Genomic DNA, 877,654 nt, shown 5'->3' with positions numbered 1-877,654 from the left:
TGCAGGGCTATCTGGGCCAGCAACTCACCTTGGGTTTGCGCCCTGAGCGCCTGCGGCTGGCGCCAGCCACCAACCGAAACCTGCCAGCTGAAGTGGTGCAGCTGGAGGCCTTGGGCCATGAGCAGCTGCTCAGTTGCCGGCTGCTGGAGGCTGATCACACCGTGCAATTGCGCACCGCAGCGGAGGTGAGTGTTCAGCCCGGAGACCAGTGCCACCTGGAGGTCGAAGCCGCTGGCTGGAATCTGTTTGATGCAGCTGGTGATGCGTTGCGCGCCAACAGCGCTGATGCGGCGGTGGCATCCCCCGATTTGCCCAGCCTGCCGGCCTAACGGGGCCAGATCACCGTGCAGCCAGCACCGCCATCACCCTGCTCGGCATCGACGAGGCGCTCGATGTAGTCGAGCCCGCTGAGCCATTCCCTCAGACCGCGTTTGAGCCGGCCGGTGCCAACGCCATGGATCACCCAAAGCGGTCCATGCACCGACCGCAGCTGCTCCTCCACCGCGGCTTCGGCCTCATGCACGCGCAGGCCGCGCACATCAACGGTGTTGCGGCTGGTGCGCACGGCTGAATCACTGCGCCGGCCGCGGCCTTGGACACGCACCGGGGCTGGTTCTGGCGGCGCCGGCTTCTCGCCTTGCAGGCCTTCGATGCCGGTGAGTGGCACGGTGAGCCGCATCACGCCGCAGCGCACCTGCAGCTCTTGGCCGTCGTCGCTGCAGCTCAACACCTCGGCGGCTTTGCCCAGGCTCAGCAGCCGCACCCGATCGCCAGCAGCAGGGCTCCAGCCGCGATGTTTCTTCTTGGGGGTGCTTTCTGGCGCATGTTCTTGCTCGAGGCTGCGCAGCCGTTGCCCCACTTGCCGAGCCGCTTCGCCATCGGCTTTGGGATTGCGCAGCCGGCGAATCAGTTGGCGCACCTCCTTGCGGCCTTCGCGAATCGAGCCCACCAATTGCTGTTGGGCTTCGCCTTGGCGCGTTTGCTTTTGTTGCTGCTCCTGCTGCCAGCGCTGCTGCAGCTCTTCATGCAGCAGTTCTGCTCGCATCAACAGGGCGGCTGCTTCTTCGGCGGCCTCCTGTTGCCGCTGGCGTTGCTCTTCCAGGCCGCTGATCACGGTGTTCACCGAGCTGGTGCCCTGCTCATCAAGCATCTGCTCAGCCCCGCCGAGCACCGCTTCGCTGAGGCCCAGCCGCCGAGCCACGGCCAAGGCATTGCTGCGGCCGGGAATCCCCCAAAGCAGCCGGTAGGTGGGCCTCAGGCTCACCTCATCAAATTCAACGGAGGCGTTTTCAAAGCGGGAGTCGTCGTATTTGAGCGCCTTCAGCTCACCGAAGTGGGTGGTGGCGACACTCAGCTGCACTTGATCGGCCAGATGACGCAGCAGCGCGCTGGCCAGGGCAGCCCCTTCGCTGGGGTCGGTGCCAGCCCCTACTTCATCGAGCAGCACCAACGCCGGCACCGGTGCTGTGCCCAGGCGGCTGAGCGCTTCCAAGATCCGGGCGATGCGGCGCACGTGGCCGCTGAAGGTGGAGAGGTTTTGCTGCAGCGACTGTTCATCGCCGATATCGGCCAGCACCGCTTCACACCAGGGCAGTTGTGGGGTGCCGCTGCAGGGTAGAAACAGTCCGCTCCTGGCCATCAAGGTGGCCAGCCCCAAGCTTTTGAGGGTCACGGTTTTGCCGCCGGTGTTGGGCCCGGTGATGGCGACGACCCGCAGCGGCGGTTCTATTTGCAAGCTCACCGGCACCACCGCACTGCCGGCCTCTTGGCGCTCCTGCCAAACCAGCAGCGGGTGGCGCAGTTCCTTGAGCTGCCAGCACTCCGTTCCCAGTTTGGGTTTGACAGCCCCCAGCCAGGCTCCATACCGCGCTCGGGCTAGGGCCAGATCCAGCTGAGCCAGGCAGTCCTGCATGGCCATCAGGCTCTCTTCTTCCTCGGCCACCGCAGCGCTGAGTTGCAGCAGCACCCGCCGTTCTTCTTTGAGTTCCTGCGCTTCGAGTTCAGCGATGCGGTTGCCCAAGCCCACCACCGCTTGGGGCTCAAGGAACAGGGTGTTACCAGAGGCGGAGCTGTCGTGCACCTGGCCTTGCAAAGAACCGGCAGCACCGGCTTTGACGGCCAACACTGGCCGGCCATGGCGCTGGGCGATGACGCTGTCTTGCAGTTGATTGGCCCAGCGCCGCATCAGCTCCTGCAGGCGGCTTTGCCGTTCTTGCCGCTGGCTTTGCAGCTGCCGGCGCAGGCCGGCTAGTGGCGGACTGGCGCGATCAGCCACGCGTCCGCCTTCTTCAATGGCGAAGCGCAGCTGCTGCTCCAGCTCCGGCAAGGTGCGCAGCCCCTCCAGCAGCGCGGTGGTCACAGGCCGCAACTCGTCGTCGTCGATCTGCCGCCGCAGACGCCGTGCTGCCGCCAGGGTGTCTGCGAGTTGCAGCAGATCGTCGGCCGCGGCGCAGCCCCCCTTGCTGCAGAGCTGCACCGTGGTGCTGTGGTCGCTGACGCCTTGAAAGCTCAGGCCTCCCTCAGTGAGGCCATCGAGAACCAAAAGCTCGGCTGTTTCCGCTTGCCGGCGCTGGGCCTCCTCCAGCGTTGGCGCTAGCTGCAAAGGCCGGCAGAGGTTGGCCCCAAGACAGCTGCCGGCAAAGCCAGCCACTTGCTCGCCAAGCCGCTCCCACTCCAATAGAGCCAGTGTTTCGGCTTGGATCTCCATCACCCCTGGTTGCTGGGAATCCCGCCGGGTGGCTCATAGAGCATTTCCAGCCAGTTGCCCTCGGGGTCCCGCAGATAAAACGATGCGGTGCCGTCACGGTGGTCGTGCACGCCGCCGACAGAGACGCCATCGGCTTTGAGTTGGTCATGCATGGCCTGCACGGCGTCGCGGCTATCGAAGTGAAAGGCGAAGTGGGGGCCGGCGGCTTTGTAGTTAGGGCCCAGCAAAGCCAGCCCTTCATTGCCGGCTCCCAGGTAGGCCCAATCCTCGGCATCCCAGATCAGCTTCATGCCGAGGCCTAGATAAAAGGCCTTGGCGCGCTCCATGTCGTCCACGCGGATGGCCACATGGCCCAACCTGTTGACTGCCATTGCTCCGCTGCAATGGGCCCATTCTCTAGTGCAGTTGGCCTCAGCCGTGGCGCAGCCATTCGGCTGCATCACAGGCGTGATAGGTGAGGATCAGATCGGCTCCGGCCCGCTTGAAGCTCAGCAAGGTCTCGAGCACAACGGCACGCTCATCAATCCAGCCTTTCTCGGCCGCTGCTTTGACCATGGCGTATTCACCACTGACGTTGTAAGCGGCGATTGGCAGCTCCGTTTCAGCGCGCAGACGATGAATGATGTCGAGGTAGGCCAGGCCTGGTTTGACCATCATGATGTCGGCGCCCTCTTGCTCATCGAGCAAGGCTTCCGTGAGGGCTTCACGGCTATTCGCCGGATCCATCTGGTAGGTGCTTTTGTCGTTGGGGATGGGTTTCCCGCCGGCGGCCCGCGGCGCGGAATCCAGTGCTTCGCGGAAGGGGCCGTAGTAGGCCGAGGCGTATTTCGCCGTGTAGCTGATGATCCCCACATGGCTGTATCCCTCGTCGTCGAGGGCTTCGCGGATGGCGCCAACACGGCCATCCATCATGTCGCTGGGGCCGATCAGATCAGCGCCGGCAGCCGCTTGGGTGACGGCCTGCTTGCAGAGGATTTCAACGGTTTCGTCGTTGAGAACGATGCCCTCATTGCTGACAATGCCGTCATGGCCATCACAGGAATAGGGGTCGAGCGCCACGTCGGTCATCACCGTCATGCCGGGGTGCTCTTGCTTGATGCGCCGAATCGCCCGGGGGATTAAGCCCCCCTCGTTGAAGCACTCGCTGCCGTCTTCTGTTTTGAGCCCATCGGCCACCTTGGGAAACAGCACCACACAACGGATGCCGAGATCCCAGGCGCGCCCCACTTCCCCCAGCAGGCCATCGAGGCTCCAGCGCTGGGCGCCGGGCATGGCGCCGATCGGCTCGTTGGTCGCCCCTTCGTGCACAAACAAGGGGTAAATGAAATCGGCAGCACTGACGTGGTGCTCGCGCACCATGGCCCTCAGGCCAGGTGTACGCCGCAGTCGGCGGGGGCGATAGGCGATATCCATGGCGGGAAGCTTAAGGAATGCCCCAGTCAGAGCCTGGCGTTTTGAAACAGGCTGTCGCGTGGGTTATTTCCAGGCAGTGCGAGCAGTTGTTGATACAGCTGTCTCTCGGCATCACTCGGTTGGTCTGGGAGCTGGAGCTGCACGGTGAGGAGCAGATCACCACGTGTTCCTTTCAGTGGCCAGCCTTTGCCGCGTAAACGTAGGGATCGCCCGGCGCTGATTCCTGCTGGCACGTTGACAACTGCTTCGCCATCGGGGGTGGGCACTTTGACTTCGCCGCCCAACACCGCCTCAGCAGGGCTTAAGGGCAGCTCAGCGCGCAGCACATCACCATCGAGTCGCCAGATCGGATGGCTGTCGAGGTTGATGGTGAGGTAGAGATCGCCGCGGCGGCCGCTGCTGGGTTGCAGGTTGCCTTTTTCTTTGAGTCGTAGACGGCTGCCGGGCTTCACCCCACCAGGAATGCGCACCTGCACCCGCTCTTGATTCACTTGCAGGGTTCGCTCGCAACCTCGAAACGCTTCGCCAAGGCTGATCTTGATGCTCGCTTCGGCATCCAGGTTGGCGGCAGGTGGGGGTGCACTAAACCCACCGCCGAATCCGCCAGGGAATCCTCCTGGGGCTCCGGGTGATGCCCCAGAGCCAAACCGCCCCAGCAGATCGTTGATGAAGTCATCGAAGGTGCCGTAGCGGCCGAAATCGACGTCAAAACCAGCACCAGGCCCGCCTCCGGCTGGACCGGCTTGATTCATGTACTGACCAAACTGCTCGTAGCGACGGCGCTTCTCAGGGTCGGAGAGGACTTCATAGGCCTCGCTGATTTCCTTAAAGCGGGCTTCAGCGGCTTTGTCGCCCGGGTTGACATCGGGGTGGTACTGACGAGCAAGCGAGCGGAAAGCCTTTTTCACAGCAGCGCCATCGGCGCCGCGCTGGAGACCCAGCACCTTCCAGTAATCGCGATAGCCGCCTGCGCTCATCCGGGTCATGCGCTTGGTCGTTCAAGTGTCTCAGCCCCATGGCCCCCAGACGAGGCGGAAGTCCGAACGATTCGCCTAATCTCCGCCCAACTCTTCTGGATTGGGCATGCGTCGTTCGTTGTGGCTAATCCCTTTAGCGGCAGGGTTGGTGTTTGGCTCTGGCGCGTGGACCCGAGCTGAGGCGGGCAACCTGGGTGATGCCGTTGAGCCCTCCAATGCTGAGCAATTGAGCTTGGCCCGTGAGCTCAAGCAAGCCGGTGTCATTTTTTATGGCGCTTGGTGGTGCGGCGCCTGCTTCCACCAAAAGAACCTCTTTGGCACCGAGGCGGGCCGCGAACTTCCCTACGTGGAGTGCGACAAAGATGACGCTGGACGTGAGCAATGCCGCAAAGCCCAGATCAAGGCTTTTCCCACCTGGGTGTTGGGGGATCAACGCGCTGAGGGCGTGATGACCTTGCCGCAACTGCGCAGTTGGGCTGGACTCTGAGCCTCAATCGATGAGCTCAACTCCGTAGGTGGCGCGGCGAACGGCTTTGCGGCGCTGCCGGGCAGGGATGTAGCCACCTCGGTTCACAAAAGGACTGAGCTGAAGCTGTCTCGAACGGTTGATGTAGTTGAAGCGGATCAAGCTGGCGCTGAGGATCACCAGCAAGCTCAGAACAAGGGCTGCCGGCAACAAAACACGCATGGCCCAGTCCCGAGATCCTGCTGGCGAGGTTGATCACGTGCCGGCAGGCGCGTGATGCGGTCTTAGCCCAAGATCATGGCCTTGGCTTGCGGCTAGACCCAGAGGCTTTAGATATCGGCCTCGGCATCCCATTGCGGATCGCATGGCCTCCAACCTCCTTGCAGCAGGCTCTGCCACAGCAGTTCAGCCGCATGGGCTTTGAGATGGAGTCTTGTGGTTAGCAGGGGAGGCTGGCCTGGAAAAGGTCGCCCTGAATCCACAAAGATGTGCGGGTCCTGCGGGATGCTTTTTTCATCCCTGTGGAAGCGCTTGGTGTGCGCCGTTTGGGGGTTATGGATCCAGGCTTGGCAGCGCATGGTTTGGGGATGGCGATGGCAGGGCCCCGCATCCAGTCATCAGCACGGAAGGTGGCGTAGGGCGAGCTGGGAGGCATGGTCCTGCCGCTGGTACACCTGTTCTAGTACGGGTGTACTGCCGCGTCAACCAAGTGCCCGCCTTGGCTTGTTTCAGCTGGCGTTTTGCGTTAGCCGGCGTGGATCGACTGCAAGGTGATCCCTTTGGCCTGAAGGATGAAGTAGCCGATCACGCCCACCACATTCAGGCCAATCACAAAAGCCCAAACGCCCCAGGGCTGCTTGCTGTCCAACTTCATTTGGGGCTGCCTTCGCTCCATGCAGTGTCGCGCCAAGCAGCAACCACCTGGATTGCTTTGCAGAATGGCGGCCTCAAAACAACGCCATGACGGGCAACTTGCAGGCCATTGGGTTTTTGTTCACCTGGGTGCTGCTGTGGTGCCTCGGGGGCATTGGCATTGAGGCTTTGTTGCTGCAAGCCGGCCTGATCGCGCCTGGCGGCGGCAGCTGGGCTGGGGGACTTGGCTTTTTGGTTTGGACGTTGGTGATCGGTTTTGCTGGCTGGGCCTTGTTCAACCGCATCACCGGTTTGACCCAGCCCGCTCCAGCCACCGGAGCCTCGCCATGGCGTGATGTTCCAGCTGCGTTGCAGCCGGTGTTGGCTGAATTGGCGCCATTGGAGAACCAGCAGCGCCGTTTGCTGTTGGTGCTTAGCCAGCTGGGTGATTTTGATTCGGTTGAGTACGCCCAGGCGGTGATGGCCTCATGGCCTCAGTTGCTGGAAGCGGGAGTTGATGTGCGCGCCATCGGCATTGGCGATGAGGGAAGCGCTGATCGTTTTTGCAGTTACACAGGGTTCCCCAAGGAGCGTTTGACTGTTGATCCCGAGGCAACGTTGCACCGTGGTCTGGGGTTGTATGGCGGTGCGGAGGGATTTGGTGGGCCCTGGGGAAACTTGCTCGCCATGTGCGCAGGTATTGGCTCACCTGGCACGTTGCAAGAGGTGCTGCGGGGTTATCACGGCGGCGGGCGTTATCTCCCGTTTTGGATCGCCAGCATCCGCTTGCGGAACATGATCGAAGTGCTCAGCCATTGGGGCACCTATGTGCCGGATGAGCGTTGGATGACGCAACGGGGCGCCACCTTTTTGATCAGCAGTGATGGGTCGTTGCTCTACAGCTGGAAAGACCCAGGACTGCTTGGCTTCTCCGCTTCGATGGCTGAACCGTTGAAGTTCTTAGAGCTCTAACTGCTCATCACACAACACGGGTGATTCAGCAGGGCCGATCACAGGGCCGAGCGCTTAAATCTCGTCGCAGAGCTTCAGCATGATTTGCTCGCTGACCGAGCGTGAAATGGGGTATTCCCAGGCTGTCCAAGCTTTGCTCTCACCGTTGTCTTGATTCCAGGCAATCTTGAAGGCTTGGCAGTTCACGCCAACGGCTAATAATTTCCCGCCAATGCCTGGCGAGAGGTCATTCACAGCGGCGTAGCGGTTGCCGTAACGGCCATCTTTCCAGCCATCCCATTTGATCCCATACATCCCGGTTTGATCTTTGAACCATTCCCAGCTCGGGTCGAGCTGGGAAGCTGAAGCTGCTGTCGTTTTCGGCATGGCGGGCAGCTCGCCAGGCCCGGTTCTCTCTGCTGGCGGCGCCACCAGGGGATTGGCGCGTACGGGCGTTAAGGCAACCAGCGTTGCCAACAGCAGAAATACGTTCATTGCGGGAAATTACCAGTTCGCTTCTGCCGAGATGTTTCAGGCTGAACCTTTAGTTGCCACAAAAGTTGTCTGCTGCGTTCAGTCGGTCTTTTGTTGACCGTGTGCCCTCAGCGCAGTGCCTCCACCCATTCCGGTCTCACCACCCAGGTAAAGCTCTCTTTGCCTTCCTCATAGGCATCGTCGAGTCCATAGGCCGCTTTGCGCTCGAAGGTCACCAGCAGATCAATCCACATCCCGGTGCTGGGTTTTTTCCATCCCAGCTGCCCAGCGATCTTGCTGCAGGCATGGCCCACCACGGAGTTCCACTGCACTTTCAAAAATGTGCCCGGATTGTCGTTGGCAGGGCAGCTATCAATGCTTACGCCAGCGGCTAGGGCGCCACGGGCAGCAGTGCCGCGCCGCAGCGCAACGGTGGCAAAGAGAAAGTCCCGCTCTTTGGGGCTCAGTCCGCAGCTTTCAAAGGCTTGTCGCAGGTTTTCGGGGGCGGCGCAGAAGTAGTTGGCCTGGTCAATGGCAGCTTCACCCATCAATTGACTCCGGCGCTTGTCATCTCAATTGCAGTCTTGCCAAAAAAAAAACGCCCTTTGCCGAAAAGGGCGTCTCTTTGTCGATCCACGACCCTTTTCCCTAGAGTCGTGTGCAATGAATAGCTGGCTGCCGGGGGCTTGTTCGGTCGCCATGAGCACCAATTCTGGAACTTTCGATTTCCTTAAAGAAAAAGTCCTCCGCGACACATTCACAAGGTCGCGACGGCCACAGCACTGCCTCTTGAAAAGGCCTTAAACCTCCGTTGTGAAAGGAGATTCTCTCCATGCGAAGCACAGCTACCAACCCCGTCGGTGAAGCCACCGAGGTCTTGATGGCCCTCGCTGTTGAGCGCATCCTCAGCAAACACGCCACCAGCCAGCAGCGCGACAAAGCACGGCTCGCCATGCGCGCTGATCTGGCCAGTCCGGGCGTGGAAAGTTGCGTGGTCGGCAAGCTTGGCCTGCTGCACGACTACGCCGAGCACCTGGCCTGTGAGCTGATCAATGAGGTGTTGGTCGCCGGTCAGGAGCCCTGCGCTGATTAATGGCGGTGCTGGATGAAACGTTGGCAGCTTGATGGCCGCCAACCGTGATGGATCAGCCCTTCAATGTCGTTCATTAGCCAGCAACGCCGCAGCCGATCCTGGCGCCGCCTCCACCCAAGGGAGGTTCATCGCTGTAGGTATCGCCTCCGGCATGAACGATTAAGGCTCGGCCCTTGAGGTCATCCACGCGTAACCGTGGAGCGACGACTGCTGTGGTTGATGTGCCATCAGCATCGATCACCAATCGGCTCAGATCGCCGCGGTGGCCATCGCCAAACGGCCCTTGATGGGAGCCGGTCTTATCGGGATCCCAGTGCCCACCGGCCGCGAGGCCGGCCACTTGGACTCCGTCTTTGAGGCCTGATTCACAACTGCCGTTTTCATGCAGGTGAAAGCCATAGATCCCTGCCGATAATCCGGAGATGCTTGGGCTGATCACCAGTCCATCGCTGCTGTCACGGGCCATCACGCTGCCGAGCACCTCGCCACTCTTTTCGCCTCCAATCTTTTGGATCCACACCTGCTGCTCAGCAGCCAGTGCGGGCATGGATGGGACAAGCAGACAGAGAAACAGCAGCAAAGACAGCAGGAAGTGCATGAGAGATGCAGGCCGATGGCACGGATCAAAAAATAGGAAACGTCCGGTTGGATACAAAACCGCTTGCTTCTGGCAGCCATCACAACAGTTTTAGATTTTCCTTGGCTTGTTTTGTCGTTATCCAGTCACCAAGACCTGTTTTCCCGCCTACTTTTGGGGACCTTTTGTGTTCAAATATGCCTCCGGAAAGGATTAATACCCTCAAGTGGGAGTCCAACGGAGAGCTATCGGCCCACGACGTGTTCGAGCTGGTAAAGCGCTTGAACCACCAAGAGCAGCCGGCACGGTCCAGTCAGCTTCTGCACCTGGTTAACAAGCATCGCCACAGCAGCAAAGTCAAAAAGGCTGCACCCCGCGCGGCCAGTTGAGCTGAAGGGCCTGACTACGAGAGATGTCTATATATTGATTAGAGAAAAAGCGCTCCTAGCGTTCAGCCATCGAGCAGTGGTGAAGTCGATGGGTGATGAGCGTTGGGTGGTTGTGAACGCATGCGATGTGTTTAACAACTACCGCGAAGTGGCTTGCTTCTACAGCGCTGATGATGCCTTCGACTACATCGATCAACATTGCGATGAAGACAGCCATGTGGAAGAACGGTTCCTTCCCCTTCGCCGGGTGGTGATGCTTGAGCCGTGATGGTGGCTGCTCCTTTCAAGATGGAGCTGTTGATGAAGCGCTATGGGTAAGACGATTCCTTGTGTCAGCTGTGGTGCGCCGGTGGAGATCCCCGAGGCTTGGGACGGGGTCAAAACTGCCAAGTGCAGCAAGTGCTCACCGATCATGCGCCAACACGAGCAAATGAAGCGTGCCTCAGGCGGCAAAGGCTTCAGCTGATTGGATCGCTGAACGCGATCCTGCCGGCCGGCCTTGCTAGCAATGCCATCAAGGCTTCGCGGTTTGCTGGCAATGCTTCAACGCCTGATCTCTGCCACGGCATTGCTTGGCATTGCTTTATTGGCAGCATCCCCGGTGCAGGCAGGCTCCATTACGCGAAGCTCCATTTGGAACCAAGCAGCAGCGATGCGCGACGCTCGCAGCCGAGTTCCCCAGGGCGCACAAATCACCGGCAGCCGCTGTAAACGGATTTCTGTCGCCAACGACTTTCGTTGGCAATGCACCGTGAACTACAGCACCAATCCTCAGCCATCTGTTGAAGCGCCTGAGGCTGGGGCTGGTTGAGCGTTCACCTCCGCCTCGAGCAATCGGGGCTTCAGGCTCGCCGTGGGGCTCTAGATCATTTTTCTGTTGTGTCGCCAAGGACTTGTTTTTTACGCGGCAAACACAAACACCCTGGTATCACAGGGTTCTAGGTTCAAGGCTCCATCCAAAAGTCCTGCGAATGTCGAACCACCTTGACCTCATCGAGATCCGCAAGGTGATTGGAGCGATGACATCAGCCGAGTGCTGGAGGGTGCAAGAGGAGTCCATGGCGGATGCCGGCAAACACTGGCAGGAGCGCTACGGCTACAGCCTGCTGGGTGCTGTTTTGATCTACTGCTGCAGCGCGGCAGATGTGATGGAAATCAGAGACACCCTTTCTGATGAGGAGGCCAAAGAACTGCAAGGGCTCGGGGCATTGGTTGAACAGAAGTGGCGGCGGGGGCAACGGGGAGAGGACGACCCCATCGCTCAAGCAGAGCAGCCCGAGCCATTCGTTGTGAGCGAATTGATTGAGGAGGTGGCGTCTCCCTCTCAGCTGGAAGCCCCTGACATGGCCTTGGGGGTGAAGGCGTGGAAGGCCAATCAAGCCCACCGGCTATTGGTGGCCTCTGCTGCTGACTCCTCCAGCAGGGATATCAACGTCTTGGCCAGTTGAGGCCCATCGCCATGAAGGTGTCTTTCGCTGTTTGCATCACCCATCCCGATCGGCGGGAGGAAACCTCCTTTCACGAGAGCGTGCTTGATGCGGTGGAGGACTATCACAGCTCCGTGCTCAAAAGTGCGCTGCAGGGTTGGGATTGTGTGGTGCTGTCCCTTTGCATCAACGGCCAACTAGTGGAAGTGCTGGAGAGCATTGAGCCTGTAAAAAATCGTCGTTCTGATTAGCGGGCTAGAAAAATGATCAGGCTGGCTGTGATCAGGAAAACCATTCCTGCGATCCAGATCTGCCCCGAATGCTCTGAAAGCCATTTGAGCCTGCCCTCCAATGGCTGGCCGTAGAGACTCACAAAGGCAACCCCGAAAACAAGGATTGGGATCAGGAGTGCAAAGACTGGAAGCATCTTGGCCAGGACCCGGGAGGGTTTTAGTCCTGGCTGCTTCTAGCTCATCTGGCAGGCAGGTTCAGCATCAAACACCCCGCCTTCTCACCACTGCGGTTCAATCCGTTGCCAGCCTGCTTTCACGCGATTGCGCCATAGCTCGCGGGCTTGGCTGAGTGTGAGTTGGCGCCTTGACTTCAGCAGGGGTGGTTCGTGGAGCAGAAGGTGCCGGCCAAGATCCACCGCCATCGGCCTGGCACCACCGTCGCGCTCGAGCTCTGGGTTGGGCCAGAACCGCTCGATCCATGGACCGTTGGGTTGCTTCAGCCAGGCTTCCTTCATGACTGCAGAATAGTACAGGTGTACTGAAGTACAGGCAATAAAAAGGACGGCCTCCCACAGCCGCCCCATGCTCGACGCGCCGCCACTCCCATGGCGGCCATTCAAGGGTTATGTATCGGCTTGAACCTTTTTGTCGCGGTCGCCACAGAGGCTGCGTGGGACTGGCCACACACCCTGCTTGTACTGCTGGCCTTATGGCCAGATCAATTGCGCTGGAATGGTGGAAAGGTTTGAAGGGGCCTTCCAGCCCCAGTGGGTCAATTGGGTGATAAGGCTGACCTCACCCCATCTCCCTTACTTGGGTCAGGCAGCAACAGGGGCTGCTTGACGGGAGAAACGAACGATGTTGTTCGCAGTTACGGGTTTGCTCTTACCGAGCAGGTTTCAGTCACCCTCCTTATGCCCCGTCGAAACCATTGCAGCCCCGCGATGGGGAGAAATGGAGCTGAGCGGAATCGAACCGCTGTCCGAAACACTGGTGTGAGCCACCTAGTCCGGAAGGACCGGACTCCTTCATTGTGGCAGCAGTGCCCGCTGCCATGCAGGACCAACTCTGGGATGTGATTGCCGTTGTGCCCGCCTCGCTCGAGGCAGAAGCTGCGGCCGAGCTTGAGGCTTTCGGTGCCCAATCACTGCAGACTCTGCGCCGCGCCGTGCGCTGCCGCATGGATCGAGCGGGCTACTACCGCGCCCATTTGCAGGCCCGCTTGCCCTTTCAGCTGTTGCGGTTGCTGGCCAGCTTCCCTTGCGCCAGCCGCTCTCAGCTCTATGGCGGGGTGCAGGAAGCGGCGGATTGGCAGGGTTGGTTGCCGCCGCAGCTCAGCTTCCGCGTTGAGGCCAGCGGAAGAGCCGGCGAGCTCAACCACAGCCATTTCACGGCTTTGGAGGTCAAAAATGCCCTGGTGGATTGGCAGCGCCAGCACTGCGGCCAGCGCTCCGATGTGGATCTCGAGGAGCCAGATCGGGTTTTTCATTTGCATCTCGGCCAAGGCCCTCAGGGACCCATGGCGTCGTTGTATGTGGCCGGCAGTTCCAGCAGCCTGCACCGCCGCGGCTACCGCGCGGCCATGGGCCGGGCGCCCTTAAAGGAAAACCTGGCTGCGGGGTTGATGGCGATCACCGGCTGGGATGGCGGCGTGCCGCTGGTGGACCCCTTCTGCGGTTCGGCCACGTTGTTGATCGAGGCCGTCTCGCGCGTGCTGCAGCATCCGCCGGGCCTATTGCCGGGTGCTGCTTTGGCGCCAGCTCATCACGCTCAGGCCCGCCGCTTCAGCTGTTTGCAATGGCCTGATGCTGATTTGGGCCTGTGGCGCTCGCTAGTGGTGGCCTCCGCTGAGCAGGCTTTGGCTGGTTCGCAGCAACCCATAGCCCCGGTGATCGGCCTGGAGCAGGACCCTGAGGTGCTTGAGCAAGCCCGGAGCAATGTGGCCGCGGCAGGCCTGGAGGCTTGGATCGACCTACGCCAAGGTGATGGTCGCGAGCTGATGCCTCCGCCTGGCCCCGGGGTGCTGGTTTGCAATCCCCCCTATGGCGAGCGTCTGGGCGATGAGCAGGCGCTTGATTCCCTGTATCACCGCTTTGGCCGGCAGCTCAAGGAGCACTGCAGTGGTTGGAGTTTGTGGCTGCTCAGCGGCAACGCCAAGCTCACCCGCGCCCTGGGCATGAAGGCCAGCCGGCGCGTGCCTGTGAGCAATGGCGGCATTGACTGCCGCTGGCTCCACTACGAGATTCGCTAGCGCCCCAGCAGGGTGCGGGTGGTGCGGCTGATGCCTGCGGCTGTCTCGGGCAGGTAAGGGCCCTTCAGCAGTTGCCCGCCAATGCGCAGCAGCAGCCCGGCAAGCACCAGGTCGATGGCGCCCACCACCAAAAAAGCGGTTAGCCAATCGAGGGCAGCGCCCTCCACCAAAACGATCACCAAAGCGGCATGGGCCACCAGCAGCGCTCCGGTGAGCAAGACCAAGGCGGTGCCCATGAGCAAGGCGCCAACGATGAGGCGCCGCTTTTCGCGGTCCACCTCCTTGAGAGCGATGCGGACATGCAGGTCCATCACCGACACCACCAGGGAGGCCAGCTTTCCGGTGGCGCCGCGGGGCGATTGGGATTCCATGCTGATCAGCGCCGGCGACCGCCGCTCAGGATTAGGCCAGCCAACAGGCCAACTCCAGCGGCAATGCCTACCGCCAGCAGCGGCCGCTCGCGCACCGGCGATTCAATTTTTGGCCTCAGGTTGGCGTTGAGGTCATCAAGCAACCGTTCCAGTTGCTCTTCCAGTGGCTGCAGGCTGTCGCCAAGCTTGCGGGTTTGCTCGCCGGCCACATCCATAAATTCGAGCAGCTGCTCTTGCACCACCGCGCTGGTTCGACCGGTTTGTGCGGCGATCACCGCCACTACCTCATCGAAGCTGCCGCGGGTGTTCGTGAGGGCCTCATGGGCGACCTGGGGCCAGCGCTCTTGAATCTCCGGCAGCAGTTCGGTGAAGCGTTCACGGAACCGTTCGCCCACCTGGGTTAGCCCTGAGCTCGCCATCAATCCCTTGGCTCTTTCCCGCAAGGTATCGAGCCAACGGGCGGTTGGCAGCGCGGCCTGTTCTCTCTTGTGCTCTTAAACACCTCGGCTAACTTCAGCCAATCTCACTCCTGACCGAAAGGTCGCTGTCCTGTTGGTCTTTATCGATCAGGTCAGCCTTACGCATTTCAAGTCCTTCGGGGGGAGCGTCACGATCCCCCTGGAGCCTGGTTTCACGGTGGTGACTGGGCCCAACGGCTCAGGCAAAAGCAACATCCTTGATGGCATCCTCTTTTGCCTCGGGTTGGCCAGTAGCCGCGGCATGCGCGCTGAGCGCCTGCCGGACCTGATCAATAACAACGCCCTCAAACAGGGAAAAGCGTCTGAAGCGTCGGTGTCGGTGCGCTTCGATCTGCGCGGCTGGCAGCCCGACACGGCCGAAGAGGGTCTTGAAGCCCCCGAAGAAGGCCCCTGGATCAAAGCTGGCCAAACCGAATGGACCGTCACTCGCCGGCTGCGGGTGGCTCCAGGCGGCACCTACAGCACCAGCTACAGCGCCGATGGCGTGCCCTGCAACCTGCAGCAGCTGCAAACCCAGCTGCGCCGTCTGCGTCTCGATCCCGATGGCAGCAATGTCGTGATGCAGGGGGATGTCACCCGCATCGTTTCGATGAGCGCCCGCGATCGCCGCGGAATCATTGATGAGTTGGCTGGTGTGGCGCTGTTTGACAGCCGCATTGAGCAAAGCCGCCGCAAGCTCGATGACGTGCAGGAGCGCGAAGAGCGCTGCCGCATCGTTGAAGGCGAGCTGGAAACCTCCCGCACGCGCCTGGAGCGCGATTGCCAGCGGGCCCGGCTCTATCAGGATTTGCGCCAAAAGGTCCAGCTCGGTCGCCAGCAAGAGCAGGTGCTGCAGGTGGAGCAGAACCGCAACCAGCTCGAGCAGCTGGCGCAGAACAGCGAGCAACTCAGCGGGCGGCGCGAATCGGAACAGCAGGCCCTGATCAAAGGCCAAGAGCAACTCAAAGCTGCTGCGGAGGAACTGGCCGGGCTCCAAGAGGCTGTCAAAAGCCTTGGCGAAGACCAGCTGATTGCTGTGCAAGGCCAGTTGGCTGAGCTGGAAGCTGCAGGCCGCGAGTTGCAGCGCCGCGCTGAGCGCCATCAACAGCAGGCCTCGGAGTTGCAGCAGCAGCGCCATCAGCAACAGCAGCAGCGCGCTGAATTGCAGCAGCAGAGCCAGCAGCTGCAATCCACCGATGACGTTCAGCAGCGCCAGCTGGCTGATGAGGCCTGTCGCAGCGCGGAAGCGGCCGTTGAACTCTCCCGCCGCCGCCTGGCGGAAGTGGCGGGCCGCTCCGGCAGCTGGATGGAGGAGCAGCAGGAGCGCAGTCGTCGCCGTCAGGAGCTGCAGGCCCTACTCGGCCCTCAGCAAGCTGAGGCGGTGCAGCTCGATGAGCGCCTACGCCAAGAGCAGGAACGCCAGCAGGAGTTGCAGGCGGAACTCGATCGTGAGCAGCAAGGCAATGGCAGTGCGGCCCAGCAGCTCAAAGAGTTGCAAGGCACGCAGCAAGAGCTGCTGCAGTTGATCGCCAAGCACAAGCAGCGCGTGCAGGAGCTTGCTGAAGCCCTGTCGTTGCAGCAGCGCACCCGCATTCGCCTGGAGCAGGAGCAGCAGCAGCTCGAACGCGACATTGCCCGCTATGACAGCCGCCGCGAAACCTTGCAGGAGAGCCGCGGCACTGGAGCCCTGAGGCTTCTGCTCGAGGCTGGCCTCGATGGCATTCACGGCCTGGTGGCTCAGTTGGCCGAGGTCGACGACCGCTACCGCCTGGCGCTGGAGGTGGCCGCTGGCGGCCGGCTCTCCCAGGTGGTGGTTGATGACGACCGCATCGCAGCCCGTGCCATTGAGTTGCTCAAGCAGCGCCGCGCTGGCCGCCTGACGTTCTTGCCTCTCAACAAGATCCGCAGCTCCGCGCGCGGCGGCGGTGCAGCCCTGCAGCGCGGCGGTTCCCCCAGCGGCGGCGGGTGCTTGGGTCGGGCGGTGGAGCTGCTGCACTTTGAGCCGATCTACCGCGATGTGTTCGGCCATGTGTTTGGTGACACGTTGGTGTATTCCGATCTGCAATCCGCTCGCCGGGAGCTCGGCCGCAGCCGCATCGTCACCCTCGAAGGCGAGCTGCTCGAGCGCAGCGGTGCCATGACCGGCGGCAGCCTGCAGCAGCGCAGCGGCAGCCTCAGTTTTGGCCGTGCCAACGATGGCGATGAAGCTGAGCCCCTGCGCCGCCGCTTGTTGGAGTTAGGCGAAACCCTGGTGGCCAGCCGCCGCCGTGAAGCCGAGCTCAGCCGCCAGTTGGAAGCGGCTCAAGGGGAATTCAGCTCCGAGCGCTCCCGCCAAGCTGGGGTGGAGGCTGAGTTGGCGGCCGCCCAGCGGGCCCATGGTCCCCAGGTCACCCGTCAGGCTCAGCTGCAGGCGCGTCTCGAGCAGGTGAGCCAGAGCCTCAGCAGCGATCAAACCCGCTTGCAGGAGCTGCAGGCCTCGATGCAGCCACTGCGCCAGGAATTGGAGAAGCTCGAGCAGGGTGAAGCGGCCAGCAGCGATTCCGCCGATGCCGCCCGCTGGGGTGAGTTGCAGCAGGAGCTCGAACAGGCCGATGCGGCATTGAGCGCTGCACGGGCCCAGCGCGATGGCTTGGAGGCTGCCCAGCGGGATCGCGGCTTGGTTCTGGCGCGCCTCAACAGCCAGCTCGAGGTCGTGGCCGCTGAAGATCAGCGCCTGCAAGCCAGCACGGCCGCCCTCACCGCTGAGGTGCAGGAACTGCGTGATCAGCAACTGGCTGATCAAGCCCGCCGCGCTGAACTCGAGCAGCAGCAGCAGGCCTTGCAGGAGCGCTTTGGTGAGCAGCGCCGCGCACGAGATGCAGCCGAAACCCACCTGGCTGGCTTGCGTCAGCAGCAGCAGCAGCGGGAGTGGGAATTGCAGCGCCTAGGCGAGCAGATCGAGGCCCTCGCTGAAGAGCGCCGCGCATTGGGTGAGCGCCTGCAGCAGCAGGTGGCTGAATTGCCCGATCCGCTGCCGGAGATCAGCGATGAGCTGCGGGAGGCCGGCTTGGAGGCGCTGCAGGAGCAGCTGCGCGTGATTCAGCAGCGCATGGAAGCGCTGGAGCCGGTGAACATGCTGGCGCTCGAGGAGCTCGAGCAACTGGAAGCCCGCCTGGCTGAGCTGCGCGAACGCCTCGAAGTGCTCGGCAATGAGCGCCATGAGTTGCTGCTGCGCATTGAAACGGTGGCCACCCTGCGTCAGGAGGCGTTTATGGAGGCCTTCCGCGCGGTTGATGGCCATTTCCGCAGCATCTTTGCTGGGCTCTCCGATGGCGAAGGTGAGCTCTCGCTGGAAAACCCAAGCGATCCCTTGGAAGGTGGCCTCACCTTGGTGGCCCATCCCAAGGGCAAGGCCGTGCGCCGGCTGGCCTCAATGTCGGGCGGTGAGAAGTCGCTCACGGCCCTCAGCTTCCTGTTTGCCCTGCAGCGCTTTCGCCCCTCCCCCTTCTATGCCCTCGATGAGGTCGACAGCTTCCTGGATGGCGTCAACGTTGAGCGCCTGGCAGGCTTGATTGCTGCTCAAGCTGGCGATGCTCAGTTTTTGGTGGTCAGCCACCGCCGCCCGATGATCGCCGCGAGCACCCGAACCATTGGTGTGACCCAGGCCCGCGGTGCCCACACCCAGGTGGTGGGCATGCCGGCTGCAGCCTGATTGGCAATCCTGCGACACAATGGCGCGATCGAGCAGTTAGCCCTTGCAGGCGCCCCCTCCTTCCGATTCCACCCCGGCACCCTCCGATCGGCTTTGGCTGCGTTCGGAGTTGATGGGAACCCAGGTCATCACCACCGACACCGGCCGCCGTCTTGGCGTGGTGGGCGAAGTCTTGGTGGACATTGATCGCCGCGAGGTGGTGGCCCTTGGCTTGCGCGATAACCCGTTGACCCGTTTCCTGCCAGGCCTGCCGCGTTGGATGACGCTGGAGCAGATCCGTCAGGTGGGTGATGTGATCTTGGTTGATTCCCTCGACTCCTTGGCAGAGGGCTTTAATCCCGATCGCTACGACCGGGTGATCAATTGCCAGGTGGTCTCAGAAGCCGGTGAGCAGCTTGGCCGGGTCTTGGGCTTCAGTTTTGACATCGAAACCGGTGAGCTCACCACCTTGGTGGTGGGCGCTGTGGGTGTGCCCCTTCTGGGTGAAGGCATCCTCAGCACCTGGGAGCTGCCCGTTGATGAAATCGTCAGCTCGGGCCCTGATCGCATCATTGTTTACGAAGGGGCGGAAGAAAAGCTCAAGCAGCTCAACACCGGTTTGCTGGAGAAGCTGGGCATTGGTGGCGGCAGCCTCGAGCGCGAAGAGCGTGAGCGCTACCGGCTCAACATGGTGCCGGTGGAAAACCAATTGCCGGCTGGGGTTCCCACCGAACAGGAGCAGCGGCGCCTTGAGGCGTCCAGGCAAGAGCGTTTTGAGCCCCAGCGCCAAGAGGACGACTACGAATACGTGGAGCTTGAGCAGCGCCAGCGCCGCGAGCCCCAACGCCTGTACATGGATGAGGAGCGCGACCCCTATGGCCAGCGCGATCGCTACGGCGAGCGGGAGCGTTATCGCGACCGCTACGACGCGCCATTGGATGTGGAGCCCGAGCCGCTGCCGGAACGCCCCAGGGGTCCTCAGCCCGCGGAAGAAGACCCCTGGGCCTAACTCACGTCTTGTCGTCGAAGTCCAGCGAGGCTGAGTTCACGCAGTAGCGCAGCCCAGTGGGGGTGGGACTGTCTTGAAACACATGGCCCAGGTGCGAATCGCATTGGGCACAGCGGATTTCAGTGCGCACCATGCCGTGGCTCACGTCTTGGATGGTGCGGATGGCCTCGGGCTTCACCCCTTCCCAGAAGCTGGGCCAGCCGGTGCCGGAATCAAATTTGCGGTCAGAGCGGAACAGCTCAGCGCCGCAGCAGATGCAGCGGTACATGCCATCGCCTTTGTGGTTCCAGTAGGCACCGGTAAAAGCCCGCTCGGTGCCGCCCTCGCGGGTGATGTGGAACTGTTCAGGAGTCAGCTTCGAGCGCCAGTCGTTCTCGCTTGCTTCCACGGGGTCATCAATGGTTCGGCCCAACGCTAGGCAGCAGCTCCTCCACCAGTGAGCTCAAAGCCGCCACAGCACCGGGCTGACCCCGCAAGCTACGCAGGTCGTCCTGCATCCCTTGCAGCCGTTGCGGCTCAGCGAGCCAGTCACGGGCTTCGCTGGCAATTTGCTCAGGGGTGATCGCCCCAACTCGCTCGGGCACCACGGCTCGGCCAGCACTGATGTTGGGCCAGGCCAAAAAGCCCCGGTTGCGCAAGCGCCAGGCCGTCAGGGCCACACCCACCAACCAGCGCAGCAGGGGCAGCCTCGCCACCAGGCCAAACCAGCCATCCCAGGCCTGCATCACATGCAGGTGTTGGGTGGGCAGCAGCACCAGCATCGGCACTCCAAGGGCCCCAAGCTCGGCGGTGTTGGCGCCAACGGTGGTGAGTGCCAGAGCGCATTGGCTCAAGGGGCCATGGGCGGGATGCTCCTCCACCAGCAGGATCCGAGCTCCCCCGGAGCTCACAAGCCAGCGCTGGCCGTCTTGCTCGATGAGTTCGGGCTCCTGGGTGCCGTAGAAGCGCTGCAGAGGATTGCTGGGTCCAGCGAAAGCCTGCAGTTCCGCCACGCTCGTGGTTGGCGCCAGCGCCAGCAGGAATTGGGTTTGGGGCCGCAGAGCCTGCAGGGCCTCGGCGCAGCGCAGCAGAAACGGCATGCCCACCTGCAACTTGGCGCGTTTGGAACCAGGCAGTAGCGCCACCCACTCGCCGCTGGGTAAGGGGGCACTGGAGCGGGCTGAGCTGGAGAGGTCAGCCATCAGATCACCCACCACTTGGCAGCGGGGTTGCCAGCGTTTGGCGAGTCGATCGGCGGCCGCGGGCCCCATCGCCGCAATGCGGTCGTTCCAGCGGGGCCAGCGCGCCACCCATTCGGCATAGGTCAGGTGCCGGTAGCCCAGCCGCGCTGAGAGCAGCACGGTCCAAAACTGATCACCACCGAGAAACACCACCACACCGGCGGTTGGCCAAGGGCCATGACGATGGGGCCGCAGCAGCAACCTCCAAAAGCGAGAGGCCGGCAGCACCCGGTCAAACAGATTCATGCGCCCGGCCACGTCGGCTTCGGTGCCCGTGGCGTTGGGACACGGCACCAACACCAACTGCAAACTCGTGTTTGGCAGGGCGCGTTGATGCAGCCGCTCCGCCAACGGACGAACCCAGGTGGTGAGCTCCCCGGGACCATTGCAGACCAAAACGATGGCCCGTGATGGCTCTGATGCGGATGGCGAGACTTGAACTCGCAAGACCGAAGTCACACGCCCCTCAAACGTGCGTGTCTACCAATTCCACCACATCCGCGTGGCCTGCCAAGAGGCAGAAAGGGAGCGTACCAGTCGGTCTGAACGTTTGTGAAAGCGCCATGTGAATCGCTGATAAAATCGCTCGCTGACGCGCTCCCCCATTGGGTATTGGCAAGCTTCTGATCGCCAACCGGGGTGAGATCGCTCTACGGATCATCCGCAGTTGCCGGGAGATGGGCATCTCCACGGTGGCTGTGTACAGCACGGTGGACCGCAATGCCCTGCATGTGCAATTGGCTGATGAGGCCGTCTGCGTGGGGGACCCCCCCAGCGGCCGCAGCTATCTGAATATCCCCAACATCATTGCGGCGGCTACCTCACGCGGTGCCGATGCGATTCACCCCGGTTACGGCTTTCTGGCTGAAAACGACCGCTTCGCCGAAATCTGCAGCGCCCATGGGCTGATTTTTGTGGGGCCATCGCCCGAGTCCATCCGGGCCATGGGCGATAAATCCACCGCGAAAGCCACCATGCAGCGGGTTGGGGTGCCCACCATCCCCGGCAGCGAAGGCCTGCTCTCCAGCGTGGATGAAGCGGCCCGTCTGGCGGGCTCGATGGGCTACCCCGTGATGATCAAAGCCACTGCAGGCGGTGGCGGGCGCGGCATGCGTCTGGTGCGCAGTGCCGATGAGCTCGAAAACCTGTTTAAAGCGGCCCAAGGTGAAGCCGAAGCGGCCTTCGGCAACCCGGGGCTCTACATGGAGAAATTCATCACGCGGCCGCGCCACGTTGAGGTGCAGATCCTCGCCGACCGCTTCGGCAACGTGGTGCACCTTGGCGAGCGGGATTGCTCCATCCAGCGCCGCCACCAGAAATTGCTGGAGGAAGCCCCCAGCCCAGGGCTTGAACCGGAAACCCGTCGCCGCATGGGCGAAGCGGCCGTGGCAGCAGCCAAAACCATTGGCTACGAGGGCGCCGGCACCGTGGAATTCCTGCTGGATGCCTCAGGCGAGTTCTATTTCATGGAAATGAACACGCGCATCCAGGTGGAGCACCCCGTTACTGAGGTGGTCACCGGCGTGGACTTAATCGCGCAACAGCTCAAGATTGCGGCCGGTGAAACCCTTGAGCTCAAGCAGGAGAACATCAAGCTCCACGGCCATGCGATCGAGTGCCGCATCAATGCAGAGGATCCGCGCCATGGCTTCCGCCCCGCACCGGGCACCATCTCCGGTTGGTTGCCCCCCGGTGGACCTGGCATTCGCATCGATAGCCACGTGTACACCGGCTACGACATCCCGCCCTTCTACGACTCGCTGATCGGCAAATTGATTGTCTGGGCAGAAGACCGTCCGGCTGCGTTGTTGCGTCTGCGCCGGGCTTTATCGGAATGCGCCGTGATTGGGGTGCCCACCACGATCGATTTCCATCTCTCGCTACTGGATCGTCCGGAATTTCAAAACGCCCAGGTGCACACCAAATTCGTTGAACAGGAGATGCTCAGCGATTAAGCGCTTTTGAGCACCAACTGGGTGATCAGCCCTTGCTGACCAACCAGGAGCTCGCGCAGCAAGCTCACCAAACCCACCCAGATCACTGGGGTGACGTCGACACCACCGATGGGTTGGATCAGCTTGCGCGTGGGGCCCAAAAGCGGCTCGGTGGGGATCACAACCAAAGCCACCAAAGGGTTTTCGCTGCTGATTTGGGGATACCAGGTCAGCACGATGCGGAACAAAAACAGGAGCGTCCAGGCCGCCAGCAGCAACCCAATCACCCAGCTGCTGACGCTCAACATTGATATTGCTGTCACAAACTTCTAAGCGCTTGGCTGGGCACTCTATGAAGCCAGGTTCAAGCCCCGTAGGATGCCGCGACCACCGGTGGCGCCATGACCCCCTCCCTCGCGAATTTCCTCAACAGTCTCGTGGCAGGTGCTCTGATCGTGGTGGTGCCCATCACCATCGCTTTGATCCTGATCAGCCAGACAGACCAGGTTGACCGCAAGCTCTGATCGCTGATCACCCTGGCGTGGCCTAAAGCCGCCCGTAAACTGATTGCAAAGGGCTGTACGGCCCAGCCGGGCCTGGGAGGGCACGAATGGTTAATGCCAGCCTGAATTGGGCCAGCATCGTTGGCATCGTCCTTGCTGTAGGCGGTTGCGTGCTGTACTTCCTGCGCAGCTTCAAGCCAGGGCTGGCCCGCGATTACGACGTTTTCTTTGCTGCCGTTGGTTTGCTTTGCGGCGGCATACTCTTTTTCCAGGGATGGCGTCTGGATCCCATCCTTCAGTTCGGCCAGTTCCTGCTAGCGGCCACCACCGTTTTCTTTGCCTACGAGTCGGTGCGCCTGCGCAGCGTCACCACCGAGCAGGCTCGCCGCTCGGCCTATTTCGACGACGACGAACCGGTTCCGTCCCGTCCGCAAATGGGTCGCGGCGAGTGGGGCGGCGATGAGCGCTTTGACGATCCCCAGCCCTTGCGCCGCAGGATTCGTTCCCGCGCCGATGGCTCCGACGATGGCGATGAGCGCGGTGATCAGGAGGATTTCTATCGCCCGCGGCGTCCTGAGCGCCGTGCGATCCCTGAGCGCGCCGAGAGCCGTTTTGATGAGTCCGGTGCTGACGACCGCGGTGGCCGTGGCAGCCGTGAGCGCAGCCGTTATGGCTCTAGCAGCCGAGAGCCGCGCCCTGAGTTTGGTGCCCGCCGCCGTGAGCGTGATGCCAGCAGCTCCCGCCGCGGTGGCTCTCGCCCCGGTGGTGCCGCAGACGACATGCCCCGCTCCAGTCGCCGGCCTTCGAGCCGTCCTGTGGCGGCTGCCCGCCCTGATCGCCCCAGCTCATCGATGCCGGAGGGCGCTCCCATTAGCGACGCTGACTTTTCGCCAATTAGCAGTCGCCCAGCCCCATCACAGCCGGGTAACCGCGATAACAGCTCCCGTTTCGACGACTGATTGCCTCGGTGAGGCGCGCGCAGCTGCTGCTTGTGCTGCTGCTGCTGGCTGGATGTAGCCAGCGGTATTCAGCTCCCGGTCTTGGCGATCAAGAAGATCCTGCCCTCAGCGGCAATGGCCGCCTGCTGGTCAGCGTTGTCGATCGTGGTGGCCGCCGTTCCTTGCGGCTGGTGGAGCGCTCCACTGGCCGGGAATTGCCGTTGCCAGGGCTGCGCCAAGGCCAGCCGCACCGCTCGCCATCGTTGAGTTGGACCGGCCGTTATCTCGCCTTCATCCGCCAACGCGGCACCCGCCCTGAGGCGGTACTGCTCGATCGTCTCAGCGGCCGGTTGCAGCCCTTGGCCCTGCCCAATGACCGGCTGCCGGAGCGACTCAGCCTGGCCCCCGATGGTCAGCAGCTGGCGGTTCAAGTGCTGCGCCGCGGGCAGCTGGATTTGGAGCTGTTCCGCTTGCCCGCTCTCGAGCCTGATCTGCCGGCAGGAGCGGCGCTGCCATGAAGCTGGCTTGGACTCTGCTGGGGCTTGTGCTGTTGAGCGGTTGCCAGGGCCTGCGGCTGCAGCCACTGATGGGCGTGAACACCCGCCTCTCCACACCAGGCGATGACCGCTCCCCCTCGATGGCCCGCCAGGGGGTGGTGTGGATTGCCCCGGGTCCAGCCGGACAGCACCAGGTGCGCTGGTTTGATCTCGCCAGCGGGATGGGAGGCCCGTTGCCAGGTCTCAACCGGCCCGATGCCCAGCCCATCAGCGTCAGCGTGGATGCCAAGGGATCCCGCATTGCCTTGGTGCGCAGCCTCGATGGCCGCACAGAGTTGTTGCTCTACAACCGCAACCTTTCCAGCTTGCGGCCGCTGATGCTGATGCCCGCCGGCGTTCCGGCCCGTGTGGCGCTCAGCGCTGATGGTCAGCAGCTGGCTGTGCAGGTCAGCCGCGGCGGGCGTTGGGAGGTGGAGGTGATGCGTGTGCCTTAGGTGCTCTGGCTTCAGTTCAAGCCAGCCCAGTGCAGAAAGGTGGTGCCGCTGAAGGCTTCGATCAACAGAATCGCCACAAAGCCGAGCATGGCAAAACGGCCATTGATCCGCTCGGCGTAGCCACTCCAGCCAAAGCTCGGGATCTCGCTGGTGGTGGCACTGGGTTTCTGCTCTGCAGCAGCGGTGGAATCAGGTGCGCTAGCCATCAGCGGGGGTGGGAATGCAGTGGTTCTTAGCTGGTCGTGGGGGCTGGGCGCCAGCAGATGGGCCTAGGCCGCTTCGGGGTCGTAGTTCGCCGCTGGCATCAAACGCCAATCGCCATTGCCCTCAAGTTGCAGCACGTTGGTGTGGAAACTCTTCAGCGATGGCCGGTGGCCCACGCTGATGAAGGCCAAATCGCGCTCCACCAGCAGCTCATAGAGCAGCTTCTCGGTTTTGACATCCAAGGCACTGGTGGCTTCATCGAGCACCACATAGCGCGGTGAGTTCAGCAGCAGGCGGCCAAAGGCGAGGCGCTGCTGCTCGCCTAGCGAGAGGATGCGGGGCCAGTCCTGCTTGATGTCGAGGTCGGGGTAGCGGCTCGCCAGCTGCGGCAAATTCACCTGCTCCAGAACGCTGCGCAGCTGGGCATCACTGAAGCGCTCCTCATCGCTGGGGTAGCAGAGCTGCTCACGCAACGAGCCCAGCAGCATGTAGGGCTTCTGCGGGATGAACAGCAGATCGCCCGTTTCGGGGCGCTCCACGCTGCCGCGCCGCGGGCTCCACAGGCCGCTGATCATCCGCATCAGCGAGGTTTTGCCGCAGCCGGAGGGGCCCACCACAAGCATCCGCTCGTGGTCGTTGACGCTCAAATTCAGATCGCGGATGACCGGCAGTTCTCCTTTGGGCGTATAGAGATCGGCGTGTCGAATCACGATGCCGCCGCCGGACTGAATGATTTGGTTGCTGGGGTCGAGCGGCTGGGTGCTGACCTCCTCCACCTTCGATTGGAAGCCCTCCAAACGGCTGATGCCGGCGGTGAATTTGGCCAGCTCTTCGATCTGGTTAACGATGAAGAACAGCGAGCCTTCCACCATCCCATAGGCGAAGGAAGCTTGTACGAAACCGCCGTAATCCACCTCCCCCATAAAGAAGGCCGGGGCCATCACCAGATACGGGAAGAAGTTGCCGGCGTAGTTGGTGGTGCGGCGCATCACATCAATAATTACTCTCCAATTAATGATCAGGTTGAAGTTGCGAATAACCGTGTCAAGCCGTCTTCGCGTCTCCTGCGATTCTGGTTCTTCGCCGGCATAAAAGGCGATTGATTCGGCGTTGTCGCGAATGTGCACTAGCCCGTAGCGGAAGTCGGCCTCGTAGCGCAGTTGGTCGAACTGAAGCCCCACCAACTTGCGCCCCGCCAGGACCAATAAGGTGGTAGCCACAGCGGAGTAGCCGAACAGGCTGAATGTGAGCACTTGGCTGATGCTCCACAGAATCAGGATGTTCAGCGAAAAAGTCAGCAAAGCATCGAAGATGCCGATCGTGAATCCAAGACTTTGAAAGGTGAATGCATAGGTGTCTTCTGTAATTCGTTGGTCAGGGTTGTCAACGTCGGTGGCGAGCTCGTCGTTGGGATTAAGGACGTAGTAAGCACGGTTGCTCATATAATCGCCAATCAGCGACTTCGAGAGCCAATCGCGCCAGATATTGCTGAGTTTGTAGGTGAAAAAGAACTGCGAGATTCGTATAGGAAGTGCCACCACAAAGCAGGCGGCATAGATGATCAAGATTCGGTAGAAGTTTGCTTCTTGCTTCTCCACCAAGGCGTTGGTGAGATCGCGGGCAATGAAACCGATGCCCGCGTTGATGCCATTCACCGAAAGCAGCATCACAACGATCACGCCCAGCAGCAGCCAGTGCAGCCAGCGCCGCTGACGCAATTGCTGACGGAACGCCACAAAGCTGGCGGCCCCCAGGATGAACAGGGCGGCAAAACCAATGCCCCACCAGGAGCTCCAGATCCCAGAGATGGTGTTGGCAACTCCGCCGAAATATTTCTCCGTTAGCGCCGGCTGCAGCTGCTCCAAGCTGCGGATGATTCCGGTGAGCGCCGCGAGCACCAGCCCGCCAACGCAGAACAGCAGCGAAACCAACAGCCACAGAAACTGCCAGCCACTGGCTTGATCCAGGGGCAGAAAGAAGGGCTGGGAGAGGTGGCGCAGCTTGCTGAGCTGCTGGCGCAGGGACTGAAAGGGGCCTGCAGCGACGGTCGCGGTCATGGCGGCATTCTCGCGGCCCATCGGCTTATCCGGGCGGCCAAGCCAGCGGACGGCCACCAATCACATGCACATGCAAGTGAAAGACGGTCTGCCCAGCCTCCGCGCCGGTGTTGATCACCGTGCGCCAGTCCTGCAGGCCGGCGTCTTTGGCCACCTTGGCGGCTACCAGCAAGAGGTGCCCCAACAGCGCGCCATCGGTGGGCTGAGCCTCCTTGAGGCTGGGGATGTGTTGGCGCGGAATCACCAGCAGGTGCACCGGGGCCTGCGGCTGAATATCGGCAAACGCAATGCAGTGCTCATCGTCGTGGATCCGCTCGGCTGGAATCTCGCCGCGCAGGATGCTTCCGAAGATCGTTGGGTTGTTCTCAGCCATCGGGCCTGTTCGTGAACCAGCACAGGTTTCCCGAAACGCTCCGGGACGCTTCAATGTATGTCGGTAGTTCGTGGCTGTCAGGCCGTTTCCATGCTGCACAGGCAGTTTCAAGAGGAACTTGCGCAGCGGCGTCGCGGTCCCATCCGCAAACGCCTGGAGCCCGATTGGCAGGACGCCGGCATGAATCTGCTGGATTCCGTCAACCGCTTGGCCGACCTGATGGACGAAGCCGAGCAGCGCTTGGATCCCAGCCGCCGCGCCGAATTGCACGACTACACCGAAGCTTCGATTCGCCGCCTCGAGCGGCTGCGCTACCGGCTGCAGCAGCGCAACAGCTGAGCCTCAGCGGGGAGTGATGCCAGCAGCGTTGGGCCATCGCCTGTGCTGGCTTGTTGTGGAGCAGCTGCGCTGCTGGGCTTAGAAGCCCATCCCGTTGTTGTCGAGGTGGACCTCGCCCCGGGATTGCCGGGGTTTCAGCTGGTGGGGCTGAGTGATGCCAGTGGTCGCGACGCCCGCGAGCGGGTGCGCTCAGCCCTGCGCAACAGCGGCTTTCGGCTGCCGCAAAGCCGGGTGGTGGTCAGCCTGGCTCCAGCGGATTTGCCCAAACAGGGCGCCAGCTTTGATTTGGCGATTGCCCTGGCGGTGCTGGTGGCCTCTGGGCAGCTGGATCCCTCGCGGCTGCAGGCCCATTGGGCCTTTGGTGAGTTGTGCCTCGATGGCTCTCTGCGGCCCGCTCAGGGGGTTTTGGCTGTGGTGTTGGCGGCGCAGCGGGCGGCTGCCTCAGGGTTGATCCTTCCCCAAACCAATGCCAGCGAAGCGCCCTTGCTCGATGGGCTGCCCCTCTATCCAGCCAGCAGCCTGAGCGCCGTGGTGGCGGCGTTGCAGGGCACAGCGTTGTGGTGCCCGCGGCCCCAGTTGCCGCCTGCGCAGCCAGCGCCGGTGGGGGTTGATCTGCAGCAGGTGCTCGGCCAAAGCCAGGGACGCCGCGCTGTGGAGCTGGCGGCGGCTGGCGGGCATCACCTGTTGCTGGTGGGGCCGCCCGGCTGCGGCAAAACCATGTTGGCTTCGGCCCTGCTGGCCCTATTGCCGCCCCTCGAGAACGAGCAGGCCCTGATGGTGAGTCACATCCACACCTTGGTGGGCTTGCGCGCGGCTGGAGCGCCGCTGCTGCACCAGCCGCCCTTTCGCGCGCCGCACCACAGCAGCACAGCAGTGGCCTTGGTGGGTGGGGGCCTTGGCCCCAGGCCTGGGGAGCTCACCCTCGCTCATCACGGCGTGCTGTTTCTCGATGAGCTGGCGGAATTTCGGCGCCCTGTGCTCGATCAGTTGCGGCAGCCCTTGGAGAGCGGTGAGGTGCTCATTGCTCGCGCCAAGCAGGCCTTGCACTTTCCCTCAGAGACGTTGCTGGTGGGGGCCACCAACCCCTGCCCATGCGGCTGGTGGGGGGATCCGCGTCAGGGCTGTTGCTGCGGCCAGCACCGCCGTCAGCAGTATTGGAGCCGCATCAGTGGTCCCTTGCTGGATCGCTTTGATTTGCAGGTGTCCATGCGCAGTGATGCCTGCGCCAACCCAGCCAGCAGCCCGCCAGAGGCCACCGCCGTGGTGGCGGGGCGGGTGCACAGGGCCCGCCAAAGGATGCAGCAGCGCAATCCGGAGGGCCGCTGCAACGGGCGCCTAACGGCAGCCCAGCTCAATGGCTGTGTGCAGTTGAGCCCCGAGGCCGATAGTTGGTGGAGGGATGAGCAGTTGGCTCCCCTGTTGAGCGGGCGCCGGCGTCATCGTCTGCTGGCGGTTGCCCAAACCCTGGCGGATTTGGCGGCGAGCCCTGTGGTGGACCAGCAGCACTTGGCTGAAGCCCTGGTGTTTCGCTCGCTGGAGCGCTCAGTCGCCCGTGATGGTGGTCTCGACCCAGGCTTGGCCGGCCGGCCGGGTGTCGCAGCTGATTGAGCCATCGGCGCCGGGGGCGCAATCCACCTCCAAATGGGTGTCGGGATCCCAGGGGTCCTGGTTGTAGATCAGGCGCTGATTGAGCACCTCAGCCTGTGCCAGTGGCCCTGCCAACAACAAAGCCAGCGTTGTTAGCAACGCTGGCATCAGGGCTCCTAGTGACCGTCTTTGTGGGGATGGTGCCGGAAGGGCTGCGTGCCGATCAGCGGGGGTTGGTGCAGCTTTTCCTGGCGAGGGTCGCCAAAGGCGTGCTCGATGGCTTCGCCCCACCAGGCGCGGACGGAATGAAACAGGTTGCCCATGGGGACCTCCTGAATGGCTTACATCCAGTGTGTGCACGTCAGCACCAAAAAAAAGTGCCGTCACAGTAGACGGCACAAAACGTTGTTTCGGGCTGCAAAAACTTGATGTTCAGCGGCGACGGCGACGCTGTTGCAGTTTGCGCTTGTACTTCTCCACAGGGGTTTCGTGGTGGCGCAGACGCTTTAGATCAGCAAAGATCCCGGCCTTGGACACCTGGCGCTTGAAGCGGCGCAGGGCCGATTCAATCCCTTCGTTTTCACCGACGGTCACCTGGGTCATAAGAACCGGCTTCGCTTTCGCTCGTTTGAACGCTCAATCTTACCAATCACCCTCGCCTTCTTCTTGATCGCGGCGAATCGGCAGGCTCTCGTTGTGCACATAGAGGTGGCCCAGGGCCCGCTCGCCGTAGTGGCGGCGCTTCAAGCTCCAGCCGGGTTCCAGTTTCAGCTCCACATAGCCGTCGTCGAGGCCGCCGGCCCTGGCCATCACCACTTCGCCGCCGTTGGGACCGGTGCTCATCAGCACGATGTCCTCATCCAGCATCACCACGCGAAGGCGCATGGCTGAGCCGTAATCCATCTCGCCAATGCGCACCGAATAGCCATTGCTGTCCATGTAGCGGCCGCAGATCCCTGTGAAGTCAAAGGTGGCCAGCAGCGGCTTCACCGTGGTGGGGCTTGAGCCCACACGGCTGTAGCAGGGGCGGGTGTCTTTCTTTTGTTCGTAGATATTGAGCTGGGCGCCGCCACTGGGGATCGGCGCGGCAACCAGGATGAACTGGGTGCTCTCCACCTCTTTGGCATCAAATAGTCCTGCTTGGGCTGGCTGGCTGAGCAGGGCAGTCGTAGCGCTGGCCAATCCCACGAGGGCAGGGGCGAGGCGGCGAAAGGCAGACAACACAGGCAGTGATCAGACCGGTTTGAACTGATCGTAAAAGTCAGATTCAGCCTTGCCCAGGGGCATTAGGCCGGTGTGTTGAGGCGAATCGCGACAAGAAGTGATCCGGCGCAACCAGGCAGCGCGCCGATCAAAATTCCACGCGTCACACCAACGCCAAGGTCGGGATCGCCGTAGGCGAGCTCAAATACGCAACCGGTTGCTGCAATCCCAAGAATGCAAGCCAGGGCCAGGAACAGGCCGGCCAGGGGTTTCATCGGCATGGGATCAAGCGACAGGCTTCACATCATTGCGGTCGAAGCCGAGCCGCTGCAGCTCATCGCTCAAGCTCAGCTCATCGCTAACCCGATCCACGAACAGCACCCCATTGAGATGGTCCATCTCATGCAGGATGCAGCGGGCCATCAGGCCATCGGCTTTGCGCCGCTGCGGCCGGCCAAGCTCATCGCGGTATTTGACATCCACCTGGCTGGGGCGAACCACATTCAAATAAACCCCGGGAATGCTGAGGCAACCCTCCTCATACGTGTCGAGGGCTCCGCTGGTGGCCACGATTTCGGGATTGATCAGCACCAAAGGAGGGTTGGCGGCTTCCTCCGGATCGAGGTCGATCACCAGCAGTTGCTTGTGCACGCCCACTTGGGGTGCGGCCAGGCCAATGCCGCGTGCGGCATACATGCTGCGCAGCATGTCCCGCGCCAGCTCCCGCACCTCTTCGTTCACCTTGCTGATGCGCTTGGCGGGTTGGCGCAGTTCGTTGGATCCCAGCGTGTGAATTGTGGGGCTTTCAGGCTGCTCCTCTCCCTTGGGGACCATCACCGTGGAGGCCTGCCGTTCGGATTGGCGCGCCATCGCGGCAAAGTTCAGGGACAAAACCGCCTCGCCAAAGAGATTGCATCCTAGGCAGCAGTGTTGAAATCTCCGTGGCGGTTCGTTCTGAGGCCAGCGCAGCCCTGCCCGTTGATCAGGTGATGGGGCGAGAACGCGCCTGCAAAGAGCCTCTGCTGCTCGGTGAGCAGTTGTTCTGGGCTGAGCAGCGCCCCGACCAAGGCGGCCGCACCACCTTGATGCGCCAGGTGGCCGCGGGGGCAACGCCGCAAGATCTCACCCCAGGCAGCTGGAGTTTGCGCAGCCGGGTCCATGAATTTGGTGGGGGCCTGTTTTGTGCCAGCAGCGAGTTGGCCGTTTTTATTGAGGCCCGCAGCGGTATCCCCCACGCCGTTTCCTTCAGCCCTGGTGCGCAGCCCAGGCCCCTGATCCATGGCCAGGCAGCCGACCTGGGTCGCTACGCCGATGGCCTGATTGATGGTCAGCGCCAGCGTTGGCTGGGGGTGCGTGAAACCAGCAGCTGCGATCAGCTGGTGGCGCTGCCCCTTTCAGGTGGTGAGCCCCAGGTGCTGCGCCAAGAGGCGGATTTTTGCGGCTATGCCGCCCTCTCACCAGCAGGTGATCAGTTGGCTTGGCTGGAGTGGTCGCTGCCCTCGATGCCGTGGGAGCGCACCGAACTGTGGTGCTCGCCCATCGATGCAGCCGGTCTGCTGTCGCATCCGCAGCGGATTGCTGGAGGCGATGGCAGCGCCGAATCCTTGTTTCAGCCGCTGTGGAGCAGCACTGGTGAGCTGCTGGTGTCCTCCGATCGCAGTGGCTGCTGGATGCCCCAGCGCTGGTGCCCAGATCAGCAGCCGGCCTGGCAGCCGCTGCCGTTGCCGCAGGCCTGTGAAACCGCCATGCCCCAGTGGGTGTATGGAATGCGCACCCTGGCCGCCAGCGAGAGCGCCCTGCTGGCCTTGGCCTGCGCCCAGGGGGAATGGAGCCTCTGGCAGTACCCCTGGCAGCAACAGCAATGGCAGCGCATGTCCCTGCCGTTTAACGAGCTCAGTGGCCTGACGGCCTCGGGGCAGCGGGCGGTTTGCTTGGGCGCCTCACCGACGCAGCGCACAACCCTGTTGGAGCTGGATTTGGCAGCAGCGAGCCATCACCCTCTCCAGCCAGCGGCCCCTTTGCCCCAGGGGCTGGTTGGTATCAGTGAGCCCAGGGCCTTGGAGTTTGTCGGCGGCGATGGACAACGCAGTCATGGCTGGTATTACCCCCCCACAACCTCTGATTCAGGTCCGGCGCCATTGCTGGTGAAGGCCCATAGCGGACCCACCGGCATGGCCCGCACCGGGCTGAATCTGGCGATTCAGTTCTGGACCAGCCGCGGTTGGGGGGTGGTTGATGTCAATTACGGCGGTTCCACCGGTTTCGGCCGCGCCTACCGCCAGCGGCTTGATGGTCAGTGGGGCGTTCTCGATGTGGCCGATTGCGCCGCAGCCGTGGCCCATTTGGTGGAGCAGGGTCTGGTGGATCCCGAGCGGGTGGCCATGGAGGGAGGCAGTGCGGGCGGTTTCACCACCCTGGCGGCCCTGATTCGTGAACCGGTTTTCCGCGCTGGGGTCTGCCGTTATCCGGTCTGTGATCTCGAGGCACTCACCCAGGACACCCACCGCTTTGAGTCGGGGTATCTCGATGGCTTGATTGGTCCTTGGCCGGAGCAGCGCAGCCGTTACGACGAGCGTTCACCGCGCGCCAGCAGCCATCAACTCGATCGCCCTGTGCTGTTCATTCAGGGATTGCAGGATCGGGTGGTGCCCCCTGAGCAGGTGGAGCAGATGGTGCAAACCCTGCGCTGGCGGGGCCTCTCCCCAGAGCTGATGCTGCTGGAGAGCGAAGGTCATGGATTCCGCTCAACCTCAGTTCAGCGTCAGGTGCTGGAGGCCACCGAGCAATTTTTGCGGCGGGTGCTGCCCCAGCGTTAGCGATTAACTCCCTGCAGCAAGTCGCTCAAAGCCGTGCTCCAACTGGGATCGGTGGGGATGCTCACGCGCCGGGCCAGGCTCGTGGCGATGTGCTTTTCCTGGTAAGCCGCCTCATTGCTGAACACCGTCACCTGGCCTGGCTCCCCGCTGAAGGGAATCACGGTGCCATCGCCTCGTTGAAACAGGGGCGCTCCTGGCTCCAGTGGCGTCCAATCACTCTTCAGGCGTGCGGGATGCAGGCAAGCGGTGGGTTGGCCGCTGCTGTCCCTGGGGAGATCAAGGCTGCCGCTATGGCGGTGAACGCGCAGGGGAGAGCGCAGCTTTAGAGGGGCCTCGCTGGCCTCATCGAGGAGATCCAGCAGGGTTTCCAACCCCAGCTGTGTTTGCTGGCAAATCACTGGGCTGATCACTCCCTGGGGCACAGGCCCCACCTCCAAAACCAACCCGCATGGCCAAGCTTCTGCCATGAAGCCGGTTTGATCGGGATCGTGTTCGTGTTGATAAATCGGTAGCCCCAGCCGTTCTTGGCAGGCTGCAGCGAGGGCGAGATCGGCTGGACGGCGGCCATAGACCACCAAGCTGTTGCCCATGGCGGCTGTGGTGCTGTGCAGATCAATCACCACCTGGCAGGGCTGGGTTCCTTGTGGCCCAAAGCTTTGGACCAACTCCCTGGCTCGCTGCACTTCCCACAGATCCGCTGGGTTGGGCTGGCCTCGTAAGAGATCGGGCCGAAAACTGCGATTGAGATCGCGATCGATGTAACGCTGGCAGCACTGCAAAGCCCTGGGATTTCCCAGGGCCGTCTGCACCTTCAGCCTGGGCCGTTGCAGCGCCGCAAAGCTCGGCCCCCATTGCTGCAGCAGCCAGGGGGCGTTGCATTCGTTGCCATGGGTACCGCCGACAACAAGAACGGAGGCCACCATGGCGGCAGGGCTGCTTAGCCCACTTTGGCTTTTCCGACCCCTAGTTCGCGCAACTCCTGAGCGAGTCCGCTGAGCACCTTCTTGGCGTCGCCAAACACCATCGAGGTGTTGGGGCGCTCAAACAGGCTGTTTTTGATGCCGGCATAACCAGCGCTCAGACCTCGCTTCACCACAAACACCGTTGTGGCTTCCTCCACGTTCAACACGGGCATGCCGTAGAGCGGGCTGGTGGAGTCGTTGCGGGCCTGGGGGTTCACCACATCATTGGCGCCCAGAACAATCACCACGTCGGTGCGCGGAAATTCGGGGTTGATCGTTTCCATTTCGATCAACTGCTCGTAGGGCACATCGGCTTCTGCCAGCAGCACGTTCATGTGCCCTGGCATGCGCCCAGCCACCGGGTGGATGGCATAGGCCACATCAATGCCTTGGGCTTCCAGCAGCTCGGCCACTTCCCGCAGGATGTGCTGAGCCTGGGCCACGGCCAGGCCATAGCCAGGCACGAACACCACCCGTTGGGCTGTTTCCAGAGTCAGGGCGCATTCTTCAGCGCTGCAGGAGGTGATGCCCTGGTATTCACCTTGGTCAGCGGCGCTAGCGCTGGCGCCAAGGGCACCACCAAACAGCACGTTCACCAGCGAACGGTTCATGGCATTGCACATCACCTGCGTGAGGATCAGGCCCGCCGCACCAACCATGGCGCCGGCCACGATCAGCATCTGACTGCCCACCACAAAGCCGGCGGCTGCAGCAGCAACACCGGAATAGGAGTTCAGCAGGGAGATCACCACAGGCATATCGGCCCCTCCGATCGAGAGGGTGACGCCGATGCCCAGCAGGCTGGAGCCAATCACCAGCAGCCAGAGGCCTTGATCTCCACCGCTTGCGATTAAGGCGATGGCAGCCACCAGGGAGAAGGCTGCCAGGCCGATGTTGATGACATGGCGCAGCTTGCTCTGCATCCAGGCCGGTGTGTCCAGCCAACCCTGCAGCTTGCCCATGGCCACCACCGAGCCACTGAAGGTGATCGCACCCACGAACACCGACACAACAATCGAAATACCGGCAACGAGGGCGCCAGTGCCCTCACCATCGCTTCCAGCCAGTGGATCGAGCGCGACGCCCAGGGCCACCAACAGCGAGGACATGCCGCCGCAACCGTTAAACAGCGCCACGGTTTCGGGCATGGCCGTCATCGGCACCCGTTGCGAGGTGATGGCGCCCAGCAAGCCACCCACCACGGTGCCGCCGATGATCCACAGCCAGGCGCTGGCGTCGATCCCGCTGGTGCTGAGGAAGTTGATCAATACGCCCAACACGGCCAAAGCCAAGGCGACGGCAGCGATTTGATTGGCGGCGCGTGCCGAGCGCACCTTGGATAGCCCTTTGATGCCCAGCGCCAGGAGCAGGACAGCGACCAGCTCGATCGCGTACTTGATTACGACAGCGGCAGTCATCAGCGCTTCTCCTTCTGGCGAGCGGGTTTACGGCTGAACATGGCCAGCATTCGATCGGTGACCAAAAAGCCGCCAATCACGTTGAACAGGGCAAAGCCCAGGGAGACGGCACCCAAGGCCATCAGGGCGCCATTGCCACTGGAGCCGGCCTTGATGATCAAGGTCAGGGCCGCCAACACGGTGATTCCTGAAATGGCATTGGCGCCACTCATCAGCGGCGTGTGCAGGGTGGGAGGCACCTTGCCAATAAGTTCGAGCCCCAGCAGGCTGCCTAGGAGCAACACCCAGAGGGCGTCGTTCAGGGAAAGAGCGTCGTTCATGAAGTCATCTCGCTTGAGGTGGCGCGCTCCGGCACCAGATCTGTGCGCCGCAGATTGCCATCCAGGCTGATCAGGCTGGGGGCTAGCAGCTCATCTTCGCTGTCGAGCTTGAGGACGCCTTCTTGATCGATCAGCGCCTCCAGTAGCGACATCAGGTTGCGTGCATACAACGAGCTGGCGTGGTGGGCCACGCTGCCGGGCAAGCGATCAGCCCCAATCACCTTCACTCCGTTGTGCTCAACGGTTTGGCCGGCTTGGCTCAGCTCGCAGTTGCCCCCCTGAATCACGGCCAAATCAACGATGACGGCACCAGGGCGCATGGCGGCCACCATGGCGCTGGTGATCAACATCGGCGCTGGCCTGCCGGGCACTTGAGCCGTGCAGATCACGACATCGGCTTGGTTGAGGTGTTCGCTCAAGCCGGCCCGTTGGGCATCGAGAAACGACATCGTGGCTTGCTTGGCGTAGCCGCCGGATTCACCCGGTACGCCTTGCTCCGGAGGTGGAATAAAACGAGCACCGAGCGATTCCACTTGTTCTTGGGCTGCAGCGCGCACATCGCTGACGCTGACGACAGCGCCCAAGCGCCTGGCGGTGGCGACGGCTTGCAGCCCTGCCACACCAGCTCCAATCACCACCACCTTGGCTGGCTGCACCGTGCCGGCTGCCGTCATCAGCATGGGCATGAAGCGATCCAAGCCCGCCGCTGCCAGCAACACAGCTTTGTAGCCGGCGATGTTGGCTTGGGAGGAGAGCGCATCCATGGCCTGTGCTCGGCTGATCCGCGGCAGCAGCTCGAGGGAGATGGCTGAAAGCTTGCCTTCCTCGAGTTGATCGAGCAGGCCATTGTTGTTGTGGGGCGCCAGCTGACCAATCACCAGAGCACCTGGTCGCAGCGCTGCTGTGTTCTCGCCCAGCGGGCCCACACTTAAAACGATGTCGCTTTGCGACCTCATCGCACGGTCACCGGGGGTCACCAAGTCAGCTCCGGCGGCCACATAGTCCTCATCACTGAAGCCAGCCTGCTGCCCAGCGCCGCGCTCCACGCAGCATTGGACTTGCCGTCCAGCAAGACGTTTCACCACCTCTGGACTGATTGCCACCCGGGTTTCCCCGGCATCCCACTCCCGGGGGATCAAAACCTTCACCATCGAGTGCGGCTCGTCTGCCCCCCTATCTATATGTGATGGCGTGCCCCTCTGTGTGTGGAGATGGCCGCCAGAGTCACCAAACCCTTGCCGGGGTGGATAGCCTTGAAAGTGAATTGATTGATCGCGCGATGAAATCCATCGACGAGCACATCGCTAAGGATGAGACCGAGATCCTTACCGCCAAGGCTCAAGGCGATGAAGGCAAGGTGCGCCACCTCGAGGGCGAGCTCCAGGACCTCAAAGTGTTCAAAGAGCACCACCCTGGCGACAATCACGACCCCACCTCACTCGAGATGTTCTGCGAGAACAATCCCGATTCCCCCGAGTGCCGGATTTATGAGGAGTGATCAGCCTCTGATCAGTACTCCTCGTTGAAAGCTTTGGGGGAAACCGGTGCGTCAGTCACTCGGCAGACCACCGCTTCCTCCGGCTCCATCTCCACAACCTTGATGACGGGGCGCCCCAAGCGGCGCAGCACTTCCACATCAGCCATGGTTTGGCAGCGCGCCAAGAGCGTGCCCTCACCGTCGAAGCAGCAAAAGAATTTCACGAAAGCAAAGACCTGCGGGCGCATCCCTGTTATGCCCACAGCCTTTGATCTCGGCAACGCAAGCCTTTCTGAAGGCCCCGTTTGAATCAAGGGCCTTCAGCCAAACGCCGCATCAGCAGCAAGTCACTGTGCGGATCGTTGGGGCAGAGCCACTCTCTGTATTCCTCAAAGAGACGTTCACCAGCCGCGTGATCGCCGCAGCCGTGTAGTTGCTGGATTCGCTGCCGCACCTGAGGCAGGCGCGACTGCAGCAAACCCAGCGGATCCCCGGCTGAAGAGCAGCTCGTAGAAACGTCGGTCAAAGGCAAGACCGTTGCAATCCCTCTGCAATAACCCAGGTTCTGGCAAGGACGCCAGTCAATTTGTTGACAAGCGATGCCCTTGTGCTACGTTTCGTTGGTGGGCAGTTGAGCTGCGCGCGTGTCTCGATGTCTGGTTTCGGCCAGAACTCCGGATCCGACGCTTTGCTACTGTTCCTCAGTCGTCGAAAGACGGCTGTGCGTCGTCCAGACGCCCTCGCCCTTTCAGTTCTCTGAAAACGGCGATCCGGCGCTCTGATACGATTCACAAGTCGCCGCAAGGCGATGCACCTGGACAACCGAAAAGCTTAAGGAACCGACGCTTTTGTCGCGTTTCTTTCACCAGAACGCTGTTCTGGTTTTGAAAGGAACGATTTCGCGACAAAGGTGTGAGGTCCCGTCAAAAAGAACTAGCGAAAGCTCTTTTGGATCTGTGTTGTGGTTTTTCACGAGGCTGCGCATAGAGGGAAAGCGAAAGAGTGGACGCACCGGAACTGAGTTCCAAGGAGAGTCGTGGTTGTTCGCTGCGGAGTGAACGACGGACACGGCACTTATCCGAACCCTTCGCAAGAAGGCGAGCTGAGGACTGTGGTTTAAGCGCCACGGGACGAGCTGAACACTTTGCGGGATTGCTATGCAATGACCAATAGGAAGTGTCTACAACGGAGAGTTTGATCCTGGCTCAGGATGAACGCTGGCGGCGTGCTTAACACATGCAAGTCGAACGAACCTTCGGGTTAGTGGCGGACGGGTGAGTAACGCGTGAGAATCTGCCCTCAGGAGGGGGATAACGGCTGGAAACGGCCGCTAATACCCCATATGCCGAGAGGTGAAATGAATTTCGCCTGAGGATGAGCTCGCGTCTGATTAGCTTGTTGGTGGGGTAATGGCCTACCAAGGCAACGATCAGTAGCTGGTCTGAGAGGATGATCAGCCACACTGGGACTGAGACACGGCCCAGACTCCTACGGGAGGCAGCAGTGGGGAATTTTCCGCAATGGGCGAAAGCCTGACGGAGCAACGCCGCGTGAGGGATGAAGGCCTCTGGGCTGTAAACCTCTTTTATCAAGGAAGAAGATCTGACGGTACTTGATGAATAAGCCACGGCTAATTCCGTGCCAGCAGCCGCGGTAATACGGGAGTGGCAAGCGTTATCCGGAATTATTGGGCGTAAAGCGTCCGCAGGCGGCCTGAAAAGTCTGCTGTTAAAGCGTGGAGCTTAACTCCATTTCAGCAGTGGAAACTGTCAGGCTTGAGTGTGGTAGGGGCAGAGGGAATTCCCGGTGTAGCGGTGAAATGCGTAGATATCGGGAAGAACACCAGTGGCGAAAGCGCTCTGCTGGGCCATCACTGACGCTCATGGACGAAAGCCAGGGGAGCGAAAGGGATTAGATACCCCTGTAGTCCTGGCCGTAAACGATGAACACTAGGTGTCGGGGGAATCGACCCCTCCGGTGTCGTAGCCAACGCGTTAAGTGTTCCGCCTGGGGAGTACGCACGCAAGTGTGAAACTCAAAGGAATTGACGGGGGCCCGCACAAGCGGTGGAGTATGTGGTTTAATTCGATGCAACGCGAAGAACCTTACCAGGGCTTGACATCCTGCGAACCTCTGGGAAACCGGAGGGTGCCTTCGGGAACGCAGTGACAGGTGGTGCATGGCTGTCGTCAGCTCGTGTCGTGAGATGTTGGGTTAAGTCCCGCAACGAGCGCAACCCACGTCTTTAGTTGCCAGCATTTAGTTGGGCACTCTAGAGAGACCGCCGGTGACAAACCGGAGGAAGGTGTGGATGACGTCAAGTCATCATGCCCCTTACGTCCTGGGCTACACACGTACTACAATGCTACGGACAAAGGGCAGCAAGTTCGCGAGGACAAGCAAATCCCATAAACCGTGGCTCAGTTCAGATCGTAGGCTGCAACTCGCCTACGTGAAGGAGGAATCGCTAGTAATCGCAGGTCAGCATACTGCGGTGAATACGTTCCCGGGCCTTGTACACACCGCCCGTCACACCATGGAAGTTGGCCACGCCCGAAGTCGTTACTCCAACCCTCTGGGAGGAGGACGCCGAAGGTGGGGCTGATGACTGGGGTGAAGTCGTAACAAGGTAGCCGTACCGGAAGGTGCGGCTGGATCACCTCCTAACAGGGAGAACCAACCTCAAATGATGATCACCACTTTTTAGTGATCCATTTGACTGTTCATTCCTAAGGTCGATCGGTACCTCAGTGAGTGATAATCATTCATCTCGGTCCTTAAGCTTGTCTAGGTCACCACCCCTTAGCTGATAAGCTTTGTGGGATGGGCCCGAGAGGGTTCCTGGGCCATTAGCTCAGGTGGTTAGAGCGCACCCCTGATAAGGGTGAGGTCCCTGGTTCAAGTCCAGGATGGCCCATCGGGATTGGGGGTTTAGCTCAGCTGGTAGAGCGCCTGCTTTGCAAGCAGGATGTCAGCGGTTCGAGTCCGCTAACCTCCATTAGTCTTGATAATGGAACTGTGGCACAGGGTGACTTAGAAGGATGTTGGTGATTCCAGCCTCGTTTGATTCTTGATTCAAGCTCAAACGATGCTGGGCTCAGCAATGGGTTCAGCAAGAACCTTGAAAACTGCATAGGTAAGTCTGGAAATAAAGCATCTCACAGAGATGATTCAGACATGAAGTAAATCACGTTACGGCGTGATTTGTTTGATGTTTGTTTCAACAATTCTGGAGAAAAGCCGAGTCCTGAATCAATTTGATCAGGAATAAAATGGTCAAGCTACAAAGGGCTCACGGCGGATACCTTGGCACACAGAGGCGATGAAGGACGTGGTTACCTGCGATAAGTCTCGGGGAGCTGGAAACACGCTTTGATCCGGGAATTTCCGAATGGGGCAACCCCTTGTACGGCCAGCTGAATACATAGGCTGGCGCGAGCCAACCCAGCGAACTGAAACATCTTAGTAGCTGGAGGAAAGGAAAGTAAAAACGACTCCCTCAGTAGCGGCGAGCGAACGGGGAAGAGCCTAAACCGATGGTTTCGACCATCGGGGTTGTGGGACAGCAACGTGGACCAATGCACCTAGAAGAAGCGCTTGAAAGGCGCGCCAGAGAGGGTGAAAGCCCCGTATTCGAAAGGGAATTTGGCCTAGCTGTATCCCGAGTAGCACGGAGCACGTGAAATTCCGTGTGAATCTGCGAGGACCACCTCGTAAGGCTAAGTACTCCTGTGTGACCGATAGCGAAACAGTACCGCGAGGGAAAGGTGAAAAGAACCCCGGGAGGGGAGTGAAATAGAACATGAAACCGTGAGCCTACAAGCAATGGGAGTCCGACTCATCGGATGACCGTGTGCCTGTTGAAGAATGAGCCGGCGACTTATAGGCACTGGCAGGTTAAACCGGAAATGGTGGAGCCACAGCGAAAGCGAGTCTGAATAGGGCGTTAGTCAGTGTTTATAGACCCGAACCCGGGTGATCTAACCATGGCCAGGATGAAGCTTGGGTAATACCAAGTGGAGGTCCGAACCGACTGACGTTGAAAAGTCAGCGGATGAGCTGTGGTTAGGGGTGAAATGCCAATCGAACCCGGAGCTAGCTGGTTCTCCCCGAAATACGTTGAGGCGTAGCGTCTGATGCTCCAGCAGGGGGGTAAAGCCACCGTTTCGGTGCGGGCTGCGAGAGCGGTACCAAATCGAGACGAACTCTGAATACCCTGTGTGTAGTCAGGCAGTCAGACTGTGGGGGATAAGCTCCATGGTCGAGAGGGAAACAGCCCAGACCGCCAGCTAAGGTCCCAAAATTACCGCTGAGTGATAAAGGAGGTGGGATTGCATAGACAACCAGGAGGTTTGCCTAGAAGCAGCCATCCTCAAAGGAGTGCGTAATAGCTCACTGGTCGAGCGATCCTGCGCCGAAAATGAACGGGGCTAAGCGGTATACCGAAGCTGCGGATTTATGGTAGGGGAGCGTTCTATGTGGGGCGAAGCGTTAGCGTGAGCGGGCGTGGACTGCATAGAAGTGAGAATGTCGGCTTGAGTAGCGAAAACATGGGTGAGAATCCCATGCCCCGAAACCCTAAGGGTTCCTCCGGCAGGCTCGTCCGCGGAGGGTTAGTCTGGACCTAAGGCGAGGCCGAAAGGCGTAGTCGATGGATAACAGGTCAACATTCCTGTACCGGTTATGTTTTGGGAAGAGGGACGGAGAAGGCTAGCCAAGCCAGATGTTGGTTACTGGTTCAAGCGTTCGAGGCGTTGAGGAGCGGTGAAAACGTTCCGAGCTGAGGCGTGAGTACGAGCTCCTACGGGAGCGAAGTTGGTGATGTCATGCTTCCAAGAAAAGCTCTATACCCGTTAAGGCATAACTGCCAGTACCCGAAACCGACACAGGTGGGGTGGTAGAGAATACCGAGGGGCGCGAGGTAACTCTCTCTAAGGAACTCGGCAAAATGGCCCCGTAACTTCGGGAGAAGGGGTGCCACCGCAAGGTGGTCGCAGTGAAGAGGCCCTGGCGACTGTTTACCAAAAACACAGGTCTCCGCTAAGTCGCAAGACGATGTATGGGGGCTGACGCCTGCCCAGTGCCGGAAGGTTAAGGAAGCCGGTCAGCGTAAGCGAAGCTGGCGACTGAAGCCCCGGTGAACGGCGGCCGTAACTATAACGGTCCTAAGGTAGCGAAATTCCTTGTCGGGTAAGTTCCGACCCGCACGAAAGGCGTAACGATCAGGGCGCTGTCTCGGAGAGAGGCTCGGCGAAATAGAATTGTCTGTGAAGATGCGGACTACGTGCACCCGGACAGAAAGACCCTATGAAGCTTTACTGTAGCTTGGTATTGTGTTCGGTCTCTGAATGCGCAGGATAGGTGGGAGGCATTGATTATTAGCTCGTGGGTTAATAGGAGCCACTGGTGAGATACCACTCTTTCAGAGATAGAATTCTAACTTTCACCCGTTATCCGGGGAGAGGACAGTATCAGGTGGGCAGTTTGACTGGGGCGGTCGCCTCCTAAAAGGTAACGGAGGCGTGCAAAGGTTCCCTCAGGCTGGTTGGAAATCAGCCGACGAGTGCAAAGGCAGAAGGGAGCTTGACTGTGAGACCTACAAGTCGAACAGGGACGAAAGTCGGCCTTAGTGATCCGACGGTTCTGTGTGGAAGGGCCGTCGCTCAACGGATAAAAGTTACTCTAGGGATAACAGGCTGATCTCCCCCAAGAGTTCACATCGACGGGGAGGTTTGGCACCTCGATGTCGGCTCATCGCAACCTGGGGCTGAAGTCGGTCCCAAGGGTTGGGCTGTTCGCCCATTAAAGCGGTACGCGAGCTGGGTTCAGAACGTCGTGAGACAGTTCGGTCCATATCCGGTGCACGCGCAAGAATATTGAGAGGATTTCTCCCTAGTACGAGAGGACCGGGAGGAACGCACCTCTGGTGTGCCAGTTATCGTGCCAACGGTAAACGCTGGGTAGCCATGTGCGGAGTGGATAACCGCTGAAAGCATCTAAGTGGGAAGCCCACCTCAAGATGAGTATTCTCATGGGGTAACCCAGTAAGGTCACGGGAAGAACACCCGTTGATAGGCTCTACGTGGAAGCGCGGCAACGTGTGAAGCGGAGGAGTACTAATAGACCGAGGGCTTGACCATCACTTGGCCCTCCATGTGAGATTCTTTATTCCAGAGCTCAGTTCCTTGAACTGAGTACCCTATGCAGTTCTCAGGGTTCTTCCTGGGAATTTCTATCCTGGTGTTCATGGCGTAGTGGTCCCACACCGATCCATCTCGAACTCGGTTGTGAAACGCTGCAGCGGCGACGATAGTTGGGGGGTGGCCCCCCGTGAAAATAGCTCAATGCCAGGTAAAAATTTCCGTTATTTCATCAAAGCCATCCCGTGACGGGGTGGCTTTTTTTGTGTCTAATCGCATGAGCTTGCTTCAACGCGCCAGACATCAATTACAGCTTGCTTGTCAGGTGTGGAATCGCCATGGCTGTGTTGATCTGAGCGCGGCTTTTGCATTCCATAGTCTCCAATCTTTTTTCCCTTTCTTGTTGGTGTGCCTGGGTGTTGGTGCACGTTTATTTGGGCAAGTTGATGGTGCGAGTGATCAATTATTGGCGGTAGCCGCTGGTGCTCTGCCGCCCGGTGGTTTGGAAGTGATGGAGGGAATCTTGCAGCGTTTGGTGAATCAAGGTCAGGCGGCTGAGCAAGTTGGTGGTTTGGTGCTGATTTTTAGTGCCAGTAATGCCACGTTGTCGTTGCAGCGCGGGGCGGATCGTCTTTGGTATGGATTGGGGTTGCCCGATGCTGGTGATCAATCTTGGCATTGGCATCTTCGCCGCTGGTCGTTTCAACGCCTCAAGGCCATCGGAGCTGCATTGCTGCTGACTTTGGTGCTGTTAATTAACCAAATCACCACGCCCTTTCGCCTGCTTTGGTCGTCGATGTGGTCGAGTTTGGGTTCGCTTTCCCCCTGGCTGCCGCAGCCCTGGGAGGTCCCTGCCCGCACCTTGATTTCAGTGCTTGGTAGTTGGTTGGGCGTGGTGATCGCCACGATGTTGCTGTTTTCTTACCTGCCCAGTCGCCGCCCCCGGCTTGATTTGCTGTGGCAAGGATCCCTGCTCGTGGCCACCGGGCTCACCCTGCTGAACCCTTTGCTAGGAAGGGCTTTGGTCTGGGCTGGCTCGCGCTTTTTGGCCTATGGCCTGGTGGGTGGAATTATTCTGCTCACGCTGTGGATTTGGTTGCTGGGCCTAATTTTGTATTTCGGGATGGCCTGGACTGTTGCATTAACGCAGCGCCGACAGCCGCAGTTGTTGTTAGCTAATGATATTGAATCTGCTGGGGCTGATTTCTAGCCCGCAGTATCTGCGTTGATATCGAGAACCACAACATCGACCGGGTCAACGCGGCCACTCTCATCGAGAAAGCGTTTGTATTCCCGTGCGGTGTGCCGCATCGCTTCCCCGGCAGTTCGAATGAGTACGGCATTCAAACTTCCGCCCACCAACGCACCGGTGAGCGGAACCAAGCGCCCCAGGCCGAGCCAGCCGCGGCGCGCCAAATGGGTTACCAGCCTTTGCCCCACCAGCCGTTGCAGTATCTGGCTGGCTTCTCGCGATAGCTGAAGCAGCAGTTGCCGCGCTGCGCGTTCACCCAGGCGGCTGCCAATCAACCGCACCATTTCATTGACGCCCAAGCCCATGGCTGCTGCAAGCAGAATCGGCCGATGTTGTTCGTCGTCGAGCTCGACGCCAAACACCGTGAAAATCGCTGCCGAGAGCTCAATTTCGGCGTAGAGGAAATAGAGCAAATCCCCGCCGCCAGCCGGCAGGGTCAACACTCCGCCAAGCCCCGCCAGCGCTCCGGTGCCGGCGGTGCGCCACATCGCCCGGCGAATGGCGTGCTCGACCATGCCATCACGGCCCAGTTCGGTGTGTTGCTCCAGCAATTGCCGGCCCCAGTGCACCCCTTGGCTTTGGGCGGTGCGTAGCCCCGCTGACACCACTGGCAGATCCAGCAGTTCTGCCATCAAATTGGGCGCTGGCCTGCTCTTAGCCATTGGCGTTGTCGAGTTGCTGCAGGTGGCGCTCCCGCATCAGCAAAAACAGCGGAGCACCGGCAGCAAAAGCAATCAGCATTGAAGCCAGTACAGGCCACTCCAGATGCCGCATCTGCAGCCTGCGCCCCTCCACGATCATCGCCATCACACCGGCGGTCGCCCCAATCACCAAATCCCAGCTCAGGGATTGCCCGGCAGCGGTGGCGCCGGCTTGGGCAATGAATTCACCGAGGGCAAAGCCGCCGTTCTCCTGGATAAATTGCCAGTTGGCCCGTTGCGTCAGCACCGTGCCGCTGATGGTCAGCAGCAGATAGATCAGTTGTCTGCCTTGGCTGCCGTTCATCCTTCCGCCTCTGACCAAGCACTCAGGCTGATGCCATCGGGATCGAGCTTTTGGATGTCTTGGCTCACCTGCTCCAGTTTTTGGCGGCAGTGGTTCTCGAGCGCCACGGCTTGGGCGTAGAGCTGGGGCAACTCTTCTAAAGGCAGGCTGTCTGATTGCAACTGCGCTAGGGCCTGCTCAAGCTGATCCTGCGCCTGGCAGTAGCTGAGGTCTTTGAGGCCTTGATCGGCTTGGCGCTTGGCTTTGGCTGCCATCAGCTCACCTCACTGGTTTCAGGTTGCCACGTCTGCACCGTTAACGACAGAACGCCCTGGTGCAATTGGGCTTCGACGGCATCGCCGGTGCTGAGTGTGCTGCCATCACGCAGCAGTTGGCCTTCGCTGCTGCGCAGCAAGCAGTACCCCCGTTGCAGCAAGCGTTGCGGCGAGAGCGCCGCGAGCAATTGCCGCTGACTGTGCAACTGCCACTGCCGTTTCTCCAAGTTGCGCTGCAGCAGAGCGCGCCGTTGTTGTTGCCTCAGCTCTGGCTCCCACTGTCTTAATTCCCGCTCCAACCGCTGTTGGATGCTGCTGCGCCAATGGCGTCCGCGCTCCTCCAGCCGCCGTTGCTCCTGCTCGCGATCGGGCAGCAGCGCCACCATCGCGGCGGTGGGCGTGGCGGCCCGGTAGTCCGCGGCGAGATCAGCGATCGTTACATCGTCTTCGTGGCCGATACCGCTCACCACGGGCACCGGGCAGCGCAACAGGGCCCGGGCTAACTGTTCGCCGTCAAAGACGCTGAGGTCTTCGCGGCTGCCTCCGCCTCTGGCGAGCACCACCGCTTCAATGCCAAGACTTTGCCACTGGGTTTCCAGCTGATCAAACACCGCGCAGATCCGCTCCTCCACATCGCCTTGCACTGGGATCGGCACCACCCGCAAGTGGCAAGCGGGCCAGCGCTGTTTGGCGGTGCGCAGCAAATCGGCCAGGGCTGAGCTGGGAACGCTGGTAAGGATGGCAATGCAGCTTGGGCGCTGCGGCAGCGGTCGCCTCAGGGCTGGATCCAGCAAGCCTTCGCTCTCGAGCTGCTGCTTCACCTGCTCAAAGCGGCGCAGCACCGTCGACAGGCTGGGGCGGATGTCGAGGGCTTGCACGCTCAAGCTGGCGCGTGCACCCCAAAAATTCAGCTTGCCAACAACGCGAACACCGTCGCCATCGGTGGGGCGAAAGCTGAGCCGGGCCACCGTTGAGGCCCAGGCCACAGCTTGGATCGAGGCATCTCCATCGCTGAGGCTGAACCAGAGATGGCCTTTTTTCAGAACGGGCTTAATTACTGCGCCATCGACCAAAAAGCGAGGAGCAAAGCCCCGCTCCAGCAACACACCAATGGCTTCATTGAGCTCGCTAACGCTGTAAGCGGGCAGCTCCATTACTGGGTGAGCTTGCGGTAACAGAGCCACCACCACAGGCTCAGGGCGCCAGCGGCAACAAACAACACTTTCCCCCAGCTGGTGTCGATGCGGATCAGACCTACGAAGCTGAAGGCCAGGGCGCTGCTCAACAGGCGTGAGCCGTCGCGGCGATTGTCAACAAACAGCTTCACGCAGCAGGCAGAGCAATGCTCACCTTAAAAGGGCACAAAAAAAGGAGGGCCGAGGCCCCCCTTCTTTGATGACTTCTAGAAGATTCAGCCGAGGCCCAGCTGGGACAGGATGCCCTGGCCGGTCAGCAGTTCGGTGCCCAGACCGATCACGAAACCCATCATGGCCAGGCGGCCATTCCAGGTTTCAGCGAAGTTCACGAAGCCGAAGCGTGTGGCGTTGGTTTCGGACATGGCTAAGAGGTGTTGTCTTTGCCAAGTGTAACGAATGATTGAGCTTTATTGAAAGTGCTGTACGTGACAAAAAGGTGTGATTGCTCGCCATTGACAGCTTGGCTGCCTGGGCCTACTGAGGCAGGGTTTGGCGGGGCCATTGATGCGGGCACAGTTTCAGGCGCAAGTCCAGACGCCCTTGCCCAGTGCCCCTGAGCTGGTGCTGGTCACCGATCTCGATGGCACTTTGCTGGCCGGCGAGCCAGCGGATCGTCGACGCCTCTATCGCTGGCTGAGTGCTTGCCGCGAGCAGGTGCTGCACATCTTTGCCACGGGCCGTGAACGCCGTTCGGTGGCTGAGCTGTTTCAGGCGCCTGAGCATGCTCTGCTCAGGCAGCCCCACCTGGTGATCAGTGATGTGGGCTGCACGGTGGCTTGCGGCGACAGCCTCGAGCTGGTGCCGTTGGTGGTGGATGACATCGAACGGCAGTGGCAACCCTTTGCCGAGCGGGTGTTGGCGCTCACGCAAGGGCAGCCGGGTTTGTCTCCGCAGCCCGTGTGTGTCGAGCGGCGCCACGCTTTTGATGCCGATCCAGAGCTGCTGGATCCGGAGTTGATGCAACGGCTGCGCCAGGAGGGGGTGGATTGTGTGTTCTCCGACGGTCGCTATCTCGATGTCCTCCCCCCAGGAGTGAACAAGGGCACCACGCTGCAGCGCGTGCTGGAGTTATTGGAAATGCAGCAGGTGCCTGTGGTCGTAGCCGGTGACACCCTCAATGACTTGGGTCTGTTTCAAACCGGTTATGCCGGTGTGATGGTGGGCAACGCCGAAGCTCCGCTGCTGGAGTGGCTGCCCCAATTGCCCAACACCTACCTGGCCAACGGCGCTGGTTGCAGCGGCATCCTCGAAGGCCTGGAGCATTTCGGCTTTGGCTCACTGCTCGCTCAAGGGGCGTCGTGAGCGACAGCGCCCAGTGGTTGGGCTTTACGGCAGCGGCCCTGACCACCAGCAGTTTCTTCCCGCAAGCCTTGAAAACCTTGCGTACCAATGAAACCGCAGGGATCTCGCTGCGGATGTATCTGCTCTTCACCTCAGGCGTTAGTGCCTGGGCGGTCTATGGGTTGTGGGTTCAAGACTGGCCGGTGTTTTGGGCCAATGTTGTGACCTTGCTGCCAGCAGCAGCGGTCTTGGAGAGAAAAGTGAGGGCGAGCTTGAACTCAGCCGGCGATCGACAACGCCAGGGCAAAAACCGCTGAGCTCAGGAGGCCCAAAGCGGCAAGGAGGCGGATTAAGCCCCCTCCAGCAGCGACGGAAAACATAAAGAGAACCTAAAGGTCGCAATGAATCCGTTGTAGCGCCTGTGTGTGTCTGGTGCCGTAGCTGTTCGCACCCCGTTTCAAATGGTTGGAATGCGCAATATTTCTGCGCCTCAGCGCACGTGGCGGGTGCCGTCCACTGGGTGGTACGCCTCGCCGGTGGTTTCTTCGTAAACAATCGCCGGGAGCCCTGTTTCAAACATGGTTTGCAGGGCTTCTTTGAGATAGGGGTTCCAGCCGCCGGTCGACACCTTGCCGTGCCGCACCGTCCAATCCCAGGTGCCTTGCAGATCACGGGGGATGCGTCCTTCGCGGTCGCGGCGGGCCACCAGATCCTGGGATTCCACGATGCCCACCAAGATGGGATCTTTGCCGTAAGCCGGGGTCAGTGTGAGCTCCAGGCGCACGGGATCATCTTTGACCAGCTTCAGGCGAAAGCGAGGAGGCAGCTTGACGGCCTTAAGAACAGCGAGCACCACCCGGGTGCGTGGATCGGCTTGGCGAGCTCCTGCCTGCATCTGAACTGAGTTCCCTTGTCTTCCTAGCTTGCGTGATCATCGGACCCGTCGGCACTGGGCTCAGCCTCGAAGCGCACCGTTAGGAGTTCCTCTTCGGTAATTTGGCCGTTGGCATCCAAGAGTTCGGGGTGCACGTTGGCCGGCGGCTGCACTGATTTCTGTGCCGCACTAAAACCGCGCCCCATCACCCGAAAGGCCTGCCAGAGCAGCAGCCCCAAGCAGGTGAGATAGAGCAGCGGGACTATTTGGGTCAAAAGGCCCTCACAACCGTTGATCAGTTATTTCATTGTGCGAGATCAGCCCGGTCACTGGCACAACCAGTCACATCTTGGTGCGTTGCCTGGGGGGCTTGAGCGGTCAACCGTCGATACGGTTTGACGAGTGTTTTTGCCGAATCCATGCGCCGCCAGCTGCCGCTGCTTGCCCTCTCCACGGCTTTGGTGATTGGAACAGCAGTCCAGGCGCCAGCCAGGCCGCCGGTGCCCACCACCAACCGCCAATCGTTTGTGGCCGAGGCCGTGCGTCAAGCCGGACCAGCGGTGGTGCGTATCGACACCGAGCGCACCATCACCAGCGCCAGCGCTCCAGGCGGAATCCCGCCAGTGTTCTTGATGGATCCGTTGTTTCGTCAGTTCTTTGGTGGCTCCCCTGGGGCTATGCCAGCGCCACGGCCAAGCCAGCGCACCGAACGCGGTCAGGGCACCGGGGTGATCTTTGAGGCCGATGGCTTGATCCTCACCAATGCCCATGTGGTTGAGGGGGCCTCAAGGGTCACGGTGGGTTTGGTGGATGGCCGCACGATGGAAGGCTCGGTCATTGGTTCTGACCCCATTACAGACCTGGCCGTGGTTCGCGTGGCCGCCTCTGATCCTCTGCCTGTGGCGCCGTTGGGCGATTCCGATGCGGTGGAGGTGGGGGACTGGGCCATCGCGGTGGGGAACCCCTTTGGTCTGGATAACACCGTCACCTTGGGGATCATCAGCAGCACCAACCGCAACGCCACCAAGCTCGGCATCACCGACAAGCGCCTGGATTTGATTCAGACCGATGCCGCGATCAATCCAGGCAATTCCGGGGGACCACTGCTGAATGCCGATGGTGAGGTGGTGGGGATTAATGCTTTGGTGCGCAGTGGCCCTGGCGCTGGCTTGGGCTTCTCAATTCCGATCAACCGGGCGCGATCGATTGCTGATCAGCTGATCAGCAATGGCAAAGCCAGCCATGCCTTGGTTGGTTTGGCCCTCTCGGCTGAGCCCAAGGGGGTGCGGGTGAACTCTGTGATGCCCAATGGCCCTGCCGCTCGCGCTGGGGTTAGGCCGGGTGATTTGGTGCTGAGAGTTGGCGGCGAAGCGGTGCGTGATCCAGCGCAATTCTTGGCCCGCATGGAGCGTTCTGGTGTTGGCAAGCCTTTGAGCCTTGAGCTGCTGCGTGATGGCCAGCGCCGCACGCTTGAGGTGGTGCCGGTGGAGATGGCCAGCATGGCCAGTTGACCCAGAGTCCATGGTCCAGAGCGATCGCTGTCCGTTTGTCAAGACCTACAGCTCAATTCGTCTCAGACTTAGACCCATTGATCCGGCGTTTGTGGCTCGTCAGCGACTCGCTCTAGCTCTATCCCTTCAGGGCAACCGCAGCTGGTTGGAGGCTCGCAGCGCCCAACTGTTGGATGAAGGGCGTTTGCTGGAGGCGGAGGCGTTGCTGCAGGAATTCCGTGGCTTGGGCCAGCCCGACCAGTTGCTGACCGTGCCGGCCCAGCTCGGTTGATCACTCCCAGGGGAGATCGGCCATGTCATTGAGGTCGTCGTCGCGCACGCTTTCAAGCCGTTGCGCTGGATCCCAGAGGTCGAGCGGTCGCTCGATGAGTTCCTGGTCGACGTAGCTCGAGGTTGCTGGCTCGTTCAAGGCTGCCTGTTGATTCAACTCTGCTGATCACTCTGCTGGCTGAGCAGCCAGCGCGAGGCCGCCCGTTGGCTTTGCCAGGCCTGCAGCAGCTGCTTGGCAATGCCGCGCACGGCGCTGGGATCCATTTCGGCGTCGATGGCGCGATTCATCCGTTCCAGCTCAAAGCGTTGGCCAAGGCTGAGGGCGGCGGCGGAATCCATGGCATCCGTTCAGGTGCCTTGAACCTTAAAAACTGTTTCAGATGCTTGCGTAGTAAGGGCTACATCTGCTGCTAGTCGGTTTCGGAACCATCACTGATGCGCAGATCTTCCACGCAACGGGTGACGCATTCGCCGTCATCCAAGGAGCATTCGGTGATGCATTGGAAATAGGTTTCAACGGCATCCCAGGTCTGCTCGTGCTCGCCTGCCCCGGGGATGTAAGAACGGCTCATCCGACAACCTCAATGCATTCCGTCAGCGTATGCACACCGAAAAGAGAGGTCCAGAAAGTTGAGTCTTCCTGCCTAAAAAGCTGTGAAGTTGTTTGTCGGCGCCCCCTTAGGTGGGGCGTTTGCGCCGGTTCTCGGCTTTGGCCTTTTGCTTGGCCCGGTTGGCGGTCCGCCTGGCTTCCCGCGCTTCGTCTTCTTCGGCTTGGCGCAGCAGAGCGGCTTCCTCTTCTTTCTTCTCCAGGTAGTAGGCGTAATCGCCCTGGTAGAGCACCAGCTCACCATCGCGCAGTTCCACGATGCGGTTGGCCACCCGGGCGATAAAGGTGCGGTCGTGGCTGACCAGCAGCGCAGCCCCCTCGTATTGCATCAGGGCGTCTTCCAGCATTTGTTTGGCTGGAATATCAAGGTGGTTGGTGGGCTCATCGAGCACCAGCAGATTGCAGGGGGTCAGCAACATCAGTGCCAGGGCTAGGCGGGCTTTTTCGCCTCCGCTCAGCTGGCCCACTTGCTTGAACACCGCGTCATTGCTGAAGCAGAAGCTGCCCAACAGCGAGCGCACTTGCGTTTGGGTCCAATCGGGAACCGCCTCAAACATCGTGTCGATCACGGTTTTCTCGAGATCCAAAGCCTCGGCTTGGTTCTGCTCGAAGTAGCCCGCCTCCACGTTGTGCTCCCCGAGGCGAGCCGATCCTTCACTGGGCTGCTCCAGCCCCATCACCAGCCGCAGCAGAGTGGATTTGCCGGCCCCATTGGGCCCAACAAAGGCAATACGGTCGCCCCGCTCCACTTCGAGGCTGGCCTCAAGAAACAGGATGTTGTCGTCGTAGTAGTGGGTGAGGTTGTCGATCAGCGCGATCTGACGACCTGAGCGCGGCGCCGGTGGAAATTGAAATTGCGGCCCCCCGATCGATTCCACTGGGGCATCAATGCGCTCCACCTTGTCGAGCAATTTTTCGCGGCTTTTAGCTTGTGTGGAGCGGGTCGCACTGGCCCGGAAGCGGTCGATGTAGGCCTGCTGCGCGGCGAGCTCTTTCTGCTGCCGATCAAAGGCCGACTGGCTGGCTTCCCGCTCTAGGGCTTTTTGCTCCAGGTGTTGGCTGTAGTTTCCGAGGTAGCTGCGGGAGATCCCGCGCTCGGTTTCAACGATTTGATTGCACACCCGATCGAGGAACGTGCGGTCGTGGCTGATCACCACCAGAGGCACATTGATCTCGGTGAGGTAGCCCTCCAGCCACTCAATCGTGGCCATGTCGAGGTGGTTGGTGGGCTCATCGAGCAGCAGCAGATCGGGCTCCTGCAGCAGGATCTTGCCCAGGGCGATCCGCATTTGCCAGCCGCCTGAATAGTCGCCAACGAGGCGCTCAGCCTTGGCTTCGTTGAAGCCGATCGTGGGCAGCAGCTTGTCGATGCGAGCATCCAGCTCATAGCCGTGCAGCCCCTCAAAGCGGGTCTGCAGTCGCCCCAATTCTTCGATCAGTTCCTGCAGGTGATCGGGGTCTTCCGCGGCTCGCTCGCTGGCCATCGCCTGTTCCACGTGCCCTTGGCGGTTGCGCACTTCGGCCGCCTCACCAAAGGCCTGAAACAGCTCTTCCCGCACCGTGCGGCGCACATCGACATCAAATTCCTGCTGCAGGAAGACGATGCGAGGGTCGCCCTGCCGCACCACTTGGCCGCTGCTGGGCTCCTCTAAGCCCGCAATGATCCGCAGTTGGGTTGATTTTCCGGCGCCATTGACGCCCACCAGACCGATGCGGTCTCCGCTTTTAACTTCCCAGGTGACGTCTCGAAGCACCTCCCCGGTGGGGTAGATCTTGCCAACGCGCTCCAGCCGCAGCACCCGGTCTTAAGCATGGGACCGGCAGGACCATACCAAGCGTGCGGCAGGTCAAACTGAGGGCTGTGCTGGCACCCGCACGGTGATGCTCAAGCGCTTGGAAGCGGTCATGGCCTTGGTGGTGACAGCCGGTCTAGCCGTTGTGAGCTACTGGTTGTTCTTCAGTTGGGCTCAAGGCGGGGGCAGCCGGCGAGAACCGCTCACCCCACCGGTTCCCCAGGAGCGCTCCGCCGACTCATAGGCCGCCACGGGCTTTGATCAGCCATTGTCGGGTTGCGTCGTCGGCACTGTCGTTGAGGTAGTCGCGGATCTCTTGACGGCTGACGCTCAGTCCTTTGGCTTCGGCAATGGCCACCAATTGATCCAAGGTGCCCTGGGGATCCTGCAGGGCCTGGCGAAAGAGGGATCGAGTCAGCTGGGCATCGCTGCGGACGATGTCATAGAGGGCTTGGGCCTGCTCAAAACCCATAGGGCAGAACGCTTTTTTTCAAGCTAAACCCGGCGGCCAAACATGCTGCTGACGTAACGGCGTGTGAGGTCGCGTTGTTGCACGCCCTGTTGCAGCAAAAAGCCGGCCAAGGCCGCCTGCATCAGGCGGTATTGATCCCACTGTGGATGGGCCTCGATGAACTGGCTCATGGCCTGCGCGAGGTTGCCGGGCAGGGGGGTCTGGAAGCTCACCACCTGTTCGCAGCTGGCGCCTTCCGTTTGTCCGAATGTGTGCTGGGTGGCGCTGGCAACGGCGGCGGAAAGCATGGAGGTGTTGTGCGCTGGGTGCACTAGTTCGCCACGAGTTGACGCATTCGTCAAAGCGAGCCCGCTGACGCAGTCGCATGAATCCCACTGCTGAGATCGACTGCTGCAACTGGCTTGGCTCGCTGGTGTTCCCGTTTGACTAACGCGCCCGGTGTATGGCGCAACACTGTCAAGTAAGAACAGGAACACATTGGGTGTTTCCCCAATGCAGCCGTTGCGGCCGGGCTTTGACGCGTTGGGCTGTGGAAAACCTTGGGCTTGGTTTGGGAAAAGCGCTCAACCCTGGGGAAAGCTAAAAGCGATTAGTTCTGCTGATCAGTGCTGAATTGGGTGCGGAATCTCAGGCCGCCCAGTCTTCGGAGATCTCCATGGCGGAGGCGTCCCGCATGGTGCGGGCATCGAGGCACAGCACCTTGCGCAACTTGGCGTAATTCCTTGCCATCGCTGGCCTGCCCTCGCGCGTGGCGCTGAATTCCGCCCGCTGCAGCACATGGTGGAGATGGGTCAGCAGATAGGTGCTCATCACAGCGGAGACGAGCACATCGCTCTTGTCAGCGGAGGCGGCCATGGCGGGGATTGCCGGTTCCATCAGCATACGCATGGATACTATCCGTGGCGATCTCAGTACACTTCTGGGTGTGACTGTGTGTGCCTAGGGCCATGGCGACCCGTCAGACCTCCAGTAGTGGCCGCGCCAAGTCGCCGCGTATTCAGGTGGTGTTGCCAGAAGCGCTGCTCGAGCGCTTGGCGGTGGCCGCCGAACAGGACAGCCGCACGGTCAGCAACATGGCCAAGGTTTTGATTCAGCAAGGTCTTGATCGGTTGCAGGGTGGCGTGCGCCATCAACTCGAGCGTCAGCAGCAGGTGCAGCCCCGTCTGCGTCAGGGCCGGCTGCGGCGTATTCGCTTGCGCGGCGGCTGATTAGGGCTCAGCCACTTGCCCCAGCAGGCCCGCTCGCGCTCCTGTGATCGCTAGAGCGCTTCCCGGCAGTCCCAGCTGCCGCCACCAGGCCAGCAGGGCAAAGGCCAGGGCCTCGCGGTGTTGAGGGTTGAGACCCAAGCTTTCAAAGCTGCGCACCCACAGGCCGCGGCAGCGTGATTGGAGCTGCTGCATCAGGGCTTGGTTGCGGCAGCCGCCTCCGGCCACCAGCATCTCCACCACCGCAGGCCCTCGCTGCAAATCAGCGGCCACAGCCGCTGCGCTCAAGGCCGCCAAGGTGGCCAGGGCATCGGCTGGGTTGATGCTCTCCCCCAGCTCCTGCAAGCGCCGCTGCAGATCAGGGCGGCCGAAGAGTTCCCGGCCGGTTGATTTGGGCGGAGGCTGTTGAAAGAACGGCTCTTGCAGCCAGCGCTGCACCACGGCTTCGTTCACCTGCCCTTGCAGCGCCCAGCGTCCGCCCTCATCAAAGTGGCTGTTGCCGCCGCTGAAGTGCTCGATCGCCAGATCCAGCAGGGTGTTGGCGGGTCCGCAGTCCCAGCCTTGAACGGGTTGCTGATCGCGGCCTTGCCCCGGTGGCAGCAGGGTCAGATTGGCGATCCCGCCCAAGTTCAGCAGTGCTCGCCAGCCGCCTTGGGCTGGATAGAGGGCGGCATCGGTCAGGGGCACCAGGGGCGCCCCTTGGCCGCCCCGCGCCAAATCAGCGCTGCGAAAGTCGCTCACCACCGTGCGCTGCAGCCTCTCGGCCAGCAAGCAGGCATCCAGCAATTGCCAGCTGGCGCCGCATTGGCCGGCCTGCGGCGGTTGATGCCAGAGGGTTTGTCCGTGGCAGCCCACCAGGCTGGCTTGCTTGTTGGGGTCGGCCGCGGCGGCGCAGGCCGCTTGGGCTTCGCTCACCGCTTGACGCAACTCAAGCCACTGCGCTGCCGATAACAAAACCCCCTGCCCCGCATCGAGCAACTGCTGACGCAAGGGCAGGGGGTAGGGGTGATGGATGGCGTTGATGACGCGCCAGGACGGCTGCCTGGGGGCACCATCAAAACGGGCCAAAACTGCATCGACGCCATCGGCGCTGGTGCCACTCATCAGCCCCAGCACCGTGGCGCCCATCCTCAGCGGTTGGGCTGGGGAGTCATGCGCAGATACGGGCGGACTTCAGTTACGCCTTTGGGGAACTTGTTGCGGGCCTCATCGGTGGGGATGGAGGGCACCACCACGCAGTCTTCACCGTCTTTCCAGTTCACCGGGGTGGCCACCTGGTGGTGGTCGGTGAGCTGCAGCGAATCGATGACCCGCAGGATTTCATCGAAGTTGCGGCCGGTGCTGGCGGGATAGGTGATCTGCAGACGCAGCTTCTTGGCTGGGTCGATCACGAATACCGAGCGCACCGTGAGGTTGTTGAGCGCCTTCGGGTGAATCATCCCGTAGAGATCGCTCACTGTTTTGTCCTCATCGGCGAGGATCGGGTAATCAACGACCGTGCACTGGGTTTCGTTGATATCGCCAATCCAGCCCTTGTGGCTCTCAGCAGAGTCAACGCTCAGGGCGATGGTTTTGACGTTCCGCTTATCCCATTCGGCCCGCAGCTTGGCGACGGCACCGAGCTCCGTGGTGCAAACCGGGGTGTAATCAGCGGGGTGTGAGAACAGAACCACCCAGCTATCGCCGGCATAGTCGTAGAAATTGATCGGACCCTGCTGGGAGTCCTGGGTGAAATTGGGAACGGTGTCCCCAAGCTGGAGCGCCATGACTGTGGACAAAGTGTCTTTTTGATCGTGGCACATGCCCTGCGCCGCAGGCCATGACCCACTGTGAGACCGTAACGCTCATGCAAACCCCCCTGGCTCTTTTTAACGGCAGCTATGTCGGAGAGCGGCCCACGGGGATTGGCGTTGTGGCGAGGGATTTGGCCGCCGCCTTGGGTTCTGAGCAGGTGCCAGCCGTGTGGCCCCAAGGCATGGCGCCAGATCAGGGCAGCGCGGGGCATGGCCGGCGGCTGTGGTGGACCCAAACGCAACTTCCGAAGCTGTGGCGGGCCAGTGGCGCGCCGCTGGTGTTATCGCCATTGCCGGAAGCCCCCCTGTTGGCAGGCGTGCCGTCGGTGGTGCTAGCCCATGACCTGCTGCCGCTGCGTTATCCGCAGCTCACTCCGCTGCTGGCTTATCACCTGGCCTATGTGCCGCTGGTGCTGCGCCGCGCCCGCCACGTGCTTTGCAATTCCGAGGCCACGGCCCGGGAGGTGCATGGCCGCATTGGCGTGCCAACCCGCCGGTTGTCCGTTTTGAAGTTGGGTTTCAACCCAGGGCAGCTGCGCCCTTTGGGCTATCAGCGCGAATCGGAATTGCTGGTGCTCGGCCGCCATGACCCCCACAAGAACCTGCGCCGGCTGTTGCAGGCAGTGGCAGCGCTGCGCGATCGAGAGCACCGCATTCACTTTGTGGGGCCCCACGATCGCCGCTACACCCCCAAACTTCAGGCGCTGGCCCAGGAGCTTGGAATCGCCTCGCGTTGCCGCTGGACCGCATGGGTGAGCAATGACGAGCGCTTGCAGTTGCTGAATCGAGCCCGCGCCTTGGTGATGCCGAGCCTCTGGGAGGGATTTGGTTTGCCAGCCCTTGAAGCCATGGCTTGCGGGACGCCGGTGTTGGCCTCCACGGCTGGGGCATTGCCGGAAGTGGTGGGGGAGGTGGCCGTTCCCCTTGATCCACTGTCTTCAGCGCAAATGGCTGCGGCTATCGACGATTTTTTGGAGTCGACGGCGCTGCAACAGCAGCTCGCCCAGCAGGGACCGTTGCGGGCGGCAGGCTTCAGTTGGGCGCAAACCGGGGCTGAGTTGAAGCAGCGCCTGCAGGCGTTGTGCCCCTGAGCGCTTAGGGCACCAGCAGACCGCTGGGGCGCTGCAAGCGCAAACAGCGCATGCCGGCCGCGGCTGCCGCCTGCTCATCGGCGCCGCTATCGCCAATCAGCAGCGCGTGCTCAGCGCTGCAGGGCACTTGGGCCAGGGCTGCCTCCAACAGGGCTGGATCGGGTTTGGCGGCTCCGGCTTCGCTGGAGACCAGCACGCCATCAACGGCATCACGCAGGCCAAGCCGCTCCAGTAGGCCGTGCAAACGCCGATCAAAGTTGCTGACCACCATCAAGGCCAGCCCGCTTTGCCGCCAGCGCTCCAAGGCATCGGGCACCTCGGCATACACCGCCCATGGCTCGGGTTGTGCAAAACGATCAAACAGCTCACCGGCTAGGCCAATTGGGAGGTGCTTCACGCCTACGGCCTTGAAGGTGGCGTCAATCCGCTGCTGCCACCAAGACCGTTCGGCCTGCTCTAAGTGAGCCGGGGTAACGCCTGGAAATGCCAGCGGAGGGGCTTGGCTGTAGGCCTGGGCGAAGGCGCGATCGAGGGATTCCGTTTCCAGCTCCAAGCCGTAGTCGGCTGCCGCTGCGCTGTAAAGGGTGCCCACCGATTGGCGCAAGCCGATCAAGGTCCCCATCGCATCGAGCAGGAGGGCCTTGGCTTGAGTCATCGGCGTGGGGCGCTGAGCCAGCCCGCCGCCACCTGAAGCGGTAAACGGCACCCTGGCAAGCGAGTGAGGTAGGTCCAGCGGCGGAGCTGATAGGCGGAGGATCCGGCCAAGGTCAGCCCCATGCCTGTGAGGGTGGCATCACCTACACCCAAGCTCAGCATTTCTCCGAGATCTTTCCACTTGAACTCCTCAAGCGGTTGGTTCTCACGAGCCAGCAGCAGGTTGCGAGCCAGCAGCTGGGCCTGCTGAAATGCCACTTGGGCCGTGGCTGGAAGTTCGGGGTCATGGGGGATGGCTGCGGTATCCCCGAGGCTGAAGATGCGCGGATCACTCTCCAGCTGCAAGCTGGCATTGCAGCGCAAGCGGCCGCGCCCGTTGGTGGCTAGTGCTCCAGAGGGCAGAGCGGTGCGCTGGCCCGCCGTCCACACCACAGCATCAACCGCCAGAGTGCTGCTTTGGCCTTCAGCGTCTTGGAGCGTCAGCTGGCCGGGTTGAACGGCTTGCACCCCGCACTGGCAACGCAGGCGCACATCGCGTTGCTGCAAGGCCAGTTCGGCTTGGCTGCGGTTGAAGGCTTTGGCCTGGGGCAAACAGCGCTCACCGCGTTCAATCAGCTCAACGCTGGCTTGGCCGCGCAGTAGGTCGGCCAACTTGCACGCCAGCTCAACGCCGCTGGGGCCCGCGCCAACGACGGCCACCCGATTGCGAATGCTGGGCAGTTGGGCCTGCAGGGCTTCGACATCCTCCAGGCTGTGGAAGCGCAGGGCATGCTCGTCCACCCCTGGGATGCCAAAGCTGTCGGGTTTGGCGCCGGTGGCGATCACCAGCTGGCTGTAGCCCAGGCGTTGGCCGCTCTCCAGCACCACGTCGCAGGAGCCCGGCTCCACCGCAGCTACCCGATCGCGCTGCCAGCCGATGCCATGGCCAGCGAGTAGGGCGTCGTAGCGGGGAGCCATCTGCCAGAGCGGCAATTCGCCGCTGAGGCGCTCGTAGAGGAAGGGCAGAAAGACGAAGCGATCGCGCGGTTCCACCAACAGCAAGGGTGGATGCCCGGGGCACCGCGCCAGTTCCATGGCTGTATAGAGGCCGGCGAATCCGCCACCCACGATCACGATGGGAGAGGTCACCGTTTGCTCGGAACTGGGGCGAGGTTAGGAGGCAGGAGCCAGGTGATGCGGCAGGCTGTCTAGAGCTGGGGAAGGTCTGCGGTGCAGCTGGTTCAGGATCTGGAAGCCACCCAGGCTGAGCTGGAGGCGCTTGAGGCCCCTGAGCAATTGCGCTGGGCGAATGATCATTTCGGCAGTGGCTTTGCTGTCACCACCAGCTTTGGCACCCAGTCAGCCGTTTTGCTGCATCTGTTGGTGGGTGTGGCGCCTGATGTGCCCGTTTATTGGATTGATACGGGCTATCTATTCCCTGAGACCTACCAATACGCCGCTGATTTAACGCAACGCCTCAAGCTGAATCTCAAGGTGGTTCAGCCTGAGTTGAGCCCAGCGCGCATGGAAGCGCTGCTCGGCCGGCTTTGGGAGAGCGAAAACCCCGACGACCTGGTCACTTATCACCGGCTGCGCAAGGTGGAGCCCTTGGATCAGGCCTTGGATGCTGCAGAAGTGAGCTGCTGGGCTAGCGGTGTGCGGGCTGGTCAAACCGACAACCGTGCCGCCATGCGGCCGCTCGAGCGTTTGCGCGGGCGTTGGAGTTTGCGGCCGCTGCTGCGCTGGACCCGGCGCGACGTCTACTACTACATGGAAAAGCACGAGCTGCCGCAACATCCCTTGTTTGAGCAGGGCTACAGCACCGTGGGCGACTGGCATTCCAGTGCACCCGACGATGGCTTGGGCCGCGCCAGCCGCTTTGGCGGTCGCCATCAGGAGTGCGGCTTGCACCTGCCGGAAACCTTGGTGGAAGGCGCCGGGATTTGAGCGATGCGGCGTTGGCTGCTGATTGGCAACAGCCGCTGGCATTGGGCGGCTCTCGCGCCTGATCAGTCGCTTCAGCTCTGGCACACCAGTGCCGCCGCTGGCTTCAAGGAGCTGCAGCAGGCTCCTGTGGCCTGGGCTGCTGTGGGATCTGTGCCAACAGAACTTGAGCGCTGGCAGCCGCAGCGGCTGCTCACTGCTGATGTGCCCTTGGCCAACCTTCCCCCGGCAATAGGGGTAGATCGTGCCTTGGCGGCTTGGGGCGCTTGGCAGCAGCAGCGCCAACCCGTGTTGGTGGCTGATGCCGGCACGGCTTTAAGCCTGACGTTGGTGGATGCCGCCGGGTGTTTCTTGGGGGGGCGGCTGATGGCGGGCGGGCGCTTGCAGTTGCAGGCGCTGCATCAGGGCACCGCCGATCTCCCCACGCTGAAACATCTGGAGACGGCAGATCCGATCTGGGCCACGCACACCGCGGAGGCCATGGCCAGTGGTGTGGCGCGGGGGCTGGCCGCGGCGATTGCTTTGGCCTTTCATGACAGACCCCAGCCGCAGTGGCCGTGGCAGCTGTGGCTCACCGGTGGTGATGCCCGTGTCTTGATGCCCTTACTGCAGGCCCAAGGCCTGCAGCCTCACCACGATGAAGGCCTGGCCTTAGCGGCCTTGGTGGCGCTTAGCCGGCCAGCTCAAGGTCCTTGAGGATGTCGTCGGCCATGGTGGCGGCTTTCACCTTTTTGTAGATCTTCTCGAGCTTGCCGTCGGCATCGATCACAAAGGTGTGGCGCATCATGCCCATGTATTCGCGGCCCATGAACTTTTTGAGTCCATAGCTCTCGTAGGACTCGGCCACCGGGCAGGGCTCGCTGTCGCTGAGCAGGGTGAAGGGCAGGGTGTACTTGTCGATGAACTTGGCGTGGCTTTTGGCGTTGTCTTTGCTGATGCCCAACACCTTGATGCCATGGCTTGTGAAGCTGCCCCACTGATCGCGGAAGTTGCAGGCTTCCTTGGTGCAGCCGGGGGTGTCGTCCTTGGGATAGAAGTAGATCACCACCCGCTGACCGCGTAGATCCTTGAGAGCAACGGGTTGGCCGTCCTGATCTGGGAGCGTGAAATCAGGTGCGGGGTCACCGATTTGAAGGGCCATGGCTGCAATGCAATCGGGGAGCGAGCCTAAGCAGCCGCAGCTCTGGTGCGGCCCCCTGCCGGGCTGCTCTGCCGATCAATTGCCATTGCTGCTCAGTGCCCAAGAGCTGACCTGGGGGAATGCACTACCGCACCGCCGGCGCCTGATCTTTTGGCAAACCCGCGCTGTGGTGCGCCAGCAGCTTGCTGCTTGGCTGGGCTGCACTCCAGAGGCTGTGCCGTTGCGGGCACCACCGGCCCGCTATCCCGAGCTCGCCGACGGCTGGGGCTACGTGAGTTGGAGCCATAGCAGCGAGCAACTGCTCTTGGGTTGGTCACCTCAGCCTGTGGGGGTGGATCTTGAACCGGCTGATCGCCCGATTCGAGCCGAATCGTTGTGGCGGCGTCTTTGCCCTGGCGAGCCCCCGCCTGCTGCCTTGGCTGATGCGGTGTTGCAGCGCTGGGTGGCGCTGGAGGCGCTGATCAAACGCCGCCGCAGCAGCGTTGCCGTGGAGCTGGGGCGCTGGTCATGGCAATTGGAACAAGGCCGAGCTGTGCATCGCGGTGATCAGCACAACGTCGATGTTGTGGCCCAGCGCCATCACCTGCAGCAGCGCACTTGGTGGCTTGCCTGGAGTGGTGGTGCGATGCCCGCTGTAGGGCCTGAGCAAGGCGGCTAAGGTCCGCCCATGGTTCAACTCCTACGCCTCAGCACGATCGTGCTGCTCACCCTGCTTGGGGTGTGCGGCCTGGTGCGTTTGCCGTTGATGCCCCCGTTGTTGGCCCGCTCGGGTTCCGATACGCAGCTCTCCGATCTCGAAGCCCAAGAAGCTTTGTTGGAAGCTCGGCAAGAGGCGGCCTCTCAGATGACACGCTTTGTGGGCGGGCAGATCACGCGGCACTACTGGGGCGGTTTCACTCCTTATTTGGATGTCTTGGGGGTGGAGATCCCTGAGACGATGGAATCAACCCTCACGGTGAGTGATGACCGGGCCCGCTTGGTGCTCGATCCCAAGCGGGTGAATGAGCGTTATGTCGCTGAGGTGGTGCGCGCCGGAACGCGCGCGCGGGGTGTGGTGTGCCGCGGTCAAGGGGAGCCCGGTGAGTTTGTATTGCGCGGCCGACGTCTCGATTGTCCGGAGGGTTGGCTTGTGATTAACGACCCCCTATTGACGTCGCCTGGAGAACAACAACCCGAGCCGATTGATTAAAACAATCAGGGACTCGTCAATCTTGTTGGCGGTTTTTTACCCCGTGGCTAAGTTTTTGAGTGACGTGTCCGCCTCGCTCTCATGCTGAAGCGCATCTCTGCTGGCCTCGCTGCCGGCGCTGCCCTTTCTTCCCTGGCTGTTCTTCCCGTTCAGGCAGAAATCAACACCCGCTCCACTGTTCGTTGGAACAGCGGTGGCGCCGTGTACACCACCAAGCTCTCTGACTTCCAGAGTTTCCTTGAGTCTGGCGGTGAAATCGACTACAGCACCAACCGTGCCCTGGCCTCCGGTGTCAACAACTCCGGCTGGACCGCGGAAGAGATCGCTAAGGGTCTCTCCAAGCAGTACAAGGTCAACGTTGTCTACGTTGCCCGCTTCCTGTACTCCAAGAAGGGCTACAAGTTCCTCGAGAATCAAACCAAGAGCTACTTCCCCTACTGGGGCATGAAGAAGACCGCCGTTCAGGCTCTTCGCTCTGCCATCGTCCTCGACTCCGTCGACGGCAAGCTGTCCTCTGCCGGCATCATGAAGATGCTGCCCGTGGACATGCGCCTGGCTGACACCTGCGGCACTTTCGATGGTGCTCAGAACGTCTGCGCCAAGGGCAAGTGCCAAGGCGACCAGCAGTGCACCTCCCTGCTGTCCTGGTATGTGTTCCTGCCCGCTTGCGTGCAGGCCAACCAGATCAAGGACAAGATTGCCACCCGCCCTGTGCGCGGCCTCTGGTGATCAGCTGATCAACCGCAAGGTTTGTCTCCAAACCCCCGCCATTGGCGGGGGTTTTTTCATGGCTTAGCGCCGTGCCACCAGGTGTTGATGGCTGATGGTTTGGCGCAGCTTGGTGCCAATGCGCTTTTGATAGCTCTCCTTAAGAGCCGTGATGGCTTGATCGCCAAGTTGTTCTTCCATGACCTGCCGGTAGATGGCTTGCTTGGAAAACCAGCGCGTGATGAGGCCTGAATCCACCTGCAGGCTGACCTGATCAGTCCACTGCTCTTGGGTCACGCTCCAGTCAGCAGCGGTCAAAAGTTTCTGCAGCCGTTCCAGCGTTTGGCGTTCCGCTAGCCAGCGCTGCTCGGCTTCAATCAAGGCGGACTGGTCGGAATCCATCAATGCAGCAGGTCCAGCGTTGGGCTGGCTACTCATTAGGTGGATTTCGGCGCCGCCATAGAGCAACGTCTCGAGTTGCTCCGCCCACTCCTCAAGGTCCTGTTGATTGGCGCCCTGCAGCAGGTTGCGGCCAATCAGCAGTTCAAACCGCTGGCCTCCTAAGCCCTCAACAGCATGGGCCGGTGCTTCCAGCAGAGCCGGTTGCTGTAACGGATCCAGCACTTGCAGCTGCGCCTTGATGCGCTCGATGTCGGTGCTGCTGTCCAGCTGCAGGGTCACGCCGCCTTCGGGTGTTCCGCTCAGGGCTGGCAACGCCCACAGCAGGCTGCGGCTGCCCATCACCAAAACGTTGTGGTACCGCTGCAAAGCGATGGAATTCCAGAAGCGTTGCTGCAGCCTCACCAGCCGTCCTTCTTCGAGGGCCAGTTGACGCTGCAGCCAGCGTTCCACCGCAGGGTCGTCTGGGCCACTGCTGAGTGGCTCCCCCTGTTGGCTTTCCCATTCCACGGCCGCAGCGAGCTGGGCGGCCCGATGCGTCAGTAGTTGTTGGCGGCGCTCCCCTTCCCAGCCCAGGGCCCCAGGTTGATAAAACACCTGTCCCTGCAGGGCATTGGGGAGGTATTGCTGCGCCACCCAGTGATCGGCATAGGCGTGCGGGTAGCGATACCCCACCCCATCGCCGAAGGCGGAACCATCACGGTTGGCATCGCGCAGATGCTTGGGAATCTGCTGCGCTTTTTCCTGGCGCAGCTGCTTGACGGCATCAAAAAATCCCAGGGCGCTGTTGCTTTTGCTGGCACCGGCGAGATAAAGAGTCGCTTGCACCAATGGATAAAGCCCTTCCGGTAGGCCAATCCGATCAAAGGCGGCTGCGCAGGCTTCCACCACCACGATCCCCTGAGGGTCAGCCAGGCCGATATCTTCGCCAGCTGAAATCAGCAGGCGCCGGAAGATGAAACGGGGATCTTCCCCAGCTTCCACCATGCGTGCCAGCCAAAACAGGGCGGCATCGGGATCACTGCCGCGAATCGATTTGATGAAGGCGCTGATGGTGTCGAAATGGGCATCCCCCTGCTTGTCGTAGAGAACGGCCTGTTGTTGGATCGACTCCTCAGCCACGGCCAAGGTGATCTGAATCGCTCCTGAGGCATCGGCGTCGGTGGTTTCAACGGCGAGCTCAAACGCATTCAGCAAACTGCGCGCATCACCAGCAGCTACCTCCACCAGATGCTGTCTGGCGTCAGCTTCCAGCTGGATGGAGCGTTCGCCGTAGCCATGGGTGTGATCGCTGAGGGCGCGATCGAGCACCTGATGCAGGGCGGCTTGATCGAGCGATTGCAGCCGGAAAAGGCGCGAGCGACTGACCAAGGCTTTATTGACTTCAAAGAAAGGGTTCTCGGTGGTGGCGCCGATCAAGGTGACGGTGCCGTTTTCCACCCAGGGCAGTAGGGCGTCTTGCTGACTGGTGTTGAAGCGATGCACTTCATCGATGAACAGCAGGGTGCGCAGGCCATGGCGGCCAAGCCGTTCCTGCGCTTGCTCCACTTCCGCGCGCAGGTCCTTGATGCCTGCCAGAACGGCATTGAGGCTGCTGAAGTGGCAGCGGGTGGTGTTGGCGATGATCCGAGCCAGGGTAGTTTTCCCCGTGCCTGGCGGGCCATGCAGGATCAGGCTGCCGAGGCGATCAGCAGCAATGGCTCGGCGCAACAGGCGGCCTGGGCCGAGGATGGCGTCTTGGCCAATGAACTCATCAAGGCTGCGCGGCCGCAGGCGCTCAGCGAGCGGAGCCTGTTGCTGCAGCTGTTGATCGGCGTGGTGGCCGAACAGGTCCATGGCAAATACCTCGCTCTAGGACTGGCAAGTTGCCTTGTTTCGGCCATTAGAACGAAACTAGAGCAGTGGTAGTTTTGTACCAGCATTAATGCTAGGCCAGTCTGGCCTCCGAGCCATGGCTGCCATTGGAGCCCGCTGCAAGCAAAGCTTTTTGCTGATGGCCGCAGGCGAGTGCAGGCGCGATATCGGCAGGTTGCAATGATTCGCTTGAGCACGGGCCGGAGCGCAATGCTGTGCTGCTGCCATTGCAAAGAGCTGTTATTGATGAACTGTTAAATAGCAAGCGCTCGGTATTTCCTTATACCGACGCGACTGCATGGCGTAGTTACTGTTCTGAGGTTGGGTGATCGTTATTGATGACTTCAGTCGCAGAACTTTTTGACTCTTTATCTGTTGAGCAGGAGGAAAAATTTTCTGGCCTTACAGAAGCTGAAAAATATGATGAGGCGATTGACCTGATTTTAGGCGCAGCAGCAGAGAAAGGCATTGAAACCTCTGCAGAGCAGATCATCGATTTCTTGGGCTCTGAGCCTGCAGAAGAGCCTGCAATTTCACTTGATCAATTTAAAGAGTTAAGGGCATCCATTTCTCCAGAAATGGAGCAGGAAGTCAAAGCCTTGATGCTTGCAGATGCTGATGCAGGTCTCGATAAAATCGTTGAAATAGCAGCGTCTAAAGATGTCAAGCTGACCGCTGATGATGCTGCATTCTTGCTTGAGCTATCGGAGGCTGATGCTGCTGAGGATAACGAAGACGAAGATGTTGAACTTGATGCTGTTGCCTTAACAGCAGTTGCGGGTGGTAGAGGAAAAATGAGCCGTCGCAGATCATTCAGAAGAAGAGTGAATCACAGACGTAAATTCTTTCAAAGCTACAAAAAAGCTTTGTTGAGTAAGGCTAAGAGACGCTTTTGATTTTTCAATTATCAAGAAGAAGATTAAGTAGTTGAGTTGCAATAAACGCGCCTAATAGAAATCAACTTCTGCTGGTGATGGTTTAGGTGTGTTGCTTCAGGTCCATGAACCACAAGTGGATGGGGCCACTCTGCTGCGCCAGGCAAAAGCTGGCAGGCTGAAGGGGCAGTGGATGGTTCTGTGCGCCTCTTCCGCGGGTTGATTGTGCTGGCCTTGTGCCCTTTGGCTGGCTGCAGCTGGTTGGGGAGTCAGGGGCCCAAGCCCCTGCAGGTGTCCACGGCCATGCTCAAGCCTGAGCAGTTCCGGGAGCTCGGTGATTACGTCGCCACATTGGAGGCGGTCAATCAGGTGCAGTTGGCGGCGTTGACTGATGGCCGTGTGGTGGAGCTGCCTGTCGAAGAGGGGCAACAGGTGGAGCAAGGGGAGGTGCTGCTGCGGCTCTCCAGCCAGGAGCGCCAGGCGGAATTGATTCGGGCGCAGGCCGAACTCTCAAGGCGCCGCGCTGATCTGGCAGCTGTGCAGGCTGATCTTGAACGGGATCAGCGCAGTTTTGAGCGCTACAGCTACCTCGCTAAAGAGGGCGCAGCCAATGCGCTGGAACTCGATTCCTATCGGGCCAGCTTCCTGGCGAGCCAAGCCAAGCTGGAAGCCAACCAAGATTTGGTTGAGGCCGCTGAAGCTGGTCTTGGTGTGGCTCGCACCAGGCTGGACTACAAGACCGTGCGGGCCCCGATCAGCGGCCAGGTCAGCGACCTCAGCGTCAAGCTCGGCGATGTGGTCAAAGAACGCGACCCGTTCACCTCCATCGTCCGCAACGATCGGCTCTATACCCAGATCACCATCCCGGTGACGATGGCAGAGCGAACCCGACCGGGCTTACCGGTGTGGCTGCTCGATCCCACCAATGGCACTGAGTTGGCCCAAGGGGAGCTGAAGTTCGTTGACCCTGATGTGAAGGTGGCGACCCAGGGACTGTTGGCCAAGGCGGAATTCAGCAACCCTGGCAATCGCCTACGCAGTGGGATGCGCGTCCGCACATTGGTTGGTTTTGGAAGTAGCCAGCAGCTTGCTGTGCCGTTTGCTGCGGTGATTCGCAGTGCCGGTCAGAGCTTTGTGTATGTGATTGGGCCGGCTCGTGAGCTCAATGCCAAGCAGCGCCAGTACTTCACAGAGCTCAAAGACAACACGCCGGTTGCTATCAAGCGCGCCGTCACTCTCGGTCCCCTGCAAAACAGTTGTTATCCGGTGCTCTCAGGGCTTGAGGCAGGTGAGCAGTTGATCAGTAGCCATTTGCTCAGCCTGCGTCAGGGGACAGCCGTGAAGGCCAAGGCTTCGTCGCCCGAGGTGCCCATCTGTCGCCCATTGCGTTGACCCGCTCAAATCCTCGCTTTAGGTTGCGCCCCATCAAGAGGCACCTCCTGTGGCTGCTTTCACACGCAACCGGCCCAGGCTATCGGTGATGCTTTCGCTGGCGGTTTTGGCGGGATGCCAGTCGCCCAAGCCGCCGACTATGCGGGGCCATGTTGAGTTGATTGCTCCCAAACAGTTTCGCTTTCAAGAGCAGGCCACCTACCAGAGCACGCTCGAATCAATCAGCAATGTTGCAATGGCGGCCGAGATTGATGGGCGGATCACCTCGATGCCCATGCAACAGGGCCAACAGGTTGAGCCAGGTGCACTGCTGTTCACTCTCGATCAGGTGCAGCAGCGCGCGCAGGTGGATGCTGCAGCTGCAGAGGCGCGTAAAACCAGGGTCAACGCCAATCGCTACATCTTTCTGAATAATCAGGGAGCCGTCTCCACCAAACAGCGCGACTACTACGTCACTCAGGCGATTGAGAGTGCTGATCGCCTCAGGGCAGATCAGGCCACCCTCGATTACAAGAACGTGGTGGCGCCGATTGCTGGCCAGGTGGGCAGCATCCAGCACAAGCTCGGCTCGGTAGTGCGCCAAGGCGAGGTCATCGTCAACATCGTTGATAACTCAAAGCTCTGGGTGCGCTTGGACGTGCCTTCGGAGCTGGCTTATCGCCTCAGACTCGGCATGCCCGTTGTCTTGAGGGCGCCAGGTTTGCCGGCTGACCTTCCTCAAGGTGAGGTGTCCTTTATTGCTCCTTCGCTGGATCGCAGTAGCCAGACGCTGCTGGTCAAAGCCACCTTCGACAATCCAAACGGGGTTCTGCGCGATCAACAGCGGGTGGCGGCTGTTCTGAGCTTCGGCTCGAACTCTTTGCTGTCAGTCCCTGTTGGTGCGGTTTTGCTGCAAGCCGGACAGACCTTTGTATTTACGGCAGTGCCAGCAGCTAAGGCGCAGAAACAATTGGGGCGTGAGCTCAAGCCCAAGCCAGCCAAGGGAGATCTTGTTGCTGTCCAGACTCAGGTGAGCCTTGGCACGCTTCAGGACGGCCGCTATCCGGTCTTCAAAGGACTCGATGGCAGCGAAAAAGTGGTGATGGGCAACTTGGCGCAGCTGCGCAGCGGCATGGTGCTGCCTGTGACTGGCCAATGAGCCTTTCTGACACCTTTATCCGCCGCCCGGTGCTCAGCACCGTGTGCAGCATCTTGATCCTGATGGCCGGGCTGATTTCCCTGCCGCTGCTGCCGATCGAAAACCTGCCAAACATCGCGCCGCCCACGGTTCAGGTGTCGGCCAACCTGCCCGGCGCTGATGCGGTCACGGTTGAAAGCGCAGTGACTGGTCCCCTTGAGGAGCAGATCAATGGTGCCCCTGGGATGGACTACATCACCTCGAACAGCACCAGCGAAGGCAGCAGTCAGATCAGTGTCTATTTCCAGGCGAATACCAATGCCGATATCGATCAGGTCAATGTGCTCAACAGGGTTCAGACAGCTACTCCCCAGCTGCCGCAACAGGTCAGTGCGCAAGGGATCACGGTTCAGCAGACCTCGAGCAGCATCCTGCTCGTCTACAACCTCACCTCCACAGAGGGCCAGTACGACGCCAGCTATCTCAATGGCCTGTATCAGCTGAACCTCGCCTACCCCCTGGCTCGGGCTCAGGGCGTTGGACAGGTGAATGTCTATGGAGCTTCCAATCCGGCTTACCGCCTATGGGTTGATCCAGAGAAGCTGACGCGTTTCAACCTCTCGGTGGCGGATGTCATCGATGCCCTGGAAGCTCAAAACCAGATAGTGGTCGGCGGCACGATCGGTGGTCCACCAGCGCCGCAGGGAACCACCACGACCTTTCCGATCCTGGTCGACGGAAATCTCGATACGGTTCAAGAGTTCGAAGATTTGATCCTTGCCCGTGGTGGGGCTGGTCAAGCCACTGCAAGAGGCCCTGATGGCAGCCTGATTCGCCTGGGTGATGTGGGCCGCGCGGAATACGCCTTCCAGAACTTCAACACCGCCGGCATCAACGGCATTACTGGCCATCCCTGCATCGGCTTTGGGGTGGTGCAGCTGCCAGGGAGCAATGCCATCTCCACAGCCAAGGCCGTGGAAAAAGTGTTGGATCAGTTCCGCAGCACCCTGCCCCCAGGGGTGCAACTGGAAAAGGTCTTTGACCAGACCGACTTCATCAACGCGTCCATCTATGGAGCGCTTGATGCACTCCGTGATGCCGTAGTGCTGGTCCTGCTGATCATCTTCCTGTTCCTGCAGGACTGGAAAGCCACGATGGTGCCGGCTCTGGCGCTGCCGATTGCCCTGTTGGGGGCCTTGGTGTTCGTCAAGGTCTTTGGCTTTTCGATCAACGAGCTCACCTTGCTGGGGATCATCCTGGCGACAGGCCTGGTGGTGGATGACGCCATCGTTGTGGTGGAGGCGGTGGCCGCTCGTATCGAAGCTGGTGACAAGCCCTTCGCGGCTGCCTCCAATGCGATGAAAGAGCTGACCGGAGCCATTCTCGCCACTGCCTTGGTGCTGATGGCTGTGTTTGTACCGGTGACCTTCTTCCCTGGAGCAACTGGCGTGATTTATCGCCAGTTCGCCTTGACGATCGTGTTCTCGATCATCGTCAGCACCTTCAATGCCATTTCCGGTAAGCCGTTGCAATCAGCTCTGCTACTCGGTGGAGGCAAGACTGAAGTGGGAGGACGGCGTTGGCTCTGGATTGGTTCCATCTTCGGCGGGGTTTACGGCTTCCTGTTCGGGGGTGTGCTGTGGCTGTTGCTGTTTGCCGCCCTCGGTGCCCTGATTGGAGGCAACCTCAAAATCATCTTCCAACGCTTCAATCAGGGGTTTGACCGGTTGGCTCGGGGCTACGCCACATTGGTGGCGCAAGCCATTCGCTTTCGCCGCATCCTGGTGAGTGGCCTGCTTGGTGGGGTGGTGCTGACGGCACTCGCTTTTCTGACGATTCCAACCGGCTTTGTGCCCACCGAAGATCAGGGCTATGGCCTTGGCATCATTCAGCTGCCGCCGCAAGCCTCCTTGGAAGCCACGATGGAGGTGGCCGATCAGGCCCGCACCATCCTCGCCAAGCAGCCCGAGGTGGTGAGTGGTGAGTTCATCGGTGGCGCCGGTTTTAATGGCGGCTCTCTCAATCAAGGGCTGTTCTTTTTTGGTCTCAAGCCCATTGACGAGCGCACGAAGAAGAGTCAATCAGCCCAGGCCATTATCAAAGACCTCAACAAGCAGTTCCAGAGCATCAAGGGAGGACTGGTCTTGGCTCAGTCGCCACCAGCCGTACCAGGATTCAGCGCGCAAGGTGGTCTCTCTTTTCAGTTCAATGATCTGAGCAACGGTGGCTACAGCTTCACTGACCTCAGCAAGATGGCTGATGAGCTGATTGCCAAAGCCAAGAGCACCGGCGACTATTTCAACCTCTATTCCCAGTTCGTTAGTGATGCGCCGGTCTGGCGGCTTGAGCCTGACCGTGATCGCATGGCATCGCTAAACGTCAACTTCAGTGACGCCATGCAGGGTTTAGAAGCGATCTATGGCGGCAGTTTTGTCAACCAGACCTACGAAGGCGGGCAGTATCGCCAGGTGTATGTCCAAGCGGAGGGAAGCCAGCGGGCTGTGATTGAAAGCCTGGACAACCTCTACGTGAACTCAGTTTCGGGAGACCAGATTCCTGTCTCAGAGCTGGTCACCGTCAAGCTCGACAGCGCCCCCCCGATCATTAATCACTACGACCTCTATCGCACGGTGCTGATTCAAGGGGTCAATGCGGTGGGCAAGAGCAGTGGCCAGGCGATCGACACGCTGCAGTCGACCTTCAAGCAGATGAATTTCGCCAATATCGGTATGGCTTGGTCTGCGTTGAGCCGCTCAGAGGTGGCTGCCGGATCGTTGGCAGCGCTGGTTTTCGCACTGGGCTTGGTTGTGGTCTATCTGGTGTTGTCAGCCCAGTACGGCAGCTACATCGATCCGCTGGTGATTCTGATGACGGTACCCCTGGCGATCCTTGGCGCTCTGATCTTTCTGGTACTTCGCGGTCAGGTCAACAATGTCTATGCCCAGGTGGGGCTGGTCACCTTGATTGGCCTGGCTGCCAAAAACGGCATTCTCATTGTGGATATGGCGAATCAGCGCATGGAGGCTGGGATGGATGTGATCGAAGCGGCCAGCAGCGCTGCGCAGTCGCGTTTACGCCCGATCCTGATGACAGCAGCTGCTGCACTCTCGGGCTTTTTCCCGCTGGTTGTGGCCTCTGGTGCGGGGGCTTTGAGTCAGCGCTCCATCGGTGCTGTCATTTTCGGTGGTCTGCTGGTGGCCACAGTGCTGAGCTTGTTTGTGGTTCCAGCGTTTTACGTGCTGATGAAAAAGCTGGAGGCCAACTGGTTCCCGGCCAGTCATGAGCACCAGGAACCACTGCCTCAACCCTGATGCCGTTGCCCCATCCACCTGGGTATCGCCCACGGCAGCAGAGCCGGGTTGATCGCCGTCGGGTCGTGCTTGCTGGAGTTTTGTTTGGCTTCTTCGCTGTGCTTCTGATGGTGTTGGGCCATCGAGCGGCCAGAGCGCCGGGCTCCAGCCTCAAAACGATGTCTCTTGATCACGTGTTGGTGGTGATGCTTGGGGTGGGGTTCTGTGGCAGCTGGGGTGAAACGATGCGTCAGTTATCTCTTGTTGCTCGCAGCCAGCAGGCACGGAATTCACTGGAGTGATGTTGGCAGCACCGCGCCGCAGCGATCGCAAAATTCAGCCTCCGGCCGGTGACCTTGAAAGCCGCAGTGGCTGCATTGGCGCTGGTCGCTTTGGCCTTGGCGGATGGCCTCATAGCTGACGATGCCGGTTGGGATGGCAATGATTCCGAATCCCAGCAACATCACCGCCGCAGCTAGGAGCCGTCCGAGCACCGTTTGCGGCACCACATCGCCATAGCCCACGGTGGTCATGGTCACCACGGCCCAATAGACCCCTTGCCCGACACTTTGAAATTGGCTCTCTGGGTGGCTGCTTTCCACCAGCACCATCAAGTAGCCGAGGAACACCTGCAAGATCACAACAAACAGGATGAATACGGCGATGCGCCGTGCACTGGCCCGCAGGCTGATCAGTAAGCGATCGGCTTCATCAACAAAGCGCAGCAGCTTGAACACCCGCAGGATGCGGCCAAATTTGAACATCCACAGCACCACGCCGCTGTTGATCTGCGGCACGAGGAAAAACACCACAGCCGTCAGGTCAATGACCCCATAGAAACTGCGGATGTAGCGCCATGGCTGCGGGCTCAGCGCCACATGCAGCACGTAATCGATCAGGAAAACGAGCAGGCAGAAGGCGTCAATCCAGGCAACGGCACCGCCCCGTTGCAGTTCGCTGCTCAAAGCCTGCGGTTGTGGCTCTAGCAGCAGCCCCGCCACGCTCAGCAGGATCGTGCCAAAGATGACCAGGTTGTAGAGCCTGCCGCCTCTGGTGTCGGCCTCCAGCACAATCCGCTGCAGTTGCCTTCGGCTCAATGGGGGCAGAAGGCTGGAAGCGCGGGGCTCCATCGCAATCAGGTGATCACCGTGGGGACATCCATGCCGGTGGTTGCCCGGATGCCGGCGAGGGCATCGGCGGCAGCAATCATGCCGGCTAAGGCTTGCTGGGGATTTTGATCGAGGTTGCCGCCGGTGGCGACATAGCGCTCGAGATAGAGCCGCAGGGTGGCGCCTTTGGTGCCGGTTCCCGAGAGCCGCAGGATGATGCGGCTGCCGTCGTCCAGGAGCAAACGCAGACCTTGCTTCTGGGTCAGTGAGCCATCGACGGGATCGCTGTAGGCGAAGTCATCAGCACTAGCGATGCGGCTATCGGCAAAGCTGGTTCCAGTCAGCTCGCGGAGGCGATCGCGCAGGCCGTTGTAGAGCCCATGGGCGCGCTCGGTGTCGACGCCTTCGTAGTCATGGCGCGAGTAGTAATGACGTCCGTAGGTGCTCCAGTGCTGCTGCATCACTTCGGCCACTGAGCACTGGCGCTTGGCCAGGATCGAGAGCCAAAACAACACAGCCCAGAGGCCATCTTTTTCGCGGATGTGATCACTGCCGGTGCCGAAGCTCTCTTCCCCGCAGAGGGTGATGCGCCCGGCATCGAGCAGGTTGCCGAAGAACTTCCAACCGGTGGGCGTCTCAAAGCAATTGATCCCCAGCTGCTTGGCCACCACATCCACTGCGGCACTGGTGGGCATCGAGCGAGCAACGCCCGCCAGGCCAGAGGCATAGCCCTTCACCAAGGTGGCGTTCGCCGTTAAGACGGCGAGGCTGTCGCTGGGGTTCACAAAGCAGCGCTGCCCCAAAATCATGTTGCGATCGCCATCGCCATCACAGGCGGCGCCAAAGCGGTAGTCATCGCCATCCAGCAGCAGCGTTGCCAGATCTTTTGCATAGGTGAGGTTGGGATCGGGATGGCCGCCACCAAAGTCCTCGAGGCACACTCCGTTGCGCACAGTTCCGGCTGGGGCACCCAGTAGCTGCTCAAAGAGTTTGCTGGCGTAGGGACCGGTGACGGCATGCATGGCGTCAAAGGCCATCGGCCATGAGCCCTTGAGCAGATCGCTGATCAGATCGAAGTCGAACAACTGCTGCATCAGCTGCAGGTAGTCGTCGACGCTGTCGATCACCTCCACACTCAGCTCGCCAATTTGATGCTCGGCTGCGGCATCGAGGGGGAGCGGGGCTCCACTGGCGATGCGGTAGCCATCGAGCTGCTGGCTGCAGGCGTAGATGGCATCGGTGAGGGATTCCGGGGCAGGGCCGCCATTGGCGCCGTTGACCTTGACGCCAAAGTCACCCTCGGGCCCGCCGGGGTTATGGCTGGCCGAGAGGATGATGCCGCCAATGGCCTGGCGCTGGCGGATCAGGTTGGAGGCGGCAGGGGTGGAGAGAATGCCACCGGTGGTCAGCACAATTCGGCCCAGTCCATGGGCTGCTGCCATCCGGGTGATGACATCAATGGCGCGGCGGTTGCCGTAGCGGCCATCACCGCCCACCACCAAGGTTCCGCCTTGCACCCCCGGGAGGGTGCGGAAGATCGCCTCAATGAAACTTTCGAGGTAGTGAGGCTGCTCAAATTGCTGGCTGCTTTTGCGCAGTCCCGAGGTGCCCGGCTTTTGGTCTTGAAACGCTTCTGGCAGCTTGATCTGCTGCACGGAGAACTCAGTGCTGGGTGAGGAAAGCGTCACGGCAAGCCGTAAGGGCGCCTCAACCTAAAGCGATTTTCTCTCTAGTTTGGATATATACCTGACACCACAGCAATGGCACGCCGACTTCTGCTCAGCAGCCTTGGTTGGTTCGCTCTGCTTGCAACACCGGCGATCGCAGCGCCAGAAACCACTTGGGCTGAAGCGGTGCAGCAGGGGCGCGAGGCCTCGCAAGCAGTTCTGGGCCGCACGGGCACTGAAACCTGCCTGCAGGGAAAGATGATCAATGCTCTGATCGAGGTGTCCAATCGCTGTGATGAGGGCGATGGCAATCCCGAGCTCTGTGAGTTGGCCGAAGCCAACGTGCTCAGCGGTGTTCAGCCCCTCTCCGTGCTCGATCAGGTCTCCAGCGACTTCCTCAAGCTGACCTCAGCCCAGCCATAAGGCTCAATTGAGCAGATCGAGAACGTTGATCTTGTTGTCGTCGACCTTGTTGTTATCCAGTTCGCCATAAACAGGACGCGGGTCTTCTTTGCCTTTGCAGAAGTCCATCGTGTCGCGTGCCAGGCTCACAAGCTGGTCTTTGCGCTCAAAGGAGTTGGTCGCAGCCGTCTTGGCTTCTTGAGTCACGGCAAAGGCCGCGTCTTTGCAGAGCGCTGTCACAAAGGGGCGATCCATCAGCTCGTCGGCCAATTGGCGGGCGGCGAGGCAGCCCGGCTCTTGATTGCGCCGCGCACATTCGACGATGGCGAAATAGGTCGGCTTGAGTTCGTCTCGGGTCAGTGGCTCCGCGAGCGGGTCAACCTGAGGCTGAGCCATCGCTGCAGATGGGATAAGCAGCAAAGAGGCTGCTGCGCTCAGTAAGCCAAGGTTCATGGTCTTGGAGCAGCGTTCCTGGCCAGAGCAGTGTCCCATCAATGGGCGGGCTGCTCATCGCCGATGCGCTCAAACAAGTCGAGGCTTTCCTCGTTGAGGCCTTCCACCTCCACTTGTGAACCGCCTTTGCGCAGTTTGCGGATCAATTGATTGAGGGCGCCCACGCCGCTTTGATCCCAGATGTGGGCATTCGACATGTCGATGGTGATCTTGGCGGGGTGCTCGTGTACATCAAAACCCTGCAAGAAATAGATCTTGCTGACAAAGAACAGCTGCCCCCTCACCAGGTAGCGGCGGGCATCGGGGCCCATCTCTTCCACATCAACGCGGATCACCTTGGCCACCTTGCGGCTGAACAAGATGGCGGCCAGCGCCACACCAGCCAGCACACCCAATGCCAGGTTGTGGGGGGTGGTGAGCATGGTGACGGCAAAGGTCATCAGCATCACCGAGGTGTCGCTCACCGGGATGCGGGCCAAGCGGCGCAGGCCGGCCATATCGGCTGTGCTGATGGCGATGCTGATCATCACGGCCACCAAGGCCGCCATCGGAATTTGCTCGAGCCAAGGCCGTGCCAGCAGGATCATCGCCAGCAGGCTGACGCCCGAGAAGAAGGTGGAGAGGCGGGTGCGGCCGCCGTTGTCGATGTTCATCACCGATTGACCCACTAGTGCGCAGCCGGCCATGCCGCCAAAGAACGAGGACACGATGTTGGCGATGCCCTGACCGCGGGCTTCGGTGTTCTTGTTGGAGTTGCTGTCGGTTTTGTCGTCGAGGATGTCTTGGGTGAGGAAGGTTTCCATTAAGCCCACCAAGGAGATGGCCAGGGCGGTGGGCAACACGATCCCGAAGGTTTCAAAGTTGAACGGCACGCGGCCATCGGCCAAGGCGCCAAAGGGGATGCCAAAGCTGGGAAGGCCCGAGGGCAGCTCTCCAAGGCTGCGCACGGTCGGGATGTCAAAGCCAAACAGGATGCTGATCAGCGTCAGCACCACGATCGCTACCAGCTGCGAGGGCACCACCCGGGTGAGGCGCGGTAGGCCGTAAATGATCACCAGCCCCAACACCACCAGGCCCCAAATGATTGGCAGCTGAGCGCCATGGGGGAGCAGGTCGTGGGCATGGCCGGCCGCTTCGGTTTCGCCGAAGTGCAGGTTGATTCCGAGCTGGGGGAACTGGGCTTGCAGGATCAATAGGGCCAGCGCATTTACAAAGCCACTCAGCACCCCCTGGGGTACAAAGCGCATTTGATAGGCCAGGCGCAGATAGCCCCAGAGGATCTGCAGAACACCTGTGAGGATGCCGGCCACCAGCAGATAGCTGAGGCCAAGGCCTTCACCGCGGGCGTTGCCGGTGGCCACCAGTCCAGTCATCAGCAGGGCTGTGGAGCCTGTGGCGGAGGTGATCATCGCCATGCGGCCGCCCACCACGGCGATGGTGAGCGACAGGCAGAAGGCACCAAAGAGCCCCACCTGCGGATCCACCCCCGCAATGCCCGAGAAAGCAATGGCTTCCGGGATCATGGCGAAAGCCACCACCAAGCCCGAGAGCAGGTCGCGCTGGGGGTTTCCCAACCACTGATCAGCCAGGCTGCTGGGCGTTTTGCTCACAGGCATCGGTGAAGAGCGGCTGCGACCGTAGGTCACAGCTGCTTTAAATAAAGGCAGTGCGCTGCAGCTCATGACTCCGGCTCCCGATCAGCTGGTGCTGCGCAGGCCCGATGACTGGCACGTGCATCTGCGTGATGACGTGATGCTCGAGCAGGTGCTGCCAGCCACTGCGCGGCAATTTGCGCGCGCGATTGTGATGCCCAACCTGCGGCCGCCGGTGACCACCGTGGAGGCGGCGATCGCCTACCGCCAACGGATTGAGACGGCGTTGCCCCAGGGGATGGCCTTCACCCCATTGATGACGGCCTATCTCACCGATGACATCAGCCCTGATGAGCTGGAGCGCGGCCACCGGGAGGGCGTGTTCACTGCCGCCAAGCTCTACCCAGCCAATGCCACCACCAACTCAGCGGCGGGGGTGAGTGATCTGGCCTGCATCACAGCAGTGCTGGAGAGAATGCAAACCATCGATATGCCGCTGTTAATCCACGGTGAGGTCACCGATCCCGACATCGACATCTTTGATCGAGAAGCGGTGTTCATTGAGCGGCATCTGATCCCGCTGCGCCGTCAGTTCCCGCAGCTGCGCGTGGTGTTTGAGCACATCACTACCGAGCAGGCTGCCCAATTTGTGGCCGATGGCGACCCACTGATGGCGGCAACCATCACGCCCCATCATCTGCATATCAACCGCAATTCCATGTTCCAAAGCGGTTTGCGCAGCGATTTCTATTGCTTGCCAGTGGCCAAGCGGGAGCGACATCGCTTGGCGTTGCGCCAAGCGGCCACCAGCGGCAATCCCTCATTTTTCTTGGGTACGGATTCAGCGCCCCACCCGCGCGCAGGCAAGGAAAGCAGCTGCGGGTGCGCTGGCATTTACAACGCGCCCTACGCGCTGGAGAGCTATTTAGCGGTGTTTGAAGCCGAAGGCGCGTTGCAGCATTTCGAGGCCTTTGCCAGCGAAAACGGCCCGCGTTTCTACAAGTTGCCACTCAATGAGGACACCATCACGCTTAAGCGCACGGCGCAGCTGGTGCCAGCACAACTGGAGGGGCAGGGATTGGTGCCCTTCCATGCCAGTGAGGTGCTGGATTGGCGATTGCAAACCTGAAGTGAGCAGCAAAAAGGTCATATATTCCTAAAAAATTAGAGAATCTACAAGTTCAAATATTATCTAATCTGGTGGGTGGGTTCTTGGCCTGATGTGGTCAAGTCAAGAAATTAAAGTATTAACTTCTCTTGGTGTTTATGTGGAGCTTTTGTTGAGGGTTAATTCATGCCTCCCTAAGCTTGAACTGCCTCCTTGTTGCCTGTAGCGACCGATGCATTCTTATTCTCTTATTCGAAGGTGGTATTCGTTCAGAATGGTTTAATCGGCTTTTGAGCCCAGAATTGATACATTCCCGAGAAGGTGGAAGGATTATTGATTTCAAATTGTTCCCAGTTTTCTCGTGTAATCATGTCCTTGTCACCTGGATAGGCATTCTGGAAGTCGCACTGTGAATTGTAGGTAAATAGATTGAAGCCGCAAAATATGAGGTTTGCATCTTGTAGAAGGTTGTAAATTTGCCTAATTGTGAAACGATGCTCCTTCACGTGAAAGCAAAGGTCTCTGCACATAGAAATGGAGAATAAATCCATGCCTGCCATCTCAAGAAGAGGCGCTAAGTCCGGAGATTCTCTGTTTAGTACGTGATTGCGAAATTTGCGAATTCCTGTGATGTCATTACTAAAACCTTTCTTCTTGATGTAATCTCGGGCTTTGATAATTGGTTTTCTGGCTATCTCGCTATAAAGTCCAAGTTTAATGAATCCCCCGGCTTTTAGTGACTGTGTTAGTCGCAATAGCCCCTGCTTTGGATTCTCCATATGATGCAAAACCCCCGAGCATTCGATTATATCAAAATCTATACCAAGTGTGTCTATTTCAAGGATATTCATTGTCTTTAGTTCTACGTTGTTTAGGCCATATTCTTTTGACTTTAGTGATGCATATGCCAGGCTTGCGTGGCTAAAGTCAATTGCTGTAATTTGCGCATTGCTGTATCGGCTAGCATCTAGGACTTGCTTGCCTGTGCCGCAGCCGGCAATTAATATCTTAGGTTGAAATTCATTGTGAGTCCATCTGTCATCAAATAAAAGATCTTTTTTTGTGCATTCGGAGAGTATTATTTCTTTTGCTGGTCGCGAAAACAGTGCAGGAGTGAAGCTTGTAAACCTATAGCGGGGATAAGGATTTTCGTTGTACATTGTGCTTACTTCTTTGGACACCCTGTCGGGATTGTTCTCAATGGTGCTATCGCAACTAAGAAGTGTGGTTTTAATTTCTTCAAGTTTTCGTGGCTCATTGATGTGTGTTTGCAGCATGGTCACGCTTTCGTAGGTGTATTTGGGGTATTGGTTTAATTCTTCCTGGCTTATGGTGAATTCGTGTAAGGGCACATAGCATCCAATGATGGCAAGGTAATCCACTAAGGGGCTTTTCTTTTGGCTCACGCTTTCAAGGATGCTTCTAATTAATTTGGTTTCACTCTCGGATTCCTGATATGCAAACTCATTTAGCAGGCATTGTGTTGCTAACGCTTCGGTAAGGCTTTTGAGTTCTTTTGGGATGCTTTTATTGTTGAACGATTCTATTAAAATTGATTTTCTTAAAGCGGTAAGAAATAGCTCAAAATCTCTTTCTGCTGGTATAATAAGAGTAATAGCTTTTTTGAATCTAGAGTCATTGGACAGTGATTTTACGGTTTTTGAATCTAGTAAATTCTCCCCATATTGCTCAACCGGTTGTTTAATTTTTAGTCGGTAGATTTGGGTAAATATATATCCTAATGCTTGGTGCCAGAAGTCTTTTCTATCAAGAAGCGTGTCAAAGGCTTTTTCTGTTGTTTTGTTGATCCTGATTGTTGGGAGAGGACTAAGACATGCTTTTAATAGCTCTATTGCCAATTCTGAATCAGGTTCAATCTCTAATGCTTCCATAGTGGCTTGAATTGCCTCTGAGTGATAACCAAGAATTAGATATGAGTGTCCTAGACCTAAATATGCTGATGCATCATTGGGGTCGTTGTCAATTGCTTTGATGTAAGTTTGCGATGCCTCTTTTGGTCTTTCGCTTTTGATGTAAATTGACCCAAGCAAGTGCATGGATGAAGAGTTTTTTGGGTAAGACTCAAGCGCAAGTTTGCAATTTGTTTCGGCGCTTAATATATCCCCTTGTTGAAAACTTGTTATGGCCTGACTGTAGTAATGGCTCGAATTCTGGATCGATTTGTTTTGGCTGATTAATTTGGTGCTCTTTTTGGTGCTCTTTTGGGATTTACTTTTGAATCCTTTCATGTTTTGGTTGCTTGTTTGGATCTTTTTCAGTTAGTGGTGCTTGTTTGGATCATTGGTTTAACTGATAAGTTTCCGTTGAGATGGTTTTGAAGCATTCCATTCATATATTAATCATGTTTTATGGATTTATGGAAAACGTGTTGATGCTGTCAATCCGTGGCTTCCTTTGATTTTCTAGTTGTTCACTTGTCGCGTGTGCCCGCATCTCCTTTCGCTCTGTATGAGCTTGCGGTGTAGCCGAGGGCTGATGCCGACTTTAGCGCCTTGCCATAACCGATCCATTTCACGGCTGAAGTGTGAGGCCAGTGTTGGAGAGTCAATCACCAGCAGTGTTTCGTCGTTGGTGTGAGCCGCAGAGGGTGACCAGTTGAAGGATCCAGCGATCACTTTGCGGTTATCGATCACGGCGAATTTGTGGTGGAGCTTGTCGCCGCGGGGTATTCGTGGAGTGCCCAGCGTTTGCAGAGGTGCTGGCCACGGGTTGTTGCCGGCTTCAATGCGGCAACGATGATCCGCCATGGCTAGCCCATGCATGTCCAGCCATTCGGAATAGCTCCGGTGGGCAAAGCCTGGATCCACCAGCACACGGATTTGAACCCCCTGCTCGTGCTTGGCAGCCAGGACATCGGCGAGCTCTTGGGCTGAAAACACAAATAGGGCCAGATCGATGCTGCGTTTGGCCTGATCAAGTTGCTTTGCAATTAGTTCAAGGCCGTGATTGTGGTCATGGCGCCGGTGGGGGGCAAACAGCACACCGATGCGGGCCTCCCCAAGCTGAACTGTCTGCATCGAGCGGCTGCGTTTGCCAAGGCCAAAGCGGCTATCTCTCAGCCCGCCTGGCCCATCCCCCCACAGCTGCTCGAATTCCTCGGCAAAGAGCTTGGCGAGCCTTGGGCTCTCCAGTTGCAGCAGATGGTTCACATTGCCGCGGCTACTGGTTTGGCCGGCATCGCCGTGGAGGCCGGAGCTGGTGAAATTGGCTGAGCCCGTCAGCACCCGCTGGCGGTCGATCACCACAAACTTGTGGTGCATCAAGCCGCTGCCGGCGCTGCCATCGGCGGTGTCATCCAGCAGGGGCACACCCCCGCTCTCCAGCAGGGCGATGGCATCGGGCCAGCCCAGCTTTTCAAGCCGCCGCAGCCGCCGTTGCGCATGGGGTTCAAGCCCCGCGGGGTGTTGCCAGCTCCAGGGCGCGCTGTAGGCGTTCTCCAGCACCAGCTTCACCGTCACGCCAGCGCGGTGGCGCTCGATCAGGGCCTCAGCAAGGGCTGGCAGGGTGAGCTCTTGAACCGCAACCAGAACTTCCCGTTGAGCGCCTGCAATGGCGCTAATTAGCTGTTGCTCCAGGTTGTCGCCAGGGCGCCGTTGACCCGTGAGCGGGCTGATGTAGCTGCTGCCGCTGCGCTGGTTGAAGCCCACAGCCATGGAGGTGGGCTGCGCCAGCGTTGCTTCAGGCCATGGTCTGTACTGCGCTGCTGCGGTGCAACCGCTGCAAAGTATGGCCAGTACCAGGGTGCTGAGGCGATGCATGGCCAGCCGCTGAGGGCTTAGTCAGCCTTCCCCGCTTGCGGCATGGCGCGCAGCATCGCCACCAGGGTGCGGTGGGCGTCTTCGCTGTCGCTGAGAGTGTGATCAAAGGCGATGCTGAGCTCGCTGCCATCGACATTCAGCAGCATCCGCTCGGGTTCCACCTTCAGCATGCGGGCCTGGCTGGGGTTCTCAGCACCGCCGTAATGGCGCGCGTAGGCCACCACTGCTTCGGCGTGGTCGTCGTTCATGTGAGCGCAGATGCGATCGCTAACGGCGGAGGTGAGGGGATCAGCTGCCATGAGTGCACAACGGAAGGGGAAGGGATCAGGCCAAGCCTGAGAAGCGCTGCCACAGCAGCCAGCCCAGCCTGATGGCACTGAAGGCCACATAGCCACTGAGGATCACGAACAAACCCATCGAGACGATGGTGCGTACGCGTTCAGGCATGGGCTTCAGCTACTGGACTGCCCCAGTGTGGCCGTCTGTCTAGCGAGCAGCGCCATGGCGGCCGCTGGACTGGCCTTGCTGCGGTTGAGAACGGTCTTGTTGAGCAGCTTTTGGCGTAGGGCGCGCCACTGGGGATTGCTGGCGCCGCCACCAACACTCAAAACGCGCTGCACCTTGGGGGCCCCCAGCGCCTCCAGGCGTTGCCAGCCCTGGCGCTCAATGCTGCAGAGCCCCTCCAGTAGAGCCTGCAAATACAGCGCATCACTCACCGGCCGCGGCTCCAGCACCGGCTCCAGCTCGGGATCATCGATGGGGAACCGCTCGCCCTTGTGCGGCAGCGGACGCAGGCTGAGGCCTGTGGAGTGCTCTGGGTTGATTTGGCGGCTGAGCTCCTCTAGCTGCTCATTGTTGAAGAACTGCCGCAAGACTCCGCCCCCGGCATTGGAGGCGCCGCCCACCAGCCAGCGGCCGGCGATGCGGTGGTTGTTGATCCCTGGGCCGCTCAATGGCTCAGGCGCGAATTGCTTAAGCACCAAGGTGGTGCCAAGCACCGCGATGCCATCGCCTTCTTGTGGCTCAGCCGCTAGCACCGCGGCATTGGCGTCGGTTGTGCCGCTCACGATCTGACAGCTCGCTGGCAGCTGGAGTTCGGCGGCTGCCGCGCGGCCGATGGGGCCCACCAGTTGGCCGCTGGGGATCACCGCTGGCAGAGCGCCTGCCCAACTGCTGCTCGCGATGCCGCCAAGCCATTGGTTGCTCAGTAGATCCCAGCCCAGCCGCAGGTTGTTGCCTTCTTCCCCCCAGCGCCAATCCCCCAGTAGCCAGCCCATCAGCCAATCGGCCTGATGGCGCAAGAGCAGCTCACTGCCAGGTTGCTCATTGAGCTGCTCCAGCAGCCGCAGGCTGCGGGCCACACTGCCGCTGCTACTGGCAGCGCTGCCGCCATTGGGCACCAGTGCGCGGGTGCTGTTGGCCTGCTCTGGGCAGGCATCGTTGTAGGCCAGCGCAGCTGCCAAGGGCTCCCCGGTTGGCCTGCAAGCCAGCAGGGTGCCGGAGGTCCCATCGATGGCAATCGCGCCAATGTGCTGGCGCTGCTGCTCAGGGAGTTGAGCAAACAGCTGCTGAACGCCCAGGCGCCAGCTGTTCGCTAAACGAAAAGCTCCTGGATAGGGGCAGCTGAGTTGATGGATGGGGCCTGCGGCATCAACTAGGGCCAGGCGGCAGCCGCTGGTTCCTAGGTCAATGCCGCAGCCGAGCAAGGCCTCAGCCTTTGAGCTTGGCGGCAATCGCGCCCACGTCTTCCCAGGGCAGGTTGAGGTCGCTGCGGCCGAAGTGGCCGTAGGCCGCTACATCGCGGTAGAAGCGACCGCCGTGCTGTTGGGGCAGGTTGCGCAGCTTGAAGTTTTCGATGATGGCGCCGGGGCGCAGATCGAAATTGGTGTTCACCAGCTCGGTGAGCTCGTCGTTGCTGTGGCTGCTGGTGCCGAAACTCTCCACCAGGATGCTGACGGGTTTGGCCACACCGATGGCGTAGCTGAGTTGCACCTCGGCTTTACGGGCCAGGCCAGCAGCCACCAAGGCTTTGGCCACAAAGCGGGCGGCATAGGCCGCAGAGCGGTCCACCTTGGTGGGGTCTTTGCCGGAGAAGGCGCCACCGCCGTGACGCGCGTAGCCGCCGTAGGTGTCAACGATGATCTTGCGGCCGGTCAGGCCCGCATCGCCCTGGGGACCACCAACCACAAATTTGCCGGTGGGGTTCACCAGGTATTTGGTGGCCTCTTTGCTCGGCTTGAGGCTCAGATCAGCGGTGGCTGGTTCCACCACGTGGGTCCAGAGATCTGCGGAGATGCGATCACGCAGTCCTTTTTCATCACTGATGCCATCGATCTCAGCAATGTGCTGCGTGGAGATCAAGATCGTGTCGATGGCCACCGGTTGGTCGTCTTCGTAAACGACGCTCACCTGGGTTTTGCCATCAGGCAGCAGATAACCCAGGGTGCCGTTGTGACGCACTTCCGCCAAACGTCGGGCCAGGCGGTGCGCCAGGCTGATCGGCAGGGGCATCAGCTCTGGGGTCTCGTCGCAGGCGTAGCCAAACATGATGCCCTGATCGCCCGCACCCACCTTGTCGAGGGGGTCACCGGCATGGTCATCGGCCTCATCCACGCCCTGGGCAATGTCAGGCGACTGTTGATCGAGGGCCACCAAGACCGAGCAGCTGTTGGCATCAAAACCACCGGCTTTGGCGCTGCTGTAACCGATGTCAGCGATCACACCCCGCACCAGGGTGTTGAAGTCCACGCGCGCTGTGGTGGTGACTTCGCCGGTGATCAGGCAGAGGCCTGTGTTGACCACCGTTTCGCAAGCCACCCGGCTGGCTGGATCCTGCGCCAGCAGGGCATCGAGCACCGCATCACTGACCTGATCGCAGATCTTGTCGGGATGTCCCTCGGTGACGGACTCGGAGGTAAAGACGTACCGGGACATGCCTAGTCGCAGGGGGCAAGCAGGTTACAGCTCGGGGGTTTCAGCCCAGTCCATGAACGACCCGTGGCTGCCCTCCAGCTCGAGGGGCACCGCCCAGCCGCCGGTGAAGGCCAGGCTCCAGGCCAAGCCAGCCCCCTGGGCCATGGCCAGATCATCAGCTGCATCGCCAATCAAGCCGCAGCGCCCAGGCTGCACGCCAAGCTCTTGGCATAGCGCCAGGGCCGCAGCTGGATCGGGCTTGCGGGGCCTGCGCTCGGCGCCATGCACGGCGCAGAAGAGATGGCGCAGGTCGTGGGTGCGCAGAAAACACTCCAGGCTCGGGCCAAGATCGCTGCTGATCACCGCCAGCTTCAGGCCTTGGCGGTGCCAACGCTCCAGCACCGGCTGGAGTCCGGGTAGGGGCGGGGTCCGTTGGGCTTTGCTGCCGGTCAGCTGGGCATCGGCTTGATTCAGGGCCGTGTGGGCCCAGTGACGGGCTTGCCCCCAGCTGTGGCCTGCGGCAGCCAGCACTGTGGCGGTGCTGATCAGGTTGTCGTGGCGGCTGGCGACGGCGGTGCTGCCTGTGGGGTCTAGCTGGCCGTTGCGCAGCCCGTAGGCCCTCAGCAACGGTTCGGTGATGCCGGGATCGCCGCTGAGCTCAGCACAACAAAGCGCCCTGGCCTGGGCCAGGGCGCTGAGGAAACCATCACTGCGGCTGAGGGTGCCGTCCTTGTCGAACAGCACCGCCTCGGTGGTGGGGAGCTGGATCAGTTCATCTCCATATCCATGCCGTCTTCGTCGGCTTGCTCCATCAGCATCTGCTTGTAGCGAGCAGCCATTTCCTCGGCGTTGTCGAACACCTTCTGGGGGTCGGTGAGCATGTCGCCCGGCTCCGGCTCGAGGGCCTTGGTGGAGAGGGAGATGCGGCCACGCTCGGCGTCGAGGTCGATGATCATCACCTTCATCTGATCATTCACGTTGAGAACGCTGTGGGGCGTCTCGATGTGCTCGTGGCTGATCTCGGAGATGTGCAGCAGACCACTGACACCGCCGATGTCGATGAAGGCGCCGTAAGGCTTGATGCCGCGGACGGTACCCAGCACCACTTCGCCCACTTCGAGGCGATTCATCTTGCGCTCCACCAGGGCGCGGCGATGGCTGAGCACCAGACGGTTGCGCTCTTCGTCCACCTCGAGGAACTTCAGGGGCAGGAATTCAGCCACCAGCTCCTCTTTGGGCTTGCGAGTGCTGATGTGGCTGCCGGGGATGAAGCCCCGCAGGCCTTCCACCCGCACCAGGGCACCACCACGGTTGGTGGCAAACACCTCGCTGTAGATGGTGGCGTCTTCTTTTTGCAGCTGACGCACCCGCTCCCAGGCGCGCTGGTATTCGATGCGGCGGATCGACAGGGAGAGCTGGCCGTCTTCGTTCTCCTCGCTGAGGATGAAGAACTCGCGGGTTTCGCCGGGCTCAAGAACGTCTTCGAGGGTCTCAACCCGGTTGATCGATACCTCGGGCAGAGGCATGAAGGCGGCCGTCTTGGCGCCGATGTCGATCAGAGCACCTTTGGGCTCCAGGTTGAACACGGTGCCGTTAACAACGTCACCGGGTTTGAAGTGATAGTCGTACTTGCTGAGAAGGGATGTGAAGTCCTCCAGCGTGAAGCCAACGTCTTCGTTGTTGGCACTGGGAGTGCGATCGCCGTCATCAGCACTGGGCACCTCCTCAGGGATGTCATCCGCCATGTCCTGGGCCATGGCATCAAGGCTTTGCTCCACATCCAGCAGGTTTTCTGCCTGCTCAGTTGCGGTGCTCTCCAGTTCCGGCTGCTCGACAGCGCTGGACTCAGAAGAGGAGGGGGTCACGGTCATGGAGGAGGTGCGGCGGCCTGCCAAACAGCAGGGCGAATGGGATGGATGACGCGATCAGCTCCGCCGAAGCCACACGTCGATCGACCACGCTATCAGCTGATCTTCGCCAGTTGGCGCTTGACCTGGTTGCGTTGCCGCAAGGCATCCAGCGTGGTGATGAAGTCGCTGATGCCGCTGAATTTGCCGTAGACCGAAGCAAAACGGACATAGGCCACCTCGCTGAGATCGCCGAGTTCTTCGAGCACCAAATCACCTAACTGCTGGCTGGTGATTTCCTTTTGATTCCGCTGCTGTAGTTGCAGCTCAATGTCTTCAACGAGCAGCTCGAGGCGATTGGTTTCAAGTCCCGTTTTTTCGCAAGCGCGAACCAGGCCCGTCAACAATTTGCTGCGGCTGAATGTCTCCCTGGTGCCGCTGCGTTTGACCACGGTGATGGTCATGGTTTCCACCCGTTCATAGGTGGTGAACCGAAACTCACAATTCAGACATTCGCGGCGCCGGCGCACACTCCTGCCTGAATCAGCTGCCCGTGATTCGAGCACCCGACTATCGGTGTGTTGGCAGGACGGACACTGCAAAGGCTGACTATTTGCCGCTGTCAGAGTGTAGTCAGCCTGTCGCCCTTTGAGAAGCCCTGGCCTGCCTTGGGTCTCGCCCGAGCCTGGGCTTGCTCCCTCCCGGGGCCATGAGACTGGCGCTTCTGCATCGCAGCCCTGAGACGAAAAAACCCCCGCCGAGGCGGGGGTTTGTGGGGGTCATTTGCCGATCTTGGGGGGATCCCTCAAGGCGATAGCAAAGAACAAAGTGCCAATTGAGAAGGCAAGGATGAGGATGTAAGCAAAGCTTTCCATCGGTTATTTCCTCCGGAAGAGTTAGCTGAGGGGTGTGCCAGCGGGGGGCACGTAGCCCTCCGGTAGACGACGGGTGGATTTGTCGCCGAGCTTGGCGAACAGGCCGAATTCAACCTGCTCTCCAAGGTCGGGGTCAATTCCAGCGAACACATCGCGGTAGAGGGTGCGAGCACCGTGCCAGATGTGGCCGAAGAAGAACAGCAGCGCGAAGGTGGCGTGGCCGAAGGTGAACCAGCCGCGCGGTGAGCTGCGGAATGTGCCGTCAGAGTTGTAGGTCTCGCGGTCGAAGTTGAAGGCTTCACCCAGCTGGGCTTTACGGGCCAAACGCTTCACATCAGCGGGGTCAGTGAAGGTTTGTCCGGCCAGCTCGCCGCCATACACGGTAGCTGTGACGCCGGTTTGTTCGAAGGAATACTTCGCTTCAGCGCGGCGGAAAGGGATATCAGCGCGAACGATGCCGTCCTTGTCTTCGAGCACCACAGGGAAGTTCTCGAAGAAGTTGGGCAGGCGGCGCACCTGCAGATCACGGCCGTCTTTGTCGGTGAAAGCGATGTGGCCAATCCAGCCGGTCGGCAGACCATCGCCGTTCACCATCGGACCAACACGGAACAGGCCGCCCTTGGCGGGGCTGTTGCCGACGTAGTCGTAGAAGGCGAGCTTTTCAGGAATCGCGGCGTAAGCCTCCTCAGCTGAGGCGCCTTCAGCGATCGCACCCTGGGCGCGGCGTGCAATCTCTTGCTTGAAGTAGTCCTGATCCCACTGGTAGCGGGTGGGGCCAAACAGTTCGATCGGAGTGGCAGCAGCTCCGTACCACATAGTTCCGGCCACGATGAAGGCGGCAAAGAACACAGCAGCGATGGCGCTGGCGAGCACCGTCTCGATGTTGCCCATGCGCAGAGCCTTGTAGAGACGCTCAGGCGGGCGGGTGGTGATGTGGAAGATGCCCGCAATGATGCCGACGATGCCTGCAGCAATGTGGTGGGCAACGATTCCACCGGGGTTGAAGGGGTTGAAGCCTTCTGGGCCCCAAGCGGGTTGAACCTTCTCCAGGTGGCCCGTAATTCCATAGGGGTCGCTGACCCACATGCCCGGGCCAAAGACCCCGGTCAAGTGGAAAGCGCCAAAGCCGAAGCAGCCAAGGCCAGCCAGCAGGAGGTGGATGCCAAAGATCTTTGGCAGGTCGAGGGCAGGTTCACCGGTGCGGGGGTCTTGCCAGATTTCCAGGTCCCAAAAGGTCCAGTGCCAGATGGCTGCCAAGAAGAGCAGGCCACTGAACACGATGTGGGCGGCAGCAACGCCTTCGAAGCTCCAGAAACCCGGTTCCACGCCAGTGGCCCCGGTGATGCTCCAGCCACCCCAGCTATCGGTCACGCCCAGGCGGGCCATGAAGGGCATCACGAACATGCCCTGACGCCACATGGGGTTCAGGACAGCGTCTGAGGGGTCAAAAATGGCGAGCTCATACAGAGCCATCGAGCCGGCCCAGCCGGCAACCAGGGCGGTGTGCATCAGGTGCACAGCCAGAAGGCGGCCCGGGTCGTTGATGACAACGGTATGAACCCTGTACCAGGGCAATCCCATGGGTTCGGCGCAGTAAACGAGACGGAAGCTCCGCAGCGAGTGCAGAGGTCGCACGATCGTAAGGGGTTTCAGCCGCAGAGCGGTTTGTGGTTTCAAAGGGAAACAGTCATCTGCCCCTGGATCGGCGGGCTGATTGCCTCTTGGTGTCACAAAACGCAAACTCTCACCTGCAGAATGCAGCGTCTTTGGGAGCGGCCCATGCCGGTGGTGCGGTTTGTGCGGGAGGGGCGAGAGGTGTTGTGTCCTCCTGGAACCAATTTGCGGGAGCTGGCGCTTCAAGAGGGTGTTGAGCTCTATGGCTTGAAGGGTCGGCTGGGCAACTGCGGCGGCTGCGGCCAATGCATCACCTGCTTCGTCGAAGTGGTGGCTGAGCGCCAAGAGGGTGCGTTAACGCCCCTCACGGCGGTGGAGCAGCAGAAGTTGCGGCGTCGCCCGGAGTCGTGGCGTTTGGCCTGTCAGGCCTTGGTGCAGGAATCGGTCGCTGTGCTCACCCGTCCGCAGGCTGGCCGCGACGCGCAAAAGCAAGCGATTGCCGCAGCCCAAGCCGAGCCATTGCCTGAGGGCCGGATGCCTGAGCCCGAGCCTGAGCCCGAAGAGGGTGCGGATGAAGCGGTGGAAACCGAGGCTGAGAGCGACGAGCTGTGAACCCAGGCTGAGGAGCCCCCAACGGCGGTGATACCCTCCCGGGGTCTCCTCCAGTGGTCATGGAAACCAACGATCTCGGCTTTGTGGCCACCCTGCTGTTCGTGTTGGTTCCAGCCATCTTTTTGATCATCCTTTACATCCAGACCAACAGCCGCGAAGGTTGATCTGGACTGGCGTTAGCGGGATTCCGGTTCCCGCACCAGCAACACTGGAGCGGGTGCATGCACCCGCACGAAATCACTCACCGATCCACCGAGCAGGCGGTCGAGATCAACCAAGCCGCGAGCGACCAGAGGGCGCCGGTCTTGCGAGGCGATCACCACCATGTCGGCATTGAGCTCGTCGGCCGCAGCGCAGAGTCCGCGGGCGATGTCTCCAGTCCGGTGCACCGTTTGCAGGTCCACGCCGAATTGGCGGGCCCGTTGTTTGGCTTTTTCCAGCAGGCTGTCGCTTGGGCTGTTGCCGCTGCGGGATGGAGCCAGGTCGTGGTGGCTGACGTGAACGCCATGGAGCACGCAGCCGGGAATGCTCTTGGCCAGCTCGCACGCCAGCTTGAGGGCGTCATCGCCTACGCCGGTGCCGTCAATGCCCACCATCAAACGATTGATGTGGCGCACATAGAGGTCGTCGCGTACCAGCAGCATCGGCCGCGTCGAGAGTTGGAACACGTATTGGCTGGCGCTATTGGCCAAAATCGATTGCAGCCGGCCGAGGCCGCGTGAGCCCATCACGATCAGGTCGGCATCGAGCTCGTCGGCGACCTTGAGCACGGTTTGTTTGGTATCGCCCTGGCGCAAGATCGTGTTCACCTCGCCGGGGTTGAGGCCAAGCCGTTGAACGGCTTCAGCCAGCAGGGCGCCACCGTCTTTCCAATGCTCCTGAAGGTTGCTGCTGTTTTGGTCGGAGACCACGTGCAACAGGTTGAGCCGCGCGCTAGCAAAACCGGGGATATCGCGGAGCATGCGGATCATTTCCTCCACGTGCCCTTTGCCGGAGTCGGCGATCAACAGGTTGCGGAACATCAGTTGCTGGAACGCGTAGCGGCAGCCTATGGCGATCAATTGAGCTGGGCTAGGGAATGGCTGGGGATGTAACGCGCTTGCCGTGGGTCTGTCGCAAGCAGGTGCTGCCGCAAGACACCGACCATGCCGGGGTGCTTTGGCATGGTTCCTATGTGGCCTGGCTTGAGGAGGCGAGGGTGCTGGCCCTGGCTGAGGCCGGTTTGGCCTATGCCGAGCTCTCGGCCCAGGGGCTGGAATTGATGGTGGTCGATTTGCAGATCCGCTATCTGCGGGCATTGGCCCACGGCGAAGCGGTGGAATTGCACAGCTGGTTGCAGCCTCAGGCCGGTGTGCGCTTGCCGTTGCTAACGCGCTTCATCCAGGGCGATGGAACTGTGGCTGCTGAGGCGGTGGTCACCTTGGCGCTGGTGGATCGCCAGCGCGGACGGCTGCAACGTCAGCGCCCGCCGGCACTGGAGGCGGCGTTGCAGCGGTTGGCGGCAGGCCCTATGGCAGGCTGATAATACAAATGAACTAATAGCTTGACGCTTGTTGGGCAGCGCAGTTGGTGGTGGACCTGGCTTCAGGTTCCAGGTGTTGGCATCAGCCGGATCAGGCAGCTGGAGCAAGTCTTTGGCAGCTTGCAAGCGGCGTGGTGGGCGCCTGGCGAGCAGCTGTTGGAGTTGCCAGGGGTGGGGCCATCGCTGCTGGCGGGCCGTGATCAGCTGCAGCTGCAGGCTGCAGCGCTGCCTTTGCCGGTGCCCCCCAAGGTGTTGCTGCCCAGCGATTTAGCCATGCCGCCGGCCCTGATGGCGCTGCCGCAGCCGCCGGCAGCGCTGTTTTGGGCAGGCCGCGGCGCCCTATGGCCGTTGCTGCGCCGCCAGCAGGCCATTGCCGTGATTGGTAGCCGCCGGGCCTCTCCCTATGGCTGCTGCTGGGCTCAGCGGTTGGGCGCCGCCCTGGCTGCGGCGGGCTGGCCGGTGATGAGCGGGCTGGCCGAAGGTATTGATGCTCAGGCCCACCAGGGCTGTTTAGAGGCTGGCGGCACGCCCATTGCGGTGCTGGGCACCTCGCTGGAGCGCATTTATCCGCGCCATCACCAGCAGCTTCAAAGCCAGGTGGGCAGGCGCGGTTTGTTGATCTCTGAGCAAGCACCGGGGACTCCTGGACTCCGGGGCGCGTTTGCCAAAAGGAATCGCTTGTTGGTGGCCTTGGCTCAAGCCGTGGTGTTGGTGGAGTGCCCGCGGCGCAGTGGTGCCCTGTTGGCGGCCCAGATCGCTTGGTCGCTGCAGCGGCCGCTTTGGGTGGTGCCGGCTGACAGTGATCGCGAATCGGCAGTTGGCAGCAATGGTTGGCTCAACCAAGGGGCGACCGCCCTGCTTGATCCCGCTCAGCTTGTGGAGACCTTGGGCCCAGGCCCGCTGCAGACCCTGGAGCTGCCGCAGCCGCCAGATCCATCACCGCTGCTGAGCGCCTTGGGTGCGGGGGCCAGTTTTGAGGCGCTGCAGCGGCGATTGCAGCTCTCTCCAGGAGCTTTGGCTCAGCAACTGCTGCACCATGAGCAGCAGGGCTGGATTGAAGCTCTGCCTGGGCTGTGCTGGCGTCCGCGTCACACTGAGATTGATTTGCCGGTGGCCCAACAGCCATGACTTGCCTCAGCGGCTCCGAGTTGCAGCTCTGGCGGCGTGAGCAATTGCTGGGTCAGCAGGATCAAGCGGCCGCGCTGGATTGGTTGCTGGAATTGGAAGCAGGTCTGCTCTGGCGGGAGCTTCAAGCCAGCTATCTCCACCCTGAAGCACCTGTGCAGCTGCGTTGCTCGCTTCAGCGGTTGGAGCAGATCTGGCAGCAGCACCGCCAGCAGCAGGTGCCCTTGCAGCATCTGGTGGGGCGTTGTCCCTGGCAGGATTTAGAGCTGGAAGTCAGCCCAGCGGTGCTGATCCCCCGTCAGGAAACCGAGCTGTTGGTGGAGCTGGCCATGGGCTGTTTTGACGCGTCCGCCGGACCCCAGCACTGGGCCGATCTCGGCACGGGCTCAGGCTGTGTGGCGTTGGCCTTGGCGCGGCATTGGCCCAGTAGCTGCGGCTGGGCTGTGGACTGCAGCGGTGAGGCCTTGGCTGTGGCCCAGCGCAACGCAGCAGCGCTTGGCCTGCACCAAGGCGCTGCGGTGCACTGGTGTGAGGGGCTGTGGTGGCAGCCGTTGCGGCCGGTGGCGGGCCAGTTGGATCTGGTGGTGAGCAACCCTCCCTATATCCCCAGTTCCGTGGTGGATGGGCTGGAGCCTGTAGTGCGTGATCACGAGCCGCGCTTGGCGTTGGATGGAGGTAGCGATGGCCTGGATGCCTTGCGTTTGATCATCGAGGCCGCCCCGCAGATGCTGGCCCCGGGGGGATGGTTGGTGCTTGAGCACCATCACGATCAAGCCGCTGCGGTGGCTGAGCTCTTGGCTGCTGCCGGCCTGCAGGAGCGCCGTCAAGAGAGGGATCTGGAGGGGCAAATGCGTTTTGCGGTGGCGCGCCGCTGCAACCCATGACGGTGGAAGGGTTCCAGGTGCTGGCGCAGCGCTTGCAACAGGGGGAACCGGCCCTGTTTCCCACTGACACCTTGCCGGCATTGGCCGCGATTCCTGCTGCTGCCCAGGCGATCTGGCAGTTGAAGCAGCGACCTGCCGATAAGCCGTTGATCTTGATGGGGGCCTCTGTGGAGCAGCTGCTCCCTTGCCTGGGCCAAGAGCCGCCCGATGGCTGGCAGCGCCTGGCCGAGCTGGGTTGGCCCGGGGCTCTCACGCTGGTGCTACCAGCCCGCGGGCCGGTGGTGGAGGCCCTCAACCCAGGGGGCGGCGGCAGTCTTGGCTTGCGGGTGCCGGCCTGTGAGGCGGCCTTGCAAGTGCTGCGCTGCAGTGGGCCGCTGGCCACCAGCAGTGCTAACCGCTCCGGTGAGCTCGCCTGCCGCACGGCTGCTGAGCTGGCGCGCTGCTTCCCCGAGGTGAGTCGCTTGGCGCCTGAGCCTTGGTTGCCAGGCTCTGGGCAGGCCAGCACCGTGGTGAGCTGGCAGAGCAATGGTTGGCGCGTCCTGCGGCAGGGACAGGTGGTGGTGCCTGAGACCCCCTTCCCTTAGGCCTGAGCTGCGGCTGTGCGGCTAGGTAGGGCCGGCAGTTTCAGGCTGCTCAGCCACGACAGCAGCACCATCAGGCTGGACACCCAAAGGCAGGCCTGCATGCCGCCACTAGCGGTGCGCCCCAGCATGAACACCGCGCCAGAGAGCAGCGTGCCCACCAGGCGACCGGCTGCGTTGGCCATGTAGTAGAAGCCGACGTTGAGGCTGACGCTCTCCGCATCGGTGTAGGCCAGCACCATGTAGGAGTGGATCGATGAATTCATCGCAAACACCACGCCAAAGGCGGCCAGGCCAGCGGTGATGGCGAGGCCCGGATCGCTGTTGCGCCAGAGCGCAATCGCAATCAGGGCGGGAATGGCACTCAGCAGGGCACTCCAGAACTGCACCGCACTGGCGCCTGGGGTGGTGCTTTGGCCCCAGAGGCGCCGCAGGCTGGGCGCTCCCCCTTGCACAAAGCCATAACCGATCACCCAGAGGCCAAGGAATCCGCCGATCTCCCAGAAGTTCCAGCCCAGGGACGCCTCTAAAAACACCGGCAAGGCCACCACAAACCACACATCGCGGGCCCCGAACAGGAAGAAGCGCGCCAGCGATAGGACGTTGATGCCCCTGGATTTGGAGAACAGGGCGCTGAAGCCTGGCTTCTGCTTCATGCGGCCGATCTCGCCAGGCAGCACCAAGGTGAGCGCGAAGGCCAACGCCAAGCCGGCGGCCATCAGGCCCACGGCTGAGTTGAAGCCAACCGCTGTCAGCAGCACACCGCCGAGAAAGAAGCCCACCCCTTTGAGCGCATTTTTCGAGCCCGTGAGGATGGCGACCCATTGGAACAGTTGCTTTTGACCCTGCTGCTCGTTGTCCGGGGTTTTGGGCACCACGGTTTTGATGGCGCTCTTGGCGCTCATCTTGTTGAGGTCTTTGGCAATGCCGCTGATCGCCTGGGCAACCATCACGTAAATCACGCTGAGCAGCTTCGGCCAGCTGGCCGCCACGGGAATCAGCATCACTAGGGCCAGGATCTGCAGCAGGGTGCCGGCCCAGAGGGTCAGCCTGAGGCCATAACTCGCGCCGATCCAGCCGCCATAGAGGTTGGTGAGAACACCAAAGAACTCATAGAAGAGGAAGAGGAAGGCAATCTCAAGCGTGCTGTAGCCGAGCTGGTGGAAGTGGAACACCACCAGCATGCGCAGGGCGCCATCGGTGAGGGTGAAGGCCCAGTAGTTGGCGGTAACGATGCCGTACTGCTGCAGCGGAGAGAGCTTCATGGCTCCAGGGCCACCACATGGCAAGCCAGATCAGCCATGCGGCAGCTGTAACCCCATTCGTTGTCGTACCAGGCAAACACCTTCAGCTGGTTGCCATCCACCACCATCGTTGAGGGCGCATCAATGATCGAGCTGCGGCTGTCGTTGGTGTAGTCGCACGACACCAAGGGCCGCTCTTCGTAGCCAAGGATTCCATTCAGCTGCCCATCGGCAGCTGCTTTGAAGGCGGCATTCACCTGCTCGGCGGTGACGTCTTGCTTGAGTTCAAACACCGCATCGGTGAGCGATCCATTCAGCAACGGCACCCGAACGGCATGGCCATTGAGCTTGCCTTGCAGCTCCGGGAAAATCATGGCGATGGCCTTGGCTGATCCCGTGGTGGTGGGAATCAAGGAGTTCAAGCCAGAGCGAGCCCGCCGCAAATCACTTTTGAACGCATCGATCGGCACCTGGGTGTTGGTGATGTCGTGAATGGTGGTGATCAGCCCGTGTTCAATGCCGAAGGTTTCGTGCACCACCTTCACCACAGGGGCCAAGCAATTTGTGGTGCAGGAGGCTGCGGTAACGAGGCGGTGCTGGCTGGGCTCGTAGAGCTGATGGTTGATGCCATAAACAATGTTGAGAGCCTCAGCGCCGGCGACCTGGCCTTTGACGGGGCAAGCCACGATCACGCGGCGAACCTTGGTTTGATCGAAGTAGGGCTGAAGGGTGTCGGGGGTTTTGATCTTGCCGGTGCACTCCAGCACCAACTCCACCCCGGCTTGATCCCACGGAACAGCTGTTGGATCGCTGTGCTGGGAATAGCTGATGGGCTGGCCGTCGATTTGAAAGCCGCTGTCTGTGGCTCGGGCCTCTTGGCTCCAGCGGCCATGAACCGAATCGAAGGTGAGCAGGTGAGCGGCGGTGGCAGCGTCACCCGCGTTGTCGTTGACGTGCACCAGTTCAATGCCGGGACGCCCCCAAAGGGCACGAAAAACCAGACGACCGATTCGCCCGAAGCCGTTGACGCCTACCTTCAAGGGTTGTATGAGCTCTAGAGGCCCATTAGTTTAAATCAATAAGATTTGATGGATTCGTTGCTGGCCACCGAGCTCAAGCCTGAGTCAGCCAGGGCTCTGCTGAAAGCTTTGGCTGATCCCTTGCGGCTGCGAATCATTGAAACCTTGGCCGAAGGTGAGCGCTGCGTTTGCGACCTCACCAGCGATCTCGAGCTGGCGCAATCCAAGCTCTCGTTTCATTTGCGGGTGCTCAAAGACGCCGGTTTGCTCAGCCAGCGGCTCAGTGGCCGTTGGGTCTACTACCGCTTGGAACCTGGCGCCATCGAAGAGTTGCGCTCCTGGTTGGGCGCTGTGCAGCAGCGCTGTGAGAAGACAGCTCCCCCCTGTTGTTGAGCCTGAATCTCGCTACGTTGCAGGTGTTGCGCCATTGCCATGGGCGGTCTGGTCTTGTTTGTGATCGCGTTGATGGCGCTTTTTGAGTGGGCCTTGGAGCCGTTGATGATCAGCTTGCAGCGGCTGTTCACCCTGCGTGAGCTGATCTGGATCCCGTTGTTGTTGTTGGTGGCGTTGCTGCTCAGCCCCTACGGCGATCCTCATAAAGCCATCACAAAGGGGAAGACTCCCTGAACCCTTGGCCTGAAGCCCTTGCTGGTGTGAGCCGCCGCCGGTATCGATGAGGCGCGCTGGCCTGCTGCCATGGCGGAACCGGTTCGTGCCTATCTCGAGCAGATTGGTCGTTATGCCTTGCTGCGGCCTGAGCAGGAGGTGGAGCTGGCCCGCTTGGTACAACGGGCGCAGCAGCTGGAGCAGCAAACCAAGTTGAGCCCCACAGAACAACGGGAACTGCGGCGCGGCCGCCGGGCTCGTGAGCGCATGATTCAAGCCAACCTGCGCTTGGTGGTCACGGTTGCCAAGACCTACCAAGGGCGTGGTTTGGATTTGATGGACTTGGTGCAGGAGGGCTCGCTCGGATTGATCCGGGCGGTGGAGAAGTTCGATCCCACCCTCGGCTACCGCTTCAGTACATACGCCTGGAATTGGATCCGCCAGGCCATCAGCCGGGGCTTGGAAACCAAAGGCCGCACGCTGCGTTTGCCCATCCATGTCACCCAGCAGCTCAGGGCATTGCATCGGGCCCATGAACGGCTCTGGCAACAGGGACTCAGTACCGATCTGGGTGCTGTGGCGGCGGAAGCTGGGGTTGACCTCAAAGCCGCCAGCTTGGCGTTGCGGATGGCGCCGGGCACCCTCTCGCTCGACACGCCGGCGGCCGGAAGCGAGAGCGATTTGCTGCAGCTGTTGCCATCAGCGGAGCCGTCGCCTTTGGAGGAGGCTGAGCGCCACGATCGTTGGGAGCGTGTGGGCATGCAACTTCGCCATTTGTCCGAACGTGATCAACAGGTGTTGCAGTGGCGTTATCTCACGCCCGAGCGCCAGAAGCTGAGTGTTGTAGGTGAGCAGTTGGGCTGCAGCCGCGAGCGGGCCAGGCAGATTGAACAGCGCGCCTTGATGCGGCTGCGGTTGCGCATGGCGAGCTGATCGTGATGAACATCACGGCTTGAGCAGCCTTGTTATCACCATCTCAACGGCTTGAGTTCTTTGTTGGTTCGAACCACTCACGGCAGCATCAGTGTGGTTGGTGGCTATGGCTGGGTGAATGTGGTGCCGGAACGCCCGAGCCGCTTTGAGTCCCGCCGTCCGCTGCATTGGGCTGGTTGGGTTTGGGACGTGATCTCCCAACATTCCCTGACGCCATCCTGAATTGCTGAGTTTTTCAGCGTTCGCTGCGGCAGCTGTGGAAACTCAGCAGACTGCTGAGATGTTTGCTAGCCAATACTCCCCGCTCGAAATCGTTCTCCTCAAGCCTGAGCGGATTGAGGAGATGGAGCATGCCGTGCAATTGCTGCAGCGTCACTCAACGGTTGTTGTCGACATGGCCTTGCTGGATGACAGCAACGCCCAGCGCTTTATTGACTTTCTCTCCGGCGCTGTTTGGTCCCTGGATGGTTCGATCCAGCGGGTGAGTGATGAGGTGATCGTGGCGGCGCCCATGGCGATCCGTCTCAGCTCAGGTTCAGAGGCAGAGCCCGAAATCTGATCCCACCCAGCAACTCTTACCAACTTTGCGAGCTTCGCCCCAGAGCGTTTCATCGCCTTGGCTGTTGAGGCCGCGAACATGCACTTGGCGGCGTCCTTTGGGGCTGACCTTGATGGTTTGGTCTTCCCCGGTGAGCTCGTTGGGGGCCGTCAGCGAGGTGGTTCCCTGATCCTTTCTGACATCACACAGGCCGCTGTAGCTCAGGGCTTCTCGCACACTCCAGATCCTGCAGGGTTGTTGCAGTTGGGCCCAAAACACTGGCAGCAGCAGCAAAGGCATCAGCGCACGGCTCCATCGATGGGGAAATCAAGTCCGGTGATCTGCCCAGCAGGGTTGAGGATCACAAAGATGTTGTCGGTGGTGCGGTTAAAGCGCACGGTGACGAGCACCAGGGAGCCGTTGCGACCATGCTCGGCTTCCATCACCTTTTCGATTGCCTGGAAGTTGCCGGTGGTCTGCTGCAGCCTCAGCCACTTGTTCTGCAGCGCTTGAGGGCTGATTTCTTTTTGCAGGTCGAGGGCCAGCAGGCTGCGGGCACTGATGAATTGGCCATCGCTCACCGCATCGATGAAGGCGCGCGCCACCTTGGTGGAGTCTTTGTCGGAGACGTTGAACAGCTGGGCGACCAGGCGACCTTGGGGGTTGATCACCAAGGTGGCTTCACGGCTGCCGTTCTCGGTTTGAAGCAACACCTCAACGGAGCTGTTGCCGCTGAGGCCCGTGCGCACGGACTGAATGGTCCAGCTCTCGAGCTGAGGCAATTGATCGAGGGTGCCTTGCACCATCGATGGGCTGCTGGTGGTTTGTAGCGCCTTGCTGAATTGGGAGTAGCGCAGAGCGCCGTCGCGTTGACGCACGGCTTCGAGAATCTGATCAGCTGCTTGCTGGGCGGCTGCTTCGCTCAGAGGGCGCGCCACTCGGCTGCTTTGGGCAGTTGCGGGAAGGGCAAACGGTGTAACGGCGGTGCAAGCCAGCAGGGCGGCCGCTGCTTTGGCCATTGCAGAACGCTTCAACACAGGCAAGCCCAATCCAAAATCGGAGCCATTGTGGCCCAGTCAGAGAAAAAAGAATCCCACTGGTGGACGGCCTTAAGCCGGCTAACGGATTTGAACCGATGGCCTTCGCTTTACAAAAGCGCTGCTCTACCGCTGAGCTAAGCCGGCTGGAGCCTCACTGTACTGCTGGCACCTGGGGCAGAACGTCGTCGCGGACGCGGCGAATGGGCAGGTTGGCGACCAGGGCGGTCGCCCGCTCCTCAGTTTCCAGGCTGACGTCTCCACCTTCGAGGTCGAGCTCCACGTAGCGGTTCACCACCTCGAGAATTTCGCGGCGCATCTGCTCCATCAAGTCAGGATTCAGATCGCTGCGGTCATGGGCCAACACCAGCTGCAGCCGGTGCTTGGCAGTGGTGGCACTGGCCTGCTGACGACCCAGCAGGCGATCAATCATCTCGCGCAGGGTCATGGCTCAGAACAGTTTGGTTTGCATGAGTTGGCGCATCTTGGCCCGCAGGCCGCGGCGCTGTTTGGTGGGATCGGGCAGCGGCACCTCTTCGCCTTGCAAGCGCTTGGCGACATTGCGGTAGGCAATCGCCGCAGGTGAGCTGGAGCCATTGAGGGTGAGGGGCTCACCCCGGTTAGTGCTGACGATCACCTGCTCGTCTTCAAACACCAAGCCCAGCAAGGGCAGCGCCAGGATGTCGGTGACATCGGTCACGCCCAACATCTCCTGGGACTGCATCATCTTGGGGCGCACCCGGTTGAGCACCAGCTGAATCGGCTCCACCTCACGGGTGTTGAGCAGGCCGATCACCCGGTCGGCATCGCGCACGGCAGACACTTCCGGTGTGGTGACAACGATGGCTTCATCAGCGGCAGCCGCCGCATTTTTGAAGCCGTCTTCGATGCCGGCCGGTGCGTCGATCAACACCACATCGAAGTGGGGTTGGATCAGCCCCACGATCTGCTGCATGTCCTCGGGCTTGAGCCACTCGAGCATGCGTGGGTTGCCCGCGGGCAGCAGCGCCAGGTTGGGCTGGAGCTTGTGCTTCACCATCGCCTGCTCCAGGCGGCAGTTGCCGGCCAGCACTTCTTGCGCGGTATAGACGATCCGGTTTTCCAGGCCCAGCAGCAAATCGAGGTTGCGCAGGCCGAAGTCGGCATCGAGAACCGCGGTGCGCACCCCCTGGGATGCCAGGGCGATGCCGAGGTTGGCCGTCAAGGTGGTTTTGCCCACACCGCCTTTGCCGGAGCAAATGAGGATGGTGCGAGTGGATGAGCCAGTCACAGAGGCTGTGGTCTGAGCGCTGTGGCCCAAACGGTTAGGTGAATCCGTGGAAATTACAGCCCTTTAATCGATTTATTTGCATCCTTGGTGGCAGCGCAACGAATGGTTCGCGATGACGCGTGGGGTGACCACCGCAGGCCATCACCAACAGCTGCTGGTCATGCCAGACGATGGCGTTCAGCCGGTGATTGATTTCATCGCATCGGCCCAGCAGCAGCTGCGTTTAAAGCAATTCAAGCTGCAGTCGCCTGTCGTGCTCGATGCGCTGCGTCAGGCCCATGAGAGGGGCGTGCAGGTGCGCGTGATGCTCAACCCCCACACCTCAGGCGGGGATCGCTGGAATGATCAGGCCTATGCCGCCTTGCAGTCGTGGGGTGTGTCTGTGGCCTGGACCAGCGAATCGTTCCCGGTCACCCACGAAAAATCGATCGTGGTGGATGACAGCGCGGCGCTCATTGCCACATTCAACCTCTCGGATAAATACTTCACCGAGACCCGTGATTACGGCGTGATCACCTACGCCGCTCCAGCGGTGGAGCAGGTGATTGATGGCTTTGAGCACGACTGGAGCCGCAGCTTTTTTGATCCCGATCTCACCATTGGTTTGGTCTGGAGCAGTTTTCACAGCCGCGGCCAGATGGCCAAGGTGATCGATACGGCTAAGAAACAGCTTTGGATTCAGCACCCCAAATTTGTTGATGCCGTCATCCTTGAGCGACTCATCGCAGCCCGTGACCGGGGCGTGAAGGTCAAGGTGCTCTGCGGCGGCAAGCACGGCATCTCCGATTGGGACATCTACGACACCTTCGCCAGCCTGCGGGTGCTGAGCCATGCAGGTGTGAAGGTGCGGCGCCAGAAACACATCAAGTTGCACGCCAAGTTGATCGTCATCGATCGCCAGATGGCCCTGATTGGCTCGATGAATATCGATCGCAGCGCCTTTGATCTGCGCCGCGAACTGGGGGTCGAGACCGATGCGCCGGAGGTGGTAGGCCGTTGCGTTGAGCTGTTCCAACGCGATTGGAAGGCTTCAAGGCCTTACCTCGCTCCCGATCCCTTGGATCCCGATGTGCATGAGGAGGGGGAGCTGCCTCCCGATCCCCACTTCATTCACGACTGATGGCAGCCGAGCTGGAGCACGAACCGTTGGCTGCAGCCCCGGGCCGCAAGGGGTTGTTCCTGGGCATGTTGCAGGTGGCGCTGTCCTCCTTTGGTGGGGGCATGTCGGCCTGGAGTCAGCGCATCGTTGTTGAGCAGCGCCGCTGGATGAGCAACGAGAGCTTCATCACTGGCCTCACTGTGGCTCGTCTCTTCCCCGGCCCCAATCAAATCAACATGGCCGTCTACATCGGCGCGCAGTTCCGGGCCTTTGCTGGTGCCGTGGCTGCCGTGGGCGGAATTTTGCTGGTGCCCTTCAGCCTGTTGATGCTGATCGGGGTGGTGTATTTCCAGTTCCACACGGCTCCAGCGGTGGACAGGGTGCTCACCGGGGTGGTGGCCGCGGCCGCGGGCATGGCGCTGTCGATGGGTTTCAAGATCCTGCATGTTTATTGGCGTGATCCGTTGGCCTTGGGGTTAGCGGCGCTCACCTTTGTGGTGCTGGAGTTCAAGGGGATTGGCCTGATCCCGGTGGTGCTGGTGTTGGGGCCGATCGCCATGGCCCTCTACTGGCCGCGGCAGCATCGCCATGGTTGATCCCAGCACCGCTTGGGATACCTGGTTGCAGGTGGTCTGGACTTTTCTGCGGCTGTCGCTGTTTTCACTTGGTGGGGGCAACACCCTGCTGGCGGAATACCACCACCTCTCGGTGGAGCGTTTTGGCTGGATCACCAGCTCCCAGTTCGCTGATCTCTACGCCCTCGCGGAAGCCGCTCCAGGTCCTAGTTCCATGATCGTGGGGCTCTTGGGCCTCGGAGCTGGCTGGGACCACGGTCTGGCGTGGGGCCTGTTGTGCGGAGTGAGCGCTGAAGTGGCGGTGTTGCTGCCCTCCACCGTGGTGATGGTGACGGCGGCGTTGAGCTGGAACCGGCTCAAAGATGCGCCAATTCGGACCGCCTTTGAACGGGGCCTGGGGCCCATCACCTTGGGAATCTTGTTCCATGTGGGCCTCACCGTCCTGCGCACGGCGGACCACAGCGTGGTGGCTTATCTCGTGTCGGCTGTGGTGTGCGCCTTGATGTTGTTCACGCGCATCTCGCCGCTGTATTTCATGGCGGTTGCCGGGGTGCTGGGCGCCATTGGCGTCATCCCCAGCTGATCGGCACCCCTAACTGGGCGGCGCTGATTGCAATCTCATCGCCCTCGAGCCGCGCTTGCTCAGTGATGCCTTGCGGTGGCGGTTCTTCCGGGCCGCGCGCCACGGCATCGGCAATGCGCAGCTGCAGCGGCCGCAGTTGCAGGGCCACGATGCGCGCGTTGCGGGCGCCATGGCATCCGGCATGGGCAATGCCGCGCAGCCGCCCCCAAATCAACACATCACCGCGGGCGCTGATGCGCGCACCTGGGTTCACATCGCCCAGCACCAACACCGCACCATCCACTTCCAGATGTTCGCCAGCGCGCACCGTTCCTCGGTGCACGTGCAACTCGCGTCCAGTGCCCTTGGGCTCCGCGGCACTCTCAGGAGCTGATGGTTCAGCCTGGCTGCGTAGCCCCAGAGCTGCTGAGGCCACCAAGGTGCTGGGCTCGCAGCTGCTCACCTCCTCGAGTTGCAGTCCGGCCTGCTCGAGGCGCTGAGCGATCGCCTGCAGTTGGCTGCAGTGCAAGGGCCAGGGGCCCGCTTCTATCACCACTCGGCCCTGGGGCGGGTCCGCGCCGAGGGCATGCAGCACAGCTTCACAAGGATCAGCACCCGCTTGCCAAGCGCCAAGTTCAAGCCGGTGGGGCCAGCCCGGAGCGGGGGCAGGGTCTAGGCGGGCGACCATGGAGCGAATCCGGCCCGCTCAAGCTAGGGCCACACCAAACCGCTGCCATGGACCGCCCTGCTGCCACGGTGTTCTGCGATTTCGATGGCACCGTCACCAGCGTCGACACCTTTGATGCGGTGGCCGCTCGGGCTGCTCCTGAGCTCTGGGCTGACCTCAAAGCGCAGCTGTTCAACTTCGAGATCACCCTGCTTCAGGGGATGCAGGCCTTGGCCGATGCGCTGACGCCCCACGACCTGCAGGCCATGGTGGATCACATGGGCGAGTACGCCCCGCGCCCTTGTTTTCTGCCGTTTTTGGCTGAACTGGAGCGGGCTGGTGTGCCCTTTGTGTTGGTTTCAGGTGGGCTCGTGCCCTTGGTGGAGGAGGTGCTGGGGGCCCATCGCCACCGCCTGGATCAATTGATTGCGGCTGAGGTGCTGCCCCATCCCGATGGTGGGCTGCGCTTTGAGTCGCCCTTTGCCAATGGACAGGAGCTAGTGGCCAAAGCCGAGGTGGTCAAGCGCTATGGCTGCGGCCGCAGCGTGGTGATTGGTGATTCGATCACCGATTTAGGAATGGCCGAGGTGGCGGATCTGGTGTTTGCCAGAGAGCCCCTCAGCAGCTGGCTTGAGCAGCGCGGCATCGCCTTTCACTCCTGGGACAGCTTTGCTGATGTGGAGGCTGTTCTCAGGCAGCAGGGGTTGCTGCCTGGAGCTGCTGCCTGAGCTGATCACGCACCTCCCTGGGATGCAGCAACCAGGCCAGCTCTTGGGGTTGGCTGAGGCTGTTCACCAGCGGCGAGACCTGCTCGAGGGCTTGCAGGTCTTGGCCGTTCCAGAGCCTGAGCCCACCGACATAGGGGCGATAGCCCGTGCTGCGGCGCTCCCTGAGTCCGCAGCACAGGTCGGGTTCAAGGCCGGCGGCTTGTGACAAGCGTTGGGCCATCGCCAGGGCTTCCAGTCGTTGGGTGCGATCGAGGCCTCGCACGTCGGTGGCTTGCAGCAGATCACGATCGAGCAGCCGCCGGCAGAGCTCCTGCAGTGGCGCTGGTCCCTCTTCCCGCCAGCGCTGCAGGTGATAGCCGGTGCGCAGGTCGTCGTTGGCCAGATAGGTGCTGCTGTCCATGGCATCGGGATCCCATAGCCAGCGCGCCATCACGGCATCGGCAAACAGCGCATCAGCTGTGCTTTGGCGGGCTTGTTGCACGATCTGCTGCAACAACCAATTCGCCACGATGTTGAGCCGGTGGTTGTAGACGGTGCTGTACATCAATGAGCGCACCACCAAGTAGTGCTCAACAGCGCTGCGGCCGCGTGGGTGCAGGGCTAGCTGACCATCGGGGGCCAAGGTCAAGGCGCCAATCAGCCGATCGAGATCGAGTTGGCCGTAGCTGGTGCCGGTGCTGTAGCTATCGCGGCGGAGGTAGTCGAGGCGGTCGCAATCCAGCTGGCTACTGATCAGGGCTTTGGCGGCTGGGTGGGGGCTGCGGCCATGCTCCAGCAGCTCAGCCACCGCCATGGCGGTTCCCGGAGCCCAGGCTTCCAGCGGATCGCGCAGCTCTGGGCACTCCTGCACCAGCCGCGCCGACCAGGCCTCGTGATGCAAGCCAAACATCTCCTCGCCGGCATGGCTCAGCGGGGCATGGCCCACGTCGTGGAGTAGGGCCGCCCCATAGATCAGGCCGCGATGCTCAGCCAGCTCTGGAGCGAGGCGCTCGAGGTGTTGTAGGGCGCGGCGCGCCAGGTGAAGCACGCCGATGGAATGGGTGAAGCGGCTGGATTCTGCGCCGTGGAAGGTGAGAAAGGCAGGCCCAAGCTGGCGGATGCGCCGCAGGCGCTGAAACGCCGGGGCATCGATCAGGGCGATCACCATCGCCTCGGCTGGATCGTTGCTGTCGAGAATGATCTCGCCGTGCAGCGGATCGTGGTACGAGCGCCGCTTCATGCCTCGAGTTGCGTGATCAACGCCTCTTCAGCGCTGCGCAACCAGGCGTCATCGTCGCTGCCGATGCTGCTGCCGCTGGGCTCGGTGCTGCTCAGGGGCTCATCGGGCTCAAGCCCTTGCCCCTGAATCGCTCGGCCATTGGGCGTGAGGTAGCGGGCCACGGTGACGGCCAAGCCGCTGCCATCACCAAGGGGTAAGAGCGTTTGGATCTCCCCTTTGCCAAAGCTGGTGCTGCCCAACAGCTGCGAGCGATCGTTGTCTTGCAAGGCGCCAGCCAAAATTTCGCTGGCACTGGCCGTGCCGCCATTGATCAAGGTGAGCATGGGGCCATCAAAGAGCCGGCCGCCGTTGGCCGGACGTTGCTCATTAATGCCGTTGCGGTCCTGGGTTTCAACAATCACATCGCCAGCGAGGAAGTCGTCGGCAACGGCCAGCCCAGCGCTCACCAGCCCGCCGGTGTTGTTGCGCAAATCCAGCACCAATCCTTCGATGCCCTTGGCTTCGAGATCTGCCAAGGCTTCTTGAACGGCTTCCGGCACCGGCTCGCTGAACTGATTGATTCGCAGATACCCCAGGGTGTGATCACCACTACGAAGCCGGCGGCTGCGAACTGGGCGTAGGTCAATCGCCCGCCGCTCGAGATCGAGGCTTTGCTCCTCGTCATCGGGGAGGGTCACCTCCAGATGCACGCTGCTGCCGCTGTCGCCCCGCAACAGAGCAGCGCTGCCATCGAGACCTAGCTCGTTGGTGGCTTGTCCGTTGATGCTGCGCAGCACGGTGCCATCTACCAAGCCAGCCTCGGCAGCTGGAGAGTCTTCCACCGGGGCGATCACCACCACGCTGCCGCTGTCGTGATTGATGCCGAGCTGAAGCCCGATGCCGCTCACGGTTCCTTTGGTGGCGGCTTCCAATTGGCCGTAGGACTCCGGCCTCAGCAGGCGGGTGTAGGGGTCATCCAAGGGCGCCAGCATGGCGTCGATCGCGTCATAGGCCTCGCCGCGATTGCTGATGGATTTCTCCAATGCCTTTTGCCTCAGGCGCCGCCAGGGCACGCCGCTGAAGCTGGGGTCCACATAGCTCTCATTCACCAGCCGCCAAACATCCACCACCAGGGTTTGGTCGTCTGTGAGGGCTAGGGCGGGACCGCTGAGCTGGAGGATCAGCAGCAGGGGCAACGCCAAAACGAAAGCCGGCCTGAAGAAGGCATGCCAAAGCCGAAGCCGGGTCACGGGCTACTCGTTGCTATCAGTAGACTCTCGCCACAACCTGCTTCCGGGCAACCCTCCCCACCGGCATGGCGAATTCATCCCCTGTCTACGACTGGTTCAACGAGCGTCTTGAGATCCAAGACATCGTTGACGACATCTCTTCGAAATACGTGCCGCCCCACGTCAACATCTTCTATTGCCTGGGCGGCATCACCTTGGTCTGCTTCCTAATTCAGTTCGCCACTGGATTTGCGATGACCTTTTATTACAAGCCCACGGTGGTAGAGGCCTACAGCTCCGTTCAGTACTTGATGACGGATGTGAGCTTTGGTTGGTTGATCCGCTCGGTGCACCGCTGGAGCGCCAGCATGATGGTGCTGATGCTGATCCTGCACGTCTTCCGCGTGTACCTGACTGGCGGTTTCAAGCGCCCTCGCGAGCTCACTTGGGTCACCGGCGTGACCATGGCTGTGATCACCGTCTCCTTTGGTGTGACCGGTTATTCCTTGCCTTGGGATCAGGTTGGCTACTGGGCCGTGAAGATTGTGTCGGGTGTTCCCGCCGCGGTTCCAGTGGTTGGCGACTTCATGGTTGAGCTGCTTCGCGGCGGTGAGAGCGTTGGTCAGTCCACCCTCACTCGCTTCTACAGCCTCCACACTTTTGTGTTGCCTTGGCTGCTGGCGGTGTTCATGCTTGCCCACTTCCTGATGATTCGTAAGCAAGGCATCTCTGGTCCCCTCTGATCGGCCAGAAACTTCCTAATCTGTCCACAACGGTTCAACTCCTTACTTCCCTCCAGCGATGCACATCCTCAAGGAACCGGATCTGAACGATCCCAAGCTGCGCGCCAAGCTCGCCAAGGGCATGGGCCACAACTATTACGGAGAGCCCGCTTGGCCGAACGATCTCCTCTATATCTTCCCGGTGGTGATCCTCGGAACCATCGCTTGTGTGGTGGCTCTGGCTGTTCTTGATCCGGCCATGCTGGCTGACAAGGCTGATCCGTTTGCCACTCCTCTGGAAATCCTTCCTGAGTGGTACCTCTACCCGGTCTTCCAGATTCTGCGCGTGGTGCCCAACAAGTTGTTGGGTATTGCTTTGCAAACCATGATTCCCTTGGGCCTGATGCTGGTGCCCTTCATCGAGAGCTTCAACAAGTTCCAGAACCCCTTCCGTCGTCCGGTGGCCATGGCCGTCTTCCTGTTCGGAACCGCCTTCACCATCTATCTCGGTATTGGTGCCGCTCTGCCGATCGACAAGTCCCTCACCTTGGGCCTGTTCTGATCTCAGAGATCAATCAATAGTTCTTGAGAAAGCTCTTCCGCTCGTCGGGAGAGCTTTTTTGTTGTTTTTGATCCTGGAACGAGAGCCTGAGTGGCCCGACATCGTCGAGGTCGAGCAGCTTCACATCCTGCGGGGCCTTGCGCATCAAGTGATGCAGCAGCAAGAAGCCCACGATGGTCCAGGTTTGGTTGATGCGAGCTTGTTGTCCCACCCACGTGCCAGTAGGGCCATCGAAGTATTCAGCCCACTGCTGACGCGGGAGTTGATTGAGCTGCTGCCAGTAGCACTCCTCGAGCATCGTGCGGGTTTGGCCCAGTAGCAGCAGGTCATCGTTGGGGTAGAGCCGCTGGTGCATCAGCACCGCAGCCGCCATGGGCCACAACAAGCTGGGCCAGTGGCCGCCGTTGTGATAACTCCAGGGCCAATTTTTTGGGTCCATGCCGGTGTTGGTGATCCATTCGTCTTGATCCATCGGCGGATGGCAGATGCGCATCGGCATCTCCGCCATCAAGTGATGGCGGTTGTGGATCACCAGGCGGAACAGGGCCAGTTGCTGGGGGCCGGTGAGCAGCCCAAAGAGTGAACCCAGGGCATTGCCCAGGCTGTAGAAGCGGAAATCAGGCCGGCCGGTGCGCATGTTGCCGATCAAGTAGCCGCCGCGGTCATCCAGCCACTCCTGCAACCAGTGGGGAATCACCTCCGGTTGCACGTTGAATTCATTGCGTGATTGGTAGTCGCCGTATTGCTCGGTTGGTCTCCGCCGCAGCACCTGCATCGTCTTGCTGGTCACCCAGTAGTGGTTGAGCAGGTAAACGCGCAGATCCCGCATCCAGGTGCGGGTGAGTTCCAGCCGCTGCTGGATCAAGGGGCCGCCATGGCCGCCCCCTTCCACCAGGCTCATCAGTTGGCAACAGCTCTTGAGGCAGCCGAACAGCAGCACCTCCACTTCCAATGGCGCGCCCCAAACGTCCATCGGACGGTCAATCATGAAGGCGCAGTCGGGAACGAACAGCACCGGCGGTTCGTAGAAGCTCGGTTGCAGCACTAGATCCAACAGCAGCTGCACGGCCCTCTGCACCTTGGGGCTGGTGCCATAGCTCGTATCGCCGCTGGCCCGCACGTACATCCAACAGAGCACTGGCCACCACAGGGAGGCATCGACTGATGTGATGCGGCCAATGGAGCGTTGGCCGTAGTCGGCCAGGATTTTGTCGTCCTCTTCCACAAAGCTGGTGGGGAAGACGCCGCGGGTCCGGTAGGAGCGGCTTTGCAGCTCGAGGCACAGATCGAGGAAGTGCCGCACGATCTCAAAGCGGCCCCGCAACAGCAGGTAGACCATCACCGGCACGTTGTCGCGCAGGAAGATCTCGCCGTAGTTCAGCTCGCTGTCATGAACCGAGCTTTCCAGTGCTGCCACAGCACCAGCTAGCTGGCCGCGCACGTTGACCAGGGTTTGCTCGAACAGCTCTTCGGCCTGGCGCACCACCTCCGATTCACCGGAGTTGGGGCGGGTCGTGTGCTCCGATTTCGACGGTGACCGCGGGACCTTGGGTATGGCTGGCGCCCCCAAACCTCAATTTCAACGTAGTCCTGGCAGCCTGGGTGGCGCCATTGCCTCCAGGCTGGACACCACAATGGGCCACTCGGCACTCAGCGTTTCCGGGTTGCCAGGACGCTGGCTGCCGCAAATTTGCAGCCCAGCAGCTTGGGCGGCGGCCAATTCCCCGCTGGAATCACTCATGAACAACACCGCATGGGCTGGCAGCTGCAGATCAGCAGCCAACAACGTGTAGCTCTGGGCCTCCTTTTTGGGCCCCAGGCGGGTGTCATACCAGCGCTCAAACAAGCCGCTGAGATCGCCATCATTGGTGTGGCCATAAAACAGTTGCTGAGCAGCCACCGATCCAGAGGAATAGACGGCCAGGCGCAAACCGCGTTGGTGCCACTGTTTCAGCGCTGGGGCGACATCGGCGAACAGCGGAGTGATTAAGGCTCCAGATTGGTAACCATGACGCCAGGTGATCCCCTGCAGCTCTTTGAGCGGCGCCAGTTTGCGATCTTGATCAATCAGCCACTGCAAATAGGGCAGCAGGGCCAGGGAATCTGGGGAATCGCTGTAGGCCGGGGCTCCTGCGTCGGTGTCTTGCTTCCAGGCGATTCGCACTTCATCCAGCAAGGGCTTCAGCGGCGCTTGTTGGTCGTCTTGGCTCAGCAGGGTGCCTAGATGCTGCCGGGCATAGGGGAACAAACTGCCAGTCACGAAATCCACCGGGCAGGTGGTGCCTTCGATATCAAGAACGATGGCGCGCAGCGACTCCCAATCGATCACGGCTGAATCCCTAATCCCTGCAACAACAGTTGGCGCCAGCGCTGCTCCAACAAAAACTCAAGAATCTCCAGATGGCGCCTGGCACTGAATAGATCCTCGCCCCAGCCGTAGAGCCCATGGCCAGCGATCAAAAGCCCATGGGGCGCTCCGGCCAGGTGCGGCTGCGCCGCCTCGCTCAGACGTTGCAGGTCTTGGTCATTGGCCAGCACCGGCACGCTCACGCTGCTTTGGTGTGTGCTCACCCCAGCTAAGCCCTTGAGCATCTCCAGGTCTTGGAGCTTGAGGCCTCCGCGGGGCAGGGCCCATTGCGAGAGCAAGGTGCCGGCCTGGGAATGGCTATGGAGCACAGCGCCCGCCGCGCAGCTGCGCACGATCTTGAGATGTAAGAGCGTTTCGGCGCTGGCTTTGCCTGTTCCTTCAATTACCGCTGCGTTGCCATCAACAACGATCAGCTCATCAGCGGAGACGTTGCCCTTGTGTACGCCGCTGGGTGCCATCAACAGCTGCAAGGGCTCGCGGCTGATCAAGCAGCTGAAGTTGCCGCCAGTGCCATCACACCAACCGCGGCGATGGATATCAGCCATGACATCCACCAGCTCTTGCTTCAGCGCTGACAGCTTGGACACCAGTGACTGCTGCGTCCCCCCAGTGTGTCGCGCCGCAGAATCGTGCCGCACTGGCGGCAGGGTTCCCCGCCGCGCCGGTACACCCAGGCCTGGCCGCCGTAGTTGCCATTGGTGCCGGTGAGGTCGCGGAAATCGCTGAAGGTGGTGCCGCCAGCCCCAATGCTCAGCTCCAGCACCTTCACCAAGGCTGCCCGCAGCTTCTCCAGTCGCGCCGCGCTCACGCTCCCCGCTGGGGTGTGGGGGCGGATGCCAGCCATAAACAGGCTTTCATCGGCATAGATGTTGCCTACGCCGGCCACCAGGGCCTGATCGAGCAGGGCATTTTTGATGGGGCGGCTGGAGCCCTTCAGTCGCTGGCGCAGGTAGTTGGCATTGAACGCGTCGCTGAAGGGTTCAGGCCCCAAACGGGTGAGGCCGGTGATCACCTGCTCGGTTGGCGTGCCCAGGGGCACAAACCAGAGCTCTCCAAAGGAGCGCACATCCACAAAGCGCAGCTCATGCTTTTCGGAGAGAAAGCGAACCCTGGTGTGCGGGCAAGGCGGTCGCTCCTCGCGCTGGAGCCATTGAAATTGGCCGGTCATGCGCAGATGCACCCCCAGCTCACCGGCTGGTGCGCCATCGCGTTCAAGTTTGGCCACTAAATATTTGCCGCGCCGGCGCCAACTGGCCAACTCGCATCCCCTCAGGGCCGCGGTGAATCCATCGGGGTCACCTTTGGGCGCTGCAATGGCTCGGCTGCGGCAAACGATCGTTTCGCCAATAGGAAAACGGCCCACCTGCAGCTCGAGGCCGTGGCGAACCGTTTCAACTTCCGGAAGTTCCGGCACCTGAGATCAGGCTGGGTCGAGCTCGGCCTCAGCGAAGTTATTGGTGTTGATGCCGCCATCAACGCCGGAGAAGCCGTTGTAGTTGACCTTCTCGAAGCGCACCACAACCGGATAACGGATGCCGGAGGTGTCGATCGAGGCCACGGTGCCCACTTCGTTAAACCAATAGGACTCTGGGCGCCTGATGCGCACTTTGTCGCCGCGAGAAATCGCCATGTCGGCAGAACAAGGTTCGTTCGTTCAGAAACTTACCTGCGCTGACGCAATCGTTCGATGAGCCGTCATGATTCGTCGCGGCCCCCCGCTTGATCTGCTTTGGTCGCTACGCCAGCCAGCCTTGAGGCACCCACGCTGCATCTCGACCTGCCCGATCCTGAGCAGGACGACCTCAGCACCCTGGAGTTCCACGCCCGTTTGGAGCAGGCCTGGGAGCTGTGCGATCGCTTCGATCTGCAGACCGAAATTTGGCGCGGACGGATTTTGGCGGCGGTGCGGGATCGCGAGAGGCGCGGTGGCGAGGGCCGTGGTGCTGGCTTCCTGCAGTGGCTCAGGGAGCGGGAAATCAGCAAGACCCGGGCCTACAGTCTGATCCAGCTGGCGGAATCGGCCAACAGCCTGGTGGGCGACGGGCTGCTGGAGGAGACCAGCGTGAACAACTTCTCCAAGCGCGCCTTTGTGGAAACCGCTCAGGCCGACCCTGAGGTGCAGCAGATGATCAGCGAAGCGGCCAACGAAGGTCAGCAGATCACCCGCAAGCAGGTGCGCCGCCTCACCGATGAATTCACGGCCGCCACCAGCCCCTTGCTGCCCGATGAGATTCGCGAGCGCACGCAGCAAAATCTGCTGCCCCCCAAAGCGGTGGCTCCACTGGTGCGCGAGCTGGCCCGCTTGCCCGAACCCCAGCAGGACGACCTGCGGCGGGTGCTGAAGGAGGAGCCTGAGCTGGATCGCATCAAGGATGTGACCGCCACGGCCCGTTGGCTGAGCAAGGCCTCAGAAGCCGGCATGGCTGTGCGGGCGTTGCAGCACGAGAGCATCGATCTGGAAAAGGCGATGCAGGAGGCCACTCGCCTGGACATGCTCGGTTTGGTGGCCGATGTGGTCGGCCAAGCCCAGCAACTGGAGCAGGCCGTGTTGAAGCTGCACACCAGCTGGCGCCGCCTGGGCGGTTTGCACGAGCGCCTCTGGCTCGAAAGTGGCAGCAGCACCCCCTATTTGCGCAGCTTGCTGCAGGGTCTGGAAACCCTCAGCGGCAGCAATTTGCGCGTGTCGCTCGGAGAGCTCGCTGGCGGGAAACGCCTGCGCTTGCAGCTGGTGGAAGAGGGGGCTGATCAACTGGATGCGCCACCGCTGCAGCAGGCCGCCTAAGCCCTTGCGCCCCGGGGGGCAGCCGGTACCGTCCGTGGGTGAAGGAATCCAGTGCACCTCTGCTGCAGTCGCTGCAGCAGCACTTCGGTTACAACGATTTTCGCCCTGGTCAGCGCGAGGTGGTGGAGGCCCTGCTGGAGGGTCGCGATTGCTTGGCTGTGTTGCCGACGGGGGCTGGTAAGTCGCTTTGTTATCAACTACCGGCCCTGGTGCGTAGTGGGGTGGTGCTGGTGATTTCGCCGCTGGTGGCCTTGATGCAAGACCAGGTGGCCCAGCTGCGCCGCCGCGGCATTGCCGCGGCTTGTTTGCACAACGGTTTGCCGTTGCAGGAGCTGCGCAAGCTGCAGCAGCAGATTCAACAGGGCACGTTGCGGCTGCTGTATCTCGCTCCTGAGCGCCTGCAGGGTGAGGCCTGCCGCCAGTTGCTGGAGGATTTGCATGATCAACGCCAGCTGGTGGCGTTGGCGGTGGATGAAGCCCACTGCATCAGCAATTGGGGCCACGACTTCCGGCCTGATTACCGCCGCTTGGGCCAGCTGCGCCGGCTGTGTCCTGGAGTGCCGTTGGTAGCCCTCAGTGCCACGGCACCGCCGCGGGTGCGGGCCGACATCATTCGCCTGCTCGGCTTGCGGCGACCGTTGATTCAGGTGCGCTCCGCCCAGCGCCCCAACCTGCGCTACCGCATGCTTTGGCGCCCGGAGGATCCGCTGGAGCTGGTGCTGGCGGAAGCCCGCAGCGCCCGTGGTGCGGTGCTGATCTACAGCCGCACCCGCCGCGGCGTGGAGCGTTGGGCGGCCAAGTTGCGTCAGGCTGGGTTGCCGGCCTTGGCGTATCACGCCGGCATGGATGCGGAGAGTCGCCTGTTGGCGCTGCAGCAATTTCAAGAGGAACCCGAGCCGGTGCTGGTGGCCACGGTGGCCTTTGGGATGGGGGTCGACCGCCCGGATGTGGGCTTGGTGCTGCACCTTGAGCTGCCGGCCAGCCCGGAGGGTTATCTGCAGGAATCGGGCCGGGCAGGCCGCGATGGCCAGCCGGCTGAGGTGCTGCTGCTCTATTGCGATGGCGATCGCAGCAGTTTGGCCTGGGCCGTGCGCCAGGGCCGCGATGGCGCCGCAGCACAGCTGCGGCGGATGGAATCGATTGCCGAAGGTCCCGAGTGCCGCCAGCAAGCTTTGCTATTTGCGGTTGGTGAGATGGCTGAACCCTGCGGTTGTTGCGACCGCTGCGAGGAGCCAGTCTTGATTCAAGACGGCCAACAGCTGGCTCAGCCGCTGCTGCGCGCGCTTCAGCAAGCCGAGGAAGGCCTCGAGGCCGCTGATCTCGCTGCTGATTTGGCTGATGAAGCCCACCCAGCACCGCTGTGGCGCTGGGCCCTTAGGCGCCTAGTAGAAGCTGAATTGGTGAAAGAAGACGGCAACGGCAAGCGCCACTGGCTCAGCAGCGCTGGAGCTAGTTGGTTGCGCCGGCCAAGGCCGCTGCGCTGGCCTCAGCCTTTGCCGATTTTGGGATCGGCGCAGGCGGCTTTGACCAAGTCGCGCTCAAAGGCTTCAGCGGGTGATTCCCAGGTTTTCCAGGTGCCGCCGGAGCCGGTGATGTTGAGCTTGCGGGCACCGCAATTAACGGCCACATAGAGGGGCTGTTTTTGCTTGTTCAGGGTTGGGGCCACCAGGCTGCCGGCCATGGTGCGCCAGTTGCTCCAATCCACCTGTAGCGGGCCGAAATAACGCCAATCAGCTTCAGGGGTCTTTTTGGCCAGAACTTGGGTGTCTTTCTTGGCGTCCTCAGCAGGCTTGGCGGCGGCTGTGGTGTTGTTCTCTGGCACCGATTGGGTGGCCAAGGTGGCGGCTGGTGAGGTCACCGCTTTGGTGCCGGCGGGCAGCTTGATGGCCGTGCCGACCTTGATCTTGTTGGGGTTAGCGAACTTGTTGATTTGCAGCAGCGTCTTCACCGGCACGCCATACATGCGCGAGACCGCATAGAGGGTCTGCTTGGGCTGCATCACATGCACCGCTTCCTGCGCCCGCGCAGGCAAAGCCGCCATCACCACCAGCAGGGCAAGCAGGGATTTACGCATGACCAGCGAATAATTCGATGGGCGCACCATAAGCAGCCAAAAGCGCTGCGCCAGTCCCCTTGTGCCCCTCTATCAGCCGAGTAGCCGCTTCAGAAGTGACAGCCTGTTGCCGTAGGGGGGATAGCGCCAGGCCAGATCCAGGGCAAAGGGTCTTTGGTAGACCGATTTTTGATTCGAAAGGCTGCGGAATCCGGTTTCTCCATGGCAGCGGCCAATGCCGCTGGGGCCCACGCCGCCAAAGGGCAACCCCGGCACGCCGGCCTGCACGATCACATCGTTGAACACAACGCTCCCTGATTGGCTGCGCTGCAACACCTCGCGTTGGGCGGCCTTGCTGCGGCTGAATAGATAGGCCGCCAATGGCTTCGGGCGCTTGGCGATAAAACGCAGCGCTGCTTCGAGATCGCTGACTTCAATGATCGGCAGCACCGGCGCAAAGATCTCCTCCTGCATCAAGGCGCTATCGGGATCGCCCTGCACCAGCGTTGGGGCGATGTAGCGCTCTTCGCGCACGCGGTCACCGCCGTGCAACACCGTGGCGCCTTTTAAAAGAGCATCAACCCGATCGAATTGGCGGTTACTCACCAGCCGGCCGAAGTCTGGCGATTGGCGTGGATCGGGCCCATAGAACTCAGCAATGGCTTGCTTGAGTGCGGCCTCTAAGGGCTGGCGCATCGCTGGAGTCACCAGCACGTAGTCAGGGGCCACGCAGCTCTGGCCGGCGTTGAGGAAACGGCCCCAGGCAATCCGTCGGGCGCTCACCTGCAGATCAGCGTCATCAAGAACGATGCAGGGGCTCTTGCCCCCCAGTTCGAGCGTTACCGGAATCAATTGCTCAGCTGCGGCTTTCATCACCTCGCGGCCAATTTTTGTACCGCCGGTGAATACCACATGATCAAACGGCTGCTTGAGCAGGGCTTGGGCTGTTTCTGCTCCCCCCAGTTCCACCCGCACCACATCAGCCTCGAAATGGCTTGGCACCATCTCGGCTAGCAGCTGGGCCACGGCAGGCGCTTGCTCAGATGGTTTCAACACGGCGGTGTTGCCCGCTGCTAAGGCCGAGACCAGCGGACGCAACACCAGCATCAGCGGGTAATTCCAGGGGCCCAGGATCAATACGGTTCCTAGGGGCTCGTCTTGGACCCATGTGCGGCCCGGTTGCTGCACCGCCGGCAAGGCAACGCGCCGCGGTGCCATCCAGCGTTTGAGTTGCTTTTGGGCGAGCCTGAGCTCACCTTGGACCCCGACCAATTCAAAAAAAGCTTCCACCTTTGGCTTGCCAAGATCCAAAGCCAAGGCAGTTTGTAGAGGTGCTTCTATCTCGCGAAGCAGCACTTCCAAACTTTTTAATTGCTTTTTTCGCCATGCCTGCGAGCGAGTGAATCTTTTGTGAAGGTCAGCTTGCATAGCCGGGAGGTTTGTCATAAGCCAAACAGAAGTCTTGTCCTGATGAAGTTCTATTTGATTGATCCAGTGTTTGGTGCCACGAACCCCGTTTGAAAGAGAGCAAATACAAGGCGAGGCGGCCTAGGGCATCACATTGGCAGGGCTCATAATGAGTCTTGGGTGAGGCGCGTAATACATGTTTCTCTCTTTCCTGTCTGTTCCATTGCTGGCATAGGCTGGTGTTGAAATTTGCCTAATATCAGGTAGCTTTTAGTCGGTGTGAGAACCTGCTAATTTCAATGTCAAAAGCCTCGTTAACCTTCCGCCGAAGGAGTTTTAGGCTCCACAAGGCAATTCTTGGACCGGCTATGGCAGCAGCTGTCTTCGGTGTGGCCTTGAAACCTACAGCGGTTCAAGCTCAGGCTGAAGTCAATTTAACTGCCGGATCCACGGCTAATCCGGCTAACAACCTGACAAACGTCAATGGTGTTGCTGGTGCTACCAACTTGACAGCTGTCGGTGCGCAAAGAACCATTAATCTGAATGGTCAGATTTTGACGCTCGGCGTAGGTGCTGGTGCTTTCACGACCGCTGGTGTTACTGCCATCACAGGCTCAGGTACCATCACCACCAATAACGCCAACAACACAACAAACTCTCCATTTCAAGGAAATGGAACCATCACAATCAATGGTGATGACAACTTGACCCTGACTGGTATCAATACCTTTACTGGGACCTTGGCAATGACAGGGTCGGGAACCCTGACCATTAACGGTAATGACACCGGTGTGGGCACCTACACGGCAGCAAATACTAGTACTTTAGTGCTAAATGGCGATATTAATGACAACTCAGATGTTGAACTTTCAAACACCGCAACTTTAAACGTAACTGGTGCTAATACCATTGGTCAGCTAACAACTGTTGCTGGTACTAACGTCACATTAGGTGCCAATTTGACCATTGGTAACGATGACAGTGATTCAACGATTGCTGGTTTCATCGGTAGCAATAATGACTTCATCAAAACTGGTAGTGGAACGGCGACCCTGTCGGCTGATAACACAGCTGGTGCTGCCGCTATGACAGGTGAGTTCACCGTGAATGAAGGCATTTTGAGGATTACAGATGAGGACGCTCTGGGCGGTGCTGGCAATACTGGGGTAACTATTAATAATGGCGGCACTTTAGATATACAGCTCACTGGTCAGACAGTTGCAGCAGCTGCCGGTGATACCGCGCTTAATAATGGCGGTACATTGTCTGCATCCACTGGATCGGCTACTTATGCAGATAACATTGACCTGACGGGTCTACCTACAATTGACGTTGATGGAACTCAATTAACACTGAGTGGAGTTATTGATGGTGCAGGGGGAGGTTTTACTAAAACTGGTCTTGGCGAGTTGGTTCTTTCTGCCGACAACACTTACACAGGCCTTACAAACGTCAGTGCAGGAACTTTGACGTTTGGCGCCAATGGAACCCTCGAAGATAATAATCTTGTGTCAATAGCAAATGGAGGCACTTTAAATCTCGGTGGATTTACTACCAACAACTTAAGGGTTACAACATCAACAGGCTCGACTCTTAGGAATGGTGTTCTGGTGGGCTCGGTGAACGCTCAGGGCGGAACAATTACCAATGTTTCAGGTGGTGCTGCTTTAAATATCAACTCAGGTGCAACCACGCTTTCGGGAACAAACTCCTTCGGTAACATTGCACTCAATGGTGGAACCGCAACACTTGCAGTTCCAGCTTCAGGAACACCTTTGACATCCACCGGAACTGTGTCGGCAGGCGGAGGAATTCTTGCTCTTGATGCTTCATCCTTAACCCAGGCTCAAGTTGAAGGTGACAAAACGATTGTTGCCGGCAACGTCGATGATGCAGTTGCGGCCAGTACAACTTTCACCTTTGATGGAAGAACTGAGCGCTTTAGTGGTTTCAACAAAACTTTGGATGGGGTCGGCTTGTACGACATCCAACTGAAAAAAGGTTCCATTATTTTGAGCATTCAGCGCAAAGGTGCTGATGATATTTGTGGTGTGACGGGGCTTTGCACTAACGGTCAAACACAAGGAAAGCTTGAAGGCCTAGATCGCACAGAAGTTCGCTCCCTGTACGGTAAAGTTGTACTTCCTGCTTTAAATAGCGGAAGGCTTAATCTTCCATTCTGGACTACCAATACTCAGATGTCGAAGTATTTGATATCCGGTTTATTGCCGAGAAACGTAGATGCTGCTGGCACTGTGTTGTCGTCTTACAACGACCGCATGGCAGATACCCTCTTTGAGCGCCTTCCTCTGCGTCAATTTGAGCCAGTTGAGGTTGTTGAAGAAGAAATCGTAATCGAGGAAGTGGAAACCAAAGAACCCGTGCGCGGCCTTTGGAAAACCACCGGTGAGGGAGAGGTAATTGAAGTTAATGGTCAGACCTACGAGGAAAATCCTTCTCTCACTGCTCAATACGCAGATCGGGAGAACATGCGTGCATGGGTTCGTGGTTTTGGTGGCGACGTGGCTGCCGCCCAAACCACCAAGTATCTCTATAAGGACTACAACGCCACCAATGCTGGTGGTGTTGTAGGTGTTGATTACGCGGTCTTCAATGATTTCCAGGTTGGCCTCTATGCCAATTATGGTGATCTGGCCATCAACACCGATGCTAATAAGTACGCAGGCTCCGGCTCGTGGAACCCCACCGGCTGGGGTGGTGGTATTACCGCTGACTACTGGACAGACTCCTATTACGTCCAGGGTCTCTTCGGTGCATCTGCTTTCTCTGGTGACCAGGATCGTTCCATCGTTGCCATTGGCGGTGACTTGGGCGGCGGTAACACTCTGAGTGGCAACAAAAACATCACTTCATATGTTGGTGCTTTACGTGCCGGTGCACCGATGCAGCTCGGAAGTTTTTACTTGGAGCCTCAAGCTCAAGCCACTTGGTCTGGGAACCAGGAAGAAGCATTCAATGAGGGAGGTAACACTAACTTCAAGTTGAAGTACAAGTCCCGTGAGACAAACTTCCTGCAAACTGAGTTAGGTTTCAAGCTTGCCTATCCGATCGCTATGGGGCAAACCCAGCAACTCATCCCAAGCATTCGTGTCGCTTGGTTGGGTGATTGGAATATGAATAATCAAGGTCAAAAGATTGGTTATCGCTTCTCCAATAAGACCGTTGACCTTGAGTCCAATCAAAAAGATCAAAATGGAGCTCTTCTGGAAGGTGGCCTTGATTACACTGTCGCCAACATAGGGGCCACTTCCTTTAAGGTGTATGGACGAGGAGGTGCTGAGGTTTGGGATACAGAGAGAGAAACAAATTGGCGTGCCTCTGGTGGCATCACTGTTCAGTTCTAAGTTTTTGCGCTTGCTCTATCACCCGTGATCTAGTAAGTGAAAAAAACTTTTCACTGATTACCATCAAAAGCCAGCACATGTGCTGGCTTTTTTGTTCTCATGGCACCAAGTATGATTGGCTCTTTTCGTAACGCAAAAATGTCAAAGTCTCAATTTGGTCAGAAATCATTTGCTCTCTTCCTGGCATCGGCTTCTGTATTTATTTCCTCATTGTTTAGTTTGTTTATTCCTGCTGCTTTTGCTCTTCCAGATTTGGCTGTTAAGAGAAAGCTGGAAACAGTAGTTGTTTATGTTGCGGCAGAAAACGGCGGGTTGGTAGTCTTTAAAGATACGCAGGATTCTTCGAGGGGTCTTGCTCCTTTGTTCCTTGATGAAAAAGACGCAAATAAGTATTTATCAGTCAATGGCAAGAAGTCGGATCTTATAGTTGTACCACTGCTTCTTACTGCTGCTATGTCAGTTGTAGAGAACATTAGGAGGCAAGTCCCAAATGAATTTGCTGAAATAAAATCTCAAATTGTACCGACAAAAGTAGATCGTCTTGAGGCCCAATTGATTTTGACAAAAGAAGGTGTGCCTAATGATCAAATCCTTAAAGGGTTGCGAGTACCTGTATTTTTTACCGAGCCTATGATTAAGCTTGAGACAAGTGTTGGACAGAGACAATTGTTCTTCATGAGTCATGCTCAGCTTAAAGATTTTATTGGCAAAATGCCAAGTGATCAATCTGATAAGTTGCTTGTTAGGGTTGCCGATCTGAATGCAGTAATGAAGGTGATTGCTGATAATTCAAAAGACTTGTATTTGATTTATCCGTCTCAGGAGCTTATCGACGCTAACCCAGGGATGATTGATCCTGATTTGTGATTGCAAGCTTGAAGATGTTCTTGGTTTAGTTGTGGATGAGGAATATTTCCCTTGACACGCTCAGTCTGGTGACTCAGGACGCTTCTGAAAGTTGTGGCTGGATTATGTCTGGTATTGGCTGATTAAATCGCCAGATTTTATGCATGGCTGAGATCAATTAGGCTCGTCTAGACTTCTGAATATTTTGGCACTGATTAATAAGAATACCCTTGAATATTTGCACGCTTTTGCTTGCCAGGCAATCCCTAGTGCCGATCTGTGCAGGTATTTTTTTAAGAATGTTGAATCATCCGATCGCTGGCTTGCTAAAAGCTAGTCAATTCCAATGCCGCTCGTTCTCTGTCCTCGTGCAGGGGGGATGCCAAAGCATTCATTTGCAATGGTTGGATGCCAATTTGGCTGAAAGATATCAATAGAGATTGGATGCAAAAAAGCTGTATTATTTTTGATGTGCTGAATTCTAAGTCAGAAGACAAATAGAGTCAGTCGTGCTTTGGTGTGTATGAAGTCATTTCTTCGCTTTGCGCAGGTTTTTAGTTCACCAATTGAGCGGGTCGAGAATATTTCAGTGGATGCTGCGTCATTCGCTGTGGGTGTGGCTATCAGTGCTTTCTTTGGATTGCTATTGACTGCCTGGCCATGGTTCAGTCTTCGGTGCAACCCCGATGTTTTGCTCGTTCTACTAACACCCGGTCCCTAGGAGTAGATGAAGCCCTTGACGAGAATTGAACTCGTGACCTCTCCCTTACCAAGGGAGTGCTCTACCGCTGAGCTACAAGGGCGTGTGGTGGATGGGCCGGGTTGGATTTGAACCAACGTAGGCAGAGCCAGCGGATTTACAGTCCGCCCCCATTAACCACTCGGGCACCGACCCGAACCACACCGGAAGAACTTACCAGCCGGTCAGTGGCTTTTCGGCATCCCTGGCAGACGCCCTTACGATCGGCGCAACCTCCAAGGCTCCATGCGGATATTGGTGCTGCACGGCCCCAATCTGAACCTGCTGGGCAGTCGCGAACCCGGGCTCTATGGCCGCGACAACCTCGCTGAGATTGATGCAGAACTTCAGCAGCAGGCGGAGCGGCTGGGCGCTGAGCTCGTGTGTTTCCAGAGCAACCACGAGGGGGCGTTGGTCGACCGTATCCAGCAAGCCGCCTCTGAGATGGACGGGGTCTTGATCAACGCCGGTGCCTTCACCCACACCTCCATTGCCATCCGTGATGCGCTGCTGGGGGTGAAGCTGCCCTTTGTGGAGCTGCACCTCAGCAACGTGCATGCCCGCGAGGAGTTCCGGCATGGCTCTTATCTGGCCGATAAAGCCGTGGGTGTGATCTGCGGTTTTGGCCCGATCAGCTACTACCTCGCCCTCGAGGGGATGGTGGCCCACCTGCGTAGTAGCGAGCTGTGACGGCCTCACCCACCAAGCCAGTGGCCTCCATTCGCTGGTTGGCGGCCCCAAGCAGCAGCCTCTGGCTTGAGCAGGCGATCAGCCGCCCTGAGGAGGTGCTTATCGATCATGCCCATTGCGAGCGCAAAGCCGCTGGGGCTGCCCTGCAGCTGATGTTTCGCTACCCCTCCAGCGAGAGCTTGGCTGAGGCGCTCAGCCCTCTGGCGCAAGAGGAGCTGGAGCATTTCGATCGGGTTCTCGCCTTGCTGCAACGCCGCGGCATCGCGCTGCGGCCTTTGCCGGCTCCGGCCTATGGCTCGCGGCTGGCCGGGGAGATTCGCCGCCAGGAGCCGCTGCGTCAGCTCGATAGCTTCCTGGTGGCGGGCTTGATTGAGGCCCGCAGCCATGAGCGCATGGCGCTGCTCGCTGAGCACAGCCCTGATCCTGAGCTTCGAGAGCTCTATGGCGATTTGCTTGCCAGCGAAGCGCGCCACTTCGGGCTCTATTGGCTGCTGTGTGATCAGCATTGGCCCCGTGAGGTGATCATTCCGCGCCTGGAGGCTCTGGCGGCTGTGGAAGTGGAAGCCCTGAGCGGGGAGTTGGCCCGCCCAGAGGATGTGCGCATGCACTCGGTGGGCGTTCAGCCTTCCAGCAACGGGTAGCGCTCAGCAATTGGATCGCCTGTGAATTGGGCGACCCAGCCCTGTTGGTTGTTGAAAAAGCGGATGGCGCTGAAACAAGGGCGCTCGCCCATGTCAAACCAATGGCGGATGCCAGCCGGCACGCTCAGCCAGTCGTTGCGTTCACACAACACCTGCAGCACCTCATCGCCGATGTGCAGGCAAAAGAGACCCTTGCCATCAACAAAAAAGCGCACCTCGTCTTCGCTGTGGGTGTGCTCCGAGAGGAATTTCTGGCGCAGCTCAGCGCGTTGGGGGTGGTCGGGCCCCAGGCTGATGGCATCCACGGTTTGGTAGCCGCCATCGGCTTGCACCTGGGCAATCTCAGCGCTGTAGGCCGCCAGGATCTCCTCTTGGCTGCTGGCTGCATCCAGCTCCCCGTGGGTGGGCCATTGCTGGAAGCGGATACCGCGCTGGCTGAGCTCTTCGGCCACGATGGATGCATCGGTGGTGTGCAGCGAAGGCAGCGGCGGATCGTTGCCTTCGCTCTCAGCGCTATAGATCGTGAGTTGGCTCATGAATCAGCCTTGAGCCGCTACGTCAACCTAGGCCGCGAGCCAGGAGTGAATCGCTGACCTCAGCACATCGTTCAGGACTCACCGTGGTGGGGGTGGGGCCGGGGGATCCCGAGTTGATCACCGTGGCGGCTCAGCGCGCGATTGAGGCAGCCACGGTGGTGGCCTATCCGGTGGCTGCACTCGAGCGGCCGGGGATGGCGGCGCAGATTGCCCAGCCTTGGCTTGCGCCAACGCAACGGAGGCTGCCGCTGCTGTTCCCGATGGTTCAAGAGGCCGAACCCCGGCAGCAGGCTTGGCAGCAAGCAGCGAGAGCTGTGGCTGCTGAAGTTAGAGCTGGTGAACGGGTGGTGTTTCTCTGCGAGGGCGATTGCTCCCTCTTTGCCACCTCCAGCTATCTGCTGCTGGCCCTGAAAAAGGAGGCCCCGCAGCTGACAGCTCGGGTGATACCTGGCATCACGGCTGCCTCAGCCACTGCCGCAGCGGCTGGTTGGCCCTTGGCTTTGCAAGACGAGCAGCTCCAGGTGGTGCCGCTGCCCGATCATCCCGATCAGGCCCGCCAGCTGCTGCTCACGGCCCGGGAGCATGGTCAGCCGCTGGTGCTGCTCAAGGTGGGGCGCCGCTGGCGGTGGCTGAAGCCGCTGCTCGATGAGTTGGAGCTGCTTGAGAGCGCCCTCTATGGGGAGCGGGTGGGCTGGCCAGAGCAGCTGGTTTTGCCGGCAGCGGCGGTGGCGGCCGAGGAGCGCCCTTACTTTTCTCTTGTGCTTCTCAGGCCGGCGTGGCCGGCGGTGTTGCCATGGGGCTGATCGATCTGCAGCTGGCGGAGGCCACACCTGTTAATGGGCTTTGGAGTGAGCTGCTAGAGCGGCTGGGCGCTGAGCGGGCCCAGCTGGCGTGCCGCCAAGCCTTGGATTTGCAAGGCATGCGCGGTGAGGCCGGCAGCCTGCCGGTGCTCTTGGTGGAAACCTGTGGAGTTGGGCTGATCGAACGGCAGCAACTGCGCCGCGAGACCGGCTTGCCGGTGCCTGAGGGTGAAGGGATGCTGCTGCTATTCAGCAGGCCGCGGCTGCAGTTTCAATTGATGCAGCTGCAGCGTTGAGCAGCTCCACGGCGGCATCTGGTGTGGGCGCTCGCATCAGCTGATGGCGCAGTTGCGGGGCGCCGGGGAAGCCGGTGCAGGTCCAGCCCATGTGTTTGCGGGCAATCAAGAGGCCGTGATCACCGCGTTCGCTCACCAGGGCCAGCAGTTGTTCTTTGGCGAGCTGCAGCCGCCCAGTGGCATCGGGCGCCGCTGGCATTGGTAAACCCCTAAGGGCAGCATCGATCTGCCCCACCAGCCAAGGCGCCCCCATGCTGCCGCGGCCCACCATCACCCCATCGGCGCCGGTGATGGCTAGGCAGCGCTGGGCATCAGCTGGGGTGTTGATGTCGCCATTGGCGATCACCGGGATTGTGAGCGCCGCCTTGACCTGGGCAATCGCTTGCCAGTCGGCATGGCCTTTAAAGCCCTGCTCGCGGGTGCGGCCATGCAGGGTGAGGAGCTGAGCGCCGGCATCTTGCAGTTGCTGGCACCAGGTGAGCGGGTCGGCATCACTGCCGCACCAGCCCAGCCGGGTTTTGACCGTGACGGGCACTTGCACCGCCTGGCTGACGGCCTCCACGATCCTGGCCGCCAAATCAGGTTCACGAATCAGGCCGCTGCCGCCGCCTTTTTTGGCGATTTTTTTGACCGGGCAGCCCATATTGATGTCGATCAAAAAGGCCCCGGCGTCTTGGGCGCGCTTGGCGGCTTCGGCCATGGCCTGCGGCCGGTGATCAAACAGCTGCACGCCAATGGGGCCTTCTTCTGTGGCCAATTCCTTCACCTTCCCGCGGCCATGGCCCATCTCCAGGCTGGTGGCATTCACCATCTCGGTGAACAGCAGGGCATCCGGGCACCAGCGCCGCACCAGGCGGCGGAAGACGCGATCGGACACACCAGCCAGCGGTGACTGCAGCACGCGGCTGCGCAGCTGGCGCGAAACGCCATGGCCTGGAAGCTGGAGCGGTGTGGAGGCGAGCATGGCTCCATGCTGCCGATTGATGTGTCCGAGCTTTGGCCCCTCAGCCGTGAGCTGCTGCTGCAGATCCTTGAAGATCGCTGCACTGATCAATTCGTTTGCGAACGGATCTGGGAACGCTTGGGGTATGTGCCTGCTGCTGAGCACTGGGCGGCTGGGCCCGCCACCCCGGAGCCGTGGGCGCAAGCTTTCCCCCAGGCGCCCCAGGTGATTGCCGAGCGCCCGGCATCGGTGCGTCTCACCCGTTCCATCGCCAAGGAGCACAAGCAACTGCTGAAGCAGCAGCTGCAGTTCGCCGGCTACCGCATTGGTGAGCTCTATCCGCGCCGCACGCGCCGCGCCACGGCGGTGAGTTGGCTGCTGGCTTGGCTGGCTGAACGCTCAGAAGCGCTAGCGGAAAAGGGTCCTTTGGCGCCGGAGTTGCCGGTGCCAGAGGACCCTGTGAGCGGGCATCCCGGTGATCGTGCGGTGGCCTGATGGCCCGCTGCGCTCAGGACTGAATCGTGATGGGGGTGCCGGTTTTGGTGCGGTGGAACAGCCACTTGGCCTGAACGGTTGGCATGCGCACGCAACCGTGGCTGCGGGGAACGCCATAGGCCTGGCCGGCTGCTTCCTGCCAAGGGGCGCCATGCATGCAGATCATGCCGCCGGGAACGCACATGGCCCAGGGCACGCCAGGGGCCACATAACCCCGTCCGCGCATGGTCACGGAGCGGTGCTTGGACTGCACCTTGCTGCTGAAGGTGGGGGTCGGAGTCGAGGCCTTGCCAGAGCTCACCGGAATGGTGCGCACCAGCTGCGGACCGTTGTAGGCGTACAGCTTCTGGTCGGAGAGGTCGACCACGATGCTGGTGATGATGAGATCGATCATCGGTGAGCGACGGGGTGGAACGCCCATCACCTAGCGAGAGAAAAAGGTTCTTTTCTCTGAACGGACGTAATCTCTTCGCCTTGATTAAGGCTCGCCAGAGAAAATTAGACGCTTTTTATTATTATTTTTTGAGTGAAAAATAGCCCCAGTGGCTGAGCCCGCTTAAGGCCGGCCTGTAGGGTTTAAACAACGTAAAAACGAGAGGAACGCAGCCGTGGCCCTGCCGGTGGTGGCCATCATCGGACGGCCCAACGTGGGCAAGTCCACCTTGGTGAATCGTCTGTGCCGCAGTCGCGACGCGATCGTCCATGACGAGCCGGGTGTCACCCGCGACCGTACCTACCAAGAGGGTTTTTGGGGTGGCCGCACCTTTCGGGTGGTGGACACCGGTGGCTTGGTCTTCGACGACGACAGCGAATTTCTGCCGGAGATCCGCGAGCAGGCCAGCTTGGCGATGGCCGAAGCCTGCGTGGCCCTGGTGATTGTTGATGGTCAGCAGGGGCTTACGGCCGCCGATGAAGCCATTGCCGCTTGGTTGCGCCAGCAGAAGTGCCCGGTGTTGTTGGGCGTGAATAAATGCGAGTCGCCTGAGCAGGGCTTGGCCATGGCGGCGGAGTTTTGGTCGCTCGGCTTGGGCGAGCCCAAGCCCATCTCCGCGATCCATGGCGCCGGCACCGGCGATCTGCTCGATCAGGTGCTCGACTTTTTGCCTCCGCAAGATGAAGAGGAGGCTGCCGAGCCCATTCAGATGGCCATCGTTGGGCGCCCCAACGTTGGCAAGAGCAGCTTGCTCAATACCGTCTGCGGCGAGAACAGGGCCATCGTTAGCCCCATTCGCGGCACCACCCGCGACACCATCGACACCAGCATCGAGCGGGAGGGCCAGAGCTGGAAGCTCCTCGATACCGCCGGCATTCGCCGCCGCCGCAGCGTTAACTATGGCCCGGAGTTTTTTGGCATCAACCGCAGCTTCAAAGCCATTGAGCGCAGCGATGTGTGCGTGCTGGTGATTGACGCGGAAGAAGGCGTCACCGAGCAGGATCAGCGCTTAGCAGGCCGCATTGAAGAGGAGGGCCGGGCCTGCCTGGTGGTGGTTAACAAATGGGACCTGGTGGAGAAGGACAGCCACACCATGCCGGCGATGGAGAAGGAGCTGCGCAGCAAGCTCTATTTCCTCGAGTGGGCTCCGATGCTGTTCATCTCAGCGCTCACCGGCCAGCGGGTGGAGCGCATCTTCCCCTTGGCCGTGCTTGCGGTGGAACAGCACCGCCGCCGGGTCTCTACGGCAGTGGTCAATGAAGTGCTGCAGGAGGCCTTGAGTTGGCGCAGCCCCCCCACCACCCGGGGAGGCCGGCAAGGGCGGCTCTACTACGGCACCCAGGTGGCGGTGCGACCACCCAGCTTCACGTTGTTCGTCAACGAGCCCAAACTGTTCGGCGACACCTACCGCCGCTACGTGGAGCGCCAGATCCGCCAGGGCCTTGGTTTTGAGGGCTCGCCCGTGCGCCTGTTTTGGCGCGGCAAGCAACAACGGGATGCCGAACGGGATCAGGCCCGTGCTGCCAGCCGCTAATGGATTGGCTGCGGCAGCTTCCCCTGGGCCAGTACGTGGCTGGTCGCCGCGGTTGGCTGCGGCGGCTTGATCCCAGGCTCAAATACGCCTGGAGCTTGGCTTTTTTGCTCACTCCCATCCTGGCTTCGCCTTGGTGGCGGCTGGCCTTGGTGGGCCTGCTGCTGCTGATCACCTTGGCCAGTGGTTTGCCCTGGCGTTTGTGGCGCCGCAGCGTGCCGTTGCTGCTGTCGCTCAGCTTGGTGGTCGGCCTGTTGGCAGCTGTGTTGCCCTCCCCCCGCGAGCAGCCCCAGCCAGTGCAGCGCCCGCCCCAGGAGCTGCAACTCAGCCAGCCCCTACCAGCTCCGCCGGTCTGGGAGCTGTGGCAAGCGGGCCCCCTGCGCATCACGCGCCGTTCAGCGGAGCTCGGCGTGAACAGCGCCACCTTGTTGTTCACAGTGATGCAGAGCGCCAATCTGCTGCTGGTGAGCACGCCTCCAGAAGCCTTGGCCTGGGGGCTCACGGCCTTGCTAGCCCCCTTGGCCTGGTTGGGCGTGCCGGTGGAGCGTCTGGGCTTTCAGCTGCTCTTGGCCCTGCGTTTTTTGCCCTTGGTGCAGGAGGAATTGCAAAATCTGCTGCGGGCTGTGGCAACCCGCGCTTTGAATCTCAAGCAGTTGGGCTGGCGCGGAGCCACCAACCTGGCGCTGGCGGTGGGTGAGCGTTTGCTGGCCAATGTGCTGCTCCGCGCTGAGCAAGGCGCCGAGGCGTTGCAGGCCCGCGGCGGGCAGTGGAGAACCCCGTCCCAGCTGCGATTGCCGCCGCCGGCAGCCGCTGGGCTCAACGCTTTGGCCCTGGCGGGTTTGTTGCTGTTGCTGGCAATACGCTGGAGCTACGGCAGCATTTAAAGGTTCTGGCCGCAGGAATGAGCGTCGAGCGCTACCTAAATCACCCCACCTTCGGGATGCTCTACCGAGTCTGCCCGGTTCCAAGTGGTGAGGAGATCTACGCCACGCTCTATGCCCAGCGGATGTTTTTTCGCGTTACCTCCCAGCCGCAGGGAACCAGCTTTGAGGCGATGCCGTTTTCCGATGCGCGTCATCACGCCGAGCAAAACCTGCTTCGCATGAGGCGCAATCAGTCGCCGGAGCTGCCGCTCTGGAAAAAGCTGTTTGATCAGACCTTCATCTGAATCGTGGGCAGCCTGGCGCAGCGGTATGAAGCGATCCTGCAGGAGTTGCCGGCCGGGGTGAAGCTGTTGGCGGTGAGCAAGGGGCGCTCCGCCGCTGAGATTCGCGCTCTTTATGGGTTAGGGCAGCGCAGCTTCGGCGAAAGCCGGGTGCAGGAAGCGGCGTTGAAGCAGCAAGAGCTCGCCGATCTCGCCGATCTCGACTGGCAGTTCATTGGCCGCCTGCAGGCCAACAAAGTGCGCCCTGTGCTCAAGGCGTTCAGCACGATTCATGCCGTCAATAGCCTCAGCCTGGCTGCGCGCATCAGCCGCATTGCCGGCGAGCTGGCGCTGTGTCCGCAGCTCTATCTGCAGTTGAAGTTGCGTCCTGATGCCAACAAAGCGGGGTTGAGTTGGATAGAGGCCCAATCCCTCTGGCCGCAGCTGCAAATCCTGCCCCACGTGCACTGGCAGGGGGTGATGGTGATCCCGCCGCGCGAGCTGGCTGAGCAGGAGTTATGTGCCTTGTTCGCTGAAGCGGTGGGCCATGCCGACGCTCTCGGTTTGGCCGGTCGCTCGATGGGAATGAGCGGTGATTGGCCATTGGCAGCCCAGCAGGGCAGCACGGTGGTGCGAGTGGGCAGTGCGCTGTTTGGTTCGGATTAAGCGGTGACCAGTTGCAACTGACTGGCGCAGACGCTATCCAAGGACATCACCTCAGAGGGGCTCACGGCGGTGTCCATTTTTTCTCGTCTCAAGAAGGTTGTCGCTGGTGACGACTACCTCGATGACGACTACGGCACTGAGCTGGAGTATGAGGACGGCCTCGAGCCCTCCAATTCCACGCTTGATCGCGGCGGCGCGATCGCACCGATTGGCAGCTTCGACGATGGCGATCCCTTCGCGAGCTCCAACGTCATCGGCATGCCCGGCATCACCTCCGCTGCTGCGGAAGTTCTGGTGATGGAGCCGCGCAGCTTTGATGAGATGCCCAAAACCATCCAGGCCCTGCGCGAGCGCAAGACCATCATCTTGAACCTGACGATGATGGAGCCCGATCAGGCTCAGCGCGCTGTGGACTTCGTCGCTGGTGGCACCTACGCCATCGATGGCCACCAAGAGCGTGTGGGCGAAAGCATCTTCCTGTTCGCCCCCAGCTGCGTGACGGTGACCACCGCCAGCAGTGAAGAATCTGCTGCCCCCAGCGTGATGGCCCGCGAAGAAGAAACAACAGCACCGGCGGCTCCGAGCCCGGCTTGGGGCACGCAGGATGCCATCAACGGCTGATTCGCCCTTGAGCTTTGGTGTGATTGGCCTGGGCCGCATGGCCCAGGCCTTGGTCACTCCTTGGCTGGAGGCTGGCCTGCTGCATCGCGAGCAGCTGCAGCTTTCGGTGGCCTCTGAGGCTTCGGCGCAAGCGTTGCGTCAACGCTTTGGTTGCCCGGTGCACACCGAGCCAAGCGCCTGTTTGGCTGTTTCGGAATTGTTGTTGGCCCTCAAGCCGCAGCAGCTCGATGGTTTGGTGGAGCAATTGGGTGGCCGCACGGCGATTGCGGCTGCTGCAGCCAATCGAGCTGGGCCTCCGCTGCTGATTTCCGTGTTGGCGGGGGTGAGCTCAGAGCGCTTGCAGGATTGCTTTCCAGGTTGGCGGGTGGTGCGCACTGTGCCCAACACGCCTGCGTTGGTGCGCCAAGGTTTGGTGGGGTTGGCATTTGGTGATGGGTTGAGCCCTGAGCAGCAGCAGCGCGTGCAAACCCTGTTTGCCGCGGTGGGTGAGGTGCTCGAACTGCCTGAGAGCCAGCTGCCTGCATTTTTGGCGCTGACCTCCTCAGGCCCGGCTTTTGTGGCGTTAGTGGCCGAAGCCCTCGCCGATGGAGCCGTTGCCGCTGGATTGCCTCGCGCCCGTGCCCATCACCTGGCCCATCGCACACTCGCGGGAACCGCCGCATTGTTGTTTGAGCAGGAGCTGCACCCCGGTGAGCTCAAGGACATGGTCAGCAGCCCGGCCGGCGCCACGATCGCCGGCATCCGAGTGCTGGAGCAATCGAACTTGCGTTCGGCATTAATCGAGGCGGTGGTGCGTGCAGCTGAGCGCAGCCGCGAATTGGGCTAGTCCTTTTGCCCCAGCCGGGGCTCTTCGCCTTTCAGAAGCCGGGCCAGGTTGCTGCGGTGCCGCCAAATCACCATCACTGCGGCCACAACACCCAGGCCGAGGTAGGCCCCAGGGGCGCCGGCGCCTGCCATCAACAGAGGCAGCGAGGCTGCGGCCAGCACGCTGCTGATCGACACGATGCGGCTCAGCGCCAGGCTGGTGAGGAACACGCCCAGGCAGGCCAAGCCAACGGCAGGCACTAGGCCCAGCAGCATGCCAAAACCTGTGGCCACGGCCTTGCCGCCTTTGCCGCCCAGCCAGATCGGCCAGATGTGGCCCGCTAGTGCCGCCAGCCCGGCGGCCACCAGCCAGCCATAGGCGCCGGCGCCCAGCAGGCCCCTGGCCACGATCACCGCGGCGCTGCCTTTGAACACATCGACGAGAAACACGACCAGGGCAGGCCCTTTGCCCACCTGCCTGAGCACATTGGTGGCGCCGGTAGATCCAGAGCCCAGTTGGCGGATGTCGACGCCGGCGCACCATTGCCCGGCGAGATAGCCGCTGGGGAAACTGCCGAGCAGGTAGCCCAACGGCACCACCAGAATCGCCAATGGGTTCAAAGCAGCTCCTCCTCGTAGGCCAATTCTTGGGGATCAGCGGCGAACACCAGCCACAGCGGGAATTGCAGGATCGCGGTTTCAACAGCGCGCTCGGCTGCATCCACCACGATGAAGGGCAGCTCCCCCTGCTCTTCCAGCCGGTCCGCCCGCTCGATCAGGGCATCGGGGCGCTCAAACAACACCACCCCGCTGTTGGGGCCAAAGTCTTCGCGGCTGAGGCCAAGCCCGTCTTGCAGGCCGCGGCGCCAGTCGCCAAGGCGCTCGGGTGCGCCGGCAAGCACCAGGGTTTGAAACCGATCGCCGTAGAGATCACCCAGCAGGCTCACCGCAGCCGCGGTGACCAGCACATTGCGGCTGCGGGTGCCGCCGCTGGGCTGGGCACCACGGCCTCCTTGGGAGAGGAACCAGTCGCTCAGCAGGTCGTGGCCGCTCTGATCGAGGCTGCGGCGCAATTGCCAGGCATCGGCATGGAAATCAGGGTTGTCGCGAAAGGCCGCGAGCCGTTCGCTGATCAAGGTGGTTTCACCGGCAAAGAGGCCGCTGGCGCTCACCGGCGCGGGGGCTGGCTCCTCTTCGCTGGCTTGGGCAGCCTCCTGTTGCTGCTGTTGATCCAGCGGTGAGGGCTGTACCGCCAGGGTTTCGGGCACCAGCTCCAGCTGTTCCACGCTGCGGGCCAGATCCACCAGGGCCCCCTGCAGGTAGTCCTGAAAGCCTTTGACGCGGCGACTGAGGCCATCGGCCTGGCCGGTGAAGTGGCTGCTGATCTCCGCTTGGAGTTGATCGCGGCGTTGCTCCAGCTCTTTGATTTCCCCTTCCAGGGACTGGCGTTGCTGCTGGAGTTCCTGCAGGGCCAGTTGCTGCCAGCTCGGTTCCGGCGCTGGTGTGCTTTCCACTGCGCGATGTGTTCCTGACTGCAGTGTGACAGCGGCGCTGTTGTGTTTCGAGAACACGAAGAGATTGTGGTGCTCTGCCAAAGCAGGGTTGCGCTCCCCTATGACCTATTCCCATCGCCGTGAGCTGAATGCCTCAGGGGATCTCCCCTTCGATGCAGCGCCTGGTCAGGCGCAAGCTCAGCCGTGTGCTTGGCGGTCAGGCCCAGGTGATCAGCCTCAAGGAGATCAAACGCAAAGGCGAGTGGCAGGGCTACTGCGAGGTGGAAGGCCGTTTGGCCCAGTTCCGCTTCATTCGTGGGGGGCGTCAGCTGGTGGTGCAGCCTCTTTTAAATGTGTTCCGCTGGGACCGATGCGCGTAATCAGCTGATCGTTCAAGGCGTTGGCGTCAAAAAGCATCGGCAGGAAGTGGATGCTCTTCACTTCACGGAAATAGAAGAGCACTGGCACCGCCGGCCAAAACACCTGCCAGCTCATCCAGTCGCTGTAGGGGAAGCGGCGAATCTCATCACCGGTGCGGGTGACCACCAGCGCTTCGGCTTCAAAACGAAGCCTAAGCAGCGCGGTTTGCAGCATCAGGAATAGGCCAAACAGCACCACCACGGCGGCGGCAATCCAGCTGAGCAGACCGCAGGCCAGCCCCAATCCCACAACGCCCAAGGGCACCCAGAAGCGGGGTTGCAGTTCCGTATCAGCCATAGAGCACCTGGGTGAGGATCACATCTGTGATGGCGATGATCAGCAAAATCATCACCACAGCACCGGTGGTGCTGGTGCCCACTTCCTTGGGGCCGCCGCGGGTGGTGAGTCCCCAGCCGCAGGCAATGATTGCGATCTCCAGGCCAAACACGGTGGCCTTGAGAAGCATCGATGGCACATCACTGGGTTGCATCCAGGTGCGCATCGAGCTCCAGAACACCGGGGGCGGAATTCTGTAGAGGATCGAGCTGCTGAGCATGCCCGACCACATGCCAATGCCGAAAAACAGCAGGCATTGCACGGGCGACATCACCAGCATGGCGATCACCCTTGGCACCACCAGGTATTCCACCGGGTCGGTGCGCAGCATGGTGATGGCATCGATTTGCTCGGTGACCTTCATGGTTCCGAGTGAGGCGGCATAGGCAGTGGCGACCTTGCCAGTGAGCAACATCGCGGTGAGCAGTGGCGCGATTTCGCGGGCCAAGCCCAGGGCCAAGATGCCGCCCACCGTTGAGCCGGCTCCCTGCTTGGTGAGCTCAGCGGCCACTTGGATGTTGAACACCGTGCCGGCGGCCATGCCGATGATCAGTACCACCAAAAAGCTGGAGGGCCCTGCCTCCATCAGGTTTTCGCTGAGCTCGCCAATCGGAACGCGACCGCGAGCAGCTGCCGCTAACGCTTGGCCGCCAATCAGGCAGCTGCTGCCGAGGCGGCGAAGCCAGCGAGGGGTGCGAAGTGCCATCGCGGCTCAGTGTGTCACTTCTGAGCGCGTTGGCACGCTGCTTGGCCAATCCCGCATCACCACCAGACCCAACACCACCAGCACCGCAGGGATTAGGCCCATGCAAAGGCGAATGGTGAGCAGTGCTGAGGTGGGCTGAGCGATGTAGCTCAACGCTCCGCTGCAGCTGCTGGCAGAGATGTAGCCCGAGAGCGACAGCAGCACGCCAAACAGCTGCATCGAGAAGCCAATGATCAGCTTCTGGCTGAACACCATCCAGGCGGTGTAAAGGCCAGCGGGTTTGCTGGGATCAGCGTCGATGGCATCGGGCAGCAACGACCAGGGGATCAGGTAGGCGGTGGAGGCCCCGAGGCCCACCAACACGATCAATCCCACCAGTGGTGCCATGGCAAGGCCGCTGGGGTTGTCGCCCAAGGGCGGCAGCAGCATCGAAAGGATGCAGGCCACGATCCACAGCGCCGCCCCCCAGCGCAGCGTGATCACCCGGCCGAGGCGATTGGCCAGCAGGCTCCAGAGCTGGAGGCCTACCAGGGCGCTGAGCTGAAACGGCAGCAGGATCCAGGTGGAGAGCTCTGGTGGCACCCGCATCACCTGCACCAGATAGATCAGGGCCACCACCTGCATCAGCTGCAGCCCAAACCAGAGCAGCAGATACAGCCCCAGCACCCGCAGGAAGCGCCCATTGGCGCGAATGCGCCGCAGTTGCTGTCGCAATGGCTCGCTTTGGCCGCTGGGCCGTTGGGCCTTCTTGGCAAAGGGCGCTAGGCCCCAACAGCAGAGCAGGGTGGAAACGGCGGCGATGCTGCCGGTGATGCGCCCCATCAGCAGGTAGCCCGGCGCGCCTTGGTTGAGCACCAACGACGCCACGATCAAGCCACTCAAGCCAGACAGGATCGATCCGGTGAAGCGGGCGGCATTGAGTCGGGTGCGGATCCGCTTATCGGTGGTGAGCTCGGTGGAGAGCGCCGCGTAGGGCAGGTTAACGCTGGTGTAGGCGGTCATCAGCACGATCGCCATCACCACGTAGTAAGTGGTGCGCTGGACAACGCCGCCTGGTGGCACCCACCACAGCGCCGCCAGGCTGATGCCCAGTGGTACCGCTGCCGCCAAGATCCAGGGCAGGCGAGGCCCCCAGCGGGTTTTGGTGTGATCGCTGAGCCAGCCGATTAGGGGGTCATTGATGGCATCCCAAACCTTGATCACCATCAACAGCGAGCCAGCGATGAAGGCCGGCAGCGCTGCGGTGCAGGTGAAAAAGGCAAACAGGTAGAAGCCCAGCTGGGTGGCCGCCAGGCCGGTGCCGGCATCGCCGAGGCCGTAGCCAATCATTAGGCGCCGCCGGGAGCCAGCCAGGGGGGCAGCAGAGGCGGTCACAAGAGAAAGCTGGGCAAGTCGACCGCCATAATGCAAAACAGCTCAGCCCAAACGCCAGCCCTTGATCGGTTGATACGTTTGTACTGCTGCGGGCGTAGTTTAGTGGTAAAACCTCAGCCTTCCAAGCTGATGATGCGGGTTCGATTCCCGCCGCCCGCTTCCTCCTCTTAGAGCATTAGCTCAATGTCGCTGGACACCAGCAGCATCAAGCTGCGGCTCTCCAGGGGCGCCGATGGTGGTCGCCAGCCCGGGGGCTGCGCCGGCAGGTCTTCATCGGCGGGCAGTCCGGTGTCGATCACCCGCTGCCAACCGCTCGGCGTTGGCGGCAGATCGAAATGCATGGCCTTGTAGTAGGCGTTCATGCCGCACCACAGCAGTGGGCCCTGCGTAGGGCTATGGATGCTCCAGGCCAAGCAGTGGGACCAGCTCGCCCAATCGGGTTTGCCAATCTCCACCCCATGCCATTGATGGCTGAGCTCGCTGGGCCTTTCGGGGTCGAGCCAAGGCAGCAGCTGCTGGCGCAAGCGCAACAGCCGTTGCACAAACAACTTCAGCGCTAGGCCGTCGTCGTCTGGCTGCCAATGCATCCAGCCCAGGGGGTTGTTTTGGCACCAGCAGTTGTTGTTGCCCCCCTGGCTGCGGTGCACCTCATCGCCCATCAGCAACATCGGCGTTCCAGCTGAGAGCAGCAGGGTGCAGAGCATGTTGCGCATCTGCCGTTGCCTCAAGGTGTTGATGGCCGGGTCGGTGCTGGGGCCTTCAACGCCGTGGTTCCAGCTGTTGTTGTGAGAATCGCCGTCGCGGTTGTCTTCGCCATTGGCGAGGTTGTGTTTCCCGTTGTAGCTGACCAGATCGTTGAGGGTGAAGCCGTCATGGGCGGTAACGAAGTGAATGCTCTTGCCGGCTGCGGCCGGCTCGCCGCCATAGAGATCAGGGCTGGAAATCAGCCGTTGGGCCATGGCCCAGGAGGTGTTGTCATCGCCTTTCCAAAACCGCCGTAGGTCATCGCGGAAGCGCCCATTCCAGGTGCCCACCCGCTGGGCAGGAAAGTCGGCCAGCCGGTAAAGGCCGCCGCAATCCCAGGGCTCCCCCACCAGCTTGATGTCGGCCAGTTCTGGATCGCTTTCCATCGCCTCAAACAGGGGCGGCTGATCCAGTGGTGTAAGGCCAGCTCCGCGGGTGAGGGCAGCCCCCAGGTCAAAGCGGAAGCCATCGATGCCTAGCTCCAGGGTCCAGCAGCGCATCGATTCGATGATCAGCTGCACGGCCACAGGATGGTTGGCGGCAATGCTGTTGCCGCAGCCGGAGACGTCTTGATAGATGCCGTCGGCGTTTTGGTGGTAGTAGAGGCGATCGGCAAAGCCCCGCCAGCTGAGGCAGGGCCCCTGGCTACTGCCCTCGGTGGTGTGGTTGTACACCACATCAACGAACACCTCGAGGCCCAGGTCGTGGCAGGCGGCAACGAGCTGACGCAGCTGCTGCCGGCCGGCGAGTGGGTCATCCCCGCAGACGTAGCCGTGGTGCGGCGCAAACCAACTCAGGGGGCTATAGCCCCAGTAGTTCTGGCGGCCTTCGGGGGCATCGGCGGGATCAAAGGCCATCGATGGCAACAGCTCAATGGCGGTGATGCCCATGCTCTGCAGATAGGGCAGTGCATCGATCAGCCCTAAGAAGGTGCCCCGGTGCTCAGTACTGGCGGGGCTGCTGAGGTCGCGGCTAAAGCCGCCGGGATGCAGCTCATAGATCACCGTTTCACGCCAATCGCGGCGCGGGCGCGGGTGGCTGTTGAAATCAAAGTGATTGCGCTCACTCACCACCGCTTTGAGGCAATGGGCGCTGTTGTCGTGATCGCCGGTGGCGAGGCCCCGCTGGTAGACATCCCAGCCGCTGATGGCGCGGGCGCAGGGATCCAGCAGCACTTTGGTGGGGTGGAAGCCGCGCCCGGCTGAGCTCACCGGGCCGTGCACCCGGTAGCCGTAGCAGCAGCCAATGCCAACCCCCTGCACCTCAACGTGCCAGTAATCACCGCTGCGGTGCTTGGCGTTGAGCTCGATGACTTGATCTGGCTCGCTGGCACTGCCGCTGGTAAACAGCAGTAGCTCCACCTTGGTGGCCTCAGGCGCTGCCACCGAAAAGTTCACGCCGCCCTCCACCGAGGAGCTGCCCAGGGGCCATGGCTTGCCGATGCTCACCGCCATGGCTGGGCTGTTCCTCTGCGCGTGCCTATTCAGAGGATGGCGTGAAATGGATGGGATGGGTATCGCAGCGCTGGGTTCTGGTCTGTGGGCATTTCCCCCCAGCCGCGATAGCGACGGCGGCACCTCCTGGCTGTTGCACAGCCAAAGCGGCGCGTCGGTGCTCGTGGATGTGCCACTGCTCAGTGATGAGCATTTGAGCTGGCTGCAGCAACAACCCCCCGGCTGGATCGTGCTCACCCATCGCCAAGGCCATGGCCGCTGCCGGCGTTTGCAGGAACAGCTGGGTTGGCCGGTGCTGGTGCAAGAGCAGGAGGCCTACCTTCTGCCCACGCTGCAGCAGCGCCACAGCTTTGGCGAGCAGCGGGAACTTGAGCCGGGCTTGCAGCTGCTCTGGACGCCGGGGCCAACCCCCGGATCGTGTTGTTTGCATTGGGCCCAAGGGGGCCGGGATGTGTTGTTCTGCGGACGTTTGCTCTGGCCGCGTGGCCTTGAGGATGTCGAAATGCGAATTGGCGACAGCACATTTCATGCCAGCCGCCAGCAGCGCAGTGTGGGGCGGCTGAGAGGCTGGCTGGGAGCGGGTCAACCTGCCCAGATCGCCTGCGCCGCAGGACTTGGCGTGTTGCGCGGCGCCAAGCTTGTTGAGCGCGGAAATGTCGCCATCGATACCTTGATGACTCGCAATTGACCGTTGAACCGCTCAAACCCATTGCAAAAGCTGGGTTCGTTAGTTGCGCTCTCAGAACGTGGTCCATACCATTGGCGCGTTCCTACCCCTCGCAGCGGGCTGCCCCCTCCGATGAACAAAGCTGATCTGGTCAACCTTGTTGCAGCTCGTACCGAGCTGACCAAAACCGACGTCTCTCAGGTGGTTGACGCTGCCATCGAAACCATCATCGATTCCGTCGTTGAAGGCAAAAAAGTTTCCATCCTTGGCTTCGGCTCCTTCGAATCCCGTGAACGTTCCGCTCGTCAGGGCCTGAACCCCAAGACCGGCGAAAAGATCGCCATCCCTGCCAAGAAGGTTCCCGCCTTCACCGCCGGCAAGATGTTCAAAGATCGCGTTCAGGGCTGATCGCTCTGGCAGCGACCCCTCTGCTCGAAGCGCTTCCTGCTCACCTGCAGGAGGCGCTTTTTTGTGCGCAGCAACGCCGGAGCGTCCATCGCTGCGGTCGCTTTGCGCCCACACCAAGCGGACCGCTGCATCTGGGCAACCTGCGCACGGCCTTGCTGTCGTGGCTGTCGGCTCGATTAGCAGGAGCTGAATGGCTCTTGCGCATTGATGATCTCGACACGCCCCGCAACCGGCCTGGAGCAGAGGCTCAGGCCATCGCCGATTTGCAGTGGTTGGGTTTGCTTTGGGATGGCCCGGTGATTCGCCAGAGCGAGCGCCGCGGGCTTTATCACTCCTTGCTGTCGGCGCTAAGGAGCCAAGGCTGCTTGTATCCCTGCCATTGCAGCCGGCGCATGTTGGCTGATGTCTCAGCGCCTCACGGCGCATGGCCGCTCTACCCAGGAACCTGCCGCGGCTTGCCCCCTGATTGGGGTGCCCGCAAGGGGCGTTTGCCCAGCTGGCGCTTGCGGCTTGCTGCGGGCTGGTTGCACTGGCCTGAACAAGGCCAGGTGAGCAGCCACTTGGATGGACTCACCGAGGTTGGTGATGTGGTGCTGCGGCGCGCGGATGGCTTTTTGGCGTATCACCTCGCCACGGCAGCTGATGAGCTCTGGCTGGGCATCACCGATGTGGTGCGCGGTGATGACCTGTGGGTCACCACCGGACCGCAGGTGGCCTTGATGCAGCTGCTTGGATGCGCACCTCCGAGCTACTGGCATGTGCCGTTGCTGCGTGATCAGGGCGGCCAGCGGCTGGCCAAACGGGATGGATCAGCAGGCCTTGAGGGGTGGCGTTGCCGCGGGGGTCGCGCGGAGGAGTTAATCGGGCAGTGGGCTGCGCAACTCGGTTGGCTCCCTTCGGACGCCGAGCTCAGTGCGCAGGAGCTGCTGGATGAGCTGAAGCGCCGCAACGCTGCGCAGATCACCACAAAAGGGAGTCGGTTGATACCAAACCAGTAATTGTGCTCACTTCCGCTGCATTTCTTAAGGAAGTGTTCGGGATCATTCGGCCCGGAATTATTCACACTGGAATTAATAAGACTCGTGTCCCCATGGGCTCCCCCGCCAAGCAGATCAAGCAAGAAACTTGCACCGCTTGTGGGGGGAGTGGAATGCTCCGTCAGGGTTCCGACTCTTACCGCACTTGCCTGGTTTGTATGGGCGTAGGAACCATTGCGGTCCACGACCACGAGCCCGTGACGGTCCCCGCTGAAATGCTCAGCGCTTCGTCTTTTGCCGCCAAATGAAGAAAGCGGTGACTGCCACCACGATGGCCAGTGGTACTGCGGTGAACAGCAGCAAGATGACAGCGGTCCAGTCGGTGTACATGAGGGTGCGCAGGTCAGCTCAAGTGGGGCACATTGTGGGCCTTGGCGTGCTCCTTCTGCTGGGCGGTGCTGGGCCAGCTCAGGCTGGCATTGATTTCACTGGCTGCACCTCAGGTCCTGACGGCAGCATCACCTGCAACACCGTGCCCACCGGCAACACCCTGACCGACGACATCGATGCCCGTTACGACCTCGATAGCGAGGCCAGCCCCGGTTGGAGTGAGTTTGAGCCCGACGAAGGGTTTGATCAGGATTTCGGCGGAATGGGTGATTGAGCCTTCAAGGCTTTACTTGCCACAGGCTCTGATGGCTCCTTTTGGCCTGCGGCGGTGGTCGAGCTGCAAAGACCAGGTGGGGATTTTGGGATCGTGCAGCAGCGGTTCAAAACACTGCTGCGGCGGCAACGTTGCATAGAAGCTCTGCACCATGCGGGTGACGGCTTCAGGGTGCAAGGCGCCCCCGCCGCGGCGGCGTTGGCGCGCTTCGGCTTGCAAGCGCCAGCGCAACACGTGGTTGTGGCTGGGGGGAATGATCACCAGCAAGGCATCGAGGCGCTGCCAGATCGGTTCGTAGCCGGCTAGTGATGGCAGCCCCCGGGCCCCCACGCACCATCCCTCTAAGAGCAGCTGCTCCCCTTGGTGGTGTTGATCATCCACCCGATCTCCGGCGCCACCAGCCAGGGTTTTGTCGAAGCGCGGCACCAGGGTTTGGCCTCGCTGGCGGAATTCATCCATCACCTGGGCGAGGCGAGGGAGGTCGTGGCTGCCGGGGAGGCCCCGTTGGTGTTGTTGCAGCTTGGGTTGCGGCCAGTAGAGATCATCGATGGAGATAGCGACCACAGCATCGCCAACCTGGCGGCTCAGCCAGCTTTTGCCGCTACCTGGTGGGGCGCAGAGCCCCAGCAAGCGCTGACCATGGGCTGCCCGCTGTTCACACCACTGCTGCAACAACGGCAGCGCTGAATCCTGCAACAATGTCATCACCGTTGCGCTCAGTTCACAACCTTGAGCTGATCAACGTTGTAGCGACGCACAGCATCCGCGAGATCTTCCAGTTGTTCACGGTCGGGAATGCAGATGCATCCCACGCCTGGGTAGCAGTTGTGGATGCCCAGGGCTGAGCGGGTTGTAGGGAAGAGCGGATCGAGTTGCATCCAGAGGTCTTGCCCCCACGGTTCCGGTTGCCCGAGGCGGTAGTTGCCTTTGGGGAGTGGCGAGCCGTTGCCGGGCGACCAGCGCCGGTCGAGGTTTTGATGCGCTTTGGCGCTAGCCACAGCCTTCCAGCTTTGGATCACGCGGCCCGCTTCGATCAGCTGCAGCTGCCAAATGGGATCGCCATTGGCGTAGGTGCCACTGGTGCGTTTGAGCTGCAGGTTCGCTGGCGCGGCCCAACTGGCATTGGCGACAGCAAGGCCGAACAGGGCAGCAAGCAGAACACGCTTCATGGCTCAGGGTTGATCGGTTTTGATGCCACGCAGAGCATCGAAGGCTTTCTCCACCGAGTCGGTTAGCAGGCTGATCACGGGCTTGTCGCGCACGATGAAGTTGACCGACACGCTTTGACCAGCGGAAACCGGAAAGCGTCTGCCGCGTCGTTCCACATATTGCCGATCCAGAACCACCACTGCAGGAAAACGTGGCTCAGGGTTCTGTTGGTCGGGCTCTAAAGACTGCTTGCCAACGCGTTTGAGCTCACCGGGAATGTCGCCGTATTGGGTGAAGGGGTAGGCATCAATGCGGATTTGGGCCGGCATCTTGGGCCGCAGGAATCCCACATCGGCATTGCTGACAAACACCTTGGCTTCCAGAGCTCCCTCCGGAACGATCTTGAGCAGGGTTTCGCCGCTGCTGGCGGCATAGCCCGGACTCGATGGGATCAGATCAAAGACGTAGCCCTTGACGGGCGCGCGCAAGGACTCGTACTCCTTCGATTTGTTGGTTTCCACCAGCTGACGCTCCAGGTCAGCCAGTTCCCGTTGAATTTGTTGCTTGCTCTTGATCGATTCGGCCTCCACCTCCCGCAGGGTGGCCTTGGTTTGTGCGATCTCTGAATGCAGCTCCTGCAAACGATTTTTTTGCTGCAGGTATTGCACCTCGGCAATGGCTCCTTGCGCCATCAGCCCCTCCATTCGATTCACGATGGATTGCTCAGTGGCCAGGGTGAGCTTCAAGCTGGCGAGCTTGGATTGCAGGCTGTCGGTGCGTGCTTGGAAGGCTTGCGTTTCTTCCGCCAGACGCTGGCTCTCCAGTTCTTTTTGGCGGCTCAATGAACGCAACCGCTCAGCGTTGACCTCCGGATCAAATTGCACCAACACCTGGCCTGGCTGCACGAGCTCGCCTTCGGTAATGGGGATTCCGCTGACGACCCCAGAGACGGGGGCCTTGATGGGCCGTTCCGCGCCAAGCCCCTTGAGTTCACCGCGGGCGATGACCACTTCATCAATCCGGGCCACCACGGCATAGATGAAGCCAAAGCCAATGCAGCCGACGATCGCCCACTGCAGCGCTCGGGTCCAGGTGGGTGCGGCGCGGTAGCGCACCTCTTGATGGGCCAGCGGCACCAGTTGGCCGTCCTTGGGGTCGGGCTTGGAAAGGTTCATGACTGCCCTGCCTCCTGCTGGCGATACAAGGTGGCGTAGCGGCCACCCAAGTCCATCAATTCGGTGTGGGTGCCCTGCTCAACGAGGCTGCCTTGATGCATCACCAAGATGCGGTCGGCATGGCGCAGGCTGCCGAGGCGATGGGTGATGAACAGCACGGTGCTGCCGCGGTAGACCTCCGCCAGGTTGCGTGTGACCTGTTGTTCGGTGTCGACATCCAAGGCGCTGGTGGCTTCATCAAGCACCAGCAAGCGCGGCCGCTTCAACACCATCCGCGCAATGGCCATCCGTTGCCGCTGGCCCCCTGAGAGCGCCGAGCCTCGTTCCCCCACCGAGTTGGAGTAGCCACCGGGCAGCGCTTGGATGAAGTCATGGGCGCAGGCCACTTGCGCTGCGCCAGTGATTTCTTCAAAGCTGGCATCGGGCCTGGTCAGTGCGATGTTGGCCTGCACGGTGCCATCAAATAGCAGGCTGTCTTGGGGCACGACCCCCACCTGGCTGCGTAACGAGTAGAGGTCAACCTTGGTGATGTCGTAGCCATCAATGCGGATGGTGCCCTCAAGGGGATCAAATAGCCTGGTCAGCAACTTGAGCATGGTGCTCTTGCCCGAGCCGCTGCTGCCGACAATCCCCACAAAGCTTCCCGCTGGAATCTCGAAATTCACATTCACCAGTTGCAGTGGACCACTGCTGCCAAAGCGAAAGTTGACGCCTTCGTAGTGAATGGCTCCCTGCAGAGGAGGGATGGGCGGCAAGTTTTCGCCGGCAATTTCGATCTCTTCGCGGTGATCGACGATGTCGGCGAGGCGCTCTAAAGAAAGCGCTGTTTCCTGGAAGTTTTGCCAGAGGCTGGCCAGGCGCAGCAGCGGGCTGGTGACATAGCCCGAGAGGATCCGAAAGGCGATCAGTTGGCCCAGGGTCATCTTGCCTTCGAGCACCAACATGGCCCCAAACCAGATCACCACTAGGCCAGACACCTGACCCAGGAATTGGTTGGCTGAGCCGGCGGCTGTGCTGGTGATGGTGTTGCGGAACCCCGCTTCGATTTGACCGCCATAGAGCTGTTCCCAGCGCCATTCACTGGGTAGCTCCATGCCCTGCCCTTTCACGGTTTCCATGCCGGAGAGCGTTTCCACTAGATGGCTCTGCACGCGGGCATTGGCCTCGGCTTGTTGGCGCAATTGCCGGCGAATGATTGGAGCTACGCCCATGGTGAGCCCCACGAACAGAGGCAAGACGCCTAGGGCGGCGAAGGTGAGCGGCACGGAATAGAGCAGCATCACGGCGATGTAGACCACCGAGAACACCGCATCGAGCAGCACGGTGAGGGCTGTGCCAGTGAGGAAGCTGCGGATCTTTTCCAGTTCGGCGATGCGGCTACTCACCTCCCCCACCGGGCGTTTGGCGAAATAACCCAGCGGCAGCCGCAACAGGTGATGGATGATCGTCGCCCCGAGGGAGATGTCGATCCGGTTGGTGGTGTCGGAGAACAGATAGGTGCGCAGCGAGCCCAGCAGGGCCTGCGCTAGGGCCATGGCCACCAACAAGGTGCCCAGCACATTCAGGCTGGAGTAATTCCCCTGGCTGATCACCGCATCGATGATCTGCTGGATCAGGAGTGGATTGAAGAGGCCCAGCAGCTGCACAAAGAAGCTGGTGATCACCACCTGCAGCAAGGCGCCGCGATGCTTTTGGATCGCTGGTACAAACCAGCCCAAGCCAAAACGTGCTTTCGGTGTGCTGGCGCTGCGCTCGAGGCACAACACCGCCAACGGTTCACCGCTGGCTTGCTCAACCAAGGCATTGGCGTCAATCCAGCGCTGCTCGCTGGTGGGATCTCCCACCAGCAGTTGCTGCTGCCGGGTTTGCCAGATCACCAACGGATGGCCTTGCACGGCGATCAGCGCTGGGCAAGGGATGCGGCTTAGCAACTCGGCGCTAGGTGGTTGCAAGCGCGTGGTGCGCAGCCCCAGCAGATCACAAACGGCGGCAATGGCCTGGGGCGGCAACGCCCCTTGACCACTGCGCTGCAGCTGATCATTGAGGATCCGGCTGAGGACATCGCGCCGGAAGGGCAGATCAAAGTGGCGCGCCACCATGCGCAAACAGGCCAACGGCTCTCCAATCGGCCCTTGGCCGTTGTGCTGCGGGAAGCTGCCGTCGTTATGCAGCCGGCCATACCAGTCCTCTAGAGCCTCACGTTGGAGTTGTGGTGTGGCGGGTGCGCTGGAGGTGGCCAAGGCTGCGCTTGGGCTGCTCTCGACACATCGTTGCGGCGGCCAATGGCTAGGCAGTGGCAACAGCCGCGCCGGTAGTCGTCCGATCACCTCCACTCGGCACGGGCTTTGCAAAACGGTGCCTGGCGTTTCTCCAGCGATGTTGTCGGTGCTGATCAGCCAGCTACCACTACTGACGGGCAGCTCATGGCTGCGACCGCTGCTGAGCAAATAGACGGGGTTCTTACTGAGCTCACAGGCATCTTGGGCCCACTGCAGCAGCTCTTGGGCCGCGGGATGTCGGGGGTCGTTACGGCTTGCTGTGACTGCAAACAGCTCCCATGGCAGCAGTTGGGTGAAGGCGTTCAGCAGCTCTGGTTGCTGTTGAAGCAGTTGAAAAAATGCTTCGGCTGGCAGCAGAGAGCCCTCCACCTCGCTGGCGGCGGTGAGGCTTAACCCCGGCACACCGCGCAACAGCAGTTCAGCTCCAACGAGTTCACCACTGCCAAAGCGCTGCAAGGTGAAGGACTCCTTGCGTTGATCCAGGCCTAACAGGCGCATCTGACCTTGTTGGATCAACAGCACACCAGGTGGCAGGTGGCTGCGGTCATGCAGTGGCTGACCGGGTTGCAGGCTCAGTGGTCGCAGCTGCTCCTGCGGCAGCCCAGGCAAAGCCTCCCAGCCCTTGAGTTCCGGTTGTGGTCCTTGGCTCAACATCTCCACACTCAGGCTTGGCCTGCCAGTTCAGTGGCTGCGAGCTGTTCTTCGAGATGGCGATCTCCAAGTTCGAGCAGCAACTGTTGTTTGAGCGCAGCGTTTAGCTCGGTGCAGTGCAGCTCATCGAGGCGCACCACAATCCACCAACTCTCGAGTTGCTTGGGGGGCCAGAGCTGGCCCGCTGTGCTGACCTGCAGCAGCTTGGCCAGCATGGGGTGAGGCTGGCTCAGAGGCACGGGGCCGAGTCGGCCGCCCTGCTGGCTCTCAGGGCCCTCGGAATACTCCGAGGCAATGTCTTCAAAGCTGGCTTCTCCTTCTTTGATGCGCAGATGCAGCTCGGTCGCGAGGTGTTGGCTTTTAACGCGCAACAGGGAGTAGCTGACTTTGTCGAGCTGGTTTTTGCGCTCGAGGTAATGGCTATTGAGCTTGGCTTCAAACGTTTGCTCACACCAGCACAACCAACGCCAGCGCCGCATCACCAGCTCCTGCCACTGCTGTTGGCTCAGGCCTTGCTTCTGCTGCCAGCGCTTGAGGGCGTCGGGCGAGTGGATGTTTTGCCGCTGACACCACTGCTCAAAAAGTGGTTGACGTTGCTCCGCGGCAGGAGGCTGGATGTTGATGATGCAGGTGTCCACCAACTCCTCGCGTTGGACTTGGCGCAACAGGCCCCAGCAAGCCAACTGGTCAGCGCTGAAGCTTTGGATCGCTTGCATGGCTTTCATTGGCTTCTCTGGGTTCCTTTCACCTTTAATCCGCTTGAAGATTGGTGGCATCCCCCAAAAGGATGAAATTGGCGTCTTCTGCAGCAGCGCCTTTTTCTTTCTACAGGCCCACTTTGTTGGCTTGAAGCCTTGGGGCTTGGCCTAAATCCGAATTTCCTTTTGTTAGAGAGAAATCGCAAGCAAGCTGTGGCCTCTCTTCAGGGGATATTGAGATCAGGTGTTGGCTTATCTGATTGCGGGAAAGACTAATAAGCATGCATTTGAACTTGCCTTAATTTTTATTTTGCAGGAGCATTTTCTCAAAAGGCTTGCCTGAGAAAAGCCTGATTATTTGCTTGACAATTTCTATAAGCATCCTTAAAAATCCTCTGACCCGCAATTGGACTTTTGGTCCTTGGGCATTTGTGGGTACTTGGGCGTTGTTGTTCTGCAAAAGAGCTCAGGCGTATGCCCGGAACTGTTGTGCTTGTGCATCACGACCTTGTGGTTGTGATCGATCCAGATGTGTTGATTCGTCGTTCCGTTGTTGCTGCCCTCAATGGGCTTGGGCTCCATGGCCTGGCTTATGGGGGTTGGCGTGATGCAGCTCGGCAGTTAGCGCGCATTGCTCCCAAGCTGCGGGCGATGCCACTGCCTGCATCGATCAATAGCTTTGATTGCCTTGATCTCTGGCAGCGATTGAGCTCGGTCCTCGGCACGAGCCACCGAAGTCTTTCGGTCTTGCCTGTGACCTCAATGCCAGGACAGCGGCAAGCTTCTCCTGGTTTGTCCAGCCATCCTGTTCAACTTGTGGCGCGCCAACTCCGTGAGGCGTTTCATGTCCGCCGCAGCCGTCAGCATCAGCTGGCTGCCGATGACAAGCCGGCCGTTTCTGTGGCTGAAGATCGCGTTCTTTCGCTGGTTCGTGAGGGCAAGAGCAACAAACGAATTGCTTCTGAGCTGTGTTTGTCGCAGCGCACCGTGGAGAGCCACTTGCGCCGTTTGTTCCGCAAGCTGGAAGTGAAAAACAGAACCGAGCTTGCCTTGGCTGCTGCCTAGCTGGGCTGTGGGTTGCCAACCGGCTTGCTATCGAAGGGGCTGGTTGGCGATTCAGCAATGAACGGCGATTCGGAAGCCTGGCAAGTGGCCCTGGTGATGGGTGCTGTTGTGCTGGTGCTGATTGTGTTGTCGGTGAACGCTCAGTAAAAACGGAACTTGCCCATGCCTGGGTTGGCCTGGCATTTGTTGTGGAGTTCTTCGCTGAGCTCCCGCAGGGCCACATCGCGCTCTTCGCGGCTGAGGATGTCCCAGCGGAAGAGCAATTTGATTGTGGTGCGGTCGTGGGCGATTCCCCAGCGATCGCCATGGCGGCGCACCGCTTCGCGTTTGGCCCGCATCACCCAGGTGGCTCGATCCATTGTGGTGGTCTCGGCGTGCAACAAAGCCATGGCCCAATGACGTCCTTGAAAGTTATGGCGCTTCAAAAGCCCGTGGCTCAGACAGGCCAGAGAATTTCAACTGTCGAAATCAAAAATGAAGACTCGATCTCTTGAGCCCAGCTCTGTGAGAGCAGAACATGGTTTTCTTTATGAAAAGGTTATTCACCACACCGTTCTGGCCCGGCATGTCAGCTATGACATGAATGCTGGTTTCATCTGGCACAACACCAAAAAAGGGGGTAGGGATCCTGACAGGAGTTCCGCCCTTTTTTATGGCTTGCTTTCTGCGCTGCTAACGAGACGATTTCAGCAGCACATGTGGTGGACTGATGCCAGCCAAGACCTGGGGGTTGTTGATGGCAGCCGTTCTGCTGACCCCGCCTGCAGCCCTGGCTGAACTTGAGCCTGAGCAACCAAAGCTGCCGCCGGAGCTTCCTCTTTCTGATACCAACAGCTGCGTCGAGGGCACCATTGCTGGTGGCCTGATTGGTGCTGGCATTGGCGGTTTGGCCACACGTGGCCGCGCCCGTTGGATTGGGGTGCCGGTCGGCGCGGTTGGTGGGGCTTTGCTTGGTTGTCAGATCGATGGGGGCTGATGGCCCAATTCCTGATGAATGATGCGCTTGCTTTCGGCTCGTTCGAGTTGCCAGTTCAACAAGAACTCCTTGGCCATGGCCTTGAGGCGCTGAAGGTCATCGATGCCATCCAAATTGCGGCGACCTTGCTCAAGTTCAAGGTGCTGATTCAGGGAGAGTGCAATGCTCGGCTGCATGAATTCAGGCGCTGCTGCACTAATTTTTGTTGACAAAAGCGTTTGAGTTGTTGCAACAGCGACAGACACGTTTGTTTGTCTCCGCATCACGACAAGTGCGAAACTGCGCTTAAGGCTGTAGCTGCTTTTTGTGCTTTTCCCTATGGGATTGCTCTGGCAGGCACTTGACAACGCGGATATGCCAACCGCCCTCGACCCCAGCCGCGTGGGTCGTGGCTTGCGTCGGCAGGCTGTTGAGCGGTGCAATGGGTGCCGATTGCAGAATCTGCAGGGCTTCTCCCATGGCTTTGTGGGCTGCGGCGCGATGGATGGGGGATTGCGCCGAGCAAGCAACCGCGCCGACTGCTTCTAATAAATGGTCGAGTAATTCGGCACTCTCTGACATCATCGACCTGGCTTATTGCGTCGAATATTGGTGAGTTATGGGCGGTTAATCTGCAGTGCTGAGCACAGCTTCAGCATGTGCTGACATATCCGTGATTACTGCTGGCGTGGATCGTCCCAGAAAACCACGAGCGTGAAATCGTCTTGGCGGCTAAAGCCAATGCCCAGGCTGTGGTTATCGCGTTGGTAGGTCTTGCCCTGCTCACTGGCGGCAAAGTCGTAGCGCTGTCCATCGATGCTGACGGTTACATCGCCCTGCTTCTGGCTGAATTGGCATGGCACCGGCTCGGGGAGTTCAGCGCTGTTGTCGCCTTCCCGAAACAGCGCACACCAGGCTGTTTTGGATTCGGCTTCCGCTGTGTTGCTGCAAGCGCTCAGCAGCCCAAGTCCTGCCCCCAGGCTGAGCGCGATCAGAGCACCTCGCATCGGTTCCCGTTTCCATGCGTTTTGTTCTACTGCGTTCCATGGGCTTTGCCATGGCCGGTTCATTGCTAGGGGTTGGGTATCACTGACGTCGGTCTCTGTGCTGTTCAACCTCAAGGAGCGCCTGCAGTCCCTACGGATGTTGAAGGGACTGGGTCAATTTCTGCAGCATCCGGATGATTTGCAGAGCGTCTACGCCGTGGCGGCCAGCGTTCAGGGCAGTCCCTTGGCGGCTCAAATGATGCGCAACATGCTCAGTGAGCCAGGCATCGCCGCCATGATTCAGGAGCAGTGGCGTCCTGCCGCCATCGACCTTGATGCACTCGAACAGCTACCAGCCGGGAGCTTGGGACAGTGCTATGCCTCACAACTCAAAGCTCAGGGCATCACGCCACAGACCTTGATCGACCCGGCGCCGATTACCAGTGATCAAGACTTCATCGTTCATCGCCTCAAAGAAACCCATGACATCGTTCATGTGTTGACCGGTTTTGGGGTTGATGGAGTGGGTGAAATTGGTTTGCAGGCCTTCAACCTGGCGCAGAATCGATCGCCATTGGCTGTGCTGCTGATTTTTGGTGGGATGCTCAAAACCCTTCAAGATGACGAACCGCTAGAAGCGCTCTTGCATGCAATCAGCCGCGGTTTTGAGATGGGCTTAAAGGCTGAATGTGTGGTGGGACGCAAGCTCGAGGATGGCTGGCAGCGGCCCTTGAGTGAGTGGCGCGCAGAGCTCAAACTGCCGCAGTCGCAGGCATGAAAAAGGCGGGTTCCCAGGCCCGCCTCATTGCCCACTTGTCGGAGTACCAAAGGTTCGACGCTCCCTTGGTGCACCTGTTATGACGAGGCTGAGAGGAAAAAACAGTCGTGATGAATACCTAGTAGGACCGCTTTACACAGCGGCACCTGGTTTAAACACCGACATCCAGGCCGAGCCACGTTGTCGATGTTGGGTTGTCGTGTGCGGTGAACCATCCCTCGGTCGATCTGAGCATGGCGATTCAGATCTCGATGGCTCCGGCATTTCTGCTGGTGGCCATTAGCAACTTGATCAATGGCATCACCGCAACGCGTCAACGCATCATTGATCGCTACCGGGAACTCTCAGCAGAGAATCGCGATGTGCTCATTCCTCCTGATGAGGTCGAGTATGAAAAAAGTGTGCTTCGGCATCGGGTGTCGCTCTCAACTCGAGCCATCACCCTGCTGACCAGCGCCATCATGCTGATCGCGCTGGTGATCTTCATCATCTTCATCAGCTTGGTGAGTCCAGCGATTGATCTCACCTTGACCTTGGCCCCCTTGTTTGCTTTGGCCATGTTGAGCGTGATCGTGGCCAGTGTGTTTTTCCTCAGGCAGCTGCGTGTCTCATCCCAGCAGCTTCGCCGCATCGGTCTTTCGGCTTAGAGCTTGCCAAGAGCCCGGATGTGGGCGATCGCAATTTTGCGCTCAGCCTTGGTGCGTGGTTCGTGGGGCAGGCTGAAAAAGTGATTGGGCCCGATGAACAACACACCGCCCTGAGTTGGCACCACCTCAAAGCGCAAGGCCTTGAGCCATTTGCGGTAGGTGATCTCTGACATCTCTTCATCGTTGCCCCAATCGCCCCTGGGCACCTGAAGCGGCAGATCAGGGTTGCGTGAAAAGCCCCTGAGGGAGAAGTGGAATCTGGGCTTTTCTGCTACCTCAGCAAATAATCTTTTGCGTCACGATGGATCGGGGTGGACACGTCATCACCCCCTTTTCCATTCCATGACAGCTCAACAGCAATGGGCTGGATCTTTGGTTGATGCCGCGATGATGGGGCCGTGGGACCACTGCATTGCCCCATCTGTATTGGCCTGGGTCTGATCAGCATGACCCGAGTTTTGGCTTGGCTGCGTTTATGGCAGCTGATTGCTCAGGAGTAGTAGCGGCCGACGTTTTTGTTCACCAGCTCAGGCTTGAGGCCCAAGTTGTTGGCGATCTGGCGTTGCGACATGCCGAACGCCCGCAGCCTTGCAATGCGCTTGGTGTCGGGCTGACCCAATCGGTAGAGACGTGCCATGCGCGCGTAGATGTCGCGGCCCCACAGGTTTTGCATCCAGCCCATGGACGTTGAATGACAGCTCACAACTGAAGTGTGTGCAGTCGTGAGCTGATATTTCTCTGGCTTCAGGGTTTTTCTAGACCGGCCACATTGGTGGTGGTTAGAGGCTTGTCGCCATGGGCTATTTCCGCTGCGTGATGGTGTTGGCCATGGTGCTGCCATTGGCCTCGCTGGCCCGCGCTGATGGCATCCGCTTTCTGCCGGATGATGCGCAAATCGCCTGCCGAGCAATCTTGCCCCAGTGCTTTACCCGAGAGGGTTGGCATCGCCTCTGCCAAAACGATCCAACCATGGCCAAGGCGCATCCGGTTGCTTGCCGCCAAGCCGCCGATGGCCTGAAGGACGCGGTTGACTAGGACTGACTGGAGAAGCTGTTCCCATGGGGCCAATCGCCGTTTCGGGTGCGTCCGGTAAAACCGGCTGGCGGGTTGTCGATGAAGCCCTGCAGCGGGGGTGGGTTGTGAGAGCGATCGTGCGGCCCAACTCGACACTGCCGCCCCCGCTTGCCGAAGCTGAGCAACAGGGCCGTTTGCAGGTGTTCAGGCTTGAGCTCAACACCGCGGAGGCTCTGCATCATGCCTTCAACGGCTGCTCAGCCCTGGTGATTGCCACCGGTGCACGCCCGTCGATCAATTTGGCGGGGCCCCTTCAGGTGGATGCCTTTGGTGTGCGCTCTCAGCTCAGGGCTTGCGCAGCGGTTGGCCTGTCTCGGGTTGTCTTGGTGAGCTCGCTCTGCGCTGGGCGCTGGCGCCATCCGCTCAACTTGTTTGGGCTGATCCTGCTCTGGAAGCGGCTTGGTGAGCGCTGGCTTGAGCAGAGCGGACTGGCTTGGACGGTGATTCGGCCGGGCGGCCTCAGTGAAGACGACAGCCGCAGTGGGCAGGAAGGGGTTGTCTTTAGTGGTGCTGATCAACAAACAAGCAGCAGCATTCCCAGGCGTCTGGTGGCTCAGGTGTGTCTGGATGCTTTGGACGAGCCTGACGCTGGCGGCCGCATCATTGAAATCACCAGCTCAGCCCAGCAGCGGCGCCGCAGCCTTGGGGAATGGCTCGCTCAACCTGTTTGAGCAGTGATTTGGAGTGTTTGTCCCTATGGCGCCGGTCTAAGAACGATTTAGACCGGAAGTAGCCGGGAGAAAGACAGTGATTGATGCCATGGCTTGTGTGGTGAATCCTCTAGCGCCTCTGGTAACTCCAATGGGTTCCAGGCCACGACCTCTGCATGATCTGGCGCATGAATCCCACGATCAGTTTTGGGAGAAAGAATGCGCTGACCGACCCAATGCTCTGGGTTGTCGCCTGTTTGACGATTGATCCTTTTGCATTGAAGCCAATAGCAACCTGCCTTAAAACATAATGAATGTGTTTGCGCCAGTGATGAACCAATCCCTGCCTCAGGACATGGCATCACAACCGTCGCTGCAACTTGTGCAGCCAGACGATTTCAGTCAGGGCACGATTTCAGTTGGAGCTCAAATAGCCGAGCTTCATTCTCTGACTGAGTCTGTTGCCAATTTGGAGAAAGATGCCCTTTGGGGTGGCGCTGATTTTGTTGGAAAGTAAGAGCTGACACAGCTCGCCGCTCAAAGCGCCGACAAGCTGAAGTCACCGGAGTTGCCCCAGGCAGCAGGAGCTGGGGTGTCACCGGTAGGGCTGGCAGTGCCTTCACCTCGAGGCCCCAGCCCGCTAACTGCAACCGGCATCAGCTGATGCCTTCTGGTGATTGAGCGGCGTCAGCTTTTGGCGCCTTCTTTTTCAGGTGCCTCATCGGGCTCCTGATCAGCAATTTGTCCGAGCACCATCGACGCTTGCAGTTGATCGGGCAGATCGCCAATGGTCAGCAGAGCTTTGAGTACCAGCTGGGAGCGGGCTTCTTTCGGCAGGCCAGGACGCAGCTTCTTAACGGTGTTCCAGAGCTCTTGGCCCGCCTCTTTGATCAGCTCTTTGTCTGTGGCCATTCCTATTGCACTAGAGCCCATCAACCTAGCTTGTGGCTCCTCAGCCGCTCGAGCTAAGACCTGAATGACTCTCGTAGTGGATGGTCATGAGCTGGCAGGGCAGATGCCGGCTGTGAAGCCCAAGTATTGGTTGGTGATTGGGTTGATGCTGTTGATTTGGGCCCCTGGCGTTGTGGCTCAGCAAGCGGTGGAGCCCGACCAGCCCGATCAGCCCGCTGATCGAGCCGAGGGTTGCCGCATTGGCGTTGATGAGATGGAGAATTTTCGGCGCACACGCCGACTCACCAAAAGCTGCTGATTTATTTGCGCGTGATGATGATGTACAGCGCGTGGATCACAGCCACAGGCCACATGATTGCCAGGACCGGCAATCCCAGCCCGCCAAAGCTGAACAGCCAGAAGATCAGGTTCAGCCAAAACGCACTGGCTTGAACGCCCACCTGGGTGGCCACAGCCAGCGGCGGCAGAAAAAACGCCAGGAGGATGCGCAAAAGATCGGCGAGCATGACCTTGAGAAGGCTCTGCTCCTGCTTTAGCTCGATTGCGACCACCTTGCTGCTTCGAGGTCAGTGGGCCTTTGATGGATGCATCCAATCCTGGGCGGCATCATGTTCAAACTGGTTTCGGTGGCAGCATCTGGCCTTGTAGCCATTGGCTTGGGGCTCAGCGGGTGTGCGGCGTTTGATCAGAACAAGCCAGCGGCCCAGAGCGGCAACGCATCAGCAACCAAGGAGTTGCAAATCAAGCCAATCCTTCAAACCACTACTGGGTTGAGCGGCAAAGCGTTCACGTATCCAGAGGGAGAGGCTGAATTGCGCCTGTTGCGCGTGGAATTCCCCGTTGGCGGCAGTGTTCCCCTCCACACCCACCCTGCGCCGTTGATCGCCTACGTCTCACAAGGTCAGATCCGCCATACCAGGGGTGATCAGGTCAATACGTTTGGGCCTGGCCAGGCCTTTGTGGAAAGCGATCAGGGAGGCCCCCACACCGTTGAAAACATTGGTGAGGAGCCAGCTGTGGTGTTTGTGGCGGTGGCCTCCAAACAAGGCTTGCCCACCACCAACTTCGTGACTCCAGCCCCATGACACGGCGGACTCCCTACGGGGCGTTTTCCGTGTTGGCTTTGGTGATCTTCGCCATTGCCGCAGCGATCATGGCCACATCGACCGGGCGCTGGGAGCAAGAAGCGCTGGAGAAGCAACCTGATTTTCAAGATCAACCCACGATTCCGGCTAACTAGAGCCTTCGAACAAACAACGAAGTTCGGGTCTTTCTTGTTTAAAGAATGTGCTGTTGGGCGTAGATCAACATCAACAGCCAGCCTGCAGCGGCTGTGGCAGCGCAGGCGATCGCGGGAATGGTTGCCATGGCTGCCTCCGGCTGGAATTGGGTAATCAACCTATGCGAAGGAAAAGCCCGCGTCTATCGGTATTAATGCTTGCTAGTTGGTATTGATTGTTACCAAAATTGCCTACAGGGAGGCCTCTCGCCATGGGGCTCTCAGGCGCTTTTAAGGCTTCTCAGGCGCTATTCAGCCAACAGACACAGCCGGAAAGACTTGCGCTTGGTTGAGTCATGGCCTGGTGAGCTGTTGCCGGCAAGGTCAATCAATCCGTGGATCACTGCATCAATGGCCAAGGTCATTCCGTTGTTTCCTGGCAGACCTCCAGGTGAACTGGATCCCTCTGAGCAACTTGACGATCTTCGCTGCCGCTTGGCGGATCAAGAGGCAGCCATCAAAGCCCTCAATGATCAGCTGCATGAGTTGGTGTTTTGCTTGTTAACCCGTGAGCCTGCTTAAGCGCTTCATCGTGGGCAATGCGCACACCAAATACGGCGCCTTTTTTCTCTACGTGTCGTTGTTTGCGGCGGCGCGTTGTCATTTCGCTCGTGCGCGGCTCTGAGCGGTTCAGATCATCCAGAGGGCGCGTTCCACCATGACGCACCAGCTCACCACGGCGGCGCCCAGTCCGGCAATGGCCTGGCTGGGGTCGTTGGCAAAGGTGTGCTCGCAATCGTCGATGGCTTCAACACCCATAGCGCTGGCGCTGAAAAAGAGTGCTTGCCGGATGTCGGGAGGGTGGCGCTCCATGGGCACCTCGCATGAACCAGTGATTTCAGGTTGAATCGCGCGTCGCCTGTTGCAAGCGACTGATCCTTTCCGTTACAGCGCCTTGATCAGTCGTAGAAACCTTCAAATGAGCTGGGTCCCAGTGGTTTGTAGGGCCCAAACACGCCGTAGGCCTGCTCGGGAATTAGCGCTTGGCAGCCCACGTCGCGAATCATTTCGTTGGCCCTGTTTTGAATCGCCTCCACCCCTTGGCTGGCTTTCACCGCTTCGATGCGATCCACCGTGAGGCCATTGGCCCGTGCATCTGGTGTGCCCTGATCCCAAGCTTGGTTGTAAGAGGCATCGGTGTGAACGCCGATGCAGATGGCCGTGGCCACGCGCTCTGCGGTGCGATCAAAATCCGAGAGCCCAGCCAGGCCAGCTGCAGGCAGCAGCGCCAAGCTCAGTCCAATAGCAGCTGATCGCAGCATGGCCAGCAAGGGATGGATCTCTCTGGTCTAAGAGCTCTGGTTGATCGCATTCAAGGGCCACTGGCTGCGACCGAACCGTGGAAGCCGAACGTGCCTGGCCGGTGACGCTGGATTGGGGGCCAGCAACCATTGAGCCATGAACAACCGCCAAGCCATCCCTACCTCCATCTGCGCTGCTGGCGCCCTACTGCGTGAGGTGATCCAAAACCAGCTTGATGAGCTCGAGCCCCTGCAGCGCAGCAAGTTGCAATTGGCGTTGCGGCCTGACTGCATGTCGGAAGCCATGAAGGAATCCCTGGCGCTCGCGGTCCGCGAGATCCATGGATTTACCCAGCACACCACGGCCAACTTGTTTGAAGCGGTTCTCGATTGCGGCGACGATCAGGAGCCAACCCCTGGCGCTTGACTTGGCTTGGCCGGGGCGAATGGATGAATTGGCTACATCAAGGTGTTGACGGGCTCCTTTCAATGGCGTGAACTCCCCTGGGGCGATGCCGGAGTCAGGTCCTGATCCCTATGTGCAATTTCTCGAGAATTGGATTCCTGGCATTGGCGAGTGCACCGAGCTGCACGACAAACTCCACGACCATTTTGGGCTTGATTTCAGCGTCAACAGCGAAGCCCGGTTGCTGGGGTTTCAGCTTGGCCATCACCCCGCCGGCAACTTTTTGCACGTGGTGATTTTTGCTGTGATCAGCACCATTCTCTACCCAACTCCTTATCGCAATGACTGGTCAGATCTGAGGGACTTTTTCCGTTCTTATGTGTTGGGCAAAAATTTTCAGCTCATTTCGTATTGGTTTATTCCGCGAGGGATCTTGGCTTGGCAGAGCATTTGAGCTGCTCTGTGGGCCGGTGGGTTTCGAATTGGTGGCGTGGTTCCTCGGGCTGGGGTTAGACCCGAACCACAGCTGCAGACAACAGAACCGAACCGCCCGGCCGGTCCAGTTGCTACCTCAACGCATCACGGTGGATTGATGGACGATCAAATTGCCCCTTCGGCGCCGATCACCCTGGCCGCTGCCCTGCTGAGTGATTCGCTTGAGAGTTGCCTGAAGCATTTGGATCCCACTCAGCAGTTCAAGGCTTCGATGGCCTTGGATCCGGACTTCATCAGCCCAGAAACCAGAGAGCGTGTGGGTGCTGCGATTCAAGAGCTCTACGACCTAGCCGAAGGCAGTGCGGCAATCTTGATTGACGACTTGCTGGACGGCCCCACCACCCCTTGACGGTGGTACAGAAGTACGCATCATGCGGGGATGAACAACGTTTCTCCCTCAGCTGCGGTGGCCATAGCTGGTGCCCTATTCGCCAAATCCATTGACGATTGCCTTGAGGGCTTGAACGATGCCGAGCGCTTCAAGGCGTCGATGGCTTTGAAGCAGGCCTACATGTCGGAGCAGACCCGCTCACGCCTCAACCAAGCCGTGCAAGAAGTCAACGAGCTGGCCCTCAGCCGCGCGGCTGTGTTCATCGATGGCTTGTTGGATGGCGATAAAGACGAGGTCACGTCTCTGTAGTGCTCTGCGCGAGTCAAATTCAGTCATCCGTCCCCCAGATCCATTCAGAACTGGGTCATCAGCCGGTGGGAGCGTCAGATGTCTTGATTGGGGATCTCGCCATGAAAACGGCTTCAGCGATTGGCATCGGTTGTTTGGCTGTTGCAGCGGCTTTTTTCAGCCTTGAGCTGCTGACTGCAACCGCTGCCGCTTCGCCAGCGGCTGGCTCCATGCGCATCGCCAAAACGCCGCTGTTGCTCTGGAGGCGCCAAGAGCCATTGAGTGATCAGCAGCGCGAAGCTCTGTTTCAAGCCCAAAGGCGATGGAAGCAAACCAGCTACTCCGGCCGTGCTGCGTTGATGCAGCAGGAGAAGCAATGCGTGGATCGCGCCACCAGCAAACTGGCCTTCAAGCGTTGCCTCAAACAAACTCGGCAGTCCCGCTCGGCCTTGCGCGAGCAGTACTACGCCTACATCAATCCGATCAGGCAAGAACTGGGCTTGGCTCCTTTGGAGTGGGTTGAGCGGCGCTCACCCAGGCGCTGAGCCAGTGGGACACTCGGTGGATGACCAAGTTGGCCCAGCACTGGACAAGCGTTGAAGCGCAACTTGGCTTTCGCCACTTTCGTGTGGTCGGACAAGGGGGGCGCTCGCCGGAGCGTTGGGTTGAGTTGGTGGCTGTGTTGGATGCCACCCAACGACTGCGTCTGCCGCTGCGGGATCTGTGTGATCCAGCTCTGTGGAGCAGTGGACTTCAGCCTGTCGTCGAGAACTTGCCGAGTGAGCCAGCCCTAGAAACCGAGGGCTCTGAGCAAGAGCCCTTGCCCGAGTAGGTCATCGGTGGCGAACTGCTTGGCCACCAGGCCCAAGGTGGTGAGCCTGCGTTTCGTGTTGTGCTGCTGGTTGGCGTTGCTGGTTGCTGAGGGATCGATTGCTTTGGTCATGGCGTCCTCCTTCAACAGAGTGATTGAGTGAGTGCGTGCGTGTGTGGCGTGGCCCCTAGAGGCCAATGGTGTGCAGTAAGCCTTCGCCGGTGAGGAGTTCTGTGGCGAGTGCGGCAACAAAGCCAACCATGGCGAGCCGGCCGTTGAGCTTTTCGGCGCGCTCATGAAATCCCCAGCCTGCATCGGCTGCGGCGTATTCCATCTTTGGCTCGCGGGCATACACATTGCCGTGGCCTTCGCCATCGGTGGTGATCAGTCCGGTTGGTGTGGGAAGCGTTGCTGTGGTCATTGGCTTCTCCAGAAACGACTTGATCGGTCTAGAGCTGCTTGGCGCGCTGATGAAGATGGGCAAGCCGTACAGGCAGGTGCGGTTTAGTGACCCAACAGTTCAGCCCACTGAACTTGGTCTTCATCGCTGGCTGGCAGTTCAAAAAACCACTCCCCAGCGGGGATGGTTTGGTTGTTGCCAGCGCGGTAGCCAACCGCTGAGCCATCGGCATTGGTGGCCGTGATCAGAAACGGCTGAGGCGGTTGCCCATTGCCGTATACCCAGCCGCAATGCGGCAGTCGATCGCTGGTGCGCTCAGTCATCGTTCAATGTTGGCCGATGCCCGCTGTGGCGGCGTGTATGGATGGCGATCTGCCCTTGGTGTTGGCCGGTGCAATCCCAACAGCCTCTTGACCACTACGGAGGGACGAGAAAGGCCAAAGGGCGGCAGCGCTGAGCGCAATGGCTGGGCGGCCTTAGCAAGGTCTCAGACGATCATCACCAGAACAGCGCAGAAAGCCTGCTGGCTTTTCGGCGACTCTTCCCGCAGTGGTGAGCGCAGGCATGTTTCGACGACCTCAGTTCGCTGATGCGCTGAGTTGGCTGCTGTTTTTGAGCGTTGGTGTGTTGACCGCTGAAGCTGAACCACACCCCGGGCGCCATGGTCTGGAGGCCGCACACCCGCTTCAACAGCAGATCTGGTAGGTGGCTAGTTGCTGCTTGCAGCCTGGTCGTAAGCCGGAAAGCCAACCAGCTCTTTGATCTCGGAAAAACTGAGGAGCTGTTGCGGTTCTGTTCCTGAGTGCAAGGCCGAGAGCGCTGTTTTCATGGCGAATGCAGCTGCGGATAAGAGCGTCAGCGGGTAGGCCGCCAAACGAAAGCCCATGGCCGCCAAGGCATCGGGCGGCAGCCAGGGGGTGAGCCCCCCTTCCAGCATGTTGGCCATGCGCCAGCCCGGCACCTCGCGGCAGAAGCGAGCCATTTCCTGCTCGCTGCGTGGGGCTTCGAGAAACACAACATCAGCGCCCAAATCGGCAAAGGCATTGAGGCGCCAGAGCGCTTCCTCGAGCGCTTGTGTTTCGCCATGGCTTGCCGCCAGCGCTGAGCGTGCATCGGTGCGGGCAATGATCACAAGATCAGCGCCCTGCTCTCTGGCCTCAACGGCTGCGCGGATTCGTTCGAGCGCTTGTTCGCGCTCCACCACTGCTTTCACCCCGGTGTGGCCGCAGCGCTTGGGTGAGATTTGATCTTCCAGCATGATCCCGGCGAATCCAGCTCGGGCAAATTGATGCATCGTTCGGTGCACATTGGCGGCATTGCCATGGCCGTTATCGCCATCACCAATCACAGGCAGATTGACGGCATCACAAATCGATCGGCCTTGATCGAGCATTTCGCTCACCGTCAGTAAGCCCGTGTCGGGCAAGCCCGCCCGTGCTGCTGCCACAGAAAAGCCGCTCATGAAGGTGAGCGGAAACTCCGCCTGTTCAACCAGTCGAGCTGACAGTGCATCGAAGCAACAGGGCATCACATGGCAGGTGTTCTGCGCCAACAACCCCCTGAGATGTTCGGCGCCACGTTTTGGGGTTGCCATGGTTGTCGAACAGCTCCTGCCAGGCTGCCAATCTCTGCTCTTGTCTCGCCTGCGTGTGAAGAGATAGATGCACTTGTGTAGGCAAAACCTCAGGAAGATCCCACGCTGACTTCACCCCACCGAGCCAGCAGAGCTGGAAGGATCAACGGGAGATGTAGCCCTTAAACCACCCCGCCTGGAGCAAGCCTGATGCCTGCGACAACACCATGGACCAGGTCCATGCCTGGAGACGACTCCAATCCCCCTTCTAGTCATTCAGAGCTCGCTTGGTTGAAGCAAGCAACGACCCGCTCGGCCCTCAAGCGACTGGGTATCCGCTCCAGCGTGCTTGCCGGTCAGCTGGCTTCTGTGGTGTTATTCGCAGTCTTTTGGCGTCACGGGGCCTAGCCCTCATCCCTCATTGGCAACGGCTGTTGCATTGAGGGCGTAGATCAGAACAATCAGGGCCAGGGCGGAAACAGCAGACGACATGGCTGGTTGGGCTGGCTCTTCTGTCTATTGCCTTTGGCGGGGCCATTCCATAAAAGAAACCTGCGGTCTTGGCTGAGCCGAGATGGCTTCACCCAAGGTTTCAGCTGGGTGGACCCGCTTGGTGATGGCGATGAGGAAACCTCGGCACCCACCTCTGAGCCCAAGGATTGGCAGAGCCCATGCTCGGGTGAAGCTCTGCCCCTATGGCGCAGCGAAACCAACAGGCCCGTTGTGGGCCTGGGGCCACGTGTTCTTGGCCTTGATGTTGTTGTGGCTGCCGGCTGCGGCTGCTCCCACGGTGAGGATTGATCGCTGCCATGACGGTGATACATGCCGCACCACCAGCGGTGAAGCAATCCGCCTGGCCTGCATTGATGCCCCCGAGCTGACCGGTCCGCCACACACTCAACAACTGGCGCAGGCCTCACGTGACTACTTGCGGGAGTTGGTGGTGGGCAAAGAGGTTTTGATCCGGCGCATCGGCAAGGACCGCTATGGCCGCGCTGTCGCGGAGATTTACCTGTGGCCGCTCAATATCGGTGAGGAGATGGTGGCCAGCGGCCATGCCCGCATCCTTGATCGTTACGCCAGCCAGTGCCCCTGGGCCTTGCTGTGAGAGGCGGGCAACCGGCCTTCCAGGGTCGGATGTCTCCCTTGAGGCCGCTGCGCATCAGCAGTAGGGCTTGATCAGTTGAGCAGAAGACAACATGTCCACCCTGATTTCAGTCGTTGCCTTGGTTGCTGTTATTTATTGGCTCAACAATCACCGCAAGGAGTTGCGCATTCACTGATTTTGTGCTGGGTGAATTAGCGCACTCCCCACCCTTGGCAGGAACCGGCGACGCGTTATAAACAATTCATTCCACTCCATTAGCCATGCTCACCGGCGAAGAGCTTCTCGCAAAAGTCAAAGACATGGGAGGAGCCAGCAAGTCTGAAGTTGTCAAGGCTTGTGGCTATGTCTCTCAAAAGAAAGATGGGTCTGACCGGCTCAACTTCACTGCTTTTTATGAGGCACTGCTGGAAGCCAAGGGTGTTGGTATCGGCTCTGGCGGCGGCGTTGGCAAAGGCGGCCGCAAGCTCTCCTACAAAGCTGTTGTACAAGGCAACGGCAACCTGCTGGTTGGTAAGGCCTACACCGCTCTGTTGAATCTTGTCCCCGGCGATGAGTTTGAGATCAAGCTCTCCAAAAAGAAGGGCGTGACCCTGGTTCCTAAGGGCGAAGAAGAGGAAACCGACGAGGGCTGATCGCCCGTCATTGATTGCCTCTGAGCCTTATCGCTCGCTCTGCGCCCCTGCTCTGGCGGGGGCTTTTTGCTGTTAGGGAATTGGATTTGGCTGGTAACGAATCCAATCGTTTGATGTTCAAGGCCAAGCCCAATCTGCAAACTGCATTTGTCCCCACTGGGGACTGCATGAGTGCGTGGGGATGCGGGTGGTTCCTGTCCCCATTTTTTTATGGCCGCTCACATGCGGCTCAATTCATCTTGGATCTCCTGGTCGGTGATGGCTTTTTCTGGATGATCAAAGCGCCATTGCTCCCAGGCCAGGCTCAAGCCCCAGAACACAATCACCCAAATTGGCCAGAAATAGCCGCCGCCTGATAGCCCCCACACCATCAGCAGGATGAGGTTGACGAACAAGTACACCTGCCACTGCTTATTGAGCTTTTTTCTTTTTCTGATTCGTCTGATCGCGACGTCTTTGGAATCCATGCCGTGGGCGCTTGGGCTCTCCTAGAGGTAGACAATCCAAGCCGCTGTGTCATTCCAGCGTTGTGCAGAAGCGGTGAGCGATGTTGAGTTCATCTTGGGTGATCTCGCCTCTAGCTGGTGTGACGTTGCCTGAGGGCCCGCCGCGACTGAGGAAAACGTCTTGGCCGAGTTGCGTGGCCATGCAGGCGCGCACTTCGGCAGGGGGTGTTACGGGCATGGGCACACCAAAGAAAGGATCCATCACCCGAGTTGATTGTTCCTGGAGATTATCCAGCGGTTGGCCGCTTTGTTGAGAAACCGATTGGAGACAATTGGTTTCGTTGAATCGATAAGGTCCTGCAGTGGCGAAGGGCACACTCTGATGAACTGGAATGACGATGCTTTGGAGGCCCTGAAGAAGGACGTTCCTTTTTTTGTGAGGCCAGCGGTGCGCCGGCGTGTCGAGTCGATGGCTGCTGATGAGAACCGATCATCCATTGACCTGAGCTTTTATCAACAGGCGAAAGCCAACATGGGGCCGAAGTGAATCAGCGCAGGCAGCTCTTGAAAGGCTTGGACTGTTTGGGCTCAATGCTCAAGGCTGGGGCTGGTTGGCTCATCTGCTTGGGGTTCTGTTTGACAGCACCGCCTGCGCAGGCCAGCAGTCTTCACCCCTGCGGCAGCATTCGGATTGCCAACACCACCTTCTGCTTTCTCGATGCCAATGGCGATGGCCGGTACCAAGAGGATGAGGAGGAGTTTTGCCTCGATGGTTGGCTGACGCGCGGAGGGATTCGTTGCCGCGGTGAAGGGGTGAAGGCAACCCCTGGTTCTCAAGCTTCAGTGATCACGATTCGCGTGCTCACCAGTTGGGATGAAGCGTGCCCTGGCTCCATGAGTGTTGATCAAATCAATGCCTATCTGCGTGATGGCTACCGCATCGTGGGGACGAAGACCCACACCGAGATGATCTCGGTTACTGGTCAACCAATCGCCTGTTCGTATACGACTTATTCACTCAAGCAACGTTGATTGTGTGCTGTTGCACAGTGGATTGAGTCCATGGGCAAAGCGCCAATGAGGCCTCTTGTGATTGCCATCACCACGGTTCTCTGCGCAGCACCCGCTCAGGCTGAAATCGTTCAAGCCTGGTGCTCGTTGATGTGGCGAGATGGACCTGCTCAGGTCGAGCAAGGTCCCTGCGACTTCCGCCAAGCGTTTGGCAATGTTCAGGTTTGGATGGGCGAGCGCTGGGCGTTTGACTTTCCAGCAGAAGGTCAGGGCCGCTACTACACCCGTAGAAACCGCAATGACTTCATCCGCTTTGAGCGTGGCGGCTACATCCTCACAGTGTTCCAGGGCGGTCAGCCAGCTAGCCAGCCCGGCGGTTGGTGAACCCATGGCTATAAAAAACGCCCTGGGGACTCACCCAGAGCGTCAGTTGCTTCGTCCGATCGGCTGCTTGCTTCCGATCTGCTCACCTTTCTAAGGCCGTTTGGCGCCCTGCTGGTGGCAACTCATCGAGGTTTCAGAAGCCATTCACCAGAGCAGAGGTGAGATCAGTAGCCGGGTTGGGCGCCTGGTGAGGTGAAGGGGCCATCGGAGACGTTCTCGAAGCTGACAGTGAGCAGCTCGTCTTTGATCAACTCCCCATGGCTATCGAGGAGCTCTGGGTGAATGGTTTTCAGGCCCGTGCGATCACGCATCAAGTTGTTGGCCCTTGGTTGTTGGGACCTGGCGCTCCAGCCTTGGCGCATCTGCATGAAGGCGCACCCCAGCAGGACGAAAAATGCGATCCCGTATAAAACAGCGAACATTCCAACCACCGCGGATCGATCAATGTTGGCGCGACCAATCAGCCGCTGTGGTTCGGTTTCCCCCTTCCAGGGTGAAACGCCTTAGGCGGCTTTCCTTTGAACTGCTCGCAACAACCGGCGCCATCTCGACTGCTTGGGCGGCAACTCAGCGGGCGTTGTCACCTCTTCTTCTGGCTGCACCAAGCGGATGGTCAGCGAGAGAGATGAGGCCTCATCTGTTGGGCTGGACTCAGCTGTGAGTTCAGTTTTTGGTGTGGTTTGTGGCTCTTGCTGTTGCGCTGGCTCAGGTGCGGTAGGAGCTGGCTTGGTTCCAGTTGCTCCTGGCCATGAGCCGCTCAGCAGGTAGCCCCGCACCATGGGGCTTTGCTCTGAGCTGTTCAGAGCCGCCAAGACAGCTGGGGGCAGCGCTCCCCATGGCCCCGCTTTGGCCTTTGCCTGCGGCGCCAGCATCCAGGGCTTGAAGCGCATCGAAGCAGCCGCTGATGAATGGTTCAAAACTTAGTTCTCCTGGTCTGTGTCTCTTGATGCAGGCGGTCAACCGCCTACCAAGGGGCGGGTTTCCAGCTTGAGCCTTCGCTTCAGCCGGCGTAGATCCTGATCAGCGAGATAGAGAGAACGATGTCCAGCTTGATTTCCGTTGTTGCCTTGATTGGCTTGATTTACCTGCTCAATAACCACCGCAAGCAGCTGCATGTTCACTAACTGGTGAGCTTGGGCTCTCAGAAACTTCTCAGCTGGCCATCAGCGAACAACCCAGCAAGCCGCCGCAAATCAGCGGAGAGTCGCTGCAACTTCAGGGAGCTGATGGCTTTCAGCGAGGTTCAACCATTTGACGACAGTCATCCGTTGGATGCACAGCAACTCAAAGCCACCAAGCGTGGAGTGGTTGTCGGAGCCATTGGCTTCCCCTTTGTTGCCTACAAGTCCCACACAAGTCAGGGAGTGGTCTTGGAGTCCAATGCCGATCTGATTGGCTTTGCGATGGGGGCCGCGTTCCTAGGGGCGTGGTTTGGATTGGGGTTTCTTTCCCCCGCCTTTTGGTTCCTTGAGCAAGCGGTTTTGAAGCTGATCGGCAGCGATTCGGCAGCGATGCGCCGTTGAACGAGTTGGGTGACTGAGCGCCGCTCTGGCGATGTGGAATCCTTTGCGGTGCTGTCACCTGGGAGTGGCGGCGCGTGAGCACGGGGAATGGCTGGGAGGCCTTCCCCTTTTCCTCAAGCCCAAGCATTCCTTGGCCAGACGCGCGGAACGCAGACCAGCACTGATGTTCTGGCTGGGTTTTGGGGCTCAAAGATGGCGACAGCCCACAAAAAGCGAGCCCACATCCAGCGAGCGCAGCAGACGGCCAGCGTTCCCTGTCAGAGGTCAAAGCTGCTGCAGTACAGGCAGCGCTCCCATGGCTGGCTGGCCTGAGGGCTCAAACGCTTGTTGAGGGGAGACCGTATTCACCACGCTGATGGAAACCATTGCCAGAACGGCGCCCAGCACGGCAGGGGGCAGAACGTTGTGAATCAATCGCTGCATGGGGAGTTCTCGTGAACCACCCATTCACTCTCTCCGCTGGCTCGGCTATTGAGCTGTAGAACGTCTCTGAATTCGCTGAGAATTGGGTGTAATCACGCAATCGATTCGCAGGCCGTTTCAGCCATTCCTGATGCTTGTACGTTTGCTCTATTGCTAGCAGTGGCCCTGGTCTGCGGCAGCCATAAAAAAGCTCTAAGGCATTAATTCGCTTAGCCGTACCCCGTGGTTCGGTTTTGAGTCTCGATCCCAGCGTGGTGCCCGATTTAGAGCAGGTGCATTGAACCAATCAGCTCATGAAACAAGCTCTCGCGATAACCGGAGTGGCCGCTGCCGCAACCTTCACCCTCGGTGGCCTGATGGTTGCCATGCCCGAACCAGCCATGGCCAAGGGACATAGGCATGCGCGTCCAGCGGCACCTCGCGCCCATCGTCACGCCAAGCATCACCACCATCAGCCTCGGCATGGCCGTCGTCATGTCGTGAACCTCACTGGTTCAGGAGCTGTATTTGCACCTGGTTTTGGCAGAGCCCCGGGGGGCTTAACGATCCGCTTCTGAGGTCAAGGCCCCCTGCCGAAGCAGGGGCCGTCTAATCAATATTTAGATTGCAGGAAACTTGATACGCAGAAGCACGAAACAAGCGCAGCAAGAACAATAATTGGGTCAATGCCAAACAGCGGATGACTGGCATTGGCATCACGTTTTGGCTCAGTTATTGCAACGGATGTCAGCAGAGTTTGATGACCAAACCCAGGCAATATTTCAGAAGCTTCCCCAAGAAAACTCGGAGTGATTTCGCGAACTTGCAGCACCTGCCTTACTTACGACTTTCAAGCTAAAGCGACGGTATTCAGGCGCACGCGATCGTTACATTCATTCGGCACAGCTGCGTGAAACATCCATCACCACTGGTGCAGGCGGGACATTGCTCAAAAAAAGCACCTACTCACGACCAAGCAGGTGCGGCCAACAACCCGGGAAATTCCCATACCCAGGAAGCATTACGACTCCCTGGCGGAGGACGGTCGAATGCTTGATTCAGTCCTACGAGCAGACGCCTTGAAAGCGCCTGAGCAGAAGCGCCGTTGCGGCATGCGTTGAACCGTTGCGAGCTGTAGACGAAAGATGAGTTCTGTCTCTGTTTGCTGGGATACGGCTGCTGGCCTTCCTGCATGCGCTTGGCATCATGCGCGCAAATTCAGCTGACCCATGCGCCCGCTGCTGTCACTTGCCGCTGCTGCATCACTGCTAGTTGTCCAGGCACCCGTCTCGGCGGAAGGCAACGCTGATGACATCGGGGTGATGAACGTCAGCCTTAAGGACAGCATCAAGCCTCGCTTTGGATTCCAGGGGCAGACGCAAGGTGCAGGTACTCCGAACGAGGTTGGTATCGGTGGTTTCCTGCCCATCTCAGTAGGCGATAACAGCGTTTTCTATGCCGATGTAGAGGCCAACGCCAACTTGGCTGACTTCTCGGGATACAGCTCAATCGTCAACACCCAAGTCGATGGCATCACGGTCAGCACCTCATCGCGTCTTGGCTACCGCTGGTTGAACGATGACCGCAGCTGGATGTTTGGCATCAATGCGGGATACGACAGCCGCCCGATGAACACAGGTGATGCCAAGCCTTGGCACCCGATCAAGCGGCGTTATCAGCACTTGTATCTGCCCTCTATCAAATACGCCAGGAACCCCAGAAGCGTGTTCTTCCAGCAGGTTGCTGCTGAGGTGGAAGCGGTCAGCCCGACGTGGAACTTTGGTGCTTATGCCTTGGTGCCTTTTGGCGATACCGAGCAGCGTCTGAATAGCCATTACCAAGGTGGTGCCTTGGATACCTACGGGCTTGATATTGGTTACTTCATCACCCCAGAGATCAACGCCTCCGTTGGTTACTACTACCAGCAGGGTGATGACGGTGCTGGAAACAGTTCAGGCGTCAAAGGTCGCTTGGCATTTGCTGTCGCTGATGATGTTGAGTTCGGCGGAACGTATACCTATGACGATGCTTTCAATGCACGTGCTTCTGCTGATCTAACGATTCGCTTTGGTGGTGGCAGCCATAAGGAGAAATCAAAAGAACAAGCAAAGGCTGAGGAACAGCCCCAGATCAAAGAGCTTTCAGCAACACCAAGCAATAGGGATGTAAGAGTGCACGATGAATGTGTGCCCTGCACTATTACTTGGTGGATTCAGAGAACATTACTTCCTGGAGATTTAAACACATGAGGCATTGTAATTTTGACCTTGAGGCCCCTGCGCAGGTTCAGCCTTTGAATGATTAATTACAACCCCACAGCTACCGGCGCCAAGCTTTCTGGTTTTGTGCATTAATGAAACACCTCCTCGCTATCACAATCGCAATGCTTCCATCGGCAGCCTTGGCTGAGCAGTTCACACCGCAGCAGATGGTTGATGTGATGACCAAGTCACCAAGCAATAGGGATGTGAGGGTGCACGATGGCTCCCTCCCCCCTTTGCTCCTCCCATTCCTTACGGCGGCACCATCAACCGGGCCCAGCTGCAACATGGCTTCCCAGTATGGGTGCCCCGGGGCAAAGTGAAACACCTCCTAGCTATCACAATCGCACTGCTTCTATCAGCAGTCTTGGCTGAGCAATTCACGCCTAAGCAGATGCTTGATGTGATGACTAAAACACCGAGTAATAGAGACCTGCGGATTCAAGATGGCTTGCAGGACCTACATGCTCTTCCGCTTAGTTCTAATGCCACGGGGATCACAAGAGGAGCGCCCGGCGTAAAGAGCGGTTTGAAGTAATAGGAGGGTGCTCTTCGCAGGGATGGACTAACCACTGAACTTCCACTTGGCGTCTGCAGGACTGGCAGGGCCTTTCTTGAGGTCGGTCGGCTCCTTATCGCTGATGCGCCAGCTGGATTGCCCAGCGCCTGCCACGTGGCCCCGAGCCTGAGCCGCACGACCTCAGCAAACACTGCTGAGCAGAGAATGCAATTGGACTTAGATCGCCGCGATTTCTTCAACCGTTTTATCTGCTAGACCCAAGCAATTCAGGCTCCTTCCTGACTTGCGGAAATCTTGCAAAGCCACCTGACTGGCCATAGCAATGACTGAATCCATATATGGAGTTGGAATCCCAGCTTTGGCTCCCAATGCAGAAAATGGGACTAATCCGTATGGCACATCTTCTGCTATGTAGCGAAAATTTCTAATCTGCTTAGCGGACAGATTCATGGGCGCTTTAACGGCTTGATAAGCAGGGTTATCTGCCAATGCTTTATGGATGGTAGTGGCAGAGTGCGAATATGATTTCTCCATCCATTGCAGCACGGTATCCACTTTAACTCCATAGGCTAAAGCAACATGTTCTTTCTCAAGGTCAAGCCCAAGGATTAGATTTGCGACGGCAAGTGATGCACCTTCTGTGTAGAAATAGAAGGGCTCGGCTGATTCTAAGCGTGCAAGATTTGTCAATGTAATAGCGGGATGAAAGAGCATCCCAATATTTTCTAGTGAAGTTTGCAGAACACTTTTCTGAATAGACCAGGATCCCGAGCCAATGTATTGACTCAGGAGATCGATTGCCGCATGAGCGAGTTGAGGGTCTTCCCCGGCTACCGATACCGTATTTTTTACTCCATAAGCCGTTGCCGTTGCTCCATTAATCCTGCATGCATAGAGAAGGGTCTGGCTTTCAAGAAGAGTGATTTTTTTAGAAATATTCGGCTTCTTGAGAATTTCTCTGGCTTCAAGCACTGCTCCTGTGCGCCCTGGGTGAAACATAAAGACATCGCCATCTTTCAGATACGGCGCAAATGTTTCCACGACTGCCGCATGAGAGAAGGCTGGGGTGTCGCAGATATAGAAATTGGAATCACGAGCTAGTTCCGCTGGATCTGTAGTCAGTAGATCAATCGTTGCAATCCCTTGAGGGGATATGTTTCCCTCTAGCTTGATCTGGTTGTTATTGCCCGCAATAATTGATAGCTCATGATCATGCCGATCATAGAGTGAGACTTTTGGTACACCAGCAAGTTTGGCATGGGCTGCCATGGTTACGCCCGCATTTCCTGCTCCGATAATGGCCAGTTTTAATGTACTTGTTGACATGCTGAACTGCCTTTTCCTTGGCAGTTATAGCCTTTTTTTGATGCTTTGCTCTTTGATTGAGCCAGGGTGTGATGGCTTTAACCGCTGAACTTCCACTTCGCATCGGTTGGGATGGCTGGCCCTTTCTTGAGGTCAGTCGGCTCCTTATCGCTGATGCGCCAGGTCGGAACCACACAGTCCTTGAAGTCGCCGTGTTGCAGCGTCACCGCTTCCTCGTGCTCGGCGTTGTCGGTCGCGTAGAACCCACTGCGCCACTCGCCACCGTCTAGGCCCCCTTTGAACCACACCCAAACCTTTGTGCGGGCGTAGCTCATGCAGATCTCTCGAAGCAGCTGACCCTACGGGCAAAAGCCTGCAATTCACCCATTTGGGGGAAGCGGGGAACCCTGTTCCAGAACGAGCTTGGAAGGGTTCAAGGAGGTCGAGCCATGACCCATTGGCGATTGCCAGAAAAAGGAACCACTCAGAAGCCAAAGAAGAAACCCTCGGGCTTTTTCGCTGCTATTGGTGCTGGCTTTCTTCTGGCCCTGTTGTATGTGGCCTCGGCCCAAACCGAGAAGGTAGCCATCAAGGAGTTCACCGTGCAAATGGATAGCGGTGAGTTCTATGACGGAGAGAAGGTCAAGCTGAACGTGACCCGTGAACCTGTCTGTGGCGCGGAGTCGTGGACCGGCCAAGGCATCAAAGGCGAGGGAATTCTCGAAATTCACAAGGGCGTTGAACCAATGCCGGTCATCGTTGAGCCGTGCATGACAGCGGGGCATTCTGTGACGCTCCCCGATGGTCGTGTTCTGCACCTGACTGACTCCAAGGGCTGAAGAGTGATGAAGTTCAACACACTCACGGGCCCGGCTATTGCTGCTGCCCTCTTGTTGGCAGCGGCTGGCTGCAGCGCAGTGCCGAAACCGTCGTCCACTTCGGAGATGACGCCGGAGCAGCGCGAAGAACAGTTGCTCACATCCAGAGCATGCGAGCTCGGCGCCACCGGCACGTTGACGTCATTGATCTGTGTCCATGAAGGAGCTGGTGCAGACCCCGGCCTTGCTCCTGATCCAAGTGACTTCAGGTTCTGATGGCTGAACGTGATCTCTATTGGCTCGTCTATTGGGATGGCCACAAGCACCACGTTGGACCGCATCGAGCGGAGACACGCCAACTAGCTGTGCGCCATGGCTTGGAACACGTCCCCGACATGACGTTGCTGGCCGTCATCAGTGATGAGATGAACCTGACCGTTCCGCAGATGTTGGAGCTGGCTGAGGTTTTGCCTCCGCCTGGGCCCCCGTTGATGAGGCCGCCTGAATGAAAAGACTGACTCTTGGGCGTGGTTCACGCATTCACGGCGCATTTGTCGCGCTGCTGATGACGCCTGCAGTGGTTGTGATGCTCGTGATGGCCTTCAGGGGCTGAATGAAAAGCCAGCTATGTCAGCCTTCCAAGCTTTTATTTTCCACTTGCCCTTCTGCAGGGCCTTGATGCGCTGATCCTGCCCTGAAAATGGTCTAAATGACCAAAAGCAGGATGTGTGGGCTTCCGCGGAAACCCCAAAACCCTTGGTGTAACTGACGCCCCCTGTTGGATTCGAACCAACGACCGGCTGCTTAGAAGGCATGAATTAGCCCAGTCGCGGCATGGGTTTTTGAGGCTGTGACTGAGTTGATGGATGAGGAGGGCGCCCTAGGGATTCCCTGAAAGTGGCGAAAATGGCCACGGAAATCAGGGCGTGTCCATTTCTGGAGCAACTGCCTGTTCACAAAGCAGCTGTTTCCTTCCGCGCCATTTCTTCAGCCCACAGGCAGCTTCAGCAAATCGCGCTGCAAGACGGCCAGGCTCCCGCCAAGCGCCACCACACCTGCGCCCAAATCTTCCTTAGCAATCAGCGCTACAGCGGGCCAGGTCCAAGTGATCCGCGAAGGCGGTCTGCATCCACTCGTCCATCCCGTTCCCTAAGTCTGGCGAGAGTGTTCGCCCTAGGTATCGGGAGCGTTTCACCCGGCTAAAAACTGAGGCTCGCCAGGATCGACTTCCGCTTATTCCGTGACGCTTGGGACCCGATTGCGGGGAGTCAAGACTGGCGGGCCAGGTCTCTTTGGAGATTGCTGGGAATGGCACTTTCAAGGGATCCGCTGCACCCCATGCCGGCGTGATGGTGAAGCCATGAACCTTCCACTGCCACCACCGCCAAGCCAGAGGTGTTTCAGGCTGAGACGCGGCTGACCCCGTGACACAAAGACAGGCGTCCTGTTGTGAGACCCGTCTTGGACTCCTGCGACGAGATTGAGAAGGTAGCCCGAAGGGCGTACACCTCACACACAACCATTTGGCTCCGTGCACAGGCGGGGCCTTTTTTATTGCCCGACAAACGCGCTGAGCTTCTGGCCTAATAGCTGCATGCGCTGGGGAACGGTCAGGAGGCTTGAAGGCACTTTCTGCAGAAGCCTCGACTCAGCCTTGGCAGATAGCAGGGCATGCACTGTGACCCCATCCAATGTGGTGTAACTCCAAACGTCTGCCGGGTCGGCCAGGGTGTTGACGCTGATCTTGCTTCCGTCGCGCAGCAGGAATTTCGACATCAATGCTCGGCAATGGTCCATGAGAACTCATGGGGTGCTGGACTCGTGATGAGATGTGTGGGCTTGCGGAATAGGCGCGATTGCCCCTTCTAGGTGGGACGCAAACCCGAACCCCGTTGTGCGGTTTCAGGTATCGACTGTGCTCAGCCAGAGGCGTAGAACAAGGTCAGTCGAGAGAAAGAAAAATGTCTGCACTAAAAATCATTCGCAAGCGCGCCAAGAAAGCCATCAACCTGGAAGCTGCTCGCAACCTCATGGCCCGTCGTCAGCTTGCTGGTGCTTGAAACGCTTTCGCCCAAGCGCGGAACACTGAAGGTGCTTATTGGTTGGCGGGCTTTGAGTCCGCTTTTTTGCGTATAAATCCAGTCTTGCCAGTGCTTTTCAGGCCTTGTGAGCAACCTCACAGCTGTTGGTGAGGCAGGTCAGCGCTTGGGCTATTGATTTCTCAGATGGTTGGTTCATTGAGAGGGGAGACCCTCCACCGCTTCCAAGTCATGACCGGTCTGACCTGCTGCTGCTGCGCCTTGGCTCTTGCACTTGGCATCTCTGCTGCTGCGACTCCTGAAGGCCATAACCCCGTGCGCGCTTATGCGGTGGCAGCTGCACTTGAGCGCTGATCTACCAGCTGATGTGGCGCAAGCTCCTTGAAGGCCATCAGCAGATTGAAGAATCCCAGCCTTTCCTGCGTGTTGTTGAGATTGGTTTTGCTTGAGCAGGGAAGGACTAGGAATAGATGCAGTCGAGCTGCTGCCATGGTCACGCTTGATGAGTCAAATTCCTGTATCCATCAGCAGCATCTGAGGTGCAGGCGGAGTTTGCTGGACTGCAGCTGGATTGTTTCTGGTCCAGTGACGGGGAAGCTAAAGCTGCACCCTCCGCAGAGAGTGGCAGCATGCGACAAGGGATTTAATTCATGAAAAATATCAATTTCCTCGCATTACTTTCAAGGAAAGTATTATCCTTGAGGGCGCCAATAGTGGCTCGTGCCAATGATGCCTCGAGGACTTAGTTATTCCTTTTCAATTGCATAAGTCATGTCAATTGAGTCTCTAACTATTGAGCAGCTCCAATCATTAGAGCTTTTTCGCAATCTCGAACCTGCTGATTTAGATAAAATACTGGAACGTCACTTTTGCATTTCAATTTCCGAGAATCAGGTCTTGGTTCAAGAGAGTGATTGGGGTGAAACACTTTTTTTGATTCTTGACGGTATCGCAAAGGCGCGATGCTTCAGTCCTGATGGTGAAGAAGTGGTTTTATCGCTGCTTGGTGCTGAGGATGTTTTTGGTGAAATGGCTTTACTTGATGAGGAGCCACGATCAGCTGATGTGATTGCATTAACACCGCTTAGCTATGTAAAGCTCTCTGGCTCTTGTTTTCGACGGTTGATGTTGAGTCGTGGGGCTTTGGCTATAGGTATTGCCCGCTTACAAGCTCGTCGTCTTCGCGCAATGAATCGGCGCTTTGCAGTGCATGCGGCAGATGCCACAACTCGATTGTTAAATGCATTGATTGAACTGGCCTCTTGCGCCGGAAAACGTGGAGATCCCATGTCAATGATGCCCTTGCTGGCCCAAAAAGAACTGGCGGTACTTGCTGGACTTTCTAGAGAAACCACCTCGCGTACATTGAGCAAGTTAAAAGAAAAGGGTTTGCTTGAAATCAATGAAAGTGGTATGCGGCTCCTTAGCAGAGAACAGCTAGAAAGGCGATGCCTGCTGTGAAATGAAATTGATTTTCCCCAGGCTCAGGTAATCCATAAGTTATAGCCCAATACCTATTAGCCAGATCGATGACTTTCACTGGGTCCTATTTTGTTTTTTAGATGCCGCTCATGCGTGCCCTCGGTTTTGATCGCCATTGATTACGGGCGGGATTACCGCAGGCCAAGCTCTTTTGAAGAAGAGTCATGACTTGTGAGCAACATCACAGCTGCTGGTGAGGCAGGTCGCCAGGTGAACCGTTGATTCATCCGATGGTTGGTTCATCGAGAGGGGAGACCCTCCACCGCATTTAGATCCATGCCTCATTACAGGGACTGGTTTGCTGTCGAAGCCAGCAAGGCAAGTGCTTATGTCGACGAGGATGTCGATGGCTTCATGAAGCTCGGCGACATCAAAGGCGAATTCGCTAGCAAAGCTGTTATCCATCCCAACTACCGCCCGACCAATGGCTCACAAGACGTTGGCTCATGGACACTTCAGGACAACACCTTCCGTGGCCCTAAAACTGATGAGGTCGGTTGGGATGTTGGACCTGTAGGCGATGCCGCAGAGAACTTTGCTGGCGCTTACTCCAATTCGCTTGGCGGCGTTAAAGCTGACGCCTTAACCAACGGCGGCCACGAGGGTTTCTCCGAGGTTGAGATTCATTATGTCGGTCCAGTCAATCAAACCGCAGATGTCTGGACGACAGGCCCTGTCACCAGCATCAAGAACACTGCCCCCTCCGACTACAACCACGGCAAACGATCGAATTGGGATGTGATTTGCGATATCGGAACGTCAATCAAGCAAGACGGAATCGACCTGCAGAGCGATGCTTTGGTGCAACAGGTCAACGACTTCGCAGGATTGATCAACCCCGACTCGATGCGGCCTGCTGAGTTCTTCAGTCACAACCCGGAATGGTTCGCTCCTGGCAGCGCCGTTGAATCGCTGGCTTCCAACTCCAACCAGATGTTCAGCCCCATCAGCGGTGAAGGAGTCTTCGCGCAGCGAGACGGTCTTGGTGCAACCGCCAGCGTGATCGTCGGCGATAACCACTTCTGATTGGAGCTGACCGAATGCCGGGGAGCCTGATTCCTACGGGCTTAGAGCCATACAAAACCCAGACGGGAAAGGCAGGGCAGCAAAAGCGGGCTGATCAAACCCCCGGCAGAACAATCCACGGCCCCTGCTTCGGTGGGGGCTTTTTGATGCCGTTGAACCGCAATGGTGACGCTGAACTACGGCTTCTGACCTTCCTGCCTGAAGTCGGCAACATTCGCGCAGCCTTTGTTTCAAGCAAGTTCAGGCTGGGTCAAGTTCACCACTTTGGAGAGCAAAACCCTTGACCTGGCTTGGTTTTTCTAGACGCCCCCTGTTGGATTCGAACCAACGACCGGCTGCTTAGAAGGCAGCTGCTCTATCCAGCTGAGCTAAGGGAGCAGACCCTCCAATCCTGCCAGTGAAGCTGCTTAGATTGGAGGGCTGTGAAAGCTCCCCAATGGCCCCGGCCCGCCTAAGCGACAGCCAGAAGCAGGAGCTGGTGAGCCAGTTCAAGGCCGGCGTGACTGCGGCGGCGCTCGCTGAGGCGTTTGGCTGCAGCCCCAACACGGTGAGCCGCACCGTGAAAGCTCTGCTCAGCCCCGAGGAGTACGACAGCCTCAAGCAGAAGCGCAGTGGCCGCGGTGCTGCGCCTGCTGTTGCTGCCCAGAAGGACGACGAGCCCAAGGAAGAAGCAGCAGCCAAAACCGAGGCCGCCCCAGCTGCTGCTTCCCCAGAAGCGGAACTGGAAGCCGATGAGCCGCTGGAGGGCAGTAGCTCGTTGGCCCTTGATGACGCCGATGATTTTGGCGCTGATGACAGCGACGAAGAGCTCGATGAGCTCAGCGACGACGACAGCGCTGCTGAAACGTTTGTGGCGATTGCCCCGCTTCCCGGATTGGGGGTGATCGATAGCGGCGCTCCTTGCGTCAGCAAGCCTTTGGTGGATGGCAGCTTGCCTGCCACGGTGTATTTGCTGGTCGATCGCGACGTGGAGCTCAAAGGCACTCCGGTTAAAGACTTCAGCGAGCTGGGTGCTGTGGCCGCTACCGAGATGGAGCAGCAGGCGATTGCGCTGTTCAGCAACCCCCGCCAGGCCAAGCGTCAGTGCGGCCGCAGTCAGCGGGTGATCAAGGTGCCGGATTCCGGTGTGTTTGGCCGCACCGCGCCGTTCATCCTGGCCCAGGGCATTAGCCGCATCGTTTTAGAAGGCAGCCTCTACGCCATTCCTGGCGCCTGAGTTAGCGCCGCAGCAGCGCGGCAACGCTGCCGCCGCTGAACACGCCGCAGACCAGGGCAATGCCCACCACGAAGCCTGTGGGCAGTGGGGCGCTTTGGCCAAAACCAAGCTGGAGTTGTTCGCGCTGGTTGAGGTTTTGGCTGCCCAGACACAGCATCACCAGCAGCAGCAACGAGCTGACCACAGTTCCGGTGAGCAGGCGAAGGCGCAGCAGCATCTAGGCGGTTGGAGATTGCTTCAGTCTGCCGCGCTGTGCAGCAGCGCATAGAGCTCACGCCTGGAGTGGCCGCTGCGGCTGGCCAATTCACGGGCGGCATCGGAGGCGCTGAGGCCTTCTGCCTGCAGCTGCTGCAGTTGGGCGCGCAGGGCATCGGCATCCCAGGGCTCCGGTTCGCTGGCGGGAGCGCCGCCGAGCACCAGGGTGCATTCGCCTTGGGGTTTGCAAGTGCTGAAGTGCTGCAGCGCTGCAGCCAGGGTGGGGCCCACGTGCTCCTCGTGGCGCTTGGTGAGCTCGCGGGCCACCTGCACCGGCCGCTCAGCTCCGCACTGCTCGATCAGTTCTTTGAGCAGCTGCAGCAGGCGGTGCGGCGCTTCATAGAGAACGCTGGTGCGCTCCTCTTGGGCGATGGCCGCCAAGCGCTGCTGGCGCTCACGCCCTTTGGACGGCAGAAAACCTTCAAAGCAGAAGCGCCCACTCGGCAAGCCGCTGCTCACCAGGGCTGTTGTGGCCGCGCATGGCCCTGGAATGCAAATCACCGCATGTCCTGCCGCGCGAGCGGCCGCCACCAGCTCTTCTCCGGGATCGCTGATGCCCGGCAGGCCGGCATCACTGATCAGCGCCAGGGCTTCGCCATCAGCCAGGGCCTGCAGCAGTTCAGGGATGCGCTGCTGCTGGTTGTGCTGGTGAAAGCTGATCAGCCTTTGCTGGATGCCGAGGCCATGCAGCAGCAAACCGCTGTGGCGCGTGTCTTCGCAGGCGATGCGGTCCACAGCCGCCAGCAGCTGCTGGGCCCGCGGCGAGAGGTCGCCGCGGTGGCCGATCGGTGTTCCCACCAGATAGAGAACCCCGGGGCTGGGCTCCTTCACAATGGCGCTCGCCTGTGATGAATCCATGATGCCCACCACCGAAGCCATCCTTGCGGTGCTGCGGCGTCTGGTTTGGGAGTCGGCCGACATCCTGCGGGCCTATGCCCGCTCCGAGCAGCCCCCCTTTGGCTATCCCCCCGCCTTGAGCGTGGATAACGGCGGCGAAGGCCCGGTGAGCGCGGCGGATCTGGCGGTGAATCAACACCTGCTCGATGGCTTCCGCAGTGCTTTTCCGGATGCCCCTTGGACCCTGCTCAGCGAAGAAACCGCTGCCGAGCAGCTCACCGCCGGGGAGCCGCTGGATGCCGAATGGCTCTGGATCCTCGATCCGCTCGATGGCACCAAGGATTTCCTGCAGGGCACCGGCGAGTACGCCGTGCATCTGGCGTTAGTGCACCACCAACGGCCGGTGCTGGGGGTGGTGCTGCAGCCCGAGCGGGAGGAGGTGTGGTTTGGCCTGGTGGATGAGAAGAAGGCCTGGTGTGAAACCCGCGATGGCACGCAGCGCCCGGCACAGCTCAGCAGCCGCGCCCAGCGCTCTGATTTGGTGCTGGTGGCCAGCCGCAACCACCGCGATGAGCGGCTCGAGCGATTGCTGGAGGCGTTGGCTTTAGGCGACACCAAGGCGATTGGCAGCGTTGGCGGCAAGGTGGCCACGATCCTGCGCGGTGAGACCGATGTCTACATCTCCCTGTCGGGCCGCAGCGCCCCGAAGGATTGGGACATGGCGGCTCCAGAAGCAGTGCTGCTGGCTGCAGGTGGTGCCTTCAGCCACGCTGATGGCGCGCCCTTGCTCTACAACGACGGCGATGTGCGTCAGGCCGGCTGCCTGATCGCTAGCAATGGAAAAGCCCAGGCCGAGCTCTGTGAGCTGGCCCGGGCTTGCCTGGCGGAGATTGATCCAGGCTTTGTCGTTTAGGCCTCGCCGATCGGCAGGATCACGGTGGGCTGAGGATCGGAGCCGTCCTGGGGCACACCGCGCAGGGTGAGGTTGATGCGGCCGCGGTTGTCGATCTCGCGCACGCGAACGCGCACCTCATCGCCAACATTGACCACGTCTTCCACCTTCTCGACCCGTTGATCGGAGAGCTGGGAGATGTGGATCATGCCTTCCTTGCCAGGCAGGATTTCGACGAAGGCACCAATCGGGATCACGCGGGTGACCTTGCCATCGAAGTACTCGCCCTCGCTGACGCGGCGGGTGAGGCCCTCGATGATCTTTTGGGCTTCCTCAGCAGCAGCACCGTCGTGGCTGGCCACGGTGACGATGCCGGTGTCTTCAATGTCGATCTTGGTGTTGGTGCGCTCGGTGATGCCCTTGATGGTGCGGCCGCCGGGGCCGATCACGGTGCCGATCAGTTCCGGATCGATGCGGAAGCTGAGCAGGCGCGGGGCATGGGGCGACATGGTGTCGCGGGGCTTATCAAGCGCCTCGAGCATCTTCTCGAGGATGTGCAGACGGGCCGGGCGGGCCTGGGTGATGGCCTCACCGATGGTCTTCATGGCCAGACCGGTGATCTTCATGTCCATCTGCAGGGCGGTGATGCCCTTTTCGGTGCCGGCCACCTTGAAGTCCATGTCACCGAGGAAGTCCTCGATGCCTTGGATGTCGGTGAGCACGCGCACGTCGCTGCCTTCCCGGATCAAGCCCATGGCGGCACCGGCCACTGGGGCGGCGATCGGTACGCCGGCATCCATCAGCGCCAGGGTGCTGCCGCACACCGAACCCATGGAGGTGGAGCCGTTGGAGCTCAGCACCTCAGACACCACGCGCAACACGTAGGGGAAGGATTCCTTTGGAGGCAGCACGGGGAGCAGAGCCCGTTCTGCCAAGGCGCCGTGGCCGATCTCGCGGCGACCAGGGGAGCGCATCGGCCGGGTTTCACCCACCGAGTAGGGGGGGAAGTTGTAGTGGTGCAGGTAGTGCTTCTCGTTGGACGGGTTGAGGTCGTCCATCTCCTGGGCATCGGAGGGGGTGCCGAGGGTGGCGGTGGAGAGCACCTGGGTGAGCCCGCGCTGGAACACACCGGAGCCATGCACGCGTTTGGGCAGCACGCCAGCGGCAGCACTGATCGGACGCACCTGATCGAGGCTGCGGCCATCAACGCGCTTGCCGTCTTTGACGATCTGGGCGCGCATCATTGATTTGGTCAGCGCCTTGAAGCTGTTGCCCAGCAACTTGCCGTTGCTGCTGACAGCGGCGCGCACCGCATCGGTCTCTTTGAGGGCAGCGATGGCCTCAGCGGCCTTGGCCTTAATGGAATCGAGCTGGCTATCGCGCTCGGCTTTGGTGAGCGTGAACTGGGAGAGCACCGCACCGATGTCCTTGGTGCACTGCTTGGCCAGGTAGTCGGGAACGGTGGTGTCTTCCTCGGGCTTTTCGGGCACCACTTGCTCGATGCCCAGCTCAGCGATCGTTTCTTTCTGGTGGCGGATCAGCTCGAGGACCGCTTCGTAGCCGAAGTCGATCGCCTCGATCATGTCCTCTTCCGGCAGCTGCTGCGCGCCGGCTTCCACCATCACCACACCTTCGGCGGTGCCGGCCACCACCAGGTCGAGCTCGGAGCGCTCGATTTCGCGGTAGCTGGGGTTGAGGATGAAGTCGTCACCCAGCAGGCCAACGCGCACGGCCGCCATCGGTCCGTAGAAGGGGATCTTGGCCAGCAAGGTGGCCAAAGAAGCGCCGGTCACAGCCAGCACATCGGGCGGGACGCGCTCATCGACCGACATCACGGTGGCCACGATCTGCAGGTCGTCGCGCATCCAGCTGGGGAACAGCGGACGGATCGGGCGGTCGATCAGGCGGCAGGCGAGGGTGGCGCGCTCAGGTGGGCGGCTCTCGCGGCGCATGAAGCTGCCGGGGATGCGGCCAGCGGCATAGAGGCGCTCCTCGTAGTCGCAGGTCAGGGGCAGAAAGTCGATGCCTTCGCGGCCGTTGGCTCGGGTTGCCGTGACGAGAACCGCGGTATCACCACATTCGATCAAGACGCTGCCGCCGGCCTGGGGCGCATAGCGGCGCGTCGTCAGTCGGATCTCCCTTCCATCAAAGGAGATCGACCGTGTTTCACCTTGCACTGGCTCTTATGTCCTGGTTGCTGTCATCTTTCATCTTGCCATCCAGGCCCCGCTGCTGACCGCGCGGCTGCCGATCTGCAAGCGGGCGGGCTGCTGCACGGCTTTGGTTAGGCAGCTGGTGTAGTCCGCATCGCTGAGTTCAAAGCAGCCAAAGCGCTCCAGATGGGGATTGCTGAGCTGCACATCAAACAGCTCAAAGCCGCCTTGGTGCAGGGCACGTTGCAGCTGCACCAGCACCACGTTGGAGGCATGGGGCCGGCTGTGGAACATCGATTCACCGATCCAGCAGCGACCGATGGCGAGCCCCAGCTGGCCGCCGGCTAGGCCGTGCTCATCCCAGGCCTCGATGCTGTGGGCCCAGCCAAGGCGATGCAGCTCTTGGTAGATCGCCCTTAATTCGAGGCTGATCCAGGTGCTGGGTCGATCGGCGCAGCCATCCACCACGGCGGCAAAGGCGCTGTTGAGCCGCAATTCAAAGCGGCCAGGCCTCAGCTGGCGCTTGAGCGAGCGGGGCACATGGAAGCGCTGATCAAGGGGAATCAGCGCCCGTTTGCGGGCACGAAAAAGGCCGAGAGCCCGATCGGGGCCCTCGGCCATGGGAAACCAACCGGCGGCATAGGCCGCCAGTAGGTCGTTCACCAGCTGGACTTGACCACGCCGGGCAGCAGGCCTTTGTGGGCGCGCTCACGCAGCTGGTTGCGGCACAGGCCGAAATCTCTGTAGACACCGCGGGGCTTGCCGGTTGCCCAGCAGCGGTTGGTGATCCGGGTAGGGGCGCTGTTACGGGGCAGCTGTTGAATCTTGCGGTGGATTTCCAGCCGCTCCATCGGATCAGCAGCGTTGGCGAACGCCTCCATCAGGGCCGATCGCTTGGCGGCGAAGCGCTCCACCATTTTTTTGCGCTTCACATCCCGCGCGATCATCGACTTCTTCGCCATGCGGCAGCCCGGATTGGAATCAGGAATCCGACAGCATAAACGATGGGTTCAGTTGCCCATCAGCTGACGCACCAAGCTCAGCTGGCTGGTGTCTTTGACGATCAGCACAGCGCTGAGGCCCAGGAGCAGCACCAGACCCGATTGCATGAAGGCCATCTGAATTCGCTCGGGCAGGGGCCGGCCGCGCAGTCCTTCGATCAGCAGCAGCACGAACTGGCCGCCATCGAGCATGGGCAGGGGCAGGGCGTTGAGCACCGCCAAGTTGATGGAGATCAAGGCGGTGAACAGGAACAGGCTGGAGCCGCCTTGCTCAGCCAGCTGGGCTCCCATTTCCACGATCTTCACCGGCCCTGACACTTGAGAAGCGGTTTCACCGAAGTTGGTGATCAGGGTCCAAAAACCGTCGATGGTGCGGGTCCAAATCGCGGCGAAGTCGCGATTGGCGCGGCTGATCACCTCCAGCGGATTGGCGGGGCGGCGGAAGTTCTCCACCCCAGCGGGCTGCAACTGAGCTCCAATGCGGCCGCTACCGCCCAAATCAGCAGGAATCATCGGCACGCTGAGGGTTTCGCCCTGGCGCTTGATTTCCACCTGCAGCTCTTGGCTCGGGGAACTTTTGACGGCATCCACCAGGGTTTGCACGGCGCTGCTGCCGCCACCGAGGGGTTGGCCATTGAGGCCGATCAGCGTGTCGCCTGGCTCAAGCCCTGCTTGGGCCGCGGCTTGCTCGGGCTGCACGCCGGTGACGAGCACACCACCGGTGGCGCTGAAGCCCGAGGGGATGCCCACCACCAGGCCCTGACCCACCAACACCACCCAAGCCAGGATCACGTTGGCGATCACACCAGCGGCGATCACCAGGGCGCGCTGGGAGAGGGGCCGGTTTTTGAGTAGATCGGGATCGCGCGGGTCGATGTCGTTATCGGGTTCGTCTTCTGGGAAGGCCACAAAGCCGCCCAGGGGGATCAGCCGCAGGGCGTAGAGCACGCCATTGCGCTGCTTTTGCAGCAGGGCTGGGCCAAAGCCCACGTTGAAACTGGTAACCCGGATGCCCTGGCTAACAGCGGCCAGGAAATGGCCTGCTTCGTGCACCACCACCAGCAGCGCGAGGATTAATAGCGCTGAAAGCACCCCCACAAGCTCACCTCAAGTAGAGGGTCATTGTGGCGTGAGTCGTTCACGACCGAAGTACGGCACCAAAGCGGCAGGCAATTGGATGCTGCCGTCGGGCTGCTGACCGTTCTCCAGCAGGGCAGCCATGGTGCGGCCGATCGCCAGGCCACTGCCATTGAGGGTGTGCAGCAGCTGGGTGCCTTTGCCCTCTTTGAAGCGAATCGCCGAGCGCCGCGCTTGGAAATCACCGCAGGTGCTGCAGCTGGAAATTTCCCGGTAGGAGCCAGCTCCCGGCAGCCACACCTCCAGGTCGTAGGTGCGGGCCGCGGAGAAGCCCATGTCGCCGGTGCAGAGCTCCAAGCGGCGGTAGGGCAGCTCGAGGGCTTCCAGCACCGCTTCTGCATCGCGCGTCAGTTGCTCATGGGCCTCAGCTGATTTATCCGGGTGGCAGAACCAATAGAGCTCCACCTTGTTGAACTGGTGCAGGCGAATCAGGCCGCGGGTGTCGCGCCCGTAGCTGCCGGCTTCGCGGCGGAAGCAGGGGGTGTAAGCGGAGTACTTGAGCGGCAGCTGTTCAATGGCAATCACCTCATCGCGATGCAGCGAGGTGAGCGGCACTTCGGCGGTGGGGGTGAGCCAGAGGTCGTCGTCGGCGCAGCGGAAGCTTTCTTCAGCGAATTTGGGCAGCTGGCCGGATCCGGTGAGGCTGGCGCTGTTCACCAGGATCGGCGGCATCACCTCGGTGTAGCCCTTGGTGCTGTGCAGATCGAGCATGAAGCTGATTAGGGCGCGCTCGAGCCGGGCGCCATCGCCCATCAAGGTGATGAAACGGCTCTGGGCAATGCGCACCGAGCGCTCGGTTTCAAATAGGCCGAGGCGATCAGCCAGCTGCCAGTGCTCTTCAAGGTCTTTGCCCTGGCGCGGATCGCCCCAACGCTTCACCTCAACGTTGTCGGCCTCGCTTTTGCCATCGGGGGCATCGGCCGAGGGCAGGTTGGGCAGGGCCAGCAGCTGCTCGCGCAGCTTGGCTTCCAGACCCTTTTCTTCCTCTTCCAGCACCGCCACCTGCTGCTTGATGCGGTTGCCCTTCTCGCGCAGGGCCTTCACCTCATCGCTGTCAGGGGCAGCACCGCCTTTGATCAGCATCCCCACCTCTTTGCCGGTGCGGTTGCCTTCAGCTTGCAGATTGCTGCGCTGCTCCTCGAGGTCGCGCTCTTGTTTGGCGATCAGCTGCAGCTTGGTGAGGTCCACCTCCATGCCTCGCCGGCCCAATTGCTGGCTAATCAGCTCAGGGTTGTCGCGCAGCAGGCGCTGATCCAGCACGGCCTCAGGGCAGGTGGGCGGAGCTTACGAGGCAGGTGCTTCAGAGCACCTGCACCACTTCACTCACCTCGGGAATGGCTTCACGCAGCTTGCGCTCGATGCCCATCTTCAAGGTCATGGTGCTGCTGGGGCAGGAGCCGCAGGCGCCCTGTAGGCGCACCTTCACGATCGGTCCGTCGATCTCCACGACTTCCACATTGCCGCCATCAGCCATCAGAAAAGGGCGCAGCTCATCGAGTGTGCGCTCCACGTTCTCCAGGGTCAGAGCCTGGGGATCATTCGTGGCGGCCGCGGTGTCGGTGGTCATGGCAGCAAGCTGTTACCTAGTTGAAGCCTAAAAGCTGGCAGGCGTGACTGATCGTTACGACGCGGTGCTGGTGGGCGCCGGAATCATGGGCGCCACCCTGGCGGCGCTGCTGCATGAGCTGGATCCAGCCATGCGGCTGTTGATGCTCGAGCGTCTTGATGGCCCGGCGCTGGAGAGCAGTGCGGCGGCCAATAACGCCGGCACCGGCCATGCCGCCAACTGCGAACTGAACTACACGCCGCTGCAGGCCGGTGGCAGCGTTGCCACCGCCAAGGCCTTGGCGATCAACGGGGCCTTTGAGCGCAGTTTGGAGTTCTGGGCCACCTTGCGCGAGCGCGGTGATCTGGATACCCCGGCGTTTCTCAATTCGGTGCCCCACATCAGCTTTGTGTGGGGCCAAGGCGATGTGGCGTTTCTGCGTCAGCGCCATCAGCAGCTCAGCGCTCTGCCGGCGTTTGCCGGGATGGAGTGGAGCAGCGACCCTGCGGAGCTGGCGGAGTGGATGCCGCTTGTGATGCAGGGGCGCGGCGCATCAGAGCCGGTGGCCGCGACGCGCATCTCAAGGGGCACCGATGTGGATTTCGGCAGCCTGACGCGGCTGTATCTGCAGGATCTGCAGCGCAGTGGCGCCTTGGAGCTGCGCACTGGCTGTGAGGTCAACGACCTCACGCGCAAGTCCAACGGGGATTGGAGCGTTCAGCTCAGCGGCGGGGAGCGGGTGCAAACCCCGTTTGTGTTTCTCGGGGCTGGCGGCGGGGCCTTGCCGCTGCTGCAGCGCTCCGGCATCCCAGAGGCCAAGGCCTTTGCCGGCTTCCCGGTGAGCGGCCAGTGGCTGGTGTGCGGTGATGCCGAATTGGCCAGCCAACATCTGGCCAAGGTGTATGGCAAAGCCAAGGTGGGCGCACCGCCGATGTCGGTGCCGCACCTTGATACGCGCTTCATCAATGGCGAGCGTTCGTTGCTGTTTGGCCCCTTTGCCGGCTTCAGCACCAAGTTCCTCAAGCAGGGTTCGCTGTTGGATCTGCCCCGTTCGGTCCGCCCTGGAAACCTGCTGCCGATGCTGCAGGTGGGAGCAGGGAACTTCTCCCTAGTGCAGTACCTGATCAATCAGCTGCGCCAAAGCCCAGAAGAAAGGCTGGAGGCGTTGCAGCAATTTCTGCCCCAGGCCAAGGCCAGCGATTGGAGCCTCTCGGTGGCGGGCCAGCGGGTGCAAATCATCAAAAACGGTGCCAAGGGCGGCCAGTTGCAACTGGGCACTGAAGTGGTGGCTGCTGCTGATGGCTCGCTGGCTGCGCTGCTGGGGGCCTCACCGGGTGCCAGCACTGCCGTGACAATCATGTTGGAGGTGCTCGAGCGCTGCTTTGCCAGTCGTTTGGCCACTCCTGCGTGGCAAGAGCAGCTCAAGGCGCTGTTCCCCAGCTGGGGCGGTGATGTGCTGAGCAGCCGCAGCCGCAACACGGCGGTGTTGGGGCTTTAGAGGTACGCCCCGCCCAGTTGATCAGCCGCTTTGAGCGCGCGCATTACGGCAATCGCAGTGACTTCAAACGGTTCGTTGTGGCTGGTTTCTCCAGGAATCACTGAGCGCTCGGCGATGGCCATCAGCTCAGCGTCGTTACTGGCATCAATCCCCACTTGGGCGAGCGTGGTGGGTAGCCCCACCTGCTGGCAGTAGCGGAACACCTCATCGATTTCGCTTTGGGGCTGGCCTTCCAGCACCAACTGGGTGTGCAGGCCGATCACCACCTTTTCGCCATGCAGGTTGTGGTGGCTTCCCGGGATGGTGCTGATGCCGTTGTGCACCGCATGGGCCAGGGCCAATCCGCCGATTTCAAAACCCAGCCCCGAAAGCAGGATGTTGGCCTCCACAATCCGCTCCAGCGCTGGTGTTGGAACGCCGGCATCAATGGCGGCGCAGGCCGCTGGGCCATCAGCCAAGAGGATGTCGTGGCAGAGCTTGGCCAGCATCAGTGCGCTGGTGAGGGGTTTGCCGCCCACCACGTTGTTGCGGTGGCTTTCGTGGGTGGCGCGCGCTTCAAACCAGGTGGCCAGGCCATCGCCTAAGCCGGCCACTAACTGGCGTTTGGGCGCTTTGGCGATCACTTCGGTGTCCACCAGCAGCAGCTCAGGGTGGCGGTTGTAGAAGCGAAAGCCGGTGACGCTGCCCTCATCTGAGTAGATCACCGACAGGGCGCTGCAGGGGGAATCGGTGCTGGCCAGGGTGGGCGTGATCACCACCGGCAGCCCCAACTCATCGGCCACGGCGCGGGCGGTGTCGGAGGCCTTGCCGCCCCCAGCACCCACCACGGCGCAAAAGCCGTGGTGATCGGACATCGCCACGAGGCGTTTGATCTCGCTTTCGCTGCATTCACCGCCAAAGGCATCGATCACTGGCTGCAGGCCCACCGGTGGCAATTGCTCCTGCCAGATCGGGGCGAGGGTGCGTTGGGCGGTGCCGCCAGCGATGAACAGCACGGGCCCTTGAAAGCCCAGGCGCTGCAGTTCACGGCCCAGTTCCCAGGTGGCTCCAGGGCCCTGTACATAGCGCGCTGGAGCGCCAAAGACCCCAAGGGGGCGCTGGTGGATGCTGCCGAAATCGGTGCGGTAGGCCATGGCCGATGGCGCTCTGCCCCTGCCTAGCCAAAGCAGCAGGTGAGCAGGGGCTTCTCCCTAAGATCTGCTGATGACAGACGCCCCCGTCTCAAGGCTCCGCAATTTCTGCATCATTGCCCACATCGACCACGGGAAATCGACCCTGGCCGATCGCTTGCTGCAGGACACCGGCACGGTGGCGGACCGGGACATGCAGGCGCAGTTCCTGGACAACATGGACCTCGAGCGGGAGCGGGGCATCACCATCAAGCTGCAGGCCGCGCGCATGCAGTTCAAGGCAGCCGATGGTGAGCTCTACACGCTCAACCTGATCGATACCCCCGGCCACGTTGACTTCTCCTATGAGGTGAGCCGCAGCCTGCAGGCCTGTGAGGGAGCGCTGCTGGTGGTGGATGCCAGCCAAGGCGTGGAAGCCCAAACCTTGGCCAACGTCTACCTGGCACTCGGCAATGATCTGGAGATCATCCCGGTGCTCAATAAAATCGATTTGCCGGGAGCTGACGCCGAGCGCATCAGCACCGAAATCGAAGAGATCATCGGCCTCGATACCAGCAACGCGATCCACTGCTCAGCCAAAACGGGCCTGGGCGTGCCGGAGATCCTGCAGGCCATCGTTGATCGGGTGCCGCCGCCGCCGGACACCACAGAAGAGCCGCTCAAAGCATTGATCTTTGACTCCTATTACGACCCCTACCGGGGCGTGATTGTTTACTTCCGGGTGGTGAGCGGCCGGCTCCGCAAGAAAGACAAGGTCTTGCTGATGGCCAGCAAGAAGACCTACGAGCTCGATGAGATCGGCGTGATGTCGCCGGATCAAAAGCAAGTGGATGAGCTCCACGCCGGTGAGGTGGGCTATCTGGCTGCCTCGATCAAGGCTGTGGCCGATGCCCGTGTGGGCGACACCATCACCCTGGCCAGTGCACCGGCCGATGAGCCATTGCCGGGTTACACCGAGGCCAAGCCGATGGTGTTCTGCGGCCTGTTCCCAACAGATGCCGATCAATACCCCGATCTGCGCGATGCACTCGACAAGCTCAAGCTTTCCGATGCCGCCTTGAAATACGAGCCGGAAACCAGCAGCGCCATGGGCTTTGGCTTCCGCTGCGGCTTTTTGGGCTTGCTGCACATGGAGATCGTGCAGGAACGGCTCGAGCGCGAATACGACCTCGATCTGATCGTCACCGCACCATCGGTGATCTACAAGGTGAACATGGTCGATGGCTCCACCGTGATGGTGGACAACCCGGCCACGCTTCCCGATCCGCAGGCGCGCGAATCGATCGAGGAGCCCTACGTGAAAATGGAGATCTACGCGCCCAACAGCTTCAACGGCACCTTGATGGAGCTGTGCCAAGAACGGCGCGGCATCTTTGTCGATATGAAGTACATCACCACTGATCGGGTGACGTTGCAGTACGAGTTGCCTCTAGCGGAGGTGGTGACCGACTTCTTCGATCAGATGAAGAGCCGCACCAAGGGCTATGCCTCGATGGAATACAGCCTGATCGGTTACCGCAAGAACGTGTTGGTGCGACTCGATGTGTTGATCAATGGCGACAAGGCCGACCCGCTCACCACGATCGTGCACCGCGATAAGGCCTATGGGGTGGGCAAAGGCTTAGTGGAAAAACTCAAGGAGCTGATCCCCAGGCAGCAGTTCAAGATCCCGCTGCAGGCCTCGATCGGCAGCCGCATCATCGCCAGCGAAAGCATCAGTGCCATGCGTAAAGACGTGCTGGCCAAGTGCTACGGCGGTGATATTTCCAGGAAGAAAAAGCTGCTGAAGAAGCAGGCCAAGGGCAAGAAGCGCATGAAGGCGATGGGCAAGGTGGATGTGCCCCAGGAGGCCTTCATGGCCGTGCTCAAGCTCAACGAGAACAAATAGGGGAACGCTGCTTCCAGCGAAGCAGCAGCGATGTGGAGCAAGCCAAAAAGGCAGCAGGGTTTTGTGTTGCCCTCAGTTCTGCTGCTCGGTTTGGTGATCATCACCAGCGGCTTGGCTCTGCAGGCCATGGCCTTACAGGGCGTGCTGAGCCAAAAGCGCGAGCTCAAGCGCGATCAACAAGCCGACGCCGAGTTCTCAGCCTTGATGCGGCAGGCTTTGGATTAACCGAGGTACTGGTGAGTGCCGTGTTGCTGGGGATCTTCAGCAGCCTGGGCTTGCAGCTTTCTGGCTCCATTGGCCGAGCGGCCCAGCAGCAACAGCAATCTGCTGCCCAACAGCATTGGCTGGCCTTGCAACTGCAGCGCGATGCCGGCTTGCTGATCAGGCAAGGGGCGCTGCTGGCGGTTGATTGCAGCAATCATGAGCAACGCCATCAGGGGTTGGCTGAGTTGCAGGCCTTGTGGCAGCAAGCCGGCTCCCTCGAATCAGCCGAGATGTTCCCGACTGAACGGCAACTTGAGATTGCTGATGGACTCCTGGAGCTGAGAGTGCGTGCTGGTGAGCTGCAGCGTCAGCGCGAGTTCAGCCTGCAAGGCTTGGGAGCCTGCATCGATGAGCTTGGTTGAATTGTTCACGGCTGTGGCGATTGTGGGGATCCTGGCGGGCACCAGCATCAACGCCAGCCGAGCGCCGCTAGCTCATCAGCAGTTGCTGGCCGCGGCGTGCCAACTGCAGCTGGGCATTGAGCAAGCCCGCGATCAGGCGATGGATCAACAGGTTCCCTGCGCGTTGGCCTTGGGTGACACCGGTTGGGTTGAACCTGATAGCGGCAGCTTGCCTGCATGCACCCAGGCCACCGGGCCATTGCTGGCTGGTGATCGCGGAGATGGCTTGCAGCTGAATCACAACATCAGCGAACTGCAGTTCACCACCAATGGCTTGGTGCTGGGCGGCGGCACGGTGCGCTTAGCGGTGGATGGCTTGGCGCAAGAGCGCTGTGTGGTGATCAGCTTGCCGCTGGGCATTACGCGCCAAGGCCTCTGGGAAAACAGTCAATGTGTGCTGCCTGCGTCAGCAGAATCTTGACGCTGGCGTTAGAAGGAGTCTGCTGAGGTTTGTGAGTGCGATGGCAGTTGCAGTGCCTACATGGCTCGAGAGGATGATGGCGCTGATGCGTCAAACGGTGCAGCAAACCTGCATCGCTCCCAAACCCAAACCTTTGGCGAAGCCTGAACCGATCAAGCCAACCCAAGCTTCTGATCAGATCTTCACTGGCCCGAAAGGCGGGCAGTATGTGTTGACGGCCAGCGGCAAAAAGAAGTACCTGAAGCAGTGAGCTCAGGCGGGAAGCTCTTCTTCCAGCCTCATCATGAACCCCACGCCGCGCACGGTGTGGATCAATTTTGGTGCCTCGGGGCTTTCCACCTTTTGGCGTAGATAGCGGATGTAGACATCCAGCAGGTTGTCGTCGCCGTAGAAGCTTTCTCCCCATACGCCATGAAGAATCTCCAGCCGCGACTGCACCTTGTTGGGGGATCGCATGAGGAACACCAGCAGCTGGTATTCCTTATTGGAAAGCTGAATCGCGCGGTTGCCGCGGCGCACATCGTGGTTGGCTTGGTTGAGCTCTAGATCGCCAATGCGCAGCAGGTCAGGTTCGCTGTCTTGCGGTTGCAGCGCTTGGGAGCGCCGTTGCAGAGCCCGCAGCCGTGCCAGCAGTTCTTCGATCGAGAAGGGCTTAACGAGGTAGTCGTCAACGCCGGCATCCAGGGCTTCCACCTTGTCTTTGACTTCGTCGTAGCCGGTGAGCATCAACACCGGCACCGTCATTCCGGTCGCGCGAATGCGGCGGCAAATATCAAGCCCCGTGAAATCGGGAAGATTCCAATCGAGCAGAACAAGATCAGGGGCGGGTTCACCACGCAAAGCGATCAAGCCGCTTGCACCGTCGTGAACCACGTCAACGGCATAGCCCTCGACTTCGAGTTCCATGCGCAGGAACTCAGTGAGCTTGGGCTCATCATCAACAACGAGCAGACGCAACTGCTCAGCTTCCGGAGCCATTCGGAGGTGCTTGTCCAGTCCAGTTATAGGTGCGCTGGCTGGATCGCTTCTACCCTGAGCTTGATTGCAACACCGCCATGGCGGAGCAGTGGACACCGGGCGCTGTTGCAGCCCTGCGCGAAAAAGAGAATTTGCCTTTTGTCCGGGCTGATGCCAACGGCAACATCGTTGAGTTCAATGCTCGCTTTGCCGTTGTCTATGGCTGGTCAGAGCAGCAGTTGGTGGGGGAATCGATTTCAGCCATCCTGCCGCCGAGTTTTCGCGAGTTCCATCACGCTGGTTTTGCGCGTTTTCAGCTCACTGAAAGCTCCAAGGTGGTGGGCCATCCGCTGACGCTGGCCACGGTGTGCAGTGATGGTAGTGAAGTGCAAAGCGAGCACTACATCGTTGCTGAGAAATACCCCGATGGCAGTTGGAGCTTTGCTGCCACGTTGCGGCCGCTTGAGGGTGACCATGCCTCGCAGCCGGGATGAGTGACGAGGCCACGCTGGCTCAGCTGCGCCAGTCGCTCGGCCTGCTGCAGGTGGCATTTGATGCTGCTGCAGAGGCAATGGTGATTGTTGAACCTGGCGGGGAGGTGCGCTGGGGGAATCAAGCCGCGGCTGATTTGTGGACCAACGGCATGGCGATTTTGTTGGTCGGCCGCAGGCTGGAGCAATTGCTGCAGCCGATCACTAGTAGCAGTGGTGTTCCGATGGCGATTGAGGCAGCTGAGCATCCGCTGCAGAGGCTCAGCCGCGGGGATGGTCAAGGCACCTACGGCATGGGTGAGCAGTTGTTGCAGCTGGAGTGGCGCCGGATCCCCCAACCCGGTGATGGCTACTTGTTGCTCCTGGCCAGGGATTTGGCGCCCCAAGAGCTGGCCTTGCAGCAGCAGCGCCGCTTCCTCAATCAATTGGCCCATGAGCTCAACACGCCCTTGGCCATCGTTAGCGGCAGCTTGAAGCAGTTAGGCAAGAAGGCGCTGGATCTCGGCAAGGGTTCACGGGAGCGCTTGCAGCAAGCGCAGCAGGAGACCAGTCGGCTGGTGAGGTTGCTGCGCAACTTGCTGGTGCTCAGCGATCTGGAGACCGGCCGGCGGCAGCTGCAGCTTCAGCCAGTGGACCTGCAAGGTTGGCTGCAGCAATGGCGTGATCAGCAGGATCTTCCTGAGGATGTGCAGCTCACTGTGCTGCCAGCCGTTGGAGAGCCGGCAGCCGTTGCCCTCGATGCTGAGGCGTTGGCTGAGGTGTTGGCGCAATTGCTCGATAACAGCCTGCGTTACAGCGAATCGCCGGCGCAGATCCAACTGCAGGTGCAGAGCACAGCCGTTGGTGCGGAGTTGCGGTGGCAAGACCAGGGGCTGGGCATTGCCGCGGAACCGCGCGATCAGGTGTTTCAGCGGTTTGTGCGTTTGGAAGAGCATCGCCACCGCAGCCAAGCCGATGGAGCAGGGCTGGGTTTGGCGCTTTGCCTTGCCTTGATGCAAGCCATGGGCGGCTTGATTGCCCTCGAGCCAGTGGCTAAGACTTCAGCCGGAGTCAGCTTTCTGTTGCAGTGGCCTCAGACCTGAGGCAGATAACGCTTCAGCACCGTTTGCACGTCATCAAATAGGGCAGCTTTGAGCAGCCAGCCATTGGCTCCTGCGGCTTCTGCTTGTTGTTTCAGCTCAGCATCATTGAGCGCACTGAACATCACCACGGCCCCTTGGTAGCCGCGCTGGCGCAGTTGTTGCAGGCATTGCATGCCGCCCATCCCAGGCATCAATACATCAAGGAAAACCAGCTGGACTTGGCTGTTCTCCAGCTCAGCCAGAAGGGCCTCGCCACTGCTGAAGCTGCAGTGGGGTTGATCTAGGTCAGCGAGTTCAGCCCCCAGCAACTCCTGGATGCGGGGGTCGTCATCAACGATGGCCACAAGGGCTGAACTCACAGCAGCAGCACTTCAGGCAGCAACTTCAGTGTGGCTTTGGCCCGTTGTTCCCTGTCCTGAGAGCTGGCTGAGAAATGGCTGAGGGCAGCAGCGGGGAACCCTGTGATCAGCAGTAAAGAGGCGTGTTGAAACAGCAGCCTGGTTTCTCACTTTTGGAGCTGCTTTTGGCCTGTAGTGTGGGCTTGGTGCTGCTGGCAGTTGCTCTGCAAGCGCTGCTGGCGGAGCAGCGCTTGGCTGGACGCCTTGGTGTGCTGTTGCAGCAGCGCCAACTGCTGCTGCGCGCCAATCAACTCATCACTGCTGATGTGGAGCGCGGCATCGCCCTCGCCCCAGAGCTAACGCCGCGCTGCAATCTCGCTGGGCGCCAGCTGCTCATGCAGATCCTGAGTCCTGATGGTGGCCTCACCACCTACACCGTTGGGGCTGCTCCAAGCACGATCTGGCAAGGCCAAGTGCTGATGCGTTGTGGGCCGGCCTACGGACTTGATGGCCAGGTGAGGTCAGGTGGTGCCTATCAGAACCGGGTGGTGCTCGATGGCTTGGCCCAAGATTTCGGGGCCTGGAGCGGTTGCCAATTGCCTACAGCGCAGAGCAATGCACAGTTGCCGGTGTGTTGGGAGCCGGCCAGCGGTTTGGTGCAGTGGCAATTGCTGTTGCAGCGTGATGGTGTGAGCGCTCAACGCGATGGCCAAGCTCTCCTGAAGAGCGGATGAGTCTTGTGCCAAGCCCCTGGTGGGCGATGGCTGGGGCCGGTACCTTCCGCCTATTGACTCGTTAACCGGCTTGCATCGCCTCTTCCCTGTTGCAATGGCTGCGGCTTTGGCGATGCCCATGGCTGAAGTCCGTGCTGCTGACAGGGCTGATCTCAAGGTGATCCGTTTCCCTGGATCGGTTCAGCTTCGGCTGATTGGGATGGGACGTAATCCTGATGTGCGCCAAACCCAGACAAAAGACGGTTGGCTGATTGAGGTCAACACCACTCAGAAGCTGCAGCGCATGGGCAGCCCGAAGTTTTTCACCATGCCGGATGCCGGAATGGACAGCATCAGTTTCATCGGTGCTGCCAACCTCTGGCGTCTGGAGGTCACAGCGCTGCCTGGTAAGCGACTCGCACCACCAGTGATCAGTGCCGATGGGCGTGATGTGGAGGTGAGCTTTAAAGCTCAGCCCCTGCCATCGATGCAGGCCAGTGGATATGACATCAATTCACCTGGGCGCGTCAAACGCAACACCTATGTGCCGCCCTTGCGTAAGCGAGCGACAGCACCACCGGTCGGCGATATGGCGATCGGCACGATCGCGATTAAAGGCAATGAGGTTCGGATGCCCGATGCGGGCACAGTTGAGCGGCTCACCTTGCGCAATGCTCCAGCCCGTGATGTGTTGATGACCCTGGGTCGCGCTGGCGGTTACAACGTTGCCTTCTACAGCAAGAAAGGGGAAGACGGCCTGGACAGCGCAGGTGGAAATCCCATCTCAGTGGATTTCAAAAATGAGTCGATTGAAAATGCCGTTAATTTAGTTTTGACCCTGGGCGGATTGCAGGCCAAGCGTCAGGGGAAAACATTGATTGTTGGTGAGAAGTTGCCGTCATTTGCGCGGCAACTGATGAGCCGAACGGTAAGGCTGAATCAAGTTTCACCAGCACGTGCTGTTGAGTTTTTAATGAGCCAAGGAGCAACGCTGTATCGCACCAAAGTATTGGATGAAAAAGAAAGCAAGGTGGATGCTGTTGAAGTGGTAGGGCAGTCAGGCTCAACAACAACCAGTGGGCCTACAACTGAATTGGTTGGAAAAAGTGTGTCAGTACAAACGGTTGAAGCTGATGGAGAAGCTGCAGGTGCATTGCCTCTGCGCGGGTTGACGATCTCGCCTGATGATCGCCTGAACTCCATCACATTGACTGGCGAACCCAATTTGGTGGCTATTTCAGAGGGCTATCTTAAGCAAATTGATTTACGCAAACGGCAGGTTGCCGTGCGTGTTCAGATCCTTGATGTGAATTTGGATAATGTCAAAAGCATTGATAACAGCTTTGCCCTGCGAACTGGCAATACTTTCATTGTCAATAAAAACGGCCAGATGCTGGTGAACTTTGGAGATCTCAAGCCTCCTTCAACAGAAACAGCTGGCTTGCCTTCCAATTATGACGGGGCGACAGGTTCGCCCTTGGTAGGTTCTGGAGCCTTTCAGCTTCCTGGTGGAGCGCAGCAATTTATTGATAAGCCCTATCGGCAATTCCCTTATGAGGGCATTGGCTCTTCTTTAAACGGATCATCAGAATATGCACGCCCGGGATATGGGCCCTACTCCAGCCCAGGTCAGCCAGGGATTACCTCGGTCAACAATGGTGTGTCGGCTTATGCAACACCACAAAATTTTGAGTATCCCAAGAACAAATTTTTTGACTATGTGACGGCAATGATTCGCTCCTCTTCTGCCAAGATTATTGCGGATCCAACTTTATTGGTCCAGGAAAGTGAGTCCTCCAGTGTTGGTGTTGGAACAACCGTGTTCACTAATTGCTCATCAAGCACATCAGCGAATGGAACCCAAAACTTTCAGCCAACGAAGGAAACAGCAGGTTTGCAGGTGAATGTTGATGTGAATCGCATCGATGACAATGGATTTATTTCGCTCAGGGTTAACCCTGTGCTGAAAGCTCCATCAGGAATTCCTGTTGTTGTGAACTGTGGAGGAATTAATTTGCCCACGCGTGATTTGTCGGTACGAGAGCTGCGATCAGGTGAGTTCCGTGTTCGTGATGGCCAAACGTTGATCCTTACTGGTGTGATCCAAGAAGAAGTCTTGGAGGCGGTGGATAAGTGGCCAATCCTTGGAGATATGCCATTAATTGGTCAGTTTTTCCGGAAGTCTTCTAGCGATCGCAAAAAGAAAGAGCTCGTGATGGTTGTAACCCCCCAAGTGATCAATGATCAAGAAGGCGGCACCTATGGCTACGGCTACCAGCCCTCGACAAAAGATGCCCGAGAGTTGATCTATCAGCCTTGATGTTTAGTTGATGACTTTGTAAGTGCCGCTAGCTCCATTGCTGAGCAATTCAAGCCATGGTGACCCCTGTCCAACGGAGACAGTGTTAACACTGAGACTTGGATCTCGTTCCTCATTCATTGCCATGTACGCATTGGCTGTTGGTTGGTAGTCATAGCTGCTCCAGTTGCCGCCATTGCGGTCGTAATTGGGATCGCCATCGGTCATGAAGAACACCGTATTGGCATCTGCATTGCTGAATGCTTTATCTAAAGCAAACCAAGGCCTGGTTCCACCCCAACTGGTGACCTTGCCGTTCGAGAGTGAGTTAACGAAATCAAGCGCGCTTTCACGGTTGCTATCCGTCAGTTGAACCATTTCTCCTTCTTTCCACTGACGGTGGTTTTGGTAGCCAGGAGAGCTGAAGGATTGGAGAGAGAGAACAGTGGTTGGCGAAAGAGAGGCCAATAGTGCACGCAGTTCACTTTGAAGTGATTCCATGCGCGTCATTAAGCAAGCCTGTCGAGTACGGAAATAGCGGCTGCCGTCGTAGTAGGTACGGCGTGTTTCGCCATAGGTGCTTCCCCAGGCAATGCAGCTGCTCATGGAGCCGGAGCCATCAACAATCAGCTGAACTGTGTCGCTATTGACTGGGATGCCAAAGAAAGTGCAACCAGATTCATCATCACAGCCTGATAGCCCAGTTTCTTCCAGGTTGATTGTGCTTGTGCTGTCTGTGCGGTTGATCTTGTCGGCTCTGGCATAGGCCGTAAAGTTCAGATCAACCCGTAGGTCGCGTCGGCCCCCTGGGGGTTGTAAGAAGCTAAATTCAATCGTATCGCTCTGATCTGTCGGGTCCTTTAATTTTAAGAGTTTACGTACTTGATCGGTTTCAATAGCAAACGCAGGTTCTGGGAATGAGCGTACTTTGGATTGGTTGTCTTGATTCAGGCTGTTATCCATTCCTGCTACGACTTCTCTTAAGTCAGTAACTGGTGGGCAGTTGCTATCTGGGCAGGGAGTGACGCCAATGCCATCAAGAATCTTCGATAAGATGACGTCCTCTGTTTCATAGCGGCCATCGCCACTCAGGGCAGGTCCGCAACGTAGTAGGGCATAATTCTTGCCGCTTGTGCCAAGGCCAAGTCCATAAATAATCGGGGTCTGCAGCTCCGCCATTTGCATACCCATGAGAGGGTTGAAGACTTCTTGCTGATCGCTACTGATGCTTTGACACTCCTGCAAAGCCTCTGAGTATTCGGGGTTATTCAGATCAGTAAAGGACTGGTCTTGCTGCGCCTGGCCTCCATTCACCATCAGGTGCAAGCTCCGCTGCGTTTCAGCCCGAAGGAGGCGCAAGCCTGTTGTGGCCGATCCCCGCAGCCCTGTGACCTGGCTGCTGGCGTTCATTGAGGAACTCACCGTACGCATTGCCACGGCACCACCGGTAATCAGTAGAGAGCCTGCTGCCACGGAGAGGGCAACTTCTGTGAGGCCAAAGCCAGCTTGAAAGCGTTTTTGGTGGTTTCGATCTAAGCGTTGGATGCGTTGCATGGCCTTGCCAATCTGTTGGCTGTTTTGATTCTGTCTTTTTATCGGTGTTGTCATGGTGAGAAGGCGATTGAGGTGCTCTGAAAAGTTGGTGAAGATTTAGATGCTGCGGGTGCATTGACCGTCGCTAAAAGTTGTTCCAAACCAAGAACCACTTGTAATTTCCCCAGTGGTTGGCTGCATAACAACGCAACGTTCTTGCCCCTTTCTCTTTTGATGAAGGCTGTCTGAGCGAATACGGATTGTTAATGGCTTGTTGTTGTAGGAAGGGTTAGGGGCCGTCACGCCGCCGACTGTGTTGATGGCAATTGAATCTGGGGATATGAGGATCTTGATGTCATTGTTGTCAAAATCATTTTGGCTACCTTTGATATTGATTAGACGCAGTTCAGTCGTGGCCATACTTTTGCCACCCATGTTGCTTGGTTTGGGGCAATCGACTTCATTGCCGCTGCCAATTTCTTCTTTTATGACAAACTGATCAATGTTACTAGGACTGAATTCTTGCTCACTTCCTGCTCCATTGGGGAAATGGATAATGCAGCTGTCCTGGCGGCTAATCATGTTGGCTTTTAGTTGGGTTAGGCCTGCCTCTAGTTTTTGCGTGTAGCTATCAACTGCTGCTTGACGAAAGCGACTATTTAGTGCAGGTAGCATAGCCATTGTTGCGATGGAGCTGATGACCACTGCAACCATCAACTCGATGAGTGAAAAACCAGCATCTTGAGGCTGTTTCATCTTCATAGTGCTAATGAGCATGAGGATGCAAAGCTTGGGCTTAATTCAATGACTCGTTTTTCGTTGTTGCTTGCCCTGCCCGGAACCTCAAAGTCATACGTGACCACTAGCAGCAATTTATTGTCGCTATTGAGGGTGCGCTCCCAATTGCTTGTTGCAGGTACTGCAAGTTGTTCTGCAATTTTTTGGGCTAGATAGTCGCTACTATTGCTTTGGCCTTGTTCACAAGCTAAAGATAGTGCAGGCTCAGCATTGAGCATCGTATCGATGGCTTGAATTGACTCAATATCATTCAGAATTTCTTGCTCTAATCCTGACCTCAGTCCAGCCCTCCCGGAAGCTGCCATCCCCTGCGTTACCACTCTGTTTGTGCTCATTAATAGACCCATCATTACTAGTGCTGCCATCAGAACTTCAACCAAGCTGAAACCATGATTCGCTTGTATGAGTTTCGTTTTTGCAACGTGTCTTATCATCACCACCTCAGGAACACATCGTGCTTTTTACCGCGCAAGCCGCGCCAAGCTGTTCGACCAAATTGAAAGTTTTTCTGACCCCATAGTTGGCGAAATCCAGCTACTACATCGCTGCCATCTGCATTAGTGCTGCTTAGCGTTAGGCCTGCTTGCGCGCAAAGGTTGCTTGACCAGAGCAGGCCATTCATGTCTGCAGGTCCGCTGAGATGGGTTTTGCCTTGTGGCATCAGCACCACAGCTGCCGGTAATGAGTTGCCCTCAAGGATCAAATTGGCATCGCTGGTCCCGCAGCTCGTGGGCTCATCCCCTACAGGGGCAATGATGACCAGTTCTTCTGCTTTGGCAGTGTCGTTGCAATCGAGGGAGTTGTTTGAACTCGATCCGTTAGGCCGTGAGGCTTGACATAGGCGCCCTGCGGAGAGGTTCACACTTGAGCTGCCATCGACCAGGCGCAGGATGACTGGTTTGGTGTTGGTATCGCTGCCGGTTTCAATTCTGAGGTCAATAGCATCGGTGAGCTTGAGCTGCTCAATCTTCACCAAACAAGGCTTGTCGTCCTTGCCTGCGCAGAGGTATTCACTCTGCAAATTAATTGCCGTGACGTTGCCATCATCATCACGGCTCACCATTCCCTGCAATTCAGTTGTGATGCCATCACGGCTGATTGGCTTGCTGAGGCTTGTGTCGATATAAAGCTGTTCACTGTGCTCGTTGTGATCAGCAAATAGCCCTAGTCCTGGGAATTGGTCGCCATCTCCAACCTTTGGCCACAGCGCACTTTTCATGCTGGCGTTGGTGCTGCCTGTGGCATCGGCAACGATCTGACTGCAACTGCTGCTATTGGCAAATTCGGCTTGGGCCTGGGTTCGATCAATCAGCCAGATCGCCAAGCCTTCTCCATCGATCTTGCTTGGCCCCAGATCCATTGTTTTGGCACCGAGTACGCCCCAGTGCTGATTGGACATCACGACTTCCTCAGCTGAGAGGATCCGGCTTAACAGGGAGCGGCTCAAGACTTGATCCCCATCCGATTGGGTGGCGTAGCCCTCAATCTCAAAGGTGCGTGCATCGTTCTCTTGGGAGTAAGAGCGCAAGCGGTAACTGGTTTGTACGGCACTATTACGGCCGTCATTGCGCATGTTCTCGCCGCCAGAGAGATCTCCTTCTAGAAGGCCAAGTTCTGCTGAACTTTCCTGCTGAATGGGGTAGCAGGGTTGACTAAGCTTCGGCCTAATTGCTGAGATATCTAGATCCCATTGCTGCTCAGCAGAGTCAATACTTCCGTAGTTGTTGTTCTGGTTAAGCTCCCACAGATAAGTGAGATCTGGTGAGCCGTCGCTATCCCCAGTGCTGTTCATTGCAGCTAGCAGTCGGTTCATGCCGCTGGTGGCTGCCATCTCGGCAAGTTGCTTGTAGCTTTCTGCTGCTCCAAGGCGTCGCAACATCAGTTGCTTGACCAGTAGCCCGCTCGAGGCTGCCGTCAGCATCAATCCCATCAACATGGCAACCGCCATCGCCATGCCTTGCTCGCCTTCGGCTTTTAAGGAGCGCTTTTTGAGTCTTTGAAGAAGTTTCATCAGCTTGTTCCTTCACATATGGCCGTAGCAGCTGCTTGTTTGCTATTGCCTTTTTGCATATCTGAATAACCTGTATTGGTATCAATACAGGCCTTAATATTCCAGTTGCTGCTGCTATGAGTAGGTGTGGCGTAGATGCTTTTAATGTCATCCGTGCCTGTGACGATTAGGCTGTAGTGCTCACCATTCGGTGTTTTGATTGGGCTGAATGAGCCTCCTGATGCTGGCCCCGTACTTGTAGCGACCGGTGTGATTCGAGCTAGATCGCTCCAGCTCTCAGGGTTTTTGAGATACTCCTCCCGATAGGCCTGAATCGTGTTTTGAATCTGTGAAATTTGGTTAGCTGTGTCTGCTTGCCGTGCTTTTTTTATCGAATTGGTGTAGTTAGGGATTGCGATCATGCTGAGAATTCCAACAATTCCGACTGATATCATTAGCTCCACAAGTGTAAAGCCGGCGGTTCCTACTATTGGTCTGTAATTGATTCTTTCTTCTGGCATGACTGGCTCCTGTGTGAGGATTATCCGCGGATTTGATTTAACAATCTCCACCCAGGGAATTTGATTGGTGAATTGTTAAAGTTTTTGAAATGGCTTATGTCAGTATTGCGTATATCTATAAAGTCAAGAGTTTAGATTTGACTTGTTTTGGTTTTCGTTAGCCCTTTGCGTCTGATCATGTTTTTTAAGTTGCACCAGGTCTGTCAGCTGATCTGGCAGACCTGGTGCAATGGGTTTGACTCGTTATGCGCAGTCTTGCATCGTTACTGAGCTGGCGGCATTTAAGCTTCTGTCTTGTTTCGTAAATCCTGTATCAAACGAGTAGCATGAGTTAAGTACCTTCCCTGTAAGTGTCGGGTCAATATCATTGCCAGTTGCTGTTACTAGCATTCTGTTGCCTGTTGGGGCCACATAGCCGGGATCACCGGAATTGCCGACTCCGGCAGTCCCTGATGAGAAATCACACGTGTAATTAAATTTTGTCTTGTCAGGAACTGGCGCATTGCCCTGAGAGCATGCACTGGCTGCATCGGAGACAAGGCCTTCTTGGTAAGCAGCTGCAGCATTTTTGAAGATTGCGGCAGAATTGGATTTGGCTTCAGTCGCTTTTGCTCTTTCTGACTGACTCAGAAATTGTGGCAGTGCTACTGCACTGAGAATGCCAACAATCACGATCACAACCATCAGCTCCACCAATGTGAAGCCACGTTTGATGATGTTGAGGCTTTGGTTGCGGTTGGCCATGTGGCGGATCAACCGAGTTTTGATGAGTGAATTCATCGCCTTAGGGGCCCGGGCGACCCCGGGGTGAATAACCATTCCACTCTCACCCTGTAATTCAGCTTGTTTGTGAATAGCTGCTGCAGCTTTTCTTGGAGGATTGGAATGTTGTTCTGAGAGAACTCTGAGTTGTTGTTTTGCATTGCATAAAAAGCATGCTTTTTGTTGTTTGGATCGTTGATTGATTAGTGCTGGTGCCTTGGGCCTCCGCTACGGTCCTGGCCATGGCAACCCTCTGGCTGCAGCGCTTCTGGGGCTGGCGTCCGCGCACCCTCTCCGCCCGTCTGGCCCGTGTCGGCGTGTGGGTGCTGCTGCTTTATGTACTGATTGCTCTGATCAGCCCGCTGCTGTTTGGCATTGGCCTGCTGCCGGATGTGAACACCGGCCTGGAAAACGAGATCAATGCGCCGCCGTCGCTCGAGCACTGGTGCGGCACCAACCGCTTGGGCCAAGACGTATGCGCGCGCACGATCGCTGGCGCCGGCGTAGCCCTCAAAGTGGTCGTGCTGGCGCTCACCCTGGCGTTGATCGTTGGTGTGCCGCTCGGAATGCTGAGCGGTTATTTCGGCGGTCCGGTGGACCGGGCCTTGGTGCTGCTGATGGACACCGTCTATTCCCTGCCGGTGGTGCTGCTGGCGGTGGTGATGGCGTTTCTGCTGGGCCAGGGCCTGCTCAATGCCGCGGCGGCGTTGTGCGTTGTTTATGTGCCGCAGTACTTCCGCGTGGTGCGCAACCAAACCGCCTCTGTAAAAGCTGAGCTGTTTGTGGAAGCCGCCCAAAGCCTGGGCGCGGGGCCGGTGTGGATCATGCGCAAATACCTGTTCCGCAACGTGATCACCTCAGTGCCCGTGGTGCTCACCATGAATGCCGCGGATTCCGTGTTGATGCTGGGCAGCCTTGGCTTTTTGGGCCTCGGGCTGCCGGCGGTGGTGCCGGAATGGGGGGCTGAACTCAAGCAAGCACTCACGGCCCTGCCAACTGGGATTTGGTGGACGGCGCTCTACCCCGGGCTGGCCATGTTCATCCTGGTGTTGGCGCTCTCGTTCATTGGCGAAGGCCTCGATGCTTGGGTCAGCGGCGATGAAGCCAGGCCCTGAAGCGCCAGCGGCAGCAGGCTTCTGTTGAACCAGGTTTCGGGTGCTGCTGGCTTGATCAGGCGCAGCAAAACCGGCGCCAGTGCTTGGAGCTCAAACGGGGCATGGCGCAGCGGCCAGCAGCCGGCATGGCCATAGAGCCGCTGCTGCAGCCACTGCTGTTGCTCGCTGTTGAGTGGGCCCCAGTGCAGGCCAATGCGGCTGCCCTTTTGGCAGGCCAGCTCAACAGGCAAGCCCCAGTGCTGCGTTGGGATCTCATGGCCCGTGAGCCGGGCTTCCAGACCGTCTTCGCTGAGGGCGGTTATTTGTCCCCAGCTTTGCTGGCTGCGCACGGCAAACCACGGCACGCCGCTGGCGCCCGGCCGATCCCAACAGCAGCGCAACGACAGCCCCAGCAGCAGGCAGCTGCTGCTCAACCAAAACAGCGTTAGCGCCATCGGGCCCGCTGCTGGCGGCCAGCGCAGTAGGCCGATCAGCGCCAGCAGTTGCACCACGAGCAGGGTTGCCAGTGGAGCCACCAAACCGAGCTCCACCTGGCGCTGTTGGCCTGGCGCTTTGGGGGTAACGCGAAACGCTTTGGGGCGCCTGGCGATGGTGCTGAGCACCGCGCCCACCAGGGGCACCAGAAAAATCCAGCGGTAGAGCTCAGGCAGCACCGCGCCGCGGGCTTGGCCGCTAATCCATCGGGCCAGCAGCATCTGCGCCCCGTAAAAGGGCAGGGCCACGCTCAGCAGCCCGCCGCTCTCCAGGCGAATCGGCGTGCTGCCAGCCAGCAGCGCCAGTAGCGGCATCAACAGCAGCACCAGCTGCGGCAGCACATTGAGCCAGTGCAGGATTCCTTCGCCAAAAGCGAGCCGCTGCAATGGCGTCAGCCCAGCGATCGTGAATGGGTTAGCGCCCGTGCGCAGGATTTGCAGCGTGCCGCTGGCCCAGCGGCAGCGTTGCCGTGCCATCGCTCCGGCGCTGTGGGGAGCTAGCCCGGCGCTGAGTTTTTCAGCCAGGAAGTGCAGCCGCCAGCCAGCAGCAGCCAGGCGAATGCCGGTGGCGAGATCTTCACTGGGGGTGCCGGTTTCAAAGCCACCAACAGCCATTAGCGCTCTGCGGCGCACCACAAACGAGGTGCCGGCGCAGACCACCGCTTCCACCCCTTGGCGCACCGGTTCCACCCAGCGGTAGAAGCTCTCTTCATCGGGCAGAAGCCAGCGCTCCAGCTGCAGGTTGCGCAGCACCGGATCGGCATTCATGTAGCTCTGCGGCGTTTGCACCAAAGCCGCGCCGCTGTCTTGCTCCAGCAGGCTCACGGTGCGTTGCAGAAAGCTCCGCTGCGGCACCACATCGGCGTCCATCACCGCCACCAGCTCGCCTTGCAGCTGAGGCAGGGCGGCATTCAAGTTGCCCGCTTTGGCATGGGCGTGGCTGCAGCGGGCCCGGTAGCGGCAGCCCAGCTCTGCAGCGAGCTGGCGCAGTTCAAGGCGATCGCTGTCATCCAGCAGCCACACCGTGAGGGCTGGGTAGTGGATAGCTGCGCACCCCTGCAGGCTGCGGCGCACCACCTCCAGCGGTTCACCGCAGCTGGGCAGCAGCAGATCAACCGCAGGGAATCGATGCAGCGGTTGGGGTTTGAGCGGCTGCTGGCGCGCCAAGGAAAACCACAACGGCAGAAAGCCGCTGAGCAGCAACATCAGCTCGCAGCCCAACAGCAGCAGGCTGATGGCAGTGGCGCTGGGGCTGCTGAAATTCAGCGTTGAACCCAGGCGCCAGAGCAGGTAACGAGCCAACAGCAGGCTCAAAGCCAGCACGGCCCAGCGCCGCCATTGCATGGGTTACCGCTGCAATGCAGCAAATGGGCTCATAAATTAGAGATATCCACGCGCCAGTGATGGTCGTTTCACTGCTACTCGCGGGCCTCACCGGGCTGTTTTGGTTTTTGGGGATGCGCAACGCCGATGAGGTGATCGGCATCCTCGAAAAGCTGATGGCGACGTTGCTGTTGGTGCTCACCCTGTGTGTGGGTGGCGGCCATGTGGCCATCAGTTTGCTGCTGTTGGCAGTGGCCCTCAGCCTGCCGCGCGCCCGCGCCTTTGCCTCCACGCGCCAGCGCTCGAACACCAAGATCACTCGCGAGAGCGGTGAGTTGTTCCTGCCTTTTTGAGCTCAGCAGCGCAGCTTCACGGTGCGCGGCAACTCTTCCAGTAACTCCCCTTCTGAGCTGAGGCTCAGATAGGGCCGGCCGGTGTCGCGGCACCAGCGGGCCACCTGCGGATAGGCCCACTCAAACAAGGTTTGCTCGAACAGCTCAGGGCTCAGGCCTTCGCCAGCTGTGGGAATCAGCCCGGCGGCTTGGCGCTGGCGCACTGCTTCAAACAGCAAGGTGGCGGCCGCCACGCTCACATTGAGCGATTGCACCATCCCGGTCATCGGGATGAATACCGGTTGATCAACAGACGCCCCGGCTTCGGCGGTGAGGCCCCATTTCTCAGCGCCCAAGACAAAGGCCGAGGGCTTGGTGAAATCGCAGCTGCGGTAGTCGACCGCGTTGACGCCCAGCATCGTGCCGTAGATGCGAAAGCCCTTGGCGCGCAACCCACTGAAGGCGTCTTCTACCGAATCGTGATCACGAATCGGTACCCATTTCTGCGAACCCTGGGCGGTGCTGTTGAAGGTGCGCGGGCGGCCTTTGAGGCTGACGGCATGGGCTTCAAATACGCCGCAGGCATCGCAAGTGCGCAGGATCGCTGAGAGGTTGTGGGGCTTCTCCACCGCCTCCATCAGCACGGTGAGATCCGCCATGCGGCCATTCAGCACCGAGCGCAGGCGTTCAAAGCGGCGGGGCAGCAGCGGCATGCAATGAGGTTGGGCCTCAGCTTCACCATTGCATGGGCTGTCCTGCTGATTTGCCGCTCAGCGATGAACCCGATAGCTTCAACAGCTCGTTTGACCGCTTGGCATGCGCCCATTGCCCTTGGCGCTGGCTTTGATGCTGGGCGCAGCTTTCTCCGCTCCGGAGCTGGCGCGTTCACAACCAGCGATCTCCAATCAAGAACTGGCTGATCGCAGCTGGATGGTGGAGCGTGCCGCCACGCTCAACTGCGAGCTCAAAAAGGGCCAGATCAGCTCATCGCGGCAGCTGCGCAACACCTTGCGCAAGGATTTCCAAGAGCAAGGCCTGGACCATTTGCTGCCTTGGTCGTCCTCTAACAACGCCGCCGTTGCCGTGAAGTTGATCGAGCGGCGACTGAATGAGGACTGCCGGATCGATGGGACTGAGCGCATGGCGCTCAACCAGGAAATCTGGAAGTACATCAAGTAGATGGCTCCCCGCCTCAGCCACCACTGGCTTGTGTGGGGTGTGGCTCTGCTGCCGGCTTGGGGCTGCAGCGGGCCATGAGGGGGATCGTCTTTGTGGTGCGCTCCAACACCAATGGGCTGCACAAAATCGGTGTGACCAAAGATTGGCTGCGCAGCTCCAAGCAGCTGCAGGTGGGCCAGCAAACCACTCAGATCCACACCGTTTGGGTGAACAACGCCCTACAGATCGAGCGCTACTTGCAGCGGCGCTTTCGCGCCAAGCGGATGCCGCAATCGGATTGGTTTGCCCTCGATGCCGGCAACTTGGACTTCCTGCGCGCGGTGTTGCTCAAGGCCCGCAGCGACCACCAGCCGCCGCCGCTAGCCCTGCCCCCTCAGCGGAGCCGGCCGGCTCCCCCGCCACCGCCCTCAGCGCCGCAGCCCGCCTGGTCATCGCGGCCAGCGCCGCCGCCCCCCCCTGCGGCCCGGCGAATAAAGGCCCCAACACCAGCAGCTGAGCCGAGGCGGCCCAAACGGCCGGGCTACTCCGTTGGGGTGGCTCCGCTGGTGATGCTGATTTGGGTGATGGCGGGATTGCTGATCGGCTGGCTCGGGATGCTGGGTGCCAGTCAGGCCCTGGTGATGGCCGGCATCGTGATGTTGAGCCCGTTTGGGTTGGCAGCGGCCCTATTGATTGGTGCCCTGCTGCGTCAGCAGCGCAAGCAGCGCCTCGGCTGAAGCAACCCTTGGCCCAGCCTGCAGCGCCCAACTTTGATCAACGGGTGTATGCCCTCGTGGCGCAGATTCCGTCTGGCCGCCTGGCCACCTACGGCCAGATCGCGGAGCTGTTGGGCTGCTGGGGCTGCGCGCGCCAGGTGGGCTGGGCCCTGCGGCGGCTGCAACTTCCCAGTGAGGTTCCCTGGCAGCGGGTGGTGAATGCCAAGGGCCGCATCAGCTTTTCGCCGGCCCGGGAAGGCAGCGATTGGATCCAGCGGCAGCTGTTGATCGAGGAAGGCATCCCGGTGAATGAGCTGGGGGTGCTGCCCTTGCGGCGCTATCTGTGGACACCGGAGCTACCCACCCCTTTTGAGTCCTGATTCCGCTGTTGGCTTGCCGCCGCGCCTGGTGGCCTGGCGCGTCTTGGAGGCGGTGGGGGATGGGGCTTATGCCGATTTGGCCCTCGAGCGCGAGCTCAAGCGCAGCAAGCTCAGCCCCCGCGATCGTGGGCTGGCTACTGAGCTGGCCTATGGCGCCATTCGTCAGCGCCGCCGCCTCGATGCTTGGCTCGACCGGCTGGGCAAAGTGCCGGCCGCCAAGCAACCGCCCCGGCTGCGCTGGCTGCTGCACATCGGCCTGCAGCAGCTGTTGTCCATGGACCGGGTCCCGGCCTCAGCGGCGGTGAGCACTGCGGTGGAGCTGGCCAAACGCGAACGGCTGCAGCGCTTGGCTCCAGTGGTGAATGGAGTGTTGCGCGCGGCGGTGCGGGCGCTGGAGGCCGGTGAGACCCTGCCGCTGTCCAGTAATCCCAAGCAGCGCTGCGCCCTGGAGCACTCGCTGCCCGATTGGCTCGTGGCTGAGCTGTGGGGCCAGATCGGCCCTGAGCGCACTGAGGCTTTAGCGGCTGCGAGCAATCGCATTCCGCCGATTGATTTGCGTTGCAATCGCTTGCGCAGCAGCCGGGAAGCGTTGCTTGAAAAGCTGCCAGCGGCAGCCCTAGATGAGCTGCCCGATGGGCTCACCCTCACCAGCCGCCCGGGCCCGTTGCCGCAGTTGGCTGGCTTCAGCGAAGGCCATTGGTGCGTGCAAGATCGCGCCGCCCAGCGCATTGCGCCGCTCTTAGATCCTCAGCCTGGTCAGCGGGTGCTCGATGCCTGCGCGGCCCCTGGCGGGAAAACCACCCACATCGCTGAGTTGATGGGTGATCAAGGCGAGGTGGTGGCGCTGGATGTGGCGCCAAGGCGGCTGCAGCAGGTGAGCGCCAATGCCGAGCGCTTGGGCTTGAGCTGCATTCGCACCGAAGCCGCTGATGCCACCGACCTCACCGATTGGGAGGCCGAGAGCTTTGATCGGGTGCTGCTCGATGTGCCCTGCTCAGGGCTGGGCACCTTGGCTCGCCATGTGGATGCCCGCTGGAATCTCAAGCGCGATGGCATTGAGGAGTTGGTGGGCCTGCAGCACCAATTGCTTGAGCAAGGTGCGCGGCTACTCAAGCCCGATGGCCGGCTGGTCTATGCCACCTGCACCGTGCACCCCGCTGAGAACACAGGCGTGGTGGAGGCGTTTGTGGAGGAGAACCCCGATTGGCAGCTGGTGGCAGAGCCCCTGCAGTTGTGGCCCGATAGCCAAGGCGGTGATGGCTTCTTTGCTGCAGTGCTCAGCCGCCAGCAGTGAACTGAATCAGGTCGCGGCAGCCGGTGATCCCCACCACGGCAAATAGCACCGCCCCCAGGACCATGGCGCTGACATGCAGCCGCCGCAGTTGGGTGGTTGAGGCAATCCCGCTGCGGGCGGCCAGGGAAAACAGCAGCAGGCCAATCAGCAACACCCCCGACCAGAAGTGGGAGCTCCAAAAGGGCAGCTCGCCGATGGGGAGTTGGGTGCCCAGGCCAATCAAGCCGCCCCAACACAGCAGCGTGAAGCTGGCTTTGAGCGTGTCGGTGCTCACGCGCCACAGGGCCAGCAGGGCGGCCAAGGTGCCTAGGCCGGCAGCCCAAAGCACCGGGTTGAGCCCCAGGCCATTGCGCCAGGCGATCACCAGATACGACCACAACGTGATCACCACGGCGCTGCTCACCAGCCAGCGGCCGTGCTCCCAGTGCTCGGTTGGCACGGTGTCAGGCAGGGCAGGGTTGTAGTCGGTGCGCTTTTCACGCGCCAAGATCCCTAGCCGAATCGTGGCTCCTGCCACGGGATACACAAACAGGATCGCCAGCACCGGATGCAGCAGAGCCAGCCACTCCAGGGCCGTTAGTTGACTCACTCGAAGGGATTCACTGTTGGTTCGATGATCTCAAGTCCTGGGGCCAGCTCCACGGTGGGTCCAGGGGTGAGCGGCATCGGCACCACATCAGGTGCTGGCGCTTCAGCTGGATCGTTGCCAAAGCCGTCATCGAGCGGTGGTGGGGCATCAAGGTCTTCGAAATTCTTGATCGCCTCAGGATCCGGAGGCAGGAAGGCGCCAGCGGGCGCTTTGAAGCTGCGGGTTAGCACCGGCTTGGGCGGGAACTGCTGCACCGGCATGTCCTTCACCACCGGGATCATGTACTGGCGCCAGGCCCAGGCGGCATCGCCACTGGAGCCTTTTTGCTCCCGGTTGTCGTCGTAGCCGAGCCAAACAGCTGTCGTGAGCTGCGGAATCGAGCCAATGAACCACAGATCGCGGCCCCCTTCTGAGGTGCCGGTTTTGCCAGCCACTGGGCGGTCTTCCAGCTTGGCGGCCACACCGGTGCCGCCGCTCACCACCCGTTGCAGCATCCAGCTCATGGCATCTGCGGTGTCGCTATCCACCGCGCGTTTGGTGCGTGAGCCATTGCTCTGGCGGCTCCAGATCACCCGGCCATCGGAGCCGCTGATGCTCATGAATGGTGTGGGCGGCACATACACGCCGCGGTTGGTGATGGCGGCATAGGCGCTGGCCATCTCCAGCACGGTTTGCTCATAGGCGCCAATGGCCAAGGGGTAGTAGCGGCCCAAGGGGCGGCTGATGCCCAAAGAGCGGGCGGTGCTGATCACCGCATCGAAGCCCACCTTGTCGAGCAGCTGCACCGCCACGGTGTTGAGCGAGTTCTTGAGCGCATCGGCCAGGCTCACCTTGCCGAAATACTTGTTGCCGAAGTTCTTCGGGCAGTAGCCGCCCCAACACTGCTTTTTATCGATGAAGATGTCTTCTGGCTTGACGCCGGCCTTCACTGCAGCGGTGTAGTCGAACAGCTTGAAGGTGGAGCCTGGTGAGCGCAGGGCCTGGGTGGCGCGGTTGAACTGGCTCTTGTTGAAGTTGGTGCCCCCCACCATGGCGCGCACCAGGCCGGTGCCGGGCTCCAGCGACACCAAGGCTCCCTGCTGGCCGCCCCAGGTGTTATTGGCGATCACCTTTTTGGCTTGCTTTTGCCAACCGGCATTGAGGCTGCTGCGGATCGTGAGCCCGCCCACTTCCAATTGCTCAGGGCTCAGCACCCGCGGCAGCTCCTGGGCCACCCAACTGGTGAAATAGGGGGCGGTGCTGTTCCAGAACTTGGGCAGCGCTGGCTTGAGCCAGAGCTTGGCTTGGCGCGCTTCCTGTTCTTCGGTCGGGGTGATGAAACCGGCCTCCAGCATCTTGCGCAGCACGCTGTTGCGCTGCTGGATGGCCAGATCGGGATTCACCAGCGGTGAATAGGCCGACGGCGCCGGCGGTAATCCCGCGATCAGTGCCGCCTCCGGCAGGTTCAGCTGATCAACCGTTTTGGAGTAGTAGATCCAGGCGGCATCCGCCACGCCGTAGGCGCTGGAGCCCAGATAAACATTGTTGAGGTATTGGTTGAGGATCTGCTCTTTGCTGAGCTGACGCTCGAGCTTCAAGGCCAAAGCGGCTTCTTTGACCTTGCGGATCAGGGTTTGATCCTGGTTGAGGAACACCACCCGAGCCAGCTGCTGGGTGATGGTGCTGGCGCCCTGCTTGACCGAGCCGCTCTGCAGGTTGGTGACCACAGCCCGGCTGATGCCCACCACATCCACGCCGTTGTGCTGGTAGAAGCGGCGATCTTCTGCGGCGATGAAGGCTTCCTTCACCAGCTCAGGCATTTGGCCAACGGCCAATTTCTCCCTGGAGGCGGGCCCCAGCTTTTGCAGCACCTCCCCATCGGCAGACAAGATCGTCACCGTGCCGGGGCGGCTAAAGGCACTGATGCCGCGGGCGTCGGGCAGCAGGCCATCGATCTGCTTCAGCACAGCGGAGCTGCCAAATGCCGCCGTGGTGCCTGCAGCAGCAGCTACCACGCCTGCCAGGATCAAGCGCCGCCGGCGCGGGATCGTCACCGGCCGCCGCGGAGCTGCCCCCTTGCCTTTGGGTTCATTGTTCAGCTCAGGGGTTCGGGCCAATGGGCGTGTCCCAGAGAAAAACAGAGTTGAGAAAACCTAACCGGCACTGCTGAAGCCGCTGTGGCCCAGGGCCAGTGCGGTGACCAGCATGCCGATCACCAAAAACGGTTGGGCGCTGGCTTGGTACTTCACGTCAAAAGCCACTGGATCGCGCAGCAGCCAGATGTCTTGGAAGGTGATCTGGGGAATGATCAGCAGCGTCAGCAGCACAGCCGCAAAGTGCTGACCCAGCAGCACCAGGGCCACCACCATGGCGATCTGGAACACATCGATCATCCCGGCGCTGATCCAGCTGGCCCGCTCGATGCCAAACACCACCGGCAGCGATTGCAGCCCCAGCTCGCGGTCGCCCTCCACGCTTTTGAAATCGTTGACCACGGCAATGCCAAGGCCCGCCAGGCTGTAGGCCAAGGTGAGCGCCACGATGCCCCAGCTGAGCTGGCCAAAGAGAGCCTGCCCGGCCCACCAGGGCAGGGCGATGTAGCTGGCGCCCAGGGCGTAGTTGCCGAGCCAGCCGTTTTGTTTGAGCTTCAGCGGCGGGGCGGAGTAGATGAAGCTCACAAAGGAGCCGCCCAAGGCCAGCAGCAGCAGCACAGGGGTGCTGTGACCAGCCCAGAGATCGAGCCCGTAAGACACGGCGATGCCGGCGATCAGCAGCACCCAGATCTGAACCTTCACCTGCCACAGAGGGATCGCCCCAGAGGGGATTGGCCGGTAGGGCTCATTGATCGCGTCGATCTCGCGGTCGTAGTAGTCGTTGATGGTTTGGGTGAAGCCCGCCAGCAGCGGGCCGCTCATCAACATGCAGGCCAACGACGCCAGAACATCACTGGTTTGCCAGTGGAAGTTGCCGCTGGCGGCCGCGCCACACAGCACCCCCCAAATCAGGGGGATCCAGGTGACCGGTTTCATCAGCTGCAAGCGCAGCTTCCAGATGCTGGAGGTGCCGCTGGCACCTTTCATGCCAAGCAGCTGACGGGCGTCGCTCACAAGCTCAAGCTGGGGCGATTTCGTCTTGGAAGAACCAGGTTTCCGGGCCTCCTTCCAGCTTCACCTTGACGCCAACGCCGCTGCCGTCGGTCATCTTGAAGCCGGTCACGGTGCCTTCGGAATTGCCGAGCAGCAGCTTCACCAGATCTGCCGGGATGCGATCGCGCACGCGGGTGATTTTCACCTTGGATCCCACGTTGATGGCAGGCTGGGACATCGACGGTGCTGACTGGGTTTCGCGGCAACCTTACCAGCGCCATCTCGTTCCTTTGTGCTGCTGGTGCTGCTGTGGTTGCTAAACGGATCATTCCCTGCCTCGACATGGCTGCCGGCCGCGTGGTGAAAGGGGTGAATTTCGTCGGCCTGCGCGATGCCGGCGATCCGGTGGAACTGGCCTGCCGCTACGACGCTGCGGGCGCCGATGAATTGGTGTTTCTCGATATCGCCGCCACCCACCAAGGCCGCGAAACCCTGGTGGAGCTGGTGGAGCGCACGGCTTCGCAGCTGTTTATTCCTTTCACCGTTGGTGGTGGGATTCGCTCGCTCGATGGCATCACCGCCCTGCTGCGCGCTGGTGCCGACAAGGTCAGCCTCAATTCCTCGGCGGTCAAAGATCCTGAGCTGATCCGTGCCGGGGCCCGCCAGTTTGGAGCCCAGTGCATCGTGGTGGCCATCGATGCTCGCCGCCGCACTGGCGGTGGCTGGGATGTGTATGTCAAAGGAGGCCGCGAGAATACGGGCCTTGACGCCATCGCGTGGGCCCAGCAAGTGGTGGAGTGCGGCGCAGGTGAATTGCTGCTTACTTCCATGGATGGTGATGGGACCCAACAGGGGTATGACCTGGAACTCACAGCAGCCATTGCCGATGCGGTGAGCGTGCCGGTGATCGCCTCCGGTGGTGCGGGCTGCCTGGATCACATCGCTGAGGTGCTGGAGTCCACTGGCGCCGCCGCTGCTCTTTTGGCGTCGCTTCTGCACGACGGTGTGCTCACGGTGGAGCAGATCAAGGCCGATTTGCAGCGTCGCGGTGTGCCTGTGCGGCCGCTGGTGATGGCTTGAGTTCGTTAAGTTGTCTGTGGCTTTTCTTACCGAATGGGGTCCAGCGGCTTGGATCTGTTACCCGGCTTAATTGGTTTATTGCTCGTGGCCGTGGTGATCACCTTGGTGGCTTGGGCCTTGAACCTGATGCAGTCAGCCAGTGACAGCAATGAGTTTTCGTTGATGCTGGCCGGCTGTTTGGTGTGCTCGGCTGCCGTGGGCCTCTCCACCGTGATGGTGATCAGCTTGACGGGCCCCAACGCGCCGTTGGTTCACATTTTTCATGCCGGCTGAAGCCCAGGCGGTGCGCCAGCTCTTTGATGCGGTGGCTCCCCACTACGACCGCCTCAATGATCTGTTGAGCCTGGGGCTGCACCGGCTCTGGAAGCGCGAAATGGTGCAGCGCTTGGCGCCTGTTGCTGGCGAGAAGTGGCTGGATCTCTGCTGCGGCACTGGCGACTTGGCACTGGTGCTGGCCGAGCGGTTGCGCCGTGGGGGGGCTGTGTTGGCTGTTGATGCAGCAGCAGCTCCGTTGCAGCAGGCCCGCCGCCGCCATGCGCGTTGTCCGTGGTTGCCGGTGCAGTGGCTGCAAGCCGATGCCATGGCGGTGCCTCGGGCGGCTGAAAGTTTCGATGGCGCCGTGATGGCCTATGGCCTGCGCAATCTCCCCGATCCGGCGGCGGGCTTGCGAGAACTCAGGCGCTTGCTGCAGCGTGATGGCCGCGCGGCGGTGCTGGATTTCAATCGCGGCGGCGGGGCTGCCTTAGCGCTGCAGACCCAGGCCTTACGGCGGGTGGTGGTGCCGGTGGCGAGCCAGCTGGGGCTCAAGGAGCAATACGCCTACTTGGAGACGAGCATTGCTGAGTTCCCCACTGGCGATGAGCAAGAGCAGTTGGCGGTCTCGGCTGGTTTCAGCTGGGCGCAGCACCGCCCCATCGCCGGTGGCTTGATGGGCCTGTTGGAACTGCGTTGCTGAGCCTCACCAGTTGAAGCTCACTTGGATCCCCGGCACCACCAAAGTCTCTTGATCGCCGGTGCCCTCGGGGTTGACGATGACTTGAATACCGGGCTGCAGCACCAGCTTTTGGCTGAGTTGCAGGATGTAGCCCAGCTCAATCATTCCTTCGTAGCTCTGGCGTTGGCCTGAGCTGCTGCGGGAATAGGGGGAAAAGCTGCTGCGGGTCGCGCCGAGAACAACCGAGTCCAAGGGGCGGTGTGGAATCACGCCTTGGGTGATCCAGCCCCCTTCGATAAAGAAGGGCACTTCATTAATCGCTGGCTCTGTGCCCACTGCGGCACTACCCCAGAGGCGGCTGCCATGGCCCAGGGCAAACGGCACTGCCACGGTGGCGCTGGTGAAGACAGTGTTGGCGCGGTTCTCCCAGCGCTTGGGGTTGTTGAGTTGCGGGAAACGCCAGCTCCCCGAAACCACGCCGAGCTGCAACACCGGATCGGGCAGCTCGTTCTGCAGCTGCATCGGCTTTTGGCAGCCCTTGCGGTGGCGCACCACCACATCGGGATTCTTTTGGCTCATGCAAATCAGCAAAGGCCCTTGCTGTTTCTTGTTGAGGGCCCACTTCAGGCTGAAGGCCTGCAACAACCCATCGCTCTGGTTGACGTTGAAGCGCCATCCCTTCCATTGCCCCACTTGGTTGCCGGCGCGTTGATTGCTGAGCTGAAAGGCGCCGTAGTTGAGCGTGAGGCGATCGCTGGCTCGCCAGGAGGCGATACCGCCCATGGAGGTGGATGGTGCAATCGGATAACCCGGCAGGCTCAGATTCAGCGTCGAGTTGATCGTCGAGTTGACATAGAAGTTGTAGGCCGCTGTTTCCAGTAGGGGATCGAGGCTGAGGTTGTTTCCAACTTTCAACGTCAGTTCTTCGCTGTCGCGTTGCAGCCAAAGCCCTTGTAGCCAGATGCCCTCATTAATTCCTGGGCTGTCGACGAGCGACTGCAACGGGAAAGCGGCACCAATTTCGCTGCTGAAGTAGGGGGGCGGTCCGAGGTAACTGGCGATGCTGGCGCGTCCGCTCCAGCGATCGAACTCCGCTATGTCGGCAACGTCTTTGCTGAAGCCGCGGCTCAGGCTCAAATCAATGGCCTGCATGTCGATCGAACTGAACGTTCGCTGCTCGGAGCCGGTGACGTTGCCCATCGGTTGGCTCACCAAGCTGAGGCTCATGGCCATCCAGTCCGGCAGGCCCAGCATGTCGCCGAAATTGGCAGCCTCCAGGAAGCCTCTCGGCGACTCCATTAACTTCAGCGGCTTTTGCTGCTTGGGCTGATCAGCTGGTGCAGCGCGCAGCTGAGTGGGGGCCAGCAGCAGTGCCACGCTGAACAGCGCCAAAGAGCAGCGGCTGCGCAACCCCATCGCTTCCGCCTCCTGCTCGTGATCCAGAAATTAGGGGCGTCTGGAAGGCAGCAATGCTGAAAGGCGAAAGCTGTTGGAGCGTCCACTGTGCTGCTGTGACTAGAGCGGTGAGGACTGGCCGCGAAGCTTGTGCTGCGTCGTTCCTTTCTGCAATTAGGAGTACTTGGCGCTGTGGTCGGCGGCGCCAGCCTGGAGCTGTTGCAGCAAGCCAAAGCATCAGCGCGGCGGTCCTGGGAGCGCTTCATCGCTCAGCCGGCGTTTCAGCGGCCCCGCAATGCCGCCACGGTGGTGCTTGAGGTCGCCACGGCACCGATCACGGTGTTGGGGCAAACCGTTGAGCGGGGCTGCATCCGGCAGCTCAATGGCCAGCGGGGCTACACCACCGCCCAAGCCGATGGCATCAATCTCGAGCTGATCAATCAGCTGCCGGTACCCACCACGGTGCACTGGCATGGCCTGATTCTTCCCAACGCCATGGATGGGGTGCCGTTTGTCACCCAACCGCCGATCCCGCCGGGGCAACGCCAACGCATCCACTACCCGCTGGTGCAAAACGGCACCTTCTGGATGCATTCCCACTACGGCCTGCAGACCCAGAGCTACGTGGCTGAGCCGTTTGTGATCCTTGATGCGGAGCAAGAGCACTGGGCTGATCGCACCATCACCGTGATGCTGCGGGATTTCAGCTTCACCCCGGCCAGCCAGATCCTCAGCAACGTGGTGGCTGGTGAGCGTGGTGGTGGCACCGCCATGGCCCAACGCTTGGCGGATTTCCCCTGGCACGAGCCGCGCCTGCTGCTGACCCAGCAATGGGATCCGGCGGGCCAACGCTTTGGCTGGAAGCAAGAGCAAGGGGTGTTGATGATGGCCCCTGATGTGGTCTACGACGCGCTGCTGGCCAATGAGCGCAGCCTCGATGACCCCGAAATTATTGATGTCGAGCCGGGCGAGACGGTAGCGATTCGCTGGATTGCAGCCAGCGCCTTTATGAGCTTTTTCCTGGATCTCGGTGCGCTTGAGGGCGAGCTGCTGCGCACCGATGCCAATCCCGTGGAGCCGATTCGCGGCTCGGTGTTTCAACTGGCTTTAGCGCAGCGCCTCACCCTGCGGCTGACCATGCCCGAGGTGCCAGGAGTGTTTCCTCTATTGGCCTTGGGTGAACGCAGCAATTTGCGCTGCGGGGTGGTGCTGCGCAGCAGCCGCAAGCTCAAGGCTCCTGCCTTGGCTCCGCAAACTGATCAGTGGACCGGCTCATTGGATTTCAGCCAAGACCGGCAATTGCGGGCCAAGACGCCGCTGGCTGAGCGTGCGTCCGACAACACGATTCCCGTTGCCCTCACCGGGCCTGCCCCCAAATACCGCTGGGGCCTCAACCATCGCTTTTATCCCTACCGCGACCCCTATTGGGTGAAAGAGGGCCAGCGGGTGGAGATGGTGTTCAGCAACCCCACGCCGATGGGCCATCCCATGCATCTGCATGGCCATGAATTCCAGATTCTCGAAATCGATGGTGAGCCTGTGGCCGGCCCGATGCGCGACACGGTGTATGTGCCCAAAGGCGGCCGCTGCCGCATTGCCTTTGATGCCAACAACCCTGGGATCTGGGCCTTCCACTGCCACATCAGCTACCACCACGTGCGCGGCATGTTCAACGTGGTGGCTTACCGCTCAGCGGATTTGAGCTGGTGGGATCCAGCCGGCTTTGGCCACGAATATTTGCCTTTCTGAGGGGTTTTTCGTTCGGCTTCCACTCCAGGCGATTCAGCAGCTGGCGCGCCTCTGGTGCAATAGATTAAGGAAATCTGAAGAAGTAGGTCGAGGCTGTGGAGGCTCCGCTGCTGTTTCCATTACCCGAGATCGAGCCCCGTATTCAGCAGTTGCTGGAGCGGACCTTGGCCATGAATGGCCTGCTCGTGGTGACCGAAGCGCGCTACGGGGTGTCTGTGGAGTCTGGTGCTCCGCCGCCAAATGAGCCGGATCCGGTCGAGTCGATCCGCTTTGTGCCCTTCGCCAAGATCGAGGCCTTCAACAGCGTGTTGCGCCGGCGCCCAGATGGCGGCGATCTGGCTGAACAGATCTGCAGCTTGCTGCTGGATCACTACGGCAGCAGCGCCAAGCCTGTGCTGTTGTTGCGCCGCAATGGCAACCACTGGTTAGGGATGCTGGATTACTGCCCCGAGTCGCGCGAGCGCAGCCACCGCATTACCCATTTGCACCGCTGCTTGGCCGCTTCCTAGTCGGGCGAAAGGGTTGGGGCCGGCGTTGCTCGGGGCTGGGTAAACGCAGCTGCTCGTCAGCCCATTGGGAGGCCAGGGCTGAGAGCAGATCGTCGCGGTTTCCAAAGAGCCGAAGCATGCCGATTTATTGAGAACGTCTCGCAACTCAAGCAGGGGTGTGTGCTGAATTGCAAGTGATTCGCAACAGCAGTTGATCTTCGGCCTGCAGAATTGCCCAGGCCATGCCGATTGCTGTGCAGTTTCAGGACATCATTTCCACCCTCCAGCGCTTCTGGGCGGATCAGGGATGCCTGGTGTTGCAGCCCTACGACACCGAAAAAGGTGCCGGCACCATGAGCCCACACACGGTGTTGCGCGCCATTGGCCCGGAGCCCTGGGCTGTGGCCTATGCCGAGCCCTGCCGCCGGCCCACTGACGGCCGCTACGGCGATAACCCCAACCGGGCCCAGCACTATTTCCAGTTCCAGGTGTTGATCAAGCCATCACCCGATGGCATCCAGGAGACCTACTTGCGCTCCCTCGAAGCCCTGGGCATCAAGGCGGCTGATCACGACATCCGCTTTGTTGAGGACAACTGGGAATCCCCCACCCTTGGCGCCTGGGGTGTGGGCTGGGAGGTCTGGCTTGATGGCATGGAGGTGACCCAGTTCACCTACTTCCAGCAGTGCGGCGGCATCGATTGCAAGCCGGTATCGATTGAGATCACTTATGGCCTCGAGCGTTTGGCCATGTATCTCCAAGACGTGGAGAGCCTGTGGGAGTTGCAGTGGGATAGCCAGCGCAGCTACGGCGATATCTGGCTGCCGTTTGAAAAAGGCCAGTGCACCTACAACTTCGAAGCGTCCAACCCGGAGCGGTTGTTCAAGCTTTTTGAGATCTATGAGGCGGAAGCCAAAGACCTCTGCGAGCAGGGCCTGGCGGCACCCGCGCTGGATTGGGTGCTCAAGTGCAGCCACACCTTCAACCTGCTGGAGGCCCGCGGGGTGATCTCGGTGACCGAGCGCACCGCCACCATCGGCCGGATTCGCACCTTGGCCCGACAGGTGGCCGAGTCGTGGCTGGCCGAACGCGAAACCCTTGGTTTCCCCCTGCTGAAGGGTTAAGTCCTGCTGGCCAACCGGGGAACCCTGAGCTGGCCTTGACATTCGCTGGTGGCCCGGGGCTGGACGGTTGGCGTGCTTCTGGTGCCCCTGGCCGTGGGCTGGTGCTGGTGGCGCTGGCCCAGGCCCACACCTACTGACCCGGTTCATCTAGCTCCCCAATCCGTCGTGTTGGCGGGGCGCATCCAGAGGCCACCCCGCCGTGTGGCTTCAGGGGCCTGCAGCGCGGCGATGCAGCTCGAGGGTGCCCATCAAGCGCGCAGCCAGCTGTGGTTTCGCCGCTGCCCCAAACAGCTGGATCCCGGTTGGCGCCTACAGGTTGAAGGCACAGTGCGCCTCCCCAGGCCGCCTGTGCATCCTCTGCTAGGTGATCATGCGGCGCAGCTGGCCAGGCAGGGCATCTTCAGCACGCTGACTGTGCAGCGCTATGAGCTGCTGGAGCGCGAAACGCAGCCGTTATGGCAGTGGCGGCAGCACCTGGCCGCGCGGTTGCAGGCCTCTGCCGGCCCTCGCCATGGAGCGCTGTTGGCGGCCTTAGTGATGGGCCGGGCCATGGCGCCTCTGCCTGAGGCGATCACTAGCTCGTTTCGCGCAGCTGGCCTCAGCCATGCCCTGGCGGCTAGTGGATTTCATCTCTCGGTGCTGCTGGGAGTGGTGTTGGCCATCACACGCCGCGCACCGCGGTCGATACGCGTGCTCTCCGGAGCTGGTGCATTGGGCCTGTTTGTGCTGTTGGCAGGGCCGCTGCCATCGGTGCTCCGGGCGGTGTTGATGGGGGCCATGGCGCTGCTGATCCGTGAATCCGGGGAACGGGCGCGGCCTTTGGGGCTGCTGCTGGTGAGCTTGCTAGCGTTGTTGTTGTGGCAGCCCGCTTGGCTGCTTGATCTGGGCTTTCAGTTCAGTGCGGCGGCTACCGCTGGCCTAGTGCTCACCGCGCCTCGGCTGCAGCAGCGCCTGCCGGCTGCCCTGGCGGTTCCGATTGCCGCATGCCTGTGGACCTTGCCGCTGCAGCTGCTGCATTTCGGTGTGCTGCCGCTCTATGCCGTGCCGGCCAATCTTCTGGCGGCGCCATTGCTCACCCTGCTCACCACCGGTGCCATGGCAGCGGCTCTGGCGGCTCAACTCATTCCCTCGCTATTGCCGCTGATCACTGCTCTGTTGCACTGGCCGGCTGAGCTGCTGCTGCTTGTGGTGCAGGGCGCGGCGGCTCTGCCGCTGGCCCAGCTGGCCTTGGGGCAACCGCCGGTGGTGTTGGTGCTGCTGTTGAGCCTGGGGCTCCTGCCTTGGCTTTTGGGATGTAGTGGCCCTTGGCGCCGCTGGGGCGCCTTGCTGGTGCTGATCAGTTGCCTTGGGCAAGGGCAGCGTTTGGTGGCTGATGAGCTGCTGGAGCTGCCAGCAGGCCAAGGAAATTTGGTGCTATTGCGCCATGGCGGCCGCGGCGCTCTGGTGAGCCGCCAAGCTGCTCCAAGCAGTTGCCGCCGCGCCCAGCGCTTGCGCCAGGCCTTGGGGTTGCCGCGTTTGGATTGGGTGGTGCTCTTGGATCCAGTTCCAGCTGTTGATTCCAGCTGTTGGCAGCGGTTGAGCCCGCAGGTGCATCTGCTGCCGCGCGGGGAGCTCAGCAGCCCTGGTTTGGTGTTTCGCAGTGCGCCCAATCGCCCTGGAGAGGCACAGCTGCAAGTGGGGCGCCGCTTCTACTGCCTCGGTAACAAGGGCGTGGGCGCCAACATGGGCGCCCTTGCGGCCTGCGGCCGATGCCACACCACGAAGGCCGGCCCACCAAAACCTGCGCCCAGTGCGGCCGCCCTTTCCAGTGGCGCAAAAAGTGGAAGGCCGTGTGGGAGGAGGTGCGCTACTGCTCCGAGCGCTGCCGGCGCGAGAGCAAACGCCGCAGCCCCTAGGCCCTAACCTGCGCCTACAGGGTTCTGCCCTGTTTGGAGAGGTGGCTGAGTGGTCGAAAGCGAACGACTCGAAATCGTTTGAAGGGCAACCTTCCGTGGGTTCGAATCCCACCCTCTCCGTTGTATTGGCGCTCTAGCTGTGGAACAGCAGCACCAGGCCCTGGCGCACCTGGTGAAATTCCCGTTCTTCACGGCTGAGGTCGAGTCCCACCGTCTTGCCTTCTTCCAAGGCCTGCTCAAACGGCGGGCTGGTGGGCACCACCGTTCCGGTCCAGAGGGCCGCGATCCCTACAGGGGTGGCATGCCAGGAGAAGCGGTCGGTGTTGCCAAACAACGACTCCGGAAGCGATTCCTCCAGCAGCGAACGTAGTGCCATCGTCCCCACAACGTGGCATCAGCCTGCTGGCCTGCTCTGGAGGCGGCAAGCAAGCTTCAGAACTTGTATCTAACCCGGATAGGCTCCGGCCATGGCCCTGTTCCCCTTCCCCACTGCCTTGGTGCATGAGTGGTTCAGCCCGCGCTCAGTGGGTGGGGCTGAGTTGGTGGTGCAGCAACTTGATCAGCTGTTGGATCCGCAGCTGTTTTCCTTGGTGGATGGCGAGAGCTCGCGCCCGCAGAGCTGGCTATCGGGCCGCAGGATTCAAACCTCGTTCATCCAGCAGTTGCCCTGGGGGCGCAGCCATGTGCAGCAATATCTGCCGCTGTTGCCCCTGGCGATTGAGCAGCTGGATCTCTCGGGCTACCCGCTGGTTTTGAGCAGTAGCCATTTGGTGGCCAAGGGCGTGCTCACTTCCCCTGAGCAGTTGCACGTGAGTTATGTGCACACCCCCGTGCGGTACGCCTGGGATCAGATGCATGCCTATCTGCGCCGCTCGCGTTTGGCTCAAAGTCCGCTGGGGCCTTGGATCCGCTTGCAGCTGCATCAGTTGCGCCAGTGGGATGTGCTCAGCGCCAGCCGGCCGGATCGTTTGATTGCTAATTCGCGTTTTACGGCCCAACGCATTGCCCGTTACTGGGGCCGGAGCGCCACGGTGTTGCCGCCCCCGGTGGATGTGGAGCGCTTTGATTGGCAGCAACCTCGGGATGACTTTTATCTCTCGGTCTGCCGCTTGGTTCCCTACAAGCGCGTGGATCTGGTGGTGCAGGCCTGTCGGGAGCTGGATCTGCCCTTGGTGGTGGTGGGTGATGGGCCGGAACGCTCGCGGCTGGAGGCCATGGCTGGCACCTCAACACGGTTTCTGGGCCGATCCTCAGCGCAGGAGGTGGAGCAGCTGTTGGCCCGCTGCCGCGCCTACGTCTATGCCGGTTTGGAGGATTTCGGGATCGCTCCGGTGGAGGCCATGGCCTCTGGGGCCCCAGTGGTGGGCTTGGGCCGCGGCGGCTTGCTGGATTCGGTGCGTTGCCTTAGCCAAGAGCCTGCTCAGGCCACCGGGCTGCTGTTTGCTGAGCAGCAGCTCAGCGCTGTGAAAGCTGCGCTCGAGGCTTTTGAGAGCGATGGGCTGTGGCGGCAGCTGCCGGCTGAACGGCTGCGTCTGCATGCCGAAGGCTTTTCTGAGGAATCCTTCCGGCAACGTTTAAGCTCGCTGCTCATTGATTGGGTCAACCAACACGGGATCGGTTCCCACTCCGCTGTGCCTGTGGGGTAGGTGATCCAGATTTGTTGGATTGTCATATGACAGTCCGTACCGTGCCCTTAGGTCTCCTTACGCGATGCTTTCAAGACCCTCCAGCCTTTTGAATACGGGCGATCGCCTTGGGCTGGGTGGTTTTGTGCAGCGTCGTATCCGTCCGCTGGCCACGCTCAAGCGCAGCGGCGACATCGCATTTTCGCTGGCCATGTTGAGCCTGGGTTCCCCAGTGCTCATCACCGTTGCCCTGCTGGTGAAACTCACCTCGCCAGGCCCTGTCTTTTTTGTACAAAAGCGCATTGGCCGCCGTTTTCAGCGCTTTGGCTGCATCAAGTTCCGCACCATGGAGCTCGATGCGGATCGCCGTTTGCAGGAGCTGCTGGATTCCTGCCCCCAGCTGCGGGCGGAGTTTGAAAAAGACCACAAGCTGCGCCGTGATCCCCGCATCACACCGATTGGTCAGTTTTTGCGGCTCACCAGTCTCGATGAGTTGCCCCAGTTCTGGAACATCCTCCGTGGTGAGATGAGTGTGGTGGGCCCGCGTCCCATCGTTGAACAGGAAATTCCCCGTTACGGCCCGGCCATGGAGCAGGTGCTGAGCGTGCGCCCTGGCCTTACGGGCCTGTGGCAAGTATCTGGACGCAACAACGTCAGCTATCAGCGCCGCGTGCTGCTGGACCTCACCTACGTAAACCGCCGCAGCCTTGGGCTTGATTTGCGCATCCTTTGGCGCACGGTGTCGGTGGTGCTGTTTCCGGTCAACAAGGGCGCTTACTAAGCCAGCAGAGCCACCACGCAGCTGACGGCGAGCCACAACAGGGCGCAGCGTTGGCTGGCCTTGAGGATGGCTTCAATTCCATGCTGATCAGCGGCCCGTCCGCCTGGATTTAGTAGCGGTTTGGCCCGCTCAATCCCTCCGTAGTGGTTCAGCCCGCCGAGCTGTAGGCCGAGGGCATGGGCATAGGCGGCTTGAGAGACCCCAGCATTGGGGGAGGGATCACTGGCGCCATCGCGTAGAACCGGTCCCAATGGCCCCAAACTGACGGCCAGCAGCCGGCAGGGCAGCCAGGTGAGTGCATCATCCAAGCGTGCACCGGCGGTGCCGAGCCATTGCAGCCGCCCGCGGCGGTAGCCCAGCATCGAATCCAATGTGCTGCTGGCTTTAAACGCCCAAGCCAGGGCCAAGGGGCCAGGCAGCGCTGGATTGAGGCTCCACAGCCCAGCGCCAATCAGCATCCAAAACAGCGGTGCAAAGAGCCCATCCACGGCATTTTCGGAGGCTGTTTCCGCCAGGGCCCGCAGCAGCTCGGGGGCCGCTAAGCCCTCCACATCGCGCCCCACAATCCAGCCCAACTTGCGGCGGGCCTGCTCCAGATCAGGCGGTGCGCTGTTCAGGGGCGTCAGCACGTCTTCCACCGCCAGCCGCAGGCTGCGTCCGGCCAAGGCGCTGGCCAAAGCAATCACCAATAGGGGCAAGGCCCATGGAGATCGCAGGCTGAGTTGCTCGAGGGCCCAGCCGGCGGCCGCACTACCGCCGACCAGAACAGCTGTGATCAGCCCGCCCCCAAGCCGCAGCGCCCAGGGGCGATCGCCGCCAATGGCTTCCGCCCAGAGGCGCAATTGCGTGATCACCGCGCCCATCACCTGCACGGGATGCAGGCACCAGCGCGGATCGCCGATGAGTCGGTCAAGGCCGCAGGCTGCGGCCACCAGCCACCAACTGCTCAGGCTGCTTTGAGCCAGCTGAACATGGCGCGCAGGCCCTTGCCCACTTCTTCGATCTTGTGGGCGCTGTCGCGTTCGCGGATCTTGTTCATTTCCGGCTTGCCGGCTTCGCATTCAGCGACGAAGTTCTTGGCGAAGGTGCCGTCTTGGATGTCACCCAGGATGCGCTTCATTTCGGCCTTGGTGTCGGCCGTGATCAGGCGAGGCCCACTCACGTAGTCGCCGTATTCCGCTGTGTTGGAGATCGAATCGCGCATGGCTGAGAGACCGCCTTTGACCATCAGGTCAACGATCAGCTTCACCTCATGCAGGCACTCGAAGTAGGCCAGCTCAGGTTGATAACCGGCTTCCACCAGGGTTTCAAAGCCTGCTTTGACCAGCTCAGAGAGACCGCCGCAGAGCACGGCCTGCTCACCAAAGAGGTCGGTTTCGGTCTCTTCTTTGAAGTTGGTCTCGAGGATGCCGGCGCGGGTGCCGCCAATGCCTTTGGCGTAGGCCATGGCCAGGCCGCGGGCGTTGCCGCTGGCGTCTTGCTCAATGGCAAACAGGGCCGGCACGCCCTGGGCGTTTTGGTATTCCCAGCGCACGGTGTGGCCAGGGCCCTTGGGGGCGATCATCACCACATCCACATCGGCTGGAGGCTTGATCAGGCCGAAGCGGATGTTGAAACCGTGGGCAAAGCTCAGCACCTTGCCGGCGCTCAGATGCGGGGCGATTTCCTTGTCGTAAACCTCTTTCTGGAACTCATCGGGTAGCAGCACCATGATCCAGTCGGCCTTGGCGGCTGCATCGGCAACGCTCAGGACTTCCAGTCCATCAGCCTTGGCTTTGTCAGCCGAGCGGCTGCCCTCATAAAGGCCCACCACCACATCAACGCCGCTGTCTTTGAGGTTCAGCGCGTGGGCATGGCCTTGGGAGCCATAACCAATGATCGCCACGGTCTTACCGCTGAGCAGGCCCAGGTCAGCGTCGGTGTCGTAATACAGCGTGGCCATCCGGTCTTCAGGCAGGGCAAACCGAGAGCCTACCCAAACGTCTGCTTAGGCCTCGCTGGGATGGCTGATGACGCGATCGATCAGGCCATAGGCCTTGGCATCCTCAGCGCTGAGGAAATAGTCGCGGTCGGTGTCCTTGGTGATCTTCTCGATGGTCTGTCCGCTCATGTCGGCCAGCTGCTTGTTGAGCTGATCTTTCATGCGCAGGATTTCGCGCGCTTCGATTTCGATGTCACTCGCCTGGCGCTGGGCGGTGCCGCCCAGGGGCTGGTGAATCATGATCCGGCTGTGGGGCAGAGCGACCCGCTTGCCCTTGGTGCCGGCGGCCAGCAGGAAGGCTCCCATCGAGGCGGCTAGACCCACACAGATGGTCACCACATCCGACTTGATGTACTGGATCGTGTCGTAGATCGCCAGGCCAGCTGTCACCGATCCACCGGGTGAATTGATGTACAGGTAGATCGGCTTGCTGCTGTCTTCTGAATCGAGATACAGCATCTGGGCCACCAGGGCATTGGCGACACCGTCGTTGACTTCGCCGCCGAGGAACAGGATGCGCTCAACGCCAAGGCGCGTGTAGATATCAACCCAGCGCTCGTATTGGCTGCCGGGAAGGCGGTAGGGAACCGAAGGAGTGCCGATAGGCATGGCTGATGCGCGGGTGAGGTGAACAGATGAATGGGGACGATCAGACGGCGACCGGCAGCTCCTTACGGCTGCTCAGCACCCGGTCAATCAGGCCGTAGTCCATGGCTTGATCCGGGGTGAGGTAGGTCATCCGATCGGAATCAGCGGTCAGCTGCTCGACGGTGCGGCCGGTGTTCTCCGAGAGCATCGACAGCATGGTGCGCTTGTTGTGCAGCACCTCTTGAGCGCGGATCTGGATATCGGTGGCTTGACCGCGGGCGCCGCTGCGTGGCTGGTGCAGCACGATCGAGGCATTCGGGAGTGAGGCCCGTTGGCCCTTGGCGCCGGCCGAAAGGATCATCGCGGCGGTGCCCATGGCCTGGCCGATGCAGATGGTGTGCACCGGTGGCTTCACGTATCGGATCGTGTCGCAGATGGCGAAGGCTTCGGTTTCAAAGCCGATGGCATCGCCTGAATACCAGCTGGTACCCGTGGAGTTGATGTAGAAGAAGATTGGCTTCTCGGGGTTGTCAAACTCCAGGTAGAGCAGCTGGGCAATGATCAGCTCGGTGACATCCACGCCCATCTGGCGTTTGGCGTCGTCATCGGAGAACAGGGGCAGCCCCAGGTAAACGATCCGCTCCTTCAGCAGCAGCGAGGGCAGGTCCGGCGGTGGGGTGCGGAAGCTGGCTCCACCTGAGTCGCCGTAGGGCGCCGACACCGATCGGATATCCATGGCGAGGAGATTGGTCGGCTGAGCCTAGCGAGCATCTGCCGTTCGGGCGAAAACCATTCGGCCGGCCGGTGTCTGCAAGGCGCCGGTCACCGTCACCTCACGCCGCTCGCCAATGCTGCCCCTGCCTGATTCCACCACCACCATCGTTCCGTCTTCCAGGTAACCCACGCCCTGGTCGGCTTCTTTGCCCTCGCGCACGATTTTGAGCTGGAGCAGGTCGCCCGGTTGCACCTCCGGCCGAAGGCTGATCACCAGCTCGCTGAGGTTGAGCGCCCGTAGGTTTTGCACCTGCGCCACTTTGGCCAAGTTGTAGTCGGTGGTGAGCAGCAGCCCGCCGGTGTCGTTGCAGAGCTTGAGCAGCTTGTCGTCAACGCCATCGCCTTCGTAGCGGGTGCTGTTGACGATCAGCCGGCGCCCGTAGCTGTCGCGCAGCGCAGCCAGCAACTTGAGGCCGCGGCGGCCCTTGCTGCGTTTGTCGCTATTGCCCGAATCAGCCAGCTGCTGCAGCTCATCGATCACGCACTGGGCCACGATCACCTGCCCTTCGAGGATTTCGCTGTCCAGCAGACCCCTGAGGCGGCCATCAATGATCAAGCTGGTGTCGATGATCTTGGGGCTAGCGGGCTGGAGCACCCCATCAGCCACGAGCAAGGCTTCGGTGCTGCTGGGGTTGAACAGCCGCAGCAGTGTGCGGCCATGCACTTCGGCGAGGTTGTAACCGCTGACGCCAAAAAAGACATTGCTGAGCACCGCCGCTAGCGGCTTCACAAAGCCCACTTCCCAGGGCAACGGCAGCAGCAGGATTGGTGCCAGCAGCAGATTGGCCACTAGCAGACCCAAGATCAGCCCCACTGCCCGGCTGATCAGCAAATCGGTGGGCATGGTGCGCACCTGGCGCATCAGCTGGGCCCGCAGCCGCTGGAACAGGAAGCCCGCAATCAGGCCAAAGAAGGCGCCAAAGCCCCCCATCACCCACTGCAAGCCCTCAAGGTTGGTGACCTGGATCAACATGCGCGGCGGCAGCAGATCCACACCGAGGAAGCCAGCGGCGGCCCCGGAGATCACAAACAGCAGCAGGAGCAGAGCTTCCACAATCAGACTGGAGGGACGCGGCGAGCGCGATCTGCGCGAATTTGCCAGGGAGATTGCCATGAGTGTGCCGCTTCCCGCGGGTCGGCGCCCGCCCCGGAGCCTGTATCTCCATATCCCCTTTTGCCATCGGCGCTGTTTTTACTGCGATTTCCCGGTGGTTCCCCTGGGTGATCAGGCCGATGGCAGCCGCTCCCAGTCGATCGCTGATTACCTCCAGTGGCTGCTGCGCGACCTGGCTGCGGCGCCCGCTGGCCCTCCCCTCTCGACCGTTTACATCGGTGGCGGCACCCCATCGATGCTGTCGGCTGATCAGTTGGCGCAGCTGTTGGCGGCGGTTCGCCGCCACTGGGGCTTGGCGCCTGGCGCTGAGCTCACCTTGGAAATGGATCCGGCCAGCTTTGATCGCCAGCGCCTTGAGGCGGTGCTGGCGCTGGGCATCAATCGCGTAAGCCTCGGCGGGCAGAGCTTTGATGATGGTGTGCTGGAACGGTTGGGGCGCCGTCACCGCGCCAGCCAGCTGCGGGAAGCCTGCAGCTGGTTGCGGCAGGCCCAGCAGCAGGCGCTGCTGCAGAGCTGGAGCCTGGATTTGATCGTCAACCTGCCGCAGCAGAGCCTTGAGGCCTGGGATTGGGAGCTCAGCCAGGCCTTGGCTCAGGCTCCTCCCCATGTATCGATCTACGACCTGATCGTGGAGCCCGGCACGGTGTTTGCCTGGCGCCAAGGCCGCGGAGAGCTGCCGCTGCCCGACGACGATCAGGCCGCCGATCGCTTGCAACACACCCACCAGCGGCTGCAGGCGGCGGGGTATGGCCATTACGAGATCAGCAGTTGGGCCCTGCCAGGGCAGGTCAGCCGCCATAACCGCGTTTATTGGAGTGGGGCGAACTGGTGGGCTTTGGGGCTCGGGGCCACCGCTGGTCTGGGTGGACAGCGCTTGGCGCGTCCGCGCACGCGCGATGCCTACAGCGCCTGGGTGAAAGCGCAAGCTGGCCGCCAAGGCGATGGCCCAGAGGCCTGCTGGCCGCCTGTTGAGGATCTTTTGCTGGTGGGTCTGCGCCGCCGTGAGGGGGTGGATCTGGCCTGGCTCCAGCAAGCAGGGCTATGGGACTTCGATCGCGCGTGGCTCGAGCGCGCGTTGGCTGGGTGGCTTGAGCGCGGTGTGGTGGAGCTCAGCGCCCAGCGTTTGCGCTTGCTGGCCCCTGAGGGATTCAGCCTCAGCAATGCGGTGCTGAGTGATTTGCTGGCGGCACTGGAGCGCTCTGAACCCCCTGCACCCACTGGCGTAAGGCTTGGCTGAACAGCTCGCGGCCATCCAGCAATGCCGGTGAAAACGGTGGCTGCTGCGGGGTGAGCCCAAGCAGATCAGCGCTGACGCGCACTTGCCCGTCGCAGCCCTCACCGGCACCAATGCCGATCACCGGCAGGCTGAGTTCAGCGCTGAGCCGCGTGGCCAGCTCGGCCGGCACGTGCTCGAGCACCAGGGCAAAGCAACCGGTTTGCTCCAGTTCCATGGCCCGTTGCCACAGGCGCTCTTGCGCCACCGGGTCGGTGGCTTGGCGCCGGTAGCCCAGTTGGTGCACCGATTGCGGCGTGAGCCCCAGATGCCCCATCACGGGGATGCCGCTGCGCACGAGGCGGTCGATCACGGCGATGGTTTCGGGCTCGCCGCCCTCCAACTTCACCCCGGCGCAGCCGGTTTCCTTGAGAAAGCGGCCGGCGGCAGCCACGGCTTGATCTGGGCCGCACTGGTAGCTCAAAAATGGCAGATCGCTGACGATCGGGGTGTGCCGCAGGCCTCGCTCCACCGCAGCGGTGTGCTGCACCATCGCCTCAAGCGTCACCGGCAAGGTGGTGGCATGGCCAAGGGCCACCATCGCTAGCGAATCGCCCACCAGCACGAGATCCACCCCAGCTGCTTCAGCCCAGCTGGCGCTGAGGGCATCCCAGGCGGTCAGCACGGCAATCGGTTGCCGCTGTTGCTTGCGTTGCCGCAGCTGCTCGCCGAGTTGGCGGGGCGTGAGGCTCAAGACATCTCCAGGGGTGAGCCATTGCTAACATCAGGGCGACTCGGACCCATGCGGCTCCGACGCCTAAACCTGGTCAGATCCGGAAGGCAGCAGCCACACGGGATGCTCGAGGCAGGCGTGGACTCCGGGTCACCCCTTCACAATCTGAGCTCAGGACTCAGTCCTGATCGCGGTTCTGGCGGTTCTGCAGGAAGGCCGGAATGCGGACGCCGCTTTCGTTGATCTCCAGGTTGGTCTGGGCTGCGGTGTCGCTGAGCTCGGTGCGCAGCGTGCGTTGGGGCACGTATTGGTTGCCGCCTTCAAAGCCAGTGGCGATCACCGTGACGTGAATTTCGCCCTCCAGCGCCTCATCCACAACGGCGCCCACGATGATGTTGGCTTCAGGATCCACCACGTCGTAGATCACTTCTGAGGCGGTGGTCATGTCCTCAAGGGTCATGTCGCGGCCACCGCTGATGTTGATCACACAGCCCTTGGCGCCATCGATACGGGCCGACTCCAGCAGCGGGCTGCTCATGGCGGCCATGGCGGCTTCTGTGGCCCGTGAGCGGCCTGAGCCCACGCCGATGCCCAGCAGGGCGGTGCCGGCGGAGGCCATCACCGAGCGCACGTCGGCAAAGTCAACGTTCACCAGGCCGGGTTTGGTGATGATGTCGCTGATGCCTTTGACGCCACTGCGCAGCACTTCATCGGCGGTGCGGAAGGCTTCTTGAAGTGGAGCCCCAGAGATGGCATCCCGCAGCCGGTCATTGGGGATCACGATCAAGGTGTCCACATGCTCGGCCAAGCGGGCAATACCCTCCTCGGCTTGGCGCATGCGCTTGCGGCCTTCAAAGGTGAAGGGCTTGGTGACGATGCCAACGGTGAGGGCGCCGGATTCTTTGGCGACTTCCGCCACAATTGGAGCGGCGCCGGTGCCGGTGCCGCCGCCCATGCCGGCAGTGATGAACACCAAATCGGTGCCTTCTAAGGACTGCTGCAGATCAACACGGGATTCTTCAGCGGCCTTCTGGCCGATCGATGGGTTGCCGCCGGCCCCGAGGCCGCGGGTGAGCTTCATGCCCAGCTGCACGCGCTGGTTGGCTGCTGAATTCAGCAGGGCTTGGGCATCGGTGTTGAGTACCCAAAAGCCAACGCCATGGAGCTCGGAGGCGATCATCCGATTGATGGCATTGCTGCCGCCACCACCAACACCGATGACTTGAATGCGGGCGTTCTGGCTGGGCACGATTCCTGCGGCGGCGACGCTGAATTTGGTGTCTGGACTGCCAGAACTTGCGTTGGCTTCACGTTCCATGGCAGTGCCCACACCATTCATTGGCTGCAGCATTATCGAGGAATGACCGAATGGTCAGAAGTTGATGCGACAGGTTCGCCCCGAATCGTGCAATTCGCAATGTTTGGCTGTGTCAGTTTTCTGACGACTTCGGCGCTACCAGCACCAGTTCGGGTCGTTCGGGATCGCTGAGATCCAAGGCTTGGGTTGGCTCTTGGGCCAAAGGTTGCTGCTCTGCCAGATGCGAGAGCACCTCAAGTTGTCTGGGCAGCCGTTGATCCAAGCTGCCAAAACGCACCGGCCCTAGGGCTCTGCTCTGCATCCATAGCTCGCCATTGCGCCTGAATTCCATCTGGCTGATAGCCGCCGCAGGCGGCAGCTCCCGCAGCAGCAGGGCAACGGTGCCGGCATGCCTTGGCTGCCAGCCCAGTACACGCAGGGCCGGCACCGCTTCGCCGCGGGCTTGTTCCTGTTGCGACAGGCTGATCCACGCCCCGGTGCGATCGACATAGCCCGTTTCCCGGCCTTGAGGCGTGTGCCGCTGGGCGCGGGCCACGGCTTGCCTCAGGCGTAGATCGATCAGCAGTTGGGGCGGCCACAGTTGGCGCTGCAAGCGGATGTCCTCCACGGGCAGGTTGGTCCCCAGGCGCTGCTGCAGGTTGGCGCCATCGAGGCTCAACAGGGTCACCGGAAAGCGCAGTCCAGCAGCGCTGATCACCTGCTCGCGGTTGAAGGGGGAGCGGCTGCTCAGTTGCACCTGCTCGGGTGTGCGCAGCAGCCAGCCATGGCGCAGCAGCAGCCACCCGAGTCCTGCGCTGGCGCCCAGCAGCAGCAGCAGGCTCCATAGCTGCATGGCGAAGTGAACTCTCTTGCGCCGGCGCAAGTCCCGGCGGCGCTGCAGCTCAGCACTGGGCGGCCGTTGGGGCCGCGCTGGGCTGCGCACCATCACAGCTCGCAGCGGGAGCGGCTCATCAGCTGCTCAATCCAGTCGCGGGCGCGATCAGCATCGGCAAAGGCCAAATCCCGCTGATCGCCGCTGCCAATCAGGCGCAACCGGCAGGGGCCATGGCTTTCATCGGTGAGGGGGGCATCGCCGGAGCTCAGGGCCAGCAGCTCGACGAGCTCGAGCTTGCAAACCTCAAAGCGGCCCTCCTGCTTGAGTTTTCCGGCTTCAAAGCTGCTCCATTCGAGCCAGCCATCTTTGAGGCGAGCGGCGCCACTGCCATCGAGTTTCGACAGTTCCGATTCGCTGGCCCACTCCAGGAACAGCCGTTGGCGGCGCCGTTCCAACCAGCCCAGGGCCGTCAACACCACAAAGGCCACCAGCAGCGGCAGCCACATCAGTCCGTGGCTCATTGGGCTAGCTCCAGCAGTTGATGCACAAGCTCCTCCAGCGGAACACCACTCGCCTTCCAGAGCATGGGATACATGCTTTGGCTAGTGAAGCCAGGCAACGTATTGATTTCATTGATCAGCAGGCTGCCGCTGGCTTCCTCATAGAAGAAGTCAACACGGCTGAGGCCGCTAGCCCCCACCGCCTGTACCGCTTCAACAGCCAATTGCTGGGCCCGGCTGCTGATGGTTTCGGGGAGATCGGCGGGAATCTGCGTGCTGCTCAGCCCTGAGGAGTACTTGGTTTCGTAGTCGTACCAATCGGCGTCAAAGCTCACCTCTCCCAGTACTGAGGCTTTGAGATCTTGGCCCCCCAGCACGGCGCATTCGAGCTCGCGCACCTGCAGCCCCTTCTCCACCAGCAAGCGGCTGTCGTGGCTGGCGGCAAGATCCAATCCCGCTTTCAGCTCCGGGCGGTTGGTGGCTTTGCTGATCCCCACCGAGGAGCCCAGGTTGGCGGGCTTGATGAAGCAGGGGTAGCCCAGTTGCGTTTCCAGCTCCTCGAGCAGGGCACTGTTGTCATTGAGCTGGCTGGCTAGCACTGGCTGGTAGGGCCCTTGGGGCAGGCCAGCAGCTGAGAACGCTGCTTTCATCGCCAGCTTGTCCATGCCCACGGCTGAGCCCAGCACTCCGGAGCCCACAAAAGGCTTTTGCATCAGGCTGAACAGCCCCTGAATGGTGCCGTCTTCTCCATTGGGGCCGTGCAGCACCGGGTACCAGATCTCCACCTCCAGGCAGCCATCGGGAAAACCGCTGAAGCCCGGCCGGCTGCCGTCATCAGCGAGGGCCTGGCCGCTGCTGAGCACCTGGCGGGCGATTGCCTCACCCCACCAGCGGCCCTGGCGATCGATATAGACAGGCTGAACGCGGTAGCGCTCCTGGTTGGCTCCGCTTGCTAGTCCTTCAGCCACGGTGGCAGCCGAGCGAATCGAAACGTCGTGCTCGCCGGAGGCGCCGCCAAAAATGAGCCCGACAACCTTGGATTGCTGGCTGCTCAAGGCTCAAGCGCGGGGAGCTCAACGTACCAGCGCTGGCTGGGCTTGGGCAGACCCGCTGAGGGAAAACGCGCGCACCTGCTCGATTCGCACCGGCACCGTGTCACCAACGCGGTGGCTGCCGGCTGGGAAAAAGGTGAGCCGGTTGGTGCGGGTGCGGCCCATCAACTGTGTGTTGTCTTTCGGGTTGATGCCTTCGGCTAAGACATCTTCCACCCGGCCCAGATAACGCTGGCTGCAGGCTTTGGCTTTGCGCTCCACCAGGGCATTGAGCTCTTTGAGGCGCTCCACCTTCACGTACTCCTCCACCTGATCGGGCCAGTCGGCTGCTGGGGTGTTGGGCCTTGGCGAGTAGGCGGCGGTATTGAGCAGGTCAAAGCCGATCTCATCAACGAGCTCCAAGGTGCGGCGGAACTGGGCATCGGTTTCGCCCGGGAAGCCCACGATGGCGTCAGCGCTGATGGCGGCATCCGGCATCAAGTTTCTGATCTGCTCAACTATGCGGCGGTAGCGGGCGGTGGTGTAGCCGCGCGCCATGGCCTTGAGTAGCTCGTCGTCGCCGCTTTGGAAGGGCACATGGAAGTGCTCACACACCTTCGGCAGCTCGGCGCAGGCTTCGATCAGGCGCTCGGTGAAATAGCGCGGGTGGCTGGTGGCAAAGCGAATCCGCTCGATGCCCTCCACGTCGTGCACGTGGTGCAGCAAATCCGTGAGGGTGTTTTGACGCCGGCCCTCCGGCGTGATGCCCGGCAGATCACGGCCGTAGGCATCGATGTTTTGGCCCAAGAGGGTGATTTCCTTGTAGCCGCGGGCCGCCAGCCCCTCCATCTCCAGGCGGATGGCCTCTGGCAGGCGTGATTGCTCTTGGCCGCGCACCGAGGGCACCACGCAGTAGGTGCAGCGCTCGTTGCAGCCATAGATCACATTCACCCAGGCGCAGAGGGAGCTGTCGCGCCGTGCTGTGGTGATGTCTTCGAGGATGTGATGGTCGTCGGTGGCCACCACTTGCTGGCCGGCTTCCACCTGGTTGAGAAGGGTGTCGAGCCGGTTGGCGTGTTGCGGGCCCATCACCAGATCCAGCTCGGGCACGCGGCGCAGCAGGGACTCCCCCTCCTGCTGGGCGACACAGCCGGCCACCACCAAGGTCAACGCCGGGTTGTCGCGCTTCCGCCGGGCCTGACGACCCAGGTAGCTGTACACCTTCTGTTCGGCGTTATCGCGGATCGTGCAGGTGTTGTAGAGCACCAGATCGGCCTGGTCTTCGCCGCTGCCGGCGCTGTACCCCATGGACTCCAAAATGCCGGCCATGCGCTCGGAATCGGCCTTGTTCATCTGGCAGCCGAAGGTGGTGATCCAGTAGGTCCCTCGGGAGGAGTCGGCCATGGGTGGATGAGGCTCAACCCAGTCTTGACCATGGCCGGTGAACTGACGTGGCAGGGTGAGACACGATGGTCTTGGTTTGGCTTGCGATGCGCTGGTCACTGCGTCGTTTCACGCTGACCAAGCAGGTGCCTCTCACCATCAGCCGCGGCACCACCGCTGCTGTGGAGCACCTGCTGCTGGAGCTTGAACACGGCGGTCAGATCGGCCGCGGCGAAACCGGCGGCTTTGACACTGGCCAGCGGGCCTTCAGCACCGCCCAGCTCGAGCAGGAACTCACGGGCTGGTTGCCTCAGCTGGAGGCGGCTGGTTGGCAGGAGCCGGCCCAGTGGCCGGCGTTGTTGGCCCCGTTGAGTGCGCCTGCCCGCTGCGCGGTGGATTTGGCCTTGCATGACCTCTGGGGGAAGCTGTTGGCCCAGCCGCTGTGGCGGCTTTGGGGCCTGGATTTACGCGGCTGCCAGCCCACCAGCGTCACCCTCGGGCTGGCTTCGGTGGAGAAGGTGCTGGAGCGTTTGAGCCGCTGGCGTCAGCAGCTGCCGGCCAGCCGGGTGAAGTTGAAGTTGGGCAGCCCCGATGGGCTCAGCCATGACCAGTCCCTGGTGGAGGCCCTGTTGCCAGCGCTGTGCGGGGCCGAATTGCAAGTGGATGCCAATGGCGGCTGGAGCCTGGAGGGGGCGCGCCAGATGCTGCCTTGGCTCGCGGAGCGCGGGGTGGTGCTGGTGGAGCAGCCCCTAGCGGCTAGCAACGGCGATGAGCAGGGGTTTGCGGCCCTGCAGGGGGCGGCTCCGATCCCCTTGGTGGCCGATGAAAGCTGCTGGAACCTGGAGGATCTGTTGCGGCTGGCGCCCCATGTGCAGGGGGTCAACCTCAAGTTGCTCAAAACCGGTGGCCTCAGCGAGGCGCTGTTGATGGCTCAGGTGGCTTCGCGCTTGGGCCTGAAGTTGATGCTGGGCTGCTACTCCGATAGTGCCCTGCTCAATGGTGCGGCCGCCCAGCTGCTGCCCCTGGTGGAGTGGCCGGATCTTGATTCCCACCTCAACTTGGCGGATGACCCCTTCTCTGGCCCGCTGGCCCAGGGGGATCTGCTGCAGCCCAGTTCTGGCGCTGGCTTGGGGGTGCAGCCATGTTGAGCCCCGATGCACCGGTGCTGCTGCTGCAGCACGGCGGCCTCTCTGATCTTTCTGGCAAAACGGGCCTGGCTTTTTTGCGTTACCGCCAGGGCCCTGTGGTGGCTGTGTTGGATCCAGGCCATGCCGGCGCTGATCTGCCCTTGCTCACCGGCATCCCCCGCTCGGTTCCAGTGGTGGCCTCGGTAGCCGAGGCCATGGTCTATGGGCCCCAGGTGGCGGTGGTGGGCCTGGCGCCCTCTGGTGGTGTGTTGCCTGAGGCGGTGCGCCAATCGGTGCTGGAGGCGCTACGCAGCGGCTTGAGTGTGGCCAGTGGTTTGCATACCCAGCTTGCGGCTGATCCGGAGCTGCAGGCTGCGGTGCAACCGGGCTCTTGGATTTGGGATCTGCGCCAGGAGCCTGCTGGCCTTGGTGTGGCCGCGGCGCGGGCAGCGTCTTTGCCCTGCCGGCGGATCTTGGCGGTGGGCACCGACATGTCGGTTGGAAAGATGAGTGCAGCCCTGGAGCTCACCGCAGCGGCCCGCCAGCGAGGGCTCGATGCCCGCTTTGTGGGCACGGGCCAGGCCGGGATTTTGATTGCTGGTGGCGGAGTGCCGCTGGATGCCGTACGGGTGGATTACGCCGCTGGCGCCATTGAGCAGGCCGTGTTGCAGGTGGCTGAGGGGGCCGGTGAGGAGTCGATCGTCTTTGTGGAGGGCCAGGGCTCCTTTTGCCATCCAGGCTCCACCGCCACCTTGCCCTTAATGCGCGGCAGCCAGGCCAACAGTTTGCTGTTGGTGCACCGCGCCGGGCAGCGCAGCATCCGCAACTTGCCGGAGATCGCCTTGCCGCCGTTGCCAGAGCTGATTGCGGTGGTGGAGGCATTGGCGCGCCTAGGGCGGCCGCCGGGGCTCGCGCCCGCGCGGGTGAAGGCGATCGCCTTAAACACAGCACAGCTTGATGACGCTGAGGCCGCAGCAGCCATGGAGCAAACAGCCCACGACACGGGGTGCTGCTGCGCTGATCCTGTGCGTGGTGGAGCTGACCGTTTGCTGGAAGCGTTGCTCAGCTGACCACGGAGAAGGGCGAGCGAGGGGATTCGAACCCCCGAATAGCGGCGCCACAAGCCGCTGCCTTAACCACTTGGCGACGCCCGCCGTGTCGATCAGAATCTACCAGCGGCCCGACTGCCCAGCGTGCGTCTTTCCCTCCCCTTGCTTCTGCTGCCGGCGGCCGGTGCCCTGTTGTTTGTCAGTAATCCGGGGCCGAAGGATTTTGCCGATTTCGCTGGTCGAGAACTCAGTGAGCGGGGCATTCAGGAGTTTTGCCGCGATGGTGTGCTCCCCCTGGTGGTGAACCTCTTGGTGGAGAACTGCCCGCGACTGTTTCGCGATCAGCGGGAGGCCTTGGGGGATCTGGCGTTGGATCTAAGCCAACGACGCAATTTCGGCCTCTTTAGCTTTTACACAACAACTGTTGGGACTACCGGGCTCCTCGCCAAGTTGTCGGTGCCCAGCTATTCCCTGGAGACGTTGGCTGTGGCTGGACAGTTCATTGTGTTGCGCGCCGAGCCCATCGATTAATGGGGCTGGCTGAACTCAAGACTGAACTTTCCCAGCTCGATTTGGTTGATCAAGGGCCGCTGCTGCAGCAGCTCTCCCACGACCAATTCGGTTTTTCGCCTTCCTTGGTGCCGCGCCTGCAGCCCTGCTGCGCTGATCTGGTGGTGCGCGCCACCAGCACCGAAGAGGTGGTGCAAGTTGCTGGTGCTTGCGCCCGCCATGGGGTGCCGCTCACCCCGCGAGGGGCTGGAACCGGCAATTACGGCCAAGCCGTTCCTTTAGAAGGCGGCGTGGTGCTCGATACCTCCGCCATGCAGCAGGTGCGGCAGTTTGATCCGCTCAGCGGTGTGCTCACCGCTGAGCCAGGCTGCCGCTTGCTGGAGCTCGATCGCTATCTGCAGCCCCAGGGCTGGGCCTTGCGTCTAGCCCCCAGCACCTGGCGCACCGCCAGCTTGGGGGGCTTCATCGCCGGCGGCTCCAGTGGGGTGGGCAGCGTGCGCTGGGGGCTGTTGCGCGATCCCGGCAATCTGCTGGGCCTGGAGGTGGTCACTATTGAGCCGGAGCCGCGGGTGCTGCAACTCGATGCCGCTGTCGCGCGCGGTTTGAACCATGCCTATGGCAGCAACGGCATCTTCACGGCGATCACGGTGCCGGCGGCGCCGTGGCAGGACTGGCAAGAAGTGGCGCTGGTTGCAGAGAGCGCAGCGGCTGCCTTGGCCTTGGGCGAGCAACTCACCACTGCGGCGCTGGAGATTGATGGCCTCTGCTTTTTGGAGCGGCGCTTGCTGGAGCGCATGCCCGCCTTGGGCAGCAGTGCTTGGCCCCGTGGTGATGCCCTGCTGCTGCTGGCGGCTCCCGCGGCACTGCCGCTGATCGAGAGCATGGCCAGCGCTGCCGGCGCCGAGCTCTGCTGGCAGCGGCCGCAATGGCCCCCCCGCGGTTTGCTGCTGCGTGAGCTCTGCTGGAACCACACCACCTTGCAGCTGCGCGCCAATGCGCCGGAGTTCACCTATCAACTGGTGCTGTTGCCCGATCCGGTGGGGCCCTTCATGGAGGCCATCGCGGAGCGCTGGCCGGGCTGGGTGCATTGGCATCTCGAGCGGGTTCGCCAAGGCGGGCGGCTGCGCTGGGTGGGCTTGTTGCCGTTTGTGTGGCGCGGCGAAGCGGCCCTTGCGGAGCTCAATGGGGCGCTGAAAGCAGCCGGAGGATTGGTGTTCAACGCCCATGCCATCAGCGTGGAAGACGGCGGATTGGGTGTGGTGGATGCCGATCAGGTGGCTGCCAAACGGGCCTATGACCCCGCTGGTCTCTGCAATCCCGGCAAGTTGAGGGGCTGGAGATCAGGGGCAGTCGAGGCTTAGGCGCGTTTCCCCTTTGGCTTTGCGGCACAGGGTGATTTGATCATCACGATCGAGTAGGGCGCCGGTGAAATCAGCACCCTCGATCTCAGCTTTGGCAAAGCTGCTGCCATTGGCCACCACGCCGCTGAGGTTGGTACCGCTGAGGTTGGTGCCGGTGAAATCAGCGCGGTCCATCAACACATCGCTGAGATCGGCGCCGGCGAAGTTGGAGCCGGCAAAAGCCCCCTGGGTAAAGATCGCCCCATGCAGCTTGGCGCCGCTGAAATCAGCATTGCGGGCTACCGCACCGGCAAAGGAGCTGCCCTCGAGATCTTGGCCGCTGAAATCAGCGTCGCTCTGGTTGGTGAGGGTGTAATCGGTTTTTTCCAGATAGCTGCCGCTGGCCATGGCCGGTTGCAGGGGCCACAGCAGGCTGAGGTTCAACAGCAGCACAACAAGCAGGCGCAGCATCAGCCTTCAGCAGGGGGCTCCAGTGTGGGCCAGAGCTGGCCTAAGAGGTAGAGCGATCCAGCAATCACCGGTTCACAGGCCGCAGGCCAGAGCTGCTCGAGAGCCTGCTCGGCTGAGGGGCTGTCGTGCACGCCAGGGATATTCAGCTCAGCGGCCTGCCAGCTGCGGCAGCCTTCGATTGGCACCATCCAGGCGCGATCCCCTGGGGCCATGAGGGCACGAACGATCGCGGGCCCGTCTTTGTGGCGCTGAATGCCTAGCAACCAATGGCGCGGTTGCCCCGGCGCTAGCTGGTTGAGTTCGCGGCGGAGCCCCTCAGCGGCTGGGGGATTGTGGGCACCATCAATGAGCACCGGCTGGCCGCGCCACTGGCGCCGCTGCAAGCGGCCGCTCCACTGGGCCTGGGCCAAGCCTTGCGCCATGGCTTGAGCGCTGATTGGCCAGCCTTGGCGGGCCAGTTCTTGGGCCATGGCGAGGGCCACAGCGCCGTTGCTGCGTTGCCAACTGCCGGCCAAACCCAGGGGCACGTCCGCTGCCAGCGGTTCCACCCAGTGCAGCTGGCAGCCCCGCTGCTTGGCCTGCTGCTCCAGCACCTGGGCAACGGAATCCTGCTGCGGGGCACTGAAGGCCATGGCCCCGGTGTGAAAGATGCCGGCTTTCTCAGCCGCGATCGCCTCGAGCGTGGAGCCGAGGTGTTCGCGGTGATCCAGGCCGATGTTGGCGATACCGAGCACAGGCCGGTTGGGGTGGCAGGTGGTGGCATCAAGGCGGCCGCCCAGGCCCACCTCCAACACCGCTAGATCCACCTGGGTTGCGGCGAAATGATCCATGGCTACTGCGGTGAGCAGTTCAAATGGTGTGAGTTGATGTTGCTGGCCGGTGGGCTGCCAGTGCTGCAACAGCGAGCGCAGCTGCTGGCCTGCAATCCACTGATCGCCAATGGCAATCCGCTCACACCAGCTGATCAGATGCGGCGAGCGGTAGAGGCCTGCCTTCAGTCCCGCGGCCTGCAGGATCGCTCCTAAGGCCGTGCAGATTGAGCCCTTGCCGTTGGTGCCGGCCACTTGCACGGCAGGGAAGCGCTGCTCCGGGTGGCCACCAGCGGCCAGGGCCTGATGCAGGCGATCGAGCCCTAGATCAATGCCGCGGCGGCTGAAGGGTTCGAGCAGATCACCCAGCTCGACCGGATCAGGCAGCTGCACCTCAGGCCGCAAGGGTGCTGAGGGCCCGATCCAGGCGCTGTAGGGCCTGCTGGATTTGGCGGCGGTTGATCACCAGGGGCGGCACAAAACGCACCACTTGGCTGCCGGCCGGCACCAGCAATAAGCCCTCGGCCATCGCGGCCTTGACCAGATCGATGGCGCTGACGCTGTCATCACGCAGCAGCAGGCCGCGAATCAAGCCCCAACCCCGTTGGCCGGCGAGCAGCTGCGGCCATTGCTCCACCCGTTGCTGCAGGCCCTGCTGTAATTGCTCGCCCCGCTGCTGCACATTCTCCAGTAGGTGCCGCTGCTCCAGTTCGCTGGCCACGGTGAGGGCGGCGCGGCAGGCCAGGGGGTTGCCGCCAAAGGTGCTGGCGTGATCCCCCGGCTCAAACACGGCGGCATGGTTTTTCACCGCCAGAGCCCCGATCGGGAAGCCGCCGCCGAGGCCTTTGGCGGTGGTGAAGGCATCGGGCTCAATGCCCAGTTGCTGGTAGCCCCACAGGGTGCCGCTGCGGCCCATGCCCACCTGCACCTCATCACTGATCAACAGCAGTTGGCGCTCATCACAGAGCTGGCGTAAGCGGGCAAAGAAAGCCCGATCGCCCGGCAGGATCCCGCCCTCCCCTTGCAGGGGTTCCAGCAGCACAGCTACGGCGCGATCGCTGTGCTGCTGCAGCGCGGCTTCCAGGCTGCTGATGTCGTTGTAATCGAAGTAGGCAAAGCCCTCGGGCAGGGGCTCAAAGCCGCGGTGGTATTTGGGCTGGCCGGTGGCGGTCACCGCCGCCAGGGTGCGGCCGTGAAAGCTGGAGCGGGCCGTAAGGATCAGCGGCTGGCTAAGGCCGCGGCGGCTGTGGCCGTACTTGCGGGCCAACTTGATGGCGGCCTCATTGGCTTCGGCGCCGGAGTTGCAGAAGAACACCTGATCGCAACAGCTGTTGCCTGCAATCCAGCTGGCCAGCTGCTCCTGCTCACCAATGGCATAGAGGTTCGAAACGTGCTGCAGCTTGCGCAGCTGCTGGGTGAGGGCCCGTCGTAGGGCCCGATCGCTGTGGCCCAAGGTGCAGGTGGCAATCCCGGCAACGCAATCGAGGTAGCGGCGCCCTTGGCTGTCACGAACCCAAACCCCTTGGCCCCGCTCCAACTTCACAGGGAAGCGGCCGTAGGTGGCCATCACAGCGGTAGATTGATCCTGCGGGGGCATGGCGGAATTGGTAGACGCAGCGCACTCAAAATGCGCCGGCTTCGGCTTTGTCGGTTCGAGTCCGACTGCCCCTATCCAACGTCGTGACGCGCAATCGAAGCACCAACGCTCCTGAGTTTCTCTTCGAGGCGGTCATAGCCACGATCGAGGTGCTGTAGGCCTTGCACCAAGGTGGTGCCTTCAGCGGCGAGGCCCGCCAGCACCATGGCCGCCGAAGCGCGCAGGTCGCTGCCGGTCACTGGGGCTCCGCTGAGGAAGGGAACGCCTTCGATGAAGGCGGTGTTGCCTTGGGTGCGGATAGCGGCGCCCATGCGTTGCAACTCAGCCACGTGCTGAAGCCGGTTTTCAAAAATTGCTTCAGTGATCACGCTGGTGCCCTCGGCGGTGGCGAGCAAGCTCATGAAGGGGGCCTGCAGGTCGGTGGGGAAACCAGGGAACGGCTGGGTGCGCAGATCAACGGCGCGCACGCGATCCGCCGAAATCGTCATGCCGATGCCATCGGATTCGAGCGTGCAGCCCGCCTCTTCAAGCTTGCTCAGCACGGCGCCGAGATGCTCAGGAATCAGTGGGGTGATCCGCAGCTTGGAGCGCGTGATGGCACCAGCCAGCAGCAGGGTGCCGGCTTCGATGCGATCGGGGATCACCATGTAGTCGGCGCCATGCAGGCGCTCCATGCCCACGATCGTGATCGTGGGGGTGCCAGCTCCGCGCACCTTGCCGCCCATGGCGATGATCAAGCCGGCGAGGTCAACGACCTCCGGCTCTTGGGCTGCGTTGTCGATTGTTGTTTCGCCGTCGGCCAGGGCGGCGGCCATCATCAAGGTTTCGGTGGCGCCAACACTGGGGCAATCCAGGTGGATTTTGCCGCCGGTGAGGCGATGCCCGCGGCCTGGCACGACCGCTGAGACCACACCGTGTTCAATCGTGACCTGAGCGCCAAGGGCTTTGAGCCCTTTGACGTGCTCGACCACGGGGCGTGCGCCGATCTGGCAGCCGCCGGGCAGCGGCACTCGGGCCACGCCGGTGCGCGCCAGTAGAGGACCGATGCAGAAGAAACTGGCCCGCAGACCGTTCACCAGCTCATAGGGCGGTGAGGACTGGTTAATCCCGGAGGCGTTGAGTTCAACGAATCCCTCGCCCCGGTTCATGGTGACCCCGAGGGACTCGAGGATCTCGCCCATGCCCTGGATGTCGGAGAGGGCCGGCATGTTGCGCAGCTTGAGATCGTCGCTGCTGAGCAGGCATGCGGCCATCAACACCAGGGCTGAATTCTTGGCGCCGCTGACGCGAATCTCCCCCTCTAAGCGCCGACCGCCGCGAATTTCAAGGTGGGGAGTGAGAGCTTTTTGAGACGGCGCAAGAATGACGTTCATCGGCAATGTGGCCGTCTGGACCCACATCTTGACAATCGCAAGTGAGACCGTCTAGACGGCCGGCCGTTGAACTGTCTTGATTGGCTCACTTGGGGTGAGCTCTGAGCGCGTTCAGCCATGGTTTATGGTTATCAGCTGCCAGCTCACAAGAGGCCGAAACGCTTCTGAGTGAGTGCCTTTCAAAGGCTGATTAACCCTGCCCCTGCAGGGGATCTGGGCAACGCCAGCGGATGTGGCGGAATTGGTAGACGCGCTAGTTTCAGGTACTAGTGGTGGCAACATCGTGGGAGTTCAAGTCTCCCCATCCGCACTTCAATCAGTTGTTACCAATAACAACTGCGCTCTATAGATTTTGCTTCTTTTTTTGGGGGCCATTGTTGGCATCCTGAAGAAGACAAGGGCATTTTTCAGTGATCGTCCTCAAAATCAGTAATGCCTCTGACGTCGTGGCCTCCAAGGTGGGTCGCTTCTTGGAGCGCTTAACTCCCGACAGCCTCGATGAGGCCAAGGTGGAGGAGGAAGTAATCAAGAAGTTGGTGGAAAATCTGCGAACAGAAGGCATTGAAGGCTCGGTGGCTTCGGTGAAGGGACTGGACCTCAGTCCGGAAGGCATCGTGATGAAGAACGACATTCACCTGCGCCGCTTTGAGCAGATTTGACGGTCGCTCCGCTGATCTGATCAGCAGCCGCCGCAATCCCCTGGTGCAGCAGGTGCGGGCGTTGCAGCAGCCGCGCGGGCGCCGCGAGCAGGGCTTGCTGCTGCTGGAGGGCACCCACTTGCTGCAGGAATGCCGCCGTCTTGGGCTGCCTTTAGAGCGTTTGATCGCCACCACCCGCTGGCAAGAGCAGCACCCCACGCTGTTGGGGCCTGAGCCACTGCAACCGGTCAGCCCTGAGGTGTTGCAGGCCATGGCCAGCACCGACAGCCCCGATGGGGTGATTGCCCTGTTGCCCCATCCAGCCCCGGGCCTGCAGGCCCCGACTTGGCCGCAGGCGGAATCACCACTGCTGTTGGCCTTGGATCGCGTTCAAGATCCCGGCAATCTCGGCACGATCCTGCGCACCGCCTTGGCTGCTGGTGTGGATCGGGTTTGGTTGGGCGGTGGCGCCGACCCCTGGCAGCCCAAGGTGCTGCGGGCGTCAGCAGGTGCTGCCTTGGAGCTTTCTATGCAGCGGCTCGATGATTTGTCTCCTGTGCTGGCCATGGCCCGAGAGCGCGGTGTGGCTTGTTATGCCGCCCTGCGTGATGGCGGCCAGCCCTATTGGTGGCCCGATTGGCATCAGCCCAGCCTGCTGCTGCTCGGCAATGAAGGTAGCGGCTTGGATCCCGCCCTGGTGCAGCAGGGCCTTACAGCCCTAACGATTCCCCACCAGGCGGCAGTGGAATCGCTCAATGTGGCCGTGGCAGCCGGCGTGCTGTTACTGGAGCGCGTAAGGCAGGGACACGACAGGAGAGAATCGGCGGCAACTGCGTTGGGCGCTTGACCGCGGCGATGGACTACGACCTGATCGTGATCGGGGCCGGCTATGGCGGCTTTGATGCAGCAAAGCACGCTGCTGAGAAGGGCCTCAAGACGGCCATCATCGAAAGCCGCGAGATGGGCGGCACCTGCGTGAACCGCGGTTGTGTGCCCTCCAAAGCGCTATTGGCTGCCAGCGGCCGGGTGCGTGAACTCAGCGATGGCGAGCACCTCTCCTCCTTTGGTATCACCCCCGGCACCGTTCAGTTCGATCGCCAGGCGATCGCTGATCACGCCAACCAGCTGGTGGAGAACATCCGCGCCAACCTCACCAAAAGTCTGGAGCGAGCTGGCGTCACCATCGTGCGCGGCACGGCCCAGTTGGCCGGCCCGCAGCAGGTGGCTGTGCGGCAGAGCAATGGTGTGGAGCGGGTGCTCAGCGCCACCGATGTGCTGATTGCCACGGGCTCCGATCCCTTTGTGCCGCGCGGCATTGAAACCGATGGTCTCACGGTGTTCACCAGCGATGACGCCGTGCGCCTCGAGAGCCTGCCCCAGTGGCTGGCGATCATCGGCAGTGGCTACATCGGCTTGGAATTTGCTGATGTTTACACGGCTTTAGGCTGTGAAGTCACGATGATCGAGGCCCTCGATCGGGTGATGCCCACCTTTGATCCCGACATCGCCAAGTTGGCGGGCCGCAAGCTGATTGAAAGCCGTGATATCGACACCCGCTCCGGCGTCTTTGCTTCCAAGGTGATCCCTGGCAGCCCGGTGAAGATCGAGCTGATTGATGCCGGCACCAAGGAGTTGGTGGAAGTGCTGGAAGTCGATGCCGTGCTGGTGGCCACCGGCCGTGTTCCCACCAGCGCCGATCTCAACTTGGCCGCTGTGGGCGTTGAGAGCGAGCGTGGCTTCATTCCTGTGGATGACGGCCTGCGGGTGCTGGCTGGCGGTAATCCCGTGCCCCATCTCTGGGCTGTTGGTGATGTCACCGGCAAGTTGATGCTGGCCCATACCGCAGCTGCTCAGGGCGTTGTGGCGGTTGAGAACATCTGCGGGGCCAATCGCACCGTGGATTACCGCTCGATTCCAGCGGCCACCTTCACCCACCCGGAGATCAGCTCGGTGGGCCTAAGCGAAGCCGATGCCAAAGCCCTTGCTGCTGAGCAGGGCTTTGAACTCGGCAGTGTGCGCAGCTACTTCAAGGCCAACTCCAAGGCCTTGGCGGAACTGGAGAGCGATGGCCTCATGAAGCTGCTGTTCCGCAAAGACACCGGTGAGGTGTTGGGCGCGCACATCTTTGGTTTGCACGCCGCTGATCTGATTCAAGAGGTGGCCAATGCGGTGGCCCGCCGCCAGTCGGTGCGCGAGCTCGTTTATGAGGTGCACACCCACCCCACCTTGAGCGAGGTGGTGGAATCGGCCTACAAGCAGGCCGCCCACGCCCTTGCCGCTTGAGCCCCGCCATGGAAATCCGTCGCCGGCCGCCCAACCCCAAGGTGCGTGTTGCCCATCTGGAATACGCCGTTCCCCACGACGATGAGGCCCCACGCCACATCCTTGAGGAGATCGTTTGGGAAAAGGATCGCGAAATCGCCCAGGCCCGTGAGCGGGTGCCGCTGGAGAAGCTGAAATCTCAGGTGGCTGACCTGCCGGCACCCCGCGATTTCATCGCTGCGCTGAAGGCCAGCTGCCGCAAGCCGGCGGTGATTGCTGAGGTGAAAAAGGCCAGCCCCAGCAAAGGGGTGATTCGCGAAGACTTTGATCCGGAGGCCATTGCCAAGGCCTATGCCGCTGGTGGTGCCAGCTGCTTGTCGGTGCTCACCGATAAGCGCTTTTTCCAGGGCGGTTTTGAGGTGCTGGTGCAGGTGCGTCAGGTGGTGGATTTGCCCCTGCTCTGCAAGGAGTTCATCCTCAGCCCTTATCAGCTCTACCAAGCCCGCGCCGCTGGCGCTGATGCGGTGCTGCTGATTGCGGCGATCCTCACCGATCAAGACATCACCTATCTGCTCAAAGTGGCCCGCAGCCTTGGCTTGCAGGTGCTGCTGGAGGTGCATGACGCCGCTGAGCTGGAGCGTGCGCTCAGCTCTGATGGAGTGCAGTTGATCGGCATCAACAACCGCGATCTCACGAGTTTTCACACCGATTTGGCGACAACAGAAACGCTGACGGCTACCTACGGTGAGCAGCTACGTCAAAGCGGCGCAATGCTGGTTAGTGAATCGGGTTTATTCAGCCGCGATGATCTTGATCGGGTGCAGAGCGCTGGGGCCGATGCGGTGCTGGTGGGTGAGGCCTTGATGCGCCAAAGCGATGTGCAGCAAGCCCTAGAACTACTCATTGCTGGCTGAATTCCATAGCCTGCTCCCAGATGCTGGATTGAGGTGAAGGCAGCAACCGCTCTTTTTGCGTGCGCCGCTTTGGTATTTATTCAGCCTGCCCGGGCGTTTCCCTTGTTCAATTTGATGAAGCAGGTGGGGCGTGGAGCGGTTCAGTCGTTTGTTCCCTTGCCTTCACCTGCTGACTTGGCGGTGGATTTGCTGATTGAGAACATGCAATGGCCAGTGCCGGCGCCTTTGGATAGCCCGTTGGGCATGGGCCAAGGCGGCAATTTTGTACCTGAGCTCTTGGAACATGTGGAGGAGGGGCCGGATGACGACATCGACGCGGGAATCGATCCACAGCTGGTTTGGGTCGACCCTGATGACGAGCCGTGATGACTAACTGGGCTCTGCTGCCTTGGGAGATTTGCAGGTCAAGTTAGTAACGCCAGGTTCAGCAAGAATCCAACCTGTTGAAAGCTTTTTGCGTTGGTTGTCGTAGCTTTTCAGCTTGTAATTAGTGCGGTCAAATGCAAGCACTAGGCGTTGGTTCCATTTTGTTTTGTGGGTGACTTGAAGTGATTCGGGTTCAAGCTCTAACTCAAGTTTGTTGTCTTGGAATGCGGGTTCGCTGATTTTTTTTGCGGCTTCGCTAGCTGGAATAAACTGACCTTGCCTCTTTGCAGGGTCAAGATCCAGTGCAAAGTTGTAATCAGCTGATGAACCATCCTTGATATCAACAAACTGGGCTCGGCAGCTCAGTTTCACAGGCTGTGTTGCTCCGCAAGCTAAAAGAATTGTCGAAAGTCCTGCAAAAGTGCCGGCTAATCCAAATGCGCGCAATCGTGCCGGGGTGATCCTCATCGCTTGGCCATTGTGCTTTCAAACCATAGCGGGATGATCTTGATTGAAAATCAACTGTTGTTTGCCTTGACTCTCTGGCTCCACTGGTTGGCAGTGCAATGGCAAGATATAAAAAATCCCCGCCACTTGGACGGGGATGGTTGGTTCGCTTTGAGGCCATTGATCAGACCTTGCGGGAGTAGTACTCCACCACCAGCAGTTCGTTGATCTCAAGGGCGACCCATTCGCGCTCGCACTTGCCCACCACTTTGGCGGTGAGTTTGGTTTTCTCGAGCTCGAGGTGGGGCGGGATGTTGGCCAATCCTGGGAATTCCAGGTTGGTTTCAGCCAGCTTCTTGCTGGGCTTCTTCTCGCGGATCGCGATCACATCACCGGCTTTGCACTGGTAGCTAGCGATGTCGACGACGCGGCCGTTCACGGTCACGTGGCCATGGTTCACCAGCTGACGGGCACCGGGGATGGTGGGTCCGAAGCCGAGACGGAAGCAAACGTTGTCGAGGCGGTTTTCCAGCAGCTTGAGAAGGTTGGTTCCCGTTGAGCCGTCTTGGGCACGGGCCTTCTTCACGTAGCGAACGAGCTGCCGTTCGGACACGCCGTAGTTGAAGCGGAGCTTCTGCTTCTCTTCCAGGCGGATGGCGTATTCGGAGCGCTTGCGACGGGCTTGGCCGTGCTGACCGGGGGGGTAAGACCGTTTGGCAGCCTTACGGGTGAGACCGGGAAGGTCTCCCAAGCGCCGCGTCACCCTCAATCTGGCACCGCGGTAGCGAGACATAAATCAGTAGAGCGTCAGGATGGACAGGAATTTGATCAAGGCCTTTCTCGGTGTGCGAGTGCAAGCCTGAACAATCCAACAACTTACCTGCTGAAGGGGAGCCTGTTGCAGTTGGCCCTTTGGCAGCAGTGCTGCTGCTGCTGCTGTCCATCTACCGGCGTCTGATTTCACCGCTGTTGGGCCCCCGCTGCCGCTATGTGCCCACCTGCAGCAGCTATGCGGTAGAGGCGGTGCAGCGCCATGGCGCCCTGCGCGGCAGCTGGCTCAGCTTGAAACGCTTGTTGCGCTGCCATCCCTTTGCTGAAGGCGGCTATGACCCGGTGCCGGAGTGAAGGCGATGGCTGATCCGAGCTGGCCAGCGCTGACCTTGCTCACCCGCCAGGGCTGCTGCCTGTGTGAGGGGCTGCAGGAGCGGCTCGAGGCGTTGGATCCGGCCCCGCCACTGCAGCGTGTGGATGTGGACGGGGATGCGCAGTTGCAAGCCCGCTTTGGCATGGAGGTGCCGGTGCTGATGACCGCATCGGGTCAGGTGTTGGCGCGGGTGCCGCCACGGCTCAGCGGCGACCGACTCGCTGATTGGTTGCAGAAGAACCTCAACAACTTCAATCCCGCCTAAAACTCGTTGGCCACCACCTCCTTTGCGGCATGGCTTCTGCGGCATCGCGCTTGCATCTCCTGATCAGAGATGCCGGTTTGAGCGTTCCCCAGCAGCTGCCCGACCCGGTGGTGACGGACTTCAGCTGCGACTCCCGGCGCATTCGCCCTGGCACCTTGTTCGTGGGCTTGCCCGGCGAGCGCGTCGATGGCGGCAGCTTCTGGCGCGCGGCGCTGCAGCAAGGGGCCACCGCTGCTGTGATCGGCCCTGCTGCGGCCCAGCACGAGCCCCCGGCTCCTGGTGATCCGGTGCTGGTGGTTGCTGATCCTGTGGCGGCGGCCGCTGGCCGCTTGGCCGCGGCGTTTTGGAATCACCCCAGCGGTCAGTTGTCGCTGATTGGGGTCACCGGCACCAACGGCAAAACCACCACCACCCATCTAATTGAGCACCTGGCGCTGGCCTGCGGCAGCCCCACCGCCTTGATGGGCACCTTGGCCAACCGCTGGCCGGGCAATAGCCGCACCGCGGTGCACACCACACCTTTTGCCGATCAATTGCAGGCTGATCTGGCGGCTGCCAAGGCGGCGGGTTGCTCCATGGCGGCGATGGAAGTGAGTTCCCATGCCCTGGATCAGGCCCGGGTGGCGGGTTGCACTTTTTCGGGCGCGGTGTTCACCAACCTCAGCCAAGACCACCTCGACTATCACCCCACGCTTGAGGACTACTTCGAGGCCAAGGCCCAGCTTTTTGCTTCTCCTTATCTGCAAGGTCAGGCGGTGGTGAATAGCGATGACCTGCATGGCCGCCGGCTGGCGCAGCGGCTGGGGGACCAGTGCTGGCGCAGTTCACTGGAGGATGCCAGCGCTGAGCTGTTCATGGATGACCTGCAGTTCAGCGCAACAGGGGTGACAGGCGTTTTGCATGGCCCGGCTGGCGATGTTCCGTTCCACTCGCCGTTGGTGGGCCGCTTCAATTTGATGAACCTGCTGCAAGCGGTGGGGGTGCTGCTGCAGCATGGCTTGCCCTGTGATGGGCTGCTGCAGGCGCTGGAAAGCTTCAACGGGGTGCCGGGGCGGATGGAGCGGGTGCCCCACCGGCCTGATCAACCCGCCGTGCTGGTGGACTACGCCCACACCCCTGATGGGTTGGACAACGCCTTGCAGGCAGCGCGCCCGTTTGCCGAAGGCAAGCTCATTTGCGTGTTTGGCTGCGGCGGTGATCGCGACCGCAGCAAGCGGCCTCAAATGGGGGCGATTGCTGCTCAGCTCGCTGATGCGCTGGTGGTCACCTCCGACAACCCCCGCACGGAAGACCCTCAGCAGATCTTGGATGACGTGGTGTCTGGGATTCCTGCTGAGAGCCCCTGCGTTGTGGTGGCCGATCGAGCGGCAGCGATTGCCCAAGCCATCGGCCAAGCCAAAGCTGGAGATCTGGTGCTGATCGCCGGCAAGGGCCATGAGGACTACCAAATCCTCGGCACCACCAAGGTGCATTTCGATGACCGCGAAGAAGCGGCCAAAGCCCTCAAGGCCTAAGGCCGGCGAACCTCAGAGCTGGGCAATGGCCGCCAATAGCTGATCGATCTCGCTATCGGAGCTGAATGCATGGGTGCAGGCCCGCAGGCAGAGCGGATCCTCCAGGCTGCGCAGCTGGAAGTGTTGATCCGCTAAAGCGCTCACGGCTTCAGGGGCTGGGGTGTGATCCAGGGTGAAACTCACCAGGCCGCTGGCTGGCGGGGCCTCCTGCACCACGGTGTGCACCGCCGGGATCTGCTGCAGACCATTCCAGAGGCGCGCGCTGCGCTCACAGATCAAGGCTTGCCGCTGCTGGGCGTTGCCCAGTTGCTCCAGCAGGTCCAACGAGCTGCGCAGGCCGGCGCCCAGTGGAATGCAGCTGGTGGCCACCTCAAAGCGGCGCCCGTCATGGTGCCACTGGCTGCCGCTGCTGTTCTCATTGCGCAGGCTGCGCCAGCCGATCACGGTGGGCTGGCTTTGTTCGAGCACGCGCTCTGAGAGCGCTACACCGCCAAGGCCCTCTGGCCCGCAGCACCACTTGTGGCCGGTGAAGGCATAGATATCAGCCGCCTTGGGCACACTGCCGAGCTCCAAGCTGCCCATCGATTGGGCGGCATCCACCAGCAGCCAGGGCTGACGGCGGTGCTGCTTGAGGCGCGCAGCAACCGCTTCGATTGGCATCGCAAGCCCGCTGTTCCAGAGCAGATGGGAGAGCACCACCAGCCGCGTGCTCCGCTCCAGGGACGCCTCCAGCGACTCCAGCACCGCTTGATCACTGCGGCAATCGCGGGCAGAGAACCAGGAGATACTCAAGCCTTGGCGCCGCGCCAGCTCCTGGCACGCGGCCACCACGCCCGGGTGTTCCGCATCGCTGAGCAGCAGGCTGTCGCCCGGCTCAAACGGCAGGCCCCAGAGCGGTAAAACGCAGCCGCTGGTCACGTTTTCAGTAAGGCTGAGCCGGTGGGGCGGCACGCCACAGAGCTGGGCCAAGCGCCGCCTGAGGGCCGAGGTTTCGGCCTCCACAAATGGCCACACATCGCGGCTGAAGGGCCCCAGCCGTTGCAACTCCCCCCAGCAGGCCACCATCGCCTCCAGCGATGGCGTGGGCAGGGGGCCTTGGCCGCCGTAGTTGAAGTAGTGCTTATTGCCCAGCGCCGGCAGCAGTGATCTGAGCTGTTCAGCTGGCATGGCGGCGGCGTGCAGGCGTGGTGCGGTTCAAGCGGATGGGAGGGGCCTTTGCAAGCTGATCCGCTTCCTGCACAATGGCGCAAATTATTTGTTTAATGGCCGGCCTTCAATCAGTCCTCCAAAAAGTGATTCAAAAGGCTAAAGGTGTTGTTGATCAATCTCCCAGTAAAAGTAATTCCAATGATGTTCATAATCAGCGCGAACTGAATCGTCCGCATCAACTCAGGGGAGCCAATCCCAAGCCGGCGAATGAACCCCAGCGCTTGGATGCGGTGACTGGGTTAAACCAAGCCAATTCAGAACATCAACCCGAATTGGTGGCCCTGCGCAATGCTGCCCGCTCGCTTTTGAAGATGCCGGTGGCCTTTATTGGCTTCATTGAAGACAACACCCAGCGTTTGCTCACCGTGACGGTGGATCCGCAGGGGTCGCAGGCCTGTGATCCCTTGGATTTCAAGGAGATGCTCACCCCCAGGGAGTGCTCCATTTGCCAGTACACAATCATGGAATCGAACCATTTGGTGATTCCTGATCTCAAGGAGTTTCTTGAGCGCGGTGATGGTGCGAGTTACCCTGCTGAATTTCTTGAGCAAGCTAAACAAGTGGGGGGCTATCCCATCCCCTGGCCCGATGGTGAGGGCGGCATCACGCTGAAGCCGGCGCATTTTTATGCCGGCGCCACCATTCTCACCTCCAAAGGACTTGCTGTTGGCACCTTCTGTGTGGTGGATGTGGTGCCGCGCCCTGATTTCGGCGTGCGTGAGATTGAAGTTCTTGAAAGTCTGGCGGCCCAGGCCGCGGATTATTTAGAAGAGCGTGCTCTGTTGCGCCGGCCGGCCAACTTTCAGCTTCTGCAGCAGCTCTCTGGCAGCGATGACGCTGCCTCTGACTCCGCGCCATGGGATGCGGTGGTGATTGGCGGCGGGCCGGCAGGGTTAACGGCAGCCTGCCGTCTGTCGTTTCAAGGGCTCAAGGTGGCCTTGGTGGAGCCCAAAGACAGCTTTGGTTCGCCCACGGGCGTGAGCAGCAAGGTGCTGCGGGAAGTGGCGATGGATCACGGCTCGGCAACCTCCTGGGATGACGTGTTGGCGATTCGGCAGTTGATTGCTCAGAACGATGCCAAGCGGGTGGCATTGCAACTGCAGCGCTATGGCGTCACGCACCTCAAAGGAACCGGTGAAATCAGCAGTTGCGATGGTGATGGCATTACCACGGTTGCCGTTTCTGATGGCATCACTCCCCCCAGTCAGCTGTTGGCCCGCAAGGTGGTGGTCTCCACCGGTTCCAAAGCTCGGCGCCTTAAGGGCATTCCCTTTGAGCAAGCTGGCTTTTATGACTCCGATTCGATCGGGTCGCTTCGCAGCAAACCCAGCAGCTTGTTTGTGCAAGGCACTGGAATCATTGCCTTGGAGTACGCCACGATCTTTGCCGAGATGGGCGTTCAGGTGAGCGTTGCTGCCCGCGGCAGCCGCGATGAGCTGCTGCCGATGCTCGATGGCGCCATGCGCGATGCGCTGCTGAGTGATCTGGAAGCCAAAGGGGTGGAGATCCTCTACCAGGCCAGTGTCAAAGCGTGGCGCGCTGATGAGGCAGGCCCTGTGGTGGAGCTGGAGCTGCCCACGGGGATCAGCGAGCACCGCTTCTCAGCGGTGCTCTCAGCTGTGGGGCGGGTGCCCACCACCGCAGGTCTCGGCATGGAGGAGCTGCTGGAGGCGGAGGATGTCTCAAAGCTCAAAACTTTGCCGCTGCTGGAGAACCAGCAGTTAGACACAACAGCTGGATCGGTCTATGTGATTGGCGATGTGTCAGGCAGTGGGCTGGCGTGCAAGGCCGTGATGCAGGCTCAGGGCTTGGTGGATCACGTGCTGCCCTCGCTGGTGCTGAAGAGCAAGCAGACCGCCCAAAGCACTCCGTCCCATGCCAGCCCTTCGATCATCTGGGCGATCCCCGAGTTGGCGTTTGTTGGCAGCTCCCAACGCGAAGCCGACAACACCTACAGCGAAGCTGAGGTGTTTTCAGTGTTGGCGCCCTTTGCTGACACCATTCGCGGCCGGCTGAAGGCATTGCCGGCGTCCTATTTCCTCAAGCTGGTGTGCCTGCGCCAGGACGGACGCATTTTGGGGGTGCATGTCTACGGGGAAGGCGCCTCTGAACTGATTCACCTGGGGGCCTCCCTTGTCGCTGACGGCAACACCGTCTTTGACCTGCAATACAAATCCTTCCCCGCCGTCACCTTGCATGAGGTGTATCGCAATGCCGCGATGCTTGCGATTGACACGCTCTCAGGCTTGGCGCAGAAAGCCGGGTAGCTGCGGCGAGCGCATGCGGATCAACTGGCTCGCCCCATCGTCAACAGCCTCGAGCGGCAAGCTGGGCCCGCGCCAACTGCCGCCACTGGGCACGTCAACCAGCTGCTCCTGCTTGGGCTGAATCACATAGGGCTCAGCCAGCGACCAGGTGCGGGCGTAGCCCATCAGCAGCGGATCGGCGGGGGCATACACAAACGAGGGATGGCGCGGTGTGGGTTCTTGGGCGGCGAGTTCTGGTGTCATCCGCACCGCGCGGGTGATGCCCTGCAAAAACCGGCTTTTGGTCACCACGGTGGTGAGGTAGGCGATCACCCGCAGCCTTGGGGCATCAAAGCCTTCGGCGCACATGTCGATGCTGACGAGCCATTGGGCCGATCCCTGCTGAAAGGTGTTGAGCCGCTCAGCGGCTCCGCTCTCTTGTGAGTGCACCAGATCAACGCGGTGGCCGTCTTCTTTTAAGAGCGTGGTGATGGCCTGGGCATGGTCGATGTCGCGGGCGATTACCAGCCCGGCGGCATTGGGGTGCTGCAAACGCACCTGCTTGAGTTTGCGCTGGGCCCGCAGCAGGAGCTGCTGGCCAATGCCGCTGTCATCGCCGAGTTCAATGGCGCGGCGCAGGTTGCGGGCCCGCCAGCTTTCGCGCGTTTCAGCTGATAGTGGCGAGACATCGCGATCCGGCATGCCTTCACGGCTGTGCTCCACCCAGCCATCTTGAAAGCGAAATTCCAGCGGGCGTACATCACCGGCTGCGATCAACTCGCGGGGTTCCACCGCCAGATCAGGAACGATCTGCTCAATCAGCTCATGGCCTTGGCGCAAGCGAATGCGGCGAGCCGCGCAAAAGGCCAAGTTGTCGGCGCGAAACGGGGTGCCAGTGAGCCCTAGGCGCAGGCGGCAGTGTTGGGTGAGCTCTAAAAATGTCCCTCCCCAGGCCGTGTTGTCGGGCTCATCGGGATCGAGGCCCAGGTGATGGGCCTCATCGGCGATGGCCAAGCTGCCGGCAAGGCCCCAATGGCGCAGGTCTTCGCGAAGTTGCTCGAGCTGGCGGCCGGCGCCTTGGTAGGTGATCAGCAGGCCATCGGCTTGGTCGCTGCAGGGCCATTCCTCCAGACGTAGGCCCAACCGCTCCGCTGCCTTTTGCCATTGGCTCAAGATCGAGGTGCGGTGGCAGAACACCACAAAGCGCTGAAGCCGCCCTTCTTGCTGCATGGCCTTGAAGGCCAATAGGGCGCCGAGGGTTTTGCCGGCACCAGGACCAGCAAACACCAACACATCTTGATCGCTGGTTTGGTTGCGCTCTAGCCGGCGTCTGAGCAGCTGGATCAGCTGCTGCTGCCATTGGCGCGGCTGGATTGCGGTGTTGCCGAGCTGATAGGAGGGGATGGGGATCAGAACACCTCAGCCGGTTCGCTGTTGTAGCGCCCTCGGCTCACTTGTGCCTGTTTTTAGAGAACCTGGCCCACCATGACGGCAGCCACGGCGGAGAACACGGTGATGCCCAGAGCGGTGAGTGGGTTTTGGCCTTGGGCCACAGCCACGGTGGTGATCACCCCAGCGCCCAGGGCGGCAAAGGCCAGCTGCTGGGTGATGTCGTCGCGACGGCTGGGAGGTTGTTGCACGCGCTTGGCACAGGTCTGAAACGAACGTAGAGAGATGTCTCCAGCTGGCCTTGACAAGGGGTCTGGTTTGTTACCTCGCGCGAAATAACTTTACTTAGCGCAATCTCAGCGGGCCGGGCGGGCGCGGCCTTCGCTGGCCCACTGCTGCAGCACTTCCAGTTGCTCGCGAGCCGTGCGGCTTAGGGGCACCAGATCAGCGGCGGCACTGATCAGATCGGCTTCGCCAAATTCACGGCTTTCGCTGAAGGCATTCAGCATGCCTTCGAGCACCACCTGCTCGAGCTCAGCACCGGAGAAACCGCTGGTGCGATCCACCAAGGTGTCGAGCGGCAGCTGGTGCTGCGGCCGCCGTTTGCGCAGATGCAATTCAAGGATCTCGCGGCGCTCGCTGCCGTCGGGCAGATCGAGCACGAAGATCTCATCGAAGCGGCCCTTGCGCAGCAGCTCCGGCGGCAGCTGATCAATGGCGTTGGCTGTGGCCATCACAAACACCGGGGTGTCTTTCTCCGCCATCCAGGTGAGCAAGGTGGCCAGCACCCGTTGGCCGGTGCCGCCATCACTGCGGCCATCAAGGCTGAAGCCTTTATCGATCTCATCGATCCAAAGGATGCAGGGGGCCATGGCTTCGGCGGTGCCGATCATGTCGCGGGTGCGCGCTTCACTGGCCCCCACCAATCCAGCAAACAGCCGGCCCAGATCAAGCCGCAACAGCGGCATGCCCCAGCTGTGGGCAATCGCTTTAGCTGTTAGCGATTTGCCGGTGCCCTGGGGGCCCACCAGCAGCACCCCGCGGGGATGGGGCAGCCCATAGGCATGGGCTTCAGCGCTGAAGGCCAGCCGGCGCCGGTCGAGCCAGGTTTTGAGTTGGTTCAGCCCGCCAATCTCGCTGGGATCCGCGGCGGTGGGGCAGTACTCCAACAGGTCGCTGCGGCCCAAAGCCAGGCGCTTTTCCTCGAGCACATCATCGAGATCGGCGGCATCCAAACAGCCGTGGCGCGCCAAGGCGCGGGCCGCCAGTTGGCGGATGCGCTGCTCACTGAGGCCCCGGCAGCTGCTCACCAGCAGCTCCAAGGCATCACCGCTCAATTGGCTGCCGGCGGCTTGGGCAATTCCAGCGAGCAGCTCCTGGATTTCGCTTTCAGATGGCAGCGGCAGCGGCAGCACGGCGATGCTGCTCTCCAGTTCCCTCGGCAACTTGGCATCCGGCGCAGAGATCACCAGGGTGTGCGGTTTTTGGCGCAACTCGCTGGACAGGTTGCGTAGCCGCCGGCAGATGGCTGGATCCTCCACATAGCGGTGAAAATCCAGCAGCAGCAAGATCGCTGGCTGCTCTCCGGCCAGAAGATCGAGGCTGTCGAGCGCCATCAGCGGCTGGCGGGCGCCATGGCCTATGTGGTTGGGCAGCCCCTGCAGGCCGCCCACGAAATCCCAGCGCAGCAGCGTGCGTTGGCCTAGCCGCTGGCAGGCATTGCCCAGCAGCCGGATCAACCGCTCCTCCTCCTGCTGATGGATCCAGAGGATGGGCGTGCGGCTGCGGATCAACAGATCCAGTTGCTCTCCCCAGCGGCTCATGGCTGCTCCTCGGCTTTGAGCTGCAGCAGCTGGGCCCAGCGGGGATCCACCACATCGCTGCTGACCGCCGGTTCGCTCTGTTGCTCGACCAGCAGCCCGGGGCAGTTGGGGCAGCACAGCCGTTTGAGCGGCAACTGCAGATTCAGTTGCTCAAACAGCCAATGCTCTGGATCAAAGCGGCCGTTGGGATCGAGGGTTTCCAGCGGCACATCAGCGCCATCAAGCTCCTCGAGCTCGGCATCGGGGCCGCCGCTTTGCAGCGCAATCGATTCGCTCACCCGGGCCTGCAGCGGCTGCGGGTAGGGCTTGAGGCAGCGATCACAGACCAGCTCCACCGTCGCTGTGGCCTCTGCTTCCAGCCAGAGGTCATCACCCCGGTGAAGGGCCTTAAGCCAGCCCTTCACCGGTCCAATGCTGTCCAGCTCGCTGAGCTGTTGCTCCACGCTCCAGTGTTTGCCATCGCCGAGCTGCTTTAGCTCCTGCAGGGCCACTGGCCGCATCAGCGCTTGCCCTTGGGCTCAAACGGCAGGCGCTCGGCAGAAACGGCCGTGGCACTGGCGGCCACTGTTTGGTTCGCTAGCTGCTGATCGAGGATCGTCTGCAGGTTGTCCGGCAGGGGCTCGCGGATTAGCAGGAAGGTTTGCAGCGCCTGGAAGATATTGGCCACCACCATGTAGAGCAGCACGCCAGCCGGCAGCGGGAAGAACAGGAACATGCCGGTGATCATCACGGGCGTGATCCGGTTGGCTGTGGCCTGCTGGGGGTTAGCCGGCATGCCCCAGCCCGAGAGGATCTGGGAGAGGAACAGGGTGAGGCCAAAGCCAGCCACCAGGGTGGCGATATCCCAGTTGATGCCGCCATCAGCCATGAAGCCCACTTGGCCCAAAGCTTTGATGAACAGGAAGCCGCTGCGGGCCGCTAGGCCCGGCAGCTTCAGCTCAACGGTGGCATCACCAGGGCTGAGGGCTTGGATCGTGCCATCGGCGCCAACGCTGACCACGTCATCGCCTTTGGTGATCTTCCATTGAGGGGTCAGATCAAAGCTGGGGTGGATGCGCTCTTCGATCGCATCAATGCTTTCGCCGGTTTTCGAGGCCAGCTGCACCTGGGCGCTCTCGCCCACGCCGAGCTTGTTGCCGCCGGGCAGTGAGGCGATCACAGGCACGTGATCGTTTTCGGTGAAAAAGATCGAGTGGCTGGCGCTGTTAAACGGCTTGGTTTCCACCGCAGCGATTTGATCGGCCGGCAGCACCTTGACGTTGATGTTGTACGGCACATCAGCGAACGGTGATCCCCGCAGGGTGGCGAACAGGGCAAACAGGATCGGCATCTGCACCAGCAGGGGCAGACAACCCGCCAGCGGACTGCCGAACTCCTTCATCAACTTGCCCATCTCCTCCTGCTGCTTGGAGGGGTTGTTGGCGAACTTGCTGCGGATTTCAGCTTGGCGCTGTTGCATCACCGGCTGGGCAATGCGCATGCGGCGGGCATTGCGGATCGAGCCGGCGCTCAGGGGGAACAAAGCCAGACGGATCACCACCGTCAGCGCGATGATCGCCAGGCCGTAGCTGGGCACCAATCCATAGAAGAAATCCAGGATGGGCAGCAGGACGTTGTCTGAGATGTATCCGATCACGGCAGGAACCTGGATGACGGTGAGTGTGACTGATGACGGTTAGCTGTCGCTGCTGGCGGTGAAGCCACTGGGAGCATCGGCCGGCTTGCCTTTGCTGGCGATGCGCTCCTCGATGTAGGCCTGCATCTCACGGAACCGGGGCACGGCGCGCATTTCCAAGCGAGCACCGTCTTTAAGCACCAGCACCATGTCGCCATAGGCGCCAAAGCCGCGAGCCACCGAACGCACCTCTTTGATCTGGGTGTAGGTCACCTGGCTGCGGTCACGGCCCAGCCAGCCTCCGGTCACCGACACCCGCCGGCTGGTCACCTTGAAGCGCAGCCATAGGGCGCGAACAACGGCGCCAATGGCAAAGGGCAAACCAATCAAGGTGACGCCAAAGATCAGGTTGATGATCAGATCACCGCGTGCAGGCCCGCCTTCGTAGTGGATTTCCTCTTTGATTGCAGGTGGGGTGACAACACTCATGAATCAGTTAGCCCGGCACGCTGGATCAGTGTGGACCATTCTTCCAGGAGATTGTCGTCACTGAGCTCAGCGGCTCCAGGTCGCAGATTGAGCAGCAGCCAGGTGGGCGGCAGGTTTGAGCGGAATGTTTGACGCAGAAACGCTTCGTGCAGCCGGCGGCGCAGGCGATTGCGCTTAACCGCCCGCTTGCTCACCTTGCTGCTGATCACCACGCCAAAACGCAGCTCACCCTCAAGATCGGTGGGAGGTTCCCGCAGCAATTGAGGGGCAGCAGGGGCAACACGAAGTTGCAGCAAGCCTTGTTGAAAGCGTTGCCCGCGTTGATAGAGGTAATCAAAAACACCACGGCCGCGCAGGCGATGCCGTTGCGGTAAGACCAAGGCTCAGCTCAGTTGCCGGATCAAACGGCTAAACGAGCCCGTCCGCGCTTGCGGCGGGTGCGGATCACACGGCGGCCGGTGTGGGTGCGCATGCGCACGCGGAAGCCCGAGACGCGCTTGCGTTTGCGGCTGGTCCCTCCGAGGGTGCGCTTGGTCATTGAACTGCTCTAAACACTGGGCCGATCTGTGATTTTAGCAGCTGGATCAGCCGCCTCCTTTCAGTTCGATCACCCAGCTGCCGAGGTATCTAGCGAGGGTGACCTCCCCAGGTGATTGGGCCAGCGCATTGAACTGATACATCCCGCGGCCATAGGGGTTCCTAAGCTTGAGCTCAACCCCGATGGTGCGATCGGTCGGAACAGGTGAGGTGGGAACGATCTCAATCAACTTGCCGTCATTGTTCAAGCTGATGGATGCCGGGATGGTCTCACCACACTTCGTGCGCGACGAAACGCTGCCGGCCTCGCAGTAGGCGAACCGGATGTTTTTGGGTTCGATTTTTGCTTTGAAATGGCTGGGGATGGTCACGTCCAACTTCATGATGGCGCGATCACGGTCCTTCTTTTTGATCAGCAAAAAGTAGGTGGAGCGTTGGTTGGGTCTGGTTCTTGTGAGGAAGTAATAAAGGGGTTTGAAGCCTTCGCGGTTCTTCCAGCGCAAGTTGAGAATGTCAAAACCACCCGTTGAGCTCTGGGCCATCACTTGCGGCATCTGCAGGCCGCCGGCGACCAAGGCAGCGCCAGCGCAGGCAGCTATCACACCGTGAGAAAAACGCATCCTTTTTGCTTCCTTTGAGTTGAGATTCTTGTGGGCTTGAGCGGGCTGTTAGCCGTCGATCCCGTCGGTGATCTCAATCACCCAGCTGCCCAAATAGCCAGCCATGGGCACATCGCCAGGGGCTTGAGCCAAGGCATTGAACTGATACATGCCGCTGCCGGGGTTGTAGACGGGGAAGACCACGCCGATGGCCTTGTTCGGAGGAACGGGGCTGTCCGGGAAGATCTCCAGGGTTTTGCCGTCATTAGCCAGCTCAATGGTGGCAGGGATCGTTTCTTTGCAGCGGGTGCGCTTAAGGGCACCGCCCACTTGGCAGTACTTCAACGCCACCTCTTTGGGGTTGATGGTTGAGTCGAAGTAGGACGGCACAGTCACATCGAGCTTGATGATCGCGGCCTTGCGGTCTTTGCCTTTGAGGATGAGCTTGTAGTCCGACCAGGTCTCGCGCTCCTGATTCGAGATGAAGAAGTAGAGCTTCTTGAAGTCTTTGTTGTTGTTCCAGCGGAAGGAAATGCCTGGGGTGCCAGCAGAGTTCTGAGCCTTCACCTCGCTCAGGTCAGTCAGGGCAATTCCACCAGCCAGAGCAGCGGTGCCTCCCAGGCCAAGCACGGTGCGGAGTCGCAGAGCCATGAGATGCCCAACATCAGTTGAATGATTCTCATGAGGCTCTGCAGCCTTCTCAGGTGGCCATGGGCCGGCGGTTCAGCTGTCAGTTGTGACTGGATCGGTCCGGGCGTAGCCGTTGGGTGTCGCGCAAATAGGGGTGATGCAGCGTTTGTTCAGCTGGCATCTGCGCCTGCACCAGGACCCGAATGCAGCGGGGCAGGTCGCCTTGCACGCGCATCTGCTGGCAATCCAGCAGGGCAACGCCATCCCATCCCGGCCGCCGCCGCGCCAGTGAGGCCGGAAATATGGCATCGAGATCTGCGGTCACGGAAAACGTGGCGCTCAGCACTTGATCGCCCTGCAGCTCGTTGCTGTTGATCAGCGCATCGAGCAGTTCATCCACTGCTTCGGTCATAGCTGCAGCGGTGTTGGCGCTGGCGGTGGTGGCGCCCCGCAGCGCCCGCAAGTTCAAGCAGTTGTTGTTCATGGCCGGAACAGCCACAGGGGTTGTCCGCCCCAAGCCAGCTGCAGTTGCAGCTCTTGGCGCAGCTTTTGCACAAGCCCGGCGCGCTCTTTGCCCAGCTCCACAGGCTGGCTTTTCTCTTCATCGAGCCCAGCGAGCCGCGCCGCTTCGCGCCGCGCAGTGTCCTCATCGCCCAGCAGATCCACCATGCCCAGGTCCAGGGCTTGGGCGCCACTAAACACGCGGCCATCAGCAAAGCTGCGCACCGTCTCCTCGCTGAGCTTGCGGCCTTGGGCCACGGCCGCCACGAATTGGCCGTAGCTGCTGTCGATCAAGGCCTGCAGGATCGAGCGCTCTCCCTCGCTGAGAGGTTTATCGGGAGAGAGAATGTCTTTATAGAGACCGCTTTTGACGGTTTCAAAGCGGATGCCAACGCGTTCCAGAAGCTTTTCGAGGTTGTTGCCCCGCAGGATCACGCCGATGGAGCCGGTGATCGTGCCGGCATTGGCCACGATCCGGTCGGCGGCGCAGCCCACATAGACCCCGCCCGAAGCGGAAATATTCCCGTAACTGGCCACCACCTGGCAGCCGCTCTCACGCAGCCGCAGCAGGGCCTGATGGATTTCCTGGCTATCGCCCACCGTGCCTCCGGGGCTGTCGATGCGCAGCAGCAACACAGGGAACTTGCGCTCCTCCACTTGGCGGAGCGCTTTCACCACCCGCTTGCGGGCGGCTCCAGCGATCGGCCCGGTGAGGCTGATGCGGGCGATGCGTTTTCGGCGTTGGCGGCGCAGGGGCCAAACCATGGGGCGTGGTGTTGGTCAGCGGATCCTATGCAGGGCGAGGTGCCTAGGCTCAACGCCGACTTGCTGGCCCCGTTGACCCTGCGCCTCACTTGGCTGGCCATGCTGCTGCCCTTTGCCCTGTGGGGAACGGCGATGGCAGCGATGAAACCGCTGCTGCAGGAGATTTCGCCGCTGACCCTGGCCTGGTTGCGAATTCTGCCGGCGGCTGTGGTGTTGCTGCTGGTCGCCCGCTTGCTGCAGCGCCCCTGGCAGGTGGATCGCCGCGATTGGCCGTGGCTGCTGCTGTTTGCCCTGGTCGATGGCGCCCTGTTCCATGGCCTGCTGGCTGAGGGGCTCGAGCGCACCGGCGCCGGTTTGGGATCGGTGTTGATTGATTCGCAGCCACTGCTGGTGGCGCTACTGGCCCGCTCGCTGCTGGGGGAAGCCATCAACCCGATTGGTTGGTTTGGCCTGCTGCTGGGCTTGTCGGGAATTTTGTGTTTGGGCTTGCCAGCTGGTGCCTTGCAGCATTGGTGGCTCGATGGCCCCGCCCTCGATGGCTCCCTGTTGCCTGGAGCTGGTGAACTGCTGATGCTTGCGGCAGCTGCTGCCATGGCCGGCGGCACCTTGCTGTCGCGCTGGGCCTGCCGCCATAGCGATCCGGTGGCCATCACCGGTTGGCATCTGTTGCTCGGGGGTGTGCCTTTGTTGCTGCTCAGCCTGGAGGGCCCTTTGGCCGTGAGTGGTCAGCACTGGCCTCACTTGAGCGCGGCGCAATGGGGCTGGATGGCCTATGCCAGCTTGTTTGGAACAGCCCTGGCCTATGGCCTGTTCTTTTGGTTTGCCAGCCGCGGAGATCTCACCGGCTTCACCGCCCTCACCTTTTTGACCCCCGTGTTTGCCCTTGCCAGTGGCCTGGTGTTATTGGGTGAGCAACTCGAGCCCTTGCAGTGGCTGGGGGTGGTGCTGGCGCTGGCCTCAGTGCTCTTGATCAATCGCCGTGCTGAGCTGTGGCAGGCCTGAAGCTGCTGGTGGTCAGCACCCCGATGGGCCCGTTGGGACAGGGCCTAGGTGGTGGTGTGGAGCTCACCTTGGAAGCGGTGCTGGAGAGCTTGCATCGCCGCGGCCACGCCCTCTCGCTGGTGGTGGCGTCAGGCAGCCAGCTGCCCGGCACGCCCTTGCAGCAGAGCTGGCTGGAGCCTGGGGTGCCGCAACCCAGCTGGCAACACCAGCCGCGTCAGGCGCCGATAGAGATTCCAGCCGATGGCTTGTTGCCGCGCTTTTGGCAGCGCGCCCTGGCTGAGCAGCAGCAGTTTGATGCGGTGCTCAACCTCGGCTACGACTGGCTGCCGCTGTGGCTGACGCCCCAGTTCCAAACGCCCTTATGCCATCTGGTGAGCATGGGCAGCGTTGGCGAGGCCATGGATCAGGTCATCGCCGCAACAGCCCAGCAGTTCCCGGCGCAGCTGGCCTTCCACACCGCCAGCCAGGCGGCTGATTTCCATCTCTCAGCTTCCCCCACGCTGCTGGCCAACGGCTTTGACTTCAGCCGCTACAGCTTCAATCCCGATCCCCAGCCCTGCCTGGGTTGGGTGGGGCGCATTGCCCCAGAAAAAGGTCTCGAAGATGCCGCCCAAGTGGCTGCAGCCAAGCAATGGCCCTTGCGGGTGTGGGGGCTCAAGGAAAACGCCGCCTATGCCGCGGCCGTGGAGGCCTCAGTGCCCGCCGGCACCATCGAGTGGCGTGGGTTTTTGCCGACTGAGCAATTGCAGCGCGAGCTGGGCCAGTGCGCCGTGATGCTCAACACGCCCAAGTGGAATGAAGCCTTCGGCAATGTGGTGGTGGAAGCAATGGCCTGCGGCGTACCGGTTGTGGCCTACCGGCGCGGCGGGCCAGCCGAGCTGATTGAAGACGGCCTGACGGGCTTTGTGGCGCCGCCGGATCAACCCGAGGCGTTGTTGCAGCAGCTGCCGGCTGCCCTAGCCCTGGATCGTTTGGCTATCCGCCGCCAAGCGGAGCGCCGCTTTGGGCTGGAGGCCTTTGGCGCGCGCTTGGAAGCCTGGATCAACCAAGCGGTTGCGACTGCATAGGCTGGCCTGCATTTCAAACCCAGCCTTTGTCTTTGATGCGTCGGCAGCGACTGTGGCTGGTGCTGGCTGTGCTGGCGCTGGGGGCACTGCTGTTTGTTTGGCGCCTTGGCGCGGTGGGCCAGTGGGATGAAACACCGGCCATCTTTGCCGCCTCGGGCCGGGCCATGGCGGAAACCGGCGACTGGCTCACCCCCCGGGTCAATGGCCATCCGCGCTTTGACAAGCCCGTTCTGATCTATTGGCTGATTGGCGGCTTCACAGCCCTGCTGCCAGCCGGTTGGGATCCCCTGGGCAGCTGGGCCTCCACGCTGCCGTCGGCCCTGGCGATGATCGCCTTGATGCTGGGCTTGGCGCTCACGGTGCTGCCCCGCTCGGGCCCATGGGTGGCGCTGGAGGCGGCCCTGGCCTTTGGCCTCTCGCCGCTGGTGTTGGTGTGGGGCCGGGTCTCAGTGAGTGACCCTTTGCTCGTCGCCTGCGTTGGGCTTGGGATGCTCGGGCTTTGGCACACCTACGCCCACCCGCGTGCCCCATTCCCTTGGTGGCCCTGGTTGGTGTTGGGCTTGGGCGTTCTCACCAAAGGGCCGGTGGCCTTGGTGATTGCCGTGCCCAGCCTGCTGCTGTTTGGGTTTTGGCAGCGCGATCTCGGTGGGCTCTGCCGCGCTGTTCGCCTGGTTCCTGGTGTGGCTTTGGCCGTGCTGGTGGCCCTTCCCTGGTACGTGCTCGAGCTGTTGGTGGAAGGTCAGCCCTTTTGGGACAGCTTTTTCGGCTACCACAACCTCCAGCGCTACACCGCGGTGGTGAACAACCACGCCGGACCCTGGTGGTTTTACGCCCCGGTAATGGTGATCGCGAGTTTGCCGTTTACGCCATTGCTGCTGCTGGGCATTGCCAGCCAGCTGCAGGGCTGCTGGTGGCGGCGGCCGTTGAAACCGGAGCAGAGCTTGCCGCGCTTTGCCCTGGCCTGGCTGCTGTTTGTGGTGCTGTTTTTCTCGATTTCAGCCACCAAGCTGCCCAGCTACATGCTCCCTGCCCTGCCAGCAGCGGCCCTCTTGATTGCCCTGGTCGATGCCCCCAGTCGCTGGCTCACCTGGGCCCGTTGGGCCTCGGTGCTGATGGCGGCGGTGATGGCGGCCGCGTTTTGGATCGCAGCGCCGCTGGCGGTTCAGATCGATTCACCGGAGATCCCTGGCCTGGGCCCGGCCCTGGAGGCCTCGGGGGTGTTGGTGATCAGTGGCGGGCTGTTTGCCCTGGCGGCGATCGCCGGTGCTGCGTTGCTGTGGCGCCGCGGCGGGCGCTGGCCAGGCAGTTGGCTCTTGGCTTTGCAACTTCCCTTGGTCGCTTGGCAGGTGCTGGGCTTGGTGCCCACCGGTGAATTGGTGGATCAGCGGCGTCAGCAGCCCGTGCGCCAGTTGGCAGAGCAAGTGCGCTTGCAGCAGCGGCCCGGCGAGCAGCTGGCGATGGTCGGCGTGAATAAGCCGTCGCTGCACTACTACAGCCGCAAGGTGGTGCTCTATGTGGGCCGGCCGCCCAGTGGCCTGCTGGATTTAGCCGAGCAGTTGCCGCCCCAGGCGCCTGGCACGGCCTTGGTGGTGATTGATGCCACCACCGCTGAACTGCCCCACTGGCAAGACATGCCCCATCAGCAACTCGGTGCTGCTGGGATTTACCGGCTCTGGCGCGTGCCATTGGAGGCGTTGCAGCAGCGCGGCCAGGCCTTGGCGGCCTCCGGTGTGGAATCCACCTGGCGCCTGCCAAACCCCGAGCGATACTGAGCGCCCCCGTTCGGCTAGGTCCATGCCCAAGGCCTCTCCATTGCTGCCGGTGATCCTTTGTGGTGGCACGGGCACCCGCCTGTGGCCCCTATCGCGGGCCAGCTACCCCAAGCAATATTGGGCCCTGGCCCATAACGCCGAAGACACGCTGCTGCAGCTCACCCAACGGCGCCTCAATGGCTTGCCGGGCCTGGGCTCACCGATCTTGATCTGCAACGAAGACCACCGCTTCATCGTGGCCGAGCAGATGCGCCAGCTCGGGGTTGAGCCGGAGTCGATCTTGCTGGAGCCCATGGGCCGCAACACCGCTCCGGCAGTGTGTGTGGCGGCATTGCGCGCCACTGCCCGTGGTGAAGACCCCTTGCTGCTGGTTTTGGCAGCCGACCATGTGATTCGTGAGCCTGAGAAGTTCCGCGCCACGGTGGAAGCGGGGATTCCGGCGGCGGAAGCGGGCCGGCTGGTGACCTTTGGCATCGTGCCCACGGCCCCGGAGACGGGCTATGGCTACATCGAATCGGCTGAGGCCCTCAATGCCGCTGCTCCGGTGCCGATTGCCCGCTTTGTCGAGAAGCCCGATCGCGCCACCGCTGAGCAGTTTTTGGCCAGTGGCCGCTTCACCTGGAACAGCGGCATGTTCCTGTTCCGCGCCAGCGCCATGCTCGCCGAGCTCGAGCGCTTGGCTCCTGAATTGGTGAGCTGCTGCCGCTCGGCCCTGGAGCACGACACCCCCGATTTGCAGTTCCTGCGGCTTGATCGTGAGGCCTTTGCCCAATGCCCGTCGGTGGCCCTGGATGTGGCTGTGATGGAGCGCACGCCGCTGGGCTCGGTGTTGCCGCTCGATGCCGGCTGGAGTGATGTGGGCAGTTGGAGCGCCTTGTGGGAAACCGCCGACCAAGATGAGAACGGCAATGTGTTGCGCGGCCGCGTGATCTCTGAAGGCAGCCGCAACTGTTACTTGCGCAGTGAGCACCGCCTGGTGGTGGGCCTGGGCGTTGAAAACCTGGTGGTGGTGGAAACCGATGACGCGGTGCTGATCGCTGAGCGCAGCCAGGCGCAAAACGTTAAGGCGATCGTTCAGCAGCTCGAAGCCGACGGCAGCTCAGAAGGCAAAGCCCACCGCCGCATCTACCGGCCTTGGGGCCACTACACCTCCATCGTTGAGGGCAGCCGCTGGCAGGTGAAGCGCATTTCGGTGAAGCCTGGTGCCAGCCTGTCGCTGCAGATGCACCACCACCGCGCTGAGCATTGGGTGGTGGTGCGCGGCACGGCCCTAGTGGAGAAGAACGGTGTTGAGGAGCTGATTGGTGAAAACCAGAGCACCTACATCCCCTTAGGGGCACAGCATCGCCTCAGCAACCCCGGCAAGATCCCGGTGGAAATGATCGAGATCCAAAGCGGCGCCTACCTCGGTGAAGACGACATCGTCCGCCTCGAAGATGTCTACGGCCGCTCGACGGCCGTAAGCCGTGCCTGAAGCCGCTGGTTTTCTTGCTGCCGCCAGTACGCCGCACGGGTTAATCACCCTGCTGGTGTTTGCTGCCTCGCTGGTGCTGTTCATCAGCGGTTGGCTAGCGCCTGAGCTCACGGGGCTCTTGGCCGTGGCGCTGCTGGTCAGCTTTGGCGTGCTCGACCCGCAGCAGGCGGTCAAGGGGTTTGGCAGCCCTGCCCTGATTACCCTGATGGGATTGTTTGCCCTTTCGGCGGGCCTGTTCCGCAGCGGCGGGGTAGATCGCTTGCGGGCGATTCTCGGCTCGGAATCGGTGCGTACGCCGCGGCGCATGATCCTGCTGTTAGTGGCTGTGGTCTCGCCGCTGTCGGGCTTCATTCCCAACACTCCGATCGTCGCCACCCTGCTTCCGGTGCTGGAGAACTGGTGCCATCGCCGCGGGATTTCCCCGTCGAAGGTGATGCTGCCGATGTCGTTTGCTGTGGTGATCGGCGGCACCATCACCCTGCTGGGCACCTCCACCAACCTGCTGGCCAGTGATGTCAGCCGGCAGTTGGGTTATGGCGGCATTGATCTATTTGATTTCACTCCCATTGGCTTGCCCATTTGGCTATTGGGCGCCCTCTACATGGTGGTGGTGGGTGATCGCTTGCTGCCCGATCGCGGTCAAGACGACGACCTGATGGCGGCGATGGCCAAGCAGGGCTATTTCACCGATGTGTTGATTCCGCCGGGTTCGGAGCTGGTGGGCCAGTCGCTGCACAACAGCCGCTTGCAGCGCCGTTTTGATGTCGATGTGCTCGAGCTACACCGCGGCAGCCAAAGCTTCGGTGCGCCCTTGGCGGATTTGGAATTGCAAGCCGGCGATCGCATGCTTTTGCGCTGCCGCAAAGAGGATCTGCTGCGTTTACAGCAGGAGAGCACCATCGCCCTGGCGCCGGTAGCCGGCCAAGCGATGCCGCAGCAGCAGGAGGGCCAAACCATGCGCCTGGTGGAGGTGCTGTTGCCGGCGGGTTCGAGCATTGCCGGCAGCAGTGTGCGGGAGCTTCGCTTTCGCCAGCGCTACAACGCCACCTTGGTGGCCGTGCGCCGCGGCCGCGATGTGATCCGCGATCTGCTGGGCCGTGTGGTGCTGCAGCCCGGTGATGTGCTGCTGATTCAGGCCCCGATCGACACGATTCGCGGCTTGCAGAACCGCAATGACCTGGTGCTGCTCGATGAGCTTGAGAAAGATCTGCCCACCACCAGCCGCAAAGGCATCGCCATCGGCATCTGCATCGCTGTGATCCTGCTGCCGATGCTGCAGGTGTTGGATCTGATGGCCTCGGTGCTGTTTGGCGTTGTGTTAATGGTGGTCACCGGCTGCCTCAGGCCAGGTGAGCTGCAACGGGCGATTCGCTGGGACGTGATCCTGCTGCTGGGCTCAATCGTGTGTTTCAGCGTGGCGATGCAAAGCACCGGTTTGGCGCGGGGGTTGGCGGTCGACTTGCTGCAGTCGTTGCAGGGGTGGCCCAACTACTTGGTGCTGATGGTGGTGTTCCTGTTGGCCCAGCTCTTCACCGAGACCCTCACCAACGGCGCCACGGTTGTCTTGCTCATACCGATCGCTACCGAGCTGGCCAAAGGTTTGGCCCTGCCGCCGATGGCTTTCATCTACGCCATCTTGTTTGCTGCCAGCCTCAGCTTTCTCACCCCGATTGGCTACCAGTGCAACTTGATGGTGATGGGGCCTGGCCGCTATCGCTTCTTCGACATGACCCGCTACGGGGCACCGCTCACCATTGGGCTCACCCTGTTAACCCCCTGGCTGATCTGCCGCCATTTCGGCCTTTAGCTGACTGGTTGATGCAGGCAGAGGGCGCAGCAGCCCCAGCGCTCAATTTCCCCGCTCGGGCTGGGGGCGCCGCAACGGGGGCAGTCGGTGGCGCTTCCAGTGATGCGGCAGGGGTGCTCGCTCCAGCTGCGGTCCAATTCCGCGCTGAAGGGTTCGCTTGCTTTGGAGACGTCGTGCTGCTGGAACTGCAGCTGGCCAACCGCGTAGCCGCGGCTGCGCAACACCGCCAGCAGCTGATGGCGGCTGTAGCGCAGGGCTTGCAGCCATTGGGGTTGCGAAGCTCCCACCAGCAAGGTGTTGCCCCGTAAAGCCAAAGGCCGGCAATGGGGCGCCAGCTGGGCGCCGGCAATCTCAGGCCAGGCCTGCCAGAGGGCCGCCAAGCTGCCTTCGCTCTGCCATTGGCGCTCCAGCTGGCCAAGGCATTGCCCCAGGGGCTGTGCCGGAGCACGGGGTGTGGGCCTCTGGATAGGACTCATCGGCCCAAGCTAGCTAGGGTCTGCCCGCTGCTTTGTGCTGGCTCCATGGGCTTTTTTGATCGTGTCGGGCGACTGTTTCGCGCCAACTTGAACGATCTGGTCAGCCGGGCGGAAGACCCCGTCAAGATCCTGGAGCAGTCCGTTGCTGACATGCAGTCGGACCTGATCAAGCTGCGCCAGGCCGTGGCCACCGCGATCGCCAGTCAAAAACGCATCCAAAACCAGGCCGAGCAGGCCGAAAACCAGGCGCAGACCTGGTATCAGCGGGCGGAGTTGGCGCTCAAAAAAGGTGAGGAGGATCTCGCCAAAGAGGCCCTCAGCCGCCGCAAGACCTACCAGGAGACCGCAACCGCTCTCAACAGCCAGCTCACGGCCCAGGGCGGTCAGGTGGAGACCCTCAAAAAGAACCTCCTGGCCCTTGAGGGCAAGATCGCTGAGGCTCGCACCAAAAAAGACATGCTCAAGGCCCGGGCCCAAGCCGCCCAGGCCCAGGCCCAGCTTCAGGGCGCGGTGGGCGGCTTGAGCACCGATTCCTCGATGGCAGCCTTTGAGCGCATGGAGGAGAAGGTCCAAGCGCTGGAGGCCCAGGGCCAGGCTGCTGCTGAGATTGCCGGCGCCGATCTTGATAGCCGCTTTCAGGCCTTGGAATCCGGCGATGACGTGGATGCCGACTTTGAGGCCCTCAAGGCCAGCGTGAATCCCACACCCCTGGCCCTACCCGATGAGAAGGCCAAGCCCCAACTGCAGCCTGCCCAGCAGGCTCAAGTCGATGAGGAGCTGGAGTCGCTGAAGCGCTCGATTGATCAGCTCTAAAGCCCGGCCGGCTGCCTAGGATCAGGCCTGCCTCAGCGCCGTTTCTAGTGACTGTCCATAGCCTCAGTGATGCCAACTTTCAGGCCGAGGTGATGGAGTATCCCGGACTGGTGTTGGTGGATGTGTGGGCCACTTGGTGCGGCCCTTGCCGCCTGATGGCGCCGTTGATGGATTGGGCCGCCAGCACCTATGGCGAAGGCCTCAAGGTGGGCAAGCTGGAGGCAGACCCGAATCCCACCAGCCGCGATGCTCTGCAGGTGCAGGGGTTGCCGGCTTTGGTGCTGTTCCGCAATGGCCAGGAATTGGCGCGCCATGAAGGCGCCATGGCGCAGCCCCAGTTGAAGGCCTTCTTGGATGCCCATCTCTGAGCGTCTCGGGCAACTGGGCTCCGGTGTTTTTGGCCGGGTTGATGCCGAAAAACGCAGTTATCGCTTCTCAGAGCAACAGCAGCAGCGTCCGCTGATTGATTTGTCCCTGGGGAGCTCGGATCTCAAGCCTCCCGCTCGGCTGCTCGAAGTGATGGCCGAGGCCATCGCTGAGCCCCCCAGCAGCCGCTATTGCCTGCAGGCGGCCACCGCCCCCTTTCGCCAGGCCGCAGCTGCCTGGGTTGAGGGGCGCTTTGGTGTGCCGGTAGATCCGGAGCAGGAAATTCTGCTGTTGGTGGGCTCCCAGGAGGGCACTGCCCACCTGCCATTGGCGGTGCTGAATCCCGGTGATCCGGCCTTGGTGCTGGATCCCAGCTACCCCAGCCATGCCGGTGGGGTGGCCCTGGCTTCGGGCCAGTTAGTGCGCCTGCCGCTGCGGTCTGATCAGGGCTGGCGCCCAGCCTTTGAGCAGCTCAGCGATGAGCAGCAGCGGCAGTTGCGTTTGTTGGTGCTGGGCTATCCCCACAACCCCACGGCCACCACGGGTTCGCAGCAGTGGTTGGAGCAGGCCATGGCCATCGCTCAGCGCAGTGATGCGGTGCTGGCCCACGACAACCCCTATGTGGATTTGGCTCTCGACGGGGAATCTCCAGCGTTGCTGCGCTGTGAGGGCTGGCGTGAGCGGGGCATTGAGTTTTTCTCCTTCTCCAAAGGCTGGTGCCTGGCTGGCTTTCGCCTGGCATTTGCCGTGGGCGCTCCGGCCTTGATCGAGGCCTTGGCCCGGGTCAAAGGGGTGGTGGATTTCAATCAGTCGCTGGCCCTGCAGGCTGGCGCCATTGCGGCACTGCAGGAGTTCCCGGATTGGCCGCGGCAGTTGTGCGATCGCTACCGCCAGCGCCGCGATCACATGGCCGAATTGCTCACGGCCGCGGGTTGGACGGTGCCCAACAGCTCGATGGCCCTCTACCAGTGGCTTCCCATCCCCGAGCCCCTGCGTGATCTCGGCAGTGAAGCGGCTGCCCAGTGGCTGCTGCGCAGCAGTGGTGTGGCGCTCACCCCAGGGGTGGGCTTTGGCCCCAGCGGGGAAGGCTGGTTGCGGCTGGCGTTGGTGTCCGATGAACCGGTGCTGGAGCAGGCCAGTAGCCGCCTGCAGTTGGCCCTGGAGCAGCGCACAATCTGAAATTATTCCCACGATGAGAAAACATTGAGACCCGTGCGACGCATGGTGAAAGCATCTGCATCCCCGCCATGAATCTCTGGAGCCCTTGGTTAGATCCCGCTGGCGACAGCCTGCGCGGTGTTGCCCCTGAGCGCTATGCCTTGGCGGCTGGTCCCGAGGGGCAATATCTGCGTTTGGCAGCTGATGACAGCATCGAGACGGTCCAGAGTTTGGAGCATGCCTTCCAGTTCCACACCCACGAAAAGGCCGTGGACACCGCTCGCTCGGTTGCTGCTGTGCTGCGCCGTCCTGTGGATGTGATCAAGCTGCTTTGAGGCAGCCAGTCCCGTTGCTGCTGCCCTGGCGCCTGCGCTACCTGCCGCTGTGCGCCAGCACCGAACAGGATTTAAGCCGCTGCTTGCAGCAAGGGGCCCAGCCGCCGCTGGCGGTGGTGGCTCGCCGGCAGCGCTATGGGGTCGGTCAGCACGGCCGCCAGTGGCAATCCCCCGCTGGCGGGCTTTGGCTGAGTGCGGCGATCCCCTGGCAGCGGCCGCTTTCCCCTGCAGCTGCTGAGCAGTTGCCCCGTCGCATGGCCGCCGCCCTCTCCGCTGAATTGGCGCCATGGACAGCAGAGGCCAGTCCCCCACTAACGATCAAATCCCCCAACGATCTGATGGTGGGTCAGCGCAAATTGGCCGGCGTGTTGAGCTCGGTGACTTGGCGCGGGGGTCAGCCGCGCCTGTTGCGCTTTGGCATTGGCCTCAATGGCCGTCATCCCATTGCTCCGCCAGGCATCACCCTCGAGCAATGGCTCAACGGGCGTTGTCCCCGCTTTGATCAATTGCTGCTCATTGGCCTGGGCTCCATCGAACGGCTGGCCCGTGAGGCCGGCAACTGGGACACTGAGCCGATCGTTTGATCTGTTGTGTTGCTCTCCCTGTTGCTGTTCGCCCAGGTGGTTGGTCAGGGGTTTGATCGCTCCCTGGAACAGTTGGAGCGTCAGCAGATCATTACCCCGGCAGAACGGCGGCGGGTGCAGATGGGTTCTCCCTCCTCAACCCCAAGCTCAGCCCTGGTGCGTCTTTGCCAGCGCGGTGATGGAGCTGTGAGCCGGCGTGAATGCATTGGGGGTGGTCCAAACCCATTACGGGTGCCTGTTTCAGCGCTACTGGGTGGTCCAGGCGGCAGCTTTTCTTTGGATCAGGTGTTACGGGTCACCCCGAGGCCAGCTCCATTGGGGGGCAATGGCAATCAGGCCCTGCTGTTCCCCTTGATTGGATCGGCCTTCACCAGCAGCGGTTTTGGCTGGCGCCAGCACCCCGTGCTGGGTGGCTTGATGCTCCATGCCGGCCGAGATCTGGCGGCTCCGCAGGGCACCCCCGTGGTGGCGGCCCTGGGCGGAACGGTGCGTTCAGCCGGACTGGCTGGCGGCTATGGCGTGGCCGTCGAGCTGGACCACCAGCAGCCCCAGCGTCAGCGCACCCTGTATGGCCATCTCTCGGAGCTCTATGTGGAGCCTGGCGATGCTGTGCAACAGGGGGAGGTGATTGGCCGCGTGGGCAGCACGGGCTTGAGCACTGGCCCCCATTTGCATTTCGAATTGCGCCGCCCGCAAGCCGGTGGCTGGGTGGCCGTTGATCCCGGCCGCCTCCTGCCCGATGGCATGGAGGTTGATCCAGCCGGTGCCGTGGCGGCCCTGCTCAATCAGATGCTGCGCGGACTGGAGCGCTGAGGCTCAGTTGGCGATGCGCCCATCGCGGAATAGCACACGCTGTTTGGCTCGCTCGGCCACATCGTGCTCGTGGGTCACCAGCACCACGGTCATGCCATCGCCGTTGAGCTGATCAATGATCTCCAGCACATCGGCGGTGGTTTCTGAATCCAGGGCCCCGGTGGGCTCATCGGCGAGTAGCAGGGCGGGGCGGTTGATGATCGCCCGGGCAATCGCCACCCGTTGCTGCTGGCCGCCGCTGAGTTGGTTGGGCTTGTTGCGCAGCCGCTGGCCCAGGCCCACCCGCTGTAAGGCCTCTACGGCCCGCTGCTGCCGTTCTTCTGCGGGCACATTGGCGTACACCATGGGCAGCTCAACGTTTTCCTGGGCCGAGAGATGGCCGAGCAGGTGGAACTGCTGAAAGACAAAGCCCAGGCAGCGGTTGCGCAGGATCGCGAGGGCGTCATCACTGAGGCCATCTACCTGTTGGCCCTGCAGCAGGTAGCTGCCGCTGCTGGGCCGATCGAGGCAGCCCAGGATGTTCATCGCCGTGCTTTTGCCTGAGCCGCTGGCGCCCATCACGGCGATGTAATCGCCGGCTTCAACGGTGAGGTTGAGGTCGTTGACCGCCCTCACCTCCGTGTCGCCGCTGCCATAGACCTTGTGGATGTGGCGCAGTTCCGCCACCGTGTTGCTGCCCATCTCAGCCGGTGGGCAAATGGCCGCCGTTGCTAATCACCTGTTGCAGCAACGGTGTGCCTTCCACCGCCGCATTGGCCCAGGTGAATAGGGGATTGGAGAGCACACCGCCAATGGCGGTCACTGCCACGCAGAACACCAGGGCGGCCCGGAGCGGTTGTAAACCCGGCAGGTTCCAGGTGGGCGCTGGGTAGTCCTTGATGACGTCAGAGGCCTCTTGGGGCTCTTTGACCACCATCATCTTGATGACGGAGATGTAGTAATAGATCGACACCACAGACGTCACCAGGCCCACCACCACCAGCAGGTATTGGCCATCGGCCCATCCGGCAAAGAAGAGGTAGATCTTGCCGAAAAATCCGAGCATCGGTGGGATGCCGCCCAGCGAGAGCAGGCAAAGGCTGAGGCCCAGGGTGATTAACGGATCTTTTTGATAGAGGCCGGCGTAGTCGGAGATGCGATCGCTGCCGGTTCGCAGCGAGAACAGGATCACGCAGGCAAAGGCCCCCAAATTCATGAAGAGGTAGGCCGCCATGTAGAGCACCATCGCGGCGAAGCCTTCTTCAGTGCCGCAGACCAGGCCAATCATCACGAAGCCCGCCTGGCCGATGGAGCTGTAGGCCAGCATCCGCTTCATGGATGTCTGGGCCAGGGCCACCACATTGCCCAGGGTCATGCTGAGCACGGCCAGCACGGTGAACAGCAGTTGCCACTGGGTCTGGAAGCTTTCAAAGCAGCCCACTAGCAGGCGCAGAGCCAAGGCGAAACCAGCGGCTTTGGAGCCCACCGAAAGAAAGGCCACCACCGGTGTGGGGGAACCCTCATAGACGTCGGGGGTCCACTGGTGGAAGGGCACCGCCGAGATCTTGAAGGCCACCGTGGCCAGCACAAACACCAGAGCCAGAGCGCTTAAAGGCGTAACGCCAGCTCCCTGCAGGGAGATGGTGATGGCATCGAGATTGGTGGAGCCGCCACTGACGCCGTAGAGCAGCGAGGTGCCATACAAAAAGACGGCTGCAGCGGCTGAACCCACCAGCAGATATTTCAGGGCGGCTTCTGAGCTGCGGGCATCGCGCTTCATGTAGCCCGACAGCAAATAGCTGGACACCGACAGGGTTTCCAGGGCCACAAAGATGGAGACCAGATCCGTGGCGCCGCAGAGCAACATCGCCCCCACCGTGGCGGCCATCAAGATCGCGGCGTACTCACCCACTGGCGTTCCGGCGCGCTCCACGTAGCGCCAACTAATCAGCAGCGACAGCAGGGTTGAGGTGGCTACCACAGCGCGGAAGGCAACGCCGAGGTTGTCGGTAATAAAAGAGGAGAAAAAGGCATCGGCCGTGGGCTCGCTCCACTGCAAAGCCAGCAGCACCAAGCTGGTGCCCAAGCCGGCGTAACAAAAGGGGGGCACCAGGCGCGCCGCTGTTTTCTCACCCGCCAGATCCGCCAAAAGGCAGGCCACCAAAGCGATCAAGATGGCAGCTTCAGGCGCAATGGCCCCGGCGTTGAGGGACTGGGCCAGGCTCTCCATCTGCGCGCAGCACTGTTTCGTACTAAGCCGGATGGTAGCCCTCTCCCCTTGAGGGCTCGGATCTACCCTTCGGATTCGGACTCCCCTGCGTTCGGCTGCTGCCGCCTGTGCCCAACACCCTCGTCATCGTCGAGAGCCCCACGAAGGCCCGCACCATTCGCGGCTTCTTGCCACGCACCTTCCGCGTGGAGGCGTCGATGGGCCATGTGCGCGACCTCCCCAACAACGCCAGTGAGATCCCGGCGAGCCACAAGGCTGAGAAATGGGCCAAGACCGGCGTCAACACCGAAAAAGATTTCGAACCGCTCTATGTGGTTCCTAAAGACAAGAAAAAGATCGTCAAAGAGCTCAAGGACGCCCTGAAAGTGGCCGATGAGTTGCTGCTCGCAACCGATGAAGACCGCGAAGGGGAATCGATCAGTTGGCACCTGCTGCAGCTGCTGAACCCCAAGGTGCCGGTGAAGCGCATGGTGTTCCACGAGATCACCGAAGAGGCGATCAAGCGCGCCTTGGGCCAAACCCGCGAGCTCAACATGGAGCTGGTGCATGCCCAAGAAACCCGGCGCATCCTTGATCGCTTGGTGGGCTACACGGTTTCGCCGCTGCTCTGGAAGAAGGTGGCCTGGGGGCTCTCGGCCGGCCGCGTGCAATCGGTGGCGGTGCGGCTGCTGGTGCAACGGGAGCGGGCCCGGCGTGCCTTCCGCAGCGGCAGCTACTGGGATCTCAAGGCCCAGTTGAAGCATGAGGGCATCAGTTTTGAAGCCAAGCTCAGCCATCTCGCTGGTGAGCGCATTGCCACCGGGGGCGATTTCGATGAGAGCACCGGTGCCATCAAGGCCGGAACCAAGGTCAAGCTGCTCAGCGAAGCCGATGCCCAAGGGCTGCTGAAGGCCATCGATGGCAAAACCTGGTCGGTGGCCGACGTTGAGGAAAAACCCACCACCCGCCGGCCGGCACCGCCCTTCACCACCAGCACCCTGCAGCAGGAGGCCAACCGAAAACTGCGCCTTTCCGCTCGCGAAGCGATGCGCACGGCCCAGGGCCTCTATGAGCGCGGCTACATCACCTACATGCGCACCGACTCGGTGCACCTCAGCGAGCAGGCGATCACGGCGGCCCGCAGCTGCGTGTCTGATAAGTACGGAGCTGATCACCTCAGCCCGCAACCGCGCCAATACACCACCAAAAGCCGCAATGCCCAAGAGGCACACGAGGCCATCCGGCCCGCGGGTTCCAGCTTCCGCACGCCAGCTGAATCCGGTCTCAAGGGCCTCGATCTCTCCCTTTATGAGCTGATTTGGAAGCGCACTGTCGCCAGCCAGATGGCCGATGCCCGGCTGACCATGGTCAGCGCCCAGATCGAGGTGGAGAACGCCCGTTTTCGCGCCAGTGGCAAGCGCATTGATTTCGCCGGCTTCTTCCGCGCCTATGTGGAGGGCAGCGATGACCCGGATGCCGCTCTGGAAGGCCAAGAGGTGCTGCTGCCCACCCTGCGCAGCGGCGATCACCCCAGCTGCCAGAGCTGCGAACCCCACGGCCACCAGACCCAGCCCCCCGCCCGTTTCAGCGAAGCGGCCCTGGTGAAGATGCTCGAAAAAGAGGGCATTGGCCGCCCCTCCACCTACGCCTCGATCATCGGCACCATCTGCGATCGCGGTTACGCCACCCTTCAGAACAACTCCTTGACCCCCAGCTTCACGGCCTTTGCCGTGACCGCTCTGCTGGAGGAGCACTTCCCGGATCTGGTTGATCCCAGCTTCACGGCGCGGATGGAGAACACCCTCGATGAGATCTCCAATGGCTCAGCGGAGTGGCTTCCCTACCTCGATCACTTCTTCCGCGGCGACAAAGGCTTGGAGCAACAGGTGGCCAAGCGCGAGGGGGATATTGATCCAGTGGCCTCCCGCACGATCGCGCTCGATGGCTTGCCCTGTGTGGTGCGAATCGGCCGGTTTGGTGCCTATCTCGAGGCCAAGCGCCCCGGTGAAGACGGCGAGGAGGAGCTGATCAAAGCCACCCTGCCCCAGGACCTGACGCCCGCTGATCTCGATAGTGATCAGGCGGAATTGCTGCTCAAGCAGAAGGCCGATGGCCCTGAAAGCCTGGGCGAAGATCCCGCCACCGGTGAGGCCATCTATCTGCTGTTTGGCCAGTACGGCCCCTACGTGCAGCGCGGCCAGGCCAGCGAGGAGACCCCCAAGCCCAAGCGGGCTTCGTTGCCTCGGGGCACCAAGCCCGAAGACGTGACCTTGGAGATGGCCAGTGGCTTGCTGCAGCTGCCCCGGCTGCTCGGTGAGCACCCTGAAGGCGGCAAGGTGCAAGCGGGCCTGGGCCGTTTTGGTGCCTATGTGGTTCACGACAAAGGCAAAGGCGAGAAGGACTACCGCTCCCTCAAGGCCGATGACGATGTGCTGGAGGTGGGCTTTGAGCGCGCCATGGAGCTGCTGTCGATGCCCAAGCGGGGCCGCGGCGGCCGCACGGCCCTGAAAGCCCTCGGCACGCCCGATGGCAGCGATGAGGCGATTCAGCTGTTTGATGGCCCCTATGGGCTGTATGTGAAGCAGGGCAAGGTGAACGCGTCCCTGCCCGAGGGCACCACCGCCGAGACCATCACCCTCGAGCAGGCCGTTGAATTGCTGGAGGCCAAGGCCGCCACCAAAAAATCCAGCCGCAAGAGCACAGCCAAGAAAAAGCCTGCGGCCAAAAAACCAGCGGCCAAAAAACCTGCAGCACCGCGCACCACCAAGACGGGCCGGCTGCGGGCTAGTGCTGTGCGGGTGATCAAGGCTGCCGACAGTTGATGGCGCGGCCCCTGCTTGTTGGGCTGCTGCCACTGCTGCTGGTGGGGTGCAGCAGCACGCCCCTGGGTCAGCAGTTGGGGGCCAGCTTTGATGCGCCGCCTGCAGCCGAACCCAAGCCAGCGGCCAAGTTGGAGCCGGCTATCAAGCCCGTTCCGCTGCAACAGCCCAAGGCAGATGAGCCCAAAGCCGACCCTGAGCCGGCCCCCCAGGCTGAACCGGCCGCGGACGCCACAGCAGAGCCAGAGCCAGAGCCCAAGGCTGAGCCTGAGCAGGCGGCTGAGCCCCGGGATCCCCAGCCCTATCGCGTCATCCTGCGGCTGCCATCGGCGGATCCTTCCGCACCTGCTGAAGCGGTGACCAAAGCCTTGCGGGCCGCTGGCTTGCCCTTTGAAGTGGAGACCATCGAGCGGCTTCAGCCCGCAAAGCAGCCATGAGCCCACGCCAGATGACCGAGACGGCCTACATGGCCGCCAGCACCGGTCTGCTGTGGGTGGCGATCTACTACTTGCCCATCGGCGATGCCCTGTTTCGTCTGGCGATCCCGTTGCCGCTGGTGCTGTTGCAGTTGCGCCATGGCGGCCGCACGGCCTTGGAGGGTGTAGCGGTCACGGTGCTGCTGCTCACCGTGTTGATGGGGCCGGTGCGCGGGCCGTTGATGCTGTTTCCCTATGGGCTGCTCTCGCTGTGGCTGGGTTGGTGTTGGCGCCGCCAATGCAGCTGGTGGTTCTCCATGGCCGTGGGCGTGCTGATTGGTGCGGCGGGCTTTTTGGTGCGGGTGGCGCTGGTGTCGCTGCTGTTGGGGGAAAACCTCTGGGTCGTGATCACAGGCGCGGCCTCGGGCCTGCTTAATGGCCTGGCCGATCGCCTGCAGCTACCGGTGGCTCCCACCCTCGATCAGGTGCAGGTGGCGGCGTTGCTGCTCGTGCTGGCGCAAAACATGGTGTATTTGCTGGCCCTGCATGCCGTGGCCTGGTGGGTGTTGCCGCGTTTGCGTCAGGCCATCCCCGACCCACCCCGGCTGCTGCGCCCCCTGCTGGCCCTTGACCCCTCCTGATCGCTGGCCGGCTCGAGCTCAAGCCGCGCTGCACCATGGTCAAGCCCAGCTGCTGTTGGTGCTGGCGGGCACGCAAACAGCTGCCGTGCCTGGGATTTCAGCAGCGGGTGCCACGCCCGATAGCCGCCGTTTCACCGCCGCTGCCGATGCTGAATTGCTCTGGGGCGGCCCCGATGGCCACAGGCCCCATGCGCTGCCGCCCCTGCCAGCGGGCGTCAGCCCCGCGTTGATCAGCTGGGTGGCGCAGCAGCAGCTGCGCTTGCCGCTGGTGGTGGCTGATGCCGGAGCCTTCGTGGCCCCAGCGGTGCCTCACCTGCAGTTGGGGCTGCCGCCAGCGGCTTGCCTCAGCAGCGGGACGGCCATGGCTCCAGCGGTGGTGGAGCGTTTGTTGCAGCGCGGCCGCCAGTTGGGCCGCGGCTTTCGCCAGCGCTTCCCGGAAGGATTACTTGTGCTCGCTGAGTGCGTGCCGGGCGGCACCAGTACCGCTGAAGCCCTGTTGCGCGGCTTGGGCGTCGATGCCGCTGGGGTGGTGAGCGGCAGCTTGCGCCAGCCTCCCCACAGCCTGCGTGGCGCCTTGGTGCAGCAGGGCCTCGATGCGATGACAGCCCGCGGCATCAGTGCTGCAGCGCCCCTGGAGGTGTTAGCGGCGCTGGGGGATCCCTTTCAAGCCATGGCCTTGGGGGTGTTGCAGGGCCTGTTGCTCCCGGCCAAGGGGGAAGGGCCCCAGGCCCTGCTCGCTGGCGGCAGCCAGATGCTGGCGCTGACGGGGCTGTGGATGGCCAGCCTCAGCCAGGCCGAGCGGGCGTCTTGCCAGGGGCAACTGGCTGTTGTCACCACCTCCTGGGTGATGCAGGAGCCGGGGAGCAACCTCGAGCTGCTGGCGAACCGATTGGCTGCGGTGTGGGGGGTGCGGCCGCCGCTGTTCAGCAGTGCCTTGCGCTTCGATGGCTGCCAGCAGCAGGCGCTGCTCGATTACGAGAGTGGTTACGTCAAAGAGGGTGTGGGGGCCGGCGGGCTGGCCTGGTTGACGCAGCTGGCGGGCCTGGACCCGCAGGCCCTTGCTGCCGCCTGTGATCAGGCCTGCGGGAAGCTGCTTAAGGTCGAGCCATGAGAGAGCGGCTGACCCGGCGCCATTGGATGCTGTTGGCGGGCAGTGGCTTGCTCGCCGCTTGCTCTGGAACAAGCCAGAAGCTGGTTGTGCAAGAAGGCCTGGTGCCTTCTGCTTGGCTGCGGCGTTTGCCGCGCAGTTGGCGCGCCGAACCCATCGATTGGCGCCAGAGTTTGCCGGCGTGGCCTAGTGGCAGCCGTTGCCTAGCGCTCACCGATGGCTGGGCGATGGCCAACCAGCCGCTGGCGGCGCAGGCTTGGCCGCAAGAGGCCCGCGATGGGCTGTTGCCTTTGGCCCAACCGCTGCTGCCCTATGGCCTGCCCGTGGGGTTTGGCCCTTGGCTGTTGGTGCTGCGCAACCGCCGCGATCTACTTGCCGGTGGCGGGGAGGAGCGGGGCTGGTCGTTGCTGCTGGATCCCAGCCTGCGGCAGCAGGTGGTGCTGCCCGCCAGCGCGCGTGTGGTGCAGGAGATTGCCAAGCGCATTGGCGATCCGGCTGAAAGCCTTGCCCGGTTGCGTCAGCAGGCCCTGGGCTTTGGTGATCGCGATGGGCTCACCGTGCTGCTGCATGGCGATGCGCAAGCGGCGGTGTTGCCCAGCCGCGCGGTGATTCCCCAGCTCAGCCGCGACACCCGCTTGCAGGCGCTGCTGCCGGCCAGTGGTGCTCCGCTGTGGTGGGCCCTGCTGCAACAAACGGCCCAGGGGGCGCCGCCGCCGCTGCAGTGGCTGCTGGATCCGCGCCGTTCACCGCTGCTGGATCAATTGCTGCGCGCTGGCTTCACGCCGCCGCTGCAGAGGTCAACGCTGGAGGCCGCCTTGGCGCGCCAACCCCATGCCGAGCTGTTGCTGCCAACAGAGGATGTGTTGCAGCGCTGCACCAGCCTGTTGCCCTTAGCCCCAGAGCCGGCGCCGCGGGGGTGAGGCCAGGCGCTGGTGGGTGTCGGCCAGCAGCTCGGGGATGGCCAGGTGATGGGGGCAGCGGGGCAGGCAGTCGCCGCACTCTTGGCAGGCCGCAGCATCGATCTCTTCAAACCAATGGCCGGCCTGGCCGATCAAGCCATAGCGCTCTTTGGCAAAGCTCTCCATGCCGTGCCCCACCGCCAGGTTGCGGAGCCGCAGCAGCTCGGGGATCGGCAGCTGTTGCGGGCAGGGCAGGCAGGCCCGGCATTGGCCGCAGGCCTCCGCCCCAAGCCGCTGCTGCTGCTGTTGATGGAGCCGCTCGAGGGCCGCCTGCTCCAGCTCCGATAGCGGGCCTCCATCCAGCCCGGCCCAGTGCAGCTCAGCGGGTTCGGCTGCTCCCAGGGTGAGGGTGCTGATGCCGCGGGCCAGTAGGAAGCGGTAGGCCAATTGCAGCGGCTCGAGAGGGGTGCAGGCCTGGCGTAGCAGCTCCGGTGGATCAAACAGCCGGCCCCCTTTATCGGCAGGTGAAATCGCCATCACCCCCAGGCCCTTGGCCAGGGCTTCCTCGGCTAATGGCAGCCGCGCTGGATCGAACAGATGCAAGTGCAAGCTGGCAAAGCTGAACCGGCCCGAGCGGATCGCTGCTGCGATCAAGGCATCGCTGCCGTGGGAGCTGAAGCCCACCTGATCGGTGAGCCCTTCCTCTAAGGCCCAGCTGAGCAGCTCGTGGCCGGGGCCCTGCAAGGCCCAATCGAGGTGCTCCGTGCGGTTGATGCCATGCACTGCCAGGTTGTCGAGCCGCTCCAGCCCCAGCTGCTCGAGGCTGCGCCGCAGCTCGTCTTGGGCGCTGGCCAGGCTTTGGCTTGGCAGCACTTTGCTGGTGATCACCAGCTGCTGGGGGCTGAGCCCCAAGCGGCGGATCGCTTGGCCCACATAGCGCTGGCTGGGGCCATAGGCCGGCGCGGTCTCGAGGTGATTGATCCCAGCCGCGACTGCTGCCTCCACCACGGCCTCCAGTTGGCCAGGCGATTGCAGGGCGCGCATGGTGCCCAAGGTGAACAGCGACACCGGCTTCCCCGATCCAAAGGGGCGCCGCTGCGGCTTAATCGAGCCCGTCGTCATCGAGAGGGGGCTCAGAATCGGGTTGGGCGAGCCCTTGCTGGCGGATCAACTCTGCTGGGCTGAGGCCTTCGACAAAGCGATGGAAATCCTCCACCTCCTCGGCATCGGCTTCGGCATCCACTGGGATGGAGGCATCGCCTACCACCTCCTCCAACATCCAGAGGCTGCTGCCGGTGCGCAGGGCTAAGGCAATCGCATCACTGGGCCGGCAATCGATGGCGTGCTCCTCGCCCTCCTCATCGTTGAGCTTCAACACCGCCAAAAAGGTGCTGTCTTCGATGGCGTGAATCACCACCTTGGTGAGCTCGAGGCCACCAACGGCCAGCAGGGTGGCCATCAAGTCGTGGCTGAGGGGCCGCGGTGGCTCCTTGATGTGCAGCCCCGCCAGGATGTTTTGCGCTTGGGCTTGATCAATCCAGATCGGCACCTGACGCCGGCCCGACGGATCGCGCAACAACACGATCGGGCTGCGGCTGGCGGCATCGAGGGCAATGCCTGCAACGCTCATCTCCACCATTTGGTGGTGCTGGCTGCTGCGACGATTATGGCCAGATCAGCCACGTGGTAACTGCTCAGTGTTTACCGGATTGGTCCAGGCCGTTGGCCGGCTGCAGTCGCTGCCGGATGCGGTGCGCGTTAGCTGGTCGCCGCAGCATTGGACGGCCGAGGGCTTAGCTGTTGGCGACAGCGTCGCCGTTGATGGGGTTTGCCTCACGGCGCGAAAGCTGTTGGAGCACGGCTTTGAAGCTGATGTCAGCCCCGAGACGTTGTCCCGCACCACCTTGGGGGAGCGGGCCCGCAGCGGCGCAGCCGTCAATCTTGAGCCGGCCTTGCGCTTGGCTGATCGCCTCGGCGGTCATCTCGTCAGTGGCCACATCGATGGCTTGGGGCGGGTGGAGTCGATCAGCCGCCAGGGCCACTCCTGGGATCTGCAGCTGGCTTGGGACGACCCCCGCTTGGGCCGCTACATCTGCGAGAAGGGCAGCGTGGCCGTCAATGGCATCAGCCTCACGGTGGCGTCGTGCTATCACGACGGCGCCAGCTTCAGCTTGGCCGTGATCCCCCACACCTGGGAGCAAACGACACTGCAGGAGCTGCGCTGCGGTGATGCCGTCAATCTGGAAGCGGATTTGCTCGCTAAATACGTGGAACGGCTCCTGCCCGGGTCGGCATCAACTGATCTGACCCCCCAGTGGATGGCCGAGAATGGTTGGAATGTCTAGCTTTTGGGGGCGTCCCTCGCTCCCATGTTCAAATCATTCACGATCGCGGAGGGCATCCTGCTGATCGTTCTCGGCGTTCTGGCTTTGATCGCTCCCATCAAAGCCTCCTTCATCGTTACCGCCGTTTTGGGTGTTGTCTTCCTGGTGGGAGGCATCATCGGCTGGATCAACAACCTCAGCCGCAGCCGCGGCATGAAGGGTTGGTTGGTGTTTTGGCGTCTGGTCGTCTCCACCCTGTTCCTGGTGGCTGGCTGGACCATCCTTGATCAGTTCTCAACCGGAGCCATCGATGCGGCCGCCCAGGTGGCCACCCTCAGCTTGGCTGTGGGCATCGTTTTTTTGGTGGAAGGTATCGTCGCCATCATTGCCTCACTGGGTCACCAGGAGGTGGAAGGCTGGCGCTGGGGTTTAGCCAACGGAATCATCACCTTGATCCTGGGCTTGATCATCCTGTCGATGAAGGCCTTTGGTCTGCTCTCGGTGCTCGGAATCCTGGTGGGAATCAGCTTCATCTTCTCGGGGATTGATCTGATCGCCTTCGCCAGCAGCTTCCACGGACCTGACGACAACGATGGCCCTCAGGCATCGGCTGCCTGATCGCTCGGCTCATCGTCTAGGGCTGCCTCATCCACGACGAGATCGTCGGGAAGGCGCAGCCAAATGGTGCCGGTTTCCTCGTGCAGTTCGATCTTGCACTCCTGGCCCGGCACCAATCCCAATTTTCGGGTGTAGACATTGCCCACCAAGAGGTTGCCGTTGCCGTGCACCTTGGTGCGGTATTCCGCTTGCCGGCCGCGGCTGCCGCTGCTCTCCTTTCCCGGAAAGACGAACCCTTTGGCTTCCACCAAGGCTCGCAGAAACGCTTTTTTCAGCACGCGGCCGCTGTTGCCGGTGTAGCCGCAGGCGCGGGCAATTTGATCGGGTGCGCGATCACTCAGCTCACCGGCCCGCTTCAGCAGGGCATCGCCCACCAGTGGCTGCGTGCTCTCCATGATCGGCTGCGAGATCGTTTGATTCTGCCGCTTGTTGCTTACAGCAGATAGAGCAGGCCAAACAACACCACCCAGATCACATCCACAAAGTGCCAATACAGCTCGGCAGCCGCGAGGCCGAAGTGGTCTGAGGGGGTGAAGCGCCCGGGTTCTCGGGCCTGGAACCAAACAATCAGGATCATCAGGGCCCCGAGGGTCACGTGCAGGCCGTGAAAACCAGTCAGCGCGTAGAAGGTGCTGGCATAGAGGTTGTCGGTGAGGCCAAAGGGGAGCTCGAAGTACTCCACCATTTGCCCGCCGAGGAAGCTCAGCCCCATCACGGCCGTTAGCAACAGCCAGCCGCGGCAGGCGCCCATGGCACCGCGCATCAGCTCCTTGCTGGCCCGGTGGAAGGTGAAGCTGCTGGCGATCAAAATCGCCGTGTTGATCACCGGCAGAACCAGCTCGAGTTCATAAATCGCCCCTGGCGGCAGGGGGTTCACGGCCCGATAGGTGAGGTAAGCAGCAAAGAAGCCGGCGAAGGTCATGCCATCGGCCACCAAAAAGGTGGCCAGCCCAAACATGCGCAGATCGGGATGCTCGCCATGGCCATGGCCATCGCTTTCGTGGTCATCCTGCTGCTGCAGATCGGTGTCAATTGGGGTGGTGGTGGTCATGGCTGCTGCCTCCAGAGATCTTGGCCTCGGGCTTGGTTCACATCGATGCGCCCCTCACTGCTGCCGTAGCCATAGGGCTCTTCAACCAGCGGGGCTGCGCCAATCCAGTTCTCCACTGGTGGGGGCGAACTGGTGAGCCACTCAGGTGTGAGGGCGCGCCAGGGGTTGGGCCCAGCGGCTGGACCCTGCAGCAGGCTCATCACCACATTGATCAGGAAGGGCAGGGTGCTGATCGCCATCAGCAGGGCGCCCACGCTGCTGATCTGATTGATCAAGCTGAATTGTGGGTCGTATTCCGCCACCCGGCGCGGCATGCCGTTGAGGCCAAGCCAGTGCTGCGGGGCAAAGCAGAGGTTGAAGCCAATGAACGTGAGCGCCAGGTGCAGCCGCCCCAGGTCTTCATTGAGCATGCGGCCACTGAATTTGGGGAACCAGTGATAGATCGAGGCAAAGATCACAAACACCGTGCCGCCGTAGACGATGTAGTGGAAGTGGGCCACAACGAAGTAGGTGTCGTGCACATGCACGTCGAAGGGCACCTGAGCGAGGGCTACACCGGTGATGCCGCCAAACACGAACTGCAGGATGAAGGCGCAGGAAAACAACATGGCGCTATTGAGCGCGAGTCGCCCCTGCCAGAGGGTGGCAATCCAGTTGAAGAACTTGATCCCCGTTGGAACGGCAATAAAGGCTGTGGCGATGGTGAAGAACAACCGCATCCAGGGCGGTGTGCCACTGGTGAACATGTGATGGGCCCAAACCACTAGGCCCAAGATCACAATCGCCATGATCGAATAAACCATCGTCACGTAGCCGAACAGCGGCTTGCGTGCGTGCACCGGCAGGATTTCGCTCACCAGACCAAAGGCTGGCAGCACCATGATGTACACCGCTGGGTGCGAATAGAACCAAAACAGGTGTTGATAGACCACGGCATTGCCGCCGGCTGCTGGGTTGAAAAAGCCTGTGTGGGCCACGATGTCGAGGCTCAGCAGAATCAACGTTCCGGCTAAGACCGGCGTGGCGAGCACCACCAAGATGCTGGTGCCGAGCATGGCCCAGCAGTACATCGGCAGCATCATCAGCTTCAGCCCCGGCTGACGGAACTTGAGGATCGTGGCGATGAAATTGATGCCGCCAAAGATCGAACTTCCCCCCAGCAGAAGCACACTCACAATCCAAAGGATTTGCCCCATCGCGGGGGTGGTGAGGCTCAGCGGCGGGTAGGCCGTCCAGCCCGATTGCGCTGCGCCACCGATGAAATAGCTGCTGATTAACAGCAGGCCCGACGGCGGGATCATCCAGAAGGCCACCGCATTGAGGCGCGGGAAGGCCATGTCACGAGCACCCACATAGAAGGGGATGAGGTAGTTGCCAAAGCCCCCATTCACCACCGGCACGATCCAGAGAAAGATCATCACCGTGCCGTGCAGGGTGAGCACCTGGTTGTAGGTGTCACGGCTGACGAAGTCGGAGATCGGTGTGGCGAGCTCGGTGCGGATGACACCCGCCAGCGCACCACCAACGAAATAGAAGAGAAAACCGCAGACGATGTACTGAAGCCCGATCACCTTGTGATCAAGGCTGAAGCTGAAGTAGCGCAGCCAGCCCGTGGGTTGCAGCCGCAACGGTTGGGGGCTGGGGCTCGGGGGAGAGGCGATGGTCATGACAGGGTGGCGGGGGTGTTGGTTTCCACCCAGGTGGCGAAGCTTTCGGGCTCATCAACCACCACGTGGGAGCGCATGCCGCCGTGGTATGGACCACAGAGCTCAGCGCAAACGATCGGGTAATCGCCGGTTTGGTTAGCGGTGAAGGTCAGCACGGTGGGTTGGCCCGGGATGATGTCCTGCTTGATGCGGAATTCCGGCACCCAGAAGGCGTGGATCACATCGTTGGCCTTCATCCGCAGCTCCACGGCTTGGCCGCTGGGCACATGCAGCTCGCCGCTGGTGATGTTCTGCTCGGGGTAGTGGAAGACAAAGGCGAACTGCAGCGCGGTGACCTCCACTGGCAAGACGGCTTCGTTGCTGCTGGCTGGGGCAATGCCGCCCCAGATGCGCTCCTCATCTCCCGGCTGGCTTTGGCGCACCGAGGCCAACTCAGCGGCGTGGTGATCCATGCCGTGGGCGTTGAGGTCGGTCATGCCGCCCATACGGTCGTAAATGTCGTAGCTGTAGATGCCTAAAAACAACACAACAACGGCAGGAATGGCGGTCCAAAACAACTCAAGCGAAAGATTCCCTTCCACTGGAGGCCCATCTTGTTGATCACCATCACGCCGGCGAAAGCGAATCAGGCTGTAAACAACAACCCCAGTCATGCCAACTAGCAACATCGTGCCAATGGCCAGCAATACCCGAAACAGTTCGTCGTAAACGGGTGCATTGGTGCTGGCACTAGCGGGTAGCCAATTGACATCGTTGGCGACCCATTGCCCCAGCAGAACCAGGGCCATGCCAGCAATCAGGGTGATGATTGCCGATGGAATGCGCATGGCGCACTCTCTAAAAAGCTGACATCAACCTATGGGATATCTCTGGGAGCTCAAGAGGAACAAAACGGAAGATTTCACGAGTTGATCTTGAAAACCTGACGCGTTGAACAACAACACAAGCTCTTAAGTATTCGCGGTACTTTCCGAAAGATGTGATCGCTACGTTTCAGATATTCCTCTCGCCAGAGAATCATCGGCATGGGCCTTGGCGTCCTGTCAATTTCGAACAGCCGTTCACCGTTCACGGCCCTGTCGCTCTGCCGGCAGTTGGTGGTGGCGCTGATCGCTTTGGTGGCGATCGGTGGTGCAACGCGGGTGATGGAGGCCGGTCTGGCTTGCCCGGATTGGCCCCTTTGCTACGGCAGCTTGCTGCCGGCGAAGCAGATGAGCCTCCAGGTGTTTCTGGAGTGGTTCCATCGCCTCGATGCCTTTTTTGTGGGCATTGGCCTGATCGTGTTGCTGGCCATGGCGCTGATCGATCGCGATCAGCTGCCCCGATGGCTCCCTTGGGTGAGTGGTTTGGCGCTGCTGCTGGTGGCGCTGCAGGGAGCCCTTGGCGCCCTGACGGTGACCCAGCTGCTGCGCTTTGACATCGTCAGCGCCCATCTCGCCACCGCCCTGCTGTTGGTTGCCCTGCTCAGCGGCACCGCCCAGATGTTGCAGCCCCATGCGGTGGCCCCTCGGCCTCCGCTGGCTCAACCGCTCTGCGCCGCCGCAGGGGTTGTGCTCTACGGCCAATGCATTGCTGGCGCCCTGATGGCCACCCAGTGGGCCTCGGGCCGTTGCCTGCGCTTGGCCGAAGGCTGCGCTTGGCTCTCGGCCCATCGCAGCTTGGCTACCCCCGCAGCGGCCTTGGCCCTGCTCAGCGTGTTGTTGGTTTTGGCCCTGCCCAGCCCAAAGCCGGCCCGGCGCCTGTTGACGTTTGCCGGGGTGCTGGTGGCGGCTCAGGTGCTCTTGGGTGTTCTCACCTTGCGCCTGTCGCTGTCTGAGCCCCTGGTCACCGTTGGCCACCAACTGGTGGCGGCGTTGTTGATCGCCACCTTCTCGGCGGCTGCCGTTGCCCTACGGCCTACTCCATCACCTGCGTTGCGTCATGGCTGAAGTGCCCATTGCTGCCCCTGCCTCGATCCGCGACGAGGTTGTTCCCAGTCGCAAGCGGGTCAAGTTGCCGCCATGGCTGGAGATCGCCAAGCCACGCCTGATCCCGCTGCTGCTGGCCACCACCCTCGGTGGCATGGCGCTCAGTGAGAGCTGGCCGCTTCCCTTGCCGCGGCTGGCCTGCACCTTGGGCGGCGGTGCCCTCGCTGCCGCTGCTGCTGGCGTTCTTAATTGCCTCTGGGAAGAGCAGCTCGATGGCCAAATGCAGCGCACCAGTGGTCGCGCCCTGCCGTCGGGTCGGCTCAGCGGCAGCCAGGCGTTTTTAATCGCTGTGGCCTTGGCCTGCGGCGCCTCGCTGCTGCTGGTGGCCGGTGTGAACTGCCTGGCTGCTGGCCTCTCGCTGCTGGGCTTGTGCAGCTATGTGCTGCTCTACACGATCGTTCTCAAGCCCCGCACCACCCGCAACATCGTCATCGGTGGAGTCGCCGGTGCGATTCCGCCGTTGGTGGGAGCGGCTGCTGCCACCGGCCATGTGGGGCTCGGGGGCTGGTGGTTGTTCGGCCTGATAATTCTGTGGACGCCGGCTCATTTCTGGGCTCTCGCCTTGTTGCTTGCCGACGACTACCGCTCGGTTGGCATTCCGATGCTCCCCGTCGTCAAAGGCCCTGAGGTCACCGGCCGTGCCATCAATCGCTACGCCTACGCCACCGTTGCCGCCAGCCTGCTGGGGGTGCTGACCCTGCCCAGTGGCGGACTGTTCTATGGATTGATGGTGTTGCCCTTCAACGGCCGCCTGCTGCAGATGGCCCAGCGCCTGGGTGAACTGCCCGATGACAAGCAGCGGGCCAAGGGGCTGTTCCGTTGGTCGATCCTCTATCTGTTTGGCATCTGCCTGTTGTTGCTGCTGGCCCGCACGACCATGGCGGCTGATTTCAGCAACCAGCTGATCAGCTTGCTCACCCTGCCGGCTGCATCTGCTTTTTAAGCTGGGCCGACGTTGACAGCCGCCGTGATTCAGCTCGATCAGCTCAGCAAGCGCTATGGGGCCCTGCAGGCCCTCGATGGGGTGAGCTTGAACGTGCCTGCCGGCTGCCTCTATGGCTTGCTTGGCCCCAATGGCGCGGGCAAGACCACCTGCTTGCGGATTCTCTGCACCCTGCTGGCCCCCGATGCCGGCTCGGTGCAGATCGCTGGAATCGATGCCTTGGCCGATCCCCGCGCGGCCCGCGAGCAACTGGGTTACGTGGCCCAAGAGGTGGCGATCGACAAGATCCTCAGTGGCCGCGAGCTCTTGCAGCTGCAGGCCAGCCTGTATCACCTGGATTCCGTCACCAGTCGTCGCCGCATTGCTGAGCTCACCGAATTGCTGGGCATGGGCGAGTGGCTGGATCGCCGCTGCGGCACCTATTCCGGTGGCATGCGCCGGCGCCTGGATTTAGCCAGTGGGCTGCTGCATAGCCCTGCGGTATTGGTGCTTGATGAGCCCACGGTGGGGCTTGATATCGAGAGCCGCGCTGCGCTGTGGCAAGTGCTGCAACAACTGCGCGATGACGGCACCACGATTCTGCTCAGCAGCCACTACCTCGAAGAGGTTGATGCCTTGGCGGATCGTCTGGCGATCCTTGATGGCGGCCGTGTGATTGCCGAGGGCTCGCCCGAGTCGCTCAAGCGTGATCTCGGCGGTGATCGCGTCACCTTGCGGGTGCGCGAATTCGCCACGCCCCAAGAAGCGCAGCAGGCCCAGAGCGTTTTGCAGCAACTCGATGGCGTGCGCCAGGTGGTGATCAACCGCGCCCAGGGCCATGCCATCAACCTTGTGGTGGAGGGCGAGGGTGCCGCGTTGCTGGATCGTTTGCGCCAGCAGCTGGAGGAGGCCTCAGTGCCGGTGTTCTCGTTGGCGCAAAGTCGCCCCAGCCTGGATGATGTCTACCTTCAAGCCACCGGCCGCACCTTGATGGATGCGGAGTTGGCTTCGGTGTCCAGCCGCGACCCCAAGGCCGAGAAAAAGCAAGCCATGCGTTGAGCTGGCCCTGTCCCCCTGTTTGCTGTCATGACCGTCGCCCCAGCCGCTCAGCTCAGCCAGGAGACCCTGGCGCTCACCAAGCGGCTGTTTGTGCAGCTGCAGCGCCGCCCTTCCACCTTGGTGGCGGGAGTGCTGCAGCCGTTGATCTGGTTGGTGCTCTTTGGTGCCCTGTTCGCCAATGCTCCCGATGGCTTGATTCCAGGGGGCGTGAGCTATGGCCGCTTTTTGGGGGCTGGGGTGATCGTGTTCACCGCTTTCAGTGCTGCCCTTAACGCCGGGCTGCCGGTGATGTTTGACCGCGAATTTGGCTTTCTCAATCGCCTGTTGGTGGCGCCCTTGCGCTCGCGCTACTCGATCGTGCTCGCCTCGGTGCTCTACATCACCAGCCTTTCCCTGGTGCAGAGCCTGGCGATCATGGCGGCCGCCTGGGGCCTGGGTTATGGCTGGCCCGGTGGCGCTGGGTTGCTGGTGGTGTTGTTCACCTTGCTGCTACTGGTCGCTGCGGTCACCGCCCTCAGCCTGGGTTTGGCCTTTGCCTTGCCGGGCCATATCGAGTTGATCGCTGTGATCTTTGTGGCCAACCTGCCGCTGCTGTTTGCCAGCACAGCGCTGGCCCCGATCAGCTTCATGCCGTCCTGGTTGGGCTGGCTTGCAGCCTTGAATCCCCTTACCTTCGCGATTGAACCGATACGCGCGGCGTATTTGGGGCAATTCAGCCTCAATGCGGTGGTGCTGGAGGCTCCCTACGGCTCCCTTACGGCAGCCCAGTGTCTCTCGGCTCTGCTGATCCTGTCGGCGGCTCTGTTCGTGTCCATCCGGCCTTTGTTGGACCGGAAGCTGAGCTGATCTTGTGCCTGCTGTCTTTGTTTCGCCCCGCCTCCGTGAGCGTCAGCTCCGGGAAGCTCTGCAAGAAGCCCTCCAACAGCAGGACAGCGCAGCGCTGCGCCAGCTGAGTGATCGCCTGGTGCATCGCCATGGCCCTCGGCAGCTGCAGCGTTGGATGCAGGCCCTCGCCAGCGAGCCGCAGCAACTGTTCTGGAGCCAGGCCTTGGCGCAGCCACCCAAACCGGTGCCGCAGCCCAGCGTCACGCTGGACGAGCCCCCGGTTGTTGAAGAACCCCTCCCTGTTGAGGAGACGATCACTGCTGAGGGCACTGCGGCGCCCGTTGAAGAGCCGCTCGAACAGCCTTCCGCACCAGCTCCGGCTCCAGCGCCGATCAAAACGGCGTTGCAGGGATGGTTACCCCAGTGGGATGGACCGCAAACCGACCGGCTCGCCTCGTGAACCAAGGCGCTGCGCTGGCCCTTCCTAAAGGCTTGATCGTCTCGGTGCAGGCCCCGGCTGGTTCGCCCATGCGGGATCCTGATGTGATTGCCGCCATGGCGGAAGCCAGCCTGCGCAATGGCGCGGTGGGGGTTCGCCTTGAGAGCCCAGAGCACATCGGCGCGGTGCGCCAGCGCTGTCCCAAGGCCTTGATCATTGGCCTGTGGAAGCGCACGTTTCCCGGGAGCTCCGTTTACATCACCCCGGGCTGGCAGGAGGTCTGTGCGGTCTGGTCGGCTGGGGCCGATGTGGTGGCGATCGATGCCACCGAGCGGCCGCGCCCTGATGGTGAGCCCTTGGCCGCACTGGTTGAGCGCGCCCGCCTTGACCTGGGGGCCCCTTTGATGGCTGATGTCGACAGCCTCGCCAATGGCCTTGAGGCGGCTCGTTTGGGCTGCCAATGGGTGGGCACCACCTTGTATGGCTACACCGAGGCCACCGCTGCGGCTCAGCCGCCCGCCTGGGATCTTTTGGGCCCCCTGCGTCAGCAACTCCCTGCCGGTGTTGGCTTGATTTGCGAAGGCGGTATCGCTTCCGCTGAAGCTGCCTCGCAAGCTCTGCGTTTTGGCGCTGATGCTGTGGTGGTGGGAACGGCGATCACCGGTGTTGACCTGCAGGTGCAGCGCTACAGCCGCGAACTCCAAAAACCAGTCACCAACTAAAAAAAGAGAGGTTTAAGGTTTCCTTTCGTATTCACCCATACCGCTGGGTTGGGTGCCTTCGGAGTTGCTATGGCTTACGCGCTGATTCCGGTGCTGCTTGCCAGCTTGGCTGGTTTACCAATGTCTGGACTGGACATGGGCAAGTTGCAGCAGCTGAACCAAGAACTGGGCCGCTTGTGCAGCAGCACTCCACCCCAGGAGGCGTTTCGCGTTTGCCAGATCCACGCGCGACTCGTGAATGGCGCTTAAGCAGGCCTGCAGCTGCGTGCTCGGGTCCTTAGGGTTAAAGAGATCTCGGCCTGATCGATGACCTTCCTGCTACTAGCAGCTCTGGGGGTGTTGATGGCCCTGATCTATCTGCCGCTGCGCATCTACCTCACCTTGACGGCCCGAGGCCGCCGGTTGAGGTTGCTGCAACGCATTCGCTTGTTGCGCCAGCAGCTTGGTGAAGAGCTCACCAGCCGCTCGCAGGTCTCCGGTTAGGCCATCACCATGCCGCCGTCCACCTGCAGCACCTGGCCGGTGATGTAGGCAGCGGCTGGATCAGCGGCCAAAAAGCGCACGGCACCGGCCACCTCATCGACTTCGCCGTAGCGGCCCAGGGGAATGGCATTGAGCAGTGCTTCAGCGGCCAGGTCTTTGGTCATGTCGGTGGCAATGAAGCCTGGGGCCACCGCATTGACGGTGATGCCGCGGCTGGCCAGTTCCCTTGCGGTGCTTTTGGTGAAGCCGATCACGCCAGCCTTGGCGGCGGCGTAGTTGGCCTGTCCGGCATTGCCCATCAGCCCCACCACCGAGGTGATGTTGATGATGCGCCCCTGCTTTTGCTTGAGCATCGTCCGGGTCACCGCCCGGGTGCAGAGGAACACGCCCGAGAGATTGAGATCCAAAACCGCCTGCCAGTCCGGGGTTTTCATCCGCATCAGCAGTCCATCGCGGGTGATCCCGGCATTGTTGATCAGCACATCGATGCGGCCGCTTTTCTCCAAAACGGCTGCCATTAGCTGCTCCACCTGGTCTTCTTGGCTGACATCAGCCTTGATGGCGTAGGCCTTGCCACCCGCGGCAGTGATGGCGCTCACCACCTGCTCGGCAGCATCCCCGGAGCTGGCGTAGTTCACCACCACTTCAGCGCCGGCTTCAGCCAGTTGCAGGGCGATGGCCCGGCCGATGCCGCGGCTAGCGCCCGTTACCAGGGCGGTTTGGCCGGCCAGGGGTGCCGAGGAACTCATGGGCTGCGCACGATTGAGGGGGATCGTACGGGTGCGCTCAGGCTTTGAGCACGCTGGCGTCTTCCAGGGCTTCTCCCAATAGCCGCTCCATCGCCTGCAGTTGGCTGGGGCTGCCCATCACGATCAGCCGCTGGCCGGCCTGCAGTTGGGTGGACCCGTTGGGGTTGGCGATCAAGCCGCTGCGGCTTTGAATCGCCAACACCAGGGCACCGTCGGTGCGGCGTCCTAAATCCAATTCCGTCAGGCTGCGGCCATCGATGGCGGCGCAACGGGCCACGTCACTGCGCAGCTGAAACTCTTCCACCTCGCAGTTGGAGCCAGCCAGCAGGTCGAGGAAATTGATCGCTAAGGGGCGCAGGGCAATGGCGGCCATCTGCCGGCCACCGCTGATGTAAGGCGAGACCACCGCATCCGCTCCGGCCAAGCGCAGCTTGCGCTCAGCCTCTTTGCTGTCGGCCCTGGCGATCAGGCGGCAACCACTGGAGAGCCCGCGGGCACTGAGCACCACATAGAGGTTGGCGGCGTTGTTGGGCAGGGCAGCCACCAGGGCCCTGCAGTCGAAGACGCCGGCTTCTTGGAGGGTTTCATCCAAGGTGGCATCGCCTTCGAGCACTTCCAGTTGGCGCTCGCGCGCGGCGCGCGCATCCTCGGGAGAGTTCTCAATCACCAGCAGGCGCACGCCTTCGGCGATCAGCTGGTCGGCGATCTCCCGGCCGATGCGGCCATAGCCGCAGAGGATCACGTGCTGGCGCATTCGTTGGATCTCGCGCAACTGTCGCTGACGCCGCCGCAGTTGAAAGTAGCCCGTTTCCTGCAGGCTCAACATCCACTGCAGGGTTTGCTGCACCACCACCAGACCACCCACCAAGATCGCAGCGGTCACCCAACGGCCCGCGTCGGTGTTGGGCACCTGATCGCCGTAGCCCACGGTGGTCAAGGTGACGAGCACCCCCCAAAAGCAGTCGCCCCAATCCCAGTTTTCTGTCCAGCGGTAGCCAATCGCCCCAGCGGTGAACACGCTGAGCAGCGGGAACAGGGGCGTTGAGGTGAGGGGGCGCAGCCGTCTTCGCCAGCGCCGGATCCGGCGGCGCACTAGGCGATCCCCAAGGCCTTCAGCACGCTCTCGAGTGCCAGCTCTGCAAGCGCTTGACCGGGCGCCAGCTGCTGCAGCTCCACCACCGACACGCCGCAGCATTTGGCCAGGCCGCTGGCAACGGCGGAACTGCTCACCACCCCATCGGCACTGGCCAGTTGGGCGGTTTGTTGCACGATGCTGCCGCTCTGCAGCCTCTGGCAGCGGCCCCCTGTGATGCGGCTGCAGACCGCCTCTTCCAAGGCGCTCCAGTGCTGCTCGCTCCAGTCCTGCGGTGTTTGGCTGGGGGCCAGCAACAGCAGGGGGCCATCGCCGGCTGGTTGCTTGGAGCGGGCCTGCTCGAGGGCTTTGGGCGGCAGGCTGATGCAGATCTGCTCTTGATCGCTCTGCAGGCCAAGGGGCTTGAGGAACGCCTCGGCTGGAGCATCAGCGGCCACTGGGGCCGTGCAGGAGAAGCCGCCGCGGGCCACCCGAACTGGGATGTGGCTGAGGCTCAGCAACAGATCCAGGTTCGAGCCGCTGGCGAAATTGAGGCAAGCCTGGAAATCCGGTTCGCGCACGCAGCCCAGCAGATTGGCCCAATCGGCCAGGGTGACCCCTTCAAATTCAAACGGCAGCTGCTTTTCCACCACCGGCAGCAATTTCCATAACGGCGCTGCAGCCAGCGGACAGGCCACCTGGATTGAGGCGTTGAGATCGCGGCCAATCGCCGCTGCCAAGGGAAGCCGCTTGAGCTGCGCCTCTAGATCACCTGGGCTCAGGAACAGCACGCGCATCCGCTAGCCAACCACCGGAAGTGGTCGAATTGTATGGATCTGAACCGCGGACGCTTGCATCTGTTGATTGTTGCCGCTGGCAGTGGCCGGCGCATGGGGGCTGAGGGCAACAAGTTGTTGCTGCCTTTGCAGGGCAGGCCGCTGCTGGCGTGGACCCTGGAATCCGCCTTGGCCAGTGACGCCATCGCCTGGCTGGGGGTGGTTGGCCAGGCCTGCGACCGGCAAGCGATTGAAGCGCTGCTGCAGCCGTTGCAGCCCCGCCAGCCCTGGTGCTGGATTCAAGGGGGAGCCACCCGCCAGCAATCGGTGGCCTGCGGCTTGGCGGCACTTCCGGCCGATGCCGAGCACGTCTTGATCCACGACGGGGCCCGTTGCTTGGCGGAGCCTGCCCTGTTTGATCGCTGCGCCCAGACCCTTCAGCGCAGCGGCGAGGCCCTGATTGCCGCCACCCCTGTTGTCGACACGATCAAACAGGTGGACGGGCAAGGGCGCATCGTTGCCACCCCGCCGCGCTCAGAGCTGTGGGCAGCGCAAACGCCGCAAGGCTTCCCGGTGGCCCAGCTGCGCCAGGCCCATCAACAGGCTGAGCAGTCCGGCTGGGAGGTCACCGATGACGCGGCCCTGTTTGAGCGTTTGGGCTGGCCTGTTCAGGTGCTGGAGGCCAGCAGCGCCAATCTCAAGGTCACCACCCCTTTGGATCTGGAGCTGGCGGCTGCCCTGCTCAGAGCACGCTGAGGCTGCCGCTTCGGCCATCGAGGCGCACGGTTCGCCCCAAAGGAAGCGCCGCATTGGGCTGACCATGGCCGAAGGGCAGATCTCCCACCACCGGAATGCCCAGATCAAGGCTGCGTTCGCGCAACACCTGCTCGAGGCTGAAGCCAGGCCGGGTCTCATCGTCTGGAGCTTCACAGCCCTCAAACCGGCCAAAGCCAAGGCCCGCCAGTTGCTGCAGGGCGCCACTCAGGCGCCAGTGGGTCAGCAGGCGATCGATGCGATAGGGGGCTTCGCCAATGTCTTCCAGCAGCAGCACGCGGCCGGCCAACTCGGGGCAGTGCTTGGTGCCCAACAGGTGCGTCGCCACGGTGAGGTTGCCCACCAGCAGCGGGCCTTCAGCGACTCCCCCCTGCCATCCCTGTCCCTGCAATGGCGCCAGCGCTTCGCCCGCTAGCAGATCACGCAAGCGGCTTTGGCTCCACTCCGGTTCGCTGGCCAAGGTGGTGACCAGTGGGCCATGGATGGCTCCGCTGAACCCGGCGGCCTGCTGAGCCCATAGCAGGCTGGTGACATCGGAGAACCCCAGCAGCCATCCCTTTGACGGTTGCCAGCCCTGCTCCAGCAGCCGTGCGGCCCCCCAGCCGCCACGGGCGCAGGCCCAAAGCTCTGCTTCGCCATTGAAATCAGCCAAGCGCTCGGCATCACGGCCGGCGTAATAGCCCCACTGCCTTGCGGGATCTGGCGCTGCACGAATCGTGTGGCCCCAGCTGCGCAGCAGGGCGATGCCCTGCTGCAGCCGCTCGGACTCCCCCAGGGCCGAACTGGGGGCCACGATTGTGGTGTTGAGGCCTGTCATCCCATCCCGCGGCCCACCACCAAGCCGGCCCACAGCAGGGTGGCCAGCCACACCTGCCGCTGGAAATGGCGGCCAATCTTCGGTTGACCTTGCCGTTCCTGTTGGCGCAGCTCCCGTAGATCTCGCCAGCCGGCCCAAAGTGCGCCGGCGGCGGCCAGCCAATAGACGATTCCCACACCAGCCACAGCTGCAGCGCTACTGAGCAGCAGCCAGGCCAGCAGGTAACACCAGCCCACCACCTGCAAGGCCTGATCGCCCAGGCTTAAGGCGCTGCTGCGCACGCCGATGCGTGCGTCGTCGCTGCGATCGGCCATGGCGTAAACGGTGTCAAAGCCAAAGGTCCACAGCAGCGTGGCTAGCCAACAGCCCCAGAGCGGCCAGCCCCCCTCCAGTGATCCGGCGGCGGCGGCCCAGGTGATCAGCACTGCAAACCCCCAACACAGCGCCAGCACCGCTTGGGGGAAGGGGAACCAGCGTTTGGCTGATGGGTAAAGAAGGATTGGCGGCAGCGCCAATACAGCCAGCTTGAGGCTCAGTTCGCGTCCCGCTGCAGGTAACTCCATCACCACCAGCAGGGCCGTGAGTAGGCACAGCAGCAGTAGGGTCCAGGCGAAGGTGAAGGTCAGCGCTCCGCGGGCCAAGGGGCGATCACTGGTGCGGGCCACACCGGCATCGATGCGGTGATCCCAGAGGTCGTTGGCGATGCAGCCAGCGCCACTGACGGCGAGCCCGCCGATGATGATCAACATCACCAGATTTCCATCGGGCCGTGGGCTTTGCAGCCACAGGCTCCAAGCCGCTGGCAGCAGCAAAATCAAGCGGCCGGTCGGTTTGTGCCAACGCAGCAGCTCCAGCCAGGCCGGCCAGCGATAGGAAAGGCTGGGAGATCGGGCCACCAGGGAGCCGGAATTCGATGCGAGAGTGTGCCACGGCCATCTTGACCCCCTGGTGAGCGCAGCGCGTCGACCCACAGCAGAGGCTGAGCTGGAGAAGCTGGCATCGGTGATGCCGGTGGGGGAGGGGCTCCGCCGTGTGGCAGCCATTGATCTCGGCACCAACTCCACCCACCTGCTGATCGCGTCGGTCGACCCGCAATTGCGCACTTTTCAGGTGCTGCTGGCGGAAAAATCCACCACCCGTTTGGGGGAACGCGATCCCGACACCGGTGATCTCTCGCCAGAAGCGATGGAGCGGGCGCGCTTGGCCCTGCGCCATTGCCGTGAGCTGGCCAGCAGCCACGAGGTTGAGGAGATTGTTTGTGTGGCCACCAGCGCCATGCGGGAAGCTCCCAATGGGCTGGCGTTTTTGCAGGAGGTCGAGCACGACTTTGGCCTCAAAACCGAGGTCATTAGTGGGCCTGAAGAGGCACGCTTGATCTACCTCGGTGTGCTCTCAGGCATGGATTTTGCCGAGCAACCCCACTACATCCTCGATATCGGCGGCGGCTCCACCGAGCTGATCTTGGCCGATGCGGGTGATGCCCGTGCTCTCACCAGTTCCCGCGTGGGGGCCGTGCGGTTGCAGCGCGATTTCATTCGTCAAGAGCCGCTGGAACCCAAACGGGTGGAGTTTTTGCGGGCCTTCATTCAAGGCTCTTTAGAGCCGGCCGTGGAGAAGGTGCGCCGCCGGCTTGAGCCCGATGAAACGCCGGTGTTGGTGGCCACCAGTGGCACAGCCATGGCCGCTGCGGCGTTGTTGGCCATGGATCGCCCTGAACTCAAGGGGCGTTTGCATGGCGCTGAGTTTGGACGCGCTGAGTTGGATGCGTTGGTGCAACGGGTGCTGCCGCTCACCCCGCAGGAGCGTCGCGCCTTGCCAGGCATCAATGCGCGCCGGGCCGAAATCATCGTTCCAGGCCTGCTGGTGCTGCAGCAGGCGATGGAGATGCTGGGAGCCAGCCGCTTTGTCATCAGTGATCGCGCCCTGCGGGAGGGTTTGATCATTGATTGGATGCTGCGTCACGACTTGATCGTTGACCGCTTCGTCTACCAAGGCGAGATCAGGCGCCGCACCGTGATGCATCACGCCCACAAATACGGGGTGTCGATTACCCGCGCTGAGCGGATTGCTGCCTTTGCCCTGGACCTCTGGGATCAGACCCGCGGCTCGTTGCACCAGGCCCCTGAATCGTCGCGCCAATTGCTGTGGGCTGCTGCGATGGTGCACCGCTGCGGGCTACGCATCAACACCAGCGCCTATCACAAGCATTCCTGGTATCTGGTTCAGAACGGAGAGCTGCTGGGATACAGCCACAGCGAGCAGCGGGTGATTGCCTCATTGGCGCGCTATCACCGCAAAAGCTTGCCCAAAAAGAGGCACGAGAGTTGGAGTCCGCTCACTCAAGTGGAGAAGACCTTGGTGGAGCGCCTCTCGTTGTTGCTGCGTTTGGCCGTTGCCATGGACCGGCGACCGGGTGGAGCCGTCCAGACAGTGGTAGCGAGTTGCACTGGTAAAGAACTGAAGCTTGAGCTCGAACCCATCGACGTTGGCGATGACTTGTCTCTGGAGCTATGGAGTTTGCAAACCTGTGGGCCGTTGATTCAGAGCGCCGCTGGTCTCAGCCTGCGTTCGGGTCTGTTGCGCTCCCGGCAGCCACTGGCGGTTTAAAGGTCACCCACTGGATCGTTTCAATCGAGCCCAGAGCTTTGGGTGGCTGATCACCGATGTGGGCCATCACCAGATCAGGGCGTCCCGCCAAGACCTGCACGCCAGTGCCGAGCGGGAAGCTGTGGGGGCCAGGCTGCATCAGGCCTTCAAATAACTGCTTTTGGCCCGCCAGCTGACGCACTGACATCCAGACCGGCTCACTGAGTGAGAGCTCCAAGGTCCTGGGCTGCGGTTTCGGGGTGGCCGCAACAGCAGCATCAGCACTGGGTTTGGCAGGTGTTTTCGGCCATAGCTTGGGGATGGCAGCCAATTGGCCTTGCAGAGCCGGCAGATTGCGGCTGATGGCGACACCGCCGATGGCCAGCAGGGCAACCACTCCAATCGAGGGCACTAGCCAGCTGGGCCGCTGGAAACGCACGGGGCTGGCTTTGGGTGTGTTGTCTTTCTTGCCCTCTTGCAGCCAATTGCGCTGGCCCTCTTCCCGTTTGGCTTGGGCTGTGGGCTCCGAGCGCCCCAGCTGGAACACCGCTTTGGCGGCTGGGCTGGCTTCGTTGGTTTGTTGGCTCAAATCGGCCCGGAAGGCCTCCACCACCGGTTCAGCATCGAGGCCGAGGGCAGCGGCCAAGCGTCTGACTTGGGCGATGGTGAACACGGCCTCTGGCCAGCGTTCCTGTTCATGGCATTCGAGCGCCTCGATCTGGTGTGGCCGCATGTGCAGCCGCTCGGCCAGTTGCTCGCGGCTGAGGCCTAGGGCGGTGCGCGCCTGGAGCAACACAGCTCCTGGGTTGGAGGGGGCAGAAGCGTTCAGCGGTTGGTTCTGATCGCTCATTCCAAGCAACGCAGCAGTGGGCGAATTGTGGCCCAGGTTCAGCAACTTTGCTTGAAGCGTTAAGCACAACTGCCGCCAATTCTTGGCTCGGGATGTTGCTTTAAATGGCGTTTTTGATGGGCGATACTGGATTCGAACCAGTGACCCCTTCCGTGTGAAGGAAGTGCGCTACCACTGTGCTAATCGCCCGCGCTAGCCACTGTACAAGTTGAGGTTCTAGCTCGATTACGAGCTTCGTTTGGGCCTGAACAAGTGATCGTGATCCGGGCTGTAGAGGCGTGATCGGGCTTGCCCTGAAGCGGCCAGAGCGGTGCTCACCACATACAGCGTGGTGCGCTCCAACCCCTTGGCTTGGCTGTAGGCCGCCAGCTCGTTGAGGGGCACCAGCTCTAACTGTTGATCGGGCCAGCTCACCCGGTAGCCAACAGCCACCAAGGTGTCGGCTGGGTAGTGCTGGATCAGCACCTGCTGCACCTCCTCAACGTGGCGGGCACTCAGGTAGAGGCAGAGGCTGGCTTGCAGGGCTGCCAAGCGCTCCAACGACTCCCGCTCAGGCGTTCCGGTGCGGCCGCTGGCGCGGCTGAGCACGATGGTTTGCACCAGCCCAGGGATGGTGAGCTCGGCATTGAGGGCAGCGGCTGTGGCTTGGTAGGCGCTGATGCCAGGGATCACCTCCACCGCGACATCAGCATCTGCCAGGCGGGCAATTTGCTCTTGCAAGGCGCCATAGAGGCAGGGGTCGCCGTCATGGAGGCGAACTACCCGTTTACCGCGGCGAATGCCATCGAGCATGGCCTCCATCACGGCCTCCAAGGTGAGGTTGCCGCTACGCAGCCGCTCACAGCCCGCAGGAGCCAAGGCCGCGATCTCAGGGGCGACCAATGAGTCGGTCCAAATCAGCAGTTCAGCCTGCTCAACCGCCCGCTGCGCCCGAACGGTCATCAGATCCGGGGCGCCAGGCCCAGCACCAACGATTTGAACGGTGCCTTGGCTCATTGGGGGCGACCTGGGTCGGGAAGCTCACGGCCGACGGCGTAGAGCCAGGCCAAGCCAGCCACCCCAGCGGCGGCCAGCACGATGCTCACCAATTGAGCAATTCGGATGCAGTTGCCATCGGCCAGGGTGCCAACCAGGCAGAGCGGATCCAGCCTCAGGCCTTCAATCCAAAAACGCCCCAGGCTGTAGATCAGCGCGTAGAGGCAGGTGATCGTGCCGTTGGCCAGCAGGGGGTCGCCTTGGCTGTTGCGCCGGGTGAACAGCACCACCAGCAGCACAAACAAGCCCAAATCCCAGATCGATTCGTAGAGGAACGTGGGATGGAAATACTGCTCGCTGAGGTATTGCTCCGGCCGGCTCATGGCCGGGATGAACAGCTTCCAGGGCAGATCGGTGGGCAAACCAAAGGCTTCTGAGTTGAAGAAATTGCCCCAGCGGCCAATGGCTTGGCCCAGGGCCACCGAGGGCACCAGCACATCCATGAGTTGCCAAAACGACAACCGCTTCCAGCGGGTGAATCCGATCACGGCCAACAAGCCGCCCAACAGGGCGCCATGAATGGCGATGCCTCCGCGCCAGATCTGCACGGCCTCGAGCCAATTGATTTGGTACTGCCGCCACTCGAACAGCACGTAGTAGATGCGCGCACCGAGCACGGCGCACAACACCAGGATCGGCAGCAGATCAGCGATCAAGCCGCCATCGAGCCCACGTGATTTCGCCAGTTGGGTGGAGATCCACAGCCCCAACAGCACAGCCAAAGCGATCAGCAAGCCGTACCAGCGCACGGCAAGCGGACCGAACTCAAAAACCATGGGCCCCGGCGATTGGAACACCGCCGGGGTGAGCAGCACTGCGTTGAGCATCGGCTCAGACGCCTTCGGCAGCCTGAACCTTCTCGATCTGCTTCTTCTTCAGCACCAGCATGATCTGGGCGATGGCCACAGCAGCCAGGAAGCCGAGCAGGCCATAGAGGCGGACAGGGTTCTGCAGCACGACTTCAGCATCCATTTGACCGAAACCGCCCACATTGGGGTCGTCGGTCAGGGCTTCACCGGCATCGATGCTGTCGCCAACAGCCACCACCAAGGCCGGACCGGCGGGAATGGTTTCTTCGACATTGCCATCAGCACCGGCGATGGTCACCACCGAGGCACCGGCATCACCGTCAGTAATGGCGGTGATATCGCCAGCCACGCTGGCGGTGTAGACGGTGTTGTTGCTCTTTTCACCGGTGGGATACACCTGGCCGCGGCCGCGGTTGCCACCCACGTGGATCTGGGTCTTGCCGTAGCTGATGGAGGAATCGGTCTTCGGATCAGGGGCCAGGATCGGGAACACCAGTTCCTGGTGCTCATCACCGGGCAGCGGGCCCACCAACAGGATGTTGGGCTGATCGTCGCTGTATTGGGTGTAGTAGATGCCCTCGGTCTCTTCTTTGAGTTCGTCGCTGAGGCGATCCTGGGGGGCCAAGGTGTAGCCATCAGGAAGCATCACCACAGCGCCCACGTTCAAGGCGGTGCGATTGCCATCGGCTCCCACCTGCTGAACATCGGTGTCGTAAGGCACCTTCACTACGGCCTTGAACACGGTGTCAGGCATCACCGACTGGGGCACCTCCACCTGGGTGAGCTTTTTGGCGAGGTGGCAGTTGGCGCAAACGATCTTGCCGGTGGCTTCCCGGGGGCTGTCGTAGTTCTGCTGCGCCCAGAAGGGGTAGGCCCAGCTGGGTTGGGCGCCAACCAGCAAACCAACGGTGAGGAGCAGGGAGCCGAGCAGCAGAGAGAGGGAGCGGCGCATCGGTAACAGGTGGGAAAAGTTCAGGAGCGGGCGATGGGGAGGGGGCTCAGGCCCACCAGGGCTTCTCGTCGGTGCGGAAGTCGGTTTCAGACCACTGGCTCACGAAGACGTTGTCGTTCTCCACGTTCACGTGGGCCAAGGCCAGCGAGAGGGGAGCGGGGCCGCGCACCACCTTGCCGGTGGCGTCGTATTGGGAGCCGTGGCAAGGGCACATGAATTTGCCGGCGCCGGCGTTCCAAGGCACCACGCAACCCAGGTGGGTGCAGATGGCATTGATGCCGTAGTCGCCGATGGAATCGGGGCCATCAACGATCAGGTAGGTGGGGTCACCTTTAAGGCCTTGCACCAGGCTGCGATCGCCTTCCTTGTGATCAGCCAGCCAGCCGCTGGCGGTGACGTCGTTACCCAGTTCGTCCTTGGCCGTGGTGCCGCCGCCGGCTCCAGAAGCCTTGGGAGGAATGAAGTAGTTCACCACCGGGTAGAGGGCGCCAAGAGCGACCCCGGTGACCGATCCAAAGGTCAGCAGATTCATGAACTGCCGACGGCCCATCCCGGGAACGTCCTTCGCCGAAATCTGGGTCATAGGGATCCGCCACGCCACAAGTGCCGCCCATTATGAACCTTTCTCTGCCCGTAACGCTTTGCGACGACTGGCCTCTGCAGAGGCTCGGTCATGCTGTGGGCGTTCTGCAGCCTCTGGCCATGCCGCTGACCGCCGCCGAGTTGCTGTCGATTTTGCGTGAACGCTGGGGTGCCAGCTACGACCTGCAGCTGCATCGGCGCGCAGGACGCCTCTATTTGCAAGTGATGTGGGCCTATCTCGAGCAGCAATCGTTTCCCCTCAGTGAGGAGGACTACGTGCTGCGACTCGAGCAGTTGGTGGAGCAGCTCAATGGCATTGGCCAAGCAGAGGCTGTTCGCAATTGGTTGCAAACCACCCGCGATAAACCCCGTTTGGGCAAAGCGCTCAGCTTTCCGTTGCCGGACCAGGGGCGTTTGAGCGAATTCCTTCTGTAAAGGCAACTAAGCCCACGCCCACCAAATAGAGCCCAGTGATGGCCCCGCTGAGGAGCAGCATCGTCACCGGATCGGTGGAGGGGGTCAGCACGGCACCAGCCAAGGCCGAGAGCAGCACCACCAGCCGCCAGCCCGACAGCATCGCTTTGCTGTTGAGGATCCCCAGGGAGCCCAACACAAGCTGCAGAACCGGCAGCTGAAAGGAGAGGCCCGTGGCGAGCATCAGCAGCAGCACGAAATCGAGGTAGCGCTCGATCGACCAGATCGGCTCCACCACATCGGCCCCGTAGCCCATCAAAAAGCGCAAGGCCGCCGGCACCAGGGCCCACCAGGCAAACGCCAAGCCCAGCAAAAACAGCACGGCTGACCCCGCCACCGCTGGGGCAATCAAGCGGCGCTCGCGGCGGCTGAGGCCAGGCAGCACAAATCCCAGGCCTTCAAACAGCACGTAGGGCAAGGCCAAGGTGAGACCGGCGTAACCCGCCACCTTGATCGAGACAAACAGAAATTCGCCCGGGGCCAGCTGCATGAAGCGCATGCCTTCGGCGGGTTGCTCGAGTAGGCGCACCAAGGGTCGAACCAAGATCAAGCAGCCAGCTGCTGCGATCACCACTGAGGCCAGCGAGCGCAGCAAGCGCCAGCGCAGTTCCTCAAGATGATCGGCAAAGCTCATCTCCACTTCGCCAGGGAAATCCGGATCCCGCTCGGGTGTGGGTTCGATGGCGCTCATGGCTGCAGGGTAGGAAGCAAGCCCATAGCGCGATCGGGTTCTCCCCACAGAACGCTGCCATTGCCGTGGCGCACTAGGCCCGGTCCCATCCCTGGAATGCGTTGCAGTTGTTCGGTGGGCACCATCACCACAGGCACTTTCTTATTGCCGCGGCTGCGGCTGAAGTGGGCCGCTAGATCGGCGGCGGTTTGCAGGTCGGCATCACTGATCTCGCCCTCGGAGCCCTTCAACACCACATGGCTGCCGGGCTGCTCTTGGGCGTGAAACCACAGGTCTCCGCGACGCGCCTGGCGAAAACTGATCCAGTCGTTTTGGCGGTGGTTACGGCCCACCAGAAGAGGTAGTCCGCTGGGGCTTTGCAACAGCAAGGGCGATGGGGTGCCCTGTTCGCGCCGGTTGTTTTTGCGCTGGCTGGTTTTGGATTGCAGGAATGGCTCGAGATCGTCGGCCAGGGCTTCGAGCACATCGGCGTCGCCTGGATCAGCGAGTTGCAGCTGCACCTGGCTGGCTTCCAGCAGCTCGAGCCGCTGTTGATGGCGGCGTAGGCGCGGTTCGATGGCGGCCACTGATCGCCGCAATTTGCGGGCCCGTTGGTAGAGCTTTTGGGCTTGGCTGACCAGGTTCTGCTGGGGATCGAGCCTCACCACCAGGGTTTGGTTGCTCTCCGGGTCATGCAGCTCCAATTGCTGATGGCCGCTGCTGCCGACATCAATGCGGCAGAGCAGCAGATCAGCCTGCCGCTGCAGCAGGTGCTCATCGCCGCTGCGTGCTAGCAGCTGCTCTTGGCGTTGGAGTTCCCGCTGCTCCCTTTGAACAAGCTGCTGCAACTGCTGCTCCAGCCGCTGGCGCTGCTGCTTGCACTGGGCTTGCCTTAAGCCTTCGCCGTAGTAATGCGCCAAGGACAGGTTGAGGGCCAAAGGGGTGTTGGCTTGTGAGGGGCTTGCTTCTCCCCAGCAGCGATAGCCGCTGCCGCTACGGGTGAATTGCAGCTCCTGGCGATCCAGCTGGCTGAGCCATTGCTTCCAGCTACCGAACAGCTGCTGCCACTGCGCAGCGCTGAGATCAGCAGCCGGGGTGTGGCGCTCGAGCCCAGCTGTTTGCAGCAATTGATCGCGCAGCGCAGGACTGATACCGCGATAGCTGCCCATCAACGCCCGCCCGATCGATTCGGGCAACAGCAACAGCCGCTGGCGCCATCGCTCCAAGCTTTCTTGTAGTTGGGGTTCAGCCCCTTGCAGCGGTGGCGGAGCGGAATAGCTGTCGCCGGTGCTGATGGGCCGAAGCCTGGATTGGTGCTCGCGCACTTGCCGCCCGGAACTGATCACCTGCTGGCGTTCATCGAGCAAAAACAGATTGCTGTGGCGCCCCATTAACTCCAAGACCAGTTGCCGCTGCTCTGGGGCATCGGGCCGTGGGGCAAAGCCCAGATGCACCACCCGCTCCCAGGGCAGCTGCTCAAGCCTGATGAGGGCGAGGCCCTTGAGGCCGTGTTGGAGCTGCTGGGCCAAGGTGCTGCCCTCCCCCAGCCGCGGCGGTGGTTCGATCGCATGAAACCGGGGGCAATCGGCTTGCCAGTTGAGGGTGAGCCACAGGCGTTGCTTCAGGGTGCGGAAAGCCAGTTGCACGCCGCCGCTTTCGGCCTGTTGGGCTTTCTCAAACCGTGATGGCACCAGCTCGGCGTTGAGCTCGTGGACCACGCCCCGCAGTGTTGTGGTGTCCTGCGGTTGCATGGCGCCTCCCTTGCCGCCCTAGTTTCCACTCAGGCCCCATCTCTGCCCTTCGTGAGCCCAGCCCCGCATCAACCCCGCCTCACCGTTTTGAGTGGTCCTAGTGGCGTGGGCAAAGGCACCTTGGTGGGCTTGTTGCGTCAACGCCACCCGGAGCTGTGGTTATCGGTGTCTGCCACCACCCGCGCGCCGCGCCCTGGTGAGGAGAACGGCATTCACTACTTCTTCCACAGCCAAGACAGCTTTCAGCAGCTCGTGGATCAAAACGGGCTGCTGGAGTGGGCCAGCTTTGCTGGCAATTGCTACGGAACTCCGCGCCAGCCAGTGGAGGAGCGTTTGGCTGCTGGGGTGCCGGTGCTCTTGGAAATTGAGCTCGAGGGGGCGCGGCAGGTACGCCAGAGCAGCCCCGATGCGTTTCAAATTTTTCTGCGCCCCCCATCGTTTGAAGAGCTGGAACGCCGCATCCGCGGGCGCGGCACCGATAGTGACGACGCCATTGGGCGCCGCCTCGAGCGAGCACGCCTGGAACTGCAAGCCGAATCAGAATTTGACGCTGTGGTGGAAAACGGCGAGCTCGAGGTGGCCCTGCAGGAGCTTGAGCGCTTGATGGGTTTGGCGTAGCTCGCTGGGTTCAAGGCACAAAAAAAGGCCCCTCAAAGGGACCTTTTTGATTGGCTTGAACTCCTTGCTTCACAAGGGGTGGAAGAGGAGATCAGGGAAGAAGCGGTTGAACTCGATCATGATTCCGGCGGTCACCGTGAACCAGATGGCCGCAAAGACCGGAGCGGTGGTGAGGAACTTTTTCATGGAGCGGTCCTGATCAGCGAGGTGAAACGGTGACGTTGCTGTCAATTTCAGTCAGCTTCTTGCTGCCGAATTCAGCGAAAGCGGCCAGGGGCCAGCTCGCTGCAGCCAAGGTGGATTTAAAGGCCACCGAGAGATCGATCTGGATCTCTTTCATGTTGGCGCCCTTGCCACGGGTGGCCTTGAGGTACTCGCGGCCAGCCCAGCCGATGCAGCCAGCGATGTAGAGGAACATCACGCCGGGAATCATGAAGTCTCCGGCATGGCTCCAGCGGCCGTCCACGATCAGGTGGGGCAGGCCATCGGTGCCGCAAACCGCTTGGCTGTAACGCTCAAAACGGGCTTGGGCTTGAGGTGTGGAAGCAGTTTTGGCGCGCGCTTGGAAGCGAGCGTTCTCACTGCAAGGGGTCAGGCCAGCCACATCGGCATGGGCCATCGGGGCGAAGCCGAAGAGAAGGAAGCCGCTCAGCAGGACGGCAAAGAGTCGACGCATGATGGACAGGGCCGCACGCGGGTGTTGTGCGGAGATTAGGTGCGCTTTCCCTGTCCTATGCCCACGGTCCTTGCCCTCGAAACAAGTTGTGACGAGTCGGCGGCTGCCGTCGTTCGCGGCAACGTGGTGCTGAGCAGTGAAGTGGCCAGTCAGGTGGCCGAGCATGCCCAGTTCGGTGGCGTGGTGCCTGAGCTGGCCTCTCGCCGCCATGTGGAGGCGTTGCCTCTGTTGGTGGAGCGGGCGTTGCACCAGGCCCAGCTGCCCTTAACGGCCATGGATGCGGTAGCCGCCACGGTCGCCCCAGGTTTGTCGGGCGCTCTGCTGGTGGGCTCGGTGACTGGCCGCAGCCTGGCGCGGCTGGCGGGTGTGCCATTCATTGGCATTCATCACCTGGAAGGCCATCTCTGCTCGGCCCTCAGTGGGGATCCAGCGCCTGAGTTGCCGTTGTTGGTGCTGTTGGCCTCCGGCGGTCACACCGAGTTGATTGCCATGCGCTCTGAGGGGGATTACGAGCGCCTCGGCGGCAGCCGTGACGATGCCGCTGGTGAGGCCTTCGACAAGGTGGCGCGCCTGTTGGGCTTGGGTTACCCCGGTGGCCCGGCAATCGAGGCTGCAGCCCGCAGCGGTGATCCTGAGCGCTTTGCCTTCCCGCCCGGGCGGATCTCGCTGCCCGGGGGTGGGTTTCACCCCTACGACTTCAGCTTCAGCGGCCTCAAAACAGCGGTTCTGCGTGAAGTAGAGCGCTGGCGCCAGCAGGGAGAGGAGCTGCCGGTGGCTGATTTGGCCGCTTCGTTTCAAGCCGTGGTCTGCCGCGTGTTGGTGGAGCGCAGCGTGCGCTGCGCCGAAGACCATGGGCTCAACGGTGTGGTGGTGGTGGGTGGTGTTTCCGCCAATGGCGCTTTGCGCGAGCGGCTGCAACGGGTCAGCCAAGAGCGAGGCCTGGCGCTGCATTTGGCCCCCTTGGTCTGGTGCACCGACAACGCCGCCATGATTGGTTTGGCGGCGTGCCGCCGCTTTGGCGCGCAGCAGCAGTCGTCGTTGCAGCTGGGTGTGGCGCCCCGTTGGCCCTTGGGTGAGGCCGATGCCTTGTATGGGCCGCCACCGTTTTGAGCCGAAATTCGTTTTACGTTTGACCCATGACCGAGCAAAGCACCGTGGACGTCCCCGAGCAGGTGGATGGCAGCGAACTCAACTCTTGGCGCCGGGGGTTCACTCCCCAAGCTGAGATTTGGAATGGTCGTCTGGCCATGCTTGGCCTGTCCCTAGGCGTGGTGGCGTTGGTCCTCTGGCGCCTACTGGCGACCGCGTAGGGCCTGAGCTAACTCAGAGGATTTGAGGCTGACGGCTAAGGCGGCGTCGCCTTCGATTTCTCCGGTTTGAACCAGCTGCAGCAGGGCTTGATTGCTGGTTTGCATGCCATCAAAGCCGCTGCGCTCCATGATTTGCTCCACCGAATCCAACTCACCCCGCTCGATGTAATCCCGGCAGGCTTCGGTGTTGATCAAAATGTCGTGATATGCCCGCCGGCCACCTGTGGTGGTGCGGATCAGCCCCTGGGCAATCACCCCCAGTAGGGATTCCGAGAGTGAGCGCCGCAGTCTGGCCTGATCGGCCGGGGGCACCATGCCCAGCACCCGCTCCACCGTTCGAACGGCTGAGTTGGTGTGCAAGGTGCCAAACACCAAATGGCCCGTCTGGGCTGCCTCGAGGGCGGTGGTCAAGGTTTCCCCATCGCGGATCTCTCCGATCAAGATCACGTCGGGGTCTTCCCGCAGAGCAGCCCGCAGCGCTGCTTTGAAGCGCAGCGTGTGATGGCCTACCTCCCGCTGGCGCACCAGGGCTTTGCGGCTGGAGTGCACGAATTCGATCGGATCTTCGATTGTGAGGATGTGGGCGGGTTTGTTGCGGTTAATCCAATCCACCATCGCCGCCAGCGTGGTGCTTTTGCCTGAACCGGTGGGGCCTGTAACCAGCACCAAACCCTTGGGACGATTCGCCAAGGCTTTGAGAACCTCGGGCAGCTGCAGATCCTCCAGGCTGAGGATGGTCTGCGGGATCAGCCGCAGCACCATGGCTGGGCCCCGCAGGCTTTCCATCAGGTTGATCCGCACCCGCACCCGCTCGAATGCAAACGAGCCATCGAAGTCGTGCTCGCTGCGGAAGCGTTCCCGTTCTGCTGAGCTCAGTACCTCACTGAGCCAACGATCAAATTGCACGGCCTCAGTGATGGGCCAGTCGCTGCTGATGATCTCGCCGCGCTCGCGGAAGCGGGGCTGCTCTCCCACGCCGAGGTGAATGTCGGAGTAGTTCTGCCGGCGCGCCAGCTCAACGATCTCCGCCAGGGTTTCTGGGGTTGCTGAGCTGGCTTGCGGCGGTGGCGGCAGCGGCGGCAGATCACTCATCCCGCAGGTGCAGATTCCTGCAGCTTGGCAAGGGCAAACCGGTTTGGGGTCCTTAAAGTTCGCGGGATTGCCAAACCCCGTTGGCCCCACCCGCACGCGTCACCCTGGTGCTGGGCACCCGCCCTGAGGCCATCAAGATGGCGCCGGTCATCCGCGCCTTTCAGCAGTCCGAGCGCTTTGAAGCCCGGGTGGTGCTCACCGGGCAGCACAGGGAGATGGTGGCCCAGGTGATGGGGCTCTTTGCCCTGGAGGCCCAGCGGGATCTGGCCTTGATGGCCCCCAAGCAAACCCTCACCCATGTCACCTGCGCAGCACTGGAAGGGTTGCGCCTTGAATTCGCGGAGCAGCGCCCTGATCTGGTGCTGGTGCAGGGGGACACGACCACCGCCTTTGCCGCTGCCCTGGCGGCCTTTTACGACCAGATCCCGGTCGGCCACGTGGAAGCTGGCCTGCGTACCGACAACATCTATGACCCCTTCCCAGAAGAGGCGAATCGCAGGCTGATCTCCCAGCTGGCTCAACTGCATTTCGCCCCCACCGAGCAGGCGGCGGCCAACCTGCAGGCCTCAGGCGTGGTGGGGGCCGTGCATGTCACGGGCAACACGGTTATTGATGCCCTGCTGCAGATGGCTGCATCGGCGCCGAGTTGCCCCATCCCTGGATTGGATTGGGAGTCGCAGCGGGTGATCTTGGCCACGGTGCATCGCCGTGAGAACTGGGGGGAGCCGCTGCATTCGATTGCCGATGGCTTCCTGCGGGTGTTGGACAGCCATCCCGATACGGCCTTGCTGTTGCCGTTGCACAAAAACCCCACCGTGCGGGAACCGCTGCAGCAACTCCTCGGCTCTCACCCCCGGGTGTTTCTTTCCGAGCCGCTGGATTACGACAGCCTGGTGGCGGCGATTCGCGGCTCCACCTTGCTGCTGACCGACTCCGGCGGTTTGCAGGAAGAAGCCCCCTCGCTAGGCAAGCCGGTGCTGGTGCTGCGCCGCACCACCGAGCGGCCTGAAGCGGTGCAGGCCGGCACCGCCAAACTCATTGGTACTGACAGCGATGCCATCGCCACGGAGGCGTCTGTGTTGCTGGATCAGCCTGAGGCCTATGAGGCCATGGCCCGGGCCCACAACCCCTTTGGCGATGGCAAAGCCAGTGAGCGGATTGAAGCGATCAGCGCTGAATTTTTGGCCAGTCGTTAATCGCCCGCTCGCTTGCTCGCCCAGGGCGGCAGATCAATGAACACCTTTTCGCCGGGCTTAAGTCCTTTCAATACCTGGGTTTGACGGCCGCTGCTGTTGCCCAGGGTCACCTCTTGAAACTTGGGCTCGTTGCCAGCGCCGGGGATCAGCACACCAGGCTTGCCTTCTTCGGTCACGATCGCCACGGTCGGCACTAGGGGCTCGGCTGCCAACTTGCCGGAATCAAAGTCAACGTCGGTGGTCATGCCGATGCGCAGCAAGCCGGCTGGCGGATCTGACAGCTTGAGCGTCACCTCAAAGGTGGTGACGTCGTTGTTTTTCTCAGCGCGCGGGGAGATCGCGCTCACCCTGGCAGCAAAGCTGCGCTCGGGATAGGCATCAACGCGAATCTGGGCCGGTTGCCCCACCTTGATGCGGCCGATGTCGCTTTCGGGAACCTGGGCCTCAATTTCCAAGCCGGAGGCCAGTTGCACGATCGAAGCGCTGCTGGCTCCTGCGCTGGCTGAAGCTGCCGTTGTGGGCGTGACGTAGGAGCCGGGATCGGCAAAGCGATTGGTGATTGTCCCAGCGAAGGGGGCTGTGATCACCAAATCGCGGCGGTCTTGCAGCTTTTGCTCGAGCCTTTGTTCGGCGGCCTGGAGATCAGCTTTGGCGGTTTCGTACTTCGCCTTGAAGCTGAGGTAGTCGTCGGTGGAGAGGGCTCCGGCGTCATGCAGGGAGCTGCGGCGCTGGAATTCCAGCCGTGCCCGCAACATCCTCACCCTGGCGCCATCAAGTCCGGCCTGGGTTTCAGCGATCTTGTTGTCGATGTCATCGGGGTCCATGCGGGCAATCGCCTGGCCCTTGCGCACGAGATCGCCTTCCTGCACGAGGAGTTCCTTCAGCTGACCAGCCTGTTTGGGGCTGAGGTTCACCTGCCGCTGGGCGGCAATTTCGCCGCTGGCGGTGATCACACCATCGAGCTGGCCGGTCTCCACGCTGGTGGTGTAAGCGCTGATATCTCGTCCTGGAGCGCTGCTGCGGCGCCAAATCACCAGGCCACTGACGGCAACCAGCACCGCCAAGCCGGCGGCAGTCCACTGGCGCCGGCTCAGATGGCGCAAGCGGCTCCGTTTCAGCGGCTCCATCACCACAGCGGAGAGGGGTTTGTCAGGGGCAGACAGAGGTGCGATGGCCTTCGCCGGGTCTGCAACCATTCTTCATCCTTTTGGTCCCACCTGTGAGATTCATGGGCGGTGGGCCGTCCGCCTAAATTCCCGCCATGCTCAAAGCCGGAATCGTTGGACTGCCCAATGTGGGCAAGTCCACCCTGTTCAACGCCCTGGTCGCTAACGCCCAGGCCCAGGCCGCCAATTTCCCCTTTTGCACCATCGAGCCCAATGTGGGCACGGTGTCGGTGCCCGATGAACGGCTGCAGCAGCTGGCGGAGCTCTCCAGTAGCCAGGAGATCGTTCCGACTCGGGTGGAGTTTGTTGATATCGCCGGCTTGGTGGCCGGTGCCAGCCAAGGCGAAGGCCTGGGCAACAAGTTTTTGGCCAACATCCGCGAGGTGGACGCCATCGTCCATGTGGTGCGCTGCTTTGAAGACGACGACGTGATTCACGTGTCGGGCTCTGTGGACCCTGGCCGCGACGCCGAAGTGATCAATTTGGAGCTGGCTTTGGCGGATGCCTCCCAGATTGAAAAGCGCCGCGAGCGGCTGAAAAAACAGATGCGCACCAGCAAAGAAGCGCAAATCGAAGATGCGGCCCTCGAGCGGATTGCTGCTGTTCTCGATGGCGGGGGCGCAGCCCGCAGCGTGGAGATCAGCGAGGAGGAAGCGGCCCTGATCAAGCCCTTGGGGTTGCTGACGGCTAAGCCGATCATTTATGCCGCCAATGTCAGCGAAGACGATCTCGCTGGCGGCAATGGCTTCTCCGAGGCGGTGCAGGCCATGGCGGCCAAGGAATCAGCCGAAACGGTGCGCGTGAGCGCCCAAGTGGAAGCGGAGCTGATTGAGCTGGGCGATGAGGAGAGGGTCGATTACTTAGAAGGTTTGGGAGTCAGCGAAGGCGGATTGCAGAGCTTGATTCGGGCCACCTACAGCCTGCTGGGCCTGCGCACCTACTTCACTACTGGTGAAAAGGAGACCCGCGCCTGGACGATCAAAGCTGGAATGACAGCCCCTCAAGCTGCTGGTGTGATCCACACCGACTTTGAGCGGGGCTTCATTCGCGCCCAGACCATTGGTTGCAAGGAGCTGCTCTCTGCTGGCTCTCTCAATGAGGCCAAATCCAAAGGGCAGCTGCGCAGTGAAGGCAAGGACTACGTCGTGGCCGAAGGCGATGTCATGGAGTTTCTCTTCAACGTTTAGAGCTCAGCTGGCAGCGCCGCTCAGCTGTGGTACACCAAGCAGCATCACCTGCGAGGGATCGAGCCGATGCCCGACTCCGGATCCAACGCCCCTGAGCGCCAACACGATTTCGACATCCAAAAGGATGTCCACCGCAAGATCCGCAACGATCCCGATTACGACGATTGGGAGTACGGCACCGAGCCCCTGCCCCACGAAACCTGGAAGCGCTCTAGTGGCTCAAGCGATGGGGAGTCAGCGGCAACGCCAGCAGACTGAAGCCGCCCATCAGCAGCCATAGCCCCAAGCCGTGCTGCTCGCTTTGCAGCATCCAACCGGCAATCGGCGGCAGGCTGATGCCGCTGATTGCCCAGGCTTGCGAATACAGCCCCAGGGCGAGTCCCTGGTGGGCAGGCTCCACCGCTTCGATCACCGCTTCGGTGATGGTGGGCAAAAACGCTGTGATGGCTAGGGCCAGTAAGGGCTGAGCGGCGAGCAGCAGCACCACGCCTTGGGGATGCAGCGCCGAGAGCGCCATCAAGCCGCAGGCGGCCGCAAAACTGCGGAGGCTGAGCCGCAAACCCACGCCAACGGGCTGCTGTCCCAGCCGGTGTCCCACCGGCCACTGCAGCAGCAGGATCAACACCAATTGCACGCCCATCAGCAGCCCGCCGCCTACCTCAGGCAGCCCGGCGCGGGCCAAGCCGCCATTGGCTAAATCCAGGGGCAAGGCGCTCTGTTGCAGGTTGATCAGACCGGTGCCGAGCAGCGACAACATCAACAGCGGCAGCAGGGGGCGCAGCCAGGAGCGGGGTGGAGCTGGCCCTGTAGAGGGTGCTTCGGTGGCATTGGGCATGGCGCTATGGCGCGGCAGCCAGCCCACCAGCACCAGCAGCAAAACCATGCAGCTGATGTCCACGCCATAAACCCAGCGCAATTGATCGGCGCCAAACAGCGCAGCCAGCAGGGTGCCCAAGGCGGTGCCCGCGGCAATGCCGAGGGCATCAGCGGTTCTAGCCAAGGCAAAGCCTTGGCTTGAGGGCATGGGCGCGCTGAGGCTGGCGGAGGCAAACTCCGCGGCGGGCCAATAAAACCCCATGCCAAAGCCAAGCAGGAGTTGGCCGATCAAAAAGCCTGAGCTGTCGCTGGCTTGCAGCAACAGCAGGTCGGCGCTGATCGAGAGAACGGCGCCAATCCGGAGCGGGAGGGCCAACGCGGCCCCGCGATCAAGCATGTAGCCACTCAAAAAGCGTGAAATCAGCCCAACGCCGCTGGCGAGGGCCAAACCAAGGCCGATCGTGGTGCTCGCGAGCCCAAGGCGGTTGAACACCAAGGGCCCCAAAAACAGAATTCCGCCGGCTCCCAGCATCGCTAGGGCGCGAAAGAGGGCGACAAGTCGCAAATTCCAGGGAAACTGGAGCCACCATTTGGCCAGCTGCACCGTTGTCCCTGTCGCAGGCACTGCGAACTCTGACCCATGGGCTGCTCGCGCTGGCGATCAGCCTTGGTTCTGTGCCCCGTGCCCCAGCCGCTGAGCAGTTGCTGGTGCGCTTCAGCGGCTTGGAGCTGCCGCTGGACATCAATGAGCTGGAGGCTTGGGCTCTAAGGCCGAAGGCCAATCCAGAGCTTGGGCCTTGGCTCAACCTGCTGGATCAACAGACCCGCGAAGATCTGCAGCGGCTGTTGCAGCAGCCGCTCAATCTGGAAAACAGCACCATCGCCCTGCTTCTGGAGAGCTGGGCGGGGCGCCAATTGGTGTTGCAGCTGGGGTCGTTGTTGCGCAGCGCTGATGGTGATGGCGGTCCGCTACTGCTGGATCTGCTCCAAAAACGCCGCCCCAGCACCGTGGTGAGCCTGCTGAAAGAAGCGCCAACTCCGCACTTGGAGTTGGATCTTGATGCGCTCTCTCTTTTGGGTTTCCAGTTGCGGGAGCAATTGGAACAGCAAAAAACCTTGGTGCAGCGACTCAAATCGCTGGATTTGCTGCCGTTGGCGTCAGCCATTGGTGATCGCCGTGTGGTGCAGCGACGCCATCGCGCCTTGCCGGTTGCTCACCGGGACTCTGCTTTAGAGCTTGATCTCTGGTGGCCCCAAGGCGGCCAGCAAGCCCAGCGGTGGTTGCTGCTCAGCCATGGCCTGGGCGGCTCAACCGCGCAGATGGAATGGCTGGCTCGTGCGTTGGCGGCTCGGGGTTGGCCGGTGTTGGCTGTGCAGCACCCCGGCAGCGACGATGCTGCGGTTCGCGGCTTGCTGGAAGGCCGGCAAACCCTGCCTGGGCTGGAAACCTTGCCGAATCGCCTTCAGGACCTGCAAGCGGTTCAGGCAGCTGTTAGTGATGGCCGCATCGGCTTTGGGTCCCGTAGCAGCCCGCCCCGGCTGGTGTTGTTGGGTCATTCCCTTGGGGCCTTGGCCAGCCTGCTGTGGGCTGGAGCGGAGGTGGAGCCTGGCTTGGCTGAGCGCTGCAGCCAAAACCTCCAGCAGATCCCAGTGCTCGATAGCTCTTTTCTGTTGCAGTGCCAGCTCACAGAGCTGAGCCTGCCGGAGCTGGAGCCGCCGGCTGGCCTGGATGCTGTGGTGGTGCTCAATAGCTTTGGCAGCTTGCTGTGGGGTGAGCGGGGATTGGCCTCAATCGCCGTACCCGTACTGAGCTTTGGCGGCAGCATGGACCTGATCACACCGCCTTTGAATGAGCAGCTGCGGCCGTTTCAGCAGTTCCAGCACCCCGGCAGCCGGCTTGCCGTGGTGGAGGGGGGCAGCCACTTTTCACCTGTCGGCTTGCAGCGAGATCAAGCGTTGATGCGCCTTGGCTCCGATCTGGTGGGAGAAGACCCTCGCTTGGTGCAACGCGCCCTTGTGGATCTGCACGCCCGTTTCCTGCAAACCCTCGATACCGGTGAGAGTCTTCCTTCTGGATTGCATTCCATGCAAGGGGTGAGCACCTACGTGCTGGATGGCCCGATGACCGAGCCTCTGTTGCCTTAAAACTTCAGCCGCGGATCCAGCAGCGCCACCACCACATCAACCGCCAGATTAACCATCACCACCAACGCGGCGATCACCACCACGATTCCCTGCACCAGGGGATAGTCCCGTTGGGCGATGGCTTCCTGCAGCCGGTAGGCAATGCCAGGCCAGGAAAAGATCAACTCAATCAACAAAGCTCCACCGATCAGCGAAGCCACGGTGATGCCGGTGATTGTGAGGACTGGCAGCAGGGCATTGGGCAGGGCATGGCGCAACACCACGCGCCGTTCGCTGATGCCGCGGCTTCTGGCTGCTTCCACGTAGTCGGAGCGCAGGGCCCGCCGCAGGTTGAGCCGCAAGGCCCGCTCAAAGATTCCGCTGAGCAGCAGCCCCAAGGTGATGGCTGGCAGGGCGAGATGCTGCAGCGTGCCCCAAATCACCTGGGGATTGGCCTGCAGGATTCCATCTAGCAGGTAGAAGCCGGTGCCTTGCGGTGGCAAGGCAGTGGGCGGAAACCGGCCACCCACCGGAAACCAGCCCAGGCCAACGGCAAAGATCAGTTGCATCACCATCGCAGCCCAAAACACCGGCAAGGCGTAGGTGCCGATGCCATAGAGCCGGCCGCTGAGATCAAGTTTTCCTTCCGGCCGCGCCACACCGCTGAAGCCCACCGCCAAGCCCAGCACCAGGGCCACCAGCAAGGCCGTGATGCCCAGCTCCATGCTGGCTGGCAGGGCATCGCGCACGATCTCTCCCACGGGCGTGGAATTCCGCAGGGAGTTGCCCAGATCCCCTTGCAGTAAGGCCCCCAAAAACTCGCGGTATTGATCCCACAGGGATTGATCGAGCCCCAGTTGGGCCCGCAGCTGTTCGCGGGCCGCAGCGCTGGCCCGGTTGCCCAGCAGCGCGTCGACGGGATCTCCTGGGGCCACGCGCAGCAGCAGAAACACCAGCGAGGCGATCAGCCACAGCATCACAGGCGCCAGCAGCAGGCGACTGCCCAGGTAGCGAACCAGTGAACTGCTGTTGCTCATGGCAAAGACCGGCGGCTGAGGCTGGCGAAGTTCAAACGCCCTGAGCCATCGAATTGTGGGGCGGTGATGCTCTTAAGGGCCCAGGCCCTCGGTCTGGTCTGCCACATCGGCAGATAGGGAACCCCATGGGCCGCTTCCCGCTGTACGGCATCGAGCAAGTCCAGGCGGGCTTGGCCGCGGCGCTCATTGCTGAGTCGCAACTTTTCCTCCAGCCCGGGGGCCGTCCAGAAGCTGCCGCCGGAGGCGCTATCGCCCTCCAAGCAGCGATTGCCTTCGGATTGTGTGCAGCCCAGCAGCGGCGTCAGGTAGTTGTCGGCGTCGGGATAGTCGCCCATCCAATCGAGCAGGATCATCTGGAAGGCCCCATCACCGAGTTGGCGGTAGGCGGTGGTGGATTCCATGCCTGTGAGCTCCAGCCGCACGCATTCTCCTAGCCGGCTACGCAGCCACTCCTGCCAGCTCAGGGCCAGCAAGCGGTCGGTGGGCACGTTGGAGCGGTACGTGAGCTGCAGCGGTAGCACCTGGCCTGAGCAGTAGCCCTCTTGCTGCAGCAGTGCTCGAGCGCGGCTGGCATCGGCTTTCGGCCAGGCCGAAAGGGCCCCCGGCACGGTCGGCGGCACCAAGCCCCGCAGCGGCGGGCGCAGTGTGTCGGTGACCCGCTTGGTCAGCAGCTCGCGGTCGAGGCTGAAGGCCAAGGCCCGCCGCAATTGCTGGTTATCCAGCGGTGGGCGATCGGTAAGCAGCGTGATGTAGCCGATGCCCAGGGCCGGCCCGGCGCCTTCGCGCAACCGGCCTTGGTTGGCCTGTTGATGCAGAGCGCTCTGCTGCTCGGGCTCCAGGCTGGTGGAGAGCAATACATCAACATTGCCGCTGCTGATGGAGCCATAGAGGCTCGTTGAGGTGCTCATGCCCACCAGGGCGATGCCGTCGTTGCGAGGGGCCTCGCCCCAGTACTGCGCAAATGGTTCCAGCCGTTGCAATTGCGGGCTCTGCAGGCGCAATTGATAGGGCCCCGTGCCCACAAAAGCGTTGGGCCGAAAACCGTCTTCGTAGTTGGCGTAGGCCGTTGGCGAAATCGGCGTGAGGCTGGCGAAGCTCAGCAGCTTGGCCAAGGGGCTAAAGGGCCGGCGCAAGTCCAGTTGCAGCTCGTAGGGCCCTGTCACCCGAACCGCGCGGATGCGATCGCCCACCACGTAGCTGAGTTTTCCAATGGCCAGAAAGCGCCGCATGCTGAAGGCCATGGCATCGGCATCAAAGGGGGTGCCGTCGTGGAAGAGCACCCCCTGCCTCAGGGGAATGGTTGCGGTGAGTCCGTCGTCGCTGAGTGTGGGCAGCGCACGGGCCAATTTGGGCTGGATCGCGCCTTGCCCATCAATGGCGTAAAGCGGATCCCCCAGGGCGCTGATCAGCTGCAGCGCGATCACCGTGGTGGCCTGGGCTGGATCGACGCTGTCGATGGAGCCATAGGCCGCGATCACCAGTGGGGCTTGATCGGTTGTTGCCTGTGGCCGGCAGCCTGCCAGCAGCATCAGGCTGGCCAACAAAAGCCCTGCTGCTCGCTTGCCCCGGTGCTTCAAATTCGATCTTGCCAGCAGCAAGAACCTATGCGGCCGGCATGGGTTGTCCAGGGCTTTCCACGCTGCTCAGGGACACCTCAAAGACCGGAGAGCCATGGCGTTGCAAGGGCCAACGGCGCACCCAACAACGGTCGTGGTGATCGTCGATGGCGATCACCTGATAGACGTCCTTGTCGCTGAGGAGACGGATGCAGTCCCCCTGATGCACGCGCATGAAACCGACGCGATTGTTGGCATGGTTCCGCACGCTGCAAGCCGGGCAAGTTCAGGGTGAACTTGCGGCCTGATGGATCAGCGAACGACCACAACAACAACCTAAAGCTTCAGGTTTTCTTTCGTTTAAAGCGTGCGCAGGCAGCAGCGCACATCCTCCACTTCCGGTCGTTGCAAAATCGCGCTCAACGCTTGCTGGAACAGGCTTTCTTCAACGGCGTGGGTCACCACAACAATTTCAGCTCCGCTGCCTTCGGTTTCAAATTGGACAATCGATTGCAGGCTGACGCCCGCTGAACCAAAGCAGCTGCCGATGTGGCCAATCACCCCAGGGCGATCAGCCGCCTGGAAGCGCACGTAGTTGCGGTGGCAGGTGCTGCCTTGATCCACCAGGCGGCAGTTGCGCCAGCTGCTGGCTGCCAGCAGGGGATCGAGGGCGTCCTGAGAGCCGCCAGCTCCCACCTGGCGAATCGCTGCGATGTTCAAGATGTCGGCGACCACGGCACTGGCGGTGGGCCCAGCGCCCGCTCCAGGCCCATAGAACATCACCCGCCCGACCGGTTCGCCTTCCACCACGATCGCGTTGTTGACGCCGTTCACCCCGGCCAGGGGGTGCTCCTTGGGCACCAAGGTGGGATGCACCCGCACATCCACCACTTCGCTGCCATCGGGGTCACTGCCATGGCGTTCGGCAATCGCCAGCAGCTTGACCACAAAGCCCAGCTCTTTGGCGTAATCGATGTCGCGCGTTTGCAGGGTGTTGATCCCTTCTGTGGGGATGGCTTCACGGTCCACCAGGCCGCCGAAGGCCAGTCCGGTGAGGATGGCGATCTTGTCGGCCGCATCCCCGCCTTCCACATCGGCGGCGGGGTCGGCTTCGGCGTAACCCAGGGCTTGAGCATCGGCTAATACATCGCCGTAGCTGGCCCCCTCCTCCGACATGCGGGTGAGGATGTAATTGGTGGTGCCGTTGATGATCCCGCTTACCCGCTCGATGCGGTTGGCGCCAAGGGATTGTTTGAGCGGTTCCAAGATCGGGATGCCGCCCCCGACGGCCGCCTCCATCAGCACATACACCCCCTTTTCGGCGGCGGCGGCGGCGATTTCAGCGCCGTGGCGAGCAATCACGGCCTTGTTGGCGGTCACCACGGCTTTGCCGGCTTCGATGGCCGCCAGGATCAAGCTGCGGGCTGGCTCCAGACCGCCCATCACTTCCACCACCAAATCCACATCGGGATTGGCCACCACGGCGGCAGGATCGGTGGTGAGCAGGCTGTTACTCAGCGGGATCGGGCGCGGGCGGTTGAGATCACGCACAGCCACCTGCCGCAGCTCCAGATCAGCCACCAGGGGGTGCCGCCCTTGAGGTGAGAGCAGGATCTCAGCCACGCCGGCTCCAACGGTGCCAAGGCCAAGCAGACCAATTCCGATGGGCATCAGGCCGAACGACTAAACACTGATCCTAGAAATCAGCCTTCACCGGCCAAAGCAGCGGCTTGCGCTTGCATGTGCCGCAGGATGTTGAGGAAGCCATTGGCCCTTGAGGGAGTGAGGCTGGCGGCCAGGCCGGTTTCAGAGATGAAGCCAGGATCCACAGCCATCACTTGCTCTGGGGTGAGGCCATCAAGACCTTGGATCAGCAGGGCCAGCAAGCCTTTGGTGATTTGGGCATCGGAATCCCCCTGCCAGTGCAACACCGCACCGTCGACGACGGGCTGCACAAACACCTGGGACACGCAACCCCGCACCCGGTTGATGTCGCTGGTCAGGTCAGGCGGAGGTGCAGGCAGTTTTTTGGCAAGCCAAAGCACGTACTCGTAACGGCGTTTGGGATCGCTGCTGCCCTTCAATTTGGCAACGATCGTGTCAAGGGCGGCGCTGCCGCTGGCCATGGCGAAGGCTGATACCGGTCAAAGCCAGTGTGGCGCCCAGCAGGCCGCCGTTGCGGAGCCAGCCCATCAGTGCCTCGCTGGATGGCCAACGTTCATCGAGGCCGAGGTAGTCACGGTGGCCGATGCCGCCATCAATCACCACATCCCAAGCGTCGGAATCCAGCGCTGGCAGCTCGCCTGTGAAGCGGCCATCGGCATCGGTGGCACCGAGCTCGATGGTGCGGTCGCCTTCATGGGACTCCAGCCGCACTGGGGCATGGGCGAGCGGTTCACCACTGGAAAAACTGGTGCGCAGATTGATCGACCCACTGGGTAGCAAGCTGCTCACATCGGTTTGCACGGCATGGGCTAAGCCGCGCGCAGGAGAAATCAGAGCGATTGCCGCTAGGGCCGTGAAGCTGAAGATTCGAAGCATGGCCCAAATTGATTTGGGCCGAACGTAAAACTAAAAAGGCAGTGGTGCCAGTGCTTCAGCGGTTGTTCAATTGATCGGTGCGGCCAGCCTGCACCATGCCCACCAGAGAGCCGATCATCAGTTCAAGAGCCTGCTGGGGACGCTCGCCTCGCTGCAGGGTCTTGGCTGACTGATTACGGGCGGAAGGAGTGGTGGACACCGATTTGGGGAGCGACGGAATCATCTTGTCAAAGAAAAGCCGCTGCCCGCTGCTGGCAAAACCTTGCTTAACACTCTGACCGATTGCACCAATGCAATCCCGATTCGTTGATCCATCCCTGCAGCGGCACATCCCAGGGATCGCAAGGCAACTCAACCTCGCAACAACGTTGCGGCAACACGGCCAGGGTGGGGACCTGGCGCCAGGGTGATTGCGCCCGCAAGCGGTCATACCAGCCGCCGCCGCTGCCCAGGCGTTGGCCTGCTGGGCTGATGGCGAGTGCTGGAATCAGCAGCAGGCCGATGGCTTCAGCGCTGAGCGGCGGTCCTTGCGGGGCTGGGATGCCGCAGCCATCGGCGGACAGCGGGTCATCAAGGCGCCAGCTGGCATACACCAGTCCGCCCGTGTCGCAGCGCGGCAGGGCCAAACCCCCCCCCCAGGTTGGGGCTGGATGGAGCAGGTCCGCTTCGCTGCCAAGCGGCCAAAACAGTCCCAGCTGACCGGGGCGATGCAGTCTCGCCAGGCAGGCATGCACCTGATGAGTCAGCGCTGGCCCGATGGTGGCCATGGCCAGGCGACGTTGCTGGCGCCAGTGCCGCCTGGCTTGCGGCTTGTTCATCGCTGGAACCAGGCGGTCAGACCCACGGCCAGGGCGTCAGCGGCATCGTCGGGTTTGGGGCGCTCATTGAGTCGCAGCTCCCGCATGACGGCGTCCTGCACCTCCCCTTTGTCGGCATGGCCCGAGCCGGCCAAAGCCAATTTGATCTGCATCGGTGGGTACTCCACCGTTGGGATTTGGAAGCGGGCCAAGGTCATGATCAGCACCCCGCGGGCCTGCACCACGGCGATGGTGTTGCTGGAGCGGTAGAAGAAAAACTTCTCGACAGCAGCCAATTGCGGCCGGTGGAGCCGCAACAGCTGCCGCAGGTCACGGGCAATTTCCACCATGCGTTCGCCTTCCCCACGGCCCGCATCGGTGCTGATGATTCCGCAGTCGACCATCTCTGGCTGATTGCGCCGCTGCTCATCAACCTCCAAGACCCCGTATCCCACCCGGGCCAGACCAGGGTCGAGGCCCAGGATCCGCACTCAGCTAGCCAGAGCCAGTTGGAAGGCGTCGCGGTCGTCGGGGTTGAGCCCGAACACCTGGCAGAACACCTTGACCACCCGATCGCCGGAGTCCACCTGCTCGAGGGGGTCTTTGCGCAGCCTGTGGCGCAAGCAGCAGGCCATCACACGGGCAACGTCGTCATCGTTGACCTCGGTGCGCCCTTCAAAGGCGGCCAGGGCTCGGGCGGCTCGGTTGGTGACGATGTCGCCGCGCAGGCCATCGACCTCCAGTTGGCCGCACACCTCAGAGATCTTCAGTCGTAGGTCGGGGTCCATCTCCACGCTGCCAAGGCGCTCCTGGGCTGCCACCACCTTTTCTTGCAGGCTCTGCTGTTGCCCTTGGAATTGCGTCAGGAAACTGACCGGGTCGGTGTCGAATTGGCCGCGTTGATCCACCACTTGCACCCGTTGCTCGGGATCACGGACCGTGCGCACCTCCACGCTCATGCCGAAACGGTCGAGCAGCTGGGGACGCAATTCGCCCTCTTCCGGGTTGCCGGATCCAATCAGCACAAAACGGGCGGGGTGGCGAACGCTCACGCCTTCGCGCTCCACGGTGTTCCAGCCCGAGGCGGCGGAATCGAGCAGCACGTCGACCAGATGGTCGTCGAGCAGGTTCACCTCATCGACGTAGAGCAGGCCGCGGTTGGCTTTCGCCAGTAGGCCTGGCTCAAAGGCGCGCACCCCTTCACTGAGGGCTTTTTCAATGTCGATCGTGCCGCAGAGGCGGTCTTCGGTGGCGCCCAGGGGCAGGTCCACCATTGGCACCTGGCAGCGGCCTTCGCTGATGCTTTCGCCCCGCTGCAGCCGTTCGCGCACCTCGCTGCTCTGCAGATCTGGGTCGTTGGGGGAGCTGTTGTAGGGATCGCCAGCCACCACTGGGATTTCGGGCAGGAGATCAGCGAGCGCCCGAATGGTGGTGGATTTGCCGGTGCCCCGGTCTCCCATGATCATCACGCCACCGATGCGCGGATCGATCACGTTCAACAGCAGAGCCAGCTTCATCTCCGCCTGCCCAACGATGGCGGTAAAGGGGAACACCCGGCTTTGGAAGGCTTGGCTCACGGGCAGATCAAGGATCTCGGTCAGGAGTCGGATTGTTTCACAGGTGCCACAGTGAGCACCTGAACCGGTGTGATGTCAGCCGGCACGATCAGCTGCACCTGAACGGTTTTTTGCTCCCCTGGAGCCAGGCTCACCCGGCCGAGCGACTGCCCTGGATCGCCTTTGCGTAGCACCAGATGCACGGTGTGGCGGCCCCGGCCGGCGTCGGTTCCTTTCACCGCCACGTTGCCGCGCCAGAAGATGGGCCCTTGGGCTGGCTTGATGAAGCGCAGGCCAGCGGCGCGTCGGTTGCTTTTCAGCGGCGATTCCAGCCGTAGATCAAGGGTTTGCGGGCTGCTGCTGGGGTTGCGCAGGGGCAAGCTGAGGTCGTAGGCGACGCCGTAGTTGCCGTGGGCTTCCCAGGCTGTGCCGGGGTAGAAGTCGGTGAGCTGGGCCGACTGCACCTGGCCAGTCCCGAAGGTGCCCCGCTGCAGGCTGGCGATGGGCCATGAGATGGGCTGGGTCGTCACCTCCAGGTGGCTGCGCCCTGGCGAGGTCAACACGCCTCTCCAGCGGGTTCCCTGCTGCACGCCGCTGACCCGGGAATAGATCATCGGGCCCGCCGCCCCTTTGGGGCTGGGGGCATGCTCTTTGCTGCTGAGCTCGCCGTTTTGAAGCAAGTCCAGCCACTGCTTCTTGCTGGGGCGGCGCTCGCTGATCAAGGCCAAGGTGGCCAGAGAAATGGGGCCTGTGCTGTTGAAGCGCGCTTGCAGGTTGCGGCCATTGAGCAGGGGATCAAGTCCTGCCACAGGGATGGGAAGGCTGGTCAGCACATCGATTTGCCCTGGGGCTAGCTCAACGCGTTCCGGCAACTTGGCCATGCGTGGAGCCCGGGCCAGCAGATCACCGGCGGCGCGACCACCAGGCCCGGAGTAAACGCTGGTGCCGTCATGCACCATCCGCGGCGGCAGCGGCAAAAAGGGCGCATCGGGCTGGGAGAGATGGGTGGCGGCGCTGGGAATGGACAGCGTCACCGGTTGACTGGAGCGGTTGCCCACCACCACCGCCAGCCAGAGAGTGCTGTTGGGCGCTTGGCCTTTGCCGGCAAAGACGTGGTGACTGAAGAGCTCAAAGCTGCCGCTCAGCGGCACATCCAGGTGTGCTTCGGGATGGGCTTTGCCTTGGCTCGCAAAGGTGGACAACAGGATTCCTGAGTCGCTCACCACCTCAGGGTTGTTGTCATTGACCATCAGCTCGCTGTTGAGCTGGCCGGGTAATGGCAGCACCAGGCCTTCGCGCAGGGTTGGTTCCGGCGCGCTGGAGCGACTGGCAACCGGACTCAGCAGCACGGCACCACCCAGCAAGAGCGGGAAAACAAGGCGGCGCATCACTTCAAAGCAGCAGCAGAAGCAGCAGCCAAAGCACGAATCATGTTGGTGCTGCGGGGGTCGTTAAACGGGCCTTCCACCATGAAGGAGGCCACAACGCGGCGACCATCGGGGAGTTCCACCAGGGCCGAATCCACGTAGGCGATGCCGATATCTCCTGTCTTGTTGTAGACGCGAACACCTCGTTGGAGAAGGGCCGCATTGACCTCTCCAGCTCCACCACCGATTCCCCGCAGCCAGCCCCTCGGAATCAAGGTGTCGGTGCGGGAGGTGCCCAGGGTTTGGCGAAACAGGTCCCGGCTGCGCTCCGACAGGGTTTGGCCGGTTTCCACCAAGGCGATCGCGCGGGCTTGATCGCGCGGCGTGGTGGTGTTGGTGCCCTTGAGGTCGGGCAGCCAGTTGTTGACCACGGTGCCCTCCAATCCCAGTTCAATGAAACGGGCATTCAGGCTGGCTTTGCCGCCAAGCCGTTGGATCAGCAGGTTGGTGGCCGTGTTGTCGCTGACGCGGATCATCTCGGTGGCCACTTCAAAAACGCTGAATTGGCTGCCGAGCGGTTGGCTGCCCATCCAGCCGGCGCCGCCTCCCACCACGGTTTTGTTGAGGCTGAGGGCTTCGTTGAGGCTGAGCTTGGCCTGATCAAGGGCCTCAAAGGCCACCATCAGGATCGGTGTTTTGATCGAGCTGGCCGCTGATAGCGGCCGATCGGGATGGAGCTGCGCGAAGGTGCCGTCATCGAGCACCAACACAAAGGCGCCCACCTTCAAGTCTTTCTGGGTGGCTGCAATCTCAGCTAGCCGGCGGCTGAGGGCTTGGTTTTCCCGCTTGGGGGTGAAGGTGCCAAGGGATGCCGCGGGCTCCGGTGTTGTGTCAGCGGCTGGCGGCAGCGGTACGTCGGTGTTGAGCTGCGGGGCCAGCCACTTGAGCGCTGTTCCGGTGATCACCCCTAAGGCAGCGCCAACAATCAGCAATCGCAGTAGCAGCAGCACAGGCTGTTGCCAGCCCTTGGCTTTGGATTGAGAGCGCTGCGCCACGGGCCGCTTCGGACGGATCTCAAATTACCGAGGCTCGCCGTTGGCGCCATGGCGGCTGGCCCAGCGCAGCTGACGCACCATGCCGCGTAGCAGGGCTACTTCTGCCTCGCTGGGCTCAGCGCGAAGCATCAGCTGGCGCAGTTTGGCCATCCGGGCTGCCGCTGTATGGGGATAGAGGAATCCCACCTCCAGCAGCAGCTGTTCGGCGTCTTGCATGGCGGCCTCCAATGCCGCCTGGGCAGGCAGGGGGGGTGAGCCCTCGCTGGCTGAGTCCACTGGAGCGTGCGCCAGCTTTTGGTGCTCGGCCAAGCAGATGGCCACCGCGTGAGAGAGGTTGAGCGATCCATAGGCCTCGCCGGTGGGAATGCGCAGCAGCTTCCCGGCGAGATTCAATTCGCTGCTGTGCAGCCCGTGGTCCTCGCGTCCAAACACCAGGGCTACATGGCTTGGACCTGCTTTGGGCTCCATTAGCCACTGCAGCGCCTGATCGGGCAGCAGGTGCTCCCGCTCTTTGGCCTCCACGCGTCCGGAGCAGGCCACCACCCGGCGGCAGTCAGCAACAGCGTCCGGGAGGGATGGGTAGAGCTGGCAGGACAGCAGCTGCTCGAGGCCTCGAACGGCCATCTGTTTGGCCTGGGGATCGGTGGGATCGCAGCGCGGCGCCACGAGCCGCAGCGAGGCCACACCGAAGTTGGCGCACAGGCGAGCCACGCTGCCCACATTCAGCGGGCCACTGGGTTCCACGAGCACCACGGCCAGCTGGGCCGTCACTGCAGCTCGTGCAGATAGGCGAGGAGATCAGCCATGGATTGGGGGTCTGGCTGGAAGCTCGGCATGGGAGGGGTTTTGCCGCTGATCACCTGTTGAATCAGCGCCGGGTCGTTTTTGCGTTGGCTGACCCCATGCAGGTTGGGACCCACCACCCCTTGGGCAGCAATCCCATGGCAGCCGGCGCAGTTGATCAAAAACAGCTTGCTGCCGTGCTCCTGATCGCCCACTTTCTCCAGGCTGCTGTTGACGTAGGGATCACGGCTGTTGGCGCTGGCCACCAGGGCTGACATGGCCACAAGCGCCACAACGGCCAACACCACCAAGGCTGTGATCAACCCCCGCTTGCGGGGCGCTTCGTCCAGGAGCTCGGAGCCTGTCAAAGGATGTCGCCTTGGCCAAACCTCTCCCAACATTGGCGTGTCGCCCCCTAGATTGCGAGACATCAAGTGGCAATTTCCCTGGCGCGATGATCGAACCTCTCCTCTGCGGCATCGTTCTGGGCCTGATTCCTGTGACCCTGCTGGGCCTGTTCGTGGCGGCTTGGAACCAATACCGCCGCGGTAGCGCCTTGGGCGGCTGAGCCCCTAGCCGGCTTCCAATTCCCACTGCAACACTCGGCTGCGCCCGTAACGGCGCTCTTTTTTTTGTTGCCATCCTTTTGGCGGTAGGGGTCTGTCGTTCGTGCTGCATTCCAGTAGCAGCTGCCCATCTGATTTGAGCCAACCGCCCGCTGTGATTAGCTCAATCATTGGTGCATAGAGCCCTGCGGCGTAGGGCGGGTCGGCATAGATCAGATCGAAGGGTTCAGAGCAACCCCTCTGCAGCCAGCGCTCCACTGAGCTGATCTCGAGAGCCCATTTCCCTTGCCAGCGTTCTCCCAGGCCTTGAAGGTTGAGGCGAGCAGCCGCTGCGATCTTGGGATTTCGCTCCACGGCGTGCACCCAAAGCGCCCCTTGCAGCAGGGCTTCACAGGCCATCGCTCCACTGCCGCTGCATAAATCAAGCCAGCGGCAACCAGGAAGCTCGGCCGCCAGGATGTTCATCACGGCCTGTCGCACCAGGCCAGTGGTGGGTCTGGCTTCCAAGCCCTCTGGGCTGTGCAGCTTCTGACCGTTGCTCAGCCGCAGTGCCATGGCTGTTACTGGACGCTGCCCAGCCAGCGCTGCAGCAGTGCCAAGCCGCAGCGGCCTGATTTTTCGGGATGGAACTGAGTGGCTTGCAGCGACCCACGCCCGACAGCCGCCACGACGGCGTGGTCTCCATAGGGAGCTGTGGCCGTCACGGTGTCGGGATCGGTGGCGATGGCGGCAAAGGAATGCACGAAGTACATCCAGGGCTGTTCATCGGCGGCCAGCAAGGGGCTGGGGTGCTGAGCGGTCAGTGGCGCCCAACCCATGTGGGGGCAGCGTTCCTGCGCCTGCGGCGGCAAGGGTTCAACGCGTCCAGGCAAGAGGGCCAGCCCTGGTTCTTGGCCTTCAGCGCTGCTTTCAAACAGCAGCTGCAAACCCAGGCAGATTCCAAGCAAGGGGCGTTGCGCCGCGCTCCACTCTTTCAACCGCTGGCTCCAGCCACTGCTGTTGAGCTTTTGCATGGCTGGGTCAAAGGCCCCAACGCCAGGCAATAACAGGGCCTGACAGTCCTCGGCTTGACTTGGTTCGCTGAGGCGGATGGCGCTGGCTTGTAAGCGCTGCAGAGCTTTCTCCACTGAGTGGAGATTGCCCATTCCGTAATCAACGACGCCAATCACGCCGCTTGCCCGAGGCTCCTCAGTGGTTTCTGTTGCTGGCTAATGGTCGGCAGAGTGAGGTTGTTGAGGTACTGAATTAAGGCGTAGAGACGTCCCACCTTGGTTTGATCAAACCAGAACTCCAGGCAATGTCTGGAGCGCCCCGATTCGTCTTGGCAGAGCAGGCTGGTGATGGTTCCGCCCAGTAGCAGATCTTGGAAACGGGCATTGATCTCGTGCAGTTCGCTGGTGGGGAGTTCGCAATGCAGCAGCAGCTGCAGGTGCTCGCCGCGGAAGCGACTGGCGTGGAAGACCCGGTAAAAATCCTGGATCTGGTGTAGGGCTTCCTCGGCGGTGGAGGCCGTTGTGTAGAGCCCGTTGTCTTCAGCGGAGATCAGCCCGCGGTCCAGCAGGGCACGGTCCACATAGCTGTGCCAACGCTCCCAGTAGTCATCCCCTTGGGGGCAGAGGAGCACGATCGGCACAGGGGGATTTTTGGAGGTCTGAATCAGCGTGAGACCTTCAAACAATTCATCGAGCGTGCCAAACCCGCCAGGCATCACAACGATGGCGTCGGTTTCGCGCAGGAAAAACAGCTTGCGGGTATGGAAATGGCGGAAGGTCAGCAGCTTCTCGTCGCCATCGATGTAGGGATTGGCCGATTGCTCAAAGGGCAGTTGCACGTTGAGCCCAAACGACTGCCCAGCGCCTGCGCCGCGATTGGCGGCTTCCATAACGCCAGGCCCAGCGCCAGTCATCACTTCAAAGCCGCAGGCCACAGCCTGGGCGGCCACATCCACTGCAAGCGCGTACACCGGGTCGTCTTCCGGTGTCCGCGCCGAACCAAAGATCGCCACCTTGCGGATCTGGCGGTGGGGCTGAAACACATCGAGTGCTTCAGCCATATCAGCCAGGGTGCCGTTAACGAGCTCCCAGTCGCCGCTGTCGGCATTGGATTGGCTGATCGCCACCAAGGTGCGGAGCACCTCGCAGGCGATCGTTCCATGGGAGTGGTCATCCAGCTCCAAGGCCAGGTCAGCGAGCTGCTGACGGATGGCTTCGGGCAGTTGGGATGTCACTCAGCTCAGAGGTATTTGGAAATGGTGCTGGCCAAGGTGGTCTTCGGAACAGCGCCCACAACGGTGTCAACCTTTTGGCCGCCCTTGAACACCATCAGGGTGGGGATGCTTCGGATGCCGTACTGGCTGGCGACGTTGGGGTTCTCATCGGTGTTCAACTTGACCACCTTGATGCGGCCTTCAAACTCCTTGGCGATCTCGTCAACAATCGGCGCCACCATCCGGCACGGGCCGCACCAGGGGGCCCAGAAATCCACCAGGACGGGAACGTCGCACTGGAGTACGTCCTGGTCAAAGGAGGCGTCAGTGACAGCAGCGGCGCTCGACATCGGCGTGTGTTGATTAAGGCGGAATCTAGCAATGGCCTGGCCTTTTGCTGCGTAGCCGCGTTGATGTGTAAGACGAAAACCCGGGCTCGCCGGGCGTGGTGGTGTGAGGAGTGTGCGGCGAAAAGCCGCACGGGGACAGAGTAACGCCTGCGACCACTTAGACGCAGTCTGGGACTGGGGTTTTACTTGCCCATGCCCAGTTGTTGGGCCTTCTGATACACCTTGCCCTCGGTGAGCAGTGACGGGGCCACCACCACCTCCACCTGCTGCATCTCTTTGATGCTGCGAGCCCCGAGGGTGCCCATCGAGGTTTTGAGGCAGCCCAGCAGGTTGTGGGTGCCGTCGTCGAGTTTGGCTGGGCCGCGGAGGATTTTTTCCAGGCTGCCCGTGCTGCCCACATTGATGCGGGTGCCGCGGGGAAGCACAGGGCTTGGGGTGGCCATGCCCCAATGGAAGCCCCGGCCGGGAGCTTCTGCAGCGCGAGCAATCGGTGAGCCGATCATCACGGCGTCGGCCCCGCAGGCGATGCACTTGCAAATGTCGCCGCCGGTGACGATGCCGCCATCGGCAACGATCGGCACGTAGCGGCCGCTCTCTTGTTCGTAATCCGCCCGTGCGGCAGCGCAATCGGCCACGGCCGTTGCCTGGGGGATGCCCACGCCGAGCACGCCGCGTGAGGTGCAAGCGGCGCCAGGGCCAATGCCCACCATCACGCCAGCGGCGCCCGCACGCATCAGTTGCAGGGCAACTTCGTACGTAACGCAGTTGCCGATCACCACAGGCACGCCCATGTCACGGCAGAGCGCTTCGAGATCCAGAGTCTCCTGGCCTTCAGGGCCGGTGTGGTTGGTGGACACCACCGTGGCCTGCACGAAAAACAGATCGGCGCCGGCCTCGGCGATGGCTTTGCCAAAGCGCAGGGCCGCCACGGGGGTGCCGCTCACTGCGGCGATGCCGCCTTGGGCTTTGACGTCCTGGATCCGTTTGCGGATCAGGCTCTCCTGCACCGGCTGGCTGTAGATCTCCTGCATCAGCGGTACGAACTCGTCCTTGCCGACCGAAGCAATGCGATCAAGCACCGCGTTGGGGTCCTCGTAGCGGGTTTGGACCCCCTCAAGGTTGATCACCCCTAGCGCCCCGAGCTGGGAGAGCTTCACTGCCATGCCGACATCCACCACGCCATCCATGGCGCTGGCGATGATGGGAATCTCCCGCTCGATGCCACCCAGGCTCCAGCGGGTATCGGTCACCTCTGGGTCAACCGTTCGTCCGCCGGGAACCAGGGCGATTTCGTCAATTCCGTAGGCCCGGCGAACGGTGCGCGAACGCCCCAACTGAATGTCCACCGCGAACCTCTCGTTAACAAGAGAAGAAAACTAACAATTCGCCTTCCCCTGCTCTGCCTTTCCGATCACTTGCCAGTGAAGGAGCTCCAACTGGTTTTGATCCCTTCAATCAAGCTGCGGCGCTCGTCGCTGCGCACCAGGCGGCGGCTGGTAAAGAGCACCAGATAAATCAGACCCGTGAGCTGCAGCAGCCTGGGCAGCATCGGAATCGCATCAAGGGTTCCCAGCACGGCACCGGTCAGCTGAAGCACCAGCAGCAGGGCCAGGGCTCCACCCAGCAGTTTCAGAGGGCGCTGGCTCTGTTGCCAGAGCTCCATCAACTTGGCTTCGGCGAGCCACCCATTGAGTTTTTCCATCAGCAGATGCCACTCGCCGCCTTCGCCATCGCTGGCGCTGGGGTCGGCTGGAACGCTCACCGTGCTGGCGATCGGGCTTTCTGCCGCTGGGGGTTCGGGAGCCGGTGGTTCAGGCGTGGAAGCAGGTGTCGCGGCCTCGTCCGCCTTGGGCTCGCTCTTGGATTCGGTGAAGGGCGCTGGAGCCGGCGTTGAGCTCACGGTCTCTGGCTCTGTTGGTGAAGGGGATGGGCCCTCTGCCGATTGCATTGAATCGTCCTGCGGTTGCATCCCAGGGGTGGATTCCATGTGCTCCTTGGCCACCAAGTGCTGAATATCAATCCTATGGGCGTTTTTTTGCTCAACCCTCGAGAGGGTGAAGCCTGCCCTGCTGGCTTAGGGGCTCAAGCCTTGCTGGCAGGGGGAAGCGGCCATCTTGAAGTTGCATGACCAGCTCGCTGGCCAGGCTGTCGGCCAACTTCAGGCTGCAGGCCGGTGCGGCTGGGATCCGCTGGCCATCGACCTGGATGGCGCCAGCCATCAATTCGCCGTAGCTCACGGTTCCAAATCCGGGGCGGATTCGTCTGGGGATCGAGTAATCGAGCACGGGGGCTTCCAGCTCCTCATCGGGCACGGCGGCTTGCCGGGCCTCTTGTTCCCCTAGCAGCAGCACCGGTGCTGCCACGGCCACCAGGGCGGCCGCCCCATGGCCGTCAAACCAGCAGGGGCGGATCCATTGGCGATTGAGCTCAGAGACCGCCACGCTGAGGGCAAGGGAGGCGCCTGGGGCACGGGCATGGCCAGAGGCTTGCCGTCGGGTTTGCGGCTGATGGCCGCCGCCTGGCCCCAAGACATGGCCCCGGCCTCCAGCTACCAACACCGCGCTGCCAGCACCGAGTTGGTGCAAGCCCGGCATGGTGAGGCCAATGCTGCGGGCGCCGCAGCCACTGAAAAGGGCATTGCCGAACGGCCCTAGAAGGCCTCCAAACGGGCTGGCCAGCAGCCCTTCCCGGCTGCTAACGGCGACAACGCCGTTTTCCGTGATGCCCCGGGCCAGCAGCAGCCGCGCCTGGCTGAGTTGATCACCGCCTAGGGCCGTTTGCAGCTCCCGGCGTGGTTGCAGCGTTGTGCCCTCCCCCTGCAGTTCAAGCAGGGGCTGATCTCCTCTGAGCAGTTCATCGAGAACGTGGATGCCCCCACGCCGCTGCGGGTCGTCGCTGCTGCCCCCCAAGGGCAAACACAGCTCAGCTGCGCCGTAGCCGCCTCCAGCGCTGATCCCCCCGAGGCGAGCTTGGCGAATGCGTAGCGGCGGGTCGCATGGCCCCAGGCTGATCCAGATCTGGCCTTGATCGGTGAAGTCGCAACTGGCCGCCGCCACAACGTCGGTGTTGGCGTAGGCCTGCTCGAGGCTGCTGCTGGCTGCGCGGCGGCGAAAATCCAGCGCAGTACAGACCTGCAGCCTACCTAGCCGCTGCCGCTCAAGCAGCTGATCAGGGGTGCGGGGCGCAAAGCCCATGCGCTAGCGGCATACATCAGTAATGTTGGGTCTTCACAAGGCTTAGCGCAGCAGGCGGAATGGCGGATCCCACCGGAGCGGGCAACCCCAGCGAGCGGATCATCCAAACCGACCTGCGCAACGAGATGTCGCGCTCCTACCTGGAGTACGCGATGAGCGTGATCGTGGGCCGGGCGCTGCCTGATGCTCGCGATGGCCTCAAGCCCGTGCATCGCCGCATCCTTTATGCGATGTATGAGTTGGGCCTCACTGCTGAGAGGCCGTACCGCAAATGCGCCCGGGTGGTGGGCGAGGTGTTGGGCAAATATCACCCCCACGGGGACACCGCCGTCTACGACGCGCTGGTGCGCATGGCCCAGGACTTTTCGATGCGGGCCCCCCTGATCGATGGTCATGGCAACTTCGGCTCGGTGGATAACGATCCGCCGGCGGCGATGCGATACACCGAATCGCGGTTGCAGTCGCTAACGACCGACAGCCTGCTGGAGGACATCGAGGCCGAGACGGTTGATTTCGCCGACAATTTTGATGGCTCCCAGCAGGAGCCGACCGTGCTGCCGGCGCGGGTGCCGCAGTTGCTGCTCAATGGCTCAGCTGGCATTGCCGTTGGCATGGCGACCAACATCCCTCCCCACAACCTCGGGGAGTTGATTGATGGCGTCCTGGCACTGATTGCTGATCCGCAGATCGAAGAGCGGCAGCTGATGGCGATCATCCCGGGGCCGGATTTCCCGACCGGTGGTCAAATCCTTGGCCGCAAGGGCATTCGCGAGACCTACACCGGTGGCCGTGGTTCGATCACCATGCGGGGTGTCGCGGCGATCGAGACGATTGAGGCGAAAGGACGCCCCGATCGCGATGCGGTGATCATCACCGAGCTGCCTTATCAGACCAACAAGGCCTCGTTGATTGAGCGCATTGCCGAGCTCGTCAATGACAAAAAGCTCGAAGGCATCGCCGACATCCGCGATGAAAGCGACCGCGATGGCATGCGCATCGTCATCGAATTGCGCCGTGATGCCTACCCGCAGGTTGTGCTCAACAACCTCTACAAACTCACCCCGCTCCAGAACAACTTCAGTGCCTACACGCTGGCGCTGGTCAAAGGGGAGCCCGTGGTGCTCAATCTCAAGCGGATGCTTGAGGTGTTCCTCGACTTCCGGGTCGAGACGATTGAACGGCGCACCAAATACCTGCTGCGCAAAGCCGAGGAGCGTGATCACATTCTCCAGGGCTTGCTTGTGGCCCTCGATGCCCTCGACGCGATCATCCAGCTGATTCGCAGCGCTGCTGATGCCGCCACCGCACGTCAGGGGCTGGTGGATGGCCATGGCCTCACCGAGATCCAGGCCGACGCCATCTTGCAGATGCAGCTGCGCCGATTAACGGCGCTGGAAGCCGACAAGATCCGCCTTGAGCATGAGGACTTGGTTGCCAAAATCGCTGACTACAAGGACATCCTCCAGCGCCGTGAGCGTGTCCTGTCGATCATTGAAGAGGAGCTGCGGCAGCTCAAGGAACGCCACAACACGCCCCGCCGCACCGAGATCCTTGATCTTGAAGGTGGCCTGGAAGACATCGACCTGATCGCCAATGAGCGTTCGGTAGTGCTGCTAACCGAGAACGGCTACCTCAAGCGCATGCCGGTCAGTGAATTTGAGTCCACCAGTCGCGGCACCCGCGGCAAGGCTGGAACCAAGAGCCAAGGCGAAGAGGCGGTGCGGCTGTTCATCAGCTGCAACGACCACGACTCACTGCTGCTGTTCTCTGATCGTGGTGTCGTCTACTCACTGCCGGCGTACCGGGTGCCCATCGCGAGCCGTGCGGCCAAAGGAACCCCAGTGGTTCAGCTGTTGCCGATCCCCCGCGAAGAGCAAATCACCTCACTGCTCGCCGTGAGTGCCTTTGAAGAGGACGTGCAGCTGGTGATGCTCACCACTGGCGGTTTCATCAAGCGCACATCCCTGTCGGCCTTTGCCAACATCCGCGCCAATGGCTTGATTGCCATCAATCTCGAGGATGCCGATTCCTTGCGCTGGGTTCGTTTGGCCCGTGCTGGCGACAGCGTGTTGATCGGCTCGATCAAAGGCATGACGATCCACTTCCGCATCAATGATCAGGATCTCCGTCCCCTGGGGCGCACCGCCCGCGGTGTGCGTGCCATGTCCCTGCGCGATGGCGACAGCCTGGTGAGCATGGATGTGTTGCCCGCTGAGCTGGCCGATCGCATTGCGGCCGCTGGCGAGGCCAGCGAAGGCGAGAGCGAAGAGGCTGCTAGCAGTGATGGCCCTTGGGTGCTGGTGGCCACAGCCAGCGGCCTGGGTAAGCGGGTTCCGGTCGATCAGTTCCGCCTGCAGCGCAGAGCCGGCCTTGGTTTGCGTGGCATCAAGTTCCGCCGTGATGACGATGCCTTGGTGGGCTTGTGCGTGATGGGCACGGAAGAAGAGTTGCTGCTGGTGAGCGAGCGCGGCGTGATTGTGCGGCTGCAATCCGATGTCATTCCGCAGCAATCGCGCGCCGCCACCGGTGTGCGTTTGCAGCGGCTCGATAAGGGCGATCGCTTGGCTGAGGTGGTGCTGGTGCCGCCAGAGGCTGAAACAGATGATGAGCCAACAGAGTCAGCTGAGGCGGCTGAAGCCGAGGCGTGAGCCCCACCCAGTGGCGTGATGTCGCCGTTGTTGGCGGCGGTCCAGCAGCGCTTTGCATAGCGGCTTCTCTGGCCAAGCAGCAGCTCCAGGTCACCTTGGTGGCCCCAAATGAGCCAGCTGCTCCCTGGCCCAACACCTATGGCATCTGGGGTGAAGAGGTGGACGCTCTTGGTCTTAGTGGGCTGCTGGAGCACCGCTGGAGCAACACCGTCAGCTATTTCGGCTCTGGCGATGGTGAGGATCAGGGCCAGGTGTGCCATGGCCGTGATTACGGACTCTTTGATAAGCAGGCCTTACAGCAGCACTGGCTTGATGGCCTCAGCGCTGGAGGCGTTCAGCACTGCAACGATGTGGTGCAGGCCGTCGAGCACCGCTCCGATGGCGCCACGCTGACAACCGGCTCAGGCAACACCCTCCGCGCGCGGCTGGTGGTTGACGCCAGTGGCCATGACCCTGCCCTGGTGAAGCGGCCCAACGATGGCCCTGTGGCTGGGCAGGCTGCCTACGGCGTGGTGGGTCGCTTTAGCTGTCCGCCGGTGGATCCCGATCAGTTTGTGCTGATGGACTACCGCTGTGATCACCTCAGCCCTGAGCAGCGTCAGCAGGCGCCCACCTTCCTCTACGCCATGGATTTGGGTCAAGGGCGCTTTTTTGTCGAGGAGACCTCTCTCGCGGCGGCTCCAGCTCTGTCATTTGTGTCGCTGCAACAACGGCTGGAGCAGCGTCTGGCCCATCGCGGCATTGCGATTGAGGCGGTTGAGCATGTGGAGCATTGCCTGTTCCCGATGAACCCGGCTTTGCCGGATCGTCATCAGCCCGTGGTTGGCTTTGGAGGGGCCGCCTCGATGGTGCATCCGGCCTCGGGCTACATGATTGGCAGCCTGTTGCGGCGCGGACCTCAGTTGGCGGCCGATTTGGCGGGAGCCATGGCTTCCGGGCAGCAGGGTTTGGCGTTGGCTCAAGTGGGTTGGCAGAGCCTCTGGCCGGCCGAACTCCGCCGCCGCCATGGCCTCTATCGCTTTGGCCTGGAGAAGTTGATGCGTTTCAACGAAGCCCAGCTGCGGGCCTTTTTTGCCACGTTCTTCGCGCTGCCCAATGCCCAGTGGTTTGGCTTTCTCGCCAACACCTTGGAAACGCCTCAATTGCTGCAGACGATGCTGCAGCTGTTTAGTGCGGCACCCAACGCTGTGCGTTGGGGCTTGATGGAGCCCCGCGGCCGGGAGCTCAATTTGATGACGCGGATGCTGCGCTGGTAGCGGTGGCTCCACTGCAGCTGCTGCCTTGCCCTGCGGTGCAGCCGTAGCAGTGGTTGCCAGTGATGATCTCGCGGCCGCCCAGATCGTTTAAGCCAACGCTGGCCAGATTCAGCGGCAACGGCAGCTCCAGCATCTGGTTGAAGTCACAGTCGAACAGCTCCCCTTGCGGGCTCACCGACAACGTGCCGTGGCACATCAGTCCTGAGACGCTGCAGGGGTTGTAGGCCTGGCGCAGCCGTTGCAAATACGTGGTGGTGCGCTGTTGCTCCTCGAGCTCCAGCAAAAACCTGGCAATCGGCATGTTGTTGAGTCCGATTAGGTGGTTAAACGTCACCCCCAGCTCGGCTAGGGTTTTGCGCCAGCGGATCTCGTCGCAGGTGGTGAGCTGTTGCAGCTCTTCTCCTGCGGGGTTGCTCATCAAGGTGAGCTCAAGGCCGCTGCCGTCTTGGCCGTAGCCGAGGCGATTGAGTAAACGCATGGCCTCGAGCGAGTCTTGCCAGGTGCCATCACCCCGTTGTGCGTCGGTGCTGAGCTCCTCTGGTGCCGGCAGGCTGGCCACGATCTCCACCTGTTGCTCCGCCAAGAAGGGGGCGAGATCGGCCAGGGCTGGCAGGAGCAACACCGTCAGATTGCAGCGGTCGATCACCCGGCAGCCCAGGGAGCGGGCATGGCGCACCAGTTGGCGGAAGCTTTGATGCAGCTCCGGGGCACCACCGGTGAGATCCACCAGCTCCGGCTTGAGCCGTTCGATGGCATCCAGGCACTGCTGCACCACTGCCTCAGGCATCTGCGTGTGGGCCTGATCCGGGCCAGCATCCACATGGCAGTGGCTGCAGCGCATGTTGCACAGCCGGCCCAAGTTCAGTTGCAACACCTGCAGGCCGCTTTGGCGCTGGAGCTTGACGTGAAAGCTGTCCTCAGCTGGCAGGTTGGATTGCAGCAGCTCGCGCTGCTGTTGGGCGCTTAAGGAAGCCAATCGCTTGGTTCGATGGTCGGGAAGAGGGAATCCTCCTGCTCTAGGGCGCCAAGCCAGCGCTCAAAGTCAGCGCTGTCGTGGTTGGGCTGCTGTAGGGCATCAAGCAAGCGCCAGAAGCGCCCGAGGTGCCGGTGGATGCGCTCGCGCGCCAGTTCAGTTGTGGTGCCTGCCCGCAGGATGAAGCTCCAGTCCGACGACTGCGCCAGCAACAGCTCCCGCGCGGCTTGCTTGAGCAGGCGTTGGTGCTTGGGGTTGCGCTTGGCTTGATTGGCGCCTGTGGCCTCCACCATGGCCAGGCAGGCCCGGTGCCAATCAGGTACCACCCAAGCGTTGCTCGATGAGAGCCAGTAGGAGTGATAGCCGCCTTGTCCCCAGCTCGATGGGGAGGGGCGGCAAACCTGCAACTGCGGTTGTTGGCTGAGGGTTTGCCGCAGGGTGGTGAAGCTCAAGCCCTGGGCTTGGCCTTGGGCGAACACCTGCTCCAAAAAGCGGGGGCCTTCGAACCACCAATGGCCAAAGAGTTCCGCATCAAAAGGGGCCACCACCATGGGCGGTTGATCCATCACCGAACCGAGTTCGCTGAGTTGTTGGATGCGCGCCTGCACGTAGCTCTGGGCGTGAGCGGCCGCGGTTCGCTCGGCGGCTGCCGGTTCGTAAGGGAGCTTGGCCTCCAGTGGGCAATCGCCACCACTGACGCGCCGCAGCTTGAGGCCTAAAGGGCGGCTGCTGGGAATACCAGCGGCTTGCAATTCGCTTTCTTCGAGATCCCAGCCAATGTCGCGGTGGAACTCCCGGTAGCTGGGGTCACCCGGGTAGCCATCACTGGCTGACCACACCGGCAAGGTGGCTTCGCTATCGCGGCCAAAGAAGGCCACAGCACCTGGCGAGCAGATCGGCGCATACACCCCGTAGCGGGGACGGGGCAGGGCATGCAGCAAGCCGTGGGCATCGAGAATGGCGTAGCGCAAGCCGGCTTTGGTGAGCTGCTGATCGAGGCCTTCGAAATAGGCACATTCGGGGAGCCAAATGCCGCGGGGTGCTTCGCCAATTAAGCGTTCGTGCTCGCGCACCGCGGTGCGCAGCTGACCTTGAACCGCGGCGGCAGGATCTCGCAGCAGCGGCAGGTAGCCATGGGTGGCGCAGCAGGTCAGCAGATCGAGAACGCCGCGCCGCTGCAATTGAATGAAGTGCTTGAGCACCTCACCGCCGCAACGGCGGAAGGCCTGGCGTTGCCGCTGGAGGTGCTGGCTGAGGTCTGCAGCGGCTGCTTGCTCATCTGAGCTGCTGCGCTCGAGCAGATCAATGCGTTGCTGTAGCCAGGGCTCGTAGCGCTGCTGCAGCACTGGATCCACCAGCAGCGAGAGCAGGGTGGGCGAGAGGCTCATCGTCAGCCGCGGCTGAGCGCCCTGCTGCAGCGAGCGCTGCAGCATCTCAATTAAGGGGAGATAGCTTTCAGTGAGGGCCTGAAAAAACCAGTCTTCCTCCAGCGAGCCCGGGTGGCGGCTGCGGACGTAAGGCAGATGGCCGTGAAGCACAAATGCCAGCGCGCCGGCGACCATGAAACGCTGTCAACTGCTGCACTGTACGGCGATTTTCTTGAACAAAGGCCGTGAGGCTTAGAATGGAGCTAACCCGAAATCAATCCGCATAAGACCTATGGCGCGCGACCCGGGCCGGGTGTTGATTTTCGACACCACCCTCAGGGATGGGGAGCAGTCGCCTGGGGCCAGCCTGAATCTGGATGAAAAGCTGGCCATTGCTCAGCAACTGGCCCGCCTGCGCGTCGACATCATCGAGGCGGGTTTCCCCTTCGCCAGTCCTGGTGACTTTGATGCGGTGCAAACCATCGCCCGCCAGGTTGGCCGCCCTGATGGCCCGGTGATTTGTGGCTTGGCTCGCGCCACTCGCGGCGACATCAAAGCTTGCGCCGATGCGGTGGCACCGGCTGCCAACCAGCGCATCCATACCTTTCTGGCCACCAGCGACATTCACCTCGAGCACAAGTTGCGTAAGAGCCGTGCTGAGGTTTTGCAGATCGTTCCGGAGATGGTGGCCTACGCCCGCTCCTTGGTGGACGACGTGGAGTTTTCCTGTGAGGACGCCGGGCGCAGCGATCCCGAATTCATGTACCAGGTGATCGAAGCGGCGATTGCGGCTGGTGCCACCACGATCAACATTCCCGACACGGTGGGATACGCCACACCCGCTGAATTTGGTGCCTTGATTTCTGGCATTGATGCCCATGTGCCCAGCATCGGCCAAGCGGTGATCTCCGTGCATGGCCACAACGATTTGGGCCTGGCCGTGGCCAACTTCCTCGAGGCCGTCAAAAATGGCGCCCGCCAGCTTGAGTGCACCATTAATGGCATCGGTGAGCGCGCCGGCAATGCCTCGCTGGAAGAGCTGGTGATGGCGCTGCATGTGCGCCGTAGCTACTTCAACGGCTACCTGGGCCGAGCGGAAGACAGCAGCGAGCCCCTAACAGGCATCCAAACCGAGGAGATTTACAAAACCTCCCGCCTGGTCTCCAACCTCACCGGCATGGCGGTGCAGCCCAACAAAGCCATCGTGGGCGCCAACGCCTTTGCCCATGAATCCGGCATCCACCAAGACGGTGTACTGAAGAACCGCCTCACCTACGAAATCATTGATGCCCGCACCATCGGCTTGAGCGATAACCGCATCAGCCTGGGCAAGCTCAGCGGCCGTAGTGCTGTGCGCGCTCGCCTGGAAGAGCTGGGCTACCAGCTGGAAGGAGAGGACCTCAACGACGCCTTCGCGCGCTTCAAAGAACTCGCTGATCGCAAGCGGGAGATCACCGATCGCGACCTCGAGGCCATCGTTCGGCAGAACGCCCAGCAGATCGAGTCCTATTACCAGCTGGCTGGTGTTCAAGTGAGCTGTGGTCGGGATCTGCGCGCCACAGCCACGGTCACCCTGCGCACCAGCGATGGTGAGGAGTGCTCCCAAGCTGCCATCGGCACAGGGCCAGTTGATGCGGTCTGTCAGGCCCTCAATGGCTTGGTTCAGGTGCCCAATGAACTGGTGGAATTCAGCGTGAAATCCGTCACCGAAGGCATCGATGCCATGGGCGAGGTGACGATTCGCCTGCGCCAGGACGGCCGTTTGTATTCCGGCCATGCGGCTGACACCGATGTGGTTGTGGCCGCTGCACAGGCTTTTGTGAACGCCCTCAACCGCCTGGTGAGCGGCCAGAAACACAGCCCGCTGCATCCCCAACGCGCTCCCCTGCCCGCCCCAGCGCTATGACCGCTCGCCGCGCGCCTTTGTGGTCGCTGCTGCTGCAGCTGATGGTGCTGTTGCTGGTGGCCTTGGTGGTGCTGATCCCCTTGCTTTGGCTGCTGAGCACCTCATTGAAGGGGCCAGCGGAAGACATCTTCCAAGCGCCGCCGAGCTTGTTTCCCGCTCAGCCCAGCCTGCAGGCCTATGGAACCTTGTTCAGCCAGAGCCCGATGGGCCGCTATTTGCTGAACAGCACCGTGGTGAGTGTGTTCAGCGTGGTGGCCAACCTGCTGTTTTGCTCCTTGGCGGCCTTCCCCCTGGCGCGGATGCGCTTCCGCGGCCGCGGCATCGTTCTGGCCTTGGTGGTGGCCACGATCTTGATTCCGTTTCAGGTGGTGATGATCCCGCTCTACCTGCTGATGGTTCAGCTGGGTCTGCGCAATTCGTTGATGGCGCTGATCCTGCCCAATGCCGCCACAGCCTTTGGCATCTACCTGTTGCGCCAGAGCTTTCTGGGGGTTCCCAAAGAGCTGGAGGAGGCGGCCCGCATGGATGGCTGCACTGCGTTGGGTGAGTGGTGGAACGTGTTGATTCCAGCGGCGCGGGCCGATCTGATCACCCTGGCGATGTTTGTGTTCATCGGCACCTGGAGTGATTTCCTCTGGCCCCTGGTGATTCTTGATGACCCAGGGCTTTACACCTTGCCGTTGGGCCTGCAGCAACTCTCCAGCTCGTTTTCTTTGGATTGGCGTTTGGTGGCAGCCGGTTCGGTGGTGTCAATTGTTCCGGTGTTGGCTCTGTTTGTGTTCCTGCAGCGGTTCATCCTGCCCAGCGCCAGTGGCGATGCGGTGAAGGGTTGATCGCTTAAGCGCTAAACGCTTTGCGGGCCGGAATCGGGTAGGGAATGCGGCGGTGCCGCATGCGGCGCCACACCTTCACAAACGCCCGCACCACCAATTCAATTTCGCCTGTTCCCAGGCCGCTGTCATCGAGCTGGCCGTCATGGCGGCGGGAGTGAATGATGCGCCGCACCCCATCGCAGGCTTGCGCTTCATCGGTTTCTGGTGGCATCGCCCGCAGTGCGGCTTCGCAGCCATCGGCCAGCATCATCACGGCGCTCTCCTTGGATTGCGGCTTGGGGCCGCGGTAGCGGAAGGGGCGATCGCTGGCGTTGGGGTTTTGCTCCTTTGCCCTGTGCCAGAAGTAGCCCATCCGCAACGTGCCTTGGTGTTCCGGGATGAAGTCCGCCACCGGCTGGGGCAAGCCATAGCGGCGCGCCATCTTGATCCCCTCATCGACATGAGCTTGCAGGATTTCAGCGCTGCGCCAGGGGTCATCGAGATGGTCATGGGGGTTGTCCCCACCCTGTTGATTCTCAATGAACCACTGGGGGGCATGGAGTTTGCCCACATCGTGATAAAGCGCTCCGGTGCGCACCAGATCCACATCGCCGCCGATGGCACGCACGCCTTCCTCGGCCAGGCCGCAGATCATCAAGGTGTGCTCAAAGGTGCCCGGCGCTTCCGAGGAGAGCTTGCGCAACAGCGGGCGCTGCAGATCGCAGAGCTCCAGCAAACGGGACCGTGTGATCATTCCGAAAAGCCGCTCCACGGTGGGGGAGATCAACAGGGCCAGCAGCAGCAGGCCCCCCATCAAGATTCCTTCGCTCAGCAGCTCGCCCCCCACTGAGCCACCCATCAGCTGGATCAAGGCGGCTTCCACCAGCAGGGCGGCCACCGTGAGCAGCACGGCGTTTTGCAGCATTTCTGCCCGTGAGCGTTGCCGGCCGGCCAGGAGCACGCCGACCACGGCAACGGCTGCGGCCAACAGCAGGCGCGCTGTGCCCACGCTGTTGAGCGGAATCGGCCACAGCAGGGTGGCCAGCGACAGCCAGGCCAGGCCACTGGCGGCGCCCAGCCCTTCCGCCAACAGCAGGCTGGGGGGAACCAGCACCGCTAGGGCGCTAACGGAGGCGCCAAACCAGAGCTTGCAACCTTGAACCACCGCCAAGGTGCCAAGCAGCAGCAGCGCCTGGGGGATCTCCAGATCCGTGCGCCAACGCCGGCAGATCAGCAGCATCAGGCCCGCTGCGAGGCTCGCTTCAATCCAGCGCACCAGGAACAGGCCTGTCGCTGGACGCCGGCTGATCAAGCCAAAGGCATCCAGCACGTCGTAGGCCCGCTGACTGATCACCTCGCCTTTGACGGTGATCACCTCGCCGGCTTTGACCTCGATTTTGGGAACACCGTTTTGCTGAATCAGGTCATTCAGCAAAACCTGGGTGAGGCTGTTGTCGGTGCGCAGGTTGGTGCTCCCCTGCAAGGAGCGGGTGATCAGCTTGGCGCCGAGGCTGCGGCCCGGTTCAGCCAAGTCATCCAATTGCAGCTTGGCGGCCCGCTGCAGTTGAGTTTCAGCCAGGGTGCTGACCACGCCTTGGGTGAGCATCCGCTGTTGGGCTTGCTCGACGGCCAGCTGCCACTGCTGCAGCTCTTGAGGGGTTTGCGTGAGTAGGAAAGCTTCATCCTCTGCCGTGATCGCGATCGGGGTGAGGCGCATCTCCCCGGCGGTTCGCGAGTTGAGCAACTCCGCCAGCATGCGCTTGAGCCGGCGCTCCAATGTGGCGGTGGCGTTTTGATCAGTGATCTGAACTTGGATCCGTGGGCCCAGTTGCGAACGGCGCTGGTCCAGCGCTTCGCTATCCACCACCGAGGCATCCTGCGGGGCGCGAATTTCAAATGGAGCTGGCAGGCCTGGCCGCAGCGACGGCTGCACCAACCAAGGCCAAGCGGAAATCAAGCCCACACCAAGGCAGGCCAGTAAGACCACCAACCCATCGCGCAGGGTCCAGCGCACCGCCATCCGGCTGGGCCGCTCGTGGCGAAGCCACCGCCTCCAGGCCTGCCCAAGGCGCAGCCGAAAGCTCCAGATCCAACGCGAGAGGGCGGAGAGCACAGCACTGCTGAGGTCAGACTGACGCTAGCTCCCATCTCCGGAATGCCAGCCCAACGTCTTGATGGCCGTCAGTTGGCGGCTGAGCTTGAGGAGGTGATGGCCGCGGCAATCGCATCGGGGTTGCCCCGCGCCGGCCGTCCGCCTGGCTTGGCGGTGCTGCGTGTTGGCGACGACCCGGCCAGTGGCGTGTATGTGGCCAATAAAGAGAAAGCCTGCGCCCGTGTGGGCTTGGTGAGCCATGGCGCCCATCTCGATGCCGCCACGCCCCAGGCTGAGATTGAGGCCAAGTTGCGGCAGTTGAACCAAGACCCCGCCGTCGATGGAATCCTCGTGCAGTTGCCAGTGCCCGATGGCTTGGATGATCGCTCGCTGCTGCTAGAGCTGGATCCAGCCAAGGATGCCGATGGTCTGCATCCACTCAATCTTGGGCGTTTGTTGCGGGGAGAGCCCGGTCCGCGCAGCTGCACGCCAGCTGGTGTGATGGCCCTGCTGCGCAGCAACGGCATTGACCCTGCTGGCAAACGGGCCGTGGTGATTGGCCGCAGCATCTTGGTGGGTCAGCCCATGGCGCTGATGCTGCAGGCCGCCAATGCCACAGTCACGGTCGTGCATTCGCGAACGGCTGATCTGGCGGCCCACACCCGTGAAGCCGAGATTTTGGTTGTGGCAGCCGGCAAGCCCTTGATGATTGGCGCTGAGCATGTGCGCCCGGGTGCCGCGGTGGTGGATGTGGGGATTCACCGCAAGCCGGAAGGGGGCTTATGCGGGGATGTGCGGACCGCCGAAGTGGAGCCCATCGCCTCAGCCCTATCGCCTGTTCCCGGTGGGGTGGGGCCGATGACGGTGACGATGCTGCTGCTTAATACGGTGCGGGCTTGGAGCCAGCGCTTTGGCTTGCCGGATCCTGCCCCTGGCTATTGAGGGTGCTGCGGGCTTAAGGTTTCCTTTAGATCCTTCCGCCTGCGGGGTGCCGCAATGGCTCAACCCCAGTTTTCATCCTCCTCAGGGTTGTCGGCCGATGACCTGAGTCAGCTGAGCGGGTTGGATTTGCTGCGATTGCTGGAGATTGAGCATGGCGCTGCCGGCTGGAAGCGGCCTGAGCAGGCTGAATTTGCCTCGGTGACCTTGGTGGTGGAACTGCCTTTGGCGTTGTTCACTCTGTTGCAGCAGGTGCTGGGTGGCCCGCCGTTGAGAGACAATCCCTGCAGCTGAGGCGACCTGCCGGTTCATGACTGCTGTGGTGGCCAACGGCTTTGATTTTTCTCAGTACCTCGAGGCTGGCCGCCTCAAGGTGGAAGCAGCGCTTGATGCTGCGCTTGGCCCTGAGCGGCCGGAATCGCTGCGGGAAGCCATGCGCTACTCCCTGTTGGCTGGCGGTAAGCGCCTGCGGCCCATCCTCTGTCTCGCCAGCTGTGAGCTGGCCGGTGGCGAGGCCTCGCTGGCTCTGCCCACCGCGACGGCGCTGGAGATGATTCACACCATGTCGCTGATCCATGACGATCTGCCAGCCATGGACAACGACGATCTGCGCCGCGGTAGGCCCACCAACCACAAGGTGTATGGCGATGCCACAGCGATCTTGGCTGGCGATGCCTTGCTGACCCGCGCCTTTGAGATGGTGGCGTTGCGCAGCCCTGGGGTTCCTGCTGAGCGCCTACTGAAGGTGATCGGCGAGTTGTCGTTAGCCGCCGGTGCCCCCGGTCTGGTGGGCGGTCAAATCGTTGATTTGGCCAGCGAAGGGGTGGAGGTGGATCTCGACACCCTCGAATACATCCACTTGCACAAAACGGGAGCTTTATTGCAGGCCTCGGTCTTGAGCGGCGCGCTGATTGCCGGGGCGGATGACAAATTGCTGGAGGCTCTGCGCACCTACTCCAGGGCGATTGGTCTGGCCTTCCAGATCATCGACGACATCCTTGATGTCACCGCTAGCAGCGAGGTGCTGGGCAAGACCGCAGGCAAAGATCTCACGGCTGATAAGACCACTTACCCCAAACTGCTGGGGCTCGAGGAATCCAAGGCCCGGGCTGAATCGCTGGTTAAGGAGGCCTGTGGGGTGCTGACACCCTGGAGCGAGAAGGCCCAGCCGCTGCTGGCCTTGGCGGGATACATCACCTCCCGCGATCGATGAGTCAGCCGTTTGTGCAGCTGCTCGATAACGGCCCCTTGGCTTGGGGCCTGGCCGCCTGTGGCTTGGCGCAGCTCTCCAAGCTGTTGATTGAGTTGGTGGTGCATCGCCGCTGGCGCCCGGCGGTATTGATCGAAACCGGCGGCATGCCGTCATCCCATTCCGCCCTGGTAAGCGGAACGGCCGCTTGCATTGGCCTGGAGCAGGGATTTGATGGGCCTTTGTTTGCCTTGGCCGCGGCGGTGGCGTTTGTGGTGATGTACGACGCCAGTGGGGTGCGCCGCGCTGCCGGTCGCACGGCTGAGCGGGTCAATGCCCTGCCGGAGGCGCAGGGGATGCCGCCGCTGAAGACAACCCTGGGCCATTCGCGCCTGGAGGTGTTGGTGGGCAGCCTGCTGGGCCCATTGATTGGCCTGGTTGGTGATGTCTTTATTGGCAGCCCGGTGCATCTGGCGCAGCAGCTGGGTTGGTTGAGCGGGGTGGCCTGAGCTGGCCGATGCCTCTCCCGAGCTGACCGATGGTCAGCGTGTTGCCCTTGATGGCTTTCAGGATTGGCTAATCGCCTCCGAGGCGGATTGCCCGTTTGTGCTCAGCGGTTATGCCGGCACCGGCAAAACCTTTTTATCGGCTCGGTTTCTGCAACTGGCTGATGCCGCCCATCTCTGCTGGACCGTGGCCGCCCCCACCCACAAAGCTGTGGGGGTGCTGCGTCAGCAGCTCGAGGACCAGGGTCTGCGTCCCACCTGGTATCCCTCCACCATCCACCGCCTGCTGCGCCTCAAGCTCAGCCGCCAGGAGGAGCAGGAACGCTGCGATCCCACCGAGCAGACCGCCACTGCGCTTGAACACCTGGGCTTGGTGCTGGTGGATGAGTCGTCGATGGTGGATAGCCGCTTGCTGGAGATCACCCTGCAATGCGCCCACACCTATGGCACCCGCTTGGTGTTTGTCGGTGATCCGGCCCAGTTGCCGCCGGTGAGTGAGCAGAGCAGCCCGGTGTTTGCGATGAAGCGCTCAGAAGCCCACCACCTCCAAGAGGTGGTGCGCCATGGGGGGCCTGTGCTGCGCCTGGCCACCGGTCTGCGGCAAGGGCAATTGCCAAGCAGTCAACCGCCGCTGCTGCCGCCTGTGGATGACGACAGCGGCCGGGTGGCGGTGGTTAGCCGGGAGGAATGGATCAGCCAGGCCCAAGAAGCCTTGCGGTTGAGCAGCGAGCGGCTCGATCCAGACCACGCCCGTTTGCTGTGCTTCACCAACCGCACCCTGGAGCGTTTGGTGCCGATTGCGCGCCGGGCCCTGCACGGGGAGATGGCGGATCAACTGCCCGTGTTGCCTGGTGAGGTGCTGATCACCCGCTCGGCTGTGATGGCACCGGCTTGCCAAGAGGGCTTGGCCAATGGAGAAGATGCCGATCTGGTGTTGGGCTCGAACCGTGAATTGTTGGTGCGTGATGTGGCCCCAGATCGCTGTGATTTGGCTGATTTGGGGCTCAAGGCCGCTCCAGTGATTGAAACCCTGCGGGTGGATGTGGAGGCCGGTGAAAGCCAATTGCAGCTGCGTTTGGCGCCAGCCGCAGGCAGCCCAGGCCGGCAACGGCTCGATGCGGCATTGGCTGATCTGCGCAGCCAGGCCAAGCAGGCCGAAGGCAGCCAGCGTCGTCAGCTCTGGCGCCAGTTCTTTTTGCTGCGCGATTCCTTTGCCAGCGTTGGCCCTGCGGCAGTGCTCACCGTTCATCGCAGCCAGGGCAGCAGCTTCACCGATGTGTTTGTGGCCCCCGATGTCTATTGGCCGCAGCAGGAGGAGATTCGCCGCCAGTTGGTTTATGTGGCGGTGAGCCGGGCTCGGCGCCGGGTTTGGTTAGTGGGGCGTGAGGGCCCTGAGGCCCTGCGCTCAAGCTGGCAGCAGGGGCTCAGCTGATGGCGGCGAAGCCATCAAGCCCGCTCCAGCCCGACCAGCCCAGATAGAGCGCCAAGGCGACGCTGATTAACCCCAGGATCAAGCTGCTGCGCTGCTCGATGAACTGCTTGCCTTGCTCCAGCAGCGGCTGCACCTGCTGTTTGCGGACCAGCACCAACAGGATGGGAATCAACAGCAGGGTGCTGCTGATCAGGCTGAAGTAGGCGATCAAGCCCAGCTCCAGCAGCTGGCTGTGATGACCTCCCTGCACCAGGGAGGCCCCCTTGGCCAACAGGAACAGGTTGTCGGGGCTTAGGAGCAGGGTCAGTGGTGCGGTGAGCAGCAGCACCGTCAGGGGCAATTGCCCGACTTTCTCCAGCTTGGTGATCCAGCTGCCTTGGAGATCTTTGAAGTCTTTGGGTTTGGGGTCCAGTTCTCGAATGCCCAGGGCTAGTAGCGCTCCGGCGGCAAACAGATCAATTCCCACCTGGTGAATCCCGCCTTTCTCCATGGAGAGGGTGAGCCCCTTGCCCACCGTCACCAGCAGTGCGATGGCAACGCTGTTGGTCACAAACCAGGCACCGCTGAACAGGCTGGATTTCAGCAGCGGTGTGCTGCCCAGCAGCAGCAGCAGCACCAGGGCGATGTCGAGGGGACTGAGGGCAACGGCAAAGCCGCAGGCCGTGAGTTCGGTGATCGTGCGCGTCAGTGGCACGGCGCATTCCAGTGTTTGAGCGCTCGATTCTCGCGCTCAAAGCCCAGCACGCTGTAGGTGCCGGTGCCCAAGATCAGGTGTTTGCCTCCGCAGGCGCCCTGCTCCATCCAGGTGCCGGCCAGGCTGCGCAGGATGTGGCCGTGGGCAAACAGGGCCACATCCCCCTCGATCGTGAGCAGTTGATCGATCAGCCGCTGGCAACGCGCCGTCACCGCAGTGGCATCCTCACCGCCGGGGCAGCCATGGCTCCACACACTCCAATTCGGCACGGTTTGCCGGATCTCTTTGGTGGTGATGCCTTCGTAGTCGCCGTAATCCCACTCGCGCAGGTCTTGGTGCACCTCAGCGCGGTCGCTAAGACCCGCTAGTTCGCAGGTGCGCCGGGCCCGTTGCAGTGGACTCACCCACACCTGCGCAAAGGCTTGACCACGCAGCCTTGGGGCTAAAGCCTTGGCTTCCTCTTCCCCCTCAGGCAGCAGTGGAATGTCGCTACTACCGGTGTGGCGGCCATTGCGGCTCCACTCGGTGGCCCCGTGGCGGAGCAGCCAGATGGATTGGCTCGCGGCCATGGGCGGGCTCCGGATGGGAGGTTCTGCTGAACCCTATGGAGCGGATTTTGCTAACGGGTTAACGCCCCGCCTTGAAAGTAGTCAGGCCTGACTTCAAACCAGTCGGCACCGGTGGTAGCGACGCGGCTGCTATCCACCGAATCAACTCGGGCTCCAAGGGGGCCGCCTTCGCACCAAACCCGCAGTTCCGTGAGGTGTTGTTCGTTGCCTTCGGCTTGCACCTCCACGCTGCCATCGCTGCAGTTGCGCACCCAGCCAGCGAGGCCCAATTCTTGTGCCCTCCTGCAGCACGCGGCCCGGTAGCCCACACCTTGGACCAGCCCTCGAATGCGGAAGCGCCACCGTTCGGCTGGAAGGCTCAGGGAGCGATTGGGTTGGCCATCACGCCCTAGGCGCTTGGCAACTTGCCGGCGGCGTGCGTCAACCGTTGGGGAATCGAAGGGCATCCACCCCAATGGAGGTGGAGCCAACTTGCGTGCACGGCGGCGTCGGTCCATCCCTCAACCCTAGACCTCACGCCCCACCCCTCCAGCTGCCAAGGTGCTGCCTCCATCGGGCTGTCGCCGAGTTGCCAGCGGTGGAATTCATGGCCGTGCAATACCTCTCCTTGGCGCACCACCAGCCCATCGCGCTGCACCTGGGCGCGGCGATACCCCAGGCTGAGCGCACCGCGGCAGGCCCGATGCGGCAGCAGGCCGGCCATGGTGTGGCTCAGACCATCAGCGTCGACCAACTCCTGCCCTAACAGCAGCAGTCCGCCGCATTCGGCATAAATCGCGCCCCCTGCCGCTCCATGGCGGGCCAGTGAGCCGAGGCTCTGGCGGCATTGGCTGAGCTCCTTGGCATGCAGCTCGGGGTAGCCCCCCGGCAACACCACCGCGCCGCACTGCGCTGGCAAGGGTTGATCCGCCAGTGGTGCCCAAGGCGTCACTTCACAGCCCAGATGCTGCAGGGACTCTTCCAGCTCGGGGTAGCAGAAATGAAAGGCGGCATCCCTGGCCACCGCCACCACAGCACCATGGGGCGCTTGCTGTGGCCCAAGACCCATCAAGGGATGCTCTGTTGCCGCAGCTCCATTTCCATCACTGGCCAGTTGCGGCCAGAGGCGCTCGAGATCAAGCCATTGCGCCGCCAACTCCGCCCATTGCTGGCTGCGTTTTGGCCAATCGGGCAGGTCCTGGGGTGGCAGCAAGCCCAGATGGCGGCTTGGTAGTTCCAGAGCTGGATGGCGCGGCAATACCCCCAGCAGCGGCATGTCGATCTGCTCGAGCACATCACTCAGCAGCTGCTGGTGCCTGGGCGTGGAAACACCGTTGAGCACAACTCCGGCAATGGTGAGGTTGGGGTCGTGATCGCGAAAGCCCCGCACCAAGGCCGCTAACGATGCGGCCTGACGGCTGGCTTCCACCACCAACAGCACCGGTAAATCAAGGCTGGCGGCTACCGCAGCGCTGCTGCCTTGGGAGCTGGGGCCAACGCCATCGAACAGCCCCATCACCCCCTCCACCAGGGAGAGAGGTTGCTGTTGGCTCCACCAGCGAAAGCTGCGGTGCACCCACTGTTCACCGCAAAGCAGTAGATCGAGATTGCGGCAGCGAACCCCACTGACGCGACTGAGCAATTGGGGGTCGAGATAGTCCGGGCCAACCTTGAAGCTCTGCAGCCCCTGCCCGCGCTGGGCAGCAACAGCGGCCAGCAGCAACGACACCAGGGTCTTGCCGCTACCGCTGCAGGGGGCGGCGATCAGAAGCGTCAAGCCTGAGCTGAATCAGCGCGGCAGCAGTCTGGATGCCAGCGGGACGCAGGCGGCAAGCAGCGGGTTGGTGCTGTCGTGGCCACCGCGCAGGGTGCGGGAGACCTCCCGTTGGGCGGACTCAATGGTGGAGGTCACCACCTGCTCCACCAACTCCATCCGGGCCATGCCGCCGGCTTCTAGGCGCATGCAACCGCCGGTTTCACCGCAGAGGATCACGCACAGCGGCGCACGGTGCTCGGGCCTGCAGACCAAGCGCAAGCCCACGATGCTGCCGGGATGGGTGCTGGGATCACCCACCGGGACAGGCATCTGGCGGACTTGCACGGCAACTCCATCGGGCCGGCGGAAGCTGGCGCTGATGCCATCGCCGTCGCAATGGTTGCTCGACTCCAGGCTCCAGCCCAGGCGGTTGGCAATCCAGGCAGCCATCAACAGGCCCTGCACGGGCTGATGACCTTGCACATCGATGTCGAGTTGCACCACATGGGCCAAGGCGTCGCGCCGGCCTGGGTGGTCAAACACCATGGCCAGGTTTTCCCGCCAGCTCGAGAGGCGATACCAGTTCAGATCGCTGATGGCCTGGCCGGCTGCGGCGCGCTGGCTGAGCACATCAAGGGCGCGGGCTGGGGTGCCAATGGCCGTGTCGATAATCAGCCGCCGCGGCGCCTGCGTGATGCCTTCAAAAAGATCCGGTGCCTCATCCAGGGTGCCGTTCCACCACACCCAGCAGGGCAGTTCAGCGGGAATCAGCGGATTCACCATGCCAAGCCCACGCTGGAGGGCCTCCATGCCGCCGCGCATCACCACAACATCACCGCAGACGGATGAGGCTGGCCCGTCTTCAGGCAGAGGGCAGTAGGCAGCTACCAGGGTTTCCAGATGCTGATGGGCATCGAGGCTGGGGGCCAAGGTGATCAGCCGCCGGGGTTGGTGCAGGCTGATGGCCGGATCCACGTGCTGGCCGCGGAGATCCTCGCTGGCCTGATCCCCCGGCAGTTGCCCCAATTGCCAGGCCAGCTCTGGGGCCAGTGGCGATGTGGAGAGCGGAAGCCCGCAAGTGGGAACGGCTTGGCGCGCCGCCTGCAGCAGCTCCTCGCGTTCCAGGCCCGTGATGGGGCCATCGAGGCGGCCGAGCCGCACCAGCTGCTGCTCGATCCACGACGGCTGCCACACCAACAGGCTGAAGGTGGCGGCGCCACTGGAGGTGGAGTCCTGTTCACCGCCATTCCAGAGACGCCCGAGGTAATCGGAGACGTCCTGGGGTGGGAGTTCCAGCGGTGCCTGAAGAGTGAGCTGAGGAGCCATGGTTCAACGGGGTGGCAGAAACGAACGGGAGAGAGACAAGCGATTGCTCAGGGGCGACGCCACAGCAGGCCATCACGGGCCAACAGGCTGTCGGAGGCGGCCGGACCCCAGGTGCTGGCTTCGTAGGGGTAAACCGGAAGCTGCCAGGGCTGCTGTTCAATTAGCTCCACCAGCGGCGTGTAGAGGCGCCAGGCGGCCTCCACTTCATCGCTGCGGGTGAACAAGGTGGGATCGCCGAGCATGGCGTCAGCGAGCAGCCGCACATAGCCCTCGTCGGAAGGCTCACCAAAGGACTCGTCGTAGGAGAAGTCCATATCCACTGGCCGGCTGCGCATGCCAGAGCCTGGAGCTTTGACTTCAAAGCGGAAATCAGCCCCTTCGTTGGGTTGGATCCGCAGGATCAATTGATTCGCTCCAGGGGCGCCGCCGCCTGAGGAATCAAATAGGTGCACTGGAGCTTCCTTGAAGGTCAGCACCACCTCACTCATGCGCTTGGGCATGCGCTTGCCGGTGCGCACGTAAAAGGGCACCCCCTGCCAGCGCCAGTTGTCGATGAACAGCTTCATCGCCACGTAGGTCTCCGTGGTGCTGTTGGGATCCACGTTGGGCTCTTGGCGGTAGCCCGCCAGAGGATCACTGCTGTTGCCACCAGGGCCGTATTGGCCGCGCACGCAGCAGTTCCAGGGCTCGGCCTCATCGGCAAGCCGTGCGGCCTGCAGCACCTTGGCCTTCTCATTGCGGATGGCCTCGGGGTCGTAGCGGCCCGGGGTTTCCATGGCCGTGAGGGCCAGCATCTGGGTGAGGTGGTTTTGCACCATGTCACGCAGGGCACCGGAGGTTTCGTAGTAGCCCGCGCGCTCTTCCACGCCAACGGTTTCCGCTGCTGTGATCTGAACGTTGTCGATGTAATTGCGGTTCCAGATCGGCTCGAAAATGGTGTTGGCAAAGCGCATCACCAGGATGTTTTGAACCGTCTCTTTGCCGAGGTAGTGGTCGATGCGGAAGATCTGGTTTTCTTGCCCGCAGCTTTTGACCACCCGATTGAGTTCCTGGGCACTGGCGTAATCGCGGCCAAAGGGCTTTTCAATCACCACCCGGCTGCGATTGGGATCGGCCAGTAGACCGGCTCCCGCTAAGGCGCGGCAGCCACTGCCGTAGAAGGCGGGGGAAACGGATAAATAGAAGGTGCGGTTGCTGCGGGTGGCGCGCTGGCGGTCGATCTGCTCGAGGCGCTTACCAAGCCGCACCAGGTCGTCGCTTTTCTGCAGATCCACTGGCTCATAGAAGAGGCCGGCAGAAAAGGTTTTCCAGCTCTCAGGATCGTCAGCGATCTTGCTGGCGAGCGCCGCTTCCATCTTTTGGCGAAATTCGTCGTCGCTCCAGGGGCGGCGAGCACAGCCAAGCACAGCAAATTCGCTCGGCAGCCGCCGCTGCCGGAACAAATCAAACAGCGCTGGAATCAGCTTGCGATGGGTGAGGTCGCCGCTCGCGCCAAAGATCACCAGGCACTGCGGTGAGATCACCCGCTCCTGGCGCAGGCCAACGCGGAGCGGGTTGGTCAATGTGGCGGTCATCCCGTGGCCTCAGACAGAGGATTTCCACACGATGAAGGCCACAGGTGAACAGAAGGTGAATGGCCTGTTCTTCTGCAGATTTGACCGCCTGGGCGAAGACCTGATCAGTAGGTCTCGACGTGCCAGCGCTCGGCTTTTTTGAGTTGAGGACGCAGTTCAGCCCAATCCAAGCCCTTGGCGGCGGCGGCGGCGGTCATCGCTTCATCAATGCCGGGCTCCATGCCCCGCAGACCGCACATGTACACGTGGGTTTTGGGGTCTTCGATCATCGCGAAGATCTCATCGGCGTACTCCGTGACGCGGTCTTGGATGTACATCCGGCCGCCCTTGGGATTCTGCTGCTCGCGGCTGATCGCCTTGGTGTAGCGGAAGTTGTCGGGGTACTCGCTCTCGTAACGCAGGAAATCCTCGTCATAGAGGAGGTTGGCGGTCTTGGGGGCACCCATGAATAGCCAAGCCTTGCCGCGGAACTTCCAGCCGTTGGCTTCGCGCTCTTTGGCTTCAAACATGCGGCGCAGGTAGGTGCGCATTGGGGCGATGCCGGTGCCGGTGGCCAGCATGATCACGTTGGCTTCTTCGTCCTCGGGCAGCAGCATCTCCTTGCCGACCGGGCCCGTGATCTTCACCTTGGCGCCAGGCTCGATGTCGCAGAGGAAGGTGGAGCAGGTGCCGTAGATCTGCTCACCGGCTTCGTTTTTGTACTCGAGCTGACGCACGCACAGCGACACGGTGTTGTCTGCCATGTCATCACCGTGGCGGGTGCTGGCGATGGAATACAAACGCAGCTTGTGGGGCTTGCCCTTGGCGTCTTCGCCGTCGGGAATGATGCCGATGCTCTGGCCTTCCACGTAGTGCAGCTGGGGGTCACCACCTTCAAGGTTGAAGGTGATGTGGTTCACCCGGCCGATGGCGCCATCCTGCAGCAGGGAATAGTTCTCAGTGACCGTGCCCACAAATGGATTTTTGGGCTTGTAGAGATTGACCGGCACCTGCGCGTGGGCTGTGGCGGGCTTGCTGGCAGCAGGTGTAGTCACAGGAGCTGGAGTTGGAGGGGTCGTAGGTGTGGCGACGGGCTGGGTCCCATCAATAGGCGTCACCCGAAGGATGCGCGCTCCGCTGCGGCCGATGTTGCGCATGACGGAGTTGAGCTGGTCATAGCTGACCTTCAAGACCTCGTTACTGCGTTTGACTCCAGCTCCTGACATGCCGGCCACTTCAATGGCGAACATGCGGGGAGTGCCTGGAGCTGCAGAGACAGGAGGTACGCGCATGGATCTGGGAAAGGCGCCGCGACTATAGGAAGCTTCTGCAAGCTTCCTTCCCGCCGTCAGGGCTAAAACACGTTTAGTGTCACTGATGTTGCAAATGTGACCCTCTGGCGGCCCCAGTCCTTTTGTCTTCGATCCCAGAACAATCCAACGCCTTGGAGCCGATCGAGCAGCAGATCGAGCGGCTGCCGAACGCAACGCGTCGCCTAGCGGCCCAATTGCGGTTGCCGCTCGAGATGGAGGCGGTTTGGACGGTCCTGACCGATTACGACCGCCTCACCAGCTTCATCCCCAATCTGATTTCCTCCCGGGTTGTGAGCCGTGAAGGCTTGGAGGTGGTGCTCGAGCAAGAGGGTGCCCAGCGTTTTGCTGGATTGCGCTTCACGGCCAAAGTCACGTTGGAGCTGCGTGAGCGGCGCCCTGATGGCATGCTCGACTTCCGCATGGTGAGCGGCGACTTCCGCCGTTTTGAGGGTGCTTGGTTCCTTTGCCCTGACCCTCTAGGTGGCGTTCGGCTGCGTTATGAGGTGTTGATTCAGGCCTGCAGGGGAATGCCCATTGGTCTGATCGAGCAGCGCCTCAAAGAAGACCTCTCGATGAACTTGCGTGCTGTGGCCGCTGAAGCGATGAAGCGCAACAACGAGGCTTCTGTTCAAGCAGAAGCCGCCCTTCCCTGAGCTACGCCTACTTCCTGGTAGACGTTTGCCTGCAGGTGATTGAATCGCCAATGTCTGGATACCCCCAAGGGGATTCGAACCCCTGTCGCCTCCGTGAAAGGGAGGTGTCCTAGGCCTCTAGACGATGGGGGCGAGGCCGTTTGGCAAGAAGCCAACTTAAACCATCGGGTCCGGCCTGGGTCAAGCTAGCTGCTCTGGCCTCTCCAGATCGGAACGGTGAAGTGGAAGCAGGCCCCTTCGCCTGGGTCTGAGACCACCCAAATGCGCCCGCCATGGACTTCCACAATGCGGCGGCAAACCGACAGGCCAACCCCAAATCCCGAGGTTTGTCCTGCGGTCTGTGGTAGCCGCACCCGGTCTTGGAAGATGCGTTGTTGCTCTTCGGTCGGAATGCCTGGACCGGAGTCGCTCACGCTCACCTGCACCCATTGGCTGGTGCGGTGCAGCAGCTTCAAGCTGACCTGGCCGCCATCTGGGGTGAACTTCAGGGCGTTCTCCAGCAGATTCAAGATCACCTGCCGCATGCGCCGTTGGTCGGCGTACACATCGGGCAGGTCTGAGGGCACATCGGTGAGCAGTTCCAAGCGCCGGTTCACCCACAGCTTTTCCAGCTCGAGGATGGCTTCGGCGGCGATGGGAGCTAGCCCCAGCCGTTGCGGGTTAAACAGTGCTTCCCAGCGGGTGCTGCCCACCTCCAGTAAATCGTGGGAGAGCTGCTCGATGTCCTCGAGCCGCCGATCCATCACATCGAAAAAACGATCGGTTTTGATCTGCTCGAGCCGGTAGCTCTGCAGCGCCAGGTTCGCTGCGGTGAGGGGGGTGCGCAGCTCGTGGGCCACCATCCTCAGCAGCCGTTCCTGAACGCCCAAGCGTGAAGTGAGCGTTTCGTTCTCTTGGCGCAACACCAGCAACTGATCCTCCAGCTGCATTTCCCGTTGGCTGGTGCCGCCTGCGCTATCTGAGGGATTGAGGCTGGAACTCAGGCCACTCACCATGCCGAGCTGCTGCCAGCGGGGCAGCCAGTTCTGCAGTTGCCGCTGAATGGCATTGCCCGCAAAGACCTGCTTCGGGGCCGGGTCAAGCTTGATCAGCGCCGGTGTGGCCACCAGGCGATGCAGCTCGAGCAGTTCCGGCTGTTTCTGTGGATCAGCAATCGAGAAGCTGATGTTGAAGGTGTGCTTTTGTTCCTCGAGAAAAGACAGCAAACCCCTGACGTCGGGCCCAGCAAGGTGGTGGGGCCCAGCGACCAAAAGCAGGGAGACGCCCTGCTGATTTTCGTTATCGCCGGTGGGAGGCAATGAAAGCCGTCAATCGGGTCCAGGTTATTGAGGTTTCTTGATTTGCTAAGCAAAAAAGGACAAACCGCAGTAAACGACCCAGCGCGTTGGGTTTGGTTGGCGGCTGGTTTGTTCCTGCTGCTGGGTCTGCTGGTGCAGTTTTGGCGCCTTTGGTCGCTCAGCGCCTCGTATGACCAAGGCATCTTCAACCAGGTGCTCTGGAACAGCGGCCACGGCCGCTGGTTTGCTAGCAGCCTCTCCTCCCAGCTCTCCAGTGCTGTGTTGCATGGGGGGTTGGCGCCTGATCCCAGCTACCAGCGCCTTGGCCAGCACTACACGCCATTGCTGCTGCTCTGGGCTCCGCTGGTGCGGTGGTTGGGCTTCGCCGCCTTGCCCCTTGTGCAGGTGGGCCTGATGACGGCGGCCGGGTTGGTCTTGCACCGCCTGGCGCGAGGCTTGCTGCCCGCAGGGCTAGCTGCGGCTGTGGCCTGCAGCTTTTACGGCGCCCAGGCGGTGATTGGCCCCACCTGGTGCAACTTTCATGATCTCTGCCAGCTGCCGCTGCTGGTGTTTTTGCTGCTGTTGGGGCTGCTTGAGCGGCGTTGGTGGTTGCTGCTGTTGGCGGCTTTGTTGATTCCGTTGGTGCGTGAGGACACCGGTGTTGTTCTCTTTGGCATGGCCCTGTGGATGGGCCTACGGCGCCAGGCCCCCTGGTGGGTGGCGGCGTTGATCGGCCTTTGGGGCGCTGCCTGGTGCGTTGTGGTCACCTCGGTGTTGATGCCCGCGGTGAGCGCTGATGTCAGCAAGCGCTTCATGGTGGAGAACTTTGGTCAGTACACCCCTGGAGCCGAGGAGCTCAGCAGCTTGGAGGTGCTCAAGGGTTTGCTGCTCCAGCCGTGGCGTCTGCTCTGGGAGCTGATCAATCCCCCCGGAAAAACCCTTGGGTATCTGGCGGCGCAGTGGCTGCCGCTGATGTTCGTGCCCGCGCTCAGCCTCGATGCCTGGTTGTTGGTGGCTCTGCCATTGGCGGGATTGCTCTTGGCCCGGGGCAGTAACGATCCGCTGTCGATCAACATCCGCTACGCCCTGTTGGTGGCACCGGGCCTCTTCGCGGGGGCGGTGTTCTGGTGGCAGCAGCGCAGCCAGCTGTTCGCAAGGCGCCGTTTGCGCCGCATTTGGAGCGGGTGTGTGCTGCTCTCGCTGCTGTTGACCTTGGCCAGTAACCCCAACCGCAGCCTGTCGTTTTTAGTGCCCGACAGCTTTGTCCCTTGGGTGCATCTGCCCTTGGCTCAGCAATGGCGCCATGGAGCGCAGGTGCGTCAGGCCCTGGCGGTGATCCCTGCTGATGCGTCGGTGGCGGCGAATACTCCGTTGATTCCATTGCTGTCGCACCGCCAGGTGTTGGTGCGTTTGCCGGCCTGGCGCCATTGGCAAGATTCCACCGCTGAGCTGACACCGGTGGATTGGGTGGCTGTGGATTTGCAGCTGCCGGCTTGGCGGGCTGCTGCCTTTGACAGCGACCGGCGGCAGGTTCAGCGATTACAACAACGCTTGGAGGAGCTGCGCGCTGAGGGCTACCGCACTGTGCGTGAAGAGGGTGGTGTCGTGGTGCTGCGCCGCAGTTGAAGATGATCTGCAGCTTGGGGATGTTTTTCTTTGCCCCTGGCTAAGACGAAATTGAGAGATCGTCCCTGATCAGTGGAACCCGTCTCCCTGTTTCGAGCCAAGCCGACCGTTGAGCCGCAGCAGCGGCTGCAATTCGATACATCGCTGCGGCGTTGGTTTAATCGCAATTTGGGGTTGTGGCGCTCCCGCCGTCAGTACTTCTTTGACGACGATCAGGCCATGCGGGTCGACATGTTTTTACGCATGGAGGCATTCAGTGAGCCGGTGGAGGGAGAGGCGGCCTACCGCTTCACCTGGTGGCCCGAAAAGGAATACGACTTCTTTGATAAGAACCCCCGTTACGTGCGCGAAGGAACTCTGGAGGCTTACTTATGCGGCCATCAGTTGCGCCGCAGCCGCGGTTATCTCTGCGGCTCACCCACCAAGAGCCAGATTCGCCAGGTGGATGAGCATGAGTTGGTATTCGAGTCCCATTACCTCGAGTGGGACATTCTTGAGCACATCCGTTTGGTAGACATGGACCGCTACCGGGCTCGCTCGATTTATTCCTGGTGCAACGGTGAGCTGGTCTTAGCCGAAGTGCACCACGAAGAGCGTTTGGAATCCTCGGGCCAACCGTTGACGTCCTGATTCGATCGCGTTGCCGCGGGCTGTGGGACGGGCTAGACAGCCTGGAGCCGATCTGCTCCTCGATGACCTCAGCAGCGAAGCCAGTTCAGGAGCCTGACGGCTGGGATGAGGAAATCAGCGAGGAGGAGTTGCAGTTTTTGGCCGAATGCATGCCGGAGCACCTAGCGGCTAAAGCCGCTGAGCTCGAGCAAGACCTGCCGGCTTTTCCAGAGGTGTCCCACTTGAGCGAAAAGCGACCACTGCGCCGGGCGGCTTGAGCAAAAAAAGGCCAACATGAGGCGTCTTTTGAGCTGCCTCGGCCATGCGCCAGTTGCTGTCTGCTGCTGCCTTGATGGCTGTGGCCATCTCCCCCCTGCTGCAACCCAGCGCTGCTCAGGCTGCCCCAGCCACTGAGGCAGAGATGACGCTCTATTCGCGCATCACGGCTCTCAATGCCTGTTTGGCTGTTTCCAATGATGTGGATTTCAAAAAAGCCATCGGTATCGCCGGCGAAACCCTGACGCAAACCATCCAGGGGCAAAACGGTGGCGCCATTGCCCAGCTCGGCGATGACCCTTTGCCGATTGAAGATCTACGCAAAGGCTCGATCAACTCGGTGCTGATCGCGGTGGCTCAGGTTTGCCCTGATCAGATGCCCGATGACGTGCGCGAGAAGATCCAAGAAGCCCTGCAAGCCGGCGGCGGAGCTGAGTGAGCGCAGAAACCTTGGTTCGCTTGGCGGACTACATGCCTCCGGTCTGGTCGGTTGATGCTGTTGAGCTGCGTGTTGAGCTCTTCAGCTCCGAGACCTTGGTCCATGCCCAGCTGAGCATTCAGCGCTCATCTGACCGGCAGCGTGAGCCGCTGTCTTGGCCGGCTGTGGCCATGGAGATCCAGGAGCTGGCCATCAATGGCACGGCCCTGCCAGTGGAGGCGTGGAGCCACCAAGGCGGTGGGCTGGTGATTGAAGCGGCTGCGTTGCCAGACGATCCAATCTGGATGCTGAGCACCCGGGTGCGGCTGGATCCAGCCAGCAACACCAGCCTGGAAGGGTTGTATGTGAGCGGTGGGTTGTTCACCACCCAGTGCGAAGCCGAAGGCTTTCGCCGCATCACCCCGTTTCCTGATCGCCCTGATGTGCTGAGCCGCTACCGCGTTCGCATCGAGGCTGATCAAGCTGATTGCCCCGTGCTGTTGAGCAACGGCAATTGCACCGCCACGGGTGAACTACCCCAGGGGCGTCATTTCGCTGAGTGGGACGACCCTTTCCCAAAACCCTCCTATCTCTTCGCCCTGGTGGCGGGCCGCTTGCAGGAGGTGCGCGACCAGTTCACCACCGCCTCAGGGCGTGAGGTGGCTTTACGCATTCATGTGGAGCCAGGTGATGAGCACCTTTGCGGCCACGCCATGGCCAGCTTGAAGCGCAGCATGGCCTGGGATGAGCAGGCCTTTGGGCTGGAATACGACCTCGACGAGTTCAATTTGGTTGCCGTGCGCCACTTCAACATGGGCGCCATGGAGAACAAGAGCCTCAATATTTTTAATTCCAAGTTGGTCTTGGCTGACAGCAAAACAGCCACCGACGCTGAACTGGAACGCATTGAAAGTGTGATTGGCCATGAATATTTCCACAATTGGACTGGCAATCGCGTGACGTGCCGGGATTGGTTCCAACTCTCGTTAAAAGAAGGCCTCACGGTGTTTCGTGATCAAGAGTTCACCTCTGATCTCCATGGTGCTGCGCTCAAGCGCATAGAAGATGTGGCGATGCTGCGTGCGGCTCAGTTCCCTGAAGATGCAGGGCCAACTGCCCATCCTGTGCAGCCCAGTGAATACATAGCCATTGATAATTTCTACACAACAACCATTTACGAAAAGGGTGCTGAATTGATTCGCATGCAGCGCACGCTGCTGGGTGCAGACGCCTTTTTAAAAGGGGTTCAGCTCTATTTGAGCCGTCACGATGGCCAAGCCGCCACCTGCGAGCAATTTGTGCAGGCGCTGGAAGAGGCTTCCGGTGTTTCGCTGCAAACCTTCCGCCGCTGGTATCACCAGGCCGGTACGCCTCAGCTCAGCCTGCAAACCGATTGGGATGGTGCTGCCGGCGAGCTGAAGCTGACGCTCTCTCAACTCACACCCCCCACGCCTGGGCAAAGCGAGAAGCAGCCCGTGCCGATTCCGGTGCGGCTTGGTGTGTTGGATGCCAGTGGTCAGCAGTTGCAAGAGCGCTTGTTGGTGCTCGAGCAAGCCGAGCAGAGCTGGACCTTGTCGGGTTTGCCGGTAGGGCCCAACCCTCCGGTGTTGTCGCTGCTGCGTGAGTTCTCAGCGCCTGTGCAGCTTGTGTTTCAACGCAGTGATGCGGATTTGGCTCTGCTGCTGCGCTCAGACCCTGATCCCTTTAGCCGTTGGGATGCCGGCCAACAGCTGTGGCAGCGGCAGTTGCTTGAGCCCAATCCCGCCACCGCTGAGCTGCTTGAGGGCGTCTGCCGCCAGCTGCTGCATGCCGTGGTGGCTGGTTCGGTGGATCCAAGGCTGGTGTGGGCCTTGTTGCAAGCACCATCGCGTCCGGAATTGGAAGCTGCCTGCATGGCCGCAGGCACCACGCCTGATCCTTTGGAGCTCGAGCGGTCGTTGCTGCAAAGGCGCTGCTGGCTGGGTGAGGCGTTGCAGGCAGAACTGCAGGCTGTGATTGCGTGGGCTCAGCCCCAGGCCGATCAGAGCTGGCCTGCTGGGGTTGGTGCGCGGGCCATGCTCGGCCTGGCATGGGCGTGGCTCTCGGCGGCGGGGGATGGTGCCATTCGCCAGCAAGCTGCCAGGGCTGTTGATGGAGGCTCCATGAGCCTGGCTCGCTCTGGTTTGGCGGCCTTGCAGCCCTGGGATTGCCCCGAAAGGCAGCAGGCCACCACTGCCTTTGCCAAGCGCTGGCGCGATAGGCCCGTGATTCTTGATGCCTGGTTTGCCATGGAAGCCTCCGCTCCCTTTGGCGATGGCATCGCCCGGGCTGATGCATTGCTGCAAGACCCCGCGTTTGATCCGAATGCACCCAATAGTCTTCGGGCTGTATTGGGTGGGTTTGGCCGCTGCGCCGAGCATTTCCATCGCACTGATGGCCGCGGCTACCAGTGGATGGCCCAGCAGTTGGTGGCGGTGGATCAGCGCAATCCGATCGCAGCCTCGCGAATGCTGAAGCTGTTTATGGGCTGGCGGCGTTACAGCCCCGAACGCCAACAATTAATGCGCTCCAGTTTGGAATGGCTGGCCGAAAACATCACCTCTCCCAATAGCAAGGAAGTGGTGATGTTGTGTCTGGGCGCCGCTGACTAGGGGTTGATTGGAGGATCATGAAGGCCTGATTCTTCAGGCTTGCCTGCTGCGTGATGAGCGGTATAAAACGCCTATTGGCGGGATGTGATGTTCGTAACAGTTTTCGGTCAGAAAGGTGGTGTTGCCAAAACCTGCACAAGCGTGCATTTGGCGGCGATTTGGTCCAATCAATATCAATCAGTTGTCATGGTTGATGCCGATCGCAATCGCTCAGCCAGTGCCTATGGCGCCCGCGGATTATTGAACTTTGAAGTGGCTCCGATTGAAGCGGCGGCCAAGGCCACCCGGTATGCCGAGGTGGTGGTTACTGATGGTCAAGCCAGTAGCAGCCAAGAAGAAATCAAAAACTTGGTGGATGGCGCTGATGTGATCATTCTTCCCACCGCAGCTCAGACCCGTTCATTGGAATTGACCCTGGAGATGGCCGAGCATCTCAAGCAGTTCAATGTTCCCTTTGCTGCCTTGCTGGTGAAGGTTGATTCGCGTAAAGCCAAGGCGGCCCGCGAGATTCGCCAAGCACTGGAAGCTGCAGGTATTTCGGTTCTGCGCGCTCAAATCCCCCTGCTGGCTGCATTTGAAAAAGCAGAAAATGCTGGCGTCACCGTGGATCAAGCGGTGTCTGCGGCAGGTAAATCTGATCCTCGTCGCATGATCGGTTGGCATGCCTACACCAAGGCTTGCGAGGAGATTGCTGAGCTTGCGCCTAAGCGCGGGCAGGTGATTCCAATGCACCCCATTGGCTGGGACACAACGCCATTAGAAGAGCGGCAAGTTGCTTAAGTCCTAAATTCAGGCTCACCTGAGGCCTGGGCTTTTGAGTGCTGTCGAGGGTGGTTCTGCGCCGCGAGGTCTGCCCTCGGCCACATCGGCTTCGCTGGGCGAGCGTCTGAGCTCGTGGGGCTATGGATCGCTGGTGCAACGCGAAGAGCAGCGGGATCTGTTGCTGCAAGGCCAGCCAGAGCTGAGCGATGAGCGAAAAGAGCAGGCGGTGCCGTTGTTCCTGGCTGCACGGCAGCTGAAAACTCAGCAGGCCGTGCAGCAGTGGCTGCAGGCTGAGGGGCTCAGCGAAGCCGATCTGATCTGCCGGGCAGAACGTCAACTGCGCTGGCAGCTGCTTTGTGAGCAGCGATTTAAAGGGCAAGCTTCCACCTTGTTCCTTAAGCGCAAGAGCCAGCTGGATCGCGTCAGCTATTCACTGCTGTGGATTGCTGATGAGGGCTTGGCCCATGAGCTGTTTTTGCAGCTCAGCGAAGGGGAGCGCAAGCTTGAGCAGATTGCAGCAGAGATGAATGCGGCCAAGCCGGCTGTGCCCTCTGGTCAGCACGGACCTGTTCCTCTCGGTGAGGTGCCTGAGGTGCTGCGCGAGCTGCTGCGTGTGAGCACCCCGGGCAAGCTGTGGCCCCCAAAAGAAGCGGAGGGGGGTTGGTGCATCGTGCGCCTCGATCAGTTGCTGCCGGTTGTGTTTAACCAGGGCCTGAAGCAGCAGTTGGTGTTGGAGCTTGGTGAAGAGTGGCTGCAGCGGGAAATGCGTCCAGCAACCGATGCAAAAGCTGCATAGCCGCTAGGAACGAAAATGGAAGGAAAGATAAACTCGGCGCTCCAGTTGCCCGGTTTCGGCGCCCACTGAATGCAGCTCACGCTGGCTCTCAAGCTCATTGCCTCGTGGGCTCCGTACTCGCGCTTGCCGCAAGCTGCCCAGGCCAAGTTGGCCGAATCCCTGCAGGCGCTTCAGCTCCGGCCTGGGCAAAAGCTTTACGACTACGACTGCCTGCCGCCTGGTGTGGCCTTGGTCGCCCAAGGCCAGATGCGTTTGTTGGCTCTTGATGAGCAGGATGTGCCTTTCACGCTGCGCCGGCTTGGATCTGGTGATAGTGCCGGTGATGTGGGTTTGCTGCGGGGTGTGGCCGGCCAAGCCTTAGCGGCCTCCCAGCCCAGCCAGTTGTGGCTGATCCCGCAGCAAACCTTTTTGGAGGTGGTGCGGGAATATCCAAGTCTGCAACTGGCTTTGGCCCAGCCATCGTTGGAGGAGTTGTATGCGGTGGCGGCCGATAGCCCCGCGCCGCGCACCCCTGATCGGCGCAGCCTGCGGGATTGGGCTAGCAATCAACTCGAGGAAGCCTCTGATCAGCAGCATGTGCTGTTGCTGCCTCCCGGCGAGCACCAGTTCGGCTCCGATTGGGGGCCTTGGCTGGTGAGCAGCAGCAACATTGCTGGTGCTGCGCCCGGAGAAGAGCTGCTGGGACCAGCCAAGCTCAACATTCGCGGCCAAGTGCCGGCAAGGTTGTTGGCTAAATCGGCTGCCACACCGCCGATGGAAAGCCCATCGGTGATGGTGCTCTCCCCCGATAGTGGCGAAATCGAGCCGGTTCGCACCGAAGCTGAGCTGCTGGAGCCTGATTGGCAGGAAAGCTCCTCCGCCATCGTGGTGGTGGAGCGTCAGCAAGATGCTCTGGAGGATTGGTATGGCCGTCTAGCGGATGACGGCAGCTTCCCCCACCTCAAAGGTGAAGGGCCCGTGGGGATACCCATGGCTGTGTTGCGGATGTTGGCCCGCCAGTTCGATTTGCCCTTCCGCAAAGACGTGTTGCAGCGGATCTTGGAGGATCAGCTCAACCGCAATGAAGACGGTTCCGGCATCAGCTTGCTGCAGATGGCGGCTATTGCTGATGTGATGGGCCTGCGGGCTTCCCAGCTGAATGTTGATGATCAGCAGTTGGCCCGCCTGCAATTTCCGGCGATCACCATGGGCCCCTATGGCCCAATGATCCTGTGGGATAGCGATCAAGGCGGGCAGGTGTTGGTGGGTGATCCCATCGCTGAGCAAGGCCTGCGCCCGATTGCCTCCTTGGAGGAGCGCGATGAGGAGGGGCTGTTGACGGTGCTTTGCATTGAGCGCAGCCAACAAACGCCCACCAAGCGCTTTGGCATCAGCTGGTTCGTGCCGGCGTTGAAGCAGTACAAGTCGGTGCTGATTCAAGTGCTGCTGGCCAGCTTTTTTGTGCAGCTTTTTGGTTTGCTGAATCCCTTGCTGATTCAGCAAATCATCGATGCGGTGATCAGCCAGGGCAATGTCAGCACCCTCAATGTGCTCGGCACCTTGCTGGTGGGCATGGGGTTAGCGCAAGCGGTGCTGTCGTCGTTGCGCACCTATCTGTTCTCTGACACCACCAACCGCATTGATATTTCCTTGGGTTCCACGATCATCGATCACCTGCTGCGGTTGCCGCTGGGGTATTTCGCCGATCGACCGGTGGGTGAAGTCAGCAGCCGGCTGAATGAACTCGAGAAAATTCGCCGTTTCCTCACAGGCACCGCCTTAACGGTGATTTTGGATGCGGTATTTGCGGTGATTTATATCGCTGTGATGCTGCTGTATTCCGTGCAGCTCACCTTCTGGGCTTTGGCGGTGGTGCCTCTGTTTGTGGGCGTCACGTTCTTCTCTGCTCCTGTGATCCGTAAGCAGCTCAGGCAGCAGGCTGAGGCCAATTCCAAAGTGCAAAGCCACTTGGTGGAAACCCTTGGCGGGATGGAAACCATCAAAGGCCAAAGCATGGAGGTGCATAGCCGCTGGCGTTGGCAGCAGCTCTACGGCGGCCAAATTCAATCGGGCTTTAAGAATGTCGTTACCAGCACAGCTGCAGCATCAGCGAGTCAGTTTTTAGAGCAACTGTCTGGTCTATTGGTGCTCTGGGTGGGTGCGTCTTTGGTGCTCAAAGGCGAGATGACCTTGGGCCAACTCATCGCCTTCCGCATCTTGGCTGGCTACGTGACGAGCCCGCTGCTGCGCATGGCCAACCTGTGGCAGAACTTCCAAGAAACCGCTCTGTCATTGGAGCGCTTGGCTGACATTGTTGATCATCCCCAGGAGCTGGAACTTACGGGTGATCAAAAACCTCCGATCCCCCCCATTGTTGGTGAAGTGGAGTATTCGGGCGTCAGCTTCCGCTTTGGTGAAACTGGCAAGATGCAGCTGATGAATGTTGGCTTCAAGATTCCGGCTGGATCCTTTGTTGGCGTGGTGGGAAGTAGTGGCTCTGGCAAAAGCACGATGTTAAAACTGCTCACCCGTTTGTATGAACCAGCAGAGGGAAGTCTTCGGATTGATGGCAACGACATCAGCAAGGTGGATCTCTATTCGTTGCGCGCTCAGATCGGCGTTGTGCCCCAGGACAGCTTGCTTTTTGACGGAACCGTGATGTCCAACATCGCTTTAACCAGGCCAGATGCTGGCTTTGAAGAAATTGTTTTGGCCGGTCAGGTGGCCTGCGCTCATGAATTTATCGAGGCCATGCCAGCGGGTTACAGCAGCTCGGTGGGTGAACGTGGTGCTGGCTTGAGCGGCGGCCAACGCCAACGTTTGGCGATTGCGCGGATGATTATTCGCAAACCAAGATTGTTGGTGTTGGATGAAGCCACCAGTGCCTTGGATGTTGATACTGAACGGCGATTAACTGCTAATCTCATGCAGCTCTACAAAGGAAGCACGGTGTTCTTTATTACCCACCGGCTTGCTTCCTTGAAGGCTGCTGATCACATCTTGGTGATGGATCAAGGGGCTTTGGTTGAACAGGGCACCCATGAAGACCTCATGGAGCTGGATGGTCGCTACGCCACCCTCTATCACCAGCAGGAGGTTTAAGCCAAAACAATGAATAAAAACCTCCCCCAAAAAGCTGACAAAAAATCCTCCGCCCTGGCGAAGCCGTCAAGCTTGGCTGTTCGCCCCCTGAATCCCCAGGAAGTGCGTTTGCGGCCTGCTCCGGTCTGGAGCCGCGCCCTGGCCTGGACGATCATTGGCAGCGCCAGTTTTGCCTTTGTTTTTGCCTGTTTTGCCAAAATTGATGAGGTGGTCTTGGCTGTTGGTGAACTCCAGCCGTTGGGCGCTGAACGCCCTTTGAAAGCGCCGTTTGCCGGCATGGTCAAAGAGATTTTGGTGACTGAGGGCCAAGAGGTCGTGGCCGGCCAAGCGCTGATTCGCATGGACACCGAAGTGTCGGAAAAGCGCAAAGAAACATTGGAGCGGCAATACGAGCTGGAGGAAAATCGCTTTACCGAAGAAACCCGATCATTCCGCGCGCGGGAGCAAAGCTTGCAGGAGCGGATGGATGGCCTTTCAAGGGCCTTGGCTACTGAGCGTGAGATCTATGCCGCCATCGTTCCCTTGGCTGCTCAAGGCGGGATTCAGCGGATGCAGGTGCTGAAGCAAAAAAACAGCATTGAACAACTGCAATCGCAAATAGCCCAGGCCAAAGCCAACTTGCAGGAAGTGCAGGCTCAGCTGCTCAAGATGAAGCAGGAGTCCCTTGGCGAGCTGGCTGATCTGGAGCGGCAGCTGGTGGAAGTCAATGACACCCGCAGCAAGGAAGTGCTGGTGTCGCCAGTCAATGGCGTTGTTTACGGCATGGTGCCCTCGAGCCCGGGCTATGCCGCCTCAGCGGGAGAAACCCTAGTGAAGGTGGTTCCTGGCGGGGCGCTGGAGGCCAAGGTGTTCATCACCAACCGCGATGTTGGTTTCCTCGAGCCAGGCATGCCTGCCCAGATTCGGGTGGATGCCTTCCCCTACACCCAATTTGGCGCCATCGAGGGTGAGTTGAAGTCGGTGGGCACCTTGCCCCTTCCGCCGGATCAAACCTCACCTCAAGCCAGGTTCCCCGCCTATATCGGACTGGATCAGCAGTTCCTGGAGCGTGATGGCAGGGAATACAAAGTCAGCCCAGGTCAAAGCGTTCAAGCCAACTTGGTGCTGCGTGATAAGCGCGTGATCTCGCTGCTCACCGATGCCATCCAGAAGGCGTTGGATTCCCTGCGCAGTATTCGCTCGAGCAAATGATCGTGATCCGCCGCCTGTCGTTGCCGCCGCCTTCGGGATGAGCTGATCCTCTTCTTCTTGTTGATTCCGAATTGCTTTCGCCTCTCCAATGACCAGTTCTGATCTCAGTCAACGCCTGCCCAAATTCCTCGCTTGGTTTCAGCAGTTGGATCCTGCTGACCAGGAAGAGCTGATGAATTTGGTTTACAGCGAGTTCAAGGTGCGCGAGGTGGTGCGCTCCTTTGCCTCGATGCCTACCGATCAACGCAAGGTGGTATTCGAGCGTTTGGGCTTACCCAACGACATGCTCAACCGCATTCCGCCGCCGACCAGCCAAGGCGTTGGTGAAGTGGAAGTGGAGTGGAAGGAATGGGATGCCGCGAAGTCGGCTTGATCGATAGCAACGACTTGATTAACCAGCACATCTACGCGTCATGATTGCCAGCCCATCAGCGATGAACCTGCCGGGTATGGGGAGTGCTTCGGCTCCACCGGTCAGTCTTGGTGAGGGGGATGACCTCAATCCCAAGCTGATTCGTTGGGCTGTCCCCGGTGGCGTGATTGGTTTGGTGCTGTGGTTGCTGACCAGTCCGCCTGGGTTTCCGTTTCACGAGTTTTTGCACCAGCGCGGCCCCACCCAGGTGGTCTGTTTGGTGATGGGCGGCATGCTGGCCGTTTTTATCTTCAGCAAATGGCAGTTGCTGCAGCAGCAGAGCCGTAAAACCAAGCAATTTGATCTAGCGCTCACGCCGTTGATCCGCTCGGGGGATCTTGATGCGATCACCAACCAAAGCCAGCAATCCAGATCGCTGGTGGGCAAGCGCGTGTTGCGCTTGCTCAATGTTTGGACCGAAACAGGTTCTGCCTTCCAGCTGGAGCGTTCGGCGGATAACGATGCCGATCTGTTTGAGTTGGCTGTCCAGCAGAGCTACAGCCTGCCGAAGGTGTTGCTGTGGGCGATTCCCCTGTTGGGCTTCATCGGCACTGTGCTCGGGATGTCCAGTGCTGTGGGCTCCTTTGATGAGGTGCTCGGCAATGCCGACAACGTTGAGGGCCTCAAAAATGGCCTGACCCAGGTGACCAGTGGTCTGGGTACGGCATTCGACACCACCTATCTGGCCCTGGTGATCTCGGTGATCATGGCCTTCCCGCTTAATTCGGTGGAGCGCCGCGAGGAACGTCTGCTCAATCAGATCGACGGCTTCATCCGTGAAGCGGTGATGGCCCTGAGCCCATTGGGTGAAGGTGAAATCGGTGCGATGGAGCCCAGCGGCTTTGGCGGCGGTGGCGGCAAAGCCGGCAAGCCCGCCAGTGAAAGTGCTTTGGAATCACTCACCGGGCTCTCCAGTGAAGAGCTGGGGATCATGATCAATGACGCATTTGAAAAGCATCTGCCCGATCCATCGGTGTTGGTGGAGCCGGCTCAGGCCTATGCCGAACGCCTCACCGAGGCCACAGTGGAGAAATTGGCGCCCCTCACCAATTTGGTGCGTGATTCGGTGGAAGGAATCGCCGAAGCACGTTTGAGCTTGCAAGATCAAGCCGATGTGATCCGCGGCAGCATGGATTCGATGGCCGGTGATCTTGGCCAAACCATGAAAGATCTCGATCCTGTGCTCACTCGTTTGGAGCGCGCTTCAGGTCGCACCTTTACCGAAGTGGAGCAGATGGATCAGCTCCAGGCCTTGGTTGAGTTGCGCCAAGCGATCGAACAACTTAATGGTCAGCTGCAGCAAATTGAACGACCGCGCCGCCGTCGTTGGTTCTGGTAAGCGAGGGCCAGCGCATCCATGGCACGTCGACACCGCCGCTCATCAACAGCACCAGGCGTCAGCCTGTTCTCGTTCATGAACATCATGGCCGCCACCATTGGTGTGCAGGCCTTGATGATGGTGATCTCGGCGCTGCAGATTCGCCCTGGCGTGCAAGCGATTCAGTTGTTGCCAGCCGAAGGCGCGGGCCAAGGCCGTGAGGCCAATTACATCTTGGTCAATGGCGAAGGCGAACTGGAGCTGATTGGCCCCCAGCAACGCCGCACCGTGCGAACGGGTGATGATGCGGTGGAAGCATTTTTGGATCGCATTGCGTCCCGTAATTCCGAGCAATATTTGGTGATAGGTGTGCGCCCGGAGGGCTATGTCGATTTTGAAGCAATTCGCTCCAAGGCGGAATTACGCAAGATCATGGTGGGCTATGAGCCGCTGGAACCTGATCTCAAGGTCATTGTTCCTGATGCCAACGGAGGCATGAACTAATGCCGCGCCTCAGTGATCTGCTGTTGAAGAACCGCCGCAAGCGCAAAGGTTGGGTGCCTGAGGGGTCCACCGATGGCCTGCTCGACATCCTCTCCAACGTTGTGGGTGTGATGGCGTTGGTGGGTTCGCTCACCGGGGTGATTGCGGCTAATAGCGCCTTGAATATCCAAGCGCCGATGAGCAAAAAGAGCACCCGCTCGTTTCATCTGGTGCAGGTCTCGGCCAATGGTTTATGGGACCTGCAGCCTGCCGTCACTCGCATGACAGAGCTCGACCGTGAGCGCGGAGAAGAAGTGCGCCGCTGTCAGCAGTTGCTGCCGGCTGAGCAAAAGCTCTGTAACGCTCAGCTTGATGGCTGGGCCCGCAATGAAAACATCGGCCAAGTGAGCATGGAGATCTCCCATGCCAATGGCTTGATTCGCGCGGCGGGTCAGCCCACGATTTCCGCGGCGGAGATCAAGAACAACCCTGAGCGGCTGGATGCCTTCATGAAGGGGCTGTCTGAAAACAAAGAAGCCCTGTTCATTGTTTTGGAGAAAACAGGATTTGATCAATATCGCAAGATCAAAGCCAAAGCGATTCAGCATGAGGTTCCTTTGGGTTGGGAGCCTTGGTATGCCGGAGATCCGATCTATTTTTGGGGCAATTCTGGCCGCGCCTTGATGGTCCAATGAGCCGAATCAGCTTTGCGATCCGTTCGTCTTTGGCCTTGGCGCTGCTGGCGCCATTCAAGCCGGCCTTGGCGTTTCCTGCGAATTTGCAGCCGATCGCTGATGCTTTAGAGCAACGCGGTTGGACAGTCTTGCTGCAGGCCCCGCCCCGCAAGGGCATCTATGGGATGGCGAATTCCAAGAAAAAAACCATTTGGGTGCATCCGATCACTGAAGCGATGGGGATCATGCCGCAAACGTTTGTGCATGAAGCGGTGCATGCCGTTCAAGCCTGCAAGACCGGCAAGATGAAGCCGCTTGGCTATCGGCCTCCGGTTGGTTATGCAGTCGATCGGGCTGTGTTCAACACCCTCTATCGCAATTACTCCAGTCGTAAGTGGGATATCGAGAAGGAAGCTTTTGCGATTCAGGCGCAGCCCAATCGCACCACGCTGATCATGGATTTGATTGTTGAGCACTGCCCGATCAAACCTGACGAGCAGGCCGCTTAAAGCGACCTACTGAGCCTTGCTTGGTTTCAATACATCGCCAGTGCCCCTGGTGGGGTGAGGCCGGGGGTTAGCCGGCCTCACTTCCGCTCCAGCCCAGGGCGATGCTGAGCTCAATCAGCGACGCCATCGAGGCTTGCTCTTGGCTGAAGACACCGCCGTAGCTCTCCATGCGGCCCATCATCTGCTGATAGACGGGGCTGCTTTCTGGAGGTGTGCTGGAGGGCTTATCGAGCCAAGCGCGCAGTTGGCTGATCTCCTCACTGCTGCATTGCTTGATGCGTTCCACCAAGCTGCTGGTTTCTAGGTTGCGGGTTTCACCGGCGATGTTCTCCAGCAGTGAGCGCTGGTTGCTGAGTTGCGGACCAATCAGCAACACATCACTGGTGCGCTCGCCCAGCTTGTTGACCAGCTGCTTGACGGCGTAGTCGACCTGGGTTTGGCTGCCGGGCTTGTTGACACCAGCATCGGCCGGCAGATCCTGCTGGGCCACCACTTCCATGGTGCCCATGCCCACCTTGGCGGCCACCAGGCGTTCGCTGCCGTTGGCCATGCGCATCGCAAACACCGAGAGCACTTGCTTCTCAGGGATCTTGACGCCGCCACCGGTGACCTGGTTGCGGAAGCGATCCACCAAGCCGCGCAGACCCTTGCGGCTGGTCTCCACCGCCTTGGGCGCATAGAGGGCGTAAAGAACACCAGCGCCGAGTGCCAGGGCATCGAGCAGGTTGGTGCCCAGCAGGGTTCCTTCTGACAGGTTTTTCAGCAGCTTGGAGCTGGAGGCTGCCTCTTGGGCCTGTTCCGCTGCCTTCATCATCGGCTGCAGCAGCAGGCCGCGCTTGCGCTGAGTGTCGGGGGATTGATCTTCCCCAAGGGCGGCATCCCCGCCGGTGCCAGCGCCTTGGCCTTCTGCGCCTTGACCCTTGGCTTGGCCTTGGGTGTCGGAGGTGCCTTGGCCTTCGCCTTCGCCAAGGAAGGTGTTGAGAGCTTGGCTGAGGCTCATTTCGCCATCGCCTTGGCCGCTGGAGGTGGATTGCAGTGCTTCGCCTGGGCCCACGCCGCTGCCGATGTTCATGGCAGCGATGCCATCGCCGGAGTCATCAACACCAATGTCATCGCCGTAGAAGGCATCGAGGCCGATGCCAGTACCGGTTAGGCGTGGATCCTGCGGCTGAGCGTTGCTGACGATGTTGGGCGTCTCCCGCACGATCTGGTTTTGCAGCGGGAGTTGGGTTTGGGTTTCGGTTTGAACCTCGAGCCGCTGTTCCAGCGTCGCTGCAGCTGCCGTTGGAGTCGGAGCTGAACCAATGGTTTCAGTGCCAACGGTGGCACCCGGGTCAGTGATGAAGTCATCGTCGGGTGCCTTGTCGCCGAATTTGTTGGCCGTGAAGTTCAACTCCACGCCAACGATTCGTCCGGCGTCATTTTCGATGTAGCGGGCGCCATCGCCGCTACCGCCTTGCTGGGTGAAGTCGTACCACCCGGCTCGATCAATCACCTGGCCAGTGAGCGTGGTGAGTGCAGCACCATCAGCGGTACGCACCTTGGATCTGATCTGACCTGCATTGGCTGGGTCGACTTCTGTGGCAGCGAGATCCCAGCTGAAGAGCATGTTGCCCTGCTCGTCTTTGTCCCCGGTTTCAGTTGCGCCGTACTGGAGTAGGTCGTAGTGAGACACGTACTTGAGGTACTTGTCGTACTTTGCATTTCCGTCGGCATCTGGCCCGAAACCTGCATTCTCAGATTGAGCAGCTTCAATAAGTTGATTGTTCCCGGCGGCATCCTTGATGTAGTTGCCAGCGCCATCTTTTAAGTAGATGTCTTCGCCGCTGGCCAGATAGCTGATGGTCTTGCTGGCTTGTGTTGCACCTTTGAGTTCGAACTTAAAGACCATCGCCTTGCTATCGGCGCTGAACTTAAGTCCTTCTCCTTCTGCTCCTTGGATGGTTCCATCCAAAGCACCAATGAAGGCTGCGTTGGTCTCCGAGAGATCATCGGTACCAAGAACATCCACATCCGTGATGGTGGTGCCGCCATCGAGGGCGCGTCCGGCTTTAGTAGCCAGCTTGATGATGTCAAGTGCTGTGACGGTGGCCACACCACCAAACGGCGAGACGTAGTTATCGAGCTTCTCGCGTGCAGCAGCAGCAGCTGCTGCTGCATTGGGGTCACTCACCAATTGCTTGGTTTGCTCGATGAGCTCTGTATCGCCGGACTCGAGCACATCAGCCACCGTGACACCGGCCTTGAGGAATTCCTGAGCGACCTTGTCGAATGATTCAGCCGCCGCTTTGGCCTCGGTATCACTGGCATCGGCGCTGAGATTCACGCCGAATTCCTTCGCTGCTGCAATCGTCTTGATCTGTGCGGCAGTACCTGCTTCTGCACTGGTGAAACCAGCGGTTAGGGCCTCTTTGTAGGTCTCCTTCTTGACTGCAAGCAGTTCGCCCAGCTCCTCTTTATCGATGGCAACTTCGTTTGTGCCGATCTGCACAGCAACTTCATTGACGTTGGGATCGTCTGCGCCCTTGAGCAGCTCATTGCCACTATTGGGCATAGCCGCAGCCAAGTTGGTGAGGTCAACCTTGCCATCGCTATCGATGAGGTTGGGGTTGGCTGCCAGTAGATCTGTTTTGGGGATCAGCTCACCGCTGTTGATGCCATCGAGGGTCGTATTCAGCGCATTAATTTGATCCTGCAGGGCCTGAACCCTGGTGGCCTCATCTGCAGTTTGGGTAACGATGAAGCGATCTCTCAGGCTGATGGTGCTTGTGGCACTCGCTGCGTAGAGCTTTTTGCCTGAAGTGTCATCCGCATCTGGGAAGCCAGTCGGAAGCACAGGTTGATTGCTTTCATTTTTGGTGACGTTGGTGAAGCTCCAGTTGGCATCAGCACCACCAACAACTCCGTAGGCAACCAACTGGCCAACGGATAGCGAGCTGGTGTCCAGTTCGCTGGAGGTGTCGATCGTCACATCAGCAAAGGTCAGTCCATTGGCATCAGCAATGGGTGCCGTTAGATCGCTGCTTACGCCGGTATTGAGTGTGAGTGTCAGCGTGTTGGCAGTGGCATCAAAAACAGCTGACTGGAAGCTTTCAGTGGCCTGAGAAGCAGTGTTTGTGCTGCCATCGAGCTTGAATTCGCGGATAAAGGCATTGATGTCAGTACCGCCGCTGAGTTCAAGAACGCCACTGGCATCGTTATTGGTTGACTTGTCCCTGTAGTTCAGGAACAGAGACTCTGGAGGAGTCGCCAAGCTCCCGCTGAACGTCAACGAGCCATCGGAAGTCACAGTCAGGTCAACTGCTTGTTCGTTGGCGTTAGCTGGGTTTGTTTGTGCCGTGACTCCTGTGACGCTTTGAGCATCACTATCAATGTTGATGTTGAGAACAAACGATTGTGTTGTTGATTGGCCGGTGGAGCTCTCCAGGCTGTAATTGACTTCAATCGAGTCGGCCGGTGGTGTCAGATCCCACTGTCTCACTGTTCTGCTAGTACCCAGCTTCTGAGCTGCATCTCCCATCTTTTGGGTGATTTCTGTTTGTAGAGAACTCAGTCCCAGTTGAGGGAACTGCTCAAGCAATGCATCGCGCAAGTCATCGCTTTGGATGGCATTAATACCGCCAGTGTTGAGTTCATCGATCGCTGCATTCAGCTCTGAACGGGCATCGTCTGCCGTTGTGGAGCTGTCGAGACCAGGGAACTGGTTGCGCAGGGCAGTTTGAATTTCAGCGTTGCTGATGGAGTTAATGCCGCCGTTTGCAAGCTGATCAATGGTTTGCTGCAGTGCGTCGCGAGCACTAGTGGCTTCTGGAGAGGGATCGTTATTTAGGCCAGGGAACTGATTGCTGAGGGCATCCTTGAGTTCGAAGTTGCCGATGGAATTGAATCCGCCCTCCTCTAGATCACTAATGGTTGCCTGCAGCTCAAACATGGCGTCGTTGGCTGCAGCAGGAGAGTTTTCTATGTCAGGGAACTGATTGCGCAGTGCGGATTGAATATCAGCGCTGCTGATTGAGTTGATGCCTCCGTTCTCGAGTTGATTAACTGCTTGCTGTAATTCGTTGACGGCCAAGCTGATTTCGTTGCTAGTTCCGTTTGAAGCGTTGTTCAGGCCAGGGAACTGATTGCTGAGGGCATCCTTGAGTTCAAAGTTGCCGATGGAATTGAATCCGCCCTCCTCTAGATCACTAATGGTTGCCTACAGCTCAAACATGGCGTCGTTGGCTGCAGCAGGAGAGTTTTCTATGTCAGGGAACTGATTGCGCAGTGCGGATTGAATATCAGCGCTGCTGATTGAGTTGATGCCTCCGTTCTCGAGTTGATTAACTGCTTGCTGTAATTCGTTGACGGCCAAGCTGATTTCGTTGCTAGTTCCGTTTGAAGCGTTATCGAGGCCAGGGAACTGATTGCTGAGGGCATCCTTGAGTTCGAAGTTGCCGATGGAATTGAATCCGCCCTCCTCTAGATCACTAATGGTTGCCTGCAGCTCAAACATGGCGTCGTTGGCTGCAGCAGGAGAGTTTTCTATGTCAGGGAACTGATTGCGCAGTGCGGATTGAATATCAGCGCTGCTGATTGAGTTGATGCCTCCGTTCTCGAGTTGATTAACTGCTTGCTGTAATTCGTTGACGGCCAAGCTGATTTCGTTGCTAGCTCCGTTTGAAGCGTTGTTCAGGCCAGGGAACTGGCGGCTGAGGGCATCCTTGAGTTCGAAGTTGCCGATGGAATTGAATCCGCCCTCCTCTAGATCACTAATGGTTGCCTGTAGCTCAAACATGGCGTCGTTGGCTGCAGCAGGAGAGTTTTCTATGTCAGGGAACTGATTGCGCAGTGCGGATTGAATATCAGCGCTGCTGATTGAGTTGATGCCTCCGTTCTCGAGTTGATTAACTGCTTGCTGTAATTCGTTGACGGCCAAGCTGATTTCGTTGCTAGTTCCGTTTGAAGCGTTGTTCAGGCCAGGGAACTGGCGGCTGAGGGCATCCTTGAGTTCGAAGTTGCCGATGGAATTGAATCCGCCCTCCTCTAGATCACTAATGGTTGCCTGCAGCTCAAACATGGCGTCGTTGGCTGCAGCAGGAGAGTTTTCTATGTCAGGGAACTGATTGCGCAGTGCGGATTGAATATCAGCGCTGCTGATTGAGTTGATGCCTCCGTTCTCGAGTTGATTAACTGCTTGCTGTAATTCGTTGACGGCCAAGCTGATTTCGTTGCTAGTTCCGTTTGAAGCGTTATCGAGGCCAGGGAACTGATTGCTGAGGGCATCCTTGAGTTCGAAGTTGCCGATGGAATTGAATCCGCCCTCCTCTAGATCACTAATGGTTGCCTGCAGCTCAAACATGGCGTCGTTGGCTGCAGCAGGAGAGTTTTCTATGTCTGGGAACTGATTGCGCAGTGCGGATTGAATATCAGCGCTGCTGATTGAGTTGATGCCTCCGTTCTCGAGTTGATTAACTGCTTGCTGTAATTCGTTGACGGCCAAGCTGATTTCGTTGCTGGCTCCGTTTGAAGCGTTGTTCAGGCCAGGGAACTGGCGGCTGAGGGCATCCTTGAGTTCGAAGTTGCCGATGGAATTGAATCCGCCCTCCTCTAGATCACTAATGGTTGCCTGCAGCTCAAACATGGCGTCGTTGGCTGCAGCAGGAGAGTTTTCTATGTCAGGGAACTGATTGCGCAGTGCGGATTGAATATCAGCGCTGCTGATTGAGTTGATGCCTCCGTTCTCGAGTTGATTAACTGCTTGCTGTAATTCGTTGACGGCCAAGCTGATTTCGTTGCTAGCTCCGTTTGAAGCGTTGTTCAGGCCAGGGAACTGATTGCTGAGGGCATCCTTGAGTTCAAAGTTGCTGACTGCATTGATATCGCCACCGGCGAGCTGATCAAAAGCGGCTTGTAGCTCTGCTGTGGCTGCTGCAGCATCAGCTCCAGCGCTGGCCAAATCAGGGAACTGATTCAGCAGAGCATCTCGGAGCTCAGCATTATCGATCGACTCGAAATCATCATTGGCAAGGGAATCAGCTGCTGTTTGCAGAGTTTCAACGGCAGAGGTGAATTGTGCTGCTGCATCAACAGCTTCTTGGAATTCAGGGATCTGAAGCTGAAGTGCATTCAGCAGTTCTGGATCGCTGATGGCATTCAGGCCACCGCTACTGATTTGGTTGATAGTGCTATCGAATAGGGCGATAGCTTCTGCTGCTTTGGCTGAATCCGTGCTCCAAGAATCGTCACCATAGATTTCATTCAATAGTGCAGATATTTCTGCATCAGCTACCTCGCCAGGTACCTCAACGTCAGCAGGCGGCGTGATCTCAAGGCTCCAGCTGCCGTCGTCGTTAATGGTGAGCTGCTCTCCTGAACCTGAGGTGGAAGAGATCAGTTCGTGTTTGCCTGTCCAGCTGCTGGGATCAAGGGTCAGAACTATGGAATTGGTGTTGACGTCAATCTTTTCGATCGCGCTTTGTAGCCCAAGTCCGCTGATGTTTTGCTCGAGTTGATTGCGGTCACCCTCCAATCCTTCAGTGCTGATGTTGGATTGGATAAAGCGGCGTGCTTTAAAGGCGCCAGCACCACCTTCTGCGCTGAAAAGGCCAACGTCATATTGCCTCAGGAATTCAACCCGAATCTCATCGCTGAGTGCAGCAGCGAGGTTGAGGGTGTTGGAGTACTCATCCTTTTCTGCTTGTGTTGTCAGTGTCTCGCCAAGGATGTCAATCACTTGATTGACGCGAATCTGGTTGATGATCGTGACGTCATCACTTGCCGGCGGTTCGGCGTAGAGGGTCAGGGTATTGGGCGACGCAGATTCATTAGATCCAATGGTTTCACTGCCGTCGTCAACAACGGTGAATTGAACCCTGGTGTTGCTGGATATGGTTCCTGCTTTCAGTGAAACCTTGCCATCAGCAAGTTGAGCAAATGACAGAGTTTTGACACCGTTATTTTGCTCGTCTTGGCTGAGGAAATCATCAGTGATCTCTAAGTTGTCGCTGGTTAGCACTGAGTTTCCGTTGCTGTCTTTCAGCTGGAGCTTCACTGACTGCATGACATCACGGTCAATGGCATCGCTGAACCCAAAGTCAGCAGGACTCAGAGTGATGAACTCACCGGCTGTCGCGCGGATGGTCTTGTCGGCGCCTGTTGGTGCGTCGTTAACGCTGGTGACTTCCAGGGCATAGCTCTGGTTGAGGCTGGCCTGACCATCAGAGATTGTGTAGTCAAAGCGCACGAAGCCATTGAAGTTCGCGGCTGGAATGAACTTGTATTCAGTGACGCTGCCACTGTTTTCAATTTCAGCAATTGATCCAATACGCTGATCGAGCGGAATGGCGTTTTGATTTGGCTCGCCCTCTAGCGGGTCTTTGATCGAGAAGCTGGTGATGTTGAGAGTATTGCCGTCCACGTCGGAATAATTCGCCAGCAAGTCGCTTGCTTTGATTGTTAGTCCGGCGGAATCTTCAGCAATGTTCTCGAATAGAACTTCAGGTGCACCTGTGAGCTCAGGAGCATCGTTGACAGCTTCCAGGTTGAATGTGGCTGTGCCCTCCACGTTGCCGCCTCTGCCATCGCTAACGATGTAGTTCAAGGTCACAGCGCCGTTGTGATCTTGATTCGGTGTAAATGTGTAGCTGCCTGGATTCTGCTGGTCAGAGCGAATCGTGCCTGACTCTGAGCTCAGGGCCAGGATGTTCAGGCTGTCTTGATCAACATCGCTGAAGCTGCCCAGCAACTCGCTGGCATTAATCGTGTACTGCACATCTTCCGTTCCATCGCCAAGCACAGGAGCAACACCACTGGTGAGGACCGGCGTGTCATTCACTTCCGCCATCAAGAAGCTGTTGCTCGCCTCGATCTCCGCTGTGCCATCGCTGACTTTGTAGCTCAGCGTGACTGTTCCATGGAAATTGGCAGTTGGTGTGAAAACAAAGTCGCCATCGCTATCAGTCGTGACGCTGCCGTTGCTGGCTGTCACATCAATGACGTCTAGAGCCTGCATGACTCCCGCAGCATCGCGATCCGGATCAGAGAACCCAGCCAGCAATTGCTGTTTGGAGATTGTGTAAGCAGTGTCTTCTGCTCCAACAGCCAGGTTTGAGGTGGCATTGGTGTCAACGACGGGGATGTCGTTGGTGCCAGTCAGGGTGATCACAAACTGGTTCGCGGCCGAACCACCGTTGTTATCGGTTGCTGAGTACTGCACCGTGATCGCCTGCGTGGCACCAGCGGCGAGGTCTTGGTACGCAGGATCAGCGGGGTTAAATGACCAGGAGCCATCTGGGTTGATGGTGAGGCCAGCAATGTCAGCGCCGAGGAGGCTGTAGGAAACGGTGTCGCTGATGTCGACATCGGTTGAGGTCAGCTGACCGGTAAAGGCGGCAGCATCTTCTGTGGCGGTTTGCGCCTCAGAGAAGGTGGCAACCGGAGCATCGTTGGTGCCGGTGAGCGTAATAACGAAGGAGTTGCCATCCGTCAGCCCAGCGGCGTCGGCTACTTGATAGTTGACCGTGATGGTTTGAACTTCGCCTTCGGCGAGGGAGTTGTAAGCGCCATCACCTGGATCAAACGACCAGGTGCCATCGGCATTGATGCTGAGGCCTTCAACAGCAACAGGCTCTCCGGTGGTTGGGTCGGAAACAACGTTGCCTTCAGCATCTTTGATCGATGCCGACACCAAGCTGAAGCTTGCGGTTTCCAGCGGAACGGCGTTGCTGCTTGTCTCGGGTTCAAACGCCGGTGTGCTCAGCTCATCTTCATTGCTGAGCACTGAGAACACGTCAACCAGGCCCTCATCGGGAAGGTCATTGGTGTTGTCGCCGGTGCTGTTCTCACCGGAGTTCTGGTCGGCACTTTGAGCCGTATCGCTGTTGGCTGGAGATCCAGTCGCAGGTGCCTGGCCAACAGCATCAACATCAAACGAGGTCAATGTGCCGCTCAGGATCGCATTGCCTTCAGTGGTGATTTGAGCCAGAGAGAAGGTGGCTTCTGGTGCGTCATTCACCGCCGCGACGTTGAGAGCAACGGTGTTGGAAACGGTTGCTGTGCCATCGGTGATGGAGTAGTTGAAGTTGGCGATGCCGTTGAAGTTGGCGTCGGGGTTGAAGGTGAAGCTGGTGTTCAACAGTGCGGTGGCACCGTCTGCCAGGAGTTGCTGCGCTGTTGTGGCTGCAGCTGGATCTGCCACCAAGCCAGGCACAGCGCTTAAAAGTGCATTGCTCAAGTCAGCGTTGCTGATTTGTCCGCCTGCAGTGAGTTCAGCAGCGGCCTGTTGGATCTGCTGTTGAGCGCTGTTGAGATCAGCAGGGTCCATCAGAACCGCGGGGAGGGCGACGCTGAGTGCATTACGCAAGTCAGCGTTGCTGATTTGTCCGCCTGCAGTGAGTTCAGCAGCGGCCTGTTGGATCTGCTGTTGAGCGCTGTTGAGATCAGCAGGGTCCATCAGAACCGCGGGGAGGGCGACGCTGAGTGCATCACGCAGGTCAGGGTTGCTGATTTGCCCGCCTGCAGTGAGTTCAGCAGCGGCCTGTTGGATCTGCTGTTGAGCGCTGTTGAGATCAGCAGGGTCCATCAGAACCGCGGGGAGGGTGACGCTGAGTGCATTACGCAAGTCAGCGTTGCTGATTTGTCCGCCTGCAGTGAGTTCAGCAGCGGCCTGTTGGATCTGCTGTTGAGCGCTGTTGAGATCAGCAGGGTCCATCAGAACCGCGGGGAGGGCGACGCTGAGTGCATCACGCAGGTCAGGGTTGCTGATTTGTCCGCCTGCAGTGAGTTCAGCAGCGGCCTGTTGGATCGCCAGCTGAGCGGCTTCGATCTCTGCGGGATCTGCTTCGCCCAGCTCTCCAGCGAGAACAGGGAAAGTGCTTTGCAGAGCCGTGATGAGCTCGGGCGATCCAGAGAACGGCTGACCGTTGGTTAGGGCTTGATCAGCTGCTTGTAGGAAGGTCTGAGCCTCAGTGAGTTCCGAGAAATCGGTTTGGAGAACGGGGAACGCGGTTTGCAGAGCCGTTATGAGCTCAGGTGAGCCAGGGAATGCCTGGCCACCTGTGAGTGCTGCATCAAAGTCTTGGAGGAAGACCTGGGCTTCTGTGAGTTCCGAGAAATCGGTTTGGAGAACGGGGAACGCGGTTTGCAGAGCCGTAATGAGCTCAGGTGAGCCAGGGAACGCCTGGCCACCTGTGAGTGCTGCATCAAAGTCTTGGAGGAAGACCTGGGCTTCTGTGAGTTCCGAGAAATCGGTTTGGAGAACGGGGAACGTGGTTTGCAGAGCCGTAATGAGCTCAGGTGAGCCAGGGAACGCCTGGCCACCTGTGAGTGCTGCATCAAAGTCTTGGAGGAAGACCTGGGCTTCTGTGAGTTCCGAGAAATCGGTTTGGAGAACGGGGAACGTGGTTTGCAGAGCCGTAATGAGCTCAGGTGAGCCAGGGAACGCCTGGCCACCTGTGAGTGCGGAATCAAAGTCTTGGAGGAAGACCTGAACCTGGTTGATATCTGCTGCATCCGGTTGCAAGCCAGGAATTTGAGCGCTCAATGCATCGAACAGAGAGCTATCGCTGATGGCTTGGCCGTTGCTGAGTTCCTCGGCAGCTGTTTGCAGCAACTCGGCAGCCGAAAGGATGTCTGCTTGGTTGCTCTCCAGTGATGGATAGAGCCCACTAAGAGCGCTGCTCAATGTGGAATCAAGCGTGAACTCAAAGGAGATGGTGCCGTTGGTGGCGGTTAGGCCTGTGACTTGGAGGTTGTCGACATCGCGAGAGATTTCGGTGACGCCATCTGGTGCGTAGGTGATGTCTGGGTCGGTGACACCAGCGAGGAGTTGTTCAGCGGTGAAGTTGTAGGCGGTGTCTTCTGTGCCATCAGCCAGGGTGATGGCTGTGGTGGGAAGGATGGGAGCGTCGTTGAAGTTAAGGATGTTGATGTTGACGGTTTCGCTGATCGCTTCTGGAGCGCTGATGATGGTGCCGTCGCCATCGATTGAGCCGGAGTCAGTGACGGAGAAGGAGAAGGAGGCCTGACCTGAGGCTTCTGCAGCAGGGTTAAAGACCATCTGCTGCAGCTGCGCCAGAGTGACTTCACCGGGTTCGGTGATGGCGGAGAAGACGGAGTTGCCGTTGGCATCGGTGCTGAGGCTGCCGATTTGACCCAGGGCTGCATCAGGCAGAGCCGTGATGGTGTAGGTGAGGATTTGGTCTTCCTCACTGATGCCACCGCCTGGGTTGTAGTTCAGATCTTGTAGGCCAACGGGCGCTGGATCTTGATCTTCCAGGAAGAAGAGGGTGCTGAAGTTGCCGCCGGTACGGACTGGTTTGTCGTTAATGGCTTCCAGGTTGAAGCTGATGGTGGCGAGGGTGTTGCCACCGAATTGGTCACGAACGACGTAGTCGAGGGTGACATCACCACTGATGTCGGGGTTGGGCTTGAAGGTGAAGGTGCCGTCGTTGTTGTTGGAGATCAGGCCAGAGGCGGAGGTGATGCCAAAGACTTCAATGGCATCGCCGTCAGCATCGGTGTAACCGGTGAGAAGGTCGGCCTCGCTGAGGTTGTACTCAATGTCCTCACTGCCGCTGGCGAGTACAGCCTTGGCATCGGTGAGCTCAGGTGCGTCATTGACGTAGGCGAGCTCAAAGGTGTTGGTGGCTGCAGTGGCAGCGGTGCCGTCGGTGACGTTGTAGGTGAGGTTGACGGTTCCGTAGAAGTAGTCGTTTGGTGTGAATGTCCAGCGTGCGGTTTCCTCGTTGTAGGAGAAGCTGCCGGCGCTATTGCCCTGGTCGTCAGTGGCAACCAGATCGGTGATATCGAGCGCTTGCTGCTTGCCAGTGGTGGCGTTGCGATCGGCGTCGGAGAAGCCGGCGAGGAGCTGAGCTTTGCTGATCACATAGTCCTCACCCTCACTGCCGCCCGGGAGATTGGAGGTGGCGGTGATGTCAACAACAGGGATGTCGTTGGTGCCGGTGAGCGTGATGACGAACGAGTTGGTGTTCGTAGCACCGTTGTTATCGGCGGCTGAGTAGGTAACGGTGATGTCTTGGGTGTCACCAGCGGCGAGGCCTTGGTAGGCGTTGTTGGCTGGATCGAAGGACCATGCGCCATCGGTATTGATGGTCAGGCCAGGGATTTCAGCGCCAAAGAGGCTGTAGGAGACGGTGTCAGCGGTATCGGCATCGGTTGCGGTGAGCTGACCGGTGATAGCGGCTGCATCTTCTGTGGCGGTTTGCGCCTCAGAGAAGGTGGCAGCCGGCGCGTCATTGGTACCGGTGAGAGTGATGACAAAGGAGTTTTCATCGCTCAGGCCATCGGCATCAGCAACTTGATAGTTGACGGTGATGGTTTGGACCTCACCTTCTGCCAGGGCGTTGTAAGCGGCGTTGGCGGGGTCAAAGGACCAGGAGCCATCAGTGTTGATGGTGAGGCCTTGAACGGCAACGGGTTCGCCAGTGGTTGGGTCGGTAATGGCATTGCCATCGCTATCGGCGATGGAAGCCGAGAGGAGGGAGTAGGAGCTGGTGTCAGCAGGTGCGGCAGCGGCAGCATCGGCAGCAGCCTGGGCGGCATCAGTAGCCATCTGGAATACCGCAGCGTCCAGATTCGCGCTTGCAAAGGCGTCAGCTTCTGCCTGCGCAGCGTTGGCTGCTGCTTGGGCGCTTTCGCCAGCTGCCGCTACGGCAGCTACCGCATCGGCTACTGATTGAGCTGCATCCGAGACAATTTGCTCGTTGTCGGAATTAATTTGAGCTTGGTCAAGGCTGGATTGGGCGGTTAGGTAGTTGGCGTCTGATTCGTCTCCACCTGCTGCAGCCAAGGCCTCATCAGCGGCAGCCTGGGCCTCGTCAATCAACGTTCTGAGGTAATCGGCTGTTTCCTGTGCCGAATCGGCGACAGCCTGGGCAGCATCTGCCATGGCCTGGGCATCAGCAGCTCCAATCCTGTCGACATCGGCTGAGGTGAGGGTGCCGGTGAGTTGGTTGTTGCCTTCTGTGGTGATTTGAGCAACCGAGAAGGTGGCTTCTGGTGCGTCGTTAACAGCAACGATGTTGAGAGCAACGGTGTTGGACACGGTTGCTGTGCCATCGCTGATGGAGTAGTTGAAGTTGGCGATGCCGTTGAAGTTGGCATCAGGGGTAAAGGTGAAGTCGGTATTGGAGTTAAAGGAGATGGTGCCGTTGGTGGCGGTTAGGCCTGTGACTTGGAGGTTGTCGACATCGCGAGAGATTTCGGTGACGCCATCTGGTGCGTAGGTGATGTCTGGGTCGGTGACACCAGCGAGGAGTTGTTCAGCGGTGAAGTTGTAGGCGGTGTCTTCTGTGCCATCAGCCAGGGTGATGGCTGTGGTGGGAAGGATGGGAGCGTCGTTGAAGTTAAGGATGTTGATGTTGACGGTTTCGCTGATCGCTTCTGGAGCGCTGATGATGGTGCCGTCGCCATCGATTGAGCCGGAGTCAGTGACGGAGAAGGAGAAGGAGGCCTGACCTGAGGCTTCTGCAGCAGGGTTAAAGACCATCTGCTGCAGCTGCGCCAGAGTGACTTCACCGGGTTCGGTGATGGCGGAGAAGACGGAGTTGCCGTTGGCATCGGTGCTGAGGCTGCCGATTTGACCCAGGGCTGCATCAGGCAGAGCCGTGATGGTGTAGGTGAGGATTTGGTCTTCCTCACTGATGCCACCGCCTGGGTTGTAGTTCAGATCTTGTAGGCCAACGGGCGCTGGATCTTGATCTTCCAGGAAGAAGAGGGTGCTGAAGTTGCCGCCGGTACGGACTGGTTTGTCGTTAATGGCTTCCAGGTTGAAGCTGATGGTGGCGAGGGTGTTGCCACCGAATTGGTCACGAACGACGTAGTCGAGGGTGACATCACCACTGATGTCGGGGTTGGGCTTGAAGGTGAAGGTGCCGTCGTTGTTGTTGGAGATCAGGCCAGAGGCGGAGGTGATGCCAAAGACTTCAATGGCATCGCCGTCAGCATCGGTGTAACCGGTGAGAAGGTCGGCCTCGCTGAGGTTGTACTCAATGTCCTCACTGCCGCTGGCGAGTACAGCCTTGGCATCGGTGAGCTCAGGTGCGTCATTGACGTAGGCGAGCTCAAAGGTGTTGGTGGCTGCAGTGGCAGCGGTGCCGTCGGTGACGTTGTAGGTGAGGTTGACGGTTCCGTAGAAGTAGTCGTTTGGTGTGAATGTCCAGCGTGCGGTTTCCTCGTTGTAGGAGAAGCTGCCGGCGCTATTGCCCTGGTCGTCAGTGGCAACCAGATCGGTGATATCGAGCGCTTGCTGCTTGCCAGTGGTGGCGTTGCGATCGGCGTCGGAGAAGCCGGCGAGGAGCTGAGCTTTGCTGATCACATAGTCCTCACCCTCACTGCCGCCCGGGAGATTGGAGGTGGCGGTGATGTCAACAACAGGGATGTCGTTGGTGCCGGTGAGCGTGATGACGAACGAGTTGGTGTTCGTAGCACCGTTGTTATCGGCGGCTGAGTAGGTAACGGTGATGTCTTGGGTGTCACCAGCGGCGAGGCCTTGGTAGGCGTTGTTGGCTGGATCGAAGGACCATGCGCCATCGGTATTGATGGTCAGGCCAGGGATTTCAGCGCCAAAGAGGCTGTAGGAGACGGTGTCAGCGGTATCGGCATCGGTTGCGGTGAGCTGACCGGTGATAGCGGCTGCATCTTCTGTGGCGGTTTGCGCCTCAGAGAAGGTGGCAGCCGGCGCGTCATTGGTACCGGTGAGAGTGATGACAAAGGAGTTTTCATCGCTCAGGCCATCGGCATCAGCAACTTGATAGTTGACGGTGATGGTTTGGACCTCACCTTCTGCCAGGGCGTTGTAAGCGGCGTTGGCGGGGTCAAAGGACCAGGAGCCATCAGTGTTGATGGTGAGGCCTTGAACGGCAACGGGTTCGCCAGTGGTTGGGTCGGTAATGGCATTGCCATCGCTATCGGCGATGGAAGCCGAGAGGAGGGAGTAGTCAGCGGTGTCGCTGGTGTCGACGTCGGTGGAGGTGAGGTTTCCGGTTAGTTGGTTGTTGCCTTCTGTTGTGGTTTGGGAGACATCAAATGTTGCTGTTGGGGCGTCGTTAACGGCAATGATGTTGAGAGCAACGGTGTTGGACACGGTTGCTGTGCCATCGCTGATGGAGTAGTTGAAGTTGGCGATGCCGTTGAAGTTGGCATCGGGGGTAAAGGTGAAGTCGGTATTGGAGTTAAAGGTGATGGTGCCGTTGGTGGCACTCAGACCTGTGACTTGAAGGTTGTCGACATCGCGAGAGATTTCGGTGACGCCATCCGCTGCGTAGGTGATGTCGGGGTCGGTAACACCAGCGAGGAGTTGCTCAGCGCTGAAGGTGTAGGCGGTGTCTTCTGTGCCGTCGGCGAGAGTGATGGCATCAACAGGAAGGATTGGCGCATCGTTAAAGCCAAGGATGTTGATGTTGACGGTTTCGCTGATGGATTCCGGTGCATTGATGACGTTGCCGTCGCCATCGATTGAGCCGGAGTCAGCAACGGAGAAGGAGAAGGACACCTGCCCTGCGGCCTCAGGTGCAGGCTTGAAGGCCATCTGCCGCAATTGCGCCAGGGTGACGGCACTGGATTCGGTGATCGCGGTGAATACCGGGTTCCCTTCTGTATCAGTGCTGAGGGTGCCGATTTGACCCAGGGCTGCATCAGGCAAATCAGTGACGGCGTAGCTGAGAGTTTGCTCGGCTTCACGGATGCCGCCGCCCGGGTTGTAGTCGAGATCTTGCAGACCCACCAACGCCGGAGCCTGGTCTTCCTGGAAGAACAGGGTGCTGAAGTTTCCAGCGGTGCGGATTGGTTTGTCGTTAACAGCGTCGATGCTGAAGGTGTTTGTGGCTAGAGCATTACCGCCAGCGCCATCGGAGATGACGTATTTGAGGGTGATGGTGCCGTTGACATCAGGGTTGGGCTTGAAGGTGTAAGTGCCGTCTTGGTTATCGGAGATGACACCACCTTGTTCAGCGGAGAGTCCAAGGATGGAGAGGGTTTGCGTGGTGCCTGCATCGTTATCGATATCAGCGTCGGAGTAACCGGCGAGGAGATCGGCAGCGGTGATGGTGTATTCGGTGTCTTCTGTGCCGTTGAGGAGAGCAGCCTTGACGTCTGTCAGAGCAGGGATGTCGTTGACGGAGGCGAGATCAAAGGAGTTGGTGGCTGCTGTTGAGGCGATGCCGTCAGTGACGTTGTAGGAGAGGTTGACGGTGCCGTTGAAGTTGTCGCTGGGAGTGAAGGTCCAGCTATTGCCAGAGGCATTCAGCGAGAAGGTACCGACGGTGTTGTCCTGGTCATCGGTGGCAGCGAGATCGGTGATTTCGAGCGCTTGTTGCTCGCCAGTTGTGGCGTTGCGATCGGCATCGGAGAAGCCGGCGAGCAGCTGTTGTTTGGTGATGGTGTAGGGGGTGTCCTCAGCGCCGCCGGCGAGATTGGAGAGGGCGGTGGTATCAACGACAGGGATGTCGTTGGTGCCTGTGAGTGTGATGACGAAGGAGCTGCTATTGGTTGCACCGTTGTTATCGGCAACGGAGTAGTTAACGGTGATGTCTTGGGTGTCACCTGCAGCGAGGCCTTGGTAAGCGGCATTGGCAGGGTCAAAGGACCAGGTGCCGGTGGAGTCGATGGTCAGGCCAGGGATCTCAGTACCAAGGAGTTGGTAGGAGACGGTGTCTTTGAGGTCGGGATCGGTTGAGGTGAGCTGACCGGTGATGGGTGCTGCATCTTCTGTGGCGTTTTGCGCGTCAGAGAAGGTGGCAACCGGAGCGTCGTTGGTGCCTGTGAGTGTGATGAGGAAGGTGTTGGAGCCTGTATCACCAGCTGTGTCGGCAACTTGATAGTTGACGGTGATGGTTTGGACCTCACCTTCTGCCAGGGCGTTGTAAGCGGCGTTGGCGGGGTCAAAGGACCAGGAGCCATCGGTGTTGATGGTGAGGCCTTGAACGGCAACGGGTTCGCCAGTGGTTGGGTCGGTGATGGCATTGCCATCGCTATCGGCGATGGAAGCCGAGAGGAGTGAATAGGCGGCAGTGTCACCAGGTGCGGCATCAGCAGTGGCCTGGGCAGCATCAGCAGCTGCCTGTGCCGCATCGGCATCGGCCTGTGCGGTATCGGCGTCGGCTTGGGCGGCGTCAGCAGAGGCCTGGGCATCAGCAGCAGAGGCAAGACCAGAGCTGGCTTCTGTTGCTGCTATCTGAGCCAATCCGTCAGCTGTGGCTTGTGCCGCGTCGGCTGCGGCCTGGGCATCAGTAGCAGCCTGGGTCAGGGCGGCGGCATCAGCAGTGGCCTGGGGATCAGCAGTGATATCGAGCCTGTCGACGTCGGTGGAGGTGAGGTTTCCGGTTAGTTGGTTGTTGCCTTCTGTTGTGGTTTGGGAGACATCAAATGTTGCTGTTGGGGCGTCGTTAACGGCAATGATGTTGAGAGCAACGGTGTTGGACACGGTTGCTGTGCCATCGCTGATGGAGTAGTTGAAGTTGGCGATGCCGTTGAAGTTGGCATCGGGGGTAAAGGTGAAGTCGGTATTGGAGTTAAAGGTGATGGTGCCGTTGGTGGCACTCAGACCTGTGACTTGAAGGTTGTCGACATCTTTAACGCCATTGGGGCTGATATCAGGGTCGGTAACACCGTTAAGGAGATCAGCTGCGCTGAAGGTGTAGGCGGTGTCTTCTGTGCCGTCGGCGAGAGTGATGGCATCAACAGGAAGGATTGGCGCATCGTTAAAGCCAAGGATGTTGATGTTGACGGTTTCGCTGATGGATTCCGGTGCATTGATGACGTTGCCGTCGCCATCGATTGAGCCGGAGTCAGCAACGGAGAAGGAGAAGGACACCTGTCCTGCGGCATTGAGAGCAGGCAGGAACTGGAGGCCTTGGAGTTGCTCGAGCGTCAGGGTTTGTTGCTCAGTAACGGTGGTGGTGCCGTCATTGAGGAAGACCGAGCCAAGGGCTGCATCAGGCAGTGCGGTGATGGTGTAGCTGAGGGTTTGAGCATCAGCCTCATCGCTGCCGCCACCGACGGAGTAAGTGAGGCCAGCGAGGCCCATGGAGGCAATGTCTTGATCCTCTTGCAGGTAGAGGGTGGAGACGTTTCCAGCGGTGCGGATTGGTTTGTCGTTAACAGCGTCGATGCTGAAGGTGTTTGTGGCTAGAGCATTACCGCCAGCGCCATCGGAGATGACGTATTTGAGGGTGATGGTGCCGTTGACATCAGGGTTGGGCTTGAAGGTGTAAGTGCCGTCTTGGTTATCGGAGATGACACCACCTTGTTCAGCGGAGAGTCCAAGGATGGAGAGGGTTTGCGTGGTGCCTGCATCGTTATCGATATCAGCGTCGGAGTAACCGGCGAGGAGATCGGCAGCGGTGATGGTGTATTCGGTGTCTTCTGTGCCGTTGAGGAGAGCAGCCTTGACGTCTGTCAGAGCAGGGATGTCGTTGACGGAGGCGAGATCAAAGGAGTTGGTGGCTGCTGTTGAGGCGATGCCGTCAGTGACGTTGTAGGAGAGGTTGACGGTGCCGTTGAAGTTGTCGCTGGGAGTGAAGGTCCAGCTATTGCCAGAGGCATTCAGCGAGAAGGTACCGACGGTGTTGTCCTGGTCATCGGTGGCAGCGAGATCGGTGATTTCGAGCGCTTGTTGCTCGCCAGTTGTGGCGTTGCGATCGGCATCGGAGAAGCCGGCGAGCAGCTGTTGTTTGGTGATGGTGTAGGGGGTGTCCTCAGCGCCGCCGGCGAGATTGGAGAGGGCGGTGGTATCAACGACAGGGATGTCGTTGGTGCCTGTGAGTGTGATGACGAAGGAGCTGCTATTGGTTGCACCGTTGTTATCGGCAACGGAGTAGTTAACGGTGATGTCTTGGGTGTCACCTGCAGCGAGGCCTTGGTAAGCGGCATTGGCAGGGTCAAAGGACCAGGTGCCGGTGGAGTCGATGGTCAGGCCAGGGATCTCAGTACCAAGGAGTTGGTAGGAGACGGTGTCTTTGAGGTCGGGATCGGTTGAGGTGAGCTGACCGGTGATGGGTGCTGCATCTTCTGTGGCGTTTTGCGCGTCAGAGAAGGTGGCAACCGGAGCGTCGTTGGTGCCTGTGAGTGTGATGAGGAAGGTGTTGGAGCCTGTATCACCAGCTGTGTCGGCAACTTGATAGTTGACGGTGATGGTTTGGACCTCACCTTCTGCCAGGGCGTTGTAAGCGGCGTTGGCGGGGTCAAAGGACCAGGAGCCATCGGTGTTGATGGTGAGGCCTTGAACGGCAACGGGTTCGCCAGTGGTTGGGTCGGTGATGGCATTGCCATCGCTATCGGCGATGGAAGCCGAGAGGAGTGAATAGGCGGCAGTGTCACCAGGTGCGGCATCAGCAGTGGCCTGGGCAGCATCAGCAGCTGCCTGTGCCGCATCGGCATCGGCCTGTGCGGTATCGGCGTCGGCTTGGGCGGCGTCAGCAGAGGCCTGGGCATCAGCAGCAGAGGCAAGACCAGAGCTGGCTTCTGTTGCTGCTATCTGAGCCAATCCGTCAGCTGTGGCTTGTGCCGCGTCGGCTGCGGCCTGGGCATCAGTAGCAGCCTGGGTCAGGGCGGCGGCATCAGCAGTGGCCTGGGGATCAGCAGTGATATCGAGCCTGTCGACGTCGGTGGAGGTGAGGTTTCCGGTTAGTTGGTTGTTGCCTTCTGTTGTGGTTTGGGAGACATCAAATGTTGCTGTTGGGGCGTCGTTAACGGCAATGATGTTGAGAGCAACGGTGTTGGACACGGTTGCTGTGCCATCGCTGATGGAGTAGTTGAAGTTGGCGATGCCGTTGAAGTTGGCATCGGGGGTAAAGGTGAAGTCGGTATTGGAGTTAAAGGTGATGGTGCCGTTGGTGGCACTCAGACCTGTGACTTGAAGGTTGTCGACATCTTTAACGCCATTGGGGCTGATATCAGGGTCGGTAACACCGTTAAGGAGATCAGCTGCGCTGAAGGTGTAGGCGGTGTCTTCTGTGCCGTCGGCGAGAGTGATGGCATCAACAGGAAGGATTGGCGCATCGTTAAAGCCAAGGATGTTGATGTTGACGGTTTCGCTGATGGATTCCGGTGCATTGATGACGTTGCCGTCGCCATCGATTGAGCCGGAGTCAGCAACGGAGAAGGAGAAGGACACCTGTCCTGCGGCATTGAGAGCAGGCAGGAACTGGAGGCCTTGGAGTTGCTCGAGCGTCAGGGTTTGTTGCTCAGTAACGGTGGTGGTGCCGTCATTGAGGAAGACCGAGCCAAGGGCTGCATCAGGCAGTGCGGTGATGGTGTAGCTGAGGGTTTGAGCATCAGCCTCATCGCTGCCGCCACCGACGGAGTAAGTGAGGCCAGCGAGGCCCATGGAGGCAATGTCTTGATCCTCTTGCAGGTAGAGGGTGGAGACGTTTCCAGCGGTGCGGATTGGTTTGTCGTTAACAGCGTCGATGCTGAAGGTGTTTGTGGCTAGAGCATTACCGCCAGCGCCATCGGAGATGACGTATTTGAGGGTGATGGTGCCGTTGACATCAGGGTTGGGCTTGAAGGTGTAAGTGCCGTCTTGGTTATCGGAGATGACACCACCTTGTTCAGCGGAGAGTCCAAGGATGGAGAGGGTTTGCGTGGTGCCTGCATCGTTATCGATATCAGCGTCGGAGTAACCGGCGAGGAGATCGGCAGCGGTGATGGTGTATTCGGTGTCTTCTGTGCCGTTGAGGAGAGCAGCCTTGACGTCTGTCAGAGCAGGGATGTCGTTGACGGAGGCGAGATCAAAGGAGTTGGTGGCTGCTGTTGAGGCGATGCCGTCAGTGACGTTGTAGGAGAGGTTGACGGTGCCGTTGAAGTTGTCGCTGGGAGTGAAGGTCCAGCTATTGCCAGAGGCATTCAGCGAGAAGGTACCGACGGTGTTGTCCTGGTCATCGGTGGCAGCGAGATCGGTGATTTCGAGCGCTTGTTGCTCGCCAGTTGTGGCGTTGCGATCGGCATCGGAGAAGCCGGCGAGCAGCTGTTGTTTGGTGATGGTGTAGGGGGTGTCCTCAGCGCCGCCGGCGAGATTGGAGAGGGCGGTGGTATCAACGACAGGGATGTCGTTGGTGCCTGTGAGTGTGATGACGAAGGAGCTGCTATTGGTTGCACCGTTGTTATCGGCAACGGAGTAGTTAACGGTGATGTCTTGGGTGTCACCTGCAGCGAGGCCTTGGTAAGCGGCATTGGCAGGGTCAAAGGACCAGGTGCCGGTGGAGTCGATGGTCAGGCCAGGGATCTCAGTACCAAGGAGTTGGTAGGAGACGGTGTCTTTGAGGTCGGGATCGGTTGAGGTGAGCTGACCGGTGATGGGTGCTGCATCTTCTGTGGCGTTTTGCGCGTCAGAGAAGGTGGCAACCGGAGCGTCGTTGGTGCCTGTGAGTGTGATGAGGAAGGTGTTGGAGCCTGTATCACCAGCTGTGTCGGCAACTTGATAGTTGACGGTGATGGTTTGGACCTCACCTTCTGCCAGGGCGTTGTAAGCGGCGTTGGCGGGGTCAAAGGACCAGGAGCCATCGGTGTTGATGGTGAGGCCTTGAACGGCAACGGGTTCGCCAGTGGTTGGGTCGGTGATGGCATTGCCATCGCTATCGGCGATGGAAGCCGAGAGGAGTGAATAGGCGGCAGTGTCACCAGGTGCGGCATCAGCAGTGGCCTGGGCAGCATCAGCAGCTGCCTGTGCCGCATCGGCATCGGCCTGTGCGGTATCGGCGTCGGCTTGGGCGGCGTCAGCAGAGGCCTGGGCATCAGCAGCAGAGGCAAGACCAGAGCTGGCTTCTGTTGCTGCTATCTGAGCCAATCCGTCAGCTGTGGCTTGTGCCGCGTCGGCTGCGGCCTGGGCATCAGTAGCAGCCTGGGTCAGGGCGGCGGCATCAGCAGTGGCCTGGGGATCAGCAGTGATATCGAGCCTGTCGACGTCGGTGGAGGTGAGGTTTCCGGTTAGTTGGTTGTTGCCTTCTGTTGTGGTTTGGGAGACATCAAATGTTGCTGTTGGGGCGTCGTTAACGGCAATGATGTTGAGAGCAACGGTGTTGGACACGGTTGCTGTGCCATCGCTGATGGAGTAGTTGAAGTTGGCGATGCCGTTGAAGTTGGCATCGGGGGTAAAGGTGAAGTCGGTATTGGAGTTAAAGGTGATGGTGCCGTTGGTGGCACTCAGACCTGTGACTTGAAGGTTGTCGACATCTTTAACGCCATTGGGGCTGATATCAGGGTCGGTAACACCGTTAAGGAGATCAGCTGCGCTGAAGGTGTAGGCGGTGTCTTCTGTGCCGTCGGCGAGAGTGATGGCATCAACAGGAAGGATTGGCGCATCGTTAAAGCCAAGGATGTTGATGTTGACGGTTTCGCTGATGGATTCCGGTGCATTGATGACGTTGCCGTCGCCATCGATTGAGCCGGAGTCAGCAACGGAGAAGGAGAAGGACACCTGTCCTGCGGCATTGAGAGCAGGCAGGAACTGGAGGCCTTGGAGTTGCTCGAGCGTCAGGGTTTGTTGCTCAGTAACGGTGGTGGTGCCGTCATTGAGGAAGACCGAGCCAAGGGCTGCATCAGGCAGTGCGGTGATGGTGTAGCTGAGGGTTTGAGCATCAGCCTCATCGCTGCCGCCACCGACGGAGTAAGTGAGGCCAGCGAGGCCCATGGAGGCAATGTCTTGATCCTCTTGCAGGTAGAGGGTGGAGACGTTTCCAGCGGTGCGGATTGGTTTGTCGTTAACAGCGTCGATGCTGAAGGTGTTTGTGGCTAGAGCATTACCGCCAGCGCCATCGGAGATGACGTATTTGAGGGTGATGGTGCCGTTGACATCAGGGTTGGGCTTGAAGGTGTAAGTGCCGTCTTGGTTATCGGAGATGACACCACCTTGTTCAGCGGAGAGTCCAAGGATGGAGAGGGTTTGCGTGGTGCCTGCATCGTTATCGATATCAGCGTCGGAGTAACCGGCGAGGAGATCGGCAGCGGTGATGGTGTATTCGGTGTCTTCTGTGCCGTTGAGGAGAGCAGCCTTGACGTCTGTCAGAGCAGGGATGTCGTTGACGGAGGCGAGATCAAAGGAGTTGGTGGCTGCTGTTGAGGCGATGCCGTCAGTGACGTTGTAGGAGAGGTTGACGGTGCCGTTGAAGTTGTCGCTGGGAGTGAAGGTCCAGCTATTGCCAGAGGCATTCAGCTCAAGGGTCCCAGCAGCATTGCCCTCGGCGTCATTAATCGTGAGGTCAATGATGTCCAGGGCCTGAGCATTGCCTTGTGCATCGCGGTCAACATCGGAGAAGCCAGCGAGCAGTTGCTGTTTGGTGATGGTGTAGGGGGTGTCCTCAGCGCCGCCGGCGAGCGTGGAGGCAGAGCCACTAAGGGTTGGGGCGTCATTGACGGCATCAATGGTGAGTGATTTGCGCGCCGCAACCTTGCCGCCGTTGTTGTCATCAACCAGGTAGCTGAATTCAACGGTGCCGTTGAAATCTTGCTCTGGTGTGTAGGTCCATTCACCGTTGCTGCCTGCCGAGAGCGAACCGCGCGTGACGCTCAAGTTGGTGACACTGAGCGGGTCGTTGTCGACGTCGATCACGCCATCCAGCAAGTCGCTGGCTTTGACGGTGTAGACGAGATCCTCGGTTCCGTTATCCAGTGGCGTGACATTGGTCGGCAGCACAGGGAAGTCGTTGTCTGCAGCCAACGTGAATGTGTTGGTGACAGCGGTTGATTCCTGGCTGTCGCTGAGCTCATAGCTGAGGGTAATGATGCCGTTGAAGTTGAGATCAGGCGTAAAGGTCCAGTTCCCATTCCCCAAGTCTTCAAGACTGCCGTTGGTGGCGCTCAGGTTCTCAATGGAAATCTCATCGCCATCAACGTCGGAGTAGCCGGCGAGGAGCTGGTTGGAACTGATGGTGTAAGGAGTGTCTTCCCTGCCAGCTGTGAAGGTTGCTTTGTTTCCGATAAGTTCAGGCTTGTCATTAACAGAAGCAAGGCTGAAGGTGTTCTCTGCGTTGACAACATCATCGCTGCCATCACTCACTTGATAGGAAATCTCAACCTGACCATTGAAATTGTCATCAGGAGTGAAGCTCCAGGTGCCATCTTCGTTGTCGACGAGTGATCCGTTGCTGGCATCCAGATTGATGACAGACAAGGTGTCGCCATCGCGATCTGTAAAGCCAACAAGCAGCTCGGATTCATTGAGGGTGTAGACAGTGTCCTCAGTTCCGTCAGCCAGGGTGGCTAGCGGTGTGTTGCTGCGCTCAGGCTTGTCGTTAATTCCTTCAACAGCAATGTTGATGGTTTCGGTGATTTCCGCGCCAGCATCGTCGCTGATTTTGAAGCTGAAGCTGGTATCTCCGAATCCATCGGGCACCGTGGAGAACTGCATGGCACGCAGTTCGTTCAAGGTGTAGGTGGTGTTAGCCGTGACAGCCGTTCCATCCGACAGGGTCACCAAGCCGATTGCAGCATCAGGCAGAGCAGAGATGGTGTAAGTGAGCTGCTGGGTGAGCTCGTCGTTGCCGCCGCCCGGTCCGTAAAGAAGCCCAGCGAGGCCCAGCGATTTGGGAGCTGAATCTTCGAGCAGCATCAAGTCGCTGACCGTGCCTGCGAGCTTGACCGGCAGATCATTAACGGCCAGCAACTTGAGGTTGCTTTCGCCTAGGGCGTAGCCGTTATTGCCGTCACTGATGACAAAGCTGACTTTGATATCACCGCTGAAATCCTTGGCTGGCGTGAGTTCCCAAACATCTGTGCTGGTCTCAATGATTTCGCTGCCTGTCGCTGAGAGCGAAACGATGCTCAAGCTGTTGTTGTCGCCATCGCTGTAGCCAGCCAGCAGGCTGCCAGCATTGATGGTGTAGCTCTGATCTTCCTGCCCATCATCCAGAGGTTGCGGTGAGCCGGTCAGGGTTGGGATGTCATTGATGGACACCACCTCAAAGCTGGCCGTCCGAGTCACTTCATTGCTGCCATCGGTGAGCACATAACTCAGGCTGACGTCGCCGTTGAAATTCAGAGTCGATTGGAAGGTCCAGCCATCGTTGGCATTCCCGCTCAGGCTGCCCTTGGCGTTGTTCTCAGCTCCGTTCTCCAACACCTGCACGGAATCGGCCTTGATCGACAAGGTGGTGCTGTCTTTATCAACGGCGCCAATCAACAGATCAGCTGCGGAGAATTGCAGTTGCCCTTCTTCTTTGATCGTTGGCAGGCGTAGTGCGTTGATCAGCAGTTCAGGAGCGTCATCAACAGCGGTGACTGTGATGTCGCGAGTGGCAACTGCGATGCCGCCATTGGTGTCACGAACAACGATGTTGAGCGTTTCGGTGCCGTTGAAATCAGCGTTCGGCGTGTAGGTGTACTCCTGAGCTGTGTCGTCAAAGCTGATGCTGCCGTTGGAGGCAGTGATGCCGGTGATCGACAGCGCATCGGCGGCATCAGCGTCTGAGAAATCAGCGAGGACGTTATTGACGCTGAAGCTCAGTGTGTTGTCTTCGTTGATCTCACCCAGGGATGCACCGGAATTCGAGTCGACCGGCGCGTCATTGACCGATAGGACCTGGAAGGAGGCAGAACCGTTTGTGGTTTCAGTGCCGTCAGAAGCGGTGTAAATGAGTTCAACAGTGCCGTTGAAATTGGCATTGGCTGTGAAGGTGTAGCCGGTGGCGTCACTAGTAATCACGCCCGGATCAAAGATGGCAGCATCCAGAGCGCTGGCGACGATGCCATCAGGGGTCCCTGTGAGGGTGATGTCCAGGATGAGGTTGGCGGCGGGAAGTCCCAACGGGTCGATGTCAGTGACGACAAGATTGATGACCTGTTGCTGACCTTCTGTGAGGAGCAGGTTTGGATCAGCGGCAGGATCAAAGCTCCAAGAGCCATCGGCGACATTGAAGTTCAGTCCAGCAGGGAGATCATCCCCGTTAGTGGTAGCGACTTCGTAGATGTGGCTTGCGGGTAAAGGCATGACCTGGCTAACACTGCCGATCAGGAGTCCTTGGTTGGCAATGTCGATGTTTGTGATCGACAGCGTGTCGCCATCGACATCAGAGACACCAGCGAGGAGCTGATTAGGCGAGAAGTTCAGGCTGGTGTCTTCTTGAATGCTGGGGAGGATCAGCTGAGCGGCACTAGCGACTGGAGCGTCGTTGCTGCCAGTGAGGGTGATGTCAAAGGAGCTTTGGCTGATAGCGCCATTGCTGTCAGTGACGGAGTAGTTAACGGAGATGGTTTGAGTGTCGTCAGCAGCGAGTGACTGGTAGGCATCAACGGATGGATTGAAGGACCATTCGCCATCGGAGTTGATGTTTAGCCCAGGGATGTTGTCGCTGAGGAGCTGATAGGTGAGGGAATCGCCGTCAGCATCGGTAGCGGTCAGCTTGCCTGTGAGGAGTCTGGAAGCATCCAGAGCGCTGGCGACGATGCCATCAGGGGTCCCTGTGAGGGTGATGTCCAGGATGAGGTTGGCGGCGGGAAGTCCCAACGGGTCGATGTCAGTGACGACAAGATTGATGACCTGTTGCTGACCTTCTGTGAGGAGCAGGTTTGGATCAGCGGCAGGATCAAAGCTCCAAGAGCCATCGGCGACATTGAAGTTCAGTCCAGCAGGGAGATCATCCCCGTTAGTGGTAGCGACTTCGTAGATGTGGCTTGCGGGTAAAGGCATGAGCTGGCTGACACTGCCAGTCAGGACACCTGGCCCTGGACCATCTTCTGTGGCTGTTTGATCAGCGAAGGTATCGATAACCGGCGCGTCATTGACCGATAGGACCTGGAAGGAGGCAGAACCGTTTGTGGTTTCAGTGCCGTCAGAAGCGGTGTAAATGAGTTCAACAGTGCCGTTGAAATTGGCATTGGCTGTGAAGGTGTAGCCGGTGGCGTCACTAGTAATCACGCCCGGATCAAAGATGGCAGCATCCAGAGCGCTGGCGACGATGCCATCAGGGGTCCCTGTGAGGGTGATGTCCAGGATGAGGTTGGCGGCGGGAAGTCCCAACGGGTCGATGTCAGTGACGACAAGATTGATGACCTGTTGCTGACCTTCTGTGAGGAGCAGGTTTGGATCAGCGGCAGGATCAAAGCTCCAAGAGCCATCGGCGACATTGAAGTTCAGTCCAGCAGGGAGATCATCCCCGTTAGTGGTAGCGACTTCGTAGATGTGGCTTGCGGGTAAAGGCATGACCTGGCTAACACTGCCGATCAGGAGTCCTTGGTTGGCAATGTCGATGTTTGTGATCGACAGCGTGTCGCCATCGACATCAGAGACACCAGCGAGGAGCTGATTAGGCGAGAAGTTCAGGCTGGTGTCTTCTTGAATGCTGGGGAGGATCAGCTGAGCGGCACTAGCGACTGGAGCGTCGTTGCTGCCAGTGAGGGTGATGTCAAAGGAGCTTTGGCTGATAGCGCCATTGCTGTCAGTGACGGAGTAGTTAACGGAGATGGTTTGAGTGTCGTCAGCAGCGAGTGACTGGTAGGCATCAACGGATGGATTGAAGGACCATTCGCCATCGGAGTTGATGTTTAGCCCAGGGATGTTGTCGCTGAGGAGCTGATAGGTGAGGGAATCGCCGTCAGCATCGGTAGCGGTCAGCTTGCCTGTGAGGAGTCTGGAAGCATCCAGAGCGCTGGCGACGATGCCATCAGGGGTCCCTGTGAGGGTGATGTCCAGGATGAGGTTGGCGGCGGGAAGTCCCAACGGGTCGATGTCAGTGACGACAAGATTGATGACCTGTTGCTGACCTTCTGTGAGGAGCAGGTTTGGATCAGCGGCAGGATCAAAGCTCCAAGAGCCATCGGCGACATTGAAGTTCAGTCCAGCAGGGAGATCATCCCCGTTAGTGGTAGCGACTTCGTAGATGTGGCTTGCGGGTAAAGGCATGAGCTGGCTGACACTGCCAGTCAGGACACCTGGCCCTGGCCCATCTTCTGTGGCTGTTTGATCAGCGAAGGTATCGATAACCGGCGCGTCATTGACCGATAGGACCTGGAAGGAGGCAGAACCGTTTGTGGTTTCAGTGCCGTCAGAAGCGGTGTAAATGAGTTCAACAGTGCCGTTGAAATTGGCATTGGCTGTGAAGGTGTAGCCGGTGGCGTCACTAGTAATCACGCCCGGATCAAAGATGGCAGCATCCAGAGCGCTGGCGACGATGCCATCAGGGGTCCCTGTGAGGGTGATGTCCAGGATGAGGTTGGCGGCGGGAAGTCCCAACGGGTCGATGTCAGTGACGACAAGATTGATGACCTGTTGCTGACCTTCTGTGAGGAGCAGGTTTGGATCAGCGGCAGGATCAAAGCTCCAAGAGCCATCGGCGACATTGAAGTTCAGTCCAGCAGGGAGATCATCCCCGTTAGTGGTAGCGACTTCGTAGATGTGGCTTGCGGGTAAAGGCATGACCTGGCTAACACTGCCGATCAGGAGTCCTTGGTTGGCAATGTCGATGTTTGTGATCGACAGCGTGTCGCCATCGACATCAGAGACACCAGCGAGGAGCTGATTAGGCGAGAAGTTCAGGCTGGTGTCTTCTTGAATGCTGGGGAGGATCAGCTGAGCGGCACTAGCGACTGGAGCGTCGTTGCTGCCAGTGAGGGTGATGTCAAAGGAGCTTTGGCTGATAGCGCCATTGCTGTCAGTGACGGAGTAGTTAACGGAGATGGTTTGAGTGTCGTCAGCAGCGAGTGACTGGTAGGCATCAACGGATGGATTGAAGGACCATTCGCCATCGGAGTTGATGTTTAGCCCAGGGATGTTGTCGCTGAGGAGCTGATAGGTGAGGGAATCGCCGTCAGCATCGGTAGCGGTCAGCTTGCCTGTGAGGAGTCTGGAAGCATCCAGAGCGCTGGCGACGATGCCATCAGGGGTCCCTGTGAGGGTGATGTCCAGGATGAGGTTGGCGGCGGGAAGTCCCAACGGGTCGATGTCAGTGACGACAAGATTGATGACCTGTTGCTGACCTTCTGTGAGGAGCAGGTTTGGATCAGCGGCAGGATCAAAGCTCCAAGAGCCATCGGCGACATTGAAGTTCAGTCCAGCAGGGAGATCATCCCCGTTAGTGGTAGCGACTTCGTAGATGTGGCTTGCGGGTAAAGGCATGAGCTGGCTGACACTGCCAGTCAGGACACCTGGCCCTGGCCCATCTTCTGTGGCTGTTTGATCAGCGAAGGTATCGATAACCGGAGCGTCATTGACCGATAGGACCTGGAAGGAGGCAGAACCGTTTGTGGTTTCAGTGCCGTCAGAAGCGGTGTAAATGAGTTCAACAGTGCCGTTGAAATTGGCATTGGCTGTGAAGGTGTAGCCGGTGGCGTCACTAGTAATCACGCCCGGATCAAAGATGGCAGCATCCAGAGCGCTGGCGACGATGCCATCAGGGGTCCCTGTGAGGGTGATGTCCAGGATGAGGTTGGCGGCGGGAAGTCCCAACGGGTCGATGTCAGTGACGACAAGATTGATGACCTGTTGCTGACCTTCTGTGAGGAGCAGGTTTGGATCAGCGGCAGGATCAAAGCTCCAAGAGCCATCGGCGACATTGAAGTTCAGTCCAGCAGGGAGATCATCCCCGTTAGTGGTAGCGACTTCGTAGATGTGGCTTGCGGGTAAAGGCATGACCTGGCTAACACTGCCGATCAGGAGTCCTTGGTTGGCAATGTCGATGTTTGTGATCGACAGCGTGTCGCCATCGACATCAGAGACACCAGCGAGGAGCTGATTAGGCGAGAAGTTCAGGCTGGTGTCTTCTTGAATGCTGGGGAGGATCAGCTGAGCGGCACTAGCGACTGGAGCGTCGTTGCTGCCAGTGAGGGTGATGTCAAAGGAGCTTTGGCTGATAGCGCCATTGCTGTCAGTGACGGAGTAGTTAACGGAGATGGTTTGAGTGTCGTCAGCAGCGAGTGACTGGTAGGCATCAACGGATGGATTGAAGGACCATTCGCCATCGGAGTTGATGTTTAGCCCAGGGATGTTGTCGCTGAGGAGCTGATAGGTGAGGGAATCGCCGTCAGCATCGGTAGCGGTCAGCTTGCCTGTGAGGAGTCTGGAAGCATCCAGAGCGCTGGCGACGATGCCATCAGGGGTCCCTGTGAGGGTGATGTCCAGGATGAGGTTGGCGGCGGGAAGTCCCAACGGGTCGATGTCAGTGACGACAAGATTGATGACCTGTTGCTGACCTTCTGTGAGGAGCAGGTTTGGATCAGCGGCAGGATCAAAGCTCCAAGAGCCATCGGCGACATTGAAGTTCAGTCCAGCAGGGAGATCATCCCCGTTAGTGGTAGCGACTTCGTAGATGTGGCTTGCGGGTAAAGGCATGAGCTGGCTGACACTGCCAGTCAGGACACCTGGCCCTGGCCCATCTTCTGTGGCTGTTTGATCAGCGAAGGTATCGATAACCGGAGCGTCATTGACTGAGAGAACTTCGAAGGAAGCCGAGAGCGAGATGTCATCAGCTGTGGTGCCATCGGAAGCGGTGTAAATGAGTTCAACAGTGCCGTTGAAATTGTCATTTGCGGTGAAGGTGTAGCCATTGGTGGCGTCACCAGTAATCACGCCCGGATCAAAGATGGCAGCATCATCAGCGCTGGCGACGATGCCATCAGGGGTGCCTGTGAGAGTGATTTCGACGCTCATGACGTCGTCAGAGACAGGAGCCCCCTGCGCAGCAGGATCCATTACCTCAATTGAGAGAGAGATTGTTTGCTGCTCGCCTTCTTCCAATTGATAGGCGTTGTTGGATGGATCAAAGCTCCAAGAGCCATCGGGCTTGAAGTTGATGCCAGCAGGAGGGGGAGCGATGGCACCTGGCCCATCGATGACGTAAATGTTGCCCTCGGCAATAGGCATGAGTTGGCTGACATTGCCGACGAGGAGCCCTTGGTTGGCAATATTGATGTTTGTGACCGACAGCGTGTCGCCGTCGACATCAGAGACACCAGCGAGGAGCTGATTCGCGGAGAAGTTCAGGCTGGTGTCTTCTTGGATGCTGGGGAGAACCAGAGCAGCGGCACTAGCGACTGGAGCGTCATTAACGGGGGAGATATTGAGGGTCTTGGAAGCTGGAGTGGTGCCGCCATTGCCATCGGTGACGACAAAGTCGATGGAAGCGGAGCCGTTGAAGTTGGTTTGAGGTGTGTAGGTGTAGGTGTCGGTATCAGCGTTGTAGGAGATTTGTCCGTTTGTGGTACTGATCCCTGCAATGGAGAGGGAATCGTTATCAGCGTCAGAGAAGCCGTTTAGTAGCTGTGCTGTTGTGAAGGAGAAGGATTCATCTTCATTGATATCAATGACCTCTGTAATGGCGGTCGTTAGGGTGAAGCTGAAGTCGTCGAATGGGGTTGCAGCACCAACAACATTGCTGAGTTGATCAGCAACACTGCTGCTGTCTCCTCCGAATTGAGGATTACCCCAAGAGCAGATGCTGCCATCCTCTTGTTTGACTGCAGCAAAAGAGCTGCCGTTGGCATAAATGTTGGAAACGCGTAATCCAGGGTTGTAGTCGGAGGAATAGGGATCACCTATGGCACTTGAGCTATCACCGCCACCATTGGCATCACCCCAAGTTATGAAAGTTCCATCGCCTTTGAGTGCTGCAAAAGCAGAATCGGTGGCAACGATACTGGTAACACCATTTAACTGATACTCCCATTCTTCTGGCGGCCTGAATTCATTAATTTCTCCCCATGTGACGACCGTTCCGTTGTCTTTGAGTGCTGCAAAAGCTGTTTTGGTCGCAACAATGTTTGTGACGCCATAGCCCAGCTGCATTTGGGTGTCAGGGCCTGAGTAGTCGAAGCTGCCACCTTTGGGGTAGTCGCCCCAGGCCAACACCTTCCCTTGGTTAGTCAGTGCCGCGAAAGCTGAGCCTGTAGAGAAGATTTTGACAACTTTGTCATTGCCGTAATCCGTTGCCTGTTGATGATCCATGTCGAGAGGCTCACCCCCATAGCCGCCGCCAATTGAGCTGCCCCAAGTGATAATTTCGCCATCGCCTCTTAGTGCGGCAAAGGCAGTATCGGTGGCGTAGATGCTTGTAATGCCAAAGCTAAGTGGGTATTCCGTGTAATCATCGATAGTTGAAAAAGCACCGGCAATCTCGCCGCCCTCCTCATTGTTGCCCCAGGCGACAACAGAGCCGCCTTCTTTGAGTGCGGCAAAGGCTGAATTGGTTGAGACGATATCAACAACACCGCTGGAAAGTACCTCTGTTAGTGGTCGTCCAGTACTGGGCTCGTATGAGCTTTCTGAGATTTCACCACCATTTGCTGGATCCCCCCAAGTGACGACAGAACCATCGTCTTTGAGAGCGACAAAGGCACCTTGGTTGGAGAAGACGTTGGTGACACCAGAGGTGAGCTGATCTTGAACAGCTGTGCTGTCACCGCCGAGATCACCCCAGGTCACGACAGAACCGTCATCCAATAGAGCAGCAAAAGCGCTTTGTGTGGAGAAGACCCTGGAGACGTTGGAGTTGAGATCAGCGGTGATGGCACTGCTATCACCACCGGCATTGGGATCACCCCAGGTGATTAGAGAGCCATCGGATTTGACAGCAGCGAAAGCACTTTCTGTGGAGAAGAGCTGGGCGACACCACCGGAGAGCTGAGCCGCGACAGTGCTGCTATCGCCACCACTATTGGCATCACCCCATGTGACGACGGAGCCGTCGTCTTTAAGGACAGCGAAGGCTTTGGAGTTGCGGAACTCATGACGGCTGCGGCCCGGGCTGATGACATCAACAGGCGCACTGTTGATGAGCACATTGCTGGTTTCGGCGGTGGTGGAGCCTGAGTCAAAGACCGGTGCGTCATTGACCGAGAGGACCTGGAAGGAAGCTGAGAGGGAGATGTCATCAGCTGTGGTGCCATCGGAGATGGAGTAGTCGAGTGTGACGGTGCCGTTGAAGTCGGCTTTTGGAGTGAATGTCCAGCCGTCGTCTGCATCACCTGTGAGCTCCCCTTTGCTGTTGTCAGCGTTATCAGCGATAGAGAGGTTGATAACGGAGAGAGTGTCGCCATCGGTATCAGAGACACCAGCGAGGAGCTGATTCGCCGAGAAGTTCAGGCTGGTGTCTTCTTGGATGCTGGGGAGAACCAGAGCAGCGGCATTGGCGACGGGAGAGTCGTTGGTGCCAGTGAGAGTGATGTCAAAGGAATTTGTGGCGAGAGCCCCTTGGCTATCGGTGACGCCGTAGTCGACTTTGATGGTTTGCGTGTCGTCAGCGGCGAGGGATTGATAGGCGTTGTTGGTGGGATCAAAAGTCCAGGAGCCATCGGAGTTGATGGTCAGGCCTGGTATCTCAGCACCAAGGAGTTGATAGGAGAAGGTTTCACCGGCATCCTCGTCAGTGGCCGTGAGTTGCCCTGTGAGCTGTGTGCCGTCTTCTATTGCTTGTTGAGCAGCAGAGAAGGTGGCAACCGGAGAGTCGTTGGTGCCAGTGAGGGTGATGACAAAGGAACCAGTGCCCGTGTCGCCGGAACCATCAGTGACGGTGTAGTCAACGGTGATGGTTTGTGTTTCGTCTTTGACGAGAGCGTTGTAGGGGTCGAGAGAAGGATCAAAGGACCAGGAGCCATCGGAATTGATAGAGAGTCCTTGAACGACGAAGTTGTTAATTCCCTCGGCATCGAGAACGAGATTCTCGTCGGCATCTTTGAGGACGGCGCTATCTAGTGAGTAAGTGAGGCTTTCGTTGACATCAACGTCGGTTGCTGTGAGTTGACCGATGAGCTTAACGCTGCCTTCTGAAGTTGCCTGCGCAGTGGCGTAAGTGGCGATTGGAGCGTCATTAACGGCCGTGATGTTGACGTTACGGGAGGCCATGGTGTTGCCACCATTGCTGTCAGTGACAACGAAGTCGAGCGTGTCCGTGCCGTTGTAGTTGGAGTCCGGGGTGTAGGTGTAAGTGGAAGAAGCTTCGTCGTAGGAGAGATCACCCCAGGAGGCTGTGATGCCAGCGATGGATAGGGTGTCGCCATCGGCATCAGAGAAGCCGGTTAGGAGATCACTCTTAGTGAATGTGAGGTCGGTGTCTTCTTTGGTTGTGAAGGCGGCAGGGGCTGTGGTTGGAGCAACCGGCGCGTCATTGACTGAGAGAACTTCGAAGGAAGCCGAGAGCGAGATGTCATCAGCTGTGGTGCCATCGGAAGCGGTGTAAATGAGTTCAACAGTGCCGTTGAAATTGTCATTTGCGGTGAAGGTGTAGCCATTGGTGGCGTCACCAGTAATCACGCCCGGATCAAAGATGGCAGCATCATCAGCGCTGGCGACGATGCCATCAGGGGTGCCTGTGAGAGTGATTTCGACGCTCATGACGTCGTCAGAGACAGGAGCCCCCTGCGCAGCAGGATCCATTACCTCAATTGAGAGAGAGATTGTTTGCTGCTCGCCTTCTTCCAATTGATAGGCGTTGTTGGATGGATCAAAGCTCCAAGAGCCATCGGGCTTGAAGTTGATGCCAGCAGGAGGGGGAGCGATGGCACCTGGCCCATCGATGACGTAAATGTTGCCCTCGGCAATAGGCATGAGTTGGCTGACATTGCCGACGAGGAGCCCTTGGTTGGCAATATTGATGTTTGTGACCGACAGCGTGTCGCCGTCGACATCAGAGACACCAGCGAGGAGCTGATTCGCGGAGAAGTTCAGGCTGGTGTCTTCTTGGATGCTGGGGAGAACCAGAGCAGCGGCACTAGCGACTGGAGCGTCATTAACGGGGGAGATATTGAGGGTCTTGGAAGCTGGAGTGGTGCCGCCATTGCCATCGGTGACGACAAAGTCGATGGAAGCGGAGCCGTTGAAGTTGGTTTGAGGTGTGTAGGTGTAGGTGTCGGTATCAGCGTTGTAGGAGATTTGTCCGTTTGTGGTACTGATCCCTGCAATGGAGAGGGAATCGTTATCAGCGTCAGAGAAGCCGTTTAGTAGCTGTGCTGTTGTGAAGGAGAAGGATTCATCTTCATTGATATCAATGACCTCTGTAATGGCGGTCGTTAGGGTGAAGCTGAAGTCGTCGAATGGGGTTGCAGCACCAACAACATTGCTGAGTTGATCAGCAACACTGCTGCTGTCTCCTCCGAATTGAGGATTACCCCAAGAGCAGATGCTGCCATCCTCTTGTTTGACTGCAGCAAAAGAGCTGCCGTTGGCATAAATGTTGGAAACGCGTAATCCAGGGTTGTAGTCGGAGGAATAGGGATCACCTATGGCACTTGAGCTATCACCGCCACCATTGGCATCACCCCAAGTTATGAAAGTTCCATCGCCTTTGAGTGCTGCAAAAGCAGAATCGGTGGCAACGATACTGGTAACACCATTTAACTGATACTCCCATTCTTCTGGCGGCCTGAATTCATTAATTTCTCCCCATGTGACGACCGTTCCGTTGTCTTTGAGTGCTGCAAAAGCTGTTTTGGTCGCAACAATGTTTGTGACGCCATAGCCCAGCTGCATTTGGGTGTCAGGGCCTGAGTAGTCGAAGCTGCCACCTTTGGGGTAGTCGCCCCAGGCCAACACCTTCCCTTGGTTAGTCAGTGCCGCGAAAGCTGAGCCTGTAGAGAAGATTTTGACAACTTTGTCATTGCCGTAATCCGTTGCCTGTTGATGATCCATGTCGAGAGGCTCACCCCCATAGCCGCCGCCAATTGAGCTGCCCCAAGTGATAATTTCGCCATCGCCTCTTAGTGCGGCAAAGGCAGTATCGGTGGCGTAGATGCTTGTAATGCCAAAGCTAAGTGGGTATTCCGTGTAATCATCGATAGTTGAAAAAGCACCGGCAATCTCGCCGCCCTCCTCATTGTTGCCCCAGGCGACAACAGAGCCGCCTTCTTTGAGTGCGGCAAAGGCTGAATTGGTTGAGACGATATCAACAACACCGCTGGAAAGTACCTCTGTTAGTGGTCGTCCAGTACTGGGCTCGTATGAGCTTTCTGAGATTTCACCACCATTTGCTGGATCCCCCCAAGTGACGACAGAACCATCGTCTTTGAGAGCGACAAAGGCACCTTGGTTGGAGAAGACGTTGGTGACACCAGAGGTGAGCTGATCTTGAACAGCTGTGCTGTCACCGCCGAGATCACCCCAGGTCACGACAGAACCGTCATCCAATAGAGCAGCAAAAGCGCTTTGTGTGGAGAAGACCCTGGAGACGTTGGAGTTGAGATCAGCGGTGATGGCACTGCTATCACCACCGGCATTGGGATCACCCCAGGTGATTAGAGAGCCATCGGATTTGACAGCAGCGAAAGCACTTTCTGTGGAGAAGAGCTGGGCGACACCACCGGAGAGCTGAGCCGCGACAGTGCTGCTATCGCCACCACTATTGGCATCACCCCATGTGACGACGGAGCCGTCGTCTTTAAGGACAGCGAAGGCTTTGGAGTTGCGGAACTCATGACGGCTGCGGCCCGGGCTGATGACATCAACAGGCGCACTGTTGATGAGCACATTGCTGGTTTCGGCGGTGGTGGAGCCTGAGTCAAAGACCGGTGCGTCATTGACCGAGAGGACCTGGAAGGAAGCTGAGAGGGAGATGTCATCAGCTGTGGTGCCATCGGAGATGGAGTAGTCGAGTGTGACGGTGCCGTTGAAGTCGGCTTTTGGAGTGAATGTCCAGCCGTCGTCTGCATCACCTGTGAGCTCCCCTTTGCTGTTGTCAGCGTTATCAGCGATAGAGAGGTTGATAACGGAGAGAGTGTCGCCATCGGTATCAGAGACACCAGCGAGGAGCTGATTCGCCGAGAAGTTCAGGCTGGTGTCTTCTTGGATGCTGGGGAGAACCAGAGCAGCGGCATTGGCGACGGGAGAGTCGTTGGTGCCAGTGAGAGTGATGTCAAAGGAATTTGTGGCGAGAGCCCCTTGGCTATCGGTGACGCCGTAGTCGACTTTGATGGTTTGCGTGTCGTCAGCGGCGAGGGATTGATAGGCGTTGTTGGTGGGATCAAAAGTCCAGGAGCCATCGGAGTTGATGGTCAGGCCTGGTATCTCAGCACCAAGGAGTTGATAGGAGAAGGTTTCACCGGCATCCTCGTCAGTGGCCGTGAGTTGCCCTGTGAGCTGTGTGCCGTCTTCTATTGCTTGTTGAGCAGCAGAGAAGGTGGCAACCGGAGAGTCGTTGGTGCCAGTGAGGGTGATGACAAAGGAACCAGTGCCCGTGTCGCCGGAACCATCAGTGACGGTGTAGTCAACGGTGATGGTTTGTGTTTCGTCTTTGACGAGAGCGTTGTAGGGGTCGAGAGAAGGATCAAAGGACCAGGAGCCATCGGAATTGATAGAGAGTCCTTGAACGACGAAGTTGTTAATTCCCTCGGCATCGAGAACGAGATTCTCGTCGGCATCTTTGAGGACGGCGCTATCTAGTGAGTAAGTGAGGCTTTCGTTGACATCAACGTCGGTTGCTGTGAGTTGACCGATGAGCTTAACGCTGCCTTCTGAAGTTGCCTGCGCAGTGGCGTAAGTGGCGATTGGAGCGTCATTGATATTCACCAGGTTGAAAATCACGTTCCCTGGTGATGTGGCTCCATCTGGATCAGTAATGCCAAAGCTCAGTCTGACGGCACCCGTGAAGTGATTTGCAGGGGTATAGGTCCAGCCTGCTTCTTGATCACCAGTGATCGTTCCAGAGGATGCGACTAGGTTTTCAATGTCAAGGTCTTGAAGACCCGTCTCTATATCTGTGTAACCACGCAGGAGATCAGATTTTCCAAACGTGAAGCTCTCATCTTCGTTTTTCTCTTCTTCGAAAAGCCCAATGTCTGCAGTGATAACGCCTTGGTAGTAAGGCGCGTCGTTAACGGAGAGGACCTGGAACGTGGCGGTTGAGGTGACTTCATCTGTTCCATCAGAGACGGAGTAGGAGATGGAGACAGGGCCGTTGTAATTGGCATCCGGTGTGATGGTCCAACCGCTGCCATCAGGGTTGATGTCGATGGAAGCCTCACCAGCACTGATGGAGAAGGAATCAGCAACGATCGAGAGTGTCGTACCTGCATCAACATCAGTGATGCCAGCTAGGAGCTGGGTTTCTGAGAGGTTGAGTGTGGTGTCTTCTTGGATGCTGGGGAGAACCAGAGCAGCGGCATTGGCGACTGGAGCGTCGTTAGTGCCCGTGAGAGTGATGTCAAAGGAATTTGTGGCGAGAGCCCCTTGGCTATCGGTGACGCCGTAGTTGACGTTGATGGTTTGAGTTTCGTTGGCAGCGAGTGATTGATAGGCGTTGTTGGTGGGATCAAAAGTCCAGGAGCCATCAGAGTTGATGCTCAGGCCTGGGATCTCAGCACCAAGGAGTTGATAGGAGAAGGTTTCATTGGCATCAGCGTCGGTTGCGGTGAGTTGACCTGAGAGCTGAGTGTCGCCTTCTGATGTGTTGAATGGAGCGGGAACTGCGGTTGCATCTGGATGAGGACCAACTTTTGTTGCTACTGGAGTGCCGTCTGAGTCGACGCCAATTAGCAATACAGAATCCTCGAAAAGGGTGAAGTCTTTTGCTTCAAAGCTTAGATCATTAAATTTGATGCTTCTGTCGATATCTCCAGTGGTTAGATCAAGCGCTTCAAGTGATGAGGTCTGATTACTTGACGAAAGGATGAATACATTCTTCTCGCTAACTTTTATGGTTTGGGCGCCTTCACCTGCTTCGATTTCCCAAATTGCTGTTCCGGAGGAATCAAAAGCTTGTAATTTTCCGGATGGCAATAGAACGTAAGCATCTTCATTCGTTGTCTCGACCTTGGCGGAATCCCCGTATTGATCTCCAAGATTCTTTTCCCAAATGAGATTGCCCGTGCTGTCGAATTTTTGGAGGACATTGTAGTTGGGATTTTGTGCCATTCCAACGGCGAAAATGTTTCCAGATGCCGAGGAAATCGCCACGTCGTTGATGTTAAATGTGTAACCAATATTCTGCTGTTCTGAAGTTATATCGGCTTTGTCCCAGATGAGTTCTCCGCTTGAATTGAACTTCCGTAGCGTGCCTACGTAGCTGGATGGTGGAAGTGTTGTTTCGTAGCCAGCGACGATAACTTCTCCAGAATCGTTGACTGCAACACTTGAAGCATGTGAGTTCATGCCTGTGTTGTAATTAAATAGCTCTGAGCTATCGCCATTAGCGTCAATTTTGAAGCCTTTGATTGAGACGTTTGTGTCTACAATTGTTGAGACTCTTACTGCTCCTCCAGAAGGGAGCTCGGCTAGGTCGCCAGTTCGGTGAGTGTATTGATCCAAGTTGGTTGTTGAAGCTGATAATGTGCCTTGCTCGCTGGAAAGTGTTCTGACGAAGCTTTGGTTGTTGCCGCCAGAGAATGGGCCTGAGTAATCAGTAATGAATATGTTTCCTTGACTGTCTACTGCGATGTGATTCGTCGCTTGATTATCGAGTTTGTCTAGATTTGTACTCCAGAGTTCTGTGGCGGAAGGAGTGTTGCCATTGAATGTGGCGACTGGCGCATCGTTGGTGCCAGTGAGGGTGATGACAAAGGAGCCAGTACCTGTCGAGTCAGAGCCATCAGTGACGGTGTAGTCAACGGTGATGGTTTGTTCTTGTCCTTTGGTGAGGGCGTTGTAGGCCTCAACGGAAGGATCGAAGGACCAGGAGCCATCGGAGCTGATGGAGAGACCATCAATGGCGTTGGCGCCAGAGAAGGAGTAGGTCAGCGTTTCGTTGACATCAACGTCGGTTGCTGTGAGTTGACCGATGAGCTCAACGCTGCCTTCTGAAGTTGCCTGTGCTGTGGCGTAAGTGGCGATTGGAGCGTCATTAATGGCCGTGATGTTGACGTCAAGGGAGGCCATGGTGTTGCCACCATTGCTGTCAGTGACAACGAAGTCGAGCGTGTCCGTGCCGTTGTAGTTGGAGTCCGGGGTGTAGGTGTAAGTGGAAGTGGTCTCGTCGTAGGAGAGATCACCCCAGGAGGCTGTGATGCCAGCGATGGATAGGGTGTCGCCATCGGCATCAGAGAAGCCGGTTAGGAGATCACTCTTAGTGAATGTGAGGTCGGTGTCTTCTGCTGTGGTGAAGCTAGGCGCGCTAACTGCATTGGTGAATGCAAGTAATTCGCTGGCTGTGAAGGTGACTGAGGCAGGGGTCTGATATGGGGTGATTGAATTGCCACTTTGGTCAACATCAATTGTTGTGAGGTACTGAAACTCAACAACCGCAACATTCGGTTGTGATTGCTCAGAGTCGATTGAATCATCTGTTGATTGCAGTAGCTCAATCAGGCTTTGCGCCGGTGTAAAGACGATTTTGACAGAACCATCTGATTGCTCTTGCCAGTCAACTGAACCTTTCGATGATTCAATAGAAGTGTCAACGACTGTGATTGGCGCTTCAGTATCTGTATAAATATTGTTCGTTGTATATGAGGGAGGAATCATTGGCGCTGCAATTGCCGTTGTGCCTAAGAAGTCATCGATTGAGAATGTGAACTCTTCAATGGATGTTGGAGCGGCAACCGGCGCGTCATTAACGGAGAGGACTTGGAGCGTTGCGGTTGAGGTGACGGCAACGCCTGCTGTGCCATCGGAGACTTCATAGGAGAAGGAGACTTCGCCGTTGTAGTCACCAACTGGAGTGATGGTCCAACCACCATCGGGGTTGATGCCGATGGAGGCTTGACCTGTGGTGACTGAGAAGGAATCGGCAACGATGGAGAGTGTGGTTGCCGCGTCAACATCGGTGATGCCAGCTAAGAGCTGAGCTTCTGAGATGTTGAGTGTGGTGTCTTCTTGGATGCTGGGGAGCACCAGAGCAGCGGCATTAGCGACGGGTTCATCGTTGGTGCCAGTGAGAGTGATGACAAAGGTGTTTTGAGCGCTGACTACCCCTTCTCCATCGATGGCTCCAGCGATGGCTCCGTTGGAATCAGTGACGCTGAAGTTAACGAAGATGGTTTGAGTCTCACCAGCTGCGAGGGATTGATAGGCGGGGCCGGTTGGATTGAAATTCCATTGACCTGTTTGCTCGTTGAGAATTAAACCTGGGATGGGTGTGCCAAGGAGCTGATAGCGCAGGGTTTCATTGGCATCAGCGTCGGTGGCAACGATTTGACCAGAGAGCTCTGCGCCGTCTTCTGTTGCGTATTGATTGTTAGCGCCATTGAAGTCGACAACCGGGGTGTCGTTGGTTCCGGTGAGTGTGATGACAAAGGAGCCAGTGCCAGTGGCATCGGAACCATCGGTGACGGTGTAGTCAACGGTGATGGTTTGTGTTTCGTCTTTGACCAGAGCGTTGTAGGCCTCAACGGAAGGATCGAAGGACCAAGAGCCATCGGAGCTGATGGAGAGACCATCAATTGGGTTGGCGCCAGAGAACTCGTAGGTCAGCGTTTCGTTGGCATCGACATCGGTTGCTGTGAGTTGACCGATGAGCTCAACGCTGCCTTCTGAGGTTGCTTGAGCCGTTGCGAATGTCGCAATGGGCGCGTCATTGTCAGCGGTGATGGTGACGTCAATGGATCCCATGGTGTTGCCACCATTGCTGTCAGTGACAACGAAGTCGAGAGTGTCGGAGCCGTTGTAGTTGGAGTCCGGTGTGTAGGTGTAAGTGGAAGTGGGTTCGTCGTAGCTGATTTCACCCCAGTACGCCGTAACAGCCTCAATCGACAAGGTGTCGCCATCGGCATCAGAGAAGCCGTTTAGGAGGTCATCTGCGGTGAATGTGAAAGCGGTGTCTTCTTGTGTGGTGAAGGCAGCAGGGGCTGTGGTTGGAGCAACCGGAGCATCGTTAATGGGGCTAACAAAGATTTCAACAACTTCAACAGTTGGAGTTGAAACTCCATCGCTTACCTCAAAGATCAAGCTGGCAATGGCATCCCCGTAATCACCAAACTGGTTGCTGTAGTTTTCAGCTGGCTTAAATTTCAGGCTTCGTAATTCATCGAGGCTGATGGGGGTGCCAATGTGAGTGTTGTTTTCATCTAAAATTGGCCAAAGGTCCTCATAAACCCCGTCGCTATTTTGCTTGTAAAGCATTCCGCTTGGGGCATCAAGGTATCCCTTGGGGAATTCAACAATGGTGTAGCTGAGAGGACGTCTGTCGTTGGTTTCTTGGCCGTTGGCATCAATGATCTTTGGCGCTAAGTAGCGCAGATCACTCAGGCCAAGGCTGGTTGCATCTGCATCCTCTGCAATGACAGCTGTCAGTGCTGATCCACGCACGCGCATTGGTGCATCAAAGGGATTGGCAACGGTGACAGTCAGCGTGTTGCTGATGGAAGCGCCTTCGCTATCTGTTGCTATCAGGTTGAAGAGTTGATAGCCATCTTGGACGTAGTCGGCCCTGAATTGCAGCCCTTGAATCTCTTCAAGGGTGTAGGAGCTTCCGTTATTGAAATCAACAGCGGTTCCATCAGCCAGTTGCAGCTCACCAAGCTGTTGGTTGCCAACTTGTTGATTCAGCTCAAGCCTAAAGCTGAGGGATTGGGTGGTTTCATCTGTTGCTGTCGCTGGACCTGGCTGATAGTTGAGCTCAGCCAGATTCAAGCTTTGCGCGGCTGCATCATTGGAATCGGGTTGTACAAGTCGGATGGACAGTGGTGTGCTGTCTACGCGGACGGGGTCGTCATTGACTGCGGCGAAGTCAATCGAAGCGGTGAAGCTGGCTGCTTCATTTGCGCCATTGAGAACAGCCGCGCCATTGGAGTCTTCAACTTCATAGGCCAGTTCAACTGTGCCGTTGAAGTCTTGATTGGGGTTAAAGCTCCAGCCGGTGGCACTGTCGCCAGTGAGCTCACCGCTGCTTGCGCTGTCGCCGCTCAGGCGCAGGTTCTTCACGAAGAGCGAATCATTGTTGTCAACGTCGCTGACATTGGCCAGCAGTTGCTCAGCAGTGATCGGATAGGCGATGTCTTCAGTGCCGGCAGCTAGATCGAGCGCCGTGGTTGTGGCAACCGGTGCGTCGTTGGTGCCCGTCAGGGTGATGCCAAACGCATTCTGTGAAGTGGCGCCGGCATCGTCAGTCACGCTGTAGCTGACAGTGATCTCTTGGGTTTGATCCTTGGCTAGGGCGTCGTAGGCATCAACTGAAGGATCAAACGACCAGGTGCCATCGGTGTTGATGGTCAGGCCATCAATGGGATCACCGATCAGGCTGTAGCTGAGGGTGTCTCCAATGTCGGGATCACTGGCGGCAAGATCGCCGCTCAGCTGAGTTCCAGCTTCCTCCACTGATTGAGCAGTACTGAAGGTGGCAACCGGAGCATCGTTGGTGCCAGTGAGGTTGATGGTGAATTCACCAGTGGTGGATGCTCCTTGCTCATCACTCACCGTGAAGCCAACCTTGATCACCTCTTGATCACCGGCAGCCATTGCGTTGTAGGCCGTGTGGTGGGTGTCAAAGGTCCACTCACCTGTGCTGGCATTCAGGTTGAATCCGTCGATTGGATCACCAGTGAGGCTGTATGTGAGTGTTGTGCTGTCGACATCGCTGGCGGGGATGGTGCCGCTCAAGGGCAAGCCAGGCTCTTCAGCAGTTGTGATTAATTCGCCTTCACCAGTGAAGAGAACTTGAACCACCTCTCCACTGCCGCTGTTGGTGATGAAGAGCTCAATCGCTTCGCCAGTGGCGCCAGATGCCAGCTGGATGTTGTGGCTGCGTTTGGCACTCGCGATGGTTTGGTCTTCGCCTAAGGCCCAAGGTTCTCCATTGCTGGAGAGCACCCTGAGTCCATCAGCCATGCCAGTTGCAGCTGCTGTGGCACGCCACGCAACCGAGCGCAGATCCTCGCCAATGGTGAGGGAATAATTGCCAATGCTGCTCACCAAGCCAGCTGTTGTGCTGTAAATGGTGACGTTGGTGCCGTTGTTGGTTTGATCAGGGTTGTTGGTATACGCCTTGCCGGTAACGGTGCTGCCAATGATGTCGTTGTTATCAAGATCGATGCCTGTTTCAGCCTCCACCAGGCTGATCTGAGCAGAATTCAGCGTGATTTCTTCTTGTTGTTCACCATCGCCAGAGAACAGGCGTTGGATCACATCACCAGTGGCGTTGCGGCTGAAGAGCTTGAAGCCTGAATTGTTCGAATTGCTGTAATCCGAAACAAGTTTTTGAGCCGTTAACGCCGTTTCCCCAGTTGGCAGATTGAAGGCGCTGCCATTTCCATCATTGAGCAACACACCACGATCCTCAGAGATGGTGTTGCTCGTGTTGCCAGGCTGCTCGAAATCATCACCTGAAGCCAGGTCAGCCAGGTTGGTAAGTGCGATACCTTCAGCGGAAGCAAAGACGCTCAACCGCAAGCCGTTGTTGGGCGGGTTGGGGATGTTGCCAGCATCAAGCCAGTCTTGAAAGACTTGCCAGCCAGCAAGATCAGAACCTTCGTTGATGTAGTCGATTGTGCCATTGGGGTTGTGGCGATTCACACTGTTGATCACGCCATTTTCGTTCGCAGCCATGACGCTGAATTCAACGCCTGGATCCCCAGTTGCATAAGCGAGCTGGTTGCCAAGGGTGATGCCGATCACGCCATCGCCATCCAGGTCGTTGGCAGTGCGGATTTCCTGCGTTTTGACTTCTAAGGCACTGAGTTGTTTCTCTGAAACCTGCTCGCCGGCGTTGTTGAAGCCCAGCTGGGAGATCGTTCCACTGTCATCGGCGATGAAGAGTTCAATCACCGGATCACTGCCTTCAGCGATGAGATATCCAGCTGTGCTTAGAACCTTGGCAGTCAGAATCGATTGACCGCTGCCTAGCTGGAAGCCGTTTCCGTTGTTGGTCAGCAGATTGAAGCCTTGAGATGTGGTTGCAGCGGTGGTAGTTCCGTTGATGTCCCAGGCAATAGCTCGCAGATCGTCACCAACAGTCAGGCTGTAGTCACCGATGGCGGTGACCATGCCAACTTCGGTGTTGTAGACGGTGAAGTTATTCCAGCTATCTGTGGCTGCTGCATTATTGCTGTAAGCCGTTGAAGTAACGGTGCCACCAATGCTGTTGTCGCCATCGAGATCCAAGCCAGTCTCAACTTCAGCCAGTTTGATCTCGCTGGCGCTCAGGGTTGATTGCTCTTGTTGGATACCTTCTTGGTTGAAGACACGTTCAACAATCACGCCATCATTGGAGGTGTGCAGCGTGTATTCGTAGTTGTTGCTGGTGCCATCGATGTCGGCGCTATTGAGTTTCAGAGCAATTTCACCTGCGCTGAGTTGCAGAGGCACGCCGCTGCTGTCTTTGAGGAATACTGCCCGATTCTCATCAACGTTGTTGGTGTAGGCCGTGTCGGTAAAACCAAGGTCACCACCTTCGTTGAGGCTATCTTCCCGAGCTAGAACCAAGCCTTCGCTGGTGGTGAATAGATGCCGGCTGTTGGCAAATGGTGGATTAGGAATATTGCCTTGGCTCAACCACAATTGATAGTCAGCCCACTCAGGCGATGCTGGATCATTTTGAAGAGGTGTAATGCTTCCATCTTCTTCCCAAAGTTCAACGATGCCGGAACTGAGTTGCACATAAGGAATGTCTCGTGTTCCTGTTCGATCCAAGAGTTGTTGTCCAAGGGTGATGCCAACGATTCCATCGCCATCGAGATCGGTGTTGGTGCGAATCTCTTGATCTCTAACTTCGCCATCGCTAAGAACTTTTTGCGAGCTCAGTTCGCCACTGGTGTTGAACACATACTGTGAAATCTCACCGTTTGTGCTGCCAACAAACAGTTCAATGGATTGGCTGCTGCCATTGCCATACGCATTCGTGCCTGTTTGGGTGCTGCGCTTACCTGTGATGATTGATTGATCATTGGGCAATTGGAACGGTTCGCCATTGGCTGACAGCAACCGAATACCTTCGGCCATGGTGGATGAGGCAGCAGCTGTGTTGCGCCAAGCAACAGCACTGAGTTCGGCGCCAATGTTGATGCTGTAGTTGCCAATAGCGCTGACTAAACCAGCTGAGGTGTTGTAGATGGTGAAGTTGCTGGAGATGTTGTTGTTTGGAACATTATTTGAATAAAGCTCTCTTGTAACTGTTCCGCCAATGACATTGTTGCCATCAAGATCAATCCCCGTTTCAACTTCTGCCAGGCTGATCTGAGCTGTGTTGAGTGTTGTTTGCAGCTGTAGTTGGCCGTCAACTGTGAACACCCGTTGGATCACATCCCCGGCATCCATGTGGGTATACAGCTCAAAGCCAATGGTCTGAGACGCATCACTGTCAGTGAGCCGCTTGGCGGCTAGTGCTGTTTCGTCTAGGGGCAGGTTGAAGCTGCTGCCATTGGAGCCAGTGAGTACTACGCCATGGTTTTCATAAGCACTGATTGTGGCAGCTTCATCTTCTGCGAAATCATCACCACTAGCCAGGCTGAAATCATTGACCAACACCATGCCTTGGGCTGAAGCGAAAACACTCCAAAGTTTTGATGTCCGTGGAGGATTTGGCGTATTGCCAGCGTCCAGCCAGGTTTGGAAGTCATCCCATCCAGCGGTTCCTTCTGAGATGGGAGTTAATGAGCCATCACTATTACGGAGTTGAATCATGCCGATTTGGCCGTCATGGGTGATATTGCTAATGCTGTAGATCACATTGGGATCACCCTCGGCATTGAAGAGTTGTTGTCCCAGGGTGACGCCAACAACACCATCACCATCGAGATCCATGCCGGTGCGGATCTCTTGCAGGCGAAGGTCGTTCCCGTTCAGTACGACGCCGTTGCTGACACCTTCGAATGCCTCAATTGGATCGATGACTTCCGCAACAGGCGCATCATTCGTTCCGGTGAGTGTGATGACAAAGGAGTTTTCACCTGTGGCGCCAGAACCATCAGTCACGCTGTAGTTGACCGTGATCTCTTGGCTATCACCGTCAGCTAGAGCGTTGTAGCTGGCATGGGTGGGATCAAACGACCAGGTGCCATCATCATTAATGGAGAGCCCATCAATGGGGTCACCAACCAAGGCAAAGTTGGCGCTGTCTCCTGTGTCGGGGTCGGTTGCTGTGAGGGTTCCGCTCAGTAAGGTTCCGTCGTTTGATTCTGTTGCTGCTTGCGGATCACTAAAGGTGGCAACAGGTGTGTCATTGGTGCCGGTGAGTGTGATGACAAAGGAGTTCTCGTCTGTTGCTCCCGCAGCATCAGTCACTTTGTAGTTGACCGTGATCTCCTGGGTTGCATCAGCTGCCAGAGAGTTGTAGGCCTCAACTGAGGGGTCAAACGACCAATTGCCATCAGTTGCAATGGTGAGTCCATCAATCGGTGCCCCCACCAACTCAAAGCTCAAGGTATCAACGCCGTCGTCAACATCATTGGCTGTGAGTTGGCCCGAAATAGCGATATCGCCTTCTGTGCCGCTTTGCGGCGCAGTGAATGTGCCAACAGGGGCATCATTGACAGAGTTGATCTGGATGTTGAGTGTTTCAGTGATGGAGGCCGCATCCATGGCAACCCGGTAGCCCTCGGTGTCGAACTCAATAGCAGACACCTTGCCTGTGTTGTCTTTGATCAGAACTTCAAAGCCTGTTGTGATATCCAGTCCATTCACTTCTTCAGTGATGGCTTCAGCAAAGAGGATGGATTGACCATCGATCTCGTATCCCGCGCTCGTGCTATCACTGGAGGTGATGGGTTCACCATCGAGGCCTCGTAAGAGCACCACCCCAGGATCAGTGCTGGTTGCTTGGCCAACTGCACCTGTGCTGTTGAGGAAACCAGTTGTTAGATCCGTGGGGGCAATAAGTAAGCCAATGTTGGAGTCATAGAAGCTGCGACTGTCACTGCCAGCTGCGCCAGTTGGGCTTGGTGTTGTCAATCTCGATTTGATGTTGACTTTATATTCCTGCTCGCTCAGATTTGGGAATGCAAAGGTGATATCAAGCCGGTCTTCAATCGAGGCTTGTCTGACTTGATCGTTGTTGAGTTCTTGAATTACCTGATCAACAGTCCCATTTGCATCAAAACTGACACTAAAGATGCTGGCTTGTTCAATGTCAGTTGTTGTGCTGTCGCCACTGGCTAAGTAGAGCCTGTAACCAGTAGTGATTTCATTGCCATCCGCATCCATTCCCGTAAGGCGCTGTGTATGGGCAGCTCGTTTGTCGTTATCTAAGGCGAAGGCGCTGCCATCCGCTGTTTTTAAGAACAGAACAGGTGGCTGATCGGTGAAAGAGTTATCACTAATGGCGCTAAATCCTGCTGTGCCTGTTGTTGGCAGAGCGACCATGTGGGACAGGAATAGGCCCGCCTCGCTGTTGTAGAGAGTGGGTCGGCCGCCATAGGCGGATCCTGGAGTTGTACCTGTAAACAGTCTCTCTGTGACATTGCTGCCAATAACACTGTTGCCGCTGAGGTCACTGCGGGTAACCGCTTCTGCTTCCAGAAGTGCAAAGCCTTCAATTGTCTCTGGTGTCGTGCTTTCAAGGACTCCATCAACTGAGAAGGTGAATTTCTCAACAGTGTTGTCGCTATTTCTGGTATGGAGCTCGTAACCAGCCGTGGACAGCGTCGGCGCAGCTGCACTGGATGGCTTTGTCAGTTGTGTCTTCCTAGTCAGCGATTGGATGATGGTGTTGTCGCCGCCAGGGATAGTGAAAACAGCATCTGCTGATTCGTCTAACAGAAGGGTGAACTTATTTTCTTGATTTATGGTTGCTGTGGTTGGCGGGGAAGTGAACCAACTGGGAGTATCCTCTGATGATGCAACAAGTCCTTGATTTGTTTGGTATAGAGCTCTATTTGTATTGCTTACTGAGTCAGTAGTGAGTTTAGCTTGGTATGTTAATGAAGCGCTTTCGGATAATCCTTTGCGAACAAGATAATTTTTGAGGCTTTCGCCAGTAGAGAGCTCGGCCTTCGCGATTTCAAGTTCAGATAGATTTTCGCTCGTTATCAGCTGGCCATCGTAGTTGAATGAATGCCTGTTGATTTCGCCGTTTTCGGTTGTATATAATCTGTATCCGGTTGTTATTGATTCCCCAGTTGAATTGTTGTTAGTGGTTGTCCATTCTCTCACGTTGTGAATGTGAATAATCGACTCTGTTTCGGCGAGCGAGAAAGAGCTTTCCAGTAGAACAGATTTGCCCTCTGATCCCCAGGTTTTGGATTGTGACTCAAGGTCTGCAATGTGATTGACTGATGTTGGAAGTCCTTGGCCAGGCGCGCTCGATTTGTCGTATTCAACAGTGCTGATTTCAAACATGAATTCGCCTGTTGGATTTGAGGGAATGCCGGGATTGTCAACTGAGAAGATGCTTTCCTGAGGATTAGTCGGAGATGGCTTGAAGTGCAAATACAGTGTTTCATCTGCAGCCTTTGCCGACAGTCCTGGCACTGTTAACTGCAGGACGGCTCCAAAAGGTTGGTTTGATCCAACGGCTTCAATTACTGGAAGTTTCCCGCCTTTGTTGCTAACAACTTCAAATATTTGGGTTGCATTAGGTATTGGGCCGCCAGGAAAGTCATCAGAGAGAACAACTGGCGATCCTGCATTGAAATATCCCATGAAGTTGAGCTCAATAGTCTCAGTTGCGCCGGGATTGGCATAGGCTACCGGTGGGAAAGGACCAGGATCCTGCCTCGATATTCCTGTTAGTGCGCCGGCAATGTAATTAGTAGGATTGTTGTTGTCAATGCTCTGATTTGTTGTCAGTAGGATTCCATTATCCGTATTGAAGGCATTGATGGCGTTTGTATTGTTCTGGAGCAGGAAACTTGGATCTTGTTGAATCGTTCCTGTCGCTTTTGCAATGATGTAGCCATCACCATCAATATCCATCCTTGTCTCGCGCGAGAGTTCTTGAATCTCTGCACTGCTAATAATAGACTGATTGGTTAGAGTTCCATCTTTGGCAAAGGAGACTTTGCTGACTTCGCTGTTGTTGTTGTCACGCAGAATCAGCTCAAACCCTTCTGTAGTGGCGATTGTGTTCGTTAGATCCCCATTCGCGTTGACTGATAGCGCTCCAACTACGGCCTGATCACTGCTAACCGAGAACAAGCTCCCATTGGCTGTTGTAAGCAATGGATAGCTCAGTGCACCGTTTGGTGCTGTTGCGAGGTCAGAGCCAACAACCAGGCTCCCTACATCGGCAAGTAAGAACTCATTGTTCTCTGTTTGATAGAGGTGAAGCGGGAAGCTGCCAGCTATCGCCCCCGCATTATTCGTTAGTTTCTGGCTAATGACAATACCTGTTGTATTGCTGCCATTGAAATCTTGGCGGGTGGTGATTTTGGCTTGGATTAAATCGTTGCCCGCTACGGTTGTTGGCTCGCCAGTTAAATGTCCTTCTTCTGTGAACGAATAGAGTTTGACGCTATTAGCACTACCAGCAGGAATTCCTGGTTCTGTTGTGTAGATAGAGAATCCGATGATGTCATTAGCTGCAGCCCCAGATAAACCACCTGCTCCCGTGGTGCTGTTGATTCGTGCGACTGCAAATGTCTCGTCATCGGGTATGGAGAAGCCACCCGTTCCATCAGCATTCAGCAGCAGTTTGTGATAACCACTGTTGAGTGCAGTTGGGCTGTTGGTTGAAAGCCCTGAGTTGTCAGATAGCAGTAAACCTGCTGCCGTCTCATAGGCATGTGGCTGGCTTGCATGTGTTGCACCTGCCGTTGTTGCCCCAAGCTTTCTGGTTACCTCTAGACCAATGGTCCCATTACCTGAGAGGTCGCTCCTTAAAGCTATTTCCCGCTGGATTAGCGCAATGGATGGCAGATCTTCAGTAGCTGCGCCCTCGCTGATGTTTCCATCTCCATCAACGGAGCCGGAGTCGGTAACGGTGAAGGAGAAAGAGGTGTTGCCATTGGCATCAGCAGCTGGCTTGAACTGCAGTCCTTGCAGTTCGGTTGCGGTGATGTCTTGTCCGGCGCTGACGGTGGTGGTGCCATCAGCGAGGAGCAAGGTGCCAAGGGCGGCATCTGGAGTTGAGGTGATGGTGTAAGTGAGGGTTTGGCTGCTTTCATCGCTGCCGCCGCCAGGTCCATAGGTGACGTCAGTCAGGCCGAGAGAAGTGGTGCTGGCGTCCTCATCGATGGTGAAGGTGACGCTGAAATCAAAGCCAGAGTCATCCGTACGCGCCGGCTTGTCGTTGACCGGGAGGATGTTGAAGGAATAGGAGCCGGTGCTGAAGGTGCCCGGAGAGCCGTCAGTGACGCTGTAGGTGAGTTGAACTTCCCCAGCGAAGTTGGTATCTGGTGTGAAGGAGAAGGTGCCGTCGCCGTTGTTGTCGAGAGTGCCGTTGGTGGCGGTCAGTGAATCGGCATTGAGCGAGATGGTGTCGCCATCGATGTCAGTGAAATAAGAGGTGAGATCACTGGCATTGATGGTGTAGGTGGTGTTTTCCAGGCCATCGGGTAGAGGCGCCTTGTAGCCATCGGGCTCAGGGGCGTCATTAACGGGGTTGATCTGGATGTTGAGCGTTTCAGTGATGGATGCAGCGTCCATGGAGACGCGGTAGCCATCGGTGTCGAACTCAACAGCAGAGACTTTGCCTGTGTTGTCTTTGATCAGGACTTCAAAGCCTGTCGTGACATCAAAGTTGCCGATTTGTTCGGTGAGAGCTTCTGCAGAAATGATGGATTGACCATCAATGAAATAGCCGTGGTCTGTGCCATCGGAGCTGACGGGAGATCCATCAACGTTGTGCAGCATAACGACGCCAGGATCGTTATAAGTCGCTGCGAAATTGGAGCTGCCAAGGAAGACGTTGGCAGAAGTTGAATTGTTGGCAATCAGCAGGCCTGCGTTGGAGCCAAAGAGGCTGCGTTCCGTTCCAGTTGTTGCACCAGAAGAGCCGGTTAATCGAGTTCCAATTTGAATCTTGCTTTCCGCATCAGATAGGGACGTGAATTTAGCTTTTAGGTCGATGCGATCGGTAACTAGAGCTTGTGCGGCTTTGGCATCATCCAGCTCGGTGATGGCTTGCGTTTGTTGGCCATCGGCATCAAAGGTGACGCTGTAGAGGCTGATGTCCTGGGCGCTGGTTGCACCGGTGTTGTTGCTGGCGAGATAGAGGCGATAGCCATTGGTGGATTCAATGCCATCAGCATTCAGCGAGGAGAGTCGCTGGGTATGAATGGCCTGTTTATCGTTATCAATGGAGAAGGTATTGCCGTTGCTGTCTTTGAGGAAGAGAGCCGGAGGTTCGTCAGTGAATGTGTTGGAGCCGATATCTAGGGCCATTGACCCTCTGGGCAGGCTTGTGCTGTAGCCGATGAATAATCCGTCACTCGTACTAAAGAGACTTCGCTTGCCCTGATCACTTGTCGCATTCATGGAGGGCATTTGTCCCACGACAAGTTGTTCATTGACGATGGTGGCGAAGTTATTGCCACTGAGATCCGTGCGGCTGAGAGCTTCTGCCTCGATCAGGTCAATGCCTGTGAGGGTGATGGGGTTTGCGGTTTGCAGGACACCATCACTGGAGAAGGAGAACTGCTGAACCGTGCCTGCACCATCGGAGGTGAAGAGGTCGTAGCCGGTGATGTCTTGTCTGGTTGTTGCGTTGGTGAGGCGGGTGATCTCTTTGCGGGCAACGACGGCTTTGATGGAGCTGTTATCACCGCTGGGGAGGGAGAAGGCCGTTGTGCCGGATTGATCGAGCAGCAGGGTGGCTTGGTTCTCGGTATTCGCTGTAGGCGCAATAGAAGTTGAGAAAGGAGTGGGCTGCGTGTCGAGGGCTCCGCTAATTGCAACCAGCAGACCAGCGTTTGTTTCATAAAGGGCACGCGCATCTGCCTTTGGAGGCATGGTGCCGGCGAGTTTGTTGTTGATGGAGATCGATGGAGTTCCGCTGCCTGATGTGAGGTCAAGGCCAATCTGCATTTCTGCAGTTACTTGAGCTGTTGCGGAGAGTTCATCGCTGGATGTGAGTGAGCCATCGAGATCAAAGGAATGCCTGGTGACGGTGCCGGCGTTGTTGGTGTAGAGCTCGTAGCCAGTGACAACGGCTGTGCCCGTGGTGTTTTGCGGGGTGGATTGCCATCCGATGAGCCGACGCGCGTAGACCGGGTTCTCATCTGTTGCGATGGAGAAGTCCGGATCCAGCAGTTGGATCACACCCGAGGTGTTGGTGGTGTTGCCAGCAGCTGGTGCGGGGAAGCTGGAGATGTCACTGCCTGCAGTGATCGAGCGAGTGCCGTCAGAGAGAACGAGTCCAGCAGTTGTTTGCGAGAGCTTGAGGCGTTGGGTGTTGCTGCCGCCGGAGGTCAGCAGTTCGTTTTGGAACTGGAAGGCCTTGGTGCCATCGCTGTCGATGTCACTGCGAGTGGCCAGCTCTAGGGCAGAGATTTCTGCATCTGTGAGGACCGATTGAGCTGTTTGTGTGCCGTCTTTTGCGAATGAAACTTTGCTGATTTCGCTGGTGTTGTCATCACGCAGAATCAGCTCAAAGCCATCGGTGTTGGGGATGGTGTTGGTGAGGTTGCCGTCGGCATCAACGGACAGGGCAAGAACAACGGATTGATCGTTGCTGATGGCAAAGGAGTTGCCGTCTGCTGTTGTCAGTAGCGGGAAGGAGAGTGCGCTGACTGCTGCCGTTCCAAGATCAGTACCAGTAGTAAGGATGGTGCCATCTCGCAGCGTCAGATCACCGTCTTGTGTGCTGTAAACGTTGAGGTTGAGAGTATTTGTTAGAGCAGGTGTTGTTGGATTGAGCTTTTGATCAATGAGCACACCGGTGGTGTTGTTGCCATTGAAATCACTGCGTGTGGCAATTTTGGCGTTAGTGAGTTCGTTCCCAGTGAGTGTTGTTGGGTTGCCTGTGAGTTGACCGTCAGCGTCAAAGGAATAGAGGCGAACGGTGTTTGGATCACCAGCGTTAGCGGCAGGTTGTGTGGTGTAGAGGGAGTAGCCGGTAACGACTTCTGTTGATGTGGCTGGTGGATCGAGAGCAACTGCAAGGGTTGCAGCCCCGCTGTTGCTCTCGATGCGAATGGTGGAGAAGGATTCGCCATCGGGGATGGAGAAGCCAGCGGTGCCATCGCTATTAATCAGGAGAACCTTGTCTGTTGTGTTGAATGCTTGCTCTGCTATAGCTTCCAAATGCAGCTGATTGAAATGTGGCCCCCCTTGTGCAAGTACTAATCCACCTGAGGTTTTGTAAGCAGCCAAGTCGTCGCTTAAGCGGCCAAAACCAAGCAGCCCAAATTCTCCAACGCCAGGGCTACCAGCAGTTCTAGATGGATCTCCTACAGTGATGGATACGATGCCTGGCGTGAAGAAGGCGACCCCTTTGGTGCCATCAGCAGAGAGATCGGTGCCTTGGCTGATCTCGCGTCGAATTAGCTCAATGTCTGAGAGTTCAGCGGCGTAACCACCAGGTCCAGCACTGCCATCAACGGAGCCGGAGTCGGTAACGGTGAAGGAGAAGGAGGTGCTGCCATTGGCATCAGCGGCTGGCTTGAACTGCAGGCCTTGCAGTTCGGTTGCGGTGATGGTTTGGCCATCGCTGACGGTGGTGGTGCCATCAGCGAGCAGCAAGGTGCCGAGGGTGGCATCAGGAGCTGAGGTGATGGTGTAGGTGAGGGTTTGGCTGCTTTCATCACTGCCGCCGCCAGGTCCGTAGGTGACGCCAGTTAGGCCAAGAGAAGTGGTGCTGGCGTCCTCATCGATGGTGAAGGTGACGCTGAAATCAAAGCCAGAGTCATCCGTACGCGCCGGCTTGTCGTTGACCGGGAGGATGTTGAAGGAATAGGAGCCGGTGCTGAAGGTGCCCGGAGAGCCGTCAGTGACGCTGTAGGTGAGTTGAACTTCCCCAGCGAAGTTGGTATCTGGTGTGAAGGAGAAGGTGCCGTCGCCGTTGTTGTCGAGAGTGCCGTTGGTGGCGGTCAGTGAATCGGCATTGAGCGAGATGGTGTCGCCATCGATGTCAGTGAAATAAGAGGTGAGATCACTGGCATTGATGGTGTAGGTGGTGTTTTCCAGGCCATCGGGTAGAGGCGCCTTGTAGCCATCGGGCTCAGGGGCGTCATTAACGGGGTTGATCTGGATGTTGAGCGTTTCAGTGATGGATGCAGCGTCCATGGAGACGCGGTAGCCATCGGTGTCGAACTCAACAGCAGAGACTTTGCCTGTGTTGTCTTTGATCAGGACTTCAAAGCCTGTCGTGACATCAAAGTTGCCGATTTGTTCGGTGAGAGCTTCTGCAGAAATGATGGATTGACCATCAATGAAATAGCCGTGGTCTGTGCCATCGGAGCTGACGGGAGATCCATCAACGTTGTGCAGCATAACGACGCCAGGATCGTTATAAGTCGCTGCGAAATTGGAGCTGCCAAGGAAGACGTTGGCAGAAGTTGAATTGTTGGCAATCAGCAGGCCTGCGTTGGAGCCAAAGAGGCTGCGTTCCGTTCCAGTTGTTGCACCAGAAGAGCCGGTTAATCGAGTTCCAATTTGAATCTTGCTTTCCGCATCAGATAGGGACGTGAATTTAGCTTTTAGGTCGATGCGATCGGTAACTAGAGCTTGTGCGGCTTTGGCATCATCCAGCTCGGTGATGGCTTGCGTTTGTTGGCCATCGGCATCAAAGGTGACGCTGTAGAGGCTGATGTCCTGGGCGCTGGTTGCACCGGTGTTGTTGCTGGCGAGATAGAGGCGATAGCCATTGGTGGATTCAATGCCATCAGCATTCAGCGAGGAGAGTCGCTGGGTATGAATGGCCTGTTTATCGTTATCAATGGAGAAGGTATTGCCGTTGCTGTCTTTGAGGAAGAGAGCCGGAGGTTCGTCAGTGAATGTGTTGGAGCCGATATCTAGGGCCATTGACCCTCTGGGCAGGCTTGTGCTGTAGCCGATGAATAATCCGTCACTCGTACTAAAGAGACTTCGCTTGCCCTGATCACTTGTCGCATTCATGGAGGGCATTTGTCCCACGACAAGTTGTTCATTGACGATGGTGGCGAAGTTATTGCCACTGAGATCCGTGCGGCTGAGAGCTTCTGCCTCGATCAGGTCAATGCCTGTGAGGGTGATGGGGTTTGCGGTTTGCAGGACACCATCACTGGAGAAGGAGAACTGCTGAACCGTGCCTGCACCATCGGAGGTGAAGAGGTCGTAGCCGGTGATCTCTTGTCTTGTTGTTGCGTTGGTGAGGCGGGTGATCTCTTTGCGGGCAACGACGGCTTTGATGGAGCTGTTATCACCGCTGGGGAGGGAGAAGGCCGTTGTGCCGGATTGATCGAGCAGCAGGGTGCCTGGGTTCTCATAAGTCGGATTCGCTGCCACCTGCGCTGGGACAGAAGCAGAGAAAGGATTGGCTTGCCCGTCGAGGGCTCCGTTCATTGAAACCAGCAGACCAGCGTTGGTGTCATAAAGGAACCGCTCAGCTCCTGTTGGAGGCATCTTGCCGGCGAGCTGGCTGTTGATGGAGATTGAAGGAGTTCCGCTGCCTGATGTGAGGTCAACGCCAACCTGCATTTCTGCAGTTACGCGAGCTGTTGCGGAGAGCTCGTCGCTGGAGGTGAGGGAGCCATCGAGGTCAAAGGAATGCCTGGTGACGGTGCCGGCGTTGTTGGTGTAAAGCTCGTAGCCGGTGGCAACGGCTGTCCCCGTGGTGTTTTGAGTGGTGGATTGCCATCCAACGAGCCGACGTGCGTAGACCGGGGTGTCGTCTGTTGCGATGGAGAAGTCCGGATCCAGCAGTTGGATCACACCATTGATGTTGGTTGTGTTGCCAGCAGCTGGTGCGGGGAAGCTGGAGAGGTCAGTGTCTGGAGCGATCGCGCGCGCGTGCTCAGAAAGAACGAGGCCAGCGGTGGTTTGGGAGAGCTTGAGGCGTTGGTCGTTGCTGCCGCCGGAGGTCAGCAGTTCGTTTTGGAAACGGAAGGCTTTGGTGCCATCGCTGTCGATGTCACTGCGAGTGGCGAGCTCAAGGGCAGATATTTCTGCACCTGTGAGGACAGATTGAGCTGTTTGTGTGCCGTCTTTGGTAAAGGAAACTTTGCTGATTTCGCTGGTGTTGTTGTCACGCAGAATCAGCTCAAAACCATCGGTGTTGGGGATGGTGTTTGTGAGGTTGCCGTCGGAATCAACAGACAGCGCAAAGACAACGGACTGATCGTTGTTGATGGCAAAGGAGTTGCCATCAGCTGTTGTCAGCAGCGGGAAGGAGAGTGCGCTGACTGCTGCTGTTCCAAGATCAGTACCAGGAGCGAGGACGGCTCCATCTCGCAGCGTCAGATCACCGTCTTGCGTGCTGTAGACGTTGAGGTTGAGAGTATTTGTTAGAGCAGGTGTTGTTGTATTGAGCTTTTGATCAATGCGCACACCGGTGGTGCTGCCGCCATTGAAATCACTGCGGAGGGCAATTTTGGCGTTGGTGAGTGCGTTGCCAGTGAGTGTTGTGGGGTTGCCTGTGAGTAGTCCGTCAGCGTCAAAGGAATAGAGGCGAACGGTGTTTGGATCACCAGCGTTAGCGGCCGGTTGTGTGGTGTAGAGGGAGTAGCCGGTAACGACTTCTGCTGATGTGGCTGGCGGATCGAGAGCAACCGCCAGGGTTGCAGCGCCGGTGTTGCTCTCGATGCGAATGGCCGAGAGAGATTCGCCAGTTGGGATGCTGAAACCGTTGCTTGCGTCAGCGAGCAGCAGCAGGTGATTCCCGGAGTTATTAAGTGCTGTTGGGGTATTGGTTACGAGTGCGCTGTTTGTGGAGAGCAGCAGACCAGCGGAGGAGGAGTAAGCGAAAGTCGTTCCAGGCGCAGCGATGTTGCTGAGCTTGCTGGTAATGGTGGCGCCAGTGGTGCCATCAGCAGAGAGATCGGTGCCTTGGCTGATCTCGCGTCGAATCAGCTCAATGCCTGAGAGTTCAGCGGCGTAACCACCTGGTCCAGCACTGCCATCAACGGAGCCGGAGTCGGTAACGGTGAAGGAGAAAGAGGTGTTGCCATTGGCATCAGCAGCTGGCTTGAACTGCAGTCCTTGCAGTTCGGTTGCGGTGATGTCTTGTCCGGCGCTGACGGTGGTGGTGCCATCAGCGAGGAGCAAGGTGCCAAGGGCGGCATCTGGAGTTGAGGTGATGGTGTAAGTGAGGGTTTGGCTGCTTTCATCGCTGCCGCCGCCAGGTCCATAGGTGACGTCAGTCAGGCCGAGAGAAGTGGTGCTGGCGTCTTCTTGAATTTCAAAGGGAACGGTGAAGTTAAAGGGAGAGTTATCGGTACGCGCAGGCTTGTCGTTGACCGGGAGGATGTTGAAGGAATAGGAGCCGTTGCTGGTGCCGCTACTGCCGTCAGTGACGGTGAAGGTGAGTTGAACTTCCCCAGCGAAGTTGGTATCTGGTGTGAAGGAGAAGGTGCCGTCGCCGTTGTTGTCGAGAGTGCCGTTGGTGGCGGTCAGTGAATCGGCATTGAGCGAGATGGTGTCGCCTTCTATATCAGTGAAATAAGAGGTGAGATCACTGGCATTGATGGTGTAAGTGCTGTTTTCCAGACCATCGGGAAGAGGCGCCTTGTAGCCATCGGGCTCAGGGGCGTCATTAACGGGGTTGATCTGGATGTTGAGCGTTTCAGTGATGGATGCAGCGTCCATGGAAACGCGGTAGCCATCAGTGTCGAACTTCACGTGCGCAACTTGACCAAAGCCACTGAGCAAGACCTGGTAGCCAGTGGTGACTTCAGCAGTCCCTTGAGTTTGGGTAAGGGCTTCTGCTGTAACAATGCTCATGCCATCAATCTGATAGCCAGCATTCGTGTTGTCGCTTGAGGTGATGACATTGCCTGAGGTATCGCGCAAGCGGAGAATTCCAGGATCAGTGCTGGAGACTCGCCCAATCATGCCGGCGCTATTCAAGTAACCAGTCGGAACACCACTGGGGCCGATCAATAGGCCGTGACTTGAAGCGTACAGAGAACGGCCTGTGCTACTTGTATTAGCTGTTGTTGTGCTCGTGCTCCCCAATTGCGCATCGATGTTGATGCGGAACTCAGCCGGGCCGATTCCGGGATAAACCGCTGTCAGATCAATTCGATCATTGAAGAACGCCTCAACCAACTCTTCATTTGTGAGTTGTTTTTGCTCTTGAACAACCTCACCGGTTGCATTGAATTTAACAGTGAATATCTCAGCCTCAGAAAGGGTGCTCACACTCGTGTCACTAGTGGCTAAATACAGCTGGTAGCCAGCGGTTCGATCTGTTCCGTCACTATTGAGTGCAGTCAGGCGTTGAGTATGGATGGCCTCTTTGCCAGCATCAATGCTGAACGAATTGCCGTCGTTGCCTTTTAAGAACAGGGCAGGCAATTCATCGGTGTAGTTGTTGCTGCTACCGGCAGCTGAGCCTGAGAAGTCGCTGTCTGTAGGTAAGTTAATCGAGGTGCTGATTAGCAAACCATCGTCGCTTTGATAGAGGCTGCGTGCTCCGCCATCAGTTGCGGTGGCTGCAACGCCCATTACTAGACGTTCACGAACCGTGGTGCCAACGGTGTTGTTGCCAGTGAGATCAAGGCGAGTTACAGCCTCTTCCTGCAACAGATCAGCCCCTTCCAGGCTTGTAGCTGAACCTTGAAGGCGGCCATCGGTGCCAAAGGAGTAGCGCTGCACATCACCAGCACTATCTCGGGTGTAGAGGTCGTAACCGGCATGCACGGTCACATTCGTTGCCGTGTTGGTGCTGGTATCGCGCTCTTTGCGCTGAACCACCTGCTGAATGTCGCTGGTGTTCAGATTGAAGACAGCATCGCCTGCTTCATTGAGAAGCAGGGTGTTCCGATTTTCATCGGCCGGTGCAATCGTAATCCCATGACTAAAGGGATTGGTTTCTGTGAGCAGTGTGCTGACTTTGGAAATCAGCAGACCCTCGTTGGTGTTATAGAGGTAACGAGATAAACCAGTATTGCTTGCAGTTCCAGTAGTGACCTGTGATTCAACAGTGAGACCTATTTGATTATCGCCATTGAGATCAACACCGGTGTGTAGTTCAGCCTGTAATAGCTTCAGACCAGAGAGGTCTTCGTTATCGCTATGGCTGCCATCGCGGTTGAACAGATGGCGAACAACGATTCCCTCTTCATTGTCTTCGCGTGTGTACAGCTCATAGCCCGTAGTTTGATCTTCACCTGCTGGCACTTGAGCAGTCTTGACTCGCTCAACGACCCGTTGAGCAAAGACAGGATTGGAGTTGGTTGGAATTGCAAAGTTCGTGAGGTTGACTACTAAGCCCTCATCGGAGTTGCTCGCTGTCAGCATTCCGCTGGTGACATCACTACCCGAGTCGCCTGCTGCATGGGTCGGGTTCATGTTGTGTGTAGACAGCGCTAAGCCAGCTGTCGTCTCAGACAGGCGCATGCGCTTGGGATTGAATTCGCTGGCTGCGTCAGCTGCTAATACCTCGCTGACGAAACGAAAGCCATCGACACCATTACCATCAATGTCGTTAATCATCAACATTTCAAAGTTGATGACTTCATTGGTGTTTAGAACTTTCTCCCCCTGAAGGACACCCTCACTGTCAAAAGAAACTTGGGTGACGGTGCTATCGAGATCGCTGCGAAGCAGTAGTTCAAATCCGTCAATAGGTGTGCCGGAGTTGTTGATGGGATTGCCTTCGCTATCCGTTGTAAACGACGCAACCTGGGTCTGATTTGGCCCGGTGGTGTAGTTGGTCTCTCCGTCAGTGGTGAGCAGGGCATGGGTATCAGTCAGTGAGCCTGTGGATAGGTCGCTGCCTGGGGTGAGACCAGTTCGCGTGGAGATCAGCAGGTATTCAGTGTTGGTGCTGTAGACCCGAGGTGAATGTCCATTAGGCATGTGCCAAGGCGCAGGATTGCCTAACGGCTCTATGCCTGCGATTTGAATACCTTTAAAGCCATCACCATCCAGATCTTGGCGCAAGGCAAGTTCGGCCCGAATTAGATCAGCACCTTGAAGAACTTCAACATCTCCTTGCTGCACACCATCGATTGAGAATGTGTAGCGCTGAGTAGAGGCGGGGCTGCCCGATTGGGATGCTGGTTTATTGGTGTAGATCTCAAAACCTGTCGCAGTTTCACTATTCAGTGCACTACTTAAGGTTTCAGCAGTGTTGCTGCTGAGGATTCGTGCTCCAGCAAACATTTCACTGCCCTGGATCCAGAAACCATGCGTGCCATTTTGGCTGCGCAGTAGCTTGTGAACCGTTGATGCTGCAGTGTCTTGTAGCGCTGAAGGATCGCCCACAGCCAAGCTAGATTTTGTTGAGAGCAGTAAACCTGCGTTGGATTGGTAGACGTTGAGCATGCTCGTACCACTACTGGTGCTGAGCATTTGATTGACAGTTGTACCAACAATCCCATCGCCGGAAAGATCTGTTTTCAGATCAATCTCCAGTGTGGTCAGGTCATTTCCGTATATGTATGTAGCTCCACCGCCTTCATTTAAGGGTGTTCCTGAATCGGAGACTGTAAATGTGAAGGATGTATCGCCATTGAAATTCAACGCGGGATCAATCTTCAGGCCTTGGAGATCGACCAGGCTTAGCGCTTGGCCTTCCGTAACAGGGGTACCATCACTGAGTTGGATGGAGCCTTCACTGCCTTCGGGGATTGATTGGATGGTGTAGGTGACGGTTTGGTTGGTTTCGCTGGCTCGACCAGGACCAAATTCGACTTCCTCAAGTCCAAGGCTGGTGGTTGTGTCCTCCTCAACTTGAGCTGGAACATCAAAACTGAAGCTGCTGGAATCAATCCTTTGAGGGGCCTTGTTGCTGAGGCTGAAATAAGCAGAAGTGACAAATGAATTCCATTGTCCGGATTGTCCGCTCTGCTGGTATTCAGTCTGAATTAACCCGGTTGAATCTGTGAATTTCACGTAGAGATGATTATCTCCATCCGCAAGTTGGATGCCGTCAACAATGTTTGTGTCAGTTGTGAGCAACACTCCCCCGTATTCATTGACGGATGCACCAGTGATCAGGCCATCAATCGTTTCTGAGAAATCTGGGTCTGTTGAAACTTCAAAGGCTGCTGCTAGTTCTTGCTCAGTTGCATCAGCTTTTAAGTAAGAATCAGCTGGCTCACCGTCAAACATCCATACCTCGAGCCCGTTATCGCCAAAGTTGGCGCCACCTTCTTCCTCGTATCCATTAGGGATAGATGTGAAATAACTGGTTGATGGGTAGAATTGTGTATTGATGCTTGGCACTGTTGTGCCATCGCTACCTGTTATCTGTCTCTCTAGCTTGATAAAGAATTGGCTGTGGGCCTGATTGTATGCTGCAAGTAGGGCATCGCTGAGGGTTAATTCAATATTGAACGAATTAAATTCAACGGAATCAATCGCATTGCTGATTGGATTGCTGAAATCTGCACTATTAGAAACAACAAAGGAGTTTTTGAGTGTTTCTCTACCTATTTCGTTGTCTTCAACTCCGTCAACAGTGAAATTGCTGTTGTTGAATTCAAGCCATATTTTTGACTCACTATCGCTAATGCCTGGATTGGCAAAGTTAAATGCCAAAGGTTGAGGCATGTAGACGCCAATTTGCGCTTCTACCGTTGGCACATTGCTACCATTCTCGGCGATCTTAAGAACACCACCGTTGTAAGTGTCGTCATATTTCAAATACAGCTGCGCCTGTCCCATTGGCAATCCTGCATTTTTTAGCGCTGCATAGTCCAGCTCTAACTTGATTGTTGCTCCATCGATTTCGTTGATTGATTTGATGGCTCCATCGATCTTGTTAGTGCGTGCTTCATCTGTATAAATCGCGAGTGCACTGCTCAACTCAATTAAATCGACCGTTGCAGTGTCAAAAGGTTGTCCTGTAAATCGCAGCCAGTATTCACTGTTCCGTCCCGATGCGTTGTAAAGAGTTGGAGGCCAATTCCCTTCATTGTTAAATTCAAAGTATCCCGAGAAGTCGCTTGCTGAGCCTCCCCCTGAGATCTCAATGGAATTGCCGCCTGCATCATGTGCAACATAAATCAATCCACCCTCTTCAATCCACCTGGTGGCTATTGCACCAGTGTTGATGTTCAGAGTGATTGTTGTTTCTGTTATCTCTTCAATGCCTGAAATGGCGTCGGTGATCTCTCGTCGTAATCCACTGTCTTTGTATAGTTTAATTGAGTTAGTGAGCTCTTCTTCGTTGATATTTTCTGGCTCCAGGTTGATCCCGGAGAGGTTTAATGTGATTTGGTTCGTGTTATTTGCTTGGGATGTGCTGTATTCGACAGTGTCTAAATTGCCACTGAAGCCACTGGTTTGAAGGTCGGTGGACGAATAGTAGAAATTTGTACTAAATGAGGCAACATCGTAACCATTGCTGCCTTGAAGAGTTGGCAGTGATGAACCATCGGAGTCAACAGAAGGATCTGTGTAGGCCAGATAGAGGGTTTGACCATCGTTAACCCCCTCTGCCGCAATGACGTCGGGATTAAGGCCAATGGATAGCTCCCTGCCATTGGCGGACAAACTTTGGGTGAATGCCCCAGAGGGGAGTTGATTTTGCCCATCTGCATCAGTGAAGAGGGCAAAACTCTTACTCATCTCATTTTGATTAAATCCTGCGATGTCATCGTCTGTGAATTCCAGTGTGATGCGTTTGGACGCATCGTCATAGCTAGCGCTACTAAAGACAGGGCGATCGGGGAGGGTAAATGTGAAGGAGGTATTGAAAGAGGCAACGTCGTAACCATTGCTGCCTTGAAGAGTTGGCAGTGATGAACCATCGGAGTCAACAGAAGGATCTGTGTAGGCCAGATAGAGGGTTTGACCATCGTTAACCCCCTCTGCCGCAATGACGTCGGGATTAAGGCCAATGGATAGCTCCCTGCCATTGGCGGACAAACTTTGGGTGAATGCCCCAGAGGGGAGTTGATTTTGCCCATCTGCATCAGTGAAGAGGGCAAAACTCTTACTCATCTCATTTTGATTAAATCCTGCGATGTCATCGTCTGTGAATTCCAGTGTGATGCGTTTGGACGCATCGTCATAGCTAGAGCTACTAAAGACAGGGCGATCGGGGAGGGTAAATGTGAAGGAGGTATTGAAAGAGGCAACGTCGTAACCATTGCTGCCTTGAAGAGTTGGCAGTGACGAACCATCGGAGTCAACAGAAGGATCTGTGTAGGCCAGATAGAGGGTTTGACCATCGTTAACCCCCTCTGCCGCAATGACGTCGGGATTAAGGCCAATGGATAGCTCCCTGCCATTGGCGGACAAACTTTGGGTGAATGCCCCAGAGGGGAGTTGATTTTGCCCATCTGCATCAGTGAAGAGGGCAAAACTCTTACTCATCTCATTTTGATTAAATCCTGCGATGTCATCGTCTGTGAATTCCAGTGTGATGCGTTTGGACGCATCGTCATAGCTAGCGCTACTAAAGACAGGGCGATCGGGGAGGGTAAATGTGAAGGAGGTATTGAAAGAGGCAACGTCGTAACCATTGCTGCCTTGAAGAGTTGGCAGTGATGAACCATCGGAATCACCAGAAGGATCTGTGTAGGCCAGATAGAGGGTTTGACCATCGTTAACCCCCTCTGCCGCAATGACGTCGGGATTAAGGCCAATGGATAGCTCCCTGCCATTGGCGGACAAACTTTGGGTGAATGCCCCAGAGGGGAGTTGATTTTGCCCATCTGCATCAGTGAAGAGGGCAAAACTCTTACTCATCTCATTTTGATTAAATCCTGCGATGTCATCGTCTGTGAATTCCAGTGTGATGCGTTTGGACGCATCGTCATAGCTAGCGCTACTAAAGACAGGGCGATCGGGGAGGGTAAATGTGAAGGAGGTATTGAAAGAGGCAACGTCGTAACCATTGCTGCCTTGAAGAGTTGGCAGTGATGAACCATCGGAGTCAACAGAAGGATCTGTGTAGGCCAGATAGAGGGTTTGACCATCGTTAACCCCCTCTGCCGCAATGACGTCGGGATTAAGGCCAATGGATAGCTCCCTGCCATTGGCGGACAAACTTTGGGTGAATGCCCCAGAGGGGAGTTGATTTTGCCCATCTGCATCAGTGAAGAGGGCAAAACTCTTACTCATCTCATTTTGATTAAATCCTGCGATGTCATCGTCTGTGAATTCCAGTGTGATGCGTTTGGACGCATCGTCATAGCTAGAGCTACTAAAGACAGGGCGATCGGGGAGGGTAAATGTGAAGGAGGTATTGAAAGAGGCAACGTCGTAACCATTGCTGCCTTGAAGAGTTGGCAGTGACGAACCATCGGAGTCAACAGAAGGATCTGTGTAGGCCAGATAGAGGGTTTGACCATCGTTAACCCCCTCTGCCGCAATGACGTCGGGATTAAGGCCAATGGATAGCTCCCTGCCATTGGCGGACAAACTTTGGGTGAATGCCCCAGAGGGGAGTTGATTTTGCCCATCTGCATCAGTGAAGAGGGCAAAACTCTTACTCATCTCATTTTGATTAAATCCTGCGATGTCATCGTCTGTGAATTCCAGTGTGATGCGTTTGGACGCATCGTCATAGCTAGCGCTACTAAAGACAGGGCGATCGGGGAGGGTAAATGTGAAGGAGGTATTGAAAGAGGCAACGTCAACGCCGTTTGTTCCTTCAAGTGTTCTTAGTGATGAACCATCGGAATCACCAGAAGGATCTGTGTAGGACAGATAGAGAGTTTGACCATCGTTAACCCCCTCTGCCGCAATGACGTCGGGATTAAGGCCAATGGATAGCTCCCTGCCATTGGCGGACAAACTTTGGGTGAATGCCCCAGAGGGGAGTTGATTTTGCCCATCTGTATCTGTGAAGAGGGCAAAACTCTTACTCATCTCATTTTGATTAAATCCTGCGATGTCATCGCCTGTGAATTGCAGTGTGATGCGTTTGGTTGCATCGTCGTAAGTGATATCTTTAAAAACTGCATCGCTTGATGCGCCATCTTGGAAAATCAGTTGTGTTGTGAAATTATTAACTTCAGATCCATCTGTGGCGGATTGGAGCACGCCTGATCCTGCCCCTTTTTCGTAGCTGATATAAAGCGTGTCCCCAGTATTGATCCCAGCTGTGGTGATATTTGCATTATTGAGGGCAAGCTTTAGGGTGTTGTTTGTGAAATCCACAACACTGTCAATGCCATTTCCAATCAGCGCCGTTCTGGTTGAATCGCTGTAGAGATTGATGGAAGCAAGGATATCTGCATTGCTAACTTCGGCACCATTGGCAATGGCTGCATCAGAGAAATCAATCCAGAGCTCATTGCCAGAAATCGATGCTGTATTGAAATTGGGAACATCATCTCGGCCTGTGATGGTGACCGTTACATCGTCACTGCCGACAACAGATCCTGTGCTGTCGTTGACTTGGACTGCATAGCTGAGTGTGAGGGTTTCCGAGCTCTTGAGGAAGTCCAGTGGGCAGTTTCCTCCGCCAACTGATGCGTTGTAGTTCCAGGAGCCGTCGTTGCCAATGTTGAGTTTGTCGAGCGCTGCTTCGAGAGCTGTTTCCTGCTCAGTCGTCAATGCGCCGCCAGACCATGTTGTTGATGAAAGTGTTTTGGTGAAGCTGTAATTTTGATCTGTTGGAACGGTGAACGTTCCTGAATCCTGGATAACTTGCGTTGTTGCAGCAGTTCCACCTTGGAATGCACCGCTGTTATCCGGCTCAGCCAGATTGATGTTGAAGCCAAATCCTGAAACTGATCCAGTTGACTGTGCTGAACCTTCACTGCTGGCAGATGTTGAATAGTTAAATGTTTGAGTGAATGATGAAATGTCGGTGCCATCTGTGGCTTGCAGAACGCCTGTTGTTTGATCATCTGCAGCGTCAATGAAGTTGAGATGAAGAGTCTGGTCGTTGTAAGAGGAAAGTGTTGCTGTATCGAGTGTGATCTGAACACCGGCGCCTGTGATCGTTGCATTGGTGATAGCGCCAGCGATATCCATTCCCCCTGCTGTGGTGGAGATGAAAAATTGGTTGCGCAGTTCTGTAGACCCCGATGCGCTTGTGTCAAGGCTTCCGGTTGCTATTGGGAGATTGAGGATTCCAAATGCTGCGCCATCGGTGTATTCGAACGTTGGTGTTGAGAACGTCGGAGTGCCTGCGCTTCCGTTATTTGGGTCAGCTGGAGCTGTACCGCCACCTTCCGTTGCTGTGAAATGGTCGTTGAGTTCAATTGAGAAGTTGTTATATAAATCTCCTGTTGATGACCTGAGACCGTTGCCACCTGCTTGTGTATAGCTCAGTGAATTGGATGAATTATTTGGATCCATCCCGCTGACTTGTCCAATAACAAGCACCAGCAAGCTCGTGCTTGCTTCGTAGCTTGCATCGCTGATCGAACCAGCTATCCCGTTGATCGCAAAGTTGTTTGCCGAGATTGATGTTGTATCAATTCCATTTTCAAATTTCAGCTTGATTCTGGTTGGAGCTGATGGTGGATCGAATGTCACCTCAGTGACTGGAGTTCCTGCCAAAGACAGTTCGGCCGCATACGCCACGCCATTGATCACCAAGGTGGTGCTATCGACAGCAGCATCGATTGGGCCGTTATCACCAACGATCTGGCTGGCAAAGCGTTCGCCTTCATCGCCTGCGGTGTCGTTGCCTTGCTCCAGCCAGTGACCGATTTCTTCCAGCACAACGGCCGGAACCGTGCTGCGTGAGCCTTGAAGCTCTTCCCTGATCAGGATCGTGTTGGTTTCAGCAATGAAGGCGCCTTGCACCTTGCTGTCATCGAAGCTGGCCCAGCTGATCTCAGGCCTGGTTTTGCCATTGAGGAACTGATCGAGCTTTTCGGATACAGCATCCCTATTGGCCTCATCAAAGGCTCGATCAACAGCTGCTTCCACAGTGCCTTTGGCAACTGCAGTGCGCAGCGTCAGGCGCGCATCCACCAGCAGTTCATTGGCGCTCTCGCCCACCACCGTGGTGATCCCAGCTGTCTCTGAGGGCTCAGCTTCAGCAGGTTCAGCTGCCGATGAAGCGATGCCATCGCTGAACAGCTTGACCCGCATGTCGCCGATCAGGTCATCGCCTAAGTCGGCCAAGTCGCTTTCGCCGCCAGTCAGGCTGTCGCTGCCGAGCAGCAGGCCATCACTGCCTTCGCTGCCAATCACAGCCAAGCTGCTGTAACCCAAGCCGGCGTCCTGCCCGGCTTGCAGCGCCTCTTGGATTTGGCTCAGGCCGCTGCGGTCGCTATTGAGCAGCAGCAGGTCGGTACCTGCTGGCAGTCCATCGCTGATTTCCTCCCACTGGCTATTGCGCTGGTCGATGGCTACCAGTGCCTTGCAGGGCTCTGCCGTTGACTCGCTGCTTGTCTCGCTGCCTTCGGGCTTGGGCAGCGTCAGTGGCTCGGAGCCGATGCTGCCAACGGTGTCGTTATTCGATAACTCGCTTTCTTGGTTCAGCCACGCTTCCACCGCCTCAGCTCGCTTGAGGCTGCGCTCCAAATCACCATCGGCGCCCACGCTTTGGGCGTCTTGGACCTCCTGGGCCTGTGGCTCAATCGCTCCGGCCTGTCTTAGGCGCTCAAGTTCGTTGGCCTGCGGGTCAAACGCTTGTTGGCTCATTCCGGCTTACGGGAGGGATACCCCCCCAGGCGAAAAATTGCCTTTAAGCTTCCTACAGCTTTGCTGTACTAGGCAAATCCAGTCTCTTGGCTTGAGATCGCTCGTGCCGCAAGTGTTTTGAGCCGTTCGTCAGGTTCTCTGCGTTGGCCTTGCTTGCAAGATCTGCATAAAGCTCATGGCGAACTTTTGGGTCCCTGCAGCGTCAGTTCAACGCTCGAGAAATATCTGCTGATGGGCTCGGCTGAGCGGCTTCCTGGCCTTCTGAGTTGAAGCCGAATGGCCACAGCTTGCTTTTCTTCAGGGATTTTGAGCTCGATGGGTCCTTGTTTGGCTTGGATATAGGTCAATAGCTCGTCATCACTGCCTGGTAGAGGCACCAGAGGAAGTTCTTGGGCCGCGCTGGGTACAAGGCGGTAGTTTTTGTGCTTCCCGTCGGCAAAGTCGACCCGTGCCCGGATCACAAATCCAGGCCTATAGAGAGTTTTGCGTAACTTGTAGAGCCAGTTTGGCTTGAAGTTGAAGCTGGCACTGGTTCCCGGCGGTAGATCCTTAGGTAGCTGAATTGGCTTGCTGCTCGAGCGGTTCTGGCGCAGGTCAAAGTCTTGTTGCAGCAAGACTTGTTCCTGCTGCTCAGTTGGGGTGCTCCGCTCACGCATGGCGATCCCCCCGCGCGTGCCACGGCTATGCAGTTCGTAGTGGCGCGCAATTTCGCTCAGTGCTGGCCCTTCGATGTCGGTTGATGGCCAGCGTTGGTCGATTACTTTTTGGTTGAGAAGTACAAATTGTGGCCTTCGCTTGGGATCTGCAAAGAAGTCCCTATTGAGCTGGAGGAGATGCTTGGAATAGGCGTTGAGGGAATGGGGAATTGGTCTGGGGGTGTAGGTGAGCTTGTTGTTGATGACATCAAGCGTGTCCCAGGGCAGGTGGTCGGCGGTTGCAGATGGAGGTAGATCAAAACGATCGGTTAGATCATCTCTTGTTTTCAAGTGGTTCAAGACTTCTGTTCGCCGTTTTAAGAGTGCGGCTCTGCCATCGGGATTGGCATTGGCTTGCCAGAATTGCTGGATTCCATAGTGTCTGGTTCTGCGGTACAGATCCCAGTCCCAATCCATTCGTTTTGAGCTGATTGTGTAGCCGGTGCCTATGGGTAGCAGTAAAAGCGGTATGCCCATAAGCAGCCGCTTGCCTCGAAAGCAGTCCCAAAACAAGGCCAACGTCACGATTCCTGCTGTGAGCAGAAACAGTCCTGACATGGGGAAGTGTCCGCCGTCATGACGAACCATGCCCCCTTTGAATGGAGCCCAAAAGTACAGAGTGCTGATCAGTGCAGTTGCGATCACTGGCCAGCGATGACGCCATTGAAGTTTTTGCCTGAAGCCTGTTGCGATGATGCTGATGCAGGCCGCGCTAGCTAGCCAGTAAGGCAATTGTTGCCAGTCATTGCGGCTTCGGTAGAGCGCCATGGCTTCGCTATATCCCGAAACGATTTCTTTGTTGGGGCCTGTGATGTAATGCCAGCCATCGGCAAAATTCATTCCTGCTGGAAGCATCAATCCAATCCCAATCAATGGGATGGCCATTGTTTTTATAAGCTTTTTTGATTTATCAAAGTCCGATTGATGTAGCTCAGTGCCAAGAAGGATGATGAGGCTAGGTGCTGCCAGTGCGACAAAAGATAGTTTGATCAGGATTCCCAGAATCAGTGTTGATGCCTGCAATAAGTAATTGATGAGAGGTAAGGACTCTTGCTTTGTTCGGCATACTGCTGTGATGGTAACGATTAGGCAAAAACTATTGAATAGAGCATCAAGTCGTTGTGAGGTAAATAAAGCTAAGACCAACAAGATCGCCCAGCTGAAGGGATGTCCAACCTGCCGCCTTAGGCTCAGCATGGCTGCTCCCCAGCCCAGTCCATAGATCCACCGCCCTAAAACAAGGAAGGTGAAATTCTCACTGACTTGGCCTGTGTACAGCTGGTGATAAGGACCAAATGTGAACACCACATCACGGCCAAAAATGCGGCCCTGATCTGTGGCTTGCACCAGTGCTTCAACCCAGCCAGGGTCGAGACCTGCCCAAGGCAGTCGCATCGGCAGGCTCCACACCAAAGCGGTGGCTGCTGCCAGAAACAGCAGCCCATCGAGCAACCGCGTGGACCACTGCTGTGACGTCGTTGGACGGCGCAGCGTCAGCGGCATTAGCTCTCAAAAGAAGTGGCTGGAACCTTACTGGAGCTTTCAGAAGGGCAGGATCTGCTCGCCAAAGAGCTCCGCGTGGCGCCGGCGCAGGCCTTGGCGCCGGAAGTTGCCGCCTTCAGGGCCGGCGTGTTTTCCCCACAGCCCTTCCCAATAGAAGTAGACCGCGCCAAAGCCGCGCTGATGGGCCAGCTGCAGCTTGCGGTGCAGCTTGGTCATCGGTGTGGTGCGTCCGCCAAAGCCAGCCAGGATGCCGATGTGCACGGGGATGCCCCAGCTTTGGGCCCGTTGAATCGCGCTTTGGCCTAAATCGTTTTGGAAGCCTTTGAGCGAGTAGGCGTAGTTCTGCACGATTAGCTCATCCACCAGGCCCCGCACAGCCCAGATCTCCCAGTCTTGAAGCCACTGGTTGTAGGCAAAGCGAAAGGGGCCCGGCGAGAGGCTGATGCGCTCATTGCCGCCGCTCTCGGCTAGGGCGATCCGCAGGCTGAGCAAGAGTTCGGTGAGCTTGCCCCTGCGCCAGTTCATCCAGGCCCGGTTGCTGAAATCGGCTGGAGGGTCTTCGCCGGTCTCGCGGCGGTAGAGCTGGCGCGTGTAGTTGTCGTAGCCGAGCTCCACCGGCCAGGCGAAATGGTCATCGAGCTGGATGCCATCGGCGTTGCAACGGCTGGCGATCTCTGTGATCAACCCCACAAACCGCTCTTGCACCCCTGGATGGGCAGGATTGAGCCACACCCGCAGGTCTTTCAGGGGCGAGGTTTTGAGGTTGGCGCCATGCATGGCGTAGAGGCTTGAGCCATCGGAGCGCTTCAGCACCCACTCGGGGTTTTGCTGCACGACCGCAGCATCAGCCGGCTCCATCAGCCCGTATTCAAACCAGGGGATCACCTGCATGCCCCGCTGCTGGGCGCTGCGCGTCAGGCGGCAGATGGGGTCCAGATCAGGAGCGTCGCGCTGCAGTTGTGGCTCCATCGGTGCCCAGCGGCTGCGGTGAAAGGTGGCGCCTCTGCTCCACACATTGGGGTAGAGCGTGTTGAACCCAGCGGCATCAAGCTGCTGCACAGCGCGCTCAATGCGCTCGGGGTCGTAGTACAGCGGGCTAGGGCTGTTGGTGAGCCACACCCCCACGCGGCGGAAGTCGGCGCGCGCTGGAGCGGAGATCAGGCTCAGGGCCAAGCTGGCCAGCAGCCCACAGGCGCTGAACCGGCGCAGCCGTGTCACCGAAACATCGAGCTGACTGAGCTCTCCTCGTGAATCCGCCAGATGGTTTCGCCGAGCATGTTGGCGACCGAGAGCATCTGCAGCTGCGGGAAGCGGTCCTCAGGTGCCACTGGGATGCTGTTGGTGACCACCACCTCTTCAAACAAGCCGGGCTCTGCGAGCCGCTCAACGGCAGGGGGTGAGAACACGGCATGGGTGGCGCAGGCGATCACCCGCTTGGCCCCTTGCTGACGCAGCAGCTTGGCCCCTTGGGAGATCGTGCCGCCGGTGTCGATCATGTCGTCCACCAACACGGCGGTTTTGCCGCTCACATCACCAATCACGGTGAGGCTTTCGGCCACGTTGTGGGCGGAGCGGCGCTTGTCGATGATGGCCAAAGGAGCGTCGTCCATGCGCTTGGCGAAGGCCCTGGCGCGGGCCACGCCACCCACATCGGGTGAGACCACCACCACTTCGCCGAGATCGCGGGTGGCCAAGTAATCCACCAGCACCGGAGCGCCGTAAATGTGATCGCAAGGAATGTCGAAATAACCCTGGATCTGCGCGGAGTGCAGGTCCATCGCCAGCACGCGGTTGACCCCGGATTCCTTCAGCAGGTTGGCCACTAACTTGGCAGTGATCGACTCGCGGCCTGCTGTTTTGCGATCAGCGCGGGCGTAGCCGTAGTAGGGGATCACAGCGGTGATCTGCCTGGCCGAAGCCCTGCGGCAGGCATCCACCATGATCAGCAACTCCATCAGATGGTCATTGACCGGAGCGCAGGTGGGCTGCACAAGAAACACATCGCAGCCGCGGATGGATTCTTGAATTTGGATATAAAGCTCGCCGTCAGCAAACCCCTTGCTGACCCGTGGACCGACGGGAATGCCGAGATAACCAGCGATTTCCTGAGCCAGAGCGGGGTTGGAATTGCCGCAAAACAGACGAAGTCTTGAACTGTCGACCGCTGTTGTTGTCGGCACGCTGCGCTCGGTGGCCACGTAACTGGTCACGGTACTGGCCCAGGCCTCTCAGACTTCGATGGTAGAAGCGAGCCTGCACCTTTGACAGCTATCGAGCGTCTGTTCTGTTGCAGTCCCCATGGCAGTGCTGTGATGCCGGCGCTGGCCCAGGCCTGGGATCAGCTCAAGTGGGGGCCCCAGCGCTGGTTGGAGGCCGGCTCAACCATCCAAAACCTGGCGCCCAAGGGTGAACGGCTACTGCTGCTCTCCGCTGGCGCAGAGCTGGTGGATTGGGCCGAAGCCGTTGCGGCTTGGCGCCTGCCAACGCTGCTGTTGATTCCAGCTGGTGAGCGCCTGCGGGCTGAAGCGGCTCTGCATTACGCCCTGCTTCAACAGCAGCAGGTGCCTGTGTTGGGCCTGTTGCAGGTGGGGGAGCCATGGCACCCCGCTGATCGCCAGGGCGATGCCTTGCCTTGGTTGGGTTGCTGGAACCCTGATGAGCCCCAAGAGCTGGCCGCCTTTGGCAGCCTGCTGCAGCAACGTTTCCTGCAGCTCGATCCCTCCCAGGGGGCTTAAGGCCTAGGGGCGCCAGTCCTGTCCCAGCAGCACCGCAATTCCCGTATCCGGTGGAGTGGGCCCAGGTTGCAATTCGCCCTGCCCGAGGGCGCGCTGCACCGCCAGCGCTTCAGCTCGCCCGCCGCTGTAGCGAATCAAGGTGCGCGGCAGCGGGGCCTCCAGCGGCAATTCCGCCTCATAGGCCGGTTGGCCCGCGCGCCTGAGTTGGTTGAGGGCTTGGCCAGTGCTGATGGCATCACTGCCCATCACGGCCACGGCGGTGTCGCTGTCACTGGGGGGGCGCTGGCTCAGCCAGCGCTCCAGCACGCTGCCTGCTTGGCCTTGATCCAGCCTCGGGCTACCCCCCTCGCTTTGCAGCGGCAGCCGGGTGATGCGCATGCGGCTGGGTTGCTGCAAGCCAGCGGCCAGCAGGCTCAGGATTTCACCTTTGGAGAGGTTGGTGCTGCTGGTGTTGTTGAGCTCTTGCAGCAATTCGGGTAGCAAGGGCACCACGGCTGGATCGCCAAGCCGCTCAGCCATCGGCAGCAGCAGTTCCTGTTGGCGTTGGCGCCTCGCCCCTTCACTGCCGGTGCCGCGCAGGCGCAGCAGCTGCAGGGCCTGCTCGCCGCTGAGCCATTGCTGGCCGGCTTCGAGATTGATGTTGAGGCCTCCGGCTTTGTCCTGGTAGCGCAATGGGGTTTGCAGCAGGAACGGGACGCCTCCAGCGGCATCAATCGCTGCGCTGAGGCTGTTCATGGGGATCAGCGCGTAGCGGTCGGGCCGCAAGGGCTCGCCAGAGCCCCCCAGCAGTTGGCTCACCACATCGCTGGTGAGGGCAATACCGCCCAGTTGATAGAGCTCCTGCAGGGGCACCAGTTGGTTCTGGCCCGGGAGCAGCACCTCCAGCTCACTGGGAATCTGCAGCCAGTCCATCCCGCCTGTGGGGTGGACGCGGAGCATCAGCATCAGCTGAATCTCGCCTTCGGCCGGGCTGCCCAGGTTGGGCTGATCGAGGCCTAGGAGCAGCACGGTCTGCGCTTGGCCTGGTGGTTCGGCTAGGCGGCTGATGGCAGGCCGCTGCTCATCGAGCGAGATCGTTTGCCTGGGGATCAAGCGGTCGGCCACCCACACGCCGGCCAACAAGCCGCCAAAGGCCAGGCTCACCCGCCAAACAATGCGTGTGCTGCGGCGGAGATCGGCCCAGGCACCCATGGCATACGGCAACGGAGTGGCAGATAGTTTGGAGCCTGTGGTGATCTCTGTCTGTTGACCCTCGCCCCGCATCAAAAGGCCAAGCCGATGGCCAGGGGCACGGTGCGTCCGGCCAAAGAGCTGTGCAGCGACTGCGGCCTCTGCGACAGCCGTTGGGTGGCCTACGTGCGCCAGGCCTGTGCCTTTATCCATCAGCAATTTGAGTCGCTGGAGCGCAAAGCCCACGGCCGCAGCCGCGATCTCGACAACGAAGACGAGCTCTATTTCGGCGTCAGTGAGCGGATGTTTTGCGCCCAGCTGCAGCAGCCGCTGGAGGGTGCCCAATGGACGGGCATCGTCAGCACCCTTGGGGTGAGGGCCCTCGAGCAGAACCTGGTGGATGCGGTGCTGTGTGTGCAGCAGAGCCCAGAGGATCGCTTCACGCCGATGCCGGTGCTGGCCCGCACGCCAGCTGAGGTGTTGGCCGCGCGGGTGAACAAGCCCACCCTCTCTAACAACCTCTCGGTGCTGGAGCAATTGCCAGGCAGTGGCATCAAACGCCTGCTGGCGATTGGGGTGGGTTGCCAAACCCAGGCCCTGCGAGCTGTTCAAGACAGCCTTGGCCTGGAGGAGCTCTACGTGCTGGGCATGCCCTGCGTGGACAACGTCAGCCGCGAAGGCCTGCAGACCTTTTTGGAGAGCACCAGCCGTTCACCCGAGACGGTGGTGCACTACGAGTTCATGCAGGATTTCCGTATTCATTTCCGCCACAGCGACGGCAGCACCGAGACCGTTCCCTTCTTTGGGCTGGACACCCCCAAGCTCAAAGATGTTTTTGCTCCCAGCTGCCTCAGCTGCTTTGACTACGTCAACGCCTGTGCTGATTTGGTGGTTGGCTACATGGGTGCGCCGTTCCAATGGCAATGGCTGGTGGTGCGAAACCAGCGTGGCCAAAAGCTGTTGGATCTGGTGGAGTCTGAACTCAACACCCAGCCGGTGATGAGCTCAGGCCAGCGGGCCCAAGCAGTGCAACAGGGAATTGATGCCTATGACAAGGCCCTGCGGTTGCCCCGGTGGTTGGCCGAAGTGGTCGGCGTGGTGGTGCAGCGAGTAGGACCGAAGGGTCTGGAATATGCCCGCTTCTCCATCGATTCCCATTTCACGCGCAACGCCACCTGGCTGAGGCGCCATCACCCAGAGAAATTGGCGCAGCATCTGCCGGCTTTCGCTCAGAAGATCGTTAGCCGCTATCGCCTGCCGCAGCCATGAGCGGCCTGCGCCAGTTGCTCGGCGGCCGCCGTCAGGTGGGCGTGCTGTTGCACGTCACCGCCTTGCCCAGTGGAGGTTTTGGGGCCGGGGCTCAGCAGTGGTTGCAGCTGTTGAGCCGACACCGCGTTGGGGTGTGGCAGGTGCTGCCGTTGGCACCCACCGATGGCACCGGCTCGCCCTACAGCTCCCCCAGTGGCTTTGCGCTGAATCCAGCGTTGCTGGATCAGCGGGATCCGCTGCCGCCATGGACAGCCCAGAGCACGGCGGATTACCGCCAATGGTGTAAGCAGCAGCGCCATTGGTTGCAAGACCACGCGCGCTTCATGGTGCTGCGCACCCGCTTTGAGCAGCAGCCCTGGTGGCAATGGCCTGAGCCGGCAGCTCGCCGCTCCAAAGCGTTTTTGCGTCAGCTGGATCGTGAGGAAGCCACGGCGATTGAGGCGGAAAAGCAACAGCAGTGGTGGTTGCAGCAGCAATGGCAGCGCCTGCGTGATGCTGCCACCGATTGCGGGGTGCAGATCCTGGGTGATCTGCCGTTTTATGGAGCCCATGACAGCGCTGATGTCTGGAGCCTGCCGCAGCTGTTCAGCCTGCGGCGTGACGGCAGCCTCGAGCAGCAGAGCGGTGTGCCGCCGGATTATTTCTCAGCCACTGGCCAGCTCTGGTCGACGCCGGTGTATCGCTGGAGCCGTCATCGGCTCAATGGCTACCGCTGGTGGCTGAAGCGCCTCGAACGGCAACTGGAGTTGTTTGATCTGCTGAGGATTGATCACTTCCGCGCACTCGCCGGCTACTGGAGTGTGCCTGGAGGCGATGACACCGCGCAAAACGGCCGTTGGCTGCCATCCCCCGGCCTTGCCATCTTGAAGCGGTTGCAAAAACGATGTGGTGGCCGCTTGCCGCTGATCGCGGAGGATCTGGGCGTGATTACTCCGGATGTGGAGGCCTTGCGTGATGGCTTGCAGCTGCCAGGGATGAAGGTGTTGCAGTTCGCCTTTGATGGCGATCCAGCGAATGCCTACTTGCCCCATAACTTCGCTTCGGGGTCGTGGGTGGCTTACACCGGCACCCACGACAACGCCACGGCGATCGGCTGGTGGCAACAGCTCAGTGATCAGCAGCGCCAGCAGGTGCAGTCGGTTCTTGGTCACCCCGTGGAAGCACCGGGCTGGGAGCTGTTGCGTTTGGCCCTGGGATCCACGGCGGATTTGGCGGTGGTGCCACTGCAGGATTTGATGAGCCTGGGGGATGAGGCCCGTTTCAATACCCCAGGCACAGCCTCAGGCAACTGGAGCTGGCAATTACAGGGTGATCTCGATGCGCTCGATGGGCACCTCAGCGGTTTGCAGCAACTGGCGGCTTGCTACGAGCGAGGTTCAGGCGCACCCCAGAGCGGCACGGAATAGGTGTTGGGTTTGGCAGGATCCGCCTTAAGGGGTTGGCCGTTCCATTGCACGCCAACGTCTTCAGGCGTCACCCCTTCGGGCAGGGTGAGCTGCAACGTTCCTTGCGCCGGCTGAACTGTTGAGCTGGGATTGTCGTTGCTGGCGAGCCGTTCAAGCGGTGATGGCGGGGTTTGCTGCAGTGGCAACAAATCCGGGTGCAGCCGCAGCAGCTGCTCGTTCGCGGAGATCTCAGGCCGCTGGCCCACCTCGCTCGCTTTGACTGGATTGGCAGCGATCGGCTGCAGACTTTGGCGATGGGCCAATTGCAACTGGCGGTGCTGCAGGTTCAAGCCATACACCACACCGGCCACCAGCAGGCTGTAGGCAATGGTGCCCTGCCAGGTGTTGAACAGTTCAATCGAGCTCAGGGTGAAGCGGGTGAGCGGGCCGTGGCGGCGACCAAATCGGTTGGTTTGCTTTGGCAGGTTTTGCTGCAGCGTGGCAACGATCTCATCGGCATCGAGCTCCAAGCGATCGGCCAGCTTGTCGATGATGGTGCGCAGGAATGCTGTTTCCGGGAGGCGATCACTCCATGCTTTCTCGAGCGCTTCAATCACCGGGGTGCTGACCCGCGTGTCGAGCGCCAGCTGACGCATGGTGAGGTCGAGGCTTTCGCGTCGTTCACGCAAGCGATCACCCAATTGCTGCAGCTGAACCTGGGGATCGCCGAGATCCAATTCGCCAGCCACGCCTCTGCTCTTGCGGCCAGAGAAGCGCTGGCGCAATGCGGTGATCGGTGCGCTGAGGCTGGCCATGGTGGAACGAACGCCGCTCAATGCTGCCTGGATTCTTGACGGGATGCCGCCAATGTGACGGCATTCAGCGCCGCCTGTTCGTCTGGATGCAGCCGCCGCCAGTGGCCGCTGGGTAGGTCGCCCAGCTGCACTGGGCCGATGCTGACCCGCAACAGATCACGCACCGGGTGTCCCAGTTGCTCTGCCACACGGCGGATTTGGCGATTGCGGCCCTCCCTCATCACCAGCTCTAGCTGGCTGTGATCGGTGTCTTGCTGCAGTTCTCGTACCTCGGTTGGCCGGGTGGGTCGGCCATCGAGCAGCACTCCATGGCGCCATTGCTGCAACACGGCGCTATCGGGATGGCCACTCACCCAGATGCGGTAGCTCTTGCGGTGGCTGAAGCGGGGGTGGGTGAGGGCCAAGGTGAGGGCGCCGTTGTTGCTGAGCAGCAAGGCACCTCGGCTGTCGCAATCCAACCGCCCCACCGGATGGAGCCCCTGCCCTTCGGCGAGTTCGGCGGGCAGCAGATCCAGCACCGTTCGCCGGCCACGGGGGTCGAAGCAGGTGCTGTGCACCCCCCTGGGTTTGTGCAGCAGCACCGTGAGCTCATCAGCTGGCGGCGGCACCAGCTCGCCATCCACCAAGATGCGATCACGCAGCGGATCGCCTTGATCCCCTGGGCTGGCCGGGCGGCCATTGAGCAGGACGCGGCCTTGGCGCATGAGCTCTTCGGCCCGCCGCCTTGAGCAAACACCCGCTTGGGAGAGCACCTTTTGCAGACGTTGGCGCTGGCTGCTCATGCCTTGTTGGCTGGCAGCGAGAGCTGCACCACCGCTCCGCCATCGGGGTGATTTTTAGCCTTGATATGGCCGCCATGGGCATGGGCGATCTGCTCGACGATGGCCAGGCCCAGCCCACTGCCCACCCGCTTGCCCCGCGAGCGTGAGGGGTCCCCGCGGTAGAAGCGATCAAACATGTGCTGTAGATCTTCCGGGCTGAAGCCATCGCCGCTATCGCGCACTTCAATGCGCTCCCAGCGGCCCTCCTGCCGTAGCCGCACTTCGACCGAGGTTTCATCGGGGCTGTAACGCAGGGCGTTATCGAGCAGATTGAGCAGGGCCCGGTGGAGTCGTGAGGCATTGCCGCGCACCGGGTGGCTGCCACTGCTTTCGATCACGAGCTCAACGCTGCGTTGCTCAGCGAGTGGGGCCAAGCTTTGCCAGGCCTGGCTAGCCAGCTCACGGATTTCCACTCTGCCCATCGATTCCACCCGGTTGGCCGCCGCGGAGGATTCCAGTCGATTGAGCTCGAGCAGGTCGGCCACCAATTGCTGCAGGCGGTTGAGCTCCCGCTGAAGCCGCTCGATTTGAACCTCTTGTTTTCGATCTGGATTGAGGGCCAGCGTTTCGGTCACCAGCGAGAGCGCCGTGAGCGGTGTGCGCAGCTCATGGGCCACGTCGCTCACCCAGCGTTGGTGCAGGTCTTGTTGGGCTTGGAGAGATTGGCGGCTTTGCAGAAACACCCCAATGGAGCCGTTGCGCCCTGCGATGGCAATGGCCTCGAGCGGTTCGCTGCGGATCGGCTCAGGATGCAGTGGGGTGGGGCTCACGGTGCTGTTGGTCCAGCTCACCCGTTGACGCCCATCACCGGAGCGCGCTTTGCGCACCGATTCTTCCAATTGGTGGCAGCGCACCACCTCAAGAAGATAGCGGCCTTTCACCACTTGCTCGCTGCTAATGCCCAGCAGGCGGCGAGCACGGCCATTGAGATGCTGCAGGCGGTTGGCACGATCAAGCACCAAAAAACCTTGAGAGGCCTCCTCCAACCAATCGAGCAACTGCCGCGAACGAATCGCCTGTTGACGCGGCCGGCCCAGCCAGCGACGCAACGTCTCAATCATCCGAAGCGGTAGCCGAACCCGCGCACGGTGAGGATGTAAACGGGCGCACTGGGATTGGTCTCCAACTTCTCGCGTAGCCAGCGGATGTGGACATCAACGGTCTTACTGTCACCCATGAAGTCGATGCCCCAAACCCGCTCAAGCAACTTGTCGCGACTCCAGACCCGTTTGGGGCTTTGCATGAACACCTCAAGCAGGCGGTATTCCTTGGGGGAGAGGTTCACCTCTTGGCCGCCGCGGGTGACGCGGCACTCCTCGGGATAGAGCGTGATGTCTTCGAAGCGCAGCACTTCTTTGGCGCCGCTATCGCCATTGCGGGCGCTGCGCCGCAGTAGCGCGCGGCAGCGGGCCACCAGCTCGCGCATGCCAAAGGGCTTCACCAAGTAGTCGTCGGCGCCAATCTCCAGGCCCACCACCCGATCGGTTTCACTATCGCGGGCGCTCACCACGATGATCGGCGTTGAAAAGCCGCGGCGGCGCACATAGCGGCAGACATCGAGGCCGCTGACGCCAGGGAGCATCAGGTCGAGCAGAACTAAATCGCAGGAGGGGTTATCTGGTGATCCCTTGAAACGCTCCAGTGCTGTGCTGCCGCTACCAACGGCATCCACTTCAAAGCCTTCGCTACTGAGGGCCTCGGCAATGGTTTCGCGGATGGTGTCATCGTCCTCAACGACCAAGAGCCGTGTCGGTGGTGCCTGGGGCGGAGGGCTGACGGCCACGGAAGCAGGGCGGATTAGCTCTACGTAAATGTTAATCGTGTTATTTGGAGGCTCAAAACGGGCTCACCGAAGATCTGCAGATTTCAGTTGGCTTAGAAAAATTCGTCGAAGTTGTCGAAATCGACGGCGCGGAAGCGTCCTTCTTCCACTTGAACCATCAAGCGCTCCAGCTGCACCCAAAGGGCGCCCCCGGTGAGCAAGGACAGCAGCGTGGCGATCAGCAGGGCAGCCCCTGATGCAAAGCCGAACACCTGCAGCGAGGCGCCAATGAACAAGGTGGTGCCCACCAACACACCGCTGTAGCTGATCGTGATTTCGGCATTCCCCAACGGCAACAGGGCGAGACGATCCTGCTTCCAGGCATCCAGCTTGTTTTGAATCAAGCGCGAGAAGGTCAGTCCGCAAAGAACGCCAATGGCCAAACCCAGCCCTGCCACCAAATAAGGCGGCTGCGGCAGGCTCATCAACGGCAGATCAAAATTAAAGGTCTCGTAGTCCACTGGTGGCCTTAAGGGAGCTGCACGTTAAAGGCTGAGTTGCTGCCACCAGTCGCCCGCCAGCCGAGCCGGGCTGAAGCGGCGGCGCACCAAGGTGGCCAGCGCCTGGATGTCATCGGTGTGTAGCCGGCCATCGCGAACCAAAGCCAGCAGCAGCCGTTGGCGCAGACCGTGGCCTTCTTTGCCCACCATCAGCTTTAAGCCAGCCCCAGCGACCGGGATGAGATCGGCAGGATTGCCATCGGTGCCCACCACCTCCAGCAGGTTCTCCAGCCTTTCCAGTTGCAGCCGGCCTTGGCGATCAAACAGCACATCGAGCAGCTTGTGCCGCAGCTCTTCGGTGTCAGCCGCGAGCAGGCGTTTGGCCACATAGGGATAGGCCACACGGATGATGCTGAATTCCGGCTCGAGCCGCAGGGCGAGGCCCTCCTGGCTGACCACCGCGCGAATGATCAGCGCAAAGCGAGCCGGTACCCGGAAGGGGTACTCAAACATCAGCTCCGAGAAGCGATCGGTGATCGTTTTGAAGTTGAAGTCTTGAACGCTGTCGCCCAGCTGTCCCCCCAGTACGCTCTCGAGGGCTGGTACCAGCGGCTCGAGGTCGGTGCCGGGTTGCAAGAACCCCAGCCGCACAAAGTCGTGGCCAAGGGCGCGGAAGTCTTTGTTGATCAGATGAACAACGGCATCGGTCAACGTCAGCCGATCGTCGTTGCTCAGCATGTCCATCATGCCGAAATCGACGTAGCCAAGCCGGCCAAATCCGTTGGGGCCGCCAGAGAGAGCGAACAGATTGCCGGGATGGGGATCGGCGTGGAAATAGCCGAATTCGAGCAGTTGCCGCAGCCCTGAGATCACCCCAGCGCGCACCAAGGTGGTGGGATCGAGTTGGTTGCGCTCCAGCACCTCCCGGTTCTGCAGCTTCACCCCAGCTAGCCAGGTTGTGGTCAGCACGCGGCGGCTGCTGAGCACCCGCTCCACCTCAGGCACCACCACGGTGGGATCGTTTTCAAATAGCTGGGCGAAGCGTTCGGCGTTATCGGCTTCGAGCTCGTAGTCGATTTCGCGAAATAGCGTCTGACCAAACTCATCAACGATGGCGGTGAGGTCGTCGCCGAGGTTGAGCGGTAGGAACGGTCCTGACAGCTGAGCCAGCAGGCGGATAACGGCCAGGTCCAGCCGCAGCCGCGGCTCCAGATCAGGTCGCTGCACCTTGACCGCCACCCAGCGGCCATCGAGCAGCTTGGCTTTGTAAACCTGACCGAGGCTGGCCGCCGCCACCGGATGATCCGGGAAGGTGGCGAAGAGTTGCTGGGCCGGTGCTCCCAATTCCGATTGGATGGTGGCCAGGGCTTTGCTGTGATCAAACGCCGGAAGGTCATCCTGCAGGCGAGTGAGTTGCTCGAGCCAATCGCGCTGCACCAGATCCGGTCTGGTGGAGAGGGACTGGCCCAACTTGATGAAGCAGGGCCCCAGGCCTGTGAGCGTATGCAGCAAACGCTTGCCCAGACGGCGCTGGACAGCCCGATCCTCACTGCCGCCTTGAACCACCAGGGTGAGGCTCAAGCCGCCGAGCTGCCAGAGCACCACCACCAGGCGGCCCACCAATTGATGCAGGGGAACGGGGTACTGGCGGTGAATGGCAGGGCTCAGTGCTGGGCAGACTCTAGAAACTGCGCTCAAGTCGTCGAGGTTGCTGCGTCCATCCCGCTGGCCATTGGAGCAAGCCCTTGCCAAGGCGGCTGGTGCATCCCGCCTGTTTCTGCATTTGCCGGCCCATCGCCGTGGTACTGGGCGGCCGCCTTCTGCTGTTGCCCTGCCCTGGTCTTACGACCTGCCCGAGCTTCCTGACATTGGTGGACCACTCGAGCCGGATGGCGCCGTTGCCGAGTCCCAGCAACAGCTGGCCCAATGCCTTGGAGCTGAGCGCAGCTGGTATGGCGTCAATGGCGCCAGTGGGTTGCTGCAGGCCTGCCTGCTGGCAGCCGCGCAACGGCCTGGGCAGCTGCTTTTGCCGCGCAACTTGCACCGCTCGCTGTTGCACGGTTGTGCCTTGGCTGGCGTTACCCCAGCGCTGTACAGCCCGCCAATCGATCCGCTCACGGGGCTGTGGCAGCCCTTGCCTCCTGAGCAGTTGGAACGGTTGCTCAGGCAGGCCGGCCCGGTGTCGCTACTGGTGTTGGTTTCACCGACCTATCAGGGTCTAGCCAGTGATCTGCCGGAGCTGGTGGCGATCGCCCATCGCTATGGCGCGGCGGTGCTGGTGGATGAGGCCCATGGCGGGCACTTCGGCTTTGATTCCAGCCTGCCGGTCTGCGCTCTCGCGGCAGGCGCTGATCTTGTGGTGCATTCGGTTCATAAAAGCTTGGGCGGCTTGGGCCAGAGCGCGGCATTGCACAGCCAAGGCGCAGCCTTTGCGCCCGCGGCGCTCGAGCAAGCCCTGGGCTGGCTGCAAACCAGCAGCCCCAGTGCTGTGTTGATGCTCAGCGCCGAGCAGGCCTACCGCCATCACTGTTCGGCCACAGGCGGGCGGCAACTTCTCGCGCGGCTGCAGCAGGCCCAGGTTTTACGGGAGCAACTCCTGGCTGCCGGCATTCCGTTGTTGATGAATGACGATCCCTTGCGGCTGCTGCTGCACACCGGCGCCTGGGGATGCTCCGGAGCCGAGGCGGATGCCTGGTTACTGCAGCGCGGTGTGATCGCTGAATGTCCCGAGCTGCTGAGCCTCACCTTTTGTTTGGGCTTGGGGCCTAGCCGGGGGCTGGGCCGGCAACTGCGCCAGGCCCTGCAGCAATTGCGTCAGGCCAAAGGGGCCCCTGCTTTGCCGCCGGTGCAGCCGCCACCGTTTCCTTTGATCAGCCGCCTGGCCCTCTCGCCGCAGCAGGCCTGGGCGCAACCATCGCAAGCCTTGCCATTGGGCCAGGCCAGCGGGCGCATTGCCGCTGAATTGCTCTGCCCCTATCCGCCAGGAATCCCGGTGGTGCTTCCAGGCGAGCGGCTTGAGCCTGTGCGCCTGGAGTGGCTGCAGCAGCAGCAGCGGCTTTGGGCCGGGCAGATCCCTGATACGGTAAGGGTTCTGGTCTGATTGCAGTGGCCCTTCAGGAGCCATACCAGTGGGATTTCGTGACCCCCGGTTTGCCCGATGGGGTCTTTAAGGCAGCTCCTGGGTTCAGTCCCACGCCGATGGAGCTGCGGGTGATTCTGCTGGCCTATTTGCGCCCGAGGCCCGATTCAGTGGTGTGGGATGTGGGCGGCGGCACCGGTGCCCTGGCCCTCGAGATCGCCCGTCTATTGCCAGGCGGCCGGGTGCAGGCCCTCGAGCGGGATCCAGAGGCGATCGATCTGCTGGAGCGCAACCGCGCCCGTCTTGGTATCCAAAATCTTGAGGTGTTCGCCGGCCAGGCGCCGGCCGATCTCGCCAAGCTGGCCCCTGCTCCAGATCGGGTGGTGCTGGAGGTGGGGCGTCCCTTGGGCGATGTGCTGCGAGCCGTTTGGGATGCCATGGCTCCAGCCGGCCGGCTGGTGATCAGCACCACCAGCTTGGAGGGCTTGGTGGATGCCACCGACCATCTGGGTCAATTGGCAGCCAATGATGTGCAGGTTTCTCAAGCCACTGTTCATCGCATGGTGCGGCGCAGCAATCAAACGCGCTTGGCCGCGGCAGAACCTCTGTTCGTGATTGCGGCCGAACGTCACCCATGAGTGGCTCGAGCCGATGGTTGAGCGGTCTGGCGGCGGCGGCCTTTGGCCTGTTGATCGTTGGGCTGGGGGGCTGGTGGTTCACCCTCAGCCTGGGGGTGATCGTGCATTTGGCCTTGCTGGAATTTTTCCGGCTGGCCCAGTTCAAGGGCATTCGCCCGGCCAGCAAAACCACCTTGGTGGCCTGTCAGTTGCTGTTGATCATTACCCAGTTGGCCCCGGGAAGTCCCTGGGCGGCTGCGGTGCTGCCAGTGGCGGGTTCAGTGATCTGCGGCTGGCTGCTGCTGCAGCCGGTCACCGGCACGATCGCAGACATTGCTGCGTCGATCTTTGGCCTTTTCTATCTGGGCTTTTTGCCCAGCCATTGGGTGCGGTTGCGCGATCTCAGTGACGCTTGGGCGGCTCCCCAATGGCCGCTCCATCCAGGGCTATCGATCACGCTGTTGGCGTTTGTGCTGATTTGGGCGGCTGATTGCGGGTCCTATTTGTGGGGTAGCCGTTTTGGCCGTACGCGTCTTTCGGAGGTGTCACCGGGAAAAACGGTGGAAGGGGCGTTGGCGGGCGTGGTCGCCACGGTGATCACAGGCGCTGTGGGCGGTTGGTTGTTGGGGTGGCCCTTGGGGCCTCTGCTCGGTGCCGGCCTGGGGGGCTTGGTGGCGCTGTTTGCCCTGGTGGGTGATCTCACCGAATCGATGATGAAACGCGATGCCGGTGTGAAGGATTCAGGCGCCTTGATTCCAGGCCACGGCGGCATTCTCGATCGGGTGGATAGCTATTTGTTCACTCCTGCAGTGGTGTTTTACGCCGTCACCTTGGTATTGCCTTTGGTGGGCTAGCCAGCCGCTTCGGGGCTCACCACAGACCGCCCCCGCAGCGTCAGCTGAGCCGCTTGCAGCTCTAGCTGCTCCAGGCTGATGGCGGGATCCATCGGCACCACCAAGGTCTGGTGTTGGTCGCGCAGGCTCAGCTCTCCGGCTTCCAAAACGCACTGGCATGGCACTGGGGTCGCCGCTGTGCTGTGCAGCAAAACCTTGCCCGCTTGAATCTCTAAGCGCTCCAGCGGCTGGCCACCTAAAAACACACTGCTGAGTTCAGCGCTGAAGTCAGCCAGGACTGGGCTTTGCAGGCAGCCGGTGAGGCCGGATTCGCTGAATTGCACCCAGCCCTTTACTGCAAAGCTTTGGCGCAGCTGCAGCGGTTGGCCTTTGAGCAGCGCTCCTACATCGAGATCAATTGGTTCGCTGCTGATCTCCACCTGGTCAATGGCGAGGTCTTGAAACACCACGCCCTTGGCGTGAACGGTGGCCCCGGCCAGGTGGCCCTGCAGCAGGCGCCAGAGGGAGCCTTGCAGCTTGAGATCGAGGTGCTCCAGCTGGCTGCACACGCTTTTGAGCCAGAGCTTGATGGCTTGGCTGATCACCCCCAGCGCCGGCCCGCTCATGGGGTCATCCAGGTGCGGGCCACCAGCTCGGGTTGGTCGAGATGGGGCAGGTGGCCGCAGCCTTCCACCAGTTGCAGCCGATCTCCCAGCAGGGCCTCAGCGGCGCGCTTCTGCGGTGCTCGCAGGATGCGGTCTTGCGCGCCCCACAGCACTTGAATCGGCGCGGCTGGCAATGGCGCACCAACCCCGGCAAAGCCACCGCTACGGGCAAAACAGGCAAGGGCAGCTGCCCAGCCTGGGGTGTTCAGATGCAGGCTAGCGATTTCTTCTTCCGCTGGCCCCACCGCTGCATCGGGATCGGCAAAGGCTTGGCGGCAGAGGCCGCGGCGCACAGCAGGCAGGCCCAAGAAGCCGGCCCCCAACCGATCCAGCAGCGGCGGCAGTGGCATGGGTTTGCCGGTGAGCCCCGCTGGAGCGAGCAGCAACAGTTTTTCGATGCGCTGCGGCTGGGCGTCTTGAAGTTCACGGGCCAGCACCACGGCCACCGAGCCCCCCATCGAGGCACCGATCAGGCCAATGGGGCCTTCTGGCATTTGCTCGGTGATGGCCAGCAGATGCTGGAGCACGGCTGATGGGTTGTAGCCAATGCCCTCAGGCCTTGGCGTGAAGCCAAAGCCAAACAGGTCGGGGATCCAGAGTTGATAGCGACCTGCCAGTAGCGGTGCCAGGCGCCTGAACTCCAATAGGGAGCTATCAAAGCCATGGAGCAGCAACACTGGCTGGCCTTCGCCGAGCACAGCAACCGGCCAGCGCAGGGCTGGATCCAAGCCGGGCAAATCCAGCTCCAGCCAGCGCACAGCCTTGGCTAACTCCCGCCCTTGCGGATCGATCAGCTGCTCGGCAGCGGCTCTTAGTGCGTCAGACATCCCTGGCTGCTGCTCACGAGGGCGGAGAGCAGATCATCGGGAGACACCGGGAAGGGCAGATGGTGTAGATCGGAGCCTTCGCGGCAGGCAAAACGGCACACCTCTTGCAGTTCCTGCAGGCTGGCGCCAGCGAGCCCCAGCTCCTCCAGGCTCACGGGCAACTGCAACTGACGGAAAAAGCTGAACAGCTGCCGGCGGGCTTGGGCCGCCAGTTGGCTTCCCCCTAGCTGTTCTTCCAGCCGTAACTGCACCAGGATGCCAAAGCCCACCTTCTCGCCATGCAGCACGCAATGGCAGGCGGCCAATTGCGTCAGGCCGTTGTGAACCGCATGGGCGGCCACTGTGCGGCAGCGGGCCCCGCCGATCCCGCCAATCAGCCCGGCGGTCAGGCCGCTGGCTTCAGCCACGCGCTGCCAGGCCTCAGAGCCCGGATGCTCGATCGCTTCTAGCCCTTCTAGCAGCAGTTGATCGCGCAGCACGCGGGCTTGTTGCACGGCCTGTTGCACCAGCCCATCGCTGCTGGAGCCGCTGCTCACCGATGCCTCGTACCACTTGGCCATCGCATCGGCGATGCCGCTCGCCAGGGTTCGCGCTGAAGCTTTGACCACCAGATCGTGGTCAAAGATCAACAGCTCGGGGCAGTGACGCAGGGCCACATCGCTTTCAAAGGCCCCTTGCGCTGAATAGATGTTGGCCAGTGCGGTCCAGCCGGCACAGGTGGCGGCGCTAGTGGGCACCGTGATGCAGCTCAAACCCAGCCGGTCGGCCAGCAGCTTGCCGGCATCGAGCACCTTGCCACCGCCGGCCGCCAAGACCGCATCAGATCCGCAGGCGGTGATCTCAGCGGCTAAGCGCTGCAGATCCTGCTCGCAGCAATCAAATTCCAGCTCACCAGTGGAGACCGACAGGCCTGTTGCTTCGAGATCGCTTTTCAGGTTTTGGCGCAACTCCGCTGTTGCAGCGCTGCGGCCCAGCACAAATGGCTTTTGGCTCAGCGCGGCAATCAGCGGCAGCGCTTCACCCCAGGCGCCATGTCCGCGCAGCACGTTGGCTGGGGCAATGGCGTGGGACGAGATGGAGCTGCTCATGGCCTCAGCCTACGAATCAGCTCTCTGCTGTTGCGCTTCAAACGCTGCTGCTGGCCAGCTCCTGCGGAGCGCTGGTGGTACCGCCGGGGCGGATCACCACCTGCTTGTCGTCGTCGACATCCACCAGAGCGGCTTCGCCTTCCTTGAGGCGGCCGGCGAGGAATTCCTCGGCCAAGGAGTCTTCCAACAAGCGCATCACTGCACGGCGCAATGGGCGGGCGCCGTAGGCGGGGTTGTAGCCCTCTTCCACCAAGCGCTCTTTGAAGGCTTCGGTTACCGAAAGAAGGATGCCCTTCTCCTTCATGCGGTTGAAGACCTCGCGCAACATGATGTCGGCGATCAGCTTCACCTCATCACGGTTGAGCTGACGGAAGACGATGATCTCGTCGAGGCGGTTGAGGAACTCAGGGCGGAAGTACTGCTTGAGCTCTTCATTCACCAACGAGCGGATCCGGTTGTATTGAGTTTCCTCAGCGTCGTCGCCGCTGAACTCAAAGCCGAGGCCGCCGCCGCCTTTCTCGATGACTTTCGAGCCAATGTTCGAAGTCATGATGATCAAGGTGTTCTTGAAGTCCACCGTGCGGCCTTTGGAGTCGGTCAGGCGTCCGTCTTCCAGCAGCTGCAGCAGCAGGTTGAACACATCGGGGTGTGCTTTTTCGATTTCATCGAAGAGCACCACGGTGTAGGGCCGGCGGCGCACCGCTTCGGTCAGTTGACCGCCCTCGTTGAAGCCCACATAACCAGGAGGCGAACCGATCAGCTTGCTGACCGTGTGGCGCTCCATGAATTCGCTCATGTCGAGGCGAATCATGGCTTCTTCGCTGCCGAAGAAATAGGACGCCAGGGCTTTGGTCAGCTCGGTCTTACCAACACCGGTGGGGCCGGAGAAGATGAAACTCGCAATCGGGCGATTGGGGTTTTTCAGGCCGACGCGGGCGCGGCGGATGGCCTTGGACACCGCTTTGACAGCCTCGTCTTGGCCGATCAGGCGCTGGTGGAGGGTTTCCTCCATGTTCAGCAACTTGGCCGATTCGGTTTCGGTCAACTTCTGAACAGGAACCCCAGTCCAGGACGCCACGATTTGGGCGATGTCCTCTTCATTCACCACGGGGCTGTTGTCCTGAGCGGTGTCAGCCGTTGCGGTGGTGGCGGCTGGCGCTGGTGCATCGGCCGCTGCGGAATCGGCTTCAGACGCGTCACTGCGGGCGGCTTCATCGCGGCGGTTCTGGGTGATGCCGCGGATCTGCTCGCGCAGCTCCACCTCTTTCTCGCGCAACTCACCAGCTTTGGTGAAGTCCTGCTCGCGAACTGCGGTCTCCTTCTCTTTTTGGACCTCGCGTAGCTGCTTATCGAGCTCTTTCGCTGCTGGGGGCAGCTTGGAATTGAGCAGGCGCACGCGGCTGCCAGCCTCATCGATGAGGTCGATGGCCTTGTCGGGCAGGAAGCGATCCGAGATGTAGCGATCGCCGAGGGTGGCGGCGGCCACCACGGCATCGTCGGTGATCTTGAGCCGGTGGTGTGCTTCGTAGCGCTCACGCAGGCCCATCAGGATTTCGATGGTGTCCTCAACGGAGGGTTCGCCAACGTTGACGGGCTGGAAGCGACGCTCGAGGGCGGCATCGCGCTCGATGTGCTTGCGATATTCATCAAGGGTGGTAGCCCCGATGCACTGCAGCTCACCACGTGCGAGGGCTGGTTTGAGGATGTTGGCGGCATCGATGGCGCCTTCAGCAGCACCAGCACCGATCAAGGTGTGCACCTCATCGATCACCAAGATCACGTTGCCGGCGCCACGGATCTCATCCATGATCTTTTTGAGGCGCTCTTCAAATTCGCCCCGGTATTTGGTGCCAGCCACCAACAAACCGATGTCCAGTGTCAGAACACGCTTGTCTTCGAGGATGTCGGGAATTTCACCAGCGTTGATCCGCTGAGCCAAGCCTTCGGCAATGGCGGTTTTGCCAACGCCAGGTTCACCGATCAAGACGGGATTGTTCTTGGTGCGGCGGCCCAGGATCTGGATGACGCGATCAATCTCGTTGTGGCGACCAACCACAGGATCGAGCTTGCCGTCGCTGGCCAGCTGGGTGAGGTTGCTGCCGAACTCGTCGAGTGTTGGGGTCTTGGTGGAACCCTTGCCGCCACCGCCGGTGGCCACCTCAGCGGTTTCGCCGAGCATGCGGATCACCTGGGTGCGCACCTTGGCCAGGTCAACACCGAGGTTCTCCAGAACGCGTGCGGCGACGCCTTCGCCTTCGCGGATCAGGCCCAAGAGCAGATGCTCAGTGCCAATGTAGTTGTGGCCGAGCTGACGGGCCTCTTCGAGGGAGAGCTCCAGGACGCGTTTGGCGCGGGGGGTGAAAGGAATCTCCACCGCTACAAAGCCGGAGCCGCGACCAATGATTTTTTCGACTTCAACGCGAGCGTCTTTGAGGTTGACGCCCATGGACTTCAAGACCTTGGCCGCAACACCGGTGCCTTCCCCAATCAGACCCAAGAGGATCTGCTCGGTGCCAACGAAGTTGTGACCAAGACGCCTGGCCTCTTCTTGGGCCAGCATGATGACCTTGATGGCCTTCTCGGTAAAGCGCTCAAACATGGAGCCTGGGGCCGCTCAGAGTGACAACACGCTATCAGGATTGAAGGGGTTGTTGCAGGGTGAAAACCGATGGAACTTCGCAACATCAAAGTTTGCAGGTTTTGAAGGCGCTGCTCTCAGTGAGACCCAAGTCACAGCAACGTTTTTTATCGCCGTTAGCAACACTTAGTTGTCTTCTGTTGGCATTACTCAGGACGGTTATCCGTACGGTCTTGAATTTGCTTCAAATCAAGCCATTTCAGCAGGGCATCCTCACCGTTGCGGTAGTAACCGCTGCGTTGTCCGCAACTGATGAAGCCCAGGGCCCCATAGAGGTGGATGGCGGCTCGATTGCTGGCGGCCACCTCGAGCGAGGCCTTGCTGCAGCCCAGCTCTTGAGCCCGTAGCAGTAGGGCCTGCAGCACTTGGCGCCCGAACCCCCGGCGCTGCTGCTCTGGTTGAACCGCCACCAACATCACCTGCAGTTCGCCCGCCACCAGCCAGCCGCTGGCCAGGCTGAGCAGCTGAGATCGCCCGTGATCCCAGCGCCCAACGGTCAGTCGCTGCGGGTGCTCAAGCTCCTTGAGCCATTGCCCTTCGCTCCAAAAGCCGCCTAGGGCTTGTTGGTCAAGGGCCAGGCACGCCGCCAGGTCACAGGCAGCCAGTGGTTGTGGATCCTGCGGACTGAAAGGATGGGAGCACGTTGAAGCTTGCGTTGTTCCCGTCATGGTCAGCACCTCCCCGGTTGCGACGAGTCCGCTGCCTTGGGCAGCTGGGGGAGTTGATCTCAGCAGCCCCAACCGCAATCTTGCTCCGCTCAGCACCGACATCGACGCCGAAGGTCGCCTGCGCGTTGGCGAGTGCGTGTTGAGCGAGCTGGCCCAGCGCTTTGGCACACCGCTCTATGTAATTGATGAGCGCAGCTTGCGCCAGGCCTGCAGCGCCTACCGCGAGGCATTGGAACGTCATTACCCAGGGCCTTCGTTGGCTGTCTACGCCTCCAAGGCGAACAGCAGCTTGGCGATCACCGCCGTGGTGGCATCGGAAGGGTTGGGGCTTGATGCGGTCTCAGCCGGTGAGTTGTTGACGGCACTCGAGGGGGGCATGCCGCCTGAGCGGATCGTGCTGCATGGCAACAACAAATCCAGCGAGGAATTGGCCCTGGCCGTGCAAAACGGTGTGACGGTGGTGGTTGATAACTGGCACGACATCACCCTGCTGCAGGAGTTGGCCCAGGGCCGAACCGAACCGGTGGCGCTGATGTTGCGCTTCACCCCTGGCATTGAGTGCCACACGCACGAATACATCCGCACTGGCCATCTCGATAGCAAGTTTGGCTTTGATCCCGATCAGCTGGAGCAGGTGCTGACCCATTTGGCTGGCTGCCGTTGGGCCCGGGTTCAGGGTCTGCATGCCCATATCGGTTCTCAAATTTTTGAAGTGGAGCCCCACCGCGACCTGGCGGCTGTGCTGGCCGATGCCTTGGTGCTGGCTCGCCGCCTGGGCCATGACCCCAGTGATCTGAATGTGGGTGGTGGTTTGGGTATCCGTTATGTGGCCTCCGACGATCCACCGAGCATCGATGGCTGGGTTCAGGTGGTCGCCGAAGCGATGGTGGCGGCCTGCCGGGAGCGCAATCTTGAGCTGCCCCGGCTGCTGTGTGAGCCGGGTCGATCTCTGGTGGCTCCTGCTGGGGTGACCCTTTACACCGTTGGCAGCCGCAAGCAGATTCCAGATCTCAATACTTATGTGGCTGTCGATGGCGGCATGAGCGATAACCCCCGCCCGATCACCTACCAATCGGAGTACACCGCTTGTTTGGCCGATCGCCCGGGGGCGGAAGCCACAGAAACCGTGACCTTGGTGGGCAAACACTGCGAATCTGGCGATGTCTTGCTCAAGCAGTTGCCTCTGCCGGCCACTGAGCCTGGTGATGTGCTGGTGGTGCTCGCCACAGGCGCCTACAACGCCTCGATGGCCTCCAACTACAACCGCATCCCCAAGCCGGCGGCCGTGTTGGTGGCTGATGGCTGCGCCGAGCTGGTGCAACGGCGGGAGAGGCCAGACGAACTGTTGCGCTACGACGTCCTGCCGGAGCGGTTGCGATCGGTAGGGTGATCGCAACGGAGGAGGGATTCAGCGGTGCTGTGGTTGCGCATGCTGCTGGATCTGTTCTGTGCCGGGGCGCTTGGTTATCTCCTGCTTGGCCGGGTTAGTGAACCTCGCACGCTCTGGCTGCTGCGCGGCTATCTGCTGTTGGTGGCCCTGGGCTGGTTGCTGCAGAGCTACGGCAACCTGCCGCTGACGGCCAAGTTGATTGAAGCCTTGGTGCTGGTCTGCGGGCTTGCCCTGGCGATCCTGTTGCAAGGTGAGCTCCGGCGGCTGCTAGAGCTGCTCGGCACAGGCCGTCTGGCGGTCTTGATGGGCAGCCGTCCCACTGATCTGCAGGAATCCGGCACCGTTGATCTGTTGGTGGACACCACCGCCCAGCTCTCCAAGCGCCGCTGCGGAGGCCTGATCGTTCTTGACCTCGGCAGTGATCTGCGACCGGAGGATTTCCTCAATCCAGGTGTCACGATCGATGCCACCCTTTCGGTGGATCTGCTGCTCAATCTGTTTTCAGCCGATTCGCCGCTGCACGATGGAGCGGTGCTGATTCAGGCCAACCGCGTGGCCTCCGCTGGTGTGATCTTGCCGTTGTCGCGGCAGAGCAGCTTCACGCGCCACGGCACCAGGCATTTGGCCGCCCTTGGCCTCACTGAGCGCCATGACCGCTGCCTCTGTGTGGTGGTCAGTGAGGAGTCGGGAACCATCTCGATGGCAAGCCAGGGACGCTTTGAGCGGCCCATCACCCGGGAGCGTTTGCGCGAGTTGCTCAGTGAGGCGGTGAGCCGGCGTCAGGCGCGTACGCTGCCTAAATCCTCTTTGAGTGGAGATCATTCTGACTCCACTAAGCGAGTGCGTTCATGAGCCGGCTTCCGGTGGCGGCCGCTAGGCCTGCCCCCACCACTGCCTTGCCTGCTGTCTTGCAGGCAGACCAGCTGCCCGTCCATGTGGCCGTGATCATGGATGGCAATGGCCGCTGGGCGCGTCAGCGGGGCTTGCCCAGGGTGATGGGCCATCGCCAGGGGGTCGAAGCCCTCAAGCGCACCTTGCGTCTGTGCAGTGACTGGGGCATTGGGGCGTTGACGGCCTATGCCTTCTCAACGGAGAACTGGTCCCGTCCTGGCGAGGAGGTCAGCTTTTTAATGACCCTGTTTGAGCAGGTGTTGGCCCGTGAGCTCGAGGCCCTGCAGAAAGAGCAGGTGCGCATCCGTTTTCTCGGTGATCTTGCTCCCTTGCCAGCGAAGCTTCAGGCCCTGATCACCGAAGCCACTGAGCGCTCAGCAGTCAACAGCGGCATTCATTTCAATGTCTGTACCAACTACGGCAGCCGCCAAGAGCTGGTGCAGGCGGCCCGTGCCTTGGCAGCTCAGGTGCAGCGCGGGGAGTTGGACCCTGAGGCCATCGATGAGAACGCTTTGGCGGCCCAGTTGCACACCGCGGGCCAACCCGATCCTGATCTCTTGATTCGCACCAGTGGGGAGCAGCGGCTCAGTAATTTCCTGCTCTGGCAGCTGGCCTATGCCGAACTGCATGTCACCGATGTGTTGTGGCCTGATTTTGATGCGACGGCCCTGACCCAGGCCCTGGTGGATTTCCAGGGGCGCCAGCGCCGTTTTGGTGGCGTGCAAGAGGAGATCTGATGTCTGCCCGTATTCGCCACGACTGGGATCTCGCTGAAATCGAAGCCTTGCTGGAGCTGCCGTTGGTGGATCTGCTCTGGCGCGCCCAGCAGGTGCATCGCGACGCGCACCCCGATGGCTACCACGTGCAGTTGGCTTCCTTGCTGAGCGTTAAAACCGGTGGCTGCGAAGAGGACTGCGCCTATTGCCCGCAATCGATGCATCACAGCAGTGATGTGACAGGCCAGCCCGAGCTGCAATTGCAAGTCGATGGGGTGCTGCAGCAAGCCCGCTCAGCCCGTGATGCGGGGGCCCACCGCTTCTGCATGGGTTGGGCCTGGCGTGAGATCCGCGAGGGCGCACCGTTTGAAGCGATGCTCGCCATGGTGCGGGGGGTGCGCGAGCTGGGCATGGAAGCCTGCGTCACCGCCGGCATGCTCACCGATTCGCAAGCTGAGCGCCTCGCCCAAGCCGGATTGACCTCCTACAACCACAACCTCGACACCAGCCCCGAGCATTACGACCAAATCATCAGCACCCGCACCTATCAAGAGCGCCTCGACACTCTGCAACGGGCCCGTGATGCCGGCTTGAGCTTGTGCTGCGGTGGCATCATCGGCATGGGTGAATCACGCCGTGATCGCGCCTCCCTTCTGCAGGTGTTGGCTGGGTTGAATCCCCATCCTGAAAGTGTTCCCATCAATGGCTTGGTGGCTGTTGAGGGAACACCGCTGGAGGATCAAGAGCCCTGGGAACCGCTGGAGTTGGTGCGCATGGTGGCAGTGGCCAGGATCCTGATGCCCGAGGCCCGGGTGCGCCTCAGTGCAGGCCGGGAAAGGTTGAGCCAGGAGGCTCAGATCCTGTGCTTGCTGGCCGGTGCTGATTCGATCTTCTATGGCGACAGCCTGCTCACCACAACCAATCCAGCGGTTCAGGCTGATCAGGCGCTGCTGGCGGCAGCCGGGGTGAGCAGCAGTTTGGAGGGCGTGGCAGCGGCCTGATGGCCCAGAACGGCCCGTTGCTGGTATCGGCGTTCTATCGCTTTGCGCCGCTGCAGAACCTGCAAGAGCTGCGCGCCGAGCTGCAACAGCTTGGCGGGGATCAGGGTGTGCTGGGCACGGTGTTGCTCGCCGCTGAAGGGGTCAATGGCACCGTTTGCGGCAAGGCTGAAGCGGTCAGCGCATTGCTCGATCGCCTGCGTTTAGAGGCCGGCTTTGAAGCCCTGCAAGAAAAGCGCAGCTGGTGTGATCAGCCCTGCTTTTTGCGCTTCAAGGTGCGCTTGAAAGCCGAGATCGTCACCATGGGTCGCCATGGAGTGGATCCCACCGAGCAAGTGGGGACCTATGTGCCTCCAGAGCAGTGGAATGAGCTGATTGCTGATCCCACCACCTTGGTGATCGATACGCGCAACAGCTACGAGGTGGGGGTTGGCAGCTTTGCCGGGGCGGTGGACCCCCAGACCGAGAGCTTCCGCGAGTTTCCCTCTTGGGCTGCTGAGGAACTGCGCCCCTTGATGCAAGCGCGCGGCGCCAACAAGTTGGCCCTGTTTTGCACCGGTGGGATTCGCTGCGAGAAGGCCACAGCCCATCTGCTGCAGCAGGGGTTTGATCAGGTGCATCACCTGGAAGGCGGCATCCTGCGTTATCTCGAGATGGTGCCGCCAGAGCAAAGCCGCTGGCAGGGGGAGTGTTTTGTGTTTGACCGGCGTGTGGCCCTCAACCATCAGTTGGAGCCGGGTGAGCACAAGCTCTGCCACGCCTGCGGTTTGCCGTTAACGCCGCAGCAGTGTGAACTGCCCAGCTATGTCAAAGGGGTGAGCTGTTTGCACTGCATCGAGCGCTTCAGTGATGCCGACCGCGAACGCTTCGCCCAGCGGCAGCAGCAGCTCGAGAGGGGGGATATCTGGAGGCTAGAAAGGGGCGATGAGTGCCCAAGCATTGATGAGCCAACGGTTTGAAACGCTTCAGCTGCATGCTGGCCAGCAGGCGGATCCCACCACCAATGCCCGTGCGGTTCCGATTTATCAAACCTCCTCCTATGTCTTCAATGACGCGGAGCACGGCGCCAATCTTTTTGGGCTGAAGGAATTCGGGAACATCTACACCCGCCTGATGAACCCCACCACCGATGTCTTTGAAAAGCGGGTGGCGGCGCTGGAGGGCGGTGTGGCTGCTGTGGCCACCGCCTCGGGCCAGTCGGCGCAATTTTTGGCCATCACCAACTTCATGCAGGCTGGTGACAACTTGGTCTCCACCTCCTTTCTCTACGGCGGCACCTACAACCAGTTCAAGGTTCAGTTCCCCCGGCTGGGCATCAACGTCAAATTCGCCGAAGGCGATGACCCTGAAAGCTTCAAGGCCCAAATCGATGAGAACACCAAGGCCATCTATGTCGAGGCGATGGGCAACCCCCGCTTCAACATCCCCGATTTCAAAGCCTTGGCTGCCTTGGCCCATGACCATGGCATCCCTCTGATCGTTGACAACACCCTTGGCGCTGCTGGCGCCTTGATTCGCCCCATCGAGCATGGCGCTAATGTGGTGGTGGAAAGCGCCACCAAGTGGATTGGTGGCCATGGCACCAGCCTGGGCGGGGTGATTGTTGATGCCGGCACCTTCGATTGGGGCTCAGGCAAATTCCCCTTGATGAGTGAGCCCAGCGCTGCGTATCACGGCCTTGTGCACTGGGATGCCTTTGGTTTTGGCAGTGATATCTGCGGCATGCTCGGCCTGCCGGCTGATCGCAACATCGCTTTTGCTCTGCGGGCTCGGATTGAGGGCTTGCGCGATTGGGGCCCGGCCCAAAGCCCTTTCAACTCCTTCATGCTGTTGCAGGGTCTTGAGACCCTCAGCCTTCGGGTGGAGCGCCATGCCTCCAATGCCATGGCCTTGGCCACTTGGCTGCAATCCCAGCCGCAAGTGGAGAGTGTGAGCTACCCCGGCTTGGCTGGTGATCCTTATCACGAACGTGCCAAGCAGTACTGCACCTCACGGGGCATGGGCTGCATGTTGATGTTCACCCTCAAAGGTGGGTACGACGATGCGGTGTCGTTCATCAATGGTCTTGAGTTGGCCAGCCATTTGGCCAATGTGGGTGATGCCAAAACCCTGGTGATTCATCCGGCATCCACCACCCACCAGCAGCTCAGCGAAGAGGAGCAGCGCTCAGCTGGTGTTACGCCAACCATGGTGCGCGTCTCCGTCGGCATTGAGCACATTGATGACATCACCGCCGACTTCAGCCAGGCACTGGCTGGCCTGAGCTGAGAGCAGGGAGCACAGAACCGTGGCGCTCATATTGCCGAGGAACTATCACAAAGTCGCGGCAATTGAGCGCAACGGGATCTCATGGATCGAGCCTGAATTGGCGGAGCGGCAAGACATCAGGCCGCTGCGCATTGGCATCATCAACATCATGCCTTTGGGCATGCAATATGAGTTCAATTTGTTGCATCCCCTCGGCCTTTCGCCGCTGCAAATTGAACCCGTGTGGATTCGCCTTCAATCCCACGACTACAAGACCTGGGATCACAACCATCTCGATCAGCAATATCGCTCTTGGGAGCAAGCCAATGCATCAGCGCCCCTCGATGGCTTAATCATTACCGGCGCTCCTGTGGAGCATCTGGCCTACGAGCAGGTCACCTATTGGCAGGAAATGGTCGAGTTGATTGGTATTGCCCGCACCCAGTGCGCCAGCACGCTGGGCCTGTGCTGGGCTGGATTTGCCTTGGCCTACCTGGCTGGGGTCGACAAGACGGCTTTTAAGCAGAAGTTGTTTGGGGTGTTCCCCATGCGCAGCCTCAAGCCGGGGCACGCCCTGATGGGAACGCAAGACGACAGCTTTGTTTGCCCGCAAAGCCGCCATGCTGGTTTGGATGATGCTGCTATGGAAGAGGCCCAGCGGCAAGGGCGCTTGCGCTTACTCGCCCACGGTGAGCAGGTGGGCTACAGCATTTTTGAAACCCCTGATCAACGTCAGCTGATGCATCTGGGGCATCCGGAATACAGCTCAGGTCGCTTGCTGGCGGAGATGGAGCGGGACCGGGCTCGCGGTGATGTGCCGCCGCCACAAAACTTTGATGCCGAACTGCCGCAAACGCTGTGGCGTTCCCACCGCAACCTGTTTTTCCAGCAGTGGCTGTGGTTCTGCTACCAGCGCATCAGCCTGGCCTCCCCTTCTGGGGCTTAAGGCTTGACTGGCTTGATTCTCTACAGCTTTCGCCGTTGTCCCTATGCCATTCGGGCCCGTTTGGCTCTGCAGCAAGCCGGCATCACCCTCGAACTGCGGGAAGTGGATCTGCGCTGCAAGCCTCCTGAGCTGATCGCCGCCTCAGCCAAGGCCACGGTTCCGGTGCTGGTGCGGCCTGATGGGCCACCGATTGATGAAAGCCTGGAGTTGATGCGTTGGGCCTTGGCCCAGAACGACCCCACTCACCTGTTGGAGTTGGCGGCAAGCCGCGAAAGCGAGCTGCTGTTGCAGCAAAACGACGGCCCTTTCAAGCACCATCTCGATCGCTACCGCTACCCCCATCGCTACAGCGGCTGTGATGGTGCGGGGCATCGTCAGCAGGCACTGGCCCTCCTGCGCGAGTGGAATGAACGCATCCAGCAGCAGGGTTGGTTGCTGGGTTCAGCCCCCTCGTTGGTGGATCTGGCTCTGCTTCCGTTTGTGCGTCAATTCCGCCACAGCGATCCAGCTGCTTTTGATGCTGAGCCAGGCCTGCAGCCCCTGCAGCGCTGGTTGGAGCAATTCCTCAGCTCGCCTGAGCTGGCCGCGGTTTTAGAACCGCCATGGGCAGCGCGGCAGCGCTGGCGTTCACCGCAGTGGCTCTATCACCTGGCCTTGCCCCGTGAGTGGCAAGACGCCCGCCAGCAGGGCAGTTATCAGCGCTCCACCCGCGGCCGTTCTTTGCAAGAGGAGGGGTTCATCCATCTCAGCGGGGCCCATCAGCTTGAGGCCACCCATGGGCGCTTCTACGCCGATCTGGATCACGTGGTGCTGCTCACGGTTGATCCCCACACATTGCCGAGCGATCAGTTGAAATGGGAAGCCATCCCAACCGGCGAACAGTTCCCCCATCTCTATGGCCCTCTGCCCTTGGATGCGGTGTTGTCGGCTGATCGCTACCGGGCCGAGCCATGAGCTTTGATTTGGCGCTGATTGAACAGCAGGCCGCTGCGCGGGACTTGCTGTTGCGCTTGCAGTTGGGTGGTGCCGGCCCCCTGCAAACTCTCCGGGTTGTGGTGGCGCGCCGCAGCTCCGAGCAGAGCCTGGCGCTGTTGGGCGAACTCAAAGGCTGGGCGACGCCCCAGCGCCAAGGGCTGCGGCTCGACACCTTGCGCGTGCAAGGACGCGACACCCAGGATGTGGGGCTGTTGATTTGGGCGGCCACCTTTGCCTGGGCCCTCGAAGCAACCCCATGCCGCACGGCTTGGCTGCTGGCGATTCGTGATGACCCCCGCCAGCACCGGCGTTTGGTGCGCTATTTCGAGCGGCTTGGCTTTCAGCCCCAACGGGAGCTCGCTGCTGCTCCGTGGGATCTGCCGCGCCGCTTGATCTGGGGTGGCTCGGGGCTATTGATGCGCGGGGATTGCACCGAAGGTCTGCGCCGCTGCGAGCGGCGGCTTCAGCTGCGGTGATAGGGACCGCCCTGCAGGATCGTGCTGGCCCGGTAGAGCTGCTCCACCAGCATCAGCCTCGCCAATTCATGGGGGAAGGTCAGCGCCGAGAGGGAGAGCATGGCATCGGCTTGTTGTTTCAGCGTGGGGTCGTGGCCATCGGCGCCACCAATCACCAGGGCCAGGCGTTCGGATGCCCAGTCCCCGAGGAGTTCGGCCAACCCCACCGAGTTGCGCTGCTGGCCTTCTTCGCTCAGCAACACCAAGCGTTCGGCTGGTTTTCTAGCCGCGCGGATGGCCTCGGCTTCCTTGGCTGGTGTGCTGTCTTTGAGTTCCACGATCTCTAGCCCTGGCAGCCGTTTGCGGTAGAAGCCCACCCCATCGGCAATCCAGCCCCGTTTGAGCTTGCCGATGGCCAGGATGCGAATCCGCGTTGGCTGCAACAGGGCCATGGCAGGAAAAAAGGCATGAATGCCTAAAGCTCAACAACGGTTATCACGGCTACGTTTTGAGTCCGGCCTGCGCTGCAAGCTCACGGCCCCTCGCTCTTCGCGCTGATCACCATGCTGGTGTGGTTCACATCTTTGCTTCGCCGCTGGACTCGCTCCATCAATGAGGAGCTCGGCCCCAATGGCGCCACGCACGATGTGATCTTCGATGGCATCCAGCCGAAGGCTTAGCCAGCGGCGTGATAGCTGCTGCGCACCAGCGGACCACTGCGCACATCTGCAAAACCGAGCTCGCGCGCAATCTGGGCGAGTTCATCAAACTCATCCGGGTGCCAGTACCGCTGCACAGGGATATGGGCCAGCGATGGCCGCAGGTACTGCCCCAAGGTGAGCCGCTGGCAATCCACGGCCCTCAGGGCTTCCATCGCCGCCACCACTTCTTCAAAGCTTTCGCCAAGCCCGAGCATCAGCCCTGATTTGGTGGGGGTGGTTGGGGATAGCTCGCGCGAGGCAGCCAGTAAGCCCAGGGAGTGAGCCCAGCTGGCGCCGCGGCGCACTTCACCCTGCAGCCGTTCCACGGTTTCCAGGTTGTGGTTGAAGCAGGCTGGCTTGGCGTCCAGAACGGTTTGCAGTCGCTGGCGTTGGGCGTTGATGGCTGCTTGTTCGTTGCGGTGGCCTCCCCAAAAATCCGGGGTCAGCACCTCAATTCCCACCAGCGGATTGCGGGCCCAAATCGCTGCCATCGCTTGGGTGAACAAGCTGGCGCCGTGATCGCTTTGATCGTCCCTGGCGACAGCAGTGAGCACCACATAACGCAACTTGAGCGTCTCGACGGCCTCGGCCACACGCTCAGCCTCCAGTGGGTCCAGCGGGAGCGGGGCTTGCCCTTTGTCGACTTGGCAGAAGGCGCAGCTGCGGGTGCAAATCGGGCCCCCCAGTAGGAAGGTGGCTGTGCCGGCGGCATAGCACTCGCCGCGGTTGGGGCAGCGCCCTTCTTCGCAAATGGTGTGCAGCCGCTGCTGTTTCACCACCCCTTGCACAGCCTCTAAATCGCTGGCGTTGCCGATGGGGCGCCGCAGCCATTCCGGCAGCCGCTCAGCGGGGGGGATGGAGCTGTAGCGGGAGGTGGGCTTCATATCCGGTAGTTCACTCCACAGTCCGGCGCCCTTCGAGGGCCCGGGCCAGGGTGACGTCATCGGCATATTCCAGCTCACTGCCCACCGGTAGGCCGTAGGCGATGCGGGTCACCCGGCAGAAGGGTTTGAGCAGCCGTGCCAGATACAGGCTGGTGGTGTCTCCTTCCACGCTGGGGGTCAACGCCAGGATCACTTCCTCAATCTGCTCAGGATCCAGCCTTTGCAACAACGGTTGGATGCCCAAGGCTTCAGGCCCAATGCCATCCATCGGCGAAATCAATCCGCCCAGCACGTGGTAGCTACCGGAAAACTCACGGGTGCGCTCCAGCGCCAGCAGGTCGCGGGAATCGGCCACCACACAGATCAGTCCAATGTTGCGCTCGGGGTTGCGGCAGATGTCGCAAATTGGATCGGCCGAGAGGTGGCCGCAGCGTTGGCACTGGCCCACTTGCTGGCGCGCCGCCAACAGGGCATCGGCAAAGGCGCGGCTCTGCTCCTCGGGTTGGCGCAATAAATGGAGCGCCAGCCGCTGGGCTGTGCGCGGGCCGATGCCGGGCAAGCGCTCGAACTGCTCGATCAGCCGGGCCAGTGGTCGGGTGAAGACAGTCAGCGGCCTGAAATGGCTTGGCTGAAATCTAGGCAGGTCATCACGCCACAATGGGGCCCACTTGGGCCAAGTTCTGCCATGGCACGTTCACGCATAAGTCGCCTGCTGGGCTTGCTGCTGCCACTGCTGTTGGCTGTGTTGCTGGTGAGTTGCGCAGGTTCGGCGGCGGGTCTGCAGCGCTTCAGCAGCGCCGATGGCCGTTATGCCTTCCTCTATCCGACCGGTTGGAGCCGGGTGGCCATCAGCGATGGCCCCGAGGTGGTGTTCCACGATCTGATCAACAGTGACGAAACCCTCAGCCTGGTGATTGCTCCTGTTGATGCTGATAAGCGTTTGGAGGATCTCGGCAGCGTTGTGGCGGTGGGTGAAAAGCTGGGTCGCACCGTGATTGCACCACCTGGCAGCGGCCGTGAAGCTGAGCTGATCGAAGCCAGTGAGCGGGAAGATTTGGGCCGCACCTTCTACGACTTGGAGTTCAAGGTCCATCTCGCGGAACGGGACCGTCATGAACTGGCCACAGTGGTGGCTGATCACGGTCAGCTCTACACCCTGGCTGCCAGCACCAATGAAGCCCGCTGGCCCAAGGTGCAGGAGATGTTCCATCAAATGATTGCTTCGTTCACGCTCAATTACTGATGGCATCCCCGCCCCGGATGCTGTTGCTCGGGGCGGGCCTTAGTGGTGGGTTGCTGGCGCTTGCGTTGTCCGAGCTTGGTGTTGAGGTGGAACTGGCTGGCGGTTCGCTGGTCGATTCAGCGACGGGCTGGAGCTATGGGGGTGTGCCCTGGTGGGCAGGTGCTGCCAATCCCTTGGGGGAGCTGTTGGCTACCGCACCATGCCGCTGGGATCAGCTGCAGCAGCGCCATGGGGAGCTGGGGCTACGGCGGGCGCACTTGTGGCTGCATTGGCCTGAGCAAGCTCCCGCGCAAGCGGTTGCCAAGGTTCAGCAAGGCTTGGCCGGGTTGCCGCAACAGCCAGAGCTCACAGCACTCCCAGCTCAAGAGGCGATTGAGCAGGAACCGCTCCTGGCTGGAGCTGATTTAGGCGGAGTGATGCAATTGCCCTATTGGCGGATTGACCCGCTGGGCTTGCAGCAGGGGCTTGAGCGCGCATGGACAGTGGCAGGAGTGCAGCGCCGCGCTCCATTGCCGGCTGCTGAGTTGCAGCAACGGCTCGAGAGTGGTCAAACGGTGGTGTTGTGCAGTGGTGCAGCGATGCTGGCTTTGCTGCAGGCCATGGGTTTGCAGGCGCCGCCGGTGTTGGCCTTCAGCTGGGCTGGGGTTGGCCGCTGTGATGGAGCGCAGTTAAGTGCTGAGCGGATCGTCATGCCGCTGTTGGGGCAACGCGGCGGGCGTGAAACCGCTGCCTCGGGTGCGGCTGTGATCTGTGATCCAGGTCTGGCGCCGGCGCCAGGGGGTGGTCTCTTGGTTGGGCAAACCTCCTGGTTTGATCGCCCCATTGATGACCCACCGCCCGTTGATCAGGATTTCGAGCAGCTCAGCAGGGTTCGATCACAGCTCGTGCCCTCGCTAAGTGAGGGCTCCAATGGCCCCTTTCGCTTGCAGCAACAGCCGGTTGCCTACAGCCGCGATCAACAACCTTTGCTGGGACCGCTACCTGGCTGCCCCAATCTCTCGTTGTTCACCGGTTTTGGTGGTCCGTTTGCGTTGGTGCCAGCGCTCACTCCCCTGATGGCCCAGGCCTTGGCAACCGAGGATTGGAGTCAGATCAGGGGTTTGGGTTTGCTGTGTAGGTGAGCTGGGGCGTGAAGGGCGCGTTGGGGTCCAGGGGCACGGGCAGCAGTTCCCGCAGCAACTGGGCGTAAGTGATGTTCACATCCACCGCAGCATTAAGGCGTTGCACCAGGCTGCTGATTAAGCGCTCTTGGGTGATCGAGAGATCCAGCTCACTGGAGAGGCCGGTTTGATAGCGCAGCCGCACATCGCGAAACGCCTCGATGGCGGAGGCAACCCCTCGCCGCGCTGACGCCAATTTCGCCAAGCTGGCTTCATGGTTGAAGAAGGCGCTCTCCAGCCGCAAGCGAATGGCGTTGCGCATGGCGGCATAGTCCTGGGCGCTTGCGGCCGCTAGCCGATCGAGTGCCCGGGCTTGGCCGCTGGTGGTGCCAGCATCAAACAGCAGCCACTGCAGGCTGAGCCCTAGGGCCCAGTCGTAGCCGCTGTTGTTGGACACGGAGTTGATCGCGGTACCGCAGCAGCCTCCGTTTTTGGGAATCACGTTGTGCATCTGCTCATTGATGCCGTATGTGCCGGCATTGCCGAACAGCGACAGCTTGGGGAGCAGCTGAGCAGCTACTGCATCACTGCGCTTGGCTAGTGCCTGGCGCGCGGCCAGGATGGCTTCCAGCTCGGGGTTGCCGCGATAGGCCGCCAGCAGGCTGGCCTCCAGATCAAGCGGCCAATCCGGCATCGGCACGATCGGATCGCTGGCGCTGGGAGTGATCTCTGGGTTGAGGTTGAGCACCACAGCCAAGCGCCGCCGGGCGATGGCGCGATCGGCCATGGCTTGGATCAGCACCTCCTGGTCGCTGGCTTCAATGGCACGGCGACGCATCACATCCAAGCGCGGCACCAAGCCGGCAATCTGCATGTCCAAGGTGTCCTGCAAGATCACCAGGTCGTTTTGAACGGCGGCGTCTTGAATCCGCACGTTCTGATCGGCGCGCTGCAGTCCGTAATAGGCCTCGCTGACATCGAGTTGCAGACGCCGCAGTTGATTGCCGTAGCGATTGCGCTGTTGCTCGAGGCTGGCGCGCGCCGCCTGCACCAGGGGGGTGCGTGCAAAGTCGATCAAGGCGTAGTCGATCTCTAGGCCCGCTTCACCGAGGTTGTCGGTGCCGTTGTAGTAAGCCCCCCCGCCTGCTGGTGTGTAGAAGGGGCCATCGGTGGGTTGATTCTTGGAATCGAGCAGCCCGTTTTTCGACATCACGGGAATGCCATTGAGGCTGTCATTGCCCGTGGGCACGTTCATGTTGTTGCTGTTCTGCCCCGTGCTCCCCTCGGCGTAGGCACTGATGCGCGGCCAGTAAGTGCCCATGGCGGCCTGCAGTTCAGCCAGGGCTGCCGCAACGCGCTCCCGCTGCGCTTGCAGTGCTGGGTTGTTGTTGAAGGCAATGGCGAGAGCTTGATCCAAGCTCAGCGATTGGATGGTTCCGGCTTGGAGCTGTTTGGTATCTGGGAGCGCCAGGGGGGTGGGCGCTGCCGTTGCACCTGGAGCTAAGGCCCCAGTGGGAGCTGCATTGGGCTTCAAGAGCGATTGCGGCAGCGGTGGCGCCGGTTCAAAGCGATTGGGAATCGGCTCGGGTTCTGGAGGAATCAGGGCATCGAGAGCCCGCAATTCACGATCGAGTCGCTTCCAGCTGCGCTCGAGCTTGTCAACTTCTGCTGTGGAATCCAGTTGGGCCATGGCCGGCAGCGCTGCAGGGGCCACCAGCGCCAGCATCAAGGCTGCCCACCGCATCAAGCCAAGAGGGCGCGCGATCAACAACCTGGACAAAGAATTCGGCGGCAGTCTGGCTTGATCTGGTTGTCCTTGCCCGGATCTGCGCGTTGAACGCCATGGCGAAGCGTTTCTTCTTTCAACTGCTCGATCGCTGTGAGGCCAAAGCTGAACAGCTCAAAACCCGCTGGGCCGGCCTGAGTGACCACGGCCAGGTTGGCGTTTGCCTCACTGGCGTTACCGGAGTGTTGGCGCTTTGGGCCCTGTTTTGGCCGGTGCCAACGGAGGTCAAAGGCCAAGGTGTGCTGATCTTTCCCAGTAAGGCGGGATTGCTGAATGCCCGGGCGCAAGGTCAAGTTTTGGCGGTGAATGTGGAGGTGGGCGATCGGGTCAAGCAGGGCCAGGAGCTGATGTCGCTCTACCTGCCGGTTTTGGAACGTGAATTGGCGCAGCAGCGGGGCAACTTGTTGCAGCTCGAAGCCATCAATCGTGAGCTCAATGAGCGTGATGTTCGTCGCTTGGAGACCGAAAAGGCTGCGGTGGATGTGGCGCTCGCCAAATTCGATGACGATCTCGATCGCTACAGCCGCCTGCAAGCGACCTATGGCAACAAGCTCAACAACCTCGAGTGGCTGAGTTCACGTCAGGTGGTGGCCCCGCTGTCGCGGGAGGTTGTGGCTGCTGAGCAAGGTCTCACCAACACCAGCGTCAGCCTTGATGACGTCACGATTCAACGCAAGCGGGTGTTGACGGGCTATCAGCAGGTGAAGCTCGACATTGAAACCGAAGCACTCGAGCGGCAATTCGCCATTGGTGATCTCAAGCGCAAGATCAGCGTCACCGAAGCCCAGATCGCCTACGACGGCAAGGTGATGGCTGGACGTGATGGCGTCATGATTGATCTTCAAGTGATCCCAGGTCAGACGGTCAAAGTCAGCGACCGCTTGGGAACCATCTTGGGATCGTCTGAGGCCGGGGGAAGTAAGGCTCCCCAGCTCAATGCTGTGGCCTATTTCAAGCCGGCTGATGCGCGCCGGCTACCGCTGGGGTTGCCGGTGGAGGTGGTGCCTGATTGGCAGCAGCGCGGACGCTTTGGCGGGATTGTTGGCAAGGTCACGAGTGTTCTCACCTTGCCCTCGACCGAAGATGATGTGTCGACCACAACGGGGAACCCGCAACTGGCCAAGGAGCTCACCAAAGATGGGCCGGTGATGCGCGCTGAAATTGAATTGGTTCGTAGCAAAGGCAGCATGGATGGCTACCGGTGGACGCTGTCATTGGGTAGTGGTGTGTTCCCAATCCGCGAGGGCCTAACCGCCACCACCCATGCCTATGTGGAGTGGCGCTCCCCCTTGAGTTATGTGATTCCTGGCCTGCGCTCGCTGACCGGTGGATTCCGCACCTTGCGCATTGATCGCCTCTGGAACCGCCCCTTCTTGGTTCAACCCGACACGATTGAGTGACCCAGTGACTCGACTTCCTCGTATTCGCAACCCATTGCTGCGGCGTGAACTGCCCTGGTTGGTAGCCGAGGTGGTGCTGTTGCTGATTTTGTTCAATGCCAATGCCCCCGAGCTCTGGTTTTGGCTCGTGGTGCTGTTGGTGATCTTGTCTTACCGCTATGAGCGCTGGTGGTCATCGCGGCCTCAAAACGACGACTCACGTGGTTGAGCTTGTGGTGGCTTAGCTGCTCTGCCAATGCTCCCATTGCCGTTCTGTTTCCTCCATGGTGCGAAGGATTTGGCGGCAGCGGTTCATGCGATTGGCCATCCGCTCCAGCTGTTGAAAGCTGAGGTTGCTGGTGTCGGTCTGCTGCAGCTTTCGGTAACAGCGATTCCAGCGCTCGGGCGCTTGGAACGGCTCGGCTGGTGCTGGCGGCAGCCTGTTGCTTTGGGTCTCCACCGTCAGCAAGAGGCGCTGCCAGAGGGCAAGCCGCTCGCTAACAGCATTCAGCAAGGCTGATTCGGCTTGGTGAATCGCCCGCAGGTTCTCAAGATCCGGTCTCACCGATGGGTATCGCAGCAGTCCGTTTGTGGCGATGATCAGCCGCGAGGAACAGCTGATCAGATCATTGATCAGTAGGTAGCGGGGATGCCGCATCGGGTTCTCGCCGAGTTCTTGGGCCACATTCGGCAGCTCCTTACGCAGGCTGATCAGTTGGTTGCGCAGTTGTTGGTGCATCACCTGACCGCTGCGCCGATTGCTCGCTCCCCCTTCGATTTGGCGCACGTTTTCCTGCAGGCCCGCCTGGATGCCAACCAGCAAGTTGGCGTAGTGCTTAAACACCTCAACGCCACTGCGCATCGGCCAAAACAGCTGCAGCGCTAAGACCGTGAGGATCACCCCAAAGGCTGTCCAGAACAGCCGGATGGTGATCCAAATGGGGATGTCTCCGCCGTGGATCAGCCAGCCCATCACGACAATCAGCCCGCCGACCTTGTAGCCCACCTTGAGCTTCAGTAAGCCACCCAGCAGCCTTAGGGACCCCAGGGTGATGGCAATGGCCAAAGCCAAGGGAATGTCTTTGAGCCCCCAAAAGGAGACGTAGAGCAGCGCTCCACCGAGGATCGTGCCCAGGATCCGTTGGCGGCCGAGCTCGAGCGATGCGCCGTAGGTGCCGCCAGCTGTTGCAAAGACCGCAAGCGGTACGTAATACCCAAAAGGGATGCCGCTGAGATAGCTAAAGCCATTGCCTAGCCCCGCCGTGAATGCCATGCGTAGATCGCGGCGGGTGATCAGCACGGCACGCTCTTGGCCAGGGCCCGTAGGGAGCCATGTAGGGGTTGCTGCTCCTGGGCCAAGGCGAGTATCGCGAATAGTGGCAGCTGCTCACGCTGCGTGGTGGTGTGCCATTGCTTCAGGCTGGCTGGTGCTTTGGAGCCGATCACGCCACTGCGGAGCTCATTGGCCATGGCCTCCACGCTGCTTTCAACTAGTTCGGCTCGCCGCAGCACAGCCTCTGGCAGCTCGGCCATCATCTGCTCCCAGGCCAGCCAGTGGAAGTGGCCCTGCTGCCACAGCAGCAGGCGTCGATTCCAGCCCCGTCGTTTGAGCTGGCTGCGGCGAGAGCTGCGTTGTTCTTGGCGCACTAGCGCCTCGATGCGCTGCAGCCTGATGGAGAGTGGAGCTGGTGGCAGTGGCACCGGACGCGGCCCTTTGTGGTTCAGCCAGTCGCGGTAGCGCTGCAACTGATCGCCCATGGCTCGTCGCAACTCGGCGTCGGCTTGATTGAGCTGCTCATAGACACCACGGGGCCAAAACAACAGGCCAACCAGCAGGGCAATGATGCAGCCAACAATGGTGTCAAGGCCGCGGTTGAAGACGTAGTTCCAATCCAGTGCGGTGTAGTCGGGAATCATCAAAAACATCACGCTCAGCAGACCAGCAGTGTTCAATCCACCGGACCAACCCAGCACCCGCAGCACCGGGATCATCACCAGCAGCGATACCAACACCCCGACCCAGCCTTGAACGATGGTGTGAACGATGAAAGTGATCAGCCCGCCCATGGCGGTGCCAAGAATCCGATTGCTGGCGGCTTTGGCTGTTTGGTCATCGTTGTCATCCACCACCACCACCACAGCGACGAGTGGATACCAAACAAATTCAATACGCTCGGTCCACAGAGCGACCCCAGCGGTGATGAAGGCTGCCGTGAACAGCTTCAGGCTGTTGCGCACCAGCTCGCTGTTCACGCTTGGATGGCTTTTCCTGCAGTGCCGTCAGTGTGGGGGCAATTCAGGCGGTCTTCAACGCCTCTGGCAACAAGCCGGCATCATCCAACTCCGGCAGCAACCAACCCGGAATGCCATCGCGCTGCCAATCCCAAAGACCATGCCGTTTGCTGATGAAGATGGTCTCACCAGCGCTGTAGGCCTGCAGCACAGCCCCGCGCTCCATCGCTTCTAGAGCGTCTTCGCGGCGGATCCGCTGCAGGCGGCTCAGGGCATTGGTGTCTGGCAACGATTGGGGAGGTGTTGGAGAACACAGTCTGCAACGCCGAGCTAGTGATCGCCACGCATGCTCTGGCCGCGCAGTTCGACGCCTTCATCCTCTTGATGGTCCAATGCCTCTCTGCCTGGCAGAGCTGGCTCCACCTCTTGCCGTCGTGGCTGCTTTTTGAGCCGTTGCTTCAGGCTTTCATCCACGACTCCCTTGGACTCTGGTGACGGCGTTGCCTCAGCCATGGCAGCCACGGGCACTGTGAAAGAAGGTTGGATGTCCTAGATCGAAAAAAGGTTAAGAACGGCCGCTCTGTCTAGCTTCCAGGTAGTGCCGAGGTCTGATTGATGGCTGTTCCTGCGAGTCGCAATCTGCGTATCACCACAGGGGTTCTCCTGTTGCTTGGGGGTCTGGCAGCCATTGTGTTCCCGTTCATCTCCGCTTTGGCGGTCACAATTGGCTTTGGTGCTGTGGCCTTGGCCGCCGGTGTGAGCCAGTTGTTGCGCGTTGGCGCTGCAGCCGACGGGCGGGGTAAAGCGTTTCGCCTGCTTTCAGCACTGCTCTATCTCGGTGGCGGCCTGTTTGTGCTGCTGTTTCCGCTCGATAGCACCTTCAGCTTGACCTTATTTATTGGTGCTCTGTTGGTGATTGAAGGCGTGATGGAGCTCGCATCCGCTGCCTCCCACAACGATGCCGCCCGCAACCTGGTGCTGGTGGATGGGGTGATCACCTGCCTGTTGGGCGGGCTTGTCTTGGCGGAATGGCCCAGTGACACGCTCTGGGCCATGGGCACGTTGTTTGGCGTGGCTTTGATGATCAGTGCCTTCCGCATGTTCAGCACTAGTGATGGTGATGCTGCTGCAGCGGGCTAATCAGAGGCGGCGGCGGAAGGCATCGCCGTAGCCGCCGCGCTCACTACTGTCATCGCTGCGGCTGAGTTTCCAGACGTTGCGGCTGATGCGCTTGGCCTGAACGCCGCCCCGTTCAACCATGGCGGCACCGGGTCGGGCACCAAGCAAGGCGCCAACTTCGCTGGTGCTCAAAGGCGCTCCAGTGCGAATGGCTAAGTCGATGAGTTCCAGGCGTTGGCGCAGGCTCTGCAGATCAGCCTGTCCCTCTTGGGATTCCTGCCAAATGGTGGTGAAGCTGTTGTCTTCTCCGTTCAGGCGCTGCATCAGGCCCAAACCCATGAAGGCCAAGGCCTGCTCAGGCTTGATCCCATCTTCCATGGCCTTGGAGATCCACTCGTGGGCTTGGGGGTCCACCGTGGTCTGCTGCCCGTTGCTTTTGGCCATGGCTGAGGAGTCCGTTGGCCGGAAGGTACCGACTGCGGACCGCAGCGCAAGGGCTACTCAGCTGCGACGTAACCAGTCCGGGGCGCCGCTGAACCAATCGCCAAGATCGTCATCGGCATTGTTAGGGGCCTTGGTATCGCCATCCACATCACCCAAGTCGAGCGCGGTGAGCAGTTGATCCACCCCTGTGGCTGCCGGGCCGCGCTGAAGCCTGCGTGCTGTGCGCAACCAGCTGGCCACAGTGGCATCACGGTCGGCGAATTTCTGCACATAGATGCGATCGCCGAGGCTGACCTCGTCTTGATGGGCAATGCGCCGCAGGATTTCCTGAAGCTTGAGGCGGGTGTTGGAGGTGAGCACGGTCGCAACGTCCTCTGATTACTCCTGGTGATAGGTGTGATCAGCGCTCGTGCTGTATCGAGTCGAACGAAAAAAATATGTAGCCCTGGCCGTTAAAGTCCCCACCGACTTGGGACTCATTGCCACCTGGCGGATTTAGCTGCCGATCGATCCGCCCGGAATCTGCGCTTGGCCCAGCGCAAAGGTGGATCCTCTGTGGCGATTACCGGTACGCGGGTGGACCCCGAGGCCAATGGCCCCAGCTGCGTCACGGTGACCACCGACAGCGAAGGGCATCGGATCTCCAGACAAGGCAGTGATGTGGGCGCCATTGAGCTGCGCACCCATGTCTTTATTGATTCCCTGCAGCCCCAGTTGGCGGCCTATATGGGCACCGTCTCCCAGGGCTTTTTGCCAATCCCAGGTGATGCCTGTCTCTGGTTGGAAGTGTCGCCGGGCATGGCGGTTCACCGGGTCACCGACATTGCCCTCAAGGCCAGCACAGTCCGGCTCGGCCAGATGGTGGTGGAGCGGGCCTTTGGTTCGCTGGCCCTTTATCACCGTGACCAAAGCACGGTGTTGCATTCCGGCCAGGTGGTGCTGGAAGCCATTGGCAGCCGCATTGAGCAGCGCAGCCCGTGCACCGTCACCTGGACAGAGATCATCCGGGCCATCACGCCCGACCATGCCGTGCTGATTAACCGTCAGAACCGCCGCGGTTCGATGATTCAGGCCGGCATGAGCATGTTCATCCTCGAAACCGAACCCGCTGGCTATGTGCTCATCGCCGCCAATGAAGCCGAAAAGGCTTCCAACATCACCGTTGTTGATGTCAAAGCAGTGGGTGCCTTCGGGCGTCTGACCTTGGCGGGCCGCGAGGGTGATGTGGAGGAAGCCGCGGCTGCCGCAATGCGGGCGGTGGCCAGCATCAACAGCTCCACTTAAACCCCAAACAATTGCCGCATCTGCTGGGCGATCTGCCGCATCGCTTTGCCGCGGCTGCCCAGTTTGCTGCGTTGGTGTTGATTCATCTCGGCGTAGGTGCAAGCGGCCTCACGCACCCAGAAAATGCTGTCGTAGCCAGCATTTTGCCCTGGGCTCTGCAGCAGAATTTCGCCGCGGCATATGCCCTCGGCTTCCAGCTTGATCTCCCCATCGGGATTGGCCACGGCCACGGCGCTATGGAAGCTGGCACTGCGATAGGGCCCATCGCCGAGTTCCCGTAGCAGCCTTCCGATGCGCTCGTCATTGCTGCTGCCGTAGCGAGCTGAATAGAGCCCCGGCGCGCCGCCGAGGGCATCAACTGCAATGCCGGAGTCATCGGCCAAGGTCCAGTGGCCGGTGAGGCGAGCCACTTCAGCGGCTTTCAGCCGTGCATTTTCGAGATAGGTGTTGCCCGTCTCTTCAATGTCGATGCCCTCGGGCTGCTGCTGCACCCTCAGTTGCACCGGCGCCAACATCGCCTGCAATTCCGCCACCTTGCTGGGGTTGCTGCTGGCGATGATCAACAGCTCAGGTGTCGATGCGGGCACAGCTGCAGCGGAGCGGCTGCCCATTGTGGACCGTGGCCAGCCGATGGAGTGCTGATTAGACCGGGTTATTGAGAGGTGCCATGGACACAGCCCTGGTTCTGCAGAACCTGCTCTCTCCAGCGATTCTGTTTTTTTTTCTGGGGGTTTTCGCGGTCCTGCTCGGCTCCGATTTGGAGATTCCAGCGCCGCTGCCCAAGCTGTTTTCTCTCTACCTACTGCTGTCTATTGGCTTTAAAGGAGGCGTCGAACTCCAAGACAGTGGACTTGGCTCCGATGTGCTGTTGACCATTGGGGCTGCCTTGTTGATGGCGGTGCTGGTGCCATTGGCCGCTTTCGGCGTGCTTCGCACCAAGTTCGATGTGTTTAACGCAGCAGCATTGGCTGGGGCCTACGGCTCGATCAGTGCGGTCACCTTTATCACCGCCGAAAGCTTTCTGCGGGTGCTGCAGATTCCATCCGATGGCTACATGGTGGCGGCCTTAGCGCTGATGGAATCGCCGGCCATCATCGTGGCGCTGCTGTTGGTGAAGTTGGCGGCGCAAGATCGTGGGGCTGCCGCAGAAACCGGATGGGGTTCGGTGCTGCACGAGGCCTTTCTCAATAGCTCGGTGTTTTTGCTGGTTGGCAGCCTGCTGATTGGTTTGTTGGTGGCGCAATACAGCCCCAGCGGGATCGCCAAGATGGAGCCCTTCACCGGCCAGCTGTTTTACGGAGCGCTCTGCTTTTTTCTGCTGGATATGGGCATCGTGGCGGCCCAACGGCTGGCGGATCTCCAGCAGGCCGGAGCCTTCCTGATTGGTTTTTCGTTGCTGACGCCCCTGGTCAATGCCTCCGTGGGCTTGGTTTTGGCCAGTGTTCTGCATCTCAGTCAGGGCAATGCCCTGCTGTTCATGGTCTTGTGCGCCAGCGCCTCTTACATCGCTGTGCCTGCGGCGATGCGGATGACGGTGCCGCAGGCCAATCCAAGCCTCTACATCTCCAGTGCTTTGGGTCTGACCTTCCCCTTCAACATCATCGTTGGCATCCCCCTGTATCTCTCAGTCATTGAGCGCGTCCTCCCTGGGGCATCGCTGTGATGAAACGGCTTGATGTACTGGTCAATGAACGGGAGCTTGGACTGTTGCTCAAGCGCTTGGATCGGGTCGGCGTGCCTGGCTATTCGGTCAATCGCCACGTCACCGGCCGCGGCGGCAGCGGCACTGTTGTCTCAGAAGCGATGGAGTTCAGCGGCCTTGGGGCCAATGCCCACGTGATCGTTTTTTGTGATTCCTCTCTGCTCGAGTCTTTGGCGGCTGAGTTGAAGCCACTTTTGAAGACCTATGGCGGCGTCGCTTATGTCAGCGAAGCAAAGCCGTTGTAACGGTTCAGACAGAATTGATGAGTGCTGCTTATCAGACCCCCTTTAGACGCTGATTGGTTAGGGGTCTCAAACGTCTTGACGGATGACTGGGCCGCAGAGCAGTGTTAGCCGCGAACTTCCGCCTCTTTCTGGAGCTGGCAATGGCAACTGAAACCATGGGCATTGCCCTCGGCATGATCGAAACCCGCGGCCTGGTCCCCGCGATTGAAGCGGCTGACGCCATGACCAAGGCCGCCGAAGTGCGCCTGATCGGTCGTGAATTCGTCGGCGGCGGCTACGTCACCGTTCTGGTGCGCGGCGAAACCGGTGCTGTGAACGCAGCTGTTCGCGCTGGTGCTGATGCTTGCGAGCGCGTCGGCGACGGCCTCGTGGCAGCCCACATCATTGCCCGCCCCCACCGCGAAGTTGAGCCTGCTCTCGGCGGCAGCAGCAACTTCCTCGGCTCCAAGGACTGAGATCCAGCCGATCCGCTTCGCGGACGCTGATCCCAACCATTGATCTCATCCCATCGGAGTAATCCCTATGAGCAAGAAGTACGACGCCGGGGTAAAGGAGTACAGGGACACTTACTGGACTCCTGATTACGTTCCCCTCGATACCGACCTGCTGGCCTGCTTCAAGTGCACCGGCCAGGAAGGTGTTCCCAAGGAAGAAGTTGCCGCTGCTGTGGCTGCTGAATCTTCCACCGGTACCTGGTCCACTGTGTGGTCCGAGCTCCTCACCGACCTCGACTTCTACAAGGGCCGTTGCTACCGCATCGAAGACGTCCCTGGCGACAAAGAGTCGTTCTACGCCTTCATCGCCTATCCCCTCGACCTGTTCGAGGAAGGCTCCATCACCAACGTTCTGACCTCCCTGGTCGGCAACGTGTTTGGTTTCAAGGCTCTGCGCCACCTGCGTCTGGAAGACATCCGCTTCCCGCTGGCCTTCATCAAGACCTGCTACGGCCCGCCGAACGGCATCGTGGTCGAGCGCGACCGGATGAACAAGTACGGCCGCCCGCTGCTGGGTTGCACCATCAAGCCGAAACTCGGCCTGAGCGGTAAGAACTACGGCCGTGTGGTGTACGAATGCCTCCGCGGTGGTCTTGACTTCACCAAGGACGACGAGAACATCAACTCCCAGCCCTTCCAGCGCTGGCAGAACCGCTTCGAGTTTGTTGCCGAAGCGATTCGCCTGGCTGAGCAGGAAACCGGCGAGAAGAAAGGTCACTACCTGAACGTGACCGCCAACACGCCGGAAGAGATGTATGAGCGCGCTGAGTTCGCCAAAGAACTCGGTATGCCGATCGTCATGCACGACTTCATCACCGGTGGCTTCACCGCCAACACCGGTCTGTCGAAGTGGTGCCGCAAGAACGGCATGCTCCTGCACATCCACCGCGCCATGCACGCGGTGATCGACCGTCATCCCAAGCACGGCATCCACTTCCGTGTGCTGGCCAAGTGCCTGCGCCTCTCCGGTGGTGACCAGCTCCACACCGGCACCGTGGTGGGCAAGCTCGAGGGTGACCGTCAGACCACCCTGGGTTACATCGACCAGCTGCGTGAGTCCTTCGTTCCCGAAGACCGCACCCGCGGCAACTTCTTTGATCAGGACTGGGGTTCCATGCCCGGCGTCTTCGCCGTTGCTTCCGGCGGCATCCACGTCTGGCACATGCCCGCCCTGGTCACCATCTTCGGCGACGATTCCGTCCTGCAGTTCGGTGGTGGTACCCACGGTCACCCCTGGGGTTCCGCTGCTGGTGCAGCTGCCAACCGCGTGGCCCTCGAGGCTTGCGTCAAGGCCCGCAACGCCGGTCGTCACCTGGAGAAAGAGAGCCGCGACATCCTCATGGAAGCCGCGAAGCACAGCCCCGAGCTGGCCATCGCTCTCGAGACTTGGAAGGAGATCAAGTTCGAGTTCGACACTGTCGACAAGCTCGACGTCCAGAGCTGATCAAGCCATCGGCCGGTTGATGCAACCGGCCAAATCCATTTCACACACCCAGGAACAACATGCCTTTCCAGAGCACCGTGGGTGACTATCAAACAGTCGCCACCCTGGAGACCTTCGGCTTCCTCCCGCCGATGACCCAGGACGAGATCTACGACCAGATCGCTTACATCATTGCCCAGGGTTGGAGCCCGCTCATTGAGCACGTCCACCCCAGCAATTCCATGGCCACCTACTGGTCCTATTGGAAGCTTCCCTTCTTTGGCGAAAAGGACCTCAACCTGATCGTCAGTGAGCTCGAGGCTTGCCATCGCGCCTATCCCGACCATCACGTGCGGATGGTTGGTTACGACGCCTACACCCAAAGCCAGGGTTCTTGCTTCGTGGTTTTCGAAGGCCGCTGAGCCCTTCTCTGATTTCTGATCAGACCGGTCCCCGCTGCGGCGGGGACCCCTTACCAAGATTTTTTTTCCGGGGGCGGATATGGCAACACAATCCAGTCGTGAGGCCGCTTTGGCCCGTCGCATGGCCCTCTCCAGTGGTGGTAAGACCGCGGAGAAGCGCTTATCAACCAGCGCCGGTCGTGTGCGCACCGCTGCAGAGGCACGTCCGAGCCGCACTTCGGCTCCAGCCATCCCTCCCCGTCAAGCGTCGGCCGCCGCTCCAGTCGCTGCTGCTGAGATCAGCAGCCATGCGCCGGCTCGTCGCTCCAGCCCCACTCGCGTTGCGAATCCAAGCCGCGATCTCGTCTTGGCTCGCCGTGAGGCCCTCTCACGTCGCGGCAAGCGAGCGGATACAAGCAGCGATCGCAACCGAGCTGAGGCATTCCATAAAGAAAAAGCTGCAGCTCCAGCCCCTGCTGCAGCCAAGAAAGACTGCGATTGCCATAAGACCCGTTCAGAGGCTCCAGCAGCCGCAGCCCCTGCTCCCACCAGCTTGAGCCTGGATACCAAATCCGCCGCCAGCAAGCGCGCCACCCCCCGCCGCGCCGCTCAGCACAACCCCAGCCGATCACTGGTGTTGGCTCGCCGGGAAGCGCAATCCAAGCGCGGTAAGGCGGCAACCACTTCTCAATCCAGCGGTACCGCTGCTGTGGCGCGTCAGGGCAACCCCGACATGAGCAGCCGCGAACTGGCGCTCAAGGTGCGTGAATTGCGCAGCAAGAGCGGTGCGGCCTCCAAGTTTGGTGGCAAAGCCGCTGGTGCACCCACCCGTCCAACGGGCCCCAACCGCCACGGCGCCAAGCAAGCCGCTGCGGCTGATGCCCATTGGAAAGTTGGCGCCAGTGAGACCCTCAGCGGTCAAACCGTCACCGGTACCCAAGCCAACCGCTCGGTGAAGACCACCGGTAATGAAGCGTCCACCTGCCGTTCGATCACAGGTACCGAATACCTCGGCGCTGAAGTGTTCCAGGCCTTCTGTCAGGGGCAGCCGGCCGCTCAGCAACCCGCCAAGGTCCGCGTCACCTCCACCAGCCACGGCAATGCCGTGACGGGTAATGAAGTCGGCCGCAGCGAAAAGGTCACCGGCGATGAGCCCGGCACCTGCAAAGCCGTCACCGGCACCGAATACATCGGCGCTGATCAAGCCTCGGCCTATTGCGGTGGTGTGACTCCCTCTGTGGCCAAGGTGGGCCGCGGGGTCACCTTGGGCGGTCAGGCCGTCTCCGGCGTGATGGTGGGCCGCAGCGAGAAGGTCACCGGTGATGAGTCCGGTTCAGGTCTGCAGCTCACCGGTGATCAATACATCGGTTCGGAAGCTCCGATTGCAGGTCGCGGCGCTACCAAAGTCACCAGCCTCAACACCCTGCGGGGCACTGGCGTCACTGGAACGGCCGTTGGCCGCGCCTCCCGCATGACCGGCAATGAAGCTGGCAGCTGCCGCGCCATCACTGGCGATGAATACATCGGCTCCCAGCAATACGAAGGCTTCTGCGGCACCCGGCCTCCAGCTGAAGCCGCCAAAGTGGGCTTCAGCATCACCAACCGCAATCAGGTGGTGAGTGGCACCCGCACTGGCCGTTCGGCGATGGTCACTGGTGATGAGCCCGGCAGCTGCAAAGCCGTCACCGGCACTCCTTATGCCGGCCTTGAGCAGTCAGGTGAGTTTTGCGGCGCCCGCGCCGTGGACAGCGTGCGTGAGCGCACCCCTGTTCGCAACTCCAACCGCATGACCGGCATTCAGCCCGGAATTGGTGGTGTGATGACCGGCGCTGAGCGCGGCGCTTGTGAAGACGTCACCGGCACCCCCTATGTGGGCGCTGATCAGCAGGCTGCTAATTGCGCCTCCGGCCGCGGCGCTGACTTTCCCCAAGCCCTGCAAGGTCAGAGCTGGCAGCAGTTCAGTGTTCAGTCGCCGGCCCAGGCCGCCATGGATGAGCGCGCCCGCACTGGCCATGTCACTGGCAGCACCTACGAGCAGGGTGGCCGCATCACCGGCCCCTTCGACATGGCTGGCGGCAAGGTGACCGGCACCGAGCAGTTCCGCTTTGATCGCAACGATGCCGCTGCTCTGCAGGCCAGGGTTCAAGCCCAGGCTCCGGTGTCGATGGATGAGGACCAGCACCCCACCTCACGGGTAACCGGTGAGGGTTCAGGCACCAAGATCACTGGTGATGACTGGGATCGCGGCAGCCACGTGACCGGCACCGAGGGTGCTTCGGCACGCCGCCGTAACCCATCTCGGGTTGGCCCCATGAACGCCATGGTGATGATGCAGCAGAAGCGCAATGACGAGGTCCCCCTGCCCGTGAGCCCGGTCACTGGTTCCAGTGGCAACACCGATAAGGGCTCCCTCATCACCGTTTCCGGTGGCGCACGCGGCTGATGCGTGCCCGTCGCGGCAATGTTCAGCGCCCCATGGCACCGACGGCTCCGCGCCGTCGCCCGGCCATGGTGAGCAGCTTGGCCGAACGTGCCGGTGGTAACGCCGCTGCGCGTCGACCCAGCTCAGCTGTTTGGCCGCGTGATCAACACCCCCTGAGTGATCCAACCCGTAATGCGGAGTTGCAGCGCTACGAGCAGGAGGTCAAAGGGGCGTTTGATCGCATCGTTCCGGTGCTGCAGCAGCTCTCGTTTCAGCAGCATGAGCCCCGTTTCCCTGAGGTGGCTCAGGCCTTGGCCCATGCCGAGCTGGGCTTTGCCCTGCCGCAGCCGATTCTCGAGAACGCCTGGGTTGGTCAACTCGACATGCGCACTCTCTACGCGTGGTGTGTGTTTGAGACCTACCAGCGCATCAGCGATCAGTTCTTCTCAAATGATCCGTTAGCGGGCAACCAAGGTGACGCCTTTGAGCAGTTCCTTTTCGACTGCGGCTTTCATCTGCTCGACGTCACGCCTTGCGCGGATGGCCGTCTGGCCCATGCCATCGCCTATGCCCTGCGCATTCCGCTGAGTTGCGTTCGCCGGCGCCCCCACGCAGGGGCCCTGTTTGATATTGAGGACACCGTTGAGCGCTGGGTCAAAACCGAGCATCGCCGCTCCCGTGAGGGGTACCCCAATGCGGCCCACGACCCGACCCGTTATCTGAAGTGCGTCGTCTATCACTTCAGTTCCATTGACCCCAGACATGAGGGCTGCGCCGCCCATGGTTCCGATGACGGCTTGGCGATCTCTGAGGGCATGGCACGGCTCAAGGCCTTCCGTGAAGCGGTGGAAAAGGGCTTTTGTTGCGGGGCATCGGTTGATCTGCTGTTGATCGGCCTAGATACCGACACCGATGCGATTCGCGTGCACGTGCCCGACCGCGATGGCGAGGCTGCCCTGGATCAGTGGGTGGATGCCCGCGAGCTCTACGCCGAGACCCTGGGATTGGATTCCGCTTCAGCCCGCGCCCACATCGCAGCGGCCGTGCAAGCCGCTTGCTCAGGGCCAACCGATCCCGGCATGAATCAATTCATTGCCCGTTTGATCGAAAACAACATCTCCCAGATCGACTACGTCAAACAGTTCCACGGCGGCAACTACAGCGACGCCGGCCATGCCGAGCGCTTCATCGGTGTGGGCATTGGTTTTAAGGAGATTCATCTGCGCAACCTCACCTACTTCGCCCACCTCGACACGGTGGAGGAGGGGGCCCCGGATCTCGATGTCGGCATCAAGATCTTCAGCGGTCTCAATGTCACCCGCGGACTGCCGATCCCGGTGGTGGTGCGGTTTGACTACCGCGGCAGTGTGCCGGGAGCCCGCGAGCGCGCCATCGCTAATGGTGAACGGGTGATGGCGGCGATGCAAAACCGCTACAGCGATCTCTTTGAGAAGGGCCTGCTGCACCTGTTGCTGTCTGTCCGCGACCGCAACCACTTCGTGCCGTCTGAAACGGTACGGTCCACCATCACCATCCCCACCCCAGGAGGTCACTGAGCATGATCATCGTCAAGGTCATCAAGCCACTGGTCTCCACGAACAGGATTCCAGATTTCGAGCACAAGCACCTGCAGGTCGTTCAAGACGGCAGCTCGAAAAAAGTGGCTGTCGATGCGGTTGGCGCCAAGCCGGGCGACTGGGTCATTTGCGTTGGTAGTTCCGCGGCCCGTGAAGCGGCTGGGAGCAAGTCCTATCCCAGCGATTTAACGATTGTCGGGATCATCGATCACTGGGACCCCGATGCCCCCAAACCGGCGGCAGCAAGCTGATGGAAATCATGCAAGTGGTGGGGTCATTGGTGTGCAGCTATCGGGTCGGTGGGCTCGATCACATGCATCTGCGCGTCTTGGAAAACAACAAGGGCAAACAGTTGGTAGCCGTTGACCCGGTGGGGGCTTCCCCAGGGAACTGGGTCTTCACAGCTAGTGGTTCGGCAGCCCGCTTTGCTTGCCCGGATCCAACGGTGCAAACCGATCTCACCATCGGCGGAATCATTGATTTCTGGGCTCCCGACGGCTGACCCGGATCTCACGCTCCCCCCTGATCCCCTCGACACCTCCAGCACTCCATGGCCACTCCGACTCCCCGTAAACCCTCTAGCGGTAGCAGCTCACCGCGGGCTGGTAGTGCAGCGTCTGGCAGCAATCAGCCCGCTAAGGCTCTGCCCCCCGCAGAAACCACAACGCAAAAGGCAGCGGCCAAGCCGGCGGCAACCGCCAAGCCCAGGACAACCTCTGCCCGCAAGCCTCCAGCCCGTCAGAGCGCAGCAGCCACGGTGGATCCGGTGCAGGGGATTGCTCTGGGGATGATTGAGACCCGTGGTCTGGTGCCTGCGATCGAGGCGGCCGATGCCATGACCAAGGCCGCTGAAGTGACCCTGATCGCGCGGGAATTTGTGGGCGGCGGTTACGTCACCGTGATGGTGCGCGGCGAGACCGGTGCTGTGAATGCGGCGGTGCGTGCTGGCGCCGATGCCTGCGAGCGGGTTGGCGATGGCTTAGTGGCCGCCCACATCATTGCCCGCCCCCATGTGGAGGTTGAGCCGGCCTTGACCGCAAGCGGACAGCGCCGCAGCTGATCACGATGGCGCGCCAGCTCCACCACCGTGTTCTGGCGGCTTTGGGTCAGGCGTTAAGCCTGGAACTCACAGCCGTTCAGCAGTATCTGACCCATGCCGCTTTGCTGGAGGCCTGGGGGGATCCGCTGACCGCTGATCGTTTTCGCCAAGAAACGGTGGAAGAGATGCGCCACAGCGAGCGCATCATTCAACGGATGGTGAGCCTGGGTTTGGCCCCGGCGGCCTCCCAGCTGCAGCCGGTAGCAACAGCTACCGATCTGCGGGGCCTGCTGGAGGTAAACACCCTCCTCGAAGATCAACTGGTGCGCCATTACGCCGAAGCTCATCGCTTCTGCCAGTTGGTTGGTGACGCTGAGCAGGCCGCCTTCTTCTCTGAACTGCTCTCCGAGGAAACGGCACACGCCCAAGGTCTTGCCCAATGGTTGCGGGAGCTAAACGTTCCCGGCGTCAACTCGATAAATTCTCCTGACTTGCGACCCCCAGCCCGCGCCGCTTGAACGCCCATCTCCCACTGTCCATCCAGCTCTCTTGGCTGATTCCGTTGTACGGATTCAGTGGAGTGCTCCTGTCGCTGCCCTGGGCAACCGGCTGGGTGAAGCGCAATGGCCCGCGCCCTGCGGCCTACTTAAACCTGTTGATGACCGTGCTGGGTGTGGCCCACGGCAGCCTGATCCTGGCTTGGGTTCAGCAGAACGGTGGGGTGGTGATCGAGTGGCCCTGGTTTGAAACCTCTGGGCTTGACCTGCGCATTGGCTTTGACCTGAGCCTGACCAACCTGGCGGCCCTGGAGTTCGTCACGATCATGAGCCTGCTGGGGCAGGTGTTTGCCCTCGGCTATCTCGATAAGGAGTGGTCGTTAGCCCGCTTCTATGCGCTGCTGGGCTTCTTTGAAGGGGCCATGGCAGGCGTGGTGCTGAGCAGCAACTTGTTCTTGAGCTACTTCGTGCTTGAGATGCTCACCCTCTCCACCTATTTGCTGGTGGGGTTCTGGTACGCCCAGCCTTTAGTGGTCACCGCTGCCCGTGATGCCTTCCTCACCAAGCGGGTGGGCGATGTGCTGCTGCTGATGAGTGTTGTGGCCTTGGCCGCTTGGGCTGGGTCCCTGGATTTTGAAGACCTCTATGTCTGGGCCGCTCAGGTGAAAGCCGATGGCTCGGTGAGTCCGTTGCTTGGCACCTTGATTGGCTTGGGTTTGATTGCCGGCCCCATGGGCAAATGCGCCCAGTTCCCCATGCACCTCTGGCTGGATGAGGCCATGGAGGGCCCCAATCCTGCGTCGATTTTGCGCAATTCAGCGGTGGTCACCTGTGGTGCTTTGGTGCTGCTCAAGGTGATGCCGCTGCTGCAGCTCTCCCCGGTGGCCATCGATGTGTTGCTGATCGTGGGCACCATCAGCTCCATTGGTGGCGCGCTGGTGGCGATTGCTCAAGTTGATATCAAGCGGGCGTTTTCCTACGGCACCACCTCCTATCTGGGGCTGGTGTTCGTGGCCATCGCTGTGCAGCAACCGATCGTGGCGGTGCTGCTGCTCTTTGCCCACGGCTTGGCCAAGGCCTTGATCTTCATGAGTGTGGGCAGCGTGATTGCCACCACCAATTGCCAAGACATCACCGAGCTCGGTGGCTTGGGTCCTCGTATGCCAGCCACCACAGGCAGTTACTTGATCGCGGGAGCTGGCCTCACCGGGGTGCTGCCTCTGGGCTGCTTCTGGTGTTTTGGTTTGTTGGTGGATGGTCTTTGGCCCAATTACCCCTGGCTTGTGCCCGTTGTTCTGCTCACCAACGCCCTGACGGCCTTCAACCTGGTGCGTGTGTTCCGCCAGGTATTCCTCGATAAGCCCCATCCCAAAACCAAGCGCACACCTGAGGTGAATTGGTTGATGGCCCTGCCGATGGTGAGCTTGGCAGTGGTGGTGTTGCTGGTGCCGCTGATCTTCCACCGCATCTACCCCATCGCCGGGGTGGAAGTGGTCAGCATGGTCAGCATGGTGGCCGTTGTGCTGAGCAGCCTGGTTGGGGTGGCATCGGCTGCGGCGATTTCACTGGATAAATTCGGCTCCCGCTCGGTTTTCAAGCCCCTGCGCACCCTCCAGGATTTGCTGGCTTACGACTTCTACACCGAGCGTTTTTATCGCTCCACCGTGGTGGCCTTTGTGGCCTTTTTGGCCCGCATCACCGATGCCTTTGATCGCTTGTTGCTCAACCGCTTTGTGAACCGAATCGGCAGTAGTTCCATGGTGTCGGCTGAAGGGCTGCGTCTGGCCGTCAGTGGGCAGACCCAGTCCTATGTGCTGACGGTGCTGCTGGCCATCGTGCTGCTGCTGTCAGCGCTGGTTTGGTGGAGGGCTGCCTGATGCTCACAGCTCTGTTGTTGATCCCCTTCCTCGGGGGCCTGGCTCTGCTGCTGCTTCCCTCCAGCGTGGCTCCGGTGCGCATGCGCAGCGTGGCCATTGTGTTCTTGTCGCTGCAGCTGCTGCTGTCGGTGGCGCTGTTGATTCCATTTGATCCTTCGGTGGGAACGCCCCAGCTGGTGGAGTTCACCCCTTGGGTCAGCCGCATTGGTTTGGATTACCGCCTGGCGGTGGATGGTCTGTCGCTGCCGCTGATCTTGATCAATGCCGCGCTGACCTTGGTCTCGGCGGTTTGCACCCGTGATTTTGACCAGCGTCCGCGCATCTACTTCTCGATGCTGCTGCTGATTAGCGGCGCGGTGAACGGGGCCTTTTTGGCCGACAACCTGCTGCTGTTCGTGATCTTCTACGAGCTGGAGCTGATCCCCCTTTGGCTGCTGATCGCGGTGTGGGGCGGGGCCAACCGGGGCTATGCCTCCACCAAGTTTTTGATCTTCACCGCGGTTTCAGGCTTTTTGATCCTGGCGGCCTTCTTTGGCTTGGCCCTGGTGAGCGGCAGCGTCAACTTCAACATCACCCCAGCGCTCACCGAAAACTTGCCGGTGGCCACGCAGCTGGTGCTGCTGGTCACGCTGCTGATTGGCTTTGGCATCAAGATTCCGCTGGTGCCATTCCACGTCTGGCTGCCGGATGCCCACACCCAGGCCTCCACGCCGGTGTCGGTGATGTTGGCCGGTGTGCTGCTCAAGCTCGGCACCTACGGCTTGCTTCGCTTTGGCCTTGGCCTGTTCCCAGAGGTTTGGCCTTTGGTGGCCCCCTGGCTGGCGATTTGGGCGGCGATTTCGGTGCTGTATGGATCGCTGGCAGCTATCGCCCAGAGCGACATGAAGCGCATGGTGGCGTTTAGCTCGGTGGGTCACATGGGCTATGTGTTGCTGGCCGCTGCTGCGGCCACTCCCACCGCCCTGTTGGGGGCTGTGTTCCAGATGGTCAGCCACGGCGTCATTTCAGCCCTGCTGTTTCTTTTGGTGGGCACCGTTTATCGCAAAACCGGCACGCGCGATCTCAGCGTGATTCGCGGGTTATTAAACCCTGAGCGCGGTTTACCCCTCACCGGCACCTTGATGATCCTTGGGGTGATGGCCAGTGCCGGTCTGCCTGGCATGGCTGGATTCATCTCCGAATTCCTGGTGTTTCAAGGCAGCATCCAAACCTTCCCGTTGGCCACCTTGCTCAGCATGGTGGGCTCTGGCCTGACGGCGGTTTACTTCTTGCTATTGGTCAACCGCGCCTTCTTTGGCCGGTTGGCGGTCACTCCGGTGGAGGATCCTGTGGCCCACGGCCGTTTGGATGTGCAATTGGCTGCTGTGGCTCCGCGCGAAACCATCCCAGCTGTGGCTTTGGCCCTCTCGGTGGTGGGCATTGGTTTGATCCCCTCGGCCCTCTCGCGCATCAGTGATTCCGCCACCCAGCTGATGGCGCAACTGCCAGGAGGTATGGGCTAATGCCAGTCATTCCAGCCGAGCAGGTCCACGCCGGGCCCCATCCCACCCAGGAGGAGTTGGCTCAGACCCTGCTCGCCGGCCAAACCCTGCTCGATGACACCCCGGATCACGTGATCCAGGTGGTGGACGTGCTCAAAAGCTATGGCGAGGTGCTCGATGCCTACAGCATCAATCTCATCTACCAAGCCGAAGAGCAGTTCCTCAATCCCTTCCCGGTTCTCAAATACCTCGACGGTGATGTCTCGCCGGCCAAGTTGTGGCGCCATTTCTGGCACGACCGCATCAACTTTGAATACGCCGAGTACTGCATGAAGGCCATGCTCTGGCATGGCACCGGCGGCTTGGACGAATATCTCGACTCGCCTGAATTCGCCAGCAATTGCGAGGCGATCATTGCCTGCAAGCGCCGGCGTGATCCTCTGCAAGGACTGCTGCATCCCCTCTTCCCCCAGTTCCTGCCTGAACTGATTCGCACCGCTGCTACCACCCATGCCCTGGGGCAGTTTTGGCGGATCATGAGCGATTTGTTCATTGACCTCGCTGATGCCGAAGCCAAAGGTGAGGTGAGCTCCATCGCTGGCGTGGTGGATTTCATCCGTGATCGCCTGGTAGCCGCTGCTGGCAACCCGATCACCTACAAGGTCCGCATCGGCGGGCAAGACTTCTGGGTGCTGCCGCCTGAGGCGGGGCTCACCTTCTTGGTGGATGTCGCTGTTCCCTATGTGGAGGCTGTGTTCCTGCGCGGCACCCCGTTCCTTGGGACCGTGTCGTTCAACGCCCAGGCCAAGCAGATTTCAGCGGATCAAGCGAGCTTTAAGTACGGCGCCCTCTACGCCGATCCCCTCCCCAGCATGGGCGCGGGCATCCCCCCCAGCCTGTGCATGCAAGACATGTACCGGCATCTGCCGGAACGGCTGCACAATTGGTATCAGAACTGCACCAGGGGCGAAGGCGATGTGCGCGTGAAGATCTGCCAGAGCTTTCAAAAATCAATGTTCTGCGTCACCAACGCCGCCATCAAAGGCACGTTCCCCCACCCCCTCGACAGCACGGACCAAGCTGAGCAAGAGGCCAATGCGGCCTACGCCAATGCCTGGGCGAGCCGGCTCGTCGTCGCTCGCACCAACGCCCTGGGGTAGGTTCCAGCAATGGACCAACCCTGGACATTGCGCAAGCGCCCAGAGCGTTTAGAGCGCCGCATTGAGTTTGCGGATTACGAGCAGACCCGCGAATTCCTTGAGAAACTCAACAGCCTTTCGGAGCAACACTCCCGCTACCCAGATATCAGCTTCGGCCGCACCTACGTCAATCTGACCATCGCGCCGGAGTCCGGTGAGGAGATCACTGAGGCCGATCATCAGCTGGGCGCTCAGATCGACAGCCTCCTATCGGCGTCTTGAATTGATTTGCAGCAGGTCTTTGACCTGTTGCACCTGGGAGGCAAGCCCTGGGTCGGTTGCCAGTTTCTTTTCCACCTGCTGCACCGCATACATGACGGTGGTGTGGTCTTTGCCGCCAAAGTGATCGCCAATCTTGGGCAGACTCAGGTCAGTGCACTGACGCATCAAGTGCATGCCCACTTGGCGAGCCTGGCTCACAGCGCGTTTGCGGCTGCTGCTGCACATGTCTTCGGTGCTAATGCCAAACACCTCGGCCACCTTCTCCAGCACAACCTTCGGGTTGATGTCGCCCTCTGGCATGCCAGTGCCCAAAAGCGGCGCCACGGCATCAACGGTCATCGGCAGGCCTGTGATCGAGGCAAAGGCCACCGCTCGGGTGAGGGCCCCTTCCAATTCGCGAATGTTGGAGGTGAAGCGCCCGGCGATGTACTGGATCAGATCGCGGGGTAGGCGCATCTGTTCCTGCTCAGCTTTTTTGTGCAGGATCGCCATGCGGGTTTCTAGATCGGGCGCCTGAATGTCGGCGATCAGCCCCATCGAGAAACGCGAGATCAAGCGTTCTTGCAGGCGCTGAATTTGGCTGGGGGGCCGGTCGCTGGCGATCACAATCTGGCGGCCCGCTTCATGCAAGGCGTTGAAGGTGTGGAAGAACTCCTCTTGGGTGTATTCCTTGCCTTCGATGAACTGAATGTCATCGACCATGATCAAATCCGCGGCCCGATAGCGATCGCGGAAGGCTTGCATGCCGTCTTTGCGAATCGCCAGGATTAAGTCATTGGTAAACGTCTCTGTTGAGACGTAGAACACACGCGAATCAGGATCAATTTCGAGGCGATAGTGGCCGATCGCCTGCATCAGGTGAGTCTTGCCAAGCCCAACGCCTCCACAGAGGAACAGGGGGTTGAATTCACGGCCTGGTGATTCGGCAACCGCCAATGCCGCCGCATGGGCCATGCGGCTGTTGGGACCCACAACAAAACGTTGGAAGGTGTAACGGGGATTGAGGTTGGATTTCTGGCGTGTCTTAGGTGTTGCCGGCTGACTGACCGGCAGCGGTGTTGGGGCTGGAGCCGGAGTGGCCTCAACGCTGCCAACCGGTTCACTGCTGGCTTCATCACCGGCTTGGATTTGCACTTCCACCGGCCCGCCACTGATGGCGCTAGCCACTTCAGCGATCAAACCCAGGTAGTTGCGCCGCAGCCAACCGGCGGCAAATGGGTTGGGAGCTTCCAGCACGAGGCGGCGCTTTTCAGCGCTCACGCAAACGGCTGGACGGATCCAAGTTTCAAAGGTTGGCTTGCTGAGATTCGACTGCAGCTCAGCGCGGACCTGATCCCAGAGATTGCTGATGGGAACTGGGGAGGCCGCCACGTGAAGAACCGATCGACCCGCCAGGGAGACCGAGAATATAGGGGGTGCGGCGGCGACTAACTGACTAACGCGATACTGATCTGAAGTGTCATATCGCTGCCCCCTTTCAGAGCCTTGTTCCGATCCTTTTTTGTCTCTGCGAGCTCCCTGACCGGCCTGGCTGGCGTGCTGGTTTTGATGGGCTGCCAGGGCGGCGTGCAGCAGCAGGGGGATGGTCAAGTTCCTGTCATCAGTGATGCGCCGGCGGCGGCGCCGTTGAAGCCGGGCAGCAGCTTTGTGGCCGATGCCGTGGCCAAGGTGGGTCCAGCAGTGGTGCGCATCGATACGCGCCGCCAGGTGGTGAACCCCATGGGCATCTTCAGTGGTGGCCCTCCGGTGCAGCAGCAACAGGGCCAGGGCTCTGGGTTCATCACCCGCTCCGATGGTGTGTTGCTCACCAATGCCCATGTGGTGGAAGGAGCCGGCACCGTCACGGTGACCTTGCCCGATGGACGCAGCTTCCCCGGCAAGGTTCTCGGCGCTGACACCTTGACCGATGTGGCCGTGGTCAAGGTGGCAGCCCAAGGGCTGCCTGTGGCCCCGCTGGCCAATTCAGCCGATGTCAGGCCGGGTCAGTGGGCCATTGCCATCGGCAACCCCCTCGGGCTCGACAACACTGTGACGATGGGGATCGTTAGTGCCATTGCGCGCCACAATGCCCTTGGCGGCGGGCAACGGGTGGCCTACATCCAGACCGATGCCGCTGTGAACCCTGGCAACAGCGGCGGCCCGCTGATCAACGATCGCGGCATGGTGATTGGCATTAACACCGCCATTCGCCAAGCCCCAGGGGCAGGCCTGAGTTTTGCAATTCCGATTAACAAGGCCAAGCAGGTCGCCCAGCAGATCCTGCAGCGGGGCCGCGCCAGCCATCCCTATCTGGGGGTCCGGTTGCAGGCTCTAACGCCGCAGTTGGCCCGGGAGGTCAATGCCACCGGGAATCCATGTCAGTTGCCGGAGCGCAAGGCGGCCTTGATCGTTGATGTGGTGGCGGGCACGCCAGCGGCTGCCGCTGGCTTGAAAACCTGTGATCTGATCACAGCCATCGGAGAGAAACCCGTGAAGACGCCTTCGGAGGTTCAGCTGGCGGTGGAGGCCGCCAAGGTGGGCCAGCCCTTGGCGGTGACGATTGAGCGTGATGGTGCATCTCAGACCCTGGAGGTGAATCCCGCTGAGCTGCCCCAATCCCCGAAGCGCAATTGAGCCTTGCGCTGATTGTTTTGGCGCGTCAGCCCAGTCCAGGCCGCTGCAAACGCCGTTTGGCCGCATCCATTGGCGATCAATCAGCAGCGCGCGTTCAGCAGCGTTTGCTGGCCCACACCGTGGCCGTTGCCCGGCAGTGGCAACAGGCTCAAGCCGGCGCTGTGGTGAGCCTTTGCTTAGGGCATCACCAGGGATCTGGTGGTTTGGGGCTGCGCATGCAGCGTCAGCTGGGACGCGCGGTGCGTGCCGGCGCCACGGCGGCGGTGCTGGTGGGTTCGGATCTGCCCGGCTTGAGCGTGCAACACATCCAGCAAGCGTTCAGCGCTTTGCACCACGCGCCATTGGTTTTGGGACCGGCCTGTGATGGTGGGTATTGGTTAGTGGGCTTAACAGCGGCAGGGCACCGTCAGCAGCGCGGCCGTTTGTTCAGTGGCATTGGCTGGGGCGGCAGTGATGTGTTGCAGCAAACCCTGCAGCAGGCAGCTGCACTGCAATGGAGCCCCCAGTTGCTCCGCTACCAGAGCGATCTCGATTGGATCGATGACATGGCGCCTTGGCATGGTGCGGCCTGATCCCGGCGATCGCTCCCAGTGGAGTGTGGTGATCCCGGTGCTCCAGGAGGCCCAGCAGCTGCCATCACTGTTAGCGCAATTGCAGGGTCAAGAAGAGGTGTGGGTGGTGGATGGCGGCAGCCGCGATGGCAGCGGTCAGATCGCCCGCTCGATGGGCGCCCATTGGCTGCGTTCAGAGGCGAGTCGGGGCGTGCAATTGCGTCTTGGTGCCGCCCAGGCCACGCGCCCTTGGCTGTTGTTTTTGCATGCTGATGCCCGGTTGCCGAGTCAATGGCCGTTGGCTTTGGCGCGGGTGTTGCGTGATCCAGCCGTGGCTGCTGCGGCCTTTCGCCTCCGGGTGAATGGACGCGGTTGGAAGCTTCGCCTCTTGGAGCAGCTGGTGGATTGGCGCTGCCGTTGCCGTGGCTTGCCCTATGGCGATCAAGGGTTGGCGTTGGCAGCTGATGTCTACCAGCGATCGGGCGGCTACCAACCGATTCCCCTGATGGAAGACCTGGAGTTGGTGCAGCGCTTGCATCGCCATGGCGATGTTGTGCAGGCCCCTGCCGCTGTGCAGGTCAGCGCGCGCCGCTGGCAACGGCTGGGGGTGTGGCGCAGCAGCTGGCGCAATGCGCAATTGCGCCGGGCTTGGCGGAAGGGGGTTCCGATCGACCAGTTGGCAGGCCTTTATTGATTAGCGGGCGTACCAGAACACGCAGCGCTCCCCTCGGGGCTCCAGGTCCCAGCCCTGGGCTTTGTAGAAGCTCACCACGTTGGCATCGGCAAACAGGGTGACCTTTTCCACCTCCATCGCCCGCAAGCGCTCCAGCAGCACCTGCATCAGGCCTTTGCCCAAACCAGCGCCTTGGTAGAGGGGGTGAATCGCTAGATCCCAAATCGTGGCGTCGAGCACGCCATCACCGGTGCAGCGAGCAAAGCCGATCAACTTGGGCACCCGAGGGTCGTGGCGCCAGAGGCCAACCACCAGCAGTGAGTTGTTGAGGGCTTTGCGCACCCGCCTCAGGGGACGGCGGCTCCAGCCCACGGCATCACAGAGCTGCTCGAGTTCCACCAGGTCGACTTCGCGCTCAAAGCTGGTGACCAGCCGCAAATTGGGATTGCAGGTGGTCAGTTCGCGCCAATCTTTGCCGTAGAGCTGATCGAGCAGCGGCTCCGCCTGCCAGGCTGGATTGGCTGCCAGTGAGGAGGCCATGGGACCTGGGCTGCCGGCCAGCACCGGATGAGTGAGAGCACCAACTTACGAGAACCGCACGCCCAACTGGTGATGGCCCATGGATGGCTGTTGCGTGGGCGCATTTGGCAGCCCTTGCAGCAGCAGCTTGAGCCGCAGTGGTCCTGCTGGGCGCCTGATCTGCCGGGCTTTGGCTCTGCTCAACGCCCCCCAGGCCTCAGTCCAACCCTGCCGGCCTACGGCCGCTGGTTGGCGCAAGAAGCGAAGGCGCGCGCTGCCGGTGGCCCGCTGGTGCTGCTCGGCCATTCGCTCGGCGGCAGCGTTGTGCTCCATGCCGCTGCCTTGCTAGGGGATCAACTCCAAGGGATCGTGTTGCTGGGTTGTGGCGGTGGGGTTTACCAGCGCCGGCCATTTACGCGGTTGCGCCAGGTGGGCTGCGCCCTGTCGTGGTTCCAAGGCGATCGCCGCGCTGCCCGCGGCCTACTGCTCAACAGCACCCAGCGCCGTGCGGTGGCGGGCTTGCCCAAGTTGGTGTCGCAACTGGCCATGCCAAGCCTCTGGGTTGGTGGCGACAACGATCAGGTCATGCAGCCGCTCTATGTGCGGCACTTGGCTGGCTATGCCCCGGATCATCAGATCGAGGTGATTCCAGGCGCGGGCCATTTGCCCATGCGTGATCAACCGGTTGCCTTGGCTGAGGTGCTGATTCCCTGGCTTCAGAGGCTGGCCAGTCCCCGCTCTTGAAGCTCCGCCAGCTGGGCATAGAGGCCCCCTTGGCGGCGCAGTTCCTGGTGGGTTCCCTCCTCCACGAGCCGGCCCCGCTTGAGCACCAAAATGCGATCACTGGCTTCCACCGTGGCTAGCCGGTGAGCGATCACGATTGCGGTGCGCCGTTGCAGCACCCGCGCCAGATCCCGTTGCAAGGTCGCTTCGGTGCTGGGGTCCATAAAGGCGGTGGCCTCATCCATCACCAACACCGATGGATCGCGCAGGGCCACACGGGCCACGGCCAGCAGTTGTCGTTCTCCCGAGCTGAGGTTGCCGCCGCGTTCGCGCAATGGGGTGTCGAGTCCTTGCGGCAGCCGTTGCAGCAAGGGATTGAGGCCAAGGTCAGCGCAGATCTGCTCCAGTTCGGCCCTGGGGCGCTGGGTGTCCAGCGTCAGGTTGTCGGCCACGCTGCCGCTGAATAAGAACGTGTCTTGCAGCACGACCCCCAAGCGTTTGCGCAGGGTGGGGATCGGCAGATCGCGGATGTCCACCCCATCGAGAAGGATGCGTCCCTGCTGCGGTTCATAGAGCCGGCACAACAGCCGGATCACCGTGCTCTTGCCTGAGCCGGTGGGCCCCACCAGGGCCACATGTTCGCCGGCTCGAATATGCAGATTCAGGTTCTGCAGAATCGGCTCATCGGGCCGATAGGCAAAGCACACATCCTCAAAAATCACCTCCCCCTGTGTTTGCAAGCTGCTGGAGCGGCCGCGGTCCACGATCTCCTGGTGTTCATCAAACAGTTCACCAATGCGTTCCACTGCGGTGAGTCCGGCTTGGAACTGCGTGAAGCGCTCCGCTAGCTGCCTGAGGGGATCAAACAGCCGCTGGGCATACAGGATGAAAGTGGTGAGCACCCCCAGGCCCATGGCTTCGGCTGACACCAAGCTGCCGCCCACGGCAAGCACCAGCGCCACGGCTGCCAACGACACCCACTCCAGCAACGCTGAGATGGAGCTATCGAAAAAGATCGTGCCGTTAACGGCCTTGCGGTACAGCGCATTGGTGCTGCCGAAGCGCTCGCTATTGAGGCGTTCGCGGCGAAACATCTGCACCACCTCTAACCCCTGCAGGTTCTCCTGCAGGTCGGCGTTGAGTTGGCTGAGCTCTTCGCGCACGCGGTAATTGGCTTTGCGATAGCGCTGCTGCAGGGTGATCACCAACCAGGTCAGCGGCGGCTGCAACAGCAGCAACATCAAGGCCAACCGCCACTCCACCGTCAGCATCAAGGTGGCGATCACCAGCAGGGTCACTACATCGCCAAGTACGCCGATCGCGCCACTGCCAAAGACTTCCGCCAACGCATCAACATCGCTGGTCAGCCTGGTAAGCAACTTGCCGACAGGGGTGCGGTCGTGAAAGCGCAGCGAGAGATCCAGGGAGTGGCGAAACAGGTCCACCCGCAAGCGGGCTGTGAGCCGTTGGCCGATGCTTTGCACCAAAAAGCTTTGGCTGCCCTGCAGGGCCAAACGGAACAGCACGGCCGCCAGCAAGAGGCCAATCAGGCTTTGCAATGCTGCGCTTTGCTCCATGGCCTGCAGCCAGCCCCAGGCGTTTTCGCCGCGCAGCACGGCGATCACCTGGCCCACCAGTAACGGCTGCACGGCAAGCGCGCCCGAGAGGGGTAGCAGCAGCAGCAGGGCGGTGAGGAGCCGGCGGCGATCGCGCCTCAGGTAAGGCAGCAAACGCCGCAGGCGTTTGAGATCACTCATGGGGTAACGCCTTGGCCCTCCATGGCCTGCACCAGCTCGTTGAGCTCGCCGGTGTCGAGGCGGAGGGCCAAGGGATTGCCAATCAAGCGCGCGGTGCTGTGGAAGAGATCTTCAATGGCAATGAGGCCGTTGTCCCGCAGGGTGCGGCCGGTGGCGACCAAATCAACGATCGCTTCGGAGATGCCCGTGATCGGACCCAACTCCACTGAGCCTGTGAGGTGAATTAGCTCCACCGGCAGGTCCAGTTGGTTGAAGAATTCCTGGGCTGAGTTGGTGAATTTGCTGGCCACACGGCAGTGGGCCGGCAGGTCGCTAGCGCGGCGGTAGGGGCTGCTTTCCTTGACGGCAACGGCCATGCGGCAGCCGCCAAAGCCCAGGTCGAGCAGTTGGGCCACCGTGCGTTGTTGCTCCTTGAGCACGTCGTAGCCCACCACCCCCAACTGGGCTTGGCCATAGGCCACGTACACAGGCACATCGCCATTGCGCACCAGTAGGGCCCGGGCGCGGCCGCAGGCGCTGGGCAGCATCAACTGGCGGTTATCGGCCGCGGTGATGGCACTGAAGTCGAGGCCGGCTGCAGCAAAGCGGGCCACCGAATCCTTCAGCAGGGCGCCTTTGGGCAGAGCGACGGTGAGCATGCTGTTTCCGCTCCAGCGCTGGACTTTAACGAGCAGCCTTCACACTGGTGTGAGAAGCCTTGTTTGCGTGGAGATCCAGCGGCTACCCGTGCTGCGGGACAACTATGTGTTTGTGCTGGTGGATCGCGCCGCAGCCGCCGCAGCCGTTGTTGATCCAGCGGTGGCCAAACCGGTGATTGCGGCCTTGGAGGCCCAACAGCTTCAGCTCAGCGTGGTGCTGCAAACCCATCACCACAGCGATCACATTGGCGGCACCCCAGAGCTGCTCAGCCGCTGGCCCGGTGCTCAGGTGTGGGCCGCGGCCTCCGACCGTGCGCGCATCCCCTTTCAAACCGATGGGCTGCGCGGGGGAGATCAACGGCTGCTGTTCAACCGCCCGCTGCAGGTGTTGGAGGTCCCCGGCCACACCCGTGATCACATCGCCTTTTTCTTTCCGGCCAATGGCGGCGAAGGCCCTGAGCTGTTCTGCGGCGACACCCTCTTTGCTGGCGGGTGTGGGCGGCTGTTTGAAGGCACCGCCGAGCAGATGCTGCGCTCCCTAGATCAATTGAGCGGCTTGCCGCCAGCCACCCGGATCTGGTGCGCCCATGAGTACACCGAAGCCAATTTGCGCTTTGCGATCACCCAGGAGCCAGGCAATCCAGAGCTGCAAGCACGGTTTCAGCAGGTGCAAGCCATGCGAGCAGCTGGAGAAGCCACGGTTCCATCGTCAGTGGCCCTTGAGCGCGCCACCAATCCCTTTCTGCGCTGCCGCGAAGCCTCCCTGCAGCAGGTCAGTGGTTGCAAGGAACCGGCCTTGGTGTTGGCTGAAATCCGGAGCCGCAAAGATCTGTTCTGAGCGATGGAGTGGCCAGGGATGATGGGCCTAGATGGTTCATCCCGATGAGCGCTGCTCCCCTCGAAGCTGTTGAAACGCAGGCCGCTCCAGCCCCGGTGGGGCCTTACAACCAGGCGGTTAAAGCCGGCGGCATGTTGTTTTGCTCAGGCCAGATCCCCTTGGATCCCGCCAGCGGAACCATGGTGGGCGGAGGCGATGTGGAAGCGGAAACCCGCCAGGTGTTGAGCAACCTCAAAGCGGTGCTCACCGCTGCCGGATGCAGCCCCCAGCAGGTGGTGCGCACCACGGTCTTCTTGGTTGACCTCGGCGACTTCGCCAAGGTCAATGCCATCTACGCCGAGACCTTCGGCCATGGCGTTGAACCGGCGCGTGCGTGCGTTCAGGTGGCGGCGTTGCCCAAGGGGGCCAAGGTGGAGATCGATTGCATCGCTGTGCTGGCTTAGTTCGGCGACGGGGATGGACAGACCCGTTCGGCCCAGTTGCACTGCTGCAAAAACGGTTGTTGCCAGCTCAGCGGAATCTCCAGCAAATCGCGGCTACCGCTGATCCCTTGGCTAAGGAACAAAACGGCTGCCAGCACATTGGCGCCCAGGTGCAGGCGTCGCCAGGACAGATACCGCTGGATTTCCGGCCAGGCCGCCAAGTTGAACAGCATGAGCCCGCACACCAACACTCCCCCCCAGTAGTGGGATTGCCAGAAGGCTGCCTCCAAGGGGTTGTCACTGAGGCGAAACACCTCGGGCTGGGCGCCCAAGGCCAACACGCCGCTCCAGGTGATCAATCCAAAACTCAGCCTGAGCCCGGCGGATTGAACCCGCCACAGAGCCAACAAGCTGGTGGCTGTCCCGAGCCACGCCAGTAGCAATGGCAACTGGCGTGAGGTATTTGCTGTTTGTTTGCTGCTGATCACAACCGCCAGTGCAATCAACACCAGCACCACCACGGCGGAAGCCAACCACTGCCCCAGTTGGCTGTGATCACGACCGGTGATGGCGGGCAGCTTGGCTTGGTGAACACGGCGTTGGCGGGCTTGCCAGCCAAGGCGAACCACGATCCCGAGCAACGGATAGATCAGCACCACCGCCAAGACGGGATGCACTAGCAACCACCAGTCGAGGGTTTGCATCGCCCCAAGCGCTGACCATCACACCTTTGCCACAGCTGCTGGGGTGGTCAAGCACTACTCAGGCAGCGCACTGAGTTCAAGCCAGCGATCTTCGGCCTGAGAGATCTGCTCGCAGAGTTCAGCCAACTCTTGGGTGAGGGCCTCAAGCCGGTCGTAATCGGCTCCGGCCAGTTGCGACTCCAGTTGCGTTTTTTGCTCTTCCAACCGCGGCAGTTGGCTGTCGAGATCATTGAGCTCATGCTGCTGCTTGTAGCTGCGGCGCTTGGGTTGCTCCCGTTTCGGCTTGGCGGCGGCCGGCTTGGTTTTGCTGCTCACGGGGGCTTGTTTGGCTGGTTGTTGTTCCAGCCATTCGCTGTAGTTGCCCTCAAAGCGCTCCAGCAGGCCACCGCTTTGGAAGCAGAACAAGCGATCCACCGTGCGATCGAGGAAATAACGGTCGTGGGAGACGATCACCACGCAGCCACGAAAATCTTCGATGTAGTCCTCCAAGACGGCGAGGGTTTGCACATCAAGATCATTGGTTGGCTCATCGAGCAGCAGCACATTGGGCGCGGCCATCAACAACCGGCAGAGATGCAGCCGCCTGCGTTCACCGCCTGAAAGCTTGGCGACAGGGCTGTGTTGTTGGGCTGGCGGAAACAGGAAGCGCTCCAGCAGTTGCGAGGCGGTGAGGCTGTTGCCGTGGCCAAGATCAATGCGTTCGGCCACGTCTTGGATGACCTCAATCACCTTGAGCTCGGGCTTGAGGTCTTCGGAGTGCTGATCAAAGCGGCCGATTACCACCGTTTCGCCGCGCACCACCGAACCAGCATCGGGTTGTTGGCGGCCGCTGATCAGATCCAGCAGCGTGGATTTCCCCATCCCGTTGGGGCCGATGAAGCCAACCCGATCTTCCGGTGAGAAGGAATAGGTGAAGTCGTTGATCAAACAGCGCTCGCCGAGCTTGCGCTGCAGATGCTCCACATCGATCACCGTTTTGCCAAGGCGCCGGCTGGCGCTTTCCATGGCCACGTTTTGTTTGACCGGCTTGAAGCTTTGCTCCTGCATCTGCTCGATGCGTTGAATGCGGGCTTTTTGCTTAGTGCTGCGTGCTTTGGGTCCGCGTTTGAGCCATTCGATCTCGCGGCGCATCACTGAGCGGTAGGCCCGTTGCCGGGCGGCATCAGCGACCTCTTCCTCGTCTTTCTTTTTCAGATAGGCGCCGTAGTTACCTGGGTAGCGGCGCAGTTGACCGCCGTCCAACTCGATGATCGTGTTGGTGACCCGTTCCAGGAAATAGCGGTCGTGGGTGATTAAGACCAGGGCCCCTTTGAAGCGCTGTAGAAACCCCTGAAGCCATTCGGTCGCCAGAGCATCAAGGTGGTTGGTGGGCTCATCGAGCAGCAGCCCATCGGGCTCGGCCACCAGGGCCGAGGCCAAGGCCAGGCGTTTGCGGTAGCCCCCAGAGAGCTCCCCCACCTTGCGGCTGTGATCACGGATGCCCAGCCGGCTGAGCACTTCTTGGCATTGGCGCTCAAGTTCCCAGGCTTTGGCCTCATCCATGCGATTGCTGACCTGGCTGAGCTCGCCCAGCAGCGCAGGATCATTTGGGCGTTGTTCCAGCTCTTGGATGAGGCCTTCGTAGCGCTCAACTAGCTGCATCTTTTCGCCGCAGTCAGCGAACACCTGCTCCAGCACCGTGCGCTCAGGATCGAGGCTGGGGTTCTGGTCCACGTAAATCACGCGGTGGCGGGGATTGATTTGAATACGTCCGTCGCCAACGGGTTCCAGCCCTGCCATCACCCGCAGCAGGGTGGATTTGCCTGAGCCGTTGATGCCAATCAGCCCCAGTCGATCTTGAGGACCCACCTCAAGATCGACCTGATCGAGCAGGGTCTTAATCCCAAAATCTTTGCTGACCTGCTGCAGGCTGATCAGGGCGATAGAGGCTGCTGACCCATGAGCCTCTCATGGACGGCTTGGCTGATTGGGTTGAAGCCTTGATCAGCAAACGATTTGATCAGGGCAAAGGATGGTTGCGATGGGGCTTTGGCAAACCGCTTGGGGACTCGCCCTGGCTGCTCTGGTGCAGTTGGGAGGCGCTCCTCCGCCACAGCCTGTGATGGAAGGATCTGGCCGCTCGGCCTATGCCATTCCCAGTGATGGGGATACCCCCATCCTTCAGTTTCGAACCAGTTCGGGCGATTCGGTGCGCCTGCTGATCGACACCGGCGCCTCACGTTCGATGGTCAGTCAAGCGCTCATCGCGCGACTGCAATTGACAACGCAACCGTTAAACGCCGTCAACTTCACCTTGGCTGGGGCTGGGAGTGATTGCCCCACTGATCCGCCACGTCAGGCTGTGTTGCCCTCCCTGCAACTGGGTGCACTCAAGATCCGCGAGTTGGCGGTGTTGGTGATGCCCAAGTTGGGCGTTCCCCCTGGGACCGACGGCGTTTTGGGTGCATCGGCATTGCGGCAGCTGCCGATGTTGATCGATCCCACACAGCAACAAGTGAGCTTTGATCAACAGTTATCGATTCACTCGGCGCCGGCTGAGGCCCTCAGGCTTCCCTTGCAATGGCGGGATTATGTACCCCTTGTGCAGGTTTCCGATCAGAGCGGAAAAAGCACCTTGGCCCTGCTTGACACCGGGGCAGAAGCTGTGTTTGTCGGTGTGCCTTTGGCCCAACGATTAAGCCCACAGTCGCCACCCTCTGGCGTGGAGATCCAAGGCTTTTGTGGCTCTGAATTCGCCGTTGAACGTCTGTTTGCAGGATTGAGCGTTGGCGATATCACACTGCAAAGATCGCCTGCGATCGTGACGCGAAACAGGATTCTCAAGGATTTAAATGTGGAGGCCATCATTGGCCAGCCAATGCTGAAAAATCGTCGCCAGCTTTGGCTTCTCAATCGGCCGGATCCAGTTTTGTTGCTCTGGTGAATCGAAGGTAGAGAATTTGATGCGGCAAATTTCTTCTCAGGGCTTTCCAAACGTGCAGGCTGATGGTTACATTGCCGGTGTGCATTAATTCTGTTGAGCATGCTCACTGGTAACGACCTGCTCGCCAAAGTTCGGGAACTTGGCGACGCCGGCAAATCTGAGATCGTTCGTGAGTGCGGTTACGTCTCCACCAAGAAAGACGGCGGCGAGCGCCTGAACTTCACCGCTTTCTACGAAGCCCTGCTTGATGCCAAGGGTGTTGATATCGGTGGTGGTTCTGTTGGCAAAGGTGGTCGCAAGCTCAGCTACGTCGCCACAGTTCAGGGCAACGGCAATCTGCTGATTGGTAAGGCCTACACCGCTTTGCTGAACCTCAACCCCGGCGACGAGTTCGAAATCAAGCTGGGCCGTAAGCAGATCCGCTTGGTGCCTGTGGGCGCAGAAGACGAAGGCGAAGAGTGATTCGCGAGTTCAACTAGCGCCTAGGTCGTAACTCGTCCTGGTCTCAACCCCATCGGGAGCCTTCTGGATCACATCCAGAATCGCTGTCGGTGGGGTTGCTGCTTTGAGATCCAGGTTGCTGCCAGCGCCTGTGGGCTTCACTCTTTCGCCGGCAGCGGCTTGCCTCAGTGCTGCGCAGTAGGGCAAGGCTTTGGCGTCGGGGTCAAAGCTCGCCATGCCATCGGTGGGTTGCTGTTGGCCGTTGAGCACCGAGAGCGCCACCAACTGTCCGGCGTCATAGCCCGAGGCTTCCACCGTTCCTGGGGTGTAGCCATAGCGCTGCTCAAAGCTGCGGCTAAATGGTTCCCATCCCGGCCCGCGATTGGCCTCAGCCACGCCAAGTTGAGGTTGCAAGCTGGCGTAGCGGGGCGCCACATTCCAAACCAGGGTCAAGGTTTGGGGCCAGGATTCATTGAGCACGGCTTGCATCAATGGGCTGTTGTTGGTGGTCATCACCACCAAGGCTTGAGGCCGGAACCAATCCACATCGAGGGCTAAGCGCTCCAACGCTTTGCCCTCGTCGCCATTGAGGCTGCGGGGGCCGTCGTCGAGACCAATCAAGCTGCCCCCTTGGTTCTCCATGGTTTCCAGAAAGCGGTCAGCCAGCTGCAATTGATCCGCTGTGCCATCGGTCACAAGCATGAAGCGCTTGTTGTTTTGCTCCAGTAGCGCTTTCACCAGCACATCAATTTCAAGGCTGCGGGAGGCACTCACAGGCCAGAGCCGATCGGAGCCGGGACGGCTGGCGAGTTGCTGCAGCGAAATGCCGCGCTGCAACGGCAGCAACACCTGCCGTTGACGTTCTTGTGCCAGCAAGCCACTAGGAACCAAGGGGGCTGCTGGTGGTGCTAAGACCACCGGCGGCAAACTCCGGTGCCGCAGCTGATTGGCGATGTCACGGTGATCCGATAGCCAACCGATGCTCCAGTCGGTCTGTTGGTTGGTGCAGATGCGCGCTTGATCTTGAGCCAGCAGGAAGCCGCGGCGTAGTCCATCCCCCAGACCAGCAATGGCTCCTTCTGAGGGCAGCAGCATCAAGGCATTGCCGGGCTGGGGCAGAGCGGCCACCAGGCTTTGGCTGCCGATCACCGCAGCTGCCACACCAGCCCCCCTCCAAAGTCGCAGGTGGCTTGGGGTGGTCATGGCGTATACCGTCCAGCGAAGGAAGGCTAGTGGCCAGGAGCTGCCTACGCTCGCACTATTCCAGTCGTGGGTCTCATGCCGGATTTTGTGGCTCGTTGGCGCGCGATCGCCGTGGCAGCTTTGGCGTCGTTGCCGGTCTCAATGGCATCAGCCCCGGCATTGGCGATCCCCGAAGAAGCTGCCATGAAAAAGCTGGCAGTGATCCCTGTGTTTTTGCTCACCTCTGAGCAGGGAATTCCGCTACCGATTCCCAGGGGCGACAACTTGATCCTGCCGATGTTCCTGCAGAAAGAGCGGGCGAATCAGGAGCTCGTCACCTTCGAGAAAGCGAATCCCAATGCAACGGCCAAGGTGTCGGCCATTCCGATGAATGTGGCGAACGCCAAGGTTAATGAGATGAATATCAAGCTCAAGGACAAGGGCAAGCAGATCGTTAGCCCGATTGTTGGCTCGGCAGAGGATATGAATCAGGCTGTTTCCATCCTGGAAAAACAAGGCGTCAGCAAGGAAGACATTCAAAAAGGCCTGTCTGTACCTGTGTTCTTCCACAAGCCCTTCTTGACGATCAAAACGCCGGAAGGCAGCCGGGGCGTGTTTTTCATGACCTACAAAGACGCCACCACGGCCTCAAGCCGGGTTCAGGGAGCCAAGCCAGAAATCATGGCGGTTGACCTCACCAATGCTCTGGCTCAGATCATTGATGAAAAGAAGGATCAATTCGTCTTCTACCCAACGAAAGCTTTCTTCGCGCTGATGAAGGAGCAGAAGGCCTCGAACTAGCCCTGAGCCTCATCCTTCTCCGGTGGAGGAGTTGGGATGAACTGAGCCAAAAGGCCGGCTCCAACCAGTCCCAGCCCGATCATCAACGCCAAGACTTGGTTGCTCTGCTCACCCCAGGCCGCGGCCGATAGAAAAGCGCCCCCCAATAAAAGGCACGGCACCAGCACGATCCCTTTGGCGGTTCGATTACGGCTCATGGCTGACAGGCTTCTGTGGCTTGGGCCAGTCCTGCTGTGATCAGCAGGTCATTGAGATCTTGTTCTTGCCCCAGTGGCCTCACGCGCGCCAGCAGCAGGCCATCACGGCTTCCCATCGGCATCAAGTTGACGCGCTGACGGCGCGGCAGTTTGGCTCTCAGCAGCTTGAGCGCTGCTGTTTCTTCTCCGGCAACCGGAGCAATGCAGGCCAACCGCACGCTGTAGGTGCGGTTGTGATCACCGATGAGCAGCAGATCAGGCTCGCGCACCTGCAACACCTCGGCAGCCCAGGTCGCGGCTGGCCAGGCCAGCAGCAGGCTGGCGAGCAGTGCTGCACAGAGTGATTGCCAGCGCCGCCAACCCATTGAGCCCACAAAGCTGAAGTCATTCTCCCTAATCACTGGATCAGGTTGTGGCTCAGCTCTAAAGCTGAAAAAGACTCTGAGTGATTGCTGCTGTGGCCACGAAGTGGAATGACATTGCCCACTACCAGGTGCCAACGGATGATTCCTTTCGCCTAAAGCATCAAAATCCTGACTTCACTGGCGAGATCGAGAGTAAAAAGCAAGCCGCTGAGTTGCTTCAAGGCGGCGTTGAGCAGCTCGCCGAGCTTCAAGATGTGCTCTATGCCGATGGGCGCTGGGGTGTGCTCGTGGTGCTCCAGGCCATTGATGCGGCTGGCAAGGATTCCACCATCAAGCATGTGATGAGTGGGGTGAATCCCCAAGGGGTGAGGGTGCGCAGTTTTAAAAAGCCCTCCAGTGATGAGATGAGCCACAACTGGCTGTGGCGTTACAGCAAAGAGGTGCCAGCGCGCGGAGAGATTGGCATCTTCAATCGCTCCTATTACGAAGACGTTCTGGTGGTGAAGGTGCACAACCTCGCCTCCAAGCAGGGATTGCACGAGAGCCTCACGGGCAAGAAGTTGTTTGCCCATCGCTATGAGGACATCAATGCCTATGAAAAGCACCTCACGCGCAATGGAATCATCGTGCTGAAGTTTTTCTTGCACATCAGCGCTGATGAGCAGCGCAAGCGCTTCCTTCGGCGCCTGGAGCGCCCTGAGAAAAACTGGAAGTTTTCACTCAGTGATTTGGAGGAACGCCGCTACTGGGACGACTACCAAGACGCTTTCGAGTCGATGATGCGGAATACCAGCACCGACTATGCCCCTTGGTATTGCGTGCCGATGAATAACAAATGGTTTGGGCGCTTGGTGGTGACCAAAACCATCATTGAGCGGCTCAAGGCGTTGGGCCTGAGCTATCCCCAACTCAATGAGGCCCAGAAGCAGGCGCTTGAAAAGGGGCGTGAAATGCTGGCGTGAAGGCCATGAAGCACCTCATCAATGGGGCCTATATCGCCGGCGGGATTGCGGTGGCCTGGTTCATCTACGCCACCATCGACTATCAGCTCAAACGCAACGCTTGCCTTGGCTATCACCTCAATCGCATCAATGCGGCGCAAGCCTCGCGTGCGTTGGGGCGTGAGCAAGGATCTTTTGGCCCAGCAGAAGCCTGCCAGTACTACCGCTGAGGGTTGAGCTCGTCATCGGCGGCTTGAACACCGGTGTGATACTCCCGCCACTTTTTCTCTTCTTCGCTGTAGGGCGGCTTGGCCTGGAACTCCTGGAAATCCTTGACGTAGGGACTCATCCACTCGTTGACGCGCCAGCATTGATCCCAATTGCTGGGATTGAACACGCAGGACACCACCATCACCTCGATGAACTTGATGAGATAAATGACAACGGTGTTCAACGCGGTGATCCCGCCGTTGAGGGCGCCGTGATGGCTCGATTACAAGCCGTGACCACAGTTGCTGCAGAACAGGTGTTCGCTGGGGTTGCTGTGGCCGCATTGGCTGCAGGTGCGCCGTTCGCTTAAGGCCAGTTCTGGGTGGCTGGGTAGGCCCACCATCTGGGCATTGCTCTTGCCGGGAGGAACCATCGGATAGCAATTTTCGCCGCGGCGCACGTGCACATCGATCAACATCGGCCCGGGTGTGGCCAGCGCCTGTTGCAGCTGCGGCTTGAGTTGGTCGCGATCGGTGATGTGCACACCATCGACGCCAAAGGCGCGGGCAAGAGCAATGAAATCAGGCATGCCAGGGAGCATGTCGGAGGCGGAGTAGCGCTCGTCGTAGAAGCTTTCCTGCCACTGGCGCACCATGCCCTGCCAGTGGTTGTTGACGATCACGATCTTCACCGGCAGGCCGTACTGCGCCAAGGTGCCCAGCTCTTGGATGTTCATCAGCACGCTGGCATCGCCGGCGATGCACACCACCTGCTCGTCCATCAAGGCCACCTGCACCCCGATCGCCGCAGGTAAACCAAATCCCATGGTGCCCAGACCCGCACTGCTCACCCACTGCCTGGGGCCGCAGCGCAGGTATTGCGCTGCCCACATCTGGTGCTGACCCACATCGGTGGTGATCCAGGCCTTTGGTGCCAAGTCGCGCACAGCCAGAAGCACCTCTTGCGGGTAGATCGCCCCTTCCGCTGGAGGTGTTGTCAGGGGGTAGTTCTGCTTCCAGCTTTCAATGCGCGCTAGCCATGCCGCGGTGTGCGGTTCCACCTGGCGTTGCTGGCTTTGCAGCAGCAGCTCTTCGAGGCTGCGGCGCACATCCCCCAAAACCGCCACATCGGGCTTGCGGTTTTTGCCCACCTCAGCCGGGTCGATCTCGAAATGGATGACCTTGGCTCGTGGCGCAAAGGTGTCGAGCTTGCCGGTCACCCGGTCGTCAAAGCGGGCACCAACAGCGATCAGCAAGTCGCAATCGGTGACGGCAAAGTTGGCGTAGGCAGTGCCATGCATGCCCAGCATGCCAACGGCGAGGGGGTCGTTTTCATCGAATACGCCCTTGCCCATCAAGGTGGTGGTCACCGGAATGCGGTGCCGCTGGGCAATGGCATTGAGCGCCTCTTGGGCGCCCGCTGAAACAGCTCCGCCACCGACATAAAGAAGCGGCCGCTGAGCGTCCTCGATCAGATCAAGCGCCGCACAGATGTCTTGTTTGTCGTGCTGGGGGGGGTGAATGAAGCCACGCGGAATGATGCTGCCGGGCTCCACCGGCACGTAATCGAAGAGCTCTTGGCCAACATCTTTGGGGATATCGACCAGGACTGGTCCAGGTCGCCCCGTTGCTGCGATGAAAAAGGCTTGAGCGATCACGTTGCCCAGATCCGCTGGATCGCGCACCAGCCAGGAGTGCTTCACGATCGGCAGCGTGATGCCGAAGATGTCGGTCTCCTGGAAGGCATCGGTGCCGATCATCGGCCTGGGCACCTGTCCGGTGATCACCACCATCGGCACCGAGTCCATCTGTGCGGTGGCGATGCCGGTCACCAAGTTGGTGGCCCCGGGGCCGGAGGTTCCAAAGCAAACGCCAACCTTGCCGGTGGCGCGGGCATAGGCATCGGCGGCATGGGCGCCGCCCTGCTCGTGGCGCACCAGAAAATGCTTCAGCTCGCCGCGGGCTTCGGCTTGGTGCAGTTCGTCGTAAATCGGCAGGATCGCGCCGCCGGGGTAGCCAAAGATGTGCGACACCCCGTGACGGTGCAGCGCATCCATCAGGGCGTAGGCACCGCTGACGCGCTGGGGTGCACCCACTGCTGTGGTGCTGGGGGTGGGGGTCGTGAGGGTCACCGCTGCACCCAGGCCTGAACTGAGATTCCCCAACTTAATGGGCTGCAGGGCGAGGGGCCATCAGAGCAGGCCGAGGGCATGCAAGGGGCCATGGCCGCTGATCAGCTCCACCAGGAAGGCGGAGAAGCCGAGCATGGCCAGGCGCCCATTCCAAACCTCTGAACTGTTGTTCCAACCCCAGGACCACTTCTCCTGGGGATAAAGCTTGGTGCGGGCCGGAAGGGCAGCGGCCTCATCGAGGTCCACCTCAGGTCCGGCCAGAGAGGTTTCCACCAGATCGGCCAATGAGGCGATGAAGGTGGGATCGGTGTCGAGTGCTGGCACCCGGCGGAAGTTGCTCACTCCCGCTTCGGTGGCAATCTCGCGGTATTCGATGTCGATCTCTTCGAGCGTTTCGATGTGCTCGCTTACAAAGCTGATCGGCACCACCACCAGCTCTTTGATGCCTTTTTCACCCAGTTCTTCCAGCGCCTCTTCGGTGTAGGGCTGTAGCCACTCCACTGGGCCCACCCGGCTTTGGTAAGCCAGGGTCCAGGGGTTGTCCCGACCCAGGGTTTTCATGATCAGCTCAGCGCAGCTTTCGATCTCCTTTTGATACGGATCGCCGGCTTCCTCCACATAGCTCTTGGGCACCCCGTGGGCACTGAAGAACACATGGGCGGTGCTGGGATCAACGCAGGCATCGATTTCCCGCTCGATCAGCTGGGCCATGGCTTTGAGATAGCCGGGGTGGTCATGCCAGCTGCGAATGGCCCGCAGCGGCAGCTGGGCGAAACGCTCATCGCCCTGGCGCAGGCGCTGCAGTTCCCGGAAGCTCGAGCCACTGGTGCTGATCGAGAAGTGGGGATAGAGCGGCAGCACCACCACCTGCTCAATGCCATCGGCCTTCATGTCCGCCACAGCAGACTCGGTGAAGGGATGCCAATAGCGCATGGCCACATAGGTGGTGGCATCCACCTCCCGCTGCCTCAGCAGGCTTTGCAGTTCGCGCGCCTGTTGGTCGGTGATCCGGCGGAGCGGTGAACCGCCACCGATGGAGCGGTAGGCCTCTTGGGATTTATTGCTGCGCAGGGTGCTGATCAACCAGGCCAACGGCTTCTGCAGGGCCGGAATCGGCAGCCGGATGATCTCGGGATCGGCAAACAGGTTGTAAAGGAACGGGCCAACGTCCTGGATTCGTTCTGGCCCCCCGAGGTTGAGGAGGACGATTCCGACTCGGGACAAGGGGCTGACCTCAGCGATGGCAGAGAGCCTAACCAGGCCCTGGTTTTCTTCGATTTCGGTCGTTACGTTCCGGTCATGTCAGCCCTGCCGGCCGAGAGCCTCGAACAGCTCAATAGCGGCTTGCGCAGTGCCGGAGTGCGCTTACGGCTTGAGCAACGCGGCGAGCGGCTGGGGCTGCGGGGACCGCTGCCCCGGCGTGACGGCCAACCGGGGTTGCAGGTGCAGCGCCTCAGCTTGGGGCTTCCGGCCACCTCCGATGGTTTGGCGGCGGCCTTGCAGCAGCTGCACCAGGTGCATCAGCAGGTGCACACCAACACTTTTCAGTGGCCCCAGGGCGCGGAGCAGATCAGCCCGATCAAGAAGGCGGCGGGTCTTGATGGAGCCCTGCATCGCTTTGAAGCGCAGTTCCACAGCGATCCACGCCGGCGTCGCCAGCCCGCTGGTAGCCGCAGCACCTGGACCTCCGCCTATCGCCCCTATCTCAGGCGGTTAGCGGCCCAAGGCCAGAGCCGTTTGTCGGTGCCCCTGCTCGAGCAGGTGCTGGAGAGTTACCCCCTGGCCAGCCGCTCGCGGCAGCAGTGCGGCCTGGTGCTCTCTCTGCTCGCCAGGCAAGAGCAGTTGCAGCTTCCAGCCGATTGGAATGAACGGGCTGCGGGCTATGGCCTGCATCAGGCCCGTTTTCGGCAGTTGCCCAGTGATGGGCAGATCCTCGAGGTGGTGGAGGCCATTCCCAATCCCGGCTGGCGCCTGGTGTTTGGCCTGATGGCCACCTACGGGCTGCGGAACCATGAGGTGTTTTTCACCGATTTTTCTGGGTTGGATGCCAGCCAAGACGGTGTGGTGCGGGTGCTGCCGACCACCAAGACCGGTGAGCACCAGGTTTGGCCGTTTTTGCCGGAGTGGGTGGATCACTTCGCTCTGCGCCCGTTGGCCCGGCAGCGGGCCCTGCTGCCGCCGATTTGCACCGATCTCAGGACGACAACCCTGCAGCAGGTGGGACGCCGCGTTGCGGAGCAGTTTCGCCGCTATCACCTGCCGCTAACCCCCTATGACCTTCGCCACGCTTGGGCCCTGCGCACCATCCACATGGGTTTGCCCGATACCGTGGCGGCTCGAATGATGGGGCACTCGGTGGCCATTCACACCCGCACCTATCACCACTGGATTACCCGCCGGGATCAGCAGCAGGCCGTTGATGCCGCCTTGGCGCGGCGTGGCGCCTAATTAGCGATGGCAAGCTTTCTGAGGCCCCTGGCCTACCGGCATCGCTGGATCTACGACAGCGTTACGGCCATCAGCTCCCTCAGTGTTGGTGGTGTGGCCCGATTGCGGGCCCTGGGGCTAGAGGGCCTCAACCAGCGCTTGGTGCCGGGTGCTGCTGTTTTGGATCTGTGCTGCGGCAGCGGCGAAGCGGCGGCGCCGTGGTTGCAGGCGGGCTTTGCCGTGACCGGCTTGGATATCGCTCCGCGGGCCTTGGATTTGGCGGCCCAGCGCCACCCCGATTTGCAGCGGGTCCAGGGATTGGCTGAATCCCCACCGCTGCCGGATGGGCAGTTTGCGGCGATTCAACTCAGCGTGGCGCTGCATGAGTTCTCCCGCCCTGAGCGTGAGCAGGTGCTGCGCAGCTGCCTGCGTCTGTTGATGCCGGGCGGTTGGTTGGTGCTGGTGGATTTGCATCCGGCTGGCCCCTGGCTGCAGCTGCCGCAGCAGCTGTTTTGTGCCCTCTTTGAGACCCACACGGCCATTGCCATGCTGGAGGACAACCTGCCGGCCCAACTCGATGCGTTGGGCTTCGTCGCTGTGGAGCAAGAGCTCCTGGCGGGTCAGGCTTTGCAACGCATCACAGCCCAGAGGCCATGAGCACACCCCCTGCCAACAGCAACCTGGATGCCACCGCGGCAGCCCTCGGCATGGGGGGTGAGCTGGCCCCTGAAAAAGACGATGCCGCCTATCGCCAACGCATGGAGCGGCGCAAACAGGTGCAGGCCCAACGGGTTGGTGAGCGCTCCATCGAAAAAGGCCTTGTGCTGGTGAACACCGGCCAAGGCAAAGGCAAAACAACCGCAGCGCTGGGTTTGGCCCTGCGCACCCTTGGCCATGGCGGCCGTGTGGCTGTGGTGCAATTCATCAAAGGGGCCTGGCAGCCGGGGGAGGCCAAGGCGCTGCAGAGCTTTGGAGACCAGCTGCAGTGGCATGCCCTGGGCGAAGGTTTCACCTGGGAAACCCAGGACCGTGATCGCGATCGCGAACTCGTGGCTCAGGCGTGGCAGCAGTCGCTTGTGTATCTGCGCGATCCAGCCGTTCAGCTGGTGCTGCTCGATGAGATCAATGTGGCCCTCAAGTTGGGCTATTTGCCGGTAGAAGATGTTCTTGCTGGGGTGGATGAGCGCCCCGAGCTCACCCACGTGGTGCTCACAGGCCGCGGTGCACCTCAAGCCCTGATCGAACGGGCCGACTTGGTGACCGAGATGAGCCTGGTCAAACACCCCTTTCGCGAGCAGGGCGTCAAGGCGCAATTGGGAATTGAGTTTTAAGCCGCTTCGGCGCTTTCACCGTTGAGATCGCGCCGCAGCAGCCAGGTGGCGGAGGTGAGCACCGACAGGCCGCTCACCAGCAGAGCCCGGTGAACTTCCGGTTGACTCCAGCCAGAGCTGTCTTGCGTGGCATCCGCCACTGCTGAGAGGGTGAGGCGGGCCATCAGGCCGCTGCGGCTCCCATCTCCCATCGGGTGATCCCAGTTGGCCCATGCAAGCGAGCAGCACTGACTGTTGCAACCCCCGGCCTGGGCTGAAGGCGCTTGCTACTGTTCGCCGGACAGACTTCAGCGATGGCTTACCAAAGGGTTCTGCTCAAACTCAGCGGCGAAGCCCTAATGGGTGAGCAGGGTTACGGCATTGATCCCGCCATCGTTAGCGCGATTGCCAAAGATGTGGCCGAGGTGGTCGCCAAGGGCACCCAACTCGCCATCGTTGTGGGAGGCGGCAACATCTTCCGCGGGCTAAAGGGATCAGCCGCTGGCATGGAGCGGGCCACCGCCGATTACGTCGGCATGTTGGCCACGGTGATGAATGCAATCACCTTGCAAGACGGCTTGGAGCGGGCAGGGGTTCCCACCCGGGTGCAAACCGCCATCGCCATGCAGGAGGTGGCGGAGCCTTACATCCGCCGCAAAGCGATGCGGCATCTCGAGAAAGGGCGTGTGGTGATCTTTGGTGCCGGCTGCGGCAATCCCTTTTTCACCACCGACACCACCGCGGCGTTGCGTGCTGCTGAGATCAACGCCCATGTGGTGCTCAAGGCGACCAAGGTGGATGGTGTCTACGACAAAGATCCGGTGCGCTTTGCTGATGCGGTGCGCTACGAGCACCTCACCTTCCAAGACGTCTTGGCCAATGAGCTGGGCGTCATGGATGCCACCGCCATTGCCTTGTGCAAAGACAACACCATCCCCATCGTGGTGTTTGATCTGTTTGGGTCCGGCAACATTGCCCGGGCCGTTGCCGGTGAACCGATCGGGACCCGTATTACATCCGCTGCTTGACCATGGATCTTGAAGCCAGCATGACCAAGTCGCTGGAAGCCACCCAGCGCAACTTCAACACCATTCGCACCGGCCGGGCTAACACCTCCCTGCTCGACAAGGTGATGGTGGAGTACTACGGCGCCGATACTCCCTTGAAATCCCTGGCCACGATTTCAGCGCCCGATTCCCAAACGATTCAGATTCAACCCTTTGACATGGGCTCGATGGCCTTAATCGAGAAGGCGATTGGCATGAGCGATCTGGGCCTGACCCCCAACAACGACGGCAAGTTGATTCGCATCAACATTCCTCCCCTCACCGAGGAACGCCGCAAGGAGCTCTGCAAGATCGCCTCCAAATACGCCGAAGAGGGCAAGGTGGCCCTGCGGAATGTGCGCCGCGATGCGATTGATCAGATCAAAAAACGCGAAAAAGACGGTGAGCTCTCGGAAGATCTCAGCCGTGATGAACAGGACAAGGTTCAAAAGGTGACCGACAAGTTCATCGCCGATCTGGAGAAACTGCTGGCTGACAAAGAAGCCGACATCCTCAAGGTGTGAGTTTCGATGTTGCTGTGGTGGGTGCTGGTGCCGCTGGGGCGGCAACGGCCTACCAACTCGCCCTGCTTGGACGCTCGGTTGTCTTGATCGATGAGCGCGCCTTGCCGCGCTCCAAACCCTGTGGCGGAGGCATGGCGGCCTCGGTTCAGCAGTGGTTCCCTTGCGACCTCACCCCGGCGGTGGATCGGGTGATTGATCGGGTGCGATTCACCTGGTGTTTGGAGGATCCGGTGATTGCCGATCTTCCCGGTGAATCACCCTTTTGGATCGTGCGCCGTGATGTGCTCGATGGCTACTTGGCTGATCAGGCTGCTGCCGCTGGCGCGGAACGCTTGGAGGGCCAAGCCGTCACCGAGGTCAGCCGCCATGGCGATGGCTGGGAGCTGTGCATTGGCGAGCAGCGCCTCCAGGCTCGCGCGCTGGTGTTGGCCCATGGCTCCCGCGGTGATCTGGTCAACCAGCTGGGGGTGGCTGATCCCAAGCCCCGTTTGGCAGCGGCGTTGGCCTTGGAGGTAGAAGGTGCGGTGAGCGAGCCGCAAACCGCGCGGTTTGAGTTTGGCTTGGTCAAACACGGCTTCTGCTGGTGCTTTCCCCGCAGTGGCGGCTACAGCGTTGGCATTGGCACGTTTCTGGGTCGCACCGTGGCCGACTACGACCAGGTGCTGACGGCCTTGCTGCCCAGCTTGGGCCTGGATCCCCAGGCCGGGGAGCGCCGTCATTGGCCGCTGCGGGTTTGGAATGGCCATCACCCACTGCACCGGGATGGGGTTGTTGCTGTGGGTGATGCGGCCTCGCTAGCGGATCCCTTTTTGGCGGAGGGGTTGCGCCCGGCCTTGCTTTCGGCCCTGCGAGCAGCGGAAGCGTTGGATGCCCATCTCTCTGGAGAGCAGCAGGCCTTGGCTGGCTACACCCGCACCATGCGCCGCGAGTGGGGTGAATCGATGAGCTGGGGCCGCCGCATTGGCCAAGTGTTTTATCGCTTCCCCAAGGTGGGCTATCAGCTGGGGATCAAACGGCCCACGGCGCCGCAGCGCATTGCTCAGATCCTCAGTGGTGAGATGGGCTACGGCGACATTGCCCAGCGAGTGATCCGCCGGCTTGGCGGCGGCTTGTTGGGGGCGGGAGGGTGATCCCTGTTCTTGCTCCCTGCCCGCTGGAGGCTGGATGGGAGTTGATCTGGCAGCAGAGCTTGCCCAAGTCAGCCGCTGATCAGCGCTTGGGTGGTTTCTCTGGAATGGCGCTCGATTGGCCGCGGCGCCGCCTGTTGTTGCTGAGCGATGCCAAGCGCACTCACAGCCTGGCGTTGCACTGGGATGGAACGGTTCGCCAATCGTTGTTCTCCGTGCAGGCTCCCCGGCCGCTGCAGGGACAAGGCAGCCAGAAGCTGGATGGTGAAGCACTCGTGCGCCTACCAGGCACCGCGCCGCGGCGCTTTTGGATGGTCAGTGAAGCCCGCAACCCCAGCAAGCGCCCGGCATCCCTGTTGGAGTTAAAGCTGCTGGGCAGTGGTGGCTTTGCCATCCAGCAGCAATGGCCCCTGCCAGCTGAGTGGCAACCACAGCAAGGCCGCGGCCTGAAGCGCAACAAAGGCCCTGAGGCCTTGGTGCCCCTGCCGGGGATGCGGTTTGTGCTCGCCGCGGAGGCCTCGCTGCAGCAGGATTCACCGCGCCAATTGCGTCTGCTTTTGGCCCAGCAGCAGGGCCAGCAGATGCAATTCACTCCCCTGGGAACGTCGCTGCTGGTGAGTGCACCGCTGGTAGCCCAGCCCCATTGGGGGCTCACCGCGTTGCTCCCTGCCCAGGCAGGCGCGCAGCCACCACTGCTGGCGCTTTGGCGTGGTTACGCCGAGCCCAATCAGTGGTGGAACCGGCTGAGCTTGCTGCCGCCGCTTCCCCTGGATCAGAGGCCAAGGCGAGCTTTGGCTCCCTTGATGCGCTGGGATCTGCGCGATGTCGGTTTGGAGCCCGACAACTGGGAGGCTTTAACCGCTGGACCGCAACTGGAGGATGGTCGTCCCACCCTGCTGCTGGCCAGCGATGACAATTTCAGCCCCTTCCAGCAGAACCGCTTGGCTCTGCTGGCGCCCCTGCAACCGGAACCCTGCGCCTCAGCGGACAGCCGCTAGGGCTGCGCCGAGGCCGGCACGCACATCCTCGGGGTAGAGCTTGCCGTCGTGGTCGCAATCGAGGGCATCGAAGACGGCGTCGCTACCGAGCCATTCCTCGCGGCAGATGCAGCCGTCGCCATCGAGATCGTTGAGCAGGAAGATCTCTTGGGCGGCATGGGCGAAGGCGGCACCACCTTCCAGCACGGCGAGGCGATGGGCTAGTTGAGCTTCGAGGGTTTCGATGGCTTTGGTGAAGCCCTGGATGCCTTCAGCCAGCTTCTCGTGGGCCATGCGGTCTTCGGCCATCATCTGCTCGAAGCGCTGGGCGTCGATGCTCAGCTTGTCCAGCTCGCTGCTGGGGTTGCTGCCATCGAGCTTGCGCACCAAGGTGCCCTCTTGCTTGCGCAGTTGGTCAAGCAGTTTGGGGGAGATGGTCAGCAGGTCGCAACCGGCCAGCTCGATGATCTCGTCGATGTTGCGGAAGCTGGCACCCATCACCTCGGTGGAGTAGCCGTGCTTTTTGAAGTAGTTGAAGATCTTGGTGACCGACACCACACCGGGATCTTCGGGGCCTGGATAGCTGTCGCGGCCGGTGTCCTTCTTGTACCAGTCGAGGATCCTGCCAACAAAAGGTGAGATCAAGGTCACCTTGGCTTCGGCGCAGGCCGCGGCTTGGGCGAAACCAAACAGCAGGGTCAAGTTGCAGTGAATGCCTTCGCGTTCCAGCTGTTCAGCGGCTTTGATCCCCTCCCAGGTGGAGGCGATCTTGATCAGCACATGGTCGTTGCTGATGCCAGCGTCGTTGTAGAGCCCAATCAACTTGTGGGCCTTGGCGATGGTGGCTTCGGTGTCGTAGCTCAGGCGAGCATCCACCTCGGTCGACACGCGGCCCGGCACGATTTTGAGGATCTCCTTGCCGAAGGTCACGCAGATTTCATCGAGCGCCTCGGAGACCACCTGCTCTGCAGGGGCGGTGGGGCCGATCAGCGCGCGTGAGGCCCGCAGGGTCTCATCGATCAGGTTTTGGTAGGCCGGGATCTGGGCGGCAGCCAGGATCAACGAGGGGTTGGTGGTGGCGTCCCTCGGGGTGAACGTCTTGATGGCCTGCAGGTCGCCGGTATCGGCTACCACGACGGTCATGCTGGAGAGCTGCTCAAGCAAACTGGCCACGGCAGGGGCATGCGGATGTCGTCAACGTAGCGATCACAGACGCGGTCAGATCAAGTTGTCCTTAAGGCTTTAGCAACTGCTTTAGACGGTGGAATCTGCTCAATCACCAGCAGGGCTTCGATGATGCTGCGGGCCACCGGCGCTGCCACGGTTGAGCCGTAAACATGCTCCCCTTGTGGCTCATCCACCACCACCAGCACCACAAAGCGGGGATCGTCCACGGGCAGGTGGGCCACAAAGCTGGTGATCAGGGCTCCAGGGATGTAAATGCCGTTGGCGGCTTTTTGTGCGGTGCCGGTCTTGCCGCCAATGCGGTAACCGGGAATGCGCGCCACCTGGCCACTGCCCTCTTCCACCACGCTTTCCATCCAAACCAGCACCTGTTGGCTGACCTTTGGATCCAGCAGTTGCCGTCCGCTCAGGTGGCTGGAGCCAGACAGCTCAGTGCCGCTGCGCAGACCGCGGGTGATGTGGGGGCTGACCAAACGGCCGCCATTGGAGAGCATCCCGTGCAGTTGCAGCAACTTCAGCGGTGTCAGGGCAAGGCCCTGACCAAAAGAGGCCGTAGCCGGTTCGATCGCATTAGCCGTGAAGGTGTCCAGCGATTTGAGTTGGCCGCTGACGGCACCTGGCAGATCGGTGTCAGGGGCGTTGTTGAGCTCCAGTTTGTTGAGCCACTGCCAGTAGTTGCGGCTATCCATCCGCTGCATGGCCTGAACCATGCCGACATTGCTGGAGACCTGCAAAACCGTGGCTAGATCAATGCGGCCGTGGGCTTTTTTGTCGTGGTTGTGGATGGGCCAGCCGCTGATCGTGAGGGAGCCCTTGTCGTCGATGGTGCTGCTGCTGGTGAGCGCTTTGGCTTGCAGCGCGATCGCCAGGTTGATGGGCTTGAAGGTGGAGCCGGGCTCATAGAGATCTTGCACAGCCCATTCGCGAAACAAGCCCGGCTTGAACTTCCAAAACCGGTTGGGGTCATAGGTGGGAACCGAGGCCAACGCCAGTAGCTCGCCGTTGCGGGCATCCATCACCAGGGCAGCCCCTCGTCTGGCGTTCCATTTCTCGACTTGACGCAGCAACTCCAGCTGGGCCACCCGTTGCAGGCGCGTGTCGAGGGTGAGCTGCAGCCGCAGGTCATCGCGGTGCATGCTGCCGGCGCCGATGCCATCGGGGAGGGGGGTGCCGTCAGCGCTGCGGCGGATGCCGAGCTTCAGCTCTTGGCTGCGCAATTTCTCATCCAGGCTCAGTTCAAGCCCGGCTTGCGGGGAGCGCTCCAGGTTGAGGAACCCGAGCACATTGGCGAAGAGGTCGCCTTGGGGATAGATCCTTTGCGGTCCGTGCTCGAAATCAATGCCATCGATGTTGAGCGCTTTGAGCCGTGCTGCGGTGGATGGCTCCAGGTTGCTCGCCAGCCGTACGCCGGAGCGGTGCTGGCCCATGCGCTCACTGAGGCTGCCTGCACTCACGCCCAGGATCGGAGCCAGCTTTTCAGCCACCTCGCGCGGGCTGCGCCGTTGCTCAGCTTCATCGCCGGGCCAGCGGAAGTAGCGGGGGTGGGCCCACACCGTCACCCGCTCTTCATCGATGGCTAGAAGCCGGCCTTGTCGATCCACAATCGTGCGGCGGCGACCAAGCGGAATGCGGCGTTCGGTTTGGGCTTGGCGAGCGCGGCTTTCCAGTTGCTCGCCAGCCACCAGCTGCAACCAAGCCAGCCGCATACCCAATCCGCCCAAGGCGCTGCACAGCAGCAACACCACCGTGATCAAGCGACTGGAGGGCACAGGATGGAGTTTCAGGACCCGCCCTGTGCGTTTGCGACTGGCCACGCGCGTTCGAGACACCCTCAGTAACCAGCCGCGATCCAGTTGAGCTTCAGCCCCTGTGATGGCTTGACTGACGCGCTCGCCACAGGTGGTGGGCTGGGCAGGAACACCAGATCTTGGCTGCTGGTGGCCACCAGAGCTCCTGGACGTTTGGCGCGACGCAGGTAGTGCTGCTCCAGGGCTGATTGGCTTTCCATGAGCCGGTGTTCAAGCGCTTGGGCCCGTTGCAGCTGGCGGAAATCACCGCCCCAGCGTCCTTGCCAGTGCAGGGTCAGACCAGCCATGGCCAGGGCCGCAACGCCGGTGGCCAACAAGGCGCCATCGGTGATGCGATGAAGGTTGGCCAGCCACGGCGCTTGGCGCGCCATGCGGTGCGTTGAGAGCGCACCTTGCAGCAGTTCGAGTGAACGCTTTTGGCGCTGAACTTTGCGTTGCGCCACCTGGCTGCGCCTTGAGCCACTAACCCTTCGTTGTTCTGGAAGGGGAACAGCCACCATCGAGCGCACCAGGCCGTAATGCGCCAGTGAACCACCTGGATTTGGGCCCGGCAAGGCTCAACTGCCCAGCAGCACCAGGTTGAAAAAGGTGAGGCCGTTCCAGAGGCCGTGCATCACCACCGTGCTCAGCAAGCGGCCACTGCTCCAGCGCAACCAACCCAGGCCAATGCCAAGGGCTAGCAGTGGTGGGGCTTCGCTGAGGCTGAGGTGGGCCAGGGCGAATACCAGGGCGCTGACACCGATGCCGGCGGCAATGCCCCAACGGGCACCCACAACAGGCAGCAATACCCCGCGAAAGAGCAGCTCTTCAAAGAGAGGAGCCAGCACGGTGGCGGTGAAAGCCAGCATCAGCAAAGCCAAGCTGCTGCGGCCATTGAGCACTTCCTCTAACAAGGGATTGCTGCCCCCTGCATTGGGCCAGAAGCGCTCCACCAACCAGCCGCTGAGGGCCACGACCGGCAAGCTCATCAGCAGACCTCGCCCGGCTTGCGGCCAGTTCAGCCAGCTCGCTCGCCACTGCAGCCAGCGGGCTTCGCCGGCCGGTAGGCCGCGCAGCAACAGGGCTAGCACCAGCACCGCCGGCAGGGCGGAGAGGCTGTAGAGGATCAAAACCTCGGTGGCGGCCCGTAGGGCTGGGGTCAGGCTCAACGGTGCCAGCAGGCCGCCAAGGGCCGGTAGGGCCAGCAGGGGTGTCACCACCCCGCCGAGCACAACAAAACCGCCAGCAATGATCAGCACCACCTCGGTGAGATTGAGCTCCGGGCCGCGCAGTGGTGGCGGCGGGTTGGCGTTGCCGCGCCAGGACTGCCAGATCAGCTGCAGCAGCAGCACGATTCCGAACAGCACACCGGAGAGGGGGAGCAGGTTGAGCAAGCTCAGCCGCCATTGGGCTTGCTCGATCACGTCGCCTGCCACGCAGTCCTGGCTGGGGCGGCCCAGGGCGTCGCAGCTCAAGAGCCGGTAGAGGGGACGTTGCGGCAGAGGGGGCAATGCGTCTGCGTGCTTCTCGGGCTCAAGCAGGGCTGCGGCGAGGGGCTGCAGATCGGCAGGGCCGCTTTGCAGCACCGTTGTCAGATGCCGGCGGGATGGCTCGTTTTGTTCGAGGCTCTGCTCCAGTAAGGCCTGAGCGATCAGGCTGTCGCTGCTGCCGGCTTCGGAGCTCTGCTGCAGGGCTTGCAGCAACTTTTCTTCCGCCGCTTGGGCTGAATCGCCTTGACGGCTGGCGAGCACTTCGAGCTCCAGCTGACGTTGCTCAAGGGCATTGCCCACAGAAGGGCGCTCGACGCTTTGCGCCAAGGACACACCCCAGATCAAGGCGGCGATCGCAAAGCTCAGCAAAGCCAGCAAGGTCAGCCATGGGGTCGATCGCCTGGTTGGTTCCCTGCTTGGCACCGGGGCTCAGTCACTGCAAGGCATTGTCACTGGTGAGCGCAAGGGTGGTGCGTACGATGCGCCCCGAACTGAGTCAGGGCCCTTGGCGACGCGGATCTTGCTGGTGCGGCACGGCCTCAGCAGCTTCAACTTGGAGGGCCGGATTCAAGGCCGCGAAGATGCCTCCAAGCTGAGCGATCCAGGCCAGGAGCAGGCCCGTCAGGTGGGCCGTGCCCTGCGCGATATTCCCCTCACCGCGGCGTTTTGCTCGCCGCTGCAGCGCGCCCAGTTGACCGCTGAGCTCGCCCTGCAGGAGCAAGGCCAAGGCCTCAAGGCCACCAGCACTGAGCAGTTGCTGGAGATCGACCTCACCCCTTGGAGTGGCCTGGCCCGCGCTGAGGTGGCCCAAAAAGATCCCCAGCAGGAGTTGAACTGGCGGCAAGCGCCTGCCGAACTGCAGCTGCAGCGCGCCGATGGCAGCTCCTATTACCCCGTGCGGGAACTGCGGCAGCAGGCCGAAGCCTTTTGGCAGGAGTTGCTGCAACGCTTCCCCGCCGAGGAAGACCACAGCGTGCTGGTGGTGGCCCACAACGGCATCTTGCGCTGCCTGTTGTTGGCGGCCCTAGGTCTGCCGGCTGAGCACTTCAATCGCTACCGGATCAACAACGCCTCGCTGTCGGTGCTCAACCTGCGTCCTGGCGGACAGGTGCAAATTGAGTCGCTGAACACCGTCTCCCATCTCGGTGAGGCCTTGCCCAGGCGCAGCTCAGGTCCGCGTGTGCTGCTGGTGCGCCACGGCGAAACCCACTGGAACCGGCAAGGGCGCTTTCAAGGCCAGATCGATATTCCCCTCAATGAGCAGGGCCATGCCCAGGCCCATGCGGCCGGCGAGTTTCTCAAGACGGTGGCGCTCGATCGCGCCTACACCAGCTCCATGTCGCGTCCGCGTCAGACCGCTGAGGCGATTTTGAAGTTGCAGGGCGCTCCAGTGCCGATGACCAGCTGCCCTGGGCTGGTGGAGATCGGCCATGGAGCCTGGGAAGGATGCCTGGAAGAGGAGATTCGCGCCGGCTGGCCGGATTTATTGGATGCGTGGCAGAGCCTTCCCCACACCGTGGAAATGCCCGGCGAGGGAGGCGAAACGATTCAGCAGGTGTGGGACCGCTCGGTGCAGGCCTTTGCCCGCATCGTGGCGGGCCTCGGCGATGGGGAAACGGCGCTGGTGGTGGCCCACGACGCGGTCAATAAAACGATCCTTTGCCATCTACTCGGCCTTGGTCCCGCCGACATCTGGGCGGTCAAACAGGGCAATGGCGGTGTGAGCGTGATCGACTACGGCGCTGGGGCTCAGGGAGAGGCTGTAGTGGCCAGCCTCAATCTCACCAGCCATCTTGGAGGCGTGTTGGATCGCACGGCGGCCGGGGCTCTTTGAAACGTCTTCTGCGGGGAGTGCAGCTGCTGGAGGGGCCAGGCGTTCCCTTGCAGCGCACCTCGGCTCTATTGGAAGGCCAGTCGCTGTTGGCTTGGGGTGAGGCGGCTGAAGCGGGGGTTGATGGCGCCACCCAGTGCAGCGATGCCCCGCCTGCGGCGCTGTTGGCGCCGGTGTTGGTGGATCCTCATAGCCATCTGCTTGATCCTTTCAGCGGCCTGGCGGACACGTTGGAGTCCCTGGCGGCTGAATCAGCAGCTGCCGGCTACGGCACTGTTGCCTTGTTGCCGGAGGCCAGCGAATGGCGCGACCGGCCAGAAGCGCTGCAATTGCGTTGGTCTGAGCCGCTGCAGTTGCTGCTCTGGGGGGCGATCAGCTCTGCTGGCTCGGGCAGCCATCTCGCTCCGCTGGCGGATCTGCACCAGGCCGGAGCCGTTGGCTTCTGTGATGGCGAGTCGATCCCGCCATTAGCCCTGCTGGAGCGGGTGTTGCTGTTGGGTGATGCCGATGATCTGCCCCTGCTGGTGGCACCGCGCGATCCATCATTGGCGCAATCGGGCCTGGTGCGCGAAGGCGTCGACACCTTGCGTCTCGGCTGGCCCCCGGAGCCGTTGGCCAGCGAGTTGATGCCGTTGCAGAGCTTGTTGGCCTTGGCCAGCCGCGCCCCTCAATTGCGGCTGCTCAACCTCTCCACAGCCCAGGCTGTGGAGCAACTGCGTCAGCACCCAGTGCGGCCCAAGGCCAGTGTGTGCTGGTGGCATCTGCTGCAGGATCACAGCACCTTGGATCCTTTGGCCCCTGGCTGGGCGATCACCCCGGTGTTGGGCTCAGCCAGCGATCGGGTTGCCTTGCGCGCCGGCTTGCGCGCCGGGGTGGTGCAGGCGGTCTCGGTGCACCACAGCCCGATCGATCGGGAAGAGCAGATGCTGCCGCTGGATCAGCGCAGGCCTGGTGTGGCTGGGTATCAGCCGGTGCTGCCAGCGTTGTGGCAGGCGTTGGTGGCTGGTGATGGCTGGCAGCCCAGCGAGCTGTGGCAAGCCCTGAGCTGGGGTCCTTCGGCGTTTCTTGGCCAAGAGCCGGAATCACTGCAAAGCGGCACTCAGCGCTGGCTGCTGTTTGATCCAGAGCAGCCCCATCAACCCCGCGCCGGCAGTTTGGCCGCCAATGGGCCGTTGCCAGCCCAGGCGCTTAAGGGGCAGCTGTTGGCTTCGGGGTTGTTGCCGGCTGGCCAGTGGTCGTTGGATCAGGGCTGACCAAGGAGCCGACGCTGCCTAACGGCCAGAAGCGGAAAAAGGCGCGGCCAATGATTTGGTTGTCAGGGACGAAATGGGTGCCTGGCCAAAAGCGGCCATCCCAGCTGTTGGCCCGGTTGTCGCCGAGCACCAGAACGGACTTCGGCGGCACCACAGCCCGCAGCGGCCTGCAACCCTGGCCGTTGCCTGTGGGGCAATAGCGGGTGACGTAGGGCTCTTTGACAGCCTTGCCATTGATCTTGAGATGGCCGCTGGGGTCTACCTCCACCTTGTCTCCAGGGATGGCCACCACCCGTTTGATGAAGGCCTCGCAGGCCGGCTGTTGCACACCAGGAATGCCGCCAATGATTGGCAAGGTGGCGATGAAACAGCGCAACGGGCTGGCGGCGTAGTCCTGCTTCAGGGCTGGGTCAAAGGATTGGGGTGCACGAAACACCACGATTTCGCCGCGTTTGGGCTGACGGGTGCGGTACGTGAGTTTCTCCACCAGCAGCCGGTCTTGCAGCTGCAGGCCCGGCAGCATTGAGCCGGACGGGATGTAGCGCGCCTCGATGATGAAATGACGAACTCCAAGGGCCACCGCCAGGGTGACCACCAAGCTGCGCCAGAACCCCCAACTCTTGGCCGATTTCGTGCGTTTTTTGGCCCCGTTCAAAGCTGTTGGTTGAAGCAGGCTCACCCTAGGGGCAAATCTCAGCCTGGAATAAAAGAGCGCATCCGCCTGGCTTCTTCCCCGGCTTGCGCTTGCAGCTCAGCGTCGCTGCGCTCGCTATCGGCCCGGGCTTGCGCTTCAAAGACATCCTGCTCAGACAAACTGAAGCCAGCCCCTTTGGCGAGCTGCAGGAAATCCTCCAAGCTCAGGGGCTGACGAAGTGCATCGGCCAGCTCGGGCTGGGCGCGAGCGTGCTTTAAGAAAGCATCGAGTTGTTTGAGGGCCATAACCGCTTAAAGATCAGCGGCGGCCGATGGGGAGCAGAGCTTTAAGGGCGCCCACCAAGCTGTTGGAGCCTTTGCCAACGGCGTCATTGGGCTTGGTGCGCACGGGTGACGTCACCGTTGACGCTGGTGCGGCAGCTCATCCGGAATGTCGCTGGGCGGTCCGCCAGATAAACCTCTTCAACATCGGAGCGGGGGGAGAGGTTCTCCATTCCTTCCACTACTTCCATTACGCAGGTGCCGCACTGGCCAACACCGCCGCAGTTGTTCAGGTTGTTGAGACCACCATATGGATTCACACCCGCATCGAGGGCAGCCTTGCGCAGGTTGGCTCCTTCGATGCAACCGACCTGCTGGCCTTCCTGCTCAAAACGGATGGTGGGCACGACGGTCGGTGTTTAGGCGCCGACCAACTTAACCGCTTAAAGGGGGGGATTTGCGGATTGGGGTCCGAAATGATGTGCTGCCTAACATGAGGTCATGGAGCTTTCCAGTCGTCAAGCTGATTTTGACGCCCTCGCGCGGCAGCAAATCCCTGGCTATTCGAGCCTGGCCAGGTTGTCGGTCTCGCTGTTGGCGGGCTATCCCTCGCTGCAGCCTTCGGGGTCCCAGGTATTGGTGGTGGGATGCGGCACCGGCGCGGAATTGCGTGAAGCCCAGGGCCTGCGTCCGGATTGGGCCCTAACGGGGGTTGACCCGGCAGCCTCGCTGCTCGATGAAGCCAGGCGCCGTTTGGGGACTGCGGCTAAGCAGGTGCGCTGGGTGGACAGCCGCGTCGAAGATCTCCCTGGTGAGGCCAGCTATGGCGCCGCCATCGCTGTGTTGGTGCTGCAAGAGCTACCAGATGATGGGGCCAAGCTCGCGTTTTTAAGCGCTTTGGCCCGTCTGCTGCAGCCCGGTGCTCCGCTGGTGTTGGTGGATGTGTTGGCGGGCTTTGGTGGTATGGCGAGCGGCACCACTCAGCAGTTTCAGGCTGCCTTGAAGCGATTCCAGGGTGATGCCAATGCCCAAGCGGTGACACCGGAGGCTCCGTTGCATCTCATCGGTGAAGCGCGCCGCTCTGCCCTGCTGGCAGCCGCTGGCTTTAGTGATCCTCTGCGGTTTTATCAGGCCCTTCAGGTGGAGGGGGTGGTGGTTCAGAAGCGGCCGTGATGCAGCGTTTGATGTGCTCAAAAACCGGTAAGCCTTCACTCCAGCCTTGAATTTCTGTCATGCGGCCATCCAAGCCGCGGTGGGTGCGGAAGAACTCGGCAATGTCTTCGAGCTGTTGGGCTGAAATCTGCCCCAGGTTGCTCATCCGATCGAGATGGGGATCATTGGCCGGCACGCAAAGGATCTTGGCATCAAAGCGCCCGTTATCAATCACCTCCAACATCCCGATGGGTCGGGTCAAAATCAGGCAACCCGGGAAGGTGGGCTCTTCCATCACCACCATGGCGTCGAGCGGTGAGCCATCGTCCGCCAGGGTGTTGGGAACAAAGCCGTAATCAAAGGGGTATTGCACCGAGGGATGCAGCACCCGATCGAGCCCCATCAGTCCGGGGGCTGGCAGGTATTCGTATTTATTGCGCCCACCCGCTGGGACTTCAACCACCACGTGGAGTAAGCCGATGCTCGGCTGCGCGGGAATGGCACTCAGGTCCATCTCGGCTCGAAGTCAGGATTGACGGAGAAGGGATCCTGTCCAGCTTGGCGTTGGTGCTGGGTTGATCGGCAACAAAGAATCAGCCAACACCACACTCAGAGGCAACAGGAGTGCGGCAAGACCAATGGCTAAGCCTGTGAGTTGATCAACGGGACGAATCCCTCGACTGTGAGGGTCGTCAGAACTGTTACCTGTCTCGGTGCCAGTGTCGCTGGGCGACTGGATCAGGGCAGGAGTCATAAAGGCGAAACGGGAACAACCCGCTCAACGCAGTGTTGAGACGCGGCAGGAACGAAACCAACCGGGGTCGCCCATATCATGCCACCGCTGAACAGATCTGTCGTCAGGCCGCTGAGCGCTTTTGCTCGGAAGCTGCCAGGCGAGAGCTGAGATCAGCTGCAGGCTCAACGCCGGAGGAGGCAAGCAGGCCGCGGATCTCACGGAGCTCCTCAAGGATGGTGCTCAGCAGCTGCTGAGTGGCTGAGTAGGGGGAGTTGAGAACTTCAACAGTGACTTCTTTAATGCGAAGCACGTCACGAGCAAAACGAGCCACCTCATTTGGGTGAAACATCAGTGGGTCTTTTTGATCGCTTCTGTACTCAGGATTGAGCTTTCTAGGGTTAAACGGAGGGTTGAGATTGCGCGGGTCAGTATTTGTGTAGCGGTATACAGATGCGCGGGAACGGTTCAACGCTCGCTGAACTTCATCGATACCAATTAAGCCCTCAGCGCTTTCGCCGGAAGGGTTTACGGATGCCTCAGATTCAGTTCCGGCATATCCCGCAGGAGGCATGGCAACCATGAGACGGCGATTGGACGAGCTGGAATGGCCAGACCCTAGCAGATGTTTTCCTCTGGGGCATAAATAATTCTCAGCCTGTGGAGGTTGCTGAATCGTCCCCATGAGACTCAATTTACTTTCTTCGTCTTCAATGCCTCGGTGATAGGTTCCGCCACCTGTTCTGCTGCAAGCGATGCGCGTCTCCGCCCTGTTGTTGGTGACGCTGCGCGATGACCCGGCAGAAGCGGAAATTCCCTCCCACAAACTGCTATTGCGTGGCGGCTACATCCGCCGTGTGGCCTCAGGGATTTACGCCTATCTGCCTTTGATGTGGCGCGTGCTGCGCAAGGTCTCGGCGATCGTTCGCCAAGAGATGGATGCCGCCGGTGCCCTGGAGACCCTGCTGCCCCAGTTGCAACCCGCTGAGCTGTGGCAGCGCAGTGGTCGCTGGTCGGGCTACACCGCTGGTGAAGGAATCATGTTTCACCTGCAGGATCGCCAGGACCGAGAGCTGGGGCTTGGTCCCACCCATGAAGAGGTGATTACGGCGCTGGCTGCCGACCTGTTGCGCTCCTATCGCCAGCTGCCCGTCAACCTCTATCAAATACAAACGAAATTCAGAGATGAAATCCGCCCGCGCTTTGGCTTGATGCGTGGACGCGAATTCATCATGAAAGATGCCTATTCCTTCCATGCCAGCGCTGAGGATCTCGGCCGCGGCTACGCCGCCATGGATCAGGCCTACCGGCGCATCTTTTCCCGCTGCGGTCTCCAGGCTGTGGCCGTTCAAGCCGATAGCGGGGCCATTGGTGGTTCCGCCAGCCAGGAGTTCATGGTCACCGCTGAAGCCGGCGAAGACCTCATTCTCAGCAGTGCCGATGGCTCCTATGCAGCCAACCAAGAGCGGGCCGAATCCCTGCCGGCTGAGCCGGTGCCCCTGGAAAGCGTGACAGCCGCTGAGGTGGAGACCCCCGGGCAAACCAGTATTGATGCCTTGGTGGAGGCCCAGGGCTGGCATGGCTCTCAGCTGATCAAGGTGATCCTGTTGGTGGCGCGCTTTGAGCAAGGGCGCCAGCAGGCCCTACTGATTTCCCTGCGCGGCGATCAACAGCTCAATGAGGTGAAGCTGGCCAATTGGCTCAATCAGCAGCACGGCCAGGCCTGGGGGGCTCTCTTAGGTATTGAGCCGTTGGAGGCCAAGCATCTGGCGGCTGAACACGTGCCTGCCTTTGGCTACCTCGGACCTGATCTCAGTGATGCGGTGTTGCAGGGCAGCAACAAGTTGGAGAGCAGCTTTTTGCGCTTGGGCGATCCAACGGCCCTGGATTTGCCCTTGTTCATTTGCGGAGCCAACCGACCCAATGTCCATCGCATCGCTGCCAGTTGGAGCGAGCCAGGCATGGCTAGCCCCCAGCGCGTCGAGCTGCGCGCCGCTCTGCCTGGGGATCGCTGTTGCCATGACCCCAGCCAGCAGCTGCAGGCGCGCCGCGGCATTGAAGTGGGCCACATCTTTCAGCTGGGGCTCAAGTACTCCGAGGCCCTCGGCGCCACCTTTGCCAATGAGCAGGGGCAAGACGCCCCGCTGTGGATGGGTTGCTATGGCATAGGCGTGTCGCGCTTGGCCCAAGCCGCCGTTGAGCAGCACCACGATTCCGCTGGCATGGTCTGGCCTGTGCCCATCGCACCGTTTGAAGTGGTGATCGTGATTGCCAGCAGCAAAGAAGCGCAGCAGGTGGAGTTAGCCGAATCCTTGTATGGGCAGTTGCAGCAGGCTGGCGTTGATGTGCTGCTCGATGACCGCAATGAGCGGGCCGGCGTGAAATTCAAAGACGCCGAACTCATCGGTATTCCCTGGCGCCTGGTGGTGGGCCGCGGCGCTGCCAATGGTCAGGTGGAGCTGGTGGAGCGCTGCAGTGGCGAGAAGCAGGAGGGTCCCCACCAGGACCTGGTCGCTCAGTTGCTTGAGACCCTGCAGCACCAACGTCAGGGGTTGTGATGAGACGTTGCTTGGCTGCTGCTGCCCTCGCGGCTGTGATGGTGGGGTGCCGTGATGCTCCCCCGCCGCCTCCGATCGCCGCCGAACGACGGTTGGAGATCAGCCCTGCTGAGAGCGAGCTGACGCTCCCCGGCGGCGTGCGTCAGCTGAGCATCCCTGTGCGCTTAGAGCGCAGCCCCAGTGAAGCGATGACCTTGGTGGTGGAGCTGCAATGCGATGACCAGCAACCACAAAACAGCGTTGTCAGCCTGACCCGCATTCGCCAGCGCGATGCCTTGCTGGGCCTCAACCGCCGCGACCCCTCGTTGGAGCGCAGTTGGTCGGGGCAGGATCGCGATCGGCCGCCCGCTTGGACGCAACAGCTGCTGGCCAAGCACTGCAGCACTGCCCTGCCGCCGGCCTGGCGCACCCCTTAAAGTCCTGCTCAATCTGCCGGCCTTTCTCTGTGTTTGCTGCGTTGCGGGGCTTCGGCCAACAGCTGGTGCGTGCCGGCCTTCAGCTGCTTTTGGTGTTGGCCTTGGTGTTCGGCTTGAGCGCTTGCGGGGGCACCCCCTCAGGCCTCACCGGCTCCTATGTGGATGACACCGTCAGCGTGGCCAAAAGCCTGCTGAGCACCATCGCTCCAGAGGACGGCCAAGCCAGCAGCGAGCAGCAGCAGCAAGCGCGCGACCTGATTAACGAGTACATCTCCCTGTACCGGCCCAACAGCCGCGTGAACGGCTTGGCCTCCTTCACGACGATGCAGACGGCCTTGAACTCCCTGGCTGGTCACTACGCCAGCTACAACAATCGCCCGCTGTCGGACGACCTGCGCGCCCGCCTGGAAAAGGAACTCCACAAGGCTGAGCTCAGCGTCGTTCGCGGCAGCTGATTTTTTGACGCAGGGGTGCTTGATCTGAAAAAATCGCGGATTGTTCGGATTGCGGCCCTGAGTCGCCCTTGCTTTGGCCAACGTTGTCGTCATCGGTGCTCAATGGGGTGACGAGGGCAAGGGAAAGATCACCGATCTGCTCAGCCGCTCTGCCGACGTTGTCGTGCGTTATCAGGGTGGTGTCAACGCTGGGCACACCATCGTTGTCGATGGTCAAGTGCTCAAGCTGCACTTGATCCCCTCTGGAATCCTTTATCCCGATACCACCTGCCTGATTGGATCCGGCACGGTGGTGGATCCCAAGGTGTTGCTGGGCGAGCTGGAGATGCTGGCCAGCAATGACATTGATGCCAGCGGCTTGAAGGTGGCCTCCACCGCCCATGTGACGCTCCCGTATCACCGCCTGCTCGATCAGGCGATGGAGCAACAGCGCGGCAACCAGCGCATTGGCACCACCGGCCGTGGCATCGGCCCCACCTATTCCGATAAGGCCGAGCGCAGCGGTTTGCGCATGATCGATCTGCTCGATGAGCAGCATCTGCGCGAGCGACTGCAGGGGCCGATCGCGGCGAAAAACCAGCTGCTGCAGAAGCTGTATGGCCTTGAGCCCCTCGATGCCGAGGAGGTGATTGCCGAATACGCCGACTACGGCCGCCGCCTCTCAAGCCATGTGGTGGATTGCACTCGCGCCATCCATGACGCGGCCCGTGCCCGCAAAAACATCCTGTTTGAAGGCGCCCAAGGCACCCTGCTGGATCTCGATCACGGCACCTACCCCTATGTGACCTCCTCCAACCCTGTGGCAGGTGGTGCCTGCATTGGCGCCGGTGTTGGCCCAACCCTGATCGACCGGGTCATCGGTGTTGCCAAGGCCTACACCACCCGCGTTGGGGAGGGGCCTTTCCCCACTGAGCTTGAGGGCAGCCTTTCGGACCACCTCTGTGATCGCGGCGGCGAGTACGGCACCACCACCGGTCGCCGCCGCCGCTGCGGCTGGTTTGACGGTGTGATCGGCCGCTATGCGGTGGAGGTCAATGGCCTCGATTGCCTGGCCATCACCAAGCTGGATGTGCTCGATGAGCTCGATGAAATCCAGGTCTGTGTGGCCTATGAGCTCGATGGTCAGCAGGTGAATCACTTCCCCAGCAGCGCCTCGGAGTTCGCCCGTTGCAAGCCGGTGTTTGAGACCCTGCCTGGCTGGCAAACCTCCACTGCGGATTGCCGCAGCCTTGATGATTTGCCGGATAAGGCGATGTCGTACTTGCGCTTTTTGGCTGATCTGATGGAGGTGCCCATCGCGATCGTCTCGTTGGGCGCCAGCCGCGACCAAACCATCGTGGTGGAAGATCCCATCCACGGCCCCAAACGAGCACTCCTCAGCGCATGACCTCCACCCCTTCAACTCTCGATGTCGTTGGCATTGGCAACGCCATCGTTGATGTGCTCTCGGAGAGTGACGACGCTTTTCTCGGCAGCCAAGGCCTGACCAAGGGCACCATGGCCCTGGTCGATGAGCAGCAAGCCGAAGCCCTCTATGGCGCCATGGGCCCGGGCGTTGAGACCTCCGGCGGCTCGGTGGCCAACACCATGGCTGCCATCGCTCAGTTGGGCGGCAGCGCTGGTTTCATTGGCCGCGTGCGCAACGACCAATTGGGCAGCATCTTTGCCCACGATTTGCGCGCCACCGGTTGCCTGTTCGATACCCCTGCCGCGGAGAGCGGTCCGTCGACAGCCCGCTGCATGATCCTCGTCACCCCGGATGCGCAGCGCACCATGAACACGTTCTTGGGGGCGTCGGTGCACCTCGATCCCAACGACATCGATCTGTCGATGGTGCGCCGCGCCAAGGTGCTCTACCTCGAGGGCTACCTCTGGGATGCCGAAGAGGCCAAACGCGCCTTTGTGGCAGCTGCTTCGGAGGTCAAAGCCAATGGCGGTGAAGTAGCCCTGAGCCTGTCGGATCCCTTCTGCGTTGATCGCCACCGCGACAGCTTCCGCGACCTGGTGGAAAACCATGTCGACATCCTGTTTGCCAACGAAGCCGAGATCATCAGCCTCTATCAGTCCTCCAGCTTTGAAGAGGCCGCCAAGCAGGTGCGCCAGCACTGCCGCCTCGCGTGCCTAACGCGCAGCGAGCAGGGTTCATGGGTGCTGGAGGGTGAGACCACCCACACCATTGCCCCCTTCCAGTTGGGCGACTTGCGCGACACCACCGGTGCCGGTGATACCTACGCCGCGGGCTTTCTATACGGCTACACCCAGGGCCTGGCAGCCGATCAATGCGGCCAAATCGCCTCGCTTTGTGCCGGTCAAGTGGTGACGCAGATGGGCCCGAGGCCCCAGGTTTCACTCAAAGAGTTGGTGCAGAAGCATCTCCCGGCTCTGGCTGGTTGAGGCTGCTGCTCAGCCAGCTGCCGTAGGCCGCTGAACATTCGCCTGGAAGCACAATCCACTCGGGCACGTCGTAGCTGTGCAGCTGATGCAGCTTGATTTTCAGCGCTTCCAGCCGCTTGGCATTGGTCTTGATCACGAGCTGCACTTCACTGCCCTGCTCGATGCCGCCCTGCCAGTGATAGAGCGATTGCTGCGGCTGCAAGGCGATGCAGGCTGCCAGGTGTTGCTCCAACAGTTGGGCGGCTAGGGCTTCGGCCTTGGCTTGGTTGGCTTCAGTGGTGAGCACCACGAGCAGCTTCACAGGGCACTCCTTACAGCGGCCATCCCAGCCTGGCGAGCAGTGGTTCGATTTCCAAGCCATGGAGATCAGGGCTTGCGGGTCTGGCCAGCAGCAGCAGCTTCAACCCCATGGCTTGGCAGATCCGGTGCCATTGCTGCTCCGGTGGTCCGCCCGATTGACGGGCCAGCACCGCGGTGATGCCCCAGCGCCGGCAGAGCCCTGCTTCCACCGATCCCTCCAGGCTGCTGTTGGTGTGCGGCCGCAGGCAGGCAATGCGCTCAGCCGGTAGGCCAAGTTGCAGCGCCTGGCCCAGGGCACTGGCCGAAGGCAGCAGCCGCACGGCGTGCTCGCGGGCACAGCTGTAGCGCAAGGCCGCCGCGAGCTCGCGTGCGCCCACCGCCAGCAGCAGGCTGTCGCGTTCGAGCGGCTGATTGGCCAGCTCTTCAAGCTGCGCCAGCAGGATGGTCCCTGGGCTGGTGACCATGGGTCGCTGCAGCCGCAGTAGCGGTTGCCCCAAGGCCTTGCAGGCCTTGGCCACAGCGGGATGAATGCTGCGGGCAAAGGGGTGTGCCGCATCCACCACCCAGCGGCAGGGCCATGAGGCGAAGGCGTTTTGCACCGCGGCTTCATCGCCCAGGGCACCCACCTGCAGCTCGAGTGCGGGGTGCGCCGGGTAGGCCCGCGCGGCCGCGCTGCTCACCACGCTCACCCGCAGCTGCCATCCACGCCGCAGGAGCTCGGCGGCCAGTGGCGGCCCTTCGCCGGTGCCGCTGAGCAGCCAGATGCGCTGCTCATCCATGGCACTGGCTCCACTGGCTTGCATGGGTGAGGATGGGCGCCACAACGCCGCGATCGACGTGAATCACTGCCTGCTTGAGGTGGAAGTGCTGGGGGCGCCCACGATCCGATACACCCAAGACAACCAGATGCCGATTGCTGAGATGCAGGTGCGGATTGATGGTTTGCGCGCTGAAGATCCCGCCGGTGAGCTCAAGGTGGTGGGCTTTGGCAACCTGGCTCAGGACCTGCAAAGCCGCGTGCAAGTGGGTCAACGCTTGGTGCTCGAAGGCCGGCTGCGCATGAACACCACGGCCCGGGCCGATGGCATCAAAGAGAAAAAAGCCGAATTCACCCTCTCGCGCATGCACCCGGTCTCTGGTGGTGGCGCCGCGGCCCCAGCCCCCACGGCCGCCTCTGCTCCAGCCGCAGCTCCAGCTCCTCAGGCCGCCCCCGCTCGCACCTCTGCTCCTGCTGCAGCGGAAGCGCCGAGCTGGAACACCGGCCCGCTGGTGGACCTCCCCGACGATGAGATTCCCTTCTGAGCAGGGAGTCAAGGCTGAGAGATGTGCTGACTGGCTTGATCCAGCAACTGCCCGAGTTCGCGCTCCAGGGCAGCCAGATCAAGCCGCAGTTCGGGCCATTGGCCCTGGTCCAATTGGCGCAACAGCCATCGCCGGTCCTGCTGCAGTTGATTCAGTAGCTCAGCTGGCGTGGTCTCGGCGTCGCTCATGGCCCTTGGCTTTTCGCCATCATTTTCGCTCGCCTTACGGGAAGATGACGCGATGAAGGATCTGTTCTCTCCAGGCTCGCTGCTCACGGTGGCCGGTGCCGTGCTCACGGTGATTGGTTCGGTGGCCTATGCCACCGACTCCCCCAACGTGAGTTTGCCGACGATTTTCTATGGCATCCCCATCTTTTTGGGGGGCTTGGCGCTCAAATCATCGGAGCTGCCGCCTCCGGCTCGGCTGACACCGGCGGCTCAGTTCCGCGAGCTGCGCGAATCCACCGGCACCAAGGAGCAGCTCAAGCTGCTGAAGGATGTGGTGCGCTGGCGTTATGGCCAAAAGGCTCATCTGGAGAGTTCGTTGGAAGCCCTCAAGCTTTGGGATGAGGAGAACCCGCCCCAACTGCAGAGCATTGCCGAGTACGACCACGGCGGCCGCTATGCGCTGGAGATGGTGTTTGATTTGGGCGATGTGCCCCGTGAGCACTGGCATGAGAAGGCCGCTCGCCTGGGCCGTTTCTTTGGGCCTGGCTTGGAGGCGAGCCTGGAGGATGGGGAGGCTGATTTGCTCACAGTGCAACTGCGTCAGCCATGTCCCTAGAGCCAGCCATGTCAACACCGGATGTTTTGCGGGTTGAGGTCCTCAGTGAGGCCCTTCCTTATATCCAGCGTTTTCGTGGTCGCCGGGTGGTGATCAAGTACGGCGGAGCCGCAATGGTTCGCGAAGACCTGCGTGATGCGGTGTTTCGCGATGTGGCCCTTCTGGCCAGCGTTGGCGTTGAGCCGGTGGTGGTCCATGGCGGTGGCCCTGAGATCAACCAGTGGCTCAATCGCCTCTCGATCGAACCGGTGTTTCAAGAGGGGCTGCGGGTCACCTGCCCCGACACCATGGATGTGGTGGAGATGGTGCTGGTGGGCCGCGTGAATAAACAGATCGTCAATGGCCTCAACCGCGTCGGTGGCCGTGCGGTGGGCTTGAGCGGCGCCGATGGCGGCCTGGTGCAGGCCCGCACCCATGGCGATGGGTCGTTGGGATTGGTGGGGGATGTCGCCCAGGTGGATCCCTCGGTGATTATTCCGCTGCTCGATCAGGGCTACATCCCAGTGATCTCGAGCGTGGCCCCCAACCACGAGGGCCAGCCTTACAACATCAATGCCGACACGGTGGCCGGTGAATTGGCCGCAGCGATGGATGCGGAAAAACTGATCCTGCTCACCGACACCCCAGGAATCCTGCGGGACCGCGATGATCCCCAGTCATTGATTGATCAACTCAGCCTGTCGGAAGCGCGCGAGCTGATCAATGCCGGTGTGGTGGCCGGCGGCATGGTTCCCAAAACCGAGTGCTGCATTCGCGCTTTGGCCCAAGGAGTGCGGGCGGCCCACATCCTCGATGGCCGCGTTCCCCATTCCCTGCTGCTGGAGGTGTTCACCAACTCAGGCATCGGCACGATGGTGTTGGGAAGCCGCCAGCAGGGCTGAGGCCATGGACCAGGCGATCAAGGCCGCTCAAAGCGCGTTGGGTTGCGGCGAATACCGCCAGGTATTGCAGCTGCTGGAGCCTGTGGCGGCCGAGTTGCCGGTCACGATGAAGCTGGGCGCCGAGGTGCGCCTTCTGCAGGCCACGGCCCATCAAGGCCTCGGCGATGGCGAGCGGGCCAAACAGAGCTGCCGTGCTGCCGCCCAGTGCGGTGATAGTGAGCTGCGCCGGCAAGCCCGCGCCCTGTTGGCCGTGCTGGAGGCCCCAGTGCTGCAGGTGCCCTCTGATCGCATGGTTCAGCTGCCGCAGCTGGGTTCGATGCCAGCGCTCGAGGGTGTGGCCAAAGCCGGTCGCCGCTCGCGGCGACGCCAAACTCCGCCCCCACCAGCGCCGCCGCCGGTGGGCCGCACCCGCTCACCGGCTGGCTTTGCCGCCCTGGCGATGGCGGTGTTGATAGGGCTGACGCTGCTGATGGCCGGCTGCGTTCGCGTTGACACCGATTTCCATTTCACCTCTCCAGGCCGGGTGGTGGTGGAGCAGCAATTGCAGGGGACCACAGCCAGCCGCCAACAGCCTGTGTTGTTGGGCTTGCAGGAGCTGGCGCCCTGGTTACAAGAGCAGGTGAGCGGAGCTTCTGAGCTGATGGCGGAGGAGCTGCCGCAGCCGCAGCTGCAGTGGCGTGAGCGCAATTGGCTGGTGGGCGTGCAACAACAGATCCAGCTCGATTGGGACCTCTCAGGCCTCGATCCGGTGCCTGGCCTCGAGCTGCATCTGCACGTGCATCCCTTTAGCTCGGCGGCGGTTCGCCAGGCCGAACCCCCAACGCAGAACGAGGGCGCTGGGCAACTCGATTGGCAGCCCCAACCGGGTGAGGCCAACCACCTGTTGCTGCGCTGCTGGCGCTGGAGTGGCTTGGGCCTGGGCAGCGTTGCGGTGCTGCTGCTGTTGTTGATCAGCCTGCTGCTGCGGCAGTTCCAAGCTGGGCAGCGGGCTTAAAGCTCCAGGGGATCCGGATCGATTGCCAAGTGCACGCCGCGGGGCAGGAGCTTGCGCAGTTCGGCTTCTGCCGGCAGCGGTAAGGCGGAATCAGCAGGTCCTTGCAACAGCAATTGCCAGCGGCTGAGGCCGGCCACCTTGGAGCGGGCGGCTGGGGCTGGTCCGATCACCATCCAGCCAGCGGTTCGCAGCCCCGGGCCGATGGCTTCAGCGATGGTGGTGGCGGTGCTGGCTGTGAGGCTGGCGGCAGGGCCGGCCAGGCGCAGGATGCAGGCGCGGCTGTAGGGCACCAGTCCAGCCCCTTGGCGCACGCTGGCTTCCTCTTCCAAAAAACGCCCGTAGCGGCCATCAATCAGATGGCGAATCACTCGGTGATCCGGGCTGTAGGTCTGCACCAGCACCTCGCCGGGGCGCTCCCCGCGGCCAGCGCGGCCGGCCAGTTGCAGCATCAGCTGCAGGCTTTCTTCGGCAGCGCGCACATCGGGCCGGTGCAGCTGACCATCGGCTGCTAGCACTGCCGCCAGGGTGACGCGCGGTAGATCCATGCCCTTGGCCAGCATTTGCGTGCCCACCAGCACATCGGCTTCGCCAGCGGCAAATTGCTGCAGCAGCCGTTGATGGCCGTCGCGACCGCGGGTGGTGTCGCGGTCAAAGCGCAACAGCCGCACCCCTTCGAGCTCTTGCTCAAGGGTGTCCATCACCCGCTGGGTGCCAGCACCGAATGGTTTGAACGCTGTGGATCCGCAATGGCCGCAGCGATCGCTGATCTCCTGGCGGTGATCACACCAATGGCAGCGCAGCCAGCTATCACCGCGGCTGTTGCGATGCACCGTCAGCGACACGTCGCAGTGGGGGCACATCACCACCTCACCGCAGCTGCGGCAGCTCAAAAAAGTGCTGTAGCCGCGGCGCGGTACCAACACCACCGCCTGCTCCTGCCGCTCCGGCAGCTGCATCAGGCGATCGAGAAGGGGGCGGCTCAGTAGGCGGCGGTGGCCGCTGGCCAGCTCCTGGCGCATGTCCACAACATGCACTGGAGGCAAGGGGCGCGCGGCGATGCGATCGCGCAGCTCCAACAGCCCCATGGCGGAGTTGTCTTGTTGGCTTAACAGCCAGTTCTCCAGGCTTGGGGTAGCACTGCCGAACAGCAACCGCGCCCCTTCCAGCTCCATGCGGATTCGCGCCACATCCCGGGCGTGATAGCAGGGCATCGGCGATTCCTGCTTGTAGGAGCTGTCGTGCTCTTCATCCAGCACGATCAAGCCCAGCTGCGGCATCGGCAAAAAGATCGCCGACCGCGTTCCCACCACTACGTTGGCCCCGCCTTGGCGGCAGCGACGCCACGCCTTGATGCGCTCACCATCGCTGAGGCCCGAGTGGAAGCTGATCACGCGATCACCAAAACGCTGGCGGCAGCGCTGCAGCAGCTGAGGCACCAGGCCGATTTCAGGGGTGAGCAGCAACACGCTTTGGCCCTGCTCCAGCACCTGCTGGCAGCAGCGCAGGTACACCTCTGTTTTGCCTGATCCAGTCACCCCCCACAGCAGCCACTGGCGGATCTCCGGTTGCTGTTGCCATTGCTGCAGGGCCTGCTGCTGTTGCGCGCTCAGCTCAGGCGGCTCCTCCTGGAGCTCCACATGGTTTCCCTGCAGGGCTTCCTCGCCCTGAAGCAGCTTTGGAGTGAGTGAAATCCACTGTTGGGTCGCCAGATTTTTCAGCAGGGCCCGGCCAAAGCCTTGCTCCACCAACTGGGTGACGGGCTTGGGGCCATGGGCCTCGAGGTGATCAAGCAGCGCTTGCTGGCGTTTGGTGGGGGAGTCGCCAGGGGGTGGGGGCTGCAGCCGCTCGGCCACCAAGACGCTGCGCCCATGGCCGCCGCTCTGGCGCCGGTGCCCAAGCCAACCATTGGGCAACGCTGTTTTCAGCACCTGAAAGCTGGAGGTATGGCAGCGCTGCGCCACCGCCTCGAGCATCTGCTGCCAGAGAGGGTCTACGGCGGCGGTCTCCAGCCGCTCCAGCACAGGGCTTAAGGCAACACCCTCTGGAATCTCAGCGACCTCTGCGCTGACAATGCCTGTATGCAGTTGGCCGCGGAGTTTGACGCGCACCAAATCACCAGCTTGAAGCGGTTCAACGCCGCTGGCGTCGTAACTGAGCAACCGGCCGCTGCGGCCGGCCTCCACCCAAACACTGACCGAGATCCGTTCCCCCACGTCTAGTTTGGGAAACGGCGCAAACAATCATCCTCCAGCAGTCAAGCCAAGGTTGCGCAACCCACAGCCATTTCTTAAGATGGGTGAGTTGGGCTGGTAACACAGCCGTCGGAACACGACAGAGTTCCGTCCAGTGGGAAGACACCGAGGAGCTTCTGCTCAGGGTCTGCGATCACCCCTGACAACCCTGTCAATCCGACAATTTTGTCGTCTTGTACCCCAGATCACTGCTGTTGTGCTGGCGCGTTAGTCGCTTGCGCTCGGCGTAATGAGACGCTTGCCCGTCTCACTTAGCCCTTCGTTCGGTTCGATCGCATGCCCGTTGCTGCTGCCGCTAAGTCCACGACCGCTGTCGCTGAAGTCACCGAAGCCAAGCAGGTGAAAGCCAAAGCGGCCCCTAAAGCCAAGGCTGAGCCCAAAGCCAAAGCCAAAGCCAAAGCCGCTCCCAAAGCCAAAGCTGCACCGAAGGCCAAAGCGGCTCCCAAAGCCAAGGCCGCCCCGAAGGCAAAAGCTGCTCCAAAGGCCGAGCCCAAGCCTGAAGTGGCTGTCACCACCACCGTCGCCAAAGACGGCAAGGCCGCCAAGCTGCCCAGCATCAAGATCGGCCCGAAGGGCGTTTACACAGAAGACTCCATCCGGGTCTACCTGCAGGAGATCGGCCGCATCCGCCTGCTGCGCCCCGATGAAGAAATTGAGCTGGCCCGCAAGATCGCGGACCTGCTTCACCTCGAAGAGCTGGCTGATCAGTACGAGGAAGACCACGGCAAATATCCCGACAACCGCGAGTGGGCAGTCCTGGTCGACATGCCCCCCATCAAGTTCCGTCGCCGCTTGATGCTCGGCCGCCGAGCCAAGGAAAAGATGGTGCAGTCCAACCTGCGCCTGGTGGTGTCGATCGCCAAGAAGTACATGAACCGGGGCCTGAGCTTCCAGGACCTGATTCAAGAAGGCAGCCTCGGCTTGATCCGCGCCGCTGAGAAGTTCGACCACGAGAAGGGCTACAAGTTCTCCACCTACGCCACCTGGTGGATTCGTCAGGCCATCACCCGCGCCATCGCCGACCAGTCGCGCACCATCCGCCTGCCGGTGCACCTTTACGAGACGATCTCTCGCATCAAGAAGACCACCAAGGTGCTCTCCCAGGAGTTCGGCCGCAAGCCGACAGAAGAAGAGATCGCTGAATCGATGGAGATGACCATCGAGAAGCTGCGTTTCATCGCCAAGTCGGCTCAGCTGCCGATCTCTCTGGAAACACCGATCGGTAAAGAAGAGGATTCACGCCTCGGCGACTTCATCGAAGCCGACATTGAGAACCCCGATCAGGACGTGGCCAAGAACCTGCTGCGTGAGGACCTCGAAGGTGTGCTCGCCACCTTGAGCCCCCGTGAGCGTGACGTGCTGCGTCTGCGTTATGGCCTCGACGACGGCCGCATGAAGACCCTTGAAGAGATCGGTCAGATCTTCGATGTGACCCGCGAGCGCATCCGCCAGATCGAAGCTAAGGCCCTGCGAAAGTTGCGTCACCCCAACCGCAACGGCGTGCTCAAGGAGTACATCAAGTAATTCTGTGGTCTCTGAGACCCCATTCATGGCAGTCGATCTCAGAGATTAAATTTGGCGAGTCTCCGTCGCGTCTCTGCGGCAATGAGGCTCGCTTTTTTATGCATTTATTTGCTACAGCAATCCCCTGGCTAGGGGCTTGCTGGCTTTACAGAACCACTCTTTTTGGGGAAGTGCTGAGGTGCTCTCGCCGCTTGCCTCTGAGGCCTGGAGGACGCCTGAGGGATGAGGAACAGTGCTGGCTTCGTGGTGGCGGAATGCTCCCCTCGCTGGATGAGCCAATAAGTGCAAGATTGGCGTCAGTTAATAGCCGATTAGTTGATTTATGCCTATAAAGCCAAGATCTTCCGATGTGAACGGTGAATACCAAGCAGCAACTCACTCTTGCTCAATCCACTTCTGAGTCCACAAAGCGGAGAGCAAACAGCTTGAATCAGGTTAAAGGGTTCGGCATTTGTTTGGCTTTAGGTTCTCTGGTATCCGCCAATGGTGCTGTAAAAGCAACAGAAAACTACAGCACTTTTGAATACAGCGGAACGACTTATTGTATTGGTCTGGAGACAGGTCAATATGCATATTCTGGTAGAAATAATGATGTGCAGCAGCCATATGCTTCAAGTCTGGCAGCTGCTGGAAATCCTCCTAGACAGAATTACTGGACTCTTGATGATGCGGCATGGGGTTTCTCTACAACAAGGGCTGGGGAAACCAATGCATTCGCCAAAGAACTCAGCAATGACGTCCTCTTTCAAGACATGTTCGTGGCAACAGGGATTGGAGCTGGTAATCAAATTCGCGGATTCATGAGTGGTGTCTTTAAGCCAAATGTCACACACGGAGCTCCAAGAGTTGTAACCATATCAGCGCTCTACAACGTTGATGACAGCAACTGTGTCGGTGGCGATGGCCTGATCAATATTGACGATGCATTACGCGAACTTCCCGCAGGCTTAATTGCAAGATTGCAATCCCGTCTTGCAGGGACCACCCGAGCTCAACGCCTAGCAGCGCTTGGCCGCTTCATCTCAGCAGGCCTGCTACCCAGAAACGTTATCGCTGCTGGTGGTCTCGCTACTCAGGCCTACGTCAACGATCTCGCCGACACCATCCTTGAGCGGCTTCCCTCACGTCAATTTCAAAAGCTACAAGTAGAAGAAGAAATCACAGAAGTTGAAATCCAGGACACCATCACAGAGCCCGTGCGTGGCCTCTGGAAAACCTCTGGTTCAGCTGAAGTCGACATTGAAATCGCCTCCATCGAAATGGATGGCGACATCTACGTCGATGACCCCAACCTCACCTCCATCTACACCGAGCCCAATGGCACACGCGCTTGGGTGCGTGGCTTTGGTGGCTCCATGAGCCCCTATGACACCGGTGGTGCTTACGGCAAGCGCGGTCTTGTCTTCTACGACGACGTCTACAACAACTTCTATTCCACCCACAGCGGCCTCGTCGTTGGTGTTGACACCTCCCTATCCGAGAACGTCCAACTCGGCATCTTTGGCAACTACGGCAACATCAACCTCACCCAATTCGCTGGTCGCGATACCGGTGGGGGTTCCTGGAATCCCAACGGCTATGGCGGCGGTGTCATGGCCAGCTATTGGGCTGACAACTTTTACGTGCAAGGTGCTTTTGGTGCCACCGCCTTCTCCGGCGACAACAAGCGTCAGGTCAAGATCGGCACGATCGTCAACGAGACCTACACCGCAACCAAAAACACAACCTCCTACATGGGCACCGTACGGGTTGGTGCTCCTTTCACGTGGGGCAGCGCAATTCTCGAGCCACAAGCCACCGCCATCTGGAATGGCAACGAGGACGCCTCCTACACAGAGTCAGGGCGTTACCGCGGCTTTGCACTCAAGCTCAACTCCTACTCCGACAACTTCCTGCGTACAGCACTCGGCGCCAAGCTCGCCTGGCCGATCAAGCAGGGCGAGCGCAAGCTGATCGTTCCCAATATCAAAGTCGCTTGGCTCGCGGATTGGGACACCAACAACGGAGCCGTGAAGTTCAAGCGGGCCCATACCCGCACGGGACGCAAGGCTCGCACCGCTGAAATCCCTTCCAACCAGGACACCCAATACGGCGTGCTCCTAGAAGGCGGCGTTGATTACGCCATCGCCCAAGGGCCCACCACCGCCTGGAAGCTCTATGCCAAAGGTGGCGCCAAGCTCTGGGTCAACAAAGCAGCCGACTGGCGCACCTCCGGTGGCATCACCTTCCAGTTCTGATTTGGGTGTCTCATAACTGCAAAGGTCTATGGCTCCTATCTCAGAGGGTCATACATGCTTCCTATATCAGCGAGTCTCCGTCGAGTCTCCGTATCTAAGCCCTTGGTATGACTGGGTTGATGATTACATCAAATAGTCAGCGCGATTCGCTGATGACATCTCACGGCCCTCGCTTCGGCGGGGGCTTTTTGTTGGTGAGTTGCTGACTGTTGATGGGACCTTTTGGGTCAATAGGGGATCGCCATTGCTACCAAGCCGATAACGGGTCAAAGAACCAATGCGCCGCGTCTTCTTGGCTTTGGCTGCACTCATGCTGTTGGCTGATGCTCCAGATGCTTCCGGCCAGTCAGTGGATTTCAGCAGTCGTGAGCTGTCATTGGGCGATGAGTTGCAACAAGTTATTAACTCCAAGCGACTACAACTAGGTCAGCCTGAGCTCCAGTCGTTAACGAATGAACTAGAGGAGGCGCAGCTGATCTACAGCGATGCAGTGCTGAATGAGTTGCTAAGAGGTAATGCCTGTGACCACGACCGCCGGGACTTCACAGCTCTTCAACGGCTGATAGCAACCTCTCCAAAGCCGATTGATGTAGCTACTCCAACTAGCGAGGTGATTGGTTGCCCTAGCCCTACACGCGGTTGGAGCCCTCGGCTTGAGGTGGAGCTTTGGCGTCAATCGCCGCATCACGATCACATCTTGTTTGAAGAGCAAGACCATCGCTACATCGGTTGTGCGGTTAAGCAGGTCAGCGGCCAAACTGCAGCACTGTGCACGCTTTGGTCCCCTAATTCTTGAAATGAGATGGCCACTGCTTTGGCTGGGGCTTTTTGTTGGTCCACTTGGCTGCAGTGGTGAACTTTGCATTCAGTAATCACGATTTCTTGAGTGATACGCCAGCGGCTGTTGGGTGTTTTGGGAGCTGCTTCCTTTGGTAGATAATTTTCAGTGCGGGTGTGGCGCACCATGGTGATGCAATCCATGTCCATAGCCGCCTTTTACGAGCGCATAGGCAAAGCGGCTTTCGTCAAAAAGTGGTTCACATCCAGGGGAATCATCAGGCAAGATGCTGGACCAATGGGGTTTCATCCCTTGAACGCCAGCAATGCGAGCGCAGAATGCAAGAGGTGGCAGCATCAAATTCTGAAGCCAGACTGGTGGGTCTGTAGCCCTTAGTTCATCACGAAATAGCCAAAAAGTAGCGCCTAATTGCAATAAATTTTTTGGAACGCCGCTGTCTCTGTGGGGTAGCTCCTTCCCTATGCCAGCCAAGGCATCGTGAAGTTCAGCGCTTTTGCATGCAGGCCGAAGTTCAACAACTCCATGGATCAAAGAGCCGCTTCTGTTCTCTTCGGCATGGACAGCTCCAGGTGGAACAACTGCCGTCTCTCCAGCTTGAAGAGTTACTTCTTTGCCGTCAACAATTAATACTGCTTCCCCGTCGAGAATTGTGAATGTCTCACTGCAGCCAGGGTGTGTATGAGATGCGATTTTTCCGCCAGGCTCATCTACCCAGCGGAAGCGTGTCACTGAGCCAGCGGTTTCACGACCAGTGAGGACATACTGAATGTGTTCTCCAGTCGCAGGGTTGAAGGTGGCACGGTAACGAGAAATACCATTCTCTGGGATTTTTAAAATAGTCATCTTTCAGTGGTGCTGTTAAGTCTGGCTTAGCCAAAATCAGGTTTACTGGCAGTTTTGTGCGCAGGTCTGAATTGACTGGTGGGTGAGGTTGGGTTGCCTTTGTGGGCGTGGAACTCAGCACATTTTGGTCTCAATGCATACTCTATTCCCGAATTCTCGGGGTGCTTTTTTCTGGCTATATCAAGGGAGATTGCATGGCTTTGCGGTAGGGCTAGTCAAGGCACCGCCTCATGAGCTTGTCGTCGGCTTCTTTCCTTATCGCTGAGAGACCATGGTTATGCCCCAAGGCATCCCTGAGCCGGTTGTTATTACCGGTGCCTCTGGACAGGTAGGACGTGCTCTGGCTTCTGAACTCCAGCGAGCTGGCATCAGATCTAAGGCGCTGGTGAGAAAGCCTGCAGGCCTGCGTGACTGCTTGGAATATTGCGATTGGATGTCGTCTCCAGAGGCTGAGAGTGCTCTGGCCTCAGCTGGGGCTGTGGTCCATCTAGCTGGCAATCTCAAGCCGGCAAATGGCGACTACACCAGCGCGAATTTGAAAACCACTCAACGCGTTGCTAATTCGATTTCGCCCACTTGCTGTCGCCGGCTGATTTTTTTGAGTTTTCACGGGGCGAGCATCAGTTCTAAGAATCAATATTTGGCTAGCAAGGCTCAGGCGGAAGACATCCTGCTCACAGCTGGAGTGCCGACAACAATTCTGCGTTGTTGCCACATCGTTGGATCACCTACGCATCCTGGCCCAACGGCAAGCAGCTTGATCGCTGGCTCTAGTGGAGTGGTCAAGCTGATAGGGAGCGGCTCACAGCGCTGGGCACCGCTTGCTTTGCGGGATGTTGTTGCAGCCATCATGGCTTCTCTAGTGGGGGAGCATGACGGCTTGTTTGACTTGCAAGGCCCTGAGGTCATGGAGCTTGATGAGTTGGTAACTGTTCTGAATCCTGGAAAACGTCTACGCCGTGTGCACATTCCAGCTCCATTTGCACATCTGCTTCGCTTCACGGGTTTGCCTGAAGCATTGATTGAGGTGATGCTTTCTGATTGTTTCAGTGATCCCGGCGGTTCAGCGACCAAGGCATTGTCAATCTTGGGGATCGAACCCACGTCACTTGGTCAGCAATGGACCTGATTCAGGTACCTGATTCGACAGGGAGGCTTTTTGATATGTTAGCCGCAGTGGTGAAGTTGAGATATGACTTGTGGCATTGCTGTCTGAGCTAGGCATCATGAATGTGGATTCAGCCTCCTATGAACCCAGTTTTGTTCATTGTTGTCCTATCTCTAGTCATTGCTAATTGCTTGTCTGCAAGATCGGAAACTATTAATTTCACGACCCGAGAGATCTCTTTGGGGCTCTCGCTTGAGAAAGCCATCAATAGCCAACGAATACGAGAGGGAAAGTCAGCACTCGAACCCTTAACTGTTGATCTCAACAAAGCACAGCTGATTTATAGCGAACATATTCTTAGTGGACTGTTAAAAAGTGATGACTGCGATCATGACTACAGAGATTTTCGGGCGCTCCAGCAGCTCGTTGAGACCTCTCCTAAGTCAATTGCTGTAGCCATTCCAACTAGTGAAGTAATTGGTTGCCCAAGCTCTACTCGTGGATGGAGTCCCGAGTTAATGGTTCGACTTTGGACGCAGTCGCCCCAGCACAATCAAATCCTTTTTGAAGAAGCTGGGCGCAGCAATATCGGCTGCCAAGTAAAACAAAGGCGAGGTCAAACCGCAGCATTGTGCACGTTGTGGGTTCCAAATTCTTAGGACAACAGCCTGGTTCGTCGAGAGTTCTTTTTGTGCCTCTGACCAGCTGCAAGCGAGGTCAACTCGGTGTTTGTTGCCATTGTTGGTGCAGGTGATGGCTGGCTGCCATGGAGCTTCGCCGCGATCTGGGGCTCAGAAGCCTCACCTTGGCTGTGGTCACCGGCACGATTGGCTCCGGTTGGTTGCTGGCCTCCTATTTTGCGGCCCGCAGCGCCGGTGCCGCCAGCCTGCCGGCTTGGCTCATTGGTGGGGCGATCGCCTTTTTGCTGGCGCTGGTGTTTGCTGAGCTGGGCTCGCGCATCAACAGCTCAGGAGCCTTGGCGCAGATCCCTTTGCTCAGCCATGGCCGCCTTTCGGGCTTCATTGGGGGTTGGAGCATCTGGATCACCTACCTTTGCGTGCCAACCATTGAGCTGTTGGCGATGATCGACTACCTCGCTAGCAGCGTGCCCTGGCTCACCAAAGATGCTGGCGGTGTTCAGGTGCTCAGCGGTTTGGGGTTGGCAGTGGCCATCGCCTTGATGCTTCTGTTCACTTGGATCAACTTGCGCGGAGTGGCAAGCCTGGCGCGCTGGATTGATTCGATCACGATCTGGAAATTGATTGTGCCGCTGGTGGTGGCCATGGTCTTGATGGCTCTCAGCCGCCATTGGGGCAATCTCGCTATTGCTGTGGGTACGCCAACGGCTGATGACGCGAATACCGGTCTGCTCGCTGCCGTGGGTAGTGGCGGAATCTTGTTCTGTTTGCTGGGCTTTCGCACCGCCGTTGATTTAGCTGGTGAGGTGCGCAACCCGCAGCGCAATGTGCCGCTGGCAATGGCACTCGGTTTGGGCATCAGCCTGCTGATCTATCTGGTTCTGCAGCTCTCATTTCTGGTGAGCGTGCCGCCTGATGTACTCACTGGTGGCTGGTCCAACCTCAGTCTCACGCAGCACGGTGGGCCGTTGGCGGCGCTCGCCATTGGGCTTGGCTTGGGCTGGATGGTGGTGATCCTGTTGATTGATGCGGCCCTCTCTCCCAGCGCCACCGCCATGGCCTATCTGGGGGTGTCAGCTCGGATCAGCTGGATGATGGGCCGCTGCCGGCTGCTGCCAAAACCGTTTGGGCACACCAATCGCCGCGGTGTTCCCGATGTCTCGATCATCGCCAGCTTGCTGGTGGGCTCGGCGATGTTGCTGATTGGGGCTGGATGGCAACAGGTGGTGTCGTTTTTGACGGCAGCTCAGATGATTGCTCTGGCCATGGGCCCTCCCAGCCTGCTCGCTTTGCGCCGGCAACTCCCCGATGAAACCGGGCACTTCGTGGTGCCGTGGGGAACGGCAACATCGGCATTGGCCTTTGTTGCAGCCAGCTGGGCGGCCATGTGGTGCGGCCGTGTGGCGCTACAGGGGGCCGTGCTGGCTATTGGGGTGCCGAGCTTGATCTATGCCCTGTATTGCTGGCGGCGCGGGGCAGCCATTGAGATGCGCTCTGGGGCTTGGTGGGCCCTTTATCTGGGTGTGTTGCTGCTCGATCTGGAGCTGTTCAGCCCCGGGCAGCCCTTGGCGCTCGGCACCATCGCCCATCTGTTGGTGCTGGCAGGGCTATCGCTGTTGGTGCTGCCGATTGCGGTGCGCACTGCCCTGCCGCAGATCTCCCCTGATGCTCTTACCAATAGGCTCGATTCATGAACCTCGACGACTTCCGCGAGCTGCGCACAGCTCCTGAACTCAGCGCAGAGCAGCGCCAATCGCTCCATGCGCAACTGCGTGATCGCCTCAGCGCCTGTGAGTGGTTCACCGTTGGCGTGATGGCCGACAGCGCTGAAGAGGCCATTGCCGCATTGCGCCAGCTCGAGGCTGCCTTGGGCTGGGATGCCCTGAGCCTCGGCGGTGAGCCGTTGCCAGAAGGTGGCGTGTTCCTCAAAGGCAACCAACGCAATGGCACCGCCATGGTGCGCGCCGAATCTGGCTTGGGCCTGGGAATCTTGATCAGCGGGCAAGCGCCCAGCAACCCGGATGCGGAAGACACCTGGGGCCCACTGCCGCTGGATTTCTTTGCGGCTTAAGCGATTGGCGGCTAACCGCCTTCAACGCTGTCGGTGAAATCTTGAAAGGCCTGCTTGAGGCGCTCCAGCGGAGATGCGGCTTGGGGCACCTCTTGTTTGCTCTCTTCGCCGTATTGCGAAAGCAGCGCTGCTGCCGGCTCAAGCAAGGAGGCCACAGCGCTTTTAAACACCACCAGATCCTGCTGCGGGGTGAGCTGATCCAAGAACGGTTGCAGCGTCCAGCCGTCTTCTTGCTCTTGCACCACCCGCGGGCGCAGCAATTGAAACGCTGGCTGGCCGTCGCGGTCGCTGGTGTGGCGCAGCCTGGCGATCAGCACGGTGCCACTGCTCATCAGCACCAATTTGATCGTGCCTTCTGCCAGCAACGGAATCGGTGCTTGCAAGGGCGCAGCCGACTGCGTAGCAGCCCGAGCCGGGGTGGACTGAACCCCTTGAACCACCGGGCCAGGCATGGCGGATGCAACAACTGTTGCAAAGCGTATCGACGCTGGGGCTGTTTTGGGTCTGGATCCAAGGGCCTGCTGCGTAGGGTGGAGGGCGCTCGAGGGCTGCTGCAGCGCCCTGTTTCCCCTGCATGACGGCCTCTTCTTTGCGTATTGCCTCTCGCCGCAGCCAATTGGCGATGGTTCAGACCGAGTGGGTGCGTGATGAGCTCGCCAAAGCTCACCCCGGTCTGGAGATCAGCATCGAGGCGATGGCCACCCAGGGCGACAAGATTCTCGATGTGGCTCTGGCCAAGATTGGCGACAAGGGACTGTTCACCAAAGAGCTAGAAGCTCAAATGCTGGTGAACCGGGCTGACATTGCTGTTCACAGCCTCAAAGATCTGCCCACCAACCTTCCAGAAGGGCTGATGCTCGGCTGCATCACCGAGCGGGAAGATCCTGCGGATGCCCTGGTGATGCATGCCAAAAACAAAGACCTCACCCTGGCCACCCTGCCTGAGGGGGCCGTGGTGGGCACCAGCTCCCTGCGCCGTTTGGCCCAGCTCAGGTACCACTACCCGCACCTCACCTTTAAAGATGTGCGCGGCAATGTGATCACCCGCCTCGAGAAGCTGGATTCCGGCCAGTTCGATTGCTTGATCTTGGCGGCAGCTGGTTTGGGCCGCCTTGGCCTGGGTGATCGCATCCATGAGCTGATTGATCCTTCGATCTCCCTGCATGCCGTGGGCCAAGGCGCCTTGGGCATCGAATGCCGCGATGGTGATGCGGCTGTTCTCGAGCAAATCAAGGTGCTAGGGCACCGCCCCACCTCCCTGCGTTGTTTGGCTGAACGTGCGTTCCTGCGCACCTTGGAGGGTGGTTGTCAGGTGCCAATCGGCGTTAACACCCGTTTTGAAGGAGATGAGCTGGTCCTCACCGGCATGGTGGCCAGCCTCGATGGCAAACAACTCATACGCGACGAGCTTCGCGCCCCTCAAGATCAGGCTGAGGACTTGGGCAATCGCTTAGCTGAATTGCTGCGCAGCCAAGGTGCTGGCGAGATCCTCGCCAAGATCTTTGCTGAAGCCCGCCCTGAGGCCTGATGGCATGACAAGCGGTCCTGCAGCCGAGCAGCTCAGGAGCTACTTGCATCAAACCCGTCTGCTGAATTCGATCAGCAGCGCGCTGTATTTCGATCAAAACACTGTGATGCCAGCGGCTGCAGCCAGCTGGCGCGGTGATCAATTGGCCCTGCTGGCAGCTCAAGCGCACCAGCGTCAGAGCTGTCAGGACTACGGCGATCTATTGGAGGCCGCTGAAGCTGAAGCCACTGGTGCTAGCCAAGCCAGCGGGGATGCAGCCCATCAGCGCAACCTGGCGTTGCTACGCCTGCAGCTGGAGCGCAACCGCTGCCAAGACAAGGAGCTTGTTGCTGCCTTGGTGCGCGCCCAGTCCCATGGCAATGCCGTTTGGCAGGAGGCCAGACGGCTCAACGACTTCAGCCTGTTTGCTCCAGCTCTTGAGCACATCATTCAATTGCGCCTCGAGCAGGCCAACCAGCTGAAGGCGGCTGAACCGGTTGAGCGCAGCCCCTGGGAAATCCTGGCGCAACCGTTTGAACCCGACATCAGCAAGCAGCGGCTTGAGGTGCTGTTTGATCCATTGCGGCAGCGCTTGCCGGCATTGCTAGCGCGAGTACCTGCCGCTGATGGGGCGGCTGCGGAGTTGCCGGAATCGCTGCAGGAGCAGCTCAGTATTGATCTGCTTGAGAGCTGGGGTTACGACAACCAGCGCTGCCAGCGCTCCCGCTCAGCCCATCCCTTCTCCTGCACCTTGGGTCCGCAGGACTACCGCATCACCACACGCGTGGTGGCCGGCCAACCTTTCTCCTGCTTTTTGGCCACGGCCCATGAATGGGGCCATTCGCTCTATGAGCAGGGCCTGCCGCACGACCAGCCCCATGCGTTCCCGTGGCCGTTGGGTGATGCCACTTCGATGGGGGTGCATGAATCCCAATCGTTGTTCTGGGAATGCCGCGTGGCGCGCAGTGAAGCCTTCGCGCGCCGCTGGCATTCGCGTTTCTGCCTCGGCCTTGGCTCCGATCCTTGGGGCGGGCCTGAGCGTTTCTGGAAAGCGCTCAATCCCTTGCAGCCGGGTTTGATCCGCGTGGAAGCCGATGAGCTCAGCTATGGGCTGCACATCGTGATGCGCTACGAGCTGGAGTTGGCGTTGTTGGAGCAGGGGCTGCCGGTGGCGGAGCTGCCGGAGCGTTGGAATCACCGTTTTGCCGAGCTACTCGGTCACCCCCCCGACAGCGATAGCAATGGCTGCCTGCAAGACATCCATTGGGCTGAAGGCCTGTTTGGCTATTTCCCCTCATACGCCCTGGGTCATCTGATCAGCGCTCAGCTCAGCGAAGCCATGGAGCGAGATCTGGGATCCCTGCCCGAGCTCATTGCCGCAGGCCAAGAGCAGCAGCTGCGCCATTGGTTAGCCGCGCGGGTCTGGCCTTTGGGCCGCTCGGTGAATGGTGAGCAATTGGTGCAGCAGGTCAGCGGAGAGCCGCTCAGTGCCGCTCCCTTCCTGCGTTATCTGGAAGAGAAAGTCGAGCGTTTGCTCAGTGTTGAGCCTGGGTGAGCTCATGCAGGGCGCAGTAATCCAGCCCATCGATCGCATCGCCTTGGGCTTGTTGCAGCAGCTCCAGGATTCCTTGCAGTCCTGAAGCATTCAGGCCGGCCTGCTGGCTGGCTTGCAGGAACAAGCCCAGGTCTTTGCGCAATAGCGCCGTACTGAAGTTGGGGTTGTCGTAGTGCTGATCCAGCATCCGCTGCAGTTTTTTGTCGTAGGTGGGGGCGTACACCGCTGATGGCCGCAGCACTTCCATGAACTCGCCGGTGGAAACGCCTTGGGCCTGCACCAAGCGCAGGGCCAGTGAAAAGCCATGGGTGAGGCTGGCGATCAATTGATTGAGGGCCAACTTGCTGGCCATGCCACTGCCCACAGGGCCCATCAGCCGTGGTTCGGCTGACAGCGTTTCCAAGATCGGCCGTTGGCTCTCAAACACCTCAGCGCTCCCCCCTGCCATCACCAGCAAGCTGCCCTTCAGGGCTTCCGGCCGGCTGCCCAGCACCGGGGCCTCTAGGTAGTGGCCGTTCTGCTGGCTGATTTGTTGTTCAAGCGCCCGGCTTTCAGCAATGGCCAGCGTGCCCATGCCCATCACGCAGCTGCCCTGGAGATGGCCCAGCTCCTGCAACACCTCGGCGCTGGCCGGGCCATCGCGCAACACGCTGATCACCGTGTCGCAATCAGCGGCCCCATTAGATAGTGAGCTGATGGCTTGGCCGCCAGCCTCCAGCAGGGGTTGGCATTTCTCTGGAGTGCGATTCCACACCTTCAAGCTGTGGCCCTGCTCCAGCAGCCTGCGGCCGATGGCGCCCCCCAGCAGGCCAGTTCCAAGCAGTGCAATGCGGGCCATGGCGCAAGATGTGACAGTGATGTGACAGCAGACGCATTCCCCCGCACATCAAGCGCCGAGGGGATGCAGCTCAGACGCACGTTTGGCGAACAGTAGTCCTGCGTTTCATCACAGCCATGCGCTTGCTTCGCTTTGCTGTCCCCTTTGCGGGAACCCTGAGCTTGCTGGCCAGCAGCTCGCTGTTTGCCGCTGCTGAAGCTCACCCCAATCATCATTGGCAGAACCGCCGCGCCGCCCTTGAGGAGATGCCCGTGGTGCGTGATTACCCCGACGGTTATGGCACCGCGGCTCAACTGCCGGTGCGCCGAGCTCCGCTGCGCAGGGTCGCCCGGAGCGGGCAAGTTCTTGATCCTCAGGCGGCGCAACGGCGCTGCAACATCGGCCGCTTGATCGGCGGCCTCGCTGGCGGTGGCTTGGGCTATGCCGCCTCACGCGATGACGGCCGCGCTTGGGCGATTCCGCTGGGTGCCCTGTTGGGTTCCCAGGTGGGGTGTCCTGTGGCCCAGGGCCAGGGGCCGTTTGGTGGGCTTGGTTATTAACGCCTGGCTAGAACCGGCCTAAAGCTGCATTGGCTTGATGGCCGCCCATTTGCTCAGCGCAACCGAGTGCGATGCCTTGCTGGCTCAACGGCCCCACTGGTCGGTGCAGCAGGGCAAGTTGCACCGGGATCTGCAATTTGCCGATTTCTCCGAGGCTTTTGGCTTCATGGCGCGGGTCGCGCTGCTGGCCGAAGCCATGGGCCATCACCCGGAATGGAGCAACGTTTGGAACCGGGTCAGCATTGATTTGGTCACCCATGACTTGGGCGGTATCTCCAGCCTTGATCAACAGATGGCTGAGCGCGTTGATGCAATGGCCGCTGGCTGATCAGGCAAACCATGCAGTTCCGCGTCGATGCTGAGATTCAAGCGTTAACCCGGGATCTGCAAGCTCTGGCCATGGATCACCGCATTGTGGTGTGTACCAACAATCGCCCTTATGCGATTGCGATGGCCACCAGCTTTGCCTGGGCCAGTGCCAGCCATCCCGGCCAACTCCTGGGCATTTGCACCAAACCGGCTGAGGCGTTGGCGTTGCTGCCTGATGAAGCCCAGCCGGTGTTGGCGTTTGTCAGTGAGCATCTCGATGACGGTTCGGGCTTGGAGTTGGTCAGCCAGCTCAAAGCCCATGCCCCTGCAGCTGGTGCCATGGCCACAGTGCTCACCTTGGAATCGCTGGATGCCGCGACGGTGCGCCGGGCATGGCAAGGCCCAACCGATGCGTTGTTGACGCAGCGCGGCTTGCAGGTGTCGGTGCTTGTCTCCGCTTTGGAGGCGTTGATGCAGGGATTGCGCTACGCGGGCCCGGTAGCCAGCCACGTCCTGCGCGATGGCCCTGAGCGTTCTGCTCAAGATCTCAGCAGCCGGGAGCACAGCGTTTTGGAATTGGTGTGCGAAGGCTTCACCAACCGCGAGATTGGCCAGCACTTGCACATTGCTGAATCAACCGCGCGCGGCCATGTGCAGGCGATTATCGGCAAGCTGCATGTGCGTGATCGCACTGCCGCTGCAGCTGAAGGTATTCGCCGCCATTTGGTGGATTGATTCAGCCAATCTGAGTGTTAGCTGAGAGCGGTCTGTGTGATGGCTTGGATATGACCAAAGCCATCTGAAAACCCTTCATTTGGAGGGTTCTGAGCGGTGCTCGATCGCCGCAGGCTGTGCGGGGTAAGCGCCTTGAAGGCTCCTCTTATGGCCGATAGCCAATCACAAGTTTTTGACGTCGATCTCACCGGTGGGGTTGTCACGATTTCTGATTTCGATCCCCTCCGCGGCGATCAACTCGATTTTGGCGATATCTCTGTTCATGGCCTGATCCTGGGCCAATTGGCTGATGGCACGGCGATCATCACCAGCCCCTGGAGCACCAGTAACTACATCGTTCTCGAGGGGGTTAGTTGGACTGATCTGACGGCAGCCAATTTTGTTCCTGTGGGCAATGAGCACCTGCGCCAAGACATCGGGGCGGTGCTCTCCTGGGAGCAAGATCTCGGCCCCCGCGATTCAGACACCGTCTATCTGCGTTCCCATGAGTACGGCGTCCAGGAGCGGGTGGAGAACTTTGACCCGCAAACCCAGAAACTCAACTTCCTTTATCTGGGAACCCGCGAGCGGCTCAGCGTTGAAGACACCAGCGAAGGCCTGCTGATTAGCACGGAGCCCAGTGGCCAGAGCCTGTTGTTGGTGGGTGTGCTGCGCACCGATTTGGTGGCGGCCAATCTCGAGTTCCATCACGACCAGGTGATGGAAGACAACCTCGAAGAGCCCTTTGGCTTCTCGCAAGATGCGGTGAGTTTGGTCAGCCGCCAGGAGCTCTTCACACCACCAGCTCCTGAGGGGGAAAGCACCGATGGACTGCAAGTGCGTAGTGGTGAGCCTGTACAAGCGGCTCCAGAGGTGGTGATCACCGAGGTGGATCACTCCAGCCATGGTCATGACCATGCGATGGAAGATCACGGTGTGATGGAGGCCATGGCTCAGCCCACTGAGGCGTTGATGCTCTCGGTGAGTGGCTCGTTGTATTGGGGCGGCATGGGCGGCACGCTCACCATTGCCAATGCTGGTGATCAAGCCGTTGAGGATTGGTCGGTCAGCTTCCTGACCCGGCATCAGGATTTTCAGAGCTGGGCTGGGGATGTTGCTGTCGTTGAGCTGGAGCCAGGCCTGTATGAGCTGACGCTCACCCCGGCCAGCTGGAACAACAGCATTGCGGCGGGGGGCAGCCTCAGCATTGATTTCAATGCCACCAGCGTTGGGCTGCCGAATGCCGGTGCGCTCACCAGTGAGCTCTTTTTTGCGGCAGATCCCAATACGGCGATGGCTGCCTCAGCCTCAGAGCCTGCCGGCGATTCACTCGAGGTGGTTGAGCCTGTGGCCTCGCCTCAGCCCGTTGAGCCGATCGAGCCCATTGAAGCCGTCGTGGATCAAGCCCCTCCTGAAGTCGTGGAGGAGGTCACCAGCGAGCCTGTGGCCAGTACTCCAATAAACCCTGATCAAGATGTCTCCTTGCAGGTGAGCCTGGGCGACAGCTGGAGCGGCACCTACAGCGGAACACTTGAACTGAGCAACACGAGCAGCGTTGCTTGGCCTGCTGGTTGGAGCGCCACTTTCATCAGCTCTGATCCGCTCAAGCAAACCAGCAATCTCAGCCTCGAGCAGGAGCTCTTGGCTGATGGGCGCTATGCGGTCACTGTTTCAGCGGCGAGCTGGGCGGCTGATCAACCGTTGGCCGCTGGCGCATCGGTGAGTTCCTACTTCCAAGCCAGTGGTGATCTGGCGGGCCGCACCACTGACGAGCTGTTTTCAAGTGGTTCTTTGCTGAGTTCTGATTTGGCCCAAGCGCCTGTTGTTGAGGCTGTACCTGAGCCAATTAATGAGCCCATCGCAGAGTCCGCACCTGAGCCCGCAACAGAGCCAGTTGCTGAGCCCAGTGCAGAAGTCATCGAGGAGCCAGTCCAGACACTCGTGCCGGAAGCGTCCTTGGAAGCACCTCTCGAGCAGATGCCCACGATTGAGCCCGATCAACCCGCCCCAAGCGATGGCATGCGCGTCGTCGGCTACTTCGAGGAGTGGGGCATCTATTCGCGCGATTTCACCGTTGCTGATGTGCAAGCCGCCGATCTCACCCACCTCAACTACAGCTTCTTTGACGTCAAAGCCAACGGGGATGTGACCCTCTTTGACTCCTATGCCGCCACCGAGAAGCGATTCAGCAGTGATGAGCAGGTGAGCCGCACCTTCTCAGCAGCTGAGTGGGCTGGGTTGGAGGCTTCCCGCCGTGAGGCCTATGGCTCGAGTGGTGATTTCACGCTCACCGCAGCTGCTGATGGCTCCGTCACCGTGAAGTCGGTGCCGATGGACTGGAACACCCCTGGTGCCTTGGCCGGCAACCTGCGCCAACTCGAGTTGCTCAAAGAGCTCAACCCCGAGTTGAACCTTGGCATCGCCCTCGGTGGTTGGACGCTCTCCGATGAATTCAGCCTGGCGCTCGACGATGCCGCTGGTCGAGAGGCCTTCACCAGCAACGTGATCGACACGCTGGAGCAGTACAGCTTCATCACCACCGTTGATTTCGACTGGGAATACCCAGGTGGTGGTGGAGCAGCTGGCAATGCCGTCAGTCTCGATGACGGCGCCAACTTTGAGGCCACCCTGCAGCTGTTGCGTCAGAAGCTCGATGGACTGGAGCAGAGCAGCGGCCAGAACTACGAGATCTCCATCGCCACCGCTGGGGGCGCCGATAAGCTGGCCAATCTCAACCTGGAGGGGATCGACCCCTACGTCGATTTCTACAACGTGATGGCCTATGACTTCCACGGCGGCTGGGAGTCGAGCACCGGGCATCAGGCCGCGATGACTGGCGATGCCGGCGGCTATGACGTGCTGACGGCTATCGATCAATTTGACCAAGCCGGCATTGATCGCAGCAAGGTGGTGTTGGGCGCTCCGGCGTACACCCGCGCTTGGGGTGATGTGACCGCTGGTGATGACTACGGCTACGGCGAATCCGGGGCCGCCAGCAGTGCCAGTGGATCGTTTGAAGCGGGCAACTACGACTACAAAGACATCCTCAACGGCGTTCAAGACAGCAGCTACACCTTGCTCTGGGATGACGATGCCAAAGCGGCCTATGCCTACAACTCCGATGCCTTGATCTGGAGTTCGATGGAAACCACCGCCACCATCGCTGGCAAGGCCAGCTATGTGGAAGAAGCCGGGCTTGGCGGAATGATGTTCTGGGCCCTCTCCAATGACGCCAGTGGCGATCAGAGCTTGATTGGCGCGGCCAATGATGTGCTGATGGGCCAAGCCACAGCACAGCAGGTGGCTGATCGCGCCCCAGGCTTCGATCAAGTCATCGGCGGTGATGGTGTCTTCGCACTCACCGACTTCACTGGCCTGGCCTGAGTTAGCTCAGAAGGTGTTCACCGTCGCGTAGGCGGTGGCACCAGCCCTGAGCGGGTGCTTGTCGTTTTGCTCCAGCTGAATGCGCACCGGAAAACGCTGCGGCACCTTCACCCAGTTGCCCGTGGCGTTTTGTGGTGGCAACAGCGAGTAGTAAGCGCCGCTACCGGCCGAGATGTTGATCACTTTCCCGGTGAAACGGTGACCCGGGTACATGTCGAGCTTGATACCGGCATTCATGCCGGGGCGGATGCGGCGTATTTGGTCTTCTTTGAAATTGGCATCGACCCACCACTGGCCGTTATCAACCAGTTGAAATAACGCCTGGCCTGGTTTGACGTACTGGCCGACGCGAATGCTGAAGCTGTTGCTGATGTAGCTATCCATCGGCGCGTAGTAACGCGTGTAGTTGAGGTCGGTCGTGGCTGAGCCCAGTTCGCTGCGGTGAGCTTTGATGCGCGCTTGCTGTTCCTCGATGCGTTTTTCCAGGCGTGTGATCTCCGCTTGGGCCCGTGCCACTTGGGCATCGGCTTCCAGGGTTGAGGCTTGTAGTTCCTGCTCCTTTTCCAGCGCCACCACCTGCTTGCTGAGCAGGTAGGCATAACGCTTTTGGTTGAGGCTGACGATCCAGCGCGCGGCCTCGTTGTTTTTCAGTTCATCACGAGCCTTGCTGAGCTCCTGTTTCATGCTGGCCAAACGTGCCTGGCTGGCATCAAGCTGATTCCGCTTGGTGTCAACAATGAGCTGCAAAGGCCGAGGCTCAATTTCGTAAATCAGCTGGCCTTCTTTCACATACTCATTGGGCTGCACATGAATGGTTTTGATGTAACCCGCCACATAGGGCGCCACCGTGACGGTGTAGGCGTGCACGTAGGCGTCAGGGGTATTAGGGAAGTAGTGGCCGTAGACAAAAAAGATCGACAGGCCAGCCACAGCTGTGCCACCTAACAGTCCAGCAACCTTGATCAGCTTCTTGTTTTTGTGGTCCAGCGAATTGGCTTCTGCCATCGTCCAAGGCCCGCTGGCCCCGATGTGGACCTTCAGACGCTAGGCGTCTGGCGGGGTTTGTCTTTGGCTTCTCGGTGAAGAAAAGGAAGAATGCCGAATCCAATCAAGAGGAAGCCCGTCAAGGTGGCCTGGTTGATGTAGGAGACCACCTCGGCTTGTCTGGCCAGGCTGTGGTTGATCAACTCCAAGGAGGCCTGGCTCCAGTGGCTGGCATGGATTCCTTCGGTCAAGTGGTTCTTGAGCGGCTCTGTGAAGGCTTCAAGCCCGATGCTGTCGTTTTGGATGTGGGAGCGGAAACGTTCCCAGCTGCCCTGGGTTGAAACTGTCTGAATTGCGCCACTGACTCCCCCTGCCATGGACTTAGCGAAATTGGTGCCAAAGAAATTGACGGCGCTGGCGGTGGTGGTGAGTTCGGCGGGCACCGTGGCGAAAGCCATCAGCAGCTCATTGAAGATCAGCCCGAAGCAGCAGCCAAGGCTGATCAGTTGCAGGGTCAAGTTGTGATTGCTTTGGTTGGATGTGGTGTGCGCCATCCACAAGGCTGTCAGGCCAAAGCCAAAGGTGCCGATGCTGGAAAAGATTTTGCGGGTTTTGATGCTGCGAGCGATGTAATAGGGGTTGATGCCTGGTGCAAATAGGTAAATAGTGGCGGTCGATGCAATCGCAAAGAACACAAATGGTGTGGCGTAGGTGCCTACTGTATTTCCAATCACCATCTCCATGAAGTGTGGGACGATCGCGAAGATTAAAAAGACAGCAAACAGAATCATCGTTATGTTCGAGCAGCTGATTACAAAGTTGATGTCGCTAAAAACTTTTGGATTAAGCAGCGGTGGTGAACTGACGAAGCGGATAAAAAATAGGATGATATGAATGAGTGAAAACGTTAATAAGATGATGTAGAAGCTGCTTTGAAACCATTCTTGTTGGTTGCCCACCACCAATGAACAGCTAAAGATTCCGAAACCAGCGCAGATCAAATAGAACGTCAGCCAATCGATGGCTTGGTTCGGATCGCCTTCATCAGATGGCATGTAGCGAATGATCAGCACCCAGGCGCTAAAGAGCAGCAGAGCCAAGCCGGCGTAAATCAGACGCCAGCTCAGATACCACGTGGTGTAGGCCGCCAGTGAGATTCCCACGGTGGCGCCAAAGGCAAAGTTGACGACGAACAGGCCTTTGCCGATCTCGCTGTAGGGCTTACCAATGCCGCCATTGAGGTATCCCCCAGCTAGGGCAGCGCAAACCGCTGCCCCAATTCCTTGCAAGACACGGAAGCCAATAAAAACCAAGCTGTCCTGTGATACAGCTGCACCGATCAAGCCCACGATGAAAATCGCTGGACCGATGAGGGCCATGCGTTTTTTCCCGTAGCACTTACAGAGATTGCCAACAAAAGTGAGCATCAACGCCAACGGAATCAAGAAGGCGTCCATGTACCAAACGCTGTGGTACGGCGTTCCTCCTAGATAGCCCCGGGCGTAATCATGCGCGGGCACACCCACCACGCCGGTGATGATGAAACACAGCATCAGCACCATGAAGGCGGCTGTTAACACGCCTCGGTTGGTGAGCCAAAAAGAAGCGCTGTAGCTGACCATTGTTCGGCACGTTAGGGGCCGTTTGCAGCTTTGGCTTGCTGCTGCCGCCGTCACGAATCCCTAGCTAGGGGTATGGCACTGAGTTTTTCCTATGGCACGTCTTTTTGTACTCGCCGTCGTTGGTCTAGCTGTAGCCCCCTTGCCCGCATTGGCAGGCTCGGCCACGTCCCAGTCGATCTGGAACATGGGCCATGCCCTGGGTCAAGCCAAAAGTCAGGTGCCCAATGGCGCCACGGTGACAGGGACCAATTGCAGCGAGATCTATGTCGCTGATGACCCCCGCTGGACCTGCACCGTTACTTGGAAGTGAGCTTACGGGCCTGGGCTTGATCAGCCAAAGCTGAGACGCTCATCCTCGACATCAACAGCAGCGGTGCTGCCTTCGCTGTAGCGGCCCGCCAGGATTGCCTTCGCGATCGGCGTTTCCAGCTCCCGCTGAATCGCCCGTTTGAGTGGGCGCGCGCCATAGACCGGGTCGTAGCCCGCGGTGGCCAGCCAGTCGGAGGCTTGCGCGCTCAGCTCAAGCAGGATCTTGCGTTCAGCCAAACGTTGGGCCAACCGTTGCACCTGCAGATCAACGATGTGACGAAGCTCATCGGCCCTGAGGCTATGGAAGATGATCGTTTCATCGAGGCGATTGAGGAATTCCGGGCGGAAGTGAGCCCGTAGTGCCTCATTCACGCGCTCTTCCATCTCGCTATGGCGGCTGTCATCCCCGCCGAGATCGAGGATCGATTGGCTGCCGATGTTGCTGGTGAGGATTAGCACGGTGTTGGTGAAGTCCACCGTGCGCCCTTGGCTATCGGTGACGCGGCCGTCATCGAGGATCTGCAGCATCACGTTGAAGACATCGGGGTGGGCTTTTTCCACCTCGTCAAACAGGATCACCGCATAGGGCCGGCGGCGCACCGCTTCGGTGAGCTGGCCGCCTTCTTCAAAACCCACATAGCCAGGAGGCGCGCCGATCAAACGACTGACGGCGTGCTTCTCCATGTATTCGCTCATGTCGATGCGAACCATGGCGTCATCGCTGTCGAACAGTTGGTTGGCGAGGGCTTTGCTCAACTCGGTTTTGCCCACACCCGTGGGACCAAGGAAGAGGAATGAGGCAATCGGCCGGCGGGGATCAGAGAGCCCAGCGCGGGAGCGTTGGATCGCATCGGCAACGGCACGAACCGCATCGCTTTGGCCAATAACGCGCTTGTGCAAGTGCTCTTCCAGCTCAAGCAGTTTTTCCATCTCCGAGCGCGCCAGCTTGCTCACCGGGATCCCGGTCCACTTGGCGATCACCTCAGCGATGTCGTCTTCGGTGACCTCCTCTCTGAGCAGTTGGTTGGCTTCGCCTTCACTGGCGGCCAGCTCGGCTTCGCTGCTCTCGAGTTGACGATTCAGTTCGGCCAGGGTGCCGTATTCCAACTCAGCGGCTTTGTTGAGGTCGTAGTTGCGTTTGGCCTGCTCCACCTGGAGCTGCACCTGCTCAATTTCTTCTTTGAGGGACTGCAAGGCATCAATGGCGCCTTTTTCCTTTTGCCATTGCGCATTGAGGCTGCTCTGTTGTTCGGCAAGTTCAGCAAGCTCGCGCTCAATGCGTTCGAGCCGTTCGAGGCTGGCGCTATCAGATTCGCGCCCCAGCGAGAGCTTCTCCATCTCCAGCTGAAGGATCTTGCGATCGATTTCATCGATCTCCTCCGGCTTAGAGGTGATCTCCATCTTCAGCCGGGCCGCTGATTCATCCACCAGGTCGATCGCTTTATCGGGCAGGAAGCGATCGGCGATGTAGCGGCTGCTCAGCACCGCGGCAGCCACCAGGGCTGTGTCGGCGATGCGCACACCATGGTGCACCTCATAGCGCTCCTTGAGCCCGCGCAGAATGGAGATGGTGTCCTCCACCGTCGGTTGATCAACGAATACCTGCTGGAAGCGCCGCTCAAGGGCAGGGTCTTTTTCGATGTGTTGGCGGTGCTCATCGAGGGTGGTGGCCCCAATGCAGCGCAGTTCGCCGCGGGCCAGCATCGGCTTGAGCAGGTTGCTGGCATCCATCGCACCACCGGTGGCGCCAGCGCCTACCACGGTGTGGATTTCATCGATGAACAGCACGATCTGACCGTCGCTGCTGGTCACTTCTTTGAGCACGGCCTTGAGTCGTTCTTCGAATTCACCGCGGTACTTGGCACCAGCAATCAAGGCGCCCATATCGAGGGCAATCAATTGCCGGTTTTGCAGCGCGGATGGCACATCGCCATTGACGATGCGCTGGGCCAGGCCTTCAACAATCGCCGTTTTACCCACGCCGGGTTCGCCTATCAGCACAGGGTTGTTTTTGGTGCGGCGGCTCAGGATTTGGATGGTGCGGCGGATCTCTTCATCGCGTCCGATGACCGGATCTAGCTTTCCGTCGCGGGCGGCAGCCGTGAGGTCTCGCCCATATTTCTGCAGCGATTCGTAGGTGCCTTCCGGGTTTTGATCGGTCACGCGTTGGCTGCCGCGCACCGCTTGGATCGCTTCACGCAGGCTTTTGTCCTGCACTCCATTGTCCAGGAGCAACTGGCGGCCGCAGCGGGAATCGGCAGCCAAAGCGAGCAGTAAGTGCTCGATCGAGATGTAGCTATCGCCAAACTCTTGTTTGTTGCGCTCGGCTTGCTCCAGCAGGGTTTGCAGTCCTTTACCCAAGTAGACGTTGTCTGGAGCGGTGCTCAAGCTCGGTTGCCGTTGCAGATACAGCTCCACTTGCTGGCGCAGCAGATCGGCATTGGCACCTGCTTTTTCCAGGATGCGCACCGTTAATCCTTGGCTCTGTTGCAGCAGAGCCAGCAGCAGATGTTCGGTCTCCAGCTGCTGCTGTTTGTGTTGCTGTGCCAGGCCCTGAGCGGCCACCACGGCAGCCCAGGCCTGCTCTGTGAATTGCTCAGCGGTTGGTTGCATCACGATGTTGGTCGTCTCCTGCGGTTCTGGGCTCACCGTATGGAGCTTTGGGCTGGCTCCGGTGGGGAGGGCCGAACCAGGTGTTATCGGTTCTCACCCCAGCGATACGGCCAGCCGCACCAGCTTGGTTCGGTTGTGGCGTTAGGGCGTGGCGATTTCGCTGCGATGGCAGAAGCGCAGCGGGCAGCCATCAGCCCCATAGATGGCATCCATTTTCGAGAGGCAACCGCGGCCGTTTTTCTCAGCCACCTGTTGCGGTGCAATCTTGGTGGGTTGATAGAGGTAGTCGCCTTTCGACACCAGCCAAGGGCAGCCGCCTGGGGTCACTCCAGGCATGGTTTGTGCCAGCAGCAGCAAGGTGCTGGCGGGAAGAGCCAGGGGCATGGCGCATCGATCCCACTGCTTGGGTTGTAGCTCAGTAGGCTCGCGCCATGACTGAGCCCTCACAAGAACTGCTGAAGCAGCTGGCCTCTGAGGTGGCCCAGCTGGAGCGCAATCAAGCCGATCTCGAGCGCAACTGCTGGATGGTGGCGCATCAACACCGCCACGGGATGTTCCCGAGCGAATACGACATCAGGGAGATCGATGAAGACCTTTACCTCGCCCTGCTGGCCCACTGCCGCAGCTAGGCACAAAAAAAGCCCCCTCGTTGGAGGGGGCTTGAGTTCATTGGGTTTGCCGCGAGAGCAGAATCAAGCCCAGCCTTTGCTAGCCATGTCTTCGACATAGGCAGCCACATCAGCGATGTCACCATCGGAGAGCTTGCCGCCGAAAGCGGGCATGGCGTTCTTGCCGTTGGTCACCTGGTAGGCGATGGCAGCTTCGTGGCCGTCGCCATAGTTCGCCAGGTAGGCGTCAAGGGCTTCAGCTTTGAGGGTGCGCTCACCGTTGACCACGTTGCCGCCACCCATGTGGCAAGCCACGCAGTTGGCGGAGAAGATTTGACCGCCGTGGGCGACATCAGCAGCAAAGGCAGGAGCGGTGCCGAAAAGCAGGGCACAGCAGAGGGCCAGCAGGCCAAACAGACGACGCATCGGGCGTAGGTAAGTTCCCGTACAACCTAGAGATCACAAGGCACAGCCATTGGTGCCTTGCAATGCTTTGACATGTTCCATTTAGAGAGCGCCGCGCCTGGGTAGTCCGGCGTCTTCAAACACGGCCTCCAGCGTGGCGGCGTGGGAGGTCATGCCAAAGCGCTCCGGTGGGCTGATCGGATCGTGCACAAAGTGGCGTTGGCGAATGCTGAAGCGGTCCCACTCATTCATCTCGATCGGCAGGATTTTGATCAACAGCTGAATCAGCCAGTTCCACAGCGGAATCCCAGGCGGCCGCCACACACCGCGCCAGCGGCAGAGCTCCGCCACGGTTTGATTCACGCTCACCGCCGGCTGACCCAGCACCAAGCGCCGCACAGCGCCTTGGCCGGCTTCGGGGTTGGCTTGATGGGGGTTGAGTGCCAAATGGCAGCACACCTGGGCGATGTCGGCTGCATGGATGAAGTGGAAGCTGGCATCGGCCCGGAGACAGCGGGCGAGCCAGAGGTAGCGGCAGGCGTCACGCAAGCCGGCCGTGAGGTAACTGGTGGGAAAGGGGCTGGCCCCATCCACGCGGCCGCCAAACACCAGCGTGGGGAAAATCGCCACACAGCGGTTGGCCAAGGGGTGCTGCTCGAGCTGCCCCAAACAGATGGCCTTGGTTTGGATGTATTCGGTCCCATAGGCCTCTGCCTCGCTCAGCAGCTGCAGATCGCGGTTGAGGATGCTGGCGGTGGAGAAGTAGATCACCTGCTCCAGCTTTTTGGGATCAAGGCGCCCCAACAGTTCTTTGACGGCCACCACATTCACCTGCTGGGCCCGTTCGGGATCGCCCCAGGCCGTGGCGGTGTGAATCACCCGGGTCACCGTGGCGAGCTCGTCAGCATGGGCCTGCTGCTCACGCAGGTCGCTCACCAGCAAGGTGATGCGCGGGTGGTTGGAGGGAACGGCCGTGAGCTTGGCTGGATCGCGCAACCACAGCAGCAGCTCTGCGTCGGATTGCTCCAGCAGCTGCTTGGCGATGTGTTGACCAACGCATCCGCTGGCGCCGGTGATCAGGATCCGCGCTGGGGCGCTGCTCACACGCGTGCCCCGATGCGATCCATCACCGTTTTGCCAGCTTCAAAGAAGGCGGCACCGTTTTCCTCCGGTGTGCCGGGCAGGATGCCGTGGCCCAGGTTGAGGATGTGGCGCCGGCCGCGGGCTTTGCGCACCGTGTCATCGATGCGGGCGCGGATGGCTTCGGGGGTGCCGAACAGCAGGCCGGGGTCCACATTGCCCTGCACGCCCAGGTGATGGGGCAGGCGGGCACAGCCATCAGCCATGTCGACGGTCCAATCGAGCGAGATGAAGTCCACACCGGTGCGGCCCATGCGCTCCAGCACCCCGGCGCTGCCGGAGATGTAGAGGATCATCGGGGTGTCGGGGTGGGTTTGCTTCACTAGCTCAACCACCTTGCGCTGATAGGGAGCGGCGAAGGTGTCGTAGTCCGCGGGGCTCAACTCACCAGCCCAGGAATCAAACATCTGCACCACCTGGGCGCCGGAATCGATCTGATAGCGCAGGTAGGTGGCAATCGATTCAGCGAAGTGGTTGAGCAGCTTGTGCAGCAGCTCAGGCTCGCGGAAGGCCATGGCCTTGATCACCGCATAGTTCTTGCTGCTTTTGCCTTCCACCACATAGGCGGCCAGGGTCCAAGGGGCGCCCACAAAACCCAGCACGGCGGCTTGGTTGCCCACGCTGCTGCGCAGCCTGCCGAGCACCTCACCAACAAATGGCATGGTTTCGGTCGGCACCAGCGGCCGCAGTGCTTCCACCTGGGCCAGGCTGCGGATCGGGTCGTTGATCTGGGGGCCCTTGCTTTCGATGATGTCGAAATCAATCCCCATCCCGGGCAGCGGCGTGAGGATGTCCGAGAACAGAATCACGCCGTCGGGCTGGAAGGCGTTAAACGGCTGCATCGAGATCTCATAGGAGAGATCGGGGTTCTCTGAGCGTTCGCGGAAGGAGGGGTACTTATCGCGCAGATCCCGGTAGATCTTCATGTACCGGCCGGCCTGACGCATCATCCAGACAGGAGGACGCTCCACTTGCTCCCCACGGGCGGCGCGCAACAGCAGGGGCAGGGCGTCACTCATGGGGCCGGAACAGTTAAGTCAGCCGCTGACGCTACCCGAGTGATCCGCCCAATTTGGCTGCAGCTTCATCCTTTGCTGCTTCTCGCTGCCGGTTGGGGTCGTGTTTGAACACCATCACGGTCAGCGGAGGCAGGCAGAGATCCAGGGATTGCCCGTAGCTGTGCATGCCCCAGTCATCGCTGAATTTGCCGCCGAGATTGCCCTGGTTGCTGCCGCCATAACGGGCGCCATCACTGTTGAACAGCTCGGTGTAGAAGCCATCCACTGGCACGCCAATGCGGTAGTTGCCATGGCCTTCGGGGGTGAAGTTGCAGACCACCACAACCCAATTGCCTTCCTTCTCGTCGCGGCGCATGAAGCTCACCACGCTGTGATTGGTGTCGTCGCAATCAATCCACTGGAAGCCGAAACTATCGAAATCGTTGCGCCAAAGCGCCGGTTCTGATTTGTAGAGGGCGTTGAGGTCATCCACCAGGTTCACCACACCCTGGTGCTCGCGATGTTGGAGCTTGTCCCACTCCAGATCACCCCAAACGTTCCACTCGCCGCGTTGGGCGAACTCCATCCCCATGAAGATGGTCTTCTTGCCCGGGTGCGTCCACATGTAGGTGAGCAGTGCCCGCACATTGGCGAATTTGAGCTCATCGCTGCCTGGCATCTTGTGCAGCAGATGGCTCTTGCCATGCACGACCTCGTCGTGACTAAGGGCGAGCATGAAGTTCTCGGTGTGGGCGTACCAGATCGAGAAGGTGATGTTGTTCTGGTGGAACTGGCGGAACCAGTGATCCAGCTCGAAGTAATCGAGCATGTCGTGCATCCAGCCCATGTTCCACTTGAGGTTGAATCCCAAGCCGCCCATGGAGGTGGGCATGGTCACCAGGGGCCAGGTGGTGGATTCCTCGGCGATGGACAGGGCGCCGGGGAAGTAGTGGAACAGCACCGAATTGGCCTGCTGCAGAAAGCGCACCGCCTCGAGGTTTTCGCGGCCGCCATGCTCATTGGCGATCCATTCGCCATCGGGGCGTAGGTAGTCGCGGTAGAGCATCGAAGCCACCGCATCGACGCGAATGCCGTCGATGTGGAGCTCTTCAAACCAGAAGACGAGGTTGGCAACCAGGAAGTTGCGCACCTCGTTGCGGCTGTAGTTGAAGATCAGCGTGCCCCACTCCTTGTGCTCGCCGATCCGTGGATCGCTGTGCTCGTAGAGGTGGCTGCCATCGAAAAAGGCCAAGCCATGGGCGTCTTTGGGGAAGTGCCCGGGCACCCAGTCAAGGATCACGCCAATGCCCTCGGCATGGCAGCGGTCCACAAAGGCGCGGAATTCGTTGAGGCTGCCGAAGCGGCTGGTGGGGGCATAAAAGCCCGTCACCTGATAGCCCCAGGAGCCGTCAAACGGGTGCTCCGCCATCGGCATCAGCTCGATGTGCGTGAAGCCCCGTGCTTTCACATAGGGAATCACCCGATCGGCCAGTTCCGGGTAGGTGAGCAGGCGGGCGCCGGGCTTGAGATCAGCGGCTGGAACAGGCGCTCTGGGGGTGCCATCGGCCTCGATGTAGGGCTCATCCCAGCTGCCATGCATCCAGCTGCCCATGTGCATCTCGTAGACCGAGACGGGCTGCTCGAGCGGGTTGCGGTTGTCGCGCTGCTTGAGCCAGGCGTCATCGCCCCACTGATAGCCCTTGAGGTTGGCCACCACCGAGGCCTGAGCTGGGCGCACCTCGTGCTGGAAGCCGTAGGGGTCGGCCTTCTCATAGCAGTGCCCCTGCTGGGTGTGGATCTCGTATTTGTAGTGGGCGCCAGCACCGAGTCCAGGCACAAACAGCTCCCAGATGCCGCCCAGCCGCTGCTGCATCGGCAGGTGGCGGCCATCCCAATTGGTGCAGTCGCCAATCACCGACACACTGCGGGCGTTGGGAGCCCATAGGCAGAACTGCACCCCTGCAACGCCCTCTTGCACGTGGGGGTGGGCCCCCATGCGCTGCCAGATGTGGTGGTGATTGCCTTCGGCAAACAGGTGCCGGTCCATGGCCCCCATCCACTCCTGGCGGAAGGCATAGGGGTCGTGCTGCTCGTGGGTGATCCCTGCGCGTTCCACCCGCAGCCGGTACAGAGATCCGGGATTGCTATTCAGCTCGCCTTCAAAAACCCAGGCGTGGTGGGGGTTTTCCAGAACATGTTCATGGCCTTGGTGCAACAGCACCACGCGGGATGCGTCGGGCATCCATACGCGCACCACCCAGCGGCCGTCGTCGAGTTGCTGCGGGCCAAGCACCGCTTGGGGATGGTCGTGATTGCACTGGGCCAGTCGCTCCGCGTCCTGGGTCATCCAATCGAGGGTTGCCAGAGCCATCCGGGCGGAGTTGTTTTGTTCGGCGGAGCCTAATCCGATTTGTTCAGTCTTCAGCTGCCGAAACAGCCATTGCTTTGAGCTGCAGCCTGCTGGATGACAAATCGGCCATCAGCGTGGTGATTTTTGGGTTGCAGCTGATTTGCGGCCAGGCCGAACCAGCAAGCGACAGCCGCAGCCGGTCGCCCACCTCGAGCGAGGCAAGCAAGGGCTGAAAGCGCAGCGTCTGCTGCTGTGGTTGTTGGCCGTTGTCGCTAGCCATGCGCAGCACCCCGGTGCAGAGCTGCAGCACCTGGGATTGGCCCGCACGCAGAACCGAGATCGCACTGCAGAGATCGAAGTTGTGTTGATCGGAGCTGATGGTCAGCAGCAGTTCAAATTGGCCCCAGAGCTCCAATGGCTCCTGCAGCGCAGCTGTGGTGAAACAAGCCACATCAGCGCGGGCATCGAGATCAGCGCGATCGCATAACCCCGCATCCAGCCCCAGGTGGCCGCCGCGTCCAGGCGCAGGGCGCCAGGGATCATGCACCCACACCAGCTGGCCATGGCCGCTTTGCTGCGCGTTGAGTTCCCCTTCATCGCTGCGGCTAGCGGCGAGCCCATCGCTGCTGAGGCCCCACTGCAGATTTGGGCTAAGGCGTGGATCTTTGCGGCTCCATTGGTGGCTGAGCAGGTCGTAGGCCCAGCAACTGGGCTGCTCTGGCCGGCTTTGGCCGCGCAGGTGCTGATCAAAAAAGGCCAGCTGCCACTGATCAACGCGGCCGCAGGCTTCAGGCCCCAGGTCAGAGCTGCCCACACGGCGGTCCCAGCTGAGGTGGCTCCAGGGGCCAATGATCAGCTCCGGCGATCCACCGCAATCCACTGATTGCTGCCAAAGGTCCAGGCCGCCACGCAGGTAGGGATCGCACCAGCCCTCCAGCAGTTGCATCGGTCTGCGTAAGCGTTCAGGGCTCGGTTGGTGGCGCTGCCAACCCTCCGCTTGGCTGGGATCACTCTGCAGCCACTGCAACACGTGGTTGCCGGGGTCGTGCTGTTTGAGCAGCGCCAGGCCATGGCGGCTTTGCTGAGCGCTGGCTAGACAATTTTTGATGGCTTGCCAGGCCTGTTGATCCCCGCGGCGCCGGCAGCTTTCGCTGGCCAATTGCAACCCCCAGCTCAGTGAGAGCACCCACCAGTGCGCTCCCCCCTCGCTGGCCCAATGCAGTCGCTCATCGAGCCCACACATCGCTGGGGCGAGCGCCTCAGGGTGCAGGTTGGGATCACTGCCCAGCAGTTGGGTGAGGCCTTGATAGCTGAAGCCGTAGCTGCCCACTTGGCCAGTGCAGAGCGGGTGCGCTTTGAGCCAGGCCAGGGCGTCATCGCCGTCTGTGGCTTCGGTGGCAAATCCGCTGAACTCGCCGCCCGAGTCGCCGCGTCCGCGCACATCCAGCACCAACACCAAATACCCCTGCTGGGCGTACCAGCTGGGGTGGGCGTAAACCACGGTTGAAGCGATCCGGGCCCCGTAGGGCTGGCGCATCAACAGGGCTGGAAAAGGTCCAGGGCCGCTGGGACTCCAAAGCAGGCCGCTGAGTTCAACCCCGTCCCGCAGCGGCAGGGAAACGGGGGAGCCGATCACGGCAATCAGCGCACGTCAGGGCAATACATGCCCACCACATAGGTGGTGAGGATTTCGGCGTCCAAGGGGCTCAGGCCTTGCTGGGCGGCGGTGGCCTGAATGGCTGCCGGATCGTGGGCTTTCTGGCCGCTGGCGTTGAGCTTGCGGAATTGACCGCAGAGCTGGGTGGCCAACTGCTTGTTCTGCTTGACGGTCTCGAGCAGCTGGCTTGCTGCTGGGTTGGCGCTGCCCAGGCTGAAACAGGCAGCCAATCCCAACACCAGGTGTAAATGGCGGCGCTGCAGCATCGAGAGACCCGTACGGCTGTTTTTATTTCAGTCGTCGGAAAACCCCTTGGGGGGCTTGACGGTGTCAGTTCTTGGTCCGACCCGTCGCAGGTTGGACCAGGCTCACTTCGCCGCTGCGCAGGTCTTTGGTGGCTTCTGCCAGCACGGTGGGCTTGCTGCTGCCGTTGCTCTGGGCCTGCAGCTGCCGCAGGCGCACATGCACCAAGCCATCGCTGCTGTTGCGCCCGCCGCCCCGCAGATTGCTGGCCACTTGCTCTGCGCTCGGGCCGGCGGCCTCGAGAGGGAAATCAGCACCGGCGGCAGCCACCACCAAATTGCTGCCGTTGTCGAACACCACCGGCACCACCAGGGCGCCCTCAATGCTGCTGCGCGGGCTGTAGCTGATGGCAAACGCGCCGCAACCTGCCGCTAGCAGCAGCGTGAAGCTGCTTACCCCCACCAGCCGAAAGCGCACGCCCCAACCGAGCACAAAGGCCAGCACGGTCAGCACCAGCAGCACACCTCCGGCAATGGCCAGCCAGCTACCGGCCTTTAACAGCAATGGATCAGCCACCATGGAGCGTCCGGGCAAACGAACCTATATTGCGCCGACTCCGGACAAAAAGCGCCGTCGGGCATGGGGCGATCGATCCGGCGTGTGCTTCTTCCCCTCTCGAGTGCGGCGCTGCTGACGCTTGCCGGATGCTCAACGCAGCCCCGCTGGGATGCAGAGGGCTTTCACAACTGGCTTGAACAGCAACTCAGCGCTGGTTTGAACCATCCCGTTGAACTGGGCCCGCTGCTGGGGTTTGGTCTGCAGGGCTTGGAATTTGGCCCCACGCGCGTTTTGCCCTCGGCCTCAGATGGCTCGGCGATGTCGGTTGAGCGGCTAACCCTGCTGCCCGATCTGATCGGCAGCGTGCGCCAAGCCAGTGCTGTCGCAAAAATCGGCCTGGGCAATTTGCAGCTGCAGCTGCAGCGCAATGGCCAAGGGCGCCTCTGGACCTTCCCGCAACTCTCCGGGAAAGCGCCGCCGCGGCTGCGCTTGAAGCTGCACCTCCTCGATGCGGCGCAATTCAGCATTGATGGGGCTCGGCCCTGGCGCTTCACCGCTGGCAGCCTTGATCTCAACTTGGCCAGTGAGCAACTGCGCTTCGCTGGTGCCTTTCGGCCCAAGGGCTTAGGCCCGCGCCAAACCCAGCTGGAGATGCGTGTCCAGAACCGCTGGGGCGGCAGGCCAGCGTTGGATCTGCGCATGCAGATGCGGCGCCTGTCATTGCCGGCATTGGGCAGCTTGGCGGCGGCTTGGCCCACGCAGCTCAGCTCTGGAGAGGCCTCGGGGGTCTTGCGGCTGAACCGTCAAGGCCAGCAATGGCGCTGCCAGGGGCCTTTGCAGCTCAAGCAGCTGCGCATCGATGCGTTCAGCAGTCCGCAGCAGCGTTGGCGTTGCGGCGGAACCAGCCTGGAGCTGAAAACCAGCCCCTGGCGCTGGGACGATCGCCGCGGTGATGCCGCCGCCAAGTTGTCCTGGCGCGGGGCCCCTTGGCGCAGCCTCAGCTTGCAGCGGTTGCAAGTGCGCTCGGGCACCTCTCGTCTGCTGGCTGAAGGCCAGCTGCGGCCTGATCTGGAGCTCAAACTCAATAGCTTGCAGCTGGATCCCAGCTGGTTGGGGCTGGCGGGTCAGCCCCTGATGGCGCGCGGCCAAGGCCGAGAGGGTGTTTGGCGGCTGCAGCTCGAAGCTCCAGAACTAACCAGTGCGATTGGCTCCTTTGGCTTACGCGGAACAGCCGATGCGCGCTGGGGCAGTGGCGACCCCCTGCTTGAGCTCGATAGCCAACTGGAGCTCAAACGGCTGGGCAGTTCGGCTCCGCCTGTGGCCATCCAACCGCTGACGCTCGCGATCCAGCGTGAAGCCAAAGCCTTGGTGTTCAAGGGCGATGCCCGCCTCGATGCCCTGAGCCCTGTGAAGCTGCAAGGCCGTTGGTCAGACGCTGGCCTCAAGGCTGAACTCAGCATTGAGGATCTGCCCTTGCAAAGGCTGGATCCCGAGCTGGGTGGTGAATTGGCCGGCCGTTTGAGCGTGGAAGGCAAGGCCAAGCAGCCCAAGGTTTCGGCCCGATTCAGCCTTTTGCAACCCAGCGTTGCGGGGCTGCAGTCACCTGAGCTGTGGCAGGGCCGCTGGCAACCGGGATCCTTGCGCTTGTCATCCGCCAGCACTCAGGTTGTAGCCCGGTTGAAAGACAACCGTTTGCAGTCGTTGCAGGCGGTGAAAGGCGATGGAAGCATCAGCGTCGTTCCCAGTGGCGGCGCGTATCGCTGGGCTGCACGCCGCTGGGACTTGGCCCCATTGCAACTGGGCTTGCGTGGTAACCGCCCTCTACCGCTCAATGGCGTGCTGGAGGGGGGCGGCCGCCTTGGCCTCGATCCACTGTTGCTGCAGGGCCAAGCCAGCGTCAGCGATCCAGCACTGGCTTGGATCAAGGGACGCCAGCTGCAGCTCAATGGTTTCTTGCGTTATCCCGGCTTTGACTTCAGCGCCCAGCTGCTGCCCCAAGGCAGTGGTTCGGTGCAGTTGAGCAGCCGCGGCGCTTGGAATGGCCCGCTGAATCTGCAAGCTGAAGCGCGCAAGCTCCAGCCCGGTGGGGTCTTGAGGCTGCTTCAAGATTTGCGACGTCCAGCGGCCCAACGCCCCGATGGCCGTGCCAGCGATCTCGGCAGCTTTGCCATCGACACCCTTGGCGCCAGCTTGGATGCGCAAATCAAGGCGCTTCAAGAGGCGCAGGCACGCCTAGCCCTTGAGCGTCCAGCCAAGGGCAATGACGGCCGTATTCCCTTGGCTGATGTTGAGGGCTTGATGGATGCCGACTTAAAGGTGCAGGGCCCATCGCCTGAGCGCCTGCAACTGGAGCTCGCGGCTCGCGGACATCTCTGGTTGCGAGGGGATGATCGGGATACGGCTCTGCAGCTTGAGCCGTTCGTGGCTGAGATCAATGGCCCCCTTGGCTCAGGAGAGGGATCGTTCAGTTTTGCTGGCCTGCCGCTCGGTTTTATGGCTCTGCTGACTCCTGTTCCTGCCGGGTTGCGGGGTGCTTTACGTGGAACTGGTCAGTGGCAGATCGGTCTGGGTTTGCCCACTTTCAGCATCGATTTAGGGCTTGATAATGGAGATCTGGCAGGCGAGCCATTGGCGCTGGAGCGTGGCCGCTTGGAGCTCGATGGGCGTGTGCTGAATTTGGACCTTTCCATTCGTGGTGGACAGGCCAAGAACAGCGTTGATCTGGCGGGGCGGATTCCCTTGGATCCCGTTGAGGATGGTTTTGAGCTCCGTGTCTCCAGCCGTGGTGATGGCTTGGTGTTTCTCACCTCCTTAGCTGGTGGCCAGCTGCAGTGGCAAAGCGGCAGCATCGACCTTCAATTGCTCATCCGTGGAACCCTCGCCAGCCCGCTCGCTAACGGGTTTTTAAGGGTCCGTGATGGGGCTGTGGTTGTGGCTGATCAGGCCATTAATGGTGTTGAAGCCACGGCCTTTTTTGATTTTGAACAGCTTCAACTCGAGTCGTTCTCAGCTCGCTCTGGAGAAGGGCGAATTGAAGGAACGGGCAGCCTGGCTTTGAGCCAGGAGCGCAATGAGCCGGGCCTGCGTTTTGCTACCACAGCATTCCCAATCAAGCGCCCCGATGCTCAGCTGCAGGCTGATGGTGAGCTGTTGCTGCAGGGGAGCCTGCGTAAGCCGGCCTTGGGGGGCGAACTCAAGCTCAGTGATGGCTTAATCACGGTCTCTGCGGCGGAACTCAGTTCAGGTGGTTCTCCTAGTCGTCCGGTTAACACCGCAATGCCAGAGCTGGATTGGGATTTCCAGCAGCCAGTGGTGGTGCGTGGCCCGCAGATGGAATCCGCTGATGGCGCGGCTTTGCGCAGCCGGGTGCCGAACTTGGGCCCGCTGGAGTTCCGCAATTTGCGTGTGGGACTTGGCCCCAAGTTGCGTATCGCCTCCCCTCCGGTCGCCGATTTTCAAACCAGTGGTTTGCTCACGCTCAATGGACCAGCCGGCCCTGATGTACGGCTCTCAGGTGTGGTGAAGCTGCTCAAGGGGCGTGTCAGCTTGCTCACCAACGTGCTCAAGCTTGATAGCAGCAACGCCAATGTGGCGGTCTTCACGCCGTCGTTGGGCTTACTCCCATACCTCGATGTGGTCTTCACCACACGGGTGTCTGATCGCGTGGGTGGCAGTGATGGCGATCAGTTGGTGAGTAGTCAGGAGCTGCAGGGCAATTTTTCGAACTTGGATCGCCTCAATTTGATCAAGGTGATCATTTCCTATGCCGGACCTGCTGATCGACTCTCCTTTGAGACGTTGTCGTTGCGCAGTCAACCGCCTTTGCCGCAGGAGCGGTTGGTCGCCCTCTTGGCGGGCAATAGCTTGGCTGGGGTTGCCGCAGCTAATGCCGGCACAGCAGTTGCGACGTTGTTAGGAGGAACGTTGCTGTCTCCAGTGATTGGAGGTTTGAGCAATTTGTTTGATGATCGGATCACCGCATCGCTCTATCCCGCTTACCTGGAGCCCTACGTGCAGGATTCAGGCAAAGACAGCAATAAGGGTCGTATTCCTTCGCAGCTGGTTTTGGGTGCTGAAGTGGGCGTCGATCTCACTGATCGTTTCAATTTTTCGGTGTTGGCCGCACCCAACCGCAGCGACATTCCACCGGAGGCTGTATTGCGTTATCAAGCCACCGAAAAACTCGGCGTCCAAGGCGCCCTCGACCAACAGGGGCGCTGGCAGGGACAGCTGCAATTGTTCTTCCGCTTCTAGTTCTGCTCAGGCTTAATAGGGGCAGTGGTTTGTGGTGGCGATGCCGAAGCCGCACCGTCAGGTGATCGGGGTGGATATCGGTGGCACCGGCCTCAAGCTGGGCCGCTTTGACAGCGAAGGCCTGCTCTTGGCGGAGCAGCACTGCCCCACGCCCCAACCACCAGCACCCGGTGCCATCACAACGGCGGTGGTGGAAGCCATTGAGGCCCTTGATCCAGAGGCTCAAGCCGATGCGGTTGGTGTGGGGCTTCCTGGCCCGATGGACCGCAGTGCGCGGGTGGCTCAGGTCTGCATCAATCTCCCGGGTTGGGAGCAGGTTCCGCTGGCTGAGTGGCTGGAGGCACGCCTGCAGCGCCCGGTCACGTTGGCCAATGATGGCAATTGCGCTGTGCTCGGTGAGCAGTGGCTTGGCGCTGCCAAAGGAATCGATGACGTGGTGCTGTTGACCCTGGGCACCGGGGTTGGTGGTGGGGTGATCCTTGGCGGCCAGCTCTTTCTTGGTCGCCGAGGGGCTGCCGCTGAACCTGGATTGATTGGGCTTGATCCGGCAGGCCCGCCGTGCAACAGCGGCAACAACGGTTCGATCGAGACCTTCTGCAGCATTGGTGCGCTCACCCGTTGGGCTGGCTGCCCCCCCGATGAACTCTCGAGGCGAGCCCAAGGCGGCGATGCGGAAGCCCTTGAGGCGTGGCAGCGCTATGGCCAGCTGTTGGGCTGCGGCATCAGCTCGTTGGTCTATGCCTTCACCCCCGAGCGCGTGTTGTTGGGGGGTGGCCTCAGCGCGGCCTTCCCCTTTTTTGCCGCCAGCCTGCAGCAGGAGGTGGAGCGCCGTGTGTTGGCTCCAAGCCGTCAGGATCTAGTGATTGCACCGGCCAGCTTGGGCAATGGGGCTGGCCGCTTGGGCGCAGCTCGCTTGGCGTTGGAGCGTCTGCCAGGCCGCCAGGGATGATGCATGGCAGTCCCCCTGCCCAGGCGTTGAATCAGGCCGTTCCCGATCCCTCCCCTGAACTGCTGGCCCGCGCTTCGAGCCTGAGGCGCCATGCCATTGATCTTGCCCAGTGCACTGATCAGCAGCGCCAGGAGGCCCTGAGGGCGATGGCCGATGCGCTCGAGCAGCAGCGGGAGGCGATCTTGTCGGCCAACCAGCAGGACCGCCAGGCGGCTGAGCAGGAACAGCTGGCCCCAGCCTTGCTCTCACGGCTCAAGCTCGATGGAGCCAAGCTCGATGGAGCCATTGCCGGCATTCGCCAGTTGGCTCAGCTGCCAGATCCATTGGCGCAACGCCAAGTGCATCGGGCCCTGGATGAGGGGCTCGTGCTTGAGCGCATCAGCGTCCCCCTGGGTGTGGTGGGGGTGATTTTTGAGGCCCGTCCTGATGCCGTGATGCAGATCGCTGCGTTGGCGATTCGCTCCGGCAATGGCGCCATCTTGAAAGGCGGGCGCGAGGCCAACCGCAGTTGCAGCGCAATCCTTGAGGCTCTTCAGCAGGGCCTTGCCCGCTCGGCGGTGCATCCCGATGTGTTGACGCTTCTCACCAGCCGCGAAGAAAGCTTGGCCCTGCTCAAGCTGGACGGATTGGTGGATTTGATCATCCCCAGGGGATCCAATGCACTGGTGCAATTCATTCAGGACAACACCCGCATCCCTGTGCTGGGGCATGCCGATGGCATTTGCCATCTCTATGTGGATAGCCAGGTGGATCTGGATCAGGCCGTTGCGGTGGCCGTTGATAGCAAGGCGCAATACCCAGCGGCCTGCAATGCCATTGAAACCCTGCTGCTGCATAAGAAGATCGCCCCAGCATTTCTGGCCGCGGCACGGCCTGCTTTTGCCGAGGCAGGGGTGGAATTGCGAGGTGATGATGCGGCGATGGCGCTTGGGGTGAGTCAACCCGCCAGCGACGACGATTGGGCCACGGAATATCTCGATCTGGTGCTCAGCATTCGCGTGGTGGAGTCGATGGATCAGGCGTTGGATCACATCGCCCGCTACAGCTCGCGCCACACCGAGGTGATCTGCACCACCAACACCGAGACGGCCGAGCGCTTTTTGGCTCGGGTCGATAGCGCTGGGGTGTATCAAAACTGTTCATCGCGGTTTGCCGATGGCTTCCGTTATGGCTTTGGCGCTGAGGTGGGCATCAGCACCCAAACGCTGCCGCCGAGGGGGCCGGTGGGCTTGGAAGGCTTGGTCACCTACCGCTACCGCCTGCGCGGTGATGGTCATATCGCCGCTGATTACGCCAGTGGGGCGCGCCAGTTCACCCACCAAAACCTGCCGCTGTGAGCGATCGGATCGTTGTTCGGGATCTGCGCCTTTGGGCCCATGTGGGTGTGCTGGAGCAGGAACGTCTGTTGGGCCAATGGTTTGCCCTTGATTTTTGGCTCGCCCATGACCTGCAACCGGCTGGCCATAGCGATGCCTTAGCCGACACCCTTGATTACGCCGAAGCTGTTGCGTTGATTCGCGAGCTCACAGCGTCGTTGCGCTGCCAAACGCTGGAGCATTTTTCTGAGCGCATTCTCGAGTTGCTGCAACAGCGCTATGGAGCGATCCCCATGGGCCTGGAGTTGCGCAAGTTAGCGGCGCCAATTCCTGGATTTGATGGCACGGTGGCAGTACAGCGCCAGCGTCATGGGGATGCATCAGCAGCGATGGGATATCGCCAGGATTCGCCGGCGTCATAAGGCTTACCGGAATCTGCTCCTGTTGGAGCTGCTGATGGTTTGGTTGATTCCCTTCTCCCAGCGCTTCCCGCTGATCATTGATCTCAGTGCCATCGCGCTGGAGCTGTTCTTTCTCAACCTGGTGGTTCACCTCTCGGTGCTGCGCTCAGGCCGGCGCTTGGTGTATGCCCTGGGTGGGTGCTCGTTGTTGGTTGAGCTGTTGTGGATCGTGTCGCGCCATGGGGGTGCTGCCGCGGCCATGCCAGTGCCCTGGATCGGCAGCTTGGCGCTGCTGCGCTTTGTCTTGTTTGTGCTCTTTTTTGGGCTGGTGATGGTGCGGCTGGTGCGCTCGTTAATCCGCGAGCCGTTTGTCACAACCTCGGTGTTGATGGGTGCGGCGGCTGGTTATGTGCTGATTGGTTTGTTGGGTGGGGTGCTGCTCAACACCTTGTATCTGCTCCATCCGGTGGCCTTTGGAGGGCTGCCCTCTCCACCCGATGCCACGCTCACAATGGCGTCTCTTGAGTTGCTCACCACCGTGGGCTCCGGTGCCCTGGTGAGCTCCAATTTGGCGGCACAGGCGGCCGCCTTCACGATCACGTTGACGGGCCAGATGTATGTGGCGATTTTGATTGCTCTGGTGTTGGGCCGGTTTCATCGCCGTGTTCCCCATTGAAGAGGGCACGCCAGAGCCGTTCCTGTTCCATCGCCTTTAGCGTTCCCTCCAGCGGGAAAGCCGCCAGGAAATCTTTGTCGGCTAGGGGCTCATAGGGCCCTTGTTTGATCTCAAACATCACCGAGTCAGCTTCCAACGCCACCAGCGTGTGGAACAGGCCTTCGGCCAGTTGCAGCCCGCGCACCTCACCGCCGGCTTCGAGCCGTTCGCGCTGCAGCACATCCCCTGCGCTGTTGAGCACCAGCAAGCCAACGCTGCCTTGCAGCACCACAAAACACTCAAAACCCGCCCCGGCCTGGTCGCGCCGGTGCCGGTGGGGGCGCACATAGGTCCCTGGCTGCAGCACATTGAGGAAGCGCTGCACCAGATCACTCTCTTGGTGCAGGTTGTGGTTTTTGCGTCGCCGTGGGCTGGCCGCGGCGTGTTGGGCTACCTGCGCGAACAGGCTCTCCGTGATGCGAGTCACGGCCTCAGGGGCCATGGCGTGATGGGCAAGGAAGTCCCATTGTCCAAGAGCCTGAAACCTTCTGGAGCACCCGTTGGAGCGGCCAATTGTGCTGATTACTTTTCGATCGCATCGGCATCAATCCAATGAAGGGTGCTTTGGCCAGCCTCTGGGGAAAAGCCAACTCCGCTGAACGGTTCACCTCCATCGTCTTGATCACCCTCTGGGTGGTGGGAACGGCTTGGTTCTTGGCTGAGATTTTCAAGGTGTGTGAGGCGGCCGCCAGCGCCGTGTTTATCCCCTATGTCGTCGTCACTGTTGTGGTGATGTTGGCCTTGCTGTGGATGCTGGTTCGCGCTGGGGTGCGCCATCCCCACTAAGCAGTGCAATGCGGGGGTGATTCAGCTCAAAGCCCCTCGTTTTCAACAAGCGATTGCTGATGCGCCGGTTCAGGCCAGGCTTGCCTGGCTCGCTGGCGGGCTGCCATGTGATCGGTTCGAGTCCTGCCTGGGACAGGCTCGCGTTCAGCAGTTCAGCTAACGGCACCGGAGCATCGTCCACCACATTCACAACTCCCTGCCACTGGCCATCGAATGCGGCGATGGCTGCGGAGGCTGCATCGTCGCGGTGAACCCAATTGGTGAAACGTTCGCCTCGGCCTGACTGGGTGCTGCCGGCCAGGCGGGCAAAACGCTGCTCGAACTGCCGTTGCGGGCCATAGAGCGCTCCAAGGCGCAGGATGCAGACCCGCCGTTGATGGCTGGCCATGGCGAGCAATTGGCGTTCGGCTTCCAGCAACACAGCTCCGTGTTCATCGCGCGGTTGGGCGCAGGTGGATTCATCCACCCAGCCACCTCCGGCATCTCCGTAGATCGAGCAACTGCCCGTGTAGATGATCTGCTGCAGCGCCGGTAGCTGAGGCAGCAGCTGCTCCAAGCAGCGAAAGCTGTCGTTGAAGGTGCGGCGGTAGCCGTCGGCATCCACTTGGCGGTTGCCCTTGGGGCCGAGACAAAAGATGGCGGCATCACGCCCATCAAGGGCTGCCAGAAGGCCATCGGGATCATCTGCTGAGATCACCAACACCTGATCGGCGATGGCGCCGAGCTCGTCGCGCCGTTCCTCGCTGGTGGTGGTCACCGTGAGCTCGAGATCAGTTCTGCCCTGAAGTTGTTGGGCGATGGCTTGACCCACATAGCCGCAGCCCACCAGGCTCAGGCGCATTGTCGTTTTGAGCTGCCGCTGAGACCCTAATCAGGTCGTTCAGATCTGGAGCGCCGGTGATGACGGATCAGTGGGAACGCAATCGCCTCAACTTTGAAGGGATCTGGCAAGGCACCAGCCAGTGGTATGTCCGTCAAGACGACGGCGAGCTCAGCCTGAATCAGCCCACCACGGTGGTGGACCACACCCGTTATGCGATCAGCTTTGAGGATGCCGACACCGGCCTGTGGGATGGCACGGGGTTGTTCCTGGCTCCTGGCGGCGCCGCGCAATATCCCTTGAGCCGCTCCAACTACAACGCCTCAGGGGCTTGCTGGCAATTCGAAGCAGCTGGGGGGCAGTCGAGCCTGGAGGTTCCCACTGACCTGCCTCGCTTTGGCCATGAAATCAATCTCTTCTGTGGCCGCTCTCGCTCAATGCTGGTGCTGCTCTGGAAGCCGGATGGCCGCGATTGGCGTCTCAATGCCATAGGTGCTGTTGCCTTTCGCTGCCAGCTCAGTAACGAGAAAGAACCGGCCAGGCCCCAACCCAGTTCGATCGAAGCGTTGTTGGCGCCGTTGCACGGTTGCTCGGGCGTTGTCGAACGTTTCCGCCCCCAAGCCGGGCTGTCTGGCAGGCCATCAACGCCTGAGCCGATCCGCTGGGATCCCCAACGGTTTCTGCAAGCTGAGGTGCGTGGAGTCTTCGCTGATGGCTTGGTGTGCGGGGTTCCTGAGAGGTTGCCGAGTGGTGGGTTTGAGCTGGAGGTGGGATGTCTGCAGCCGTCGCGGTTTCAACAACTCAGCATCGTGTTTGATCAACACCACAAGCTCCAGTGCTGGGAGCGGCGGTGGTTCTCGCTTGATCAGGGATGACCACGCACCGCATAGAGCACCGCAAACAACACAACGCCACTGACAAACGCCACCACCAATGATTTCTTGGTGATCACCAAGGGCCGGCCGGTGTGCACCGTGGCAGCAAAGGCGTACAGCACCCCGTAGCCAATGCAGAAGGCTTTGGCGAAGACCAGGAGCAGGAGCCAATCCATGCTTTATCCCTAGCAAGCAGAGCCTGATAAGCAGGCTTTTGCACCAGTGGCCCTCCAATCGCCATAAGGTGCCTGGCTCTCGCCATTCTCAGATGGGACTCGATGCGCTCTTGAATGCGGCTCTGGGCGTTGCGCTCTCCAATGTCGCTGGGTCGCAGCCGGCGGCTCCATGGGCAACTGGCGCATCTCCCTTGGGTTCAGCAGCGCCACTGCTGGGGGAGTTGGTGCGGCAACTGCCCAGGCAGTCCCCTGTTCCTCAGCAGGTTTCAGCGCTGCAGGAGGTGGTGATGGATTCACGCGGTAACCGTTATCTCTGCGATGTGGGCTACGGGCTGTGTGAACGCATCGATTAAGTCACTGCGCAGCATTGGTTCATCACGTTTCGTGAGCTCTCGCAACGCTGAGTTTTGGTTTTCCCTTTGGCGCCAAGAACTCCTTAGACCGGAGGCACGACGTTGAAGGAGAGGCGATGACCTGGATTTCAGTGCGTAGTCCGGTGGCGTTTTCAGAGGCCCTGTTTGTTGATCCTCAGCAGGGCATGGTGGCGGTCTGCTTTCAGGGGCAATCCTGTTATCGCTACGAAGGTGTCGACAAACAGGCGATCAATCGCCTGTTGAAAGACCGCGATGAGCCCCTCAGTGATTGGGTGAACCACTACGTGATGTCGGCGCCGCGGGAATGCCCCACGCCATGGCAACTCGACGCGGGCTAACTAACGCCAGTTGTCATTGACTTCTCAGCCGGCTCTCAAGGCCGGCGGGGATGAGGTCGCCACACTCCTATTGACCTTCAAGGGGGAGTGCGGTGACACATCCTTGGCGACTCAATGGCCGGCGGGTCTATGTGTTCCGGCGCCCAACCCTGGCTGAGCGCTGTTGGGGCCTGTTGCGTTGGCTCGCGGGCTGAGCGCTCGCTAGCCCAAGGGAGGGACGGTGGCTGGCGAGAACATGCTCACCACCTTGTGCAGAGATGCGTTGTGCAGCGTTGCAGCCTGCTGCAAAGCGGCTTGGTGCTCAAACCAGTTTTGCGATGCCAGCACCGTGAAACCAACCAGCAGCAGGATGCAAAAGAAGCGCATGGCCGGATGGGGGCGGCAATTGGTTCGAGATTTTAGTTCGATGAGAGGTTGATAGCGGCGTCTTGTAATGGGTAGAAGTGCTTGTCTTTGGCGCTGAGTAGCGGATGAGGCAGTGAGATCGGTCTCGTCGCCTCATTCTGGTCTCAACCTAGATGGCGGGACAGGTCGTTGATCGTTGTGGTGGGAGCTTGCCTGGGCGTGACCTATCTGCTGTTGATCGCCCTGGATGTGCGCCTCTGAGCTCACAGCAACGGCTGCCTGTTTTGTTTGTCCAGCAGCTCGTTCAGCAGGTTGACGATCCCCTCCTGGTAGCTGGTGCCGTAACCCCCGTCAGCGAGGGCAGCGCGGATGGCAGCTTTCGCTTCTGGTTTCACAAAAATGGTGATCGCTGCTTTGCCGTGGCGGCTGCTTTGTTGGTTCGGATAAAAGCTGGCTGTCATGGATTGGCCTGAAAAGCTGGCTTTCATCAGGTTCCCTGCTGTGGCCCGGTGAGCGCCTCCCCCATTGGAGGGATTCTCCGCTCAGCCCGGCAGCACTTGCCGGTAACCATTGGCGCTCAGCAGCTGCAGCGGCGTTTCAAATAAGGCGCTCAAATTGGGGCTGGTGAGCACCTGATCGCAGGGTCCATCGGCCATCAGCTGGCCGGCTTTCAGCATCACGCAGCGCTGAATCTCAGGGATCACCGCTTCGATTTGGTGGGTCACCAGCAGCAAGGTGGTGCCGCTGCAGCTCAACTGGCGCATCAGCTCCAGCAATTGATGCCTGGCCTTGAGATCCAGCGCATTGGTGGGCTCATCGAGCACCAGCACATCAGGCTTGTGCACCAAGGCACGGGCGATCAGCAGGCGGCGGCGTTGGCCTTCTGAAAGTTGGCCAAATCGCTCTTGCGCTAAATCCAGCAAACCCAGCTGGTCCATTAACTCAGCTACCCGTTGCTGTATCGCAGATGTTGGGTTTTGGCTGCGGCCGATGCCCACCGAGCCAAAGCAGCCGGAGAGCACCACATCGTTGGCCCGCACAGCCGGGTTGTAGAGCCGCTCCAGGTCGCTGGAGACCAGGCCGATGCGCTGTCGCAATTGCCAGAGATTCACTGTGCGATCCCCGAACAGGCGCAGGCTTGATCCCTGTTGAACCACCGGATAGATCTCGCGGCTGATGAGTTTCACCAGGGCACTTTTGCCAGCCCCATTGGGGCCCAGCACCACAGTGTGCTCAGCAAGATTGAGCCGCAGGCTGAGGTTGTGAAACACGCGCCGCTCACCGATGTGGGCGGCCACACCCTCCAGCTCCAGGTAGGGCGTTGGGCTCATGGCTTCATGATGCAGCGGCGGCTGGATGAGCGCAGGCCATGAAGGTGATCGTTGATCTCTGCGTGGTCCCCATTGGCGTGGGGATCGATCTGGCTCCCTATGTGGCGGCCTGCCAGCAGGTGCTGCAGCAGCGCGGGCTCAAGCACCAATTGGGGCCCAACTCCACCGCCATCGAAGGCGACTGGGGCCCAGTGATGGAGGCGGTAAAGGCCTGCCATGAGGTGGTGCATGAACTGGGTGCACCGCGCATCTTCACCAGCCTCAAAATCAACAGCCGCACTGACCGCGATCAAGCGCTGGAAGAGAAGACAGCTGCGGTGCAGCAGCTGCTGGCCTAGGCGGCCACCAAGCCCGAATGGCGTAGCAACGCCTTGGCCGACGGCGGCCGGCCGCGGAAGGCTGAAAACACATCCGCTGGAGCTTCGCTGCCGCCACGGCTCAATACCGTGTCGCGGAATCGCCGGCCGGTGGCTTGTACCGCCTGCTCATCGTCGAGTCCGGCATCTTCAAAGGCGCTGAAGGCATCGGCGCTGAGCACCTCAGCCCACTTGTAGCTGTAGTAGCCGGCGCTGTAGCCCCCCGAAAAGATGTGGCCAAAGCTGCTCAGCAGGGCGTCTTCCTCAAGCAGCGGCAACACCGTTGTGGTTTCAGCTACCTGACGGCGCAACTGCTCTGGGCTCTGGCCATGGTCGGTACGCCATTGCTCATGCAGGCGCAAATCGGTGAGGGCCAGATGCACCTGGCGCAGGGTGGCGGCCCCGGCCATGAAGGTTTTGGCTTGCAGCAGTTTTTGGCGCTCAGCTTCAGGCAGGGGCTCACCGGTTTGCCAGTGGCGTGCCATGCCGTCGAGGGTGGGGCGGTCGTAGCACCAGTTCTCCATGAACTGGCTCGGCAGTTCCACCGCATCCCACTCAACGCCATTGATGCCGGCTGCTTCTGGCTCTTCAACGGTGGTGAGCATGTGCTGCAGGCCATGGCCGAACTCATGGAACAGCGTTTCCACCTCCCCAAAGCTCATCAGGCTGGGGGTCTCCCCCACCGGCGGGGTTTGGTTGCAAATCAAATAGGCCACCGGCAGCACCTTGCTGCCATCGGGGCTGGTGTGGCGGCCTAAGCAGTCGTCCATCCATGCGCCGCCGCGTTTGCTGCCCGGACGGCTAAACGGATCGAGGTAAAAGGCGGCCAGCGGTTCACCGCTGTTGGCATCGCTGATGCGGAAAAAGCGCACGTCGTCCTGCCAGATCGGCGCTTCCCCATCGGCGGCGCTGATGCGGATATCAAACAGGCGGCTGCAGAGGTTGAAGAGGCCATCGAGCACCTGGGGCAGGGGGAACCAGGGGCGCAGCGCTTCGCTGTCGAGATCAAAGCGCTGCCTGCGTAGCTGCTCCGACCAGTAGCTCACATCCCAGGGCTGCAGGGGTGAGCCCGCTAGGGCTTCCAGGTCTTTGAGCTCCTGTTGCGCTGCGCTATGGCTGGGGGCCCGCAGGTCTTCCAGCAGCGATTCCACGGCCTGCACCGAGGGAGCCATCTTGCTGGCCAGGCTCACTTCAGCCCAGTTGCCATAGCCCAAGAGGGCGGCTTTTTGCTGACGCAGGGCCAGGATTTGCCCCACCAACTCGCTGTTGTTGTGCTCGCCGCTGGCGGCTCGGCTGATGAAGCCGCGATACACCGTTTCGCGCAGATCACGCCGGCTGCTGTGTTGCAGAAAGGGGCCGTAGCGGGGGTAGTCCAAGCCCATCAGCCAGGGACCATCCGCCGCTGTGGCCTGCTCATGGCCCTTGCGCCGGGCTGAATCAGCCAGCAATTCCCGCAGGCTGTCGGGGCAGCCGTCCATTTCATCGGGGCTGCTGAGCAGCAGCTCCCATGAGGCGGTGGCATCCAGCACGTTGTTGGAAAAGCGGGTGCTCAACGATGTGAGCTCTTCTGTGAGCGCGTTGAAGCGCTCCTGCTCAGCACCTTCGAGTCCAACGCCACGGAGCTCCATGCCCAGCAATTCCTGCTGCAGGATGCGCCGGCGGCAGGGGCTGAGTTGATCGACTGCGCCCAGTTGCTTCAGGGCCCGGTAGATCGCTTTGGATTGGCCCAGCCGGCTGGAGAAACGCACCACGGCGGCCTGTTGCTGCTCATGGGCCTGGCGCAGCTCAGGTGTGTTGCAGACCATCAGCAGGTGGTTCACCACCCCCCAGCTCCAGCGCAGTTGCTCCCCCAGCTGCTGCATCGGCGGCATCAGATCGTCCCAGCGCAGCGTGTCGCCTTGGCCGTCCAGGCTGGATTCAATGCGGACCAGTTCAGCCTCCAGCTGCTCGAGCAGCCATGGCATTCCTTGGCTCACCGCCACTGGGGTGATGGCTTGATAGTCGGGTAACCCTTCCCCTTTCAGCAGGGGGTCCGCAGCAGCTGGGGCCTGGCCCATGGGCGATCAGCCAAAAACTGAAGGCAGTTCTAGGGCGGTCTGCACGGTGTTGTGAAGCTGGGCGGCGATGCTGTCGGTGGTGGCGTCGTAGAGGCCGGTGGCCAGCTGCGGCCAGAAGCCGATCATCAAGGTGGGCACCACCAGCACCAGCGCAATGGTGAGCTCTCTGGGGCTCATGTCGCCCAATTTGGCCAGAGCTGGAATCCGAGGTCCAAAGAACACCCGCCGGCACATGCTCAGCAGATACATCGGTGTGAGCACCAGGCCGATGGCCGCCAGCACGATGGTGATCACGCGGAAGCCCGTGGTGAAGGCGTCGTTGCTGGTGATTCCCAGGAACACGGTGATTTCGCTCACAAAGCCGCTCATGCCAGGCAGGGCAAGAGAGGCCAAGCAGGTGATCACAAACAAGGCAAAGGTGATTGGCAGCACCTTGGCCAAGCCGCCCATGTTCGGAATCGAGAGGGTTTTGGTGCGTTCGTAAAAGACGCCGGTGACAAAGAACAGGCCCGCGGCAATCAAGCCGTGGCTGATCATTTGCAGCATGGCGCCGCTGAGGCCGAGGTCATTGACGGCGGCAATGCCCAGCAGCACAAAGCCCATGTGGCTCACCGAGCTGCAGGCGATGCGTCGTTTGACGTTGTCTTGCGCGAAGGCGTTGAGGGCACCCCAAACGATGTTGACGATCCCCAGCACCATCAGCGCTGGGGCCAGTTGCAGGTGCGCATCCGGCAACATCTGCACGTTGAAGCGGATCAGCGCGTAGCCGCCCATCTTCAGCAGCACACCAGCCAGCAGCATCGAAATCGGTGCATTGGCTTCGCCGTGGGCATCCGGCAGCCAGGTATGGAGCGGGAACATCGGCAGCTTCACGCCAAAGCCGATCAGGAAGCCCAGGTAACAGAGCAATCCAAAGCTGCCGCCATAGCTGCGGCTGGCCAGTTCAGCCAAGTTGAGGGTGAAGCCGTCGCCATGGAAGGCCAGGGCTAGGCCGCTGATCAGGATCAGCAGCGAGGCGGTGGCGGTGTAGAGGATGAATTTGGTGGCGGCGTATTGGCGCCGCTGGCCGCCCCAAATGGCGATCAGCAGGTACACCGGCACCAGCTCGAGTTCCCAGGCCAGGAAGAACAGCAGAAAGTCCTGGGAGAGAAACACCACCGCTTGGGCGGAGGCTTGCGCCAGCAGCAGGGCGAAATACAGCCGTGGTTTGCGCTCCACATCCCAGCTGGCGGCCACCGTTAGCAAGGTGACCAAGCCACTGAGCAGCACCAAAGGGGCTGAAATGCCATCGGCGGCGAGCGACCACTGCAGCCCCATGGCCGGCAGCCAGTCGATCCGCTCGACCAATTGCAGGCTGCCAAAGGCGGGATCAAAGTGGCGGCTGAAGGACCACAACATCAGGCCGAGATCGGCCAGCAGCGTGGTGAAGGCCACCCAACGGCAGGCCTTCTGCAGCGAAGCCGGCAGCAGCACAAGGGCAAGTACGCCAGCCAGGGGTAACAGCACAATCAGGCTGAGATCCACGGGACGCGCTTGCGATACGTACGGCTCAACCTATCAGCCAGGGCTGAGCATTGTGAGTAGATCTACTCAGCTTGGTTTGGGCCTCCAGCGGCTGCCGCCGCTCTGCAGCTTCAACGGCAAGGCGCGGGTCTGCACCCCCTCTTGTTCCCAGCTCTTCTCCATCGCTTCGGCCACGGCTCGCCCCTTCTCCGGCGGGCAGAGGGCCAGCAGGCTGGGTCCGGCGCCGCTGATCACGCAGCCCCAAGCTCCAGCATCCATCGCCGCTTTGCGCACGGCGCTGCCGCCTTGGATCAGCGGCCAGCGGTAGGGCTCATGCAGCCGGTCGTGCATGCCATCGGTGATCAGATCGCCATTGCCACTGCGTAAACCCTGCAGCAGCAAGGTGAGCGAGCCCAGGTTGGACACGGCATCGGGTACCACAATCTGTTTGGGCATGGCCCGGCGGGCATCGGCGGTGGAGAGCCGAATGCTGGGGATCGCCACCACCGCTTGCACGTTCTCGTGCCACTCACAGCGCACCACGCGCCAGCGGCGGGAAGCGGCTTGGGCTGTCAGGCAGAGCCCACCCAGCAACGAGGGCACCACATTGTCGGGATGGCCTTCGATGTCGATGGCCAGCTCCAGCAGTTTTTCCTTGCCAAGCGCTTCACCGGCTAGGGCATTGGCTCCCATCAACCCCGCCACGATGGCGGTGGCACTGCTGCCCATGCCCCGCGCTGGTGGTACGGCCAGCTGCACCCGCGCCTCCAAGGCGATCGGCTGCATCCCCACTTCGCGCCATACCCGCTGGGCAGCGCGATACACGAGGTTGTCGGGGCCGCCGCGCAGGTGGGAGCCCTCTTTGCTCTCAATGATCAGCTCAAAGCGTTCAGCGCCCCCCTCCAGCACCTTGAGCTGGAACTGGTTGTTCAGATCAAGCGCTGCCCCAAGGCAGTCAAATCCAGGGCCGAGATTGGCGGTTGTCGCGGGGACATCCACCACCACGGTGGTGCCGATCTCCGGTTTTCCCATCGGTGTGCGTTGGGCGGCTCAGCCCGTTATTGAAGGCATCCTGCCAGCATGCGCGCACGGCAAGCGGCGCTGAACAAGCCCGCATCAGGGTCCACCAGGGCCCGCACCGGCAGCTTGTTGATGAAGCCTTCAAAACGCCCCTTGCAGCGCATCGGTGCCAAGAACGCATCGCTTTGCAACCGCTCCAGCTGCTTGATGGCGGTGCCGCCGCCCACCCAGAGCCCACCGGTGGAAAGGGTTTGCAGCGCCAGATCACCGGCGGCTGAGCCATAGGCCCCAAGCCAAATCTGCTCGGCTTTGCTGGCCAGAAGGTCCCCATCACGGGCCCGCTGCGCCACCAGGGCGGGTAGATCGGGTCGTCCAGGCGTGCCAGGGGCTTGCTGATGCCAGTCCATGGCGGCCTGGTGCAAGTCGCTGATGGGTTGCTCGCCGCCGCAGTGCAGCAGCCAGAGGAAGACCAGGCCCAGGCCGGTGCCGCTGACAATCCGCTCCACCGAGAGCCGTTCGAGCTGCAACTCGCGCCGCAACCAACCGAGCATCAGCATCTCCTCGGCATTGCGCGGCGGAAATTCCCGGTGCCCGCCTTCACTCGGCAGGGTCATCAAGGCCCCATTGCTGAGCCGCACGCCGCTCGCCATGCCGAGGCCTGTGCCGGCACCGAGGATGGCGATGGGCCCTTGGGGATCAGCCTCCCCCTCCTGCAGCACAACCTGCTGCTCCTCGCTCAGATGGGGGAGCCCATAGACCAACACGGCGAAATCATTCACCAGCTCCAGTTGGTTGAGACCCCCATCGGCCGCGAGGGCGGATTGTTCGAGATCCCAGGGCAAGTTGGTGATGTGGGCGCGTCCTTGACGCACCGGTCCGGCAACGGCGATGCAGCCGGCGGCCACCTCGGCGCCGTTGTTGTTGTGGTCGGCAAAAAAGCGCTGCAGCATCGGCCCGAGGTGGGGCCATTCCGCCGAGATGTAGCGCTCGCGAGCAACGCAGCTCAGTTGATCGCCGTCGCTGCGATACAGCGCCAGCAAGGTCTTGGTTCCGCCCAGATCACCGGCCAGCAGCAGCGTCATCAGCCCACCCGATCGCGCTCAGGCTGGCCATGGCAGTGGGTGCTTCGGTTAAGACGCGCTCAGTTCCAAACCCGCGGCGCGCGCAGCATTGGCTGTGGTCGCGGCCTGGAGGAGGTGGCTTCGGGCCACAGAACCGAGATCACCCTGCCGGCGGCTGCGCAAGCTCAAGGTGCCCTGCTCGGCTTCTTGGGCGCCGATCACAGCCAGCACTGGGATTTTCTGCTGCTCTCCCGAGCGGATCAGCTTGCCGAGGCGCTCGCCACTGCGATCGATGCGGCTGCGGATGCCAGCAGCTGTGAGCTCGCTTTGGAGTGTTTCGGCATAGGCCATCACCTCATCGGTGACCGGCAGCAGCCGGATCTGTTCAGGGGCCAGCCAGAAGGGGAAATCGCCGGCGTAGTTCTCGGTCATGATCCCGAAGAACCGTTCCAGGGAGCCGAAAATGGCCCGGTGGATCATGATCGGCCGCTGCCTGGAGCCATCGGCGGCGACGTACTCCAAACCAAAGCGTTCAGGCAGGTTGAAATCCAGCTGAATCGTTGAGCACTGCCACATGCGCCCGATGGCGTCTTCGATCTTCAGATCGATCTTGGGGCCATAGAACGCTCCGCCCCCTTCATCGATCTTGTAGTCCCAGCCCTTGCGCTGCAGGGCTTCGGTGAGTCCCTTGGTGGCCAGGTCCCACACGGCGTCATCACCGATGGATTTCTCCGGCCGGGTTGAGAGGTTGATCTCGTAGTTGCGGAAATCAAAGGCGGACAGGATTGTCTCGGTGAGGTCGAGGATCTTGAGGATTTCGTCGCTGATCTGCTCGGGCAGGCAGAACACGTGGGCGTCGTCTTGGGTGAAGCCGCGCACCCGCATCAGCCCGTGCATCACGCCAGGCCGCTCGTAGCGATACACCGTGCCCAATTCGGCCCAGCGAATGGGCAGTTCCTTGTAGCTCCGCAACGTGCTGGCGTAGGTGAGCACATGGAAGGGGCAGTTCATCGGCTTGAGCTGGTACTCCCGCTCATCGACCGTCATCGGGCCGAACATCGATTCGCTGTAAAAATCCAAGTGGCCTGAGGTCTTCCACAGGTCGATGTCGGCCACATGGGGCGTGTAGAGCAGTTCGTAGCCCCCGGCGAAGTGGGCTTCGCGCCAGAAGTCTTCGATCAGCAGACGCATCCGGGCGCCGCGGGGATGCCAGAACACCAAGCCAGCGCCGGCTTCATCTTCGATTGAAAACAGATCCAGATCGGTGCCGATGCGGCGGTGGTCGCGGCGTTTGGCTTCTTCAATGCGGCGCTTGTGCTCGCTGAGCTGCTCCGGCGTTTCAAAGGCGGTGCCGTAAATCCGCTGCAGCTGTTGCCGGTTCTCATCACCGCGCCAGTAGGCGCCGGCCACGCTCTCCAACTCGAAGGCTTTGGCATTGAGCTGGCCGGTGTGCTCCACATGGGGACCAGCGCAGAGATCCCACCACTTCTCCCCCAAGGTGTAGAGGGTGATGGGCTCCTGCAGCCCTTCGAGGATTTCGAGTTTGTAGGGCTCGTTTTGAGCTTTTATCCGCGTTTCGGCTTCTGCGCGGCTTACCTCAACCCGCTCGAGGGGCAGTTTTTGGTTGATGATCTTGATCATCGCCTTCTTGATGGCCTTGAGGTCGGCCTCGGTGAAGGGGTCGGGATTATCGAAGTCGTAATAGAAGCCCGTCTCGGTCCAGGGGCCGATGGTGACGCGGGCTTTGGGGAAGAGCTGCTGCACAGCCATGGCCATCACATGGCTCATGGAATGGCGAATCTTGAGCAGCTGAGGGCTTTCGCTGGTCTTGGGAAGCGCCACGGCGGCTGCTGAAGACACCGACTCTTTTGCAGTGAGAATGGGGATCTTACGCAGCACGGGTGTGCCCCGAGCCGTTTCCCAATCCGATCAACCGTTGCGCCGGTTGGATCTGTCCTATCTGCTGTGGTGCCTTTCGCTGGTGGGCATCTGCGGCGCCCAGCGGATCTACAACCGCCGGCCCCTCAGTGGCGTGTTGTATCTGCTCAGCTTTGGGCTGCTGGGCATCGGCACGGTGGTGGATCTGTTTTTGATTCCCTCGTTGGTACGCCATGCCAATGCCCCCACGCTGTTGGATCAGGCGCGCGCTGCGGTGGAGCCGATTGATCGCCAACTGCTACTGCTCGCCCGCAGCAAAGGTTCAGCCGGTTTCAGCCTCAATGACGCCGTTCTTGCATTGGATCCGTCCGTTGAGCTCGCTGAGCTGCGCCGTGTATTGGACGACTTGCAACAGCACGAGCTGCTGCTGATCAGCAATGACGAGCAGGGGCGGGTGGTTTACCGGGAGCCCTGAAACCGGGGGCGCGTAACAGTTGTGGCTCAAATTGGACTCAGTTTCTACGTTTGTGTTATTGGGCTGAGTTGAATGACTGCCACCCCCCTGCGGCCACCGCTGCTGCTGTTGCAACACAGCTGGCAGCGCTACCGCCAAGCCCCTGTGCTGCTGGCCGGTTGGGCGTTGGGGTGGATGCTGCTCGGGCAGCTGATGGCCCTGTTGCCTTTGCCGATTTGGTTGCAGTTTGGTGCCAGCCTTCTGTGCTTCAGCTGGGCCAGCGCTGGACTCATCGACCTGGCGCAGCGGCAATCCCCCTTGACCTTGGCCAGCCTTTGGCTGCCCTTGCGCCGGGCCCCGTGGCCGCTGTTGCTGCTGCCGCTGCTCGTGGGCACGTTGGTGGCCTTGGCTTCCTTGGCGTTTGTGCTGCCGGGTGTGGTGTTGCTGCTGGCCTGGAGCTTGGCTCTGCCGCTGTTGCTCGATCGAGGCGGTGAAGCCTGGGATGCCATGGCCCGCAGCGCTCAACTGGTGGTACGCCGCCGTCAGCAGGTTTTGGTGCCTTTGCTGCTGCTCTGGGGGCTGACGCTCTTAGCGCTTGGCATTGGCTGGTGGCTGCTGGGATTGTGGCTTCCCCTGGCTGCCTTTTTGCTGCAGGCTCTCTACAGCTCCACTAAGGCTTGATGCCTGCCTTCCCGGTCCGTCCGGTTGCCGCTGTGCTGCTTGGAATGGGGCTGGGTGTGGCTGCTGTGGTGGTCGCCGAGCGCGAGCCGCCAATCGCCCCAGAGCCCAAGCCTGGATGGGCCCAAGGGGCTGGCTTGCAACCGCTATTGCGGCCCAATCCGCAGGCAGCCAGCCTCTGCGCCGCCAAGTTGGCGGTTCGCGAACGGCCCACACCAGCGGATCCCACCAATTTCGGCGAACGCCGACCCACCGATGCTGAAGGGGGGCTGGTGCCCAACCAGCCATCGGTCATCGTTTTGCATGAAACGGTGATGTCACTGGGCGACACGCTGCGCTTTTTTCAGACGCCCCATCCCCGTGATGCCGATCAGGCCAGCTATCACTTGCTGCTGGATCGTCGCGGCATGGCCTACCGCTTGGTTCCTGATGCCAAGCGGGCCTTTGGTTCAGGGTGGAGTGCTTGGGGGGATGGCTCAATTCGGCACCGTCCTTTGAGCAGCCCTTTGGCTGGTGGCTCGATCAACAACGTTGCTTTGCACCTCAGCCTTGAGTCGCCCGCTGATGGCCGCGGCGATGACGATGCCCATAGCGGCTATAGCCGAGCGCAGTATGAGCGCCTGGCGGAGCATGTGCTGATCTGGCAGTTGCGCTGGGGCATACCCATGCGCCGGATCACTACCCATGCCGTGGTCGACCGCAGCCACAGCCGCCGCGATCCCCGCAGTTTTCGTTGGGAGAAGTTTGACCGCGCCTGGCTGCAGGCGGCCTCCAGCTGCGGCATCAGCGCCGAGGGTCCCTATGGCCTTGATGCCATGCCCCAGGTTTAGTCAACCAATACCGAGAGAGCCGCAAGCAGGATCAAGGTGGGCAGGGCTGCCAATTGAGAGGGGGTAATCGGCAGCCCAGAAGCCGCCAGGCCGCTGCTGGTTAGGCCCCCCAGCACGGTGCCCACGATCAACACCAGCAGCGTGAGGCCAACGCTGCGGAAAAACTTGCGGCTGCGGCGCTGCAGGTTGGCAATGGTGATCAGTGCGGCCACCGACAGCAGAAGTTCCGGTGTGCCCGCTTGTTGGCCGATCAACAGCAGGACCACCAGCAACAGGCCCTGGGCCGCCAAGGGCTGCCAAAGCTGCTCGCCTTCGGCGAGATTCAGCTCGGGCATGGCGATGGAGAGTTGAGGTTTGGGGATTGCTGGTAGCGATGGCAAGCGCGGCAGCCCCCCGCCACTCAGCCCGCCCGAGCTGCTGCCGCCAGCTTCCTGTTTGGATGCGGTGGCGGCAGCACCGGTGAGTTGCCCGAGCTGACGTTCTTTAAGGCTCTGCATCAGCAGCGCGTCGTAAGCCGCTTCCACCTGGGCGCGGGCCTTCATGTCGTCGGCTGCGAGTTCAGCCAACCGGGCCACTTTGGCGTTTTGAACCGCCTCGAAGCTGGCGCCTGGCTTGAGGCCTAAGCGTTCGTAGGGGTCGTTGCTATCGGGATTGGCGGGTGGCGGAGCCTGGGCCATGAACTTGGGCCTATTAAGGGAAAGCGTATCGGCGAACGACTCGTTCAGAACAGCGGCTGGCCCGGCTTGAAACCCATTGCCAAGAGATTTTGTTGCCGCTGTTGGGCTGCTTCGAAGCTCACCGTGAAGCGATGTTTGAGCAAGGGCATCTGCGGCGGCAGATGGGAACCCTCAACCCATTCCAGTTGCTGTTGATCGGATGAGCGCACGCGCACGTAGTCGCAGCTGCCATCGCGATGGCTTTTGACCCACCACTGAATCAGCACGTTGAACCGTTCAGAGGCCAACATCCTGGCGAGAGAATCGCGCCAGCGTGGTTCCTTTAGAGACTGATTGGTTCGAGACCGCTAACAACTGGCGCGACGGAGGCGAGCTCCATCTCGGGGTGATCTTCGATCAGTTGATTCAGGTTCCAATCGTTTTTGAACAGCAGCACTGGCCGGTCCCAGGCATCACGAACGGTTTTGCAGTTGAAGATGCGGCCCAACTTCTCGAGTTCACCCCAACCACCACTCACCCAGCGCGCCACGCTGAATCCCAGTGGTTCTAGCCGCGTTGGCACGCCGTATTCGTTCTCCAGCCGGTGTTGCACCACCTCCAGTTGCAGCTGGCCCACCGCCGCCAGGATCGGATCGCGCTTGCTCTGGTCGGTGTCATAGAGGATTTGAACGGCGCCTTCCTCCCGCAGTTCATTGACTCCTTTGCGGAAGTTTTTGAAGGCTGAGGGGTTGGGATTACGCAACCAGGCAAAGATCTCCGGGCTGAAGCAGGGGATGCCCTCGTATTCCACGCGCGGGCCGATGTAAAGGGTGTCGCCGATGGCAAACATGCCCGGGTTGTTGAGACCGATCACATCGCCCGGGTAGGCCTCTTCCACCACCTCCCGGTCTTGGCCAAACAGCTTTTGCGGGCGCGATAAGCGAATCGCCCGTCCGCTTCTGGCGTGTTGCACGGTCATGTCCTTTTCGAACTTGCCCGAGCAGACCCGCACAAAGGCCACGCGGTCGCGGTGGCGGCTGTCCATGTTGGCTTGCAGCTTGAAGACGAAGCCGCTGAATTCCGGGCGCAGTGGATCGATGGGACCTTCATGGCTTTGCCGTGCCACGGGTTGTTGGGCTAATTCCAGAAAGGCATTGAGAAAAGGACGAACGCCAAAGTTCGTCATGGCGCTGCCGAAAAACACGGGCGTCTGCTCGCCGGCATGGACCAACTCCAGATCCAGGTCGGCCCCAGCCTCCTGCAGCAACTCCAGTTCCTCGAGCGCTTGATCCAGCAGCTCGGGTTCCACCAGCTGCCGTAGCTCAGGGTCGGCGGCATCCAGGCTGCGTTCACTGGCTTGCCGGCCCCGCTCAGCCCGTTCAAACAAGGTGACCTGACGAGTGCGTCGATCGATCACCCCACGGAAATGTTCGCCGCTGCCAATCGGCCAGTTCACCGCCCAGGGCAGCAACTCCAGCTCCTTCTCAATTTCATCGAGCAGCTCGAGTGGTTCTCGGCCAGGCCGGTCCATCTTGTTGATGAACGTAAAAATCGGGATCTCCCGCATGCGGCAGACCTCAAACAACTTGCGGGTTTGAGGTTCGAGCCCCTTGGCGGCGTCCTCCAGCATCACCGCGTTGTCTGCAGCCGCCAGGGTTCGGTAGGTGTCTTCGGAGAAATCCTGGTGGCCAGGGGTGTCCAGCAGGTTGATGGTGCTGCCGAAGTAGTCGAACTGCAGCACCGTTGAGGTAATGGAAATGCCCCGTTGCTTTTCCAGCTCCATCCAGTCGGAGGTCACCCGCCGCTGCTCACCCCGAGCTTTGACCGCTCCGGCCTGCTGAATGGCACCGCCGTAGAGCAGAAGCTTTTCGGTGAGAGTTGTTTTACCGGCGTCGGGGTGGGAGATGATCGCGAAGTTGCGGCGCTTGGCGACCGCTTCATCCATCTCGGCGCTGGTCAGGTCCTGCGGGCTGGGCGCCATGGGGCTTCTGCTGAACAGCGCAAAGCACAAGCTTCCCACTCCGTAATCTGCTGAGCAGTGAAGGTGCTGTGGTGCCGCTGCCTGATCCGGACCGTTTGCCGACCCAGCGGGTGTTCGACAACCCCGATGGCTTCGCCATGGCCTTCAGTGAAGCCTGGGAGGAGTACGAGCGGCAGCATCCAGGCCATGGCCTCGAGCGCGACGCCAAGCTCAAGCTTGTGTTGGAAAGCTTGGCGGAGCATCCATTTCTGCTGCGGGAGCCCGAACAAGCCCAGCAGTTGGTGCAATTTCGGATGCGTTTGCTGGGCTACTGAGCCAACCCATAGGCCAAGGGGTTGGCCGGATGACTGATCCCCAGCTCATCGCGCCATTGCTCAAGCGGCTTGTCCCAGCGGTCTTCCCAGCGCATGGCGGCCAGTGTTTTGGCGCCAAAGCCAAGGCTGATGCCATGGCTGATGGCTTGGCTCATCTCGCCAAACGATTCGGGTTGCAAGCGAAAGCGGCTGATCGCGGCTGCATTGGTGAGGCTGACGTAAGCAGGGAAACCGATTTGCATCGCGGTGATGGCCAGTACACCGGCTTCTCCCTCCGGGCGGGTGCAGAAACCAGCCACCACGTGATGAATGTCGTGGGTTGTGGCAATGCGTTGCGTCAGCCACTGGGCGTCTGATTCCACCGGCCGCGGACGGAAGAAGTCGGGGTCATAGCCCTGCCCCAAGATCAGCTTTGCGTACTGAAAACCAAGGCTGTTGCTGGGGAGTTGCTGCATTCGTTCGAGATCAGGCTGCAGCGGCGGGTAACGCTCCTCCAGCAAGGCGGCGCCATCTGGATCGGCCCGAAAGCGCTCCAGGCAGGCCTCCATTTGTGGTGTATCCAAAAAGCTGTCCACCAGATCAGCCACGCTGCTGAGCTCCCCTTTCTGCCGGCCAACCTCCACCACCAAGCGGGCTTGCTTGAGGGTTTGCAGCAGGGTCTTGAAGCGCGCCATCACGGCCAAAGCTTGTTGTTGCCGGACTAGCCACAGCCATGGCAGCCCGTTGCTGGTAATGGCCAGATCAGCGGCCGTCATCCATGGGCTACCGCTTCCTGTGGGGTTTCCGCTTCCCTCTACCTACTAGATCTAGTGTCGTGACTCCAGCTGAACTGCTTGTGCCACCGGAAACCTCAATGTTGCAGGGTGATTTCCCTGCAACAGCACCTGCGGCCAACCCGGTTTTCTATCGCACCTACAGCCGTAAAACCGCCACCGGCCGCGAGAGCTGGAAGCAAGTGGTTGAGCGCAATTTGGCTGGCCTCAAGAGCCTGGGGCAGCTGAATGATGAGGAGATCGATCTGATGCGCCGCATGCAGCTGCGGCAAGCCTCACTGCCTTCGGGGCGTTGGCTGTGGATCGGTGGAACCCCTTGGATTGAGAAGCAAGAGAATTTTTCTGGTGCTTATAACTGCACCTCCACCAACCTGGTGGATTGGGAAGCTTTCGGTCTGATGATGGACCTGGCGATGATGGGCTGCGGCACCGGCGCCATCATCGAGCCCCACCTGGTGGAGCGGCTTCCGGTTGTGCGCAACGAGTTGCGCGTCTTGGGCGTCAGCAACATCGGCGCAACCCCTGCTGCAGAGCGCCAAGAGTCCACCTCCCACAGCATTGAGGGCCACAAAGTTCACATCAAGGTGGGTGACACCCGCCGCGGTTGGGTGGACAGCTATCAGCTGTTGCTGCAGCTCAGTAGCGATGAGCGTTTCAGCGGCCCCGTTGAAATCGACGTCGACCTCTCTGATGTGCGCCCGGTTGGTGAAACCCTCAAGGGTTTTGGTGGCATGGCCAACCCGGTCAAGCTCAAGGATCTCTATGGCCGGGTGGCCCAGATCCTCAACAAGGCTCGCGGCCGTCAGCTCACGTCCGTTGAGTGCTGCCTGCTGATTGATGAGGCCGCTGTAACGATCGTTGCCGGCAACATTCGCCGCAGCGCTGGCATGCGTCAGTTCGCTTCAGCCGACACCGCTGCTGCCGGCGCCAAAGAAAATCTTTGGCAGCAGGACAGCGATGGCAATTGGCGTATTGACCCTGAGCGCGATGCCCTGCGCATGGCCAATCACACCCGCGTCTTCCACACCCGCCCCAGCCTTGAGGTGGTGCAAGAGGCGGTCACCAAGCAGTTCCAATCCGGTGAGGGTGCGATTCAATTCGCTCCCGAAGCGATTGCTCGCTCCAACGCCGATCTGCTCACCACGGCTGAACTGCGCCAGGAGTTCCAAGAGATCTATTGCGAGCAGGGCCGCCAGGAAGCTGGCCGATGGCTGCAGCTCAACCACCCGGAGATCACTGAGGCTGAGCTGGAGCACCGTTTAGGCCGCTATGGCCTCAATCCTTGCGGTGAAATCCTTGGTGCCGACTTCCACTGCAACCTGGCTGAGGTTCATCTCAACCGCTTAGACCCCGATGATCTGGAAGGTCAAAGCGATGCTTTCCGCGCCGCAGGCCTCTCGGTGGCCTGCCTGTTGAATCACCGCTTTGAGGTGGAGCGTTACCGCCAGAGCCGCGCTTGGGATCCCATCGTTGGTGTGAGCTTCACCGGCCTGTTCGACTTCTTCGTGCATGCCTTTGGCACCCCGTGGCTGGAGTGGTGGGCTGCTGGTCGCCCTGAGACCGCTGAGGGATTGGCGTTCAAAGAGCAAGAGGCCGCTTATCTGAGCCGCTGGAAAACCACCGTCAATGAGGCGGTGTGGGATTACTGCGATCGCCATGGGCTGCGTCGCCCCAACCGCTGCACCACGGTTCAGCCGGCTGGCACCAAGAGCCTGCTGACCGGTGCCGCTCCCGGCTGGCATCCCCCCAAAGCTCAGCGGTTCATCCGCCGCATCACGTTCCGCAAGAACGACCCCGTGGCCCTGGCTTGCATGGACTACGGCTACTCGATCGTGCCGTCCCAGTCCGATAAGGATGAGCAGGGTCGCCTTCTCGATGATCCGTTTGATCCCCGTTGCACCGAATGGCTGGTGGAGATTCCCACCGAAGTGAGCTGGGCCAATCTTCCTGGCGCTGATCAGGTGGAGATCAACAACTTCTCCGCAATGGCTCAGTTCGACTTCTACATGCAGGTGCAGCAGCACTACACGGCGCACAACACCTCAGCCACGATCGAATTCCGTGAGAATGAGATTGAGCCTCTGGCTGAGGCCATCCACGCCTCCATTGGCGAAGGCAAGGGGTACATCTCCGCGGCTCTGTTGGCTCGTTTCGATGCCAACGCCACCTTCCCCCGCTTGCCGTTTGAGCCCATCAGCCAGGCTGGTTACGAGGAGCTGCAGGCTGAGGTGATCAAGCGCCGCAGCACCAGCGACTTCTTTGAGGCATTGCAGCGTTACGACCAAGGCGAACTGGTGGAAGCCGGTCCGGCTGGTTGTGACTCCGACAAGTGCCTGTTGCCGCTGGCCAAGCAGGGTTAAGTCCCGCTTTGCTCCATCAAGGTCAGCGTGTCGAGCGCGCTGACCAGCTGCTGCAGGAGTTCATTGCAGCGATTGCATTGATGTTCTGGGCATGCAGAGTCCGGCAGAGTCTGAATCATTTCAGCCAGGTGCCGGGTGCGAATGGCCAGGAAATCGGTGTTGAGAACAGACATGACGCGGCGGGGGCGACCACTTCCACCGTGTCCGCCTGTCTCGTGAGACTTGCTTGAGACTCGACTGCTGTCTCTGGGGTTTCCCCTGCTGCTTGTGGCAAAATCCGATCACCGCACCTCGCGCAGGTGTTGGCTTGGAGGGGTGGTCGAGTGGTTGATGGCTCCGGTCTTGAAAACCGGCGAAGTGAGAGCTTCCGTGGGTTCGAATCCCACCCCCTCCGTTTCATCCACCACCGCAAACCCCTTCTGCATCAAAGGGTTTCGCCCATGGCTGAATCCAGTTCTCCAGGCTGCTGCCCAGCGTTCGAATCGTGCTGAAACCTGCTTTGGCAGGTCAAAAAGGCCGCGCTCTGTTGATGGCTGCTTCGCTTTTGGCGGCCACTGGCCTGGCTTAAAGCGGGTGTCAGTTCGCCCGGAAAATATCCTCTGGCGAGGGGTTGCCTCGGTTGGCTCCCAGGTTTCTTCCGATTCAAGACAATGTCGGAAACAATGACCTTAATCAAGGCGCTTCAGATTTCAACCGTCATGTGCCGCATAAGTACTCAGTTCATGACATCACAAAACAGCTCCCTGGATGTGCCGTTTAGAGCTAGTCGGCTCTGACACTGGAGACGTTGGTGTGCCCTGAGGCTGCCTCTGGGTGCCATTGCTGGCGTCCTCCGCTGCCACTCAGCAGCTCCCAGCTGCCGCATGCGGTCTCCACCACCACGGTGCCAGGGGGATGGGTCCAGCAACCGGTGTTGATCAGCAGCAACCCGTCGCGCTGCTCGAGGACTGCTCCATGGCTATGGCCGCAGATGATGCCATCGACGCCTGCTTGGCGTGCTGCTTCGAGCTGGGCACTGTGAAACCGGCTGATCAGGCGCCGTCCACCCCTGGTGCCCATGGCCAGCGCACTCGGGCTGGGCAGTTTGAGATTCCAGCGCAGATGCTGGCTCTCGAGGCGATGACACAGTCGAATCGCGAGTTCTTCGCCCCGGTTGAAGCTGATCGCTTGGCAGTCGAGCTGATCACCGTGGGTCACCAGCAGCCTCTGGCCATGCAGGCTTGTGTAGGTCAGCTGCTCGCTGATCCAGCTGCAAGCGGCGGATGCTCCAAGCCAATCGCGCAAGGCTTGTTCGTGGTTACCCAGCAGCCACACCAACTCTCCGGCGCGATGGCGCTGCAGTAACCACTGCAGCACCTGCCACTCCGCTTTGGAAAACCGAGGTTGCCGTTGCTGCCAGCTGGTGAGGTCAAGGATGTCGCCCACCAGCACCACCCGCTCGCTGGGTTCTCGTTGCAGCAGCGTCCATAGGGCGCCCGCTCGGGTGCGGCCTGTGCCCAGATGCAGATCACTGAGAAACAGGCAGCGATGCGGCAGGCTCACCGCCAGTGATCGTTCCAGCAGACCTCAGGGCTACGGCCCTGATTGGGGTTGAGCATTTGGCACTGGTAGAGCAACCCTTCATGGCGCAATCGCCGTTCGCTGGGCTCGCGCAGCAGGGCCGGCAACTCAACAGCGGCCGCCTGCGACCAAGGCAAACCAGGAATGGGCCACGGAGGAACTGCGTCCACAGTGCTGATGGAGGCTGTTGAGCTCAGTGTGGATCGCGCTTGGCGCTGCGTCAGCCCATTGCTGGCAGCAGCAGGCAAACGCTGAAGCCCCCCCCGGGCGGGTCGCGAAGCTCAAGCCGCCCGCCATGGACTTCCACTACCCGCGCGGCGATGGCCAGGCCGAGGCCGCAGTGGCCGCTGCCGCCCCTGGAGGCATCGAGACGTTGAAATGGCATCAGGGCTTGATCGCGCAGGGCGGGATCAATGCCTTGGCCTTGGTCCTCAATGGCAATCAGCAGCCAATCCCCTTCCCGCTGCAAACGCACCACAACCGGTGGTTCGCCATAGGAGAGGGCATTGTCGACCAAATTTGCAATGGCGCGCCCCAAGGCCACAGGCTGCACCCGCGCTTGGAACTCCTCGAGTTCCAAGTCCACCGGTTGTTGGTCGTAGCGGGCCAACACCTCCCCGAGCAGGCCATGCAGCGGCAGCAGCACCCGGTCTTCGCTCTGTCCGCCACCGGCAAACAGCAAAAACTGCCCGGTAATGCGCTCCAGGGCATCGAGATCAGCTTCCGCCTGCGGACTATTGCCCTCCACGGCCAGACGCAAGCGCAGTCGCGTGATCGGGCTTTTGAGGTCGTGGGCGATGCCAGCGAGCATCGTGGCCCGTTCTTCTTCACTGCGTTGCAGCCGCGCCAGCATCGCGTTGAAGCGCCGACTCAAGCGCTGCACTTCTCCGGCCCCCTCTTGGGGAACCGGTGCTGGGCGCTCTTCTAGGCCCACCCTCGCCAAAGCCCGCTCCAGCCTGCGCAAGGGCCTCTGCACTTCTAAGAGCAGAAAAAAACCACCGGCAATGATGCTGCCGCTGATTAATGACAACGACGCGAGCAGGGGGTCGGGCGGCCACCACTTGTTCGGTGGCAGCGGCGCAAACAGCCATACCTGCTCGAGGGGATTGAGCAGCTCCACCCACACCCCATGACCGGGGTTCAAGGTGGGGGAGACTTCAGGACAATAGGGCAAGCGGCGGCACAGCTCAAAGCGCAGCTCCCGGGCACGGCCCTCCAATTCGCTATCGCCAGCTGGCGAGGGTTGATCGCCGGTCACCATGGCTAGGCCGCTGAGCTCTGAGACCACCGAGGGCGGGAATTGCTCCAAGGCCACTTCACTGAGCCGAACGTTGCTGGCCAAGTCGCGGCCCATCTGCACCATGCGAGCGCGATCGAGGCGTTGGCCCAGCAGCAGTTGCAGCACCACCAAACTGCCACCCCAGCTGAGCAGCAAAAACAGGCCCAGCCGCAGCAACAATCCAGCGGAGGGCAAGCGATTGGGGCGGGCTGAAATGGAACGCGTCATTCGCCGCAGAACCTAGACGCGTTCAGCAGCTTGGTCAGCTCTTCTGACGCGGTTCGCCATCGGGAACGAACACGTAGCCATAGCCCCAAACAGTTTGCAAGTAGCGGGGACGGCTGGGATCGGGCTCGATCAATTTGCGCACGCGTGAGACCTGCACATCCATGCTGCGGCTATCGGTTTCACTGCTTGGGCCGCGGGCTAATTCGATCAGCCGCTCCCGCGACAGGGGGCGGTGGGGGTTTTGCACAAAGGCGGCCAGCAAGCCAAATTCGCCGCTGGTGATCACCACCGGTTCCCCATCGCATTCGAGGGTGCGCGCCGAAAGGTCGAGGCTGTTGTTGCCAAAGGCGATCACCTCGCCATCGGCAACCGGCGTGCCAGCGGGCACGGCACCGCGCCGCCGCAACACCGCCTCAATGCGAGCGGAGAGCTCCCGCGGCATGAATGGCTTGGCCAGGTAGTCATCAGCGCCCTGCTCGAGGCCAATGATGCGGTCCACGGCTTCGCCGCGTGCCGTGAGCATCACCACCGGCAGATCATCACCGCCGTCGCGCAGCCGCCGCAAAATCGTCAGCCCGTCATCACCGGGCATCATCAAATCGAGCACCACCAAATCAGGGCGCTGAAACTCCAGGCGTGCTGTGAACTGCTTGCCGTCGTTAAGGGTGCGCACCTCATAGCCCTGCTCGCTGAGGTAGGTGCTCAGCAGCTGCCGCAGTTCTGAGTCATCGTCGACCACCCAGATGGTCTGCTGTTTGGCCATGACGCCGCACTTCTGCCGGGACCTGCAGATCGTATGGAGTTCAGCGCTGCCAAGCCATGGCTGGTCTGCAGGTGCTGCGCACTGAATCTTTCCAAGCCTGGTTTCAGTTGGATTCCGTCACAGGTTGGTGTCAAAAAGATCCTGCACAGGAAGAATTGATTGGGAGTTGGCTCCATAAGGTGTGGCTATGCACCGAAAGCTGCTGCCACTGCTGTTGCTGCTCCTGGCGGCCACCTCACCGGCGTTGGCGCAGGATCCGCAAGCGGTGCAGCGCCATCGGCAGCGGATGTTGGAGCTGTTCCATCGCCTTGATCACGACAACGACGGTCGCTTGTATTTGCAAGAGGCTGGCTTGCATCCGGGCATGCGCAACCTGGACCGCGATGGTGATGGCATCTTGTTGCTGAGAGACATCACACCGCCAGGGGCGCCGTTCATTGGCGAGCGTTTGTTGCAGGCCTTTCGCCGCTCCGATCGCAACGGTGATGGCCTGTTAAGCCGGGCTGAATCGAAGGTTCTGCCTGGCTTGAGCCATCGTTTTGAGCATTTTGATCGCAATCGTGATGGCTATGTCTCGGTTCAAGAGTTGATGGCGATGCGTCAGTCGCTGTCCCCGCGCCGCCCCCGCTAACGATGGACCGTGCCCTGCGCCAGCAGTTGATGGACCAAGCCCGGGCTGAGGCGGAATTGGGTTGGGCCGAAGGGGGTATTCCGATTGGGGCGGTGCTGGCCACCGAATCAGGGGAGGTGGTGGCCCGCGGACACAATCAGCGCGTGCAGAACGGTGACCCCACCTCCCATGGCGAAACCCAGTGCATTCGCAACGCCGGGCGCCGCCGTGATTGGCATCAGCTCACCTTGGTGACCACGCTCTCTCCCTGCCCCATGTGTGCGGGTACCGCGGTGCTGTTGGGATTCCGCCGGGTGCTCATCGGTGAGCGCCGCAGTTTTGCAGGCCAGGAATCCTGGTTAGTGGAGGCGGGCATTGAAGTGGACTGCCTCGATGACAGCGGCTGCATGGCCTTAATGGAGCGGATGCTGCAGCACAAGCCCGATCTTTGGGCTGAAGACATCGGCCATTGAGCCGTTAGCGGCTCTGCAGCAGATAGCTGGTGGCGGGTTGGCGCCGCCGAACCACAGAGCGCTGTTGGTTGTTGCGGCGTGCGGGGCGAGCTGGAGCGGCCATGAATGCTTTGACTCCGCGCACGACACCGCCAATCAGCAACACCAAGCTGAGGCTCACCAGGGCCAATAGCAGCAGGGCTCCTGCGAGCTGCAATACACCGGCGCCGAAATGCATTAGCCCCAAGGTGAGGTTCCGCACCGCGGTGCTGAAAAACAGCACGGTGTCGAGATAGCTCGGCAACTGCGCCAAGCCAAACATCAAGGCACCACCGGCACCCAACCAGAGCGCTGAGGTCACCAGAGAGCGCAGGCGGTTGGGTCCCTGCTTGCCGCGGCGTTGGGCTGACACGGGACTCAAAAGCGGTAGAACGCCAACGGTATCGGCCTTCTGGGGCGGGTCAATCCTGCGTGTCGTCGAGGGGGCTGTCCTTGAGCCGACCCGCCTGTTGCATCCAGCGCAGGAACTCTTCGACAACCAAGCTGTTGGGGCAATCCACCAGGCTCATGCTGCCGACGGTGCAATCGCCATGGCCCGAGTGGTGGAGGCTGAGGCGAAAGTCATCACCACTGAGTCCGCAGACCTCTGGGTCACTGCGCACAACCACATCAAGGTTGGCGCCAAGACGGCTCACAAGCCGGCGGCATTCATTCCATTCCAGGGCGCCACTGGACTTCCGCGGAATCATGGTTCGCTCTGTTCGGTGGTGGTGGTGTTTGCTGTGGGCTCTGGCGTGCGCTGGGGTAGCGGCAGCAAGCTGACCAAGGCACCAACGATCACAACACTCGCGCAGGCTGCGGCGGGGGCGATCCATTGCCCCTGCCGGCGCACGCTGGAGCGCCGGTACTGCCCCCGGCGCAACGGCTGTGGGCTTTGCACCTCAAGCCCGAGGGCGCAGCGGCCGTCCACCAACATCTGATCAATGCAGTGGTTGAGATCAGCCAGTTCGGCATGATCGAGCACCAGCTCCAACGGAGGGGTGTCGGGCTGGCTTGAGCGCAACCGCAGCAGGTGCCGCCCATCGTCTTGGGGCTCCAGGCTCACCACCGCCTCGCTGCCGCCGATCTGTTGGCAGGGCTGCGCGCTCACCAGCAGCCGCACGTAGGGCTGAACAGCGCTCACCAGGGCTTGGAGATGCTCGCGTTTGCCTTGAAGACTGGCCTTTTGCCCCAAGTTGAGGTCCCAGCCGGTGAGGATGTTGAGCTGCTGTTGCGGTTGCCCAGCGCTGCCAGCGGCGGTGACATCAGGCAGGCCTGTGAGTTCTAGGCGGCAGCTGGATTGCTCGTAGCGCAGCTTGTACTGGGTGCCGCTGAGTCCTGCTGCGCTCGCCAGGGAGGAGAAGTTAGTCATCGGCTGCCGTCCAGCAGGCTGGCCTCCAACCGTTGCACGCCACCGGGGCCGCAGCAGAGGGCCAGGGTCAGTACCAATTCCTGGCGCAAGGCTTCGCCATCGGCTGGATCCAGCAGTTGACGAATGGCTCCCCTGCGGCCATTCATGCGGCCTTCCACCAAGTCGTTGTAGCGATCGCGAAACAAGCCCCAGCGCTGCGCATTGAGTTCAGCGGGCTCGCTGCTGGAGAGCAGTTGGCGCAGCATTGGGTAGAGGCGGTCGGCGAGGCTGCAGACCAGCTCCACAAGCCCCCGTTGTTCAGCGGCATTGAGCTCACCGCGGCGGCTGGCGCGGCGCAGGGGATTGCGGCAGCGCGATTTCCAGAGGGCAACGCGATTGGGAAAGGCCTCTTGCAGCTGCAATTGCTCACAGCTCCAGACCATGGCTTCGCTGCCATGCAAATCGAGGGCTTCGATGGCCAGCAAGAGCAGGTCGAGCCTCTCCATGCCACGGCGCGGCATCCGGCTGGTCGTGGCTGGCGCTGCTGTTGCGATCAAGGACTGGGGGCAATGGCTGAGATGATGCCAGCTGAGGCCTTGTGCCGTCACCTCTTTGTTAGGAGCCTCCATCGATGGCCGACAGCCTTGAGCAGCAACTACGCGCCCTGGTCAGGGATGTGCCGGATTTCCCGAAGCCAGGAATTTTGTTCCGTGACCTCACACCGGTGATGCGCGATCCCCAGGCCTGGAAGCAGGTAATGGAGGGGATGCAGCAGTCTTTGGCTGGCTTACAGCCCGAGGTGATTGTTGGGATTGAGGCGCGTGGCTTCATTGTTGGCACCAGCCTGGCGATGACGATGGGCCTGGGCTTTGTGCCTGTGCGCAAGCCAGGCAAACTCCCTGGCCCGATTACTGCTGTGGACTATGCCCTCGAGTACGGCAGCGACCGGCTGGAGATACAAGAGGGGGCCTTGAGCGGCTGCCAGCGCGTGTTGGTGGTCGATGACCTGCTGGCCACTGGCGGCACTGCGGCAGCCTGCGCGGAATTGGTGAGCCGCGCTGGCGGAGCCGTGTGTGGTTACGGCTTTGTGGCTGAGCTCACAGCCCTTGGCGGCCGCAGCAAACTGCCCGGCGGCGTGCTGGTGGAGTCACTGATTCATTACTGAGATCAGCTCTGGCCGTCTTGCCAATCGAGCACTTGATCGAGTTGGCCCAGATTGAGCAAACCAAAACGCCAGAGGGTCACCGGCAGAGGGGCCTGCTCTTGGATGGCTTGGCGGACGCCAAGCGCTAGGGCGTCTTCGCTCAAACCGATGTCTCGGCGCAGGTAATCCACCAGGGCCGATGCAGGAACAGGTTGTGGCGTGGTGGTGATCACCATGGCCGTTAGGGGCGGAGTTGTTGCTGAAGGCCTTCCGTACGCACGAGTGTGCCCTCGTTTGGATCAGAAAGCCGTTAAGAGCGCCTTAAGGGGGTTGATTATTTTGCCGCTGCCACCCACTTGTCAAGAGCATTCCTGCTGGTCCATAGGTGGCCAGATTGAGGCTCAAACGGCGTAGTGCAGGAATTCCATCCAGCAGGGCGATGCCGAATCGTCTGATTGGCAGCAGCAGCCGATGGCCATTGGAAAACAGCCGGATCAGGCCATCAGTGGCGATCATCACGGCGATGAGATCCAGCCAGCGCCTGCGGCCATAGCGCTGCACCAGTTGGCGGGCCCCCAGTTCTGGCTGTTGAGCCAATTCCGCCAAGGTGGCCACATCGCGCCAGCAGAGGTTGAGTCCCTGGCCACCCACCGGGTGACAGCGGTGCGCTGTTTCGCCGCAAAGCAAGGTTGTTCCTCGGCCCAGCCTTGGGGCGAGCCGCCATTCCACAGGGAACCAGGCTGGTTGGTCGAGCAAGGCTTCCGCCTGGGCTGCTGGCGGTAGGGCGCCGTTGAGCGCGGCTAGGAAAGCTTCAGGGTGCAGCTCGCAGCGGTCTTGGCAGCGCTGCTGAGGCGCGCTCCACACCACCTGGGCCACTCCGGCGCCAAATGGCAGCACGGCGAGTGGGCCTTCAGGGCGAAACAGCTCCCAGGCCGTGTCATCTGTGCTTGAGCTGTTTGTTGTCAGCTTCACCTGCACCGTCAGGCAGCTTTGGCGATAGCGAAAACCGCGAAAGCCGATGCCCAAGGCATCCCGGCTACTGGAGTTGGCGCCTTCTGCAATCACTTGCAGGTCATCGGGGCTGGGGCTGGGGCTGCTTCCCGTGCCGATGTGCATCTCCACCGCCTTGTGCAGCTGGCAAGCCTGCAGCAGCTGCTGTTGCAAGGGCCGGTGATCAGCAATCCAGCCCACCGCTTCAGGGGCTGAGAAGAGCGTGCTGGCTTTGCTGCCTCGGTCGTGCAGCTCGAGGCGCCGGAAGGGATGGCAGCAGCTGCTCAGATGCTGCCAAAGCTTGAGCTGGATCAGCAGCTTCTGGGTGGAGTGGGTCAGCGCATAGGCCCGCCTGCGCTGCAGCAGCTGCTCGGGGGTCTGGTGATCTAGCAGGTGCACTCTCCAGCCGGCTTGGGCCAAAGCCAGGGCCGCCAAGCTGCCGGTGGGCCCGGCTCCGCGGACCCATGCGGTGCGTTCTGATGCCGCGCGTTGCATAAAAAATCCCGCGATAGAAAGTCTGCCGCGGGATGGACTCAAGTTGTGGACAGGTGATGCGCTAATCAGCCGATGCCCAGCAGGCCGCGGGTGAAGGCCTCACCGCCCATGGCGAATTCAGTGGCCAGCAAAGCGATGAAGCCAAGCATGGCCATCCGGCCATTCAGCTTTTCAGCGCGGTCATGAAATCCCCAGCCGTTTTCAGGCTCAACAACCTGCATACGGGGCTCGGTGGCAAAAGCATTGAGGCGGCCGCCGTCTTCGGTGGTCACCACAGCGCCGCGGATTGGAGCGGAGGAGGAGGAAGTCATGTGATGCCGTGTTCTTTGCTAATCGTAACGCATTATTGCGTTATGTAACGGCACCCTCTGATTTTTCTCAGCTGCTGACGCCTTCGATCTTGTCCTCGATCTCCTGATACAGGTCCTGGAGTTGCTGGATGTTCTCGTCAGAGGTCTCCCAGTAGCCACGACCATTGACCTCCAGAAGCGTTCCAACGATGCGGCGGAAGCTGTGGGGGTTGAGTTCCATCAGCCGCTTGCGCATCTCCGGATCGTTGATGAAGGTGTCGTTTGCGTCCTCGTAGACGAAGTTGTCGACGGCGCCGCTGGTGGCACTCCAGCCCAGGGTGAAGTTGAGGCGCTTGGCTACCTCACGCACACCCTCGTAGCCGGAGTCGAGCATGCCCTCGTACCACTTCGGGTTCAGCAGCTTGGTGCGGGAGTCCAGGCGAATGGTTTCGCTCAAGGTGCGCACTTGGGCATTGGCCGTGGTGGTGTCGGCGATGTAGCTGGAGGGGGCTTTGCCGTCGTCCCGCAGCCCTGCGATCAACTTGGTGGGATCGGAATCGAAGTAGTGGCTCACGTCTGTGAGCGAGATCTCTGCGGAATCCAGGTTTTGGAAGGTGACATCAGCGGTCTTCATGACCGATTCGAACACCTCACGGTTCTGGTTCATTTCGCCGGGGTTATCGGCGTTGAAGGCAAAGGTCTTGCGGTTCAGGTACATCTCCTGCAGCTCGTCCTCTTCTTCCCAGCTGCTGTTCTCCACCGCCAGGTTGACGTTGGAGCTGTAGCTGCCGCTGGCATTGGAGAACACCCGGGTGGCGGCATCGCGCAGGCTGGTGCCCTCTTTGTCGGCTTGCTCTTGGGCGTGGGCGCGAACGAAGTTTTGAGCGAGAGGCTCGTCGGCCTCAGCGGCCATCTTCACGCCCTGGTCGATCAGGGCCATCTGGTTGATGAACAGATCACGGAACACCCCGGAGCAGTTCACCACCACATCGATGCGAGGACGCCCCAGCTCTTCGAGGGGAATGAGCTCCAGCTTGTTGACCCGGCCCAAGGAATCGGGCACAGGACGCACACCGATGAACCAAAGGATCTGGGCGAGGGATTCGCCGTAGGTCTTGATGTTGTCGGTGCCCCAGAGCACGCAGGCGATGGTTTCGGGCCAAGCGCCCTGCTCAGCCTTCTGGCGCTCGATCAAGCGATCCACCACCACCTTGGCGGCCGCAACAGCAGCCCGGGTGGGAATGGCTTGGGGGTCGAGGGCGTGAATGTTTTTGCCGCTGGGCAGAACGCCGGGGTTGCGAATCGGGTCACCGCCAGGACCAGGCAGCACATACTCGCCATCGAGAGCCTTCAACAGGCTTTCCATTTCTTGATCGGCGCACACCTGCTCGAGGCAGAACTGCAGATAGCCAAAGAGCTTGTCGAGTTCCTCTTGATCGATGCTGTTGAACCCGGCTTGGCGTACGGCCCGCAGCCAAGGGCTCGGCAACTTGAGGCCCACCGACTCCATCAGCTTGAGCAGCCAACCGAAGTTCTGCTGCAAGGTGACGCGGCCATCGTTGCCGGTGACAGCACGAACCATGGCGCCCACGGTGAGGCGGCAGGTTTCGGTGATGCGCTGGTTGAGTTCCACATCGGCCAGCACGCCTTCATCGTTGCCGCGGTAGACCTCTTCAATCGAGCGGCCAATGCTCTCGGCCAGCAGGCTGGGCAGCGAGCGCAAGCCATCTTCTTCACGCTCGAGCGCGGCGATGTTCACCAAGGTGGCAATCGCTTCCTCAGCGGTGGGGGGTTTGCCGATGGTGTGCAGGCCGCAGGGCAACAGGCGACTTTCGATCTCCATCAGTTGGCGGTAGACCGCGCCCACCACGGCATCGCGCTGCTCTTCACTCAGCTCTGAGGCGTCCTGCTCAGGCAGGGCAACATCCTTATCGAGGTTGCAAAGACGTGAGGTCTCAACGATGGCGTTGACGATCTGGACGCCACGGCTGCTCTCGCGCAGTTGTTGGTAGGAGCCCACCAACTCGCCGAGTTCCTTGAGGCCCTTGTAGAGACCTGCGTTTTCAGCCGGGGGCGTCAGGTAGCTGATCGTGGAGGCGTAGCCACGCCGCTTGGCGATGGTGGCTTCTGAGGGGTTGTTGGCTGCGTAGTAATAGAGGTTCGGCAGCGCGCCGATCAGGCTGTCGGGATAGCAGGTGTCGCTCATGCCCATCTGCTTGCCGGGCATGAACTCCAAGGAGCCATGGGTGCCGAAGTGCAGCACCGCATCAGCCCCCCAAATCTTCTCGAGATAGGTGTAGTAGGCGGCGAAGCCGTGGTGGGGGCTGGCGCTGCGGGAATAAAGCAGCCGCATCGGGTCGCCCTCGTAGCCAAAGGTGGGCTGCACACCAACAAACACGTTGCCGAAGTGGCGGCCGAAGACCAGCAGGTTTTGGCCGTCGCTGTTCAGTTCGCCAGGGGCTTTGCCCCAGTTCTCTTCCAGGCGTTCGTAATAGGGGGTGAGCCGCTCGTATTCCTCAACGCTCATGCGATGGGCAATGGCTAATTCCGGTGCCCCCTCCATGGCTTCGGCATCGGTGAGCACCAGATCCATCAAGCCTTTGGGCGTTGCTGGCACATCACCCACCTGGTAGCCGCGGGCGCGCATTTCTTCGAGCACCCGGTGGATGGAGCCAAAGACATCGAGGTAGGCGGCGGTGCCGACGTTGCCTTTGTCGGGGGGGAAGCTGAACACCGTGATGGCCAGCTTCTTTTCGTTGCGTGGCTTGGCGCGCAGGTTGGCCCAGCGAATTGAACGTTCAGCAATGGCATCCACCCGGTCTTGCAGGGTGTGGGCCTTACCGGTGGCGTCGTCGCGGCCGCTAAGCACGATCGGTTCAATCGCGCCATCCAGTTCAGGGATCGCGATCTGCAGAGCCACCTGAACCGGGTGCAGGCCCAGGTCGCTGGCTTCCCATTCCTGGGTGGTTTGGAACACCAGGGGCAGCGCCACCATGTAGGGGCGATTCAGCCGCTTCAGGGTTTCGATGGCCTTGGGGTGATCCTGGCGAGCAGGGCCGCCGACCAGGGCAAAACCGGTCAGGGACACCGCGGCATCCACCAGGGCCTGGTCGGGATTCAGCGGATCAAAGAAGTAGCTGTTGACCGGCTTAGAGAAGTCCAGGCCGCCGCAGAACACCGGCATCACGCGGGCGCCGCGGTATTCCAACTCTTGAATCAGCGCCACGTAGTGGGCGTCATCACCGGTGACGATGTGGCTGCGTTGCAGCACCAGGCCGATCATTGGGCCATTGGCAACATCGCTGCGGCCCTCATACCAATTGAGGTACTCCCGCAGGTCTTCAAACATCTCGGGGGCCAGGGGGTGCCAGATGCCCTGATCAGGGAAGACAACGGGTTCAGCGACCGCAAGGTTTGGCCGGTCGTCTTCCCCCTTGGGATAGACGTATTTGTCGGCCAGCATCAACAGGAAGTTGCGCAGGTTGTCCGGCGTGCCCCCCAGCCAGTACTGGAAGCTGAGCATGAAGCTGCGGGCGTCCTGGGCCTTTTCGACCGGCAGGTACTTGAGCACCGTTGGCAGGGTGTTCAGCAGCTTCAACATCGCGTCTTGGAAGCCGGCGCCGCCAGCTTCCTTGCGCTTGCGCATGAAGTTGGCAATGGCGCTCTTGCTCTGGCCGAGCTGGGCCATCGAGAAGCTGCCCAGCTTGTTGAGCCGCATCACCTCGGGCATCGAGGGGAAGACAACGGCTGCTTTGAGGCGATCGCGGTGGGGTGCGACGGCATCCACCACCTTCTGGGCCAAATCTTCAATGAAGATCAGCGAAGCAATGAAGACATCCGCTTCGGCCACATCGGCGCAGAACGCGGCGTAGTTGTCCGGATCCCTGAGCTCTTCGATCAGGTAGCCGGAGAGATCGATGGCCAGCTCACCGTCTTGGGCGTTGAGGCTGGTGGCGGCTTGGGTTAGGGCGTTTTGGTATTGAGGTTCCAGAACCACATACACGGCGCGCATGACGGTCCGTCCGTCGGCGGCCTCAGGCGAGACGCGACGGCTAGAAGAACGGACCTGGGTGAACATGCGCGAAGGCGGGCGATCAGGAAAGATTACGAACAGACTTGCACCAATGCGGCCAAAATCGCGCTTTATGACAGATCAAATCCCAGTCGTGGTGGCCGGAGCTCTAGGGCGGATGGGCGCGGAAGTGATCAAAGCGGTCCAGGCCGCGGAGGACTGTCAGCTGGTAGGGGCGATTGATACATGCCCGGGGCGCGAAGGCGAAGACGTTGGCTTGGCCTTGGGTTTGGGTGAGCTCGAAGTGGCTCTGACCCAGGATTTTGAGGGCGCCCTGTGCTTGGCCAGTCAGCAGCACCCTGGAGCGGTGTTGGTGGATTTCACCCACCCGAAGGTGGTCTATGAGCACACCCGCGCCGCCATTGCCTATGGCGTTACGCCGGTGATCGGCACCACGGGCCTCTCTCCAGAGCAGCTGCAAGAGCTCGCCAGCTTTGCGGCGAAGGCCTCGATGGGCGGAGCTGTGATCCCCAATTTCTCGGTGGGCATGGTGCTGCTGCAGCAGGCTGCCGCCGCTGCCGCCCGCTTCTATGACCATGCCGAGCTGGTGGAATTGCATCACAACCGCAAAGCCGATGCCCCCAGCGGCACCTGCATCAAAACCGCCGAGCTGATGGAGGAGCTGGGCAAACAGTTCAATGCCCAAGAGGTGGAGGAGCACGAAACCCTCGAGGGCAGCCGAGGGGGGCTGCGCCCCAGTGGCCTCAGGCTCCATTCGATTCGCCTGCCTGGTTTGGTGGCTCACCAGGAAGTTCAATTCGGCGGGGCTGGCGAGCGCTACGTGCTGCGCCATGACACCTTTGATCGAGCGGCCTACATGCCCGGCGTGCTGCTGACCGTGCGCAAGGTGCGTCAGCTCGGCGCTCTGGTGTACGGCTTGGAGCGCCTGCTGTAAGCGATGTTGCTTCCGCTCAAACCAGGCGAACTGCAGCGCTTGATTCCTGCTGTGGCCAGTGGCCCTCAGTTCAACAAGTGCTCCGGCACGCCCCAACAGCTCTTGCAGCGCTTGCTGATCTCCAGCGTTGGCGGAGTGATTCCTCTGTTGATCGCCCAGGGAGGCTTTGGCAGCCGCTGGAGCAGCATTTGGCTGGTGGTGGGGCTGGTGATGCTCCTCTACATGCTCTGGGGACCGATCGTGCAGGCCGGCAGCCGCAATGCCCAACTCCGCCGCTACCCCTCAGCAGCCCTGTTTGAAGGCGAGATTGCTGATCTGTTCACCCGTGAACGCTTGGAGGGTCGCCAAGAGACCACCGATCGCCAAGGTCGCCTGGAGATGGTGGAAAACCGGCGGACCTGGTTGTGCCTGGAACTAGAAGATGAGGATGGCTATCTGGGTCAGCTGCGTTTTCCTTTGGAGAAGGGCCACAAAGCCCTGCGCCGGGGCATGACTTTGCGCTGTCTGGTGCTCTCTGAGCGCAAGGATTTTTCGCGGATCGACCGGATCAGTGATGCTTGGGTGCCCCAGGCCCGGCTTTGGGTTGGCGAGTACCCCTATCTGCTCAAGCCAGCGTTTGAGGAGCTCTGCTTGCGGCGTTTGGCTTGAACAGGGCCTCGGCCATGCGGCAGGTCTGAACAATTGGGCCCACATCGTGCACGCGCACCACAGCCACCCCGGCGGCCACCGCCTGGCAAACAGTGGCGGCTGTTCCCCAAAGGCGCGCCCGCGCTCTGGGTTCGTTCAACACCTCGCCGATGAAGCGTTTGCGTGAGGTGCCCACCAGCAGGGGGTAGCCCAGGGCTTGCAAACGGGGCAGTCCCTGCATGAGCTCCAGGTTGTGCTGGGTGGTTTTGGCAAAGCCAATGCCGGGGTCCAGCACAATTTGCTGGCGCTGAACGCCGGCCTGTTGGGCCTGCTCGCAGAGCTGCAGCAGCTCTGCCTCCACCTCAGCAACCACATCGCTGTAGTCGGCCAGGCTGTTCATCGTGCGGGCATCGCCGCGCCGGTGCATCAGCACATAGGGGCAGCCGCGCTCAGCAACCAGCTGCCACATCTTCAGGTCGCCAAGGCCACCGGAGACATCGTTGATCCAGTCGGCCCCAGCGTCGAGGCAGGCCGCGGCCACTGGAGCAAGGAAGGTGTCGATGGAGAACAGCAACTTGGCGGGAAGATCGCCATCAAGGCGGGCTTGCTGCATGCGCTGCAACACCGGCAGCAGTCGCTCGAGCTCGATCTCAGCTCCCACATCGCTGGCACCGGGGCGGGTGCTTTGCGCCCCGAGATCAATCAGATCGGCGCCTTGGGCGGCCATGCGCTTGGCTGCCCGGAATGCTGTTTCAGTGGATTCAAAGCGGCCCCCATCACTAAAGGAATCCGGGGTGATGTTCAGGATTCCCATCACCGCGGTGCGGTGATTTGGCGTCATGCCGCGGCAGCTGCGCTGGCCACCTGATAGTTGGCAATGCGGGCAAAGCTGTCGGGCTCCAGCGAAGCGCCACCCACCAACACGCCATCGATGTCGGATTTAGCCATCAGCTCATCGATGTTGCCGGGCTTCACCGAGCCGCCGTACTGAATGGTGAGGTTGGGATAGCCCACCCAGTTGCGGATCAAGCCGCAGACGCGGTTGGCTTCTTCGGATTCACAGGTTTTGCCGGTGCCGATGGCCCAGATCGGCTCATAGGCCACCACCAGTTTGGAGGGGTCGATGCCTTCGAGACCCTGCTCCACCTGACGGCGGATGACGCGCTCGGTTTCGTTGTTGCTGCGCTGCTCATCGCTTTCTCCCACGCAAAGAATGGGGATCAAGCCAGCCGCTTGGGAGGCGCGTGCCCGGTGATTGATCTGCTCGTCACTCTCGGAGAAGTATTTCCGGGGCTCGCTGTGGCCCACGATCGTGTAGCCCACCCCCAGTTCAAGCAGCATCTCGGCAGAGATTTCGCCGGTGAAGGCTCCTGAAGCTTCCCAGTGCACGTTTTGGCTGGCGATCTGAACATCGCTTCCAGCCAAGGCCTCTTGCAGGGTGGAAATGGCGGTGAAGGGGGGCGCCAGCACGATGCTGCGGTCCTTCGGCGCATTGGCCACTTGGGGCAGGAATGCGCCGGCGTATTGCTTGGCTTGAGCACAGGTCATGTGCATTTTCCAGTTACCGGCGATCACGACCGGCCGGGACTGAGTGCTCACCTGCGCTCCTCATTAAGGGTTGCCTAACTTACGGGGTGGCTGTGCCATCTCCTGTTTCGGTGGGCTCGATTGTGAAGCGGCGGCCTGCGAGCTCCACCAAATCACCGGCTTGCAGCTGCCGCCCGCGGCGGGTTTCCACGCTGCCGTTGACCTGCACTTCGCCTCCTTGGATGCGCAACTTGGCTTCCCCACCGGTGGCAACGAGCCCCTGCCATTTCAAGGCCTGATCTAGGCGCATGGCTCCGCGTAGCCTGCCGCCATGGTTGCACCTTCCTCAGCCGGATTTCGCAGGCTGCTGCCTCTGCTGAAGCCCTACAAGAGGGAGCTGCTGGCGGGCGGCATTTGCATGCTGCTGTTCGTGGCGTCATGGCCCTTGTTGGCCGCCCAGGTAGGTCAGTTGATTCCCGCGATCGGGGATGGGGATTTCTCCCGGGTGTTGCGGGTCATCAGCATCTCCCTCTCCCTGTTTTTGCTGCAGAAGCTGGCTCAATTCGGTCAGGACACCCTGCTGGCTGATCCCGCCCTGCATGTGACCCAGGCCCTGCGCCGCCAGAGCTTTGCCCGGCTGCAGCGTTTGGAATTTGGAGCGCTGGAAACGCTTTCAGCTGGTGATCTCACCTATCGGTTGACGGAAGACGCCGATCGAATCGGCGAGGTGATTTACAAGAACATCCAGGAGACCGTTCCCAGCATCCTTCAGCTGGTGGTCATGTTCGGTTACATGATTTCGCTGGATTGGCAGCTGTCGGTGGCCACGCTGCTGCTGGCCCCTTTAGTGGCTGTGCTGGTGAGCAGCTTTGCTGGCCGGGTTCTCACCGCAGCTGAGCGCAGTCAAAAGCAGGTCAGTGAGCTTGCTGGGTTATTGGGCGAGGCCATCTCCGGCTTGCCGCTGGTGCGCGCGTTTGCCGCTGAGCCTTGGTTGCAGCAACGCTTTGAAGAGGAGATCGAGCAGCACCGCCGTGCCCGCTACCGCACCATGCGCTTGCTGGCGCTGCAGCACCCGGTGGTGGGCTTCATCGAAGCCGCTGGAATCTTGGCCATCCTGCTGATCGGTGCCCTGCGGATCAGTGCTGGTGGCCTCAGTGGTGCCGGCTTCAGCAGCTTCATCGCGGCGCTGTTGATCCTGATCGATCCCATCTCCCGGCTGATCAATAACTTCAATGAGTTCCAGCAGGGCCAGGCCTCGCTCGGCCGTTTGCGCGAGATCGAGCGCGAGCCGATGGAAGATCCTGATCGCCCCAATGCCCGGCCCATGCCGGCGCTCCAGGGGGCCTTGGATCTGCGCAATGTGAGCTTTGCCTATGAGCCTGGCAAGCCGGTGTTGCAGCAACTGAATTTGCGTGTTGAGCCCGGTCAGGTGGTGGCGTTGGTGGGTCCCTCCGGCGCAGGGAAGACCACGCTGTTCTCTCTCTTGCTCCGCTTCAACCAGGCCCAACAGGGGGAACTGCTGCTGGATGGTGTAGATCTGCGCGATTTGCGCGCCGCTGAATTGCGCCGCTCGATTGCCCTGGTGCCGCAGCAGAGCGCGCTCTTCTCCGGCACGGTGGCCGAAGCGATTCGTTTTGGACGCAACGCCAGCGACGCGGAGGTGCGCCGGGCGGCTGAATTGGCCAATGCAGCTGGCTTCATTGAGTCGTTGCCCCAGGGGTATGACTCCCGGGTGGAAGAGCGCGGCAGCAACTTCTCAGGCGGCCAGTTGCAGCGCCTTGCCATTGCCCGTGCTGTGCTCGGTAATCCGGCGGTGATGCTGCTCGATGAAGCCACCAGCGCGCTGGATGCTGAAGCCGAAGCCTCCGTGCAGCAGGGGCTAGAGCAGGCAATGGCCGGCCGCACCGTCTTTGTGATTGCCCACCGGCTGTCCACAGTCCAAGAAGCCGATCGCATCTTGTTCCTTGAGCGCGGCCGTATCGTTGAACAAGGCAGCCATGATGAGCTGATGCGATCCGGTGGTCGCTACAGCGCCCTGTGCAGCAGGCAAATCATTCGTCCCGCATTGATCTGAGGAAGGCGTGATGCAGCAGTGGGAGTACCGCGTCGTTCATATCAACATCAATAACGACACGCCGCCCCAACCCCCATCGCCTCAATCAGCCAGCCAAAAGCTGGGTGGATCGTTGAGCCCGGAATTCATCGCCAAGGAATTTCCCAAGGTGTATTCCAAGCAAGCTCAAAAGCCACCGCCGAAGCAAAAGCACCCAGCCGAGCAGTTGCAGCACTTCCTCAATCAGCTGGGTGCTGAACGGTGGGAGTTGGTGGAGACAACCCAGGTTGGTCCATTGCTGATGTTCTTTTTCAAGCGTCCTAAGCAGCAAGCAGCAAACCCCAAACCTGACGTAAAAGGAGAGTCCAAACCAAAGGCCTCGTAATGCAGACCCCCCAGGATCAAAACCCGATTCTCACTTTTGAGGGTAAGCGCTACGACATCAATGCTCTCTCCGATGAGGTCAAAGAGCTGGTTCGCGGGATGCAGGTGGCTGAAGCCCAACTGCGCATGTACGAAGACACTTTGAAGGTGCTGGCCATTGGACGTCAGTCGATGGCCTTCCAGCTCAATGAGCGCCTCAAGGACGTCACTCCCCTGCCTGGTTAAAGCGGTAGTCGCGGGTCAGGCGGAACACGGTTCCAGAGAGCAGCAGCAGGGCGATCAGGTTGGGCAGGGCCATCAGGCCATTGAGGGTGTCAGCGACACCCCAGACCACACCGCGATCGCCCGCCACTGAGCCAATCACCACCACAGCCACCCAAACCAAACGGAAGGGAAGAATTGCCTTTTCGCCAAACAGGAATTCGGTGCAGCGCTCGCCGTAGAAGCTCCAGCCCAGAACCGTGGTGAAGGCAAAGATCACCAGGCCAGCGGTGACAACCCAGCCGCTGCCCATCAAGCCGGTGTTGAAGGCGGTGATCGAGAGCACTGAGCCCGCTTCGCCATTGGCGTAGACCCCAGTGGTGATGATCACCAGGGCCGTCATCGTGCAGATGATCAAGGTGTCGATGAAGGTGCCGAGCATGGCCACCGTGCCCTGCCGCACGGGGTCGTTGGTTTTGGCGGCGGCGTGAGCGATCGGTGCACTGCCCAGGCCCGCCTCATTGGAGAAGATGCCGCGCTTGAAGCCCATCAGCACCACCTGGCCGAAGGCGCCACCGGCAGCCGCTTGCCCGGAAAAGGCATTGCCAATGATCGTGCCGAAGGCTTCTGGAACCGATTCGATATTGATCAGCAGCACAACAACACAGGCCAGCAGATAAAGAACCGACATCAGCGGAACGATGGCTGATGCGGCCTGGGCAATGCGCTTGATGCCGCCAATGATCACGGCAAAAACCACAGCTCCCAGGACGATGCCTGTGACCAATCGGGGAACCCCCAACATCGCTAGGGCGCTGGAGACTTCAAAGCACTGCACACCATTGCCGATGCCAAAGCCGGCCAACATGCCGAAGAGGGCAAACAGCACGGCCAACCACTGCCAGTTGGGGCCGAGGCCGTTGCGGATGTAATACATCGGGCCACCGACGTGGTTGCCGAGTGCGTCGACTTCCCGGTAGCGAACGGCGAGCACGGCTTCGGCGTATTTGGTGGCGATGCCGAACACGGCAATCACCCACATCCAGAACACAGCCCCCGGCCCGCCAATGGCGATGGCGCCAGCGACGCCTGCAATGTTGCCGGTGCCGATGGTGGCCGACAGTGATGTCATCAACGCCTGGAAGGGGGTGATGTCGCCATTGTTTTCACCAGCTTCGGGCTGCCACAGCATGCGAACGCCATAGGGCAGCCGTTGCAGTGGCATGAAGCGCAGCCCCAGCATCAACACAATGCCGGTGAAGGCAATCAGGAGGACCATTGGCCACCCCCAAACGATCCCGTTGATCGGATCGTTAATGCTGCTGATGAATTGCTCCATCCCATCCCTCGGCTGACCGAGGGATGGTGCCACAGGTCTGAGCCAGTTTCAGCTCAGTTGGCCTTCAGATCGAGAAATTGAAAGCTCTGCTCCCCAGCAGAGCTATCGCCGAAGGCTTCGGTGCGAATCACGCGCTCGCTGAGCACCCAGGTGCCGCCTTCACCCAATGGCACGAAGGTGTCGGTGAAGTGGTTCACACCACCTTTGGCTTCGCCGCTGGCTGGGTCGGCGTATTGGCTGCTGTAGCGCTTGCTGAGGTAGCCGCTGCCGGTGTCGGTGACTTCCTCGGTGTGAATGGTGACCACCGTGCCGTGGATGTGGCGGTGCACCATCGTCACTACATCGTCTTTGATGCGGTACTTGTCGCCTTCCCCCTTGCCGCCAACAAGAACCTCAAGGCCTTCATCGGTGCTGTCGCCCGCGCTGAACTGGTTGTCCTTGTGGGTCACCTCAAAGGGGCGGCGTACCCGGTGGATGCACACCTCCCAAAGTTGAGAAGCCACAGCTTTGTGCACCTCCTCATTGCTGATGCCTTCAATTTCAGCCTTGAGGTCGCTGCCAACCTTGAAGTGGCCCTCAACCTGCTGATCGCCTTGGCTCCAGAGGCAGCGGCCGCTGTAACCAGCGAAGCCAGGATCCCAGGTGTAGCGGTTGTTGTAGGCCTCTGCGAAGAGGGAACGAATGTCGGTACCTGGGGCGACGGGAGTGCTCACGCTCATGGCTGTTGGTGCAGATCCTGCAGGGCGTTGATGGGTAGATCATTCTGCCGCTGCAGGCAGCCCACTGCTTCCACAGCCGCTCTGGCCGCAGCGAGGGTGGTGACGGTGGGCACGCGGTAATCCAGGGCGGCCCGGCGCAGGTAGCGATCGTCGTGGGCGGCTTGCCGGCCGATCGGGGTGTTGATGATCAGCTGCACCTGATCGGAGCGGATCGCATCTTCGATGTTGGGTCTGCCCTCGTGGACTTTGAGCACCGGTTTGACCTGCAGGCCGCTGGAGCAGAGGTGCTTAGCGGTTCCTTCGGTGGCAACCAGTTCAAACCCCTGCTCCTGCAATTTGCTGGCCACCTCCACCAGAGCCCCTTTGTCGCGGTCGTGGGTGGAGAGAAACACGGTGCCCTTGGTGGGAAGCACCTCGCCGGCGGCCAGCTCGGCTTTGGCGTAGGCCATCCCGAAGTTGCTTGCGGTGCCCATGACTTCGCCAGTCGAGCGCATCTCTGGGCCCAAGACGGTGTCGGAGCCGGGGAAGCGGCGGAAGGGCAAGACGGCTTCCTTGATCGCCTGCAGCGGAGGTTTGGGCTCCTCCTTCAACCCCAGTTGCTCGAGGCTGCGGCCGGCCATCAGGCGACTCGCCAACTTGGCGAGAGGCACGCCTGTTGCCTTGGCCACAAAGGGCACCGTGCGCGAGGCACGGGGGTTGGCCTCAATGATGTACACCTCGTCTTGGCAGACCGCAAATTGCAGGTTGATCAAGCCCTGCACCTGCAATGAACGCGCTAGATCGGCGCTCCATTGGCGAATCGTGGCCAGGGCGTCCGGCTTGAGGCTGACCGAGGGCAAGCAGCAGGCTGAATCACCGGAGTGGATTCCTGCCGGCTCGATGTGTTCCATCAGCCCACCGATCACCACCTGCCCGCTGGCATCGCAGAGGGCATCCACATCCACCTCTGTGGCGTTTTCCAGGTATTGATCGATCAGCACTGGTTGATCGGGGTCCACCTGCACCGCTTCGCGCATGTAGCGATCGAGTTCATCGGCGCCGAACACCACCTCCATGGCACGGCCCCCCAGCACGTAGCTGGGCCTCACCACTACTGGGTAGCCGATGCGCTCCGCGATGGCTCGGGCCTCATCTTCACTGCGGGCAATGCCATTGGCCGGTTGGCGAATCTGCAGCTTGCGCAGCACCCCTTCAAATTGTTCGCGGTCTTCTGCCAGGTCGATGGATTGGGGTGAGGTGCCCCAAATGCGGCAACCGGTGGCTTGGCCTTGGGGTGATTCCAGCCAGCGCAGTAGCGGCAGGGCCAGCTTGAGTGGGGTTTGGCCACCGAATTGAACGATCACCCCATCGGGGCGCTCGGCTTCGATGACGTTGAGCACGTCTTCAAGGGTGAGCGGTTCGAAATAGAGGCGATCGCTGGTGTCGTAATCGGTGGACACCGTCTCCGGGTTGCTGTTCACCATCACCGTGGCCAGCCCTTCGTCTTGAAGGGCAAAGGAGGCGTGGCAGCAGCAGTAGTCGAACTCGATGCCTTGGCCGATCCGGTTCGGACCACCGCCGAGGATCATCACCTTGCGCCGCGACTCTGGCGCCACCTCACTCTGTGGGGCCATGACCTCGAGCTCGCCTGCGGCATTGAGCCGTTCGACCGGGCGCTCGTAGCTGGAGTAGTGGTACGGCGTGGTGGAAGCGAATTCAGCGGCGCAGGTGTCGACTGTTTTGAACACCGCATTGATGCCCAGCCCTTGGCGATGGGCCCGAACAGCTAATTCGTCGCTGCTTGTGCTCCAGGCGATTTGCCGGTCGCTGTAGCCCAGCTGCTTGAGCTCGAGCAGGGTTTCGGCACCGAGCTCATGGAGGGATCGCCCTTGCAGCAAGGCTTGTTCCCGCTGCAGCAGCACCGCCAATTTGGCCAGGAACCAGGGGTCGATCGCGCTGAGGCCATGCACCTGCTCAATGCTTCGGCCCCGCAGTAGGGCTGTGCGAACTGAAAAAATTCGCTCGGGAGTTGGGGTGCGCAAGAGGGCATCGAGATCCCCTTCGCTGGGATTGGCTTCGGCGCGGTCAGCGCCCCAGCCGGCATGGCCTGTTTCCAGCGACCGCAGGGCTTTCTGGAATGACTCCTCAAAGCAGCGGCCGATCGCCATCGCTTCACCCACCGATTTCATTGAGGTGGTGAGAACTGATGAGCTGCCGCTGAACTTTTCAAAGGCAAAGCGGGGCACCTTGGTGACCACGTAGTCGATGGTGGGCTCGAAGCAGGCCGGCGTCTTGCCAGTGATGTCGTTGATGATTTCGTCGAGCCGGTAGCCCACGGCAAGGCGAGCAGCGATTTTGGCGATCGGGAAGCCAGTGGCTTTGCTAGCGAGAGCCGAGCTGCGGCTGACGCGGGGGTTCATCTCGATGACCACCACATCGCCGTTGGCCGGGTTGATAGCGAATTGGATGTTGCTGCCGCCGGTGTCCACACCGATCTCGCGAATAATCGCCAGGGATTGATCGCGCAGGCGTTGGTATTCGCGATCGGTGAGGGTCTGCGCTGGCGCCACCGTGATCGAATCACCGGTGTGAACCCCCATGGGATCGAGGTTTTCGATGCTGCAGATGATCACCACGTTGTCGGCGGTGTCACGCATCACCTCCAGCTCAAATTCCTTCCAGCCCAGCAGCGACTTCTCAATCAAGATCTGATCAACCGGACTGGCTTCTAAGCCGCTGTTGCAGAGGGCCCGAAATTCCTCGGGGTTGTAAGCGATGCCGCCACCAGAGCCACCCAGGGTGAAGGCGGGGCGAATGATGCGCGGGTAGCTGCCGATTTGATTGCCAACGGCTTCGGCTTCCTCCATGGAGGTGGCGATCCCCGATGGGCACACCGCCACGCCGATGCGTTCCATCGCCTGTTTGAACAGGTCGCGGTCTTCAGCTTTTTCAATGGCGGCCAGGTTGGCGCCAATCAGCTCCACGCCATGGCGCTCGAGGGTGCCGTCCTTGGCCAAGCTCACGGCCAGGTTCAGCGCGGTTTGGCCGCCCATGGTGGGCAGCAGGGCATCGGGCTTCTCCAGCTCAATGACGCGCCGCACCACATCGGGGGTGAGGGGCTCGATGTAGGTCCGATCCGCCATCTCTGGATCGGTCATGATCGAGGCGGGGTTGGAGTTCACCAACACCACCTCAAAGCCATCAGCCCGCAAGGCTTTGCAGGCTTGCGTGCCGGAATAGTCAAATTCGCAGGCCTGGCCGATCACAATCGGCCCAGATCCCAGCAGCAAAATGCGGCGAAGGTCCGTGCGACAGGGCATGGGCCAGCGTTGACTCAAAACAGTCTCAGCTTCTCATCCCCCCGTCGCGCTTGGGCTAGCGGTCGCTACGCTGAAGGTTGACCTTGACCTTTGAGTCGTCCCCGTTCATGAGTGAGCTTCAGCGCCTGAAAGGGCTGCTGCCTCCAGAGATGCAGAGCTGGGTCTTCGTGGAGGCCGCGGCCGCTGCTGATCCGCCGCTGGTGAGCCTTGAGGAGATCGGGCGTGATGAGGTGGAGATCCAGGTGGATCTCGAGAAGTGGGATGCCTTGGCGCTCGACCACCGCAATCTGCTCTTCTGGCATGAGGTGGGCCGCATCCAAAACGATGCGATTCCCCGCGATGGTTGGGAAATGGCTGCCTTGGCCATCGGCCTGGGCGGTGCCATTGGTGAGCTGTGGGTTCAAGACGGCTTGCTGCTCGTGCTGGCCATGGGGCTCTCGGGCTTTGCCGGCTATCGCCTGTATTTGAAAAACAATTCTGAGAAGCGTCTGCAAGACGCCATTGCCGCTGACGAGCGGGCTATCAATTTGGCCACCCGCTTTGGCTACACCTTGCCCAATGCCTACAAAAGCTTGGGTGGCGCCCTCAAAGAACGCATCGAGCAAACCCGTAAAAAGCGGCAGCGCAGCTTTTTTGAAGATCGGCTCGAAGCTCTGCGTAAGAGTGCCGGCCGAGCCCGCGCTGAAATGGCCCAACAGCAGGGCAGCAGCCGTTCTGTGAGTAGTGAGAACGTGTATGGATAGCGAAGCGCTGGTGCAGCTGGCCGCTGAAGCTGCCGACGACCGCAAAGCTGTTGACATCCGCCTGCTCAAGGTGGATGACGTCACCACCTTGACCGACTGGTTTGTGGTTTGTAGCGGTCTCTCAACAGTGCAGGTCAAGGCCATTGCCCGCTCGGTGGAAGATCGTTTGGAAGAGCATGGCCAGCTGCCTTTGCGCAAAGAGGGCTTCACGGAAGGCCGTTGGGTCCTGCTGGATTACGGCGATGTGATTGTTCAGGTGCTCACACCAGAAGAACGCAGTTACTACGATCTGGAGGCTTTCTGGGGGCACGGAACAGCTGTTCCTTTTGTGTCTGCGGTGGCGTCGTCTGGATCTACAACCTGAACCATGAGCGTCTGTCCGGTGCCGGCGGAACAACAACCGCTCCGCCAGTACGAAGAACTGCTCGCGTCTTGGTTTTTCCGATGGCCATCTACCAGCTTTGTGGCCTTGACCCGGCGGTTGGCCCAGGGCTGGTTGTTGCTTTTGCCGATCACCTTGTTGGTGGCGACCGGCAGCATTCCATTGCGTCACGATGTGCCGCGGTTGTTTGCTGCTGGGGCTGTGTCCGCCTTGGTGCTGCCTTTGCTGCTCTTGGTGCGGCAGTGGCTGGGTTGGACCTATGTGCATCGCCGCTTGATGCGTGAGCGCATCACCTATGAGGAATCGGGTTGGTACGACGGTCAGGAGTGGGAGAAGCCCCTGGAGTGGCGTGAAAAAGATCTGTTGATTGCTCAGCATCAGGTGAGGCCTGTGTTGGGCCGTTTGCTGCGGGCTATCAGTGTTCTGGCTGCGCTACTGCTGTGGGGCGCCAGCCTCTGCCAGGCTCTTTGAGATCGGCACCGGCGCATGACGTCATCGATGGGTCTTAGTGGTTCCAGCCTTGCGGGTCATCCCCCGCTGGAGGTGCGGCTGCTGCGCGATGGCATGAGCGAATCGGTGCACCGGGTGCATGCCGTGGTCTGTGACCAGCGCGGCCGCCTGTTGATGCGCGCTGGCGATGCCCAGCATTTGAGTTTTATCCGTTCGGCGCTTAAGCCCTTTCAAGCGCAGACTTTTGTCTCCAGTGGTGCCCTCGATGCCCAAGGGGGCGCGGAGCGTGCGATGGCGATTGCTTGCGCCTCCCACGATGGCGGCAAGGACAAAGCCCGTGAAGCTTTTCAGATCCTCTGGCGGGCCGACATCGATGCATCGATGTTGCGCTGTCCGCTGCCAGCAGGCAAAGAGAGCCCCCTGGAGCACAACTGCTCGGGTAAGCATGCGGCGTTTCTGGCCAGTTGCCGGCGGATGGGCTGGCCCTTGGAGGACTACCTCAACCAAGATCACCCATTGCAGCAAGAGCTGTTTGGTCGCATCGCTGAGCTGCTGGGGCTGCCCAAAGATGAGCTGATCATCGCCAGCGATGACTGCGGCGCCCCCACCGTGCAGCTCCCCTTGAGTCAGATGGCGCTGCTATTTGCCCACCTTGGCGCTGGAACGCTGCCCAACCTCGAGCGTTTGGTGCGCGCGATGCAGGCCCACCCTGAGCTGGTGGCAGGTGATGGTCGATTTGACACCGAGCTGATGCGCCGCAGCTTGGACATGCTGATCAGCAAAGGCGGGGCTGAGGGGATTCAATGCCTGGCCCGTGTGGGCGAAGGCCTTGGTTTGGCGATCAAGGTGGAAGACGGTGCGAGCCGCGCCAAGCGTGCGGTGGCTTTGCACCTGTTGCGGCAGTTGGATTGGCTCACGCCCACCGCCTTAGAGGAACTCGAGCAGCAATTCATGATTCCGATGGCTGGTCAGCGGCTTGAGGTGATCGGCGAATTGGTTTGATTGGTTGCCAACTGTCGCCGTTGTCACCTAAGTTTTGGTTTCGGTTGCCGCGGGGTAGAGCAGCCTGGTAGCTCGTCGGGCTCATAACCCGAAGGTCGGGAGTTCAAATCTCCCCCCCGCCACCAATTTCTTCAACCGCTCCTTCTGGGGGCGGTTTTTATTGGCTTAGTCCACCAGGTGCGTGCGGATCGCTTCTGCTGCGCTGGCCGTTCGGTTGCGCACATGCAGCTTGTGAATGATGGCTTGCACGTGTTGCCTTGCAGTGACATCGGCGATGTGTAGTCGACGTCCGATTTCGCGGTTGCTCAGGCCTTCGCACACCAGCTCGAGCACGTCGATTTCACGCTCACTGAGGTCCGGAACCTCACTAGGACTGTCGCCCGTGAGGATGTGCAGCAGTAGGGGGTCGATGTAAGCGCTGTTGTTGACGATGGCTTCCAAGGCGTGGCGAATCACCTTGGGCTGAAACCCCCGTTGGCAGAGCAGCACATTGGGTTTGCAGCGCACCGCTTGCTTAATCACCTGCCTGTTGAGCACTTCCAAGGTCAGGATCGTGCGGATCGCTTGCCCCTGGGCTGCCTTCTGCTGGATGCCAGCCAAGAGCTCTAGGCCGCTGCTGTCATCGAGCACCTCGCTGATCATCACCAGCACAGAACCTGATTGGCCCTCCAGCAGTTCCAGGCTGTCGCTTGCTGTGGTGCAGATCCCCAGCAGATGGTTTGTGCCACCAGTGCTCTCTAGGGCAATGCAGGTGGCCAAAGACATGGCGAGCGGCTTGTGGCCGCATGCCACAAGCACTTTGTGATTCCAAGCCTCGAGCGAGATCAGATCGCTGAGGTCGGCGATGTGCTGGTTGGCATCAATGCGCATCTCAGCTTCGCAAGCGTTTGAGCTGCTGATGGCACCGCGGTGTCGGCAGCTGAATCACACACTTTTGATAGCAACGTCCTAACGAGCTAGCTGCCGCCGGATACCTTCCGCTGCGGCTGCTGTGCGGCCTTGAACATCAAGCTTTTGCATAATCGTTTGCACATGCCCCCGGGCTGTTGAGCCGGCGATATGCAACCGCTGGCCGATCTGCTGATTGGTGAGACCATCGCAGAGCAGCTGCAGCACTTCGCACTCGCGGCGCGTGAGTTGCAGCGGGTCTGGGTAGCGTTTGCTGGTGATCGCCATGGTTGCTCAGCTGGTGTGAAGAGTTGGGCTGGTGTGTGCGGAACGATCCAGCCCAGCCAGCTCCCATGCATCCCACCGCTTCAGGAGCTGACAGATCCACTGAATGGGTTTTGTGTGACCACCTAGCGACTGAACCGTTGCGGTTGTTGTCAAGAGTCGTACGACTCACAACGACACAGCCCTAGAGACGTCGCTCCTCCAAAGCTGCGCTGAGCCGCTCCACAGCTTGCGCCAATTGCTTTTGGCTGTCCGAGGCAGGATCGGCTTTGGCGGTGCGGTGCCTGAGCCGCTCCACGCTTTTGACCACTACAAACACAACCGCAGCCACCACCACAAAGTTCAGCAGGGCCACCAACAGGTTTCCTGCTGGCCAACTCTCGATCGAATCAATGTCCAACTCGGCCATGGTTGGGTTGAGGGCTGCGGTGGTGAACAGCTCTACCACCGCTTGCACCACCTTGGTGAAGGCCGCGCCAATGATCACGGCCACGGCCAGATCAACCACGTTGCCGCGGTTGATGAAGTCAAGAAATTCGCGTCCGAGTCCTTTGCCCATGGGATTGCCCTACATGAACTCAGGATGGCGACTTTGCTGCTTGGTTTCAGGCAGCAACCGGTGTGGTGTGGAGCTGGATCATGATTTGCAGCTGCTCAGCCACCTCGAGCCAGTGCTGGCGTTCGCCCTCTGTTGTGGCCTCCTCTGCGCGCTGGATGAGTTGGTTGCGGCGCTCAGCCAGCTTTTCAATGAATGAAATGGTGTCTGACATTTCAACCATTATTCGCTCAGGCGAAATTATCAGAACCAGCCAGAAATGGCGTTGATTTGTTGTTTCGAATCAGAACGTTGGATTCTGTGACGTTCAACTTGATCTTGCGTTACTTGTGTTGCGCTGACCGCAAGCCTTGGCGACTACGAATTCTTCAATGCATCCACCACCTCAGGGAAGTGCTCATCGAGGCAGTGGTCACAGACACCATGGCTAAAGCCCATTGAGGTGGTGCGGCTGAGGTAGTTCTCCAGGTAGTCCCAGTCGCCTTCTGAATCACGCACCTTCCTGCAATAGGAGCAGATGGGGAGCACCTGTTGGCTGCTGGTGATGCTGCTCAAGCTGTTGAGCAGGCGCAGTGAGCGGCGGCGCAGTTCCAACAGGGTCACCACCTGCCGCGCCAGCGACTTCATCACGATCAGCTGCGCATCACTGAGTGCTCCCGGTTTGCGGTCAATCACGCAGAGGGTGCCGAGGCGATGTTCCGTGGGTGTTTCCAGTGGGAAGCCGGCATAGAGGCGAATCTTGGGATCACCGCTGACCAGAGGGTTATGCCGAAAGCGTTTGTCGTTGAGGGCGTCCTCAATGATCATCGGCTCGGAATCGGCGATGGCATGGGCGCAAAACGACCAATCCCGTGGTGTTTCTCGTGCTTCTAAGCCAACGGTGGACTTGAACCATTGCTTCTCATCGCTCACCAAGCTCATCAGCGCAATCGGTGTGCCGCAGGTGATCGAAGCGATGCGGGTGATGTCGTCGTAACACTGCTCTGGCCGGGTCCCCAGCACGCGATATTCCGCTAGGGCTTGGAGCCTTTCTGCCTCATTGGCTGCCCGTTTGGCTGAGTAATATAGAGCCATCCAAAAACCTGAGGTTCATCCCTGAAAAGGGCCCTATGCCGGTGTTAATGGCGATCGGTATTGTCTGGCTCGTGAATTGTGGTTCGGGGATAAAACGTATTGATTGGCAATCAAATGTTTTGACCGCTGTTTAGCTAGCGGCAACATCACAGGAGCGGCTGAACAGGCCGTTCAAGTAGTGCTGGGCAACAGCGCTATCACTGCTGCCGTTTTGGAACAGGAAGCTGGCCAAGGCCGAGCTCACGAGTTGGTATTGATCCCACTGCGGGTTGGATTGCAGGAAGCCCTGCATGCTGCCGAACAGGGATTCGGGGATTTCGGCTTCCAGGCTGATGATTTCTTGACTCTGGTTGGCGTTACTGGTCTGACTGGTGCACCCGTCGTTCAACGTTGGCTCTCCGCTTGCCCAGTGATGAAGCCACACATCGGGGTGCTTCGTCAAAGGGTGTGCCATTGGCTACTCAGCCTCTGTCTCATCGCTGAGATTGCCCTCGCTAGCAGCGTCTGTATCAACCGAACATGACGACTTTCTGCTGGTTGAATCTCTTGGCCTCGAGCGTCAAGCGATTCGTTTGGACTGAGGCGATCTCCACAGAATGGCCAAATCAGGAGCTTTTCGACAGAAAACCTGTGGAAAGCCCCGCCAAGGCCTGGGGAAAAACCTCCCGAGCTGTGGAGAACAGGAAACGATTAGCAGGGCTAATAGATGTGGGTCTTACGGGACTGGCATGAGACCGGGACGGATGTGATCGTCAGATGCTCGGTTTCTCTTTCGATTTGCTCTGCATCGTGCGAGGCCCCAGGGGGTGATCGGCGTGGGGATAGATCGGGTGGTGATGGCCATGGTCGTGGCTGTGGTCATCGCCGCCATGGGGAAGCGGCACGCCATCGGGCTGGCAAGCACCGGTGCATTCGTTTTCGCAGAGTTGGCAAGGCTCATTGAGGCCCTCCACGTGGTGGTGATGGCTGTGCTGGGGAGCGCCAACTTCGGTTTCAAAACCCAGCACCTGCTGACGGTATTTGCAGAGTGAGCAGTTCATGGCGGTGTCACCGCGAACCACCTCCGCCACCCGCTCGATAAAAGTGTCGATCACCAATGGGTGATCACCGAGGTAGCTGGCTTGCAGGAATTCCACCTCGGGATGGTCTGCGGCAACGCGTTCGCTGTGCTGCCGGATGCGGCTGACCAGCACCCCTGAAAACAAGAAATAGGGGAACACGATCACGCGCTTGAAGCCCAGCTTCACCACATGGCGTAGGCCTGGCTCCACCAAGGGGAAGGTGACACCGGAGTACACCGTTTCACCCCAGCCAAAGCCAAAACCCTCCACCAGCATCCGGGTCACCTTGGCGACATTGGAGTTGGCATCGGGGTCAGAGGAGCCGCGGCCCACCACCACCAGCAGGGTGTCGCTCAAGGGCACATCGCCGCTGGCCTGATCGATGGCCTCGCGGATGCGTGCCCCCGCCGCTTGGATCATCTTGAGGTCAACTCCCAGTTCGCGGCCGTAGTCGACCTGCAGGCCGGTTTCGGCGCTGTAGGTGTTCAGCACCGATGGGATGTCGTTCTTGGCGTGGCCAGCGGCAAACAGCATCCCTGGCACGGCCAGCACCCGCTGAACTCCTTGCTGCCTCAGCTTCTCGAGGCCATCGCGAAGGATGGGCCTGGCAAATTCCAAGTAGCCATGCTCCACCGGCAGTTGGGGGAGCTTGCGGCGCAGGCCATCAGCGAGCTTGGCAAATTCATCGACCGCCAAGCGATTCCGGCTGCCATGGCCGCAGATCAGTACGCCGAGTCCGTCTGCGCTGGTGAAGTCGTCCGCCATGGGGGGGCCTTACTGCAAGCGACGCTATCGCCTGGCTTTCTCTAGAGCCCGAGCCTCATGGTTTGTCCCGTTTGATGGCTGCTCACGCAGGCATCCATCACCTGCTGGCTGGCGAGCCCCTCCAGGAGCCCGGGCACCATGGGGCGCTGCTGGCGAACGGCCTCAGCCCACCAGCCGATCAGGCGGCTCACCGGGGCGATGCGGCCGTCCTCCCAGCTGCGAGCAAAGCTCAAGCTTGGATCCTGAGGCAGGGGTGCCAACCCCTCACCACCCTTGGATCCCTGCAAGGCAAAGCCATGGACGTAGTCGCTCTGATTGCTGGACCCCAGCACCAGCGTTCCCTCTGAGCCGTAGAGCTCCATCCAGCAGCCGCGTCCCTGGCGGGCGGTGGAGGCCAAGGCGATTTGGGCTGAAAGCTGTTGGCGCGCCCCTGGCCACTGGGGTTCGAGTTGCAGTTGGGTAAATGCCGTATCGGCTGCATCCACCTGCCCCATCCCGGAGCCATCAGCTTTGGGTCTTTCGCTGATCGCTACCGACAGCTGGGCTTGCACTTGGCGGATGGGGCCCACCAGCCACTGCATCATGTCGAAGGCATGGCTGCCCAAGGCACCCAACACCCCACCGCCCAGGGCCTGCTGGGAATACCAATTCCAAGGGCGTTGGGGGTTGGCCCGGCTGCCCATCAGCCAATCAAAACGAAGCAACCAGGGATCGCCGATCCAGCCCTGTTGAAGCAGGGCGGCCAGCTGTTGAAACGCTGGTACCGCCCGGTATTCGAAATTCACTGCGCAAATCAGACCCCGTTCGAGGGCCAACTGCTCAAGCTGCTGGGCTTCTGTGGCATTGAGGGCTACCGGTTTTTCCAGCAGCAGATGCTTGCCAGCAAGAAGCGCTTGTTGGGCCAGTGCAAACCGGGCGGCTGGTGGGGTGGCAATCACCACCGCTTCCACCGCTGGGTCGCCGAGCACCTGCTCAAAGTCGCTGCTGCCAGGAAGCTCCGCGGCGCGACTGGCCTGCTCGACCCGCTCTTGGCGTGGATGCCACAACGCCACGGGCACGGCTTGGGGGCAGGCGCGCAGCGCGGGGATGTGCACCTTCTCGCCAAAGCCCAGCCCAGCGATGGCGACTCCAAGCGGGCGAGGGGCGCTCATTAGGCCAACCCCTGCTGCTGAGCTTCGCTGCAAACCTGCTCCATCACGCTGGAGATCAAGGCGTCTTCAGAGGCAATCTCCCATTCGGCCTGCAGCTTGGGCAGGCCATTGACTTGAAGATCGCGGAAGCGCTGGCTGCCGCACTCAATCGCCATCACATACAACTGGCCCGATGGATTGGGTTTGTCATCGCTGGCCGCTGGCGTGAACCGGCTGAGCACGGTGAGCTCACCACGGCGGTTGAGCCTGAGGCTGCCTTTATCCCACCACTGCTGTCCTTCCTCGGTCGCTGGCACCTCAATCCACTCCACCGGTCCAGCCCAGGCTGCTGGCCCTGGTGCCAGCAGCAGGATCAAGAGCAACAGCCACGACAGCAGCCGGGTGCTCATGCCGAAACTGTCGCTGGTTTGTGGTGCATTTGCAGCAAGCTCGCCAGGCGGCTGCGCAGCTGGGTGCGCGGAATGATGGCGTCAACAAACCCGTGGTCTTGGAGGTATTCCGCGGTTTGGAAGTTGTCGGGCAGTTTTTCGCGCAGGGTTTGCTCAATCACCCGGCGGCCAGCAAAGCCAATCAAGGCTTTGGGCTCGGCCAAGATCAGATCGCCCAGCATCGCGAAGCTGGCGGTGACACCACCGGTGGTGGGGTGGGTGAGCAGGGGGATGTAGAGCAGTTTTCTGGCCCGGTGCCGCTCGAGCGCGCCGGAGATCTTGGCCATCTGCATCAGGCTCAACATGCCCTCCTGCATGCGGGCACCGCCGCTGGCGCAGACCACCAGCACAGGCAGTTGTTGCCCGGTGGCCGTTTCGATCAAGCGGGTGATCTTTTCACCCACCACCGAGCCCATGCTTCCGCCCATGAAGCGGAAATCCATCACCGCCAATGCAATGCCTTGCCCTTCGATGGTTCCAGTGCCGCAGACCACGGCATCGCGCATGCCTGTTTGGCTTTGGCTATCGCGCAGCCGGTCGGCATAGGCGCGGCGGTCTTTAAAGGCGAGTGGATCGGTGGGGCTCAGCTCACCATCGATGGGAATGAAGCTGCCGGGATCCAGCAAGATCCGCAGGCGCTCTTCGCTGTGAATCCGGTGGTGATAGCCGCAAGATGCGCAAACACTGGCGTTGGCAATGAGGTCTTTGCGGTAGACCACCTCGCCGCATTCCGGGCATTTGCTCCACAGGCCATCACCCTCATCGGTCTCCGGCGTTGGGCGCAGCGCCGGAGCTGTCTTACGGCGATCAGCAAACCAGTCGAGCAGCGACAAACGACAATCCTCTGGTGGGGACCATTAAAAGCCCATGGGGCCCGGGTTGATCAACAGGGCCCAAAGGGCGTCACAGGCCAACCAGCTCAGCAGCCCGCCAATGGCCAAAAAGGGCCCAAACGGAAACGGTTGCTTGGGACCTAACCATCCGCTGAGCCGGCCTGCCAAACCAAAGGCGGCTCCTAAGACCACGGCCACGGCGCAGGCCACGGCCAGTCCTTGCAAGCCGAGCCATGCCCCCAAAAGAGCGGCCAGCTTGGCGTCACCCAAACCCAGCGCCGGGGCCCCGAGCAGTTGTTCTCCCAGGCCGCTGATCGCTTCAAAAATCAGCAGTCCGGTGGCGGCCGCCACGGCATGCCACAGCAATAGTTCTGTACCCAAGCCCAGCCACCAGCTGGCCAATGCCGAGAGCACCAGGCCACAGATCACCCCCCAACGGCAGAGCGGTTCAGGCAGGCGCATGGTGCGCAGATCAATCAGGGCGAGAGGCAGCAACACACTCAGCAGCAGTCCCCCTGCCAACAGGTTCGCTAGGGGGTCTAAGGGGCCCAAGCGTCCAACTCCTGGCTGGGCGAGCAGCACCCAAAGCCCACCGCTGAGCAGCTCAATTAAGGGGTATTGAATGCTGATTGGCCCATGGCAGAACTGGCACTTTCCGCGCAGTAGAACCCAGCTGATCACAGGGATGTTGTTGGTCCAAGGCAGGTCTGTGCCGCAGCGCGGGCAGTGGCTGCCAGGCCACACCACGGATTCACCGCGCGGCAGGCGCCACACCACCACATTGAGAAAGCTGCCGATGCAGAGCCCTAAGAGCAGGGCGAGCAGCGTCATCGCCGTTGGCGCAGCCGGCCATGGGTGCGGCGACGCAACAGATCAAGCTCTAAAAATTGCTCGTCAGGGAGCAAAACGGGCGGTTCAAAAATCACGCGGCCCCCAAACGTTCGGGTTTCAATCACAACCCCGAGGGGCTCAACGCGGGCGCCGTAGCGCTCCAGATGAGCCAGGTAAAGCTGCCGGCCAACGCTCAACATTCGCGAGAGTTGATCCGGCGACCAACGCGCTGGCCCCGGATCGATCGACGCCTGGGCGCCGCGTATCGCGAATGAGGGCATCGTCACGCCCTCAAATTAGCTGCAACGCAGCAAATGTTCAGGCCTGGGCGCGCTTTTCCTCGATCATGCGGTGAATGATCGGGGTCAAGATCAGCTCCATGGCGAAGCCCATCTTGCCGCCGTTCACCACGATGCTGGTGGGGCTCGACATGAAGGAGTCGTGAATCATGTTGAGCAGGTAGCTGAAATCAATCCCCCACTTCTCACGGGCTCCCTTACGGAAGTGGATGATCACGAAGCTCTCATCGGGAGTCGGGATGTTCCGGCAGATGAAGGGGTTGGAGGTGTCCACCGTGGGCACCCGCTGGAAGTTGATGTCGGTGCGGCTGAACTGCGGGCAGATGTGGTTGATGTAATCCGGCATGCGGCGCAGGATTGTGTCCACAATCGCTTCGGCGGAATACCCGCGCTCGGCGTTGTCGCGGTGGATCTTTTGGATCCACTCGAGGTTGGTGATGGGCACCACGCCCACCAACAGGTCTGCCAGGGACGCCACGTCGTAGCTGTCACCGACCACACCGCCGTGGAGGCCTTCATAGAAGAGCAGGTCGGTGCCGGTGGGGATGGGCTCCCAGGGGGTGAATTGGCCGGGATCCAGGTTGGTGCCGAGGCGGGCGTTGTGCTCAGTGGCCTCTTCAGGGCTGTGCAGGTAGTAGCGCTTTTCGCCGCCGCCGGTTTTGCCGTAGGTGCGGAACAGCTCTTCGAGCTTGTCGAACAGGTTGGCTTCGGGGCCGAAGTGGGAGAAGTTCTCGCCAGCAGCCAGGGCATTGGCCATGGCCTCCTTCATCGGCATCCGCTCATAGCGGTGGTAGCTGTCGCCCTCCACCACAGCAGGGGTGATGCCCTCACGAGCAAAGATGTGCTCAAACGCCCGCTTCACGGTGCTGGTGCCAGCTCCGGAGGAACCGGTGACGGCAACGATCGGGTGGAGGCTGGACATCAACTACGGCACGTGCTCGGGGGAGTTTGCCATGAAGCCTCCCCGTTGGTTCAGCCCAGAGCTTTCAGCAAGGCGTCGCCCATGGCCTGACAGCCCACGGCGGTGCAGCCTTCGGCCATCAAATCGCCGGTGCGCAGCCCTTGGGCCAGCACGGCGTCAACGGCTTTTTCGAGGCTGGCGGCAGCGGCTTCTTGCTTGAGGCCAATGCGCAGCATCATCGCCGCTGACAACACCATCGCTAGGGGATTGGCCTTGTCCTGGCCAGCGATGTCGGGGGCGGAGCCATGCACAGGCTCAAAGAGTCCTGGCCCTTCGCTACCTAGCGAGGCCGACGGCAACATGCCAATGGAGCCGGTGAGCATGGCGGCTTCGTCGCTGAGGATGTCGCCAAACAAGTTGCCCGTGAGCAACACATCGAACTGCCGCGGGGCTCGCACCAATTGCATGGCGGCGTTGTCCACATACATGTGGCTCACCTCCACGCCGCTGTAATCACTCGCCATCGCATCCACCCGCTCACGCCAGAGCTGGCTGACATCGAGCACATTGGCCTTATCCACCGAGCACAGCCGGCCGCTGCGCTGGACAGCCAGGTCAAACCCAACCCGCGCGATGCGATCGATTTCGCTGCTGCTGTAGGTCATGGTGTTGAAGCCGCGCTCCTCGCCGCTCTCGCTGGTGACGCGGCCCTTGGGCTGGCCGAAATAGATGCCGCCGGTGAGTTCGCGCACCACCATTAGGTCGACCCCGCTGATCACCTCCTCGCGCAGGGTGCTGGCGCCGATCAGGGCTGGCACGATCTTGACGGGGCGCAAATTGGCGAACAGCTCCATGCCCGAGCGCAGGGCCAAGAGGCCCGATTCCGGCCGCTTGGCGCGGGGCAGGTTGTCGTATTGGGGGCCGCCGATGGCGGCTAGCAGCACGGCATCGGCCCCGCGGCAGGCCGACAGGGTGCTGGCCGGAAGCGGTTCACCGGTGGCATCAATGGCCGCACCTCCCACCGGTTGTGGGTCAAAGCTGAGGCTGAAGTTGTGCTGTTGGGCGACCACCTCCAGCAGCCGACGGGCGACGGCCGTGATCTCCGGGCCGATGCCGTCACCGGCCAGCAGAGTGATGTGATAGCTGCTCATCAACGCCTGAACGTCCAGGCGCTGAACCTACTGTCCGGCTTTCTCTTCGCTCAGGCGCCGCACGGTGCGCGCCATCTCCGGCAGCTTGTTGAAGGCCGCTGAGCAGCGCAGCCAGAGGCGGTTGGGAATGGCGGGGTAGCCGCTGACCACCTCACCGGCAGCGATCTCCCCATGGATTCCCGACTTGCTGGAGGCGATGGCGCGATCGCCCACGACCGCCCGGTTGGCAACGCCAACTTGGCCGGCCAGGATCACGCCATTGCCCAGGCGGGCGCCACCGGCAATCCCCACCTGCGAGGCCAAGGCGCAGCCTTTGCCGGTGACCACGCCGTGGCCTACCTGCACCAGGTTGTCGATTTTGGTGCCGGCGCCGATGCGGGTTTCCCCCACCGAAGGGCGGTCGATGGTGCTGCCGCAGCCCACCTCCACCAGATCTTCCAGCACCACTTGGCCAGTTTGAGGCATCTTGCGCCAGCCGCTGGCGGTGGGCACAAAGCCAAAGCCCTCCGATCCCACCACGGCATTGGAATTCACCACACAGCCTTGGCCCAAGCGGCTGCCTGGATGCAGCACGGCATTGGCGTGGATGGTGCAACCGGCTCCCAGTTGCACATCGGCGTAGAGCACAGCACCGGGATGCAGGCTGCTGCCAGCTCCGATCACCACATCAGCTCCAACTACCACCCGCGGGCCAATGTGCACACCAGCGCCGATCGCAGCGCTGGGATCCACCACAGCGGTGGGATGGATGCCGGGTGCTGGTTTGGCTTCTGGATACAGCTGCTCGAGGGCCTCAGCAAATCCCAGTCGCGGGTCTTTCAGGGCCACCCAGGCAATCCCAAGGTTGGTGGCTTGCTGCTGCACTTCGGCGTTGCAGGGCAGCAGCAGCGCTGAGGCCCCAGTGCTGCTCAACGCTTTGCTGAGGGCGTTGTCTTTTTCGAGAAAACTGAGCTGGCCCTTGCCGGCTTGATCAAGAGCCGCTGCACCCTCGAGTTCTGGGTCAGCAGCGAGATGGATCTCCGCTCCGTCAGCACCGCTGAGGCTCTCCAGTAGGGCGCTGAAGCGGGGCATGCCGATGCGGTTAGGGGGGCGGCGGGATCGTAGGCCGATTCAAGTGGGCTGTGATCACCAACTGATCGCGGTGAACCACCACGCCCTGCAACCGATCGCTGCTGCAGCGGCTTAAGCCACGGGCCAATTCCTGGCCGCTGCTGCTGCGGATGCGCACGGGTTGTTGGGCCTCGAAGGAACCCTCGATGCCGCTCACCCCAACGGCCAAAAGCGATCCCCCCTGCTCGATGAGGGCCTTTTCAGCGCCGGCATCAATCAGCACGTCCGCTTCAGGCACCAGGGCATGGGCCAGCCAGCCTTTGCGATCAGGAATCGGTTCGGAGCTGGGCAAAAAGCGGGTGCCATGGTCACCACCACCGAGCAACTCACGCACCACAGCTGGGTTGCGTCCATTGCCGAGGCGAACCTGGATGCCGCTGGCGGTGGCGATGCGGGCCGCCGCCAACTTGGTGGTCATCCCACCGGTTCCCCAGCGGCCACCATCACCGGCGGCGGAGTCGAGGGCATTGAGTTCATCGAGGTCGCGTACCTCGCGAATCGGGCGGGCGTTGGCGTTGGCTTTCGGATCAGCGGAATACAGCCGATCGACATCGGTGAGCAACAGCAACTCATCGGCGCCAATGGCGACGGCAACCAGAGCCGAGAGGGTGTCGTTGTCGCCAAAGCGAAGCTCTTCGGTGGCGAGGGTGTCGTTCTCGTTGATGATCGGCAGCACATCCCAGCTCAGCAGCTGCAGCAGGGTGCGGCTGGCCTTGATGAACCGCCGCCGTGAGGCCAGATCCCCACGGGTGAGCAGCACCTGCGCCACGGTTTGGCCATGGGGCCGAAACACAGCGTCGTAGCGGGCCATCAGCTGGCCTTGGCCAATGGCTGCTGCCGCCTGCAGCTCCTCAACCAGTTGCGGCCGCTGCGCCAAGCCCAGCTCCTTGCAGCCCAAACCCACAGCTCCACTGGTGACCAACACCAGGCGCGTGCCGCGCTGCCTCTCGGCGCTGAGGTTGGCGGCTAGCGCCTGCAGAAATTCATCACCAGCCCTCAGCAGGCTGGTGCCCACCTTGACCACCAGGGTGCGCTGCGTCACTGGGGCAGACCGTTATCCACGCGCGCTCCGCACCAGCGGGCGAGGGTGCGCTCGCCGCGCTGCAGTCGGTCGTTGCGTGAGGCTTGACCGCTTACACCAATGGGATGCACCAGCACGGTGAACAGCCCCAAGCGGTTGCCAGCCAGCACGTCGGTGAACACCCGATCGCCGATCAGGGCCACCTGCTGCGCCGGCAATTGCAACTGCTCCAACACCTGCCTTAGGGGGCCGCGCCGCGGCTTGCCGGCACCAGCGGTATAAGGCAGCTCAAAGCTGTTGGCCACGGCCTCGATACGCCGGCGGCTGGGGTTGTTGCTGAACAGATGCAAACGGAACTGTTGGCGGGCGTCGTGGACCCAACGCACCACCCGCTCCGGCAGCACCTGGCTGTGGCGGGGAAGCAGGGTGCAATCCACATCGAGGACCAAGGATTCGATGCCGCGATCGCTGAACACCTCGAGCGGCAGATCGCAAAGGGTGCCCTGGGGCGCCCAGGTTGGTTCCAGCAGCCGCTTGAGGTTCAATCCTGGGACTCCCGCTCCTCCAGTTCGGCCTCGATGCGGGGTTGGATTCGCTCAAATTCATCGCCCTGCACCAGCTGGGCATGGCCGTTCTCCATGCGCGCCACCACAAAGAAGGGGTCTAAGGGGATGTAGAGGCCGTACTCCTGTTCAGCAACCAGAAAGCTCACCAGCAGCTCATACGTTTCGGCGTCGTCATCGTCGTCGTCATCGTCGGCGTCGATGTCGAGTTCTTCGGGGTCGGGTTCATCCAGCTCACCGGCCACGGTCAAGGTGACGGCCGAGCGCACCAGGCTCAGCTCATGCTCCTGCAGCACCACCTCGGCGGTGGAGAGCACCGGTTCACTCGCACTGGCGGGCTCGATCAGCTCTGGTTCGTCTTCATCGGAGAGACGAAACAGGCAGACGGGGGTGTCCACCGGGGTGAGCAAGGCGTAATCGTTGCCATCGAGGGGGATGAGTTGCTCGAGAAAGCAGAGCAGTTCTTGGCCTTGCCCGTCTTTGACATGGACCGTGGGCACATCACCACTGCCACTGATCGGGGTTTGCTCGCTCATCACCGCTTGGGATCCGCCTACAGCTTCCCCTACCGCATACGGGCTGTCAGTGGTTGGGGCCCGTGGCGGGGACAGGTTCCGGTCCGTCCTGCAGCCACTGCTGGAGCAACAAGGCCGCAGCGGCACTGTCGAGCCGCCCGCTGCGATCCCCATGCAGACCGTGCTGTTCGGCGGCCGCCCAGGTGCTGGAGTGCTCATTCACCCAGGCCACAGGCAGGCGCAAGCTTTGGGCGAGCCGTTCGCCATAGCGCCGGCAATGCTCGGCCTGGGGTGTGAAGGCCCCGTCTGGATCCAAGGGCAAGCCCACCACCAGCGCTACGCAGCGGCGTTGCTCCACCAGGGGTTTGAGCTGCTCCAGATCTTGATGGAAGCGGCCTCGCTGCAGGGCTGGCAGCGGGGTCACGCTTAGTCCGAGCGGATCACAACCAGCCAGGCCAATGCGGCGCCGGCCCACATCGAGCGCCAAAACCGAGCGGGCTTGCGGCGGCTGCTTCAGCGCCAAGGCATCGCGCCGGGCACTGGGCGCCCAGGCTGCAACTGCCCCACCAAACGCTCCAGGGTGCGGCTGGCCAACTCCCCAACCGCGGGGCTTTCCTGGCGGCGCCACAGGCTGCGGGCCATCACCAACTCCTCTTGCAGCGCCTTGGCGCCTTGGCTCTCGAGCCAAGTCATGCCGGCCTGGTTGCGCACTTCGCAGCGCAGGCTGATGGGCCAGTGGGGCTGGCAGCTTTGGCGCAGCAACTCAGCCAGCGGCGGCCCCATCAGCTGGCTCCAAGCGGGGTGCAAACTCAGCTCCACCTCCACACCATTGCTGTTGCTGCGCTTGAGCAGCCGGGCTGCTGCAACGGCTTGGTGGCGCTGGCTATCGACCAACAACAAGCTGCCGCTGCGCGCATCATCGAGCAGGTCTTCTCGGCGCAGATCCTGCATTTGACGCAGCAGGCTGGGGGTGGCGGAGAGCTCCAGTTGCAGCAACAAAGCGCTGTTGGTGCTGTTGAGCGCCTCGAGCTTGAGCTGTCCTGGTAGCTGCGGGCACCTCTCCAGCTGTTCCGCGTTGCTCAGGCGCCACACCTGCTGCTGTTGCAGGGTTTGGAAGCCCTGTTCGCGCAGGGCCGCCAGCACGGGGGTGTCATGGCTGCCGGCGCGGGCAATCCAGCTGAGGGCGCCAGGCACCCGTTGAATCACCTCACGAATGAGCAGGATCGTGGTGTCGGTGCGGCTTTGCACCCCGTCTTCCAGCAGCAGCTCATCGATCCGCCAGCAGGTGCCGCGGCGGTTGCAGGGCTCGGCCACCAACAAGCCAGCGAGGCCACCTGTGGGATGCAAGGCCACCAGGGCCACTGGCGGTGAGCTGGCGGATCTGTTGATCAGCTTGTTCAGCCGTTGGGGCCACTGCTGAAGCAGCAGTTGCTGCAGCCGAGGGCGTAGGGGGTGCCAATGGGCGCCTTGAAGCAACGCCAGGTGTTGGAGCCCCAGCGGTTGCAGCTTCAGCAGTTCGCACTGAGGGCCGATGGCCATCGCGCAACCCGTCCTTTCTGGATGCTATCGACGTTCTGCCTGCTGCGGACGCACCACCACCAACGGTGTGCGTTGGTTGGCATTGCCGGCCGGATTGGGCCGCAGTGCCCGCTCCAGCAGGGCCTCGTCACAACCTTGGCTCGCGGCCAGCACTTTCACCCGGCCGAGATCGTTCACGTCCACCACGGCGACGCCATGGCCAAGGGAGGCCGCCAGCTGCTCAACCAGCTCTTGGCTGCGCTCGGGACCGAGCACGATGGTTTGGTCGTAGGGGGGTGTTGAGCCGGTGACGTCGTCGATCAGCCGCGCCTGCTCGCCGGCCAGTCGGTAGAACCAGCCCTTGCTGCCCACCAACTTCAAGGCGGTGCCAATCAGCCAGGCCATCAGAACCCGAGCTGGGCCCACTTGATCGATCAGGGTTTGTAGTCCGCAAGCTGTGGCCAGGCTGCTGGTGGGGTGGAAGACGCGGCAGAGCTGGCGCGCCAGGCCAGAGACGTGCAGTTGGGAGGGGTGTTGGTAGCGGCCCTGCATCACCGCCAAGGGGCTCTCGGCCACGGTGAGGATGTCACCGCTTTGCATCACCGCAGCGCTGTAACGGCGCAGCACGGTTTCGATGTCGTCAAGGCGTCCTAAGAGGTGGGTGCGAACCGGCAGCACCTGGCAGCCATCGCCGGGATTCCAAACCGCATCGCTGGCCGTGAGCCGTTCGGGGTGGCGCAGCGGAACCAGGAAGCCATCACGCCGCAGCAGGCGACCAAAGGGTCCGTAGTTCCACCAGTGCACATCGACCCAGAGGGTGTCGAGCCGTTGCTCGAGATCAAGACCCTGCAATTCAAAGCTGATCGTTGCTTGCGTGCGCTTGTGGCCTTTGACGATGTAGGCGAACCAATAGCCGTCGTCGCGGGTTTCCTCGTCGGGGTGTTGGGGCGTGATGCGGCTGGTGATGGCGACATCGGCGAGATGACCACGGCCGAGCAGGGTGGGCACCACGGTGAGCTCGGGTACAAACACCTCCATGCGCTGATGGGAGTTGCTGATCTCCACACTCCCTTCAACAAACAGCCGCCCATTGCGCTGCTGCACACTCCAGTTCTGAGGTTTGATCTGCAGCGGTGAACGGGGCCGTAAGCGGTGACGCAACTCCAGCCACAGCAGCGTCAGCCCAAAGATCAGTAGCGCCACTAACAGCACGGAGAACAGCGAGCAGAGCGGTGAGTTCATCCGGTGGTGGCATTGCATTGCTGGCCGGAGGGTACCCGCTCCGGGCCAACGTTCCTAGCTTGTGAATGCGTGCAGCTTCGCCATGGCCCATCCAAGCGTCACCGCCTTCGTTGAACAAGCGTCAGGTAGCGACTCGCTGAAGCAGCGTTTGCAGTCGGCCAATCTCAGCGAACTGCTTGCGATTGCTCGCGAGCACGATTTGCACATGGGCGAAGCCGATGCCCTCTACGCCCATGCCAAGCACGGCATGGAGCTCTGGGGTGTTGGTCACGAGGTTGAGGCGCCTAAGCAATCCCCCAGTGCTCCGGTGGGCTCGCTGCTTGATCAGATCAAGACCAGCCCTGAGCTCAAGCAGAAACTGGAGAGTGCGAATCTCGAGCAGTTGCTGAGCATGGCCAAGGCCCACAACGTGGATCTCGGCCACGCCCAAGACCTCTACGACAAAGCGCGCGAGCAGTTGGAGATTTGGTGATGTGCCATCAGCTGCCGTAGCCGCTGTTGATCTCGTTGAAGCTGTTGCTGGAGCGCTCGGCTTGATCGTCAGGCAAAGCAATCCCCGTGGCATCGGACAGGGCTTGTTCGATGCTGCCCACATCCATGCGGCCATCAACGTCGTAGAGCACCTTGCCGCCTGTGCTCAGCACCAGCAGCTGCGGAACGGTGCCGCGCCAGTAATGGGAGGGATCGCTTGGCGCTGCCTTGGGATTCACGCTGTAGGGATCACTGGTCAAAGCAATCACCTCAGTGACCCGTCCCCAGCGGCCGTCGAGATCGGAGAGCAGGGGGGCGAAGTCTTTGCTGGCGGCACTGTCATCGAGATAGAAGGCCAGCAGGATCGGCTTCTCTCCAGTGAGGGCTTCCGCCAGGCTCAGCCTGGGGGGCACCAGGGCGCCATCACCGGCATAGAGGGCAAAGATGTTGCCGTCGTAGCTGTCGGTGCCGCGCGCCGCTTGAACAGGGCTCAACGGCAGCAAGAACACCACGGCAGCCAACAGGGCCGCCAGCCAATTGCGCAGGGTGATCAAGAGCGTTGTTCGCCAGAGGAAGGGGCATTCTGCAGGCCTTGCCCCAAACCTTGCATCACGCCGCGTCCCACCAGGCCGATGGCGCGACCCACCACGCGGGTGAGCAGCAGCACCATCAAGCCGCCAACACGGTTGATCAGCAGCTCCACTTGCGGGGCAAGGGCATCACGGGCTTCCAGCAGCAGGGTGAAGGCTTGCTGCCACCAGCTGAGTTGGCGAAGTTCGGCATCACGCAGGTCGCAGACCATGGTGGGCTCCACACGACCGGCTTGGATGTCAAACAACAGCCGGCGGCTCTCGTAGATCGCCAAGGGGCGTTCCACCAGGGTGTGCCAGCGCTCGGCACTGTTGATGCGATTGCGCAGTTGATCCAGTTGGCGCGTGGCCAACAGATCTGGAAGCAGCACGGCACGGCGCAGTTCAGGCCAGCCACTGCAGTTGTTGAGCAGTTCACGGCTGATCAGCTCGCCATTGCGAATGAGCCAGTTGCTCACCAAACGCTGCAGATGCAAGAGGGCTGCCGGTTCATCGGGAGCCTGCAAACCGCCATCGATTAACAGCGGACGACCTTCAATCAACGCCAGCAGGCTGGGCAGCAGGTCGGCGAGTTCTGGATCCTCTTGCTGCAGGTCACTGCTGGAGACCAGGGCATTACCGAGGTGCACCAAGGCACCGTCTCGGGGCAATTGGGTGTAGGCACCCACCAGTTGCTGCAGTGCGCGTTCACGCAGCAGAGGTTGCTGTCCGCTCCAGAGGCTGCTGGCCAATTTCGGGTCCTGCTGCAGCCGCTCCACCAGCAAACGGAACTCCAGCAGCAGGGCTTCAAACAGTTGGCGGCGACGCTCCGGCAGCAGCGCTTCTAAGGCCAGCAAGGGGCTGGGCTGGGCTTCATCGAGGCTGGCCACAGCGTTGGCTAGGCGCTCTTCGACGGTGTGAAGCACCGTGAGGCCCTTACGGTTGGCCAGCACGATCTGAAGCGGTTCAGCCGGGGCTGAGGCTTGGGCCTGGGAGATGGGCTCTTGCCCCCAAAGCAGATGCAGCACCTCACGGGCCATGCGCAGTTCACGCCGGCGTCCTTCCAATACAAACCGCTGCAGAGGATGGATCGGCGCCAGTTGAAGCACGGCGTTGATCTCCTCCAGTTCGCGCTCGATTTGATCAACGCCACTGCTGAGGAGACGATGGCCGAGGCCTTGGCCGCGGCGCTGCTGCTGGGTTGCCGATTGCGGTTGGAGCTCGATGACGCGACCACCAGCTGCGAGCACCTCAAGGGCTTCGGCAATCGCATCAGCGGCGGGTTGATCCAGCAGCCCCTCCACGGAGCGTTCCAGTAGCCATTGGCGCTGATAGCGGTGTTGCGCAGGCAGCACGAGCAACAGAGGCGTCTGGGGGCATTGCTGCCTCCATAGGCCTAATTCATGCTCAAGGGCGTTGGGTTCAATGGCCTCTTGCAGCAGCCACAAGAGCAGATCGGTGCCTGCGGTTGGGTTGGCTTGCCGCCCGCTGCTGGCAGTGACCTGCCAGGGGTTGGACTGCTCAGCGAGCTGGCGACTTAGCGATTCCGCGCCCCAACCCGATCCGATCAGCAGTAAGCGGCGTCCGGGCTGGACCGTCATGGGAGTGGTCGTCCTTGGAGGTTGAGGCTGCAGCTCTCGATGCTGTAGCCGGTGCGTTGTTCAATCGCCTCAACCAAATCAGCTGGAAGTTCGATGTCAAGGTCGCTGATCCGGCCACTGTCCAGGCAGGTGAGGTGGCTGTGTGGATCAGCTCGGTGGCCGTAAAGACGACCTTGTGCTTTTTCAAGGCACTCGATCACCCCATTGCTGTGGAGCGATTCCAGGTTCTGGTAAACGGAGGTATGGCCAATCCGGCGGCCGTCGGCATTGAGGCGATCAAAGATGTCGCGGGCGCTGAGATGCTCCCCCGAGCGCCACAGAATTTCCAACACCAAGCGGCGTTGGCGGCTGAGGCGTAGGCCCTGTTGGCGGCAGAGCCGGTAGGCCTCATCAAGCCCAGCGGTGGCGCTTATAGCAGGTGATCGACCTTGCATGACCCCATCTTATGGAGTCAGCAAGGGGTGCTTTGGGAGCTTGATGCGTCTTGTAGCCGGCCATCTCCCACCGCTTGGAGCGCTTCACTCAAGATCACCGTGCCGTCATAGAGGGCTCGGCCCACGATCACGCCGCTGACGCCCACGGGCAGCAGGCTGAGTAGATCGCTCACCGTGCCGATGCCGCCTGAGGCGATCACTGGTGTTGAGCTGGCGTCCACCATGGCCCGCAGCGCCGTGAGGTTGGGGCCACCCAAGGTGCCATCGGTGGCGATGTCGGTGCTGACAATCGCTGCCAGGCCAATGCCTTCAAAGCGTTTGGCCAGGCTGGTGGCGTCGGTGTCGGTGTCGGTGATCCAGCCGCGGGTGGCCACCTTGCCGTTGCGGGCATCGATCCCCACCACGATCCGGCCTGGATAACGGGCCGCGAGTTGCTCCACCAGTTCGGGTTGCTCTAGGGCCACGGTGCCGAGAATCACCCGGTCCAAGCCGAAGCTGAGCAGGGCTTCGGCTCGCTCGAGAGTGCGCACCCCGCCGCCGAGCTGCACAGGAATGGAGAGGGCTGCGGTGATGGCGCGGACAGCCGAATCATTGGTGGGCTGCCCGCTGCGGGCCCCATCGAGGTCCACCAAATGCAATCGGCTGGCCCCTTGGCGCTGCCATTCCAGGGCTTGTGCCACTGGGTCTTCGCTGAAGCGGGTGACCTGGTCGTAATCGCCTTGATGAAGCCTGACGCAGGAGCCTTGCAGCAGGTCGATGGCGGGAATGATCTGCATGGGGCAGGGCGATCACTGCCGCCATCCTCACCAACCGCCGTCAGCGCAGAATGCTGCGGCATCGAAGCGGGAGAACGATGGAAATCCTGATGATGGGTGGCACCCGCTTTGTTGGCCGGCCGCTGGTGGGTCATTTGTTGCGGGCTGGTCATCAGGTGTGCCTATTCACCCGCGGTAAGCAGTCCCTGCCCGAGGGGGTTGAACACATCCGTGGTGATCGCAGTGATGCCGAAGGTTTGGCGGCTCTCAAGGGGCGCCAGTTTGATGTGATCGTCGACAGCTCCGGCCGCACCTTGGCAGATACGCAAAGCGTGGTGGCCATCACCGGCGCCCCGCGTCATCGCCTTGTGTATGTGAGCTCAGCCGGCGTCTATGCCGACAACGCCCACTTGCCGCTTGATGAGTCGGCTCCCACCGACCCTGCCAGCCGCCACGCCGGCAAAGCGGAAACCGAATCCTGGCTGCAGACTGAAGGCATCCCCTTCACCAGCTTTCGCCCCACCTACATCTACGGGCCTGGGAACTACAACCCTGTTGAGAACTGGTTTTTTGATCGCATCGTGCACGGACGTCCCGTGCCGATTCCCGGTGATGGCACCACGATCACCCAGCTCGGCCATGTGGAAGATCTGGCCACCGCCATGGCCCGTTGCCTCGAGGTCGATGCTGCCGCGAATCGCATCTACAACTGCACCGATACCCATGGGGTGACCTTCCGCGGTTTGGTGGCCGCTGCAGCGCGCGCCTGCGGAAAGGATCCAGAGCAGGTGGAGCTGCGCAGCTTTGATCCCAGCGGCCTCGACCCCAAAGCCCGCAAAGCGTTCCCACTGCGGCTCACCCACTTCCTCACCTCAGTGGAGCGATTGAAGAAGGAGTTGGCCTGGACGCCGCAATTTGATCTCGAGGCTGGTTTGCGCGATAGCTACAGCAAAGACCACAGCCAGCGCGTTGGCGCTGAGGTGGATTTCAGCTGCGACGACAGCCTGTTTCAGGCCTGACGCGCATAGCCAATCGCTGACCACAAGGCGAGGACCAGCGAGGGCCAGAACAGCCACCAACCCAGGCTTTGCAGCAGCGCAGCCCATGGCCAGGCCGCTGGCCAGAGCATCAACAGCAGGGCGGCAAATTGCAGCACCGTTTTGGCCTTGGCGCTGGTTGATGCCGGTCCTCCGCTGCCCAGACCACTGCGCCAGCCGGTGATCAACAATTCGCGTGCCAAAAGCAACCAGATGGCCCACAGCGGCAGAATCTGCTCGGCGGCCAGCCAGAGCAGGGCAGCACTGATCAGGATCTTGTCGGTGAGCGGATCGAGCCGTGCACCCCAGCTGCTGCCGCCACCGGCGCGCCGTGCCAGCCAGCCATCGGCTGCATCACTGAGGCCGCCAAGCACCAGCAGCCACCACGCCAGTGCCGCTTGCCCAGCGATCAAGGCCAGCAGCATTGGTAGGCCGAGGACAGCGCGCGCCACCGTGAGGCCATCGGCTAACTGACGCAAGCGGACAGAACCCATCACGGAAGCAGAATGGGGGCAGACGGGATCAGCCCATGGTGGTGCAGCGCTTGGTGTCGGAGGTGATGACCCGGCCGGTGATCAGCGTGACGCCGCAGACTCCATTGCAAGACGCCGTCAAATTGCTGAGCGAGCACCACATCAGTGGCTTGCCAGTGGTGGACGGGAGCAAGCTCGTTGGTGAACTCAGTGAGCAGCAGCTGATGGCCCGTGAAACGGGTTTTGAGGCAGGCCCTTACGTGATGCTGCTCGACAGCGTGATTTATCTGAAAAACCCCCTGCAGTGGGACAAGGAAGTGCATCAGGTGCTGGGCAACAGCGTTGGTGAGCTGATGGCTGGCCACCCACATATCTGCAAGCCCGATCTGGCCTTGCCAGCGGCAGCCAAGCTGCTGCAGGACCTCCGCACCCAGAGGCTGTTTGTGGTGGATGGCCAGCAGGCCTTGGTGGGTGTGCTCACCCGTGGCGATGTGGTGCGTGCTTTGGCAGAAGCTGGCGCTTAGCGCAAGATCGGCAGTGATGAGGGCTCGGCCCAGTTGTTCGCTTGCGGCGGCAGGGCAGGCGGCAAGACGGGCAGCTCTGGTGCGCTCAGGTCGAGATCGGGCTCGATGATTGGGAAGCCATAGGGGTCGTAGGCCTCCAGTTCAGGGAGCTCAGGGGCTTCGCTGAAGGTTTCTGGGGAGGGCAGATCCGGCGGAAGCGGCGCTGGCATCACCGGTGTTTCCAAATCATTGAGATCGGTTGGGATCGCCGGGGCAATCGGGGCCTGTTGCAGCTCGGTGGGGTCGGCGGTGATCGGAGGTTCGCGGAAGGGTGCACCACTGGATGGCCGCGTTGGGCTCGGAGTTTTGCTGGGGCTCCAGATCAAGCGAGCCAGGGGCACCACGCCCTGCTCCATCAGGCGATTCAATCCGGCCAAGGCGCGATCAGCGAGTTGGCCGCTGAAGTCCATGCCGCAGGCGATGGGATTGCTGCAACCGCCCTGTGCATCCAGGGGGCTGAGGTTGGCCAGCAAATTCCCCTGCAAGTTGTAGGGGCGGCGCTCGAGTTTGAGCATGTAGGGCACATGCACAAAGCTGGTGGCACCGCCGCTAATCCAGTTGGCGTCTTCTTCGGTGAAGCCCTTCACGCCAGGAATGATGAAACGGCTCTTGGAGGCGTGGTCGGGCATGTAGGCCGCCACCAAGCCGCGGCTGCGGGCCATCGCTTTGGTTTGCTCGAGGGTGAGGCCGTCTCGGCTCATGAACACCTCCAGCCGGCCGTCATCGCGCAGGCCCATCACCATGCGAATGCGCGGCAGGTAATAGCGGATGCGCTGGCCCATGCTGACGCTGTAGGCGCCCTTGTAGCCGCTGGGAGCGGTGGCGAGATCGTTGTAGAGCTCGTGCAAACCGCCGATGAAGGTTTCGTAGCGGCGGGCCCGTTCTGGGGTTAATTCGCCGTAGCCGAAATCCACCTTGCCCCGGTAGTTGATGCCGATGAAGGCACGCTGCAAGGAGGCTGAGCGGTTGCGGGCCCGCCAGACCCGGTTGCCCAGCTTGATGTCGCCCAATGGAACGGTTTCTTCGCGGCCGTCATCGCTGTAGTGGCGCTCATACATCGGCCCGCTCACGAACGCCAAGCTGCCGCCATCGGCATAGGCGTCTTGTTCGCGGTCCCAGCCTTCAAACAGATCGAACTGAACCTTGCGGGGATCGAAATCGAGGGCGTAAACGTCTTTGTCGGGCAGATAGCGGAAGCTGTCGCTCACCATCGGCGCTAGCAGCTTGCTGTCGCTCTCTGGGGTCACCGTTTCCCGCTTGGGGTTGGTAGGGGCTATCGCGATCAAAAAGGTGAGGCCAGCCAAGGGCACACCCAGAGCACTCCAGAGCAGCCATCGCCAGGCGCGCGGCGCCGTGGGGGCCGCTATCGAGCCTTGTTCGCCTTGCTTGAGGCGCGCCGACGCCACCCCCGACGTTGCGGGCTGCCGTTCGGCAGTGGCAGCACTGTTTCGTCCGCGACGACCCATTGCTCTGATGACCTGTCAGCAGGGAACCCGCCAGTCAAACAACCAAACGCTGGTAAGACCAGCCGTGGAATTGATCTGACTAACGAAAAGCAGGGTAAGCGCATTTGATCACTCGCTTGTCTCAAAATGGACACAGGGTGCAAGTGGCCGCAGATGTTGAGCTGCCCCTCTGGCGGCTGTTCGGGCTCGTGACTCAGCCATAACCCATGCCTTGACTGGGATTGTTGCCCCTGCAGCTGGCCCAGGCGACGGCGGCGGTCATGGTTGCCCTCAACCCAGGTGATGGGGCAATTCAGCGACTCCAGCAGGGCTACCACCCGCGCTTCGAGCTCGCTGGATACCGCTTTGGGGTGGTGAACCAGATCGCCCAAGACGATCAACTCAGCCGGTTGCCAGCGCTGACATAGCTGGGCGATGCGCTCCAAATTCGCCCGTTCGTCGTCGCTGGGGATGGCAATGCCATGGGCTTGCAAATGATCCGCTTTACCCAGGTGCACATCGGCGATGAGCAGCAGCCGCTGCTGCTTCACCCAAACAGCCTTCTCGGGCAAAAACGCCAGGGTGTGCTCGTTCCATTGGAGGTTGCTGATGCTCACATTTCGGCTTTGTCAGCAAGTTTTCTGAACTCTGGCGAATTCATGATTTGCCTGCAAACAATCTCATTGCCGTATGGGGTGTGGTGATTTTGCCAAACAAGCGTTCTTTGTTTGGGTTGATTGACCGCTTCCCAGGTGTCGATGTAGCCGATGTTGTGCTTGTTCAACCGGTCTATTAATTGCTTTCTTCCATCCAAGTAAAAACTGTGTTGATTGTCGCCATATTGGATAAGAACCATCGCCGGGATTTCGTATATAGTTGAAAGCTCATTGATTTCGCTGATGATTTCCTCAATCACCTCATGATTTGAGGCGTTGTCTTGTGCGTAACGGGTTAATTGACGGGCTTGGATTTGGACAAAGCTTGGGTTTAGCTTGTTAGCTAAAAGCGAGTACTTGTAGATGAAACTCTCTAGACGATTTGGCGATTTATTCTCTGCTGGGGAGAATTTTGAGCCTGCCAGGTTTGGACTTGGTGCTGGAGCAAAAGCTAAATCCCCTTTTTGATCTTTAACCAGGGATGGGCTAGGGAATCCCATCATGTAGTCCATCCGGTCTCTAATGATATCGTCATAACTAACAATGGAAAGAATTAAGCCGTCGTAGCGATTTTCTTTGAGTAGTCTTCCAGCTCGCTTCAGGGCTTGGAGGCTTCCATAGCCACCAACACCACCGTTTAGCAGCTCGAGCTTGTTTTGGTTCTTGTTGAGGCATGATTGCCAGGTCTGGTCATTATTAACTTGATCGCCAAAGGTAAAGCTATCACCGACTGTCAGGATCTTTGTAGATGAATTATTCCTGGTCGATGTTCGTAGCTTGTCATCGTTAATTGAGAATCCCCAGTTTTGTTGATTTGGTCCATTGCTTATACCCTTGACAGACGAGCCCGCTACAAGATCGAATCCGATGCTCCGGTCGTATTGCGTGAATTCTGGTTTGCTGAAAGCTGTTGGATTAAGGCTGAATGTTTTTGTTAGGAAGGTTCTGTTACAGGCTGAACGGCAGGACTTGGCGTAACTGACCAGGCGAAATAAAACTTCCGCGAGTAATGGTAGTAGTACCAAGAATAAGCTGTAAAAAACAACGATTTTTGCTGTTTTAATACCTCGTCTTGCCTGCGTCATGCCTGAATTTGACCTTGGCTAACAATCTTGGCGCCATTAATTTTATCACGATCTTAAAAAAAGCGGAGTTTGACTCCAACTGCAATCATCAGTGCCCTTGCTGTGTTGTCAATATTTGATAGGACAGAGTGCATTTAACTTGTGCTTGATTTGTTTTAGTTTTCGTTGCTGCCGGTGTGCAAGCCGATCATGCGCGAGACGAACACCACCAGGAACAACTGGCTGACATAGGACTGGAAGTAATTGATCAGCTGGGCTGTGGTGGTGTTGACTGTGATCGGTCCGCCCAGGGTGGTGGTGCTGCCCATGCTCAGAAACAGCAGTTGGGAGTGATGCTTTATTTCCGGCAGGAAGTTGTAGGCACCCGGCTGCAGCTGATGGTTGATGGCATGAAGTTCAAAGCCAATCACGATCACGTTGGCGTAGCAGATGATGATGCCGAAGAGCACATCGGCGTTGATCGTTTCAATCCTCCAGATCCGGTAGAGGATGCGAATCAGCACCAGCATGGAAATAGCTGCCAGAACCGCATACACCAGCACATGGATGCCGGGATTGGCCCCGGAGCCAATCGGTGCCAGCTGCACCAGCAGCCAGAGCAGCAACACGATCGTGAAAATGTGGCGATAGAGGGCAATCAACCTCGGACGCTCCCCGCTGAGCTTGAGCCCCACGTAGCGATTGAAGAACTGCAGTGGTGCCAAAAGCATGAACAGCAGCACATCACCGCTGAGCTCAGTGGCATCGGGAAAAGCGATGCCAAGTAGAACCAATTCCGCCGTCATCAACACGGCGAGATGTTGAAACCGCAGCCCTTCAACGCGGGGGAGGAAGTCGTTGAGTAAGGGAGATCTCAAGCTTCGAGACGTTCCGCTTCCTTCATCATGCGTTGCACCCGCTCGAGCACGCTTTCGTTGCTCATCCGGTTGTTGAGGCGTTCCACTAGCAGCGGGAAGGCCAAGGGCCCCGGTCTCGAGGTGTTGATGTGAATGAACTCTTGCTGGCTAGCCCGCTCGAGGGCCTGCTGCAGGCGGGAGAGCTCGAGCTGATCATCAAGCACTTCACGGCGCGCTTGCTGCAACAACAGATTGGTCGGCTCGTGCTTTTCAAACACGTCAAACAGCAGTGATGCACTGATTTGCAACTGGCCTGTGCTTTTGCTGGAGCCGGGATAGCCCCGGTTCATCAGCCCGGCGATTTGGGCGATGGCGCGGAAGCGGCGGCGGCGCAACTCCGAGAGATTCAGCGCAGCCTCGAGGTCGTCTTCCAAGTTGCTGCAGTCGAGCAACTCGGCCTGGTGATCTTCGAGCAGTTCCGCCATGGGGTAGCTGCGTGGCGCCAACAGCTCAAAGCCGTAGTCGTTCACCGACACCGTGATCGTGCCGCGCTCAAGGCGGGTGAGCCGAGCTGCCCAGAGAAAACCAACGCCTTCATGCACAAAGCGGCCTTCAAAGGGATAGGCAAAGAGGTGGCTTCCTTCACGTGTGCGGCAGGTTTCCACAAGTAGCTGATCGGTTTGCGGCAACACCGAGAGATCCTGCTGCCGCGCAAAGAGCGGCTGCAGCGCCTGCAGTTCTGGGGTGTCGAGCTCGCCGCAGCTGGCCTTGGCCACCTCATGGCGCAGGTGGTGCGTGAGCAGATCTGAGAGGGCCATCTGGCCTCCGGCCCAAGCGGGAACCGTGCTGCTTTTGCGCGTGCTCAGCTTCACGTAGGCCGTCATGTCGCGCAGGCGCACGAATTCGAGTTGGCGTCCGGAGAAGAAGAACACATCTTTGGGCTTGAGCTGGCTGATGAAGGTTTCCTCCACATGGCCCAATACAGCCCCGCGCACAAAGCGCACCGTGATCGCTGGTGCGGCGGTAATCGTGCCGATGTTGAAGCGATGCAGCGTGGCCAAAGTGGTGCTGCTGATGCGGTAGCAGTTGCTCTCCTCGTCCCAGAGCAGCTTGCGGTAGTTGGGGTAGGCGCCAAGGCAATCACCGCCCTGCTCGAGAAAACGCAGGCACCACTGCCATTGGCTGGGGCTCAGGCCAGCAAAGGCCGCGGCTGATTGCACTGCCGCCAAGGTGGCCGCCGGTTCAAAGCCAGGGCCGCAGGCCAAGCTCGTGAGGTGTTGCAACAACACATCCAAGGGCGCCTGCGGTGGTTTGCGCTGCTCCACCAAGCCCTCGGAGAGCGCAAGCCGAACAGCGCTCACCTCGAGAAGCTCCAGGGCATTGGTGGGCATGAACAGCACCTGGGAGGTGCCACCGGGAAGGTGGGCTGAGCGGCCCGCCCGCTGCAGCAAGCGCGCCAGGTTTTTGGGGCTGCCGATCTGCACCACCCGCTCCACCGGTTGAAAGTCAACGCCGAGATCCAGGGAGCTGGTGCACACCACCCAGCGGATGTCTCCAGCCTTCACGGCTGCTTCGATCGCTTCGCGTTCGCTCCGGTCGATGGCGCTGTGGTGCAACGCCATGGCCCCATCCATCTCCGGGCAGGCAAAGCGCAGGCACTGGTACCAACGCTCCGATTGGTTGCGGGTGTTGGTGAACAGAAGAGTGCTGATCCCCGGGTGCATGGCTCCAACGAGCTCCTCGTACATGCGCAAGCCCAAGTGGCCTGCCCAAGGGAAGCCGTCGATGCTGTCTGGCAGCAGGCTGCGGATTTCGGTGCTGCGGCTGGGGGCGCCGCCAATGATTAATGGCTCACTCCCCACACCCAGGGCATGGGTTGCCGCCTGCTCGAGATTGCCAATCGTGGCGCTGATGGCCCAGGTTTGAAGCGCTGGCCGCTGCTGCCGCAGCCAGCTCAGGCACAGCTCGCATTGGCTGCCGCGCTTGCTGCCCATCAGCTCGTGCCATTCATCGAGCACCACGGCATCGAGCTGGCCAAACAGCTCCTCGGCTTTGCGGTTGCAGAGCAGGAGGGTGAGCGATTCGGGTGTGGTGATCAAGATCTGGGGCGGCGCTTTGAGTTGCTTGCTGCGCTCTGAGCTGCTGCTGTCGCCATTGCGAATGCCAACCCGCAGCGGCCAGCCCATGGCTTCAATCGGTTTAGAGATGGCCAGGGCCAGATCACGGCTGAGGGCACGCAGCGGTGTGATGTAGAGCAAGCGCAACCCTTTTGGGGCAGGGCTCTCCGCCAACATCCGCGCGATCGGCCCCATCACGGCAGCAAAGGTTTTGCCCGATCCAGTTGGCACTTGGATCAGCCCGCTCTTGCCCTCCAAATAGGCCTGCCAGCAGCGGCGTTGAAACGGCAGCGGCGTCCAGCCCTGGGCCTCAAACCACGCTTCAATCGGCTGCAGGGTTGTCATTGCTGCAGCAATGCCTCCGCTATTTGCAGTGTGTCGGCTTCATCGGCGGGTTTGTCCTGGCGCCAGCGCATGATGCGCGGAAAGCGCACCGCGATGCCTGATTTATGGCGACTGGAGGCATGGATCCCTTCAAAGCCAATTTCAAACACCTGTTCGGCTTTCACCGATCGCACCGGGCCAAAGCGCTGCACGGTGTTGCGGCGAATCCAGCGGTCGAGTTGGTTGATCTCTTGATCGTTGAGGCCGGAGTAGGCCTTGGCAAAGGTCACCAGCGCCGGCGGTTGCTGGCCATTCCAAAGCGCAAAGGTGTAGTCGGTGAAAAGGTTGGCGCGGCGGCCGCTGCCGGCTTGGGCATAAATCAGCACCGCATCCAGGCTGAGGGGATCCAATTTGTGCTTCCACCAATGCCCGCGCTTGCGCCCCTCGAGGTAAGGAGAGTCCAAGGCTTTCAGCATTAGGCCTTCGGCTGCATGGGCGCGGGCCTGTGATCGCCACTGCTCCAGCGCCTGCCAGCTGTCGATCGTCAACGTTGCCGAGAGCCGCAGGTTGCCGCTCCAGTTCTTGGCCATGGCCTCCAGTTGTTGGCGCCGTTGGCGCAGCGGTTGGCTCCGGAGGTCCTTGCCACCAGCTTCGAGCAGGTCGTAGCTGATCAAAGCTGCGGGGCAGTCGGTGAGCAAGCTGCGGCCAGGACTTTTGCGGCCAAGCCGGCGTTGAAGGGCGCCGAAGTCTTGAGGTTGATCACTGCCGGTTGGCCACACCAGCAGCTCGCCATCGAGCACCGTGCCATCGCTGAGCTGATCGGCCAGTTGCACCACATCGGGAAAGGCTTGATTGATCAACTCCTCGCCGCGGCTCCACAGGAAAACCTCCCCCTGCCGGCGAATCAATTGGGCCCGAATGCCATCCCACTTCCACTCCGTTTGCCAGTGATCGGCTTGCCATGGCGGGGCGTTCTCCCTCTCCCAAGGGCTGGCCAGAAAGAACGGATAGGGGCGACCAGGCGGCGGACCACCGGCTTCCTCTTCGGAATTCATCAGTTGCTCAAAGGTGGCTGCGCTTGGCTCGATGCCACCCATCAAGCGCTGGGCGATGGTGCTGGGCTCTACACCGGCCGCTGCCGCCAGCGCTTTTTGCACCAAACCGCTGCTGACTCCAACGCGAAAGCCACCACTGAGCAGCTTGCTGAGCAGATAAATGTCGTCTTGGCAGAGCCCATCCCAGAGCGCCGCCAGCGCCGTGTCTTGCTGCTCGGTGTCCAGTGCCGCCAACTCAGGCAGGCTGCGCTCCATCCATTGATGCAGCGATTGATCAACGGCTTGCCTATCGCCAGCTGGAAGGGTGAGGGCAACCGTTTCGGCGCTGTCGCCCACTTGGGCATGGCAGTCGTCAAATACCCATGGCGGCAGGCCGCTGAGTTGCTGGGCCACCTGGCGTAGGCGCCGGCCTGTGATCAGACGCCGGCGGCGTTTACCCAGCAACAACTCCAGCCCCCAGGCGGCATCAGCTGCTGGCGCATCTCGGAAATAGTTCTCCAGCAGTTGCTGTTTGGCACTGGTGCCCGTGGTGCGATCAAGCCCTTGCAACAGCTGTTGAAAACGCCGCATCAGCCGCTGCAGAGCGCGGAAATCTCACCACAATGAAACCAGCAGCCGCGATGGGGTGATGGGCCGCAGCCTGGCCGTGGTTCTTGCTCTCGCCGGTGCAGTGGTTGGCGCGGCTGCCCTGTGGCCACTGCCCCAGGAGCCCGAGCCGCTGAGTTGGGACCCTCAGCCAGAGCTGATTCCTCCCCAACCCATTGTTCTGCCACCGGCGCGTGAGCAGCTGGTGGAGTTTCTACCGGATCAGAGCATCCGGTTGTTGCGCCCGACTGGCAGAGAGATCACGGTGCGCTATTCCGCTGTGGTGGCTGATCCCCAATGGGTTGATGTCGCTTTTTACGGCGGCTGGGAGCGGGAACTGGAAGCCAATGAAGACAGCAGTGCCTTGGCCTTCGTCACAGGGCCCACCTATGAGCGGCAGCAGGGCTTCAATGATTTAGGGATTGCCTTGCACGGCGATTTGCTGCTGGCCAATGGCCAGTGGGATGCCGGCAACCGGGCCGCGGCACGTCAGCGCGCCTACTGGGCGATCACCAATGGTGGAGAGCTGGAGTTTGGCTATGGGCGACTGCCCCGGGAAGAGTCCAGCCGCTACCGGATCTTTGTCGGCGGCTTGCATGCGTTTCACCATCCCGAAGCCGTGCCGCCTGAGAGCTACAAGGGTGTTTATCAAGGCATGACCTTGGCGGATGTGCGCATCGTCTATGCCTGGCGAGACGATGGCCGTTTGGAGCTGCTGGAAACAGCGGATGGACTGCTGTTCAGTGATCTGGAGTTGCTAGTGAAAGCCCGTGGTTTCCGCGCCGCTTACTTGCCTGATCACGCCTCAAAATCACGGCTGATCATTCCTGGCCAGAAGCTGTGGAGTGATGAGCAGGCGCTTTGGGTGAGCGGCGGCCGGCTGGACATCATCCCGCTGCCGTTCATGCTGAAACTGCAACCCAGCCGCGCTTGGTATGAGGCCTCCAATCGGCTCTGAATTTCGGCTCTATTTCGAGCGCACCCTGGGCGTGGGCTGCGGGGTGGGGGTGCTGCTGGCGTTGCCAGCTGTTGTGTTGGTGCTGCTGTTTTTGCTTTGGGCACCTGCCCTCAATCTGCTCAGCCGCAGCGAGCACAAGCAATGGCAACGCTGCACCGCTGAGCATGGCCAAGGCCTGAAGGGGTTCGTGCCTGGCCATCTCGAGCGCCAGTGCGGCGCCGAGCCGCCACGATTTTTTTGGCAGGGCACTCAGCCTTGATCAGCGGCACACTTCGCTGGTTTGTTCGTTGGGTGTGCTGAGCGGGCCGCAATTAAACCAGCGCACAAAACGCACCTCGATATCGGTGCAAGCGACCATCACGCCAAGGATCAACAGCAGGACCCCGATGATTGGCAGGGTGCGATTCATCGGCAACCAAACAGGCCCCTTCATGCTGGCGCTTCGGCCTAGTCGCCGCCACAACGATCGCTTTAACCCAAGGCTTTGAGGGGCTGAATGGCGAAGGCCACCGCCAAGCTCACGACAATGCCAATCCCTGCCTTGAACACATCACGTCCCAGCACTGCATTGAGCGGTTGACGATCAATGAGATGCAGTCGCCAGCGGATGGCGATTTCTCGGCCAGCTAGGAGCCCGAGAAACACCCAGGTGGTGCTGAGCGGGAAGGTGCTGATGCTGGCTTTCCAAAACAACACGCAGCCAAATAGGAAGTCGATCACCGTGGCGGAGCGCAGATCTCCGGTGTTGATCTTGTTGCGTACCACCCCTTGGATCGGACCACCACCGATGGCCACCAGCACGCAGAGGCCAACACAGAGCATCAGCGTGGCCGCCAACATGCTGCTGAGGTTCAACTCTCTTGGCAGGTAGACAAAGATGTTGGCCATGTCTTGCACTAGCCATTGGCTCCACAGCCAACCGGTGGAGGTCCATTGCAAGGCCAGCCAAAGGTTGCGGTTCTGCAGCGGACTGTTTAAAACCGTCCGCTCCAACAGCCACATCAGTGCTCCATAGACCACCAGGGCCATGGCAAAAGCCATGAGATAGCCGGCCAGTGAATGGAGCAACAAGCTGGTGGTGTTCTTCGGAACGAACGCGGAGAGCACCAGAAACGATGTGCTCACCGGGGCGCCCCATTGGGTGAGGGCCAGAACCGCGATCGGGGGCAGCAGATACACCCAATTGACATTCTCTGGCAGGGGAAAGTTGTCGAGTCGGCCCCAGGCCGGATCTGCCAAACCAGCGCCCGATGGATGCAGGATCCAGCCGATCAACATCACCGCTGCGGCGACCCCGCAGATGAACAACATCTGCAGAGCTTTGGGGGTTCGCTGTTGATTGCTGGAGAGGTAGGTGCCGAGGGTTTGCAGCGAGTCGTTGGCAACCACGGAGTAGGCCGCCAGTAAAAATCCAATGATCTGGATGGTGTTGGCGTCCACAACCTGGAGGATTGTTGCCCCAGTCTTAAAGCACAGCGTTTGGGCTTGGGTTATTCATCGCTTGCTGAACTGGTCTTAAACAGCACAAAGCCCGGAGCTGTTGACCCCGGGCTGTGGTGAATGCAATTCGGAACTGCCGGCGCTGGCCTCCTGGGGCCATGGGATCCAGAGGGGTCTCCAAAAGCCTGGGGGCACCTGTGGCGGTGCATCGGGCTTGGCTTTTCAGCCTGAAGACCTGAAATCGGATGAGACTGTTGGAGCAGGGGGCCGGATCGTCAGCGCGCTCCTGGCATCTGCTGCGGTGGGGTGTCGTCCATTGCTGGGCCCTCCTGAATCGGAAAGCGGAACGGAGAAGTGGTGCTGGAGCGCCTGAGGTTCAACTCAGTTCCAACCACTCCTCCGTGTCCACATGCTCAATCTGTTCTCGCGTGTGCCATGTCACAAGCCGTTCTTAACCAGGCTTCTTGCTTCTTAGCTGTCCTTCATTGTTGAAGCGCCAGCTTTGCTTCCCTTGTCGTTTGGTATGGCCCGTCCCAGCCTCTATCTGGCCTCTCCCTATGGCTTTGCGCCGCAATGGAAAGAGCAGCTGTTACCCCAGTTCTGCGAGGCGTTGGAGTCGTTAGGTGCTGAGGTGTGGGAGCCCTTTGAGCGCAACAACCAAATTGATCTAAGCAAGCCTGGTTGGGCGTATCAGGTGGCGCGTGCTGATGTGCGTGACGTGGAGCAGGCCGATGGCATTTTTGCGATCGTCAATGGAACGCCCCCTGATGAGGGGGTGATGGTGGAGCTGGGAATCGCCATTGCGCTCCACAAGCCGATTTTTTTGTTTCGAGATGATTTCCGCGTCTGCAGCGATTCGGAGGATTACCCGCTCAATTTGATGCTGTTTGCTGGGCTGCCCGAGCACAGCTGGCGCGAGCACTTCTACAGCTCCATCGCTGAATTGGCTGATCCCGCCAAAGCCTTGGTGCGCTGGCTCAGCTCGGCTGCCGCTCGCTGAGGTCCAGCAACAAATTCAACAGGGTGTCGAGCTCGCGCACTTCGCAGTAGCGATCCCAGTCATCGCAGGTGATAACGCTGCGAAATTCCCGGAAGGCCTCCAAGACTTCGCTGAACTCCTCCTCCATGGCACTGCTTGCTAGAAGCCTTTATTCAACTGCTGCATCGCAGGCGATGACCTGAACCCGCCCGGCGCCTTGGCGCAGCTTGAAGCCTGGGTGCTCGGGGTCGCCAAGATCCCACCACCACTTTCCATCGCTAAAGCTGGGCGCCCCAGCGTTGTTGGTGCGGGGCAGCTGCAGCTTCAGATCGCGCCACTGGAGCACAACAAATGAACCAGGAACGGTGCCATCAACGCTGTTGGGAATGCCGATGGCATCGACAGCACCCCGATCGATCGTGGCGACCAAGGCATCGCCATCGCAGACGTAGGAGCTGGCCTGGGCGCGCCAGGATGGTCCAACCACGAGCGCCAGCAGCAACACCAGGTGGAGAACAACACGCATGGGCCAGTGCTCGTTTACGACGGGGGATGCCCCTTCTGTTCTCACTTTGCCGAACTCAGTGAACTGCGCGGCGGTATTGCTGACCTAAGCATTCGCGATGGCCGCGCTGACCATGCCTTGCGCCAGTCGTTGGCTCAACGCGGGTGTCATCTGCGTGATGGTGCTGTGGTGATCGACGGTGATCAATTGCTGCATGGCTCTGAGGCCATCCATTGGATGGCCCAGCGGCTTCAGCCCAGTGCACCGCTGCTGCAAGTGCTGGTTCCACTGTTTGGCCAAAACCAGCGCGCGGGTCGCCTCTATCCCTTCTTGCTGGTGGCGCGGCGTGCTGCACTGGCACTGCGCGGGCTCCCGGTTGACCCGGATTCCCGCTAAGAGAAGGGCACTGCTCCAGATTTCATGCAAAGCCCGATGCGATCGGCCAGCCCCCAGGGTCCAGAGACCGGGTTGGTGGCGATTGTGGCCATTGGCTTGGCAACGTTGTTGCTGTTGGCTCAAGCCCTGTTCATCGTTCCCGCTGGTGAAGTGGCGGTGATCACCACCTTGGGCAAGGTGAGCGGCTTGCCGCGGCAGCCTGGCTTGAATATCAAATTGCCCTTGGTGCAGCAGGCCTGGCCCTTCAGTATCCGCACTCAGGTGCGGCCGGAGGACTTCGCAACGCTCACCAAGGATCTCCAGGTGATCCAGGCCACGGCCACAGTGAAGTACGCCCTGCGCGCTGATGAAGCCGGCCGGGTTTACAGCACGATTGCCAGCAATGACCGCGATGTCTATCCCCGCATCATTCAGCCGTCGTTGCTGAAGGCTTTGAAGTCGGTGTTCTCCCAGTACGAGCTCGTGACGATCGCTTCGGAGTGGAACGACATTTCATCCTTGGTGGAGCGCACCGTGGCAGAAGAGCTCGACAAATTCGACTATGTCGAAGTGCGCGGCCTTGATTTGACCGGTCTTGAGATTGCTGAGGAATACCGCGCGGCGATTGAGCAGAAACAAATTGCTGAACAGCAACTGCTGCGCGCGCAAACCGAGGTGAAGATCGCTGAGCAGGAGGCTCTGCGTTACGACACCTTGAACAAGAGCTTGGATGACCAGGTGCTTTACAAGCTGTTCCTCGATAAGTGGGATGGCGTAACCCAGGTGGTACCTGGACTGCCTGGAAGTGGTGGTGCTGGAACGCCTCCGGTGATCGTTGGCCGTCGCTGATGACGGCCAGCAGTGTCATATCGGGCACGTGTTTCAGGCCATGGCGCACAGCGAGTTGACTTGTCTCCGCATGGTCCGGTGCGACCTGAGGGCATTGGCCATCTCTGAACACCAGCTGCTAGAGATCGTTTTCCATGGGTCTCCCATCAGCTGCAGAGAGGGCTCTTCGCTTCCCCCGAAAGAGGTGTTCAATGCGGCCTGCTGATGTCTTGCGGTTCAGGCTCTGGGCTGCGAGGTGGCGCTGGGTGATCCAGCTGGGGCAGATGTTCATTACTCAACCATCACGCACTTGCCATAAGAGACCAAAGGCGGTTCATCACCATCAGACGAGGCTGGAGTGAAGGTGACCGTGACGTCCATACTGTCTGGGTAGAAGTTGATGCGGTCTTTAGGAATGAGCCCGCCAAATTCATACAGCTGCGTTACCGCGTTTCCCCAGTCATAACCATGCAAGTCAGCAGGCTTGCCTTGATGCGTTGCGCTGGCAGCCTCTGGGTCGATGGACATGGTCTCGACGCCTTGAGCGCTGGCCATGGTGCATTGATAAACAGTGCGTGCGGCCTGAACAGGTGCAGCCAACAACAACGACGCAGCAATGGCGAATAGACCTTTCATGCCGCGAGAGTTGCCGGACAGGTCAATGGATTAATTCCGCCAGTCGAAAATGATTGCATTTTCTCGCTGCAGCGGAAAATCAATGCTTAGGAATGAGCCAATGAAGGCTTTGCATGCAGCTGTGTCCCCGCAAGCTCAGGTCAGGCAGTGCGTAAGAATTGCTTAAGGATGAAAGAAAGAGATGGCGAGAAGTAAAAAGAGCCCGCCAATCAAGGCAGCAACCGTCACCCATTCACACGGATATGCCGACGCCTTGCGCATTGGCAGCCTCACTGAATTGGAACAGCAGTGGCTTTATTGGCGTGAACCCGCTCGCCGTGATGCCGAACGCGCGAGGCCTTGGGCTGCCTATAAGGGCTGAACGCCATCAAAAAGCCCCTACTGAAGCAGGGGCCGTGGATTGTCCTACCGCGGGGTGATCAGCTGGCATTTCCTGCCTTGCCTCCTTGATTCGATCGGGCTCCGGATTTACTGAAGCTGGCTGATGAATCCGGGGATCAGGATTGCATTGACCAGATCAAGGAAAAAGGCAGACACCAGCGGAACAATCAGAAACGCCTGCCTCGATGCTCCGTATTGCTGCGTTACCGCCGTCATGTTCGCCATGGCCGTTGGTGTTGACCCAAGAGCAATCCCGCCAAAGCCTGCGCAGATCACAGCAGCGTCATAAGTCCGTCCCATCAGCCTGAATACCAGCAGCAGGTTCACCGCCAGAGCCACGATGAACTGGGTCAGCAGGATCACCAGCAACGGCAGGGCAAGACCGATCAACGTCCAGAGCTGCAGGCTCATCAGCGACATCGCCAGGAAGATGCCTAGGGATAGTTCGCCGATCAGATCAAGCGACGGCGATTGGCGGGGCCAGTGGAAAACAGCCCGCTCAGATCGTTTTGACGGGAGCAGATTCGAATACAGGATGCCCACCAGCAAACAGGGTACAAACAGCGGCAACTTCAGGCCGATGGCGGCAATGCCTTCGTTCAGCACCGTGCCAGTGATGATGCTGATGTTGATCGCTAACAACGCTGCGAGGAAGGAGGTCATGTCGATTGACGTCGCCCTGGTTGGTTGATCTGCCTCGGCAATGGCGCTGCCTTTTGGGCTCTGGTCCCCAGCCGTTGCGTTCGCACAGGGAATGTGGAACCGATGAATCAGAAATTGGGCGATTGGCCCGCCGCTAGCACTGGCCAGGACCAACCCGAAGGTGGCCGCTGCAATGCCGATCTCCATGGCGCTTTCAAGCTGGAATTTCTCGACAAAAGTGGGAGCCCAGGCGATCGTTGTTCCGTGTCCACCAATCAGTGACACCGTTCCAAGAAGGAGTCCTGTGGCGGGCTGAAGCCCCAGCAAGCCGGCCATCGTGACGCCAATCACGTTTTGCAGCGTCATGTAGCCGATGGTCAGACCCAGAAGAATGAACAGCGCCGGCCCGCCTCGCAGCAGGTCGCTGAACCGAGCGTTCATCCCCACCGTGGTGAAGAAATAAACCAGCAGAAAGTCACGCGAACTCAGGTTGAAATTGAGCTCTGGCCCCCCCCAGCAGGTAAAGCAGCGTCAGGAGGATGGCCACCAGCAGGCCCCCTGACACAGGCTCTGGAATCGAGTAGTTCCGCAACGCTTTCAGCTCGCGGTTGAGCCGTTTGCCCACGAACAGGACCAAAACCCCTGTGGTCGTTGAGACCAGTGGCGAGAGCTCAATCAATGCAACTGAACCAAAGCCACCTTTTGGTAGCTCTTCATGGTTTAGATCCGGTTGAGGTGTTTCACCCGAGTGCCCCATTTGTTTGTGGGCAGGCGGGAATCCACTGTTGAAAAGTTAAAAACAGCGATCAGCATCCAGGTATTCCCTTGGCAAGCTGAAAGTAGAAGGTGACAGACGAGGTGACCACCAGGCTCTGCTGTTCGATCGCTCGGGCATCGCTGGATTCATCGGCGTTCTGGTACAACGACGCCCTGAGCCATGGCTACCTAACGCCAATGGAGAAGGAGTGGTTTTACTGGCGTGATTGCGCCCGCCAGCGCGCTGAGCGCGTTCGCATGCCTTGGAATCCAGTTCGCTATTGAGCTACTGAGCCCGCTCAAACAAAGGCACTGGCCGCGCTCAACAGCAGCGCAGCCCCGGCGACGTAGGCCCAGATCTTTTCAGCGTTCAAACGACTTTTGGCTTTTTGATCCACCGAACAGGTAGCGGCAGTCAACTGGTGTGGTCAGCACGCTGAGCTCAATTGTCAGCGGGAGCTAACGCCTGCAGGCGGGCCGATCCGTGGCCAAAAAAAGGGTGCCCATGCTCAGGGCACCCCGGGTATCCCACTCAACGCACGACTCCCACTCCAGGGAGCGTTCCTTCAGGTTATGTTCGCAGCGATACAAAGCCATCAGCAGAAATACGCATGACGGGAGCGCAGCTGTGCGCTTAGGTTTCGAAACCCTGATGAGGAAGAGCCTTGGTCAGCACCCTTCCAGCTCTTGCCTGTTGTTCGCTGTTGCTGCTCCTCGTGATCAGCTCGCAACATTTTTGATGCTTTAAAAGGCGTACGCCTCAGGTCCGCTGTCAGAGGCCACACCGCTGGCCTGTTGCCGCAGGTCTTCGGCGTCTTGGCAACTGTCAGCTGTGCCTTGCTCGCAATCCAGCATCAGCACGGTCCACTGTTTGCATTGCTCTGATTCGCTCTGACAAACGCGGTTGGCTCCGCGAATTGTCAGCAGGGGATCATGCAATTGCTGATGGCTCAACACCAGCTCCGGTGGCTCGCTCGCTGTGTTGGCGCAAGCCGACAACAGCAAAACAGCAGCTGCGGCGGCTGGTCTTACTTCCAAGTGGAGAGCAGTTTGATCTCATCGGCCACCTTGGAGGCGTTGTGGAAATGCTTCACCGCTTCCTTGCGGCCGGTGGCGCACTCGGCTTTGTGCATCAAGCGCATGTATTGGTTTTTGAGGTTCGACAGTTTCTTTTGCATTGGTTGATCTCTCGCTACGCCACTAGGGAGTTTTCGTTTTATAGGCCGAAATGATTTGACTGTCAGAAAAGTGGCCCTTTCAGGGTTGATGCTTTCTGTTTAATTCCAAATTTGATGCCAAGCAGGTGTGAAAGCCGAACGACTCTGCTGGTTATTGCCGCTCCACCATGCGAATGCGTTCGGCTTCCAACTTGATCAATTGACGACGGGCTTCGCGCCCCAGATCGCTCTCAGGGCCGTGCTGAAGCAGACGCGCACGCCAGCGAGCGATCACTCGATCGTGGAGCTCCAGCTCGCTCATTGGCTCGCCCTAGTCGGATCAAGCTAATGCGATCACTGCGTTATTGATGGCGCTCCATCTCAATGGCGTTGTCGTGGAGTCGCTTTTCGTGCTCGTGCTCCTTGGCCCACCCCTCTTGCAGATGAGCACTGCTCACCTCGGCATCGCCATCGCCTTGCTTGCCCTCAGCGATCTGTAGATCGTGCAATTTTTTGTCGTGGGCGTGGTGCTTGGCCCAAGCCTGGAAATCGCCATCGGCTCCAGCTGGTTTGAAATCAGCCATGACAGCGCTGCAAATGCTTCGGTCGTAACTCAGCTGGCCAGCTGCTTACCAGCTGACGCTGCCGCCACGGCCATTGGGGCCTTTCATGTTGACCGAGCCGTTGCGGCCAGGATTCACCTTCACCTTGGATCCGCCACCGCCTTGTACCTTGACTCCACCGCGGTTGACGTTGACCGAGCCGCCATTGCTGTTCTTGACCTTGACGCCAGCAACCGCTGGTGCAGCCATCGAGACGGCTAGCAGGGAGGCGCAAGCCAGAGCTGAGAGAACTTTCATGGTTTGGAGCTCAGTCGTTTTTTTGGTAGCCACGGCAACCCAGCGGTAGGTATGGGCGGCGATTTCTACAGGCGCTGTTAGTCATTCCTTGAAGGAATTTCTCAGTCGGCTTTCAGTTGAGAGTGCGGCCAACGCCGAGACAATCAGGCCCATCACGCGTTGTGGGTTGCCGTGCTGGCCGTGTTGACCTCATTGCTGGCTGCGGCATTGCCGTGGCAGCCCACTGAATTGGTGCTCGAACGCAGCAAACGCCAACTACGGGTGATTCAAAACGGCCGCCAAATTGCCAGTTATCCGGTTGCGGTGGGGCGTGCCAGCAACCCCACGCCCCTGGGCACCCACCGGGTGCACCGGCTTGAGAAGGATCCGATTTGGAGCAGCCCCTGGCGCAAACGGCAAGTAGCGGCTTCAGCCACGGGGCCGCTGGGAACCCGCTGGATTGGTTTTTGGTATCGCTGCGGCAAGCGCAGCTCCACCGATCGCCACCCGCCGCGCTTTGAGCCAAACACCTGCCGCGAGATCGGTTTCCATGGCACCGGCAAGCTCAACAGCATCGGCAAAGCCGCCACCTTCGGGTGCGTGCGTTTGCGCAATCAAGACGCCATATCCCTCTTTGATCTGGTCAAAGAAGGCGACATCGTGCGTGTGGTGCCCTAGTTAGGTGGCGGCGTTACGGCGCTGCTGCAAGCCCCAAGCCACAGCACCGGCGCTAATCACCACCAGAGCGCCGCTGGTGATCAGGAAGCTCAGGGTGAGCACCAGGCCCAACACACTGCCGAGAAACGACATCTTCACGCGCAGCAGTTGGCTTTTGATCAGCAGGATCAACAGCAAGCCAACGGTGGCTTTGAGGCCAGCGACCTTGGCGGCCAGCAGCGGGGTGAGCGGGCAGGGCAGCAGCATCGTCAGCACAGCGAAGCGCCGCGATTCTGGCGAGCTTGGGCGGTTGGCGTGATCAGGGCTTGCGCCAGATCACCGCTTTGCGGCGGTTGGGATACAGCTCGGTGCACATGGAGCAGACGCGGCCATCACAGCCGCGGGCGGTGCAGAACTCCCGGCCCCAAAAAATGATCTGCAGATGCAGGCGGTTCCAATGCTCTTTGGGGAACAGCCGTTTGAGGTCGGCTTCGGTTTGAACCACGCTGTCGCCATTGCTGAGCCCCCAGCGTTGGGCGAGCCGGTGAATGTGGGTATCCACCGGGAAGGCGGGAACGCCAAAGGCTTGTGACATCACCACGCTCGCTGTTTTGTGGCCCACTCCGGGGAGGGCTTCGAGGGCCTCAAAGCTGCCTGGCACCTCGCCGCCATGGCGCTCCAGCAACAACTCAGCCAAGCGTTTGACGTTTTTGGCCTTGGTTTTGGCTAGCCCCAGTTGGCGGATCAAGCCAAGGATCTCATCTTCGCCAAGTGCTGCCATCGCTGCTGGATTGGGCCCAGCGGCAAACAGAGCTGGGGTGACCTCATTGACCTTCTTGTCGGTGCATTGGGCGCTGAGCAGCACAGCGATCAGCAGCGTGAAGGCATCGCTGTGATCCAAAGGGATGGGTGTTTCGGGGTACTGCTCATTCAGCCGGCGGATGATCGTTTCAACGCGTTCCTGCTTCTTCACGGATGCGGCCAAGAGGCGCCAATCTGGCGGCATCCTCGCGGAACACCGTGGCCAGCAAAACCGGCGTGATCGTGATCGGTAGCGGCATTGGGGGGCTGTGCTGCGCCGGACTGCTGGCGCGCGGCGGCAAAGAGGTGGTGGTGCTTGAGGCCCACAGCAAGCCCGGTGGTGCGGCCCACGGTTTTGGCAAGACCTACCACTACGAATCGGGTCCCTCGCTGTGGAGTGGCTTGGGCCGCTGGCCGAGCAGCAACCCCCTGGCCCAGATCCTGCGGGCCCTGGGTCAAGAACTGGAGGTGATCGAATACCGCGACTGGGATGTGCTCTGTCCAGAAGGGCATCTGCGTATTGGTGTAGGTAACGCCGACTTTGAAGCGGTGGTGCAGCAGTTGCGCGGTCCTGAGGCGGTAGCGGAATGGCAACGCTTCATGCAGGTGTTGCAGCCGATTGCCGCTGCTGCCGATGCCTTGCCCCTGCTGGCGCTTCGCCCAGGTGCCGATGTGATGGCCCAGCTGCTGCGCCGCGGCGGACAGCTGTTGCCGCACCTGGCGGCCATGCGCCATCTCGGCGGCGCCTTTGGCCCTTTGGTGGATCAACACCTTCGTGATCCCTTTCTGCGCCATTGGGTGGATTTGCTCTGTTTTTTGATCAGCGGTCTACCGATGGCCGGCACCAATGCCGCAGCGATGGCCACCTTGTTTGGCCAGTGGTTTGAACCCGATGCCTGTTTGGATTTCCCCAAAGGCGGCAGCAAGGCTGTGGTGATGGCCTTGGTGCGCGGTTTGGAAGCCAATGGCGGTGAACTGCGTCTGCGCAGCCGCGTCAAGCGTGTGCTGCTCGATGGGGAGCGCGCCATTGGCGTTGAGCTCGAGAGCGGAGAGCAGATCCACGCCGAGCATGTGGTCAGTAATGCCGATGTGTGGAGCACGCTCAAGTTGCTGCCCGAGGGGGTGGCACGGGGCTGGCAGCGCCAACGGGGCGACACACCAGCCTGCGGTTCGTTTTTGCATTTGCATCTGGGCTTCGATGCCACCGGTCTCGACGACCTACCGATTCACACGGTGTGGGTTGGGGATTGGGAGCGCGGTATCACTGCCGAGCGCAATGCCGTTGTGGTGTCGATTCCATCGGTGTTGGATCCCTCGATGGCTCCAGCGGGGCGCCATGTGCTGCATGCGTACACCCCAGCGAATGAACCTTGGGAGCTATGGCGGGGCCTTGATCGCGATAGCCCTGACTATCAGACGTTGCGCCGTGAGCGCTGCCAGGTGTTTTGGGATGTGTTGGAGCAGCGAATTCCCGACATTCGCCAGCGCTGCGATGTGGTGATGGAAGGAACGCCTCTCACCCACCGGCGTTTCCTCAATGTGCACAACGGCAGCTATGGGCCGGCACTACCCGCCAATGAGGGGCTCTTCCCTGGTGTGACCACACCGCTGAAGCGGTTTTGGATGTGTGGCTCCAGCACCTTCCCTGGCATTGGCATTCCACCAGTGGCCGCTAGTGGCGCTTTGGCTGCCCACGGAATCCTGGGCCGTAAGAGCCAACAGGAGCTGCTGGAGAGCCTGGGGTTGTAGCTGGATTTAGTGCTGGTGCTCTACGCCGACTGCATCACTGGCGTCGTGGTTCGGATGGGCACTGAGCGAAACCGGCAGCAACAGAGCAGCCAGGGCCAACGTTGCGCAGAGAAAGCGGAACACGAATTAGGTCAACACTCCTTTCGACCATACCGATTCACTGGAAGCTTGGCCGCCCATCGCGCGGGGGACTTTCGGCTCAGTGCAAGTGCCGGCATGATGCGGCCACTCGCTGTTGCCGTGTGCGCCTGTTTGTGTTGCGTGCTGCTGCAGCCAGCCTGCTGATGGTGGCCCCAGCGGCTGCGATGCCGGGGTTCGACAAGCTGCAAATCAGCCTTGAGGGGCAGGCCCAAGGCTGGCTGCAGGCCACCTGCACCTACTACGGCTTGGGCTGGTTGGAGCCTGAAAACGCCACCCAATCGCTACGGCGTTTGGTGCTGTTAATCGGCAAAGATTTGGGCCATCAAGCGGCTGTGGAAGCCAAAGCCGCGGCGCTCCAACGCGATCCAGGTTGTCAATCGGTCTGGCCAGATTCCCTGTGAGGTCATGAGTCTTAGCTGGCACAGGACAGATTTTTCTTGCGTTAGAGGAAAGATTTCTTAGGTTGCGATGGCCAAAGGCAGTTCTCCCATGAACCGCGTTCAGCAGTTCCTGTCGGTCGCCCTGTTCGTTGTCGCGGCTAGCCAGATCGCGATCGGGGTTGTGAGTTCCACCACAAATGCCGCTACTGGCAACCCCTTGGATCCATCGGGCCTGACGAGCAACCTCCGTTGAACGGTTGCCGTTGTTACCAAATTGCCTCCCAATCCAGCGGAGAGCCGGATGATCCTTGCCAGCTGCGGCTTGGCATCGTCAGGATTTAGCTACTAGCGCCGCAGCGATGCGCTCTCCTTTTCAAGAGCCACCTGAGCTGCGCGGCCGCCGGCCGAGCCGCCTGTGGCACAACACCTGGTTGAGCAACTGGCGCGGTGATGTCACCGGCGGATTAACAACGGCCGTGGTGGCCTTGCCCCTGGCCATGGCCTTTGGCGCCACATCCGGTGCTGGTGCCATTGCCGGGCTTTGGGGTGCCATTGCCCTTGGCTTAATCGCAGCTCCCTTGGGGGGCACCCCAGCCCAGGTTTCCGGTCCCACCGGGCCGATGACCGTGATCATGGCGGGCATCATCGCCACGATGGTGCAGCGCTATGGACCCGGTGCAGGGCTTGCGTTGGCCTTCACCGTGGCCCTGGTGGCAGGCCTGTTTCAGGTGATTTTCGGCTTGCTGCGCCTGGGGCAATACATCGTGCAGATGCCTTATTCGGTGATCTCCGGCTTCATGTCGGGCATCGGCGGGATTGTGCTTGTGTTGCAGCTGCCGGTGTTGATGGGGTTGGATCTTGGCGGCTCGGTGCCGGGGATCTTGAGCGGCCTCTGGCAGGAATTGCCGCAGTTCAATCCCTTTGCCCTGCTGATCGGTGCGCTCACCTTCGCGGTTGTGCGTCTCTACCCCAAGCGCTTCAACTCCGTGTTGCCCTCGCCGCTGGTGGCGCTGGTGGGGGTCACGGCTTTGAGCTTGCTGCTGCCCATCGATGCCCTGCCGCGCTTGGGTGAGATTCCCCAGGGCTTTCCGCAGCTGCGCTGGCCGCAGCTGGCGTTTGGTGATCTGCGCATGCTGGGCGGTTATGCCCTCACCCTGGCGGTGCTGGGCTCGATCGACTCGCTGCTCACCTCGCTCGTGGCCGACAACATCACCCGCACCCAGCACAACTCTGATCGCGAGCTGATTGGTCAGGGCCTAGGAAACATGGGTGCTGCGCTGGTCGGCGGTCTGCCCGGCGCTGGCGCCACGATGCGCACCGTTACCAACGTGCAAGCCGGAGGGCGCACACCGCTCTCGGGCGTGGTGCATTCGCTGGTGTTGCTCGTGGTCACCCTCGGCGCGGGTGGCTTGGCTTCGGTGATTCCGATGGCGGTGCTGGCCGGAATCCTGGTGAACGTTGGCATCGAGATCGTTGATTGGAATTTCCTGCGCCGCGCGCCGCGGCTCTCGGCCCGTGCCACCGCCTTGATGTGGCTGGTGTTGCTGCTCACGATCTTCTGGGATTTGGTGACGGCGGTGGTGGTGGGGGTGTTTGTGGCCAACGTGCTCACCATCAAGGGCCTCACCACGGCGCTTGAGCGCAAGACCCAGCGTTTTGAGGGCGGCCACCGTTACGACAACCTCAACGATGAGGAGCAGGGGCTGCTCGAGCGGCTCGGCAGTGATGTGGTGTTGCTCAGCCTGCAGGGCCCGTTGAGTTTTGGCGCCAGCCGCTACCTCACCCAGCTGCTGAATGTGTCGGCGGCCTACCGCACGATCCTGCTGGACCTCAGCGCGGTGAGCTATTTGGGGGTGACAGCCTCTTTGGCGATTGATTCGCTCTGCCGTGATGCCGGCAAGCAGGGCCGGCAGGTGGTGATTGCTGTGTCCGAACCCCTGCAGCGAGAGCGGCTCAAGCGCTTGCAATTGGAGCGCTCTTGCCCGGTGCGGTTTCTGGGCGGCCGGCGTGAAGCCCTCGATCTCCTCTCGGCTGAAGCCGCTTCAGCTTGAGCTGCCAGGATCAAAGCAGATCGTTCCCATGCCATGAGCCTCGACGCTGAAGCCAAGAAGGTGCTGCTGCGCAAGATCCCCCACGGCCTGTTCATCTGCGGCGTGGCCGAAGGCGATGTGGTCAATGGCTTTACGGCCAGCTGGGTGACCCAGGGCTCGTTCGAGCCGCCACTGGTGGTGATGGCCGTGCGGGCCGATAGCACCAGCAACGGCATGATCCAGCGCACGGGCAAGTTTTCGCTCAACGTGCTGGCGGCTGATCAAAAAGATTTGGCCGCTGTGTTCTTCAAACCGCAACAGGGCGTTGGCGGACGCTTTGACGCTGCCCCTTACAAACTCGGCGAACACGGGTTGCCCATCCTCGATGACGGCTTGGGCGGAGTGGAGTGCGCCGTGGTGGGCCAGGTGGCCCATGGCGATCACACCGTGTTTGTCGGGGAGGTCAAGAGCGCTTTGCTGCACCGAGATGCCGCCGCCTTAGAGCTCAGTAGCACCGGCTGGAACTACGGCGGCTAAGCCGCTGCATCAAGGCCCATCAGGGCTTCACCACGGGCAAAGATCGCTTGGGCGTAGTCGGTCCAGGTGCCCTGGCCCCAGTAGCGAAAACAGCTGGTTTCCAGCAGCAACACATGCAGCAGCGCTTGGTGATACCTGAGGCTGCTGCTGCCTTGATCGCCGAAATGGCGATGGAATTGCGCGCTGAGCTGCTTCATCGGCTCCAGCACGTTGCTGTAGCCCTCCACCCAGCTGATGCTGTTGGTCCAGGAGGCGCCCTCCATCGCAAAGTGGTCATCGCCGGCTTGCAGCGCCGTGATGGCAGCGCTCACGGCATCAGGCCCAACGGCCTCGCCCATCTGTTCAAACAAACGGGCTTGCCCCACCGCCTGAATGGCTGGGTAGTCGTCAGGCTTAAGGCCTGAGGTCTCGACCCACTCGAGGTATTCGCTGCCATTGATGGCGGCCGCGTTTGACTTGTCATCCCGCAGGCGGCGGTTGGCCTGCTCAAAGGCGGCGGGGAATTCGTTCATCATCACGCCACCGTTTTCGCCATCGGCGATTTGCGCCACCAGCGAGGGCAGTTGCTGCCCGCCAACGGACTGCCGGCCGAGGCTGAGGGCCTCGTAGCAGGGCTGCATCTGGCCCACCAATTTGGTGTCGGAGCCTTGGGTTTTGACCAAGGCTGTGATGCTCAGCTCCTCCCCCTGGCTGTTGCGTGCCACCAAACGGTTAGGCCCGTATTTCTGCCCGTGTGTGAGTGCTGTGCCATCGGGCTGCTCAACGCTGTGCTCCTGCACTAGCAGCCAGCGGTAGCCCGATTCCAGCAGGGCCTCGATGAGCGCATAAAGGGTGTCGGGGTGATTGGGCAGATGCATCTCCGGCAGCGAAAAGCCCTTCACCCGGCCGAGGGCGTCTGCGCCGAAGAGATCGAAGAACTGGTGCTGCCAGGCGCTGATCTGCAGACGTAAATCCGGGATTGGCGTTGATGGCGCAACGGCATGGCTCCAAAAGGTGCCCAGCCATTCGATATGCCGTTGCATCAGTGCATCGGTGGCTAAAAACTTGAGGGCACTGCTGATGTCGCTGCGGCCCATCTGGCCAATGCCCCAGAGCAGGTTGCCGGAGTAATCCAGCATCATCCGTGGGTTGCAGCCTTCGGCAATCAGTTGCGGCAGCAGATCGGCCAAGCGCCGGTAGCACTGGGCAAAAGGTTCGGCGTTGTGGTTGTCGCCTTCACCTGGATGCTCCGCCATGTATTGGAGATGGGAGATGAAGGCGCCATTGGGGCCAGCCGGCACGGTGGGCTGGTGCATGTGCAAGGCGCAACTAAATCCCGACTGGAGCTGATTCCAGTGGATGTTGCTGTGCTCAAGCCAGAGATTGCCCTGTTGGTGAGTGGCCTGGTGGATCGCTGCTTCGTAGCCGCAAATCGGTGGATCGAAGCGTTGCATGTCAGGGGCCGAAAACAGCTGGGCTTGCCCCGTCGTAGCGGGCCCGGTAAACCCTCTGCAATGCGCCACCTACGCCATGGCTGAATTAGTCCGTTTGAACACATTTCGCCAAGGCATCTCCCGCGCTGTGGAGATCCCTGTGGAAGACCTTGAGCGCACCCGAGAGGAGTTGATTGCTGAAGGTTGCCTGGTGTGGCCGGTGGCTGATCAGACCAGCCGCATGGTGGATCAACAGGCGGCTTGAGCCCAGCGTTGTCAGCATGGGCCTATGGCCCGTGCTGTTGCTGAGAACGTTTCAGGACCGTTTTTTGTCAATGAGCGCTGCATTGATTGCGGTACCTGCTGGACGTTTGACCCTGAGCACTACGGCGCTGGGGTGAACACGGCTTTTGTGCATCGCCAACCGAGCGGAGCTGAGGCGCAGCGGCAGGCGCTGTTAGCGCTGCAGGCCTGTCCGGTGGCTGCGATTGAAACCAGCGCTGAGCTGCTGCAGCAAACCCCCGCTGATGGGTTTCCGGCCTTGATCACCACCGCCGGCGATGCCGAGATCTTCTATTGCGGCTGGGCTTCTCGCAAAAGCTTTGGTGCCCGCAGTTGGTTGCTGAAGCGCCAAGCGGGCAATGTGTTGATCGATGTGCCGCGCTGGAGTGCCCCCCTGGCTCGGCGGATTCAATCCATGGGGGGCGTCAGCGCGATGGTGCTGACCCACCGTGACGATGTGGCTGATCACCAGCGTTGGACCCAGGCCTTGGGTTGCCCGCGCTGGATTCATCAAGCTGATGGCGATGCGGCGCCCGAGGCGGAGCATCAGCTCAATGACTGGGATGCCGAAACCATTGCTCCTGGCCTGCAGCTGATTCCAACGCCGGGGCACACAGCAGGTTCACTCTGTGCGGTGTTGGGCGAGTCCCGCTGCGTGCTGTTCAGTGGTGATCACCTCTGGTGGAACGCCGATCAGCAGGTGTTGGTGTGCTCCAAGCAGTACTGCTGGTGGGATTTTGAGGAGCAAATTCGTTCGCTCGAAAAGCTGCAGGATCTCGATGTGGCGTGGCTGCTGCCGGGCCATGGCCACCGCCATCAATTTGCGCCAGGCCAGTGGCAGCAGGCGGTGCAGCAAACCTTGGCCTGGATTCAACGTTGACGTCGGCGCCGGTAGTGCCCATGGCGCTGCAACTCCATCAGGTTCGACCTGGCGATATCCGCGGTGCCGTTATCGGCGAAGCGCTCCAGCAGCGGGATCGCTTGCTCCACCACCGCCGCGTTCTCGCTGTGCAGCATCGGCATCAACCAAAACTGACGCCGCGCTTGCTGTGGTTCGGCTGCGATCCAACCGTTGGCGAGCGCTTGCTGGCTGAGCACTAGAGCTTGGGCATCGCCGCTATAGGCCTGGGGCTTGCCGCGATAGACCTGGCGCGTGAATTGATCGAGCAGCAACACCATGGCGAGGGCTGGATCGCTCTGCTGTTCCCAACGCGTGAGCTGGCCTGCAAGGGCTAATTGCACCAAGGAGCCAAAGCGCTCGCTGACCAAGGCATCAAAGCCATCCCGCTGTCGAAACCACTGCCAGGGACGGCAGTCTTCAAACCAAAACTGCAGAACGGCCTTGGCCTCGTTGGGGTCGGTGTTGGTTTGCACGTGTAGCAACCGCGCCAGAGCAATTTTTCCGTTAGAAACCCCGTAACTAAAGTTAATGCCATGTCAGTCGAGCAGGCCTTACTTGTCTTTTTGTCCATTGGCGCCGCTTTGACCAGCCTGATAGCCCGCAGTTGGGCGATGCGTTTTGCCTCTCAGCAACAGGCGAGCGATCAAGTGTCCTGATCGCTGGATTGATCGGGGCAGTTGCTTGGATCAATCGCGCACAACACCTCAATCACTCGGCGTTGATGATTGGCTGAGAGTTCAACGTTGTCTTCCCACTTCAGGCAGCTGCGGCCTTCGCAGGTTTCGGTGTGGATGCCTTGGAGTTGGGTCATGTCAGCCTCCTGGGCTGATGAGCCTGATCCTCTGATCTGCCCAAAAGAATCTCAAGAGGAATACTGCTCAATTTCGCCTAGAAGGCTTTGAGCTGTTTGCCCCGTCCATGTCGGCGGGCGATTCAAGGTTGGTAGTCCCCCAGATCTGCTGCCGCACTCTGGGGGGCCATCAGTTCGTGACCCAGCAAGTCTTCAGCCCTGCACTTCCAGTATCTACAGGCCTGGCTGATTAACCCCTTGAAGCTCGTGTTCAAGTGTTGAAGCGTTTTATCGCGGGTTGGATTGTGCTGCGCTTGTAAATGCATTTCACCTGCAGGGGGCAGGCCAAGGCATGGATGGGTGGGTGTTTGCCATCGGTGATCAACGAACCGATGCTTTCGGAAAAGGCGAAGTCGAGCGTCATGGCAACGGTGCCTGCCGGATGCATCAAGCGTAGAAATCCTCTGGCAGTGGTCAATACCCCTAAATGGGGGTAGTGGGCTGCCCCATGGTTGTTTGAGGATTGTGTGGCGTTCCAATGAACGCAGTTAACGCTTGATGGCGTGTATGGATTCATTGGCCTCCAATGTTTTGGGGGCTTTTTGTCATGCATCAACTCCCGTTGTTGCTGACGTCCAAGACCTGCTGAGGATGCTGATCACATCAAATCCGCTTTAAACATTACGGAGTGTTTACGTTCCAGTGCCTGTGGCTCTGAGGGGCATGGGCAGGCGTAGACCAATTGCATCGTTGAGGGAAAAGAGATGGTTTTGGATCGATTTGATACCCCTCTTGGTCTGGGTGGTGAGCACATAGATGAGCCTGAGCCGTTGCTGATGCCCTATGAGCATGGTTGCGTCATTGCGCGAGAGCATGCCAACACGTTTCGCGTTAGACACCAGCGTTTTCCAGGCCGCCATTGGGAAACCAATGATCTCAACACGGCACGCCTGATTTGTGATGAATTGAATTGCGAATAGGGCCCAGTTAAGGGCTTGCGCTGCCGATCTCGATCCATTGATTCGGGGTTTTATGACACTTATTCAGTGCTTCTACGCTGGCAACCTCCACTGCCGAGCCAAGCATCTTCCATCGGCTTCCATTATCACTACAGATGCGCCGCCTGACCATGATGGAAGCGGCGAAGACTTTGCCCCAACTGACCTTTTGGCCAGTTCATTGGGGACCTGCATCCTCACGGTGATGGGAATCCATTCCCGCCGTAAGGGCTGGGACCTGGGCCGGGCCCATGCATTGGTTCGCAAGACGATGAGCGCAGATCAGCCAAGGAAAATTGAGAGCCTCTATGTAGATGTTCACTTGCCGCCTGGATTGACTGCTGAGCAGGTCGAATTTTTAAAACAGGCTGCTCAAGACTGTCCTGTGATGAGGAGTTTGTCGGGTGATCTGGTGATTCAGCTCAACTGGATTATTGAGGCTTAAAGGTTGTTCGATTGTTTGTCAAAAGGAGGAGGTATGCGTCTGACATTTGTTCCAATCCATGTGTTTCGTGAAACCCCAGCTGTGACGTTCTTTGATGCCAGTGTCGAGGGGAGTAATGGCACTGATGTTGTTGCCCATCATGGTTCTGCAATCTCGCCGCCCGATGATGGGCAAGGTGAGCAATATTATGTTCATCAACACCAGATTGATCACAACTTGGTCTTAGAGGGTGGTCGTGTCTACACCCTCCTGAACCCTCAGTGGGACCAGCCGCACCATGTCATTCATTTGATTCGAGCCATGGGGGCGCTGCAAATACCCATTGGTACGTTCCACCGCTCTGTTTCAAGCGAAACCGGCAGCGTGGTGCTTAACCAATCCATTCGTGATCAGGAATTTGATTTCGCCACGGAGTTCATTCCGGTCTCCTTGCATGAGAACCGTGCGCTTCAAGCGGCCCGCGCCCAGATGCCCTGGGTGTGGACGTTTCGCGATGGCCACATCTGTCGTTCTCTTGGCCTCGAGGGAGGTGAGGGTGCCAGTTGCTTGCCATTAAGCGCCTGACTGGTTCCAGCAGGCCAAGCCGCTGTTCCCGGTGTTCTGGGAGGAGCTGCGCAACGAGCTCGCAATCAAGGCGGTGCGCTAAGGGGGCGTTCAGCTGGTATCCCCACCCAGAGATTGCAGCCGCCCTAGGCTGATCTCAAAACCGTTTAGACCGTTCTCAGCTCATTTGGATTGACGTCGATCAACCCAAAAACCTTGGATCAAACCAAGAGAGGAGGGAGAGAGATGAATCGCGAGGCTGTAATCGAATTTGTGCTCGAGCACTACAAGGCTGAAAACCATGGCCGCGTCGACTACGACGAATGCTTTGGTGATCACCTGGAATGTTTGTCGGACGACAGTCTGTTGGCATGCCTGGCTTGGTATGAAGCGGAGGACTGGCTGGATCAGGTCTAAGGACCAGGCTTGCAGGGCTGCTAGGCCTAGGGCTCCGCTGACGTTGTGATGCTTCCTGCTTGGTCTTTGCTGCTCCTGGCGATTGCCGCTGAGGTGATTGGCACCTCATGCCTGAAGCTTTCCGATGGTTTCAGCCGCTTATGGCCATCTGTAGTGGTGTTGCTGGCCTACAGCACCTCGATGCTGTTGCTATCGCGGGTGGTGCAGACCATTCCCTTGGGCATTACCTATGCCCTGTGGAGTGGCATCGGAATTGTGGCCATCGTGCTGGTGGGTGTGCTGGTCTACCGGCAAGTACCCACCTCAACCCAGCTGTTTGGCATGGCGTTGATCACAGCAGGGGTGGTGATGGTGAATGTCACCAGCCCACACCAGGGCTGAGGTTTTGTACGATTGCTGGATGCACATGTAGCTTTTGAAACTTTCCACTGATGGGTGGTTTTTTAATGTTGAGCTACTCAAAGAACTCGTAAGCGTGTTTGATTTCGCCGTCGAGTGGCCCAGAGTGGCAATTGAGATGTGTTGCGTGACGGGGGCCATTATTTTGGGCAAACGTTTTCAAGAAGCTTCATTCTTTGCAGCGACTTTTTTGATCGGGCTCACGATTGTTGAGCTGTTCCTTGGTTTTGTTGTTGATTGATCAGCTGTTGTCATCGCCTGCAGCGAGTCGTTGTTTAATCTCAGCCATCACCTGATTGGCCTGCTCGCTGATCACAGACGCTTGTTGTGCATCAGCAATGAAATCAGCTTCATATTTGAGCCAGTGGTAGCGGCGCTGCAATTGCTCGATCGTCATCACCATCGATGAAAGCTGCTCAAACGATGGCGCGGCCACTCAGGGCTCTGTGGTTCGGCTTTCCCTATCCCAGCTGTAGCGAGCGTCTAGAAAATTCCGAGGGGCCCTTTTTTCTTTTTGCAGTAGCCGGCCCCAATGTTCATCCAACCGGCTTTGCAAGCCTGCCCATGGGTTGGAGCCACTTCGTAGTACACCGGTGACACGCATGTTGTCCCCAGGGTGTTGACGTAGCCCAACGGGCACTGGTCGTGCCCTGCCGCCTTGGGGATCTCCTTTTGAGCCAGTGCTGGCATCGGAGCCATCAAGAGGCTTCCTGCCCCACCGATCAGCAACAAACGCATTGTGTTGGTCATGGTGTGAACAGCAGTCGAGGTGTCAGCGTCACTAGAAAGGAAGAGCATCTGCTGCTCAATGGTTAAAGCCAAATCCGAAGCCGAGAGTCCTGAGTGGCACCGTGCTCAGATTGAGGCCTGCCTCGAGCGGCTGAAATCGCCCAGCCTCACGGAGGAAGGCCTTGAGCTGTGGGAGGGCTATTTGCTGCACCACCAGCAGCGCCTCAAGCAACTGGAAGGCCGCTAAATCTCTGACCTAGTTGGCGTCTTCTGCCTTGGTATCGGCATCATCAGCTTTTTTGTCTGCCTCAATCGCTGATTCCTTGTTGCATTCAATGCGCTCAGCTTCGGTGCTGGCTTTCTCAAGGCAGGCTTTGCGCTCTGGCGAGAGGCTTTCGCCGCTGCAGGCTGCAAGCACCACAGTCATCAGAGCCAGCAAGAACAATTTCATGGCTTCACTCCATCGTCTATTGATTTGTTAGCCAGCAGCGCAAAAGAAGGCCGCAACAAATCGCAGTACCTGCTCTTTCACGAGTTGAGCCTTGCCAGATTGCTCCTCAGGCCTTGGCGTGTTGTTGATGGGACCAACGCAGACGGCATTGATACCCGTCGCCCAAGGCAATGAAGACATTGAGGTCATCGCTCTGATTGACGTGCTGCGCCGAGGCGGGCTGCAGGTTGTTGTAGCCAGCCTCAATGATCAAGAGGTGGTGACCTTGATGAAAGGAACACGCCTGGTTGTTGATGCTGCTTTTCAGTCAGTGATCGATCAACCCTGGGATGTCATTGCTGTACCCGGTGGGATTCCGGGTGCGATGAATCTGGCCGAGTCGTCCCCATTACGGGAGCGTTTGCAACGTCAGCACCTCAGGGGCGGAGTGGTTGCTGGAATTTGTCTGGCTCCAGCGTTGGTGCTCAAACCAGCGGGTGTTCTGGAGGCCATGGAGACGGTGACGGGGAATCCGTTGGCCATTCGTACACCGCAGCAGAGTTGGCCTGCTGATCATTTCACCAAGCTGTTGGGCAGCAACTTTGATCCCAAGGCCCGGGTGATCAGTGATCAGAAACAGCGCATTGTGCTGTCGCAAACACCTGGCACAGCCATTGAATTCGCCATTGCCATCGTGCGGATGCTGTGCGGTGAGGACGCTGCTGTGGCCATCGAGAATTACTTTTTGGTTCGCTAGGCCTCATCACAAAAAATCCCCCCGCTAAGCGCGAGGGGATTCGACTTTGAGCTACCGGGTTAAGCGGCCGAAATGCTCAAGGGTGCGGCAGGGAAGCTCGTGGGCATCGGATCAGGCTGGCCTTCAGCAATGGCCTTGGCGCGTTTGTACATGAAGCTGTGGGTAGCGCCTTGGGCTTCCATCGCGGCGGCAACAACGGCCCAATTGCGAATTTCGGTGGTCATGCTTAATCAGCAAGAGATGGCGACACCATCGCCAAGCTGCTGAGTGCGCTGTGCGCGCAATACCCGTACCCAATGCCGTACAACAATCCACCGGACTGGCTGCTAGCAGAAAGCCGCCCCTCAAGGGAGGAGCGGCTTTCGTGATGGCTGATTGGGCAGCGTCTGGTCAAAGGCGAACCTGGGGCCAAGGGTCCAGGTGTATCGGGCGGACTCCTTTGGGGCACCTAAACGATGCAGAGGAGTGGTGCTGACTCGACATCCAGTTGGTGGTCAAATCAGCTCCTCGCCCACGCTTTGTGGAGACTGTTGGAGCAGGCGCCTCAAGTCAGAGTGCTGCGGCTGATGTCTCAGGTGGCGTGTCGTCCATTGGGCGCCTCCGTGTTCGATGCCCATACTTTTGCCCTGCCGGTGATCAAAGGCAATGCGCCTTAATGCCGATGGACTTGCCAGCCGGCATTGATCAGATTGGGGTGCCGTTTGCTTAGCGGTAAGCCGCACGCCGCTGTTCGGTTCGCCCACTGCACAAACCAGCGCAGCGCGCGGAGACTGACAGCAGTTCGGCAACGAGACACCGAGCTTTCATGAGGGTCAAACCGCTTCGGGTTGCTCCCGGAGCGGTTTTTTTTATGAGCATCATTTTTGAATCCCGTCGTTTTGATTTTTTCGTAACTCCTGGGTTAGTTCGAGTCCGCCATGGTCGGCTCAGAAGCAAGACGTTTTCTTGCACTGCCGAGGTTGCCCATGGCTACCGCTGCGTTCACAAGCAAGTTTTTGGCAGATGCGGAGTCGGTGAAACCCAAACCAGCAGCTCCGCTCAAGCGCCCGGTTTGGCCGCCTACGCCATCGGTGCTGAATCGGCGTCAATGGGAATCCGAGTTCGACGCTCCGATTGAGTTGTCGTCCTGACAGAGACTGCTCGCCCAGTTCCCCAGCGGCACTGGGCGAGCTACCAAGCTCTTATTGCTTGGGTGTTCATGCAGCACTATTTGATCGTTTGGTCGTTCCCCACCGTGGACGGGGCTTGGGAGTCCTGCCCGGGGTTTGCTGAGTACATCAATGCTGGAGCACCCGGAGATCGTTTCGAGGGTTTTGAACTGAAATACCGCGTTTGTGAGCCGGTCAGCGGTAGTGGTGTTGCCATCGCCTTAGCCAGTGACATCGGCAAGGTGTGGGCGCACCTGGGTCCTTGGATCAAAGGTTTTGGGATTCAGTTCGAGGTCACGGCGGTGGTGAGTGATGCTGAATTTGCGGCCATGTGGCCGGCGGTTGAGGCTGCAGCAGCTGAATAACGGCAATCCATGAAAAAGCACCTACCCCATCAGGCAGGTGCTCCCTCACCACCGGGTGGTGTCCCGCACCAGCCTCGGTTGACACTCCAATAGACCCAAGGAGTGCCTGAGCACGGTCTACGGGCACAGCACTGCATCGCCATGAGCACAATCACTTAGCTGCCTGGGTTTCGTTATCTCTTCTTAAGCCCAAAAAAATGCCTCGTAGTGTTGACGCAGTCGCAAGACCCCCCATGCCGATTCGTACGGAGCGATGGGTTGTGATGGATGCCTCGGCTTCGGTTGATGGCAGCTATCAGGAGGTCGCTTGTTGTTACTCGTCTGAGGATGCCTTTCATTACATCGACATCCACTGCGATGAGGACAGCCATATTGAGGACAAGTCGTTCACAGCACAGAGCGACTCAGCACGATTTCGGCCACCACCAGGGGATCAGATTTAAGCCGGGTGGCTCAGGCCTCTAATTCCAAGGCCTGATTCAACGCATGGATAAAACCGAGAGGGTTCAACAGCTCTGCAGTGAGCACAGCCAAGAGTTGAAAGGCTTGGCCTTGGATGTTTGTGCCCATGGTCGCTGGGACATGAGCTTGCCCGTCGCCGTGATTGATGCCCGCAAGACCCCCCATCGCTTTCACATCTCAGCGGTGGGCACCATCGGCAACATTTTGCGGGTGTCCACCACGGCCGATAACCCGTTGATGCAGCAGCTGTTTGAGCTCTATGAACAACAAGGCTCCGATGCTGCTCTTGAGCACATGCTCAACGATGAGCAGAACGGCGATGAATTCGCCCAATTGTTTGAGACCTACAAAGAGGAGCGCCGCTTGGGTTCACCGCTGTGGTCGGCATCGGATGCCGCCGGTTTTGTGGTGAAGTCCAAAGAGGCATTCGACGATCAAGAGCTCGCCATCGTTGCTTTGCTGCCCGGCAACCCCTACGACTTGGTGTCGTTTGGGATTCCCTGGGCGTTTTATGGCGGTCAATAACTCAACTCAGTCGCCTGTCATCCACTCCACGTCGTCAACCCATTCTGGTTTGAGGCCGATCATGGCGGGGATGTCCTCTTCCCAGCCGTGGGGTAGTTCATCGCCTTTGCCATCGATATCTCCTGCGCTAGTAGGCAGAAAGAGTTGAACAACAATTTGATCACCATCGAGTACGTAGTCGCCGAGGATTTCACTCTCCTCATCATCGAGAACCAAGCCCTCTTCTTCGAGCATTTTGCTGGTGACATCTTGGGTTAACCAGATGCACAGCAGATACTCAACAGAGAAGCTGCCATCCGCCAAGCCATCGGGGAAATACTTGTCGTAGTAAGGCTTTGTGCTCATACGTTTCCTCCTGGTGCGGCTCACACTGGAGGTATAGCGACCAGGAGGTTCGATATGTCCACATCCAGCACCGTTGCTCTGCTGAAGCGCAGGATCAGCACCGATCAAAACTTCGCCGAAGGGCTTCATCAACTGAGCACCACCCACGAAGCTGTTCGCTATTGCCGAGCCAATGGCCTAGAAGTCACACCAGCTCAGCTGTGGACCCAGCGAGGGCATCTTTTCCCTGATGGCAAACCCACCTGGAGAGGCTGAAAGCAGCGCACTAGCTCCTAGTGCCATCAATGAGAATGATGTTCGTGTGGATACATAGACCTGAGCAGAAGCTCCTAAATACGGGATATTGCATTCAAATATTCTCCCGTTGAAGCAAAAGATCTTTTCTCTACGGTCAAGGGAATCGGGAGATAATCAATGACACCGACCAAAGAGAGATGGGTCGTCATGGATGCTTCTGCTTCCTTCGATGGCCAGTACGAAGAGGTTGCTTGTTGTTATTGCTCTGAGGATGCGTTCCTCTACATCGACCTCTACTGCGATGAAGACAGTCACGTGGAAGACAAATCGATTGAAGGGATGCACTGTCTGATGACAACAGTGGTCTTCGAGCCTTGACTGGAATCATGAACTAGGGGGGGTGATCTCCCCCTCGCCTTGGAGGCACCCTCTGGTCCCGAATCCAGATGGCCTACTGAGGTTCTATTGCAGGTCTATGGCGCCCTCTCTCTTGTCGCTATGGAGAGATAGGCCTGAATTCGCGATCACTCGCCATCGTCTTCAAAGAAGGCCGGATCTAGAAGGAATGGTTCATCTTTACCTGGTTCCTCGTTATTCAGAATCACAGCGCCGAGGGCTTCATCGATTTGGAAGCCAAGAAGCTCTTCTTCCTCCGTGACACCTTTCATCTCGGGATGGCTGTCACGCAGCGCTCTGACCCGCATCCATTCGAGAACAAGATCAGAAGCACGTTTAAAAAGCTCATGTCCTGCCAGTAAAGCCAGCAAGACCAGGTTGAGAGCAATTAGGAACGTCATTTGACCCCCCTCTGGCTGCTTTGACGCTACTGCTGCTGAGAGGGCTTGATTGGTGTGGATCTCCTGTGAGTAGGAACACCGCATCTCTGGGGACCCTAAAAAAAGCGGAATCCCTGGTCCTTGATCTGGTGACAGAGCAAAGGTTGATCAGCTTTGAGCGATCAGCGCATGGCATCACTGTTGCGACGCAGCTTGGCCATTGGTTTGGGGATCGGCTTGATGGGCTCAGGCCTCAACGCTGCGCAGGCCTGCACCAGCTTCATGCTGCAAGGCAACGACGGCGGTAGGGTCTATGGCCGCACGATGGAATTTGCCAAGCCACTCAATAGTGATGCTGTGTTGATTCAACGCGGCACAGCACTGGAAGGGGCCGGACCATCAGGGCAAAGCGGCAGCGGTTTGGCTTGGACCAGCCGTTATGCCGTGGTTGGCATGAACGCCGTTGGTGTCGACGACATGGTTGTCGATGGCATGAATGAACGTGGCATGGCCGGGGGGCTGCTGTATTTCGACGGGTATGCCCAGTTTCAAGATGTTCCCTCTGGTAAGGCAGATCGCTCAATCGCCAGTTGGCAGTTGCTCATCTATGTCTTGAGCAACTTTGAATCAATTGCTGAGGTCAAGCAGGCGCTTCCCAACATCTTGGTGAATGGCTCAGTGCTGCAAGCGTTTGGCGGCCCGGTACCGATTCACATGACCCTGCACGACCGCTCAGGTCAGAGCCTCTCGGTCGAATACATCAAAGGTGAGCTCAACATGCTCGACAACCCCACGGGGGTCTACACCAACGATCCACCGCTCCCGTATCACCTAGCTGCTGCTGGCAACTACGCCAATCTCAGTGCCATGCCGCCTGCAGAGATGCGCATCAATGGGTTGAGCTTGCCGCCAGCCAGCTCAGGCGCCGGTTTGCATGGCTTGCCTGGAGATTTCCTGGCTACGTCGCGTTTCATCCGCGCGCTGATCATCAGCCGCAATGCACCCACCAACTTGAGCTCAGAAGAGCAGGTGGGCACAGCATTTCACCTGCTGGGTCAATTTGATTTACCGCCTGGAAGCATTGGCATCCCCCCGGGTGGCGCGTTTGGCGGCGGCAGCTCCAAACCCACCTACGAGATCACGGAATGGAGCGTGGTTGCCGATCAAAAGAACGGCACCTACTCGATCACCACTTTTGAGAACCCCGATCTGCGCCAACTTCGTTTCGCTGATCTGCCACTCGCAGGAGGTGAGATCAAGGTGATGCCTCTTAATCAGAGCCAACAGATCACGACTTTGCAGCCCTAACCATCAAAAAAAGCCCCCGCGGTGGCGGGGGCTGTGGGCTTCAGCGGTAGACGCGCACCCGGGTGCCAGCGGGACCTTGCACGCGCACAGCAGCACCACCGGTGTTGCCATTGACGCGCACATCCACGTTGCGGCGTGGGGCCACATTGCGGCTGGCACAGATCTGCCGGCCGTTTTCCCAGTAGCAGACCGAGTTGGCTTGTGAGGGAGTGGCCGTGGCGGTGAGACCAAGGCCGGCTAGCGCCGCGATGGCAAGAAGTTTGGTCATCACAGAGAGAAGCTCAAGAGCTCACTCCACCCTGCATTTCGTTCCTTTAGATGAATGCTCTCTTCAGGAAACCCTTGGTAGGCCTAGATCGCGCCGCCGTTGCAATAGCGCACAGCTGCTGCATTGGTTTTGCCCTCGGCGATCACCTCATCAACGCAGGTGTTGAACGCTTTGCTCTCTTGCTTGATGGAGCAGAGCCCCAGAGCAATGGCGGCGAGCGAGATGGCGGACACAACAGTGGCTGAGATCTGAATCACGCCGTAGGCCAGCATCGCTTTTTTCTTGCCGCCGCAGTCTTTTTTGCTGCTGGTGTCGTCAGACATCGAATCAAATATCTCTGATCAAAAGGTATGAACTGCTCGCTTGCGGCTGCGGCCTGGCTCAGGAGGGATAACCGCCCGATCTGAAATTTCTCTGGCCAGGTGTATGGAGAGATTCCTGCGAAGCCTGGATTGCGGGCGTGGCTGCCCGTAGCGTCTGGGCAGTGACGCCTTGGCCTCATGACTGAACGAGATCTGCTGGATCGGCTGATCCACCGTTGGAACTCCCGGCAAGACATCCATGGCGTTGATAGTCCTGCTGGCCGTAAAGCCGCTGAGATGCTGCCGATCCTGGAAGCCCGTAAGGAAGCCCTGAAATAGCTGGCTTCGGCTGGATTTTGACGGCCCCCTTGGCATCACTGGATGCTGAGGGGGTTTTTTGATGCCTGCCTTCGGCGATCCAACGGCAGACGATCAATCGGTGCTACCTTCCGCCGACTTGAACTGGAATCCAGTGCTGTTGAGCATCTTTGGGGCGCTTTTGGCCGTGCTCAACTTCGTTCAGGTGCCGCAGTGGGATGTCGATTGGAAAGAGTGTTCGGTGAGCGTGCCTGACACCGCTTGCCACTGGTATGTCGTTGATCCCGACAACACCTTTGGCAAGGGCTTCAGCTGGATCACAGCGCCCAGGTTTGATCCTGAGGGCGTTCGCGACATTGCGCTGCAGCGCCAGGTCACCGAAGCCCAGGGCTACCGAACAACCGTGGCCTGGATGGACTCCAGCTCTGATGTGCCCTACGGCGACGATTACTAATTCACCCTTGCGCCCGGTGCTGACTCGCTGCTGACAGCAGAGTGTTTCTACTCAGGTGTTATGTATCGAGATGAACTTATGACCGAGTGGTCTGACTCCGAAGCGTCGATTGGAGGTGGACATGGGTCTGGCACCCGTCGAGGTGGGCGGGTGCTTTCCCTATTGCATTCAACAAATCCTTTTCAACGCCTCGCCAGGTGTTGCGGTGGCTCTGGTTCAGGGCGGTAAGGCAAGCGCTCGATGATCCAACTCGGGCAGATGTTCATCACGTGGCAGTCGAGCTCACGGCAAACCTGCACAAAGTTGGGGTCGCTGGTTCTGGCTCCTCCTTCTACGTAGAGCACTTGCGCCAGGTAGGCCTTCTCACGCGGCGGGTTGACCGCGACAACATCACCCACCTGGACATCCAGAAAAATCGGCCGCATGCGCTAACCCCAGAGTTTTTCACGTTAGTACGGGTGTACTGAAAAGGAAGTGGTGCCCAGGGGCTCCGAACCCTCACCCCTGGGACTTGTCTGCCGCCAGAGGCGAGGTGGCAGGTGTTGGCAGCGACGACCGTTTCTGCCGAACGAGGCAACCTTGGCTCAGCTGCTGCAATCCACCTGTGCTGGATGCGGTGGGAGGGCTGTGGCCAATGACTCCCTTGGTTGTGCCATGGCTGGCTGATCAGGCTGGACGCCGGCCATGGGAGAGGATGAGCACAGGCCTGGTGGCTGGATGAAGCTGCTGTTGATCACCGCCTTTGCTCTGCTGAGCGCAGCGTCGGCCGCGCGAGCCCAGACTGATCACTTCACTGTTTACAAACCTTGGGGCAACGGCGAACCGGTGGCTCGCGATTGGTATCTGCGCAGAGAGCCAAGCGGGATCGTGGTGATCCGATCCGATGTGTTCCCCGATCGTCTGAACGGGCGGAACACCACCTACATCAAAAAATTCAACTGCAAGACCAAGAAATACCTGGTTCACCAGCGCTATCTCAACGAAGAGCTGCACTGGACTGAGATTGACTCGGTCTGGACCTGGAAGGACGTGCCACTGCCCGATGACGCCGACCATCTCCAGTGGGTGTGCAGTTGGTCCAAGCCGCAGGCTGCAACCAAGTCAAACCCATCCACATGAACCCCTGATCAAGCAAGGGTTCGGCGGTTGGAGCCGCAATCAACGGCGAGGCTGACGGGGCTCGGCTTTGTTCACGCGGATGTTGCGGCCCATCCACTCGACGTCTTGCAGGTCATCAATGGCCTTTTGCTCGTCGGCCTCGTTGGCCATGTCGACAAAGCCAAAGCCGCGCTTGCGTCCTGTCTCGCGATCCAGCGGCAGGCTGCATTTCTTGACCGCGCCATATTCGGCGAAAAGGCTATGGAGATCTTCTTGTTCGCAATCCCAAGACAGATTGCCGATGTAAATGGTCAAAAGAAAAGGCCTGTTTGATCACCAACCTTGCCACGGGGCGCACTCAGCTGAGTGCATCAGGAGATGGTTGTGGTGCTGGCCATGATCCCCTCAACCGCTTGAGCCACTCAGGCTGCGGCTTGTTCATAGGTGTCTCGAAGCGCTTTTTCTTGCAGCTGTTGAACGGCTGATAAGGCTTCGTGGGCTGGCCAGCCATGGGTGTCCATCAGCTCTTTCACCAACGAGTCGGGGGTGTCCGCAATCGAGGCATTGAGATCGGCCACCACTTGGCTGTCCCTGGCCAGCGCCGTAAGCCGAAGCGCTCGGAGCTGCTGCTGATTCGGCTGTTTCATTCGCGCAGTCTGCACGTTGGCCTAGGCCTTTGGCGGTTCGCTGGACGCCAAAGCCGGGATTTCGATCATTCGGTTCAGGCCGAAAAGCCAATTCGTCTGTGCTGCGCGTTTTGGTGAATGACTGCAACGCTTTGGCCGCGCCCGCCACAGAGAAGAGAAAAGGCTTTTAAAAATGCTCCAGTCGGCAGTAACCAGCCGATCAAACGTCGAAGTGACGCTCTGGGCGGCCCCTAGGGCGTTTTTTATTGGCCTGCCTGCAGACATAAAAAAGGGTGGCTTCCCAAGGCCACCCTCGAAGAGCGTCTGGATTGCATCCCCAGCTATCACCCCAGGGATGTGACGGATTGTAAACTAAGTTTTGAGGCGGTTGTGGCGCGCCATTTCAACGGCCTTTCGCGCATAAAAAGAGGGCAGAACCACCCGCCCTCACGAACTCATGCTCACACCCACTAGGAGCAGATGATCGGAGCTGCCGCAAGGGAACTCAGCTTGTCTTCTGCATCACGAAGTGTGTTTAGCCCTGGTGGGTGCGCCTTTGCGCTTGAAGTGCAGATCGCAACTCGAAGCAGGCTTCCCGGTAGGCCAGATAGAACTTGGTGAGCTCGCTGCCGTCTCCCCACTGCTCGCTCCAGGCTCCGTGATCCACGTCGCAGAGATCCTGCCAGTGCTGCTCAATCAGCTTGGCCGCTCTTAATCGGTGCAGGTTGTTCCGGTGCAAGACAGTTCCGCCTCCAGCGAGATCCCAATTGAATTCGTGGCATCTGAGCGACCAACGCCAGCCTGCCGGTACACCGAGATCAGTGATGGGAAAGCCATGCTCTGCCAGCTGAAGCGCACACGCGCCTATTCCCACCCACGGTTTTCACGTTCCAGCGATTCGCAGGGCTCGATGGCGGCTCGGATAAAACGCTTTAGTCGTGATCCGGTTGAGATTGCGGCTCAGGTGCTGGACTTGCCTGCCTCTGAGGTCAAAACGAGCTACTCCGTGACCCGAACGTTTTCGGTTGGGGCTGAGCCCCGCTTTCGCTAGGGCAGGAAGGCCTGAACCCTGGCTTCAGCAAGCCCCGAGCGAGAGCACCGCAACGGCGCCAACCAAATTCATGGTCTGATCGGTTTTCCAAGTGGTCATCGGATTGAGCAGGTTGTGAGCTCACCAGCAGCCGGCGATTTTCCCCAGCATGTTGGAGACATATCCCGGCTCAACTGGACCCACCGTTTTGACGCCATCGCGTCCTGCTGCGGCACCAACACCAATGCGGCAGAAGTAGATCCAGTAGTTGCCTTTTGAGGTTCCCGTCTTGGCGCCCAGCAGCAGTGCTGTGGTTACAACCCCCAGCACTAGTGCCAAGGGAAGCAGCAGCAAGAGCATGCGTTTAGCCATTGGCGCTGAGGCAACCACGTCTGGATGCTCGCAGCTTCTTGGCGGCTGTGCGGTGCAATCAGCTTCACACCGGTGTTGTGCCAGCAGGGCTTTGCCAAGGCGCTCTGGTGGTAGCTCTCGGCACCTGGCTCAGTCAGCTCAAGCGCTCAAACCACTCCTTCTCGTCGCCGTTGGCACCAAAGCAACGGTTTCCCGTGGGTAGATCTGCGGCCCAAGGCTGGGGTGTCAGTTGTTGGCTCCAATGCAGCCGTCGCTGCAAATGGTCTGCTCGAGCTGGATTTAGGAAACAGGTGTGTCCCTCACCACCTCCCCATTGCTCGTACCGCCCATGAGTAGCCAATCCCAGCGCCGTTTCGTGATCAAGGAGGAAGCCGTCGACGACACCGGCGAATGCGCTTTTTTTGTTGAGTACGTTGCCAGTGGTGATCGCGTCAGGGTTGATATCAAAGACCTCGCCGATCCGTTTTATCTGCACAGCCTTGGCACGGTCGATTGGTGACAGCACATCCTTACTTGCGTGTGCGCCGGCGTCAGCAACGCGGTCCGCTGCTCTTTCATTGGCGAAGCCGCTCAGCGATTTTTGCGTTGCACAGCCTTCCCTCTCCACCGGTATGGGTGAACGGTCGATTGGTGCGGCTTGGCACCCCCTATCGGCGCAAGCCCCATCCATCAGGCGGGTAACACCGCTGTCACAGCCATCACCGCTGGTGCCGTGGCCCAGATGCTTCACTCCGCGGGCAGCGTTTTGAATGCATGGAAACCACCGTCTGGACCTTCAGCCTCAGCGTTCCTTTCGCACAGTGGGCCGCGATTTACGACAGCGATGATGTGGCCAAGATGCATGCCTCGGTGGGCATCAAGAGTCTGTTTCGAGGTGTGAGCAAAGAAGACCCCAGCAAGGTCTGCGCGGTGCAGCAGGGCCCGGTTGGCGTGGCGCAAAAGCTGTTTGAAGACAACAAAGAGATGATCCGCGGCGCCGGCCACGTGATCGAAAGCACGGTGATCAGCGCCTACAGCGACAGCTGAGCTCTCCGCTGGCCTCCTCGCTCAGGTGAGGTCTCGTGGCTCTTGTCACGTCGATCAATGCACAAAAAAAGCACCTGCCTCATCACAAAGCAGGTGCCCCTCAACGCGACGGGGGATTGAACTTCCGCCCCGTCAGGCACTCCCTTATCCCTGGCAGGAGAAACAGGGAACGCATGATTCCGTTCTATTGGCAACTGAGCTGATCTGGCTTGAGCACAAGCGCCGTTGCGATACGTGTAGCGACTCTCATAAAAAAGCACCTGCTCATTGGCGAAGCAGGTGCATGCCAAGAACCTGGGAAAGGCCACCCAGGAAGCACTCCCCAACCCCGGCGAGAGAACTAGGGAACGCTTACTTCAGTCCTATGAGCAGATGGCAGCAGTGCGCTTGAGCAGAAGCGCCGTTGCGGCATGCGTACAAGCGTTGCGGCCTGTGTGTACCCGTTGCGGCATGTGTTGCTCAGGCCTCCATCTGGGCAAACAGGACCTTGTGATTGGCCACCACGTCGGCATCGCTGATGGCCGGGGTGATGTCCATCTCAACGCCGAATTGAGCGCGCCAAGGAGCTAGGTGCTTGAACAGTTCAGCGGTGCTGTTGGCCTTCATCAGGGCCACCACTTGGCCTTGGCCAGGGAGGTGCACGCGATGCAGCAGTTCAAAGCCTTCAAAGCAATCGTTGAGGCAGCCGCCATCGAAATAGTTGATGAATTCCCGGTAGCCGGCCAGCTGGCTGTCGATGTCGGGGAAGGTTCCGATCACGCAGTAGAGCTGCATGGCAAAAAAGCAGGGGGCCGAACCCTATGGTTGGTGCGCTGATAGCCGCAGTGCTCTGGCTCACCATTGCAGATGTGATGGGCAGCACCGCTGTTTGAACATCACGTCCGCTTGGTTGGTGGGACACTCCACCGGTCTCTTGCGCTGCTGATGGCTTCCAAGTTCTTTGTCGTTCACCACGAATTTCGAGCTGGCAAAGCTCAGCTGTGGTGGGAGACCGCCCAGGCCGCCATGGCCCCTGGCGGTGGCTGGGATGAGGCTGTTGCCAAGAACCTGGAGGCTGGTTTCTACAACCACTGCTTCTGCCCGATTGGTCCTGAAGGGCCGGCCTATTGCATCTGGGAAGTGCGTGAGGGCATCAGTGCTGAGCAGTTTCAGGAGTTCATCGATGGCCCCAATGGGGTGAATTTCGGGCTGGGTGCCTGGATGAATATCTGCCGCGAGATCAACCTGGAGCTGGCGGGCACTCCCCCCTACCCGAGGAAGTTCTGAGCCGCGCTGCTAGGCGCAGACCGGGCCTTCCCCTGGAACACGATCCAGCACCCAGCCTGGATCGATGCTGATGATCGCCATGGTGTCTTCGCGGATCACCTGGGCGTTGCTGGTGTGCTGGCCATTTGGATCCGCATCGAGGTAGAGCACCTGGCCGATGAATGGCTCTTGGCGCGGCGGCTGCACAGCGACCAGATCGCCAACTTGGATGGGTACAAAGAGTGAGTGCACGGCGGCCTGAACAGTGACCCCTGTGATAGTGCGCCTGTACTAGTGGCGCAAGGGGTGCTGCCCCGCCGCGAGGCTTATGCCCAATGCCCGCTGCCGAAATCCTTGCTGGCTAAGCGCGTTAAGTCGGCCTCAATGGTTTCCCTGGCTTCCAGCAGCGTGCCGGCTTGGGCAATGAAGGTGGTGCCATCAGCGTCAGGCCCCCAAATCTCGTACTGGTTGGTGGTGACGCCATCAATGCTGATCACGCGCGGTTCGGGGTTCAGCGTCACGGTGTAGCCGCGATGGATCCACTGGCATGCATCCATGCCATCGCCTTTGAGCTTGATTTTTTTCATTGATGACCAAGGGAGAACCGAACGCACAGCCCACGCAGTCAGCGCGCTTCCCTTAGGGCGAGGAAGAAGACCCTCGCCGAGTCATCCAACTGATGACAGCTTGATCCCGAGACGGTTTGTTGTCATGAGAAAAATTGCCCCAGCTCTTGTCGATTGATTAGGGGGAGCGGTTCTCCCCCTCACCCCGAGGTCATGGGCCATAGAGCAAAACCCGCATGACCTGTTTGGGCCTAAGCGCTGTCTAGAGAGGTGAATCCCGCAGATCTATGGGAAGAAATGCCGTTAAGGACTTTGATGGCGCTGTTAGGTCAGCCCAAGGGCTAGCCCTGACTGAGGACGTCTTCATCAAACGGCAAAGCCTTGGTCTTGCGATCAATCCAGATGCCTTGGCCATCCCTGGCAAACCAAATGAACCAGAGCGCAGGGACCAAAAGCAAATACGGGAACTTCAGGCAGATGGCTGTCAGAGCCAGCCTGATCACAAGGTTTTGGATCTGCTTTTTGGTCATGGGCTTGCACCTCTAAAAAACAAGAAGGCCGCCCCTCCAGCAGAAGAGGCGACCTAGGCAGAAGCGACTTGGCTATGGCTCCCTGGGGCCATGACATCCAGGTGTGCGGTTGATGTGACTCCTGGGGGCACCACACGGTGCAGATGGAGTGTTCTCAACCCATGGCATCAGCCAGGAGTTTTGATGAGAACCAACCTCACGAGTAAAGGGAAACTGTTGGAGCAGGGGCCAATTCAGTCAGGCTGCTTCTTGGTTTTGCTGGGGTGGAGTGTCGGCCGTCATGCGTTCCTCCGATCTCGATGGCACTACTTTCCGCCTGCTCAGGTTTTTTCGCATCGGTGAAAACGCGCATTGCCTTTTCAGGAGAAAAAACCTTGAGTGGGAATGGCGTGCTTAAACCCTGATGTGATGCAGCCGTTGGTCATGACAGATCAGCACAGCGCTGAAGCAATGCGGCATCAACTGCTTTAAGATCACAGCGGTTTGGTAATCCGGGAATAAGAACTGACCAGTTTTTGACCGCCTAATACCTCAGCGCCACTCGAGCGCCGTCCATTCACCCCTTCTCAAACACCAGTCCAAGACACGTATGACCCTGAAACAACTGAAGAGTTCCTATGCGGATTTGCTGCTGCAGATCGATGCTGCTGGCGGCAGGAAAGATGGCCTGCATCTCATCCGCAAAGCCGACAAAATCCTCGCCTCCATTCATGCGATGGAGCAGCGATGCCTAACGCCGACCTGGGAAGAAATCCTGGGTGAGCGCTGAATCAGCGGGAATCAACTGATCACTCATAAAAAAGCCCCGTCGAGTTGCGGAGCCCTGTGGGTGTGTGAGGTTGCAGCCGCTCATGCACAGCTGCTTGGGAGGGATAGCCACGACCACAAACGCTCTCCATATTTCCAACCGGCTTTCAGCAGATTGCGTGGCTAGAGAGAAGGCATGGATTACACCACCACCAAGCTTCCACGCGTTGGCAGTAAGGCCTATCAGCAAGAAAGGGCAGCCGAACGTGCGGCCACGCTGAAGCTGGAAGAACAGCTGCTGAAGCAAGCACGCATCAAAGCTGGTGTTCCAGACCCCGCCCAATACATGTGGTGATCCTTGAGACATGGGACCTCTTCACTGCCCCATCTGTATTGGCCTCGGTCTGCTCTGCGTGACCAGAACAGTGGCCTGGCTTGGCTTGGGTCGGTTGATGATCTCGGGCCCAGCAAGCCATTCATCCGGGCTCGATCAGCTGACTTTCTGTGATCTGAAGTCCTGATCTGAGCTGAACACCACAGTGAACACAGACGCCTTCAGGCCTTGCTGATTCTCTCGGCCAAACAGGCGCTTCTGAAAACCATCAGTTCTGTGATGGTGATGTTTTCGCTCTTGGCTTGGAGTGCGTTTTCGCTCAAGCTGATTCTTGGTTTGATCGTTCAGGCCCAGGCTTGATCACTTGGCTCTGGCCGATCGACATCGTCCAGTTGTCGTCTCTCCAATTGCCTGCAAGACGTTCGGATAACCACCCCAAAACCATCCATAGGGTGCAGTGGCGGCCTTAACTCCCTACGTTGAATGCCCATCTGTGATCGCTAGCCAGTGGAGCCATCCGCCAAAAAGAGCTTCACTGAATCAGCTGAGGTCACCGAGCAGGTGATTGAACGCTGGAAAGCGCGTTTGGTCTTGCATGGCCCAGCCAGTGAGTTAGGCCGGATGGCCCGCCATCAGCTGCGCCTCTGGGAAGACCGCAAAACTAAAACGGCTTAGGCCATCGGCTGATCTGCGCCTTTGGCCATGACGCGGGCGGCATCTCGGATTTCACAGATGCGTTGATAGAGCACGCGGTTCGGCAGGGCTGATACAGCCACAGCGGCGATCGGAGCAAAGGCCAAAGCCAGGAACAGCCAGTTCCGGCCGTTGTAGCCCTTGGCCACAGCGATGCGGCGAATCAGCACCACAGAGATGCCATAGAGAACAACGGCATACACGATGACGAGTGGAAGGTACTGACTCCAATCGAGAACATTTGGGAGGTTCAAACCGGGATCCAGTGAGGCAAGCCCTTCAGGTTTACGGAAACTCAGCAGGCGACAAGTGTTCGCAGGAGTTGTTGGATTCATTGATCTCCCATGTGCTCCTCGAGACAAGGCAGTCCGGCCTGGACCGCTTAGGACGATTGGCAGCGCCGTCTTGGTATCTGCGAGGCCAGGCCAGCGCCGGGGGTGTTTGACGTGTGGCCCCCGATCAATCCCCAATCCATTGCCAAAAGGCTGCTGAGCAGCCGAAGACCGGAGAGGTGGATCGGAAGCAAGCAGCCGATCCACACGACTGATCGGACATCTGTCGCTCTGGGGGCTTCCAGAGCGTTTTTTTGTGGTCTTTTGGGGCTGGGCGCTTGCGTGGCGCCATAGATTTTTCTCCCTACGCTTCAAAAGTGCCTGGGAGATGAGCGCCGATGTTCAGCGGTTTGACCGATCTGGCGATGCGCCGCACTCCCTTGCAAGCCCTGGGGTTCTATCTCGCCTACAGCTTTGGACTGGTGATCGTTTTGGCCATCTTGGGTGCTGTGGTTGGCACCGTGGCTGGCCTGGTGTTTGGTGATGTAGCGATCGCAGTCAACAAAGCGATGACAGCCCTTGGGGCGATCTCGGCCATTGTTCTTTGTGGTGTCTTGGCGACCACCATCGCCCGCAAGCGGAACCTGCTCAGCGGCATCAATCTGGTGTTGCTTGTGCTGAGTTGGACCGGGCCTTTCCTCGGCGTTTTCATCGGCATGGCTCCCGTTGCCATCCTTGCCGCCCAGCGATCTGAATAGCTGATCAATTCCGCGGTGTCTTGCGTCGTGGCGCTGTTTCGAGCTACGCAGATCAGCTGGTTGTTGCTGGCTGGCAAGCACGCTCGCCAATGGCGATGAGTCCTAGATCTCTTTGAGGAACAGCAGCCTTCCTGATGGCAGCTTCACTGCCTCTGTCCTCCTCCCGCTAGTGAACTCATCGAAGCAAGGTTCAATGCTGACTTGCCGCGGCTCCGCTCCGCTGATTTCCAAAACACCCCGGCCTTGGTGCCCACGGCTCTCAAGGGTCCCGCAGTAGGGCTCCTTATCAATCGTCAGGTGAACCTGCTCCATGCGGTAGACGTCGTCCTTGTTGTCTATGACCACCTCATACCGTTTCCTTTCAGGCCTGTTCGTTGAATAGACGTTGAGCCACACAACTGGGATCAGGATCGAGCCACCAAGCACCAGGCACGACAACCAGACGGCCGCCTTCCGAGCTAGGGGCTTTCGTTTCAAAGGCAGTTTGCTCACTGATCGATCTCACTTCGTTCTTCCAACCTCTCTTCAGGAACCCATCCAGCGGCTCCCCCAGAGGGGTGAATGACCAAAAAATCTGCGCATGTAGAGGCGAGAAGCGCTTTTTGGAATGAGGCGCGGTTTATGCCGATGCCATTCAGATCCCCATTGCTTGCTCGATTTGAGAGGACGTCCCTTGCGTCACAGAGCGCCGAACTCCGCCACGGCCTTGCTGTACTCGCCAGTAGCTGTCATCCAGCGTGTTGCTTGATGACTGATTGGCGCTTGATACATCCAGCCGGCAAAGCACACAGCAATCAAGACGCCAGCGACATAAATCCGTTTCATGAGGATTTCTCGGGAGACTTCCACCATCACTGCTTGTCATGGTTCCCCGCTTCCCCCAAACGAGTGAATTGCCATCAAAAAGCCCCCGCCGAAGCAGGGGCCAGAAACATGCCATGAGGCGCAGAGGATTCGTGAACTAGATCATCCTGGCAACAGCTGGGATCCGTCTGAGCTGATGAATGGCTCCAAAGGAGAAGATGATTCCCAGTGATATTCCAGCAGCGGCAATAAGCCAAGGATTGAGGCCAATGAAACCAATGACCTCCAGAACAATGACCAGTACAAGAGAATGAATTATGTAGGCTCCAAAGCTGTCAACTCCAGCATTGGCCAGCGGCTGGCCGAAGCGATTTTCATTGCGCTGGAACCACAACAGCAGATAAGCCATCACTCCCCAGCCAATGAAGGGGTTTAGGAGATTGGCCAGAAGTACAAGTTTCCCAAACTGATCTGCCAAGCTGCCGTTAAAGGTAACCACTAAGCAGATTGTTAAAAGGCTGAGGGCTACTGCGATTGAGAAGCGGAACCACCGCATAACCAAATGAGGGTCAAGTCGCTCCAGCCAACGATGGGATGATGCCTTGCAGCCAAGAAAAAACAAAAAGGCGTATGTGAATATATGAGCGCCCTGAGTTTCAAGGCCACCGAGCGGCAACCGTGCCACAACAGCCCAGAGTTCCTTCTGTGTTGTCATTACCGCCTCAAGAATCGCGAGGACAACAGCACTGATCAACCAAGAGCGCAACTGGGGTGTGGGCACAGATGTGTTAAGTGCGAAGCGATCACCTCTCAGTTTTACCCAAGCGCAATAGAGCAAATCGAAGGCAAACAGAACCACCAGAAACCACAGCACTCCTAGCTGGTTAAAAGGTAGCTCTCTCCAGGGGATATTTGCTGTCGCACTGCCTGGTGAAAGCCTCGCCAAAAGCAATGAGGAGCTATTGATCAATAGCAGGCCAAACAACAAGGGAACTCCAATCCGTAGCAGGCGCTCTTTGAGGTACCGCGCCACCCCTTTTTTGTGAATCGAGCGCGGAACGAAGTAGCCCGAGATCAGAAATAACATATACATAAAAAAGCTATTGCAGAAGAACAGCAACCAAACAGATATGCCTGCAAATAAAGGATGAGTAGATCCATCGCTGGGGATATGAATGCCAAACCAAGCTCCGGGGATGATCATTGCAAACAAAACATGTATTGCAATGACCAGCGCGATCATGAGCGCTTTGATCTGGTCAATAAAGAGCACCCGCTTTTTAGTGCTGGTTTGTAGGTGAGCCACTGGTTTGTCGGTGAGTCATAGATCCAGCTTCACCAGGAATTTCACAAACCTGCTCCCCCAGATGGGTGATTTGAAACTGAGACTTTTCTGAGTGAACCGTGCTTGACCAGCGCCTAGCCGATCAGCAGACCCGTCTCTTGCGTGGGCGCCCGGGCATGAACAAATGTTTGGGAGGCAGCGGAATTTCCTTTGGCCAGCGCATTGTTGTCCTCTCTGGAGGAAGCGGATGAGGCGACCGATCAAGCTCACCAGTGCACCAGAAGGCTTTGAGTACTACCGGGTCTGCGATCCAGAAGGCGTTTGCCACGTGGTTAGGGGCATGCACAACGTTCAGCGGCTCATCGCACAGATGCCTGAACTGATCGTCACCAAGATGCCTTCGCACTGGAGCGCTGAAGCGGCAGCGTGATCGTTGGCTGAAACCCTGAGTGCCCCTAGCGGAAGCGGTGCTCGATCTCTAGGCGTTGATGGGCTGCTGGCGCTAGTTGCAGGCTGTAGGCCGCAATCCCGATGCAGGCCAGCAGGGAGAGGGTCAAGACCAGTGGGCCGGTGCCCAAGATTTCGATCAGGAGCTTCATGGCTCAGTGCTCAGTGCTCAGTGGTGTTGCCAGGGATCTGCTTGACCAGCCGGTAGGCGTACGCCGTGGCGCCAAAGGCGAAGGCCACACCTGCGGTGAATCCAAAAACGAACATTGCTCTTGAGCGGTTGATTTCACTGTCGCTGCCGTGATGGTTAGCCGCTTCCCTCAAAAGAGTGAATTGCCAACAATCACTGCTTTTGCAGCAGCGGGCGGCATCAGACACTTCAGGCCTCAATCATTCGAGATTTAATCCATAGATGGTTTCGAATTCATCCTGGAACGGAGAGGCTTTCAGGAGCTCGCTGAGACCCAATTCATCCTGCCAATCGATGATTGTTTTTTCCCAGCCCTCTTCCCAGCGAGGCGAGAAGAGTTCAGGCACCTGCTGACCAACGGCAATGCCAAAACCGATTCCATCCCAGATCAGTCTGCGCTCACTTGGCGCGTAGGCACCACGCAGCATCAACGATGACAACACTCCAATCTGATATGGCATGGATCCACTGCTCGCATAAAACGCTGTTGCAGCAGCTTCGCCTGCCACTGTGATTGGAAGCCCGAGAATCGTGTGGTGAATGTCATGCAACCGTGCAGCTCTGATTGCCACGAACTCTTCATCCGTTTGGGATTCTGATGCCTGCGATTGATCAACTAAAAAAGAGATCCCAAGCTTCTCCAGTCGGCGATGCACGCACCAACCAAGACTCCCTTTAGGCATGGCAGCCATTTGCTCAAGATCCGGCCATGTTTGTGATGGCCGGTTAGCCAGCAGGTCCTTAATTTTTGGGGTGTCGAGAATTCTCTTGACACAATCTTTCTGCAGTTTGGTCTCTGCTGGAATTCCAAAATACCGGCCGTGTTGAAATATTCTGTGGGGTTGTTTTGCTGTCTGCAGAATCGAAATCCCTAGCTTTGTGGCCCCCTCAGAAAATGATGAGCGTACGTAGTGCTTTTGTCCTGAAGTCATCTGTTGCTGAAGCTCTGCCATCAATGTCGCTGGACCCCCAGTAGCTTTGCTCCCCCAAAATGGTGATTGGCTTCTGAGACTTTGCTGAGTCAACGCCGCCTACTTCAGGTTCGGATCCACGCGGACATCCTCCCCGCTTCTTGGCTTGGATGTGACAGCGTTCAAGGCTTGATGGATCGGCTGCATCGTTTGGAATGAAGCCAGTCGGACGATGAGAGATACAACGCCAGGTCAGACGTGTTTTCTTGATTGGTTGCCCGGAGGGATGCGAACTCCGGGACTTGGGCCGCTCCACTAGAGGCCATCTTGAAGAGCGGTTTTGCGCCCAGGGCTGCTCTGTGTGTGTTCAGCACCTGGGACTTGTGCTGCTGCCTTCCCTGGCGGGGGTGCGACAACAGATGACCAGCAGTAGGACGACTGCTGATGACCGAAGGATGCCTGACTCTTCAGTATCAGCTGCTACCTAATGCTATGGAGTTATGTCGCGGATGATCGCTTGTGAGGTTCAGCGATGCAAAGGCGCCCGAGGTGCAGTGCAAGCCCCGGGACTTCAACCGCTCCAGAGAGGCCATCTTGAAAACGGTTGGTTTGCCCGGAGGGACCCAACCCCAGGGCAGATGACCCACCACGCCCATGGGTGAGGGGTCAACAACACCATGGCCAGTGCCCCTGCTTGAGCAGGTGACTAATGATTCAGGTCAACGTTGCGACTGAAGCTGTGTTGTTCAAAAAGCGCCTGGAGCGTCTCGGAACTCCAGGACTTTGACCGCGATCAAGGCCCATCTTGAGCGCGGTTGATGCGCCTAGAGGGGCTGAACCATGTCCCTCTAGAACTTGCCTGCTGCCAAAACGGAAAGGCAGCAGAGAGTCGGCAAAAGAGTGGCGTCCCCGCCGACGAAGTAACCATCGCCCGGCATCTGCGATCGATAGGTGATCAATGTTCTGGGCAGGTGTTGCCGCTGATGGCTGCTGGGGTTCAGTTGTGAATGGGTGCCCAGGGAGTGATGAAGTCCCTGGGGCTAAACCGTCCTGCCTGTCTCCCCGTCAGGACGGCGTTGGCGCCCAGGACTCTCGGGAATCCTGGGACTTGCCCTGTTGTCACACCGCAGGGAATAACAACAGAGGGCCAGCAGATGGACATCCCGCTAGCCAGCCGATCATCAGCCGTTTTCTCCGGGCTCCTGTACCTGATGCTGCGGCTGCTGGTTGCCGTTGATTGGCTCCGTGGTTCAGGCGTTCAACCGCTTGCCTATAGATACGAGCCTATTGTTTTGATACCTGCCACGGCATCACGCACCACATGCTGGAGCCAAATTGGAGACATTCAGCGATCTAACGCCACGACAAATTGATGAATTCCAGTGGTCAGGGCTGATCTCAAAGCCCAGTGATGGTGCTGGGGAATTCCTTTTTCGCGAGACGATGATCCATGGCCAAGAACAAGGGAGTTCGCATCGTTGTCACTCTTGAGTGCACCGAATGCCGAAGCGTTCCAGAATCAGACAAGCGAATGCCGGGTGTTTCGCGCTACACAACAGAGAAGAACCGGCGCAATACAACCGAACGCTTAGAGCTCAAAAAGTTTTGCCCGCAACTTAATCGAATGACGATCCACCGAGAAATCAAGTAATGCGCCCTTCCGGTCTTGTTGGGCCAGGGAAACAGCTGTTACCTCAAGTGGTATCGATTGAGTTCTCTCTAGTGGAAGCCGTCTTGTAGGAAGAAGTGGTTCTACTCAAGTGGATGCATTGCTTCGCTCAGGTCGTGATCCCTTCCCATTGCTGAGCTGCTCAAGATGGCTGACGCACTCTTGAGTGATCTTTTTTAAAGTCAACCCAATTCCTACGCCACCTAAGCCATGGCATTACTACGGTCCATTGCAGCAGCCTTCTCAGTTGCAGTTGTTGTCTTCCTGCTGCAAGTCAGTCCTGTGTTGGCTGACACCGTCGAAATCAAACTCGGCACCGACGCTGGACTGCTGGCGTTTGAGCCCCAATCCGTCACGATTCACCCTGGTGACACGGTGAAGTTCGTGAACAACAAGATTCCGCCCCATAACGCTGTGTTCAAAGGCCACGAAGAGCTCAGCCACCACGATCTGGCTTATACAACTGGTGAAAGCTGGGAAGAAACCTTTGAAGAAGTTGGTACCTACGACTTTTACTGCGAGCCCCATGCTGGTGCTGGCATGGTCGGCAAAGTGATCGTTGAGTAAGAGCTAACTCAAAATGATTTTGCGCCTAGGGAGGCCGAACCAGATCTCCCTAGGACTTTTTGCTGCCAGTGGCGTGACAGCAGGTGATCGGCAAGAGATGACTGTCCCAGCCGAACGACAGAACTCTGGCCTGTGATCTGCTCAACCTTTGTGCCGAATGTGATGAGCCGGTGTGGCAGGTGATCGCTAGCGCGGTTCAGCGGAGCTGGACTTCTTTGATCTCCCTGACTGTTCTTGCTGCTCAACCATGGCTTTGATCTGGCGCAGCAGTTCCCGCACGGTTGGTGTCACATCGGTGTAGCCGCCTGAATGGCGATCACGCCTGGCTTCAAAGAACAGTGCGCAGCGCAGCTCACTGAGGCTGCTTGCCTTGCCGCCGTTGGCGATGGCGGCACAGGCCTCAAGCGAGCCGGCGAATTCATAGCCGTTGAAGCTGTGCGCGAAGTGCACCCAGCCTCTGAGGTTGCCATCAGGATCCGGAATCTGCGCTGCTTTGAGTTGGCTGTTGCTGATCTCGCCTTCCACCGGCGCCTTGATGGCTGATCTTCAAGGTATGGGCAATGCAGGCGCCGGGAGCTGAAGCCCTGCGCTGGAGCGGCTGAGAGAACTCTCAGAAGCAAGTCACCCGTTTGGGGGAGGCGCTAGCAGCTATTTCCGAAGAGCTTGGATTCCAGCACTTGTGAGTGGGATGCCTACCGTTTTGAGGTTCATCACAAGCGTCTTCGACGCATTATTTCCGTGCTTTGCTTTGAGCAAGGTTTTCTGCCAACACTCATGGGCTGATGTTTCCGGTGGGTTTGAGTTGCAGGAATGGCTGATCCCCCATCGCAGCAGTGTTAAGGCTTTTTGGGCAGGAAAAAAGTTTTTGCTAAAACGATCAGTCCGTATGGTCTCCACGCGGTTGTAGAAATGAAATGGCCATTTACAGCGACCGCCCTATAGAGCCAGGTATGCCCGTCTCTGCAGCAGGCACTGCCGCCTATGTCATCCCCACACTCGAGGGCTTCCGCAATAAGCTTCTCGACCTAACAACGCGCAATAGCCTTCTAAATCTTCCACTAAAGAGCAAACGCACTGCTCGAATTCTTCGATTTGTTGGTTGTAATCTTCAGTCAGTTCTTGATGGACTTGTAAGCGGCCGCCAATACAGCCTCAGTGGTCTGCCTGAGCCGCCTAAGGAGAGCGAGCCAGCGCTAGATGATGATGAGGTGGAGTTGGCTCTCGACCAGGCTCGAGCAAACGATCCTTTGTATCAGCAAATTCTTGCTGATGGTGGAGATGATGATGCGACTAGGGTGGCTCTGGCGCAAGCGGATGATCGTTTGCGCTCAGTCATTCTTGACGAGCTAGGGAAGGCTGCTAAAGAAGTCCAAGCTGGAAAGAATCTTTTTGCTTGGGCTAAAAAGCAAGGGATCAATCCCGCTTACGAACTCTCTTTGAAGAAGATTCGGAATGTTCATCAGGGGCCGATTAAGGCGTTGCTTCTGGATACAAGATTGGAGCGAGTGGCTGAATCAATACGCAAGCAGGCACAGAGTTCTATTGAGGAAACGGGCAACAACATTCTTTATTTGTCCTTTGGGTGTTTGGAGTGGTCTGAAAAGAATAAAAAGTTCTTTGCACCGCTGATTCTGCTTCCAGTTGAGCTAACAAAGACGGCTAATAAAGGAGGTGCTCGGACGTTTTATCTGGGCACTTCGGATGACTCTCCAGTGGCTAATATTACGCTTAAAGAGCGCTTGAAGCGTGACTTTGGCGTTGAGCTTCCGTTGCCAGTTCTTGATGATGAAAATATTGACCTTGATGCGTATCTCAAGCTCGTAACTGAATCGGTTGCAGCGTTAGATGGATGGGCTGTTCATCCCTATCTGAATCTCGCGTTATTCAATTTCAGTGGCCTGGGGCTCTACGAAGACCTGATTCCTGAATCTCTACAAAGTTCGGCCCTGGTCCGGCAGTTGCTCTCTGCGGAAGGCGGTGATTCCGAGCTCAGCGGCGAGACAGCGGTCATCGCCGAGGACGTTCATGTCGATCAACCTGAGATTGCCCGGCGCGTTCCTGTTTTGATTGCGCAGGCTGATGCCAGTCAGTTCGCGGCGGTTGCTGATGTCATGGCCGGGCGATCGATGGTGATCGAAGGTCCCCCTGGCACAGGCAAAAGTCAGACCATTACGAACATGATTGCGAACGCCCTCTACACGGGCAAACGCATCCTCTTTGTCGCAGAGAAGAAGGTTGCTCTCGACGTGGTCTACAGCCGTCTCTCCGACGCTGGTCTTAAGCCGTATTGCCTGCGGATTGAATCCGACAAAGCGAACAAACGGCAGGTGTATGAAGAGCTCGCTGAGCGTATTGACCTCGCTACGCCCTCACGGCCGAAACGCGATGGGGTGCATGAGGTTTTCAGTGAACTCAAAGATGAACTGAACAGCTTTGCGGCGCTTCTCAATCAGCCGCACGGCCACGAGGACCTCAGTCAGCACGATCTGCTTTGGCAGGACCTGCAGTTGCGAACGGAGCTCAGCTCTGCCTCCATTGATCCCTCGGCCTATGAGATGGAGCTCAAAGAGGCCTGCTCCAACCGCAAGGAGTGCATCGAGCGCAATGCACAACTGCTGGTTGAGCTGGCGCAGCTGCTCAAGGATGTGGATCGAGAGCAGCTTGAGCTTGTGTTTAAGCCTCTCGGTGTTCTTCCGGCCGATGCCTTAGGCCGTGAGCAATTGCTCGACCAGGCCGAACAGTGGGCGTCCTCCCTGAGAACACTCACAGAGGCCTTGGGGCCATTCGTTGACTCAGCGGAGCTCTCGATCGAACAACTCAGGGACGCCTCCAATCAGGCGGTTGCTGTGGTGGCCAGGCTTCCGGATCCCTTGCCGGCTGAAGCCGAGACCCTTCTGCCTGTGTTGGGGGCACCGGGCATCGCTGGGATGGCCCAGACGTTGCTGGATGCTCTCCAGGCGGAAAGTGAGCTTGAGGCTGTGGTGGCTGGTCGCTTTTTGCAGCGACCGGATCCACTGCCTGAGGCGGAGCCAATCCAGGCCCTTGTCGCGGCGTTAAGTCAGTGGCGGCTCGGCTCACTGGCGATCCCAGTTGAGCAGGAGGGGCGTGAGGCGCTCAAGCAACGGCTGAGGCAGGCCGCACAGTCCGCCGATCGCCTGGAGGTCTTGCTTGCGGCCTCCACGACGGGACTACCACTGCAGGATTTCAGTCCAGCAAGCCTTGAGGCCATGCTTCCTTTGGCGGAGCACCTCGGCGCCCAGCCGGAGTGGCTGTTGCGGCAGCGGTATGAACCGATCTGGACGACCGAGCCCAAGCAAGCTCGCGCTCTCATCGAGGAATACAAAACGCTCGAGCAGCTGCGAGCGCAACTGAACCTTGATCGCGCCGCTTCCCAAAAACCAGATCCGCTTAATTTCGAGCTCGCCCAAGATCAACTGCAGCGCTGTTGTGATCGCGGACTCAGTGCAGTCCTTGGCCAGCCCAACGCTGAGCAGCAATGGGGCCAGCAGATTGATCAAGCCCAGGGCCTACTCAAGAGCGCTGATCAAGGCTTGCGTCTCTGCCTGCCCCAAAGCCTTCGAGACGCAGCGCAGCTCGATCAGCTCCTGGCACTAGCGGGGCTGCTGCGCTTAGTGCTCGCGCTGGATGCTGATGCGCTGGCCCTGCGGATGAGCCTCCTTTGGAGCGCTGACCTCAAGGAGCTGCGCGGGCAACTCAACGGAGAGCAGAAGTTAAAGAGACGCGAGCAGGCGCTTGCCGAGGCGGGACTTCAGGTGGCTACAGGGCTGAGCGCCAGTGCACTGAAAGAAGCCGCTGACCTGCTTGAAACCAAGACGCTCTTGACGAGGTTGCGGAACAGGCTTTCGGGTTCCAAGGGGCGCGCCCTCGAGTTGGCTCAGGAGATTGGAGCGAGCGTGCCTGAGCAACGATCCACGGCACTGCGAGACGTCGCCAAGGTGCTTGAGCTGCAGGAGAGCTATGGACCCGGTTGGCAGCAACGCCTCTTCAAGGTCGACTTGCCATCAGAACGCCTCCTTGCGGTTGCTGAGCAATTGCAATTGCTCGAGCAAAGCCTGACTTCGGCTTCCCACGGCGCGTTTTGGAGCCAATGGCTGCGGGAAACTTCCGCTAGCGACTTGCAGGACTCACTCACAATTCTCGAGCAGGATCTGCACGCGACCCTTGAATCCCTCGCGCGCCATGGTGTCTGGTCCACGCCAACCGCAGGCAGCACGCTGGCAGCCCTCCAAGACAGGCTGAACAGCAGCCGCCAGGATCAACACCTCTTAGTCGAGGCGGCCCCGGTGGCCCGTTGGGCGACCGCCGCCGGCCATACGGACGGTGAGGCGATGGTCGATTGGCTTCAGCGCGTTCAAAGCACCAGCCTCCGCCAAGAGGCCTTCCCGCAGCAGGATCTCGACCTGTTGCTGAGCGGAGGACTTGTCGTTGAGCAAGTGGAGACCGTGCTTGATGCAGCTGAACAATCCCGTTTGCTGACAGTCCGCTCAGGCTTAGGACCTCAAGCCAATGCGTTGCTTGCTGCCGATCAGGCTTCGCTCTCCCAAGCGCTGCTCACCTTGCAGCACCAATTGGCTCCTCTGGTTAACGACCTGCTTGAGCAGAGCGATGCCCTACCCGCCGATGCGAAGCAGAGCCCTTTGCTCCGCCTAGTTCAGGACATCCAGGGGGCAGCGAAGGGATACCAATCTCTGCTTCAGCAATGGCTTGATGCGGGCTTTAAACCTGAGGTGTCGCTGTCTGATTTGCAGCAGCTGCCGATTGACCTGGCACTGGCTCACCGCCGGCGGGAAGAGGCGGTCCAAGCCTTGGCAAGCTTCCAGCAACAGGTGGGCCCTGAGGTGGCCGGCGCTTCCTCAGCGTTACTCCGGCAGGTCATGGCCTGGATTGGCCAATTGCGCCAGGCCAGTCTTCCTGAGGCGCTGATCGAGCGTTGCCTGGCACCTGGAGCGGCTGAGTTGATTGCGCAGCAGCGCGGGCAATCCAATCAATTGGCCCTAGCCCTGAAGGCGGAAGGGCAAGCATCCGAGCGCTTCTCGGAAACCGCTCAACCTCGCGCTGCCTTAATCGGCGATGGCAGCAGCGAGCGAATTGAGGCGCTCGATACCGCCTTGTTGCAGCAATGGCTCGACGCCGTCGCCAACCGACGCGAGCTCTACCCCATTTGGGTGCAACGGCATCAGGCGTTAGATCAGCTCCCTTCGGATGGAACGCGGGAACTCGCCGATCGTCTTCTGGTTTCACCCATTGAGAGTGCCCACTGGAGCCAGGTTTATCGCTGGGTGTTGGTTCGCAGCCAGCTCAAGCAAATGGGGAAGGCCATCCCGGAATTACGTCAGCTCAGGAGCCGGGAGCAAGTGGCCCGTCGAGAGCGTTTTCAACGGACAGAAGAGGAACTCCGGGCCCTTGATCGTGCTGAGGTGATCGCCGCAATCCACCGTGATCCGGAGTCTTTACCGCTCGGGGTGAGCAAGGGGTTACGCGGTGACTTCACTGAAATGGCGCTGATCTTCAACGAATGCCGCAAGCAAAAACGCCATCGCCCACTGCGCCATCTCTTCCAATCGGCAGGTGAATCGCTCCGCGGTCTCAAGCCCTGCTGGATGATGTCGCCAGGCACCTTGGCATCACTTGTTCCGCGCGAGGCAATCGTGCAATTCGATCTGGTGATTGTGGATGAGGCCTCTCAGATGCCACCGGAGCGAGCCTTTGGCTTGATCAGCCGTGCCCGTCAGTGCGTGGTGGTTGGAGATCCAAAGCAGTTACCGCCTACGTCGTTCTTCCAGCGCACAGCGTCGGCGGATGAAGAGGAGGCCGAGGTTGAAGTGGATACCGAACTGTTGGACGAGGAGTCCATCCTTGATCTCTGCACCAAAACCTTCAATCCGGTGCGCCGCCTCAAATGGCACTACCGCTCAAGGCACGGCAGCTTGATCGCCTTCTCGAACAAGTACTTCTACAACAACGAACTGGTGGTGTTCCCATCCTGCGATCGGGACTTTGCCATTCACAGACACCTGGTGAGTGATGCCCGATATGCAAAGGGCGTGAACCTGCCAGAGGTGAAGGTGGTGTGCGATGTGGTTCTCGAGCAACTCGAGCTGCATCCAAATCGCAGCCTTGGTGTCGTCGCCATGAACGAAGCCCAGGCTTCCGAGATCGACGAGCAGCTGGAGATGCTCTCGCTACATCACGAGGAATTGCGCCGGCGAATGGAGCTCAAGGACACCAGCGAAGAACTCTTCGTGAAGTCACTGGAGAAGGTGCAGGGGGATGAGAGGGACACCATCGTGATCTCCTACACCTATGGGCCGTCGGAGCCGGGTGGACCAGTTGCGATGCGCTTTGGCCCGGTGAACATGCAGGGCGGCCATCGCCGTTTGAACGTCCTCTTTTCTCGCGCCAAGCGAGCGATTGAGTTGGTGACCTCGATCGAGTCCAATCGAATCCAGCCCACGGAGACCTCAAGCCAGGGGGTGCATGCCTTCCGCAACTACCTGAAATTCGTCGAGAGCCAATCACTTGAGACAGGGCGTCCGTCGGGCCGAGAACCCGACAGCCCCTTTGAAGTAGTGGTGGCAGAAGCCATCCAGCGCCATGGCTTTGAGGTGGACTGCCAAGTGGGCGTGGCGAACTACTTCATTGATCTGGCGATCCGACACCCTGATAAGCCGGAGACGTATTTACTCGGTGTCGAGTGTGATGGCGCCACCTATCACTCAGCTCGTGCTGCGCGCGATCGCGATAAGTACCGCCAGTCAGTTCTCGAAGGCCTGGGCTGGGAGATCTATCGGATCTGGTCCACAGATTGGTTTGAGAATGCTGAGTCAGAGACTCAAAAGTTGATCAAGCACCTTGAGACACTTCTCTCGCACAGATAGGCAGGAAGCTATTGGCCCCCTCCCTTTAATCCCCACCACCAAAGAAGTCGAGGTCAATTTTGGAGATCTTGATCACCTCTTTGGTTTGGATGCCAACCCCGTGCTGAATCATCAAGTTGGCGAGCTTGTCTCCATCGACAAGCACTAGGCGAGGATCGCGAATGCTGTTGGCGAAGCGCATGGCATCAGCTGTGAACTTGCTGGTGGTGACGAAGACTCCCTTCCGGCAACCGCCTGAGGTCATCGCTCCAACGAAGGCTTGAACTTTCTCGCTGGAGACAGAGTTCTCCGAATAGCGCTTCGCCTGCATATAAATCTGATCCAGGCCGAGCTTGTCCTCGTTGATCTTGCCGTCGATGCCACCGTCAGGTCCGCGCGGCACCCCTTGCATGGCTTGTCTGGAACCACCGCCATAGCCCATGGCTGCAAGCACGTCTAAGACCAAGCCCTCAAAGTCGTGAGGATCCATCTCTTTCATCTGATCCAGTAGGTCAGAGACCAATTGCTCCTTGATCTGCTTGACGCCTGCTTCGATCAGATCTTCCGGAGTGCTGTCTTCTGTGTTGATGTCGCTCGTGCTGTCAGGTGTCGATTGACTCTTGGCCTGTTTGGCAGCCTGATGTTCTTGCCATTCCTTAAATCCAGTTAGGTCTGCACGTTTGATCGGTCGGCCGAGCGCTAAGAGCGCGGGAGCATTTGGGCCAAGAGCGAAATAGCCACGCTTCGGACCGCTCAGAGCACCAGCTGTCCGGAGGTAAGAAGAAGCCCAGCCAATCCTGCCTCGAGCAATGCTTTTGCCATTGCTCTCCTGGCTAACGGCCATCTGTTCGTCCGTTAGGCCGACCTTTTGTACGACAGCTTCGATGGCGTCATTCCTTGCCAGTTCGCCTCGCTCTTGCAATACCTCGAGGAGAGGAAGCATGAATTGATGCCACTTGGGGATTTTGACCAAAGCGCTGTGCTCGCTCATGGCTTCACCTCCAAAGCTGTATCAGCCTTCTTCTTCCTGTCCCTTTTGGCTGGTTTCTTTGCTTCTGCTTCGGCTTCACGTTGGGCTTTGATGCGTTCCAGCAAAACCGAGGCAGGCTCGTCGTTGGGATCTTGAGGGACAAGTTCGCCGCGGAAGGCTTTTGAAAGAATTGCTGATGTAAGCCGGGTTAACACACTTTGTGTTTGGAGGATCTTGCTTTCAATGGTTGATGCAACCTCAAGTAGAGCAAGTGTTTTGCTGATCACTAGCTCTTGCTCTTGTTTGCTTGGGACAGGAACCAGGAATTTGCTTAGGCTTTTGCCGGTAAGGTGCTTGATTGTCGAGCCAGTGAAAAGCTTCTGAAGTGAGCCGTCCTCGGCGGCATTCTTAAAGCAGAAAGATAAAAAATGAGAATCTATATTAGGTTTGGGTCTGATTCTGTGTAGAGCTTTTTGGTAAGTAATTGGGGTGGTCTCTTTCTCCCAGACAGCGCATCTGCCTGGTTCGCCTCCTTCGCAAACAAGTAAATCTCCTGGCTGAAGACTTAGTTTTTGGAATTCTTCGTCTGAGACTCTTATTGTTGCTAGGTTTGAAAGATCGAACTCAAACCATCTAACATTTATGTTGCCAATATATTTTCTTTCTGGTCCTGTGTTCTTGCTCTTGTCGAGCATCTTTCCAAGTCTGGCGTCTGCGACGTTTTCGATTGGTTGAATTTCCCATTCCGTCGTAATCCCCCTCTCTTCCCTCCACTCTCGGGTCAGCTCACCAGAAACAGCTGCTGCCAGAACAGATTGGCGGAATCGCTGGATCGTTTCGGCGGCGTTGTTGAGCTTTTGCTTGCAGGCTTCAATGTCAGCAAGAGTGATATCGAGCTTGTCGGCAATGCGGCGTTGCTCGTTGAGTGGTGGGAATGGGATTTTTAGGGCAAGTAGGGCTTTTTGGGAAATATTCCTCATTGAAAGTTGGTTGCCGGTCGAGCTTTCTGATATGTAAGTTCTTGCGGTTGGTGAGCTTAAAAAGTAGTGCACCCATTTCTTTAGATTATCTTCTATCTCAATCCTTAAGACTTTGTCGCTGAGGTAGAGCTCTTTCTTGGTTTTCGTTGCGAGTACGCTTGCTCCAACAAGTTCGATCGTATTCGCTCTTGATATTAAAAGGTCATTCTCTTGGATTAGGGAGCTTGGATCGAGCCGTTCAGGCTCCGTAACGGTCTTGCTCTCTTCGTCTTGGAACCTTCCCCATGTAACTGCGCTGATTTTTACAATACCTTTCTCTCCCGTCGTGGGTGGTCTTTCTATGCATCGAAAGCTCTTTCCTGCTTTGATGCCTTTTGCGATATCTCCAAGTAGAGCTTCGCTCCAATGTTCTGGTTGAAATTTATTCTCTGGTGCTATGGCATCGTTCATTTTTAACTGATCTCCGCCAAGATTTCTCTTAGGCCGTTCATTGCCTCTTCAAGTTCATCTATCGCCTCCTGAGCGAGAACTTCAGGCTCTGGCAGATCCTCCGCATCATCTGCTGAGTCATCCCGTAGCCAAGCCAGATCCAAGCTGAAGTCGCGGGCAGCGATTTCGTCGCGGCTGAAGCATTGCCAACGGCCATCAGGGCCAGTTGCTGTGCGTTCGGCTTTGCCGTAGGGGTCAGAGCCGTAGGCCACTTCAAACTCGCTGAAATGTTCGCGAGTGAGTGGGGTGCGTTTGCCGAACTTCGGCATGTTGGCGCGCAGGTCATAGACCCACACCTGATCGGTGTTGCCTTGATCGTGTTGTCCTCGGGTGAAGAACAGCACGTTGGTCTTTACGCCTTGCGCATAAAAGATGCCGGTGGGCAGCCGCAGGATCGTGTGCAGATCGCACTTGGCCGTCAGGTCTTCCCTGATCTGGCGGCCCACGTTGCCTTCAAACAAGACGTTGTCGGGCAGCACCACAGCAGCTCGGCCGCCTGGTTGCAGTCCCCGGTAAATGTGCTGCAAAAAGCAGAACTGCTTGTTGGCAGTGGGGAAGGTGAAGTCAGTTCGGCTGGGCAGCCCTCCGCCTTTTTTCGTTCCAAAAGGTGGATTGGTCAGCATCAAGCTGGCCCTGGGCAAGCCTTCGCCATCGCTGCTCATCGTGTCGCCATAGCGGATTCCCCCTTCGCCGCTGGCGGAATCCAGGCCATGCAGCATCAGATTCATCAACGCCAACCGGTGCGTGTCTTGCACGTGCTCCATTCCGTAAAAGGTGCGCCGGTAGAAGCGTTGTTGTTCGGTTTCAGTCAGGGAAAAGATGTCTTGGTGATTGGCAATCCAGCTGCGCGCAGCAATCAAAAAACCACCGGTGCCTGCAGCGGGATCTTGGATCACATCTCCCAATTGGGGCTGCATCACAGCCACCATCGAATCGATCAGTGGCCGTGGGGTGAAGTACTGCCCTGCTCCTGACTTTTTCTCTTCCGCGTTCTTTTGCAGCAGGCCCTCATAGAGGTCACCCAACCCCTCCTCTTTGGCGCTGTACCAATCGAGCTTGTCGATTTCCTCCACCAGCTTGTTGAGCGTGACGGGCTTTTTCACGAACGAGTTGGCGTTGGCATAGATCTCTTGAACCAACGTGGACGCCCCGCTTTCTGAGCTGCCCAGTTCCAGCAGCAGCAGCTTGTAGTGCTCCAGTTGCTTGAGGCCCCTGAGCCGCTCCAGCTCATCCCAACGCCACTCTTCAGGAATCTTTCCGGCCTCCGTACCGGTTTCCTTGGCCATCTTCAAAAACAGCAGATACGTCAGCTCGGAGACGTACTGGTGATAGGTCACCCCGTCGTCCTTCAGGACGTTGCAGAGGTTCCACAGCTTGGAAACGATGTCAGTGGTGGATTGGCCGCTCATGGATGCTTGCTCATCTCTCCTTCAGATCGGTTTAGGCCGCCCAGACCTCGCGCTGGAACAGCTCCAGCACCTCGCCAAGTTCCTCATTGAACATCTTGTTGAGGCGAGGCCAGCCGCCCCCTTCTTTTCGAAACACCAAGCCCTGATCGTCGATGGCCGCTCGATCCACGATGGTGATCGATTTGGTCTGGCTGGCGATCCTTTGCAGCCATTCCCTTTGCGGCCCTGTCCAGCTGCGTGAGGCCAGGATGCGTTGCAACGCCTTGTCCACCCGCTCTGCATACGGGACAAGCGCGTCCCCAAAGGCTGCTCGGCGGATGTGCCCCATGATCGACGCCACCAGCTCTTGGTTGGTGGTGTCCCGCCAGGCCGTGCGCAGGCTGGCTTCGTTGTAACCCTCGGCATCGAGGGCAATCCGCAGGCTCTTCAAGTCGGCGCGGGTGAGTCCCCAGGGTTTTTGCAGCACCAGGTTGAGGGCTGGAAGTTCGTTGCCGCCCTGCTTGATGAACGCCGTGAAGGCTTCGAGGTAGTCCTCTGGTTTTTGGCCCTTGCCGTAGCCGTGCTCCGTGGACCGCAATTGATCGGGATGGTCGGAGATCACCTGGGGTGTGCCGCCATGGCCCGTGGGTGCATCCAGCACTTCAGCCAGGCGTGGCATGCGATGCACCCAACGGCTGGCCTCTTCCACAGGCAACGACAGCAGCCGCCCCACGAAATCCAGTGGCTGCTCCCCTGTCACTTGCTGTACCTGATCGCTTTGCTCATCGCTGAGGCTGCGGACCTTGCGTCGAACCTTGGCGACCAACTGATCGCGGATCAGCTCCAAGGTGCTGGGTTCCTGCTCTTGGCTGAACTCCTCCAGCAGCTGGCTAATGCTGATTTTTGGGTCTGCCACCACCGGCTTCATGTCGCTGAAGTCCTTGAGGGCTTCGTAGATGCCCACGGCATCAAAAATGCGGAAGTGGGTTTTGTTGATCGCCTCGCACAGCCGTGTGGCTCGGCCTCGCATTTGGTCGTAGAGGATTCGGCTGTTCATCCGCCGCAGGAACACGATGTTGCAGATCGCTGGGACATCAACGCCTGTGCTCAGCAGATCGACCGTGACGGCGATGTTGGGGAAGGCTTCGTTTCTGTAACGGCGGATCAGCTTGTCAGGCCTGTCACTTTTGCCGGTGATCTTCATGACCGCATCGTTCGCGATGCTGCCGTACTGCTCCTCAAGGGCTTCTTTGAGGAGCGTCACTACCAAGTCGGCATGGTCATTGTTGGCACAAAAGATGAGGGTTTTCTGCGGTGACTGAGGATCCAATTCCGTGGCCAAGAACTGGCAGACGGCACGGTTGAAAGGCTCGGTGATCACCTTGCGGTTGAAGCTCTCCACCTCGAAGTCGAGGGCATCAGGGGTGTTGAAGCGATCCACCCCTGCGGAGCTGGGATCAAACACTTTCACCTCATCGCCAGCAGCGAAATGGATCCCGTCGCTGGAGAGGACGGTTTTGATCAGGGTCGGTGGTTCGTGGTCAACCAGGAACCCATCGACCACAGCCTCGCGGTAGCTGTAAACAAAAATTGGATACCCAAAGATTTCTTTGGTGTGCAGGGCTGGGGTTGCTGTAAGACCCACTTTCACCGCATCGAAGTACTCGATGACGCGGCGGTACTTGGAGACGTAATCGTTGAAATCGCGGAAGCCCAGCTCCCGCTCACTGAGTTCCCGGTCCAGCAGGTAACCGCGATGGCACTCGTCGACCACGATCAGGTCATAGGTGTCGACGCTGGGCTTCTCATCATCGTTGCCCAGCATCAACCGCTGCACCATCGCTTGCACCGTGGCGATGTGGACGCGCGTATCGCTTTCAACCTCTTTCTCGCCCAGCTCCTTGATGCCGTAGATGTCGGCGAAGTGCTGCAGGCTTTCCATGCGCGTTTCTTTGAACGCATCGGCAGCCTGCTTGCCCAGCTCAGAGCGATCCACCAAGAACAACACCCGCCTGAAGCGATTGGTTTTGAGCAAGCGGTAGATCAGGGCAATGCAGGTTTTGGTTTTGCCAGTGCCCGTCGCCATGGCCAAGAGCACTTGCTGCTTGCCGGCTTCGATTGCGGCTTCCGTGCTCTCAATCGCTTGGCGTTGGTAGGGGCGCAGTGGGAAGCCGTAGTTGAAGGTTTCCCGTTTCAGCTGCGCATGGGCTTGCTGGCTGTCTTGGCGGGCCAGTTGTTTGAGGCCTTCTGGGGTGTACCAGCCATCAAGAGGCCGAGAGAGGTTGGTGTCTTTGCGGGTATCGCGAAACCAGATGCCGCTTTTGGTTTTTAACTGCGGCAGATAGGGGCGCCCATTGGAGGAGAAGGCAAAGGGGATTGGAAATGGACCGCCCATGTCGCCGGTGGCTGCCGCGATGCCTTGGTCATCGGGCACATAGGTCTCGCAGTAGCGCTCGGCTTGCGGGAGCACCCCTGCCACATCTTTGTTGGCTCGCTTGGCCTCAACAGCGGCAATTGGGGTTAGCCCCAAAAACAGCACGTAGTCGGCAGGCCCGCTTTCAGTTGGCCATTCGGCAATTGCCTTGTTCCGATGAGCCTCTGGCCTAGCTCCTTTGCTGAATCTCAACTCTTTGGTGTCGCACTCCCAACCCGCATCCCGTAGTTGCGCATCGATGAGCTTTCGGGTGGCAGGTTCATCGAGCTGAATTAAGCCGCTGGCCTTCTTCGCTGCCCGTTTGAGATCGCTTTTTGTTGTTGCAGCTTGCTGGCTTGCTTCAGCCTGGAGGGCTTGAAGCTTTTCCACCAACCGAGCTTTCTCGGCTTCACTCTCTTCAGCCAGGTTTTCCCACTCTTTCTGGAGGTTCAGCGACTCACTCAGCTGCCTGGCTTGCGCGTTGAGAGTTTGGGTAAGGGCGCTCTCTTTTGCTTGGGCCTGGTCGTAGTTGAGCTTGAGAGCTTCGAGCGCTTTGCGGAGGTCGTCGTCGTCTGATCTCTGGAGCTCAGGAGGTTGCGGTGGCTGGAAAGGTCCGCTGCGGTATTCGGGCTCTCCAAACGAGCGATGAAACCAAAGACTCAGTTGCCAAGCGATCTTCAGGTTGTTGAGAGCCGTGCTGTGGTCTCCCCTGAGGCTGTGAGTTGCGGCATTACCGGCTTGCCGCAGGTTGTGGAACAGAGAGGCAACTTCCCGTTCAAGGTCGCCATTACTTTCCAACCGGCGAAGCAATTCCAGCTGCGTTTCTTCTGCTGAGGTGTAGAGCCCAAAACGAGAGGCAACCTGTTGCGCCAGCAGCTCGCCGAACTGACGCAGCTTGATCAGGGATGTATTGGGGTCGTCAGGGAAATACCGCTCAGCGTTGCTGCTGAGCCTGAAGAGCTCTTTGTCGTGGACTGCGATGTGGGTGAAGTTGCTTTGCATGGATCTCTCGCTAACCCAGCTCCAAAGCGTTGATGCCGTCCGTAAGAGCGTGAGCGGGGTTGCTCTGCTGGCTGTTCAACCAACAGAAGCCATTGGTTGTTCTCCCCCTTCTAGTCATTGACCTTGAAAAGGCTTTTCGCTCGCCTTTCCAGGTTCTCCCAGCTACTGGGCCGAGTCATCCCCCAATTAGGTGAATTGTCTTTGGACTGGCTGAGAAGCCTTTAAAGCACTTGGTTCAGTGATATTCCCCTGGGTGCTCCTGCTTCGAAACGGTCACCCGGCCCACCTTTTGGCCAGAGAACCGCAGTAGCTCATCACCTGAAAACTCAAAGCCCAGGCCAAAGGCGATGCGGGCCACGTCATCAGCGGTGGAGGCGGCCAGCACCTGCTGCTTGAGGCTCTCCTCCTGTTGCATCTTGCGCAGGAATGCCTTGAGTTGATCGAGGGCCACAGGGTGCTCGGCAGTGGGGGGATCATCGCTGATGGCTGCGGTGCGCCAGCATCAGCCCATTGATCAAAGGCGCTTCGATGGGTCTGCAGCTGCAATCCGCTGAGTTCCTCCACGACGACGGCATCACCTATTGCATCCGCCGCGAGACCCTTGAGCAGGACTTCACCATCTACGAAAAACGCGGTGAGGAATGGGTTGATTGCGGCCTCGATCAGGCCGTGAAAGACGTGAACTTCGCTGAGTTCAAGCGCTTGGGCCTGTTGATCAAAAAGATCATGGATGCCGATCAGTGGCTCGCCTGAATCGCGGCTCCTGAGCTCACTTATGGCACTTGGCGCGAAAGCGATTCGATGGGTTGGTGGCGCCGTGTTTGGTCTTGCGCCCGCTCACCCGCTTGCGCCACATCCGAAACGAGGAGGCTTTCATCTCTTGGCGCATCAGCTCGATCACCTCTTGCTCCGAGAGCCCGAACTGGTAGTCGATCGCTTCAAAGGTTGTGCGGTCTTCCCAGGCCATCTCGATGATGCGATCAAGCTCCTCAGGTTCAAAGTTGCGCATGGCTCTAGCGCGCTGTTGCAGTAACCATCAGCCCGCTGCGCGGTGTGGGGCTGGGTACCAGCTGCAGCGCTAAATCCTGATCCGGCACCAGCTGCAGCTGCATCTTTTGAAGCAGGCCCACCGCCATCAGCCGGATCTCCAGTTCGGCCAGCGCTTTGCCGAGGCACACCCGCTCGCCGCCGCCAAAGGGCAGCAGGGTTTGCTCAAACGAGCCATCGAGATGGCGCTGCGGGCGGAATTCGCTCAAATCCGTGCCGCTGGTGGCAGCGGTTGGCGTCAGCGCCACCTGGATCACGCTGTTTTCCGGCACCGCCACATCCGCCAGCTCAATGGCTTGCTTGCTGCGGCGAAAGAAGCCGCCTACCGGCGGTGTTTGCCGCATCACCTCCAGCACCGTGGCATCGAGTTTTTTGGATTGCGGTGATGTGGCCGCTGGCCACGGCGAGGCCATCACATCGCTTTGCAGCCACTCCATCACCTCGGGATGCAGCAATAGGGCGCGGAACAGGCAGCTCAGGGATGAGGCGGTGGTTTCGTAGCCGGCAAACAGCAGCAGCAGCAGTTGTTCTGCCAGATCGTCGTCATCGAGGGGGATGCCGGCTTCATCGAGGCCGCCACTGATCAGATCCAGGCCGCCCTGGTTGCTGCCTTCTTGGAGCACGTCCTTGATGCGGTTCAGCAGCCTTTGGCGTGCGCCCATGGCTTTAGCGAAGGGGGTGCCTGGAATCGCCAGTGGAATTGAGAACAGGGCTTTGGTCCAGATCTCAAAATCAGCAAACAGAGCTTCCCTGCTTTCGCTATCGAGCCCCAGCACCGTGGTGGCGATCACGGCAAAGGCAAAGCGCCGCATCCGCCCGGCCAAGGGCACCGGGCCATCGGCAGCGATCAGCTCATTAGCGAGCTCATCGACGAGGCCAATGATCGATGGGGTGTAGCGGGCCAGCGCTGCGCTGGAGAACAGCTGGCCCACCACACGCCGGCGCGCTTTATGGCCGGCTCCGCTGCGGTTGGCCAAGGAGCGGCTGCCCAGCAGTTTTTTCACGCTCTCTGGCCACCAGCCCTCTAGCGATTCGCTTTGGCTGAACAGATCATTGATCGCCCGCTCACCGCGGATGAACACGATCGGCTGGGCCAGCAGCTTGGTGGCGAAGACATCGCCATAGGTGTCAAAGCGCCGCTGGGCAAAGCCCGGATCGCCAAAGAAATCGAGGGTTTCCTTCAGGCCGCTCACCGCACCGGTGTTGGGCAGAGGCTTGGCAGGCATGGACCCAAGGGCGCGCAAGCGATCAAGTTATCGATTCCGCCCGCCCTGCTGACGCTGACACCTGAGCCCAGGCTGGCTAGCTGTCTTGATGGAGATGGGCAAGCCCATGGAATTGAAGTTGCTGGTGATGGTTGTGGTGGCGCACGTTGCCAGTGCCTTTTTCAGCAAAACCATCGCCGGGCAGAAGGCCCGCAGCAGCAAGAACTGGTTCTGGGCAGGTTTGGTCTTTGGTCCGCTGGGGTTGATCGCTGCGGTGGGTTTGGCCGACCGCCATCAGATCGTCTATCTGCGCCATTTGGCTGAAACCCAGGGCTATGAGCCGCGCCACAAGTGCGGCGGCAAAGCCAAGCAGGATTCGGACTAAGCGATCACAGCCTTGGGGCGCTAACCGCTTCGTGTTGCCACAGCTGCGGCAGTGGAAACGACCGGTTGTCGATGCCGCGGTTCGGCAAGACAACCTGGTCGTAGACGATGAAGGCGTAAAAGCCCAAGCTCAGGCAAAGCGTGGCTGAAAACCAGGTCTGCACGGATTGATGGCAGCCCGGGCAGTCTGCTGTGATCACCCCTGGTGCCAACGCTTAGGCAGATTCAGACACACCTACAACTGAGGCAAAGGGGTCGCAGTTGGCATTGCGCTGCCATGTGTATTCCGCGAAGTTGGCGGCTTCTTCCGCAGCCTGCTGGCTGACCAGCTTGGCGATCACAGCCAGGGCCATGTCGATCCCAGCAGACACGCCTGATGAGCTGAACACCTTGCCGTCTTCCACCCAGCGCGCTTGCTGTTGCCACTGCACCTTCTCACTTTGGGAGCTCGCCCAGGTAAAGGCCAGTTTGTTGCTGGTAGCGCGCAGGCCATCGAGCACGCCCGCTTTGGCCAGCAGGGCGCTGCCGGTGCACACCGAAGCCACCAGTTCAGCCTGCTGAGAGCGCTCTTTGAGCCAATTGAGCAGCACCGGGTTGTTCACCTCTCTCCTGGTGCCGATGCCGCCTGGCACCAGCAGCACATCGATGGCCGGAGCCGATTGGAAGGAATCGTCGCAGACGCTTTTGGGGCCTTGGCGGCTTGCCACCACCCCGCCGTTTTCGGCGATCAAGCGGATCTCAAAGTGATCGGCCGCCAGGCCAAACATCTCCAGCGGCCCAAACACATCGAGCAGTTCAAAGCCCTCGAACAGCACCACGCCAAGGGTTCGTTTGCTTGCCATCGGCCTGCCGCTTACGACGAGCAGCTGTAGTGCGACACCCCGCCGGCGTTAAAGAACTCGCGCGGTTTGAGCTGGTCGTAGCGGGCCAGTTCAGCCGCAGGCGCTTGATAGGGCGTGCTGAACACCTGCTGCAGTTCCTTGATCAAGGTGGTGTCGCCTTCTCGGGCTTGCTCATAGGCCGGGGCTACCAGCCATTCGCGCCAGGTGATCGCTGGGTTGGCGCATTTCATCGCTGCTGAGGCGCCATCAAGATCACCTTGGCTCTGCAGCAGCTCGCGCCAGCGCTGCAGCCAGCTAGCCCATTTGCCATCGAGTTCCTCCGTGCTGCCGGCGTAGAAGCTGGCTTTGAGCGGTTCGATGCTTCCCGGTATTTCAGAGAGCTGGCGGAAAAAGATCGTGTAATCGAGTTTCGAGGCCAGCATCAGCCCCAGCAGCTCTTGGGCGAGCTCAGGGGCTGGTGTGCTCAGGCCCAGCTTGCTGGCCCACATGGCATTGATGGCATCGGCCATCGCCTCACCAAAGCCATCACGCACGGCATCGAGCTCGGCTTCTGCGGTGGTGTTGTCAGCCAGCAGGGGCCTTAGGGCCTTCCAGAACATCTGGTAGTTGGCTTCTGCGGCTGATGGTTGGTTGAAGAAACAGAAGTGCTCGCCGCCGCCGGTCCAAGGTTGGAAGCGCAGATCAAACAGCTCGCAGAAGCCGAACGGGCCGTAATCGAGCGTGAAGCCGCCGGCGGCGCAGTTGTCGCTGTTGAAGTTGCCTTGGCAGTAGCCAACCCGAAGCCAGTTAGCGACCAGGGCCGTGAGCCGTCCGCGGAACAAGCGCGCCAGCTCCACCACTTGCTCAGCAAATGGCAGCTGTAGATCGATCTCGCCTTGGTAGTTGCGCGCGATCAAGTGCTCCACGATCATCCGCAGCTCGTTCATCGCTTCGGGGTGGGCGTTGCTGCGGGCGCGGCGGGCAAACAGTTCCAGCTGACCCACGCGCAAAAACGATGGGGCCACGCGGGTGCTGATCGCCGCTGGGTTGTCCACATAGATGTCGGGATCAAAGGAGCGTGAGTTCTCCGAATACCAGGGCCGGCGCACGTTTTCGGCGCGCGACATGTAGAGCGTCAGTGAGCGCGAGGTGGGAACGCCCAACGCATGCATCAGCTCTTGCGCCAGAAACTCCCGCACGCTGGAGCGCAGCACGGCGCGGCCATCAGCCCCGCGGCAATAGGGGGTAGGGCCGCCTCCCTTGAGCTGCATCTCCCAGCGCTTGCCGTTGAAGACGCCTTCAAAAATTGAGATCGCCCGGCCATCGCCATAGCCATTGCCCGTGCCAAAGGGGCATTGCTGGATGTACTCGGTGCCGTAGATCGAGAGGGCATAGCCGGTAGCCCAGCCATAGGGCCGCATGGCCCCAGTGGCCACGCGGCTATCGCCGCTGAAGAGCCGTTGAAACTGCTCGTCTTGGGCTAGTGCGTCGCTGAGGCCCAGCTCCTTGAACAGCTCGCTGCTGTGGGCCAGATATTCCGCTTCCGGAATCGCCGTTGGCGTCACCGGCACGTAATGCCCGGAATACACCTGCCTGGGCACGTGATCATCGCCATCGCTGCTGGCCTGTGGGTCGGCCCGCAGCGACTCCATCAAGGAGTAATCGGCCCGTTGGCTGAATTCCGCGAAGCTGGTTGTTGGCACAGAGATGCTGGTTTCGTCCTGCCGCCTTTGCATCATCGGCGATTAGAGCCGGATGCCGCTGCGATTGGCACTGGGAGGTTGGCCCGCCGCCAGGCCGGGGCGCCAGTGCTGCAACGCAAAACGTTCCTCTGGATTGGGGATGCCATCAGCGGTTGGTTTGAGCAGGGTGCGCCAGCCGCTGGTCCACTTGATCAGCACGCTGCCGTTGCCTTCCAACGTCCAAGACCCATCAGCCACCTGGTCGATGTCGTTGAAGGCAATGCCTGAGGAGGTGAGTACCGCCAGATAGGGCGGTTTCTCCGTCTCGGTGGGCTCGAGTTCGTAGGCGCCCACCCAACCCATGATTGGGCTGGTGAGCTGCACAGCCGGGCTCTCGGTGCGCAACCCGGTGCCTGGTTTCCACGACCACTGCTGCACGCCATCTGGGCCCACTTGGATCGTGTCGATCCAGCCATCGCTGTAGGTGGAGCGGATGCCGTTGCCCCAGGTTTGCCAACGACCGGTTTGTATGAGCTGGTCGCTCGCCATCCGGTGCGGCCGGCCCAGATCGGGATGGCGTTTGCCGCTCACCGTGAGCGAGCTGCCATCGGGCCGCAACACCAGATCGAACGGCACGTTGTCTTGATCGGTGAGCACCCAGCTGCCCATCATCCACTCGGCATCAGGCTGCGGGAACACGGCACGCAGCAATACGGCGCCCACCAGCAGACCAGCCGCGGGTTTCAACCAAGAGGGGCCCATGGCAGCCCGGCTGCTGGTGTTGATGTAGCAGGGATTCGCAGCGGCTGCCGCCTGCCAAATTGAAGGGTGCCGCTGCTGGTTGCGCCCCCTTGATTCGCGTTCACCAGATCGCCCTGCCGCTGGATCACTCGCCTGAGGCGTTGCCCAAAGCGGTGGCCAAGCGCTTGAAGCTGCCGCTTGAAGCCCTCGGTGAGCTGCAGCTGTTTCGCCGCAGCGTGGATGCGCGCCACAAGGGCGCCATTGAGCTGGTTTACAGCGTGGATGTGCCGGTAGCTGATGAAGCTGCGGTGCTCGGCAAGCTGCGCCGTGATTCGCGGGTGATGGCCACGCCAGACCCGCTGGTGCGCCCCTCGATTCCAGCTCCAGCGGCCTACGCCAATGGCAACAGGCCCCGGCCCGTGGTGGTGGGTGCTGGCCCCTGCGGCTATTTCGCGGCGTTGTTTTTGGCGCAACAGGGCTACCGGCCTTTATTGCTGGAGCGCGGCAAGCCGGTGAAGCAGCGCACCGCCGACACCTTTGGCTTTTGGAAAGGGCGTCTGCCGTTTAATCCGGCCTCCAATGCCCAGTTCGGTGAAGGCGGAGCGGGCACCTTCTCCGACGGCAAGCTCTATTCCGGCGTCAAGGAATCCAAGCGCCATGGCCGTTGGGTGTTAGAGGAGCTGGTGGAATCGGGAGCCAATCCCGAAATCCTGGTGCTCAACAAGCCCCACATCGGCACCTTCAAGTTGGTGGGGGTGGTGCGTCAGCTGCGGCAGCGCATCACCGATCTCGGCGGTGAGGTGCGCTTTGAGCACCACGTCACCGGGGTGGAGCTATCGCCGGGCACACGCCAACTCAAGGCGTTGACCTTGGCAACAGGCGAGCGCATCGAAACCGAGGCGGCGGTGTTTGCGGTGGGCCACAGCTCGCGCGACACCTTTGCCTTGCTGCATGGACAGGGCGTGGCGATGGAGCCCAAACCCTTCTCCATCGGCTTTCGCATTGAGCATCCCCAGCCCTTGATCGATCAGGCCCGCTGGGGTGAGAACGCCGGCCACCCGATCCTCGGCGCGGCTGATTACAAGCTGGTGCACCACGCCAGCAATGGCCGCAGCGTTTACAGCTTCTGCATGTGCCCCGGCGGGCTGGTGGTGGGTGCCACCTCAGAAGAGGGCCGCGTGGTCACCAATGGCATGAGCCAATACAGCCGCAATGAACGCAATGCCAATAGCGGCATCGTTGTGGCGATCACCCCGGGCGACTACCCCGGTGGGCCCTTGGCTGGTGTGGATTTCCAGCGCGAGCTCGAATCACGCGCGTTTGTGCTCGGCGGCAGCAACTACAAAGCACCAGCCCAGCGCTTGGCCGATTTCTTGGCCGCCAAACCCAGCAGCGATCTCGGCAGCGGCCGGCCCTCCTATGCCCCGGGCGTCACGCCCACCGATCTCTCCACAGCCCTGCCGGAGTTCGCCATTGAGGCGATCCGCGAGGCCTTGCCCGCCTTTGCCAAACAGATCCCCGGCTTTGATCACCCCGATGCGGTGCTCACCGGCGTTGAAACCCGCACCAGCTCACCGCTGCGCATCACCCGCGGCGCCGATCTGCAGAGCACCAATACGCCCGGCCTGTTTCCGGCTGGAGAAGGGGCGGGGTTTGCCGGCGGGATTCTTTCCGCTGGCATCGATGGATTGCGCGTTGGCGAAGCCGTGGCGCGCCATCTCACGGGTTTGCTGCAGGCCCAGCAGGCCAGCCAGTAGCGGCTGGATTTTTTGCGCCAGCGCGAGTGTTGTTTGTGAACTGGGTGGAACTGCTCAAGTTCGCCAAAGAGTGATCACGGCCACCACCGCTGTGTGTGAGCGCGGCGCACATTGATAGAGCACAACGCCTACAGCCGATGGAAATCATTGCTGTGCTTGGAATCATCGGCATTAGTGCGGCAATCGCCGCGAAGTTGACGCCGACATCGAAAACAGACACCTGACTTCGCCGCCATGGATTCCCTTACTGCGTTTGCCGCTATTGGCCTGACGGCTGTGGCTTGGGATGGTTCGCTCACCCCTGCTGGTGGTCGTGCGTTCCGTCATGCCCTCGACTACCGCGAGCCCTACTGCTCCCTCAATGAGCAAGACATGGTGGAGTTGATGGATTGCCTATTGACCCGTCGCCGCGAAATCGGCAACACAGCTCTGATGCTTGAGGCAGCTAATGCCCTTACCAGCACCCAATCGCTCACGGCCTACGCCATGGCCTCGGAGTTGATGCGCTCTGATGGTCCCTATGAGACCGATGAGCGGCGCCACTTGGATCACCTGGCCTTGATCCTTTCCATCGCCAAGCCCGAATCCGATCGCATCGATTCGGTGTTTGATGTGTTGCACAACCGGCTGGCCCTGCGCTCTGAGCTCCAACCGGCTTGAAGCTGGCTAAACAAGGGGCATGACCCCTTGGCTCGATTCGCTCCGCTGGCCGGTGGCGTTGGTGATCGTGGTGTGGCTGCTGACGCGAGCTGCCATCGCCATCACCCGCGCTGGGATTCGGGTTGAGATTTTCACTCGCCGGCCGATTCAGATCAAAACCGGCGATGAGGCGATTGAGGCCAAGGTCACCAAGGTGAAGCTGCTCTGAGCCCATGAGCCATCACCACAGCGATGTGCTCAAGCCCAAGGAGGTGGTGCGGATCCTGGAACACCTTGGCTTTGAGCATGTGCGCAACCACGGATCCCATCAGCACTTCCGCGATGCCAACGGCCGCCACACGATGGTTCCTGTGCACCCCGGAAGTGACTTGTTGCCCGGCCTGGCGCGGCGGATCGCCAAGGAAATCGGGATGAGCTTTGAGGAGTTCCTCAGCCACCGCTGATGCCAAGGTTAAGGAACTCGCTTGAAAATTAAGAAACCCATGCAGAGCTTGTGTCCCCACTGATGCCTTTGTTAAAAAGCTCTTAACGAAAGGGGGAGGCGGTATGCGTAAACCTTCAGCCCAGTCAGCCCATGCTCAGGTCCTGCAGCTGATTCACATCCTGCGGATCGAAGATCAAGCGCGCATGTGCACCAGCCGAGATGAGGCTCGCGCGTTGATCCGTGAAGGCGATATTGCCAAGCGCGCCCTCTGGGGCAACACGGATCTGCACTACGGCCGTTAAAGCCTCACTGCATCAGCGCTAAGGATCCAAAGAACAACAGGCAACCAGCAAAGAACGCTGTGGTCCCTTTGCTTGCTGCTCGTCCTGGCTCAGTTAGGTGCAGTGCAGCGGCTTGCGCCATGTAGATACCGAACACCAACAGCAATGCTCCTTGCGCCTGCAGGTTCCAGTTCTGTGCCCAGGCGATCAAGCCGCAGAGCCCCCAGGCCAAATTGGCAAAGCCAACCTCCAGCTGGAAGTCGTTGCGCTTGCCGTAATCCCAGCCCATCCGCTTGGCATCACTGCGGTGAAACACCGCATGCCGCAGAAATGAGATCACCCCCACTATCCCCACAACCCAAAGGGTGACGTTGTTGGTGGCAGCGGCGATGTTTCCGTCTTGCCAGGCGTCAAAGCCAAGCCAAAAGCCGATGGCCCCAGCCACCCAGGTCAGCTGCATTAGCAACCTGGATGGGCCGGGGCCATCGGGGAGAGCCATCAATCAGTTGACCAGCTTGGGAGCGATGGTCTCGTCATAGCGCTTTTCGCAGTCGCGAATGATCTTCACGGCTTCGTCATTGCCAAAGAAGCCGTTGACGGTGCAGGTGCCGGGCTTCTTCAGATCCTTGTAGTGCTCCCAGTAGTAGGTGGTCTCTTTGACCCAGTGCTCACCCAGCTGCTCGTAGCTGGTGATGTGATCCATGCGCTTGTCATCGGCCAGCACGCAGATCACCTTGTCGTCGACCTCGCCACCATCATCGAATTTCATGATGCCGATGATGCGGGCTTCCACCAGGGAGCCGGGCACCAGGGGTTCGGTGATGCCAACGATCTCCACATCAAGCGGGTCGCCGTCCTCATCCCAGGTGCGGGGCAGGCAGCCGTAGGCGAAGGGATAGGCCAGGGAGGAGTAACCAACCCGGTCCAGCTTCAGGTGGCCGGTTTCGGTGATCAGCTCGTACTTATTGATGGTCATGGAGTTCAGCTCCACGATCACGTTCAAACGCAGCTCGTCGGCATCGGCGAAAGCCGGCAGCACGTGAAGCAGGTTCAGCATCGTGCGGCTCGGCGCGTGATCGATATTGGCCATCGGTGGTAGCGAGAAGCGCCGGGATCCTACCGGCCGTCCCAACCGCCTCAAATCAGCTCGCCGCTGGGCGCTTTCGGTTTGGGGCAGTCCCTTTGCGGCAGGGCCTTGATGAACTGCTGTTGCAGCAGCAGCCGGTGCTTGAGCAGTCGGTTTTCACGCACCAGCTGTGTGCCGATGGCCACGGCCATCAACACCATCAACACCATCCAAGGTCTGCTGCCCATGGCCGGATCGTATTAGTGATCGCCCAGTAGGCGCGCTTTGGTGCGCGCATAGACCTGCTCAGCTTCCTGGGCGCTGCGGCCGATGCAGGTCATGCCGAGCTTGCCGTGCTCCGACAGGCAACCGAGCAGATGGAAGACGCTGCCACTTTCACCGAGGGCGTCGTAATGGAGCCCAGCGCCAGCCACCAGATCAATCAGATCCATTGGCAGCAGCCCCCTTAGCCGCGGGCTGGTGAAGTTGTCGGTGGCCTTGTAGTGCAGCTCGCTGCCGGTGGGAGAGAGAAAACGGCCGCTGTCTTGGCAGAGCCGGCCATTGCTCAAATACCGCAGCGCTTGCATCGGGTGGGTGGTGCCGCCTTTGCGCAGGTTCACCTCAATGGCTTGCAGATCCCAGGAATCACCAAAGCGGCGGGCAAGCCCATCCACGGAGAAATGATCCAGGGCGCCAAGGCTGGCCAATTCAGCGCCTACAGACAGGCCCCAGCGCTGCAGCTCGCAGCGGTAGTGATCACGCGCCGGGAACTGGCAGCCCAGATAGGTCTGCCCACTGGGGCCACCGAGCAGTTGCTCATGGGTGGAGAGCACCTCCACCTCACCGCCGGGATGGATCATTCCTTGCACGCTCGGTGAGCTCAGCTCATCGCCGCCTGAGAGCCATGCCTCGACTAAGACCCCTTGGCTCACCAGCAGCTCGCGCCAGCCCGCCGCTGGCATGGCCAATTGCTCCAAGCGCTCGCTGAGTTGCTCCCGCAGGGCGCCTGCATGGCTGCGCTCCAGGCCTGCCAACTCAAGCGGGGCATTGCCTTCCCCACTGAAGCCCTCGTTGAGCTTCACCACAGCCCGCTGCAGCTCGGGCCTGCGTCCCGCGAGCTCAGCGCAGGCTTCCACCAGATCGCTGAAGCTGTGCACCAGCGCTGAGCCATCGGGGTGGGTTAGGCCGCAGCGGCTGAACAGCTCGCGGCTGCCGGCTTTGCTGCCCCAATAGGCCAGCTCTGGATCGGTACCCAGTAATGGCACCTGCAGGGTCTCTGAGAGCTGACGCTCAAGATCGCCAACGTTGAAGCAGCTGATGTAGCTGCGCTCTGTGTTCAGCACTTGGCGAATGCGTTGCAGCAGCCGCGGCCGCTCCAGCAATTTGGCCGCCAGGGGCCTGGGGCTGGCGTCGTCGGTGTCGAACAGCTTGAGGCGATGGCGGGCATGGGAGATCGGCACGCCAGGCAACAGCTCCAGCACAGCATCCACCACCAACTCCGGCAGCAACTTGCTGGTGACAAACACCATGCGCGCTTGGGGTTGCCGTAGCCGAATCAGCTCAAACAGCTGACGCTCTTCGTAGTGGTGCACCCCTTGAACCAGGGCAATCTGCTGGGCGTCGAGATTCAGCGATGGCACCACCAGCACATCCCATGGTGCTGCTGATCCATCGGTGTCATCGACATCCGCTGAGAGGCGCTGCTGCAGCTCCGCAAAGCTCAGTGGTGCCATGGCCGCTGGAAGGCTCCTCCACATCCTGATCAGGTTTTGCGGTTTGCGCTTGCACCCGAGAGCTGACAACAGCGCCTGGGCTGTTGACCATGGAGAGATGACCAGCCAGAAACATTGGCGCGATCGCTTGCTCGGCACCCTCCAAGGGCAGCTGCAGCTCGCCACCTACGTGACTGTGTTTCTGGGCTTCACCGGAGCCTCCTGCGCTGGGCTCTGGGTGAGCGAGAGAAACCTGTTCCGCCAACACAGCATGGCGGTAGAACAGTCGGCTGCTGGGATTGCCCTGGCCCTGGAGCGGTTGCCGGATCCGCCCAGTCGTCTACGGGTGCAGCAGCAACTCGAGAGCATCAGCGATAAACGCACCATTTTTTGGTTTCAGCAGGCTGATGGCGCGTTGATCTTTCCGCGATCTCCGCTGCAGCCCCCTAGTTCCTATGTGCTGGAGCGGGCCCAGGCGCGCCCTTCGCAGCAGGTGATCACCGATGCCCAACGGCGCTATCTCACCAAAGAGGTGCTGCGCTTGCCCAGCGGAGCAACGGTTTGGGCTGCCTGTGATGTGAGCGTCAGCTCGCTGGCCTTTAGCTCCTACATCTCCTGGATGATCCTGATCTGGTCGGTGTGTTTGGTGCTGACGCTGTTAGTGGTCACTGTGTTGGTGCGGCGCATTGTTCGGCCCTTACGGCAACTCAGCGAACTGACGGAAACAGTGACGGCAGACACCCTGCAGAACTCCCACGTGCAGTTCAGCGCTGCTCCTGTAGAGATCAGCCGCCTGGCGGAGAACTACGAGGAGCTGATGCAGCGGTTGTCGCTCTCCTGGAGCCATCAACGCAAGTTTGTGAGCGCCGTGAGCCATGAGCTGCGCACACCGCTCACAATTGTTGGCGGTTACATCAAACGCACCCTGCGCACAGGCGACACCCTCGAGGCTTCCCAGCGCAAGGGTTTGCAGACCGCTGAGCAGGAAACCCTGCGCATGCGCCATTTGCTCGATGATCTGCTCGATTTATCCCGCGGTGACTCCGGAAGGCTCAGAGTTAGCCAGCAGCCGGTGGCGTTGCGGCCCTTGCTCGAGCAGGTGCAGGAGTTGGCCCAGAGCGCCCAGCAGCGCAGCATCGTTTTGCAGCTGCCGGATTCCGCTGAGCTGATCGCCAATGCCGACCCCGATCGCCTGCAACAGGTGCTGCTGAATTTGATTGAAAACGCCTGCAAATACTCAGGACCTGAAGCGCCGGTTGAGTTGGCCCTGCTGCCCTCGGCCGAGGAGCTGACCATTGAAGTGCGTGATCAGGGCATTGGCGTGCCGCCTGAGGATCAAGACCGCATCTTTGAACGCTTCCAGCGCGCCAGCAATGCCCCTGCTGGTGAGGGCTCTGGCTTGGGTTTATCGGTGGTGCGATTGTTGGTGGAGGGCATGGGCGGCCAGGTCAGCCTGCGCAGCCAGCTCGGCAGGGGCAGTGTGTTCAGCCTGCACTTGCGACCCGTTGAACGCGCTGATCACACCTGATGCTTGCCTACCTGATTGCCACATCGCTGCTGATCCCCGCCAATCTCTGGGCTGCGATCACACCGCACCTGCACAGCGAAGTGTCGATGCGGATCCTGCATGGCCTCTCAACGCTGGCTTTGCTGCCGTTGCTTTGGCAGCTCTGGGTGCGCCGCAAGCAGGATCTGCTGGTGTTCAGCCTGGTGTTGGCGGTGTTTTTGCTGGTGATGGTGGTGGTGAACAGCTGGATCACCTTCATGGGCATGGGCGTGCGTTTTGGCTGGCTGGATCACATCTTTTTGGCGATCGCCTGCAGCAGCGTGATTGCCTATTTCTTTGCTGAGCCCTCGTTGAGCGAGGGCCGTTAGGCCACCCCGGCGTTCAAGCCGCCGTCATCAGCAGGCCTGGGCCTGCCGTCTGGAAGGGCCGCCAATTGATCACGCCAGTGCTGCACCCAGTTCTGCTGGCTGTGCTCGTAGAGGTGTTGCAGCTCGCCGACGGCGGTGGCATTGAAATCCACGCGTAGATCCAGCAGCGGGAAATCCAGCTCGCCGCTCACCTGCAGCGCCGCTGAGCTGGCCATCGGTGAGCGCCGATCACCACCAGCGGCTTCACCGGCTGCCAGCGCGCTCATCACCCGGCGACCAATCTTCCAGCTGGGGTCGCTGTGGCGGAAGGCTTCGGCCATGGCCTGAAGCACTGCGGGGTCTTCCAGCCAGTTGCCAGCCACGCTGAAGTTCTCGCCGCAGAGATGGCCGGCAAAGCCATTGCACTCCCCACCGGTCCAGGCTGAGGAGCGGCCTTTGGCGTCCACCAGTTGAATCTGCCGGGCGTGGCGTTGGTCATCGCCTTTGAGCAGCCATTCGAGGGCTTCATTGGCGCTCAAGCCATTGCCCAAAGCTTCCAGTCCGCGATGGGCCAAATAAGGGTTGGTGGCCCCTTGGCTCGCTGCAGCTCCGGTGTTTCTGCGCAGGTGGGGAACGGTGGCCCCCACAGCGAGGTGGAACGTCGCTACGGCGACGGCAAATCGACCATTCCCAGGATCTCGGGCAACGATCGAAAAGGTCATCAGCCTGTCACCTTGTTCAAGCGCTGATCGAGGCGCACCAGGCTTTGCATGAGCACAGCGGTGCCGTCGGCGCACTGACGGCTGCTGGTGAATTCAGCCGCCGAATGGCTCAATCCACCGCGGCTCGGCACAAAGATCATCCCCATGGGCCAGCGGCGGCCTATCTCTTGTGAGTCGTGGCTCGCGCGGCTGGGCAGGGCGCTGCAGCTCAAACCAAGGGTTTGGGCGGAGGCAGCAATGGCCTCGGTAACGCTCAGATGCGCTGGGGTGGGGTCAACGCTGAACTGAGGTAGCAGGGTGATGGGGCAACCGCTCGCCCGGCTGATGCTGCGCAGGCGGCTTTCCAAGTCCTCCACTAATTCGCTCAAAACCTCGAGGCTGAGGTCGCGCAGATCAACGCTCATCTCCACCTGACCAGGCACCACGTTGGCGGCATTGGGCCAAAGCTGGAGTTTGCCAACAGTGCCCACGGGATCACCGGGGTGGTTCTTGGCGAGCTCTTGCACCGCCAGGATCACTTGGGCCGCCGTGGCCAAGGCGTCTTGGCGGCCATCCATGGGGGTGGTGCCGGCATGGTTGGCCTGGCCTTCAACGCGCACCAAGAAGCGGCGCTGGCCCACCACGCCTTCCACCAAACCGATGACATCACCACGGCTCTCGAGAATGCCGCCCTGCTCCACATGGAGCTCAACAAAAGCGGCGATCGCGTCGTCATCGCGCCGCGCTTGGCCCAGCTGCTGCCAATTGCCTCCTGCGCAGGGCAGGTTGTCGCTGATCGCTTGGCCGTTGCTGCAGGTGTAGTCAGCGGGGTTATCGCTGGCGACTCCCGTCATCCCCTTGCAACCCACCATCGTGGATTCTTCATCGGCAAAAGCCACCACTTCCAAGGGGTGGCGCAGGCTGATTCCTTGATCCTTGAGGCTGCGGATCACTTCCAGCCCAGCCAACACGCCAAGGGCACCGTCAAAGCGGCCTCCGGTGGGCACGGTGTCGAGATGGGATCCGGTCATTAGGGCCGGCAGGCCCGGTTCTGTGCCTTCAATGCGGCCAATCAAATTGCCAGCCGCATCAACGCGAACGCTGGCTCCAGCAGCGATCAACCACTCGCTGAACAGGGTGCGGGCTTTGCAGTCGTCTTCTGTGAAGGCCAACCGCTTCACCGAGCCATCGTTTTGCAGGCCGATGGCGGCCATGGCATCCAAACTTGCGCTTAGGCGCGCCTCATCAACCGTTGCTGTCCAACTGGGTGTTTGGAGTGAAAGAGCAACCGATGGAGGCATGCAGCACAGCAGACGCCCCGTAACAATGGCCACTGTGGCCGACCTCTGAGGTAGCGCAGGCGACTATTTCGCAGAGCCAGTTAAAAAACCTGTGCCGGTTCGCTCACATGCCAGCCCCGTGCATCGGCGGCCTGGCGGGCCTGGGCGGGCACATCGGTCTGTACAAACAGCTTGTGCAGGATTTGCACACCCAAGAGGTGATTCACCATCGCATCGAGCTGAACCCTCTCTGCAGCTGGGGTTTGAGGGTTGCGATGCCGTTCGAGCAGTTGCGCAACTCCCTCTGGATCCAGCAAACCGCAGGTCTCGATCGCCTCGCGGCTGAGATGGGCCGCTACGAGCTGATCAAGTTTTTGCAGCTTTTCCTCATCGGCATGGGCTGGCGGGGCCATGAAGGCAAATTTTTCGCGGTGATAGAGCCGCTCAGGCAGAAGCCCAGCCACGGCTTCGCGCAGCACATGCTTTTCGCGCTGGTCTTTGATCCGTAGTTCGGGGGGAACCTGCACCGCCACCGCAGCGAGATGGTGATCCAGGAAGGGCGGCCTGGCCTCCATGGAATTGGCCATGTCCACCCGGTCTCCGCCCCAGGTGAGGATTTGGCCCTCCAGCATTGTTTTGATCCACACGTACTGGGCCCGGTCCAGCACATGGCGCTCATCGAGTTGTGAGCGATCCAAGGTGGCGGCAATGGCTTTGCCCGGCTCGTAGCCAGCCACCGCCTCACGGCGCTCGCTGGCCAGCAGTTCTGGCACCAGCGGCGCACAGGCCAGCCATGGCTGCAGGCAGCTGGGGGTGAAGCCCACCGCGGCGGTGAGGTGGGGATCGTCCACGGGTTTGGCGGCGAGCATGGCTCCTGTCACCAGGGCATTGGCCTGGTCCAGCCGTTTCTGGCGCTGGTCTTGACCGCTGCCTTCGTCGTTGCTGCCATGCAAGAACATGTCGCGCCGGAAGGCGGGGTAGCCGGCAAACAGCTCATCGGAGCCTTCGCCGGTGAGCACCACCTTGTAGTTGACGTGCCGTACATGGCGGCTCATCAGATATTTGGCCACGCCGAGCGTGTTGTAGATCGTGCGCTCGGTGTGCCAGAGAGTGGTTTCGAAATGGTCGTAGAGGTCATCGCCTGAAAGGCGCATCACGTCTTGCTCGGCGCCGGTGGCCTCGGCCATCTCTTTGGCGATGTCGGTCTCGTCGTAGCGGCTGTCGTCAAAACCGATCGTGAAGGCTTTCACGGGGGTTTGATTCACTGCTGCGGCTAACCCCAAGATCGAGCAGCTGTCGATGCCGCCGGAGAGGTAACAACCCACCGGCACATCAGCCACCAGCCGCATTTCGATCGCCTCCAGCAAAGAGCTGCGGATGGCGTTGATGTGCTGCTCTTCGCTGATGCTTTGATCGCGCTCGTGGGCCTTGGGGAAATCGAGGTCCCAATACTTGTGGCCGGATGTGCGCAACAGTCCCCCTTCGCGCTGCACTTTCACCACATGGCCGGGTTGCACCTGGAAGATGCCGGCAAAGGCGGTGCTGCCGGGCACCATCGTTTGCATCAGCTGGTGGAACAGGCCTTCGGAGCTGAAGTCCCGTTTCACGGCGGGATGGGCAAACAGCACCTTGAGCTCAGAGCCAAACACCAGCCCTTCGCTGGTCATCGTCCAATACAGGGGCTTGATGCCGAAGCGATCGCGCACCAAATAGAGGCAGTCTTCGTCGCGATCAAACAGGGCAAAACCGAATTCGCCGCGCAATTGCGGCAGGGTCGCCTCGAGCCCCTGACGCTGATACAGATGCAGCAGGATTTCTGAGTCGCTCTTGCTGTTGAAGCGCACCCCTTGAGCCACCAGTTCAGCGCGGATGCGCTGGAAGTCGTAGAACTCGCCGTTGTGGGCCATCAGCACCCGATCACAGCTGGATCGGAATGGCTGCCGGGCGCGGTTGCCCTCGAGATCAATGATCGAGAGGCGCGCATGGGTCATGCCAACGCCGCTCTCGTGGATTTGGTAGCCAAAGCCATCCGGACCGCGATGGGCCTGGATTGCGGCCATGTTCACCAGCAGCTGGGGATCAATCGAATCACCCGCGTGGTGTGTGAAAACGCCTCCGATTCCGCACATGTCAGATCACATCCATGACTTGGTCGGTGCGCTCAACCATGCAGGTGAGCAGCGCCATGCGCAGGAACACCGCCCCCCTGGCCTGAGCGAAATACCAGTTGTGGGGCGTCTCATCCAGCGAGGAGCAGAGCTCGCGGCCCCGTGCCAAGGGGTGCAACACGATAGAGCCAGCTTTGAACGGTGTGTCCGCTGTCAGCTGAAAGTTGTCGCCGTGCACTTCAAAGCCATCACCAACCCAGGCAATTGCGTTGATGTAGGTGACATCAAAGGCACTGACCTCATCATTGAGTTTGGTGGCCAGCCTCAGCTTGAGCCCACACTGTTCAAGTGCTTCGCGTTGGCCAGCATCGAACATCGTTTCGGCGGGATCGGCTTTGGGATCGTGCAGGATCACGACCTCCTCAACAATCTGCGGAAACTTGCTGAGGATCTGCAGCAGCGAGCGAACGGTGCGCATCCGTGATGGCACCCCAACGATGCCGATGCGAATGCGGTCGGAAGGGTTTACATCCGGTCGGCACAGCGATGGCCTCCACTTGAGGATCGTGTAGAGATCCGTCATCGCCTGGGTCGGATGCTCCCCAATGCCGTTGCCAGCATTAATGATTGGAATCTTGAGCGAAGCGGCCATCTCATAGATCGCCGTCTCGCTGGTATCGCGCAGTACCACGCAATCGCCGTAGTGGTTGAACATCTCAGCGATGTCACTGAGGGATTCCCCTTTGGCGAGCCCTGTAGTGGAGGGGTCGGTGATATTGATCGAGTCGCCGCCTAAGCGGTGCCAGGCGCTGTCAAATGACAGCCGGGTGCGGGTGCTGGGCTCGTAGAAGGCATTGATCAGGATCTTGCCTTTCAGCGGCGAGTTAAAGCGGATGTAGCGCGAGGGATTGCTCTCGAATTTCGCTGATAAACGAAAGAGCTGCAGCAGCGTGCGCGGGCTATAGGCGTTGATGGAGATGACGTGCTGATTAATCAGCTCGTGCAGTGCGATCCCTTCTTCTTGGATCCAGGAAAGTAAATCCGTTGGGGAGGCGATCCCTGCGGTGTCGGGCTTTTCTCGGTTCAGCCGCAGCTGTTGCTTGAACTCCAACTGGTCAGGTTGCAAATGGCTAACGGCTTGGCCCATGGCGTGGATCCAACTGAGCAGTGCTTGATGAGTCGAAAAGTATCGATCGACTCCATTCCCCCGTCATAGCAAAGTGATCCAGGTGTGAATCAAGGCTCTGAAATTCAGCTTTCCTTCGTTATTCAGTGCATTGATATTTCAGTATCGAGAGTTACTTGGACGCAGCGTGATGGCTCATATGGCAACAGCCTGCGCAGCAGAAAATATGGATTAGTTGATGACGCTTGGTGTCGGCGATGTCACCAGAGCTTTCCCTTCTGCCATTCCCGAAGCCAGATCGCCAATAAAACCACCGTGGCGAGTAAAAGCCCAAACAATCCGCCGTAAACAATCCAGCGGAATCCTTCGGCTCCCACCTCCCAGCTCGGTGTTGAGGGCGCCTCTTGCTCGGAGGCGTGGACTGCAATGGCAACAAAGCTGCTGAGCCCGCTGAGCGACAACCAGGAACGACGCTTCATGCTTCCTCCTGCAATTGGGACCAGCGGAATTCAGCTGGCCAAAACCGGCTGGCCACGATCATCACCACCGCCGACACAGCCGCCGACAGCACCGCGGCGCAGTAGGGAGCAATCAGCCAGTAGGCCGCCAGGCCGCAGGCCGTTCCGGCGAGCATGGCGGCGATGGCACCGCTGCGGCTCGCTGAAGGCCAATAGAGCCCGCAGGCCACCGGCCACACCGTTGAGGCCACCAAGGCGCCGGTGAAGAACAGCACGCTGGCGAGGGAATCCAATCGCGGCCAGGAGAGCAGCAGCGTCAGACCGCCCAACAGCACCACCATCCACTGGGTGGCGAGCTTGAGCTCCCGGTCGCTGGCTTCTGGTTTGAGCAGCTTGAGGAACACGTCTTCCGCCAACAAATCCGCTGTTGAGGCGAGCAGGGAATCCAGCGTTGAGGTGAGCGAGGCGAAGACCACGATGAATACCAACGCCGCACCGCCAGCCCCCAGTAATTGAGCTGTCATCACTGGGAAGACCATGTTCACCTGGGGCACCTCGAGCTTGCTCGCCAGGGCCAACAAGCCGATCGATCCGGTCACGATCGGAATCGTCATCCAGCCCAAACCGCCCAACACAAACGAGCGGAACACCACAGTGCGGCGTGAGGCGAACACCCGCGACCACCAGATGTTGCTATGAAACACCTCTCCCATCGAGAACAGGGCGGAGTTCCAAGCAATCAGAAGGCCCGCTGGCAGCAAAAGGTTGAGCCGCTGCGGGTGGCTGGCCACCAACGCCTGATGCACCTCGCTGCTGGGGAAGCGCATGTAGGCCAGCGCCGCCACCACCAGCAGCAACACCATGATCAGCAGCGACTGAATGAAGTCGGTGCCCACCACCGCGCGCATGCCGCCAAACAGGGTGTAGATCGTCGACACCCCAATCACCACCACCATGCCCAGGCGGTAGTCAAAACCGGAGAGAGCCTCCAGCAGGATTCCAGCCCCCATGGCTTGGGTGATCAAAAAGCCAAGGGTGTAAATCGCTGTAATCACCATGAACACCCACCAGGCTGCGCGGCCGTATCGCAAGCGAATGAAGTCGCCACTGGTACGCGCTGTTGGCATCAAATCCTTGATGCGCAGGGCCAACGGTGCAAACAGGATCAGCCCAAGGCCGGCCAGGGCGTAGCTGAACATCCCCCAGAGGCCATTGCGGTAACCAAATTCCGGCGCCAGCAGGGTTGTGTTGCCAGTGACCCACGACGCCATCAACGTTGCTGTGCTCAGGGCCAGACCGATGTTGCGCCCGGCGAGCATGAACTCATCGGCATCGCCTTTTCCTTGGCGTCCCCACCAGATTCCGAGAGCAATCCACAGAACCGAGAACACCACCACCAGCATCCAGGCGATGCCGGGTGCCAAGAACGGCTCAGCCATGGCGCTCGCCCAACTCAGCGTCGTAGCGGCGATGGCCTTGGATGATCATCACCACCGTGGCCGCTGTGACCAGGCCTCCAGTGATGAAGATCAGCAAGGCCCAATGGAACTCCTGCATTGGCAGATCTGATCAAGCCGTTTCCATCCTTACGCTGCGGCTGGCGCCATGAATTTGATCCTGCTGCAGCCCGATGACGCCTGGAGTAGTGCCGATCAGGTGCGCTTGGTGGGCCGCCGCGCTGATCACATTCGGCAGCAGCTCAAGGCGGTGGTGGGGCAAAGCGTTCGCGTTGGCCTGGTGGGCGGCCATCAAGGCACAGCCGAGATCACGGCACTCGATGCCGACGCTGTTGAGCTGAGGGTGGCCTTGGCTCAACCGCCGCCACCACGCCATCGCTTCGACGTTGTGCTGGCCTTGCCTCGGCCGAAAATGCTGCGCCGCATTTTTCGCACCGCCGCTGAATTTGGCGTTGGCCAGCTGCATCTGATCAACAGTGCGCGGGTGGAAAAAAGTTTTTGGCAAACACCGCTGTTGAAGCCGGCCAATGTGGCTGAGGCGCTGCAAGCCGGCATGGAGCGCGCGCGCGACACCGTTGCTCCGCAGGTTCACCTGCATCAGCGCTTTCGCCCCTTTGTGGAAGACGAGCTCTCAGCGTTGTGCGCTGGCCGGCCCTGCTGGATCACCGATCAAGGGGCGCCATTGGCGCTCGCTTCAGCGCCAGGCGGCCATGCCGTGGTGATGGTGGGCCCCGAAGGTGGCTTTGTGCCCTTTGAAATTGAGCTGGCCTGCGCTGTGGTGGCCCAGCGCGTTCATCTCGGTGAGCGCACCCTCAGCGTCGATACGGCCCTCACGGCGACCCTGGCCTTGGGCGCTTAGCGAGCGCTCACGCTGCCTTGAGATCCACGGGCCGGTAGGGCACAAAGCTCGCCTTGCGGGCACCGCAGATGGTGCACACCCAGTCATCGGGGATGTCTTCAAACGGAGTGCCCGGAGCAATGCCGGAATCGGGATCACCGTCTTTGGGGTCGTAGATCATCGAGCAAACCTTGCAGATCCAAAGGCCAGCCACCGGCTCTGCCGCCAAGCCAGCACCTCCATGGCCCTGGAGGGTTTGCAAAGCAGCGGTGTAGCGATCGGCGTGGTGGTGCTCAATCGGTGTGAGCAGCCCGAAGTTGCGGGCTGCACTGCGAAAGATGCCGGCATGCTCTTTGGATTCAGTGGTTTGCTCGGCAAATTCCGCTTCAGCTGCAGCATCCCGGTCTTGGCGGGCTTGGGCGGCAAAACCGGGATACATCGTTGTGTATTCATAGGTTTCGCCTTCAATCGCCAGCTCGAGGCAACGGGCCAGAACGGCCTGCTTTTGCTCTTCGTTCAGGCTGGCTGGATCTGCGATATCCAGCTCTGGATGCAGCAGCCGGAAGTGGGCAAACGCGTGCTCGGTTTCTTGGGCTGCGGTCTCGCGGAATAGCTTGGAGAGCTCGTTATGGCCGAGTGTGTGGGCCACATCGGCGAAGAAGAGGTATTTCCGGTTGGCCATGCTCTCGCCACCAAAGGCGGCTTCGAGATTGGCGCCGGTTGAAGTTGTATCGGGCATCAACGGTCATCGAATCATTCGCTACATAAGGGCTAACAGCAACCTCCCTGCTTTGGCTCAAAAGCGACTGGGTGGATACCGAACCTCAAAAGCCCTGGCGAGGTTCGGTCATGACCCAAGGCTCAGCTGCGCGCAGTGAATTGATGCGTCCAAAGCGCTCAGGGCAGTTTTTCCCGCATTAATTTGAAAGCAGAGCATGGTGGAGGTCTGCCATGAGCAAGAAAGTCGTCGTACTGGATACCAACGTTCTTTTGCATGATCCGGAGGCTCCCAGCAGCTTCGGATCAGATCGGATAGTGCTGCCGATTCAGGTGGTGGAGGAGATCGATCGCTTTAAGCGTGATCCGTCGGAAAAAGGTCGCAACTCCCGGCGTGTTGCGAGGCTTCTCGATGGTTTGCGGCAGCGGGGAAACCTGGCTGATGGTGTCCCACTGATCCCCGGTGGTGAGGGCACGCTTGAGGTGGCGTTCTGCCGCTCTGAGACCTTGGCTCAATTGCCTCCTGAGCTCCAAGGCGGGGGTGGTGATAACAACATCCTGGCTGTGGCTCTCGAACAGATGCGTTCGAAAGGTCTCGCTGATCCCCCTGAGGTGGTGCTGATCACCAAGGACACCAATTTGCGCATCAAGGCCGACGCCGTGGGACTTGATGCAGAGGACTATTCCAGTGACAAAGTCGCCATCGCTGACCTCTACCCAGGCGCAAGGAAAGTCGAGGTTCCAGCCAGCTTGATCGATGAGCTGCATCACAACGGCAACCTCTCGGTTCAAGCCCTTCCGCCGGACGCTGTGGCATCACTCCAACCCAATGAGGGCGTGACGCTTGTTGATGCTGAGCGTTCAGATCACACCTTTCTCGGACGTCAACGAGGGGATTCAGGTGAACTCGAACCGTTGACGTGGCTCAAGCGTGCCCGCCTTGGGCGTGTCAAACCACGAAATCGCGAGCAGAGCTTTGCGTTGGATCTCTTGCTGGATCCTTCCGTCCAACTGGTCACCCTTGTGGGTAAAGCCGGTACGGGCAAGACCTTGCTGGCCATTGCGGCTGGTTTGCATCAGGTGGCAGACGAGCATCGCTATGCCCGCTTGCTGGTCACCCGTCCGCCCATCTCGCTTGGCAAAGAAATCGGTTTCCTTCCCGGATCATTGGATGAGAAGTTGGCCCCTTGGATGCAACCGATTGTGGATAACCTCGACTTCCTCACGGGTGATGCCATGGGGGATCAGCAGAAGGATGACCGCCGCCGCCATGGTGGCGGGCCAAAAAGCTCTTGGGCCGATTTGCGAGGGATGGGCTTGCTGGAAGTGGAGGCGATTAACTACATCCGTGGTCGATCCATTCCCCATCAATTCATGGTCGTGGATGAAGCTCAAAATCTCACGCCCCACGAGGTCAAAACAATTGTGACCCGTGTTGGTGAAGGCACAAAAATTGTTTTTACTGGTGACCCCTATCAGATCGACAACCCTTATGTTGATGCCGAAAGCAATGGTTTGACCTGGCTTGCCGAGCGCTTAAAGGGGCAGGCCTTGGTGGGGCATATGACCTTGACCCGTGGTGAGCGAAGCCCTCTGGCCGAACTCGCTGCAAATATGTTGTAAGCCTAGAGCTGCCGATGACATCAGGATCTGGTTCTTCTCAATTTTCAAGTGATCATCAAGAGTTGATCAACCGCAATCTTGATCAGATCATTCATTCGAGTACTTATTGCCTTGCCCATGAAGATCTTGAGCTCCTCAATAGCTCTTCGATGCGAGGCGTCAGGATGCTTTTGGAGATCAGCAAGCCCGAGTTGCAGCTGGAAGAGGCTGGAATTACTTCCACGATCATCGTCTTTGGTGGAGCCCGCCTCAAGGAACAGCAATTTGCAGAAGCAGATCTTGAAACAGCTTTAAATCAATTAAAGGCCAATCCTGAGTCAGCAACTTTGCAGAGGACTGTCGCCCGTTGTCAGAGGCTTGTGGAGCTCTCTTCGTTCTACGACGCAGCACGGGAATTTGCTTTTTTGGCGTCTCGATATGGGCAGCCTGAAGACAGTTCAGCTCCTTGCTGTTCATCCCATGTGATCGTGACTGGGGGTGGCCCTGGGATTATGGAAGCAGCCAATCGTGGTGCTTTTGAGGCAGGGTGCCGCTCAGTCGGCCTCAATATTCAACTGCCCCATGAGCAGTATCCAAATCCATACATCACACCCAATCTTTGTTTTAAATTTAATTATTTTGCGCTGCGCAAGTTTCATTTCGTGATGCGCTCTGTCGGTGCTGTTTTGTTTCCGGGTGGGTATGGAACGTTGGATGAATTATTCGAGGTGCTGACATTGCGTCAAGTCGGTACAAAGCACGCTATGCCAATCATTCTCTATGGGAAAGACTATTGGTCACGCCTGATTGATTTTGAGTTTATGGCGGACTCAGGGTTGATTGATGATGAGGATCTCCATCTCATCCAATTCGCTGAAACCCCTTCCGAAGCGTGGGCTCTGATTCGTGATGCTGCACCAGAGCTGCCATAGCGGCGGAGTTATCCGAAACCGCGTTGATTGGCAAGTTTGTTGACCCCTGCCTTGAGGAAATCAACGCGGTCGCTGCCCGCGTCATAGAGCGTGTAGTGGGCCCCGGCTCCGATGCCAATCACGCTGCGTTTGGGCACCGGCTGCTGTTGTTTCTGTTCACCACCGAGGGCTTTCACGTGCGAATCGATCCCGCCACCGGTGAGCTCAAGGCGAAATTGTTGTGCGCTGCGGGCGGTGAACAAGCGGTTGACGTCGAGTCGTGTGAGCCGATCAATCAGGATCAGCGGCGATGTCTCCGGGGTGAGCTCATCGCCAATGTCGGCGGAGCTGCCATGGATCAAGCCGCAGTCCAATTCAACAAATCCAAACTGCAGCGACACCAACCAGCGCAGGTGCGCCGGATCAACGGCGCGCAGTAGGGCATCAACAACCTCCTCTCCATGATTGAGGCGCAAGGCATCGGCTTTGCGATCACCCCGAAACCCTGTTTCAGCCAGCAGTTGTTCTTCCCACCAGCCATAGATGCAGTTGGCGCGCAGGTCACCCCGCTTGGGATTTTGCAGCCGGTCCAAGAGCGCATCACAGTTGCGTTCTGGGCTGATCACATCACCGAGCACAAAAAGGGTGTTCACCCCACGGGTGGCTTGTAGATCCCGTTGAATCTGCTCATAGAGCTCAAGGTCTCCCTTGAGTCCGCTAATCAGGGCCCAGCGTTCCATCAGCGCTCACACACGTGGGAGGCATCGTCGGCCCGCTCGGCGTACTCAAAGCCATGGCTCAAGCGCCAGGCGAACACCTCAGGGAGTCCGCCGTCAACAATCGCCCGGCAGGTGCGTTCAATGTCGTAGGCCACCTCGCGAATCTCAATCTCATCGCTGTCCTCGTGGTGGATCACATAGGTGGCTTCGGTGCTGCCATGGCGCGGCTCACCCACTGAGCCGGCATTCACGATGCGCCGCATGGGCAGCTCGAGTTTGCGTTCGCTGGCTGTTTCCTCACCGGCCTGCTTCACCTTCACCTGAATCGAGCCACCGCTGAGTTCGCGCACATAGGGCATGTGGGTATGGCCGCAGAACAGGGTGTCGGCGCCGGAACTCTCGACACGCTCTAGGGCGGCAAAGGCATCCATGTCAGGCAGCAGATACTCGTGCTGGCTGTTGGGGCTGCCATGGACAAACAGCAGCCGCTCGCGCCGCACGGTCATGGGCAATGAGGCCAAAAAGGCTTTGTTCTCTTCACTCAGCTGCGCGTCAGTCCATTGGTGGGCGCGGTGGCCACGGCGCTCAGCGAGTTGGGAGGGATAGCTGCACTCGCAGGAATTGAGCCCATCGATGATGTCCTCATCCCAGCAGCCTTGGCAGGTGGTGATCTGCCGTTGGCGGATCAGCTCCACCACCTCATTGGGCTGCGGGCCATAGCCCACCAGATCGCCCAGGCAGATGATTTGCTCAATCCCCTGGCGATCGATGTCCGCCAGCACCGCCTCAGTGGCGGCGAGGTTGGCATGCAAACAAGAGATGACGGCGGTATTCATCGGATCAGAGGGCTTGGGTGAGTTCGGCTTGTTGGCGCTGGGGCTCCTGGTGGAGCTCGAGCACCTCATCACTGAGTAGGCAGTCGGCGATGGTGGTTTGGATGCCGCTGCCATCGAGGGCTTTGCCCTGCACGCTCAGCCTTGAGCAACGCTTGGGTCTGCCATCGGGTGCTGCCACCGATTCCAATGGCAGGAATTGAGAACCTCCTTGGCTCACCATCCAATTGCAGAAAAACGAGCGGCCATCGGGCAGGTTCATCAAGGCCTTGGCCCGGTACACATCCCCGTACGCCCCATTCACCAACTCAAACCAAAAGCTGCTGAGGCTGTTGGGATCCCAAACGCACCCCTCCAAGCCCATGCTCCAGGCCTCCAGCCGGGTGAATTCCAGGGTGTCCTCTTTGGGGAGGTCTTCGTCGCGCCCGAAGTGCAAGGCCCGATCGGGTTGCAGCTTGATGGTTCTAAGCTGCGTCATGACGCGAGGATCGATGCCGTCTAGGCCAGATTCATCAGGCGGTTTGAACGCCGGCAGTTCAATCAGGGCGAAGAAGTTGTCCTCGATCTGAATTTCAGCAAGATCGCCTTTGGTTAGATCACGTAGACCTGGAACTTGGTCTTGCAGGTAAGCCAGATCGATGCAGCCGTCGTCCGCATGCATCAGGCCGTCGTCGCTGAAGCCGGCTAAGCGGAGATAACCGCAAGGACCAGCATGCTCTTTGAGCGCTTTGAGAATCCAGCTGCTCTTGCCGCAACCTGGCGGCCCGGACACCAACCAAGTCCTCGTCACGTTTGTCGTCATGGAGTGGCTTTGAACTCCAGCGGCTCAAAATCCACTGGATGACTCACTGGTAACCATTCTCATTCTGGTTGCCAGCGGCTTGTGTTGTCCATGCATCACGGCCTCAGTGGCTTGTCATTAGGCCAGCTGGCTAATGATTTTGACGCTGTCCTCGGGCCCATAACGCGCCACCCATTCGCGCAGCCGGGCACTTTCTTCATCGGTGCGAGTACAGGCAAAGCCGTAGCGAGCACGCACCCGTTCGGATGCGGCGCTCAGGGCTTGCAAGCCTCTGGCCTCCATCTGCGAGACCGTGAGGCAATCTCCAGGATTGAGATACTCATGAATCACGGTCGACGGGGAATACAAGGTGCTGCACTGCCCATCAGGCCATTGCAGTTGAAAACAGACTTCCGGCATTCATCCCTGTCGACACTGTTCAGCCTGCCGAGGCGGGGTCAACAGTTGCTGTCGTCGTTGGCACAGCCAAAACCCGTGAGGGTCAAGTTGGCATCCCAGATCGTTTCCATGCAGTCGTCGCGTCGTAGCAGCACTTGGCCATGCCCTACGCCGAAGCTGCCAATGCGGCAGCAGATCAGTTCCGGTTGGTTCGTCAAGCGTTGCTTCAGCTCTGTCGAGCGGCTTGGGTCAACAGCTAAGAGGAAGCCAAAGCTTGGGAAACAGGTCAGCCAAGCGTGTTCTGCAACGCCTTGAGGCCGCTCAACCGCATCGAGCTCAATGGTGAGAGCGCGTCCGCAGGCCTCCGCGAACATCACGGCAGTTCCAGTGATCCCACCCATGCTGATGTCTTTGGCAGCGTGGATGAGGCCTTCCGCGGCCAGCGATGGCAGCAGCTCGAGATGGGAGCGCAGCAGCTCTGCATTGGCATCGCTAGCCGCATCCCAAAAGGGGTAGTGGCGATAAAACGTTCCTCGTTGATTGGCGAGTAACCACAGCTGATCGCCTGCGCGCGCGGAACGGGCCGAGAGAACCGGTCCGTTGGCAACTCCAAGCACGGCAACCGAGAGCGCCAAATAAGGACTCTGTTGATTGGAGTGGCCGCCGACGATGGGCACTCCAAAGCGTTCGCTCGCGCACTGCATTCCTTGCAACATCGCGATCTGCTGGTCTGCAGTTGCACTCCACACGCTGTTCACCACCGCAAGGGGGTGCCCCCCCATGGCAGCAATGTCGCTCAAGTTCACAACCACTGAACTCCAGCCTGCAAACCAGGGGTCTTCCTCCACGAGAGTGGGCTGCATCCCCTCACAGGCCAGCAAGAGTTGTCCGTTCTGCGCTGGCAGCAGTGCTGCATCGTCTCCGAGCATGCCAGCGTTGCCGAGCTCAGGGAACGGCAGATGATCCAACACCTGTGCAGCAGCCTGGATATCGCGCTTGGCCAGCAGACCACTCTGTTGGCGTAGCTGATCAGCCAAAACGTCGAGCTTCATGCCGTGATGGCTTCAGCGGGACGGCGCTCCGCTGAAGCTGTGTAGTAGTTCAGGTCTGCCTGCATGAGGTGATGGCGGATGCCATGGATGTCCATCTCTTCAAGGGAACTCCAATGCAAGCGTTGGAAAAATCGCACGTTTTGAATCTGCACTGCGGCCTGAAAGCATTGGCAGCCCCAGCCGTTGGCCGTCGTGACCGCTTTCCAGATCAATCCTTTGCCGATCTGGTTGTGGCTGCGGAATGACCGATGGACGCCAAGCCGGCCACCGAACCAATGGTGTGGTTGGGTCTCCACAATCCTCACGACGCCAACGACATCGATGGGGCTGTTGCCGTGATGCAACGCAGCAATGGGATAAGCCCTTTGATCAAGCTCGTCGCGATCGGTGGATTGGAACACAAGCTGCTCAGTGCAGAAGATGCTTTGACGCAGTGACCAGTAGCGCCTCAGCAACGATTGGTTGTTGTGTAGCAGGTGGAACGAGAACCAATCAGAGCTGGCCGTCGGTGAAAGGCGGAAATCCTCAGCCTCAATGCCAATGCCTCTGCGCACCGAGGGAGTAAAGGCACGCGGTGCAGAACTGATGCTGCTGCTGGGGTCCAGACAGAACACGTTGATTAGTCAGTTCGCTCAAACAGGGAAAGAGCCGAACAGGCTCCACATTTGGCGCAGCCAGCCGACATGTTTTGAGAATGGAGATTGCCCTGCTTGAGCAACTCGGCAACTCCTTGGTAGATGTCCACCATGAAATTGGTTGAGGGGCTCGGGTGGTGCTCTAACGGGGTGCCAGTAATTGGCACAAATGGCACCACGAAGGGGTAGACCCCCAGCTCAATAAGATGCCGGCTGCAATCCAGCAGTGCTTCACGGCTATCACCAAGGCCTGCCAACAAGTAGGTCGACACTTCGCCACGACCAAAAATGGCCACGGCCTTGGCAAACGCGTCGTAATACCTCTCCAGGGTGAGTTCAGATTTGCCGGGCAGGATGCGCTTGCGTACCTCTGGCTCAACCACTTCAAGATGCATGCCCAGGCTGCTGATCCCTGCCTGTTTCATCCGCGCAAACCAGATCGGATCATCGGGTGGTTCGCATTGCGCCTGAATCGGCAGGTTGACGCGACGTTTGACAGCGATGGCCGTTTCCGCCATCAGCCGTGCCCCGCGGTCACTGCTGTTGGGAGTGCCTGTTGTCATCACCAGCTGCTGCACGCCATCAAGGCGCACCGCAGCTTCAGCCACCTCGGCCACCTGTTCTGGACTCTTGCGAGCCAACGTGCCTCCATCGTCTAACGACTGTTCAATCGCGCAGAACTGGCAAGACGATGCGCGATCACGGAATCGGATGCAGGTCTGTTGCAGCGTAGTGGCGAGGACATCGCGGCTGTGGAGCAAAGCGATTGAGCGATAGGGGATCCCATCGGCTGTTCTGAGCCCGTAAAAAGCAGGCTCGTCGCTTGTGCGAACAGTGGCTGCCTTGGCCTGCTGCATGCCTGCAATGGCCAGTCCATCACGTGTTGATTCCAGGCTGTAGGGCGATTCCTCCGAGGCGTTGTTGTGAACGGGAACCATCACCGTTGTCCCGTCTAGTTGCAAGGCGCGGTGGTCCGAGGGGCCGGCACCACCGCGTCGTCCTCGGTTGCCTGAAATGGCTTTACCGCGCACCCCTTTGACCTGCAATTCAGTGACCAGTCGTCCCAGTTCAGACATGGTTGAGCTCCTCCAGGCTGACTTCAGAAGCGCCAGCAGAGTCAGTAGCGATGGAGTCTCCTGATAGCTCCTGCATCAGCACCGCAGGGGAGCGATTGATTCGTAGTGACAGCAGCTCAGGTCGGCTGTAGTGCCCAGCGCTGTCCATCATTCGCTTGCGCTTGGTGATCAGTGCCATGTCGAGTTCAGCGATCGCCAGGCCTTCCCCATCGGGGAGCGGGCCGGCAAGATATTTGCCTTCAGGGCTGATTACTGCGGTGTGACAGCCCCCTTGAAAAGCTTTATGGAGCGTCGTGTCAGCCGTGATCGACCCATAGTCTTCGGGGTCAAGCCAGCCGGTTGAGCAGATCACAAAACATCCCGCTTCCAAGGCGTGATGCCGCATGGTGACTGCGGTTTGCTCAGTGAAGATCGGCCCAACGAGCGATCCGGGGAACTGGGCGCAATGGATCTCTTCTGCCTGCGCAATGAGGGCGAATCGAGCCAATGGGTTGTAGTGCTCCCAGCAGGCCAAAGCACCGATACGACCCACTGGGGTTGGCACCACCTTGAGGCCAGCTCCATCGCCTTGACCCCACACCATTCGTTCGTGATAGGTGGGTGTGATCTTGCGCCGCTTGAGAACCAGCTCGCCACTGCTAGTGAAGAGCAGCTGCGTGTTGTAGAGCGTGCCTCCATCTCGCTCATTGACTCCCAACAGCACCTGCATGCCGTATTGACGCGCTGCCGCAGCGACAGCTTTGGTGGTTGGACCCGGAACAACGACCGCCTGCTCGTAGAGAGCGAGGTGGGGCTTGCCCATGCGCACCGGCGGCTCGACGAACGAGAAGTAGGGGTAGTACGGCAGAAACGTTTCCGGAAAAACGATCAACTCCACCCCCTCGAAGGCTGCTTGAGCGATCGAATCGAGCACTTTCTGCAGTGATCCATCCAGGCTGAACAGCACTGGACGGATCTGAGCAGCAGCAACTTTTACTGTGGTCACCATGACGTCTTCTCTGGTGAATCAGAGCGTCCAGGTGTCGAGGATGAAAGCGCCGTCCTTGCGATGCATCAAAACAATGTCGAGAACATCGAGTGGATTTACCGGGGTGATGCCAGGCATCAATGCCTTCTCCCCATGTCCATAGAGCGCCTGGAGAGCAAATCGGCAGGCATACACCTTGCCCCCTTGATCCATGAACTTTTGAAGCCGGGCATTGAAGTTCAGGTGCCCATCAAAAGCAGCGTCGCCAAGTTTGGGAAAACCACGCATCACTCCGAGAGTGACACCTGGTCCATACAGCAGGATCGAGGTTTCAAAGCCTTTATTGATCAATCGGCTGGCCTGCAGCAGGTTGACCAAACCAATCGAACCTTCGAATGCGACGGTATGGAATGTTACGAGTGCCTTTTCACCAGGCTCAGCTTTTAAATCAGGGAAAACTTTCTCCTCATAGTCAACAAGAAAGTCTCCTGGTTGGTTAGAGGGGCGATCGACAACAGGCATAGAGAGAATCCTCAGCCACGAAAGCCTGGCCCTTTGATGAGGATAAAAAATGTTGTTTTTGTCACCAAATCTGGCTCTTTAAGGAAAGGATCGGCCCCTGATTTTTATCCGGCTCGCTGGAATTAATCTCCCTTTATAGAATTGAAATCCACTTGCGCCTTGATTGCTCGATGGCCCCCGCTGTGGAAAGAACTTCAGCTGTGATTTCGCATCACTCGGTGGTGGTGATTGGTGCTGGCCAAGCAGGTCTCTCAGTGGCTTATGCCCTGCAGCAGCGAGGCATCCGGCCATTGGTATTGGAAAAAAATCGCATTGGATACGCCTGGGATCAGCAACGATGGGATTCCTTCTGCCTTGTAACGCCAAACTGGCAGTGCTCTTTGCCAGATTTTCCCTACGACGGTCAAGAGCCAGAAGGGTTCATGGACAAGGCCTCAGTGGTGGAATTTCTGCAACGGTTTGCTCGCCATGCCAACGGTGATGTCCGTGAAGGCGTTGCCGTTCAACGGCTGATGTCTCATGGAAATGGCTATCACCTGATCACAAGTGAGGGAGAGCTGGAGGCGGAACAGGTAGTTGTAGCCACTGGTGGTTATCACGTGCCTCGCCGGCATCCATTGGCCGAACGCCTACCCCTATCTCTCTTGCAACTTGATGCCCGGGACTACCGAAATCCTGATGCCCTGCCCGCCGGACCTGTTTTGGTTGTTGGAAGTGGACAGTCGGGAAGCCAAATTGCTGAGGACTTGTTCTTAGCGGGCCGGACGGTCCATCTCAGCGTGGGTAGCGCTCCCCGTTCCCCGCGCCGCTATCGCGGCCGTGATGTTGTCGATTGGCTCGATCAAATGGGCTATTACGCGATGCCCATCAGTGATCACGCTGATCCGCGCAGCGTACGGGCTAAGACCAATCACTATCTCACCGGTCGTGATGGCGGCCGTGAAATTGATTTGCGTCAACGAGCATTGGAAGGCATGGATCTGCATGGACGTCTGGCATCCATCAGTTCAGATCACATTGGTTTTGCAGATGACCTTGGCGGCAATCTCGACCAGGCTGACGCCGTTTATTGCCGGATTCGCAGCAGCATCGACAGTTGGATTCAACAGCAGGGCATAGATGCTCCGCTTGAGCCTGCTTACTCACCAAAGTGGCAACCCTCGCCAGCCCAAGATGCCTGCATAGCATTGACCCCTGATGCACTGGGATCGGTCATTTGGTGTACGGGTTATCGCAGTGATTTCAGCTGGATTGATGTGCCAGTCTTTGATGGATCTGGCCAACCGGCCCATGACCGCGGTGTTACCCAAAGCACTGGGCTGTATTTCCTGGGTTTGCCATGGCTGCATACCTGGGGCTCGGGCCGGTTTTGTGGCATCAAAGACGATGCCAACTACCTCGCTCATCTGATTAGCCATCGTCTACAGCGGCGCGATGCCAGCCAGGAGCGATTGGAATGCACGGCCATTCTGGGTTCCTGATAACTCCTCTCTGCTGAGAGCGTTACGAGCAAAAGCGAGCGCCACCACTATTTGGCGATTTCCGCTATTGGCGGAGCGTTCGTGCTTTTACCGCCCTTCGCATTGCTCCACCGCTTTGAGGTAGTTCAACTTTCCTGGAGAAGTGGCGCCTTGCGGGTTCACGGCGACCCGCATCTGCACTTGAGCATCAATGCAGCGGTTGTAGCGATGGGTTTTCACCGCCTGGGGGATCAATAACACCGTGATCGCCAGCAAGCTGACTGTGCTGATGGCGGCCAGCAGTGGGTAGGTGTGAGCCCGCACCATCTCGCTAGCTGAGAGCTGTTGGTCGCTGTGGTCAGCCATGACATCTGCCTGCAAGCCCCCATTGTCTCCCGTGTCGTTGGAGTCATGGACCGCCTTTAAACCGCCGCCCCTACGGTTTGAACGCCATGGAGGCCGCCGATGGCTTCTGTTTTTGAGATCTTCCGCCAGTTCTTGCTGCTGGGCTGCAGCTCCTTTGGCGGGCCTACAGCCCATCTGGGGTATTTCCGTGAGCGATTTGTGGAACGTGAGCGGTGGCTCACCGATACGGCTTATGCCGACTTGATGGCCCTGGCGAGCCTGTTGCCAGGACCATCGAGCTCCCAGGTCGGCATGGGCATTGGCCTGTTGCGCGCCGGTTGGTTTGGTGCGGCGGCGGCTTGGTTGGGGTTCACTCTGCCCTCGGCCGTGTTGATGATCCTGGCTGCAGCGCTGTTGAGCAGCCATCCGGATTGGATGTCGGCTCGGTGGCTGCAAGGTCTGATGGTGGCTGCTGTTGCGGTGGTGGCGCAGGCTGTCGTCGGCATGCAGCGTCGTCTAGCGCCAGATCCGCAGCGGGCCAGCGTCATGGTGGGCTCCGCTGTGCTTGTGCTGCTGGTGCAGACCAGTTGGGTTCAGGTTTTGGCTTTGGTTGCTGGTGCTCTCGCTGGGTTGAGTTGGCTGGCATCTCCTCAAGCGGCAGCCTCACCTCAGGTGATGGTGCAGGTGCCTGTACGGCGATCGATTGCCGTGCTGTTGCTCGCATTGTTTGGGCTCATGGTGCTCGCTTTGCCCTGGCTGGGCGCTTCAGCTCGGCCCGTGGTGATTCAGCAGTTGAGCAGCTTCTTGCGCGCTGGTGCGCTGGTGTTTGGCGGCGGCCATGTGGTGCTGCCGCTGCTCGAGCAATCGCTCGTGCCGCCGGGATGGCTTGGCCTCGATCAGTTTTTGGCGGGCTATGGCTTGGCTCAGTCGGTTCCAGGGCCGATGTTCAGCTTCTCGGCGTTCTTGGGTTTTGATCTGCAGGGCGGACTGCATGGGGTAAGCGGAGCCTTGTTGGCCTTGATGGCTCTGTTCACTCCCGCTTTCCTCTTGCTGGGTGGGGTTCTGCCTTTTTGGAGCGACCTGGGCCGTTTGCGTTCCATGCGGCGTGCCCTGCAAGGCATCAATGCGGCGGTGGTTGGCATCCTTTTGGCGGCGTTGTTTCAACCGCTCTGGCAAGTCTCGATTCGTGGTGTCGCTGATTTTTGCTTGGCCTTGGTGGCCTTCTTGCTGTTGGTGGGCTGGAAACAGCCGGCATGGCGGGTGGTGATCGCATGCGCTCTGGTTGGTGCGCTGCTGCTGCCTGCCTAAGTGATGCCGAAGCCTTGCTCTGCTGCCATTGATGTGTTGGTGGTTGGCGGCAGCGGCCGGGTGGGCGGCTCCACCTTGCGCTGGCTGCAACGGCTCAGCAGCCGAGCGGATGGCAGCTCATCGCCACTGAAGCTCGCCAGCGGTGGTCGCAGCCTCTCCCGTTTTCAGGCCAGCCAGCGGCGCCTGAAGCAGCCCGATTTGGCCTTTGTTGAGATTGATCTGGGCCGTTCGGTGGAGCAGCTCAGCGCAGCCGTGCGCGGGGTCCAGTTGGTGGTTCACACCGCTGGGCCCTTTCAAGGGCGCAGCCAGCCCAAGTTGCTTGAGGCCTGCATCGCCGCAGGGGTTCCCTATTGCGATATCTGTGATGAGTGGCCCTTGAGCCAGCAGGCCAAGCAGCTCAGCGCTAAGGCGGCCGCCGCCGGCATTGCTGCGGTGGTCTCGAGCGGCATCTGGCCGGGGGCCAGTGCCTTGATGGCCGCTGAGGCTGTGGATCGCTTGGGCGGCCCTGGCGCCTGTGATCAGCTGGAGCTGAGCTTTTTCACAGCAGGCACTGGAGGGGCTGGGCCCACCATCGTCAGCGCCACGTTTTTGTTGCTCGCCAGTGATGCGCTCACCTTGGCCGCTGGTGCGATCTGCAGCCAACCCGCTTGGAGTGGGCGCCGCATCGTCGACTTTGGCACTGGCGTTGGCCGGCGTGCCTGCTACCTGCTCGACAACCCCGATGTGCCCAGCACTGCTGGGGCGCTGCAAATCGCCAATTGCTCCTCCCGCTTCGGCACGGCACCTGCGCTATGGAACCAGCTCTTTGCAGCGATGCAGAAGCTGCCCAAATCGCTGCTACTCAACCGCCAGGCGATGCATGCTCTCTCGCTGGTGTCGATGCCGGTGATCAGGGCCGTTGATGCCGCTATTGGCAGCACCAATGCCATGCGCATTGATGCCTATGGCGCCAGCGGTAACCTCAGCCTGCGCTGCTTGCACCACAGCCTGGAGGAGTGTGTTGGTCAGGCCACCGCTGCCTTTGCCTTGGAAGTTCTGCGCGGCCGCAGCAGTGGATCCCCAGATGCATCCACCATCCCAGCGGGCGTGTGGTTCCCAGCTGAGCTGATGCCAGCGGCACGGCGCAATATTCTCGAGGTTGTGCGCCAGAAGGCTCTCATTTGGGAGTTGTGAGCAGCATCGCAGCGGATTGCGCCGCAATTGCGGCTGCGGCTGTGCTCTCTTCTGTGCTCCACAGCATCTCAGCGCTAGCTAGGGCATTGGGCAAAGCCAGGGATTCGTGGCGGCTGCGGTTGATCCAGAGTTCCATCCCAACGGCCTTTGCCACCAAGCCATCGCTGCCAACCGCGCGCCAGCTCAACTCCCCCTGCTGCAGCACCGGATAGCAGCGCCTGAGCTCTGCCAGTTGCTGGATGTAGGCGCTGAGATCGGCACTCCAGGCTTGATCCCAGGGAAAGGCTTCTCGGCAGGCCGGCTCGGGCCCGCTGGAGAGTTCTGAATTCGGCCCGCCCGCTAGGCCCGCTTCAGTGCCGTAATAGATGCACGGCGCACCTGGCTGCAGAAACAGCAGAAGCAGCGCCAATTTCAAGGCCTTGAGATCGCCATTGAGGCTGTGCAGAGCCCTGGGCACATCGTGGCTGTCAAGCAAATTCAGCTGAGCCCGGTTCACCTCAGGCCGATACCAACCGGTGGTTGCACTCCAGATGTTGAGTAACTCCTCGCTGCTGCGGGGTTGCAGTGGATAGTCCGGGTTTTGGTAGCTCTGGCGCAAGCCATCGCCTCCAGCCCAGCCGAGCGTGCTCCAGCCGATGCGGTAGTTCATCACCCCATCGAACTGATCGCCTTGCAGCCAGGAGCGTGCATCGCCCCAGATCTCCCCAACGATCCAGGCATCGGCGTTCACCTCTCGCACCGCCTGCCGGAAGTCAACCCAAAACTTTTGCGGCACCTCATCAGGAACATCGAGGCGCCAGCCATCTATGCCCCGCTCCAGCCAATGGCGGGCCACGCTCAGCAGGTAGTTCACAACGGCGGGGTTGGCGTGGTTGAACTTCGGCAGGTCGGGGATCGCCCACCAGCAGTCGTAGCCGCAGCTTTCCCCGCCGCTGGGATAAGGCTTAAGCGGCCATTGCTGGATGTGGAACCAATCCCGGTAGGGGGAGGCTGCTCCGTTTTCCACCACGTGATGGAACGCCCAGAATCCGCGGCCGCAGTGGTTGAACACACCATCGAGAACAATCCGCATGCCCCGGTGATGCACAGCGCCGATCAGGGCATCGAGGGCTTCGTTCCCGCCCAATAGCGGATCAACTTGGAGATAGTCGTAGGCGTGGTAGCGGTGATTGGCGGCTGAGCTGAAGATTGGTGTGAGGTAGAGGCAATTCATGCCCATTGATTGGAGGTGATCGAGGGCATCGATCACGCCATAGAGATCGCCGCCTTGAAAGCCCTGTTCAGTGGGATCGCTTCCCCAGGGTTTCAAAGCCAGCAGGTTCTGCTCATCAACGCGTCCGCTGCGCCGGAAGCGGTCGGGAAAAATCTGATAAATCACAGCCTCTCCCACCCAAGCCGGTGGATCGCTGTAGGCCGTTTGTGGCGGCAATGCTGTTGAGCCTGCTGCTTTCTCGCTAGCAGTCACCAAGGCAAATGGCCATGGCCGTTGTCAGTGGTTGCCTCTGGCTCTGCACAATTGAGGCACCACTGACAGATGGCGTGGCGGTAAGCGGAGTCCAACCGGCTGATCAGAACTGGGCTTGGTGGCCGCTGCTGCCCCTCTACCCCTTTGGCCACAAGCGCACGCTGCGGCGTGAGCTGGTGCCCGGCCAAATCTGGAGCTTTGAGCAGCTTCAAGGGGTGTTTTTCGTGGCCGTGCCCATCCGCATGACCGCGGTGAAGCTCAAGACTGGCTTGTTGCTCTATGCCCCGGTGGCCGCCACGTCCGAGTGCATCGCCCTGGTACGGGAGCTGGAAGCTGAGCATGGGCCCGTGCTGAGCATCGTGCATCCCACCAGTTCCGGCTTGGAGCACAAGGTGGGTGTGCCAGCGATGGCGCGGGCGTTCCCAACGGCCGACGTGTGGGTCACGCCGGGGCAGTGGAGCTTTCCGCTGCCGCTACCGCTCAGCTGGCTCGGTTTTCCAGCACAGCGCACCAAGGTGTTGTTCGACGATGGGGTGCCCCATGGCGACGAACTGCATTGGGAGCGGCTGGGTCCGTTGCCCCTGGGGCCTGGCCCTTTTTGCGAGGCCACCGTGCTGCATCACACCAGCGGCACCTTGCTTTGCACCGATGGCTTGATCGCTGTTTCCGAGCGCTGGCCCGAGCTATTGGATCTTGATCCCAAGCCGCTGCTCTATCACGGCCGCAACGACGGCACAGAACCGATGGACGACTGCCCGCAGCGTCGCTTGCGGGGGTGGAAACGCCTGGTGCTGTTTGCCACCTGTCTCAAGCCGCAGGCTGTTGATCAGGTGTGGAGGCGCTTCCCCTTTCGTTGGCGCAGCGGCTGGGAGCAGGATTTCGCAGCGATCAGCCGTGATGGACAGCTGCGTGTGGCACCCATCCTTGAGGATCTGGTGTTTCCGCGGCAGCGCCCCCTGATGGGCCAGTGGCTGCGGCGCATCGCTCAGTTGCCGGTTCAGCAGCTTGTGCCCGCCCATTTCGACGCACCCATTGCCTGCACGCCCAGCCAGTTGAGCGCCTTAGCCGATGCCTGGGAGCAGCAGGATCAACCTGCTGCTGAGTTGCAAGACAGGGCTTTCCTGCGCTCTTTCAACCACCAGGTGGAACGCTTTGGCTTGGTGCCGAAGCCTTAAAGATCGATGGGCTCGTCGCCGTCGGGGCCAAACACAGCGCCTTCGAGCTCCATGCGCTGCTCCATCTGGCGAAGGAAGTAGCCCGTCATCATCGCGGAGGCCAACAGGCCTGCGAGGTTGTCGCGACTGGTTTGAATCTTGACTTCGAACTGCTCGCCAGGCAGCAGGCCCAGCAGGCCCTGCACGTTGTGGCGAATGATCTCTTGGATTTCAGGGCTGGCCGAGCGGGCGACTCGCTGCAGCACATCCGGGCTCTGCTCTTGGAGGTACTTGATCAGGTCGTTTCCGCTGATCGCGTCGGACTCCGAGGTCAGAAATTCCGGGTTGAACATTCCGCCCTTGGCTGTTGTCCAGGAAACAACTTAACAGCATCAGCAGATTTGACCGTCAGCCCACCGCTGGAGCGCTGATCGGTCCAAAATCCGCCAAAGGCCAGTAGCGCCAACGGGCTGTGCCCACTACATCGGCCTCTTTGAGCAGGCCCCAGAGGTGGGAATCGAGGCTGGCATTGCGGTTATCCCCCAAAACCAGCAATTTCCCCTCCTCCACCGTCAGTGGCTCGAGTTGGTAGTCCATCGCTTCAGCGATCCAGGGCTCGCGTACCGGCAGCCCATTGCGTTGCAAGGTGCCGTTCTCAACGGCAATCGCGTCCCCAGGGACCCCCACCACCCGTTTGATCAGTGCTGCGTTGGGGTCATATCCGGCGGCAGCCAACACCTCCGGGGTGCGGAACACCACCACCGCATTGCGGCCGGGGCTGAGCCCCAAGCGGTGCCCGAGCTTCCAAACCAAAATCCGATCTTGCGGTTGCAGACCTGGTTGCATCGATTCCGAGGGGATCCAGCGCGGTTCCACCACGCCCCAGCGCAGGGCGATGGCCACCACCACCACCAGCAAGAGCCCCTGCAGCTGCTGGCGCCATGTGTCCCGTTGTTCCATCACTGGGCGATCGGCGAGCACAATCGTGACGCGCCACCAGCCCCCCGTTGAGCATCGAGGCTGCTGACAATCTCCGCGCCGCTGAAGCCCTGCTGTCGGCCTTGATGGGGTTGGGGCTCAAGCGGGCCGTGCTGTGCCCAGGTAGTCGCAGCGGTCCATTGGCCCTGGCGGCCTCGCGGTTGGAATCCCATGGCCTGGCACTGACAACAGCCATTGATGAGCGCTCAGCTGGTTTTTTTGCCTTGGGCCAAACCCGCGGCGATGGCCAGCCCACCGCGGTGATCACCACCTCAGGAACGGCGGTGGCCAATCTGCTGCCGGCAGCGGTGGAGGCTGATTTCAGCGCCTTGCCCCTGCTATTGCTCACGGCTGATCGCCCTGAGCGGCTCAAGGCTTGCGGCGCCAATCAAACGGTGAACCAGGAGGCCTATTTGCAGCCGGCTTGCCGCGCCCTGCTTCAAGGACCGGCTGTAGGTCTGCACGACGCCACTGACGAGCGTTTGCTGCGCCTAGCTCAATCGGCCATGCGCCACGCCCTCGGGGCGCCGGCAGGGCCTGTGCACCTCAACCTGGCCTTTGATGAACCCCTGCATGCCGATCTCAGTGGGCTGCCGGTTGCTGCCCCGCCGGCGCCCCAGGAACTGCCCCCATTGTTTGAGCCACCAGTGCTGAGCAGCCTGGCTCCTTTGGATCCCAATCAGCCCGGGGTGATTGTTGTGGGGCCCTGGCGGCGCGGCCACGGCGGGCGCTTTGTGGCCGCCTTGCAGCAGCTCAACCGGCGCACCGGCTGGCCGATCCTGGCGGATGCCTCCTCCGGGCTTCGTGGTCTGCCCTTGCCGCTGATCAGCGGTTACGACCTGCTTCTGGCTCAGCCGCAGCGGTTGCCGCCAGCCCATCAGGTGTTGCGCTTGGGCTCGATGCCAGCCAGCCGCCGCTTGCAGCAATGGCTGCAGGCCTTCGAAGGACCCCAGCTCGTGATCACCGAAGCCGAACCGCGGCGGCAGGACCCTTTAGCCAGCGGTTGCCAGCAACATCCCCATGGGCTGGCTGCTTGGGTCCAGCTGCTGCCAGAGGGAGAGCCTTCAGCGGCGAGCCGAGCTGATGCCGCCCATTGGCAGCAAGCGGAAACCTCACTGCAACAGCAACTCGATCACGAGCTCCCCCATCAGGGCCCCTGCAGCGAACCGGCCTTGGCCCGCGCCCTGCAGCAGCTGATGCCTTCCGAGTGGCCAGTGATGTTGGCTAGCAGCTCGCCGGTGCGGGATTGGGAAAGCTTTGCCGGCCGCAAGAGCGGCCACCGCACGATCGTGAGCTTTCGGGGCGCCTCCGGCATTGATGGCACCCTCTCGCTGGCCGCTGGGATCGCCCAGCAGTGGCAGCGCCTGGTGCTGGTCACTGGTGATTTGGCCCTGCTGCATGACGCCAATGGTTGGCTCTGGCGCCGCCAGCTGACTGCAGAGCTGCGCATTGTGCTAATCGACAACGCCGGCGGTGGCGTCTTTGAGCAGTTACCGATTCCGAGGCAGTCGATCGATTTTGATCGTCTCTTTGCCATGCCCCAGAGCTGTGATGCCATGGCGCTGGCGGCAGCTCATGGTGTCGCGGCCCGTGATTGCAGTGCCATGGAAACCCTGGCTGACAATCTGCAGTGGCTTCTGGAGCCTGGTGATGCGATCCGCCTGCTGCGTTGCTCCACCGACCGGGGCCGTGATGCCCAGCTGCGCCAGGAGTTGCGTGACAAGCCATGGTGGGAGCAGACACCAGCTCCTTGATGGCTGTGCCCGCCTACCCATGGATCACTCAGGGCAACTACGACGACGTGCTCTTTGAGCTGTCGGCTGATGAGGGAATTGCGCGCATCAGCATCAACCGGCCTGAGAAACGCAATGCTTTTCGGCCTCGCACCGTCAGCGAGCTCTATGACGCCTTTGCCCGGGTGCGCGATAACCCCCGCATCGGTGTGGTGCTGTTCACCGGAGCCGGTCCGGCTGCTGATGGTGCCTATGCCTTTTGCGCTGGTGGTGACCAGTCGGTGCGCGGTGATGGCGGCTACATCGATGAGCAGGGCACCCCGCGGCTGAATGTGCTCGACCTGCAGCGCTTGATCCGCAGCTTGCCGAAGGTGGTGATTGCCCTGGTGGCCGGCTATGCCATCGGTGGCGGCCAGGTGCTGCATCTGCTCTGTGATCTGAGCATTGCAGCCGACAACGCCCAATTTGGCCAAACCGGCCCACGGGTTGGCAGCTTTGATGGCGGCTATGGCTGCGCCCATCTCGCCCGGTTGGTGGGCCAGCGCAAGGCGCGTGAAATCTGGTTCCTCTGCCGGCGCTACAACGCCGAGCAGGCCTTGGCGATGGGCCTGGTGAACACGGTGGTTCCCCTCGCTGAACTGGAGACTGAAGGTCTGCGCTGGGCGCGAGAGGTGTTGCAGCACAGCCCCACAGCGATCCGCTGCCTCAAAGCTGCTTTTAATGCCGACACCGATGGCATGGCCGGATTGCAGGAGTTGGCTGGGCAGGCCACCCATCTCTTCTACCGAACCGAAGAGGGCCAAGAAGGACGCAACGCCTTCCTCGAAAAACGGGCTCCGGATTTCTCCGATCAGCCCTGGTTGCCTTAAACCCTGAGAAATAAATAAAGACAGCTGAGACCAATGAGACGCACTGGCTAGCAGAAGGGGGAATTCCCCTCGCCAATGAAAAGTCTGCTGCTGCCTCTGGCCCTACTTCTCGGCCTGCCCTCGGCGGCGAGTGCCGGAGCCCTTCCTTGGGAAGAGCCCGACCTGGCCCTCAAAAAATCCCCCATCACCCTGCTGGAGCTCAGCCGCAGCACCAAGAAGGTGAAGGTGTTCCACGACGGTCAGGTGGTAGCCACGTTCCCGGTGGCTGTGGGTCGCCTTGATGCACCAACCCCACTGGGTGAGCACACCGTGCACCGCATGATGAAAAACCCGGTCTGGTCAAGCCCTTGGACCGGCCGCCAGGTCAAGCCCCATGCCCTCGGCCCCATCGGCACCCGCTGGATTGGCTTCTGGTACACCTGCGGCAATCGCACCTCGCTCGACGCCAACCCTCCGGCTTTTCGCCCCGGTGCCTGCAATGAGATCGGGTTCCACGGCACCGGCAGCGTGAAGTCGATCGGTACGGCGGCAAGCAACGGTTGCGTTCGAATGTTTGACCGCGATGCCGTGGCTCTCTATGACCTGGTGAAGGAAGGCACTCGCGTCCGCGTTATCGACTGAAGTCATGCGGCTCTTTCAACCTCTGCTCCTCTCAGCGCTGATGGCTGTAGTGACCCCGCTGCAGGCCGGCCCCCTCAGTGATCCCGACCATCCCCTGCGTCCTTTGGAGCTGCAGCTCGCCGAGCTGCCTGCAGGCGTGGTCGGTCGCGCTGGGCGGCATCTGGTGCTGCATCGCAGCCGCCGTCAGCTGCTGTTGATCGAGCAGGGGCAGTTGCTGAGCCGCTACCCGGTTGCAGTGGGAATGGCCGGCTGGGAAACCCCAGCCGGCAACTTCCGGGTGCTTAACAAGGTCAGCGATCCTTCCTGGGCCCATCCCCAAACCGGGGAGGTGGTCACTGGCGAAGATCCCAAGAATCCGCTGGGCAGCCGCTGGATCGGGTTTTACAAGGACTGTGTGGGGCGCAAAGGCTTTGACGGCGAGCGCATGCTCGACATCAAAGGCTGCACTACCGCTGGCTTCCACGGAACACCCCACCGCTGGACCATCGGCCATGCGGTCTCCCATGGCTGCGTGCGGCTCTTTGATGAAGACGTCCGCGACCTGTTTGACCGTGTGCGCACCGGCACTCCAGTAACGGTTCTGCCTTGATTACTCCGTAAAGTCCCCCGCACATGGCGGGACTTTGATGCGCATCCTCTTTGCTGCGGCCGAATGCGCACCGATGGTGAAAGTCGGCGGCATGGGAGATGTGGTGGGATCTCTGCCCCCAGCCCTGGCTGAGTTTGGTCACGACGTGCGCGTGATCATGCCCGGCTACGGCAAGCTCTGGTCCCAGCTTGATGTGCCCAGCGAGCCGATCTGGCGTGCCCAAACCATGGGTACTGATTTCGCGGTCTATGAGACCCGTCATCCCAAGACCGGGCTCACGATCTATTTGGTGGGCCATCCGGTTTTTGATGGTGAGCGCATCTATGGAGGTGAAGACGAGGACTGGCGCTTCACCTTCTTCGCTAGCGCCACCTCTGAATTTGCTTGGAATTCCTGGAAGCCACAGGTGCTGCATTGCCATGACTGGCACACCGGCATGATCCCGGTATGGATGCATCAAGACCCCGAGATCAGCACGGTCTTCACCATCCACAACCTCAAATACCAAGGTCCATGGCGCTGGAAGCTCGAGCGCATGACCTGGTGCCCCTGGTATATGCAGGGCGATCACACCATGGCAGCAGCCTTGCTGTATGCCGATCGCGTCAATGCGGTGTCACCCACCTACGCCCAAGAGATCCGCACGCCCGAATACGGCGAAAAATTGGAGGGGTTGCTCAATTACATCAGCGGCAAGCTGCGCGGCATCCTCAACGGCATTGATGTGGAGGCTTGGAATCCCGCCACTGATGCGCGCATTCCCGCCACCTACAGCGCCGCTGACCTCAGCGGTAAAGCCATCTGCAAGAAGGCTCTGCAGGAGCGCATGGGCCTTCAGGTGAACCCCGACACCTTTGTGATCGGTTTGGTGAGCCGTTTGGTGGACCAGAAAGGCGTCGACCTGCTGCTGCAGGTGGCCGAACGCTTTCTCGCCTACACCGACACCCAGATCGTGGTGCTGGGAACCGGCGATCGCCATTTGGAATCGGGCCTATGGCAAATGGCGAGTCAGCACGGCGGCCGCTTTGCCTCGTTCCTCACCTACGACGACGACCTCTCCAGGCTGATCTATGCCGGCAGTGATGCCTTCTTGATGCCCTCGCGCTTTGAGCCCTGCGGTATCAGCCAGTTGCTCTCGATGCGCTACGGCACCATTCCGGTGGTGCGCCGCGTTGGCGGACTGGTGGACACTGTGCCCCCCTATGTGCCTGCCACTCAAGAGGGCAATGGTTTCTGCTTCGACCGCTATGAAGCCATTGACCTTTACACCGCCTTGGTGCGCGCCTGGGAGGCCTATCGCCATCAAGACAGCTGGCAGCAATTGATGAAGCGGGTGATGCAGGTTGACTTCAGTTGGGCCCGTTCAGCCCTGGAATACGACCGCCTGTACCGCGATGTGTGCGGAATCAAGGAGCCCACACCAGAAGCTGATGCGGTGGCAGCCTTCTCGATTCCCCAGCCGCCTGAACAGCAGGCCGCCCGTGCAGCGGCTGAAGCCGCTGACCCCAACCCCCAGCGGCGCTTTAATCCCCTTGGATTGCTGCGCCGAAACGGCAGTTGATGGACGGCCCCCAGACCACACCGGAGAAGCCATCGCTGCTGCCCGTTCCCTGGAGCAGCCCCTGGAAGCAACTTCGGCAGGATCTGGCGCGGGACTTACCGGCTGTTGGCTCCGCCAGCCTGCTGCGCCTGCGCGAGCTGTGGCGCCGCAACCGCGAAGGTGATCTATCGGTTCCAGGCTTTTGGCCCCAGGCGCTGAGCGCCTGGTTCTGGCCGCTGCTACTGGCTGTGGCCCTGAGCGTGTTGAGCCTGCCGTTGTTGCTTAGCCGCGGAACCACACCGAAGCCGGTGGCGGTGGTCGAGCAAACGCTGCCGGTGGAGCAGCAGTTGCAACAGGCTTTTGAGCCGCCGCTCCCGGCCGCTGAGCCCCTGCCAGCCGTTGTGCCGGAGCCCGAGCCAATGCCACTGCCGGCTGAACCGGTGGTGAGTTTGGATCCGCTGCTGGCCTTGCTGGAGGAGGGCTCATCCGCTGATTTGATCGCATCGATCCATCCGCTTCCTGATCAAGGCGTGCTGGAGCTCACCCCCAGCGATGGGTTTGCTGCGCTTACAACCTCTGCCCGTCAGCAACAGGCCGATCACTGGTTGGAATTGAGCCGTTCGATCGGTTACGACAACCTGCAGCTCGTTGATGCCACTGGCAAGCTTGTGGGGCGCTCAGCCCAGGTTGGCGAGGGCATGATCCTCTGGAACCTGGCCAACCCATGAGCCCCTCGCTTTGCCTGCAGGATCTGGCCCGCTTGTTGGATGCTCCGGTGCAGCGCCGCAACGCTCCAGCTGACCCGACCACATTGGCATGGACGTTTGAGAACATCAGCACCGATAGCCGCGCGTTGCAGCCGGGTGATTTGTTTATTCCCTTGCGGGGTGAACGCTTCGATGGCCACGATTTTCTCGATGCGGCCGTCAGCGTTGGCGTTGCTGGCGCGCTGATCGCCCGTGATTGGGCTGGTTATGTGCCGGAGCAGCTGGCCACTGTGGTGGTCGATGACACCCTTAGCGCCTACCAGCAGATCGCCTTGGCTTGGCGCCGTCAACTCCATTGCCCCGTGGTGGCCGTCACCGGTTCAGCGGGTAAAACCACCACCCGGGAGTTGATCAAGGCTTGCTTGTCTCCATTGGGGGCCATTGAGAGCAGCGTTGGCAACGAAAACAACGACATTGGCGTTCCCCGCACGATGTTGCGCAGCGACAGCAGCCATGCCGGCCTGGTGCTGGAGATGGGAATGCGCGGCCTGGGCGAAATTCATCGCCTCAGCGTTTGCGCTGAACCTGATGTGGCTGTGATCACCAACATCGGCACCGCGCACATCGGCCGTCTGGGCAGCCGGGCCGCCATTGCCCAGGCCAAATGTGAGATCACTGATTGCCTCAAGCCTTCGGGTTTGCTCGTGATTCCCGCTGGTGATCCACTGCTGGAAGCCGAGGTGAGCCGTGTTTGGAGTGGTCGGGTGCAACGGGTGGCGCTCAGTGATGACACCCTGGAGCCAGGCACACCAGCCCCCGATTGGGTAGCTCAACTGCAGGGGCAGAGCATCACGTTGGCCAGCCAGGGGTTGAAGCTCACCAACCCATTGGAGGGGCGCCACAACGCCCGTAATTTTTTGCTGGCTCTCGCTGCTGCCCAAGAGTTGGGGGTCACCGCCGAACAGCTGCGTGATCTCTCGGTGTCGCTGCCTGGTGGCCGCGCGCGGCGTTTGAACATCAACGGCGTCAGCGTGCTCGATGAGACCTACAACGCCTCACCCGAAGCGATGCTGGCCAGCCTGGAGTTGCTGAGCCAACAGCCCGGTGGCCATCGTTATGCCGTTGTGGGAACGATGCTGGAGCTGGGTGATCAAAGCTTGTCCCTCCACCGCCAAGTGGGGGAAAAGGCGGCAGCCCTCGGCCTTGATGGGCTGGTGGTGGTAGCGAGCGAACCCGAAGCCAGCGCTGTGATGCAGGGTGCTGCTGGCCTCAGCAAATTGATCTGCGTTGCGAGTCCGGAAGCGGTGGCTGAACCCTTGAAGCAATGGTTGAGCCCAGGTGATCATGTGCTGCTCAAAGCCAGCCGCGGGATTGCCTTGGAGCGCTTGATTCCGCTGCTCGGCTGATCAGCTCGGGCCTGCCCAGTTCTCTTTGATCAGCTGCTTGGCTCGGCCGAGGGCCAATGCCCCATCAGGAACATTTTTGGTGAGTGTGGATCCAGCAGCCACCGTCACCTTGTTGCCCAATTGGATCGGTGCCACCAACACCGAGTTGGCACCGGTTTTGCTGCCATCACCAATCACGGTGCGGTGCTTGTTGACCCCGTCGTAGTTGGCGGTGATGGTTCCAGCCCCCACATTGACGCTGGCTCCCAGCTCGGCATCGCCGATGTAGCTCAGGTGATTCACCTTGCTGGCCTCGCCAACGGTGCTTTTTTTTACCTCCACAAAGTTGCCAATGCGGCAGTTGTTGCCGATCACCGCCGCAGGACGAAGGTGGGCATAGGGCCCAACGCTGACGCCATCACCCACGGTGGCCTCGCGAACCACCGACATCACCACCGAAACGCCACGGCCCAACTCGGCGTCTTCGATCAACGAGCCCGGCCCGAGCCTGCTTTCATCTCCGATCAGACAGCGACCACGCAGGTGGGTTTGCGGTTCGATCACCACATCACGGCCGAACTGGCAGCCCTCACTCAAGGTGCAGCTGGCTGGGTCCACAAAGGTCACCCCTTCGGCCATCCAGTGTTGGCGCAGGCGCTCTTGCAGCATCGTTTCGCATTGCGCCAGTTGCTGGCGGTTGTTGATGCCATTGACCTCATCAGGATCAGCCACCTCCACGTGCATGGCTTTGGCCAGCATCGCCACGGTGTCGGTGAGGTAGAGCTCCCCCTGGTCGTTGTCGGTACTCAGCTGGGGCAGCACCTCTGCCAAGGCCGTCCAGTTGAAGCAGTAAATCCCTGCGTTGGTGAGGTTGTTGCGGCGCTGCTCCTCGCTGCAGTCGCGGTGCTCAATGATGCTGCTCACTGCGCCCTGCTCATCGGCAAACACGCGGCCATACCCGGTTGGATCCTCCAGCCGTGCCGTCAGCAGGGTCACCAGGGCACCACTGCTGCGATGGGTGCTCACGAGCTGGTCGATGGTTTCCGCGCGCAACAGCGGCACATCGCCATTGAGCACAAGCAGTTCCCCCTCGAAGTTGTTCAGGGGTTCCAGCAGTTGCTGCACCGCGTGGCCAGTGCCGTTTTGGGGCTGCTGCAGCACGAATTCCAGCCCGCCCACGGCGCTGAGCTGCTGCTCCACCCGTTCGGCTTGATGGCCAACGATCAGCAAGCGCCGCTCGGGCTTGAGATTGCGTGCACTGGCCAGTACCCGTTCCACGAGGGTGGCCCCCGCGAGGGGTTGCAACACCTTGGGCAGGTTGCTCTTCATGCGGGTTCCTTTCCCCGCGGCCAGAACGGCAACCGCCAGCATCACAACGCCTCAACTGGGCGGGAATCTACCGGCATTCCGCAGGCCCTCCCCCTGCTGCCAGCGGCGGCGCCAAGCGCTTGTGCTCAAGCGTCCGCTGCACTGCTGCTGTTGGCGGCGTTGCTCTTGGATCTCAGCAGCGGTGCCCTGGCCACTGGGATCGAGGTAGGGCAGAGCAGCCTGGGTTTGCAGATGTTCCTGCTCCATCTGAGAGAACGCCACAAGCGGTTTGCCTGGCGGCAGAACCGTTGGACTGGCCACCGTGCCGCCGCTCCATTGATGGCTGGCGCTACCGGCGGGCGGCTTCAATCCAGCCAGCTGCAAGCCATGGGCCAGCAGGCTTTGGCGGACGGCAGCGGCTGAGCAATAGGTGGTCAACCGGCCTCGGGGCGCCAGGCATTGGCTCACCAGCCCAAGGAACTCCTGGCTCCAAAGCTGCGGGCACACACCGGGTGAAAAGGCGTCATGGATCACCAGATCGCAGCGCCCAGCTAATTGGCTCTGCAGATCCCGCAGGGTTTGACGCGCATCACCCCAATGAATCGTGGTGGCTCGCTCCTGCAGCGCTTGGAGGATGCTGTTGGGCCACTGCTGCTGAAAGCGCTGATCAGCCAGGGCTAGCTGCAGCGGCTGGGCGTCGAGCTCCAAACCCCACCACTGCAATTGCAGCTGCCGCTGCTGGCAGGCCTCCAGCACCACGGCAGTGTTGGTTCCGGTGCCAACGCACAGTTCCAGCACGCGCAGCGTGCTGCCAGGCGCCAAACGCTCAAGCCCCGCCGGCGCAACAAAGGTCTCTTGGGCCTCTTGGATGGCCCCCCGGTTGCTGTGAAATGCCTGGCCGTACGCCTCACTCCAGAGGCTGAAGCTGCCGTCCTTGCAGCGGTATGGCTTCAGCGGCTCTTCAGCTCCGCTGCAATCGGGCCAATTCATCCCAGAAACTTGGGTAAGACACCGCTGCGGCCTCGCTTTGGGCAATGGTGGTGTCGCCGCTAGCGATCAACGCCGCGACCGCCAAGCTCATGGCAACGCGGTGATCGGTTTCGCTATCAACCTGGGCTCCTTTGAGCCGCTGGCCCCCGGGAATCACCATGCCGTCAGCGGTTTCCTCCAGCTCGGCGCCCATGGCACGGAGCTGTTTGGCCATCACGGCCAAGCGATCGGTCTCTTTGACCCGCAGCTCAGCGGCATCGCGGATCACGCTGGTGCCCTCTGCGCAGAGGGCTGCCACCGAGAGGATTGGAATTTCATCCACCAGCCTGGGGATTAAGTCACCACCGATCTCAAAGGCCTTCAGCGGGCTGTGGCGAACACGCAGGTCTGCGACCGGTTCGCCGGCCACATCCCGTTGGTTGAGGACTTCGAGTGGCGCACCCATCTGCTCCAACACATCCAGGATTCCGGTGCGGGTGGGGTTGATGCCCACGTTTTCAATTGTGAGCTCGGTGCCGGGAACCACCAAGGCGGCGATCAGCCAAAAGGCAGCGGAACTGATGTCACCGGGCACCACCACATGTTGTCCGTGGAGTTCACTGCCGGGCTGCACAACTGCGGTGGGGCCATCAGCCGCGTGTGGCTGGCTGATCAGCTCAGCGCCAAAAGCGCGCAGCATGCGTTCGCTGTGATCCCTCGAGAGCGCAGGCTCGATCACGGTGGTGCTGCCACTGGCGGTTAAACCCGCCAGCAAGAGGGCACTTTTCACTTGAGCGCTGGCAACGGGTGTGCGAACCGTGCCGCCGCTCAGCACTTGCCCCGCAATCGCCAGTGGTGCTTTGTTGCCACCATCGCGCCCGTTGATCTGAGCTCCCATCTGAGCCAATGGCTTGGCTACCCGTGCCATGGGCCTGCGCCGCAGGGAGGCATCTCCATCGAGCACAAAATGGCGACCATCACGGCCAGCCAAAAGGCCCAGCATCAAGCGCATCGTGGTGCCGGAGTTGCCGCAATCGAGCACCTGCGCGGGTTCTTGCAAACCATCAAGGCCCACACCTGCCACTCGCACCACACCACTGCTGTCGATCGCTGAGATGGTGACGCCCATGGCCCGCAGGCAGGCGGCGGTGCTCAAGGGGTCTTCAGCAGGCAGCAGGCCTTCGATGGTGGTGGTGCCTGTGGCGATGGCTCCAAACAGCAGAGCTCGATGGGAAATCGATTTGTCGCCGGGGACGCGCACTGAGCCGTGAAGGCTGCCGCCACCGCTGAGGCAGACGCTGCCCATAGCTGCTTGGAAGTTGCCACCATGCTGCAGGACGGCACAGAACACAAAAGTTCAAAACGGTAGCGATTGCTACCAAATGCCATACAGTGTGGTTACGTTGACCCCAGCAAGGGGTGCAGTCAGACCCGCGCCAGGCAACGGGGACGCGGGCATTACGTGGAGGTCCCCATGAACGTCCTCTCGATGATCAAAGACCGCCAAATCAAGGCTCAGCGCCGCTTTGAAGCTGAGTTGATGATGGCCAAGGCCTATCGCGGTGTCGCCTACGTCGACGTCCATCACGACACCCCAAGCGAGCAGCCCAGCCAGTGCTCGTACCGAGGTCAGAGCTACACCTGCTCCTGATTGTTGGGGGCTTGCATTACTGCGCTGAAGCCATAACTTGCGACCAGTGCTGATCAGCCCCTATGCGCTCCGGCTTGTTGCTGTTGGTGCTCAGCTCGCTGGCCATTCCCCAGGCCGTTCGATCTGAGCCCCAACCGCCACCGGGTCTTTGGCTTCGTCAAGGTTGCGTGGATGGTCAGCAACTGATCTGTGATTACCGCTGGCAAGACGGCGACCCCAGTGGCTTTCCTCTGATGTACAAGCAGGTCTCCAGCGGCCCCAACGAGTCGGCGGAGCCGTTCGAATTTCTGTATCGCTGCACGCCCAAGCCAAAGGTGGTGCGCATCACCCGGGCTCAATCATTGGCCAGTGTTCATCGCTGGACAGCACCTTCTGCCTTACGTCACCACTGCCGCAGCGCCACTCAACCCAGCATCAAGCCCTGATCAGGATCAAGGCTGGCTTCCCAGCTGCGCTGGTCGAAGAGCAATTCGGCCACGCTCAGCTCGGAGAGCTCTCGCTCCATAGCCCGTTGCAACCGCTGTTGCAGTTGTTGTTCCAGCCGTTGTCCAGCTTGGCCAACGGCACCTTCTGCTGACTCGATCTCAAGGCTCAGCTGCCTGCGGCCGCCAACGGCATCGAGCACCTCTTGAACGCTGAGATCGTCGGCGCGCCGGCTCAGGCGATAGCCGCCTCTACGGCCTCGACGGGCCTCGATCAAGTGGGCTTGCCGCAATTGCAACAGGATTTGCTCCAGGCGCGCCTCCGGTAACTCCTGGCGTTTGGCCAGTTCAGGGCCCGACAGCACGCTTTGCGGAGACCGGGCCAGCTCAACCAAGGCGCGCAAGGCGATTGTTCCGGCGCGCGTCAGCATCAGCTCAACCGGTTCAGCACGTGTTCCAGCTGCAAACCAAACAGGCTGGGATCAGGTTCATTGCCCATCAGATCACCCAATCCCAGCTCCTGCCAGCGGGCATCGAGCTTGGCTTCGCTCTCGGCATCACGGCCCAAGGGCTCACCCCAATCGTGGCGTTTCTCGGGCCCCACTTTGGTGGTGGCATCGATCGCCAAACGGCCGCCGAGACCCAGCCGCTCACTGGCGAAATCCAAGGAATCAAACGGCGTGTCGTCGAGCACAAACAGATCCCGCTGCGGATCGACTTGAGCAGCGATGGCCCACACCACTTGACGTGGATCGCGCACGTTGATGCTCTTATCAACAACCACCACAAACTTGGTGTAAGTGAACTGGGGCAGAGCACTCCAGAAGGCCATGGCGGCTCGCCGCGCCTGGCCGGGGTAGGCCTTGTCGATGGAAATCACCGCGAGCTTGTAGCTCAAGGCCTCCATCGGCAAGAAAAAGTCGACGATCTCGCTGACTTGTTGACGCAGGATCGGCGTGTAGATGCGATTCAGCGCAATCGCCAACATCGCCTCTTCTTTGGGGGGCCGGCCACTAAAGGTGGTGAGCATCACCGGATCGCGCTTCTGGGTCATGCAGTGGAAGCGCACCAACGGCGAGGGTTCCTCCAAGCCGTAGAAGCCCATGTGGTCGCCAAAGGGGCCATCCCCCAGGGTTTCGCCCGGGGTGATGGTTCCTTCCAGCACGATCTCGCTGTGGCTGGGCACCTCCAGATCAACGGTTTTGCAGCGCGCCAGGTGCACACCTTTGCCGGCATACAAGCCGGCAAAGAGCCATTCACTGAGTTGCACAGGGATCGGGGTGGCGGCGGCCATCACCAGCAACGGGTGCACCCCAAGGGCCACGGCGACCTCAAGTTTTTCGCCCCGTTCAGCCGCCTTGCGCAGGTGACGCGCGCCACCGCGCACGCTCAACCAGTGCACGGTCATGCTGCGGGCATCCTGTTGTTGCAGCCGGTAGACCCCCACATTGGGAACCTTGGTTTCCGGGTCTTTGGTGATCACCAAACCCAGGGTGATTACCCGGCCGGCATCGCCGGGCCAGGGGCGAATCAGCGGCAGCTGATTGAGATCGAGCTCAGCCTCAGGCACCACCTTTTGATGGCAGCGGGGCGTCAGGTCACGGTCGGGTCTGGCTTTGACCAGATCCCAGAGCACACGGGAAAAGCTGGTTAGCTCCTTGAGTCCCTTCGGCGGTTTGGGCTGTTGCAACAGGGCCAGGCGGCTGCCCAGGTCTTCGAGCTCTTCGACCCGCTCGAGCCCCATGCTCCAGGCCACCCGCTCAACGGTGCCCAAGAGATTGAGCACCAGGGGCATCGAGCTCCCCTTCACGTTTTCAAATAGCAGGGCTGGCCCGCCCATGGCCAAGACGCGATCTGCGATCGCAGCGGCTTCCAGATCACCATCAACGGGGGCGGTGATGCGACGGAGCTGGCCTCGCTGCTCAACGAGCCGCAAGAAATCCTGTAGATCCTTTTGGCCCATGGCCCCGCGGCAAAGGGCCCTACTGTCGCGCACGCAAAAGCCAGCTGTTGCCCATGCGCCTGAGCTACTTCCACAGCCCCGATCGCGTTCCTGCCGAAGGCATGGCCGATGCCGCTGTTGCGATCGATGTGCTGCGGGCCACCACAACGATGGCTTGGGCGCTGCACAACGGGGCTGAAGCGATTCAGGCCTTTGCCGATTTGGCTCAACTTGATGCGGCAGCATCGGCCTGGCCGGAGGATCAATCACTGCGCGCTGGTGAGCGCGGCGGCCAAAAGCTGGAGGGGTTTGATCTGGGAAATTCGCCTTTGGCGGTCACACCTGATCGAGTCAGCGGCCGGCGTATTTTTATGAGCACCACCAACGGCACCCGAGCCCTGGATCGTGTGCGCACCGCTCCCATGCTGCTCACGGCTGCCCTGGTGAATCGCCGTGCCGTGGCGCAGCGCCTGCTGCAGCACAGTCCTGAGCAGATCTGGATGGTGGGCAGCGGCTGGGAGGGGGCGTATTCCCTGGAAGACAGCCTGGCGGCTGGTGCGCTGGCGGATGCCCTGCTTGAGGGCAGTGGTGTGAACCTGCTGGAGCTGGCCGGCAACGATGAAACCTGCGCCGCCCATGCCCTCTGGCAGCAATGGAAGGACCAGCCCGAAGCCCTACTCAGGTTGGCGAGCCACGGCCAGCGTTTGCAGCGTTTGGGCGATCACGATGCCGATTTGGCCTGCTGCGCGGCCCTCGACAGCCTCACAGTGGTTCCAAGCCAGGACGAACCGGGTGTTTTGCGGCTGAGCTGATTACAGTCACTAGCGACCGGCTGAACTGTGGTGAAGAGCTTTCTGGCTGCGGCGTTGCAGTGCACGAGCACCCCTGACCCAGAGGCCAATTTTGCCCAGATTGAGGAGCTCATTGATCTGGCGGCCCGTCGCGGGGCTGAGCTGGTCGGCCTGCCCGAAAACTTTGCCTTCTTAGGGGCTGAGCAGAAACGCCTCGAGCTGGCGCCAACCCTGGCCGAGCGGTGCAGCCGCTTTCTGGTCACGATGGCGCGCCGCTACCAAGTAGCGATTCTTGGCGGTGGTTTCCCGGTTCCAGCCGGAGAAGCCGCCACGTTCAACCGCTCCGAGCTGGTGAGCCGCGATGGTCAGGTGCTGGCCACCTACGACAAGATCCACCTCTTCGATGTGGATTTGCCCGACGGCAACACTTACACCGAATCAACCACGATCACCTCTGGTAACGCGTTGCCGCCGGTGGCAGAGCTTCCAGGGCTCTGCCGCGTTGGTCTCTCCATTTGTTACGACGTTCGCTTTCCCGAGCTCTACCGCCATTTGGCGGGAGCCGGTGCTGAGTTGTTAATGGTGCCGGCCGCCTTTACGGCCTACACCGGCAAAGACCATTGGCAGGTGCTGCTGCAAGCCCGCGCCATCGAAAACACCAGCTACGTGCTGGCGCCTGCGCAAACCGGGCTGCACTATGGGCGCCGACAGAGTCACGGCCATGCGCTGGTCATTGATCCCTGGGGCACCGTTCTCGCCGATGCAGGCGTGGGCCCTGGTGTGGCCATCGCCCCGATCGACACCGACCACCTGCAGCGCATTCGCGCCCAGATGCCGAGCCTGCGTCACCGTCGCCCAGCCCTGTTCTGAGCCCGCCCATGTTTGAGGCTCGCCGTTGGGCTTCCAGCCTGATGGCGGGAGTCCTGGCTGCTCAGCTCATCCCTGTGCTTCCGGCCCGCGCCTTCAGCCGTCTTGCGGCTTGGGCCATCACGGCCAACGGCGAACTGCTGCTGCGCACCTCCCCCAACCTCGATCTCGACGCGTTTTTCAAAGACGGCGATAGCCGCTATGGCGACCGCATCTGGATTGATTTCCCTGGCAGCCCCCAGCGGGCGCGCAAGATCCCAGGCAAAGGGGCCGTTCGCGAAATTCGTGTGGGAATGCCCGAGCGCGGTGTGACGCGCTTGGTGATTGAGTTCAAGCGTGGCGTTGAACTCGACCCCTCCAAGCTGCGGTTGATGGGCCTCGACTGGGATAGCTGGCGCATGCGCTTCCCGCTTCAGGACGAGCGCTTTGTGGCCATGGGTGAAGGGGTGCTCGAGCGAGAGGTGGCCTTCCCCAGTGCCCCCACAAGGCCCGGTCGCTCTAGGGCCCCACTGCGAACCCTCACGGTGGCGAGCCTGCCGTGGGTTCGGCGCGGGGCCTACCGAGTGATGCTTGATCCCGGCCATGGGGGCAAAGACCCGGGCGCTATCGGCATCGGTGGTACCCGTGAAAAAGATGTGGTGCTGGATGTTTCGCGCCAGGTGGCCGCTCACCTGCGCCGCAAAGGCGTGGTCGTGAAGATGACGCGCAGCGCTGACACCACAGTGGATTTGCCTCCCCGCGCCCGGCTATCGAACCGTTGGCGCCCTGATGCCTTCGTGAGCATCCACGCCAATGCGATCAGCATGCGGCGGCCGGAGGTCAACGGACTCGAGACGTTCTATTTCCAAAGCTTTCAGGGAAAAAAACTCTCCTCCTTGATTCACGACTCAATCCTGAGGACAGTCAGGCGCAAAGACCGAGGGGTCAAGGAGGCGCGGTTCTACGTGATCCGTCGCACCAACAGCCCAGCGAGCCTTGTGGAGCTCGGTTTCCTTACCGGAACCGCCGATGCTGCCGATCTGGCTGACCCCGCCCACCGCCGTCAGCTGGCACTGGCGATCGCCGTGGGAATCCTCAACTATCTGAGAGTGGCCGGATGACCCTGAGCTCTTCTGCCGATGCCCTGAGCCTCTCGTTGCAGCGCGTGGCGACATCGGAGTTCACCGGCTTGCGGTCTCAGGCTTTGTTGGGCTTGTTCGATAGCGGGCTGGGGGGTCTCACCGTGTTGCGCCGCTTGTTGAGCCAGCGGCCAGGCCAGCGCTGCGTGTATGTGGGAGATACAGCTCGGGTTCCCTACGGCAGTCGCGATCGCGCTGAAATCCGCAGCATTGCCGCTGAGGTGGTGGGTTGGCTGCGTCAGCAGGGAGCTGAAGCCGTGGTGATGGCTTGCAACACCACCAATGCCCTGGCCCTCGATGTAGCCCAGTCCGAAGCCGGGGTGCCGGTGTTGGGTTTGATTGATGCGGTGGCCCGTCAGGTGCAGCAGCAGCGCATTGGCGTGCTCGCCACCGAAGCCACAGCCTCCAGCGGCGCTTATGGGCGCGCCCTGCAGGCGCAGCGCCAAGGTCTAACCATCGTGGAGATGGGTTGCCCTGCCTTTGTGCCGGCTGTGGAGGCCCATCAGCTCGACACACCGGACTTGCGGCGAGCAGCGCAGCGCTATCTCGAACCCCTGCTGGATGCTCGCGTCGAGGCCATTGTTTTGGGCTGCAGCCACTACCCGCTGCTTGAGCCGATGCTGCGCGATCTGCTGCCAACTGGTGTTGAGCTGATTGATCCAGCCCATGCTCTGGTCGATCTCACCCTGTCGCTGTTCCCTGATCAACGGCAGCCCGCCACCGAGCCAGATCTCAGTGCCTGCCGGGTTGTGGCCACCGGAGATCCCGCTGAATTTGCTGCTGGATCAGCCCGCTGGTTGGGCCAGCGGCCACCGGTTGAGCAGATTTCTCTCCAGCCAGAGGGTCACGACCACTAGGATCAGCGCACCAAGGCGGAGCTATGTCGACGGTTGCCCAACTGCTTCAGCCCGTCGAGTCTGACCTCGAGCAGCTCCTCAGCGACTTGCGCGCCCTGATTGGCGCTGGTCATCCCATTCTTCAGGCTGCCGCCGAGCATCTCTTTAGTGCTGGTGGAAAGCGTCTGCGCCCTGGCATCGTCTTGTTGTTGAGCCGGGCCCTTGACCCAGCTGGTGAGCTCAGCCTGCGCCACCGCCGCCTGGCTCAGATCACAGAGATGATCCACACGGCCTCTCTGGTTCACGACGATGTGGTGGATGAGGCCAATACCCGTCGCGGTGTGCCCACGGTTCACAGCCGCTTCAACAGCCGCGTGGCGGTGTTAGCCGGTGATTTCCTGTTCGCCCAATCCAGTTGGCATTTGGCCAATTTGGATGACCTTGAAGTGGTCAAGCTGCTCAGCCGCGTAATCATGGATTTGGCGGAAGGCGAGATTCGTCAGGGTTTGTTCCGCTACGACACCGGTCAGAGCCTCGAGACCTATCTCGAAAAGAGCTACTGGAAAACAGCGTCCTTGATGGCCAACAGCGCCAAAGCCGCAGGCGTGCTCTCCGAGCTCGAGCGCGATCAGCTCAACCAGCTGCACAGTTTTGGTCGTCAGTTGGGTCTGGCTTTTCAGATCGTTGACGACATCCTCGATTTCACTGGCAGTGACGATCAGTTGGGTAAGCCAGCTGCCTCCGACTTGGCGTCAGGAACCCTCACGGCTCCAGTGATCTATGCCATGGAAGAGCACCCCTCCTTGGCGGTGTTGATTGAGCGCGAGTTCAGCGAACCCGACGATCTTGACCAAGCTCTGGACCTTGTGCGTCAAAGCCAGGGCATCCAGCGGGCGAGGGTCTTAGCTGAATCCATGGCCCGGGAGTCCACCACCAACCTCAAGTTCCTGCCGGCCAGTGCTTCGCGCGATGCCTTGATGGACTTGCCTGATTTTGTCTTGAGCCGGCTGTACTAAGCCGCTTTATTGCTGGCGGTAGCGGGGCAGCTCATCGCCAATGGTGAACAGTGGTTTGTTTTTTTTGAACCACAGCCAATCCCGCAAGGGAGGAGTTGTGGCCAGCTCCTGGCGGCTGAGTCCCAACTTCAATTTGTTGCTGGCTGATTCCAGCAAATCGAGCATCGCGTCTGCCGTTGGAGCTTTGGCGAGGGCTGTGTTCCAGCGTTTATCCCCTTCAATCCCGCGCACCAGGGCACTGATCTTTTGTGCTGCTGTGTAGCCGCTGAAATCCAACCAGCGTGTCCCAGGGATGCTGGGAAGGTATCAGAAATTCTCTGGCCAGGAAGTGGAATTTATGGTGATGAAGCATCCGATTGACGGCTGACCAGGATTAGGAGAGCTAAGTCACCAGTTGGATCCGGTCGTGCCGACGCTTGCCCCCTCTTGCATCACGTTGACGGATCAATGGGGGCACCCTCGCTTGATTTGCGAGCTGCCACCACAGATCAAGCCCGAAGAAATCAGCCGGCTTCACCACCAAATCCTGGTGCATTGTCAACAGGAGCTGCAGCGACAAAGTGCAGCCCGTCCGCTGCATTTGTCCTGGCCGCAAGTGGTCAGCTTGCTGGAGCAGCGGATTGGTTGTCTGGTCTAAGACTCAGGCCCTGTGGCGCTTATTTCGAATTGCCTGCTGAGGAAATAGAACGGCCCGACCCTCCTGTTGACAGGGGTATTGCAGAGTGCGCCAGCTGCCGCTGCGTGTACTGACTTCGACACCAATTGGGATTGGTTCTTGTTCTGTATGGCCATGATTCAGCCACCAGGAGGATGCATCACTCCAGGCGGAATCAAAGCTGTCGTAAACATCGTCCAGAACAGGATGGGGATCGCCGTTCAGGCTGGTTAAGCGATACAAGCGCTGGCTGTGCAGATTCAACAAGCCAGCCGACATCGCTCCTAACCAACTCTTATCACTATGGCTGATGTGTTGAAACTTTGACGGGCTTTTATAACTTCTTTGCGTCAACACGCTATTTCATTGCGAATCAACAACTTTTCTGTTCCTAGGTTTATCTCCTGACAAGGGCCCCGCCGTGGTGGCCATGGGCTTGGCCCCAGTTCCGAGTTGCAACCACAGCCACGGCAATGAGCTCAGAAGGGATGTAGCGACTGGCTAGTCGCGCTTCCAGTTCGCCGTTGATCTCGTGGTTGGGGTATTGCATCAGTACAGCCATCACCTCTTTTTGAGGCAGAAGTTCGCGCACCAGTGGCGCTAGTAGCGCACTGGGCATCAAGGCATCGCCGTCGCGCCCCATGCGGTGTTGAACCACATGGGCGAGCTCGTGCTTGATGACATTGAGATAGGAATTTTTTTCTCTTTTCAGATTCTTTTCGCAGAGGGTCACGCTGCCAATGGCAGGGTCAAATCCGCCCATGGAAAGGCGATTGTCTTGGCAAAAAGCGGCATGGCTATTGAGTGGGATACCGCCGAGAACCGCTGCAGCCAGGAGAAGTGGGATATGAATCAATAACCGACCTCCCAATAATTAAGGAGACCTTAAGGGGTCCCTGTTGCGGTTTTGTAATCCGCGCAACAGTTCGCATGGATTTATTTCTTTTTTCTGTGTCTGTTCATGACTGAGCCAAGGGGTTTCGCCTCTGGCACAGCGCAGGGGGACGAATCACCACTAGTACGCTAGAACTAGCGGTGTTTGGGGGTCCGCGCTTGGTTCGCTTTCTGCACACAGCGGACTGGCAGATCGGCAAGCCCTATGCCCGGGTGGTTGATCCAGACCATCGCGCTCGCCTCAAGCAGGTTCGGATTGCGGTGATCCAGCGCTTGGCGGTGCTGGTGCAACAGCAACAGCTGGATTTCGTGTTGGTGGCGGGCGACCTCTTTGATTCGCCAGCACCGGCCCGCTCAGAGGTGGCTCAGGCGTTGAGTGCGATCGGCCAAATCCCCTCTCCTGTTTTGGTCATCCCCGGGAACCACGACCATGGCGGTCCTGGCAGCCTCTGGCATCAGGGCTGGTTTCAGGAGCTCAGTGCTGATGTCGCCCCCAACCTGCAGATCCTGCTCGAGCGGCAACCGGTAGCGGTGGCCGGCGCTGTGGTGTTGCCGTGTCCTCTGATGCGCCAGGCCGCTGTGGACGATCCGCTCAGCTGGCTGCAGCAGCTCAATAGCAGTGACTTGCCCGGCGGTCCCCGGATCGTTTTGGCCCACGGGTCCGTCCAGAGTTTTGCGGCCGTTGATGCCCAGGAGGCCAGCTCCAACCAGCTGTCCCTGGAGCAGCTTCCGCAGGGTCTCTGCGATTACATCGCCTTGGGCGATTGGCACGGTCTCAAGCAAGTCGGCACCAATGCTTGGTACAGCGGTTGCCCCGAGCAGGATCGCTTTCCTCGCAGCAGCGACTACGCCAGTTCCCAGGTTTTGCTGGTGGAACTCGAGCTTGGCGGCTCCCCTTCCGTGAGCATTGAGCCCACGGGCTCCCTGCAGTGGCATCACATCAGCATGCGGTTGCAGGCAGATGCTGATCTGGAGCTGCTGGAGCGGCAGGTTCAACAACGTCTGGGCCAACGCAGTGGCGAAGATCTTCTGCTGCTGGAGCTCGATGGCCAGTTGTCTTTAACCGGTGCCGCTCGGTTGGAGGCTTGGTTGACCTCGCTTTCAAGCCGTCTGTTGCGTTTAAAGCAACGCCTGCGGCTACGAACCTTGCCGAGTGATGCCGAATTGGCGCCTTTATTGGACCGGCCGGGTGATCCGTTGTTTGCTCGGGTGGTGAGCTCGCTGAAACAGCAGAGCCTTCAACACGACAATGCTGAACAATCGCGCTTGGCTGTTTTGGCCTTGCGGGAGTTGCAACTGCTGTCATCCCAGGAGATCTGACCATGCAGTTGCTTCAGATCACCCTTGAGCATGTGCGCCTGCATCGGCAGTTGAGCTTGCAGCTAGCCAGCGGCATCACCGTGCTGGAAGGGGGCAACGAAACGGGCAAGAGCACCTTGGCTGAGGCCATTCATCGGGCGCTGTTTTTGCCGGCGCGCAGTGCCGGTGCTGCCTTGAGCCAGCTCCGCACACGCCCATTTGAGGCTGACCCCACCATCCATCTGCACTTCAGTGCCGGCGGCGACACGTACCAGCTGCGCAAGACGTTTGCAGGGAGTCGGGGCAGTGTCAGCCTCAGTGATGGGGCGGGAACCGTTGTTGAAGGTGAGCTCGCTGAAGAGCGCTTGGCCCAGTTGGTGGGGGCGACAGCCGTTCGTGGCGGCAATCTCGGACGCTTGCGCGAGCGTTGGGCTCACCTCTGGGTGTGGCAAGGACAGGCTGGCGTTGATCCCTTGAGCCTGGCTCCGGCCACGATCGATCAGGAGCGCTTGCTGCAACAGCTTCAGCAACAAGCCCAAACGATCCAATCTGGCTTTGATCAGCAGCTTCAACAGCTGGTTCGCCAGCGCTGGTCCCTTAGTCACACCGATGGGGGACGCGAAGGTCGGGCGGGCTCTGAGCTTGACCGCGCGCTGAAGGCGGAAGCCAAGGCCGCCGAAACCCTCAGCCAACTCGAGCAAGACGAGCAAGCTCAGCAGCAGGCCCAGCGGGAGTTTGCTGAAGCAACAAGTGCCTTAAAGGCCCTTGATGCCCAGTTGCCCTTGCTCAAGCAACGCCAACAGCTCCAGGACCAACAGCAGCGCGCCCAAGAGCAGCTAACGCAATGGCAACCCTCATTGCAGCGCGGCGAGCAAGCAGCTGAACGCCTGCTTCAGCTGCAGCAGACTCTGGCTCCAGCGCAAGGGCGACTCGAGGCGCTGCAACAAGGACTTCCAGCCACCGAGCTCAGCTTTAAAACCGCCAGTGAAGCGTTGGATCAAGCCATCGCCCAGGCGGAAACCTTGCAGCAGTGGATGCGTGTTGTGCAGTTGCAACAGCAGGCTGATCAGCTGCAAGCGCTGGCCACCCGTTGCGCTGAGCTCAAGCAGAGGGCTGAGCAGCTCCCAGCGCTGGAGCCAGCGGATCTGGCGTCTCTGCAAAAGCTCGAGCGCTCCCATCACGATGCGGCCGTTGCCTTGGCGAGCCTCAGCACTGGTCTTGAGCTCACGGCGAGCGATCAGCCCCTGTTGCTCAACGACCAACCACTCGCGGCGGGGGATTCGCTCGATCTCGATCAAGACGCTGAATTGCGCTCGGCTTCCGGTGATTTTGTCTTGCAGATTCGTCCTGGCGGAGCTGGTCGCTTGCAGCAGTTGCGCCAAGCCAAGGCCCAGTTGGAACAGCAGCTTTCCGCAGCTTTGCAGCGTTGGAACCTGCCCGATGTGGAGGCTGCCCAAGCCTGCGAGCGCGAACGCCGCGAGTTGATCGCCGAATGGCGGCAACTCCGCTCCCAGCAAGGAGCCGTTGCTGTCGATCAACTGCGCCAACAGATCGCTGCTTTGCCCGAACCGCCAAAAGATGCCGAGTTAGGCCAACTAAGGGAGCAGCTGGATGCCCTAGTGCCCCAGGGCAAAGCGTTGCGGCAACAGCGCAATCAAGCCGAAGCCGAGCTCACTCAGCAGCGCCAGCAGTTGGAGCAATGGCAAGCCTCCTGCCAGAGCGACTTGCAACACCAAACCCGGGCTCAAACCGTGTTGGACGAATTGCAGCAAAGCCATGGTGGATTGGAGAGCTTTCGCCAGCAGGTGGCCCTGTTGCAGCAGGAGCTCCGGCAGGGGCAGCAGCAACTGCAACAGCTCGATGAGCAACTGCAACATCAGGGTGTGCGGCGTCTTGATGGCTTGAGCGCCGTTGCGGTTCAACAGCAACGTGATCAATGGCTGCAGCAGCGGGCCGCCAGCCGGGCTCTTCTGGAAAGCCAAGGGGAGCGGGGGTTAGAGGAATTGCTGGAGCTGGCCCGGGCTGATCTGGAGGATTGCGCCTCGCAGCGCCAAAGCCTGCAGGATGAAGCTCGGATGCTGAATCTGCTGCTTGAAACCTTTGAGCAGGAGCAGGCCCAGCTCTCGGAGAGCTATAGCGCTCCTTTGGCTGAATCCCTTGAGGCCTATCTGCGTTGTTTCACCAAGGCCCCATCCCGTCTTGGCCTGCGGTTTGATCCGCGCCAAGGCTTCGTGGATCTCGATTGGCAACGGGATTCAGGCGTTGCTTGGGGATTCGAGGATCTCAGCGGCGGAACCCGGGAGCTGTTGGCTGCTGCTGTGCGTTTGGCCATGGCTGAGGTGTTGGCACCGGCCTACGACGGCGTTCTACCGGTGCTCTTCGACGATGCCTTCACCAATGTCGACCCCAGCCGCTGGGCTGCCCTTAACGCCATGTTGCTGCGCGCCCGCGAGCGAGGCGTTCAGGTGTTGCTACTGAGCTGTGATCCGAACTTCAGTGCCGCTATTGCGCCGGATGTTTTGCACCAGCTGCCGCTGCGGATGGCAACGCCAATAGCGCTCCATCAGCGCCGTAGTGCCGCGTAATCGCCAGCCAGCTTCCATTGGCTTGTTGCCATCGCAGTGAACAGTTGCGGCCATCCAGCACCAATTGCACATCCGCTCGCAAGTTCCAGCAGTGGCGATCGCCCTGGCTGTCGATCGAGCAGCGCAATGGATCCTCTGGATCTGCGAGCTGAATACCTCCGCGGGCCTCTTGCACCAATACGAGTGACTGCAGTCCACCGCTGTTGCCCCGCACGATTAAACGCCGGCGCTGCTGGCCCACCGTCAGACACAGTTCATGGTTCCAATTCCAAGGGGTGTAGGGATCCGGACCCAGGCTCCAATGGCCTGCAGGGTCCACCTGCATCGCAGCGGGTAGTTCGCCAAAGCGCATCGTGCGGGTTTGTCCGTTGCTGCAATCGGTGAGCGCAGCAACCACCTGGTCGGCTTCTTCCTCCACTCGCAGCACCGTGTTGAAGCGGGTTTGCTCAACGCCGGCATGATCCAGGCGGATAAACAGTCCATGCCACTCTCCGCTGTTGTGCTCAAGCAGGGCGCGTCGACTCAAGGGAGCAAGGCAGAGGCCTCGAGATCATGGCGCTTACGCAGAGCAAATAACGTGCCGTTCTGCCCGCGGCAAATGCGCAGCTCATCGCTGAGGGCGGTGATATCAAGCCAAGCCGGAAAGCTTTGCTTGATGCTCGCCATCAAATTGGCTCGCCAGCCTGCCAGTTGTGGTCCCAGCAGGCCGCCGCGCCGGAACCGCACCAGAACCCGTTTGGGAGGTTCCAGGGTTAACTCCGCTTCCACAGCCACCCCTGCTGCGGCCAATGGTGGCGGCAATCGCAACAGGTTCATGCCGCGGCCTTGACTCGGCATCAACACCTGCAAATTTTCAAGCCAGGGCTGCACCTGCAGATAGGGCTGACTGGAGCTGCTCCAGCGCAACTCCCAAACCCCCTCGAGTTGCTGCTGTTGCTGAGCATCGATGAGATCAATGCTGGCGGCAGCTTCTAGATCCTTGATCAGGGCATCAAGCCGGTCGCGATTGGGCTTGGCGTCTTGCAGCAGCGCCAGCAACTCGCTTTCCATGCTCAATCTTCGGTGAGGAAGTAGGCCTCGGATTCCAGGGCCTCCAATTGATCATCGAGGCGGGCTTCCTGCTTCTGTTGATCCTGCTTGGCTTCCTCCAACAGGCGTTCCACCAAGGCGAGTTTCTCTTTGGGATCGCGCAACCCCTCCTTGCGTGCCTGCACGTCCACCCGCTGACGCGTGGCAGCAGCGCTGAGGTTGAGGCAGCTGGCTAAACGAGCGCAAGCCGTCAGAAAGTCCCGATCGCGGATCCCAGCCATGGATGCCTCAGAGTTGCTCCATCATCGCTGCGTAAGCGCCAACCCCATCGATGCAGCTGGCACCGCAGCGGCAACCCAGTGCAATGGCGTCAGTGGATGCCATGCCCATGGCCAAACCTGCTGTCACACCGGCTGCAAAACAATCTCCAGCTCCGTAGGTGTCGCCTTGGGGGTCCCCCCGATGAATTGCGGCAAAGCGCCCCCCTGGTTCACTCCAGCCCCCCTGCTCCCCTTCGGTGGCAATCCGCAACGTGGGGGCATGGCTCAGGGATCCCTCTGGCACCTGCTCGCTCGGATCGCGCCCACTGCCGATCAAGGCATCGAGCTGAACGCCCGACTCCTCCAAAACCGATAACCCTGTGCGCGGGGTGGCGGTCAGCACCGCTGCTTGGCGCGCCAGCCGCAGGCCGGCTGCATCAGTGGCTGTGACATACACCCCATCGCAGTGGGCGAGCTCATCCCATGGCAATGGATCGCTCGCGTGCGGGCTCAAGCGCTGCCCCACCACGGTGATGCTGCGTTCACCATCGGCATCGATATAGGTGATGGCCCGGCGGGTGGGCTGATCACGCCACACCACCGACACCTTGAGCCCAAGCGATTGGAGCTGCTCAAGGGCTTGCTCACCGAGGGAATCCCGGCCCAGGGCGGTGATGAAGTGGGCACTGCCCACCAAGCGAGCCAGCTGCACGGCCGCCACCGCTCCGCCACCAGCGGGCTGAGCCAACAGCCCTTCGGCATGCAGGATTTGCCCCGGCTTTGGCAGGTGCGGCACCCGCAGGAATTCCACCCACTCGGTGTGCCCCACCACCGCCAGCTGACTCATGAGACAAAGCGCTTATAGATCCAGCGCACGAAGGGGCCAAGAAGGGGCACCGGACCAAAGGTGGGACCCACGAAATCGAAGTAATCGCGGTGATCATCGATCAACCCTTGCCCATCGAAATGGAGGCGACTCACCCCGGGATAGACAAACTCGATGCCGCGGATTTTCAGGCCCAAGGTCCACTCCACAAAGGCCACATCCCCCTCAATGGCCAGCGCAGCGGGTTTGAGCATCACGTCGTCGCAGCGTTTCACCAACCCTTCTTGGGCATCGAGGTATGCCTTAAGACCCTCCTTCTCTTGGGTGGGGTCAATGAAATGCACCCCCTCGGCGTAGAACTCGCGCCACTGGGCTTCCGTTGGAGCGGGCTGGCCATACGGTTTGTCGAACAATTGCTGAAGTCGTTCGCGGTTGGGCAGCATCACAGCGGTACGGGGCATAGGCCACTGTGCCAAGCGTCCCGCAGCAAGTCCAGTTCAAGACTTTTGAGACGACATTGGAGATGTAGCCCACCAGCTACTCCTCACACACCCCCAGAGGCTCCGTGCAGACGGGGCTTTTTTTGTGTCTCAACTCAGTCCTAGCGAGCAGCTGATCCGCGATCTACAGCTGCAGCCCCACCCTGAGGGTGGTTTCTACCGCGAGTGCCATCGCTCTGACGTGGTGGTTCAACGCAGTGACGGCCAGCAGCGACAGGCCTCCACGGTGATCGATTTTTTACTGCCAGCTGGTGTGGTGAGCGCCTGGCATCGGGTCTTGGGAGCCGATGAGATTTGGCACTACAGCGCCGGTGCCCCTGTGGAGTTATTGCGTCAGCAGAACGGCGGGCCCGTGGAAACGCTCGAGCTCGGGCCTTTCCCGCAGCCCACTTGGCAATTGATCAAGGCGGATCAATGGCAAAGCGCTCGCAGCCTCGGCGACTGGAGCCTGGTGCATTGCACGGTGTCGCCAGGATTTTGTTTTGATGACTTCGAATTGATTGCTGGCGATGGCCGTACTGACTGAGGACCAACGCCGCAAATGGGACGAAAGCAATGACGATCTGTTTTATGCCGAGCCCCGCTTTGTTCAGCACCTCGATGAGGCGTTTCGCCGCCGCTTAACGCAGCTCTACCGCCAGAGGATTCCCCCCTGTGCCGTGGTGCTCGACTTGATGAGCAGTTGGGTGAGCCATCTGCCCGACGAGATCAATTACCAAAAGGTCATCGGCCATGGATTGAACAGCGCTGAATTGGAAGCCAACCCCCGACTGGACCAGCGCTGGCGCCAAAACCTCAACCGCGATCAACAGTTGCCGTTGGAGGATTCCAGTGTGGATGCCTGCTTGATCGTGGCGGGTTGGCAATACCTGCAACAGCCCGAGGCGGTGGCCCGAGAGTTATGGCGTGTGTTGCGCCCTGATTCCCAGCTGATCGTGGCGTTTAGCAATCGCATGTTTTTCACCAAGGCGCCCCAGATTTGGGCTGATGGCTCCGATCGGGACCACCTCAGCTACGTGGCTGAGGTGTTGATGGCTCAGGGCTGGCCGCAACCAGAACTGATCGCTGAAGACACCCAGGCCAGTGGGGTGATGGGCTGGATTGGTGGCAAAGGCGATCCCTTTTTCGCGGTCATCGCCACCAAGCCGGCCTGATGTTGGATCCCAAGGAGCAGCTGCGGCTGCGAGCCAGGCTGCTGGAATTTCTCAAATTTCGGGTGCTGGCATCCCAAGAAGCCTTTTTTGAGCCGTGGCAACGGGGGGATGGCCGCGATGCCGAACGCTTTCGCCAATGGCTCACCGGCCTGTGGCCAGAGGCGTTGAGGCTTGCCGATCACGATCTTTTGGCTGTTCTCGATAAAGCCCGAACCCTGTACGTGAACTGACGATGCTGAACCGCCAAATTGAACCGGAATTGATGAATGCCACCGACCAGGTGGAGGCCTATGCCGCTGCGGATTTTTCCCAGAGCGATCAAGCCTTGGTGGAGTGGATTGCGCAGCGCTTTCCAGCTGGCCTAGGGGATCGGGTGATCGATCTGGGCTGCGGGCCAGGCAACATCGCGTTGTTGTTGGTGCAGCGCTGGCAGCAGATCGAGGTGGTGGGTGTTGATGGCGCGCCCAAGATGCTGGCGTTAGCCCAGGAATATGCGAAGTGTTTAGGGAGTGATCAAGCCAGGCGCCTGGATTGGCAACAAGCCTGTTTGCCTGACCCCACACTCCCTGGTGGGTTTAGCGCTGTGGTGAGCAACAGCCTGCTGCACCACTTGCACGAGCCCGCTGTGCTGTGGGACTGCATCAAGCAGGTGGCCGCTCCAGGTTGCGTTGTGGTGATTCACGACCTGCGGCGTCCCCATAGCGAAGAGGAGCTTCAGCAGTTGGTGGAGCTCCATGCGGCCACGGCACCGCCTGTGCTCAAACGCGACTATGAAGCTTCCCTGCGGGCGGCTTTCAATGCGGAGGAGGTGCAACAGCAGTTGCAGCAGGCCCAATTGCCGCAACTCAAGGTGATGGAGCGGGAGGACCGCTACCTCACAGTGTGGGGGCAACTGGCTTGATGTTGCTGATCTCGCTGCCCTCCCCCGGGATCTCGAGCCACTGGCGCAGCCAATGCACGAGCACATACAAAGGCCCAGTGTCGAGCAAGGCGGCGAGCACCTTGAACAGGTAGCCACTGGCAATGAACCCGATCAGTTGCGGCATCAGCCGTTCCTCAAGATTCACCGGCAAGACATGGCCGGCGTAGTGGCTGATCAGCACCACAGCAGTGGTGTCCACCAGTTGACTCACCAAGGTGGAGCCGTTGTTGCGCAGCCAGAGGGCACGCCCTTTGGTGAGGCGTTTCCAGAAATGGAACAAACGCACATCGGTGAACTGGGCCACCATGTAGGCCACCATCGAGGCGCCAACAGCTCCAAAGGCAAGCCGTTGCACAGCAAAGAAGACATCGCCATCGGTGCCGGGCAAGAGCCCGCCGAGCCAGAGGATCAACACCACCCAGCCATTGAGCAATAGCCCCACCCAAACCAGTTGGGAGGCTTTCTGCTCGCCCCACAGCTCACTGATCAAGTCGGTGCAGAGAAAGGTGATCGGATAGGGAAGCGCGCCAATGGCCACCACAATCGGCCACTGACCAATCGTCCCAAGCGTCAAAAAGCGCGTCAGCCCAAGGATGTTCAACATCCCCATCGTTCCGAGGAACAAACCGGCCAGGATCAAGAAGGCAAGATCGCGGCGTTGTGCGATATCAGCCTCTGATGGGGTGCTCAAGTGTTGTTAGCGCTGCTTCTGAAACGATCTTGACTCGGGGAATCGCTCTTGGCTTCGCATGTCGCCATTTTGAGGTGAAGACGGAGTGACAAGAGCTTTTCCATATCGTTTTAGTTCCCTGCGCTACTTCTCACAATCAGATTGCAGATAGAATTGGCGTGGTCGATTCAATTCAATGAGCTGGCGAACCAATACTTCCTGGTTGAATACCAATACTGACAACATTGCGACAATTCAATCGCTGATAGGACATTTTCTACAAGACAGATTGTCAAAAAGCCTTCTGGATGAGCAGATCAAACAATTTCAACAGGACAAACGTGGTGCGAGCTGGGGGGAGACACCCTACGAGAAGGTTGTCGAATCGGAGGCTGATTTAGATTGGCTGATTAACAACCCGAGTGCCTATAAAAACGCGGTCTGTATTATTGAGCCGGCGAGTAATGTTGGTCAGAATTCTGCCAAAGAAGATGTCAGGGCTTCGAGCAATATTGCCTATTTATGTCGGATTATCGCTGACTGCGATTCTGTGTTGTTCCCACTTTGGAAGCTGGGGCAGCTTGATCAGAAAAAACTAAGCCATATTTTTGAGACTTGCTTGGCTGTATTTGTGGAAGGAGGCTATCCAACCGCCAAAGACCCGGCGAGCTTTGAGGGGCAAAGCATTAGCCTCAAGGAGCTTCAGTTTGTCATCGAAAATCTCCTGACAGCGAGAAGCCACAAAAGTGCGCCTCATGTTTTCATCTGTATTGGGCATCAGCTGTCTGCTCAAGCTCATGTCAACCTGATTAAAAAAGGAGTTGCAGCCATTCGCTCTGAGCTGTCAACAGTGTGTGGTCTTAGTCAGTTTCAGCGGGAGCTGCTGTCAAGCTGTGTCGGGGAGATTGAAGCGGTTGGCAGCAATTTGGAGATCCACAAAAATGGTGAGGCTGTCGCCAGAGGTTGGGACGATGATTGTTTTGCTGTAGCTCTTAATGAGGTACCTGAGGTCGGCCATTGTGAGCTACATCACTACGAACATGATGGGACCCACCCCTCAGCTGATTTCAAAGATCTTCTTGCAGAGCATGTGGAGACCAGTGATGCCTATGACGGCATTGTTGAGCAGTCAATTTCCTACGAAAAGGATCTCAATATCGTGATGTTTCATAGTGATGAAGTTAATGAAGAGGCGATTTTGTTTGCAAATTGGGCTTATTCCCAACTGCATCGAGCTCTGCATCCGTCAAGGCATCTAATTGGCTTATCCAGTTTGTCTTGGTTGCTAAGCCTGCCAAGGTCAATTGAAATCCTTTGCTCTACATTTGCCGAAGGTAAAAAATGCACAGAGGTTGCGGCAACCTGTATTACGTATGTTGATCGAGAAACCAAGGAGCTTCGTCGATCCTTTAGCTTTCAGTTTCACCCCGAGTTATTAAGCGACCTGAGGGAGTTTCATTTGTCGGGAGAGCCAGATTTCGCGAAGCTTAAAAGCGATGACGGTATCCGCATGTTGATGCGGGTTCTGTATGAGAGCATTATCGATTAAATCTTGATTGGCTTGGGTCTCTTACTGTTTTGCTCCTAAAGGGCGGAAGAAACTCATCCCGATCACATTGTCGATCGATCGTCCATAGCGGACCAGATCAGGGCTGCGAATCACCCCATGGCCAGGAGCCGCATGCAGACCGTTCACTTGGTTGCCTTTGCGTTCCACCAGGCCCACATGGGTGACATCCAATCCATCGATGTCAGTCACCAGGGCAAAGATGTCGCCATTGCGCAGCTTGGGCAACACCGCGGGCAGAGCCTTCAACGGGATGTAGCTCTGGTCCACTTGCAAGTTGCGCTCCAGCTGGCCAATGCAGTTGCGGTTGTGTTGCTGTTGCATGGGCTGGTAGCTGCCGGGGTGACGGCTCATGAAATTGAGGCGTCGTTGGCGAGTCGTCATACCCGCAAGAGCTGGGTTGAGGTTTCTGATCGCGCCTTGCTCGATGGCGGTTTGGGCCCAGCTGGTGAAGTAGTGCTGCCGGTGGCAGTAGTCGGTTGCTTGGCCGCCGTAGCGCAGGTTCTGCAGCTCCTCCTCAAACCCGGCTTTGGTTTGGCTGCGGGCCAACGCCAGTGCTTGCTCCACCAACAAAAAGCAATCGAAGCCCTGCAAATCCACCTGCAAGCGCTCCTGAGGGGATTGATCCAGGCTGAAGGCTCGGTAGGGAGCCCCAAGCCAGCGGCGGGTGAGCTGCACCATGGTGGTTCCCACATCGCCATGGTTGCTGTGAACCGCCTGTTCAGCTAGCTGGCCTGAACCACCGAGGTAGATCACCGCTGCCGCAGCAGCTTGCGCAAACCAGAGCATCACACCTCCAACACAAAGCCAGAGCGGGCATGAAAGTCAGCCTCGTGGCTTGTATGGCACACCGCCCAATAGCTCGTGGTGGTGTTCACGTGTTGCAGCACCGCGCAAAGGTTGGCTTGCAGTGTGCTCGCTGCGAGTAGTGCTGGTGGAAGCTCCAGGGTGGCGTGCAGCTGGTGGCGATCAGCAGCTGATTGCGCGTTCATCTGGACGCACTCGATGCATGGTTCCGGCTGCAGTCCTTGGCGATAGCCACTGAGCTGGTAAACGTTCCAATCGCCATTGGGTGAGAGGTTGATCTCCCAATAGGGGGCACTACCGGGGGTGGCGATGAACAGCTCCAGGCATGTGCTGTGCCACAGCTCATCACGGCGTTGAGGGCTGGTGGAGGTGTCAGGCCAAATCACCTCAGCCGCTGAAGCCACAAGGTCATAGTCCAAAGCAAGGCTGCTCGTGCTGAGGCGGTTGAGGCGTGCTTGCAAACACCAATGGGCTGGGGCGGTGTCTCCGAAGGGGATGAGCTGCTGCCAGGTCATTCAGCACAGCTGATCGAGCAGCTCTCGAATCTCGTTTTCTTGCGCTTCGATGCTGGCGGTCAAAGCAAATTGCACCAGGGCCCGATCGAGGTTGTGGCCCTCTCGATCCGCTTTGAAGTAGCGGTTTCCATTGAGGTGATCAGTGAAAAAGCGCAACCCCAATTCAAACGGGATCAAGCGGATCGAATCAAAGAGGTAGCGGTGGTCGGCTTCGCTCAGGGTCTGTCCTGCTGTTTCCAGGTAGCCGCTCAAAATCGCTTCGCATCGCTCGAGGTCAAACACCACCTCTTCGGGTTTAAGCGTTTCCTCTCCCAAGGCATTGCAACCGGAACGCAGGCAATCGCCGATGTCGTAATGCACCAGGCCTGGTTTCACAGTATCGAGATCCACCAGGGCAATGGCTTTGCCTGACTTGGCATCCATCATCAAATTGTTGACCTTGGGGTCGCCATGGATGGGCCGCAGGCTTAATTCGCCAGCAGCTTTGGCATCTTCCAAAACCGATGCCCATGGCGCACGTTCAGCAACGAACCGGTGGCAGTGGTTTTCCTGAGTGGTGAGTGGGGCGGCAGCCTTCGCGGCAATGGCCTCGTAATCAGCCAGATAGGTGGGGGTGATGTGGAAACCCTCCAGGGTGTCGCGCAACTGCTCGCTGGGGAGATCAGCGATCAGCTGATGGAACATGCCAAGGCCGTAGCCCACCTCGTAGGCCTGCTTGAGGCTGCTGACCACATCAACACTGATTGCCGCACCGATGTAGCTGATGCCGCGCCAAAAGGAGCCTTCGGCTTCCACCCAATGCCCCTCGCGAAAATGCAGGGGAATCACCCGCGGCATCTCCCACAGCCGCTCTCCTGGCTGAGAGGGTTCTTGGCTGAGTTTGCGCTCCACGTGCTGGCTGACTTGCACGAGGTTGTGCATCACCTCTTCTGGACGTTCAAACACCGAGGTGTTGATGCGCTGCATCACAAAGCGCTGGGGAACCCCATCGCCGTGTTCCACCAAAAAGGTGTCGTTGACATTGCCGTTGCCCAGGGGCTGAATCGAGGCGATCTCGCCATGACCAGTGAACCAGCGGGCAATGCTGGTGAGCTCGTCTTGGGGCTGTGACTTCTGCACGCCGAAAGAGGATCAAGGCTCAAATTGGCACTGGTGAGACCAAAATCAGACCAGTTCAGTGCCAGATCCTCTGTTGGTTGATTAGAGCGGCTCGGTCTCGTTATCCCAGCGGAAGTTGCGGTCTTGCCAGCTCAGCGGATCTTCGATTGGCTCGAGATGGGTAAACACGTGCGACTCAGGCACCAGCCCAGCGATTTCACGCTCGATGGTTTCGCAATAGTCGTGGCCTTCTTTGACGCTCCAGCCACCGGGCACCAGCACGTGCAGAGAGATGAATCGCCTTGATCCAGCCACGCGGGTGCGCAGGGCATGGAAGTCGATCCCGTTGCCACTGCGCTGGGCGAGGTGCGACTCCAGGCTCTGCAGTTCCGCCTCAGGGAGTGAATGATCCATTAATCCCGAGGCTGTTTCTCGAAACAGATGCACTCCGGTGAGGGTGATGTTGATGGCCACGGCAATGGCGATCAATGGATCCAGCACGAGCCAGCCTGTGAGCTTGACCAGAACGATCCCCACCACGATCCCCACCGATGTCCACACATCGCTCAGCAGGTGTTGTGCATCGGCCCGCAGCGTGATCGAACGGAATCGTCGCGCGGCCCGCAGGAGCAGCCAGGCAACAGCGCCGTTGAGCGCCGTAGCGATCAATGAGAGCGTTAAGCCCAGATCCACCGAGCTAATCGGTTCGGGATGGAGAAGGCGGCCTGCGGCGGCCCAGATGATTCCGATTGCGGCCACAACGATCAGGGCACTCTCCAGGCCGCTGGAGAAGTACTCCGCTTTGGAATGGCCAAAGCTGTGGTTGCGATCAGCCGGTTTGGAGGCTTGGCCTAAGGCCCAAAACGCCGTGAGCGCTGCCACCAAGTTGACGCAAGATTCAAGGGCATCAGAGAGCAAGCCCACCGAGCCGGTGATCGCCCAAGCCAGGGTCTTGAGGGCAATGGTCAGCAGTGCCGCCGCCACGGACAGCAGCGCATAGGAGCGGGCACTGGCCAAACGCATGGTCAGCCCAAACAACCTCTGATTTTTGAATTTTGATGCCTCAGTTGATCGGCGCCGACGATCTTGTGATGTCGCAGCGGCTGTCACAGAGCTGATCGAGGCTGGGCCGGCGCGTGAGTTGCAACCGTTGAGCTGCCCACCAGCCGTAGAGCGCATTCACCACAGGGCCGAGCACTGGCCAATTGGTTGGTGCATACAACCAACCCCAGCCCACCAATCCGTAGGCGCGCCGGAAGACAGCCACATCGGTAACGATCTGACCATCACCGGCAATCGCATGAATCCGGCCCATGGCCTGGCGATAGCTAATGCCCTGGTGCTGATCAGGGGAATAATTGGGGTCGTCAATATCAACAAAAGCCAGCCGCTGACGATCTCCATCGAGACGCTTGAGGGTCTTCACCTCCCGCATGCAGAGGGGGCAACCGCCATCAAACAGAACTGTCAGCTCAGCCATCTCAGATCTGTTTGCGCTTGAAGCCAAGAAGTTCGGCACCGTAGGTCTCGCTCACCGAGGCCTGTAGCTGCCAGATTCGCAGCAGTGATTTGGCCACATCACGCAGCTCTTCGATGTCTTGGCAGGCATCAATCGAACGCTCGTGCAGGGCAACGGAAAATTCGCGATTCAGCGGAAGCATGGGGTGACGCCGAACTGTTTTACCAATGTTACGAAGTGTTGAGTGACAGCGTGGCTAGGCCTGCTTGAGCTGGTCCACAAAGCCATCCAGGCTGCCCGCATTGATCCAGCCCGTGGCAATGGTTTTGGTCTGCTCTTGGCTCACCCGGCCGCGATGCACATGGCTGAGGCCCGCCGGAAAAATCGCCAGGGTGCCGCGGCGGGCTTCGATGTGGTGATCTTGCCAGTGAAATTCAGTGCCGCCGTTGTCGACATCGTTGAGATAAAGGATCCAAGCCAAAACCCGGCGGATCGGTTGGGTGATGTCATCAGCGGTGCTCCAGTCGGCATGCCATGCCTTGAAGCCTTCACCAGGTGCGTAGCGCTGCAGGTTGAACAGGGGCACCACAAACAACGATCCCTCCGGAGTCACCTGAGTGAAGAGCTCCCGTTCTTTGAGGTATTGATTCAATCCAGCGGAAACAGCTCGCATCAACAGATCACTAATGCCAAAGGCCTCTGGATCGCTGCGGTCGACCCACACCAAAGAAATGTCTGTCGAGACCTTGCGTGGGTTGTTGGGGTCGTCGCCAAAGCTGAGCCCGCTGCTGTGTAGATCGGGGCGGCGCTCATAAAACGCCAAGGCGGCATCTGCTGTGGCTTGCAAGCCAGCGTTGGAATAAGTGCCGATCAACCGCATGAGCTTTGGGTTCGTTTGAATACGGGTCCTTGATGCGCCGGCATGCTGCTGCTGCCGCTAGTGCTGCTGGGCATTGCCTGGCTTCAAGAAAGTCTCGACCAGCTGCTGTTTGGAGGCCGTTGGGCCTTGCCGATGGTCCATGGCGGGCCGTTTTGGGGTGTGCTGACAGCGCCCTTTAGCCATAGCGATTGGTCACACCTGCTGTCCAACAGCCTCTGGTTCCTCCCGCTCTCTTATCTCGTCCTACTCAATGGTGTTCGGGCCTATGTGGCGGTCTGGCTCGGTGTGTATGCCACGGCGGCCTTGGTCTGGCTGCTGGTGCCGGTGGCAAGCCATGGACTCTCCGGTGTGGTCTATGGCCTGCTGGGTTATTTGCTGTTGATCGGCTGGCTGGAGAGGCGGCCGCTGAGCGTGATTGTGTCGTTGGGATGCCTGCTCGCCTATGGAGGTTTGCTACCTGCGTTGCTGCCCTTCCTCAATCCGCCAGGCGTGAGTTGGATCGGCCACATCTCCGGCTTTGCCGGTGGCTTGATCGCCGCCTGGGCTGTGCAGCGCCGTCCAGCTCCACCTGAGGTGCCGAGATGAGTGGGCTGCAGGTGGTGTGGTTCAAGTCTGTACGTCACACCCTTCCCCAGTACGTAAGCGAGCTTCTCAACGCAAGAGGAACTCTTTTGCTCGTGAGGCTCTCTACTGATGTGCGCTTACACAACGCGGATGCAGTTCGTTGAGTTTGAACTGGAAGACGCTGACCCTTCCTGGGCTTCCAAGGTTGTTGATGAAGTTGGCATGGAAGACACCAATGGCAATCCCTTGCCTCCACCGCCTCCTGAGCCGGAACCAGACCCTGAATAGTCGTATGACTACGACTTGAAAACAATGGATTCCCATCTAGAAAAACTGAATAAAAAATACCTTTTACTGATGAAAAAGGCACATGAGATTGCAGGCAGAAAGGAGGCTGTAAGTATCATTTGTCACGCAACAAAGCTGGCTCAAGAGATAGCTTCGATTGAAAAGAAGACCTGGATTAGTAATGTCTAGGAAAACTGGCTACGACGTCTATATCAAAGATGAGTTCTCACGCTTGTACCAGGAACACTGTTCTGACGCTGGATGCTGCCTGATTGTTGAAGGCTACGCAACTCTTTTCAATGGTCTGCTGCTGGAAGGGATTAATCCTGACCACGTGGACTACTTCACTTATGTAAGACAGACGGAGGACGGGGACTGGTGTGACATGGAACCCAGGTACAAGTATTCAGTAAATGAAGCCTGCGTGATACTGGCTGATTAGCTACCAATAGGAGACAAACAGGTATCACCGTGTGGGTTCTGGCTTTCTTCGCGTTACTCCTGGTGGCCCTGTTCACCGGTTATATCGCTGATGAAAAGGGCTATGACCGCATCCAATGGCTTCTCGCTGGCTTCCTCTTCGGTCCTCTCGGGATGTTTGCTGCAGTCGGCTTGCCCGACAAAAAGCTGAGACGTGACATACGAGCTGGCTTTGAAAACCTCTTTACGCTCGGTGTAGACACAAGACCGCAGTCCTACCCAACGGTCAAGAAAGGACCGTTCAACGCTTCAGGCGACCTGCCTGCTATTCCGCCTCTTCCCGAGCCTTGAGCTTGTATTCGATGGAGAACCAAATTCTCATCTTTGTCGGCTGGCTTTTGGTGGGAGGCTCATTGGCCTTCAAGTTCTGGCGCATAACCTCTCAATGGCCCAAAACGTTTGGGAATAGAAGGTCCCGACTAGAGAGGTCTTGGGAAAAGAGCTGACCTAATCAGCTCCTCATTCCCAGCTCATCTAGCAAGAGAGCCTCTTCCTCCTCCGTGCTGATAGAGACAAGCTCTCTATCCGGGAACATCTTTGAGAGCTTTTGGAAAGCCTCGTACTTAAGTTCTGTCGCGGTGCAGACCTGAAGCCTTTCACCGTTATTGAACTCCGCAACCCACCAGGTGGACATTGGTTTAACTACTGATGCCAAAACCGTAGCCAGCCAGTTTTTACAACTGGTGTTGTTTTAGGTACGGTTTTCTCTAAATCTCTAGGCCGTCTTTTGGCTTGGATATAGCTCCCTGCCTACCTGCCTCCAGGCTCTCCTGTTTGATTCCCTGGCTATAAGCAGTACCTCTTTGGCCCTGGATTCCTTAGGCCAATAGCTACTGAATTCTGCAGAGTCCATAAGAGCTTTGAGCCTTTGCTCATGCTTTCTCAGTACCCACTGAGTCCTCATCATCAGTAGGTCCTCTTTCGAGTAACAACCGAGACTTTCTGCCATTGGTGGACTCTGATTGGTAGTGGGAATTTAGGGAGTGCGTTGGGGATGTCTACCTATCTGATTATTCTCCGACGAGCTTTTATTTGCTGTTAACAATTCCCCTGAACGGGTTAGTGGACAGGGCTGCGGTTCACCCTTTCATGGGATTCGCTCTGCTGCCTTCTAAGCCAGCTTGGAAGGGTCAGAGACCAGCACACCAATGTCTGTCAACCAAGAGTTCCAGGAATGGATAAACGATGTGGTGACGTGCTTTATCCAAATCAACTTACACAAGAAGGTTGACGTGTTCAACGCTAAGCAGGAAAGCGAAGGCAGAGAAACCATCGATTATTACGATGCCGCTGACCTGTTTCATCTAAACCACCATTGATTCAAATAACAGACGATTTCCAGACCTTGTCTAATTTCGCTCAACTGAGGAAGGATATGGAGGACTGGGATAATGGATAAAGACCTATGGAAATAGTTCTACTGCTATTTCTCTTCTACCTTTTATGCGGTCTTTGGTCGTTCATAATTTGGGTATTTAAAAGAGGCTGGAGAGTTCCACGGGTAAAGCGAGTTAGAAAGCCTCATCCAAATGATTGGATGAGAGGAGTGAAATACAAAACAATGGATGAGATAGACCTAGAGCAAGCCAAGCGATGGCGTGACATGACCCTAGAGCAGCGTTTCTAGAGGTCCGTCGGAATATGTCAGATGTTTGGCGATAGGCACAGAGAAGTCTCTGATGCATTTGATAAGGCAAGCCAAGAAATCCTGGACAAGGAAGTCGTAAAAAAAATGACAGAAATGTCTGAGCCCTTAATTCGTATATACGAGGCGCCAATCCTCCCCATGGGGTGGGTCGGGAATTCCCTAGAGACCGACGCAGTGGGCGCAATGCCTTTGGACTGGTGACGCGAGCAGGGACACAGCGCAAGGCAGATAGGTCATCTGCATCGGTCCACTCCGATTGCTACTGCTGTGCATACAAAGCCTGCTTATTCTGCTAAGCCTGATTTGTTTTGCCCGTGTAGAGCGAGCGAGGCGCGAGCCTTCAGCAAGACCAGCCGCATGGCGGAGTTTCTTCCCGACTCTGCCGAGAGTCATTCAGTGATGAGGAAGGACTCCCTGATTGCAGCTCCACAGCTACGACCCTGGTCAGTTCTTTCTGCACCTGATTTGCAAGGTTCTAACTGTGTATCCGCACTTCGAGATTTTTGTTGACCACGACGCTCCAAAGAAGTGGTTCACCTTCTATGACCCTGAGAAGGAAGACTTCAATGACCTTCCTGCAGAAGGCATCCACTACAAGCAGCTAGACCTCCTACAGGCAGTTCGCCTTCTTGGGTTTGAGGACTGCTGGGTCAAGAGAACTCGCATCCCCTCTAACGGTCAAAAACAGGACAGATGACCCACAGCAGAACATAGGTACTGCCTAGCTTTTTAGCGTGTCTAACCAAGGGTCTTGTCTAACTCTTGTCTAACCCACAAAAAGGCAAGACAACGTAGTCCAGGACTACAGGTGGTGTGGTTTAAGAAGGATCTGCGCACGATTGATCACGCTGCGCTGTCGCAGGCGAGTCGGTCGGGGCCCGTGCTGCCGCTCTTCATCGTTGAGCCGATGTTCTGGGCCCAGCCAGATGCTTCGGCTCGGCAATGGGAGTTTTGCGCTGAATCCCTGGCGGAGCTGCGCGAGGCCTTGGCTGCTCTCGGTCAGCCCTTGGTGATCCGAACCGGTGAAGCCTTGGAGGTGCTGAAGGCACTGCAGCGCCAACGCGGCATCGCCCAACTCTGGAGCCACCAGGAAACTGGCAACGACTTCACCTATCGCCGCGATCGGGCTGTGGCCCATTGGTGCCATGAGCAGGGCATTCCCTGGCATCAACCCCGTTGCTTTGGCGTGATCCGAGCCATGGGCACCCGGGATGGTTGGGCTCCTGCTTGGGAGTTGTTGATGCGTCAACCTGTTTGCGCCGATTCGGCAGCCTTGCCCAGGCTGGATGGCATTGATCCCGGTGGGATTCCCAGCTCCGACGAGCTCAAGCTCCCAAGCGACCCATGCCCAGGTCGGCAGCGGGGCGGGCGCTCCCAAGGCCTGGCCCTACTGGAGAGTTTTTTGCAGCATCGAGGCCGCCGCTACGCCAAGGAACTTTCCAGTCCGCTAACTGCCTTTGAATCCTGTTCTCGCCTCTCGGCTCACCTGACCTTTGGCACGATGTCCATGCGCGAAATCGTGCAGATCACGCGCTTGAACAAGGGGCCGAAAGCCTTCATCGAACGCCTCCATTGGCACTGCCACTTCATTCAGAAACTGGAGAGTCAGCCGTCGCTTGAATATCAAAATGCCCACCGCGCCTACGACGGTTTGCGCGCCGATGATCCTCAGCGGCTCGCGCTCTGGATAGACGGGCGCACCGGTTGGCCATTTGTGGATGCCTGCATGCGTGCCCTGCGGCACCACGGCTGGATCAACTTCCGCATGCGAGCCATGCTGATGTCGGTGGCGAGCTATCAGCTCTGGATTCCTTGGCGGCAGAGCGGTGAAGCCCTTGCCCGCTTGTTTGTCGATTACGAGCCCGGCATCCATTGGAACCAGTGCCAGATGCAATCGGGAACCTCGGGCATCAACACCGTTCGCATCTACAACCCGATCAAGCAAGGCCTTGATCACGACCCCGAGGGGACATTCATCCGCCAATGGCTACCGGAATTGGAGGATGTTCCGGTTTCCGGGATCCACACCCCCTGGCTGCTGCCTCAGCCGCCTGAGAGCTATCCACAGCCCGTGGTTGATTACGAATTGGCCGCCCGCCAAGCCCGTGATCAGGTTTGGGGTCTGCGGAAGGGCAAGGGGTACCGCTGCGAAGCCGATGCGATTCAGCGCCGCCATGGTTCTCGCCGCCGGCGCCGGCCCCGGCCACCTGTGGACAACGGGCAGCTCAGCTTGGAGTTGGGGTGATGGCGGGGAGCCTCAAATCAATTCGGGGTGAGCTGGATCACCCTTAAAAGGGCCAATCAGATCTGATGTGATCCAGCCGCCATAAAAGCCCCCCTGTTGGGGTTGCACGGCTTCGCCGTTGACCTGGCAGCGGTCCATGCGACCTGGGTAGAGGGCATACCAACCAGCCAGCTCGGCAAACCGATTGCTCGGCCCCTCATAACTCCAAATGGCCCCTTCTAGACGCTGCTCTCCCACGAGCAAATCCCAGTAGTTCGCGATGCCTTTCCACTCACAAAAGCTGCGGCCCCGGCCAGGAACCAGCAAATCGCAGCGAAAGCTGTCAGGAGGGAGGTAGTAGGTGGGTGGATGGAAGGTTTCCAGCACCCGCAAACTGCGTTGGGTACTGCAAATCACCACCCCCAAAGCCGCCACTTCGATCACGGCATCCGAGCTCACCAATGCTGGCGGCCGTGGGTAATCCGCAACGCGCTCAGCCATCACTCTGTTGCCTGTCATCCCTTAAAACCTACCTAGCCTGAGCTGATGGATTCCCATTCGCATCAACCCAAGCTGGTGGCCACCGGCATCGCTCCTTTGGGGATCGTTTCAGTGGGTGTGGTGCCCATGGGGATCATCGCGATCGGAGTCGTACCAATGGGTGTTGTGTCGTTGGGAGTGGTGAGCATGGGGGTGATCACCGCTGGATTCACGACCATGGGGTTGATTTGGGGTGGCATGGTCGGCATGGGTCCGATTCAGCTGGGTGGGCAAAGCCATCGGGCCGAAGCGCCGCTGATGTTTTCAACCCGGCAAGAAGCTGAAGCGCGTGCGCGCCAGATGGGTTGTGAGGGTGCCCATCCCCACGGCCCTGGTGGTGAGCAGTGGATGCCCTGCAGCACGATGCAGCAGTTTTTAGAGGTCCACTCGGGTGGACACCACCACCACTGAGCGGGCTTAGGGCACCAAGTTGACGAGCTTGCCCGGCACCACAATCACCCGCTTGGGGGGATTGCCTTCCAGCCATTTTTTGGCGACGTCACTGGCGAGGGCCACCTGCTCTAGCTCGTCTTTGCCGATGGCTGCGGGCACCTCCAAATTGCCGCGCACCTTGCCTTTCACCTGCAACACCACGGTGATCGTGTCGCGCACCAATGCCGAGGCGTCCACCTCCGGCCAGCGCTGTTGATGAATGCTGCCACTGCCTTGCAGTTGCTCCCACAGTTCTTCAGCGAGGTGCGGAGCAAAGGGAGCCAGTAGCAGCAGCAAACTGCGCACAGCTTCCTGGGCCACGGGAGCAGACACAGCATCGAGTTGTCCGCCCATGGCGTTGCTGAGTTTCATCAGCTCAGAGACGGCGGTGTTGAACTGCAATTCATCACCTTGGAGATCGTCGCTGACGGCTTCGATCGCGGTGTGCACTGCCCTTCGCAGATCGGTTTCGGCATCAGTGAGTTCAGCTGGCAGCGGCAGCAGCGATTGCAACTGCAAACCAGAGGCTTTGGCTCCATCACACAGGCGCCAGATGCGTTGCAAGAAGCGGAATTGCCCTTCCACATCGGCGTCATCCCACTCCAGATCCTTTTCCGGTGGAGCTTTGAACAGGATGAACATGCGAGCGGTGTCAGCGCCGTAGCGATCCACAACGGCTCCTGGATCAACTCCGTTGTACTTCGACTTCGACATCTTCTCGAAGAAGACCTCCAACGCTTCGCCGTCTTCGGGGTCGGTTGGTTGGTTGACATCGCTTACAGCACTGGGAGCGATGTACTTGCGGGTCTTGGGATTGCGGTAGGTCACCCCCTGCACCATTCCTTGCGTCAATAGCTTTTGGAATGGCTCTGAGCAACTCACCAAATTGCGTTGCTGCAACACCTTGGTGAAAAAGCGGGAATACAGCAGATGCAAGATCGCGTGCTCAACGCCGCCGACGTACTGATCCACGGGCATCCAGGCATCGATGCTGCCAGTGGTGAATGGGGCTGAATCGTTGTTGGCGTCGGTGTAACGCAGGTAGTACCAGCTCGAACACATAAACGTGTCCATGGTGTCGGTCTCCCGCGTGGCGGGTTTGCCGCACTTGGGACAACGCACCTGTTTCCACTCGGTGGCACGCTCAAGCGGGCTGCCGCCGCTGCCGCTGAGGTCCACATCACGGGGGAGTTCCACCGGCAGGTCGGATTCCGGCACTGGAACGACGCCGCAATCATCGCAATGGATGACCGGGATCGGGCAACCCCAGTAGCGCTGCCTTGAGATCAACCAATCCCGGAGCCGGAACGTGATTTTGGCGGCACCAACCCCGCGCTGTTCGGCGGCTTTGATGATCGCGGCTTTGGCGTGCTCCCCCTGCAGCCCATCGAATTCAGCGGAGCCCACCAGCTCCCCAACACCGGTGAAGGCTTCGCTGGGTTCACCGGAGTCAGATGCGTGCCCTGGCTCAACGACCACCGTGGTGATCGGCAGGTCGTATTGCTTGGCAAAGGCAAAATCCCGGCTGTCATGGGCAGGAACGCCCATCACGGCGCCGGTGCCGTAGTCGGGCAGGACATAGTCGGCGATCCAAACGGGCACCGCCTGGCCGGTGAAGGGGTGCTGCACCGTGCCGCCGGTGGCCACACCGCGCTTGGGCCGATCGTCAGCCACGCGGTCCTGCTCACTGATGGATTGCAAGCTTTGGCGGAATGTTTCTACCGCCTTGCGTTGCTCTGGCGTGGTGAGTTGATCAACGAGGTCATGCTCTGGGGCGAGCACCACATAGCTGACGCCAAACACCGTGTCAGGGCGGGTGGTGAACACCTCGATGGCCTGCTTGCCATCGGCTTCGATGGCGAAGCGCAAGGTGGCGCCGCTGGAGCGACCAATCCAGTTGGCCTGCATGGTGCGCACGCGCTCCGGCCATCCCTTGAGTTGCTCGAGATCGTCGAGCAGTTCATCGGCAACCGCGGTGATCTTCAAAAACCACTGGCGCAACTTTCTCTTTTCCACCAGTGCTCCCGATCGCCAAGAGCGCCCATCGGCGTCCACCTGTTCGTTGGCGAGCACCGTTTGGTCAATGGGGTCCCAATTGACGGTGGCCTCTTTGCGGTACGCCAGATCGGCGTTGAGAAATTGCAAAAACAGCCACTGGGTCCAGCGGTAGTAGTCGCTGTGGCAGGTCGCCACTTCGCGCGACCAGTCGATCGATAAGCCGAGCCGCTGCAGTTGCTTGCGCATTTGGCCGATGTTGCGGTCGGTCCAGTCAGCTGGATCCACACCACGCTCGATAGCGGCATTTTCAGCCGGGAGCCCAAAGGCATCCCAGCCCATGGGATGCAACACCCGCTTGCCTTTAAGCCGCATCAAGCGGGCGATGACATCGGTAATGACGTAGTTGCGCACATGGCCCATGTGCAGGTTCCCCGAGGGATAGGGAAACATCGACAGGGCATAAAAATTGTCTGAGCGATCTGCACTGGGCTCTGGGGTTTGGTCCAGTCCCATCTCCTGCCACCGCTGTTGCCATTTCGGCTCCAGAGACGTTGGGTTGTAACGGGACTCGGAACTGGCCATCGGCAGGGTCAGATGGGCGGCAACGGCAGCCGCGGAGTCGGCATTGTCGCCGTTGATGGGTCCCCATCCAGCGAGCGGATCCGTTCAATCCGCCGGCGAGCTAGGAGCTCAGGCCGTTCCGCACCCGCTAGCAGCAGCGCCAGAAATTCACTGTCCTGCCACAACAGCCGCCCTTGCAGTTCGCTGCCGCTGGCCAGCAGGATGCTGATCGTGCGCCGCTGGCGGATCCACTGCTGCAGCAGCCGCACCCCAGGAAGCGATGTGTCGAGTTCGTGGTCGGGGGCCATACGATCAGATCAGGTGGCCAAAGCGTTTTGACACGTTCGTTTCGGAAATATCAAGGCCTGGGCAATGACTTCATCCTCATGGATGGCCGCAAGACGCCCCTGCCAGAGATGGGAGGCGATCCTGCAAGAGAGCTTTGCGATCGCCGCTTTGGCATCGGTGGCGATGGGCTGATCTTGGCGCTCCCGCCGCAGCAAGGCGGTGATGTGCGCATGCAAATTCTGAATGCCGATGGCAGCGAGGCTGAGATGTGCGGCAACGGCATCCGCTGTTTTGCCCGTTTTCTGGCGGATCTGGATGGCTCAGCCACTGGCACCCAGTGGCGCGTGGAAACACCGGCCGGACTGATCATTCCCCGCTTGCTGGATGGCGATCAGGTCACGGTCGACATGGGAGAGCCGTTCCTCGAGCCGGCCTCCATCCCCACCAACCTGGCAGCAGGCACTCCTCTGCCGGATGGCGAATTGCAGGTGGCCGGCGAGTCACTGCAGGTGGCTGCCGTGGGCATGGGCAATCCCCATGCGGTGGTGCAAGTTGAAGACTTGGGATCGCTGGACTTCGAGCGTCTCGGCCCTGCCCTGGAACAACACCCAGCCTTCCCGGCCCGCACCAATGTGCATTTCGTGCAGGTGCATGCCCCTAATCAGCTGCAAGTGAAGGTGTGGGAGCGGGGTGCTGGCCCCACCCTGGCCTGCGGCACCGGTGCCTGCGCCACCGTGGTGGCGACCCACCTGCGTGGAGCCTGCGCTCGCCAGGTGACGGTGCAGCTTCCTGGAGGACCGCTGCAAATCGACTGGGACAGCAACAACCACATCCAGATGGCGGGTCCAGCCGTCTTTGTTTTTGAAGGTGTTCTGCCGTCAGCCGGTGGCAGTGATGCTGTTGAGGTCATCGACTGCGCCAGCCTCTGCAGCGAAGGCTGCATCCGGCCAGAGGCCTGCCCTAGTGCTGCGGCGAGGGAACAAGCGATGACATTCCTTGATCGTCTGTCGCTCGATGACATGGTGGGCTTGGCGAATTCATCGCTCGAAGAGCGCACCCGCCGACGTGCCGGCTTCTAAGCCTCTGATCTATCTGGATGCCTGCGCTGCAACGCCCCTTGCTGAGGGGCTTGGGCAACGGATGCTGGATTACCAACAGCAGGCTTGGGCGAATCCCTCGAGCTTGCATCCGGCGGGCCTTGCTGCTGCCGAGTTGCTGGAACGCAGCAGGCAACGCTTGCTGGAGTTGTTGGATTGCCCCAATGGCCAGGTGGTCTTCACCTCAGGTGGCACCGAAGCCGACAACTTGGCCCTGTTCGGAATCTGCCGCAGCCAACCACCCGGCCGGCTGTTGATTTCAGCTTTTGAGCATGCGGCCATTGGCCGCAGCGCCGAGCAGTTGCGCGCCGAGGGATGGCAGGTGGAGATCCTTCCCGTGGACAGCCATGGGCGGATCGACCTGGAGGCACTCGAAGGCTTGCTGGTTCCACCGACGCGCCTCGTCAGCGTGGCGTGGGCCAGCTCAGAGCTGGGTGTTCTGCAGCCCATCAAAGCGATCAGCTGCCTCTGCCAGCGGGCCGGTGTGCCCCTGCACAGCGATGCGGTGCAGGTGGTGGGTCAACTGCCCGCTGCGCAGCTGCTGCCTTTGCCGGTGGATTTGCTGAGCATCAGCGCCCACAAATTTCAGGGCCCCCGGGGAGTAGGCGCTCTGGTGATGCCAGAGCCCAAGGCTCTGAAACCTCAGCTGCTTGGCGGCGGCCAGGAATCAGGCCTGCGATCAGGAACGGAATCCCCCTGGCTGGTGGCGGCCATGGTTGATGCCCTGGGCGATCGCCTTAACCAACAACCGCAGTTGGCTGAAGCGATGGCTGAGCTGCGCGATGGCCTTTGGCAGCAGCTTGCCGCCGTGGAAGGCATCGAGCGGGTTGGCCGCTGGAGTCGCTCGGAGTGTTTGCCACACCATTTGGCTGTGCTGCTCTCCTCAGCGCAGGGAGAGCCGCTCTCAGCCCGCGCCGCCGTGCGCCAGCTCGCTCAAGCCGGTGTGGCGGTGAGCAGTGGTTCGGCCTGCAGCAGCGGCAGCGATCAAGCCAACCCGGCGCTGTTGGCATTGGGTTACAACGACAGACAAGCCCGCAGTGGATTGCGCTTCAGTGTTGGGCCCTGGCTGCAGCCGCAGGATTTCAATGCCTTACCGGCTCTGTTGGAATCGCTGCTGCGCCAATTGCCCACTGTTGAGCTGCCATGAGCCTTCCTGCTGATCTCGCTGCCGCTGAGGCCGAGTTGCTCACAGCACTGGAGTCGGCCCTGGCCAGTAACGCCAAAGGCCGTTGGACCTTGGATTTGCGTTTTGAAGGCCTTCGCCTGGCTCCTGTCGCCCTGCGACTGCAACGCCAGCTGGATCAACCCGAACGCCGCTGCCGTCTCCTGTTTGCCGATGCTGGCGCCACGGCCCTAGCCAAGCGCGACGCCCCAGATCAGGCCGAAGCGATCAGCAGCGTTTCGGATTGCTATCGCGGCGAACTCCCCGCGGAGAGCACTGTGCTGGTTTGCGTGACCCCGGGCCCACCGGATTACGACGAGGTGGAAATCCTCTGCGACAAATTCGCTGGTCCTGTGGTGCTGCTCAATGGCCGGCTAGAGGATGCGGCCGTTGGCATCGGCAGCGTTGCCCGTGAGCGCCGGCGCGGCTTCATGGCCCAATGGCAAAGCGCTTACACGCTGCAGCCACTCAATGCAGCGGCACTGCGCCATGCCCATCCCAGTGATTGGCAGATCTACCGGCTAGACCCGGATGGCTATCGCTTGGCCGGAACCCAAGAGGGCAAACCAGCACCGGAAGAATTGGATGAACTGCTCAGTGGCTCTGCGGCTGCTGGCCTGCGTTCGGTGGATCGCTTCATGCGCGAACTGAGCGGCTGACCCTGGCAGTCCTGGTAGACGCCACTAAAATCCGATCACTTTTTAATTGCTCTGCATGGGCCTACCCCGCATCAGTTGGGTTGACCTCGGCGCTGCTGTGGCTGTTTTGGCTGCTGCTGCGGGGGTGCTGTGGAGCCCAAAGCTCACTGGTGCGGTGGCCAAGGCCACTGGGGCCCTGCAGCCCGTTGAGTTCAGCGTTGATATCAAGCACACACCGGCGGCAGACCCTGAGGCCTTGCTGCAACGGATTGAGGAGCGGGGGCGCACCAGTTTGGTGATTCGCAATCAGCCCCACGGCAGTGTTGCTGTTAAGAGCGTGGCTCGCTTGAAGCGCGAAGTGGCCGTTGTGTTTCCCGATGGTCAGGTGCGTTCGGTGCCCGACCCCAATGACGACATCTTCACCAATTTCGACGCCAGGCTTGTTCTCGAGGGAGAAGGCCAGCGCACGTCATCAGGCGGTGTGGTGGTCGGCAACCAGGCCCTAAAAATCGGCTCCCACGTGGAACTGGAAGGCCCCACCTACCGCATCAAGGGCATGGTCAGCGGCATCCAGCTGGAGGGCTTGTGATGGGCAAACGTCTTTGCTTCGCTGCCCTGGCGCTGTTGATTCCAGCTGCGGTGCAGGCCCAAGGTCTGGAGTCGTTGCTGAGCAGCATCGAAGAGGCCAACGAAGACAAGCTCAATCCTGTGGCGGAGCATCCGCCCCTCACCGCTCCCCCTCTCTTGGCTCCGGTGGGTCTGCCGTTGCAGCAAGCCAGCACGATTTGCCCTGCCCTTCAGAAAGCTGTTGTGGCCGCCACGGGAGCGGAGTCGGGTGTTTGGAGCATCACCGTGGCCAATGCGGATGGCATGGTTTTGGCTGACTTGCATGGCAACAAGTCGCGCATCCCTGCCTCGAACCAAAAGCTGATCAGCACCGCGATCGCCATGGATCGCCTTGGCCCCAACCACCGAATCAGCACCGAGCTTTGGCGCTTGCCCAATGGCACGTTCCGCATCCAAGGCGGTGGTGACCCCACCTTTGGCTTTGGTGGATTGCGGCGCTTTGCCAAGTTGGCCGCTGGCTCTGGAGGCGGACCTTCCACCAGCTCAGGCACTGTGAAATTGCAGCTGGAGGAAGAACATGCCTCGCGGTGGTGGCCCCAGGGCTGGTCGCAGCCTGATCGCAGCTATGCCTACGGCGCACCGATCACCCGCCTGGCACTCACATCGAATGCTGTGGATCTCTCAGTTCGCAACCCGCCTCAACGGCTCAAACGCTTGCTGAATAGCGAGATCTATCGCAATGGCGCCAACGCTGAGATCAGCACGATCCCTGCTGGTACTCCAGAACCCGCCGGCAGCGTGTTGTTGCACAGCGAGTCGTCGAAGTCGATGCATCACCTCATGAGCCTCGCCAATGGCGAAAGCCATAACTTCACCGCTGAGGTGTTGTTGCGCGAAGGTACGGGTTCTTGGTCGCTACCGGAAGCCCAACGGCGAGCCATGACGTGGATGCGTCAACAGGGGTTGCCGACAGCTGGTGTGCGTGTAGCTGATGGTTCCGGCTTGGACCGTGCCAACCGGGTTACCAGCCGACTGCTAACGGCCTTGATGTTGCGCATGGAGCAGCACCCCTACGCCAGGAACTACTACGCGAGCATGGCGGTGGCTGGCGAGCGGGGAACCCTGCGCTACTACTTCCAAGGTTCACCTTTGAGAGGACGCTTCCGCGGCAAAACAGGCACGATTAGCGGTGTGAAAGCGGTGAGCGGCAAGCTCGACACCAATAACGGGCCGCTTTACGTGAGCATGATTTCCAACGGGTCTTGGGGTCCGGTTGGGGTGATGCAGCGGGTGCTGATGGCGAGCCTCAAGCAGAGCGGCTGCCGTCCCTTGTCTCTTTGATCCTCCGAGCGGAACGCCGCACCCGGTTGATTGGCACGGTTTTGTTCTCGTTGCTTTCAGGCTGGGTGAGTTCCACATCGGTGTTCTGCAAACGCACCAATTCGCGGCGACCACCGATGACCACCTTGGCCATCTCCTGCAGGCGGGTATCGAGCTCACCGAGAACCTGCTCGGCATAGCGGTTGGCGCCTTGTTGAACGCTGGCGGCTTCCTGACGGCTGCGCAGCAGTAGAGCTTCAGCCTGTTGCTGGGTGCTCTGACGGAAGCTCAGGGCCTCCTGGCGCACCCGTTCGGCATCTTTCTGGGTTTCCTGCTGAAGGCGACTGCACTCCTGACGGATTTGCTCGAGTTCCTGCAGTGACTGCTGGCGGTTGCGTTCATGGGTTTCCGCATGGGAGCGCTTGAGCTGTTGATGCTCCTGCTCAAGTTGCTGAAAACGGCTAGCGGCTTCCTGCTCAAGCTGTTGACGGCGGGAGGCTTGCTGTTGCTCCAGCTGGGAGGCCTTGGCCTGGTGTTCCTGCTCGAGGCTGGCCACCTGGCGGCGAGCTTGCTGCAGCATTTGCTCACCCTGCTGGCGGCCTTGCTCGCGCAACTCGGCACCTTGGCGTTCAGCTTCCTGGCGAATGCTGGAACTGCCGATCAGTGATTCCCGCTCTCGACGGGCTTGATTGATGATTTCTTCTGCCTGTTGGCGCGCCTGATTCAAAAAGGCTTCGCGCTGACGCAGCAGCTCAGCAGCTCGCTCCAATTCGCTGGGCAGGGCCTGGCGGACGGCATCGAGAACATCAACCGCATCGCCTTCGTTCACCAAGCGACCACCGGAGAAGGGCACGCGGGCCCCCTCAAGCACGATTTCTTCGAGCTGATCAAGCTGCTCTAGAACCTCGAAACGCGCCTGGCTCATCGATCACCGCTGACATCAACCCGCTGATTAAACAACCTGCGGAGATCAATCGCCACCGTCTCAGGGACCAGGTGTTGAACATCCCCACCAAAGCGCGCCACTTCTTTCACCACGCTGCTGCTCAAAAAGCTATGGGGCACGGCCGTCGCCATAAAAAGCGTGTCCACTTGATCCGAGAGGCTGGCGTTGGTGTGGGCCAACTGCAGTTCAAACTCGAAATCACTCAAGGCGCGCAGACCCCGCAAAATCACCCGGGCGTCCTGCTCCAGGGCGAAATGCACGGTTAAGCCCTCAAAGCTCGTGACCCGCACTTGGGGCAGATGGCTGGTCACGCTGCTGAGCTGCTCAAGGCGTTCTTCGAGGCTGAAGCTCGGCTGCTTGTTGGGGTTGCGCAGCACCGCAACGATCACCTCATCAAAGAGCTGCGACGCACGTTGGATCAGGTCCAGGTGACCAAAGGTCACCGGGTCAAAGCTGCCGGGATACAGCGCGCGCATGGCTTAAGGCGAGCTCTCCCTAGAGTGCCGCAGCGCGTCGAGGCTGATCGCCAGTTGGGGCTGCCGGCCGGAAAAGAACCGCTCATTGAAGACAGCCAGCGGTTGGAAACGCTGCTGCGCAATTTGCCGGTTGAACCTGGCTGCTACCTAATGCGGGATCGCGACGATCGCATCCTCTACATCGGTAAATCCAAGAAGCTGCGCAGCCGCGTCCGCAGCTATTTCCGTGGCGGTAATCCCATCAGCCCACGGATCCGCTTGATGGTGCGACAAGTGGTGGATATTGAGTTCATCGTCACCGACAGCGAGGCTGAAGCCTTAGCGCTGGAATCCAATCTGATCAAAAACCACCAGCCGCACTTCAATGTGCTGCTGAAAGACGACAAGAAATATCCCTACCTATGCATCACCTGGAGTGAGGATTACCCTCGGATATTTATCACCAGACGGCGGCGTTTTCGCAGCCCTTTGGATCGCTTTTACGGGCCCTATGTCGATGTGGGCTTGTTGAGGCGAACGTTGTCTGTGGTCAAGAGGGTGTTCCCCTTGCGCCAACGGCCGCAGCCGCTTCATAAAGACCGCACCTGCCTGAACTACGACATCGGCCGCTGCCCAGGGGTCTGCCAGGAAAAAATCAGCCCTGCTGATTACCAGCAAATCCTGCGCAAGGTGTCGATGGTGTTTCAGGGTCGCAATGAGGAATTGCAGGACCTTCTTCAGCAACAGATGGTGCGCTATTCCGAGCGACTCGACTTTGAAGCCGCGGCTCGGGTTCGCGACCAGCTTCAAGGCTTGGAGTTGCTCACGGCTGATCAGAAAGTGGCGCTCCCCAATGTGCGGGTGAGCCGCGATGTGATTGCCCTAGCCGCCGACGAGCGCGTCGCTGCGGTTCAACTGTTCCAGGTCAGGGCAGGCAAGTTGGTGGGTCGATTGGGCTTCACCGCCGATGCAGAGGCCGCTGAGCCTGGCGCCATCCTGCAAAGGGTTTTGGAGGAGCACTACAGCCAGCTGGATCCGGTGGAGCTGCCAGCTGAAGTGTTGCTGCAACACCCACTGCCAGAGCAAGAACTGCTGGAGGCATGGCTGCGTGATCGCCGCGGCCGCAAGGTGATCCTGCAGGTGCCGCAACGGCAACAAAAGGCCGATCTCATTGAGATGGTGGAGCGCAATGCGGGATTTGAGCTGGCCCGCGCTCAGCGCGGCGCCGAGCAGCAGCAGCTCTCCACAGAAGATCTGGCCCAGTTGCTCGAGCTCGAGCATCCACCGCGGCGCATCGAGGGTTACGACATCAGCCACATCCAAGGCAGTGATGCGGTTGCCTCCCAAGTGGTGTTCATCGATGGCCTTCCGGCTAAGCAGCACTACCGCAAATACAAGATCCGCAGCAGCAGCATCCGCTCTGGCCACAGCGATGACTTCATGGCCATGGCGGAAATCATGCGGCGCCGGTTTCGGCGTTGGAGCCAAGCCAAGGCAACTGGCGCCAACCTCTCGGAATTGCGCCAGCGACGCGGCTCAGCCCTGCAAACCGATGGATTCACCGATTGGCCCGATGTGGTGATGATCGATGGCGGCAAAGGCCAACTGTCTGCGGTGATGGAGGCCCTGCGGGAGCTGGATCTGGCTGACGAGCTGGTGGTGTGTTCCTTGGCCAAACAGCGGGAGGAAGTGTTTCGCCCAGGAGCTAGCCAGCCGATCGAGAGCGAAGCCGATCAACTCGGTGTGCAGCTGCTTAGGCGCCTGCGGGATGAAGCCCACCGCTTTGCCGTGAGCTTCCACCGGCAGCAGCGGGGTGAACGCATGAAGCGCTCACGCCTGAGCGACATCCCCGGCCTTGGCCCAAAGCGAGTGAAGGATCTGTTGGCCCATTTCCGCTCGATCGATGCGATTCAACTGGCCAGTGCCGACACGATCGCGGAATGCCCAGGGGTGGGGCCTGCCTTAGCAGTGCAAATCCACCAGTTTTTTCATCCTCAAGGCGACGCCGAAGCCGACGGTCAGGAGACCGGTTGAGGCCGTTGCAGCAGATCCATCAAATGCTCCGGTGATTTGTAGCGGCTGGGCAAGGAGCGATGCAGCAGGGCCAAGCGATCCCAGCAGAGAGACCGCTTGATCTCTTCAATGGTGCGAGCATCCTTAACCAGCAGCTTCAGCGCCTTGCAATAGAGCGGATATTTCGCCTCTAGTTCGTCGATCGTGATCTTGGGAGGGTTTGGCATGCCTCACTTTTGCACGGCAACAGGGCCGCCAACCGGTAATGCTTTAGAGATCGTTAAGGCCGTGACGCCCATCACGGCATTGATGTGATTGAAGAGACGAAGACCTTGGCCTTGATTGATGCGAAAGGCTGTTCATTTCTGTATCAAGAGCAAAGGATTGGGCAAGAGTTTCCCTATCCCATGGTCACGAACTCTTCTGAAATGCTGGGGTGGAGGGCCATGGTGCGATCGAAATCCGCCTTGGTGGCTCCCATCCCTAAAGCGATGGCTCCCATCTGGATGATTTCAGCGGCGTGGCTGCCCACCATGTGGCATCCCAGCACCCGATCACTGCTGGTTTCGACCACGAGCTTGAGCAAACAACGGGGCCCACGCTTCGGAAGAGCTTGATGCATGTCACGGAAGCGGGCCTTATGGATGGTGATGGCGTCAGTGCCAAAGCGTTCTTTGGCATCCTCTTCGCTCAGGCCAACACTGGCTAGTTCTGGTTGCGTGAACACAGCTGTGGCCACCAGGTCGTGGTTCACCGTGCGTGTGCCAGAGGCGAATAGTGCATCGGCAACGGCGCGGCCCTCATCGATCGCCACAGGGGTCAAATTGATGCGATCGGTGACATCACCAACGGCATAAATATGGGGGACGTTGGTGCGTTGTTGCGCATCAACGCTGATGCGATGCCCGTCATGGGCAATCCCCGCCTTCTCGAGTGCCAGGGGCTCGAGGAACGCTTTCCGGCCAGCAGCCTGTAACACCACATCAGCCTCGAGCGCTGTCTCGCCGCAGCGCAACACCATGGCGCTCTGGGTCTGTTCAATCGCTGTGGGTTGCAAGCCAAAGCGCAGCGTGACGCCCAGCTCTTCCATACCCTCGCGCACCGAATCAGAGAGCTCTTGGTCGAAGCCTTTGAGGATGCGATCGCCTCGGATCACCTGGGTCACGGCCACACCCAAACCCTGGAGGATGCAAGCGAATTCACAGGCGATGTAACCGGCCCCGATGATCAACATTGAGCTGGGGAGATGTTGTTGGAGAAACAGGTCATCACTGACCCAGCCCAGTTCTCCACCAGGAATCGTCAGCCGTTGGGGCCGTCCGCCCACCGCAACCATGATCTGGCGGGCTGTGAACTGCTGATCCCCCACTTGCACGGTGTGCGCGTCAACGAATTGGCCCCATCCCGTGATCAGTTCCACCCCAGCGTTGGCCAGGGCCTTGATGTGGATGCCATTGAGCCGGTCCACCTCCTGACGCACGTTCTCCAGCAGCACTGAGCTGTTGCAGCCCGTGCTGCCGACAGCCCAGCCATAGCTAGCGGCATTGGCAAGAATCTCGCGGTATTCCGAGCCGTAAACCAACAGTTTTTTGGGCACGCACCCACGAATCACGCAGGTTCCACCGACCCGGTCGCCTTCGATGATTCCGACCTTGGCTCCATGACGGGCTGCCCGTTTGGCACTGGCCAGACCACCGGAGCCAGCGCCGATGACGAGCAAGTCAAAGTCCATGCAGTGCGCGACAGGATGTCTTCCATCTTGCGCGTGATCTGATGGCCCCCGCCATCTGGGTTCTCAATGACCAGCTGCATCAGGCCCAGGCAGCCCTAGCCGGCTATGAACCCGGTGAGGCCTCGGTGGTGTTCGTGGAGGCTGAAGCTCTGCTGCGGGTGCGGCCTCACCTGCAAAAACAGATCCTGTTCTGGAGCGCCCAGCGGCATTTCGCTGCTGAGTTGCAAACCGCTGGCTGGGATGTGCATCAGCTGGAAGCGGTGTCCCATGGCGAAGCTCTGATTCCCTGGTTGAAGCAACAGGGCATTAGCCGTTTGGTGGTGATGGCTCCACCGGATCGCCCGATTCGCCAAGCCATTGAGCGCTTATCCCAACAAGCCGAATGGCCCTGCGAGCTGGAGTGGATTGACAACAATCAATTCCTTTGGACGGCAGAGGAATTCAGTCGTTGGGCCGGCAGCAAAAAGCAGCTGCGGATGGAGTTCTTTTATCGGGAGGGACGCCGCCGCTTCAACGTGCTGATGGATGGGGACCAGCCCCAAGGCGGTCAGTGGAACTTTGATCAAGACAACCGCAAGCCACCGCCGAAGGGCCTCCAAGGACCAGATCCGCTGTGGTTTGAACCCGATGCGATCACCACGGCTGTGATCGCCAAGCTCAAGGCCTTGGCTGAGCCCTATGAGTTGCCAGGGGACAGCGAGCCTTTCCGCTGGGGCGTGACCCAGCACCAGGCCCAACAGGTGTTGGAGCACTTCATCGCCACTCGCCTTGAGGGGTTTGGCCCCTACCAAGACGCCATGGTCAGCGGGGAGCCCACCCTGTGGCATTCGCTGATCAGCCCCTACATCAATCTCGGCTTGCTCCAGCCCCTGGATGTGATTCGCCAGCTTGAGCAGGCCGGGCGGGAACGGGACATCCCTTTGGCGAGTCTGGAGGGTGTGATCCGGCAGCTCCTGGGTTGGCGTGAATTCACCCATGGCCTCTATCACCATTTCGGCGAGGACTACAGCCACAGCAATGCCTTAGAGGCCTTGGTGCCCCCACCAGAGTTTTTGCATCAGCTTGGGGGCAGTGGCATGGGCTGCGTGGACACCGTGCTGGGTGAACTCAAAGAGCGGGGCTACGCCCACCACATTCAGCGCTTGATGGTGCTCACCAACTTGGGCTTGATGGCGGGCTGGAATCCGCAGGAGCTCACCAGTTGGTTTCAAGCCCAATTTGTCGATGCCCACCACTGGGTGATGCAAACCAATGTGTTGGGCATGGGGTTGTGGGCTGATGCCGGCCGGCTTGGCAGCAAGCCTTATGCCGCCAGTGGCCGCTACATCAACAAGATGAGCACCTATTGCAAGGTCTGCCACTTTGATCAAACCAAGCGCAGTGGCGCTGATGCGTGCCCCTTCAATGTTCTCTATTGGGATTTCATGGCGCGCCACCAGGAGCGTTTCCGCAACCATCCGCGCATGGCCCTGATGATTCGCCAGCTCGATCGCATCGACCCAGGGGAGCTGGATGCGATCCGATCAACGGCAAGCGGGCTTGAATGGGCTCAACCTCCTGCTGCCTGATGGCCCTGAGCCTTCCGCCCGAGAGTTACCTGTGGTTCAAAACCTTCCACATCATTGGTGTGGTGGTTTGGTTTGCCGGGCTGTTCTATCTGGTGCGGCTGTTCATCTATCACGTGGAAGCCGCTGAGCAAGAACAGCCGATTCGAGGGGCCTTTGAGCAGCAATACGGCCTGATGGAGCGCCGGCTGGCCAACATCATCACCACGCCAGGGATGGCGGTGGCTGTCAGTTGTGCAGTGGGTTTGTTGGTGGTGAACCCCAGCTGGCTGCAGCAGAGTTGGATGCACGCCAAGCTGCTGTTTGTGGCGTTTTTGCTCGGCTACCACTGGCTTTGTTACCGCCTGATGGGCCAGCTGCAGCGGGGGGAATGCAATTGGAGTGGCCGGCAACTGCGGGCGCTCAACGAGTTGCCCACCTTGCTGCTGGTGATTGTGGTGCTGTTGGTGGTTTTCAAGCAGCAGTTCCCCACCGGTGCCGCCACCTGGCTCACTGTGGGTTTGGTGGTGTTCATGGCCGCCTCGATTCAGTTTTATGCCCGCTGGCGCCGGCTTCGCGCTGAGCGGGAGGCTGCCCATGCCGGTTGATCAGCACCCACTGCGATCGGTCCTGGCCTCTGTTGATCCCAACAGTTGTCCGACGCGGCTCAATTTCCATTGCCACAGCCTCTGCAGCGACGGCAGCCTCTCGCCGGCTCAAATAGCCGACCAGGCGGTTGAGATCGGTCTTGAGCACATGGCGGTGACCGACCACCACAGCGCCGATGCATGGGAGCCCATGCAACAGCGCTTGAGCGAACTCAGCCAAGCAGGCCATCCAGTGCCAACCCTCTGGAGCGGCTGTGAGATCAGCTGCGTGCTGGAGACCTGCTTGGTGCACGTGCTCGCCCTGGGCTACGAGCGCAGCAACAGCGCGATCGCCCCCTATCTGGAGGGTGATGCCGTGATCGGTGAGCAGCTTGAGGCTGCTGCAGTTGTTGAGGCGATTCATGCCAGTTCTGGCCTGGCCGTATTGGCCCATCCAGCCCGGTACCGGCTGGGCTTTAAGCCCCTAATGCGCGCTGCCGCAGGCTTGGGTTTCGATGGGGCGGAGTGCTGGTACGACTACGAAATGCAACCCCAGTGGCGACCCAGTCCATTGATCTGCGAACACAAGGCCTCACTGGCCTGCGATCTCAACCTTTTGCAGTCCTGTGGCACCGATAGCCACGGGTTAAGCCTCAAGGGCCGCTAAATTCGGCGGATTCTTATGGACAGTCATGGGTCTGTTTGATCGCTTCCGCAAAAAGCCTGGTGAGTCTGACGAAGGAGATAAGAGCTTTTTCCTTGACTCTGATAAATCCAGCAGCCTTGGCGACGTTGATTTCATGCGTCGCTCCAACACGATCCGCCACACCTTCCCTGGGACGGTCGACAACCCCGGCATGAAGGAGCGCTTCGAGGATGTGGCCTCGATGGAAGCGCAAATGGGCAAGGTTTCGGAGGGACTTCCTGAAGCTGGTGGCAATCAGTCCGTCGACCGTGTTGATCCCGGTGTCCCCAAGGCGGTGAAGAAGACCTTTGCTCAGCCGATGAGTCAGCAGCAGCTGCAAGATCGCCTCAAAGGGTCTGCTGTTAGCACCAACGTGCCTGGAACAACATCGAAGACAGCTCCCATTGCCAGTGCTGCTCCAGTTGCCAAGCCCAGCCAGCCAGCCCCTCAGCCTGCAGGCTCAGCGCAATGGGCTCCGGCACCAGCAATGAAGACCGTTGCACCATCACCCGGTACCAAGGTCAATAAAGATTCCAACGGCAATGTCACCCCTGGTTCTGCCAAGCCCGGTTCCATTGATCCTTTCAAGGACATGCTTAAGGACATTCGCTGAGTTCAGCGCTGGTTTCCGGTTTCTATCTGCTGCTCACTACTGAGCACCAGCTCGCGGAGCTGATCCAATTGGTTGGGTTCTGGAGATTCCCAGAGCCCACGGTTGTTGGCTTCGAGCAATCGTTCGGCCATATCCCTTAGGGCCCAGGGGTTGTGGCTCCTGAGGTGATCCAGCACAGCGTCTGATTGCAGCCATTGCTTGCACACTTCGCTGTAGGCCCAATCGGGCACCACATGGGTGCAGGCGTCATAGGCAAAGAGGTAGTCGAGGCTGGCGGCCAGTTCAAAACCGCCCTTGTAGCCATGTTTCGCCATGCCTTGGATCCAGCGCGGATTCAGCAAGCGGCTTCTGATCACCTTGTCGAGTTCCTGCTTTAAGGGCTTTGGTTTGGGCCGCTCCGGTCTGCTGTGGTCGCCAAACCAGAGGGCTGGGGTCTCGCCTTTCAAGGTCCCAACAGCGGCCGCCAGGCCCCCTTGGAATTGGTAGTAGTCATCGGAATCGAGCAGATCATGCTCGCGGTTGTCCTGGTTGTGCAGGATCAGCTCCACCTGGCTCAGGCGATCTTCCAGGCCGCTGCGGTCTTTGAGGGGTTCACCGGCTGCTCCGTAATCCCATTGACTCCAGTTCAAGAAGGCCTCGGCCAAATCCGAGCGCTCATCCCATTGCCCGGAGTCGATGAGCCCCTGCAGTCCAGCGCCATAGGCGCCAGGCGCTGAGCCATAGATGGCACACATCCGTTGACTCGGATCGCTTTGCTGAACGCGCACCAACTGATCGGCCTGATTGAGCCAGCCAATCAGCTGCGGAAAGGCATCACGGAAGAAGCCCGAGATCCTCACGGTGACCTCCACCCGCGGACGCCCAAGGGCTGATTCGGGGATCAACTCCAGACCAACCATGCGCCGGCTGGGGCCATCCCATCGCGGCCGCACACCCATTAAGGCCAGCACTTGGGCCACATCGTCACCACCGGTTCGCATGGTGCTGGTCCCCCAAATGGAGATGGCCAAATGCTTGAGATGCTCCCCCTCCTGCTGCAGGTGCTGTTGCAGCAGCGCATCGGCACTGCGGTAGCCCAGATCCCAGGCTGTTTCGGTGGGCACACCACGCAGGTCAACCGCATAAAAATTGCGGCCCGTGGGCAGCACGTCAGCGCGGCCGCGTGTTGGGGCCCCTGAGGGTCCGGCTTCAACCCGTTCACCCCGCAGGCCGGCCAATAGGTTGCGCTGCTCACTGCTGCTGCAGGCCATCAGCGCGGGTTGAATCACGCGCTGGATGTGGGCAAACACCTGTCGCGTTTGCTCACCTGGATAAGCGGAACTGCCGCGTAAACACTGCAACGCCAGCTGCTCCAACACCTCCACCGCATCACCCACTTGCCTTGGTGTGGCGCGCTTGGGTTTCAGGGCCAACAAGCGCTGTTGATCAGCACCAGAGAGCGCCATTGATTCCTCATCCGTCCAGGGGTCACACTCCAGGGCCAGATCCTCAGCAAGGGCTCGCGTTAAGCCAGGCCGCCCGGGCCCAGGACAACGGGCGATAGCCAACACCAATTCTTCGAGCTGCGGTTGTTCTGGTTGCTTGCCATAGATATGCAAGCCGGTGCGAATTTGCGCTTCTTTGAGTTCGCAGAGATAGCCATCAACGCTGTCGAGACGTTCTTCGAAGCTTGCCTCCGATGGGTTGAGGTTGAGCTCGCGAAGGCTCTGCTCAAGCCGCAGTCGCAGTAATTTGCGGCGTTCACTGCCCAGTTGGATGGCCTCCCAATATTCATCAACGAGCCCTTCCAGTTCAGCCAAGGGCCCATGCAACCCGGCGCGTCCCAGCGGTGGAGTGAGGTGATCGAGGATTAAGGCCTGGCTGCGCCGTTTGGCTTGAGACCCCTCGCCAGGGTCGTTGACGATGAAGGGATAAAGATGAGGCATCGGCCCCAGACACAACTGGGGGAAACAGGCCGGGCTTTGGCCCATGCCCTTGCCGGGCAACCACTCGAGGTTTCCGTGTTTACCCAAATGGATCACGGCATGGGCATTGAACTGCCGTTGGATCCAGATGTAGTGAGCTAGATACGCGTGGGTTGGCGCCAGATCTGGGGAGTGATAGTTAAGGCTCGGGTCGCGGTCATAGCCCCGCGATGGCTGCAGGATCACGGTGACGTTGCCGTAGCGCTTGGCGGATAAAGGAAAGCCCTCGCCAGCGATGGTGGGGTCGGCGCTGGGCTCGCCCCAGCGATCCACCACGGCTTGACGCGCTTCTGGCGCCAATCGTCTCCAGAACGCTTCGTAGTCCGCCAGCTTCAGCTGTTCGCTAGCTCGGTGGTGCCATGTTTCAGGATCAGGGGTGCGGCCCGAGCTGAGCTCAGCAATCAACGCATCACTGGTGGCAGGGATTGGGCCCTCTCCCAGCCAGTAGCCCTCCTGCTCTAGCCAGTTCAAGATCGCCACGGCACTGGCGGGTGTATCGAGCCCCACGCCATTGGCGAGGCGAGCATTGCGTGTGGGGTAATTGGCCAGCACCAGGGCAATGCGCTTGCTGGGCTCAGGCGTTTGCCCCAAGTCGATCCAACGCTTGGTGAGCTCAACGCTCCAGGCCACACCAGCAGGGTCGGCTTGATAGCGCTGGATCGCGCATTGCAGCGCGTCGTCTTTTTGCGCCAGCTCCTTGAAGCCACCAATGCGGGCCATCAGCCGGCCATCGAGCTCGGGCAATGCCACTTGCATGGCCAAATCCAATGGGCTTAGGCCCACGGAGCTGCTTTGCCAGCGCTGTTGGCTGCCTGAGCTGATCAGCAACTGAATCACGGGAACCGCGAGCTGTTGCCATAGGGGAGCCCCATCACCGGCCCGGTCCGCTTGCACCGAGGCAAAGCCGGTGCAACAGATCACCGCCTCAACAGCGGCCTGGCTGAAGTGATCACGGACGGCCTGCTGCAGGGCTGGGTCGCGTAAACCGCTGACCAAAAGGATTCGCGGGCACAGGCCAGAGCGACGTAAACAAGCTGCGATCTCTTCGAGCAGCGCCGTGTCGCCACTGCTCCAGAGGGCCCTGTAGGCCACCACGCCCACCGTTGGGCCGCCATCGGCTTGCCAATCGAAACAGAGGGGGTCGGGTTGAGGCTGGGGCTCAGGGGCATTGGCTGCAGTCCCGTCCAGCCAGTTCTGACACCACTGGAGCACCGCATCAATGTTGTCTGGACCCCCGTGGCGCAGGCAGCTGGCTAGCGCCAGGGCAGTGGTGGCTGGCTCACTGCTGAGGTCAGCGAGTTCTTCGGCCCCATCGGCGGTACCACCGAGCACCAACAGGGCGCGCTGCGGTGATTGGGCGGCCCACTCACGCAGTTGTTCCAGGCCGTAGCTCCAATGACCCCGGCCACCAAGCAACCGCACTACCACCAAGCGAGTGGCCGCCAGCGAACTGCGGATGTAGTGATCGATGGCGGCTGGATGGCTTAATGCCGCCAGGTTCAAGCCCCGCATCCAGGCGGGATCACCAGCCGCTGAGAGCCGCTGAGCGATCAGGCTGAGGTCGCTATCGGCGTGACTGAGCACCAGCGCCGGCAGGGAATCCTGCTCAACCAGGAGCGCATCCCCCTCGCCGGGATCCCCTGGCAGTGCTGCCAATCTGTGCATGGCTTGATTCTCGCCCAGCAGAGGAGGTGAGAAGATCTGCCCAGGTCTGTGTCGCTCCATGCATCGCTTCCTGCCCTACGCCTGGTTCGGCGGACGCTGCGTGCCATTTGCTGAAGCCACGCTGTCGGTGGCGACCCACGCTTTGCACTACGGCACCGGTGCCTTTGGCGGCATGCGAGCCCTGCCAAACCCACAAGATCCTGGCGAGATCCTGTTATTTCGGGCTGATCGCCATGCCAAACGCCTGAGCCAGAGCGCCCGCCTGCTGCTGACAGACTTGCCTGCCTCCACTGTCTTGGAGGCGGTGGAGGCCTTTTTGAAGGCCAACCAACCCAGCTGTCCGATCTACCTGCGCCCGTTCGTTTACACCTCTGATCTGGGCATCGCTCCTCGTCTGCACGACATTGAGACTGATTTTCTGATCTATGGCCTGGAGCTGGGGGACTACCTCTCCCCTGAAGGGGTGAGCTGCCGCATCAGCTCCTGGACTCGCCAGGAAGACCGCTCCCTGCCCCTGCGGGGCAAGATCAGCGGCGCTTACATCACCAGCTCCCTTGCCAAAACAGAGGCAGTAAAGAGTGGATTTGATGAGGCCCTGCTGCTCAACAGCCGCGGCAAGGTGAGCGAAGCCAGCGGCATGAACCTATTCATCGTTCGCGATGGTGTGCTCTACACCCCTGGAGTTGATCAAGACATCCTGGAGGGCATCACGCGCGGCAGCGTGATCGAGCTGGCCCGCCACATGGGCTACACGGTGGTGGAACGGCCGATTGATAAGAGCGAATTATTTGTTGCTGAGGAGGTTTTCCTCACTGGCACCGCCGCGAAGGTCACCCCGGTGCGCCGGGTGGAATGCACCGACCTCTCCTCTGATCGGCCAGTGATGAATGCCCTGCGCGAGCGGATTACCGCCATTACCGAGGGCCGGGACCCTAACTTTGGGCACTGGGTGACGCGGATTCGTATCAAGTGATGCATCGTTTTCTGGAGAGACTGCACGCTCCAGAGCGGCCAGTTCTTGTCTTTGATGGAGCGACGGGAACCTCGCTCCAACAGATGGATCTCGGCCCCGACGACTTCGGCGGCGCTGCACTTGAGGGATGCAACGAAAACCTTGTGGTGACAAGACCAGATGCCGTGCAAGAGGTGCACAGGCAGTTCCTTGAGGCCGGTTGCGATGTGATCGAAACCGACACCTTCGGGGCTACCTCATTGGTGTTGGCCGAATACGACCTGCAGGATCAGACCTACGAGCTCAACGTCAAAGCGGCTCAACTGGCCCGCGAGATGGCCGATCGCTACAGCACCCCAGAGAAGCCTCGCTTTGTGGCCGGCTCCATGGGCCCCACCACCAAGCTGCCCACCCTGGGGCACGTGGGTTTCGATGCCATGCGCGATTCCTTTGCCGAGCAGGCCCGTGGCTTGCTGGCCGGCAATGTGGATCTCTTCATCATCGAAACCTGCCAAGACCCGCTGCAAATCAAGGCCGCCTTGGCAGGCCTGGAGCAGGCCTTTGCGGCCGCTGGTGAGCGCCGGCCGGTGATGGTCAGCGTGACGATGGAAACCACCGGCACGATGCTGGTGGGCTCGGATATTGCCGCTGTGGTGGCCATTCTCGAACCCTTCCCCATTGATGTGTTGGGCCTCAATTGCGCCACGGGCCCCGAGCAGATGAAAGAGCACGTGCGATACCTCAGCGCGCACGCTCCCTTTGTGGTGAGTTGCATTCCCAATGCAGGCCTGCCGGAAAACGTGGGCGGCGTTGCCCACTACCGCTTGACCCCGGTGGAGATGAAGATGGCGATGCACCACTTCATCGAAGACCTCGGGGTTCAGGTAATTGGTGGTTGTTGCGGCACCACGCCAGCCCACATCGCTGCCCTGGCTGAGTTGGCCGAGGAGATGACCCCAGCGGAACGGCCGGTGCGTACGCCGCAGGCACAACAACAGCGCCCCTTGCTGGGGGCTGAAGCCTCTGCGGCTTCGATTTACGGCACCACGCCTTATCACCAGGACAACTCGTTTTTGATCATTGGTGAACGGCTCAATGCCAGTGGCTCCAAGAAGGTGCGCGAGCTGCTGAACAGCGAAGACTGGGATGGCCTGGTGGCGGTAGCCAGGGGCCAAGTCAAAGAGAATGCCCATGTGCTCGACGTCAACGTCGACTACGTCGGCCGCGATGGCGAGAAGGATATGCACGACTTGGTGAGCCGTTTGGTCACCAACGTCAACCTGCCGTTGATGCTCGATTCCACGGAGTGGCAAAAGATGGAGGCCGGCCTCAAGGTGGCTGGTGGCAAATGCCTGCTCAATTCCACCAACTACGAGGACGGCGACGAGCGATTCTTCAAGGTGCTGGAGCTAGCTCGCACCTATGGCGCTGGTGTGGTGGTGGGCACCATTGATGAAGAAGGAATGGCTCGAACCGCCGAGCGCAAGTTCGCCATCGCCCAACGCGCTTATCGAGATGCCGTTGAGTTCGGCATCCCGGCCCATGAAATCTTCTACGACCCGCTGGCCTTGCCGATTTCAACCGGCATCGAAGAAGACCGTCGCAATGGCTGCGAAACCATTGAAGCGATCCGGCGCATCATCACTGACTTGCCTGGGGTTCATGTTGTTCTCGGCGTGAGCAATATCAGCTTTGGCCTCTCACCGGCGGCGCGGATCACCCTCAACTCCGTGTTCCTGCATGATTGCTGTGAAGCAGGAATGGATGCGGCCATCGTGAGCCCAGCCAAAATCCTGCCGCTGATGAAGATCAGCGATGAGCACCAACAGGTGTGCCGTGATCTGATCAATGACAACCGCCGCTTTGAGGGCTCGGTTTGCACCTACGACCCCCTTACCGAACTCACCACCATGTTCGAGGGGGTGAGCACCAAAGAGGCACGCGCCTCGGGGCCCTCATTGGCTGATTTGCCGGTCGAGGAGCGGCTCAAGCAACACATCATTGATGGTGAGCGGATTGGCTTGGAGCCGGCCTTGGAAGAAGGCCTGCAGAACTACAAGCCCCTCGAGATCGTCAACACCTTTTTGCTTGATGGCATGAAGGTTGTCGGTGAGTTGTTTGGTTCGGGTCAGATGCAGCTGCCGTTTGTGCTGCAAAGCGCTGAAACGATGAAGAGCGCGGTGGCCTACCTCGAGCCCCACATGGAGAAAACGGAGGGGGAAAGTTCAGCCAAGGCCAAGTTCTTGATCGCGACGGTAAAAGGCGATGTGCATGACATTGGCAAAAACCTGGTTGACATCATCCTTACCAACAACGGCTATGAGGTGGTCAACCTCGGCATCAAGCAGTCGGTAGAGGCGATCATCGAGGCCCAGCAAACCCACCAGGCCGATTGCATTGCCATGAGTGGTCTGCTGGTGAAATCCACCGCTTTCATGAAGGACAACTTGCAGGCCTTCAATGATGCTGGCATCTCTGTCCCTGTGATTCTCGGTGGAGCAGCCTTAACGCCGCGCTTTGTGCAGAAGGACTGCCGTGAGGTTTACAACGGCCAGGTCATCTATGGCCGTGATGCGTTCGCTGATCTGCGCTTTATGGACGCGCTGGTGGATGCCAAAAAAGGTGATGAATGGAGTGACACCGAAGGCTTCCTTGGCGCCATTCCCGAGGGGCTTGGGCTCAACGGCGATGCCCATAGCGATTCAGCTGGCTCCGATGATTCAGCAACCGAGCCCACAGAGGAGAAGCCAGCACTGCCGGTGAGCCGTGAGCGTTCCGCTGCTGTTCCAGAAGAACCGTCTCTTCAGCCCCCTTTCTGGGGAACGCAGGTGCTTACCGAGAAGGACATCGATCTGGAAGAGGTGTTTGGTTACCTCGATCGCAATGCGCTGTTTGCAGGCCAATGGCAAATGCGCAAAAGCAAGGACCAAAGCCGCGAAGAGTATGAGCAGCAACTCCGCGAGAAGGCTGAGCCGGTGTTGCAGGAGTGGTTGCAACGGGCCCGCAGCGAGCAGCTGCTCACGCCGCGTGTGGCCTATGGCTATTTCCCCTGCGGACGTGATGGCAACTCCGTTGTGGTGTTTGACCCCAACGACACCAGTCGTGAGCTGGGACGTTTTGAGTTGCCGCGGCAACGCTCGGGCAACACCTACTGCATCGCTGATTTTTACCGGGATCTCAGCAGCGATGGCTTGCCAACCGATGTGTTGCCCATGCAAGCGGTGACCATGGGTGAGAAGGCCAGTGCCTTTGCTAAGGAGCTCTTCCAGGCTGATCGCTACAGCGATTACCTCTACTTCCACGGCTTGGGTGTGCAGATGGCAGAAGCCCTCGCTGAGTGGACCCACGCGCGCATTCGCGCCGAGCTTGGCTTCGCCGCCGAGGAGCCGGAAGCCCTGCGGGATGTGTTGGCCCAACGCTACCGGGGGAGCCGGTATTCCTTTGGCTACCCCGCCTGTCCCAACGTGGCGGATTCAAGGCCACAGCTGGATTGGCTTGAGGCTGACCGCATTGGCCTGTCGATGGATGACAGCGATCAATTGGATCCAGAACAGAGCACAACCGCCCTGGTGGCTCTCCACAGCCAGGCTCGCTATTTCAGCGCCTGATTGTGAGAGCCTGAGCGCTTGCTGCGCTTAATCCATGGCGATTGCTGGACCTGGAGGTGTTGATGACGCCATTGCCGCTGGCTTGGACCTCGATGGAACACCGATTCCCGCGCCGATGCTGGACCTCTACCGGGAGGTGATGGAGCTTGAGAGCAAGCGGGCCCGGAGCGGTGTCAAAAAATCAATGCGCAACCGGATCGTCAAAACCGGAGCAAAGCACTTGGATCAAGAGACCTTGAACCAACGCCTCATTGAAGCCGGTTGGGATGGTCTCAAGGCCAAGGAGATCGCTTTTTTCTACAGCTGAGCTGATCTACTCGCTGACGCGCCCTTCAAGGGCGTCGATCACGCTTTGTTGAAACGCATCGAGGGCGGAAGAGTCGCTGAGATCTTCCCCCTCTCCAGCGGCGTTCTGGGTCAAATCCTGGAAGTGGAAGGCACCTTCTCCGTTCGCCAGAAACTCCATCGCGGAGCTCTCGCCACTCTCTGCAAAGGCATCAACTAGAGCGTGGAAGGCCGCATCTTCGGTGAAATCCCAGCTCATCAGTTCAGCAGGTGTCGATGGTCGAAACAGGCAGCCACGACGTGGCCCCCATGACCCATAGCGCCTACCCCCCCGAATCCGTCAAGCTTTTGGTAGCAGTTTGTGGCCTGTGAATTCCAACCCGAATGCTCCAAAACATGTGCTGGGAGGGCCTTTGCAGCGATGCGGCTGCCAACCCATGACCGGTTGGTACCGCGATGGCTTCTGCCGCACTGACGCGGCTGACGTGGGTCAACACACGGTGTGTTGCCAAGTCAACGAATCCTTCTTGAGCTACAGCAAGGCCCAAGGCAACGACCTCAGCACGCCGATGCCCCAATTTGATTTCCCTGGGCTGAAGCCTGGAGACCATTGGTGTGTCTGTGCTACCCGCTGGTTGCAGGCCTACGCCGACGGCATGGCTCCGCCTGTGATCCTCGAGCGTTGCGAGCAATCCGCCCTGGAGGTGATCCCGCTGGAGTTGTTAAAGGAGCTCGCCCTACCAAGCGATGACGCTGCCATCCCAAGCCAGGAAGCGCCCTGAATCCTCTGCTGTTTGCTCAGCCAACACATCCAACAAGTGGCCCGCTGCCCGCTGGGGACTGAACAACTTTTCAGCCGGCACCGCTGAGCGAAATGGTGCTGAGAGCTCGGTTGCGGTGGTTCCCGGGTGCAACAGGCTCACGCAAGCCTGCGGTAGGCGCCGCTTCCACTCCAACGCCAATGTGCGCAGCAATTGGTTTTGGGCGGCTTTGGCCGCCCTGTAGCCATACCAACCGCCGAGGTGGTTATCGCCGATGCTGCCGACACGGGCTGAGAGCGAGGCAAACCAACACGGCTGGCCATGGCCCAAGGCTGGGGCGACGGCCTTCGCCAGCAGGATCGGAGCAAAAGCATTGATGTTGAACGCTTGCTCCAAACCACTGCGCTGGATGGCTTGCAACCGTTTTTCAGGGCCTCGGCCGTCCTCATGCAACCAACCAGCGGTGTTGATCACGAGGCGCAGCGGCGGTTGCTGCTTCAGCCAACCGCTGAGCTGTTCGAGATCGCCGTCATCACAGAGATCGAGGCGCGGCTGACTGCGTCTGCCAAGTGGCAACACCGTGAGTGCTGGGCACTCCTGGATCAGAAGCTCGCTGATGGCTGAGCCAATACCGCCTTGGCCAACCACCAAAGCCGAACCTTCAAGCTGCTGCAGCCGGGCTGGAACGGGCATGGAATCTCCGATGCGCTGTCGCATGATGGCCAGCAGATCGTCCTCAGTGCGTGGCCCTGACGATTGGTGTGTTGGGAGGAGGTGCGTGGGGAAGCACCTTGGCCGGACTGCTGAGCCAGTCCGGCCATCACGTTCAGATATGGCGCCGTCACCATGGCCCACAAGGCCTGCAAGCTCTTGAAGCAGCTGAGCTATTGGTGGGAGCCACAGCACTGGTGGGTGTCAGTGGCGTGGCGCAACAGATCAAGGGGTGGTCAGCCAGGCCGCTGGTGAGTTGCTCGAAAGGCCTGGACCCAAGCAGCGGCCAAACAGCCAGTGCCCTGTGGCTGGCGGCCTGCCCCCTGTGGCCTGTGGTGGTGCTCAGCGGGCCCAATTTGGCCAGTGAACTGCAGCAAGGCCTGCCGGCAGCCAGCGTGCTGGCAGGCCATGAAGAGGGGCTGCTAAGCGAACTGCAGCAGCAGCTCAGCACCGAGCAACTTCGCCTCTATCGCAACACCGACCCGCTCGGGACTGAATTGGCCGGTGGCTTGAAAAATGTGATGGCCGTTGCTGCTGGCATTTGTGATGGCCTCCACTTGGGCGCCAATGCCCGCGCATCGTTGTTGACCCGTGCCCTGGCCGAAATGGCCACGGTGCTCCGCGGCCTGGGTGGCCGTCAGGACACCTTGTATGGGCTAGCCGGCATTGGTGATCTCTTGGCGACCGCCACAAGCCCGCTCAGCCGCAACTACCGCTTTGGACTCGCTCTGGCCGAGGGACTGAGTCAGCAGCAAGCCCTTGAAAGGGTTGGAGCCACCGTTGAGGGGGTCCCCACCTGTGAAGCCATTGCGTCCCTGGGCCGCCAGAAGCAATGGTCCCTGCCGATCACCGAGAGCGTGGCGTCGCTGCTTCGCGCTGAGCTCTCTCCCGCTGAAGCCCTTCAGCACTTGATGCAGCGCGAGCTGCGCTGCGAATGACATTGCATGTTGCTGCTGTTGATGCCTTCAGCGCCAAGCCATTAGGCGGCAATGGCGCCACGGTGGTATGGCTTGAGCAACCAGCCGAAGCGCCATGGATGCAGCAACTGGCTGCCGAGTTCAACCAATCGGAAACGGCCTTTCTCTGGCGGCATCGGGAGCACTGGTATCTCCGCTGGTTCACGCCCAGCTGTGAAGTGGATCTGTGCGGTCATGCCACCTTGGGGGCCAGCGTGGCGCTGCATCACTGGAGGCAGCTGCCGATCCGATCACCTCAACAGCTACTCACCCGCAGTGGCCCGCTGCGAGTTGAACTGCACTCTCCAACTGCAGCAGCGATTGATCTGCCCAGCGATGGTTTGAAGCCCCGCGGCAAGGACCCGTGGATGGAGCCATTCCAGCCGTTGCAGCAGTGGACCTCTGACCTCGGCTATGGAGTGCTGTTGCTGGAGGCCAGTGCGGATCTGCAGCAGCTCAATCCCGATGATCCCTGCTGGGCCAGCACCCGGGAAAAAGCCTGGGTGCTGATGAAGCCATCAACAGGGTCCAGCGATTACCAGCTGCGTTTCTTTGCTCCAGGTCTTGGGCTGCGGGAAGACCCCGTGACGGGATCAGCTCATGCCTTGGTAGCTCCCTGGTGGTGCCAGCAGCTGCATCAACGCTCGGTGCGTGGATGGCAGCCGTCGCACCGTCCCGGGGGGCTCTGTTGTGAACCACTTAGCAGCGGCATGATCCGCCTAATCGGCGATGGGGTCATCCTTTGGGACGGCGCGTTGCACAGCCAACCAGCCCATCCATCGGCAGAGCCATGGCTCGCTTTGCATCCCAGCTGAGTTCATCGGGGCCTGCGATGGTGCTGCTGGGCCTACCCCTGGTGCTGGGTGGAGCGATCTTGGCTTGGATCCTGCAGGGCCAACAGCCCAACTCTCGAGCTCTTTCCGAGGCGTTGGTGGATGAACTACTCGATCAGAACAGCAGCCATCAGCCAGCAGCGGCGGCAGCCTCGGCCACTACGCAGGGGTTAACCGTTCCCCCCTTGGCAGCGCAGCCCGCGTTGTCCATTCGTGTGATGCTCCATGAGGCTTTAGGTCCGGTGTCGATTCGGAACGGAGAGCGCACCGAGACACTGAACTGCCGAAGCGGTCAACTCAGCGGCGCCCTACAGCCATTGGGACCTGAGCGCTGGTTCCAAGCAGCTGCAGGGAAGTCCGTCGGCCTGAATCAACAGCGTTACCGCGGCGGCGTGCAGGTGCTCTGCCAGGGCAACAGGCTCTTGGTGGTCAACCATCTGCCCTTAGAGGACTACATCAGCTCAGTGGTTGGCGCTGAGATGCCCAGTCACTGGCCCGCTGAGGCCTTAAGGGCGCAAGCGGTTGCAGCCCGTTCTTACGCCATGGCTCACCTGGCCAGACCAGCCAGTAAGGCGTGGAATCTTGGGGCCACAACCCGATGGCAGGCCTACGGGGGACTGGGCACTGAAAGCAACAGCAGTCGCGCAGCTGCGGCTGACACGAAAGGGTTGATCTTGAGTTTTGAAGGCGGCATTGTCGAAAGCCTCTACGCCGCCAACCAGCAACTCACCGTGGATGCCCATGGCCATCTCGGTGCCAGCATGAGCCAACAAGGGGCCCGAAGCTTGGCGAGCCAGGGTTACCAATTCACGCAAATCCTCGCCAAGTACTACCCCGGTGCGAGCCTGGCGAGGTTGCAACGCTCGTGAGAGCTGCCATGCATGACCTCCCCAATCGGTCTTTGGCGGTTCAACGCTCAGCGTTGCAATCGGGGGCGCTGATCCCGTTAAAGACCAACGTGATCTCAGGCCCTGATGAGCGCTTCCAACTGAGGCGCCTGATCAGTGCCACCCCCAAACACCTCACCAAGGCTGGCCCCAAACCGAACCCATTTCGGCCATGGGATCCGCGGTTGGAGGTGGCTTGCCTGCCGCAGCATGTGGTGTTGCTGAACAAATATCCGGTCCAAGCCGGCCACCTGTTGTTGATCACCAAGCAATGGCAGGCGCAGGCGGATTGGTTGCAAGCCAGTGATTGGGAAGCCCTATCGGCGGTGTGGGCCCAGCAACCTGGCTTTTGGTTCTTCAACAGTTCAGCTGCCGCCGGAGCGAGTCAGCCGCACCGGCACTTGCAATTGCTGCCACGGGTTTCAGGCCAGCCGCCGTGTCCTTTGGCTGCTGACTTTGAAGCTTTAGCCCAAGGCGGATCCCCTCGCTGGCCATGGCAACAGGCCGCCGCGGCACGGCAGCTCAACTCTGCATGCAGCGCCGAAGTTCTTGAGGCTTGTTACCAGGAGCTAGCGGTTGCACTGGGCCTTGGAGCTGCCACGAACGATGAACGGCCCAAACACCCCTACAACCTGCTGCTCTGCAACAAGTGGATGGCGATGGTGCGGCGTCAGAAGGAAAGTCACGCAGGGTTCAGCGTGAATGCCCTTGGCTTTGCCGGCTACATGCTCGCCACTGAGGCGTCTGACATGGCTTGGCTTGCCAGCAGTGGCGGAGATGCGTTGCTGGATCAGGTCAGCTGTTAGCTGGCTGCATCCCGCTCGATCTGCTGCTCCAACGTGGCGATCGCGGCATTGGCTGCGGCCAGTTGGCGTTCGACCGCATCACGCCAACCCTTGAGCATGTGGAGCTTGCGCTGTTGGTACCTGGCATGGGAGTTGTCCCCAGGTTCAGACCAGCAGCATCCAGGAAGCGGAAACATGGGAAACTCGTGCCGACCTGCCCGTTGTAGCGAAGGCAGAGTCGCTGTTGTCGTTGTTGCCTTGTCGCTGTGCGTCACCCACAACACAAGGCCCGCACTGGCATTGATTACTTGCTGATCAAAAGAAAATCTGTTGAGCTCCCATCCCTGTCGCAGTTGAGACGCACTGTGAGAGCAGTAAGCCCCGTGCGTCCCATGCGTCCTGTTGCTTTTGCTGCCGCTCTTGCTGTTCTGGGTGCCGCCCCAGCGGCGTGGGCCGATGTGGCGTTGATGGCAGGGCAGCAGGCAACCCCCCTGCGCGGACAGTTCAACAGTGTTCCGGTCTTGCACTCCAACCAGCCGGAGCAAGTCACCGGCCCAGGCATCCTGGTTTCCACAACCGAAGGGCAAGCCAGGGCTGAAAACGGGCAGATGCTGCGGCATGCCACCTACACCTTCAACGGTGATTTCGGCATTCACGCCCACCACAAGTACTACCCCTCCGATCCCAGTCGCCTGGGAGGTGCTCGCCAACGCGGCACGTTGACCATCGCCACCATCGCCATCAACAACGGTGATGCACCAGTCACCCTGGAGATGAGCCAAGGCTCCGTCAAAAACAGCTTTGAAGCGCCTTACAAAATCGATGGTCTGATGGGCGTCAAGGTGCAGGGATATCGGCCTTGGAACGCAGGTCCTGGTGACGCCACATCGGTGCAGATGTTGCGCGGCAAGTTGGATCGCAAGCTCCCCGATCAAATCACTATTCCCGCCAGAAGCCGGATCATCCTGTTCAGCACCAACCTGCCGGCCCGGGGCATTGCCAACGCGCTGCTCAAGGGAACCAGTTCAGGACCGTTTCAAATGGCTGTGGTGGCAGCTGAAGACCCCAAGTCGGATGCCGATCTGTTTGCGGTCTTGGATGGCCAACAGCTCGCAGGTGGTCGCATCTATCTCGACAAGGTCGCCAAGATCAACAGCGGCGAAGTGTTCTCACGAGTTGGTGGTGTTGCCATTGGTGATGCCTATAGCGCTGCCATCAGCCACGACCTGAGGACCAGCCCCCTGCACGTTCCCTTCACCACCACCTCGCGGCATCACTTCGGTACCGGCGAGAACCAGGTGAACCGTTTGGCAACCCGCATGCGCGATTCATCGCTCGACAACGTGGGCACCTACGGCGTTCGCTACGACATCGACCTCAACCTGATCGGCAGTGGAAACCACCGCCTGATGCTGAGCCACCCCAGCATCGCCGGCCGACAATTCACGGCGTTCCGCGGCACGATTGCCATCACCGACGGTCAAGAAACAGAAGAGCTGCATGTCGGCATGCGCTCGGGCCAAAGCCTGGAACTCAAAGCGCTGCAACTACGTGAAGGTCAGCCTCGCAACCTGCGCATCAGCATGGTGTATCCAGCCGATGCAACGCCCGGTCACCTGCTCAGTGTTGTTCCTGAACAACAGTTGCTGGCCTTGCGTCAAAAGCAGACCATGATGCAGGTGGCTCAGCAGCCCGGCCAGCCCGCTGTGCTGCCGGTGGCTCCTCCGCCTCCGATCACACAGCAACAGCGCTTGGGTGTTGGAGCCGTTCTGCAGAAGACAGCTCCTCGACTGCTTCCCTATGGCGGTTGGCCCAACCCGGCGCCGGCCATGCTGGATCCAACCCGCCCTTATCAGTTGATGCGCCATTGGCTGAACCGTTAAACGACAAGGGCCGCAGGGTCAGCCTGGAATTGCGCGAGGACACGATTGAACGCCTCGACGCCTTGCGCAAGCAATGGTCGCTCCGCAGCCGCGGTGCGGCCATTCAGCGTTTGTTGGACGATTTGCTGCAGGATCTTCCAGCAGAGCACGCTGCTGAAGCAGAGCAAGAGGCCCAGCCAGAGGATCATCTGCAGGGAGCCATCGTGTTGGTGTCTTCCGCCCACGAGACCCCAGAGCCAGAACCGGAGGAACGCAGCACAGGAATCAACTTGCCCGGTTTCGTCTCGCGCCGAACAACCAAGCTCAAACGGAGCCTCAAAGAGCCGGTGGTGAGCGAGGCGCAAGCCAGTTGCGAACGATTTGAGGTGATGGATGACCAGCAGCTGAGCGCGTCGATTGCAGCTGTTCAAAACCACTGGATGTCGCTGTACGGCAATGAGCCATCGGCCGCTGTTCTAGAAGCAGCCATGAATTGGCTCGGTCAAGACATCTGGCCCAGCTCCGATGCCTCAGAAGGCCAAAGCTTCACGTGGAACGCCGTGCAGCAGGTGATGCTCGGCTTCTGCCCTAGTTGGGAGGTCAGGGAAGCAAGCGTTGATCGGGTTGTTGTGGCCGCAGGCGTGTTGGAAGATCCCTTTGGTGCAGCATCGCTGCCCATGCGCGTGCCATCGCTTGTAGGGCGGATGGCCCAACGGCTGCGGCGCCGGCGCCGTGGCTCACCATTTTTGGATCTGCAGAGCACGATGAGCACCCAGGGTTCCTTGAAGTTGCTGGGTTTATCCACCGCTCCTGGTTTCAAACTCAGCTTGTCTGATATCCGCGAGGCCTACCGGCAAAAAGCCCTCGCGTGCCATCCCGATGCTGGGGGATCCGCCGAAGACATGCGCCGTTTAAATGAGGCCTATCAACTGCTCAAACAGCGTTACGTGCGTACCGCCTGAGACTTATTAAAAGACTCGTTATGTGTCTCATACAAGAGCGCCGGAACCATGAATTTTTCTCCCGCCAAATGGCGCACTCCAAAACTCGCAACCTGGATTGATTCAACGGCTCATAAATCTCATTCAAGACTGGTAATTGGTCCAAAGCTAAATCTCATCAAAGACGCTCAAACAAAATCTGTGCAAAACCAGAAAAACCTCATTTTTTGGTGTTTTTAGTTGCGAGACCAAGGAGCTACGAACGCAAGCCGCAAGCAAAAACGATGGCGAGCAGCCACTTGCTGTAGGCCCGTCAATCCGTGTCCAAATCGCCTGTCCAGCGGCACTGGACTGGCCAGATAGAACACAGTCAAAAGCCAGTGCTGCAGGGGATTTCATCGACCAAGAAATCAAGCGCGTATCTGTGTTTGACACAGTGACGCAAGAGCAAAGCCTGCCTGATTGCCTTGCCTAGAAGTTCTCGTTTAAGAATTGCTCTAAGACCTGAGACGGGTCTCAACTAAGACGGTCAACACATTTTTCGCGATGGTGCTGAGTGAGTCTTGCGCACAAAAAAGAACTCAAAACGATGGAATCTCCGTTCAACAGAAACCAGTCTCGCTGGAATCAGTCACGACAACTAAACAGACCTGATCCTGGGCTCAAGCAAGATTAATGAGACTAGTTAAAAAGGCTGGAGTTGATCTACGCAAAGCCAACAAAGGCCTGAGCCAAAGTCACTTGGAAATATAGGTATTAGCAAAACCAGCTGAGACCCTTGCCTGGACCCGCAATGAGTCACAAGCGAGACACCTGATCAGGTGCTGGTCTGCATCCCCTGGATCAAATAGTCAAAGAACGGGGCGATGAATTGGGCGTCATCAGGGGAGAGCAACGCAATAGAGGCGTCCTTGAGGCAGCGCATCGCTTCCACCATGCCCGGCATCGGCACGCCAAGGCTGTTGTACATCTCTCGGGCGCCAATCAAACCGGTGCTTTCGATAAAGCTGGTGCTGCCGGCCAAACCGCCGTAGGTCACCAGGCGCAGGTACCAGCTGAAATCACGCAGACACTGGGCCCGCTGCTTCTGGCCATAGGCATTGCCGCCAGGGGCCACATAGTCGGGCTTGCGGCTGAACAGTTGCTTGGCTGATTCATCAACGATCTTTCGCTCGTTCTCGGTCAGCACACGGGCCACCCGAACACGGCGATCGCCATCGTTCAAAAAGTCGGCCATCGAGCGAAGCTCACCGCTCGTTGGATAACGGAGCTCGTCGTCAGCTTGAAGGATTAGATCCTTTACAACGCTCATCGCAACACCTTGGCCCCAGCCACTTTACTGAGCTCAACTCGCCTCTGGCTACTGAACAGCAGAAACCACGTGAGCTGTAATGCCCAGCGGTAGCGTCAAGGGATGCCTGTTGATGCCAGCCATCCCAACCAGCTGACGCTGGAGATCAAAGATCTCGCCCTCGACGGGACCGGCCTTGCTCAACACGACGGCAAGTTGGTCTTCGTCTCAGGCGCTCTGCCAGACGAAACCGCCACGGTTCGAATCACAGGCCAAGGACGGGGCAAGCTTCACGCCGAGATCAGCGAGCTCAAGTGCTCAAGCCAGGATCGGCGTGATCCGATCTGCATCCTTGCCGGCAAATGTGGGGGCTGCAGCCTGTTGCATTGGCAAGACGAGGCTCAAAGCCAATGGAAGCAGCAGCAGCTGCAAAACACCCTGCGGCGTGTTGGACGTTTGGAGTGTGTGGTGGATCCCATCCGCTCGACCGAAGCGGTGTTGGGGTATCGCAACCGAGCCATCATTCCTGTACAGCAAAGGGATGACGCCTTAAAGGCTGGATTTTTTCAGCGCGGAAGTCACCACGTGGTGAACATGAACCACTGTCCCGTCCTCGACCGCAAGCTGGATGCCTTGATCCAGCCGCTCAAAGCGGATCTTCAAGACTCTGGCTGGCCCATCTACAACGAAGACACCCAAAAAGGGCTGTTGCGCCAGTTGGTTCTGCGCGCCGGGGTCTCCAGCGGTGAACTGTTGCTTGGGGTAGTGGTACGCGAGGACCAATTCAAACCAGCCGACGAGTTGGCTGAACTGTGGATGCAGCGCTGGCCAGAGCTGGTTGGTGTTGTACTGAACGTGCAGCCCAAACCAGGCAACACCCTGTTGGGCCCAAAAGAACGGCTTCTAGCTGGCCGTCCCTGGCTGATGGAGAGCTTTGCGGGACGCCGCTTCCAAATTGGTTTGGGCACCTTTTTCCAAGTGCACCACCAGCAAGCGGAATCGCTGGTGGATGCGTTGCGCAGTGAGCTGCAACTCCAATCAGGGGAGGTGTTGGTTGATGCCTATTGCGGTGTGGGCACCCTTGGATTGCCATTAATCCAAGACGGTGTTCGCCTGATTGGGATTGAGCAAAGCCGCGAGAGCATTGAACGGGCCCAATGCAATGCCTTGCTCAATGGCTTGGAGAACACGGACTTCCATGCCGGCGCTGTTGAACGCCGGCTGCAGGAATTCCTGCCCTTCACCGATGTGCTGCTACTAGATCCACCGCGCAAGGGATTGGATCCGCGGGTGTGTGAGGCAATCAGGGAGCAGCCGCCAGCTCGCATGGCCTATGTCAGCTGCAATCCAGCCACCTTGGCCCGCGACCTAGCGCTGCTTTGCGCCGACCAGCGTTTTAAGCTGAAGAAGGTGGTGCCGTTTGATTTCTTCCCGCAAACCACCCACATCGAGGCGATGGCCATCCTGACTAGCAGCGCAGCTCAGCCTTGAAACTTTTTTCCAAGCTTTGACGAACCTTGGTGAGCAGCGGATCGACTTGCTCATCGCGCAGGGTTGCTTTCGGGTCACGGAAGCGCAACCGCACAGCCAAGCTGCAAGAGCCCTCGGGTATTGGTGAACCGCTATAGCGGTCCAGCAAATCAACGTTCTCGAGAAGTTGACCTCCGGCCTTGCGAATGGTCTGCAGCACGCTTGCTACATCCTGCGTCTCCTCCACAACAAAGGCCAGATCGCGTTCACTCGCTGGCACCGTCGCAAAGGGCTTAAACGCGTGGCAGTAGCGATTGGTGCGGCTGGCTGCGGTCAGCACTGGCTGCAGGGCCAGATCAAAGATCAATGTTCCAGCGGGCAGGTCGTGTTGCTCGGCCATGCGCGGATGCAGTTCTCCAAACACACCAATCACCTTGCCTTCGAGCACAAGGCTGGCGCTGCGCCCCGGATGCAGCCGCTCGTCATCCCCTAAACGGCGGTCTTGCAAGCTCAAGCCCAGTTGGGCCATGGCGCGAGCCAACAGGCCCCGGCCCTGGTGATAGTTCAAAGGGGAGGGCTGGCCGCTAGTGCTCCAGAGCCCTTGGCGGCGCTCACCGGCCACAACGCCGCAGAGCCGCTCCTGTTCAGCGAACCCTTGCCCATCACGGGCAAACACCTTGCCTATTTCAAAGCCCCAGAAGCCCGCTTGGCTGGCTTGAAGGTTCCGCGCAGCGGCATCCAGCAACGCGGGAACCACGGTGGTTCTGAGGCAGCCGTAGTCGGTCAGCAATGGGTTGCTAATCGCCACTTGCGCAGGATTGCTCGGCTCCTCACTGGCCACCAGCGACAGATGGCTGATTTCCTGAAGGCCAGCTGCCCGCAGGTTGGAGCGCAACCGCCTGAGCAACTCCTGCTCAGCGGTTAAACCACCTGGTTCCACCGGATCGGGCAGGTGGGAGCCGAAGTTGTCGTAACCCACCAATCGGGCGATCTCTTCGATCAGATCCACTTCCCGTTGCAGATCCAGTTGCCGCGCCGGCGGGACCTGAACACTCCAATGGCTGACTTGGCCGTCCTCGTCATGTTGCGGCTGCAAGGAACAGCCCAAACGCTCCAGCAGGGCGCACACCTTGGAATCCTCAATCCATTCGCCAGTGGCCAAGGGGCCCAAGAGCCGATCGAGCGCTTCACGGCGCAGCACCAGCGCTTCGCTGGAGCTGGCCACAGGGCTCGCTTGCCACCGGCCGGTGGCCTTGGCCTGACAGAGCTCTTGCAGCAGGGCAACAGCGCGGTTGCTGGCCTGCAGCGTTAGGGCTTGGGGCACCCCACGTTCAAATCGGGCGCTCGATTCGCTGCGCAGTCCGGCTGCGCGGCTGCTGCGGCGCACGAGATTTTGAGGGAACACGGCGGCCTCGAGCCATATCCGCTTGGTGGACTCGGTGACAGCGCTGCTTTGGCCTCCCATCACGCCAGCGAGTGCAACGGCTTGGTCGCCATGGCTCACCAAGAGGTTGTCCTCGCGCAGCTTGAGGGTTTGGCCGTCGAGCAACTCGATCGACTCACCACTGCTGGCCGCGCGCAAGCCAAATCCCTCAGGGCCAAGCTCGGCGAGCCGGTCGCGGTCGTAGGCGTGCAGTGGTTGGCCGGTTTCCAGCATCACCAAATTGGTGATGTCCACCACGGTGTTGATGCTGCGTTGACCAGCGGCTTCCAAGCGCTGCCGCAACCACTTCGGTGACGGGCCGTTGCTGATCCCCTCGAGTGCTGTGAGGCTGAACAGCAGGGCGTGATCAGCAAAGGGAGCCGTCTCCAACTTTGCTGCAGGCTCTAGCTCAGTGGAAGCGGGCTCCTGAACGCTGAGGTCTTCCAGGGCCGCCACTTCGCGGGCAATCCCCAGCATTGACATGCCATCAGGGCGATTGGCGGTGATGGCTAGCTCGAGGATGTGATCGGTTAAGCCCAACAGTGGGCCCACCGGTTCGCCCAATTGCGGCAGCGGGGACCCCTGCTCAGCAGCCACGACCTCGAGGTCAACCAAGCCCTCGGAGTTGGTTTCTAAACCCAGCTCGGAGAGCGAGCAGAGCATCCCGCAGCTTTCAACGCCGCGGAGTTTGGCGGGTTTGATCGTTAGATCCACCGCCGGCAGATGGCTGCCAACGGTGGCAACCGCAACGGCCATCCCCTCACGGACATTGGCCGCACCGCAAACGATTTGAAGGGGTTCGCTCCCTTCGCCAATCGAGACCGAACAGACATTCAGCTTGTTGGCATCGGGGTGGGGGGTTTTGCTGAGCACTTGACCCACTACAACGCCAGCCGCACGGGCTGCCAAGTCCTCTTGCTCTTCAACTTCAAAGCCAGCCATTGACAGCTGTTCAGCCAGGCTGTCGACGTCACTGCGGAAGGGAACCAAGTCCCGAAGCCACTGCAGTGATACGCGCATGAAATCCAGCTGGAAGCGGGCGGATCCTACCGATGGGCGTGAGCCACTCAGTTATGGTGGCGGATTGTCACACCGCTCCGCTCAAGCAGCGCACGTCCTTCCATGGCCAAAAACAAGGGCGTCCGGATTGTGGTCACTCTCGAGTGCACCGAATGCCGGTCCAACACTGATAAGCGGTCTCAGGGAGTGTCCCGCTACACCACTGAGAAAAACCGCCGCAACACCACAGAACGGCTGGAGATCAAGAAGTTCTGTCCCCACGACAACAAGATGACGGTCCACAAAGAGATCAAGTGATCTCGCGCTCGTTATCCCACTTCCACTGACTCTCCAATCCCATGCCTCCTTCCTTTTTTAAAAAGCGGCTGTCTCCGATCAAACCCGGTGACCCCATTGATTACAAGGACACCGATCTGCTGAAGAAATTCATCACTGAGCGCGGCAAGCTTTTGCCCCGCCGCATGACTGGCCTCACCGCCAAGCAGCAGCGTGACCTGACCAACTCGGTGAAGCGTGCTCGCATCGTGGCGCTTCTGCCCTTCGTGAATCCAGAAGGCTGAGTTCGAAACCTGCCATTCAGCCAGGTGATCTGGTGGGTGTTTGCGATGAGCGCAAACAACCGCGCCTGGCCCTCCTCGAAGCCCTGTCCAACGGCAGGGCTTCGTTGCGTTTTGCCGTAGCCAGTAACCAGCAGCAGCGCCCTGTGCCGCTGAAGCAGGTTGAGCTGATCGTTGCCTTTAGTGACAGCAGCAGTAGCGAACTGGCCCATGCCCTAACGGCCACCAGCAGCAGCTCCACCGAACTGGCCCTGGCCTGGATGGAGTCGCAGCAACAGCAAGCACCGCAACAGAGCTACTCGCTGGCATCACTGGGTCAACTGCTGCGCAATGGCCCAACACCCCACCAGCTGGCGGCTCTCTGGTTGGCCTTACAAGGCCCGCAGGACCTCTGGCGCTGGAAAGCAGGGTTGGCCTCAGCCCGCAGCAGCTCCGAGCTGAGGCAACTGCGCCGCAGCCGCCGCTCCCAGCAACTTGAGCAGGCCGGCCGGCAAGGGCTGCTCGATGCGATTGCCGCCCGCAAGCCAATCACAGCCCTGCTGGGTTCGAAGCAGTCCCAGGAGCTGCTGCGCGGGCTCAAGCAGCTTGCTGGGGCTGAAAAGCTCGAGGAGGTGAGCCTGGCACCTGAACTCAACCACGCCTTGCAACGGGCTGGTTACGACGGTTCAGCCCAGGTGTTGCAGCAGGTTTTGGTGGACCTGGGCTTGCTGAAAGCAGGCCAGCCTCTGCGGCTGCTGGGATCGGCATGGGAGAGCAACTCCGAGGTGGAGTTGCCAGCCGCTCAGAGCGATCCACAGCGCCGAGACCTGAGCCATCTGAGCTGTTTCAGTATCGACAGTGCCTCCACCCAAGAGGTGGACGACGCCATTGGCTTGGAACGCCGCAATGGAGACCTCTGGATCTGGGTCCACATCGCTGATCCCCATCAATGGTTGCAACCAGGAGATCGGCTCGACCATGAGGCCCAACGCCGTGGGTCAACCCTGTATCTCAGTGGCGGGGCCATGCCGATGTTCCCGATGGCCGTGGCCCGCGACTGCATGAGCTTGCGGCCCATGCGCCCCTGCGGCGCCTTGAGTGTGGGCGTGTTGCTCAATGCAGACGGGTCCATTGAGGCGGTTGAACCCTGCCGCAGTTGGGTGAAGGTCTCCTACGGCCTCACCTATGAGGATGCTGATGAATTAATCGAGCTCGCACCCCCTGAGGATCCTGATCTAGCGGAGTTGGCGGAGCTACTCAAACGCCGCACAGCCTGGCGTGAACAGCAAGGAGCCCTGCTGATGGAGCAGGCCGAAGGTCGGTTGTTCCGCAATCCAGCGGATGAGTTGGCGCTTGAAATCACCGAACCAGGCCTGGCCCGCTCCTGTGTCAGCGAGGCCATGATTCTCGCTGGTGCAGCCATGGCTGAGTGGTCCAGCCAAAACGGTTTGGCCATGCCCTATCGGGTCCAAGCCGGATCTAGTCATGACCCTGCAGAGGCCAACCAATGGCCCCAAGGTCCGGTTCGCTGGGCCCAGCAGCGGCGTGGGTTGAACCGCAGCCGCTTGCAAAGCAACCCTCAGCCCCATGGCTCGCTGGGCCTGCCGATGTACATGCAGTGGACCTCCCCGATCCGCCGCTACAGCGATCTACTGGCTCACCGCCAGTGGTTGCAATTCACTGGACACCTTGAGGGGGATCCGCTCGACGCTGAGGCCATCACCGCGCTGTTGCAGCGCTTGGATCAAGGCCAACGGGAGGCGAGCTTGATTGCTCGCCAAGACCAACGCATGGCGCTGTTGGAATGGCTGGCCGGCCCGATCCCGCAATGGCCGCAGCCAGCGATCGTATTGAGCTGGTTGCGGGAGGACAGCGGCATCGCTCTGGTGCGTTTGGAGGCCTGGGCCATGGAGTTGCCGGCCCAAATTGACGCTGGTTGTGGGCTTGGCGATCAGCTGGTCATCCAGCTGGAGAGGGTTGATCCCGCTAACGACTTCCTGCGGCTTAAGGGCACAGCCGGTTGATCCGCCACCAAGGGCCAAAGGGGTTGCTACAGCCCTCGAGTTCCAGCCACCGTCCGTGTTGATCAGGCAGAACCTGCTGCACCTGCGGCTCAAGTGTGATCAAAGGGAAGCGCTCCCCAGATTCGGACTCACCCCACCAACGCTCACCCTCAACCTGAATCAACAACCGTTGCTGCTGGCTGGCTGGTTCGCTTGGAGCGCAGGCGGGTTGATGCTGAGTGGACCTTCCATGGAGCCAATCGAGTTGTAGCTGTGCCCAGTTGGGCTGATGCCACGGCAGCTCAGGGCACGGCACCACACCCGAGGGGGCTACCGGATCATTCAGCAGCGCTCGCTGCACCTCGGCCACCGGCAGCTCGGCCACAGCCAAGCGCTGCGTCACACACATTGCGGCCGCTTGACCAGCGGCTTGGCCAATCAACAGCAGCAAGGGGCCCATACGGGTCGCCCCATTGGCCATGTGGCTGACGCTGATGGATTTATCAGCCATCAGCAGATTGCCGATTGCAGGGGTGTACAGCGCCCCAAAGGGAATCACAAAGGGCGTGCCACTGCGGCGCCCACCCCACGCCATGGATTTGTCCGCCAAGGGCCACTCACGTTCCCCGTAGTGGTGGTCATTGGCGTAGTTGCCTACGGCGATCGCCTGTTGCTGGTGCTCAGCATTGGGGGACTGCGGCAGCAAGTCTTGCTCCACAACAGTGCTGGCACCAATCAAGCGGCGGCCCTCACGCCAGTAGGGCTGAAAGGCCAGAGGCTCTCCAGCAAAGGCTGACGAGGGTTGCAATTGCGGGCCGCAGGCGGCTTGCAATTGGGCCAGGAAAGCCTCGCTATGCCGGCGCAGGCCTGTGAGTTGCTCCTGCTGGCGCTCGGCATCCCCGCTGAACACCGCTCCTGGATCCACAGGCCAGTCGTTGCCGTGCAAGGGCCAATTCAGCATCAGTTGCTGAGCTGGAAGACGGCCGTAACTGAGCAGTTGCGGCAGGGAAAAACGATCGTCGCAGCCTTGAAAACGGCCACTGAATGGCTCGAGCGGCTTATCTGGTGGAGTCCAGGGGCCCTGCCATTGCCCATGGATCACCCAAGTGGGGGATTGGACAGGTTCCCGCTCAAAAAAGGGGTCCTTCAGAGCCTCTGCGACCGGAGCGCTGGGCTCACCCCACTGCTGTTTGGCTTCCCATCCCAAGCGATGGGGGATGTCGGCCAAGACCAAGCTGTCCCCGAGCTCGCTGCCATCAACGAGCACGTCAAAGCTGACGCTGATTGGTTCGCCATCACGCTGCAGAACGGCCTTGCCGAGCTGATCACCACGGCGCTCGATGCTCAGCACTTGAACGCCTGACCACCAGCTCAGCTGGGGAGCCTCAGCGATCCAACGCTGCAGGATGGCTTCCGCTTGATTCGGGCGAAATCCGAAGCAGCTGACCCAGTTGTGGTCGAGGCCTTCAGCACTCTCACGGCGTAACTGACGCAACAAGGCACCCCAAAGACCGCTCTGCCAGGCACTCAGCTCATTGCCATCGGGGGCAGAAACTCCGCCACTGGTGATCATCCCTCCGGTCCAAGGGCCAGGTGTGATCAGCAGAGTTTCAACTCCACAGCGGGCACATTGCAGCGCAGCGCCACAGCCGCCACTCCCGCCACCCATGACCAGAACCGGGACGTGGCCCTGCTGAAAAGCCATCGCTGCACTGAACTGAGATCATCATGCTGACCGGAGCTGGCTCAGTAAGATCGCGTTGATGACAAGCACACTCACCACTCCGCTTTATTACGTCAACGACAAGCCCCATATCGGCAGTGTTTACACCACGTTGGCGGTCGACACTCTGGCCCGTTTCAAGCGACTCAGCGGCGAGCATGTGGTGTTCATCACCGGATGTGATGAACACGGTCAAAAGATTCAACGAACAGCTGAATTAGCGGGAATTGATCCACAACAACACTGCGACCAGATCAGCAGCAGCTTTGCATCGGTGTGGTCACAGTGGCAGATCAGTCATGACCGTTTCATTCGCACCACAGACCCGCGCCATCAATCCATTGTTGAGCAGTTCTTCGCGCGAGTCGAAGCCAACGGTGACATTGTCGAGGGTCGTCAACAAGGTTGGTATTGCGTTGCTTGCGAGGAATATAAAGACGACCCCAAAGACGCCGATTCACCCCACTGCCCCATTCATCAAAAACCACTGGAATGGCGCGATGAGGCCAACTTGTTCTTCCGGCTCAGCCGTTATCAAGAGGCCATCGAAAAGCTCATCGCAACCGATGGCTTCATTCGCCCAGCCAGTCGGCGCAAGGAAGTTGAAAATTTTGTTGCCAATGGCCTGAGGGACTTCTCCATTTCCCGCCGCAATGTGAGTTGGGGACTGCCTGTCCCTGGCCACGAAGGTCACACTTTTTATGTTTGGTTTGATGCTCTGCTGGGATACATCACAGCTTTGCTCGAGCCTGATCAGCCGGCCACGCTGGACCAAGCCATCACCGGCGGCTGGCCAGCCCAATTGCATGTGATTGGCAAAGACATCCTGCGTTTCCACGCTGTCTATTGGCCAGCGATGTGTTTATCCGCTGGGATTGATCTGCCAGCCGGCGTGTTTGGCCATGGCTTTCTCACACGGGAAGGCCAAAAAATGGGTAAATCCATGGGCAATTCCATTGACCCCACCCGTTTGCTTGAACTCTGCGGCCGCGATGCTGTGCGCTGGTATCTACTGCGCGACATCCAATTCGGCGATGACGGTGATATCCAGCAGCAACGCCTCCTGGACCTGGTCAACAACGATCTTGCGAACACCATCGGCAATCTGGTGAACCGCTCGATCTCAATGGCCCGTAAGTGGTTTGAGGGTGTTCCAGCACTGCCCCAAGAGCTCCCCAGCGGCCATCCCCTAAAGCAAGCCGCGCAAATCGCCGTGGATAATGTGCCGAGCCATTACCAAGAGCTGAGGTTCCACGCTGTGGCGGAACAGGCGCTGCAGTTAGCCATTGCGGCCAATGGTTATCTGAGCGATCAAGCGCCCTGGAAGGCCATCAAGGATCCAGCCAACCGCGATCAGGTAGCCGCTGACTTGTATGCCGTACTGGAAGCCAGCCGCGTGGTGGGTGTTGTGCTGCAACCGCTCTTGCCGGAATTCAGCGCTCGGCTCTTGCAGCAACTCAACGCCCCGCAAGGGAACTGGATCGAACTCTTGAACTGGGGACACCTCAAGCCGGGCCCCTTGGATGCGCCATCACCACTGCTGCAACGCTTGGAGCTGGAGGAAGCGATTTGAAGTTTATATATAAGTCCCTTTGCGGGCTCTCGCTTCTGTTGCTCGCATCCTGCTCATCAGGCTCGATTGAAAATGAGAAGCAAAGGCCTTTCGTGTTCAATCAGTTGGTGCTGCAGCAGAACTCAAAAGATGGCAAGCCAGTTTGGCAACTAAAAAGTCCCTCTAGTAAATATCGTATTGAGGATCAGCTCACCGTTATTAAAGATCCTGTCGGGACATTTTTTAAAGACGGACAAGCCACTCACAGACTCGTTGCTCCGGAAGCTCTTGTGATTCTTGACGGCAAACAAATCGAACTCATCAAGGGCGTTACGATGACGGCCCTTGATGATTCTGGGCATGTTTTGAAATCTCAAAAAGCCACCTGGAGGCCCGAGGATGAGCTTTTGTTTTTAGAAGGTAACCCTGTAGCGAGAAACAACAATCAGCAAATCAATGCTGATTCATCCACTTATTCAGCAGCAGACAATACTCTCACCCTTAGCGGTAATGTTGTTCTTCAATCATGGCAGAACGGCATTAACACCAGATCGGATCCGGAGACAACTATTTACTCCCCTTTTGTTCAATGGAATACTGAATCAGGCGACTTAATAGCAAAAGGTCCACTTAGCGGCTACCAAAAAGCCGAGGGTGGAAGAATTAGAATCCTGACAGCTCCATCAGCTAACGGCAATAGCAAACAGGAATGGCTTGATTTCAATAAGCCTGTGAGAATTCAAGAGTCTCAGGACAATATCGATATTAGGGGAGGTCCCATTCGTTGGTGGTACAACATTGGCAGGCTTTCCTCGAGTCAGCCTGTGAGCGGGACCTTCAAGGATCTTTTTGCATCTGGCAATGGTCTAGACATTTCAACCGATAAAAAATCAATAATGATAAAAAACAATTGCGAATTAATCCAGCCTGCCGAAAAATTAACAGCCAATTCATGTTTTTGGAACTGGGAGACAGGCCGCGTCAATGCCAAAGGTTCTGTGGTTGTAACAAGAGAGGAACTGAATCAACGAACAACCGCGGAAATCTTGAATGGTCAAGCAACGAAAGATGGCCGGGTTGTGTTCGCATCACCTGACAGTCAGGTAAAAACGCAGCTTCAACTCAAGAATCAAAATCAAGATTCTGGGCCAACTAATTCCAAGGCGCCTCCAGTGCAGTTCTGAGTTTTTCAGCCACTCCCTTAATCCAGATCTCATCGCTGCGGCTAAAGCAACGCACGGACCAGCCCGCCACCAGAAGCCATCCCTTGGTGCCTAGGGGTTCGACCACAACCGCGGGAGTGTTTTCTGGGAAGTAGGCAAACTCGCTGCGGCCTGGGTACAAGGTCAAATTCACCAAGCCAATGGTTTGTTGTTGCTCCCTGGCCCTTTGGACGATGGGTCCTGGCTCAAATGGCTTGGAGCTCAAGACGCCACGCCGCATCAATTCGTTCCCATCCCAAACGAGCAACACACATGCTGCTGGAGTGGCTTTGAGCAGTTGATGGCTGGCCCAGGCCAGTTCCAATCGAACGCTTTCAGGCAACCCTGCCGTGAGCTCAAATCCCTGGGGACCGTCCAAGCTGGCGGGCTCGCGTGTAGCTGGATTGGCCCGGGTCCACAGCACAGCAACCAACATCAGGCCAACGGCCATCACACCCGCGAGCACCGATGCGCGTTGAAAGATCGGCAGTGTGCTGCCCAAATCAGCCGGGATCAGCAGGGCGTTGATGACAACGAGAAGTAAGCCACCGACACCACAGCCAAGAACCACGCGGGCTTGTGATGGCATGGACCTCATGGCTTTGCTGCAAGGCTGCCATTCCACCGCCCTTTGGCTGAAATAGGGGCAACTCCCGCTGATGCGATGACCCCGGAACAGGCGTTCGCTGCAATTTGTTTGGCTGCTGTTGCCAGTGATGGGGTGGTGGGACGCGATGAGGCCAGAAGCCTGCGCATTGAGTTGGAGTTTCGAACCCCCTATGTGGGGATGGATGAAGCCACCATGGCGGGGTTGTTTGACGATCTGCTCGAGCTCTGGAGGAGCGAGGGCAGCGAAGCCTTGGTAGCCAAAGCAGCACCCTGTCTTAATCAAGTGCAACGTGAAACCGCTTTGGCAGTGGCCATTCAGTTGGTTCGCGCCGATCGCATCATTGAGCCTGAAGAAGTCAAATTCATTGACCAGCTTGCCGGCCATTTAGATCTGCCTGAAACGATGAGCCAGCAGATCATCACGGTGATGGACATCTTGCACCGTGATGCTTTGGCCATGGCGGACGAATGAAGGGCAGACTGGGCAGCGATCGCCCGGGTGTCATGGCTCGTCTTTTGCCGCTGTTGCTTCTGCTCGTCAGCTTGGGCCTACCGGCCATGCCGGTGTTGGCTGTGGCGGCTTTGGACTTCCCAGCGGCGGCACCTGAGGGCCACGTATTGGATTCAGCCGATGTGCTGAGCCGTGCCTCCACGGGAGAATTGGGCTCGCGTTTAGCCAACCTGGAGAGCGATCACATCAACGCCAATTTGGTGACGGTCAAGCGTCTTGATTACAACGTTGACCTCGATTCGTTTGCCTCTGAGTTGCTGAGCCGCTGGCACGGTTCAGACGATGACAGTGATCTGTTGATTGCCATTGATTCAGGGGCTAACGCAGCCAGCATTGCCGCCGACGCCACCTTGTTGCAGCGCTTGCCCAATGCACTGCTGGAGAGCACGGCTGAGGAAACGATGTCGGTGGCCTTACGCGATGGTGGCCGTTACCGCCAGGCCACAGTTGATGGCCTCTCCCGCCTCGAAACGGTCTTAGCCGGCCAAGAAGACCCCGGCCCTCCTGAGCTGATTGAACAGGTGGCCGTTGTCAGCAATGTCCCAACCAAGGAAGAGACCGAAGAAAGCAATGCCTTGATTTGGGTGGCGGTGCTGTTGGTGTTGGGAACGCTTGTGCCGATGGCCACTTGGTGGGTGTTCTCTCGCTGAACCTCGGCATCATGGGCTGACGCCCAGTTCGACGGCATGGGACTGAATGACTGGCTTGGCACCTTCGCCAAGGCCGAAGGACTGGATTTGAGTAGCGATTTGGAGCAGGCCTATGAGGCCGCTCTAATGATCCAAGGTTTAGAGCTCGAATATTTCAACGATCGTCCTGTTCGCACCGATGTGAATTTGGGGTTGCCGCAGGCAACCCAAACGCAGATTTTCCGCCGCTTTCGTTCGGCACTGGAGATTTGCCGTGCCCTGCTGTCATCGATCGAGCGCCAGCGCGCCCAGCTCGACAGCCAGGAACTGCGGCAGCTGCAACTGATTGAGTCGGTAGTGCGGCGCTACCGGAGCAAAGAAGGTCAAACCCTGTTTCAACGCCCCGACCCTCTACCCCGCAGCCTGCTGGGGGTGTTTGACCGGGTTCGCAATCAATTGGACCCAGAAGCTGAAGCCAATGTGGTGGCTGGTTTCAGGCGCCGGCGTGATTCCACGCTGGTGTCGCTGCGAATCTTGCTGTTAATGATTTTGGTGCCATTGCTGTTGCAGCAGATTTCGCGCACCTATTTGATCTCACCTGTGGTGGATCGCATTGCCCCTGATGTTCCTTTCCTCAGCTACACCAAGCCACGGCTGCAGCAATCTGCGGTGGCGAGTCTGCGGGAATACAAAGCCGAAATCGAGTTTGCGGCCCTTCTCGAGGGAGAAGACAGCCCGTCTGTGGAAGAGCTGCGCCAAAAGCTGACGCTCAAAGCAGCTGAGCTCAAGGATGAGGCGGACTCCGAGAGCACTACTGCGATCAAAAACGTACTGGCCGATGTGGTGGCCACGATCGGCTTTGTGTTGGTGTGCCTCTTTGGCCGCGATGAAATCCGGGTGCTGCGCGGGTTCTTTGATGAGGTTGTCTATGGCCTCAGCGATAACGCCAAGGCGTTCGTGATCATCCTGTTCACCGACATATTCGTGGGTTTCCACAGTCCAGAAGGCTGGACGGTGCTGTTGCAGGGCATTTCATCCCACCTGGGCATCCCGGCTGAAGAACAATTCATCGATCTATTCATCGCCACCTTCCCGGTGATCTTGGCCACGATCTTCAAGTACTGGATCTTCCGTTACCTCAACCGCGTCTCGCCGTCCTCGGTGACCACGCTGCGCGGCATGAATGGTGGTGGCTAAGCACCTGCTGATCACCGGACCATCACGGGGTGGGAAAAGTGAATGGGCTGAACAGAGAATCGTGGAGATCGCAGGGTCAGAGGCGATCTCCTATCTCGCTACAGGGCCCATCCTTCCGGATGATCAGGCCTGGCAGCAGCGCCTCGATCGTCACCGCCAGCGGCGCCCAAAGCACTGGCGTTTGCTGGAAGCCTCGTCCATTTCAGCGGTGAGCGATCTGTTGCAAGACTCCAGCGTTTGCCAAGGGGATGTCTTGCTCTTGGACTCCCTGGGCGGGCTTGTGGCTTCAAGCCTTGAGTTTGAAGAGCAGCGCTGGGTTGAGCTGGTGGGTCAATTTTTGGCGGTCCTCGCTAGTCGGCAGCAGCCTGTGGTGTTGGTGGCTGAAGAGGTGGGATGGGGTGTGGTTCCGCCAACCGCCATCGGCGGACGCTTTCGCGATCGCAATGGAAGCCTGACCCGGCAATGCGAGCAGATCTGCTCGGAAAGCTGGCTGGTGACGGCTGGACGCGCTTTACCCCTGCATCAGCTCGCACAACGCCTCAACACCGCCCCCTGAGTTCATGCCGCAGATCGTTTTGGTGGAACCTGAGATTCCACCCAATACCGGCAATATCGCTCGAACCTGCGCAGCCACTGCGACACCCCTGCACTTGGTGGAGCCCTTGGGCTTTGAAATCAATGATCGTCAGTTGAAGCGGGCTGGTTTGGATTACTGGCCCCACGTTCCTTTGGTGCAACACTCCAGCTGGGCTGAGTTTTTAAAGCACCAGCAGCGTCATTCGGGACGCTTGTTGGGTTTCAGCCGCCATGCCAACCGCTCCTACCTCGAGATCGACTATCAAGCGGACGACTGGCTGATTTTCGGTTGTGAAACCAAAGGATTAGCACCTGAGGTGCAAGCCAATTGCGATGACCTACTTCTAATTCCGATGACGTGTTCTGCGGTTAGAAGCCTGAATTTGTCAGTCGCTGCAGCGGTTGTGCTATTTGAAACTCGTCGTCAATTAATGGGCGATTAATCCATCTGTTTATCTAATGACAGTTGGATTTCATCCAGCTGCGCACTTGATCATTTACCTACGAGCAGGTAATTTGCGCCAGTTCCCTCCCTAGGGGATTGGTTCTCAGTCATTTTTTGCGTGAAGCCAAGCATCCTCTTTGTTCTGGGCACCTGCTGCTCTCCTGTGGTTTTAGCCATGGCTGCAGGTTTTCCCAGCCGAAGCGATGACCTGGTGATTCCCGAGCTGCCTCCACTGGTGGCAGCAGCCCCTGCCTCTGTCACCACGCTTTGGGTCAAAACCCTTGAGCGCGTCAGCGTGATGGATCTTGCTGAGCAAGTGGAGATGGAGCCCATCCGCCTGGCCCAGCTCAATAGCCTCAGCGCCCTCGACAACTTTGAGGCTCAGCAGTGGGTGGCCCTGCCTGAATCGCTCGAATCCTCTTTGTTCTTGGTGGCATCTCTCGATGCCAATTCAGCCCAAGACGCGAAGCCCGACTCCTTTTCTGATGACAACCTGGCCGCCAAGATGAAACGGCTTGGAAAACTGGTGAGCCAGTCGACCCTGCCCCCTGTTCATGCCCGCCAGACCCTGGCCATCGTGCCGGGAATGAGTGGGGGCTTGAGTTGGCCTGAATTGCCGGATTTCGGCCAGCTGCGCCGGCCTCAGCTCTCTGGTTTCCTTTGGCCCGCCAAAGGCACACTGACCTCTGGGTATGGCTGGCGTTGGGGCCGCATGCACCGCGGCATTGATGTGGCCAACAGCGTTGGCACCCCCATTATTGCCGCCGCCGACGGCAAGGTTGTGTTCTCTGGTTGGAGTTCAGGCGGCTACGGCTACCTCGTGGAGCTGGCCCACACCGATGGCAGCAAGACCCGCTATGCCCACAACAGTGCACTACTGGTGAAGAAGGGCCAAAACGTGCGGCAGGGTACTGCTATTGCGCGGATGGGTAGTACCGGCAGAAGCACGGGCCCTCATCTGCATTTTGAGATCATCAAGCCCGGCCTTGGTGCTGTGAATCCCGTCCGTCACCTGAGTCGTCGGGGCTGACGATCCCGTACACTCATTCGCTCAAGGCTCGGTAGCTCAGCTGGTTAGAGCACAGCATTCATAACGCTGGGGTCGGGAGTTCAAGTCTCCCCCGAGCCATTGCCTTGTTCTCAAACAACCTCCGCTTCAGCGCATTTCGATCGCATTGAGCCGATCGCGGAAGCTGGTTCCCACCGCGTTGTCGCGGGGTTCACTGCGGCGTGCCGAGGCATTGCGATTTTGATACGCCACGCTCTGCGGGCGTACCTCCACAGTCTTGGAGTTGCGCGCCGTTTGCTCTTGGGTTGAGGCTGGCTTGGCACGAACGATGGGATCCTTCTTCAGCTCGTTACGGAGTTGATTCAGAAGCCGGAAGTGGCCGGTGTTGTTGTACTTGCGCATGAGCGCTTGATCCCAGGCCAAAAACCCAGAGCAATTCCTATCCACATTAAGCCGCAAGAGAGGGTCAATTGTGATAGCTTGGAGTTGCTTAAACGGAATGAATCCGCTTAAGCGGCTGTTAATTCTCCGCCCTTCTCCATGACCACCGGCGTCTTCCGCGTTGGCCTGCAGGCCCCCGATTTCACCGCCACCGCAGTGGTTGACCAAGAGTTCAAGGACATCTCCCTCTCCCAGTACCGCGGTAAATATGTGGTGCTGTTCTTCTATCCCCTCGATTTCACCTTCGTCTGCCCGACGGAGATCACGGCTTTTTCCGATCGCTACGACGCCTTCAAAGCACTGAACACCGAAGTGCTGGGTGTCTCCGTCGACAGCCAGTTCAGTCACCTGGCCTGGATCCAAACCGAGCGCAAGCAAGGCGGCCTTGGCGATATCGCCTATCCCCTGGTTGCTGACCTCAAGAAGGAAATTGCTAGCGCCTACAACGTCCTCGACGAAGCCGAAGGCGTTGCCCTCCGCGGTCTGTTCATCATCAACCCTGAGGGTGTAGTCCAGCACGCCACCGTCAACAACCTGCCGGTGGGACGCAACGTGGAGGAAACCCTGCGTGTGCTTCAGGCGTTCCAGCACGTGGAAGCCAACCCCGATGAGGTTTGCCCCGCCAACTGGACACCAGGCGAGCGCACCATGAACCCCGACCCCGTGGGAAGCAAGGACTTCTTCGCTGCCGTCAACTGAGAAGCGACAGCGTCCCAGCTTGAGCGTCCAAACGAGCCCTCCTGCCCAGCGGGAGGGCTTTGTTGGGTCGACCATGGCCTACTGGTAAGCCCTGCACAATCGGAATACCGAGATCGCCCAGGCGGTCTTCCAACACCTCTGCCAAGCTCAAATCGCCAGGCAGCACATCCTCAGGAATCCAGCGGAAGTGCCCCAGGCCAATGCCAGCGAGGTTCTGCAGTAAACCGGCGGTGCGCCACTGGGTGAGCATGCGATCAATGCGATAAGGCGCTTCTCCAACGTCTTCCAGCACCAAGATCGTTCCATCGAGCGATGGCATCCAGGGAGTTCCAATCAGGTGAGTGCCAACGGTGAGGTTGGTGACCACAAGCTCCCCCTCCGCCACACCACCACGCAGCGGTTGCCCCGTGAGTGGCCCGACAGGTTCTCCCATCAAAAGCTGGCGCACACGCTCGTCTTTCCAGCCATGAATTCCGCCCCGCCCGCCAGCGGCCAGCTGGGCGAGAAGCAAGGCGCAATTATCAGAAAAGCCCACGCACCAACGCGGACTGGCTCCTGGGGCAAACCCCGCCTCAAGGCTGCGGGCCGCACCCCAGCCGCCGGCGATGCAAACAACCCCATCAGCCCCAGGGTCACGCCAGGCCTGCCGCAGCAGGGCCGCGCGATCAGCATCGCTAGCTGAGAAATAGGTCCACTGCCCCAAGCTCTGCTCGGGGATCACCAAATCAAAGCCCCAGTCTTGATACAGGCGCTGCCAACCGCGATCCCCCTGCAGGGTGTCGGGGTCAACCCAGGTGCCAGGAGCCACACCGATTAAGCGATCACCCACGCGCAGCGGCGAGGGCCAAGCAATCGGGCTGGAGTGCACGCGCCTCGGCCAGCCCGTGGCGGTCAGGGCCGCTCCAAAACCAAGGCTGGCCAGAATCTGGCGGCGGTTCAGCTTCATCCCAGCAGGGCCTGCAGCAAGCGTTGCCCATCGATGCCGCCGAGCAGTGGATCACTCGCCCGCTCCGGGTGAGGCATCAAACCAAGAACGTTGCCACTGCGGTTGCAAACACCCGCCACATCAAGGATGGAGCCGTTGGGGTTGTGGCCGTAGCGCAACACCAGCTGCCCGTTTTGCTCCAGCTCGCTCAAGGTGTCGGCCTGACATTGATAACGGCCTTCTCCGTGGGCAATCGGAAATTGCACGCGCTCTTGCTCCCCGTAGCCCTTGAGCAGATGGCAGGAGCCGGGGCTAACAACCAGCTCGCAGGGCTCACAAATGAAATGCAGGTTTTGATTGCGGGTGAGGGCACCGGGCAATAGGCCCATCTCCGTGAGCACCTGAAACCCATTGCAAATCCCAAGCACAGGGCCGCCATCGGCTGCAAAGGCGTGGACGGCATGCAGGAGCGGAGACAGGCTCGCCAAAGCGCCACAGCGCAGGTAATCGCCGTAGCTGAAACCACCGGGGAGCACCACAGCCTGAATGTCTTCCAGGCTGGTGGTGTCATGCCAAAGAAAACGGCAGGGCAGATCGAGGATTCCGCTGAGGGCCCAGGCCATGTCCCGGTCACAATTGGAGCCCGGGAAAACAACAATGCCAACGGTCACGCTTGGAGTTCCTCCAGGCTGATGCTCCAGTTTTCCGTCACAGGGTTGGCCAGCAGGCGATCACAGAGGACTCCCACCTGGGCTTCGGCTTGTTTGGCATCGGCCGCTTCGAGGCTGAGAACGATGGCCTTGCCAATGCGCAAACTTTGGAGGCCTTCGATGCCCAAACGGGCAGCAGCCGATCGGGTGGCTTCACCAGCTGGATCGAGAACCGAAGGACGCAGCTGCACTTCGACACGAGCTTGATAACGGGGCAAAGCGAACAAGCAATCGCAACGATCTTCGCAGTTGCTGCTGCCAAATCTTTTTTTGATGGTCATGGTGAAAAAAACGCCCCCACGCCCCATTGGCCAAGGCCCTGGTGCTGCTACTAACCATTGGCATGGCCGTGCCAGGTCTCGCCCAGGACTGTCGGGTCAAGGATGGCGCTTGGCGGCAGTGTTCCCTGGACTGGATTGACCCAGGCCGCCGCTGGGATCTGCGCTTACCCGATGAGCACTGGCAGATCAGCCACGACGGCAGTGGCACCGTGCAAATTCGCGAAGCTGGGGGCCAGTGGGTTCCGGCGCAAGCGCGCTGGCAGGAGCCCGGGGTGTTGTGCTGGGGAGACCTCTGCGCCCGTGGGCCCTTGCCCCTCGATTAGGCCTGCAGGGAGGCGAGTTGTGCCGCCAAGCTGGCCTGATCGGGCGATCGACCAATCAACACCAGATTGAGCTGGTCGCTGCTGGCTTGATCTTCTTCAAACCAACAATCCAGCCGACGGCCCACGGCTTGCACCTGCAGCGGCAACACTTTGCCGGCAATCGGAATCCGTCCCTTGAGGCGCAACAACCCCATCGTTTCGATGGCTTCTGCCAAAACGCTCTCCAGGCCCGCCTGCTGCCAACGACCGTTTAATTGCAGGCTGGCGGACTCCAGCTCGGGGTGGTGGTGATCGTGATGATGGTGGTGATGTTCGTCATGGGGGGCGACCTCAGGGGCCGCAGCCTCCTGACGACTCAACCCCAGTAACAACTGCGGATCCACCTGGCCGTGGCTGATCGGCAGGCTCATCACACCAGGAAAGTGAGAGCGCTTTTCGAGTTGCTGGGCCGCTGAGCGACGCTGCTCATTAGAGAGGCGATCGGCCCGGCTAATCAGCACCAGATCAGCTTGTTCGAGCTGCTCATCAAACAGCTCATCAATGCTGTCGTCGTGATCCAGGCTGGGGTCATCGGCTCGTTGTTGCTCCAGCAGATTCACATCGGCCACCACCTCGCCGCGGGCCAAGGCTTCGCCATCCACCACTGTCACCACACCGCTAACGCGGGTGCGATGGCGGATTTCAGGCCATTGGAAGGCCTGCAGCAGAGGTTCGGGCAAGGCCAAGCCACTGGTTTCAATCACGATGCCATCGAGCTGATCGGCTTGCTCAAGCACCGCCTCCATCGTGGGCAGAAAGTCGTCTTGAACGGTGCAGCAAAGGCATCCATTGGCCAGTTCAACGATGGTTGGAGAGGAGCCCGCCTCGTCCCCATCGCACACCTGACAGCTCTTGAGCAGCTGTCCATCAATGCCAACCTCGCCAAACTCATTGACCAGCACCGCCAGCCGTTGCTGCGATTGCCGCAAGAGTTCGCGCAAAACCGTTGTTTTGCCAGCACCAAGAAACCCGGTGACCACTGTCACCGGTAAACGGGTTGTGGACGCCACTCTTAGGCCACCATCATTGACCAGCTGAAGGCGCAGCCAATGCCAATCCAGATCCCAGCAGCCAAGCGAAGGCCCTGATCACCGATCAGACGCACCACAGGATCAGAGAAGCGACGCACCAACAAGAGCATCGCGGCTTGGGCCACAAACAGCCCGATGAAGTAAGCCACCAAGGGGGTGGGTTCAGCGCCCACGATGGTTCCGCCGAGCATCAAGCCATGCAACGCAAATGCGGGGTAGAGCCAACGGGTGGAGATGGTGCCAAGGATGACCAGGCCTTCCACCACCAATGACAGGGACACCAGTGCTTCGGTGGGAACCACCAAAGCCTCTGGGATGGTCACCAGCTGAGCCAAGGCCGAGCCCAGCAAACCAACGGCCAGCAAGGTGGGAATCCAGCGGCGGGGTTGATCCCAACCCACCAGCATCAAAGCCGCCAAAAACAACAGATGGTCGGGGCCCAACAAGGGGTGGCCCACACCACTGAGGAAACCTTGAAGCGGAGAGAGGCTGATCTCCTCCATTCCGAAGGGATGGTGCGCCAACACCGTTGGCAGGAACCCAAACAGGGAATCAATCATCCAAAAGATCCGGTCCGCGCCGGGGGAGTTGTGAGATACCGGCGGGCGTTCTGACTCACCCCTTGGGGTTCACAGCTGCGGGACAGCGCCGGATTCACACCGGACTTTCCCCGTTTCCTTCCCGAGCTGATCCCAAGGGAAACCGGTAACCGAAACTACCACCGGCTTCCGTCAGCCGCAGCCAAGGCTGTCGGCCGTTGAGAGACCAGATTGTTCATTCACCCCAGAGGCTCTGGCGCAGAGCTGCTTGATCTGCGGCTGATCGAGTACGGCATTGGTGAAATCAGCACCGTCGATCTGGGCGTCGGTGAATTTGCTTTGCAGCAACATGCCGTTATCGAGCCTGGCCTGACTCAGATCGGCGCGATCAAAGCGGCTGCAGAAGGCCACCACATCACGTAGATCAGCCCCGGAAAAGTTGGAATCCTGCAGCTGCGTGGTGTTGAACACCGAGCCGCGCAGGTCGCTACCGGAGAAATCCGTTCCCTCCAAATCCATCTTCAAAAATTCCTTCTGCTGAAGGTTGCGGCCATGCATGTCACTGGAGAGGTCTTGCATCGACTTGGCCCCTCGCAGCTCTGGAGCTGTGATGGCCGCAGCGGCTCCAGGCCACTGCAAAAGCAACACTAACAACATCGCGGTGGCCGACAGCAAAAAGCGCCGCATGAATCCCCGTAGGCTTGGCGCACAAGCTAGGTGAAATGCCCTCCTCCTTTCGTGTGGTGGTCCCCCCCCATCCGTTGGTGGCCCACTGGCTCACAGTGTTGCGCGACAAGCAAACCCCCTCACCGTTGTTTGCCACGGCGATGAAAGAGCTGGGCCGCTGGCTCACCTATGAGGCGGCCCGCGATTGGTTACCCCAACGCAACATCACAGTGGATACCCCCTTGGCCAGTTGCGAGGGCCAGGTGATGGACCCCACAACGCCCGTGCTCGCCATCCCAATCCTGCGGGCTGGTCTGGGGCTCTGGGCGGGCGGCCAAGAGGTGCTGCCCCATGCGCGTGTCGCCCACATGGGCGTGGTGCGTGATGAAGCCACGGCCCAGGCCAGCAGCTACCTCGACCGCATGCCCAAGCGCATTGGCGAACGAGTGGGCGTGATGGTGTTCGATCCGATGGTGGCCACCGGCGGCAGCTTGGCGATGGTGCTGCGCCAACTGAAGGAGCTTGGGGTCCATGGCCCCCGTTTGCGGGTGATCACCGCTCTTGCGTCCTCGCCAGGGCTCAAAAGCCTGGCTGAGGAATTTCAAGACCTTACGCTCTACACCGGGTGCATTGATGCCGAACTCGATGCGCGCAACTACATCGTGCCGGGGCTGGGCGATGCGGGCGATCGTCTTTACGGCACAGAGTCGGAGGAGTTCCTAGCCTGATAAGGACAACGTTTTGAGCATGGCTGAACAACACAGCAGCTCCGCATCGCTTCTTCTCAGCGCGCTCACCGGTGCGGCGGTTGGCGCTGCAGGTCTGACTTGGTGGCTGTTGTCCCGCGCTGAGCGCCGTCAGGCCCTTGGGGATCAATTCAAGCGTCTTGGACTCAATGGCGTTCCAACCAATAGCTTGTCAGCTCAAGGTTCCTCAGAAAATCTCGAGCAAAAGGTGAACCGCCTCAACCTGGCGATCGAAGATGTCCGCCGTCAGCTGGAGAGCATGGCTCCCGAGAGCAGCAACTGAGAGGATCGAGCAAACCGCACGGACCCATGGCTCCCCTCCGATCCAGCGCCATCACGCAAGGTGTTCAGCGCAGTCCCAACCGCGCCATGCTGCGCGCTGTTGGTTTCGGAGATGGTGACTTCAGCAAACCGATCATCGGGATTGCCAATGGCTACAGCACCATCACGCCCTGCAATGTCGGTCTCAACGACCTAGCCCTGCGCGCTGAAGCAGCCGCGCAAGCAGCCGGAGGCATGCCACAACTCTTCGGCACCATCACCGTTAGCGATGGCATCTCCATGGGCACCGAGGGGATGAAGTACTCCCTGGTGAGCCGCGAGGTGATTGCTGATGCGATCGAGACCGCTTGCAACGGTCAGAGCATGGATGGTGTGTTGGCCATCGGCGGCTGCGACAAAAACATGCCCGCCGCCATGTTGGCGATGGCGCGGATGAACATCCCCGGTGTCTTCGTCTATGGCGGCACCATCAAGCCGGGCAAATTGGGCGGCTGCGACCTCACCGTGGTCAGCGCCTTTGAAGCCGTTGGTCAGTTGAGCAGCGGCAAGATCGATGAAGCCCAGCTCACCGCCGTTGAAAAGAACGCCTGCCCTGGGGCTGGCAGCTGCGGGGGCATGTTCACGGCCAACACCATGAGCGCGGCGATCGAAACGATGGGGCTGAGCCTGCCGTTCAGCTCCACCATGGCGGCAGAAGATCCCGAGAAAGCCGACAGCGCCGCTCGCTCGGCTGAGGTGTTGGTGGAGGCCATTGCCGCCAACATTCGGCCGTTGGACCTGCTGACCCGCGAAGCGTTTGAAAACGCCATCAGCGTGATCATGGCTGTGGGCGGTTCCACCAATGCGGTGTTGCACCTGCTGGCGATTGCGCGAACCGCCGGCGTTCCGCTCTCGATCGACGATTTCGAGACGATTCGCCAACGGGTGCCGGTGATCTGTGACCTCAAGCCGAGCGGCCGCTTTGTCACGGTCGACTTGCACAATGCTGGCGGCATTCCTCAGGTCATGAAGCTGCTGCTGGATGGCGGCTTGCTTCACGGTGATTGCCGCACCGTTGAGGGCAAAACCCTGCGCGAGCTGCTGGCTGATGTCCCATCAGTTCCGCCTTCTGATCAGGAGGTGATCAGGCCGTTGAGCAATCCCCTCTATGCCAAAGGGCACCTGGCTGTGCTGAAAGGGAATCTCGCCAGCGAAGGGGCTGTGGCCAAGATCAGTGGTGTCAAAACACCGGTGCTCACGGGTCCAGCCAGGGTGTTTGAAAGTGAAGAGCAGTGCCTGCAGGCGATCTTGGCGAACCAGGTCCATGCAGGCGATGTGGTGGTGGTGCGCAATGAAGGCCCCGTTGGCGGGCCAGGAATGCGCGAGATGTTGGCGCCCACCGCCGCCATCGTTGGGGAAGGGCTCGGCGACAAGGTGGCGTTGATCACCGATGGTCGTTTCAGCGGCGGCACCTACGGCCTGGTGGTTGGCCATGTGGCGCCGGAAGCTGCCGTTGGCGGCATGATCGGCTTGGTGCAAGAGGGCGATTCCATCACCGTGGATGCCCAGCAACAATTGCTGCAGCTCAATGTGGATGCCGCTGAATTGGAGCGGCGCAAGCAAGCCTGGGTCAAACCAGAACCCCTGTATAGAACTGGTGTTTTGGGTAAGTACGCGCGCTTGGTGAGCAGTAGCAGCAAAGGTGCTGTCACCGATCAACCCTGAACCAGTTCAGCGCGTAAGCGTCGCGCCAAGGTTTCCAAGGCAATGCCGTCATCGGGCCTGGGGCAGGCCTGTCCGGAGGTGCCATCCATCCACACCGGATGGCGCCCCTGCCACAGCAGGGGCCGCTCCTCGTCCTCGCACCAGCTCAGTTGCAGCGACGGATCGGCCGCTGCGCCATAGATCTCTAGTTCAAGATCGACCGCCGGTTGCCGTTGACCGTCGCTATCGCGAACCTCCAAGCGCCCAATCCAGCTATCCCCGAGCTGTTCCGAGGGCAAAAAGGCATGCCGGTAAGGGGGCCTGCTGAGATCGGCTGCGCGGCAAATGCTTTGAATTAACAGCTCACAGCCTTCAGGGTCACTGATGCAGGCCGGTAGCCAGTCCTTGGCCATTACTGGATCGCTTCGATCGAGAGCACCTGCAGCCGCAATGGACCTGCCCGGAAACCAGGGTTGCTCTCGCCATCATCGGCAAAGCGGGAGTGGAGGATCTGCAAACGCGACACCTTGGCCGCTTCAAAGCGCAGCGGAAGGCCCACGGGCTTCGCCCTGACCACGGGTTTGAGATCAGAAAAGGGGATCACCACCTCGCTGATGCCGCTGGGCTGCGTATCGAAATCCTCCACCCACCTCAGACCACCAGGCACCAGATCTCCCAGGCGACCGGCCAAATCAGAAACAGCAACGGCGAGTTTGTAGCGCCGTCCATCGCCTTGCAGTCGCAAGCGCAGAGCCGTTGCTGATGAGAGATCGAGGGGTGGTTGCCATACCGGCGAACGGCAACTCACAAAACCACCGCCTTCGGCCACCACCTCGGCCTGCATCAGCAAACCCTCGGAGTTAACGGAGCACTCGCCACTGCTGCGGCCGCCCATGATCGTGTCATTCAAGCTGGCCCAGCCACTGAAGCCATCGCCCGCAGCAATCAAGATCGTCAACAGTTCAGGCCAGAGCACCACAGGCCGCAGCATCAGCCAAAACCGTGATCTTGCCTTCGGTCTGCACCAGTTTGGCTGGTGTTCGCCCTGGATCTTCAGCGGGGTCGAGCAACCGGCCCAACGCTTGCTGCTTCCCCTCGCCAGCCACCAAAAACACCACCTGGCGTGCTGCGCAGAGAACCGGTGGTGTGAGGGTGATGCGCGGAATGCCTTTGCCTTCGCCAACCGTGACCCAACGATCGCGAACCTGGGTGGCTGCTGTACCTGGGAAGAGGGAGGCCGTATGGCCGTCGTCGCCAAGGCCAAGCAAGATCAGATCAAATTGCGGTGGAGTGCTGCCGCAGATCTGCTCCAACGCGCTGTTGAAGCGCGCCACATCAGAGGTCACATCAGCCCCATCGGTGGGCACCGGGTGAAAACAGGCGTGCTGACCTGGCCCCTCGGCCATCAAGCTGCCGCGCACCATGCGGGCGTTGCTGAGCGCGTCATCGGCGGGCACATAGCGCTCATCGCCCATCAACAGATCAACACGGTCCCAGGCCAAATGTTCTTGGCCCAGCAGGCGATAGGTGGCCTCCGGTGTGGAGCCACCAGAGAGGGCGATTTGAACGCGGTCCCGCTCCGCCAAGGTGAGGTCAATGACCTGGGCGATCGTCTCGGCAGCCCGTTTGGCCAAACTGCTGCGATCAGCCAGCTGGATTAGCTCGTACTGGCTCACTGCAGCCACTCGGTGTGGAAGGTGCCGTCGCGATCAACCCGTTGGTAGGTGTGCGAGCCGAAGCAATCCCGCATCGCCTGCACCAGGTTCTGGGGCAAGCGGCCGGTGCGGTAGCTGTTGATGTAATCGAGGGTGCTGCTGAAGGTGGGCACTGGAATGCCATTGGCCGCAGAAGCCGCCACCACCTTGGCGAGGCCTGGCAAACGGCGGTTCACCTGATCGGCAAACCACGGATCGATCATCAAATTCGGCAGCTGAGGATCAGCATTGAACGCATCTTGAATGCGCTTCAGCAGCTTGGCGCGAATGATGCAGCCGCCCTTCCAAATCTGGGCGATCGAGGGCATGTTGAGGTTGTAGTTGTTGTCGGCTGAGGCAATGCGCAGCAGCTCCATGCCCTGGGCGTAGCTGGCGATGCAGGAGAGAACCACCGCATCCATGATCGGCCCCATGGCATCAGCCGGTGAGCCCAAATCGGCATCACCAACCGCGGGCCCTTTCAAAATCGATTCCGCCTTTTGGCGTTGGGGCTTCATCGAGCTCATCACGCGCCCATTGAGAGCGGCATAAATGGTTGGCACCGATGCCCCCATCTCCAGGGCGGTCACCACGGTCCAAAGACCTGTGCCTTTCTGGCCGGCCTGATCCATGATTTTTTCAACCAGGTCTGTGCCGTCATCGGGATCTTTGGTTCGCAGGCACACCTCGGTGATCTCCACCAAGTAGGAGTTCAGCTCTTCGGTGGCGTTCCAGGCCTTGAACACATCAGCGATCTGCTCGCCATTCATGCCCTTGACCCGCTTCATTAGGTCATAGGCCTCGGCCAGGATTTGCTCAATGCCGTACTCAATGCCGTTGTGGACGGTCTTGACGAAATGGCCGGAACCGCCAGGACCGATGTAGGTGACGCAAGGGCCATCTTCGACCTGGGCGGCCATCTTGGTGACCAGGCTTTCGATGGCGTCGTAAGAGGCCTTGGTGCCTCCCGGCATCATGCTGGGACCCTCTAAGGCACCTTTGGCGCCACCGGAGACGCCCATGCCGATGAAGCCAAAGCTCTGGCTTTCGAGCTTGGCCACGCGGCGTTCGGTGTCTTTGTACTCGGAGTTGCCGCCGTCAATCAGCAGGTCGCCGGCTTCGAGATACGGCGAGATTTGATCGATCACCGCATCGACGGCCCCACCGGCCTTCACCATCATCAAGATGCGGCGCGGCCTTTCGAGTTTGTCCACAAACTCCTGCAGGGAATAGGCCGGCTGAATCTGTTTGCCGGCGCCGCCGCCAGCCATGAACTCATCGGTCTTTTGCCGGGTGCGGTTGTACACCACGCTCGAAAAACCATTGCGCTCAGCGTTGAGCACAAGGTTTTCACCCATCACACCAAGCCCGATCAGGCCGAAATGCCCCTTGCCCATAGTGCCCTGCGTGGAACCAGTCACAGCAAGTGTGGCCACGCCTGGCTTAAGGGCCTACTAAGGCACTGATTCAGATCACCATCCCGTCAGGAATGCAGGCATTTTTGGTGACGACCACAATCCCGCCGCGAATGTAGAAACCCTGCTCAGCGCGATCGGCTTCCTCAACGTTGTCTTTGTTGATGATGCTGACGTTGCTGCCGATGCGGACGTTCTTGTCGAGGATGGCCTTTTTGACCGTGGTCCCGCGGCCCACACCCATAGGGGTGCCGCCGCGCTCGCGCAGGATCGCCCGCTCTTCACCGGACTCGTAAAAGTCATTGCCCATCACCAAGCTGTCTTGCAAGACAACCTCGTCTTCGATGCGGCTGCGCACACCCAAGACGCAGTGGTGGATGCTGCAAGCCTTGACAATGGAGCCCTCACCAACGATGGAGTCGGTGACCTGAGCGTCTTGAAGCTTGGAGGGCGGCAGGTAGCGGTGCCGCGTGTAGATGGGGAATTGCTTGTCGTAGAAGGAGAAAGGAGGCCGGGGCTGCGTAGTCAACGCCAGGTTGGCTTCGTAAAAGGCACGGATGGTGCCGATGTCTTCCCAGTAATCGTCGAAGAGATAGGAGCGAAGTTTGAAGCCGTCGTCGAGTGCTTTGGGGATGATCTCCTTGCCGAAGTCGGTAGCGCCTGGGTTTTCAGCCAACAGGCGGAACAGCACATCCCGCTTGAACACATAGATGCCCATGGAAGCCAGGAACGGCCGGCGCTGGGCTTCCTCAGCGCTCAAGCCCATGCTGGCGGTATCGCAGGACATCGCATCGAGTGCCTCGCCCTTGGGCTTTTCACGGAACTTGGTAATGGCGGCTTCTGCGCCGGTGTGCATCAAACCAAAGCTCTGGGCTTGTTCGCGATCAACCGGGAGCGCTGCCACGGTGAGATCAGCGCCGCTAGCGCGGTGCTGCGCCACGAAATGGGCGTAGTCCATCCGGTAGAGCTGGTCACCCGAGAGGATCAACACCTCGTCGATGTCCCACTCCTGCAGCAGCCATTCGTATTTGCGAACGGCATCAGCTGTGCCTTCGAACCAACTGGGGCTATCTGGGGTTTGCTGAGCAGCCAGTACTTCAACAAATCCCTGATCAAACCCCGAGGAGAGGTTGAAGGTTTGGGCGATGTGGCGATTCAGGGATGCGCTGTTGAACTGCGTCAGCACATAGATCTTGTTGATTCCGCTGTTAATGCAGTTGCTAACAGGGATGTCGATCAGGCGGTATTTACCCGCCAGCGGCACAGCTGGTTTGGCCCGCATTTTGGTGAGCGGGTAGAGCCGCGTCCCCGCACCGCCACCGAGAATGATTGCGAGAACCCGTTTCATCAACCCCTGGCAGCGCGGCCACTTTGGGCCCAGGGGGTCATTTGATCAAGGGGTTTTGGCGATATCGGTTGAGTTAATTTGCGTCGCTGCGATCTCGTTCTGAGTCATCACCCGGCAGATCGAAGAGGCGTTGAGCAGCTGCCATCGAATCAAGCCGCTGTTGCCGTGGCTGCGGGGCCCGCAAGGCCGTGGTTGGGCCATGCAGGATCTTGTTGATCAAGCCCTTGGTGAGAGCTTCCACCACCTGCTTTTCGCGCTGGGAGAGATCCGATCCCATGCGGCTCAGCGCCTTGAGCAGCTCCTGCTTGCGGATCTCTTCAAACTGCTGACGCATGCGGTTAATAGTGGGCACCGCTTCAAGGCCATCCCACCAATCGAGGAAGGCTTGGCGGTCTTCATCGAGCAACACCTCGGCCTGTTGCGCCAATTCCTGCCGCGCGGCAACATTGCGCTCCACAACCTCCTGCAGATCGTCAACGTCATAGCTCAAGGTCCCTGAGACATCAGCGGCATCGGAGCTGATGTTTCGGGGCACACCAATATCGACAAGCATCAAGCGCGCCTGGCGCGTGATGGCGTCCAAGCGCTGCCGGTCGATGATCGGCTCATCAGCGCCGGTGCTAGTGAACAGCAGCGTGTTGGCGGCCAACTGAGCATCGAGCTGATCCAGCCCACAGCAAGTGATCACCAAATCCGGGAAATCTTTGGCCAGAGCTTCCGCTTTGGACACCGTGCGGTTCACCACAGTGATGCTGCGTGCCCCTTTCGATTGCAGGTGTTGCAGCAGCAAGCGGGCCATGCGCCCAGCCCCCACCACAGCAACCTTCTCTTGGGAGAGCGAGACCAAGTCATCAACGCCCTGCTCCTGGCCCACCTTGAGCTGAGCCAGTTCAACCGCCGCTGAACTGATCGAAACGGCGCCGGATCCAAGGTTAGTTTCACTACGAACCCGTTTGCCGGTACTAACGGCTTGATTCAACAGGCGGTTGAGGATCGGGCCGATGGACTTGTGGTCCTGACCCAGCCGGTACATCTTTTTGACCTGGCTGAGAATCTGTCCCTCACCTAGCACCAAGCTGTCGAGGCCAGCGCTGACTCGCAGCAAGTGCTGGATAGCTTCTTCGTGATGCAGCGCAAACAGATGGGGCTGCAGATCGGGGTCAGCCAGGCCACTGTGATTGGCCAGAAAATCACGAATCGCCTCCACACCATCCTCGGGATGGCGCAGTAAGGAATAGATCTCGAGGCGGTTACAGGTGCTGAGGATTGAGGTCTCAAGGACCTGCTCGTGGGAGCGCAAGGACTGGAGAGAGGTCTCCAGATGGTGTTCCGGAATGCTTAGCCGCTCGCGGACCTCAACAGGCGCCGTTCGATGGCTAAGCCCGACGACGGCGAGATGCATGCGTCAGTTCAGAGTGATCAAAACGGGGCCAGGCCTAGGCCCAGCCCCGACTATGCCAGAGCTCAGCGCAGAGCAATGCTCTGAGCGCCAGGCTTGATATGAACTGTGTCAGTGAAGCGGGCAGAGGTGTCCAGGGTGCTGATCACCAGGCTGCTGGTGCGAACACAGTCGCGCTCGAACTTGACGCCACCAAACAGCAGGCCGTCGGTGATGCCGCTGCCAGCGAACACCACGTCCTTGCCAGAGGCCAGCTCATTGGCCTCATAGACCTTGTCGGGATCGCTGATGCCCATCTCAGCCAAACGGGCCAGGTTGCCCTCACGGGTCAGGCCTTCCCATTCCTTGGTTTGAGCCACAGCCGGGTCATAGACCAGCTGCCCTTGGAAGTGGCCGCCAAGGGCACGCAGGGCCGCAGCGGAGATCACACCCTCAGGGGCAGCGCCAATGCCCATCAGGCAGTGGGTACCGGTGCCAGCGAATCCACAAGCGATCGCGGCTTGCACATCACCATCGGAGATGGGCTGCACGCGGGCGCCAGTGGCGCGGATTTCAGCAATCAAGTCCTTGTGGCGGGCGCGGTCCATGACCACGATCACCAGGTCAGAGACAGCAATGCCGAGGCATTCGCTGAGAATGTTGATGTTCTCAGTGGCGCTCTTGCGGATGTCCACCTTGCCCTTGGCAGCCGGAGGAGCGGCCAGCTTCTTCATATAGAAGTCAGGGGCATTGAACAGACCGCCGGTTTCGGAAGCCGCCAGAACAGCCATCGAACCGCGCTGGCTGTTGGCGCAGAGGTTGGTGCCTTCGCAGGGGTCCACAGCGAAATCAACGCCGGGGCCGGTGCCGCTGCCCACTTCCTCGCCGATGTAAAGCATCGGAGCTTCGTCTCGCTCGCCTTCGCCGATCACGATGCGCCCGCGCATGTTGATCTTGCCCATGCGCTCACGCATGGCCTCAACGGCAGCCGCATCAGCTTCGTTTTTCAGGCCACAGCCGGTGAGTTTTGCCGAGGCAATGGCGGCCTGCTCGACGACCTCGAGAATTTCCTGGATGAGCGTGCGGTCCAATGTGAGGCGGCGGTAAAGAACAAGGCCCCAGCCGCTCAGACGGCTAAAGCGGGCAGGACTTTATCAGTGCTGCTGTGGCCATTGGCTGGGGAAGGGTCTCCTACAATCACCGGCCCACCAGTTCAGGCCATGTCCCAGAAATCCCTGGTTATTTCCCCCTCGATTCTTTCAGCGGACTTTTCCAAGCTTGGAGAGGACGTGCGGGCGGTTGACCAGGCCGGCGCTGACTGGATTCACGTCGATGTGATGGATGGCCGCTTTGTGCCCAACATCACCATCGGTCCAATGATCGTTAAGGCCTTGCGGCCGGTAACCAGCAAGCCGCTGGATGTGCACTTGATGATTGTTGAGCCCGAGAAGTACGTCGAGGACTTCGCCAAAGCCGGCGCGGACATCATCAGTGTTCAAGTGGAGGCCTGCCCCCACCTGCACCGCAACCTGGCTCAGATCAAAGACCTGGGCAAAAAGGCCGGTGCTGTGCTGAACCCTGGCACCCCAATCGACACCCTCGAGTACTGCCTCGAACTGTGTGATCTGGTGTTGGTGATGAGCGTTAACCCTGGTTTTGGCGGCCAGAGCTTCATCGAAAATCAGGTCGACAAGATCCGCGACCTGCGCCGCATGTGCGACGAGCGCGGCCTAGACCCCTGGATTGAGGTGGACGGCGGCATCAAAGCTGGCAACGCTTGGAAGGTGATCGAGGCTGGCGCCAACGCCATTGTTTCCGGCTCAGGCGTGTTCAATCAACCCAGCTACGCCGAAGCCATCGAAGGCATTCGCAATAGCCGCCGACCTGAACTGGCAGCTGCTTGATCCTCACGGATTCGTTGAATTAAGCAAAGGGGCCGAAAGGCCCCTTTTTCATGCTCAATTAGCTGTCAAAAAACCAGCCATAGCTGTGCAAACCAATGCCCAGCAAATTCACGCCGATGTAGCAAACGCTGATCACAAACAAACCACTCACGGCCACCCAAGCCGGCCGGCGGCCCTGCCACCCACGGCTCAGACGGGTGTGTAAATAGGCGGCATACACCAGCCAGCAAATCAGGGCCCAGGTTTCCTTGGGGTCCCAGCTCCACCAGCTGCCCCAGGCTTCATTGGCCCACACAGCGCCGCTGATGATGCCCACGGTGAGCAACAAAAAGCCCACCGTGATCGTGCGGTAGCTGAGGTTGTCGAGCCGCTCGCTCAGGGCAATGGGGGCCGCCTCCAAAACCACAGTGCCGCCGTCGGTTTGCAGGCCAGCTTTTTGAAAACTGCCGCTGCCAATCGAACTGCTGCGCAGTTCCATGGCTTGGCCTGGCTGTGTGAACAGCACAGCAACTGATAACAGCGAGCCCACTAGCAAGGCGGCGTAGCTCATCATGATCACACTCACGTGCATCACCAGCCAGCTGGACCTGAGCGCTGGCACCAGCGGCGCCGCGTTTTGAAGCGTGTCGGGCAGGGCAAAGCTGGCGAAAGCCACACACACCAACGCCATCGGTGTGGTGGCGGCTGGAACAAGCGGCGAAGGCCAACTGCGTTCCACAAACAGCTGGGTGAATGTGCAACCCCAGGCCAAGAAGCACAGCGATTCATAGAGGTTGCTGATTGGGAAATGGCCCGAATCCAGCCAGCGCCACAGCAATTGGGCCGTGAGCAGCAAGTTCGCCGCCACCACCAATAGCTGCACCGCGCGGCTGGTGCTGGAGCGGGGTTCACCGCTGAGATTCCAAAACGCCAACGGCAAGGCCAGGAGCAACGCTCCAAAAGCAATCAGCCCAAGCAGCAGAACCGGATCGTTCAAAAGCCCTGTTATCACCATCCCAGGTTTAGGACATCCCAGCTGGGATCAGCGGCTCGCTTGCTTCAACAGCAATGCTCCGCCACCAAGGCCAATGAGAACCGGACTCCATGCCGAGACGAACGGAAGAAGCGTGCCCTTCACTCCAAGAGAACTGAAGACAAACATCAACAAGTAGTACATGAAGATCAGCAGAACGCTGATGCCAAAACCCTGGCTCCGGCTGGTTCGAGAATTGGGACGGGCGCCGAGGCTGGCGCCAATCAAGCCGAACACGATGCAGATCGCAGGGAACGAGAACTTCTCCTGAATACGAACCCTCATTTTTCGGGCCCCTTTGCCATCACCAGCAGCTTCCATGAGTTTCATGGCTTGCACGGCTTCGATCACCGTCATGCTGTTGGCGTCTTTAGGGAGCTCTGCCATCTGAATGGGACCGGGCCCAAATGGATAGGAGTAGGTCTCAAATTCAGCAGTTGTGGTTGACGGCTTTGCAATGCCAGAGATGGTTACGACTGAACCATTTCGAAAAGTCCATATACCTTTTTCTTCATCATAAGCTGCGGTTTTAGAACTAAGGATCTGCTTTTTTCCATGGCGACTCATGTCCAGCAAAGTAACGTTCTCCATATTTCCATCAATAAACTCTCTCGCATAAAATAATTGCGTTAAACGTTCTTTTTTCTGAGGAGGTCCATGGGTGATATAGCCATAACGGGGATAGATAATGTTGGATCCACGTTCAGAATCAATGCTGCGACCAATGGATTTGTACATGGTCACGTAAGCAGCCCGATTAGCTGGTGGAACGATCAAATCATTGAATAAAAAGGTCAACCCACTCATCAACCCGGCGATCACCAAAGCAGGAACAACAAAGCGGTGGGTTGCCACTCCAATGCTTCGCAGGGCTGTGAGCTCACTTCCTCCTGACAAACGGCTGTAGGCCAAGAGCGTGGCCATCAGTGTTGCCATTGGGAATGACAGCACCAAGAAGCCCGGCAAGCGGAGCAGCAACACCTTGATCGCAATGGAGAGTGGCAATCCAGCCTCCGCCACTTTGCGAACAAGCTCGAACAGAACGCCAACCGAGAGCGTGACTGCGGTGAATGCAGCAACACCAAACAGCAGCGGGCCAAGCAGTTCCCCTAAAAGCCAGCGATCCATCAAGGGCACACGCTGCCATTGACGTAGTGCTTTGGTTTGACCGCGCCGAAACAATTCAGCTGAATCTTGCAATACAGATGTTGGAGAAAGTGTCATAAGCGAAAGTCCTCCCCGAGATAACTGCGTTTCACCTGAACGTCAGAAGCAAGTTCAGCAGCAGTACCCGCCGCCAAAATCCGTCCATCAGTCAAGATATAGGCATGATTGGTGATACTCAACGTCTCTCTGACGTTGTGATCGGTGATGAACATTCCAACACCTCGATCTTTGAGATAGCCAATTAATTTCTGCAAGTCATTCACCGCCAATGGGTCAACGCCCGCGAAGGGTTCATCCAGCAGTAGATAACGAGGTCCATTGACTCCCACCGCCAGGGCGCGAGCCACTTCCGTACGCCGGCGTTCTCCGCCAGAGAGTTGAAAGCCCTTGCGATATAGAAAGCGCTCGAGTTGAAAATCCTCAATCAATTCATCCAAGCGCTCACGCCGCAGGTGGGCTGGGAAGCCGCTTTCTTGCATGGCCAGCAAGAGATTGTCGCGAACACTCAAATTGCGGAAAACACTTGGCTCCTGTGGCAGGTAGCCGATGCCTTGGCGGGAGCGCTCCGGCATGGTGAGTCCACTAATGGACATACCGTCGAGCATCACATCACCCTGATCAGGCTGAAGCATGCCCGTCACGAGGTTGAAGGTGGTGGTTTTGCCCGCGCCGTTGGGGCCCAACAAACCAACAACCTCACCAGGCTGAAGCTCAAGCGTGACGCCCTGGACCACAGGCCGGCCGCCCAAGCTCAGGTGAACACTCTGAAGCTGCAGACTCATGGAGCAGCCTCCACAGGAGCTGTTCGCTGAAGCTTGAATTTGCTGAACACCTGATCCTCAGTCGCCGGATCAGCGATCAAGCGGTCTTCGAGAACCAAATAAGTGACGCGCTCAGCGTTGAGGCGGTTCCCACCATCCTGCGTGACTTCCACATCCCCGATCAGGATGATTCGCTCCTCTTTGGTGAAGTACTGAGCCTGGCGAGCCGTGGCTTGCACTTGCTTCACCGGGTAGGTGATCCGCACATTGCCTGTGGCTGTGACGATACCGGTGACATTGTCAGCCTGCTGCAGGTCCGACTCCACTGTGACCAGCCCAGAAGGTTCCTCAGCGCTGATCGGCGCCGTTGGCACGAC

935 protein-coding genes, 17 tRNA genes, 3 rRNA genes, 1 other RNA gene, 4 pseudogenes and 1 riboswitch (2 of these 961 running past the window's edge) are annotated in these 877,654 nt (G+C 60.1%); of the genes and pseudogenes, 455 read left to right on the top strand and 505 right to left on the bottom strand.

Annotation, left to right across the window (positions count from 1 at the left end):
- Positions 1–329, top strand: partial view of an ABC transporter ATP-binding protein gene (locus SIB46_RS06735; RefSeq protein ID WP_413295363.1) — the 3' end only. 886 nt of this gene lie to the left of the window's left edge; the window shows 329 of its 1,215 coding nt (coding positions 887–1,215); its start codon lies beyond the left edge, outside the window; its stop codon occupies positions 327–329.
- On the opposite strand, the gene SIB46_RS06730 is transcribed toward SIB46_RS06735, so the two are convergent.
- The 4 genes from SIB46_RS06730 to SIB46_RS06715 are packed head-to-tail and all read right to left on the bottom strand — an operon-like array spanning position 326 to position 5,097.
- Positions 326–2,707, bottom strand: a complete 2,382-nt coding sequence (locus SIB46_RS06730; protein ID WP_413295361.1) for an endonuclease MutS2 — start codon at positions 2,705–2,707, stop codon at positions 326–328. The genes SIB46_RS06735 and SIB46_RS06730 overlap by 4 nt on opposite strands.
- The gene (locus tag SIB46_RS06725) at positions 2,707–3,078 is read right to left on the bottom strand and encodes a VOC family protein (protein WP_413295359.1); all 372 of its coding nucleotides are present in this window, start codon (positions 3,076–3,078) and stop codon (positions 2,707–2,709) included. The genes SIB46_RS06730 and SIB46_RS06725 overlap by 1 nt, the downstream gene beginning before the upstream one ends.
- Positions 3,079–3,118: 40 nt before the next feature.
- Positions 3,119–4,120, bottom strand: a complete 1,002-nt coding sequence (gene hemB / locus SIB46_RS06720; RefSeq protein ID WP_413295357.1) for a porphobilinogen synthase — start codon at positions 4,118–4,120, stop codon at positions 3,119–3,121.
- Positions 4,121–4,146: 26 nt separating this feature from the next.
- Positions 4,147–5,097, bottom strand: coding sequence for a DnaJ C-terminal domain-containing protein (locus SIB46_RS06715; RefSeq protein ID WP_413297730.1), 951 nt, complete (start codon positions 5,095–5,097; stop codon positions 4,147–4,149).
- Positions 5,098–5,203: 106 nt separating this feature from the next.
- Here SIB46_RS06715 and SIB46_RS06710 point away from each other — a divergent pair, with 106 nt between their 5' ends.
- Positions 5,204–5,584, top strand: a complete 381-nt coding sequence (locus SIB46_RS06710; protein ID WP_413295355.1) for a hypothetical protein — start codon at positions 5,204–5,206, stop codon at positions 5,582–5,584.
- A 3-nt stretch (positions 5,585–5,587) separates the two neighbouring features.
- On the opposite strand, the gene SIB46_RS06705 is transcribed toward SIB46_RS06710, so the two are convergent.
- The 3 genes from SIB46_RS06705 to SIB46_RS06695 form a co-directional block, all read right to left on the bottom strand.
- Positions 5,588–5,785: a hypothetical protein gene (locus SIB46_RS06705; protein ID WP_413295353.1), complete on the bottom strand. Its 198-nt coding sequence runs from the start codon at positions 5,783–5,785 to the stop codon at positions 5,588–5,590.
- Between the two features lie 107 nt (positions 5,786–5,892).
- A complete protein-coding gene (locus tag SIB46_RS06700; protein ID WP_413295351.1) occupies positions 5,893–6,141 on the bottom strand; it encodes a DUF1651 domain-containing protein in 249 nt (82 codons plus the stop codon).
- 167 nt (positions 6,142–6,308) lie between these two features.
- The gene (locus tag SIB46_RS06695) at positions 6,309–6,437 is read right to left on the bottom strand and encodes a hypothetical protein (protein WP_413295349.1); all 129 of its coding nucleotides are present in this window, start codon (positions 6,435–6,437) and stop codon (positions 6,309–6,311) included.
- 86 nt (positions 6,438–6,523) lie between these two features.
- Between SIB46_RS06695 and SIB46_RS06690 the strand changes: the two genes are divergently transcribed.
- Positions 6,524–7,387: a peroxiredoxin-like family protein gene (locus tag SIB46_RS06690; protein ID WP_413295347.1), complete on the top strand. Its 864-nt coding sequence runs from the start codon at positions 6,524–6,526 to the stop codon at positions 7,385–7,387.
- 54 nt (positions 7,388–7,441) lie between these two features.
- On the opposite strand, the gene SIB46_RS06685 is transcribed toward SIB46_RS06690, so the two are convergent.
- Together SIB46_RS06685 and SIB46_RS06680 are read right to left on the bottom strand one after the other, a co-directional pair.
- Positions 7,442–7,861: a hypothetical protein gene (locus tag SIB46_RS06685; protein WP_413295345.1), complete on the bottom strand. Its 420-nt coding sequence runs from the start codon at positions 7,859–7,861 to the stop codon at positions 7,442–7,444.
- A 107-nt stretch (positions 7,862–7,968) separates the two neighbouring features.
- Positions 7,969–8,388: a hypothetical protein gene (locus SIB46_RS06680; protein WP_413295343.1), complete on the bottom strand. Its 420-nt coding sequence runs from the start codon at positions 8,386–8,388 to the stop codon at positions 7,969–7,971.
- Positions 8,389–8,672: 284 nt separating this feature from the next.
- On the opposite strand from SIB46_RS06680, the gene SIB46_RS06675 reads away from it, so the two are divergent.
- Positions 8,673–8,933 (top strand): hypothetical protein, encoded by a 261-nt coding sequence (locus SIB46_RS06675; protein ID WP_011934742.1) that lies wholly within the window; start codon positions 8,673–8,675, stop codon positions 8,931–8,933.
- 73 nt (positions 8,934–9,006) lie between these two features.
- On the opposite strand, the gene SIB46_RS06670 is transcribed toward SIB46_RS06675, so the two are convergent.
- The gene (locus SIB46_RS06670) at positions 9,007–9,531 is read right to left on the bottom strand and encodes a superoxide dismutase family protein (RefSeq protein ID WP_413295341.1); all 525 of its coding nucleotides are present in this window, start codon (positions 9,529–9,531) and stop codon (positions 9,007–9,009) included.
- A 447-nt stretch (positions 9,532–9,978) separates the two neighbouring features.
- Between SIB46_RS06670 and SIB46_RS06665 the strand changes: the two genes are divergently transcribed.
- The 4 genes from SIB46_RS06665 to SIB46_RS06650 all read left to right on the top strand — a co-directional run bounded on the left by SIB46_RS06665 (position 9,979) and on the right by SIB46_RS06650 (position 11,577).
- Complete coding sequence (locus SIB46_RS06665; protein WP_413295339.1) at positions 9,979–10,167, top strand: hypothetical protein; 189 nt, start codon at positions 9,979–9,981, stop codon at positions 10,165–10,167.
- 384 nt (positions 10,168–10,551) lie between these two features.
- Complete coding sequence (locus SIB46_RS06660) at positions 10,552–10,710, top strand: hypothetical protein (protein WP_413295337.1); 159 nt, start codon at positions 10,552–10,554, stop codon at positions 10,708–10,710.
- Positions 10,711–10,870: 160 nt separating this feature from the next.
- Positions 10,871–11,347 (top strand): hypothetical protein, encoded by a 477-nt coding sequence (locus tag SIB46_RS06655; protein ID WP_413295335.1) that lies wholly within the window; start codon positions 10,871–10,873, stop codon positions 11,345–11,347.
- Between the two features lie 11 nt (positions 11,348–11,358).
- Positions 11,359–11,577 carry a hypothetical protein gene (locus SIB46_RS06650; RefSeq protein ID WP_413295333.1) on the top strand — a complete coding sequence of 73 codons (219 nt, stop codon included), beginning with the start codon at positions 11,359–11,361 and terminating at the stop codon, positions 11,575–11,577.
- A gap of 260 nt (positions 11,578–11,837) precedes the next feature.
- On the opposite strand, the gene SIB46_RS06645 is transcribed toward SIB46_RS06650, so the two are convergent.
- Entirely contained in the window at positions 11,838–12,074 is a 237-nt protein-coding gene (locus SIB46_RS06645; RefSeq protein ID WP_413295331.1) for a DUF1651 domain-containing protein, read from the bottom strand.
- 539 nt (positions 12,075–12,613) lie between these two features.
- Between SIB46_RS06645 and SIB46_RS06640 the strand changes: the two genes are divergently transcribed.
- A complete protein-coding gene (locus tag SIB46_RS06640; protein ID WP_413295329.1) occupies positions 12,614–13,810 on the top strand; it encodes a THUMP domain-containing class I SAM-dependent RNA methyltransferase in 1,197 nt (398 codons plus the stop codon).
- Here SIB46_RS06640 and SIB46_RS06635 read toward each other — a convergent pair.
- Together SIB46_RS06635 and SIB46_RS06630 are read right to left on the bottom strand one after the other, a co-directional pair.
- The gene (locus SIB46_RS06635) at positions 13,807–14,181 is read right to left on the bottom strand and encodes a phage holin family protein (RefSeq protein ID WP_011934753.1); all 375 of its coding nucleotides are present in this window, start codon (positions 14,179–14,181) and stop codon (positions 13,807–13,809) included. The two genes, SIB46_RS06640 and SIB46_RS06635, sit on opposite strands and share 4 nt — an antisense overlap.
- Before the next feature lie 5 nt (positions 14,182–14,186).
- Positions 14,187–14,600 (bottom strand): glycine zipper domain-containing protein, encoded by a 414-nt coding sequence (locus SIB46_RS06630; RefSeq protein ID WP_186549475.1) that lies wholly within the window; start codon positions 14,598–14,600, stop codon positions 14,187–14,189.
- Positions 14,601–14,733: 133 nt separating this feature from the next.
- Here SIB46_RS06630 and smc point away from each other — a divergent pair, with 133 nt between their 5' ends.
- Together smc and SIB46_RS06620 are read left to right on the top strand one after the other, a co-directional pair.
- Positions 14,734–18,330: a chromosome segregation protein SMC gene (gene smc, locus SIB46_RS06625; RefSeq protein WP_413295327.1), complete on the top strand. Its 3,597-nt coding sequence runs from the start codon at positions 14,734–14,736 to the stop codon at positions 18,328–18,330.
- A 112-nt stretch (positions 18,331–18,442) separates the two neighbouring features.
- Positions 18,443–19,318 (top strand): PRC-barrel domain-containing protein, encoded by an 876-nt coding sequence (locus tag SIB46_RS06620; RefSeq protein WP_413295325.1) that lies wholly within the window; start codon positions 18,443–18,445, stop codon positions 19,316–19,318.
- A gap of 1 nt (position 19,319) precedes the next feature.
- On the opposite strand, the gene msrB is transcribed toward SIB46_RS06620, so the two are convergent.
- From msrB to SIB46_RS06605, 3 genes are all read right to left on the bottom strand, one after another.
- Positions 19,320–19,730 (bottom strand): peptide-methionine (R)-S-oxide reductase MsrB, encoded by a 411-nt coding sequence (msrB, locus tag SIB46_RS06615; RefSeq protein WP_413295323.1) that lies wholly within the window; start codon positions 19,728–19,730, stop codon positions 19,320–19,322.
- Positions 19,714–20,997 carry a glycosyl transferase gene (locus SIB46_RS06610; RefSeq protein ID WP_413295321.1) on the bottom strand — a complete coding sequence of 428 codons (1,284 nt, stop codon included), beginning with the start codon at positions 20,995–20,997 and terminating at the stop codon, positions 19,714–19,716. Before SIB46_RS06610 ends, msrB begins: the two co-directional genes overlap by 17 nt.
- Positions 20,959–21,040: transfer RNA gene (locus SIB46_RS06605), tRNA-Leu, on the bottom strand. Before SIB46_RS06605 ends, SIB46_RS06610 begins: the two co-directional genes overlap by 39 nt.
- 103 nt (positions 21,041–21,143) lie before the next feature.
- Between SIB46_RS06605 and accC the strand changes: the two genes are divergently transcribed.
- On the top strand, positions 21,144–22,493 hold the full coding sequence (gene accC, locus SIB46_RS06600; protein ID WP_413295319.1) for an acetyl-CoA carboxylase biotin carboxylase subunit: 1,350 nt from the start codon (positions 21,144–21,146) through the stop codon (positions 22,491–22,493).
- Here accC and SIB46_RS06595 read toward each other — a convergent pair.
- Positions 22,490–22,780 carry a YggT family protein gene (locus tag SIB46_RS06595; protein ID WP_413297729.1) on the bottom strand — a complete coding sequence of 97 codons (291 nt, stop codon included), beginning with the start codon at positions 22,778–22,780 and terminating at the stop codon, positions 22,490–22,492. The genes accC and SIB46_RS06595 overlap by 4 nt on opposite strands.
- Before the next feature lie 93 nt (positions 22,781–22,873).
- On the opposite strand from SIB46_RS06595, the gene psbX reads away from it, so the two are divergent.
- The 4 genes from psbX to SIB46_RS06575 all read left to right on the top strand — a co-directional run bounded on the left by psbX (position 22,874) and on the right by SIB46_RS06575 (position 24,904).
- Positions 22,874–22,996, top strand: a complete 123-nt coding sequence (gene psbX, locus SIB46_RS06590) for a photosystem II reaction center X protein (RefSeq protein ID WP_011934761.1) — start codon at positions 22,874–22,876, stop codon at positions 22,994–22,996.
- 86 nt (positions 22,997–23,082) lie between these two features.
- Positions 23,083–23,934, top strand: coding sequence for a Ycf66 family protein (locus SIB46_RS06585; protein WP_413295317.1), 852 nt, complete (start codon positions 23,083–23,085; stop codon positions 23,932–23,934).
- Between the two features lie 8 nt (positions 23,935–23,942).
- On the top strand, positions 23,943–24,431 hold the full coding sequence (locus tag SIB46_RS06580) for a TolB family protein (protein WP_413295315.1): 489 nt from the start codon (positions 23,943–23,945) through the stop codon (positions 24,429–24,431).
- Positions 24,428–24,904: a TolB family protein gene (locus SIB46_RS06575; protein WP_413295313.1), complete on the top strand. Its 477-nt coding sequence runs from the start codon at positions 24,428–24,430 to the stop codon at positions 24,902–24,904. Before SIB46_RS06580 ends, SIB46_RS06575 begins: the two co-directional genes overlap by 4 nt.
- An 89-nt stretch (positions 24,905–24,993) precedes the next feature.
- Here the strand turns inward: SIB46_RS06575 and SIB46_RS06570 are convergent.
- From SIB46_RS06570 to SIB46_RS06560, 3 genes and pseudogenes are all read right to left on the bottom strand, one after another.
- Positions 24,994–25,110, bottom strand: a pseudogene (locus tag SIB46_RS06570) (high light inducible protein); the annotation flags it as partial.
- 63 nt (positions 25,111–25,173) lie between these two features.
- Entirely contained in the window at positions 25,174–27,165 is a 1,992-nt protein-coding gene (locus SIB46_RS06565; protein ID WP_413295311.1) for an ATP-binding cassette domain-containing protein, read from the bottom strand.
- 25 nt (positions 27,166–27,190) lie between these two features.
- Positions 27,191–27,538 carry a histidine triad nucleotide-binding protein gene (locus SIB46_RS06560; protein WP_413295309.1) on the bottom strand — a complete coding sequence of 116 codons (348 nt, stop codon included), beginning with the start codon at positions 27,536–27,538 and terminating at the stop codon, positions 27,191–27,193.
- Between the two features lie 90 nt (positions 27,539–27,628).
- On the opposite strand from SIB46_RS06560, the gene SIB46_RS06555 reads away from it, so the two are divergent.
- On the top strand, positions 27,629–27,877 hold the full coding sequence (locus SIB46_RS06555; protein WP_413295307.1) for a hypothetical protein: 249 nt from the start codon (positions 27,629–27,631) through the stop codon (positions 27,875–27,877).
- A gap of 42 nt (positions 27,878–27,919) precedes the next feature.
- The gene (locus tag SIB46_RS06550) at positions 27,920–29,485 is read left to right on the top strand and encodes a YifB family Mg chelatase-like AAA ATPase (RefSeq protein WP_413295306.1); all 1,566 of its coding nucleotides are present in this window, start codon (positions 27,920–27,922) and stop codon (positions 29,483–29,485) included.
- Here the strand turns inward: SIB46_RS06550 and SIB46_RS06545 are convergent.
- From SIB46_RS06545 to def, 6 genes are all read right to left on the bottom strand, one after another.
- Positions 29,420–29,632: a hypothetical protein gene (locus SIB46_RS06545; protein WP_413295304.1), complete on the bottom strand. Its 213-nt coding sequence runs from the start codon at positions 29,630–29,632 to the stop codon at positions 29,420–29,422. The two genes, SIB46_RS06550 and SIB46_RS06545, sit on opposite strands and share 66 nt — an antisense overlap.
- A gap of 8 nt (positions 29,633–29,640) precedes the next feature.
- Complete coding sequence (locus SIB46_RS06540; RefSeq protein ID WP_413295302.1) at positions 29,641–29,787, bottom strand: hypothetical protein; 147 nt, start codon at positions 29,785–29,787, stop codon at positions 29,641–29,643.
- Between the two features lie 109 nt (positions 29,788–29,896).
- Entirely contained in the window at positions 29,897–30,067 is a 171-nt protein-coding gene (gene rpsU / locus SIB46_RS06535; RefSeq protein ID WP_011934770.1) for a 30S ribosomal protein S21, read from the bottom strand.
- Positions 30,068–30,106: 39 nt separating this feature from the next.
- Entirely contained in the window at positions 30,107–30,688 is a 582-nt protein-coding gene (locus SIB46_RS06530; RefSeq protein ID WP_413295300.1) for a DUF3747 domain-containing protein, read from the bottom strand.
- Positions 30,689–30,750: 62 nt separating this feature from the next.
- Positions 30,751–30,948 (bottom strand): hypothetical protein, encoded by a 198-nt coding sequence (locus tag SIB46_RS06525; RefSeq protein ID WP_413295298.1) that lies wholly within the window; start codon positions 30,946–30,948, stop codon positions 30,751–30,753.
- A 4-nt stretch (positions 30,949–30,952) separates the two neighbouring features.
- On the bottom strand, positions 30,953–31,558 hold the full coding sequence (gene def / locus SIB46_RS06520) for a peptide deformylase (RefSeq protein ID WP_413295296.1): 606 nt from the start codon (positions 31,556–31,558) through the stop codon (positions 30,953–30,955).
- A gap of 50 nt (positions 31,559–31,608) precedes the next feature.
- Between def and SIB46_RS06515 the strand changes: the two genes are divergently transcribed.
- Positions 31,609–33,483 carry a prolyl oligopeptidase family serine peptidase gene (locus SIB46_RS06515; protein ID WP_413295294.1) on the top strand — a complete coding sequence of 625 codons (1,875 nt, stop codon included), beginning with the start codon at positions 31,609–31,611 and terminating at the stop codon, positions 33,481–33,483.
- Here the strand turns inward: SIB46_RS06515 and SIB46_RS06510 are convergent.
- The 4 genes from SIB46_RS06510 to SIB46_RS06495 are packed head-to-tail and all read right to left on the bottom strand — an operon-like array spanning position 33,480 to position 37,334.
- Positions 33,480–34,406 carry an aspartoacylase gene (locus SIB46_RS06510; protein WP_413295292.1) on the bottom strand — a complete coding sequence of 309 codons (927 nt, stop codon included), beginning with the start codon at positions 34,404–34,406 and terminating at the stop codon, positions 33,480–33,482. The two genes, SIB46_RS06515 and SIB46_RS06510, sit on opposite strands and share 4 nt — an antisense overlap.
- A gap of 14 nt (positions 34,407–34,420) precedes the next feature.
- Positions 34,421–35,863, bottom strand: a complete 1,443-nt coding sequence (locus SIB46_RS06505; protein ID WP_413295290.1) for an NAD(P)(+) transhydrogenase (Re/Si-specific) subunit beta — start codon at positions 35,861–35,863, stop codon at positions 34,421–34,423.
- Positions 35,863–36,183, bottom strand: a complete 321-nt coding sequence (locus SIB46_RS06500; RefSeq protein ID WP_413295289.1) for an NAD(P) transhydrogenase subunit alpha — start codon at positions 36,181–36,183, stop codon at positions 35,863–35,865. Before SIB46_RS06500 ends, SIB46_RS06505 begins: the two co-directional genes overlap by 1 nt.
- A complete protein-coding gene (locus tag SIB46_RS06495; RefSeq protein WP_413295287.1) occupies positions 36,180–37,334 on the bottom strand; it encodes an NAD(P) transhydrogenase subunit alpha in 1,155 nt (384 codons plus the stop codon). Before SIB46_RS06495 ends, SIB46_RS06500 begins: the two co-directional genes overlap by 4 nt.
- A 128-nt stretch (positions 37,335–37,462) precedes the next feature.
- On the opposite strand from SIB46_RS06495, the gene SIB46_RS06490 reads away from it, so the two are divergent.
- Complete coding sequence (locus SIB46_RS06490) at positions 37,463–37,681, top strand: CP12 domain-containing protein (RefSeq protein WP_413295285.1); 219 nt, start codon at positions 37,463–37,465, stop codon at positions 37,679–37,681.
- 11 nt (positions 37,682–37,692) lie between these two features.
- Here the strand turns inward: SIB46_RS06490 and SIB46_RS06485 are convergent, their stop codons facing one another.
- Entirely contained in the window at positions 37,693–37,884 is a 192-nt protein-coding gene (locus SIB46_RS06485; protein ID WP_413295283.1) for a hypothetical protein, read from the bottom strand.
- A gap of 86 nt (positions 37,885–37,970) precedes the next feature.
- Positions 37,971–38,186, bottom strand: coding sequence for a hypothetical protein (locus SIB46_RS06480; RefSeq protein WP_413295281.1), 216 nt, complete (start codon positions 38,184–38,186; stop codon positions 37,971–37,973).
- Between the two features lie 656 nt (positions 38,187–38,842).
- Here SIB46_RS06480 and SIB46_RS06475 point away from each other — a divergent pair.
- From SIB46_RS06475 to SIB46_RS06450, 6 genes are all read left to right on the top strand, one after another.
- Positions 38,843–40,327, top strand: a 16S ribosomal RNA gene (locus SIB46_RS06475).
- A gap of 176 nt (positions 40,328–40,503) precedes the next feature.
- Positions 40,504–40,577 (top strand) — tRNA-Ile (locus tag SIB46_RS06470).
- 8 nt (positions 40,578–40,585) lie between these two features.
- Positions 40,586–40,658 (top strand) — tRNA-Ala (locus SIB46_RS06465).
- Between the two features lie 276 nt (positions 40,659–40,934).
- Positions 40,935–43,800: ribosomal RNA gene (locus SIB46_RS06460) — 23S ribosomal RNA — on the top strand.
- Between the two features lie 96 nt (positions 43,801–43,896).
- Positions 43,897–44,013, top strand: a 5S ribosomal RNA gene (rrf, locus tag SIB46_RS06455).
- The 16S, 23S and 5S rRNA genes sit together here with 2 tRNA genes alongside, the layout of an rRNA operon.
- Before the next feature lie 64 nt (positions 44,014–44,077).
- Complete coding sequence (locus SIB46_RS06450; RefSeq protein ID WP_413295279.1) at positions 44,078–45,010, top strand: YihY/virulence factor BrkB family protein; 933 nt, start codon at positions 44,078–44,080, stop codon at positions 45,008–45,010.
- Here the strand turns inward: SIB46_RS06450 and SIB46_RS06445 are convergent.
- From SIB46_RS06445 to SIB46_RS06420, 6 genes are all read right to left on the bottom strand, one after another.
- Positions 45,007–45,714, bottom strand: a complete 708-nt coding sequence (locus SIB46_RS06445) for a hypothetical protein (RefSeq protein WP_413295277.1) — start codon at positions 45,712–45,714, stop codon at positions 45,007–45,009. The genes SIB46_RS06450 and SIB46_RS06445 overlap by 4 nt on opposite strands.
- Complete coding sequence (locus SIB46_RS06440) at positions 45,707–46,057, bottom strand: DUF2834 domain-containing protein (RefSeq protein ID WP_413295275.1); 351 nt, start codon at positions 46,055–46,057, stop codon at positions 45,707–45,709. The genes SIB46_RS06445 and SIB46_RS06440 overlap by 8 nt, the downstream gene beginning before the upstream one ends.
- Entirely contained in the window at positions 46,054–46,311 is a 258-nt protein-coding gene (gene xseB / locus SIB46_RS06435) for an exodeoxyribonuclease VII small subunit (protein ID WP_413295273.1), read from the bottom strand. Before xseB ends, SIB46_RS06440 begins: the two co-directional genes overlap by 4 nt.
- Positions 46,311–47,465, bottom strand: a complete 1,155-nt coding sequence (xseA, locus tag SIB46_RS06430) for an exodeoxyribonuclease VII large subunit (RefSeq protein ID WP_413295271.1) — start codon at positions 47,463–47,465, stop codon at positions 46,311–46,313. The genes xseB and xseA overlap by 1 nt, the downstream gene beginning before the upstream one ends.
- Positions 47,465–47,638 (bottom strand): hypothetical protein, encoded by a 174-nt coding sequence (locus SIB46_RS06425; protein WP_413295269.1) that lies wholly within the window; start codon positions 47,636–47,638, stop codon positions 47,465–47,467. The genes xseA and SIB46_RS06425 overlap by 1 nt, the downstream gene beginning before the upstream one ends.
- Before the next feature lie 84 nt (positions 47,639–47,722).
- Complete coding sequence (locus SIB46_RS06420; protein WP_413295267.1) at positions 47,723–47,869, bottom strand: chlorophyll a/b-binding protein; 147 nt, start codon at positions 47,867–47,869, stop codon at positions 47,723–47,725.
- 142 nt (positions 47,870–48,011) lie between these two features.
- Here SIB46_RS06420 and SIB46_RS06415 point away from each other — a divergent pair, with 142 nt between their 5' ends.
- Together SIB46_RS06415 and SIB46_RS06410 are read left to right on the top strand one after the other, a co-directional pair.
- Entirely contained in the window at positions 48,012–48,809 is a 798-nt protein-coding gene (locus tag SIB46_RS06415) for an HAD family hydrolase (RefSeq protein ID WP_413295265.1), read from the top strand.
- Entirely contained in the window at positions 48,806–49,105 is a 300-nt protein-coding gene (locus SIB46_RS06410; protein ID WP_413295263.1) for a SemiSWEET family sugar transporter, read from the top strand. The genes SIB46_RS06415 and SIB46_RS06410 overlap by 4 nt, the downstream gene beginning before the upstream one ends.
- A 173-nt stretch (positions 49,106–49,278) precedes the next feature.
- On the opposite strand, the gene SIB46_RS06405 is transcribed toward SIB46_RS06410, so the two are convergent.
- Together SIB46_RS06405 and SIB46_RS06400 are read right to left on the bottom strand one after the other, a co-directional pair.
- On the bottom strand, positions 49,279–49,683 hold the full coding sequence (locus SIB46_RS06405) for a hypothetical protein (protein WP_011934791.1): 405 nt from the start codon (positions 49,681–49,683) through the stop codon (positions 49,279–49,281).
- A gap of 23 nt (positions 49,684–49,706) precedes the next feature.
- Positions 49,707–49,937: a DUF2973 domain-containing protein gene (locus SIB46_RS06400; RefSeq protein WP_413295261.1), complete on the bottom strand. Its 231-nt coding sequence runs from the start codon at positions 49,935–49,937 to the stop codon at positions 49,707–49,709.
- A gap of 144 nt (positions 49,938–50,081) precedes the next feature.
- On the opposite strand from SIB46_RS06400, the gene SIB46_RS06395 reads away from it, so the two are divergent.
- Positions 50,082–51,173 carry a trypsin-like peptidase domain-containing protein gene (locus SIB46_RS06395; protein ID WP_413295259.1) on the top strand — a complete coding sequence of 364 codons (1,092 nt, stop codon included), beginning with the start codon at positions 50,082–50,084 and terminating at the stop codon, positions 51,171–51,173.
- A 10-nt stretch (positions 51,174–51,183) separates the two neighbouring features.
- Complete coding sequence (locus SIB46_RS06390; RefSeq protein ID WP_413295257.1) at positions 51,184–51,444, top strand: hypothetical protein; 261 nt, start codon at positions 51,184–51,186, stop codon at positions 51,442–51,444.
- Here SIB46_RS06390 and SIB46_RS06385 read toward each other — a convergent pair whose 3' ends face one another.
- The 4 genes from SIB46_RS06385 to SIB46_RS06370 form a co-directional block, all read right to left on the bottom strand.
- Positions 51,445–51,582 carry a hypothetical protein gene (locus tag SIB46_RS06385; protein WP_413295255.1) on the bottom strand — a complete coding sequence of 46 codons (138 nt, stop codon included), beginning with the start codon at positions 51,580–51,582 and terminating at the stop codon, positions 51,445–51,447.
- 14 nt (positions 51,583–51,596) lie between these two features.
- On the bottom strand, positions 51,597–51,782 hold the full coding sequence (locus tag SIB46_RS06380; RefSeq protein ID WP_413295253.1) for a hypothetical protein: 186 nt from the start codon (positions 51,780–51,782) through the stop codon (positions 51,597–51,599).
- Between the two features lie 71 nt (positions 51,783–51,853).
- Positions 51,854–52,015, bottom strand: a complete 162-nt coding sequence (locus SIB46_RS06375; RefSeq protein ID WP_413295251.1) for a hypothetical protein — start codon at positions 52,013–52,015, stop codon at positions 51,854–51,856.
- 106 nt (positions 52,016–52,121) lie between these two features.
- Positions 52,122–53,849, bottom strand: a complete 1,728-nt coding sequence (locus SIB46_RS06370; RefSeq protein WP_413295249.1) for an ATP-binding cassette domain-containing protein — start codon at positions 53,847–53,849, stop codon at positions 52,122–52,124.
- 82 nt (positions 53,850–53,931) lie between these two features.
- Here SIB46_RS06370 and SIB46_RS06365 point away from each other — a divergent pair, with 82 nt between their 5' ends.
- Entirely contained in the window at positions 53,932–54,087 is a 156-nt protein-coding gene (locus SIB46_RS06365; RefSeq protein WP_413295247.1) for a hypothetical protein, read from the top strand.
- Here SIB46_RS06365 and SIB46_RS06360 read toward each other — a convergent pair.
- The 3 genes from SIB46_RS06360 to SIB46_RS06350 all read right to left on the bottom strand — a co-directional run bounded on the left by SIB46_RS06360 (position 54,082) and on the right by SIB46_RS06350 (position 55,203).
- On the bottom strand, positions 54,082–54,315 hold the full coding sequence (locus SIB46_RS06360; protein ID WP_011934799.1) for a hypothetical protein: 234 nt from the start codon (positions 54,313–54,315) through the stop codon (positions 54,082–54,084). The genes SIB46_RS06365 and SIB46_RS06360 overlap by 6 nt on opposite strands.
- Positions 54,316–54,338: 23 nt before the next feature.
- On the bottom strand, positions 54,339–54,602 hold the full coding sequence (locus SIB46_RS06355) for a DUF2811 domain-containing protein (protein WP_413295245.1): 264 nt from the start codon (positions 54,600–54,602) through the stop codon (positions 54,339–54,341).
- Between the two features lie 340 nt (positions 54,603–54,942).
- Positions 54,943–55,203, bottom strand: coding sequence for a hypothetical protein (locus SIB46_RS06350; protein WP_413297678.1), 261 nt, complete (start codon positions 55,201–55,203; stop codon positions 54,943–54,945).
- A gap of 59 nt (positions 55,204–55,262) precedes the next feature.
- On the opposite strand from SIB46_RS06350, the gene SIB46_RS06345 reads away from it, so the two are divergent.
- The gene (locus SIB46_RS06345) at positions 55,263–55,523 is read left to right on the top strand and encodes a ribbon-helix-helix domain-containing protein (protein ID WP_413297677.1); all 261 of its coding nucleotides are present in this window, start codon (positions 55,263–55,265) and stop codon (positions 55,521–55,523) included.
- On the opposite strand, the gene SIB46_RS06340 is transcribed toward SIB46_RS06345, so the two are convergent.
- Positions 55,524–56,648 carry an anhydro-N-acetylmuramic acid kinase gene (locus SIB46_RS06340; protein WP_413297675.1) on the bottom strand — a complete coding sequence of 375 codons (1,125 nt, stop codon included), beginning with the start codon at positions 56,646–56,648 and terminating at the stop codon, positions 55,524–55,526.
- A 2-nt stretch (positions 56,649–56,650) separates the two neighbouring features.
- Positions 56,651–57,286, bottom strand: coding sequence for a peroxiredoxin (locus tag SIB46_RS06335; protein WP_043737706.1), 636 nt, complete (start codon positions 57,284–57,286; stop codon positions 56,651–56,653).
- 80 nt (positions 57,287–57,366) lie between these two features.
- Here SIB46_RS06335 and SIB46_RS06330 point away from each other — a divergent pair, with 80 nt between their 5' ends.
- Positions 57,367–58,404, top strand: a complete 1,038-nt coding sequence (locus SIB46_RS06330; protein ID WP_413297674.1) for a glycosyltransferase family 4 protein — start codon at positions 57,367–57,369, stop codon at positions 58,402–58,404.
- 4 nt (positions 58,405–58,408) lie between these two features.
- Here SIB46_RS06330 and SIB46_RS06325 read toward each other — a convergent pair whose 3' ends face one another.
- Complete coding sequence (locus SIB46_RS06325) at positions 58,409–59,059, bottom strand: HAD-IA family hydrolase (RefSeq protein WP_413297673.1); 651 nt, start codon at positions 59,057–59,059, stop codon at positions 58,409–58,411.
- On the bottom strand, positions 59,056–60,186 hold the full coding sequence (locus SIB46_RS06320) for an NAD(P)/FAD-dependent oxidoreductase (RefSeq protein WP_413297672.1): 1,131 nt from the start codon (positions 60,184–60,186) through the stop codon (positions 59,056–59,058). Before SIB46_RS06320 ends, SIB46_RS06325 begins: the two co-directional genes overlap by 4 nt.
- A gap of 81 nt (positions 60,187–60,267) precedes the next feature.
- Between SIB46_RS06320 and SIB46_RS06315 the strand changes: the two genes are divergently transcribed.
- Positions 60,268–60,984 (top strand): phosphoadenylyl-sulfate reductase, encoded by a 717-nt coding sequence (locus SIB46_RS06315; protein WP_413297671.1) that lies wholly within the window; start codon positions 60,268–60,270, stop codon positions 60,982–60,984.
- A 3-nt stretch (positions 60,985–60,987) separates the two neighbouring features.
- Positions 60,988–61,677 carry a type III pantothenate kinase gene (locus tag SIB46_RS06310; RefSeq protein ID WP_413297670.1) on the top strand — a complete coding sequence of 230 codons (690 nt, stop codon included), beginning with the start codon at positions 60,988–60,990 and terminating at the stop codon, positions 61,675–61,677.
- Here SIB46_RS06310 and bcp read toward each other — a convergent pair.
- Complete coding sequence (bcp, locus tag SIB46_RS06305; protein ID WP_413297669.1) at positions 61,652–62,122, bottom strand: thioredoxin-dependent thiol peroxidase; 471 nt, start codon at positions 62,120–62,122, stop codon at positions 61,652–61,654. The genes SIB46_RS06310 and bcp overlap by 26 nt on opposite strands.
- Here bcp and SIB46_RS06300 point away from each other — a divergent pair.
- The 3 genes from SIB46_RS06300 (at position 62,121) to SIB46_RS06290 (ending at position 64,040) form a co-directional block, all read left to right on the top strand.
- Complete coding sequence (locus SIB46_RS06300) at positions 62,121–62,780, top strand: 4'-phosphopantetheinyl transferase family protein (RefSeq protein WP_413297668.1); 660 nt, start codon at positions 62,121–62,123, stop codon at positions 62,778–62,780. The two genes, bcp and SIB46_RS06300, sit on opposite strands and share 2 nt — an antisense overlap.
- 9 nt (positions 62,781–62,789) lie before the next feature.
- Positions 62,790–63,311 (top strand): hypothetical protein, encoded by a 522-nt coding sequence (locus SIB46_RS06295; protein WP_413297667.1) that lies wholly within the window; start codon positions 62,790–62,792, stop codon positions 63,309–63,311.
- 81 nt (positions 63,312–63,392) lie between these two features.
- Positions 63,393–64,040 carry an alpha/beta hydrolase gene (locus SIB46_RS06290; RefSeq protein ID WP_413297666.1) on the top strand — a complete coding sequence of 216 codons (648 nt, stop codon included), beginning with the start codon at positions 63,393–63,395 and terminating at the stop codon, positions 64,038–64,040.
- Positions 64,041–64,103: 63 nt separating this feature from the next.
- Here the strand turns inward: SIB46_RS06290 and SIB46_RS06285 are convergent, their stop codons facing one another.
- Positions 64,104–66,254, bottom strand: a complete 2,151-nt coding sequence (locus SIB46_RS06285; protein ID WP_413297665.1) for an AAA family ATPase — start codon at positions 66,252–66,254, stop codon at positions 64,104–64,106.
- Positions 66,255–66,610: 356 nt separating this feature from the next.
- On the opposite strand from SIB46_RS06285, the gene SIB46_RS06280 reads away from it, so the two are divergent.
- The 4 genes from SIB46_RS06280 (at position 66,611) to SIB46_RS06265 (ending at position 72,967) form a co-directional block, all read left to right on the top strand.
- A complete protein-coding gene (locus tag SIB46_RS06280) occupies positions 66,611–67,168 on the top strand; it encodes a hypothetical protein (RefSeq protein WP_413297664.1) in 558 nt (185 codons plus the stop codon).
- Between the two features lie 168 nt (positions 67,169–67,336).
- The gene (locus tag SIB46_RS06275; protein WP_413297663.1) at positions 67,337–68,539 is read left to right on the top strand and encodes an efflux RND transporter periplasmic adaptor subunit; all 1,203 of its coding nucleotides are present in this window, start codon (positions 67,337–67,339) and stop codon (positions 68,537–68,539) included.
- Positions 68,540–68,678: 139 nt separating this feature from the next.
- A complete protein-coding gene (locus SIB46_RS06270; protein ID WP_413297662.1) occupies positions 68,679–69,677 on the top strand; it encodes an efflux RND transporter periplasmic adaptor subunit in 999 nt (332 codons plus the stop codon).
- Positions 69,674–72,967, top strand: coding sequence for an efflux RND transporter permease subunit (locus SIB46_RS06265; protein WP_413297661.1), 3,294 nt, complete (start codon positions 69,674–69,676; stop codon positions 72,965–72,967). Before SIB46_RS06270 ends, SIB46_RS06265 begins: the two co-directional genes overlap by 4 nt.
- 269 nt (positions 72,968–73,236) lie before the next feature.
- Here the strand turns inward: SIB46_RS06265 and SIB46_RS06260 are convergent, their stop codons facing one another.
- A complete protein-coding gene (locus tag SIB46_RS06260; RefSeq protein WP_413297660.1) occupies positions 73,237–74,076 on the bottom strand; it encodes an ion transporter in 840 nt (279 codons plus the stop codon).
- 5 nt (positions 74,077–74,081) lie between these two features.
- Positions 74,082–75,743 (bottom strand): alpha-D-glucose phosphate-specific phosphoglucomutase, encoded by a 1,662-nt coding sequence (locus SIB46_RS06255; RefSeq protein ID WP_413297659.1) that lies wholly within the window; start codon positions 75,741–75,743, stop codon positions 74,082–74,084.
- Positions 75,744–75,815: 72 nt separating this feature from the next.
- On the opposite strand from SIB46_RS06255, the gene SIB46_RS06250 reads away from it, so the two are divergent.
- Positions 75,816–76,145 carry a hypothetical protein gene (locus SIB46_RS06250; RefSeq protein WP_413297658.1) on the top strand — a complete coding sequence of 110 codons (330 nt, stop codon included), beginning with the start codon at positions 75,816–75,818 and terminating at the stop codon, positions 76,143–76,145.
- Positions 76,146–76,148: 3 nt separating this feature from the next.
- Here SIB46_RS06250 and SIB46_RS06245 read toward each other — a convergent pair whose 3' ends face one another.
- Both SIB46_RS06245 and SIB46_RS06240 read right to left on the bottom strand, forming a co-directional pair.
- A complete protein-coding gene (locus SIB46_RS06245) occupies positions 76,149–76,520 on the bottom strand; it encodes a hypothetical protein (RefSeq protein WP_413297657.1) in 372 nt (123 codons plus the stop codon).
- A gap of 95 nt (positions 76,521–76,615) precedes the next feature.
- Positions 76,616–78,193 (bottom strand): SulP family inorganic anion transporter, encoded by a 1,578-nt coding sequence (locus tag SIB46_RS06240; RefSeq protein WP_413297728.1) that lies wholly within the window; start codon positions 78,191–78,193, stop codon positions 76,616–76,618.
- Positions 78,194–78,257: 64 nt separating this feature from the next.
- On the opposite strand from SIB46_RS06240, the gene pyrC reads away from it, so the two are divergent.
- The gene (gene pyrC, locus SIB46_RS06235; protein ID WP_413297656.1) at positions 78,258–79,298 is read left to right on the top strand and encodes a dihydroorotase; all 1,041 of its coding nucleotides are present in this window, start codon (positions 78,258–78,260) and stop codon (positions 79,296–79,298) included.
- A gap of 248 nt (positions 79,299–79,546) precedes the next feature.
- Here the strand turns inward: pyrC and SIB46_RS06230 are convergent, their stop codons facing one another.
- From SIB46_RS06230 to psbB, 11 genes are all read right to left on the bottom strand, one after another.
- Positions 79,547–81,526, bottom strand: coding sequence for a methyltransferase (locus tag SIB46_RS06230; protein WP_413297655.1), 1,980 nt, complete (start codon positions 81,524–81,526; stop codon positions 79,547–79,549).
- Positions 81,527–81,700: 174 nt separating this feature from the next.
- Positions 81,701–83,056 carry a phospholipase D-like domain-containing protein gene (locus SIB46_RS06225; protein WP_413297654.1) on the bottom strand — a complete coding sequence of 452 codons (1,356 nt, stop codon included), beginning with the start codon at positions 83,054–83,056 and terminating at the stop codon, positions 81,701–81,703.
- Positions 83,057–83,073: 17 nt separating this feature from the next.
- Positions 83,074–83,355 carry a DUF2470 domain-containing protein gene (locus SIB46_RS06220; protein WP_413297652.1) on the bottom strand — a complete coding sequence of 94 codons (282 nt, stop codon included), beginning with the start codon at positions 83,353–83,355 and terminating at the stop codon, positions 83,074–83,076.
- 25 nt (positions 83,356–83,380) lie between these two features.
- Positions 83,381–83,503: a hypothetical protein gene (locus tag SIB46_RS06215; RefSeq protein WP_413297651.1), complete on the bottom strand. Its 123-nt coding sequence runs from the start codon at positions 83,501–83,503 to the stop codon at positions 83,381–83,383.
- Between the two features lie 5 nt (positions 83,504–83,508).
- Positions 83,509–84,789 (bottom strand): FGGY-family carbohydrate kinase, encoded by a 1,281-nt coding sequence (locus SIB46_RS06210; RefSeq protein ID WP_413297650.1) that lies wholly within the window; start codon positions 84,787–84,789, stop codon positions 83,509–83,511.
- Positions 84,767–85,990 (bottom strand): methionine adenosyltransferase, encoded by a 1,224-nt coding sequence (metK, locus tag SIB46_RS06205; RefSeq protein WP_413297649.1) that lies wholly within the window; start codon positions 85,988–85,990, stop codon positions 84,767–84,769. Before metK ends, SIB46_RS06210 begins: the two co-directional genes overlap by 23 nt.
- A 24-nt stretch (positions 85,991–86,014) precedes the next feature.
- Positions 86,015–86,713, bottom strand: a complete 699-nt coding sequence (locus SIB46_RS06200; protein WP_413297648.1) for an HAD family hydrolase — start codon at positions 86,711–86,713, stop codon at positions 86,015–86,017.
- Between the two features lie 23 nt (positions 86,714–86,736).
- On the bottom strand, positions 86,737–87,840 hold the full coding sequence (locus tag SIB46_RS06195; RefSeq protein ID WP_413297646.1) for a 30S ribosomal protein S1: 1,104 nt from the start codon (positions 87,838–87,840) through the stop codon (positions 86,737–86,739).
- A gap of 92 nt (positions 87,841–87,932) precedes the next feature.
- Positions 87,933–88,418, bottom strand: a complete 486-nt coding sequence (nrdR, locus tag SIB46_RS06190; protein ID WP_413297645.1) for a transcriptional regulator NrdR — start codon at positions 88,416–88,418, stop codon at positions 87,933–87,935.
- A gap of 177 nt (positions 88,419–88,595) precedes the next feature.
- Entirely contained in the window at positions 88,596–88,691 is a 96-nt protein-coding gene (locus SIB46_RS06185; RefSeq protein ID WP_011934835.1) for a photosystem II reaction center protein T, read from the bottom strand.
- A gap of 21 nt (positions 88,692–88,712) precedes the next feature.
- Positions 88,713–90,272 (bottom strand): photosystem II chlorophyll-binding protein CP47, encoded by a 1,560-nt coding sequence (gene psbB / locus SIB46_RS06180; RefSeq protein ID WP_413297644.1) that lies wholly within the window; start codon positions 90,270–90,272, stop codon positions 88,713–88,715.
- A gap of 198 nt (positions 90,273–90,470) precedes the next feature.
- Here psbB and SIB46_RS06175 point away from each other — a divergent pair, with 198 nt between their 5' ends.
- Complete coding sequence (locus SIB46_RS06175) at positions 90,471–90,917, top strand: 2Fe-2S iron-sulfur cluster-binding protein (protein ID WP_413297727.1); 447 nt, start codon at positions 90,471–90,473, stop codon at positions 90,915–90,917.
- A 59-nt stretch (positions 90,918–90,976) separates the two neighbouring features.
- Positions 90,977–91,081, top strand: coding sequence for a photosystem II reaction center protein PsbM (gene psbM, locus SIB46_RS06170; RefSeq protein ID WP_043736515.1), 105 nt, complete (start codon positions 90,977–90,979; stop codon positions 91,079–91,081).
- A 12-nt stretch (positions 91,082–91,093) separates the two neighbouring features.
- Here psbM and SIB46_RS06165 read toward each other — a convergent pair whose 3' ends face one another.
- Entirely contained in the window at positions 91,094–91,939 is an 846-nt protein-coding gene (locus tag SIB46_RS06165; RefSeq protein WP_413297725.1) for a universal stress protein, read from the bottom strand.
- Positions 91,940–92,016: 77 nt separating this feature from the next.
- On the opposite strand from SIB46_RS06165, the gene SIB46_RS06160 reads away from it, so the two are divergent.
- The 4 genes from SIB46_RS06160 to SIB46_RS06145 are packed head-to-tail and all read left to right on the top strand — an operon-like array spanning position 92,017 to position 95,032.
- Positions 92,017–92,439 carry an acyl-CoA thioesterase gene (locus tag SIB46_RS06160; RefSeq protein ID WP_413297643.1) on the top strand — a complete coding sequence of 141 codons (423 nt, stop codon included), beginning with the start codon at positions 92,017–92,019 and terminating at the stop codon, positions 92,437–92,439.
- 21 nt (positions 92,440–92,460) lie between these two features.
- The gene (locus SIB46_RS06155; RefSeq protein ID WP_413297642.1) at positions 92,461–93,567 is read left to right on the top strand and encodes a DNA-processing protein DprA; all 1,107 of its coding nucleotides are present in this window, start codon (positions 92,461–92,463) and stop codon (positions 93,565–93,567) included.
- Positions 93,564–94,448, top strand: coding sequence for a peptide chain release factor N(5)-glutamine methyltransferase (prmC, locus tag SIB46_RS06150; protein WP_413297641.1), 885 nt, complete (start codon positions 93,564–93,566; stop codon positions 94,446–94,448). Before SIB46_RS06155 ends, prmC begins: the two co-directional genes overlap by 4 nt.
- Positions 94,445–95,032, top strand: a complete 588-nt coding sequence (locus SIB46_RS06145) for an L-threonylcarbamoyladenylate synthase (protein WP_413297639.1) — start codon at positions 94,445–94,447, stop codon at positions 95,030–95,032. The genes prmC and SIB46_RS06145 overlap by 4 nt, the downstream gene beginning before the upstream one ends.
- Here SIB46_RS06145 and arsJ read toward each other — a convergent pair.
- A complete protein-coding gene (gene arsJ, locus SIB46_RS06140) occupies positions 95,029–96,294 on the bottom strand; it encodes an organoarsenical effux MFS transporter ArsJ (protein WP_413297638.1) in 1,266 nt (421 codons plus the stop codon). The two genes, SIB46_RS06145 and arsJ, sit on opposite strands and share 4 nt — an antisense overlap.
- The gene (locus SIB46_RS06135; protein ID WP_413297637.1) at positions 96,291–97,313 is read right to left on the bottom strand and encodes an ArsJ-associated glyceraldehyde-3-phosphate dehydrogenase; all 1,023 of its coding nucleotides are present in this window, start codon (positions 97,311–97,313) and stop codon (positions 96,291–96,293) included. Before SIB46_RS06135 ends, arsJ begins: the two co-directional genes overlap by 4 nt.
- A gap of 48 nt (positions 97,314–97,361) precedes the next feature.
- On the opposite strand from SIB46_RS06135, the gene SIB46_RS06130 reads away from it, so the two are divergent.
- The 5 genes from SIB46_RS06130 to SIB46_RS06110 all read left to right on the top strand — a co-directional run bounded on the left by SIB46_RS06130 (position 97,362) and on the right by SIB46_RS06110 (position 99,390).
- Positions 97,362–97,685: an ArsR/SmtB family transcription factor gene (locus tag SIB46_RS06130; RefSeq protein WP_413297636.1), complete on the top strand. Its 324-nt coding sequence runs from the start codon at positions 97,362–97,364 to the stop codon at positions 97,683–97,685.
- Positions 97,686–97,724: 39 nt separating this feature from the next.
- Complete coding sequence (locus tag SIB46_RS06125; RefSeq protein WP_413297635.1) at positions 97,725–97,919, top strand: hypothetical protein; 195 nt, start codon at positions 97,725–97,727, stop codon at positions 97,917–97,919.
- Positions 97,920–97,988: 69 nt separating this feature from the next.
- The gene (locus tag SIB46_RS06120; protein ID WP_413297634.1) at positions 97,989–98,831 is read left to right on the top strand and encodes an RNA polymerase sigma factor RpoD/SigA; all 843 of its coding nucleotides are present in this window, start codon (positions 97,989–97,991) and stop codon (positions 98,829–98,831) included.
- A gap of 63 nt (positions 98,832–98,894) precedes the next feature.
- Positions 98,895–99,053, top strand: a complete 159-nt coding sequence (locus SIB46_RS06115) for a hypothetical protein (protein WP_413297633.1) — start codon at positions 98,895–98,897, stop codon at positions 99,051–99,053.
- Between the two features lie 34 nt (positions 99,054–99,087).
- The gene (locus tag SIB46_RS06110) at positions 99,088–99,390 is read left to right on the top strand and encodes a cell division protein SepF (protein WP_413297631.1); all 303 of its coding nucleotides are present in this window, start codon (positions 99,088–99,090) and stop codon (positions 99,388–99,390) included.
- Here SIB46_RS06110 and SIB46_RS06105 read toward each other — a convergent pair.
- The 5 genes from SIB46_RS06105 to minD all read right to left on the bottom strand — a co-directional run bounded on the left by SIB46_RS06105 (position 99,367) and on the right by minD (position 101,676).
- Entirely contained in the window at positions 99,367–99,669 is a 303-nt protein-coding gene (locus tag SIB46_RS06105; RefSeq protein WP_413297630.1) for a hypothetical protein, read from the bottom strand. The two genes, SIB46_RS06110 and SIB46_RS06105, sit on opposite strands and share 24 nt — an antisense overlap.
- Positions 99,669–100,403, bottom strand: coding sequence for a DUF3887 domain-containing protein (locus tag SIB46_RS06100; RefSeq protein WP_413297629.1), 735 nt, complete (start codon positions 100,401–100,403; stop codon positions 99,669–99,671). The genes SIB46_RS06105 and SIB46_RS06100 overlap by 1 nt, the downstream gene beginning before the upstream one ends.
- A gap of 78 nt (positions 100,404–100,481) precedes the next feature.
- Positions 100,482–100,553: transfer RNA gene (locus SIB46_RS06095), tRNA-Thr, on the bottom strand.
- Positions 100,554–100,560: 7 nt separating this feature from the next.
- A complete protein-coding gene (minE, locus tag SIB46_RS06090) occupies positions 100,561–100,854 on the bottom strand; it encodes a cell division topological specificity factor MinE (protein ID WP_011934854.1) in 294 nt (97 codons plus the stop codon).
- Between the two features lie 3 nt (positions 100,855–100,857).
- The gene (gene minD / locus SIB46_RS06085) at positions 100,858–101,676 is read right to left on the bottom strand and encodes a septum site-determining protein MinD (RefSeq protein ID WP_413297628.1); all 819 of its coding nucleotides are present in this window, start codon (positions 101,674–101,676) and stop codon (positions 100,858–100,860) included.
- A gap of 112 nt (positions 101,677–101,788) precedes the next feature.
- Here minD and SIB46_RS06080 point away from each other — a divergent pair, with 112 nt between their 5' ends.
- From SIB46_RS06080 to SIB46_RS06070, 3 genes are read left to right on the top strand one after another with little or no spacing between them, the layout of a single operon-like run.
- Complete coding sequence (locus tag SIB46_RS06080) at positions 101,789–102,796, top strand: phospholipase D-like domain-containing protein (protein ID WP_413297627.1); 1,008 nt, start codon at positions 101,789–101,791, stop codon at positions 102,794–102,796.
- Entirely contained in the window at positions 102,796–103,371 is a 576-nt protein-coding gene (locus SIB46_RS06075; protein WP_413297626.1) for a chromate transporter, read from the top strand. Before SIB46_RS06080 ends, SIB46_RS06075 begins: the two co-directional genes overlap by 1 nt.
- Positions 103,364–103,933, top strand: a complete 570-nt coding sequence (locus tag SIB46_RS06070; protein WP_413297625.1) for a chromate transporter — start codon at positions 103,364–103,366, stop codon at positions 103,931–103,933. Before SIB46_RS06075 ends, SIB46_RS06070 begins: the two co-directional genes overlap by 8 nt.
- On the opposite strand, the gene minC is transcribed toward SIB46_RS06070, so the two are convergent.
- Positions 103,920–104,600 (bottom strand): septum site-determining protein MinC, encoded by a 681-nt coding sequence (gene minC, locus SIB46_RS06065; protein WP_413297624.1) that lies wholly within the window; start codon positions 104,598–104,600, stop codon positions 103,920–103,922. The genes SIB46_RS06070 and minC overlap by 14 nt on opposite strands.
- Before the next feature lie 47 nt (positions 104,601–104,647).
- On the opposite strand from minC, the gene SIB46_RS06060 reads away from it, so the two are divergent.
- Complete coding sequence (locus tag SIB46_RS06060; RefSeq protein ID WP_413297623.1) at positions 104,648–105,307, top strand: HAD-IB family phosphatase; 660 nt, start codon at positions 104,648–104,650, stop codon at positions 105,305–105,307.
- On the opposite strand, the gene SIB46_RS06055 is transcribed toward SIB46_RS06060, so the two are convergent.
- Together SIB46_RS06055 and ctpZ are read right to left on the bottom strand one after the other, a co-directional pair.
- Positions 105,270–106,526, bottom strand: a complete 1,257-nt coding sequence (locus SIB46_RS06055) for an HD domain-containing protein (protein WP_413297622.1) — start codon at positions 106,524–106,526, stop codon at positions 105,270–105,272. The genes SIB46_RS06060 and SIB46_RS06055 overlap by 38 nt on opposite strands.
- Positions 106,523–107,755, bottom strand: coding sequence for a carboxyl-terminal processing protease CtpZ (ctpZ, locus tag SIB46_RS06050; RefSeq protein ID WP_413297621.1), 1,233 nt, complete (start codon positions 107,753–107,755; stop codon positions 106,523–106,525). Before ctpZ ends, SIB46_RS06055 begins: the two co-directional genes overlap by 4 nt.
- A 65-nt stretch (positions 107,756–107,820) precedes the next feature.
- On the opposite strand from ctpZ, the gene petB reads away from it, so the two are divergent.
- Complete coding sequence (gene petB / locus SIB46_RS06045) at positions 107,821–108,477, top strand: cytochrome b6 (protein WP_011934863.1); 657 nt, start codon at positions 107,821–107,823, stop codon at positions 108,475–108,477.
- A 58-nt stretch (positions 108,478–108,535) separates the two neighbouring features.
- Positions 108,536–109,018: a cytochrome b6-f complex subunit IV gene (gene petD / locus SIB46_RS06040; RefSeq protein ID WP_011934864.1), complete on the top strand. Its 483-nt coding sequence runs from the start codon at positions 108,536–108,538 to the stop codon at positions 109,016–109,018.
- A gap of 13 nt (positions 109,019–109,031) precedes the next feature.
- Here petD and SIB46_RS06035 read toward each other — a convergent pair whose 3' ends face one another.
- The 5 genes from SIB46_RS06035 to SIB46_RS06015 form a co-directional block, all read right to left on the bottom strand.
- On the bottom strand, positions 109,032–110,501 hold the full coding sequence (locus tag SIB46_RS06035; protein WP_413297724.1) for a glycoside hydrolase 100 family protein: 1,470 nt from the start codon (positions 110,499–110,501) through the stop codon (positions 109,032–109,034).
- A 96-nt stretch (positions 110,502–110,597) separates the two neighbouring features.
- A complete protein-coding gene (mtnC, locus tag SIB46_RS06030) occupies positions 110,598–111,347 on the bottom strand; it encodes an acireductone synthase (protein WP_413297620.1) in 750 nt (249 codons plus the stop codon).
- A complete protein-coding gene (gene mtnB / locus SIB46_RS06025; RefSeq protein WP_413297619.1) occupies positions 111,344–111,973 on the bottom strand; it encodes a methylthioribulose 1-phosphate dehydratase in 630 nt (209 codons plus the stop codon). Before mtnB ends, mtnC begins: the two co-directional genes overlap by 4 nt.
- Positions 111,952–112,800, bottom strand: a complete 849-nt coding sequence (locus SIB46_RS06020) for a DNA-formamidopyrimidine glycosylase (RefSeq protein ID WP_413297618.1) — start codon at positions 112,798–112,800, stop codon at positions 111,952–111,954. The genes mtnB and SIB46_RS06020 overlap by 22 nt, the downstream gene beginning before the upstream one ends.
- Before the next feature lie 6 nt (positions 112,801–112,806).
- Positions 112,807–113,016 (bottom strand): photosystem I reaction center subunit IV, encoded by a 210-nt coding sequence (locus SIB46_RS06015; RefSeq protein WP_011934869.1) that lies wholly within the window; start codon positions 113,014–113,016, stop codon positions 112,807–112,809.
- A 99-nt stretch (positions 113,017–113,115) separates the two neighbouring features.
- On the opposite strand from SIB46_RS06015, the gene SIB46_RS06010 reads away from it, so the two are divergent.
- Together SIB46_RS06010 and SIB46_RS06005 are read left to right on the top strand one after the other, a co-directional pair.
- Positions 113,116–114,168, top strand: a complete 1,053-nt coding sequence (locus tag SIB46_RS06010; RefSeq protein ID WP_413297617.1) for a hypothetical protein — start codon at positions 113,116–113,118, stop codon at positions 114,166–114,168.
- Positions 114,169–114,206: 38 nt separating this feature from the next.
- A complete protein-coding gene (locus tag SIB46_RS06005; protein ID WP_413297616.1) occupies positions 114,207–115,799 on the top strand; it encodes a RecQ family ATP-dependent DNA helicase in 1,593 nt (530 codons plus the stop codon).
- A gap of 515 nt (positions 115,800–116,314) precedes the next feature.
- Here the strand turns inward: SIB46_RS06005 and SIB46_RS06000 are convergent.
- On the bottom strand, positions 116,315–117,649 hold the full coding sequence (locus SIB46_RS06000; protein WP_413297614.1) for an aldehyde dehydrogenase family protein: 1,335 nt from the start codon (positions 117,647–117,649) through the stop codon (positions 116,315–116,317).
- A gap of 347 nt (positions 117,650–117,996) precedes the next feature.
- Here SIB46_RS06000 and SIB46_RS05995 point away from each other — a divergent pair, with 347 nt between their 5' ends.
- Together SIB46_RS05995 and SIB46_RS05990 are read left to right on the top strand one after the other, a co-directional pair.
- Positions 117,997–120,993: an autotransporter domain-containing protein gene (locus SIB46_RS05995; protein ID WP_413297612.1), complete on the top strand. Its 2,997-nt coding sequence runs from the start codon at positions 117,997–117,999 to the stop codon at positions 120,991–120,993.
- 111 nt (positions 120,994–121,104) lie between these two features.
- A complete protein-coding gene (locus tag SIB46_RS05990; protein ID WP_413297611.1) occupies positions 121,105–121,860 on the top strand; it encodes a hypothetical protein in 756 nt (251 codons plus the stop codon).
- A gap of 710 nt (positions 121,861–122,570) precedes the next feature.
- On the opposite strand, the gene SIB46_RS05985 is transcribed toward SIB46_RS05990, so the two are convergent.
- Positions 122,571–122,642: transfer RNA gene (locus SIB46_RS05985), tRNA-Thr, on the bottom strand.
- 10 nt (positions 122,643–122,652) lie between these two features.
- Positions 122,653–122,734, bottom strand: a tRNA-Tyr gene (locus tag SIB46_RS05980).
- A gap of 90 nt (positions 122,735–122,824) precedes the next feature.
- On the opposite strand from SIB46_RS05980, the gene aroQ reads away from it, so the two are divergent.
- Both aroQ and SIB46_RS05970 read left to right on the top strand, forming a co-directional pair.
- A complete protein-coding gene (gene aroQ / locus SIB46_RS05975; RefSeq protein ID WP_413297610.1) occupies positions 122,825–123,268 on the top strand; it encodes a type II 3-dehydroquinate dehydratase in 444 nt (147 codons plus the stop codon).
- The gene (locus SIB46_RS05970; RefSeq protein ID WP_413297609.1) at positions 123,265–123,909 is read left to right on the top strand and encodes a tRNA-(ms[2]io[6]A)-hydroxylase; all 645 of its coding nucleotides are present in this window, start codon (positions 123,265–123,267) and stop codon (positions 123,907–123,909) included. Before aroQ ends, SIB46_RS05970 begins: the two co-directional genes overlap by 4 nt.
- On the opposite strand, the gene SIB46_RS05965 is transcribed toward SIB46_RS05970, so the two are convergent.
- Positions 123,888–124,445 carry a 1,2-dihydroxy-3-keto-5-methylthiopentene dioxygenase gene (locus tag SIB46_RS05965; RefSeq protein ID WP_413297608.1) on the bottom strand — a complete coding sequence of 186 codons (558 nt, stop codon included), beginning with the start codon at positions 124,443–124,445 and terminating at the stop codon, positions 123,888–123,890. The genes SIB46_RS05970 and SIB46_RS05965 overlap by 22 nt on opposite strands.
- Before the next feature lie 86 nt (positions 124,446–124,531).
- Here SIB46_RS05965 and cobI point away from each other — a divergent pair, with 86 nt between their 5' ends.
- Both cobI and SIB46_RS05955 read left to right on the top strand, forming a co-directional pair.
- Complete coding sequence (cobI, locus tag SIB46_RS05960) at positions 124,532–125,248, top strand: precorrin-2 C(20)-methyltransferase (RefSeq protein WP_413297607.1); 717 nt, start codon at positions 124,532–124,534, stop codon at positions 125,246–125,248.
- Complete coding sequence (locus SIB46_RS05955; RefSeq protein ID WP_413297606.1) at positions 125,239–125,541, top strand: hypothetical protein; 303 nt, start codon at positions 125,239–125,241, stop codon at positions 125,539–125,541. The genes cobI and SIB46_RS05955 overlap by 10 nt, the downstream gene beginning before the upstream one ends.
- Here the strand turns inward: SIB46_RS05955 and dusB are convergent.
- A complete protein-coding gene (gene dusB, locus SIB46_RS05950; protein WP_413297604.1) occupies positions 125,495–126,505 on the bottom strand; it encodes a tRNA dihydrouridine synthase DusB in 1,011 nt (336 codons plus the stop codon). The two genes, SIB46_RS05955 and dusB, sit on opposite strands and share 47 nt — an antisense overlap.
- A 6-nt stretch (positions 126,506–126,511) precedes the next feature.
- Between dusB and SIB46_RS05945 the strand changes: the two genes are divergently transcribed.
- On the top strand, positions 126,512–126,979 hold the full coding sequence (locus SIB46_RS05945; protein ID WP_413297603.1) for a DUF1823 family protein: 468 nt from the start codon (positions 126,512–126,514) through the stop codon (positions 126,977–126,979).
- A 13-nt stretch (positions 126,980–126,992) separates the two neighbouring features.
- Here SIB46_RS05945 and SIB46_RS05940 read toward each other — a convergent pair whose 3' ends face one another.
- Complete coding sequence (locus tag SIB46_RS05940) at positions 126,993–127,373, bottom strand: L,D-transpeptidase (protein WP_413297723.1); 381 nt, start codon at positions 127,371–127,373, stop codon at positions 126,993–126,995.
- A gap of 214 nt (positions 127,374–127,587) precedes the next feature.
- Between SIB46_RS05940 and der the strand changes: the two genes are divergently transcribed.
- From der to proC, 6 genes are all read left to right on the top strand, one after another.
- Positions 127,588–128,946, top strand: coding sequence for a ribosome biogenesis GTPase Der (gene der, locus SIB46_RS05935; RefSeq protein ID WP_413297602.1), 1,359 nt, complete (start codon positions 127,588–127,590; stop codon positions 128,944–128,946).
- The gene (locus SIB46_RS05930; RefSeq protein ID WP_413297601.1) at positions 128,946–129,827 is read left to right on the top strand and encodes a CbiQ family ECF transporter T component; all 882 of its coding nucleotides are present in this window, start codon (positions 128,946–128,948) and stop codon (positions 129,825–129,827) included. Before der ends, SIB46_RS05930 begins: the two co-directional genes overlap by 1 nt.
- A 17-nt stretch (positions 129,828–129,844) precedes the next feature.
- Positions 129,845–130,111: a PipX family protein gene (locus SIB46_RS05925; RefSeq protein WP_413297599.1), complete on the top strand. Its 267-nt coding sequence runs from the start codon at positions 129,845–129,847 to the stop codon at positions 130,109–130,111.
- Positions 130,112–130,114: 3 nt separating this feature from the next.
- Positions 130,115–130,753, top strand: a complete 639-nt coding sequence (locus tag SIB46_RS05920) for a YggS family pyridoxal phosphate-dependent enzyme (protein WP_413297598.1) — start codon at positions 130,115–130,117, stop codon at positions 130,751–130,753.
- A gap of 69 nt (positions 130,754–130,822) precedes the next feature.
- A complete protein-coding gene (locus SIB46_RS05915) occupies positions 130,823–131,374 on the top strand; it encodes a cell division protein SepF (RefSeq protein ID WP_413297596.1) in 552 nt (183 codons plus the stop codon).
- The gene (gene proC / locus SIB46_RS05910; protein WP_413297595.1) at positions 131,358–132,200 is read left to right on the top strand and encodes a pyrroline-5-carboxylate reductase; all 843 of its coding nucleotides are present in this window, start codon (positions 131,358–131,360) and stop codon (positions 132,198–132,200) included. Before SIB46_RS05915 ends, proC begins: the two co-directional genes overlap by 17 nt.
- Here the strand turns inward: proC and plsY are convergent.
- From plsY to SIB46_RS05885, 5 genes are all read right to left on the bottom strand, one after another.
- Positions 132,197–132,799, bottom strand: a complete 603-nt coding sequence (gene plsY, locus SIB46_RS05905) for a glycerol-3-phosphate 1-O-acyltransferase PlsY (RefSeq protein ID WP_413297594.1) — start codon at positions 132,797–132,799, stop codon at positions 132,197–132,199. The two genes, proC and plsY, sit on opposite strands and share 4 nt — an antisense overlap.
- Positions 132,796–133,692 (bottom strand): DUF3086 domain-containing protein, encoded by an 897-nt coding sequence (locus SIB46_RS05900; RefSeq protein ID WP_413297593.1) that lies wholly within the window; start codon positions 133,690–133,692, stop codon positions 132,796–132,798. The genes plsY and SIB46_RS05900 overlap by 4 nt, the downstream gene beginning before the upstream one ends.
- Positions 133,693–133,980: 288 nt before the next feature.
- Entirely contained in the window at positions 133,981–134,388 is a 408-nt protein-coding gene (locus SIB46_RS05895) for a DUF3119 family protein (RefSeq protein ID WP_413297592.1), read from the bottom strand.
- Entirely contained in the window at positions 134,381–135,133 is a 753-nt protein-coding gene (locus SIB46_RS05890; RefSeq protein ID WP_413297591.1) for an MlaE family ABC transporter permease, read from the bottom strand. Before SIB46_RS05890 ends, SIB46_RS05895 begins: the two co-directional genes overlap by 8 nt.
- 6 nt (positions 135,134–135,139) lie before the next feature.
- Positions 135,140–136,462, bottom strand: a complete 1,323-nt coding sequence (locus SIB46_RS05885) for an MFS transporter (protein WP_413297722.1) — start codon at positions 136,460–136,462, stop codon at positions 135,140–135,142.
- A 133-nt stretch (positions 136,463–136,595) separates the two neighbouring features.
- On the opposite strand from SIB46_RS05885, the gene SIB46_RS05880 reads away from it, so the two are divergent.
- Positions 136,596–136,666, top strand: a tRNA-Gly gene (locus tag SIB46_RS05880).
- An 8-nt stretch (positions 136,667–136,674) separates the two neighbouring features.
- Here the strand turns inward: SIB46_RS05880 and SIB46_RS05875 are convergent.
- Positions 136,675–138,705, bottom strand: a complete 2,031-nt coding sequence (locus SIB46_RS05875; RefSeq protein WP_413297590.1) for a glycogen debranching protein — start codon at positions 138,703–138,705, stop codon at positions 136,675–136,677.
- Between SIB46_RS05875 and SIB46_RS05870 the strand changes: the two genes are divergently transcribed.
- The 4 genes from SIB46_RS05870 to SIB46_RS05855 all read left to right on the top strand — a co-directional run bounded on the left by SIB46_RS05870 (position 138,704) and on the right by SIB46_RS05855 (position 141,421).
- Positions 138,704–139,393 carry an MBL fold metallo-hydrolase gene (locus tag SIB46_RS05870; protein WP_413297589.1) on the top strand — a complete coding sequence of 230 codons (690 nt, stop codon included), beginning with the start codon at positions 138,704–138,706 and terminating at the stop codon, positions 139,391–139,393. The two genes, SIB46_RS05875 and SIB46_RS05870, sit on opposite strands and share 2 nt — an antisense overlap.
- 111 nt (positions 139,394–139,504) lie before the next feature.
- The gene (locus SIB46_RS05865) at positions 139,505–139,780 is read left to right on the top strand and encodes an HU family DNA-binding protein (RefSeq protein ID WP_011934899.1); all 276 of its coding nucleotides are present in this window, start codon (positions 139,505–139,507) and stop codon (positions 139,778–139,780) included.
- Between the two features lie 44 nt (positions 139,781–139,824).
- The gene (gene gluQRS, locus SIB46_RS05860; protein ID WP_413297721.1) at positions 139,825–140,778 is read left to right on the top strand and encodes a tRNA glutamyl-Q(34) synthetase GluQRS; all 954 of its coding nucleotides are present in this window, start codon (positions 139,825–139,827) and stop codon (positions 140,776–140,778) included.
- 295 nt (positions 140,779–141,073) lie between these two features.
- The gene (locus SIB46_RS05855) at positions 141,074–141,421 is read left to right on the top strand and encodes a hypothetical protein (protein WP_413297588.1); all 348 of its coding nucleotides are present in this window, start codon (positions 141,074–141,076) and stop codon (positions 141,419–141,421) included.
- Positions 141,422–141,433: 12 nt separating this feature from the next.
- Here the strand turns inward: SIB46_RS05855 and SIB46_RS05850 are convergent, their stop codons facing one another.
- The 5 genes from SIB46_RS05850 to SIB46_RS05830 are packed head-to-tail and all read right to left on the bottom strand — an operon-like array spanning position 141,434 to position 147,391.
- Positions 141,434–142,126 (bottom strand): hypothetical protein, encoded by a 693-nt coding sequence (locus SIB46_RS05850; RefSeq protein WP_413297587.1) that lies wholly within the window; start codon positions 142,124–142,126, stop codon positions 141,434–141,436.
- An 11-nt stretch (positions 142,127–142,137) separates the two neighbouring features.
- On the bottom strand, positions 142,138–142,590 hold the full coding sequence (locus tag SIB46_RS05845) for a hypothetical protein (protein WP_413297585.1): 453 nt from the start codon (positions 142,588–142,590) through the stop codon (positions 142,138–142,140).
- Between the two features lie 3 nt (positions 142,591–142,593).
- On the bottom strand, positions 142,594–143,745 hold the full coding sequence (locus SIB46_RS05840) for an HlyD family secretion protein (RefSeq protein ID WP_413297584.1): 1,152 nt from the start codon (positions 143,743–143,745) through the stop codon (positions 142,594–142,596).
- The gene (locus SIB46_RS05835) at positions 143,742–146,678 is read right to left on the bottom strand and encodes an ABC transporter transmembrane domain-containing protein (protein ID WP_413297582.1); all 2,937 of its coding nucleotides are present in this window, start codon (positions 146,676–146,678) and stop codon (positions 143,742–143,744) included. Before SIB46_RS05835 ends, SIB46_RS05840 begins: the two co-directional genes overlap by 4 nt.
- Before the next feature lie 8 nt (positions 146,679–146,686).
- Entirely contained in the window at positions 146,687–147,391 is a 705-nt protein-coding gene (locus SIB46_RS05830; RefSeq protein WP_413297580.1) for a peptidylprolyl isomerase, read from the bottom strand.
- Between the two features lie 456 nt (positions 147,392–147,847).
- On the opposite strand from SIB46_RS05830, the gene SIB46_RS05825 reads away from it, so the two are divergent.
- Positions 147,848–148,438: a helix-turn-helix transcriptional regulator gene (locus tag SIB46_RS05825; protein ID WP_413297579.1), complete on the top strand. Its 591-nt coding sequence runs from the start codon at positions 147,848–147,850 to the stop codon at positions 148,436–148,438.
- Positions 148,439–148,578: 140 nt separating this feature from the next.
- Here the strand turns inward: SIB46_RS05825 and SIB46_RS05820 are convergent, their stop codons facing one another.
- Positions 148,579–148,827, bottom strand: a complete 249-nt coding sequence (locus SIB46_RS05820) for a hypothetical protein (protein WP_413297578.1) — start codon at positions 148,825–148,827, stop codon at positions 148,579–148,581.
- Between the two features lie 320 nt (positions 148,828–149,147).
- Between SIB46_RS05820 and SIB46_RS05815 the strand changes: the two genes are divergently transcribed.
- Positions 149,148–149,414: a glycine zipper 2TM domain-containing protein gene (locus SIB46_RS05815; protein WP_413297577.1), complete on the top strand. Its 267-nt coding sequence runs from the start codon at positions 149,148–149,150 to the stop codon at positions 149,412–149,414.
- Positions 149,414–149,623 carry a hypothetical protein gene (locus SIB46_RS05810; RefSeq protein ID WP_413297576.1) on the top strand — a complete coding sequence of 70 codons (210 nt, stop codon included), beginning with the start codon at positions 149,414–149,416 and terminating at the stop codon, positions 149,621–149,623. The genes SIB46_RS05815 and SIB46_RS05810 overlap by 1 nt, the downstream gene beginning before the upstream one ends.
- 447 nt (positions 149,624–150,070) lie before the next feature.
- On the opposite strand, the gene SIB46_RS05805 is transcribed toward SIB46_RS05810, so the two are convergent.
- A complete protein-coding gene (locus SIB46_RS05805; protein WP_413297575.1) occupies positions 150,071–150,400 on the bottom strand; it encodes a hypothetical protein in 330 nt (109 codons plus the stop codon).
- A 136-nt stretch (positions 150,401–150,536) separates the two neighbouring features.
- Between SIB46_RS05805 and SIB46_RS05800 the strand changes: the two genes are divergently transcribed.
- Both SIB46_RS05800 and SIB46_RS05795 read left to right on the top strand, forming a co-directional pair.
- A complete protein-coding gene (locus tag SIB46_RS05800; RefSeq protein ID WP_413297574.1) occupies positions 150,537–151,157 on the top strand; it encodes a Coq4 family protein in 621 nt (206 codons plus the stop codon).
- Positions 151,158–151,363: 206 nt separating this feature from the next.
- Positions 151,364–151,804 carry a DUF2721 domain-containing protein gene (locus SIB46_RS05795; RefSeq protein WP_413297573.1) on the top strand — a complete coding sequence of 147 codons (441 nt, stop codon included), beginning with the start codon at positions 151,364–151,366 and terminating at the stop codon, positions 151,802–151,804.
- Here SIB46_RS05795 and SIB46_RS05790 read toward each other — a convergent pair.
- Both SIB46_RS05790 and SIB46_RS05785 read right to left on the bottom strand, forming a co-directional pair.
- On the bottom strand, positions 151,801–152,010 hold the full coding sequence (locus SIB46_RS05790) for a hypothetical protein (RefSeq protein WP_413297572.1): 210 nt from the start codon (positions 152,008–152,010) through the stop codon (positions 151,801–151,803). The genes SIB46_RS05795 and SIB46_RS05790 overlap by 4 nt on opposite strands.
- A 284-nt stretch (positions 152,011–152,294) precedes the next feature.
- Positions 152,295–152,486, bottom strand: a complete 192-nt coding sequence (locus SIB46_RS05785) for a hypothetical protein (protein ID WP_413297571.1) — start codon at positions 152,484–152,486, stop codon at positions 152,295–152,297.
- A gap of 113 nt (positions 152,487–152,599) precedes the next feature.
- Here SIB46_RS05785 and SIB46_RS05780 point away from each other — a divergent pair, with 113 nt between their 5' ends.
- The 3 genes from SIB46_RS05780 (at position 152,600) to SIB46_RS05770 (ending at position 154,045) form a co-directional block, all read left to right on the top strand.
- Entirely contained in the window at positions 152,600–152,839 is a 240-nt protein-coding gene (locus SIB46_RS05780; protein ID WP_413297570.1) for a hypothetical protein, read from the top strand.
- Between the two features lie 23 nt (positions 152,840–152,862).
- The gene (locus tag SIB46_RS05775) at positions 152,863–153,549 is read left to right on the top strand and encodes an SDR family oxidoreductase (RefSeq protein ID WP_413297569.1); all 687 of its coding nucleotides are present in this window, start codon (positions 152,863–152,865) and stop codon (positions 153,547–153,549) included.
- A gap of 310 nt (positions 153,550–153,859) precedes the next feature.
- Complete coding sequence (locus tag SIB46_RS05770; RefSeq protein WP_413297568.1) at positions 153,860–154,045, top strand: hypothetical protein; 186 nt, start codon at positions 153,860–153,862, stop codon at positions 154,043–154,045.
- A 170-nt stretch (positions 154,046–154,215) separates the two neighbouring features.
- Here the strand turns inward: SIB46_RS05770 and SIB46_RS05765 are convergent, their stop codons facing one another.
- Positions 154,216–154,440 (bottom strand): TIGR03894 family protein, encoded by a 225-nt coding sequence (locus tag SIB46_RS05765; protein WP_050815441.1) that lies wholly within the window; start codon positions 154,438–154,440, stop codon positions 154,216–154,218.
- 64 nt (positions 154,441–154,504) lie between these two features.
- Between SIB46_RS05765 and SIB46_RS05760 the strand changes: the two genes are divergently transcribed.
- Positions 154,505–154,738 carry a hypothetical protein gene (locus SIB46_RS05760; RefSeq protein ID WP_413297567.1) on the top strand — a complete coding sequence of 78 codons (234 nt, stop codon included), beginning with the start codon at positions 154,505–154,507 and terminating at the stop codon, positions 154,736–154,738.
- Between the two features lies 1 nt (position 154,739).
- Here SIB46_RS05760 and SIB46_RS05755 read toward each other — a convergent pair whose 3' ends face one another.
- On the bottom strand, positions 154,740–154,946 hold the full coding sequence (locus tag SIB46_RS05755; RefSeq protein ID WP_413297566.1) for a YqaE/Pmp3 family membrane protein: 207 nt from the start codon (positions 154,944–154,946) through the stop codon (positions 154,740–154,742).
- 102 nt (positions 154,947–155,048) lie between these two features.
- Here SIB46_RS05755 and SIB46_RS05750 point away from each other — a divergent pair, with 102 nt between their 5' ends.
- Positions 155,049–155,525, top strand: a complete 477-nt coding sequence (locus SIB46_RS05750) for a cupin domain-containing protein (protein WP_413297565.1) — start codon at positions 155,049–155,051, stop codon at positions 155,523–155,525.
- Positions 155,522–155,680 (top strand): hypothetical protein, encoded by a 159-nt coding sequence (locus tag SIB46_RS05745; RefSeq protein WP_413297564.1) that lies wholly within the window; start codon positions 155,522–155,524, stop codon positions 155,678–155,680. The genes SIB46_RS05750 and SIB46_RS05745 overlap by 4 nt, the downstream gene beginning before the upstream one ends.
- Positions 155,681–156,349: 669 nt before the next feature.
- On the opposite strand, the gene SIB46_RS05740 is transcribed toward SIB46_RS05745, so the two are convergent.
- Positions 156,350–156,532, bottom strand: coding sequence for a hypothetical protein (locus SIB46_RS05740; protein WP_413297563.1), 183 nt, complete (start codon positions 156,530–156,532; stop codon positions 156,350–156,352).
- An 86-nt stretch (positions 156,533–156,618) separates the two neighbouring features.
- On the bottom strand, positions 156,619–156,981 hold the full coding sequence (locus SIB46_RS05735; RefSeq protein ID WP_413297561.1) for a hypothetical protein: 363 nt from the start codon (positions 156,979–156,981) through the stop codon (positions 156,619–156,621).
- 136 nt (positions 156,982–157,117) lie between these two features.
- On the opposite strand from SIB46_RS05735, the gene SIB46_RS05730 reads away from it, so the two are divergent.
- The 6 genes from SIB46_RS05730 (at position 157,118) to SIB46_RS05705 (ending at position 159,312) form a co-directional block, all read left to right on the top strand.
- Complete coding sequence (locus SIB46_RS05730; protein WP_413297560.1) at positions 157,118–157,387, top strand: hypothetical protein; 270 nt, start codon at positions 157,118–157,120, stop codon at positions 157,385–157,387.
- Between the two features lie 85 nt (positions 157,388–157,472).
- Positions 157,473–157,820, top strand: a complete 348-nt coding sequence (locus tag SIB46_RS05725; RefSeq protein WP_413297559.1) for a hypothetical protein — start codon at positions 157,473–157,475, stop codon at positions 157,818–157,820.
- A gap of 138 nt (positions 157,821–157,958) precedes the next feature.
- Positions 157,959–158,210 carry a hypothetical protein gene (locus SIB46_RS05720; protein WP_413297558.1) on the top strand — a complete coding sequence of 84 codons (252 nt, stop codon included), beginning with the start codon at positions 157,959–157,961 and terminating at the stop codon, positions 158,208–158,210.
- Between the two features lie 30 nt (positions 158,211–158,240).
- Entirely contained in the window at positions 158,241–158,501 is a 261-nt protein-coding gene (locus SIB46_RS05715) for a hypothetical protein (RefSeq protein ID WP_413297557.1), read from the top strand.
- A 101-nt stretch (positions 158,502–158,602) separates the two neighbouring features.
- Positions 158,603–159,025, top strand: a complete 423-nt coding sequence (locus SIB46_RS05710) for a hypothetical protein (RefSeq protein WP_413297555.1) — start codon at positions 158,603–158,605, stop codon at positions 159,023–159,025.
- A gap of 20 nt (positions 159,026–159,045) precedes the next feature.
- Complete coding sequence (locus SIB46_RS05705; RefSeq protein ID WP_413297554.1) at positions 159,046–159,312, top strand: TIGR02450 family Trp-rich protein; 267 nt, start codon at positions 159,046–159,048, stop codon at positions 159,310–159,312.
- Here SIB46_RS05705 and SIB46_RS05700 read toward each other — a convergent pair.
- The 3 genes from SIB46_RS05700 to SIB46_RS05690 form a co-directional block, all read right to left on the bottom strand.
- Positions 159,271–159,423, bottom strand: a complete 153-nt coding sequence (locus SIB46_RS05700; RefSeq protein WP_413297553.1) for a hypothetical protein — start codon at positions 159,421–159,423, stop codon at positions 159,271–159,273. The genes SIB46_RS05705 and SIB46_RS05700 overlap by 42 nt on opposite strands.
- Positions 159,424–159,478: 55 nt before the next feature.
- Positions 159,479–159,712 (bottom strand): chlorophyll a/b-binding protein, encoded by a 234-nt coding sequence (locus SIB46_RS05695; RefSeq protein WP_413297552.1) that lies wholly within the window; start codon positions 159,710–159,712, stop codon positions 159,479–159,481.
- 83 nt (positions 159,713–159,795) lie between these two features.
- Positions 159,796–160,014, bottom strand: coding sequence for a hypothetical protein (locus tag SIB46_RS05690; protein WP_413297551.1), 219 nt, complete (start codon positions 160,012–160,014; stop codon positions 159,796–159,798).
- 241 nt (positions 160,015–160,255) lie between these two features.
- On the opposite strand from SIB46_RS05690, the gene SIB46_RS05685 reads away from it, so the two are divergent.
- The gene (locus tag SIB46_RS05685) at positions 160,256–160,396 is read left to right on the top strand and encodes a hypothetical protein (protein WP_413297550.1); all 141 of its coding nucleotides are present in this window, start codon (positions 160,256–160,258) and stop codon (positions 160,394–160,396) included.
- Positions 160,397–160,400: 4 nt separating this feature from the next.
- Here SIB46_RS05685 and SIB46_RS05680 read toward each other — a convergent pair whose 3' ends face one another.
- Complete coding sequence (locus SIB46_RS05680) at positions 160,401–161,285, bottom strand: isocitrate lyase/PEP mutase family protein (protein ID WP_413297549.1); 885 nt, start codon at positions 161,283–161,285, stop codon at positions 160,401–160,403.
- Positions 161,286–161,943: 658 nt separating this feature from the next.
- Between SIB46_RS05680 and SIB46_RS05675 the strand changes: the two genes are divergently transcribed.
- Positions 161,944–162,372 carry a thermonuclease family protein gene (locus SIB46_RS05675; RefSeq protein WP_413297548.1) on the top strand — a complete coding sequence of 143 codons (429 nt, stop codon included), beginning with the start codon at positions 161,944–161,946 and terminating at the stop codon, positions 162,370–162,372.
- A gap of 260 nt (positions 162,373–162,632) precedes the next feature.
- Entirely contained in the window at positions 162,633–163,004 is a 372-nt protein-coding gene (locus SIB46_RS05670) for an AbrB-like transcriptional regulator (protein ID WP_413297547.1), read from the top strand.
- 218 nt (positions 163,005–163,222) lie between these two features.
- On the opposite strand, the gene SIB46_RS05665 is transcribed toward SIB46_RS05670, so the two are convergent.
- Both SIB46_RS05665 and SIB46_RS05660 read right to left on the bottom strand, forming a co-directional pair.
- On the bottom strand, positions 163,223–163,471 hold the full coding sequence (locus SIB46_RS05665; RefSeq protein WP_413297546.1) for a 2TM domain-containing protein: 249 nt from the start codon (positions 163,469–163,471) through the stop codon (positions 163,223–163,225).
- A 49-nt stretch (positions 163,472–163,520) separates the two neighbouring features.
- Positions 163,521–163,688, bottom strand: a complete 168-nt coding sequence (locus SIB46_RS05660) for a hypothetical protein (RefSeq protein ID WP_413297545.1) — start codon at positions 163,686–163,688, stop codon at positions 163,521–163,523.
- Between the two features lie 60 nt (positions 163,689–163,748).
- Between SIB46_RS05660 and SIB46_RS05655 the strand changes: the two genes are divergently transcribed.
- The 3 genes from SIB46_RS05655 (at position 163,749) to SIB46_RS05645 (ending at position 164,845) form a co-directional block, all read left to right on the top strand.
- On the top strand, positions 163,749–163,997 hold the full coding sequence (locus SIB46_RS05655; RefSeq protein WP_413297544.1) for a PCP reductase family protein: 249 nt from the start codon (positions 163,749–163,751) through the stop codon (positions 163,995–163,997).
- Between the two features lie 89 nt (positions 163,998–164,086).
- Positions 164,087–164,482, top strand: coding sequence for a hypothetical protein (locus SIB46_RS05650; RefSeq protein WP_413297543.1), 396 nt, complete (start codon positions 164,087–164,089; stop codon positions 164,480–164,482).
- Positions 164,483–164,527: 45 nt separating this feature from the next.
- Positions 164,528–164,845, top strand: coding sequence for a hypothetical protein (locus SIB46_RS05645; protein WP_413297541.1), 318 nt, complete (start codon positions 164,528–164,530; stop codon positions 164,843–164,845).
- A gap of 164 nt (positions 164,846–165,009) precedes the next feature.
- Here SIB46_RS05645 and SIB46_RS05640 read toward each other — a convergent pair whose 3' ends face one another.
- Positions 165,010–165,267 carry a DUF2973 domain-containing protein gene (locus SIB46_RS05640; RefSeq protein ID WP_413297540.1) on the bottom strand — a complete coding sequence of 86 codons (258 nt, stop codon included), beginning with the start codon at positions 165,265–165,267 and terminating at the stop codon, positions 165,010–165,012.
- Positions 165,268–165,622: 355 nt separating this feature from the next.
- Here SIB46_RS05640 and SIB46_RS05635 point away from each other — a divergent pair, with 355 nt between their 5' ends.
- Both SIB46_RS05635 and SIB46_RS05630 read left to right on the top strand, forming a co-directional pair.
- The gene (locus SIB46_RS05635) at positions 165,623–165,769 is read left to right on the top strand and encodes a hypothetical protein (RefSeq protein WP_413297539.1); all 147 of its coding nucleotides are present in this window, start codon (positions 165,623–165,625) and stop codon (positions 165,767–165,769) included.
- Positions 165,770–166,071: 302 nt separating this feature from the next.
- Complete coding sequence (locus tag SIB46_RS05630; protein WP_413297538.1) at positions 166,072–166,368, top strand: hypothetical protein; 297 nt, start codon at positions 166,072–166,074, stop codon at positions 166,366–166,368.
- Positions 166,369–166,632: 264 nt separating this feature from the next.
- Here SIB46_RS05630 and SIB46_RS05625 read toward each other — a convergent pair whose 3' ends face one another.
- The 3 genes from SIB46_RS05625 to SIB46_RS05615 all read right to left on the bottom strand — a co-directional run bounded on the left by SIB46_RS05625 (position 166,633) and on the right by SIB46_RS05615 (position 167,602).
- On the bottom strand, positions 166,633–166,791 hold the full coding sequence (locus SIB46_RS05625) for a hypothetical protein (RefSeq protein ID WP_413297537.1): 159 nt from the start codon (positions 166,789–166,791) through the stop codon (positions 166,633–166,635).
- A gap of 263 nt (positions 166,792–167,054) precedes the next feature.
- Positions 167,055–167,255 carry a hypothetical protein gene (locus tag SIB46_RS05620; protein WP_413297536.1) on the bottom strand — a complete coding sequence of 67 codons (201 nt, stop codon included), beginning with the start codon at positions 167,253–167,255 and terminating at the stop codon, positions 167,055–167,057.
- 128 nt (positions 167,256–167,383) lie between these two features.
- Complete coding sequence (locus tag SIB46_RS05615) at positions 167,384–167,602, bottom strand: hypothetical protein (RefSeq protein ID WP_413297535.1); 219 nt, start codon at positions 167,600–167,602, stop codon at positions 167,384–167,386.
- A gap of 397 nt (positions 167,603–167,999) precedes the next feature.
- Between SIB46_RS05615 and SIB46_RS05610 the strand changes: the two genes are divergently transcribed.
- A complete protein-coding gene (locus tag SIB46_RS05610) occupies positions 168,000–169,019 on the top strand; it encodes a carbamoyl-phosphate synthase (RefSeq protein WP_413297534.1) in 1,020 nt (339 codons plus the stop codon).
- A 748-nt stretch (positions 169,020–169,767) separates the two neighbouring features.
- Here the strand turns inward: SIB46_RS05610 and SIB46_RS05605 are convergent.
- On the bottom strand, positions 169,768–170,877 hold the full coding sequence (locus SIB46_RS05605; protein ID WP_413297533.1) for an NAD/NADP octopine/nopaline dehydrogenase family protein: 1,110 nt from the start codon (positions 170,875–170,877) through the stop codon (positions 169,768–169,770).
- Between the two features lie 77 nt (positions 170,878–170,954).
- Entirely contained in the window at positions 170,955–171,191 is a 237-nt protein-coding gene (locus SIB46_RS05600; protein ID WP_413297532.1) for a hypothetical protein, read from the bottom strand.
- A 114-nt stretch (positions 171,192–171,305) separates the two neighbouring features.
- On the opposite strand from SIB46_RS05600, the gene SIB46_RS05595 reads away from it, so the two are divergent.
- Positions 171,306–171,695, top strand: a complete 390-nt coding sequence (locus tag SIB46_RS05595; protein ID WP_413297531.1) for a hypothetical protein — start codon at positions 171,306–171,308, stop codon at positions 171,693–171,695.
- 254 nt (positions 171,696–171,949) lie between these two features.
- Entirely contained in the window at positions 171,950–172,183 is a 234-nt protein-coding gene (locus tag SIB46_RS05590; protein WP_413297530.1) for a hypothetical protein, read from the top strand.
- 1,042 nt (positions 172,184–173,225) lie between these two features.
- Here the strand turns inward: SIB46_RS05590 and SIB46_RS05585 are convergent.
- Positions 173,226–173,450, bottom strand: a complete 225-nt coding sequence (locus SIB46_RS05585) for a hypothetical protein (protein WP_413297529.1) — start codon at positions 173,448–173,450, stop codon at positions 173,226–173,228.
- 494 nt (positions 173,451–173,944) lie between these two features.
- On the opposite strand from SIB46_RS05585, the gene SIB46_RS05580 reads away from it, so the two are divergent.
- The 3 genes from SIB46_RS05580 to SIB46_RS05570 all read left to right on the top strand — a co-directional run bounded on the left by SIB46_RS05580 (position 173,945) and on the right by SIB46_RS05570 (position 176,221).
- Positions 173,945–174,067, top strand: a complete 123-nt coding sequence (locus SIB46_RS05580; protein WP_413297528.1) for a hypothetical protein — start codon at positions 173,945–173,947, stop codon at positions 174,065–174,067.
- A gap of 417 nt (positions 174,068–174,484) precedes the next feature.
- Entirely contained in the window at positions 174,485–175,174 is a 690-nt protein-coding gene (locus SIB46_RS05575; RefSeq protein WP_413297526.1) for a Crp/Fnr family transcriptional regulator, read from the top strand.
- Between the two features lie 375 nt (positions 175,175–175,549).
- Positions 175,550–176,221 (top strand): hypothetical protein, encoded by a 672-nt coding sequence (locus SIB46_RS05570; RefSeq protein ID WP_413297525.1) that lies wholly within the window; start codon positions 175,550–175,552, stop codon positions 176,219–176,221.
- Between the two features lie 304 nt (positions 176,222–176,525).
- Here SIB46_RS05570 and SIB46_RS05565 read toward each other — a convergent pair.
- Positions 176,526–176,599 (bottom strand) — tRNA-Arg (locus SIB46_RS05565).
- Positions 176,600–176,657: 58 nt separating this feature from the next.
- Here SIB46_RS05565 and SIB46_RS05560 point away from each other — a divergent pair.
- Entirely contained in the window at positions 176,658–177,437 is a 780-nt protein-coding gene (locus tag SIB46_RS05560) for a helix-turn-helix domain-containing protein (RefSeq protein WP_413297524.1), read from the top strand.
- Position 177,438: 1 nt separating this feature from the next.
- Here SIB46_RS05560 and SIB46_RS05555 read toward each other — a convergent pair whose 3' ends face one another.
- Both SIB46_RS05555 and rsmI read right to left on the bottom strand, forming a co-directional pair.
- Complete coding sequence (locus SIB46_RS05555) at positions 177,439–177,654, bottom strand: hypothetical protein (RefSeq protein WP_413297523.1); 216 nt, start codon at positions 177,652–177,654, stop codon at positions 177,439–177,441.
- A 20-nt stretch (positions 177,655–177,674) separates the two neighbouring features.
- On the bottom strand, positions 177,675–178,550 hold the full coding sequence (gene rsmI, locus SIB46_RS05550; RefSeq protein WP_413297522.1) for a 16S rRNA (cytidine(1402)-2'-O)-methyltransferase: 876 nt from the start codon (positions 178,548–178,550) through the stop codon (positions 177,675–177,677).
- Here rsmI and SIB46_RS05545 point away from each other — a divergent pair.
- Entirely contained in the window at positions 178,549–179,442 is an 894-nt protein-coding gene (locus tag SIB46_RS05545) for a 3'(2'),5'-bisphosphate nucleotidase CysQ (protein WP_413297521.1), read from the top strand. The genes rsmI and SIB46_RS05545 overlap by 2 nt on opposite strands.
- On the opposite strand, the gene SIB46_RS05540 is transcribed toward SIB46_RS05545, so the two are convergent.
- From SIB46_RS05540 to SIB46_RS05515, 6 genes are read right to left on the bottom strand one after another with little or no spacing between them, the layout of a single operon-like run.
- Positions 179,439–181,598: a polyribonucleotide nucleotidyltransferase gene (locus SIB46_RS05540; RefSeq protein WP_413297520.1), complete on the bottom strand. Its 2,160-nt coding sequence runs from the start codon at positions 181,596–181,598 to the stop codon at positions 179,439–179,441. The two genes, SIB46_RS05545 and SIB46_RS05540, sit on opposite strands and share 4 nt — an antisense overlap.
- Positions 181,599–181,628: 30 nt before the next feature.
- Positions 181,629–182,237 carry a leucyl/phenylalanyl-tRNA--protein transferase gene (gene aat, locus SIB46_RS05535; protein ID WP_413297519.1) on the bottom strand — a complete coding sequence of 203 codons (609 nt, stop codon included), beginning with the start codon at positions 182,235–182,237 and terminating at the stop codon, positions 181,629–181,631.
- Positions 182,234–182,536 (bottom strand): 30S ribosomal protein S14, encoded by a 303-nt coding sequence (rpsN, locus tag SIB46_RS05530; RefSeq protein ID WP_413297518.1) that lies wholly within the window; start codon positions 182,534–182,536, stop codon positions 182,234–182,236. The genes aat and rpsN overlap by 4 nt, the downstream gene beginning before the upstream one ends.
- A gap of 48 nt (positions 182,537–182,584) precedes the next feature.
- Positions 182,585–183,673: an RIP metalloprotease RseP gene (gene rseP / locus SIB46_RS05525; protein WP_413297517.1), complete on the bottom strand. Its 1,089-nt coding sequence runs from the start codon at positions 183,671–183,673 to the stop codon at positions 182,585–182,587.
- A 21-nt stretch (positions 183,674–183,694) separates the two neighbouring features.
- On the bottom strand, positions 183,695–184,972 hold the full coding sequence (gene serS, locus SIB46_RS05520; protein ID WP_413297516.1) for a serine--tRNA ligase: 1,278 nt from the start codon (positions 184,970–184,972) through the stop codon (positions 183,695–183,697).
- 40 nt (positions 184,973–185,012) lie between these two features.
- Positions 185,013–185,279: a NifU family protein gene (locus SIB46_RS05515; RefSeq protein ID WP_011934966.1), complete on the bottom strand. Its 267-nt coding sequence runs from the start codon at positions 185,277–185,279 to the stop codon at positions 185,013–185,015.
- Positions 185,280–185,322: 43 nt separating this feature from the next.
- On the opposite strand from SIB46_RS05515, the gene SIB46_RS05510 reads away from it, so the two are divergent.
- A complete protein-coding gene (locus tag SIB46_RS05510; RefSeq protein ID WP_413297515.1) occupies positions 185,323–186,756 on the top strand; it encodes a malate:quinone oxidoreductase in 1,434 nt (477 codons plus the stop codon).
- On the opposite strand, the gene SIB46_RS05505 is transcribed toward SIB46_RS05510, so the two are convergent.
- Positions 186,753–187,889, bottom strand: a complete 1,137-nt coding sequence (locus SIB46_RS05505; protein ID WP_413297514.1) for a glycerol dehydrogenase — start codon at positions 187,887–187,889, stop codon at positions 186,753–186,755. The genes SIB46_RS05510 and SIB46_RS05505 overlap by 4 nt on opposite strands.
- Before the next feature lie 70 nt (positions 187,890–187,959).
- On the opposite strand from SIB46_RS05505, the gene lepA reads away from it, so the two are divergent.
- The 5 genes from lepA to SIB46_RS05480 are packed head-to-tail and all read left to right on the top strand — an operon-like array spanning position 187,960 to position 191,110.
- Positions 187,960–189,774, top strand: coding sequence for a translation elongation factor 4 (gene lepA, locus SIB46_RS05500; RefSeq protein ID WP_413297513.1), 1,815 nt, complete (start codon positions 187,960–187,962; stop codon positions 189,772–189,774).
- Between the two features lie 30 nt (positions 189,775–189,804).
- Positions 189,805–189,999, top strand: a complete 195-nt coding sequence (locus SIB46_RS05495) for a hypothetical protein (RefSeq protein WP_413297512.1) — start codon at positions 189,805–189,807, stop codon at positions 189,997–189,999.
- A gap of 20 nt (positions 190,000–190,019) precedes the next feature.
- On the top strand, positions 190,020–190,400 hold the full coding sequence (locus SIB46_RS05490; RefSeq protein ID WP_413297511.1) for a hypothetical protein: 381 nt from the start codon (positions 190,020–190,022) through the stop codon (positions 190,398–190,400).
- Positions 190,387–190,860: a GspH/FimT family pseudopilin gene (locus SIB46_RS05485; protein WP_413297510.1), complete on the top strand. Its 474-nt coding sequence runs from the start codon at positions 190,387–190,389 to the stop codon at positions 190,858–190,860. The genes SIB46_RS05490 and SIB46_RS05485 overlap by 14 nt, the downstream gene beginning before the upstream one ends.
- A 40-nt stretch (positions 190,861–190,900) precedes the next feature.
- Positions 190,901–191,110: a hypothetical protein gene (locus SIB46_RS05480; protein WP_413297509.1), complete on the top strand. Its 210-nt coding sequence runs from the start codon at positions 190,901–190,903 to the stop codon at positions 191,108–191,110.
- 2 nt (positions 191,111–191,112) lie between these two features.
- Here SIB46_RS05480 and SIB46_RS05475 read toward each other — a convergent pair whose 3' ends face one another.
- A complete protein-coding gene (locus SIB46_RS05475; RefSeq protein WP_413297508.1) occupies positions 191,113–191,838 on the bottom strand; it encodes a response regulator transcription factor in 726 nt (241 codons plus the stop codon).
- 77 nt (positions 191,839–191,915) lie between these two features.
- Between SIB46_RS05475 and SIB46_RS05470 the strand changes: the two genes are divergently transcribed.
- Together SIB46_RS05470 and SIB46_RS05465 are read left to right on the top strand one after the other, a co-directional pair.
- Positions 191,916–192,311, top strand: a complete 396-nt coding sequence (locus SIB46_RS05470) for a PAS domain S-box protein (RefSeq protein WP_413297720.1) — start codon at positions 191,916–191,918, stop codon at positions 192,309–192,311.
- Positions 192,308–193,390: an ATP-binding protein gene (locus SIB46_RS05465; protein WP_413297507.1), complete on the top strand. Its 1,083-nt coding sequence runs from the start codon at positions 192,308–192,310 to the stop codon at positions 193,388–193,390. The genes SIB46_RS05470 and SIB46_RS05465 overlap by 4 nt, the downstream gene beginning before the upstream one ends.
- On the opposite strand, the gene SIB46_RS05460 is transcribed toward SIB46_RS05465, so the two are convergent.
- Positions 193,381–193,749 (bottom strand): response regulator, encoded by a 369-nt coding sequence (locus tag SIB46_RS05460; RefSeq protein WP_413297506.1) that lies wholly within the window; start codon positions 193,747–193,749, stop codon positions 193,381–193,383. The two genes, SIB46_RS05465 and SIB46_RS05460, sit on opposite strands and share 10 nt — an antisense overlap.
- 122 nt (positions 193,750–193,871) lie before the next feature.
- Between SIB46_RS05460 and SIB46_RS05455 the strand changes: the two genes are divergently transcribed.
- Positions 193,872–194,462, top strand: a complete 591-nt coding sequence (locus SIB46_RS05455) for a prepilin-type N-terminal cleavage/methylation domain-containing protein (RefSeq protein ID WP_413297505.1) — start codon at positions 193,872–193,874, stop codon at positions 194,460–194,462.
- Positions 194,463–194,580: 118 nt separating this feature from the next.
- Positions 194,581–196,761 (top strand): secretin N-terminal domain-containing protein, encoded by a 2,181-nt coding sequence (locus SIB46_RS05450; RefSeq protein WP_413297504.1) that lies wholly within the window; start codon positions 194,581–194,583, stop codon positions 196,759–196,761.
- A gap of 3 nt (positions 196,762–196,764) precedes the next feature.
- On the opposite strand, the gene SIB46_RS05445 is transcribed toward SIB46_RS05450, so the two are convergent.
- From SIB46_RS05445 to SIB46_RS05420, 6 genes are all read right to left on the bottom strand, one after another.
- A complete protein-coding gene (locus SIB46_RS05445) occupies positions 196,765–198,348 on the bottom strand; it encodes a hypothetical protein (protein ID WP_413297503.1) in 1,584 nt (527 codons plus the stop codon).
- Positions 198,349–198,390: 42 nt separating this feature from the next.
- Entirely contained in the window at positions 198,391–199,035 is a 645-nt protein-coding gene (locus SIB46_RS05440) for a Tfp pilus assembly protein FimT/FimU (RefSeq protein ID WP_413297502.1), read from the bottom strand.
- Positions 199,032–199,451 carry a hypothetical protein gene (locus SIB46_RS05435; RefSeq protein WP_413297501.1) on the bottom strand — a complete coding sequence of 140 codons (420 nt, stop codon included), beginning with the start codon at positions 199,449–199,451 and terminating at the stop codon, positions 199,032–199,034. The genes SIB46_RS05440 and SIB46_RS05435 overlap by 4 nt, the downstream gene beginning before the upstream one ends.
- Before the next feature lie 53 nt (positions 199,452–199,504).
- Positions 199,505–201,082: a hypothetical protein gene (locus SIB46_RS05430; RefSeq protein WP_413297500.1), complete on the bottom strand. Its 1,578-nt coding sequence runs from the start codon at positions 201,080–201,082 to the stop codon at positions 199,505–199,507.
- The gene (locus tag SIB46_RS05425; protein WP_413297499.1) at positions 201,082–201,582 is read right to left on the bottom strand and encodes a type II secretion system protein; all 501 of its coding nucleotides are present in this window, start codon (positions 201,580–201,582) and stop codon (positions 201,082–201,084) included. The genes SIB46_RS05430 and SIB46_RS05425 overlap by 1 nt, the downstream gene beginning before the upstream one ends.
- 243 nt (positions 201,583–201,825) lie before the next feature.
- On the bottom strand, positions 201,826–202,362 hold the full coding sequence (locus SIB46_RS05420; protein ID WP_413297498.1) for a type IV pilin protein: 537 nt from the start codon (positions 202,360–202,362) through the stop codon (positions 201,826–201,828).
- Positions 202,363–202,586: 224 nt separating this feature from the next.
- Between SIB46_RS05420 and SIB46_RS05415 the strand changes: the two genes are divergently transcribed.
- Positions 202,587–203,459, top strand: coding sequence for an ABC transporter permease (locus SIB46_RS05415; RefSeq protein ID WP_413297497.1), 873 nt, complete (start codon positions 202,587–202,589; stop codon positions 203,457–203,459).
- Here SIB46_RS05415 and SIB46_RS05410 read toward each other — a convergent pair.
- The gene (locus SIB46_RS05410; protein ID WP_413297496.1) at positions 203,363–205,276 is read right to left on the bottom strand and encodes a glycosyltransferase; all 1,914 of its coding nucleotides are present in this window, start codon (positions 205,274–205,276) and stop codon (positions 203,363–203,365) included. The genes SIB46_RS05415 and SIB46_RS05410 overlap by 97 nt on opposite strands.
- Before the next feature lie 59 nt (positions 205,277–205,335).
- Here SIB46_RS05410 and SIB46_RS05405 point away from each other — a divergent pair, with 59 nt between their 5' ends.
- Positions 205,336–205,608 carry a hypothetical protein gene (locus SIB46_RS05405; protein ID WP_413297495.1) on the top strand — a complete coding sequence of 91 codons (273 nt, stop codon included), beginning with the start codon at positions 205,336–205,338 and terminating at the stop codon, positions 205,606–205,608.
- 2 nt (positions 205,609–205,610) lie between these two features.
- Here SIB46_RS05405 and trmH read toward each other — a convergent pair whose 3' ends face one another.
- Entirely contained in the window at positions 205,611–206,300 is a 690-nt protein-coding gene (gene trmH / locus SIB46_RS05400; protein WP_413297494.1) for a tRNA (guanosine(18)-2'-O)-methyltransferase TrmH, read from the bottom strand.
- Positions 206,301–206,403: 103 nt separating this feature from the next.
- Between trmH and SIB46_RS05395 the strand changes: the two genes are divergently transcribed.
- The 4 genes from SIB46_RS05395 (at position 206,404) to SIB46_RS05380 (ending at position 209,135) form a co-directional block, all read left to right on the top strand.
- Positions 206,404–206,766, top strand: a complete 363-nt coding sequence (locus tag SIB46_RS05395; RefSeq protein WP_413297493.1) for a hypothetical protein — start codon at positions 206,404–206,406, stop codon at positions 206,764–206,766.
- A 74-nt stretch (positions 206,767–206,840) separates the two neighbouring features.
- Positions 206,841–207,482, top strand: a complete 642-nt coding sequence (locus SIB46_RS05390; protein ID WP_413297492.1) for a GIY-YIG nuclease family protein — start codon at positions 206,841–206,843, stop codon at positions 207,480–207,482.
- Positions 207,483–207,490: 8 nt separating this feature from the next.
- Positions 207,491–207,841: an MGMT family protein gene (locus SIB46_RS05385; protein ID WP_413297491.1), complete on the top strand. Its 351-nt coding sequence runs from the start codon at positions 207,491–207,493 to the stop codon at positions 207,839–207,841.
- The gene (locus SIB46_RS05380; RefSeq protein ID WP_413297490.1) at positions 207,771–209,135 is read left to right on the top strand and encodes a 16S rRNA (cytosine(967)-C(5))-methyltransferase; all 1,365 of its coding nucleotides are present in this window, start codon (positions 207,771–207,773) and stop codon (positions 209,133–209,135) included. Before SIB46_RS05385 ends, SIB46_RS05380 begins: the two co-directional genes overlap by 71 nt.
- Here the strand turns inward: SIB46_RS05380 and SIB46_RS05375 are convergent.
- The 4 genes from SIB46_RS05375 to SIB46_RS05360 all read right to left on the bottom strand — a co-directional run bounded on the left by SIB46_RS05375 (position 209,119) and on the right by SIB46_RS05360 (position 213,027).
- Complete coding sequence (locus SIB46_RS05375) at positions 209,119–209,724, bottom strand: DUF4079 domain-containing protein (RefSeq protein ID WP_413297489.1); 606 nt, start codon at positions 209,722–209,724, stop codon at positions 209,119–209,121. The genes SIB46_RS05380 and SIB46_RS05375 overlap by 17 nt on opposite strands.
- Entirely contained in the window at positions 209,721–211,757 is a 2,037-nt protein-coding gene (locus SIB46_RS05370; RefSeq protein WP_413297719.1) for a transglycosylase domain-containing protein, read from the bottom strand. The genes SIB46_RS05375 and SIB46_RS05370 overlap by 4 nt, the downstream gene beginning before the upstream one ends.
- A gap of 99 nt (positions 211,758–211,856) precedes the next feature.
- Positions 211,857–212,810 carry a chlorophyll synthase ChlG gene (gene chlG, locus SIB46_RS05365; RefSeq protein WP_413297488.1) on the bottom strand — a complete coding sequence of 318 codons (954 nt, stop codon included), beginning with the start codon at positions 212,808–212,810 and terminating at the stop codon, positions 211,857–211,859.
- Between the two features lie 4 nt (positions 212,811–212,814).
- Positions 212,815–213,027 carry a DUF2862 domain-containing protein gene (locus SIB46_RS05360; protein WP_011934996.1) on the bottom strand — a complete coding sequence of 71 codons (213 nt, stop codon included), beginning with the start codon at positions 213,025–213,027 and terminating at the stop codon, positions 212,815–212,817.
- A 71-nt stretch (positions 213,028–213,098) separates the two neighbouring features.
- On the opposite strand from SIB46_RS05360, the gene hisF reads away from it, so the two are divergent.
- Genes hisF through ubiE form a run of 3 tightly spaced genes read left to right on the top strand, consistent with a single transcriptional unit; the run spans position 213,099 to position 214,824 of the window.
- Positions 213,099–213,869: an imidazole glycerol phosphate synthase subunit HisF gene (gene hisF / locus SIB46_RS05355; RefSeq protein WP_413297487.1), complete on the top strand. Its 771-nt coding sequence runs from the start codon at positions 213,099–213,101 to the stop codon at positions 213,867–213,869.
- A 48-nt stretch (positions 213,870–213,917) separates the two neighbouring features.
- Positions 213,918–214,142, top strand: a complete 225-nt coding sequence (locus SIB46_RS05350; protein WP_043737807.1) for a hypothetical protein — start codon at positions 213,918–213,920, stop codon at positions 214,140–214,142.
- Positions 214,132–214,824, top strand: a complete 693-nt coding sequence (gene ubiE / locus SIB46_RS05345; protein ID WP_413297486.1) for a bifunctional demethylmenaquinone methyltransferase/2-methoxy-6-polyprenyl-1,4-benzoquinol methylase UbiE — start codon at positions 214,132–214,134, stop codon at positions 214,822–214,824. The genes SIB46_RS05350 and ubiE overlap by 11 nt, the downstream gene beginning before the upstream one ends.
- A 3-nt stretch (positions 214,825–214,827) precedes the next feature.
- On the opposite strand, the gene SIB46_RS05340 is transcribed toward ubiE, so the two are convergent.
- The gene (locus SIB46_RS05340) at positions 214,828–216,219 is read right to left on the bottom strand and encodes a carbohydrate porin (protein ID WP_413297485.1); all 1,392 of its coding nucleotides are present in this window, start codon (positions 216,217–216,219) and stop codon (positions 214,828–214,830) included.
- A gap of 129 nt (positions 216,220–216,348) precedes the next feature.
- Here SIB46_RS05340 and SIB46_RS05335 point away from each other — a divergent pair, with 129 nt between their 5' ends.
- From SIB46_RS05335 to SIB46_RS05310, 6 genes and pseudogenes are all read left to right on the top strand, one after another.
- Complete coding sequence (locus SIB46_RS05335) at positions 216,349–217,947, top strand: multicopper oxidase family protein (protein WP_413297484.1); 1,599 nt, start codon at positions 216,349–216,351, stop codon at positions 217,945–217,947.
- Positions 217,948–218,042: 95 nt separating this feature from the next.
- Positions 218,043–218,456, top strand: a complete 414-nt coding sequence (locus tag SIB46_RS05330; RefSeq protein ID WP_413297483.1) for a hypothetical protein — start codon at positions 218,043–218,045, stop codon at positions 218,454–218,456.
- Between the two features lie 233 nt (positions 218,457–218,689).
- Entirely contained in the window at positions 218,690–219,559 is an 870-nt protein-coding gene (gene glyQ / locus SIB46_RS05325) for a glycine--tRNA ligase subunit alpha (protein ID WP_413297718.1), read from the top strand.
- A gap of 48 nt (positions 219,560–219,607) precedes the next feature.
- Positions 219,608–220,837 (top strand): annotated as a pseudogene (locus tag SIB46_RS05320) (ComEC/Rec2 family competence protein); the annotation flags it as partial.
- A gap of 470 nt (positions 220,838–221,307) precedes the next feature.
- Positions 221,308–221,454 carry a DUF2256 domain-containing protein gene (locus SIB46_RS05315; protein ID WP_413297717.1) on the top strand — a complete coding sequence of 49 codons (147 nt, stop codon included), beginning with the start codon at positions 221,308–221,310 and terminating at the stop codon, positions 221,452–221,454.
- Between the two features lie 35 nt (positions 221,455–221,489).
- Positions 221,490–221,574, top strand: a tRNA-Ser gene (locus SIB46_RS05310).
- A 13-nt stretch (positions 221,575–221,587) separates the two neighbouring features.
- Here SIB46_RS05310 and SIB46_RS05305 read toward each other — a convergent pair.
- Entirely contained in the window at positions 221,588–221,830 is a 243-nt protein-coding gene (locus tag SIB46_RS05305) for a hypothetical protein (RefSeq protein ID WP_413297482.1), read from the bottom strand.
- A 91-nt stretch (positions 221,831–221,921) separates the two neighbouring features.
- Between SIB46_RS05305 and SIB46_RS05300 the strand changes: the two genes are divergently transcribed.
- Positions 221,922–223,100, top strand: a complete 1,179-nt coding sequence (locus tag SIB46_RS05300) for a glycosyltransferase (protein WP_413297481.1) — start codon at positions 221,922–221,924, stop codon at positions 223,098–223,100.
- Positions 223,101–223,164: 64 nt separating this feature from the next.
- A complete protein-coding gene (locus SIB46_RS05295) occupies positions 223,165–223,860 on the top strand; it encodes a sugar transferase (protein ID WP_413297480.1) in 696 nt (231 codons plus the stop codon).
- On the opposite strand, the gene cbiB is transcribed toward SIB46_RS05295, so the two are convergent.
- Genes cbiB through SIB46_RS05270 form a run of 5 tightly spaced genes read right to left on the bottom strand, consistent with a single transcriptional unit; the run spans position 223,857 to position 228,260 of the window.
- Entirely contained in the window at positions 223,857–224,792 is a 936-nt protein-coding gene (cbiB, locus tag SIB46_RS05290) for an adenosylcobinamide-phosphate synthase CbiB (protein WP_413297479.1), read from the bottom strand. The two genes, SIB46_RS05295 and cbiB, sit on opposite strands and share 4 nt — an antisense overlap.
- Positions 224,793–224,806: 14 nt before the next feature.
- Positions 224,807–225,802, bottom strand: a complete 996-nt coding sequence (gene ilvC, locus SIB46_RS05285) for a ketol-acid reductoisomerase (RefSeq protein ID WP_413297478.1) — start codon at positions 225,800–225,802, stop codon at positions 224,807–224,809.
- A gap of 45 nt (positions 225,803–225,847) precedes the next feature.
- On the bottom strand, positions 225,848–226,450 hold the full coding sequence (locus SIB46_RS05280; RefSeq protein WP_413297476.1) for an ATP-dependent Clp protease proteolytic subunit: 603 nt from the start codon (positions 226,448–226,450) through the stop codon (positions 225,848–225,850).
- A gap of 40 nt (positions 226,451–226,490) precedes the next feature.
- Positions 226,491–227,165 carry an ATP-dependent Clp protease proteolytic subunit gene (locus SIB46_RS05275; protein WP_186549805.1) on the bottom strand — a complete coding sequence of 225 codons (675 nt, stop codon included), beginning with the start codon at positions 227,163–227,165 and terminating at the stop codon, positions 226,491–226,493.
- Positions 227,166–227,189: 24 nt separating this feature from the next.
- Entirely contained in the window at positions 227,190–228,260 is a 1,071-nt protein-coding gene (locus tag SIB46_RS05270) for a PIN/TRAM domain-containing protein (RefSeq protein WP_413297716.1), read from the bottom strand.
- A gap of 55 nt (positions 228,261–228,315) precedes the next feature.
- Between SIB46_RS05270 and hemW the strand changes: the two genes are divergently transcribed.
- Complete coding sequence (gene hemW, locus SIB46_RS05265; RefSeq protein WP_413297475.1) at positions 228,316–229,554, top strand: radical SAM family heme chaperone HemW; 1,239 nt, start codon at positions 228,316–228,318, stop codon at positions 229,552–229,554.
- On the opposite strand, the gene panB is transcribed toward hemW, so the two are convergent.
- Entirely contained in the window at positions 229,472–230,284 is an 813-nt protein-coding gene (gene panB, locus SIB46_RS05260; protein ID WP_413297474.1) for a 3-methyl-2-oxobutanoate hydroxymethyltransferase, read from the bottom strand. The genes hemW and panB overlap by 83 nt on opposite strands.
- A gap of 37 nt (positions 230,285–230,321) precedes the next feature.
- On the opposite strand from panB, the gene ffs reads away from it, so the two are divergent.
- Positions 230,322–230,418, top strand: an RNA gene (ffs, locus tag SIB46_RS05255) — signal recognition particle sRNA small type.
- A 23-nt stretch (positions 230,419–230,441) separates the two neighbouring features.
- Here ffs and ftsZ read toward each other — a convergent pair.
- The 5 genes from ftsZ to miaB form a co-directional block, all read right to left on the bottom strand.
- Positions 230,442–231,581 carry a cell division protein FtsZ gene (gene ftsZ / locus SIB46_RS05250; RefSeq protein ID WP_413297473.1) on the bottom strand — a complete coding sequence of 380 codons (1,140 nt, stop codon included), beginning with the start codon at positions 231,579–231,581 and terminating at the stop codon, positions 230,442–230,444.
- 112 nt (positions 231,582–231,693) lie between these two features.
- Positions 231,694–232,506 (bottom strand): cell division protein FtsQ/DivIB, encoded by an 813-nt coding sequence (locus SIB46_RS05245; RefSeq protein ID WP_413297472.1) that lies wholly within the window; start codon positions 232,504–232,506, stop codon positions 231,694–231,696.
- Complete coding sequence (locus SIB46_RS05240) at positions 232,506–232,916, bottom strand: hypothetical protein (RefSeq protein ID WP_011935020.1); 411 nt, start codon at positions 232,914–232,916, stop codon at positions 232,506–232,508. Before SIB46_RS05240 ends, SIB46_RS05245 begins: the two co-directional genes overlap by 1 nt.
- Positions 232,913–233,950 (bottom strand): D-alanine--D-alanine ligase family protein, encoded by a 1,038-nt coding sequence (locus SIB46_RS05235; protein WP_413297471.1) that lies wholly within the window; start codon positions 233,948–233,950, stop codon positions 232,913–232,915. The genes SIB46_RS05240 and SIB46_RS05235 overlap by 4 nt, the downstream gene beginning before the upstream one ends.
- A gap of 18 nt (positions 233,951–233,968) precedes the next feature.
- A complete protein-coding gene (miaB, locus tag SIB46_RS05230) occupies positions 233,969–235,330 on the bottom strand; it encodes a tRNA (N6-isopentenyl adenosine(37)-C2)-methylthiotransferase MiaB (RefSeq protein ID WP_413297470.1) in 1,362 nt (453 codons plus the stop codon).
- Positions 235,331–235,416: 86 nt separating this feature from the next.
- Between miaB and SIB46_RS05225 the strand changes: the two genes are divergently transcribed.
- Both SIB46_RS05225 and SIB46_RS05220 read left to right on the top strand, forming a co-directional pair.
- The gene (locus SIB46_RS05225) at positions 235,417–236,457 is read left to right on the top strand and encodes a dipeptide epimerase (protein WP_413297469.1); all 1,041 of its coding nucleotides are present in this window, start codon (positions 235,417–235,419) and stop codon (positions 236,455–236,457) included.
- Complete coding sequence (locus tag SIB46_RS05220; RefSeq protein WP_413297468.1) at positions 236,451–237,506, top strand: DUF1611 domain-containing protein; 1,056 nt, start codon at positions 236,451–236,453, stop codon at positions 237,504–237,506. Before SIB46_RS05225 ends, SIB46_RS05220 begins: the two co-directional genes overlap by 7 nt.
- An 11-nt stretch (positions 237,507–237,517) precedes the next feature.
- On the opposite strand, the gene SIB46_RS05215 is transcribed toward SIB46_RS05220, so the two are convergent.
- Positions 237,518–237,590 (bottom strand) — tRNA-His (locus SIB46_RS05215).
- A 39-nt stretch (positions 237,591–237,629) separates the two neighbouring features.
- Between SIB46_RS05215 and SIB46_RS05210 the strand changes: the two genes are divergently transcribed.
- Both SIB46_RS05210 and SIB46_RS05205 read left to right on the top strand, forming a co-directional pair.
- Positions 237,630–238,016, top strand: a complete 387-nt coding sequence (locus SIB46_RS05210) for a DUF4359 domain-containing protein (RefSeq protein ID WP_413297467.1) — start codon at positions 237,630–237,632, stop codon at positions 238,014–238,016.
- A complete protein-coding gene (locus tag SIB46_RS05205) occupies positions 238,016–239,356 on the top strand; it encodes an FAD-binding oxidoreductase (RefSeq protein WP_413297466.1) in 1,341 nt (446 codons plus the stop codon). Before SIB46_RS05210 ends, SIB46_RS05205 begins: the two co-directional genes overlap by 1 nt.
- Here SIB46_RS05205 and SIB46_RS05200 read toward each other — a convergent pair.
- Genes SIB46_RS05200 through SIB46_RS05190 form a run of 3 tightly spaced genes read right to left on the bottom strand, consistent with a single transcriptional unit; the run spans position 239,336 to position 242,212 of the window.
- Entirely contained in the window at positions 239,336–239,806 is a 471-nt protein-coding gene (locus SIB46_RS05200; protein WP_413297465.1) for a pentapeptide repeat-containing protein, read from the bottom strand. The two genes, SIB46_RS05205 and SIB46_RS05200, sit on opposite strands and share 21 nt — an antisense overlap.
- Positions 239,806–241,020: a bifunctional folylpolyglutamate synthase/dihydrofolate synthase gene (locus SIB46_RS05195; RefSeq protein ID WP_413297464.1), complete on the bottom strand. Its 1,215-nt coding sequence runs from the start codon at positions 241,018–241,020 to the stop codon at positions 239,806–239,808. The genes SIB46_RS05200 and SIB46_RS05195 overlap by 1 nt, the downstream gene beginning before the upstream one ends.
- A complete protein-coding gene (locus SIB46_RS05190) occupies positions 241,010–242,212 on the bottom strand; it encodes an aspartate aminotransferase family protein (protein WP_413297463.1) in 1,203 nt (400 codons plus the stop codon). Before SIB46_RS05190 ends, SIB46_RS05195 begins: the two co-directional genes overlap by 11 nt.
- Here SIB46_RS05190 and SIB46_RS05185 point away from each other — a divergent pair.
- A tRNA-Leu gene (locus tag SIB46_RS05185) sits at positions 242,205–242,286 on the top strand. The genes SIB46_RS05190 and SIB46_RS05185 overlap by 8 nt on opposite strands.
- On the opposite strand, the gene murA is transcribed toward SIB46_RS05185, so the two are convergent.
- Positions 242,284–243,585, bottom strand: coding sequence for a UDP-N-acetylglucosamine 1-carboxyvinyltransferase (murA, locus tag SIB46_RS05180; protein WP_413297462.1), 1,302 nt, complete (start codon positions 243,583–243,585; stop codon positions 242,284–242,286). The genes SIB46_RS05185 and murA overlap by 3 nt on opposite strands.
- Positions 243,586–243,811: 226 nt before the next feature.
- On the opposite strand from murA, the gene SIB46_RS05175 reads away from it, so the two are divergent.
- The 6 genes from SIB46_RS05175 (at position 243,812) to SIB46_RS05150 (ending at position 247,765) form a co-directional block, all read left to right on the top strand.
- Positions 243,812–243,895 (top strand) — tRNA-Leu (locus SIB46_RS05175).
- A gap of 100 nt (positions 243,896–243,995) precedes the next feature.
- Positions 243,996–244,244 carry a hypothetical protein gene (locus tag SIB46_RS05170; RefSeq protein WP_011935031.1) on the top strand — a complete coding sequence of 83 codons (249 nt, stop codon included), beginning with the start codon at positions 243,996–243,998 and terminating at the stop codon, positions 244,242–244,244.
- The gene (locus SIB46_RS05165) at positions 244,231–245,070 is read left to right on the top strand and encodes a TrmH family RNA methyltransferase (RefSeq protein ID WP_413297461.1); all 840 of its coding nucleotides are present in this window, start codon (positions 244,231–244,233) and stop codon (positions 245,068–245,070) included. The genes SIB46_RS05170 and SIB46_RS05165 overlap by 14 nt, the downstream gene beginning before the upstream one ends.
- Positions 245,071–245,078: 8 nt before the next feature.
- On the top strand, positions 245,079–246,506 hold the full coding sequence (gene lpdA, locus SIB46_RS05160) for a dihydrolipoyl dehydrogenase (protein WP_413297460.1): 1,428 nt from the start codon (positions 245,079–245,081) through the stop codon (positions 246,504–246,506).
- Positions 246,507–246,514: 8 nt separating this feature from the next.
- On the top strand, positions 246,515–247,399 hold the full coding sequence (trpC, locus tag SIB46_RS05155) for an indole-3-glycerol phosphate synthase TrpC (RefSeq protein ID WP_413297459.1): 885 nt from the start codon (positions 246,515–246,517) through the stop codon (positions 247,397–247,399).
- Positions 247,400–247,555: 156 nt separating this feature from the next.
- The gene (locus SIB46_RS05150) at positions 247,556–247,765 is read left to right on the top strand and encodes a hypothetical protein (RefSeq protein WP_413297458.1); all 210 of its coding nucleotides are present in this window, start codon (positions 247,556–247,558) and stop codon (positions 247,763–247,765) included.
- A gap of 3 nt (positions 247,766–247,768) precedes the next feature.
- Here the strand turns inward: SIB46_RS05150 and SIB46_RS05145 are convergent, their stop codons facing one another.
- Together SIB46_RS05145 and rpsD are read right to left on the bottom strand one after the other, a co-directional pair.
- Positions 247,769–248,233: a hypothetical protein gene (locus SIB46_RS05145; RefSeq protein ID WP_413297457.1), complete on the bottom strand. Its 465-nt coding sequence runs from the start codon at positions 248,231–248,233 to the stop codon at positions 247,769–247,771.
- A 163-nt stretch (positions 248,234–248,396) separates the two neighbouring features.
- Positions 248,397–249,005, bottom strand: coding sequence for a 30S ribosomal protein S4 (gene rpsD, locus SIB46_RS05140; RefSeq protein ID WP_413297456.1), 609 nt, complete (start codon positions 249,003–249,005; stop codon positions 248,397–248,399).
- 119 nt (positions 249,006–249,124) lie between these two features.
- On the opposite strand from rpsD, the gene yidD reads away from it, so the two are divergent.
- Genes yidD through SIB46_RS05125 form a run of 3 tightly spaced genes read left to right on the top strand, consistent with a single transcriptional unit; the run spans position 249,125 to position 251,135 of the window.
- Positions 249,125–249,337 (top strand): membrane protein insertion efficiency factor YidD, encoded by a 213-nt coding sequence (gene yidD, locus SIB46_RS05135; RefSeq protein WP_413297455.1) that lies wholly within the window; start codon positions 249,125–249,127, stop codon positions 249,335–249,337.
- 5 nt (positions 249,338–249,342) lie between these two features.
- Positions 249,343–249,621 (top strand): glutaredoxin family protein, encoded by a 279-nt coding sequence (locus tag SIB46_RS05130; RefSeq protein WP_413297454.1) that lies wholly within the window; start codon positions 249,343–249,345, stop codon positions 249,619–249,621.
- A gap of 29 nt (positions 249,622–249,650) precedes the next feature.
- Entirely contained in the window at positions 249,651–251,135 is a 1,485-nt protein-coding gene (locus SIB46_RS05125) for a UDP-N-acetylmuramoyl-L-alanyl-D-glutamate--2,6-diaminopimelate ligase (protein ID WP_413297453.1), read from the top strand.
- A 12-nt stretch (positions 251,136–251,147) separates the two neighbouring features.
- On the opposite strand, the gene SIB46_RS05120 is transcribed toward SIB46_RS05125, so the two are convergent.
- Positions 251,148–252,302: an aminotransferase class V-fold PLP-dependent enzyme gene (locus SIB46_RS05120; protein WP_413297452.1), complete on the bottom strand. Its 1,155-nt coding sequence runs from the start codon at positions 252,300–252,302 to the stop codon at positions 251,148–251,150.
- A 272-nt stretch (positions 252,303–252,574) separates the two neighbouring features.
- Here SIB46_RS05120 and SIB46_RS05115 point away from each other — a divergent pair, with 272 nt between their 5' ends.
- A complete protein-coding gene (locus SIB46_RS05115; RefSeq protein ID WP_413297451.1) occupies positions 252,575–254,611 on the top strand; it encodes an FAD-dependent oxidoreductase in 2,037 nt (678 codons plus the stop codon).
- Here SIB46_RS05115 and SIB46_RS05110 read toward each other — a convergent pair.
- The 12 genes from SIB46_RS05110 to sppA all read right to left on the bottom strand — a co-directional run bounded on the left by SIB46_RS05110 (position 254,585) and on the right by sppA (position 262,938).
- On the bottom strand, positions 254,585–255,964 hold the full coding sequence (locus SIB46_RS05110; protein ID WP_413297715.1) for a DEAD/DEAH box helicase: 1,380 nt from the start codon (positions 255,962–255,964) through the stop codon (positions 254,585–254,587). The two genes, SIB46_RS05115 and SIB46_RS05110, sit on opposite strands and share 27 nt — an antisense overlap.
- Before the next feature lie 92 nt (positions 255,965–256,056).
- On the bottom strand, positions 256,057–256,230 hold the full coding sequence (locus tag SIB46_RS05105) for a hypothetical protein (RefSeq protein ID WP_413297450.1): 174 nt from the start codon (positions 256,228–256,230) through the stop codon (positions 256,057–256,059).
- Between the two features lie 105 nt (positions 256,231–256,335).
- A complete protein-coding gene (locus SIB46_RS05100; RefSeq protein ID WP_413297449.1) occupies positions 256,336–257,802 on the bottom strand; it encodes an AAA family ATPase in 1,467 nt (488 codons plus the stop codon).
- A complete protein-coding gene (locus tag SIB46_RS05095; RefSeq protein ID WP_413297448.1) occupies positions 257,799–258,302 on the bottom strand; it encodes a YceD family protein in 504 nt (167 codons plus the stop codon). The genes SIB46_RS05100 and SIB46_RS05095 overlap by 4 nt, the downstream gene beginning before the upstream one ends.
- Positions 258,302–259,438, bottom strand: coding sequence for a membrane protein insertase YidC (gene yidC, locus SIB46_RS05090; RefSeq protein WP_413297447.1), 1,137 nt, complete (start codon positions 259,436–259,438; stop codon positions 258,302–258,304). The genes SIB46_RS05095 and yidC overlap by 1 nt, the downstream gene beginning before the upstream one ends.
- Positions 259,439–259,477: 39 nt before the next feature.
- Positions 259,478–259,906: a PH domain-containing protein gene (locus SIB46_RS05085; protein WP_413297446.1), complete on the bottom strand. Its 429-nt coding sequence runs from the start codon at positions 259,904–259,906 to the stop codon at positions 259,478–259,480.
- Positions 259,903–260,286, bottom strand: a complete 384-nt coding sequence (rnpA, locus tag SIB46_RS05080) for a ribonuclease P protein component (protein WP_413297445.1) — start codon at positions 260,284–260,286, stop codon at positions 259,903–259,905. The genes SIB46_RS05085 and rnpA overlap by 4 nt, the downstream gene beginning before the upstream one ends.
- 20 nt (positions 260,287–260,306) lie before the next feature.
- Positions 260,307–260,444, bottom strand: a complete 138-nt coding sequence (gene rpmH, locus SIB46_RS05075) for a 50S ribosomal protein L34 (protein ID WP_413297444.1) — start codon at positions 260,442–260,444, stop codon at positions 260,307–260,309.
- Between the two features lie 46 nt (positions 260,445–260,490).
- Entirely contained in the window at positions 260,491–261,018 is a 528-nt protein-coding gene (locus SIB46_RS05070) for a DUF2808 domain-containing protein (protein WP_413297443.1), read from the bottom strand.
- Positions 261,019–261,111: 93 nt separating this feature from the next.
- A complete protein-coding gene (locus SIB46_RS05065) occupies positions 261,112–261,693 on the bottom strand; it encodes a DUF2808 domain-containing protein (RefSeq protein ID WP_413297442.1) in 582 nt (193 codons plus the stop codon).
- A gap of 79 nt (positions 261,694–261,772) precedes the next feature.
- The gene (aroH, locus tag SIB46_RS05060) at positions 261,773–262,156 is read right to left on the bottom strand and encodes a chorismate mutase (RefSeq protein WP_413297441.1); all 384 of its coding nucleotides are present in this window, start codon (positions 262,154–262,156) and stop codon (positions 261,773–261,775) included.
- A complete protein-coding gene (sppA, locus tag SIB46_RS05055) occupies positions 262,153–262,938 on the bottom strand; it encodes a signal peptide peptidase SppA (RefSeq protein WP_413297440.1) in 786 nt (261 codons plus the stop codon). The genes aroH and sppA overlap by 4 nt, the downstream gene beginning before the upstream one ends.
- Before the next feature lie 27 nt (positions 262,939–262,965).
- Between sppA and SIB46_RS05050 the strand changes: the two genes are divergently transcribed.
- The 5 genes from SIB46_RS05050 to SIB46_RS05030 are packed head-to-tail and all read left to right on the top strand — an operon-like array spanning position 262,966 to position 270,060.
- Positions 262,966–263,940, top strand: a complete 975-nt coding sequence (locus tag SIB46_RS05050; RefSeq protein ID WP_413297439.1) for a DMT family transporter — start codon at positions 262,966–262,968, stop codon at positions 263,938–263,940.
- On the top strand, positions 263,928–265,007 hold the full coding sequence (locus SIB46_RS05045; RefSeq protein ID WP_413297438.1) for a glycosyltransferase: 1,080 nt from the start codon (positions 263,928–263,930) through the stop codon (positions 265,005–265,007). The genes SIB46_RS05050 and SIB46_RS05045 overlap by 13 nt, the downstream gene beginning before the upstream one ends.
- A 35-nt stretch (positions 265,008–265,042) precedes the next feature.
- Positions 265,043–266,779 (top strand): ArnT family glycosyltransferase, encoded by a 1,737-nt coding sequence (locus SIB46_RS05040; protein ID WP_413297437.1) that lies wholly within the window; start codon positions 265,043–265,045, stop codon positions 266,777–266,779.
- A gap of 22 nt (positions 266,780–266,801) precedes the next feature.
- Positions 266,802–268,253 (top strand): mannose-1-phosphate guanylyltransferase/mannose-6-phosphate isomerase, encoded by a 1,452-nt coding sequence (locus SIB46_RS05035; protein ID WP_413297436.1) that lies wholly within the window; start codon positions 266,802–266,804, stop codon positions 268,251–268,253.
- A complete protein-coding gene (locus SIB46_RS05030; protein ID WP_413297435.1) occupies positions 268,246–270,060 on the top strand; it encodes an SLC13 family permease in 1,815 nt (604 codons plus the stop codon). Before SIB46_RS05035 ends, SIB46_RS05030 begins: the two co-directional genes overlap by 8 nt.
- Here the strand turns inward: SIB46_RS05030 and SIB46_RS05025 are convergent.
- Complete coding sequence (locus SIB46_RS05025; protein ID WP_413297434.1) at positions 270,057–270,536, bottom strand: DUF721 domain-containing protein; 480 nt, start codon at positions 270,534–270,536, stop codon at positions 270,057–270,059. The two genes, SIB46_RS05030 and SIB46_RS05025, sit on opposite strands and share 4 nt — an antisense overlap.
- Positions 270,537–270,581: 45 nt before the next feature.
- Here SIB46_RS05025 and SIB46_RS05020 point away from each other — a divergent pair, with 45 nt between their 5' ends.
- From SIB46_RS05020 to SIB46_RS04995, 6 genes are all read left to right on the top strand, one after another.
- Positions 270,582–271,349 (top strand): PspA/IM30 family protein, encoded by a 768-nt coding sequence (locus SIB46_RS05020; protein ID WP_413297433.1) that lies wholly within the window; start codon positions 270,582–270,584, stop codon positions 271,347–271,349.
- 92 nt (positions 271,350–271,441) lie between these two features.
- Positions 271,442–271,717 carry a thioredoxin family protein gene (locus tag SIB46_RS05015; RefSeq protein WP_413297714.1) on the top strand — a complete coding sequence of 92 codons (276 nt, stop codon included), beginning with the start codon at positions 271,442–271,444 and terminating at the stop codon, positions 271,715–271,717.
- A complete protein-coding gene (locus SIB46_RS05010; RefSeq protein WP_413297432.1) occupies positions 271,704–272,894 on the top strand; it encodes an aminotransferase class I/II-fold pyridoxal phosphate-dependent enzyme in 1,191 nt (396 codons plus the stop codon). Before SIB46_RS05015 ends, SIB46_RS05010 begins: the two co-directional genes overlap by 14 nt.
- A gap of 68 nt (positions 272,895–272,962) precedes the next feature.
- Positions 272,963–273,208 (top strand): hypothetical protein, encoded by a 246-nt coding sequence (locus tag SIB46_RS05005; protein WP_413297431.1) that lies wholly within the window; start codon positions 272,963–272,965, stop codon positions 273,206–273,208.
- A gap of 14 nt (positions 273,209–273,222) precedes the next feature.
- A complete protein-coding gene (locus SIB46_RS05000) occupies positions 273,223–273,792 on the top strand; it encodes a biotin--[acetyl-CoA-carboxylase] ligase (RefSeq protein WP_413297430.1) in 570 nt (189 codons plus the stop codon).
- 6 nt (positions 273,793–273,798) lie between these two features.
- Positions 273,799–274,605, top strand: coding sequence for a M23 family metallopeptidase (locus tag SIB46_RS04995; RefSeq protein ID WP_413297429.1), 807 nt, complete (start codon positions 273,799–273,801; stop codon positions 274,603–274,605).
- Positions 274,606–274,608: 3 nt separating this feature from the next.
- Here SIB46_RS04995 and SIB46_RS04990 read toward each other — a convergent pair whose 3' ends face one another.
- Complete coding sequence (locus SIB46_RS04990; protein ID WP_413297428.1) at positions 274,609–275,286, bottom strand: ABC transporter ATP-binding protein; 678 nt, start codon at positions 275,284–275,286, stop codon at positions 274,609–274,611.
- Position 275,287: 1 nt separating this feature from the next.
- On the bottom strand, positions 275,288–276,814 hold the full coding sequence (locus SIB46_RS04985; RefSeq protein WP_413297427.1) for an NAD(P)H-quinone oxidoreductase subunit N: 1,527 nt from the start codon (positions 276,812–276,814) through the stop codon (positions 275,288–275,290).
- 107 nt (positions 276,815–276,921) lie between these two features.
- Here SIB46_RS04985 and topA point away from each other — a divergent pair, with 107 nt between their 5' ends.
- Genes topA through SIB46_RS04960 form a run of 5 tightly spaced genes read left to right on the top strand, consistent with a single transcriptional unit; the run spans position 276,922 to position 282,697 of the window.
- Positions 276,922–279,615: a type I DNA topoisomerase gene (topA, locus tag SIB46_RS04980; RefSeq protein ID WP_413297426.1), complete on the top strand. Its 2,694-nt coding sequence runs from the start codon at positions 276,922–276,924 to the stop codon at positions 279,613–279,615.
- Positions 279,615–280,049, top strand: a complete 435-nt coding sequence (locus tag SIB46_RS04975) for a hypothetical protein (RefSeq protein WP_413297425.1) — start codon at positions 279,615–279,617, stop codon at positions 280,047–280,049. Before topA ends, SIB46_RS04975 begins: the two co-directional genes overlap by 1 nt.
- The gene (locus SIB46_RS04970) at positions 280,046–280,669 is read left to right on the top strand and encodes a DUF2232 domain-containing protein (RefSeq protein ID WP_413297424.1); all 624 of its coding nucleotides are present in this window, start codon (positions 280,046–280,048) and stop codon (positions 280,667–280,669) included. Before SIB46_RS04975 ends, SIB46_RS04970 begins: the two co-directional genes overlap by 4 nt.
- A complete protein-coding gene (locus SIB46_RS04965) occupies positions 280,656–281,780 on the top strand; it encodes a nicotinate-nucleotide--dimethylbenzimidazole phosphoribosyltransferase (RefSeq protein ID WP_413297423.1) in 1,125 nt (374 codons plus the stop codon). Before SIB46_RS04970 ends, SIB46_RS04965 begins: the two co-directional genes overlap by 14 nt.
- Positions 281,777–282,697: a twin-arginine translocation pathway signal gene (locus SIB46_RS04960; RefSeq protein ID WP_413297422.1), complete on the top strand. Its 921-nt coding sequence runs from the start codon at positions 281,777–281,779 to the stop codon at positions 282,695–282,697. The genes SIB46_RS04965 and SIB46_RS04960 overlap by 4 nt, the downstream gene beginning before the upstream one ends.
- On the opposite strand, the gene SIB46_RS04955 is transcribed toward SIB46_RS04960, so the two are convergent.
- On the bottom strand, positions 282,668–283,798 hold the full coding sequence (locus SIB46_RS04955; RefSeq protein WP_413297421.1) for an aldo/keto reductase: 1,131 nt from the start codon (positions 283,796–283,798) through the stop codon (positions 282,668–282,670). The genes SIB46_RS04960 and SIB46_RS04955 overlap by 30 nt on opposite strands.
- Complete coding sequence (locus SIB46_RS04950; RefSeq protein ID WP_413297420.1) at positions 283,779–284,315, bottom strand: bifunctional nuclease family protein; 537 nt, start codon at positions 284,313–284,315, stop codon at positions 283,779–283,781. The genes SIB46_RS04955 and SIB46_RS04950 overlap by 20 nt, the downstream gene beginning before the upstream one ends.
- Positions 284,316–284,373: 58 nt before the next feature.
- On the opposite strand from SIB46_RS04950, the gene SIB46_RS04945 reads away from it, so the two are divergent.
- Both SIB46_RS04945 and SIB46_RS04940 read left to right on the top strand, forming a co-directional pair.
- Positions 284,374–285,021, top strand: coding sequence for a riboflavin synthase (locus SIB46_RS04945; RefSeq protein WP_413297419.1), 648 nt, complete (start codon positions 284,374–284,376; stop codon positions 285,019–285,021).
- Positions 285,022–285,045: 24 nt separating this feature from the next.
- Positions 285,046–285,618 (top strand): HdeD family acid-resistance protein, encoded by a 573-nt coding sequence (locus tag SIB46_RS04940; protein ID WP_011935086.1) that lies wholly within the window; start codon positions 285,046–285,048, stop codon positions 285,616–285,618.
- On the opposite strand, the gene SIB46_RS04935 is transcribed toward SIB46_RS04940, so the two are convergent.
- Genes SIB46_RS04935 through coxB form a run of 4 tightly spaced genes read right to left on the bottom strand, consistent with a single transcriptional unit; the run spans position 285,600 to position 289,163 of the window.
- Positions 285,600–286,013 (bottom strand): AbrB family transcriptional regulator, encoded by a 414-nt coding sequence (locus SIB46_RS04935; RefSeq protein ID WP_413297418.1) that lies wholly within the window; start codon positions 286,011–286,013, stop codon positions 285,600–285,602. The two genes, SIB46_RS04940 and SIB46_RS04935, sit on opposite strands and share 19 nt — an antisense overlap.
- Positions 286,014–286,051: 38 nt before the next feature.
- Positions 286,052–286,669: a heme-copper oxidase subunit III gene (locus tag SIB46_RS04930; protein ID WP_413297417.1), complete on the bottom strand. Its 618-nt coding sequence runs from the start codon at positions 286,667–286,669 to the stop codon at positions 286,052–286,054.
- Positions 286,666–288,336 (bottom strand): cytochrome c oxidase subunit I, encoded by a 1,671-nt coding sequence (gene ctaD, locus SIB46_RS04925; RefSeq protein WP_413297416.1) that lies wholly within the window; start codon positions 288,334–288,336, stop codon positions 286,666–286,668. The genes SIB46_RS04930 and ctaD overlap by 4 nt, the downstream gene beginning before the upstream one ends.
- Positions 288,333–289,163, bottom strand: coding sequence for a cytochrome c oxidase subunit II (gene coxB / locus SIB46_RS04920; RefSeq protein ID WP_413297415.1), 831 nt, complete (start codon positions 289,161–289,163; stop codon positions 288,333–288,335). Before coxB ends, ctaD begins: the two co-directional genes overlap by 4 nt.
- Before the next feature lie 198 nt (positions 289,164–289,361).
- Here coxB and SIB46_RS04915 point away from each other — a divergent pair, with 198 nt between their 5' ends.
- The 8 genes from SIB46_RS04915 (at position 289,362) to SIB46_RS04880 (ending at position 294,753) form a co-directional block, all read left to right on the top strand.
- A complete protein-coding gene (locus SIB46_RS04915) occupies positions 289,362–290,264 on the top strand; it encodes a COX15/CtaA family protein (RefSeq protein ID WP_413297414.1) in 903 nt (300 codons plus the stop codon).
- Positions 290,257–291,246 (top strand): heme o synthase, encoded by a 990-nt coding sequence (locus SIB46_RS04910; RefSeq protein WP_413297413.1) that lies wholly within the window; start codon positions 290,257–290,259, stop codon positions 291,244–291,246. The genes SIB46_RS04915 and SIB46_RS04910 overlap by 8 nt, the downstream gene beginning before the upstream one ends.
- A gap of 24 nt (positions 291,247–291,270) precedes the next feature.
- Complete coding sequence (locus SIB46_RS04905; RefSeq protein WP_413297412.1) at positions 291,271–292,284, top strand: ATP-binding cassette domain-containing protein; 1,014 nt, start codon at positions 291,271–291,273, stop codon at positions 292,282–292,284.
- Between the two features lie 27 nt (positions 292,285–292,311).
- Complete coding sequence (locus SIB46_RS04900; RefSeq protein WP_413297411.1) at positions 292,312–293,130, top strand: ABC transporter permease; 819 nt, start codon at positions 292,312–292,314, stop codon at positions 293,128–293,130.
- A 4-nt stretch (positions 293,131–293,134) separates the two neighbouring features.
- Positions 293,135–293,569, top strand: a complete 435-nt coding sequence (locus SIB46_RS04895; protein ID WP_413297410.1) for a hypothetical protein — start codon at positions 293,135–293,137, stop codon at positions 293,567–293,569.
- The gene (locus SIB46_RS04890; RefSeq protein ID WP_413297409.1) at positions 293,533–294,270 is read left to right on the top strand and encodes an N-acetylmannosamine-6-phosphate 2-epimerase; all 738 of its coding nucleotides are present in this window, start codon (positions 293,533–293,535) and stop codon (positions 294,268–294,270) included. The genes SIB46_RS04895 and SIB46_RS04890 overlap by 37 nt, the downstream gene beginning before the upstream one ends.
- Positions 294,271–294,339: 69 nt before the next feature.
- Positions 294,340–294,519: a hypothetical protein gene (locus tag SIB46_RS04885; protein WP_413297408.1), complete on the top strand. Its 180-nt coding sequence runs from the start codon at positions 294,340–294,342 to the stop codon at positions 294,517–294,519.
- Positions 294,520–294,576: 57 nt separating this feature from the next.
- Complete coding sequence (locus tag SIB46_RS04880) at positions 294,577–294,753, top strand: hypothetical protein (RefSeq protein WP_413297407.1); 177 nt, start codon at positions 294,577–294,579, stop codon at positions 294,751–294,753.
- On the opposite strand, the gene fabG is transcribed toward SIB46_RS04880, so the two are convergent.
- From fabG to SIB46_RS04865, 3 genes are read right to left on the bottom strand one after another with little or no spacing between them, the layout of a single operon-like run.
- Complete coding sequence (fabG, locus tag SIB46_RS04875; RefSeq protein WP_413297406.1) at positions 294,750–295,502, bottom strand: 3-oxoacyl-[acyl-carrier-protein] reductase; 753 nt, start codon at positions 295,500–295,502, stop codon at positions 294,750–294,752. The two genes, SIB46_RS04880 and fabG, sit on opposite strands and share 4 nt — an antisense overlap.
- 37 nt (positions 295,503–295,539) lie before the next feature.
- The gene (locus SIB46_RS04870) at positions 295,540–296,595 is read right to left on the bottom strand and encodes a potassium channel family protein (RefSeq protein WP_413297405.1); all 1,056 of its coding nucleotides are present in this window, start codon (positions 296,593–296,595) and stop codon (positions 295,540–295,542) included.
- Positions 296,595–297,371: a lipopolysaccharide heptosyltransferase family protein gene (locus SIB46_RS04865; RefSeq protein ID WP_413297404.1), complete on the bottom strand. Its 777-nt coding sequence runs from the start codon at positions 297,369–297,371 to the stop codon at positions 296,595–296,597. The genes SIB46_RS04870 and SIB46_RS04865 overlap by 1 nt, the downstream gene beginning before the upstream one ends.
- Positions 297,372–297,404: 33 nt before the next feature.
- Between SIB46_RS04865 and ispD the strand changes: the two genes are divergently transcribed.
- On the top strand, positions 297,405–298,106 hold the full coding sequence (ispD, locus tag SIB46_RS04860) for a 2-C-methyl-D-erythritol 4-phosphate cytidylyltransferase (protein WP_413297403.1): 702 nt from the start codon (positions 297,405–297,407) through the stop codon (positions 298,104–298,106).
- Here ispD and SIB46_RS04855 read toward each other — a convergent pair.
- Together SIB46_RS04855 and SIB46_RS04850 are read right to left on the bottom strand one after the other, a co-directional pair.
- Positions 298,093–298,941, bottom strand: coding sequence for a S66 peptidase family protein (locus SIB46_RS04855; RefSeq protein ID WP_413297402.1), 849 nt, complete (start codon positions 298,939–298,941; stop codon positions 298,093–298,095). The genes ispD and SIB46_RS04855 overlap by 14 nt on opposite strands.
- Positions 298,938–299,837 (bottom strand): 4-hydroxybenzoate polyprenyltransferase, encoded by a 900-nt coding sequence (locus SIB46_RS04850; RefSeq protein ID WP_413297401.1) that lies wholly within the window; start codon positions 299,835–299,837, stop codon positions 298,938–298,940. The genes SIB46_RS04855 and SIB46_RS04850 overlap by 4 nt, the downstream gene beginning before the upstream one ends.
- 109 nt (positions 299,838–299,946) lie before the next feature.
- On the opposite strand from SIB46_RS04850, the gene SIB46_RS04845 reads away from it, so the two are divergent.
- Positions 299,947–301,548: a Ppx/GppA phosphatase family protein gene (locus tag SIB46_RS04845; RefSeq protein WP_413297713.1), complete on the top strand. Its 1,602-nt coding sequence runs from the start codon at positions 299,947–299,949 to the stop codon at positions 301,546–301,548.
- On the opposite strand, the gene SIB46_RS04840 is transcribed toward SIB46_RS04845, so the two are convergent.
- From SIB46_RS04840 to petC, 6 genes are all read right to left on the bottom strand, one after another.
- Entirely contained in the window at positions 301,499–302,377 is an 879-nt protein-coding gene (locus SIB46_RS04840; RefSeq protein WP_413297400.1) for a helix-turn-helix domain-containing protein, read from the bottom strand. The genes SIB46_RS04845 and SIB46_RS04840 overlap by 50 nt on opposite strands.
- Before the next feature lie 117 nt (positions 302,378–302,494).
- A tRNA-Val gene (locus tag SIB46_RS04835) sits at positions 302,495–302,566 on the bottom strand.
- 36 nt (positions 302,567–302,602) lie between these two features.
- A complete protein-coding gene (gene cobM, locus SIB46_RS04830) occupies positions 302,603–303,373 on the bottom strand; it encodes a precorrin-4 C(11)-methyltransferase (RefSeq protein ID WP_413297399.1) in 771 nt (256 codons plus the stop codon).
- Positions 303,370–304,239: a prolipoprotein diacylglyceryl transferase gene (lgt, locus tag SIB46_RS04825; RefSeq protein ID WP_413297398.1), complete on the bottom strand. Its 870-nt coding sequence runs from the start codon at positions 304,237–304,239 to the stop codon at positions 303,370–303,372. The genes cobM and lgt overlap by 4 nt, the downstream gene beginning before the upstream one ends.
- 4 nt (positions 304,240–304,243) lie before the next feature.
- A complete protein-coding gene (petA, locus tag SIB46_RS04820; protein ID WP_413297397.1) occupies positions 304,244–305,173 on the bottom strand; it encodes a cytochrome f in 930 nt (309 codons plus the stop codon).
- A 46-nt stretch (positions 305,174–305,219) separates the two neighbouring features.
- On the bottom strand, positions 305,220–305,756 hold the full coding sequence (petC, locus tag SIB46_RS04815) for a cytochrome b6-f complex iron-sulfur subunit (protein WP_413297396.1): 537 nt from the start codon (positions 305,754–305,756) through the stop codon (positions 305,220–305,222).
- A 119-nt stretch (positions 305,757–305,875) separates the two neighbouring features.
- Between petC and SIB46_RS04810 the strand changes: the two genes are divergently transcribed.
- Positions 305,876–306,190, top strand: a complete 315-nt coding sequence (locus SIB46_RS04810) for a DUF3067 family protein (RefSeq protein WP_413297711.1) — start codon at positions 305,876–305,878, stop codon at positions 306,188–306,190.
- Here the strand turns inward: SIB46_RS04810 and tatC are convergent.
- The gene (gene tatC, locus SIB46_RS04805) at positions 306,141–306,920 is read right to left on the bottom strand and encodes a twin-arginine translocase subunit TatC (protein WP_413297395.1); all 780 of its coding nucleotides are present in this window, start codon (positions 306,918–306,920) and stop codon (positions 306,141–306,143) included. The two genes, SIB46_RS04810 and tatC, sit on opposite strands and share 50 nt — an antisense overlap.
- Complete coding sequence (locus SIB46_RS04800; RefSeq protein WP_413297394.1) at positions 306,917–308,650, bottom strand: NFACT family protein; 1,734 nt, start codon at positions 308,648–308,650, stop codon at positions 306,917–306,919. The genes tatC and SIB46_RS04800 overlap by 4 nt, the downstream gene beginning before the upstream one ends.
- A gap of 51 nt (positions 308,651–308,701) precedes the next feature.
- Between SIB46_RS04800 and gmk the strand changes: the two genes are divergently transcribed.
- On the top strand, positions 308,702–309,268 hold the full coding sequence (gene gmk / locus SIB46_RS04795; RefSeq protein ID WP_413297393.1) for a guanylate kinase: 567 nt from the start codon (positions 308,702–308,704) through the stop codon (positions 309,266–309,268).
- A gap of 69 nt (positions 309,269–309,337) precedes the next feature.
- On the opposite strand, the gene psaJ is transcribed toward gmk, so the two are convergent.
- Together psaJ and SIB46_RS04785 are read right to left on the bottom strand one after the other, a co-directional pair.
- On the bottom strand, positions 309,338–309,454 hold the full coding sequence (gene psaJ, locus SIB46_RS04790; RefSeq protein WP_011935127.1) for a photosystem I reaction center subunit IX: 117 nt from the start codon (positions 309,452–309,454) through the stop codon (positions 309,338–309,340).
- Between the two features lie 13 nt (positions 309,455–309,467).
- Positions 309,468–309,944, bottom strand: a complete 477-nt coding sequence (locus tag SIB46_RS04785; protein ID WP_413297392.1) for a Photosystem I reaction center subunit III — start codon at positions 309,942–309,944, stop codon at positions 309,468–309,470.
- Between the two features lie 57 nt (positions 309,945–310,001).
- Between SIB46_RS04785 and tsaD the strand changes: the two genes are divergently transcribed.
- Complete coding sequence (tsaD, locus tag SIB46_RS04780; protein WP_413297391.1) at positions 310,002–311,054, top strand: tRNA (adenosine(37)-N6)-threonylcarbamoyltransferase complex transferase subunit TsaD; 1,053 nt, start codon at positions 310,002–310,004, stop codon at positions 311,052–311,054.
- A 26-nt stretch (positions 311,055–311,080) separates the two neighbouring features.
- Complete coding sequence (locus SIB46_RS04775; protein ID WP_413297390.1) at positions 311,081–311,254, top strand: high light inducible protein; 174 nt, start codon at positions 311,081–311,083, stop codon at positions 311,252–311,254.
- Here the strand turns inward: SIB46_RS04775 and SIB46_RS04770 are convergent.
- Positions 311,237–312,346, bottom strand: coding sequence for a type IV pilus twitching motility protein PilT (locus SIB46_RS04770; RefSeq protein WP_413297389.1), 1,110 nt, complete (start codon positions 312,344–312,346; stop codon positions 311,237–311,239). The genes SIB46_RS04775 and SIB46_RS04770 overlap by 18 nt on opposite strands.
- 80 nt (positions 312,347–312,426) lie before the next feature.
- On the opposite strand from SIB46_RS04770, the gene wecB reads away from it, so the two are divergent.
- Entirely contained in the window at positions 312,427–313,542 is a 1,116-nt protein-coding gene (gene wecB / locus SIB46_RS04765; protein ID WP_413297388.1) for a non-hydrolyzing UDP-N-acetylglucosamine 2-epimerase, read from the top strand.
- Here wecB and SIB46_RS04760 read toward each other — a convergent pair.
- Positions 313,539–314,738, bottom strand: a complete 1,200-nt coding sequence (locus SIB46_RS04760; RefSeq protein ID WP_413297387.1) for an efflux RND transporter periplasmic adaptor subunit — start codon at positions 314,736–314,738, stop codon at positions 313,539–313,541. The genes wecB and SIB46_RS04760 overlap by 4 nt on opposite strands.
- A 65-nt stretch (positions 314,739–314,803) precedes the next feature.
- Here SIB46_RS04760 and ychF point away from each other — a divergent pair, with 65 nt between their 5' ends.
- Both ychF and SIB46_RS04750 read left to right on the top strand, forming a co-directional pair.
- Complete coding sequence (ychF, locus tag SIB46_RS04755; protein WP_413297386.1) at positions 314,804–315,895, top strand: redox-regulated ATPase YchF; 1,092 nt, start codon at positions 314,804–314,806, stop codon at positions 315,893–315,895.
- Between the two features lie 66 nt (positions 315,896–315,961).
- Entirely contained in the window at positions 315,962–316,153 is a 192-nt protein-coding gene (locus SIB46_RS04750) for a hypothetical protein (protein WP_413297385.1), read from the top strand.
- On the opposite strand, the gene SIB46_RS04745 is transcribed toward SIB46_RS04750, so the two are convergent.
- Positions 316,107–317,315 (bottom strand): MFS transporter, encoded by a 1,209-nt coding sequence (locus SIB46_RS04745; protein WP_413297384.1) that lies wholly within the window; start codon positions 317,313–317,315, stop codon positions 316,107–316,109. The genes SIB46_RS04750 and SIB46_RS04745 overlap by 47 nt on opposite strands.
- Positions 317,316–317,317: 2 nt before the next feature.
- Here SIB46_RS04745 and SIB46_RS04740 point away from each other — a divergent pair, with 2 nt between their 5' ends.
- Positions 317,318–318,856, top strand: coding sequence for an alpha/beta hydrolase (locus tag SIB46_RS04740; protein ID WP_413297383.1), 1,539 nt, complete (start codon positions 317,318–317,320; stop codon positions 318,854–318,856).
- Here SIB46_RS04740 and SIB46_RS04735 read toward each other — a convergent pair.
- The 14 genes from SIB46_RS04735 to SIB46_RS04670 form a co-directional block, all read right to left on the bottom strand.
- Positions 318,853–319,872: an ABC transporter permease gene (locus SIB46_RS04735; RefSeq protein WP_413297382.1), complete on the bottom strand. Its 1,020-nt coding sequence runs from the start codon at positions 319,870–319,872 to the stop codon at positions 318,853–318,855. The two genes, SIB46_RS04740 and SIB46_RS04735, sit on opposite strands and share 4 nt — an antisense overlap.
- A complete protein-coding gene (locus tag SIB46_RS04730) occupies positions 319,869–321,401 on the bottom strand; it encodes an ABC transporter substrate-binding protein (RefSeq protein WP_413297381.1) in 1,533 nt (510 codons plus the stop codon). The genes SIB46_RS04735 and SIB46_RS04730 overlap by 4 nt, the downstream gene beginning before the upstream one ends.
- A gap of 73 nt (positions 321,402–321,474) precedes the next feature.
- Positions 321,475–321,663 carry a hypothetical protein gene (locus tag SIB46_RS04725; RefSeq protein WP_043736674.1) on the bottom strand — a complete coding sequence of 63 codons (189 nt, stop codon included), beginning with the start codon at positions 321,661–321,663 and terminating at the stop codon, positions 321,475–321,477.
- Between the two features lie 125 nt (positions 321,664–321,788).
- On the bottom strand, positions 321,789–323,099 hold the full coding sequence (locus SIB46_RS04720) for a homoserine dehydrogenase (RefSeq protein ID WP_413297380.1): 1,311 nt from the start codon (positions 323,097–323,099) through the stop codon (positions 321,789–321,791).
- A 32-nt stretch (positions 323,100–323,131) separates the two neighbouring features.
- Positions 323,132–323,554, bottom strand: coding sequence for a SufE family protein (locus SIB46_RS04715; RefSeq protein ID WP_413297379.1), 423 nt, complete (start codon positions 323,552–323,554; stop codon positions 323,132–323,134).
- Complete coding sequence (locus SIB46_RS04710) at positions 323,529–323,969, bottom strand: hypothetical protein (RefSeq protein WP_413297378.1); 441 nt, start codon at positions 323,967–323,969, stop codon at positions 323,529–323,531. Before SIB46_RS04710 ends, SIB46_RS04715 begins: the two co-directional genes overlap by 26 nt.
- 55 nt (positions 323,970–324,024) lie before the next feature.
- Positions 324,025–324,168 (bottom strand): hypothetical protein, encoded by a 144-nt coding sequence (locus SIB46_RS04705; RefSeq protein WP_413297377.1) that lies wholly within the window; start codon positions 324,166–324,168, stop codon positions 324,025–324,027.
- Positions 324,169–324,235: 67 nt separating this feature from the next.
- On the bottom strand, positions 324,236–324,787 hold the full coding sequence (locus SIB46_RS04700) for a 5-formyltetrahydrofolate cyclo-ligase (protein WP_413297376.1): 552 nt from the start codon (positions 324,785–324,787) through the stop codon (positions 324,236–324,238).
- Positions 324,784–325,257 carry a crossover junction endodeoxyribonuclease RuvC gene (ruvC, locus tag SIB46_RS04695; RefSeq protein WP_413297375.1) on the bottom strand — a complete coding sequence of 158 codons (474 nt, stop codon included), beginning with the start codon at positions 325,255–325,257 and terminating at the stop codon, positions 324,784–324,786. The genes SIB46_RS04700 and ruvC overlap by 4 nt, the downstream gene beginning before the upstream one ends.
- Complete coding sequence (bchI, locus tag SIB46_RS04690; RefSeq protein ID WP_413297374.1) at positions 325,258–326,343, bottom strand: magnesium chelatase ATPase subunit I; 1,086 nt, start codon at positions 326,341–326,343, stop codon at positions 325,258–325,260.
- A gap of 20 nt (positions 326,344–326,363) precedes the next feature.
- Positions 326,364–327,710, bottom strand: a complete 1,347-nt coding sequence (locus tag SIB46_RS04685) for a DUF3370 domain-containing protein (RefSeq protein ID WP_413297373.1) — start codon at positions 327,708–327,710, stop codon at positions 326,364–326,366.
- The gene (locus SIB46_RS04680) at positions 327,710–328,744 is read right to left on the bottom strand and encodes a serine hydrolase (RefSeq protein WP_413297372.1); all 1,035 of its coding nucleotides are present in this window, start codon (positions 328,742–328,744) and stop codon (positions 327,710–327,712) included. The genes SIB46_RS04685 and SIB46_RS04680 overlap by 1 nt, the downstream gene beginning before the upstream one ends.
- 24 nt (positions 328,745–328,768) lie before the next feature.
- Positions 328,769–329,515 (bottom strand): RNA methyltransferase, encoded by a 747-nt coding sequence (locus SIB46_RS04675; protein ID WP_413297371.1) that lies wholly within the window; start codon positions 329,513–329,515, stop codon positions 328,769–328,771.
- Positions 329,512–329,928, bottom strand: a complete 417-nt coding sequence (locus SIB46_RS04670; RefSeq protein ID WP_413297710.1) for a c-type cytochrome — start codon at positions 329,926–329,928, stop codon at positions 329,512–329,514. The genes SIB46_RS04675 and SIB46_RS04670 overlap by 4 nt, the downstream gene beginning before the upstream one ends.
- Before the next feature lie 53 nt (positions 329,929–329,981).
- On the opposite strand from SIB46_RS04670, the gene petG reads away from it, so the two are divergent.
- Complete coding sequence (gene petG, locus SIB46_RS04665) at positions 329,982–330,095, top strand: cytochrome b6-f complex subunit V (RefSeq protein WP_006041770.1); 114 nt, start codon at positions 329,982–329,984, stop codon at positions 330,093–330,095.
- A 4-nt stretch (positions 330,096–330,099) separates the two neighbouring features.
- Here the strand turns inward: petG and rsmD are convergent, their stop codons facing one another.
- The 7 genes from rsmD to SIB46_RS04630 form a co-directional block, all read right to left on the bottom strand.
- A complete protein-coding gene (gene rsmD / locus SIB46_RS04660; RefSeq protein WP_413297370.1) occupies positions 330,100–330,648 on the bottom strand; it encodes a 16S rRNA (guanine(966)-N(2))-methyltransferase RsmD in 549 nt (182 codons plus the stop codon).
- A gap of 5 nt (positions 330,649–330,653) precedes the next feature.
- Positions 330,654–331,262, bottom strand: coding sequence for an imidazole glycerol phosphate synthase subunit HisH (hisH, locus tag SIB46_RS04655; RefSeq protein WP_413297369.1), 609 nt, complete (start codon positions 331,260–331,262; stop codon positions 330,654–330,656).
- Positions 331,259–332,320, bottom strand: coding sequence for a TIGR00730 family Rossman fold protein (locus tag SIB46_RS04650; protein WP_413297368.1), 1,062 nt, complete (start codon positions 332,318–332,320; stop codon positions 331,259–331,261). The genes hisH and SIB46_RS04650 overlap by 4 nt, the downstream gene beginning before the upstream one ends.
- Before the next feature lie 5 nt (positions 332,321–332,325).
- Positions 332,326–332,649, bottom strand: coding sequence for a thioredoxin (gene trxA, locus SIB46_RS04645; RefSeq protein ID WP_011935155.1), 324 nt, complete (start codon positions 332,647–332,649; stop codon positions 332,326–332,328).
- 182 nt (positions 332,650–332,831) lie between these two features.
- Positions 332,832–333,995, bottom strand: a complete 1,164-nt coding sequence (locus SIB46_RS04640) for a GuaB3 family IMP dehydrogenase-related protein (protein ID WP_413297367.1) — start codon at positions 333,993–333,995, stop codon at positions 332,832–332,834.
- Positions 333,996–334,060: 65 nt separating this feature from the next.
- Positions 334,061–334,549, bottom strand: coding sequence for a CAAD domain-containing protein (locus SIB46_RS04635; protein WP_413297366.1), 489 nt, complete (start codon positions 334,547–334,549; stop codon positions 334,061–334,063).
- A 139-nt stretch (positions 334,550–334,688) separates the two neighbouring features.
- Positions 334,689–335,843 (bottom strand): homocysteine biosynthesis protein, encoded by a 1,155-nt coding sequence (locus SIB46_RS04630; RefSeq protein WP_413297365.1) that lies wholly within the window; start codon positions 335,841–335,843, stop codon positions 334,689–334,691.
- Positions 335,844–335,902: 59 nt separating this feature from the next.
- Between SIB46_RS04630 and gyrA the strand changes: the two genes are divergently transcribed.
- Both gyrA and crtL read left to right on the top strand, forming a co-directional pair.
- The gene (gene gyrA, locus SIB46_RS04625) at positions 335,903–338,491 is read left to right on the top strand and encodes a DNA gyrase subunit A (RefSeq protein ID WP_413297364.1); all 2,589 of its coding nucleotides are present in this window, start codon (positions 335,903–335,905) and stop codon (positions 338,489–338,491) included.
- Positions 338,488–339,747, top strand: a complete 1,260-nt coding sequence (gene crtL / locus SIB46_RS04620; RefSeq protein WP_413297363.1) for a lycopene beta cyclase — start codon at positions 338,488–338,490, stop codon at positions 339,745–339,747. Before gyrA ends, crtL begins: the two co-directional genes overlap by 4 nt.
- Here the strand turns inward: crtL and arsS are convergent.
- Together arsS and SIB46_RS04610 are read right to left on the bottom strand one after the other, a co-directional pair.
- Complete coding sequence (gene arsS, locus SIB46_RS04615; protein WP_413297362.1) at positions 339,716–340,723, bottom strand: arsenosugar biosynthesis radical SAM (seleno)protein ArsS; 1,008 nt, start codon at positions 340,721–340,723, stop codon at positions 339,716–339,718. The two genes, crtL and arsS, sit on opposite strands and share 32 nt — an antisense overlap.
- Entirely contained in the window at positions 340,711–342,282 is a 1,572-nt protein-coding gene (locus tag SIB46_RS04610; protein ID WP_413297361.1) for a glycoside hydrolase family 57 protein, read from the bottom strand. Before SIB46_RS04610 ends, arsS begins: the two co-directional genes overlap by 13 nt.
- Positions 342,283–342,379: 97 nt before the next feature.
- Here SIB46_RS04610 and SIB46_RS04605 point away from each other — a divergent pair, with 97 nt between their 5' ends.
- Positions 342,380–343,993 (top strand): 2-isopropylmalate synthase, encoded by a 1,614-nt coding sequence (locus tag SIB46_RS04605; protein ID WP_413297360.1) that lies wholly within the window; start codon positions 342,380–342,382, stop codon positions 343,991–343,993.
- Positions 343,990–344,826, top strand: coding sequence for a carbohydrate ABC transporter permease (locus tag SIB46_RS04600; RefSeq protein WP_413297359.1), 837 nt, complete (start codon positions 343,990–343,992; stop codon positions 344,824–344,826). The genes SIB46_RS04605 and SIB46_RS04600 overlap by 4 nt, the downstream gene beginning before the upstream one ends.
- A 4-nt stretch (positions 344,827–344,830) precedes the next feature.
- On the opposite strand, the gene SIB46_RS04595 is transcribed toward SIB46_RS04600, so the two are convergent.
- Positions 344,831–346,825, bottom strand: coding sequence for an HDIG domain-containing metalloprotein (locus SIB46_RS04595; protein WP_413297709.1), 1,995 nt, complete (start codon positions 346,823–346,825; stop codon positions 344,831–344,833).
- A gap of 135 nt (positions 346,826–346,960) precedes the next feature.
- Between SIB46_RS04595 and folD the strand changes: the two genes are divergently transcribed.
- The 5 genes from folD to SIB46_RS04570 are packed head-to-tail and all read left to right on the top strand — an operon-like array spanning position 346,961 to position 350,963.
- Positions 346,961–347,839 (top strand): bifunctional methylenetetrahydrofolate dehydrogenase/methenyltetrahydrofolate cyclohydrolase FolD, encoded by an 879-nt coding sequence (folD, locus tag SIB46_RS04590; protein WP_413297358.1) that lies wholly within the window; start codon positions 346,961–346,963, stop codon positions 347,837–347,839.
- A gap of 54 nt (positions 347,840–347,893) precedes the next feature.
- Positions 347,894–348,130: a hypothetical protein gene (locus SIB46_RS04585; protein WP_413297357.1), complete on the top strand. Its 237-nt coding sequence runs from the start codon at positions 347,894–347,896 to the stop codon at positions 348,128–348,130.
- Positions 348,131–348,146: 16 nt separating this feature from the next.
- Positions 348,147–349,049 carry a geranylgeranyl diphosphate synthase CrtE gene (gene crtE, locus SIB46_RS04580; RefSeq protein ID WP_413297356.1) on the top strand — a complete coding sequence of 301 codons (903 nt, stop codon included), beginning with the start codon at positions 348,147–348,149 and terminating at the stop codon, positions 349,047–349,049.
- Complete coding sequence (locus SIB46_RS04575) at positions 349,046–349,534, top strand: divergent PAP2 family protein (RefSeq protein WP_413297355.1); 489 nt, start codon at positions 349,046–349,048, stop codon at positions 349,532–349,534. The genes crtE and SIB46_RS04575 overlap by 4 nt, the downstream gene beginning before the upstream one ends.
- Before the next feature lies 1 nt (position 349,535).
- Positions 349,536–350,963, top strand: a complete 1,428-nt coding sequence (locus SIB46_RS04570; protein ID WP_413297708.1) for an ATP-dependent DNA helicase — start codon at positions 349,536–349,538, stop codon at positions 350,961–350,963.
- Here the strand turns inward: SIB46_RS04570 and SIB46_RS04565 are convergent.
- From SIB46_RS04565 to SIB46_RS04535, 7 genes are all read right to left on the bottom strand, one after another.
- Entirely contained in the window at positions 350,956–351,657 is a 702-nt protein-coding gene (locus SIB46_RS04565) for a GAP family protein (protein ID WP_413297354.1), read from the bottom strand. The genes SIB46_RS04570 and SIB46_RS04565 overlap by 8 nt on opposite strands.
- Positions 351,648–352,226 (bottom strand): histidine phosphatase family protein, encoded by a 579-nt coding sequence (locus SIB46_RS04560; protein ID WP_413297353.1) that lies wholly within the window; start codon positions 352,224–352,226, stop codon positions 351,648–351,650. Before SIB46_RS04560 ends, SIB46_RS04565 begins: the two co-directional genes overlap by 10 nt.
- A gap of 50 nt (positions 352,227–352,276) precedes the next feature.
- Positions 352,277–352,672 carry an acylphosphatase gene (locus tag SIB46_RS04555; protein WP_413297352.1) on the bottom strand — a complete coding sequence of 132 codons (396 nt, stop codon included), beginning with the start codon at positions 352,670–352,672 and terminating at the stop codon, positions 352,277–352,279.
- Positions 352,615–353,982, bottom strand: coding sequence for a cobyrinate a,c-diamide synthase (locus SIB46_RS04550; RefSeq protein ID WP_413297351.1), 1,368 nt, complete (start codon positions 353,980–353,982; stop codon positions 352,615–352,617). Before SIB46_RS04550 ends, SIB46_RS04555 begins: the two co-directional genes overlap by 58 nt.
- Positions 353,983–353,994: 12 nt before the next feature.
- On the bottom strand, positions 353,995–355,287 hold the full coding sequence (locus SIB46_RS04545) for a glucose-6-phosphate dehydrogenase assembly protein OpcA (RefSeq protein ID WP_413297350.1): 1,293 nt from the start codon (positions 355,285–355,287) through the stop codon (positions 353,995–353,997).
- 47 nt (positions 355,288–355,334) lie between these two features.
- Positions 355,335–356,861, bottom strand: coding sequence for a glucose-6-phosphate dehydrogenase (gene zwf, locus SIB46_RS04540; RefSeq protein ID WP_413297349.1), 1,527 nt, complete (start codon positions 356,859–356,861; stop codon positions 355,335–355,337).
- Between the two features lie 104 nt (positions 356,862–356,965).
- Positions 356,966–358,132, bottom strand: a complete 1,167-nt coding sequence (locus tag SIB46_RS04535) for a phycobilisome linker polypeptide (RefSeq protein WP_413297348.1) — start codon at positions 358,130–358,132, stop codon at positions 356,966–356,968.
- Between the two features lie 122 nt (positions 358,133–358,254).
- Here SIB46_RS04535 and SIB46_RS04530 point away from each other — a divergent pair, with 122 nt between their 5' ends.
- Positions 358,255–358,806 carry an SRPBCC family protein gene (locus SIB46_RS04530; RefSeq protein ID WP_413297347.1) on the top strand — a complete coding sequence of 184 codons (552 nt, stop codon included), beginning with the start codon at positions 358,255–358,257 and terminating at the stop codon, positions 358,804–358,806.
- 59 nt (positions 358,807–358,865) lie between these two features.
- On the opposite strand, the gene SIB46_RS04525 is transcribed toward SIB46_RS04530, so the two are convergent.
- Positions 358,866–358,938, bottom strand: a tRNA-Glu gene (locus tag SIB46_RS04525).
- Positions 358,939–358,991: 53 nt separating this feature from the next.
- Positions 358,992–360,104 carry a histidine kinase gene (locus tag SIB46_RS04520; RefSeq protein ID WP_413297346.1) on the bottom strand — a complete coding sequence of 371 codons (1,113 nt, stop codon included), beginning with the start codon at positions 360,102–360,104 and terminating at the stop codon, positions 358,992–358,994.
- A 96-nt stretch (positions 360,105–360,200) separates the two neighbouring features.
- Between SIB46_RS04520 and SIB46_RS04515 the strand changes: the two genes are divergently transcribed.
- The 14 genes from SIB46_RS04515 (at position 360,201) to SIB46_RS04450 (ending at position 374,868) form a co-directional block, all read left to right on the top strand.
- A complete protein-coding gene (locus tag SIB46_RS04515; RefSeq protein WP_413297345.1) occupies positions 360,201–361,709 on the top strand; it encodes a DUF2079 domain-containing protein in 1,509 nt (502 codons plus the stop codon).
- A 72-nt stretch (positions 361,710–361,781) separates the two neighbouring features.
- Entirely contained in the window at positions 361,782–362,339 is a 558-nt protein-coding gene (locus SIB46_RS04510; protein WP_413297344.1) for a hypothetical protein, read from the top strand.
- A 62-nt stretch (positions 362,340–362,401) separates the two neighbouring features.
- Positions 362,402–362,596: a hypothetical protein gene (locus SIB46_RS04505; protein WP_413297343.1), complete on the top strand. Its 195-nt coding sequence runs from the start codon at positions 362,402–362,404 to the stop codon at positions 362,594–362,596.
- A 44-nt stretch (positions 362,597–362,640) separates the two neighbouring features.
- The gene (locus SIB46_RS04500) at positions 362,641–363,033 is read left to right on the top strand and encodes a cAMP phosphodiesterase (protein WP_413297342.1); all 393 of its coding nucleotides are present in this window, start codon (positions 362,641–362,643) and stop codon (positions 363,031–363,033) included.
- Positions 363,030–365,642 (top strand): aminopeptidase N, encoded by a 2,613-nt coding sequence (pepN, locus tag SIB46_RS04495; RefSeq protein WP_413297341.1) that lies wholly within the window; start codon positions 363,030–363,032, stop codon positions 365,640–365,642. Before SIB46_RS04500 ends, pepN begins: the two co-directional genes overlap by 4 nt.
- Before the next feature lie 87 nt (positions 365,643–365,729).
- The gene (locus SIB46_RS04490) at positions 365,730–366,422 is read left to right on the top strand and encodes a ParA family protein (RefSeq protein WP_413297340.1); all 693 of its coding nucleotides are present in this window, start codon (positions 365,730–365,732) and stop codon (positions 366,420–366,422) included.
- Between the two features lie 34 nt (positions 366,423–366,456).
- Entirely contained in the window at positions 366,457–367,200 is a 744-nt protein-coding gene (locus tag SIB46_RS04485; protein ID WP_413297339.1) for a hypothetical protein, read from the top strand.
- A gap of 69 nt (positions 367,201–367,269) precedes the next feature.
- On the top strand, positions 367,270–370,281 hold the full coding sequence (locus tag SIB46_RS04480; RefSeq protein WP_413297338.1) for an ABC transporter transmembrane domain-containing protein: 3,012 nt from the start codon (positions 367,270–367,272) through the stop codon (positions 370,279–370,281).
- Between the two features lie 72 nt (positions 370,282–370,353).
- Positions 370,354–371,472, top strand: coding sequence for an HlyD family efflux transporter periplasmic adaptor subunit (locus SIB46_RS04475; protein ID WP_413297337.1), 1,119 nt, complete (start codon positions 370,354–370,356; stop codon positions 371,470–371,472).
- An 88-nt stretch (positions 371,473–371,560) separates the two neighbouring features.
- Entirely contained in the window at positions 371,561–371,845 is a 285-nt protein-coding gene (locus tag SIB46_RS04470; RefSeq protein WP_413297336.1) for a hypothetical protein, read from the top strand.
- Between the two features lie 61 nt (positions 371,846–371,906).
- On the top strand, positions 371,907–373,223 hold the full coding sequence (locus SIB46_RS04465) for a MotA/TolQ/ExbB proton channel family protein (RefSeq protein WP_413297335.1): 1,317 nt from the start codon (positions 371,907–371,909) through the stop codon (positions 373,221–373,223).
- Positions 373,224–373,241: 18 nt separating this feature from the next.
- Entirely contained in the window at positions 373,242–373,706 is a 465-nt protein-coding gene (locus tag SIB46_RS04460; RefSeq protein WP_413297334.1) for a hypothetical protein, read from the top strand.
- Complete coding sequence (locus SIB46_RS04455; RefSeq protein WP_413297333.1) at positions 373,706–374,380, top strand: hypothetical protein; 675 nt, start codon at positions 373,706–373,708, stop codon at positions 374,378–374,380. Before SIB46_RS04460 ends, SIB46_RS04455 begins: the two co-directional genes overlap by 1 nt.
- Positions 374,377–374,868 (top strand): hypothetical protein, encoded by a 492-nt coding sequence (locus SIB46_RS04450; RefSeq protein ID WP_413297332.1) that lies wholly within the window; start codon positions 374,377–374,379, stop codon positions 374,866–374,868. The genes SIB46_RS04455 and SIB46_RS04450 overlap by 4 nt, the downstream gene beginning before the upstream one ends.
- 67 nt (positions 374,869–374,935) lie before the next feature.
- Here the strand turns inward: SIB46_RS04450 and SIB46_RS04445 are convergent, their stop codons facing one another.
- The 5 genes from SIB46_RS04445 to SIB46_RS04425 all read right to left on the bottom strand — a co-directional run bounded on the left by SIB46_RS04445 (position 374,936) and on the right by SIB46_RS04425 (position 447,572).
- Positions 374,936–378,940, bottom strand: coding sequence for a hypothetical protein (locus SIB46_RS04445; protein ID WP_413297331.1), 4,005 nt, complete (start codon positions 378,938–378,940; stop codon positions 374,936–374,938).
- A 126-nt stretch (positions 378,941–379,066) separates the two neighbouring features.
- The gene (locus SIB46_RS04440) at positions 379,067–443,164 is read right to left on the bottom strand and encodes a cadherin-like domain-containing protein (RefSeq protein ID WP_413297330.1); all 64,098 of its coding nucleotides are present in this window, start codon (positions 443,162–443,164) and stop codon (positions 379,067–379,069) included.
- Positions 443,165–443,337: 173 nt separating this feature from the next.
- Entirely contained in the window at positions 443,338–445,362 is a 2,025-nt protein-coding gene (locus SIB46_RS04435) for a hypothetical protein (protein WP_413297329.1), read from the bottom strand.
- Between the two features lie 39 nt (positions 445,363–445,401).
- A complete protein-coding gene (locus tag SIB46_RS04430; RefSeq protein WP_413297707.1) occupies positions 445,402–446,571 on the bottom strand; it encodes a glycoside hydrolase family 10 protein in 1,170 nt (389 codons plus the stop codon).
- 5 nt (positions 446,572–446,576) lie between these two features.
- Positions 446,577–447,572, bottom strand: a complete 996-nt coding sequence (locus SIB46_RS04425; RefSeq protein WP_413297328.1) for a ribose-phosphate pyrophosphokinase — start codon at positions 447,570–447,572, stop codon at positions 446,577–446,579.
- Between the two features lie 51 nt (positions 447,573–447,623).
- Between SIB46_RS04425 and SIB46_RS04420 the strand changes: the two genes are divergently transcribed.
- Positions 447,624–448,097: a hypothetical protein gene (locus SIB46_RS04420; protein ID WP_413297327.1), complete on the top strand. Its 474-nt coding sequence runs from the start codon at positions 447,624–447,626 to the stop codon at positions 448,095–448,097.
- A gap of 3 nt (positions 448,098–448,100) precedes the next feature.
- Here the strand turns inward: SIB46_RS04420 and SIB46_RS04415 are convergent, their stop codons facing one another.
- Positions 448,101–449,288 carry an LCP family protein gene (locus tag SIB46_RS04415; protein WP_413297326.1) on the bottom strand — a complete coding sequence of 396 codons (1,188 nt, stop codon included), beginning with the start codon at positions 449,286–449,288 and terminating at the stop codon, positions 448,101–448,103.
- A gap of 87 nt (positions 449,289–449,375) precedes the next feature.
- On the opposite strand from SIB46_RS04415, the gene SIB46_RS04410 reads away from it, so the two are divergent.
- A complete protein-coding gene (locus SIB46_RS04410) occupies positions 449,376–450,536 on the top strand; it encodes a Coenzyme F420 hydrogenase/dehydrogenase, beta subunit C-terminal domain (protein WP_413297706.1) in 1,161 nt (386 codons plus the stop codon).
- Entirely contained in the window at positions 450,533–451,942 is a 1,410-nt protein-coding gene (gene malQ, locus SIB46_RS04405) for a 4-alpha-glucanotransferase (protein WP_413297325.1), read from the top strand. Before SIB46_RS04410 ends, malQ begins: the two co-directional genes overlap by 4 nt.
- On the opposite strand, the gene SIB46_RS04400 is transcribed toward malQ, so the two are convergent.
- From SIB46_RS04400 to SIB46_RS04375, 6 genes are all read right to left on the bottom strand, one after another.
- Positions 451,900–452,757 carry a helix-turn-helix domain-containing protein gene (locus tag SIB46_RS04400; protein WP_413297324.1) on the bottom strand — a complete coding sequence of 286 codons (858 nt, stop codon included), beginning with the start codon at positions 452,755–452,757 and terminating at the stop codon, positions 451,900–451,902. The two genes, malQ and SIB46_RS04400, sit on opposite strands and share 43 nt — an antisense overlap.
- Positions 452,754–453,518, bottom strand: coding sequence for a pseudouridine synthase (locus SIB46_RS04395; protein ID WP_413297323.1), 765 nt, complete (start codon positions 453,516–453,518; stop codon positions 452,754–452,756). The genes SIB46_RS04400 and SIB46_RS04395 overlap by 4 nt, the downstream gene beginning before the upstream one ends.
- Complete coding sequence (locus tag SIB46_RS04390) at positions 453,515–454,618, bottom strand: sensor histidine kinase (RefSeq protein WP_413297322.1); 1,104 nt, start codon at positions 454,616–454,618, stop codon at positions 453,515–453,517. Before SIB46_RS04390 ends, SIB46_RS04395 begins: the two co-directional genes overlap by 4 nt.
- Entirely contained in the window at positions 454,615–455,355 is a 741-nt protein-coding gene (locus SIB46_RS04385) for a response regulator transcription factor (protein ID WP_413297705.1), read from the bottom strand. The genes SIB46_RS04390 and SIB46_RS04385 overlap by 4 nt, the downstream gene beginning before the upstream one ends.
- A 77-nt stretch (positions 455,356–455,432) precedes the next feature.
- On the bottom strand, positions 455,433–455,804 hold the full coding sequence (locus tag SIB46_RS04380) for a hypothetical protein (RefSeq protein WP_050815531.1): 372 nt from the start codon (positions 455,802–455,804) through the stop codon (positions 455,433–455,435).
- A gap of 60 nt (positions 455,805–455,864) precedes the next feature.
- Positions 455,865–457,421, bottom strand: coding sequence for an ABC1 kinase family protein (locus SIB46_RS04375; RefSeq protein WP_413297704.1), 1,557 nt, complete (start codon positions 457,419–457,421; stop codon positions 455,865–455,867).
- Between the two features lie 52 nt (positions 457,422–457,473).
- On the opposite strand from SIB46_RS04375, the gene SIB46_RS04370 reads away from it, so the two are divergent.
- The 3 genes from SIB46_RS04370 to SIB46_RS04360 are packed head-to-tail and all read left to right on the top strand — an operon-like array spanning position 457,474 to position 460,369.
- Positions 457,474–458,919, top strand: a complete 1,446-nt coding sequence (locus SIB46_RS04370) for an aminotransferase class I/II-fold pyridoxal phosphate-dependent enzyme (RefSeq protein ID WP_413297321.1) — start codon at positions 457,474–457,476, stop codon at positions 458,917–458,919.
- A gap of 38 nt (positions 458,920–458,957) precedes the next feature.
- Positions 458,958–459,536: a precorrin-6Y C5,15-methyltransferase subunit CbiT gene (cbiT, locus tag SIB46_RS04365; RefSeq protein ID WP_413297320.1), complete on the top strand. Its 579-nt coding sequence runs from the start codon at positions 458,958–458,960 to the stop codon at positions 459,534–459,536.
- Positions 459,533–460,369: a phosphatidate cytidylyltransferase gene (locus SIB46_RS04360; protein WP_413297319.1), complete on the top strand. Its 837-nt coding sequence runs from the start codon at positions 459,533–459,535 to the stop codon at positions 460,367–460,369. Before cbiT ends, SIB46_RS04360 begins: the two co-directional genes overlap by 4 nt.
- Here SIB46_RS04360 and SIB46_RS04355 read toward each other — a convergent pair.
- From SIB46_RS04355 to SIB46_RS04335, 5 genes are all read right to left on the bottom strand, one after another.
- Positions 460,366–460,974: a DUF2993 domain-containing protein gene (locus SIB46_RS04355; protein WP_413297318.1), complete on the bottom strand. Its 609-nt coding sequence runs from the start codon at positions 460,972–460,974 to the stop codon at positions 460,366–460,368. The genes SIB46_RS04360 and SIB46_RS04355 overlap by 4 nt on opposite strands.
- The gene (locus tag SIB46_RS04350) at positions 460,971–461,840 is read right to left on the bottom strand and encodes an alpha/beta fold hydrolase (RefSeq protein WP_413297317.1); all 870 of its coding nucleotides are present in this window, start codon (positions 461,838–461,840) and stop codon (positions 460,971–460,973) included. The genes SIB46_RS04355 and SIB46_RS04350 overlap by 4 nt, the downstream gene beginning before the upstream one ends.
- The gene (locus SIB46_RS04345) at positions 461,825–462,928 is read right to left on the bottom strand and encodes an iron-containing alcohol dehydrogenase family protein (protein ID WP_413297316.1); all 1,104 of its coding nucleotides are present in this window, start codon (positions 462,926–462,928) and stop codon (positions 461,825–461,827) included. The genes SIB46_RS04350 and SIB46_RS04345 overlap by 16 nt, the downstream gene beginning before the upstream one ends.
- A 37-nt stretch (positions 462,929–462,965) precedes the next feature.
- Positions 462,966–465,527, bottom strand: a complete 2,562-nt coding sequence (locus tag SIB46_RS04340) for an ATP-dependent Clp protease ATP-binding subunit (protein WP_413297315.1) — start codon at positions 465,525–465,527, stop codon at positions 462,966–462,968.
- A 185-nt stretch (positions 465,528–465,712) separates the two neighbouring features.
- Positions 465,713–466,234, bottom strand: a complete 522-nt coding sequence (locus tag SIB46_RS04335) for a GNAT family N-acetyltransferase (protein ID WP_413297314.1) — start codon at positions 466,232–466,234, stop codon at positions 465,713–465,715.
- Here SIB46_RS04335 and lysA point away from each other — a divergent pair.
- From lysA to SIB46_RS04290, 9 genes are read left to right on the top strand one after another with little or no spacing between them, the layout of a single operon-like run.
- Complete coding sequence (gene lysA, locus SIB46_RS04330) at positions 466,233–467,624, top strand: diaminopimelate decarboxylase (RefSeq protein ID WP_413297313.1); 1,392 nt, start codon at positions 466,233–466,235, stop codon at positions 467,622–467,624. The genes SIB46_RS04335 and lysA overlap by 2 nt on opposite strands.
- Before the next feature lie 39 nt (positions 467,625–467,663).
- Positions 467,664–468,476, top strand: a complete 813-nt coding sequence (cdaA, locus tag SIB46_RS04325; RefSeq protein WP_413297703.1) for a diadenylate cyclase CdaA — start codon at positions 467,664–467,666, stop codon at positions 468,474–468,476.
- A complete protein-coding gene (locus SIB46_RS04320; RefSeq protein ID WP_413297312.1) occupies positions 468,473–469,252 on the top strand; it encodes an isoprenyl transferase in 780 nt (259 codons plus the stop codon). The genes cdaA and SIB46_RS04320 overlap by 4 nt, the downstream gene beginning before the upstream one ends.
- Entirely contained in the window at positions 469,252–470,232 is a 981-nt protein-coding gene (bioB, locus tag SIB46_RS04315) for a biotin synthase BioB (protein ID WP_413297311.1), read from the top strand. The genes SIB46_RS04320 and bioB overlap by 1 nt, the downstream gene beginning before the upstream one ends.
- A complete protein-coding gene (locus tag SIB46_RS04310; RefSeq protein ID WP_413297310.1) occupies positions 470,232–471,188 on the top strand; it encodes a rhodanese-related sulfurtransferase in 957 nt (318 codons plus the stop codon). The genes bioB and SIB46_RS04310 overlap by 1 nt, the downstream gene beginning before the upstream one ends.
- Entirely contained in the window at positions 471,172–472,497 is a 1,326-nt protein-coding gene (locus SIB46_RS04305) for an O-acetylhomoserine aminocarboxypropyltransferase/cysteine synthase family protein (protein ID WP_413297702.1), read from the top strand. Before SIB46_RS04310 ends, SIB46_RS04305 begins: the two co-directional genes overlap by 17 nt.
- Positions 472,498–472,516: 19 nt before the next feature.
- A complete protein-coding gene (locus SIB46_RS04300; protein WP_413297309.1) occupies positions 472,517–473,422 on the top strand; it encodes a homoserine O-succinyltransferase in 906 nt (301 codons plus the stop codon).
- 3 nt (positions 473,423–473,425) lie between these two features.
- Entirely contained in the window at positions 473,426–474,376 is a 951-nt protein-coding gene (locus tag SIB46_RS04295; RefSeq protein ID WP_413297308.1) for a DUF952 domain-containing protein, read from the top strand.
- A complete protein-coding gene (locus SIB46_RS04290) occupies positions 474,373–474,873 on the top strand; it encodes a hypothetical protein (protein WP_413297307.1) in 501 nt (166 codons plus the stop codon). Before SIB46_RS04295 ends, SIB46_RS04290 begins: the two co-directional genes overlap by 4 nt.
- On the opposite strand, the gene SIB46_RS04285 is transcribed toward SIB46_RS04290, so the two are convergent.
- The 3 genes from SIB46_RS04285 to recR all read right to left on the bottom strand — a co-directional run bounded on the left by SIB46_RS04285 (position 474,861) and on the right by recR (position 477,026).
- A complete protein-coding gene (locus tag SIB46_RS04285; RefSeq protein WP_413297306.1) occupies positions 474,861–475,304 on the bottom strand; it encodes a 23S rRNA (pseudouridine(1915)-N(3))-methyltransferase RlmH in 444 nt (147 codons plus the stop codon). The two genes, SIB46_RS04290 and SIB46_RS04285, sit on opposite strands and share 13 nt — an antisense overlap.
- A gap of 224 nt (positions 475,305–475,528) precedes the next feature.
- Positions 475,529–476,437: a lipoyl synthase gene (gene lipA / locus SIB46_RS04280; RefSeq protein ID WP_413297701.1), complete on the bottom strand. Its 909-nt coding sequence runs from the start codon at positions 476,435–476,437 to the stop codon at positions 475,529–475,531.
- 10 nt (positions 476,438–476,447) lie between these two features.
- On the bottom strand, positions 476,448–477,026 hold the full coding sequence (gene recR / locus SIB46_RS04275) for a recombination mediator RecR (protein ID WP_413297700.1): 579 nt from the start codon (positions 477,024–477,026) through the stop codon (positions 476,448–476,450).
- Between the two features lie 96 nt (positions 477,027–477,122).
- On the opposite strand from recR, the gene psbP reads away from it, so the two are divergent.
- Together psbP and SIB46_RS04265 are read left to right on the top strand one after the other, a co-directional pair.
- Positions 477,123–477,680, top strand: coding sequence for a photosystem II reaction center PsbP (psbP, locus tag SIB46_RS04270; protein ID WP_413297305.1), 558 nt, complete (start codon positions 477,123–477,125; stop codon positions 477,678–477,680).
- On the top strand, positions 477,680–478,801 hold the full coding sequence (locus tag SIB46_RS04265; protein ID WP_413297304.1) for an NAD(P)/FAD-dependent oxidoreductase: 1,122 nt from the start codon (positions 477,680–477,682) through the stop codon (positions 478,799–478,801). The genes psbP and SIB46_RS04265 overlap by 1 nt, the downstream gene beginning before the upstream one ends.
- On the opposite strand, the gene SIB46_RS04260 is transcribed toward SIB46_RS04265, so the two are convergent.
- Positions 478,773–480,524 (bottom strand): TolC family protein, encoded by a 1,752-nt coding sequence (locus SIB46_RS04260; RefSeq protein WP_413297303.1) that lies wholly within the window; start codon positions 480,522–480,524, stop codon positions 478,773–478,775. The two genes, SIB46_RS04265 and SIB46_RS04260, sit on opposite strands and share 29 nt — an antisense overlap.
- 98 nt (positions 480,525–480,622) lie before the next feature.
- Here SIB46_RS04260 and SIB46_RS04255 point away from each other — a divergent pair, with 98 nt between their 5' ends.
- Both SIB46_RS04255 and SIB46_RS04250 read left to right on the top strand, forming a co-directional pair.
- On the top strand, positions 480,623–481,966 hold the full coding sequence (locus tag SIB46_RS04255; RefSeq protein WP_413297302.1) for an NHLP bacteriocin system secretion protein: 1,344 nt from the start codon (positions 480,623–480,625) through the stop codon (positions 481,964–481,966).
- Positions 481,967–481,970: 4 nt separating this feature from the next.
- Positions 481,971–482,174, top strand: coding sequence for a hypothetical protein (locus tag SIB46_RS04250; protein WP_413297301.1), 204 nt, complete (start codon positions 481,971–481,973; stop codon positions 482,172–482,174).
- 12 nt (positions 482,175–482,186) lie between these two features.
- Here the strand turns inward: SIB46_RS04250 and SIB46_RS04245 are convergent, their stop codons facing one another.
- Genes SIB46_RS04245 through SIB46_RS04230 form a run of 4 tightly spaced genes read right to left on the bottom strand, consistent with a single transcriptional unit; the run spans position 482,187 to position 484,690 of the window.
- A complete protein-coding gene (locus tag SIB46_RS04245) occupies positions 482,187–483,245 on the bottom strand; it encodes an FUSC family protein (protein WP_413297300.1) in 1,059 nt (352 codons plus the stop codon).
- Positions 483,239–484,198 carry an FUSC family protein gene (locus tag SIB46_RS04240; protein ID WP_413297299.1) on the bottom strand — a complete coding sequence of 320 codons (960 nt, stop codon included), beginning with the start codon at positions 484,196–484,198 and terminating at the stop codon, positions 483,239–483,241. The genes SIB46_RS04245 and SIB46_RS04240 overlap by 7 nt, the downstream gene beginning before the upstream one ends.
- Before the next feature lie 43 nt (positions 484,199–484,241).
- Complete coding sequence (locus tag SIB46_RS04235; protein WP_413297298.1) at positions 484,242–484,466, bottom strand: hypothetical protein; 225 nt, start codon at positions 484,464–484,466, stop codon at positions 484,242–484,244.
- A 41-nt stretch (positions 484,467–484,507) separates the two neighbouring features.
- Positions 484,508–484,690 carry a hypothetical protein gene (locus tag SIB46_RS04230; RefSeq protein ID WP_413297297.1) on the bottom strand — a complete coding sequence of 61 codons (183 nt, stop codon included), beginning with the start codon at positions 484,688–484,690 and terminating at the stop codon, positions 484,508–484,510.
- A gap of 102 nt (positions 484,691–484,792) precedes the next feature.
- On the opposite strand from SIB46_RS04230, the gene SIB46_RS04225 reads away from it, so the two are divergent.
- The gene (locus SIB46_RS04225; RefSeq protein WP_413297296.1) at positions 484,793–485,317 is read left to right on the top strand and encodes an HdeD family acid-resistance protein; all 525 of its coding nucleotides are present in this window, start codon (positions 484,793–484,795) and stop codon (positions 485,315–485,317) included.
- Here SIB46_RS04225 and SIB46_RS04220 read toward each other — a convergent pair whose 3' ends face one another.
- Both SIB46_RS04220 and SIB46_RS04215 read right to left on the bottom strand, forming a co-directional pair.
- Positions 485,318–485,740 carry a hypothetical protein gene (locus SIB46_RS04220; RefSeq protein WP_413297295.1) on the bottom strand — a complete coding sequence of 141 codons (423 nt, stop codon included), beginning with the start codon at positions 485,738–485,740 and terminating at the stop codon, positions 485,318–485,320.
- Between the two features lie 57 nt (positions 485,741–485,797).
- Positions 485,798–486,100, bottom strand: a complete 303-nt coding sequence (locus tag SIB46_RS04215) for a hypothetical protein (RefSeq protein ID WP_413297294.1) — start codon at positions 486,098–486,100, stop codon at positions 485,798–485,800.
- A 168-nt stretch (positions 486,101–486,268) separates the two neighbouring features.
- Between SIB46_RS04215 and SIB46_RS04210 the strand changes: the two genes are divergently transcribed.
- Complete coding sequence (locus SIB46_RS04210; protein ID WP_413297293.1) at positions 486,269–487,024, top strand: BMC domain-containing protein; 756 nt, start codon at positions 486,269–486,271, stop codon at positions 487,022–487,024.
- Here the strand turns inward: SIB46_RS04210 and rdgB are convergent.
- Entirely contained in the window at positions 487,021–487,635 is a 615-nt protein-coding gene (rdgB, locus tag SIB46_RS04205; RefSeq protein WP_413297292.1) for an RdgB/HAM1 family non-canonical purine NTP pyrophosphatase, read from the bottom strand. The genes SIB46_RS04210 and rdgB overlap by 4 nt on opposite strands.
- 56 nt (positions 487,636–487,691) lie before the next feature.
- Here rdgB and SIB46_RS04200 point away from each other — a divergent pair, with 56 nt between their 5' ends.
- The 15 genes from SIB46_RS04200 to SIB46_RS04130 all read left to right on the top strand — a co-directional run bounded on the left by SIB46_RS04200 (position 487,692) and on the right by SIB46_RS04130 (position 501,603).
- On the top strand, positions 487,692–488,687 hold the full coding sequence (locus SIB46_RS04200; protein ID WP_413297291.1) for a sodium-dependent bicarbonate transport family permease: 996 nt from the start codon (positions 487,692–487,694) through the stop codon (positions 488,685–488,687).
- The gene (locus SIB46_RS04195; protein WP_413297290.1) at positions 488,687–488,971 is read left to right on the top strand and encodes a P-II family nitrogen regulator; all 285 of its coding nucleotides are present in this window, start codon (positions 488,687–488,689) and stop codon (positions 488,969–488,971) included. The genes SIB46_RS04200 and SIB46_RS04195 overlap by 1 nt, the downstream gene beginning before the upstream one ends.
- A 140-nt stretch (positions 488,972–489,111) precedes the next feature.
- Positions 489,112–489,426 carry a BMC domain-containing protein gene (locus tag SIB46_RS04190; protein ID WP_011935235.1) on the top strand — a complete coding sequence of 105 codons (315 nt, stop codon included), beginning with the start codon at positions 489,112–489,114 and terminating at the stop codon, positions 489,424–489,426.
- Between the two features lie 67 nt (positions 489,427–489,493).
- A complete protein-coding gene (locus SIB46_RS04185; RefSeq protein WP_413297289.1) occupies positions 489,494–490,909 on the top strand; it encodes a form I ribulose bisphosphate carboxylase large subunit in 1,416 nt (471 codons plus the stop codon).
- 59 nt (positions 490,910–490,968) lie between these two features.
- Positions 490,969–491,310 (top strand): ribulose bisphosphate carboxylase small subunit, encoded by a 342-nt coding sequence (locus SIB46_RS04180; RefSeq protein WP_011935237.1) that lies wholly within the window; start codon positions 490,969–490,971, stop codon positions 491,308–491,310.
- A 79-nt stretch (positions 491,311–491,389) separates the two neighbouring features.
- Positions 491,390–493,732: a CsoS2 family carboxysome shell protein gene (locus tag SIB46_RS04175; RefSeq protein WP_413297288.1), complete on the top strand. Its 2,343-nt coding sequence runs from the start codon at positions 491,390–491,392 to the stop codon at positions 493,730–493,732.
- Complete coding sequence (locus tag SIB46_RS04170; RefSeq protein WP_413297287.1) at positions 493,732–495,267, top strand: carboxysome shell carbonic anhydrase; 1,536 nt, start codon at positions 493,732–493,734, stop codon at positions 495,265–495,267. Before SIB46_RS04175 ends, SIB46_RS04170 begins: the two co-directional genes overlap by 1 nt.
- 2 nt (positions 495,268–495,269) lie before the next feature.
- Positions 495,270–495,539: a carboxysome peptide A gene (locus SIB46_RS04165; protein ID WP_413297286.1), complete on the top strand. Its 270-nt coding sequence runs from the start codon at positions 495,270–495,272 to the stop codon at positions 495,537–495,539.
- Positions 495,539–495,790, top strand: coding sequence for a carboxysome peptide B (locus SIB46_RS04160; RefSeq protein ID WP_413297285.1), 252 nt, complete (start codon positions 495,539–495,541; stop codon positions 495,788–495,790). The genes SIB46_RS04165 and SIB46_RS04160 overlap by 1 nt, the downstream gene beginning before the upstream one ends.
- Before the next feature lie 48 nt (positions 495,791–495,838).
- Complete coding sequence (locus SIB46_RS04155) at positions 495,839–496,348, top strand: BMC domain-containing protein (protein ID WP_413297284.1); 510 nt, start codon at positions 495,839–495,841, stop codon at positions 496,346–496,348.
- Between the two features lie 5 nt (positions 496,349–496,353).
- On the top strand, positions 496,354–496,845 hold the full coding sequence (locus SIB46_RS04150; protein WP_413297283.1) for a ferritin-like domain-containing protein: 492 nt from the start codon (positions 496,354–496,356) through the stop codon (positions 496,843–496,845).
- Positions 496,842–498,701: an NAD(P)H-quinone oxidoreductase subunit F gene (locus SIB46_RS04145; RefSeq protein ID WP_413297282.1), complete on the top strand. Its 1,860-nt coding sequence runs from the start codon at positions 496,842–496,844 to the stop codon at positions 498,699–498,701. The genes SIB46_RS04150 and SIB46_RS04145 overlap by 4 nt, the downstream gene beginning before the upstream one ends.
- Positions 498,698–500,203, top strand: coding sequence for an NADH-quinone oxidoreductase subunit M (locus tag SIB46_RS04140; protein WP_413297699.1), 1,506 nt, complete (start codon positions 498,698–498,700; stop codon positions 500,201–500,203). Before SIB46_RS04145 ends, SIB46_RS04140 begins: the two co-directional genes overlap by 4 nt.
- The gene (locus SIB46_RS04135) at positions 500,203–501,342 is read left to right on the top strand and encodes a CO2 hydration protein (protein WP_413297281.1); all 1,140 of its coding nucleotides are present in this window, start codon (positions 500,203–500,205) and stop codon (positions 501,340–501,342) included. The genes SIB46_RS04140 and SIB46_RS04135 overlap by 1 nt, the downstream gene beginning before the upstream one ends.
- Positions 501,343–501,351: 9 nt before the next feature.
- On the top strand, positions 501,352–501,603 hold the full coding sequence (locus SIB46_RS04130) for a 4a-hydroxytetrahydrobiopterin dehydratase (RefSeq protein ID WP_413297280.1): 252 nt from the start codon (positions 501,352–501,354) through the stop codon (positions 501,601–501,603).
- Here SIB46_RS04130 and dnaA read toward each other — a convergent pair.
- Positions 501,589–502,974, bottom strand: a complete 1,386-nt coding sequence (gene dnaA / locus SIB46_RS04125) for a chromosomal replication initiator protein DnaA (RefSeq protein ID WP_413297279.1) — start codon at positions 502,972–502,974, stop codon at positions 501,589–501,591. The two genes, SIB46_RS04130 and dnaA, sit on opposite strands and share 15 nt — an antisense overlap.
- Before the next feature lie 177 nt (positions 502,975–503,151).
- Here dnaA and SIB46_RS04120 point away from each other — a divergent pair, with 177 nt between their 5' ends.
- The 3 genes from SIB46_RS04120 to SIB46_RS04110 are packed head-to-tail and all read left to right on the top strand — an operon-like array spanning position 503,152 to position 505,461.
- Positions 503,152–504,216, top strand: coding sequence for a trypsin-like peptidase domain-containing protein (locus tag SIB46_RS04120; RefSeq protein ID WP_413297698.1), 1,065 nt, complete (start codon positions 503,152–503,154; stop codon positions 504,214–504,216).
- Positions 504,213–504,788, top strand: a complete 576-nt coding sequence (locus SIB46_RS04115; RefSeq protein WP_413297278.1) for a TIGR04282 family arsenosugar biosynthesis glycosyltransferase — start codon at positions 504,213–504,215, stop codon at positions 504,786–504,788. The genes SIB46_RS04120 and SIB46_RS04115 overlap by 4 nt, the downstream gene beginning before the upstream one ends.
- Positions 504,757–505,461, top strand: a complete 705-nt coding sequence (locus SIB46_RS04110; RefSeq protein WP_413297277.1) for a TIGR04283 family arsenosugar biosynthesis glycosyltransferase — start codon at positions 504,757–504,759, stop codon at positions 505,459–505,461. The genes SIB46_RS04115 and SIB46_RS04110 overlap by 32 nt, the downstream gene beginning before the upstream one ends.
- On the opposite strand, the gene SIB46_RS04105 is transcribed toward SIB46_RS04110, so the two are convergent.
- Complete coding sequence (locus SIB46_RS04105) at positions 505,462–505,980, bottom strand: GNAT family N-acetyltransferase (protein ID WP_413297276.1); 519 nt, start codon at positions 505,978–505,980, stop codon at positions 505,462–505,464. It abuts the gene before it with no gap.
- 27 nt (positions 505,981–506,007) lie between these two features.
- Here SIB46_RS04105 and SIB46_RS04100 point away from each other — a divergent pair, with 27 nt between their 5' ends.
- A complete protein-coding gene (locus tag SIB46_RS04100) occupies positions 506,008–506,703 on the top strand; it encodes an alpha/beta fold hydrolase (RefSeq protein WP_413297275.1) in 696 nt (231 codons plus the stop codon).
- Here SIB46_RS04100 and SIB46_RS04095 read toward each other — a convergent pair.
- Together SIB46_RS04095 and hisG are read right to left on the bottom strand one after the other, a co-directional pair.
- Positions 506,676–508,439, bottom strand: coding sequence for an ABC transporter ATP-binding protein (locus SIB46_RS04095; RefSeq protein WP_413297274.1), 1,764 nt, complete (start codon positions 508,437–508,439; stop codon positions 506,676–506,678). The genes SIB46_RS04100 and SIB46_RS04095 overlap by 28 nt on opposite strands.
- On the bottom strand, positions 508,436–509,077 hold the full coding sequence (gene hisG / locus SIB46_RS04090; RefSeq protein ID WP_186550060.1) for an ATP phosphoribosyltransferase: 642 nt from the start codon (positions 509,075–509,077) through the stop codon (positions 508,436–508,438). Before hisG ends, SIB46_RS04095 begins: the two co-directional genes overlap by 4 nt.
- Before the next feature lie 67 nt (positions 509,078–509,144).
- Here hisG and gloB point away from each other — a divergent pair, with 67 nt between their 5' ends.
- Positions 509,145–509,915: a hydroxyacylglutathione hydrolase gene (gloB, locus tag SIB46_RS04085; protein ID WP_413297273.1), complete on the top strand. Its 771-nt coding sequence runs from the start codon at positions 509,145–509,147 to the stop codon at positions 509,913–509,915.
- A gap of 44 nt (positions 509,916–509,959) precedes the next feature.
- Complete coding sequence (locus SIB46_RS04080) at positions 509,960–510,358, top strand: RidA family protein (protein ID WP_413297272.1); 399 nt, start codon at positions 509,960–509,962, stop codon at positions 510,356–510,358.
- Here SIB46_RS04080 and SIB46_RS04075 read toward each other — a convergent pair.
- A complete protein-coding gene (locus SIB46_RS04075; protein ID WP_413297271.1) occupies positions 510,355–511,041 on the bottom strand; it encodes a DUF4079 domain-containing protein in 687 nt (228 codons plus the stop codon). The genes SIB46_RS04080 and SIB46_RS04075 overlap by 4 nt on opposite strands.
- 54 nt (positions 511,042–511,095) lie before the next feature.
- Positions 511,096–512,964 carry an ABC-F family ATP-binding cassette domain-containing protein gene (locus SIB46_RS04070; RefSeq protein WP_413297697.1) on the bottom strand — a complete coding sequence of 623 codons (1,869 nt, stop codon included), beginning with the start codon at positions 512,962–512,964 and terminating at the stop codon, positions 511,096–511,098.
- Positions 512,965–513,061: 97 nt separating this feature from the next.
- Between SIB46_RS04070 and SIB46_RS04065 the strand changes: the two genes are divergently transcribed.
- Together SIB46_RS04065 and SIB46_RS04060 are read left to right on the top strand one after the other, a co-directional pair.
- The gene (locus tag SIB46_RS04065; protein ID WP_413297270.1) at positions 513,062–513,964 is read left to right on the top strand and encodes an aspartyl protease family protein; all 903 of its coding nucleotides are present in this window, start codon (positions 513,062–513,064) and stop codon (positions 513,962–513,964) included.
- 99 nt (positions 513,965–514,063) lie between these two features.
- On the top strand, positions 514,064–514,426 hold the full coding sequence (locus SIB46_RS04060) for an AbrB family transcriptional regulator (RefSeq protein ID WP_413297696.1): 363 nt from the start codon (positions 514,064–514,066) through the stop codon (positions 514,424–514,426).
- A 9-nt stretch (positions 514,427–514,435) separates the two neighbouring features.
- Here SIB46_RS04060 and SIB46_RS04055 read toward each other — a convergent pair whose 3' ends face one another.
- Positions 514,436–515,608, bottom strand: a complete 1,173-nt coding sequence (locus SIB46_RS04055; protein WP_413297269.1) for an ABC transporter substrate-binding protein — start codon at positions 515,606–515,608, stop codon at positions 514,436–514,438.
- 75 nt (positions 515,609–515,683) lie between these two features.
- Between SIB46_RS04055 and SIB46_RS04050 the strand changes: the two genes are divergently transcribed.
- On the top strand, positions 515,684–516,388 hold the full coding sequence (locus SIB46_RS04050; RefSeq protein ID WP_413297268.1) for a hypothetical protein: 705 nt from the start codon (positions 515,684–515,686) through the stop codon (positions 516,386–516,388).
- Here SIB46_RS04050 and SIB46_RS04045 read toward each other — a convergent pair.
- Positions 516,385–516,585, bottom strand: coding sequence for a GIVxVP protein (locus SIB46_RS04045; protein WP_413297267.1), 201 nt, complete (start codon positions 516,583–516,585; stop codon positions 516,385–516,387). The two genes, SIB46_RS04050 and SIB46_RS04045, sit on opposite strands and share 4 nt — an antisense overlap.
- Positions 516,582–516,950: a nuclease gene (locus SIB46_RS04040; RefSeq protein WP_413297266.1), complete on the bottom strand. Its 369-nt coding sequence runs from the start codon at positions 516,948–516,950 to the stop codon at positions 516,582–516,584. The genes SIB46_RS04045 and SIB46_RS04040 overlap by 4 nt, the downstream gene beginning before the upstream one ends.
- Positions 516,951–517,042: 92 nt before the next feature.
- Between SIB46_RS04040 and SIB46_RS04035 the strand changes: the two genes are divergently transcribed.
- Together SIB46_RS04035 and SIB46_RS04030 are read left to right on the top strand one after the other, a co-directional pair.
- Positions 517,043–517,912 (top strand): polyphosphate kinase 2 family protein, encoded by an 870-nt coding sequence (locus tag SIB46_RS04035; protein WP_413297265.1) that lies wholly within the window; start codon positions 517,043–517,045, stop codon positions 517,910–517,912.
- 5 nt (positions 517,913–517,917) lie between these two features.
- On the top strand, positions 517,918–518,121 hold the full coding sequence (locus SIB46_RS04030) for a hypothetical protein (RefSeq protein WP_413297264.1): 204 nt from the start codon (positions 517,918–517,920) through the stop codon (positions 518,119–518,121).
- On the opposite strand, the gene SIB46_RS04025 is transcribed toward SIB46_RS04030, so the two are convergent.
- From SIB46_RS04025 to hemH, 3 genes are all read right to left on the bottom strand, one after another.
- Positions 518,112–518,345, bottom strand: coding sequence for a hypothetical protein (locus SIB46_RS04025; protein ID WP_413297263.1), 234 nt, complete (start codon positions 518,343–518,345; stop codon positions 518,112–518,114). The genes SIB46_RS04030 and SIB46_RS04025 overlap by 10 nt on opposite strands.
- 39 nt (positions 518,346–518,384) lie before the next feature.
- Positions 518,385–520,157 (bottom strand): biosynthetic-type acetolactate synthase large subunit, encoded by a 1,773-nt coding sequence (ilvB, locus tag SIB46_RS04020; protein WP_413297695.1) that lies wholly within the window; start codon positions 520,155–520,157, stop codon positions 518,385–518,387.
- A gap of 135 nt (positions 520,158–520,292) precedes the next feature.
- The gene (gene hemH, locus SIB46_RS04015) at positions 520,293–521,456 is read right to left on the bottom strand and encodes a ferrochelatase (protein WP_413297262.1); all 1,164 of its coding nucleotides are present in this window, start codon (positions 521,454–521,456) and stop codon (positions 520,293–520,295) included.
- Positions 521,457–521,531: 75 nt separating this feature from the next.
- Between hemH and SIB46_RS04010 the strand changes: the two genes are divergently transcribed.
- The 3 genes from SIB46_RS04010 to cobO are packed head-to-tail and all read left to right on the top strand — an operon-like array spanning position 521,532 to position 523,990.
- Positions 521,532–522,680, top strand: coding sequence for a site-specific integrase (locus tag SIB46_RS04010; RefSeq protein WP_413297261.1), 1,149 nt, complete (start codon positions 521,532–521,534; stop codon positions 522,678–522,680).
- Positions 522,681–522,686: 6 nt separating this feature from the next.
- Positions 522,687–523,316, top strand: a complete 630-nt coding sequence (locus tag SIB46_RS04005) for a class I SAM-dependent methyltransferase (protein WP_413297260.1) — start codon at positions 522,687–522,689, stop codon at positions 523,314–523,316.
- Positions 523,313–523,990 carry a cob(I)yrinic acid a,c-diamide adenosyltransferase gene (cobO, locus tag SIB46_RS04000; RefSeq protein ID WP_413297259.1) on the top strand — a complete coding sequence of 226 codons (678 nt, stop codon included), beginning with the start codon at positions 523,313–523,315 and terminating at the stop codon, positions 523,988–523,990. The genes SIB46_RS04005 and cobO overlap by 4 nt, the downstream gene beginning before the upstream one ends.
- Here the strand turns inward: cobO and SIB46_RS03995 are convergent.
- Positions 523,987–524,181 carry a hypothetical protein gene (locus tag SIB46_RS03995; RefSeq protein ID WP_413297258.1) on the bottom strand — a complete coding sequence of 65 codons (195 nt, stop codon included), beginning with the start codon at positions 524,179–524,181 and terminating at the stop codon, positions 523,987–523,989. The two genes, cobO and SIB46_RS03995, sit on opposite strands and share 4 nt — an antisense overlap.
- 102 nt (positions 524,182–524,283) lie before the next feature.
- On the opposite strand from SIB46_RS03995, the gene pyrH reads away from it, so the two are divergent.
- Genes pyrH through SIB46_RS03975 form a run of 4 tightly spaced genes read left to right on the top strand, consistent with a single transcriptional unit; the run spans position 524,284 to position 527,664 of the window.
- Complete coding sequence (gene pyrH, locus SIB46_RS03990) at positions 524,284–524,997, top strand: UMP kinase (protein ID WP_413297257.1); 714 nt, start codon at positions 524,284–524,286, stop codon at positions 524,995–524,997.
- A gap of 2 nt (positions 524,998–524,999) precedes the next feature.
- Positions 525,000–525,539: a ribosome recycling factor gene (gene frr / locus SIB46_RS03985; protein ID WP_186550085.1), complete on the top strand. Its 540-nt coding sequence runs from the start codon at positions 525,000–525,002 to the stop codon at positions 525,537–525,539.
- Positions 525,536–526,669, top strand: coding sequence for an NAD(P)/FAD-dependent oxidoreductase (locus tag SIB46_RS03980; protein ID WP_413297256.1), 1,134 nt, complete (start codon positions 525,536–525,538; stop codon positions 526,667–526,669). Before frr ends, SIB46_RS03980 begins: the two co-directional genes overlap by 4 nt.
- Positions 526,666–527,664 carry an esterase-like activity of phytase family protein gene (locus SIB46_RS03975; RefSeq protein ID WP_413297255.1) on the top strand — a complete coding sequence of 333 codons (999 nt, stop codon included), beginning with the start codon at positions 526,666–526,668 and terminating at the stop codon, positions 527,662–527,664. The genes SIB46_RS03980 and SIB46_RS03975 overlap by 4 nt, the downstream gene beginning before the upstream one ends.
- Here the strand turns inward: SIB46_RS03975 and SIB46_RS03970 are convergent.
- The 4 genes from SIB46_RS03970 to SIB46_RS03955 are packed head-to-tail and all read right to left on the bottom strand — an operon-like array spanning position 527,647 to position 532,483.
- A complete protein-coding gene (locus tag SIB46_RS03970; RefSeq protein WP_413297254.1) occupies positions 527,647–528,816 on the bottom strand; it encodes a transaldolase in 1,170 nt (389 codons plus the stop codon). The genes SIB46_RS03975 and SIB46_RS03970 overlap by 18 nt on opposite strands.
- A 50-nt stretch (positions 528,817–528,866) precedes the next feature.
- Entirely contained in the window at positions 528,867–530,657 is a 1,791-nt protein-coding gene (locus tag SIB46_RS03965; RefSeq protein WP_413297253.1) for a peptidoglycan D,D-transpeptidase FtsI family protein, read from the bottom strand.
- A 2-nt stretch (positions 530,658–530,659) separates the two neighbouring features.
- Positions 530,660–531,190 carry a hypothetical protein gene (locus tag SIB46_RS03960; RefSeq protein ID WP_413297252.1) on the bottom strand — a complete coding sequence of 177 codons (531 nt, stop codon included), beginning with the start codon at positions 531,188–531,190 and terminating at the stop codon, positions 530,660–530,662.
- Positions 531,191–531,193: 3 nt separating this feature from the next.
- A complete protein-coding gene (locus SIB46_RS03955) occupies positions 531,194–532,483 on the bottom strand; it encodes a CPBP family intramembrane glutamic endopeptidase (RefSeq protein WP_413297251.1) in 1,290 nt (429 codons plus the stop codon).
- 127 nt (positions 532,484–532,610) lie between these two features.
- Between SIB46_RS03955 and SIB46_RS03950 the strand changes: the two genes are divergently transcribed.
- Both SIB46_RS03950 and SIB46_RS03945 read left to right on the top strand, forming a co-directional pair.
- Complete coding sequence (locus SIB46_RS03950) at positions 532,611–533,939, top strand: histidine phosphatase family protein (RefSeq protein WP_413297250.1); 1,329 nt, start codon at positions 532,611–532,613, stop codon at positions 533,937–533,939.
- Positions 533,936–535,189 carry a dihydroorotase gene (locus tag SIB46_RS03945; RefSeq protein ID WP_413297249.1) on the top strand — a complete coding sequence of 418 codons (1,254 nt, stop codon included), beginning with the start codon at positions 533,936–533,938 and terminating at the stop codon, positions 535,187–535,189. The genes SIB46_RS03950 and SIB46_RS03945 overlap by 4 nt, the downstream gene beginning before the upstream one ends.
- Here SIB46_RS03945 and lepB (SIB46_RS03940) read toward each other — a convergent pair.
- The 3 genes and pseudogenes from lepB (SIB46_RS03940) to SIB46_RS03930 all read right to left on the bottom strand — a co-directional run bounded on the left by lepB (SIB46_RS03940) (position 535,125) and on the right by SIB46_RS03930 (position 536,511).
- Complete coding sequence (lepB, locus tag SIB46_RS03940) at positions 535,125–535,844, bottom strand: signal peptidase I (RefSeq protein ID WP_413297248.1); 720 nt, start codon at positions 535,842–535,844, stop codon at positions 535,125–535,127. The genes SIB46_RS03945 and lepB (SIB46_RS03940) overlap by 65 nt on opposite strands.
- Before the next feature lie 38 nt (positions 535,845–535,882).
- Positions 535,883–536,128 carry a Nif11-like leader peptide family RiPP precursor gene (locus SIB46_RS03935; RefSeq protein WP_413297247.1) on the bottom strand — a complete coding sequence of 82 codons (246 nt, stop codon included), beginning with the start codon at positions 536,126–536,128 and terminating at the stop codon, positions 535,883–535,885.
- 13 nt (positions 536,129–536,141) lie between these two features.
- A pseudogene (locus SIB46_RS03930) lies at positions 536,142–536,511 on the bottom strand (2Fe-2S iron-sulfur cluster-binding protein).
- 94 nt (positions 536,512–536,605) lie between these two features.
- Here SIB46_RS03930 and SIB46_RS03925 point away from each other — a divergent pair.
- On the top strand, positions 536,606–537,277 hold the full coding sequence (locus SIB46_RS03925) for a class I SAM-dependent methyltransferase (RefSeq protein ID WP_413297246.1): 672 nt from the start codon (positions 536,606–536,608) through the stop codon (positions 537,275–537,277).
- On the opposite strand, the gene SIB46_RS03920 is transcribed toward SIB46_RS03925, so the two are convergent.
- Together SIB46_RS03920 and SIB46_RS03915 are read right to left on the bottom strand one after the other, a co-directional pair.
- A complete protein-coding gene (locus tag SIB46_RS03920; protein WP_413297245.1) occupies positions 537,210–537,770 on the bottom strand; it encodes an inorganic diphosphatase in 561 nt (186 codons plus the stop codon). The two genes, SIB46_RS03925 and SIB46_RS03920, sit on opposite strands and share 68 nt — an antisense overlap.
- 343 nt (positions 537,771–538,113) lie before the next feature.
- Positions 538,114–538,572 carry a hypothetical protein gene (locus SIB46_RS03915; protein ID WP_413297244.1) on the bottom strand — a complete coding sequence of 153 codons (459 nt, stop codon included), beginning with the start codon at positions 538,570–538,572 and terminating at the stop codon, positions 538,114–538,116.
- A 172-nt stretch (positions 538,573–538,744) separates the two neighbouring features.
- Between SIB46_RS03915 and SIB46_RS03910 the strand changes: the two genes are divergently transcribed.
- From SIB46_RS03910 to SIB46_RS03890, 5 genes are all read left to right on the top strand, one after another.
- Complete coding sequence (locus SIB46_RS03910; protein WP_413297243.1) at positions 538,745–540,547, top strand: proline--tRNA ligase; 1,803 nt, start codon at positions 538,745–538,747, stop codon at positions 540,545–540,547.
- Positions 540,548–540,558: 11 nt separating this feature from the next.
- Entirely contained in the window at positions 540,559–540,963 is a 405-nt protein-coding gene (locus SIB46_RS03905; protein WP_413297242.1) for a hypothetical protein, read from the top strand.
- Between the two features lie 29 nt (positions 540,964–540,992).
- Positions 540,993–541,418: a photosystem II protein Psb27 gene (psb27, locus tag SIB46_RS03900; RefSeq protein ID WP_413297241.1), complete on the top strand. Its 426-nt coding sequence runs from the start codon at positions 540,993–540,995 to the stop codon at positions 541,416–541,418.
- A 73-nt stretch (positions 541,419–541,491) separates the two neighbouring features.
- Positions 541,492–542,805 (top strand): adenylosuccinate synthase, encoded by a 1,314-nt coding sequence (locus tag SIB46_RS03895; RefSeq protein WP_413297240.1) that lies wholly within the window; start codon positions 541,492–541,494, stop codon positions 542,803–542,805.
- Positions 542,802–543,812 carry an adenosine kinase gene (locus SIB46_RS03890; RefSeq protein ID WP_413297239.1) on the top strand — a complete coding sequence of 337 codons (1,011 nt, stop codon included), beginning with the start codon at positions 542,802–542,804 and terminating at the stop codon, positions 543,810–543,812. The genes SIB46_RS03895 and SIB46_RS03890 overlap by 4 nt, the downstream gene beginning before the upstream one ends.
- On the opposite strand, the gene cutA is transcribed toward SIB46_RS03890, so the two are convergent.
- Together cutA and SIB46_RS03880 are read right to left on the bottom strand one after the other, a co-directional pair.
- Positions 543,769–544,113 (bottom strand): divalent-cation tolerance protein CutA, encoded by a 345-nt coding sequence (gene cutA / locus SIB46_RS03885; RefSeq protein WP_413297238.1) that lies wholly within the window; start codon positions 544,111–544,113, stop codon positions 543,769–543,771. The genes SIB46_RS03890 and cutA overlap by 44 nt on opposite strands.
- A 10-nt stretch (positions 544,114–544,123) precedes the next feature.
- A complete protein-coding gene (locus SIB46_RS03880) occupies positions 544,124–544,891 on the bottom strand; it encodes a precorrin-6A/cobalt-precorrin-6A reductase (protein ID WP_413297237.1) in 768 nt (255 codons plus the stop codon).
- Here SIB46_RS03880 and SIB46_RS03875 point away from each other — a divergent pair.
- Positions 544,890–545,414: a single-stranded DNA-binding protein gene (locus SIB46_RS03875; RefSeq protein ID WP_413297236.1), complete on the top strand. Its 525-nt coding sequence runs from the start codon at positions 544,890–544,892 to the stop codon at positions 545,412–545,414. The two genes, SIB46_RS03880 and SIB46_RS03875, sit on opposite strands and share 2 nt — an antisense overlap.
- An 8-nt stretch (positions 545,415–545,422) precedes the next feature.
- Here SIB46_RS03875 and SIB46_RS03870 read toward each other — a convergent pair whose 3' ends face one another.
- Positions 545,423–545,602 (bottom strand): hypothetical protein, encoded by a 180-nt coding sequence (locus SIB46_RS03870; protein ID WP_413297235.1) that lies wholly within the window; start codon positions 545,600–545,602, stop codon positions 545,423–545,425.
- Between the two features lie 52 nt (positions 545,603–545,654).
- On the opposite strand from SIB46_RS03870, the gene SIB46_RS03865 reads away from it, so the two are divergent.
- The 3 genes from SIB46_RS03865 to SIB46_RS03855 are packed head-to-tail and all read left to right on the top strand — an operon-like array spanning position 545,655 to position 548,072.
- Positions 545,655–546,197: a DUF2854 domain-containing protein gene (locus SIB46_RS03865; RefSeq protein WP_413297234.1), complete on the top strand. Its 543-nt coding sequence runs from the start codon at positions 545,655–545,657 to the stop codon at positions 546,195–546,197.
- On the top strand, positions 546,188–547,078 hold the full coding sequence (gene argB, locus SIB46_RS03860) for an acetylglutamate kinase (protein WP_413297233.1): 891 nt from the start codon (positions 546,188–546,190) through the stop codon (positions 547,076–547,078). Before SIB46_RS03865 ends, argB begins: the two co-directional genes overlap by 10 nt.
- A gap of 4 nt (positions 547,079–547,082) precedes the next feature.
- Positions 547,083–548,072 (top strand): DUF3153 domain-containing protein, encoded by a 990-nt coding sequence (locus tag SIB46_RS03855; protein WP_413297232.1) that lies wholly within the window; start codon positions 547,083–547,085, stop codon positions 548,070–548,072.
- Here the strand turns inward: SIB46_RS03855 and priA are convergent.
- On the bottom strand, positions 548,069–550,285 hold the full coding sequence (gene priA / locus SIB46_RS03850) for a primosomal protein N' (RefSeq protein ID WP_413297231.1): 2,217 nt from the start codon (positions 550,283–550,285) through the stop codon (positions 548,069–548,071). The genes SIB46_RS03855 and priA overlap by 4 nt on opposite strands.
- A gap of 315 nt (positions 550,286–550,600) precedes the next feature.
- Between priA and rpoD the strand changes: the two genes are divergently transcribed.
- The 3 genes from rpoD (at position 550,601) to SIB46_RS03835 (ending at position 554,881) form a co-directional block, all read left to right on the top strand.
- Entirely contained in the window at positions 550,601–551,848 is a 1,248-nt protein-coding gene (rpoD, locus tag SIB46_RS03845) for an RNA polymerase sigma factor RpoD (RefSeq protein WP_413297230.1), read from the top strand.
- A gap of 959 nt (positions 551,849–552,807) precedes the next feature.
- The gene (locus SIB46_RS03840) at positions 552,808–554,085 is read left to right on the top strand and encodes an autotransporter outer membrane beta-barrel domain-containing protein (protein ID WP_413297229.1); all 1,278 of its coding nucleotides are present in this window, start codon (positions 552,808–552,810) and stop codon (positions 554,083–554,085) included.
- A gap of 277 nt (positions 554,086–554,362) precedes the next feature.
- Positions 554,363–554,881, top strand: a complete 519-nt coding sequence (locus SIB46_RS03835; protein ID WP_413297228.1) for a hypothetical protein — start codon at positions 554,363–554,365, stop codon at positions 554,879–554,881.
- Positions 554,882–555,028: 147 nt separating this feature from the next.
- Here SIB46_RS03835 and SIB46_RS03830 read toward each other — a convergent pair whose 3' ends face one another.
- On the bottom strand, positions 555,029–555,727 hold the full coding sequence (locus SIB46_RS03830; protein ID WP_413297227.1) for a cupin domain-containing protein: 699 nt from the start codon (positions 555,725–555,727) through the stop codon (positions 555,029–555,031).
- A 271-nt stretch (positions 555,728–555,998) separates the two neighbouring features.
- Here SIB46_RS03830 and SIB46_RS03825 point away from each other — a divergent pair, with 271 nt between their 5' ends.
- The 4 genes from SIB46_RS03825 to SIB46_RS03810 all read left to right on the top strand — a co-directional run bounded on the left by SIB46_RS03825 (position 555,999) and on the right by SIB46_RS03810 (position 559,544).
- Positions 555,999–556,856: an SDR family oxidoreductase gene (locus SIB46_RS03825; protein WP_413297226.1), complete on the top strand. Its 858-nt coding sequence runs from the start codon at positions 555,999–556,001 to the stop codon at positions 556,854–556,856.
- A 119-nt stretch (positions 556,857–556,975) separates the two neighbouring features.
- On the top strand, positions 556,976–557,494 hold the full coding sequence (locus SIB46_RS03820) for a hypothetical protein (RefSeq protein WP_413297225.1): 519 nt from the start codon (positions 556,976–556,978) through the stop codon (positions 557,492–557,494).
- A gap of 107 nt (positions 557,495–557,601) precedes the next feature.
- On the top strand, positions 557,602–559,167 hold the full coding sequence (locus SIB46_RS03815) for an APC family permease (protein WP_413297224.1): 1,566 nt from the start codon (positions 557,602–557,604) through the stop codon (positions 559,165–559,167).
- Positions 559,164–559,544 carry a DUF1824 family protein gene (locus tag SIB46_RS03810; RefSeq protein WP_413297223.1) on the top strand — a complete coding sequence of 127 codons (381 nt, stop codon included), beginning with the start codon at positions 559,164–559,166 and terminating at the stop codon, positions 559,542–559,544. The genes SIB46_RS03815 and SIB46_RS03810 overlap by 4 nt, the downstream gene beginning before the upstream one ends.
- Positions 559,545–559,555: 11 nt before the next feature.
- On the opposite strand, the gene SIB46_RS03805 is transcribed toward SIB46_RS03810, so the two are convergent.
- Positions 559,556–559,996, bottom strand: coding sequence for a DUF6561 domain-containing protein (locus SIB46_RS03805; protein ID WP_413297222.1), 441 nt, complete (start codon positions 559,994–559,996; stop codon positions 559,556–559,558).
- A gap of 122 nt (positions 559,997–560,118) precedes the next feature.
- Between SIB46_RS03805 and hemC the strand changes: the two genes are divergently transcribed.
- Together hemC and SIB46_RS03795 are read left to right on the top strand one after the other, a co-directional pair.
- Positions 560,119–561,072: a hydroxymethylbilane synthase gene (gene hemC, locus SIB46_RS03800; RefSeq protein WP_413297221.1), complete on the top strand. Its 954-nt coding sequence runs from the start codon at positions 560,119–560,121 to the stop codon at positions 561,070–561,072.
- Between the two features lie 4 nt (positions 561,073–561,076).
- Positions 561,077–562,606: a carboxypeptidase M32 gene (locus tag SIB46_RS03795; RefSeq protein ID WP_413297220.1), complete on the top strand. Its 1,530-nt coding sequence runs from the start codon at positions 561,077–561,079 to the stop codon at positions 562,604–562,606.
- On the opposite strand, the gene SIB46_RS03790 is transcribed toward SIB46_RS03795, so the two are convergent.
- Entirely contained in the window at positions 562,587–563,444 is an 858-nt protein-coding gene (locus SIB46_RS03790; RefSeq protein ID WP_413297219.1) for an NAD(P)-dependent oxidoreductase, read from the bottom strand. The two genes, SIB46_RS03795 and SIB46_RS03790, sit on opposite strands and share 20 nt — an antisense overlap.
- Before the next feature lie 116 nt (positions 563,445–563,560).
- On the opposite strand from SIB46_RS03790, the gene SIB46_RS03785 reads away from it, so the two are divergent.
- From SIB46_RS03785 to SIB46_RS03770, 4 genes are all read left to right on the top strand, one after another.
- Positions 563,561–563,983, top strand: coding sequence for a glycine zipper 2TM domain-containing protein (locus SIB46_RS03785; protein ID WP_413297218.1), 423 nt, complete (start codon positions 563,561–563,563; stop codon positions 563,981–563,983).
- A 37-nt stretch (positions 563,984–564,020) separates the two neighbouring features.
- Positions 564,021–564,311: a 4a-hydroxytetrahydrobiopterin dehydratase gene (locus tag SIB46_RS03780; protein ID WP_413297217.1), complete on the top strand. Its 291-nt coding sequence runs from the start codon at positions 564,021–564,023 to the stop codon at positions 564,309–564,311.
- 11 nt (positions 564,312–564,322) lie between these two features.
- A complete protein-coding gene (locus SIB46_RS03775; RefSeq protein ID WP_413297216.1) occupies positions 564,323–565,027 on the top strand; it encodes a LuxR C-terminal-related transcriptional regulator in 705 nt (234 codons plus the stop codon).
- 132 nt (positions 565,028–565,159) lie between these two features.
- Positions 565,160–568,390 carry a glycosyl hydrolase family 18 protein gene (locus SIB46_RS03770; protein WP_413297215.1) on the top strand — a complete coding sequence of 1,077 codons (3,231 nt, stop codon included), beginning with the start codon at positions 565,160–565,162 and terminating at the stop codon, positions 568,388–568,390.
- Between the two features lie 6 nt (positions 568,391–568,396).
- Here SIB46_RS03770 and SIB46_RS03765 read toward each other — a convergent pair whose 3' ends face one another.
- Both SIB46_RS03765 and SIB46_RS03760 read right to left on the bottom strand, forming a co-directional pair.
- Positions 568,397–569,395, bottom strand: a complete 999-nt coding sequence (locus SIB46_RS03765; protein WP_413297214.1) for an HlyD family secretion protein — start codon at positions 569,393–569,395, stop codon at positions 568,397–568,399.
- Positions 569,396–569,427: 32 nt separating this feature from the next.
- Complete coding sequence (locus SIB46_RS03760) at positions 569,428–570,996, bottom strand: MFS transporter (protein ID WP_413297213.1); 1,569 nt, start codon at positions 570,994–570,996, stop codon at positions 569,428–569,430.
- A gap of 139 nt (positions 570,997–571,135) precedes the next feature.
- On the opposite strand from SIB46_RS03760, the gene SIB46_RS03755 reads away from it, so the two are divergent.
- Positions 571,136–571,306, top strand: a complete 171-nt coding sequence (locus tag SIB46_RS03755; RefSeq protein ID WP_413297212.1) for a hypothetical protein — start codon at positions 571,136–571,138, stop codon at positions 571,304–571,306.
- A 20-nt stretch (positions 571,307–571,326) separates the two neighbouring features.
- Here SIB46_RS03755 and clpB read toward each other — a convergent pair whose 3' ends face one another.
- Positions 571,327–573,918 (bottom strand): ATP-dependent chaperone ClpB, encoded by a 2,592-nt coding sequence (clpB, locus tag SIB46_RS03750; protein WP_413297694.1) that lies wholly within the window; start codon positions 573,916–573,918, stop codon positions 571,327–571,329.
- A 141-nt stretch (positions 573,919–574,059) separates the two neighbouring features.
- A complete protein-coding gene (locus SIB46_RS03745; protein WP_413297211.1) occupies positions 574,060–574,302 on the bottom strand; it encodes a hypothetical protein in 243 nt (80 codons plus the stop codon).
- A 47-nt stretch (positions 574,303–574,349) separates the two neighbouring features.
- Between SIB46_RS03745 and SIB46_RS03740 the strand changes: the two genes are divergently transcribed.
- Complete coding sequence (locus SIB46_RS03740; protein ID WP_413297210.1) at positions 574,350–574,547, top strand: hypothetical protein; 198 nt, start codon at positions 574,350–574,352, stop codon at positions 574,545–574,547.
- 63 nt (positions 574,548–574,610) lie between these two features.
- Here the strand turns inward: SIB46_RS03740 and SIB46_RS03735 are convergent, their stop codons facing one another.
- The 7 genes from SIB46_RS03735 to SIB46_RS03705 form a co-directional block, all read right to left on the bottom strand.
- Entirely contained in the window at positions 574,611–574,952 is a 342-nt protein-coding gene (locus SIB46_RS03735) for a c-type cytochrome (protein ID WP_186550159.1), read from the bottom strand.
- Positions 574,953–575,033: 81 nt separating this feature from the next.
- On the bottom strand, positions 575,034–576,035 hold the full coding sequence (locus tag SIB46_RS03730; RefSeq protein ID WP_413297209.1) for an NAD-dependent epimerase/dehydratase family protein: 1,002 nt from the start codon (positions 576,033–576,035) through the stop codon (positions 575,034–575,036).
- The gene (gene hemE / locus SIB46_RS03725) at positions 576,032–577,090 is read right to left on the bottom strand and encodes a uroporphyrinogen decarboxylase (protein WP_413297208.1); all 1,059 of its coding nucleotides are present in this window, start codon (positions 577,088–577,090) and stop codon (positions 576,032–576,034) included. The genes SIB46_RS03730 and hemE overlap by 4 nt, the downstream gene beginning before the upstream one ends.
- A gap of 31 nt (positions 577,091–577,121) precedes the next feature.
- Positions 577,122–579,440, bottom strand: coding sequence for a 1,4-alpha-glucan branching protein GlgB (gene glgB / locus SIB46_RS03720; protein ID WP_413297207.1), 2,319 nt, complete (start codon positions 579,438–579,440; stop codon positions 577,122–577,124).
- A 43-nt stretch (positions 579,441–579,483) separates the two neighbouring features.
- Entirely contained in the window at positions 579,484–581,055 is a 1,572-nt protein-coding gene (locus tag SIB46_RS03715; protein ID WP_413297206.1) for a CocE/NonD family hydrolase, read from the bottom strand.
- Between the two features lie 5 nt (positions 581,056–581,060).
- Positions 581,061–581,342 (bottom strand): hypothetical protein, encoded by a 282-nt coding sequence (locus SIB46_RS03710; protein WP_413297205.1) that lies wholly within the window; start codon positions 581,340–581,342, stop codon positions 581,061–581,063.
- Between the two features lie 64 nt (positions 581,343–581,406).
- Positions 581,407–581,898 carry a Ycf51 family protein gene (locus SIB46_RS03705; protein WP_413297204.1) on the bottom strand — a complete coding sequence of 164 codons (492 nt, stop codon included), beginning with the start codon at positions 581,896–581,898 and terminating at the stop codon, positions 581,407–581,409.
- Between the two features lie 60 nt (positions 581,899–581,958).
- Here SIB46_RS03705 and SIB46_RS03700 point away from each other — a divergent pair, with 60 nt between their 5' ends.
- The 5 genes from SIB46_RS03700 to SIB46_RS03680 are packed head-to-tail and all read left to right on the top strand — an operon-like array spanning position 581,959 to position 589,473.
- Positions 581,959–586,131 carry a translocation/assembly module TamB domain-containing protein gene (locus SIB46_RS03700; protein WP_413297203.1) on the top strand — a complete coding sequence of 1,391 codons (4,173 nt, stop codon included), beginning with the start codon at positions 581,959–581,961 and terminating at the stop codon, positions 586,129–586,131.
- A gap of 40 nt (positions 586,132–586,171) precedes the next feature.
- A complete protein-coding gene (locus SIB46_RS03695; RefSeq protein WP_413297202.1) occupies positions 586,172–587,080 on the top strand; it encodes an ROK family protein in 909 nt (302 codons plus the stop codon).
- Positions 587,077–588,417, top strand: coding sequence for a glutamate-5-semialdehyde dehydrogenase (locus SIB46_RS03690; RefSeq protein WP_413297201.1), 1,341 nt, complete (start codon positions 587,077–587,079; stop codon positions 588,415–588,417). Before SIB46_RS03695 ends, SIB46_RS03690 begins: the two co-directional genes overlap by 4 nt.
- The gene (folB, locus tag SIB46_RS03685) at positions 588,414–588,818 is read left to right on the top strand and encodes a dihydroneopterin aldolase (protein ID WP_413297200.1); all 405 of its coding nucleotides are present in this window, start codon (positions 588,414–588,416) and stop codon (positions 588,816–588,818) included. Before SIB46_RS03690 ends, folB begins: the two co-directional genes overlap by 4 nt.
- A complete protein-coding gene (locus SIB46_RS03680; protein WP_413297199.1) occupies positions 588,736–589,473 on the top strand; it encodes a hypothetical protein in 738 nt (245 codons plus the stop codon). Before folB ends, SIB46_RS03680 begins: the two co-directional genes overlap by 83 nt.
- Here the strand turns inward: SIB46_RS03680 and SIB46_RS03675 are convergent.
- Entirely contained in the window at positions 589,394–589,954 is a 561-nt protein-coding gene (locus tag SIB46_RS03675; protein ID WP_413297198.1) for a WbuC family cupin fold metalloprotein, read from the bottom strand. The genes SIB46_RS03680 and SIB46_RS03675 overlap by 80 nt on opposite strands.
- 110 nt (positions 589,955–590,064) lie before the next feature.
- On the opposite strand from SIB46_RS03675, the gene SIB46_RS03670 reads away from it, so the two are divergent.
- Positions 590,065–590,298, top strand: a complete 234-nt coding sequence (locus SIB46_RS03670) for a hypothetical protein (RefSeq protein WP_413297197.1) — start codon at positions 590,065–590,067, stop codon at positions 590,296–590,298.
- Here the strand turns inward: SIB46_RS03670 and SIB46_RS03665 are convergent.
- Positions 590,231–591,139, bottom strand: coding sequence for an NAD-dependent epimerase/dehydratase family protein (locus tag SIB46_RS03665; protein WP_413297196.1), 909 nt, complete (start codon positions 591,137–591,139; stop codon positions 590,231–590,233). The genes SIB46_RS03670 and SIB46_RS03665 overlap by 68 nt on opposite strands.
- Before the next feature lie 59 nt (positions 591,140–591,198).
- On the opposite strand from SIB46_RS03665, the gene SIB46_RS03660 reads away from it, so the two are divergent.
- A complete protein-coding gene (locus SIB46_RS03660; RefSeq protein ID WP_413297195.1) occupies positions 591,199–591,993 on the top strand; it encodes a hypothetical protein in 795 nt (264 codons plus the stop codon).
- On the opposite strand, the gene SIB46_RS03655 is transcribed toward SIB46_RS03660, so the two are convergent.
- Positions 591,984–592,169: a hypothetical protein gene (locus SIB46_RS03655; RefSeq protein WP_413297194.1), complete on the bottom strand. Its 186-nt coding sequence runs from the start codon at positions 592,167–592,169 to the stop codon at positions 591,984–591,986. The genes SIB46_RS03660 and SIB46_RS03655 overlap by 10 nt on opposite strands.
- A gap of 92 nt (positions 592,170–592,261) precedes the next feature.
- Between SIB46_RS03655 and SIB46_RS03650 the strand changes: the two genes are divergently transcribed.
- The gene (locus SIB46_RS03650; protein WP_413297193.1) at positions 592,262–592,522 is read left to right on the top strand and encodes a hypothetical protein; all 261 of its coding nucleotides are present in this window, start codon (positions 592,262–592,264) and stop codon (positions 592,520–592,522) included.
- Between the two features lie 116 nt (positions 592,523–592,638).
- Positions 592,639–592,881, top strand: a complete 243-nt coding sequence (locus SIB46_RS03645; RefSeq protein WP_011935353.1) for a hypothetical protein — start codon at positions 592,639–592,641, stop codon at positions 592,879–592,881.
- A 201-nt stretch (positions 592,882–593,082) separates the two neighbouring features.
- On the opposite strand, the gene SIB46_RS03640 is transcribed toward SIB46_RS03645, so the two are convergent.
- The 3 genes from SIB46_RS03640 to SIB46_RS03630 all read right to left on the bottom strand — a co-directional run bounded on the left by SIB46_RS03640 (position 593,083) and on the right by SIB46_RS03630 (position 594,557).
- Positions 593,083–593,247, bottom strand: a complete 165-nt coding sequence (locus SIB46_RS03640) for a hypothetical protein (protein WP_413297192.1) — start codon at positions 593,245–593,247, stop codon at positions 593,083–593,085.
- Between the two features lie 242 nt (positions 593,248–593,489).
- Positions 593,490–593,687 carry a hypothetical protein gene (locus SIB46_RS03635; protein WP_413297191.1) on the bottom strand — a complete coding sequence of 66 codons (198 nt, stop codon included), beginning with the start codon at positions 593,685–593,687 and terminating at the stop codon, positions 593,490–593,492.
- An 81-nt stretch (positions 593,688–593,768) separates the two neighbouring features.
- The gene (locus SIB46_RS03630) at positions 593,769–594,557 is read right to left on the bottom strand and encodes an ABC transporter ATP-binding protein (RefSeq protein ID WP_413297190.1); all 789 of its coding nucleotides are present in this window, start codon (positions 594,555–594,557) and stop codon (positions 593,769–593,771) included.
- 38 nt (positions 594,558–594,595) lie between these two features.
- On the opposite strand from SIB46_RS03630, the gene SIB46_RS03625 reads away from it, so the two are divergent.
- A complete protein-coding gene (locus SIB46_RS03625) occupies positions 594,596–594,895 on the top strand; it encodes an MTH1187 family thiamine-binding protein (RefSeq protein WP_413297189.1) in 300 nt (99 codons plus the stop codon).
- On the opposite strand, the gene SIB46_RS03620 is transcribed toward SIB46_RS03625, so the two are convergent.
- The 5 genes from SIB46_RS03620 to thrS all read right to left on the bottom strand — a co-directional run bounded on the left by SIB46_RS03620 (position 594,892) and on the right by thrS (position 602,396).
- The gene (locus SIB46_RS03620; RefSeq protein ID WP_413297188.1) at positions 594,892–596,970 is read right to left on the bottom strand and encodes a M3 family metallopeptidase; all 2,079 of its coding nucleotides are present in this window, start codon (positions 596,968–596,970) and stop codon (positions 594,892–594,894) included. The two genes, SIB46_RS03625 and SIB46_RS03620, sit on opposite strands and share 4 nt — an antisense overlap.
- A 6-nt stretch (positions 596,971–596,976) precedes the next feature.
- Positions 596,977–598,494, bottom strand: a complete 1,518-nt coding sequence (locus SIB46_RS03615) for an NAD(P)H-quinone oxidoreductase subunit 4 (protein ID WP_413297187.1) — start codon at positions 598,492–598,494, stop codon at positions 596,977–596,979.
- Positions 598,495–598,560: 66 nt separating this feature from the next.
- The gene (thrB, locus tag SIB46_RS03610) at positions 598,561–599,505 is read right to left on the bottom strand and encodes a homoserine kinase (protein ID WP_413297186.1); all 945 of its coding nucleotides are present in this window, start codon (positions 599,503–599,505) and stop codon (positions 598,561–598,563) included.
- A 26-nt stretch (positions 599,506–599,531) separates the two neighbouring features.
- A complete protein-coding gene (gene glk, locus SIB46_RS03605; RefSeq protein WP_413297185.1) occupies positions 599,532–600,575 on the bottom strand; it encodes a glucokinase in 1,044 nt (347 codons plus the stop codon).
- 48 nt (positions 600,576–600,623) lie between these two features.
- Positions 600,624–602,396 (bottom strand): threonine--tRNA ligase, encoded by a 1,773-nt coding sequence (gene thrS / locus SIB46_RS03600; protein WP_413297184.1) that lies wholly within the window; start codon positions 602,394–602,396, stop codon positions 600,624–600,626.
- A gap of 61 nt (positions 602,397–602,457) precedes the next feature.
- Here thrS and SIB46_RS03595 point away from each other — a divergent pair, with 61 nt between their 5' ends.
- The 3 genes from SIB46_RS03595 (at position 602,458) to SIB46_RS03585 (ending at position 604,394) form a co-directional block, all read left to right on the top strand.
- Positions 602,458–602,907: a TM2 domain-containing protein gene (locus tag SIB46_RS03595; RefSeq protein WP_413297183.1), complete on the top strand. Its 450-nt coding sequence runs from the start codon at positions 602,458–602,460 to the stop codon at positions 602,905–602,907.
- A 72-nt stretch (positions 602,908–602,979) separates the two neighbouring features.
- Positions 602,980–603,567, top strand: coding sequence for a hypothetical protein (locus SIB46_RS03590; protein ID WP_413297182.1), 588 nt, complete (start codon positions 602,980–602,982; stop codon positions 603,565–603,567).
- Positions 603,567–604,394: a peptidoglycan recognition family protein gene (locus SIB46_RS03585; protein WP_413297181.1), complete on the top strand. Its 828-nt coding sequence runs from the start codon at positions 603,567–603,569 to the stop codon at positions 604,392–604,394. Before SIB46_RS03590 ends, SIB46_RS03585 begins: the two co-directional genes overlap by 1 nt.
- On the opposite strand, the gene SIB46_RS03580 is transcribed toward SIB46_RS03585, so the two are convergent.
- From SIB46_RS03580 to SIB46_RS03570, 3 genes are read right to left on the bottom strand one after another with little or no spacing between them, the layout of a single operon-like run.
- The gene (locus SIB46_RS03580; protein WP_413297180.1) at positions 604,391–605,071 is read right to left on the bottom strand and encodes a CPP1-like family protein; all 681 of its coding nucleotides are present in this window, start codon (positions 605,069–605,071) and stop codon (positions 604,391–604,393) included. The two genes, SIB46_RS03585 and SIB46_RS03580, sit on opposite strands and share 4 nt — an antisense overlap.
- 44 nt (positions 605,072–605,115) lie before the next feature.
- The gene (locus SIB46_RS03575; protein WP_413297179.1) at positions 605,116–605,361 is read right to left on the bottom strand and encodes a hypothetical protein; all 246 of its coding nucleotides are present in this window, start codon (positions 605,359–605,361) and stop codon (positions 605,116–605,118) included.
- A gap of 32 nt (positions 605,362–605,393) precedes the next feature.
- Positions 605,394–607,031 carry a peptide chain release factor 3 gene (locus SIB46_RS03570; protein WP_413297178.1) on the bottom strand — a complete coding sequence of 546 codons (1,638 nt, stop codon included), beginning with the start codon at positions 607,029–607,031 and terminating at the stop codon, positions 605,394–605,396.
- Positions 607,032–607,102: 71 nt separating this feature from the next.
- On the opposite strand from SIB46_RS03570, the gene SIB46_RS03565 reads away from it, so the two are divergent.
- On the top strand, positions 607,103–607,345 hold the full coding sequence (locus tag SIB46_RS03565; protein WP_413297177.1) for a hypothetical protein: 243 nt from the start codon (positions 607,103–607,105) through the stop codon (positions 607,343–607,345).
- Here the strand turns inward: SIB46_RS03565 and SIB46_RS03560 are convergent.
- Positions 607,339–608,100 carry a Coq4 family protein gene (locus SIB46_RS03560; protein WP_413297176.1) on the bottom strand — a complete coding sequence of 254 codons (762 nt, stop codon included), beginning with the start codon at positions 608,098–608,100 and terminating at the stop codon, positions 607,339–607,341. The genes SIB46_RS03565 and SIB46_RS03560 overlap by 7 nt on opposite strands.
- 98 nt (positions 608,101–608,198) lie before the next feature.
- Here SIB46_RS03560 and nrdJ point away from each other — a divergent pair, with 98 nt between their 5' ends.
- Positions 608,199–610,478 carry a ribonucleoside-triphosphate reductase, adenosylcobalamin-dependent gene (gene nrdJ, locus SIB46_RS03555; RefSeq protein ID WP_413297693.1) on the top strand — a complete coding sequence of 760 codons (2,280 nt, stop codon included), beginning with the start codon at positions 608,199–608,201 and terminating at the stop codon, positions 610,476–610,478.
- Here nrdJ and SIB46_RS03550 read toward each other — a convergent pair.
- Entirely contained in the window at positions 610,475–610,651 is a 177-nt protein-coding gene (locus SIB46_RS03550; RefSeq protein WP_011935372.1) for a hypothetical protein, read from the bottom strand. The two genes, nrdJ and SIB46_RS03550, sit on opposite strands and share 4 nt — an antisense overlap.
- A 136-nt stretch (positions 610,652–610,787) precedes the next feature.
- Between SIB46_RS03550 and SIB46_RS03545 the strand changes: the two genes are divergently transcribed.
- A tRNA-Ser gene (locus SIB46_RS03545) sits at positions 610,788–610,872 on the top strand.
- A gap of 368 nt (positions 610,873–611,240) precedes the next feature.
- On the opposite strand, the gene SIB46_RS03540 is transcribed toward SIB46_RS03545, so the two are convergent.
- The 4 genes from SIB46_RS03540 to SIB46_RS03525 are packed head-to-tail and all read right to left on the bottom strand — an operon-like array spanning position 611,241 to position 614,308.
- On the bottom strand, positions 611,241–612,020 hold the full coding sequence (locus tag SIB46_RS03540) for a UDP-2,3-diacylglucosamine diphosphatase (protein ID WP_413297175.1): 780 nt from the start codon (positions 612,018–612,020) through the stop codon (positions 611,241–611,243).
- Positions 612,017–612,208: a hypothetical protein gene (locus tag SIB46_RS03535; protein WP_011935374.1), complete on the bottom strand. Its 192-nt coding sequence runs from the start codon at positions 612,206–612,208 to the stop codon at positions 612,017–612,019. Before SIB46_RS03535 ends, SIB46_RS03540 begins: the two co-directional genes overlap by 4 nt.
- A gap of 50 nt (positions 612,209–612,258) precedes the next feature.
- Positions 612,259–613,545, bottom strand: a complete 1,287-nt coding sequence (locus SIB46_RS03530) for an ATP-binding protein (protein WP_413297174.1) — start codon at positions 613,543–613,545, stop codon at positions 612,259–612,261.
- A 34-nt stretch (positions 613,546–613,579) separates the two neighbouring features.
- Positions 613,580–614,308 carry a response regulator gene (locus SIB46_RS03525; protein WP_413297173.1) on the bottom strand — a complete coding sequence of 243 codons (729 nt, stop codon included), beginning with the start codon at positions 614,306–614,308 and terminating at the stop codon, positions 613,580–613,582.
- A 187-nt stretch (positions 614,309–614,495) separates the two neighbouring features.
- Here SIB46_RS03525 and SIB46_RS03520 point away from each other — a divergent pair, with 187 nt between their 5' ends.
- Together SIB46_RS03520 and SIB46_RS03515 are read left to right on the top strand one after the other, a co-directional pair.
- On the top strand, positions 614,496–614,939 hold the full coding sequence (locus SIB46_RS03520) for an EF-hand domain-containing protein (RefSeq protein ID WP_413297172.1): 444 nt from the start codon (positions 614,496–614,498) through the stop codon (positions 614,937–614,939).
- Between the two features lie 2 nt (positions 614,940–614,941).
- Positions 614,942–615,391, top strand: a complete 450-nt coding sequence (locus SIB46_RS03515) for a nucleoside deaminase (RefSeq protein ID WP_413297171.1) — start codon at positions 614,942–614,944, stop codon at positions 615,389–615,391.
- A 4-nt stretch (positions 615,392–615,395) separates the two neighbouring features.
- Here SIB46_RS03515 and SIB46_RS03510 read toward each other — a convergent pair whose 3' ends face one another.
- Genes SIB46_RS03510 through SIB46_RS03495 form a run of 4 tightly spaced genes read right to left on the bottom strand, consistent with a single transcriptional unit; the run spans position 615,396 to position 617,389 of the window.
- On the bottom strand, positions 615,396–615,782 hold the full coding sequence (locus tag SIB46_RS03510) for a hypothetical protein (RefSeq protein WP_413297170.1): 387 nt from the start codon (positions 615,780–615,782) through the stop codon (positions 615,396–615,398).
- Positions 615,783–615,831: 49 nt separating this feature from the next.
- Positions 615,832–616,119, bottom strand: coding sequence for a hypothetical protein (locus SIB46_RS03505; RefSeq protein ID WP_413297169.1), 288 nt, complete (start codon positions 616,117–616,119; stop codon positions 615,832–615,834).
- Complete coding sequence (locus SIB46_RS03500; RefSeq protein WP_413297168.1) at positions 616,116–616,781, bottom strand: DUF4335 domain-containing protein; 666 nt, start codon at positions 616,779–616,781, stop codon at positions 616,116–616,118. Before SIB46_RS03500 ends, SIB46_RS03505 begins: the two co-directional genes overlap by 4 nt.
- Positions 616,778–617,389, bottom strand: a complete 612-nt coding sequence (locus tag SIB46_RS03495; protein WP_413297167.1) for a DUF3038 domain-containing protein — start codon at positions 617,387–617,389, stop codon at positions 616,778–616,780. The genes SIB46_RS03500 and SIB46_RS03495 overlap by 4 nt, the downstream gene beginning before the upstream one ends.
- 2 nt (positions 617,390–617,391) lie before the next feature.
- Between SIB46_RS03495 and SIB46_RS03490 the strand changes: the two genes are divergently transcribed.
- Complete coding sequence (locus SIB46_RS03490) at positions 617,392–617,925, top strand: adenine phosphoribosyltransferase (RefSeq protein WP_413297166.1); 534 nt, start codon at positions 617,392–617,394, stop codon at positions 617,923–617,925.
- A 2-nt stretch (positions 617,926–617,927) separates the two neighbouring features.
- Here SIB46_RS03490 and SIB46_RS03485 read toward each other — a convergent pair whose 3' ends face one another.
- From SIB46_RS03485 to SIB46_RS03470, 4 genes are all read right to left on the bottom strand, one after another.
- Positions 617,928–618,140, bottom strand: a complete 213-nt coding sequence (locus tag SIB46_RS03485; protein ID WP_011935384.1) for a DUF2949 domain-containing protein — start codon at positions 618,138–618,140, stop codon at positions 617,928–617,930.
- Between the two features lie 85 nt (positions 618,141–618,225).
- Positions 618,226–619,389: an FAD-dependent monooxygenase gene (locus SIB46_RS03480; protein ID WP_413297165.1), complete on the bottom strand. Its 1,164-nt coding sequence runs from the start codon at positions 619,387–619,389 to the stop codon at positions 618,226–618,228.
- Positions 619,390–619,454: 65 nt separating this feature from the next.
- Entirely contained in the window at positions 619,455–619,700 is a 246-nt protein-coding gene (locus SIB46_RS03475; protein WP_413297164.1) for a high light inducible protein, read from the bottom strand.
- A 67-nt stretch (positions 619,701–619,767) separates the two neighbouring features.
- Positions 619,768–623,757 carry a magnesium chelatase subunit H gene (locus tag SIB46_RS03470; RefSeq protein ID WP_413297163.1) on the bottom strand — a complete coding sequence of 1,330 codons (3,990 nt, stop codon included), beginning with the start codon at positions 623,755–623,757 and terminating at the stop codon, positions 619,768–619,770.
- A gap of 67 nt (positions 623,758–623,824) precedes the next feature.
- Between SIB46_RS03470 and dapB the strand changes: the two genes are divergently transcribed.
- Complete coding sequence (gene dapB, locus SIB46_RS03465) at positions 623,825–624,646, top strand: 4-hydroxy-tetrahydrodipicolinate reductase (protein WP_413297162.1); 822 nt, start codon at positions 623,825–623,827, stop codon at positions 624,644–624,646.
- Positions 624,647–624,649: 3 nt separating this feature from the next.
- Positions 624,650–625,294 (top strand): hypothetical protein, encoded by a 645-nt coding sequence (locus tag SIB46_RS03460; RefSeq protein ID WP_413297161.1) that lies wholly within the window; start codon positions 624,650–624,652, stop codon positions 625,292–625,294.
- Here the strand turns inward: SIB46_RS03460 and folP are convergent.
- The 3 genes from folP to SIB46_RS03445 form a co-directional block, all read right to left on the bottom strand.
- Positions 625,251–626,114: a dihydropteroate synthase gene (gene folP, locus SIB46_RS03455; RefSeq protein ID WP_413297160.1), complete on the bottom strand. Its 864-nt coding sequence runs from the start codon at positions 626,112–626,114 to the stop codon at positions 625,251–625,253. The two genes, SIB46_RS03460 and folP, sit on opposite strands and share 44 nt — an antisense overlap.
- Positions 626,111–626,821, bottom strand: coding sequence for a triose-phosphate isomerase (tpiA, locus tag SIB46_RS03450; RefSeq protein ID WP_413297159.1), 711 nt, complete (start codon positions 626,819–626,821; stop codon positions 626,111–626,113). Before tpiA ends, folP begins: the two co-directional genes overlap by 4 nt.
- 79 nt (positions 626,822–626,900) lie before the next feature.
- Positions 626,901–627,110, bottom strand: a complete 210-nt coding sequence (locus tag SIB46_RS03445) for an RNA-binding S4 domain-containing protein (RefSeq protein ID WP_413297158.1) — start codon at positions 627,108–627,110, stop codon at positions 626,901–626,903.
- A gap of 21 nt (positions 627,111–627,131) precedes the next feature.
- Between SIB46_RS03445 and SIB46_RS03440 the strand changes: the two genes are divergently transcribed.
- Genes SIB46_RS03440 through SIB46_RS03430 form a run of 3 tightly spaced genes read left to right on the top strand, consistent with a single transcriptional unit; the run spans position 627,132 to position 629,462 of the window.
- On the top strand, positions 627,132–628,874 hold the full coding sequence (locus SIB46_RS03440) for an ABC transporter ATP-binding protein (RefSeq protein ID WP_413297157.1): 1,743 nt from the start codon (positions 627,132–627,134) through the stop codon (positions 628,872–628,874).
- Between the two features lie 10 nt (positions 628,875–628,884).
- Entirely contained in the window at positions 628,885–629,238 is a 354-nt protein-coding gene (locus tag SIB46_RS03435) for a hypothetical protein (protein ID WP_413297156.1), read from the top strand.
- A complete protein-coding gene (locus SIB46_RS03430; protein WP_413297155.1) occupies positions 629,238–629,462 on the top strand; it encodes a DUF6447 family protein in 225 nt (74 codons plus the stop codon). Before SIB46_RS03435 ends, SIB46_RS03430 begins: the two co-directional genes overlap by 1 nt.
- Here SIB46_RS03430 and SIB46_RS03425 read toward each other — a convergent pair.
- From SIB46_RS03425 to carB, 3 genes are read right to left on the bottom strand one after another with little or no spacing between them, the layout of a single operon-like run.
- Positions 629,443–630,777: an alanine/glycine:cation symporter family protein gene (locus tag SIB46_RS03425; protein ID WP_413297154.1), complete on the bottom strand. Its 1,335-nt coding sequence runs from the start codon at positions 630,775–630,777 to the stop codon at positions 629,443–629,445. The genes SIB46_RS03430 and SIB46_RS03425 overlap by 20 nt on opposite strands.
- 53 nt (positions 630,778–630,830) lie before the next feature.
- A complete protein-coding gene (locus tag SIB46_RS03420) occupies positions 630,831–631,496 on the bottom strand; it encodes a DUF3386 domain-containing protein (protein WP_413297153.1) in 666 nt (221 codons plus the stop codon).
- Entirely contained in the window at positions 631,493–634,795 is a 3,303-nt protein-coding gene (gene carB / locus SIB46_RS03415; RefSeq protein WP_413297152.1) for a carbamoyl-phosphate synthase large subunit, read from the bottom strand. Before carB ends, SIB46_RS03420 begins: the two co-directional genes overlap by 4 nt.
- 107 nt (positions 634,796–634,902) lie before the next feature.
- Between carB and SIB46_RS03410 the strand changes: the two genes are divergently transcribed.
- The 5 genes from SIB46_RS03410 to SIB46_RS03390 all read left to right on the top strand — a co-directional run bounded on the left by SIB46_RS03410 (position 634,903) and on the right by SIB46_RS03390 (position 637,497).
- On the top strand, positions 634,903–635,538 hold the full coding sequence (locus tag SIB46_RS03410; RefSeq protein ID WP_011935398.1) for a DUF3318 domain-containing protein: 636 nt from the start codon (positions 634,903–634,905) through the stop codon (positions 635,536–635,538).
- On the top strand, positions 635,531–635,902 hold the full coding sequence (gene rsfS, locus SIB46_RS03405; RefSeq protein ID WP_413297151.1) for a ribosome silencing factor: 372 nt from the start codon (positions 635,531–635,533) through the stop codon (positions 635,900–635,902). Before SIB46_RS03410 ends, rsfS begins: the two co-directional genes overlap by 8 nt.
- Before the next feature lie 3 nt (positions 635,903–635,905).
- On the top strand, positions 635,906–636,391 hold the full coding sequence (locus tag SIB46_RS03400) for a CGLD27 family protein (RefSeq protein WP_413297150.1): 486 nt from the start codon (positions 635,906–635,908) through the stop codon (positions 636,389–636,391).
- A 15-nt stretch (positions 636,392–636,406) separates the two neighbouring features.
- Positions 636,407–637,372 (top strand): asparaginase, encoded by a 966-nt coding sequence (locus SIB46_RS03395; protein ID WP_413297149.1) that lies wholly within the window; start codon positions 636,407–636,409, stop codon positions 637,370–637,372.
- Positions 637,373–637,420: 48 nt separating this feature from the next.
- Positions 637,421–637,497 (top strand) — tRNA-Met (locus SIB46_RS03390).
- 40 nt (positions 637,498–637,537) lie between these two features.
- Here SIB46_RS03390 and SIB46_RS03385 read toward each other — a convergent pair.
- From SIB46_RS03385 to SIB46_RS03285, 21 genes are all read right to left on the bottom strand, one after another.
- Entirely contained in the window at positions 637,538–638,242 is a 705-nt protein-coding gene (locus SIB46_RS03385) for a response regulator transcription factor (RefSeq protein WP_413297148.1), read from the bottom strand.
- A gap of 78 nt (positions 638,243–638,320) precedes the next feature.
- Complete coding sequence (locus tag SIB46_RS03380; protein ID WP_413297147.1) at positions 638,321–638,548, bottom strand: LuxR C-terminal-related transcriptional regulator; 228 nt, start codon at positions 638,546–638,548, stop codon at positions 638,321–638,323.
- A gap of 181 nt (positions 638,549–638,729) precedes the next feature.
- Complete coding sequence (mscL, locus tag SIB46_RS03375; protein WP_413297146.1) at positions 638,730–639,104, bottom strand: large conductance mechanosensitive channel protein MscL; 375 nt, start codon at positions 639,102–639,104, stop codon at positions 638,730–638,732.
- A gap of 46 nt (positions 639,105–639,150) precedes the next feature.
- Positions 639,151–639,324, bottom strand: a complete 174-nt coding sequence (locus tag SIB46_RS03370; protein WP_413297145.1) for a hypothetical protein — start codon at positions 639,322–639,324, stop codon at positions 639,151–639,153.
- 134 nt (positions 639,325–639,458) lie between these two features.
- The gene (locus SIB46_RS03365; protein ID WP_413297144.1) at positions 639,459–640,175 is read right to left on the bottom strand and encodes a GAF domain-containing protein; all 717 of its coding nucleotides are present in this window, start codon (positions 640,173–640,175) and stop codon (positions 639,459–639,461) included.
- A gap of 130 nt (positions 640,176–640,305) precedes the next feature.
- Entirely contained in the window at positions 640,306–640,563 is a 258-nt protein-coding gene (locus SIB46_RS03360) for a DUF2811 domain-containing protein (protein WP_413297143.1), read from the bottom strand.
- 364 nt (positions 640,564–640,927) lie between these two features.
- Positions 640,928–642,001, bottom strand: coding sequence for a sirohydrochlorin chelatase (locus SIB46_RS03355; protein WP_413297142.1), 1,074 nt, complete (start codon positions 641,999–642,001; stop codon positions 640,928–640,930).
- Positions 642,002–642,042: 41 nt separating this feature from the next.
- The gene (locus SIB46_RS03350; protein WP_413297141.1) at positions 642,043–643,152 is read right to left on the bottom strand and encodes a Gfo/Idh/MocA family protein; all 1,110 of its coding nucleotides are present in this window, start codon (positions 643,150–643,152) and stop codon (positions 642,043–642,045) included.
- Entirely contained in the window at positions 643,152–643,541 is a 390-nt protein-coding gene (locus tag SIB46_RS03345; protein ID WP_413297140.1) for a hypothetical protein, read from the bottom strand. The genes SIB46_RS03350 and SIB46_RS03345 overlap by 1 nt, the downstream gene beginning before the upstream one ends.
- Positions 643,538–644,413, bottom strand: coding sequence for an acetyl-CoA carboxylase, carboxyltransferase subunit beta (gene accD / locus SIB46_RS03340; RefSeq protein WP_413297139.1), 876 nt, complete (start codon positions 644,411–644,413; stop codon positions 643,538–643,540). The genes SIB46_RS03345 and accD overlap by 4 nt, the downstream gene beginning before the upstream one ends.
- Positions 644,414–644,437: 24 nt before the next feature.
- The gene (locus tag SIB46_RS03335; protein ID WP_413297138.1) at positions 644,438–645,244 is read right to left on the bottom strand and encodes a prepilin peptidase; all 807 of its coding nucleotides are present in this window, start codon (positions 645,242–645,244) and stop codon (positions 644,438–644,440) included.
- Positions 645,241–645,531: a hypothetical protein gene (locus tag SIB46_RS03330; protein WP_413297137.1), complete on the bottom strand. Its 291-nt coding sequence runs from the start codon at positions 645,529–645,531 to the stop codon at positions 645,241–645,243. The genes SIB46_RS03335 and SIB46_RS03330 overlap by 4 nt, the downstream gene beginning before the upstream one ends.
- A 31-nt stretch (positions 645,532–645,562) precedes the next feature.
- On the bottom strand, positions 645,563–646,465 hold the full coding sequence (locus tag SIB46_RS03325) for a phosphoribulokinase (RefSeq protein WP_413297136.1): 903 nt from the start codon (positions 646,463–646,465) through the stop codon (positions 645,563–645,565).
- A 50-nt stretch (positions 646,466–646,515) separates the two neighbouring features.
- A complete protein-coding gene (leuB, locus tag SIB46_RS03320) occupies positions 646,516–647,595 on the bottom strand; it encodes a 3-isopropylmalate dehydrogenase (RefSeq protein WP_413297135.1) in 1,080 nt (359 codons plus the stop codon).
- Positions 647,596–647,622: 27 nt separating this feature from the next.
- Positions 647,623–648,666 carry a UDP-3-O-(3-hydroxymyristoyl)glucosamine N-acyltransferase gene (lpxD, locus tag SIB46_RS03315; RefSeq protein WP_413297134.1) on the bottom strand — a complete coding sequence of 348 codons (1,044 nt, stop codon included), beginning with the start codon at positions 648,664–648,666 and terminating at the stop codon, positions 647,623–647,625.
- A gap of 10 nt (positions 648,667–648,676) precedes the next feature.
- Entirely contained in the window at positions 648,677–649,747 is a 1,071-nt protein-coding gene (gene proB, locus SIB46_RS03310) for a glutamate 5-kinase (protein WP_413297133.1), read from the bottom strand.
- The gene (locus tag SIB46_RS03305) at positions 649,744–650,271 is read right to left on the bottom strand and encodes a YqeG family HAD IIIA-type phosphatase (protein WP_413297132.1); all 528 of its coding nucleotides are present in this window, start codon (positions 650,269–650,271) and stop codon (positions 649,744–649,746) included. The genes proB and SIB46_RS03305 overlap by 4 nt, the downstream gene beginning before the upstream one ends.
- The gene (locus SIB46_RS03300) at positions 650,268–650,825 is read right to left on the bottom strand and encodes a DUF3727 domain-containing protein (protein ID WP_413297131.1); all 558 of its coding nucleotides are present in this window, start codon (positions 650,823–650,825) and stop codon (positions 650,268–650,270) included. The genes SIB46_RS03305 and SIB46_RS03300 overlap by 4 nt, the downstream gene beginning before the upstream one ends.
- A gap of 46 nt (positions 650,826–650,871) precedes the next feature.
- The gene (ruvX, locus tag SIB46_RS03295; protein ID WP_413297130.1) at positions 650,872–651,327 is read right to left on the bottom strand and encodes a Holliday junction resolvase RuvX; all 456 of its coding nucleotides are present in this window, start codon (positions 651,325–651,327) and stop codon (positions 650,872–650,874) included.
- Positions 651,318–652,343, bottom strand: coding sequence for a hypothetical protein (locus SIB46_RS03290; RefSeq protein ID WP_413297129.1), 1,026 nt, complete (start codon positions 652,341–652,343; stop codon positions 651,318–651,320). Before SIB46_RS03290 ends, ruvX begins: the two co-directional genes overlap by 10 nt.
- A 24-nt stretch (positions 652,344–652,367) precedes the next feature.
- Positions 652,368–653,564 carry a F420-0:Gamma-glutamyl ligase gene (locus SIB46_RS03285; RefSeq protein ID WP_413297128.1) on the bottom strand — a complete coding sequence of 399 codons (1,197 nt, stop codon included), beginning with the start codon at positions 653,562–653,564 and terminating at the stop codon, positions 652,368–652,370.
- 82 nt (positions 653,565–653,646) lie between these two features.
- On the opposite strand from SIB46_RS03285, the gene SIB46_RS03280 reads away from it, so the two are divergent.
- Positions 653,647–654,036 carry a Nif11-like leader peptide family natural product precursor gene (locus SIB46_RS03280; RefSeq protein WP_413297127.1) on the top strand — a complete coding sequence of 130 codons (390 nt, stop codon included), beginning with the start codon at positions 653,647–653,649 and terminating at the stop codon, positions 654,034–654,036.
- Positions 654,037–654,043: 7 nt separating this feature from the next.
- Here the strand turns inward: SIB46_RS03280 and SIB46_RS03275 are convergent, their stop codons facing one another.
- From SIB46_RS03275 to hisA, 4 genes are read right to left on the bottom strand one after another with little or no spacing between them, the layout of a single operon-like run.
- Entirely contained in the window at positions 654,044–654,589 is a 546-nt protein-coding gene (locus SIB46_RS03275) for a thylakoid membrane photosystem I accumulation factor (protein ID WP_413297126.1), read from the bottom strand.
- Positions 654,586–656,205: a DUF3685 domain-containing protein gene (locus tag SIB46_RS03270; protein WP_413297125.1), complete on the bottom strand. Its 1,620-nt coding sequence runs from the start codon at positions 656,203–656,205 to the stop codon at positions 654,586–654,588. The genes SIB46_RS03275 and SIB46_RS03270 overlap by 4 nt, the downstream gene beginning before the upstream one ends.
- A complete protein-coding gene (locus tag SIB46_RS03265; protein WP_413297124.1) occupies positions 656,202–656,639 on the bottom strand; it encodes a Fur family transcriptional regulator in 438 nt (145 codons plus the stop codon). The genes SIB46_RS03270 and SIB46_RS03265 overlap by 4 nt, the downstream gene beginning before the upstream one ends.
- 17 nt (positions 656,640–656,656) lie before the next feature.
- Positions 656,657–657,415: a 1-(5-phosphoribosyl)-5-[(5-phosphoribosylamino)methylideneamino]imidazole-4-carboxamide isomerase gene (gene hisA, locus SIB46_RS03260; RefSeq protein ID WP_413297123.1), complete on the bottom strand. Its 759-nt coding sequence runs from the start codon at positions 657,413–657,415 to the stop codon at positions 656,657–656,659.
- Between the two features lie 77 nt (positions 657,416–657,492).
- Between hisA and SIB46_RS03255 the strand changes: the two genes are divergently transcribed.
- The gene (locus SIB46_RS03255) at positions 657,493–658,413 is read left to right on the top strand and encodes an NAD-dependent epimerase/dehydratase family protein (RefSeq protein WP_413297122.1); all 921 of its coding nucleotides are present in this window, start codon (positions 657,493–657,495) and stop codon (positions 658,411–658,413) included.
- Here SIB46_RS03255 and SIB46_RS03250 read toward each other — a convergent pair.
- Positions 658,404–658,925, bottom strand: a complete 522-nt coding sequence (locus SIB46_RS03250; RefSeq protein ID WP_413297121.1) for a CDP-alcohol phosphatidyltransferase family protein — start codon at positions 658,923–658,925, stop codon at positions 658,404–658,406. The genes SIB46_RS03255 and SIB46_RS03250 overlap by 10 nt on opposite strands.
- Before the next feature lie 35 nt (positions 658,926–658,960).
- Here SIB46_RS03250 and SIB46_RS03245 point away from each other — a divergent pair, with 35 nt between their 5' ends.
- On the top strand, positions 658,961–659,428 hold the full coding sequence (locus SIB46_RS03245) for a CBS domain-containing protein (RefSeq protein ID WP_413297120.1): 468 nt from the start codon (positions 658,961–658,963) through the stop codon (positions 659,426–659,428).
- Here SIB46_RS03245 and SIB46_RS03240 read toward each other — a convergent pair.
- From SIB46_RS03240 to SIB46_RS03215, 6 genes are all read right to left on the bottom strand, one after another.
- Positions 659,425–660,873: a hypothetical protein gene (locus tag SIB46_RS03240; RefSeq protein WP_413297119.1), complete on the bottom strand. Its 1,449-nt coding sequence runs from the start codon at positions 660,871–660,873 to the stop codon at positions 659,425–659,427. The genes SIB46_RS03245 and SIB46_RS03240 overlap by 4 nt on opposite strands.
- Entirely contained in the window at positions 660,831–661,529 is a 699-nt protein-coding gene (pdeM, locus tag SIB46_RS03235) for a ligase-associated DNA damage response endonuclease PdeM (RefSeq protein ID WP_413297118.1), read from the bottom strand. The genes SIB46_RS03240 and pdeM overlap by 43 nt, the downstream gene beginning before the upstream one ends.
- Positions 661,526–662,653 (bottom strand): hypothetical protein, encoded by a 1,128-nt coding sequence (locus tag SIB46_RS03230; RefSeq protein ID WP_413297117.1) that lies wholly within the window; start codon positions 662,651–662,653, stop codon positions 661,526–661,528. Before SIB46_RS03230 ends, pdeM begins: the two co-directional genes overlap by 4 nt.
- A gap of 155 nt (positions 662,654–662,808) precedes the next feature.
- On the bottom strand, positions 662,809–663,510 hold the full coding sequence (locus tag SIB46_RS03225; RefSeq protein ID WP_413297116.1) for a hypothetical protein: 702 nt from the start codon (positions 663,508–663,510) through the stop codon (positions 662,809–662,811).
- On the bottom strand, positions 663,507–665,951 hold the full coding sequence (locus SIB46_RS03220; protein WP_413297115.1) for a ligase-associated DNA damage response DEXH box helicase: 2,445 nt from the start codon (positions 665,949–665,951) through the stop codon (positions 663,507–663,509). The genes SIB46_RS03225 and SIB46_RS03220 overlap by 4 nt, the downstream gene beginning before the upstream one ends.
- Positions 665,948–667,555 (bottom strand): ATP-dependent DNA ligase, encoded by a 1,608-nt coding sequence (locus SIB46_RS03215; RefSeq protein ID WP_413297114.1) that lies wholly within the window; start codon positions 667,553–667,555, stop codon positions 665,948–665,950. The genes SIB46_RS03220 and SIB46_RS03215 overlap by 4 nt, the downstream gene beginning before the upstream one ends.
- Positions 667,556–667,613: 58 nt before the next feature.
- Here SIB46_RS03215 and SIB46_RS03210 point away from each other — a divergent pair, with 58 nt between their 5' ends.
- Positions 667,614–668,528 (top strand): hypothetical protein, encoded by a 915-nt coding sequence (locus SIB46_RS03210; protein WP_413297113.1) that lies wholly within the window; start codon positions 667,614–667,616, stop codon positions 668,526–668,528.
- A complete protein-coding gene (locus SIB46_RS03205; protein ID WP_413297112.1) occupies positions 668,506–668,787 on the top strand; it encodes a hypothetical protein in 282 nt (93 codons plus the stop codon). Before SIB46_RS03210 ends, SIB46_RS03205 begins: the two co-directional genes overlap by 23 nt.
- On the opposite strand, the gene SIB46_RS03200 is transcribed toward SIB46_RS03205, so the two are convergent.
- Entirely contained in the window at positions 668,788–668,961 is a 174-nt protein-coding gene (locus SIB46_RS03200) for a hypothetical protein (protein ID WP_413297111.1), read from the bottom strand.
- Positions 668,962–668,999: 38 nt separating this feature from the next.
- Positions 669,000–669,968, bottom strand: coding sequence for a hypothetical protein (locus SIB46_RS03195; protein ID WP_413297110.1), 969 nt, complete (start codon positions 669,966–669,968; stop codon positions 669,000–669,002).
- Between the two features lie 523 nt (positions 669,969–670,491).
- Between SIB46_RS03195 and SIB46_RS03190 the strand changes: the two genes are divergently transcribed.
- Complete coding sequence (locus tag SIB46_RS03190; protein WP_413297109.1) at positions 670,492–670,968, top strand: nucleoside 2-deoxyribosyltransferase; 477 nt, start codon at positions 670,492–670,494, stop codon at positions 670,966–670,968.
- Here the strand turns inward: SIB46_RS03190 and SIB46_RS03185 are convergent.
- Together SIB46_RS03185 and SIB46_RS03180 are read right to left on the bottom strand one after the other, a co-directional pair.
- On the bottom strand, positions 670,946–671,095 hold the full coding sequence (locus SIB46_RS03185; protein ID WP_413297108.1) for a hypothetical protein: 150 nt from the start codon (positions 671,093–671,095) through the stop codon (positions 670,946–670,948). The genes SIB46_RS03190 and SIB46_RS03185 overlap by 23 nt on opposite strands.
- Before the next feature lie 21 nt (positions 671,096–671,116).
- Positions 671,117–671,473, bottom strand: a complete 357-nt coding sequence (locus tag SIB46_RS03180; protein ID WP_413297107.1) for a hypothetical protein — start codon at positions 671,471–671,473, stop codon at positions 671,117–671,119.
- Here SIB46_RS03180 and SIB46_RS03175 point away from each other — a divergent pair.
- The gene (locus tag SIB46_RS03175) at positions 671,456–671,848 is read left to right on the top strand and encodes a DCC1-like thiol-disulfide oxidoreductase family protein (RefSeq protein WP_413297106.1); all 393 of its coding nucleotides are present in this window, start codon (positions 671,456–671,458) and stop codon (positions 671,846–671,848) included. The genes SIB46_RS03180 and SIB46_RS03175 overlap by 18 nt on opposite strands.
- A 24-nt stretch (positions 671,849–671,872) precedes the next feature.
- Entirely contained in the window at positions 671,873–672,676 is an 804-nt protein-coding gene (locus SIB46_RS03170) for a prohibitin family protein (RefSeq protein WP_413297105.1), read from the top strand.
- Between the two features lie 270 nt (positions 672,677–672,946).
- On the opposite strand, the gene SIB46_RS03165 is transcribed toward SIB46_RS03170, so the two are convergent.
- The 3 genes from SIB46_RS03165 to SIB46_RS03155 all read right to left on the bottom strand — a co-directional run bounded on the left by SIB46_RS03165 (position 672,947) and on the right by SIB46_RS03155 (position 675,071).
- Positions 672,947–673,291 (bottom strand): hypothetical protein, encoded by a 345-nt coding sequence (locus SIB46_RS03165; RefSeq protein ID WP_413297104.1) that lies wholly within the window; start codon positions 673,289–673,291, stop codon positions 672,947–672,949.
- Between the two features lie 468 nt (positions 673,292–673,759).
- Positions 673,760–674,761 carry a sodium/glutamate symporter gene (gene gltS / locus SIB46_RS03160; protein WP_413297103.1) on the bottom strand — a complete coding sequence of 334 codons (1,002 nt, stop codon included), beginning with the start codon at positions 674,759–674,761 and terminating at the stop codon, positions 673,760–673,762.
- Between the two features lie 28 nt (positions 674,762–674,789).
- Complete coding sequence (locus SIB46_RS03155) at positions 674,790–675,071, bottom strand: sodium/glutamate symporter (RefSeq protein ID WP_413297102.1); 282 nt, start codon at positions 675,069–675,071, stop codon at positions 674,790–674,792.
- 89 nt (positions 675,072–675,160) lie between these two features.
- Between SIB46_RS03155 and SIB46_RS03150 the strand changes: the two genes are divergently transcribed.
- Positions 675,161–675,355, top strand: a complete 195-nt coding sequence (locus tag SIB46_RS03150) for a hypothetical protein (protein ID WP_413297101.1) — start codon at positions 675,161–675,163, stop codon at positions 675,353–675,355.
- A gap of 459 nt (positions 675,356–675,814) precedes the next feature.
- Here the strand turns inward: SIB46_RS03150 and SIB46_RS03145 are convergent, their stop codons facing one another.
- The 5 genes from SIB46_RS03145 to SIB46_RS03125 all read right to left on the bottom strand — a co-directional run bounded on the left by SIB46_RS03145 (position 675,815) and on the right by SIB46_RS03125 (position 677,120).
- Positions 675,815–676,108 carry a hypothetical protein gene (locus SIB46_RS03145; RefSeq protein WP_413297100.1) on the bottom strand — a complete coding sequence of 98 codons (294 nt, stop codon included), beginning with the start codon at positions 676,106–676,108 and terminating at the stop codon, positions 675,815–675,817.
- Positions 676,099–676,248: a hypothetical protein gene (locus SIB46_RS03140; RefSeq protein WP_413297099.1), complete on the bottom strand. Its 150-nt coding sequence runs from the start codon at positions 676,246–676,248 to the stop codon at positions 676,099–676,101. Before SIB46_RS03140 ends, SIB46_RS03145 begins: the two co-directional genes overlap by 10 nt.
- A gap of 151 nt (positions 676,249–676,399) precedes the next feature.
- Complete coding sequence (locus tag SIB46_RS03135; RefSeq protein WP_413297098.1) at positions 676,400–676,549, bottom strand: hypothetical protein; 150 nt, start codon at positions 676,547–676,549, stop codon at positions 676,400–676,402.
- Between the two features lie 40 nt (positions 676,550–676,589).
- Entirely contained in the window at positions 676,590–676,811 is a 222-nt protein-coding gene (locus tag SIB46_RS03130; protein WP_413297097.1) for a hypothetical protein, read from the bottom strand.
- Positions 676,812–676,856: 45 nt separating this feature from the next.
- Complete coding sequence (locus SIB46_RS03125) at positions 676,857–677,120, bottom strand: hypothetical protein (RefSeq protein WP_413297096.1); 264 nt, start codon at positions 677,118–677,120, stop codon at positions 676,857–676,859.
- Positions 677,121–677,258: 138 nt separating this feature from the next.
- Here SIB46_RS03125 and SIB46_RS03120 point away from each other — a divergent pair, with 138 nt between their 5' ends.
- A complete protein-coding gene (locus tag SIB46_RS03120; RefSeq protein ID WP_413297095.1) occupies positions 677,259–677,744 on the top strand; it encodes a L,D-transpeptidase in 486 nt (161 codons plus the stop codon).
- Here SIB46_RS03120 and SIB46_RS03115 read toward each other — a convergent pair whose 3' ends face one another.
- Both SIB46_RS03115 and nth read right to left on the bottom strand, forming a co-directional pair.
- Entirely contained in the window at positions 677,745–677,990 is a 246-nt protein-coding gene (locus SIB46_RS03115; protein WP_413297094.1) for a hypothetical protein, read from the bottom strand.
- A 52-nt stretch (positions 677,991–678,042) separates the two neighbouring features.
- Positions 678,043–678,696: an endonuclease III gene (gene nth, locus SIB46_RS03110; RefSeq protein ID WP_413297093.1), complete on the bottom strand. Its 654-nt coding sequence runs from the start codon at positions 678,694–678,696 to the stop codon at positions 678,043–678,045.
- 2 nt (positions 678,697–678,698) lie between these two features.
- On the opposite strand from nth, the gene SIB46_RS03105 reads away from it, so the two are divergent.
- The 5 genes from SIB46_RS03105 to SIB46_RS03085 all read left to right on the top strand — a co-directional run bounded on the left by SIB46_RS03105 (position 678,699) and on the right by SIB46_RS03085 (position 683,361).
- Complete coding sequence (locus SIB46_RS03105; protein ID WP_413297092.1) at positions 678,699–680,273, top strand: phytoene desaturase family protein; 1,575 nt, start codon at positions 678,699–678,701, stop codon at positions 680,271–680,273.
- Positions 680,274–680,515: 242 nt separating this feature from the next.
- A complete protein-coding gene (locus SIB46_RS03100; protein WP_413297091.1) occupies positions 680,516–680,815 on the top strand; it encodes a hypothetical protein in 300 nt (99 codons plus the stop codon).
- Positions 680,816–680,903: 88 nt separating this feature from the next.
- A complete protein-coding gene (locus tag SIB46_RS03095) occupies positions 680,904–681,047 on the top strand; it encodes a hypothetical protein (protein ID WP_413297090.1) in 144 nt (47 codons plus the stop codon).
- A 106-nt stretch (positions 681,048–681,153) separates the two neighbouring features.
- Complete coding sequence (locus SIB46_RS03090) at positions 681,154–682,845, top strand: SulP family inorganic anion transporter (RefSeq protein WP_413297089.1); 1,692 nt, start codon at positions 681,154–681,156, stop codon at positions 682,843–682,845.
- A gap of 33 nt (positions 682,846–682,878) precedes the next feature.
- Complete coding sequence (locus tag SIB46_RS03085; protein WP_413297088.1) at positions 682,879–683,361, top strand: flavin reductase family protein; 483 nt, start codon at positions 682,879–682,881, stop codon at positions 683,359–683,361.
- On the opposite strand, the gene SIB46_RS03080 is transcribed toward SIB46_RS03085, so the two are convergent.
- Entirely contained in the window at positions 683,358–684,794 is a 1,437-nt protein-coding gene (locus SIB46_RS03080) for a glycosyl hydrolase family 57 (RefSeq protein ID WP_413297087.1), read from the bottom strand. The two genes, SIB46_RS03085 and SIB46_RS03080, sit on opposite strands and share 4 nt — an antisense overlap.
- Before the next feature lie 76 nt (positions 684,795–684,870).
- Here SIB46_RS03080 and SIB46_RS03075 point away from each other — a divergent pair, with 76 nt between their 5' ends.
- Together SIB46_RS03075 and SIB46_RS03070 are read left to right on the top strand one after the other, a co-directional pair.
- Entirely contained in the window at positions 684,871–685,038 is a 168-nt protein-coding gene (locus SIB46_RS03075; RefSeq protein WP_413297085.1) for a hypothetical protein, read from the top strand.
- Positions 685,039–685,062: 24 nt separating this feature from the next.
- Entirely contained in the window at positions 685,063–685,935 is an 873-nt protein-coding gene (locus tag SIB46_RS03070; protein WP_413297084.1) for an MBL fold metallo-hydrolase, read from the top strand.
- Here SIB46_RS03070 and SIB46_RS03065 read toward each other — a convergent pair.
- The 3 genes from SIB46_RS03065 to SIB46_RS03055 all read right to left on the bottom strand — a co-directional run bounded on the left by SIB46_RS03065 (position 685,926) and on the right by SIB46_RS03055 (position 687,170).
- Positions 685,926–686,429: a DUF924 family protein gene (locus SIB46_RS03065; RefSeq protein WP_413297083.1), complete on the bottom strand. Its 504-nt coding sequence runs from the start codon at positions 686,427–686,429 to the stop codon at positions 685,926–685,928. The genes SIB46_RS03070 and SIB46_RS03065 overlap by 10 nt on opposite strands.
- Before the next feature lie 170 nt (positions 686,430–686,599).
- On the bottom strand, positions 686,600–686,767 hold the full coding sequence (locus SIB46_RS03060) for a hypothetical protein (protein ID WP_413297082.1): 168 nt from the start codon (positions 686,765–686,767) through the stop codon (positions 686,600–686,602).
- A 250-nt stretch (positions 686,768–687,017) separates the two neighbouring features.
- A complete protein-coding gene (locus tag SIB46_RS03055; RefSeq protein WP_413297081.1) occupies positions 687,018–687,170 on the bottom strand; it encodes a hypothetical protein in 153 nt (50 codons plus the stop codon).
- A 593-nt stretch (positions 687,171–687,763) separates the two neighbouring features.
- Between SIB46_RS03055 and SIB46_RS03050 the strand changes: the two genes are divergently transcribed.
- The 5 genes from SIB46_RS03050 (at position 687,764) to SIB46_RS03030 (ending at position 689,789) form a co-directional block, all read left to right on the top strand.
- On the top strand, positions 687,764–688,189 hold the full coding sequence (locus SIB46_RS03050; protein WP_413297080.1) for an OsmC family protein: 426 nt from the start codon (positions 687,764–687,766) through the stop codon (positions 688,187–688,189).
- A 33-nt stretch (positions 688,190–688,222) separates the two neighbouring features.
- A complete protein-coding gene (locus tag SIB46_RS03045) occupies positions 688,223–688,753 on the top strand; it encodes a hemagglutinin (RefSeq protein WP_413297079.1) in 531 nt (176 codons plus the stop codon).
- Between the two features lie 225 nt (positions 688,754–688,978).
- Positions 688,979–689,149, top strand: coding sequence for a hypothetical protein (locus SIB46_RS03040; RefSeq protein ID WP_413297078.1), 171 nt, complete (start codon positions 688,979–688,981; stop codon positions 689,147–689,149).
- A 48-nt stretch (positions 689,150–689,197) separates the two neighbouring features.
- Entirely contained in the window at positions 689,198–689,530 is a 333-nt protein-coding gene (locus SIB46_RS03035; RefSeq protein ID WP_413297077.1) for a DMT family transporter, read from the top strand.
- A 34-nt stretch (positions 689,531–689,564) separates the two neighbouring features.
- On the top strand, positions 689,565–689,789 hold the full coding sequence (locus SIB46_RS03030) for a hypothetical protein (RefSeq protein WP_413297076.1): 225 nt from the start codon (positions 689,565–689,567) through the stop codon (positions 689,787–689,789).
- Here SIB46_RS03030 and SIB46_RS03025 read toward each other — a convergent pair whose 3' ends face one another.
- Positions 689,790–689,984, bottom strand: coding sequence for a hypothetical protein (locus SIB46_RS03025; protein WP_413297075.1), 195 nt, complete (start codon positions 689,982–689,984; stop codon positions 689,790–689,792).
- Between the two features lie 47 nt (positions 689,985–690,031).
- Positions 690,032–690,298: a hypothetical protein gene (locus SIB46_RS03020; RefSeq protein WP_413297074.1), complete on the bottom strand. Its 267-nt coding sequence runs from the start codon at positions 690,296–690,298 to the stop codon at positions 690,032–690,034.
- 58 nt (positions 690,299–690,356) lie between these two features.
- On the opposite strand from SIB46_RS03020, the gene SIB46_RS03015 reads away from it, so the two are divergent.
- Complete coding sequence (locus SIB46_RS03015) at positions 690,357–690,524, top strand: hypothetical protein (protein WP_413297073.1); 168 nt, start codon at positions 690,357–690,359, stop codon at positions 690,522–690,524.
- Between the two features lie 9 nt (positions 690,525–690,533).
- Here the strand turns inward: SIB46_RS03015 and SIB46_RS03010 are convergent, their stop codons facing one another.
- On the bottom strand, positions 690,534–690,728 hold the full coding sequence (locus SIB46_RS03010; RefSeq protein WP_413297072.1) for a hypothetical protein: 195 nt from the start codon (positions 690,726–690,728) through the stop codon (positions 690,534–690,536).
- 91 nt (positions 690,729–690,819) lie between these two features.
- On the opposite strand from SIB46_RS03010, the gene SIB46_RS03005 reads away from it, so the two are divergent.
- Positions 690,820–691,464: a DJ-1 family glyoxalase III gene (locus SIB46_RS03005; protein WP_413297071.1), complete on the top strand. Its 645-nt coding sequence runs from the start codon at positions 690,820–690,822 to the stop codon at positions 691,462–691,464.
- A 59-nt stretch (positions 691,465–691,523) separates the two neighbouring features.
- Here SIB46_RS03005 and SIB46_RS03000 read toward each other — a convergent pair whose 3' ends face one another.
- Positions 691,524–691,688, bottom strand: a complete 165-nt coding sequence (locus SIB46_RS03000; protein WP_413297070.1) for a hypothetical protein — start codon at positions 691,686–691,688, stop codon at positions 691,524–691,526.
- Positions 691,689–692,662: 974 nt separating this feature from the next.
- Between SIB46_RS03000 and SIB46_RS02995 the strand changes: the two genes are divergently transcribed.
- Both SIB46_RS02995 and SIB46_RS02990 read left to right on the top strand, forming a co-directional pair.
- Positions 692,663–692,977, top strand: coding sequence for a DUF3303 domain-containing protein (locus tag SIB46_RS02995; RefSeq protein WP_413297069.1), 315 nt, complete (start codon positions 692,663–692,665; stop codon positions 692,975–692,977).
- A gap of 486 nt (positions 692,978–693,463) precedes the next feature.
- Positions 693,464–693,964 (top strand): hypothetical protein, encoded by a 501-nt coding sequence (locus SIB46_RS02990; RefSeq protein ID WP_413297068.1) that lies wholly within the window; start codon positions 693,464–693,466, stop codon positions 693,962–693,964.
- Between the two features lie 6 nt (positions 693,965–693,970).
- Here the strand turns inward: SIB46_RS02990 and SIB46_RS02985 are convergent, their stop codons facing one another.
- Positions 693,971–694,309, bottom strand: coding sequence for a hypothetical protein (locus SIB46_RS02985; protein ID WP_413297067.1), 339 nt, complete (start codon positions 694,307–694,309; stop codon positions 693,971–693,973).
- Between the two features lie 54 nt (positions 694,310–694,363).
- On the opposite strand from SIB46_RS02985, the gene SIB46_RS02980 reads away from it, so the two are divergent.
- The gene (locus SIB46_RS02980; protein ID WP_413297066.1) at positions 694,364–694,564 is read left to right on the top strand and encodes a hypothetical protein; all 201 of its coding nucleotides are present in this window, start codon (positions 694,364–694,366) and stop codon (positions 694,562–694,564) included.
- A gap of 189 nt (positions 694,565–694,753) precedes the next feature.
- Positions 694,754–694,924, top strand: a complete 171-nt coding sequence (locus SIB46_RS02975) for a hypothetical protein (protein WP_413297065.1) — start codon at positions 694,754–694,756, stop codon at positions 694,922–694,924.
- A 146-nt stretch (positions 694,925–695,070) separates the two neighbouring features.
- Here the strand turns inward: SIB46_RS02975 and SIB46_RS02970 are convergent, their stop codons facing one another.
- Positions 695,071–695,343, bottom strand: a complete 273-nt coding sequence (locus SIB46_RS02970) for a hypothetical protein (RefSeq protein ID WP_413297064.1) — start codon at positions 695,341–695,343, stop codon at positions 695,071–695,073.
- Positions 695,344–695,511: 168 nt separating this feature from the next.
- Between SIB46_RS02970 and SIB46_RS02965 the strand changes: the two genes are divergently transcribed.
- A complete protein-coding gene (locus tag SIB46_RS02965) occupies positions 695,512–696,630 on the top strand; it encodes a choloylglycine hydrolase family protein (RefSeq protein ID WP_413297063.1) in 1,119 nt (372 codons plus the stop codon).
- A 40-nt stretch (positions 696,631–696,670) separates the two neighbouring features.
- On the opposite strand, the gene SIB46_RS02960 is transcribed toward SIB46_RS02965, so the two are convergent.
- The gene (locus tag SIB46_RS02960; protein ID WP_413297062.1) at positions 696,671–696,898 is read right to left on the bottom strand and encodes a hypothetical protein; all 228 of its coding nucleotides are present in this window, start codon (positions 696,896–696,898) and stop codon (positions 696,671–696,673) included.
- 83 nt (positions 696,899–696,981) lie between these two features.
- Positions 696,982–697,221: a hypothetical protein gene (locus SIB46_RS02955; RefSeq protein ID WP_413297061.1), complete on the bottom strand. Its 240-nt coding sequence runs from the start codon at positions 697,219–697,221 to the stop codon at positions 696,982–696,984.
- Between the two features lie 177 nt (positions 697,222–697,398).
- Here SIB46_RS02955 and SIB46_RS02950 point away from each other — a divergent pair, with 177 nt between their 5' ends.
- Both SIB46_RS02950 and SIB46_RS02945 read left to right on the top strand, forming a co-directional pair.
- Entirely contained in the window at positions 697,399–697,539 is a 141-nt protein-coding gene (locus tag SIB46_RS02950; protein WP_413297060.1) for a hypothetical protein, read from the top strand.
- A gap of 61 nt (positions 697,540–697,600) precedes the next feature.
- Positions 697,601–697,972, top strand: coding sequence for a hypothetical protein (locus SIB46_RS02945; RefSeq protein WP_413297059.1), 372 nt, complete (start codon positions 697,601–697,603; stop codon positions 697,970–697,972).
- A 182-nt stretch (positions 697,973–698,154) separates the two neighbouring features.
- Here SIB46_RS02945 and SIB46_RS02940 read toward each other — a convergent pair whose 3' ends face one another.
- Positions 698,155–698,397: a hypothetical protein gene (locus SIB46_RS02940; protein WP_186550369.1), complete on the bottom strand. Its 243-nt coding sequence runs from the start codon at positions 698,395–698,397 to the stop codon at positions 698,155–698,157.
- A 304-nt stretch (positions 698,398–698,701) separates the two neighbouring features.
- Between SIB46_RS02940 and SIB46_RS02935 the strand changes: the two genes are divergently transcribed.
- Entirely contained in the window at positions 698,702–699,091 is a 390-nt protein-coding gene (locus SIB46_RS02935) for a hypothetical protein (protein WP_413297058.1), read from the top strand.
- A 39-nt stretch (positions 699,092–699,130) separates the two neighbouring features.
- Here the strand turns inward: SIB46_RS02935 and SIB46_RS02930 are convergent, their stop codons facing one another.
- From SIB46_RS02930 to SIB46_RS02915, 4 genes are all read right to left on the bottom strand, one after another.
- The gene (locus tag SIB46_RS02930; RefSeq protein ID WP_413297057.1) at positions 699,131–699,385 is read right to left on the bottom strand and encodes an RNA recognition motif domain-containing protein; all 255 of its coding nucleotides are present in this window, start codon (positions 699,383–699,385) and stop codon (positions 699,131–699,133) included.
- A gap of 107 nt (positions 699,386–699,492) precedes the next feature.
- Positions 699,493–699,717, bottom strand: coding sequence for a hypothetical protein (locus SIB46_RS02925; RefSeq protein ID WP_255445504.1), 225 nt, complete (start codon positions 699,715–699,717; stop codon positions 699,493–699,495).
- A 514-nt stretch (positions 699,718–700,231) separates the two neighbouring features.
- Positions 700,232–700,435, bottom strand: coding sequence for a hypothetical protein (locus SIB46_RS02920; protein WP_413297056.1), 204 nt, complete (start codon positions 700,433–700,435; stop codon positions 700,232–700,234).
- Between the two features lie 432 nt (positions 700,436–700,867).
- Positions 700,868–701,098 (bottom strand): hypothetical protein, encoded by a 231-nt coding sequence (locus SIB46_RS02915; RefSeq protein ID WP_413297055.1) that lies wholly within the window; start codon positions 701,096–701,098, stop codon positions 700,868–700,870.
- 328 nt (positions 701,099–701,426) lie between these two features.
- Here SIB46_RS02915 and SIB46_RS02910 point away from each other — a divergent pair, with 328 nt between their 5' ends.
- A complete protein-coding gene (locus tag SIB46_RS02910; protein WP_413297054.1) occupies positions 701,427–701,597 on the top strand; it encodes a hypothetical protein in 171 nt (56 codons plus the stop codon).
- A gap of 254 nt (positions 701,598–701,851) precedes the next feature.
- On the top strand, positions 701,852–702,124 hold the full coding sequence (locus tag SIB46_RS02905) for a DUF3764 family protein (protein WP_413297053.1): 273 nt from the start codon (positions 701,852–701,854) through the stop codon (positions 702,122–702,124).
- A 459-nt stretch (positions 702,125–702,583) separates the two neighbouring features.
- Here SIB46_RS02905 and SIB46_RS02900 read toward each other — a convergent pair whose 3' ends face one another.
- Entirely contained in the window at positions 702,584–702,898 is a 315-nt protein-coding gene (locus SIB46_RS02900) for a DUF3303 domain-containing protein (protein ID WP_413297052.1), read from the bottom strand.
- A gap of 150 nt (positions 702,899–703,048) precedes the next feature.
- Between SIB46_RS02900 and SIB46_RS02895 the strand changes: the two genes are divergently transcribed.
- Positions 703,049–703,390 (top strand): hypothetical protein, encoded by a 342-nt coding sequence (locus SIB46_RS02895; RefSeq protein ID WP_413297051.1) that lies wholly within the window; start codon positions 703,049–703,051, stop codon positions 703,388–703,390.
- Positions 703,391–703,399: 9 nt separating this feature from the next.
- On the opposite strand, the gene SIB46_RS02890 is transcribed toward SIB46_RS02895, so the two are convergent.
- The 3 genes from SIB46_RS02890 to SIB46_RS02880 form a co-directional block, all read right to left on the bottom strand.
- Positions 703,400–703,621 (bottom strand): hypothetical protein, encoded by a 222-nt coding sequence (locus SIB46_RS02890; RefSeq protein ID WP_413297050.1) that lies wholly within the window; start codon positions 703,619–703,621, stop codon positions 703,400–703,402.
- A gap of 74 nt (positions 703,622–703,695) precedes the next feature.
- Entirely contained in the window at positions 703,696–703,956 is a 261-nt protein-coding gene (locus SIB46_RS02885; RefSeq protein ID WP_413297049.1) for a hypothetical protein, read from the bottom strand.
- 320 nt (positions 703,957–704,276) lie between these two features.
- Positions 704,277–704,465, bottom strand: coding sequence for a hypothetical protein (locus SIB46_RS02880; protein ID WP_413297048.1), 189 nt, complete (start codon positions 704,463–704,465; stop codon positions 704,277–704,279).
- Positions 704,466–705,054: 589 nt separating this feature from the next.
- Here SIB46_RS02880 and SIB46_RS02875 point away from each other — a divergent pair.
- The 4 genes from SIB46_RS02875 to SIB46_RS02860 all read left to right on the top strand — a co-directional run bounded on the left by SIB46_RS02875 (position 705,055) and on the right by SIB46_RS02860 (position 706,221).
- Positions 705,055–705,234 (top strand): hypothetical protein, encoded by a 180-nt coding sequence (locus SIB46_RS02875; RefSeq protein ID WP_413297047.1) that lies wholly within the window; start codon positions 705,055–705,057, stop codon positions 705,232–705,234.
- Between the two features lie 174 nt (positions 705,235–705,408).
- A complete protein-coding gene (locus SIB46_RS02870) occupies positions 705,409–705,567 on the top strand; it encodes a hypothetical protein (protein ID WP_413297046.1) in 159 nt (52 codons plus the stop codon).
- A 207-nt stretch (positions 705,568–705,774) separates the two neighbouring features.
- Complete coding sequence (locus tag SIB46_RS02865; protein WP_413297045.1) at positions 705,775–705,906, top strand: hypothetical protein; 132 nt, start codon at positions 705,775–705,777, stop codon at positions 705,904–705,906.
- Positions 705,907–706,053: 147 nt separating this feature from the next.
- Positions 706,054–706,221, top strand: coding sequence for a hypothetical protein (locus tag SIB46_RS02860; RefSeq protein ID WP_413297044.1), 168 nt, complete (start codon positions 706,054–706,056; stop codon positions 706,219–706,221).
- On the opposite strand, the gene SIB46_RS02855 is transcribed toward SIB46_RS02860, so the two are convergent.
- Positions 706,218–706,493, bottom strand: coding sequence for a hypothetical protein (locus tag SIB46_RS02855; protein WP_413297043.1), 276 nt, complete (start codon positions 706,491–706,493; stop codon positions 706,218–706,220). The two genes, SIB46_RS02860 and SIB46_RS02855, sit on opposite strands and share 4 nt — an antisense overlap.
- A gap of 416 nt (positions 706,494–706,909) precedes the next feature.
- On the opposite strand from SIB46_RS02855, the gene SIB46_RS02850 reads away from it, so the two are divergent.
- A complete protein-coding gene (locus SIB46_RS02850) occupies positions 706,910–707,269 on the top strand; it encodes a hypothetical protein (protein ID WP_413297042.1) in 360 nt (119 codons plus the stop codon).
- Between the two features lie 102 nt (positions 707,270–707,371).
- On the opposite strand, the gene SIB46_RS02845 is transcribed toward SIB46_RS02850, so the two are convergent.
- From SIB46_RS02845 to SIB46_RS02835, 3 genes are all read right to left on the bottom strand, one after another.
- Positions 707,372–707,746 carry a hypothetical protein gene (locus tag SIB46_RS02845; RefSeq protein ID WP_413297041.1) on the bottom strand — a complete coding sequence of 125 codons (375 nt, stop codon included), beginning with the start codon at positions 707,744–707,746 and terminating at the stop codon, positions 707,372–707,374.
- Positions 707,747–707,947: 201 nt separating this feature from the next.
- A complete protein-coding gene (locus SIB46_RS02840; RefSeq protein WP_413297040.1) occupies positions 707,948–708,121 on the bottom strand; it encodes a hypothetical protein in 174 nt (57 codons plus the stop codon).
- A gap of 109 nt (positions 708,122–708,230) precedes the next feature.
- On the bottom strand, positions 708,231–709,379 hold the full coding sequence (locus tag SIB46_RS02835) for an acyltransferase family protein (protein WP_413297039.1): 1,149 nt from the start codon (positions 709,377–709,379) through the stop codon (positions 708,231–708,233).
- 226 nt (positions 709,380–709,605) lie between these two features.
- Here SIB46_RS02835 and SIB46_RS02830 point away from each other — a divergent pair, with 226 nt between their 5' ends.
- The gene (locus tag SIB46_RS02830; RefSeq protein WP_413297038.1) at positions 709,606–709,788 is read left to right on the top strand and encodes a hypothetical protein; all 183 of its coding nucleotides are present in this window, start codon (positions 709,606–709,608) and stop codon (positions 709,786–709,788) included.
- Between the two features lie 25 nt (positions 709,789–709,813).
- Here the strand turns inward: SIB46_RS02830 and SIB46_RS02825 are convergent, their stop codons facing one another.
- Together SIB46_RS02825 and SIB46_RS02820 are read right to left on the bottom strand one after the other, a co-directional pair.
- Positions 709,814–709,957 (bottom strand): hypothetical protein, encoded by a 144-nt coding sequence (locus SIB46_RS02825; protein WP_413297037.1) that lies wholly within the window; start codon positions 709,955–709,957, stop codon positions 709,814–709,816.
- A 238-nt stretch (positions 709,958–710,195) separates the two neighbouring features.
- The gene (locus SIB46_RS02820; RefSeq protein WP_413297036.1) at positions 710,196–710,948 is read right to left on the bottom strand and encodes a Coq4 family protein; all 753 of its coding nucleotides are present in this window, start codon (positions 710,946–710,948) and stop codon (positions 710,196–710,198) included.
- A 1,408-nt stretch (positions 710,949–712,356) separates the two neighbouring features.
- Here SIB46_RS02820 and rpmG (SIB46_RS02815) point away from each other — a divergent pair.
- On the top strand, positions 712,357–712,557 hold the full coding sequence (rpmG, locus tag SIB46_RS02815; RefSeq protein WP_413297035.1) for a 50S ribosomal protein L33: 201 nt from the start codon (positions 712,357–712,359) through the stop codon (positions 712,555–712,557).
- Between the two features lie 228 nt (positions 712,558–712,785).
- Entirely contained in the window at positions 712,786–713,142 is a 357-nt protein-coding gene (petE, locus tag SIB46_RS02810; protein ID WP_413297034.1) for a plastocyanin, read from the top strand.
- 186 nt (positions 713,143–713,328) lie between these two features.
- Here petE and SIB46_RS02805 read toward each other — a convergent pair whose 3' ends face one another.
- A complete protein-coding gene (locus SIB46_RS02805; RefSeq protein ID WP_413297033.1) occupies positions 713,329–713,667 on the bottom strand; it encodes a hypothetical protein in 339 nt (112 codons plus the stop codon).
- A gap of 389 nt (positions 713,668–714,056) precedes the next feature.
- On the opposite strand from SIB46_RS02805, the pseudogene SIB46_RS02800 reads away from it, so the two are divergent.
- Together SIB46_RS02800 and SIB46_RS02795 are read left to right on the top strand one after the other, a co-directional pair.
- Positions 714,057–714,872: pseudogene (locus tag SIB46_RS02800) on the top strand (DUF4011 domain-containing protein); the annotation flags it as partial.
- 228 nt (positions 714,873–715,100) lie between these two features.
- Positions 715,101–720,041, top strand: coding sequence for an AAA domain-containing protein (locus SIB46_RS02795; RefSeq protein WP_413297692.1), 4,941 nt, complete (start codon positions 715,101–715,103; stop codon positions 720,039–720,041).
- 25 nt (positions 720,042–720,066) lie between these two features.
- On the opposite strand, the gene SIB46_RS02790 is transcribed toward SIB46_RS02795, so the two are convergent.
- The 5 genes from SIB46_RS02790 to SIB46_RS02770 form a co-directional block, all read right to left on the bottom strand.
- The gene (locus SIB46_RS02790) at positions 720,067–721,011 is read right to left on the bottom strand and encodes a restriction endonuclease (RefSeq protein ID WP_413297032.1); all 945 of its coding nucleotides are present in this window, start codon (positions 721,009–721,011) and stop codon (positions 720,067–720,069) included.
- On the bottom strand, positions 721,008–722,420 hold the full coding sequence (locus SIB46_RS02785) for a restriction endonuclease subunit S (RefSeq protein WP_413297031.1): 1,413 nt from the start codon (positions 722,418–722,420) through the stop codon (positions 721,008–721,010). Before SIB46_RS02785 ends, SIB46_RS02790 begins: the two co-directional genes overlap by 4 nt.
- Positions 722,421–722,422: 2 nt before the next feature.
- Complete coding sequence (locus tag SIB46_RS02780) at positions 722,423–723,868, bottom strand: N-6 DNA methylase (protein ID WP_413297030.1); 1,446 nt, start codon at positions 723,866–723,868, stop codon at positions 722,423–722,425.
- A gap of 31 nt (positions 723,869–723,899) precedes the next feature.
- A complete protein-coding gene (hsdR, locus tag SIB46_RS02775) occupies positions 723,900–727,262 on the bottom strand; it encodes a type I restriction-modification system endonuclease (RefSeq protein WP_413297029.1) in 3,363 nt (1,120 codons plus the stop codon).
- A gap of 235 nt (positions 727,263–727,497) precedes the next feature.
- The gene (locus SIB46_RS02770; protein ID WP_011935520.1) at positions 727,498–727,713 is read right to left on the bottom strand and encodes a Nif11-like leader peptide family natural product precursor; all 216 of its coding nucleotides are present in this window, start codon (positions 727,711–727,713) and stop codon (positions 727,498–727,500) included.
- Positions 727,714–727,790: 77 nt separating this feature from the next.
- Between SIB46_RS02770 and SIB46_RS02765 the strand changes: the two genes are divergently transcribed.
- Positions 727,791–728,015, top strand: a complete 225-nt coding sequence (locus tag SIB46_RS02765) for a hypothetical protein (RefSeq protein ID WP_043737994.1) — start codon at positions 727,791–727,793, stop codon at positions 728,013–728,015.
- A 16-nt stretch (positions 728,016–728,031) separates the two neighbouring features.
- On the opposite strand, the gene SIB46_RS02760 is transcribed toward SIB46_RS02765, so the two are convergent.
- Together SIB46_RS02760 and SIB46_RS02755 are read right to left on the bottom strand one after the other, a co-directional pair.
- The gene (locus SIB46_RS02760) at positions 728,032–728,271 is read right to left on the bottom strand and encodes a TIGR03643 family protein (RefSeq protein WP_413297028.1); all 240 of its coding nucleotides are present in this window, start codon (positions 728,269–728,271) and stop codon (positions 728,032–728,034) included.
- Between the two features lie 4 nt (positions 728,272–728,275).
- Complete coding sequence (locus tag SIB46_RS02755) at positions 728,276–729,535, bottom strand: cytochrome P450 (RefSeq protein ID WP_413297027.1); 1,260 nt, start codon at positions 729,533–729,535, stop codon at positions 728,276–728,278.
- A 106-nt stretch (positions 729,536–729,641) separates the two neighbouring features.
- Between SIB46_RS02755 and SIB46_RS02750 the strand changes: the two genes are divergently transcribed.
- The gene (locus tag SIB46_RS02750; protein ID WP_413297026.1) at positions 729,642–729,899 is read left to right on the top strand and encodes a hypothetical protein; all 258 of its coding nucleotides are present in this window, start codon (positions 729,642–729,644) and stop codon (positions 729,897–729,899) included.
- A gap of 4 nt (positions 729,900–729,903) precedes the next feature.
- Here the strand turns inward: SIB46_RS02750 and SIB46_RS02745 are convergent, their stop codons facing one another.
- From SIB46_RS02745 to SIB46_RS02730, 4 genes are read right to left on the bottom strand one after another with little or no spacing between them, the layout of a single operon-like run.
- Positions 729,904–730,062, bottom strand: a complete 159-nt coding sequence (locus SIB46_RS02745; protein WP_413297025.1) for a hypothetical protein — start codon at positions 730,060–730,062, stop codon at positions 729,904–729,906.
- A 51-nt stretch (positions 730,063–730,113) separates the two neighbouring features.
- Complete coding sequence (locus SIB46_RS02740; RefSeq protein WP_413297024.1) at positions 730,114–730,740, bottom strand: DJ-1/PfpI family protein; 627 nt, start codon at positions 730,738–730,740, stop codon at positions 730,114–730,116.
- Positions 730,741–730,751: 11 nt separating this feature from the next.
- Entirely contained in the window at positions 730,752–732,455 is a 1,704-nt protein-coding gene (locus SIB46_RS02735; protein WP_413297023.1) for a protein adenylyltransferase SelO family protein, read from the bottom strand.
- 9 nt (positions 732,456–732,464) lie between these two features.
- Complete coding sequence (locus SIB46_RS02730) at positions 732,465–733,163, bottom strand: hypothetical protein (RefSeq protein WP_413297022.1); 699 nt, start codon at positions 733,161–733,163, stop codon at positions 732,465–732,467.
- Between the two features lie 89 nt (positions 733,164–733,252).
- On the opposite strand from SIB46_RS02730, the gene SIB46_RS02725 reads away from it, so the two are divergent.
- The 5 genes from SIB46_RS02725 (at position 733,253) to SIB46_RS02705 (ending at position 736,285) form a co-directional block, all read left to right on the top strand.
- On the top strand, positions 733,253–734,899 hold the full coding sequence (locus SIB46_RS02725; RefSeq protein WP_413297021.1) for an NAD(P)/FAD-dependent oxidoreductase: 1,647 nt from the start codon (positions 733,253–733,255) through the stop codon (positions 734,897–734,899).
- A 234-nt stretch (positions 734,900–735,133) separates the two neighbouring features.
- Complete coding sequence (locus tag SIB46_RS02720) at positions 735,134–735,559, top strand: tellurite resistance TerB family protein (protein ID WP_413297020.1); 426 nt, start codon at positions 735,134–735,136, stop codon at positions 735,557–735,559.
- Between the two features lie 19 nt (positions 735,560–735,578).
- Entirely contained in the window at positions 735,579–735,767 is a 189-nt protein-coding gene (locus SIB46_RS02715; protein ID WP_413297019.1) for a hypothetical protein, read from the top strand.
- 4 nt (positions 735,768–735,771) lie between these two features.
- Complete coding sequence (locus SIB46_RS02710; RefSeq protein ID WP_413297018.1) at positions 735,772–736,002, top strand: type II toxin-antitoxin system HicA family toxin; 231 nt, start codon at positions 735,772–735,774, stop codon at positions 736,000–736,002.
- A gap of 103 nt (positions 736,003–736,105) precedes the next feature.
- The gene (locus SIB46_RS02705) at positions 736,106–736,285 is read left to right on the top strand and encodes a hypothetical protein (RefSeq protein ID WP_413297017.1); all 180 of its coding nucleotides are present in this window, start codon (positions 736,106–736,108) and stop codon (positions 736,283–736,285) included.
- A gap of 4 nt (positions 736,286–736,289) precedes the next feature.
- On the opposite strand, the gene SIB46_RS02700 is transcribed toward SIB46_RS02705, so the two are convergent.
- The 4 genes from SIB46_RS02700 to SIB46_RS02685 are packed head-to-tail and all read right to left on the bottom strand — an operon-like array spanning position 736,290 to position 739,063.
- Positions 736,290–736,724, bottom strand: coding sequence for a DUF6790 family protein (locus tag SIB46_RS02700; protein WP_413297016.1), 435 nt, complete (start codon positions 736,722–736,724; stop codon positions 736,290–736,292).
- A 42-nt stretch (positions 736,725–736,766) separates the two neighbouring features.
- Positions 736,767–737,354: an inorganic diphosphatase gene (locus tag SIB46_RS02695; protein ID WP_413297015.1), complete on the bottom strand. Its 588-nt coding sequence runs from the start codon at positions 737,352–737,354 to the stop codon at positions 736,767–736,769.
- Between the two features lie 47 nt (positions 737,355–737,401).
- Positions 737,402–737,578, bottom strand: coding sequence for a hypothetical protein (locus SIB46_RS02690; RefSeq protein ID WP_413297014.1), 177 nt, complete (start codon positions 737,576–737,578; stop codon positions 737,402–737,404).
- A 12-nt stretch (positions 737,579–737,590) separates the two neighbouring features.
- On the bottom strand, positions 737,591–739,063 hold the full coding sequence (locus SIB46_RS02685; protein ID WP_413297013.1) for a peptide ligase PGM1-related protein: 1,473 nt from the start codon (positions 739,061–739,063) through the stop codon (positions 737,591–737,593).
- A 97-nt stretch (positions 739,064–739,160) separates the two neighbouring features.
- Between SIB46_RS02685 and SIB46_RS02680 the strand changes: the two genes are divergently transcribed.
- Entirely contained in the window at positions 739,161–740,570 is a 1,410-nt protein-coding gene (locus SIB46_RS02680; protein WP_413297012.1) for a sensor histidine kinase, read from the top strand.
- Positions 740,570–740,917, top strand: coding sequence for a hypothetical protein (locus SIB46_RS02675; RefSeq protein WP_413297011.1), 348 nt, complete (start codon positions 740,570–740,572; stop codon positions 740,915–740,917). The genes SIB46_RS02680 and SIB46_RS02675 overlap by 1 nt, the downstream gene beginning before the upstream one ends.
- Here SIB46_RS02675 and SIB46_RS02670 read toward each other — a convergent pair.
- The 7 genes from SIB46_RS02670 to SIB46_RS02640 all read right to left on the bottom strand — a co-directional run bounded on the left by SIB46_RS02670 (position 740,914) and on the right by SIB46_RS02640 (position 748,126).
- Complete coding sequence (locus tag SIB46_RS02670; RefSeq protein WP_413297010.1) at positions 740,914–741,618, bottom strand: DUF1028 domain-containing protein; 705 nt, start codon at positions 741,616–741,618, stop codon at positions 740,914–740,916. The genes SIB46_RS02675 and SIB46_RS02670 overlap by 4 nt on opposite strands.
- Positions 741,618–742,898, bottom strand: a complete 1,281-nt coding sequence (locus SIB46_RS02665; protein WP_413297009.1) for a Zn-dependent hydrolase — start codon at positions 742,896–742,898, stop codon at positions 741,618–741,620. The genes SIB46_RS02670 and SIB46_RS02665 overlap by 1 nt, the downstream gene beginning before the upstream one ends.
- Positions 742,899–742,978: 80 nt before the next feature.
- Positions 742,979–745,006: an asparagine synthase (glutamine-hydrolyzing) gene (gene asnB, locus SIB46_RS02660; RefSeq protein ID WP_413297007.1), complete on the bottom strand. Its 2,028-nt coding sequence runs from the start codon at positions 745,004–745,006 to the stop codon at positions 742,979–742,981.
- A 1-nt stretch (position 745,007) separates the two neighbouring features.
- Positions 745,008–746,132 (bottom strand): aspartate/ornithine carbamoyltransferase family protein, encoded by a 1,125-nt coding sequence (locus SIB46_RS02655; protein WP_413297006.1) that lies wholly within the window; start codon positions 746,130–746,132, stop codon positions 745,008–745,010.
- Positions 746,133–746,371: 239 nt separating this feature from the next.
- The gene (locus tag SIB46_RS02650; protein ID WP_413297005.1) at positions 746,372–746,590 is read right to left on the bottom strand and encodes a hypothetical protein; all 219 of its coding nucleotides are present in this window, start codon (positions 746,588–746,590) and stop codon (positions 746,372–746,374) included.
- Positions 746,587–748,008: a sodium:solute symporter family transporter gene (locus SIB46_RS02645; protein ID WP_413297004.1), complete on the bottom strand. Its 1,422-nt coding sequence runs from the start codon at positions 748,006–748,008 to the stop codon at positions 746,587–746,589. Before SIB46_RS02645 ends, SIB46_RS02650 begins: the two co-directional genes overlap by 4 nt.
- Positions 748,001–748,126 (bottom strand): hypothetical protein, encoded by a 126-nt coding sequence (locus SIB46_RS02640; RefSeq protein ID WP_413297003.1) that lies wholly within the window; start codon positions 748,124–748,126, stop codon positions 748,001–748,003. The genes SIB46_RS02645 and SIB46_RS02640 overlap by 8 nt, the downstream gene beginning before the upstream one ends.
- Positions 748,127–748,174: 48 nt before the next feature.
- On the opposite strand from SIB46_RS02640, the gene SIB46_RS02635 reads away from it, so the two are divergent.
- Positions 748,175–748,885 (top strand): 16S rRNA (uracil(1498)-N(3))-methyltransferase, encoded by a 711-nt coding sequence (locus SIB46_RS02635; RefSeq protein ID WP_413297002.1) that lies wholly within the window; start codon positions 748,175–748,177, stop codon positions 748,883–748,885.
- Positions 748,886–748,892: 7 nt separating this feature from the next.
- On the opposite strand, the gene SIB46_RS02630 is transcribed toward SIB46_RS02635, so the two are convergent.
- Positions 748,893–749,603: a rubrerythrin family protein gene (locus tag SIB46_RS02630; protein WP_413297001.1), complete on the bottom strand. Its 711-nt coding sequence runs from the start codon at positions 749,601–749,603 to the stop codon at positions 748,893–748,895.
- A 212-nt stretch (positions 749,604–749,815) separates the two neighbouring features.
- Here SIB46_RS02630 and SIB46_RS02625 point away from each other — a divergent pair, with 212 nt between their 5' ends.
- Together SIB46_RS02625 and SIB46_RS02620 are read left to right on the top strand one after the other, a co-directional pair.
- Positions 749,816–751,204 (top strand): PhoH family protein, encoded by a 1,389-nt coding sequence (locus SIB46_RS02625; protein ID WP_413297000.1) that lies wholly within the window; start codon positions 749,816–749,818, stop codon positions 751,202–751,204.
- Positions 751,205–751,218: 14 nt separating this feature from the next.
- On the top strand, positions 751,219–752,115 hold the full coding sequence (locus SIB46_RS02620) for an LOG family protein (RefSeq protein WP_413296999.1): 897 nt from the start codon (positions 751,219–751,221) through the stop codon (positions 752,113–752,115).
- An 8-nt stretch (positions 752,116–752,123) separates the two neighbouring features.
- On the opposite strand, the gene SIB46_RS02615 is transcribed toward SIB46_RS02620, so the two are convergent.
- The 9 genes from SIB46_RS02615 to SIB46_RS02575 all read right to left on the bottom strand — a co-directional run bounded on the left by SIB46_RS02615 (position 752,124) and on the right by SIB46_RS02575 (position 759,078).
- On the bottom strand, positions 752,124–752,834 hold the full coding sequence (locus SIB46_RS02615) for a phosphoesterase (protein WP_413296998.1): 711 nt from the start codon (positions 752,832–752,834) through the stop codon (positions 752,124–752,126).
- Positions 752,834–753,649: a metallophosphoesterase family protein gene (locus SIB46_RS02610; protein WP_413296997.1), complete on the bottom strand. Its 816-nt coding sequence runs from the start codon at positions 753,647–753,649 to the stop codon at positions 752,834–752,836. The genes SIB46_RS02615 and SIB46_RS02610 overlap by 1 nt, the downstream gene beginning before the upstream one ends.
- Before the next feature lie 4 nt (positions 753,650–753,653).
- A complete protein-coding gene (locus tag SIB46_RS02605; RefSeq protein ID WP_413297691.1) occupies positions 753,654–754,436 on the bottom strand; it encodes an ATPase in 783 nt (260 codons plus the stop codon).
- 129 nt (positions 754,437–754,565) lie between these two features.
- Positions 754,566–754,847, bottom strand: coding sequence for an MSMEG_0570 family nitrogen starvation response protein (locus tag SIB46_RS02600; RefSeq protein ID WP_413296996.1), 282 nt, complete (start codon positions 754,845–754,847; stop codon positions 754,566–754,568).
- Positions 754,848–754,885: 38 nt separating this feature from the next.
- Positions 754,886–755,878 (bottom strand): sll0787 family AIR synthase-like protein, encoded by a 993-nt coding sequence (locus SIB46_RS02595; RefSeq protein ID WP_413296995.1) that lies wholly within the window; start codon positions 755,876–755,878, stop codon positions 754,886–754,888.
- Positions 755,875–756,492: an MSMEG_0567/Sll0786 family nitrogen starvation N-acetyltransferase gene (locus SIB46_RS02590; RefSeq protein WP_413296994.1), complete on the bottom strand. Its 618-nt coding sequence runs from the start codon at positions 756,490–756,492 to the stop codon at positions 755,875–755,877. Before SIB46_RS02590 ends, SIB46_RS02595 begins: the two co-directional genes overlap by 4 nt.
- Positions 756,493–756,497: 5 nt before the next feature.
- Positions 756,498–757,589, bottom strand: coding sequence for an MSMEG_0568 family radical SAM protein (locus SIB46_RS02585; protein ID WP_413296993.1), 1,092 nt, complete (start codon positions 757,587–757,589; stop codon positions 756,498–756,500).
- Positions 757,582–758,577: a Nit6803 family nitrilase gene (locus SIB46_RS02580; protein WP_413296992.1), complete on the bottom strand. Its 996-nt coding sequence runs from the start codon at positions 758,575–758,577 to the stop codon at positions 757,582–757,584. Before SIB46_RS02580 ends, SIB46_RS02585 begins: the two co-directional genes overlap by 8 nt.
- A gap of 18 nt (positions 758,578–758,595) precedes the next feature.
- Positions 758,596–759,078: an MSMEG_0572/Sll0783 family nitrogen starvation response protein gene (locus SIB46_RS02575; RefSeq protein WP_413296991.1), complete on the bottom strand. Its 483-nt coding sequence runs from the start codon at positions 759,076–759,078 to the stop codon at positions 758,596–758,598.
- Positions 759,079–759,248: 170 nt separating this feature from the next.
- Here SIB46_RS02575 and SIB46_RS02570 point away from each other — a divergent pair, with 170 nt between their 5' ends.
- Positions 759,249–760,559: an MSMEG_0569 family flavin-dependent oxidoreductase gene (locus SIB46_RS02570; protein WP_413296990.1), complete on the top strand. Its 1,311-nt coding sequence runs from the start codon at positions 759,249–759,251 to the stop codon at positions 760,557–760,559.
- 87 nt (positions 760,560–760,646) lie between these two features.
- Here the strand turns inward: SIB46_RS02570 and SIB46_RS02565 are convergent, their stop codons facing one another.
- Positions 760,647–760,904: a hypothetical protein gene (locus SIB46_RS02565; protein WP_413296989.1), complete on the bottom strand. Its 258-nt coding sequence runs from the start codon at positions 760,902–760,904 to the stop codon at positions 760,647–760,649.
- A gap of 99 nt (positions 760,905–761,003) precedes the next feature.
- On the opposite strand from SIB46_RS02565, the gene chrA reads away from it, so the two are divergent.
- On the top strand, positions 761,004–762,191 hold the full coding sequence (gene chrA / locus SIB46_RS02560) for a chromate efflux transporter (protein ID WP_413296988.1): 1,188 nt from the start codon (positions 761,004–761,006) through the stop codon (positions 762,189–762,191).
- A 3-nt stretch (positions 762,192–762,194) separates the two neighbouring features.
- Positions 762,195–763,364 (top strand): saccharopine dehydrogenase NADP-binding domain-containing protein, encoded by a 1,170-nt coding sequence (locus tag SIB46_RS02555; protein ID WP_413296987.1) that lies wholly within the window; start codon positions 762,195–762,197, stop codon positions 763,362–763,364.
- On the opposite strand, the gene SIB46_RS02550 is transcribed toward SIB46_RS02555, so the two are convergent.
- Positions 763,348–764,793 carry a glycoside hydrolase family 13 protein gene (locus SIB46_RS02550; protein ID WP_413297690.1) on the bottom strand — a complete coding sequence of 482 codons (1,446 nt, stop codon included), beginning with the start codon at positions 764,791–764,793 and terminating at the stop codon, positions 763,348–763,350. The two genes, SIB46_RS02555 and SIB46_RS02550, sit on opposite strands and share 17 nt — an antisense overlap.
- Before the next feature lie 50 nt (positions 764,794–764,843).
- Here SIB46_RS02550 and SIB46_RS02545 point away from each other — a divergent pair, with 50 nt between their 5' ends.
- On the top strand, positions 764,844–766,004 hold the full coding sequence (locus tag SIB46_RS02545; RefSeq protein WP_413296986.1) for a DUF4336 domain-containing protein: 1,161 nt from the start codon (positions 764,844–764,846) through the stop codon (positions 766,002–766,004).
- Here SIB46_RS02545 and SIB46_RS02540 read toward each other — a convergent pair.
- Positions 766,001–766,336, bottom strand: coding sequence for a DUF760 domain-containing protein (locus tag SIB46_RS02540; RefSeq protein ID WP_011935555.1), 336 nt, complete (start codon positions 766,334–766,336; stop codon positions 766,001–766,003). The two genes, SIB46_RS02545 and SIB46_RS02540, sit on opposite strands and share 4 nt — an antisense overlap.
- Before the next feature lie 55 nt (positions 766,337–766,391).
- Positions 766,392–766,943, bottom strand: a complete 552-nt coding sequence (gene lepB / locus SIB46_RS02535; protein ID WP_413296985.1) for a signal peptidase I — start codon at positions 766,941–766,943, stop codon at positions 766,392–766,394.
- A gap of 47 nt (positions 766,944–766,990) precedes the next feature.
- Here lepB (SIB46_RS02535) and menD point away from each other — a divergent pair, with 47 nt between their 5' ends.
- The 7 genes from menD to SIB46_RS02500 all read left to right on the top strand — a co-directional run bounded on the left by menD (position 766,991) and on the right by SIB46_RS02500 (position 774,426).
- Entirely contained in the window at positions 766,991–768,715 is a 1,725-nt protein-coding gene (gene menD, locus SIB46_RS02530; RefSeq protein WP_413296984.1) for a 2-succinyl-5-enolpyruvyl-6-hydroxy-3-cyclohexene-1-carboxylic-acid synthase, read from the top strand.
- Complete coding sequence (gene menB, locus SIB46_RS02525) at positions 768,688–769,563, top strand: 1,4-dihydroxy-2-naphthoyl-CoA synthase (protein ID WP_413296983.1); 876 nt, start codon at positions 768,688–768,690, stop codon at positions 769,561–769,563. Before menD ends, menB begins: the two co-directional genes overlap by 28 nt.
- A gap of 75 nt (positions 769,564–769,638) precedes the next feature.
- Positions 769,639–770,184 carry a L,D-transpeptidase gene (locus SIB46_RS02520; RefSeq protein WP_413296982.1) on the top strand — a complete coding sequence of 182 codons (546 nt, stop codon included), beginning with the start codon at positions 769,639–769,641 and terminating at the stop codon, positions 770,182–770,184.
- 4 nt (positions 770,185–770,188) lie between these two features.
- A complete protein-coding gene (locus tag SIB46_RS02515; protein ID WP_413296981.1) occupies positions 770,189–770,773 on the top strand; it encodes a L,D-transpeptidase in 585 nt (194 codons plus the stop codon).
- A gap of 37 nt (positions 770,774–770,810) precedes the next feature.
- Positions 770,811–772,334 carry a glycogen synthase GlgA gene (gene glgA, locus SIB46_RS02510; RefSeq protein ID WP_413296980.1) on the top strand — a complete coding sequence of 508 codons (1,524 nt, stop codon included), beginning with the start codon at positions 770,811–770,813 and terminating at the stop codon, positions 772,332–772,334.
- The gene (locus tag SIB46_RS02505) at positions 772,334–773,041 is read left to right on the top strand and encodes a hypothetical protein (RefSeq protein WP_413296979.1); all 708 of its coding nucleotides are present in this window, start codon (positions 772,334–772,336) and stop codon (positions 773,039–773,041) included. The genes glgA and SIB46_RS02505 overlap by 1 nt, the downstream gene beginning before the upstream one ends.
- The gene (locus SIB46_RS02500; protein ID WP_413296978.1) at positions 773,038–774,426 is read left to right on the top strand and encodes a UDP-N-acetylmuramoyl-tripeptide--D-alanyl-D-alanine ligase; all 1,389 of its coding nucleotides are present in this window, start codon (positions 773,038–773,040) and stop codon (positions 774,424–774,426) included. Before SIB46_RS02505 ends, SIB46_RS02500 begins: the two co-directional genes overlap by 4 nt.
- On the opposite strand, the gene glmU is transcribed toward SIB46_RS02500, so the two are convergent.
- The 3 genes from glmU to aroA are packed head-to-tail and all read right to left on the bottom strand — an operon-like array spanning position 774,427 to position 777,988.
- Positions 774,427–775,776 (bottom strand): bifunctional UDP-N-acetylglucosamine diphosphorylase/glucosamine-1-phosphate N-acetyltransferase GlmU, encoded by a 1,350-nt coding sequence (gene glmU, locus SIB46_RS02495; RefSeq protein ID WP_413296977.1) that lies wholly within the window; start codon positions 775,774–775,776, stop codon positions 774,427–774,429. It abuts the gene before it with no gap.
- 9 nt (positions 775,777–775,785) lie between these two features.
- A complete protein-coding gene (locus tag SIB46_RS02490) occupies positions 775,786–776,703 on the bottom strand; it encodes a tRNA (5-methylaminomethyl-2-thiouridine)(34)-methyltransferase MnmD (protein ID WP_413296976.1) in 918 nt (305 codons plus the stop codon).
- On the bottom strand, positions 776,675–777,988 hold the full coding sequence (gene aroA / locus SIB46_RS02485) for a 3-phosphoshikimate 1-carboxyvinyltransferase (protein WP_413296975.1): 1,314 nt from the start codon (positions 777,986–777,988) through the stop codon (positions 776,675–776,677). The genes SIB46_RS02490 and aroA overlap by 29 nt, the downstream gene beginning before the upstream one ends.
- 168 nt (positions 777,989–778,156) lie before the next feature.
- On the opposite strand from aroA, the gene SIB46_RS02480 reads away from it, so the two are divergent.
- Entirely contained in the window at positions 778,157–778,333 is a 177-nt protein-coding gene (locus SIB46_RS02480) for a hypothetical protein (RefSeq protein ID WP_413296974.1), read from the top strand.
- Positions 778,334–778,395: 62 nt separating this feature from the next.
- Positions 778,396–778,758, top strand: a complete 363-nt coding sequence (locus tag SIB46_RS02475; RefSeq protein ID WP_413296973.1) for a hypothetical protein — start codon at positions 778,396–778,398, stop codon at positions 778,756–778,758.
- Here the strand turns inward: SIB46_RS02475 and SIB46_RS02470 are convergent.
- Both SIB46_RS02470 and SIB46_RS02465 read right to left on the bottom strand, forming a co-directional pair.
- Positions 778,737–779,186: an Rrf2 family transcriptional regulator gene (locus tag SIB46_RS02470; protein WP_413296972.1), complete on the bottom strand. Its 450-nt coding sequence runs from the start codon at positions 779,184–779,186 to the stop codon at positions 778,737–778,739. The two genes, SIB46_RS02475 and SIB46_RS02470, sit on opposite strands and share 22 nt — an antisense overlap.
- Positions 779,186–780,718 carry a UbiD family decarboxylase gene (locus SIB46_RS02465; RefSeq protein WP_413296971.1) on the bottom strand — a complete coding sequence of 511 codons (1,533 nt, stop codon included), beginning with the start codon at positions 780,716–780,718 and terminating at the stop codon, positions 779,186–779,188. Before SIB46_RS02465 ends, SIB46_RS02470 begins: the two co-directional genes overlap by 1 nt.
- Positions 780,719–780,771: 53 nt before the next feature.
- Between SIB46_RS02465 and SIB46_RS02460 the strand changes: the two genes are divergently transcribed.
- The 5 genes from SIB46_RS02460 to sds are packed head-to-tail and all read left to right on the top strand — an operon-like array spanning position 780,772 to position 785,325.
- Positions 780,772–781,509, top strand: coding sequence for a 2-phosphosulfolactate phosphatase family protein (locus tag SIB46_RS02460; RefSeq protein WP_413296970.1), 738 nt, complete (start codon positions 780,772–780,774; stop codon positions 781,507–781,509).
- A gap of 30 nt (positions 781,510–781,539) precedes the next feature.
- Positions 781,540–782,358 carry a carbon-nitrogen hydrolase family protein gene (locus tag SIB46_RS02455; protein ID WP_413296969.1) on the top strand — a complete coding sequence of 273 codons (819 nt, stop codon included), beginning with the start codon at positions 781,540–781,542 and terminating at the stop codon, positions 782,356–782,358.
- An 8-nt stretch (positions 782,359–782,366) separates the two neighbouring features.
- The gene (locus SIB46_RS02450) at positions 782,367–783,455 is read left to right on the top strand and encodes an N-acetylmuramoyl-L-alanine amidase (RefSeq protein ID WP_413296968.1); all 1,089 of its coding nucleotides are present in this window, start codon (positions 782,367–782,369) and stop codon (positions 783,453–783,455) included.
- Positions 783,452–784,330, top strand: a complete 879-nt coding sequence (murI, locus tag SIB46_RS02445) for a glutamate racemase (protein ID WP_413296967.1) — start codon at positions 783,452–783,454, stop codon at positions 784,328–784,330. Before SIB46_RS02450 ends, murI begins: the two co-directional genes overlap by 4 nt.
- 23 nt (positions 784,331–784,353) lie before the next feature.
- Complete coding sequence (sds, locus tag SIB46_RS02440) at positions 784,354–785,325, top strand: solanesyl diphosphate synthase (RefSeq protein ID WP_413296966.1); 972 nt, start codon at positions 784,354–784,356, stop codon at positions 785,323–785,325.
- 6 nt (positions 785,326–785,331) lie between these two features.
- Here sds and SIB46_RS02435 read toward each other — a convergent pair whose 3' ends face one another.
- From SIB46_RS02435 to SIB46_RS02425, 3 genes are all read right to left on the bottom strand, one after another.
- Positions 785,332–785,601 (bottom strand): hypothetical protein, encoded by a 270-nt coding sequence (locus SIB46_RS02435; RefSeq protein ID WP_011935577.1) that lies wholly within the window; start codon positions 785,599–785,601, stop codon positions 785,332–785,334.
- 364 nt (positions 785,602–785,965) lie between these two features.
- A complete protein-coding gene (locus tag SIB46_RS02430) occupies positions 785,966–786,259 on the bottom strand; it encodes a hypothetical protein (protein WP_413296965.1) in 294 nt (97 codons plus the stop codon).
- A 118-nt stretch (positions 786,260–786,377) separates the two neighbouring features.
- The gene (locus SIB46_RS02425) at positions 786,378–786,743 is read right to left on the bottom strand and encodes a hypothetical protein (protein WP_413296964.1); all 366 of its coding nucleotides are present in this window, start codon (positions 786,741–786,743) and stop codon (positions 786,378–786,380) included.
- A 290-nt stretch (positions 786,744–787,033) separates the two neighbouring features.
- On the opposite strand from SIB46_RS02425, the gene SIB46_RS02420 reads away from it, so the two are divergent.
- Together SIB46_RS02420 and SIB46_RS02415 are read left to right on the top strand one after the other, a co-directional pair.
- Positions 787,034–788,194: a metallophosphoesterase family protein gene (locus SIB46_RS02420; RefSeq protein WP_413296963.1), complete on the top strand. Its 1,161-nt coding sequence runs from the start codon at positions 787,034–787,036 to the stop codon at positions 788,192–788,194.
- Positions 788,195–788,196: 2 nt separating this feature from the next.
- Positions 788,197–790,758: an AAA family ATPase gene (locus SIB46_RS02415; protein ID WP_413296962.1), complete on the top strand. Its 2,562-nt coding sequence runs from the start codon at positions 788,197–788,199 to the stop codon at positions 790,756–790,758.
- Here SIB46_RS02415 and SIB46_RS02410 read toward each other — a convergent pair.
- Genes SIB46_RS02410 through SIB46_RS02390 form a run of 5 tightly spaced genes read right to left on the bottom strand, consistent with a single transcriptional unit; the run spans position 790,676 to position 793,334 of the window.
- Positions 790,676–791,284 (bottom strand): hypothetical protein, encoded by a 609-nt coding sequence (locus tag SIB46_RS02410; RefSeq protein ID WP_413296961.1) that lies wholly within the window; start codon positions 791,282–791,284, stop codon positions 790,676–790,678. The two genes, SIB46_RS02415 and SIB46_RS02410, sit on opposite strands and share 83 nt — an antisense overlap.
- Positions 791,281–791,808: a PAP/fibrillin family protein gene (locus tag SIB46_RS02405; RefSeq protein ID WP_413296960.1), complete on the bottom strand. Its 528-nt coding sequence runs from the start codon at positions 791,806–791,808 to the stop codon at positions 791,281–791,283. The genes SIB46_RS02410 and SIB46_RS02405 overlap by 4 nt, the downstream gene beginning before the upstream one ends.
- Positions 791,809–791,810: 2 nt before the next feature.
- Positions 791,811–792,068: a hypothetical protein gene (locus SIB46_RS02400; protein ID WP_413296959.1), complete on the bottom strand. Its 258-nt coding sequence runs from the start codon at positions 792,066–792,068 to the stop codon at positions 791,811–791,813.
- Positions 792,069–792,075: 7 nt separating this feature from the next.
- Positions 792,076–792,894, bottom strand: coding sequence for a PfkB family carbohydrate kinase (locus SIB46_RS02395; protein WP_413296958.1), 819 nt, complete (start codon positions 792,892–792,894; stop codon positions 792,076–792,078).
- Positions 792,891–793,334: a nuclear transport factor 2 family protein gene (locus tag SIB46_RS02390; protein ID WP_413296957.1), complete on the bottom strand. Its 444-nt coding sequence runs from the start codon at positions 793,332–793,334 to the stop codon at positions 792,891–792,893. Before SIB46_RS02390 ends, SIB46_RS02395 begins: the two co-directional genes overlap by 4 nt.
- A gap of 124 nt (positions 793,335–793,458) precedes the next feature.
- Here SIB46_RS02390 and SIB46_RS02385 point away from each other — a divergent pair, with 124 nt between their 5' ends.
- Genes SIB46_RS02385 through SIB46_RS02370 form a run of 4 tightly spaced genes read left to right on the top strand, consistent with a single transcriptional unit; the run spans position 793,459 to position 795,428 of the window.
- The gene (locus SIB46_RS02385; RefSeq protein ID WP_413296956.1) at positions 793,459–793,899 is read left to right on the top strand and encodes a cupin domain-containing protein; all 441 of its coding nucleotides are present in this window, start codon (positions 793,459–793,461) and stop codon (positions 793,897–793,899) included.
- Complete coding sequence (locus SIB46_RS02380) at positions 793,883–794,527, top strand: methyltransferase domain-containing protein (protein WP_413296955.1); 645 nt, start codon at positions 793,883–793,885, stop codon at positions 794,525–794,527. Before SIB46_RS02385 ends, SIB46_RS02380 begins: the two co-directional genes overlap by 17 nt.
- Positions 794,527–794,757, top strand: coding sequence for a hypothetical protein (locus SIB46_RS02375; protein ID WP_413296954.1), 231 nt, complete (start codon positions 794,527–794,529; stop codon positions 794,755–794,757). Before SIB46_RS02380 ends, SIB46_RS02375 begins: the two co-directional genes overlap by 1 nt.
- 2 nt (positions 794,758–794,759) lie before the next feature.
- The gene (locus SIB46_RS02370) at positions 794,760–795,428 is read left to right on the top strand and encodes a class I SAM-dependent methyltransferase (protein WP_413296953.1); all 669 of its coding nucleotides are present in this window, start codon (positions 794,760–794,762) and stop codon (positions 795,426–795,428) included.
- Here the strand turns inward: SIB46_RS02370 and SIB46_RS02365 are convergent.
- A complete protein-coding gene (locus SIB46_RS02365) occupies positions 795,403–796,140 on the bottom strand; it encodes a queuosine precursor transporter (RefSeq protein WP_413296952.1) in 738 nt (245 codons plus the stop codon). The two genes, SIB46_RS02370 and SIB46_RS02365, sit on opposite strands and share 26 nt — an antisense overlap.
- A gap of 175 nt (positions 796,141–796,315) precedes the next feature.
- On the opposite strand from SIB46_RS02365, the gene SIB46_RS02360 reads away from it, so the two are divergent.
- Positions 796,316–797,668: a hypothetical protein gene (locus SIB46_RS02360; protein ID WP_413296951.1), complete on the top strand. Its 1,353-nt coding sequence runs from the start codon at positions 796,316–796,318 to the stop codon at positions 797,666–797,668.
- Positions 797,669–797,689: 21 nt separating this feature from the next.
- Here the strand turns inward: SIB46_RS02360 and SIB46_RS02355 are convergent, their stop codons facing one another.
- From SIB46_RS02355 to SIB46_RS02325, 7 genes are all read right to left on the bottom strand, one after another.
- The gene (locus SIB46_RS02355) at positions 797,690–798,475 is read right to left on the bottom strand and encodes an N-acetylmuramoyl-L-alanine amidase-like domain-containing protein (RefSeq protein WP_413296950.1); all 786 of its coding nucleotides are present in this window, start codon (positions 798,473–798,475) and stop codon (positions 797,690–797,692) included.
- Entirely contained in the window at positions 798,475–799,008 is a 534-nt protein-coding gene (locus SIB46_RS02350) for a DOMON-like domain-containing protein (protein WP_413296949.1), read from the bottom strand. Before SIB46_RS02350 ends, SIB46_RS02355 begins: the two co-directional genes overlap by 1 nt.
- Positions 799,009–800,127: a phosphotransferase enzyme family protein gene (locus SIB46_RS02345; RefSeq protein ID WP_413296948.1), complete on the bottom strand. Its 1,119-nt coding sequence runs from the start codon at positions 800,125–800,127 to the stop codon at positions 799,009–799,011.
- A gap of 81 nt (positions 800,128–800,208) precedes the next feature.
- A complete protein-coding gene (locus SIB46_RS02340; RefSeq protein ID WP_413297689.1) occupies positions 800,209–801,135 on the bottom strand; it encodes a cation diffusion facilitator family transporter in 927 nt (308 codons plus the stop codon).
- 34 nt (positions 801,136–801,169) lie between these two features.
- On the bottom strand, positions 801,170–801,586 hold the full coding sequence (locus tag SIB46_RS02335; RefSeq protein WP_413296947.1) for a thiol-disulfide oxidoreductase DCC family protein: 417 nt from the start codon (positions 801,584–801,586) through the stop codon (positions 801,170–801,172).
- A gap of 1 nt (position 801,587) precedes the next feature.
- Entirely contained in the window at positions 801,588–801,767 is a 180-nt protein-coding gene (locus SIB46_RS02330; protein WP_413296946.1) for a hypothetical protein, read from the bottom strand.
- 54 nt (positions 801,768–801,821) lie between these two features.
- A complete protein-coding gene (locus SIB46_RS02325; protein ID WP_413296945.1) occupies positions 801,822–802,445 on the bottom strand; it encodes a 2OG-Fe(II) oxygenase in 624 nt (207 codons plus the stop codon).
- A gap of 42 nt (positions 802,446–802,487) precedes the next feature.
- On the opposite strand from SIB46_RS02325, the gene SIB46_RS02320 reads away from it, so the two are divergent.
- The 3 genes from SIB46_RS02320 to SIB46_RS02310 all read left to right on the top strand — a co-directional run bounded on the left by SIB46_RS02320 (position 802,488) and on the right by SIB46_RS02310 (position 804,068).
- Positions 802,488–803,030: a rhomboid family intramembrane serine protease gene (locus SIB46_RS02320; RefSeq protein WP_413296944.1), complete on the top strand. Its 543-nt coding sequence runs from the start codon at positions 802,488–802,490 to the stop codon at positions 803,028–803,030.
- Between the two features lie 129 nt (positions 803,031–803,159).
- Positions 803,160–803,297, top strand: a complete 138-nt coding sequence (locus tag SIB46_RS02315; protein WP_413296943.1) for a hypothetical protein — start codon at positions 803,160–803,162, stop codon at positions 803,295–803,297.
- 504 nt (positions 803,298–803,801) lie between these two features.
- Entirely contained in the window at positions 803,802–804,068 is a 267-nt protein-coding gene (locus SIB46_RS02310; protein WP_413296942.1) for a hypothetical protein, read from the top strand.
- Positions 804,069–804,228: 160 nt separating this feature from the next.
- Here the strand turns inward: SIB46_RS02310 and SIB46_RS02305 are convergent, their stop codons facing one another.
- Complete coding sequence (locus SIB46_RS02305; RefSeq protein WP_413296941.1) at positions 804,229–804,411, bottom strand: hypothetical protein; 183 nt, start codon at positions 804,409–804,411, stop codon at positions 804,229–804,231.
- Between the two features lie 1,822 nt (positions 804,412–806,233).
- Here SIB46_RS02305 and SIB46_RS02300 point away from each other — a divergent pair.
- Complete coding sequence (locus SIB46_RS02300; RefSeq protein WP_413296940.1) at positions 806,234–807,670, top strand: FAD-binding domain-containing protein; 1,437 nt, start codon at positions 806,234–806,236, stop codon at positions 807,668–807,670.
- 12 nt (positions 807,671–807,682) lie between these two features.
- Here the strand turns inward: SIB46_RS02300 and SIB46_RS02295 are convergent, their stop codons facing one another.
- The gene (locus SIB46_RS02295) at positions 807,683–808,150 is read right to left on the bottom strand and encodes a DUF427 domain-containing protein (protein ID WP_413296939.1); all 468 of its coding nucleotides are present in this window, start codon (positions 808,148–808,150) and stop codon (positions 807,683–807,685) included.
- Positions 808,151–808,195: 45 nt separating this feature from the next.
- Between SIB46_RS02295 and SIB46_RS02290 the strand changes: the two genes are divergently transcribed.
- The gene (locus SIB46_RS02290; protein WP_413296938.1) at positions 808,196–808,600 is read left to right on the top strand and encodes a hypothetical protein; all 405 of its coding nucleotides are present in this window, start codon (positions 808,196–808,198) and stop codon (positions 808,598–808,600) included.
- Between the two features lie 6 nt (positions 808,601–808,606).
- On the opposite strand, the gene leuS is transcribed toward SIB46_RS02290, so the two are convergent.
- Together leuS and SIB46_RS02280 are read right to left on the bottom strand one after the other, a co-directional pair.
- Complete coding sequence (leuS, locus tag SIB46_RS02285; RefSeq protein WP_413296937.1) at positions 808,607–811,201, bottom strand: leucine--tRNA ligase; 2,595 nt, start codon at positions 811,199–811,201, stop codon at positions 808,607–808,609.
- 8 nt (positions 811,202–811,209) lie between these two features.
- Positions 811,210–811,488, bottom strand: a complete 279-nt coding sequence (locus tag SIB46_RS02280; protein WP_413296936.1) for an Hfq-related RNA-binding protein — start codon at positions 811,486–811,488, stop codon at positions 811,210–811,212.
- 27 nt (positions 811,489–811,515) lie between these two features.
- On the opposite strand from SIB46_RS02280, the gene dapF reads away from it, so the two are divergent.
- The 5 genes from dapF to SIB46_RS02255 are packed head-to-tail and all read left to right on the top strand — an operon-like array spanning position 811,516 to position 816,273.
- Positions 811,516–812,547, top strand: coding sequence for a diaminopimelate epimerase (gene dapF / locus SIB46_RS02275; protein WP_413296935.1), 1,032 nt, complete (start codon positions 811,516–811,518; stop codon positions 812,545–812,547).
- Positions 812,534–813,712, top strand: coding sequence for a cysteine desulfurase family protein (locus SIB46_RS02270; protein WP_413296934.1), 1,179 nt, complete (start codon positions 812,534–812,536; stop codon positions 813,710–813,712). Before dapF ends, SIB46_RS02270 begins: the two co-directional genes overlap by 14 nt.
- Positions 813,709–814,386 (top strand): DUF1995 family protein, encoded by a 678-nt coding sequence (locus SIB46_RS02265; protein WP_413296933.1) that lies wholly within the window; start codon positions 813,709–813,711, stop codon positions 814,384–814,386. Before SIB46_RS02270 ends, SIB46_RS02265 begins: the two co-directional genes overlap by 4 nt.
- Before the next feature lie 55 nt (positions 814,387–814,441).
- A complete protein-coding gene (locus SIB46_RS02260) occupies positions 814,442–814,954 on the top strand; it encodes a DUF4330 domain-containing protein (protein ID WP_413296932.1) in 513 nt (170 codons plus the stop codon).
- Positions 814,954–816,273 (top strand): D-alanyl-D-alanine carboxypeptidase/D-alanyl-D-alanine-endopeptidase, encoded by a 1,320-nt coding sequence (locus SIB46_RS02255; RefSeq protein ID WP_413296931.1) that lies wholly within the window; start codon positions 814,954–814,956, stop codon positions 816,271–816,273. Before SIB46_RS02260 ends, SIB46_RS02255 begins: the two co-directional genes overlap by 1 nt.
- Here SIB46_RS02255 and SIB46_RS02250 read toward each other — a convergent pair.
- Positions 816,239–817,177, bottom strand: coding sequence for a hypothetical protein (locus tag SIB46_RS02250; RefSeq protein WP_413296930.1), 939 nt, complete (start codon positions 817,175–817,177; stop codon positions 816,239–816,241). The two genes, SIB46_RS02255 and SIB46_RS02250, sit on opposite strands and share 35 nt — an antisense overlap.
- Positions 817,174–817,674, bottom strand: a complete 501-nt coding sequence (gene coaD / locus SIB46_RS02245; protein ID WP_413296929.1) for a pantetheine-phosphate adenylyltransferase — start codon at positions 817,672–817,674, stop codon at positions 817,174–817,176. Before coaD ends, SIB46_RS02250 begins: the two co-directional genes overlap by 4 nt.
- 84 nt (positions 817,675–817,758) lie before the next feature.
- Between coaD and uvrC the strand changes: the two genes are divergently transcribed.
- Positions 817,759–819,687, top strand: a complete 1,929-nt coding sequence (uvrC, locus tag SIB46_RS02240) for an excinuclease ABC subunit UvrC (protein WP_413297688.1) — start codon at positions 817,759–817,761, stop codon at positions 819,685–819,687.
- On the opposite strand, the gene SIB46_RS02235 is transcribed toward uvrC, so the two are convergent.
- Positions 819,672–819,893, bottom strand: coding sequence for a DUF3136 domain-containing protein (locus SIB46_RS02235; RefSeq protein WP_413296928.1), 222 nt, complete (start codon positions 819,891–819,893; stop codon positions 819,672–819,674). The two genes, uvrC and SIB46_RS02235, sit on opposite strands and share 16 nt — an antisense overlap.
- Before the next feature lie 173 nt (positions 819,894–820,066).
- Positions 820,067–821,398 (bottom strand): glutathione-disulfide reductase, encoded by a 1,332-nt coding sequence (gene gorA, locus SIB46_RS02230; protein ID WP_413296927.1) that lies wholly within the window; start codon positions 821,396–821,398, stop codon positions 820,067–820,069.
- A 41-nt stretch (positions 821,399–821,439) separates the two neighbouring features.
- Between gorA and SIB46_RS02225 the strand changes: the two genes are divergently transcribed.
- Genes SIB46_RS02225 through SIB46_RS02210 form a run of 4 tightly spaced genes read left to right on the top strand, consistent with a single transcriptional unit; the run spans position 821,440 to position 824,827 of the window.
- Positions 821,440–822,966, top strand: a complete 1,527-nt coding sequence (locus tag SIB46_RS02225; protein ID WP_413296926.1) for a cryptochrome/photolyase family protein — start codon at positions 821,440–821,442, stop codon at positions 822,964–822,966.
- A complete protein-coding gene (gene hemJ, locus SIB46_RS02220) occupies positions 822,966–823,550 on the top strand; it encodes a protoporphyrinogen oxidase HemJ (protein ID WP_413296925.1) in 585 nt (194 codons plus the stop codon). Before SIB46_RS02225 ends, hemJ begins: the two co-directional genes overlap by 1 nt.
- The gene (locus SIB46_RS02215) at positions 823,540–824,196 is read left to right on the top strand and encodes a PHP domain-containing protein (RefSeq protein ID WP_413296924.1); all 657 of its coding nucleotides are present in this window, start codon (positions 823,540–823,542) and stop codon (positions 824,194–824,196) included. The genes hemJ and SIB46_RS02215 overlap by 11 nt, the downstream gene beginning before the upstream one ends.
- 25 nt (positions 824,197–824,221) lie before the next feature.
- Positions 824,222–824,827, top strand: coding sequence for a hypothetical protein (locus tag SIB46_RS02210; protein WP_413296923.1), 606 nt, complete (start codon positions 824,222–824,224; stop codon positions 824,825–824,827).
- Between the two features lie 2 nt (positions 824,828–824,829).
- On the opposite strand, the gene cobN is transcribed toward SIB46_RS02210, so the two are convergent.
- Positions 824,830–828,456: a cobaltochelatase subunit CobN gene (cobN, locus tag SIB46_RS02205; RefSeq protein ID WP_413296922.1), complete on the bottom strand. Its 3,627-nt coding sequence runs from the start codon at positions 828,454–828,456 to the stop codon at positions 824,830–824,832.
- A gap of 58 nt (positions 828,457–828,514) precedes the next feature.
- On the opposite strand from cobN, the gene SIB46_RS02200 reads away from it, so the two are divergent.
- Genes SIB46_RS02200 through SIB46_RS02190 form a run of 3 tightly spaced genes read left to right on the top strand, consistent with a single transcriptional unit; the run spans position 828,515 to position 833,323 of the window.
- On the top strand, positions 828,515–829,429 hold the full coding sequence (locus SIB46_RS02200; protein WP_413296921.1) for a branched-chain amino acid transaminase: 915 nt from the start codon (positions 828,515–828,517) through the stop codon (positions 829,427–829,429).
- Positions 829,429–833,016: a methionine synthase gene (gene metH, locus SIB46_RS02195; RefSeq protein ID WP_413296920.1), complete on the top strand. Its 3,588-nt coding sequence runs from the start codon at positions 829,429–829,431 to the stop codon at positions 833,014–833,016. Before SIB46_RS02200 ends, metH begins: the two co-directional genes overlap by 1 nt.
- Before the next feature lie 34 nt (positions 833,017–833,050).
- On the top strand, positions 833,051–833,323 hold the full coding sequence (locus SIB46_RS02190; RefSeq protein ID WP_413296919.1) for a DUF4090 family protein: 273 nt from the start codon (positions 833,051–833,053) through the stop codon (positions 833,321–833,323).
- A gap of 6 nt (positions 833,324–833,329) precedes the next feature.
- Here the strand turns inward: SIB46_RS02190 and SIB46_RS02185 are convergent, their stop codons facing one another.
- Positions 833,330–833,560, bottom strand: coding sequence for a hypothetical protein (locus SIB46_RS02185; protein ID WP_011935628.1), 231 nt, complete (start codon positions 833,558–833,560; stop codon positions 833,330–833,332).
- A 100-nt stretch (positions 833,561–833,660) separates the two neighbouring features.
- Between SIB46_RS02185 and SIB46_RS02180 the strand changes: the two genes are divergently transcribed.
- Positions 833,661–834,083: a DUF2237 family protein gene (locus tag SIB46_RS02180; protein WP_413296918.1), complete on the top strand. Its 423-nt coding sequence runs from the start codon at positions 833,661–833,663 to the stop codon at positions 834,081–834,083.
- On the opposite strand, the gene SIB46_RS02175 is transcribed toward SIB46_RS02180, so the two are convergent.
- The gene (locus SIB46_RS02175; protein ID WP_413296917.1) at positions 834,039–834,755 is read right to left on the bottom strand and encodes an SDR family NAD(P)-dependent oxidoreductase; all 717 of its coding nucleotides are present in this window, start codon (positions 834,753–834,755) and stop codon (positions 834,039–834,041) included. The two genes, SIB46_RS02180 and SIB46_RS02175, sit on opposite strands and share 45 nt — an antisense overlap.
- A gap of 50 nt (positions 834,756–834,805) precedes the next feature.
- Between SIB46_RS02175 and SIB46_RS02170 the strand changes: the two genes are divergently transcribed.
- The 6 genes from SIB46_RS02170 to SIB46_RS02145 all read left to right on the top strand — a co-directional run bounded on the left by SIB46_RS02170 (position 834,806) and on the right by SIB46_RS02145 (position 841,058).
- Positions 834,806–835,711 carry an NAD(P)H-dependent glycerol-3-phosphate dehydrogenase gene (locus tag SIB46_RS02170; RefSeq protein ID WP_413296916.1) on the top strand — a complete coding sequence of 302 codons (906 nt, stop codon included), beginning with the start codon at positions 834,806–834,808 and terminating at the stop codon, positions 835,709–835,711.
- Positions 835,708–836,544: a PhzF family phenazine biosynthesis protein gene (locus SIB46_RS02165; protein ID WP_413296915.1), complete on the top strand. Its 837-nt coding sequence runs from the start codon at positions 835,708–835,710 to the stop codon at positions 836,542–836,544. Before SIB46_RS02170 ends, SIB46_RS02165 begins: the two co-directional genes overlap by 4 nt.
- Positions 836,520–837,431, top strand: coding sequence for a SpoIID/LytB domain-containing protein (locus SIB46_RS02160; protein ID WP_413296914.1), 912 nt, complete (start codon positions 836,520–836,522; stop codon positions 837,429–837,431). Before SIB46_RS02165 ends, SIB46_RS02160 begins: the two co-directional genes overlap by 25 nt.
- Before the next feature lie 8 nt (positions 837,432–837,439).
- A complete protein-coding gene (locus SIB46_RS02155; protein WP_413296913.1) occupies positions 837,440–838,255 on the top strand; it encodes an ATP adenylyltransferase in 816 nt (271 codons plus the stop codon).
- Between the two features lie 371 nt (positions 838,256–838,626).
- Entirely contained in the window at positions 838,627–840,117 is a 1,491-nt protein-coding gene (locus tag SIB46_RS02150; protein WP_413296912.1) for a DUF3370 domain-containing protein, read from the top strand.
- On the top strand, positions 840,102–841,058 hold the full coding sequence (locus tag SIB46_RS02145; protein WP_413296911.1) for a DnaJ domain-containing protein: 957 nt from the start codon (positions 840,102–840,104) through the stop codon (positions 841,056–841,058). The genes SIB46_RS02150 and SIB46_RS02145 overlap by 16 nt, the downstream gene beginning before the upstream one ends.
- A 796-nt stretch (positions 841,059–841,854) precedes the next feature.
- Here the strand turns inward: SIB46_RS02145 and apcD are convergent.
- A complete protein-coding gene (gene apcD, locus SIB46_RS02140) occupies positions 841,855–842,349 on the bottom strand; it encodes an allophycocyanin subunit alpha-B (RefSeq protein WP_413296910.1) in 495 nt (164 codons plus the stop codon).
- Positions 842,350–842,451: 102 nt separating this feature from the next.
- Between apcD and rlmD the strand changes: the two genes are divergently transcribed.
- Entirely contained in the window at positions 842,452–843,819 is a 1,368-nt protein-coding gene (rlmD, locus tag SIB46_RS02135; RefSeq protein WP_413296909.1) for a 23S rRNA (uracil(1939)-C(5))-methyltransferase RlmD, read from the top strand.
- Here rlmD and pheT read toward each other — a convergent pair.
- The gene (gene pheT, locus SIB46_RS02130; protein ID WP_413296908.1) at positions 843,797–846,241 is read right to left on the bottom strand and encodes a phenylalanine--tRNA ligase subunit beta; all 2,445 of its coding nucleotides are present in this window, start codon (positions 846,239–846,241) and stop codon (positions 843,797–843,799) included. The two genes, rlmD and pheT, sit on opposite strands and share 23 nt — an antisense overlap.
- Positions 846,242–846,343: 102 nt before the next feature.
- Between pheT and rpmG (SIB46_RS02125) the strand changes: the two genes are divergently transcribed.
- From rpmG (SIB46_RS02125) to SIB46_RS02115, 3 genes are read left to right on the top strand one after another with little or no spacing between them, the layout of a single operon-like run.
- Positions 846,344–846,538 (top strand): 50S ribosomal protein L33, encoded by a 195-nt coding sequence (rpmG, locus tag SIB46_RS02125; protein ID WP_011935641.1) that lies wholly within the window; start codon positions 846,344–846,346, stop codon positions 846,536–846,538.
- A gap of 41 nt (positions 846,539–846,579) precedes the next feature.
- Positions 846,580–846,801 carry a 30S ribosomal protein S18 gene (gene rpsR, locus SIB46_RS02120; protein WP_413296907.1) on the top strand — a complete coding sequence of 74 codons (222 nt, stop codon included), beginning with the start codon at positions 846,580–846,582 and terminating at the stop codon, positions 846,799–846,801.
- A 32-nt stretch (positions 846,802–846,833) separates the two neighbouring features.
- Entirely contained in the window at positions 846,834–848,801 is a 1,968-nt protein-coding gene (locus SIB46_RS02115; protein WP_413296906.1) for a ribonuclease catalytic domain-containing protein, read from the top strand.
- Here the strand turns inward: SIB46_RS02115 and SIB46_RS02110 are convergent.
- On the bottom strand, positions 848,782–850,485 hold the full coding sequence (locus tag SIB46_RS02110) for an FAD-dependent oxidoreductase (protein WP_413296905.1): 1,704 nt from the start codon (positions 850,483–850,485) through the stop codon (positions 848,782–848,784). The genes SIB46_RS02115 and SIB46_RS02110 overlap by 20 nt on opposite strands.
- Before the next feature lie 58 nt (positions 850,486–850,543).
- Here SIB46_RS02110 and metG point away from each other — a divergent pair, with 58 nt between their 5' ends.
- Together metG and lptC are read left to right on the top strand one after the other, a co-directional pair.
- Positions 850,544–852,076 carry a methionine--tRNA ligase gene (gene metG, locus SIB46_RS02105; RefSeq protein WP_413296904.1) on the top strand — a complete coding sequence of 511 codons (1,533 nt, stop codon included), beginning with the start codon at positions 850,544–850,546 and terminating at the stop codon, positions 852,074–852,076.
- A gap of 38 nt (positions 852,077–852,114) precedes the next feature.
- Entirely contained in the window at positions 852,115–853,239 is a 1,125-nt protein-coding gene (gene lptC / locus SIB46_RS02100) for an LPS export ABC transporter periplasmic protein LptC (RefSeq protein WP_413296903.1), read from the top strand.
- Here lptC and SIB46_RS02095 read toward each other — a convergent pair.
- Positions 853,208–853,855 (bottom strand): cofactor assembly of complex C subunit B, encoded by a 648-nt coding sequence (locus tag SIB46_RS02095; protein ID WP_413296902.1) that lies wholly within the window; start codon positions 853,853–853,855, stop codon positions 853,208–853,210. The genes lptC and SIB46_RS02095 overlap by 32 nt on opposite strands.
- 66 nt (positions 853,856–853,921) lie before the next feature.
- Here SIB46_RS02095 and SIB46_RS02090 point away from each other — a divergent pair, with 66 nt between their 5' ends.
- The 7 genes from SIB46_RS02090 to SIB46_RS02060 all read left to right on the top strand — a co-directional run bounded on the left by SIB46_RS02090 (position 853,922) and on the right by SIB46_RS02060 (position 858,353).
- Complete coding sequence (locus SIB46_RS02090; protein WP_413296901.1) at positions 853,922–854,338, top strand: tellurite resistance TerB family protein; 417 nt, start codon at positions 853,922–853,924, stop codon at positions 854,336–854,338.
- 32 nt (positions 854,339–854,370) lie between these two features.
- Positions 854,371–855,027: a photosystem II repair protein Psb32 gene (gene psb32, locus SIB46_RS02085; protein WP_413296900.1), complete on the top strand. Its 657-nt coding sequence runs from the start codon at positions 854,371–854,373 to the stop codon at positions 855,025–855,027.
- A gap of 36 nt (positions 855,028–855,063) precedes the next feature.
- Positions 855,064–856,203 carry a proton extrusion protein PcxA gene (gene pxcA / locus SIB46_RS02080; protein ID WP_413296899.1) on the top strand — a complete coding sequence of 380 codons (1,140 nt, stop codon included), beginning with the start codon at positions 855,064–855,066 and terminating at the stop codon, positions 856,201–856,203.
- A complete protein-coding gene (locus SIB46_RS02075) occupies positions 856,190–856,759 on the top strand; it encodes a bifunctional adenosylcobinamide kinase/adenosylcobinamide-phosphate guanylyltransferase (protein WP_413296898.1) in 570 nt (189 codons plus the stop codon). Before pxcA ends, SIB46_RS02075 begins: the two co-directional genes overlap by 14 nt.
- A 4-nt stretch (positions 856,760–856,763) precedes the next feature.
- The gene (locus tag SIB46_RS02070; RefSeq protein ID WP_413296897.1) at positions 856,764–857,222 is read left to right on the top strand and encodes a tRNA (cytidine(34)-2'-O)-methyltransferase; all 459 of its coding nucleotides are present in this window, start codon (positions 856,764–856,766) and stop codon (positions 857,220–857,222) included.
- A 177-nt stretch (positions 857,223–857,399) separates the two neighbouring features.
- Positions 857,400–858,254, top strand: coding sequence for a M23 family metallopeptidase (locus SIB46_RS02065; protein WP_413296896.1), 855 nt, complete (start codon positions 857,400–857,402; stop codon positions 858,252–858,254).
- 25 nt (positions 858,255–858,279) lie between these two features.
- A tRNA-Met gene (locus SIB46_RS02060) sits at positions 858,280–858,353 on the top strand.
- Positions 858,354–858,380: 27 nt separating this feature from the next.
- Here the strand turns inward: SIB46_RS02060 and SIB46_RS02055 are convergent.
- Positions 858,381–858,635 (bottom strand): hypothetical protein, encoded by a 255-nt coding sequence (locus tag SIB46_RS02055; protein WP_413296895.1) that lies wholly within the window; start codon positions 858,633–858,635, stop codon positions 858,381–858,383.
- Positions 858,636–858,773: 138 nt separating this feature from the next.
- On the opposite strand from SIB46_RS02055, the gene SIB46_RS02050 reads away from it, so the two are divergent.
- Positions 858,774–859,373, top strand: coding sequence for a peroxiredoxin (locus tag SIB46_RS02050; RefSeq protein WP_011935655.1), 600 nt, complete (start codon positions 858,774–858,776; stop codon positions 859,371–859,373).
- Here the strand turns inward: SIB46_RS02050 and SIB46_RS02045 are convergent.
- Genes SIB46_RS02045 through purS form a run of 3 tightly spaced genes read right to left on the bottom strand, consistent with a single transcriptional unit; the run spans position 859,366 to position 861,226 of the window.
- Positions 859,366–860,319, bottom strand: coding sequence for a S66 peptidase family protein (locus SIB46_RS02045; protein WP_413296894.1), 954 nt, complete (start codon positions 860,317–860,319; stop codon positions 859,366–859,368). The genes SIB46_RS02050 and SIB46_RS02045 overlap by 8 nt on opposite strands.
- Entirely contained in the window at positions 860,316–860,969 is a 654-nt protein-coding gene (gene purQ / locus SIB46_RS02040) for a phosphoribosylformylglycinamidine synthase subunit PurQ (RefSeq protein ID WP_413296893.1), read from the bottom strand. The genes SIB46_RS02045 and purQ overlap by 4 nt, the downstream gene beginning before the upstream one ends.
- Positions 860,966–861,226, bottom strand: a complete 261-nt coding sequence (gene purS / locus SIB46_RS02035; protein ID WP_413297687.1) for a phosphoribosylformylglycinamidine synthase subunit PurS — start codon at positions 861,224–861,226, stop codon at positions 860,966–860,968. The genes purQ and purS overlap by 4 nt, the downstream gene beginning before the upstream one ends.
- A gap of 89 nt (positions 861,227–861,315) precedes the next feature.
- On the opposite strand from purS, the gene SIB46_RS02030 reads away from it, so the two are divergent.
- Positions 861,316–861,612, top strand: coding sequence for a hypothetical protein (locus SIB46_RS02030; RefSeq protein WP_413296892.1), 297 nt, complete (start codon positions 861,316–861,318; stop codon positions 861,610–861,612).
- On the opposite strand, the gene cobW is transcribed toward SIB46_RS02030, so the two are convergent.
- From cobW to SIB46_RS02015, 3 genes are all read right to left on the bottom strand, one after another.
- On the bottom strand, positions 861,609–862,661 hold the full coding sequence (gene cobW / locus SIB46_RS02025) for a cobalamin biosynthesis protein CobW (protein WP_413296891.1): 1,053 nt from the start codon (positions 862,659–862,661) through the stop codon (positions 861,609–861,611). The two genes, SIB46_RS02030 and cobW, sit on opposite strands and share 4 nt — an antisense overlap.
- A 2-nt stretch (positions 862,662–862,663) precedes the next feature.
- Positions 862,664–863,242 carry a HupE/UreJ family protein gene (locus SIB46_RS02020; protein WP_413296890.1) on the bottom strand — a complete coding sequence of 193 codons (579 nt, stop codon included), beginning with the start codon at positions 863,240–863,242 and terminating at the stop codon, positions 862,664–862,666.
- A gap of 22 nt (positions 863,243–863,264) precedes the next feature.
- A riboswitch (cobalamin riboswitch) is annotated at positions 863,265–863,404 on the bottom strand.
- Positions 863,405–863,413: 9 nt separating this feature from the next.
- Positions 863,414–863,908 (bottom strand): pentapeptide repeat-containing protein, encoded by a 495-nt coding sequence (locus SIB46_RS02015; protein ID WP_413296889.1) that lies wholly within the window; start codon positions 863,906–863,908, stop codon positions 863,414–863,416.
- Between the two features lie 35 nt (positions 863,909–863,943).
- Between SIB46_RS02015 and upp the strand changes: the two genes are divergently transcribed.
- From upp to ilvD, 3 genes are read left to right on the top strand one after another with little or no spacing between them, the layout of a single operon-like run.
- Positions 863,944–864,615, top strand: coding sequence for a uracil phosphoribosyltransferase (gene upp / locus SIB46_RS02010; RefSeq protein ID WP_413296888.1), 672 nt, complete (start codon positions 863,944–863,946; stop codon positions 864,613–864,615).
- 19 nt (positions 864,616–864,634) lie between these two features.
- The gene (locus tag SIB46_RS02005; RefSeq protein ID WP_413296887.1) at positions 864,635–864,916 is read left to right on the top strand and encodes a hypothetical protein; all 282 of its coding nucleotides are present in this window, start codon (positions 864,635–864,637) and stop codon (positions 864,914–864,916) included.
- Between the two features lie 26 nt (positions 864,917–864,942).
- Positions 864,943–866,619: a dihydroxy-acid dehydratase gene (gene ilvD, locus SIB46_RS02000; protein ID WP_413296886.1), complete on the top strand. Its 1,677-nt coding sequence runs from the start codon at positions 864,943–864,945 to the stop codon at positions 866,617–866,619.
- Here the strand turns inward: ilvD and SIB46_RS01995 are convergent.
- From SIB46_RS01995 to glpX, 7 genes are all read right to left on the bottom strand, one after another.
- Positions 866,610–867,011, bottom strand: coding sequence for a hypothetical protein (locus SIB46_RS01995; protein ID WP_413296885.1), 402 nt, complete (start codon positions 867,009–867,011; stop codon positions 866,610–866,612). The genes ilvD and SIB46_RS01995 overlap by 10 nt on opposite strands.
- The gene (locus SIB46_RS01990) at positions 867,011–867,589 is read right to left on the bottom strand and encodes a CIA30 family protein (protein WP_413296884.1); all 579 of its coding nucleotides are present in this window, start codon (positions 867,587–867,589) and stop codon (positions 867,011–867,013) included. The genes SIB46_RS01995 and SIB46_RS01990 overlap by 1 nt, the downstream gene beginning before the upstream one ends.
- Complete coding sequence (gene pgl, locus SIB46_RS01985) at positions 867,561–868,274, bottom strand: 6-phosphogluconolactonase (protein WP_413296883.1); 714 nt, start codon at positions 868,272–868,274, stop codon at positions 867,561–867,563. Before pgl ends, SIB46_RS01990 begins: the two co-directional genes overlap by 29 nt.
- Positions 868,271–869,689, bottom strand: a complete 1,419-nt coding sequence (gene gndA / locus SIB46_RS01980) for an NADP-dependent phosphogluconate dehydrogenase (RefSeq protein ID WP_413297685.1) — start codon at positions 869,687–869,689, stop codon at positions 868,271–868,273. The genes pgl and gndA overlap by 4 nt, the downstream gene beginning before the upstream one ends.
- 70 nt (positions 869,690–869,759) lie before the next feature.
- Positions 869,760–871,055 (bottom strand): glucose-1-phosphate adenylyltransferase, encoded by a 1,296-nt coding sequence (locus tag SIB46_RS01975; protein ID WP_413296882.1) that lies wholly within the window; start codon positions 871,053–871,055, stop codon positions 869,760–869,762.
- A 73-nt stretch (positions 871,056–871,128) separates the two neighbouring features.
- Positions 871,129–872,457, bottom strand: coding sequence for a glutamyl-tRNA reductase (locus SIB46_RS01970; protein WP_413296881.1), 1,329 nt, complete (start codon positions 872,455–872,457; stop codon positions 871,129–871,131).
- Between the two features lie 62 nt (positions 872,458–872,519).
- A complete protein-coding gene (gene glpX / locus SIB46_RS01965; protein ID WP_413296880.1) occupies positions 872,520–873,524 on the bottom strand; it encodes a class II fructose-bisphosphatase in 1,005 nt (334 codons plus the stop codon).
- A 129-nt stretch (positions 873,525–873,653) separates the two neighbouring features.
- Here glpX and rpe point away from each other — a divergent pair, with 129 nt between their 5' ends.
- On the top strand, positions 873,654–874,337 hold the full coding sequence (rpe, locus tag SIB46_RS01960; protein ID WP_413296879.1) for a ribulose-phosphate 3-epimerase: 684 nt from the start codon (positions 873,654–873,656) through the stop codon (positions 874,335–874,337).
- Positions 874,338–874,395: 58 nt separating this feature from the next.
- Here the strand turns inward: rpe and ccsB are convergent, their stop codons facing one another.
- The 4 genes in view from ccsB to SIB46_RS01940 are tightly spaced (at most 27 nt apart) and all read right to left on the bottom strand, a layout consistent with a single transcriptional unit that may run on beyond the window.
- The gene (ccsB, locus tag SIB46_RS01955) at positions 874,396–875,331 is read right to left on the bottom strand and encodes a c-type cytochrome biogenesis protein CcsB (RefSeq protein WP_413296878.1); all 936 of its coding nucleotides are present in this window, start codon (positions 875,329–875,331) and stop codon (positions 874,396–874,398) included.
- Between the two features lie 27 nt (positions 875,332–875,358).
- Positions 875,359–876,573, bottom strand: coding sequence for an LptF/LptG family permease (locus tag SIB46_RS01950; RefSeq protein WP_413296877.1), 1,215 nt, complete (start codon positions 876,571–876,573; stop codon positions 875,359–875,361).
- Positions 876,570–877,298 (bottom strand): LPS export ABC transporter ATP-binding protein, encoded by a 729-nt coding sequence (lptB, locus tag SIB46_RS01945; protein WP_413296876.1) that lies wholly within the window; start codon positions 877,296–877,298, stop codon positions 876,570–876,572. Before lptB ends, SIB46_RS01950 begins: the two co-directional genes overlap by 4 nt.
- Positions 877,295–877,654: the 3' portion of an LptA/OstA family protein gene (locus SIB46_RS01940; RefSeq protein ID WP_413296875.1), read on the bottom strand. It continues 108 nt past the right edge of the window; 360 of the gene's 468 nt are visible here — the last part of the coding sequence; its start codon lies beyond the right edge, outside the window; it ends in the stop codon at positions 877,295–877,297. Before SIB46_RS01940 ends, lptB begins: the two co-directional genes overlap by 4 nt.

The sequence above is a fragment of the Synechococcus sp. MIT S9452 genome (assembly GCF_047304245.1).
In the GTDB taxonomy this organism is placed as follows: Bacteria; Cyanobacteriota; Cyanobacteriia; order PCC-6307; family Cyanobiaceae; genus RCC307.
The sequence above is the reverse complement of the archived record's forward strand: the minus strand, read 5'-3'. Positions and strand labels throughout refer to the sequence as shown.

Coding starts and splice junctions, on each gene's coding strand:
- SIB46_RS04800 (WP_413297394.1), bottom strand. CDS start 308,650: ATGCAACCGCAGGACACCACAACACTGCGGGGCGTGGTCCACGAGCTC.
- sds (WP_413296966.1), top strand. CDS start 784,354: ATGTCGACGGTTGCCCAACTGCTTCAGCCCGTCGAGTCTGACCTCGAG.
- SIB46_RS05340 (WP_413297485.1), bottom strand. CDS start 216,219: ATGGGGTTGCGCAGCCGCTGCTCTTTGGCGCTGTTCAGCGTGGCACTG.
- SIB46_RS03035 (WP_413297077.1), top strand. CDS start 689,198: ATGCTTCCTGCTTGGTCTTTGCTGCTCCTGGCGATTGCCGCTGAGGTG.
- psbB (WP_413297644.1), bottom strand. CDS start 90,272: ATGGGATTGCCCTGGTACAGGGTTCATACCGTTGTCATCAACGACCCG.
- SIB46_RS02640 (WP_413297003.1), bottom strand. CDS start 748,126: ATGCAGGAGTTCCATTGGGCCTTGCTGATCTTCATCACTGGAGGCCTG.
- frr (WP_186550085.1), top strand. CDS start 525,000: ATGGATCTTGAAGCCAGCATGACCAAGTCGCTGGAAGCCACCCAGCGC.
- SIB46_RS06540 (WP_413295302.1), bottom strand. CDS start 29,787: ATGGGCAACCTGTTTCATTCCGTCCGCGCCTGGTGGGGCGAAGCCATC.
- SIB46_RS03220 (WP_413297115.1), bottom strand. CDS start 665,951: ATGACAACCCTGCAGCCGATTGAAGCGTGGTTTGAGGCCCAGGGCTGG.
- SIB46_RS03470 (WP_413297163.1), bottom strand. CDS start 623,757: ATGTTCACCCAGGTCCGTTCTTCTAGCCGTCGCGTCTCGCCTGAGGCC.
- SIB46_RS04960 (WP_413297422.1), top strand. CDS start 281,777: ATGAGAGAGCGGCTGACCCGGCGCCATTGGATGCTGTTGGCGGGCAGT.
- SIB46_RS04150 (WP_413297283.1), top strand. CDS start 496,354: ATGGCGCGCCAGCTCCACCACCGTGTTCTGGCGGCTTTGGGTCAGGCG.
- SIB46_RS02820 (WP_413297036.1), bottom strand. CDS start 710,948: ATGGCAGAGCTTCAGCAACAGATGACTTCAGGACAAAAGCACTACGTA.
- SIB46_RS05560 (WP_413297524.1), top strand. CDS start 176,658: ATGGCCCCGGCCCGCCTAAGCGACAGCCAGAAGCAGGAGCTGGTGAGC.
- minE (WP_011934854.1), bottom strand. CDS start 100,854: ATGACCCTGCGCGAGATGATTGATCGCCTGCTGGGTCGTCAGCAGGCC.
- SIB46_RS03290 (WP_413297129.1), bottom strand. CDS start 652,343: ATGGCCATCGGCCCTCAGTGCGAACTGCTGAAGCTGCAACCGCTGGGG.
- SIB46_RS02290 (WP_413296938.1), top strand. CDS start 808,196: ATGGATTCCCATTCGCATCAACCCAAGCTGGTGGCCACCGGCATCGCT.
- SIB46_RS02780 (WP_413297030.1), bottom strand. CDS start 723,868: ATGAGCGGCCAATCCACCACTGACATCGTTTCCAAGCTGTGGAACCTC.
- SIB46_RS06510 (WP_413295292.1), bottom strand. CDS start 34,406: ATGGTGGCCTCCGTTCTTGTTGTCGGCGGTACCCATGGCAACGAATGC.
- SIB46_RS05690 (WP_413297551.1), bottom strand. CDS start 160,014: ATGACTGAGCGCACCAGCGATCGACTGCCGCATTGCGGCTGGGTATAC.
- SIB46_RS02885 (WP_413297049.1), bottom strand. CDS start 703,956: ATGAAAAAAATCAAGCTCAAAGGCGATGGCATGGATGCATGCCAGTGG.
- SIB46_RS03045 (WP_413297079.1), top strand. CDS start 688,223: ATGCGTCTGACATTTGTTCCAATCCATGTGTTTCGTGAAACCCCAGCT.
- ubiE (WP_413297486.1), top strand. CDS start 214,132: ATGCCGGCTGAAGCCCAGGCGGTGCGCCAGCTCTTTGATGCGGTGGCT.
- SIB46_RS05085 (WP_413297446.1), bottom strand. CDS start 259,906: ATGAGTGTTGTCACCCCACCTGCAATCAAAGAGGAAATCCACTACGAA.
- SIB46_RS03560 (WP_413297176.1), bottom strand. CDS start 608,100: ATGACGGCCGCTGATCTGGCCATTACCAGCAACGGGCTGCCATGGCTG.
- SIB46_RS06295 (WP_413297667.1), top strand. CDS start 62,790: ATGGTTCAACTCCTACGCCTCAGCACGATCGTGCTGCTCACCCTGCTT.
- ilvC (WP_413297478.1), bottom strand. CDS start 225,802: ATGGCCACGCTGTATTACGACACCGACGCTGACCTGGGCCTGCTCAGC.
- SIB46_RS05705 (WP_413297554.1), top strand. CDS start 159,046: ATGACCAAGTTGGCCCAGCACTGGACAAGCGTTGAAGCGCAACTTGGC.
- SIB46_RS06130 (WP_413297636.1), top strand. CDS start 97,362: ATGGATTCGTTGCTGGCCACCGAGCTCAAGCCTGAGTCAGCCAGGGCT.
- SIB46_RS06365 (WP_413295247.1), top strand. CDS start 53,932: ATGCTCAAGCGCTTGGAAGCGGTCATGGCCTTGGTGGTGACAGCCGGT.
- SIB46_RS04200 (WP_413297291.1), top strand. CDS start 487,692: ATGGACACAGCCCTGGTTCTGCAGAACCTGCTCTCTCCAGCGATTCTG.
- rsfS (WP_413297151.1), top strand. CDS start 635,531: ATGGATAGCGAAGCGCTGGTGCAGCTGGCCGCTGAAGCTGCCGACGAC.
- SIB46_RS06405 (WP_011934791.1), bottom strand. CDS start 49,683: ATGCAGGCAGGAGCTCGCCAAGCCGATCCACGCACCCGGGTGGTGCTC.
- SIB46_RS02395 (WP_413296958.1), bottom strand. CDS start 792,894: ATGAGTCAGCTGGCGGTGGTGGGGCACACCGAGTGGGTGGAATTCCTG.
- SIB46_RS04505 (WP_413297343.1), top strand. CDS start 362,402: ATGACCTCAGCAGCGAAGCCAGTTCAGGAGCCTGACGGCTGGGATGAG.
- SIB46_RS05120 (WP_413297452.1), bottom strand. CDS start 252,302: ATGCCAGCTGAACAGCTCAGATCACTGCTGCCGGCGCTGGGCAATAAG.
- SIB46_RS03085 (WP_413297088.1), top strand. CDS start 682,879: ATGAGCCTCGACGCTGAAGCCAAGAAGGTGCTGCTGCGCAAGATCCCC.
- SIB46_RS05220 (WP_413297468.1), top strand. CDS start 236,451: ATGTTGAGCCCCGATGCACCGGTGCTGCTGCTGCAGCACGGCGGCCTC.
- SIB46_RS06715 (WP_413297730.1), bottom strand. CDS start 5,097: ATGAGCGCAGGCGGCTATCGCGATTACTGGAAGGTGCTGGGTCTCCAG.
- folD (WP_413297358.1), top strand. CDS start 346,961: ATGCCAGCCCAACGTCTTGATGGCCGTCAGTTGGCGGCTGAGCTTGAG.
- SIB46_RS02620 (WP_413296999.1), top strand. CDS start 751,219: ATGACATCAGGATCTGGTTCTTCTCAATTTTCAAGTGATCATCAAGAG.
- SIB46_RS03395 (WP_413297149.1), top strand. CDS start 636,407: ATGACGTCATCGATGGGTCTTAGTGGTTCCAGCCTTGCGGGTCATCCC.
- SIB46_RS05380 (WP_413297490.1), top strand. CDS start 207,771: ATGAGCTGGGGGTGCTGCCCTTGCGGCGCTATCTGTGGACACCGGAGC.
- SIB46_RS04110 (WP_413297277.1), top strand. CDS start 504,757: ATGACATGGCGCCTTGGCATGGTGCGGCCTGATCCCGGCGATCGCTCC.
- SIB46_RS02305 (WP_413296941.1), bottom strand. CDS start 804,411: ATGTCCACCTGGTGGGTTGCGGAGTTCAATAACGGTGAAAGGCTTCAG.
- SIB46_RS04560 (WP_413297353.1), bottom strand. CDS start 352,226: ATGGCCGCGAGCCAATCCATCTGGCTGCTCCGCCACGGGGCCACCGAG.
- SIB46_RS02830 (WP_413297038.1), top strand. CDS start 709,606: ATGAGGCGACCGATCAAGCTCACCAGTGCACCAGAAGGCTTTGAGTAC.
- SIB46_RS02705 (WP_413297017.1), top strand. CDS start 736,106: ATGCGTAAACCTTCAGCCCAGTCAGCCCATGCTCAGGTCCTGCAGCTG.
- SIB46_RS04930 (WP_413297417.1), bottom strand. CDS start 286,669: ATGACCACCACCACCCCAATTGACACCGATCTGCAGCAGCAGGATGAC.
- pheT (WP_413296908.1), bottom strand. CDS start 846,241: ATGCGCGTATCACTGCAGTGGCTTCGGGACTTGGTTCCCTTCCGCAGT.
- SIB46_RS02950 (WP_413297060.1), top strand. CDS start 697,399: ATGACTGAACGAGATCTGCTGGATCGGCTGATCCACCGTTGGAACTCC.
- SIB46_RS02850 (WP_413297042.1), top strand. CDS start 706,910: ATGTTCAGCGGTTTGACCGATCTGGCGATGCGCCGCACTCCCTTGCAA.
- SIB46_RS03765 (WP_413297214.1), bottom strand. CDS start 569,395: ATGGCAGAAGCCAATTCGCTGGACCACAAAAACAAGAAGCTGATCAAG.
- SIB46_RS05130 (WP_413297454.1), top strand. CDS start 249,343: ATGGCTGATCCGAGCTGGCCAGCGCTGACCTTGCTCACCCGCCAGGGC.
- SIB46_RS04370 (WP_413297321.1), top strand. CDS start 457,474: ATGGCAGGGCTCAGTGCTGGGCAGACTCTAGAAACTGCGCTCAAGTCG.
- SIB46_RS03575 (WP_413297179.1), bottom strand. CDS start 605,361: ATGTTGGCCTCTGAACGGTTCAACGTGCTGATTCAGTGGTGGGTCAAA.
- ftsZ (WP_413297473.1), bottom strand. CDS start 231,581: ATGGAACGTGAAGCCAACGCAAGTTCTGGCAGTCCAGACACCAAATTC.
- SIB46_RS04080 (WP_413297272.1), top strand. CDS start 509,960: ATGAGCGCTGCTCCCCTCGAAGCTGTTGAAACGCAGGCCGCTCCAGCC.
- SIB46_RS02870 (WP_413297046.1), top strand. CDS start 705,409: ATGGATTACACCACCACCAAGCTTCCACGCGTTGGCAGTAAGGCCTAT.
- SIB46_RS02150 (WP_413296912.1), top strand. CDS start 838,627: ATGCGTCCTGTTGCTTTTGCTGCCGCTCTTGCTGTTCTGGGTGCCGCC.
- SIB46_RS05770 (WP_413297568.1), top strand. CDS start 153,860: ATGAACCAATCCCTGCCTCAGGACATGGCATCACAACCGTCGCTGCAA.
- SIB46_RS05955 (WP_413297606.1), top strand. CDS start 125,239: ATGGGGCTGATCGATCTGCAGCTGGCGGAGGCCACACCTGTTAATGGG.
- SIB46_RS02315 (WP_413296943.1), top strand. CDS start 803,160: ATGCAGTTCGTTGAGTTTGAACTGGAAGACGCTGACCCTTCCTGGGCT.
- SIB46_RS02520 (WP_413296982.1), top strand. CDS start 769,639: ATGAAAAGTCTGCTGCTGCCTCTGGCCCTACTTCTCGGCCTGCCCTCG.
- SIB46_RS04415 (WP_413297326.1), bottom strand. CDS start 449,288: ATGGGTGCCTGGGCCGATCTCCGCCGCAGCACACGCATTGTTTGGCGG.
- SIB46_RS04130 (WP_413297280.1), top strand. CDS start 501,352: ATGGACCAACCCTGGACATTGCGCAAGCGCCCAGAGCGTTTAGAGCGC.
- SIB46_RS03490 (WP_413297166.1), top strand. CDS start 617,392: ATGGCCGACAGCCTTGAGCAGCAACTACGCGCCCTGGTCAGGGATGTG.
- SIB46_RS06350 (WP_413297678.1), bottom strand. CDS start 55,203: ATGCGTATGCTGATGGAACCGGCAATCCCCGCCATGGCCGCCTCCGCT.
- SIB46_RS03795 (WP_413297220.1), top strand. CDS start 561,077: ATGACAAGCGGTCCTGCAGCCGAGCAGCTCAGGAGCTACTTGCATCAA.
- SIB46_RS06655 (WP_413295335.1), top strand. CDS start 10,871: ATGTCGAACCACCTTGACCTCATCGAGATCCGCAAGGTGATTGGAGCG.
- SIB46_RS02635 (WP_413297002.1), top strand. CDS start 748,175: ATGAATTTGATCCTGCTGCAGCCCGATGACGCCTGGAGTAGTGCCGAT.
- SIB46_RS02400 (WP_413296959.1), bottom strand. CDS start 792,068: ATGGCTGGGATCCGCGATCGGGACTTTCTGACGGCTTGCGCTCGTTTA.
- SIB46_RS02225 (WP_413296926.1), top strand. CDS start 821,440: ATGGCCCCCGCCATCTGGGTTCTCAATGACCAGCTGCATCAGGCCCAG.
- SIB46_RS06525 (WP_413295298.1), bottom strand. CDS start 30,948: ATGCCGATGAAACCCCTGGCCGGCCTGTTCCTGGCCCTGGCTTGCATT.
- SIB46_RS03135 (WP_413297098.1), bottom strand. CDS start 676,549: ATGAGCGAGCTGGAGCTCCACGATCGAGTGATCGCTCGCTGGCGTGCG.
- SIB46_RS02380 (WP_413296955.1), top strand. CDS start 793,883: ATGGCCGTACTGACTGAGGACCAACGCCGCAAATGGGACGAAAGCAAT.
- SIB46_RS04265 (WP_413297304.1), top strand. CDS start 477,680: ATGGCATCCCCGCCCCGGATGCTGTTGCTCGGGGCGGGCCTTAGTGGT.
- SIB46_RS02840 (WP_413297040.1), bottom strand. CDS start 708,121: ATGGTGGAAGTCTCCCGAGAAATCCTCATGAAACGGATTTATGTCGCT.
- SIB46_RS04395 (WP_413297323.1), bottom strand. CDS start 453,518: ATGAGCAGCCAGCGCCAACGTCTGCAAAAGGTGCTCTCCCAAGCGGGT.
- SIB46_RS04255 (WP_413297302.1), top strand. CDS start 480,623: ATGGCGAAGCGTTTCTTCTTTCAACTGCTCGATCGCTGTGAGGCCAAA.
- SIB46_RS02905 (WP_413297053.1), top strand. CDS start 701,852: ATGGAAACCACCGTCTGGACCTTCAGCCTCAGCGTTCCTTTCGCACAG.
- SIB46_RS04380 (WP_050815531.1), bottom strand. CDS start 455,804: ATGAGCCTGCCGCAGCCGCCTTATTTGGTGGCAGGGCTGGGTTTGGCC.
- SIB46_RS03910 (WP_413297243.1), top strand. CDS start 538,745: ATGCGCGTCTCCGCCCTGTTGTTGGTGACGCTGCGCGATGACCCGGCA.
- SIB46_RS06230 (WP_413297655.1), bottom strand. CDS start 81,526: ATGAAAGGATTCAAAAGTAAATCCCAAAAGAGCACCAAAAAGAGCACC.
- SIB46_RS06705 (WP_413295353.1), bottom strand. CDS start 5,785: ATGCGTGTTTTGTTGCCGGCAGCCCTTGTTCTGAGCTTGCTGGTGATC.
- SIB46_RS04885 (WP_413297408.1), top strand. CDS start 294,340: ATGGCTTACGCGCTGATTCCGGTGCTGCTTGCCAGCTTGGCTGGTTTA.
- SIB46_RS06725 (WP_413295359.1), bottom strand. CDS start 3,078: ATGGCAGTCAACAGGTTGGGCCATGTGGCCATCCGCGTGGACGACATG.
- SIB46_RS03745 (WP_413297211.1), bottom strand. CDS start 574,302: ATGCCCCTGGCTCTTCCCGCCAGCACCTTGCTGCTGCTGGCACAAACC.
- SIB46_RS05850 (WP_413297587.1), bottom strand. CDS start 142,126: ATGACATTGTTGCAGGATTCAGCGCTGCCGTTGTTGCAGCAGTGGTGT.
- rsmI (WP_413297522.1), bottom strand. CDS start 178,550: ATGGATTCATCACAGGCGAGCGCCATTGTGAAGGAGCCCAGCCCCGGG.
- SIB46_RS06355 (WP_413295245.1), bottom strand. CDS start 54,602: ATGCTTTCCGCCGCCGTTGCCAGCGCCACCCAGCACACATTCGGACAA.
- SIB46_RS03180 (WP_413297107.1), bottom strand. CDS start 671,473: ATGCGTGTTGTTCTCCACCTGGTGTTGCTGCTGGCGCTCGTGGTTGGA.
- SIB46_RS05830 (WP_413297580.1), bottom strand. CDS start 147,391: ATGCAAGCGATCCAAAGCTTCAGCGCTGACCAGTTGGCTTGCTGGGGC.
- SIB46_RS06710 (WP_413295355.1), top strand. CDS start 5,204: ATGCGTCGTTCGTTGTGGCTAATCCCTTTAGCGGCAGGGTTGGTGTTT.
- lepA (WP_413297513.1), top strand. CDS start 187,960: ATGACAGACGCCCCCGTCTCAAGGCTCCGCAATTTCTGCATCATTGCC.
- SIB46_RS02155 (WP_413296913.1), top strand. CDS start 837,440: ATGCATGACCTCCCCAATCGGTCTTTGGCGGTTCAACGCTCAGCGTTG.
- SIB46_RS02655 (WP_413297006.1), bottom strand. CDS start 746,132: ATGGGCCAAGCCGTTAGCCATTTGCAACCTGACCAGTTGGAGTTCAAG.
- upp (WP_413296888.1), top strand. CDS start 863,944: ATGCCCTCCTCCTTTCGTGTGGTGGTCCCCCCCCATCCGTTGGTGGCC.
- SIB46_RS04545 (WP_413297350.1), bottom strand. CDS start 355,287: ATGGCTCCTCAGCTCACTCTTCAGGCACCGCTGGAACTCCCACCCCAG.
- SIB46_RS05630 (WP_413297538.1), top strand. CDS start 166,072: ATGGCTTTCAGCGAGGTTCAACCATTTGACGACAGTCATCCGTTGGAT.
- SIB46_RS06310 (WP_413297670.1), top strand. CDS start 60,988: ATGCGGCGTTGGCTGCTGATTGGCAACAGCCGCTGGCATTGGGCGGCT.
- SIB46_RS04435 (WP_413297329.1), bottom strand. CDS start 445,362: ATGCCGCTGACGCTGCGCCGTCCAACGACGTCACAGCAGTGGTCCACG.
- SIB46_RS05925 (WP_413297599.1), top strand. CDS start 129,845: ATGAGCGTCGAGCGCTACCTAAATCACCCCACCTTCGGGATGCTCTAC.
- SIB46_RS02375 (WP_413296954.1), top strand. CDS start 794,527: ATGTTGGATCCCAAGGAGCAGCTGCGGCTGCGAGCCAGGCTGCTGGAA.
- ctaD (WP_413297416.1), bottom strand. CDS start 288,336: ATGACCATCGCCTCTCCCCCGAGCCCCAGCCCCCAACCGTTGCGGCTG.
- SIB46_RS01950 (WP_413296877.1), bottom strand. CDS start 876,573: ATGACACTTTCTCCAACATCTGTATTGCAAGATTCAGCTGAATTGTTT.
- SIB46_RS03630 (WP_413297190.1), bottom strand. CDS start 594,557: ATGAGCCCAACGCCCTACCTGGAGCTGGAGGGTGTGGCCGCCCACATC.
- SIB46_RS05700 (WP_413297553.1), bottom strand. CDS start 159,423: ATGACCAAAGCAATCGATCCCTCAGCAACCAGCAACGCCAACCAGCAG.
- SIB46_RS04730 (WP_413297381.1), bottom strand. CDS start 321,401: ATGCTGCTGGCAGGCTGCCGGCCACAGGCAACAACCGATCAAGCCCCA.
- murI (WP_413296967.1), top strand. CDS start 783,452: ATGACCCTGAGCTCTTCTGCCGATGCCCTGAGCCTCTCGTTGCAGCGC.
- SIB46_RS06145 (WP_413297639.1), top strand. CDS start 94,445: ATGACGGTGGAAGGGTTCCAGGTGCTGGCGCAGCGCTTGCAACAGGGG.
- SIB46_RS01990 (WP_413296884.1), bottom strand. CDS start 867,589: ATGCTGCGGCCTGTGGTGCTCTGGCCTGAACTGTTGACGATCTTGATT.
- SIB46_RS05780 (WP_413297570.1), top strand. CDS start 152,600: ATGGGCTATTTCCGCTGCGTGATGGTGTTGGCCATGGTGCTGCCATTG.
- SIB46_RS03230 (WP_413297117.1), bottom strand. CDS start 662,653: ATGACGCAGGCAAGACGAGGTATTAAAACAGCAAAAATCGTTGTTTTT.
- SIB46_RS05640 (WP_413297540.1), bottom strand. CDS start 165,267: ATGTTCGCTGTTTTATACGGGATCGCATTTTTCGTCCTGCTGGGGTGC.
- petC (WP_413297396.1), bottom strand. CDS start 305,756: ATGACCCAGATTTCGGCGAAGGACGTTCCCGGGATGGGCCGTCGGCAG.
- glk (WP_413297185.1), bottom strand. CDS start 600,575: ATGACGCTGCTGCTGGCCGGTGATCTGGGCGGAACCAAGACCTTGCTG.
- SIB46_RS02695 (WP_413297015.1), bottom strand. CDS start 737,354: ATGGCCAATATCGATCACGCGCCGAGCCGCACGATGCTGAACCTGCTT.
- SIB46_RS04310 (WP_413297310.1), top strand. CDS start 470,232: ATGGCCCAGAACGGCCCGTTGCTGGTATCGGCGTTCTATCGCTTTGCG.
- SIB46_RS02575 (WP_413296991.1), bottom strand. CDS start 759,078: ATGCCTGTTGTCGATCGCCCCTCTAACCAACCAGGAGACTTTCTTGTT.
- lepB (WP_413296985.1), bottom strand. CDS start 766,943: ATGGAACAACGGGACACATGGCGCCAGCAGCTGCAGGGGCTCTTGCTG.
- SIB46_RS06265 (WP_413297661.1), top strand. CDS start 69,674: ATGAGCCTTTCTGACACCTTTATCCGCCGCCCGGTGCTCAGCACCGTG.
- SIB46_RS04630 (WP_413297365.1), bottom strand. CDS start 335,843: ATGGGCTTTGCGCCCCGCACCCCTGATCAGCTGCTTGAGCGGCAGCGG.
- SIB46_RS05885 (WP_413297722.1), bottom strand. CDS start 136,462: ATGATTGGCTACGGCCTCGGCGATGCCGGCACCGGCCTGGCGGCCACC.
- SIB46_RS06670 (WP_413295341.1), bottom strand. CDS start 9,531: ATGCACTTCCTGCTGTCTTTGCTGCTGTTTCTCTGTCTGCTTGTCCCA.
- SIB46_RS04440 (WP_413297330.1), bottom strand. CDS start 443,164: ATGAGCCAACAAGCGTTTGACCCGCAGGCCAACGAACTTGAGCGCCTA.
- SIB46_RS02675 (WP_413297011.1), top strand. CDS start 740,570: ATGCTTGCCTACCTGATTGCCACATCGCTGCTGATCCCCGCCAATCTC.
- SIB46_RS05610 (WP_413297534.1), top strand. CDS start 168,000: ATGCGCCCGCTGCTGTCACTTGCCGCTGCTGCATCACTGCTAGTTGTC.
- ychF (WP_413297386.1), top strand. CDS start 314,804: ATGCTCAAAGCCGGAATCGTTGGACTGCCCAATGTGGGCAAGTCCACC.
- SIB46_RS02700 (WP_413297016.1), bottom strand. CDS start 736,724: ATGCAGCTGACCTGGGTGGCTGGGGCCATCGGCTTTTGGCTTGGCTTT.
- SIB46_RS02760 (WP_413297028.1), bottom strand. CDS start 728,271: ATGCGCAACTTTGAACCTGAGGAGCTTGATCGCATCATCGAGATGGCC.
- SIB46_RS02650 (WP_413297005.1), bottom strand. CDS start 746,590: ATGAAGCGTCGTTCCTGGTTGTCGCTCAGCGGGCTCAGCAGCTTTGTT.
- gorA (WP_413296927.1), bottom strand. CDS start 821,398: ATGGACTTTGACTTGCTCGTCATCGGCGCTGGCTCCGGTGGTCTGGCC.
- SIB46_RS05025 (WP_413297434.1), bottom strand. CDS start 270,536: ATGAGTCCTATCCAGAGGCCCACACCCCGTGCTCCGGCACAGCCCCTG.
- SIB46_RS05515 (WP_011934966.1), bottom strand. CDS start 185,279: ATGACCACCGACACCGCGGCCGCCACGAATGATCCCCAGGCTCTGACC.
- SIB46_RS02540 (WP_011935555.1), bottom strand. CDS start 766,336: ATGTTCAACCCGGAATTTCTGACCTCGGAGTCCGACGCGATCAGCGGA.
- SIB46_RS05145 (WP_413297457.1), bottom strand. CDS start 248,233: ATGAGGATCACCCCGGCACGATTGCGCGCATTTGGATTAGCCGGCACT.
- SIB46_RS03265 (WP_413297124.1), bottom strand. CDS start 656,639: ATGCAAGGTCGATCACCTGCTATAAGCGCCACCGCTGGGCTTGATGAG.
- SIB46_RS04455 (WP_413297333.1), top strand. CDS start 373,706: ATGCCGCGCCTCAGTGATCTGCTGTTGAAGAACCGCCGCAAGCGCAAA.
- trpC (WP_413297459.1), top strand. CDS start 246,515: ATGGAAATCCGTCGCCGGCCGCCCAACCCCAAGGTGCGTGTTGCCCAT.
- SIB46_RS02450 (WP_413296968.1), top strand. CDS start 782,367: ATGTTTGAGGCTCGCCGTTGGGCTTCCAGCCTGATGGCGGGAGTCCTG.
- hsdR (WP_413297029.1), bottom strand. CDS start 727,262: ATGCAAAGCAACTTCACCCACATCGCAGTCCACGACAAAGAGCTCTTC.
- petD (WP_011934864.1), top strand. CDS start 108,536: ATGCACATCCTCAAGGAACCGGATCTGAACGATCCCAAGCTGCGCGCC.
- SIB46_RS04135 (WP_413297281.1), top strand. CDS start 500,203: ATGCCAGTCATTCCAGCCGAGCAGGTCCACGCCGGGCCCCATCCCACC.
- metH (WP_413296920.1), top strand. CDS start 829,429: ATGCATCGTTTTCTGGAGAGACTGCACGCTCCAGAGCGGCCAGTTCTT.
- SIB46_RS04810 (WP_413297711.1), top strand. CDS start 305,876: ATGCCGCTGACCGCCGCCGAGTTGCTGTCGATTTTGCGTGAACGCTGG.
- SIB46_RS03205 (WP_413297112.1), top strand. CDS start 668,506: ATGAGGCCTCCAATCGGCTCTGAATTTCGGCTCTATTTCGAGCGCACC.
- SIB46_RS03350 (WP_413297141.1), bottom strand. CDS start 643,152: ATGAGCGCCCCTCGCCCGCTTGGAGTCGCCATCGCTGGGCTGGGCTTT.
- miaB (WP_413297470.1), bottom strand. CDS start 235,330: ATGGCCGACTCCTCCCGAGGGACCTACTGGATCACCACCTTCGGCTGC.
- SIB46_RS02585 (WP_413296993.1), bottom strand. CDS start 757,589: ATGTCTGAACTGGGACGACTGGTCACTGAATTGCAGGTCAAAGGGGTG.
- SIB46_RS04260 (WP_413297303.1), bottom strand. CDS start 480,524: ATGCGGTGGGCAGCCTTGATGCTGGCGCTGGTGGCCCCTGCAGCGCTG.
- SIB46_RS06730 (WP_413295361.1), bottom strand. CDS start 2,707: ATGGAGATCCAAGCCGAAACACTGGCTCTATTGGAGTGGGAGCGGCTT.
- hemE (WP_413297208.1), bottom strand. CDS start 577,090: ATGAGTGACGCCCTGCCCCTGCTGTTGCGCGCCGCCCGTGGGGAGCAA.
- SIB46_RS02020 (WP_413296890.1), bottom strand. CDS start 863,242: ATGATTGATTCCCTGTTTGGGTTCCTGCCAACGGTGTTGGCGCACCAT.
- SIB46_RS06690 (WP_413295347.1), top strand. CDS start 6,524: ATGACGGGCAACTTGCAGGCCATTGGGTTTTTGTTCACCTGGGTGCTG.
- SIB46_RS04350 (WP_413297317.1), bottom strand. CDS start 461,840: ATGTCTGACGCACTAAGAGCCGCTGCCGAGCAGCTGATCGATCCGCAA.
- SIB46_RS06250 (WP_413297658.1), top strand. CDS start 75,816: ATGGCACGCCGACTTCTGCTCAGCAGCCTTGGTTGGTTCGCTCTGCTT.
- SIB46_RS06300 (WP_413297668.1), top strand. CDS start 62,121: ATGGCTGCAATGCAATCGGGGAGCGAGCCTAAGCAGCCGCAGCTCTGG.
- rpe (WP_413296879.1), top strand. CDS start 873,654: ATGTCCCAGAAATCCCTGGTTATTTCCCCCTCGATTCTTTCAGCGGAC.
- SIB46_RS02350 (WP_413296949.1), bottom strand. CDS start 799,008: ATGACCTGGCAGCAGCTCATCCCCTTCGGAGACACCGCCCCAGCCCAT.
- SIB46_RS05660 (WP_413297545.1), bottom strand. CDS start 163,688: ATGCCCGTAACACCCCCTGCCGAAGTGCGCGCCTGCATGGCCACGCAA.
- SIB46_RS05240 (WP_011935020.1), bottom strand. CDS start 232,916: ATGAGCCACGGACTGATGTGGCTGCCGCTGCTGGTGGCCTTTGTGGTG.
- SIB46_RS03185 (WP_413297108.1), bottom strand. CDS start 671,095: ATGGAGGAGGAGTTCAGCGAAGTCTTGGAGGCCTTCCGGGAATTTCGC.
- SIB46_RS02320 (WP_413296944.1), top strand. CDS start 802,488: ATGCTGCTGCTGCCGCTAGTGCTGCTGGGCATTGCCTGGCTTCAAGAA.
- SIB46_RS03475 (WP_413297164.1), bottom strand. CDS start 619,700: ATGACTTCCTCCTCCTCCGCTCCAATCCGCGGCGCTGTGGTGACCACC.
- SIB46_RS06120 (WP_413297634.1), top strand. CDS start 97,989: ATGGCGGAACCGGTTCGTGCCTATCTCGAGCAGATTGGTCGTTATGCC.
- SIB46_RS03665 (WP_413297196.1), bottom strand. CDS start 591,139: ATGCGCCTGAGCCTGGTGGGCTGCGGCTATGTGGGTCAAGCCATCGCC.
- SIB46_RS02685 (WP_413297013.1), bottom strand. CDS start 739,063: ATGGCACCACTGAGCTTTGCGGAGCTGCAGCAGCGCCTCTCAGCGGAT.
- thrB (WP_413297186.1), bottom strand. CDS start 599,505: ATGGGAAAACCGGAGATCGGCACCACCGTGGTGGTGGATGTCCCCGCG.
- SIB46_RS05305 (WP_413297482.1), bottom strand. CDS start 221,830: ATGGCACTACGTTCGCTGCTGGAGGAATCGCTTCCGGAGTCGTTGTTT.
- ilvB (WP_413297695.1), bottom strand. CDS start 520,157: ATGGATGCGCTGCACCGTCACGGGGTGTCGCACATCTTTGGCTACCCC.
- SIB46_RS05360 (WP_011934996.1), bottom strand. CDS start 213,027: ATGTCCCAGCCTGCCATCAACGTGGGATCCAAGGTGAAAATCACCCGC.
- SIB46_RS03810 (WP_413297223.1), top strand. CDS start 559,164: ATGAACCTCGACGACTTCCGCGAGCTGCGCACAGCTCCTGAACTCAGC.
- SIB46_RS04585 (WP_413297357.1), top strand. CDS start 347,894: ATGGCTCAACCCCAGTTTTCATCCTCCTCAGGGTTGTCGGCCGATGAC.
- argB (WP_413297233.1), top strand. CDS start 546,188: ATGTCCCTAGAGCCAGCCATGTCAACACCGGATGTTTTGCGGGTTGAG.
- SIB46_RS05995 (WP_413297612.1), top strand. CDS start 117,997: ATGGCAGCAGCTGTCTTCGGTGTGGCCTTGAAACCTACAGCGGTTCAA.
- SIB46_RS06660 (WP_413295337.1), top strand. CDS start 10,552: ATGCGCGACGCTCGCAGCCGAGTTCCCCAGGGCGCACAAATCACCGGC.
- SIB46_RS05725 (WP_413297559.1), top strand. CDS start 157,473: ATGCCGGAGTCAGGTCCTGATCCCTATGTGCAATTTCTCGAGAATTGG.
- SIB46_RS02565 (WP_413296989.1), bottom strand. CDS start 760,904: ATGGCTGACCACAGCGACCAACAGCTCTCAGCTAGCGAGATGGTGCGG.
- pxcA (WP_413296899.1), top strand. CDS start 855,064: ATGGGACTGAATGACTGGCTTGGCACCTTCGCCAAGGCCGAAGGACTG.
- SIB46_RS03780 (WP_413297217.1), top strand. CDS start 564,021: ATGGCCGCCCATTTGCTCAGCGCAACCGAGTGCGATGCCTTGCTGGCT.
- SIB46_RS06290 (WP_413297666.1), top strand. CDS start 63,393: ATGCTGAAGCGCATCTCTGCTGGCCTCGCTGCCGGCGCTGCCCTTTCT.
- SIB46_RS04770 (WP_413297389.1), bottom strand. CDS start 312,346: ATGAGTGATCTGCCGCCGCTGCCGCCACCGCCGCAAGCCAGCTCAGCA.
- SIB46_RS03875 (WP_413297236.1), top strand. CDS start 544,890: ATGGCACTGGCTCCACTGGCTTGCATGGGTGAGGATGGGCGCCACAAC.
- SIB46_RS04750 (WP_413297385.1), top strand. CDS start 315,962: ATGCCCGACTCCGGATCCAACGCCCCTGAGCGCCAACACGATTTCGAC.
- SIB46_RS03530 (WP_413297174.1), bottom strand. CDS start 613,545: ATGACGCGTTCCATTTCAGCCCGCCCCAATCGCTTGCCCTCCGCTGGA.
- SIB46_RS03880 (WP_413297237.1), bottom strand. CDS start 544,891: ATGGATGAGCAGCGCATCTGGCTGCTCAGCGGCACCGGCGAAGGGCCG.
- SIB46_RS04005 (WP_413297260.1), top strand. CDS start 522,687: ATGGCAAGCTTTCTGAGGCCCCTGGCCTACCGGCATCGCTGGATCTAC.
- SIB46_RS05050 (WP_413297439.1), top strand. CDS start 262,966: ATGCAGGGCGAGGTGCCTAGGCTCAACGCCGACTTGCTGGCCCCGTTG.
- SIB46_RS04760 (WP_413297387.1), bottom strand. CDS start 314,738: ATGGTTGCAGACCCGGCGAAGGCCATCGCACCTCTGTCTGCCCCTGAC.
- dusB (WP_413297604.1), bottom strand. CDS start 126,505: ATGCTCGCCTCCACACCGCTCCAGCTTCCAGGCCATGGCGTTTCGCGC.
- SIB46_RS06330 (WP_413297674.1), top strand. CDS start 57,367: ATGCAAACCCCCCTGGCTCTTTTTAACGGCAGCTATGTCGGAGAGCGG.
- SIB46_RS02505 (WP_413296979.1), top strand. CDS start 772,334: ATGGACGGCCCCCAGACCACACCGGAGAAGCCATCGCTGCTGCCCGTT.
- SIB46_RS04935 (WP_413297418.1), bottom strand. CDS start 286,013: ATGGAGAGCACGCAGCCACTGGTGGGCGATGCCCTGCTGAAGCGGGCC.
- cdaA (WP_413297703.1), top strand. CDS start 467,664: ATGCTGCTGGATCTGTTCTGTGCCGGGGCGCTTGGTTATCTCCTGCTT.
- SIB46_RS02765 (WP_043737994.1), top strand. CDS start 727,791: ATGGGTCTGCAGCTGCAATCCGCTGAGTTCCTCCACGACGACGGCATC.
- SIB46_RS03820 (WP_413297225.1), top strand. CDS start 556,976: ATGAACCCAGTTTTGTTCATTGTTGTCCTATCTCTAGTCATTGCTAAT.
- SIB46_RS05760 (WP_413297567.1), top strand. CDS start 154,505: ATGACTCTCGTAGTGGATGGTCATGAGCTGGCAGGGCAGATGCCGGCT.
- asnB (WP_413297007.1), bottom strand. CDS start 745,006: ATGTGCGGAATCGGAGGCGTTTTCACACACCACGCGGGTGATTCGATT.
- SIB46_RS05570 (WP_413297525.1), top strand. CDS start 175,550: ATGAAGCTCGGCGACATCAAAGGCGAATTCGCTAGCAAAGCTGTTATC.
- SIB46_RS06195 (WP_413297646.1), bottom strand. CDS start 87,840: ATGACCGTGACCCCCTCCTCTTCTGAGTCCAGCGCTGTCGAGCAGCCG.
- SIB46_RS06495 (WP_413295287.1), bottom strand. CDS start 37,334: ATGGTGAAGGTTTTGATCCCCCGGGAGTGGGATGCCGGGGAAACCCGG.
- cobO (WP_413297259.1), top strand. CDS start 523,313: ATGAGCACACCCCCTGCCAACAGCAACCTGGATGCCACCGCGGCAGCC.
- SIB46_RS04195 (WP_413297290.1), top strand. CDS start 488,687: ATGAAACGGCTTGATGTACTGGTCAATGAACGGGAGCTTGGACTGTTG.
- aroH (WP_413297441.1), bottom strand. CDS start 262,156: ATGAACAACAACTGCTTGAACTTGCGGGCGCTGCGGGGCGCCACCACC.
- SIB46_RS01975 (WP_413296882.1), bottom strand. CDS start 871,055: ATGAAACGGGTTCTCGCAATCATTCTCGGTGGCGGTGCGGGGACGCGG.
- SIB46_RS02175 (WP_413296917.1), bottom strand. CDS start 834,755: ATGCCCGTTCCAGCCCGGCTGCAGCAGCTTGAAGGTTCGGCTTTGGTG.
- bioB (WP_413297311.1), top strand. CDS start 469,252: ATGTCTGCCCGTATTCGCCACGACTGGGATCTCGCTGAAATCGAAGCC.
- cobM (WP_413297399.1), bottom strand. CDS start 303,373: ATGAGCCAAGGCACCGTTCAAATCGTTGGTGCTGGGCCTGGCGCCCCG.
- SIB46_RS03210 (WP_413297113.1), top strand. CDS start 667,614: ATGGGCCGCAGCCTGGCCGTGGTTCTTGCTCTCGCCGGTGCAGTGGTT.
- SIB46_RS02200 (WP_413296921.1), top strand. CDS start 828,515: ATGCATCGCTTCCTGCCCTACGCCTGGTTCGGCGGACGCTGCGTGCCA.
- SIB46_RS06125 (WP_413297635.1), top strand. CDS start 97,725: ATGGGCGGTCTGGTCTTGTTTGTGATCGCGTTGATGGCGCTTTTTGAG.
- SIB46_RS03285 (WP_413297128.1), bottom strand. CDS start 653,564: ATGAACTCACCGCTCTGCTCGCTGTTCTCCGTGCTGTTAGTGGCGCTA.
- SIB46_RS04165 (WP_413297286.1), top strand. CDS start 495,270: ATGATCATCGTCAAGGTCATCAAGCCACTGGTCTCCACGAACAGGATT.
- SIB46_RS04950 (WP_413297420.1), bottom strand. CDS start 284,315: ATGGTGGAGATGAGCGTTGCAGGCATTGCCCTCGATGCCGCCAGCCGC.
- SIB46_RS02610 (WP_413296997.1), bottom strand. CDS start 753,649: ATGAATACCGCCGTCATCTCTTGTTTGCATGCCAACCTCGCCGCCACT.
- SIB46_RS03515 (WP_413297171.1), top strand. CDS start 614,942: ATGGACCGTGCCCTGCGCCAGCAGTTGATGGACCAAGCCCGGGCTGAG.
- SIB46_RS06390 (WP_413295257.1), top strand. CDS start 51,184: ATGGTCCAGAGCGATCGCTGTCCGTTTGTCAAGACCTACAGCTCAATT.
- SIB46_RS05465 (WP_413297507.1), top strand. CDS start 192,308: ATGAGTGACGAGGCCACGCTGGCTCAGCTGCGCCAGTCGCTCGGCCTG.
- tatC (WP_413297395.1), bottom strand. CDS start 306,920: ATGAGCGCCATCGAACCCACACCCGAGCGGGATCCGGATTTCCCTGGC.
- zwf (WP_413297349.1), bottom strand. CDS start 356,861: ATGACCGCCACATTGACCAACCCGCTCCGCGTTGGCCTGCGCCAGGAG.
- SIB46_RS06165 (WP_413297725.1), bottom strand. CDS start 91,939: ATGTTCCGCAACCTGTTGATCGCCGACTCCGGCAAAGGGCACGTGGAG.
- SIB46_RS02005 (WP_413296887.1), top strand. CDS start 864,635: ATGGCTGAACAACACAGCAGCTCCGCATCGCTTCTTCTCAGCGCGCTC.
- rpoD (WP_413297230.1), top strand. CDS start 550,601: ATGCCCGTTGCTGCTGCCGCTAAGTCCACGACCGCTGTCGCTGAAGTC.
- SIB46_RS02630 (WP_413297001.1), bottom strand. CDS start 749,603: ATGCCCGATACAACTTCAACCGGCGCCAATCTCGAAGCCGCCTTTGGT.
- SIB46_RS05425 (WP_413297499.1), bottom strand. CDS start 201,582: ATGCCAGAAGAAAGAATCAATTACAGACCAATAGTAGGAACCGCCGGC.
- SIB46_RS03365 (WP_413297144.1), bottom strand. CDS start 640,175: ATGGCTCTATATTACTCAGCCAAACGGGCAGCCAATGAGGCAGAAAGG.
- SIB46_RS06335 (WP_043737706.1), bottom strand. CDS start 57,286: ATGGCGCTCCAGCTTGGGGACACCGTTCCCAATTTCACCCAGGACTCC.
- murA (WP_413297462.1), bottom strand. CDS start 243,585: ATGAACGTCATTCTTGCGCCGTCTCAAAAAGCTCTCACTCCCCACCTT.
- SIB46_RS03245 (WP_413297120.1), top strand. CDS start 658,961: ATGGTGGTGCAGCGCTTGGTGTCGGAGGTGATGACCCGGCCGGTGATC.
- SIB46_RS05600 (WP_413297532.1), bottom strand. CDS start 171,191: ATGAGCTACGCCCGCACAAAGGTTTGGGTGTGGTTCAAAGGGGGCCTA.
- SIB46_RS02255 (WP_413296931.1), top strand. CDS start 814,954: ATGGGCAAACGTCTTTGCTTCGCTGCCCTGGCGCTGTTGATTCCAGCT.
- rpsU (WP_011934770.1), bottom strand. CDS start 30,067: ATGACCCAGGTGACCGTCGGTGAAAACGAAGGGATTGAATCGGCCCTG.
- SIB46_RS02900 (WP_413297052.1), bottom strand. CDS start 702,898: ATGCAGCTCTACTGCGTGATCGGAACCTTCCCCGACATCGACAGCCAG.
- SIB46_RS02880 (WP_413297048.1), bottom strand. CDS start 704,465: ATGACCAAAAAGCAGATCCAAAACCTTGTGATCAGGCTGGCTCTGACA.
- SIB46_RS05730 (WP_413297560.1), top strand. CDS start 157,118: ATGAACAACCGCCAAGCCATCCCTACCTCCATCTGCGCTGCTGGCGCC.
- SIB46_RS06080 (WP_413297627.1), top strand. CDS start 101,789: ATGACGCGTGGGGTGACCACCGCAGGCCATCACCAACAGCTGCTGGTC.
- SIB46_RS03055 (WP_413297081.1), bottom strand. CDS start 687,170: ATGACGCTCGACTTCGCCTTTTCCGAAAGCATCGGTTCGTTGATCACC.
- SIB46_RS05580 (WP_413297528.1), top strand. CDS start 173,945: ATGACCGGTCTGACCTGCTGCTGCTGCGCCTTGGCTCTTGCACTTGGC.
- SIB46_RS06375 (WP_413295251.1), bottom strand. CDS start 52,015: ATGAGCCGTTCTTACATCCCCGGGGCAGGCGAGCACGAGCAGACCTGG.
- SIB46_RS02690 (WP_413297014.1), bottom strand. CDS start 737,578: ATGGGCAGCAGACCTTGGATGGTGTTGATGGTGTTGATGGCCGTGGCC.
- glmU (WP_413296977.1), bottom strand. CDS start 775,776: ATGCTGGCGGTTGCCGTTCTGGCCGCGGGGAAAGGAACCCGCATGAAG.
- SIB46_RS03700 (WP_413297203.1), top strand. CDS start 581,959: ATGGGGCGATCGATCCGGCGTGTGCTTCTTCCCCTCTCGAGTGCGGCG.
- petG (WP_006041770.1), top strand. CDS start 329,982: ATGATCGAACCTCTCCTCTGCGGCATCGTTCTGGGCCTGATTCCTGTG.
- SIB46_RS05065 (WP_413297442.1), bottom strand. CDS start 261,693: ATGGCTCTGCGACTCCGCACCGTGCTTGGCCTGGGAGGCACCGCTGCT.
- SIB46_RS03250 (WP_413297121.1), bottom strand. CDS start 658,925: ATGGGTTCTGTCCGCTTGCGTCAGTTAGCCGATGGCCTCACGGTGGCG.
- rpmG (WP_011935641.1), top strand. CDS start 846,344: ATGGCCAAAAACAAGGGCGTCCGGATTGTGGTCACTCTCGAGTGCACC.
- SIB46_RS02945 (WP_413297059.1), top strand. CDS start 697,601: ATGCCTGCCTTCGGCGATCCAACGGCAGACGATCAATCGGTGCTACCT.
- SIB46_RS06680 (WP_413295343.1), bottom strand. CDS start 8,388: ATGGGTGAAGCTGCCATTGACCAGGCCAACTACTTCTGCGCCGCCCCC.
- SIB46_RS04390 (WP_413297322.1), bottom strand. CDS start 454,618: ATGATTGAGACGTTGCGTCGCTGGCTGGGCCGGCCGCGTCAACAGGCG.
- arsJ (WP_413297638.1), bottom strand. CDS start 96,294: ATGAAGCTCTCTCCGCTGCAGCAGTACGGCATCGTTACCGCCAACTAC.
- SIB46_RS04095 (WP_413297274.1), bottom strand. CDS start 508,439: ATGAGTGATCTCAAACGCCTGCGGCGTTTGCTGCCTTACCTGAGGCGC.
- SIB46_RS02430 (WP_413296965.1), bottom strand. CDS start 786,259: ATGTCGGCTGGCTTGTTGAATCTGCACAGCCAGCGCTTGTATCGCTTA.
- SIB46_RS02995 (WP_413297069.1), top strand. CDS start 692,663: ATGCAGCACTATTTGATCGTTTGGTCGTTCCCCACCGTGGACGGGGCT.
- SIB46_RS04460 (WP_413297334.1), top strand. CDS start 373,242: ATGGCACGTCGACACCGCCGCTCATCAACAGCACCAGGCGTCAGCCTG.
- SIB46_RS04865 (WP_413297404.1), bottom strand. CDS start 297,371: ATGCGCGTGCTGTTCCTGAGCCCAGGTGATCTAGAGGCGCAGCTCAAG.
- SIB46_RS03015 (WP_413297073.1), top strand. CDS start 690,357: ATGGTTAAAGCCAAATCCGAAGCCGAGAGTCCTGAGTGGCACCGTGCT.
- SIB46_RS05815 (WP_413297577.1), top strand. CDS start 149,148: ATGCCAGCCAAGACCTGGGGGTTGTTGATGGCAGCCGTTCTGCTGACC.
- minC (WP_413297624.1), bottom strand. CDS start 104,600: ATGGTCGCCCGCCTAGACCCTGCCCCCGCTCCGGGCTGGCCCCACCGG.
- SIB46_RS06000 (WP_413297614.1), bottom strand. CDS start 117,649: ATGCAAGCTGACCTTCACAAAAGATTCACTCGCTCGCAGGCATGGCGA.
- SIB46_RS03830 (WP_413297227.1), bottom strand. CDS start 555,727: ATGACTATTTTAAAAATCCCAGAGAATGGTATTTCTCGTTACCGTGCC.
- hemC (WP_413297221.1), top strand. CDS start 560,119: ATGACGGCCTCTTCTTTGCGTATTGCCTCTCGCCGCAGCCAATTGGCG.
- SIB46_RS04970 (WP_413297424.1), top strand. CDS start 280,046: ATGAGCCCACGCCAGATGACCGAGACGGCCTACATGGCCGCCAGCACC.
- psbM (WP_043736515.1), top strand. CDS start 90,977: ATGGAAACCAACGATCTCGGCTTTGTGGCCACCCTGCTGTTCGTGTTG.
- SIB46_RS05015 (WP_413297714.1), top strand. CDS start 271,442: ATGGAGTATCCCGGACTGGTGTTGGTGGATGTGTGGGCCACTTGGTGC.
- SIB46_RS06075 (WP_413297626.1), top strand. CDS start 102,796: ATGGCAGCCGAGCTGGAGCACGAACCGTTGGCTGCAGCCCCGGGCCGC.
- SIB46_RS02185 (WP_011935628.1), bottom strand. CDS start 833,560: ATGAGCTGGGATTTCACCGAAGATGCGGCCTTCCACGCTCTAGTTGAT.
- SIB46_RS04465 (WP_413297335.1), top strand. CDS start 371,907: ATGAACCTGCCGGGTATGGGGAGTGCTTCGGCTCCACCGGTCAGTCTT.
- SIB46_RS04715 (WP_413297379.1), bottom strand. CDS start 323,554: ATGGCCAGCGGCAGCGCCGCCCTTGACACGATCGTTGCCAAATTGAAG.
- SIB46_RS06695 (WP_413295349.1), bottom strand. CDS start 6,437: ATGAAGTTGGACAGCAAGCAGCCCTGGGGCGTTTGGGCTTTTGTGATT.
- SIB46_RS04105 (WP_413297276.1), bottom strand. CDS start 505,980: ATGGCCTCCTCACTGGCAGCCAATCCAGCCTGGCAGGCGGAGCCGCTG.
- SIB46_RS04845 (WP_413297713.1), top strand. CDS start 299,947: ATGCCGGTGGGGGAGGGGCTCCGCCGTGTGGCAGCCATTGATCTCGGC.
- SIB46_RS03425 (WP_413297154.1), bottom strand. CDS start 630,777: ATGGAGCAATTCATCAGCAGCATTAACGATCCGATCAACGGGATCGTT.
- SIB46_RS03920 (WP_413297245.1), bottom strand. CDS start 537,770: ATGGACCTGAGTGCCATTCCCGCGCAGCCGAGCATCGGCTTACTCCAC.
- SIB46_RS03835 (WP_413297228.1), top strand. CDS start 554,363: ATGCGCCGCGTCTTCTTGGCTTTGGCTGCACTCATGCTGTTGGCTGAT.
- SIB46_RS03440 (WP_413297157.1), top strand. CDS start 627,132: ATGGTTGCACCTTCCTCAGCCGGATTTCGCAGGCTGCTGCCTCTGCTG.
- SIB46_RS06560 (WP_413295309.1), bottom strand. CDS start 27,538: ATGGCTGAGAACAACCCAACGATCTTCGGAAGCATCCTGCGCGGCGAG.
- SIB46_RS06225 (WP_413297654.1), bottom strand. CDS start 83,056: ATGCATCGCCTCAGCACCCTGGTACTGGCCATACTTTGCAGCGGTTGC.
- SIB46_RS02910 (WP_413297054.1), top strand. CDS start 701,427: ATGAGTAGCCAATCCCAGCGCCGTTTCGTGATCAAGGAGGAAGCCGTC.
- aroA (WP_413296975.1), bottom strand. CDS start 777,988: ATGGGCAGCGTCTGCCTCAGCGGTGGCGGCAGCCTTCACGGCTCAGTG.
- SIB46_RS05485 (WP_413297510.1), top strand. CDS start 190,387: ATGAGCTTGGTTGAATTGTTCACGGCTGTGGCGATTGTGGGGATCCTG.
- SIB46_RS02260 (WP_413296932.1), top strand. CDS start 814,442: ATGGGCCTACCCCGCATCAGTTGGGTTGACCTCGGCGCTGCTGTGGCT.
- coxB (WP_413297415.1), bottom strand. CDS start 289,163: ATGCGCATTCCATCGGCAATCATCACCCTGATTGCTGGCATGGCCCTG.
- SIB46_RS05020 (WP_413297433.1), top strand. CDS start 270,582: ATGGGCTTTTTTGATCGTGTCGGGCGACTGTTTCGCGCCAACTTGAAC.
- SIB46_RS03215 (WP_413297114.1), bottom strand. CDS start 667,555: ATGCGGCGTTTTCAACAGCTGTTGCAAGGGCTTGATCGCACCACGGGC.
- SIB46_RS04450 (WP_413297332.1), top strand. CDS start 374,377: ATGAGCCGAATCAGCTTTGCGATCCGTTCGTCTTTGGCCTTGGCGCTG.
- SIB46_RS02545 (WP_413296986.1), top strand. CDS start 764,844: ATGGCCGTTGTCAGTGGTTGCCTCTGGCTCTGCACAATTGAGGCACCA.
- SIB46_RS05670 (WP_413297547.1), top strand. CDS start 162,633: ATGCTCACCGGCGAAGAGCTTCTCGCAAAAGTCAAAGACATGGGAGGA.
- SIB46_RS05470 (WP_413297720.1), top strand. CDS start 191,916: ATGGCGGAGCAGTGGACACCGGGCGCTGTTGCAGCCCTGCGCGAAAAA.
- apcD (WP_413296910.1), bottom strand. CDS start 842,349: ATGAGCGTTGTAAAGGATCTAATCCTTCAAGCTGACGACGAGCTCCGT.
- SIB46_RS03300 (WP_413297131.1), bottom strand. CDS start 650,825: ATGAGCGAGCAAACCCCGATCAGTGGCAGTGGTGATGTGCCCACGGTC.
- SIB46_RS05100 (WP_413297449.1), bottom strand. CDS start 257,802: ATGAGCCGCTGGGGAGAGCAACTGGATCTGTTGATCCGCAGCCGCACG.
- SIB46_RS05095 (WP_413297448.1), bottom strand. CDS start 258,302: ATGCGGCCAGTGGCCCTGCAGGAGCTAAAGCAGCTCGGCGATGGCAAA.
- SIB46_RS05665 (WP_413297546.1), bottom strand. CDS start 163,471: ATGGATTCCAAAGACGTCGCGATCAGACGAATCAGAAAAAGAAAAAAG.
- SIB46_RS02735 (WP_413297023.1), bottom strand. CDS start 732,455: ATGCAAAGGCGGCAGGACGAAACCAGCATCTCTGTGCCAACAACCAGC.
- nrdJ (WP_413297693.1), top strand. CDS start 608,199: ATGTTGCAGGGTGATTTCCCTGCAACAGCACCTGCGGCCAACCCGGTT.
- SIB46_RS06285 (WP_413297665.1), bottom strand. CDS start 66,254: ATGGACCTGTTCGGCCACCACGCCGATCAACAGCTGCAGCAACAGGCT.
- SIB46_RS03660 (WP_413297195.1), top strand. CDS start 591,199: ATGACGGATCAGTGGGAACGCAATCGCCTCAACTTTGAAGGGATCTGG.
- SIB46_RS04290 (WP_413297307.1), top strand. CDS start 474,373: ATGAGCTTTGATTTGGCGCTGATTGAACAGCAGGCCGCTGCGCGGGAC.
- sppA (WP_413297440.1), bottom strand. CDS start 262,938: ATGGTTTGGCCCCTGCGCCGCCAACGCCGAAAACGCATCGCCCGCATC.
- SIB46_RS02555 (WP_413296987.1), top strand. CDS start 762,195: ATGCCGAAGCCTTGCTCTGCTGCCATTGATGTGTTGGTGGTTGGCGGC.
- SIB46_RS05755 (WP_413297566.1), bottom strand. CDS start 154,946: ATGCTCGCCGATCTTTTGCGCATCCTCCTGGCGTTTTTTCTGCCGCCG.
- SIB46_RS02925 (WP_255445504.1), bottom strand. CDS start 699,717: ATGAAACAGCCGAATCAGCAGCAGCTCCGAGCGCTTCGGCTTACGGCG.
- trmH (WP_413297494.1), bottom strand. CDS start 206,300: ATGCCGCTGCTGCCCCGCCGCTTTGAACGCCTGCGCTCGGTGCTGAAT.
- SIB46_RS05125 (WP_413297453.1), top strand. CDS start 249,651: ATGGCTTCTGCGGCATCGCGCTTGCATCTCCTGATCAGAGATGCCGGT.
- SIB46_RS02500 (WP_413296978.1), top strand. CDS start 773,038: ATGAGCCCCTCGCTTTGCCTGCAGGATCTGGCCCGCTTGTTGGATGCT.
- SIB46_RS04700 (WP_413297376.1), bottom strand. CDS start 324,787: ATGAACAAGCCGCAAGCCAGGCGGCACTGGCGCCAGCAACGTCGCCTG.
- SIB46_RS04990 (WP_413297428.1), bottom strand. CDS start 275,286: ATGGGCAGCAACACGGTGGCGGAACTGCGCCACATCCACAAGGTCTAT.
- rdgB (WP_413297292.1), bottom strand. CDS start 487,635: ATGGGCAGCCGCTCCGCTGCAGCTGTGCCCGCATCGACACCTGAGCTG.
- SIB46_RS04910 (WP_413297413.1), top strand. CDS start 290,257: ATGGCTGAAGTGCCCATTGCTGCCCCTGCCTCGATCCGCGACGAGGTT.
- SIB46_RS02215 (WP_413296924.1), top strand. CDS start 823,540: ATGCCGGTTGATCAGCACCCACTGCGATCGGTCCTGGCCTCTGTTGAT.
- SIB46_RS06645 (WP_413295331.1), bottom strand. CDS start 12,074: ATGAAGGAAGCCTGGCTGAAGCAACCCAACGGTCCATGGATCGAGCGG.
- SIB46_RS06450 (WP_413295279.1), top strand. CDS start 44,078: ATGAGCTTGCTTCAACGCGCCAGACATCAATTACAGCTTGCTTGTCAG.
- SIB46_RS05005 (WP_413297431.1), top strand. CDS start 272,963: ATGAATCTCTGGAGCCCTTGGTTAGATCCCGCTGGCGACAGCCTGCGC.
- SIB46_RS02330 (WP_413296946.1), bottom strand. CDS start 801,767: ATGCTTCCGCTGAATCGCGAATTTTCCGTTGCCCTGCACGAGCGTTCG.
- SIB46_RS04600 (WP_413297359.1), top strand. CDS start 343,990: ATGACCGCTCGCCGCGCGCCTTTGTGGTCGCTGCTGCTGCAGCTGATG.
- SIB46_RS06415 (WP_413295265.1), top strand. CDS start 48,012: ATGCGGGCACAGTTTCAGGCGCAAGTCCAGACGCCCTTGCCCAGTGCC.
- lptB (WP_413296876.1), bottom strand. CDS start 877,298: ATGAGTCTGCAGCTTCAGAGTGTTCACCTGAGCTTGGGCGGCCGGCCT.
- SIB46_RS02680 (WP_413297012.1), top strand. CDS start 739,161: ATGACCAGCCAGAAACATTGGCGCGATCGCTTGCTCGGCACCCTCCAA.
- SIB46_RS03995 (WP_413297258.1), bottom strand. CDS start 524,181: ATGGGAGATGGGAGCCGCAGCGGCCTGATGGCCCGCCTCACCCTCTCA.
- SIB46_RS04555 (WP_413297352.1), bottom strand. CDS start 352,672: ATGCCCTTCGATTCCCCAACGGTTGACGCACGCCGCCGGCAAGTTGCC.
- SIB46_RS02965 (WP_413297063.1), top strand. CDS start 695,512: ATGGCATCACTGTTGCGACGCAGCTTGGCCATTGGTTTGGGGATCGGC.
- SIB46_RS03335 (WP_413297138.1), bottom strand. CDS start 645,244: ATGACGCTGCTCGCCCTGCTCTTAGGGCTCTGCATCGGCAGCTTTCTC.
- SIB46_RS02415 (WP_413296962.1), top strand. CDS start 788,197: ATGCAGTTGCTTCAGATCACCCTTGAGCATGTGCGCCTGCATCGGCAG.
- SIB46_RS03380 (WP_413297147.1), bottom strand. CDS start 638,548: ATGGCGATCACCAGCAAACGCTACCCAGACCCGCTGCAACTCACGCGC.
- SIB46_RS04470 (WP_413297336.1), top strand. CDS start 371,561: ATGACCAGTTCTGATCTCAGTCAACGCCTGCCCAAATTCCTCGCTTGG.
- SIB46_RS04500 (WP_413297342.1), top strand. CDS start 362,641: ATGCGCCAGTTGCTGTCTGCTGCTGCCTTGATGGCTGTGGCCATCTCC.
- SIB46_RS03550 (WP_011935372.1), bottom strand. CDS start 610,651: ATGTCTGTTCTCAACACCGATTTCCTGGCCATTCGCACCCGGCACCTG.
- SIB46_RS05835 (WP_413297582.1), bottom strand. CDS start 146,678: ATGTTGAGCCAAGGACCACAACCGGAACTCAAGGGCTGGGAGGCTTTG.
- SIB46_RS02055 (WP_413296895.1), bottom strand. CDS start 858,635: ATGCGCAAGTACAACAACACCGGCCACTTCCGGCTTCTGAATCAACTC.
- SIB46_RS02975 (WP_413297065.1), top strand. CDS start 694,754: ATGGATGCTTCTGCTTCCTTCGATGGCCAGTACGAAGAGGTTGCTTGT.
- SIB46_RS05315 (WP_413297717.1), top strand. CDS start 221,308: ATGCCACACCACGAAGGCCGGCCCACCAAAACCTGCGCCCAGTGCGGC.
- SIB46_RS05715 (WP_413297557.1), top strand. CDS start 158,241: ATGAACAACGTTTCTCCCTCAGCTGCGGTGGCCATAGCTGGTGCCCTA.
- SIB46_RS05440 (WP_413297502.1), bottom strand. CDS start 199,035: ATGAAGATGAAACAGCCTCAAGATGCTGGTTTTTCACTCATCGAGTTG.
- SIB46_RS05390 (WP_413297492.1), top strand. CDS start 206,841: ATGAGGGGGATCGTCTTTGTGGTGCGCTCCAACACCAATGGGCTGCAC.
- glgB (WP_413297207.1), bottom strand. CDS start 579,440: ATGGCTCTGGCAACCCTCGATTGGATGACCCAGGACGCGGAGCGACTG.
- SIB46_RS02065 (WP_413296896.1), top strand. CDS start 857,400: ATGGCTGCAGGTTTTCCCAGCCGAAGCGATGACCTGGTGATTCCCGAG.
- SIB46_RS05505 (WP_413297514.1), bottom strand. CDS start 187,889: ATGGCCTACCGCACCGATTTCGGCAGCATCCACCAGCGCCCCCTTGGG.
- SIB46_RS03890 (WP_413297239.1), top strand. CDS start 542,802: ATGACCTCCACCCCTTCAACTCTCGATGTCGTTGGCATTGGCAACGCC.
- SIB46_RS02915 (WP_413297055.1), bottom strand. CDS start 701,098: ATGGCTAAACGCATGCTCTTGCTGCTGCTTCCCTTGGCACTAGTGCTG.
- SIB46_RS02045 (WP_413296894.1), bottom strand. CDS start 860,319: ATGAAGCTGAACCGCCGCCAGATTCTGGCCAGCCTTGGTTTTGGAGCG.
- tpiA (WP_413297159.1), bottom strand. CDS start 626,821: ATGACCTGTGCTCAAGCCAAGCAATACGCCGGCGCATTCCTGCCCCAA.
- SIB46_RS03925 (WP_413297246.1), top strand. CDS start 536,606: ATGGAGCTTTCCAGTCGTCAAGCTGATTTTGACGCCCTCGCGCGGCAG.
- hemW (WP_413297475.1), top strand. CDS start 228,316: ATGAGTGTGCCGCTTCCCGCGGGTCGGCGCCCGCCCCGGAGCCTGTAT.
- SIB46_RS03000 (WP_413297070.1), bottom strand. CDS start 691,688: ATGACCACCGAAATTCGCAATTGGGCCGTTGTTGCCGCCGCGATGGAA.
- SIB46_RS05710 (WP_413297555.1), top strand. CDS start 158,603: ATGAAAACGGCTTCAGCGATTGGCATCGGTTGTTTGGCTGTTGCAGCG.
- SIB46_RS05800 (WP_413297574.1), top strand. CDS start 150,537: ATGTTGAAGGGACTGGGTCAATTTCTGCAGCATCCGGATGATTTGCAG.
- SIB46_RS04575 (WP_413297355.1), top strand. CDS start 349,046: ATGAGTCAGCCGTTTGTGCAGCTGCTCGATAACGGCCCCTTGGCTTGG.
- SIB46_RS04535 (WP_413297348.1), bottom strand. CDS start 358,132: ATGCGCGTACCTCCTGTCTCTGCAGCTCCAGGCACTCCCCGCATGTTC.
- SIB46_RS05585 (WP_413297529.1), bottom strand. CDS start 173,450: ATGTCGAAATTCCTGCTGCGCGACGGAAGCAAGATCAGCGTCAACACC.
- SIB46_RS03170 (WP_413297105.1), top strand. CDS start 671,873: ATGCAAAGCCCGATGCGATCGGCCAGCCCCCAGGGTCCAGAGACCGGG.
- SIB46_RS06555 (WP_413295307.1), top strand. CDS start 27,629: ATGCTGCACAGGCAGTTTCAAGAGGAACTTGCGCAGCGGCGTCGCGGT.
- carB (WP_413297152.1), bottom strand. CDS start 634,795: ATGCCCTGTCGCACGGACCTTCGCCGCATTTTGCTGCTGGGATCTGGG.
- rpmG (WP_413297035.1), top strand. CDS start 712,357: ATGGCCAAGAACAAGGGAGTTCGCATCGTTGTCACTCTTGAGTGCACC.
- rpmH (WP_413297444.1), bottom strand. CDS start 260,444: ATGACCAAGCGCACCCTCGGAGGGACCAGCCGCAAACGCAAGCGCGTC.
- SIB46_RS02015 (WP_413296889.1), bottom strand. CDS start 863,908: ATGCGGCGCTTTTTGCTGTCGGCCACCGCGATGTTGTTAGTGTTGCTT.
- SIB46_RS03825 (WP_413297226.1), top strand. CDS start 555,999: ATGGTTATGCCCCAAGGCATCCCTGAGCCGGTTGTTATTACCGGTGCC.
- SIB46_RS02720 (WP_413297020.1), top strand. CDS start 735,134: ATGGATTCCCTTACTGCGTTTGCCGCTATTGGCCTGACGGCTGTGGCT.
- SIB46_RS06260 (WP_413297660.1), bottom strand. CDS start 74,076: ATGGAGCCCCGCGCTTCCAGCCTTCTGCCCCCATTGAGCCGAAGGCAA.
- SIB46_RS06445 (WP_413295277.1), bottom strand. CDS start 45,714: ATGGCTAAGAGCAGGCCAGCGCCCAATTTGATGGCAGAACTGCTGGAT.
- SIB46_RS02665 (WP_413297009.1), bottom strand. CDS start 742,898: ATGCCTCCATCGGTTGCTCTTTCACTCCAAACACCCAGTTGGACAGCA.
- SIB46_RS02460 (WP_413296970.1), top strand. CDS start 780,772: ATGCGCCTGAGCTACTTCCACAGCCCCGATCGCGTTCCTGCCGAAGGC.
- SIB46_RS05785 (WP_413297571.1), bottom strand. CDS start 152,486: ATGGGCTGGATGCAAAACCTGTGGGGCCGCGACATCTACGCGCGCATG.
- SIB46_RS04180 (WP_011935237.1), top strand. CDS start 490,969: ATGCCTTTCCAGAGCACCGTGGGTGACTATCAAACAGTCGCCACCCTG.
- SIB46_RS02295 (WP_413296939.1), bottom strand. CDS start 808,150: ATGGCTGAGCGCGTTGCGGATTACCCACGGCCGCCAGCATTGGTGAGC.
- SIB46_RS02715 (WP_413297019.1), top strand. CDS start 735,579: ATGACCCCTTGGCTCGATTCGCTCCGCTGGCCGGTGGCGTTGGTGATC.
- rsmD (WP_413297370.1), bottom strand. CDS start 330,648: ATGGCACTGCGGCTGAGCAACGGTCAGAAGCTGCACAGCCCAGAGGGC.
- SIB46_RS06505 (WP_413295290.1), bottom strand. CDS start 35,863: ATGACTGCCGCTGTCGTAATCAAGTACGCGATCGAGCTGGTCGCTGTC.
- SIB46_RS04710 (WP_413297378.1), bottom strand. CDS start 323,969: ATGCTTCGAATCTTCAGCTTCACGGCCCTAGCGGCAATCGCTCTGATT.
- SIB46_RS05205 (WP_413297466.1), top strand. CDS start 238,016: ATGGGGCTGGCTGAACTCAAGACTGAACTTTCCCAGCTCGATTTGGTT.
- SIB46_RS02110 (WP_413296905.1), bottom strand. CDS start 850,485: ATGGCTTTTCAGCAGGGCCACGTCCCGGTTCTGGTCATGGGTGGCGGG.
- SIB46_RS03410 (WP_011935398.1), top strand. CDS start 634,903: ATGAGTGAGCTTCAGCGCCTGAAAGGGCTGCTGCCTCCAGAGATGCAG.
- SIB46_RS04305 (WP_413297702.1), top strand. CDS start 471,172: ATGAGCCAACGGTTTGAAACGCTTCAGCTGCATGCTGGCCAGCAGGCG.
- SIB46_RS06220 (WP_413297652.1), bottom strand. CDS start 83,355: ATGGCAGCTGATCCCCTCACCTCCGCCGTTAGCGATCGCATCTGCGCT.
- SIB46_RS04595 (WP_413297709.1), bottom strand. CDS start 346,825: ATGGCGGTGCGCTGGACCCTGCGCGATGGGTTGGTGGTCTTACTGGCC.
- SIB46_RS04040 (WP_413297266.1), bottom strand. CDS start 516,950: ATGGGTTGGCGGCGCTGGCAATCACTCTGTGCAGCACTGCTCGCCAGC.
- coaD (WP_413296929.1), bottom strand. CDS start 817,674: ATGCGCGCGCTGTATCCCGGCAGCTTTGACCCGGTGACCTTTGGTCAC.
- SIB46_RS05765 (WP_050815441.1), bottom strand. CDS start 154,440: ATGGCCACAGACAAAGAGCTGATCAAAGAGGCGGGCCAAGAGCTCTGG.
- SIB46_RS05810 (WP_413297576.1), top strand. CDS start 149,414: ATGGCCCAATTCCTGATGAATGATGCGCTTGCTTTCGGCTCGTTCGAG.
- rpsN (WP_413297518.1), bottom strand. CDS start 182,536: ATGGCGAAGAAGTCGATGATCGCGCGGGATGTGAAGCGCAAAAAAATG.
- SIB46_RS05225 (WP_413297469.1), top strand. CDS start 235,417: ATGCGCTGGTCACTGCGTCGTTTCACGCTGACCAAGCAGGTGCCTCTC.
- SIB46_RS03095 (WP_413297090.1), top strand. CDS start 680,904: ATGAACCGCGTTCAGCAGTTCCTGTCGGTCGCCCTGTTCGTTGTCGCG.
- SIB46_RS04880 (WP_413297407.1), top strand. CDS start 294,577: ATGACCTTCCTGCTACTAGCAGCTCTGGGGGTGTTGATGGCCCTGATC.
- rlmD (WP_413296909.1), top strand. CDS start 842,452: ATGCCTGTTGATGCCAGCCATCCCAACCAGCTGACGCTGGAGATCAAA.
- SIB46_RS05445 (WP_413297503.1), bottom strand. CDS start 198,348: ATGACAACACCGATAAAAAGACAGAATCAAAACAGCCAACAGATTGGC.
- SIB46_RS05430 (WP_413297500.1), bottom strand. CDS start 201,082: ATGAAACTTCTTCAAAGACTCAAAAAGCGCTCCTTAAAAGCCGAAGGC.
- pyrC (WP_413297656.1), top strand. CDS start 78,258: ATGACTCCGGCTCCCGATCAGCTGGTGCTGCGCAGGCCCGATGACTGG.
- SIB46_RS03400 (WP_413297150.1), top strand. CDS start 635,906: ATGAGCGTCTGTCCGGTGCCGGCGGAACAACAACCGCTCCGCCAGTAC.
- SIB46_RS03485 (WP_011935384.1), bottom strand. CDS start 618,140: ATGGTGATCACCACCACGCCACAACCTGTTCCTGCATCGGCCCTGGTG.
- SIB46_RS06565 (WP_413295311.1), bottom strand. CDS start 27,165: ATGACCGCGACCGTCGCTGCAGGCCCCTTTCAGTCCCTGCGCCAGCAG.
- SIB46_RS02165 (WP_413296915.1), top strand. CDS start 835,708: ATGACATTGCATGTTGCTGCTGTTGATGCCTTCAGCGCCAAGCCATTA.
- SIB46_RS03040 (WP_413297078.1), top strand. CDS start 688,979: ATGAATCGCGAGGCTGTAATCGAATTTGTGCTCGAGCACTACAAGGCT.
- SIB46_RS04720 (WP_413297380.1), bottom strand. CDS start 323,099: ATGCCCATCGGAATTGGTCTGCTTGGCCTTGGCACCGTTGGAGCCGGC.
- SIB46_RS04230 (WP_413297297.1), bottom strand. CDS start 484,690: ATGGCTGAGGCAACGCCGTCACCAGAGTCCAAGGGAGTCGTGGATGAA.
- SIB46_RS06640 (WP_413295329.1), top strand. CDS start 12,614: ATGCAGGACCAACTCTGGGATGTGATTGCCGTTGTGCCCGCCTCGCTC.
- bcp (WP_413297669.1), bottom strand. CDS start 62,122: ATGGCCCTTCAAATCGGTGACCCCGCACCTGATTTCACGCTCCCAGAT.
- hemB (WP_413295357.1), bottom strand. CDS start 4,120: ATGGATATCGCCTATCGCCCCCGCCGACTGCGGCGTACACCTGGCCTG.
- SIB46_RS06240 (WP_413297728.1), bottom strand. CDS start 78,193: ATGCCTGTGAGCAAAACGCCCAGCAGCCTGGCTGATCAGTGGTTGGGA.
- psbX (WP_011934761.1), top strand. CDS start 22,874: ATGACCCCCTCCCTCGCGAATTTCCTCAACAGTCTCGTGGCAGGTGCT.
- SIB46_RS02985 (WP_413297067.1), bottom strand. CDS start 694,309: ATGAGCACAAAGCCTTACTACGACAAGTATTTCCCCGATGGCTTGGCG.
- SIB46_RS04170 (WP_413297287.1), top strand. CDS start 493,732: ATGCGTGCCCGTCGCGGCAATGTTCAGCGCCCCATGGCACCGACGGCT.
- leuB (WP_413297135.1), bottom strand. CDS start 647,595: ATGAGCAGCTATCACATCACTCTGCTGGCCGGTGACGGCATCGGCCCG.
- SIB46_RS03355 (WP_413297142.1), bottom strand. CDS start 642,001: ATGGCGGACGACTTCACCAGCGCAGACGGACTCGGCGTACTGATCTGC.
- SIB46_RS06270 (WP_413297662.1), top strand. CDS start 68,679: ATGCGGGGCCATGTTGAGTTGATTGCTCCCAAACAGTTTCGCTTTCAA.
- SIB46_RS02790 (WP_413297032.1), bottom strand. CDS start 721,011: ATGAGCGAGCACAGCGCTTTGGTCAAAATCCCCAAGTGGCATCAATTC.
- SIB46_RS03690 (WP_413297201.1), top strand. CDS start 587,077: ATGATGCATGGCAGTCCCCCTGCCCAGGCGTTGAATCAGGCCGTTCCC.
- SIB46_RS06500 (WP_413295289.1), bottom strand. CDS start 36,183: ATGAACGACGCTCTTTCCCTGAACGACGCCCTCTGGGTGTTGCTCCTA.
- SIB46_RS05680 (WP_413297549.1), bottom strand. CDS start 161,285: ATGGCAACCCCAAAACGTGGCGCCGAACATCTCAGGGGGTTGTTGGCG.
- SIB46_RS03435 (WP_413297156.1), top strand. CDS start 628,885: ATGCAGCAGTGGGAGTACCGCGTCGTTCATATCAACATCAATAACGAC.
- SIB46_RS05395 (WP_413297493.1), top strand. CDS start 206,404: ATGCGCCCATTGCCCTTGGCGCTGGCTTTGATGCTGGGCGCAGCTTTC.
- SIB46_RS04355 (WP_413297318.1), bottom strand. CDS start 460,974: ATGAGCGGGCCGGCGCTGGGGGTGATCAGCCAAGCCATCAAGCTCTGG.
- SIB46_RS05595 (WP_413297531.1), top strand. CDS start 171,306: ATGACCCATTGGCGATTGCCAGAAAAAGGAACCACTCAGAAGCCAAAG.
- clpB (WP_413297694.1), bottom strand. CDS start 573,918: ATGCAACCAACCGCTGAGCAATTCACAGAGCAGGCCTGGGCTGCCGTG.
- SIB46_RS05495 (WP_413297512.1), top strand. CDS start 189,805: ATGTGGAGCAAGCCAAAAAGGCAGCAGGGTTTTGTGTTGCCCTCAGTT.
- SIB46_RS05840 (WP_413297584.1), bottom strand. CDS start 143,745: ATGAACCTTTCCAAGCCCGACCCCAAGGACGGCCAACTGGTGCCGCTG.
- xseA (WP_413295271.1), bottom strand. CDS start 47,465: ATGGAGCTGCCCGCTTACAGCGTTAGCGAGCTCAATGAAGCCATTGGT.
- mscL (WP_413297146.1), bottom strand. CDS start 639,104: ATGGGCAAAGGACTCGGACGCGAATTTCTTGACTTCATCAACCGCGGC.
- SIB46_RS03255 (WP_413297122.1), top strand. CDS start 657,493: ATGGAAATCCTGATGATGGGTGGCACCCGCTTTGTTGGCCGGCCGCTG.
- SIB46_RS05010 (WP_413297432.1), top strand. CDS start 271,704: ATGCCCATCTCTGAGCGTCTCGGGCAACTGGGCTCCGGTGTTTTTGGC.
- SIB46_RS05645 (WP_413297541.1), top strand. CDS start 164,528: ATGAGGCCTCTTGTGATTGCCATCACCACGGTTCTCTGCGCAGCACCC.
- SIB46_RS06185 (WP_011934835.1), bottom strand. CDS start 88,691: ATGGAAAGCTTTGCTTACATCCTCATCCTTGCCTTCTCAATTGGCACT.
- psaJ (WP_011935127.1), bottom strand. CDS start 309,454: ATGAAAAAGTTCCTCACCACCGCTCCGGTCTTTGCGGCCATCTGGTTC.
- SIB46_RS05870 (WP_413297589.1), top strand. CDS start 138,704: ATGGCTGGGCTGTTCCTCTGCGCGTGCCTATTCAGAGGATGGCGTGAA.
- SIB46_RS02980 (WP_413297066.1), top strand. CDS start 694,364: ATGTCCACATCCAGCACCGTTGCTCTGCTGAAGCGCAGGATCAGCACC.
- metK (WP_413297649.1), bottom strand. CDS start 85,990: ATGTCCCGGTACGTCTTTACCTCCGAGTCCGTCACCGAGGGACATCCC.
- SIB46_RS05620 (WP_413297536.1), bottom strand. CDS start 167,255: ATGCCGAGGCTGATGGTGGTGATGCTTGGCGTGACGATGGGCGCGAGG.
- SIB46_RS05635 (WP_413297539.1), top strand. CDS start 165,623: ATGGGGCTTTGCTCTGAGCTGTTCAGAGCCGCCAAGACAGCTGGGGGC.
- xseB (WP_413295273.1), bottom strand. CDS start 46,311: ATGGCAGCCAAAGCCAAGCGCCAAGCCGATCAAGGCCTCAAAGACCTC.
- SIB46_RS05040 (WP_413297437.1), top strand. CDS start 265,043: ATGCGTCGGCAGCGACTGTGGCTGGTGCTGGCTGTGCTGGCGCTGGGG.
- SIB46_RS05420 (WP_413297498.1), bottom strand. CDS start 202,362: ATGAATTCACTCATCAAAACTCGGTTGATCCGCCACATGGCCAACCGC.
- SIB46_RS03740 (WP_413297210.1), top strand. CDS start 574,350: ATGACTGAGCCCTCACAAGAACTGCTGAAGCAGCTGGCCTCTGAGGTG.
- SIB46_RS04055 (WP_413297269.1), bottom strand. CDS start 515,608: ATGACCACCCCAAGCCACCTGCGACTTTGGAGGGGGGCTGGTGTGGCA.
- petE (WP_413297034.1), top strand. CDS start 712,786: ATGGCATTACTACGGTCCATTGCAGCAGCCTTCTCAGTTGCAGTTGTT.
- gyrA (WP_413297364.1), top strand. CDS start 335,903: ATGGCGGATCCCACCGGAGCGGGCAACCCCAGCGAGCGGATCATCCAA.
- SIB46_RS05625 (WP_413297537.1), bottom strand. CDS start 166,791: ATGCAGCGATTGATTCACAACGTTCTGCCCCCTGCCGTGCTGGGCGCC.
- SIB46_RS05295 (WP_413297480.1), top strand. CDS start 223,165: ATGCTTTCAAGACCCTCCAGCCTTTTGAATACGGGCGATCGCCTTGGG.
- SIB46_RS02710 (WP_413297018.1), top strand. CDS start 735,772: ATGAGCCATCACCACAGCGATGTGCTCAAGCCCAAGGAGGTGGTGCGG.
- lpxD (WP_413297134.1), bottom strand. CDS start 648,666: ATGCCCCGCTTCAGCGCCCTACTGGAGAGCCTCAGCGGTGCTGACGGA.
- SIB46_RS06340 (WP_413297675.1), bottom strand. CDS start 56,648: ATGGGCGCCACGGTGCTGGGGCTGATGAGTGGCACCAGCGCCGATGGC.
- dapB (WP_413297162.1), top strand. CDS start 623,825: ATGACAGATCAAATCCCAGTCGTGGTGGCCGGAGCTCTAGGGCGGATG.
- gndA (WP_413297685.1), bottom strand. CDS start 869,689: ATGGGCAAGGGGCATTTCGGCCTGATCGGGCTTGGTGTGATGGGTGAA.
- metG (WP_413296904.1), top strand. CDS start 850,544: ATGACAAGCACACTCACCACTCCGCTTTATTACGTCAACGACAAGCCC.
- ispD (WP_413297403.1), top strand. CDS start 297,405: ATGGATCTGAACCGCGGACGCTTGCATCTGTTGATTGTTGCCGCTGGC.
- SIB46_RS05890 (WP_413297591.1), bottom strand. CDS start 135,133: ATGGCACTTCGCACCCCTCGCTGGCTTCGCCGCCTCGGCAGCAGCTGC.
- SIB46_RS04480 (WP_413297338.1), top strand. CDS start 367,270: ATGCAGCTCACGCTGGCTCTCAAGCTCATTGCCTCGTGGGCTCCGTAC.
- SIB46_RS06215 (WP_413297651.1), bottom strand. CDS start 83,503: ATGCCTGAACGCGTACGCACCATCGTCTCGATGGGTTTGTTCGTGATC.
- SIB46_RS06620 (WP_413295325.1), top strand. CDS start 18,443: ATGGGAACCCAGGTCATCACCACCGACACCGGCCGCCGTCTTGGCGTG.
- SIB46_RS06595 (WP_413297729.1), bottom strand. CDS start 22,780: ATGTTGAGCGTCAGCAGCTGGGTGATTGGGTTGCTGCTGGCGGCCTGG.
- chrA (WP_413296988.1), top strand. CDS start 761,004: ATGGCTTCTGTTTTTGAGATCTTCCGCCAGTTCTTGCTGCTGGGCTGC.
- SIB46_RS02070 (WP_413296897.1), top strand. CDS start 856,764: ATGCCGCAGATCGTTTTGGTGGAACCTGAGATTCCACCCAATACCGGC.
- SIB46_RS03495 (WP_413297167.1), bottom strand. CDS start 617,389: ATGGAGGCTCCTAACAAAGAGGTGACGGCACAAGGCCTCAGCTGGCAT.
- SIB46_RS05405 (WP_413297495.1), top strand. CDS start 205,336: ATGGTCGTTTCACTGCTACTCGCGGGCCTCACCGGGCTGTTTTGGTTT.
- SIB46_RS03115 (WP_413297094.1), bottom strand. CDS start 677,990: ATGCTGCTGCCCTGCCCGCTCACCCCGCTGCTGGCCGCCAAGGTCGCT.
- SIB46_RS03190 (WP_413297109.1), top strand. CDS start 670,492: ATGGCCCGTCCCAGCCTCTATCTGGCCTCTCCCTATGGCTTTGCGCCG.
- SIB46_RS05990 (WP_413297611.1), top strand. CDS start 121,105: ATGATTGGCTCTTTTCGTAACGCAAAAATGTCAAAGTCTCAATTTGGT.
- SIB46_RS01970 (WP_413296881.1), bottom strand. CDS start 872,457: ATGCATCTCGCCGTCGTCGGGCTTAGCCATCGAACGGCGCCTGTTGAG.
- SIB46_RS06175 (WP_413297727.1), top strand. CDS start 90,471: ATGCCGGTGGTGCGGTTTGTGCGGGAGGGGCGAGAGGTGTTGTGTCCT.
- SIB46_RS04010 (WP_413297261.1), top strand. CDS start 521,532: ATGTCAGCCCTGCCGGCCGAGAGCCTCGAACAGCTCAATAGCGGCTTG.
- SIB46_RS03855 (WP_413297232.1), top strand. CDS start 547,083: ATGGACCAGGCGATCAAGGCCGCTCAAAGCGCGTTGGGTTGCGGCGAA.
- SIB46_RS05695 (WP_413297552.1), bottom strand. CDS start 159,712: ATGACCACAGCAACGCTTCCCACACCAACCGGACTGATCACCACCGAT.
- SIB46_RS03580 (WP_413297180.1), bottom strand. CDS start 605,071: ATGGCCCAGGCTCCGCCACCCGCCAATCCCGATAGCAACGACCCCTAC.
- leuS (WP_413296937.1), bottom strand. CDS start 811,201: ATGGCCAGTTCCGAGTCCCGTTACAACCCAACGTCTCTGGAGCCGAAA.
- lgt (WP_413297398.1), bottom strand. CDS start 304,239: ATGCTCAACGCAGTGCTGCTCACCCCGGCGGTGTTCCAATCGCCGGGG.
- SIB46_RS04785 (WP_413297392.1), bottom strand. CDS start 309,944: ATGCGTCGACTCTTTGCCGTCCTGCTGAGCGGCTTCCTTCTCTTCGGC.
- SIB46_RS06685 (WP_413295345.1), bottom strand. CDS start 7,861: ATGAACGTATTTCTGCTGTTGGCAACGCTGGTTGCCTTAACGCCCGTA.
- SIB46_RS02970 (WP_413297064.1), bottom strand. CDS start 695,343: ATGACGTTCCTAATTGCTCTCAACCTGGTCTTGCTGGCTTTACTGGCA.
- SIB46_RS03805 (WP_413297222.1), bottom strand. CDS start 559,996: ATGCCTGGCCCGGTGGTTCAAGGGGTTCAGTCCACCCCGGCTCGGGCT.
- SIB46_RS03675 (WP_413297198.1), bottom strand. CDS start 589,954: ATGGCCCCTGAGGCCGTGACTCGCATCACGGAGAGCCTGTTCGCGCAG.
- SIB46_RS04610 (WP_413297361.1), bottom strand. CDS start 342,282: ATGGTCGCCGGCGCGCTGGCATTTGTGCTTCACGGCCATCTGCCTTAC.
- SIB46_RS04335 (WP_413297314.1), bottom strand. CDS start 466,234: ATGACGGGAACAACGCAAGCTTCAACGTGCTCCCATCCTTTCAGTCCG.
- SIB46_RS03710 (WP_413297205.1), bottom strand. CDS start 581,342: ATGCTGCAGCGCCGCCATTTACACCTGGTGTTGGGATTGGCTGCCTGT.
- SIB46_RS03570 (WP_413297178.1), bottom strand. CDS start 607,031: ATGGCGCCCAGCCCGCAGGACCTGACCAGCGCCGAGATGGATGAAGCG.
- SIB46_RS03870 (WP_413297235.1), bottom strand. CDS start 545,602: ATGAGCGACGCCGAGACCACGCCAGCTGAGCTACTGAATCAACTGCAG.
- SIB46_RS03585 (WP_413297181.1), top strand. CDS start 603,567: ATGCCTGCCTTCCCGGTCCGTCCGGTTGCCGCTGTGCTGCTTGGAATG.
- SIB46_RS03105 (WP_413297092.1), top strand. CDS start 678,699: ATGCGGCCAAGAGGCGCCAATCTGGCGGCATCCTCGCGGAACACCGTG.
- SIB46_RS02280 (WP_413296936.1), bottom strand. CDS start 811,488: ATGGCCCCCGACCACGAACTCGACACATCGCTTCCTGGGGTGCGGCTG.
- SIB46_RS04285 (WP_413297306.1), bottom strand. CDS start 475,304: ATGGCCCTGTTGCAGCCAACGCGGATTCGCATCCTGGCCATCGGCAAG.
- SIB46_RS04100 (WP_413297275.1), top strand. CDS start 506,008: ATGAGTGAGAGCACCAACTTACGAGAACCGCACGCCCAACTGGTGATG.
- SIB46_RS02955 (WP_413297061.1), bottom strand. CDS start 697,221: ATGTCTGACGACACCAGCAGCAAAAAAGACTGCGGCGGCAAGAAAAAA.
- SIB46_RS02670 (WP_413297010.1), bottom strand. CDS start 741,618: ATGACCTTTTCGATCGTTGCCCGAGATCCTGGGAATGGTCGATTTGCC.
- SIB46_RS03525 (WP_413297173.1), bottom strand. CDS start 614,308: ATGGCCAAACAGCAGACCATCTGGGTGGTCGACGATGACTCAGAACTG.
- trxA (WP_011935155.1), bottom strand. CDS start 332,649: ATGTCGAGCGCCGCTGCTGTCACTGACGCCTCCTTTGACCAGGACGTA.
- SIB46_RS04045 (WP_413297267.1), bottom strand. CDS start 516,585: ATGAGCCGTAATCGAACCGCCAAAGGGATCGTGCTGGTGCCGTGCCTT.
- SIB46_RS03670 (WP_413297197.1), top strand. CDS start 590,065: ATGAAGGGTGCTTTGGCCAGCCTCTGGGGAAAAGCCAACTCCGCTGAA.
- SIB46_RS03680 (WP_413297199.1), top strand. CDS start 588,736: ATGGCACGGTGGCAGTACAGCGCCAGCGTCATGGGGATGCATCAGCAG.
- SIB46_RS03130 (WP_413297097.1), bottom strand. CDS start 676,811: ATGGCTGATTTCAAACCAGCTGGAGCCGATGGCGATTTCCAGGCTTGG.
- SIB46_RS06395 (WP_413295259.1), top strand. CDS start 50,082: ATGCGCCGCCAGCTGCCGCTGCTTGCCCTCTCCACGGCTTTGGTGATT.
- SIB46_RS05965 (WP_413297608.1), bottom strand. CDS start 124,445: ATGAGCCAACTCACGATCTATAGCGCTGAGAGCGAAGGCAACGATCCG.
- SIB46_RS04985 (WP_413297427.1), bottom strand. CDS start 276,814: ATGGAGAGCCTGGCCCAGTCCCTCAACGCCGGGGCCATTGCGCCTGAA.
- SIB46_RS04030 (WP_413297264.1), top strand. CDS start 517,918: ATGAAGCACCTCATCAATGGGGCCTATATCGCCGGCGGGATTGCGGTG.
- SIB46_RS04155 (WP_413297284.1), top strand. CDS start 495,839: ATGGCCACTCCGACTCCCCGTAAACCCTCTAGCGGTAGCAGCTCACCG.
- crtE (WP_413297356.1), top strand. CDS start 348,147: ATGACTGCTGTGGTGGCCAACGGCTTTGATTTTTCTCAGTACCTCGAG.
- psbP (WP_413297305.1), top strand. CDS start 477,123: ATGGCACGTTCACGCATAAGTCGCCTGCTGGGCTTGCTGCTGCCACTG.
- SIB46_RS02475 (WP_413296973.1), top strand. CDS start 778,396: ATGCGCTCCGGCTTGTTGCTGTTGGTGCTCAGCTCGCTGGCCATTCCC.
- lysA (WP_413297313.1), top strand. CDS start 466,233: ATGGTCAGCACCTCCCCGGTTGCGACGAGTCCGCTGCCTTGGGCAGCT.
- SIB46_RS03785 (WP_413297218.1), top strand. CDS start 563,561: ATGCGCTTGCTTCGCTTTGCTGTCCCCTTTGCGGGAACCCTGAGCTTG.
- SIB46_RS05480 (WP_413297509.1), top strand. CDS start 190,901: ATGGCAGTTGCAGTGCCTACATGGCTCGAGAGGATGATGGCGCTGATG.
- SIB46_RS02390 (WP_413296957.1), bottom strand. CDS start 793,334: ATGCCCCGTACCGCTGTGATGCTGCCCAACCGCGAACGACTTCAGCAA.
- SIB46_RS05750 (WP_413297565.1), top strand. CDS start 155,049: ATGTTCAAACTGGTTTCGGTGGCAGCATCTGGCCTTGTAGCCATTGGC.
- SIB46_RS05410 (WP_413297496.1), bottom strand. CDS start 205,276: ATGCAATGGCGGCGCTGGGCCGTGCTGGCTTTGAGCCTGCTGTTGGCT.
- SIB46_RS03635 (WP_413297191.1), bottom strand. CDS start 593,687: ATGACAGCCAGCTTTTATCCGAACCAACAAAGCAGCCGCCACGGCAAA.
- SIB46_RS05720 (WP_413297558.1), top strand. CDS start 157,959: ATGGACGATCAAATTGCCCCTTCGGCGCCGATCACCCTGGCCGCTGCC.
- SIB46_RS05475 (WP_413297508.1), bottom strand. CDS start 191,838: ATGGCTCCGGAAGCTGAGCAGTTGCGTCTGCTCGTTGTTGATGATGAG.
- SIB46_RS06380 (WP_413295253.1), bottom strand. CDS start 51,782: ATGGATTCCGCCGCCGCCCTCAGCCTTGGCCAACGCTTTGAGCTGGAA.
- SIB46_RS04840 (WP_413297400.1), bottom strand. CDS start 302,377: ATGAGCGATCAGAACCAACCGCTGAACGCTTCTGCCCCCTCCAACCCA.
- SIB46_RS04940 (WP_011935086.1), top strand. CDS start 285,046: ATGTTCAAATCATTCACGATCGCGGAGGGCATCCTGCTGATCGTTCTC.
- SIB46_RS03140 (WP_413297099.1), bottom strand. CDS start 676,248: ATGCAAAAGAAACTGTCGAACCTCAAAAACCAATACATGCGCTTGATG.
- SIB46_RS02075 (WP_413296898.1), top strand. CDS start 856,190: ATGGTGGTGGCTAAGCACCTGCTGATCACCGGACCATCACGGGGTGGG.
- pyrH (WP_413297257.1), top strand. CDS start 524,284: ATGGCTTACCAAAGGGTTCTGCTCAAACTCAGCGGCGAAGCCCTAATG.
- SIB46_RS02050 (WP_011935655.1), top strand. CDS start 858,774: ATGACCACCGGCGTCTTCCGCGTTGGCCTGCAGGCCCCCGATTTCACC.
- SIB46_RS04900 (WP_413297411.1), top strand. CDS start 292,312: ATGACCGTCGCCCCAGCCGCTCAGCTCAGCCAGGAGACCCTGGCGCTC.
- SIB46_RS03505 (WP_413297169.1), bottom strand. CDS start 616,119: ATGATTCCGCGGAAGTCCAGTGGCGCCCTGGAATGGAATGAATGCCGC.
- SIB46_RS03020 (WP_413297074.1), bottom strand. CDS start 690,298: ATGACCAACACAATGCGTTTGTTGCTGATCGGTGGGGCAGGAAGCCTC.
- SIB46_RS05865 (WP_011934899.1), top strand. CDS start 139,505: ATGAACAAAGCTGATCTGGTCAACCTTGTTGCAGCTCGTACCGAGCTG.
- SIB46_RS05745 (WP_413297564.1), top strand. CDS start 155,522: ATGACACGGCGGACTCCCTACGGGGCGTTTTCCGTGTTGGCTTTGGTG.
- SIB46_RS02210 (WP_413296923.1), top strand. CDS start 824,222: ATGGGTCTGTTTGATCGCTTCCGCAAAAAGCCTGGTGAGTCTGACGAA.
- SIB46_RS01995 (WP_413296885.1), bottom strand. CDS start 867,011: ATGGCCAAGGACTGGCTACCGGCCTGCATCAGTGACCCTGAAGGCTGT.
- SIB46_RS02615 (WP_413296998.1), bottom strand. CDS start 752,834: ATGGAACGCTGGGCCCTGATTAGCGGACTCAAGGGAGACCTTGAGCTC.
- SIB46_RS04050 (WP_413297268.1), top strand. CDS start 515,684: ATGCCGGATTTTGTGGCTCGTTGGCGCGCGATCGCCGTGGCAGCTTTG.
- SIB46_RS03165 (WP_413297104.1), bottom strand. CDS start 673,291: ATGAAAGGTCTATTCGCCATTGCTGCGTCGTTGTTGTTGGCTGCACCT.
- hisA (WP_413297123.1), bottom strand. CDS start 657,415: ATGCAGATCATTCCCGCCATCGACCTGCTGCAAGGCTCCTGCGTCAGG.
- SIB46_RS04670 (WP_413297710.1), bottom strand. CDS start 329,928: ATGTTGGGAGAGGTTTGGCCAAGGCGACATCCTTTGACAGGCTCCGAG.
- SIB46_RS05300 (WP_413297481.1), top strand. CDS start 221,922: ATGGCCCTGTTCCCCTTCCCCACTGCCTTGGTGCATGAGTGGTTCAGC.
- SIB46_RS03460 (WP_413297161.1), top strand. CDS start 624,650: ATGTTGCTTCCGCTCAAACCAGGCGAACTGCAGCGCTTGATTCCTGCT.
- SIB46_RS02645 (WP_413297004.1), bottom strand. CDS start 748,008: ATGGCTGAGCCGTTCTTGGCACCCGGCATCGCCTGGATGCTGGTGGTG.
- SIB46_RS05820 (WP_413297578.1), bottom strand. CDS start 148,827: ATGGCTTTGTTGCACGCCGAGACCACCACAATGGATCGAGCCACCTGG.
- SIB46_RS04915 (WP_413297414.1), top strand. CDS start 289,362: ATGGGCCTTGGCGTCCTGTCAATTTCGAACAGCCGTTCACCGTTCACG.
- SIB46_RS05895 (WP_413297592.1), bottom strand. CDS start 134,388: ATGGCTGATACGGAACTGCAACCCCGCTTCTGGGTGCCCTTGGGCGTT.
- SIB46_RS06420 (WP_413295267.1), bottom strand. CDS start 47,869: ATGTCCGAAACCAACGCCACACGCTTCGGCTTCGTGAACTTCGCTGAA.
- SIB46_RS06575 (WP_413295313.1), top strand. CDS start 24,428: ATGAAGCTGGCTTGGACTCTGCTGGGGCTTGTGCTGTTGAGCGGTTGC.
- SIB46_RS03520 (WP_413297172.1), top strand. CDS start 614,496: ATGCACCGAAAGCTGCTGCCACTGCTGTTGCTGCTCCTGGCGGCCACC.
- SIB46_RS04490 (WP_413297340.1), top strand. CDS start 365,730: ATGTTCGTAACAGTTTTCGGTCAGAAAGGTGGTGTTGCCAAAACCTGC.
- SIB46_RS06630 (WP_186549475.1), bottom strand. CDS start 14,600: ATGGCGAGCTCAGGGCTAACCCAGGTGGGCGAACGGTTCCGTGAACGC.
- rpsR (WP_413296907.1), top strand. CDS start 846,580: ATGCCTCCTTCCTTTTTTAAAAAGCGGCTGTCTCCGATCAAACCCGGT.
- SIB46_RS03200 (WP_413297111.1), bottom strand. CDS start 668,961: ATGAAGGGGCCTGTTTGGTTGCCGATGAATCGCACCCTGCCAATCATC.
- SIB46_RS05735 (WP_413297561.1), bottom strand. CDS start 156,981: ATGCTGCGATCAGCTGCTATTGGACTGAGCTTGGCGCTGCTGCCTGCA.
- SIB46_RS03060 (WP_413297082.1), bottom strand. CDS start 686,767: ATGACCCAACTCCAAGGCATCCACACCGAAACCTGCGAAGGCCGCAGC.
- SIB46_RS06345 (WP_413297677.1), top strand. CDS start 55,263: ATGGCGACCCGTCAGACCTCCAGTAGTGGCCGCGCCAAGTCGCCGCGT.
- SIB46_RS02425 (WP_413296964.1), bottom strand. CDS start 786,743: ATGGGCGGATTTGACCCTGCCATTGGCAGCGTGACCCTCTGCGAAAAG.
- SIB46_RS03445 (WP_413297158.1), bottom strand. CDS start 627,110: ATGCGCCTAGATCAGGCCTTGAAATGGCAGGGGCTCGTTGCCACCGGT.
- SIB46_RS06060 (WP_413297623.1), top strand. CDS start 104,648: ATGGACCGCCCTGCTGCCACGGTGTTCTGCGATTTCGATGGCACCGTC.
- SIB46_RS05845 (WP_413297585.1), bottom strand. CDS start 142,590: ATGAAGCGTGTTCTGCTTGCTGCCCTGTTCGGCCTTGCTGTCGCCAAT.
- SIB46_RS03620 (WP_413297188.1), bottom strand. CDS start 596,970: ATGGGCCAGGCCCCAGCTGCTGCGGACCCCCTGCTGAAAGGGGAAGGG.
- SIB46_RS04605 (WP_413297360.1), top strand. CDS start 342,380: ATGGCGCGCGACCCGGGCCGGGTGTTGATTTTCGACACCACCCTCAGG.
- SIB46_RS06675 (WP_011934742.1), top strand. CDS start 8,673: ATGCGAAGCACAGCTACCAACCCCGTCGGTGAAGCCACCGAGGTCTTG.
- SIB46_RS03480 (WP_413297165.1), bottom strand. CDS start 619,389: ATGCAACGCGCGGCATCAGAACGCACCGCATGGGTCCGCGGAGCCGGG.
- SIB46_RS03935 (WP_413297247.1), bottom strand. CDS start 536,128: ATGGCCCTCAAACAACTCGATGCTTTCTTAAAGCACGCTCGCGCCCAG.
- SIB46_RS02730 (WP_413297022.1), bottom strand. CDS start 733,163: ATGGGCCCCTCTTGGTTGAAACCCGCGGCTGGTCTGCTGGTGGGCGCC.
- aroQ (WP_413297610.1), top strand. CDS start 122,825: ATGCGGATATTGGTGCTGCACGGCCCCAATCTGAACCTGCTGGGCAGT.
- SIB46_RS05805 (WP_413297575.1), bottom strand. CDS start 150,400: ATGCGAGGTGCTCTGATCGCGCTCAGCCTGGGGGCAGGACTTGGGCTG.
- SIB46_RS02465 (WP_413296971.1), bottom strand. CDS start 780,718: ATGGGCCAAAAGGATCTACAGGATTTCTTGCGGCTCGTTGAGCAGCGA.
- SIB46_RS02250 (WP_413296930.1), bottom strand. CDS start 817,177: ATGAGCCAGGCGCGTTTCGAGGTTCTAGAGCAGCTTGATCAGCTCGAA.
- SIB46_RS04735 (WP_413297382.1), bottom strand. CDS start 319,872: ATGAGCAACAGCAGTTCACTGGTTCGCTACCTGGGCAGTCGCCTGCTG.
- SIB46_RS04855 (WP_413297402.1), bottom strand. CDS start 298,941: ATGACAGGCCTCAACACCACAATCGTGGCCCCCAGTTCGGCCCTGGGG.
- SIB46_RS02405 (WP_413296960.1), bottom strand. CDS start 791,808: ATGGAAAGCGAGTTGCTGGCGCTGCTGCAAGACGCCAAGCCCAATCGC.
- SIB46_RS03695 (WP_413297202.1), top strand. CDS start 586,172: ATGCCGAAGCCGCACCGTCAGGTGATCGGGGTGGATATCGGTGGCACC.
- SIB46_RS02625 (WP_413297000.1), top strand. CDS start 749,816: ATGAGCAAGAAAGTCGTCGTACTGGATACCAACGTTCTTTTGCATGAT.
- SIB46_RS04185 (WP_413297289.1), top strand. CDS start 489,494: ATGAGCAAGAAGTACGACGCCGGGGTAAAGGAGTACAGGGACACTTAC.
- SIB46_RS05875 (WP_413297590.1), bottom strand. CDS start 138,705: ATGGCGGTGAGCATCGGCAAGCCATGGCCCCTGGGCAGCTCCTCGGTG.
- SIB46_RS03590 (WP_413297182.1), top strand. CDS start 602,980: ATGACTGCCACCCCCCTGCGGCCACCGCTGCTGCTGTTGCAACACAGC.
- SIB46_RS03010 (WP_413297072.1), bottom strand. CDS start 690,728: ATGAAATTGTTCTTGCTGGCTCTGATGACTGTGGTGCTTGCAGCCTGC.
- SIB46_RS04955 (WP_413297421.1), bottom strand. CDS start 283,798: ATGACGACGGGCTCGATTAAGCCGCAGCGGCGCCCCTTTGGATCGGGG.
- SIB46_RS03645 (WP_011935353.1), top strand. CDS start 592,639: ATGACCTGGATTTCAGTGCGTAGTCCGGTGGCGTTTTCAGAGGCCCTG.
- SIB46_RS03790 (WP_413297219.1), bottom strand. CDS start 563,444: ATGGCCCGCATTGCACTGCTTGGAACTGGCCTGCTGGGGGGCGCCATC.
- SIB46_RS06490 (WP_413295285.1), top strand. CDS start 37,463: ATGAAATCCATCGACGAGCACATCGCTAAGGATGAGACCGAGATCCTT.
- SIB46_RS02960 (WP_413297062.1), bottom strand. CDS start 696,898: ATGACCAAACTTCTTGCCATCGCGGCGCTAGCCGGCCTTGGTCTCACC.
- SIB46_RS06545 (WP_413295304.1), bottom strand. CDS start 29,632: ATGCCAGCGTTGCTAACAACGCTGGCTTTGTTGTTGGCAGGGCCACTG.
- SIB46_RS04190 (WP_011935235.1), top strand. CDS start 489,112: ATGGCAACTGAAACCATGGGCATTGCCCTCGGCATGATCGAAACCCGC.
- SIB46_RS03815 (WP_413297224.1), top strand. CDS start 557,602: ATGGAGCTTCGCCGCGATCTGGGGCTCAGAAGCCTCACCTTGGCTGTG.
- SIB46_RS03075 (WP_413297085.1), top strand. CDS start 684,871: ATGGCTGAATTAGTCCGTTTGAACACATTTCGCCAAGGCATCTCCCGC.
- SIB46_RS05190 (WP_413297463.1), bottom strand. CDS start 242,212: ATGCCCCCGCAGGATCAATCTACCGCTGTGATGGCCACCTACGGCCGC.
- SIB46_RS04775 (WP_413297390.1), top strand. CDS start 311,081: ATGACCGAGCAAAGCACCGTGGACGTCCCCGAGCAGGTGGATGGCAGC.
- SIB46_RS03915 (WP_413297244.1), bottom strand. CDS start 538,572: ATGGTTGCCATGCCTCCTGCGGGATATGCCGGAACTGAATCTGAGGCA.
- SIB46_RS02785 (WP_413297031.1), bottom strand. CDS start 722,420: ATGAACGATGCCATAGCACCAGAGAATAAATTTCAACCAGAACATTGG.
- prmC (WP_413297641.1), top strand. CDS start 93,564: ATGACTTGCCTCAGCGGCTCCGAGTTGCAGCTCTGGCGGCGTGAGCAA.
- SIB46_RS05280 (WP_413297476.1), bottom strand. CDS start 226,450: ATGCCTATCGGCACTCCTTCGGTTCCCTACCGCCTTCCCGGCAGCCAA.
- SIB46_RS06700 (WP_413295351.1), bottom strand. CDS start 6,141: ATGCGCTGCCAAGCCTGGATCCATAACCCCCAAACGGCGCACACCAAG.
- SIB46_RS03430 (WP_413297155.1), top strand. CDS start 629,238: ATGCAGACCCCCCAGGATCAAAACCCGATTCTCACTTTTGAGGGTAAG.
- SIB46_RS06105 (WP_413297630.1), bottom strand. CDS start 99,669: ATGCCTTTGCTGCTGCTGCCAGTGTTTTGGGCCCAACTGCAACAACCC.
- SIB46_RS05035 (WP_413297436.1), top strand. CDS start 266,802: ATGCCCAAGGCCTCTCCATTGCTGCCGGTGATCCTTTGTGGTGGCACG.
- SIB46_RS04340 (WP_413297315.1), bottom strand. CDS start 465,527: ATGTTTGAGCGCTTTACCGAGAAGGCCATCAAGGTCATCATGCTGGCC.
- SIB46_RS02825 (WP_413297037.1), bottom strand. CDS start 709,957: ATGAAGCTCCTGATCGAAATCTTGGGCACCGGCCCACTGGTCTTGACC.
- SIB46_RS02265 (WP_413296933.1), top strand. CDS start 813,709: ATGAGCCTTCCTGCTGATCTCGCTGCCGCTGAGGCCGAGTTGCTCACA.
- SIB46_RS03155 (WP_413297102.1), bottom strand. CDS start 675,071: ATGGGGCACTCGGGTGAAACACCTCAACCGGATCTAAACCATGAAGAG.
- SIB46_RS03270 (WP_413297125.1), bottom strand. CDS start 656,205: ATGACGGTCCAGCCCGGACGCCGCTTACTGCTGATCGGATCGGGTTGG.
- SIB46_RS03325 (WP_413297136.1), bottom strand. CDS start 646,465: ATGTCCAGCCTCCACCCGATCGTTGCCGTCACCGGTTCCTCCGGAGCT.
- SIB46_RS05275 (WP_186549805.1), bottom strand. CDS start 227,165: ATGGATATCCGATCGGTGTCGGCGCCCTACGGCGACTCAGGTGGAGCC.
- SIB46_RS05940 (WP_413297723.1), bottom strand. CDS start 127,373: ATGATCGATCTCATCATCACCAGCATCGTGGTCGACCTCTCCGACCAG.
- SIB46_RS04345 (WP_413297316.1), bottom strand. CDS start 462,928: ATGAGCAGCTCCATCTCGTCCCACGCCATTGCCCCAGCCAACGTGCTG.
- SIB46_RS02580 (WP_413296992.1), bottom strand. CDS start 758,577: ATGGTGACCACAGTAAAAGTTGCTGCTGCTCAGATCCGTCCAGTGCTG.
- SIB46_RS02235 (WP_413296928.1), bottom strand. CDS start 819,893: ATGCCAAACCCTCCCAAGATCACGATCGACGAACTAGAGGCGAAATAT.
- fabG (WP_413297406.1), bottom strand. CDS start 295,502: ATGAGTTCCTCGGCACCCCTGGCCGGCCAAACCGCCCTGGTAACGGGC.
- SIB46_RS03760 (WP_413297213.1), bottom strand. CDS start 570,996: ATGGTCAGCTACAGCGCTTCTTTTTGGCTCACCAACCGAGGCGTGTTA.
- SIB46_RS05825 (WP_413297579.1), top strand. CDS start 147,848: ATGCCCGGAACTGTTGTGCTTGTGCATCACGACCTTGTGGTTGTGATC.
- SIB46_RS06440 (WP_413295275.1), bottom strand. CDS start 46,057: ATGAACGGCAGCCAAGGCAGACAACTGATCTATCTGCTGCTGACCATC.
- SIB46_RS04120 (WP_413297698.1), top strand. CDS start 503,152: ATGGGCTGCCAGGGCGGCGTGCAGCAGCAGGGGGATGGTCAAGTTCCT.
- SIB46_RS04225 (WP_413297296.1), top strand. CDS start 484,793: ATGGCTGTTCCTGCGAGTCGCAATCTGCGTATCACCACAGGGGTTCTC.
- petA (WP_413297397.1), bottom strand. CDS start 305,173: ATGCGCCGCTCCCTCTCTCTGCTGCTCGGCTCCCTGCTCCTCACCGTT.
- SIB46_RS04220 (WP_413297295.1), bottom strand. CDS start 485,740: ATGGCCAAAAGCAACGGGCAGCAGACCACGGTGGACCCCCAAGCCCAC.
- SIB46_RS03385 (WP_413297148.1), bottom strand. CDS start 638,242: ATGCGCATTGATGCCAACCAGCACATCGCCGACCTCAGCGATCTGATC.
- SIB46_RS02095 (WP_413296902.1), bottom strand. CDS start 853,855: ATGAGGTCCATGCCATCACAAGCCCGCGTGGTTCTTGGCTGTGGTGTC.
- SIB46_RS02190 (WP_413296919.1), top strand. CDS start 833,051: ATGGCGATTGCTGGACCTGGAGGTGTTGATGACGCCATTGCCGCTGGC.
- SIB46_RS03345 (WP_413297140.1), bottom strand. CDS start 643,541: ATGAGCACCCGGCTGCTGTCGTGGCTGTTGCTCTTGATCCTGCTGCTG.
- menB (WP_413296983.1), top strand. CDS start 768,688: ATGGTGGGAGCAGACACCAGCTCCTTGATGGCTGTGCCCGCCTACCCA.
- SIB46_RS02355 (WP_413296950.1), bottom strand. CDS start 798,475: ATGCTCTGGTTTGCGCAAGCTGCTGCGGCAGCGGTGATCTACCTCGGT.
- SIB46_RS02570 (WP_413296990.1), top strand. CDS start 759,249: ATGGCCCCCGCTGTGGAAAGAACTTCAGCTGTGATTTCGCATCACTCG.
- glgA (WP_413296980.1), top strand. CDS start 770,811: ATGCGCATCCTCTTTGCTGCGGCCGAATGCGCACCGATGGTGAAAGTC.
- SIB46_RS04175 (WP_413297288.1), top strand. CDS start 491,390: ATGGCAACACAATCCAGTCGTGAGGCCGCTTTGGCCCGTCGCATGGCC.
- SIB46_RS02750 (WP_413297026.1), top strand. CDS start 729,642: ATGGAATTGAAGTTGCTGGTGATGGTTGTGGTGGCGCACGTTGCCAGT.
- SIB46_RS02515 (WP_413296981.1), top strand. CDS start 770,189: ATGCGGCTCTTTCAACCTCTGCTCCTCTCAGCGCTGATGGCTGTAGTG.
- SIB46_RS02740 (WP_413297024.1), bottom strand. CDS start 730,740: ATGGCAAGCAAACGAACCCTTGGCGTGGTGCTGTTCGAGGGCTTTGAA.
- SIB46_RS02490 (WP_413296976.1), bottom strand. CDS start 776,703: ATGAATTGGCCCGATTGCAGCGGAGCTGAAGAGCCGCTGAAGCCATAC.
- SIB46_RS06245 (WP_413297657.1), bottom strand. CDS start 76,520: ATGGCTCAGCCTCAGGTTGACCCGCTCGCGGAGCCACTGACCCGAGAC.
- malQ (WP_413297325.1), top strand. CDS start 450,533: ATGAGCGGCCTGCGCCAGTTGCTCGGCGGCCGCCGTCAGGTGGGCGTG.
- SIB46_RS03280 (WP_413297127.1), top strand. CDS start 653,647: ATGGCCCATCCAAGCGTCACCGCCTTCGTTGAACAAGCGTCAGGTAGC.
- SIB46_RS02470 (WP_413296972.1), bottom strand. CDS start 779,186: ATGCTGACGCGCGCCGGAACAATCGCCTTGCGCGCCTTGGTTGAGCTG.
- SIB46_RS02600 (WP_413296996.1), bottom strand. CDS start 754,847: ATGCCGGAAGTCTGTTTTCAACTGCAATGGCCTGATGGGCAGTGCAGC.
- SIB46_RS04075 (WP_413297271.1), bottom strand. CDS start 511,041: ATGCAAACCCTCGACTGGTGGTTGCTAGTGCATCCCGTCTTGGCGGTG.
- SIB46_RS03735 (WP_186550159.1), bottom strand. CDS start 574,952: ATGCGTCGTCTGTTTGGCCTGCTGGCCCTCTGCTGTGCCCTGCTTTTC.
- SIB46_RS02360 (WP_413296951.1), top strand. CDS start 796,316: ATGAGCTGGCGAACCAATACTTCCTGGTTGAATACCAATACTGACAAC.
- SIB46_RS03080 (WP_413297087.1), bottom strand. CDS start 684,794: ATGCAACGCTTCGATCCACCGATTTGCGGCTACGAAGCAGCGATCCAC.
- ccsB (WP_413296878.1), bottom strand. CDS start 875,331: ATGGTGATAACAGGGCTTTTGAACGATCCGGTTCTGCTGCTTGGGCTG.
- folP (WP_413297160.1), bottom strand. CDS start 626,114: ATGACGCCAAATCACCGCACCGCGGTGATGGGAATCCTGAACATCACC.
- lipA (WP_413297701.1), bottom strand. CDS start 476,437: ATGAAGCCCACCTCCCGCTACAGCTCCATCCCCCCCGCTGAGCGGCTG.
- SIB46_RS06070 (WP_413297625.1), top strand. CDS start 103,364: ATGGTTGATCCCAGCACCGCTTGGGATACCTGGTTGCAGGTGGTCTGG.
- SIB46_RS05450 (WP_413297504.1), top strand. CDS start 194,581: ATGGCTGAAGTCCGTGCTGCTGACAGGGCTGATCTCAAGGTGATCCGT.
- SIB46_RS05555 (WP_413297523.1), bottom strand. CDS start 177,654: ATGCTGCTGCGCCTTCGCCTGCTCACCGGAACTGTGGTCAGCTCGTTG.
- SIB46_RS03625 (WP_413297189.1), top strand. CDS start 594,596: ATGAAGGTGATCGTTGATCTCTGCGTGGTCCCCATTGGCGTGGGGATC.
- SIB46_RS05200 (WP_413297465.1), bottom strand. CDS start 239,806: ATGCTGCGCCTGCTTGTTGTGCTGCTGTTGAACCTCAGCCTGCTGTGG.
- SIB46_RS05575 (WP_413297526.1), top strand. CDS start 174,485: ATGTCAATTGAGTCTCTAACTATTGAGCAGCTCCAATCATTAGAGCTT.
- SIB46_RS03705 (WP_413297204.1), bottom strand. CDS start 581,898: ATGGTGGCTGATCCATTGCTGTTAAAGGCCGGTAGCTGGCTGGCCATT.
- SIB46_RS02325 (WP_413296945.1), bottom strand. CDS start 802,445: ATGCGGTTGATCGGCACTTATTCCAACGCTGGCTTGCAAGCCACAGCA.
- SIB46_RS05590 (WP_413297530.1), top strand. CDS start 171,950: ATGGCTGAACGTGATCTCTATTGGCTCGTCTATTGGGATGGCCACAAG.
- SIB46_RS04320 (WP_413297312.1), top strand. CDS start 468,473: ATGAGCCGGCTTCCGGTGGCGGCCGCTAGGCCTGCCCCCACCACTGCC.
- SIB46_RS06585 (WP_413295317.1), top strand. CDS start 23,083: ATGGTTAATGCCAGCCTGAATTGGGCCAGCATCGTTGGCATCGTCCTT.
- SIB46_RS03070 (WP_413297084.1), top strand. CDS start 685,063: ATGGCCCGTGCTGTTGCTGAGAACGTTTCAGGACCGTTTTTTGTCAAT.
- SIB46_RS03370 (WP_413297145.1), bottom strand. CDS start 639,324: ATGGTTGAAATGTCAGACACCATTTCATTCATTGAAAAGCTGGCTGAG.
- SIB46_RS04360 (WP_413297319.1), top strand. CDS start 459,533: ATGAGTGGCTCGAGCCGATGGTTGAGCGGTCTGGCGGCGGCGGCCTTT.
- SIB46_RS02755 (WP_413297027.1), bottom strand. CDS start 729,535: ATGCCTGCCAAGCCTCTGCCCAACACCGGTGCGGTGAGCGGCCTGAAG.
- SIB46_RS03865 (WP_413297234.1), top strand. CDS start 545,655: ATGAAGGATCTGTTCTCTCCAGGCTCGCTGCTCACGGTGGCCGGTGCC.
- proC (WP_413297595.1), top strand. CDS start 131,358: ATGCCATCAACGGCTGATTCGCCCTTGAGCTTTGGTGTGATTGGCCTG.
- SIB46_RS05685 (WP_413297550.1), top strand. CDS start 160,256: ATGTTTCGACGACCTCAGTTCGCTGATGCGCTGAGTTGGCTGCTGTTT.
- SIB46_RS06280 (WP_413297664.1), top strand. CDS start 66,611: ATGACTTCAGTCGCAGAACTTTTTGACTCTTTATCTGTTGAGCAGGAG.
- petB (WP_011934863.1), top strand. CDS start 107,821: ATGGCGAATTCATCCCCTGTCTACGACTGGTTCAACGAGCGTCTTGAG.
- SIB46_RS04725 (WP_043736674.1), bottom strand. CDS start 321,663: ATGCGCGTGCATCAGGGGGACTGCATCCGTCTCCTCAGCGACAAGGAC.
- lpdA (WP_413297460.1), top strand. CDS start 245,079: ATGGACTACGACCTGATCGTGATCGGGGCCGGCTATGGCGGCTTTGAT.
- SIB46_RS06635 (WP_011934753.1), bottom strand. CDS start 14,181: ATGGAATCCCAATCGCCCCGCGGCGCCACCGGAAAGCTGGCCTCCCTG.
- SIB46_RS04685 (WP_413297373.1), bottom strand. CDS start 327,710: ATGCGCCGCCTTGTTTTCCCGCTCTTGCTGGGTGGTGCCGTGCTGCTG.
- SIB46_RS03775 (WP_413297216.1), top strand. CDS start 564,323: ATGCAGTTCCGCGTCGATGCTGAGATTCAAGCGTTAACCCGGGATCTG.
- SIB46_RS02370 (WP_413296953.1), top strand. CDS start 794,760: ATGCTGAACCGCCAAATTGAACCGGAATTGATGAATGCCACCGACCAG.
- SIB46_RS04160 (WP_413297285.1), top strand. CDS start 495,539: ATGGAAATCATGCAAGTGGTGGGGTCATTGGTGTGCAGCTATCGGGTC.
- SIB46_RS03640 (WP_413297192.1), bottom strand. CDS start 593,247: ATGCGCTTCTTTTGCATCCTGCTGCTGGTTGGTTTCACGGTGCTGGCA.
- hemJ (WP_413296925.1), top strand. CDS start 822,966: ATGGCCCTGAGCCTTCCGCCCGAGAGTTACCTGTGGTTCAAAACCTTC.
- SIB46_RS04065 (WP_413297270.1), top strand. CDS start 513,062: ATGGGGCTTTGGCAAACCGCTTGGGGACTCGCCCTGGCTGCTCTGGTG.
- SIB46_RS02895 (WP_413297051.1), top strand. CDS start 703,049: ATGGCTTCCAAGTTCTTTGTCGTTCACCACGAATTTCGAGCTGGCAAA.
- SIB46_RS02875 (WP_413297047.1), top strand. CDS start 705,055: ATGACCCTGAAACAACTGAAGAGTTCCTATGCGGATTTGCTGCTGCAG.
- SIB46_RS03090 (WP_413297089.1), top strand. CDS start 681,154: ATGCGCTCTCCTTTTCAAGAGCCACCTGAGCTGCGCGGCCGCCGGCCG.
- ilvD (WP_413296886.1), top strand. CDS start 864,943: ATGGCTCCCCTCCGATCCAGCGCCATCACGCAAGGTGTTCAGCGCAGT.
- rpsD (WP_413297456.1), bottom strand. CDS start 249,005: ATGTCTCGCTACCGCGGTGCCAGATTGAGGGTGACGCGGCGCTTGGGA.
- SIB46_RS02940 (WP_186550369.1), bottom strand. CDS start 698,397: ATGCGGCCGATTTTTCTGGATGTCCAGGTGGGTGATGTTGTCGCGGTC.
- SIB46_RS04975 (WP_413297425.1), top strand. CDS start 279,615: ATGGCGCGGCCCCTGCTTGTTGGGCTGCTGCCACTGCTGCTGGTGGGG.
- psb32 (WP_413296900.1), top strand. CDS start 854,371: ATGGCTCGTCTTTTGCCGCTGTTGCTTCTGCTCGTCAGCTTGGGCCTA.
- SIB46_RS02990 (WP_413297068.1), top strand. CDS start 693,464: ATGGATAAAACCGAGAGGGTTCAACAGCTCTGCAGTGAGCACAGCCAA.
- SIB46_RS05945 (WP_413297603.1), top strand. CDS start 126,512: ATGCTGCCGATTGATGTGTCCGAGCTTTGGCCCCTCAGCCGTGAGCTG.
- SIB46_RS02335 (WP_413296947.1), bottom strand. CDS start 801,586: ATGGCTGAGCTGACAGTTCTGTTTGATGGCGGTTGCCCCCTCTGCATG.
- SIB46_RS02090 (WP_413296901.1), top strand. CDS start 853,922: ATGACCCCGGAACAGGCGTTCGCTGCAATTTGTTTGGCTGCTGTTGCC.
- SIB46_RS04060 (WP_413297696.1), top strand. CDS start 514,064: ATGCTCACTGGTAACGACCTGCTCGCCAAAGTTCGGGAACTTGGCGAC.
- SIB46_RS06650 (WP_413295333.1), top strand. CDS start 11,359: ATGAAGGTGTCTTTCGCTGTTTGCATCACCCATCCCGATCGGCGGGAG.
- SIB46_RS02160 (WP_413296914.1), top strand. CDS start 836,520: ATGGCTCGCTTTGCATCCCAGCTGAGTTCATCGGGGCCTGCGATGGTG.
- SIB46_RS05775 (WP_413297569.1), top strand. CDS start 152,863: ATGGGGCCAATCGCCGTTTCGGGTGCGTCCGGTAAAACCGGCTGGCGG.
- SIB46_RS03500 (WP_413297168.1), bottom strand. CDS start 616,781: ATGACTAACTTCTCCTCCCTGGCGAGCGCAGCAGGACTCAGCGGCACC.
- SIB46_RS03650 (WP_413297193.1), top strand. CDS start 592,262: ATGGGACTCGATGCGCTCTTGAATGCGGCTCTGGGCGTTGCGCTCTCC.
- SIB46_RS06055 (WP_413297622.1), bottom strand. CDS start 106,526: ATGAAGCGGCGCTCGTACCACGATCCGCTGCACGGCGAGATCATTCTC.
- SIB46_RS06360 (WP_011934799.1), bottom strand. CDS start 54,315: ATGGGTTTTGAGCAGGCCCAAGCCCTCTATGACATCGTCCGCAGCGAT.
- SIB46_RS06015 (WP_011934869.1), bottom strand. CDS start 113,016: ATGGCGATTTCTCGCGGCGACAAAGTGCGCATCAGGCGCCCAGAGTCC.
- SIB46_RS03420 (WP_413297153.1), bottom strand. CDS start 631,496: ATGAGCGTGAGCACTCCCGTCGCCCCAGGTACCGACATTCGTTCCCTC.
- tsaD (WP_413297391.1), top strand. CDS start 310,002: ATGCCCACGGTCCTTGCCCTCGAAACAAGTTGTGACGAGTCGGCGGCT.
- cobN (WP_413296922.1), bottom strand. CDS start 828,456: ATGCACAGATTGGCAGCACTGCCAGGGGATCCCGGCGAGGGGGATGCG.
- SIB46_RS06325 (WP_413297673.1), bottom strand. CDS start 59,059: ATGACTCAAGCCAAGGCCCTCCTGCTCGATGCGATGGGGACCTTGATC.
- SIB46_RS05415 (WP_413297497.1), top strand. CDS start 202,587: ATGGCAACCCTCTGGCTGCAGCGCTTCTGGGGCTGGCGTCCGCGCACC.
- SIB46_RS05740 (WP_413297563.1), bottom strand. CDS start 156,532: ATGGAGCGCCACCCTCCCGACATCCGGCAAGCACTCTTTTTCAGCGCC.
- SIB46_RS02595 (WP_413296995.1), bottom strand. CDS start 755,878: ATGAAGCTCGACGTTTTGGCTGATCAGCTACGCCAACAGAGTGGTCTG.
- SIB46_RS02480 (WP_413296974.1), top strand. CDS start 778,157: ATGAACGTCCTCTCGATGATCAAAGACCGCCAAATCAAGGCTCAGCGC.
- hisG (WP_186550060.1), bottom strand. CDS start 509,077: ATGCTCACCGTCGCTCTGCCCAAAGGCGCCCTGCTGAAGGATTCGGTG.
- SIB46_RS05545 (WP_413297521.1), top strand. CDS start 178,549: ATGATGCCCACCACCGAAGCCATCCTTGCGGTGCTGCGGCGTCTGGTT.
- SIB46_RS03655 (WP_413297194.1), bottom strand. CDS start 592,169: ATGGATTGGCTCCTGCTCCTGGTCTTCGCCAAAGCCTTCTGCATTGGC.
- SIB46_RS05245 (WP_413297472.1), bottom strand. CDS start 232,506: ATGGTGCGCAGCCCAGCGCGGCCCCAACGGCCGCCCAGTGCTGAGCTG.
- SIB46_RS05930 (WP_413297601.1), top strand. CDS start 128,946: ATGGATTGGCTGCGGCAGCTTCCCCTGGGCCAGTACGTGGCTGGTCGC.
- SIB46_RS05605 (WP_413297533.1), bottom strand. CDS start 170,877: ATGTCAACAAGTACATTAAAACTGGCCATTATCGGAGCAGGAAATGCG.
- SIB46_RS04410 (WP_413297706.1), top strand. CDS start 449,376: ATGGCCAGGGGCACGGTGCGTCCGGCCAAAGAGCTGTGCAGCGACTGC.